General features: G+C 67.9%; 857 protein-coding genes, 6 tRNA genes, 20 pseudogenes and 2 riboswitches (2 of these 885 cut by a window edge). Of the genes and pseudogenes, 501 read left to right on the top strand and 382 right to left on the bottom strand.

Annotated elements, in window-relative coordinates; translation table 11 throughout:
• The 8 genes from MTY59_RS05510 to eccE all read left to right on the top strand — a co-directional run.
• Positions 1–111 carry the 3' portion of a PE family protein gene (locus tag MTY59_RS05510; RefSeq protein WP_065027779.1) on the top strand. 198 nt of this gene lie to the left of the window's left edge, so 111 of the gene's 309 nt are visible here — the last part of the coding sequence; its start codon lies beyond the left edge, outside the window; its stop codon occupies positions 109–111.
• 2 nt (positions 112–113) lie between these two features.
• A complete protein-coding gene (locus tag MTY59_RS05505; RefSeq protein WP_221044782.1) occupies positions 114–1607 on the top strand; it encodes a PPE family protein in 1494 nt (497 codons plus the stop codon).
• Between the two features lie 63 nt (positions 1608–1670).
• Complete coding sequence (gene esxG, locus MTY59_RS05500) at positions 1671–1964, top strand: type VII secretion system protein EsxG (protein ID WP_066947442.1); 294 nt, start codon at positions 1671–1673, stop codon at positions 1962–1964.
• Between the two features lie 32 nt (positions 1965–1996).
• Positions 1997–2287 carry a WXG100 family type VII secretion target gene (locus MTY59_RS05495; protein WP_083066139.1) on the top strand — a complete coding sequence of 97 codons (291 nt, stop codon included), beginning with the start codon at positions 1997–1999 and terminating at the stop codon, positions 2285–2287.
• Positions 2288–2298: 11 nt separating this feature from the next.
• Positions 2299–3258, top strand: coding sequence for an ESX secretion-associated protein EspG (locus tag MTY59_RS05490; RefSeq protein WP_221044781.1), 960 nt, complete (start codon positions 2299–2301; stop codon positions 3256–3258).
• Positions 3259–3272: 14 nt separating this feature from the next.
• The gene (gene eccD, locus MTY59_RS05485; protein ID WP_221046268.1) at positions 3273–4697 is read left to right on the top strand and encodes a type VII secretion integral membrane protein EccD; all 1425 of its coding nucleotides are present in this window, start codon (positions 3273–3275) and stop codon (positions 4695–4697) included.
• A complete protein-coding gene (gene mycP, locus MTY59_RS05480; protein WP_221044780.1) occupies positions 4694–6103 on the top strand; it encodes a type VII secretion-associated serine protease mycosin in 1410 nt (469 codons plus the stop codon). The genes eccD and mycP overlap by 4 nt, the downstream gene beginning before the upstream one ends.
• Positions 6100–7128 (top strand): type VII secretion protein EccE, encoded by a 1029-nt coding sequence (gene eccE / locus MTY59_RS05475; RefSeq protein WP_221044779.1) that lies wholly within the window; start codon positions 6100–6102, stop codon positions 7126–7128. The genes mycP and eccE overlap by 4 nt, the downstream gene beginning before the upstream one ends.
• Here eccE and MTY59_RS05470 read toward each other — a convergent pair.
• On the bottom strand, positions 7118–8317 hold the full coding sequence (locus tag MTY59_RS05470; RefSeq protein WP_221044778.1) for an alpha/beta hydrolase family protein: 1200 nt from the start codon (positions 8315–8317) through the stop codon (positions 7118–7120). The two genes, eccE and MTY59_RS05470, sit on opposite strands and share 11 nt — an antisense overlap.
• 162 nt (positions 8318–8479) lie before the next feature.
• Between MTY59_RS05470 and MTY59_RS05465 the strand changes: the two genes are divergently transcribed.
• The gene (locus tag MTY59_RS05465) at positions 8480–9265 is read left to right on the top strand and encodes a trans-aconitate 2-methyltransferase (protein WP_221044777.1); all 786 of its coding nucleotides are present in this window, start codon (positions 8480–8482) and stop codon (positions 9263–9265) included.
• A gap of 32 nt (positions 9266–9297) precedes the next feature.
• Here the strand turns inward: MTY59_RS05465 and MTY59_RS05460 are convergent, their stop codons facing one another.
• Positions 9298–10701, bottom strand: coding sequence for a sulfatase family protein (locus MTY59_RS05460; RefSeq protein ID WP_221046267.1), 1404 nt, complete (start codon positions 10699–10701; stop codon positions 9298–9300).
• Between the two features lie 91 nt (positions 10702–10792).
• Positions 10793–11461, bottom strand: coding sequence for a 5,6-dimethylbenzimidazole synthase (gene bluB / locus MTY59_RS05455; protein WP_221044776.1), 669 nt, complete (start codon positions 11459–11461; stop codon positions 10793–10795).
• Positions 11462–11538: 77 nt separating this feature from the next.
• On the opposite strand from bluB, the gene MTY59_RS05450 reads away from it, so the two are divergent.
• A complete protein-coding gene (locus MTY59_RS05450; protein WP_221044775.1) occupies positions 11539–11823 on the top strand; it encodes a hypothetical protein in 285 nt (94 codons plus the stop codon).
• Here the strand turns inward: MTY59_RS05450 and MTY59_RS05445 are convergent.
• Positions 11807–12289, bottom strand: a complete 483-nt coding sequence (locus MTY59_RS05445) for a hypothetical protein (protein WP_221044774.1) — start codon at positions 12287–12289, stop codon at positions 11807–11809. The genes MTY59_RS05450 and MTY59_RS05445 overlap by 17 nt on opposite strands.
• Positions 12290–12345: 56 nt before the next feature.
• Between MTY59_RS05445 and MTY59_RS05440 the strand changes: the two genes are divergently transcribed.
• Both MTY59_RS05440 and MTY59_RS05435 read left to right on the top strand, forming a co-directional pair.
• Positions 12346–13023 carry a phosphatase PAP2 family protein gene (locus MTY59_RS05440; RefSeq protein ID WP_221044773.1) on the top strand — a complete coding sequence of 226 codons (678 nt, stop codon included), beginning with the start codon at positions 12346–12348 and terminating at the stop codon, positions 13021–13023.
• 99 nt (positions 13024–13122) lie between these two features.
• Positions 13123–13782 (top strand): L,D-transpeptidase family protein, encoded by a 660-nt coding sequence (locus tag MTY59_RS05435; protein WP_221044772.1) that lies wholly within the window; start codon positions 13123–13125, stop codon positions 13780–13782.
• A 3-nt stretch (positions 13783–13785) separates the two neighbouring features.
• Here the strand turns inward: MTY59_RS05435 and MTY59_RS05430 are convergent, their stop codons facing one another.
• Both MTY59_RS05430 and MTY59_RS05425 read right to left on the bottom strand, forming a co-directional pair.
• Positions 13786–14262, bottom strand: coding sequence for a nuclear transport factor 2 family protein (locus MTY59_RS05430; RefSeq protein WP_221044771.1), 477 nt, complete (start codon positions 14260–14262; stop codon positions 13786–13788).
• A gap of 4 nt (positions 14263–14266) precedes the next feature.
• On the bottom strand, positions 14267–14887 hold the full coding sequence (locus MTY59_RS05425; RefSeq protein WP_221044770.1) for a TetR/AcrR family transcriptional regulator: 621 nt from the start codon (positions 14885–14887) through the stop codon (positions 14267–14269).
• A gap of 38 nt (positions 14888–14925) precedes the next feature.
• On the opposite strand from MTY59_RS05425, the gene MTY59_RS05420 reads away from it, so the two are divergent.
• The 4 genes and pseudogenes from MTY59_RS05420 (at position 14926) to MTY59_RS05410 (ending at position 20292) form a co-directional block, all read left to right on the top strand.
• Entirely contained in the window at positions 14926–16155 is a 1230-nt protein-coding gene (locus MTY59_RS05420) for a hypothetical protein (RefSeq protein ID WP_221044769.1), read from the top strand.
• Between the two features lie 154 nt (positions 16156–16309).
• Positions 16310–18269: pseudogene (locus tag MTY59_RS05415) on the top strand (Hsp70 family protein).
• A gap of 150 nt (positions 18270–18419) precedes the next feature.
• Positions 18420–19040, top strand: a pseudogene (locus MTY59_RS27900) (DUF7159 family protein); the annotation flags it as partial.
• Between the two features lie 913 nt (positions 19041–19953).
• On the top strand, positions 19954–20292 hold the full coding sequence (locus MTY59_RS05410; protein ID WP_415823396.1) for a hypothetical protein: 339 nt from the start codon (positions 19954–19956) through the stop codon (positions 20290–20292).
• 14 nt (positions 20293–20306) lie between these two features.
• On the opposite strand, the gene MTY59_RS05405 is transcribed toward MTY59_RS05410, so the two are convergent.
• Positions 20307–20960 (bottom strand): DUF3060 domain-containing protein, encoded by a 654-nt coding sequence (locus tag MTY59_RS05405; RefSeq protein ID WP_221044767.1) that lies wholly within the window; start codon positions 20958–20960, stop codon positions 20307–20309.
• 57 nt (positions 20961–21017) lie between these two features.
• On the opposite strand from MTY59_RS05405, the gene MTY59_RS05400 reads away from it, so the two are divergent.
• A complete protein-coding gene (locus MTY59_RS05400; protein WP_221044766.1) occupies positions 21018–22037 on the top strand; it encodes an NADP-dependent oxidoreductase in 1020 nt (339 codons plus the stop codon).
• Here the strand turns inward: MTY59_RS05400 and MTY59_RS05395 are convergent.
• The gene (locus MTY59_RS05395) at positions 22034–22642 is read right to left on the bottom strand and encodes a hypothetical protein (protein WP_221044765.1); all 609 of its coding nucleotides are present in this window, start codon (positions 22640–22642) and stop codon (positions 22034–22036) included. The two genes, MTY59_RS05400 and MTY59_RS05395, sit on opposite strands and share 4 nt — an antisense overlap.
• Positions 22643–22946: 304 nt before the next feature.
• Here MTY59_RS05395 and MTY59_RS05390 point away from each other — a divergent pair, with 304 nt between their 5' ends.
• Complete coding sequence (locus MTY59_RS05390) at positions 22947–23774, top strand: glycoside hydrolase family 16 protein (protein ID WP_221044764.1); 828 nt, start codon at positions 22947–22949, stop codon at positions 23772–23774.
• Here MTY59_RS05390 and MTY59_RS05385 read toward each other — a convergent pair whose 3' ends face one another.
• Positions 23775–25217 (bottom strand): glycosyltransferase family 39 protein, encoded by a 1443-nt coding sequence (locus MTY59_RS05385; RefSeq protein ID WP_250160843.1) that lies wholly within the window; start codon positions 25215–25217, stop codon positions 23775–23777.
• Between the two features lie 231 nt (positions 25218–25448).
• On the opposite strand from MTY59_RS05385, the gene MTY59_RS05380 reads away from it, so the two are divergent.
• From MTY59_RS05380 to MTY59_RS05370, 3 genes are all read left to right on the top strand, one after another.
• Positions 25449–25754 carry a hypothetical protein gene (locus MTY59_RS05380; RefSeq protein WP_221044763.1) on the top strand — a complete coding sequence of 102 codons (306 nt, stop codon included), beginning with the start codon at positions 25449–25451 and terminating at the stop codon, positions 25752–25754.
• 74 nt (positions 25755–25828) lie between these two features.
• Positions 25829–26482, top strand: a complete 654-nt coding sequence (locus tag MTY59_RS05375; RefSeq protein ID WP_221046265.1) for a GAP family protein — start codon at positions 25829–25831, stop codon at positions 26480–26482.
• A 55-nt stretch (positions 26483–26537) separates the two neighbouring features.
• The gene (locus tag MTY59_RS05370) at positions 26538–27209 is read left to right on the top strand and encodes a GAP family protein (protein ID WP_221044762.1); all 672 of its coding nucleotides are present in this window, start codon (positions 26538–26540) and stop codon (positions 27207–27209) included.
• On the opposite strand, the gene MTY59_RS05365 is transcribed toward MTY59_RS05370, so the two are convergent.
• Positions 27197–27970: a hypothetical protein gene (locus MTY59_RS05365; protein ID WP_221044761.1), complete on the bottom strand. Its 774-nt coding sequence runs from the start codon at positions 27968–27970 to the stop codon at positions 27197–27199. The genes MTY59_RS05370 and MTY59_RS05365 overlap by 13 nt on opposite strands.
• Positions 27971–27998: 28 nt before the next feature.
• Between MTY59_RS05365 and MTY59_RS05360 the strand changes: the two genes are divergently transcribed.
• The gene (locus MTY59_RS05360; protein WP_221044760.1) at positions 27999–29498 is read left to right on the top strand and encodes a bifunctional phosphatase PAP2/diacylglycerol kinase family protein; all 1500 of its coding nucleotides are present in this window, start codon (positions 27999–28001) and stop codon (positions 29496–29498) included.
• On the opposite strand, the gene MTY59_RS05355 is transcribed toward MTY59_RS05360, so the two are convergent.
• The 4 genes from MTY59_RS05355 to MTY59_RS05340 form a co-directional block, all read right to left on the bottom strand.
• The gene (locus MTY59_RS05355) at positions 29443–30885 is read right to left on the bottom strand and encodes an FGGY family carbohydrate kinase (protein ID WP_221044759.1); all 1443 of its coding nucleotides are present in this window, start codon (positions 30883–30885) and stop codon (positions 29443–29445) included. The genes MTY59_RS05360 and MTY59_RS05355 overlap by 56 nt on opposite strands.
• A gap of 2 nt (positions 30886–30887) precedes the next feature.
• Positions 30888–32285: a mannitol dehydrogenase family protein gene (locus MTY59_RS05350; RefSeq protein WP_221044758.1), complete on the bottom strand. Its 1398-nt coding sequence runs from the start codon at positions 32283–32285 to the stop codon at positions 30888–30890.
• Positions 32286–32334: 49 nt separating this feature from the next.
• A complete protein-coding gene (locus MTY59_RS05345) occupies positions 32335–32679 on the bottom strand; it encodes a DUF732 domain-containing protein (protein WP_221044757.1) in 345 nt (114 codons plus the stop codon).
• 191 nt (positions 32680–32870) lie between these two features.
• Positions 32871–33212, bottom strand: coding sequence for a DUF732 domain-containing protein (locus tag MTY59_RS05340; RefSeq protein ID WP_221044756.1), 342 nt, complete (start codon positions 33210–33212; stop codon positions 32871–32873).
• Positions 33213–33596: 384 nt separating this feature from the next.
• On the opposite strand from MTY59_RS05340, the gene MTY59_RS05335 reads away from it, so the two are divergent.
• Positions 33597–34136: a hypothetical protein gene (locus tag MTY59_RS05335; RefSeq protein ID WP_221046264.1), complete on the top strand. Its 540-nt coding sequence runs from the start codon at positions 33597–33599 to the stop codon at positions 34134–34136.
• 212 nt (positions 34137–34348) lie between these two features.
• Here MTY59_RS05335 and MTY59_RS05330 read toward each other — a convergent pair whose 3' ends face one another.
• Positions 34349–35164 carry a L,D-transpeptidase gene (locus tag MTY59_RS05330; RefSeq protein ID WP_221044755.1) on the bottom strand — a complete coding sequence of 272 codons (816 nt, stop codon included), beginning with the start codon at positions 35162–35164 and terminating at the stop codon, positions 34349–34351.
• A gap of 339 nt (positions 35165–35503) precedes the next feature.
• Here MTY59_RS05330 and MTY59_RS05325 point away from each other — a divergent pair, with 339 nt between their 5' ends.
• Complete coding sequence (locus MTY59_RS05325; RefSeq protein ID WP_221044754.1) at positions 35504–38128, top strand: ATP-binding cassette domain-containing protein; 2625 nt, start codon at positions 35504–35506, stop codon at positions 38126–38128.
• Positions 38129–38132: 4 nt separating this feature from the next.
• Here the strand turns inward: MTY59_RS05325 and MTY59_RS05320 are convergent, their stop codons facing one another.
• The 3 genes from MTY59_RS05320 to MTY59_RS05310 form a co-directional block, all read right to left on the bottom strand.
• Positions 38133–41318 (bottom strand): serine/threonine-protein kinase, encoded by a 3186-nt coding sequence (locus tag MTY59_RS05320; RefSeq protein ID WP_221044753.1) that lies wholly within the window; start codon positions 41316–41318, stop codon positions 38133–38135.
• A 146-nt stretch (positions 41319–41464) separates the two neighbouring features.
• A complete protein-coding gene (locus tag MTY59_RS05315; protein ID WP_221044752.1) occupies positions 41465–42268 on the bottom strand; it encodes a mycofactocin-coupled SDR family oxidoreductase in 804 nt (267 codons plus the stop codon).
• Between the two features lie 843 nt (positions 42269–43111).
• Positions 43112–43585 (bottom strand): hypothetical protein, encoded by a 474-nt coding sequence (locus MTY59_RS05310; RefSeq protein ID WP_221044751.1) that lies wholly within the window; start codon positions 43583–43585, stop codon positions 43112–43114.
• Between the two features lie 326 nt (positions 43586–43911).
• Between MTY59_RS05310 and MTY59_RS05305 the strand changes: the two genes are divergently transcribed.
• From MTY59_RS05305 to MTY59_RS05295, 3 genes are read left to right on the top strand one after another with little or no spacing between them, the layout of a single operon-like run.
• On the top strand, positions 43912–44472 hold the full coding sequence (locus MTY59_RS05305) for a hypothetical protein (RefSeq protein WP_221044750.1): 561 nt from the start codon (positions 43912–43914) through the stop codon (positions 44470–44472).
• A 12-nt stretch (positions 44473–44484) separates the two neighbouring features.
• A complete protein-coding gene (locus MTY59_RS05300; protein WP_221044749.1) occupies positions 44485–45801 on the top strand; it encodes a Dyp-type peroxidase in 1317 nt (438 codons plus the stop codon).
• Positions 45802–45817: 16 nt separating this feature from the next.
• Positions 45818–46834 carry a hypothetical protein gene (locus MTY59_RS05295; RefSeq protein ID WP_221044748.1) on the top strand — a complete coding sequence of 339 codons (1017 nt, stop codon included), beginning with the start codon at positions 45818–45820 and terminating at the stop codon, positions 46832–46834.
• Between the two features lie 304 nt (positions 46835–47138).
• Here the strand turns inward: MTY59_RS05295 and MTY59_RS05290 are convergent, their stop codons facing one another.
• Together MTY59_RS05290 and MTY59_RS05285 are read right to left on the bottom strand one after the other, a co-directional pair.
• The gene (locus tag MTY59_RS05290) at positions 47139–48590 is read right to left on the bottom strand and encodes an FAD-dependent oxidoreductase (protein ID WP_347881610.1); all 1452 of its coding nucleotides are present in this window, start codon (positions 48588–48590) and stop codon (positions 47139–47141) included.
• Complete coding sequence (locus MTY59_RS05285; RefSeq protein WP_347881620.1) at positions 48587–51745, bottom strand: ATP-binding protein; 3159 nt, start codon at positions 51743–51745, stop codon at positions 48587–48589. The genes MTY59_RS05290 and MTY59_RS05285 overlap by 4 nt, the downstream gene beginning before the upstream one ends.
• A 347-nt stretch (positions 51746–52092) precedes the next feature.
• Here MTY59_RS05285 and MTY59_RS05280 point away from each other — a divergent pair, with 347 nt between their 5' ends.
• On the top strand, positions 52093–54408 hold the full coding sequence (locus MTY59_RS05280; RefSeq protein WP_221044745.1) for a peroxidase family protein: 2316 nt from the start codon (positions 52093–52095) through the stop codon (positions 54406–54408).
• A 33-nt stretch (positions 54409–54441) separates the two neighbouring features.
• Entirely contained in the window at positions 54442–55959 is a 1518-nt protein-coding gene (locus MTY59_RS05275) for a hypothetical protein (protein WP_221044744.1), read from the top strand.
• A gap of 232 nt (positions 55960–56191) precedes the next feature.
• On the opposite strand, the gene MTY59_RS05270 is transcribed toward MTY59_RS05275, so the two are convergent.
• Positions 56192–56265, bottom strand: a tRNA-Gly gene (locus MTY59_RS05270).
• 167 nt (positions 56266–56432) lie between these two features.
• Between MTY59_RS05270 and MTY59_RS05265 the strand changes: the two genes are divergently transcribed.
• The 10 genes from MTY59_RS05265 to rfbA all read left to right on the top strand — a co-directional run bounded on the left by MTY59_RS05265 (position 56433) and on the right by rfbA (position 68083).
• The gene (locus MTY59_RS05265; RefSeq protein ID WP_221044743.1) at positions 56433–57068 is read left to right on the top strand and encodes a VldE C-terminal domain-containing protein; all 636 of its coding nucleotides are present in this window, start codon (positions 56433–56435) and stop codon (positions 57066–57068) included.
• Positions 57069–57098: 30 nt separating this feature from the next.
• A complete protein-coding gene (gene dcd / locus MTY59_RS05260) occupies positions 57099–57671 on the top strand; it encodes a dCTP deaminase (protein ID WP_221044742.1) in 573 nt (190 codons plus the stop codon).
• 131 nt (positions 57672–57802) lie between these two features.
• Complete coding sequence (locus MTY59_RS05255; protein WP_221044741.1) at positions 57803–59830, top strand: DUF7159 family protein; 2028 nt, start codon at positions 57803–57805, stop codon at positions 59828–59830.
• Between the two features lie 244 nt (positions 59831–60074).
• On the top strand, positions 60075–61481 hold the full coding sequence (locus tag MTY59_RS05250; RefSeq protein WP_221044740.1) for a DUF7159 family protein: 1407 nt from the start codon (positions 60075–60077) through the stop codon (positions 61479–61481).
• Between the two features lie 175 nt (positions 61482–61656).
• Positions 61657–62790 carry a DUF7159 family protein gene (locus MTY59_RS05245; RefSeq protein ID WP_221044739.1) on the top strand — a complete coding sequence of 378 codons (1134 nt, stop codon included), beginning with the start codon at positions 61657–61659 and terminating at the stop codon, positions 62788–62790.
• Positions 62791–62955: 165 nt separating this feature from the next.
• The gene (locus MTY59_RS05240; RefSeq protein WP_431190731.1) at positions 62956–64395 is read left to right on the top strand and encodes a DUF7159 family protein; all 1440 of its coding nucleotides are present in this window, start codon (positions 62956–62958) and stop codon (positions 64393–64395) included.
• A 143-nt stretch (positions 64396–64538) separates the two neighbouring features.
• Positions 64539–65864 (top strand): UDP-glucose dehydrogenase family protein, encoded by a 1326-nt coding sequence (locus MTY59_RS05235; RefSeq protein ID WP_221044738.1) that lies wholly within the window; start codon positions 64539–64541, stop codon positions 65862–65864.
• Positions 65865–66024: 160 nt separating this feature from the next.
• Positions 66025–66780 carry a maleylpyruvate isomerase family mycothiol-dependent enzyme gene (locus MTY59_RS05230; protein WP_221044737.1) on the top strand — a complete coding sequence of 252 codons (756 nt, stop codon included), beginning with the start codon at positions 66025–66027 and terminating at the stop codon, positions 66778–66780.
• 29 nt (positions 66781–66809) lie between these two features.
• The gene (locus MTY59_RS05225; RefSeq protein WP_221044736.1) at positions 66810–67181 is read left to right on the top strand and encodes a nuclear transport factor 2-like protein; all 372 of its coding nucleotides are present in this window, start codon (positions 66810–66812) and stop codon (positions 67179–67181) included.
• 26 nt (positions 67182–67207) lie between these two features.
• Positions 67208–68083, top strand: coding sequence for a glucose-1-phosphate thymidylyltransferase RfbA (gene rfbA, locus MTY59_RS05220; protein WP_221044735.1), 876 nt, complete (start codon positions 67208–67210; stop codon positions 68081–68083).
• Here the strand turns inward: rfbA and MTY59_RS05215 are convergent.
• From MTY59_RS05215 to MTY59_RS05195, 5 genes are all read right to left on the bottom strand, one after another.
• A complete protein-coding gene (locus tag MTY59_RS05215) occupies positions 68025–69290 on the bottom strand; it encodes a YibE/F family protein (protein ID WP_221044734.1) in 1266 nt (421 codons plus the stop codon). The two genes, rfbA and MTY59_RS05215, sit on opposite strands and share 59 nt — an antisense overlap.
• Before the next feature lie 32 nt (positions 69291–69322).
• Positions 69323–70615, bottom strand: coding sequence for a pyridoxal phosphate-dependent aminotransferase (locus MTY59_RS05210; RefSeq protein ID WP_221044733.1), 1293 nt, complete (start codon positions 70613–70615; stop codon positions 69323–69325).
• A 32-nt stretch (positions 70616–70647) separates the two neighbouring features.
• Positions 70648–73644, bottom strand: coding sequence for a heterodisulfide reductase-related iron-sulfur binding cluster (locus MTY59_RS05205; RefSeq protein WP_221044732.1), 2997 nt, complete (start codon positions 73642–73644; stop codon positions 70648–70650).
• A gap of 250 nt (positions 73645–73894) precedes the next feature.
• Positions 73895–75565, bottom strand: coding sequence for an Hsp70 family protein (locus tag MTY59_RS05200; protein ID WP_221044731.1), 1671 nt, complete (start codon positions 75563–75565; stop codon positions 73895–73897).
• Positions 75566–75699: 134 nt separating this feature from the next.
• Positions 75700–76245 carry a hypothetical protein gene (locus MTY59_RS05195; RefSeq protein ID WP_250160719.1) on the bottom strand — a complete coding sequence of 182 codons (546 nt, stop codon included), beginning with the start codon at positions 76243–76245 and terminating at the stop codon, positions 75700–75702.
• Between the two features lie 78 nt (positions 76246–76323).
• On the opposite strand from MTY59_RS05195, the gene MTY59_RS05190 reads away from it, so the two are divergent.
• The gene (locus MTY59_RS05190) at positions 76324–76974 is read left to right on the top strand and encodes a DUF1345 domain-containing protein (protein ID WP_221044730.1); all 651 of its coding nucleotides are present in this window, start codon (positions 76324–76326) and stop codon (positions 76972–76974) included.
• Between the two features lie 8 nt (positions 76975–76982).
• Here the strand turns inward: MTY59_RS05190 and MTY59_RS05185 are convergent, their stop codons facing one another.
• Positions 76983–77711 carry a hypothetical protein gene (locus MTY59_RS05185; RefSeq protein ID WP_221044729.1) on the bottom strand — a complete coding sequence of 243 codons (729 nt, stop codon included), beginning with the start codon at positions 77709–77711 and terminating at the stop codon, positions 76983–76985.
• 137 nt (positions 77712–77848) lie between these two features.
• Positions 77849–78121 (bottom strand): annotated as a pseudogene (locus MTY59_RS05180) (putative alpha/beta hydrolase); the annotation flags it as partial.
• 189 nt (positions 78122–78310) lie between these two features.
• Here MTY59_RS05180 and MTY59_RS05175 point away from each other — a divergent pair.
• Together MTY59_RS05175 and MTY59_RS05170 are read left to right on the top strand one after the other, a co-directional pair.
• Positions 78311–78832, top strand: a complete 522-nt coding sequence (locus MTY59_RS05175) for a DUF488 domain-containing protein (protein WP_221046261.1) — start codon at positions 78311–78313, stop codon at positions 78830–78832.
• A 354-nt stretch (positions 78833–79186) separates the two neighbouring features.
• Positions 79187–79384, top strand: coding sequence for a hypothetical protein (locus tag MTY59_RS05170; RefSeq protein ID WP_221044728.1), 198 nt, complete (start codon positions 79187–79189; stop codon positions 79382–79384).
• 213 nt (positions 79385–79597) lie between these two features.
• On the opposite strand, the gene MTY59_RS05165 is transcribed toward MTY59_RS05170, so the two are convergent.
• From MTY59_RS05165 to MTY59_RS05155, 3 genes are all read right to left on the bottom strand, one after another.
• Entirely contained in the window at positions 79598–80197 is a 600-nt protein-coding gene (locus MTY59_RS05165; protein WP_221044727.1) for a hypothetical protein, read from the bottom strand.
• A gap of 144 nt (positions 80198–80341) precedes the next feature.
• Positions 80342–81292: an amidohydrolase family protein gene (locus tag MTY59_RS05160; RefSeq protein WP_221044726.1), complete on the bottom strand. Its 951-nt coding sequence runs from the start codon at positions 81290–81292 to the stop codon at positions 80342–80344.
• Between the two features lie 5 nt (positions 81293–81297).
• On the bottom strand, positions 81298–82821 hold the full coding sequence (locus MTY59_RS05155) for an aldehyde dehydrogenase family protein (RefSeq protein WP_250160718.1): 1524 nt from the start codon (positions 82819–82821) through the stop codon (positions 81298–81300).
• 49 nt (positions 82822–82870) lie between these two features.
• Between MTY59_RS05155 and MTY59_RS05150 the strand changes: the two genes are divergently transcribed.
• The 5 genes from MTY59_RS05150 (at position 82871) to MTY59_RS05130 (ending at position 88069) form a co-directional block, all read left to right on the top strand.
• A complete protein-coding gene (locus MTY59_RS05150) occupies positions 82871–83776 on the top strand; it encodes a LysR family transcriptional regulator (RefSeq protein WP_221044725.1) in 906 nt (301 codons plus the stop codon).
• A 168-nt stretch (positions 83777–83944) separates the two neighbouring features.
• Entirely contained in the window at positions 83945–85807 is a 1863-nt protein-coding gene (gene dnaK / locus MTY59_RS05145; RefSeq protein WP_221044724.1) for a molecular chaperone DnaK, read from the top strand.
• Positions 85804–86457 carry a nucleotide exchange factor GrpE gene (grpE, locus tag MTY59_RS05140; RefSeq protein WP_221044723.1) on the top strand — a complete coding sequence of 218 codons (654 nt, stop codon included), beginning with the start codon at positions 85804–85806 and terminating at the stop codon, positions 86455–86457. The genes dnaK and grpE overlap by 4 nt, the downstream gene beginning before the upstream one ends.
• A 50-nt stretch (positions 86458–86507) precedes the next feature.
• The gene (gene dnaJ, locus MTY59_RS05135; protein ID WP_221044722.1) at positions 86508–87686 is read left to right on the top strand and encodes a molecular chaperone DnaJ; all 1179 of its coding nucleotides are present in this window, start codon (positions 86508–86510) and stop codon (positions 87684–87686) included.
• Entirely contained in the window at positions 87686–88069 is a 384-nt protein-coding gene (locus MTY59_RS05130) for a heat shock protein transcriptional repressor HspR (RefSeq protein WP_221044721.1), read from the top strand. The genes dnaJ and MTY59_RS05130 overlap by 1 nt, the downstream gene beginning before the upstream one ends.
• Before the next feature lie 148 nt (positions 88070–88217).
• Here the strand turns inward: MTY59_RS05130 and MTY59_RS05125 are convergent, their stop codons facing one another.
• From MTY59_RS05125 to MTY59_RS05115, 3 genes are read right to left on the bottom strand one after another with little or no spacing between them, the layout of a single operon-like run.
• Positions 88218–89120 carry an aldose 1-epimerase gene (locus tag MTY59_RS05125; protein ID WP_221044720.1) on the bottom strand — a complete coding sequence of 301 codons (903 nt, stop codon included), beginning with the start codon at positions 89118–89120 and terminating at the stop codon, positions 88218–88220.
• Between the two features lie 2 nt (positions 89121–89122).
• Positions 89123–90304: an FAD-binding oxidoreductase gene (locus MTY59_RS05120; RefSeq protein WP_221044719.1), complete on the bottom strand. Its 1182-nt coding sequence runs from the start codon at positions 90302–90304 to the stop codon at positions 89123–89125.
• A 32-nt stretch (positions 90305–90336) separates the two neighbouring features.
• Entirely contained in the window at positions 90337–90780 is a 444-nt protein-coding gene (locus MTY59_RS05115) for a DUF3060 domain-containing protein (RefSeq protein ID WP_221044718.1), read from the bottom strand.
• Positions 90781–90913: 133 nt separating this feature from the next.
• On the opposite strand from MTY59_RS05115, the gene clpB reads away from it, so the two are divergent.
• The 8 genes from clpB (at position 90914) to MTY59_RS27620 (ending at position 99901) form a co-directional block, all read left to right on the top strand.
• The gene (gene clpB, locus MTY59_RS05110; RefSeq protein ID WP_221044717.1) at positions 90914–93460 is read left to right on the top strand and encodes an ATP-dependent chaperone ClpB; all 2547 of its coding nucleotides are present in this window, start codon (positions 90914–90916) and stop codon (positions 93458–93460) included.
• 114 nt (positions 93461–93574) lie between these two features.
• A complete protein-coding gene (gene ttfA, locus MTY59_RS05105) occupies positions 93575–94456 on the top strand; it encodes a trehalose monomycolate transport factor TtfA (protein WP_221044716.1) in 882 nt (293 codons plus the stop codon).
• Positions 94457–94501: 45 nt separating this feature from the next.
• Positions 94502–95278 (top strand): SDR family NAD(P)-dependent oxidoreductase, encoded by a 777-nt coding sequence (locus MTY59_RS05100; protein ID WP_221044715.1) that lies wholly within the window; start codon positions 94502–94504, stop codon positions 95276–95278.
• A complete protein-coding gene (pyrE, locus tag MTY59_RS05095; RefSeq protein WP_221044714.1) occupies positions 95265–95804 on the top strand; it encodes an orotate phosphoribosyltransferase in 540 nt (179 codons plus the stop codon). Before MTY59_RS05100 ends, pyrE begins: the two co-directional genes overlap by 14 nt.
• 12 nt (positions 95805–95816) lie before the next feature.
• A complete protein-coding gene (locus MTY59_RS05090) occupies positions 95817–96719 on the top strand; it encodes a hypothetical protein (RefSeq protein WP_221044713.1) in 903 nt (300 codons plus the stop codon).
• Complete coding sequence (locus tag MTY59_RS05085; RefSeq protein ID WP_221044712.1) at positions 96716–97366, top strand: TrmH family RNA methyltransferase; 651 nt, start codon at positions 96716–96718, stop codon at positions 97364–97366. The genes MTY59_RS05090 and MTY59_RS05085 overlap by 4 nt, the downstream gene beginning before the upstream one ends.
• Positions 97367–97418: 52 nt before the next feature.
• Complete coding sequence (locus MTY59_RS05080; RefSeq protein ID WP_221044711.1) at positions 97419–98552, top strand: glycoside hydrolase family 76 protein; 1134 nt, start codon at positions 97419–97421, stop codon at positions 98550–98552.
• Entirely contained in the window at positions 98549–99901 is a 1353-nt protein-coding gene (locus tag MTY59_RS27620) for a 3-oxoacid CoA-transferase (protein WP_221044710.1), read from the top strand. Before MTY59_RS05080 ends, MTY59_RS27620 begins: the two co-directional genes overlap by 4 nt.
• Positions 99902–99911: 10 nt before the next feature.
• Here the strand turns inward: MTY59_RS27620 and MTY59_RS05070 are convergent, their stop codons facing one another.
• Positions 99912–100604, bottom strand: coding sequence for a DedA family protein (locus MTY59_RS05070; RefSeq protein ID WP_221044709.1), 693 nt, complete (start codon positions 100602–100604; stop codon positions 99912–99914).
• Between the two features lie 94 nt (positions 100605–100698).
• On the opposite strand from MTY59_RS05070, the gene fbaA reads away from it, so the two are divergent.
• A complete protein-coding gene (gene fbaA / locus MTY59_RS05065) occupies positions 100699–101733 on the top strand; it encodes a class II fructose-bisphosphate aldolase (RefSeq protein WP_221044708.1) in 1035 nt (344 codons plus the stop codon).
• On the opposite strand, the gene MTY59_RS05060 is transcribed toward fbaA, so the two are convergent.
• Positions 101730–102602 carry an Rv0361 family membrane protein gene (locus tag MTY59_RS05060; RefSeq protein WP_221044707.1) on the bottom strand — a complete coding sequence of 291 codons (873 nt, stop codon included), beginning with the start codon at positions 102600–102602 and terminating at the stop codon, positions 101730–101732. The genes fbaA and MTY59_RS05060 overlap by 4 nt on opposite strands.
• Before the next feature lie 120 nt (positions 102603–102722).
• On the opposite strand from MTY59_RS05060, the gene MTY59_RS05055 reads away from it, so the two are divergent.
• A complete protein-coding gene (locus MTY59_RS05055) occupies positions 102723–103136 on the top strand; it encodes a DUF3151 domain-containing protein (protein ID WP_221044706.1) in 414 nt (137 codons plus the stop codon).
• A 4-nt stretch (positions 103137–103140) separates the two neighbouring features.
• On the opposite strand, the gene MTY59_RS05050 is transcribed toward MTY59_RS05055, so the two are convergent.
• Genes MTY59_RS05050 through MTY59_RS05040 form a run of 3 tightly spaced genes read right to left on the bottom strand, consistent with a single transcriptional unit; the run spans position 103141 to position 105448 of the window.
• The gene (locus MTY59_RS05050; RefSeq protein ID WP_221044705.1) at positions 103141–104037 is read right to left on the bottom strand and encodes a cation diffusion facilitator family transporter; all 897 of its coding nucleotides are present in this window, start codon (positions 104035–104037) and stop codon (positions 103141–103143) included.
• A gap of 40 nt (positions 104038–104077) precedes the next feature.
• Entirely contained in the window at positions 104078–104860 is a 783-nt protein-coding gene (locus MTY59_RS05045) for a site-2 protease family protein (protein WP_221044704.1), read from the bottom strand.
• Between the two features lie 9 nt (positions 104861–104869).
• Entirely contained in the window at positions 104870–105448 is a 579-nt protein-coding gene (locus tag MTY59_RS05040; RefSeq protein WP_250160717.1) for a peptidase M50, read from the bottom strand.
• Positions 105449–105855: 407 nt separating this feature from the next.
• On the opposite strand from MTY59_RS05040, the gene MTY59_RS05035 reads away from it, so the two are divergent.
• From MTY59_RS05035 to MTY59_RS05010, 6 genes are all read left to right on the top strand, one after another.
• Positions 105856–106758: a histidine phosphatase family protein gene (locus tag MTY59_RS05035; protein ID WP_431190738.1), complete on the top strand. Its 903-nt coding sequence runs from the start codon at positions 105856–105858 to the stop codon at positions 106756–106758.
• 178 nt (positions 106759–106936) lie between these two features.
• On the top strand, positions 106937–108235 hold the full coding sequence (locus MTY59_RS05030; RefSeq protein ID WP_221044701.1) for an adenylosuccinate synthase: 1299 nt from the start codon (positions 106937–106939) through the stop codon (positions 108233–108235).
• On the top strand, positions 108232–108879 hold the full coding sequence (locus MTY59_RS05025) for a PaaI family thioesterase (RefSeq protein WP_221044700.1): 648 nt from the start codon (positions 108232–108234) through the stop codon (positions 108877–108879). Before MTY59_RS05030 ends, MTY59_RS05025 begins: the two co-directional genes overlap by 4 nt.
• 40 nt (positions 108880–108919) lie before the next feature.
• Entirely contained in the window at positions 108920–110167 is a 1248-nt protein-coding gene (gene purT, locus MTY59_RS05020; RefSeq protein ID WP_221044699.1) for a formate-dependent phosphoribosylglycinamide formyltransferase, read from the top strand.
• Positions 110168–110331: 164 nt separating this feature from the next.
• Positions 110332–110772, top strand: a complete 441-nt coding sequence (locus MTY59_RS05015) for a rhodanese-like domain-containing protein (protein ID WP_221044698.1) — start codon at positions 110332–110334, stop codon at positions 110770–110772.
• 7 nt (positions 110773–110779) lie between these two features.
• Positions 110780–112003, top strand: coding sequence for an O-succinylhomoserine sulfhydrylase (locus tag MTY59_RS05010; RefSeq protein ID WP_221044697.1), 1224 nt, complete (start codon positions 110780–110782; stop codon positions 112001–112003).
• On the opposite strand, the gene MTY59_RS05005 is transcribed toward MTY59_RS05010, so the two are convergent.
• The 4 genes from MTY59_RS05005 to MTY59_RS04990 form a co-directional block, all read right to left on the bottom strand.
• Complete coding sequence (locus tag MTY59_RS05005) at positions 112000–113379, bottom strand: NAD(P)/FAD-dependent oxidoreductase (RefSeq protein WP_221044696.1); 1380 nt, start codon at positions 113377–113379, stop codon at positions 112000–112002. The two genes, MTY59_RS05010 and MTY59_RS05005, sit on opposite strands and share 4 nt — an antisense overlap.
• A gap of 1003 nt (positions 113380–114382) precedes the next feature.
• Complete coding sequence (locus MTY59_RS05000) at positions 114383–114988, bottom strand: hypothetical protein (protein WP_221044695.1); 606 nt, start codon at positions 114986–114988, stop codon at positions 114383–114385.
• Between the two features lie 67 nt (positions 114989–115055).
• Positions 115056–116204, bottom strand: a complete 1149-nt coding sequence (locus tag MTY59_RS04995; RefSeq protein WP_221044694.1) for an acyl-CoA dehydrogenase family protein — start codon at positions 116202–116204, stop codon at positions 115056–115058.
• Between the two features lie 12 nt (positions 116205–116216).
• Positions 116217–117401, bottom strand: coding sequence for an acyl-CoA dehydrogenase family protein (locus tag MTY59_RS04990; protein ID WP_221044693.1), 1185 nt, complete (start codon positions 117399–117401; stop codon positions 116217–116219).
• A gap of 46 nt (positions 117402–117447) precedes the next feature.
• On the opposite strand from MTY59_RS04990, the gene MTY59_RS04985 reads away from it, so the two are divergent.
• From MTY59_RS04985 to MTY59_RS04975, 3 genes are read left to right on the top strand one after another with little or no spacing between them, the layout of a single operon-like run.
• The gene (locus MTY59_RS04985; RefSeq protein WP_221044692.1) at positions 117448–117819 is read left to right on the top strand and encodes a DUF3054 domain-containing protein; all 372 of its coding nucleotides are present in this window, start codon (positions 117448–117450) and stop codon (positions 117817–117819) included.
• Between the two features lie 7 nt (positions 117820–117826).
• The gene (locus MTY59_RS04980) at positions 117827–118708 is read left to right on the top strand and encodes a class I SAM-dependent methyltransferase (RefSeq protein ID WP_221044691.1); all 882 of its coding nucleotides are present in this window, start codon (positions 117827–117829) and stop codon (positions 118706–118708) included.
• Between the two features lie 6 nt (positions 118709–118714).
• Positions 118715–119218, top strand: coding sequence for a GNAT family N-acetyltransferase (locus MTY59_RS04975; RefSeq protein ID WP_221044690.1), 504 nt, complete (start codon positions 118715–118717; stop codon positions 119216–119218).
• A 31-nt stretch (positions 119219–119249) separates the two neighbouring features.
• Here the strand turns inward: MTY59_RS04975 and MTY59_RS04970 are convergent, their stop codons facing one another.
• Positions 119250–119996 (bottom strand): MBL fold metallo-hydrolase, encoded by a 747-nt coding sequence (locus tag MTY59_RS04970; protein ID WP_221044689.1) that lies wholly within the window; start codon positions 119994–119996, stop codon positions 119250–119252.
• Positions 119997–120037: 41 nt separating this feature from the next.
• Here MTY59_RS04970 and fgd point away from each other — a divergent pair, with 41 nt between their 5' ends.
• From fgd to MTY59_RS04955, 3 genes are read left to right on the top strand one after another with little or no spacing between them, the layout of a single operon-like run.
• Positions 120038–121048: a glucose-6-phosphate dehydrogenase (coenzyme-F420) gene (gene fgd, locus MTY59_RS04965; RefSeq protein ID WP_221044688.1), complete on the top strand. Its 1011-nt coding sequence runs from the start codon at positions 120038–120040 to the stop codon at positions 121046–121048.
• Positions 121049–121085: 37 nt separating this feature from the next.
• Positions 121086–123143: a phosphate acetyltransferase gene (gene pta, locus MTY59_RS04960; protein ID WP_221044687.1), complete on the top strand. Its 2058-nt coding sequence runs from the start codon at positions 121086–121088 to the stop codon at positions 123141–123143.
• Positions 123144–123145: 2 nt separating this feature from the next.
• Entirely contained in the window at positions 123146–124309 is a 1164-nt protein-coding gene (locus tag MTY59_RS04955; RefSeq protein ID WP_431190730.1) for an acetate kinase, read from the top strand.
• Here MTY59_RS04955 and MTY59_RS04950 read toward each other — a convergent pair.
• Positions 124298–125482 (bottom strand): DUF1501 domain-containing protein, encoded by a 1185-nt coding sequence (locus tag MTY59_RS04950; protein WP_221044686.1) that lies wholly within the window; start codon positions 125480–125482, stop codon positions 124298–124300. The two genes, MTY59_RS04955 and MTY59_RS04950, sit on opposite strands and share 12 nt — an antisense overlap.
• Positions 125483–125493: 11 nt before the next feature.
• Positions 125494–126810 (bottom strand): DUF1800 domain-containing protein, encoded by a 1317-nt coding sequence (locus tag MTY59_RS04945; protein WP_221044685.1) that lies wholly within the window; start codon positions 126808–126810, stop codon positions 125494–125496.
• Between the two features lie 94 nt (positions 126811–126904).
• Here MTY59_RS04945 and MTY59_RS04940 point away from each other — a divergent pair, with 94 nt between their 5' ends.
• Positions 126905–127759, top strand: a complete 855-nt coding sequence (locus tag MTY59_RS04940; protein ID WP_221044684.1) for a hypothetical protein — start codon at positions 126905–126907, stop codon at positions 127757–127759.
• 109 nt (positions 127760–127868) lie between these two features.
• Here the strand turns inward: MTY59_RS04940 and MTY59_RS04935 are convergent, their stop codons facing one another.
• Genes MTY59_RS04935 through glnX form a run of 3 tightly spaced genes read right to left on the bottom strand, consistent with a single transcriptional unit; the run spans position 127869 to position 132450 of the window.
• Complete coding sequence (locus tag MTY59_RS04935; protein WP_221044683.1) at positions 127869–130154, bottom strand: serine/threonine-protein kinase PknG; 2286 nt, start codon at positions 130152–130154, stop codon at positions 127869–127871.
• A complete protein-coding gene (locus tag MTY59_RS04930; RefSeq protein ID WP_221044682.1) occupies positions 130154–131131 on the bottom strand; it encodes a glutamate ABC transporter substrate-binding protein in 978 nt (325 codons plus the stop codon). The genes MTY59_RS04935 and MTY59_RS04930 overlap by 1 nt, the downstream gene beginning before the upstream one ends.
• Complete coding sequence (gene glnX, locus MTY59_RS04925) at positions 131131–132450, bottom strand: protein kinase G-activating protein GlnX (RefSeq protein ID WP_221044681.1); 1320 nt, start codon at positions 132448–132450, stop codon at positions 131131–131133. Before glnX ends, MTY59_RS04930 begins: the two co-directional genes overlap by 1 nt.
• A gap of 140 nt (positions 132451–132590) precedes the next feature.
• On the opposite strand from glnX, the gene MTY59_RS04920 reads away from it, so the two are divergent.
• Positions 132591–133223, top strand: a complete 633-nt coding sequence (locus tag MTY59_RS04920) for an NUDIX hydrolase (protein WP_221044680.1) — start codon at positions 132591–132593, stop codon at positions 133221–133223.
• Here MTY59_RS04920 and thiE read toward each other — a convergent pair.
• The gene (gene thiE, locus MTY59_RS04915) at positions 133195–133881 is read right to left on the bottom strand and encodes a thiamine phosphate synthase (protein WP_221044679.1); all 687 of its coding nucleotides are present in this window, start codon (positions 133879–133881) and stop codon (positions 133195–133197) included. The genes MTY59_RS04920 and thiE overlap by 29 nt on opposite strands.
• Positions 133882–134056: 175 nt before the next feature.
• Between thiE and thiO the strand changes: the two genes are divergently transcribed.
• The 4 genes from thiO to MTY59_RS04895 are packed head-to-tail and all read left to right on the top strand — an operon-like array spanning position 134057 to position 136788.
• Positions 134057–135079, top strand: coding sequence for a glycine oxidase ThiO (gene thiO / locus MTY59_RS04910; protein ID WP_221046258.1), 1023 nt, complete (start codon positions 134057–134059; stop codon positions 135077–135079).
• Positions 135076–135273 (top strand): sulfur carrier protein ThiS, encoded by a 198-nt coding sequence (gene thiS, locus MTY59_RS04905; RefSeq protein WP_221044678.1) that lies wholly within the window; start codon positions 135076–135078, stop codon positions 135271–135273. Before thiO ends, thiS begins: the two co-directional genes overlap by 4 nt.
• Entirely contained in the window at positions 135266–136024 is a 759-nt protein-coding gene (gene thiG, locus MTY59_RS04900) for a thiazole synthase (RefSeq protein WP_221044677.1), read from the top strand. The genes thiS and thiG overlap by 8 nt, the downstream gene beginning before the upstream one ends.
• Complete coding sequence (locus MTY59_RS04895; RefSeq protein ID WP_221044676.1) at positions 136021–136788, top strand: SGNH/GDSL hydrolase family protein; 768 nt, start codon at positions 136021–136023, stop codon at positions 136786–136788. The genes thiG and MTY59_RS04895 overlap by 4 nt, the downstream gene beginning before the upstream one ends.
• A gap of 3 nt (positions 136789–136791) precedes the next feature.
• On the opposite strand, the gene MTY59_RS04890 is transcribed toward MTY59_RS04895, so the two are convergent.
• Positions 136792–137322, bottom strand: coding sequence for a serine/threonine protein kinase (locus MTY59_RS04890; RefSeq protein WP_221044675.1), 531 nt, complete (start codon positions 137320–137322; stop codon positions 136792–136794).
• 335 nt (positions 137323–137657) lie between these two features.
• Here MTY59_RS04890 and MTY59_RS04885 point away from each other — a divergent pair, with 335 nt between their 5' ends.
• From MTY59_RS04885 to MTY59_RS04860, 6 genes and pseudogenes are all read left to right on the top strand, one after another.
• Entirely contained in the window at positions 137658–138008 is a 351-nt protein-coding gene (locus MTY59_RS04885) for a CD225/dispanin family protein (RefSeq protein ID WP_221044674.1), read from the top strand.
• 9 nt (positions 138009–138017) lie between these two features.
• Positions 138018–138443, top strand: coding sequence for a DUF2752 domain-containing protein (locus MTY59_RS04880; protein ID WP_221044673.1), 426 nt, complete (start codon positions 138018–138020; stop codon positions 138441–138443).
• Between the two features lie 53 nt (positions 138444–138496).
• A complete protein-coding gene (locus tag MTY59_RS04875; protein ID WP_221044672.1) occupies positions 138497–139990 on the top strand; it encodes a M28 family metallopeptidase in 1494 nt (497 codons plus the stop codon).
• A complete protein-coding gene (locus MTY59_RS04870; protein WP_221044671.1) occupies positions 139987–141456 on the top strand; it encodes a M28 family peptidase in 1470 nt (489 codons plus the stop codon). The genes MTY59_RS04875 and MTY59_RS04870 overlap by 4 nt, the downstream gene beginning before the upstream one ends.
• Before the next feature lie 37 nt (positions 141457–141493).
• A pseudogene (locus MTY59_RS04865) lies at positions 141494–142995 on the top strand (HNH endonuclease signature motif containing protein).
• A 119-nt stretch (positions 142996–143114) separates the two neighbouring features.
• A complete protein-coding gene (locus MTY59_RS04860) occupies positions 143115–144560 on the top strand; it encodes a neutral zinc metallopeptidase (RefSeq protein WP_221044670.1) in 1446 nt (481 codons plus the stop codon).
• Positions 144561–144575: 15 nt separating this feature from the next.
• Here the strand turns inward: MTY59_RS04860 and MTY59_RS04855 are convergent, their stop codons facing one another.
• The 5 genes from MTY59_RS04855 to thiC form a co-directional block, all read right to left on the bottom strand.
• Positions 144576–145451 (bottom strand): LLM class F420-dependent oxidoreductase, encoded by an 876-nt coding sequence (locus tag MTY59_RS04855; RefSeq protein WP_221044669.1) that lies wholly within the window; start codon positions 145449–145451, stop codon positions 144576–144578.
• Between the two features lie 16 nt (positions 145452–145467).
• Complete coding sequence (locus MTY59_RS04850; RefSeq protein ID WP_221044668.1) at positions 145468–145902, bottom strand: MarR family winged helix-turn-helix transcriptional regulator; 435 nt, start codon at positions 145900–145902, stop codon at positions 145468–145470.
• Positions 145903–145948: 46 nt separating this feature from the next.
• Entirely contained in the window at positions 145949–146572 is a 624-nt protein-coding gene (locus tag MTY59_RS04845; protein ID WP_221044667.1) for an alpha/beta hydrolase family protein, read from the bottom strand.
• The gene (thiD, locus tag MTY59_RS04840) at positions 146569–147408 is read right to left on the bottom strand and encodes a bifunctional hydroxymethylpyrimidine kinase/phosphomethylpyrimidine kinase (RefSeq protein ID WP_221044666.1); all 840 of its coding nucleotides are present in this window, start codon (positions 147406–147408) and stop codon (positions 146569–146571) included. The genes MTY59_RS04845 and thiD overlap by 4 nt, the downstream gene beginning before the upstream one ends.
• On the bottom strand, positions 147405–149057 hold the full coding sequence (gene thiC / locus MTY59_RS04835; protein WP_221044665.1) for a phosphomethylpyrimidine synthase ThiC: 1653 nt from the start codon (positions 149055–149057) through the stop codon (positions 147405–147407). Before thiC ends, thiD begins: the two co-directional genes overlap by 4 nt.
• Positions 149048–149158: riboswitch (TPP riboswitch) on the bottom strand. It overlaps the preceding gene by 10 nt.
• A 148-nt stretch (positions 149159–149306) precedes the next feature.
• On the opposite strand from thiC, the gene MTY59_RS04830 reads away from it, so the two are divergent.
• From MTY59_RS04830 to MTY59_RS04820, 3 genes are all read left to right on the top strand, one after another.
• A complete protein-coding gene (locus MTY59_RS04830) occupies positions 149307–149975 on the top strand; it encodes a PAS and ANTAR domain-containing protein (protein WP_250160715.1) in 669 nt (222 codons plus the stop codon).
• Between the two features lie 130 nt (positions 149976–150105).
• On the top strand, positions 150106–150468 hold the full coding sequence (locus MTY59_RS04825) for an STAS domain-containing protein (RefSeq protein ID WP_221044663.1): 363 nt from the start codon (positions 150106–150108) through the stop codon (positions 150466–150468).
• Complete coding sequence (locus MTY59_RS04820; RefSeq protein WP_221044662.1) at positions 150465–154331, top strand: SpoIIE family protein phosphatase; 3867 nt, start codon at positions 150465–150467, stop codon at positions 154329–154331. The genes MTY59_RS04825 and MTY59_RS04820 overlap by 4 nt, the downstream gene beginning before the upstream one ends.
• Positions 154332–154334: 3 nt before the next feature.
• Here the strand turns inward: MTY59_RS04820 and MTY59_RS04815 are convergent, their stop codons facing one another.
• Positions 154335–154610: a hypothetical protein gene (locus tag MTY59_RS04815; protein WP_221046257.1), complete on the bottom strand. Its 276-nt coding sequence runs from the start codon at positions 154608–154610 to the stop codon at positions 154335–154337.
• Between the two features lie 72 nt (positions 154611–154682).
• Here MTY59_RS04815 and MTY59_RS27180 point away from each other — a divergent pair, with 72 nt between their 5' ends.
• Entirely contained in the window at positions 154683–154949 is a 267-nt protein-coding gene (locus MTY59_RS27180) for an Rv1535 domain-containing protein (RefSeq protein ID WP_250160841.1), read from the top strand.
• A 16-nt stretch (positions 154950–154965) separates the two neighbouring features.
• Here the strand turns inward: MTY59_RS27180 and MTY59_RS04810 are convergent, their stop codons facing one another.
• From MTY59_RS04810 to MTY59_RS04795, 4 genes are all read right to left on the bottom strand, one after another.
• Positions 154966–155412: a hypothetical protein gene (locus MTY59_RS04810; RefSeq protein ID WP_221044661.1), complete on the bottom strand. Its 447-nt coding sequence runs from the start codon at positions 155410–155412 to the stop codon at positions 154966–154968.
• Positions 155413–155532: 120 nt separating this feature from the next.
• Positions 155533–156339 (bottom strand): exodeoxyribonuclease III, encoded by an 807-nt coding sequence (locus MTY59_RS04805; protein WP_221046256.1) that lies wholly within the window; start codon positions 156337–156339, stop codon positions 155533–155535.
• Between the two features lie 68 nt (positions 156340–156407).
• Positions 156408–157319, bottom strand: coding sequence for an N-acetylglutamate synthase, CG3035 family (locus tag MTY59_RS04800; protein ID WP_221044660.1), 912 nt, complete (start codon positions 157317–157319; stop codon positions 156408–156410).
• Positions 157319–157912 carry a peptide deformylase gene (locus MTY59_RS04795; protein WP_221044659.1) on the bottom strand — a complete coding sequence of 198 codons (594 nt, stop codon included), beginning with the start codon at positions 157910–157912 and terminating at the stop codon, positions 157319–157321. Before MTY59_RS04795 ends, MTY59_RS04800 begins: the two co-directional genes overlap by 1 nt.
• A 202-nt stretch (positions 157913–158114) precedes the next feature.
• Here MTY59_RS04795 and napA point away from each other — a divergent pair, with 202 nt between their 5' ends.
• From napA to MTY59_RS04760, 7 genes are read left to right on the top strand one after another with little or no spacing between them, the layout of a single operon-like run.
• Positions 158115–158423, top strand: a complete 309-nt coding sequence (gene napA / locus MTY59_RS04790; RefSeq protein ID WP_007768412.1) for a nucleoid-associated protein NapA — start codon at positions 158115–158117, stop codon at positions 158421–158423.
• Positions 158424–158442: 19 nt separating this feature from the next.
• Positions 158443–158919, top strand: a complete 477-nt coding sequence (locus tag MTY59_RS04785) for a LytR C-terminal domain-containing protein (RefSeq protein ID WP_221044658.1) — start codon at positions 158443–158445, stop codon at positions 158917–158919.
• Positions 158920–158940: 21 nt separating this feature from the next.
• Positions 158941–159609, top strand: coding sequence for a superoxide dismutase[Cu-Zn] (gene sodC / locus MTY59_RS04780; protein ID WP_221044657.1), 669 nt, complete (start codon positions 158941–158943; stop codon positions 159607–159609).
• Complete coding sequence (locus tag MTY59_RS04775; protein ID WP_221046255.1) at positions 159590–160729, top strand: glutamate--cysteine ligase; 1140 nt, start codon at positions 159590–159592, stop codon at positions 160727–160729. Before sodC ends, MTY59_RS04775 begins: the two co-directional genes overlap by 20 nt.
• Positions 160729–161367, top strand: coding sequence for an LON peptidase substrate-binding domain-containing protein (locus MTY59_RS04770; RefSeq protein WP_221044656.1), 639 nt, complete (start codon positions 160729–160731; stop codon positions 161365–161367). Before MTY59_RS04775 ends, MTY59_RS04770 begins: the two co-directional genes overlap by 1 nt.
• A gap of 22 nt (positions 161368–161389) precedes the next feature.
• Positions 161390–162412 (top strand): TIGR03617 family F420-dependent LLM class oxidoreductase, encoded by a 1023-nt coding sequence (locus MTY59_RS04765; RefSeq protein ID WP_221044655.1) that lies wholly within the window; start codon positions 161390–161392, stop codon positions 162410–162412.
• Positions 162409–163227 carry an enoyl-CoA hydratase-related protein gene (locus tag MTY59_RS04760; protein ID WP_221044654.1) on the top strand — a complete coding sequence of 273 codons (819 nt, stop codon included), beginning with the start codon at positions 162409–162411 and terminating at the stop codon, positions 163225–163227. Before MTY59_RS04765 ends, MTY59_RS04760 begins: the two co-directional genes overlap by 4 nt.
• Here MTY59_RS04760 and MTY59_RS04755 read toward each other — a convergent pair.
• The 5 genes from MTY59_RS04755 to MTY59_RS04735 all read right to left on the bottom strand — a co-directional run bounded on the left by MTY59_RS04755 (position 163222) and on the right by MTY59_RS04735 (position 168523).
• Positions 163222–163806, bottom strand: coding sequence for a TetR/AcrR family transcriptional regulator (locus tag MTY59_RS04755; RefSeq protein ID WP_221044653.1), 585 nt, complete (start codon positions 163804–163806; stop codon positions 163222–163224). The two genes, MTY59_RS04760 and MTY59_RS04755, sit on opposite strands and share 6 nt — an antisense overlap.
• Entirely contained in the window at positions 163803–164723 is a 921-nt protein-coding gene (locus MTY59_RS04750) for an SDR family NAD(P)-dependent oxidoreductase (RefSeq protein ID WP_221044652.1), read from the bottom strand. Before MTY59_RS04750 ends, MTY59_RS04755 begins: the two co-directional genes overlap by 4 nt.
• Positions 164720–166177 carry an acyl-CoA reductase gene (locus tag MTY59_RS04745; protein ID WP_221044651.1) on the bottom strand — a complete coding sequence of 486 codons (1458 nt, stop codon included), beginning with the start codon at positions 166175–166177 and terminating at the stop codon, positions 164720–164722. Before MTY59_RS04745 ends, MTY59_RS04750 begins: the two co-directional genes overlap by 4 nt.
• On the bottom strand, positions 166174–167610 hold the full coding sequence (locus MTY59_RS04740) for a long-chain-fatty-acid--protein ligase (RefSeq protein WP_221044650.1): 1437 nt from the start codon (positions 167608–167610) through the stop codon (positions 166174–166176). Before MTY59_RS04740 ends, MTY59_RS04745 begins: the two co-directional genes overlap by 4 nt.
• 88 nt (positions 167611–167698) lie before the next feature.
• Complete coding sequence (locus MTY59_RS04735; protein WP_221044649.1) at positions 167699–168523, bottom strand: DUF2867 domain-containing protein; 825 nt, start codon at positions 168521–168523, stop codon at positions 167699–167701.
• Positions 168524–168544: 21 nt separating this feature from the next.
• Between MTY59_RS04735 and MTY59_RS04730 the strand changes: the two are divergent.
• A pseudogene (locus tag MTY59_RS04730) lies at positions 168545–169138 on the top strand (TetR/AcrR family transcriptional regulator); the annotation flags it as partial.
• Here MTY59_RS04730 and MTY59_RS04725 read toward each other — a convergent pair.
• The 4 genes from MTY59_RS04725 to MTY59_RS04710 all read right to left on the bottom strand — a co-directional run bounded on the left by MTY59_RS04725 (position 169115) and on the right by MTY59_RS04710 (position 174415).
• Entirely contained in the window at positions 169115–170575 is a 1461-nt protein-coding gene (locus MTY59_RS04725) for an MFS transporter (RefSeq protein ID WP_250160714.1), read from the bottom strand. The pseudogene MTY59_RS04730 and the gene MTY59_RS04725 overlap by 24 nt on opposite strands.
• A 65-nt stretch (positions 170576–170640) precedes the next feature.
• Positions 170641–172836, bottom strand: coding sequence for an AAA family ATPase (locus MTY59_RS04720; protein ID WP_221044648.1), 2196 nt, complete (start codon positions 172834–172836; stop codon positions 170641–170643).
• Positions 172833–173696 (bottom strand): CDP-diacylglycerol--serine O-phosphatidyltransferase, encoded by an 864-nt coding sequence (gene pssA, locus MTY59_RS04715; protein WP_221044647.1) that lies wholly within the window; start codon positions 173694–173696, stop codon positions 172833–172835. The genes MTY59_RS04720 and pssA overlap by 4 nt, the downstream gene beginning before the upstream one ends.
• Positions 173693–174415 (bottom strand): phosphatidylserine decarboxylase, encoded by a 723-nt coding sequence (locus MTY59_RS04710; protein WP_221044646.1) that lies wholly within the window; start codon positions 174413–174415, stop codon positions 173693–173695. Before MTY59_RS04710 ends, pssA begins: the two co-directional genes overlap by 4 nt.
• 65 nt (positions 174416–174480) lie before the next feature.
• Here MTY59_RS04710 and MTY59_RS04705 point away from each other — a divergent pair, with 65 nt between their 5' ends.
• A complete protein-coding gene (locus MTY59_RS04705) occupies positions 174481–175689 on the top strand; it encodes an MFS transporter (protein ID WP_221044645.1) in 1209 nt (402 codons plus the stop codon).
• On the opposite strand, the gene moeA is transcribed toward MTY59_RS04705, so the two are convergent.
• Together moeA and MTY59_RS04695 are read right to left on the bottom strand one after the other, a co-directional pair.
• Positions 175686–176891, bottom strand: a complete 1206-nt coding sequence (gene moeA, locus MTY59_RS04700) for a molybdopterin molybdotransferase MoeA (protein WP_221044644.1) — start codon at positions 176889–176891, stop codon at positions 175686–175688. The genes MTY59_RS04705 and moeA overlap by 4 nt on opposite strands.
• A gap of 19 nt (positions 176892–176910) precedes the next feature.
• On the bottom strand, positions 176911–177849 hold the full coding sequence (locus MTY59_RS04695) for an SDR family NAD(P)-dependent oxidoreductase (RefSeq protein ID WP_221044643.1): 939 nt from the start codon (positions 177847–177849) through the stop codon (positions 176911–176913).
• 78 nt (positions 177850–177927) lie between these two features.
• Here MTY59_RS04695 and MTY59_RS04690 point away from each other — a divergent pair, with 78 nt between their 5' ends.
• Together MTY59_RS04690 and MTY59_RS04685 are read left to right on the top strand one after the other, a co-directional pair.
• Positions 177928–178407: a VOC family protein gene (locus MTY59_RS04690; protein WP_221044642.1), complete on the top strand. Its 480-nt coding sequence runs from the start codon at positions 177928–177930 to the stop codon at positions 178405–178407.
• Complete coding sequence (locus MTY59_RS04685; protein WP_221044641.1) at positions 178398–179849, top strand: flavin-containing monooxygenase; 1452 nt, start codon at positions 178398–178400, stop codon at positions 179847–179849. Before MTY59_RS04690 ends, MTY59_RS04685 begins: the two co-directional genes overlap by 10 nt.
• Before the next feature lie 409 nt (positions 179850–180258).
• On the opposite strand, the gene MTY59_RS04680 is transcribed toward MTY59_RS04685, so the two are convergent.
• Complete coding sequence (locus tag MTY59_RS04680) at positions 180259–180753, bottom strand: cupin domain-containing protein (RefSeq protein ID WP_221044640.1); 495 nt, start codon at positions 180751–180753, stop codon at positions 180259–180261.
• 29 nt (positions 180754–180782) lie between these two features.
• On the opposite strand from MTY59_RS04680, the gene MTY59_RS04675 reads away from it, so the two are divergent.
• Positions 180783–181481 carry a M24 family metallopeptidase gene (locus MTY59_RS04675; protein ID WP_221044639.1) on the top strand — a complete coding sequence of 233 codons (699 nt, stop codon included), beginning with the start codon at positions 180783–180785 and terminating at the stop codon, positions 181479–181481.
• A 6-nt stretch (positions 181482–181487) separates the two neighbouring features.
• Here MTY59_RS04675 and MTY59_RS04670 read toward each other — a convergent pair whose 3' ends face one another.
• Positions 181488–182402, bottom strand: coding sequence for an SDR family NAD(P)-dependent oxidoreductase (locus tag MTY59_RS04670; RefSeq protein WP_221044638.1), 915 nt, complete (start codon positions 182400–182402; stop codon positions 181488–181490).
• A gap of 103 nt (positions 182403–182505) precedes the next feature.
• On the opposite strand from MTY59_RS04670, the gene MTY59_RS04665 reads away from it, so the two are divergent.
• The 3 genes from MTY59_RS04665 to MTY59_RS04655 all read left to right on the top strand — a co-directional run bounded on the left by MTY59_RS04665 (position 182506) and on the right by MTY59_RS04655 (position 185805).
• Positions 182506–183072, top strand: a complete 567-nt coding sequence (locus MTY59_RS04665; RefSeq protein WP_221044637.1) for a TetR/AcrR family transcriptional regulator — start codon at positions 182506–182508, stop codon at positions 183070–183072.
• A 176-nt stretch (positions 183073–183248) separates the two neighbouring features.
• The gene (gene groL / locus MTY59_RS04660; RefSeq protein WP_064881622.1) at positions 183249–184874 is read left to right on the top strand and encodes a chaperonin GroEL; all 1626 of its coding nucleotides are present in this window, start codon (positions 183249–183251) and stop codon (positions 184872–184874) included.
• Between the two features lie 106 nt (positions 184875–184980).
• Positions 184981–185805, top strand: coding sequence for an SDR family NAD(P)-dependent oxidoreductase (locus MTY59_RS04655; RefSeq protein ID WP_221044636.1), 825 nt, complete (start codon positions 184981–184983; stop codon positions 185803–185805).
• Here the strand turns inward: MTY59_RS04655 and MTY59_RS04650 are convergent.
• From MTY59_RS04650 to MTY59_RS04635, 4 genes are read right to left on the bottom strand one after another with little or no spacing between them, the layout of a single operon-like run.
• Entirely contained in the window at positions 185794–186354 is a 561-nt protein-coding gene (locus MTY59_RS04650; protein ID WP_221044635.1) for a carboxymuconolactone decarboxylase family protein, read from the bottom strand. The genes MTY59_RS04655 and MTY59_RS04650 overlap by 12 nt on opposite strands.
• A gap of 18 nt (positions 186355–186372) precedes the next feature.
• Positions 186373–186768, bottom strand: coding sequence for a hypothetical protein (locus tag MTY59_RS04645; protein WP_065073526.1), 396 nt, complete (start codon positions 186766–186768; stop codon positions 186373–186375).
• 30 nt (positions 186769–186798) lie between these two features.
• The gene (locus MTY59_RS04640; RefSeq protein WP_221044634.1) at positions 186799–187443 is read right to left on the bottom strand and encodes a PPE family protein; all 645 of its coding nucleotides are present in this window, start codon (positions 187441–187443) and stop codon (positions 186799–186801) included.
• 39 nt (positions 187444–187482) lie between these two features.
• A complete protein-coding gene (locus MTY59_RS04635) occupies positions 187483–189213 on the bottom strand; it encodes an N-acyl-D-amino-acid deacylase family protein (RefSeq protein WP_221044633.1) in 1731 nt (576 codons plus the stop codon).
• An 83-nt stretch (positions 189214–189296) separates the two neighbouring features.
• Between MTY59_RS04635 and MTY59_RS04630 the strand changes: the two genes are divergently transcribed.
• Both MTY59_RS04630 and MTY59_RS04625 read left to right on the top strand, forming a co-directional pair.
• Positions 189297–189809 carry a mycothiol transferase gene (locus MTY59_RS04630; RefSeq protein ID WP_221044632.1) on the top strand — a complete coding sequence of 171 codons (513 nt, stop codon included), beginning with the start codon at positions 189297–189299 and terminating at the stop codon, positions 189807–189809.
• 10 nt (positions 189810–189819) lie between these two features.
• Positions 189820–190674: a hypothetical protein gene (locus tag MTY59_RS04625; RefSeq protein WP_221044631.1), complete on the top strand. Its 855-nt coding sequence runs from the start codon at positions 189820–189822 to the stop codon at positions 190672–190674.
• A 9-nt stretch (positions 190675–190683) separates the two neighbouring features.
• Here MTY59_RS04625 and MTY59_RS04620 read toward each other — a convergent pair whose 3' ends face one another.
• A complete protein-coding gene (locus MTY59_RS04620) occupies positions 190684–192426 on the bottom strand; it encodes a cytochrome c biogenesis protein DipZ (protein ID WP_221044630.1) in 1743 nt (580 codons plus the stop codon).
• 122 nt (positions 192427–192548) lie between these two features.
• On the opposite strand from MTY59_RS04620, the gene MTY59_RS04615 reads away from it, so the two are divergent.
• From MTY59_RS04615 to MTY59_RS04605, 3 genes are all read left to right on the top strand, one after another.
• Positions 192549–193235: a TetR/AcrR family transcriptional regulator gene (locus tag MTY59_RS04615; RefSeq protein ID WP_221044629.1), complete on the top strand. Its 687-nt coding sequence runs from the start codon at positions 192549–192551 to the stop codon at positions 193233–193235.
• A 71-nt stretch (positions 193236–193306) separates the two neighbouring features.
• A complete protein-coding gene (locus tag MTY59_RS04610; protein WP_221044628.1) occupies positions 193307–193855 on the top strand; it encodes an MmpS family transport accessory protein in 549 nt (182 codons plus the stop codon).
• On the top strand, positions 193852–196782 hold the full coding sequence (locus tag MTY59_RS04605; protein ID WP_221044627.1) for an MMPL/RND family transporter: 2931 nt from the start codon (positions 193852–193854) through the stop codon (positions 196780–196782). Before MTY59_RS04610 ends, MTY59_RS04605 begins: the two co-directional genes overlap by 4 nt.
• A gap of 92 nt (positions 196783–196874) precedes the next feature.
• Here the strand turns inward: MTY59_RS04605 and MTY59_RS04600 are convergent, their stop codons facing one another.
• From MTY59_RS04600 to MTY59_RS04585, 4 genes are all read right to left on the bottom strand, one after another.
• Positions 196875–197378, bottom strand: a complete 504-nt coding sequence (locus tag MTY59_RS04600) for a DUF5078 domain-containing protein (protein ID WP_221044626.1) — start codon at positions 197376–197378, stop codon at positions 196875–196877.
• 79 nt (positions 197379–197457) lie between these two features.
• A complete protein-coding gene (locus MTY59_RS04595; RefSeq protein WP_221044625.1) occupies positions 197458–198363 on the bottom strand; it encodes a crotonase/enoyl-CoA hydratase family protein in 906 nt (301 codons plus the stop codon).
• 2 nt (positions 198364–198365) lie between these two features.
• Positions 198366–198692 (bottom strand): hypothetical protein, encoded by a 327-nt coding sequence (locus MTY59_RS04590; RefSeq protein ID WP_221044624.1) that lies wholly within the window; start codon positions 198690–198692, stop codon positions 198366–198368.
• 10 nt (positions 198693–198702) lie between these two features.
• A complete protein-coding gene (locus MTY59_RS04585; protein ID WP_221044623.1) occupies positions 198703–200745 on the bottom strand; it encodes a prolyl oligopeptidase family serine peptidase in 2043 nt (680 codons plus the stop codon).
• 66 nt (positions 200746–200811) lie between these two features.
• Between MTY59_RS04585 and adh the strand changes: the two genes are divergently transcribed.
• The 6 genes from adh to MTY59_RS04555 are packed head-to-tail and all read left to right on the top strand — an operon-like array spanning position 200812 to position 205432.
• Positions 200812–202335, top strand: a complete 1524-nt coding sequence (adh, locus tag MTY59_RS04580) for an aldehyde dehydrogenase (protein ID WP_221044622.1) — start codon at positions 200812–200814, stop codon at positions 202333–202335.
• Positions 202335–202820, top strand: a complete 486-nt coding sequence (locus MTY59_RS04575; protein ID WP_221044621.1) for a DUF779 domain-containing protein — start codon at positions 202335–202337, stop codon at positions 202818–202820. The genes adh and MTY59_RS04575 overlap by 1 nt, the downstream gene beginning before the upstream one ends.
• Positions 202821–202839: 19 nt before the next feature.
• Entirely contained in the window at positions 202840–203118 is a 279-nt protein-coding gene (locus MTY59_RS04570) for a putative holin (protein WP_221044620.1), read from the top strand.
• Entirely contained in the window at positions 203111–203695 is a 585-nt protein-coding gene (locus MTY59_RS04565) for a hypothetical protein (protein ID WP_221044619.1), read from the top strand. Before MTY59_RS04570 ends, MTY59_RS04565 begins: the two co-directional genes overlap by 8 nt.
• Before the next feature lie 50 nt (positions 203696–203745).
• Positions 203746–205143, top strand: coding sequence for a dihydrolipoyl dehydrogenase (gene lpdA / locus MTY59_RS04560; protein WP_221044618.1), 1398 nt, complete (start codon positions 203746–203748; stop codon positions 205141–205143).
• A 7-nt stretch (positions 205144–205150) separates the two neighbouring features.
• Positions 205151–205432 (top strand): hypothetical protein, encoded by a 282-nt coding sequence (locus tag MTY59_RS04555; RefSeq protein ID WP_221044617.1) that lies wholly within the window; start codon positions 205151–205153, stop codon positions 205430–205432.
• Here the strand turns inward: MTY59_RS04555 and MTY59_RS04550 are convergent.
• Together MTY59_RS04550 and ramB are read right to left on the bottom strand one after the other, a co-directional pair.
• Positions 205427–205993 (bottom strand): carboxymuconolactone decarboxylase family protein, encoded by a 567-nt coding sequence (locus MTY59_RS04550; protein WP_221044616.1) that lies wholly within the window; start codon positions 205991–205993, stop codon positions 205427–205429. The two genes, MTY59_RS04555 and MTY59_RS04550, sit on opposite strands and share 6 nt — an antisense overlap.
• Entirely contained in the window at positions 205990–207414 is a 1425-nt protein-coding gene (gene ramB, locus MTY59_RS04545) for an acetate metabolism transcriptional regulator RamB (RefSeq protein ID WP_221044615.1), read from the bottom strand. The genes MTY59_RS04550 and ramB overlap by 4 nt, the downstream gene beginning before the upstream one ends.
• A 162-nt stretch (positions 207415–207576) precedes the next feature.
• Here ramB and MTY59_RS04540 point away from each other — a divergent pair, with 162 nt between their 5' ends.
• The 4 genes from MTY59_RS04540 (at position 207577) to MTY59_RS04525 (ending at position 211871) form a co-directional block, all read left to right on the top strand.
• On the top strand, positions 207577–208374 hold the full coding sequence (locus MTY59_RS04540; RefSeq protein ID WP_221044614.1) for an acyl-[acyl-carrier-protein] thioesterase: 798 nt from the start codon (positions 207577–207579) through the stop codon (positions 208372–208374).
• 266 nt (positions 208375–208640) lie between these two features.
• Positions 208641–209927 (top strand): isocitrate lyase, encoded by a 1287-nt coding sequence (aceA, locus tag MTY59_RS04535; protein WP_221044613.1) that lies wholly within the window; start codon positions 208641–208643, stop codon positions 209925–209927.
• 124 nt (positions 209928–210051) lie between these two features.
• Positions 210052–210915, top strand: a complete 864-nt coding sequence (locus MTY59_RS04530; protein WP_221044612.1) for a 3-hydroxybutyryl-CoA dehydrogenase — start codon at positions 210052–210054, stop codon at positions 210913–210915.
• Between the two features lie 95 nt (positions 210916–211010).
• Positions 211011–211871 (top strand): cyclopropane mycolic acid synthase family methyltransferase, encoded by an 861-nt coding sequence (locus MTY59_RS04525; RefSeq protein ID WP_221044611.1) that lies wholly within the window; start codon positions 211011–211013, stop codon positions 211869–211871.
• A 48-nt stretch (positions 211872–211919) separates the two neighbouring features.
• Here the strand turns inward: MTY59_RS04525 and pcaA are convergent, their stop codons facing one another.
• Together pcaA and MTY59_RS04515 are read right to left on the bottom strand one after the other, a co-directional pair.
• Entirely contained in the window at positions 211920–212795 is an 876-nt protein-coding gene (pcaA, locus tag MTY59_RS04520; RefSeq protein WP_221044610.1) for a cyclopropane mycolic acid synthase PcaA, read from the bottom strand.
• Positions 212796–212982: 187 nt separating this feature from the next.
• Entirely contained in the window at positions 212983–213702 is a 720-nt protein-coding gene (locus MTY59_RS04515) for a TetR/AcrR family transcriptional regulator (protein ID WP_221044609.1), read from the bottom strand.
• A 134-nt stretch (positions 213703–213836) separates the two neighbouring features.
• Between MTY59_RS04515 and MTY59_RS04510 the strand changes: the two genes are divergently transcribed.
• The 6 genes from MTY59_RS04510 to deoC all read left to right on the top strand — a co-directional run bounded on the left by MTY59_RS04510 (position 213837) and on the right by deoC (position 218130).
• Positions 213837–215219, top strand: coding sequence for a DUF445 domain-containing protein (locus MTY59_RS04510; protein ID WP_221044608.1), 1383 nt, complete (start codon positions 213837–213839; stop codon positions 215217–215219).
• A gap of 93 nt (positions 215220–215312) precedes the next feature.
• On the top strand, positions 215313–215729 hold the full coding sequence (locus MTY59_RS04505; RefSeq protein ID WP_221044607.1) for a helix-turn-helix domain-containing protein: 417 nt from the start codon (positions 215313–215315) through the stop codon (positions 215727–215729).
• Positions 215730–216006: 277 nt separating this feature from the next.
• Entirely contained in the window at positions 216007–216633 is a 627-nt protein-coding gene (hbhA, locus tag MTY59_RS04500) for a heparin-binding hemagglutinin HbhA (RefSeq protein WP_221044606.1), read from the top strand.
• 87 nt (positions 216634–216720) lie between these two features.
• Positions 216721–217008 (top strand): DUF2516 family protein, encoded by a 288-nt coding sequence (locus tag MTY59_RS04495; protein WP_221044605.1) that lies wholly within the window; start codon positions 216721–216723, stop codon positions 217006–217008.
• A gap of 4 nt (positions 217009–217012) precedes the next feature.
• Positions 217013–217453: a DUF2599 domain-containing protein gene (locus MTY59_RS04490; RefSeq protein WP_221044604.1), complete on the top strand. Its 441-nt coding sequence runs from the start codon at positions 217013–217015 to the stop codon at positions 217451–217453.
• Entirely contained in the window at positions 217453–218130 is a 678-nt protein-coding gene (gene deoC, locus MTY59_RS04485) for a deoxyribose-phosphate aldolase (RefSeq protein ID WP_221044603.1), read from the top strand. Before MTY59_RS04490 ends, deoC begins: the two co-directional genes overlap by 1 nt.
• 18 nt (positions 218131–218148) lie before the next feature.
• Here deoC and MTY59_RS04480 read toward each other — a convergent pair whose 3' ends face one another.
• The 3 genes from MTY59_RS04480 to MTY59_RS04470 are packed head-to-tail and all read right to left on the bottom strand — an operon-like array spanning position 218149 to position 220578.
• Positions 218149–219195 (bottom strand): LmeA family phospholipid-binding protein, encoded by a 1047-nt coding sequence (locus tag MTY59_RS04480; RefSeq protein WP_221044602.1) that lies wholly within the window; start codon positions 219193–219195, stop codon positions 218149–218151.
• Positions 219192–220025, bottom strand: coding sequence for a carbon-nitrogen hydrolase family protein (locus tag MTY59_RS04475; protein WP_221044601.1), 834 nt, complete (start codon positions 220023–220025; stop codon positions 219192–219194). Before MTY59_RS04475 ends, MTY59_RS04480 begins: the two co-directional genes overlap by 4 nt.
• Before the next feature lie 10 nt (positions 220026–220035).
• Positions 220036–220578, bottom strand: a complete 543-nt coding sequence (locus MTY59_RS04470; protein WP_221044600.1) for a DUF2505 domain-containing protein — start codon at positions 220576–220578, stop codon at positions 220036–220038.
• Between the two features lie 26 nt (positions 220579–220604).
• Between MTY59_RS04470 and MTY59_RS04465 the strand changes: the two genes are divergently transcribed.
• Together MTY59_RS04465 and MTY59_RS04460 are read left to right on the top strand one after the other, a co-directional pair.
• Positions 220605–221711, top strand: coding sequence for a UDP-N-acetylmuramate dehydrogenase (locus MTY59_RS04465; RefSeq protein WP_221044599.1), 1107 nt, complete (start codon positions 220605–220607; stop codon positions 221709–221711).
• A gap of 32 nt (positions 221712–221743) precedes the next feature.
• Positions 221744–223120, top strand: coding sequence for a L,D-transpeptidase (locus MTY59_RS04460; protein WP_221046253.1), 1377 nt, complete (start codon positions 221744–221746; stop codon positions 223118–223120).
• Here MTY59_RS04460 and MTY59_RS04455 read toward each other — a convergent pair.
• Positions 223104–223853 (bottom strand): SDR family NAD(P)-dependent oxidoreductase, encoded by a 750-nt coding sequence (locus tag MTY59_RS04455; protein ID WP_221044598.1) that lies wholly within the window; start codon positions 223851–223853, stop codon positions 223104–223106. The genes MTY59_RS04460 and MTY59_RS04455 overlap by 17 nt on opposite strands.
• Before the next feature lie 228 nt (positions 223854–224081).
• On the opposite strand from MTY59_RS04455, the gene MTY59_RS04450 reads away from it, so the two are divergent.
• From MTY59_RS04450 to regX, 7 genes and pseudogenes are all read left to right on the top strand, one after another.
• Positions 224082–225359, top strand: a complete 1278-nt coding sequence (locus tag MTY59_RS04450) for an ROK family protein (RefSeq protein ID WP_221046252.1) — start codon at positions 224082–224084, stop codon at positions 225357–225359.
• Between the two features lie 58 nt (positions 225360–225417).
• A complete protein-coding gene (gene mshA / locus MTY59_RS04445; RefSeq protein ID WP_221044597.1) occupies positions 225418–226692 on the top strand; it encodes a D-inositol-3-phosphate glycosyltransferase in 1275 nt (424 codons plus the stop codon).
• Positions 226693–226707: 15 nt separating this feature from the next.
• Positions 226708–226818, top strand: a pseudogene (locus MTY59_RS27895) (sirohydrochlorin chelatase); the annotation flags it as partial.
• On the top strand, positions 226766–227290 hold the full coding sequence (locus tag MTY59_RS04440) for a type III secretion system chaperone family protein (protein ID WP_221044596.1): 525 nt from the start codon (positions 226766–226768) through the stop codon (positions 227288–227290). The pseudogene MTY59_RS27895 and the gene MTY59_RS04440, both read left to right, overlap by 53 nt.
• Positions 227291–227315: 25 nt before the next feature.
• The gene (locus tag MTY59_RS04435; protein ID WP_221044595.1) at positions 227316–228065 is read left to right on the top strand and encodes a phosphoglyceromutase; all 750 of its coding nucleotides are present in this window, start codon (positions 227316–227318) and stop codon (positions 228063–228065) included.
• 153 nt (positions 228066–228218) lie between these two features.
• Positions 228219–229442, top strand: coding sequence for a sensor histidine kinase (locus tag MTY59_RS04430; RefSeq protein ID WP_221044594.1), 1224 nt, complete (start codon positions 228219–228221; stop codon positions 229440–229442).
• The gene (regX, locus tag MTY59_RS04425) at positions 229439–230122 is read left to right on the top strand and encodes a two-component sensory transduction protein RegX (protein ID WP_064952683.1); all 684 of its coding nucleotides are present in this window, start codon (positions 229439–229441) and stop codon (positions 230120–230122) included. The genes MTY59_RS04430 and regX overlap by 4 nt, the downstream gene beginning before the upstream one ends.
• 17 nt (positions 230123–230139) lie before the next feature.
• On the opposite strand, the gene MTY59_RS04420 is transcribed toward regX, so the two are convergent.
• Entirely contained in the window at positions 230140–230934 is a 795-nt protein-coding gene (locus MTY59_RS04420; protein ID WP_221044593.1) for a DUF3109 family protein, read from the bottom strand.
• Positions 230935–231053: 119 nt separating this feature from the next.
• Between MTY59_RS04420 and MTY59_RS04415 the strand changes: the two genes are divergently transcribed.
• The 9 genes from MTY59_RS04415 to MTY59_RS04375 all read left to right on the top strand — a co-directional run bounded on the left by MTY59_RS04415 (position 231054) and on the right by MTY59_RS04375 (position 238567).
• Positions 231054–232070 (top strand): Ppx/GppA family phosphatase, encoded by a 1017-nt coding sequence (locus tag MTY59_RS04415; RefSeq protein WP_221044592.1) that lies wholly within the window; start codon positions 231054–231056, stop codon positions 232068–232070.
• Complete coding sequence (locus MTY59_RS04410; protein ID WP_221044591.1) at positions 232067–233044, top strand: hypothetical protein; 978 nt, start codon at positions 232067–232069, stop codon at positions 233042–233044. Before MTY59_RS04415 ends, MTY59_RS04410 begins: the two co-directional genes overlap by 4 nt.
• Positions 233045–233059: 15 nt before the next feature.
• A complete protein-coding gene (locus MTY59_RS04405) occupies positions 233060–233902 on the top strand; it encodes a sugar phosphate isomerase/epimerase family protein (protein WP_221044590.1) in 843 nt (280 codons plus the stop codon).
• A gap of 26 nt (positions 233903–233928) precedes the next feature.
• Positions 233929–234771, top strand: coding sequence for a thioesterase family protein (locus tag MTY59_RS04400; RefSeq protein ID WP_221044589.1), 843 nt, complete (start codon positions 233929–233931; stop codon positions 234769–234771).
• Between the two features lie 27 nt (positions 234772–234798).
• On the top strand, positions 234799–235674 hold the full coding sequence (gene proC / locus MTY59_RS04395; protein WP_221044588.1) for a pyrroline-5-carboxylate reductase: 876 nt from the start codon (positions 234799–234801) through the stop codon (positions 235672–235674).
• A gap of 138 nt (positions 235675–235812) precedes the next feature.
• Positions 235813–236070, top strand: coding sequence for a cell division/environmental response transcriptional regulator (locus MTY59_RS04390; protein WP_040629292.1), 258 nt, complete (start codon positions 235813–235815; stop codon positions 236068–236070).
• A gap of 146 nt (positions 236071–236216) precedes the next feature.
• A complete protein-coding gene (locus MTY59_RS04385; protein WP_003402602.1) occupies positions 236217–236318 on the top strand; it encodes a 30S ribosomal protein bS22 in 102 nt (33 codons plus the stop codon).
• A 51-nt stretch (positions 236319–236369) separates the two neighbouring features.
• Positions 236370–237497 (top strand): SDR family oxidoreductase, encoded by a 1128-nt coding sequence (locus MTY59_RS04380; RefSeq protein ID WP_221044587.1) that lies wholly within the window; start codon positions 236370–236372, stop codon positions 237495–237497.
• Complete coding sequence (locus MTY59_RS04375) at positions 237479–238567, top strand: lysophospholipid acyltransferase family protein (RefSeq protein ID WP_221044586.1); 1089 nt, start codon at positions 237479–237481, stop codon at positions 238565–238567. The genes MTY59_RS04380 and MTY59_RS04375 overlap by 19 nt, the downstream gene beginning before the upstream one ends.
• 72 nt (positions 238568–238639) lie before the next feature.
• Here MTY59_RS04375 and MTY59_RS04370 read toward each other — a convergent pair whose 3' ends face one another.
• From MTY59_RS04370 to MTY59_RS04340, 7 genes and pseudogenes are all read right to left on the bottom strand, one after another.
• On the bottom strand, positions 238640–239569 hold the full coding sequence (locus tag MTY59_RS04370) for a cyclopropane mycolic acid synthase family methyltransferase (protein WP_221044585.1): 930 nt from the start codon (positions 239567–239569) through the stop codon (positions 238640–238642).
• Entirely contained in the window at positions 239570–240091 is a 522-nt protein-coding gene (locus MTY59_RS04365) for an FAS1-like dehydratase domain-containing protein (protein ID WP_221044584.1), read from the bottom strand.
• Between the two features lie 43 nt (positions 240092–240134).
• Complete coding sequence (locus MTY59_RS04360) at positions 240135–241043, bottom strand: HAD family hydrolase (protein ID WP_221044583.1); 909 nt, start codon at positions 241041–241043, stop codon at positions 240135–240137.
• A gap of 384 nt (positions 241044–241427) precedes the next feature.
• Positions 241428–241643: a hypothetical protein gene (locus tag MTY59_RS04355; protein ID WP_221044582.1), complete on the bottom strand. Its 216-nt coding sequence runs from the start codon at positions 241641–241643 to the stop codon at positions 241428–241430.
• Positions 241644–241688: 45 nt separating this feature from the next.
• Positions 241689–244252: pseudogene (locus tag MTY59_RS04350) on the bottom strand (ADP-ribosyltransferase).
• Positions 244253–244256: 4 nt separating this feature from the next.
• Entirely contained in the window at positions 244257–244547 is a 291-nt protein-coding gene (locus MTY59_RS04345; RefSeq protein ID WP_221044581.1) for a WXG100 family type VII secretion target, read from the bottom strand.
• On the bottom strand, positions 244540–244848 hold the full coding sequence (locus MTY59_RS04340) for a WXG100 family type VII secretion target (RefSeq protein WP_221044580.1): 309 nt from the start codon (positions 244846–244848) through the stop codon (positions 244540–244542). The genes MTY59_RS04345 and MTY59_RS04340 overlap by 8 nt, the downstream gene beginning before the upstream one ends.
• Before the next feature lie 59 nt (positions 244849–244907).
• On the opposite strand from MTY59_RS04340, the gene MTY59_RS04335 reads away from it, so the two are divergent.
• The 7 genes from MTY59_RS04335 (at position 244908) to MTY59_RS04305 (ending at position 251100) form a co-directional block, all read left to right on the top strand.
• On the top strand, positions 244908–245177 hold the full coding sequence (locus MTY59_RS04335) for a glutaredoxin family protein (RefSeq protein ID WP_221044579.1): 270 nt from the start codon (positions 244908–244910) through the stop codon (positions 245175–245177).
• Positions 245178–245302: 125 nt separating this feature from the next.
• Complete coding sequence (locus tag MTY59_RS04330) at positions 245303–246673, top strand: glutamyl-tRNA reductase (RefSeq protein WP_221044578.1); 1371 nt, start codon at positions 245303–245305, stop codon at positions 246671–246673.
• A gap of 13 nt (positions 246674–246686) precedes the next feature.
• Complete coding sequence (hemC, locus tag MTY59_RS04325) at positions 246687–247634, top strand: hydroxymethylbilane synthase (protein WP_221046251.1); 948 nt, start codon at positions 246687–246689, stop codon at positions 247632–247634.
• A 23-nt stretch (positions 247635–247657) separates the two neighbouring features.
• Positions 247658–249319: a bifunctional uroporphyrinogen-III C-methyltransferase/uroporphyrinogen-III synthase gene (locus tag MTY59_RS04320; RefSeq protein ID WP_221044577.1), complete on the top strand. Its 1662-nt coding sequence runs from the start codon at positions 247658–247660 to the stop codon at positions 249317–249319.
• Positions 249319–250299: a porphobilinogen synthase gene (gene hemB / locus MTY59_RS04315; RefSeq protein WP_221044576.1), complete on the top strand. Its 981-nt coding sequence runs from the start codon at positions 249319–249321 to the stop codon at positions 250297–250299. Before MTY59_RS04320 ends, hemB begins: the two co-directional genes overlap by 1 nt.
• 13 nt (positions 250300–250312) lie before the next feature.
• On the top strand, positions 250313–250858 hold the full coding sequence (locus MTY59_RS04310; RefSeq protein WP_221044575.1) for a DUF3093 domain-containing protein: 546 nt from the start codon (positions 250313–250315) through the stop codon (positions 250856–250858).
• A complete protein-coding gene (locus tag MTY59_RS04305) occupies positions 250855–251100 on the top strand; it encodes a hypothetical protein (RefSeq protein ID WP_221044574.1) in 246 nt (81 codons plus the stop codon). The genes MTY59_RS04310 and MTY59_RS04305 overlap by 4 nt, the downstream gene beginning before the upstream one ends.
• On the opposite strand, the gene MTY59_RS04300 is transcribed toward MTY59_RS04305, so the two are convergent.
• Positions 251097–251537: an STAS domain-containing protein gene (locus MTY59_RS04300; protein ID WP_221044573.1), complete on the bottom strand. Its 441-nt coding sequence runs from the start codon at positions 251535–251537 to the stop codon at positions 251097–251099. The genes MTY59_RS04305 and MTY59_RS04300 overlap by 4 nt on opposite strands.
• A 369-nt stretch (positions 251538–251906) precedes the next feature.
• On the opposite strand from MTY59_RS04300, the gene MTY59_RS04295 reads away from it, so the two are divergent.
• Both MTY59_RS04295 and MTY59_RS04290 read left to right on the top strand, forming a co-directional pair.
• The gene (locus tag MTY59_RS04295; protein ID WP_221044572.1) at positions 251907–253142 is read left to right on the top strand and encodes an acyltransferase family protein; all 1236 of its coding nucleotides are present in this window, start codon (positions 251907–251909) and stop codon (positions 253140–253142) included.
• Between the two features lie 90 nt (positions 253143–253232).
• The gene (locus MTY59_RS04290) at positions 253233–253919 is read left to right on the top strand and encodes an Rv0518 family GDSL lipase (RefSeq protein WP_221044571.1); all 687 of its coding nucleotides are present in this window, start codon (positions 253233–253235) and stop codon (positions 253917–253919) included.
• A gap of 256 nt (positions 253920–254175) precedes the next feature.
• Here the strand turns inward: MTY59_RS04290 and MTY59_RS04285 are convergent, their stop codons facing one another.
• On the bottom strand, positions 254176–256341 hold the full coding sequence (locus MTY59_RS04285; RefSeq protein ID WP_221044570.1) for an acyltransferase family protein: 2166 nt from the start codon (positions 256339–256341) through the stop codon (positions 254176–254178).
• Between the two features lie 9 nt (positions 256342–256350).
• Positions 256351–257214, bottom strand: a complete 864-nt coding sequence (locus MTY59_RS04280) for an alpha/beta hydrolase (RefSeq protein ID WP_284145683.1) — start codon at positions 257212–257214, stop codon at positions 256351–256353.
• Positions 257215–257659: 445 nt separating this feature from the next.
• Between MTY59_RS04280 and MTY59_RS04275 the strand changes: the two genes are divergently transcribed.
• From MTY59_RS04275 to MTY59_RS04265, 3 genes are read left to right on the top strand one after another with little or no spacing between them, the layout of a single operon-like run.
• On the top strand, positions 257660–258805 hold the full coding sequence (locus tag MTY59_RS04275; protein WP_221044569.1) for an LLM class flavin-dependent oxidoreductase: 1146 nt from the start codon (positions 257660–257662) through the stop codon (positions 258803–258805).
• 5 nt (positions 258806–258810) lie between these two features.
• On the top strand, positions 258811–260160 hold the full coding sequence (locus tag MTY59_RS04270) for an MFS transporter (RefSeq protein ID WP_221044568.1): 1350 nt from the start codon (positions 258811–258813) through the stop codon (positions 260158–260160).
• Between the two features lie 56 nt (positions 260161–260216).
• Positions 260217–261575, top strand: coding sequence for an amino acid permease (locus MTY59_RS04265; protein ID WP_221044567.1), 1359 nt, complete (start codon positions 260217–260219; stop codon positions 261573–261575).
• 12 nt (positions 261576–261587) lie between these two features.
• Here the strand turns inward: MTY59_RS04265 and car are convergent, their stop codons facing one another.
• Positions 261588–265154, bottom strand: a complete 3567-nt coding sequence (gene car, locus MTY59_RS04260) for a carboxylic acid reductase (protein WP_221044566.1) — start codon at positions 265152–265154, stop codon at positions 261588–261590.
• Between the two features lie 170 nt (positions 265155–265324).
• On the bottom strand, positions 265325–265720 hold the full coding sequence (locus MTY59_RS04255) for a nitroreductase family deazaflavin-dependent oxidoreductase (protein ID WP_221044565.1): 396 nt from the start codon (positions 265718–265720) through the stop codon (positions 265325–265327).
• A gap of 180 nt (positions 265721–265900) precedes the next feature.
• On the opposite strand from MTY59_RS04255, the gene hemL reads away from it, so the two are divergent.
• The 7 genes from hemL to MTY59_RS04220 all read left to right on the top strand — a co-directional run bounded on the left by hemL (position 265901) and on the right by MTY59_RS04220 (position 273372).
• Positions 265901–267250, top strand: a complete 1350-nt coding sequence (gene hemL / locus MTY59_RS04250; protein ID WP_221044564.1) for a glutamate-1-semialdehyde 2,1-aminomutase — start codon at positions 265901–265903, stop codon at positions 267248–267250.
• Positions 267250–267858, top strand: a complete 609-nt coding sequence (locus MTY59_RS04245) for a histidine phosphatase family protein (RefSeq protein ID WP_221044563.1) — start codon at positions 267250–267252, stop codon at positions 267856–267858. The genes hemL and MTY59_RS04245 overlap by 1 nt, the downstream gene beginning before the upstream one ends.
• A gap of 70 nt (positions 267859–267928) precedes the next feature.
• Positions 267929–268543, top strand: a complete 615-nt coding sequence (locus MTY59_RS04240) for a TlpA disulfide reductase family protein (RefSeq protein WP_221046249.1) — start codon at positions 267929–267931, stop codon at positions 268541–268543.
• A gap of 16 nt (positions 268544–268559) precedes the next feature.
• A complete protein-coding gene (locus MTY59_RS04235; protein WP_221044562.1) occupies positions 268560–269339 on the top strand; it encodes a cytochrome c biogenesis CcdA family protein in 780 nt (259 codons plus the stop codon).
• Positions 269340–269386: 47 nt separating this feature from the next.
• Entirely contained in the window at positions 269387–271015 is a 1629-nt protein-coding gene (locus MTY59_RS04230; RefSeq protein WP_250160839.1) for a cytochrome c biogenesis protein ResB, read from the top strand.
• Positions 271012–271995: a c-type cytochrome biogenesis protein CcsB gene (gene ccsB / locus MTY59_RS04225; RefSeq protein ID WP_221044560.1), complete on the top strand. Its 984-nt coding sequence runs from the start codon at positions 271012–271014 to the stop codon at positions 271993–271995. Before MTY59_RS04230 ends, ccsB begins: the two co-directional genes overlap by 4 nt.
• A gap of 63 nt (positions 271996–272058) precedes the next feature.
• Positions 272059–273372: a MinD/ParA family ATP-binding protein gene (locus MTY59_RS04220; RefSeq protein ID WP_221044559.1), complete on the top strand. Its 1314-nt coding sequence runs from the start codon at positions 272059–272061 to the stop codon at positions 273370–273372.
• 171 nt (positions 273373–273543) lie between these two features.
• On the opposite strand, the gene MTY59_RS04215 is transcribed toward MTY59_RS04220, so the two are convergent.
• Positions 273544–273705 carry a hypothetical protein gene (locus MTY59_RS04215; protein ID WP_085977768.1) on the bottom strand — a complete coding sequence of 54 codons (162 nt, stop codon included), beginning with the start codon at positions 273703–273705 and terminating at the stop codon, positions 273544–273546.
• A gap of 46 nt (positions 273706–273751) precedes the next feature.
• Between MTY59_RS04215 and MTY59_RS04210 the strand changes: the two genes are divergently transcribed.
• Positions 273752–274147, top strand: coding sequence for a DUF4229 domain-containing protein (locus tag MTY59_RS04210; RefSeq protein ID WP_221044558.1), 396 nt, complete (start codon positions 273752–273754; stop codon positions 274145–274147).
• Here the strand turns inward: MTY59_RS04210 and MTY59_RS04205 are convergent.
• Together MTY59_RS04205 and MTY59_RS04200 are read right to left on the bottom strand one after the other, a co-directional pair.
• The gene (locus MTY59_RS04205; protein ID WP_221044557.1) at positions 274144–275151 is read right to left on the bottom strand and encodes a beta-ketoacyl-ACP synthase III; all 1008 of its coding nucleotides are present in this window, start codon (positions 275149–275151) and stop codon (positions 274144–274146) included. The two genes, MTY59_RS04210 and MTY59_RS04205, sit on opposite strands and share 4 nt — an antisense overlap.
• A 97-nt stretch (positions 275152–275248) precedes the next feature.
• The gene (locus MTY59_RS04200; RefSeq protein ID WP_221044556.1) at positions 275249–276121 is read right to left on the bottom strand and encodes a 1,4-dihydroxy-2-naphthoate polyprenyltransferase; all 873 of its coding nucleotides are present in this window, start codon (positions 276119–276121) and stop codon (positions 275249–275251) included.
• Between the two features lie 84 nt (positions 276122–276205).
• Here MTY59_RS04200 and MTY59_RS04195 point away from each other — a divergent pair, with 84 nt between their 5' ends.
• Both MTY59_RS04195 and MTY59_RS04190 read left to right on the top strand, forming a co-directional pair.
• Entirely contained in the window at positions 276206–276982 is a 777-nt protein-coding gene (locus tag MTY59_RS04195; RefSeq protein ID WP_250160713.1) for an S-methyl-5'-thioadenosine phosphorylase, read from the top strand.
• On the top strand, positions 276979–278007 hold the full coding sequence (locus MTY59_RS04190) for an NAD-dependent epimerase/dehydratase family protein (RefSeq protein ID WP_221044554.1): 1029 nt from the start codon (positions 276979–276981) through the stop codon (positions 278005–278007). The genes MTY59_RS04195 and MTY59_RS04190 overlap by 4 nt, the downstream gene beginning before the upstream one ends.
• On the opposite strand, the gene MTY59_RS04185 is transcribed toward MTY59_RS04190, so the two are convergent.
• Complete coding sequence (locus tag MTY59_RS04185; protein ID WP_221044553.1) at positions 278004–279725, bottom strand: DUF7937 domain-containing protein; 1722 nt, start codon at positions 279723–279725, stop codon at positions 278004–278006. The genes MTY59_RS04190 and MTY59_RS04185 overlap by 4 nt on opposite strands.
• 310 nt (positions 279726–280035) lie before the next feature.
• Here MTY59_RS04185 and MTY59_RS04180 point away from each other — a divergent pair, with 310 nt between their 5' ends.
• The 4 genes from MTY59_RS04180 to MTY59_RS04165 all read left to right on the top strand — a co-directional run bounded on the left by MTY59_RS04180 (position 280036) and on the right by MTY59_RS04165 (position 283612).
• Positions 280036–281784 carry a DUF7159 family protein gene (locus MTY59_RS04180; RefSeq protein WP_221044552.1) on the top strand — a complete coding sequence of 583 codons (1749 nt, stop codon included), beginning with the start codon at positions 280036–280038 and terminating at the stop codon, positions 281782–281784.
• Positions 281785–281786: 2 nt separating this feature from the next.
• Positions 281787–282446, top strand: coding sequence for a glycosyltransferase family 2 protein (locus tag MTY59_RS04175; protein ID WP_221044551.1), 660 nt, complete (start codon positions 281787–281789; stop codon positions 282444–282446).
• Positions 282443–283105, top strand: coding sequence for a TIGR04282 family arsenosugar biosynthesis glycosyltransferase (locus tag MTY59_RS04170; RefSeq protein WP_221044550.1), 663 nt, complete (start codon positions 282443–282445; stop codon positions 283103–283105). The genes MTY59_RS04175 and MTY59_RS04170 overlap by 4 nt, the downstream gene beginning before the upstream one ends.
• Positions 283106–283240: 135 nt before the next feature.
• Positions 283241–283612 carry a DUF732 domain-containing protein gene (locus MTY59_RS04165; protein ID WP_250160837.1) on the top strand — a complete coding sequence of 124 codons (372 nt, stop codon included), beginning with the start codon at positions 283241–283243 and terminating at the stop codon, positions 283610–283612.
• A gap of 30 nt (positions 283613–283642) precedes the next feature.
• Here the strand turns inward: MTY59_RS04165 and MTY59_RS04160 are convergent, their stop codons facing one another.
• The 10 genes from MTY59_RS04160 to fadD8 form a co-directional block, all read right to left on the bottom strand.
• The gene (locus tag MTY59_RS04160) at positions 283643–285004 is read right to left on the bottom strand and encodes a hypothetical protein (protein ID WP_221046248.1); all 1362 of its coding nucleotides are present in this window, start codon (positions 285002–285004) and stop codon (positions 283643–283645) included.
• Positions 285005–285039: 35 nt separating this feature from the next.
• Positions 285040–286143: an o-succinylbenzoate--CoA ligase gene (gene menE, locus MTY59_RS04155; RefSeq protein WP_221046247.1), complete on the bottom strand. Its 1104-nt coding sequence runs from the start codon at positions 286141–286143 to the stop codon at positions 285040–285042.
• Between the two features lie 59 nt (positions 286144–286202).
• Positions 286203–286505, bottom strand: coding sequence for a DUF3349 domain-containing protein (locus MTY59_RS04150; RefSeq protein ID WP_221044548.1), 303 nt, complete (start codon positions 286503–286505; stop codon positions 286203–286205).
• Between the two features lie 56 nt (positions 286506–286561).
• Positions 286562–286861 carry a hypothetical protein gene (locus MTY59_RS04145; protein ID WP_221044547.1) on the bottom strand — a complete coding sequence of 100 codons (300 nt, stop codon included), beginning with the start codon at positions 286859–286861 and terminating at the stop codon, positions 286562–286564.
• Positions 286861–288099 carry an inorganic phosphate transporter gene (locus tag MTY59_RS04140; protein ID WP_221044546.1) on the bottom strand — a complete coding sequence of 413 codons (1239 nt, stop codon included), beginning with the start codon at positions 288097–288099 and terminating at the stop codon, positions 286861–286863. Before MTY59_RS04140 ends, MTY59_RS04145 begins: the two co-directional genes overlap by 1 nt.
• 97 nt (positions 288100–288196) lie before the next feature.
• Entirely contained in the window at positions 288197–288604 is a 408-nt protein-coding gene (locus tag MTY59_RS04135) for a VOC family protein (protein WP_221044545.1), read from the bottom strand.
• A gap of 26 nt (positions 288605–288630) precedes the next feature.
• On the bottom strand, positions 288631–289527 hold the full coding sequence (locus tag MTY59_RS04130) for an SDR family oxidoreductase (protein WP_221044544.1): 897 nt from the start codon (positions 289525–289527) through the stop codon (positions 288631–288633).
• A 39-nt stretch (positions 289528–289566) separates the two neighbouring features.
• Entirely contained in the window at positions 289567–290469 is a 903-nt protein-coding gene (locus MTY59_RS04125; RefSeq protein ID WP_221044543.1) for a 1,4-dihydroxy-2-naphthoyl-CoA synthase, read from the bottom strand.
• A 13-nt stretch (positions 290470–290482) separates the two neighbouring features.
• Positions 290483–290938, bottom strand: a complete 456-nt coding sequence (locus tag MTY59_RS04120) for a nitroreductase family deazaflavin-dependent oxidoreductase (RefSeq protein WP_221044542.1) — start codon at positions 290936–290938, stop codon at positions 290483–290485.
• A gap of 99 nt (positions 290939–291037) precedes the next feature.
• On the bottom strand, positions 291038–292639 hold the full coding sequence (fadD8, locus tag MTY59_RS04115) for a fatty-acid--CoA ligase FadD8 (protein WP_221044541.1): 1602 nt from the start codon (positions 292637–292639) through the stop codon (positions 291038–291040).
• 132 nt (positions 292640–292771) lie between these two features.
• On the opposite strand from fadD8, the gene MTY59_RS04110 reads away from it, so the two are divergent.
• The 6 genes from MTY59_RS04110 to MTY59_RS04085 are packed head-to-tail and all read left to right on the top strand — an operon-like array spanning position 292772 to position 299608.
• Positions 292772–294379: an amidohydrolase gene (locus MTY59_RS04110; protein WP_221044540.1), complete on the top strand. Its 1608-nt coding sequence runs from the start codon at positions 292772–292774 to the stop codon at positions 294377–294379.
• A complete protein-coding gene (locus MTY59_RS04105) occupies positions 294376–295347 on the top strand; it encodes an o-succinylbenzoate synthase (protein ID WP_221044539.1) in 972 nt (323 codons plus the stop codon). Before MTY59_RS04110 ends, MTY59_RS04105 begins: the two co-directional genes overlap by 4 nt.
• Positions 295344–296132: an alpha/beta fold hydrolase gene (locus MTY59_RS04100; RefSeq protein WP_221044538.1), complete on the top strand. Its 789-nt coding sequence runs from the start codon at positions 295344–295346 to the stop codon at positions 296130–296132. Before MTY59_RS04105 ends, MTY59_RS04100 begins: the two co-directional genes overlap by 4 nt.
• Positions 296133–296186: 54 nt before the next feature.
• Positions 296187–297833, top strand: coding sequence for a 2-succinyl-5-enolpyruvyl-6-hydroxy-3-cyclohexene-1-carboxylic-acid synthase (menD, locus tag MTY59_RS04095; protein ID WP_221044537.1), 1647 nt, complete (start codon positions 296187–296189; stop codon positions 297831–297833).
• Positions 297834–297844: 11 nt separating this feature from the next.
• The gene (locus MTY59_RS04090; RefSeq protein ID WP_250160712.1) at positions 297845–298402 is read left to right on the top strand and encodes a DUF3592 domain-containing protein; all 558 of its coding nucleotides are present in this window, start codon (positions 297845–297847) and stop codon (positions 298400–298402) included.
• Between the two features lie 51 nt (positions 298403–298453).
• Entirely contained in the window at positions 298454–299608 is a 1155-nt protein-coding gene (locus MTY59_RS04085) for a glycosyltransferase family 4 protein (RefSeq protein ID WP_221044536.1), read from the top strand.
• A 22-nt stretch (positions 299609–299630) separates the two neighbouring features.
• On the opposite strand, the gene MTY59_RS04080 is transcribed toward MTY59_RS04085, so the two are convergent.
• On the bottom strand, positions 299631–300869 hold the full coding sequence (locus MTY59_RS04080; RefSeq protein ID WP_221044535.1) for a cytochrome P450: 1239 nt from the start codon (positions 300867–300869) through the stop codon (positions 299631–299633).
• Positions 300870–301056: 187 nt separating this feature from the next.
• Between MTY59_RS04080 and MTY59_RS04075 the strand changes: the two genes are divergently transcribed.
• Positions 301057–304230 (top strand): ATP-binding protein, encoded by a 3174-nt coding sequence (locus tag MTY59_RS04075; protein WP_221044534.1) that lies wholly within the window; start codon positions 301057–301059, stop codon positions 304228–304230.
• Between the two features lie 8 nt (positions 304231–304238).
• Here MTY59_RS04075 and MTY59_RS04070 read toward each other — a convergent pair whose 3' ends face one another.
• From MTY59_RS04070 to MTY59_RS04060, 3 genes are all read right to left on the bottom strand, one after another.
• Positions 304239–305726, bottom strand: a complete 1488-nt coding sequence (locus tag MTY59_RS04070) for an FAD-dependent oxidoreductase (RefSeq protein WP_221044533.1) — start codon at positions 305724–305726, stop codon at positions 304239–304241.
• A gap of 485 nt (positions 305727–306211) precedes the next feature.
• The gene (locus MTY59_RS04065; RefSeq protein WP_221044532.1) at positions 306212–306418 is read right to left on the bottom strand and encodes a CsbD family protein; all 207 of its coding nucleotides are present in this window, start codon (positions 306416–306418) and stop codon (positions 306212–306214) included.
• Positions 306419–306634: 216 nt separating this feature from the next.
• Positions 306635–307459 (bottom strand): SDR family oxidoreductase, encoded by an 825-nt coding sequence (locus MTY59_RS04060; RefSeq protein WP_221044531.1) that lies wholly within the window; start codon positions 307457–307459, stop codon positions 306635–306637.
• Between the two features lie 57 nt (positions 307460–307516).
• Here MTY59_RS04060 and MTY59_RS04055 point away from each other — a divergent pair, with 57 nt between their 5' ends.
• A complete protein-coding gene (locus tag MTY59_RS04055) occupies positions 307517–308209 on the top strand; it encodes a demethylmenaquinone methyltransferase (protein ID WP_221044530.1) in 693 nt (230 codons plus the stop codon).
• A gap of 7 nt (positions 308210–308216) precedes the next feature.
• On the opposite strand, the gene MTY59_RS04050 is transcribed toward MTY59_RS04055, so the two are convergent.
• Positions 308217–308627: a DUF732 domain-containing protein gene (locus tag MTY59_RS04050; RefSeq protein WP_221044529.1), complete on the bottom strand. Its 411-nt coding sequence runs from the start codon at positions 308625–308627 to the stop codon at positions 308217–308219.
• A 113-nt stretch (positions 308628–308740) separates the two neighbouring features.
• Entirely contained in the window at positions 308741–309979 is a 1239-nt protein-coding gene (gene menJ, locus MTY59_RS04045) for a menaquinone reductase MenJ (protein WP_221044528.1), read from the bottom strand.
• Positions 309980–310001: 22 nt separating this feature from the next.
• On the opposite strand from menJ, the gene grcC1 reads away from it, so the two are divergent.
• The 3 genes from grcC1 to MTY59_RS04030 all read left to right on the top strand — a co-directional run bounded on the left by grcC1 (position 310002) and on the right by MTY59_RS04030 (position 312325).
• A complete protein-coding gene (gene grcC1 / locus MTY59_RS04040; RefSeq protein WP_221044527.1) occupies positions 310002–311009 on the top strand; it encodes a nonaprenyl/(2E,6E)-farnesyl/geranylgeranyl diphosphat synthase in 1008 nt (335 codons plus the stop codon).
• A 103-nt stretch (positions 311010–311112) separates the two neighbouring features.
• On the top strand, positions 311113–311976 hold the full coding sequence (htpX, locus tag MTY59_RS04035; protein ID WP_221044526.1) for a zinc metalloprotease HtpX: 864 nt from the start codon (positions 311113–311115) through the stop codon (positions 311974–311976).
• A gap of 88 nt (positions 311977–312064) precedes the next feature.
• Positions 312065–312325, top strand: coding sequence for a helix-turn-helix domain-containing protein (locus MTY59_RS04030; RefSeq protein WP_221044525.1), 261 nt, complete (start codon positions 312065–312067; stop codon positions 312323–312325).
• 11 nt (positions 312326–312336) lie between these two features.
• Here MTY59_RS04030 and MTY59_RS04025 read toward each other — a convergent pair whose 3' ends face one another.
• The 4 genes from MTY59_RS04025 to MTY59_RS04010 form a co-directional block, all read right to left on the bottom strand.
• Positions 312337–313857: a SulP family inorganic anion transporter gene (locus tag MTY59_RS04025; RefSeq protein ID WP_221044524.1), complete on the bottom strand. Its 1521-nt coding sequence runs from the start codon at positions 313855–313857 to the stop codon at positions 312337–312339.
• Positions 313858–314099: 242 nt separating this feature from the next.
• On the bottom strand, positions 314100–315125 hold the full coding sequence (locus tag MTY59_RS04020) for an NAD(P)H-dependent glycerol-3-phosphate dehydrogenase (RefSeq protein ID WP_221044523.1): 1026 nt from the start codon (positions 315123–315125) through the stop codon (positions 314100–314102).
• Positions 315126–315184: 59 nt separating this feature from the next.
• A complete protein-coding gene (locus MTY59_RS04015; protein ID WP_221044522.1) occupies positions 315185–316696 on the bottom strand; it encodes a flavin-containing monooxygenase in 1512 nt (503 codons plus the stop codon).
• A 108-nt stretch (positions 316697–316804) separates the two neighbouring features.
• A complete protein-coding gene (locus tag MTY59_RS04010) occupies positions 316805–317296 on the bottom strand; it encodes a YajQ family cyclic di-GMP-binding protein (RefSeq protein ID WP_221044521.1) in 492 nt (163 codons plus the stop codon).
• 69 nt (positions 317297–317365) lie between these two features.
• Between MTY59_RS04010 and MTY59_RS04005 the strand changes: the two genes are divergently transcribed.
• Positions 317366–317449, top strand: a tRNA-Tyr gene (locus MTY59_RS04005).
• A 5-nt stretch (positions 317450–317454) separates the two neighbouring features.
• Here the strand turns inward: MTY59_RS04005 and MTY59_RS28060 are convergent.
• A pseudogene (locus MTY59_RS28060) lies at positions 317455–317655 on the bottom strand (site-specific integrase); the annotation flags it as partial.
• 396 nt (positions 317656–318051) lie between these two features.
• On the opposite strand from MTY59_RS28060, the pseudogene MTY59_RS04000 reads away from it, so the two are divergent.
• Together MTY59_RS04000 and MTY59_RS27890 are read left to right on the top strand one after the other, a co-directional pair.
• A pseudogene (locus MTY59_RS04000) lies at positions 318052–318714 on the top strand (arsenate reductase ArsC); the annotation flags it as partial.
• Between the two features lie 1528 nt (positions 318715–320242).
• Positions 320243–320380 (top strand): annotated as a pseudogene (locus tag MTY59_RS27890) (putative alpha/beta hydrolase); the annotation flags it as partial.
• Here the strand turns inward: MTY59_RS27890 and MTY59_RS03995 are convergent.
• A complete protein-coding gene (locus MTY59_RS03995) occupies positions 320349–321323 on the bottom strand; it encodes a DMT family transporter (RefSeq protein ID WP_221044519.1) in 975 nt (324 codons plus the stop codon). The pseudogene MTY59_RS27890 and the gene MTY59_RS03995 sit on opposite strands and share 32 nt — an antisense overlap.
• A 114-nt stretch (positions 321324–321437) precedes the next feature.
• On the opposite strand from MTY59_RS03995, the gene MTY59_RS03990 reads away from it, so the two are divergent.
• On the top strand, positions 321438–321938 hold the full coding sequence (locus MTY59_RS03990; protein WP_221044518.1) for a hypothetical protein: 501 nt from the start codon (positions 321438–321440) through the stop codon (positions 321936–321938).
• Between the two features lie 9 nt (positions 321939–321947).
• Here MTY59_RS03990 and MTY59_RS03985 read toward each other — a convergent pair whose 3' ends face one another.
• Entirely contained in the window at positions 321948–323933 is a 1986-nt protein-coding gene (locus MTY59_RS03985) for a molybdopterin-containing oxidoreductase family protein (protein WP_221044517.1), read from the bottom strand.
• Positions 323934–324105: 172 nt separating this feature from the next.
• On the opposite strand from MTY59_RS03985, the gene MTY59_RS03980 reads away from it, so the two are divergent.
• Positions 324106–325413 (top strand): NRAMP family divalent metal transporter, encoded by a 1308-nt coding sequence (locus MTY59_RS03980; RefSeq protein WP_221044516.1) that lies wholly within the window; start codon positions 324106–324108, stop codon positions 325411–325413.
• Between the two features lie 12 nt (positions 325414–325425).
• Here MTY59_RS03980 and MTY59_RS03975 read toward each other — a convergent pair whose 3' ends face one another.
• From MTY59_RS03975 to MTY59_RS03965, 3 genes are all read right to left on the bottom strand, one after another.
• Positions 325426–326787, bottom strand: a complete 1362-nt coding sequence (locus MTY59_RS03975) for a hypothetical protein (protein WP_221044515.1) — start codon at positions 326785–326787, stop codon at positions 325426–325428.
• A 104-nt stretch (positions 326788–326891) separates the two neighbouring features.
• On the bottom strand, positions 326892–328121 hold the full coding sequence (locus MTY59_RS03970) for a cytochrome P450 (protein ID WP_221044514.1): 1230 nt from the start codon (positions 328119–328121) through the stop codon (positions 326892–326894).
• Positions 328122–328271: 150 nt separating this feature from the next.
• Entirely contained in the window at positions 328272–329177 is a 906-nt protein-coding gene (locus tag MTY59_RS03965) for an NYN domain-containing protein (protein ID WP_221044513.1), read from the bottom strand.
• A gap of 34 nt (positions 329178–329211) precedes the next feature.
• On the opposite strand from MTY59_RS03965, the gene MTY59_RS03960 reads away from it, so the two are divergent.
• Entirely contained in the window at positions 329212–330090 is an 879-nt protein-coding gene (locus MTY59_RS03960; protein ID WP_221044512.1) for an alpha/beta fold hydrolase, read from the top strand.
• Here MTY59_RS03960 and MTY59_RS03955 read toward each other — a convergent pair.
• Positions 330087–330395, bottom strand: coding sequence for a cytochrome P450 family protein (locus MTY59_RS03955; protein WP_250160711.1), 309 nt, complete (start codon positions 330393–330395; stop codon positions 330087–330089). The genes MTY59_RS03960 and MTY59_RS03955 overlap by 4 nt on opposite strands.
• 245 nt (positions 330396–330640) lie before the next feature.
• Here MTY59_RS03955 and MTY59_RS03950 point away from each other — a divergent pair, with 245 nt between their 5' ends.
• The 3 genes from MTY59_RS03950 to MTY59_RS03940 all read left to right on the top strand — a co-directional run bounded on the left by MTY59_RS03950 (position 330641) and on the right by MTY59_RS03940 (position 333185).
• Positions 330641–331357: a GAF and ANTAR domain-containing protein gene (locus MTY59_RS03950; protein ID WP_221044511.1), complete on the top strand. Its 717-nt coding sequence runs from the start codon at positions 330641–330643 to the stop codon at positions 331355–331357.
• Positions 331358–331691: 334 nt separating this feature from the next.
• On the top strand, positions 331692–332399 hold the full coding sequence (locus tag MTY59_RS03945) for a GAF and ANTAR domain-containing protein (protein WP_221044510.1): 708 nt from the start codon (positions 331692–331694) through the stop codon (positions 332397–332399).
• Between the two features lie 33 nt (positions 332400–332432).
• On the top strand, positions 332433–333185 hold the full coding sequence (locus MTY59_RS03940; RefSeq protein ID WP_221046246.1) for a GAF and ANTAR domain-containing protein: 753 nt from the start codon (positions 332433–332435) through the stop codon (positions 333183–333185).
• Between the two features lie 6 nt (positions 333186–333191).
• Here MTY59_RS03940 and MTY59_RS03935 read toward each other — a convergent pair whose 3' ends face one another.
• The 3 genes from MTY59_RS03935 to MTY59_RS03925 form a co-directional block, all read right to left on the bottom strand.
• Positions 333192–333995, bottom strand: a complete 804-nt coding sequence (locus MTY59_RS03935; RefSeq protein ID WP_221044509.1) for a GAF and ANTAR domain-containing protein — start codon at positions 333993–333995, stop codon at positions 333192–333194.
• Positions 333996–334033: 38 nt separating this feature from the next.
• A complete protein-coding gene (locus MTY59_RS03930; RefSeq protein ID WP_221044508.1) occupies positions 334034–335665 on the bottom strand; it encodes a fatty acyl-AMP ligase in 1632 nt (543 codons plus the stop codon).
• 228 nt (positions 335666–335893) lie between these two features.
• The gene (locus MTY59_RS03925) at positions 335894–338146 is read right to left on the bottom strand and encodes an FUSC family protein (protein WP_221044507.1); all 2253 of its coding nucleotides are present in this window, start codon (positions 338144–338146) and stop codon (positions 335894–335896) included.
• Between the two features lie 104 nt (positions 338147–338250).
• Here MTY59_RS03925 and galT point away from each other — a divergent pair, with 104 nt between their 5' ends.
• The 3 genes from galT to MTY59_RS03910 all read left to right on the top strand — a co-directional run bounded on the left by galT (position 338251) and on the right by MTY59_RS03910 (position 341359).
• Positions 338251–339348, top strand: a complete 1098-nt coding sequence (gene galT, locus MTY59_RS03920; protein ID WP_221044506.1) for a galactose-1-phosphate uridylyltransferase — start codon at positions 338251–338253, stop codon at positions 339346–339348.
• On the top strand, positions 339345–340433 hold the full coding sequence (locus tag MTY59_RS03915) for a galactokinase (protein WP_221044505.1): 1089 nt from the start codon (positions 339345–339347) through the stop codon (positions 340431–340433). The genes galT and MTY59_RS03915 overlap by 4 nt, the downstream gene beginning before the upstream one ends.
• 233 nt (positions 340434–340666) lie before the next feature.
• Positions 340667–341359, top strand: a complete 693-nt coding sequence (locus MTY59_RS03910) for a PAS and ANTAR domain-containing protein (RefSeq protein WP_221044504.1) — start codon at positions 340667–340669, stop codon at positions 341357–341359.
• A 12-nt stretch (positions 341360–341371) separates the two neighbouring features.
• Here the strand turns inward: MTY59_RS03910 and MTY59_RS03905 are convergent, their stop codons facing one another.
• Positions 341372–341857, bottom strand: a complete 486-nt coding sequence (locus tag MTY59_RS03905; RefSeq protein ID WP_221044503.1) for a hypothetical protein — start codon at positions 341855–341857, stop codon at positions 341372–341374.
• A gap of 144 nt (positions 341858–342001) precedes the next feature.
• On the opposite strand from MTY59_RS03905, the gene MTY59_RS03900 reads away from it, so the two are divergent.
• Positions 342002–344635 (top strand): GH92 family glycosyl hydrolase, encoded by a 2634-nt coding sequence (locus MTY59_RS03900; protein WP_221044502.1) that lies wholly within the window; start codon positions 342002–342004, stop codon positions 344633–344635.
• A gap of 4 nt (positions 344636–344639) precedes the next feature.
• Here the strand turns inward: MTY59_RS03900 and MTY59_RS03895 are convergent, their stop codons facing one another.
• On the bottom strand, positions 344640–347015 hold the full coding sequence (locus tag MTY59_RS03895; protein WP_221044501.1) for a lysylphosphatidylglycerol synthase transmembrane domain-containing protein: 2376 nt from the start codon (positions 347013–347015) through the stop codon (positions 344640–344642).
• 156 nt (positions 347016–347171) lie between these two features.
• Between MTY59_RS03895 and MTY59_RS03890 the strand changes: the two genes are divergently transcribed.
• Both MTY59_RS03890 and MTY59_RS03885 read left to right on the top strand, forming a co-directional pair.
• Complete coding sequence (locus MTY59_RS03890) at positions 347172–348122, top strand: class I SAM-dependent methyltransferase (protein WP_221044500.1); 951 nt, start codon at positions 347172–347174, stop codon at positions 348120–348122.
• Positions 348123–348124: 2 nt separating this feature from the next.
• Positions 348125–349072: a class I SAM-dependent methyltransferase gene (locus tag MTY59_RS03885; RefSeq protein WP_221044499.1), complete on the top strand. Its 948-nt coding sequence runs from the start codon at positions 348125–348127 to the stop codon at positions 349070–349072.
• A 92-nt stretch (positions 349073–349164) separates the two neighbouring features.
• Here MTY59_RS03885 and MTY59_RS03880 read toward each other — a convergent pair whose 3' ends face one another.
• Positions 349165–350409 carry an HNH endonuclease signature motif containing protein gene (locus tag MTY59_RS03880; protein ID WP_221044498.1) on the bottom strand — a complete coding sequence of 415 codons (1245 nt, stop codon included), beginning with the start codon at positions 350407–350409 and terminating at the stop codon, positions 349165–349167.
• 54 nt (positions 350410–350463) lie between these two features.
• Positions 350464–351207 carry a TVP38/TMEM64 family protein gene (locus MTY59_RS03875; protein WP_221044497.1) on the bottom strand — a complete coding sequence of 248 codons (744 nt, stop codon included), beginning with the start codon at positions 351205–351207 and terminating at the stop codon, positions 350464–350466.
• 132 nt (positions 351208–351339) lie between these two features.
• On the opposite strand from MTY59_RS03875, the gene MTY59_RS03870 reads away from it, so the two are divergent.
• Entirely contained in the window at positions 351340–352455 is a 1116-nt protein-coding gene (locus MTY59_RS03870) for a T6SS phospholipase effector Tle1-like catalytic domain-containing protein (protein WP_221044496.1), read from the top strand.
• A 12-nt stretch (positions 352456–352467) separates the two neighbouring features.
• Positions 352468–353049 (top strand): phospholipase D-like domain-containing protein, encoded by a 582-nt coding sequence (locus tag MTY59_RS03865; RefSeq protein WP_221044495.1) that lies wholly within the window; start codon positions 352468–352470, stop codon positions 353047–353049.
• On the opposite strand, the gene recD is transcribed toward MTY59_RS03865, so the two are convergent.
• The 4 genes from recD to MTY59_RS03845 form a co-directional block, all read right to left on the bottom strand.
• Entirely contained in the window at positions 353042–354757 is a 1716-nt protein-coding gene (recD, locus tag MTY59_RS03860; RefSeq protein ID WP_431190729.1) for an exodeoxyribonuclease V subunit alpha, read from the bottom strand. The two genes, MTY59_RS03865 and recD, sit on opposite strands and share 8 nt — an antisense overlap.
• Positions 354754–358056, bottom strand: coding sequence for an exodeoxyribonuclease V subunit beta (gene recB / locus MTY59_RS03855; RefSeq protein WP_221044494.1), 3303 nt, complete (start codon positions 358054–358056; stop codon positions 354754–354756). Before recB ends, recD begins: the two co-directional genes overlap by 4 nt.
• Positions 358056–361343, bottom strand: coding sequence for an exodeoxyribonuclease V subunit gamma (gene recC / locus MTY59_RS03850; RefSeq protein ID WP_221044493.1), 3288 nt, complete (start codon positions 361341–361343; stop codon positions 358056–358058). Before recC ends, recB begins: the two co-directional genes overlap by 1 nt.
• Positions 361344–361425: 82 nt before the next feature.
• Positions 361426–362292, bottom strand: a complete 867-nt coding sequence (locus MTY59_RS03845; RefSeq protein ID WP_221044492.1) for a cyclopropane mycolic acid synthase family methyltransferase — start codon at positions 362290–362292, stop codon at positions 361426–361428.
• Positions 362293–362622: 330 nt separating this feature from the next.
• Between MTY59_RS03845 and MTY59_RS03840 the strand changes: the two genes are divergently transcribed.
• The 3 genes from MTY59_RS03840 to cynS are packed head-to-tail and all read left to right on the top strand — an operon-like array spanning position 362623 to position 364418.
• On the top strand, positions 362623–363138 hold the full coding sequence (locus MTY59_RS03840) for a nitroreductase family protein (protein ID WP_221044491.1): 516 nt from the start codon (positions 362623–362625) through the stop codon (positions 363136–363138).
• Between the two features lie 51 nt (positions 363139–363189).
• Positions 363190–363939 carry a class I SAM-dependent methyltransferase gene (locus MTY59_RS03835; protein ID WP_221044490.1) on the top strand — a complete coding sequence of 250 codons (750 nt, stop codon included), beginning with the start codon at positions 363190–363192 and terminating at the stop codon, positions 363937–363939.
• Between the two features lie 23 nt (positions 363940–363962).
• A complete protein-coding gene (gene cynS / locus MTY59_RS03830; RefSeq protein WP_221044489.1) occupies positions 363963–364418 on the top strand; it encodes a cyanase in 456 nt (151 codons plus the stop codon).
• Between the two features lie 110 nt (positions 364419–364528).
• Here cynS and MTY59_RS03825 read toward each other — a convergent pair whose 3' ends face one another.
• The 5 genes and pseudogenes from MTY59_RS03825 to MTY59_RS03805 all read right to left on the bottom strand — a co-directional run bounded on the left by MTY59_RS03825 (position 364529) and on the right by MTY59_RS03805 (position 369847).
• Positions 364529–365008 carry a hypothetical protein gene (locus MTY59_RS03825; protein ID WP_221044488.1) on the bottom strand — a complete coding sequence of 160 codons (480 nt, stop codon included), beginning with the start codon at positions 365006–365008 and terminating at the stop codon, positions 364529–364531.
• Entirely contained in the window at positions 365005–367458 is a 2454-nt protein-coding gene (locus tag MTY59_RS03820; protein WP_221044487.1) for a molybdopterin oxidoreductase family protein, read from the bottom strand. The genes MTY59_RS03825 and MTY59_RS03820 overlap by 4 nt, the downstream gene beginning before the upstream one ends.
• A 59-nt stretch (positions 367459–367517) precedes the next feature.
• Positions 367518–368213 carry a crotonase/enoyl-CoA hydratase family protein gene (locus MTY59_RS03815; RefSeq protein ID WP_221044486.1) on the bottom strand — a complete coding sequence of 232 codons (696 nt, stop codon included), beginning with the start codon at positions 368211–368213 and terminating at the stop codon, positions 367518–367520.
• Positions 368210–369063, bottom strand: a pseudogene (locus tag MTY59_RS03810) (hypothetical protein). The gene MTY59_RS03815 and the pseudogene MTY59_RS03810 overlap by 4 nt, the downstream one beginning before the upstream one ends.
• A 70-nt stretch (positions 369064–369133) precedes the next feature.
• Positions 369134–369847, bottom strand: coding sequence for an MBL fold metallo-hydrolase (locus MTY59_RS03805; RefSeq protein WP_221044484.1), 714 nt, complete (start codon positions 369845–369847; stop codon positions 369134–369136).
• Positions 369848–369924: 77 nt separating this feature from the next.
• On the opposite strand from MTY59_RS03805, the gene MTY59_RS03800 reads away from it, so the two are divergent.
• The 12 genes from MTY59_RS03800 (at position 369925) to rplA (ending at position 374982) form a co-directional block, all read left to right on the top strand.
• Positions 369925–370134, top strand: a complete 210-nt coding sequence (locus MTY59_RS03800; protein WP_221044483.1) for a type II toxin-antitoxin system VapB family antitoxin — start codon at positions 369925–369927, stop codon at positions 370132–370134.
• A gap of 79 nt (positions 370135–370213) precedes the next feature.
• A tRNA-Thr gene (locus MTY59_RS03795) sits at positions 370214–370286 on the top strand.
• Between the two features lie 52 nt (positions 370287–370338).
• A tRNA-Met gene (locus tag MTY59_RS03790) sits at positions 370339–370412 on the top strand.
• Between the two features lie 46 nt (positions 370413–370458).
• Entirely contained in the window at positions 370459–370626 is a 168-nt protein-coding gene (rpmG, locus tag MTY59_RS03785; protein ID WP_003898538.1) for a 50S ribosomal protein L33, read from the top strand.
• A 76-nt stretch (positions 370627–370702) separates the two neighbouring features.
• Positions 370703–371155, top strand: coding sequence for a (3R)-hydroxyacyl-ACP dehydratase subunit HadA (gene hadA / locus MTY59_RS03780; protein WP_415823056.1), 453 nt, complete (start codon positions 370703–370705; stop codon positions 371153–371155).
• On the top strand, positions 371142–371570 hold the full coding sequence (gene hadB, locus MTY59_RS03775) for a (3R)-hydroxyacyl-ACP dehydratase subunit HadB (RefSeq protein WP_221044481.1): 429 nt from the start codon (positions 371142–371144) through the stop codon (positions 371568–371570). The genes hadA and hadB overlap by 14 nt, the downstream gene beginning before the upstream one ends.
• Before the next feature lie 3 nt (positions 371571–371573).
• The gene (gene hadC, locus MTY59_RS03770; RefSeq protein WP_221044480.1) at positions 371574–372074 is read left to right on the top strand and encodes a (3R)-hydroxyacyl-ACP dehydratase subunit HadC; all 501 of its coding nucleotides are present in this window, start codon (positions 371574–371576) and stop codon (positions 372072–372074) included.
• Positions 372075–372229: 155 nt separating this feature from the next.
• A tRNA-Trp gene (locus tag MTY59_RS03765) sits at positions 372230–372302 on the top strand.
• Positions 372303–372450: 148 nt separating this feature from the next.
• Positions 372451–372897: a preprotein translocase subunit SecE gene (gene secE / locus MTY59_RS03760; protein WP_221044479.1), complete on the top strand. Its 447-nt coding sequence runs from the start codon at positions 372451–372453 to the stop codon at positions 372895–372897.
• Between the two features lie 25 nt (positions 372898–372922).
• Positions 372923–373729, top strand: coding sequence for a transcription termination/antitermination protein NusG (gene nusG, locus MTY59_RS03755; RefSeq protein ID WP_221044478.1), 807 nt, complete (start codon positions 372923–372925; stop codon positions 373727–373729).
• 46 nt (positions 373730–373775) lie between these two features.
• Positions 373776–374204, top strand: coding sequence for a 50S ribosomal protein L11 (gene rplK, locus MTY59_RS03750; protein WP_007767860.1), 429 nt, complete (start codon positions 373776–373778; stop codon positions 374202–374204).
• A 70-nt stretch (positions 374205–374274) separates the two neighbouring features.
• Positions 374275–374982: a 50S ribosomal protein L1 gene (rplA, locus tag MTY59_RS03745; protein ID WP_221044477.1), complete on the top strand. Its 708-nt coding sequence runs from the start codon at positions 374275–374277 to the stop codon at positions 374980–374982.
• Here rplA and MTY59_RS03740 read toward each other — a convergent pair.
• The 7 genes from MTY59_RS03740 to MTY59_RS03710 form a co-directional block, all read right to left on the bottom strand.
• On the bottom strand, positions 374979–376196 hold the full coding sequence (locus tag MTY59_RS03740; RefSeq protein ID WP_221044476.1) for an RNA polymerase sigma factor: 1218 nt from the start codon (positions 376194–376196) through the stop codon (positions 374979–374981). The genes rplA and MTY59_RS03740 overlap by 4 nt on opposite strands.
• 3 nt (positions 376197–376199) lie before the next feature.
• On the bottom strand, positions 376200–376898 hold the full coding sequence (locus tag MTY59_RS03735; protein WP_221044475.1) for a YciI family protein: 699 nt from the start codon (positions 376896–376898) through the stop codon (positions 376200–376202).
• Positions 376899–377000: 102 nt separating this feature from the next.
• Positions 377001–377897, bottom strand: a complete 897-nt coding sequence (mmaA4, locus tag MTY59_RS03730) for a hydroxymycolate synthase MmaA4 (protein WP_221044474.1) — start codon at positions 377895–377897, stop codon at positions 377001–377003.
• A 197-nt stretch (positions 377898–378094) separates the two neighbouring features.
• Complete coding sequence (locus MTY59_RS03725) at positions 378095–378955, bottom strand: cyclopropane mycolic acid synthase family methyltransferase (protein WP_221044473.1); 861 nt, start codon at positions 378953–378955, stop codon at positions 378095–378097.
• 89 nt (positions 378956–379044) lie between these two features.
• Positions 379045–379893: an alpha/beta fold hydrolase gene (locus MTY59_RS03720; protein WP_431190737.1), complete on the bottom strand. Its 849-nt coding sequence runs from the start codon at positions 379891–379893 to the stop codon at positions 379045–379047.
• Positions 379894–379961: 68 nt separating this feature from the next.
• Positions 379962–381308, bottom strand: a complete 1347-nt coding sequence (locus MTY59_RS03715) for an ABC1 kinase family protein (RefSeq protein WP_221044471.1) — start codon at positions 381306–381308, stop codon at positions 379962–379964.
• A 41-nt stretch (positions 381309–381349) separates the two neighbouring features.
• Positions 381350–381943 carry a DinB family protein gene (locus MTY59_RS03710; protein WP_221046244.1) on the bottom strand — a complete coding sequence of 198 codons (594 nt, stop codon included), beginning with the start codon at positions 381941–381943 and terminating at the stop codon, positions 381350–381352.
• Positions 381944–382019: 76 nt separating this feature from the next.
• Here MTY59_RS03710 and MTY59_RS03705 point away from each other — a divergent pair, with 76 nt between their 5' ends.
• From MTY59_RS03705 to MTY59_RS03695, 3 genes are read left to right on the top strand one after another with little or no spacing between them, the layout of a single operon-like run.
• Positions 382020–386192: a glycoside hydrolase family 38 N-terminal domain-containing protein gene (locus tag MTY59_RS03705; RefSeq protein WP_221044470.1), complete on the top strand. Its 4173-nt coding sequence runs from the start codon at positions 382020–382022 to the stop codon at positions 386190–386192.
• The gene (locus MTY59_RS03700) at positions 386189–386821 is read left to right on the top strand and encodes a DUF7158 domain-containing protein (protein WP_221044469.1); all 633 of its coding nucleotides are present in this window, start codon (positions 386189–386191) and stop codon (positions 386819–386821) included. Before MTY59_RS03705 ends, MTY59_RS03700 begins: the two co-directional genes overlap by 4 nt.
• Before the next feature lie 5 nt (positions 386822–386826).
• The gene (locus MTY59_RS03695) at positions 386827–387747 is read left to right on the top strand and encodes an ROK family protein (RefSeq protein WP_221044468.1); all 921 of its coding nucleotides are present in this window, start codon (positions 386827–386829) and stop codon (positions 387745–387747) included.
• On the opposite strand, the gene MTY59_RS03690 is transcribed toward MTY59_RS03695, so the two are convergent.
• A complete protein-coding gene (locus MTY59_RS03690) occupies positions 387740–388069 on the bottom strand; it encodes a winged helix-turn-helix transcriptional regulator (protein WP_221044467.1) in 330 nt (109 codons plus the stop codon). The genes MTY59_RS03695 and MTY59_RS03690 overlap by 8 nt on opposite strands.
• A gap of 66 nt (positions 388070–388135) precedes the next feature.
• Between MTY59_RS03690 and MTY59_RS03685 the strand changes: the two genes are divergently transcribed.
• From MTY59_RS03685 to rplL, 3 genes are all read left to right on the top strand, one after another.
• Positions 388136–388576, top strand: coding sequence for an anthrone oxygenase family protein (locus MTY59_RS03685; RefSeq protein WP_221044466.1), 441 nt, complete (start codon positions 388136–388138; stop codon positions 388574–388576).
• Between the two features lie 248 nt (positions 388577–388824).
• Positions 388825–389457 (top strand): 50S ribosomal protein L10, encoded by a 633-nt coding sequence (gene rplJ / locus MTY59_RS03680; protein WP_221044465.1) that lies wholly within the window; start codon positions 388825–388827, stop codon positions 389455–389457.
• A 44-nt stretch (positions 389458–389501) separates the two neighbouring features.
• The gene (gene rplL / locus MTY59_RS03675; protein ID WP_007767831.1) at positions 389502–389897 is read left to right on the top strand and encodes a 50S ribosomal protein L7/L12; all 396 of its coding nucleotides are present in this window, start codon (positions 389502–389504) and stop codon (positions 389895–389897) included.
• 51 nt (positions 389898–389948) lie between these two features.
• On the opposite strand, the gene MTY59_RS03670 is transcribed toward rplL, so the two are convergent.
• The gene (locus MTY59_RS03670) at positions 389949–390632 is read right to left on the bottom strand and encodes a TetR/AcrR family transcriptional regulator (RefSeq protein ID WP_221044464.1); all 684 of its coding nucleotides are present in this window, start codon (positions 390630–390632) and stop codon (positions 389949–389951) included.
• 71 nt (positions 390633–390703) lie between these two features.
• Between MTY59_RS03670 and MTY59_RS03665 the strand changes: the two genes are divergently transcribed.
• The 9 genes from MTY59_RS03665 to MTY59_RS03625 all read left to right on the top strand — a co-directional run bounded on the left by MTY59_RS03665 (position 390704) and on the right by MTY59_RS03625 (position 406292).
• The gene (locus MTY59_RS03665) at positions 390704–392206 is read left to right on the top strand and encodes a carotenoid oxygenase family protein (RefSeq protein ID WP_221044463.1); all 1503 of its coding nucleotides are present in this window, start codon (positions 390704–390706) and stop codon (positions 392204–392206) included.
• A gap of 181 nt (positions 392207–392387) precedes the next feature.
• A complete protein-coding gene (locus MTY59_RS03660) occupies positions 392388–393398 on the top strand; it encodes an ABC transporter ATP-binding protein (protein WP_221044462.1) in 1011 nt (336 codons plus the stop codon).
• A gap of 389 nt (positions 393399–393787) precedes the next feature.
• Positions 393788–397294: a DNA-directed RNA polymerase subunit beta gene (gene rpoB / locus MTY59_RS03655; protein ID WP_221044461.1), complete on the top strand. Its 3507-nt coding sequence runs from the start codon at positions 393788–393790 to the stop codon at positions 397292–397294.
• Positions 397295–397336: 42 nt separating this feature from the next.
• Positions 397337–401287: a DNA-directed RNA polymerase subunit beta' gene (locus MTY59_RS03650; RefSeq protein ID WP_221044460.1), complete on the top strand. Its 3951-nt coding sequence runs from the start codon at positions 397337–397339 to the stop codon at positions 401285–401287.
• A 128-nt stretch (positions 401288–401415) separates the two neighbouring features.
• Positions 401416–402171: a deoxyribonuclease IV gene (locus tag MTY59_RS03645; protein WP_221044459.1), complete on the top strand. Its 756-nt coding sequence runs from the start codon at positions 401416–401418 to the stop codon at positions 402169–402171.
• 59 nt (positions 402172–402230) lie between these two features.
• Positions 402231–403859, top strand: coding sequence for an acyl-CoA dehydrogenase family protein (locus MTY59_RS03640; RefSeq protein WP_221044458.1), 1629 nt, complete (start codon positions 402231–402233; stop codon positions 403857–403859).
• An 8-nt stretch (positions 403860–403867) separates the two neighbouring features.
• Complete coding sequence (locus MTY59_RS03635; RefSeq protein WP_221044457.1) at positions 403868–404806, top strand: crotonase/enoyl-CoA hydratase family protein; 939 nt, start codon at positions 403868–403870, stop codon at positions 404804–404806.
• A gap of 2 nt (positions 404807–404808) precedes the next feature.
• Positions 404809–405528: a PaaX family transcriptional regulator C-terminal domain-containing protein gene (locus tag MTY59_RS03630; protein WP_221044456.1), complete on the top strand. Its 720-nt coding sequence runs from the start codon at positions 404809–404811 to the stop codon at positions 405526–405528.
• Entirely contained in the window at positions 405525–406292 is a 768-nt protein-coding gene (locus MTY59_RS03625; RefSeq protein ID WP_221044455.1) for a crotonase/enoyl-CoA hydratase family protein, read from the top strand. The genes MTY59_RS03630 and MTY59_RS03625 overlap by 4 nt, the downstream gene beginning before the upstream one ends.
• Before the next feature lie 20 nt (positions 406293–406312).
• On the opposite strand, the gene MTY59_RS03620 is transcribed toward MTY59_RS03625, so the two are convergent.
• Positions 406313–406798, bottom strand: a complete 486-nt coding sequence (locus MTY59_RS03620; RefSeq protein WP_221044454.1) for a DUF3060 domain-containing protein — start codon at positions 406796–406798, stop codon at positions 406313–406315.
• Positions 406799–406840: 42 nt separating this feature from the next.
• The gene (locus tag MTY59_RS03615) at positions 406841–407206 is read right to left on the bottom strand and encodes a DUF3060 domain-containing protein (protein ID WP_221044453.1); all 366 of its coding nucleotides are present in this window, start codon (positions 407204–407206) and stop codon (positions 406841–406843) included.
• 197 nt (positions 407207–407403) lie between these two features.
• On the opposite strand from MTY59_RS03615, the gene MTY59_RS03610 reads away from it, so the two are divergent.
• The 9 genes and pseudogenes from MTY59_RS03610 to MTY59_RS03570 all read left to right on the top strand — a co-directional run bounded on the left by MTY59_RS03610 (position 407404) and on the right by MTY59_RS03570 (position 416567).
• Positions 407404–408048 carry a TetR/AcrR family transcriptional regulator gene (locus MTY59_RS03610; protein ID WP_044483825.1) on the top strand — a complete coding sequence of 215 codons (645 nt, stop codon included), beginning with the start codon at positions 407404–407406 and terminating at the stop codon, positions 408046–408048.
• Positions 408049–408329: 281 nt separating this feature from the next.
• A complete protein-coding gene (gene rpsL, locus MTY59_RS03605; protein WP_007767794.1) occupies positions 408330–408704 on the top strand; it encodes a 30S ribosomal protein S12 in 375 nt (124 codons plus the stop codon).
• Positions 408704–409174, top strand: coding sequence for a 30S ribosomal protein S7 (rpsG, locus tag MTY59_RS03600; RefSeq protein ID WP_007767793.1), 471 nt, complete (start codon positions 408704–408706; stop codon positions 409172–409174). The genes rpsL and rpsG overlap by 1 nt, the downstream gene beginning before the upstream one ends.
• An 83-nt stretch (positions 409175–409257) precedes the next feature.
• Entirely contained in the window at positions 409258–411363 is a 2106-nt protein-coding gene (fusA, locus tag MTY59_RS03595) for an elongation factor G (RefSeq protein ID WP_221044452.1), read from the top strand.
• 108 nt (positions 411364–411471) lie between these two features.
• Complete coding sequence (gene tuf / locus MTY59_RS03590; protein ID WP_044483827.1) at positions 411472–412662, top strand: elongation factor Tu; 1191 nt, start codon at positions 411472–411474, stop codon at positions 412660–412662.
• A 160-nt stretch (positions 412663–412822) separates the two neighbouring features.
• Positions 412823–413044: pseudogene (locus MTY59_RS27170) on the top strand (PE family protein); the annotation flags it as partial.
• 555 nt (positions 413045–413599) lie between these two features.
• Positions 413600–414436, top strand: a complete 837-nt coding sequence (locus MTY59_RS03580; protein ID WP_221044451.1) for an SHOCT domain-containing protein — start codon at positions 413600–413602, stop codon at positions 414434–414436.
• Positions 414437–414526: 90 nt separating this feature from the next.
• Complete coding sequence (locus tag MTY59_RS03575) at positions 414527–415354, top strand: mycofactocin-coupled SDR family oxidoreductase (protein WP_221044450.1); 828 nt, start codon at positions 414527–414529, stop codon at positions 415352–415354.
• A 25-nt stretch (positions 415355–415379) separates the two neighbouring features.
• The gene (locus tag MTY59_RS03570) at positions 415380–416567 is read left to right on the top strand and encodes an NAD(P)/FAD-dependent oxidoreductase (protein WP_221044449.1); all 1188 of its coding nucleotides are present in this window, start codon (positions 415380–415382) and stop codon (positions 416565–416567) included.
• A gap of 22 nt (positions 416568–416589) precedes the next feature.
• Here MTY59_RS03570 and MTY59_RS03565 read toward each other — a convergent pair whose 3' ends face one another.
• A complete protein-coding gene (locus MTY59_RS03565) occupies positions 416590–417417 on the bottom strand; it encodes an inositol monophosphatase family protein (RefSeq protein ID WP_221044448.1) in 828 nt (275 codons plus the stop codon).
• 538 nt (positions 417418–417955) lie between these two features.
• Between MTY59_RS03565 and MTY59_RS03560 the strand changes: the two genes are divergently transcribed.
• The gene (locus MTY59_RS03560; RefSeq protein ID WP_221044447.1) at positions 417956–418816 is read left to right on the top strand and encodes an aldo/keto reductase; all 861 of its coding nucleotides are present in this window, start codon (positions 417956–417958) and stop codon (positions 418814–418816) included.
• A 61-nt stretch (positions 418817–418877) separates the two neighbouring features.
• Here MTY59_RS03560 and MTY59_RS03555 read toward each other — a convergent pair whose 3' ends face one another.
• Positions 418878–419924 (bottom strand): DUF2332 domain-containing protein, encoded by a 1047-nt coding sequence (locus MTY59_RS03555; protein WP_221044446.1) that lies wholly within the window; start codon positions 419922–419924, stop codon positions 418878–418880.
• Positions 419921–420517, bottom strand: a complete 597-nt coding sequence (gene mftR / locus MTY59_RS03550; protein WP_221044445.1) for a mycofactocin system transcriptional regulator MftR — start codon at positions 420515–420517, stop codon at positions 419921–419923. The genes MTY59_RS03555 and mftR overlap by 4 nt, the downstream gene beginning before the upstream one ends.
• A 99-nt stretch (positions 420518–420616) precedes the next feature.
• Between mftR and mftA the strand changes: the two genes are divergently transcribed.
• The 7 genes from mftA to mftG all read left to right on the top strand — a co-directional run bounded on the left by mftA (position 420617) and on the right by mftG (position 427161).
• Positions 420617–420706: a mycofactocin precursor MftA gene (mftA, locus tag MTY59_RS03545; RefSeq protein ID WP_007773607.1), complete on the top strand. Its 90-nt coding sequence runs from the start codon at positions 420617–420619 to the stop codon at positions 420704–420706.
• On the top strand, positions 420691–421017 hold the full coding sequence (gene mftB, locus MTY59_RS03540) for a mycofactocin biosynthesis chaperone MftB (protein ID WP_221044444.1): 327 nt from the start codon (positions 420691–420693) through the stop codon (positions 421015–421017). Before mftA ends, mftB begins: the two co-directional genes overlap by 16 nt.
• Positions 421014–422219: a mycofactocin radical SAM maturase gene (gene mftC / locus MTY59_RS03535; protein WP_221044443.1), complete on the top strand. Its 1206-nt coding sequence runs from the start codon at positions 421014–421016 to the stop codon at positions 422217–422219. Before mftB ends, mftC begins: the two co-directional genes overlap by 4 nt.
• 3 nt (positions 422220–422222) lie before the next feature.
• The gene (gene mftD / locus MTY59_RS03530; RefSeq protein WP_221044442.1) at positions 422223–423410 is read left to right on the top strand and encodes a pre-mycofactocin synthase MftD; all 1188 of its coding nucleotides are present in this window, start codon (positions 422223–422225) and stop codon (positions 423408–423410) included.
• A gap of 162 nt (positions 423411–423572) precedes the next feature.
• Entirely contained in the window at positions 423573–424304 is a 732-nt protein-coding gene (gene mftE, locus MTY59_RS03525; protein ID WP_221044441.1) for a mycofactocin biosynthesis peptidyl-dipeptidase MftE, read from the top strand.
• Positions 424301–425713, top strand: a complete 1413-nt coding sequence (mftF, locus tag MTY59_RS03520; RefSeq protein WP_221044440.1) for a mycofactocin biosynthesis glycosyltransferase MftF — start codon at positions 424301–424303, stop codon at positions 425711–425713. Before mftE ends, mftF begins: the two co-directional genes overlap by 4 nt.
• Positions 425714–425721: 8 nt before the next feature.
• Positions 425722–427161, top strand: coding sequence for a mycofactocin dehydrogenase MftG (mftG, locus tag MTY59_RS03515; RefSeq protein WP_221044439.1), 1440 nt, complete (start codon positions 425722–425724; stop codon positions 427159–427161).
• 234 nt (positions 427162–427395) lie between these two features.
• Here mftG and MTY59_RS03510 read toward each other — a convergent pair whose 3' ends face one another.
• Both MTY59_RS03510 and MTY59_RS03505 read right to left on the bottom strand, forming a co-directional pair.
• Positions 427396–427683 (bottom strand): hypothetical protein, encoded by a 288-nt coding sequence (locus MTY59_RS03510; RefSeq protein ID WP_221044438.1) that lies wholly within the window; start codon positions 427681–427683, stop codon positions 427396–427398.
• Between the two features lie 156 nt (positions 427684–427839).
• Complete coding sequence (locus tag MTY59_RS03505) at positions 427840–429429, bottom strand: MFS transporter (RefSeq protein WP_221044437.1); 1590 nt, start codon at positions 429427–429429, stop codon at positions 427840–427842.
• A gap of 145 nt (positions 429430–429574) precedes the next feature.
• Between MTY59_RS03505 and MTY59_RS03500 the strand changes: the two genes are divergently transcribed.
• The gene (locus MTY59_RS03500) at positions 429575–430174 is read left to right on the top strand and encodes a TetR/AcrR family transcriptional regulator (protein WP_221046243.1); all 600 of its coding nucleotides are present in this window, start codon (positions 429575–429577) and stop codon (positions 430172–430174) included.
• 54 nt (positions 430175–430228) lie between these two features.
• On the opposite strand, the pseudogene MTY59_RS27885 reads toward MTY59_RS03500, so the two are convergent.
• Positions 430229–430437: pseudogene (locus MTY59_RS27885) on the bottom strand (hypothetical protein).
• Between the two features lie 154 nt (positions 430438–430591).
• On the opposite strand from MTY59_RS27885, the gene rpsJ reads away from it, so the two are divergent.
• The 13 genes from rpsJ to MTY59_RS03435 all read left to right on the top strand — a co-directional run bounded on the left by rpsJ (position 430592) and on the right by MTY59_RS03435 (position 439608).
• Positions 430592–430897, top strand: coding sequence for a 30S ribosomal protein S10 (rpsJ, locus tag MTY59_RS03495; protein ID WP_003873519.1), 306 nt, complete (start codon positions 430592–430594; stop codon positions 430895–430897).
• Positions 430898–430910: 13 nt separating this feature from the next.
• Complete coding sequence (gene rplC, locus MTY59_RS03490) at positions 430911–431564, top strand: 50S ribosomal protein L3 (protein WP_221044436.1); 654 nt, start codon at positions 430911–430913, stop codon at positions 431562–431564.
• Complete coding sequence (rplD, locus tag MTY59_RS03485; RefSeq protein WP_415822905.1) at positions 431564–432244, top strand: 50S ribosomal protein L4; 681 nt, start codon at positions 431564–431566, stop codon at positions 432242–432244. The genes rplC and rplD overlap by 1 nt, the downstream gene beginning before the upstream one ends.
• Positions 432245–432547, top strand: coding sequence for a 50S ribosomal protein L23 (rplW, locus tag MTY59_RS03480; protein WP_007773589.1), 303 nt, complete (start codon positions 432245–432247; stop codon positions 432545–432547).
• A 27-nt stretch (positions 432548–432574) separates the two neighbouring features.
• Positions 432575–433417, top strand: a complete 843-nt coding sequence (gene rplB, locus MTY59_RS03475; RefSeq protein ID WP_064883828.1) for a 50S ribosomal protein L2 — start codon at positions 432575–432577, stop codon at positions 433415–433417.
• A 17-nt stretch (positions 433418–433434) separates the two neighbouring features.
• Entirely contained in the window at positions 433435–433716 is a 282-nt protein-coding gene (gene rpsS, locus MTY59_RS03470; protein ID WP_007773585.1) for a 30S ribosomal protein S19, read from the top strand.
• Entirely contained in the window at positions 433713–434267 is a 555-nt protein-coding gene (rplV, locus tag MTY59_RS03465) for a 50S ribosomal protein L22 (RefSeq protein ID WP_221044434.1), read from the top strand. The genes rpsS and rplV overlap by 4 nt, the downstream gene beginning before the upstream one ends.
• Positions 434267–435106: a 30S ribosomal protein S3 gene (gene rpsC, locus MTY59_RS03460; protein ID WP_221044433.1), complete on the top strand. Its 840-nt coding sequence runs from the start codon at positions 434267–434269 to the stop codon at positions 435104–435106. Before rplV ends, rpsC begins: the two co-directional genes overlap by 1 nt.
• A gap of 3 nt (positions 435107–435109) precedes the next feature.
• Positions 435110–435526, top strand: coding sequence for a 50S ribosomal protein L16 (gene rplP, locus MTY59_RS03455; RefSeq protein ID WP_007773582.1), 417 nt, complete (start codon positions 435110–435112; stop codon positions 435524–435526).
• On the top strand, positions 435526–435759 hold the full coding sequence (gene rpmC / locus MTY59_RS03450) for a 50S ribosomal protein L29 (RefSeq protein ID WP_007773580.1): 234 nt from the start codon (positions 435526–435528) through the stop codon (positions 435757–435759). The genes rplP and rpmC overlap by 1 nt, the downstream gene beginning before the upstream one ends.
• On the top strand, positions 435759–436106 hold the full coding sequence (gene rpsQ / locus MTY59_RS03445) for a 30S ribosomal protein S17 (protein WP_221044432.1): 348 nt from the start codon (positions 435759–435761) through the stop codon (positions 436104–436106). Before rpmC ends, rpsQ begins: the two co-directional genes overlap by 1 nt.
• A gap of 88 nt (positions 436107–436194) precedes the next feature.
• The gene (locus MTY59_RS03440) at positions 436195–438555 is read left to right on the top strand and encodes an arylsulfatase (protein WP_221044431.1); all 2361 of its coding nucleotides are present in this window, start codon (positions 436195–436197) and stop codon (positions 438553–438555) included.
• Between the two features lie 126 nt (positions 438556–438681).
• Entirely contained in the window at positions 438682–439608 is a 927-nt protein-coding gene (locus MTY59_RS03435; RefSeq protein WP_221044430.1) for a DUF4436 domain-containing protein, read from the top strand.
• Between the two features lie 6 nt (positions 439609–439614).
• Here MTY59_RS03435 and pstS (MTY59_RS03430) read toward each other — a convergent pair whose 3' ends face one another.
• Positions 439615–440736 (bottom strand): phosphate ABC transporter substrate-binding protein PstS, encoded by a 1122-nt coding sequence (gene pstS, locus MTY59_RS03430; protein WP_221044429.1) that lies wholly within the window; start codon positions 440734–440736, stop codon positions 439615–439617.
• Positions 440737–441149: 413 nt separating this feature from the next.
• Between pstS (MTY59_RS03430) and MTY59_RS03425 the strand changes: the two genes are divergently transcribed.
• The 3 genes from MTY59_RS03425 (at position 441150) to MTY59_RS03415 (ending at position 444758) form a co-directional block, all read left to right on the top strand.
• A complete protein-coding gene (locus MTY59_RS03425; RefSeq protein WP_221044428.1) occupies positions 441150–442040 on the top strand; it encodes a formylglycine-generating enzyme family protein in 891 nt (296 codons plus the stop codon).
• A gap of 252 nt (positions 442041–442292) precedes the next feature.
• Positions 442293–443228, top strand: coding sequence for a DUF4436 domain-containing protein (locus MTY59_RS03420; protein ID WP_221044427.1), 936 nt, complete (start codon positions 442293–442295; stop codon positions 443226–443228).
• Between the two features lie 36 nt (positions 443229–443264).
• On the top strand, positions 443265–444758 hold the full coding sequence (locus MTY59_RS03415) for an HNH endonuclease signature motif containing protein (protein ID WP_221044426.1): 1494 nt from the start codon (positions 443265–443267) through the stop codon (positions 444756–444758).
• Between the two features lie 15 nt (positions 444759–444773).
• On the opposite strand, the gene MTY59_RS03410 is transcribed toward MTY59_RS03415, so the two are convergent.
• Positions 444774–446084, bottom strand: a complete 1311-nt coding sequence (locus tag MTY59_RS03410; RefSeq protein WP_221044425.1) for an adenylate/guanylate cyclase domain-containing protein — start codon at positions 446082–446084, stop codon at positions 444774–444776.
• Between the two features lie 328 nt (positions 446085–446412).
• On the opposite strand from MTY59_RS03410, the gene rplN reads away from it, so the two are divergent.
• The 10 genes from rplN to rplO all read left to right on the top strand — a co-directional run bounded on the left by rplN (position 446413) and on the right by rplO (position 450643).
• Positions 446413–446781, top strand: coding sequence for a 50S ribosomal protein L14 (gene rplN, locus MTY59_RS03405; RefSeq protein WP_003403649.1), 369 nt, complete (start codon positions 446413–446415; stop codon positions 446779–446781).
• Positions 446782–447099, top strand: a complete 318-nt coding sequence (gene rplX, locus MTY59_RS03400) for a 50S ribosomal protein L24 (RefSeq protein ID WP_076106799.1) — start codon at positions 446782–446784, stop codon at positions 447097–447099.
• The gene (rplE, locus tag MTY59_RS03395; protein WP_064950238.1) at positions 447099–447662 is read left to right on the top strand and encodes a 50S ribosomal protein L5; all 564 of its coding nucleotides are present in this window, start codon (positions 447099–447101) and stop codon (positions 447660–447662) included. Before rplX ends, rplE begins: the two co-directional genes overlap by 1 nt.
• Before the next feature lie 4 nt (positions 447663–447666).
• Positions 447667–447852, top strand: a complete 186-nt coding sequence (locus MTY59_RS03390; protein ID WP_007167851.1) for a type Z 30S ribosomal protein S14 — start codon at positions 447667–447669, stop codon at positions 447850–447852.
• Positions 447853–447937: 85 nt separating this feature from the next.
• A complete protein-coding gene (gene rpsH / locus MTY59_RS03385; RefSeq protein WP_221044424.1) occupies positions 447938–448336 on the top strand; it encodes a 30S ribosomal protein S8 in 399 nt (132 codons plus the stop codon).
• Positions 448337–448359: 23 nt separating this feature from the next.
• On the top strand, positions 448360–448899 hold the full coding sequence (gene rplF / locus MTY59_RS03380; RefSeq protein WP_221044423.1) for a 50S ribosomal protein L6: 540 nt from the start codon (positions 448360–448362) through the stop codon (positions 448897–448899).
• Between the two features lie 41 nt (positions 448900–448940).
• The gene (gene rplR, locus MTY59_RS03375; protein ID WP_221046242.1) at positions 448941–449309 is read left to right on the top strand and encodes a 50S ribosomal protein L18; all 369 of its coding nucleotides are present in this window, start codon (positions 448941–448943) and stop codon (positions 449307–449309) included.
• Between the two features lie 37 nt (positions 449310–449346).
• Positions 449347–450021 carry a 30S ribosomal protein S5 gene (rpsE, locus tag MTY59_RS03370; protein ID WP_221044422.1) on the top strand — a complete coding sequence of 225 codons (675 nt, stop codon included), beginning with the start codon at positions 449347–449349 and terminating at the stop codon, positions 450019–450021.
• Positions 450018–450203 (top strand): 50S ribosomal protein L30, encoded by a 186-nt coding sequence (gene rpmD / locus MTY59_RS03365; protein WP_221044421.1) that lies wholly within the window; start codon positions 450018–450020, stop codon positions 450201–450203. The genes rpsE and rpmD overlap by 4 nt, the downstream gene beginning before the upstream one ends.
• A complete protein-coding gene (gene rplO / locus MTY59_RS03360) occupies positions 450200–450643 on the top strand; it encodes a 50S ribosomal protein L15 (protein WP_064950241.1) in 444 nt (147 codons plus the stop codon). Before rpmD ends, rplO begins: the two co-directional genes overlap by 4 nt.
• On the opposite strand, the gene MTY59_RS03355 is transcribed toward rplO, so the two are convergent.
• The gene (locus MTY59_RS03355) at positions 450644–451570 is read right to left on the bottom strand and encodes an LLM class flavin-dependent oxidoreductase (RefSeq protein ID WP_221044420.1); all 927 of its coding nucleotides are present in this window, start codon (positions 451568–451570) and stop codon (positions 450644–450646) included.
• A 38-nt stretch (positions 451571–451608) separates the two neighbouring features.
• Here MTY59_RS03355 and sppA point away from each other — a divergent pair, with 38 nt between their 5' ends.
• Positions 451609–453384, top strand: coding sequence for a signal peptide peptidase SppA (gene sppA, locus MTY59_RS03350; RefSeq protein ID WP_221044419.1), 1776 nt, complete (start codon positions 451609–451611; stop codon positions 453382–453384).
• 51 nt (positions 453385–453435) lie between these two features.
• Here sppA and MTY59_RS03345 read toward each other — a convergent pair whose 3' ends face one another.
• Genes MTY59_RS03345 through MTY59_RS03335 form a run of 3 tightly spaced genes read right to left on the bottom strand, consistent with a single transcriptional unit; the run spans position 453436 to position 456244 of the window.
• Positions 453436–454350, bottom strand: a complete 915-nt coding sequence (locus MTY59_RS03345) for a class I SAM-dependent methyltransferase (protein WP_221044418.1) — start codon at positions 454348–454350, stop codon at positions 453436–453438.
• Positions 454351–454370: 20 nt separating this feature from the next.
• A complete protein-coding gene (locus MTY59_RS03340; protein ID WP_221044417.1) occupies positions 454371–455285 on the bottom strand; it encodes a class I SAM-dependent methyltransferase in 915 nt (304 codons plus the stop codon).
• Positions 455286–455296: 11 nt separating this feature from the next.
• Complete coding sequence (locus MTY59_RS03335; protein WP_221044416.1) at positions 455297–456244, bottom strand: class I SAM-dependent methyltransferase; 948 nt, start codon at positions 456242–456244, stop codon at positions 455297–455299.
• A 121-nt stretch (positions 456245–456365) separates the two neighbouring features.
• On the opposite strand from MTY59_RS03335, the gene MTY59_RS03330 reads away from it, so the two are divergent.
• Positions 456366–457130, top strand: coding sequence for an SDR family NAD(P)-dependent oxidoreductase (locus MTY59_RS03330; RefSeq protein ID WP_221046241.1), 765 nt, complete (start codon positions 456366–456368; stop codon positions 457128–457130).
• Entirely contained in the window at positions 457127–458377 is a 1251-nt protein-coding gene (locus MTY59_RS03325) for a zinc-dependent alcohol dehydrogenase (RefSeq protein ID WP_221044415.1), read from the top strand. The genes MTY59_RS03330 and MTY59_RS03325 overlap by 4 nt, the downstream gene beginning before the upstream one ends.
• On the opposite strand, the gene MTY59_RS03320 is transcribed toward MTY59_RS03325, so the two are convergent.
• A complete protein-coding gene (locus MTY59_RS03320; protein ID WP_221044414.1) occupies positions 458356–459009 on the bottom strand; it encodes an L-fuculose-phosphate aldolase in 654 nt (217 codons plus the stop codon). The genes MTY59_RS03325 and MTY59_RS03320 overlap by 22 nt on opposite strands.
• Positions 459006–459986, bottom strand: a complete 981-nt coding sequence (locus MTY59_RS03315; protein ID WP_221044413.1) for an NAD(P)-dependent oxidoreductase — start codon at positions 459984–459986, stop codon at positions 459006–459008. Before MTY59_RS03315 ends, MTY59_RS03320 begins: the two co-directional genes overlap by 4 nt.
• Before the next feature lie 30 nt (positions 459987–460016).
• Here MTY59_RS03315 and MTY59_RS03310 point away from each other — a divergent pair, with 30 nt between their 5' ends.
• Together MTY59_RS03310 and MTY59_RS03305 are read left to right on the top strand one after the other, a co-directional pair.
• Positions 460017–461378: a xylulokinase gene (locus MTY59_RS03310; protein ID WP_221044412.1), complete on the top strand. Its 1362-nt coding sequence runs from the start codon at positions 460017–460019 to the stop codon at positions 461376–461378.
• A gap of 9 nt (positions 461379–461387) precedes the next feature.
• Positions 461388–462059: a GNAT family N-acetyltransferase gene (locus tag MTY59_RS03305; RefSeq protein ID WP_221044411.1), complete on the top strand. Its 672-nt coding sequence runs from the start codon at positions 461388–461390 to the stop codon at positions 462057–462059.
• Here the strand turns inward: MTY59_RS03305 and MTY59_RS03300 are convergent.
• Genes MTY59_RS03300 through MTY59_RS03290 form a run of 3 tightly spaced genes read right to left on the bottom strand, consistent with a single transcriptional unit; the run spans position 462056 to position 464844 of the window.
• Positions 462056–462988: a class I SAM-dependent methyltransferase gene (locus MTY59_RS03300; RefSeq protein ID WP_221044410.1), complete on the bottom strand. Its 933-nt coding sequence runs from the start codon at positions 462986–462988 to the stop codon at positions 462056–462058. The two genes, MTY59_RS03305 and MTY59_RS03300, sit on opposite strands and share 4 nt — an antisense overlap.
• Complete coding sequence (locus MTY59_RS03295; protein WP_221044409.1) at positions 462985–463917, bottom strand: class I SAM-dependent methyltransferase; 933 nt, start codon at positions 463915–463917, stop codon at positions 462985–462987. The genes MTY59_RS03300 and MTY59_RS03295 overlap by 4 nt, the downstream gene beginning before the upstream one ends.
• 9 nt (positions 463918–463926) lie before the next feature.
• A complete protein-coding gene (locus MTY59_RS03290) occupies positions 463927–464844 on the bottom strand; it encodes a class I SAM-dependent methyltransferase (protein WP_221044408.1) in 918 nt (305 codons plus the stop codon).
• Between the two features lie 278 nt (positions 464845–465122).
• Here MTY59_RS03290 and secY point away from each other — a divergent pair, with 278 nt between their 5' ends.
• The 14 genes from secY (at position 465123) to MTY59_RS03220 (ending at position 479209) form a co-directional block, all read left to right on the top strand.
• Positions 465123–466448, top strand: coding sequence for a preprotein translocase subunit SecY (secY, locus tag MTY59_RS03285; protein WP_221044407.1), 1326 nt, complete (start codon positions 465123–465125; stop codon positions 466446–466448).
• Positions 466445–466990, top strand: coding sequence for an adenylate kinase (locus MTY59_RS03280; protein WP_221044406.1), 546 nt, complete (start codon positions 466445–466447; stop codon positions 466988–466990). The genes secY and MTY59_RS03280 overlap by 4 nt, the downstream gene beginning before the upstream one ends.
• Positions 466991–466992: 2 nt before the next feature.
• Positions 466993–467796, top strand: a complete 804-nt coding sequence (gene map / locus MTY59_RS03275; RefSeq protein WP_221044405.1) for a type I methionyl aminopeptidase — start codon at positions 466993–466995, stop codon at positions 467794–467796.
• 59 nt (positions 467797–467855) lie between these two features.
• Positions 467856–468401, top strand: coding sequence for a sigma-70 family RNA polymerase sigma factor (locus tag MTY59_RS03270; protein ID WP_221044404.1), 546 nt, complete (start codon positions 467856–467858; stop codon positions 468399–468401).
• Positions 468402–468431: 30 nt separating this feature from the next.
• Entirely contained in the window at positions 468432–469151 is a 720-nt protein-coding gene (locus tag MTY59_RS03265) for an anti-sigma factor family protein (protein WP_221044403.1), read from the top strand.
• A gap of 45 nt (positions 469152–469196) precedes the next feature.
• Positions 469197–470387, top strand: a complete 1191-nt coding sequence (locus MTY59_RS03260; RefSeq protein ID WP_221044402.1) for a flavin-containing monooxygenase — start codon at positions 469197–469199, stop codon at positions 470385–470387.
• Positions 470388–470396: 9 nt separating this feature from the next.
• Positions 470397–471737, top strand: coding sequence for an FAD-binding oxidoreductase (locus tag MTY59_RS03255; RefSeq protein WP_221044401.1), 1341 nt, complete (start codon positions 470397–470399; stop codon positions 471735–471737).
• A 92-nt stretch (positions 471738–471829) separates the two neighbouring features.
• A complete protein-coding gene (locus tag MTY59_RS03250) occupies positions 471830–473575 on the top strand; it encodes a thiamine pyrophosphate-binding protein (protein ID WP_221044400.1) in 1746 nt (581 codons plus the stop codon).
• The gene (locus tag MTY59_RS03245) at positions 473556–474221 is read left to right on the top strand and encodes an SRPBCC family protein (RefSeq protein ID WP_221044399.1); all 666 of its coding nucleotides are present in this window, start codon (positions 473556–473558) and stop codon (positions 474219–474221) included. The genes MTY59_RS03250 and MTY59_RS03245 overlap by 20 nt, the downstream gene beginning before the upstream one ends.
• A 9-nt stretch (positions 474222–474230) precedes the next feature.
• Positions 474231–475250, top strand: a complete 1020-nt coding sequence (locus MTY59_RS03240; RefSeq protein ID WP_221044398.1) for a 3-oxoacyl-ACP synthase III family protein — start codon at positions 474231–474233, stop codon at positions 475248–475250.
• Positions 475250–476287, top strand: a complete 1038-nt coding sequence (locus MTY59_RS03235; protein WP_221044397.1) for a pyridoxal phosphate-dependent aminotransferase — start codon at positions 475250–475252, stop codon at positions 476285–476287. Before MTY59_RS03240 ends, MTY59_RS03235 begins: the two co-directional genes overlap by 1 nt.
• Before the next feature lie 34 nt (positions 476288–476321).
• Positions 476322–476828, top strand: coding sequence for a MarR family winged helix-turn-helix transcriptional regulator (locus MTY59_RS03230; RefSeq protein ID WP_221044396.1), 507 nt, complete (start codon positions 476322–476324; stop codon positions 476826–476828).
• A 75-nt stretch (positions 476829–476903) separates the two neighbouring features.
• On the top strand, positions 476904–478103 hold the full coding sequence (locus MTY59_RS03225; RefSeq protein WP_221046240.1) for an FAD-dependent oxidoreductase: 1200 nt from the start codon (positions 476904–476906) through the stop codon (positions 478101–478103).
• A gap of 14 nt (positions 478104–478117) precedes the next feature.
• Positions 478118–479209 carry a methyltransferase gene (locus MTY59_RS03220; RefSeq protein ID WP_221046239.1) on the top strand — a complete coding sequence of 364 codons (1092 nt, stop codon included), beginning with the start codon at positions 478118–478120 and terminating at the stop codon, positions 479207–479209.
• 2 nt (positions 479210–479211) lie between these two features.
• Here MTY59_RS03220 and mmsB read toward each other — a convergent pair whose 3' ends face one another.
• Genes mmsB through MTY59_RS03205 form a run of 3 tightly spaced genes read right to left on the bottom strand, consistent with a single transcriptional unit; the run spans position 479212 to position 482820 of the window.
• On the bottom strand, positions 479212–480096 hold the full coding sequence (mmsB, locus tag MTY59_RS03215; RefSeq protein WP_221044395.1) for a 3-hydroxyisobutyrate dehydrogenase: 885 nt from the start codon (positions 480094–480096) through the stop codon (positions 479212–479214).
• Positions 480097–480120: 24 nt separating this feature from the next.
• Positions 480121–481287: an acyl-CoA dehydrogenase family protein gene (locus MTY59_RS03210; protein ID WP_221044394.1), complete on the bottom strand. Its 1167-nt coding sequence runs from the start codon at positions 481285–481287 to the stop codon at positions 480121–480123.
• 12 nt (positions 481288–481299) lie between these two features.
• The gene (locus tag MTY59_RS03205) at positions 481300–482820 is read right to left on the bottom strand and encodes a CoA-acylating methylmalonate-semialdehyde dehydrogenase (protein ID WP_221044393.1); all 1521 of its coding nucleotides are present in this window, start codon (positions 482818–482820) and stop codon (positions 481300–481302) included.
• Positions 482821–482923: 103 nt separating this feature from the next.
• Here MTY59_RS03205 and MTY59_RS03200 point away from each other — a divergent pair, with 103 nt between their 5' ends.
• From MTY59_RS03200 to MTY59_RS03175, 6 genes are read left to right on the top strand one after another with little or no spacing between them, the layout of a single operon-like run.
• Positions 482924–484339, top strand: coding sequence for an NAD(P)-binding protein (locus tag MTY59_RS03200; RefSeq protein WP_221044392.1), 1416 nt, complete (start codon positions 482924–482926; stop codon positions 484337–484339).
• Between the two features lie 42 nt (positions 484340–484381).
• The gene (locus tag MTY59_RS03195; protein ID WP_221044391.1) at positions 484382–484930 is read left to right on the top strand and encodes an RNA polymerase sigma factor; all 549 of its coding nucleotides are present in this window, start codon (positions 484382–484384) and stop codon (positions 484928–484930) included.
• Positions 484927–485634 (top strand): QcrA and Rieske domain-containing protein, encoded by a 708-nt coding sequence (locus MTY59_RS03190; RefSeq protein WP_221044390.1) that lies wholly within the window; start codon positions 484927–484929, stop codon positions 485632–485634. Before MTY59_RS03195 ends, MTY59_RS03190 begins: the two co-directional genes overlap by 4 nt.
• A 42-nt stretch (positions 485635–485676) precedes the next feature.
• Complete coding sequence (locus tag MTY59_RS03185) at positions 485677–486060, top strand: cupredoxin domain-containing protein (RefSeq protein ID WP_250160708.1); 384 nt, start codon at positions 485677–485679, stop codon at positions 486058–486060.
• The gene (locus MTY59_RS03180) at positions 486060–486989 is read left to right on the top strand and encodes a metallophosphoesterase family protein (RefSeq protein ID WP_221044389.1); all 930 of its coding nucleotides are present in this window, start codon (positions 486060–486062) and stop codon (positions 486987–486989) included. The genes MTY59_RS03185 and MTY59_RS03180 overlap by 1 nt, the downstream gene beginning before the upstream one ends.
• Positions 486986–487378, top strand: coding sequence for a hypothetical protein (locus tag MTY59_RS03175; protein WP_221044388.1), 393 nt, complete (start codon positions 486986–486988; stop codon positions 487376–487378). Before MTY59_RS03180 ends, MTY59_RS03175 begins: the two co-directional genes overlap by 4 nt.
• Here MTY59_RS03175 and MTY59_RS27165 read toward each other — a convergent pair.
• The 9 genes and pseudogenes from MTY59_RS27165 to MTY59_RS03135 form a co-directional block, all read right to left on the bottom strand.
• A pseudogene (locus MTY59_RS27165) lies at positions 487311–487559 on the bottom strand (acyltransferase family protein); the annotation flags it as partial. The gene MTY59_RS03175 and the pseudogene MTY59_RS27165 sit on opposite strands and share 68 nt — an antisense overlap.
• Before the next feature lie 120 nt (positions 487560–487679).
• Positions 487680–488816, bottom strand: coding sequence for an acyltransferase family protein (locus tag MTY59_RS03170; RefSeq protein ID WP_221044387.1), 1137 nt, complete (start codon positions 488814–488816; stop codon positions 487680–487682).
• A gap of 88 nt (positions 488817–488904) precedes the next feature.
• Positions 488905–490098 carry an acyltransferase family protein gene (locus MTY59_RS03165; protein ID WP_221044386.1) on the bottom strand — a complete coding sequence of 398 codons (1194 nt, stop codon included), beginning with the start codon at positions 490096–490098 and terminating at the stop codon, positions 488905–488907.
• A gap of 239 nt (positions 490099–490337) precedes the next feature.
• Positions 490338–490943 (bottom strand): dTDP-4-dehydrorhamnose 3,5-epimerase, encoded by a 606-nt coding sequence (gene rfbC, locus MTY59_RS03160; RefSeq protein ID WP_064950313.1) that lies wholly within the window; start codon positions 490941–490943, stop codon positions 490338–490340.
• Between the two features lies 1 nt (position 490944).
• Positions 490945–491940: a dTDP-glucose 4,6-dehydratase gene (gene rfbB / locus MTY59_RS03155; protein ID WP_221044385.1), complete on the bottom strand. Its 996-nt coding sequence runs from the start codon at positions 491938–491940 to the stop codon at positions 490945–490947.
• A 26-nt stretch (positions 491941–491966) separates the two neighbouring features.
• Positions 491967–492833 carry an LLM class F420-dependent oxidoreductase gene (locus MTY59_RS03150; protein ID WP_221044384.1) on the bottom strand — a complete coding sequence of 289 codons (867 nt, stop codon included), beginning with the start codon at positions 492831–492833 and terminating at the stop codon, positions 491967–491969.
• Between the two features lie 20 nt (positions 492834–492853).
• Entirely contained in the window at positions 492854–493702 is an 849-nt protein-coding gene (locus tag MTY59_RS03145; protein WP_221044383.1) for an LLM class F420-dependent oxidoreductase, read from the bottom strand.
• Between the two features lie 28 nt (positions 493703–493730).
• A complete protein-coding gene (locus MTY59_RS03140; RefSeq protein WP_221044382.1) occupies positions 493731–495275 on the bottom strand; it encodes an ATP-binding protein in 1545 nt (514 codons plus the stop codon).
• Positions 495272–496954, bottom strand: a complete 1683-nt coding sequence (locus MTY59_RS03135; RefSeq protein ID WP_221044381.1) for an NAD(P)/FAD-dependent oxidoreductase — start codon at positions 496952–496954, stop codon at positions 495272–495274. Before MTY59_RS03135 ends, MTY59_RS03140 begins: the two co-directional genes overlap by 4 nt.
• 253 nt (positions 496955–497207) lie before the next feature.
• On the opposite strand from MTY59_RS03135, the gene infA reads away from it, so the two are divergent.
• The 8 genes from infA (at position 497208) to truA (ending at position 501857) form a co-directional block, all read left to right on the top strand.
• Entirely contained in the window at positions 497208–497429 is a 222-nt protein-coding gene (infA, locus tag MTY59_RS03130; RefSeq protein ID WP_003418601.1) for a translation initiation factor IF-1, read from the top strand.
• A gap of 51 nt (positions 497430–497480) precedes the next feature.
• Positions 497481–497594: a 50S ribosomal protein L36 gene (rpmJ, locus tag MTY59_RS03125; RefSeq protein ID WP_003879483.1), complete on the top strand. Its 114-nt coding sequence runs from the start codon at positions 497481–497483 to the stop codon at positions 497592–497594.
• A gap of 190 nt (positions 497595–497784) precedes the next feature.
• Positions 497785–498159: a 30S ribosomal protein S13 gene (rpsM, locus tag MTY59_RS03120; RefSeq protein WP_221044380.1), complete on the top strand. Its 375-nt coding sequence runs from the start codon at positions 497785–497787 to the stop codon at positions 498157–498159.
• A gap of 6 nt (positions 498160–498165) precedes the next feature.
• A complete protein-coding gene (gene rpsK, locus MTY59_RS03115; RefSeq protein WP_067101453.1) occupies positions 498166–498585 on the top strand; it encodes a 30S ribosomal protein S11 in 420 nt (139 codons plus the stop codon).
• A 9-nt stretch (positions 498586–498594) separates the two neighbouring features.
• Positions 498595–499200, top strand: a complete 606-nt coding sequence (rpsD, locus tag MTY59_RS03110) for a 30S ribosomal protein S4 (protein WP_221044379.1) — start codon at positions 498595–498597, stop codon at positions 499198–499200.
• Positions 499201–499277: 77 nt separating this feature from the next.
• Positions 499278–500321 carry a DNA-directed RNA polymerase subunit alpha gene (locus MTY59_RS03105; protein ID WP_067129339.1) on the top strand — a complete coding sequence of 348 codons (1044 nt, stop codon included), beginning with the start codon at positions 499278–499280 and terminating at the stop codon, positions 500319–500321.
• A 62-nt stretch (positions 500322–500383) separates the two neighbouring features.
• Entirely contained in the window at positions 500384–501016 is a 633-nt protein-coding gene (gene rplQ / locus MTY59_RS03100) for a 50S ribosomal protein L17 (protein ID WP_221044378.1), read from the top strand.
• Positions 501003–501857, top strand: coding sequence for a tRNA pseudouridine(38-40) synthase TruA (gene truA, locus MTY59_RS03095; protein ID WP_221046237.1), 855 nt, complete (start codon positions 501003–501005; stop codon positions 501855–501857). Before rplQ ends, truA begins: the two co-directional genes overlap by 14 nt.
• Positions 501858–501861: 4 nt before the next feature.
• Here truA and MTY59_RS03090 read toward each other — a convergent pair whose 3' ends face one another.
• Both MTY59_RS03090 and MTY59_RS03085 read right to left on the bottom strand, forming a co-directional pair.
• On the bottom strand, positions 501862–502497 hold the full coding sequence (locus MTY59_RS03090) for a cutinase family protein (protein WP_221044377.1): 636 nt from the start codon (positions 502495–502497) through the stop codon (positions 501862–501864).
• Positions 502498–502539: 42 nt separating this feature from the next.
• On the bottom strand, positions 502540–503451 hold the full coding sequence (locus MTY59_RS03085; protein ID WP_221044376.1) for a cutinase family protein: 912 nt from the start codon (positions 503449–503451) through the stop codon (positions 502540–502542).
• A 121-nt stretch (positions 503452–503572) separates the two neighbouring features.
• Here MTY59_RS03085 and eccB point away from each other — a divergent pair.
• The 10 genes and pseudogenes from eccB to MTY59_RS03040 all read left to right on the top strand — a co-directional run.
• Positions 503573–504505 (top strand): annotated as a pseudogene (eccB, locus tag MTY59_RS03080) (type VII secretion protein EccB); the annotation flags it as partial.
• Between the two features lie 284 nt (positions 504506–504789).
• Entirely contained in the window at positions 504790–505839 is a 1050-nt protein-coding gene (locus MTY59_RS03075) for an AAA family ATPase (protein WP_221044375.1), read from the top strand.
• Positions 505800–505892: pseudogene (locus tag MTY59_RS27880) on the top strand (hypothetical protein); the annotation flags it as partial. The gene MTY59_RS03075 and the pseudogene MTY59_RS27880, both read left to right, overlap by 40 nt.
• 159 nt (positions 505893–506051) lie before the next feature.
• Positions 506052–506936, top strand: coding sequence for an ATP-dependent endonuclease (locus tag MTY59_RS03070; protein WP_250160707.1), 885 nt, complete (start codon positions 506052–506054; stop codon positions 506934–506936).
• Positions 506929–508713, top strand: a complete 1785-nt coding sequence (locus MTY59_RS03065) for a UvrD-helicase domain-containing protein (RefSeq protein ID WP_221044374.1) — start codon at positions 506929–506931, stop codon at positions 508711–508713. The genes MTY59_RS03070 and MTY59_RS03065 overlap by 8 nt, the downstream gene beginning before the upstream one ends.
• 370 nt (positions 508714–509083) lie before the next feature.
• Positions 509084–509527, top strand: coding sequence for a 50S ribosomal protein L13 (gene rplM / locus MTY59_RS03060; RefSeq protein ID WP_221044373.1), 444 nt, complete (start codon positions 509084–509086; stop codon positions 509525–509527).
• Between the two features lie 17 nt (positions 509528–509544).
• Positions 509545–510054 carry a 30S ribosomal protein S9 gene (gene rpsI / locus MTY59_RS03055; protein ID WP_415822907.1) on the top strand — a complete coding sequence of 170 codons (510 nt, stop codon included), beginning with the start codon at positions 509545–509547 and terminating at the stop codon, positions 510052–510054.
• 150 nt (positions 510055–510204) lie between these two features.
• Positions 510205–511539: a phosphoglucosamine mutase gene (glmM, locus tag MTY59_RS03050; protein WP_221044372.1), complete on the top strand. Its 1335-nt coding sequence runs from the start codon at positions 510205–510207 to the stop codon at positions 511537–511539.
• A gap of 43 nt (positions 511540–511582) precedes the next feature.
• Positions 511583–511912 (top strand): hypothetical protein, encoded by a 330-nt coding sequence (locus MTY59_RS03045; protein WP_221044371.1) that lies wholly within the window; start codon positions 511583–511585, stop codon positions 511910–511912.
• A gap of 3 nt (positions 511913–511915) precedes the next feature.
• Complete coding sequence (locus MTY59_RS03040; RefSeq protein WP_221044370.1) at positions 511916–513292, top strand: hypothetical protein; 1377 nt, start codon at positions 511916–511918, stop codon at positions 513290–513292.
• A gap of 4 nt (positions 513293–513296) precedes the next feature.
• Here the strand turns inward: MTY59_RS03040 and MTY59_RS03035 are convergent, their stop codons facing one another.
• From MTY59_RS03035 to MTY59_RS03020, 5 genes and pseudogenes are all read right to left on the bottom strand, one after another.
• Positions 513297–514340 carry an LLM class F420-dependent oxidoreductase gene (locus MTY59_RS03035; protein WP_221044369.1) on the bottom strand — a complete coding sequence of 348 codons (1044 nt, stop codon included), beginning with the start codon at positions 514338–514340 and terminating at the stop codon, positions 513297–513299.
• A gap of 38 nt (positions 514341–514378) precedes the next feature.
• Positions 514379–514574: pseudogene (locus tag MTY59_RS27815) on the bottom strand (nuclear transport factor 2 family protein); the annotation flags it as partial.
• A 3-nt stretch (positions 514575–514577) separates the two neighbouring features.
• Positions 514578–515417: a dienelactone hydrolase family protein gene (locus tag MTY59_RS03030; RefSeq protein WP_221044368.1), complete on the bottom strand. Its 840-nt coding sequence runs from the start codon at positions 515415–515417 to the stop codon at positions 514578–514580.
• 70 nt (positions 515418–515487) lie between these two features.
• Entirely contained in the window at positions 515488–515682 is a 195-nt protein-coding gene (locus MTY59_RS03025; protein ID WP_221044367.1) for an Rv1535 family protein, read from the bottom strand.
• A gap of 152 nt (positions 515683–515834) precedes the next feature.
• Entirely contained in the window at positions 515835–516152 is a 318-nt protein-coding gene (locus MTY59_RS03020) for a hypothetical protein (protein ID WP_221044366.1), read from the bottom strand.
• Positions 516153–516235: 83 nt separating this feature from the next.
• On the opposite strand from MTY59_RS03020, the gene glmS reads away from it, so the two are divergent.
• The 3 genes from glmS (at position 516236) to MTY59_RS03005 (ending at position 519972) form a co-directional block, all read left to right on the top strand.
• Positions 516236–518122 carry a glutamine--fructose-6-phosphate transaminase (isomerizing) gene (gene glmS / locus MTY59_RS03015; RefSeq protein ID WP_221044365.1) on the top strand — a complete coding sequence of 629 codons (1887 nt, stop codon included), beginning with the start codon at positions 516236–516238 and terminating at the stop codon, positions 518120–518122.
• Positions 518123–518242: 120 nt separating this feature from the next.
• On the top strand, positions 518243–519184 hold the full coding sequence (locus MTY59_RS03010; RefSeq protein WP_221044364.1) for a DUF4436 domain-containing protein: 942 nt from the start codon (positions 518243–518245) through the stop codon (positions 519182–519184).
• A gap of 107 nt (positions 519185–519291) precedes the next feature.
• Entirely contained in the window at positions 519292–519972 is a 681-nt protein-coding gene (locus MTY59_RS03005) for a rhomboid-like protein (RefSeq protein ID WP_250160835.1), read from the top strand.
• A 10-nt stretch (positions 519973–519982) separates the two neighbouring features.
• Here the strand turns inward: MTY59_RS03005 and MTY59_RS03000 are convergent, their stop codons facing one another.
• Complete coding sequence (locus MTY59_RS03000; RefSeq protein WP_221044363.1) at positions 519983–520909, bottom strand: class I SAM-dependent methyltransferase; 927 nt, start codon at positions 520907–520909, stop codon at positions 519983–519985.
• A 75-nt stretch (positions 520910–520984) separates the two neighbouring features.
• On the opposite strand from MTY59_RS03000, the gene MTY59_RS02995 reads away from it, so the two are divergent.
• The 8 genes from MTY59_RS02995 (at position 520985) to tsaD (ending at position 528899) form a co-directional block, all read left to right on the top strand.
• On the top strand, positions 520985–522406 hold the full coding sequence (locus MTY59_RS02995; protein WP_221046233.1) for an NAD(P)H-hydrate dehydratase: 1422 nt from the start codon (positions 520985–520987) through the stop codon (positions 522404–522406).
• A gap of 27 nt (positions 522407–522433) precedes the next feature.
• Complete coding sequence (gene gad, locus MTY59_RS02990) at positions 522434–523816, top strand: glutamate decarboxylase (RefSeq protein ID WP_221044362.1); 1383 nt, start codon at positions 522434–522436, stop codon at positions 523814–523816.
• 206 nt (positions 523817–524022) lie between these two features.
• Entirely contained in the window at positions 524023–525189 is a 1167-nt protein-coding gene (gene alr / locus MTY59_RS02985; protein ID WP_221044361.1) for an alanine racemase, read from the top strand.
• Positions 525190–525241: 52 nt separating this feature from the next.
• Positions 525242–526291 (top strand): alpha/beta fold hydrolase, encoded by a 1050-nt coding sequence (locus MTY59_RS02980; RefSeq protein ID WP_221044360.1) that lies wholly within the window; start codon positions 525242–525244, stop codon positions 526289–526291.
• Positions 526284–526781, top strand: coding sequence for a tRNA (adenosine(37)-N6)-threonylcarbamoyltransferase complex ATPase subunit type 1 TsaE (gene tsaE / locus MTY59_RS02975; RefSeq protein WP_221044359.1), 498 nt, complete (start codon positions 526284–526286; stop codon positions 526779–526781). Before MTY59_RS02980 ends, tsaE begins: the two co-directional genes overlap by 8 nt.
• A complete protein-coding gene (gene tsaB / locus MTY59_RS02970) occupies positions 526778–527401 on the top strand; it encodes a tRNA (adenosine(37)-N6)-threonylcarbamoyltransferase complex dimerization subunit type 1 TsaB (protein ID WP_221044358.1) in 624 nt (207 codons plus the stop codon). The genes tsaE and tsaB overlap by 4 nt, the downstream gene beginning before the upstream one ends.
• Positions 527398–527868 (top strand): ribosomal protein S18-alanine N-acetyltransferase, encoded by a 471-nt coding sequence (rimI, locus tag MTY59_RS02965; protein WP_221044357.1) that lies wholly within the window; start codon positions 527398–527400, stop codon positions 527866–527868. The genes tsaB and rimI overlap by 4 nt, the downstream gene beginning before the upstream one ends.
• Positions 527865–528899: a tRNA (adenosine(37)-N6)-threonylcarbamoyltransferase complex transferase subunit TsaD gene (gene tsaD / locus MTY59_RS02960; RefSeq protein ID WP_221044356.1), complete on the top strand. Its 1035-nt coding sequence runs from the start codon at positions 527865–527867 to the stop codon at positions 528897–528899. Before rimI ends, tsaD begins: the two co-directional genes overlap by 4 nt.
• A gap of 4 nt (positions 528900–528903) precedes the next feature.
• Here the strand turns inward: tsaD and MTY59_RS02955 are convergent, their stop codons facing one another.
• Entirely contained in the window at positions 528904–529584 is a 681-nt protein-coding gene (locus tag MTY59_RS02955; RefSeq protein ID WP_221044355.1) for a C39 family peptidase, read from the bottom strand.
• Between the two features lie 290 nt (positions 529585–529874).
• Between MTY59_RS02955 and groES the strand changes: the two genes are divergently transcribed.
• The 3 genes from groES to MTY59_RS02940 all read left to right on the top strand — a co-directional run bounded on the left by groES (position 529875) and on the right by MTY59_RS02940 (position 533499).
• Positions 529875–530177, top strand: a complete 303-nt coding sequence (groES, locus tag MTY59_RS02950; RefSeq protein WP_007773431.1) for a co-chaperone GroES — start codon at positions 529875–529877, stop codon at positions 530175–530177.
• 80 nt (positions 530178–530257) lie between these two features.
• Complete coding sequence (gene groL, locus MTY59_RS02945; RefSeq protein ID WP_221044354.1) at positions 530258–531874, top strand: chaperonin GroEL; 1617 nt, start codon at positions 530258–530260, stop codon at positions 531872–531874.
• A gap of 95 nt (positions 531875–531969) precedes the next feature.
• Positions 531970–533499 (top strand): adenylate/guanylate cyclase domain-containing protein, encoded by a 1530-nt coding sequence (locus MTY59_RS02940; protein WP_221044353.1) that lies wholly within the window; start codon positions 531970–531972, stop codon positions 533497–533499.
• A 41-nt stretch (positions 533500–533540) separates the two neighbouring features.
• On the opposite strand, the gene MTY59_RS02935 is transcribed toward MTY59_RS02940, so the two are convergent.
• Positions 533541–534404, bottom strand: a complete 864-nt coding sequence (locus MTY59_RS02935; protein WP_221044352.1) for an LLM class F420-dependent oxidoreductase — start codon at positions 534402–534404, stop codon at positions 533541–533543.
• Positions 534405–534633: 229 nt separating this feature from the next.
• Between MTY59_RS02935 and MTY59_RS02930 the strand changes: the two genes are divergently transcribed.
• Positions 534634–535362, top strand: coding sequence for a nitroreductase (locus MTY59_RS02930; RefSeq protein ID WP_221044351.1), 729 nt, complete (start codon positions 534634–534636; stop codon positions 535360–535362).
• 14 nt (positions 535363–535376) lie between these two features.
• A complete protein-coding gene (locus tag MTY59_RS02925; protein WP_221044350.1) occupies positions 535377–535853 on the top strand; it encodes a MarR family winged helix-turn-helix transcriptional regulator in 477 nt (158 codons plus the stop codon).
• Positions 535854–535951: 98 nt separating this feature from the next.
• On the opposite strand, the gene MTY59_RS02920 is transcribed toward MTY59_RS02925, so the two are convergent.
• Together MTY59_RS02920 and MTY59_RS02915 are read right to left on the bottom strand one after the other, a co-directional pair.
• Positions 535952–536494, bottom strand: a complete 543-nt coding sequence (locus tag MTY59_RS02920) for a DUF302 domain-containing protein (RefSeq protein ID WP_221044349.1) — start codon at positions 536492–536494, stop codon at positions 535952–535954.
• Between the two features lie 53 nt (positions 536495–536547).
• Positions 536548–536979 carry a tautomerase family protein gene (locus MTY59_RS02915; protein ID WP_221044348.1) on the bottom strand — a complete coding sequence of 144 codons (432 nt, stop codon included), beginning with the start codon at positions 536977–536979 and terminating at the stop codon, positions 536548–536550.
• Between the two features lie 118 nt (positions 536980–537097).
• On the opposite strand from MTY59_RS02915, the gene MTY59_RS02910 reads away from it, so the two are divergent.
• Positions 537098–537694 carry a TetR/AcrR family transcriptional regulator gene (locus tag MTY59_RS02910; protein WP_250160706.1) on the top strand — a complete coding sequence of 199 codons (597 nt, stop codon included), beginning with the start codon at positions 537098–537100 and terminating at the stop codon, positions 537692–537694.
• A 133-nt stretch (positions 537695–537827) separates the two neighbouring features.
• Here MTY59_RS02910 and MTY59_RS02905 read toward each other — a convergent pair whose 3' ends face one another.
• The 5 genes from MTY59_RS02905 to MTY59_RS02885 form a co-directional block, all read right to left on the bottom strand.
• Entirely contained in the window at positions 537828–538229 is a 402-nt protein-coding gene (locus MTY59_RS02905; RefSeq protein ID WP_221044347.1) for a styrene oxide isomerase, read from the bottom strand.
• Positions 538230–538320: 91 nt separating this feature from the next.
• A complete protein-coding gene (locus MTY59_RS02900; protein ID WP_221044346.1) occupies positions 538321–539079 on the bottom strand; it encodes a superoxide dismutase family protein in 759 nt (252 codons plus the stop codon).
• 64 nt (positions 539080–539143) lie between these two features.
• Positions 539144–539629, bottom strand: a complete 486-nt coding sequence (locus tag MTY59_RS02895) for a hemerythrin domain-containing protein (RefSeq protein WP_221044345.1) — start codon at positions 539627–539629, stop codon at positions 539144–539146.
• Positions 539626–540510, bottom strand: coding sequence for a Rieske (2Fe-2S) protein (locus MTY59_RS02890; protein WP_221046231.1), 885 nt, complete (start codon positions 540508–540510; stop codon positions 539626–539628). Before MTY59_RS02890 ends, MTY59_RS02895 begins: the two co-directional genes overlap by 4 nt.
• A 176-nt stretch (positions 540511–540686) precedes the next feature.
• On the bottom strand, positions 540687–540995 hold the full coding sequence (locus MTY59_RS02885) for a WhiB family transcriptional regulator (RefSeq protein WP_221044344.1): 309 nt from the start codon (positions 540993–540995) through the stop codon (positions 540687–540689).
• 359 nt (positions 540996–541354) lie between these two features.
• Between MTY59_RS02885 and MTY59_RS02880 the strand changes: the two genes are divergently transcribed.
• The 3 genes from MTY59_RS02880 (at position 541355) to MTY59_RS02870 (ending at position 543605) form a co-directional block, all read left to right on the top strand.
• Positions 541355–542179, top strand: a complete 825-nt coding sequence (locus tag MTY59_RS02880) for a hypothetical protein (RefSeq protein WP_221044343.1) — start codon at positions 541355–541357, stop codon at positions 542177–542179.
• Positions 542180–542269: 90 nt separating this feature from the next.
• A complete protein-coding gene (locus MTY59_RS02875) occupies positions 542270–542848 on the top strand; it encodes a sigma-70 family RNA polymerase sigma factor (RefSeq protein ID WP_221044342.1) in 579 nt (192 codons plus the stop codon).
• Complete coding sequence (locus MTY59_RS02870) at positions 542835–543605, top strand: anti-sigma-D factor RsdA (protein ID WP_221044341.1); 771 nt, start codon at positions 542835–542837, stop codon at positions 543603–543605. Before MTY59_RS02875 ends, MTY59_RS02870 begins: the two co-directional genes overlap by 14 nt.
• Position 543606: 1 nt before the next feature.
• On the opposite strand, the gene MTY59_RS02865 is transcribed toward MTY59_RS02870, so the two are convergent.
• Complete coding sequence (locus tag MTY59_RS02865; RefSeq protein ID WP_007773416.1) at positions 543607–544020, bottom strand: DUF5319 domain-containing protein; 414 nt, start codon at positions 544018–544020, stop codon at positions 543607–543609.
• Positions 544021–544182: 162 nt separating this feature from the next.
• On the opposite strand from MTY59_RS02865, the gene guaB reads away from it, so the two are divergent.
• From guaB to MTY59_RS02850, 3 genes are read left to right on the top strand one after another with little or no spacing between them, the layout of a single operon-like run.
• The gene (guaB, locus tag MTY59_RS02860; protein WP_221044340.1) at positions 544183–545778 is read left to right on the top strand and encodes an IMP dehydrogenase; all 1596 of its coding nucleotides are present in this window, start codon (positions 544183–544185) and stop codon (positions 545776–545778) included.
• Positions 545779–545785: 7 nt separating this feature from the next.
• Positions 545786–546913 carry a GuaB3 family IMP dehydrogenase-related protein gene (locus MTY59_RS02855; protein WP_221044339.1) on the top strand — a complete coding sequence of 376 codons (1128 nt, stop codon included), beginning with the start codon at positions 545786–545788 and terminating at the stop codon, positions 546911–546913.
• A gap of 48 nt (positions 546914–546961) precedes the next feature.
• Positions 546962–548707, top strand: coding sequence for a GMC oxidoreductase (locus MTY59_RS02850; RefSeq protein WP_221044338.1), 1746 nt, complete (start codon positions 546962–546964; stop codon positions 548705–548707).
• On the opposite strand, the gene MTY59_RS02845 is transcribed toward MTY59_RS02850, so the two are convergent.
• Positions 548704–549606 carry a TauD/TfdA dioxygenase family protein gene (locus MTY59_RS02845; protein WP_221044337.1) on the bottom strand — a complete coding sequence of 301 codons (903 nt, stop codon included), beginning with the start codon at positions 549604–549606 and terminating at the stop codon, positions 548704–548706. The two genes, MTY59_RS02850 and MTY59_RS02845, sit on opposite strands and share 4 nt — an antisense overlap.
• A gap of 61 nt (positions 549607–549667) precedes the next feature.
• Between MTY59_RS02845 and MTY59_RS02840 the strand changes: the two genes are divergently transcribed.
• The gene (locus MTY59_RS02840; protein WP_221044336.1) at positions 549668–550243 is read left to right on the top strand and encodes a TetR/AcrR family transcriptional regulator; all 576 of its coding nucleotides are present in this window, start codon (positions 549668–549670) and stop codon (positions 550241–550243) included.
• Here MTY59_RS02840 and MTY59_RS02835 read toward each other — a convergent pair.
• The 6 genes from MTY59_RS02835 to MTY59_RS02810 form a co-directional block, all read right to left on the bottom strand.
• Positions 550237–552615: a glycoside hydrolase family 65 protein gene (locus MTY59_RS02835; RefSeq protein ID WP_221044335.1), complete on the bottom strand. Its 2379-nt coding sequence runs from the start codon at positions 552613–552615 to the stop codon at positions 550237–550239. The two genes, MTY59_RS02840 and MTY59_RS02835, sit on opposite strands and share 7 nt — an antisense overlap.
• Positions 552612–553361 carry a beta-phosphoglucomutase family hydrolase gene (locus MTY59_RS02830; RefSeq protein ID WP_221044334.1) on the bottom strand — a complete coding sequence of 250 codons (750 nt, stop codon included), beginning with the start codon at positions 553359–553361 and terminating at the stop codon, positions 552612–552614. The genes MTY59_RS02835 and MTY59_RS02830 overlap by 4 nt, the downstream gene beginning before the upstream one ends.
• Before the next feature lie 75 nt (positions 553362–553436).
• Entirely contained in the window at positions 553437–554249 is an 813-nt protein-coding gene (locus MTY59_RS02825; protein WP_221044333.1) for a class I SAM-dependent methyltransferase, read from the bottom strand.
• Positions 554246–555091 carry a methyltransferase domain-containing protein gene (locus MTY59_RS02820; RefSeq protein ID WP_250160705.1) on the bottom strand — a complete coding sequence of 282 codons (846 nt, stop codon included), beginning with the start codon at positions 555089–555091 and terminating at the stop codon, positions 554246–554248. The genes MTY59_RS02825 and MTY59_RS02820 overlap by 4 nt, the downstream gene beginning before the upstream one ends.
• Positions 555088–556173 carry an NmrA family NAD(P)-binding protein gene (locus tag MTY59_RS02815; RefSeq protein WP_221044332.1) on the bottom strand — a complete coding sequence of 362 codons (1086 nt, stop codon included), beginning with the start codon at positions 556171–556173 and terminating at the stop codon, positions 555088–555090. The genes MTY59_RS02820 and MTY59_RS02815 overlap by 4 nt, the downstream gene beginning before the upstream one ends.
• On the bottom strand, positions 556170–557699 hold the full coding sequence (locus tag MTY59_RS02810; RefSeq protein WP_221044331.1) for an MFS transporter: 1530 nt from the start codon (positions 557697–557699) through the stop codon (positions 556170–556172). Before MTY59_RS02810 ends, MTY59_RS02815 begins: the two co-directional genes overlap by 4 nt.
• A 77-nt stretch (positions 557700–557776) precedes the next feature.
• On the opposite strand from MTY59_RS02810, the gene MTY59_RS02805 reads away from it, so the two are divergent.
• From MTY59_RS02805 to MTY59_RS02790, 4 genes are all read left to right on the top strand, one after another.
• The gene (locus MTY59_RS02805) at positions 557777–558421 is read left to right on the top strand and encodes a winged helix-turn-helix transcriptional regulator (protein ID WP_221044330.1); all 645 of its coding nucleotides are present in this window, start codon (positions 557777–557779) and stop codon (positions 558419–558421) included.
• Between the two features lie 63 nt (positions 558422–558484).
• Positions 558485–560059, top strand: a complete 1575-nt coding sequence (gene guaA, locus MTY59_RS02800; RefSeq protein ID WP_415822703.1) for a glutamine-hydrolyzing GMP synthase — start codon at positions 558485–558487, stop codon at positions 560057–560059.
• Between the two features lie 182 nt (positions 560060–560241).
• Positions 560242–560937, top strand: coding sequence for a hypothetical protein (locus MTY59_RS02795; protein WP_221044328.1), 696 nt, complete (start codon positions 560242–560244; stop codon positions 560935–560937).
• 56 nt (positions 560938–560993) lie between these two features.
• Entirely contained in the window at positions 560994–562526 is a 1533-nt protein-coding gene (locus tag MTY59_RS02790) for a DNA polymerase Y family protein (RefSeq protein WP_221044327.1), read from the top strand.
• Here MTY59_RS02790 and MTY59_RS02785 read toward each other — a convergent pair.
• From MTY59_RS02785 to MTY59_RS02770, 4 genes are all read right to left on the bottom strand, one after another.
• Positions 562517–563695, bottom strand: a complete 1179-nt coding sequence (locus MTY59_RS02785; protein WP_221044326.1) for an alpha-hydroxy-acid oxidizing protein — start codon at positions 563693–563695, stop codon at positions 562517–562519. The two genes, MTY59_RS02790 and MTY59_RS02785, sit on opposite strands and share 10 nt — an antisense overlap.
• A gap of 72 nt (positions 563696–563767) precedes the next feature.
• A complete protein-coding gene (kasB, locus tag MTY59_RS02780) occupies positions 563768–565021 on the bottom strand; it encodes a 3-oxoacyl-ACP synthase KasB (protein ID WP_221044325.1) in 1254 nt (417 codons plus the stop codon).
• 155 nt (positions 565022–565176) lie between these two features.
• On the bottom strand, positions 565177–565629 hold the full coding sequence (locus MTY59_RS02775; RefSeq protein WP_221044324.1) for a hypothetical protein: 453 nt from the start codon (positions 565627–565629) through the stop codon (positions 565177–565179).
• On the bottom strand, positions 565626–566660 hold the full coding sequence (locus MTY59_RS02770) for a nucleoside hydrolase (protein ID WP_221044323.1): 1035 nt from the start codon (positions 566658–566660) through the stop codon (positions 565626–565628). The genes MTY59_RS02775 and MTY59_RS02770 overlap by 4 nt, the downstream gene beginning before the upstream one ends.
• A 32-nt stretch (positions 566661–566692) precedes the next feature.
• On the opposite strand from MTY59_RS02770, the gene cmaA1 reads away from it, so the two are divergent.
• The gene (gene cmaA1, locus MTY59_RS02765) at positions 566693–567580 is read left to right on the top strand and encodes a cyclopropane mycolic acid synthase CmaA1 (RefSeq protein ID WP_221044322.1); all 888 of its coding nucleotides are present in this window, start codon (positions 566693–566695) and stop codon (positions 567578–567580) included.
• Here the strand turns inward: cmaA1 and MTY59_RS02760 are convergent, their stop codons facing one another.
• Positions 567581–569587 carry an SDR family oxidoreductase gene (locus MTY59_RS02760; protein WP_221044321.1) on the bottom strand — a complete coding sequence of 669 codons (2007 nt, stop codon included), beginning with the start codon at positions 569585–569587 and terminating at the stop codon, positions 567581–567583. It lies immediately after the preceding gene.
• A gap of 59 nt (positions 569588–569646) precedes the next feature.
• Entirely contained in the window at positions 569647–570360 is a 714-nt protein-coding gene (locus MTY59_RS02755) for a histidine phosphatase family protein (RefSeq protein ID WP_221044320.1), read from the bottom strand.
• 139 nt (positions 570361–570499) lie between these two features.
• Between MTY59_RS02755 and MTY59_RS02750 the strand changes: the two genes are divergently transcribed.
• On the top strand, positions 570500–571366 hold the full coding sequence (locus tag MTY59_RS02750; protein ID WP_064952079.1) for a MaoC/PaaZ C-terminal domain-containing protein: 867 nt from the start codon (positions 570500–570502) through the stop codon (positions 571364–571366).
• An 8-nt stretch (positions 571367–571374) separates the two neighbouring features.
• Here the strand turns inward: MTY59_RS02750 and otsB are convergent, their stop codons facing one another.
• Together otsB and MTY59_RS02740 are read right to left on the bottom strand one after the other, a co-directional pair.
• Entirely contained in the window at positions 571375–572529 is a 1155-nt protein-coding gene (otsB, locus tag MTY59_RS02745; RefSeq protein ID WP_221044319.1) for a trehalose-phosphatase, read from the bottom strand.
• 40 nt (positions 572530–572569) lie between these two features.
• Positions 572570–573898 (bottom strand): wax ester/triacylglycerol synthase domain-containing protein, encoded by a 1329-nt coding sequence (locus MTY59_RS02740; protein WP_221044318.1) that lies wholly within the window; start codon positions 573896–573898, stop codon positions 572570–572572.
• A 169-nt stretch (positions 573899–574067) separates the two neighbouring features.
• On the opposite strand from MTY59_RS02740, the gene MTY59_RS02735 reads away from it, so the two are divergent.
• From MTY59_RS02735 to MTY59_RS02725, 3 genes are read left to right on the top strand one after another with little or no spacing between them, the layout of a single operon-like run.
• On the top strand, positions 574068–577364 hold the full coding sequence (locus MTY59_RS02735) for an error-prone DNA polymerase (RefSeq protein ID WP_221044317.1): 3297 nt from the start codon (positions 574068–574070) through the stop codon (positions 577362–577364).
• A gap of 43 nt (positions 577365–577407) precedes the next feature.
• Positions 577408–577770: a hypothetical protein gene (locus tag MTY59_RS02730; RefSeq protein ID WP_221044316.1), complete on the top strand. Its 363-nt coding sequence runs from the start codon at positions 577408–577410 to the stop codon at positions 577768–577770.
• 35 nt (positions 577771–577805) lie between these two features.
• Positions 577806–578453, top strand: coding sequence for a nitroreductase family protein (locus tag MTY59_RS02725; RefSeq protein WP_221044315.1), 648 nt, complete (start codon positions 577806–577808; stop codon positions 578451–578453).
• A 1-nt stretch (position 578454) separates the two neighbouring features.
• Here MTY59_RS02725 and MTY59_RS02720 read toward each other — a convergent pair whose 3' ends face one another.
• Positions 578455–578781: a YciI family protein gene (locus MTY59_RS02720; RefSeq protein ID WP_221044314.1), complete on the bottom strand. Its 327-nt coding sequence runs from the start codon at positions 578779–578781 to the stop codon at positions 578455–578457.
• A gap of 39 nt (positions 578782–578820) precedes the next feature.
• The gene (locus tag MTY59_RS02715) at positions 578821–579285 is read right to left on the bottom strand and encodes a tRNA (cytidine(34)-2'-O)-methyltransferase (protein WP_221044313.1); all 465 of its coding nucleotides are present in this window, start codon (positions 579283–579285) and stop codon (positions 578821–578823) included.
• Positions 579286–579303: 18 nt separating this feature from the next.
• On the opposite strand from MTY59_RS02715, the gene MTY59_RS02710 reads away from it, so the two are divergent.
• The 6 genes from MTY59_RS02710 to MTY59_RS02685 all read left to right on the top strand — a co-directional run bounded on the left by MTY59_RS02710 (position 579304) and on the right by MTY59_RS02685 (position 584864).
• Positions 579304–579909 carry a class I SAM-dependent methyltransferase gene (locus tag MTY59_RS02710; RefSeq protein ID WP_221044312.1) on the top strand — a complete coding sequence of 202 codons (606 nt, stop codon included), beginning with the start codon at positions 579304–579306 and terminating at the stop codon, positions 579907–579909.
• Positions 579910–580164: 255 nt separating this feature from the next.
• On the top strand, positions 580165–582948 hold the full coding sequence (locus tag MTY59_RS02705) for an ATP-binding protein (protein WP_221044311.1): 2784 nt from the start codon (positions 580165–580167) through the stop codon (positions 582946–582948).
• Positions 582948–583355, top strand: a complete 408-nt coding sequence (locus MTY59_RS02700) for a serine protease inhibitor (RefSeq protein ID WP_044484050.1) — start codon at positions 582948–582950, stop codon at positions 583353–583355. Before MTY59_RS02705 ends, MTY59_RS02700 begins: the two co-directional genes overlap by 1 nt.
• A 6-nt stretch (positions 583356–583361) precedes the next feature.
• On the top strand, positions 583362–583736 hold the full coding sequence (locus MTY59_RS02695) for a DUF742 domain-containing protein (protein WP_221044310.1): 375 nt from the start codon (positions 583362–583364) through the stop codon (positions 583734–583736).
• Positions 583717–584304, top strand: coding sequence for a GTP-binding protein (locus tag MTY59_RS02690; protein WP_221044309.1), 588 nt, complete (start codon positions 583717–583719; stop codon positions 584302–584304). The genes MTY59_RS02695 and MTY59_RS02690 overlap by 20 nt, the downstream gene beginning before the upstream one ends.
• Positions 584301–584864 carry a pentapeptide repeat-containing protein gene (locus tag MTY59_RS02685; protein ID WP_221044308.1) on the top strand — a complete coding sequence of 188 codons (564 nt, stop codon included), beginning with the start codon at positions 584301–584303 and terminating at the stop codon, positions 584862–584864. The genes MTY59_RS02690 and MTY59_RS02685 overlap by 4 nt, the downstream gene beginning before the upstream one ends.
• Before the next feature lie 19 nt (positions 584865–584883).
• Here MTY59_RS02685 and MTY59_RS02680 read toward each other — a convergent pair whose 3' ends face one another.
• From MTY59_RS02680 to MTY59_RS02670, 3 genes are read right to left on the bottom strand one after another with little or no spacing between them, the layout of a single operon-like run.
• A complete protein-coding gene (locus MTY59_RS02680) occupies positions 584884–587460 on the bottom strand; it encodes an ATP-binding cassette domain-containing protein (protein WP_221044307.1) in 2577 nt (858 codons plus the stop codon).
• A 36-nt stretch (positions 587461–587496) separates the two neighbouring features.
• Entirely contained in the window at positions 587497–590145 is a 2649-nt protein-coding gene (locus MTY59_RS02675) for an FHA domain-containing protein (protein ID WP_221044306.1), read from the bottom strand.
• A gap of 30 nt (positions 590146–590175) precedes the next feature.
• Complete coding sequence (locus tag MTY59_RS02670; RefSeq protein ID WP_221044305.1) at positions 590176–591390, bottom strand: NADH:flavin oxidoreductase; 1215 nt, start codon at positions 591388–591390, stop codon at positions 590176–590178.
• A gap of 138 nt (positions 591391–591528) precedes the next feature.
• Between MTY59_RS02670 and MTY59_RS02665 the strand changes: the two genes are divergently transcribed.
• On the top strand, positions 591529–592374 hold the full coding sequence (locus MTY59_RS02665; protein ID WP_221044304.1) for a bifunctional methylenetetrahydrofolate dehydrogenase/methenyltetrahydrofolate cyclohydrolase: 846 nt from the start codon (positions 591529–591531) through the stop codon (positions 592372–592374).
• Entirely contained in the window at positions 592371–592652 is a 282-nt protein-coding gene (locus MTY59_RS02660; protein WP_221044302.1) for a DUF3017 domain-containing protein, read from the top strand. The genes MTY59_RS02665 and MTY59_RS02660 overlap by 4 nt, the downstream gene beginning before the upstream one ends.
• Here the strand turns inward: MTY59_RS02660 and MTY59_RS02655 are convergent.
• Positions 592649–593188 (bottom strand): DUF732 domain-containing protein, encoded by a 540-nt coding sequence (locus tag MTY59_RS02655; protein WP_221044301.1) that lies wholly within the window; start codon positions 593186–593188, stop codon positions 592649–592651. The genes MTY59_RS02660 and MTY59_RS02655 overlap by 4 nt on opposite strands.
• Before the next feature lie 260 nt (positions 593189–593448).
• Between MTY59_RS02655 and MTY59_RS02650 the strand changes: the two genes are divergently transcribed.
• The gene (locus MTY59_RS02650; protein WP_221044300.1) at positions 593449–594906 is read left to right on the top strand and encodes an FAD-dependent oxidoreductase; all 1458 of its coding nucleotides are present in this window, start codon (positions 593449–593451) and stop codon (positions 594904–594906) included.
• 13 nt (positions 594907–594919) lie between these two features.
• On the opposite strand, the gene MTY59_RS02645 is transcribed toward MTY59_RS02650, so the two are convergent.
• Entirely contained in the window at positions 594920–595342 is a 423-nt protein-coding gene (locus tag MTY59_RS02645) for a DUF4189 domain-containing protein (protein ID WP_221044299.1), read from the bottom strand.
• 211 nt (positions 595343–595553) lie between these two features.
• Between MTY59_RS02645 and MTY59_RS02640 the strand changes: the two are divergent.
• A pseudogene (locus tag MTY59_RS02640) lies at positions 595554–596918 on the top strand (HNH endonuclease signature motif containing protein).
• Here the strand turns inward: MTY59_RS02640 and MTY59_RS02635 are convergent.
• The 3 genes from MTY59_RS02635 to MTY59_RS02625 are packed head-to-tail and all read right to left on the bottom strand — an operon-like array spanning position 596919 to position 600178.
• Positions 596919–597650, bottom strand: coding sequence for a class I SAM-dependent methyltransferase (locus MTY59_RS02635; protein WP_221044298.1), 732 nt, complete (start codon positions 597648–597650; stop codon positions 596919–596921).
• A gap of 3 nt (positions 597651–597653) precedes the next feature.
• Positions 597654–598796 (bottom strand): homoserine O-acetyltransferase MetX, encoded by a 1143-nt coding sequence (metX, locus tag MTY59_RS02630; protein WP_221044297.1) that lies wholly within the window; start codon positions 598794–598796, stop codon positions 597654–597656.
• Between the two features lie 11 nt (positions 598797–598807).
• On the bottom strand, positions 598808–600178 hold the full coding sequence (locus MTY59_RS02625) for a bifunctional o-acetylhomoserine/o-acetylserine sulfhydrylase (RefSeq protein WP_221044296.1): 1371 nt from the start codon (positions 600176–600178) through the stop codon (positions 598808–598810).
• A 161-nt stretch (positions 600179–600339) separates the two neighbouring features.
• A riboswitch (SAM riboswitch) is annotated at positions 600340–600462 on the bottom strand.
• 151 nt (positions 600463–600613) lie between these two features.
• On the opposite strand from MTY59_RS02625, the gene MTY59_RS02620 reads away from it, so the two are divergent.
• Entirely contained in the window at positions 600614–602848 is a 2235-nt protein-coding gene (locus tag MTY59_RS02620; RefSeq protein ID WP_221044295.1) for an NADP-dependent isocitrate dehydrogenase, read from the top strand.
• A 28-nt stretch (positions 602849–602876) separates the two neighbouring features.
• Positions 602877–604106 carry an NADP-dependent isocitrate dehydrogenase gene (locus MTY59_RS02615; RefSeq protein WP_221044293.1) on the top strand — a complete coding sequence of 410 codons (1230 nt, stop codon included), beginning with the start codon at positions 602877–602879 and terminating at the stop codon, positions 604104–604106.
• Here MTY59_RS02615 and MTY59_RS02610 read toward each other — a convergent pair.
• On the bottom strand, positions 604099–604896 hold the full coding sequence (locus MTY59_RS02610; protein WP_221046229.1) for an alpha/beta fold hydrolase: 798 nt from the start codon (positions 604894–604896) through the stop codon (positions 604099–604101). The two genes, MTY59_RS02615 and MTY59_RS02610, sit on opposite strands and share 8 nt — an antisense overlap.
• Positions 604897–605043: 147 nt before the next feature.
• On the opposite strand from MTY59_RS02610, the gene trpS reads away from it, so the two are divergent.
• Positions 605044–606063 (top strand): tryptophan--tRNA ligase, encoded by a 1020-nt coding sequence (gene trpS / locus MTY59_RS02605; RefSeq protein ID WP_221044292.1) that lies wholly within the window; start codon positions 605044–605046, stop codon positions 606061–606063.
• 26 nt (positions 606064–606089) lie between these two features.
• Positions 606090–607118, top strand: coding sequence for an inner membrane protein YhjD (gene yhjD / locus MTY59_RS02600; RefSeq protein WP_221044291.1), 1029 nt, complete (start codon positions 606090–606092; stop codon positions 607116–607118).
• On the opposite strand, the gene nagA is transcribed toward yhjD, so the two are convergent.
• From nagA to MTY59_RS02585, 3 genes are read right to left on the bottom strand one after another with little or no spacing between them, the layout of a single operon-like run.
• On the bottom strand, positions 607115–608227 hold the full coding sequence (nagA, locus tag MTY59_RS02595) for an N-acetylglucosamine-6-phosphate deacetylase (protein ID WP_221044290.1): 1113 nt from the start codon (positions 608225–608227) through the stop codon (positions 607115–607117). The two genes, yhjD and nagA, sit on opposite strands and share 4 nt — an antisense overlap.
• On the bottom strand, positions 608218–609570 hold the full coding sequence (locus MTY59_RS02590; protein ID WP_221044289.1) for a sugar porter family MFS transporter: 1353 nt from the start codon (positions 609568–609570) through the stop codon (positions 608218–608220). The genes nagA and MTY59_RS02590 overlap by 10 nt, the downstream gene beginning before the upstream one ends.
• A gap of 5 nt (positions 609571–609575) precedes the next feature.
• Positions 609576–610829, bottom strand: coding sequence for a D-alanyl-D-alanine carboxypeptidase family protein (locus MTY59_RS02585; protein ID WP_221044288.1), 1254 nt, complete (start codon positions 610827–610829; stop codon positions 609576–609578).
• A gap of 238 nt (positions 610830–611067) precedes the next feature.
• Between MTY59_RS02585 and MTY59_RS02580 the strand changes: the two genes are divergently transcribed.
• A complete protein-coding gene (locus tag MTY59_RS02580; protein ID WP_221046228.1) occupies positions 611068–611301 on the top strand; it encodes a hypothetical protein in 234 nt (77 codons plus the stop codon).
• Positions 611302–611307: 6 nt separating this feature from the next.
• On the opposite strand, the gene MTY59_RS02575 is transcribed toward MTY59_RS02580, so the two are convergent.
• Positions 611308–612318: an SMP-30/gluconolactonase/LRE family protein gene (locus MTY59_RS02575; RefSeq protein WP_221044287.1), complete on the bottom strand. Its 1011-nt coding sequence runs from the start codon at positions 612316–612318 to the stop codon at positions 611308–611310.
• Between the two features lie 10 nt (positions 612319–612328).
• The gene (locus MTY59_RS02570; protein WP_221044286.1) at positions 612329–613660 is read right to left on the bottom strand and encodes an aspartate aminotransferase family protein; all 1332 of its coding nucleotides are present in this window, start codon (positions 613658–613660) and stop codon (positions 612329–612331) included.
• A gap of 26 nt (positions 613661–613686) precedes the next feature.
• Here MTY59_RS02570 and MTY59_RS02565 point away from each other — a divergent pair, with 26 nt between their 5' ends.
• Positions 613687–614598 carry a sigma-70 family RNA polymerase sigma factor gene (locus MTY59_RS02565; protein ID WP_221044285.1) on the top strand — a complete coding sequence of 304 codons (912 nt, stop codon included), beginning with the start codon at positions 613687–613689 and terminating at the stop codon, positions 614596–614598.
• A gap of 52 nt (positions 614599–614650) precedes the next feature.
• On the opposite strand, the pseudogene MTY59_RS02560 reads toward MTY59_RS02565, so the two are convergent.
• Positions 614651–615247, bottom strand: a pseudogene (locus tag MTY59_RS02560) (carboxymuconolactone decarboxylase family protein); the annotation flags it as partial.
• A 205-nt stretch (positions 615248–615452) separates the two neighbouring features.
• Between MTY59_RS02560 and MTY59_RS02555 the strand changes: the two are divergent.
• Positions 615453–615926, top strand: coding sequence for a hypothetical protein (locus MTY59_RS02555; RefSeq protein ID WP_250160703.1), 474 nt, complete (start codon positions 615453–615455; stop codon positions 615924–615926).
• 27 nt (positions 615927–615953) lie between these two features.
• Here MTY59_RS02555 and MTY59_RS02550 read toward each other — a convergent pair whose 3' ends face one another.
• From MTY59_RS02550 to sdhC, 4 genes are read right to left on the bottom strand one after another with little or no spacing between them, the layout of a single operon-like run.
• Positions 615954–616781, bottom strand: coding sequence for a succinate dehydrogenase iron-sulfur subunit (locus tag MTY59_RS02550; protein WP_221044283.1), 828 nt, complete (start codon positions 616779–616781; stop codon positions 615954–615956).
• Positions 616781–618535, bottom strand: coding sequence for a succinate dehydrogenase flavoprotein subunit (sdhA, locus tag MTY59_RS02545; protein WP_065029793.1), 1755 nt, complete (start codon positions 618533–618535; stop codon positions 616781–616783). Before sdhA ends, MTY59_RS02550 begins: the two co-directional genes overlap by 1 nt.
• Positions 618536–618538: 3 nt before the next feature.
• The gene (locus MTY59_RS02540) at positions 618539–619009 is read right to left on the bottom strand and encodes a succinate dehydrogenase hydrophobic membrane anchor subunit (protein ID WP_221044282.1); all 471 of its coding nucleotides are present in this window, start codon (positions 619007–619009) and stop codon (positions 618539–618541) included.
• Positions 619006–619344, bottom strand: a complete 339-nt coding sequence (gene sdhC, locus MTY59_RS02535) for a succinate dehydrogenase, cytochrome b556 subunit (RefSeq protein WP_250160831.1) — start codon at positions 619342–619344, stop codon at positions 619006–619008. Before sdhC ends, MTY59_RS02540 begins: the two co-directional genes overlap by 4 nt.
• Before the next feature lie 259 nt (positions 619345–619603).
• Here sdhC and MTY59_RS02530 point away from each other — a divergent pair, with 259 nt between their 5' ends.
• The 3 genes from MTY59_RS02530 to MTY59_RS02520 are packed head-to-tail and all read left to right on the top strand — an operon-like array spanning position 619604 to position 622373.
• Positions 619604–620005 carry a cytidine deaminase gene (locus MTY59_RS02530; RefSeq protein ID WP_221044280.1) on the top strand — a complete coding sequence of 134 codons (402 nt, stop codon included), beginning with the start codon at positions 619604–619606 and terminating at the stop codon, positions 620003–620005.
• On the top strand, positions 620005–621288 hold the full coding sequence (locus tag MTY59_RS02525) for a thymidine phosphorylase (protein WP_415822748.1): 1284 nt from the start codon (positions 620005–620007) through the stop codon (positions 621286–621288). Before MTY59_RS02530 ends, MTY59_RS02525 begins: the two co-directional genes overlap by 1 nt.
• The gene (locus MTY59_RS02520) at positions 621285–622373 is read left to right on the top strand and encodes an adenosine deaminase (RefSeq protein ID WP_221044279.1); all 1089 of its coding nucleotides are present in this window, start codon (positions 621285–621287) and stop codon (positions 622371–622373) included. Before MTY59_RS02525 ends, MTY59_RS02520 begins: the two co-directional genes overlap by 4 nt.
• 61 nt (positions 622374–622434) lie before the next feature.
• Here the strand turns inward: MTY59_RS02520 and MTY59_RS02515 are convergent, their stop codons facing one another.
• Both MTY59_RS02515 and MTY59_RS02510 read right to left on the bottom strand, forming a co-directional pair.
• A complete protein-coding gene (locus tag MTY59_RS02515) occupies positions 622435–624255 on the bottom strand; it encodes an alpha/beta fold hydrolase (RefSeq protein ID WP_250160702.1) in 1821 nt (606 codons plus the stop codon).
• A complete protein-coding gene (locus MTY59_RS02510; RefSeq protein WP_221044278.1) occupies positions 624255–624893 on the bottom strand; it encodes a TetR/AcrR family transcriptional regulator in 639 nt (212 codons plus the stop codon). Before MTY59_RS02510 ends, MTY59_RS02515 begins: the two co-directional genes overlap by 1 nt.
• An 88-nt stretch (positions 624894–624981) precedes the next feature.
• Here MTY59_RS02510 and MTY59_RS02505 point away from each other — a divergent pair, with 88 nt between their 5' ends.
• The gene (locus tag MTY59_RS02505; RefSeq protein ID WP_221044277.1) at positions 624982–625641 is read left to right on the top strand and encodes a polysaccharide deacetylase family protein; all 660 of its coding nucleotides are present in this window, start codon (positions 624982–624984) and stop codon (positions 625639–625641) included.
• On the opposite strand, the gene MTY59_RS02500 is transcribed toward MTY59_RS02505, so the two are convergent.
• Positions 625638–626303 (bottom strand): GntR family transcriptional regulator, encoded by a 666-nt coding sequence (locus MTY59_RS02500; RefSeq protein ID WP_221044276.1) that lies wholly within the window; start codon positions 626301–626303, stop codon positions 625638–625640. The two genes, MTY59_RS02505 and MTY59_RS02500, sit on opposite strands and share 4 nt — an antisense overlap.
• A gap of 153 nt (positions 626304–626456) precedes the next feature.
• Between MTY59_RS02500 and MTY59_RS02495 the strand changes: the two genes are divergently transcribed.
• A complete protein-coding gene (locus MTY59_RS02495) occupies positions 626457–627479 on the top strand; it encodes a cupin domain-containing protein (protein ID WP_221044275.1) in 1023 nt (340 codons plus the stop codon).
• Between the two features lie 53 nt (positions 627480–627532).
• The gene (locus MTY59_RS02490; protein ID WP_221044274.1) at positions 627533–628540 is read left to right on the top strand and encodes a VWA domain-containing protein; all 1008 of its coding nucleotides are present in this window, start codon (positions 627533–627535) and stop codon (positions 628538–628540) included.
• A 4-nt stretch (positions 628541–628544) separates the two neighbouring features.
• Here the strand turns inward: MTY59_RS02490 and MTY59_RS02485 are convergent, their stop codons facing one another.
• From MTY59_RS02485 to MTY59_RS02475, 3 genes are read right to left on the bottom strand one after another with little or no spacing between them, the layout of a single operon-like run.
• Positions 628545–629528, bottom strand: coding sequence for a VWA domain-containing protein (locus MTY59_RS02485; RefSeq protein ID WP_221044272.1), 984 nt, complete (start codon positions 629526–629528; stop codon positions 628545–628547).
• 30 nt (positions 629529–629558) lie between these two features.
• Positions 629559–630860: a protein export chaperone SatS gene (gene satS, locus MTY59_RS02480; RefSeq protein ID WP_221044271.1), complete on the bottom strand. Its 1302-nt coding sequence runs from the start codon at positions 630858–630860 to the stop codon at positions 629559–629561.
• Positions 630861–630914: 54 nt separating this feature from the next.
• Positions 630915–631805, bottom strand: a complete 891-nt coding sequence (locus MTY59_RS02475; protein WP_221044270.1) for an alkaline phosphatase family protein — start codon at positions 631803–631805, stop codon at positions 630915–630917.
• Positions 631806–631897: 92 nt separating this feature from the next.
• On the opposite strand from MTY59_RS02475, the pseudogene upp reads away from it, so the two are divergent.
• Positions 631898–632515 (top strand): annotated as a pseudogene (gene upp, locus MTY59_RS02470) (uracil phosphoribosyltransferase); the annotation flags it as partial.
• A gap of 7 nt (positions 632516–632522) precedes the next feature.
• Here the strand turns inward: upp and MTY59_RS02465 are convergent.
• Positions 632523–634103 carry a phospho-sugar mutase gene (locus tag MTY59_RS02465; protein ID WP_250160701.1) on the bottom strand — a complete coding sequence of 527 codons (1581 nt, stop codon included), beginning with the start codon at positions 634101–634103 and terminating at the stop codon, positions 632523–632525.
• A 4-nt stretch (positions 634104–634107) separates the two neighbouring features.
• The gene (locus MTY59_RS02460; protein ID WP_221044268.1) at positions 634108–634923 is read right to left on the bottom strand and encodes a purine-nucleoside phosphorylase; all 816 of its coding nucleotides are present in this window, start codon (positions 634921–634923) and stop codon (positions 634108–634110) included.
• 89 nt (positions 634924–635012) lie between these two features.
• Between MTY59_RS02460 and MTY59_RS02455 the strand changes: the two genes are divergently transcribed.
• From MTY59_RS02455 to MTY59_RS02445, 3 genes are read left to right on the top strand one after another with little or no spacing between them, the layout of a single operon-like run.
• Complete coding sequence (locus MTY59_RS02455) at positions 635013–635651, top strand: cutinase family protein (protein WP_221046224.1); 639 nt, start codon at positions 635013–635015, stop codon at positions 635649–635651.
• 46 nt (positions 635652–635697) lie between these two features.
• Complete coding sequence (locus MTY59_RS02450; protein ID WP_250160700.1) at positions 635698–636888, top strand: M20 family metallopeptidase; 1191 nt, start codon at positions 635698–635700, stop codon at positions 636886–636888.
• On the top strand, positions 636885–638063 hold the full coding sequence (locus MTY59_RS02445) for an amidohydrolase (protein ID WP_221044266.1): 1179 nt from the start codon (positions 636885–636887) through the stop codon (positions 638061–638063). The genes MTY59_RS02450 and MTY59_RS02445 overlap by 4 nt, the downstream gene beginning before the upstream one ends.
• Here the strand turns inward: MTY59_RS02445 and MTY59_RS02440 are convergent.
• Positions 638060–638878 (bottom strand): alpha/beta hydrolase, encoded by an 819-nt coding sequence (locus tag MTY59_RS02440; protein ID WP_221046223.1) that lies wholly within the window; start codon positions 638876–638878, stop codon positions 638060–638062. The genes MTY59_RS02445 and MTY59_RS02440 overlap by 4 nt on opposite strands.
• 206 nt (positions 638879–639084) lie before the next feature.
• Complete coding sequence (locus MTY59_RS02435) at positions 639085–639564, bottom strand: gamma-glutamylcyclotransferase family protein (RefSeq protein ID WP_221044265.1); 480 nt, start codon at positions 639562–639564, stop codon at positions 639085–639087.
• Between the two features lie 82 nt (positions 639565–639646).
• On the opposite strand from MTY59_RS02435, the gene MTY59_RS02430 reads away from it, so the two are divergent.
• The 3 genes from MTY59_RS02430 to MTY59_RS02420 all read left to right on the top strand — a co-directional run bounded on the left by MTY59_RS02430 (position 639647) and on the right by MTY59_RS02420 (position 643772).
• Positions 639647–641062 (top strand): NAD(P)H-quinone dehydrogenase, encoded by a 1416-nt coding sequence (locus tag MTY59_RS02430; RefSeq protein ID WP_221044264.1) that lies wholly within the window; start codon positions 639647–639649, stop codon positions 641060–641062.
• Between the two features lie 73 nt (positions 641063–641135).
• Entirely contained in the window at positions 641136–642893 is a 1758-nt protein-coding gene (locus tag MTY59_RS02425) for a glycerol-3-phosphate dehydrogenase/oxidase (protein ID WP_221044263.1), read from the top strand.
• Between the two features lie 12 nt (positions 642894–642905).
• The gene (locus tag MTY59_RS02420; RefSeq protein WP_221044261.1) at positions 642906–643772 is read left to right on the top strand and encodes a pseudouridine synthase; all 867 of its coding nucleotides are present in this window, start codon (positions 642906–642908) and stop codon (positions 643770–643772) included.
• A 9-nt stretch (positions 643773–643781) separates the two neighbouring features.
• Here MTY59_RS02420 and MTY59_RS02415 read toward each other — a convergent pair whose 3' ends face one another.
• Entirely contained in the window at positions 643782–644168 is a 387-nt protein-coding gene (locus MTY59_RS02415; RefSeq protein WP_250160830.1) for a helix-turn-helix domain-containing protein, read from the bottom strand.
• Between the two features lie 613 nt (positions 644169–644781).
• Between MTY59_RS02415 and MTY59_RS02410 the strand changes: the two genes are divergently transcribed.
• The 6 genes from MTY59_RS02410 (at position 644782) to MTY59_RS02385 (ending at position 650409) form a co-directional block, all read left to right on the top strand.
• Positions 644782–645156 carry a helix-turn-helix domain-containing protein gene (locus MTY59_RS02410; protein WP_221046222.1) on the top strand — a complete coding sequence of 125 codons (375 nt, stop codon included), beginning with the start codon at positions 644782–644784 and terminating at the stop codon, positions 645154–645156.
• Between the two features lie 7 nt (positions 645157–645163).
• Entirely contained in the window at positions 645164–645655 is a 492-nt protein-coding gene (locus MTY59_RS02405; RefSeq protein WP_221044259.1) for a hypothetical protein, read from the top strand.
• Positions 645652–646875, top strand: a complete 1224-nt coding sequence (locus MTY59_RS02400) for a DUF6545 domain-containing protein (RefSeq protein ID WP_221044258.1) — start codon at positions 645652–645654, stop codon at positions 646873–646875. The genes MTY59_RS02405 and MTY59_RS02400 overlap by 4 nt, the downstream gene beginning before the upstream one ends.
• Positions 646876–646921: 46 nt before the next feature.
• Complete coding sequence (locus tag MTY59_RS02395) at positions 646922–647728, top strand: MBL fold metallo-hydrolase (protein WP_221044257.1); 807 nt, start codon at positions 646922–646924, stop codon at positions 647726–647728.
• 208 nt (positions 647729–647936) lie between these two features.
• Positions 647937–649079 (top strand): PPE family protein, encoded by a 1143-nt coding sequence (locus MTY59_RS02390; RefSeq protein ID WP_221044256.1) that lies wholly within the window; start codon positions 647937–647939, stop codon positions 649077–649079.
• Positions 649080–649239: 160 nt separating this feature from the next.
• Positions 649240–650409, top strand: coding sequence for a PPE family protein (locus tag MTY59_RS02385; RefSeq protein WP_221044255.1), 1170 nt, complete (start codon positions 649240–649242; stop codon positions 650407–650409).
• Here MTY59_RS02385 and MTY59_RS02380 read toward each other — a convergent pair.
• Positions 650340–650999, bottom strand: coding sequence for a DUF5994 family protein (locus MTY59_RS02380; RefSeq protein WP_221044254.1), 660 nt, complete (start codon positions 650997–650999; stop codon positions 650340–650342). The two genes, MTY59_RS02385 and MTY59_RS02380, sit on opposite strands and share 70 nt — an antisense overlap.
• Positions 651000–651143: 144 nt before the next feature.
• Between MTY59_RS02380 and MTY59_RS02375 the strand changes: the two genes are divergently transcribed.
• On the top strand, positions 651144–652142 hold the full coding sequence (locus MTY59_RS02375; RefSeq protein WP_221046221.1) for a magnesium transporter CorA family protein: 999 nt from the start codon (positions 651144–651146) through the stop codon (positions 652140–652142).
• A 17-nt stretch (positions 652143–652159) separates the two neighbouring features.
• Entirely contained in the window at positions 652160–652441 is a 282-nt protein-coding gene (locus MTY59_RS02370; protein WP_221044253.1) for a hypothetical protein, read from the top strand.
• 3 nt (positions 652442–652444) lie between these two features.
• Here the strand turns inward: MTY59_RS02370 and MTY59_RS02365 are convergent, their stop codons facing one another.
• On the bottom strand, positions 652445–652810 hold the full coding sequence (locus MTY59_RS02365) for a DUF732 domain-containing protein (protein ID WP_221044252.1): 366 nt from the start codon (positions 652808–652810) through the stop codon (positions 652445–652447).
• Positions 652811–653001: 191 nt separating this feature from the next.
• Between MTY59_RS02365 and MTY59_RS02360 the strand changes: the two genes are divergently transcribed.
• On the top strand, positions 653002–653919 hold the full coding sequence (locus MTY59_RS02360) for an extracellular catalytic domain type 1 short-chain-length polyhydroxyalkanoate depolymerase (RefSeq protein WP_221044251.1): 918 nt from the start codon (positions 653002–653004) through the stop codon (positions 653917–653919).
• Positions 653920–653982: 63 nt separating this feature from the next.
• Here MTY59_RS02360 and nei2 read toward each other — a convergent pair whose 3' ends face one another.
• Genes nei2 through hglS form a run of 5 tightly spaced genes read right to left on the bottom strand, consistent with a single transcriptional unit; the run spans position 653983 to position 662873 of the window.
• On the bottom strand, positions 653983–654738 hold the full coding sequence (nei2, locus tag MTY59_RS02355) for an endonuclease VIII Nei2 (protein WP_221044250.1): 756 nt from the start codon (positions 654736–654738) through the stop codon (positions 653983–653985).
• Between the two features lies 1 nt (position 654739).
• A complete protein-coding gene (locus MTY59_RS02350) occupies positions 654740–659338 on the bottom strand; it encodes an ATP-dependent helicase (RefSeq protein ID WP_431190728.1) in 4599 nt (1532 codons plus the stop codon).
• 37 nt (positions 659339–659375) lie between these two features.
• Entirely contained in the window at positions 659376–660047 is a 672-nt protein-coding gene (locus MTY59_RS02345) for a TetR/AcrR family transcriptional regulator (RefSeq protein ID WP_221044249.1), read from the bottom strand.
• Between the two features lie 46 nt (positions 660048–660093).
• Positions 660094–661623, bottom strand: a complete 1530-nt coding sequence (amaB, locus tag MTY59_RS02340) for an L-piperidine-6-carboxylate dehydrogenase (RefSeq protein WP_221044248.1) — start codon at positions 661621–661623, stop codon at positions 660094–660096.
• Positions 661620–662873 carry a 2-oxoadipate dioxygenase/decarboxylase gene (gene hglS, locus MTY59_RS02335; protein ID WP_221044247.1) on the bottom strand — a complete coding sequence of 418 codons (1254 nt, stop codon included), beginning with the start codon at positions 662871–662873 and terminating at the stop codon, positions 661620–661622. Before hglS ends, amaB begins: the two co-directional genes overlap by 4 nt.
• Before the next feature lie 30 nt (positions 662874–662903).
• Here hglS and MTY59_RS02330 point away from each other — a divergent pair, with 30 nt between their 5' ends.
• The 6 genes from MTY59_RS02330 (at position 662904) to MTY59_RS02305 (ending at position 667315) form a co-directional block, all read left to right on the top strand.
• Positions 662904–663356, top strand: coding sequence for an Lrp/AsnC family transcriptional regulator (locus tag MTY59_RS02330; RefSeq protein WP_221044246.1), 453 nt, complete (start codon positions 662904–662906; stop codon positions 663354–663356).
• 51 nt (positions 663357–663407) lie between these two features.
• Complete coding sequence (lat, locus tag MTY59_RS02325) at positions 663408–664745, top strand: L-lysine 6-transaminase (protein ID WP_221044245.1); 1338 nt, start codon at positions 663408–663410, stop codon at positions 664743–664745.
• Between the two features lie 157 nt (positions 664746–664902).
• Positions 664903–665286 (top strand): hypothetical protein, encoded by a 384-nt coding sequence (locus MTY59_RS02320; RefSeq protein WP_221044244.1) that lies wholly within the window; start codon positions 664903–664905, stop codon positions 665284–665286.
• Positions 665287–665333: 47 nt separating this feature from the next.
• Complete coding sequence (gene usfY / locus MTY59_RS02315; RefSeq protein ID WP_221044243.1) at positions 665334–665645, top strand: protein UsfY; 312 nt, start codon at positions 665334–665336, stop codon at positions 665643–665645.
• A 447-nt stretch (positions 665646–666092) separates the two neighbouring features.
• A complete protein-coding gene (locus MTY59_RS02310; RefSeq protein ID WP_221046219.1) occupies positions 666093–666530 on the top strand; it encodes an ATP-binding protein in 438 nt (145 codons plus the stop codon).
• Entirely contained in the window at positions 666527–667315 is a 789-nt protein-coding gene (locus MTY59_RS02305) for an RNA polymerase sigma factor SigF (protein ID WP_221044242.1), read from the top strand. Before MTY59_RS02310 ends, MTY59_RS02305 begins: the two co-directional genes overlap by 4 nt.
• Here the strand turns inward: MTY59_RS02305 and MTY59_RS02300 are convergent.
• The 7 genes from MTY59_RS02300 to MTY59_RS02270 form a co-directional block, all read right to left on the bottom strand.
• On the bottom strand, positions 667286–667714 hold the full coding sequence (locus MTY59_RS02300; RefSeq protein ID WP_221044241.1) for an STAS domain-containing protein: 429 nt from the start codon (positions 667712–667714) through the stop codon (positions 667286–667288). The two genes, MTY59_RS02305 and MTY59_RS02300, sit on opposite strands and share 30 nt — an antisense overlap.
• Positions 667715–667897: 183 nt before the next feature.
• Complete coding sequence (locus tag MTY59_RS02295; RefSeq protein ID WP_221044240.1) at positions 667898–669694, bottom strand: acetyl/propionyl/methylcrotonyl-CoA carboxylase subunit alpha; 1797 nt, start codon at positions 669692–669694, stop codon at positions 667898–667900.
• Positions 669695–669820: 126 nt separating this feature from the next.
• Entirely contained in the window at positions 669821–670240 is a 420-nt protein-coding gene (locus MTY59_RS02290; RefSeq protein WP_221044239.1) for a SufE family protein, read from the bottom strand.
• Positions 670241–670250: 10 nt separating this feature from the next.
• Positions 670251–671141, bottom strand: a complete 891-nt coding sequence (locus MTY59_RS02285; protein WP_221044238.1) for a sulfurtransferase — start codon at positions 671139–671141, stop codon at positions 670251–670253.
• Positions 671142–671163: 22 nt separating this feature from the next.
• Positions 671164–671796 (bottom strand): Maf family protein, encoded by a 633-nt coding sequence (locus MTY59_RS02280; protein ID WP_221044237.1) that lies wholly within the window; start codon positions 671794–671796, stop codon positions 671164–671166.
• Positions 671793–672065, bottom strand: coding sequence for an acyl-CoA carboxylase subunit epsilon (locus MTY59_RS02275; RefSeq protein WP_250160699.1), 273 nt, complete (start codon positions 672063–672065; stop codon positions 671793–671795). The genes MTY59_RS02280 and MTY59_RS02275 overlap by 4 nt, the downstream gene beginning before the upstream one ends.
• Positions 672062–673702, bottom strand: a complete 1641-nt coding sequence (locus MTY59_RS02270; RefSeq protein ID WP_221044236.1) for an acyl-CoA carboxylase subunit beta — start codon at positions 673700–673702, stop codon at positions 672062–672064. Before MTY59_RS02270 ends, MTY59_RS02275 begins: the two co-directional genes overlap by 4 nt.
• Before the next feature lie 35 nt (positions 673703–673737).
• Between MTY59_RS02270 and MTY59_RS02265 the strand changes: the two genes are divergently transcribed.
• From MTY59_RS02265 to MTY59_RS02250, 3 genes are all read left to right on the top strand, one after another.
• Entirely contained in the window at positions 673738–675309 is a 1572-nt protein-coding gene (locus tag MTY59_RS02265; protein WP_221044235.1) for an FAD-binding protein, read from the top strand.
• A 17-nt stretch (positions 675310–675326) separates the two neighbouring features.
• Positions 675327–676151, top strand: a complete 825-nt coding sequence (locus tag MTY59_RS02260; protein WP_221044234.1) for a biotin--[acetyl-CoA-carboxylase] ligase — start codon at positions 675327–675329, stop codon at positions 676149–676151.
• 154 nt (positions 676152–676305) lie between these two features.
• On the top strand, positions 676306–676824 hold the full coding sequence (locus MTY59_RS02250) for a PH domain-containing protein (RefSeq protein WP_064954825.1): 519 nt from the start codon (positions 676306–676308) through the stop codon (positions 676822–676824).
• Here MTY59_RS02250 and MTY59_RS02245 read toward each other — a convergent pair.
• Positions 676779–677438, bottom strand: a complete 660-nt coding sequence (locus MTY59_RS02245) for a GtrA family protein (protein WP_221044233.1) — start codon at positions 677436–677438, stop codon at positions 676779–676781. The genes MTY59_RS02250 and MTY59_RS02245 overlap by 46 nt on opposite strands.
• Positions 677439–677548: 110 nt before the next feature.
• Here MTY59_RS02245 and MTY59_RS02240 point away from each other — a divergent pair, with 110 nt between their 5' ends.
• The 6 genes from MTY59_RS02240 to MTY59_RS02215 all read left to right on the top strand — a co-directional run bounded on the left by MTY59_RS02240 (position 677549) and on the right by MTY59_RS02215 (position 684004).
• Positions 677549–678856 (top strand): 5-(carboxyamino)imidazole ribonucleotide synthase, encoded by a 1308-nt coding sequence (locus tag MTY59_RS02240; protein ID WP_415822730.1) that lies wholly within the window; start codon positions 677549–677551, stop codon positions 678854–678856.
• Positions 678853–679368 (top strand): 5-(carboxyamino)imidazole ribonucleotide mutase, encoded by a 516-nt coding sequence (purE, locus tag MTY59_RS02235; protein WP_221044232.1) that lies wholly within the window; start codon positions 678853–678855, stop codon positions 679366–679368. The genes MTY59_RS02240 and purE overlap by 4 nt, the downstream gene beginning before the upstream one ends.
• Before the next feature lie 15 nt (positions 679369–679383).
• Complete coding sequence (locus MTY59_RS02230; protein WP_221044231.1) at positions 679384–680553, top strand: acyl-CoA dehydrogenase; 1170 nt, start codon at positions 679384–679386, stop codon at positions 680551–680553.
• A 264-nt stretch (positions 680554–680817) separates the two neighbouring features.
• Positions 680818–681963 carry a PP2C family protein-serine/threonine phosphatase gene (locus MTY59_RS02225; protein ID WP_221044230.1) on the top strand — a complete coding sequence of 382 codons (1146 nt, stop codon included), beginning with the start codon at positions 680818–680820 and terminating at the stop codon, positions 681961–681963.
• Positions 681964–682031: 68 nt separating this feature from the next.
• A complete protein-coding gene (locus tag MTY59_RS02220; protein ID WP_415822746.1) occupies positions 682032–683561 on the top strand; it encodes a sensor histidine kinase in 1530 nt (509 codons plus the stop codon).
• Positions 683558–684004: a response regulator gene (locus MTY59_RS02215; protein ID WP_221044228.1), complete on the top strand. Its 447-nt coding sequence runs from the start codon at positions 683558–683560 to the stop codon at positions 684002–684004. The genes MTY59_RS02220 and MTY59_RS02215 overlap by 4 nt, the downstream gene beginning before the upstream one ends.
• On the opposite strand, the gene pstA is transcribed toward MTY59_RS02215, so the two are convergent.
• The 4 genes from pstA to MTY59_RS02195 form a co-directional block, all read right to left on the bottom strand.
• On the bottom strand, positions 683998–684867 hold the full coding sequence (gene pstA, locus MTY59_RS02210) for a phosphate ABC transporter permease PstA (protein WP_221044227.1): 870 nt from the start codon (positions 684865–684867) through the stop codon (positions 683998–684000). The genes MTY59_RS02215 and pstA overlap by 7 nt on opposite strands.
• A 1-nt stretch (position 684868) precedes the next feature.
• Positions 684869–685885 (bottom strand): phosphate ABC transporter permease subunit PstC, encoded by a 1017-nt coding sequence (gene pstC / locus MTY59_RS02205; RefSeq protein WP_221044226.1) that lies wholly within the window; start codon positions 685883–685885, stop codon positions 684869–684871.
• Positions 685886–685948: 63 nt separating this feature from the next.
• A complete protein-coding gene (pstS, locus tag MTY59_RS02200; protein WP_221044225.1) occupies positions 685949–687073 on the bottom strand; it encodes a phosphate ABC transporter substrate-binding protein PstS in 1125 nt (374 codons plus the stop codon).
• 31 nt (positions 687074–687104) lie between these two features.
• Positions 687105–687953, bottom strand: coding sequence for an ATP-binding cassette domain-containing protein (locus tag MTY59_RS02195; RefSeq protein ID WP_221044224.1), 849 nt, complete (start codon positions 687951–687953; stop codon positions 687105–687107).
• 242 nt (positions 687954–688195) lie between these two features.
• On the opposite strand from MTY59_RS02195, the gene pstS (MTY59_RS02190) reads away from it, so the two are divergent.
• Together pstS (MTY59_RS02190) and MTY59_RS02185 are read left to right on the top strand one after the other, a co-directional pair.
• A complete protein-coding gene (pstS, locus tag MTY59_RS02190; protein ID WP_221044223.1) occupies positions 688196–689287 on the top strand; it encodes a phosphate ABC transporter substrate-binding protein PstS in 1092 nt (363 codons plus the stop codon).
• A gap of 21 nt (positions 689288–689308) precedes the next feature.
• A complete protein-coding gene (locus MTY59_RS02185; RefSeq protein ID WP_221044222.1) occupies positions 689309–691291 on the top strand; it encodes a serine/threonine-protein kinase PknD in 1983 nt (660 codons plus the stop codon).
• Between the two features lie 3 nt (positions 691292–691294).
• Here MTY59_RS02185 and MTY59_RS02180 read toward each other — a convergent pair whose 3' ends face one another.
• The gene (locus MTY59_RS02180) at positions 691295–692488 is read right to left on the bottom strand and encodes a CoA transferase (protein ID WP_221044221.1); all 1194 of its coding nucleotides are present in this window, start codon (positions 692486–692488) and stop codon (positions 691295–691297) included.
• Between the two features lie 15 nt (positions 692489–692503).
• Positions 692504–693421 (bottom strand): class I SAM-dependent methyltransferase, encoded by a 918-nt coding sequence (locus tag MTY59_RS02175; RefSeq protein WP_221044220.1) that lies wholly within the window; start codon positions 693419–693421, stop codon positions 692504–692506.
• A gap of 138 nt (positions 693422–693559) precedes the next feature.
• Between MTY59_RS02175 and MTY59_RS02170 the strand changes: the two genes are divergently transcribed.
• Positions 693560–694216 (top strand): cation diffusion facilitator family transporter, encoded by a 657-nt coding sequence (locus MTY59_RS02170; protein WP_221044219.1) that lies wholly within the window; start codon positions 693560–693562, stop codon positions 694214–694216.
• Positions 694217–694220: 4 nt separating this feature from the next.
• Here MTY59_RS02170 and ctpC read toward each other — a convergent pair whose 3' ends face one another.
• The 4 genes from ctpC to MTY59_RS02150 form a co-directional block, all read right to left on the bottom strand.
• On the bottom strand, positions 694221–696452 hold the full coding sequence (gene ctpC / locus MTY59_RS02165) for a manganese-exporting P-type ATPase CtpC (protein WP_221044218.1): 2232 nt from the start codon (positions 696450–696452) through the stop codon (positions 694221–694223).
• A 10-nt stretch (positions 696453–696462) separates the two neighbouring features.
• Entirely contained in the window at positions 696463–696744 is a 282-nt protein-coding gene (locus tag MTY59_RS02160; protein WP_064877588.1) for a DUF1490 family protein, read from the bottom strand.
• A 112-nt stretch (positions 696745–696856) separates the two neighbouring features.
• Complete coding sequence (locus MTY59_RS02155) at positions 696857–697573, bottom strand: TIGR03089 family protein (protein WP_221044217.1); 717 nt, start codon at positions 697571–697573, stop codon at positions 696857–696859.
• Positions 697561–699033 (bottom strand): LCP family protein, encoded by a 1473-nt coding sequence (locus tag MTY59_RS02150; RefSeq protein WP_221044216.1) that lies wholly within the window; start codon positions 699031–699033, stop codon positions 697561–697563. The genes MTY59_RS02155 and MTY59_RS02150 overlap by 13 nt, the downstream gene beginning before the upstream one ends.
• 98 nt (positions 699034–699131) lie before the next feature.
• Between MTY59_RS02150 and rfbD the strand changes: the two genes are divergently transcribed.
• Genes rfbD through manB form a run of 3 tightly spaced genes read left to right on the top strand, consistent with a single transcriptional unit; the run spans position 699132 to position 702001 of the window.
• A complete protein-coding gene (rfbD, locus tag MTY59_RS02145; RefSeq protein ID WP_221044215.1) occupies positions 699132–700037 on the top strand; it encodes a dTDP-4-dehydrorhamnose reductase in 906 nt (301 codons plus the stop codon).
• Positions 700030–700920, top strand: coding sequence for a glycosyltransferase family 2 protein (locus MTY59_RS02140; RefSeq protein WP_250160698.1), 891 nt, complete (start codon positions 700030–700032; stop codon positions 700918–700920). Before rfbD ends, MTY59_RS02140 begins: the two co-directional genes overlap by 8 nt.
• A 1-nt stretch (position 700921) precedes the next feature.
• Positions 700922–702001 carry a mannose-1-phosphate guanylyltransferase gene (gene manB / locus MTY59_RS02135; RefSeq protein WP_221044213.1) on the top strand — a complete coding sequence of 360 codons (1080 nt, stop codon included), beginning with the start codon at positions 700922–700924 and terminating at the stop codon, positions 701999–702001.
• Positions 702002–702084: 83 nt separating this feature from the next.
• Here manB and MTY59_RS02130 read toward each other — a convergent pair whose 3' ends face one another.
• The 4 genes from MTY59_RS02130 to cofD are packed head-to-tail and all read right to left on the bottom strand — an operon-like array spanning position 702085 to position 706565.
• Positions 702085–702621, bottom strand: coding sequence for an NUDIX hydrolase (locus MTY59_RS02130; protein WP_221044212.1), 537 nt, complete (start codon positions 702619–702621; stop codon positions 702085–702087).
• Positions 702618–704204 (bottom strand): Eco57I restriction-modification methylase domain-containing protein, encoded by a 1587-nt coding sequence (locus MTY59_RS02125; protein WP_221044211.1) that lies wholly within the window; start codon positions 704202–704204, stop codon positions 702618–702620. The genes MTY59_RS02130 and MTY59_RS02125 overlap by 4 nt, the downstream gene beginning before the upstream one ends.
• Before the next feature lie 10 nt (positions 704205–704214).
• Positions 704215–705567, bottom strand: a complete 1353-nt coding sequence (locus MTY59_RS02120) for a coenzyme F420-0:L-glutamate ligase (protein ID WP_221044210.1) — start codon at positions 705565–705567, stop codon at positions 704215–704217.
• The gene (gene cofD, locus MTY59_RS02115) at positions 705564–706565 is read right to left on the bottom strand and encodes a 2-phospho-L-lactate transferase (protein WP_221044209.1); all 1002 of its coding nucleotides are present in this window, start codon (positions 706563–706565) and stop codon (positions 705564–705566) included. The genes MTY59_RS02120 and cofD overlap by 4 nt, the downstream gene beginning before the upstream one ends.
• Before the next feature lie 389 nt (positions 706566–706954).
• On the opposite strand from cofD, the gene MTY59_RS02110 reads away from it, so the two are divergent.
• The gene (locus MTY59_RS02110; RefSeq protein ID WP_347881619.1) at positions 706955–707293 is read left to right on the top strand and encodes a WhiB family transcriptional regulator; all 339 of its coding nucleotides are present in this window, start codon (positions 706955–706957) and stop codon (positions 707291–707293) included.
• A gap of 55 nt (positions 707294–707348) precedes the next feature.
• Here the strand turns inward: MTY59_RS02110 and MTY59_RS02105 are convergent, their stop codons facing one another.
• Complete coding sequence (locus MTY59_RS02105; RefSeq protein ID WP_064877598.1) at positions 707349–707771, bottom strand: metallopeptidase family protein; 423 nt, start codon at positions 707769–707771, stop codon at positions 707349–707351.
• 188 nt (positions 707772–707959) lie between these two features.
• On the opposite strand from MTY59_RS02105, the gene MTY59_RS02100 reads away from it, so the two are divergent.
• The 4 genes from MTY59_RS02100 (at position 707960) to manA (ending at position 712303) form a co-directional block, all read left to right on the top strand.
• The gene (locus MTY59_RS02100) at positions 707960–708394 is read left to right on the top strand and encodes a DUF3499 domain-containing protein (protein ID WP_221044208.1); all 435 of its coding nucleotides are present in this window, start codon (positions 707960–707962) and stop codon (positions 708392–708394) included.
• Between the two features lie 179 nt (positions 708395–708573).
• Positions 708574–709971 (top strand): phosphomannomutase/phosphoglucomutase, encoded by a 1398-nt coding sequence (locus MTY59_RS02095; protein WP_221044207.1) that lies wholly within the window; start codon positions 708574–708576, stop codon positions 709969–709971.
• Positions 709968–711068: a TobH protein gene (locus MTY59_RS02090; protein ID WP_221044206.1), complete on the top strand. Its 1101-nt coding sequence runs from the start codon at positions 709968–709970 to the stop codon at positions 711066–711068. Before MTY59_RS02095 ends, MTY59_RS02090 begins: the two co-directional genes overlap by 4 nt.
• 8 nt (positions 711069–711076) lie before the next feature.
• Positions 711077–712303 carry a mannose-6-phosphate isomerase, class I gene (manA, locus tag MTY59_RS02085; RefSeq protein WP_221044205.1) on the top strand — a complete coding sequence of 409 codons (1227 nt, stop codon included), beginning with the start codon at positions 711077–711079 and terminating at the stop codon, positions 712301–712303.
• Positions 712304–712305: 2 nt separating this feature from the next.
• Here manA and MTY59_RS02080 read toward each other — a convergent pair whose 3' ends face one another.
• Entirely contained in the window at positions 712306–713721 is a 1416-nt protein-coding gene (locus MTY59_RS02080; protein WP_221046215.1) for an FAD-dependent oxidoreductase, read from the bottom strand.
• 94 nt (positions 713722–713815) lie between these two features.
• Between MTY59_RS02080 and MTY59_RS02075 the strand changes: the two genes are divergently transcribed.
• The 14 genes from MTY59_RS02075 (at position 713816) to MTY59_RS02005 (ending at position 730817) form a co-directional block, all read left to right on the top strand.
• Positions 713816–715333 carry an amino acid permease gene (locus tag MTY59_RS02075; protein ID WP_221044204.1) on the top strand — a complete coding sequence of 506 codons (1518 nt, stop codon included), beginning with the start codon at positions 713816–713818 and terminating at the stop codon, positions 715331–715333.
• 100 nt (positions 715334–715433) lie between these two features.
• Positions 715434–716684, top strand: coding sequence for an alkane 1-monooxygenase (locus MTY59_RS02070; protein WP_221044203.1), 1251 nt, complete (start codon positions 715434–715436; stop codon positions 716682–716684).
• Positions 716681–716854: a rubredoxin gene (locus tag MTY59_RS02065; protein ID WP_076055937.1), complete on the top strand. Its 174-nt coding sequence runs from the start codon at positions 716681–716683 to the stop codon at positions 716852–716854. Before MTY59_RS02070 ends, MTY59_RS02065 begins: the two co-directional genes overlap by 4 nt.
• Positions 716851–717036, top strand: coding sequence for a rubredoxin (locus tag MTY59_RS02060; protein ID WP_067104206.1), 186 nt, complete (start codon positions 716851–716853; stop codon positions 717034–717036). Before MTY59_RS02065 ends, MTY59_RS02060 begins: the two co-directional genes overlap by 4 nt.
• Before the next feature lie 86 nt (positions 717037–717122).
• Positions 717123–717719 (top strand): TetR family transcriptional regulator AlkX, encoded by a 597-nt coding sequence (alkX, locus tag MTY59_RS02055; protein ID WP_221046214.1) that lies wholly within the window; start codon positions 717123–717125, stop codon positions 717717–717719.
• Between the two features lie 98 nt (positions 717720–717817).
• Positions 717818–719290 carry an adenosylhomocysteinase gene (ahcY, locus tag MTY59_RS02050; RefSeq protein WP_221044202.1) on the top strand — a complete coding sequence of 491 codons (1473 nt, stop codon included), beginning with the start codon at positions 717818–717820 and terminating at the stop codon, positions 719288–719290.
• A gap of 58 nt (positions 719291–719348) precedes the next feature.
• Positions 719349–720005: a dTMP kinase gene (locus MTY59_RS02045; protein ID WP_221044201.1), complete on the top strand. Its 657-nt coding sequence runs from the start codon at positions 719349–719351 to the stop codon at positions 720003–720005.
• Positions 720006–720116: 111 nt separating this feature from the next.
• Entirely contained in the window at positions 720117–720803 is a 687-nt protein-coding gene (gene mtrA / locus MTY59_RS02040; RefSeq protein WP_007168097.1) for a two-component system response regulator MtrA, read from the top strand.
• A gap of 46 nt (positions 720804–720849) precedes the next feature.
• Entirely contained in the window at positions 720850–722526 is a 1677-nt protein-coding gene (gene mtrB, locus MTY59_RS02035; RefSeq protein WP_221044200.1) for an MtrAB system histidine kinase MtrB, read from the top strand.
• On the top strand, positions 722526–724280 hold the full coding sequence (gene lpqB / locus MTY59_RS02030) for an MtrAB system accessory lipoprotein LpqB (RefSeq protein ID WP_221044199.1): 1755 nt from the start codon (positions 722526–722528) through the stop codon (positions 724278–724280). Before mtrB ends, lpqB begins: the two co-directional genes overlap by 1 nt.
• Positions 724281–724481: 201 nt before the next feature.
• Positions 724482–725114, top strand: coding sequence for a ComF family protein (locus MTY59_RS02020; RefSeq protein WP_221044198.1), 633 nt, complete (start codon positions 724482–724484; stop codon positions 725112–725114).
• A 333-nt stretch (positions 725115–725447) separates the two neighbouring features.
• Entirely contained in the window at positions 725448–726113 is a 666-nt protein-coding gene (gene hpf / locus MTY59_RS02015; RefSeq protein ID WP_221046213.1) for a ribosome hibernation-promoting factor, HPF/YfiA family, read from the top strand.
• Between the two features lie 133 nt (positions 726114–726246).
• On the top strand, positions 726247–729075 hold the full coding sequence (secA, locus tag MTY59_RS02010) for a preprotein translocase subunit SecA (protein WP_221044197.1): 2829 nt from the start codon (positions 726247–726249) through the stop codon (positions 729073–729075).
• 191 nt (positions 729076–729266) lie between these two features.
• A complete protein-coding gene (locus MTY59_RS02005; RefSeq protein WP_221044196.1) occupies positions 729267–730817 on the top strand; it encodes an HD domain-containing phosphohydrolase in 1551 nt (516 codons plus the stop codon).
• Between the two features lies 1 nt (position 730818).
• Here MTY59_RS02005 and MTY59_RS02000 read toward each other — a convergent pair whose 3' ends face one another.
• Positions 730819–732540, bottom strand: a complete 1722-nt coding sequence (locus tag MTY59_RS02000) for an ABC transporter ATP-binding protein/permease (protein ID WP_221044195.1) — start codon at positions 732538–732540, stop codon at positions 730819–730821.
• 187 nt (positions 732541–732727) lie between these two features.
• On the opposite strand from MTY59_RS02000, the gene mddA reads away from it, so the two are divergent.
• The 3 genes from mddA to MTY59_RS01985 are packed head-to-tail and all read left to right on the top strand — an operon-like array spanning position 732728 to position 735202.
• A complete protein-coding gene (gene mddA, locus MTY59_RS01995) occupies positions 732728–733501 on the top strand; it encodes a methanethiol S-methyltransferase (protein ID WP_221044194.1) in 774 nt (257 codons plus the stop codon).
• Between the two features lie 56 nt (positions 733502–733557).
• Entirely contained in the window at positions 733558–734040 is a 483-nt protein-coding gene (locus MTY59_RS01990; protein ID WP_221044193.1) for a cation:proton antiporter regulatory subunit, read from the top strand.
• 4 nt (positions 734041–734044) lie between these two features.
• Entirely contained in the window at positions 734045–735202 is a 1158-nt protein-coding gene (locus MTY59_RS01985) for a cation:proton antiporter (RefSeq protein ID WP_221044192.1), read from the top strand.
• A 13-nt stretch (positions 735203–735215) separates the two neighbouring features.
• On the opposite strand, the gene MTY59_RS01980 is transcribed toward MTY59_RS01985, so the two are convergent.
• Positions 735216–735770 carry an Rv3235 family protein gene (locus MTY59_RS01980; RefSeq protein ID WP_250160697.1) on the bottom strand — a complete coding sequence of 185 codons (555 nt, stop codon included), beginning with the start codon at positions 735768–735770 and terminating at the stop codon, positions 735216–735218.
• A gap of 199 nt (positions 735771–735969) precedes the next feature.
• On the opposite strand from MTY59_RS01980, the gene MTY59_RS01975 reads away from it, so the two are divergent.
• The 5 genes from MTY59_RS01975 (at position 735970) to MTY59_RS01955 (ending at position 741553) form a co-directional block, all read left to right on the top strand.
• Positions 735970–737391: a WS/DGAT/MGAT family O-acyltransferase gene (locus tag MTY59_RS01975; protein WP_221044191.1), complete on the top strand. Its 1422-nt coding sequence runs from the start codon at positions 735970–735972 to the stop codon at positions 737389–737391.
• 41 nt (positions 737392–737432) lie between these two features.
• The gene (ppk2, locus tag MTY59_RS01970) at positions 737433–738290 is read left to right on the top strand and encodes a polyphosphate kinase 2 (RefSeq protein ID WP_221044190.1); all 858 of its coding nucleotides are present in this window, start codon (positions 737433–737435) and stop codon (positions 738288–738290) included.
• A gap of 61 nt (positions 738291–738351) precedes the next feature.
• Positions 738352–738867, top strand: coding sequence for a DUF6912 family protein (locus MTY59_RS01965; protein WP_221044189.1), 516 nt, complete (start codon positions 738352–738354; stop codon positions 738865–738867).
• A gap of 146 nt (positions 738868–739013) precedes the next feature.
• Positions 739014–740174 (top strand): ferredoxin reductase, encoded by a 1161-nt coding sequence (locus tag MTY59_RS01960; protein WP_221046211.1) that lies wholly within the window; start codon positions 739014–739016, stop codon positions 740172–740174.
• A 95-nt stretch (positions 740175–740269) separates the two neighbouring features.
• Positions 740270–741553 carry a fatty acid desaturase family protein gene (locus MTY59_RS01955; protein ID WP_221044188.1) on the top strand — a complete coding sequence of 428 codons (1284 nt, stop codon included), beginning with the start codon at positions 740270–740272 and terminating at the stop codon, positions 741551–741553.
• 22 nt (positions 741554–741575) lie between these two features.
• On the opposite strand, the gene MTY59_RS01950 is transcribed toward MTY59_RS01955, so the two are convergent.
• Both MTY59_RS01950 and MTY59_RS01945 read right to left on the bottom strand, forming a co-directional pair.
• Complete coding sequence (locus MTY59_RS01950) at positions 741576–742439, bottom strand: ABC transporter substrate-binding protein (RefSeq protein WP_221044187.1); 864 nt, start codon at positions 742437–742439, stop codon at positions 741576–741578.
• Positions 742440–742466: 27 nt separating this feature from the next.
• Complete coding sequence (locus tag MTY59_RS01945; RefSeq protein ID WP_221044186.1) at positions 742467–743210, bottom strand: SDR family NAD(P)-dependent oxidoreductase; 744 nt, start codon at positions 743208–743210, stop codon at positions 742467–742469.
• Between the two features lie 152 nt (positions 743211–743362).
• Here MTY59_RS01945 and MTY59_RS01940 point away from each other — a divergent pair, with 152 nt between their 5' ends.
• Positions 743363–743770: a nuclear transport factor 2 family protein gene (locus MTY59_RS01940; protein WP_221044185.1), complete on the top strand. Its 408-nt coding sequence runs from the start codon at positions 743363–743365 to the stop codon at positions 743768–743770.
• Positions 743771–743809: 39 nt separating this feature from the next.
• Here the strand turns inward: MTY59_RS01940 and MTY59_RS01935 are convergent, their stop codons facing one another.
• From MTY59_RS01935 to MTY59_RS01915, 5 genes are all read right to left on the bottom strand, one after another.
• Complete coding sequence (locus tag MTY59_RS01935; RefSeq protein ID WP_221044184.1) at positions 743810–745039, bottom strand: FAD-dependent oxidoreductase; 1230 nt, start codon at positions 745037–745039, stop codon at positions 743810–743812.
• A gap of 97 nt (positions 745040–745136) precedes the next feature.
• Positions 745137–745637 carry a nitroreductase/quinone reductase family protein gene (locus MTY59_RS01930; RefSeq protein ID WP_221044183.1) on the bottom strand — a complete coding sequence of 167 codons (501 nt, stop codon included), beginning with the start codon at positions 745635–745637 and terminating at the stop codon, positions 745137–745139.
• An 81-nt stretch (positions 745638–745718) separates the two neighbouring features.
• Positions 745719–746207 (bottom strand): hypothetical protein, encoded by a 489-nt coding sequence (locus MTY59_RS01925; RefSeq protein WP_250160696.1) that lies wholly within the window; start codon positions 746205–746207, stop codon positions 745719–745721.
• 9 nt (positions 746208–746216) lie between these two features.
• Positions 746217–749129 (bottom strand): MMPL/RND family transporter, encoded by a 2913-nt coding sequence (locus tag MTY59_RS01920; RefSeq protein ID WP_221044182.1) that lies wholly within the window; start codon positions 749127–749129, stop codon positions 746217–746219.
• Positions 749126–749569 carry an MmpS family transport accessory protein gene (locus MTY59_RS01915; RefSeq protein ID WP_221044181.1) on the bottom strand — a complete coding sequence of 148 codons (444 nt, stop codon included), beginning with the start codon at positions 749567–749569 and terminating at the stop codon, positions 749126–749128. Before MTY59_RS01915 ends, MTY59_RS01920 begins: the two co-directional genes overlap by 4 nt.
• A gap of 122 nt (positions 749570–749691) precedes the next feature.
• Between MTY59_RS01915 and MTY59_RS01910 the strand changes: the two genes are divergently transcribed.
• Positions 749692–750525, top strand: a complete 834-nt coding sequence (locus tag MTY59_RS01910) for a TetR family transcriptional regulator (protein WP_221044180.1) — start codon at positions 749692–749694, stop codon at positions 750523–750525.
• A 4-nt stretch (positions 750526–750529) separates the two neighbouring features.
• On the opposite strand, the gene MTY59_RS01905 is transcribed toward MTY59_RS01910, so the two are convergent.
• Positions 750530–751333, bottom strand: coding sequence for an emopamil-binding protein (locus tag MTY59_RS01905; protein WP_221044179.1), 804 nt, complete (start codon positions 751331–751333; stop codon positions 750530–750532).
• A 353-nt stretch (positions 751334–751686) separates the two neighbouring features.
• Complete coding sequence (locus MTY59_RS01900) at positions 751687–752091, bottom strand: hypothetical protein (RefSeq protein WP_221044178.1); 405 nt, start codon at positions 752089–752091, stop codon at positions 751687–751689.
• 151 nt (positions 752092–752242) lie between these two features.
• On the opposite strand from MTY59_RS01900, the gene MTY59_RS01895 reads away from it, so the two are divergent.
• Positions 752243–752581 (top strand): metal-sensitive transcriptional regulator, encoded by a 339-nt coding sequence (locus MTY59_RS01895; protein ID WP_221044177.1) that lies wholly within the window; start codon positions 752243–752245, stop codon positions 752579–752581.
• A 115-nt stretch (positions 752582–752696) separates the two neighbouring features.
• On the opposite strand, the gene MTY59_RS01890 is transcribed toward MTY59_RS01895, so the two are convergent.
• Both MTY59_RS01890 and MTY59_RS01885 read right to left on the bottom strand, forming a co-directional pair.
• Positions 752697–753188 (bottom strand): DUF302 domain-containing protein, encoded by a 492-nt coding sequence (locus MTY59_RS01890; protein ID WP_221044176.1) that lies wholly within the window; start codon positions 753186–753188, stop codon positions 752697–752699.
• Between the two features lie 4 nt (positions 753189–753192).
• Positions 753193–754368, bottom strand: coding sequence for a thiolase family protein (locus MTY59_RS01885; RefSeq protein WP_221044175.1), 1176 nt, complete (start codon positions 754366–754368; stop codon positions 753193–753195).
• Between the two features lie 97 nt (positions 754369–754465).
• Between MTY59_RS01885 and MTY59_RS01880 the strand changes: the two genes are divergently transcribed.
• Positions 754466–754942 (top strand): winged helix-turn-helix transcriptional regulator, encoded by a 477-nt coding sequence (locus MTY59_RS01880; RefSeq protein ID WP_221044174.1) that lies wholly within the window; start codon positions 754466–754468, stop codon positions 754940–754942.
• On the opposite strand, the gene rsgA is transcribed toward MTY59_RS01880, so the two are convergent.
• Together rsgA and aroA are read right to left on the bottom strand one after the other, a co-directional pair.
• Positions 754926–755921 carry a ribosome small subunit-dependent GTPase A gene (gene rsgA / locus MTY59_RS01875; RefSeq protein WP_221044173.1) on the bottom strand — a complete coding sequence of 332 codons (996 nt, stop codon included), beginning with the start codon at positions 755919–755921 and terminating at the stop codon, positions 754926–754928. The genes MTY59_RS01880 and rsgA overlap by 17 nt on opposite strands.
• Positions 755918–757213 carry a 3-phosphoshikimate 1-carboxyvinyltransferase gene (gene aroA, locus MTY59_RS01870; protein ID WP_221044172.1) on the bottom strand — a complete coding sequence of 432 codons (1296 nt, stop codon included), beginning with the start codon at positions 757211–757213 and terminating at the stop codon, positions 755918–755920. Before aroA ends, rsgA begins: the two co-directional genes overlap by 4 nt.
• 44 nt (positions 757214–757257) lie before the next feature.
• Here aroA and MTY59_RS01865 point away from each other — a divergent pair, with 44 nt between their 5' ends.
• Complete coding sequence (locus MTY59_RS01865; protein ID WP_221044171.1) at positions 757258–758022, top strand: SOS response-associated peptidase; 765 nt, start codon at positions 757258–757260, stop codon at positions 758020–758022.
• Between the two features lie 161 nt (positions 758023–758183).
• Positions 758184–758615 (top strand): PPOX class F420-dependent oxidoreductase, encoded by a 432-nt coding sequence (locus MTY59_RS01860; protein WP_221046210.1) that lies wholly within the window; start codon positions 758184–758186, stop codon positions 758613–758615.
• 244 nt (positions 758616–758859) lie between these two features.
• Here the strand turns inward: MTY59_RS01860 and MTY59_RS01855 are convergent, their stop codons facing one another.
• The 4 genes from MTY59_RS01855 to MTY59_RS01840 all read right to left on the bottom strand — a co-directional run bounded on the left by MTY59_RS01855 (position 758860) and on the right by MTY59_RS01840 (position 762072).
• Entirely contained in the window at positions 758860–760236 is a 1377-nt protein-coding gene (locus tag MTY59_RS01855) for an HNH endonuclease signature motif containing protein (RefSeq protein WP_221044170.1), read from the bottom strand.
• Positions 760237–760355: 119 nt separating this feature from the next.
• Entirely contained in the window at positions 760356–760592 is a 237-nt protein-coding gene (locus MTY59_RS01850) for a hypothetical protein (RefSeq protein ID WP_221044169.1), read from the bottom strand.
• 80 nt (positions 760593–760672) lie between these two features.
• The gene (locus MTY59_RS01845; RefSeq protein ID WP_221044168.1) at positions 760673–761293 is read right to left on the bottom strand and encodes a TetR/AcrR family transcriptional regulator; all 621 of its coding nucleotides are present in this window, start codon (positions 761291–761293) and stop codon (positions 760673–760675) included.
• A gap of 8 nt (positions 761294–761301) precedes the next feature.
• Positions 761302–762072 (bottom strand): SDR family NAD(P)-dependent oxidoreductase, encoded by a 771-nt coding sequence (locus MTY59_RS01840; protein ID WP_221044167.1) that lies wholly within the window; start codon positions 762070–762072, stop codon positions 761302–761304.
• Between the two features lie 42 nt (positions 762073–762114).
• Between MTY59_RS01840 and MTY59_RS01835 the strand changes: the two genes are divergently transcribed.
• The 4 genes from MTY59_RS01835 to MTY59_RS01820 are packed head-to-tail and all read left to right on the top strand — an operon-like array spanning position 762115 to position 766331.
• Entirely contained in the window at positions 762115–763380 is a 1266-nt protein-coding gene (locus MTY59_RS01835) for an alkyl sulfatase dimerization domain-containing protein (protein WP_221044166.1), read from the top strand.
• Positions 763377–764126, top strand: a complete 750-nt coding sequence (locus MTY59_RS01830; protein ID WP_221044165.1) for an SDR family NAD(P)-dependent oxidoreductase — start codon at positions 763377–763379, stop codon at positions 764124–764126. Before MTY59_RS01835 ends, MTY59_RS01830 begins: the two co-directional genes overlap by 4 nt.
• A gap of 4 nt (positions 764127–764130) precedes the next feature.
• Complete coding sequence (locus MTY59_RS01825; protein WP_221044164.1) at positions 764131–765315, top strand: sulfotransferase family protein; 1185 nt, start codon at positions 764131–764133, stop codon at positions 765313–765315.
• Complete coding sequence (locus MTY59_RS01820) at positions 765312–766331, top strand: zinc-dependent alcohol dehydrogenase (RefSeq protein WP_221044163.1); 1020 nt, start codon at positions 765312–765314, stop codon at positions 766329–766331. Before MTY59_RS01825 ends, MTY59_RS01820 begins: the two co-directional genes overlap by 4 nt.
• A gap of 57 nt (positions 766332–766388) precedes the next feature.
• Here MTY59_RS01820 and MTY59_RS01815 read toward each other — a convergent pair whose 3' ends face one another.
• The 3 genes from MTY59_RS01815 to MTY59_RS27610 form a co-directional block, all read right to left on the bottom strand.
• Positions 766389–767936 carry an APC family permease gene (locus MTY59_RS01815; RefSeq protein WP_250160695.1) on the bottom strand — a complete coding sequence of 516 codons (1548 nt, stop codon included), beginning with the start codon at positions 767934–767936 and terminating at the stop codon, positions 766389–766391.
• 126 nt (positions 767937–768062) lie between these two features.
• A complete protein-coding gene (locus tag MTY59_RS27615; protein ID WP_221046208.1) occupies positions 768063–769454 on the bottom strand; it encodes a PPE family protein in 1392 nt (463 codons plus the stop codon).
• Between the two features lie 8 nt (positions 769455–769462).
• Entirely contained in the window at positions 769463–770845 is a 1383-nt protein-coding gene (locus MTY59_RS27610) for a PPE family protein (protein ID WP_221044162.1), read from the bottom strand.
• Positions 770846–771707: 862 nt separating this feature from the next.
• Here MTY59_RS27610 and MTY59_RS01800 point away from each other — a divergent pair.
• Positions 771708–772430 carry a TetR/AcrR family transcriptional regulator gene (locus MTY59_RS01800; protein ID WP_221044161.1) on the top strand — a complete coding sequence of 241 codons (723 nt, stop codon included), beginning with the start codon at positions 771708–771710 and terminating at the stop codon, positions 772428–772430.
• Here the strand turns inward: MTY59_RS01800 and atzF are convergent.
• From atzF to MTY59_RS01770, 6 genes are all read right to left on the bottom strand, one after another.
• Positions 772427–774205, bottom strand: a complete 1779-nt coding sequence (atzF, locus tag MTY59_RS01795) for an allophanate hydrolase (RefSeq protein ID WP_221044160.1) — start codon at positions 774203–774205, stop codon at positions 772427–772429. The genes MTY59_RS01800 and atzF overlap by 4 nt on opposite strands.
• Entirely contained in the window at positions 774202–777888 is a 3687-nt protein-coding gene (gene uca / locus MTY59_RS01790; RefSeq protein WP_221044159.1) for an urea carboxylase, read from the bottom strand. The genes atzF and uca overlap by 4 nt, the downstream gene beginning before the upstream one ends.
• Positions 777885–778541, bottom strand: a complete 657-nt coding sequence (locus tag MTY59_RS01785; RefSeq protein WP_250160694.1) for an urea amidolyase associated protein UAAP2 — start codon at positions 778539–778541, stop codon at positions 777885–777887. The genes uca and MTY59_RS01785 overlap by 4 nt, the downstream gene beginning before the upstream one ends.
• Positions 778538–779413, bottom strand: coding sequence for an urea amidolyase associated protein UAAP1 (locus MTY59_RS01780; protein ID WP_221044158.1), 876 nt, complete (start codon positions 779411–779413; stop codon positions 778538–778540). The genes MTY59_RS01785 and MTY59_RS01780 overlap by 4 nt, the downstream gene beginning before the upstream one ends.
• Before the next feature lie 151 nt (positions 779414–779564).
• Positions 779565–780053 (bottom strand): YbaK/EbsC family protein, encoded by a 489-nt coding sequence (locus MTY59_RS01775; RefSeq protein WP_221046206.1) that lies wholly within the window; start codon positions 780051–780053, stop codon positions 779565–779567.
• A 12-nt stretch (positions 780054–780065) separates the two neighbouring features.
• Entirely contained in the window at positions 780066–780914 is an 849-nt protein-coding gene (locus MTY59_RS01770; RefSeq protein WP_221044157.1) for an SDR family oxidoreductase, read from the bottom strand.
• A 310-nt stretch (positions 780915–781224) separates the two neighbouring features.
• Between MTY59_RS01770 and MTY59_RS01765 the strand changes: the two genes are divergently transcribed.
• On the top strand, positions 781225–781887 hold the full coding sequence (locus tag MTY59_RS01765; protein ID WP_221046205.1) for a sigma-70 family RNA polymerase sigma factor: 663 nt from the start codon (positions 781225–781227) through the stop codon (positions 781885–781887).
• Complete coding sequence (gene rsrA, locus MTY59_RS01760; RefSeq protein ID WP_221044156.1) at positions 781884–782198, top strand: mycothiol system anti-sigma-R factor; 315 nt, start codon at positions 781884–781886, stop codon at positions 782196–782198. The genes MTY59_RS01765 and rsrA overlap by 4 nt, the downstream gene beginning before the upstream one ends.
• A gap of 6 nt (positions 782199–782204) precedes the next feature.
• Here the strand turns inward: rsrA and MTY59_RS27875 are convergent, their stop codons facing one another.
• On the bottom strand, positions 782205–782279 hold the full coding sequence (locus MTY59_RS27875) for a 50S ribosomal protein bL37 (RefSeq protein WP_011728008.1): 75 nt from the start codon (positions 782277–782279) through the stop codon (positions 782205–782207).
• A gap of 236 nt (positions 782280–782515) precedes the next feature.
• Between MTY59_RS27875 and MTY59_RS01755 the strand changes: the two genes are divergently transcribed.
• Together MTY59_RS01755 and MTY59_RS01750 are read left to right on the top strand one after the other, a co-directional pair.
• Positions 782516–782731 (top strand): biotin/lipoyl-binding carrier protein, encoded by a 216-nt coding sequence (locus MTY59_RS01755; protein ID WP_007773063.1) that lies wholly within the window; start codon positions 782516–782518, stop codon positions 782729–782731.
• A gap of 50 nt (positions 782732–782781) precedes the next feature.
• Complete coding sequence (locus MTY59_RS01750) at positions 782782–784281, top strand: sensor histidine kinase (protein WP_221044155.1); 1500 nt, start codon at positions 782782–782784, stop codon at positions 784279–784281.
• 76 nt (positions 784282–784357) lie between these two features.
• Here MTY59_RS01750 and whiB1 read toward each other — a convergent pair whose 3' ends face one another.
• Positions 784358–784612, bottom strand: coding sequence for a transcriptional regulator WhiB1 (gene whiB1, locus MTY59_RS01745; protein ID WP_003874607.1), 255 nt, complete (start codon positions 784610–784612; stop codon positions 784358–784360).
• A gap of 285 nt (positions 784613–784897) precedes the next feature.
• A complete protein-coding gene (locus MTY59_RS01740; protein WP_221044154.1) occupies positions 784898–785863 on the bottom strand; it encodes a diacylglycerol/lipid kinase family protein in 966 nt (321 codons plus the stop codon).
• A gap of 86 nt (positions 785864–785949) precedes the next feature.
• Here MTY59_RS01740 and MTY59_RS01735 point away from each other — a divergent pair, with 86 nt between their 5' ends.
• Positions 785950–786381 (top strand): hypothetical protein, encoded by a 432-nt coding sequence (locus MTY59_RS01735; RefSeq protein ID WP_221044153.1) that lies wholly within the window; start codon positions 785950–785952, stop codon positions 786379–786381.
• Here MTY59_RS01735 and MTY59_RS01730 read toward each other — a convergent pair.
• The 3 genes from MTY59_RS01730 to MTY59_RS01720 are packed head-to-tail and all read right to left on the bottom strand — an operon-like array spanning position 786333 to position 788553.
• Entirely contained in the window at positions 786333–786815 is a 483-nt protein-coding gene (locus tag MTY59_RS01730) for a GNAT family N-acetyltransferase (protein WP_221044152.1), read from the bottom strand. The two genes, MTY59_RS01735 and MTY59_RS01730, sit on opposite strands and share 49 nt — an antisense overlap.
• Positions 786812–787945, bottom strand: a complete 1134-nt coding sequence (locus MTY59_RS01725) for an isochorismate synthase (RefSeq protein ID WP_431190736.1) — start codon at positions 787943–787945, stop codon at positions 786812–786814. Before MTY59_RS01725 ends, MTY59_RS01730 begins: the two co-directional genes overlap by 4 nt.
• Before the next feature lie 17 nt (positions 787946–787962).
• On the bottom strand, positions 787963–788553 hold the full coding sequence (locus MTY59_RS01720; RefSeq protein WP_221044151.1) for an acid phosphatase: 591 nt from the start codon (positions 788551–788553) through the stop codon (positions 787963–787965).
• A 132-nt stretch (positions 788554–788685) separates the two neighbouring features.
• Between MTY59_RS01720 and MTY59_RS01715 the strand changes: the two genes are divergently transcribed.
• Positions 788686–789486, top strand: coding sequence for a ParA family protein (locus MTY59_RS01715; RefSeq protein ID WP_221044150.1), 801 nt, complete (start codon positions 788686–788688; stop codon positions 789484–789486).
• A gap of 10 nt (positions 789487–789496) precedes the next feature.
• On the opposite strand, the gene MTY59_RS01710 is transcribed toward MTY59_RS01715, so the two are convergent.
• The gene (locus MTY59_RS01710) at positions 789497–790723 is read right to left on the bottom strand and encodes an Rv3212 family protein (RefSeq protein WP_221044149.1); all 1227 of its coding nucleotides are present in this window, start codon (positions 790721–790723) and stop codon (positions 789497–789499) included.
• A gap of 16 nt (positions 790724–790739) precedes the next feature.
• Positions 790740–792266, bottom strand: a complete 1527-nt coding sequence (locus tag MTY59_RS01705; protein ID WP_221044148.1) for a DEAD/DEAH box helicase — start codon at positions 792264–792266, stop codon at positions 790740–790742.
• 280 nt (positions 792267–792546) lie between these two features.
• On the opposite strand from MTY59_RS01705, the gene MTY59_RS01700 reads away from it, so the two are divergent.
• Positions 792547–793266 (top strand): ferritin-like fold-containing protein, encoded by a 720-nt coding sequence (locus MTY59_RS01700; RefSeq protein ID WP_250160693.1) that lies wholly within the window; start codon positions 792547–792549, stop codon positions 793264–793266.
• 57 nt (positions 793267–793323) lie between these two features.
• On the opposite strand, the gene MTY59_RS01695 is transcribed toward MTY59_RS01700, so the two are convergent.
• Positions 793324–794040 carry an MmpS family transport accessory protein gene (locus tag MTY59_RS01695; protein WP_221044147.1) on the bottom strand — a complete coding sequence of 239 codons (717 nt, stop codon included), beginning with the start codon at positions 794038–794040 and terminating at the stop codon, positions 793324–793326.
• A gap of 219 nt (positions 794041–794259) precedes the next feature.
• Here MTY59_RS01695 and MTY59_RS01690 point away from each other — a divergent pair, with 219 nt between their 5' ends.
• On the top strand, positions 794260–794520 hold the full coding sequence (locus MTY59_RS01690; protein WP_221046202.1) for a DUF3107 domain-containing protein: 261 nt from the start codon (positions 794260–794262) through the stop codon (positions 794518–794520).
• On the opposite strand, the gene fasR is transcribed toward MTY59_RS01690, so the two are convergent.
• Positions 794517–795203: an HTH-type transcriptional activator FasR gene (fasR, locus tag MTY59_RS01685; RefSeq protein WP_044484275.1), complete on the bottom strand. Its 687-nt coding sequence runs from the start codon at positions 795201–795203 to the stop codon at positions 794517–794519. The two genes, MTY59_RS01690 and fasR, sit on opposite strands and share 4 nt — an antisense overlap.
• Positions 795204–795295: 92 nt before the next feature.
• Here fasR and MTY59_RS01680 point away from each other — a divergent pair, with 92 nt between their 5' ends.
• From MTY59_RS01680 to MTY59_RS01670, 3 genes are all read left to right on the top strand, one after another.
• Positions 795296–796426: a DUF3152 domain-containing protein gene (locus MTY59_RS01680; protein ID WP_221044146.1), complete on the top strand. Its 1131-nt coding sequence runs from the start codon at positions 795296–795298 to the stop codon at positions 796424–796426.
• A gap of 93 nt (positions 796427–796519) precedes the next feature.
• Positions 796520–797701 carry an adenylyltransferase/sulfurtransferase MoeZ gene (gene moeZ, locus MTY59_RS01675; RefSeq protein ID WP_221044145.1) on the top strand — a complete coding sequence of 394 codons (1182 nt, stop codon included), beginning with the start codon at positions 796520–796522 and terminating at the stop codon, positions 797699–797701.
• A 92-nt stretch (positions 797702–797793) separates the two neighbouring features.
• Positions 797794–798648 carry a TIGR02569 family protein gene (locus MTY59_RS01670; protein WP_064877094.1) on the top strand — a complete coding sequence of 285 codons (855 nt, stop codon included), beginning with the start codon at positions 797794–797796 and terminating at the stop codon, positions 798646–798648.
• Here the strand turns inward: MTY59_RS01670 and MTY59_RS01665 are convergent.
• Genes MTY59_RS01665 through MTY59_RS01655 form a run of 3 tightly spaced genes read right to left on the bottom strand, consistent with a single transcriptional unit; the run spans position 798645 to position 799990 of the window.
• Entirely contained in the window at positions 798645–798953 is a 309-nt protein-coding gene (locus tag MTY59_RS01665) for an MGMT family protein (RefSeq protein WP_221044144.1), read from the bottom strand. The two genes, MTY59_RS01670 and MTY59_RS01665, sit on opposite strands and share 4 nt — an antisense overlap.
• A gap of 2 nt (positions 798954–798955) precedes the next feature.
• Positions 798956–799741 (bottom strand): alpha/beta fold hydrolase, encoded by a 786-nt coding sequence (locus tag MTY59_RS01660; RefSeq protein WP_221044143.1) that lies wholly within the window; start codon positions 799739–799741, stop codon positions 798956–798958.
• A gap of 45 nt (positions 799742–799786) precedes the next feature.
• Complete coding sequence (locus tag MTY59_RS01655) at positions 799787–799990, bottom strand: hypothetical protein (protein WP_221044142.1); 204 nt, start codon at positions 799988–799990, stop codon at positions 799787–799789.
• Positions 799991–800240: 250 nt separating this feature from the next.
• Between MTY59_RS01655 and MTY59_RS01650 the strand changes: the two genes are divergently transcribed.
• From MTY59_RS01650 to nudC, 4 genes are all read left to right on the top strand, one after another.
• Positions 800241–803375 carry an ATP-dependent helicase gene (locus tag MTY59_RS01650; RefSeq protein WP_221044141.1) on the top strand — a complete coding sequence of 1045 codons (3135 nt, stop codon included), beginning with the start codon at positions 800241–800243 and terminating at the stop codon, positions 803373–803375.
• Positions 803372–806677 (top strand): ATP-dependent helicase, encoded by a 3306-nt coding sequence (locus tag MTY59_RS01645; RefSeq protein ID WP_221044140.1) that lies wholly within the window; start codon positions 803372–803374, stop codon positions 806675–806677. Before MTY59_RS01650 ends, MTY59_RS01645 begins: the two co-directional genes overlap by 4 nt.
• Before the next feature lie 93 nt (positions 806678–806770).
• The gene (locus tag MTY59_RS01640; protein ID WP_221044139.1) at positions 806771–807841 is read left to right on the top strand and encodes a potassium channel family protein; all 1071 of its coding nucleotides are present in this window, start codon (positions 806771–806773) and stop codon (positions 807839–807841) included.
• Positions 807841–808773, top strand: coding sequence for an NAD(+) diphosphatase (gene nudC, locus MTY59_RS01635; protein WP_221044138.1), 933 nt, complete (start codon positions 807841–807843; stop codon positions 808771–808773). Before MTY59_RS01640 ends, nudC begins: the two co-directional genes overlap by 1 nt.
• Before the next feature lie 7 nt (positions 808774–808780).
• On the opposite strand, the gene mrx1 is transcribed toward nudC, so the two are convergent.
• Positions 808781–809035, bottom strand: coding sequence for a mycoredoxin Mrx1 (mrx1, locus tag MTY59_RS01630; protein WP_221044137.1), 255 nt, complete (start codon positions 809033–809035; stop codon positions 808781–808783).
• Positions 809036–809206: 171 nt separating this feature from the next.
• On the opposite strand from mrx1, the gene MTY59_RS01625 reads away from it, so the two are divergent.
• A complete protein-coding gene (locus MTY59_RS01625) occupies positions 809207–811306 on the top strand; it encodes an ATP-dependent DNA helicase UvrD2 (protein ID WP_221044136.1) in 2100 nt (699 codons plus the stop codon).
• A gap of 410 nt (positions 811307–811716) precedes the next feature.
• Positions 811717–811989 carry a WhiB family transcriptional regulator gene (locus tag MTY59_RS01620; protein WP_221044135.1) on the top strand — a complete coding sequence of 91 codons (273 nt, stop codon included), beginning with the start codon at positions 811717–811719 and terminating at the stop codon, positions 811987–811989.
• On the opposite strand, the gene MTY59_RS01615 is transcribed toward MTY59_RS01620, so the two are convergent.
• The 3 genes from MTY59_RS01615 to MTY59_RS01605 form a co-directional block, all read right to left on the bottom strand.
• Positions 811986–813335, bottom strand: a complete 1350-nt coding sequence (locus MTY59_RS01615; protein WP_221044134.1) for a macrolide-binding ATPase MABP-1 — start codon at positions 813333–813335, stop codon at positions 811986–811988. The genes MTY59_RS01620 and MTY59_RS01615 overlap by 4 nt on opposite strands.
• 123 nt (positions 813336–813458) lie before the next feature.
• Positions 813459–814325: a cyclodehydratase gene (locus tag MTY59_RS01610; protein ID WP_221044133.1), complete on the bottom strand. Its 867-nt coding sequence runs from the start codon at positions 814323–814325 to the stop codon at positions 813459–813461.
• A 36-nt stretch (positions 814326–814361) separates the two neighbouring features.
• The gene (locus MTY59_RS01605; RefSeq protein WP_221044132.1) at positions 814362–815750 is read right to left on the bottom strand and encodes a zinc-dependent metalloprotease; all 1389 of its coding nucleotides are present in this window, start codon (positions 815748–815750) and stop codon (positions 814362–814364) included.
• 104 nt (positions 815751–815854) lie between these two features.
• On the opposite strand from MTY59_RS01605, the gene MTY59_RS01600 reads away from it, so the two are divergent.
• Both MTY59_RS01600 and MTY59_RS01595 read left to right on the top strand, forming a co-directional pair.
• Positions 815855–816877 (top strand): YlbL family protein, encoded by a 1023-nt coding sequence (locus MTY59_RS01600; RefSeq protein ID WP_221044131.1) that lies wholly within the window; start codon positions 815855–815857, stop codon positions 816875–816877.
• 74 nt (positions 816878–816951) lie between these two features.
• Entirely contained in the window at positions 816952–819933 is a 2982-nt protein-coding gene (locus MTY59_RS01595; RefSeq protein ID WP_221044130.1) for a UPF0182 family protein, read from the top strand.
• A gap of 2 nt (positions 819934–819935) precedes the next feature.
• Here the strand turns inward: MTY59_RS01595 and MTY59_RS01590 are convergent, their stop codons facing one another.
• A complete protein-coding gene (locus tag MTY59_RS01590; RefSeq protein WP_221044129.1) occupies positions 819936–820916 on the bottom strand; it encodes a GlxA family transcriptional regulator in 981 nt (326 codons plus the stop codon).
• Positions 820917–821015: 99 nt separating this feature from the next.
• Between MTY59_RS01590 and MTY59_RS01585 the strand changes: the two genes are divergently transcribed.
• From MTY59_RS01585 to MTY59_RS01570, 4 genes are all read left to right on the top strand, one after another.
• Positions 821016–821666: an HD domain-containing protein gene (locus tag MTY59_RS01585; protein WP_221044128.1), complete on the top strand. Its 651-nt coding sequence runs from the start codon at positions 821016–821018 to the stop codon at positions 821664–821666.
• A 17-nt stretch (positions 821667–821683) separates the two neighbouring features.
• Positions 821684–822388, top strand: coding sequence for a nitroreductase family protein (locus MTY59_RS01580; RefSeq protein WP_221044127.1), 705 nt, complete (start codon positions 821684–821686; stop codon positions 822386–822388).
• Between the two features lie 43 nt (positions 822389–822431).
• Positions 822432–822968: a cupin domain-containing protein gene (locus MTY59_RS01575; RefSeq protein WP_221044126.1), complete on the top strand. Its 537-nt coding sequence runs from the start codon at positions 822432–822434 to the stop codon at positions 822966–822968.
• Between the two features lie 73 nt (positions 822969–823041).
• Positions 823042–823118: transfer RNA gene (locus tag MTY59_RS01570), tRNA-Met, on the top strand.
• A gap of 245 nt (positions 823119–823363) precedes the next feature.
• Here the strand turns inward: MTY59_RS01570 and MTY59_RS01565 are convergent.
• From MTY59_RS01565 to MTY59_RS01545, 5 genes are all read right to left on the bottom strand, one after another.
• The gene (locus tag MTY59_RS01565; protein WP_221044125.1) at positions 823364–825721 is read right to left on the bottom strand and encodes a DEAD/DEAH box helicase; all 2358 of its coding nucleotides are present in this window, start codon (positions 825719–825721) and stop codon (positions 823364–823366) included.
• Between the two features lie 66 nt (positions 825722–825787).
• Positions 825788–826360, bottom strand: coding sequence for a PIN domain-containing protein (locus MTY59_RS01560; RefSeq protein ID WP_221044124.1), 573 nt, complete (start codon positions 826358–826360; stop codon positions 825788–825790).
• Between the two features lie 14 nt (positions 826361–826374).
• Positions 826375–826908 (bottom strand): helix-turn-helix domain-containing protein, encoded by a 534-nt coding sequence (locus tag MTY59_RS27140; protein WP_250160692.1) that lies wholly within the window; start codon positions 826906–826908, stop codon positions 826375–826377.
• Between the two features lie 379 nt (positions 826909–827287).
• The gene (locus MTY59_RS01550; protein WP_221044123.1) at positions 827288–827776 is read right to left on the bottom strand and encodes a glutathione peroxidase; all 489 of its coding nucleotides are present in this window, start codon (positions 827774–827776) and stop codon (positions 827288–827290) included.
• 20 nt (positions 827777–827796) lie between these two features.
• Positions 827797–828333 carry a hypothetical protein gene (locus tag MTY59_RS01545; protein ID WP_221044122.1) on the bottom strand — a complete coding sequence of 179 codons (537 nt, stop codon included), beginning with the start codon at positions 828331–828333 and terminating at the stop codon, positions 827797–827799.
• 278 nt (positions 828334–828611) lie between these two features.
• Here MTY59_RS01545 and MTY59_RS01540 point away from each other — a divergent pair, with 278 nt between their 5' ends.
• Complete coding sequence (locus MTY59_RS01540; RefSeq protein ID WP_221044121.1) at positions 828612–829940, top strand: MCE family protein; 1329 nt, start codon at positions 828612–828614, stop codon at positions 829938–829940.
• A gap of 304 nt (positions 829941–830244) precedes the next feature.
• Positions 830245–831552, top strand: a complete 1308-nt coding sequence (locus MTY59_RS01535) for an MCE family protein (protein WP_221044120.1) — start codon at positions 830245–830247, stop codon at positions 831550–831552.
• Between the two features lie 65 nt (positions 831553–831617).
• Here the strand turns inward: MTY59_RS01535 and MTY59_RS01530 are convergent, their stop codons facing one another.
• A complete protein-coding gene (locus tag MTY59_RS01530) occupies positions 831618–832535 on the bottom strand; it encodes a DMT family transporter (protein ID WP_221044119.1) in 918 nt (305 codons plus the stop codon).
• Between the two features lie 98 nt (positions 832536–832633).
• The gene (locus MTY59_RS01525) at positions 832634–833527 is read right to left on the bottom strand and encodes an oxidoreductase (RefSeq protein ID WP_221044118.1); all 894 of its coding nucleotides are present in this window, start codon (positions 833525–833527) and stop codon (positions 832634–832636) included.
• Positions 833528–833712: 185 nt separating this feature from the next.
• Here MTY59_RS01525 and MTY59_RS01520 point away from each other — a divergent pair, with 185 nt between their 5' ends.
• The 7 genes from MTY59_RS01520 (at position 833713) to MTY59_RS01490 (ending at position 844004) form a co-directional block, all read left to right on the top strand.
• Positions 833713–834705: a diacylglycerol/lipid kinase family protein gene (locus MTY59_RS01520; protein WP_221044117.1), complete on the top strand. Its 993-nt coding sequence runs from the start codon at positions 833713–833715 to the stop codon at positions 834703–834705.
• 464 nt (positions 834706–835169) lie between these two features.
• Positions 835170–838421 (top strand): thioester reductase domain-containing protein, encoded by a 3252-nt coding sequence (locus MTY59_RS01515; RefSeq protein WP_221044116.1) that lies wholly within the window; start codon positions 835170–835172, stop codon positions 838419–838421.
• A 43-nt stretch (positions 838422–838464) separates the two neighbouring features.
• Positions 838465–839373 carry a metal-dependent hydrolase gene (locus tag MTY59_RS01510; RefSeq protein ID WP_221044115.1) on the top strand — a complete coding sequence of 303 codons (909 nt, stop codon included), beginning with the start codon at positions 838465–838467 and terminating at the stop codon, positions 839371–839373.
• Positions 839374–839375: 2 nt separating this feature from the next.
• A complete protein-coding gene (locus tag MTY59_RS01505) occupies positions 839376–840305 on the top strand; it encodes an alpha/beta fold hydrolase (protein ID WP_221044114.1) in 930 nt (309 codons plus the stop codon).
• Between the two features lie 2 nt (positions 840306–840307).
• Complete coding sequence (locus MTY59_RS01500) at positions 840308–841390, top strand: PDR/VanB family oxidoreductase (RefSeq protein ID WP_221044113.1); 1083 nt, start codon at positions 840308–840310, stop codon at positions 841388–841390.
• A gap of 32 nt (positions 841391–841422) precedes the next feature.
• Positions 841423–842619 (top strand): cation:proton antiporter, encoded by a 1197-nt coding sequence (locus MTY59_RS01495; RefSeq protein WP_221044112.1) that lies wholly within the window; start codon positions 841423–841425, stop codon positions 842617–842619.
• 98 nt (positions 842620–842717) lie between these two features.
• Complete coding sequence (locus MTY59_RS01490) at positions 842718–844004, top strand: hypothetical protein (protein WP_221044111.1); 1287 nt, start codon at positions 842718–842720, stop codon at positions 844002–844004.
• 2 nt (positions 844005–844006) lie between these two features.
• On the opposite strand, the gene MTY59_RS27605 is transcribed toward MTY59_RS01490, so the two are convergent.
• Positions 844007–844138 carry a hypothetical protein gene (locus MTY59_RS27605; protein ID WP_284145702.1) on the bottom strand — a complete coding sequence of 44 codons (132 nt, stop codon included), beginning with the start codon at positions 844136–844138 and terminating at the stop codon, positions 844007–844009.
• Positions 844139–844289: 151 nt separating this feature from the next.
• Between MTY59_RS27605 and MTY59_RS01485 the strand changes: the two genes are divergently transcribed.
• Entirely contained in the window at positions 844290–845264 is a 975-nt protein-coding gene (locus MTY59_RS01485; protein ID WP_221044110.1) for an Acg family FMN-binding oxidoreductase, read from the top strand.
• Between the two features lie 9 nt (positions 845265–845273).
• Here MTY59_RS01485 and MTY59_RS01480 read toward each other — a convergent pair whose 3' ends face one another.
• Complete coding sequence (locus MTY59_RS01480; protein WP_221044109.1) at positions 845274–845690, bottom strand: pyridoxamine 5'-phosphate oxidase family protein; 417 nt, start codon at positions 845688–845690, stop codon at positions 845274–845276.
• A 219-nt stretch (positions 845691–845909) separates the two neighbouring features.
• Here MTY59_RS01480 and MTY59_RS01475 point away from each other — a divergent pair, with 219 nt between their 5' ends.
• Together MTY59_RS01475 and MTY59_RS01470 are read left to right on the top strand one after the other, a co-directional pair.
• Complete coding sequence (locus tag MTY59_RS01475; protein WP_221044108.1) at positions 845910–846578, top strand: response regulator; 669 nt, start codon at positions 845910–845912, stop codon at positions 846576–846578.
• 59 nt (positions 846579–846637) lie between these two features.
• Complete coding sequence (locus MTY59_RS01470) at positions 846638–848287, top strand: sensor histidine kinase (protein WP_221046200.1); 1650 nt, start codon at positions 846638–846640, stop codon at positions 848285–848287.
• A gap of 28 nt (positions 848288–848315) precedes the next feature.
• Here MTY59_RS01470 and MTY59_RS01465 read toward each other — a convergent pair whose 3' ends face one another.
• Positions 848316–848999: a PAS and ANTAR domain-containing protein gene (locus tag MTY59_RS01465; protein WP_221044107.1), complete on the bottom strand. Its 684-nt coding sequence runs from the start codon at positions 848997–848999 to the stop codon at positions 848316–848318.
• Between the two features lie 129 nt (positions 849000–849128).
• Positions 849129–849578 (bottom strand): Hsp20/alpha crystallin family protein, encoded by a 450-nt coding sequence (locus tag MTY59_RS01460; RefSeq protein ID WP_221044106.1) that lies wholly within the window; start codon positions 849576–849578, stop codon positions 849129–849131.
• A gap of 141 nt (positions 849579–849719) precedes the next feature.
• Here MTY59_RS01460 and MTY59_RS01455 point away from each other — a divergent pair, with 141 nt between their 5' ends.
• Together MTY59_RS01455 and MTY59_RS01450 are read left to right on the top strand one after the other, a co-directional pair.
• Positions 849720–850085 (top strand): MerR family transcriptional regulator, encoded by a 366-nt coding sequence (locus tag MTY59_RS01455; protein WP_221044105.1) that lies wholly within the window; start codon positions 849720–849722, stop codon positions 850083–850085.
• A 65-nt stretch (positions 850086–850150) separates the two neighbouring features.
• On the top strand, positions 850151–850687 hold the full coding sequence (locus MTY59_RS01450) for a DUF1360 domain-containing protein (protein ID WP_221044104.1): 537 nt from the start codon (positions 850151–850153) through the stop codon (positions 850685–850687).
• 20 nt (positions 850688–850707) lie between these two features.
• Here the strand turns inward: MTY59_RS01450 and MTY59_RS01445 are convergent, their stop codons facing one another.
• Positions 850708–852018: an NAD(P)/FAD-dependent oxidoreductase gene (locus tag MTY59_RS01445; RefSeq protein WP_221044103.1), complete on the bottom strand. Its 1311-nt coding sequence runs from the start codon at positions 852016–852018 to the stop codon at positions 850708–850710.
• 417 nt (positions 852019–852435) lie between these two features.
• Here MTY59_RS01445 and MTY59_RS01440 point away from each other — a divergent pair, with 417 nt between their 5' ends.
• The 4 genes from MTY59_RS01440 (at position 852436) to MTY59_RS01425 (ending at position 858667) form a co-directional block, all read left to right on the top strand.
• The gene (locus MTY59_RS01440) at positions 852436–853617 is read left to right on the top strand and encodes a zinc-dependent alcohol dehydrogenase (protein WP_221044102.1); all 1182 of its coding nucleotides are present in this window, start codon (positions 852436–852438) and stop codon (positions 853615–853617) included.
• Positions 853618–853709: 92 nt separating this feature from the next.
• A complete protein-coding gene (glgX, locus tag MTY59_RS01435; protein WP_221044101.1) occupies positions 853710–855860 on the top strand; it encodes a glycogen debranching protein GlgX in 2151 nt (716 codons plus the stop codon).
• Positions 855861–856052: 192 nt separating this feature from the next.
• Positions 856053–857807: a sensor domain-containing diguanylate cyclase gene (locus MTY59_RS01430; RefSeq protein ID WP_221044100.1), complete on the top strand. Its 1755-nt coding sequence runs from the start codon at positions 856053–856055 to the stop codon at positions 857805–857807.
• Positions 857808–857899: 92 nt separating this feature from the next.
• Positions 857900–858667, top strand: a complete 768-nt coding sequence (locus tag MTY59_RS01425) for an SDR family oxidoreductase (RefSeq protein WP_221046199.1) — start codon at positions 857900–857902, stop codon at positions 858665–858667.
• Here MTY59_RS01425 and MTY59_RS01420 read toward each other — a convergent pair.
• The 3 genes from MTY59_RS01420 to MTY59_RS01410 all read right to left on the bottom strand — a co-directional run bounded on the left by MTY59_RS01420 (position 858664) and on the right by MTY59_RS01410 (position 861841).
• A complete protein-coding gene (locus tag MTY59_RS01420) occupies positions 858664–859635 on the bottom strand; it encodes an aldo/keto reductase (protein ID WP_221044099.1) in 972 nt (323 codons plus the stop codon). The genes MTY59_RS01425 and MTY59_RS01420 overlap by 4 nt on opposite strands.
• 41 nt (positions 859636–859676) lie before the next feature.
• Positions 859677–860696 carry a sensor domain-containing protein gene (locus MTY59_RS01415; protein ID WP_221044098.1) on the bottom strand — a complete coding sequence of 340 codons (1020 nt, stop codon included), beginning with the start codon at positions 860694–860696 and terminating at the stop codon, positions 859677–859679.
• Positions 860697–860767: 71 nt separating this feature from the next.
• Entirely contained in the window at positions 860768–861841 is a 1074-nt protein-coding gene (locus tag MTY59_RS01410) for a hypothetical protein (protein ID WP_415823184.1), read from the bottom strand.
• A gap of 147 nt (positions 861842–861988) precedes the next feature.
• On the opposite strand from MTY59_RS01410, the gene MTY59_RS01405 reads away from it, so the two are divergent.
• Together MTY59_RS01405 and MTY59_RS01400 are read left to right on the top strand one after the other, a co-directional pair.
• Positions 861989–862549, top strand: a complete 561-nt coding sequence (locus MTY59_RS01405) for a hemerythrin domain-containing protein (RefSeq protein ID WP_221044097.1) — start codon at positions 861989–861991, stop codon at positions 862547–862549.
• A 70-nt stretch (positions 862550–862619) separates the two neighbouring features.
• Positions 862620–863288, top strand: coding sequence for a UdgX family uracil-DNA binding protein (locus MTY59_RS01400; protein ID WP_221044096.1), 669 nt, complete (start codon positions 862620–862622; stop codon positions 863286–863288).
• Positions 863289–863304: 16 nt separating this feature from the next.
• Here the strand turns inward: MTY59_RS01400 and MTY59_RS01395 are convergent, their stop codons facing one another.
• The 4 genes from MTY59_RS01395 to MTY59_RS01380 form a co-directional block, all read right to left on the bottom strand.
• A complete protein-coding gene (locus MTY59_RS01395; RefSeq protein WP_221044095.1) occupies positions 863305–865098 on the bottom strand; it encodes a thiamine pyrophosphate-requiring protein in 1794 nt (597 codons plus the stop codon).
• 272 nt (positions 865099–865370) lie between these two features.
• Positions 865371–866426, bottom strand: coding sequence for a DNA topoisomerase IB (locus tag MTY59_RS01390; RefSeq protein WP_221044094.1), 1056 nt, complete (start codon positions 866424–866426; stop codon positions 865371–865373).
• 129 nt (positions 866427–866555) lie between these two features.
• Positions 866556–866954, bottom strand: a complete 399-nt coding sequence (locus MTY59_RS01385) for a heme-binding protein (RefSeq protein WP_221044093.1) — start codon at positions 866952–866954, stop codon at positions 866556–866558.
• 280 nt (positions 866955–867234) lie between these two features.
• On the bottom strand, positions 867235–868047 hold the full coding sequence (locus tag MTY59_RS01380) for an SDR family oxidoreductase (protein WP_221044092.1): 813 nt from the start codon (positions 868045–868047) through the stop codon (positions 867235–867237).
• 236 nt (positions 868048–868283) lie between these two features.
• On the opposite strand from MTY59_RS01380, the gene mbp1 reads away from it, so the two are divergent.
• Positions 868284–868520 carry a microaggregate-binding protein 1 gene (gene mbp1 / locus MTY59_RS01375; RefSeq protein ID WP_221044091.1) on the top strand — a complete coding sequence of 79 codons (237 nt, stop codon included), beginning with the start codon at positions 868284–868286 and terminating at the stop codon, positions 868518–868520.
• Between the two features lie 168 nt (positions 868521–868688).
• Positions 868689–868973, top strand: a complete 285-nt coding sequence (locus MTY59_RS01370; RefSeq protein ID WP_221044090.1) for a DUF3349 domain-containing protein — start codon at positions 868689–868691, stop codon at positions 868971–868973.
• Positions 868974–868977: 4 nt separating this feature from the next.
• Here MTY59_RS01370 and MTY59_RS01365 read toward each other — a convergent pair whose 3' ends face one another.
• The 4 genes from MTY59_RS01365 to MTY59_RS01350 form a co-directional block, all read right to left on the bottom strand.
• Complete coding sequence (locus MTY59_RS01365) at positions 868978–869742, bottom strand: endonuclease/exonuclease/phosphatase family protein (RefSeq protein WP_221044089.1); 765 nt, start codon at positions 869740–869742, stop codon at positions 868978–868980.
• Between the two features lie 132 nt (positions 869743–869874).
• Complete coding sequence (locus MTY59_RS01360) at positions 869875–870648, bottom strand: PIG-L deacetylase family protein (protein WP_221044088.1); 774 nt, start codon at positions 870646–870648, stop codon at positions 869875–869877.
• The gene (locus MTY59_RS01355; RefSeq protein WP_221044087.1) at positions 870645–871598 is read right to left on the bottom strand and encodes an acyl-CoA dehydrogenase family protein; all 954 of its coding nucleotides are present in this window, start codon (positions 871596–871598) and stop codon (positions 870645–870647) included. Before MTY59_RS01355 ends, MTY59_RS01360 begins: the two co-directional genes overlap by 4 nt.
• Complete coding sequence (locus tag MTY59_RS01350) at positions 871595–872320, bottom strand: glycosyltransferase family 2 protein (RefSeq protein WP_221044086.1); 726 nt, start codon at positions 872318–872320, stop codon at positions 871595–871597. The genes MTY59_RS01355 and MTY59_RS01350 overlap by 4 nt, the downstream gene beginning before the upstream one ends.
• Before the next feature lie 91 nt (positions 872321–872411).
• On the opposite strand from MTY59_RS01350, the gene MTY59_RS01345 reads away from it, so the two are divergent.
• Positions 872412–872987, top strand: a complete 576-nt coding sequence (locus tag MTY59_RS01345; protein WP_221044085.1) for a nucleotidyltransferase family protein — start codon at positions 872412–872414, stop codon at positions 872985–872987.
• On the opposite strand, the gene MTY59_RS01340 is transcribed toward MTY59_RS01345, so the two are convergent.
• Together MTY59_RS01340 and MTY59_RS01335 are read right to left on the bottom strand one after the other, a co-directional pair.
• Positions 872984–873241: a DUF7218 family protein gene (locus tag MTY59_RS01340; RefSeq protein WP_065030913.1), complete on the bottom strand. Its 258-nt coding sequence runs from the start codon at positions 873239–873241 to the stop codon at positions 872984–872986. The two genes, MTY59_RS01345 and MTY59_RS01340, sit on opposite strands and share 4 nt — an antisense overlap.
• Positions 873242–873315: 74 nt before the next feature.
• The gene (locus tag MTY59_RS01335; RefSeq protein WP_221044084.1) at positions 873316–875418 is read right to left on the bottom strand and encodes a catalase; all 2103 of its coding nucleotides are present in this window, start codon (positions 875416–875418) and stop codon (positions 873316–873318) included.
• Between the two features lie 103 nt (positions 875419–875521).
• Between MTY59_RS01335 and MTY59_RS01330 the strand changes: the two genes are divergently transcribed.
• The 4 genes from MTY59_RS01330 to MTY59_RS01315 all read left to right on the top strand — a co-directional run bounded on the left by MTY59_RS01330 (position 875522) and on the right by MTY59_RS01315 (position 878918).
• The gene (locus MTY59_RS01330; RefSeq protein WP_221044083.1) at positions 875522–875707 is read left to right on the top strand and encodes a hypothetical protein; all 186 of its coding nucleotides are present in this window, start codon (positions 875522–875524) and stop codon (positions 875705–875707) included.
• Positions 875700–876458, top strand: coding sequence for an STAS domain-containing protein (locus MTY59_RS01325; RefSeq protein WP_221044082.1), 759 nt, complete (start codon positions 875700–875702; stop codon positions 876456–876458). Before MTY59_RS01330 ends, MTY59_RS01325 begins: the two co-directional genes overlap by 8 nt.
• Positions 876459–876622: 164 nt before the next feature.
• Positions 876623–877789: a glycosyltransferase gene (locus tag MTY59_RS01320; RefSeq protein ID WP_221044081.1), complete on the top strand. Its 1167-nt coding sequence runs from the start codon at positions 876623–876625 to the stop codon at positions 877787–877789.
• Between the two features lie 106 nt (positions 877790–877895).
• Positions 877896–878918, top strand: a complete 1023-nt coding sequence (locus MTY59_RS01315) for an AraC family transcriptional regulator (protein WP_221046197.1) — start codon at positions 877896–877898, stop codon at positions 878916–878918.
• Between the two features lie 11 nt (positions 878919–878929).
• Here the strand turns inward: MTY59_RS01315 and MTY59_RS01310 are convergent, their stop codons facing one another.
• Positions 878930–880318, bottom strand: coding sequence for a flavin monoamine oxidase family protein (locus MTY59_RS01310; protein ID WP_221044080.1), 1389 nt, complete (start codon positions 880316–880318; stop codon positions 878930–878932).
• 120 nt (positions 880319–880438) lie between these two features.
• Here MTY59_RS01310 and MTY59_RS01305 point away from each other — a divergent pair, with 120 nt between their 5' ends.
• On the top strand, positions 880439–881404 hold the full coding sequence (locus tag MTY59_RS01305) for an alpha/beta fold hydrolase (RefSeq protein WP_221044079.1): 966 nt from the start codon (positions 880439–880441) through the stop codon (positions 881402–881404).
• Here the strand turns inward: MTY59_RS01305 and MTY59_RS01300 are convergent.
• Entirely contained in the window at positions 881399–882745 is a 1347-nt protein-coding gene (locus MTY59_RS01300; protein ID WP_221044078.1) for a flavin monoamine oxidase family protein, read from the bottom strand. The two genes, MTY59_RS01305 and MTY59_RS01300, sit on opposite strands and share 6 nt — an antisense overlap.
• Before the next feature lie 211 nt (positions 882746–882956).
• Here MTY59_RS01300 and MTY59_RS01295 point away from each other — a divergent pair, with 211 nt between their 5' ends.
• Together MTY59_RS01295 and MTY59_RS01290 are read left to right on the top strand one after the other, a co-directional pair.
• Positions 882957–884195: an MFS transporter gene (locus MTY59_RS01295; protein WP_221046196.1), complete on the top strand. Its 1239-nt coding sequence runs from the start codon at positions 882957–882959 to the stop codon at positions 884193–884195.
• On the top strand, positions 884192–885559 hold the full coding sequence (locus tag MTY59_RS01290; RefSeq protein WP_221044077.1) for an LLM class flavin-dependent oxidoreductase: 1368 nt from the start codon (positions 884192–884194) through the stop codon (positions 885557–885559). The genes MTY59_RS01295 and MTY59_RS01290 overlap by 4 nt, the downstream gene beginning before the upstream one ends.
• Position 885560: 1 nt before the next feature.
• Here the strand turns inward: MTY59_RS01290 and MTY59_RS01285 are convergent, their stop codons facing one another.
• Entirely contained in the window at positions 885561–886676 is a 1116-nt protein-coding gene (locus tag MTY59_RS01285; RefSeq protein ID WP_221044076.1) for an Rv3169 family protein, read from the bottom strand.
• Complete coding sequence (locus tag MTY59_RS01280) at positions 886676–887812, bottom strand: phosphotransferase family protein (RefSeq protein ID WP_221044075.1); 1137 nt, start codon at positions 887810–887812, stop codon at positions 886676–886678. Before MTY59_RS01280 ends, MTY59_RS01285 begins: the two co-directional genes overlap by 1 nt.
• Positions 887813–887858: 46 nt before the next feature.
• Between MTY59_RS01280 and MTY59_RS01275 the strand changes: the two genes are divergently transcribed.
• Together MTY59_RS01275 and MTY59_RS01270 are read left to right on the top strand one after the other, a co-directional pair.
• Entirely contained in the window at positions 887859–888461 is a 603-nt protein-coding gene (locus MTY59_RS01275) for a TetR/AcrR family transcriptional regulator (RefSeq protein WP_221044074.1), read from the top strand.
• On the top strand, positions 888458–889378 hold the full coding sequence (locus MTY59_RS01270; protein ID WP_221044073.1) for an SDR family NAD(P)-dependent oxidoreductase: 921 nt from the start codon (positions 888458–888460) through the stop codon (positions 889376–889378). Before MTY59_RS01275 ends, MTY59_RS01270 begins: the two co-directional genes overlap by 4 nt.
• On the opposite strand, the gene MTY59_RS01265 is transcribed toward MTY59_RS01270, so the two are convergent.
• On the bottom strand, positions 889375–890061 hold the full coding sequence (locus tag MTY59_RS01265) for a class I SAM-dependent methyltransferase (protein WP_221044072.1): 687 nt from the start codon (positions 890059–890061) through the stop codon (positions 889375–889377). The genes MTY59_RS01270 and MTY59_RS01265 overlap by 4 nt on opposite strands.
• A 149-nt stretch (positions 890062–890210) precedes the next feature.
• On the opposite strand from MTY59_RS01265, the gene MTY59_RS01260 reads away from it, so the two are divergent.
• The 5 genes from MTY59_RS01260 (at position 890211) to MTY59_RS01240 (ending at position 894355) form a co-directional block, all read left to right on the top strand.
• Positions 890211–891158, top strand: a complete 948-nt coding sequence (locus tag MTY59_RS01260) for a DUF4129 domain-containing protein (RefSeq protein ID WP_221044071.1) — start codon at positions 890211–890213, stop codon at positions 891156–891158.
• On the top strand, positions 891155–891637 hold the full coding sequence (locus MTY59_RS01255; RefSeq protein WP_221044070.1) for a hypothetical protein: 483 nt from the start codon (positions 891155–891157) through the stop codon (positions 891635–891637). The genes MTY59_RS01260 and MTY59_RS01255 overlap by 4 nt, the downstream gene beginning before the upstream one ends.
• Positions 891638–891656: 19 nt before the next feature.
• Positions 891657–892634, top strand: a complete 978-nt coding sequence (locus MTY59_RS01250) for an AAA family ATPase (protein WP_221044069.1) — start codon at positions 891657–891659, stop codon at positions 892632–892634.
• A gap of 7 nt (positions 892635–892641) precedes the next feature.
• Entirely contained in the window at positions 892642–893898 is a 1257-nt protein-coding gene (locus tag MTY59_RS01245; protein WP_221044068.1) for a DUF58 domain-containing protein, read from the top strand.
• Between the two features lie 64 nt (positions 893899–893962).
• Positions 893963–894355 (top strand): hypothetical protein, encoded by a 393-nt coding sequence (locus MTY59_RS01240; protein WP_415823192.1) that lies wholly within the window; start codon positions 893963–893965, stop codon positions 894353–894355.
• 15 nt (positions 894356–894370) lie between these two features.
• On the opposite strand, the gene nuoN is transcribed toward MTY59_RS01240, so the two are convergent.
• The 19 genes from nuoN to MTY59_RS01145 all read right to left on the bottom strand — a co-directional run.
• Positions 894371–895960, bottom strand: a complete 1590-nt coding sequence (gene nuoN / locus MTY59_RS01235; RefSeq protein WP_221044066.1) for an NADH-quinone oxidoreductase subunit NuoN — start codon at positions 895958–895960, stop codon at positions 894371–894373.
• The gene (locus tag MTY59_RS01230) at positions 895957–897549 is read right to left on the bottom strand and encodes an NADH-quinone oxidoreductase subunit M (RefSeq protein ID WP_221044065.1); all 1593 of its coding nucleotides are present in this window, start codon (positions 897547–897549) and stop codon (positions 895957–895959) included. The genes nuoN and MTY59_RS01230 overlap by 4 nt, the downstream gene beginning before the upstream one ends.
• Positions 897550–897582: 33 nt before the next feature.
• Positions 897583–899469: an NADH-quinone oxidoreductase subunit L gene (nuoL, locus tag MTY59_RS01225; protein ID WP_221044064.1), complete on the bottom strand. Its 1887-nt coding sequence runs from the start codon at positions 899467–899469 to the stop codon at positions 897583–897585.
• 10 nt (positions 899470–899479) lie between these two features.
• Entirely contained in the window at positions 899480–899779 is a 300-nt protein-coding gene (gene nuoK / locus MTY59_RS01220; protein WP_007772892.1) for an NADH-quinone oxidoreductase subunit NuoK, read from the bottom strand.
• Positions 899776–900570 carry an NADH-quinone oxidoreductase subunit J gene (locus MTY59_RS01215; RefSeq protein WP_221046195.1) on the bottom strand — a complete coding sequence of 265 codons (795 nt, stop codon included), beginning with the start codon at positions 900568–900570 and terminating at the stop codon, positions 899776–899778. Before MTY59_RS01215 ends, nuoK begins: the two co-directional genes overlap by 4 nt.
• A gap of 26 nt (positions 900571–900596) precedes the next feature.
• Positions 900597–901142, bottom strand: coding sequence for an NADH-quinone oxidoreductase subunit NuoI (nuoI, locus tag MTY59_RS01210; RefSeq protein ID WP_221044063.1), 546 nt, complete (start codon positions 901140–901142; stop codon positions 900597–900599).
• The gene (nuoH, locus tag MTY59_RS01205; RefSeq protein WP_221046194.1) at positions 901135–902406 is read right to left on the bottom strand and encodes an NADH-quinone oxidoreductase subunit NuoH; all 1272 of its coding nucleotides are present in this window, start codon (positions 902404–902406) and stop codon (positions 901135–901137) included. The genes nuoI and nuoH overlap by 8 nt, the downstream gene beginning before the upstream one ends.
• 5 nt (positions 902407–902411) lie before the next feature.
• Positions 902412–904826 (bottom strand): NADH-quinone oxidoreductase subunit G, encoded by a 2415-nt coding sequence (locus MTY59_RS01200; RefSeq protein WP_221044062.1) that lies wholly within the window; start codon positions 904824–904826, stop codon positions 902412–902414.
• A gap of 7 nt (positions 904827–904833) precedes the next feature.
• Positions 904834–906174: an NADH-quinone oxidoreductase subunit NuoF gene (gene nuoF / locus MTY59_RS01195; RefSeq protein WP_221044061.1), complete on the bottom strand. Its 1341-nt coding sequence runs from the start codon at positions 906172–906174 to the stop codon at positions 904834–904836.
• Positions 906174–906929, bottom strand: coding sequence for an NADH-quinone oxidoreductase subunit NuoE (gene nuoE / locus MTY59_RS01190; RefSeq protein WP_221044060.1), 756 nt, complete (start codon positions 906927–906929; stop codon positions 906174–906176). The genes nuoF and nuoE overlap by 1 nt, the downstream gene beginning before the upstream one ends.
• Positions 906926–908251, bottom strand: a complete 1326-nt coding sequence (gene nuoD, locus MTY59_RS01185) for an NADH dehydrogenase (quinone) subunit D (RefSeq protein ID WP_221044059.1) — start codon at positions 908249–908251, stop codon at positions 906926–906928. The genes nuoE and nuoD overlap by 4 nt, the downstream gene beginning before the upstream one ends.
• Positions 908251–908958, bottom strand: a complete 708-nt coding sequence (locus MTY59_RS01180) for an NADH-quinone oxidoreductase subunit C (protein WP_221044058.1) — start codon at positions 908956–908958, stop codon at positions 908251–908253. Before MTY59_RS01180 ends, nuoD begins: the two co-directional genes overlap by 1 nt.
• A complete protein-coding gene (locus tag MTY59_RS01175) occupies positions 908955–909509 on the bottom strand; it encodes a NuoB/complex I 20 kDa subunit family protein (protein ID WP_221044057.1) in 555 nt (184 codons plus the stop codon). The genes MTY59_RS01180 and MTY59_RS01175 overlap by 4 nt, the downstream gene beginning before the upstream one ends.
• 8 nt (positions 909510–909517) lie before the next feature.
• Positions 909518–909895, bottom strand: coding sequence for an NADH-quinone oxidoreductase subunit A (locus tag MTY59_RS01170; protein ID WP_221046193.1), 378 nt, complete (start codon positions 909893–909895; stop codon positions 909518–909520).
• Between the two features lie 370 nt (positions 909896–910265).
• Positions 910266–910667 (bottom strand): Rv3143 family two-component system response regulator, encoded by a 402-nt coding sequence (locus MTY59_RS01165; protein WP_221044056.1) that lies wholly within the window; start codon positions 910665–910667, stop codon positions 910266–910268.
• 54 nt (positions 910668–910721) lie between these two features.
• Entirely contained in the window at positions 910722–911258 is a 537-nt protein-coding gene (locus MTY59_RS01160) for a YceI family protein (RefSeq protein WP_221044055.1), read from the bottom strand.
• A 33-nt stretch (positions 911259–911291) separates the two neighbouring features.
• Positions 911292–911693, bottom strand: a complete 402-nt coding sequence (locus tag MTY59_RS01155; RefSeq protein WP_221044054.1) for a nuclear transport factor 2 family protein — start codon at positions 911691–911693, stop codon at positions 911292–911294.
• Positions 911694–911719: 26 nt separating this feature from the next.
• Positions 911720–912058, bottom strand: coding sequence for a DUF6285 domain-containing protein (locus MTY59_RS01150; protein ID WP_221044053.1), 339 nt, complete (start codon positions 912056–912058; stop codon positions 911720–911722).
• A protein-coding gene (locus MTY59_RS01145; RefSeq protein WP_221044052.1) for a phosphotransferase family protein crosses the window boundary here: on the bottom strand, positions 912055–912946 show its 3' portion. The gene runs 101 nt beyond the window's last position; the window shows 892 of its 993 coding nt (coding positions 102–993); its start codon lies off the right edge, out of view; the stop codon is at positions 912055–912057. The genes MTY59_RS01150 and MTY59_RS01145 overlap by 4 nt, the downstream gene beginning before the upstream one ends.

The following is a 912946-nucleotide window of genomic DNA, read 5'->3' as shown; positions in this document are numbered from 1 at the left end:
CAGGGCGTCGAAGAGCTTGGCCGCGCCGGCGTCGGCGTCGGGCAGGCCGGCGCAAGCTATCTCGCGGGTGACACCGCGGCCGCTGCGACGTTCGGAATCGCGGGCGCCTGACGATGACAGCCCCCTTCGGACCCATCTGGATGGCTTCGCCACCCGAGGTGCATTCGGCGTTGCTCAGCGCCGGTCCAGGCCCGGGGCCGCTATTGGCGGCCGCCGGGGCGTGGACCTCGTTGAGCACCCAATACGCCTCGGCGGCAGCCGAACTCAGTGGGCTGTTGGGGGAGGCCCAGGCCGGCGCCTGGGAGGGGCCCAGCGCCGAGCAGTATGTGGCGGCCCACCTGCCATACCTGGCGTGGCTACAGCAGGCCAGTGTCGACAGCGCGGGTTCCGCCGCGCAGCAGGAGGTCGCGGCGACGGCGTATACGGCCGCACTGGCGGCCATGCCGACACTGGCGGAACTGGCCACCAATCACATCGTGCACGGGGTGCTGGTGGGGACGAATTTCTTTGGCATCAACACCATTCCGATCGCGGTCAACGAGGCCGACTACGCGCGGATGTGGGTCCAGGCGGCCACCACGATGGGCATCTACCAGGGCGTGTCCGGTTCGGCTCTGGCGGCGGCGCCGCACACCATGGCGGCGCCCGCCATCGTGAATCCCGGCGGCCAGATCAACAGTCTCGCGTCCAACGCCACGCAGAACGGCCCTGGGGATTGGTGGCAGAACTTCATCCAGCAGCTGTCCAAGTTCTTCCAGGACTTCTTCCAGAACATCCAGCAGATGATGCAGAACTTCTCCTCGAATCTGCCGGCGTTCCTGGCCGCCAACGGGCCGCTGCTGTTCTTCGTTGCCTACCAGGTGTTCTTCAACGCCGTCGGCTGGCCGACCTGGGGTGCGATCCTCACCGCACCGCTTTTGATCCCGCTGCTGCTGGGTATCGGGCTCAGTTCCCTGCTCACCACGCCCGTCGTGGCCGCACCGGATGGCGCCCCCGCCGTCGTGGCCCCCGTGCTGACGTCGAACAAGCCGCCGTCCATGCTGCCGGTGGTCGCGCTGGCCCCCACGGTGGCGACTCCGGCCGGGGCCCCGGCCACCACGGTCGCCGCGGGTTCGAGTGCGCCCGCCGCGCCGGCGCCGGCGGCAGCGGCCGGCAACTTCGCCTACCTGATCGCCATGGGCGGTGACCCGGATGGCGGCGTCGGACCCACGCTCGGTGGCCGCGGCGGGGCCAAGGCTCCCGCGGCGACCATCCCGGCGGCCGGCGCTGCGGCGGCGAGCCGGGCCGAGTCTCGGGCCCGGCGCCGTCGGCGGGCCGCGCTGCGCGACCACGCCGACGAGTTCGCGGACATGGACTCCGATTTCGGTGTCCCTCCCGACTTCGGCGGCGAGGAGGAGCTGGCCGCCGCCGTCGCGTCCGCCCAGGGCGCCGGGCCGCTGGGGTTCGCCGGAACCACGCAGCGGCAGAAGGCATTTCAGGCGGCCGGATTGACCAAGCTGGCCGACGATGACTTCGGCGGCGGCCCACGCATGCCAATGGTGCCCGGGACGTGGGAGCACGAAGCCGGTAACGGAACGGGCCCAACCGCGCCGGGGAAAGGGGGGTAAGGCACTCAGCCAGATGAACGTGAATTACCGAAACCCCCACGGAAGCAACAGAAAGGAATCAACATGAGTATGTTGGACGCTCACATTCCGCAGTTGGTAGCCGCCCAGTCGGCCTTCAGCGCCAAGGCGGCGTTGATGCGCAGCACGATCAGCCAGGCCGAGCAAGAAGCGATGTCGGCGCAGGCGTTCCACCAGGGCGAGTCCTCGGCCGCCTTCCAGGCCGCGCACGCCCGGTTCGTCGAGGCCGCCGCGCGGGTCAACACCCTGCTGGACATCGCCCAGGCCAACCTCGGGGACGCCGCCGGGACCTACGTGGCCGCGGACGCCGCCGCCGCATCCGGCTACACCGCGTTCTGATCTCACCGCTACCAACCGCGAAAGGACTTGTCATGTCGCAGATCATGTACAACTACCCGGCGATGTTGAGCCACGCCGCAGACATGTCCGGCTACGCCGGCACCCTGCAGGGGCTCGGTTCCGATATCGCCAGCGAGCAGGCCACGTTGTCCAACGCCTGGCAGGGTGACACCGGTATGACCTACCAGGTGTGGCAGGCCCAGTGGAACCAGGCGATGGAAAGCTTGGTGCGGGCCTACCAGTCGATGGCGAGCACCCACGAGGCGAACACCATGTCGATGCTGGCGCGCGACCAGGCCGAAGCCGCCAAATGGGGCGGTTAGTCCTCAGCTGAATGAGCGCATCACCCAACGCCGTCGAGCTGACGGTCGATCACGCTTGGTTCATCGCGGAAACGATTGGGGCGGGGAGCTTTCCCTGGGTATTGGCAATCACCTCGCCCTATCGTGATGCCGCCGAACGCAACGCGTTCCTCGACCGTCAGAAGGCTGAGCTGACCGAACTGGGTCTGGTCTCAGAAGGCGGACTCGTCAACCCCGCGGTCGCCGAGTGGATCAAAGTGGTGTGTTTTCCGGAGCGGTGGCTGGACCTGCGGTATGTGGGCCCCGCGAAGGACACCGGTGAGGGCGGCGACGCCGAGTTGTTGCGCGGCGTCGTCGCGCAGCGCACCGGTGCGGCCGGCAAGCCGTCGCTGACGGTCGTCGCGTTGCGCAGCGCGCAGCTGATCACGTTCACCGCCATGGACATCGACGACCCGCGTGCCCTGGGCCCGGTGCTCACCGTCGGCCTGGCGCAGCGCCAACCCGCCCGGTTCGACGAGTTCAGCCTGCCGACGCGGGTCGGTGCCCGAGCCGACGAACGACTGCGTTCGGGCGCTCCGCTCGCCGAAGTCCTCGACTACCTGGGCATTCCGCAATCGGCACGAAAGGTGGTGGAATCGGTGTTCAACGGCCCGCGCAGCTACGTCGAGATCGTCGCCGGCTGCCACCGCGACGGCCGGCACGCCACCAGCGAGGTGGGGATGAGCATCGTCGACGCACGCGAGGGGCGGGTGCTGGTCAGTCCGTCCCGTGCCTTCGACGGCGAGTGGGTTTCGACCTTCGCGCCCGGAACGCCATTCGCGATCGCCGTCGCGATCGAACAACTGACCGCCCTACTGCCAGACGCCGGATGGTTCACCGAACACCGGTTAGCCCGAGACTTTTCCCCATCAACACCGTCCGTCCAACATAGTAAAAGAGAAGAGAGCACGATGTTCGAGCAACGGCCACAACACGTTTCGAGGGTCCGGTGACGTCCGGAACCGTCATGCCGATCGTCCGCGTGGCAATTCTCGCGGACAGCAGGTTGACGGAAATGGCCTTGCCCGCGGAGCTGCCGCTGCGCGAAATCCTGCCCGCCGTCCAGCGTCTGGTGGTTCCCGCCGCGACCAACGGCGACTCGGACGACGGCGCAGCCGGGCGCGGTGCCGCCGAGATCGGCGCGGCGACCCAGCTGAGCCTGGCCCCCATCGGCGGTGCGCCGTTCAGCCTGGACGCCAGCCTGGACACGGTCGGGGTCGTCGACGGCGACCTGCTGGCGCTGCAGGCGGTACCGGTCGGCCCGGCCGCGCCCGGCATCGTCGAGGACATCGCCGACGCGGCCATGATCTTCTCGACCTCAAGGCTCAAGCCTTGGGGCACAACGCATATCCAGCGAGGCGCCCTGGCAGGCGCCATCGCGGTGGCGTTCCTGGCCACCGGGCTGTCGGTCACCTACCGGGTGGCCACCGGCGCGCTGCTGGGACTGGTCGCCGTCAGCGCGGTCGCGGCGCTGACCGCGATCGTCGGCCTGCTGGCCACCGCGCGCTCGGCGCGCACCGGAATGGCGCTCTCGATCGCCGCGTTGGCTCCCATCGCCGCCGCACTCGCGCTGGCGGTTCCGGGCAGATTCGGCCCCGCCCAGTTGACGCTGGCCGCCGCCGGTGTCACCGCGTGGTCGCTGATCGCCCTGATGGCGCCCAGCGCCGAACGTGAGCGCATCGCCGGCTTCTTCACCGCGACCGCGGTGGTGGGTGCCGGGGTGCTGCTGGCCGCCGGCGCCGAATTGCTCTGGCACCCGCAGCCGATCGCCATCGGCTGCGGGCTGATCGTGGCGGCGCTGCTGGTCACCATCGAGGCGGCGCAACTGTCCGCACTGTGGGCGCGCTTCCCGTTGCCGGTCATCCCGGCGCCCGGGGACCCCACCCCGTCGGCGCCGTCGCTGCGGGTGCTCGAAGACCTGCCGCGTCGCGTCCGGATCAGCGACGCGCATCAGAGCGGATTCATCGCCGCCGCAGTGCTGCTCAGCGTCCTGGGTTCGGTCGCGATCGCGCTGCGGCCCGAGGCGCTCAGCGGTGCGGGCTGGTACGTGGTGGCGGCCGCCGCCGCGACCTCCGTGCTGCGCGCCCGGGTGTGGGACTCGGCCGCCTGCAAGGCGTGGCTGCTCGCCCAGCCCTTCCTGGCCGCCGGCGTGCTGCTGGTGCTCTACACCTCGACCGGACGCTACGCCGCCGCCCTGGGTGCGGTGCTGGTGCTGCTGGTTCTGGTGGCGGTGTGGATCGTGGTGGCGCTGAACCCGGGTATCGCTGCGCCGGAGAGCTATTCGCTGCCGATTCGCCGGCTGGTGGGCTTCGTCGCGACCGGACTCGACGCGTCGCTGATCCCCGTCATGGCGTTCGTGGTCGGTCTGTTCAGCTGGGTGCTCAATCGATGATTCGGCCGGCATCAGCCTGCTGCGCCGCGGTATTGGCCTTGCTGCCCGCCGCCGCGACGTGGACGTGTCCGCCGGCCTCCGCGATCAGCCCGCCGACGGTCGATCCCGCGGCACCACCGCCCAGCGGGGCGCCGGGGCCGGGGGAGCCGATGGAGCAGCGCGGACCCTGCAGCACGTCCGGCGTCGTCCCCGGCAGCGACCCGGGTGCCATCACACCCAGCCAGTCGATGCTGAATCTGCCTGCGGCATGGCAATTCTCACGCGGTGAGGGCCAGCTGGTGGCGGTTCTCGACACCGGGGTGCGGCCGGGCCCGCGGCTGCCCAAAGTCGAACCGGGCGGTGATTTTGTCGAGACCACCGACGGGCTGACCGACTGCGACGGACATGGCACGCTGCTGGCCGGGGTCATCGCCGGCCAGCCCTCGCCCGACGACGGGTTCTCCGGCGTGGCGCCCGCGGCGCGGGTGCTGGCGATCAGGACGGCGTCGGCCAAGTTCTCGCCGCGGACGCCGGGCGGCGATCCGATGATGGCGCGCGTGTCGGCCGAGGTATCGACGCTCGCCCGGGCGATCGTGCACGCCGCCGACCTCGGTGCCCGGGTGATCGACATCGGCTCGGCCACCTGCATGCCCGTGGACCGGCCCGTCGACCAGGCCGCGCTCGGCGCCGCCATCCGGTACGCGGCGCTGGACAAGGACGCGGTGATCGTGGCCGGCGCCGGGGACAGCGGGCCGACCGGAGCGGGTGGTGGCGGAACCTCGTGTGAGTCCAATCCGCTCACCGACCTGAGCCGCCCGAACGATCCACGAAATTGGGCCGGCGTCACGTCGGTGTCCATCCCGTCGTGGTGGCAGCCGTACGTGTTGTCGGTGGCGTCGCTGACCCCGGATGGCCAGCCATCGAAATTCACCGTGGCCGGGCCGTGGGTGGGAGTCGCGGCGCCCGGCGAACGCATCGTGTCGATCGGCAACGCCGACGGCGGCGGGCTGGCCAACGGGCTGCCCGACGAGCACCAGCAACTCGCCGCCCTCAGCGGAACCGGTTACGCGGCCGGCTACGTGGCCGGTGTCGCGGCGCTGGTCCGCAGCAAGTATCCCGACCTGAACGCCACCGCGGTGCTGCACCGCATCACCGCAACCGCCCACAACGGCGCCCGCGACCCGTCGAACGTGGTCGGCACCGGCAGCGTGGATCCGGTGGCGGCCCTGACCTGGCAACTGCCCGCCGGTAACCAGCCCGGCGCGGCATCGGTGAAGCCGGTGGCCGTGCCGCCGGCCCCGGCGCCCAAGGACACCAAACCGCGCACCGTCGCGGTGGCCGGCACCGCCGCGCTGGCCGTGCTGGTCGCGGTGGCCGGCGCCGTCACCGCAATCGCCGCACGCCGACGAAAGGACCCCACCCCGTGAGCATGAACCGGATACCGACCCCCGGGAGCGGTCGAATCACGTTGGCGCTGCTGGCCATTGTGCCCGCGGTGATGGCCTACCCGTGGCGGACACCCCGCGACTACTGGCTGCTGGGCATCGCGGCCGCCGTCGTGATCGTGTTGTTCGGCTGGTGGGGCGGTCTGTATTGGACCACCATCCTGCGCCGCCGCCTGGCGATGATCGGACGCGGGAACGCCGTCCCCGCGGCCACCTCTGACGCGGCGGCGACCGCCCTGATCCGCCTCGGCGCACCGGACAACGACTCCGATGTGCTGCCGCTCCCGCTGATCGCGAGCTACCTGGACCGGTATGGCATCCGGGCGGACAAGATCCGAATCACCAGCCGCGACAACGCCGCCGACCCGTCACGCCGCGAGACCTGGATCGGGCTCACCGTATCGGCGCCCGACAACCTGGCCGCTCTGCAGGCCCGCTCGCCGCGGATCCCGTTGCGCGAGACCGCTCAGGTCGCGGCCCGCCGGCTGGCCGATCATCTGCGGGAGATCGGTTGGGAAGCCACCACCGTCGCGGCCGACGACATTCCCCGGCTGCTGACGTCCAACCCCCGCGAGAGGTGGCGCGGAGTGCAGCGTGGTGCCTCGGATTACCTTGCGGCATACCAGATTCAGGTGGACGGCGCGTTGCCGGAGACGTTGCACGCGATCCGGGCGTATGACGCGCGCGAGACCTGCACCGCGCTCGAGGTTGCCGGTGACAAAAGCCGGCCCACCGTCGCGGTGGCGTGCGCGTTCCAGACCGAGACCGCCCCGGACGGCAAGGCGCCGGTGGACGGGCTGACCCCGCAACGCGGAAACCACCTGCCCGCCTTGACCGCACTGGACCTGTTGTCCACGTATCGGTTGGACGGCCACACCGCGGCGCCGGAGGACCTGCTTTCGCAGCTGCACTGGCCCACCCTGACCGGGGCGGCCCACCGGGCTCCGCGCGGCGAGACCGGCGGAGGTGCGGAGAGCGCCGACACCGTCGAGGTGGTCAGAACATGACCTCCTGCAGGAATGCGGTCATCCGGCGCAGGTAGTCCAGCTGGCTCACGTGCAGCACGTGGCTGCCCGGAAACCAGTGCAGCGCACAGCGATCCCAGTGTTGCCATAGCTTGACGGCATGATCGGGTGGCGCCATCCGGTCGCCGAGCCCGGTGATGATCATCCGGCGGTCCCGGGGCACCAGCGGCCGGTAGTTCAGCGGGCAGTGGTACGCCAGCCCGGCCGCCAAGTCGTCGTGACTGATGTCGGAGAGGCGCAGGCCCAGCCGGACCAGCTTGTTGGCCGGGAACCATTCGTCGAACAACGTCGACGGGGTGACCACCGGACAGTTCGGGATCACGGCCTCCAGCCGATCGTCGACCGAGGCCACCAGCGCCGAGGTGTAACCGCCCAGCGAGATGCCGGTGAGCGCGATCCGGTCGACCCCGGTGTGACGCAAATAGTCGATGATGGAACGAAAGTCGTGCACGGCCTGCGCCATAGCCTCGGCAAAACCGCTGAGCCCGCCGGCGAAGTAGCCGAAACCGCTGAAGGGTGAATACTTTTCGGCCCGTTTGCCGTGAAAGGGCAACGTGTACATCAGCACGTCGTAGCCGGCCCGGTAATACCAGGGCAACGAAAAGAACCGCCCGTTGGCCAGGTATGAGGACCCCATGAAGCCGTGGATCACGCACAGGGTGGGACGGGGCCCGTCGTCGTGGCGCCAATGCTGAGCGCGCACGACATTATTGGATCCCCAGGCGGCCCACCGCGTGCGCATGGCGGGGTTGATGGCGGTGAAGCTGCTGGGGAACGCGATGTTGTCGACCGTGCCGCGCGCGACCCACTCCGCCAGGTGGCCGGCCCGCCGCGACGTCACCCGGGGCGACTCGGTGGGTGGCGGGAAGGACCGCCTCGGATCTTTCGCCGCGCCCAACTCCGCGTAGAAGTCGAGGTTGCCGCGCTCGGTGGCTGAATCGCTTTGCCTCAGCGTGCCGGCGACCACGAACGGCGCCACCGTGGCGGTGAGCAGGGAGGCCACCCAGGTGCGCAGGGCCAGATCGCCGAGGGCCGATGCCTCGACTACCATTCGCTGGCGGGGCGGCAACGCCGAGTGGGGAGGTAATCCGCCGGCGCCGGCCGGGACATCGGCGCCGGGGAGGTCCGGAACGGGGATGGGCGGGTCGATCGGATCTGAGTCGGACGCCACGAACGCCGATGGTAGCCCGACGGGCACGCGTCTCCGGGGCGTTTCGACCGGTTTCGATCGTCGCGGCCTGATCCCGGGACCATTCGGGCCGCGTCGGCGCACCATAGGAGTTATAAGTGCTATCGGCCCGCTAGCGGCGGCGCGAGGATCGGGAGGATCGACATGTGGGATCCGGACGTCTACCTGGCCTTCGCCGACCATCGCGCCCGCCCCTTCTATGACCTGTTGTCGCGGGTGGGCGCCGAGCGGGCTCGTCGCGTCGTCGATCTCGGTTGCGGCCCCGGTCACCTGACGAAGTATCTGGCCCGGCGCTGGCCCGACGCGGTGGTCGAGGCGATGGACAGCTCGCCGGAGATGGTGGCCGCCGCCAAGGAGCGGGGCATCGACGCCGTCATCGGCGACCTGCGCGACTGGAAGCCCAAACCCGACACCGACGTTGTGGTCAGCAACGCAGCCCTGCACTGGGTGCCCGAGCATGCCGACCTGCTGCTCCGGTGGGCGGGGCAACTGGCGTCCGGATCGTGGATCGGCGTCCAGATGCCGGGCAACTTCGAGTCGCCGTCCTACGCCGCGGTGCGCGCGTTGGCCCGCCGGGAGCCGTACGCGAAGCTGCTGCGCGACATACCATTTCGAGTCGGCGCGGTGGTTCAGCCGCCGGCGTACTACGCTAACCTGCTGCTCGACGCGGGATGCAAGGTCGACGTCTGGGAGACGACCTATCTGCACCAGCTGACCGGCGAACATCCCGTGCTCGAATGGATCACCGGCACGGCGCTGGTCCCGGTGCGCGAACGGCTGGATGACGCGACGTGGGAGCAGTTCCGCGAGGAGTTGATCCCGCTGCTGCAGGACGCCTACCCGCCCCGCTCCGATGGGACGACGATCTTCCCGTTCCGCCGGGTGTTCGTCGTCGCCGAGGTGGGCGGCGCGAGCCGGTCAGCCGGATAGCCTCAGCAGCGGCGCCTCCCGGCTCCGCCGAGCTAGCGTTGCGTGGGCGTGCCTTCTTCGATGCCGCGGTCGGCGGCGATGGCCGAGCGCGGTGTCGGCTTGGCGTGATGGATCTGCAGATACGTTTCGGTGTACCGCGCGGAGATGCGGGTACCGGCGAACTCCGACGGGATGACGTCGCCGGTGCGCTGACGCCAATCATGAAGTCGCACAGCAAGACTGGCCGCGACCTCGTCGGCGTCGGTCCCTTCTTCGGCCAGCAGGTTGGTGGTCTCGGTGGGGTCGGCACGCAGATCGTAGAGTTCACGCTCGGGCCGCGGCGACTTGACGAACGGCGCGACGGCCAGCCCCGAGGGGCTTTCCTCGATGTCCAGCGGCAGATCCAGCAGCGGCCGGGGCACATAGTTCTCGATGTAGCTGTAGTCCTTGGTGCGAATCGCGCGGATCGGATCGAACGAGTCGTGGTAGGTCTTCATGGTGTAGACGTGATCGCGGACCGGCGCGGGCGGGGGATCCGGCTCCAGCAGGGCGGGCGCGTGGGAGACACCGTCGACATCGGTAGGGGTGTCAATTCCCAACAGCCCCAACAACGTCGGGACCAGGTCGACCGCGCTGAACAGCTCGTCGTAGACGCGGGGAGTCACGGTCCGGTCGGTGGGCGGCCGGATGATCAACCCGATGCCGGTGCCGGCGTCATACAGCGTGGATTTCGCCCGCGGGAACGCCGGGCCGTGATCGGTGAAGAACACCACCCAGGTGTTGGCGTCCAGACCGGTATCGGCCAGCGCGTCCAACAACCTCCCCACCGCCGCGTCGGCCGTGCTGATGGCCCCGTAGAAGTCGGCGAGGTCACCGCGCACCTCCGGGGTGTCGGGCAGGTAATCGGGCGGGTCCACCCCGGCGCTGTCGGCCGGCGTGTAGCGGTCCCGCGGATAGGGCCGGTGCGTCTCGAAGAAGCCAGCGGTCAACAAAAACGGCTGTCCAACAAGGCCTTCGGCGCTCTGTCGCAGCCACTCGTCGGCCCTCTCGGCCACGTAGTCGCAGTAGGAGTTCGACACATCGAACTCGTCGAAGCCCAACCGCTTCGGGTAGGAGGTCTCGTGCTGCATGCCGAAAAGCGCTGAGTACCAGCCCGATTCGGACAAGATCTGAGGCAGGGTGCGGATCCCGTCACGGTATTCCCAGCCGTGGTGGGCCAGGCCGATGAGGCCGTTGTTATGCGGGTAGCGGCCGGTGAACAGCGATCCGCGCGACGGCGAGCACAGCGGCGCGGTGGCATGCGCCCGGGTGAACAGGATGCCTTCGGCCGCAAGACGGTCCAGACGCGGGCTCGACACGTCGGTGCGGCCGTAGGCGCCCAGGTAGCGGCCCAGGTCGTGCCAGTGCACGATCAGCACGTTGTCCTGACAGCCCGTTTTCCGTTTTTGGTCCGCTATGTCGCCCGGCGTCAATGGCTCACCTCTCACATTGCCTTGCGACCGGCGACGTTACCGCAACTTCCCTCGGTGTTTCCTGAGTGCCGACGCGTCAGGGCATCGGCAGTTGACCCCATCGGTTCTCGCAGACGAATTCCGACAACGGTCGCGCGACCGCCCACCCGTCCAGTTCCAGCGCCGGGCGGTCGGGGAATTCGGGCACCGGCCCCAGGCACAGGATGGCCACCGGTTCGGCGCCGTTCGGCATCTGCAGCAGCGCCGCCAGCCGTTGCGGATCGAACAGCGACACCCAGCCCATGCCGAGGCCCTCGGAGCGGGCCGCCAGCCACAGGTTCTGGATCGCGCAGGACACCGACGCCAGGTCCATGTGCGGGAGAGTCCGCCGGCCGAACACGTGTGCGTCGCGGCCGTCGCCCAGCGCCACCACGAACAGTTCCGCGCACTCGAGGATGCCCTCGACCTTGAGCGCCAGGAACTCGTCGGCCCGCTCGCCCAGGGCTTCCGCGGTGCGCGGGCGTTCCTCGTCGACCAGGGCGTGAATGCGCCGCCGCAGCGCGGCGTCGGCGATGCGGATGAAGCGCCACGGTTGCATCAACCCGACGCTGGGCGCCGCGTGCGCGGCCTGCAGCAGGCGCGCCAGCACGGCCTCGTCCACCACCGCTCCGGGAACGAACCGGCGCATGTCACGGCGCTCGTAGATGACGCGATAGACGGCCCGCCGCTCTCGCGGACTGAATGCCTCACCGGTCACATCAGCCATCGTAGGAAAATCCGCGTTAGCGTGGAGCGTGCCAAGGCCTGGCACCTGGTGAACCCCCAGGAAGGGAGTGGTTTTCCGTGAAGCCTTCCGATGTACTCGATCAGCTGGGCGTCGATGCCGCCGCCGGCCGCGGTTACGGCGAGCCCTATCAGACCCCGGACGGCACCACCGTAATTGTGGTCACCAAACCGCCGGGGGTGTTCGCCATCCGCGACGGGCAGGCCTCCTGGACGCCGGCCGTGGACAAGGGCCGCATCGCGCTGATCGGGGTGATCACCGGCCTGCTGGCCGCGGTGATCGGCAGCCTGGCGGTGCTGCGGCAGCCGCCCTGGCCCCGCATCACGATCAGGGACTATAGGTGACTCCGACCGCGCGGAACACGTAGTCCGGCGGCATGTCGAACGCCAGCGACCGCCGGGGCAGGCCGCCGAGCACATCGTCGGGAATCGCGACCTTGTAGTGCAGCGACAGCTCGCCGCTGAATTTCTCGTCGACCCGGGACACGTCGACGTCGACCTGCAGTCCGGTCGACGAGATCTCCACCTGCGCCGCGCCGGTCTGCGGCGCGTTCCATCGCACGTTGACGGTCGGGCCCGCCAGTCGGGGCAGCATCGACAGCGTCGCCAGTACCCGCTCCGTGGTGAAGACCAGCGACCCGGTGTAGCTGGCGACGCTGTGCGGCAGCCGCACGCCGGGGATGGTGCCGCTGAACCGCCTGGTCACGGCTACGTAGTCGGCGAGGTAGGTGAGCCCCTCCGACTCGAGCTGCGCGTGCAGCTCGTCGGGCAGCTTGCCGATGCCGAACAACCTACGGACGAAGACGGCCATATCGACAGTATGACCGCGCCCGGATGTCACCGCAGCAGTGCTGGTATCGGTTGGTTATGACTCATCCCAGGACGTCCGTGGCCGTGTGGTTCGCGGTGTTGGCCGCCGCCGTGTATGCGGTGATGTGGTCGGGCCACTGCCGGCACTGGGCCTGGATGCACCGGATGGATTGGTGGTTACTGAACGCGGCCCGCGACATCGCGCTCAAACACCCGCTGTGGCTGCGGTTTTGGGAGGGCATGTCGTATGCGCTGGGTCCGGTCCCGATGTCCGCGCTGGGCATTGCGATGACGGTGTTGGCCCTGGTGATGCGCAATGTGCGGGCCGCGCTGGTGCTGGTCCTGGCGTGTGGGCCGCTCAACGAATTCGCGACCGCCGCGGCCAAGGCCCTGGTCAACCGGCCGCGTCCGGTGACCATGCTGGTCGCCGCGCCGTCGACCTCGTTCCCGTCCGGGCATGCGCTGGAGGCGATGGCGGCCCTGCTCGCCGTGTTGTGCTTTATCTTTCCGATGATGACCGGGTTGATCCGCCGCATCGCGGTCGCGGCGGTGGCGGTGTCGGTGCTGATGGTCGGCATCTCCCGGGTGGCACTGAACGTGCACTACCCGTCCGACGTGCTGGCCGGCTGGTCGCTGGGATACCTGTATTTCCTGTTGTGCCTCTTGATTTTTCGTCCCTCGGTCAGGCCATCCGCCGGCTGGCGGCGTGCGTCCGACACCGTCGCGGTGCCCTAACAACGCTGTCCCGGTGCGCATTTGGTCACGGCGCGGTGACCTAACCGGGGCTAAAGCTTTACTTGACCCTGAAGATGCGCCCGTTCGACGATGGAGTGCATGCACCGACTGCTCACTTCACTGTGCGCCGCGGCGTGCGTAATTTTCGCCTCGGTGGTGCTGGCGCCGATCAGCGCCGCCGCCGGCGCTCCCTGGTTCGCGAACGCGGTTGGCGGTGCGACCCAGGTGGTTTCGGTGGTGAGCACCGGCGGTTCCAACGCGACCATGGAGATCTTCCAGCGCAGCGGCACCGGCTGGCAGTCGCTGCGGTCCAACATTCCCACCCACGTCGGTTCGGCGGGCATGGCGCCGCAGGCCAAGAGCGGCGTTCCGGCCACCCCGATGGGCGTGTACAGCCTGGACTCCGCGTTCGGCACGGCGCCGAATCCGGGTACCGGGCTGCCCTACACCCAGATCTCCGGGCCCAACTACTGGTGGAGCGGCGACGACCACAGTCCCACGTTCAACTCGATGCAGACGTGCCAGAAAGCGCAGTGCCCGTTCAACACCGCCGACAGCGAGAACCTGCAGATCCCGCAGTACAAGCACGCCGTCGTGATGGGCGTCAACAAGAACAAGACCCCGGGTGGGGGAGCCGCGTTCTTCTTCCACACCACCGACGGGAAACCCACCGAAGGCTGCGTGGCGGTCGACGACGCTCAGCTGGTGTCGATCATGAAATGGCTGCGGCCCGGCGCGGTCATCGCCATCACCAAGTAGCCGTCACTCGGCGGCGATGGCCCGGCCGGGTTTGAGGGTGAAGTTCAGGCCCTCCAAAGACATTGTGGCATCGTAGGTTCGGTCGTAGCCGGTGCCGCTGATCTTCCAGCCGGCATCGGTGCGACGGTAGGTGTCGCGGTAGAAGGCCGCGCCGATCAACATGAAGTTCAAGTCGGCGACCATGACCCGGTCCTGCAGATACCAACTGCCCGTTGCGGTGTCGCCGTCGATGGTGATGTCCGGATGCGTCACCCGGTGTTCGGTGATGACGTTCGCGGGCAGCGACGTCCGCATGTACTCCACCAGATCGGCCCGGTTGGTGAAGTGCAGCTCGTTGCCGATCGACGGCCCGTAGTCGGCCTTGATGTCCTCGGCCAGGGTGTCGGCGAAGTCGTCCCAGTGCTTGGTGTCCAGCGCGCGCAGATACCGGTATTTTACTTGCTTGATCGCTTCGATATCGGCGAGATCGTCGAGGGTCATCAGGTCATTGCAGCACACGGGTGACCATGTCGACGAGGGCACGTCGTTCCAGGCTCCAATCGATGGCTGCACCGGTGACCATCTGCGCCAGCACCACACCGCGCAGCGTGGCCCAAATGACCTCGGCCACACCGGCATGCGCGGGATCGGTGGTGATCAGTCGCCCCAGCTGGCCGACCGCGGAGTTCATGTCGAGCAGATGGCGCCGCGACGACGGGTCCGGGCCGCCGCGGGTCTCGCGCAGGATTTCGAAGGCGGCCATCGACGTCGGGCTGCTGTAGCAGCTCCAGGCGGTGTCGACGACGACCTCGATCCGCATCCGCAGCGGCAGCTCGCTGACGTCGGCCGCCGACAGGCTGTCCACCAGCCGGGCCACCCCGTCGTCCACCACGGCCATCAGCAGGCCGTTGCGATCCCCGAAGTGGTACTGGATGACCCCCCACGTCACGCCGGCGCGTTCGGCCACGTGCTTGGCGGTGGCGGCGGAGAATCCCTCCTCCACGATGCAGCGGACCGTCTCATCGATGATTTTCGCCCGGGTGTCATCGCCGCGCTTGCGTGGCGCGGTGGTTCGCCGGGTGGGGCCAACCGGGCGATCGGGGGTCTGGCCAGCGACGATGGACATTGTTGACTTTATAACATAGTCGAGTCTATTTTTGGGGCGTGAGCAGCCCCTCGCGATACGCGCGATTGTCCCGTGACGAACTCGTCGTCCTTATTCCCGAACTGCTGCTGATCGGGCAGCTGATCGACCGATCCGGGATGGCCTGGTGTATCTCCTCATTCGGCCGCGACGAGATGGTGCAGATCGCCATCGAGGAGTGGGCGGGCTCCAGCCCGATCTACACCCGGCGCATGCAGAAAGCGCTGAATTATGAGGGCAACGACGTGCTGACGATCTTCAAGGGCCTGCAGCTCGACATCGGTGCCCCACCGCAATTCATGGATTTCCGGTACACCGTGCACGACCGCTGGCACGGCGAATTCCACCTCGACCACTGCGGCGCCCTGCTCGACGTCGAGCCGATGGGCGAGCAGTACGTGTTCGGCATGTGCCACACCATCGAGGACCCGACCTTCGACGCCACCGCGATCGCGACCAACCCGCGCGCCCAGGTGCGCCCCATCCATCGCCCGCCGCGGACGCCGGCGGACCGGCATCCGCACTGCGCGTGGACCGTCATCATCGATGAGTCCTACCCCGAGGCCCAGAGCATCCCGGCCCTGGACATCGTCGGTCAAACCCGGGCTGCGACATGGGAACTCGACCCCATCGACCCCTCGGACGAGGGACAGGCGGACTACTCCGGCCCGTTGCTGTCCGATTTCGACTTCGCCGCCTTCTCGCATTCGGCGCTGGTCCGGATGGCCGACGAGGTGTGCCTGCAGATGCACCTGCTGTACCTGTCGTTCGCGATCGCGGTGGCCGCACGTGCCGCCACCGACGACGAGGCGGTCGGTGTGTGCACCCGCGGCCTGATCGGTATCGCGGGTATGGCCGCCGAGCGCATTCACCGCGCGCTGAAACTTCCGGGTGGCACCGAGGGCGTGCTGCGCGTCCTGGAGCTGCACCCGCTGCTCAACCCCGCGGGCTACGTTGTGGCCGAGACGGAATCGAACCGGCTGCACGTCCACCCGTCGCCGGCCCATGACGACAAATCCTGGATCTCGCTGTGCTCGCCGGAATCCGTGCAGCCGCTCCAGGCGATCGCCACCGCGGTGGAACCTCGCATCGAGGTTCGAGTTAGCGGTACGGCCGCCGACTGGACGGCCGAATTGGTCGAAACCGACACTCCGGCCGAGGAACTGCCAGAGGTTTCGGTGGTCAGAGTCAGTGGGGGATCGACATTTCAGTTCGAGGCCAGGCGTTCGCTGCCACTGACGGTGTTGTAACACAAGGCTTTTTGTCAAGGGGTTTTCGGTACCGCTTCGGTGACGCAAGCGCATCGAGCGGATACCAATGACATTGCGAAGCATCGGCTTTCCGCGTGTCCGCGGCTATCGTTAACGCTGGCCACCGACCCCTATGGACGAAGGTTTTCGCTCTATGTACGACCCACTTGGGTTGTCGATCGGGACCACGAACCTGGTCGCTGCGCGTAACGGAAGCCCGCCGGTTAGCCGCCGGTCCGTGCTTACCCTTTATCCGCACTGTGCACCGAAAATTGGTGCACCCGAAGAGAACCCGCATCTAGCCGAGCCTGGCGTACCGATGAAGGGCTTTATCGAGCGCATCGGTGATTCCGTCGCGCTGGTGTCACCCGACGGTTCCGCGCACGATCCGGAGCTGCTGACGGTGGAGGCGCTGGACGCGATGGTGCGTGCCGCCGGTGCGGATGCGGCGTGCTCGGAGATTTCCATCGCCGTGCCGGCGCATTGGAAACCCGCGACGGTGCAGGCGTTGCGGGATGCCCTGCGGACGCATCTGGGCTTCGTGCGAAGCGGTATGGCGCCGCGGCTGGTCAGCGACGCGATCGCGTCGCTGACCGCGGTAAAGGCCGAGCTCGGTCTGCCCGACGAGGGCGTCGTGGGGTTGCTCGATTTCGGCGGCAGCGGCACCTCGGCCACCTTGGTCAATGTGGCGGGGGACTTTGAACTCGTCAGCGCCACATTGCGTTACGAGGCGTTGTCCGGCGACGAGATCGACCAGGAGTTGCAGCTGCGTGCCTTCGAGGAGCTGGGTCACGGCAGCGGCCTCGACCCGGCCAGCACCGCCGGTGTCGGGCAGCTCATCGAACTCCGGGAGCAATGCCGCGCGGGCAAAGAGCGGCTCTCGACCGAGATGACCACCGACATCACCGCGGTGCTGGGCGGGCGCAGTTGCAGCCTGACGTTGACGCAGGACGACCTCGAAGAGCTGATCCAGGACCGGCTGACCGGCTTCATCTACGCCTTCGACGACATGCTGGTGCGCTACCGCAAGAGCTGGTCGGACCTTGCCGCGGTGGTCACGGTCGGCGGAGGCGCGCGCATTCCGCTTGTCACCGAACGGCTTTCGATGCACGGCCGCACGCCGATCCTGACGCCGTCGCAACCGGCCCTGGCGGCGGCCAGCGGTGCGCTGATCCTGGCCTCGCGCGGCGGCGAGCTGGATCTGCGCACGCGGACGTCGATCGGGCTACTCGCGTCGGCCGACGCGACCGGTGATGTCGTGGACCTCGGCGCCGGCGATGTGCTGGTGATCGACGACGAGGCGCTGACCGATCGCGAATTGGCTTGGTCGCAAACCGAATACCCCGGCGATCTGCGGATGCGGTTCGGTGGCGAAACCTACGACGAGGACGGTCCGGCCGGCTGGTCGATGCGGCTCAACGTCATCGAACCGCCGCGGGAACGCCAGCCCCGGTTCCGGCTTCGGTTCTCCCAGTTGATCATCGGCATGTCAGCCGTGGTCGCCATGACGGCGATCGGCGGGGTGGCCTACACGCTGACCGGGATTGAAAACCGTCCGGCCCCGCCGCCCTCCGTCGCGCCGCTGCCCGCGCCGCCTGCCAACTCCGTGGCGCCGCGTCCGGTGGCACCGCCACCGCCCACCGCGGTACCGCCCCCGCCCCCGCCGCCGAGCGCGCAACCCATCCCCAGCCCGGCGCCGCCGCCGCCGCCGCCCCCGCCGCCGTCGCCGCCGCCCCCCGCCGCCGCCGCCGGTGGTGGTCACCACCGCACCGCCGGCGCCCGTCTACACCCCGAGGCACACGGCGCCGCCGACTACCGCGCCGCCACAACCGACGATCACCACGACGGTTCCGCCGCCACCGATGGAAACCACCACCCCGCCGCCGCCACCGCCGCCGCCGACCACCACCAGCACGACGGTGCCGATGACGACGGAGTGGATCCGCGTTCCGCTGCTCCCGATACCGATTCCGGTGCCGGTTCCTCAGCAGCAGGCGCCTTCGACCCCGCAATACCCGCAATATCAGCCGTATCCGGGGAATCAGTATCCGGGGAGCCAGTATCCGCAGTATCCGGGGAGCTCGCAGAACCCGTTCCTCGGGCCGGGTTATTAGCGTCGTTCCTGCGTACGCACGCCTCCTGCGCGCACAGCCGCACACGCGTAACGTTTAGGTCACCAAGTTCAGACGGGGTTCCTCCCGTCATGCCCTCGCGAAGGGCGTTGAAAAAGACCTTGGAGGCGTTACGTGGACATCGTGCTTGGGATGTCGATGGCTCCCAGGACAGTCCGCCTGGTAGCGATCGAAGGCCAAAATGCTGACGGCGTGACCGTCGAACAGGAAGAGTTCGCGGTTGGGGCCGCGGGGAATTCGGCCGCCGGTGCGGTCGATCAGGTGATCGACGCGATCATCGGCAGCCGTGAAGGCGTGTTAGAGGGCGGTCACCGGTTGACCTCGACCGGGGTCACCTGGAGTGACCCGGCCGGCGTCGGGGCGCTACGGGAGGCGATCGCGACCCACGAGCTGGGCGGCGTGATGTTGGTCGCACCGTTGCTCGCTGCGGCCGCGCTGGCGCAGACGGTGGGCTACGCGCTGGGCTACGAGCGCCTCGCGATGCTGTTCGTCGAGCCCGCGAACGCGACGCTGGCCGTGGTCGACGTCGCCGACGGCTCCATCGTCGACCTGCACCGGCGCCAGACCGGCGACGCTCGCGCGGGAGGCCTGGCCGCCGAACTGGCGACGATGGTCTCCGGTCTGGACGCGCGCGGGTCCCGGGCTGACGGTGTGTTCCTGATCGGCTGCGGAACCGACATCGTGGCGCTGAAGTCAACGCTCGAGGCGGCCACCCCGCTTCCGGTCACCGGGCCCGAGGAGCCGGACATGGCCCTGGCCCGCGGGGCGGCTCTGGCGTCGGCGAACGCCCCGCTGTTCGCGTCGTCGACGGCGGCCCTGGCCTACGCGCTGGATCCGGGCACCGGAGAGCTGAGCCCGCCCGCGATCAGCCCGACCTATCTGGACGTCTGGGATAACGCCGACTTCGGCACCGGCGCCCGGGCGTACAGCGCAGTCCCGGACGAGGACGACAAGCCCTCGCGCCGGCCCTGGTCCATGCTGCTGGCCGGTAGCGCCCTGGCCGCCATCGTCGCCGCGATAGGCGGGGTGGTGCTGGTGACGTTGACGTCGGATCGCCCGGGGTCCGACGTTCGGCACAATTCGGGCGTTAGCGTCGCCACGCCGGGAGTCCAGCTGCCCGCGCCGCCGCCGAGCAACCCGCCGCAGGCGCCCCCGCCGAGCAACCCGCCGCAGGCTCAGGTACCTGCTCCGAGTCCCGCGCCGGCGCCCAGCCCGTCGGAGGTGGCCGCACCAGCCCCCGCGCCGTCGCCGGTGCAGCAGCCCGCGCCGCAGACCCAGGTCACTCAGCCGCCCGCGGCCCCGGTCTATCGCGCACCGACCCGGCAGGCGCCGCAGTACGTGCCGCCGCCCGTCCGGCAGGCGCCCCCACCGGTCCAAGAGGCGGCACCCCCCGCCGGCCGCGGCACCCGCGCCCCCGCCGGCCGCACCGGCGCCCGCGCCCCCGCCGGCCGCACCGCAGCTGCCCCGGCAGCCACCGGTGACGATGTACCTGCACTTCCCGTTCGTCACGGTGCCGATTCCGATCAACCCGCCGCCGCCGCCCGGCCAGTAAGCACGTGGCAAACGCCGCCGACTGAGCGCACACTGGCAGGTACGGCACGAGCGCCTAGGAGGTCGCGTGGGCGAGCACAGTGGATTCGGATTCGACCCCGACGAGTTCGATCGAATGATCCGGGAGGGCAGCGAAGGGCTGCGCGACGTGTTCGAGCGGGTCAGCAGGCTCGTGGCCGGTCCCGGGGGCCGGACGGGCTGGTCCGCCTTTTTCGACGACCTGTCGCGACGCCCGCGCAGAGCTCCGGAAACCGCGGGCGAAGCCGGTGAGGGCGTGTGGGCCATCTACACGGTGGACGCCAACGGTGGCGCGCGCGTCGAACAGGTCTATGCGACCGAACTCGACGCACTGCGGGCCAACAAGGAGAACGTCGATCCCACACGCAGGGTGCGTTTCCTGCCCTACGGCATCGCGGTCAGCGTCCTGGACAACGACACCGAAGAGCCTGCCTAGCAGCCGTTTTCGGCTCAGCCCTGCTGCACCACGTTCGAGCCGCCGGAGTTGCTGACCTTCGGCGCGCCGGAGTGGTAGGTGACCTTGTTGTTGAAGCCGGAGGCCTCGATGGTCTCGACGGCCTCGACGGTGATCGAATTCTGCACGCCGGACACCGACAGGCTGGCGCAATGCCCGGTGATCGTCACCGTGTTCGAAACCCCACTGACGCTGACCATGTTGTCGTTACAGGCGATGGTCCGGTTCTCGTTGATGCCGGCGACGCTGAGCTCGGTGCCCGGCGGTGCGGCGGGCGAGGTTGACGGGCCGGGATTCGTCGAAATGCGTGGTGGGCCAAACGGTTTGGAGATGGTTGGCGGCGTCGCGATGATCGACTTCACGCCGGAAAGCTGGTGTGCGGCAAAGGCCGCGATGCCACCCGCGAGGGCCAATATGCCGATGACGACGGCCGTGCCGAGGATCCACCAGACGCGGTTGCTGGAGGGACGTGGCCGGGGTGGGCCAGCGTATGTCCACGGGGCCGGCGGCGGGGGCGGGGCGCCCACCGGGCCGGGCGGATAATTCTGGCCGGCGGGCTGCGAACTGAGCTGTTCTGACGCCCGGGCCGTCTCGGCGAGTGGGCGCTCGAGTTCCCGGATCCGGTCTTCCGGGTCTTCGTTTGCTGCCATGCAATGAATATGCCATTCGCTTCTGCCTTTCCGGCCCATTCGGTAGTTTTTACGATCGTGCCCGATTTGCCGAATCGCCAGGTCCTCCTTCGTCGCCGCCCCTCCGGGCTTGTCCGGCCGGATGACACGGAAATGGTCACCACGCCCGCGCCCGAACCCGCCGACGGCGAGGCGCTGTTGCGGACCACCTACGTCGGCATCGACGCCGCCGCCCGCACCTGGCTGGACGACCAGCCGAGCTACCTCCCGCCGGTGCAGCTGGGGGAGGTCATCCGGGCGGCCGGGATCGGCGAGGTGGTCGCGTCGCGGTGCGACGCCTACGCCGTCGGCGACGTCGTCACCACGCTGACCGGCTTCCAGGAATACGTGCTCATCCGCGACGACGTGTTCAGCACGCCGATTCCGGGCGAGGACGATCAGCTGGCCATCATGTCCGTCTACGGGCCGACGGGCGCCACCGCCTATTTCGGGATGACCGACATCGGCCGGCCGCAACCCGGGGAGACGGTGGTGGTGTCGGCCGCCGCGGGCGCCACCGGATCGGTCGCCGGGCAGATCGCCAAGATCGCCGGCGCCCGGGTGGTGGGCATCGCGGGCGGGCCGGAGAAATGCCGCGCGGTGGTGGAGGACTTCGGATTCGACGCGTGCATCGACTACAAGAACGACGACATCGTGGCGGCGCTGAAAAAGCATTGCCCGCAACGCGTCGACGTCTACTTCGACAACGTGGGCGGCCCCATCCTCAACGCCGTGCTGGGCCGCCTGGCCGCCCGCGCGCGCGTCGTTTTGTGCGGCGTCATCTCGAGCTACCTCACCGGGGACCACCCCGGACCGGCCAACTACGTGAACCTGCTGTCCAAGACCGCGCTGATGCAGGGGTTCAACGCGCTCGATCAGTGGGGCCGCTTCGACGAGGCGTTCGCCGCGCTACGCCAGTGGGAGGCCGAAGGCCGACTCCAATACCGCCAGACCATCTTTGAGGGCATCGAGTCCTGTGTCGATGCCCTTAACGGCCTGTTCACCGGGGTCAACGTCGGCAAGACCCTGGTCAGGCTCAGCGAACCCAGCCCTCGCTAGGCCTCGCCGAGGACCCGGTGCAGCGCCTTGCGCGCATCGGTCAGCGCCTCGAGCACCTTGGTCCGGGTCTCGGCGAGCTGCTGCTTCTGCTCGTCGGTGCCCGTCCATGCGATGGTGCGGGCCAACCCGGCGATCTCGAAGAACTCCTTGCGGATCTTGAGAACGTCGCCGAACTTGGCCGCCCGACCCAGGAAGGCGTGCGCGGTCTCGCTGCTGATCCCGCGCCAGGCCAGCAGGTTTCGGCCGAGCTCGGTCAGCGTCGCCACGCCGTCGTCGACGGTGACCACGCCGCGGCCGGCGAGAATGCCGATCGCCAGCTCGGCCACGTCCTGCGGAGGGGTGAACGCGCCGCCGGTCGCGTCGGACACCCGCTGCACCACCTGCGCGGCGTCGGCCGGCCCGTCCAACAGCAATGCCGCGGTGACGAACGCCGCGCGCTTGAGGCCGTGACGACCCTTCTTGGCGAAGGGCGCGACGCCGGGACCGCCTGCACCCGGGCCCCCGAAGCCAGGGCCGCCAAAGCCGGGACCGCCAAAGCCGGGACCGTCGAAACCGGGACCACCAAAGCCGGGTCCACCGAAACCGCCGAAGAATCCATGAGACATGTTGATTTCCTTTCTTAAACCATCAACCTCCTTGATACCAGCGGCGCCGCGAATGTCAACGTGGTTGATAATTGGGGTGGGAAATCCCAGGAAATCGGGTCCGCGGCTGCTATCGTCGCTTGCTTATGCCAGGGGGATGGCAGCGATGGACCGGCCCGCGGGTCGCGGCCGGGAATGCCGCGCGCGGATCGCGACACCGGGATGCGGCCCACCCCACCGCGTGGTTTCATAACACCGTTTGCGAGAGTTGCCTGGGGAGAATTCGCCGAGCTTGACGAGCCGGCTGGAACGATTGGTGGTTTAGATGGATCGTCGCAGCATGATGTTGATGTCGGGCCTCGGCATGATCGGGGCTGCGATGCGCTTGCCGGGTGCCTGGGCCACCCCGTCCGGCCCGTCGGTGCCTGCCGCGCCGTCGGCGGGGGGCGGCGGCTACATCTTCGCCGACGAGTTCGACGGCCCGGCGGGCTCGGCTCCCGATCCGGGGAAATGGACCGTCCAGACCTGGCAGGACGACGTGTTCCCGCCGGTCGCGGGGATCTACCGCGACGACCGCCGAAATGTGTTCCAGGACGGCAATTCCAACCTCGTCTTGCGCGCCACCCGCGAGGGGGACACCTACTACGGCGCCAAACTGCGGGGGAACTTCCGGAGCATGATCAACCAGACCTGGGAGGCGAAGATCAAGCTGGACTGCTTGGAGCCGGGCCTTTGGTCGGCCTTCTGGGGTGTCAACGAGGATCCGCTGCCGGACGGTGAGGTCGACCTTTTCGAGTGGTACGGCAACGGCTCGTGGCCGCCGGGAACGACGGTGCACGCCGCGTCGAACGGGAAGACCTGGGAAGGCAAATCGATTCCCGGCATGGTCGACGGCGCCTGGCACACCTGGCGAATGCACTGGGGCGAGGAGGGATTTCAATTCGCCCGAGACGGGGCGCAGTACTTCAGCGTTCCGAACAAACCCATTCACGTGCACGGGGGCGCCCCCGACGACTTCCGGTGGCCCTTCAACAATCCCGGCTACTGGATGACGCCCATGTTCACCCTGGCCGTCGGTGGGGTCGGCGCCGGAGATCCGGCCGCTGCCGGTCTCCCGGCGGACATGCTCGTCGACTGGATCCACATCTGGTGACTAGCGCTCCGCTCTGAGCACCTGGACCAGGTTGAACTGCCAGCGCTCCACCAGCCGGAAGCCCAGGTCGTGCGGCACCGCGAAGGCGGTGCTCGCCCAATAGACTGGGCCGGGCGGCAGCGCCGGACCCTGCTCGTGCGCCGGCTGGGACGGGTCGGCCTGGGTGATGATCCAGACGACCCCGCACTGGCTCAGCGGCCGGGCCACCACCTCGGGGATGAGATTGGTGTCGAAGACGTCGTTGCGGTCGGTCGCCTTCTGCCACAGCGTGAGATCGATCAGCTTGCGATAGGCATCCGGGCGCGCCGCCAGCAGTGGGCGCATGGGTGCCGGCATGAACGTCACCGTGTCGTTCACCAGTAGGCAGTCGCCAGGCGCGGCCTTCGCGGTGATCAGGTCGGCGACCTGACTGTAGTCCATGCCGTACTTGGCATACGGGTTACGTTGCACCCAAACGTAATTGGGCGCGGCGGCCACGGCGAAAAGGCCGACGACCGCCGTCGTCACCCACGGTTTGGCGACCACCGCGCCACCGCAGACCCCCAGGATCAGCGCCAGCGCCGGCGCGGTGAAACACAGGTAGCGCGGCGTGTAGATCGGATGAACCAGCGCCGAATACGTCACGATCGCGGCCGTCGGCGCCGCGAGCCAGCTCGTCGCGAGCACCAGCAGCTGGCGCTGCGAATTCGCCAGACGCGCGGAACCGCTGAGCCACAACACGATTGCCGCACCGATCAGCAACGCCGACAGCACGGCGAACGGCGGGCATCGTTCGAAATACTGCTGCATCAGCACGTCTTCGATGGTGCGGTGACCGATGGGCGCGACCCAACTGATCTGGTGCGCCTGCCCGGCGACCGTCATCAAAAACGGCATCAGCGCGCCGACGGCCACGCCCGACGCAATCACGAAGCCCAGCAACGCCGTTCGGCCCCGGTGGAAGACGCCGATGAACACGGCGTACGGCGCCAGCAGCAGCGCGAGGTAGGCGTCCAGCACGATCGAGCAGGCCAGCGCGACGGCGTAGCACAGCCACGCCCAACCGGCGTCACGGCGCGCGGCGTAGACCAGCAGGACGGTCAGCCACACGGCGGCCATCATCGACATCGCATAGGGACGGGCCTCGATGCCCGCCCAGGTGGTCCGCGGCAACACCGCGCAGAACGCTCCGGAGGCCACCGCGACGGTGCGGGGCGAGAACTGCTTGCCCAGTACGACGACGCCGGCGGCGGCGCCGCCCACCGCCAGGGCGCTCGGCGCGCGCGACCAGAACTCGGTGGGCGGGAAAACCTGGAACCAGCCGTGCATGAGCAGGTAATACAAGCCGTGAACGGCGTCGACGTTGCCCAGCATGTGCCACATCTGGGCCAGCGACCGGCTGTAGGCGGCCGAGATGGTCGCGGCCTCGTCGTACCAGAAGGAGGGCCGCGCGGCGCCGGCCATGCTCACCGCGGTGGCCACGATCGCGACGATCACCGGGTCCAGCGCGGCCGGTACCGCCGGTCGGCGACCGCCCAGCACGCCGCGGCGACGCCGGGTGGCCTCGGTGGTTCCGATGCTCACCGAACCGCCCGGGACGTCGCGGTTTGGCTGAACACACCGCTATGTTGCCAGAAGCGAACCGGGCCGCTCAGGGGGCTCAGTCGAGCGCACATTCGAACGTATGATCGATCAATGGGTCCGCTCGCGTCGATCGGGTACAACGGCCAACCGGTCCGGAGCCCGTTTCGGGTGGTGCGCCCGCCGGTCGCGGTACTGGTCGACCTGACGGTGCTCTTCCCCCGCGAGCCGCACCGCTCGGGGCGCTATCAGCCCAACGGTCTGCAGCTGCACAAGGTCGTCGAGGGGTGGCTGAGCTGTTGGGCCCTGTGTGAGCAGGGCGACTGGTGGGGGCTGGTGACCTATCCCGTCGCGTACGGCTCCAAGCGCAGGACCGTGACGCACTGGGTGCCCGCCTGGACCCTGCGTCGCAAAGGCTGACCCGCGCGATCAACCGCTGCGTGAGTACCACGCCGATGCGATGATTGCTGCCCGTGGACGCAAGTTGGGGCTCGGTGCTGAGCAAACTCATCGCGTTGGCGGCGGTCATCGCGCTGTCACCGATCACGGTCATCCCCGCCGTGCTGGTGCTGCACGCGCCGCGGCCGCGCCCGGCCAGTCTTTCCTTTCTGGGCGGGTGGCTGCTGGGACTGGTCGCCCTCACCGCCGCCTTCGTCAGCGGCTCGGAAGTGCTCAGTGGCTTCCACGCGGCCCCGCCGAAATGGGCGGCCTGGGTGCGGCTCGCGTTCGGCCTGGCGCTCATCGCGCTGGCGGCCTACCACTGGTTCACCCGGCACCGGCAGCGCAGCATGCCGCGCTGGATGCGATCGTTCTCCACCCTGTCCCCGGTGCGCGCCGCGGTGATCGGGGCGGTGCTGGCGCCGCTGCGGCCCGAGGTGCTGATCCTGTGCGCGACCGCCGGCCTGGCCGTCGGCAACAGCACCCTGAGCGCCGGCGCTCAGCTGATCGCGGCCGCGATCTTCGTGGTGCTCGCCGCGTCGACGGTCGCCATCCCGATCCTGGCGTATATCGGCGCCGGGGACCGCCTCGACCATGTCCTGGAACGTCTCAAGGCCTGGATGGAGGCGAACCACGACGCGATGATGGCCGTCATCCTGTTTCTGATCGGGTTGATGGTGCTCTACAACGGAATTCGCACGCTGGCCTGACCCGGTTCGGCGCGTTCGGCGTCGCATCGTTCGCGGCAATGGAAGGATCCCGCTCATGGCAGGAAGCTGGGGGACGGTGCTGACCGGGCTCGTTCCGCTCGGACTGGTCATCTCCCTCTCACCGCTCACCGTCATCCCGGCGGTGCTGGTGCTGCAGGCGCCGCGGCCGCGGCCGAGCAGCCTCGCGTTTCTGGGCGGCTGGGTGCTGAGCCTGGCCGCGCTGACGGCGATCGCCGTCGCGGCCTCGGGCCTGCTGGGCGGCTTGGACAAGGCGCCCCCGCGGTGGTCGTCGTGGCTGCGCGTGGTGCTGGGGTCGGCGCTGATCGTGTACGGCATCTACCGCTGGCTCAACCGGCACGGCCAGGCCGAATCCCCGGCCTGGATGCGCTCGTTCGCCAGCATCACCCCCGGGCGGGCGGGGATCACCGGGGCGGTGCTGGCCGTGGTGCGACCGGATGTGGCGCTCATCTGCGTCCCCGCGGGACTGGGCATTGGCACCAGCGGGCTCGGCCTCGCCGGTGACTGGGTGGCGGCGGCGTTCTTCGTGGCCATCGCCGCGTCCAGCGTGGCGATCCCGATATTGGCCTACGTGGCGGCCGGAAGCCGCCTCGACGACACCCTGGTCCGGCTCAAGGACTGGATGGACCGCAACAACGGCGCCCTACTGGCGGCGGTCTTCGTGGTGATCGGTGCGATGGTGCTCTACCACGGGATTCACGCGCTGTAGCCTCCGTCGGCCAGGCCCGCGTCCTCTTCGAGGCTGTTCACCGCGCCAAAGACCAACTCGCGGAACAGCTCCCGGCCGTAGCCCGCGAGCATGCCCACATAGCCCCGCTCTGCCCATTGCGCGGCGTGCCGTTCTTCGTGGTGCAACACCCGGTCCAGGTCGAGGCGGCTTGCGCGGGGCGTGCCGCGGGCGTCGAGATACCAGGCACGCCCGGACGAGACGATCTGGCGAAGCTGCTCGCCGGGGTCGGCGACCCGGCCCGCGTTGACCATGAAGAGCTCACCCCAGGTGGTGCCGCCGCGCTGGCTGAACAGCCGCTGCAACCAGTTGCCGCCCAGGCCCATGAGCATGCCGTTGGGGGTGGTGACCAGCCGCCCCCCGTTGCGGTGCACGAAGGCGACGTCGCGGGTGTAGCTCCAGCGGTTTGCGTTCTGGCGGGCCATGATTCGCGTGACCTCCGCGGCGCCGTACGGGGTGACCGGAAAGTCGGTGGTCCGTCCGCCCGGCTTACCGTAGCCGGTGCCCGCGTTGAAGATGTAGGTCATCAGCGCGGCGGCCCGGGCCCGCGCGCCGTCGGCGTAGGGCGGGATCAGGAAGAACGATTTGCCGTGCGGGTCGTTGAACTCGGCCATCTTGTCGAGGACCCCGAAGCGGGTGGCGGTGACGTCGTGCCGGCGGGTGATCTCGGCGACGACGTGCGCGGCCACGCCGCGGCGTTCGGCGTTCTCCCGCCACCTCAAGCAATAGCCCTGTGCGTCCATGTCTTCGGACCAATTTAGGGTGTAGCGAATGAACAGGGGGCCCTGGCAACGCGCGCGCGGCATCAAACAGATCACCCGGGGACTGGGCACGCTGGATCGGGAGCTGTTCGACGCCATCGCCGAGACGGACACCCCGCTACTGGACACGGTCATGCCGCCGCTGACCCGGGCGGCCGACCATTCCAAGCTGTGGGTGGGCCTCGGTGCGGCGCTGCTGGCCACCGGCCGGCACAGCGCGCAGCGCGGCGCGACCCGCGGGCTGGTGACGCTGGCCGCGGCCAGCCTGATCACCAATCAGGTCGCCAAGCGGATCCGCCGGCGACCGCGCCCCGGTTACGACCTGGTGCCCTTGGTCAGGCAGGTCCGCCGGCGCCCGACGTCGAACTCGCTGCCGTCCGGGCACTCCGCGAGCGCGGCCGCGTTCGCGATCGGGGTGGGGCTGGAGAACCCGACGCTGGGCTTCGGCCTGGCGCTGCTGGCCGGGCTGGTCGGTCTGTCGCGGGTGGTGACGGGCGCGCACTATCCCGGCGACGTCATCGCCGGATTCGGCATCGGCTCCGGCCTGGCCGTGCTGGGCGGCCGGCTCGTCCCGCCGATCGTCGAAACCGCCCTTCCGAGAACAGAACCGCTGCGCCTCGCCGCGCCGCGGCGGCCCGATGGCGCCGGCGTGGTCCTGGTCATCAACCCGGAGTCGGGCAGCGGCACGGGGGCCCGGGTGGTCGACGAGGTGCGCGCCGCGCTGCCGAAGGTCGATATCCGAGAACTGGGCCCCGACGACGACCCGGTGCAGGTGCTGCGCAACGCGGCCGAATGCGCCGAGGTGCTGGCGGTGGGCGGCGGTGACGGCACCGTCGCGGCCGCCGCCGGGGTGGCCATCGACGCGGGGCTTCCCCTGGCGGTGTTTCCCGCCGGCACGTTCAACCACTTCGCCAAAGACATCGGCTGCGACACCGTGGCCAAGACGGTCGACGCGATCCGGCGCGGCCACGTGGCATGCGTGGACCTGGTGTGCCTCAACGATTCTCAGATGGTTCTCAACACCGCCAGCATCGGCGCCTACCCGACCTTCGTGCGGCAGCGCGAAAAGCTGGAGAAGCGCATCGGCAAGCCGCTGGCCGGTCTCTACGCGATGCTGCATACGCTGCGCAAGGACCAGCCGGTGCGCATCCGCTACGACAACAAGACCCTGCTGACATCGCTGTTCTTCCTGGGCAATTCGCTGTACCTGCCGACCGGGTTCGCGCCGGCGCGCCGGACCCGGATGGACGACGGCCTGATCGATGTGCGCATCCTCGAGACCGGCCGCCACTGGGCCAGGACCAGGATCCTGACCGCGCTGGCCCTCGGCCGGCTGGAGCGCAGCCCGCTCTACCACGAGTTGCAGGTGCCGGAATTCAGCTTCAGCGCCGTCGACGGCCCCACGGTCGTCGCCTGTGACGGCGAGGTCGGCGCCGAATACGACAAGGCCAGCTTCAGCGCGAAATACCGGGTCCTTCCGGTGTTTCGTCCGCTTCCCGACGACCAGTGACCCCCTCGGTGAGGTCGCGCACCCGCGCGTAGTGCGCCGGCACCTCTGGTGCGGGGTCGGCGGTGTATTCGTCTGTGGGCGGCGGATTCCACGCGGGCGGTCGCGGCGATCCGCTCAACGCCCACGCCGCCTGCCGCGCCGCGCCCAGCGCGACGTACTGCGCCGGCGTGGGCGCCAGCACCGGCATGCCGAACACCGTGGGCGCGATCGCGCGCAGCGCCCGGGACTGCGCGCCGCCGCCGACCAGCAGGATGCGCCGCGCGACGGCGCCGTGCGCGGCCAGATGCGCGACGCCGTCGGCGAGCGAGCACAGCAGTCCCTCCACGGCGGCGCGGGCCAGGTTGGCCGGGGTCGCATTGGCGACGCGCAGGCCGTGTAGTGCACCGGTTGCATTGGGCCGGTTGGGAGTTCGTTCGCCCTCCAGGTAGGGAACCAGGACCAGACCCGTGCTGCCCGGCGGCGCCGACAGCGCAAGCCGGGATAGCTCGTCCTGGTCGACGTTCAGCATCGCGGCGGCGGCTTCCAGCACCCGCGCACCGTTGAGGGTGCACACCAACGGCAGATAACGGCCGGTGCCGTCGGCGAATCCGGCGACGAATCCCGCGTCGTCGCGGACCGGATCCGCGGTGACGGCGGCCACCACCCCTGAGGTCCCGATCGAGACGATCACGTCGCCCTCCTCGGCGCCCAGACCCAGCGCGGCGGCGGCGTTGTCCCCGAGCCCGGCACCGAATACGCTTGCGCCGCAGGTTGTTCGGCCCGACGGGTGCAGCACGGTCGGCAGTTGAGGACGACGGCCGCGCAGCGCCAGCGTCAGCAGATCGACACGGTAGGCACCCGTCGCGGCGTCGTAGTAGCCGGTGCCGCTGGCGTCGCTGCGGTCGGTGGTCAGCGCTGCGATGTCCGGCTCGCCGCGCAGCCGCCAGGTCAGCCAATCGTGCGGCAGGCCGACCGCGGCGGTGCGGTCGGCGTGCCGTGGCTCGTGGTCGGCCAGCCAGCGCAATTTCGCCACCGTGATCGCGGCCAGCGGCACCACGCCGACGGCCCGGGCCCAGGCCCGCGCGCCGCCCAGCTCGTCGACGAGTGCGTGCGCGGCGTCGGCCGACCGCACGTCGTTCCACAGCAGTGCGGGGCGTACCACCTGGCCGGCTCCGTCCAGGCACACCATGCCGTGCTGCTGTGCGCCGACGGCGATCGCGTCGACTCCATCCAGCCCGCCCGCCTGCGCGATCGCTTCTCGAGCGGCGGTTTCCCATGCCGCCGGGTCGATTTCGGTGCCGGCCGGATGACCGGCCTGTCCCGCGCGGACCACCCGGCCGGTGGCGGCATCGCACACCAGCACCTTGCAGGACTGCGTCGACGAATCGATCCCGGCGACCAGGGTCATCGTCAGTCGGCCCCAAGCAGCGCCCGCAGCGTGGCGCGTGCGCCGTTTCGGTGCAGCCAGTCCAGCGCCCACAGGTAGGCCTCGCGGAAACGCTCATCGTCGACGAGGTCGCCGAAGACGGAACGGTTGGCCAGGAACGCCACCGGGTCGTCGCGCTGCGAGCGGGCGATCGGGACCAGGGTGTCGGCCAGCCGGTCCACCACCTCGATCGGTTGACCCTCTTCGTCGACGCCCTCGGCGTAGCGTGCCCAGCTCGCGACGATCGCCGCGGACAGCCGCACCGGGCCGCCCGAGCGCAGGTTGTCGCGCACCACGGGCAACAACCACTTCGGGATGCGGTCCGAGGATTCGGCGCACAGCCTGGCCACGGTATCGCGGATGTAGGCGTTGGCGAAGCGCGGCAGCAGCCCGCCCCGGAATTCGTCCAACCCCGGGACGCGCTGCAACGTCGGGGTGGCCTCCGAATCCAGATAGCGGGCAAGGAAATCGGCGATCAACGGATCGCGGGCGGCGTCGTGCACCAGCCGGTAACCGCAGAGGTAGGCGAAATAACACAGGCCCTGATGGCCGGCGTTGAGCAACCGCAACTTCATCGCCTCGTAGGGAGCGACGTTGCCGACGAGTTGCACCCCGGCTTGATCCAGCGGTGGTCGCCCGTCGGCGAAGTTGTCCTCGATCACCCACATGGCGAAGGGTTCGGCGATCACGGGCCAGGCGTCGGCCACCCCGAATTCGGAGTCCAGCCGCGTGAGCACGTCGGGCGTGGTCACCGGTGTGATCCGGTCAACCATCGAATTGGGGAAGGTGGTCTTCTCGCGCATCCATTGCGCGAGTTCGGGATTGATTCGCTCGGCGTACGACGTGAAAACCCGTCGTGCCACGTCTCCGTTTCCGGCGATGTTGTCGCAGGAGACGATCGTGGGGGAGGGCAGGTTGCGCTCGCGCCGCCGGTTGCACGCCTCGGCCACCAACCCGAACACCGCGCTCAGCGGCGGCTGATAACCGCCCTCGGTGATGGTGAGCGAGATGATCCGGGTGGCCGGATCGGCCAGCAGTTCGATCACGGATTCGGGATCGTCAGGCGCATAACGGTAGTCGACGATGGAGCCGATGACCCGCGGCTCCCGGCTTCCGTCGGGGTGTTCGAGGATCAGCGTGTACAGGTGGTCCTGGCCGCGCAGCGCGTCACGCATGCGCTCATCGTTCGGCAGCACACCGATTCCGCAGATTCCGAAGTCGCGGGCGAGCCCGCCGCTGAGCAGCCGGTCGATGTACATGGCCTGATGCGATCGGTGGAAACCACCGACGCCGAAATGCGCTATGCCGATGCCGATTTGGCCGCGGTCATACGTCGGGACCGGGATCTTGAGGCCGGCCAGGTTCCATGCGTTCAGCTTCACTCGAGTGTCACCTTAGCGCGGACCGCTGGGCGCGGGAGCTAACCCGCCGTCAGGCTTTGGGGCACAGATCGCGCAGGGCGAAGATCACTACGTCGGCGGCCTGTCGGCCGTTGATTCCGCCGGTGCCCTGGTCGGCGTCCGAGCGTTGCAGCGCCAACCCCTCCAGCTGTTGCGGTGAAGCGCCCCAGGAAAGCTGCTGGCACAGGTCCGCGCCCATCTGCAACAGCTCCGGGTCGCCGCCGTTGACGGCGTGAATCCCGGCGGTGTGCAGGTCGTTGAGGAAGGCGGCCTGGTCGGCCCGTGCCGGGCCGGCGCAGAGCACCCCGGCGAGCAGAAGCGGGCCGCTCGCCAGCGCCGCGCCCATGAACCGGCCATATAGCCTGCGTGCCGCCATTCAACCTTCTCCTTATGTCTGTGCCCGATGCGGATGATGCACTTTTACACAAAAGTGCGACGACCCGCTGCGCAAACAATTCCGGGGAGTGAATAGTCGGCAAAGAACGGTGGCCGGACACGCCACGACCTGCGGCCCCGTACGGAGCCGACCGCGAGGGCGCTGTGAACCGGCGAAGTACGAAAGGTCGGTCAGGCGCCGGGGCAGAGATCACGCTCGGCGAAGCCGACGATGTCGTCGGCCTGCTGGGGAGTGAGCCCACCCGCCCCCTGTCGCTCGTCGGAGCGTTGCAGGGCCAAGCCCTCGAGCTGGGATTCGGGAGCGCCCCACGACAGTTGCTGGCAGACGTTCAGACCGGCCTGAAGCAGCGCGGCGTCACCGCCGGTGACGGCGTGAATCCCGTTTCTGTGCATGTCGTTGAGGAATCCGGCCGCGTCGGCCTGCGCTGGGCCCGCCCAGACGAGGCCGGCGAGAAGTGGGCCGCCGAGCAGGGCAGAAGCGATGAACCCGGTGGTGAGACGACGTGGTGACATAGCCCCTTCTTCGCTTGGCGTCAACAGTTCTAATCTCGATGTTAACCTCCGCGTAACCTTTTAAGCAGTAACTGTTCACCAACAGTTTCCTGTGAACGACCTGCGGAAAAATAAAGTCCGTGAGATTGAAAGTCGGTTTCGGCACCCTGGACCTCGATCCGTAGAGGTGTTTTGCAGCGCTAATGGCGGTGACCCCGCGGTCTGCCGGTGGTGTTCTGATTTGTGACACCGTTGTGACGTCACCATTTGGAAACGGTGCGGTGCGGCGTGGCGAGTGTCGCGCGTCGCCTGCTGACAATTGGCGCGGTCGTGCAAGCGGCCTCGGTACGGCTAGGCGGACCTGCTGCACCAAACGGGAAATAGCTGAGCGTGAATGAAGGAGAGTTGGCGCTGATGGCGATCGTCGATCGGTTCAACATCAAAGTAGTTGCCGGCGCTGGGTTGTGCGGAGCTGCTATCGCGTTGAGCCCCCATGCGGCGGCCGCCCCGCTGATTACGGGCGGCCACGCGTGCATCGAGGGGCAGTCGGGCGAGGTGGCGCCCGCCGCGGGCGGGCCGGGTGCAGCTGCCGGCACGGTTGCCGCGGGTGCGCCGGCCGCCGGCGGCATGTGCGCGGCGCCCATGACCGATATGTCCGGTGTGCCGATGGCTGTGCCGGGGCCGCTGCCGATCGGTGCGCCGCTGCCGATCGTGCCGCCGTTGCCCCTCGCGCCGCCGGTGCCCATTGTTCCTCCGGTGCCGGTGGTTCCGGCCGGCGCGCCGCTGATCGCGCTCGGCGGGCCGGCGGCTGCCGCTGCGCCCCTAGAGGCGGCCGCGCCGATCATCGACATGTCCGGCGTGAAGGACACGCCGACCGGTCCGGCACCCACCGGTGGGCCGGTGGACGGTCAGCCGGTTCGCCCCGGACCCTCGGGCGCGAGCTGAGGCCGAATCGGTCTGCAGTGAACGGGCCGGGCCCGCTGGTTCATCACCAGCGGGCCCGTTCCGTTTGTTGACCATCGACGTGGGTCACCCCCTCGGCGTTCCGCGCGTGAACCCATAACCACCTCAGCGGCGCTGAGAGACCCACGCCGTCAAGACAATTGAAGCTCCGCACCCGGCTTGCGCCTGGGTGCGGAGCTTCGTGAAACGCGGGACTATTCCTGGACGATCACCGGGTCGCCGACGTGGACGTGGTTGTAGTACCACTCGGCGTCGTCGGGGCTCAGGCTGATGCAGCCGTGGCTGACGTTCTCCAGCCCCAGGGAGGGGACGGCCCACGGAGCCGAATGCACGAACAGTCCGCGGCTGGTGATACGGACGGCGTAATTGACCGTCAGCAGGTAACCGTTGGGGTCGTCGACCGGGATGCCGACGCTGCTCGAATCCATCGTCACCGCTTCCTCTTTGGACAGCACGGTGTACGAGCCCACGGGTGTCGGGTATTCCGGCCTACCCATCGACGCGGGCATCACGCCCTGCTCGCCGAAGTGCGGCCGATGGTGCGGCGCCGGTAGTGAGGTCGGCGGTCCCGCTTCCGCGCCGTCGATGCTGACGGTGAAGGTGTGTTCGGAGACGCTGGCCACGCCGATCACGGCAGGACCCGTTTTGATCTCCGCGGCCGCGCCGCCCACCGTCAACGCAATCGTGCTGTGCGCCGGCCAGTATCGGTCCGGAACCCACTGGACAACCTTGTTGTCGAGCCATTCGAACTTGCCAGTCATCGCGGGCGTCGATTTGACGTCAACGGCACGCTCGGCCGCCCGACGGTTGGCTGAGTTAGTAACGGGCGCAGTGAATTTCACCTGGATGGGGTGCGCCACCCCGACCACCTCGTCGCGGCCCGGCGAAATCGACGCTATCGCGAATCCATGCGACTGGTTCGCCGCCGCCAGGCTCACGCCGGCCGGCGTCACGACGACACTCGCAGCGGCTCCAATCACCGCAAGAACACACCGAACACCCGTCCGCATGGCCCCAATTCCTTTTAACTGACATGGTTGTAATACGGATGATAAATGTGCGCTGACCTGCGGAAGCGTAAGGGCGCGTGGATATTTGGCCACGCGACGGTCACAATTCGGCTACAGCGGGTTTAGTCCGGCGGCGCCGTGACCAGGCGCATAGGAGCCCGGGTGAATGCGCCAGTGTGACGGGCCGACTGAAGTAAATCGCGACCGTGTTGTGACCGGGCCGTGACACGCGCCGACCTCGAACCCTCCTGGGCGTGTCCCAGCAAATGCGCCCGAGGGCGGCGGACCAATATGGTGAAACCGCTGGAGTTTGCTGACGGTGGGTCGAATACTGAGTGGATGAGCAGGCCCGCATCACCCGTGCTGACGGTTCAATCCAACTGGTCACGGCGCAGTTTTGCCGCTGGCAACGATGTCGTGGTCGGCAGTGATCTGCGTGCCGACATGCGCGTAGCCCATCCGCTCGTCTCCCGCTCGCACCTGCTGCTGCGTTTCGACCGGGGCAAATGGCTGGCGATCGACAACGGATCGCCGACGGGGATGTTCGTCAATGGTGGCCGGGTTTCCGTCGTCGACATCCGCGACGGCCAGAGCATCAACGTGGGCAGCCCCGACGGGCCGCGGCTGAGCTTCCTGATCGGACGTGACGACAGGGCGGTGGGCCAGCTACCGCCGACGGTCGAGGGGATGCAGGCCATCGCCCGCCCCGCCGCCCCGCGGCCGTCTGGTCCGGAGCACCCACGGCAGGACAACGGCTCGCCGCCCCGCATCGCGCGCCCGCAACCCCCGCCGCGGCGCTACACGCATGCCGACCCGCCGCCAGCGCAACCACAGCCGGCCGGCGGCCCGCGCCGGACCGTCGGCTATCCGAGCCCACCGCCTCCGCCCCGCCGTCCCCAATCGGCACCGCCGCCCGAAGGGCCCGCCTGGTCGGCGCCAAAGGGCCAGCCGCTGACCGAGATCGGCGCCGAAGCACTCGAAGCCGCGCAGTTCGACAGCACCAACCTGCGGCGCGCGGTGCAGCGCTCTCGGTCGAAGCTCGCGGCGCCACCCACGGGAGCCGCCGTGATCGGTCGCGCCGAAGACAGCGACGTCGTGATCTCGGACGTCTTGGCGTCGCGCCAGCATGCCTACCTTGTTTCCGGCCCAGCCGGCATGGAGATCCACGACGCGCACAGCATCAACGGAACTTTCGTCAACGGCACGCGAGTCTTGTCGGCGCCGTTGACCGACGGCGACGTGGTCACGATCGGCAATGTCGACCTGGTATTCAACGGTGAAATGCTGCTTCGCCGTGCCGAAGCGGCAACCCGCACCGGCGGGCTGGAGGTGCGCGAGGTCGACTTCGAAATCGATAGCAAACGGCTGATCCAGAGGGTCTCGATGACCGCCAGACCCGGCACGCTGACCGCCCTGATCGGTGGGTCCGGCGCCGGGAAAAGCACGCTGTCCCGGCTGATCGCCGGGGCCACCTGCCCCACCTCCGGCTCAATCACCTTCGAGGGACACGACATTCACGCCAGCTTCGCATCGCTGCGTAGCCGGATCGGGATGGTGCCCCAGGACGACGTTGTGCATCGCCAGCTGACGGTGAGCCAGGCGCTGAGTTATGCCGCCGAGCTGCGGCTGCCGCCCGATACCAGCAAACAAGATCGCGCGCAGGTCGTCGCGCAGGTGATCGAGGAACTCGGGTTGACCAAACACGCCGATACCCGGGTGGACAAGCTGTCTGGTGGGCAGCGTAAGCGCGCGTCGGTGGCACTCGAGCTGCTCACCGGGCCGTCGCTGCTGATCCTCGACGAGCCGACCTCCGGTCTGGATCCGGCGCTGGACCTCCAGGTCATGACGATGCTGCGGCAGCTGGCCGACGCCGGTCGCGTGGTGCTGGTGGTGACGCACTCACTGAGCTACCTCGATCTCTGCGACCAGGTGCTGCTGATGGCGCCCGGCGGCAAGACGGCCTATTGCGGGCCGCCCGGTGAAATCGAAGCGACCATGGGAACGACCAACTGGGCCAAGATCTTTGGGATGGTGGGTGCGGACCCCGACGAAGCCAATCGCCGGTTCCTGGCCCAGCTCAAACCGCCGCCGGCCGGAGCCGAGGCCGACAAGCCGGCCGACCTGGGCGCTCCGGCACGCTCGAGCACGCTTCGCCAGTTCGCCACTATCGCGCGCCGCCAGATCCGGCTGATCGTGGCCGACCGCGCCTACTTCATCTTCCTCGCGCTGCTGCCGTTCGTGATGGGAGCGCTGTCACTGACCGTTCCGGGCTCGACGGGATTCCGTGTCGCCGATCCCGGCGGCGACGGCTCCGACGAACCCGGCTCGGTCTTGATGCTGCTCACCATGGCCGCCGTCTTCATGGGCACCGCGCTGACGATCCGCGACCTCATCGGCGAGCGCCCCATCTTCCGCCGGGAGCAGGCGGTCGGCCTGTCCACTAAGGCGTATCTGCTCGCGAAGATGGCCGTGTTCTTCGTCTTCGCCGTCATTCAGTCGGCGATCGCGACGACCATTACGATCCTGGGGAAGGGAGCCCCGACGCGGCCCGCACTGCTGCTCGGCAGCGCCACGCTCGAGCTGTACGTCGCCACCGCGGCGATGTGCGTCGCCGCGGCGATGGTCGGTCTGGTCCTGTCCTCCCTCGCCCGCTCCAACGAGCAGATCATGCCGCTGCTGGTGGTTTCCCTCATGCTCCAGTTGGTGCTCTGCGGCGGGATGGTCCCCGTCACCAATCGGGTTGGCCTGGACCAGATGTCGTGGGCGGTGCCCTCGCGGTGGGGCTATGCGGCCCAGGCCTCGACCGTCGACTTGTGGACGATCGAGCCCGGGCCCCTCGCCCCCAAGGACAGCCACTTCAAGCACACGGCGAAAACCTGGCTGTTCGATGTGGGCATGCTCGCGTTGTTGACGGTCGTGTACGCGGGATTCGTCGGGTGGCGCAGCCGGCTCAAGCGCCATTGATCCGCTAGATGAAGTCCAGGGCCTCGACCGTGGCGACAGGGCCTTCGTGGGTGGGACGGTTCGCGCCGCCGATGCAGTAGACGGTGTTACCCACCGCCGCGACCACCTCGGCGTGGCGCGGAGTGGGCATGGGACGCAACGTCGTCCACGTTCCGTCGCTGATGTCGTACATCTCGGCCACCCCCACCACCTGCGTCGGTTCCTCACCACCCACCGCCACGATTCGGCCATCGATAAAGGTCGCGCCGTAGCTGCCACGAGGGGTCGGCATGTCGACCAACTTCGTCCACGTCCCGGACTGCGGGTCGAACCGTTCGAAGGCCGCGGAATTCTTGTCGGCCGACAGGAATCTGCCGCCGACCGCGTACACGTACGTGCCGTCGGACACCGCGGCCAGATGCTCGCGCGGAGTGGGCATGTCGGCCGCGTCGTGCCACGCGTTGCCGTCGAAGACCTCGGTCTGCGGGACGAGCTGCTTGGCGTTCTGCCCGCCGACGACGACGAGTTTGTCACCGACCACCGCGGCCGCCAGCGCGGCGCGAGCGTGGGTGAGGTTGGGTAACTCCACCCACTTGCCGGCGCGCAACGCGAACACCTTCGTCGACGCCTGGGTGAGGTCGCTACTGGCGCCCCCGAGCACCACCACCTCGCCGCGATAGGTCGCCGCCGCGGCATGGTGCAGCGGGATCGGCAATGCGGGTTGCGGTTGCCAGGCGCCGGTGCGCGGGTCATAACTTTCGACCGTCTGTAGCGCGACTCCGTCGCGCAGGCCGCCCACCACCCAGATCTTGTCGTCGAGCACGGTCCACGCCGTCATCAGCCGCGCCGTCGGCGCGTCCGGTAGCGAACGCCACTGCGCGGCCGGTTGCATTCGGCGCGCCGGTAGTTGCAGCGCCTCCGCCGACGAGGTCGGCTGGCCGTCGCCGATATCACTCGACCCGCCGATCGAGTACACGGCCTGCCCTATCGCGTCGACCGCCATGCCATGCCGCGCTATCGACATGTCCGGCAGGCCCGCCCACGTGTTGGTCGTCAGATCGAGCACCGACACACTCTTGAGAACCTGTCCCCCCGACTGCCCCCCGACGGCGACCAGACGCCGGTCGGCCAATGCCACGCCGAGGTCGCCGCGCGGTTGGGGAAGGTCGGGCAATCGCGTCCAGCTTTTCGCGGCAGGGTCATACGCCTCGACCGTCGCCAGGTCCGCGGTCCCGTTGTTGCCGCCCACCGTGTACACCACCTTGCCGTCCGACGCGGCGGCCAGCATCTGCCGGGGGGTCGGTATCGGGGTGCCCAGGGTCCAGGAATTGCCGTCGAAGATCTCGACGGTGTTCAGCAGGGCGCCGTTCGAGTCGACGCCGCCCGCGACGATGATGCGCCCACCAACCGCCGCCGCCGCGGCCGCGGCGCGCGGCTGCAGCAGATGGGGCAGCTCGACCCAGTGGCTGTTGACCACGCGCCAAACCTGGTCGCTGGCAACCTTTTGCGGACCCGCCGCGCGCCAGCCCCCGAGCACGATCGGGTTCCCCTGCCACGTCACCGCCGTCGCGTGCTGCACCGGAACCGGGAGGTCGTCGCCGCTTTTCCAGCTGTCGATGATCGGGTCATAGCCCTCGTGGTTTGCGACGAGCGCGCGGTTGCTGCCCATTCCGCCGAAGATCCAGATCGTGCCGTCGGCCTGCGTGGTTGCCGCCGCCTGGCGCGCGATCCGGGCGTTGGTGATCGGCTGCCACCTCGAAATGGCCTGGGAAATTGGTTGATTCGCGGCGGCGCTGTGGTGCCTGTTGCCCTGCGTCAGCAGTACGTAGACACCGGTGCCCAGCACCAGCACGGCCACGACGATCGCCACCGCGATCAACGCTGCCGTGACGCGTTTGCGCTTCTTTCCCGACGGGCTGAACCAGGCCACCGCTCCGGCGGCCGGCCCGCGGCGCGCGGCCACCGGCGGGTCGGGCTGGCTCGACGGCGCGATCGAGTCGGTGACGCTGGTGTGCTCGGCGATCGCCTCGGTCGGTTCAGATGTGTTGGGGGCACCCGGGATTGTGCCGCGTCGGCCGGAGTTTCGTGAACCGGCGGCCTGGGGCGGCGGCGGCATCGTTCGGCGATCGTTCACCGGGCTGATCAGCGAGGTGGCGCTGTCCGAATCGGCACTGGGCGGGCCCGGCTTGGCGATCCTGGGCGGTCGGGGCGAGGGTGCGCCTATCTTGCCGCCGCGTCCGCCCGGCGACAGGGTTCGCGACTGCGACAAACCCGCCGAGGCGCCCACCGTACGCGCCGAACCGGCGCCGGCGGCGGTGATGGCCATAGCGTCCGCTTTCAAGCCGTTGCGGCGCTGACTCTCCTGCAACCCGCGACCGAAATCCGCCGCGGAGGCCGGCCTTTCAGTCGCGTCGGGCGCCATCGCCGTCTCGATCGCCGAGCACACCGCGTCCGGGATCCCGTTATGGCGCAAGTCGGGGACTCGCGTGCTGTTGATCCGCGTGTAGTGCGCCAGCAGGTCGTCGCTGCCACGGCGCTCGTACGCGGCGTTGCCGGCGATGAGCGCATAGATCGTGGCGCCGAGCGAATAGACGTCGCTGCCGACCGTCGCGGGATCACCCGTCATCACCTCCGGCGCCAGGTAATCGATTGTGCCGGAGAACAATCCGGCCGCCGTCTCGTACCCGCCGGGCACGTGGGCGGTCCCGAAGTCGGTCAGTTGCGGTTCGCCGTAGTCATTGACGAGGACGTTCGCGGGCTTGATATCGCGGTGCAGGGTACCGCCCAGGTGGGCGGTTTCCAGTGCCCCGCACAACTTCACGCCGATCCGCACGGCTTCCGGCCAGGCGATCGGGCCCTCTCGCTGCACGCGCAGCCCCAGCGAACCCGCGGGGCAGTACGACATGACGATGTACGGGCGGCCCCCCGCGGTCAGGCCGACCCGCAGGATATTGACGATGTTCGGATGCCCCGAGAGTCCGCCCATCGCGTAGCCCTCGCGGAGAAAGCGTTCCCGGCCCGCGTCGTCGATGAACGGCGGTAGCACCTTGATCGCCACGTTCCGGCCCAAGGCGGTCTCGCGACAGCAGTAGACCACCCCGGCGGCGCCTCGCGCGATCTGGCGCGCGTTGTCGAAGCCGGCAGCGGCTAACTCCGCCACGATCTCGCTCGGTCCCGGCGGCGCGCCCCGAGCCTTGGGTCTTTCAGCCATTATCTGGCCCCAACTTCCCAGGCGACGTATTAATCGGGTCAAGCGTAGCGAACATCCACCCGCCGTCAGTACGGTTCAGGCGACGAGCATTGGACGGCGCGACCCGACGCCTGCCGAACCCGCGCGGGCGCGTTCTCAGCCGTTCGTCAGTGGATGCGAGCGCTGCCGCCGAGGCCGATCTCGAGCACGCTTCCGGTGATCACCCCGGGGTCGGTGACCAGGTACAGCACCCCGCGGCTGACGTCCTCGGGTTGCAGCCATGGCTGGGGTATCGGGTTGGCCTTCGTCATCCGGCGCACCAGGTCGTCGGGGACGTCGTCGCTTCCGGTGGGCTGCACCATCGGTGTCTGGGTGGTGGTCGGGCAGACGACGTTGATCGTGATGCCCTCCTTCGCGACCTCCAGGGCGGCGGACTTCGCCAGGCCGATGACACCCCACTTGGTGGCGTTGTACGCGGCCAGCTCGGGGATGCCCATGCGGCCGCCCATCGAGGAGGTCACCACGATCCTGCCGAACCGCTGCTGCCGCATCACCGGTATGGCGGCCCGCAGGACGTGAAACGCCCCGGTCAGGTTCGTGTCGATCAGCTGCTGCCACACCACGTCGCTGACGTCTTCCAGTAGCCCGGTGCTGACGATTCCGGCGTTGGCCACCACGATGTCGAGGCTGCCCATGTCGGCGACCGTCTGCTTGATCGCGGCGCCGACGGCGGCCGAATCGCGCACGTCCAGGGTGAGCGGTAGGCAACGCCGGCCCAGCTCTTCGACCAGCTTGGTCGTTTCGCGTAAGTCGTCCTCGGTGCCCAGCGGATAGGTCAGATCCGTCATCGGAGCGGGGGCGTCGGCGACGACGATGTCGGCACCATCGCCCGCCAGCGCCAGCGCGTGCGCGCGGCCCTGCCCTCGAGCTCCGCCGGTGATAAAGGCCACGCGTCCATCCAAGGCACCCATGGGGGTAAAGCTACCAGCGGATAACTTGTTTGCAGGCGGCCGGGTGATGCAGTGAAATCGATTGCTGTGGGCGAGGTTTCGGCATCGTGCGAACCTGTGTCGTGGAGCCCGATGACGGGAATCGAACAGCGTATTCAGCTTGGGAAGTCGTTTTGGCGCGTCCAGCGCTAATTTCGGTTGTCCATCCAATCGGGTGACCTGCGGATAAGCGTCCATGCGTGTCCGGGATTGTGGGCGGCCCTCGCCACTAGTTGTGACAGCGTTGTGACACCATCGGAGGGTCGATGTGCGTCCGCCTACTGGATCGGCAGGCCGATTACGTCATGACAAACAGGACGCCGCTCTCGCTCATGCCTTGGCGATGACCAGGCGAAGGTGGCGAAAATCGGTGGCTCCAGAGCTATAAGTGCGCGGCGGCTATCAATGACGCCAGCGGGATTACGTGCAGGTTTGCGTGCCAATGAATCCTCGGGCCGATCCGCCAGGTGAGGTGGTGAAGCGGATGGCAGGCCTCCCGAGATAGGTCGTGTCAGCTGCCATATCAGTGGAGTTTGGTGCGCTGGCAGGGAATGAGACGATCATTTCGCTGTAGAACATCATGTCCGTTGGGCATCCAGAATTGTAGGCCGCCGGTCGCGGCTCAAAGGCCGAACGTGGACGGCATATTGCTCACGGTGGCCGTCTGCATAGTGTCGTTGCCCGATGACAAGCCATGACTATCTCGACATCATGGATTGGGTATTCCCGGTGTTAACGCTCCCGGAATGCCTGGGGTGATTTGCAACGGTGCGGATGGCCCTGGTGCGGGCGGTGGTCCCGGTATTTCCGGTGCTTCCCTTGGTTTCACGGTTGCGGTGGCGCTGAAGGTCGGCCTTCCCGACGAATCAAGTTCACCACGCCGGTATGGAGACCGCGGAGCGCATACGCGGCCGCCCACACCGAAACCACAATGAGAACAACGAACATCGGTAGCCAGTTGCTCTTGTGATGATCGGTGCTCCACCAGACCCCGGTGAACAGAATTGCGCAGATGAGTAGCAGTACGTCGCGCAAGCTGCCTCGGTAGGTGCCGGCTGCTCTGCGAAGCGACCGGTATCGGTTGGTGGCCGCGATAAGGTCGTCGATACGGGTATCGATGCTGCGTTGGAGTTCGGTTCGTCGCTCCAGCTGTTCCGGTGGTAAGTCCTTCAGCAGTTCAATGTCCTGCTTGATCGCGCGGCGAACATCCGGACCCTTCAAATATCCCGCCGCAGCACCGAGCGCCATCCCACCGGCAATCGGTGCCAGCCCAAGGGCGAGGTCGGACACTCCTGGCATGCCTTCACCTCCTCCATTACTCAATACAGGCCGCCGCGGTCCCCGCGCGGAAGCACATCACAGCGTGCCGGTTATTGGACCAGCGCCGAGTGCGCCTAACACCGCCCGGGGCCGAATGGGCTGAGAGTGACATAGCCGGCTCCATCCGGTGATCAAGCCTGGGCGGGCCGATGATGATTCGTTGCCAGGTCCAGCTAAGCAGAGTGATACCGCTTCATGCATGACAGCGGACGGATTCCGCGAATTTCAACGCACCGGAACCGGTTCCGGTGGTCAAGGTTGCGGCGTAGCGTCGCCTTCACCAGACCAGCGAATGGAGAACCACGATGCCGGCGACCGATCAAGACTGGACCAAACCGGCCGCGATCGCCATCCCTAAGGAGGGCTATTTCGAACTCGAGCGTGGTCGCTACGGGCCGGTCTATCCCCGCACCCCAGCGTGCTACGGCTTCTCGATCATCGCCAAAGTCAAGGCAGGCCGGGAAGAGGCCGTGCGTGCGTATGGCAAGCAGATTGAAGAGGCGATCAAGGCCAGTCCCGACGTGCTCGCGCCGCTGCGACTGCATTACCTGCGCTGGGTGCTTTTCGATGTCGGGTCGGGGCTGCACTTCCAGTACCAGGGCATCTTCGACACCGACTTCGACAAGTACACCGAGGATGCGGTGCAACTGTTCAGTCAGACCGATATCACGACAGTGTTCACGAACTTGGAGGGCTTTCCTGAAGACTGGAAGGAAAACCCGGAGGCGTTCATCAAGTTCGTCCGAGAGCACCAGGTCCCGAGCTTCTTGGAGTACGGGGAGTATCCGTATGTCACAGCCGACGAAATCAAAAAGGCACTACGGCTCAAGGCTGCATTCCAAACCATGCTTGACCAAATGCAGTGAGACACAGGGCGAATGCTTGAACTTGACGACATCCAGCACATCCTGCTGACCCGCACCCCGGCGATGACCGGGCGCTATGGGTTTTTGTCGTTTGACGAACCAGCCGGTGGCCGGGCATGGCTTTCTGAACTGGTCGAGGTTGTTGAGTCCGCCGCATCGGTGACAGAAACGATGGACAGCACCAAGCGGTGGGTCACGCTGGGGTTCACCTGGAACGGCCTTCGGGCGCTCGGTGTGCCCGAGGATTCGCTCACAAGTTTTCCCGAGGAGTTCCGTCAAGGCATGGCCGCCAGGGCCGACATTCTCGGTGACACCGGGCGCAACCACCCCGACAACTGGGTGGGCGGATTGGCTGGTGAGGATCTGCACGCGATTGCAATCCTGTTTGCGCGAGACGACAGCGAGCATGCCCGCGCCACCACAGCTCACGACGACCTGGTGACCCGGTGTGCGGGCGTGCGCAGGTTGTCGTATCTGGATTTGAACGCGACACCTCCGTTCAACTACGCCCATGACCATTTCGGTTTTCGAGATCGACTGTCACAACCGGTGATCGAGGGATCGGGTGAGGTTCCCACGCCCGGATCCGGTGCGCCGCTGAAGGCCGGTGAGTTCATCCTCGGCTATCCGGATGAGGTCGGCCCGGTGGCCACTTTGCCGCAGCCAGCTGTGCTCTCACGTAATGGGACCTTTGCCGCGTATCGACGGCTGCACGAGCATGTGGCGTTGTTTCGTGACTACATCCGTTCCAACTCCGCTACGCCAGATGAAGAGGAGTTGTTGGCCGCGAAGTTCATGGGCCGTTGGCGCAGCGGCGCACCGTTAGTCCTCGCACCCAACCGGGACGACCCTGAGTTGGGCGCTGATCCGATGCGGAACAACGATTTCAACTATAAGGAGATGGATCCTCACGGATATGCCTGTCCCTTGGGCGCTCACGCCAGACGACTCAATCCGCGAGACACCGCGCATAACATGAATCGGCATCGAATGATTCGCAGGGGAGCCACTTATGGGCCGGCGCTACCCGAGGGCGCACCCGACGACGGTGCGGATCGTGGCATCGCCGCGTTCATCATCTGCGCCAGTTTGATCCGGCAGTTCGAATTCGCTCAGAACGTGTGGATCAACGACCGTACGTTTCACGAGCTGGGCAATGAACACGATCCGATCTGCGGAAGGCAGGATGGCACAATGGATTTCAAGGTACCGAAGCGGCCAATCCGCCGAACTCTGAAGGGACTGCCGGCATTAACCACCCTCTCGGGCGGGGCATACTTCTTCCTGCCAGGCATCAACGCCATGCGTTATCTCGCGAATCTCGGCTGAGTACCAAGGAACGATCATGAGCACCCTGCCCGCCGCCGCTCGCACCTACAACCAAACTCACATCCCCCGCCCGCACACAGGCGGGCGACGAATCAGCATCTACTGGACCTGGAGCTATCCATGGGAATCCCAACGCGATGCCGAAGCATTGGACAACCGTTTCTCCACGATGACCGAAGTCCGCAGGGCGGCATGGCCAGTATATGAGGCACCGGAATGGAATGAGGCTAACTTCCTGCAAGGCATCGCCGGGACCTTGGAGCTTTTTCACCGCTCCACCCTGGCCTTCCAGGAATTGGCAGGTGAAGTGACGGGCCATCCGGTCGCAGTGTTCCAACGCATCGACCAGGCTGGCTACAAGCTGTTGATCGACGAACGAATATTGGACGACACCGACACGCTGATGGTCTTCGGACTTGACCATTTGGTAGGCGAAGAAGTAGCAGAGACCGAAGAAGTAACAGCCATTCGCGAGTGGCTGAAACGAGAAGGAACATGCCTGCTGTTAGCTCCACATCACGACGTTGGATTCACCGACGACATGGCCCAGCGGCAGGTCGAGTTCCTGCACCACGGCGATCCGCTGGTGCCACGACAACAGCGGTTCACTGCGTACACACGTTCACTTATGAAGGCGCTCGACGTTCCCGTTCACAACACATGGGGGCTGCGCCCGGCAGTTGGGGAAGCGACGAACGAGATCGCACCACTCACTGGCTTCCGTGATCTCGACACACCGGGGCTGCTCAACAACGTCACGACCTTCAACTTTCACCCGCATCTGCCGCACTACGAGCTCACCGCTTCCGAGGGCGATAGCCTCCGCGTTCTCGGTAGGCAACGCGTCGACCCGACGCGGCCTCACCCATTCACCGAGGCGGGCAACACCGAGTTCAATGCGCTGATTTGGATGCCGCCGTCCGATACGCGGGCTGGCGACATCGTGCTCGTTGACTCCACGAACTTCACGACACTATTCGGCGGCACGGACAGCCTGAAAAACTTCTGGCACAACCTTGCGACGATGAATTGAACGATCCAATGCAGGCGGTGCGCCGATACGTTGATGCGTTCAACACCGGTAACTCGGCCGCGATGGCCGCGAGCTGTGCTGACCCGATGCAGATTCTCGACGGAATGTCGCCCACGTCTGGCAAGGGTCCTCAGCCGCCGACGACTGGTGGAAGGAGGTGCTTACCTAGAGTGACCGCACGGGCGCTTCGGGCTACCGCATCACACCGGGGAGCCACGTGGCGATCGATGGGCACGGTCGACGATGACACGCACGGTGTCGTAACGGGCCTGCTAGGCCGTGAACCTTCAGTTCGGTTTGCCGATTACCTCGACGCGTTGTCAGGTCGCGCCTCACGACTATTGCGTCGGGCGGCAACTTCGGCTTGCCGAGGTTGCCCGCCGCCTCGTCGTCGGCGCAGGTTTACGACAGCGACCCGGTAAACAAATGCGGGGTGGAGGAGGCGAATCGGGGAATCGATGAGGCCGTTGACCCTGAAGAATCGTACGGCGACAACGGGGTCGGACTCACAGGCGGTGAGCGCCCAGTCCACCAGCCGGGTGATAACGCGCATCGACCTCGACCGTCGCCCCGTCACCCCCGGGAAGGTCAGGTCAGAGCCCGCTACCATCCGCCAGGCCACGCCGATAGGTTTCGCACAGGAGCGGAAGTATCGCCGGGGCAGGTCCGTGCCGCCCCAACGTAGACAGTCCCGCAGTGCGGCAGCCTCCAGCGCGGCCACGGTCATTCCTTGCCCGTAGATGGGGTTGAAGCTGCAGATCGCGTCGCCGCAGACCAGCAGACCGTCGGGGAGTCGGGGCATTTTGTCGTAGCGTCGCCACTGGCTGGACGGCACGCGGTGATGTGCCACCTCGCCGATTGGTTCGGCGGCCTGCACCGCCGCAATCAGGTGGGCGGGGCAGTAGTCCTGGGCGAATGACAGCATGCCGGCCAGGTCGCGCGGCGGCTCGTGCCCCACCATGCCAAAGACCGTGAACATCCAGGTGTCGTTCTCATAGCCGGTGAGAAACATCCCGGTTGGCCGGCCCGGTGCGGGGCTGATGTCGACCAGCATCTCCTTCAGCGTGCCCCGGGGGATCCGCAGCAGTTGGCTTACGTAGGTCGTGTGCATGACGATGTGGTCCTCGACCGGTCGGCCGTACCCGAGGCTCTCCAGAAAAGCCGACGTGTGGGCACCCCGGCCGGTCGCGTTCATGACCACATCGGCCATCAACTCCCGTTCAGCACCGCTGTCGCGGTTGACCACCCGCACTGCGGTGACGCGGTTTCGATCCGCCGTCGACTTCAACTCGGCCGCGTCGTGGCCATCCAGAATCGTCACGTTCTTGATCGCCTGTAGGCGTTGCCGGACAAGGCATTCCAGGAGCGGTCTACTCGGCGTGTACACCGCCAGTGCCCTAGCCTCACGTGCAATCTTTCCCGACCGGAGCATCTCGTGGCCGCCGAAAGACAAGTGAAGCTTGGACAGCTCCCCGTCGTTCCAAACGGGAGCACCGCCTGCTACCAGCTCATTCAGAAATCCGGGGAAGAGCTCATCCAAGATCTGCGCACCGCGGGTCAGCAGAACATGAACATGCCGACCCTGGGGGACCCCTCGTCGGATCGCGGGGCCGTCCGGCAATACATCCCGTTCGACCACAGTGACGGTCACAAAGAAATCAGCCAGGACCCGCGCGGCAAGCAGGCCGGCCATGCTCGCCCCTAGAACGACCGCGCACTCACCAATTCTGGCATGGCGAACTCCTGAGTCGATCACGGGTTTGTGAAAGTCGTTGTAGATGAATGAATTTCGGAATTCAGCGGTTCGAAGCCGATGGCCGCTGCTTTGGCGCGATGGCATTCCATGAAGCTCCGGCAGCTGCTTTCGTCGCCGTGCGCAAGCGCGAGCAGCGCCCGCGAACGCAGCAGGGGGAGTTCGTGGAGCACGAAGCCGGGATCGGTTGGTACGGCGGCAAGTCGGTCGATCGCCGCCTGCGCTTCTTGATGGTCGCCAACAGCTCCGCGTCGCACCAGCAGTTCCACCAAAACGTGGGTGGCCCGTCCCCGCCATATCATGTCGCCGCTTTCGTACGCGCCATCCACGACTGCCCGCACCATGTCGATGGCACCATCGAGATCCCCTATGCGGGCCTTCTCCATCGCAAACTCAGGGGTGACGATCGCCAGCGCGCTCAGCGAAAACCGCTCCGCCATGGCCATATCGCGGGCTTGGGTGAACAGGTCAAGACCCGCCTCGCGTTGCGGGCCGTCGCGACTGACCAGAACGAGACCTCGGCTGAGTCGGCCCATTCCAAGAACGAAATCGTCGCTGGAGCTTTCGGCGATGCGTAGGGCCTCGGCGGTCTCGCGCATGGCGGTCTCATCGGGCGGAAGGGCCCCGAGTGGAATGGAGGCAACATATTTCCAGAGAAGGGCGAAAACGTAACTCGTCGGGTCCAGAGGGACAGCCATCGCGATTGAAGTGGCGGCGTCGTCTAGCCATCCTGGGATTCCCAGGCACATCTTGATGTGGCCCCGCATAGCGATCGCGGTGCTAAGCGGTGAACCGAAGATCAAGTTGCCCTTGGTAGGGTCGCCGTCGGCTAACTCAATGAGTCGATCCGACAATCGCAGTGCCTCGATCATCTCGCCCGCCTCGCATTTGGCGTAGATCGCTGCGAACAGCAGAGCCACGGTCAGCGTCGGGTCTCCGATCGATTCCAGCAGCGCGCTCTGCTCCGAGGCGACTTGGGCCGCCTCGCGGAAGCGGTTATGAAATGTCAACGCCATGATGAACCCGGTCATGCCGATCGCCAGCGACACTTTGTCGTCAGCCGCTGTGCACAGATCTCGCAGTTCGTCGAAACCGGTATCGGCGACGCTGCCACCGGTTCGCCAGAGGGTGCCGCACAGCAGGTTGCGGGGCGCGATCTGCAACGACGCCCGATCTGGGACGTCGGTCGGTAGCCGGTCGGCGACCTGACGAGCACGCTGCCAATTGGTGCGGGCTGCCCGGATGTCGCGGAAGGCCGACCAGGCGCCGGCGCGCATATGCCATTCGAAGGACGCACGCAAATCCCCTGCGGCCTCGAGGTTTTCGGCGATCAAGGCGGCGTTCTCGTCGGCCGTCGCAGGATCTTGCTGTTCGATCGCGCCGGCCAAGCGCCGGTGCAACTCAGTGCGCCCGGCCTTCAACTGCGACTCGTAGGCCACCGTTCGGATCAATGGGTGTCGAAACGTGTACTGGGCCCGCGGAGTGAACATCACCTGATCGATCAACTCGACCTGGAGCAGCTCGGCGATCGCCTCCTCTACTTCTATGTCGTCCAGTAAGGCGGCCACCAGCTCAGCCCTGAACCGGGCGCCGATTACAGCGGCGGCATACAGGAAGTGTTTGGCCGGCCTGCCGAGGCGGTCGACGCGGGCGGCGATGGTGGCCTGCACAGTGCCCGGCACACTGATGTCGGCGGCGTCGTCACGGCAGAGGTAGGCGCCGGGATCACCGTCGAGCACACCGCGTTGAGCCAGGTCACGCACCATCTCCTCCGCAAAGAACGGGTTCCCGGCGGCCCGCTCGGCGATCCGCGCGGCCAGGGCACGCACCGACGGATCGGTGCCCAGCAGCTCGGTGGTCAACGCTTCGGTTTGCGCCGAGTTCAGCGGGGCCAGGGAGATCGTCTGCGCGCCGGGTGTCCGAGACAAAGCGCCCCGGTATTCGGGGCGGTAGGTGATCAGCACCAGCGAATGACTTTGCGGCACAACCGTGACGAACTCAGCGAGCATGGCCTCGCTGACCTCGTCGATCCAGTGCGCGTCCTCGATCACATATTGCGCCGGTGCGGTCCGGTTCAGGGCGACGGCGTTCAGCAATGCTGCCAACCGGCGCCGACGGGCATCGGCGGTGATGGCGGGCGGCACGGCGTCCGGATCGCCGATTCCGAGCAGGTCGTCGAGCAGCAGCAGATCCTCGGGGTTGGCGTCGGGGATGCGGGCCCGAATCTGCGTCCGGCCCGCCTGCTCGTCGAGGTCACTGACGCCGAACACGGTGCGCAGCAGTCGAGCTATCAAATGGAATGGGACTGCGCGGGCATGGGATTCGCAGCCGACGGTGAACACCTCCACCCCGCGGCCGGCAGCGAGCGTCACCGACTCGCGCGTGATGCGGCTCTTGCCGATACCGGGCGGCCCGACCACCCCGACCACACACCCCGCACCGTTGATCGCCTGATCCAGAATGCCGGAGACGCTGTTCATCTCCCAGGTGCGCCCGACGAGGGTCGGCTCGCGTCGGCCGACCCCCACCCGCTCAACTGCGGCGGCCAGCAGCCGACGCGCGGGTAGCGGTTTCTCGGCGCCCTTGACATCTACCCACTCGGGCGCCCCCAGCACGGTGGCGTGCTCGACCAGCCGCGCGGTGGACTCACTCAGCATCACCCCGCCGGGCGGGGCAACCGATTCCATCCGTTGTGCCAGCCCGACCTGCTCGCCGATCGCCGTGTAAGCCCTTGCGTCAGAGCCGATTTCGCCGGCAATCACTTGACCCGAGTTCAACCCGGCCCGCAGCCGCAGCACGACGCCGTCGCGGCGCTCTACTTCGTCTGCCAGCTTAGCGATTTGCTCTTGGATGTCCAAGGCTGCCAAACAGGCCCGAAAAGCGTGATCCTCCAAGGCGATCGGCGCACCGAACAGCGCCATGATGCCGTCGCCGGTGAACTTGTCGACAGTGCCACCATAGCGCCGAGTGATCGTTGCCGCGCAGCCGAAGACGTCAGCCATTATTTCGCGCAACCGCTCGGCGCCCAGCCGCGTGGCGATCGCTAGGGAGTTCACCACATCGGCGAACAACACCGTCACCTGCTTGAACTCCGGCTGCTCTCCCGCTTGTGGCCCAGGCGCCCCGCACGCGTGGCAGAACCGGGCGCCGGGACGCATTTCGGTGTCGCACGCTAGGCACACCGCGCCTGCTGGCCCCATCCGCCTCTCCCGCCGCTCATCAGTGGTGCGGACCGCACGATGCACCAATCGGAAAGCTCTCAGCCACAACAGACCGATTATCAACCCGTCGGTGCTGCCGAGGAAACCATCTGGAATACGCGATTTACCTGAGCGTCGCTCTCGATCAGCAGCTTCCGGGCGGCCGCCCTACGCTTTTCACCGAAACGAAATAGCGAATTGGCGATAATCGGGCTTCCCGCTGGCGGTTTGCGGGTTTGATGCCCATGTTTCCGATAGTGCGAGTAGTTTTTAGCTTCGAGTGTTTGCCATGCGAGGAGCTTCGTATGTATCCCGGAATGGCGCCGAGACCGCCGCCCGTCGGCAAACTACGCGCGTTGGCGGGTCTGGCCTGCTTCAAGTTCGAGCTTTACGACGCCGCCGCGCGGCAATACCGAGCGGCGATCCAAGCCGGCGGCGCCCAGGTGAGCGAATGGCGCGAAATGCTCGCCCTCGCAGAGGCCAACGCCATCGCCGAGATCGACGTCTGCGTGCCCAAACCGACGTACTTCACGTACGCCCCACTGGTGGCGCGGCCCTCGGTGCGCCACGGCCACCTGCCCCGGCCGCCGAAGAACCGGCGGGGCGACGGCTGCTTCAAGCGACTGCGCCTCTTCCTGGGCGAGGTGCTCGGCGCAGTATTGACGGTCTTAATGGACCGGCTCACCGACTGGGTGGGCCGGAAATTCGGCTACCGCGGCAAGGTCTGGACGAACTGGTACGGTCGCTGGCTGGTGCGGGAAATCCTGACGCTGGCGTACATGCGCGAGCAGTTGACCGCGAACAACTTGAGAAGCACCTACCCGGCCGGGACGCTGGTCGGCTTCCAAGACGCGGGCCAGCAACCGCCATTGGGCGTCACCCATTTCCGCACCGCCGACGGAAGCTGGAACAATCTCGCAAACCCCAAGGAGGGGGCTGCCGGCACGCGCTTCCTGCGTAACGTCAACCTCTCAGCCGTCTGCCCCGAGACCGCCACGTTGCTCGAGCCGAACCCGCGCGAGGTCAGCCTCCGGCTGCTGACAAGGCCGGACGGTGACGATGGCCGACCGCATATGACGCCAGTTCCTTTTCTCAATCTGTTGGCCGCATCGTGGATCCAGTTCATGGTCCACGACTGGGTTAACCACGGCGAGCCCCAGCCCAACGACTTCATCAAGGTGCCGCTGCGCCAGGGCGACCCCGCACGCGCTCGCTACGGGTGGAGCGAAATGGTGATAGGCAGGACCCAGCCTGACCCGACCCGCAATGGTCCGCAGGAGCCGGCCACCACGAGTTCGATCAACGAGGTCACCCACTGGTGGGACGGCTCGCAGATCTACGGCAGCGACCAAGCCACCCAGAACCGCCTGCGCAGCCACCGATTCGGCAAGATGAAGCTGAACGACGACGGCACGCTGCCCCTTGACCCCACGACGGGGGTGGAGGACGCCGGCTTTATGCGCAGCTGGTGGGTGGGCCTCTCGATGCTGCACACCCTTTTCGTGCGCGAACACAACGCAATCTGTGACGTGTTGTACGAGGCCTACCCCAGCTGGGATGACGATCGCCTCTTCAACGTGGCGCGGCTGATCAACGCCGCGGTGATGGCGAAGATCCATTCCATCGAATGGACCCCGGCCATTCTGCCCAACCGGGCGCTCGACACAGGGCTGAACTCGAACTGGTACGGCCTGCTGACCTACATACTGCGTAAAGGCAAGGCGCGCAAGACACTGTCTGAGGTGAAGATACGGAACGCCGAGCTCGGCGGCATTGTCGGCAACCCGATCAACAGACACCATTGCGTCTTCGGGTTGTCCGAGGAATTTGTTGAGGTCTACCGTCTGCATTCGCTGTTGCCTGAGACGCTGGAAGTTCGGCTCCGCGGCCAGAAGGACATCGAGAAGAAGGTGCCCTTACCCGCCACGCGCCAGCACGGCTCGGTCGAGCTAACAAAGAAGTATGCGATCTCGGACCTGTTCCATTCGTTCGGCAACCAGCACCCGGGTGCCCTGGTGCTCAACAACTTTCCGCGCTTCATGCAAGAGCTCAGCGTTCCGGGTAATCCATTCTTCGACGTCGGCACCGTGGACATCGTGCGCGCGCGCGAACGAGGTGTGCCGCGCTACAACGCGTTCCGTCGCCAGCTGGGGCTGAATCAGATCCGTAGCTTCGACGACCTTACCGACGACAGAAGTGCCCTAAAGAACCTGAGGTCCGTGTACGGCGACAATCCGGACAAGGTGGAGGACCTCGACCTGCTGGTTGGCACGCTGGCCGAAGGCCGCCGGCCCAGTGGCTTCGGGTTCGGCGAGACCTTGTTCCAGATCTTCATTCTTAACGCCAGCCGCCGGCTGCAGGCCGACCGTTTCTACACCGACTGTTACAACGAGGACGTCTACACCCCGGAAGGCCTGCGCTGGGTCGACCAGACCGACCTCAAAACCGTGATTCTGCGCCACTATCCTGAGCTCGCCGACACTGGCCTGGCCAACATCAAGAACGCTTTCGAGCCCTGGGACGAGGGGCCTGAGCTGGATCTGGACCGCCACCCACTGCGCGAGTGGGACGCTGAATTGAAGCATGACCCTTCGCGCGGCGACGCGTATCGCCATGCCTGACCAAATTCGGGAGCGCTAATGCTGAGGTGGTTCGTGCGGCGTGGATTCTGGGACTTCATAGCCTGGTTGAAATTCGCCGCCAGTAAGCCGCTCGACATCCCGTCGCCCCCGGCCAGGCAGCGCCGTATCCATCCAAAGCCGATGATCGACGCGATTCCCGAGGTGCCGCTACGCAACGTGATGGTTTGCCCGCGCGCCGACATCCCAAGGGATGAGAGGTCGTGGCGTAACACTAAGGCTTATCAAGTTCAGGTCTGGCTCTACACCGCGTTTTCACCCATGCAGCCGCGCCTGCCGCGGATAGACGCCGACCCGCACGTGGCGTTGAACCGAGCCTTCAAAGGGCTGCGCCGCACCCGCTTTCATGCGCCCGAACTGCCGGCAGAGTATCTGGGCAGCCCGGACCTCGGCTCGCTGGCGGTGCGCGGTCCCTTCGCTTGCTACACCAAGCGCATCCGAAACACCCTTTGGGAGTGGGACCTCCGCATGCTCGACAAATACGAGCACCACCCCGGGCTAGTGAAAATCGGTTCGCGCGTGTATTTCGTCGAAGACACCAGACGAGGTGCGCTGCAGGCCTATCGCATCGAATGCGCGCTGGGCAAAAGAGTCAAACCAACCGATCCGCAGTGGGACCAGGCCTGCAAGATCGTGTTGTGCGCCGCCTCGACGCACCTCTCGCTCGTGCGCCACTTCAACTGGGTGCACCTGGCGGGCGGCGCTCAGTTGGCGATTGCGACGCGCAACAACCTCTCGCGCGACCACCCGGTGTTCAGGCTGCTGTGGCCGTTCATTTACGGCACCCAGCAGAGCAACGACATGGTCACCCGCGGCCAGATGGTTCGCGGTGGCGACTTCGAGACCACCTTTAGCTTTACTTTCAAGGGCATGTGCGACCTATTCGACGACACTTACCTGAAGTATCGACACATCGTCAATGACCCCGAGGCGGACGGTAGGTCCCGTCATGTGCGCGCTGCCGGCTTCGACACACCGACGCAGCGGAACCTGGAGGCGCTGTTCGACGTCATGCACCGCTTCGTGCGTGACTATCTGCACAATTACTTCCCACGGAATGCGTTGGGCGCCAACAATGTGCGCCGCGACCGGGAGACACTGGCTTGGCTCGAGGAACTTAACGCGCGCGTTCCCAACGGAGTTGGCGTGGACCCCCAGAATTTCACTTGGGACAAATTGGCGCGGATGCTGGCGGGCCAACTGTACCTGGTGACCGTGCAGCACGAGATCCTCGGCAGTTCTATGTGGAACTACCAGCTCTGGACACACCGCCAGCCGGCGCGAATATACAACGATTTCCAACCTGAGCCATTGGACGTGTATCAGCGCCTCGTCAACGCAAACTACAACCTGAACGTGCCCCGGCGCGCCCTCATGGACGACTTCAATCGCGTCGCGCTCGACTACCCCGCCAGGGCGGCCATGTTGCAGTTCCAGAGCGAGCTCGCCGCGCTGCAGGCCAAGATGGACAGCCGCCCGCATGCGGTATGGCGTGTCCGTCCAAGCGACTTGAAGGTCAACATCAACGCCTAGCTTCACCCGTTCGAACCGGTCAACGCCGTAGGTGCGGAAGGTTCCGGGGTGAGGCTCTTGGGAGCGCCCGGTGGACAGATACCATGTTCACCCGCTCGGTGGCCTCATTCTGGACGCGCAGAAGGCCCGCGACGCCCCCGCCGGGCCGCAGGGCCGACGCCCCGGAAATTTTGGTTCGGCGCTGACCGTGGGCTCAGGCCACAGGCGGCGTGGCCACCTAGCTGGGCTTTCGTGGAGCCGATGACGGGAATCGAACCCGCGTATTCAGCTTGGGAAGCTGATGTTCTGCCATTGAACTACATCGGCACTGTCGCCAACGAAGGCTAGCACCCACGGCAGCCGTAGAGGTCGGGATGGCGCGTCGACCGCAGCGAAGGGCCCGCGGTGCGCCGTCGCGCCGGAAAGAGTTATTCTTTTCACAAATTCACATACTCATATTTATTATTTCGTTATTGCACCGTAATGTGCACCGGGTGGGTCGACACGAATTAGCCAGGAAGCGGCGAAAACCGTCGGTGGCCCTGGCAGCGGTGCTCGCCCCCGCGGCTGTCTTCTTCGCGGTGGCCGCGGACGTCCACCCCTCTGCGCCCCGCACCGAGGCAAAACCCGTTATCAACGAGACCGCTCCATGCTGCGTGCAGATCGTGACCGCGGCGTCGCATCGGCTCATTAAGGGATCCCCTGACGGCGAGCCCACCGCGGCCTCGCGGTATCACACCCGAGCCCGTTTCCTGACCGCCGATGTCGCCCCGGAACGGGGCATGCAGATCCGGACGATCCTGGTCGCGCGCAGCATCACCGCCGACTTCCCGCAGATCCATGAGATGGGGGGAGTGCGCCCGGATCCGTTGCCGTGGCACCCTCTAGGCCTGGCGGTCGACGTGATGATTCCCAACCCGGAGTCGGCCGAGGGCATCGCGCTGGGCAATGCGATCGTCGCCTACGTGCTGCAGAACGCCAACCGGTTCGGCATCCAGGACGCGATCTGGCGGGGCGTCTACTACACGCCCAACGGAGCCCAGACGAGTCGGCTGGGCCACTACGACCACGTGCACGTCACGACCACCGGGGGCGGATACCCCACCGGCAGCGAGGTCTACCTCCGCTGAACGCGTGGGCGAGCCAGCTAGGCTCGTCGCGTGCTGCTCTCCGATCGCGACCTCAGGGCCGAAATCACCGCCGGGCGGCTCGGCATCGAGCCATTCGAAGCCGGCCTGGTGCAGCCGTCCAGCATCGACGTGCGGCTTGACTGCATGTTCCGGGTGTTCAACAACACCCGCTACACCCACATCGACCCGGCCAAGCAACAGGACGAGCTGACCACCCTGGTCGAACCGGACGCCGGCGAGCCGTTCGTGCTGCATCCCGGCGAATTCGTGCTGGGTTCGACGCTGGAACTGATCACCTTGCCGGACGACCTCGCCGGGCGCCTGGAGGGCAAGTCGTCGCTGGGCCGCCTCGGCCTGCTCACGCATTCGACCGCGGGGTTCATCGATCCCGGCTTCAGCGGTCACATCACGCTGGAGCTGTCCAACGTCGCCAACCTGCCGATCACCCTGTGGCCGGGCATGAAGATCGGTCAGCTGTGCATTCTGCGGCTGACGAGTCCCGCCGAACACCCTTACGGCAGTAAGCAAGTAGGTTCGAAGTATCAGGGCCAGCGAGGACCGACCCCGTCGCGCTCCTATCAAAACTTCATAAGGACTACATAGGTTCTAGAGCGCTCTCACGCTCCCGTTGTGCGCGATACTTAGTTAGCCGTGGTTTTTTCCTCCGCCTGGCCATGGTTCATCGTGCAACACCTTTGGAGGGGTTTGTTTTGGATATCGTGCTCGGGGTGTCGATGGCACCGTCATCGATCCAAATGGTCGTGCTGGAAGGCGAATACGCCGACGGCGCCACGGTAGAAGAGGACACGTTCGACGTCACTGACGTCGACGACACGGCTACGACGACCGGGCCCGATCAAGTGATCTCCGCCATCCTGGGCACCCGCGAGGGCGCGGTCGATGCCGGTCTCGAGCTGTCATCGATCGGCGTGACGTGGACGGATCAACTCGAAGCCGCGGCGCTTCGCGACGCGCTGGCCGCCCACCGGATCGACAACGTGATGCTGGTCTCGGCCTTTCTGGCCGCGGCGGCGCTGGCGCAAAACGTCGGCGGGGCAATGGGTTACGAGCGCACCGCCGTGCTGCTGGTCGAGTCCGACACCGCGACGCTGGCGGTCGTCGAGACCTCCGACGGTTCCATCCCGGACGTCTACAAACAACAGATTCACGCCGAGTCCTACGGCGACGCCGCCGAGCAGCTCAGCGCGATGGTCGCCGGGATGCAGAAGCTGGAACTCCTGCCGGGCGGCCTGGTTTTGGTCGGCTCGGGCATCGACGTCGCTCCGCTGAAGCCGGTGTTGCAGGCGACGACGTTCCTCGACGTGAGTGTGGCCGAGGAGCCGGAGACGGCGCTGGCTCGCGGGGCGGCACTGGCGTCGGCGAACGCGCCGCTGTTTGCCTCGTCGACCGCCGCGCTGGCCTATGCGCAAGACCCGGGCACCGGCGCGGTCGACCAGTACTCCCTTCCCGAATACCTCTATGTCCCGTTCGGGCAAGAACCCGGCGACGACGAGTTCGCCTACAGCGCGGTCGGCGACGACGACGCCGAGTCGCCGACCGTCGTCATCGAGAAGCTCTTCCTTCCCGAAGAGAGCCAGCCCAGGCGGCGCCCGGCCCTGCTGGTCGGCAGCGGGCTGGCGGTGGTCGGGATCAGCGCGGTGCTGGCGCTCGAGATCGCGTTGGCGATCGGCATCCGCACCACGGGAACCGTTGCCTTGCAGCCCACCCCGGGCCAGCACCTCATCGTGCCCGAACAGGCCCCGGCGCCGGCGCCGGTGCAGGCGTCCCAACCGCTGTCGAAGATCAGCTTGCCCGCCCCGGCGACGGCGCCGCAGCCGTTGAGCCCGCCGGTGGCCGCGCCGCTGCCCGCGGTTCCGCTTCCGGCGGCGCCTCCGCCGCCCGCCGCGCCGATCGTTCCGGTTCCCGTCGTGGTCCCCCCGGTTCCGGTTCCGGTGCCCGTGCACATTCCGGTTCCCGACCCGGTCGAGCCCCCGATGCTGGCGGTCCCGCCGCGTCTCTCCATCCCGCAACCGGTGCAGCCGCAACCTCCTGTGCACCTGCCCCAGCCCCCGCAGGTCACCGTGCCGCAGTCACCCCCGCACCAGACGCCCCCCGGCGAGGGCACCCCGCCCAAGCCGAGCGGCCCCGGTAACTACGGGGGCGGACACTCTCCGACGCCCGGTGAGAATGGCCCGGGCGGGCACGTCCCGACGCCGGGTTCGGGTGGTCCGGGCGGACACGTCCCGACACCTGGGTCGGGCGGCGGTGGCTCGGGTGGTGGCCACGTGCCCACGCCGGGATCGGGTGGTCCTGGTGGCCTGGGTGGTGGCCACGTTCCCACGCCGGGCTCCGGTGGTCCCGGTGGCCTGGGTGGCGGGCACGCTCCCACCCCGGGATCGGGTGGTCCCGGTGGCCTGGGTGGCGGGCACGTTCCCACCCCAGGTTCGGGCGGTCCCGGTGGTCTGGGCGGCGGCCACATTCCCACACCTCCGGCGGGCGGCCCCGGCGGCGGCTTCGGTGGCTTCGGCGGCGGTCACGCCCCGGCACCCGGCGGTGGTGGTCTCGGCGGGTTCGGCGGGGGACACGCCCCGGCACCCGGCGGCGGCTTCGGCGGGTTCGGCGGCGGTCATGCTCCGGCTCCCGGCGGCGGCTTCGGTGGCGGCCACGCCGGCGGCGGCTTCGGCGGTGGCGGCGGCTTCGGCGGTGGTCACGGCGGTGGCGGCGGCTTCGGCGGCGGTGGTGGCGGCGGCGGACACCGCTAACCCGTTTGCCAACCAACCCACAGCAATCGCGCGGACTCCCTGCGAGCTCACACGGGTAGGGTCGGGATATTGAGGCTGGCCAAAAAATGCCGCCTCACCGCCAGAATTTCATCAGCCCAGCAATGTGTGCGGGCATGCGGCCCTTGATCTGCTGTGGCAGGAAATTCCTGGTGGTCGGTAGATAGCGGTGTTGCCGATGGGGGTGTCGAGCAACACAGCAAATTGGGCAGGGGGAGCTTAAGCGGTGGTGGGCATCGTGCTTGGCGTCTCGATGACGCCGACGAAGGTGCGCATGGTGCTGGTCGAAGGCGAGAGCGCCGACGGTGTCACCGTCGACGAGGAGGACTTCGACGTCGACACGCAGCGCACCGCCAGGCCCGGCACCGCCCCCACGGAGGTGATCTCGGCGATCCTCGGCACCCGGGAAGGTGCCACCGACGGCGGCTACCAACTGCTGTCGACGGGTGTGACGTGGACCGATCACGTCGAAGCGGCGATGCTGCGCGATGCGCTGATTTCACACAAGGTCGAAAACGTCATGCTGGTCTCGGCCTTCATGGCCGCGGCCGCGCTGACGCAGGCCGTCGGCGACGCCACCAACTACGCACGCACCGCGATGCTCTTCGTCGAGCCCTACAGCGCAACCCTGGCCGTCGTCGACACCGCTGACGGCTCGGTCTCGGAGGTGCGCCGCAGAGTCCTTCCGGACGACGAGGACCAGGCGGTAGCCGAACTCGTCGACATGGCTTCCGGCGCCGAGGCGCTCGAAACGCACCCCGAAGGGCTGGTTCTCGTCGGCTCCGGCGTCGACATCCCGCTGATCACGCCGGTATTGGAGGCCGCGACCTCGCTCGAGTTGTCCGTGCCTGACGAGCCGGAGATGGCGCTGGCGCGAGGGGCCGCGCTGGCGTCGGCGAATGCCCCGCTATTCGCGTCGTCGACGGCCGCGCTGGCCTACGCGCTGGATCCGGGCACCGGCGAGGTCGACCCGCTGGTGCTCGCCGGACAGTACCCCGGCCTGCTGCCCGGTTATCAGCCCGAATATCGCAGCCACATCGCGGCCCTGGCCGCCGATGTCGACAAGGGCAAGACCAACGTCGCCTACAGCGCCGTGGCGGATGATGACGCCGACGCCAAAACCCTCATCGGTCTCGACGAACGCGCGCGTCGGCGCAAGTCTTTCTTGCTGGTCAGCAGCTCGCTGGCGGTGATCTTCATCGCCGCGGTGGTGGCGCTGGAAATCGCGCTGGCGATCAGCATTCGCCCGACCGTGGCATTACGGCCCAGCCCCAACGAGAACATCGTCGCCCCGGCCCCCACGCCGGCCCCGGTCAACCCCGCGCCACCGGTGCAGGCTCAGCCCAAGATCGCACCACCGCGGCCGCTGGCCGCGCCGCGCCCCATCGCGCCGCCGCCTCCCGCCGCCCCGGCCCTACCGGTCCTGCCGCCGCCCGTGTTCGTTCCGCCACCCCGCCTACCGGTGCCCGGGCTGGGCGGTGGCCACGGGCCCTTCGGCGGCCGCGGCCCCTTCGGTGGCGGTCACGGACCGTTCGGCGGGGGCCACGGCTTCGGGGGCGGCCACGGCTTCGGCGGGGGGCATGGCTTCGGCGGCCACGGCTTCGGCGGTGGTCATGGCTTTGGCCGTCGGTAGCGTGTTGCACTTCACCCCCGTGTCTGACCGGGCGCGCTAGGCTGGCGGATTGGGGTGTGGCCGCGGCCAGAACTCTTCGTACGTCCGGCTGACACTCGAGCGCGAGACCCCGACGTGGTGGCAACGCGGCTGTCCTGGCATGGCGCAGCAACCAATTGGACGATTTGGAGGAGCGATGGACGTCGTACTCGGCGTGTCTATGGCACCTGAGACGGTCCGCATGGTGCTCATCGAAGGTGAGGCCGCCGGCGGGGTGACCGTCGACCAGGACGGTTTCGACGTCGCGGGCAACGAAACCCCCATCGCCGCAGCGAATCACGTCGTCTCAGCCATCCTCGGCACCCGCGACAGCGCGGCCCAGGGTGGGTACCGGCTCCGATCCAGCGGAGTGAGCTGGACCGACCCCGTCAAGGCGGCTGCGCTGCGAGACGTGTTGGCGGCCCGCAAGATTGAGAACGTAATGCTGGTCTCGGCGGTCATGGCCGCCGCGGCGCTGGCGCAGGCCATGGGCAGCGCCACCAACTGGGCGCGCACCGCGTTGCTGCTCGTCGAGCCGGGCAGCGCGACACTGGCGGTCGTCGACACCTCCAACGGGAGCGTCACCGACGTACACCGGCACGCACTGCCGGGCAGCGACGACGCCGCACTGGCGAAGCTGACCTCGATGGTCTCGGGCGCCGAGTCGATGAGCGCCGACGGGGTGTTTCTGGTCGGCTCGGAGGTGGACATCCCGTCGATCAAGCCGACGCTCGAGGCCGCGACCGCTCTGTCGGTCACCACCCCCGAGGAACCCGAGATGGCCCTGGCGCGCGGTGCCTCGTTGGCCGCGGCGAACGCGAAGCTGGGAGCGCCCCGCACGGTCTCGATGCCGGCCGCGCAGACTTCGTCGGCCGCTGCGGTCGAACTCGCCTACAGCGCCGTGGACGACCCGGCCTCCGACGCCCACCCGGCCGCCGAGTCGCGGCAGCGGCGCAGCCGCAAGTCGATCTTGATGATCGCCGCCGTCACCTCGGTCTTCGTCGGCGGCCTCGTGGCATTGGCGCTGGCACTGGTCTTCGGCATCGGCCCGCACGCGGACCAGCAGCCCGACGTCAGCACCAACGTCGTCGCCCCGCAGAATCCGGACGCCGGTCCGCCGGGCCCGCCCCCGCCGTCGAACGCGCCGGCGCCCGCGCCGTCGGAGGTGCCTGCGGCCCCGCCGCAGGCCCCCGCGCCGTCGCCGCCGCAACCCCCGCCGCATTCCGGTGACCATCAACACTGGGATGACTGGCTGCACCGCCACCTGGGTACGCAGATTCCGTCGCCGTAGCTCGCTCGCGGCTCCGTCCCGGGTCGCCACCCGAACGCCGAACGCGCGTAAAATCGGGTCGTTAGGGGAATACGGTTGGGGACTCAGCGACGTTTCGCGCGATCACATGGTGCGACGAGCGCGCCCCCGGCCGTGATCGGCTAGCAAACGACTATTGGAGGAGCTTTGGACACCGTACTTGGCGTGTCGATGGCCCCGACTGCAGTCCGGATGGTGCTGGTCGAGGGGGAAAACGGCGACGGCGCGACCGTCGATGAAGACAATTTCGACGTCGCCGCGGCCGCTGATGCAGCAACGGTAACCGCCTCGGACCAGGTAGTCTCGGCCATCTTGGGGACGCGTCAGGGCGCAACAGAGGGCGGCTACCAACTGGCGTCGACCGGGGTCACGTTCACCGATCCCCTCGAGGCAGCCGCGCTGCGCGACAAGCTGGCCGCCCACAAAGTCGAAAATGTGATGCTCGTCTCGGCCTTCCTGGCCGCGGCGGCGCTGGCCCAGGCGGTCGGCCACCAGACCAACTACGCGCAGACCGCGTTGCTCTACATCGAGCCCGACACCGCGACGCTTGCGGTGGTCAACAGCGCGGACGGATCCATCTCCGATGTCCGGCGCCAAGTCCTCCCGGACGACGATGAGGCGGCCGTGGCCGAGCTGACCCGTCTTGTCTCCGGCGCGGAGAACATGGAAAGCCGCCCGGACGCCGTATTCGTCGTCGGCTCCGGCATCGACATCCCGCTGATCAAGCCCGCCCTGGAGGCGGCGACCACCCTGCCGCTGACCGCGCCCGAGGAACCGGACACCGCCCTGGCCCGCGGCGCGGCGCTGGCGTCGGCGCACGCCCCGCTGTTCTCATCGTCCACCGCGGCCCTGGCCTACGCGCAGGATCCCGGCACCGGCGCGATCAACCCGCTGGCCGTGGCGCCGGGCTATTTCGACACACCGGGCGAGGCCGGCGCCGACGGGCTCGCCTACAGCGCGGTGCCCGACGACCCGGATGAGTTCTTCACCGGCTCGCAGACCGCCGCGACGGAGCTGGTCGACGCGGACTACCACGAGCGCAGCTCGTTCAGGCTGGTGGGAAGCGTGGTGGCGGGAATCTTCGTCATCGGCGTGGTGGCACTGGTGGTGTCACTGGCCATTGCCATCCGGCCGACGGCCAGCGTCCGGCCGAACCCGAACCAGAACGTCGTCGTCGCGCCCACCCGGCCCGCGCCGGCTCCCGCGGCTCCGGCTCCCGAACAGGCGCCCGCGCCGGCGGCACCCGCCCCGGCTCCCGCTCCCGAGGCGGCTCAGCCGGCGCCCGCCCCGGCACCGGCGGCTCCCGCACCCGCACCGGCGGCTCCGATTCCGGTGCCTGAGGCCCCCGCACCGGCGCCGGTGGCTCCGCCGCCTCCTCCGCCCGCGGTGGCGCCGATCCCGGTGCCCATTCCGCTGCCGATCCCGGGCCTCGGTGGGCCTGGCTTCGGTGGACCCCCCGGGGGCGGCCACGGCGGTGGTGACGAAGGGCCGCACGGTGGCGGTGGCGGCGGCTTCCCCGGAATTCCTGGCTTTGGTGGCGGTCACGGCGGCTTCGGTGGAGGTCACGGCGGCTTCGGTCGCCACTAGTTGTGATGGGGGCGACCGCTTCGCCGGCTACGCTGCGCTCGCGATCGCCACGAGGCCTGACGGCAGGCACCTGTCATCTGCCGTTTGCCTCCCGCTCAACCTCGCGATGCAATTAGCTCATGGCGACCACTTACACCGGTTGTATGCGATGCACCGTGTTTGGCACGGGTTACCTCGGCGCCACCCATGCGGTTGGGATGGCGGAACTGGGACACGACGTGCTCGGGATCGACATCGACCCGGGCAAGGTCGCCAAGCTGGCCGGGGGTGACATCCCCTTCTACGAGCCAGGCCTGCGAAAGCTGTTGAAGGAGAACCTGGCCGCGGGTCGGCTGCGCTTCACCACCGATTACGACATGGCGGCCGACTTCGCCGACGTGCACTTCCTCGGAGTGGGCACACCGCAGAAGAAGGGCGAGTACGGCGCGGATCTGCGCCACGTGTACGCCGTCATCGATGCGCTGGTGCCGCGGCTGACGACGTCGGCTGTGCTGGTTGGCAAGTCGACCGTCCCGGTGGGCACCGCGGCCGAGTTGAACCAGCGAGCGGCCGCGCTGGCGCCGGCGGGTGTGGACGTCGAAATCGCCTGGAACCCAGAGTTTTTGCGCGAGGGTTACGCCGTGCAGGACACCCTGCACCCGGACCGGATCGTGCTGGGCGTAAAAGAGGATTCGATGCGTGCCGAGGCCGCGGTGCGCGAGCTGTACGGACCGCTGCTCGACGCCGGGGTGCCGTTCCTGCTGACGGATCTGCAGACCGCGGAACTGGTCAAGGTATCCGCCAATGCCTTTCTGGCAACCAAGATTTCGTTCATCAACGCCATCTCCGAGGTATGCGAGGCCGCCGGCGCCGACGTCAGCCTGCTGGCCGATGCGCTGGGCTACGACTCCCGGATCGGACGCCAATTCCTCAATGCCGGTTTGGGTTTCGGCGGCGGATGTCTGCCCAAGGACATCCGCGCATTCATGGCGCGCGCCGGCGAGCTGGGCGCCGACCAGGCGCTGACGTTTTTGCGCGAGGTGGACAGCATCAACATGCGCCGCCGCACCCGGATGGTGGAACTGGCCAGCGCGGCCTGCGGTGGCTCGCTGCTGGGCGCCAACATCGCGGTGCTCGGTGCGGCGTTCAAGCCCGAATCCGACGATGTGCGTGACTCACCCGCGCTCAACGTCGCGGGTCAGCTGCAGCTCAACGGCGCCGCGGTCAACGTCTATGACCCCAAGGCGCTGGACAACGCGCAGCGGCTGTTCCCGACGCTGAACTACGCGGTCTCGGTCGAAGAGGCCTGCGAGCGCGCGGATGCGGTGCTGGTGCTCACCGAGTGGCGCCAGTTCGTCGACATGGACCCCGACGACCTGGCCGACCGGGTGCGCGCCCGCGTCATCGTCGACGGCCGCAATTGCCTGGACGTCGCGCGCTGGCAGCAGGCGGGCTGGCGGGTCTACCGCCTGGGCGCTCCGCGACCCTAGTGCCAAGCCCGAAATTGCTCGGGATCAACAGTATTCGGCGTCATCCGGGCGCCCAGCATGCCTCAACGAACCTGACGTCCAAGTCTGCCGTGCCTCGCAATCATGATCGCGAGGCACGCGGGAGCGGAGGGCGACCGTTCCGGCGGGTAACCTGACGCGGGTGGACTACGCCGGAGCATTCCTCGACGAGAACCGGGCCTTCGCGGAGCTTTTTCAGGATGCCGACGAGTCCACGCCGGTGCCCACCTGCCCGGACTGGACCCTGCGGCAACTGTTCCGCCATGTTGGCCGGGGCGACCGCTGGGCGGCGCAGATCGTGCGCGACAAAGTCGACAGCTACCTCGACCCGCGCACGGTGGAGGGCGGCAAGCCGCCGCCCGACCCCGCCGGCGCGATCGCCTGGTTGCACGGCGGGGCCCAGCGGCTGGTCGACGCCGTCGAGCTGACCGGGGTCCAAACACCGGTCTGGACGTTCCTCGGGTCGCGCCCGGCGAACTGGTGGGTCCGGCGCCGGTTGCACGAGGTCGCGGTGCATCGGGCCGACGCGGCGATCGCGCTGGGCAGCGAGTTCACCCTGGACCCCGGCGTGGCCGCCGACGGCATCACCGAATGGCTGGAGCGGGTCGCGATCCAGGCCGGCGGCCAGGGGGCGCCGCTTCCGCTCGAGGGGGGCGACACGCTGCACCTGCACGCCACCGATCCCGGCCTGGGCGAAGCCGGCGAGTGGACAATCGCTGTCGAAGAAGGCCGGATCGCCTGGTCGCAGCAGCACGGCAAGGGCAGCGCGGCGCTGCGCGGTGGCGCCACCGAACTGCTGCTGGCGATCCTGCGCCGGCGGCCGCTGTCCGACACGGGCGTCGAGCTGTTCGGCGACGACGCCGTGTGGAAGCGCTGGTTGGACCGTACGCCTCTCTAGCCGCGAGCCCGCACGGTAACTTGCACACCATGACCACATCGGAGATCGCCACCGTTCTGGCATGGCACGACGCCCTCGACACCGCCGACATCGACACGTTGACCGCGTTATCCAGCGACGACATCGAGATCGGCGACGCGCACGGTGCCGCGCAGGGCCACGAGGCGCTGCGCAACTGGGCCTCGTCGCACCGGACCAACACGCAGCTCGGCCAGATGTATGTGCACGACGGCGTCGTCGTCGTCGAACAAAAACTGGGCAGCGCCGACGGGCCCGGGGAGGCCACCAACGCGCTGGCGTTCCGCGTCGTCCACGACCACGTCACCTCGGTGTTCCGGCACGACAGTTTGGCGTCGGCGCTGGCGGCCACCGAGCTCACCGAGTCCGACGCCGTCGAATAGGCCCATCGGGGCATTAGGAGCTGTCCATGCGCGGAATCATCCTGGCCGGCGGGTCGGGCACCCGCCTGCATCCGATCACCACGGGCATCAGTAAGCAGCTGCTGCCGGTCTACGACAAACCGATGGTCTACTACCCGCTGTCCACCCTGATGATGGCCGGAATCCGCGACATCCTGGTGATCACCACCCCGCACGACGCGCCCGGATTCCAGCGGCTGCTGGCCGACGGCTCACAGTTCGGCGTCAACATCACCTACGTGACGCAGGAAAACCCAGACGGTCTGGCCCAGGCCTTCGTGCTGGGCGCCGATCACATCGGCAACGAGTCGGTGGCTTTGGTGTTGGGAGACAACATCTTCTACGGCCCGGGGCTGGGCACCAGCCTGAGCCGCTTCCAATCCATCAGCGGGGGAGCGGTTTTCGCGTACTGGGTGGCCAACCCGTCGGCATACGGTGTCGTCGAGTTCAGCGACGACGGCAGGGCGCTGTCGCTGGAGGAGAAGCCCAAGACGCCGAAATCCAACTACGCGGTGCCGGGTCTGTACTTTTACGACAACGACGTGATCGAAATCGCCAAGGGTCTGAAGAAATCGGCCCGCGGCGAGTACGAGATCACCGAGGTCAACCAGATCTATCTGAACCGGGGCCGGCTCTCGGTCGAGGTGATGGCCCGCGGCACGGCGTGGCTGGACACCGGGACGTTCGACTCGTTGCTGGACGCCAGCGATTTCGTGCGCACCCTGGAGCGACGGCAGGGCCTGAAGGTCAGCGTGCCCGAGGAAGTGGCGTGGCGGCGAGGCTGGATCACCGACGAGAAGCTGGCCGAGCGCGCGCACGGCCTGCTCAAGTCCGGCTACGGCGGCTATCTGCTGGATCTGTTGGAGCGGAGCCGCTTTCACTAGGTTTGGCCAGCACCGCGGCGATCGCCGTCGTCAGCGGCACCGACAGCGCCAGCGCCATGCCGCCCACCGCCGAGCGGGCGATCTCGATGGCCACGCTCTCGCTGGTCAACACGTCGGTCAACGACCGGTTGGCGACGCTGAACAGCAACAGCAACGGCAGCGAACTGCCGGCGTAAGCCAGCACCAGCGTGTAGACCGTGCTGGCGATGTGATCGCGGCCCACCCGGATGGCACCCAGAAAGATGGCCCGCCGCGTGCCGCCGAGGTGGGCGAGCTCGAACACCGTCGAGGCCTGCGTCACCGTCACGTCGTTGAGCACACCCAGGGATCCGATGATGAACCCGGCGAGCAGCAGGCCGCCGATCGACACATTGCCCAGATACGCGCTGACGGTGCTGTTCTGCTCGTCGGACAGCCCGGTCAGCTGTGCCAGCTGTATTGCCGCCCAGGACAATCCGGCGGCCAACAGCAGCGCCGACAGGGTGCCCAGCAGCGCGGCGCTGGTCCGCAAGCTGACCCCGTGCGCGAGGTAGATGACCGCGTACAGGATGGCCGCCGACGCCACCAGCGCCACCGGGACCGCGGGTGCGCCGTCGCGCAGCGCCGGCAGCAGGAACATCACCAGCACCAAGAACGCGACCACGATGCCCACCAGCGCGAGCAGCCCGCGCCAGCGCGCCACCGCCACGATGACCACCGCGAACGCGATCGCCAAACCGACCAGCGCCCAGCCGCGTTCGAAGTCGTAGAACGCGTAGCTGGTGGCGCCCTGGTCGTCGACCTGCCGCACCAGCCGAATGTGGTCGCCCACCGCGAATTTCGGTTGGCCGGGGCCGGGAGAGGACTCCAGCAGCGTCTGGGCCCCGGCGTTGGGGCCGGAATCGATCGAGACCTGGGTCAAGACACAGCGTCCCGCGCCCGGCGTCGCCTGCTGCGGCGCGCCGGTGAGGACCTGGCTGACCGACGGGCTGCCGCAGTCGCCCGTTCCGCTGGACAGCACGTGCCCGGCCTGTGTGCTCACCGCGCCGCCGGCCGCGTTCTGCAGCGGCATCGGGATGTCGACGTGCTGTCGGCTGGGCCATAGCACGATGGCGCCGACGGCCACCGCCACGCCGATCGCGATCAGTAACCCGACGACAACCCTGGCGGGCAACGGATCAACGGCTGACGGGCCCGACGGCATGCTGTGCGAGTGGGAGTGCGTCACCCGGTCGAGAGTAGAGGCGGCCGCGCGGGCGCTTACGCTCGATAGGCGACCAGGAAGTTGCCCAACCGCTCGATCGCGGCCGCCAGGTCACGGGCCCACGGCAACGTCACGATGCGCAGGTGATCCGGTGCCGGCCAATTGAAGCCGGTGCCCTGGGTGACCAGGATCTTCTCCTGCAGCAGCAGGTCGAGGACGAGCTGTTCGTCGTCGTCGATGTCGTAGACCTCGGGGTCGAGCCGGGGGAACGCGTACAGGGCGCCCTCCGGCTTGACGCAGGACACCCCCGGGATGTCGTTGAGCTTGGTCCACGCTACGTCGCGCTGCTCGAGCAGTCGGCCGCCTGGCAGGACCAGGTCGTCGATGCTCTGGTGGCCACCCAGGGCCACCTGGATCGCGTGCTGCGCCGGCACGTTGGGGCACAGCCGCATGTTTGCCAGCAGGTTGATGCCCTCGATGAAGCTGGCGGCGTGGTCCTTGGGCCCGGTGATCGCCAGCCAGCCGGCCCGATAGCCCGCCACCCGATAGGCCTTGGACAGGCCGTTGAACGTCAGGCACAACATGTCCGGCGCCAGCGTGGCCAGGTTGATGTGCTTGGCGTCGTCGTAAAGGATCTTGTCGTAGATCTCGTCGGCGAGCAGCAGCAGCTCGTGCTTGCGCGCGAGCTCGACGATCTGGGTGAGGACCTCGCTGCTGTAGACGGCGCCGGTCGGGTTGTTCGGGTTGATCACGACCAGCGCCTTGGTGCGGTCGGTGATCTTGGACTCCATGTCGGCGATGTCCGGCTGCCAGCCCTGAGTCTCGTCGCACAGGTAATGCACGGGTGTGCCGCCCGCCAGCGAGGTCGACGCCGTCCACAGCGGGTAGTCCGGCGACGGGATGAGCACCTCGTCGCCGTTGTCGAGCAGGGCCTGCAGCGTCATGGTGATCAGCTCCGAGACCCCGTTGCCCAGATAGACGTCGTCGACGTCGAACCGGGGGAAGCCGTCGACGAGTTCGTAGCGGGTCACCACCGCGCGGCGGGCAGGCAGGATGCCCTGCGAGTCGGAGTATCCCTGGGCGTACGGCAGGGCCTGGATCATGTCCCGCATGATCACGTCGGGCGCCTCGAAGCCGAACGGCGCCGGGTTGCCGATGTTGAGCTTGAGAATCCGATGCCCCTCGGCCTCCAGCCGCGCGGCGTGCGCGTGCACCGGCCCGCGAATCTCGTACAGGACGTCCTGAAGCTTCGACGACTGCGCGAAACTGCGTTGCGGCCGGTGATGAGCCGACGTGTGCAGGGGCAAGTGATGGGTGGTCACACCACTAATGGTGCCATCACTGTCCACTGAAATTTGCTGTCAAGCGGGAAAGACGCAGGTCAGCGCTTGCCCGGGGGACGTGCCCCGCGGGCAATGCCCAGGCCTTTGACGGGGGGCTGCGCCGGCGCGTCGTTGCCGTCGGTCTGCTTTGCCGGCTCCGCTTTCGGCGCCGGCTCGGCTTCGGCCTTGGGAGCCTCAGTCGCCTCGGCCTTGGGTGCCTCGGCCTTGGGTGCCTCGGTCTTCGGGGCCGCCTTCTTGGCACCCGGGCGCTTGGCGCCCGCGGCGATGCCCAGACCCTTTACCGGCGCCGCGGGCGCCTTGGCTTCGGGCTTGGTCTCGGTCTCGGCAGCGGGGGCCGGTTCCGCGGTCGCCTCGGCCTTGGGGGCCTCGGGCGCCGGTGCGGACTTCTTGGCGCCGGGTCGCTTGGCGCCCGCGGCCAGACCCAGGCCCTTCACCGGTGCGGCGGGTGCCTTGGCTTCGCCATCTTCGGTCGGTGCCTCGGCCTTGGCTGCCTCGGCCGCCGGTGCGGCCTTCTTCGCGCCGGGCTTCTTGGCGCCGCCGGCGATGCCCAGCCCCTTGACGGGGGCGGCCGCCTGTGCGGTGGCCTCACCGGCGGGTTCGGCCGCGGCCTTCTTCGCGCCGGGCCTCTTGGCGCCGCCGGCGATGCCCAGCCCCTTGACCGGAGCCGCGGCAGCCTCGGACTTCGGGGCGGCCTCTGCCTTGGCGGGCGCCTCCTCGGCCGGCGCCTCGGTGGGTGCGGTCGCCGTGGCGATCGACGCCTTCGGTGCCTCAGCCGCCCGCTTCTCGGCCTCCTTGGCGGCCGTGCCCTTCTCCGGCAGCGTCGCCTTGTCGTACTCGAGGGACCCGAGCAGGATCTGCGCGACGTCTAGCACCTCGACACCGCTGCGGCCGGCCTCTTCCTGACGGTCGTTGACACCGTCGGTGACCATCACCCGGCAGAACGGGCAACCGGTGGCGATGGTGGCGGCCCCGGTGGCCAGCGCCTCGTCGACGCGCTCGTGGTTGATCCGCTTGCCGATGTGCTCTTCCATCCACATCCGCGCGCCCCCGGCGCCGCAGCAGAAGCTGCGCTCGGCGTGGCGCGGCATCTCGGTCAGGTTCGCCCCCGCGGCGCCGATCAGCTCGCGCGGCGCCTCGTAGACCTTGTTGTGCCGGCCCAGGTAGCAGGGGTCGTGATAGGTGATGTCCTGCGACACCTGGGTGACCGGCACCAGCTTGTTGTCCCGGATCAGCCGGTTGAGCAGCTGGGTGTGGTGCAGCACCGAGTAGTTCGCGCCGAGCTGGCGGTACTCGCGGCCCAGGGTGTTGAAGCAGTGCGGGCAGGTGACGACGATCTTGCGGTCGACGGTCTCGGTGCCCTCGAACAGCCCGTCCAGGGTCTCGACGGCCTGGGCGGCCAGCTGCTGGAACAGGAACTCGTTGCCCGAGCGGCGCGCGGAGTCGCCGTTGCAGGACTCGCCGGTGCCGAGCACCAGGTACTTCACGCCGGCGATGGCCAGCAGCTCGGCGACGGCCTTGGTGGTCTTTTTGGCCTTGTCGTCGTAGGCACCGGCGCAACCCACCCAGAACAGGTACTCGAACCCGTCGAAGCTGTCGACGTCCTCGCCGTAGACCGGCACGTCGAAGTCGACCTCGTCGATCCAGCTGGTGCGGTCCGACGCGTTCTGGCCCCACGGGTTGCCCTTGGTTTCCAGGTTCTTGAACAGCACCGACAGCTCGGAGGGAAACTCGGACTCCATCATCACCTGGTAGCGGCGCATGTCGATGATGTGATCGATGTGCTCGATGTCCACCGGGCACTGCTCGACGCAGGCGCCGCAGGACACGCAGGACCACAGCACGTCGGGGTCGATGACGCCGCCCTGTTCCTCGGTGCCGACCAGCGGCCGGTTGGCCTGCTCGGGGCCGGATCCCATGATGCGGCCGAAGCCGGACTCCGGGACGTGGTGGGCCTCGGCGTGCTTTTCGCCGGACAGTTCCTCGCCGACCCCGCCTTCCGGCGTGCTCTCGAGGGGGCTTTCCTTATCGCCCAGGATGTAGGGCGCCTTGGCCATCCAGTGGTCGCGTAGGTCCATGATGACGAGCTTGGGTGACAGCGGCTTGCCGGTGTTCCACGCCGGGCACTGCGACTGGCAGCGCCCGCACTCGGTACAGGTGGCGAAGTCCAGCATGGCCTTCCAGCTGAAGTCCTCGATCTTGCCGCGACCGAATTCGGCGTCGTCGGGCGGGTTTTCGAAGTCGATCGGCTTGCCGTCGTGCTCGAGGGGCAGCAGCGGGCCCAGCCCGTCGGGCAGCCGCTTGAAGATGACGTTGATCGGCGCCGTGAAGATGTGCATGTGCTTGGAGTGCAGCACGATGATCAGGAACGCCAGCATCACCGCGATGTGCGCCAGTAGCGCCACCGTTTCGATGATCTCGTTGGCCGGCTCGCCCAGCGGACGCAGGATGGCGCCGAACAGTTGCGACAGGAAGGCGCCGTTGCCGTAGGGCAGCGTGCCGTTGTTGACCGCGGCTCCGCGCACGAATACGTAGGTGAAGACGACGTTGAAGATCATGAACAGCACCAGCCAGGCGCCGCCGGTGTGGGAGCCGTAGAACCGTGACGAGCGGCCGATCTCCTTCGGGCTGCGCATCAACCGGATGATGGCGAAGGTGACGATGCCGAGGAAGACCGCGGTCGCGAAGAAGTCCTGCAGGAAGCCGAGCGCGTCCCAGCGCCCGATGATCGGGATGTGGAAGTTGTCCTGGAACAGCAGACCGTAGGCCTCGATGTAGACCGTCAGCAGGATGAAGAAGCCCCACATGGTGAAGAAGTGCGCCAAGCCGGGGATGGACCATTTCAACAACTTGCGCTGGCCGAAGACCTCGGAGACCTCGGCCCAGACGCGTTTGCCGGGTTCGTCGGTGTGCCCCGGGGCCGGCTTGCCGGACGTGATCAGCTTGAACAGCCACAGGACACGCCGCGCGGCGAGTGCGGCCACGACCAGCGTCATGCCCATGCCCACGATCAGCCTGATGAGCATCTGCGTTGTCACGGAAGGTCTCCCCAATGCATAGATAGTTCGGCCTGTGCTTATTTGCCTGCTTAAGCCCCGCTCATAGTTACATCTCCGCGGCTTTCGGCGCGAGAAAGGCTGCCCTAACTTGCCGTTCGCCGGTGCCTCTGGCCTGCTGGTTAATACCCACTAACCGGATGTGACGTTTGTCGGAGTGATGAGCGCCACCAATTTTCGTTAAATGGCCCTTTGCCGCGGCCTTTTGGCGACTCGGGCGAAATCCGTCTCGTCAGCGCCCGAACGGGGGTTGGAAGATGGGCCGCGAGCGCGTGGTCGTGGGCGCCGCGGTGGTGGTCGCCTGCGATGTCGTGGTGGGCGCGGCGGTCGTGGTCGTGGTGCTCGGCGGCGCCGTCGTGGTCGTGGTCGACGGCTCGGGCGCGGGCGTGGTGGTGGTGGTCGGCGCCTCGCTGGACGGTGGCGGCGGCGCGGGGATCACCGTGACGGTGGTGCTGTCGTCCGGTCCGGTGATGGTCTCCGTCTGCGGGGGTTGGCCGGGGGCGGGTGGCGTGGGAGTGACCGGGGTGGACTTGATGAGCAGCAGGTTGATCGCCAATATGAGGGCCACCAGCACCGCCGCGCCCGCTCCGGCCACGCTCAACACCAGCGCCGTGCGTTTGTACCAGGGCAGTTTGCCCTGGCCGGCGGCGTAGCGGCTGCCGGTCGCGTCGTCGAATTCCTTTGCCTCATTGGCGTACTCGCCGGTGGCGTCGCGGCCGGTGTAGGGCACCGGCTCGTCGTTGTCCGCATCCTGGGACCAGGCCAGGGCGTCATCCACGTCGGTGGCCTGGGCCGCCCAGGCGGCCTGGGTCATGTCGAGGCCGCCGGTGCCGACCATCTCGGTCGGTGTCTCCACGGCGGCGGCCGCGGCGGTCGGCGCAAGCCCCGACGCGTAATGCGGGCCGAGCACCGCCGCACCCACGGCGGCGCTGAGGGCCGGCTGGGCGGTGCTGTGCACCGGCACCCCGAAACGCTGTCCCAACCGCGCCCTGAACAGGGGGATGTTCGCGCCACCGCCGGCGATTGCCACGGCGCTCAGCCTGCCGTTCGGAATTGCGTTGCGGCGCAACGACTCCTCGACCGACGACAGGAAACGGTCCAGTGGAGCGGAGATGAGTTGTTCGAATTCGGTGCGGGACAGCTGGGCGCCGTCGCCGGATGCGCCGGCGATGGTGCCCACCGCGGCGGTCGACAGCTGCTCCTTGGCCCGCCGGCAGGCGCCGAGCAGGCGGGCCTGCGACCCCACCCGCGCGGTGCCGGCGAGCATGGCGGTGCTGACGTCGGAGGCCAGCAGGTGATCCAGGATGAGCTGATCGATCGCGTCGCCGGAGAAGTCGGTGTACCGCGCGGGGTGCCCGACGGGCGCAAAGCCGGCCTTTGCGTCCATCAACGTGACGGTGGTGCCGCCGGCGCCGAAGTCGCACAGCGCAATAACGCCGTCGGCCTGGAATCCCGTCGTGGCGCGCAGCGCCGCGAGCGCGGCCGTGGCGTCGGACACCAGCATCGGCGCCACCCCGCCGCGCGCCAGGTCGGACTGGGCGAAGAACTCCTCGCGCAGCGCCGCGAACTGGTCGTCGGACCAATAGGCGGGCACCGCGATGGTGATCGGTGTCCCGTAGCCGACCGCGCGGGCCATGGCCTCGATCGCCTCGACCGTCAGCGCCGCACCGAGGTACTTGGTGCCGTCGGCCGCCACCAACGGCGCCCGGTCGCCGACGCGTTCGACGAACCCCCGCAACACCAGGCCGGGTTCGGTCAGGTTCGGATTCTCTTCCGGCAGGCCAACTTCGGTGGGCCGCTGTTCGAAGAGCGTCAGCACGGAACTGCGGGTTATCGGAGCGCGGCCCGCGCGGGCGGCAACCAGATTGGCCACCCCGATCGATAGCCCGAGCGACTCGCTCATCTGCTCCACCCCTGTGTCAGTCGTCCCGTTGCTGTCGCACGCTGATCCTCACCGTAACGACCGTGGATTGCAGCGAGTGTAGGGCGTCGCCGGCGGTGGGCGCTGGAACCGTGATCGGGTTTGCCACAGACTCGCTAACGCAGGCCCGGCGGCACCGTGACCGGATGCGGCACCCCGGGAATGGTGATCACCGGCGGCAGCTGCGGCACATGGTGGTGATGCGTGGGCTGCTGTGTCTGTCCCCCGGTGGGCTGCTGCTCTGTCGGCTGCTGCGCCGGCGGCTGTTCGGCGCTGCTGCCGGGCGAGGATGTGGTGGTCGTGGTCGTTGTCGGGGTCGTCGTGGTGGTGGTGGTGGTGCTTGTCGGCGTCGTCGTTTTGGGGGCGTGGGGGACGGTCTGCTGTCCGTGAATGAGCTCGATGATGCCGAAAACGATCAACGCAATCAGGATGACGACGGAGACCACCCAGGCGATCAGCATCTTGGGCTTGCGATACCACGGGGTCGGCTCGGCTTCCTGGTCAAACGGGTCGATGTCGCCGTATTGGTCGGATCCCTCGGGCGGGCTCGGCTGGGGACCGGCCGGCGGAATCTCGCCGGTCGGTGGCTGTTCGCTCACACCGAAGTCGCCATGCTGCGTCGGCTGATTATGGAAGTCGTCGCGTGGGCCATTGGATGCCACGGGACCGATCGTACTGACCGCACCTGCCAATCGCCTGATGCCAACCCTGGGCGGCGCGTTGGTGGTTAGGTCGAGGTCGTGGATTCCCTGGTGAAGTTGTTGCGAGACACGGTCGCGGTCCGAATATCGGTCTGCGTGGCCCTCGGAGTCGCCGTCGCTGTCGAGGTGGGCAACACAGTCGGTTGGCGTTATGCGCTTGCCGGCTGGATCGCCACCGCCGGAATGTATGCGGCCTGGACGCACCTCAGCCTGCTCCGCATGGACGCCGAGCAGACGTGTCGATGGGCAACGCGGGAGGATCCGACCCGGTGGGTCGCCGACGCGGTCATCCTGTCGGCGAGCCTGGCAAGCCTGGCCGGCGTCGGTTACGTGGTGGCCGCGGGCTCGCGCTCGGGCCACGAAGCCTTGGCGGCCGCGGCCGTCGGCGTCCTCACCGTCGCGGCGTCCTGGGTGGCCGTGCACACGCTGTACTCGGTGCACTACGCGCGGCTCTACTACTCGGATGACCCGGGCGGCATCGACTTTCACGACCCCGAGCCGCCCCGCTTCCGGGATTTCGCCTACCTCGCCTTCACCGTCGGTATGACGTACCAGGTGTCGGACACCGAGATCGGCTTGGCGTCGATCAGGGCGACGGTCTTACGCCATGCGCTGGTGTCCTACCTACTGGGGGCGGTGGTCCTGGCGGTGACGATCAATCTGATCGCGGGGCTGGGCTCCAAGATGTGACGGCGCGGTCATCCGCCGATCGCAGGACTGCCTCGGAGAATCCCTTCGATCCGATCCAGCAGCTCGCTCGGGTCGTCCCGGGCGCCGTCTCGCCAGGCGATGAGTGCGTTGAACAGGTTGGTCGGCTGAACACTCAGTCGCAGCCCGAGCATCACGGTCTTGGAGGTGTCAGTGCCGACATCTAAGGGACGGTAAGCAATTGCGACTTGCAGCGCGCGACCGCCCCGCGGCTGCGGGATGAGCTTGGGCTCGATCGACTCGACCAGCTCACGCCGGATTTCGGTCAGCTCGCTCCCGCGCTCGGCCAGTCGCTCGGTCAACGTCGACCGGGTAATGCGGAGGAGGCAGCGACGCCACATGCGAACGATGCCCCACACGGTCAGTGGGGTCACACCCAGAAGCAGGAAGCCGCCGTACCGGAGCCACGCCGGATTGCCGGGCGCGAACCCCAAATCGACCATTGCGATGCCCATCAGTGGGAGCAGCAGCGTCACGGTATAGGCGCTGCCCTCGTACCAGGGAATGTAGCGGCAGACGATCTCGTCACCGGTCCGGCTGACCGCGGCACGGAGGATCCGGCGCTGACCGATGAGGATTACGCCGCCGACCACGGCCGCGCCGACAGCTAGAGACCAACGAGCTCCGACCAGGGCGTCGATGACCGCCATCAGGCACAACGCACCACCGAGGGAATAGCGCAGCACGCGCCAGCGGAGCTTTGGTTTATCGCCGGGCATCAGTGCCTCTCTCGCGTTCCGCTGCCCGGGGCGCGGTGAGGACCGGCGGACGCCGGAACTGCCGCCGGACCCGGTCGGGCGGTCAGCCAGATCTGGGCCCGATCTACCGACGAGTCGTGGAGTGCGGTGACCGTCAGCTGGGCTATCAGGGCTTTCGTCACCCGCTGCACTTCGTCGGAGCCGGTGATCGGGTGATCGCCGTTCTGGTGGTTCCAGGCGGTCTCGAAGCGGATGCGGGCCTGCTCGAACGCGTCATTGGCCTCCTTTGTGCATCGGCCGGCTTTGCGAAAAGCCCCGGCGAGGTTGGCAATCTGCAACGGGCTACCCGCCTGCAGGCTCGCATTGATTGCCCAGGGGTCTCCGCCGGCTGAGCCGATCAGCGCTGGGATGCTGAGATATTGCAGTTGCATGGAATCGTTAGCTGCCCGCCCGACTGCTGATCAACCCCGTTCGCATCGCCACCCCTCCCGAGCTCAGGGCAAGATTACTGAAGCAGGCCTGGCAATCAATTCACCTCGCGCTCTCGAGTCGGCTGCCAATTCCGCACTGGCTCAAATGTTCACATCGCCTATCCCGGGCAAGCTGTCCCTATGGAGCGGGTGTTGCTGACCGTGGGCCACGGGGCGGCCGGCCGGGAGCGGCTGACGGAGTTGCTTGCCGGAGCGGGAGTTGCGCTGGTGGTGGATGTGCGGCGATACCCGGCCAGCCGGACGAACCCGGACGTGCGGCGGGAGGCCCTGGAATGCTGGCTGCCGCAAGGGGACATCGACTATCGGTGGGAGCCCCGCCTCGGCGGACGGCGGCATATCGCGGCCGGAGAACCGCAGCCGGACAGCTGGTGGACGGTGGCCGCGTTCCGGGCGTACGCCGCATACACCCGGACCCCGGAGTTCGACGCGGCGCTGGACGAGGTCCTGGCCGATGCGGGCCGGCGCACCACGGCGGTGATGTGCAGCGAGAGCGTCTGGTGGCGTTGCCACCGGCGGCTGATCGCCGACGTGGCGGTGCTCGGGCGTGGGATGCCCGTGCAGCACCTCATGCCCGACGGCCGACTCAGCCCGCACCGCCCATCCGAGGGTGCCCGCCGGCGCCCCGACGGGCACCTGGTCTGGGACGGCTGACTGGCCTTTCAGGCTGTCAGAACGTGTTGACCTTCTCGACGCTGACGAACCTATCTCGGCGTTTGATGCCGTCAACCTGTGTTGGCAGCGTCACGAACCAGCACGCCAGACCGTTGACTCTGCTGGTTGCGAAGAATTGCCGCTAGCTCTACTGCGGACGGTTGGCGGTACCGTCGGCCACTCAAGACGACGCAGTCGGGCTCCCAGTCGGTGCCCTCGATTCCGCCGCGCTATCCAGCGCTCCTGTTAACGTTCCCCGTCACCTCTCTGGCGCGGCGAGCGGCCACAGGCACAAACTTCCCCAAAGCTGGGACGATGTGGCCCAATTGAGCCACAGCGCAAGGAGGCCAGGCATTGACCACCGAGGATCCGGGCCAGATTCAGCGGCTGGCCGCCCAATCCAACATGTTCATCACCCGATTACGCCATGGCGAGTACCTGCTGTACGACAACGACACCAATCAGCTGGTGCTGGGCAGCCACTCCGACCGGCAGAAGACCGGAGTCAGCCTGGAACAGATCAGGCGGTACTTGGAGAGATTCCGGGAGTGAGCGCCCGTGATTCAGCGTATTGAAGCCAAGCTTCGAGGCCTGATACCTGCGGGCCGCGAAAGCCATTGATTCTGGGGACATTTAGCTGCGAATGCCTGAAAAACCGTCGCTCCGCAGTTTGCGAAATGAGGCCGCCGTATGTCTCTCGACAGGCGGATAACAAAGCCGTCTTCTCGCGACCCAATGACGAGCTGAACCAGCTTGTCCGGGCTGTCAAAACGTGTTGACCTTCTCGACGCTGACGAACATGCCGTGCTTGGTCTGGTCGTTGGTGAAGCGGGTGCCGTCGGTGTTGGCGATGATCGTCCAGCCCTGCGCCGCGTAGGTCTTGTAGTCGATGGTGACGGTCGGGATGGCCCCCAGGTTGCCCAGCACCCACTGCACCTTGCCGCCGGTGTTGATGCTGACGCCGTTGGCGTGCTCACCGTCCTGCAACGGGGAGTTGGTGAACGGTGCCTCGCAGCCGACGGTGTCCTTGTTGATCTGGCAGCGCGTCACGCCGGACTTGGTCTCGATGAAGACGTAGCCGTTCTGGTCGGGCGGCAGCGGGATGGCGCCCGCCGGGGTGGTCGGCTTCCCCGGCACGGCAGACGGGCCCGGGACCGGGACCGGGGCCGGGGCGGCAGTAGCCGACGGCGGGGTGGACCGCGGAGTGGGAAAAGAAGGTTCGGTGGGTCCTGCTCCAGGCGAGGCCACCGGCCGGCCGCCGATGATGGAGCTGCAGCCCGACACCAGCTGCGAACCGCCCACCAGCGCTACGAGCAGCAGCGAACCACCGGCCAGGCTCCGCCGCGCATTCTCCGAAAACCGCACCCGCCGCTCCCCAGACGATTCGAATAGCGGCACTCAGGTTACGCACCGCGAGGCGAAAGTCGCTGCCCCGGCGCAGCTATCGATACCGAGCCGATGGCCCAGGTTTATCACCGCGTGACCGATTGTTCGCGCTAAATCGGAGCGCTACAGCCCCAACAGTTTTTCGGCGTTGCGGTGGCTGATGGCGGCGCGCTCGTCGTCGGACAGCGGCAAGCCGTCGAGGAAGGCGCGGGCGTTGACCATCGACCCGAACGGGTAATCGGCGGAGAAGGCCACCCGCTCGATCCCCACCTGCGCCACCAGGTTCGCGTACGTCGCGTGGTCGTTGAAGTTGGCGAACGTGTAGTGAAAGTTCTCCCGAAGGTACGAACTCACGGGATGCTGCAGACCGGTCAGTTCCGGTTTCAGGGTGTCGTCGAAGCGCGGCAGCATGAACGACGTCGCCTCGCCCATGTGCCCGATGATCATCTGCAGCGACGGGTGCCGGTCGAATACGCCGCCGAGAATCATCCGCAGCGCGTGGGTGGCGGTGTTGATGTGCCACCCCCAGCCCACGGTGGCCAGCGCGAACGTGACGGGCTCGGCGAAGCCGGCGTAGCTGGATTCGATGACGCCCGCCGGCGGGATGGTCGGATGCAGGTAGATCGGCGCCTCCAGGGCGGCCGCGCGGGCCAGGACGGGCTCGAAGAACGGGTCGTCCAGGTAGCGGCCCCGGCTGTGCCCGTTGATCACCGCACCGGGAAATCCGAGCCGGCGCACCGCGCGCTCGAGTTCCTCCGCCGCCTGCTCGGGCGCGCTGGTGGGCAGGGTGGCGAAGCCCGCCAACCGATTTGGGTACCGCTGCACCGCGGCGGCGAGCTGGTCGTTGGAGTCTCGGGCGATCCGGACCGCTTCGTCCGGATCCAGTTGCTCCACCCCGGGCGCGGCCAGCGAGAGCACCGCCAGGTCCACCCCGGCCTCGTCCATCGCCGCGATGCGGCCGTCGCCGAGGTCGCTGGCCGGTTCCACGATCCCGGGTCGCGACGCCAGCCAGGTGCCCGGGCCTTGCAGGAATTCCATTGTGGCGTAGTGCTCTTCGAGCGCGATGACACGCATCTGATCTATCCTTCGAGGACTCGGGTGGCGGCGTTCCAGTACGGCAGCTCGTCGCGGTCGGCGGCCAGGCGAATGGTTTTGGTGTAGCCGTATTCGGCCAGCGTCTCCTGCGCGTGCTCGCGTCCGAACCCGCTGTGGCCGACGCCCCCGAATCCGCTGCCGATGGCCACCCGTGCGTAGTTGTTGACGAAGACGGCCCCGGCCCGGATCTGCCGGCTCACCCGCAACGCCCGGTCGCCGTCGGCGGTGAACACCGCGGCGACCAGCCCGTACGGGGTGCCGTTGGCGATGCGGACCGCTTCGGCCTCGTCGCTGAACCGGATCAGGGCGACCACCGGGCCGAAGATCTCCTCCTGGGCCACCCGCATGTCAGGTGTGACGCCGGTCAGTACGGTCGGTGCGACGTAGTAGCCGTCCGCGAGCCGGGGATCCTGCGGCAGCGGCGCCTGGGCGGCGATGCGGGCGCCTTCGGCCACGCCGATGTCGAGGTATTCCAGCACCTGCTTGCGCTGGGCCCGGGTGACCAGCGGGCCCACGTCGGTGGCGGGGTCGGCGCCGTCGCCCACCCGTAGCCGGCGCACCGCGACGCACAGCTTCTCTTCGAACTCCGCATAGACGTTGTCCTGCACCAGGATTCGCGACGCCGCGGTGCACGCCTCACCCTGGTTGAAGAAGCCGCCGTCGATGGCGGCCAGCAGCGCCTCGTGCAGGTCGGCGTCGTCGAACACCAGCAACGGGTTCTTTCCGCCCAACTCCATCAGCGCCGGCGTCAGGTTTCCGGCCGCCGTGCGCAGCACGGCCGAACCGGTGAGTGGCGATCCGGTGAAGGAGATCTTGCCCACCAGTTGATGCTCGGCCAGCGCGGCGCCCACCTGACCCCCACCGGGCACGGCGTGCACCACCGGATCGGGTAGCACCGACTGGATCAGTTCGACCAGTCGCAGCACCACCGTGGGCGTCTGCTCCGGGGGTTTCAGCACCACGGCGTTGCCGACGGCCAGCGCGGGCGCGACTTTTCCGGCGGTGTGGATCGGCGGCCAGTTGAAGGGCACGATGCCGGCGATCACGCCGTAGGGCTCCAGCGTGGTCACGTCGAAAACCGGGCCGTAGTCGCGCGCCTGGCTCGGCAGCACCTCGACCATGCCGGCGAAGTATTCGAAGATCCCGATCGCGGCTTCGACGTCGAAGCCGCGCGCCTGGCTGATCGGCTTGCCCATTTCCCGCGACTCGAGGGCGGCGATTTCGTCGGCGTGTGCGCGGATGACGTCGGCGATCCGCCGGAGGTAGCGGCCGCGTTCGCGGGCCGGGCGTTGCTTCCAAATCAGGTGCGCGGCGTGCGCGGCCCGCACGGCCTGGTCGACCTGCTCGGTACCGGCCCCTTGCACGACGGTGACGATCTGGCCGGTGGCGGGGTTTTCCACGACGAACCTGTCGTCGGCGGACGCCGACGACCAGCGGGTGCTGATCTCGGTGGGGGCGTGCTGATCCATGAGCATTTGCCACGGTATGCCCAGCGCCGTGATCAGCACCAACGATATCTTCTGATGGTTGCCATCATCTGCGGTGATAATCGCGGATATGGAGCTTCGCCACCTCGAGTACTTTCTGGCCGTCGCGGACGGCCGGAGCTTCACGGCGGCGGCCAAGCGCCTGCAGGTCGTGCAGTCCGGGGTGTCGGCCACCATCAAGGCGCTCGAACGCGAACTGGGCGCCGAACTGTTCGTCCGGGGCGCGGCCGGCGTGGCACTGAGCCCCGCCGGCGAAGCGCTGCGGCCCCACGCCCGGGCCACCCTCGACGCCGTCCGCGCGGCCAAGGACGCGGTCGGCGCGGCCCGGGGCACCGTGCGCGGCACCGTCACGGTCGGGACGTTGACGTCGGTCAGCGTCATCGACGTGCCGACCGTACTCGCCGAGCTGCACGCCCGCCATCCCGAAGTCGTGGTTCACCTGCGCGCGGCCAGCGCCGGGTCGGCCGGTCTGGCCGGTCAGCTGCGCGACGGCGACCTCGACGTCGCCTTCCTGGTCTTCACCGGTCCGCCCCCGGCTGACCTGAACACCCGGCTCGTCGCCTCGGTGCCCCTGCTGCTGGTCGTCCCCGCCGAGCACCCGCTGGCCCGGCGCAAGGCGGTTTCGCTGGCCGATTTGGCGGGCATGTCGTTCGTCGACGGGCCGCCGGGATACGGCAACCGCGCCGTGGTCGACAACGCGTTCGCGGCCGCGGGTGTCGAGCGGACCGTCGCGGTGGAGGTTGCCGACATCGGCACCGCGGCGACCTGCATCCGCAAGGGGCTGGGGATCGGTTTTCTGAGCTGGTCCATCCTCGAGGGCATCGACAGCTCGGGCTTGGTCAGCGTCCGGATCACCGGGCCTGACCTGCTGTGGCGGCTCTATGTCGCGACCTCGGCCACCCGGCAGGCGAGCGCGGCCACCCAGGCGCTGCTCGCGCTGATCGAGGAAGTTGCCGGCGAGGCCTCGAATATCTAGCCACCCCGGGGAACAAGGCGGGACCAACCGCCGTTAACATGATCGACAAGTTGAGCGAACCACACTCAATACTGGGTTGACAGCCCACCGGCCTAAAGGGCAGGCTTGAGCCTGGTTCACTCAGCATAGTGGCACCAAACAAGCTCTACACATTCAGGAGGAATCACTATGGCTCGTGCGGTCGGTATCGACCTCGGGACCACCAACTCCGTCGTCGCAGTCCTCGAGGGCGGTGACCCGGTCGTCGTCGCCAACTCCGAGGGTTCGCGGACCACGCCGTCCATCGTCGCGTTCGCGCGCAACGGTGAGGTGCTCGTCGGGCAGCCCGCCAAGAACCAGGCGGTCACCAACGTCGACCGCACCATCCGTTCGGTCAAGCGGCACATGGGCACCGACTGGTCCATCGAGATCGATGACAAGAAATACACCGCTCAGGAGATCAGCGCCCGCGTGCTGATGAAGCTGAAGCGCGACGCCGAGGCGTATCTGGGTGAGGACGTCACCGACGCGGTCGTCACCGTGCCGGCGTACTTCAACGACGCCCAGCGTCAGGCAACCAAGGAAGCCGGCCAGATCGCCGGCCTGAACGTGCTGCGCATCGTCAACGAGCCGACCGCGGCCGCGCTGGCCTACGGCCTGGACAAGGGCGAGAAGGAACAGACCATCCTGGTCTTCGACCTCGGTGGCGGTACGTTCGACGTGTCGCTGCTCGAGATCGGCGAGGGTGTGGTCGAGGTCCGCGCCACCAGTGGTGACAACCACCTCGGTGGGGACGACTGGGACGACCGCGTCGTCGAGTGGCTGGTCGACAAGTTCAAGGGCACCAGCGGAATTGACCTGACCAAGGACAAGATGGCGATGCAGCGGCTGCGTGAGGCCGCCGAGAAGGCCAAGATCGAGCTCTCGAGTTCGCAGAGCACCTCGATCAACCTGCCCTACATCACCGTCGACGCGGACAAGAACCCGCTGTTCCTCGACGAGCAGCTGACCCGCGCCGAATTCCAGCGCATCACACAGGATCTGCTGGACCGCACCCGCAAGCCCTTCCAGTCCGTGATCAAGGACGCCGGTATCTCGGTCTCCGAAATCGACCACGTCGTTCTGGTGGGTGGTTCCACCCGCATGCCCGCGGTGACCGAACTGGTCAAGGAGCTCACCGGAGGCAAGGAGCCCAACAAGGGCGTCAACCCCGACGAGGTCGTGGCCGTAGGTGCCGCACTGCAGGCGGGTGTCCTCAAGGGTGAGGTGAAAGACGTTCTGCTGCTTGATGTTACGCCGCTGAGCCTGGGTATCGAGACCAAGGGCGGCGTGATGACCAAGCTCATCGAGCGCAACACCACCATCCCCACCAAGCGGTCGGAGACCTTCACCACGGCCGACGACAACCAGCCGTCGGTGCAGATCCAGGTGTTCCAGGGTGAGCGCGAAATCGCTTCGCACAACAAGCTGCTCGGCTCCTTCGAGTTGACCGGCATCCCGCCGGCTCCGCGCGGCGTCCCGCAGATCGAGGTCACCTTCGACATCGACGCCAACGGCATCGTGCACGTCACGGCCAAGGACAAGGGCACCGGCAAGGAGAACACGATCAAAATCCAGGAGGGCTCCGGCCTGTCCAAGGAGGAGATCGATCGGATGATCAAGGACGCCGAGGCGCACGCCGAGGAGGATCGTCAGCGTCGCGAAGAGGCCGACGTCCGCAACCAGGCCGAATCGCTGGTCTACCAGACGGAGAAGTTCGTCAAGGATCAGCGCGAGGCCGAGGGCGGCTCGAAGGTCCCCGAGGACACCCTGTCCAAGGTCGACGCCGCGATCGCCGAGGCCAAGGCGGCCCTGGGCGGCACCGACATCGCCGCGATCAAGGCGGCGATGGAGAAACTGGGCCAGGAGTCCCAGGCGCTCGGTCAGGCGATCTACGAGGCCACCCAGGCCTCCGGTGAGCAGCCCGGTGGCGGCGCGGCCGGCGGCCCGGCGGGGTCCGCTGACGACGTCGTGGACGCGGAGGTGGTCGACGATGACCGGGAGTCCAAGTGACGGAAAGCAACCCACAGGAACAGGTGACGGTCACCGACAAGCGGCGAATCGATCCTGAGACCGGTGAAGTACGGCAGGTCCCCCCTCCCGGCGATACGCCGGGAGGGGCGCCGGCCGGCGAGACGGCGACCCAACCCGACGGCAAAGTCGCCGAGCTCACCGCCGATCTGCAACGGGTGCAGGCCGACTTCGCCAACTACCGCAAGCGGGCGCTGCGCGACCAACAGGCCGCGGCGGACCGGGCCAAGGCGGCCGTCGTCAATCAATTGCTGGGCGTGCTCGACGATCTCGACCGGGCACGCAAGCACGGTGATCTGGAATCCGGACCGCTGAAATCGGTGGCCGACAAGCTGGAGACCGCGCTGACCGGCCTTGGCTTGACGGCGTTCGGCGAGGAGGGCGAGGACTTCGACCCGGTGCTGCACGAAGCCGTTCAGCACGAAGGCGATGGCTCCCGACCGGTGATCGGCACCGTCATGCGACAGGGCTACAAACTGGGTGAGCAGGTGCTGCGCCACGCTCTGGTCGGCGTCGTCGACACGGTTGACGAGGACGGCGATACGGCGGGCGCTACCGGTGAGTCCGCCGCGGCGGCTGGGGCAACCGAGCCGGCCGAATCGGGCGATAACCCCGGCACATCCGGTGACTAGACCACACAATCAGCACAACAGAAGAGAGAAAGGTGAGGAGGTGACGCGACATGGCCCAGCGTGAATGGGTCGAAAAGGACTTCTATAAGGAGCTGGGCGTCTCCTCTGACGCCAGTCCCGAAGAGATCAAACGCGCCTACCGCAAGTTGGCGCGCGATCTGCACCCGGACGCCAACCCCGACAACCCCGCCGCCGGCGAACGCTTCAAAGCGGTCTCCGAGGCGCACAACGTCTTGTCGGATCCGGCCAAGCGCAAGGAATACGACGAAACCCGAAGGCTGTTCGCCGGCGGTGGTTTCGGCGGGCGCCGGTTCGACAGCGGCGGGTTCGGCGGCTTCAACGTCGGCGGTGACGGCGCTGAGTTCAACCTCAACGATTTGTTCGATGCCGCCGGCCGAAGCGGCGGCACCAACATCGGTGACCTGTTCGGCGGCTTGTTCGGGCGCGGGGCGGGCGCCCGGCCCAGCCGGCCGCGCCGCGGCAATGACCTCGAGACCGAAACCCAGCTGGATTTCGTCGAGGCCGCCAAGGGCGTGGCGATGCCGCTGCGGCTGACCAGCCCGGCTCCGTGCACCAACTGCCATGGCAGTGGGGCGCGGCCGGGCACCAGCCCGAAGGTGTGTCCCACCTGTAACGGCTCCGGCGTGATCAACCGCAACCAGGGCGCGTTCGGCTTCTCCGAGCCGTGCACCGACTGCCGGGGCAGCGGCTCGATCATCGAGCACCCCTGCGACGAGTGCAAGGGCACCGGCGTCACCACCCGCACCCGCACCATCAACGTGCGGATCCCGCCGGGCGTCGAGGACGGACAGCGCATCCGGCTGCCCGGCCAGGGCGAGGCGGGGTTGCGCGGTGCGCCGTCGGGTGACCTGTACGTGACGGTGCACGTGCGCCCGGACAAGGTGTTCGGACGCGACGGCGACGACCTCACGGTGACCGTTCCCGTCAGCTTCACCGAGTTGGCCTTGGGCTCAACCATTTCGGTACCCACGCTGGACGGCAAGGTCGGCGTCCGGGTGCCCAAGGGCACCGCCGACGGCCGCATCCTGCGGGTGCGTGGACGTGGCGTGCCCAAGCGCAGCGGCGGCAACGGGGACCTGCTGGTGACCGTAAAGGTCGCCGTGCCACCCAATTTGGAGGGCGCGGCCCAGGAGGCGCTGGAGGCGTACGCCGCTGCCGAGCGCGCCAGCGGCTTCGACCCCCGGGCGGGATGGGCGGGTAACCGCTGATGGCCAAGAACCGCAAAGAGGATGCCCGGACCTTCTTGATCTCGGTGGCCGCCGAGCTGGCCGGCATGCACGCCCAGACGCTGCGTACCTATGACCGCCTCGGCCTGGTCAGTCCCCGCCGGACTTCCGGTGGGGGACGGCGGTATTCGGAGCACGACGTCGACCTGCTGCGTGAGGTGCAACGGCTCTCGCAGGACGAGGGGGTCAACCTCGCCGGCATCAAGCGCATCATCGAGCTGACCAATCAGGTCGAGGCGCTGCAGGCCCGGGTCAAGGAGTTGACCGAGGAGCTGGCGCAGACCCGGGGCAGCCAGCGCCGCGATGTGGCCGTGGTGCCCAAGAGCACCGCGCTGGTGGTGTGGCAGCCGCGCCGGGGACGCTAATTCCCGCTCGGTTTCACTTTCGCCCCAGGGGTTCCTGTCTCCGGAGGCATACGAAGTTCGCGAAAGCGCTAGCGCATCTGCTAGCGCTTTTCGCATGCACCTAGTGACCACCAGACAGCGACTCCAGTGACACAAGTGGTCACTGGGATCACACCCGGATCGAAAACTGCGTGACCGCCGGCTCGCCCGGCCGCGCGCAGCGGTAACCGCCCCGGCGCAGCGCGTCGGTCGGTGCGGTCATGGGTTCGAAGCACACGATGGCCTTCGCGGGGTCGTCGACCGGCGGCGCGAAAATCTGCGTCGCCGGGTAGCCGTGTTCGAAGTGCACCTCGATGCGGCGCCCGCCGCCGGATACCGCGAACACCGACCCCTCGGCCACCTGGTCGTAGGCGTCGTCGAAAGCCTTGTCGCCCAACGCCTCTTCGCGCGCCGGCGCCGGCTCGGAATCGCCCGTCGGCAGGCCTTTCTCGTCGAGGCCAAGATGCCGCAACGGCGGTGTCTCGATGACCCAGTCGGCCCGCGGCGCATCGGGCAGCTGCAGATAGGGGTGGAACCCGAAGCACAGCGGCACCGCCCGGTCGCCGGTCGCGGTGACCGTGGTCCGGACCCTCAGCGTCCGGTCGGCCAGCTCGGCCGTCACCGTCAGCACATGCGGATACGGGAAGCTGGCCAGCAGTCGGGGATCGGCGCCGAAATCCAGTTCGGCGGTCAGCTCGTTGGCCGTCTCGGCCGTCACTTGCCACCCGGGGTAGGCGGCCAGGACGCCGTGGATCGGTAGCCCGTTGGGGTCGGCGCGCACACCGTTTTCTCCCGGCGTCAGGGTCACGGTGACGTCCTGCGCGGTATAGCTGTTCTCGCTCAATCGATTTGCCCACGGATACAGAATCGGGATGCCCATCGTCTTGCCGTCCGAGATGTAGGCGTCCAGGCCGCGGCGCTGGCCCAGCAGCTCGACACCGGCGTCGCGCAGCGACGTGCCGATCATCCCCGCCTCGGGGATGAACTGCGCGACCACCGGCGACGAGGGATCGTGCAGGGTGACGACGTGCATGGCTACCTCCATAGCGGGTCATGTGTAATGTGTTCGGGCGGAGCGCCTTTGGCGATCAGGGCGGCCTTGGTGGCGCTGACCATCGCCGGGCCGCCGCAGACCAGGATCTGCCGATCGCCCCAGCCGCCGTACTTGGTCACCACGTCGGGCAGCCGCCCGAGCTGATGGACGTGCAGGCCGCGCGGCGGTGTGACGTCGGGATAGTCTGCGGCCCAAGAGGGGTCGCTGTTGTATTCCGAGACGGGCGAGACCGACAGCCACGGATTGTGCGAGGCGACCTGCCACAGGGTCGGCAGGTCGTAGAGTTCGCAGCGGTAGCGGGCGCCGAAGAACAGATGTATCCGCGGGTTCACCGCGAACCGGGCCAGGTCCATGATCAGCGCCCGCAGCGGCGCGAGGCCGGTGCTGCCGGCGACCATCAGCACGTCGCCGCCCTCGCGGTCGACCCGCAGGCCGCCGTGGGGGCTCGACATCCGCCACCGGTCGCCGGTGCGGGTTTCATTGACGATCGCGGGGCTGACCAGGCCGCCGGGAACCAGGCGGACGTGAAACTCGATCCCGCCGCCGGGGTCGGGCGGAATCGCGGGACTCAGATACCGCCAGCGGTGCGGGCATTGGGGCACGTGGACGTTGACGTACTGGCCGGGGTGGTAGTCCATCGGCTGATCGAGCTGCAGCCGGACCACGGCCAGATCCCGCGACACCCGCAGGTGCTCGACGACGGTGCCGTCCCACCAGGCGGGCCCCTCCTCGGCGTCCGCGGCGCCGCTCATCACCCCGGTGATCAGGTTCAGCGACTGCCTGGCCGTCGCGTCGACGGCGTCGGTCCAGGCCGCACCCACCTGGGTACGCAGCGTCGCCAGCAACGCACGCCGCAGGGTGTCGTAATGCGGCGCCAGCACACCGTATTTGCGGTGATCGCGGCCGAGCTGGGCCAGGAACGCCACCGGCTCCTGGGCGCGGCGCGCGACCAGCTCGCCGTACACCCAGTGCAGCGCGTGGCCGAAAGCGAGCCGCTGGGCGGCCATTTCGGGCGGGAACAGATCGCGCACCGAGCCGTCGAGGGCGAACCAATGGTCGTAGACGCGGTGGACGAGCGCACCGGGATCGCCGATCGAGGCCGACTCGCCCGGTGCGAAGGCGTCGCGCAGCACCCGCAGTGCGTCGACGTCCTCCAGGCTCACGGGCCCCGATTCTAGGCTCGGGCGCCGGTGACTCAGCCCTGTCGGACGATGTTGGTGGTCCCGACGTTGTCGACCTTGGGCGAACCCCAGTGATAGAGAACGATGTTGCCTGTCCCCGACGCGCTCACCGCATCGGTGCTGTCGACCGCGATGTGGTTGCCGCTGCCGGACACGCTGACACTGGTGCAGTGCCCGGTGAGGGTGATGGTGTTCTTCTGTCCGCTTACCGACAGGTAGCCGGCGTGACAGGGGATCGTCTTCGTCATGCCGGACCCGCTGACCTGCAGCGTGCCGGACTCCGGCACCGTCGTCGAGGGGGTGCCGCCAGCGAGATCGGTGTGGAATCCGACCGCGATCAGCCCCGCGAGCGCCAGTCCGGCGGCCACGGCGGCGAGCCAAAAGCTCGGGGAAGCGCGGCGCGGGGTCGTGACGAGCCCGGCGCCGGCCTGGTCGGGGTGCTGCGTCGTCTGTGTCATCGGAACGGGGGTACCCCGTACGCCGTATCGCTCAAAACTCGATAGAGTTGAGCGGAACAGACTCAACCTTGACGGCGTTGAACAACCAGACAAGCATTTTTGCAAACCCTTTTGTACCTGAACGGAGCTCGTCGTGGACTCTTTCAACCCGACCACCAAGACCCAAGCGGCGCTGACTTCGGCGCTGCAGGCGGCCTCGGCCGCCGGTAACCCCGAGATCCGGCCCGCGCACCTGCTGATGGCCCTGCTGACCCAGGCGGACGGCATCGCCGCGCCGCTGCTCGAGGCCGTCGGCGTCGACCCGGCCGCCATTCGCGCCGAAACCGAGCGGGTGCTGGAGCGGCTGCCGCAGATCAGCGGCGCCAGCTCGCAACCGCAGCTGTCGCGCGAGTCGCTGGCCGCCGTCACCACCGCCCAGCACCTGGCCACCGAGATGAACGACGAGTACGTCTCGACCGAGCACCTGCTGGTCGGCCTGGCCACCGGCGACTCCGACGTCGCCAAGCTGTTGACCGGCCACGGCGCCTCGCCCCAGGCGCTGCGCGACGGGTTCGTCAAGGTGCGCGGCAGCGGCCGGGTCACCAGCCCCGAACCGGAGGCGACCTATCAGGCGCTGGAGAAGTACTCGACCGACCTGACCGAGCGGGCCCGCGAAGGCAAACTCGACCCGGTCATCGGGCGGGACAACGAGATTCGCCGCGTCGTGCAGGTGCTGTCGCGGCGCACCAAGAACAACCCGGTGCTGATCGGTGAGCCCGGCGTCGGCAAGACCGCGATCGTGGAGGGCCTGGCCCAGCGCATCGTGGCCGGCGACGTGCCCGAGAGCCTGCGCGACAAGACCGTCATCAGCCTGGACCTGGGCTCGATGGTGGCCGGTGCGAAGTACCGCGGTGAGTTCGAGGAGCGCCTCAAGGCCGTCCTCGACGACATCAAGAACTCCGCCGGGCAGATCATCACCTTCATCGACGAGCTGCACACCATCGTCGGGGCCGGCGCGACCGGCGAGGGCGCGATGGACGCCGGCAACATGATCAAGCCGATGCTGGCCCGCGGCGAGCTGCGGCTGGTCGGCGCCACCACGCTCGACGAGTACCGCAAGTACATCGAGAAGGACGCCGCGCTGGAGCGCCGCTTCCAGCAGGTGCTGGTCGGCGAGCCGTCGGTGGAGGACACCGTCGGCATCCTGCGCGGGCTGAAGGACCGCTACGAGGTGCACCACGGGGTGCGCATCACCGACTCGGCCCTGGTGGCCGCGGCGACGCTGTCCGATCGCTACATCACCGCGCGCTTCCTGCCGGACAAGGCCATCGACCTGGTCGACGAGGCCGCCAGCCGGCTGAAGATGGAGATCGACTCGCGGCCCGTCGAGATCGACGAGGTCGAGCGGCTGGTGCGCCGCCTCGAGATCGAAGAGATGGCGCTGGCCAAGGAAGAGGACGAGGCGTCCAAGGAGCGGCTGGAGAAGCTGCGCTCGGAGCTGGCCGACCAGAAGGAGAAGCTGTCCGAGCTCACCACCCGCTGGCAGAACGAGAAGAACGCTATCGACGTCGTGCGTGAGCTCAAGGAACAGCTGGACACGCTGCGCGGGGAGTCCGAGCGCGCCGAGCGTGACGGCGACCTGGCCAAGGCCGCCGAGCTGCGCTACGGGCGCATCCCCGAGGTGGAGAAAAAGCTCGACGCCGCGCTGCCGCAGGCCGAGGCCCGCGAGAACGTGATGCTCAAGGAGGAGGTCGGTCCCGACGACATCGCCGAGGTGGTCTCGGCGTGGACCGGAATCCCGGCCGGGCGGATGCTCGAGGGCGAGACGGCCAAGCTGCTGCGCATGGAAGACGAGCTGGGCCGGCGCGTCATTGGCCAGAAGAAGGCGGTGACGGCGGTCTCGGACGCGGTGCGGCGTTCCCGCGCCGGCGTCGCCGACCCCAACCGGCCCACCGGATCGTTCATGTTCCTCGGGCCGACCGGCGTCGGGAAGACCGAGCTGGCCAAGGCGCTGGCGGAATTCCTGTTCGACGACGAACGCGCGATGGTCCGCATCGACATGAGCGAATACGGCGAGAAGCACTCGGTGGCCCGGCTGGTCGGCGCGCCGCCCGGATACATCGGCTACGACCAGGGTGGTCAGCTGACCGAGGCGGTGCGGCGGCGTCCGTACACGGTGATCCTGTTCGACGAGATCGAAAAGGCGCACCCGGACGTGTTCGACGTGCTGCTGCAGGTGCTCGACGAGGGCCGGCTGACCGATGGGCAGGGCCGCACGGTCGACTTCCGCAACACCATCCTGATCCTGACGTCCAACCTGGGATCGGGTGGCAGCGAGGAGCAGGTGATGGCCGCGGTGCGCTCGGCGTTCAAGCCGGAGTTCATCAACCGGCTCGACGACGTGATCATCTTCCACGGGCTGGAGCCCGGTGAGCTGGTACAGATCGTCGACATCCAGTTGGCTCAGCTGCAGAAGCGGCTGGCCCAGCGCCGCCTCACCTTGGAGGTGTCGCTGCCGGCCAAGCAGTGGCTGGCGCATCGCGGATTCGACCCGGTCTACGGCGCGCGGCCGCTGCGCCGGCTGGTGCAGCAGGCCATCGGCGACCAGCTGGCCAAGCAGTTGTTGGCCGGTGACGTGCACGACGGCGACACCGTTCCGGTCAACGTCAGCCCGGACGGCGACTCGCTGATCCTGGGCTGACCGCTGGAGGGGGACCATCGGCGGTCCGGCGACACGCAGCTATTGCCAGCTGTGATTGGGTTGTGACCTGGTCGCCTTCTGTGTTCCGGGCCAATAGCAGATACCCTGTTTTGGATGGTCCCCCTCTGGTTCACGCTCTCCGCGCTGTGCTTTGTCGGCGCGGGGGTGTTGCTGTACGTCGACATCGATCGGCGACGCGGGCGCAGCAGGCGCCGCAAGTCGTGGGCGCGGTCGCACGGGTTCGACTACGAGCGTGAATCAGCCGACATCCTCAAGCGCTGGAAGCGCGGGGTGATGTCGACCGTGGGCGACGTCGCCGCCCAGAACGTGGTGCTGGGTCAGATCCGCGGCGAGGCCGTCTACATCTTCGACCTGGAAGAGGTCGCCACCGTCATCGCGCTGCACCGCAAGGTGGGCACCAACGTCGTCGTCGACCTGCGGCTCAAGGGACTCAAAGAGCCACGGGAGAGCGACATTTGGCTGTTGGGTGCCATCGGGCCGCGGATGGTCTACTCCACCAATCTGGACGCCGCCCGCCGGGCCTGCGACCGCCGGATGGTCACCTTCGCGCACACCGCACCGGACAGCGCCGAGATCATGTGGAACGAGCAGAACTGGACGCTGGTCGCCCTGCCGATCACCAGCACCCGCACCGAGTGGGACGAGGGTCTGCGCACCGTGCGGCAGTTCAACGACCTTTTGCGGGTGCTGCCGCCGCTGCCCGAAGAGACCCCGCAGGAGACCGGGGGGGCGCCGTCGGGTCTGCGCAACGCCTCACCGAGCCGTCCGCTGGCCCCGGCGGGCCGGGCCGAGCTGCCGCCCCGGCGCGCGCAGCAGGACGTCGCGGGGCTGCTCGGCCCCGACCTTCAGCCCGGTCGTCGCGCCGCCGAGCCGGTGCGCCACGACCAGCCTCGACCCGATGAGCGCTCGGAAACCGTCCGCCGCCCACCCCCCTCCGGACGCAACGGCCAGCAGGCCAGCAACTATCAGCGCTGACGGCGGGCGGCGGCCGGTGGTGCGGCCGTCATTAGGATGTCGCTCATGCCCCGCCCCGTCGCCCTGATCACCGGGCCTACGTCCGGAATCGGCGCCGGGTTCGCGCGACGCTACGCCGCCGACGGCTACGACGTGGTCCTGGTCGCCCGCGACGTCGACCGGTTGACCCGACTGTCGGACGAACTGCAGGAGCACTCCGGCAGCGTCGAGATCCTGCCCGCCGACCTCGCCGATGCCGCGGGCCGGCAACGGGTCTGCGACCGGCTCGCCGCCGGCGGAGTGCGCGTCCTGGTGAACAACGCCGGCTTCGGCACCTCCGGCGACTTCTGGTCCAGCGACCCCGCGCTGCTGCAGTCCCAGCTCGACGTCAACGTCACCGCGGTCATGCATCTGACCCGCGCGGCCCTGCCGGCCATGCTGGAAGCCGGCGCCGGCACCGTCATCAATATCGCCAGCGTCGCCGGGCTGGTGCCCGGGCGCGGGTCGACGTACTCGGCGTCGAAGGCGTGGGTGATCTCGTTCAGCGAGGGCCTGTCGGTCGGCCTGCAGGGCACGGGCGTTTCGGTGCACGCCGTGTGCCCGGGTTACGTGCACACCGAGTTTCACGACCGCGCCGGGATCGACATGGCCAAGTCGCCGTCGTTCATGTGGCTCGAGGTGGACGACGTGGTCAATCAGAGCCTGGCCAATGTCGCTCGCGGCAAGGTGATCAGCATTCCGGGCCTGCAGTACAAGGCGATCATCGCCGCCGAGCGACTGATGCCGCGGACCCTGATGCGGGCGGTCACCAAACGAATCGGGAGTGGCCGTGGCCGGACCTGACCTCAAGGAGCTGGCGGAACTGGTGTCGCGCCTGTCGGTGGTGCACGGGCGGGTCACGCTGTCCTCCGGCAAGGAGGCCGACTATTACGTCGACCTGCGCCGGGCCACGCTGCACCACCGCGCCTCGGCGTTGATCGGCACGCTGATGCGCGAACTGACCCGCGACTGGGACTACGACGTGGTCGGCGGGCTGACCCTGGGCGCCGACCCGGTGGCCACCGCCGTCATGCACGCATCGGGCCGCCCGATCGACGCCTTCGTCGTGCGCAAATCAGCGAAAACCCATGGTCTGCAACGCCTTATCGAGGGCTCGGAGGTTTCCGGGAAGCGGGCGCTGGTCGTCGAGGACACCAGTACCACCGGCAACTCGGCGCTCACCGCGGTGCGCGCCGTCCAGGAGGCCGGCGGCGAAGTGGTGGGGGTGGCCACCGTGGTGGACCGCGCCACCGGAGCCGCCGAGGCCATCGAGGCGCAGGGACTGCCCTACCGAAGCGTGCTCGGCCTCGCCGACCTGGGGCTGAGCTAGGCCGCCTTCACCGTGCGCACACTCCTTGCGGTAGCGGCCTGCCTGGCGCTGTGTCTGGCCGGCTGCTCGTCATCCGGGCAGCCCGTGCACCCCTACGGCGCCCAGGGCGCGCGGCTCGGGGAATCGCTGGCCCTACTCGGCTGGAACATGTCGGTGTCGAATCTGCGCTGGGACGGCGACTACGTGCTGGTCGACGTCGACGCGAGCCCCACCTCGGCCAAGGACCCGCACGCCAAACCCGAGGACATCCGGTTCGGGCTGTACGGCGCGCTGGCCCACCCCATGGAGGTCGCCGGCCTGGGCAGCTGCGACACCGCGAAATCCAGCGTGCGTGACATCCCCGCGCCGCTCTCGGCGCCGCGCGACCGGCTCACCGGCACGGTTTGCCTTGGGCCGCTGAAGGATCGAAGCCAGGTGCGCGGTGTCTACGGCTATTCGCCGCGCGACCGGATCCCCGACAGCTCGTCGGCCTACCCGGTCGCGTTCCCGGTCGGGCTGCTGCCCACCAACGCCAACGACAGCGGCGGCCTGGCGGTCAAGACGGCCAGCCTGTCGGCATGGCGGGCCGACGGCACCCCGGTGACCAAGATGCAGCTGGGCGACCCGGGGGCATTCACCGGCAACGGCTACATGCTGCTGGGGCTGGAGGCGACGGCCATCGCGGCGCGCTATCGCGACGAGTCCGCCAAACGCGGCGGCCCGATGATGCTGCTGGCATCGCCGACCCTGCCCGCCCCGGGACTGAACCCGGCCTGCGCGACGTACGGGTCATCGGTGCTGATCCTGCCTGACGCCTCGCTGGACGCGGTGCACGTCGATGCGTCGCTGTGTACCCAGGGCGAGATCAACGACGCGCTGCTCTACGCGACGTTGGCCATCGACGGCACGCACGCCGGTGTGTGGACGCAGCGATGAGCGAATTACCCGGGCCGACCGAATGGGCGGTGACACCGCCCGCCGGCGTCGGGCCGTGGCCGGGCGAGCCGCCCGACGACCCGCGGTATGACCCAGTCCTGTTGCGCGAGGGCGACACTCGCAACGTCGTCGACGCCTACCGGTACTGGTCCCGGGAAGCAATCATCGCCGACATCGACCGGCGCCGCCATCCGCTGCACGTGGCGATCGAGAACTTCGGTCACGACGCCAACATCGGTTCGGTGGTGCGCACCGCCAACGCCTTCGCTGTGCACACGGTGCACATCGTGGGGCGGCGGCGGTGGAATCGCCGCGGCGCCATGGTGACCGACCGTTATCAGCGGTTGTGCCACCACGACAGCACCGCCGAGCTGCTGGGTTTCGCGGCCGACGCCGGGTTGACGGTGGTCGCGGTGGACAACGTGCCGGGCGCGACGCGCCTGGAGGAGGCCGCGCTGCCGCGCGAGTGCCTGCTGGTGTTCGGGCAGGAGGGGCCGGGCATCACCGACGACACCCGCACGGGCGCGGGGCTGACGGTGTCGATCGCGCAGTTCGGCTCGACGCGCAGCATCAACGCCGGCGTCGCCGCCGGGATCGCCATGCACGCCTGGGTCCAGCAGCACGCCGACCTGACCCGCGCCTGGTGAGCCCCCGACTGCCTACCCGCACGCTCACCCGCGTGGGGCAGGATCGACAGGTATGGATCAGCTCTGGGCCAACCGCGCGGCCAGCAGCGAAGCCGCTGTCACCCAACGACACCTGAGACGGTTGTGGGGGCTGCCCGCGACCCAGCTGGGGGTGGTGGCCTGGCCGGCGACGCGGCGAGACCGCTGGTTCGGCACCTGGCACTACTGGTGGCAGGCGCATCTGCTCGACTGCCTGGTCGACGCCCAGCAGCGCGATCCGCAGCCGCACCGGCACACCGAGATCAACCGGCAGGTCCGCTCGCACCGGCTGCGCAACAACTTCTCTTGGATCAACAGCTACTACGACGACATGGCCTGGCTGGCGCTGGCGCTCGAACGCGCCGCCCGGATCGCCGGCGTCGAACGCAGCCGCGCGCTGCCCAAGCTCGCCGCCCAATTCCTCAATGCCTGGGCGCCCGAGGACGGCGGCGGCATCCCGTGGCGCAAGTCCGACCAGTTCTTCAACGCCCCGGCCAACGGCCCCGCGGGGATCTTCCTCGCGCGTTACGGGGACCATCTGAAACGTGCTGAGCAGATGGGCAATTGGATCGACCAGACGCTGATCGACCCGAAGACGCACCTGGTGTTCGACGGCATCAAGGCCGGCTCGCTGGTGCGCGCGCAGTACACCTACTGCCAGGGCGTGGTGCTCGGGCTGGAGACCGAGCTGGCCGCCCGCACCGCCGTCGAGGTCAGGCAGCGCCACGCCGCCCGGGTGCACCGGCTGGTCGCGGCCGTGCACGAACACATGGCGCCGGCGGGCGTGCTGGCCGGCGCCGGGGGCGGCGACGGCGGCCTGTTCGCCGGGGTGACCGCCCGATACCTGGCGCTGGTGGCCACCGCGCTGCCGGGGGAGGCGGCCGACGACGTGCTGGCCCGCGACACCGCCCGGCAGATCGTGCTGGCCAGCGCGAAGTCGGCCTGGGACAACCGCCAAACGGTGGACGGACTGCCGGTGTTCGGCCCGTTCTGGGACCGTGACGCCCAACTGCCCACGGCCGGCGGCAAAGAGGCGGAGTTCGTCGAGGGCGCGGTGATGGCGTCCGAGGTGGCCGAGCGGGACCTGTCGGTGCAGCTGTCGGGGTGGATGCTCATGGAGGCCGCCTGTAACGTCTCCGCCGAGTCGAAGAACAGGAGCACCCGGTGAGCAACAAGGTCCACCACGACGCGGAGTCGGCCCTGCGCGGCCTGCTGAAGGACGGCATCACCATCGCCGCGGGCGGTTTCGGTCTGTGCGGCATCCCCGAGAAGCTGATCCAGGCTCTGGTCGACAGCGGTATCAAGGACCTCACCATCGTCGGAAACAACGCCGGCGTAGACGATTTCGGCATGGGGCTGCTGCTCAAGGGCCGGCAGGTGAACAAGGTGATCGCCTCCTACGTCGGCGAGAACAAGGAATTCGAGCGCCAGGTGCTGGCCGGCGAGCTGGACCTGGTCCTCACGCCGCAGGGCACCCTCGCGGAGAAGCTGCGCGCCGGCGGCGCCGGCATCCCCGGCTTCTACACCCGCACGGCGTTCGGCACCAACCTCGCCGAGGGCAAGGACACCAGGGTCTTCGACGGCACCGAATACGTTCTGGAAGAAGGCATTCGGGCCGACGTGGCGATCGTCAAGGCGTGGAAGGGCGACACCGCCGGCAACCTCATCTACCGCAAGACGGCGCGCAACTTCAACCCGATGATCGCCACCTGCGGCGCGGTCACCGTCGCCGAGGTGGAGGAGCTGGTCGAGGTCGGCGAGCTGGACCCCGACCTGATCCACACCCCGGGTATCTACGTCGACCGCATCGTCGAGGGCGCCGGCTACGAGAAGCGCATCGAGTTCCGCACCACGAGCGGCGGTGCCGCCCTGAAGAACGACAGCCCGATCCGTGAGCGGATGGCCCAGCGCGCCGCCCAGGAACTGCGCGACGGCTTCTACGTGAACCTGGGCATCGGCATTCCGACCTTGGTGGCCAACTTCATTCCCGACGGCATCAAGGTCACGCTGCAGTCGGAGAACGGCCTGCTCGGCATCGGGGCCTACCCGAGCGAGGACACCGTCGACCCCGATCTCATCAACGCGGGCAAGCAGACCATCACCAGCCTGCCCGGGTCCAGCTTCTTCAGCAGCGCCGATTCCTTCGCGATGATCCGCGGCGGCCACATCGACCTGTCCATCCTGGGTGCCCTGGAGGTCGCCGAGAACGGCGACCTGGCCAACTGGATGGTGCCGGGCAAGATGGTCAAAGGGCCTGGCGGCGCAATGGATTTGGTGTCCGGCGTCAAGCGCGTGATCGTGCTGATGGATCACACCGCGAAAGACGGCAGCCCCAAGATTCTCAGCCAGTGCTCGCTGCCGCTGACCGGCAAGAACGTCGTCGACATGATCATCACCAACCTGTGCGTCTTCGACGTCGAGCCGGGACAGGGGCTGGTGCTCACCGAGCTGCACCCCGGCGTCACGGTCGAGGAAGTTCGCGCCAAGACGGGCTGCGACTTCAACGTCGCGGTCTGAGCGCGGCCGGCTACTCGGCCGCCGGTAGCCGCTCGGATTCCCGGTATTCTGTGCTCGGCGCGCGGTTGCGCCCCCGGTAGCTGCGCCAGGCGGCGACGAACGCCGGCATCAGGGAGATGACGAGGATGGCCAGCAGGATCTTCTGCAGGTTGTGGTGCACGAACGGCACGTTGCCCAGGAAGTAGCCCGCCACCGTCACACCGCCGCCCCAGAGGATGCCGCCGACGATGTCGAACCCCAGGAACACCGGGTACCGCATGTAGGACACCCCGGCGACCACCGGTGTGAAGGTCCGGATGAACGGCGCGAACCGGGCCAGGATGATGGCCCAGGGCCCGTACTTTTCGAAGAATGCGTGCGACTCGGTCACGTGGTGCTTCTTGAAGAACCGGGAGTCTTCCTTTTTGAACAGCGCCGGGCCGATCCGCCGGCCGATGAAATACCCGGTCTGGTCGCCCAGAATCGCCACGGTGGCGACGGCGGGCGCCAGCACCCAGATGCTGGCCGGCGGGTTGGGATGCGCGGCCAGCAGGCCGCCGGTGAACAGCAGTGATTCACCGGGCAGCAACGGAAACAGCAGCCCGGTCTCGATGAAGACGATGACCAGGATGCCGGGTAGCACCGCGGACCCGAAGACGCCATTGGCGCCCAACCAGTACATCGGGTCGAAGATGTCGGGCAAAGCCGTCACGGTGGTGCTCACGGCGTCTCAACATACCGGTTCAGGCTGAACGGTTGACCGTCCTGGACCATACTGAGTGAACCCAGCCTCTGAACAGGACTGCAGAGGAGTTCTGATGCCCATCGCCACGCCCGAGGTCTACGCCGAGATGTTGCGACGCGCCAAGGAAGAGTCGTATGCCTTCCCGGCGATCAACTGCACCTCGTCGGAGACGGTGAATGCGGCACTCAAGGGTTTCGCCGATGCGGGCAGCGACGGGATCATTCAGTTCTCCACCGGTGGTGCCGAATTCGCGTCCGGGCTGGGCGTCAAGGACATGGTGGCCGGTGCGGTGGCACTGGCGAAGTTCGCCCGGTGCATCGCCGACAGATACCCGATCAACGTCGCGCTACACACCGACCACTGCCCCAAGGACAAGCTGGACACCTACGTCCGCCCGCTGCTGGCGATCTCGGCCGAACGGGTGGCCGCGGGCCGGGATCCGCTGTTCGGTTCCCACATGTGGGACGGTTCGGCCGTGCCGATCGACGAGAACCTGACGATCGCCCGGGAACTCCTCAAGGAGGCGGCGGCCGCCAAGATCATCCTAGAGATCGAGATCGGCGTGGTGGGCGGCGAAGAGGACGGCGTCGCGCACGAGATCAACGACAAGCTGTACACCACGCCGGACGATTTCGAGAAGACCATCGACGCGCTGGGCCACGGCGAGCACGGCCACTACCTGCTCGCCGCCACCTTCGGCAACGTGCACGGCGTCTACAAACCGGGCAACGTCAAGCTGCGGCCCGACATCCTGGCCCAGGGCCAACAGGTGGCGGCGGCCAAGCTGGGACTGCCCGAGGGGGCCAAGCCGTTCGACTTCGTCTTCCACGGCGGTTCGGGTTCGCTGACGTCGGAGATCGAGGAGTCGCTGCGCTACGGCGTGGTCAAGATGAATGTGGACACCGACACGCAGTACGCGTTCACCCGTCCAATCGCCGGTCACATGTTCGTCAACTACGACGGCGTGCTCAAGGTCGACGGCGAGGTGGGCGTCAAGAAGGTCTACGACCCGCGCAGCTACCTCAAGAAGGCCGAGGCGTCGATGTCCGAGCGAGTGGTGCAGGCCTGCACCGACTTGCACTGCGCCGGAAGGTCACTCGGCGCCTAGCCGCTGGCGGACTGGCAGACCTTCCACTGGTCGTCGCGATACTGCAGATCGAGGCTGCGGGTGGAGCGCAGCTGCGGGTCGTAGGCCATGAACGTGGTGACGTTCGCCTCGGCGTGCTGTCCGTTGACCACCACCTGATCGATGCTGGCGATCACCGGATACTGCTTGGCCGCCGACACCCGCCGGTAGGTCTCGTCCCAGGCGTGCTCGTCGTAGTCGGCGTAGCCGTCGCGGGTGGTGCCGCAGGTGATGGTGCGCAGCGTGGTCAGATCACCCCGCTGGATCGCGACGTCGAAGTTTCCGATGGTGCGTCGAACCTGGTCTTCCTGGGAGACGCTGGCGTGCTTGCCGCGGGTGAGCAGCACCGTGCCCAGGATCGCGATGGCCGCCAGCGCCAGCACGATCACGACCAGCGCCAGTACCCAGCCCCAGTTGATGTTCCGGGAAGTGCGAAGCTTCCCGCCGAGCCGGGGTGGGATCGATTGCGGGACAGCGGGTTTCGTTGGGATCCCGAACTGCGCCGTGCCGTCCTGTCCCGGCGGCGTCGTGAAGACCTCGGTGGCGGGCTCCGCCGTCGTGGAGATGATCGCGGTTTCCTTGGCGTCGAAGCCCGGCGCGGTGAAGCGACGCTCGCGCTGCGGCGCGTCCGGTACTTCCTGCGGGCCGCTGTGCGGGTCGGGTCTGTTGATCACCACGGTCTCGGTCTCGGAGTCGCTGGGGACCATGGGGACGCTCTCGGTGGCGTCGTCTCCGGTTTCGAAGCCGGACTCGTCCCCCCACTCGTCGCTCGGTTCGTTGCGAGACTCGCGTGGGTCGAACCCGGGCCGTTTCGGCGTGCCGCCGCGGTCGGGTTCGGATGGGTTGGGCATGAGTACTACTGTCCTCCCGCTTCGTGGGGTAGTTGCAGAGCTTAGCGACCGAGTACCCGGCTTCCGGCGTTGGCCGAGGTGCGTCACGCGGGCAAAAGTAGCGAGCTGCAGAATAGAGCCATGACGCCGATGGGAGATCTTCTAGGCCCCGACCCGATCCTGCTTCCCGAAGATGCCGATGCCGAGGCGGAACTGCTGGCCGGTGAGAAGCCCGGCATCGTCGCGGCCGCCCATCCGACGGCGTCGGTGGTCTGGGCGGCGCTGGCCGAGCAGGCCCTGGCCGACGACCAGGCCATCACCGCCTATGCCTACGCCCGCACCGGCTATCACCGCGGCCTGGACCAGCTGCGCCGGAACGGCTGGAAGGGCTTCGGCCCGGTGCCGTATGCGCACGAACCCAACCGCGGGTTCCTCCGGTGTGTGGCTGCTCTGGCGCGCGCCGCCGACGCGATCGGTGAAACCGACGAGTACTCGCGCTGCCTGGACCTGCTGGACGATTGCGATCCCGGGGCTCGCCCGGCCCTCGGGCTCTGATGCGCTAAAAGCTGTCCGAGCAATCGGTGTCGTCGGGGCAGTCGATCTGCACGGTGGCGTGTTCCAGCCCGCGCGCCGATAGCACCGCGCGCGCGTCATGTAGCACCCGCGCGGAGTCGCCGACGCTGATCAGGTGCGCGGTGCACATGTCCTTGCCGGGTGACAGCGTCCACACGTGCAGGTCGTGCACGTCGATCACCCCGTCGACGGCGCCGAGCGCGGTGCGCAGTTCCTCGACGTCGATATGGGTCGGCGACGATTCGGACAGGATCCGCAGCGCGTCGCGGGCCAGTGCGACGGCCCGGGGCAACACCCAGAGCGCGACCAGCACCGCCACCACCACATCGGCGTAGGGCCAGTGCGTCGTCACGGTGACCACGCCGGCGACCAGCACGCCCAGGCTGCCCACGGTGTCGGCGACGACCTCCATGTAGGCGCCCTTGACCGCCAGGCTGCCCGACGAATGGGAACGCAACAGCAGCGCGACGACCAAGTTGGCGGCCAGCCCGGCCAGCGCGACCACGATCATCGGCACGCCGGGGACGGCGGGAGCTTCGCTGAGGCGCTGGACGGCCTCGTAAAGGATGAACGCCGCCACGCCGATCAGCAGCCCGGCGTTGGCGACGGCGGTGAACACCTCGGCGCGGTGCCAGCCGTAGGTGCGGGCGGGCGACGCGCTCCCACGGCGGGCCAGCGTGACGGCGGCCAGCCCCATGAAGACCGCGACCACGTCGGTCAGCATGTGGCCGGCGTCGGCAAGCAGGGCGATCGAGTTGATCAGCAGCGAGGTGACCAGCTCCACCACAAAGAACGCCGCCAGAATCGCCGCGGCCATGATCATGCGCGGGATCAGCCGAGCGTCGTCCGTCTCGACGGGGGTGTGGTTGTGGCCTGCGCCCATGGCGCGAAATATATGCGCAATAGCGCATATATGGCAAGGGTCAGAACCAGCGGCTCCAGAAGCGGGTCAGCGCGTTGCCCCAACCCACCAGGACGTCCGGCACGCCGGACACGTCGAACAAAGACAACACGACCCCGAAGAACCATTGGTTGAGCACGGGTGCCAGGAGCAAGAACAGCAGGATCACGAAGCCCCACTGCTTGGCCGGCGCCAGCGCACGCTGGGTCTCGGGCCTCAGGTGCGGTTCCAGGGCGTCGTATCCGTCCAGGCCCGGGATGGGCAGCAGATTCAGCAACACGGCGGTGAGCTGAAGGAACGCGAGGAACGCCACCCCCGACCACAGCACCACGTGCGCCGGGTCGAAGAACAACCGCGTCACCGCCAGCAACAGCACCGCCAGCACCAGGTTGGCTGCCGGGCCCGCCAGGCTGACCATGGTGCGCCGGGCGGGCGTCATGAACCAGGTGCGCACGTAGACCGCCGCGCCCGGCAGGCCGATTCCGCCCAGCAGGATGACGACCATCGGCAGCACCAGCGAGAGCGCGGGATGGGCGTAGCGGCGCGGGTCCAGCGTCAGGTACCCGCGCACCGCGTCATCGTGATCGCCGAACCGCCAGGCGGTCACCGCATGGCCGAATTCGTGCAGGCACAGCGACACCAGCCAGCCGGCGATCACGAAGACGAACACCCCGGCATAGGCCAGCGGCCGCGTGCTGATCCCGGCCGACCAGGCCAGCGCGGCGCCGACGCCCGTCAGCGCGATCAGGCCCAGGAAGATCGGGCTGGGCCGTACCGATTCGCGCCGGGAGGAGGGGAAGCTCACCGATCGAAACTAGCCGACCAGCAGCCAGCCTTCGACGTTGCGGTAGAACGCCGAGCGGCGCGCGGTGCGCGGCGCGGTCACGCCGTCACGCACTACGCTGACCCCCGTGCTGCCCAGCTGGGCGGCGCGCCCGGTGACCCAGCGGGGCCACCGGCGGCCCGCGACCGCCGCCCGCAGGCCCGGCGCGGCAGGCAGCGGCTCGATCCACACGCGTTCGACGTCGCCGTCGAACAACGTGGTGTCGTCGACCACCGCCTCACCGTGGATCGACGGCGCGCCATCCGCGGGCACCCAGCCGGCCCGCCCCACGACCACCGACCCGGTCTCGTCGCGGACCAGCGTCACCCGGCGCGCCGCACCGCGTCGGGCCCGCCGCGCCGCGCGAAATCCGGACCGCTGGCGGTAGATCCGGGTGGCCCGGGTGCGGCGGCGCGGCACGTAGGCCACCTCGACGTCGAGCCGCTCGGCGCGCAGCAGCCGGGTGAGCACCGTGGCCAGCTCGGCGTCGCCGCCCAGCACCACCAGCCGCCGGTAGGGGCCGATCGCGGCATCGATATCGGTTTCACCGACGACGCGGTGGGTTGGCATGCCCCGCAACGGTCGGTAGATGCGCCGTTGGCCGAACAGAAGAATGGCGGCGGCTCGATCTCCTTGCGTCACAGTCTATCCAATCGAGAAGCAGCCAATGTCTTTGTCTTCCAACATCTCTGGTCAGCTACGAGCTGCGACGCCGGAAGATCTCGCCATAACGACACAGTCACAACATGGTGTCGACTCGAAAGTTGTTGTCACGCTGCCGGTAAACAACCGGATACTTTACTCCTGCCACAGGGCTGACGTTGCGCGGAATCCCGCCACGAGTGGTTGAGGGAACGGAGAACTACCATTCGCCGATCTACCGTCGTCTTGTCAACCGCGCGAACCGCATTGCTCGTGTCGGGTGCCGGCCCCACGCGCTTCCGTTGCTGACGAAGCAACTCGGCCGCGTCGGCGCCGTGTGGCTTTCGATTGTCCTGCTGTGCAGTGGATCTGCAACAGCCTCGGCGGACGAATCGATCGTGATCGACCTGGTGCGCCACGGCCAGTCGACAGCCAATGCGGCGTCCCTGATCGACACCGCGCCGCCCGGAGCATCGCTCACCGCGCTAGGCCAGCAACAGGCGCAGACCGTCGCCGGCGTTCTCGCGGCGAAGGGTCCAGTCGCCGCGATCTTCGCGTCGCAACTGATCAGGACGCAGCAGACCGCGGCTCCGTTGGCCTCCGCGTTGGGCATGAACGTGCAGGCGTTGCCGGGACTCAACGAGATCGACGCCGGCGCCTTCAACGGCCAGCCGCAGGTCAGCCTCGGCGGGCTCGCATACCTGCTGGCCCCGGTCGCGTGGATGCTCGGGCTGCGCATCGTGCCGATGCTGGCTCCCGGCTCCACCGATTCCAACGGGTTCGAGTTCCGCAGGCGTTTCGACGGCGCGCTCCAAACCGTGTACGGCAATGCCGCGACCAACGCCGGCCGCTTCAACGACGTGCTCCAGACGATGTATTCCAGCGCCATTGCCAACCCGGTCCGCGCCGCGAACGGCAGGATCACCGAGGTGGCGTTCTCCAGCGAATTCGCCATCGGCGTCGGGACGATGATGAGCGTCCGAAATCCCGATCCGCTACTCCTGCTATTCGACGCGCTGCCCAACACCGGCATCGTCGAGATCCAGGGCAGCCCCCACGATGGCTGGACCTTGATCAGCTGGAACGGGAAACCGGTGCACCCAAACTGGTCGGGCCCGAAGAACAGTCGTGGCGCCAACGGCCTGTGCCTCATGTTGGAGGCGTCCACCAGGACCGGCGTATGCGCGGCCAAGCCGCAGGCGCCGGCCGGCGCTCCGGTCGCCGCGCCGTACGGGTGAGGTCGGTGCACCCGGCGCCCACCCCTTACCGGCTCTGTCACCCCGGTCTCGACATGTCCTGGCTTAAGCTGATTTGCCCGGCTCCTCAGCTGGCCGTCGGCGGCCCGCACGGTCGCCAGGCTAGGGTGGGTCACCGGCTGGACCACAATACGCAGGCGAGATCAGGTTGGAGCGTGTCATGCCGGCAATCGTCCTCATCGGCGCCCAATGGGGTGACGAGGGCAAAGGTAAGGCCACCGATTTGCTCGGTGGGCGCGTTCAGTGGGTGGTGCGATACCAGGGCGGCAACAACGCCGGGCACACCGTCGTCTTGCCCACCGGGGAGAACTTCGCGCTGCACCTGATCCCGTCGGGGGTGCTCACGCCCGGTGTCACCAACGTCATCGGCAACGGTGTGGTGGTGGACCCCGGCGTGCTGCTGGACGAGCTCAAGGGACTCGAAGACCGCGGCGTCGACACCTCCAAGCTGCTCATCTCCGCCGACGCGCACCTGCTGTTGCCCTACCACGTGGCCATCGACAAGGTCACCGAGCGCTACATGGGGAACAAGAAGATCGGCACCACCGGCCGCGGCATCGGCCCCTGCTACCAGGACAAGATCGCGCGCATCGGCATCCGGGTCGCCGACGTGCTGGATCGGGAAGTGTTGACGCACAAGGTCGAAGCCGCGCTGGAGCTGAAGAACCAGATCCTGGTCAAGATCTACAACCGCAAGGCGCTGGACCCCCACCAGGTGGTCGAGGCCCTGCTGGAACAGGCCGAGGGCTTCAGGCACCGCATCGCCGACACCCGGCTGCTGCTCAACCAGGCGCTCGAGGCCGGCGAGGCCGTGCTGCTGGAAGGCTCGCAGGGCACCCTGCTCGACGTCGACCATGGCACGTATCCGTATGTGACGTCGTCGAATCCGACCGCGGGCGGCGCGGCGGTGGGTTCGGGCATCGGCCCCACCCGGATCGCCGCGGTGCTGGGAATCCTCAAGGCCTACACCACCCGGGTGGGCTCGGGCCCGTTCCCCACCGAACTGTTCGACGAGAACGGCGAATACCTGTCCAAGACGGGCGGCGAATTCGGCGTCACCACCGGCCGGCGACGGCGCTGCGGCTGGTTCGACGCCGTCATCGCCCGCTACGCCACCCGGGTCAACGGCATCACCGACTTCTTCCTGACCAAGCTCGACGTGCTGTCCAGCCTGGAGACGGTTCCGGTGTGCGTGGGCTACCAAGTCGACGGCGCCCGCATCTACGAGATGCCGATGACGCAGAGCGATCTGGCGCGCGCCGAACCGATCTACGAAGAGCTGCCCGGCTGGTGGGAGGACATCTCGCACGCCCGGGAGTTCGACGACCTGCCCGCCAAGGCGCGCGACTACGTGCTGCGGCTGGAAGAGCTTGCCGGAGCGCACATTTCGTGCATCGGTGTGGGACCCGGGCGTGACCAGACCATCGTGCGCCGCGACGTCCTTTCGGCCCGTCCGTGACGGACGCCGCCCAGGATCCCAAAGACCTCGACCCCGAATACGAACATCACGGCGGCTTTCCCGAATACGGGGTGGCCAACCCCGGGCCCGGCTTCGGCCGGTTCGTGGCGGCGATGCGCCGGCTGCAGGATCTCGCCGTGTCGGCCGACCCCGACGACGCCGTGTGGGACGACGCGGCCGACCGCGTCGCGGCGCTGACGGAGCTGCTGGGCCCGTTTCAGGCCGCCGTGGAGGGCCGGGCGCCGGCCGGGCGGACGCCGGACCTGCCCGGCATGGGCAGCCTGCTGTTGCCGCCCTGGACGTTGACGCGCTACGAGCCGGACGGCTGCGAGATGCAGGGCCATTTCACCCGGTTCCACGTCGGCGGCAACCACGCGGTGCACGGCGGCGTGCTGCCGCTGCTGTTCGACCACATGTTCGGGATGGTGTCGCACGCTTCGAACCGGCCGATCAGCCGCACGGCGTTCCTGCACGTGGACTACCGCAAGGTCACCCCGATCGACGCGCCGTTGGCGGTGCGCGGACGGGTCACCAACACCGAGGGGTGCAAAGCGTTCGTGTCCGCGGAACTGGTCGACGCCGACGGCGCGCTGCTGGCGGAGGCCAACGGCCTGATGGTGCAGTTACTCCCAGGCCAGCCGTGAGGCCGGCCGGGCAGATGCGGAACCGACCTATCCTTGACCCGTGACTGACGGCGTGACCGACGGACGGGACGACGAAACGACGGCGCTCGTCGTGCCCCAGCAGCCTCCCGCGCGCGCCGAAGCCCAGCCGGACGTGCCCTCCGACGGCAGGCCGACGGTGGTGCTGCTGGGTTCCGGCGAGATCAGCCGGGAGCTGGCGATCGACCTGGGGCGCCTCGGAGCCCGGGTGATCGCCGTCGACGCGCACCCGCACGCACCCGCGCACCGGGTGGCCGACCAGGCCCTGGTGCTCCCGCTGACCGACGCCGCCGAACTGTCCGCGGCGCTGCAGCGGCTGCAACCCGACTTCGTGGTGACCGCGACCGACACCGTCGCCGCCGGGGCCCTCGACGCGCTGGCCCCCGGATCCGGCGCCAACCACACCGAGCTGGTGCCCAGCGCCCGCGCCGTGCGCCTCAGCGCCGACCGCGAGGGTCTGCGCCGCCTGGCCGCCGACGAGCTCGGGCTGCCGACCGCGCCGTTCTGGTTCGCCGGGTCGCTGGGCGAACTCGAGGCGGTGGGCGCGCACGCCGGATATCCGTTGTTGGTCAAGCCGGTGTCCGGGCCCACCGGGCCGGGGCAGTCGGCGGTCGCGCGGCGCGAAGACCTCGGGCCGGCGTGGCAACGCGCGGTCGGCGCCCACGCGGGCCCCGGCCAGCCACGGGTGCTGGCCGAAACCGTGGTCGAGGTCGAGTTCTACGTGACGCTGCTGGCGGTGCGCAGCGAAGGCCCGGCCGGGCCGGCGATCGAATTCTGTTCGCCCATCGGTCATCGCGGCTCCGGCGGGCAGGTGCTGGAATCCTGGCAGCCCCAGAGTTTGAGCGCGGCGGCAACGGACGCCGCGAAGTCGATCGCCGCGCGCATCGTCAAGGCGCTGGGCGGGCGCGGCGTCTTCGCGGTCGAATTGATGATCAACGGCGACGAGGTGTACTTCGCCGACGTCACGTCACGACCGACCGACAGCGCCTGGGTGACGCTGCGCAGCCAGCGGCTCTCGGCGTTCGAACTGCAGGCCCGCACCATCCTCGGGTTGCCGGTGGACACCATGATGGTGTCGCCGGCTGCCGCCCGAGCCATCGACCCGGTCGACTCGCATGACCCCGCCGCGCTGGCCGGCGCGCTCAGCGTGCCCGAAAGTGACCTGCGGGTGCTCGGGCGCGGCTTCCGGGCGCTGGCGACCGCGCCGGAGGTGGCGGCCGCCCGCGAGCGCGCCGGGCAGGTCGCCGGGCGGCTGGCCGCCCCGGAGTAACCCGGCTGAACCCGAGCGGATCCACCTCCCCGGCGGGCTACGCCGACGGCCTCGATACCATCGCAAGTCAGATATCGCTGCGGGTACGGGGGGCAATCCGGCCGGGGCTTGACCGCTCGGGCGCGGATAGTGTGGCTGACAACGAGCAACGAGGGAATACGAGCATGAGCACAGAGCGCGCACACTCCTACGCCGGGGACATCTCTCCCCTGGAGGCATGGAAGCTGCTCAGCGACAACCCCAACGCCGTGCTGGTCGACGTGCGGACCGACGCCGAATGGCGATTCGTCGGTGTGCCCGATCTGTCCAGCCTCGGCCGTGAGGTGTTGTTCCTGGAGTGGAATTCGTCCGACGGACGGCACAACGCGAACTTCGGCGACCAGCTGCGCGAGCAGGTGGCGCCGGCCGAAGGCGACGCGCAGCGGCCGGTGCTGTTCTTGTGTCGCTCCGGAAACCGCTCCATAGGCGCCGCCGAGGTCGCGACCGAGCTCGGCATCACGCCGGCCTACAACATCCTGGACGGCTTCGAGGGCCAGCTCGATGCCAACGGCCACCGGGGTGAGACGGGCTGGCGCGCCATCGGATTGCCCTGGAAACAGGGCTGAACCGCCGATGACCCCAGCCGACGACTCCGTTCGCACGCCCGCGGCGCTGCCTGAGGGAGTCAGCCCGGCGACCATCGGCGTGCGCGGCGGGCTGCTGCGTTCGGGATTCGACGAGACCGCCGAGGCGATGTATCTGACGTCGGGCTACGTCTACGAGTCGGCGGCGATTGCGGAGCAGTCGTTCACCGGCGAGGTGGACCATTTCGTCTACTCGCGCTACGGCAACCCGACCGTGACGATGTTCGAGGAGCGGCTGCGCCTGCTCGAAGGGGCGCCTGCGGCCTTCGCCACCGCGAGCGGCATGGCCGCGGTGTTCACCTCGCTGGGCGCGCTGCTCGGCGCGGGGGACCGGCTGGTCGCCTCGCGCAGCCTGTTCGGCTCGTGCTTCGTGGTGTGCAACGAGATCCTGCCGCGCTGGGGCGTCGAAACCGTCTTCGTCGACGGCGACGACCCGGCGCAGTGGGAGCAGGCGTTGTCGGTGCCCACCACGGCGGTGTTCTTCGAAACGCCGTCGAACCCGATGCAGTCGCTGGTGGACATCACCGCGGTGTGCGAGCTCGCCCATGCCGCGGGCGCAAAAGTGGTGTTGGACAACGTTTTCGCCACGCCGCTGCTGCAACAGGGCATTCCGCTCGGGGTCGACGTGGTGGTGTACTCGGGCACCAAGCACATCGACGGTCAGGGCCGGGTGCTCGGCGGGGCCATTCTGGGCGACAAGGAGTACATCGACGGGCCCGTGCAGAAGCTGATGCGGCACACCGGCCCGGCGATGAGCGCATTCAATGCCTGGGTGCTGGTGAAAGGGCTTGAGACGCTGGCGGTCCGGGTGGAGCACAGCAATTCCTCGGCCTTCCGGATCGCCGAATTCCTGGAGAGCCATCCGACGGTGAGTTGGGTCCGCTACCCGTACCTGTCCTCGCACCCGCAATACGACCTGGCCAAGCGCCAGATGTCCGGCGGGGGAACGGTGATCACCTTCGCGCTCGACTGCCCGGACAGCGCGGCCAAGGGGCGCGCCTTCGAGGTGCTGGACAAGCTGCAGCTGATCGACATCTCGAACAATCTCGGCGACGCCAAATCCCTTGTCACGCATCCCGCGACGACCACCCACCGGGCGATGGGCCCGGAAGGTCGCGCGGCGATCGGACTCGGTGACGGCGTGGTGCGCATCTCCGTCGGACTGGAAGGCACCGACGACCTGATCGCCGACATCGATCGGGCGCTGAGCTAGCCGGCCTGTTTCTCGGCCGAGTCGACGTGCTCGGCCGCCGCCAGGGTGCCGTCCTGCGCCTGGCGCTCCAGCCAGTCCACCACCGGCCGGGCGTAAATCATCTGGCTGGTGATGACCATCTGGCCGCGAGTGCGGCCCAGGAACGAGATGCCCCAGGCGAACATGGCGGCAATGCGGTTGCGGTGGCCGATCAGGTAGTACAGGTGCAGCAGCAGCCACGCCAGCCAGGCGATGAATCCGGCGAACTCCACCTTGCCGACCTGCGCGACGGCGCTGTAGCGGGAGATCAGCGCCATGCTGCCCTTGTTGACGTACTTGAACGGCTTGCGTTCGGCCGGGTTGTCGTCGCCCTTGACCCCGTGCTTGATGACGGTGGCGGCGTATTTGGCCCCCTGGATCGCGCCCTGCGCCATGCCGGGGACGCCGGGCACCGACATCAGGTCACCGACCACGAAGACGTACGGGTGTCCCTTGACGGTGAGGTCGGGTTCGACGATCACCCTTCCGGCGCGGTCGGTTTCGGTACCGTCGGACTGCTCGGCGATCATCGCGCCCAGCGAGCTGGCTTGCACCCCGGCCGCCCACACCTTGCACGCGCATTCGATGCGGCGTTCGCCGCCGTCCTTCTCCTTGATCGTGATGCCCATGTAGTCGACCGCCGACACCATCGCGTTGAGCTGGACCTCGACGCCCATCTTCTCCAGCCGCCGTTGCGCCTTGAGGCCGAGCTTGGGACCCATCGGCGGTAGCACCGCGGGCGCGGCGTCGAGCAGGATGACGCGGCATTCGCTGGGGGTGATCGTCCGGAATGCCCCGGCCAGGGTGCGCTCGGCCAGCTGGACGATCTCGCCCGCCAGCTCGACACCGGTGGGCCCCGCCCCGACCACCACGAAAGTCAGCCGGCGTTTGCGCTCGGCCGGATCGGTGGCGACCTCGGCGGCCTCGAATGCGCCCAGGATGCGGCCCCGCAACTCCAGGGCGTCGTCGATGCTCTTCATCCCGGGCGCGAAGGCGGCGTACTCGTCGTGGCCGAAGTAGGACTGCTGCGCGCCGGCTGCCACGATCAGGTTGTCGTAGGGCGTCACCGTGTCCATGCCCATCAGGTGGGATTTGACCGTCTTCGCGGTGAGGTCGATGGCCGAGACTTCGCCCCACAGCACCCGCACGTTCTGCTGGCGGCGCAGGATGAGCCGGGTGGTCGGCGCGATGTCGCCCTCGGACAGGATCCCGGTGGCCACCTGATACAGCAGCGGCTGGAACAGGTGCGTGGTCGTTTTCGAGATCACGGTGATGTCGACGTCGGCGCGCCTGAGCGCCCTGGCCGCGGACAGTCCGCCGAAGCCGCTTCCGATGATGACGACACGATGGCGCGACATGCCTGTCCCTTCTTCACGCGTGTGCCTGGGGATCGATCTTCCCAGCGCATGTCCACCGTACGACGCCGCCGGGGAGAAAGGCGAGGCAATCCTGCGAATACCGGAACGCCGCGCGCGGCAACCACAAGCGGCCGAAGGGACGCCGGATGGCGAAAGCCGTTGCAAGTAATGGGGTCTCGGGACTTCTCGTGGGTGTGCGGGCGCCAAGGCGCCGCACGGCCCTCGTCCCACGCGTGGGCGTGGACTAACGACCACCGAAATGCCTTGTGTGGTGCAGGATCCCGGCCGGAGTCGCGCTGGATCAGCGACCCTTGTCGCGGCTCCGGCCGGTCACCCGTTGGACTTCGCCATACGCGAAGGTGTATCCGAACGAAAAGCCGCAATTACTTTGCGGCTTTTCGTTACTGCACTGCTATCCGGTGCAGGTCAAACCGGGTCCGCAATCGATAACGAGCGGAACCGTGCACGCCGAGGTCATTGGTGCTGCAAAAGCGAGGACCAAGGCGAGGACAATTTTGCCGGTACGACGTGACATAAGAACCCCCTTCGTCTGGGAGACGATTGTCTGATGCCCGACGTGGGTTAGCTTACGTGCTCAACGACTCGTAGATAACGGATTTCGCGAATGTCGCTGCCCGATTCGTCAAACGGATGAGTCGAGCTCGGCGGTCGGACGGGGCCGACTGGGAGCGAATGGAATTTCAGCAAAATCGCGCGCCGGGGAGAAATGGAAATATCCTGCACGGCTAAGTCGGTACGGCTATATTGGGACGCTAATTTCCCGCTGCTCGGCGTCGATGTGCGCCAACGGATATGAATTCAAATCGGGGACCAAATCGGCGGCTGCCACGCCGCGGCGAAACCGTCAAGCCGGCAATCGGTTTCACCGGCAGCTCGGCGGCACCTCACCTGGGCCTAGAACGGCCACGCGTTGGCGTCGCTCTTGTACTTGACGTTGAGGTCGCTGTAGAAGGCGGCGGCGGTTCCGGCGAGCACCCCTAAATCACGGCCAGGGCGACGCGGTGCCGGTGTAGTTCCCGTTGAGCTTGGAGCAGAAGTCGGACGTGGTACCCGCGAGCATGACGGAGTAGTCGCCACCCTTGTTGTTGAACTGCTGCGGGGGATAGGTCCAGCCGCTGTTGCACATCGAGGTGGTGCTGCCCGCCGAAGGCCTGCGCCAGTTGGTCATCGCACAGGCCTTCATCGCAGCGGTGTCGGGGTAGGCGCTTTTGGGGATGACCAGCATCGCACCGCCCCACAACCCGTCGTTGCGCCGGTAAGCGCGCGCCCCGAATCCGGCATTGTTCTGCTGGCAGCTCAACGCTCGCTGCAACGCCATGAACGGCGAGGCGAGGTCGCGATTCGCGATACTCGCTGCGGCACCGATGAATTGGGCCGCATCGGAGCCGTCGGCCTCTTGGACTGCTGGGTCGTTCAGGCTCTTGAGTTGCTGCGACATCTGCGATGCGTTGCCCCCGCCGCCGATGATCGGGCCGGCGCCGGTGGACGTCATGGGCGGCAGGGTGCCGGTGGGGTCGGCGACGGCCGTGGCCGGTGCTGCCCAAGCGCCCACGGCCAGCGCGCACGCCGCGATGGCTGAGATCCGCATACCTGAAACTCCTTCTCGTTATCTGCCGAGCGGCATCGGTGGTGCATCGTTGAGAGCCATCACATCCTCAGATGCCAAGGTCCTTGGCGATGATCGTCTTCATGATCTCGTTGGTGCCGCCGTAGATGGTCTGAATGCGGGCGTCGACGAAGGCGCGCGCCACGCTGTATTCGCGCATGTAGCCGTAGCCGCCGTGCAGCTGCAGGCAGCGGTCGGCGGTGCGCACCTGTAGGTCGGTGGTCCACCACTTCAGCCGGGCGGCGCGGGCGGCGGTCAGCTCACCCTCCAGGTGCTCGGCCAGGCAGTCGTCGAGATAGGTACGGGCGATGTCGATTTCGGTCGCCAGCTCGGCGAGCACGAATTGGCTGTTTTGGAAGCCGGCGATCGGTGAGCCGAACGCCGTGCGGTCACGCACGTAGTCGAGGGTTTCGGCCAGGATGCCTTCGGCGGCGGCCACCGCCCCCACCCCGAGAGCGAGCCGCTCCTGGGGCAGGTTCTTCATCAGCTGGTAGAAGCCCTTGCCCTCGTCCTCGAGCAGGTTGGCCTTCGGCACCCTCATATCGGTGAAGGTGAGCTCGCTGGTGTCCTGGGCGTGCAGGCCGATCTTCTCCAGATTGCGCCCGCGGGCGAAGCCGGGCGTGGCGGGGTCGACGACCAGCAGCGACAGCCCGTGGTGGCGGTCCGGCGAGGTGCGCACCGCGATGACGAAGAGGTCGCCGATCTGTCCGTTGGAGATGAACGTCTTGGCGCCGTTGACGACGTAATCGTCACCGTCTGGCACCGCCGTCGTGCGGATTCCGGCCAGATCGCTGCCGGTGCCGGGCTCGGTCATCGCGATGGCGAGCACCGTCTCGCCGGTGACAACGCCGGGCAGCCAGCGCTGTTGCTGCTCGGGCGTGGTCAGGTCGGTGAGATAGGGCAGCACCACGTCGTTTTGCAGCGTGAAGGCGATGGCCTCGGCGGCCGCACCCGCGCGCTGCAGCTCGTCGATCACGATCGCGTTGTAGCGGAAGTCGCACACGCCGGGGCCGCCGAGATGCTCGGGCACCGAGAAGCCCAGCAGCCCGAGTTTGCCCGCCTCGACGAACAGCGAGCGATCCCACTGGCCGTCCCGTTCCCAATCCTCGTGATTGGGAACGACCGTCTGTTGCACGAAATCGCGTACCAGGTTGCGGAACTGGTGATGCTCGGACGTGTAGTGCAGGCGTGTTGCCATGGTGCTCCTCTGTCAGCGGAAGGCGTCGCTGCCGGTGAACGCCTGTCCGAGGACGAGCTGATGCATCTCCGGCGTGCCCTCGTACGTCAGCACCGATTCCAGGTTGACCATGTGCCGGATGACCGGGTATTCCAGTGATATTCCGTTGCCGCCCAGTATGGTTCGCGCGGTCCGGCAGATCTTGATCGCCTCACGGGTGTTGTTGAGCTTGCCGAAGCTGACCTGCTCGGGACGCAGCCCGACGCTGTCCTTGAGGCGGCCCAGGTGCAGCGATAGCAGTTGACCCTTGTGCAGCTCGACGGCCATGTCGACGAGCTTGGCCTGGGTCAGCTGGAAGCCGGCGATGGGACGGCCGAACTGGGTGCGTTGCGTCGAGTAATCCAGCGCGGCCTGCCAGGCCGATCGGGCCGCCCCCATGGAGCCCCAGACGATTCCGTAGCGGGCCTCGGACAAACAGGACAGCGGCCCGCGCAGTCCCTTCGCCTCGGGCAGCATCGCGTCGGCGGGCACCCGCACGTCGTCGAGCACCAGCTCGCTGGTGATCGAGGCCCGCAGCGACAGCTTGTGGTGAATCGTGTTGGCGGAAAACCCCGGTGTCTTGGTGGGCACGACGAAGCCGCGGATGCCGTCGTCGGTGGCGGCCCAGACCACCGCGACGTCGGCGACCGAGCCGTTGGTGATCCACAACTTGCGACCGTTGAGCACCCAGTCCGAACCATCTTGGCGCGCACGGGTTTTCATCGCGGCCGGATCGGAGCCGACGTCGGGTTCGGTCAGCCCGAAGCAGCCGAGCAGCTCACCGGTGGCCATGCCGGGCAGCCATTCCTGCTTCTGCTCCTCGGACCCGAAATTCCAGATCGCGAACATTGCCAGCGACCCCTGCACCGAGACCATCGAGCGCAGGCCGGAGTCGGCCGCCTCGAGCTCCACGCAGGCCAGCCCGTAGTGCACTGATGACGCCCCTCCGCAGCCGTACCCGTCCAGGTGCATCCCCAGCAGGCCGAGCTGGCCGAACCCCTTGGCCAGTTCGCGGACCGGCAGGTCACCGATTTCGAACCACTCCGCGATGTGCGGCAGGACGTGCTCGGCGCAGAATTCGCGCACGGTGTCGCGCACCGCGAGCTCGTCGCTGGATAGCGAGGCGTCGAGGCCGAGCGGGTCGTCGCGGTCGAAGGCGGGTGGCGTCTTAGTGCTCATGTCATCAGCCTGCCATCGTCAAGCGGCGTCCCGGTAGTCTGCCTGCATGCTTAGGCTCCAGCGGCCGGCCTGGCTCGCGGTGGACGTCATCGGTGTGCTGGTGTTCTGCGCCGTGGGGCGCCGCAGCCACGACGAAGGCCTCAATGTCAGCGGCATCGCCGTGACGGCGTGGCCCTTTCTCACCGGCACCGTGCTCGGCTGGCTGATCTCCCGCGGGTGGCGGCGGCCGACCGCCGTGGTGCCGACCGGGGTCGTGGTGTGGTTGTCCACCGTGGTCGTCGGCATGCTGTTGCGCAAGGCAAGCTCAGCGGGCGTGGCGGCGAGTTTCGTGGTGGTGGCGACGACGGTCACCGCGCTGTTGTTGCTGGGCTGGCGAGTGGCCGCCGGGTTGGCCCTGCGGCGTCGCTCCGGCGTCTGAGGCGATCATGGCGCAGACGGCCGACGTGGCGGTGACCGCAACCTTCGGAGCGGCCGCGCGCGCGGTGGCCGCCAACAAGGGCCTGCTGAACGATCCGTTCGCCGAGCCGCTGTTGTGCGCCGTCGGGATCGACTACCTCACCCGGGCGATCAAGGACCACGTGTTCGCCGAAGACGACGGCGACGACCCGGCGATGACGGCGTTGATGGACGCGCTGGCGGCGCACACCCGGTTCGTCGACGAATTCCTGGCCGACGCCGGCCGGGCGGGCATCCGGCAGGTGGTGATCCTGGCCTCGGGTCTGGACACCCGCCCGTACCGGCTGTGGTGGCCGCCGGGGACCACGGTCTATGAGATTGATCGACCGCAGGTGCTCGACTTCAAATCCGAAGTCTTGCGCGGGCTGGACGCCGCATTGACCACCCACCGGTGTGCGATCGGCGTTGACCTGCACCAGGATTGGCCCGCGGCGCTGCGCCGGGTCGGGTTCGACGCGGCCCAGCCCACGGCCTGGGTCGCCGAGCAGCTGCTCGTCGGGTATCTACCGCCCGACGACCAGAATCAGTTGCTGAACCGTGTCACCGCCGCGAGCGCGGCGGGCAGCCGGTTCACCGCCGATCACATGCCGACCTGGAATCCGTTGCAGCTCGGGGCCGAGCGCGCCTTCGTCGACGGCTGGCGGCAGCGCGGCCTGGATGTCGACTTGGCCAGCCTGACCTATCCCGGCGAATATCATTACGTGCCAGAGTATTTGACGTCCAATGGCTGGGAGACGGCCGGGCGCGGCATCACCGGGCTGCTGGGCGCGATGGGGCTGGGCAGGCGGCGACGGACGGGGGCCGGCGACTCGGAGTTCATCCCGGAATACGTCACCGCGACGCGCGTTTGAGTGGTGGTGATGCCCGAATCAAGCCCGCCGCACGGCCAATTGCGGTTCGTGTCGGCAACTCACGACGACCCGCTGGCGCAACCGTTGCTGGCCGAACTGGCCGTCGAGTATGCGCAGCGATACGGCGGCACGCCGAGTACCCACCTGACCTGGCTGCCCGTACCCGAGGCCGAGCTGGCGCCGCCGGACGGCGGCCTGCTGATCGGCGTCGTGGACGGCCTGCCGGTGACCGGCGGCGCGTTTCGCCGTTACGACGCCGACACCGCGGAGCTCAAGCGGATCTGGACCGACGGCGCTCACCGGCGCCGTGGCTACGCCAGGGCGCTGCTGGCGGCGCTGGAGGCCGAGGCCCTGGCGCGCGGGTATCGGCGGCTCTACCTGATCACCGGCAATCGGCAGCCCGAGGCCGAGGCGCTCTATGACGCGACGGGGTATACCCGGACAGCGCCGGACCCGCTGCCGTCGTGGGGCCCGTTCCTGCCGATCGCGTTCGAGAAGTGGCTGATCTGACATAGGCGCCGTCACAACGTGTTCGAAGCGATCACTGCGCCCGCGAGATGGCGCGTGCGGTCGCCTCCCGGATGGGGCCGCGCCACACGTCGCCGTGGCCGGGCAACAAGACCTCGGTGTCCAGCAGGGCCAGCGCGTCCAGGCTGCGCAGCGAATTCTGCTGGCTGTGGCTGAACACCGCCGGCAGCAACTGCGGCCCACCGCGGCGCAGCAGCGGGTGCCCGGTGATCAGCGCGTCGCCGCTGACCAGCACGCCGTCGACCACGTACGAGCAGTGCCCGCTGGTATGCCCGGGGGTGAACACCGCACTGGGGTGGCCCGGCAGGCCGGCGGCCACCTCGGCGGTCAGCGGCCGGGTGGACGGGATGCCGTCGCGAATCAGGCCGCCGCTGCGCAGCACGTGCAACCCCCAGGCCGCCCAGCGTGGCCGCCAAATGCGCAGGGCGACATCGAATACCGACGCCTGCTCCAGGTACTCCCGCTTGGCGTGGCCCACCTCCTCGGCGTGGCAGTACACGTCGGTGCCGTACTCGTTGGCGAGCCAGATCGCGGAGCCCAGGTGGTCGATGTGGGCATGGGTGAGCAGGACGGCGCGCACGTCGCCGGGGCCGTAGCTCAGCTCCCGCAGCGACGACAGCACGGCCTCGCGGTCGCCGGGATATCCGGCGTCGATCAGCAGCACGCCGGTGCCGTCGACGACCAGCGTCCAGTTAACGGCCTCGCCCCGGGCGAGGTACACCGTGTCGGTCACTTGAACGAGAGTCGGCGCCGATCCCATGCCCGCGAGTGTAAGAGCGCTGCGAGGAGTAGAAAGAACGGGTGGCTGAACTGAAACTCGGATACAAAGCGTCCGCTGAACAATTTGCACCGCGCGAACTCGTCGAACTCGCTGTCGCCGCCGAAGGGCACGGCATGGACAGCGCAACCGTCAGTGACCACTTCCAGCCGTGGCGGCACGAGGGCGGACACGCCCCGTTCTCGCTGGCCTGGATGACCGCCGTCGGCGAGCGCACCAAGAGGCTGGTGCTGGGCACCTCGGTGCTCACCCCGACCTTCCGTTACAACCCCGCCGTCATCGCGCAGGCGTTCGCCACGATGGGCTGCCTGTACCCGGACCGCATCTTCCTCGGCGTCGGCACCGGCGAGTCGCTCAACGAGATCGCCACCGGATACGAGGGCGAGTGGCCGGAGTTCAAGGAACGCTATGCCCGGCTGCGCGAATCGGTGCGGCTGATGCGCGAACTGTGGCTGGGCGACCGCGTCGACTTCGAGGGCGAGTACTACCACACCAAGGGCGCCTCCATTTACGACGTTCCGGAGGGCGGCATCCCGATCTACATCGCCGCGGGCGGCCCGCAGGTGGCCAAGTACGCGGGTCGGGCCGGCGACGGCTTCATCTGCACCTCCGGCAAGGGCGAGGAGCTGTACAAGGACAAGCTGATGCCCGCCATGAAGGAGGGCGCGGAGGCCGCCGGAAAGAATCCCGACGACGTCGACCGGATGATCGAGATCAAGATCTCCTACGACACCGACCCGGACAAGGCGCTGGAGAACACCCGCTTCTGGGCGCCGCTGTCGCTGACGGCCGAGCAGAAGACCAGCATTCACGACCCGCTGGAGATGGAGAAGGCCGCCGACGAGCTGCCCATCGAGCAGGTGGCCAAGCGCTGGATCGTGGCGTCCGACCCCGACGAGGCGGTCGAAAAGGTCGGCCAGTACGTGAAATGGGGCCTCAACCACCTGGTGTTCCACGCGCCCGGCCACGACCAACGCCGGTTCCTGGAGCTCTTCGAGAAGGACCTGGCGCCGCGGCTGCGGCGGCTGGCCTGAGGGGCGCCCGAATGGTCTCCGGCGCTGTGTCAGACCAGTGACAGCGATCTACATCGCCGCCCCCGAGCCGGAGACCGGCAAGTCGACGATCGCGCTCGGACTGCTGCACCGGTTGACCGCGACGGTCGCCAAAGTCGGTGTGTTCCGGCCCATTACCCGCTCAGACGGCGACGAGCGCGACTACATCCTGGAACTGCTCCTGACGCGGACCACCGCGGACCTGTCGTACGAGCAGTGCGTCGGCGTCACCTATCAGCAGCTGCACGCCGACGCTGACGCCGCCCTCGCCGGCATCGTCGACGCGTATCACGCGGTGGCCAAGGCGTGCGACGTCGTGGTGATCGTCGGCAGCGACTACACCGACGTGACGCGGCCCGCGGAACTTTCCACCAACGCGCGCATCGCGGTCAACCTCGGTGCGCCCCTGCTGCTGACGGTCAGCGGCAAGGGGCGCACGGCCGCCGAGATCGCCAGTGTCATCGACGTCTGCCTGGCCGAGCTGGACGCCCAGCAGGCGCACACCGCGGCGGTGGTGGCCAACCGCTGTGATCCGGCCGAACTGACCGACATCGCCGCGGCCCTGCGCAGATTCGCCCAGCGCAGCTACGTGCTGCCCGACGAACCGCTGCTGTCGGCGCCGACGGTGGCCGAGCTGGAGCAGGCGGTCGGCGGCACCCCGGTCAGCGGCGAGGAGTCGCTGCGCGAACGCGAGGTCACCGGGGTGCTGGTGGCCGGGATGACGGCCGACCATGTCCTGGAGCGGCTGCGCGACGGCATCGCCGTCATCACCCCCGGCGACCGCTCGGATGTGGTGCTCGCCGTCGCCAGTGCCCATGCCGCGGAAGGCTTTCCGTCGCTGTCGTGCATCGTGCTCAACGGCGGCTTCGCGCTGCACCCGTCCATCGCCGCCCTGGTCGCCGGGCTTCGGCTGCGGCTACCGATCGTGGCGACCGCACTGGGCACCTACGACACGGCCGGCGCGGCGGCGGCGGCGCGGGGCAGGGTCACGGCGACCTCACAGCGCAAGATCGACACCGCGCTGGAGCTGATGGACAGCCACGTCGACATCACCGATCTGCTTGCGCAGCTTGCCATTCCGATCCCCACTGTCACCACGCCGCAGATGTTCATTCACCAGCTGACGCTGCGGGCACGTGCGGATCGCAAGCACATCGTGCTTCCCGAAGGCGACGACGACCGGATCCTGCGGTCCGCCGGACGGGTGCTGCAGCGCCGCGTCGCCGACCTGACCATCCTGGGCGATGAGGCCCGAATCCGCCAGCGTGCGGGGGAACTCGGCGTCGACCTGAGTGATGCCACGGTGATCGATCCGCGCGACAGCCAACTGCGTTACGAGTTCGCCGACCAGTACGCCGAGTTACGCAAGGCCAAGGGCGTCACGGTCGAACAGGCCCGCGAGGCCATGCGCGACAGCACCTATTTCGGCACCATGCTGGTGCACAACTCCCATGTCGACGGCATGGTGTCGGGCGCCGCGCACACCACCGCCCACACCGTTCGGCCCGCGTTCGAGATCATCAAGACGGTCCCGGACGTCTCGACGGTGTCCAGCATCTTCTTGATGTGCCTGCCCGATCGGGTGCTGGCGTACGGCGATTGCGCGATCATCCCGAACCCGACACCCGAGCAGCTGGCCGACATCGCGATCTCGTCGGCGCGCACCGCCGCGCGGTTCGGCATCGAACCGCGGGTGGCGATGCTGTCGTACTCGACCGGCGACTCGGGTACCGGCGCTGACGTCGACAAGGTAAGGACGGCAACGGAATTGGTGCGGAAACGCAACCCCGACCTGCCGGTCGAGGGGCCCATCCAGTACGACGCCGCGATCGAACCGTCGGTCGCGGCGACCAAATTGCGCGACTCGCCGGTGGCCGGCCGCGCCACCGTGCTGATCTTCCCCGACCTCAACACCGGCAACAACACCTACAAGGCGGTGCAGCGCAGCGCGGGCGCGCTTGCGATCGGGCCGGTGCTGCAGGGCCTGCGCAAGCCGGTGAACGACCTGTCCAGGGGCGCGCTGGTCGAAGACATCGTCAACACCGTGGCGATCACGGCGATCCAGGCTCAGGGGTAGCCGTGGCGGACGGCAGCGACACGCGCCTGGTCCTGGTGATCAACTCCGGCTCGTCGTCCCTGAAATACCAAGTGGTCGACCCGGATTCGGGCTCCGCACGGGCGACAGGCCTCGTCGAGCGGATCGGAGAGGAGTCGTCGTCGGTTCCCGACCACGACGCCGCGCTGCGCCGCGCGTTCGACACGCTGGCCGACGACGGCATCGACCTGCAGGCGAGCGGCATCGTCGCGGTAGGCCATCGGGTGGTGCACGGCGGCAACACTTTCTATCGGCCCACGCTGCTGGACGACGCGGTGATCGGCAGGCTGGACCATTTGTCGGAGCTGGCCCCGCTGCACAATCCGCCCGCACTCAAGGGCATCGAAGTCGCGCGCAAACTGCTGCCCGACCTCGCCCACATCGCGGTGTTCGACACCGGGTTCTTCCACGACATGCCGCCGGCGGCGGCGACCTACGCCATCGATCGCGAGCTGGCGCAGCGGTATAAAATACGCCGGTACGGCTTCCACGGCACGTCACACCGCTACGTCAGCGAGCAGGCCGCCGCGTTCCTGGATCGATCGGTCGGTGACCTGAAACAGATTGTGCTGCACCTGGGTAACGGGTGCTCCGCGTCGGCGATCGCCGGCACCCGGCCTTTGGACACGTCGATGGGTCTGACACCGTTGGAGGGGCTGGTGATGGGCACCCGCAGCGGCGATATCGATCCCAGCGTTGTCGCTTATCTGTCGCACGTGGCCAACATGGGAGTCGACGACGTCGAGTCGATGCTCAACCAGCGCTCCGGGGTGTTGGGCCTGTCCGGCGAGCGCGACTTCCGCCGGCTGCGGACGAGGATCGAATCCGGTGACGAGGCAGCGCAATTGGCGTACAGCGTGTTCACCCATCGGCTGCGCAAGTATATCGGCGCCTACCTGGCGGTGCTGGGGCACACCGATGTCATCAGCTTCACCGCGGGGATCGGCGAGAACGACCCGGCGGTGCGCCGCGACGCGGTCGCCGGCATGGAGGAGCTCGGCATCGTGCTCGATGAGCGCCGCAACCTGGGCGGCGGCAAGGGCGCGCGCCAGATCTCCGCCGACGATTCACCGATCGCCGTGCTGGTGGTCCCGACGAACGAAGAGCTGGCCATCGCCCGTGACTGCGTCAACGCACTAGACCGATAGGAAGCCGAGGCTGTTTCGTCCGGTGCCGACCGAGGGGGTGGGATCGGCGCCGACCGTTCGCGCCAGCACCTCGGCGTAGATGTCACGAAAATCGGTGGTGTACTTCAGGTCTCCGTTGTCGAGGTCGGTGAGGCTGGGCTGCTCGCCGTAGAAGCCGCCGTTGACCGGGGCGCCCGCGATGAAGACGGGACCGGCCGTGCCGTGATCGGTGCCCTGCGAGGCGTTGGCCCGCACCCGGCGCCCGAATTCCGAGTACGCCAGCAGCACCACGTCGCGGCCGGCCATCTCCCGCACGAACGCGGTCACCGCCTCGTCGAATGTTTGCAGCAGACGCTGCTGGGTTCCGCGCTCGCCGGCGTGGGTGTCGAACCCGCCCAGTTGCACCGTGTAGACCCGCGTGGGGACGCGGGCTTTGATGGCCTGGGCCACCATGCTCAGCTGGGCGGACAGTGAATTGCGCTCCTTGGCAGCCGGTTTCACCGGGGCGAAGGTGGTGTCGGTCGTGCGTGCGGCGCGATAGGCCTTGCACACCGCGGCCATCGCCGGGGTGTCGTCGGGGTCGTCGTTGCCCAGCGCGGCCATCACCGCGTCGAATTTCTCCGCCGTGGCCGGGCCGCCGCCCGGCGAGAGCGCCGCGGCCGTGCACTTGGCGCCGACGGCCAGCGGGGGCAGCACGGCCCCGATGTTGACCGCCCGCAGCGGATCGTCGCCGGTGGCGTCGAGCCAGCGGCCGATCCAGCCCGTCGACACCGGCTCGGCCGGTGACGCCGTCTGCCAGATGTCCATGGACCTGAAGTGGCTGTGGTCGGGCTTCGGGTAGCCCGCGCCGCGCACGATGGCGAGCCGCCGCTGGTTCCACAGCCCCGCCAGCCCCTTCATCGCCGGGTTGAGCCCGAGTTGCTCATCGAGGCGCAGGACATCACCCGGGGCATAAGCGAGTTCGGGACGGGCATCGTGATAGGCGTTGTCCGCGTAGGGGATCACGGTGTTGATCCCGTCGTTGCCGCCGTAGAGCGTGGCGATCACCAGGACGCCGGCGCCGTCGGCCAGTGGCCGGTCTTGTGCCGCGCGCATCAGGTCGGGCCAGCTGACGGCCACGGTTGCGGACAGCAGGCCGGCCGCGCCGGCACCCGCGCTGGCGATCAGGAATCGGCGACGGTTCATCTCGGGCATGGCTGATCTCGTTAGGACGTCAGGTATTCGGGAGTGTTGACGGCGGTAGCGACCAACTGCGCCGGCTGGCGCGCCAGCGGCCGCAGCGCGTTGACGGTGCGGTCCGACCAGGAGCCGATGCCGATCAGATAGCCGACCGCGTCGACGCGGTCATTGGCGGCGGTGCCCTCGATGCCGGAAAGGTCGCCCGCCTGTGCCAGTTCGGTCGCGGCGCGCAGGCGGGCCCCGGCGCTGGCGGTCGACAGCCACACCTGGCCGCTTGGCCAGCCCCCGACACTGGGCGGATAGAACGGGCGCTGACCCAGCGTGCGCAGGGTCGCGTCGATCATCTTCAGGCGCTTGGGTTCGTTGACCGGCACCCGCAGGGCCCGGATGACGCCGACGAGCCACTCGGCCGGGGTGTTGACCACCGCGGCGCGGCTGCCGGTGAACTCGTTGTCGGTGAGGATCGCCCGGGTCAGCGCGCGCAGGTCGCGGTTGGGGCCGTACGCGGCGACCAGCCGGTCGAGCACCGGTGGTGGCGCCGGATCGTCCGATGCCAGTTGCCCCCACAGCCGTCCCGCGACGTATTCGGCCGATTTGGGTTGCGCCAGTACGGTGTCGCAGAAGCCGGCGGCATCGGAGTTGCGGCTCTGCCCGAACAGCGTCTTGGCGTTCGCGTCATGGCGTTTGGGGACCATCGAGGTCTGGCCGCCGGCGCCGATCACCCATCCCGTCAGGGCCCGCGCCCCGTTGCGCACGTCGCTCTCGGTGTAGCCGTTGCCATGTCCCAACGCGAACAGCTCCATGAACTCGCGGGCCAGGTTTTCGTTGGGCGCCTTGGCGGTACTGCTCTGCGCGTCCAGCCAGCGCAGCATCGCGGCGTCGGTCAGCATCGCGTAGGCCAGGGCGCGAAAATCACCCAGCGACCCCGCGCGCAGTTTCTGGTTCTGCGCGCCCATGTACGCGGCGACCCGCACCTTCTGCGCCGAGGTGGCGAAGTGGTTGTGCCACAACAGGGTCAGCTTTTCGTGCACCGGCTGCCGCACGTCGACCATGCGACGTATCCACCAATCCGACAGCACGCCCAGCTGTTCGGTGACCTGCTGGTTGAACTGCTTGCGCGCGGCGGGCGTGGCGCGCTTGCCCGGTGGGCTCGGCGCGGCCAGGGCGGGCATCGGGGTCGCGACCGCGCCGGGGTCGGCCTCGGGGTCGGTGGCCAGCATCGCGTCCACCTGGCCGGGCCAGTCCCGGCCGACGGCGGCGTCGACCTCGGGTCCGGTCACCCCGAACCCAGTCCGGCGCAGCATGCGGGCCGTGCTGACCCACGCGGTGGACTGGCCTGCCATGCGATAACTGTGCCAGGTCCGCCTTGCGATTTCCTTGTGACGCCTGTGTATGCAGGTGCACGCGATGCGGCGTACGCGTGTGATTCTGCGCGGCATGAAGGAGCCGTTTGTCGGCAGCGCGGCGCTGCGCCATCGCTCGTTGAGCCGACACCAGCTGCGGACGCGATACCGCGCGGTGTTCCCCGACGTCTACCTCTCGAATGACGCCGTGCCCTCGCTCGAGTTGCGTATCGCAGCCGCGTGGCTCTGGTCGGGTGGCCACGCCGTCATCGCCGGGGCCGCCGCTGCTTTTCTGCTCGGAGCCAAGTGGATACCCGACAATGTCCCTGTTGAGCTGATATGCGACAGACCTCGCGCTCCTCTAGGCGTGCTGACGCGCCGCTGTGCGCTAACCGAGGGGGAGACGCAGTCGATCGACGGGTTGCCGGTCACCACACCCGAGCGAACCGCCTTCGATATCGGGAGGCGCGGGGCCGTGCGCTCAGCCGTTGTTCGCCTCGACGCCCTTGCGCGTGCGACGGACTTCAAGATCGACGACGTGCTGAGTGTCGCCCGCCAGCACCCTCGTTCGCCCGGCCTGCGGCAGCTTGAAACCGCGCTCGACTTGGTCGACCCGGGCGCGCAGTCGCCGCGGGAAAGCTATTTGCGCCTACTCCTTATCGACGCCGGCCTGCCCCGGCCGCAGACCCAGATACCGGTGCTCGGCGTGGACGGCATCCCCTTCGCCTACCTCGACCTGGGCTGGGACGAGGCAATGGTGGCTGTCGAATACGACGGCGATCAACACCGGACCAACCGACGGCAATACGTGAAGGATGTTCGACGGCTGGAAAGGCTCGAGCGGATGGGCTGGATCGTCGTCCGGGTCGTCGCTGAGGACCACCCCGTCGACGTGGTGCGCCGCGTCCGAGCCGCGCTGGCGGAGTCCAGTGTGCGTTCTGGGCTTTGAGTGTGCGTGCAGGGCGAGTTCCACGCTATTTTCCCACCCTGGAAGCACACTCGACGGCCGTGGCGGAAGGCCGAGGCGAAGGCTCGACGAAAGCGAAGCCAACGCAGCCCTAGAACGTACTGGTGGGCCGGACCCGGTTCGCCATGTCCACCAGCGCGTAGCGGTGCCGCTGGGTCGGGGCGACACGGGCCAGGTTGCGCAGCGACGCCTCCACGCCCAGCCGCAAACCGTGTTCGGTGAAGGGGAATCCGAGGATGTGGTTGGTGCTCGCCTTGTTGTCTTCCAGCCAGTCCATCGCACAGCCCAGCACCAGCGCGCGGATCTGCAGCACGCGGGGCTCGGTGGGCGGCAGCGCCTCCACCCGCCGGGCCGCATCGCGGATATCCTCTTCGGTGATCTCGCTCTTGGTCCGGCCGGACAGCAGCGTCACCGCGCTGGTCAGCCGCGCGGTGGTGAAGTGCCGGGAGGTGGCGGGCACCTCGTCCAGCGTGCGGACCGCGGCGGCCCGATCCCCTTGCGCGGACAGCGTCCTGGCCAACCCGAACGCGGCCGAGATCACCCCGTCATTGGTCTTCCACACCGTCTCATAGAACTTGTGGTCGTCGACGTCGCCGGCCAATTCGGCGGTGGCCGCCAGCGCCAGCTTGGGTGCCAGCTCGCCCGGGAACGTGTCCAGCACTTCGACGAAATGCATTGTGGCCGAATCGTAGTCGCCGGTGAGAAGATCGGCGACGGCCTTGTACCACACCAATCGCCATTGCCAGCCGACCCGCGCGGCCAGGTCGTCAAGCTTGCGGGTGGCCTTGGCCACATCGCCGAGATCCAGCAGCGCGCGGACCTCCATCAGCGGCAGCTCCACCGACTCGGACACCTCGACGCCGTCGGCGTCCAGCGTCCCGTGCCGGGCCGCGCGCAACGAGTCCAGGGTCTGCACCGGCTGCGACAACACGGTCGCCTGCAGGACGGGAGCGGCGACGTCGGCCGGATCGACCAGCGGAACCTGCAGCGCGGTAACGATTTCGCGGGCGGTCAGCTTCTCCGAGTGGACCTGACCGTCCAGGTACACGTCGGTGTGGGCGACCAGCAGGTCCACCCCGAACGTCGAACGGCTGGGGCTGAAGATGGTCGAGAGCCCGGGCCGCGGCACCCCGCTGTCGTGGGCGACCACCTCGCGCAGCACACCCATCATCTGGGCGGACATCTCCTCGGTGCTCGAGAACCGGCGCCGCGGGTCGGGGTCGATGGCGCGGCGCAACAACCGGCGGAAGGAGTCATAGGTGGTCAACACCGAGTCGTGCTCGGGCAGGCCGTCGACGTAGCGGCCGTTGCGCGTTTGCAGGTTCAGCGTGAGCGCGGCCAGCGTGCGGCCCACCGTGTAGATGTCGGTGGCGACCGTCGGGCCGGTCCGCACGATCTCGGGCGCCTGGAAACCCGGTGTGCCATACAGGTATCCGAACGAGTTGATCCGCGACACCGCGCCCAGGTCGATCAGCTTGAGCTGCTCCTCGGTGAGCATGATGTTCTCCGGCTTCAGGTCGTTGTAGACCAGGCCGATGGAGTGCAGATAGCTCAGCGCGGGCAGGATCTCCAGCAGGTAGGCGATGGCCTCGGCGACCGGTAGCTTCTCACCCTTCCCGTGCCTGAGCGGCTGACCGCCGACGTACTCCATGACGATGAGGCCGACCGGATTTCCGTGCTGGTCGACGTGCTCGACGAAGTTGAAGATCTGCACGATCTGCGGATGGACCACCTCGGCCAAAAACTGTCGTTCGGCCATCGCGATCGCCTGCGCCTCCGCGTCGCCGGAGTGCACCAAGCCCTTGAGCACCACCGGCCGGTCGTTGACGTTGTGGTCGACCGCCAGATACACCCAGCCCAGACCGCCGTGCGCGATGCAGCCCTTGACCTCGTACTGGTTGGCGACGATATCGCCCGGGTTGAGTTGCGGCAGAAACGAATACGGACTGCCGCAGGACGGGCACCAACCCTCCGACGTGCCCTTGGCCTTCTTGCTGGACCGGCCGACCGGTTTGCCGCAGTTCCAGCAGAAGCGCTTGGACTCCGGTACCACCGGATTGGTCATCAGGGCTTCGCGTGGATCGATGTCGCGTCCGCGCGGGATCTCGACCAGGCCGCCGCCGAGCTGCCGGACCGCCGGCACCGATCGCGTCGCCACCGTCATGCGGTCCTGCGAATCGGTGTCTAGGGCGCCCAGCGAGATGTGCGGAAAGTCATCGTCATCGTCGTCATCGAAGTCGGGACGGAACAGCGCCTGGGTGGCCTGCAACCGCCCGGTGGCCGCGCCGCCGGTCTGGACGTCGGCGGGCTGGGTGCCCGGGCCCACGTCTCCCGAGCCGGATTCCGGTTGCTCGGAGTGCTTGTCCGGCTCGGCCATCAGTCCAGATACCTCGGTACGGGCGGGGCCGGCGCGGGCCCCAGCACCGTCAACCACTTGCGGTACAACGTGTTCCACGTACCGTCGCGGCGGATCCGTTCCAGGGTCCCGTTGACGAACCGCACCAATCCGGTGTTGTTCAGATTGACCCCGATGCCGTAGGGCTGGGTGGCCATATTCGGCCCGACGATGTGCAGGTAGGGGTCCTCTTCGACCAGCCCGGCCAGGATCGAATCATCCGTGCTGACCGCGTCGATCTCGCGCTGCTGCATCGCCACCAGGCAGTCGGCCCAGTTGACCACCGACACCACCACCGGCGGCGGGTCGATCTGCTGGATGCGGTGCAGCGACGTGGTGCCCTTGGCCACGCAGACCCGCTTGCCGGACAGGTCGGCGACCTTGACGATCGACGAGTCGCGCGGGGCCAGGATGCGCTGGTTGGCGTCGAGGTAGACGGTCGAGAAGTTCACCTGCTTGCGCCGGTCGCAGGTGATGGTCATGGTCTTGACCACGACGTCGACCTCGGAGCGCTGCAGCGCGGTGACCCGTTCGTCCGACGCCAGGATCCGGTATTCGACGTGGGACGGCGCGCCGAAGATGTCGCGCGCGATCTCGCCGGCGATGTCGACGTCGAAACCGGTGATCTCACCTGTGATCGGGTCGCGGAAGCTGAACAGGTTGCTGCCGATGTCGAGCCCGACGATCAGCCGGCCCCGGGCGCGGATGTCGGCGACCGCGGCGTCCGCCTCCGCCTTGGTGGCGAAGGGCCGCAGGCTGGCCGTCAGGTCGCAGTTCTGATTCGGCCCGTCGGGCGGCAGCGGCGGCTGGGGCGGCAACTGCTCCATGCCGACCGGTGTCGGCGGCGGCAATGTCGGCACGCTGGCGACCCGCAGCGATTCCGTGTGTCCGCAACCCGCCAGCACGACCGCGGCGGCGGCCACGGTGCACGCCCGGCGAAGCATCCGCAGGCGGACCATTATCGATACTCTTTCAGCCTCGGCCACAGGCCCAGCGCCACCGCGATGGCGGCGCCGAGGCTGAGCACCACGCCACCGACCTGGGCGCCGGACAGCCCGCTGCGCGCGTTGATGACGTCGTTGCGCAGGTGGATACGGCCCTGGTCCATGGCCTTGACCAGCTCGTCGTCCAGCTTGTCGAACGCCGGGGTGGAGTCCTCTTCGCTGCTGCCCAGCGCCACCTGGGTGGCGGCGCGGTAGTTACCCACCGAGATGTACGAGGTGATCCGGTCGTTGGCCTGCCGCCAGCGCAGCAGCAGCTGATCGGCGCCTTCCAGGTCCGGCTTGTCCACGGCGTCGCTGCGGGCCATGTACTGGTCGAGCTGGCGGTGCATGGAATCGAGGCGCTGATAGAACGACTGCTTGCGCTTCTCCTCGTCGCCGCGACGGATCAGCGACAGCGTCTCGTCGGCGCGGGCCTGCTGGGCGGTGATCGCGACGTTGGTGACGGTCTTGAGGGATTCCGCGGCAGTGTCCTTCGCACTACGACTGGCCGTCGTAGAAATGGTCAGCGCAGTTCCAACCCAAACCACCATGACGAGAATAGCGAGTGCGCCCACCACCAGCCCCGGGTTGATTCGGCGCCGCGTGCGGCGCGCCAGCCAGCGGTGCGAGAAAGCACCGAAGATCACGGTGGCGCCGACCACCATGATGACCGGTGCGGGGATCTGGGTCGACGCGGTGGTCTCGGCGTCCACCCGCTCCGACGTCGCCTGATACAGCTTGGCCGCGTCGGGCAGGATCGTCGATTGCATCAGCCCCGACGCCTCCGACAGGTACGACGATCCGACCGGGTTGCCCTCGCGGTTGTTGGTCCGGGCGATTTCGATCAGCCCGGTGTAGACGGCCAGCTCGGCATTGATCCGGCCCAGCAGCTGCACCAGCGGCTCGTCGGTGAGGCCGCTCGAGGCGCGGGTCACCGCGACGGACGCGTCGGTGATCGCCTGCTCGTAGCGCTGGCGAACCGGCTGCGGCTCGGCCTCGGCGATGAACGCGGTGGCCGCGGCGGCATCGGCGACCGACAGCGTGGTGTACAGCCGCCCGGCGGCGAACGACAGCGGCTCGGTGTGGTTGAGCACCGTGGTGAGCACCTGCTGCCGGTGGTTGATGGTGGTCGAGGTGGCGAAGGCGCTGATCCCGCCGAGCGCGGCCAGCACGATCCCGATTGTCAGGATGCGCCCCGGCGTCGTCGAGATGAACCACCAGCGTGGATGAGCCGGTTCGGCCGGTGACCGCGATCCCTGCGGCTCGGTCGACGGGTGCGCCAGCTCAACCGTCACGTCTTATCAGCCCTCATCTGTCGGCCATTTCGTTTCGCTGCACGGACCTCTATAAGCGAAGTCTAAGAGCATGTTCGGGTGGATGGGTGGAGGCGGACGCAATTGACGACGCCCAAACCAAGTCTGCATATCCTGAATCGGTGCAGGGCGACGGTGACGGTTGGGTGATCTCCGACAGCGGCGCCCATTACTGGGGCCGGTTCGGAGCGGCGGGTTTGCTGCTGCGGGCCCCGCAACCCGACGGTACGCCCGCGGTGTTGCTGCAGCATCGCGCGGTGTGGAGTCACCAGGGCGGGACGTGGGGGCTGCCCGGCGGCGCCCGGGACAGCCACGAAACGCCGGAGGAGACCGCGGTCCGCGAAGCCAACGAGGAGGCCGGGCTGCTCGGTGAGCGGCTCGCGGTGCGCGCGACCGTGGTCACGGCCGAGGTCGCCGGGATCGCCGGCACGCAGTGGAGCTACACCACCGTCGTCGCCGACGCCGATGAGTTGCTGCACACCGTGCCCAACCGGGAAAGCGCCGAGATGCGCTGGGTCGCCGAAACCGAGGTGGCCGACCTGCCGCTGCATCCCGGCTTCGCGGCCAGCTGGCAGCGGCTGCGCACCGCGCCGGCGGTGCTGCCGCTGGACCATGGCGACCAGCGACGGCAATACCTGCCGCGCACGATCGAGATCGAAGCCGGTGTCTTCGTCTGGTGCATGCCCGGTGACGCGGGCCAAGAACCCTCGCAGCTGACCCGCCGGATCAACTCGCTGCTGCCAGCGCCGAGCTGAGCCGCTGCGCCGCGGCCCGCGGGTCGGCGGCCGCGGTGATCGCCCGCACCACCACGATGCGCCGGGCGCCGGCGTCGAGCACCTCGGGCAGCCGCTGCTCGTCGATGCCGCCGATCGCGAACCACGGCTTGTCGGTTCCGAACTCGGCGGCGGCCCGCACCAGTCCCAGGCCCGGCGCTTGGCGGCCCGGCTTGGTGGGCGTGGACCAGCACGGCCCGACGCAGAAGTAGTCCGCTTCGGCGAGCGCGGCCGCGGCGGCGGCCTGCTCGCGGTCGTGGCTGGACAGCCCGAGCAGCACGTCCGGCCCGGCGATGTCGCGGGCGACGGCCGGCGGCAGGTCGCCCTGTCCGAGATGCAGCACGTCGGAGCCGGCCGCGCGGGCGATGTCGGCGCGGTCGTTGACGGCGAACAAGGCGCCGTGGCGGCGGGCCGCGTCGGCCAGGATCTGGCACGCCGCCAGCTCCTCGCGCGCCTCGAGCGGGCCGAACCGTTGCTCACCGGCCGATCCCTTGTCGCGCAGCTGGATGATGTCCACGCCGCCGGCCAGGGCGGCGTCGGCGAATTCGGCCAGATCGCCGCGTTCACGCCGGGCGTCGGTGCACAGATACAGCCGCGCGGTGGCCAGAACGGTAAGTCGTCTATCGAAGGGACACTGCACACCGAGACGCTAGCGCGCTAGCGTGGAGCCGAAGAGAACTACCAGACACGGGAGTCCCGGGTAGTCGAGTGACTGCGGGGCTGAGAGTGGGCACAGCCGGACCCGTCCGGACCTGCCCTTACCGTCACACCTGATCCGGGTCATGCCGGCGAAGGGAGGCTCGACAATGACCGGAATGCCCTCGGGACCCCCGCTGGGGTCCCTGGCCGTCATCGGCGGCGGCGTCATCGGGCTCGCGGTGGCGCGGCGCGCCGCGCAGGCCGGGTGGTCGGTGCGGGTGCACCGGGGCGACCAGAAGGGCGCGTCCTGGGTCGCCGGCGGCATGCTGGCGCCGCACAGCGAGGGCTGGCCGGGCGAAGAGCGCTTGTTGCGGCTGGGCCTGGAATCGCTGCGGCTGTGGCGCGAGGGCGGTTTCACCGACGGGCTGCCGGCCGAGGTGGTCACCGCGCGCGAGTCGCTGGTGGTGGCCGTCGACCGCGCCGATGTCGAGGACCTGCGCACCGTCGCGGAATGGTTGTCCGCCCAGGGGCATCCGGTGGTCTGGGAGTCGGCCGCCCGCGACGTCGAACCCCTGCTGGCGCAGGGCATCCGGCACGGCTTCCGGGCGCCCACCGAACTGGCCGTGGACAACCGCGCGGTGGTGGAGGCGCTCGGCGCCCAGTGCGAGCGTCTCGGGGTGGCGTGGGCGCCGCCGGTGCGTGACCTGTCGGACGTCGAGGCCGACGCGGTGGTGATCGCCAACGGCATCGACGCGCCGGCGTTGTGGCCCGGCCTGCCGGTGCGGCCGGTGAAGGGCGAGGTGCTGCGGCTGCGGTGGCGCAAGGGTTGTATGCCGTTGCCGCAGCGGGTTGTTCGCGCCCGCGTGCACGGACGGCAGGTGTACCTGGTGCCGCGTGCCGACGGGGTGGTCGTCGGGGCCACTCAATACGAACACGGGCACGACACCGCCCCGGTCGTGTCGGGGGTGCGTGACCTGCTCGACGACGCGTGCGCGGTGCTGCCGGGGCTGGGTGAATACGAGCTGGCCGAGTGCGCCGCCGGGCTGCGCCCGATGACCCCCGATAATCTGCCGCTGGTGCGTCGACTGGACGCGCGGACGCTGGTCGCCGCCGGTCACGGCCGGTCGGGATTCCTGTTGGCGCCCTGGACGGCAGAACAGATCGTTTCCGAACTGGCCCCGGTGGGAGCACACCAATGATCGTCGTGGTCAATGAACAGAAGGTCGACGTCGACGCGCACACCACGGTCGCCGCGCTGCTGGATTCCCTCGGCTTTCCGGACCGCGGCGTCGCAGTGGCGATGGACGACGCGGTGATACCGCGATCCCGTTGGGCCACAGAACTTTTCGATGGTGCCCGGCTCGAGATAGTGACGGCGGTGCAAGGTGGCTGACGCAAAACTGACCATTGGCGACCGCAGCTTCGCGTCGCGGCTCATCATGGGGACCGGGGGAGCGGGCAACCTCGCGGTGCTCGAGGAGGCGCTGGTTGCCTCGGGCACCGAGCTGACGACCGTCGCCATCCGCCGGGTCGACGCCGAGGGCGGCACCGGGCTGCTCGATCTGCTCAACCGGTTGGGCATCACGCCGCTGCCCAACACCGCGGGATGCCGCGGCGCAGCCGAGGCGGTGCTCACCGCACAGTTGGCACGGGAGGCGCTGGACACGAACTGGATCAAGCTCGAGGTGATCGCCGACGAGCGCACGCTGCTGCCCGATGCCGTCGAATTGGTGCGGGCCGCAGAGCAATTGGTCGATGACGGGTTCGTCGTGCTGCCCTACACCAACGATGATCCGGTGCTGGCGCGCCGGCTCGAGGACGCCGGATGCGCGGCGGTCATGCCGCTGGGTTCGCCGATCGGCACCGGCCTCGGCATCACCAACCCGCACAACATCGAGATGATCGTCGCCCGGGCCGGCGTTCCGGTGGTGCTCGACGCCGGCATCGGCACCGCCAGCGACGCCGCCCTGGCGATGGAATTGGGTTGCGACGCCGTGCTGTTGGCCACCGCTGTGACCCGGGCCGCCGATCCGGCCGCGATGGCCGCAGCGATGGCCGCCGCCGTCACCGCCGGGTACCTGGCCCGGCGCGCCGGACGGATCCCGAAGCGATTCTGGGCGCAGGCGTCGAGCCCACAACGATGAGTCGTTATGTCGCGCTGGGTAGTTCGATGGCCGCAGGTCCGGGCATCCGGCCCCCCGCCGCGGGGGCTCCACGGTGGTCTGGCCGATCGGCACGCAACTACGCGCACCTGATCGCGCAGCGATTCCAGCACGACCTGGTCGACGTCACCTTCTCCGGGGCGACCACCGCGCACGTGCTCGCCGAGCGCCAACACCGCGCACCACCGCAGATCGCCGCGCTGGACGGCACCGAGAGCCTGGTCACGGTGACCATCGGCGGCAACGACGTCGGCTACGTTCCGCTCTTGATGGCCGCATCGCTGCCGCGTCCGTTGCGTCACGTGCCACTGCTGGGGCATCGCATCGCCGACCTGCTGGATCGCGACGCGCGGGATCGCGCCCTGGACGGGGTGTTTGAATCGCTGTGCGCGGTCGGCCGTGCGTTGCGTCAGCGGTCCACCCGGGCACGGGTTTTCTTCGTCGATTACCTGACGATGCTGCCGCCGCCGGGCGTGCTGGCGGAGCCGCTGTCACCCGCCGATGCCGACCTGGGCCGGCACGTGGCCGCCACGCTGGAGACGATGACGGCCGACGCCGCCGCGGCGACCGGTTGCGAAATCATCCGCGCCGGTGCGGCGGGCCGCGAACATCACGCGTGGTCGGCCGAGCCGTGGACGACGCTGCCGGCCCGGTTCGGCTTCACGCTGCCGGGACGTCCCGCACCGTTACACCCGAACGCCGCCGGGATGCGTGCGGTAGCGGATCTGATTGCGGCTCAGCTGTAGACGTCAGCCGTTGGCGCGCCACCACTGATAGAGCGCGTTGACGTCGGTGTTGGACGCGCGCAGGTAGCTCAGCGTGTTGTTGGCGTCCGTGGTCCAGATGATCTCGGCGGCGTTTTGGTAAGTGCCGCAGGCGGCCTGCCCTGCGCTCGCGGATGAACCGTCCTTGTGCCAGTTGGACGGTGACTGGCCGGCGTCGCCGCACGGGATCAGGACGTCCTCTTTGATGGTGGCCTTGAACGAGGTGGCCAGATTGTCGGCATTGGTGAACAGCACGTACTTGGCCTGCGCTGGCCCGCGCGGGTCGGGGCTCTGCCCGCAGGTGAGCACCGCGAGTTGTGTGCTGCGGTCGATGTTCTGGGCGGTGCAGTTGTTCAGGCCGTAGCCCTTCGACAGCGAGGCCGCAAGCGTGTTGATATCCGAAGCGCTCCCGGTGGTGGCCGGATCCGCGCTCGCCGGGCCGCCGCCCGCTAAGGCCAAACCGCCGGTGAGTGCGGTTGCCGTCGCCGCCCTCAGCACGTTGCTGAAATCAGACATGAAAGGCTCCTTAACGGCCGCTTCTGCACACGGATAGTAGGGCTATGCCGTGGTAAAGCAATACATTCCGCGGGCAATTGTCTGTGTGGGCATCCGTCCTCGGCTCGACCCGCAGAGGCCCAGGAAAATGGTAGTGCCACGCAGGTCGTCGCGCAGAATCGCGAATTATGTGAGGCGCCACCATAATTCTGATTTTTGGCGGACGCGATGATGCTGCCGGCCCGTTGCGACCTGGGCGGCCGAACAAGATTTTTCATTGCTAGTGCCGATCTGAGTCCGCTCGGGTATGGTTAGCACCGCTTTACGTCAGCTAACTTCTCTTGACTGGAGAATCCATGACACAACCCCCTCCTCCGCCGCCCGGTTATCCGCCGCCGCCTTCGCCCGGTTATCCGCCGCAGCAGCCGGCCGGTCAAGCGCCGAATAACTATCTGGTGTGGTCGATCCTGGCCACCCTCTTCTGCTGTCTGCCCTTCGGAATCGTGGCGATCGTCAAGTCGAGCCAGGTCAATGGGTTGTGGGCGCAGGGCCGCTACGCCGAGGCACAGGCTTCCGCCGAAAGCGCCAAGAAATGGGTGATCTGGTCGGTGGTGATCGGCGTCGTCGTGGGCGTCATCTACGGCATCCTGATGGCGGTCGGTGCGCTGAACACGGACACCAACGCGGCGCTCGCCGCGATGTTCTAGAACCTGATCATGGTGACCCGCTGGGGGGCGGCGCACGCGAATCTGGGTGCACCACTGGTGGTGGCCGCGTCCACCACATTGATGTGCGCCGCCATCTGGGCGGGCGACCCGACCACCCCGCACGGCCCGCTGCCGGTATGCCCCACCAAGGCGTTGTTGGGGATCGACTGTCCCGGATGCGGCAGCCTGCGCATGGTGTATTCGCTTATGCACGGCAATCTGTTGGCGGCCGCCAGGTTCAACGCTTTGGGCCTGGCGGCTGTCGCGTTGTTGCTGTGGACGTACTGCGCCTGGACCTACGGGCGCCTGGTGGGCCGCCGGATCCGCGGCTGGCAGCACCGGCGCTGGGCCGCCGTCGTGACGCTGTCGCTGGTGCTGGCCTGGTTCGTGGTGCGCAACATCCCCGTTGCGCCCTTCACCGCGCTGTATGTCTGATACCGCCGTGTCCTGAACCGGGCCGCTGCGGCCGCGGTCTAACCTGGGGCGCGATGGTGAACAAATCCGCGACGATTCCGGCGTTGGTCGCCGTGGTCGCTCTGACCGCAATCTCAACCGGCTGCTTCCATCGGTCGTCGTCTGACTCGCAGCAAACGCCCGCCGCCGCCGGCGCATTTGCCTCGGCGTTGCGCGACAAGGTCACGGCCGACGCGATGATGGCGCACCTGTCGAAGTTGCAAGACATCGCCAACGCCAACAACGGCACCCGGGCGGTGGGCACGCCTGGATACGAGGCCAGCGTCGACTACGTGGTAAACGTCTTGCGCGGCAGTGGATTCGACGTGCAAACCCCCGAATTCTCGGCGCGGGTGTTCCACGCCGACAAGCCGGTACTCACCGTCGCCGGCAAGACGGTGGAGGCGCACGCACTGGACTTCAGCCTGGGCACCGGTCCGGACGGGGTGAGCGGGCCGCTGGTCGCCGCACCGGCGAACAACCTCGGCTGCGCGGCCTCCGACTACGCGAACCTGCCGCTGCAGGGGGCGGTGGTGCTGGTCGACCGCGGCACCTGCCCGTTCGCCCAGAAGGAAGACGTCGCGGCACAGCGCGGCGCCGCGGCGATGATCATCGCCGACAACGTCGACGAGCAAGAGATGGGCGGAACGCTCGGATCGGCCACGGACGTGAAGATTCCGGTGCTGAGCGTGACCAAATCGGTGGGCGTGCAGCTGCGTGGACAGCCGGGGCCCACCACGATCAAGCTCAACGCCAGCGCCCAAAGTTTCCGGGCCCGCAACGTGATTGCGCAGACCAAGACCGGCTCGGGGACCGACGTGGTGATGGCGGGGGCGCACCTGGACAGCGTGCCCGCCGGGCCGGGCATCAACGACAACGGCTCGGGCGTGGCCGCGGTGCTGGAAACCGCTGTGCGGCTGGGGAGTTCGCCGTCAGTGCACAACGCGCTGCGGTTCGGCTTCTGGGGTGCCGAGGAGCTCGGGCTGATCGGGTCGCGCAACTATGTCGAGTCGCTGGACCTGACGGCGCTGAAAAACATTGCGCTCTACCTGAACGTCGACATGCTCGCGTCGCCGAACCCCGGCTACTTCACCTACGACGGCGACCAGTCGCTGCCCGCGGACGCTCGCGGCCAGCCGGTGGTGCCGGAGGGTTCGGCCGGCATTGAGCGCACACTGGTCGCGTACCTGAAGTCGGCCGGAAAGACCGCGCAGGACACCTCATTCGACGGCCGGTCCGACTACGACGGATTCACCCTGGCGGGGATCCCCGCCGGCGGCCTGTTCTCAGGCGCCGAGGGCAAGATGTCCGCCGACCAGGCCAAGCTGTGGGGCGGGACCGCCGACCAGCCGTTCGACCCCAACTATCACCAGAAGACCGACACGCTCGACCACGTCAACCGCACCGCGCTGGGAATCAACGGTGGCGGCGTGGCTTACGCGATCGGTCTCTACGCGCAAGACCTCGGCGGGCATAACGGCGTCCCCGTCATGGCCGACCGCACCCGGCACGTGCTCAGCAAGTCATGATCTCCCGGGTGGGCGCGACGCTGCTGTCGATCGCGGTGGTGGCCGGTTGTTCGTCGACGCGGCCGGGAGTGCCGACGGCGACGCCGGATCTCGGCCACAGTTTGGCCAAAGAGGTGAACGTCGAGGGCATGCTGACGCACCTGCGTGCCCTGCAGAACGTCGCCAACGCCAATGGCGGCAACCGCGCGGACGGGACGCCGGGGTTCAACGCCAGCGTGGACTACGTCGCTAAAGCTCTGCGGGACAAGGGTTTCGATGTACAGACTCCGCAGTTCGACCGGCTCTACACCGTGTCGTTGGGTAAGCCGGCGGTGACCATTGCGGGCCGCAGCTATCCCGTCGACCAGGCCTCGCTGCTGGTGCAGACGCCGCCCGGGGGACTGACCGGTCAGCCGATCCGGCCGACGCGACCCTCGGGTTGCGCACCCAACGACTACCCGGCCGTCGTGCCCAAGGGCGCGATCGCCGTCGTCGATGACGCGCAGTGTTCGGTGGTCGACAAGCAGAACAGCGCGGTGGCCAAGGGCGCGAGCGCCCTGATCGTGCTCAGTTCGCCCACCGGGCGGGGAGCCCCACCCACGCTGTTCACCACCGGCTATTTCAAGCAGCTGACCGTGCCGGTCGCCGTGCTGGGTTCCTCCGGCGCCGCCGCGCTGACCGGCTCCACCGCGCCGATACGTCTGGTGCTGGATGCGCAGAACATCAAGATCACTTCCCGAAATGTCGTGGCGCAGACCAAAACCGGGTCGGCCCACGACGTCGTCGTGGTGGGCGCGCACCTGGACGGCTCACGCGCCGGACCCGGGATCAATGACGACGGCTCCGGGGTGGCCGCCGTCCTGGAGACGGCGCTGCAACTGGGCCCGCTCGCTCCGGTGAACAACGCGGTGCGGTTCGTGTTCTGGGGCGCCGACGTGGACGGCCGCAACGGCGTCCTGGATTACGTGTTCGGCATGGACCGCGACCAACTCAACGACATCGCGCTGTACTTGAACTTCACCATGCTGGGTTCGCCCAACGCCGGATTCTTCACCGACGACGGCGATCAGTCCGGCCCGCCCGGGCCCGGTGTCTTGCCCGGGGATGTGCCCGAAGGCTCGGCCGGCATCGAACGCACCCTGTCCGGCTATCTGAATCTCGCGGGCAAGCGGCCCGCGGACATGCCGTTGGACACCAGGGCCGACTACCACCCCTTCATGATCGCGGGCGTGCCCGTCGGCGGCATGACCACCGGATCATCGCAGCCGAAAACCCCCGTGCAGGCCCGACTGTGGGGCGGCCGACCCGGTGTGCCGTTCGATCCCAACGTCCAGAGCCCACGCGACACCGTCGACAACATCAACCGGGAAGCGTTGGCCGTCATGGGGTCTGGCGTCGGATTCGCAGTCGGCAGCTACGCGGAGTCGATCGGTGGGGTCAACGGTGTGCCGCCACACAACAAGAGGCATCGCAGCCGGGTGCCCTAACGCCGGCTTGTCGGACCCCGATGGCAGGATCGAACGTATGTTCGAAGATGTGATCGCCCGGTTCGACGAGTTGGTCGAGCGGCGCCATCCGTCGGTCACGGCGGAGTCGGCCGCGCTGCTGGAGCGGATCGGTGTGTTTTCGCGGGTGGAGAACCGGGCGGCGGCTGAGCAGTTGGTGGCGATCGGGGAGTTGTTCGCCTACCGGCTTTCGCGCTGCTCGGAATGTGAGGAGTGGGCGGTCGATACCGAGGCGGCGGTGAGTGCGGAGGTGGCGGCGGAGTTGCGGATCGGTCAGGGGCTGGCCGCCAGCCGGGTGCGCTATGCCCGGGCGATGCGGGAACGTCTGCCGAAGGTGGGTGGGGTCTTTACCGCCGGGGATATCGATTACCGGATGTTTCAAACGATCGTTTTCCGCACCGATTTGGTCACCGACCCCGACGTGTTGGGCGCCGTGGACGCCACGGTGGCCGCCAACGTGACCAGGTGGCCGTCACTGAGTCAGGGCCGGCTGGCCGCCCAGGTGGATCGGGTGGTGTCCCGTGCTGATGCGGATGCGGTACGGCGGCGCAGGGAGCGCGTGGCCGATCGCGAAATCTGGATCGCCGATGCGGGCGATGGCGTGTCGCATATCGAAGGCAGCCTATTGAGTCCGGACGCGCATGCGTTGGATAAACGATTGAATGCGTTGGCGGCCACGGTGTGTGAGCACGATCCGCGCAGTCGGGAGCAGCGCCGCGCTGACGCGTTAAAAGCGTTGGCCGCCGGCGCAAATCGGCTGGGGTGTCGGTGCGGGCGGTCGGATTGCGGGTCCGGTAAACGAGCCGCATCGAGCCCGGTGGTGATTCATGTGATCGCCGAGCAGGCCGTGCTGGATGGCCGCGGTTCAACGCCGGGCGCTCAAATGGGTGCCGAGGGTTTGATCCCACCAGAATTGCTCGCCGAGTTGGCCGCTTCGGCCAAGCTGACCCCGCTGGTCCATCACGGGGATGCGCCGCCGGAGGCGGGCTACGTGCCGTCCAGGGCGCTGGCCGATTTCGTGCGGTGCCGGGATTTGACGTGTCGCTGGCCCGGCTGCGATCGCCCGGCCACCGACTGCGATCTCGACCATACGATCCCGTATGCCGATGGCGGCGCGACGCAAGCGTCCAATCTCAAATGTCTGTGTCGCACCCATCATTTGGTGAAAACGTTTTGGGGGTGGCGCGAGCGGCAGCTGCCCGACGGCACGCTGATTCTGTCCTCGCCGGCGGGGCGCACCTATGTCACCACCCCGGGCAGCGCGCTGATGTTCCCCAGCCTTTGCGCGCCCACCGGCGCGATCCCGGCCGCCGAAGCCGACTCACCCCTGGACTACTGCGCCGAGCGCACCGCGATGATGCCCCGACGCACGCGCACCCGCGCCAAAAGCCGGGCCGCACGCATCGCCACCGAACGCCGGCAAAACCACCAAGCCCGGCGCCCGAAACGCCCAGAACCCGAGGCCGCCACCTCGGCCCCGCACCGCCGGCCGACGGCGACGACGAACCGCCGCCTTTCTAGTACCGCACCGCAACGTACATGTTTGCTGGGCCCCTCGACTCCGGCTGCCGGGTAAGGTCGATGCCTCTAGACTGAGTTCCCTTGATGCTGCCCTGAAGCCGGTCGGGATGAGGTTGGTCATGAATAGCGCTGCGCTCAGGTCGGCGATCCTCTGGGCAGCGACAGTACTTATGGTGGCCGGTTGCACGACGTTCGTCGACGGGCGTGCGCTGTCGATGCTGAACGACCCCTTTCTGGTCGGGGGACTGCCCGCGATCAACGGGCCCAGCGGAATCCGTTCGAACGCGCCCAGTCCCACGGGGAAGGTGCTCAACACCGACAACGGGCCGATCGACAACCTGGCGCTGTTGTCGGTCAACGACATCGAGGACTACTGGCAGTCGGTATACGACCAATCGCTGCCGGGCAAGTTCGTTCCGGTCGGCAAACTGGTGTCGTACAACTCCAGCGATCCGCGCAGCCCAATCGTGTGCCACAACGAGACCTACAAGCTCGTCAACGCCTTCTACACCAACAGGTGCAACCTGATCGCCTGGGACCGCGGCGTATTCATGCCCGTCGCACAGAAGTACTTCGGCGACATGTCCGTAACCGTTGTGCTGGCACACGAATTCGGACATGCGCTGCAGCAGATGGCGAAGCTGGTGACCCGACGGGACGCGACCATCGTCCGCGAGCAGCAGGCCGACTGCTTCGCGGGCGTCTATCTGTACTGGGTCGCCGACGGCAAGTCGCCGCGCTTCACGCTGAGCACCGCCGACGGGCTCGACCACGTGCTGGCGGGGATCATCACCACCCGTGACCCGGTGATGGACAGCGAGACCGAAAACGACGACGCGCACGGGTCGGCCCTTGACCGCATCAGCGCCTTCCAGATGGGATTCCTCAACGGCGCCTCGGCCTGTGCGGCGATCAACCGCCACGAAATCGAACAGCGCCGTGGCGATCTGCCAAACGCCTTGCGGGTCGACAACTCTGGGGCAACGGAGACCGGTGAGGTGAAGATCAACCAGGACACCCTGTCGAATTTGATGGAGCTGCTGGGAAAGGTCTTCGCCCCGACCAACCCGCCGGCCCTGTCCTACCAGCCGGCCGATTGCCCGGACGCCAAGGCCACCCCACCGGCGTCCTACTGCCCGGCTACCAACACCATCGTGATCGACCTGTCCGGGCTCGCCGCCATGGGCACGGTCGCCGACGAAAAGCAGCAGACCCTGCCGCAGGGCGACGACACCGCGCTGTCCGTCGTGATGTCGAGATATGCGCTGGCGGTGCAGCACGAGCACGGCCTGCCGATGCAGAGCCCGTGGACCGCCCTGCGGACCGCATGCCTGACCGGTGTGGCGCATCGCAAGATGGCTGAGCCGATCGACCTGCCCTCACACAACCAATTGCTGCTGACCGCCGGTGATCTCGACGAGGCGGTCGCCGGCCTGCTCACCAACCATCTGGTGGCCAGTGACGCGGACGGCACCAGCGTGCCGGCCGGTTTCACCCGGATCGCGGCGTTCCGCGGTGGCGTGACCGGCAACGCGGATGCCTGTTTCACCCGCTATCCCGGATGACGAATCACCAACTGATCAGCCTATTTCGGCGAGTCGCGGAATCACCTCGTCGCCCAGGCGGCGGACGAAACCAACCGGATCCGGATTGCCGGGCATCGGGCCGATATTGATCATGTCGACACCCAGCGCGGCGTAGCGTTCGACCGTCTTCAGGAATTCGTCCCTGTTGTCGAAGGGGTCGGCGCCGGCCAGGCCGCCGGATGTCTTGCGAACCTCACCGGGGTCCCTGCCAACCGCGTCGCAGTGCCGGTTCAGCACCTCGATCTTGTGCTCGAGCTCCCCGACGTCGTTCGACATGCTGTTCCAGACGTCTGCGTACTGCGCGACCAGGCGCAGCGTCTTCTTCTCACCGTCCCCGCCGATCAGGATCGGGGGTCGCCGAATCGGTTGCGGCTCACAGATCGTTTCGTTCAGCTGGTAGTGCGTGCCGGTGTAGGGCCCGTCGTTCGCACTCCACATCTGCCTACAGATCTGCAGCGTCTCTTCCAACATTTCGAAGCGGGTGCGCAGTGGCGGATACGGGATGCCCAGCGCGGTGTGCTCGCGTTCGTACCAAGCCGCGCCCAAACCCAGCATCGACCGGCCCTGCGACAGCACGTCCAGGGTGGTGACCGCCTTGGCCAATAAACCGGGATAGCGATAGGTGACGCCGGTGACCAGCAGGGCCAGATCGATCGTAGTCGTCTGGGCGGCCAGGAAGCCCAGCGATGTGTAGCCCTCGAGGAACGGATTCTGCGCGGGCGCAAGCTCTTCCATCTGGAAGAGGTGGTCGGCGAGGGTGAACAGCGTGGCGCCGCCTTGCTCGGCGGCCTTGGCTGCGTCGGCCAGCGTCGGGCCCAGCATGGCCGGGTCTCCGGGTAGAAAGTCGATGAAGTGCAGTCCTACTTCCATTGTGGCACCTGTCCTTTCATTGTTCGGTCAAGCGCTCGAGCAGGGACAGCGCGTCGACGATGACCCGCCGCTCGGACTCGGTGTAGCGCTCCTGGATGGTGCGGGCAAGCCACTCCTCACGGGCGCGGCGGTCGCTTTCGGCGCGCCTCTTCCCAGCTGGGGTCAGCGAGACCACTTGGCGCCGACCGTCATTCGGGTCCGGTGCGCGTTCGATCAGCCCGCGTTGGCCCAGGGCGGCCAGGATGGTGGCCATCGACTGGGGGCGGACCTGTTCCGCGCCGGCCAATGCGCTGGCCGACGACGGCCCCTCTTTCCACAGCCGGGTGAGCACCGCCGTCTGCGACGGTGTCAGGCCGTCGACCGCGATGTCCTTCAGCCGGCGCCGTAGCCTGCTGAACACCACCCGGATATCGCGTGCCGCCGTTACGGCGGAGTTGCTGATGCCCTCCACGACACCAGCTTAAGTTAGACAGCCAAAACTGTCCAGTTTTAACTGGCTAATTGCGCCCGAGTAGCTGTAGAGCAGCATCGACGGCCAACGCCGGCACGTTCAACGTCTTGGATCGCAGATCGTGGCGGGCACTGGCGATCTCGACGACGGCGGTGGTTCCGGTGATCAACGCGGCGGCGGCACGCAGTTCGTCGGGCGTGCCGAACGGATCCGAGGTGCCGTGCGTGAACACGGTCGGCACCGTGATGTCGGGTAAATGCTCGGTGCGCGCGCGTTCGGGTTTGCCCGGGGGATGCACCGGATAGGAGAACAGCGTCAGCACGTCCACGGCGGCCTCCCCGGCCGCAACCACCATGGACGTCTGCCGCCCGCCATAGGAATGTCCACCGGCGACCAGCGGGCCGTCGGTGAGGCCACGGCACAGCGTGATGGCCTCGACGATGCCGGCCCGGTCGGTGGCGGCCGAGCCCGAGGGAGGGCCGCTGGGCCGGCGGCGGCGGTAGGGCAGGTTGTAACGGACCGCAAGCCAGCCGCGCTGCGCCCACTCGTCGCAAACCTGTTGCAGCAGAACGGAATCCCGGTTACCGCCGGCGCCGTGGGTCAGAACCACAACGCCTTCGGGTGCGCCGTCCGGTTCATGCGCGATGCCCGCGATCTCTTCAAGATTCATGACAGCCGAAACAGTGGGGAGACAGGGCCGTGGCCATGGCCGAGCGGGTAAGCGGCGCGCAGACATTCGGTGACCCATCGCTTGCCGAACTCGACGGCGTCGGGCACGCTGAAGCCGTGCGCGAGCGCGCACGCCACCGCGCTGGCGAGCGTGTCACCGCCGCCGTGGTCGTTGCCCGTCGCCACGCGCTCGGCGTCGAACTCGTGGAAATCGGCGCCGTCATAGAGCAGGTCGCAGCTGCGATCCGAGGACCGCAGGTGGCCGCCCTTGACCAGGACCCACCGCGGGCCCAGCGCGTGCAGCGCCTTGGCGGCCGCCCGCTGCGACGCCGGGTCCACCACCTCGATGTCGACCAGCAACCGCACCTCGTCGAGGTTGGGTGTCACCAGGGTGGCAAGCGGAAACAGTTGGTCGCGAAGCGAATCCAGAGCGGCCGGCGCCATCAGCGCATCGCCGTGCATGGAGGCCGCCACCGGGTCGACGACGAGCGGAACCGTCAACCCGAGCCGGCGCCAGGTGGTGGCCACGGTGTCGATGATGCGCGGCGACGCCAGCATCCCGGTCTTAGCGGACTGGATGCCGATGTCGCCGGCCACGGCTTCGATCTGGCCGGCGACGACATCACCGGGCACCTCGTGAAAGCTCTGCACGCCCAACGTGTTCTGCACGGTCACCGCGGTGACCGCGACGCACGCGTGCACCCCCAGCAGCGCCATCGTGCGCATGTCGGCTTCGATACCCGCGCCGCCGCCGGAGTCCGACCCGGCGATGGTCAGGACCCGCGTCGGGGTGGTGCCCGGCGGCGGTAGCGGCAGCGACGGCGGCGTGCCGGTCACTGCGTGAGCGGTAGATACACCCGGTTGCCCTGCTCGGCGAACTCGCGCGACTTCTCCGCCATGCCCTCGGACATGGCCGCCTCGATCGCTTCCTCGCTGTCCAGGCCGTGTTTGGCGGCGTAGTCGCGGACGTCCTGGGTGATGCGCATCGAGCAGAACTTCGGGCCGCACATGGAGCAGAAGTGCGCGGTCTTGGCGGGTTCGGCCGGCAGCGTCTCATCGTGGTACTCGCGCGCGGTGTCCGGGTCGAGCGACAGCGCGAACTGGTCGTTCCACCGGAACTCGAACCGCGCCGTCGACAGCGCGTTGTCCCGCTCCTGCGCGTGCGGGTGGCCCTTGGCCAGATCGCCTGCGTGCGCGGCGATCTTGTAGGCGATAACCCCGTCCTTGACGTCCTTGCGGTCCGGCAGTCCCAGGTGCTCCTTGGGGGTCACGTAGCAGAGCATCGCGGTGCCGGCCTGGGCGATGATGGCCGCGCCGATCGCCGAGGTGATGTGGTCGTAGGCCGGCGCGATGTCGGTGGCCAGCGGACCCAGCGTGTAGAACGGGGCCTCCTCACACCACTCCTCTTCCAGCCGCACATTCTCGACGATCTTGTGCATCGGGACGTGGCCCGGACCCTCGATCATCACCTGCACGCCATGGGATTTCGCGATCTTGGTCAGCTCGCCCAGGGTGCGCAGCTCGGCGAACTGCGCGGCGTCGTTGGCGTCCGCGATCGAGCCCGGCCGCAGCCCGTCGCCCAGGGAGAAGGTGACGTCGTAGCGGGCGAAGATCTCGCAAAGCTCGTCGAAGTTGGTGTACAGGAACGACTCCCGGTGGTGCGCCAGGCACCAGGCCGCCATGATCGAGCCGCCGCGGGACACGATGCCGGTGACCCGCTTGGCGGTCAGCGGCACGTAGCGCAGCAACACGCCGGCGTGCACGGTCATGTAGTCCACGCCCTGCTCACACTGCTCGATCACGGTGTCGCGGTAGAGCTCCCAGGTCAGCTCGGTCGGGTCGCCCTTGGTCTTTTCCAGCGCCTGGTAGATCGGCACGGTGCCGACCGGCACCGGCGAATTGCGCAGGATCCACTCGCGGGTTTCGTGGATGTTCTTGCCGGTGGACAGGTCCATGATGGTGTCGGCGCCCCACCGGGTGGCCCACACCATCTTGTCGACCTCCTCGGCGATCGAGGACGTCACCGCCGAGTTGCCGATGTTTGCGTTCACCTTGGTTGCAAATGCCTTGCCGATGATCATCGGCTCGATCTCGGGGTGGTTGTGGTTGGCCGGGATCACCGCGCGGCCCCGCGCGACCTCGTCGCGCACCAGCTCAGCGGGCATGCCCTCGCGGGCCGCGATGTATGCCATCTCGGCGGTGATCTCGCCGGCACGGGCGCGCTGCAGCTGGGTGCCGCGATCGCGGACAACGCCGGGCCGCGGCGGCAGTCCTGCCGTCAGGTCGATCGTCGCGTCCGGATCGGTGTAGGGCCCCGAGGTGTCGTACAGGTCGAAGTCGTCACCGGTGGACAGGTGCACGCGCCGCAGCGGCACCCGCAGGGTCACGCCGTCCGGCCCCTCGATCTCGCGGTAGGCCTTGCTGCTGCCCGCAATCGGGCCGGTGGTCACCGACGCGTCGACGGTTCCGGAAAGGACATCAGTCATTTTCATCTCCCTACGCCGGCATTACCCGGTCAGGTTCGTACGGTCGACGGCCCCGAGCCGTCCTCTCAGCGCACTCGGCGTGCGCTCCCGCGTCGTATGGATGGGTCCGCACGCGACGTTACCCCCACCCCGGACCGAGTGACATGGTTGACAGCCCTTTTCCGCCGGGGGCGGTAGCCGAGGGCACTCCCGAAGTGGAAAAATGCAAACGTGCAACAGCGCAGGCGAACAGGGCAATCGTCATCCGATGTGGGCGGCGTGCGATTTTCCGAGCCTATCGAGTCGGACCCTGGACTTCTGAACATCGGCGCGTTCCGCTTCTGGTTCGTCGGGCAGTGCTGGGAATGGTCCGACGAGGTCGCCAGGATGCACGGCTACGAACCGGGGGAGGTCGTGCCGACGACCCAACTGCTGTTGTCGCACAAGCATCCCGACGACCGTGCGCATGTGCAGGAGCTGCTCGACCACGCCCTGCAGTCCGAGCAGTCGTTCTCGAGCCGGCACCGGTTCATCGACACCGCGGGCGCGGTGCACGACGCGATCGTCGTCGCCGACCGCATGCTGGACGAGTCGGGCGCCGTGCTGGGCACCGAGGGTTACTACGTCGACCTCACCAACACCTTCGACGAGACCCGCCGAGAGGTGCTCGACGAGGCGCTGCCGGACCTGTTCGAGAGCCGCGCTGCCATCGAACAGGCCAAGGGCGTGCTGATGTACGTGTACCGGGTGAGCGCCGAGCAAGCGTTTCGCGTGCTGCAGTGGCGCTCGCAGGAAACCAACGTGAAATTGCGTGCGCTGGCCAAGCAGTTGCTCACCGAAGTGGCCGTCCTGCCTTCGCCGGCGGCCGCCCTGCAGAGTCAGTTCGACCATTTGCTGCTGACCGTGCACGAGAGGATCCCGTCCGAGCCCGCCGGGTAACCTCCGAATCGGTAAACGGGCAGTTCGGGTAGGGGTTACTCTCTGGTTATCTGCGATGCGCGACCGCGCATCTTCGCCGCGTCGTCGGGCTTAGCGGCTGCAGATCCCAACGTAGGCTGCGGCGAAAGGCATGAAGTTGTTGGCGGTCGAACACGAGACGCACGACGAGGTAGTGATCGTGAGCGTCAAAGGCGATGTCGACTCCAGTACCGTCGGTGAGCTTGCCGCGCACCTGACCACCGCGCTCGGGCTGGCGTCGGCGCAGCCGGTGCGCCCCGTGGTGATCGACTTGCAGGCTGTCGAGTTCTTCGGAAGCGCGGCGCTGAACGCGGTGCTCGACTGTCACGAGGACGCGAAAGCCGGCGGGACCGCGGTTCGGCTGGTCGCCGACCACGATCAGGTGCTGCGGCCGATTCAGGTCACCGAATTGGACCGGGTGTTCGAGATCTACCCGACCATGTCCGCGGCATTGCAACGAAGACGACAGCAATGAACTCGCGACTGCCGGCTGACCTGGCCGCTGCTGTTTCCTTGGGCGGTGAGATGGGCCGGCGGTTCGCCGAATACGACTGGGACACTCACCCTCTGGGATCGCCGCGGGACTGGCCGGGCGAGATGCGGGCGGCGGTCGCCACGACGCTGGCGTCGCGGTTCCCGCTCGTGCTGTGGCTGGACACCGCGGACCTGTTCGTGGTGTACAACGACGCCTACATCGAGATCCTCGGCGACAAGCATCCCCGCTCCCTGGGGCAGCCCGGCCGAGTCGTGTGGTGGGACATCTGGGATTCGATCGCCCCGATGCTCACCGGGGTCGTCGCGACCGGTGAGGCGACCTGGTCGCGCGACCTGATGCTGCCCATGGTGACCGCGGGCCGGCGGGTCGAGCGCTACTTCACCTTCACCTACAGCCCGCTGGTGGGCGCTGACGGCAAGGCCTTCGGCATCTTCTGCCCCTCCTACGAGACCACCGATCGGGTGCTGAGCGAGCGCCGCCTGCACCTGCTCAACACCGTCGCCTCCGCGATAGTCGAGAGTCGCAACATCGACGACGCGGTCGGTGTCGCGGTCCGGGTATGTGCATCACAGCCGGCCGACCTGTCGTTCGTCGCCGTCTATGCCGCCGGCGACACCGGCGACATCACGCTGCGCGGCGCGACGCCATCCGTGCGGGCGCTGTTGCCGGGCGAATTGGCGCAGCTGACCGAGTGGGATGCGGCGCGGTCCCGGTCCGAGGTCAAGGTCATCGACGACGTCGCGGGCGCGATCCCCGGCGTCGATCACGTCCTGGGTGCCGACTGTCCGCAGGAGGCTCTAGTGCTCCCGCTCGGGGAGGCATCGACCGCGGGTGCGCTGGTAGTGGGCGCCAGCCCGCGCCGCCCCCTCGATACGCAGTTTCAAAGTTTCTGCCAGCTGCTGGCCGACCAATTGACGTCGACGTTCGCCTCGATCGTCTCCTACGAGCAGCAACGGCATCGCGCCGATGCGCTGGCCGAGCTCGACCGGGCGAAGACCGCATTTTTGACCAATGTCAGCCACGAGTTCCGCACCCCGCTGACCCTGCTGCTCGGACCGCTGGACGACGCACTGTCCGACGCCGCGCCGCAAAGCGTTCTCGCGGAGCGGCTTACCACCGCGGGACGCAACGCGCGCCGTCTGCAGCGCCTGGTCGACTCACTGCTCGACTTCTCCCGCATCGAGGCGGGCCGGGCCAACGCGAAGCTGGTACGCACCGACGTCGGCGCGCTCACCGCGCAGATCGCGTCGTCGTTCGCTGAGCTGTGCCACCGGGCCGGGCTCGAGCTGGAGCTCGACTGCGCGCCGGCCCTGGCCGACGTCGATCCAGGCATGTGGGAAACCATCGTCCTCAATCTGCTGTCCAACGCGGTCAAGTACACGCTGCAGGGCACGATCTCGGTGCAGGTGCGAGCCGAGGCCGGCGATTGTGTGATCGCCGTGCGCGACACCGGGGTCGGGATCGGCGCCGAGGACCAGAAGCTGCTGTTCGAGCGCTTCTACCGGGCCGACAACGTTCGCGGCCGCAGTGTCGAGGGCACCGGGATCGGGTTGTCTTTGGTCCGGGGGCTGGTCGAACTGCAACGCGGCACGGTGGCGATCGACAGCGAATTGGACCGCGGAACCACCGTCACCATCCGGGTGCCGCGATCGGTCTCGGGCGCGGTCGTCGAGCCGTCGCCCGCCGGCCTGGATGAGACCAATCCGTATGTCGCCGAGGCCAGTCAGTGGGTGATGACGGTCGCCGAACCCGTCGCCGCCGCGCCCGGCACGACCCGCCAGCTGGTGCTGATCGCCGACGACAACGCCGACATGCGGGCCCACCTGGACCGGGTGCTGTCGGCGCGGTGGGAGACGGTTCTGGTCGGCGACGGCGAGTCGGCGCTGGCCGCGACCCGGAACCTGCGGCCGGACGCGATCGTCACCGACGTGATGATGCCCGGGCTCGACGGTTTCGGATTCGTCGCCGCCGTGCGCGCCGACCCGGAATTGGCCGCGACGCCGATCCTGATGCTGTCCGCCCGGGCCGGCGCCGAGGCCGTCAGCGAGGGCTACGCGGGCGGTGCCGACGACTACCTGCCCAAGCCGTTCCGGTCCCAAGAGCTGATCGATCGGTTGGCCTCGAGGTTGTCCGCGGTCGGGCGCGAGCGGGACCGGCAGCGTCGCGAGGCGCAGTCGGGCCTGGCCGCCGATCTGGTGCACCTCGACTCTGCGCTGCAGGCCACCAGCTCGGTCGGCGGGATCATGGACGCCCTGCTGGGCTCGCCGTTGGGCTCCGGCGACGCGGGTGCCGTCGCGATCGGCGTTGTCGACGGCGAGGATCACCTGCGGTTCGAATACGCCGGCGATCTGCCCGCGGAGTTCCGGGACCGCTATCACGTCGTCGCGCTCGACGCCCCGTTGATCGGGGCCGACGTCGCGCGCACCGGTGAGTCGATGATCGTCCCGGACACGTTCGAGCTGCCCCCGCGCTACGAGCACGCGGTTCAGGACAGCGCGGCGAGCATCCGCGCCTGCGTGGCCCATCCACTGCGGGACGGCTCCGGGCGCATCCTGGGTGTGCTGGCGTTGTTGTGGCCGGCACCGCGGCGATTCGACGCCGCCGAACTCGACGCCTTCGGCCGCGTGGCCGAACTGACCTCCTCGGCTCTGGACCGGGTGCGCCTGATGGCCCGCGAACACGAGATCGCCATCGACTTCCAAGAGCACCTGCTTGATCTGGATCGCGGCTCCACCGCAGCAGTCGTCGCGGCCGTCTACCAGCCGGCGGGGGAGGCGATGCGGGTCGGCGGTGACTGGTATTCGGTCACCCCGCTGGATCCGCTCGGCAGGATCGCGATCTCGGTCGGCGACGTGGTCGGCCACGGCCTGGCCGCGGCGATCGTGATGAGCAGGTTGCGCGCCGCGGTCGCCGCGTCCGCACTCACCGCGGGCGAGCCCGACGCCGTGCTGGGTTCGCTGGACCGGTATGGCGCCAGCGTCGACGGCGCGCGCTGCGCGACGGTGGCCTATGCGCTGATCGACACCGCAAATCGAGGGGGCGGTGCCACCGTCAGCTACAGCTGCGCCGGGCACCCGTACCCGCTGCTGGTGCTGCCCGACGGTCGCACTGTCTATCTGGAGTCCGGCCGGCGTGCCCCGGTGTCGGTGACGGGAAACCGCGCCCGCGACACCGCCGGCACCCCGAACGGCGACACCGCGACGGCGGAGCTGCCGACGGGTGGGTTGATTCTGCTCTACACCGACGGACTCATCGAACGGTCCGGCGAGTCGCTCGACGATGGATTCGATCGCCTGCAGGCGGTCGCGGCGCAGTGCGCCGACCTGCCGGTGGAATCCGTCTGTGCGGAACTGCTGGCCCGGATGGCCCCACCGTCCGGCTACCGCGACGACGTCGTGGTGCTCGCGCTACGGCCCAGCCACCTGGCTGCCGGCAGCTTCGCCACCGTGGTGCCTGCCGCGCCCGCTCAGATCCCCGTCGCGCGCGCCCACCTGCGGGACTGGCTGAACACCATCGGCGTCGCGCCGCGTCGAGAAACCGACATCCTGTTGGCGACCGGTGAGGCCGTCACCAACGCGATCGAACACGGCAGCCGCAATGAGCCACGTCAGACCGTGTCCATCGAGGCCTTCCTGCGTCGGGGCACCGTCACCGTCACCGTCAGCGACATCGGTCAGTGGCTCGGCGATTCGTCGGCCAGCCTGCGCAGCCGCCGCCGCGGCCGCGGGCTCACGCTGATGAGCGGATTGGCCGACGACGTCGAGACGCTGCGTACCCGGGCCGGCACCCGGGTCACCCTGCGCTTCGACCACGCCGTCGCGGGGAGCCCGGCGGCAAGCTGACCGCTAGGCCTCTTCCATCGCCTCGCCGAGCTCCTCCAGGAGCTTGTTGTGGTGATTGCTGGCCAGGAAGTGTCCGGCGGCGATAACCAGGGCCACCGGCCAGTCGATGAGTTCGAGGGCCGCCAGGGCCGCCAGCCCGCCGAAGTACGCCAGCTGCTCTGGCCTGGGGATTTCCACCTGACCGACCGCCGGCAGGTTCACCACAAATGTTTCGCCCTCGCGGACCTTCTCCACCGCCTCGCGCTGGCTCGTGCCGCGCCGCGACTTCTTTTCCGCCATCATTTGCCTTTCGGTAACGAAGGGTTTGCCGTCTCGCTGGGTCGCGCGTCCACCGTCGGACTTATGTCGACGATGACCCACACCGGGGGCGATCCGCTAGTTTCATCGTTTGCTTCGGTGCTGAGGGTGCCGCTACTCGAACTCTATGCGCTGTTGTGGCGCGTGGGGGTTGTCGAGATTCGGCACAGCGATCGGGCGCCTCGTCGCGGCGCGAACGTGCGGCCCCGGGTGGTTCGGGGCCCGATCTGTCCGGATCCGTCCGCCCACGCCGAAGATCGCGTGGTGCGCTGGCCGTTGCGGCAACTGGACCCGCCGGTGTACAGCCGAGCGACAGGCTGATCGACGGCGGATACGCCTAGTTGGTGCTGCGCAACCCCGTGGAGCCCGCGCGGCGTCCGGCCGTTTTCTTGGCCGTGGACTTGCTGGCGGTTTTCGCGGGCGCCGATTTCCGCGGCGCCGGCTCCGCCGGTACCGCTATGAGGTTCGCCTTGACGGCGCGGGGCTGGGCCTCCTGCTTGCGGCTCAGCTTCTGCAACAGCAGGGCGCTGCCGCCGACCGCAACCAACAGCGGCCACTCCACCAATCCGGCGACGCCCAGCGCGCCGAAGGCCAGCGCCGCCGCGGGGGCCGAGTGGCTGCCGCTGTTCATCCCGCGTTTGACGCCCTCCGCGGCGCCGGTGACGCCGCCGATGACCCCGTTGACCGCCGCGCCACCCACGGCACCGGCGGCCGCGGTCGTTGCGGTCGCCGCGCGGTTCACCGCCTGACTCACGCCTCGGACTGCTCCGCCGATGACACTCATGATGACTCCCTGCTCTGGCTATTGATTTTTAAAGCCTGCCACCAAGCGATCGCGCAGACAACGAGAAGGCGCACCGAATTTGCCAGAGCTTAATGTGGTGCCCGGCCGTGACGGGCCTGGCTAGTCACGGCGCACATCGATGAGCACCGGCGCGTGATCGCTGGCCGCCTTGCCCTTGCGTTCTTCGCGGACGATCTGCGCGTCGGTCACGCGGCCCGCCAAAACCGGCGAGCCCAGGATGAAATCGATGCGCATGCCTTGTCGCTTCGGGAACCGCAGTTGGGTGTAGTCCCAATACGTATAGACCCCGGGACCCGGCGCGAAAGGGCGCACCACGTCGGCGAATTGCGCCTCGACGATGGCCTCGAACGCGCGGCGCTCCGGCTCGGAGACATGCGTGGCCCCGGCAAAGAACTCCATACTCCAGACGTCGTCGTCTTGCGGGGCGATGTTCCAGTCACCGGCCAGTGCGATCGCGGCGTTGGGATCGTCGCGCAGCCAACCTTCCGCCGAATCACGCAGTGCGGCAAGCCATTCGAGTTTGTACGTGTAGTGCGGGTCGCCCAGGGCTCGACCGTTGGGAACGTAGAGGCTCCACATCCGGACGCCGCCGCACGTCGCGCCCAGGGCACGGGCCTCCGCGGTGGCGGCGACTTCGGGCTTGCTGCTCCAGCTGGGTTGGCCGTCGAAGCCGATCTGGACGTCATCGAGGCCGACGCGCGACGCGATCGCCACGCCGTTCCACTGATTGAAACCGACGTGGGCGACCTCGTAGCCGAGTTCGAAGAACGGCAGGGTGGGGAACTGGCTGTCGGAGCATTTGGTCTCCTGCATCGCCAGCACGTCGACGTCGGCGCGGGCCAGCCAGTCGATGACGCGCGGCAGCCGGGAGCGAATCGAGTTGACGTTCCAGGTGGCCAGCCGCAGTGGCGATTCCAAGCGCGGCGAAGCCGGGCGCGCCGGATCGCCGCCATCAAAGGTTTCGTCGGGCATGGCTAGACGCTATCCCAGCCGCCGGGGCGCACCGGGACGTAGCGGCGGCGGTGGTGCAGCCGGAATCCCAGTGCCGCGGCCAGGGTCGTCGCGCCGGTGTCGGGCACCGACATGTAGCCGCGCGTTGCGCCGAGCCCGGCGCCCCACGCCAGCAACGCCTCGCACAAGTTCGCCGCCGTCCGCTCGTCGGCGTCACGCGCGAAGCGCAGGCACGAGATGCCCACCCAGCGCGCGCCATCGGGTGCGCCGGTCACCGCTGCACGCGCGACCGCTGCGTCGCCGTGCCGTGCGAACGCGAGCTCGCCGTCGAGGACGGCGGTGAGCACGTCGACCGGGACGTCGCCGCCCGATATCCGCAGCCAGGCGTCGTCGGGGCGCGTGGACAAGGCAACGGACGGGCCGGCATCGCGGGCTGCCGCGCCGGAAAGATCGCGCACCACAACCCGTTCCGTGCGTTCAACGGTCAGCCCGGGCGGTGACGGCAGCACCCGATCGGGCACGGCAAGTCGTGGCGTCAGGCCGCGGCGATCATACCAGTCGACGATCGCCGGGACGGTGCTCACCTGGGCCGAAAAATACAGCGGCACTGCCGAATTGGCGGCGAGCCCGATGCCGTGGCCGGCGCGGAGCAGCCAGCCGTCCAGCCAGGAGTGCTCCGCGCCCGGCCAGGCCGCGGCGGCGGCATGCTCGAGCGCGCGGATCTGCGAGGTGCGGATGGGGGTGTCGGTGAGCACGCGCAGCGCGACCGCGTCGGAGGGCGCGAACTCGACGACCGCGCCGGTCTTCGTCTGCACCCGTACCATCGGCTCGACCGCCAGCAGGTGGCCCACCGCATCGGTCAGCGGCGGCACCGAACCGGCCGGGCGGCGGTAGCGAACCGTCACCCGGGTTCCCGGGTCGGGCCACGAAATCATCAGTGGCCGAAGGGGTCCGGTCCCTCGCCGGGCATCCAGGAGAGGCCGGGAACGCCCCAGTTGTGGGATTTGACGGCGCGTTTCGCGCTGCGGGCGTGCCGGCCGATGAGGCGGTCCAGATAGAGGAAGCCGTCCAGATGCCCGGTCTCGTGCTGCAGCATCCGTGCGAACAGGTCGGTGCCTTCGATGGAGACCGGTTGGCCGTCGGCGTCGAGTCCGGTGACGCGCGCCCACTTGGCGCGTCCGGTCGGGAACGATTCGCCGGGCACCGAAAGGCAGCCCTCGTCGTCGTTGTCCGGGTCGGGCATGGTCTCGGGTATCTCGGAGGTTTCCAGGACCGGGTTGACGACGACGCCGCGGCGGCGGTCGGTGCGGCCCCGGTCGTCGGCGCAGTCGTAGACGAAGACCCGCAGGCTGACCCCGATCTGGTTGGCCGCAAGCCCCACCCCGTGCGCGGCGTCCATGGTGTCGTACAGGTTCGCGATCAACTCGGCCAGATCCGCCGGCAGTGAACCGTCGGCAGCGACCGGCACCGGCTGTGTCGGGGTGTGCAGGACGGGATCTCCCACGATCCGGATCGGAACGACTGCCATGGTCGGCTAAGCTACCGCACGCCCGTGGGCTGCTCAGCCCGCGATCGGAGTCTGGGCAATCTTGGCCAATCCGCCGACTCGCGGGTCTGGATGACGGCTTGAGGGTTTGGCGCGTGTTTCAATATTCGCCGAAACACGCCCTTAGCTAAGTCAAGTCATTCGAGCACTTCGGAATTCGCCGGAAGGGTCCAGGGGAAGCGATATGGACAGCGCCATGGCGCGGGCAAATCGATCGGGGGACGACTCTGAGATCGCAGATGGGCTGACCCGCCGCGAGCACGACATCCTGGCCTTCGAGCGCCAGTGGTGGAAGTTCGCCGGTGTGAAGGAAGACGCCATCAAGGAGCTGTTCTCCATGTCGGCGACGCGCTACTACCAAGTGCTCAACGCGCTCGTCGATCGGCCCGAGGCCCTGGCCGCCGATCCGATGCTGGTGAAACGGCTGCGCCGGCTGCGCGCCAGCAGGCAGAAGGCACGTGCGGCGCGGCGCCTCGGCTTCGAGGTGACCTGACTCGTTACAGTAGGGCTCGATGAAAGAACGAGTTCCCGACTCCACCGGGCTGCCCCTGCGGGCCATGGTGATGGTGCTGTTGTTCCTCGGCGTCATTTTCCTGCTGCTCGGTTGGCAGGCCCTGGGTTCGTCCGGGAGCTCTGACGACGATTCGGCGTCCGCGGGGTCCAGCGCCAGTGCCACCAGCTCGACGTCGGCGTCGCCCACCAACAAGCCGGCCAGCACCCAGGCCGACGTGCAGATCTACAACATCTCCTCGAAAGAGGGTGTCGGCGCGCGCACCAAGGACCAACTGACGTCCGCCGGGTTCAAAGTCACCAAGGTCGACAACATGGCGGTGCCCGACGTCTCGGCCACCACGGTCTACTACACCGACGCCGGCGACGAGCACGCCACCGCCGATGCGGTGGGCAAGAGTCTGGGCGCGCCCGTCGAACCGCGAATCCCCGCACTCAGCGGCGAGCCGCCGGGTGTCATCGTCCTCGTCGCGGGCTAGGTAGGCGATAGGCTGCTGGCTATGCGAAAGCTGCCTCTGGTTCTGGCCGGTGGCGCCGTGCTGCTGGGTGCCTGCTCGTCGCCCGAGCACGCGTCGTCCGTTCCGGGTACCACCCCCGCGATCTGGACCGGATCACCGTCGCCGTCGGGCGCCAAAGCCTCGGAGCCCGGGCCCGCGACGGCCCCGAGCATCACCACGCACCTGAAGGCGCCGGACGGCACCCAGGTCGCCAATGCGACGTTCGAATTCAACAACGGCTACGCCACCGTCACCATCGAGACGACCGCCAACGGTGTGCTCACGCCCGGCTTCCACGATGTACACATCCACCAGGTCGGCAAGTGCGAGCCCAATTCGGTCGCCCCGACCGGCGGCGCGCCGGGGGACTTCCTGTCCGCCGGCGACCACTTCCAGGCGCCCGGACACACCGGCGAGCCCGCCAGCGGAGCCCTACCCTCCTTTCAGGTACGCAAGGACGGCTCCGGCACGTTGATGACCACCACGGACGCGTTCGCCATGGAGGATTTGCTCACCGGGCAGAAGACGGCGATCATCATTCACGCCGGTGCGGCCAACTCCGCCAACGCCCCGGGCAACAACCAGACCAATCCGGGCCCCAACGACATGACGACGATGAGTACCGGTGACCCCGGCAAGCGGGTGGCGTGCGGTGTCATCGGTGCCGGCTAACACGGCCAACACCCACATCGACTTCGCCCGTTCGGCACGGCCGACCCTCGGGGTCGAGTGGGAGTTCGCCCTCGTCGACGCGCACACCCGCGACCTGAGCAACGAGGCCACCGCGGTGATCGCCGAGATCGGTGAAAACCCGCGTGTACACAAGGAATTGCTGCGCAACACCGTCGAGGTGGTCACCGGAATCTGCCAGTCCACGGGCGAGGCCATGGAGGATCTGCGGCAGACCCTGGGGCCGGCGCGCCGCATCGTGCGGGAGCGGGGCATGGAGCTTTTTTGCGCCGGCGCACACCCGTTCGCGCAGTGGACTTCTCAGAAGCTGACCGACGCCCCGCGCTACGCCGAACTGATCAAGCGCACCCAGTGGTGGGGGCGGCAGATGCTGATCTGGGGTGTGCACGTGCACGTCGGCATCTCCTCGCCGAACAAGGTGATGCCGATCATGACGTCGCTGCTGAACTACTACCCGCACCTGCTGGCGCTGTCGGCGTCGTCGCCATGGTGGACGGGTGTGGACACCGGGTACGCCAGCAACCGGGCGATGATGTTTCAGCAGCTGCCCACCGCCGGGCTGCCGTTCCAATTTCAGACCTGGGCGGAATTCGAACGCTTCGTCTACGACCAGAAGAAGACCGGAATCATCGACCACGTCGACGAAGTGCGTTGGGATATCAGGCCTTCCCCGCACCTGGGCACGATCGAAATGCGGATCTGCGACGGCGTGTCCAACCTGCGCGAGTTGGGCGCGCTGGTCGCGCTGACGCACTGCCTGGTGGTCGATCTGGATCGCCGGCTGGAAGCCGACGAGTCGCTGCCGAGCATGCCGCCCTGGCATAACCAGGAGAACAAGTGGCGCGCTGCTCGCTACGGCCTGGACGCGGTGATCATCCTGGACGCAGACAGTAACGAGCGGCTGGTCACCGAGGATCTCGACGAGGTGCTGAACCGGCTGGAGCCGGTGGCCAGGAAGTTGAACTGTGTCGACGAGCTGGCCGCGGTTGCCGACATCCCCCGGCAGGGTGCCTCCTATCAGCGGCAGCGCCGGGTGGCCGAGGAACACGACGGCGACCTGCGTGCGGTCGTCGATGCACTGGTGGCCGAACTGGAAATCTGATGACGGAACCCCTTGAGCTGGCAATGTTTCCGCTGGAGTCGGCGCTGCTGCCCGACCAGAACCTGCCGTTGCGGATCTTCGAGCCGCGCTATGGCGCGCTGGTGCGGCACTGCATGGACACCGGCGACCCGTTCGGGGTGGTACTGATCTCGCGCGGGCGTGAGGTTGGTGGCGGCGACGCGCGCTGCGACGTCGGTGTGTTGTCGCGGATCACCGAATGCGTCGATCAAGGAGACGGTCAATACATACTGAATTGCCTTACCGGGGAACGCATTCGGGTGTCGGAGTGGCTGCCCGACGACCCGTATCCCCGGGCGACCGTCACGCCGTGGCCCGACGAGCCGGGCGAGGCGGTGTCGGACGATCAATTGCTCGACGTCGAAGACCGGGCCATGGCGCTGTTCGAGCGGATCGCGCAAGCGCGCGACATCAAGCTCCCCGGCCGCGAGGTGATCCTGGGCGACGACCGGGGCGGTCCGGCGGGAAAGCGCCTGTTCGCGTTGGCAGCTCGCATCCCGATCGGCACGGCCGATCGCTATTCGGTGCTGTCGGCACCGACGGCCGCCGCCCGCCTCGTCGCGCTGCGCGAGGCGGTGGAAGCGGTCGCCGAGGTGGTGGAGTTTCAGCTTTCCGAATGACCGGGCAGGTAAGGACGGGCGCATGAAGGTACAGCTTCAGGTCAGCGGTTCCCCGGCGCAGGCGGCGGCGAGTGCCGCCGAGATCGCCGCGACGGGCGCGGACGGATTGTTCACCTTCGAGGGCCAGCACGACGTCTTCTTCCCGCTGTTGATCGCCGCCGGGACGACCGGCCTGGACCTGATGACCAACGTGGCGATCGCCCCGCCGCGCAGCCCGCTACACATGGCGCACTCGGCCTACGACCTGCAGCTCTACAGCGGCGGCCGGTTCCGGCTCGGCCTCGGCTCGCAGATCAAGGTGCACATCGAGAAGCGTTACGGCAGCAGCTGGGACAGGCCCGCGCCGCGGATGGCCGAAGCCATCGCCGCGATCAAGGCGATCTTTGCCGCGTGGGAAGGCAAGGCCCGCTTGGACTTCCGCGGCGAGTTCTACACGCACACCATCATGGCGCCCAACTTCAATCCCGGCCCCAACCCGTTCGGACCGCCGCCGGTGCTGCTGGGTGCGTTGGGTCCGGTGATGACGCGCACCGCCGCCGAGGTCGCCGACGGCCTGTTGGTGATGCCGTTCAACAGTGCCCGTCACTTCGCCGAGCGCACCCTGCCCGCCATCGGTGAGGGGCTGCGCCGCTCGGGGCGGACGTTGAGCGAGTTTCAGATCGTCGCCCAGGCCATGGTTGCCGTCGGTCGCGACGAGGCCGACCTGGCGACCGCGATCAACGGGGTGGCCTCCCTCATCGCGTTTTACGGCTCCACGCCGGCCTACCTGCCCGTGCTGCAGGTCGAGGGTTGGGACGACGTCCAGCCCGAGCTCAACGCGCTGTCCAAGCAGGGCCGCTTCACCGAGATGCGCGGGCTGATCACCGACGAGATGGTGGCTCGGATCGGCATCGTGGGAACGCCCGAGCAGTGTGCTGAGCAGATCGCCGCCCGGTTCGGCGAGCACGCCGACGAGGTGTGCTGTTACTTTCCGGGCTACACCCCGCGCCCTGCGGAGGTTGCCGACATGATCGGTGCCCTGCACCGGGTGCCCGCGCTGCCATGAGCACCGACCTGACCGTCGAAATCGATTCGGGCGTAGCGGTACTCACACTCAATCGGCCCGAGCGTCTCAACGCCTACACCGCCGAGATGGGCGAGCTGCTGGGCCGCGCGTACCGGGATTGTGACGGGGACGACGACGTCCGGGCCATCGTCCTGACCGGCGCCGGGCGCGCCTTTTGCGCCGGTGCCGATTTCTCCGGCGACGCAAGCCCGTTCGACGCACCCGCGGGCGACGGCACGTTCTCGGCCTCGCCGATCACCCCGGCGGCGTTCGAGTTGCGTAAACCGGTGATCGCCGCGATCAATGGCCACGCCATCGGCATCGGGCTGACCATCGCGCTGCAGGCCGACATCCGCATCGTCGCCGAGGACGCGAAATACGGTGTGGTGCAGGTCCGCCGGGGTGTGCTGCCCGACTGCATGTCGCACTGGACGCTGACCCAGTTGACCACTCTGGGGGTGGCCGCCGACATCCTGCTCACCGGGCGCACGTTCGGCGGTGCCGAGGCCGCCGCGCTCGGTGTCGCCAACTGCGCGTTGCCCGCCGAGCGGGTGCTCGACCATGCGCTGACCGTCGCCCGCGACATCGCGGTCAACGTGGCGCCGATGTCGGCGGCGCTGTGCAAACGCCTGCTGTGGGACAGCGCGATCAATCGCTACACGCCGCGACAGGTCGCCGCGCTGGAAACCCTGCTGCACGAGCGGGTGATGGGCGGCGCCGATGCCGCCGAGGGCGTCGCCGCATTCCTCGATCGTCGTGCGCCGCGCTTCACCGCACAGCTGTCCCGGGACTGGTCGCCGCTTCCCGAGCTATGAACCGGCGTCGGCGGTGAGCAACCCGGCCAATGCGGCACCGAGGTTGTGCAGGTTGGTATCGAGCGAATAGGTCCGGTCCAGCGTCCAGTTGAGGATGCCCCCGGACAGGGCGCCAACCATGATGTCCGCCAAGGTTTGTGCGTCGTGGCGCGGACTCACCTCACCGCGCGCCACCCCCTCCTTGACCAGCTCGACAAACGTGTCGTGCAGGTTGGATCCGCGCTGGATGCCGTAGCCACTGGTGGCCAGCATTTCCCCGATCAACTCGCGGTAGGTGTCGCCCGATCCGGCCAACGTCGCGGCGATGTCGTCGAACACACCCACAAGCCGCGCCGGGATCGCCTCGTCGGCGCGATCGAACACGACGTGGTGCAGGTTGACCAGCCGCTGCTCGGCGAGGGCGCGGACCATGTCCTGCCGGGTGGCGAAATGGTTGAAAAACGTTCGGTTCGCCACGTCGGCGCGTTCGCAGATCTCCTCGATGGTGGTGGCCCCGACACCGTGATCCAAAAACAGGTCGAAGGCGGCCGTCAGAATCCGCTCCCGCACCTCGCGTTTGCGTCGCTCCACCCTACTCATGCTGTGGCACAGAGCTTCTCGGAGAGGTCCCACAGTTCGGCGGCGCGCCGCTCGTCGCAAGCGTGCGGTGCCGCCGCGCTGACTGCGCAGTCTTCCAGGTAGAGGCCGCCGCGGGCGGCCAGTTCGGGACTGACGGCGGCCCACACCTGGGTGGCCGCGCCTTGTTCGGGCATGACGAAGTCGAGGAAGCCGTCGGAGGGCTCGGGGCTGTTTTCGGCGGCGAACTTACGCAGCTGCGAGAAGTCCTCGCGAGACATGTACCGCGCGAGCGAGGTGGCCACCGTGCCGGGATGCACGGCATAGCAACGGATCCCGAAGTCACGCAGGCGTCGGTCGGCCTCCACCGCGTGCAGCACATTCGCGGTCTTGGCGGCGCCGTAGGCGACGAACTTGTCGTACTCACGGCGCTCCCAGTTGAGATCACCGAAGTCGACGTCACCCATCACATGGCCGCCCGAGGACAGGATGACCACCCGCGCGCTGCCTGCCGCGGCGAGCTCTCCGACGAGCAGCCGGGTGAGTTCGAAGTGCCCGAAATGGTTTGTCCCGATCTGCAATTCGAAGCCGTCCCGGGTGCGGCCGAATGGGGTGAACATGACGCCGGCGTTGTTCATCAGCACGTGCACCACCGGCGTGATGTCACCGATCGCGCTTGCCGCCGCGCGAACACTGGACAGCGCGGTGAGGTCGAGCTGCACCGCCGAGGTCCTGGCGCCGGGCGTCTCGGCCGCGATCCACTGGGCGGTCTCCGCGAGCGCATCGCGATTGCGGGCGGTCAGGATGACGTGCGCCCCCGCGGCGGCAAGCGCCCGGGCCGACTCGCGGCCCAGCCCCGATGATGCCCCGGTGATGACACATGTCTTGCCGGACAGGTCGATTCCGTCGATGACGCGAAGTGCGGTGGGACGGTCGGTCATGCGGGCGCGGCCTGCCACAGCGGGACGACGACGCTCGGATCGCATTCCTCGTCGACGATCCATTTACACATCCGACGGATCGGTTCGATGGCGTCCTGCGGCATGGCGAGTGCCACGCTGCAGGCATATCCCAGGCTGGTCAGTCGCTGCGCGCCGAACAACGGCAGGATGTCGCGCAGCCGGCGCTTGAGCGATTCGGGATAGATGCCGATGGTCTGCGTGTAGGCATTCACGGCGGCGGTCACCTTGTCGATGCTATCTACCGGGACGATGTTCGCGACACGACCAGCCAACATCGGCGAATAATCGACCGGTTCGTCGATCTGAGAGACGACGATGGCCCCCTCGCGTTGCTCGCCGCCGACGACGCGATAGAAATCCTCGGCCATTCGCGAGGCCTCGACATGGTCGAGCAGTTCTCGGCTGGGGTAGCGCGGCGCGGTGCTGACGACCGCGGGCAGGCCTACCAGTTCGCGATAGATCAGCTCGCCGAGCCGGTTGGCGTTGGCCAGGCCCGCGGTGTCGGTTCCGGTGAGCACGTAGATGACCCGGGCGTTGGCACAGCCTTCCTGGTTGGCCACGCCGATGTCGATCGCCGCGCGGCGGGCCACCTCGCGCAGGGTCTCGTCGTCGGCGAATGCCTCGGCACCGATGATGGTCGCGCTGCGTTTGGGGTCCAGCGCGATCAGCTCCAAACCGGGCTGAATGTAGCGGGTCACGTGCCTGACCGATGCCAATCCGCCCCAGGCCACGATCTTTTCGATGTGATGAGGCTGGTACAGCGTTTCCTCGACAGCCAGGTCGCCGCCCTTCCAGTAGCCAACGGCCAGATGCCTGGTGATCGGGTGATCCGGTGCGATGTCGGCCAGGGTGCGGGCGATGGCGATCGCGGTGAGGGGATCGTTGGACGGCGCCTTGATGATGACGTCGGAGCGGGTGATCACCGAACGCAGGATGGTCACCGCCGAGACCAGGCCGCCGTTGCCCGCGGGGATGTGCAGCACGCGCGACCCGAACGCGCGCACCCGCAATTCACGGCCGTCGCTCAACGTGCGCGGCACCCAACCGTTCAAGTAATCGAGCCCCACCTGGGTGTCGGCGATTTCGGTGACGTTGCCACGGGAAAACAACGGGGGCAGAACGCGATAGCTGTTCTCGAGCATCTCCGCCGGCAACACGTTGGCAACCAGCGAGGCCTCGTAGGCCTCCTGCAGGTGGGTGTTCGTGTCGAAGTTCAGCGCGTTGCCGAGGGCGGCGAGGACATCGAGGATCTCGTCGAAGCTCAGCTCGTAGAGGTCGCTCAGCTGGCCGGGGCTGCTCAGCGGCAGGCGTTCGACGTACTTGCTCATGTCCGGCGCCTGGAATTGCGAGGCGCCGATGCGGGTCTCGAATGGCACCAGATCGTCGGTGATGACCCGGCCCCGCAAGAACAGTGGAACGGTGTACGCGATCACAGCTCCACACCCTTCATGAAGTTGACCGCTTCGTTGTGCACCTCCTGCGTTGCGGCGCAGGTGATCCGGTCGTCCTCAACGCCCTGCTTCTCGCTGTAGCGGATGATGTCCTTCTCGAACGCGACGCTGGCCTGTCCGCACGGGCATTGCAGATCCCAGTCGATCGTGACTTCGTCGCCGGAGATGACACCACCCCAGTGGGCGCGCAGCAGGATGTCGTAGACGGCGGCACGGCCGGTCTGTACACCGGTGCGGGGAAGTGGCTCGCTGGTGTCGGGATCGAGCACGAACGGGATGACCCACGGCGCAACGTGGTAGCGGCCGTGGCTGCATCCCCAGTGGAACGTGCTCGATTCGGAGAAGCCGTAACCGACCTGGATGCGGTCGACGCCGAGGAAGTCTTTGATGACGTCCATGAAATCCTCCGGCAGTGCAACGCCTTTCATGCCGCCGCCGGTGAGAATCGCCGAGTCGGGAGAGAATACGTTGCGCACGCCGCGGTCCAGTCCGGCCTTGGCGATGTCGTACATCAGGTGGTAGGTGCCCAGCATGAAGACCCGCTTGCCGCGCAGCTGGTCGGTGATGCGGGTGAAGAACGCATCCATGTCCTCGGCCTGGCGCGCCTGCATCGCGATGAACTCGTCCTTGCGGGCGGCGAGCGCCGGATCGATCTCGAGCCGATCGAGTTCGCCGCGCGATGCCGCCGCACGCATCTTGGAGGCCAGGAACATCAGATCGGTGTCCACCGCAAAGGGATACAGCGCGTGAAATCTGGTTTCGTCGCCGCCGGTGAAACCCCGCTTGATCATGTCGGCGATGCGCAGATGGCCGAGCTTGCCGCTGGCGAAGTTGGGCCACACCACGTCGACCGACGGGTTGAGCTCCGCCTCCGTCGGTTCGTGACCAAAAGCCTGAAATAGGCAGATCTTCCACAGCGTCATGCCTTCTTCGGCGCCGCGCTTGTCCTTGGGCAGGATCGAGATGGTGCCGGTGGTGCCGCTGGAGGTGATGACCTCCAGCGGAGTCTGTGCGTCGAGACGGTCGATCCAGTCGTCGATCCCGGTGCAGCCGGTGGTGTCCACGCCGGTCAGGTCGTAGCTGGTGAGCTTGTCCAGCCACTTGGTCATCAGGTCGAAGCGTTTCCTGTCGATCAGCGCCGCCGGGTAAGACTTGAAGGATGTATGCGAGAACAGCAGCGGCACAACGTCATCGAATTGTTCGAGTGCGCTGATGCCCAGTCGATCGGCCAGCTTGCGCAGGATCTCGATGCTTTGGTAATGCTCGGCGAATCGGACGCGCATGGCCTGGCGCTGCAGCTCTTCCAGCTCGAGGCGGCCGATGCTGTGCATCTGCGTGTAGGACTGGCCGAAGAAGTCGATCGGGTCGTTCATGAACTCGTGCACGGGAAGTGCCGTGTTTTCAGTGACCGTCATCAAGGATCCCTCGATTCGTTGCCGCCCCAGAATGGCCACCATAACCGCAATATGCAGTCATAGGCAAGATTGCAGTAAGCTGCAAATATCAGCCTTGCGCCGCCGGAACGCTACGGGCGCTGCGCCGCATCAGCCGTGGCGCCACGACCCGATGCAGCGGGCCGATCAACGCCCAGACCGTCCGGGCGGCCATCCGGCGGCGATAGTGCAGGCGGGTGGTGAGCACCGCCCGTCGGCCGTCCTGGCGGCGCAGCGTCAGCTCCCCGCGCATCAGCGGCCCGCGCGTCGCCAACACCAGTTCGTCGGGATCCGACCGGACTATCGGCCAGCCGATCAGGTGCCCGGCGGAGCGGACCGGCCCCAGGTGCAACCGCAGCACGTTGCGGTGGATCCACAACACGAGCTTTCCGCCCGCGCCCGGCCTGTCGCCGAGGCCGTCGCGAAAGGCCTGTTCGGCCGTGCGCGCGTCGCCGGCGGTGAGCGGTACTTCGAAGACGTCCACGTAATCGGCCGCGGTCTCGCCGGTCTCTGCCCGCGCGTCGAGCTCCGCTGCCGCAACACTTTTCAGGGTTCGTCGCACGACGATGCGGTGCCCGCCGGTGCCGATCACCAGCGCCCGGTAGGCCTTACCGTGGATGCCGGGGAAGTCCGCCCAGGTGGCCGCCCGCAGCCGGGTGCGCGCGGAGCCGTCGAGCGCGTCCAGCTCGAAGACCCATCGGTAGACGGCGAACCAGTGGCGTCCCTTGAGGGCGAATCGCGCCGGTGGTCGGGCCTCGTCCAGGACGAAGCCGAACGGCACGGTCGACGGGTCGTGCGGGTCGCGGCACATCACCCGCAGCAGCGCCGCCCACGTGTCTTCGCGGTCGGCGTCGATGGTTATGGCATGCTCATCGATATAGGGTAATCGTTCCATATAGAAGGATCGTACTAGATCGTGGCACCTCCGCGGAAGCATGAAACCGATGTGATTCTCGACGCCGCCCGGGCGCTGGTGCTCGACGGCGGCCCGCGCGCGGCCAGCGTGGCCGCCATCGCGAAAGCCAGTGGCGCGCCGGCGGGCACGTTGTATCACCGGTTCGGCAACCGCGACGGCATCCTGACCGCGGCGTGGCTGCGGGCGCTCGAACGCTTCCAGGCGCGGGCGCTGGCGGCCGAGGGCGATACCCCGACGGCCGCCGCCGTGGCGATGGCCGTGGCCGCGGTCGGCTTCGCGCGCGCCCTGCCCAAGGATGCCCGGCTGTTGTTGACGATCCGGCCCGGCGACCTGCTCGACGACGAGCCCGACGCGGCATTCCAGCGGACCCTCGCCGCGATGAACGCCCCACTGACGCAGCGCGTCTCGGCGTTGGCCCGTCAACTGTATGGCAACAACAAGCCGCGATCCGTCGACGCCGTCGCGCGAGCGGTGGCTGACCTGCCCTACGCCGTGGTGCGTCGCCACGCGCACGACGACCCGATGCCGAGCTGGCTGGAAAAGGACGTGGCGGCGTCGGCGCTGGCCGTGCTACAGAGCTTTGGCGAACGCCCGTGGCGCGGGTTCGGTGGAGCTGATCGGCTTGGTGACGAAGACGCCGCCGACCAACGCGGCGATGAAGTACAACGCGGCGGCGACCTGCAGTAGCCGTGCGAAGCTGGCGTCGGTCAGCGACCCGGCGGCGATCAGTCCCACGCAGGCCACCGACGTCAGCGCCGACGTCCTGCCCACCGCATTTTGCATGGCCGCTGCGACTCCACTCCGGGCCGGCTCGACGGAAGACAAATTCACCGCCGCCAGCGGCGCAAGGGTCAATACCGAACCGATGGCCACCACGATCGTCCCGGGCAGCAGGTGGGTGACGATGTTGAATCCGTGCCCGGGACGAATGAGTAGCAGCCCCACTCCGGCCAGCATCGGGCCGGTCGTCAGAAAGACCCGGGGTCCGATCCGCGCGGCCAGGACGCCGACGCGTTTTGCGAACAGAAACGACATGACGGGGGTGGGCAGCGTGGCCAACCCCGCCACGGTCGCGCAATATCCGGCGACCTCTTGGGTATAGAGCGAGATGGCAAGAGCACCCATGGCGATGGCGCCGTAGACGAACGCTGTGCTGACATTGGCGCCCGCGAAGTTGCGGACGGCGAAAAGACTGAGCGGCACCAAGGGGTGAGCGGCGCGGCGCTGCCATGCCACGAAGGCGACCAGTGCGCCCACTCCCACCACCAGCGACGCGGCGACGCGCGGGTCGGCCCAGCCGCGTTCTCGTGATTCGATGAGGGCATACACGGTGGCGGCCAGCCCGGCAGCCGAGAAGAAAGCCCCTGCAACGTCGAGGGGGACGTGGTGGTTGGGCCGAGGCACGGGGGACAGCCAGTACGTCAAAGCGAAACCGATGACCATCGGAACGGCCGACAAAATATAAATCCATCGCCAACTCAGCAGGTCCACCGCCAAGCCGCCCAGCAGCGGTCCGAGCGCGAACGCGGTGCCGGTCCAGGCGGTCCAGGACCCGATGGCCGCGGGACGGTCCCCGCGGTCGAAGGTGGAGTTGATCAACGCGAGGGACCCGGGGACCAGGAACGCCGCACCCAGGCCTTGGATGATGCGGCCGGTGATCAGCATGGTTGGCGTCGCCGCGGTAGCCGCCAGCACCGAGCCCGTCCCAAATGCCAACAGCCCGAATCGAATTACCGGCACACGCCCGAACAAGTCCGAGATCGACCCGCCCGGCAGAATCATGGCCGCCTGCGCCAGCAGGTAGCCATCGACTATCCATTGCTGCAGGCACAGGCCGCCGCCGAGATCGCGCGCGGTGGCCGGCAGGGCCAGATTCACGACGGTGGTGTCGAGGAAGGTGACCATCGACACCATGGTGGCCACCAGCATGACTCGGCTGGTCGGCGTGGCCTCGCGCAGTCGCGCGAGCGCTCCCGTCCGGCGCACGGGGGTCGTCAAGACGATCCGGGGGGACGGTTGCGTGGCGGTCATCGATTCCTCCTCGAAGGGCCTGAGTTGGCACCCTCTCGGGAAGATGTATGTGACGGGGTTACACGCTAGAGAGCCTTGGCGAACGCCCGTAGCGACTCGATCTGCATGGGATCCAAAGAGGGGCGGACGTTGTCGCATGCCGCCGCGAGGTCGGCGGCCGTCACGTCGGTGGCGTCGATGGATCGGCGCATGGCCGTCAGCGCGGCCTCCCGCAGCAGCGCCACGCAGTCGGCGGCGCTGTAGCCGTCGAGCCCGGCCGCCACCTCGTCCAGATCGACGTCGGCGCTCAGTGGGATGGACTTGCCTGCCGTGCGCAGGATTTCGCCGCGGGCCGCGGCGTCCGGGGGCTCGACGAAGACCAGTCGCTCCAGCCGGCCCGGACGCAGCAGCGCGGGATCGATCAGATCCGGCCGGTTGGTGGCGCCCAGCACGACCACATCGCGCAGCGGATCGACACCGTCCAGCTCGGTCAGCAGCGCGGCCACCACTCGATCGGTCACGCCCGAATCGAAGCTCTGCCCACGCCGCGGCGCCAGCGCGTCGACCTCATCGAGGAAGACCAGCGACGGCGCCGAATCCCGTGCTCGCCGAAATAGTTCGCGCACAGCCTTTTCCGAGCTGCCGACCCATTTGTCCATCAGTTCGGAGCCCTTGACGGCGTGTACGGACAGCTGCCCGGTGCTGGCCAGCGCCCGCACGATGAAGGTCTTGCCGCAGCCCGGTGGCCCGTACAGCAGCACCCCGCGCGGCGGCTCGACACCCAGCCGGGCGAACGTGTCCGGATGTTGCAACGGCCACAACACGGCCTCGGTCAGCGCCTGTCTGGCCTCGGCCATGTCGCCGACGTCATCGAGGGTGATGTTGCCGACGCTGACTTCCTCGCCGGCCGAGCGGGACAGTGGCCGGATGACGGTCAGCGCTCCGACCAGGTCCTCCTGTTTCAGTTTCGGCGGCCCGCCGTCGGAGCTGGCCCGCGACGCCGCCCGCAGCGCCGCCTCGCGCACCAGTGCGGCCAGGTCGGCGACGACGAAACCCGGTGTACGCGAAGCGATCTCTTCGAGATCGAGACCGCCGGTGGGCACGTTGCGCAGCAGCGACTCCAGCAGCCCTTTGCGGGTGCCGGCGTCGGGAAGCGGCAGACCCAGCTCCCGGTCGCACAGGTCGGGGGCCCGCAGCCGGGCGTCGAGCTGGTCGGGTCGCGCGGAGGTGGCGATCAGGGCGACGCCCTGGCTGGCGACCGCGGTACGCAGTTCGCCCAGGATCAGCGATGCCACCGGCTCGGCGGTGGCCGGCAGCAGGGCGTCGACATCGGTGATCAGCAGCACGCCGCCACCGTCGCGGACGGTCTGCACCGCCGAAGCCACGGCCTTGAGCCGGTCCTCGGCACCCAGCGCGCCGACCTCCGGGCCGTCCAGCGTGACCAGCCTGCGGTCGCCGCACACCGCGCGCACCAGCGTCACCTTGCCCACGCCGGGCGGGCCCGACACCAGCACGCCGAGGTTGGCGCCGGCGCCCAATGCCTTGAGCAGGTGCGGTTCGTCGAGCGCGAGCTTGAGCCATTCGACGAGCTTGGCCGCCTGCGGCTGAGTGCCTTTCAATTCCTCGACGACCATCTCCGGCCTGGCGACTTCGACCGAAATCCGTGCCGCGGCCCCGGCGCCTGACGGCACGGCGGTGCCCCAGGTGACCAGCGAGTTGGGCTGCACGCTCACCGGTCCCTCGGGGTCGACGCCGGTGACTGTCAGCAGCTCCGAGGTCCAGCTGATGCCGACCGCGGTGGCCAGCGCGCGGGTGGCCTCCGATGTCGAGGTGCCCGGGCCCAGGTCGCGGGGCAGCAGCGACACGGCATCACCGACGGTAATCACCTTGCCCAGCAAGGCTTGTCGCAACGTGACCGGCGGCACCGACTGGGTCGCCAGTGACGAGCCGGACAGCGTCACCGACCGCGCGCCGTAGACGGTGACCGTGCCGACCACCACCGCGGTGCCCTCACGCAGTCCCGCGTTGGACAGCGTCACGTCGTCGAGCAGCACGGTGCTGACCGGCGTGTCCGGGCCGGCCAGGCCCGCGACGGCCGCCGTGGTGCGCGACCCGATCAGCGACACCGCGTCCCATTCTCGAATGCCCAGTGCCGCAATGGCATTTGGATGCAGACGAATGACACCGCGCCGGGAGTCGACAGCGGAGGTGTTCAGCCGGGCGGTCAGCGTGAGCTGACGGGCCGACCCGGCGCGGGGTGCATCGTCGCCGGAGCGACTCACGGCAAGCGCCTGCCCGGCTTGCGCAGGCCCAGCCGCGCCACCGACCGGCGGTTGGGCTGTGCCCGGCGGATCGCCCGCCGGGCGGCGCGGCGTTGCTTGGGTTCGTCGTCCCACGCCTCCGGGTGCGCGGCCAGCCAGCGCGAGTTGCGGATGGCGAACGGCACGTGGCACAGGTAGGCGACGATGATCACCCAGATCAAGACATAGGGCGCCAGCACCGCCGCGGCCGCGCAGATCGCCAGGACCGCCAGTAGCGGCGCGGCCCAACTCGGCGGCACCGCGAGCGCGTGCATCTTGCGCATCGGGATCTTGCTGACCATCAGGATCGATGTCCCGGTGATCCAGATGCACAGGAACAGCGGCGATGTCCACCAGCCGTCACCGAACTGAAGCTTGAGTCCGATCAGACCGATCATCGAGATCGCGCCGGCCGGCGCGGGCATGCCGACAAAGAACTCGTGCGCGTAGGACGGCTGGCCGCCGTCGTCCTGCAGGGCGTTGAATCTCGCGAGCCGCAGCACCACGCAGACCGCGTAGAGCAGGATCACCACCCAGCCGGCCGGCGATGTGGTCAGCAGCGTCACGTAGAGCACGATCGCCGGGGTCACGCCGAAGTTCACCGCGTCGGCCAGCGAGTCGATCTCTTCGCCCATCCGCGACTGGGCGTCCAGGATGCGTGCCACCCGCCCGTCGAGTCCGTCCAGGATGGCGGCCGCGGCGATCAGCGCCATCGCGGCCTTGGGCTGATGTTCGAGGGCGAACCGGATCGAGGTCAGTCCCGCGCACACCGAGAGCACCGTCATCGCGCTCGGCAGGATCTGCAGGTTGACCGCCGGCCGCCCGCGCGGCTTGCTGATCATGGCAGCTCGGCCAGCACGGTCTCACCGGCGATTGCGCGCTGGCCGACCTTGACCAGCGGTTCGGAGCCGGCCGGCAGGTAGGTGTCCAGCCTGGAGCCGAACCGGATCAGGCCGTAGGTCTCACCGATCGCCAGCTTGTCCCCGACGTGCGCGTCGCAGATGATGCGCCGGGCCAGCAATCCGGCGATCTGCACCGCGACGACGTCCGCGCCGGCGGCGGTGCGCAGGTGCAGGCTGGTGCGTTCGTTCTCGGTGCTCGCCGCGGCCAGGTCGGCCGAGCCGAATCGGCCCGGCCGGTGCTGCACGGCGATCACCTCGCCGCTGACCGGCGCGCGCTGCACGTGCGCGTCCAGCAGCGACAGGAAGATGCTGACCCGCGGCAGCGGCGCGTCGCCCATGCTCAGTTCGGCGGGCGGAGCGGCGAAGTCGATCACGCAGATCTCGCCGTCGGCGGGTGCGACGATCGCGCCGGGCCGGGTGGGTGGCACCCGCGGCGGGTGACGGAAGAACCCCGCGCAGGCCCCGGCGGCCAGCAGACCCGCCCGTCGCACCCATCGATGCCTGCGGCCGACCAGCGCCAGGGCCAGGCCGGCGCCGATGAACGGTCGCCCGGCCGGATGCACCGGTGGGACCGCGGAGCGCACCAACTCCAGCGCGTGTTGCGGGCTGAAGCCGGGGTCCTGAGCAGAGGGGCCGATAGTGCGGGGGCGTCGTGCCACGCGGCCATCTTACGGAGCGTGCCGCTGATTCGTGGACGGCCGCAGAGGGAACGCTCTCCGTCGACATGCAATCGAACGATCGGCGGGCAACGCAGTTGCGCCGGGCGAAAGCCACGGTCACCGCCGTCTTCATCGCGCACGGTCTGGTGTTCTCGTCCTGGGCCGCCCACATTCCACACGTCAAAGCCGAGCTCGGCCTTTCCGACGCGGCGCTCGGCACGGCGCTGTTCGGCGCGCCGCTGGGCTCGGTGGTGGCCACGCTGCTCAGCCACTGGGCGCTGCCCCGCTGGGGCAGCCACCGGCTGATCCCGGTCACGGTGGCCGGCTACGTCGCGGCCGGAGCGGCGGTGGGCCTGTCCAGATCCGCGGCCGCGCTGTTCGGTGCGCTGGCGCTGTGGGGGCTGTTCCAGGGCGCGCTGGACGTCGCGATGAACACCCAGGCCGGCACGGTGGAGCGGCTCGCCAGGGCTCCGATCATGGCGCGGTTCCACGGCATGTGGAGCGTCGGGACTTTGGTGGGCGCCCTGATCGGAGCGGCGTGCGTCGGCGCGGGTGTCGGCCTGACCGGCCAGCTGACTGTGCTGGGGCTGGTCGTCCTGATCGTGGTGGCACCGTTGACCCGCCACCTGATGCCCGACGCGGCCGATTCCGGTGCCGCGTCGCCGGAACCGGACCGGGGCAGGCGGGCCTGGATGACGCCGGCGGTGGCGATCCTGGCGGCCGTGTCGTTCGCGTCTTTTCTCTGCGAGGGCGCCGCCACCGATTGGTCGGCAAACTACCTGCGCAACGTGATCGGCGCCGGCCCGAGCGTCGCCGCGCTGAGCTACGCCGCCTACACGGGTGCGATGGTGATCACCCGGTTCGGCGCGCCCCTGCTGCACGCCCGGGTGTCCAGCCGCCGGCTGCTGCCGGCGCTGGCGTTGGTGGCCGTCGCGGGCATGAGTGTCACGCTGGTGGCCGCCAGCGTCTGGGTCAGCGTGCTTGGGTTCGCCGCGCTGGGCATCGGTGTGGCGCTGCTGGTGCCCACCGCCTTCAGCGCGGCCTACGGCGCCAGCGGCGCCGGGTCGGCGATCGCCATCGTGGCCGCGACCGGTTGGCTGGGCTATCTGTTGGGGCCGCCGCTGATCGGCCACCTGTCCGGCCGGGTGGGGCTGTCGGCGGCGTTGGTCACCGTTCCGGTGATGATGGCGATCGTCGGCATCGCGATCCGCTGCTCGCCGGCCTTTGACAGGGCCGACGACTTCCACCGGGACGTGGCCACGCCCGCGGGCTAGCGCAGATCCCACACCTGCAGGTGGGCCCCCTCGGGCACCTCGACGACGTCCTCGGGGATGTCCAGCAGCCCGTTCGCCGACGCCAGCCAGCGCAGGTGATGCGACGCCGGCGGCCCGTAACTGGTAACCGTGCTGGCGTCGTCGTTGAGCACCGCACGCCGGAATTGCCGCTTGCCGCGCGGCGACGTCAGCGATTCGGCGAGCACCGCGGTGCGGTGCGGGCGGTCCGGGTCCGGCAGGCCCATCGCCCTGCGCAGCGCGGGCCGGATGAACACCTCGAAGGACACCAGCGCGCTGACCGGGTTGCCGGGCAGCGTGACGATCGTCGCGCCCGCCACCCGTCCCACGCCCTGTGGCATGCCCGGTTGCATGGCGACCTTGACGAACTCCACACCCTGGTCGCCCTCGCGCCCGAACGCGTCCTTGACCACCTCGTAGGCGCCGGCGCTGACGCCGCCGCTGGTGATGATCAGGTCGGCGTCGCCCGCGTATCGGTCGATGATCGAACTGAATTGGGACACTTCGTCTTCCGCGGTCGCGACGGCGACCAGATCGGCGCCCGCATCCCGAACGGCCCCGGCCAGCATGATCGAGTTGGACTCGTAGATCTGTCCCGGCAGCAGCGCCGTGCCCGGCGTCACCAGCTCCGACCCGGTCGAGATCACCAGCACTCGCTGGCGCGGAATCACCGGCAACTCGGCGATGCCCAGCGCCGCCACCAACCCGAGCACGGCCGGTGTCACGACCTGACCCCGGCGCAGGACGGTGGTCCCAGGGGAGACGTCCTCGCCGGCGCGGCGGATGTGCCTGCCGGCATCGCGGGGCGCGCGGATCGCCACCACGTCCACACCACCGTCGGTGTCCTCCACCGGAACGACGGCGGTCGCCCCGGCCGGGAGCGGCGCGCCCGTCATGATGCGGTGCGCCGTCCCGGGCCGCAGCGTCAGCTCGTCGGTGCGCCCGGCCGGTATGTCCTCGGCGACGGGCAACACCACCGGCTGTTCGGGCGTGGCGCCGGACGTGTCCTCGGCGCGCACCGCATAGCCATCCATCGCGGAGTTGTCGAAGACCGGCAAAGCCAGCTGCGCCACCACGTCCTCCGCCAGGACCAGGCCCTGGGCCTCGGTCAGCGGCACCGCGACCGGCGGGCGCGCGCGAATCAACTCGGTGACGACCCGCTGATGTTCGGCGACTGAACGCATCGGAGCCATTATCCGCGCGTCAGACGGGGAAGCTGACGCCGGTGAGTTCTTCGGAGACGGCCCAGAGCCTGCGCTGCAATTCCTCGTCGTGGGACTGCGCGCTGGACTCGACCAGCTTCGGGCGGCCACGCTGCTCGAGGAAGCCGGCCGGGCCGTAGTACTGCCCGCCCTGCACGGCCGCATCGGTGGCCGCCCGCAGGGTGGGCAGCGCGCCCATGGCCGGGCTCTGGAACAGCACCGGGCCCAGCACGGCCTTCACCGGCCGGAAGACGCCGGGCAGGTTGCGGGCCAGCTCGGTGTTGGAGCCGCCCGGGTGCGCCGCGACGGCAATGGTCTTCGCGTCGGCCTTGGCGGCCAGCCGGCGCTGCAGCTCGTAGGTGAACAACAGGTTGGCCAACTTGGACTGCCCGTAGGCGGCGATCCGGTCGTACCCGTATTCCCACTGCAGGTCGTCGAAGTGGATCGCGGCCCGCAGCCGGTGGCCCAGGCTGCTGACCGTCACCACCCGCGAATCCCGCACCGCCAGCAGGTTGTCGAGCAACAGCCCGGTCAGCGCGAAATGGCCGAGATGGTTGGTGCCGAACTGCAATTCGAACCCATCCTTGGTGACCTGCTTGGGCGTCCACATCACCCCGGCGTTGTTGATCAGCAGGTCGATGCGCGGGTAGGCCGCGCGCAACGCGTCGGCGGCCGAGCGGATCGCGTCCAGCGAGGTCAGATCCAGCTGCTGCAGCGTGACATCCGCACGCGGGCTGGCCGCGACGATGCGCGACAGCGCCGCGTTGCCCTTCTCCAGGTTGCGCACCGCGAGCACGACGTGCGCGCCCCGGTAGGCCAGCACGGCGGCCGTTTCATAGCCGATGCCGGTGTTGGCGCCGGTGACGACGACGACGCGGCCGCTCTGATCCGGGACGTCACCCTCCGACCAATTGCGGTTCTCTGTGTCGTTGGAAGCCATGGCCCAAAACTTACTCATCGGGATCTGGTGCTGCCGGATAGGCGGGTGGGCCGGGCCGGGCCGACGTAAGGTGAGAACGTGATCACCGGTTTGGCTCACACTGGGGTGTGCGTTCCGGATTGCGAGGCCGCGGTGGCGTTCTACCGCGATGTGTTGGGAATGCGTGTGCTCTCGCCGCCATATGTCATGGCTGGTAACGACATTCGCGATGACATGGGTGAGTTGGTGTCCGATCCCAGCATGAAAGCGGCGATCCTCGGATTCGAAGACGACGGTGACAGGGTGCTCGAGGTGATCGAGTACCTCGGAGTAGAAAGCGGGCCTTTCGGTGACGGCCGGACGCTGACCGACCCCGGGCTCTCGCACGTCGGTCTGCTCTGTGCGGACCTCGACGTCACCCGGGCGGAACTGGAGTCCAAGGGAGTGCGCTTCCTGGTCAGCGGAATCGCGGACGTGGCGCGGGTCCGCACCACCTGGTTCGTCGATCCATGGGGCGTGGTGTTCATTCTGGTGGAAAAGAGCCGGCCCGGGCGACCGTACTTTGCGCAATGGGGATAGCGGTCCCGAAGCCCTCGGTGGGGATCATCGGCGCCGGCGCCGGCGGCATCGCGATGGGGATACAGCTCGCCGACGCGGGCTACGACTTCACGATCTTCGACCGAGCCGACGGATTCGGCGGGACATGGCGCCACAACACGTTTCCAGGCGCGGCCTGCGACGTCCCGTCCCACTTGTACTCGTATTCCTTTGCGCCCAACCCTCGGTGGAGCAAGACCTATGCCAACCAGCCCGAGATCCTTGCCTATCTCGAGAGGGTGGCGGCCGAGCACAAGCTGGCCGGGCACCTGCGGGCCAACACCGCGATCACCACCGCGCGCTGGTCGGACTCGCAGCGCCGCTGGACGCTGACCGGTGACGACGGCCGACAGCACGACTTCGATGTGGTGGTCAGCGCGGTCGGTATGCTCGATGTGCCGTACATCCCGGACCTCTTGGGGGCCAAGCGGTTTCGCGGGCGCCGATTTCATTCCTCGCGCTGGGACCACAGCAAGCCGACCGACGGAGAACGCGTCGCTTCCATCGGCACCGGCGCCAGCGCGATCCAATACGTGCCCGCGATAGCGCGAAAGACTGCCCACCTGACCGTGTTTCAGCGGACCCCGATATGGATCGCGCCGCGATTCGACTTCCCGTTCACCGCCCATCAGCACGAGCTGTTCGAACGTGAACCGGCTACCGCACAGAAGCTGCGCGACGAGGCCTTTGATGCCTACGAGTCGGCCAGCTTCGACGTCGACCACCCACAGACCCTCGAAGCGACCGAGCTTGCCCGCAGTTACCTGGTCCGCAAGGTGTCCGACCCCGAGTTGCGGGCGAAGCTGACACCGAACTATCCCGCCGGATGCAAGCGGCCGCTGATGTCGCGCGAGTGGTACCCAACGTTCGCACTGCCCAACGTCAGCCTGGAAACGACCCCCATCGCCGAACTGACCGAACGCGGAGTGCATACCGTTGATGGCGTCGAACACCGCGTCGACACCATCATCTACGGCACCGGGTTCACCGCCGCCGACTATCTGGCCAGCATCGACGTGTACGGAGCCGACGGCCGTCACCTTTGCGATGATTGGAGTGACGGTGCGGAGGCCTACCTGGGCACGCTAGTCGCCGGGTATCCGAATTTCTTTGTGCTGTATGGCCCCAACACCAACGGCGTCAACTCGATCATCTATATCCACGAGGCCCAGACGACCTTCATCCGGCACATCCTCGACGTGATGGACGGCCGCGGAGCGCACACCGTCGAGGTGACGGCCGCGGCGCAGCGCCGCTACAACGACGAGATCCAGGCCGCGATGGCGGGCAAGGTCTGGCTGGCCTGTACCAACTACTTTCGACATCCCAGCGGGAAGGTCGTCACCCAATTGCCCTATAGCGGCCGGCAATTCTTCGAGCGCACTCGCAGCATGGTCACCGAGGACTACCTGCTACGTCCGTAGCCCGCGTTCTTGATCCCAACCGCAGCAGTACGTCGACCCGACGCGCGCGGTACGCGGGGCCGACGAACCATCGCGGGCGGTGCGAGGGACAGCCGTGCCCGGGCCCGTTCACGGTATCCACGCCCACCCCGCTGATAGCCGCTCACTCGGGTGCCGCGCTCCGGCACGGCGACCGGCACCGGTCGTCGCGGCCGAAAATCCGGTGTGCTCCGTGGTTTTGGGCGTTTGACCCGCAGGTCGATCATCACCGGGGCGCTCATCGACCAATCGATTCTTTGCCGCATCCAGGCCGCGGCCCGCTTCGACGGCTTCCTCGTACGCACGGCCACACCCTACGCCCACCGTTGCCGGGTCCGGAACAAAGAGCAGAAACATTACGGCAGAGGAAATTTCGCGTTAATGCAAGGGTTTACTGCACCCAGAAATTATCGTGCCGGATAAACCACTCCCGGCGCTCGTCGTCGGTCATATCGGCCAGCGCCGCAAAGCCTTCGAAGTAGGCCTCGCGGGGTGCGCCGGGCGCGAACAACATCAGGATCGATGCCGGCTCGTCCGCCTCGTTGCGAAATCCGTGCACCCCCCCGGGCGGCACGTAGAGGAAGTCGCCCTGATGGCCGTCCGCCCATTGCGTGCCGTCGTAGAGCTTCATCGTCCCGGACAGGACGAAGAACGCCTCGGACATCGCACGGTGGAAATGCGCCGGGGGCCCGCCGCCGGCCGGCGCGATGTCGACCCGGTAGAGGCCGTAGTCGCCGGCGGTGTCCTCTTGGTTGGCCAGGTAGTGGTACTTGACCTCGGACGTCTCATAGTCAGGCGGCTGATCGGCCCGCTTGAGCCAGGCGCTGATCTCCGGTTCGTCTTTGGTGTAGCGGGCGGGCGGGTAGGGCGGCACGACGAGGGACATGGTTCCAGTGTGCGCATAGCATCGCTGTTGTGGACGGATCGACCGCCGAAGATGTTCGCGTGCAACGGCTGCTGGATGCCGAGCGCAAAGCCGCGCAACTGTTCGACGAGATCGAGCGGCGGGCCATGATCCGCCCCGGGCTGGCCGAGAAGGAACTCTCCGACCAGATCCACGACCTCGCCGGCGAGATGTTCGGGGTGACCCGGCACTGGCACCGGCGGATCGTGCGGGCCGGGGAGAACACGCTGCAGCCGTTTCAGGAGCGCCCACCGGACCGCACGATCGTCGACGACGACATCGTGTTCCTCGATCTCGGCCCGATCTTCGAGGAGTGGGAGGCCGATTTCGGGCGGACGTTCGTGCTCGGCGACGACCCGCACAAGACGGCCCTTCGTGATGCGCTGCCACGGGTCTGGGAGGCCGGCCGCGACCACTTCGCCGGCCATCCCGAGATCACCGGCGCCGAGCTGTTCGACCACGTCGTCGGGGTGGCCCGGGCCGAGGGCTTCGAGTGGGGCAGTCGGATCGCGGGCCATCTGATCGGCGAGTTCCCGCACAAGAAGATCGCGGGTCCCGGCGTCGAATGGATCATCATGCCCGGCTCGAACAAACCGATGCGCCGCACCGATCCGCGCGGCCGCATCTGCCACTGGATCCTCGAGATCCACCTCGTCGATCGCCCGCGCGGCTTCGGCGGCTTTTACGAGCAGTTGCTCGACCTGGGTTGAGCCGGATCAGTCGACGGGATAGACCACCCCGGTGAGCTCCTCGGAGATCGCCCACAGCCGGCGCTGCCGGTCGACGTCGTGCGACTTGGCGCTGGACCCCACGATCTTGGGATAGCCGCGCGTCTGGCCGAGACCGTCGGGTCCGTAGTACTGCCCACCGAGCACCGCCGGGTCGGTGGCCGCACGCAGGGTGGGCAACGCACCCATGGCCGGCTTCTGAGCGACCAGTGGTGCGATCCGCTCGAAGGCTCCGACCAGCGGGGCGGGCATGTTGCGCATCAACTCGGTGTCCGACATGCCGGGGTGCGCGGCGACGGCGATCGTCGTGCCGTGCGGGGCGAGCCGTCGTTGCAGTTCGTAGGTGAACAGCAGGTTGGCGAGCTTCGCCTGCCCGTAGGCGGCGACCCTGTTGTAGCGGCGCTCCCATTGCAGGTCGTCGAAGTGGATATCGGCGAGGATGCGGTGGCCGACGCTGCTGACCGTGACGATCCGCGAGCCGGCGACCGGCAGCAGGCGATCCAGCAGCAGGCCGGTGAACGCGAAGTGGCCCAGGTGATTGGTGCCGAACTGCAGCTCGAAGCCGTCCTTGGTGTTGGACTTCGGCGTGTACATCACCCCGGCGTTGTTGATCAGCAGATCGATGCGGTCGTGCGCGGACCGCAACTGCTCGGCCGCGGCGCGCACGGACGCCAGCGACGTCAGGTCGAGCTCGGCTAGCGCGACGTCGGCGTGCGGGCTCTGGGCGGTGATCCGGGCCGCCGCGTCCTTGCCCTTGTCCAGGTTGCGCACCGCCAGCACCACGTGGGCGCCGTGGTCGGCCAGCGCCAGGGCGGTCTCGTAGCCCAGGCCGGTGTTGGCCCCGGTGATGACGGCGACCCGGCCGGTCTGGTCGGGAATGTCCGCGGTGGTCCACTTGGCCATAAGAGGCTCCTTGAACTTGTAGAGTAAGCGGGGCGAGCGCTCCGGTTCAGTGTCACTATACGGAACGCACGCCCCGCTTTGTCAACCGTTGAGGAGTGAACAGATGGCGCAGCCCGAACGCCGGTTGCGCGCCGACGCGGCGCGCAACCGTGCGCGCGTGCTGGACGTCGCCTACGAAACCTTTGCGGCCGAGGGCCTCTCGGTGCCCATCGACGAGGTCGCACGCCGGGCCGGCGTCGGGGCCGGCACCGTCTACCGGCACTTCCCGACCAAGGAGGCGCTGTTTCAGGCGGTCATCGAGGACCGGATGCAGCGGCTGGTCGACGACGGGCGGGCCCTGCTGGACTCCGTCGGACCCGGCGAGGCGCTGTTCACTCTCCTGCGGTCGATGGTGCTGCACTGGGGCGCGGCGGATCGCGGCCTGGTCGACGCGCTCGCCGGATTCGGGATCGACATCGCCAGCGCCGCGCCCGACGCCGAGGACGCGTTCCTGGCGATGCTTGACGAGTTGCTGCGGGCCGCGCAGCGGGCGGGCACCGCACGCCAGGACGTCGGGGTGCGCGAAGTGAAGGCGATCCTGGTCGGGTGCCAGGCGGCGGAGGCCTACAACCCGGACTTGGCCGAGCGGGTGACCGACGTCGTCGTCGACGGTTTACGCGCTGGGCGATAGGGCTGACCTCTTCTTGCACTCGGCATAGGCGAGTGCTAAGAATGACTTGGCACTCGCGACCAGCGAGTGCTAGGTCGGGACGGTGAGACCTAGCCAGAAGACAGCTGCGGTCGTCCGTCGCGGGCACTGCACCCGGCCAGAACGTGTCATCCCCAATCCGGAGGAATCACTTCGCAATGGCCAAGACAATTGCGTACGACGAAGAGGCCCGTCGCGGCCTCGAGCGGGGACTCAACGCCCTCGCCGACGCGGTAAAGGTGACGTTGGGCCCCAAGGGCCGCAACGTCGTCCTGGAGAAGAAGTGGGGCGCCCCCACGATCACCAACGATGGTGTGTCCATCGCCAAGGAGATCGAGCTGGAGGACCCCTACGAGAAGATCGGCGCCGAGCTGGTCAAGGAAGTCGCCAAGAAGACCGACGACGTTGCCGGTGACGGCACGACGACGGCCACGGTTCTGGCCCAGGCCCTGGTCAAAGAGGGCCTGCGCAACGTCGCGGCCGGCGCAAACCCGCTGGGTCTGAAGCGCGGCATCGAGAAGGCGGTCGAGAAGGTCACCGAGACCCTGCTCAAGTCGGCCAAGGAGGTCGAGACCAAGGACCAGATCGCTGCCACCGCGGCCATCTCCGCGGGCGACCAGTCGATCGGCGACCTGATCGCCGAGGCGATGGACAAGGTCGGCAACGAGGGCGTCATCACCGTCGAGGAGTCCAACACCTTTGGCCTGCAGCTCGAGCTCACCGAGGGCATGCGGTTCGACAAGGGCTACATCTCGGGCTACTTCGTCACCGACGCCGAGCGGCAGGAAGCCGTCCTGGAGGACCCCTTCATCCTGCTGGTCAGCTCCAAGGTGTCGACCGTCAAGGACCTGCTGCCGCTGCTGGAGAAGGTCATTCAGGCGGGTAAGCCACTGCTGATCATCGCCGAAGACGTCGAGGGCGAGGCGCTGTCCACCCTGGTCGTCAACAAGATCCGCGGCACCTTCAAGTCGGTGGCGGTCAAGGCCCCCGGCTTCGGTGACCGCCGCAAGGCGATGCTGCAGGACATGGCCATCCTCACCGGTGGTCAGGTCATCAGTGAAGAGGTCGGCCTGTCGCTGGAGAGCGCCGACGTCGCGCTGCTGGGCAAGGCGCGCAAGGTCGTCGTCACCAAGGACGAGACCACCATCGTCGAGGGTGCCGGTGACTCCGACGCCATCGCCGGACGGGTGGCCCAGATCCGCAGCGAGATCGAGAACAGCGACTCCGACTACGACCGCGAGAAGCTGCAGGAGCGTCTGGCCAAGCTGGCCGGCGGTGTTGCGGTGATCAAGGCCGGCGCCGCGACCGAGGTCGAGCTCAAGGAGCGCAAGCACCGCATCGAGGACGCGGTGCGCAACGCCAAGGCGGCCGTCGAGGAGGGCATCGTCGCCGGTGGTGGCGTGGCCCTGCTGCACGCGATCCCGTCGCTGGACGAGCTGAAGCTCACCGGTGACGAGGCGACCGGCGCCAACATCGTCCGGGTGGCGCTCGAGGCTCCGCTGAAGCAGATCGCCTTCAACGGCGGTCTGGAGCCCGGAGTTGTGGCCGAGAAGGTCCGCAACTCGCCCGCCGGTACCGGCCTGAACGCCGCCACCGGTGAGTACGAGGACCTGCTCAAGGCCGGCGTTGCCGACCCGGTGAAGGTGACCCGCTCGGCGCTGCAGAACGCGGCGTCCATCGCGGGCCTGTTCCTCACCACCGAGGCGGTCGTCGCCGACAAGCCGGAGAAGGCGGCCGCACCCGCGGGCGACCCGACCGGTGGCATGGGCGGTATGGACTTCTAAGTCCACGACTCACAACGGGAAAGCCCGGTCCTCACAAGGGGCCGGGCTTTTTCGTGTCTGGTTATGCATCGAGCGTGGGGGACGTTCGGCGCTCTAGGGTGAACCCGTGGCCCTTCCGACTCCCTCACCCACCAGCACCGCCGTCGTGACCGGCGCGTCGTCGGGCATCGGCGCCGACATCGCACGCGAGTTGGCCGAGCGCGGCCACGGCGTCACGCTGGTCGCCCGCCGCGAAGAGCGGCTGCGCGAGTTGGCCGACGAACTCGCAGGCCGCGTGCGCGTCGAGGTGATCGCCTGCGACGTCAGCGATTCCGCCGCCCGCGCCGGCCCTTTCGAGGAGGTCGAGCGTCGCGGCCTGACCGCCGACATCCTGGTCAACAATGCCGGCATCGGCACGATGGGTTCGGTGACCAAAACGCCCGTCGATGACGAGATCGCCCAGGTGCGGGTCAATGTCGAGGCCGTCGTCGATCTGACTACCCGTGCGGTCCAGCAGATGGTGCCGCGGGGCCGTGGCGCGATCCTCAACGTCGGATCCACCGCGGGTTACCAACCCTTTCCGGGACAGGTCGGCTACGCGGCCACCAAGGCGTTCGTCAACAACTACACCCAAGGGCTGCGCGGTGAGCTCGCCGGCACCGGCGTCACCGTCGCGCTACTGTGCCCGGGGCCGGTGCGCACCGAATTCGTGAAGAGCGCGGGCATGGACGAGCGAGACTTCGCCGACGCGTTCCCGAAGTTCATGTGGAAGCCGTCGCGTGAGGTGGCGCGCGCCGGAGTCGACGCGCTGGACCACGACCGCGGGACGGTGATACCCGGCCTGCCGAGCCAGATCAGCGCCCGCCTGTTTCAGTTCATGCCGCGGCGGGTGTTGTTGCCGCTACTGAAGAATCAGCATCCCAGCCTGCGCAGAGACCGCTCAGCGGGCTGAGGGCCAGGGCCGCATCCAGCCCTCCACCGGAAGCGCGAGCGCGTTGCACAGCGTGCAGATCGTGCGGTACCAGCCCACGGCCGTGAGCAATTCGATGCGCTGCTCGTCGGAAAGGAAGCGCCCGAGTGCCATCCAAGTCGCCTCCGACCACGAGCCGGTGCGCTCCAGTTCGTCCACCGCCTCGATCAGCGTCCGCTCGGCCGGGCTCCACCGCGGGTCGTCGGGGCCGCCGGTGACCAGCGCGTCGCACTCGTCGTCGCTGACGCCCGCGATCGGGCCCCAGAACGCCGCCTGCCCGCCCCACTCGTATGCACAGCCCACCAACGCGCAGATGCGAAGGATGGCGATGGTCCGGATCCGGCCCGGCAAAAGCGCTCCGACATAAAGGGATTCGCCGAGCTTGCGCAGCCGGGAGGCCAGCGCCGGGTGACGCTGCAGGCAACGCACCAGCAGTAGCGGCTCGTAGGTGCGGTCGGGGTGACCCCAGCTGTTGATGCCAGTGGCATCTTCTTCGCTCCACGGCGGAGCGAGCGGTGCGACGCGGCTCACGGATGAGACTGTACGACGTCAGGCCGGCAGCGAGAACACCACGCAGTCGTGCAGACAGCCCTTGGCGGCGTCGGGGGAGTCGGCGTCGCGGTGCAGCAGCGCGCGGGTGGGCACCACGGTCAGGCGGGCGGTCTCGGCGCCGGCCTCGGTGACTTCGGCGGTGCCGTCAACGATCAGTGAATAGCCGCCCGGTTCGGCGGGCGGCCACAGCAGGGTCACGTCGGCGCGCTGGGCGAGGTTGTTGCGGGTCCGCCCACCGATGAGTCCGACGTCCAGCGTGGCCTCGCGCAGCTGCGGCTCGACCGTCACGGTGTGCACGCGGTATCCGTCGTCGACCGTGATCAAGTACGCATACGGGTAGTCGGCCAGCGCGTCGGCCAGCGCCTTGAGATCGACCTTCTTCTTGGTGCGCATGATCTTCCAGGATAGGCGCGAGTTCCGGCGCTACTGGGGTGCAGGGGGACGCAGGAACCCGGCGATGCGCGAGGTGTAGCCGCGGGCTACTGCGCCGGAACTGGCCGGGCGGGTGACGGCGGTGCTGGTGTTGGAGAAGCCGAGGTTCTGCAGCACCTGGTTCCAGGGCGGCAACTTGGCCACGGCCGCCGACGCGTCGGCATGATAGCCGAACATCGCCGCGACGTCGGAGGCCCACATCTGCTCGTAGGCCGCCTCGATGTCGGCGATGGCCGGGGTGTTCTGACCCAGATGATTGTTTGCCGCCAACGCCGACACCAGGGCGCGGTTGGCCGCCACCACGGCCGGCTGCACGGTGGCGGCAAGGGCCACCTCGAAGGCGGTCGCGATGGCCGAGGCCTGGTGCGACACCTCTTCGGCCTGCGCGGCGGCCGCACTGAGCCAGCTCACGTATTGACTGGCCACGGACATCATGGCCACCGACGACGCGCCCTGCCAGGACCCGCTGGCCAGATCTGTCGTCACCGAAGAAAATGACGATGCCGACGATGCCAACTCCTCGGCCAGGCCGTCCCACGCCGCCGCGGCAGCAAGCAGCGGCCCGGGACCAGGGCCGGAGAAAATTAGTGCCGAGTTGACTTCTGGCGGCAACCACGCAAAATGCGGGTTCGTCACGGAACCCAACTTAGCTGGCGTATGCCACTTTTGGTGGCGTTATCGCGAGGCTGCGGGGACCGGCCGGCGTCCGCGCACCAACCTGCCGGGCCGGGCGTCGGTGGGAACGCCGTTCTCGGCGATGACCTCCCCGGCCACAATCGTGGCGACATACCCCTCGGCGGTCTGGTCCAGGCGACGCCCGCCGGCGGGCAGGTCGTAGCTGATGATGGGCTTGTGCAGCCGCAATGCGGCGTGGTCGATCACGTTGAGATCGGCCTTGTAGCCCACCGCGATTCGGCCGCGGTCGGCCAGCCCGGCGACGCGAGCGGGAACCGACGTGAGTTCGCGAACCGCCTCGGACACGGTGAACCGCCCGGCCTTGCGGTCCCGCGCCCAGTGCGTCAGGAAGAAGGTCGAGTAGCTGGCGTCGCAGATCATCCCGTAGTGCGCGCCGCCGTCGCCGAGGCCGAGCACCACGTCCTCGCGGTGCAGCAGCTCCCCGACGGTGTCCAGCGAATTGTTCTGCAGGTTGCTGGTCGCGACCAGCAGCATGGCCCGGCCCTCGTCGTCGAGCAGCCGGTCATAGGCCTCCTCCATCGGATCCACGCCGCGGGCGCGAGCCCGGGCCCCGATGCTGGTCGACGGGTCGGGCTCGTAGTCGGGGGTGTCGCCCAGCGGGAAGATCCAGTCCCACATCTGGGCCACGTACAGGATCGGGTGTCCCTGGCCGGGTTTGTCGGCCAGGATGCGGGCGCGGACCTCGGGCTTGCGCATCTCGGCGACCCGCTCGGCCAGCGGCAGGTGCGCGATCTCGCGGTAGCTGGGGTAGAGCACGAACGGGTTGGCGGTCAGTTGCAGGCCGATGATCAACCCGATCGGGCGCGGCAGCAGCTGCGCGGTCACGTCTCCGCCTGCCGCGTTGGCCTTCTCGATCATGGTGATGGCGTCCGGCCAGGACGGGTCGCCCGAGTTGGCGACGACGAGGGTGAAGGTGACCGGCAACCCGACGTCCTCGGCGACGTCGAACACCGTCTGCAGCACCGGCTGGTAGCCGCCCGACGGGATGTCGGGAACGAACTGCAGCAGGCCGCCGCCGCCGTCCACGACGCCGCGGGCGATCTCCTCGATCTCCTCCCGGGCGGCCTCGTAACTCGGGATGGGCGAACCGCTTTCGGTCTTGTGGATGGTCAGCCGCGACGACGCGAAGCCGAGCGCCCCGACCTCGATCGCCTCCTTGGCCAGCGCCCGCATCTTGGCCAGGTCCTCGTCGGTGGCCGGCTCGCGGTCGGCGCCGCGCTGGCCCATCACGTACACCCGCAGCGGCGAGTGCGGCAGGTAGGCGGCCACGTCGATGTCGCGCTTGCCCGACTCCAGCGCGTCCATGTATTCGGGGAACGTCTCCCACGTCCACGGCAGCCCGTCGGTCATGACGACGCCGGGAATGTCTTCCACACCGGCCATCACGTCGACCAGCACGTCGTGGTCGGACTGGCGGCACGGCGCGAAGCCGACCCCGCAGTTGCCCATCACCACGGTCGTCACCCCGTGCGCCGAGGACGGAGTCAGGCGCTCCGACCAGATGGACTGGCCGTCGTAGTGGGTGTGCAGGTCGACGAAGCCGGGCGTGACCAGCAGCCCGGTGGCGTCGATCTCCCGCGCGGCGGTCGCCCCGTTGATCGCGCCTACCGCCTTGATCACGTTGTCCTGCACGGCCACGTCGCCGACGTACGGCTCACCCCCAAGCCCGTCGACGATGGTGCCATTACGGATGATGAGGTCGTAAGTCATTCAAACAATCTACGACCGTTGCGCTGGGTCGTGCCAGGATCTTCTCCGTGATCGATCCGGGATCCTCCCGTAGTGTCGCGGGTATGGCCGACGATGCCGCCGTCTTCCAAGAGCTGCTGCGCGACGCGTTCACCCGGTTGATCGAGCACGTCGACCAGATCACCGAGGGGCTGACCGACGAGGTGTCCGGCTACCGGCCGGCCCCGAACGCCAACAGCATCGCTTGGCTGCTCTGGCACAGCGCGCGGGTGCAGGACATCCAGCTGGCCGACGTGGCCGGCGTCGAGCAGGTGTGGTTCCGCGACGGCTGGGTGGACCGGTTCGGACTGGACCTGCCGCGCGACGACACCGGTTATGGGCACAAGCCCGAGGACGTGGCCAAGGTGCAGGCGCCCGCGGACCTGCTGTCCGGCTACTACCACGCGGTGCACAAGCTCACCCTCGAATACGTCGCCGGGGTCACCGCCGAGGAGCTGGCCCGCGTCGTGGACACCAACTGGGATCCGCCGGTGACGGCCAGCGCACGGCTGGTGAGCATCATCGACGACTGCGCCCAGCACCTCGGGCAGGCCGCGTACGTGCGGGGGATTGCGTAGATTCGCAGGCGTGCGATTCGCGGCGACCGTGCTGTTGTGGCTCATCACCACGCTCGCGCTGGCGGTCGCGATCCCCGCCGCGTGGACACAATTGCACGTTGTTGACGCCGACGGCTACGCCGCGCTGGCGCAGCACGCGGCGACCGACCCGGCTCTGGAGTCGGCCATGGCATCCGAATTGACCACCCGGGCAATGACTCTCATCGCCGAGCGTGGTGGGGGCCGCTCCCCGGTCGACAGTTCCGAGGTGCACGAAGCCGCCCGCGCCTTCACCGCCGGCCCGGCGTTTCCGCCGTTGTTCGCCCAGGCCAACCGGGCGGCGCACGGCTGGCTGTTCGTCGACCCGGCGGCCGGCGACGCCGGCAATCAATGGGCGGTCGACGTGGCACCGATGCTCAACGACAGCGCGATCCAGCCGCTGCTGCGCCGTCACAACGTCACCGTACCCGCGAAACTCACTGTCCCGCTGACTGTTTCGGTTCCACACTCGATGCGGCAGGGCCGGCTGAGCCGGCTGTCCAGCTGGGGCCCTTGGGTGAGCGTGGGCGCGGCGGCGCTGTGCGGTGTCTGCGCGCTGCTGACGGTGGCCGCCGCGCGGCGCCGCGGCAAGGCGCTGAGCAGCCTGGGCATCTCGGCGCTGCTCGTCGGCGCGGGCGGATGGGCGGGCATCGAGGTCGCCGGGCGTTACGTCAACGATGCGCTCAATCGCACCACCGGCAACGTCCGCGGTGTCGCCGAGGTGATGGTCGACCACGCCGAAGCCGGTCTGCACCAATGGCTCAACGTCATGCTGCTCGCCGGCGCCGCGCTGGTGGGGGTCGGCGTGGTCGTCGCGATGCTGGGCAGCCTCGCGAAGAAGTCGTGAACCCGGCGGCTAGCCGAACGTGAACGAAAACACCTGCAGGCCTTTGCTGACCTGCATGTCCAGCTGATCGCGATGCGCGGAGTCGTCGGCGACGATCCGATGCAACGTGGGCGCTCCGCCGATCGGCGTCGTGGTGGTCTTGCCGTCGCGGGTCACGGTGAGCGTGCCGGTGCCGCCGACGACGGCGTAGACATCTTTCGCGGTGTAGTTCAGCCGGACGGCGGAGTCGTCGCCGTCGGCCGTGGCCCCCTGGTCGTCCAGGGTCCAACGGCCACGCAGGGCGAACTTGTCGTCGGCCAGGTTCGGCGGGAAGCTCAGCGTGGCGGGCCCGTTCTTGTAATCCCCACTGCCGCCGTAGTTTCCGGACTTGCCGACACCCAGATACGTCTCCGGTGTGAGCCTGGTCTGCGGAGTCATGTCGGCCGAGCTGGTCGGCGCTGGCAGTTGGATGCCGGGGTGGGCGTCGGTCAGCAGCTTGCGGATCAGCTCTTCGGTGCCGTTGTAGTCGCCCTCGCCGAAGTTGGTATGCCGCACTTGCCCATTCGCGTCGATCAGGTACTCGGCCGGCCAGTACAGGTTCGCGAAGTTGTTCCACGTCGCGTAGTCGTTGTCCAGTGCGATGGGATAGCTGATGTGCAGGTCGGCGGCGCCGCTGGCCACGTTGGTGGGCACCCGCTCGAAGGCGTACTCGGGGGTGTGCACCCCGATGACGAGAAGCCCGCTGTCGCGATACCGGTTGTACCAATCGATCACGTGCGGGATGGCGCGCTGACAATTGATGCATGAGTAGGCCCAGAAGTCGATCAGGATCACCTTGCCGCTCACCGATGCCGGGTCCAGCGGCTTGCCGTCCGGGGTGTTGAGCCACCCGGTGACCCCGGCGAGGGCGGGAGCGGGTCCGCACTGTTGCAGCTCGGTGGAACCGCTGGCGCAATCGCTGAGCGCGCCGTCGATGGTGGTGCCGGGCCGGCTCAGCTGCAGCCCGCTGCCCTGGCTGGGGTGCTGCATGGGGGCCGAACCCAGACCGCGCTCGATGTCGTTGGCCCCCAGTTTGTTCTGCATCGCCGTCGTGTAGTCGGGGACGGCGCGCTGCAGCATCGCCGGCAGGTTGAACACGAGCGCCACGGCCAGGACGATTATCGCGATCCCGCCGGCGATCTGAATGACGCGCTGGCGGCGGCGGAATGCGGCCACTCGTTCGGCGACGCGCCGCCCGGCCAGTGCGAAGGCCAGCAGCGGCAACGCGTTGCCGATGGCGAACGTCGCGGTCAACACCAGCGCGCCGGGCCCGATCGACGACGTCCCCCCGGCCACCACGATGGCGGCCAGCACCGGACCCGCGCACGGCACATATAGGGCCCCCAGTGCCAGACCCAGGCCGAAACCGTCTGTCCCAGAGCTGATTTGGCGCTGCGGGAAATACGAGAACGGCCGCTCGAGCAGGTGCTGCACCGGCGGAAAGATCAACCCCAGGCCGATCAGGACCAACACCACCAGTGCGGCCCATCGGATCGCGTCCTGCGGCAGGTGCAGCGCCGTCAGCAGCGCGGAACCGATCAACGTGGCCAGGCTGAAACTGCACACCAGGCCGGCGATCACCAGGTACGGGCGCGTCGCGGACTTCACGCTGCGGGCGTCGGCCCGGCTGCTGTCCATGCCGGACAGCAGAATCACCGGAAGCACCGGCAGGATGCATGGCGAGATACCGGTGATCAGCCCGCCGAGAAACCCGATCAGGGCGATGGTCTGCACGCGCTACTCGGAGGGGATCGACGAGCGCCGGACGATGAGCATGGTTACACCTTTACCTGTTCTGGCGCCGCCGAGTGATCCGGCGACAAATCATGCGCCGTGCGTTATGCAAATCACACACCGTGCGTTACGCTCAGCCGGTGGCGCAACTCACTTTCCAGCGCGCCCGCACAGAGGAGAAGAAGCGCCAACGTGCGGACGCCCTCGTGGAAGCCGCACGCTCCCTGGCAATGGAAGCGGGCGTCGCCTCGGTTACCCTGACCGCCGTCGCCAGCCGCGCCGGAATCCACTATTCAGCGGTGCGTCGCTACTTCAGCTCGCACAAGGAAGTTCTGCTGCACCTGTCCGCCGAGGGCTGGGTGCGGTGGTCGAACACCGTGTCGGAGAAGCTGGCCGAGCCCGGCGCGAAATCACCGTCGCGCATCGCCGAGACACTGGCCGAGGCCCTGGCCGACGACCCGTTGTTCTGCGACCTGCTGGCCAACCTGCACCTGCACCTCGAACACGAGGTGGACGCGGAGCGCGTCATCGAGGTCAGGCGGATCAGCACCGCGGCCACACTGTCGCTGGCCGACGCGATCGGGAGCGCGCTGCCCGAGCTCGGACGATCGGGCTCGCTGGACATCTTGCTGGCCGCATACTCGCTGGCGGCCACGCTGTGGCAAGTCGCGAACCCGCCGGAGCAGCTGACCGACGTCTACGCCGAGGAGCCGGAAGTGGTTCCGCCCGAATGGAATCTGGACTTCGCATCCGCCCTTACCCGCCTGCTGACGGCCACGTGCGTCGGCCTCATCGCGGAATCCTCATGACCCCGGAAGGAGACCGGAGCGCTGTGGTTTGGCGAACTGCAACCGGTGAATACGAAGGACTTGAAGCGCCCATGACGACGACTGAGCCAAGGACCGAGCCGCTAATGATGCAGGGTTCCGCCGGAAGCGAGGGCAACAAGGCCGCCCCGCAGCGCCCTAGGAAAAGGGGACTCCTGGGGCGTTTCTGGCTGGTGCTCACGATCGCAGCGGTCGTCGCGCTCTCAGGATTCGTGGTGTACCGGTTGCACGGCGTCTTCGGCGTTCACCGCGGTTCGTTCGGTGGTGGCACCTCGGGCGAGGTCCTCGACGAGTTCAACGCCAAGACGATCACGCTCGAGGTCTGGGGTCCACCGGGCAGCACGGCGACCATCAATTACCTCGACGAAAACTCCCATCCGCAGCAGGCCCTTAATGTGCCCTTGCCCTGGAGCAAAGTATTGAGCTCGACGAAGCCCGGCATCCCGGCAAACCTGGTGGCGCAAGGAGACGGCAGTTGGATCGCCTGCCAGTTCGTGGTGAACAAGCACGACGGGAGCGGTGACGTCATCAAGACTCCGAACCGCTCAGATCCCAACCAAACCGTGAACGCCTTCGTCTATTGCCTGGACAAGTCCGCATGAGCGAGCCGGGCGAGGTTCCGCCGCGCGTCGATCAGCCGCTGATCCCGCCGTTCCTGCCGCGGATGATCCACCGGCTGGCCCTGCCGATCGTCCTGGTGTGGTTGGGCATCGTGTTCGTCACCAACACCGTGGCCCCGCAGCTGGAGGTCGTCGCCAAAACCCACTCGGTGTCGATGAGTCCGACTGACGCGACATCCTTTCAGTCGATGATGAAGGTCGGGTCGACGTTCAAAGAGTTCAACTCCGACAACTCGGCCATGATCTTGCTGGAGGGCGACAAGCCACTCGGGGCCGAAGCGCACCGCTACTACGACGAGATCGTCAGGCGCATCGAGCAGGACAAGAAACACGTTCAGCACGTCCAGGATTTCTGGAGTGATCCGCTGACGGCGGCGGGTTCCCAGAGCCACGATCAAAAGGCCGCGTACGTCCAGGTTTACCTCGCCGGCAACATGGGCGGCGGGCTGGCGAACGAGTCTGCCGCGGCCGTCCGCAAGATCGTGGACTCGGTGCCCGCGCCGCCGGGAGTCAAGGCATACGTCACCGGCGCGGGTCCGCTGTTCGCCGATCAGTCCCACGCGGGGGAGAAGGGCGTAGCAAAGGTCACGCTCGTCACCTTCGCGGTGATTGTGGTGATGCTGCTGTTCGTCTACCGGTCGGTGGTCACCATGCTGATCATGCTGGCCATGGTGTTCATCGAGTTGGCAGCGGCCCGTGGCGTCGTCGCAGTCCTGGGAAACTACGGAGTCATCGGGCTTTCCACCTTCGCCAATAACATGCTGGTGCTGATGGCGATCGCCGCCGGAACGGATTACGCGATCTTTGTGGTCGGCCGCTACCACGAAGCACGCGGTTTGGGCGAGTCGCGCGAAAAAGCCTTCTACACCATGTTCCACAGCACCGCGCATGTCGTGCTCGGGTCGGGTCTGACCATCGCCGGCGCGATGTACTGCCTGAGCTTCTGCCGGTTGCCGTACTTCGAGTCGCTGGGGGTGCCGTGTGCCGTCGGCATGCTGGTGGCGGTTCTCGCGGCGTTGACGCTGGGCCCGGCGGTGCTGACGGTGGCTTCGTTCTTCAAGCTCATGGATCCGAAGCGCCTGCTGCAGACCCGGGGCTGGCGTCGCATGGGCACCGCGGTAGTCCGGTGGCCCGCACCCGTTCTCGCGGTGACCATCGGGGTCGCGCTGGTAGGTCTGCTCGCCCTGCCCGGTTACAAGACGGACTACGACAACCGCCACTTCCTGCCGGCGGACACCCCGGCCAACGTCGGTTATGCCGCCGCGGACCGGCACTTCGACCAGGCTCGGCTCAATCCCGAGCTGTTGATGATCGAGACCGATCACGACTTGCGTAACCCGGCCGACTTCATCGTCCTGGACAAGGTCGCCAAGGCGGTCTTCCACATCCCCGGTATCGGCCGGGTGCAGACCATCACCCGGCCGTTGGGCACGCCGCTCGACCACAGCACCCTCGGTTTTCAGATGGGCGCGCAAGCAGCAGGGCGGATCCAGACCCAGCACTATCAAGACGAGCAGGCGGCGAATCTGCTCAAGCAGGCGGACGAGCTGCACAAGACGATGGCGACCCTGCATGAGCAGATGCAGGTCACCCAGGATCTGAGCAACACCACACACGAAACCACCAAGCTCACCAAAGAAACCGTGCAGATCACCGAGAAGCTGCGCGACGACATCGCGAACTTCGACGACTTCCTCCGGCCGATCCGTAGCTACTTCTACTGGGAGAAGCACTGTTACGACATCCCGTCCTGCTGGGCAATCCGGTCGGTCTTCAACGCGCTCGACGGCATCGACCAGGTGGCTGAGAACATCGTGAACCTCAGCGCGAATCTCGACAAGCTGGATCGGATCCAGCCCAAGCTGGTGGCGCTGATACCGCCCCAGATCGAGAGCCAGCAGCGCAACCTCGACACCATCATGTCGAACTATGCGATCACACAGGGTCTTAACGAACAGGCGAGAGCGCAGTCCGACAACGCCACCGCGCAGGGCGATGCCTTCGACAAAGCCAAGAACGACGACACGTTCTACCTTCCGCCGGAGGCGTTCAAGAGCCCGGATTTCGCGCGGGGTCTCAAACAGTTCATCTCGCCGGACGGGCACGCCGTCCGGCTGATCATCTCCCATGAAGGCGACCCGGCGACTCCCGAAGGCATCAAACACATCGAACCGATCAAGCAGGCCGTGCACGAGGCGATCAAGGGCACCCCCTGGGAGGGCGCCAAGGTCTACCTCGGCGGCACCGCCGCGACCTACAAGGACATGCACGACGGCTCCAACATCGACCTGATGATCGCCGGAATCGCCGCGGCCACTTTGATTTTCGTCATCATGCTGGTGATCACCCGAAGCGCCGTGGCGGCCTTCGTGATCGTCGGCACGGTGTTGCTGTCGCTGGGCGCCTCATTCGGGCTCTCCGTGCTCTTATGGCAGTACATCCTGGGCATGAAGTTGCACTGGATGGTGCTGGCAATGGCGGTCATCCTGTTGCTGGCGGTCGGCTCGGACTACAACCTGCTGCTGATATCGCGGTTCAAAGAGGAAATCCATGCCGGGCTCAAAACCGGGACGATCCGCGCGATGGCCGGTTCGGGCTCGGTGGTGACCTCCGCGGGCCTGGTGTTCGCCGCCACCATGGCCACGTTCATGTTCAGCCCGCTGCTGGTGATGGCCCAGGTGGGTACGACGATCGCGCTGGGTCTGCTGTTCGACACCTTGATCGTGCGCTCGTTCATGACACCGTCGCTGGCCACCTTGCTCGGGCGCTGGTTCTGGTGGCCCCAGCACGTGCGACCACGGCCGGCCAGCACCATGCTGCGGCCCTACGGACCGCGCCGCGCCGTGCGCGAGCTGATCCTCAAGGACGTCGACGAGCACCCGGCGGGCGGATTGGTACAACCGCGCTGATCGTGCGAGGCGCACGAATGTCTAGATTCCGCTTTCGCGGGAGGATGACGCCGCGACGACGCCAAGGATCGGTTCGGGGCGCCGTCCGCGCGTTACTGGTCCCTGCCCTTGACGGGTCCCGGCCACCCAGGCGGACCAGTTGGCTCGGCCCAGTTCCAGACCGCCATGTCGCCGGGCGGGTAGGTGTTGCAGATGTCGGTGGCCTTGGCCACCACGCCCTTGTTGTTCCAGAAGATCTTCATGTGATTGGGCCAGGCCAGCCACAGCGGATCGGCCTGTGGCGCAAAAAAGTTCTCGGAATAGTTCCGGCGGTCCTCCGGCGACAACGCGTAGAACCAGTGCGCCTTGTCGATGGTCGCCTGCTGCACGTTCGGGTGGTTGTCGAAGTCGATCATGTAGCGCTGGTAATACACCGGGCTGGTGTCCCGCGAGGCCGCCAGGATCTGCTCGGCGTCACACGTCGTATTGATCATCCGGCGGGGGATGGGAAAGTCCTCCGTGGAGTCGGCTACCGCCGTCGACGGGAAAATCGCAGCGGTAACACCCAGAGCAAGGAACGCGGCGCCTGCACGCAGGCCAGTACTCAGCCGAGACATAGCGAATACGGTAACACTTTTTGGCCCGCCGGGAACAGTACCCAGGTCACTGCCAGGAATTCGCTAGCGCATCTCAGTATCAGTCGCGATCAGGGACGATGACGTGCGTCGGGTCGGGCCGCAGCTCCGGAGGCGCCTGACTGTAGTCGCCGAAGGGGCCGTCGCGACGCTCAATCGCGGCCCGCACGCCGTCGGCCTCGGCGGTCTTGATGAAGTCCAGCGCCTCGGGAGTATTGCGCATCAGGCCGTCGAGGATGCCGCCCAGCGTCTGGGTGGAGGCCAGCCCCATGTTCTCGTAGGCCTGGTTGACGATCAGCTTCTGCGCCTGCAGCTGCGACAGCGGGATCTGCGCCAGCTCGGCCGCGATCTCGGCGACCCGCGCCTCCAGCCGCTCGAACGGCACCGCCTCGTTGATCAACTCGACCTCGGCGGCCTGCACGCCGGTCAGCGGCCGTCCCGTCAGCGAGTGCCACTTCGCCTTGGCCAGGCTCAGCCGGTAGAGCCACATCCCGGTCAGATACGCCCCCCACATCCGGCTGTAGGGCGTGCCGATCACGGCGTCCTCGCTGGCGACGACGATGTCGGCGCACAGCGCGTAGTCGCTGGCCCCGCCCACGCACCAGCCGTGCACCTGCGCGATCACCGGCTTGGATGCCCGCCAGATGGCCATGAACTTCTGCGTCGGCCCGGTCTCGCGGGCGCTGACCATCGCGAAGTCCTTGCCGGGATCCCATTTCCCGTCGGTCATCATGGACTCGCCCCAGTGCCGGAACCCGCCGCCGAAGTCGTAGCCGCCGGAGAAGGCCCGGCCCGCACCGCGCAGCACGATGACCTTGACCCCGGGGTCGCGCTCGGCCAGGCCGATGGCGGCCTCGATCTCGTCGGGCATCGGCGGCACGATGGTGTTGAGCTGCTCCGGACGGTTCAGCGTGATGGTGGCAACCGGGCCGGCCGTCCTGTACAGCAGCGTCTGGAAATCGGGCATCGCTAGCGCTCCTCGGCGGGCGGATCATCCTCCCGGTTCTCCGGCGAGGACGCGTAGATTCGCCCGCCGATCTTCAGGTACGGCGTGGTGAGGTAGGCCGAGAACGCGACGATGGCGGAGAAGACCGCCGCCGCGAGGACGCCGTTCGGCCAGAGCTGGCCGGTTCCGAACGCAAAGCAGACGATGCCGACGATCGCGGTCGCCCAGTAGAACCGCCGGCCGGCGCGGCGGTGCTTGACGAAGCGATATCGCGCCTGAGCCGCCGAGGCCAGGATGAAGATCAATCCCGTCGCGAGCAGGGTGAGTTCGATGCGTTGGATCGCGGACACGTCGACGATCCTATGGCCGCGCGAGCATCTGCCATAGGAACGAGTAGGTCAGCGCCGACTTGAACGCCACCTGCTCGTTGTCCGCCGCGCCTGCGTGCCCGCCCTCGATGTTCTCGTAGTAGAAGACCGGATGACCGGCGGCCTCGAGCGCCGCGGTCATCTTGCGGGCATGACCCGGATGCACCCGGTCGTCCCGGGTGGAGGTGGTCATCAGCACCGGCGGGTACCGTCGTGTCGACGAAATGTTCTGGTAGGGCGAGTATTCGGAGATGAACGCCCAGTCGTCGGGGTTGTCGGGGTCGCCGTATTCGGCGACCCACGAGGCGCCCGCCAGCAGTAGGTGATAGCGCTTCATGTCCAGCAGGGGCACGCTGCACACCAGCGCGCCGAACCTCTCCGGGTATTGGGTCAACATGATGCCCATCAGCAGGCCCCCGTTGCTGCCGCCCTGGGCTCCGAGCTGCTCGACCGTGGTGATGCCGCGATCCACCAAATCGGTTGCCACGGCGGCGAAGTCCTCGGCCACCTTGTGCCGGCCCTCGCGCATCGCCTGCGTGTGCCAGCCGGGGCCGTATTCACCGCCGCCGCGAATGTTGGCCAGCACATACGTGCCGCCGCGGGCCAGCCACAGCCGCCCCAGCACGCCGCTGTAGCCCGGGGTGTTCGACGATTCGAAGCCGCCGTAGCCATAGAGCAGGGTCGGTCCCGGTCCGTACGAAGCCTGCGGACCGCCGGGCCGCACCACGAAGTAGGGGATCGAGGTGCCGTCCTGCGACGTGACGAAATTCTGTGTCACCGAGATGTTTTCGGCATCGAAGAAGCCCGGGGCGGACTTGATCTGTTCGAGTTGCCCGTCGTCGGTTCCGCGCATCAGCCGCGAGGGCGAGTCGAAACCGCTGGAATCCAAGAAGAACTCGTCGCCGGTGTCGTCGGCGGAGACGACCACGGTGTTGGTCGCGGCGGGAATGCCGGCCAACGGCTCGCGCCGCCAGTCGCCGGGCGTGACGATCTCCACGCGGCTGGCCACGTCGGCCAGTGAGACGATCAGCAGCCGATCCTTGGTCCACGCGTAGTGGTTGAGGGCGGTGTGCTCGTCGGGTTCGAAGATCACTTGCAATCGCGCTGTGCCGGCGAGGAATTCGTCGTAATTCGCGGCCAGCAGTGACCCGGCGGGGTAGGTGGCCTCGCCCAACGACCAGTCGCTGCGCAGCTCGATCAACAGCCACTCGCGGTGCAGGCTCACGCTGGCATCGGTGGGCGCGTCGATGCGGATGAGTTCCGTTCCGCGCAACTCGTAGACCTCTTCGTTCCAGAAGTCCAGTGCCCGGCCGATCAGGGTGCGTTCGTAGCCGGGGATCCGGCTGGCGCTCGCCACCACGTTGACGTCGGAACGCGCCCCCTCGAACACCGTTTCGGCCTCGGCGAGGGGGGTGCCGCGGCGCCAGCGCTTGACCACCCGCGGATAGCCGGAATCGGTCAGCGAACCGGGCCCGAAGTCGGTGCCCACCAGCACGGTGTCCGGATCGGCCCAGCTGACCTGCGACTTGGCCTCCGGAAGCTGGAATCCGTCATCGACGAATTGCCTTGTCAGCATGTCGAATTCACGCACGATGAAGGCGTCCGAGCCGCCCCGGGACAGGCTGACCAGCGCGCGGGTGTATTCGGGGTAGATGACGCCGGCGCCGGCCCATACCCATTTCTCGCCGTCCGCCCGGCCAAGCTCGTCGACGTCGATCAGCACGTCCCACTCGGGGGACTCGGTGCGGTAGCTGTCCAGCGTGGTGCGCCGCCACTGGCCCCGAGGGTTGGCCGCGTCACGCCAGAAGTTGTAGAGGTACTCGCCCCGGCGGACCACGTAGGGGATGCGGGCGTCGGTATCGAGCACCTCGAGCGCCTCGGTGCGCATCCGTTCGAAGTTCTCGTCGCGAAACCGCGCCAGCGTCGGCTCGTTACGCGCCCGCACCCAGTCCAGCGCCTCGTCGCCGGTGACGTCCTCGAGCCACAGGTACGGATCTTGGTTGTCTTCGGGGGCGGCGTGAGCTTGCGACGTCATGGAAGCCATTGTGGCGCCGGCGGTAGTGTGAGGTGAATTACACAGCCGAGTGAGGGGTGAGAGCAGATGACTGTTTTCGCACGTCCAGGTTCTCCCGGGGCATTGATGTCGTATGAATCCCGCTACCAGAACTTCATCGGCGGGCAGTGGGTCGCCCCGGTGAAGGGGCGCTACTTCGAGAACCCGACACCGGTGACCGGCCAGACGTTCTGCGAGGTGGCCCGTTCCGACGAGGCGGACGTCGAGAAGGCGCTCGACGCCGCGCACGCGGCGGCTCCGGCGTGGGGTAAGACGGCGCCGGCCGAGCGGGCCGCGATCCTGAACAAGATCGCCGACCGCATCGAGGAGCACACCGCCGCGCTGGCGGTGGCCGAGGTCTGGGACAACGGCAAGCCGATCCGCGAGGCGCTGGCCGCCGACATTCCGTTGGCCGCCGACCACTTCCGGTATTTCGCCGGGGCGCTGCGCGCGCAGGAGGGCTCGCTGAGCCAGATCGACGACGACACCGTGGCCTACCACTTCCACGAGCCGCTCGGCGTGGTCGGGCAGATCATCCCGTGGAACTTCCCCATCCTGATGGGTGCCTGGAAACTGGCGCCCGCGCTGGCGGCGGGCAACGCGGTGGTGCTCAAACCCGCTGAGCAGACGCCGGTTTCGATCCTCTACCTGATGTCGCTGATCGGCGATTTGTTGCCGGCCGGAGTGATCAACGTCGTCAACGGGTTCGGCGCCGAGGCAGGCAAGCCGCTGGCGTCGAGCAACCGGATCGCCAAGATCGCGTTCACCGGCGAGACCACCACCGGGCGACTGATCATGCAGTACGCGTCGCAGAACCTGATCCCGGTCACGCTGGAACTCGGGGGCAAGAGCCCCAACATCTTCTTCTCCGACGTGATGGCCAAGGCCGACGACTACCAGGACAAGGCGCTGGAGGGCTTCACCATGTTCGCCCTCAACCAGGGTGAGGTGTGCACCTGCCCGTCGCGCAGCCTGGTCCAGGCCGACATCTCCGACGAGTTCCTCGAGCTGGCCGCGATCCGCACCAAGGCGGTCCGCCAGGGCGATCCGCTGGACAGCGAGACCATGCTGGGGTCGCAGGCGTCCAACGACCAGCTGGAAAAGGTGTTGTCCTACATCGAGATCGGCAAGGACGAGGGCGCCAAGGTGATCACCGGCGGCGAACGCGCCGAGCTCGGCGGCGACCTGTCCGGCGGCTTCTACATGCAGCCCACCATCTTCGGCGGCAACAACAAGATGCGGGTGTTCCAGGAGGAGATCTTCGGGCCGGTGGTGACGGTGACGTCGTTCGCCGATTACGACGACGCCATCTCGATCGCCAACGACACCCTCTACGGCCTGGGCGCGGGGGTGTGGAGCCGCGACGGCAACACCGCCTACCGGGCCGGGCGCGACATCCAGGCCGGCCGGGTGTGGGTGAACTGCTATCACGTCTATCCCGCCCACGCGGCGTTCGGCGGCTACAAGCAGTCCGGCATCGGCCGGGAGAACCACAAGATGATGCTGGACCACTACCAGCAGACCAAGAACATGCTGGTGTCCTACTCCGAGAAGGCGCAAGGGTTCTTCTGATGGTCCCGCCCGCTGGGGTGGTCATCACCGCCCCGGCCGCCGAGGTGCTGACGCGGCTGCAGGCCACCCACGGCCCGGTGATGTTCCACCAGTCCGGCGGCTGCTGCGACGGCTCGTCGCCGATGTGTTATCCGCGCGGCGACTTCCTCGTCGGTGACCGCGACGTGCTGCTCGGTGTACTCGACATCGGGACGGACGGCGTGCCGGTGTGGATTTCGGGCCCGCAGTACGCGGCTCACTACCGCGACAAGCACACCCAACTGGTCATCGACGTGGTGCCGGGTCGCGGCGGCGGGTTCAGCCTGGAGGCGCCCGAAGGGGTCCGGTTCCTGTCCCGCGGCCGCGTCTTCACCGACGAAGAGCAGGCGTCGCTGGCCACCGCGGCGGTGATCACCGGCGCCGACTACGAACGCGGTGAGCGCCCCGGCGCGCGGGGCGCGGTGGTGGCCGACGCGGCCCCGACGACATGCCCCCCGCGCCGGTAACCGCAGTACAGTCGGCAAAGTGATCCCTCTTCCGCGCCCGTGGTTGTTGGCCAGCGCCATGCTGATCGGCAGTGCGGTCGGACTTTTGGCGGGCGTGGCGTGCGCCGCGGACGTCCACGCCAGCGTCCGGCCGGGCATCGCGATCGCGGCGGTGGTGGGCATCCTCAGCGTCGTCGGGCTGACGACGATCCTGTTTTCCGGACGCCGCTGGGTCACCATGCTGGGCGCGTTCCTGTTGTCGGTGGCGCCGGGCTGGTTCGGCGTGCTGGTCGCGTTGCGGGTGACCGCCGGTGCCTGACGACAAGGAAGCCTCGAACCCTGGCACTCAGGCTTTCGTGCCGGACTTCTCGGATGACGAGGACGACGCCGAGCACACCGGCACCCAGTCGTGGGTGCCCGATTTCGATGACGACACCGGCGAGCACCCCGCCGTAAAAGAGCGCGAGGCCGACACCGTTGAGGACGCGGGGGCGACGCCCATCCCGGATGCCGGCGGGCCGGAGCCGGTCGAGTCCGTCGGCCCGGTGCAACCGGTCAACGTGCCCGGCCGGTACCTCTACCTCAAGTGGTGGAAGTTGGCCATGGTGCTGCTCGGCGTGTGGGCCGCGGCGGCCGTGATCGGGCTGGGGCTGTTCTATTGGTGGTACCACTCGGTCGACAAGACCGCGGTGCTGTTCGTGGTCTTGGTCTACGTGGTGGTGTGCATCGTCGGTGGGGTGATGCTGGCGATGACCCCGGGCCGGCCGCTGATCTCGGCGCTCTCGGTGGCGATGATGTCGGGACCGTTCGCCGCGCTGGTGGCCGCGGCGCCGCTGTACGGCTATTACCACTGCGAGCGGGTGGGCCACTGTCTCGTCGGTCTCATTCCGTACTGACGCCTCGCCCGGGCGGCCGCCAACGATCGCCGCCAACTAGGGTGGGGCTCGTGACTTCTCACTATGACGTCGTCGTCCTCGGGGCCGGTCCCGGCGGATATGTCGCAGCCATTCGCGCCGCGCAGCTCGGCCTGAACACCGCGGTCGTCGAACCGAAGTACTGGGGCGGGGTCTGCCTCAACGTCGGCTGCATCCCGTCCAAGGCGCTGCTGCGCAATGCCGAACTCGTTCACATTTTCACCAAAGAGGCCAAGACGTTCGGCATCAGTGGCGAGGCGACGTTCGACTACGGGATCGCGTTCGACCGCAGCCGCAAGGTGGCGGAGGGCCGCGTCGCCGGCGTGCACTTCCTGATGAAGAAGAACAAGATCACCGAAATCCATGGTTACGGCCGCTTTACCGACGCCAACACGATCTCGGTCGAGCTCAACGAGGGCGGCACCGAAACCGTCACCTTCGACAACGCCATCATCGCCACGGGCAGCAGCACCCGCCTGGTCCCCGGCACGTCGCTGTCGGCCAACGTGGTCACCTATGAGGAACTGATCCTGTCCCGGGAGTTGCCGGAGTCGATCATCATCGCCGGTTGCGGAGCGATCGGCATGGAGTTCGGCTATGTACTGAAGAACTACGGCGTCGACGTGACCATCGTGGAGTTTCTGGCGCGCGCCCTGCCCAACGAGGACGCCGACGCGTCCAAGGAGGTCGAGAGGCAGTTCAAGAAGCTGGGCATCAAAATCCTCACCGGAACGAAAGTCGAGTCCATCTCCGACAACGGCTCGGAGGTGACCGTCGCCGTCAGCAAGGACGGTAAGGCCGAGGAGATCAAGGCCGCGAAGGTGTTGCAGGCCATCGGGTTTGCGCCCAACGTCGAAGGCTTCGGCCTGGAGGCGGCCGGCGTCGCGCTGACCGATCGCAAGGCCATCGGGATCACCGACTACATGCGCACCAACATCGAGCACATCTACGCCATCGGCGACGTCACCGGCAAGCTGCAGCTGGCCCATGTCGCCGAGGCCCAGGGCGTGGTGGCCGCCGAAACCATCGCCGGCGCAGAGACTTTGGCGCTCGGTGATTACCGGATGTTGCCACGCGCGACGTTCTGCCAACCCAACGTCGCGAGCTTCGGTCTCACCGAGGAGCAGGCCCGCGACGAAGGCCACGACGTTGTGGTGGCCAAGTTCCCGTTCACTGCGAACGGCAAGGCCCACGGTGTGGGCGACCCCAGCGGGTTCGTCAAGCTGATCGCCGACGCCAAATACGGTGAACTGCTGGGCGGACACCTGGTCGGCCATGACGTCTCCGAACTGCTTCCGGAGCTGACGCTGGCCCAGAAGTGGGACCTGACCGCCACCGAGCTGGCCCGCAATGTGCACACCCACCCGACCATGTCCGAGGCGCTGCAGGAATGCTTCCACGGCCTGACCGGGCACATGATCAATTTCTGAGTCGTCGATGATGCGCACACTCACGCCTGAGGCCATAGCGGCTGCCGTCGGTGGCCTGGCGGGCGGTTATGTGCTGTGGTTGCTGGCCATTTCGAACGGTGACAACGCGACGGCCGGCCAGTGGGCCCCGCTGGTGCTGCTGGGCGCGGTGGTGCTGGGGATCGGCGCCGCGCTGTGGGGCTTGCGGCAGCGCCGGCGCGGCAAGCAGGCATGGGCGGTCTTCGCCTTCGCGCTGCCGGTGCTTCCGGTGATACTGACGCTGGCCATCCTCGTCGACGTCTACCTATAGCTGGGGCGGATGGTCCAGCGGGATGTCGAGCGCCGACATGGTCGCGGCGAGGCCGTCGTATTGGCTTGCCAGTAGACAGAATTCGATCAGCTGCCGCCGATCCAGATGGGTTGCCAGCTGTCGCCACGTGTCGGCGGTGACGGTCCGGTCTTTGACGAACTCGTCGGTGGCCGCCAGCAGCGCCTGCTGACGCACGGTCAGGCGGGCATCGACCGGGTCCAGCTGTTCGGGCCACGCGAAGATGGCGGCCTGCAGGTCCGCGTCCAGCCCGGCCGCCCGCGCCATCCGGCGGTGATGCTGGAGCTCGTATTCGCACGCGCGCAGATGCGCGACCCGCAGGATCACCAGTTCGGTGTCGATGGTGGGAAGCTTCCCGCGCAGCAGCCGTCCCCCGTACGCCAGCCACGTCCAGAACAGCAACCGGCGCTGACCCAGCGTGGTGAACAGGTGCATCTCCGGGGCGGCCACGGTGCGAGCCCCCAGCTTCGCGATCACCCAATTGATCGGTCCCAGTTCGCGAAACCGCCCCGGCGGGATGCGTCCTTCCAGCGCGCCGGTCACGGTCGGGTCACCAGGTAGGGAGACACCGTGCTGCGGTGCTCGTCGAGATCGAGTGCCCGTCCGAGCGCCGGGAAGGCGCGCTGCGGGCAATTGTCGCGTTCGCAGACCCGGCAGCCCGCGCCGATCGGTGTGGCCACTGTCCCTGGTTCCCCCGAAACGTCGAGTCCTTCGGAATAGACGAGCCGGTGTGCGTGGCGAAGCTCGCAGCCCAACCCGATCGCGAAGGTTTTACCCGGCTGACCATACCGGGCCGCGCGACGTTCGACGGTGCGGGCCACCCACATGTAGTTGCGCCCGTCGGGCATCTGGGCGATCTGCACCAGGATCTTGCCCGGATTGGCGAACGTCTCGTACACGTTCCACAGCGGGCAGGTGCCTCCGCTGGAGGAGAAGTGAAACCCGGTGGCGGACTGACGTTTTGACATGTTCCCGGCCCGGTCGACCCGGACGAACGAGAACGGCACGCCCCGCATCGACGGACGCTGCAACGTCGAGAGCCGGTGCGCGATGGTCTCATAACTGATCGAGTAGAACGACGACAGCCGCTCGACGTCGTAGCGGAAGTTCTCGGCGACGTCGTGAAACTGGCGGTAGGGGAGCACGGCGGCCGCGGCGAAGTAGTTGGCCAGCCCGAGCCGGGCCAGCGTGTGCGACTCTTCGCTGGTGAACTTGCCCTCCTCGACCAAAGTGTCGATCAGATCGCCGAATTCGAGGTAGGCCAGTTCGGCGGCCATCTTGAAAACCTGCTGCCCCAACGACAGGTGATTGCTGAATTCCAGCGTCTTGGTCTTGGGGTCGTAGCGGTGCAGCACGGTGTCGCCGAGGTCGATTCGGCGGTTGATGTGCACCCCGTGCACCTCGGTGAGCCGGCGGGTGAGCTCGCGCGCCAGATCGCCGTGGTGCAACCGCATCTTGATGGTGAGGTCCTCGGCGGCGGTGTCCAGCTCGTGCAGGTAGTTCTGCCGTTGGTAGAAGTAGTCGCGCACTTCCTCGTGCGGCATGGTGATGGAGCCGCTCCCGCTGCCGTCGGAGTACCGCTCCTCGGTGGCGGCCGCGAGCTGCGCCGTGGTGATCCGGTAGCGCCGGTGCAGGTTGACCACCGCGCGGGCCAACCCGGGATGGGCGCTGACCATCTCGGCGACCTCCGTCGGGTCGACGTCGACGTCCAGATCGCGGTCCATGGTGACCTCGCGCAACTCGGCCACCAGGCGGGTGTCGTCCTGCGAGGAGAAGAAGGTCGCATCCACCCCGAACACCTCGGTGATGCGCAGCAGCACGGCCACCGTCAGCGGGCGGACGTCGTGCTCGATCTGGTTGAGGTAGCTCGGCGAGATCTCCAGCATCTGGGCCAGCGCGGCCTGGGAGAATCCGCGTTCGTTGCGCAGCTGGCGAACGCGGGAGCCGACGAACGTCTTGGACACTCCACCGAGGTTACCGGCGATGTGAAGATCTGGGTTCGCAGACTTGGCAGCGCAGGCGACCGCGTCGAAAATTGGTATTCGGCGCACCTCGTTGGCATGATTCGACCGGGGCCTCTGGCCTTAGCCTGGGGTGACCACGAGGAGGAACTGGGGAGCGACGCGGTGAGCCTGGATAAACAACTGATGCCGGTGCCCGACGGCCACCCTGACGTTTTCGATCGCCAGTGGCCGTTGCGGGTCGGCGACATCGACCGCACGGGCCGGTTGCGGCTGGACGCCTCCGCGCGCCACATCCAGGACATCGGTCAGGACCAGCTGCGCGAGATGGGCTTCGAGGAGACCCACCCGCTGTGGATCGTCCGGCGCACCATGCTCGACCTGATCCGGCCGATCGAATTCAACGACATGCTGCGCCTGCGCAGATGGTGTTCGGGCACCTCGAACCGCTGGTGTGAGATGCGGGTTCGGATCGATGGGAAGCGCGGCGCCGGGCTCATCGAGTCCGAGGCCTTCTGGATCAACATCAACCGCGAGACCCAGATGCCCTCGCGCATCGCCGACGACTTCCTGGCCGGCCTGCACAAGACGACCTCCGTGGACCGGCTGCGGTGGAAGTCCTATCTGAAGCCGGGGAGCCGCGACGACGCGGTCGAGATCCACGAGTTCCCGGTCCGGGTCACCGACATCGACCTGTTCGACCACATGAACAACTCCGTGTACTGGAGTGTGATCGAGGACTACCTGGCATCGCATCCAGAACTGATGCAGCCGCCGCTGCGCATCACGATCGAGCACGAGGCGCCGGTGGCGCTGGGCGACAAGCTCGACATCATCTCGCACGTCCACCCGGCCGGATCCACCGAACAATTCGGCCCCGAGCTGGCCGATCGCACTGTTACAACGCTCACATACGCCGTCGGCGACGAGGCCAAAGCTGTCGCCGCGATCTTTGCTCGCTAAATCGGACAAGCGTCCCGTTAACCGCCGTTGACCTGCGCCTTTTTGTTACCGGCGGGTAGTTTCTGAAACGGTTAAGTTGGTTAGCAACTTAGCAAGCTTCGCAAATTCGCGCGCTCCCGTTGCTTAAATTGGCAACTGAAATGGGTGGACCGCCCCCTACGAGCTGTGTCATCTTCGAGTTAGCACACCAGTGAAGTTGAGCCGCTAGCTACCGCCGGTGAGGCGTCCAGCAACTCAGTAGTGAAGATCGTGAAGGAGCATGCCCAATGTCTGTCGTTGGCACCCCCAAGAGCGCCGAACAGATCCAGAAGGACTGGGACACCAACCCGCGTTGGAAGGATGTGACCCGGACCTACACCGCCAAGGACGTCGTCGCCCTGCAGGGCACCGTCGTCGAGGAGGCCACCCTGGCCCGTCGCGGTGCCGAGGTGCTGTGGGAGCAGCTTCACGACCTGGAGTACATCAACGCGCTCGGTGCCCTGACCGGCAACATGGCGGTCCAGCAGGTGCGCGCCGGCCTCAAGGCCATCTACCTGTCCGGTTGGCAGGTCGCCGGTGACGCCAACCTGTCCGGCCACACCTACCCCGACCAGAGCCTCTACCCGGCCAACTCGGTGCCGCAGGTGGTGCGTCGGATCAACAACGCGCTGCTGCGCGCCGACGAGATCGCCGCGGTCGAGGGTGACACCTCGGTGAAGAACTGGCTGGCGCCGATCGTCGCCGACGGTGAGGCCGGCTTCGGTGGTGCGCTCAACGTCTACGAGTTGCAGAAGGCCATGATCGCCGCCGGTGTGGCGGGGTCGCACTGGGAGGACCAGCTGGCCTCGGAGAAGAAGTGTGGCCACCTGGGTGGCAAGGTGCTGATCCCGACCCAGCAGCACATCCGCACCCTGACCTCGGCCCGCCTGGCCGCCGACGTGTGCGACGTGCCGACGGTCGTCATCGCCCGCACCGACGCCGAGGCCGCCACGCTGATCACCTCCGATGTCGACGAGCGCGACCAGCCGTTCATCACCGGTGAGCGCACCAAGGAGGGCTTCTACCGGGTCCGCAATGGCCTCGAGCCGTGCATCGCCCGGGCCAAGGCCTACGCGCCGTTCTCCGACCTGATCTGGATGGAGACCGGTACTCCGGACCTCGAGCTCGCCGCCAAGTTCGCCGAGGGCGTCAAGTCCGAGTTCCCGGATCAGATGCTGGCCTACAACTGCTCGCCGTCGTTCAACTGGCGCAAGCACCTGGACGACTCCACCATCGCGAAGTTCCAAAAGGAGCTTGCGGCAATGGGATTCAAGTTCCAGTTCATCACGCTGGCCGGCTTCCACGCGCTGAACTACTCGATGTTCGATCTGGCCTACGGCTACGCCCGCAACCAGATGAGCGCCTACGTCGAGCTGCAGGAGCGCGAGTTCGCCGCCGAGGAGCGTGGCTACACCGCCACCAAGCACCAGCGTGAGGTGGGTGCCGGTTACTTCGACCGCATCGCCACCACGGTGGACCCGTCCTCGTCGACCACCGCGCTGACCGGCTCGACCGAAGAGGGTCAGTTTCACTGAGGACGAGTGAGCGCGCGGCGCACGCCGCGCCGTGAAAATGAGATGAAGTAGCGTAGGCCCCGCCCAGCTGAACCTGGGCGGGGCCTATTGCGGTGCACGACGATACGACACCGGAGAGAAATCAGTGAGTGACGCAACGATCCAGCGGGTAGGAGTTGTCGGGGCCGGCCAGATGGGGTCCGGCATCGCCGAGGTCTCGGTCCGCGCCGGGGTCGACGTGACCGTGTTCGAGACCACCGAGGCCCTCATCACGGCCGGACGCAACCGCATCGTGAAGTCGCTGGAGCGCGGCGTCAGTGCCGGCAAGGTGACCGAGCGTGAACGCGACCGGGCGCTGAGCAAGCTCACCTTCACCACCGACCTGAAGGACCTCGCCGACCGCCAGCTGGTCATCGAGGCGATCATCGAAGACGACGCGGTCAAGGCGCAGGTCTTCGCCGAACTCGACCGGGTCATCACGGACCCCGACGCGGTTCTCGCGTCCAATACCTCCAGCATCCCGATCATGAAGATCGCCGCGGCCACCAAGAACCCGCAACGCGTGCTGGGGCTGCACTTCTTCAACCCAGTGCCGGTGCTGCCGCTGGTGGAGCTGGTCAGCACGCTGGTCACCGACGAGGCCGCCGCCGCGCGCACCGAGGAATTCGCGAGCGCGGTGCTGGGCAAGCAGGTCGTGCGCTGCTCCGACCGGTCCGGCTTCGTGGTCAACGCGCTGCTGGTGCCGTACCTGCTGTCGGCGATCCGCATGGTGGAAGCCGGTTTCGCCACCGTCGAGGACGTCGACAAGGCCGTGGTGGCCGGTCTGTCGCACCCGATGGGTCCGCTGCGGCTGTCCGACTTGGTCGGTCTGGACACCTTGAAGCTGATCGCGGACAAGATGTTCGAGGAGTTCAAGGAACCGCAGTACGGCCCGCCGCCGCTGCTGCTGCGCATGGTGGAGGCCGGCCGGCTGGGCAAGAAGACGGGTCAGGGCTTTTATACCTACTAAGTAACAACTGATGACGCACCGGTGCCCGGATGGCCGCCTATTGACGGATCGGTTAGTATGCTCGCGTTAAATAGGACGGAAGGTTAGCGCCGAACATGACGAAATTGGAACCTTATTACGAGGAGTCGCAGTCCATCTACGACGTCTCGGATGAATTCTTCGCATTATTTCTAGACGACACCATGGGCTACACGTGCGCTTATTTCGAGCGCGATGACATGACGCTCGAACAGGCCCAGATCGCGAAGTTCGACCTGGCGCTGGGCAAGCTGAACCTCGAGCCCGGGATGACGCTGCTGGACATCGGCTGCGGCTGGGGCGGTGCGCTGAAGCGGGTTGTCGAGAAGTACGACGTCAACGTCATCGGAATCACCCTGAGCCGCAATCAGTTCGAGTACAGCAGGAAGAAGCTGGCCGGGTCGCCTACGGACCGCAACATCGAGGTGCGCCTGCAAGGCTGGGAAGAGTTCGAAGACAAGGTCGACCGGATCGTCTCCATCGGCGCCTTCGAGGCGTTCAAGATGGAGCGTTATGCCGCATTCTTTGATCGCGCCTTCGAGATCCTGCCCGATGACGGCAGGATGCTTTTGCACACGATTTTGGCGTATCACTGGCAGGATTACCGCGCACGCGGCGTCACATTAACCATGAATGATATTCGATTCGCTCGATTCATCGGCCAGGAGATTTTCCCGGGCGGACAGTTGCCGGCGCAGGAAGACATTTTCAAGTTTTCCGAGGCAGCGGGCTTTTCGGTGGAAAGGGTGCAATTGCTGCGCGAGCACTACGCCCGGACCCTCAACATTTGGGCGGCTAACCTGGAAGCCAATAAGGCGCAGGCGATCGCCATTCAGTCCCAAGAGGTCTACGACCGTTATATGCACTATCTGACGGGGTGCGAGAACTTCTTCCGCAAGGGCATCACCAATGTGGGGCAATTCACGTTGGTCAAGTAGGGCAAGATCAAGTCAGCCCCGAGCGGTATTCGTTCGGGGCTGATTCTTTCAGCGAGCCGGTGACTTCTCCAGCGTGAATTGATTGACGTCGGTGTAGCCCTCGCGGAAAAGCTTCGCGCAGCCGGTGAGGTACTTCATGTAACGGTCGTAGACCTGTTGGGACTGGATGGCGATGGCCTGCTCGCGATTCGCTTCGAGAGCCTCCGCCCACAGGTCCAGTGTCCTTGCGTAGTGCAGCTGCAGCGACTGGACTCGGGTCAACTCGAAGCCCACCGTGACGCCGTACTCGCCGACGGTCTGCGGTGTCGGCAGCCAACCCCCGGGGAAGATCTCGGCCAGGATGAATTGCGAGAACTGGACGATCTCATGGGTCAGCTTCATGCCCCTGGCCCGGGCATCCTTGAACGAGGGCCGAACGATGGTGTGCAGCAACATGATTCCGCCGGGCGGCAGCGCGTTGTAGGCCATCTTGAAGAAGCGGCCGTAGCGCTGGCGGCCGAAGTGCTCGAACGCGCCGATCGACACGATGCGATCCACCGGCTCGTGGAATTTCTCCCAGCCTTCCAGCAGCACCCGCCTGGTGCGGGTGGTGCCCATCTGGTCGAAGGACTTCTGCACGTGTTCGGCCTGGTTCTCCGACAGCGTCAGGCCGATGACGTTGACGTCGTATTTCTCGATGGCGCGCCGGAGGGTGGCGCCCCAGCCGCAACCGATGTCCAGCAGCGTCATCCCAGGCTCGAGCTTCAGCTTTCCCAGGGCCAGGTCGATCTTGGCGATCTGCGCCTGTTCCAGGGTCATGTCGTCACGCTCGAAGTAGGCGCAGCTGTAAGTCTGGGTGCGATCAAGGAACAGCCGGAAGAAGTCGTCGGACAAGTCGTAATGGGCTTGCACATTTCCGAAATGCGGCGTGAGCTGCACTGACATGTCGACTAAAGCCTTCCTATATGGGGGGACAGGGGTAAACGGTTAAACGGCAACCCCGCGATATCCCCCGACACCCCCTCCGCATGCTAGTCCCTGTCACGGGCCGAGTCGTCCTCCCGTGGCGCGTCCCCACCCTCACACGGGGCGGGGCGTAATCCCAAAAATTGCGCAGTGGGGCGAGCCCTATTCAGGGTTCGAAATAGTCCTGACCCTCGCCGGGCGGCACGATCGGAGCAGGGTGAGGTTCGCCGCGGAATTTCTCCAGCGACCCGCCGACCTCGACGATCCCCTTGAGCGCATTCCAGCTCAGCATGGTCAGGTAGTCGATCAATTCATCGCGACTCATTCGCGGGTACGACATCCAGGAGTGGGTGGCGAGTTGCACGCCGCCGACGATCAAATACGCCCACGGTTCCGCGCCCCCGGTGTCCATTCCGGCGTGTTGCATGCGTCGGCGCATCAGCACCGCGAGCATGCGCGCGATGATCCGCTCGGAATCGGCGATGACCTTGCTTTTGCTGGCCGAGCTGTTGGACATCACGAACCGGTATGGCTCGGGCTCGTTCGCGACGGTCTCGACGTACACCCGGATGACCTCGCGGGTCAGGTCGAAGCCGTCGAGGCCAGAGGTAAGCGCCCCAGCCATATTGGGAATCAGGGTGGTTTGAGTGAACCGCATCATCACGGCCGTCGTCAGGTCGTTCTTGTCGACGAAATAGCGGTACAGCACCGTCTTGGAGACCCCGATCTCGGCGGCGATCTCGTCCATGCTCAACGCACCACCCAGGCGGCGAATCGCGTCGATCGTGCCGTCGACCAGCTCGTTACGACGCTCAACTTTGTGTTGATGCCAACGCCGCTTGCGCCCATCCATTTTGACGCTCACAGCCGTGATTCGCTCTGCCACAATCGCCGAATTCCCATTCCCTAGACGCCTTGATCTTACGGCGTGAGGGGGTCGGTTTCTCGTCCTGGCCGGGCGTGGGGGAGACGTCGCGAACAGTGTCGTCACCCCAATTCGCGGGAAAGATAGATGATGGAGTGGTGGCACATCGAGCGTCGGTGAGAGGCGAAGCGTCGGGCCCGCCGGGGGCGAGGCCCGATTCGGCGACGGCCGCGACCGACGCCCGACCCGCTCGCGCGTCCCTTGCCGAATCCTTCGCGGGCGCCGATCCCGAGGCCGATGCGCAGCGCCGGGTGGCGTTGCGCCGGATGAAGATGGTGGCACTGAGTTTTCTGATCGGTGCCACCGGCGTGTTTCTCGCCTGCCGGTGGGCCCAGGCGCACGCCAGCGTGGGGGCCTGGGTGGGATATGTCGGCGCGGCCGCCGAGGCCGGGATGGTCGGCGCCCTGGCGGACTGGTTCGCGGTAACCGCGCTGTTCAGGCACCCGCTGGGCATTCCCATCCCGCACACCGCGATCATCAAGCGAAAGAAAGATCAGCTGGGCGAGGGTCTGGGCACGTTCGTCCGGGAGAACTTCCTGTCGCCGGAGGTCGTCGAAACCAAGCTGCGCGACGCCCAGGTGTCCGGGCGGCTCGGCAAGTGGCTGTCGGAGGCCGTCCACGCCGAGCGGGTGGCGAGCGAGACGGCCACGGTGCTGCGGGTGCTGGTCGAACTGCTGCGCGACGAGGACGTCCAGCAGGTGATCGACCGGATGATCGTGCGCCGGATCGCCGAACCGCAGTGGGGCCCGCCGGTGGGGCGGGTGCTGGCCACCCTGCTGGCCGAGCATCGGCAGGAGGCGCTGATCCAATTGCTGGCCGACCGGGCGTTTCAGTGGTCGCTGAAGGCCGGCGAGGTCATTCAGCGGGTGGTCGAGCGCGACTCACCGACCTGGTCACCGCGCTTCGTCGACCATCTGGTCGGCGACCGCATCCACCGCGAGCTGATGGACTTCACCGACAAGGTGCGCCGCAATCCGGACCACGAACTGCGTCGGTCGGCCACCCGCTTCCTGTTCGACTTCGCCGACGACCTGCAGCACGACCCGGACACCATCGCGCGCGCCGACGCGATCAAGGAGCAGCTGATGGCGCGCGACGAGATCGCCAACGCCGCGGCGACGGCGTGGAAGACGCTGAAACGGCTGGTGCTCGAGGGCGTGGACGATCCGTCCAGCACCCTGCGCACCCGGATCGCCGATACCGTCGTCCGGATCGGGGAATCGCTGCGCGACGACGCCGACCTGCGGGACAAGGTCGACAACTGGCTGGTCCGGGCGGCCCAGCACCTGGTCTCGCAATATGGGGTGGAGATCACAGCGATCATCACCGACACGATTGAACGCTGGGACGCCGAGGAGGCCAGCCGGCGCATCGAGTTGCACGTGGGCCGTGACCTGCAATTTATCCGGATCAACGGGACCGTGGTCGGTTCGCTGGCGGGTCTGGTTATCTACGCCGTGGCGCAGTTGTTGGTCTAGCGCATTTCTAGCAGTGCTAACAAGTGCTTGCAATAGCAAGCACTTGTAGTAGTCTGGGCGCGTCCAGATCAGCCGCCCGACCAGGAGCACGCCATGACACCGGAGGAGAAGCTCTCCGCCAAGGTGTCCAACGCTGCCTCCGAAGTGGCCTCTGACATCGGCAGTTTCATCCGTAGCCAGCGTGAGCTCGCGCAGGTGTCGGTGCGCCAACTCGCCGAGAAGTCCGGGGTCAGCAATCCATATTTGAGCCAGGTGGAGCGTGGATTGCGTAAGCCCTCCGCCGATGTCTTGAACCAGATCGCGAAGGCCCTCCGGGTCTCCGCCGAGGTTCTCTATGTACGCGCCGGGATTCTCGAACCCAGTGACAAAAGTCAGGTACGGGACGCCATCGTCACCGACCCTGCGATCACCGAGCGCCAAAAGCAAATTCTGCTCGAGATCTACTCATCGTTCACCCAGCAAAACGAATCGATCCAAGAGGAGTGTCCGACCGAATCCGACAGCGAGTGATCGGCCCGTTTCGCCCGGCACCGTAACCATCTGTGCTGGGAGTTTGCGACACAATGCGGGCTTCCCACATCGCGGTAGCGAGTTGGTGATGTATAGACGACCGGCCGTCGCGGTTACCCAACGGGGAGGCGCTTCCGGTTTCCAGCTGAACTGCTGACCGAACCACCCCCGGCACTGGCGGCCCCAGTTGCGAAGGAGACGTTTGCACCTAACTTCTCGACCAGACAGCTAATAACACCGCATAACACCGATAGCGAAAGCAATGAAAGGAAAGACCATGGCGGAAAACACGAACATCGAAGACTTGCGGGCCCCGCTGCTCGCGGCGCTGGGCGCGGCCGACCTGGCCCTGGCCACCGTCAACGACCTGATCGCCGGCCTGCGGGAGCGCGCCGAAGAGACCCGCGCCGAGACCCGGACCCGGGTCGCCGAGACCCGCACCCGGGTCGAGGAACGCCGCGCTCGCCTGACCAAGCTGCAAGAGGACCTGCCCGAGCAGTTCACCGAGTTGCGCGACAAGTTCACCACCGAGGAGCTGCGCAGGGCGGCCGAGGGCTACCTGGAGGCTGCGACCAGCCGGTACAACGAGCTCGTCGAGCGCGGCGAGGCGGCGCTGCAGCGGCTGCGTAACCAGACCGCGTTCGAGGACGCGTCCGCGCGCGCCGAGGGCTACGTCGACCAGGCCGTCGAGCTGACTCAGGAAGCTCTGGGCACCGTCGCGTCGCAGACCCGCGCGGTCGGCGAGCGCGCCGCCAAGCTGGTCGGCATCGAGCTGCCCGGCAAGACCGAAGCGACCACCAAGAAGGCCCAGAAGGCCGTCGCCAAGAAGGCCCCGGCCAAGAAGGCCCCGGCCAAGAAGGCTCCGGCCAAGAAGGCTCCGGCCAAGAAGGTCACCCAGAAGTAAGCACGACGCGGCACGACGTTCGGCTCCGAGTCGCCTTCGGGTGGCTCGGAGTCGACGTTTTGGAGGGTGCCCGCATACGCTTATGGCGTGAACCACCTCGTGGGAACCGTCATGCTGGTCTTGCAGATCGCCGTCTTGGTCACGGCCATCTATGCGTTCGTGCATGCCGCGCTGCAACGACCCGACGCCTACACCGCCGCCGGGAAGCTGACCAAGCCGGTGTGGTTGCTGATCCTGGGAGGCGCCGTCGCGCTGACGTCCATCTTGGGTTTCGTTTTCGGCGTGCTCGGAATGGCGATCGCGGCCTGTGCCGCCGGCGTGTATCTGGTCGACGTTCGGCCCAAACTGCTTGAGATTCAAGGTAAGTCGCGCTAGCGGGATGAAGGCCCTGTTGACGGCGCCGGTCGCGGCGCTCGTCGCCTTGTCCTGCCCGGTTTCGCACGCCGTTGCCGCCCCCGACCCGGGTAGCAGCCCGGCGGACCCGCCGGCCCCGGCCCCGCCGTACATCGACCACACCCAATGGGCGCGGTGGCAGGGCCGAAGCAGCCTGCGCGTCTTCCCGTCGCCGGCCGGCCGGGCCGCCTCGAGAATCCCCGCCGCCACGGCGCCGGCCGATGAGGCCTGGGCCGAAGTGCTCGTCTTGGCGCCCGACGCCGACACCGCCGGCATGCGCGCGCAGTTCCTCTGCCACTGGCAGTTCGCCGAACTCGCCCAGCCCGGCAAGGTCAGCTGGAACCTGGAGCCCTGGCGACCGGTCGTCGACGACACCGAAATGGTCGCCTCCGGCTGCAATCCCGGCGGTCCGGAAGAATCCTTTTGATGGCAACCCAACCCAGCCGAGCGCAATTGGCGGCGTTCGTCGACCACACCCTGCTCAAACCCGAAGCGACCGACGCGGACGTGGCCACCCTGGTCGCCGAAGCGGCCGAACTCGGCGTGTACGCAGTGTGCGTCTCGCCCTCGATGGTTCCCGTCGCGGTGCGAGCCGGCGCCGGCGTGCGGGTGGCCAGCGTCGCGGGCTTCCCGTCCGGCAAGCACCTCCCGGCGGTGAAGGCACACGAAGCGGCCCTGGCCGTCGCGTCCGGTGCCTGCGAGATCGACATGGTCATCGATGTCGGGGCGGCGCTGGCCGGAGACCTCGAGGCGGTGCGTGCCGACGTCCACGCCGTGCGCGGCGCGATCGGCGGCGCGGTGCTCAAGGTGATCGTGGAGTCGGCCGCTCTGCTCGCGCTGGCCGACGAGCACACGCTGGCGCAGGTATGCCGCGCCGCCGAAGACGCCGGCGCCGACTTCGTGAAGACGTCAACCGGGTTTCATCCGGCCGGCGGCGCATCGGTGCGCGCGGTCGCGCTGATGGCCGAGACCGTCGGTGGGCGCCTCGGGGTGAAGGCCAGCGGCGGCATCCGCACCGCCCAGGACGCGCTCGCGATGCTGGATGCGGGCGCCACCCGGCTGGGGTTGTCGGGCACCCGGGGAGTGCTCGACGGCCTCGGTTGACCGACTAGCTGCTCGCCGTCAGAGATTGGCGAAGCAGGGGTCGTTGTCGTTGCCGTTGGGGATGGTGGCGTTCCGTGTCGAAAAGTGGCTTGTCACACCCTTATCCGTAACCTGCACGCTGTCGGCGTGGATACCCAGCGGGTAGTTCTTGGTCAGGTTCGAGGTGAAGTCGTCCAGGGTCGACTGCACGGACTCCTTGGGCATGGTGAAGCCGAGCGCGTTGAAGCTGACGATCTGCAGCTGCAAGCCGGTGCCCGACACCACCGGCTTGGCGGTGATGTTGTCCAACATGCCCTTCAACTCGATGGTGCCGTCGGCGGGATGCGTGGTCACTGTGTTTGTGACGAACGGACCCAGCACCGGGATCGCGTTCTGCACCGACTGCTTGATGCCGTCACTGGTCCAGTCGATCGTGGCGTCCAGCGAGCCGAGGGTGCCCTTCGAGTTGCCCGTGTCTTTGAGCCGGACGTCGTTGATGTTGATCGAGAGCTTCATGCCCTTGGCGTCGCGGATGTTGTTGCCGGCCGTCTGCACCGAGATGTTGGTGTAGTGCTTGGTCGCCTGCTGCCACAGCATCAGGGGCGTCACCCCGAAGGACGCGGTGGCCTGGTCCTTGACCTCACACGCCACCGCCTGGGCGACCTTGCTGTCCGCGACGTGGCGCACGTACAGCTCGGCCCCGATGAGCCCGGCGATGATCAGCGCGATCACGATGATGAAGATCAGCAGGACGGACACCGGGTCACGGCCGAACCGGCGCTTCTTCTTCCCCGGCGTCGCGTCGTCGTTCGGGGGAGTGGCCAGGCGCTCCGTCGGACCCGCGGGCGGGGTCGGCGGCGGCGGGTAGCCGGGCTGCTGCATGTTCGGCTGGGGCGTCCCGAATCGCTCGGTCTGTCCCGGTGGGGGACCCTGCGCGGGAGGCGGCGGCGGGGGTGCGTGACCCGGGCCACCGGTGCTTATCCGCTCGGTCGGCCGCTCGGTTGGCGGCTGGCCGAAGGGTCCCTGGTTGGAGGGACGGCCCCACTGCGACGGGTCCGGGTTGGGTGGTCCTTGTGGGTTCGTCACCCGACCGATTCTGCCCTATCAACCTGAGCAAAGTCCGAGCGGTTGCTAAGGACTGCGATGCTCTTGCGCGCCTGTGCGACCCGGTCGACGTCGATATCGGCCACCACCAGCTGCGGTTGCGAGCCCGCCGACGCGATGACCTCGCCCAGCGGCGAGACCACCAGGCTGCCCCCGACCCCGGTTGGCGCCCCCGACGCGGATCCGTGCGCGTCGTCGGGATCGGCCTGACCGGCCGCCGCGATGTAGCTCATCGAATCGAGCGCGCGGGCGCGGGCCAGCAGTGTCCACTGATCGAGTTTGCCGGGGCCCGAACCCCAGGACGCGCACACCGCGATCATCTGGGCGCCGCGGCGGGCCAACTCGGTGTAGAGCGCCGGAAAGCGAATGTCATAGCAAACCGTCAACCCCACCCGGACGCCGTCGACCGTGATCACCACGGGGTCGTGTCCCGGCGCGACGGTGCGCGATTCGGTGAAGCCGAAGGCGTCGTAGAGGTGGATCTTGTCGTAGTGGGCGTGCGACTCGGCGGCATCGGCCGGAGCGGCCGCGATCAGCGTGTTCTTCACCCGCCCGTCGCCCGACGGGGTGAACATGCCGGCGACGACGGTGATGTTGGAATCGGCCGCGACGCGGCGTACGCCGTCGGCCCAGGGCCCGTCGACCGGCTCGGCCACCGGGCCCAGCGGCACACCGAACCGGCACATCGTCGCCTCGGGAAACACCACCAGCGTCGCGCCCGCATCGGCTGCCCGGCGGCTGTACTCGTCCACCAGCCGCAGGTTTGCTGCGGGGTCGGTACCGCTGAGGATCTGCGCCAAGGCGATTCGCATGAGCGCCAGCTTAGGCCCGGTCCGAAGCCTCAGGCCGATTTGCGATCCACTCCGTGGTGAAGCGCTGTTCCGCGGCGATCAGTTCGGCCAGCCGGGTGCCGATGATGTTCTCCAACTTCCCGCCGATGATCGGGACGCGCACCTGGACGGTGGCGCGAAACGTCAGCCGGCTACCGCCGGTCCCTTCGATGGGCTCCAGGACGGCGGTGCCGGTCAGGTTCACCGGCGCGTCCACGATCGAACCCACGACCGCCCCCGACGCGGCGCCGCCGGTGACCGGCCCCCACGTCTCCTCGCGCCGGATACGCAGGTCACCGTTGTGCAGCTGGGTGACCATCCCCGGCAGCTTGTCACTGCCGATCACCTGCAGCGTGACGACCTCGACGGTGTCGTCGGCCCCGGACTCGCCGCCGACCCGCATCGACTCCAGCGTGGCGACGTCGACCCCGGATCCGGCCAGCCTGGCCCGCCAGTAATTCGCATCGGTGAAGGCGCGGTGCACCTCGTCAACACTGCCGTCGTAATCGGCCGACAAGTCGAATGAACGCGGCATAGCAGGTCAGGCTACCGTTACGGGCCATGAATTCCAGCGGAGCCGGTTCGGAGTTCGCCGGCGCGCCGGTGACCGACGCCGCGCCGCTGGCGCCACTGACCACGCTGCGGGTCGGACCGACCGCACGCCGCCTGATCACCTGCACGACCAGCAAACAGGTAATCGCCACCCTGCGGCAGCTGGACGCCGAAACGCCCGACGGGCAACGCGACTCGATGCTGGTCTTCGCCGGCGGCTCCAATCTGGTGATCTCCGATGCCCTGACCGGCCTGACCGCGGTGCGGCTGGCCAATGCCGGCATCACCGTCGACGGCAACCTGGTCCGCGCCCAGGCGGGCGCGGTGTGGGACGACGTCGTGGTGACCGCCATCGAGCACGGTCTCGGCGGACTGGAATGCCTGTCCGGCATCCCGGGCTCGGCCGGGGCCACCCCGGTGCAGAACGTCGGGGCCTACGGCGCCGAAGTCTCCGACACCATCACCCGGGTGCGGGTGCTCGATCGCGGCAGTGGCGAAGTGCGCTGGGTGCCGGGCAGCGAGCTGGGATTCGGCTACCGCACCAGCGTGTTCAAACGCGGCGGCGTCGGTGGACTCGAAATCCCTTCTGTCGTCTTGGAAGTGGAGTTCGCGCTGGACGCGTCCGGGCGCAGCGCGCCGTTGCGCTACGGCGAGCTGGCGGCCGCGCTGAACGTGGCCGCCGGTGAGCGCGCCGACCCGCAAGCCGTCCGCGATGCCGTGCTGGCTCTGCGGGCGCGCAAGGGCATGGTGCTCGACCCGGCCGACCACGACACCTGGAGCGTGGGCTCGTTCTTCACCAACCCGGTGGTCACCCCGGACGTCTATGAGCGGCTGGCCGCATCCGTCGACGGGCCGGTCCCGAACTACCCGGCGCCGGACGGGGTCAAGCTGGCGGCCGGCTGGCTGGTGGAGCGGGCCGGCTTCGGCAAGGGTTATCCGGACCACGCGACCGCCCGTTGCCGGTTGTCCACCAAGCACGCGCTGGCGCTGACCAACCGCGGCGGAGCCGGCTCCGAAGACGTGATTGCGCTGGCCCGGACCATCCGCGACGGGGTGCAGGCTGTGTTTGGCATCACATTGGTCCCCGAACCCGTCCTGCTCGGCTGCAGGTTGTAGCCACAGAAATTGCCGACGCGCCCGCGGCGCCGATTTGTGGTGGCCGGACTGCCCGATTTTCCCCGGTATCTTTGATTTTCGTGACCCCGTCCAGCGCCCCGCGGCCGTTCAACCGGCGTGCGGCTTTGGCGACCCTCGGACTGGGTGTGCTCGTCCCCAACGTGCTGGCCGCCTGCGGCGGCACGACCGCGAAGCAGGCCGAGAAGAAAGAGCAGCCCGCCCCGCAGCTCAAGTACCAGCCCGCCAATGCGACCGAGAACGTGGTGCCGATCGCTCCGGTCAGCGTCGAGGTCAACGACGGCTGGTTCCAGCACGTCACGCTGTCGAACTCGTCGGGCAAGGCCGTCGCGGGCGCCTTCAACCAAGACCGCACCGTCTACACGACCTCCGAGCCGCTGGGCTACGACCAGACCTACACGTGGAGCGGCTCGGCCGTCGGGCACGACGGCAAGGCGATCCCCGTGGCGGGCAAGTTCGCCACGGTGTCGCCCACCAAGAAGATCGGCGGGGCATTCCAGCTCGCCGACGGCCAGACCGTCGGCGTCGCGGCGCCGATCATCATCCAGTTCGACGCGCCGATCAGCGACAAGGCCGCCGTCGAAAAGGCGCTGACCGTCACCACCAACCCGCCCGTCGAGGGCAGCTGGGCCTGGTTGCCCGACGAAGCGGCCGGTGCCCGAGCACACTGGCGCACTCGCGAGTACTACCCGGCGGGCACCACCGTCAACGTCGAGGCCAAGCTCTACGGCCTGCCGTTCGGCGACAGCGCCTACGGCGCCGATGACATCTCGCTGAACATCCAGATCGGTCGCCGGCAGGTGGTCAAGGCCGAGGTCACGTCGCACCGCATCCAGGTGATCCGGGACGAGGGCGTCATCATGGACTTTCCGTGCAGCTACGGCGAGGCCGACAAGGCGCGCAACGTCACCCGCAACGGCATCCACGTGGTCAGCGAGAAGTACGCGGACTTCTACATGTCCAACCCGGCCGCCGGTTACAGCCACGTGCACGAACGCTGGGCGGTGCGGATCTCCAACAACGGGGAGTTCATCCACGCCAACCCGGCGAGCTCCGGCGCCCAGGGCAACACCAACGTCACCAACGGCTGCATCAACCTGTCGACGGGCGACGCCGAGCAGTACTTCGAGTCGGCGATGTACGGTGACCCGGTCGAGGTGACCGGAAGCACCATCCAGCTCTCCTACTCCGACGGCGACCTCTGGGACTGGGCGGTGGACTGGGACACCTGGGTGGCCATGTCCGCGCTGCCGCCGCCGACCGCAGGCCCGCCGTCAACGCAGATCCCGGTCACCGCGCCGGTTACGCCGTCCAACGCGCCGACCCTGTCGGGCACCCCGACCACGACGACGTCACCGGCCGGCACCGGCCCGGCTACCCCTGGCGGTTAAACCGGGAGGTCGTGGCCTGGTCGCGGGGCTTCATCACGATCAAGTCCAGATCGACGTGCGACGGCCGCGACGCGACAAACCCGATCACCTCGGCCACATCGTCGGCCACCAGCGGCGTGATGCCGGTGTAGACGGCGTCCGCGCGGTCTTGGTCGCCGTCGAAGCGCACCAACGAGAATTCCGTTTCGACCGCGCCCGGGGCGATCTCCGTCAGCCGGACCGGCTTGCCCAGTAGCTCGCCGCGCAGCGTGCGATGCATCGCCCCCTGGGCGTGCTTGGCCGCCGTGTATCCGGCGCCGCCGTCGTAAACCTCAAGTGCCGCAACGGAAGTGACGGTGACGATCAGCCCGTCGCCGGAGTCGATCAGCTTGGGCAGCAACGCGCGGGTGACCCGCAGCGTGCCGATCACGTTGGTCTCCCACATCCACCGCCAGTGCTCGAGCTCGGCCTCGGCGACCGGCGCCAGGCCCCGGGCGCCGCCGGCGTTGTTGACCAGTACATCGACGCGGTCCAATTTGCTCGCCAATGTTTCGACCGACGCACCATCTGTGACATCGGCCACAATGGCGGTACCGCCGATTTCACTGGCCAGGGCCTCGATTCGGTCCGCTCGGCGCGCCACCGCGACGACGTGAAAGCCCTGCCCAGCCAGGTTGCGGGCGGTTGCTGCGCCGATCCCCGAGCTGGCCCCGGTGATTACTGCGACCCGCTTATTCCTGCCAGTTTTAACCATCGAAACAACCTTAATGAACGTGCTAGATTTTGCGTGTGCTTCTTATGTCCAACACCACCTCCACCGCGTGTCTGTGCGCGGCGGGTGCGTGTTGTTGCTGCGCACTTTGCCGCTCCTGACCCAGCCAGGTGTGGCCAAGACGGCCAGCAAAATTCGGACAAAAGGACGCTCGTGCGCACGAATACCCTCACCCATACCCATCTTTCGCCCAGCCGTGCCGTCGGGCACCTGCCTGGTCAAAAGGGCCACCGCTCGGTGCGCCGGCAAATTGTGCCGCCCGCGCTGAACATCCCCGACTCGGCGGCCGCCTCCGTCTTCCGGGCCGTGCGGTTGCGCGGCCCCGTCGGCCGTGACGTCATCGCCGGCGTCACCTCGCTGAGCATCGCCACGGTCAACCGCCAGGTCATCGCGCTGCTGGAAGCGGGCCTGCTGCGCGAGCGCGCCGACCTGGCCGTCTCCGGCGCCATCGGCCGCCCGCGCGTGCCGGTGGAGGTCAACCACGAGCCGTTCGTGACGCTCGGCGTCCACATCGGTGCGCGAACCACCAGCATCGTCGCCACCGACCTGTTCGGCCGCACCCTCGACACGGTCGAGACCCCGACACCGCGCAACCCGGCCGGCCCCGCGCTGGCGACGCTGGCCGACAGCGCCCGCCGCTACCTGCGCCGTTGGCACCGGCGGCGGCCGCTGTGGGTGGGATGCGCCATCGGGGGCACCGTCGACGGCGCCACCGGCCAGGTGGACCACCCGCGGCTGGGCTGGCGGCAGGCGCCGGTCGGACAGGTGCTGGCCGACGCGCTGGGCCTGCCGGTCTCGGTGGCCTCGCACGTCGACGCCATGGCCGGCGCCGAGCTGCTGCTGGGCATGCGGCGCTTCCTGCCCAGCTCGCCGACCAGCTTGTACGTCTACGCCCGCGAGACCGTGGGCTATGCGCTGGTGATCGGCGGGCGGGTGCACGTCCCGGCCAGCGGACCGGGCACCATCGCGACCCTGCCGGCCCACTCCGAGCTGCTCGGCGGCAGCGGTCAGCTGGAGTCGACCGTCAGTGACGAGGCCGTCGTGGCCGTCGCCCGCCAGCAACGCATCCTGCCGTTCGCCCCGGCGAACCGCGCCAACGGCTCCGCCACCGGCATCTCCGAGCTGCTGCGGGTGGCGCGGGCCGGCAACCAGCAGGCCAAGGACCTGCTCGCCGAGCGGGGCCGCGTGCTCGGCGAGGCAGTCGCGTTGCTGCGCGACATGCTCAACCCCGACGAGCTGGTGGTCGGCGGCCAGGCCTTCACCGAGTACCCCGAGGCGATGGAACAGGTGGAGGCGGCCTTCGCCGAACGCTCCGTGCTGGGGCCCCGCGACATCCGCCTCACCGCCTTCGGCAACCGGGTGCAGGAGGCCGGCGCGGGAACCGTCTCGCTGTCCGGGCTGTACGCCGACCCGCTGGGTGCGATGCGGCGCGCCGGGGCGCTGGATGCCCGGCTGCACGACGTGGCCCGCGACGAGTCGTCCGCCTGACGCCTTCGCGTCCAGCGCGCCTGGGCCGGCCGGCGAACCATCCTGTAAAGATGACAGGGTGCGGCACGATGAGGTTTTCCGGCTGAATGAACCGCGCCGGGTCGCCGTGTTGGCGGTCCACACCTCACCACTGGCCCAGCCCGGCACCGGCGACGCGGGCGGCATGAACGTCTATGTGCTGCAAACCGCGTTGCACCTGGCGCGGCGGGGCATCGAGGTGGAGATCTTCACGCGCGCGACCGCATCGGCCGACCCGCCGGTCGAGCGGGTGGCGCCCGGGGTGCTGGTCCGCAATGTGGTGGCGGGCCCGTTCGAAGGGCTGGACAAATACGACCTGCCCACCCAGCTGTGCGCGTTCGCGGCCGGGGTGTTGCGCGCCGAGGCATCGCACGAGCCGGGCTACTACGACATCGTGCACTCGCACTATTGGCTGTCCGGGCAGGTCGGTTGGCTGGCGCGGGACCGCTGGGCGGTGCCGCTGGTGCACACCGCGCACACCCTCGCCGCGGTCAAGAACGCAGCGCTGGCCGAGGGGGATTCGCCCGAGCCGCCGCTGCGCACCGTCGGCGAGCAGCAGGTCGTCGACGAGGCGGACCGGCTGATCGTCAACACCGACGACGAAGCCAGGCAACTGATCTCGATTCATCATGCCGACCCGGCGAGGATCGACGTGGTCCATCCCGGAGTGGATCTCGACGTCTTCGGCCCCGGCGACCGCAGGGCCGCCCGGGCCGCACTGGGGCTGCCGCTCGACGAAGACATCGTGGCGTTCGTCGGCCGGATCCAGCCGCTGAAGGCGCCCGACATCGTGCTGCGCGCCGCCGCGCAACTGCCCGGCGTGCGCATCGTGGTGGCCGGCGGGCCCTCGGGCAGCGGGCTGGCCTCCCCGGACGGACTGGTGCGGCTGGCCGACGAACTCGGTATCGCCGAGCGCGTGACGTTTTTGCCCCCGCAGTCGCGCCCGAACCTGGCCACGCTGTTCCAGGCCGCCAATCTGGTTGCGGTGCCCAGCTATTCGGAGTCCTTCGGTCTGGTCGCCCTCGAGGCCCAGGCGTGCGGGACGCCGGTTGCCGCGGCCGCGGTCGGCGGGCTGCCGGTGGCCGTCCGGGACGGCGTGACCGGCACGCTGGTGGCCGGGCACGACGTCGGGCAGTGGGCGGATGCGCTGGGCCGGCTGCTGCGGTTGCCCGCGCCGCAAGCCGAGGAGATGGGCCGCGCGGCCGCCGCGCATGCCGCCGCGTTCTCCTGGGACCACACCACCGACGCGCTGTTGGCCAGCTACCGGCGCGCGATCCGCGAATACACCGCCGAGCGCCGGGGCGTGGGCGCGTGACTCGCGCCGGCGACGATGCAGAGCGAAGCGATGAGGTGGGGGCACCTCCCGCTTGCGGGGGAGAGCGGCGCTCGTGAGCCCAGCGGTGGAGCGCGTGATCGAGGACGCCCTGCAGGCCAGCGGGCTGAACTACTCGAAACACGCTGGCGCACATGGTGGTCTGTCGGGACTGGTGGTGGAACTGCCCGGCGAGCGCAAGCTCAAGACCAACACCATCCTGAGCGTCGGCGAGCATTCGGTGCGGGTCGAGGCGTTCGTGTGCCGCAAGCCCGACGAGAACCACGAAGGCGTCTACCGCTTCATGCTCAAACGCAACCGCCGCCTCTACGGCGTGGCCTACACGCTGGACAACGTCGGGGACATCTATCTGGTGGGCCGCATGTCGCTTGCCTCGGTGGACGCCGACGAACTCGACCGGGTGCTCGGGCAGGTGCTCGAAGCGGTGGATTCGGACTTCAATACGTTGCTGGAGTTGGGTTTTCGTTCGTCGATCCAGAAAGAGTGGGAGTGGCGGGTGTCCCGCGGTGAGTCGCTGAAGAACCTGGAGGCCTTCGCCCACCTGATCGACGACGACGACGATGACGCCGACGACCGCTGAATGACTGCGTGAGAGACTAACCGGCATGGGTGACACCGCCACGCTGGTACTGCTTCGCCACGGCGAAAGCGAATGGAACTCGCTGAACCTCTTCACCGGATGGGTCGACGTCGGCCTCACCGAGAAGGGCCGGACCGAGGCCGTGCGCAGCGGTGAGTTGTTGACCGAGAACAATCTGCTGCCCGACATCCTCTACACCTCGCTGCTGCGCCGGGCCATCTCAACCGCGCACCTGGCGCTGGACGCCGCCGACCGGCTGTGGATTCCGGTGCGGCGCACCTGGCGGCTCAACGAGCGTCATTACGGGGCGCTGCAGGGGCTGGACAAGGCCGAGACGAAGGCCCGCTACGGCGAGGACCAGTTCATGGCCTGGCGGCGCAGCTATGACACGCCGCCCCCGCCCATCGAGAAGGGCAGCGAGTTCAGCCAGGACACCGATCCCCGGTACGCCGACATCGGCGGCGGCCCGCTGACCGAGTGCCTGGCCGATGTGGTCGTGCGCTTCCTGCCGTATTTCACCGACGTCATCGTCCCGGACCTGCGAAGCGGCAAGACGGTGCTGATCGTGGCGCACGGCAACTCGCTGCGGGCCCTGGTCAAGCACCTCGACCAGGTGTCCGACGACGAGATCGCCGGACTGAACATCCCGACCGGCATCCCGCTGCGCTACGACCTGGACACTGACCTGCGGCCCTTGGTGCCCGGCGGCACCTATCTGGACCCGGAGGCGGCCGCCGCGGGCGCCGCCGCGGTTGCCAGCCAGGGCAGCGGCTGACGCCGGCGCGCCCGCCCGTTCGGCGAGACATAGGCCATTTGGCCAAACATCGCGTGAACGGGAGCGGAACACCTGTGGCGCAAGATGTGACTTGTCCGATTTTGGCCTCGTTCCGCTAGGGCAGCGTTCAGGAAGATTTGTAGGATTTGCTATGTGACTGTGTTCTCGGCGCTGTTGCTGGCCGGGGTTTTGTCCGCGCTTGCGCTGGCCGCGGGTGTGCTGGTCGGAATCCGGCTGTCACCGCGGGCGGTGCAGCGCCGCCAGCGGGTCGAGTGGACCGGGATAACCGTCGCGCAGATGTTGCAACGCATCGTGGCGCTGATGCCGCTGGGCGCGGCGGTGGTGGACGTCCATCGCGACGTCGTCTACCTCAATGACCGGGCCAAGGAGTTGGGCCTGGTGCGCGACCGTCAGCTCGACGACCAGGCCTGGCAGGCGGCACAGCAGGCCCTGACCGGCGTCGACGTCGAATTCGACCTGAGGCCGACGAAACGGTCGGGCGGCCGGTCCGGGCTCTCGGTGCACGGGCAAGCCCGGTTGCTCAGCGAAGAAGACCGCCGGTTCGCCGTGGTGTTCGCCCACGATCAGTCCGACTACGCGCGGATGGAAGCGACCCGGCGCGACTTCGTGGCCAACGTCAGCCACGAACTCAAGACCCCGGTCGGCGCCATGGCGTTGCTCGCCGAGGCCCTGCTGGCCTCGTCCGACGACTCCGAAACCGTGCGGCGGTTCGCCGAGAAGGTGCTCGTCGAAGCCAACCGGCTGGGCGACATGGTCGCCGAGCTGATCGAGCTGTCCCGGCTACAGGGCGCCGAACGTCTGCCCAACGTCATCGAGGTCGACGTCGATCAGGTTGTGGGCGAAGCGATTTCGCGCCACAAGGTGGCAGCTGACAACGCCGATATCGAGGTTCGTACGGACGCGCCCAGCGGTCTGCGGGTGTTGGGCGACGAGACGCTGCTGGTCACCGCCCTGGCCAACCTGGTGTCCAACGCCATCGCCTATTCGCCGCCGGGTTCGCCGGTGTCGATCAGCCGCCGCCGGCGCGGCGAGAACATCGAGATCGCGGTGACCGACCGCGGCATCGGAATCGCCCTGGAAGACCAGGAGCGGGTTTTCGAGCGGTTCTTCCGAGGGGACAAGGCGCGCTCGCGCGCCACCGGCGGCAGCGGGCTGGGCCTGGCCATCGTCAAGCACGTCGCGGCCAACCACAACGGCAGCATCGGCGTGTGGAGCAAACCCGGGACCGGATCGACATTCACTCTTTCCATTCCCGCTGCCGTGGAGTCTGATCAAGACCATGACGAATCCGAGCAAGCACCGGGTCGCGACGTGCGGCCCAACCGCTCACAACGAGAGGAAGAACTAAGTCGATGACCAGTGTGCTGATCGTGGAGGACGAGGAGTCGCTGGCAGATCCGCTGGCCTTCCTGCTCCGCAAGGAGGGTTTCGAGGCCACCGTGGTGACCGACGGTTCGGCCGCACTGGCCGAGTTCGATCGGGGCGGCGCCGACATCGTGCTGCTCGACCTGATGCTGCCCGGAATGTCGGGTACCGACGTCTGCAAGCAGCTGCGTGCGCGTTCCAGCGTGCCGGTGATCATGGTCACCGCCCGGGACAGCGAGATCGACAAGGTCGTGGGCCTCGAACTCGGCGCCGACGACTATGTGACCAAGCCGTATTCGGCGCGCGAGTTGATCGCGCGGATCCGGGCGGTGTTGCGCCGCGGCGGTGACGACGATTCCGAGATCAGCGATGGCGTCCTCGAATCCGGTCCGGTGCGGATGGACGTGGAACGCCACGTCGTCTCGGTCAATGGCGACACGATCACCTTGCCGCTCAAGGAGTTTGACCTTCTCGAGTATCTGATGCGCAACAGTGGCCGGGTGCTGACCCGCGGACAGTTGATCGACCGGGTGTGGGGTGCCGACTACGTCGGCGACACCAAGACGCTGGACGTGCACGTCAAGCGGCTGCGGTCCAAGATCGAATCCGACCCGGCCAACCCGGTGCACCTGGTGACGGTACGGGGGCTGGGCTACAAGCTCGAAGGCTAGCCCGACGGCTCACCCGGCTACTCGGCGATGCGAGTCGCCGGGTGCACCGCGATAAGCCCTAACTTGCTGCGGCGCTTGCACATTGCGGCCAGCTCCGAATACGCCTTCGTGCCCAGCAGCTCGGTGAGTTCGTCGGCCAGGCTTTCCCACACCTGCTTGGCGCCGACATGGGCGGCCGGATCGCCGGTGCAGTACCAGTGCAGGTCGGCTCCGCCGGAACCCCAACCGCGGCGGTCGTATTCGGTGACCCAGGTCTTGAGGATCTCGGTGCCGTCGGGCCGCGTCACCCACTCCTGGCTGCGACGGATCGGCAACTGCCAGCAGACATCCGGCTTCATGGTCAGCGGTGGCACGCCCAGCTTGAGGGCCTTGCTGTGCAGCGCGCAGCCGACGCCGCCCGCGAAGCCCGGCCGATTCAGGAAGATGCACGCGTCTTTGTGCTTGCGGGTGCGGTACTGCGGTTGACCGTCATGCTCGTCGAGCTCGAGATAACCCTTGCGGCCCAACCCTTTTTCGCGAAATTGCCAGTCGGCGTCCGTTAGCTTTTTCACCGCGTCGTCCAGGCGGGCGCGGTCGTCGTCGTCGGACAGGAACGCACCGTGCGAGCAGCACCCGTCGTCCGGGCGGCCCTGGACCGTGCCCCGGCAGGCCGGGGTGCCGAACACACACGTCCACCGGGAGAGCAGCCAGGTCAGATCGGCCGCGATCAGGTGCTCGGGGTTGTCGGGGTCGTAGAACTCCACCCATTCGCGGGCGAAATCCAGCTCGACCTCTTGTCCCGGTTCCAGGTGCGAATTGCCCACCCAGTCCACGTTAGACCACGATCCGGCCCATCCGAGCAGCTGACACTCGGGGTCCGTATGGCGGCGATCACGGCGGGTTAACCGGGTCGCGCAAAGCACCGCGCCCGAAGCTTCGTTAGGTTGTTTACGTGCGATTGGGCGTTCTCGACGTAGGCAGCAACACGGTGCATCTGCTGGTGGTGGATGCCCACCGCGGTGGTCATCCGACGCCGATGAGTTCGACGAAAGCCACCCTGCGTCTGGCCGAGGCCACCGACAGCGCCGGAAAGATCACCAAACGCGGTGCCGAGAAGCTGATCTCCACGATCGACGAATTCGCCAAGATCGCCGACAGTTCGGGCTGCGAGGAGCTGATGGCCTTCGCCACATCCGCGGTCCGTGACGCCGGCAACTCCGAGGACGTGCTGAGCCGGGTCCGCAAGGAGACCGGCGTCGAACTGCGGGTGCTGACCGGGGTCGACGAGTCGCGACTTACCTTCCTGGCGGTGCGCCGGTGGTACGGCTGGAGCGCGGGCCGCATCATCAACCTGGACATCGGCGGCGGCTCGCTGGAGATGTCCAGCGGCCTGGACGAGGAACCCGAGGTCGCGTTGTCACTGCCGCTGGGCGCCGGCCGGCTCACCCGTGAGTGGCTGCCCGACGATCCGCCCGGCCGGCGCCGGGTGGCGATGCTGCGGGACTGGCTGGACGCCGAACTCGCCGAATCCAGCGTGAACATTTTGGAGGCGGGTAGTCCCGACCTGACGGTGGCGACTTCGAAGACTTTCCGCTCGCTGGCCCGGCTCACCGGTGCGGCGCCGTCGGGCGCCGGACCGCGGGTCAAGCGGACGCTTACAGCAAACGGCCTCAGGCAACTCATATCTTTCATCTCTAGGATGACGACCGCTGACCGGGCAGAACTGGAAGGAGTGAGCGCCGAACGGGCACCGCAGATCGTTGCGGGTGCTCTGGTGGCCGAGGCAAGCATGCGAGCGCTGTCGATCGAATCGGTGGATATTTGCCCGTGGGCATTACGGGAAGGTCTCATCTTGCGCAAACTCGACAGCGAAGCCGACGGATCGGCCCTCATGGAGCCTTCGGTGCGTAATGCTGGAGGCCAGGTAGTTGATCGGAATCAGAACCGATCGAGAGGCGACAAACCATGACCGGACCGCACTCCGAGACCGAGAGCCCCGGCACTCGGCCCATCTCGGTTGCCGAATTGCTGGCAAGAAACGGAACCATCGGCGCCCCGGCGGTCACCCGGCGGCGTCGCCGCCGGCGCGGCGACAGCGACTCGGTAACCGTCGCCGAACTGACCGGCGACCTCCCGGTGATCCGCGATGACGACGACGAACCCGCGCGCAACGCCAACGAAGCCACCGACACGATCGACGCAGTCGATGCGGCCCCGTCCGCCGAGCCCGCCGCCGAGCCGGTAACCAAAGCCGAGCCCAAGGCGCCCTACTGGTCCGAGCCCGAGCCGCGCTGGCCCAAGTCACCGCCGCAGCCCAAGCGCGCGCCGGGGCCCGAACGCAGCGAATACCCGCGGCCGTTGCCCGAAGCCGGCCCCTCCGGCTCGTCCGCCAATGGCACCGGCCAGGCCGGCTCGGGGGCCGAGGACATGAGCTTCGACCCGCTGGACCACTACGCCGACTTCCCGGTGGACGTCATGGACTCCGAAGTGCGCGAGGCGGAACCGGCGCTGGAGGACTCCGCCTACGTGCGCTCCTTCCTACGATCCGGGGACGACGAGGACGACGAGGACGGCTCGGGGCCGCTGCGGGCCGGAGTGCTTCGCGGCCACGAGCACCTCGATCTCGAGGACCGGCACGCGGACGCGGGCTCTGATGCCCATCCGGAGCACGGCAGATTCGACGCGGTGTGGCGCGGCGGCGTGGTCGTGCTGCAGTCGATGCTGGCCGTCGCGTTCGGCGGCGGGCTGTTCGTGGCCTTCGACCAGCTGTGGCGCTGGAACAGCCTGGTGGCGCTGGTGCTATCGGTGCTGGTCATCCTGGGCCTGGTGGCCGGGGTGCGGGTGGTCCGCAAGACCGAGGACATCGCCAGCACGTTGATCGCGGTCGCGGTGGGTGCGCTGATCACCCTGGGACCCTTGGCGCTGTCGTTGCAATCGGGCTAAGCGGCACCGTAGACAGTGCGCCCCGCCATCAAAGTCGGCCTTTCCACGGCTTCGGTGTACCCGTTGCGGGCCGAGGCGGCCTTCGAGTACGCGGCCCGGCTCGGCTACGACGGCGTGGAGCTGATGGTGTGGGCCGAGTCGGTCAGCCAGGACGTCGCCGCCGTCAAGAAGCTGTCTGAGCGCTATCGCATGCCCGTGTTATCCGTGCACGCGCCCTGCCTGCTGATCTCGCAGCGGGTGTGGGGCGCCAACCCGATCCCCAAGCTGGATCGCAGCGTGCGCGCCGCCGAGCAGCTGGGCGCCCAGACCGTGGTGGTGCACCCGCCGTTCCGCTGGCAGCGGCGCTACGCCGAGGGTTTCTCCGAGCAGGTGGCGAAGCTGGAAGCGTCCAGCGACGTGATGATCGCGGTGGAGAACATGTTCCCTTTTCGGGCGGACCGGTTGTTCGGGTCCGGCCAGTCACTGGAACGGATGCGCAAACGCGGCGGCGGGCCCGGCCCGGCGATTTCGGCGTTCGCGCCCTCCTACGACCCGCTCGACGGCAACCACGCCCACTACACGCTGGACCTGTCCCACACCGCAACCGCGGGCACCGACTCGCTGGACATGGCCGAGCGGATGGGAGCGGGGCTCGTGCATCTGCACCTGTGCGACGGCAACGGTCTGCCCGCCGACGAGCACCTGGTGCCCGGGCGCGGCACGCAACCCGCCGCGGAGGTATGCCAGATGCTGGCCGGCAGCCACTTCGCCGGGCACGTCATCCTGGAGGTGTCGACGTCCAGCGCGCGTTCCGCCGACGAGCGCGAAGACATGCTCGCCGAATCGCTGCAGTTTGCCCGCACGCATCTGCTGCGCTGACCAAGCCAGGAGAACATCCAAACAACATGAGTGCGCTATTCACCACCGCAATGACGCTGCGGGAGGCCGGTTCAGGCGTCTTTGAGGGCGAGCTCGACAAGCGCTGGACCATCGGTCCCAAGGTGCACGGCGGCGCGATGCTGGCGCTCTGCGCCAACGCCGCCCGCACCGCCTGCGGTGGCCAGTCCGACGGCCTCGAGCCGGCCCAGCAGCCGGTCGCCGTGTCGGCGAGCTTCCTGTGGGCGCCCGACCCCGGTCAGGTGCAGTTGGTGACCTCGATCCGCAAGCGTGGCCGCCGGATCAGCGTCGTCGACGTCGAGCTCAACCAGGGCGACCGGACCGCGGTGCACGCCGTGGTGAACCTCGGCGAGCCCGAGCGCTTTCCGCCCGACGGCGCGGTGCGACCACTCCTGTCGGCCAACCTGGTGTTGGACCTCATGGCTCCCGAGCCGCCCGACGACCTCGAGCCCATTGGGCCGGGTCATCCGCTGGCCGGCCTCGTGCACCTGGGGGAGGGTTGCGACGTGCGGCCGGTGCTGTCGACGATGGCGCCGCGCAGCGACGGGCGCCCGCCGGTGATCCAGATGTGGGCGCGCCCCCGCGGCGTGGCCCCGGACGCCCTGTTTGCCCTCATGTGCGGCGATCTGTCCGCGCCGGTGACCTTCGCCGTGGACCGCACCGGCTGGGCGCCCACGATCCAGCTCACGGCGTTTCTGCGGGGCCTGCCGGCCGACGGTTGGCTGCGGATCGTCGCGACCTGCACCGAGATCGGGCACGACTGGTTCGACGAGGACCACACCGTCGTCGACAGCCTGGGCCGCCTGGTGGTGCAGGCCCGTCAATTGGCATTGGTCCCTGCCGCTCGCTAGGGCGCGGTGTCTGCGATGCTGTCCGGCATGGCAAGAATCGCGATCATCGGTGGTGGCAGCATCGGGGAGGCACTGCTGTCGGGTCTGCTGCGGGCCGGCCGGCAGGTCAAGGACCTGGTGGTGGTCGAGCGGGTTCCCGAGCGCGCCAAGTATCTGGCGGACACGTATTCGGTGCTGATCACTTCGGTGTCCGATGCGGTGGAGAACGCGTCGTTCGTCGTGGTCGCGGTCAAGCCGGCCGACGTCGAGCCGGTGATGGCCGAGATCGCCCGTGCGGCCGGCGCCGCCGAGAGCGACACCGCCGAGCAGGTCTTCGTCACCGTCGCGGCCGGGATCACCATCACCTACTTCGAGTCGAAGCTTCCGGCCGGGACGCCGGTGGTGCGGGCCATGCCGAACGCGGCGGCCCTGGTCGGCGCCGGGGTCACGGCCCTGGCCAAGGGCAGGTTCGTCACCGCTCCGCAGCTCGAAGGCGTCTCGGCCCTGTTCGACTCCGTCGGCGGCGTGCTGAGCGTCCCGGAGGGCCAGATGGACGCCGTCACCGCGCTGTCGGGCTCCGGACCCGCATATTTCTTCCTGCTGGTCGAGGCCCTGGTCGACGCCGGCGTCGCCGCGGGTCTGAGCCGTGAGGTGGCCGCCGACCTGACCGCGCAGACCATGGCGGGCTCGGCCGCGATGCTGCTCGAGCGCATGGACGCCGATCGGCAGTTGGGTCAGGCCGAGGCCCCCGGCCTGCGGGTGGACGCCACGGCGACGCAGCTGAGGGCGACGGTGACCTCGCCCGGCGGTACCACCGCGGCGGGCCTGCGTGAGCTGGAACGGGGGGGCCTGCGAGCGGCGGTCGACGCGGCCGTTCAGGCCGCCAAAATGCGCTCTGAGCAGCTAAGAATTACATCAGAGTAATCCAAGTTTTTTGAACTGATTGTCCCCCACCAGTACCAGTAACCCCATTAGTCCCGCTATTCTCCTTGTGTAAGCACGTGTGGGTGCCAGCGGAGGGGAAGCCGCTGGCATGCGCGTGCCTGACACGATTGGGTTGCGATGACGTCTAGTAACGGGCCATCAGCGCGAGATGCTGCAGGTAAGCCACGGGACGCCAGTTCCGTTGACAGCCAGCAGGGCAGGACGCAGTTCCTCACCGTCGCCGAGGTAGCGGCGTTGATGCGGGTCTCCAAGATGACGGTGTATCGGCTGGTGCATAACGGCGAGCTGCCCGCGGTCCGGGTGGGCCGGTCCTTCCGGGTGCACGCCAAGGCCGTCCACGACATGCTGGAGACGTCCTACTTCGACGCCGGCTGACCTGAAACGGTGCCGCTCGCGGGCGGCACCCAGGCTCCGCGGTTACGCGGCGATCGGTCGACGCCGGTTTGGTGTTCGATGCGTTCCGCCAGGTAAAGTGTCCGGGTCCAATCTTTGAAGCAGGTCACGGTCAGATAGCGGAGTTCATGGGTTCAGTAATCAAGAAGCGGCGCAAGCGTATGTCGAAGAAGAAGCACCGCAAGCTGCTGCGTCGCACCCGGGTGCAGCGCAGAAAACTCGGTAAGTAACCCCGCCCGCGGCGTAGTGCCGCGATGTCGCCCGGCCGCTAGGCTGTCCGGGTGGATCCGTCGAATGGGGAGAGCACCGGGCCGGGTGACACCGCAGGCAACACCGTGCATTACCCCAAGGTCGTGCTGGTTACCGGTGCCTGCCGGTTTCTGGGTGGCTACCTGACGGCTCGGCTCGCGCAGAACCCGATGATCAAAGGGGTCATCGCGGTCGATGCAATAGCCCCGAGCAAGGACATGCTGCGCCGGATGGGGCGCGCCGAGTTCGTCCGGGCTGACATCCGTAATCCCTTCATAGCCAAGGTGATTCGCAACGGCGACGTCGACACGGTGGTGCATGCGGCGGCGGCGTCCTACGCGCCGCGATCCGGTGGCACCGCGGCGTTGAAAGAGATCAACGTGATGGGCGCGATGCAGCTGTTCGCGGCCTGCCAGAAGGCGCCCTCGGTGCGCCGGGTGGTGCTCAAGTCGACGTCGGAGGTGTACGGCTCGAGCGCGCACGATCCGGTGATGTTCACCGAGGACAGCACCAGTCGCCGGCCATTCCGCAATGGTTTCGCCAAGGACAGCCTCGACATCGAGGCCTACGCGCGCGGTTTGGGACGGCGCAGGCCGGACATCGCGGTGACGATTCTGCGGCTGGGCAACATGACCGGCCCGGCGATGGACACCACGTTGTCGCGTTATCTGGCAGGGCCTTTGGTGCCGACCATGTTCGGCCGCGACGCACGACTGCAACTGCTGCACGAGCAGGATGCGCTGGGTGCGCTGGAGCGTGCGGCGATGGCCGGCAAGGCGGGAACGTTCAACATCGCCGCCGATGGCATCATCATGCTGTCGCAGGCGATCCGGCGGGCTGGCCGGATTCCTTTGCCGGTACCGGGTTTCGGTGTGTGGGCCCTGGATTCGTTACGGCGCGCAAACCGTTACAACGAGATCAGTCGTGATCAGTTTGATTACTTGAGTTATGGCCGAGTCATGGATACGAGTCGGATGCGATCAGAACTTGGCTTTCAGCCGAAATGGTCGACGGCGGAAGCGTTTGACGACTACATTCGCGGCCGCCACCTGACTCCCATAATCGACCCACATCGGGTACGCTCCTTGGAAGGTCGCGCCATATCCCTGGCTCAGCGCTGGGGTAGCCGAAATCCAATTCCGTGGGGTGGGGTCAGGTAGGTATCGTGGCGGGTGAATCCAGAGCGAATGTCATTCCACTGCACACTAATCGGGGTCGGGTAGCGGCTCGTCGGAGAGCCGACCAAAGAGCAGAGTCATCTCGCCAGCATCCTTCGTTACTGTCCGATCCGAACGGCCGTGCGTCGGCCGAGCAGATCGCCGCGGTGGTCCGCGAAATCGACGAGCACCGCCGCGCCGCGGGGTCATCGTCCGCCGACGCACCGCTGAACGATTTCGCACAGCGCGTCGCCTCGGTTGCCCAATTCCTCCGCGAGCGGATCACCGGCGACTACAGCGTCGACGAGTTCGGCTTCGACCCGCACTTCAACAGTGCAATCGTTCGTCCGTTGCTGCGGGTGTTCTTCCGGTCCTGGTTCCGGGTCGAGGTGAGCGGGATCGAGAACCTGCCGGATGACGGCGCCGGGCTGGTGGTCGCCAACCACGCCGGCGTGCTGCCGTTCGACGGGTTGATGTTGTCGGTGGCCGTCCACGACGAGCATCCCGCGCAGCGGGACATGCGGCTGCTGGCCGCCGACATGGTGTTCGATCTGCCGGTCGTGGGGGAGGCCGCCCGCAAGGCCGGCCACACCATGGCCTGCACGACGGACGCGCACCGGTTGCTCGCCGCCGGCGAGCTCACCGCCGTGTTCCCGGAGGGCTACAAGGGGCTGGGCAAGCGGTTCGAGGACCGCTACCGGCTGCAGCGGTTCGGCCGTGGCGGATTCGTCACCGCGGCGCTGCGGACCAAGGCGCCGATCATCCCCTGCTCGATCATCGGGTCCGAGGAGATCTACCCGATGCTGACCGACGTCAAGCTGCTGGCAAGGCTGTTCGGGCTGCCGTACTTCCCGATCACGCCGCTGTTCCCGCTGGCCGGGCCCGTGGGTCTGGTGCCGCTGCCGTCGAAATGGCACATCGCCTTCGGTGAGCCGATCTACACCGACGACTACGCGGCCTCCGACGCCGACGACCCGATGGTCACCTTCGAGCTGACCGACCAGGTGCGCGAGACCATCCAGCAGACGCTGTACCGGTTGCTCGCCGGCCGTCGCAACGTCTTCTTCGGCTGATCCGGCCGGGCCGCGCAAAAGGAAACGCCACCGCGGAAATCCGCGGTGGCGTTTGACCTTTGAAGACGTTGACTACTTGACCATCGTGAACTGGCAGACGTTGGTGTAGCCGTCGCGGAACAGGTCGGAGCAGCCCCGCAAGTACTTCAGGTAGATGTCGTAGGTCTCCTGCCCCTTCAGGGCGATCGCCTCGTCCTTGTGTGCCTCCAGCGCATCCCCCCAGGCCGTCAGCGTCGGAACGTAATTCTTGCCGATGAAGTGGTGGCGCTCGATCTTGAAACCCGCGTCGGTCGCGTACTTGTCGACCAGGTTGACCTGGGGCAGCTTTCCGCCCGGGTAGATCTCCTTCAGGATGAAACTGATGAACCGCAGCAGGGTCATATTGACCTGCAAGCCCATCGCTTTGCCCTCCTCGGCGGTGGGCACCACGATGCTGTGCAGCAACATCCGACCGTCGTCGGGCAACTGGTCGTAGTACTTCTTGAAGAACGTGGCGTACCGCTCGTACCCGGCGTCGCCGGCGCCGTCGGCGAAGTGCTCGAACGCACCCAGCGACACGATGCGGTCGATCGGTACGTCGCCGGGGAATTCCTCCCAGCCCTGGATCCGCACCTCTTTACGGCGGGGGCTGTCCATTTTGTCGAACTCCGCCACGCAGTGGGCGTATTGGTTCTCGCTGAGCGTCAGGCCGATGACGTTGACGTCGTACTCGGCGACGGCGTGCCGCATGGTCGAGCCCCAGCCGCTGCCAATGTCCAGCAGCGTCATGCCGGGCTCGAGGTTCAGCTTGTCCAGCGCGAGCTTGCGCTTGGCGTACTGCGCCTCCTCCAGCGTCTTGGTCAGATTCTGCGGGTCGGGGTTTTCGTCGAAGTAACCGCAGCTGTAGGTCATCGACGGGTCAAGCCAGAGCTTGAAGAACTCGTTCGATTTGTCGTAGTGCGACCGGACCTTCTCGACCGGCGGCTTCAGTTGCGTGCTTCCCGTGTCCCCGTGTGCAGACATTTACAACGCCCCTAACTTTCCTGCGGATATGGATGCCACTGCCGCGGCGGTAGCCTCGACGTCCTCTTGATTTGAAGACTCTCCCAGCATTGTGACGACACTCGTGACGATCGGCTTTCCATCGGCGTCGGTCACTTCGCTGCGGATCTCGGCCAGCACGGTGCCGTGGGACTCAATCACCGAGTCGAGATAGGTGTCGAAGTACAGCCTATCGTGGGCCAGGATCGGCCGGTGGAACTTGAATTTCTGGTCGCGGTGAATGACCCGGGCGATGTTGATCGGAATGCTGAACTTGGTGAAAATCTCCAGCTGCACGCGGCGCCCAGCGATCGCGAGGAACGTCAGCGGCGCCACCATGTCCGGATACCCGGCATTTTGGGATTCACTCTCGTCGAAGTGGGCCGGGTGGTCGTCCTTGATCGCCAGCGCGAACTCACGGATCTTCTCGCGACCGACCTCGAAGTAGTCCGGTGCGCGGTAATGGCTGCCGATGAGTCCTTCGGCTTCCTTGGGGACTGTCATGGCGTATGCCCTCCGCTCATTTGTGTCTCAGCGGCGCAGCCTATCAGCGTGATTGCCGCCGCGAGGCCAGCGCAGCCAGGGCGCCACCGGCCGCGCCCAGCGCCAACGCCGACGGCACCCCGATCCGGGCCGCTTTGCGCGCGGTGCGGAAGTCGCGAATCTCCCAACCGCGCTCGCGGGCCAGGGCGCGCAGGCGGGCGTCGGGATTGATGGCGACCGCCGTGCCCACCAGCGACAGCATGGGCACGTCGTTGAAGCTGTCCGAATATGCGGTGCAGCGTTTCAGGTTGAGCCCCTCGCGAATTGCCAGCGATCGCACCGCGTGCGCCTTACCGGTGCCGTGCAAGATGTCGCCGACCAGCCTGCCGGTGAAGACGCCGTCCACCGATTCCGCGACCGTGCCCAGCGCGCCGGTCAGGCCGAGCCGGCGCGCGATGGTCGCGGCGAGCTCGTAGGGCGTGGCGGTGATCAGCCACACCTGCTGGCCGGCGTCCAGATGCATCTGCGTGAGCTCGCGGGTGCCGGGCCAGATCTTGTCGGCGATGATCTCGTCGTAGATCTCCTCGCCCAGGGCGACCAGTTGTTCGACCGATCGGCCCTCGATGAAGGCGAGCGCCTTGCGCCGGCCGGCGGCGACGTCGTTGCTATTTTCCGTCCCGAGAATCTGGAACTTGGCCTGCGCGTAGATGAATCCGACCACATCGCGATAGGTGAAGTAGTTGCGGCTGGCCAGTCCGCGCCCGAAATGCACTGCCGACGAGCCCTGCACGAGCGTGTTGTCCACGTCGAAGAAGGCGGCGGCGGTCAGGTCGATGGGGGGTTGCGGGCGGTCGTCCGAGGCGGCGGCTTCCTGCATGCCCTCGATCGCGCGGGCGGCGCTGGCGTCCGCGGCCAGCGACTCCGGGTCGACGTAACCGGATTGGTCCGCGTTGACCGGGTCAGAGGAAGTCATCGTCAAACCTCCTAGATCGCTGTGTTGCCCGGCGACCCAGTGGGTGCCCGATCTCCAACCCTATCGGGCAGATGGCGGGCGGGCGTCGACGTGTCCGGGGCTGCTCGAGTGTGACGCTGGAGGCACAACGCATTCGGATTTAGTGACTGGACGGCTCAGTCGGTCGAGGCGCGGCAGACAAGGGTTCGTCCGTGGACTTTTGCGACGTGTTAACTGGGCGCTGGGCCCGCGACAGTCAACGACTCTCCGTCAGGTGCTGCGACCGACTGGGCGGAGTTGATGACCCGATAACGGGAATACATGCCGAGCAGTTAGAAGGGAAAAACCCGCGAGAGCGAAGAGGTTCTCGCTTACCGACCTAGGCCGCCGACGCTGAATGCAAGTCTAAGCTTTCTTGTTTGGATCGTATTCAGTACCAGAGATATCATCCCAAAACTTTGGCGAAACATTTGTTTTGCGGTCTTCTGGCGCAACAGCGTCGACTTTGGCCTGAAATTCGTCGAAGCCCCGCCGTGCGCGCGCCAATTCTTCTTCTGTCGGCACGGTAACGCCCGCTTCTTCTGGTGTCGAAAATGTCTTACCTGCAATCTTTTTACTCATTTGGAACTCCCGTCGTGATCTAGAAGGTGCGAGCGAAACAGTTAGTCAGCGCTCGATCATTTCGATGATCGTCCTACCTGTCTGGGGATCCACTATCTTGCTTACAACATAAAATTTTGACCCCGCTGGAAATAGTATCTCTTGCTCGCCGGGAAACATGGACACGGAAGAAACATCACGTCCTGTAGTCGACCAGATCCTGAACTCGGTGTTTCCGGCGAAAGTAGGCGATTGGGCCACCGTATGGTCCGTTGAGGTGCTAGTAAAGGCAGGCTCCGTAATTATTTCACCGGGGCGGTACTGTTCGAGCACATCGGCCGGCAAGTTTGTGCCTCGAACTACGGCGCCTTCATACATCGGGAGTTTCTTCAATGCTTTGTGCAGTGCGTCAACACGGGCCTGTTGAGATGCGTCCAACGCGCCTTCCCTGAGAGCAAAATTCAAGTCTTGGTATCCCGGCCCAGTGTAGTGAGCGAGCGCGGCGAGATCATGCGAGTTAAGCGCGTGCAGTGGTAAGTGGTGGTCGCTGCCGTCGTCCGGACCCGGGTCGTGCGGTCCGTGGCCGGTGGGGTCGTTCGGATTGCCGTCGGACGGACCATGCGGACCGCCTTCTCCTGGGCCGTGCGGTGTGCCGTCGCGGGGTGGGTGCGAACCGGGCGGTTCATGCCCATCGCCAAGGGGATGTGGCCCGTGGCCGTCGCCGGGCGGATGTGGACCGGTGGCTTCAGGGGGATGTGGATCGCCGCCGCCGTGGGGCTCGCTGGGAGGGACGCCCGGTTCACCGCCGTGCGGAACTTCACCCAGGCCGGGAGGTGCTTCGGCGGGGACCCCGCCACTCATCGGAGCAGACGGCGGCCCAGGCAGGTGCGGCGCCGCAGGAGCCGCAGGTGCAGACCCTGGAGGCGGACCGGCGTAGGGAGCCGGCGCTGCCGGAGGTTCAACGGGAGACGCCGCCGCGTGGGCGGGGACGGGCTCGGGTGGTTTCGAATGGGGAAGCGGTGCGTCCCCGGCAGGCGCGGGCGCCGGTGTCCTCCCGCCGGGCTCGGCCGGCGTCGCGGTTGGTTTGGGCGGCTCGGCAGCAGGGGGTTTTTCGACCGGTGGTGGCTTGGATTCCGTTGGGCTGTGCGGCAGTGGACCGTCGGGGGGGCCCGGCGCCGGCTTGCCCGAGAGGCCCGGCTTGCCCTCTGGCGGGGGCGCCGGATGGCCCGATTCCTGCGGCTTGGGGGCGGCCGGGGTCGGCTCCGCTGGAGGCTTGACCGTCGGCGGCTTGAGAAGTTCGGGCGGCTTCTTCAAGCCTTTCAGCGCATCTGCCGCGGTGTGCCCTACTTTGCCCAGCTTGGAGAGCGGTCCACCGGGCAAGGCCAGAGTTCCCACGTCGAAGATCGATTTCCCGAGCGCTTCGGCGGGGTTCGTGCCCCACTCGTCCCAGTGGGTGATGTCCTTACCCAGCGCTTTCCACGACTCGGCGACTCCCGGCCCTCCGTCGGGTCCCAAGCCGACGAGCGTCCCAGCCCCGGCAACCATGCCGCTCATGGTTTCGCCGTAACCCTTCGGGTCGAGCATGGCGTGGAATTGGCTAATCTCGTACAGACCTTTGAGCAAATCCCCGCCCTCGACGCCGACCCCTTTGACAACCTGGCCCACCTGATTGAATGCCTTGCCGACCGGCGTCCCGTGCAAGAAGTGGTCCCACTCTTTGTCCGCCCAGTGGGCCATGTCCTCAGTAGCGGTGGCGGCCGCCGACATGGTGGCCTTGATCTGGTCGCCGAGCGTCTCGGCTTCCTGGGAAAAGCTGTCGACCACCGTTTTGATGTCGTCGGCGATCCTTTTGATCTCGTCTTCGTCTTCGTCGGTCAGCAGATCCCAGACCTCTTTGATCCCGGTCAGGGGATCGCAGATGCGCGACAACAGATCCAGGATGGCTGCGTGGACCTTATCGATCTTGGCCGCATAGCTGTTGAGTTGCGCGGCGATCGTTTGGCACTGCTGCGCAACGCTTGTGGTGGCGCCGGACGCGTCGGCAACGCTTTGTTGATGGCGGCGCCCTCGGGAATCTGCTGCCCGGCAATGGCGGCCATCGTGCCCCCGTCGGCCGCGATCTCGGTCGTCATGAAGTTGACGCCCGCGGTCGTCCACGCCGCCGCGGCGGCGCGCAATTTCGCCGAATCGCCAGTGGGCCAAATCATTCCGATGTATGGCGCGACCCAGCTCCAGCCCGCCGGGGCGCTGCTACCGGTGCCGACGGCCGACGGTGGCCGGGCCCCTACGGTCAACGGCCCGGTCACCGGCGGTGTCGGCAGGCTCCCGGCGCGGCCCGCGATGTCCGACATCGCCTCGGCTAGCGCATAGTTGTGTGCCGACATCCGCACGCCGTCGCCGATGCTGCACAGCCCGTTGCGGGTACTGGTCATCGCCTCGATCACCTTGGCCGCTGCGCCGTCGTATGCACGGCCCGGCGCCGCGCCCACCGGATCGTCGCCGGCCATGCCCGCGCTGCCGGCCAGCGCCGTGGTCAAGGCCGAGATCACCGACCCCAACGAAACACCGGTGGCCACTACCGTGGCACCGGCGCGGTCTAAGGCAGTCGGGTCACACGCCAGCGGCGCCATGTATTCACGACCACATACCGAGATTCGTCGACATCGCGCCCGTGTAGTTGCCGTGCGCGGTCGTGGCCACCTTCTCCAGTTGCGCCAGCGCTTCGCGCATCATCGCCTCGCCGCGAACCCAGTGCTGATGTGCCTCGGCATGAGCGCCCGCGGCCGCGCCCGTCCACGATGAGTGCAAACGCGTTACACGAGAATCGATTTCGCCGATCATGTCTTCGGCATAGCGTTGGAAAGCCGCCATCCGCTGCACCGCGTCGGCCAACGCCTGCGGATCGACCCGAAACGCCTCAGCCACCGCGCACCGCCCGCTCCGCCTGGGCGGACCCCGCCTCGTTGCTCTGATACGCCTCGCCGGCCTGGCGCACCAGGTGCGCCAGCATCGACAACCCGAGCTCTACCTCGCGGGCGCCCTTATGCCACAGCTCCCACGCGGATCCGTACGCGGTGCCCGCCGCGCCCTGCCAGCCGCCCAACATCTGACCCACCTGATCGTCGAGCTGGGACAGCTGGGCGGAAAGGTGCTCGGCCGCACCGCTGAGCGAGACGGCTGCGCCCTGCATGACGACGGGATCGACCCGCAGCGTTTCGTCGGCCATAGCCGGAACATAACGCCTGGTAGACGGCCTCACAAGTCACCGATGACACACTGGTGCCCATGACTGAGGCGACCGGCCAGCCGCAGGTGGAGCTGTTGACCCGCGACGGCTGCACCATCTGCGAGCGCGTGCATGCCCGGTTGGTCGAACTGGCCGGTGAGTTGGGCTTCGCGTTGTCGATGACCGACGTCGACGCGGCGGCTGCGGCGGGCAACACCGCGCTGCGGGCCGAGTTCGGCGACCGGTTGCCGGTGATCCTGCTCGACGGCCGCGAACACAGCTACTGGGAGATCGATGAGCCCCGGCTGCGGGCCGATCTCGGCGGCTGACCTGGTCCGCGCCGCCCTGTCGGCCAGCGCGGGGCAATTATTTGGTAGCCCAGCTGATAAACGTTTACCGTGGACAGCAGTTCAGTTACTGGAGGAAGCAAGGGAGCTGGCCAGGTGATGCTGCCGTGAGCGTCTTGCTCTTCGGGGTTTCGCACCGTAGTGCGCCGGTCTCCGTCCTGGAACAACTCAGCATCGACGAGGCCGATCAGGGCAAGATCGTCGACCGGGTGTTGCAGTCGCCACTGGTGACCGAGGCGATGGTGCTGTCGACATGCAACCGGGTCGAGGTCTACGCGGTGGTGGACGCGTTCCACGGCGGGTTAGCGGTGATCGGGCAGGTGCTGTCGGAACAGTCCGGGATGTCGATGACCGACCTCACCAAATATGCGTACGTCAGGTACAGCGAGGCCGCCGTCGAGCACCTTTTCGCGGTCGCCAGCGGGCTGGATTCCGCGGTGATCGGCGAGCAGCAGGTGCTCGGTCAGGTCCGTCGCGCGTATGCCAACGCCGAGACCAACCGCACCGTCGGCCGGATTCTGCACGAACTGGCCCAGCGGGCCCTGTCGGTGGGCAAGCGGGTGCATTCCGAGACCGCCATCGACGCCGCCGGCGCCTCGGTGGTGTCCGTCGCTCTGAACATGGCCGAACGCCGCCTCGACGGGCTGTCGGGCAAGACCGCCGTCCTGGTCGGCGCCGGAGCGATGGGCGCCCTGGCCGCGGCCCACCTTTCTCGTGCCGGCATCGGACAGATCCACGTGGTCAATCGATCGCTGTCCCGGGGCCAGCGCCTGGTCCGCAAGATCCGCGACGCCGGCGTGCGCGCCGACGCCTTGCCCCTGGACCGCCTGCCCGACACCCTGGCGGGCGCCGACGTCGTCGTCAGCTGTACCGGCGCGGTGACCCCGGTGGTCTCGCTGGCCGACGTGCACCACGCGCTGGCCGCCGCGCACCGCGACGAAGAGGCGAACCCGCTGGTGATCTGCGACCTGGGCATGCCGCGCGACGTCGACCCGGCGGTGGCCGGTCTGCCCGGCGTCTGGGTCGTCGACGTGGACCGCGTGCAGCACGAGCCCTCGGCCCACGCCGCGGCCGCGGACGTCGACGCCGCCCGAACCATCGTCGCCACCGAAGTTGCTGCCTATCTGGCCGGACAGCGGATGGCCGAGGTCACACCGACGGTCACGGCGCTCCGGCAACGCGCCGCCGATGTGGTCGAAGCGGAACTGCTGCGCCTCGACAACCGGCTGCCCGGGCTCGAGAGCGCCCAGCGCGAAGAGGTGGCCCGCACCGTGCGACGGGTAGTGGACAAGCTGCTGCACGCGCCGACCGTGCGGATCAAACAGCTGGCCAGCGCGCCCGGCGGCGACAGCTACGCCGAGGCGTTGCGCGAACTCTTCGAACTCGACCAGACCGCCGTCGATGCCGTGGCTGCGGGCGAATTGCCAGTCATTGCAAACGGATTCGATGCGGATACTCCGCAGCAGACCGCCGAGTAGGCGATTGGCGAACGTGATCCGGATAGGCACCCGGGGCAGCCTGCTAGCCACCACCCAGGCCGGGGGCGTCAGAGACGCTTTGATCGCGCTGGGACACCCTGCGGAGCTGGTCACCATCAGCACGGAGGGGGACCGCTCGTCGGCGCCCATCGAGTCACTCGGGGTGGGTGTCTTCACCACCGCACTGCGCGAGGCCATGGAGGAGGGCCGCGTCGACGCAGCCGTGCATTCCCACAAGGACCTGCCGACAGCCGACGACCCGAGGTTTGCTGTGGCCGCCATACCGCTGCGCAACGATCCGCGCGATGCGGTGGTCGCGCGCGACGGACTGGTGCTGGCGGAGTTGCCGGCCGGTTCGCTGGTGGGCACTTCGTCGCCGCGGCGGGCCGCGCAGCTTAGGGCATTGGGTCTCGGTTTGGAAATCCGCCCCCTACGAGGCAACCTAGATACCAGGTTGAACAGGGTAAGCAGTGGTGATCTCGACGCGATCGTGGTAGCCCGGGCGGGACTCGCCCGGATCGGTCGCCTCGACGATGTCACCGAGACGTTAGAGCCGGTGCAGATGTTGCCAGCACCGGCTCAGGGCGCGCTCGCCGTCGAATGCCGTGCCGGTGACAGCCGGTTAGCGGCAGTGCTGGCGGAACTGGATGACGCCGACACGCGTGCGTCGGTTACCGCGGAGCGAGCCCTGCTGGCCGAACTGGAGGCCGGTTGCTCCGCACCGGTGGGCGCGATCGCCGAAGTGGTCGAATCCATCGATGAGGAAGGCCGGATCTTCGAAGAGCTGTCGCTGCGCGGTTGCGTGGCGGCGCTGGACGGGTCCGACGTGATCCGCGCGTCCGGTATCGGCAGCCCCGGTCGGGCACGAGAGCTTGGGCTTTCGGTGGCCGCGGAGCTGTTCGAGCTGGGCGCCCGAGAGCTGATGAGCGAAGCGCGGCAAGACCCGGCGCGAGGAAATTAAATGCGAATTACGTGGGAGCGACAATGACGACGCGAGGGCGTAAGCCGACACCCGGCCGCATCACGTACGTGGGCTCCGGCCCGGGTGATCCGGGGCTGCTGACGACCCGGGCCGCCACGGTGCTGGCGAACGCCGCTTTGGTGTTCACCGACCCCGACGTGCCTGAGCCGGTGCTGGCCCTGATCGGCAAGGACCTGCCACCGGTGTCCGGCCCGGCCCCGGCCGAGCCGGCCGCCACCAACGGCGATGGCGGTTCCGACCAAGGCAAGACACAGCCGGCGGTGATCTCCGGCGGTCCCGATATCCGCCCGGCGCTGGGTGACCCCGCCGAGGTGGCCAAGACACTGACCACCGAGGCGCGGACCGGCGTCGACGTGGTGCGGCTGGTGGCCGGCGACCCGCTGACGGTCGACGCGGTCATCACCGAGGTCAACGCCATCGCGCGGAGCCACTTGCACATCGAGATCGTGCCCGGGCTGGCTCCCAGCGATGCCGTCCCGACGTATGCGGGGCTGCCGCTGGGCTCCGCGCACACGGTCGCCGACGTGCGCGACCCACATGTCGATTGGGAAGCGCTGGCCGCGGCGCCCGGCCCGCTGATTCTGCAGGCCACGTCGTCGCATCTGGCCGACGCGGCGCGCACCCTGATCGAGCACGAGCTCGCCGAGAACACGCCGTGCGTGGTGACCGCGCAGGGCACCACCTGTCAGCAGCGTTCCATCGAGACCACGCTGCACGGCTTGACCGACTCGGCGGTGCTGGGCGGTACCGACCCCGCCGGCCCATTGATCGGTCCGCTGGTGGTGACCATCGGCAAGACGGTGGCCAACCGGGCGAAGCTGAATTGGTGGGAGAGCCGCGCGTTGTACGGCTGGACCGTGCTGGTGCCCCGCACCAAGGACCAGGCCGGGGAGATGAGCGAGCGGCTGACGTCCTACGGCGCGCTGCCGATCGAGGTGCCGACCATCGCGGTCGAGCCGCCGCGCAGCCCCGCCCAAATGGAAAGGGCCGTCAAGGGTTTGGTCGACGGCCGCTTCCAGTGGGTGGTGTTCACGTCCACCAACGCGGTGCGTGCGGTGTGGGAGAAGTTCGGCGAGTTCGGTCTGGACGCGCGCGCGTTCTCCGGAGTGAAGATCGCGTGTGTGGGCGAGTCGACCGCCGACCGGGTCCGGGCGTTCGGGATCAGCCCCGAACTGGTGCCGGCCGGCGAGCAGTCCTCACTGGGTCTGCTCGACGACTTCCCGCCCTACGACAGCATTTTCGACCCGGTCAACCGGGTGCTGCTGCCGCGCGCCGACATCGCCACCGAGACGCTGGCCGAGGGTCTGCGCGAACGCGGTTGGGAGATCGAGGATGTCACCGCCTACCGGACGGTGCGGGCCGCTCCGCCGCCGGCGGAAACGCGGGAAATGATCAAGACCGGTGGGTTCGACGCGGTGTGCTTCACGTCCAGCTCCACGGTGCGAAACCTGGTCGGCATCGCCGGCAAGCCGCACGCACGGACGATCATCGCCTGCATCGGTCCCAAGACCGCGGAGACCGCGGCTGAATTCGGTCTGCGGGTGGATGTCCAGCCCGAGACCGCCGCGGTTGGCCCGCTGGTCGACGCGCTGGCCGAACACGCCGCGCGCTTGCGCGCCGAGGGTGCGCTGCCGCCGCCGCGCAAAAAGAGCCGCAGGCGCTAGTGGCCTACCCGCGGCACCGTCCGCGCCGGCTTCGCACCACCCCGGCTTTACGCCGTTTGGTGGCCCAAACGTCTTTGGAGCCAAGGCATTTGGTGTTGCCGATGTTCGTCGCCGACGGTATCGACGAACCACGGCCCATCACGTCCATGCCGGGCGTGGTGCAGCACACCCGTGATTCGTTGCGCAGTGCGGCCGCCAGTGCCGTCGCCGCGGGCGTGGGCGGACTGATGCTGTTCGGCGTGCCGCGTGACGAGGACAAGGATTCGATCGGGTCGGCCGGGACCGACCCTGATGGCATCCTCAATGTCGCGCTGCGGGACTTGGCCAAGGACCTCGGCGAGGCCACCGTGTTGATGGCCGACACCTGCCTGGACGAGTTCACCGACCACGGACATTGCGGCGTCCTCGACGACCGGGGCCGGGTCGACAATGACGCAACCGTGGCCCGGTACGTGGATCTCGCTGTGGCGCAAGCTGAATCGGGCGCCCACGTGGTGGGGCCGAGCGGCATGATGGACGGACAGGTCGGCGCGATTCGCGACGGGCTGGACGCCGCGGGCTGCACCGACGTGGCGATTCTGGCCTACGCCGCCAAGTTCGCCTCGGTGTTCTACGGCCCGTTTCGTGAGGCGGTGGGTTCCAGCCTCTCCGGAGACCGGCGCACCTATCAGCAGGAGGCGGGCAACGCCCGCGAGGCGCTGCGCGAAATCGAGCTCGACCTTGACGAAGGCGCCGACATCGTGATGATCAAGCCGGCGATGAGTTATCTCGACGTGGTCGCGGCCGCGGCGGACGTTTCGCCCGTTCCCGTCGCCGCCTATCAAGTGTCGGGGGAGTACGCGATGATTTGCGCTGCGGCCGCGAACAATTGGATCGACGAGCGGGCCGCGGCGCTGGAGTCGCTGACCAGCATCCGGCGCGCCGGAGCCGATATCGTTCTCACCTATTGGGCCGCAGACGCGGCAGGGTGGCTCTCGTGAGATGGGGCTTGCGATGACTACCGACGCGGACACCGAACCCAAGCGGTTGTTCTACGAACCCGGCGCCAGCTGGTGGTGGCTGGCGTGCGGCCCGGCCGCGGCGGTGTCAATGGTCCTGATCGAGATCTGGAGCGGTGCCCCGGTGTCGCTGGCCGTGCCCGCGATCTTCCTGGTGCTCGTATCGGCGTTCCTGGGAATACAGGTGAAGGCCGCACGCATCCACGTCTCGGTCGAGCTCACCGAGGATGCCCTGCGTCAGGGCACCGAAACGATCCTGGTCCGCGAAATCCTCAAGGTGTATCCCGCGCCCGAGAACCCCGAAGCCTCCGAGAATGACCTGGCGCGGTGGCAGTCGTCGCGGGCTCTCGGCGAACTGGTTGGCGTGCCGCGTAAGCGTGTCGGCATCGGTCTCAAGCTCACCGGCGGGCGCACGGTCCAGGCCTGGGCGCGTCGCCATCGTCAGCTGCGCGCCGCTCTGACCCCGCTGATCCAGGAGCGGGTGGAGCCCACCCGATCGATCGACGGGGACCGGGACGACGACACCGGGACGGCGCAATGAACACCCGCTTCCGCGCACTGCTCGAGCTCGGGCTGGCCTGCGCTGCGCTGGTGTGCTCGGGACTGACCTGGTGGAACTCGCATCACACGGTGATCGTGGCTCCGATCGCCGACGGGCAGCCCTCCACCACGTCGCTGATCTACGACCCGCAGCTGCTGCTGCTGACGCTGGTGCTGTTGACCAGCGCAGGGGTACTGGCGATCGCCGGGACCGCCCGGCTGCGACGCGCGCTCGGGCGCTAAGGCGTCTTCCTGACGAACGGTAACGCCATCCGGCGGCGCAGCACGATGGCATCGGCTCGATCCTGCAGCGCCTCGTGAACCGAGCGCATAATCGGAAAACTGGCGTCATGACCGGTGTCATCCAGCACTTGGGTCACCGCTGAGCTGGCCACCAGCGTCCAATCCACCCCGGCGGCACGACAATCGGCATCGAACGCGTAGAGCAGTGAGATGCCCGCCTCAGCAAATTCGTTGACATCGGCAACGTCGAGCACCACCGGGTTTTCTCCGAGCGTGAAGCGCGCAATGTGGTCGCTGATGCGATCGACATTTTCCTCGTCGATTTCGCCGCGAATGTGCACCACCGTCGCCAGGTGGCGGTGGTGCGCCCGGACCTGTGCGCCGCCGCAGTCGAACACGCAGTTGTCGTGGCCGGCTTGGCTGCCTGCGGCCGTCATGAGGACCCCTCACTGTCCGTGGCGCGTGCGCCGCCCTCCGCAGGCGTCTGCACGCCACCAAAGGGTGTCTATGACGCTAGGCCGCAAGCCTAAGGAGACTGGAAGCCGTGTCTAACGCTTTGCTAAGAAGCCACCCGGGGCCTACCGCGAATCGGCGGCTGAGCAAACGCCCAGCGGGCTATCGTGGCCGTAGGATTACCCCGGAAGTCCGTTTGCCACACCACAACCGTCCACCCATGCCACCGATTGCGCTGCTAGGCTGCCTAGGCTGCCGGTTGCTAGTCGGGGGGCTTGGTACAAAGGCGAGATTTCCCGCTCAGCCGAAGTAGCAGCAGAACGAAACGGCAGGATTGGGACGGGAAGAGCAGCGTGCGGGGCGGAGAGATCAAGGGCGAGATCACCGCCCTGACGGGGCTCCGTATCGTCGCCGCGCTGTGGGTGGTGCTGTTCCACTTCCGGCCGATGCTCGGCGACGTGTCGCCCGACTTCCGCGACGCCCTCGCGCCGGTGCTCAACTGCGGCGCCCAAGGCGTCGACCTCTTCTTCATTCTCAGCGGGTTCGTGCTGACGTACAACTATCTCGACCGCATGGGCCGGTCCTGGTCGACCCGCGCGACCCTGCACTTCCTGTGGCTGCGCCTGGCCCGGGTGTGGCCGGTGTACCTGGTCACCTTGCACCTCGCCGCGCTGTGGGTGATCTTCACCCTGCACGTCGGTCATGTGCCGTCGCCGGACGCCGCCTCGCTCACCGCGATCAGCTACGTGCGTCAGATCCTGTTGGTGCAGTTGTGGTTTGTGCCGTTCTTCGATGACTCGAGTTGGGACGGGCCGGCCTGGTCGATCAGTGCGGAATGGCTGGCCTATGTGCTCTTCGCCGTCCTGGTGCTGGTCCTGTTGCGGATGAAACAGGCGACCAGGGCGCGCAGCCTCATGGTCCTGGCCTTCGCGGCATCGCTGCCGCCCGTGGTGATGTTGCTCGCCAGCGGCCACTTCTACACGCCGTGGAGCTGGCTGCCCCGCATTGTCACGCAATTCACGGCGGGCGCGCTGGCCTGTGTCGCGGTGCGCAGGCTGCGGCTGAGCGATCGTGGCCGCCGCGTCGCAGGATACGTCTCCCTGTTGCTCCTGGCCGGTATGGTCGGCGTGCTGTATTGGTATGGCGCGCACCCGATATCGGGAGTGGTGGAGAACGACAGCGGCGGCGTCGTGGACGTGTTGTTCGTGCCGCTGGTGATATCGCTGGCCATCGGGCTCGGCAGCCTGCCGCGGGTATTGTCGACGCGGGTGATGGTCTACGGCGGCAAGATCTCGTTCTGCCTGTACATGGTGCATGAGCTGGTGCACACCGCCTGGGGCTGGGCCGTGGAGCAATTCGAGCTCCCGACGCTGGATAACCCGTGGAAATGGAACGTCACCGGCCTGCTCGCGATCGCCCTGGTCTTCTCGGTGCTGCTGTATCACGGTGTCGAAGAGCCGGCCCGCCGTTGGATGCGCAAGATGGTCGACGTCAGGGCCGTCAGCGCGCGAAGCGATCCCGGCGATTCAAACAGTAAGCTGCATCCGATCGACCGTCCGCTGGAAGCGGTTTCGGCCCGCGCGGTGTGATGGCCGCCTCAGCGGCCGGCCGCGTCTCACGGGGAATACATGATGAGGACGCGGCGGCACCCGACGATGCCGTTGACAGTGGAGGTGAGAGTGAGTCGTCTGGCCACCTTTCTCATTGGGTTGAGTTTTCTGGCGGGCGTAGGCATCGCATACCCGGCGCAGGTGCGCACCTACGAGACACTGACGCTCGACTTCCGGCTGAATCATGTGGCGGTGGTGGGGGATTCGTATACCACCGGAACCGATGAGGGCGGCCTGGGCTCCAGATCGTGGCCGGTGCGCGCCTGGCAGGTGCTCGGTTCGCGGGGTTCGCGGATCTCGGGCAGCGTGGCGGCCGAAGGCAGAGCCGGTTATGCCACACCCGGCGACCACGGCAGCATCTTCGAGGACCTGACCGCCAGGGCGGTCCAGCCCGACGACGCGCTGGTGGTGTTCTTCGGCTCCCGCAACGACCAGGGTGTCGATCCGGCGACCCTGACCGTAAAGACCAACGCCGCGTTGGATGTGGCCCGCCAACTCGCGCCGGCGGCGCGGTTGCTGGTGATCGGACCGCCGTGGCCGACCGCCGATGTGCCGCCGTCGATGTTCCTGATTCGCGACGTCCTCGCCGGCGCTGCCGGGGCCGCGGGGGCGACGTTCATCGACCCGATCGCCGAACACTGGTTCGTCGGCCGTTCCGACCTGATCGGTGCCGACGGCGTGCATCCGAACGACGCGGGGCATCAATACATGGCGGACAAGATCGCGCCGCTTATCCGCACGCAGCTGTCGACCTGACTCAGATGCGGCGGGCGGCTTCCCGGGCAAGCTGAACCCGCGATGACACAGCGAGTTTGGCGTAGACGTGGGCCTCAGTCGTTGACGTGCCGCTCGTAGTCCCAGCGCTCCAAGCGGTCTTGCACGTGCAGGAAGGCGATCCCGGCGAAGGGCGCGGTTAGCGCGATGCAGACCAGCAACAGCGGAGACATGACCCTAAAACCTCCAAAAACCCTTCACTGATCTGACGTTGGTCAGCCACGACAAGTTCATTCACTTACCTTTTCGCCAGGGCTCGGTCCGCGAGCGCACCCATCAGCGGTGCCACCAACTGCGCGTACTCGGTTGTCACGTGGTTGTCGTCCCGGAACACCAGGGTGTTGCCGACGATGAGGGGGCAGCGGTCGGGGGTGCAGAACATGTCGGTCAAATCGGCGTACTGGCCGCCGCTGCGGGCAATCGCCGCCTGCTCGGCGGCGATCCCGTCGGCGTCGGACGCCGCGGGTTTGGTTGGCGTACAGGCGTTCACGTCGTCGAGGTGGGCGGACAGGCACGCCGGCGCGGACGAGTGCGGGTCGGGTGCGGGCCCCAGTACCAGGACGGTCGCGCCGGTGCCGCGCAGCTGCGCCACGGTGCGTCCCAGGGAGTCGATCCACGCCGGGTCGTAGGAGGTGAAGCCGAAATCCCCGCCGTAGCGCCGGCTCATGTCCAGCACGATCAGGCGGGGGTGTTCGGCGTTCATCCGGCCCATGATCTGGGTGCGCCACTGTTCGCACTCGGTGTACTCGCGGCCCAGATACGGGCTCGTGATGTGCAGGTCTTGCAGCGGGCAGGTCACCTTGGCCAGCGTCTCCAGCCGCCAGTGCCGCTGCTCGGCGAGCTGCTCGAAGGCCGGATTCCACATGGCTGCGTGCGAGTCGCCGATCAGGGCGACGGTGGTGGGCGAGGCGGTGTCGCCCGTCGCACACTCGCTTTGTCCGACGTCGCGCCAGGACCGTACGCAGCCGTTGACGAAGACGGCGGCCTTGTCGGCGGGCGCCTTGGCCAGCGGCGGGTCCAGGTTCGACGGGACGGCTCGCAGGCCGACGGCCGCCGCGAGCGCCACCCGCGCCTGGTCGAACGCCTGACGCACCGCCGCCTCCTGGGGGCTGACGGCGGGGACGTTGGCCGGGGGCGTCGCAATGATGTTGGCGCGCGGGGCGGCCACCCCGTGGCCGACCGGGGCCGGGATCACGTTGAGCAGCAGCATGCATGCGCACGCGGTGGCGGCACTGGCGCCGCCCGCCACGGCCAGGCTGACTTTCGCCGACCGGCGCAGCGCCGCGGCGAACCGGCCCGGATTCTCCACCAGGTGCAGGGTGATGACGGCGAGCCCGGCGGAGACGGCCGTAGCGCTGAGCCTGGCCGGTAGCCCCGCGGGCTCGCCGAGCAGCGCGGGCATCAACAGCAGCACCGGCCAGTGCCACAGGTACCACGAGTAGGAGATCCGGCCGATGGCGCGCATCGCCGGCCGGCTCAGCAAGCGACCGGGTCCGAGCCCGCCGGTGACGGCGCCGCCGCCGATGATCAGCGCGGTGCCCAGCACCGGCAGCAGCGCCTCGGTGCCGGGATACGCGGTGTGGGAGTTGAGTTGGGTGCAGGTCAGCAGGATCAACCCCAGGCCGCCCCAGCCGGCGATCGACGCGGTCCGCAGCGACAGCCGGCGCCACTGCTGCAGAGACAGGGCCACCAGGCCGCCGGCGGCCAATTCCCAGGCGCGGGTGGGCAGCGAGAAGAACGCCCACGACGGCGATGTGCGGGTCCACAGCGCGCCCGCCGTCAACGACGCCGCGGCGACCACCGCGAGGACCACCGCATAAGGGGTCGGGCGCGTCGCGGCCCCGCGAAGGAGCGGGATGCACCGGACCGACCAGGCGACGGCGATGATCAGCACCGGCCACACCAGGTAGAACTGTTCCTCCACGCCCAGCGACCAGTAGTGCTGGAACGGCGACGGGGCGTCGGAGGCCAGGTAGTCGGTGCCTCGCTGCGCGAACCGGTAGTTGCCGACGTACAGCGCGCTGGCGATGCCGTCGAGAAACACGCTGCGCGCCTGCAGCGGGGGCAGCACCGCGGCCGCGCCGATCGCGGTGATGGTGCCGACAATGGCCGCGGCCGGCAGCAGCCGCCGGGCGCGCGCACCGTAAAACCGGCCCAGCCGAACGGTATTCGTGGTGCTCGCCTCGCGGAACAGCAGTCCGGTGATGAGGAAGCCGGAGATGACGAAGAAGACGTCCACTCCGATGTAGCCGCCGGTGATGCCCGGGATACCCGCGTGGTAGAGCACGACGGCGATCACCGCGACCGCGCGCAGCCCCTCGATGTCGGGCCGGAATCCGCTTCGGGAGGTCCGCCGCGCAGGTGAGTGCGGGCTGCCGGCGACTGATTCCTCCCGAAGTGTCATCTGCGTGAACTAGGTCGCCATCCAGGCCAGTTCACCGGGCAATTGGCTGCGCCAGTAGGCGACGTCGTGTCCGCCGAGGGAGAAGCTGCCCGCCGGTTGGGTCTTCAACTGGTAGGCGAATTGCTTTGTGGCGAAATAGAAGCGGTCGAAGTTGCCGCAGTCCACCCGCAGCGGAATCGCATTCAGCGCCGGCAGGCCCAGCACGCTGTTCTGCACAAAGTCGTCGTTGCTGTCGAACGCCCCCGGCGCACTCAGCGGATAGGAGGTGTACAGCGCCGGGCTGATCGCGCAGATGCCGGCGGTCCGTGCCGGACCAAGCTTGGCGCCCAGGCGCAGCGCCCCGTAGCCGCCCATCGACCACCCCATGAAACCGACCCGGGAGGTGTCGAAGCCCATCGTGGACAACATCGGCAGCAGCTCGTCGAGCACCATCGCGCCGGAGTCCTCGCCGGAAGTCCTTTTGTGCCAGTACGTGTTGCCGCCGTCCACACCGACCACCGCGAACGGCGGTTTGCCCTCCTTGGCCAGTTGGGCCAGCCGGTCCGGGACGCCCATGTCGAGCATCTGGTTGGCGTCGCCGTCCACGCCGTGCAGTGCGATCACCGGGCGCAGCGAACCGGTCTGGCCCGGCGGCATGGCGATCACATAGTTGGTCTTGATCCCCCCACGCGCGGCCGAAACGAACGACCCGGTGAGCCGGGTCGGCAGGGCCTTGCCCGCCGTCGGCGGCTCGAACGGCGCGGGCGTCTGCGGCAGCGTCGCGGCGCGCGAAGCGGCCGGGGCCAGCAGGGAGCTGAAGCTGAGCACGCCGGTGGCTCCGAGGCTGGCACCGGCGCCCATCCGGAGCACCGCTCGGCGTGTGAGATCAGGCATGATCGCAATAATGCCGCCCTGAGCGGGGATTACCCGCCGAGCCACGCCGTATTGGAAGCATTGTGTGATCTGGTGTGATCTTCCGGTGCCGAAGCGGTGATCTTTTCGGCCGTCCGACGGCCGCCCGGCGCGGCCGATGCCGGCGCCGAGTTGCGGCATCGCACGAGATCGTGATCATCGTAGCGCCGAATCCGCCGGTTGCCGCCGTCCGAATTATTGCGATCGTATTGCCTTCTGGGACAGGCGGAGACGCGGTCATGTCCGGCCGCCCGCCCGGCGCCCCGCCGTTGCGGCCCGGCGCGCGCGGCCGGCGGCTACCGCGGTGATGGCGGTGTCCGGGCGGGGATGCAATCTCGCAGGTTTCAACCCTCCCTCGCCGGCGCCGACTTGAAGAAGGATGGAGTCCCTGTGCACAGGGCAAAGCGGAGCGAAAAAGGATTGTGAATTGAGTCTCGCGTTTCATTGGTTTCTGCCGACCTACGGCGATTCGCGGAATCTGGTCGCGGGCGGACACGGCACGGCGATGTCGGGCGACCGGCCGGCCACGCTGAAGTATCTGCACCAAATCTGCACGGCCGCCGAGGACAACGGTTTCGAAGCCGTCCTCACGCCCACCGGATTGTGGTGCGAGGACGCATGGTTGACGACAGCAATGCTGGTCGAATCGACCGAGACGCTGAAGTTCTTGGTTGCGTTCCGTCCCGGGATGCTGAGTCCGACCCTGGCCGCGCAGATGGCCGGCACGTTCCAGCGGCACTCGGAGGGACGGCTGCTGCTCAATGTCGTCACCGGCGGCGAACCGCACGAGCAACGGGCCTACGGGGACTTCCTGGACAAGGAGGCGCGCTACGCCCGCACCGCCGAATTTCTGCACGTGGTACGCGAGCTGTGGACCGCCAGGGAGCCGGTTACCTTTGCAGGAGAGCACATTCAGGTCGAGGATGCCCAGCTGAACAATCCTCCCGACCCGGTCCCGGCGGTGTTCTTCGGCGGGTCTTCGGCAGCGGCCGGTCCGGTGGCGGCCAAGCACTCCGACGTGTATCTCACCTGGGGCGAGCCGCTGACCGCGGTCGCCAAGAAGCTCGACTGGGTCCGCGGACTGGCCGTCGATGCCGGCCGGATCCTGCAGTACGGCTTGCGGATTCACGTGATCAGCCGTGACACGGCCGCCGAGGCGTGGGCCGAGGCCGACCGGTTGCTGGCCGCGATCGACCCGGCGGACGTCGAGCGGGTGCAGGCCAGCCTGGCGCGCAGCGAGTCCGAAGGCCAGCGCCGCATGCTGGACCTGCACGGCGGCAACAGCAGCAAACTGCTGGTCGCCCCCAACCTGTGGGCCGGGGTGGGCCTGGTTCGCGGGGGAGCGGGCACCGCCCTGGTCGGGTCGCACGCTGAGGTCGCCGAGCGGCTGGCCGAATACGCCAAATTGGGCATCAGCCACTTCATCTTGTCGGGATATCCGCACCTGGAAGAGGCCTACTGGTTCGGTGAGGGCGTCCTGCCGCTGCTCGAGCGGATGGGCTTGTGGCGGCACCCCAACCGCCAATCGCACCCGGCAGCGGCGACGCCGTTCGCGGTCGCCTCGGCGCACTGACGGCCATGGCAGCGACCTTGCCCGCCCCGGTTCCCGACGCCGGGATGCTGCCCGGTGCGGCCGACGAATCCTCCGGGCGCCGGCGCCGGCGGTTGCGCATAGTCGTCGCGGCGAGTCTGCTGGGCACCACGGTCGAGTGGTACGACTTCTTCCTGTACGCCACCGCGGCCGGCCTGGTCTTCAACAAGGTGTTCTTCCCCAACGAGAGTTCTTTGGTGGGAACACTATTGGCGTTCGCGACCTTCGCCGTCGGGTTCGTCATGCGGCCCATCGACGGGCTGGTGTTCGGCCACATCGGCGACCGGATCGGTCGCAAGCGCAGCCTGGCGCTGACCATGCTCATCATGGGCGGGGCGACGGCGCTGATCGGGGTGTTGCCGACGGCCGCGCAAGTCGGGGCGTGGGCGCCGGTGCTGCTGCTCGTTCTGCGGGTACTGCAGGGTTTCGCGCTCGGCGGCGAGTGGGGCGGGGCGGTACTGCTGGCCGTCGAACACAGCCCCGGCGACCGGCGCGGGCGTTTCGGGGCGATCCCGCAGATCGGTTTGGCGCTGGGCCTGGCCCTGGGCACCGGCATATTCGCTTTCCTGCAAGTCGTTTTGGGGCCGGCCCGGTTCCTCTCCTACGGCTGGCGCATCGGCTTCCTGCTGAGCCTGCTGCTGGTCGTGATCGGCATCGTGGTCCGGTTGCGGGTCGACGAGACACCGGCGTTCCGTGAATTGCAGGACTTGCAGGCCGCGTCCACCGTGCCGATCCGCGACATCGCCCGCGAGCCGCGGTCGCGGCGCAACACCGTGCTGGGCCTGCTGTCGCGGTGGGCGGAGGGCTCGGCATTCAACACCTGGGGCGTTTTCGCCATCAGTTACGCCACCGGCGCCCTGGGACTGAACCGGGTGTCGGTGCTGGTGGTGGTGACGATTGCCGCGCTGGTGATGGCGGTGCTGTTGCCGGTGTCGGGTCGACTGACCGAGCGCTTCGGTGCGCGGCGGGTGTATCTGGCCGGCATCGCCTGCTACGGCCTGGCGGCTTTTCCGGCGTTCGCCCTGTTCGGCACCAAGGACCTGGTGTGGTTCGGTCTGGCGATGATCGTCGTGTTCGGCGCGGTGCACGCGCTGTTCTACGGCGCACAGGGCACGCTGTACTCCGCGCTGTATCCCACGAACACCCGCTACACGGGACTGTCCTTCGTCTACCAGGTCTCGGGCATCTACGCCTCCGGGGTCACCCCGATGATCTTGACCGCGCTGATCGCGGCGCTCGGCGGTGCGCCGTGGCTGGCGTGCGGATATCTGGTCGCCACGGCGGTCATCAGCGTGATCGCCACGGCCCTGATCCGCGATAGCGACCTGTATCTGTAGCCGACGCCGCTTGGCATCCGGGTCACCGATGTGCTGTGGTACAAGCGTGGTTCGGAATGGCTAGCAATCCACAACTGCGCCAAGGCCTGTCGCAGCGGCAGCTGAGCATGATCGCCCTCGGCGGCGTGATCGGCGCCGGCCTGTTCGTCGGGTCCGGCGTGGTGATCAAGGACACCGGCCCGGCCGCGTTCCTCACCTACGCCCTCTGCGGCCTGCTCATCGTCCTGGTGATGCGGATGCTGGGCGAGATGGCGGCCGCCAACCCGTCGACCGGATCGTTCGCCGACTATGCGGCCAAGGCCTTGGGCGGCTGGGCGGGATTCTCGGTCGCCTGGCTGTATTGGTACTTCTGGGTGATCGTGGTGGGCTTCGAGGCGGTCGCCGGCGGCAAGGTGCTCAACTACTGGTTCCATGCGCCGCTGTGGCTGCTGTCGCTGTGCCTGATGCTGTTGATGACCGCGACCAATCTGTTCTCGGTGTCGTCCTTCGGCGAATTCGAATTCTGGTTCGCCGGAATCAAAGTCGCGACGATCGTGATCTTTCTGGTCGTGGGGACGGCGTACGTCGTGGGATTGGTGCCGGGTCATCACGGCGGTCTGGCCAATCTGGGATCGCACGGCGGATTCTTTCCGCACGGGGTCGGCGCGGTGTTCGCCGCCATCGTGGTGGTGATCTTCTCCATGGTGGGCGCCGAGATCGTCACCGTCGCCGCCGCCGAAAGCCGCGACCCCGAGCTCGCGGTCCAGAAGGCGACCCGGTCGGTCGTGGCCCGCATCGGGATCTTCTTCGTCGGTTCGGTGTTCCTGCTCGTGGTGCTGTTGCCCTGGGACTCCGTCGAACTCGGCTCCTCGCCGTATGTGGCCGCGCTCAAACACATGGGGCTTTCCGGCGCCGATCAGGTGATGAACGCCGTCGTCCTGACCGCGGTGCTGTCCTGCCTCAATTCCGGTCTCTACACCGCGTCGCGGATGCTGTTCGTGCTCGCCGAGCGGGGTGAGGCGCCGACGCGGTTGGTCAAACTGAGCGGACGCGGCGTTCCGCACTCCGCGATCTTGTGTTCGTCGGCGGTCGGGTTCGGATGCGTCATCATGGCGCGGGTCGCACCGAACACGGTGTTCCTCTTCCTGCTCAACTCGTCGGGCGCCATCATCCTGTTCGTCTATTGGCTGATCGCCCTATCGCAGATCATCCTGCGCCGCCGGACACCCGCGGAAAAGCTGACGGTGAAGATGTGGTTCTTCCCGGTGCTGTCGATACTCACGCTGACCGGTATCACCGCCGTGCTGGTGCAAATGGCGTTCGACCACACGGCGCGCAGCCAGCTATCGCTGAGCCTGCTGTCCTGGGCGGTGGTGATCGGGCTGTACTTTCTCGCGCGATCGCGCGGCCGCGTCGGCGCGGTCTCCGCAGACTAGGTCTCTTCCGGCTTATCCCGCGTGCGCCCCGGTGCGCGTCCTCAGCAGGCCGAGCCGCTGCAGATCGGTGACGTATTTGTCGATCAGGGCCTCCGTCACGTGCGGGACGTCCTTGTCGCTGCCGATACCCGCGGATTGCACTGCGGCCCGGAACTTTTCGGCGGGCATGCCGGTACCGTGCGTCGGCTCACCGGGCTTCGCATAGGCGCTCATCAGCGGCAGCAGGGAGCTCTTGCGCTGCTTCTCCGGTAGCGCCTTCATCGCCTCGATGAATCGGGCCAACCATTGCCGGTAGTCGTCGATGCGCTCGATCTTGTGCCCGTCGGCGATGAGCCAGTCGACGAATGTGTCCAGGGAGACGCCGTCGTCGTGGGTGTTGAGCACGTTGTAGGTGTGGTAGCCCTGCCGGGCGCGGGCCCCGAGGGTGGTGATCGCCTCGGCGGTGAAATCGGCTGGCAGCCCGTCGTAATGGCCGCGCTGCGGATTGCCGGAAGCATCGAGCTGATAGAACGAGCGCGGCGCGATCCCGGTGGCCACCAGGCTCAGGATCAGGCGGGTGAACATGTCGGGCACGTTGAGCTGGCCGGCGAAGTTGCTGTGCGCCAGGATCATGTCGGACCGGAACACCGCCACCGGCACCCCGCATAGGTCGTGGGCCTCCCTCAACAGCACCTCGCCCACCCATTTGCTCGTGGCGTAGCCGCTGGCATACGACTCGTCGAGGGACCGCGACGGGCTGGCCGAACGCACGTCGACGTCCTCGCCGATGAAGCTGCCGTCCGGCAGCGTGGTCACCGCGACGGTGGAGATGTAGTTGATCGGCTTGAGCCGCTTGGTGATTGCGAGTTTGATGATCTCGGCGGTGCCCACCACGTTGGGCCCGAACAGCTGGCTGTAGGGCAGCACGTGGTTGACCAGGGCGGCCGAATGCACGACGAGGTCGACCGACTCGGCGAGGCGTTGGTAGGTGGGCGTGTCCAGGCCGAGGTTGGGCGCTCCCACGTCGCCGACGAGGACCCGCAGATGCGCGTCGGCCAATCGCCGGAAGCGCTCGGACAGTTCGGCGTCACCGCTGTCGATCGCGGCCTCGATGCGCTGACGCCCGGCGGTCGGGTCGGCGCCGCGGGCCAGGCAGATCACCGTGCCACCTTCGGGGGCCAGGCGTTCCAGCCAATCCAGGCACAGGAAGCGCCCCAGATAGCCGTTGGCTCCGGTCAGCAGCACGGTGTTGATCGTGCCGGTCGCGGCGGGCAGCCGGGGTGCGGCGGCCAACGTCTCGGCGTCGATGAAGTTGTCCAGCGTCAGGTCGGCGGCGCGGGCCACCGGGGCGCCGCGGCCGTGCACCGACGCGAACGTCGGCCGCGTCGACACCGAGGTACGTTCTCCGTCAACGAAATTCGCGATGGTGGACAGGTCCGCGGTCGGGCTGACGATGGTTTGCACCGGCACATCGATGTGGAAGATCTCCGACAGCAGTGTGGCGAAGGAGAACGCGGACAGCGAATCACCGCCGAGCTCAATGAATTTCGCGTCAGCGCGCAGCGTGGTGTCCGCCGGGAGGCCCAGGGTGGCCGCGGCCGCGCGCCGGACCGTGTCGATGGTGGGCAGCTCGGTGCTGGCGGCGCGCAGCTCGCCGAGTTGGTTACCGTGGCTGGCCTCGATTTCGTCGTACATGGCATCGAGGCGTTCACCGTAGTGGGCCTTGAGGGCGGGGCGCAGCAGCTTGCCGACCCCGGACAGCAGCCCGTTGTCCCGGGTGAAACGTTGTGACTCCAGCAGGAAGTCGCGCGGGATCTCGTACGGATGAAGGTGGTTGTCGGCGGCGATCCGCTGCAGCGAGTCGGCGATCAGGGCGTGCGCATCCCCGTCGCCCACCGCGTCACTGTTCGGCACGATCACCGCGAGCAGGAACGGCTGCTCGCTGCTGCCGTAGAGAAAGATCTGCCGGATGTACGGGCTGGTCGAAAAGGTCGCCTCCAACTGGGAGACCGCAACGAATTCACCCTGCGAGAGTTTGATCACGTTGTTGCTGCGGTCCAGATACACCAGGTGATCGGGCCCCAGCTCGGCCATGATGTCGCCGGTCTTGTAGAACCCCTCGTCGTCGAAGATCTTCTCCGACAGCTCGGGGTGCTTGAAATAGCCGGGAATCACGTTGCTGGCCTTGAGGTGTAGCTCGCCGCGCGGATAGGGCTTGTCGGTGGTGAGGTAGCCCAATTCGGGGACGTCGACCAGTTTGTAGTCGGTGACCGGCGGGCGTCTGATCCGGCCGCTGCGCATGATCCCGCCGCCGGTCTCGGTGGCGCCATAGCCGTCGGCCACCGGGATGTCGAGCAGCGACTCCATGAAGGCGTGCATCTGCTTGGACAGCGGGGCGCTGCCGCACATCCCCGATAGCACTCGTCCGCCGACGAAGTCTTGCCGCAGTTCGGCTTTCACGGCGTCGTCGAGCTGCTCGCCGGAGAGCTCATCGCCGGAGCGCTGGTCGAGCTCCTTGCGGTAGCGCCGATAGAACATGTCGCACACCCGGGGAACGAGGTTCAGGGCCGTGGGCCGGACCAGGCCGATGTCGTCGAACAGGGTGGACATGTCACTCTTGGCGGCGAAGTAGCCGATGCCCCCGGAGGACAGGGTGGCGATCAGCCACTCCAGCCCGTACACGTGCGACAGCGGCATGTATTGCAGGTGGATCGCCGGGATCGGCCTGCCGATGTCTACGGAGGGACTGTGCGGTCGCTGCCAGGTCCGGGTCATCATGTCGGTTGTGTACATCGCCCCCTTCGGGGCGCCGGTGCTACCTGAGGTGTAAATCAGTGTGGCCAACGGGTTTTCGCCATCCGCCGGGACGAACGCGGGCGGCGGTGGGAGCCGGCGGCCCGACTCGAGCTCGGTGGACAGCGACACCACCTCGGCGCGGTGGCCGGCGTCGCGTAGCCGCGCGCGGGCGTCGTCGTAGTGGCGCCGCTGCTCGTCGTCCTCGCTGGTGTAGTCGAACACCACCAGGCGCTCGACTGACGGCGCGGCGGCGACGACATCGACTGCGGTGCTCAATGACTCGACGCTCACGGCAAGAACGCGCGGCGCCGTCTCGGCGACGATCGGGCCGAGCTGGGTCGCGGTGGAACTGGTCTGCAGCGGCACGAACACCGCACCCAGCCGGATGCATGCGAGGTAGTGCACGACGTAGTCGATGCTGGTGAAGCCCAGGACCCCGACGAAGTCGCCCGGACTGAAGCCACCGGGCAGACCGGACTGCCACGCGGCGGCCAGCGCCGCGACCCGCTCGCCCAGCTCGCGGTAGGTGATGGTGTCGAACCCGGACAGCAGTGTCGTCGCCGCTGCGCCGGTCGACGCATCCCGCACCACCTCGCAGGCGCGCTGCCCCAGCGCGGGCCGGTCGGCATAACCGCTCAGATAGGTGTCGACGACCTCGGCCAGCCGCAGACCGGGGCGGTGCGCGGCGTCGGTCACCTCCGGCAATGTCGCGGCGGCCCGAAACTGCGGATCGTTGGCATAAAGCTGCTCGACGCGCTCGGCAATTCGCTGCTCGCGGTCCGAGTCGGTGACGGTCTCAGTCATCGGCGGACTCCTCTCCTCGCGGCGTGTGCCGTATACCCGTCCTGGCTGTGCCCAGTCAGCTCCATTGCCTTTCGATCGCTTTGACCACCGCATTGGCGGGCCCGCCGCGGCGGCCGCGGTCCAGGCCGACCGCCCGCTCGACGATCGCCGTGATCCGCATCACCCGGTGGTCAGGGCGTCCGCGTGAGCAACACCGCTTGCTCGAACGGAATCCTCGCGAAAATCCTTCGCACGCCGGGCGTTACGTACGCCGCCGCCTCGTCCTTGGCGACCACGCGCGGATCGGCGATGCCGAATTCCTTGCCCTTGCTGCGCAGCCGCCCGCCTCCCGCGGCCTTCAGATTCTTCAGCCAATCCCGGTCGGGCCCGTAGCTCAGCAGGATGGCCACCCCGGGTTTGCCTTCGACATCGGTGGTGAACACGTTGACCGGTGTACGGTACGGCTTGCCCGAGCGCCGCCCGACATGCTCGACGATCCCAAACGACGGGAGCCAGCCGGCCCACATCCGCTGAATCGGGTTGGTGACGTGACGGTTGAACCGGGCAAGTCCTTGTGGGAGTCGCATACCGCTATCCAACTCGCAGGCACCGGGCCAGACAACCCGGCGTGGCGCAGCAATGGCGTCTCGTGGCAGAGGCGGCAGGACGCCGAATAACCCGGGCGCCGGGTCCGCGCCACCCCCTTTTAGCACGTTCTGCTACACCCTGTAGTTGAATGGCCCGCGCGGGCTGGGACACTAGTCCTCATGGGAAGCAGTGATCAGGCGACCGCGCACGCCACCGGGGCCCCGCGGGCCACGGCGGCCTCGGCGCGGTTGTTCGAGGATGCCTGCGCCGTCATTCCCGGTGGGGTGAACTCGCCGGTCCGCGCGTTCAGCGCGGTGGGCGGGACGCCGCCGTTCATCACCGAGGCGCGCGGGTGCCGGCTGACCGACGCCGACGGCAATCAGTACGTGGACCTGGTCTGCTCGTGGGGCCCGATGATCCTGGGTCACGCGCACCCGGCCGTCGTGGAGGCCGTCGCCAAGGCCGCCGCCTCGGGTCTGTCGTTCGGGGCGCCCACGCCGGCCGAGAGCGAGCTGGCCGCCGAAATGATCGGGCGGGTGGCGCCGGTCGAGCGGATCCGGCTGGTCAACTCCGGCACCGAGGCGACCATGAGCGCGGTGCGGCTGGCCCGCGGCTTCACCGGCCGCGCGAAGGTGATCAAGTTCTCCGGCTGCTACCACGGCCATGTCGACGCGTTGCTCGCCGACGCGGGCTCCGGGGTGGCGACGCTGGGCCTGCCGTCCTCGCCGGGAGTCACCGGCGCGACGGCGGCCGACACGATCGTGTTGCCCTACAACGACCTCGACGGCGTGCGACAGAGCTTCGCCCGGTTCGGCGACCAGATCGCGGCGGTGATCACCGAGGCCAGCCCCGGCAACATGGGCGTGGTCCCACCCGCACCCGGCTACAACGCGGCGCTGCGCGCGATCACCGCCGAGCACGGCGCGCTGCTGATCATCGACGAGGTGATGACCGGCTTCCGGGTCAGCCGAAGTGGTTGGTACGGAATCGATCCCGTCGAGGCCGACCTGTTCACCTTCGGCAAGGTGATGAGCGGGGGCCTGCCGGCCGCCGCGTTCGGCGGGCGGGCCGAGGTGATGGAACGGCTGGCGCCGCTGGGGCCGGTGTATCAGGCCGGCACGCTGTCGGGTAACCCGGTGGCGATGGCGGCCGGGCTGGCCACGTTGCGCAACGCCGACGCCGCGGCCTACGCCACACTGGATGCCAACGCCGATCGCCTGGCCGGGCTGTTCTCCGAGGCACTCACGAATGCCGGTGTGGCGCATCAGCTTCCGCGGGCCGGCAACATGCTGAGCGTGTTCTTCTCCGAAACCCCGGTGACGGACTTCGCGTCCGCGCGGGCCACCCAGACCTGGCGGTATCCGCCGTTCTTCCATGCGCTGCTGGACGCGGGCGTCTACCCGCCGTGCAGCGCCTTCGAGGCGTGGTTCGTCTCCTCCGCGCTCGACGACAACGCGTTCGACCGGATCGCCGGCGCCCTGCCCGCCGCGGCCAGGGCCGCCGCGCGGGCCGAGGAAGGGAAGTCTTGATGGCCGAGCGCACCCGGGTGCACGTCGTGCGGCACGGCGAGGTCTACAACCCGAGCGGCATCCTGTACGGGCGGCTGCCCGGATTTCACCTGTCCGACAACGGCCGCGCCCAGGCGGCCGCGGTGGCCGACGCGCTGGCTCACCGCGACATCGTCGCGGTGATCGCCTCGCCGCTGGAACGGGCCCAGGAGACCGCCGCGCCCATCGCCGCCAAGCACGGTTTGGCCGTGGACACCGACCCAGACCTGATCGAATCGGCCAACTTCTTCCAAGGCAAACGGGTCAGCCCGGGCGACGGCGCCTGGCGCGACCCTCGGGTGTGGTGGCAACTGCGCAACCCGTTCCGGCCGTCCTGGGGTGAGCCGTACGCCGAGATCGCGGCCCGGATGCAGACGGCCGTGGATAAGGCCCGCGCCCGCGGCGCCGGCCACGAGGTGGTGTGCGTCAGCCACCAACTCCCGGTCTGGACGCTGCGGCTGCACGTGACCGGCCGGCGACTGTGGCACGACCCGCGGCGGCGGGAGTGCGGGCTCGCGTCGGTGACGACCCTGGTCTACGACGGCGACCGGTTGGCCGACGTCGAGTACAGCGAACCGGCGGCGCGTTGATCGCGCGCCGACGACGATGCAGAGCGAAGCGATGAGGAGGAGTGGCGCCTTGACCGCGCGACGACAGGCGATGGCCGGGGCCGTGCTGGCGGCACTGCTCCCCGGCCTGCTTGGCTGCTCCTCCGGGCACGACGCCGTCGCGCAGGGCGGCACCTTCGAATTCGTCTCGCCCGGCGGCAAGACCGATATCTACTACGACCCGCCGTCCAGCCGCGGCCGCCCCGGCCCGCTGGCCGGACCCGACCTGGCCGACCCCGCGCACACGCTGTCGCTGGACGACCCGATCTTCGCCGGCCGGGTCGTGGTCATCAACATCTGGGGGCAGTGGTGCGGGCCGTGCCGGGCCGAGGTCACCCAGCTGCAGCAGGTGTACGACGCCACCCGCGGCGCCGGGGTGTCCTTCCTGGGCATCGACGTCCGGGACAACAACCGGCAGGCCGCGCTGGACTTCGTCAACGACCGCCAGGTGACGTTCCCGTCCATCTACGACCCGGCGATGCGCACCCTCATCGCGTTCGGCGGCAAATACCCCACCACCGTGATCCCGTCCACCCTCGTCCTGGACCGCCGGCACCGCGTCGCCGCGGTCTTCTTGCGCGAACTGCTGGCGGCCGACCTGCAGCCGGTGGTGCAGCGACTGGCCGGCGAGGGCTCGCCGACCCCGGCCGGCAAGGCGGCACCGTGACGGGCCTGGAACCGCGATGACCGGATTCACCCAGATCGCCGCCGCCGGACCGCTCCTGGTCGCGCTCGGTGCGTGCCTGCTGGCGGGGCTGGTGTCGTTCGCCTCGCCGTGCGTGGTGCCGCTGGTGCCCGGCTACCTGTCGTACCTGGCCGCCGTCGTCGGCGTGGACGAACAGCCACCGGAAGGCGCGATTAAGGCCCCGCCGGGCGCCCGCTGGCGGGTCGCGGGATCCGCGGCGTTGTTCGTCGCCGGATTCACCACCGTGTTCGTGCTCGGCACCGTCGCCGTCCTGGGCATGACGACCACGCTGATCACCAACCAACTGCTGCTGCAGCGGGCCGGGGGAGTGCTGACCATCGTGATGGGGCTGGTATTCGTCGGCCTCATCCCGGCCCTGCAACGGCAGGCCCGGTTCAGCCCGCGGCAGCTGAGCACGGTCGCTGGCGCGCCGGTGCTGGGCGCGGTGTTCGCGCTGGGCTGGACGCCGTGCCTGGGACCGACGCTGGCCGGCGTGATCACCGTCGCCTCGGCCACCGACGGCGCCAGCGTGGCGCGCGGAATCGTGCTGGTGATCGCCTACTGCCTGGGCCTGGGCATCCCGTTCGTGCTGCTGGCGTTCGGCTCGGCGGGCGCGGTGGGGGGCCTGGGCTGGCTGCGCCGGCACACCCGGGCCATCCAGATCTTCGGCGGCGTCCTGCTGATCACGGTCGGCGCGCTGCTGGTCACCGGGGTGTGGAACGACTTCATCTCCTGGCTGCGCGACGCGTTCGTGTCCGACGTGAGGTTGCCGATTTGAGGCACCTTTTCGCATGGAGCCGCAACACCTGGCGCGCGCTGACCTCGATGGGCACCGCGCTGGTGCTGTTGTTCCTGCTCGCACTCGGCGCGATACCGGGGGCGCTGCTGCCGCAGCGCAACCTCAACGCCGGCAAGGTCGACGACTATCTGAAGGCCCACCGGGTGATCGGGCCGTGGCTGGATCGGTTGCAGGCCTTCAACGTGTTCTCCAGCTTCTGGTTCACCGCCATCTACGTGCTGCTGTTCGTGTCGCTGGTCGGCTGCCTCACCCCGCGGATGATCGAGCACTTCCGCAGCCTGCGGTCCACCCCGGTGCCCGCCCCGCGCAACCTGTCCCGGCTGCCCAAGTACGCCAGTCACCAGGTTCAGGCCGGGCCCGACGAGCTGAACGCCCTGGCCAACACGCTGGCCGGACGGCTGCGCGGCTGGCGCACCGCCATCCGGCACCAGGACGGCACCGAGCCGGCCGGTGCCGAGGTCGCCGAGGTGTCCGCCGAGAAGGGCTACCTGCGCGAGTTCGGCAACATCGTCTTCCACTTCTCGCTGCTGGGCCTGCTGGTCGCGGTCGCCGTCGGCAAGCTGTTCGGCTACGAGGGCAACGTCATCGTCATCGCCGACGGCGGACCCGGCTTCTGCTCGGCCTCACCTGCCGCGTTCGACTCATTTCGGGCCGGCAACACCGTCGACGGCACCTCGCTGCACCCGCTGTGCATCCGGGTCGACGACTTCGCGGCGCACTATCTGCCGTCGGGGCAGGCCACCTCGTTCGCCGCGAACATCGACTACCAGTCCGGCCGGGACCTGACCGCCAACACCTGGCGGCCCTACCGGCTGGAGGTCAACCACCCGCTGCGGCTCGCCGGCGACCGGGTGTACCTGCAGGGCCACGGCTACGCGCCCAGCTTCAGCGTCACCTACCCGGACGGGCAGATCCGGACCGCGACCGTGCAATGGCGACCCGACAACCCGCAGACCCTGCTCTCGTCGGGTGTGGTGCGCATCGACCCGCCCGCCGGCAGCTACCCCAACGCCGCGGAGCGCCGCAACCACGAGATCGCCATCCAGGGTCTGCTGGCCCCGACCGAGCAGCTCGAAGGCACGCTGTTGTCCTCGCGCTTCCCGGCGCTCGACGCCCCCGCGGTGGCCGTCGACATCTACCGCGGCGACACCGGGCTGGACACCGGGCGGCCCCAGTCGCTATTCACCCTGGACCCCCGCCTGATCGAGCAGCACCGGCTGACCAAGGAGAAGCGGGTCAACCTGCGTGCGGGCCAGTCGGTCCGGATCGATCAGGGTCCCGCGGCCGGCACCGTGATCCGCTTCGACGGCGCCGTCCCGTTCGTCAACCTGCAGGTCTCGCACGACCCAGGTCAAACCTGGGTGCTCTTCTTCGCGATCACGATGATGGGCGGTCTGGTGGTGTCGCTGCTGGTGCGCCGCCGCCGGGTGTGGGTCCGTCTGACGCCGGACGCCGGCGGGTCGCCCGGTACGGTGAACGTCGAACTGGGTGGCCTGGCGCGCACCGACAACTCGGGTTGGGGCGACGAGTTCGAGCGAATCTCCGAGCGGCTGTTGACCGGCCTCGGCGCCGCTCGCGCCGAGACACCCACCGCGTCGGACGGCGACGCGACGGCCGCAGCGTCCAAGAGGAGTCCTGAGGTGGACGTCAAATGAATACGGTGCACGTCAACATCGAGCTGGCGCGCTACTCCGACTGGGCGTTCACGTCGGCGGTGGTGGCCCTCGTCATCGCGCTGCTGCTGCTGGCCTTCGAGCTGGCCTACGCAGGCGGGCGCCGGGCGGATCAGCGCGCCCGGGTGCCGGCCGGTGCCGTCAGCGCCGACTCCGTAACCCCCGGCGTCGTGGAAGAGGCGACCGGCCGCCCGGTCGACGAGCGCGTCGGCCGTGCCGGGCTGTCCGTGGTGTACCTGGGCATCGGGCTGCTGCTGGCCTGCCTGGTGCTGCGCGGCCTGGCCACCCTGCGGGTGCCCTGGGGCAACATGTACGAATTCATCAACCTGACCTGCCTGTGCGGGTTGATCGCCGGGGCGGTCGTGCTGCGCCGCCCGCAATACCGCCCGCTGTGGGTATTCCTGCTGCTGCCGGTCCTGATCCTGCTCACGGTGTCCGGGCGCTGGCTCTACACCAACGCCGCGCCGGTGATGCCCGCGCTGCAGTCCTACTGGCTGCCCATCCACGTGTCGGTGGTCAGCTTGGGATCGGGCGTCTTCCTGGTCGCCGGCATCGCCAGCATCCTGTTCCTGCTGCGGACGTCGCCGCTGGGAGACCCCGACCGCACCGAGCACAGCGCGTTGAGCCGGCTGGTCCAGCGGTTCCCCGACGCGCAGACCCTCGACCGCATCGCGTATCGCACGACGATTTTTGCCTTTCCGGTGTTCGGTTTCGGAGTAATTTTCGGTGCCATCTGGGCCGAAGAGGCCTGGGGCAGATATTGGGGCTGGGATCCCAAAGAGACTGTGTCATTTGTCGCCTGGGTGATCTACGCCGCATATCTGCACGCCAGGTCGACGGCGGGATGGCGGGACAGGAAAGCCGCCTGGATCAATGTCGCAGGGTTTGTGGCCATGGTGTTCAATTTGTTCTTCGTTAACCTGGTCACTGTGGGTCTGCATTCTTATGCGGGCGTCGGGTGACGGTGCACAACCGGCCCGATTAATGGACGACATGCCGAATAACGCACAACAAGGGGGAGTGCAGTGACCGAGCATCCGACGACGGGCGTGGGGTCGCCCGAACAACCGACCACGCAAATACCTCCACAGACAGCGTCGGCGCCGGACCAGCAGGAGGGCGCGGAGCCGAAGGCCCAGTCGGGCGGCGACGACGCACCGACCCGCGCCTTCGCCGGATTCCGCACCGAACGACGCGTTCCCGGACCCGAGCGCCAGCAGGCCGTGCCGCCCACGGCGCCCAGGCCGGGTGGCATGCCGCCGTGGGACCCCACGCCGATGACCGGCATCCCGCGGGTCGACCCGACCGCGTACGGCGCCTACTACGACCGTCAGGACGCGCCGCCCACCCAGGTCCAGGGCCCCCCGCCGCAGCGGCCGGAGCACCTGCCGCACACGCCGTACCCGGAGCTGTCCACCGGCATGCTGCTGCGGCCGGTCGCCCCGCCGCCGTCGGACGGCTGGCGGCTGCTGCTGTTCAAGCTGTCCGGTGGCCTGATCAATTTGGGTGAGAGCCCGCGGGCCACCCGGTACAACAACCTGGTCGCCCAGGTGAACCGGCCCCTGCGGGGTTCCTACCGGGTCGCCTTCCTGTCGCTCAAGGGCGGCGTCGGCAAGACCACGATCGCCGCGACGCTGGGCGCCACCTTCGCCTCCATCCGCGGTGATCGGGTGGTGGCCGTGGACGCCAACCCCGACCGCGGCACGCTGAGCCAGAAGATTCCGCTGGAGACGGCGGCCACGGTGCGCCAGCTGCTGCACGACGCCGGCACCATCGAGCGCTACAGCGACGTGCGCCGCTACACGTCCAAGGGCCCCAGCGGTCTGGAGGTGCTGTCCTCCGAAACGGACCCCGGCATCTCGGACGCGTTCAGCGCCGAGGACTACGTGCGGATCCTGGACATCCTGGAACGGTTTTACGGCCTGGTGCTCACCGACTGCGGGCCCGGCCTGCTGCACTCGGTGATGAGCTCGGTGCTGGACAAGGCCGACGCCCTTGTCGTGGTCAGCTCGGCATCCATCGACGGCGCGCGCAGCGCCTCGGCGACGCTGGACTGGCTGGACGCGCACGGCCACGAGGACCTGGTGCGCAATTCCATCGCGGTGATCAACGGGGTGAAGCCTCGACCGGGCAAGGTCGACATGAACAAGGTGATCGACCACTTCTCCCGGCGCTGCCGCGCGGTTCAGCTGGTGCCGTTCGACCCGCACCTGGAAGAGGGCGCCGAGATCGAACTGGACCGGTTGCGCCGCGGGACGCGCGAAGCGCTCACCGAGTTGGCCGCAATCGTCGCCGACGGGTTCCCCGGCGACCAGCACAACCCGGGAGTGCTCGGCTAGTTCCAGCGGCGGTCGCAAGCGCGGCGAAGCCGGGCGCAGCGGGCCGCCGCGATCGAGCTAGAGCGGCGGTCGCAAGCGCGGCGAAGCCGGGCGCAGCGGGCCGCCGCGATCGAGCTAGGGCTGCGGTCGCAAGCGCGGCGAAGCCGGGCGCAGCGGGCCGCCGCGGTCGAGCTAGCGCGGGTTGTTGTCGCCATGACCCAACCGCCGCAAGAAATCTGGATCGTCGTCGGGTCCGATGACGCGGGTCTTCGGCCGGTGGGCCTGCGACCGCGCCGCACGCCAGCCGACATAGATCAGCGTCCCCAAAATCACGACGAGCAGCAGGTAGAGCACCAAACACCTCCTTGGGGCGAATATACCCGCGCCGTAGGCTCAGGCTGTGTCACAAGAAGCTAGCGACGACAGCACCGGCAGCACGCAGAACCCGGCCGATGCCGAGGGCACGGCGCAACCGGCCGGAAACCGCGTCGCCGTCCACGTTGCCGCGTACATGGCGGCGCGGCTGCTGCTGGCGGTGGTGCTCACCGGCGTGATCTACGGCGTAGCGCGCCTGGCGGGCATCACGCAGTTCCCGATCGTGGTGGCCGTGCTGTTCGCCCTGATCATCGCGATGCCGCTGGGCATCTGGGTGTTCGCCCCGCTGCGCCGCCGGGCCACCGCTGCGCTCGCGATCGCCGGGGAGCGGCGGCGCCGGGAGCGCGAACTGCTCCAGGCCCGACTGCACGGGGACGCCGCGCCCGACGAGGACGGCGACCAAGGATCAGGGCGCGATTAGCCGTTCGGCAGCCGGACGACCTGGGCGGCATAGCTCAGGCCCGCGCCGTAACCGAGCAGCAGGGCCAGGTCGCCGGCCTTGGCCGCGCCGGTCGCCAGCACTTCGGCCATCGCCAGGGGGATGGACGCGGCCGAGGTGTTTCCGGTGTGCTCGATGTCGTTGGCGACGACCGCATCCGGGCGCAGATCGAGGCTCTTGGCCAGCACCTCGTTGATCCGGCTGTTGGCCTGGTGCGGCAAGAACACGTCGATCTCGTCGGGCCGGACGCCCGCCGCATCCATCGCCTGCCGGCCGACCTTGCCCATCTCGAATGCCGCCCACCGAAACACCGCGCTGCCTTCGAGCCTCAGGTACGGGCGCTCGCCGGTGCGGTTGTCCAGGAAGTCGATCCACTCGATGTCCTGGCGGATGGCCCTGGCCTGCGCGCCGTCGCTGCCCCAGACGGTGGGTCCGATGCCCTGGTCGGGTGCCTCGCCCACCACCACCCCGGCCGCGCCGTCGGCGAAGATGAAGCAGTTGCTCCGGTCCTGCATGTCCACGGTGCAGGACAGCTTCTCCGAACCGAGCACCAACACCTTGGCCGCCGTCCCGCCGCGAATCATGTCGGCCGCGACGCCCAGCGCGTAGCCGAAGCCCGCGCAGCCGGCCGAGACGTCGAACGCGGGCACGCCGGTGGCACCCAACGCCGTCGCGACCGCGGGCGCGCACGGGGGGGTCTGGGTGAAATGCGTGCTGGTGGCGACGAGGACGCAATCGATGTCGGATGGCTCGAGGGAGGCCTTGGCGATCGCCTCCTGCCCAGCCGTGGTCGCCATCGAGGTGACGGATTCGTCGCGCCTGGCGAATCGGCGGGTCTTGATCCCGGTCCGCGAATAGATCCACTCGTCGGACGAGTCGATGTTCTCGCACAGCTCGTCGTTAGTGACCACCCGTTCGGGCCGGTATGACCCCACGCTGAGCAAGCCGATGTTCGTGGGCCCGCTGGTCGCGGCAATCTGCTTCATTGCGGTCCTTCGCTATCGCCGAGCCGACGCAAAGCTACCCCAATCGGGGTGCCCCCGGAGGCCTTTGCCTGCACTATAGGTAACCCACGCCCGGCCCTTAGGTAGCCAGCGCCAACGCCGCGGCCACCGCGACCGCCCACACCACCATCGCCAGCCCGGTATCGCGCAGCACCGGGATCAGTTCCGGGCCGCCGCGGCCCGATCGCACCGGGGTCGCCGCGCGCAGGGCCAGCGGCGCGGCCACCAATCCGGCGGCACACCACGGGGTCGCCACCATCAGCACCAGGGTCAGCAGCCCGGCGGTCCCCAGCAGCGCCTGGTACAGGATCCGGGTGCGCGCGTCGCCCAGCCGCACCGCCAGCGTGACCTTCCCCGAGCGCGCGTCGGTCGGGATGTCCCGCAGGTTGTTGGCCACCAGCACCGACGACGACAGCGCCCCGATCGACACCGCCAGCACCAGGCCCACCCAGTCCACCCGCAGCGCCTGGGTGTACTGGGTGCCCAGCACCGCGACGAGCCCGAAGAACAGGAACACCGCAACCTCGCCAAAACCGGCGTACCCGTAGGGTTTCGACCCGCCGGTGTAGAGCCACGCCCCGGCGATGCAGGCCGCTCCGACCGCGATCAGCCACGGCGCGCTGAACAGGGCCAGCGCGAGCCCGGCGAGCGCGCCGACGGTCAGGCTGGCGACCGCGGCGGTCAGCACCGCCCGCGGCGCCGCCAGCCGCGACCCGACCAGGCGCACCGGGCCGGCCCGGTCGTCGTCGGTGCCGCGGATGCCGTCGGAGTAGTCGTTGGCGTAGTTGACGCCGATGGTCAGCGCGAGCGCGACGGCCAGCGCCAGCAGCGCCTTCCACCACACCGCGGAATGCAGCCACGCGGCCGCACCGGTCCCCGCAACAACGGGCGCCACCGCGTTGGGCAACGTCCGCGGCCGCGCACCGGAAACCCACTGCCCGAAATTGGCCACACGAACATCCTGCCAGGATGCGGGCCGTCAATCCCCGGGCCCCGCACCCGCGATCACCCCGGCGGCATGCACCACAATGGTCGGATGCTCGGAGTCATCGGCGGCAGCGGCTTCTACACCTTCTTCGGATCCGACTCCCGCGACGTCGCCGTCGACACCCCGTACGGGCCGCCGAGCGCCCCGGTCACCGTCGGTGCCGTCGGCGACCACGAGGTGGCCTTCCTGCCCCGCCACGGCGCCGGGCACGAATTCTCCGCGCACACCGTGCCGTATCGCGCCAACATGTGGGCGCTGCGCAAGCTCGGCGTGCGGCGAGTGCTCGCGCCGTGCGCGGTCGGCAGCCTCACGCCCGAATTCGGACCGGGCACCGTCGTGGTGCCCGACCAACTCGTCGACCGCACCCGGGGCCGCGCCGACACCTACTTCGACTCCGGCGGCATCCACGTCGACTTCGCCGACCCCTACTGCCCGACGCTGCGTGAGGCGGTGACCGGCCTGCCCGACGTGGTCGACGGCGGCACCATGGTGGTGATCCAGGGGCCACGCTTTTCCACCCGCGCCGAGAGCCGGTGGTTCGCCTCCGCCGGGTTCTCGCTGGTCAACATGACCGGCTACCCGGAGGCCGCACTCGCTCGCGAGCTCGAAATATGTTATGCCGCAATCGCTTTGGTGACCGACCTGGATGCCGGTGTGAGCGTCGGGGAGGGCGTGAAGACCGTCGACGTGTTCGCCGAATTCGAGAAGAACATCAAAGTGTTCAAAACGCTGGTCGGCCAGGCCATCGGCCGGATCGCCGCCGACCGCACCTGCACGCACTGCCTGCCGCACGCCGGAGTCACCCTGCCCATCGAGCTGCCATGAGGGTGCTGCTGACCGGGGCGGCCGGCTTCATCGGTTCGCGGGTGGACGCCGCGCTGCGGGCCGCGGGTCACGAGGTGGTCGCCGTCGACGCGCTGCTGGCCGCCGCGCACGGCCCAAACCCGGTGCTGCCGAAGGGATGTCACCGCATCGACGTGCGCGATGCCGATGCGCTGGCCCCGCTGCTTGCCGGTGTGGACGTGGTGTGCCATCAGGCGGCGATGGTGGGTGCGGGTGTGGACGCCGCCGATGCCCCCGCCTACGGCGGCCACAACGACCTGGCCACCACGGTCCTGCTGGCGCAGATGTTCGCCGCCGGGGTGCGGCGCCTGGTGCTGGCCTCGTCGATGGTGGTGTACGGGCAGGGGCGCTATCACTGCGAACGACATGGGCCGGTGGATCCGCTGCCGCGGCGCCGCGCGGATCTCGATGCCGGAATCTTCGAGCACCGGTGCCCGGCCGGCGGGGAGGAACTGCAGTGGCGCATGGTCGATGAGGACGCCTGCCTGCGGCCCCGAAGCCTTTACGCCGCCAGCAAAACCGCCCAGGAGCATTACGCGCTGGCCTGGTCGGAGGCCACGGGTGGTTCGGTGGCGGCGCTGCGCTACCACAACGTCTACGGCCCCGGCATGCCGCGCGACACCCCCTACTCCGGGGTGGCGGCGATCTTCCGGTCGGCGCTGGAAAAGGGCGATCCGCCAAAGGTTTTCGAGGACGGCGGGCAGATGCGCGACTTCGTCCACGTCGACGACGTGGCCGCCGCCAACGTCACGGCGACACAGTGGAGCGAGGGCTTCACCGCGGTCAATGTGTGCTCGGGACAACCCATTTCGATTGCGGAGGTGGCCGGCGCGCTGTGCGACGCGCGCGGCGCTTCGTTGTCCCCGGTGGTCACCGGGCAGTACCGCAACGGCGACGTGCGCCACATCGTCGCCGACCCGTCGCGGGCCGCCGAGGTGCTAGGTTTCCGCGCCGCCGTCGCACCCGGCGACGGGTTGCGCGAGTTCGCGTTCGCGCCCCTTCGCTAACCCTCTGGGGGGCGGTAGATCTGCGGCTTCTGCGCGGGCATCTGGCGCGTGCCGGAGTCGTCGCCGCGGAAGATCCGGGGCGCATTGGCCAGCGGCGGTATCTCCGTGGTGGGCGGTTCGTTGTCCCCGCCGGGAACGCCGGCCGGGATGCGGGTGGTCGCCGCGGCCGACGGGCCCGCGCCCTGGCCCACCGGGACCCGGGTGGTGGTTGCCGCCGCATTGGCCGCGGCGGCGCGCCGGCGGGCGGCGCGACGGGCCAGCCGTCGGCCGCTCAGATGTCCGGTGACGATGGCCGCCACCAGGATGCCCAGGGCCAGGCCGCACAGCGTCACGTCGAAGGTGCTGGTGATCTGCTGGGCCAGGTTGTTGCCGTAGACCGGATGCAGCGCAGGCGAATTGGGCGAGTCTTCGAATCGCGGCGCCAGCTCCAGGCCGACAACGACGCGGGCGACGGACAGCGTGGCGACCAGCCCGCACAGCGACGTGACCATTCTCGCCGAGAGGGTGGCCAGCCTGCGGCGCAGCCAGATCGCCAGCACCGCGGTGGCCAGATCGAACGCGGCCAGCACGATGCTGGAGTACCGCGAGAACGGGTAGTTCAGGATTACGCCGACGACGAGGTCGGTGATCCGCATCGCCACCGACCCGACGGACCAAACGGCGATGAGCAGCAAGCCATTTCGGGTCGTCCCGCGCCACGCGGACTCCTCCGTCGGCAAGGCGTTCCGGTGACCGAACAGGGCCCGCGGCGCGAACAGCGCCGCGCCGGCCGCCCACGCCAGGTAGCCCTCGAACCCGACGCCGGCGGTGGACGTGTTCTGCGCGATGCCGTGGAATGCGTCGATGTCGCGACCGACGGGCAGGAACCACACCAGGACCCCGGCGGCCAGCGTCGACGCGCCGAGCGCGACGGTCGTCAGCCGGCTCTCCCGCGCGCTGCGCAGCAGCCACCGCGGGGCGACCAGCACCGCCACGAGCGCCACCACGCCGTACACCACGGCGGTCGCGATCACGGCGATGTTCTGCTTGCCGAATTCCGCCGCGCCGCCGGTGCTTTGCAGCGCGTACCGCAGCCGCCAGTACAGGTTGAAACCGAAGCTGAGCACCGCCGCGAGCATCGACAGCGAGCCGATGACCCGCGCCGACCTGTGCCACCCGGTGGACTCGTCCCCGGCCGGAATCGGTCCGGCAAGCGCGCCGGCCGGCACCGCCTGGGCGCTCAACAGCGAGCCGGCGATCCCGGCCCAGGCGCCCGGCCCGACACCGCCCGGCACGTTGACGGTGCCACCGAAACGGACGGTTTCGTACGCATCGAACACGACGAAGGCGAGCACCAGCAGCAGGTAGGGGACATTGAGCGCCAGGCGAAGCCGGGCGGCCCGCCCGGGGTTGAACCGCGCGCCGCCCGACCGCCACGAACCGGCGACCACGACCGCGACGACGGCCAGCACCGTCACCGTGATCAACACCCCGAACAGGATCGTGCTGCTGTTCGGAATCCCGACGCCGAAGTAGAGGTTCCACGGCAGAAACACCGCGAGGACCAGCAGCGCCACCGCGGTCAGGTCACCGACGACGTGCCGGTACCGCTTCGCTCCGGCGGCCGCCGGTGCCCCGTCGCCCGTGGCGTGCGGGCGGATGATGCGCGGCGCGGGTGCCTGCTGCGTCTGACCGCGGATGGGACCGGTCGGCGTCTCGTCGCTGCTCTGGCTCACCATGCCCCCCGGGATTCAAGGACGGATATTCTTGGCGCAGTTTCGGGTGTTCGGCAAGGGATTACCCCGCCGAGTGAGATGGACTGCTCACTTGCGAACATATTCTCCGTTCGGATGCCGTGGCAGTGGCTGTGACCGGCTGCTGGGGCGGAGATGATTCCGCGGTGAGGCGTCCTGTCGTTCGAAAAGCTGGTTACGCTGCGCTAGTAGGCGAAGCTTGTCGCCTGAATGATTGATAGTGCCAACGGTATCGCAAGTGTAATGATGCCGGGACATTGCTGGTTGCGGGGTGGCCGGCGTGAGGAGAACCGGGATGGACGTCGTTTTGGGGGTTGCGGTCACCGGACCCGTCGCGCGCTTGGCCCTGGTCGGGTCGGGTGCGCAGGGGGCCGACGTGATCGACCAATCCGTCGTCGACCTCGCTGACAATCCGATCGGGACGCTGACCGAGACGGTGGTCGGCACGAACCGGCTGCTGGCCGGCGAGAACCACCGGCTGGTCGGCACCCGGCTGTGCTGGACCGACCATCCCGCCGCCGACCAGCTGCGGCGGGCGCTGGAGGACTCGGGCGTGCACAACGTCGCGGTGCTCTCCGAATCGCAGGCGGTGGCCGCCCTGATGCGCGCGGCCGGCCGGCCCGGCGCGGCGCTGGTGATGGACGACGCGACCGCGACGCTGTCGATGGTGGGTTCGGACGGTGATCCCGACGCGCCGCCGACCGTGTTGGCCAGCCAGCCGCTGGCGGGTGCTTCGGGCGGCGATGCGACGGCGGCGTTCCACACCATGATGGCGAACCTGAGCGCCCACCCCGACGCCCCGCAGGATGTGTATCTGCTCGGGGCCTCGCCCGATCTGAACCGGGTGGCCGACGAGCTCCGCGACGCGTCGACCATGCGGGTGCGGGTCGCCGAGGATCCCACCTTTGCGCTCGCCCGCGGCGCCGCGATCGCCGCCGCGCCGGCGGCGGTGCTGGGGGCCGGGGGCGCGACGGCCATGGCGCCGGCGATCGGGCTGACCGGCGACGAGACCGCCATGGCCCCGGCGGCTGGGGATGCCACCGCGATGGCGCCGGCGTTCGGGGATGCCACCGCGATGGCGCCGGCGGCGGGGCTCACCGGGGATGAGACCACCGTCGTGCCGGCATCGGAATTCGCCGATCCGAACGCCGAAGAGCACCAACTGGCCTATTCGATGGCCGACGAGGGCGAGCAGTACCCGGGCGAATTCGATGAGTACGACCCCGAATTCGACGACTACGAGTACGGCGACACCGACGAGGAAGTGCCGACGAAGCTGTCGCGGCGATCGCTGGTGATCGGCAACGCCGTCGTCGCCTTCGCGGTCATCGGATTGGCGTCGCTGGCCACCGCGATCGCGGTCGCGGTTGAACCGACCGCTAGCCGGCAGCCGGTGGTGGGCGTCCAGAACGGCACCCCCGGCAAGTTCATGCCGATCCTGCCGAGCCAGCAGCAGGCGCCGCTGCCCCCGCCCCCGCCCGACGCGCCCAACGCCGGATTCCAGGGCGGCACCGTCCCGGCTCCGAACAACGTCCCGGCCCCGCAGCAGGTCGCGCCGCCATCGGGCGGCGGCGTGCCGGCCGGTCCCGCTCCCGCTCCCGAGGCACCGATCAACCCCGGTGTGGTGCCCAATCCCGAACCGGGTTGGGCGCCTCGCCCGAATCCCATTGTGCCGATACCTATTCCGATTCCCATGCCGATCCCGGGGTGGGGGCCGAACCACCCGCCGTACAACCCTCCCTATAACCCTCCGTACAACCCTCCCTATAACCCGCCTTACACGCCGCCGACCACCACGTACCAACCGCCGACGACGACGTATTCGCCTCCGACGACGACGTATTCGCCGCCGAGCACCACGCACCAGCCGCCGACGAGCACCTATTCGCCGCCGAGCACGCGGGAAACCACCCAGGCGCCGCTGCCGACGCACACCCAGCAGACGGTGCCGCCGACGCATTCGCAGCCGATATACCCGCAGCAGCCGGTGTCCCCGCAGCAGCCGATGTACCCGCAGCAGCCACACCCCCACCGCGGGTTCTGAGCGTGCCCGACGCCGGTCTGGTGACGGTGGTCCTGCCCTGCCTCAACGAAGAGGAGTCGCTGCCCGCGGTGCTGGCCGCGATCCCCGCCGGCTACCGGGCGTTGGTGGTGGACAACAACAGCACCGACGACACCGCCGGGGTCGCGAGCCGGCACGGCGCCCGGGTGGTCGCCGAACCGCGGGCCGGATACGGCTCGGCCGTCCACGCGGGTGTGCTGGCCGCGACCACCCCGATCGTGGCGGTCATCGACGCCGACGGCTCGATGGACGTCGGTGATCTCCCCCGGCTGGTCGCCGAGCTCGAGCGGGGCGCCGACCTGGTGATCGGCCGGCGCCGGCCGGTGCCCGGGCTGCACTGGCCGTGGGTGGCCCGGATGGGCACCGTGGTCATGAGCTGGCGACTGCGCACCCGACACGGCCTGCCGGTGCACGACATCGCGCCGATGCGAGTGGCGCGGCGCGACGGGCTGCTGCAGCTGGGCGTCGTCGACCGGCGGTCGGGATATCCGCTGGAATTGCTGGTGCGTGCCGCGGCCGCCGGCTGGCGCGTCGTCGAACTCGACGTCAGCTACGGCCCGCGGACGGGCGGCAAGTCGAAGGTGAGTGGTTCGCTGCGGGGCAGCATCACCGCGATCCTGGACTTCTGGAAGGTGATTTCGTGAAGGCGCTGCCGGTGACCCTGCTGGTGGTCGCCAAGGCGCCCGAGCCGGGCTTGGCCAAGACGCGGCTCGCGGCGGCCGTCGGCGACCGGGTCGCCGCCGAAATCGCCGCCGCCGCACTGCTTGACACGCTCGACGCGGTGGCCGCCGCCCCGGTGGCCGCGCGGGTGGTCGCCCTCACCGGCGACCTGGATGCGGCGGCGAACGCCGCCGAGATCCGGCAGCGACTGGCGTCGTTCACCGTGATCGCCCAGCGCGGTGCGGATTTCGCGGCCCGGCTCGCAAACGCGCACGCCGACGCGGCCGGCGGGTTTGCGGTGCTGCAGATCGGCATGGACACCCCCCAGGTGACTGCGGACCTGTTGGCCGGGTGCGCACGCCGGCTGCTCGAGGCGCAGGCCGTGCTCGGGCCGGCCCGCGACGGGGGCTGGTGGGTGCTCGGCGTGGGGCAGCCCGCGATGGCGCAGTGCCTGCGCACCGTGCCGATGTCCGCACCCGATACCGGCGATCTGACGTTGAAAGCATTGCGCGACAACGGAATTGACGTGGTGACCGTTGAGACGCTGGCCGACGTGGACTTTGTCGACGACGTCGCGACCGTGCGCGACGCCTGCGCACCCACCAGCCGCTTCGCGCGGGCCACCCGCGCGGCCGGCCTCTAGACGATTCTGCCGGCACTGCTCGGGAGTCAGCATGTTCTCCCAGATGACGTCGCCATCGAGTCGAGGGCCAGCCGAAATTCGCGACAGGACAACACCGGCTTTTTGTATAAGGATGGAGCGGTGCGAATGCTTCTCGTGTTGGCGAGTTTCGCCGCGGTCATTGGTGCGGCCACGCCGGCACAGGCCGAGCCGGGCGGCAACCCAGATGCGAACTTCTTGGCGGCGCTCGATCAGGCCGGCGTCCCCTATAAGAACGGCGCCGTCGCCGTCCGGGTCGGCAAGAAGGCCTGTGAATTAATGGATCAGGGCCACTCCCAGGCCGATGTCATCCAAAGTGTGTCGGCAGAAAATGCCGGATTCACCGTGGCGGACGCGACCCACTTCACGACCAGCGCCGTCAGTGCCTATTGCCCACAACACCTCGGCGAACCGACCACCGAGCCGCCGCCCCCGCCGGACTGGTCGAATATTCCTTGGTTTCCCTTCCCGCCGCCGGCGGCTGCGTAGGGTGATGGACATACTTCGGCGCACCGATCTCTACCAGTTCGTCAGGATGATCGTGTTGAGCGCCAGCGCGCCGACAGCGTTGAGCGCCAACCAGATCCGGTGTGAACGCACCGGCAGGAGTGCGGCCGCCGCGGTGAGCCAGACGGTGAACGGCAGCCAGATGCGTTCCACCTCGGCCTTGCTGAGCATGCTCAGGTCCGCGACGACGATGGCGGCCAGCACGCTCAACAGCAGCAGATGAAAACCGGAGCGGCGGCGGATGGCGGGCCAGTCGAACACCCTGCTGATTCCGGCGACGCCGCCCAACCCGATCGCACACACCACGCACGCCAGGTTGGCCCAGCTCCAATACTGGAACGGCCGGAATTTGGCGATGCCCTGCCAATAGCGTTGCTGCACCAGGGTATAGCCGTCGAACCAGAAGAACCCCGCGACGGCGAAGGCGACCGCCACCGCGATCGCGGCCAGCGCCGCCGGGCCCAGGGCCCGCAGGATCGCCCTCCAGTCCGCCGAGCCGTTGCCCGCCCGCTGGGCCGAGGCCAGCACCGCCAACGCCGGCAACCCCATCAGCACCAGGCCGTAGTTACAGAACACCCCCCAGCCCAGCAGCAGGCCCGCGCCCGCGGCCGTCAGCGCGGGGAAGCGGACCGGGCGGTGCACCGCTACGGCCAGCAGCGCGATGCCCCAGGCCGCCAGCCCGGCGAAGTAGCCGTCGGCGGACACCGCCACCCAGATCGCGGTCGGGGCCAGGGCGACGAACGGGGCGGCGCGCCGCGCGGTCGGCTCGTCTGCCAGCGCGCGCACGGCGATCACCACCGCGGCCGCCGCGCTCGAGCCGGCCAGCAGGCACAGCAGCCCGGCCCAGGCGCCGCCGTGCAGGCCGAGCCGGTCCAGCCAGACGAACGTCAGCAGCGCGCCGGGTGGATGACCGGACACGTGGGTGGTCCACGAATTCGGCTGGTAGTCCACAATTCGGCCGGCGAACGTGCGCAGCGTCGCACCGATGTCGGCGATGCCCGGCACCTGCGACAGGTATTCGTCGCGGGTGGTCAGCCGGCCGGCGAAGCCGCGCTGCCAGCCGTCGATCATCGCCAGCGCGAACGCCCACCCGCACGCGGTGGCCCAGCTGCCCAGCGTCAGTGCACGCCACGAAAGGCGTTGCGCGAGAATCGGTCCCCACGCGACCACGGCGATCGCGAGGGCGATGGCCGGACCGGTTCCCCAACCGGCGTGGATCAGCCATTCGCCGAAGATCGGTGCCGCGCCGGCGTGGGTGGCGAACTTCTCGGCACCGACGTCCAGACGCGGCCGCACGCCTGAGTTCATCCGCGGCAGCACGAACGCCGCCGCCACCAGCACCACCCCGATCGTGACCGCTACCGCCTCGCGCACTGCCTCCCGTCGAGCGATCCTCACGAAGGAACAGCCTATTGATCGCTCGGGCCGGCGAATCGGCGCACCAATTCCGCCCGGTCGACCTTGCCGATGCCGCGGCGGGGCAGGGCGTCGACGATGTGCAGCTCGCGCGGCGCGGCGGTGGCGTCCAGGGTGCGGGTCACCTGCGCGCGCAGCGCGTCCAGGGTCGGCGCGGCGGCCCCGTCGCGCACCACGACCGCGGCGACCACCCGCTGCCCCAGCCGGTCGTCGGCCACCCCGAACACCGCGCACTCGCTCACGGCCGGATGGGTGCACAGCGCCGCCTCGACGGGCTGCGGCAGCACGGTCAGCCCGCCGGTGCTGATCGCGTCGTCGGCGCGGCCCAGGACGGTCAGCACGCCCGCGTCGCTGACGGCGCCGAGGTCGTCGGTCGCGAACCAGCCCGGTTCGGCGAACGGATCCGGGTCAACCGGGTTGCGGTAGCCCTTGGCCAGCGTCGCGCCGCCGATGACGATGCGCCCGTGGACCGTGCGCAGCCGCACCCCGTCCAGCGGGACACCGTCGTACACGCAGCCCCCGGCGGTCTCGCTCATCCCATAGGTGCGGACCACGGTGATGCCCGCGGCGACCGCGTCGTCCAGGACCGGTCGCGGCGCGGGTCCGCCGCCGAGCAGCACGGCGTCCAGCTCGGCGAGGGCGGCCGCGGCCGCCGGGTCGCCGAGCGCCTTGGCCAGCTGCGCGGCAACCAGCGAGGTGTAGCGCCGTCCCGGACCCAATGCCCTTATCGCACCGGGCAATTCGGCGATGTCGAAACCCTTGGACGTGACGTCCATCTCGACCGGTGTCGAGCCGGCGAGCAGGCTGCGCACCAGAACCTGCACCCCGGCGATGTGGTGGGGCGGCAGGGCGAGCAGCCAGCTGCCCGGCCCGCCGAGCCGGTGATGGGTGGCCGCCGCGCTGGCGGTCAGGGCGGCGCCGGTCAGCAACGCGCCCTTGGGAATCCCGGTGGTTCCCGACGTCGCCGCGACCAGGGCCACGTCGTCGTCGATGGCCTCCCCGACGCGCAGACCCGCCCGCAGCGCCGTCGACTCGCGATCGTCGCCCGCGGGCAGGGCGACCAGTGCGGGGTCACGCCCGTCCAGGACCCGTTCCAGCGCAGGCAACAGTGACGAGGCCGCAGAACCCGGCGGGACGTGCAGCGCGCGCAATACGGCTATGCCGGGTCCCCGGCCTCGTCGGCGTCCTCGAAGGGCCAACCCTTGGCCGCCAACCGCACCCGCACCCGCTCGACGTCGGCCGGTGACGGCAACTCATCGGTGATCTGGGTGATCAGCACGCCGATGTCGACATCGTCGAACTCGCCGCGCCGAACCAGCTCGCAGGCCACCTCCCTGGCTTCGTCGCTGGACAGCCGGCGGGTCAGCAACGCGAGCACCGGGAAGGTGTCGGTCGGCGGAACGCCTTCCGGATACCCCGCGCGGAGCCAGGAGACGATCGAGTTGAGGAATCCGTTCACGCTCTTACAACACCCCCCGGTGTTTGGCTTGGCAAATCCGTGGGCACCAATCGATGCTACTTGGCCTTGGCTCCGAGGAAAGGGTAGCCAGTGTGATGCGCGATGAAGTCCCGCGAGATGTACGCCAGCGCGAAGGCGATCACCAGGAGCACCACCGCATAGATCGCCCAGGCGATGGCCAGCAGCGCCGGGTTCTTCTGCGGCGCGCCACCATCGGTGCTGACCTGTCCGGCGCCGACCGCGTGGAATCGGAGCCCCAGGGCGAACAGCCCCGGCAATGCGGCACCGGCCAGCATGCTGAAGATCAGGATCTTGAGGGAGGCCTGGTAGTTGAACCAGTCGCTGAAGTGACTCATCAGGCGTTCGCCTTAATCGTGGGGTCGTCGGAGTCGTAACGGGGAGGCGTGGCGCCGGCTGTGGGTCCGGCATCCGAGGGCGGGTGCTGATCGTCGGTACCTTCGAGTCCGGCGGTCAGGTCGCCCTTCCATTCGGCGTTGACGTTGTTGTGGTCGACCTTGACCTTGCGCGACCGGATGTAGATGGCGGCCGAGACCGCGACCAGCAGCCCGAAACCGACGATCGCGCCCGGGTAGCCACCGATGAAATGGACGATCCAATAGGTGAGCGCACCGACCAGCCCGGCCAGCGGCAGCGTGACCAGCCAGGCGACACCCATGCGACCGGCGACGCCCCACCGGACTTCGCCGCCGGGTTTGCCCAGCCCGCTGCCGAGCACCGAACCGGTGCAGACCTGGGTCGTCGACAGCGCGTAGCCGAAGTGGGTGGAAAGCAGGATGACTGCGGCCGAGGACGACTCGGCGGCCATGCCTTGGGGCGACTGGATCTCCACCAACCCCTTGCCCAGGGTGCGGATGATCCGCCAGCCGCCCAGGTAGGTGCCCGCGGCCATGGACAACGCGCAAGCGACGATGACCCATAGCGGCGGCATGGACTCGTTTTTGCTGATCGAGCCGTAGGACATCAGCGCCAGGAAGATGATGCCCATCGTCTTCTGCGCGTCGCCGGTGCCGTGCGCCAGCGAAACCAGCGACGCCGAGCCCCACTGGCCGTAGCGGAACCCGGCCTGGGTGCGACCGGTCTCCAGACCTTGGGTGATCCGGTACACGAGCCAGGTCGCGATCGCCCCGACGGCGATGGCCAGGATCGCGGCCACTACGGCCGGGATGAGTACGTGGGACACCAGGCCTTTCCAGATCACCCCGTGCCCGCCGACGGCGGCGATGGTGGCGCCGACGATGCCGCCGATCAAGGCGTGCGACGAACTCGAGGGGATGCCGAGGAGCCAGGTCAGCAGGTTCCACACGATGCCGCCGACGAGGCCGGCGAAAACCAGCTCCAGCGTCACGATGTGCCCGTCGATCAAGCCTTTGGCGATCGTCGCGGCGACGGCGGTGGACATGAACGCACCCACGAGGTTCAGCACCGCGGACAGCGCGACCGCTACTTTCGGCTTGAGCGCACCACTGGCGATCGAGGTCGCCATCGCGTTGCCCGTGTCGTGGAAGCCATTCGTGAAATCGAAAGCCAATGCCGTGATTACGACAATGATCAAGAGGAACAATTGGATGTTCACAGCGCCTGATTCTGGTGGTAGGAGGTTTACATTGTCGAATGCTGGGAGAGGCGAATTACGGGTATACCTTGACTCGTCGCCAGATGTTACCTCTCAGTTAACCGGCATTTCCGTGTTGTTCACCTCGGGTGTCGCGCCGTAATGGGTGCTCCGGCGGCACCTCGACGAAAATGAGCGTGAGGCCATCCGGATCGGTCACGTGCATCTCTTTCAAGCCCCACGGTTCGCGCCGCGCTTCGCGCGCGATCGTCACCCCGCGGCCCTCCAATTCGCTTTGGGTGGCCGCGATGTCGCGGACCTGCAGCCACAGCGCACCGGGGTAGGCCCGCTGGGAGGGATCGGGCGCGCCGTAACCGGCCAGCTCCAGCAAGGACTGGCCCGCGAAAAAGACTGTGCCAGCGCCGTAGTCGCGCCAAATCGCAAGCCCGATCTCGTCGCGGTAGAAGGCTAGCGAGCGCTGATAGTCCGACGGCCGCAGCAGCATCCGACTGGCCAGGATCTCCATGAAATCGTGTCTACCACGTGGCCTGGTCAGCCATCGGCCTTGCGGTTGGGCTGGATGCTCTGGCGCTGCATGACGGCGTTGACCCAGCGCGGGCCGAAGGTATCCAGCGCCTTCGCGGCGATCGCCATCCGCGGTGCGATGCGCACCGGACGGGTGCGTGCGGCGGTGATCATCCACTCGCCGGCCTCCTCCGACGTCAGCGCCGGCATGCCTTCGTAGGCCTTGGTCGGCGCGATCATCGGGGTGGCGACCAGCGGGTAGTACAGCGTGGTGGAGTGCACGCCCTTGTCGCCCCACTCGGTTTCCACCACCCGGCTGACCGTCGACAGCGCGGCCTTGGAGGCGTTGTACACCGCGAACAGCGGGGAGGCCTCCGAGAGCACACCCCACGTCGAGACGTTGATGATCTGGCCGTCGCCGCGCTCGATCATCCCCGGCGCCAGGCCGCGGATCAGCCGCAGCGGCGCGTAGTAGTTGAGCACCATGGTGCGCTCGACGTCGTGCCAGCGTTCCAGCGACTCGGCCAGCGGCCGGCGGATGGACCGGCCGGCGTTGTTGATCAGGATGTCGATTCCGCCGAGACGCTTTTCGACGTCGGCGACCAGCGCGTCGACGGCGTCCATGTCCGAGACGTCGCACGGGATCGACAGCGCTTCACCGCCGGCGTCGGTGATCCGCTCGGCCAGCGCGTCCAGCAGATCCTGGCGGCGGGCGACGACGACCACGGTGGCGCCCGCCCGGGCGAACTGTTCGGCCGCGGCCTCGCCGATGCCCGACGAGGCCCCGGTGAGCAGGATCCGTTTGCCGGCCAGCTCGATCGGCTTGATCAGCGGACGGTTGACCAATACTTGCGGCGCCATGGGGGGTCGCATGGTTGCCAGCACGAACTGGTCGGCGATCCGGCGGAGGGGACTCTTGCTCACGTGACGCGAGTCTAGGTGGTGCCGCCGGCGCGCCCGCCGCTAGAAGTAGCGGGGGAACCGGCTCCAGTCGGGATCCCGCTTCTCCAGGAAGGCGTCGCGGCCCTCGACGGCCTCATCGGTCATGTAGGCCAGCCGGGTGGCCTCGCCCGCGAACAGCTGCTGGCCCACCAGGCCGTCGTCGAGCAGGTTGAACGCGAACTTCAGCATGCGTTGCGCCTGCGGCGATTTGGCGTTGATCTCGCGCGCCCATGCGATGGCCTCCGATTCCAGCTCCGCATGGTCGACGACGGCGTTGACCGCGCCCATGTGATGCATCTGCTCGGCGGTGTAGGGGCGGCCCAGGAAGAAGATCTCGCGGGCGAACTTCTGGCCGACCTGGCGGGCCAGGTACGCGCTACCGTAGCCGCCGTCGAAGCTGCCGACGTCGGCGTCGGTCTGCTTGAAGCGGGCGTGCTCGCGGCTGGCCAGGGTGAGGTCGCAGACCACGTGCAGGCTGTGCCCGCCGCCGGCCGCCCACCCGTTGACCAGACAGATGACCACCTTGGGCATGAACCGGATCAGCCGCTGGACCTCGAGGATGTGCAGCCGGCCGGCGCGGGCGGTGTCGACGGTGTCGGCGGTGTCGCCACTCGCGTACTGATAGCCGCTGCGCCCGCGGATGCGCTGATCCCCACCCGAGCAGAACGCCCAACCGCCGTCCTTGGGCGACGGTCCGTTGCCGGTGAGCAACACCACGCCGACGTCCGGGGACATACGGGCGTGGTCGAGCACCCGGTAGAGCTCGTCGACGGTGTGCGGCCGAAACGCGTTGCGCACCTCGGGCCGGTCGAACGCCACCCGCACCGTGGCGTCATCGACGTGCCGGTGATAGGTGATGTCGGTCAGGTTGGTGAACCCGTCCACGGGGCGCCAGGCCTGCGCATCAAAGGGGTTGTCACTCAATATGTTTGAACTCCTATTCCGGGTCGAGCCGGAATACCGGACACACGCCGGCCAGCGCCTCGAACTCCTCGGGGCGTCCGTCCTTGACCAACCCAGAGCGTTTCATGAAGCCGACGCCGGTGGGCACCTCGGTGGGGAACGCCCTGAGGAACGGCCGCGCCGCGTCGGCGGACAACTCCACCATCCGCACTCGCTCGGACTGCCGGCCGCGGGCCAGCGTCGCATACTCGGCGGCGCGGACGTTGCGGATCCAATCCGCACCCGGGAATCCGGCCACCACATACCGTTTGCCGTCCACGGTCATCGGCGTCACCGGCGTCGACCGGGGCGTCCCGGACTTGCGTCCGGGCACGGTCAGCACTACCGGGCTTTCGCCGCCGAAGCTCAGGCCGAGCCGCGACATCGCGATGAAGACCTTGTTCGCCGGCTTCAGCCACCACGGTGGCTGGACGCGGTTGCCGCTTCCCATAGGCAGCGACGTTACCGCCTGGCCAGCGATGCGCCGAGTGTGCGGCCAGCCGCACATTCGAACCCGAGTGTGCGGCCAGCCGCACACCGGGCCGGAAACCTAGCCCACCGCGCGCCCGGCGCCCTCCCAGAACTGCGCGCGCACGGCCTTCTTGTCCGGCTTGCCCAGCCCGGTCAACGGGAGCGAGTCGGCGAGCACCACGCGCTTGGGCGACTGCACCGAGCCCTTGCGGTCCTTGACCGCGGCCTGGATCTCGGCGGTCATCTTCTCGATCGCCGCGTCGTCGCGGGGCGCGTCGGAGCGAAGCACCACCACCGCGGTGACGGCCTCGCCCCACTTCTCGTCCGGCGCGCCGACCACACACACCTGCGCGATGGCCGGGTGCTCGGCGACGACGTCCTCGACCTCGCGCGGGAATACGTTGAAGCCTCCGGTGACGATCATGTCCTTGACCCGGTCGACGATGAAGTAGAAGCCGTCCTCGTCCTCGCGGGCCATGTCGCCGGTGTGCAGCCAGCCGTCCTTGAACGTCTCGGCCGTCGCCTCCGGCAGGTTCCAGTAGCCACCGGCCAAAAGCGGTCCGCTGACACAGATTTCACCCGGCTCGCCCTGCGGCACCGGCTTGCCGTCCTCGCCCAGCAGCGCCACCCGCGCGAACAGCGTCGGGCGCCCGCAGGATGTCAGCCGCTTCTCGTCGTGCTCGCCCTTGGCCAGGTAGGTGATGGCCATCGGCGCCTCGGACTGCCCGTAGTTCTGGGCGAAGATCTGGCCGAACCGGCGGATCGCCTCGGCAAGCCGCACCGGGTTGATCGCCGACGCGCCGTAATAGACGGTCTGCAGCGACGACAGGTCGCGGGTGTGCGAATCCGGGTGGTCCATCAGCGCATACAGCATCGACGGCACCAGGAACGTGGCCGTAATGCGCTTTTCCTCAATGGTTTTCAGCACATCGGCGGGGTCGAACTTGGGCAGCACATGCATCTCGCCGCCCTTGATCAGGGTGGGCAGGAAATACGCCGCCCCGGCGTGCGAGAGCGGGGTGATCATCAGGAATCGCGGTTCGGTCGGCCACTCCCACTCGCTGAGCTGGATCTGGGTCATCGAGGAGATCGACTGCGCGGTGCCCATCACGCCCTTGGGCTTGCCGGTGGTGCCGCCGGTGTAGGTCAGGCCGATGACCTGATCGGGCGGCAGGTCCGCGGCGGTCAGCGGCTGCGGGTCGTACTTGGCCGCCTCGGCCGCCAGGTCGACCGCGACGCCGCTGAGCGCCTCGGGCACCGGGCCGATGGTGAGGATCTGCTTGAGCCCGGGCACCTTCTCCAGCAACATCAGCGCCCGCTCGACGAACATCGGGTTGGGGTCGATGATCAACGAGCTGATGCCGGCGTCGTTGAGCACGTAGGCGTGGTCGTCCAGCGAGCCCAGCGGATGCAGGGCGGTGCGCCGGTAGCCCCGGGTCTGCCCGGCACCGATGATCAACAGCACCTCGGGGCGGTTGAGCGACAGCAGGCCCACCGCGACGCCGGTGCCCGCGCCGAGCGCCTCGAATGCCTGGATGTACTGGCTGATCCGCTCGGCCATCTGACCACCGGTCAGCGTGGTGTCGCCGAGGAACAGCACCGGCTTGGCCTTGTGGCGCTTGAGCGCGCCCACGAGCAGGTGGCCGTTATGGGTCGGGTTGCGCAACAGGTCGTCACTCATGTGGCAAGACTAGAACGTGTTGCAATTTGGGTCAGCCGCACCCTGTTCAACATCGGCAATCAGGGCCTGACCCGCGGCGACCCGCTTCGACCGGCTCCGCCGCTCTTGCGATCGCCACTACGATCCCTCCCCATGGGGCAGGCAGATCTCGTCGTTACCGGAACCATCCTGACCGTCGACGAGGCGCGGCCCACGGCCGAGGCGCTCGCCGTCGCCGACGGCGGCAAGATCATCGCCGTCGGCACCCGCCCCGAGGTGGCCGCATTCGCCGGCCCCGACACCCGGACCGTCGACGTCGGTGACGGCTGCGTGATGCCGGGTTTCGTTGAGGCACATGGGCATCCGTTGATGGAGGCGGTCGCGCTGTCGGACCGCATCGTCGACATCCGCCCGGTCACAATGCGCGACGCCGACGACGTCGTCGCGGCGATCCATCGCGAGGTCGCCCGGCGGGCATCCGATGGCGCCTTCCTCAACGGCTGGGATCCGTTGCTGCAGAGCGGCCTTCCGGAACCGACGCTGAGCTGGCTCGACGACATCGCGCCGGACAGCCCGCTGGTCATCCTGCACAACTCCGGGCACAAGGCCTACTTCAACTCGCGCGCCGCCAAGCTGCACGGGCTGAACCGCGACACCCCCGACCCCAAGGGCGCGCGATACGGCCGCGATGCCGACGGCGAACTCGACGGCACCGCCGAAGAGACCGGCGCGGTGTTCCCACTGCTGGGCGGGGCCATCGACTTCGCCGACTACCCGCAAATGCTGCTCGCCGAATGCGCCCGGCTCAACCGCGCCGGCCTGACCACCTGCTCGGAAATGGCCTTCGATCCGAATTTCCGGCCGATAGTCGAGCAACTGCGCGAGCGGCTCACGGTGCGGCTGCGCACCTACGAGATCTCCAACCCGCAGATGTCCACCGCCGCCGCCCCCGGGCAGGGCGACGACATCCTGCGTCAGGTCGGCATCAAGATATGGGTGGACGGGTCGCCCTGGATCGGCAACATCGACCTCTCGTTTCCCTATCTGGACACCGAGGCGACCCGGATCATCGGCGTCGTGCCGGGCTCCTGCGGCTGCGCCAACTACACCGCCGAGCAGTTGCACGAGATCGTCGGCGCCTACTTCCCGCTGGGCTGGCCGATGGCCTGCCACGTGCAGGGCGACGCCGGCGTGGACACCATCCTCGACGTGTACGAAGAGGCCCTCGAGCGCCACCCGCGCGACGACCATCGGCTGCGGCTCGAACACGTCGGCGCCATCCGGCCCGAGCAGCTGCGGCGCGCCCACGAACTCGGCGTCACCTGCAGCATCTTCGTCGACCAGATCCACTACTGGGGCGACGTCATCGTCGACGGGCTGTTCGGCGAGGAACGCGGAACCCGTTGGATGCCGGCCGGATCCGCGGTGGCCACCGGGATGCGCATCTCGCTGCACAATGACCCGCCGGTCACGCCCGAGGAGCCGCTGCGCAACATCAGCGTGGCCGTGACCCGCACCGCGCCGAGCGGCCGGGTGCTCGGACCCGAGGAACGGCTGACCGTCGAGCAGGCGATCCGCGCGCAAACCATCGACGCGGCCTGGCAGCTGTTCTCCGACGACGTGATCGGCTCGCTGGAGGTCGGCAAGTACGCCGATCTGGTGGTGTTGTCGGCCGACCCGCGAACCGTGCCGCCCGAGCAGATCGCCGACCTCGAGGTGCGGGCGACGTACCTGGCGGGTCGCCAGGTCTACCGCGCGTGACGCCGCCGCTCGAGGACCTGCTCGACCGCCTGCACGTGGTCGCGCTGCCCATGCGGGTGCGGTTTCGCGGCATCACCACCCGCGAGGTCGCGCTGATCGACGGCCCGGCGGGCTGGGGCGAGTTCGGGGCGTTCGTCGAATACCAGCCGAACGAGGCCGCGCACTGGCTGGCGTCGGGCATTGAGGCCGCCTACCGGGAGCCGCCGCCGACCCGCCGCGACCGCGTCCCCATCAACGCGACCGTGCCGGCGGTGCCTGCCGCGCAGGTGGCCGAGGTGCTGTCCCGGTTTCCCGGGGCCGGGACGGCCAAGGTGAAGGTTGCCGAGCCCGGGCAGACGCTGGCCGACGACGTCGCGCGGGTCAACGCCGTGCGGGAGCTGATTCCGACCGTGCGGGTGGACGCCAACGGCGGCTGGAGCGTGGGGGAGGCGGCCGCGGCGGCCGCCGCGCTGACCGCCGACGGCCCGCTGGAATACCTCGAACAACCCTGCGCGACGGTCGAAGAGCTGGCCGAGCTGCGCCGCCGGGTCGAGGTGCCGATCGCCGCCGACGAAAGCATCCGCAAGGCCGAGGATCCGCTGGCCGTGGTCCGCGCCGGCGCCGCCGACATCGCCGTGCTCAAAGTCGCTCCGCTGGGCGGGATTTCGGCGATGCTCGCAATCGCCGCGCAGATCGACATCCCAATCGTGGTGTCCAGCGCGCTGGATTCGGCGGTGGGCATCGCCGCGGGGCTGAGGGCCGCGGCGGCCCTGCCGCAACTGCGTCACGCCTGCGGGCTGGGCACCGGCGGGCTGTTCGTCGAGGACGTCGCCGAGACCGCCACGCCGGTCGACGGCTGCCTGCCGGTAGAGCCGGTCACGCCCGATCCGGCGCGGCTGCACGCGTTAGGGGCACCGCCCGAGCGCCGTCAGTGGTGGATCGACCGGGTCAAGGCCTGCCATCGGCTGCTTGTACCGTCGACCGAGTGATCAACCTGGCTTACGACGACCGCGGCTCCGGTGAGCCCGTGGTCTTTATCGCCGGCCACGGCGGCGCCGGACGGACCTGGCACCCCTACCAAGTACCCGCGTTCCTGGCGGCCGGATACCGCGTCATCACCTTCGACAACCGCGGGATCGGCGCCACGGAGAACGCGGACGGCTTCTCCACCCAGACCATGGTCGCCGACACCGCGGCCCTGATCGAGGGCCTGAACGCGGCCCCGGCCCGCATCGTCGGGATGTCGATGGGCGGGTTCATCGCCCAGGAACTCATGCTGGCCCGGCCCGAGCTGGTCACCTCGGCGGTGCTGATGGGCACCCGCGGCCGCATGGACCGGGCCCGGCAGTTCTTCCGCGACGCCGAGGCTGAGCTGGCCGACAACGGTGTCGCGCTGCCCGCCGCGTACGAAGCGAAAATCCGCCTGCTGGAAAACTTCTCCCGCAAGACCCTCAACGACGACACCGCCATCGCCGACTGGATCGCGATGTTCTCCACCTGGCCAGTCAAGTCCACTCCCGGCATGCGCGCCCAGCTGGATATCGCGCCGTACACCAGCCGACTGACCGCCTACCGCAGCATCGCGACCCCGGTGCTGGTCATCGGCTTCTCCGACGACGTGCTCACCCCGCCGTATCTGGGCCGCGAGGTCGCCGACGCGCTGCCCAACGGCCGCTACGTGCAGATCCCCGACACCGGCCATCTCGGCTTCTTCGAGCGGCCCGACGCCGTCAACGCCGCCATGCTCAAGTTCTTCGGCGACGCCACCGGCTGAGCGCGGTTCACCAGCGCTGACAGCGGTTCCTGGAGCCTGTGACAGGCTGTAGGAGTGAACCCCTCGACGACACAGGCTCGCGTCGTCGTCGACGAGCTGATTCGCGGCGGCGTCCGCGACGTGGTGCTTTGCCCCGGCTCCCGGAACGCCCCGTTGGCCTTCGCGTTGCAGGACGCCGACCGCTCCGGCCGCATCCGCCTGCACGTGCGCATCGACGAGCGCACCGCCGGCTATCTGGCCATCGGCCTGGCCATCGCCGCCGGTGCGCCGGTCTGCGTCGCCATGACGTCCGGCACCGCCGTCGCCAACCTCGGCCCGGCGGTGATCGAGGCCAACTACGCCCGGGTGCCGCTGATCGTGCTCTCGGCCAACCGGCCCTACGAGCTGCTGGGCACCGGGGCCAACCAGACCATGGAGCAGCTGGGCTACTTCGGCACCCAGGTGCGGGCCACCATCAGCCTCGGCCTGGCCGAGGACGCCCCCGAGCGGCTGGATGCCCTCAACGCCACCTGGCGATCGGCCACCTGCCGGGTGCTGGTGGCCGCCACCGGATCCCGCACCGCCAACGCCGGCCCCGTGCAGTTCGACATCCCGTTGCGCGAGCCCCTGGTGCCGGATCCCGAACCTCTGGCGCCGACGCCGCAGGGCCGCCCGGGCGGGCGGCCGTGGACCTACACGCCGCCGGTCAGCTTCGACCAGCCGCTGGACATCGACCTCTCACCCGACACGGTCGTCATCGCCGGGCACGGCGCGGGTGTGCAGCCCAGCCTGGCGCAGCTGCCGACCGTCGCCGAGCCGACGGCGCCCGGCCCGGCCAACCCGCTGCACCCGCTGGCGCTGCCGCTGCTGCGGCCCAAGCAGGTGATCATGCTCGGCCGCCCCACCCTGCACCGGCCGGTGTCGGCGCTGCTGGCCGACCCGCAGGTGCCGGTGTTCGCGCTGACCACCGGGCCGCGCTGGCCGGACGTCTCGGGCAATTCGCAGGCCACCGGGACGCGGGCGGTCACCACCGGCGCACCCAATCCGGCGTGGCTGCGGCGCTGCGCGGAGATCAACCGGCATGCGCTGGCCGCCGTGCGCAGCCAGCTCGCGGCGCACCCGCTGACCACCGGCCTGCACGTCGCGGCGGCCGTGGCCGACGCCCTGGCGCCCGGCGATCAGCTGGTGCTCGGGGCCTCCAACCCCGTCCGCGACGCGGCGCTGGTCGGCCTGGACACCCGCGGCATCCGGGTGCGGTCCAACCGCGGTGTCGCCGGCATCGACGGGACGGTCTCGACGGCCATCGGGGCGGCGCTGGCCCACGAACGCGACGGCGGCCCGGATAGCCCGGCGCGCACCGTCGCGTTGATCGGGGACCTGACGTTCGTGCACGACAGCTCCGGGTTGCTGATCGGCCCCACCGAGCCGACGCCGCGCCGGCTGACGATCGTGGTGTCCAACGACAACGGCGGCGGCATTTTCGAACTGCTCGAGCAGGGCGATCCGCGGTTCTCCGACGTGTCGGCACGGGTGTTCGGTACGCCGCACGATGTCGACGTGGGCGCGCTGTGCCGCGCCTACCACGTCGAGAGCCGCCAGATCGAGGTCGGCGAATTGCCCACGGCCCTCGACGAACCCGGGCCCGGGATGCGCGTGCTGGAGGTCAAGGCCGACCGGTCGTCGCTGCGGCAGCTGCACGCCGCCATCAAGGCCGCGCTGTGAGGCGCACTTAGATGGCGGTATCTCCAAAGGTTTTGCTGCGCATCCTGATTCATGGGCGTAGTGACGAACCGCCGAAAACGCGGGCCCGGTTTGCGTTGCGGTGGGGGCGGATTGCGGTGCTGATCGTGGCCGGCCTGGTCACGCTGCAGTCCATGCTGCTGGTGGCCGGCGCCTGGCGCGACGACATCGCGATCACCCATAACATGGGCGTCGCGCAGGCCGAGGTGCTCAGCGCCGGGCCGCGCCGCTCCACCATCGAATTCGTCACCCCCGAGCGGGTCACCTATCGCCCCGAGCTCGGCGTGCTCTATCCGTCCCATCTGGCCACCGGGATGCGCATCTACGTGGAGTACAACAAGAACGACCCGAACCTGGTGCGCGTGCAGCACCGCAACGCCGGGCTGGCGATCATCCCGGCGGGATCCATCGCGGTGGTCGGCTGGCTGACCGCGGCGGCGATCCTGGTCGCGCTGGCGCTGCTGGACAAATGGCTGGACCGTCGCGACGAGCCGGGTGACGCACCGCCCAGCCCGGCAGCAAAAAGTGTCCGACCTGCAAATTTCGCGTGACGTATACACACAGGCAACCTTGTCGACAGCCGACGCTGAGACCGTAGTGATGTGCGCGTTGCCATCGTCGCGGAATCCTTCCTCCCCGAAGTCAACGGTGTCAGCAACTCGGTGATCCGGGTGCTCGAGCACCTGCGCCGGACGGGTCACGAAGCCCTCGTCATCGCCCCCGACACGCCTCCCGGCCAGCCCCGGGCCGATCGCATCTACGACGGGATCCGCGTTCACCGGGTGCCGTCGCGGATGTTCCCCAAGGTGACCACCCTGCCGCTCGGCGTGCCGACGCCCCGGCTGGTGAAGGTGTTGCGCGGATTCGATCCGCACGTGGTGCATCTGGCTTCGCCGGCGCTGCTGGGCTACGGCGGAGTACGGGCGGCGCGGTGGCTGGGGGTGCCGACGGTCGCGGTGTATCAGACCGACGTCCCGGGCTTCGCGGCGAGCTACGGCATTCCGATGACGGCGCGGGCCGCCTGGGCCTGGTTTCGTCATCTGCACGGTCTCGCCGACCGTACCCTGGCGCCATCCAGCGTGACGATGGAATCGCTTGTCGCTCATCGCTTTCCGCGGGTACACCGGTGGGCGCGCGGGGTTGACGTGCTGCGGTTCGCGCCGTCCGCGCGCGACGAGGCCCTGCGCGCGCAGTGGTCGCCGCAGGGCAAGCCGATCGTCGGATTCGTTGGCCGGCTCGCGCCCGAGAAACATGTCGAGCGACTCATCGGGCTGGCCACCGCCGACGCGGTTCAGCTCGTCATCGTGGGCGACGGTGTCGATCGCGACAAGCTGCAATCGGCAATGCCGACAGCGGTTTTCACGGGTGCGCTGTACGGCGACGAACTCGCCGCGGCGTACGCCAGCATGGACGTGTTCGTGCATCCCGGTGAGCACGAGACGTTTTGTCAGGTCGTGCAAGAAGCGCTGGCGTCGGGGTTGCCGGTGATCGCCCCCGACGCCGGCGGCCCACGTGACCTCGTCACCCCGTGGCGAACCGGTCTGCTGTTGGCCGTCAACGAGTTCGAGTCCCGGTTGCCCGATGCGGTCGCACACCTGATCGCCGAACGGTCGCGTTACGCGCTGGCCGCCCGGCGCAGCGTGGTCGGCCGGAGCTGGCCGGTCATCTGCGACGAACTTCTCGGCCACTACGAGGCGGTGCTGTCGCCGTTCGTGCGCCGGCAACTCGCCGCGACGCGCTACGCGCAGGGCGAATGAGCTAGGGCCGTGACGCTCCCGTTCACCTCGCGGGGTCGAATTCGATTGGTAGCGTTGTCGGTCCGCTCAATCCGGTGAGCGGCTTCCATGGGGCGGGGCCGGTCCGATGGGCGTTGGGCATGCGCCGCGTCATGATCGCCAGGGCTTCGGCGAGCTCGAGCCGGGCCAGGTTGGCGCCCAGGCAATAGTGCATGCCGGCGCCGAACGTCTGCATCGCCGGGGCTCCGACGCGGGTGATGTCGAGTCGGTCGGGGTCGTCATAGACGGCGGGATCGCGGTTGGCGGCGGCGGTGTTCGCGATAACCACTGTGCCCGCAGGGATTAGAACGCCGGCGATCTCGACGTCCTCGAGAGCGACGCGCAAGGTGCCGCCTGCGATCGGTGAATGCCGCATTGTCTCCTCAACCGCCCTGCTCGCCATGTCGGGATGCTCGGCAAGCAACTTCCACTGGTCGGGACGGTCGCACAGCGCGTGCACGGAGGCGGCCAGCTGGTTGCGGGTGGTGTCGGTGCCCGCCATCAGCAGGCCCGCGGCGAGCATGCGGAGTTCGTCGGCGCTCAGGTGATCGCCGGCGTCCTCGGCACGGATCAGGTCGGAGATCAGGTCGTCGGTCAGCCTGTGGCGTCGCTGCGCGACCATGTCGTCGATGTAGGCGTCGAGGTCATCCCACGCGGCCAAGATGGTTCGCTGGTGGGCGGCGACCTCCCAGCTGAAGGCCTTGAAGATGTCGTCTGTCCACTCCGAGAACAGCTTCCAGTCCTGCGCCGGGGCGCCGAGCAGCGCACAGATGATCGGAATCGGGTATTGACGGGCGATGTCGGCAACCACCTCGCAGCGCCCGGTTGCGGTGTGGTGATCCACCAGTTCGGTGATCACTTCGACGATCGTCGCGTGCAGCCGCGCGGTTGCTCGTGGTGTGAAGGCTTTGGACACCAGCCGGCGCAGCCGGTGGTGCTCGGCCCCGTCGAGACTGATCAGGTTCGTGGCGACACGCTCCCACAATGGCCCAGTGGTGATGCCTTGGGAGGCAAGGAACATGCCTTGGGGCACGCGGAATCGCGGATCGCGCAGCACCGTTCGAACCAGTTCATAGGTCAACAACTCCGGCCCGTGGGGGCCGATGGCGATCGACGCCTGCTTTCGCGCCCGGCGGATGATCCGGTGGGCCTCGTTGAGGCTCTGGCAATGCTCATAATCAACCGCCGGAAGGCCGGCATCAAAGACATTCGGGCAGATCGACGTGTCAAACGTGATGGTCATTTCGCACCCCGAAGCTGATCGGTGAAGTACCTTCGCCACCAAGTCTTATCGGCGCGGGCACGCAGCACATGCGTAGACGACTACCTGTCTTGCGACCCAAACCTGTTGGGTTGCGGGCGCAGACGGTACCGCCGCAACGGTCCAACCGCCTATCCTTACGTTCGGGATCCTGATCGCGGAGGGTCGGATGACGGCCATGACAGTGTGTCGGACGTGTGGCACTGAGCCGCTGGAGAACGCGCGGTTCTGCCACGGCTGCGGTGCCCCGGTTCGAGACCGCGCTGCCCAGGCCGAGTACAAGCAGGTCACGGTCCTTTTCGCCGATGTGGTTCATTCGATGGACATCGCCGCGGCCGTCGGGCCGGAGCGGCTGCGCGAGGTGATGACCAGCCTGGTAGACCGTGCGACCGCGGTGGTGCGCCGTTTCGGCGGCACGGTTGACAAGTTCACCGGCGACGGGATCATGGCCGTATTCGGGGCCCCCGTCGCGCTGGAGGACCACGCTATCCGTGCTTGCCTTGCGGCGCTGGGCATCCAGCAGGAGACTTCCCGCCTTGCCACCGAGGTCAAAGACCGCGACCGCGTCGAACTGGCCTTGCGGATTGGGCTCAATTCCGGTCAGGTCATCGCGGGAGAGGTCGGCTCAACATCGTTGCGCTACACCACGATTGGCGAGCAGGTGGGTATAGCGCAGCGGATGGAATCGGTCGCTCCGCCGGGTGGGGTGATGCTCAGCGTCTCCACCGCCCGACTGGTTGCCGGCGCGGCGGCATTGGGCGAACCGGAGATGGTCCACATCAAGGGCGTCGCCGAACCGGTGACCGCGTACCGCCTGCGCGGCATGAGGGACCGGCATCGCGCCACCGAGCGCGCTGAGTCGATCCTGGTCGGGCGCCGCTGGGAATTGTCCGCCGTAGCGGGCTTGCTGGAACGCGCGCTCGATGGAAATGGGGCTGTGGTTGAGGTGGTGGGCGAACCCGGCATCGGCAAGAGCCGTCTGCTGCGCGAGGTCGTCGCGCTGGCAGAGTTCCGGGGCGCGAAGGTGTTCAGCACGTTCTGTGAGTCGCACACCAGCCAGGTCCCGTTTCATGCCGTAGCGCGCCTGCTGCGGGCGGCCATCGGCGTCGAGGGTCTTGACGGGCAGGCGGCCCGGGCCCGGGTGCGGGACGCGATTCCGGACGCAGACCCCGAGGACGCGTTGCTGCTCGATGACCTGCTCGGCGTCGCCGACCCGCGCACCGCGATACCGGCGATTGATCCCGATGCGCGTCGGCGGCGGTTGGCCGCGCTGGTGAACGCCGCCAGATTGTCCCGGCAAAGCCCGACGGTCTATGTCGTCGAGGACGCGCACTGGATCGATGAGGTCAGCGAGTCGATGCTGGCCGATTTCCTCACCGAAATCCCTCAGACGCCCTCGCTGGTGCTGGTCACCTACCGACCCGAATATCGCGGCGCATTGACCCAAACGACCGGCGCCGACACCATAACCCTGGCGCCGCTGAATGATTCAGACACCGCAGCACTGGTCGCACATCTGCTCGGCGCCGACTCGTCGGTTGACGGCGTCGGCGAGAGAGTCGCCGAAAGGGCCGCCGGTAATCCGTTCTTCGCCGAGGAGTTGGTGCGCGAATTGGCTGAACGCGGAGTGCTGCGCGGGGAGCCTGGTGCCTATCGGTCGGCGGCGGAGGTTAGCGAGGTGAGCGTGCCTGCCACGTTGCAGGCGACCATTGCCGCGCGCATCGACCGCCTCGATCCGAAAGCCAAGCGCGCGCTGAGCGCGGCCGCGGTCATCGGCTCGCGGTTCGGCGTCGACCTGCTCACAGTGCTGGGCGTCGAGCCGGTGGTCGACGAACTGGTGGCGGCCCAGGTCATCGACCAGGTAAGCGCTGCCCGGCAACCGGAATATGTGTTCCACCATCCGCTCATCCATGCGGTGGCCTACGAAGCGCAGCTCAAATCGGATCGCTCCGAACTGCACCGTCGGGTGGCCGCCGCGATCGAGGCCCGCGAGCCGGAATCGGGTGACGAAAACGCGGCGTTGATCGCGGAACACCTGGAGGCCGCCGGTGAGCTGCACGCCGCTTACAGCTGGCACATGCGCGCCGCAACCTGGGCGACCAACCGCGACATCAGCGCAGCGCGACTGAGTTGGGAGCGAGCGGCGGACATCGCCGACGCCCTGCCCGCGGACCACCCCGACCGGGGGGCCCTGCGCATCGCTCCGCGCACCATGTTGTGCGGCACCGGTTGGCGAGTCCACGCCAGCGTCACCGGTGACCGCTTCGATGAATTGCGCGAGTTGTGCAGCGCGGCCGGGGATAAGGCGTCACTGGGTATCGCTACCGCTGGGCTGGTGGTTGGCTGCGCGCATCAGGATCGGGTGCGCGACGCGTCGCAGTTGGCAGCGGAAGCCTGGGCTCTCGCCGAATCGATCGGAGATGCGACCTTGACGGTGGGGCTGTCCTTCCCGGTGATCTTCGGCAAAATCGAGAGCGCCGAGTGGTCTGACGTGCTGCGATGGTCACAGACCGTCATCGACCTGGCCGACGGCGATCCGTCGAAAGGCAACTTCCTGGTCGGGTGCCCGTTAGCGCTCGCCTTCGCGTCGCGGGGCATGGCTCGCTATTTCCTGGGTCGGCCGGGATGGCGGGGAGACCTGCGGCAAGGCCTGGCCATGGCCCGCCGCGCTGACCCTGCCTCCTATGCCGGGGTTGTCGGTTATGCCTACTTGCTGGGGATACCATTCGGCGTGCTGAGGCCCGATGATCGTGCACTGCACGAGGTCGAGAATGCGCTCCGGATCGCCGAGCGCTCCAGTGACGACGTCGTGGTGGGCTTCATCCAGGCGACGTTGGGTGTTGCGCTGGTGCACCGCAACACAATTGCGGAGCGCGGTCGTGGGCGACGGCTGCTGGCCGAGGTCGGCGAAGTGTTCCTGAGCCGGGGACACAACCTGAGCGATCTGCCGATCGTCGAGGTCTACTCGGCACGGGAGACGGCGAGGGGCGGAGATCCCGATGCCGCCATACCGGTGATCCGCGCCGCCGCCGACCACCTGTTCCGTCAGGGTCATCTGCTGTTGTGGGGCGTTCCGGCGACGGCTGCTCTGGTGGAGACGCTGCTCGATCGCGGGGCCGACGGCGGCGCGGCCGAAGCCGAGGCCGCGATCGACCGGTTGGCGCTTGCGCCGGCCGATGAGGGTCTGGTGATGCGCGACATCTGGTCGTTGCGGCTGCGGGCGCTGCTGGCCCGGGCCCACGGCGACGACGCCTCCTGCCGAGGATACCGGGATGACTACCGTGAAATGGCGAAAGCGCTTGGCTACGAGGGACATATCGCGTGGGCCGAGGCGATGCCGTGACGCGGTGCTTACGTTTTGACGCCGGGAACGCGCTGCGTGCTAAGTGGACCGCATCGAATTTGGAATCGCTCCCGCACAGTGTCGAGAACATGTCTCTGGCGCTCGCATTCGCGGCGGTGCGTGAGCATGAACCGTGCCAAGCCCGGCACGCGGCGCGGTAGCGGGTACCACTTGTCGAAATCGAGGCCGTTTTCGGTGAACACGCGACCGGGGACGTTGTCGTAGATCAGGCTGAGGTTGTGCTGGACGAGCGCGAAGAGCACGTATGGAAATGCCAGCGGCGCCTTCTGCCTCAAACCCATCCAGTCGATTTCGTAGAGCGGGATTTCCCCGAGCTTGCCCAAGAACATCAAGTGGCCCAGGAAATACCCCATGAACGCGGGCAAGTGCAGGATGGCCGACCGCACATTGATGGAAACGACTGCGCCACTGGGCGAAATGTACGGCTCGTAGGGGTATTCGTCGGGGAATTTGACGTATCCCGTGCAGTTGACGACCCAGCTGCCCGGTTCGATCGTCTTCGTCGATCCGCTCCGAAACACCAACTCGGTCGTGCCATTCCGGTCGACTGCATCCTCGAAATAGTCCATGACGAGATCGTTCAGCCCGGCGGAGATCGTGCGGTTTTCGGCCTCGGACAGCACTCCCAACACGAAGTTGTCCGCCTGCGGGGTCAGGAACGTGCCATGGGTGGCGCGGTACCAATCTTGGACTTCCGATTCGTTCGTGCCGTCGTACCGGCGACTCAGCTGCGCAGCGAGGGCGCTCGGCGGTGTGCCCGTCCACCAGCGGCGGGCGCCGCTCGGCAACAGGCTGTCGCGGCAAGAGAAGAACGTCCCGCGGCCGGCGACGAGGTTGACCTCGCGTCCGGGGTAGGCCGTGATCAGTGCGTGTGCGGTGTCCATCGCGGTCTTCCCGCCGCCGATGACCCACACCGGCGCATCGCTTTCCCTGATGTCACCAGCCCGGACGTCGCAGTAGTCCGGCGACACCGAATGCACGCGCGTGCTGGAGATATCGAGCGGTTCGTTCGGCGTGATTCCCAGGCCATACGCTTTGATCAATCGCTTGGCCTCGACGACGAGGCTTCGGCCGTCGGCGGCGCTACAGGTGGCCCGCACGATTCCGTTCTCTTCTACTTCCGACTCCAAATGCCAGCCGAAGTACTCATCGACCTGGACTCGCTCCTTAATCACGTCGACGCAGTGTTCGAACTGGCCGAGTACCTCGCCTTTGGTCGCCAGGTAGCTGCGGTCCTTGCCGAGCGTCCAGGCGATGTTTCCCGCCGTGAACATCGGGTGTGGTTGGTGCAGGCGAACATAGGGGTAGACATCGACCCACATGCCGCCCGTGCGCGCCCGACGATCGACGAGGATCACCTTGTGATCGCGGGACAGGTATCGGCTGGCGGCGAACAGGGCGTTCAACCCGGCGATGCCGGCTCCGACGATGCAGACATCACAGGTTTCCACGGGCGGATGCTGGGGTGCGGACATCGGAGCGCCTTTCCTCGCAGAGTCCCAATTGTGCATCCACACCGCGCTGCCTGGGATGAGTAATCGACTACTCGATTGATGGCGATAACGCCCGCGGCGGTTTGTTTGCTGGGTCCTCTGGTTTCGAGCGGGCTTGACCGACAGAGTCTCGTATCGCCGTCTCGGCGACTATGTAGCGCGGACTGGCGATACGGCGGGCGCCATCGAATTGGCCCGCTCCGTCGTCGACGACTTGTTCAACGCCGGTGGCTCCGTCTGGACCGCGCTTGCCGGTCGATCTCGACGAGGCCGCGCGGTGGATCAGTTGACAGCTGTGCCAACCGATCCAGGCTGTGTAGTCAACGGATGAGGCCAGCTATCGCGATCATCGCGATCGCTACCGCGCCATGGCGACATCGCTGGGCTTCGAGGGCCACATGAAGTGGGCCGCCGCGCTGCCATGATGCATGACGGGATGAATTGACATCCCGCGAGGGGTTCGTCGGCTAGACCTGTCGGCGCCGGACCTGTCGGCGCCGGCGGGGCCGGAATGCGTCTTTGACCTTTTCACCGGCATCTCGCAAATGGGCCGCCCGCTGGTCCGCCCTGCCCTCCGCTTCCAAGGCCGGGTCGTTGGTGACGCGGCCGGTTGCCGCCTTGAGCTTGGCTGAGACCAACCGCACCTTGTTTCGGGCCTTATCCGCGGCGCTCATAGCGTGTCCTTCTATTCCGTTCCAAGTGGTACTACAGCGCTTACCCGTTTCGCTGCTGCGCCACGCGCCTCCCCTTCAGGCTTCGTGATCCGCGGTGTCTCGCTGAACGCTGCCTGACCCGCCGCGTCCGAAAGTCGGTCGCGCTTTGCTGGGTGGTGGGCTCCTTGTGCCCGAGCACAACTGAACGCGGCCTCGAACTAGACGACCGCGGGTCGATCAGCCCTGCGCCAGCTCCGCGACGGGCTGCCATTCCTCCCAGTTGCGCAGCCGGCTCTCGTAATCGGCCTTCGCGGTTTCCAGCGGGGAAGCGCCGAAAAAGACTCGCAGCGGCGGCTTTTCGGCGTCGATCACCTTCAGTAGCGCGGCCGCGGACGCCGACGGGTCACCCGGGCTGGCCCACCGGCGGCTGCGCTCGGCCTGGACGGCGGCGCGGACGTCGTCGTACTCCGGAATCGGATCGGCGTGCTTGGCGGAATCCCCGGCCCAGTCGGTGTCGAAGCCGCCCGGCTCGATCAACGTGACGTGCACGCCGAACGGCGCGACCTCCTGCGCCAGCGCCTGTGAGAAGCCCTCCAGCGCCCACTTGGACGCGTGATACATGCCGAGCCACGGGAAGGCGGCGATGCCCCCGATCGAGGACACCTGGATGATGTGGCCGCTGCCCTGCTCGCGCAGATAGGGCAGCGCGGCCTGCGTGATCCACAGCGCCCCAAAGACATTGGTCTCGATCTGGTCGCGTGCGTCCTGCTCGGAGAGTTCCTCGACGAACCCGAATTGCCCGTATCCGGCGTTGTTCACCACGATGTCGAGCCGGCCGAAGTGGTCGTGCGCCTGCTTGACCGCCGCGAAGTCGGCCACCCGGTCGGTGACGTCGAGCCGGATCGGCAGCAGCGCGTCGCCGTACTTCTGCGCCAGGTCGTCCAGCGATGCGGTGTCGCGCGCCGTGGCGGCGACCTTGTCGCCGCGCTCCAGGGCCGCGATCGTCCACGCCCGTCCGAAACCTCGCGATGTACCGCTGATAAACCAAACTTTTTCAGTCACGCCTTGCTACAACGCGGTCCGCGCCGCCTCATTCCCGCAACGGGTAGCGTCTCTGTGGTGAGTCGCGCGGAATTGGACAAGGATCCCCGGGATGTCGCGTCGATGTTCGACGGCGTCGCCCGCCGGTACGACCTGACCAACACCGTGCTGTCGATGGGCCAGGACCGGTACTGGCGCAAGGCCACCCGGTCGGCGCTGGCCATCGGGCCCGGTCACAAGGTGCTGGACCTCGCCGCGGGCACCGCGGTGTCCACCGTGGAGCTGGAAAGGTCCGGGGCGTGGTGTGTGGCCGCCGACTTCTCGGTCGGCATGCTGGCGGCGGGTGCGGCGCGCGACGTCCCGAAGGTCGCGGGCGATGCCACCAGGCTGCCGTTCTGCGACGACGTATTCGATGCCGTGACAATCAGTTTCGGGCTGCGCAACGTCGTCGACACCCAGGCCGGGCTGCGCGAGATGGCCCGCGTCACGCGCCCTGGCGGCCGGTTGGTGGTGTGCGAATTCTCCACGCCCAGCAACGCGATGTTCGCCACCGTCTATAAGGAGTACTTGATGCGGGCGCTGCCGCGGGTGGCGCGGGCGGTGTCCAGCAATCCCGAGGCGTACGTGTACCTCGCGGAATCGATCAGGGCGTGGCCCGATCAGGCGGCGCTGGCGCAGCAGATAACCCAGGCCGGCTGGTCCGGGGTGCGCTGGCGCAACCTGAGCGGCGGCATCGTCGCCCTACACGCGGGGCACAAGCCCCTGCGCTGAGACGGTTCTAGTGGTTGCCCGCGGCTTGCACGAAGCCGACCTGGTCGGGGCAGTAGTGATCGACCGCGGCGCCGAGGAACTGGAACGCCTGGCCCTGAGTGGTGCCGCGCGGCAGGTTGCGCTGGATGAAAGTGGCCGACTTGTACGCGTCGCCGTCCACACCCTTGCCAATGCGGTCGCAGGTGATCTTGCCCAGCCACGCCAACTGGTCCTGCGGCTGGTAGATGCCGAAGCCGTTGACGGTGTTCTTGAACGGCGCGTCGTAGTCGCTCGGGGGCGACGGCGTCCGCGGGGTGGGGTACGGCGCCGTCGGCGGCGGATCCGCCTGCGCCGGCACGGAGAGCTGCGCCGGCATGGCCAGCGCGGCCAGAGCGATTGCAGCGGCGGCTCCGATAGTAGCCAGGCTCGTTCCCTTCATTAGCTGGACTATACACGCCTCGCTGGGGGTGCGCGGACGAAAGCCCATCGCCGATCGACGGGCCCGCCGGGAGACGCGCGGCTCGCCGACCTGCGGCGATGGCGGGTACTCGGTCAGCTGAACGGCGTGCGGCGGTCGAGCAGCCGGGACAGCCGGCCCCCGCCGCGCCAGGCGCGCGCCACCCAGTCCGCGTCGTCGTCGGTGACCAGGTTGGCCATCACCCGCACGGCGATGGTCATCAGCGTCGTCGAGCGCATCGCGACCGGTCCGGTCGACGGCAGAAACCGCTGGAACGTCAGCAGCAGCGCCAGCCGGCGCGCCACCGAGAAGCCGCGTCCGTAATGCTGCTGCAGCAGCGACGGCCACACCTGCGACAGATCGGAGCGGTCCAGCAGGGCCGCCGCCAGCCGCCCGGTCTCGAGCCCGTAGTCGATGCCTTCGCCGTTGAGTGGGTTCACACAGGCCGCGGCGTCGCCGATCAGCATCCAGTTGGCGCCGGCCACCCCCGACACCGCGCCGCCCATCGGCAGCAGCGCCGAGGCCACCGCCCGCGGGTGGCCCGTGAAGCCCCACTCGTCGCGCCGCAGATCGGTGTAGTAGTCGATCAACGGCCGCAGCGCCAGGTCGGCGGGCCGTTTCGACGTCGACAACGCGCCGACGCCGATGTTCACCTCGCCGTTGCCGAGCGGGAAGATCCAGCCGTAGCCGGGCAGCACTTTGTCCTTGGAGCCGTCGGGTCCGCGCAGTTCCAGGTGCGACGTCAGCCAGGGGTCGTCGGCGCGCGGGGTGGTCAGATACCCGCGCGCGGCGACGCCGTACACCGTTTCCTGGTGCCAGCGCCGGCCCAGCTTGCGGCCCAGCGACGAACGCGCGCCATCGGCCACGATCAAGTGGCCGCACCCGACCTCGGTGCCGTCGGCCAACGTCACCGACGTCACCCGGCCCGATGAATCATGTTGCACTGCAACGGTCTTCGTCCCGAGCAGCATCCGCGCCCCGGAATCCTCGGCGACCTTGCGGATCCGGTCGTCCAGCTCGAAGCGGGCCACCGCGCTGCCCGTCGACGGGAACGACGGGCCGGGCCAATCGACCTCCAGCTCGCCGCCGAAGCCGCTCATCCGCAGTCCCCGATGCCGGATGCGGGTGTCCAGCCAATCGCGCAGCCCCAGCCGTTCCAGCTCGGCGACCGCGCGCGGGGTCAACCCGTCGCCGCAAGCCTTGTCGCGGGGAAAGCTCGCCGAATCGATGACCAGTACGTCATTGCCCGCGCGAGCGGCCCAGGCCGCCGCCGCCGAACCGGCGGGCCCTGCGCCCACGACCACCACTTGGGCTCGGGTCGCTGCCGTCTTCATGCACACCAGTATGTTTGGTCCCGTGAGTACTCCGGCGACGGTGGTGGCAGGCGTTGACTTCGGTGACCCCGCCTTCGCGGCGACCGTGCGAGACGGCGTCGGCCGCATCGAGCAGCTCATGGAAGCGGAATTCCGCAGCGCCGACGACATCATGACCGAGTCGCTGACGCACCTGTTCAAGGCTGGCGGCAAACGGTTCCGGCCGCTGTTCACGGTGCTGTCGGCGCAGATCGGGCCCAACCCGGACAGCGTGGACGTGACCATCGCCGGCGCCGTCATCGAGCTGGTGCACCTGGCCACGCTGTACCACGACGACGTGATGGACGAGGCCGAGGTTCGTCGCGGCACCCCCACCGCCAACGTGCGCTGGGGCAACAACGTCGCGATCCTGGCCGGCGACTACCTGTTCGCCACGGCCTCCCGGTTGGTCTCCCGGCTGGGGCCCGAGGCGGTGCGGCTGATCGCCGAGACCTTCGCCCAGCTGGTGACCGGGCAGATGCGCGAGACGCGCGGGTTCGTCGAGGGATCCGACCCCATCGAGCACTACCTGAAAGTGGTGTACGAGAAGACCGCGTGCCTGATCGCCGCCGCGGGCCGGTTCGGTGCCATGTTCTCGGGTGCCGACGCCGATCAGGTGGAGCGGCTGAGCCGCCTCGGCGGCATCGTGGGCACTGCGTTCCAGATCTCCGACGACATCATCGACATCGACAGCGACTCCCACGAGTCCGGCAAGCTGCCCGGCACCGACGTGCGCGAAGGCGTCCACACCTTGCCTATGGTCTACGCGCTGCGCGAACCCGGTCCCGAGGCGGCGCGGCTGCGTGAGCTGCTGGTCGGGCCCATCGACGACGACGAGGCGGTGGCTGAGGCGCTGGGTCTGTTGCGGGCCTCACCGGGCATGGCCAAGGCCAAGCACTCGCTTCGGGAGTACGCCGAGCAGGCCCGCCACGAGCTGGCCGCGTTGCCGGATGTCCCCGGCCGGCACGCGTTGCAGACGCTGGTCGACTACACCATCAGCCGCCACGGCTAGCCCCGCTTCCGGCGGCCTGCGGAACCAGGAAGGCCCTCTCGGGCGTTCATGAGCTGTAATCGGCAATAACGCGCGCTTCCGAGTGTTCGCAGGGAGGACACCGATGACCTGGCATCCGCATCACAACACGTTCAAGACGTTCGCGTTGTTGGTTGGCATGTCCGCGTTGATCGTGTTCGTCGGCTCGCTGTTCGGCAGGACCGCGATGTTCCTCGCGGTGCTGTTCGCCATCGGCATGAACATCTACACCTACTACAACAGCGACAAGCTGGCGCTGCGGGCGATGCACGCGCAGCCGGTCTCGGAGGTGCAGGCGCCGGCGATGTACCGGATCGTGCGTGAGCTGGCCACCGCCGCGCACCAGCCGATGCCCCGGCTGTACATCAGCGACACCAACGCGCCCAACGCGTTCGCGACCGGGCGCAACCCCCGCAACGCGGCGGTCTGCTGCACCACCGGCATTCTGGACATCCTCACCGAGCGCGAGCTGCGCGCCGTGCTGGGCCACGAGCTTTCGCACGTCTACAACCGCGACATCCTGATCTCGTGCATCGCCGGCGCGCTGGCCTCGGTGATCACCGCGCTGGCCAACATGGCTATGTTCGCCGGCATGTTCGGGGGTAACAACCGCGATGGCGAGAATCCCTTTGCGCTGCTGCTGGTTTCGTTACTCGGTCCGATCGCCGCGACCGTGGTGCGGTTGGCCGTGTCGCGGTCACGCGAATACCAGGCCGACGAATCGGGCGCGGTGCTGACCGGTGACCCGCTGGCGCTGGCGTCGGCCTTGCGCAAGATTTCCGGTGGGGTCCAGGCGGCGCCGCTGCCGCCGGAGCCCCAGCTGGCCAGCCAGGCGCACCTGATGATCGCCAACCCCTTCCGGGCGGGCGAGCGGATCGGGTCGCTGTTCTCGACGCATCCGCCGATCGAGGACCGTATCCGTCGGCTGGAGGAAATGGCGCGGGGCTGAGGGCAACGGCAACGGTAAACACTGGGTGCACACGGCCTGAACCGCAAGTAAACTCGGACTGAGAAAGTAGTCTTTGGACCGGCCATTTATGAAAGCTGTGATTGCGATGGCGAACTCTGACTCAATCGATATTCACGAGGCCGGGCTGGCCCTGGATCTGCCCGATTTGGTCTTCGAGACACGCGCCGGTGCGGGCATGAACCAGGCCCAACTGGCCGAGGCGCTTGGTACCTCGCACGCGACCGTCGCCGCGTGGGAGGACGGGACCGAGGTGCCCCGCGTCGACGAGCTGCAACGGCTGGCGCAGGTATGCGGCAAGCGGTTGCATATCCGTATCGACGTCGACTGACCTGGATCCGATTACGCCGCGGCTTCGGGCCTTTGCGCGTCGACCAGCGGTTCGTGCGCGTCGCGTCGACCCGTCTCGATCCCGCCCCGGATGTGCACCGCCCCGCCCGTCGCCTCGTGCTGTTGCTGCCAGTCCGTAATGGCCTGGTGCGCAGCGTGATCAAGGTAATGCACCGCAACGACCACCGTCGCCGTCGCGCCCTGCGGAACCGACGCCAGCATCCGCGTCAGCCTCGGCAGCGCCAGGAAGGTGCAGGCCGCGCCCTGGATGCTCACCCGCCATTCGTCGTCGTCCGGCGTGGCGTCGATCTTGGCCCGGATCACCCGCCAGCCGGTCAGCGTGATGGCCAGCGCGAGCCCGATCATGACCCCGTGCAGCAGGTTGAGGAAGACGACGCTGACGGCCGTCACGACGTACACCGCGAGATCACCGTGCTTCATTGCGGTTTCGATGTGGGCCGGCTTCAGCAGCTGAATCCCGATGACGATGAGCAGACCGGCGAGCGCGGCGGTCGGGATCTCCTCGACCAGGCCGGCGAACGGGATGGTGAACAGCAGGATCCAGACGCCGTGCATGATCGCCGAGGCACGGGATTTGGCCCCCGCGTTGACATTTGTCGAGCTGCGGACGATGACCCCGGTCACCGGGAGCCCGCCGATGGTTCCCGACACGATGTTGGCGGCGCCCTGTCCCACCAGTTCGCGGTTGAAATCGGTGCGTGGCCCGTTGTGCATCCGGTCCACCGACACCGCCGACAGCAGGCTCTCGACGCTGGCGATGAGGGCCACCGTGATCACCCCGATGGCGAACGCGCCCCAGTTGCCGTGGGGAAGATCGGGCAACCGCAGCGCATCCAGCGGTGATCCCTCGAGGTTGATCCGGCGCACGTGGAACGGGAAGACCACCGAGATCAGCGTCACCGCCACGATGGCGACCAGGGGACCGGGAACGCGGCGCACCGGGGCCGGAACCCATCGCCACGCGACCAGGATGACGATCACCAGCACCCCCAGGATCACGCCCGGGCGGTGCGCGCCGATGATCTGGCCTGGCAGCCCGATGAGGTTGTGCCAGGCCGTGCTCTTGGATTTCCCGCCGAGCAGCACGTGCGCCTGCTGCAGGGCGATCGTGATGCCGATGCCGGCCAGCATCGCGTGCACGACGACCGGTGAGATCGCCAAGGCGGCGCGCGCAACCCGGCTGAGCCCCAACAGAACCTGCACGACTCCGGCGGCAACGGTGATCAAGCACGTTATGCCCCAACCGAAGTCGGAAACGAGCCCCGCGACAACCACCGTCAACCCAGCCGCGGGGCCACTGACCTGCAGCGGGGACCCGCCCAGCGTGCCGACGATGATTCCGCCGACGATCGCGGCGATCAAGCCGGCGAGCACCGGGGCGTTGGATGCGATCGCAATCCCGAGCGACAGGGGGAGCGCGACCAGGAAGACCACCAGTGACGACGGCAGGTCGTGCCGGATGACGCCCCGCAGCCGATCGATACGCGACCGGTCCTGTTCAACGTTGTGCATCGGTCGCGTCCCCTCGTCAGGTGTTAGCGGGGGACGTCCGATATTCGCCCCATGTTTCGTCTAGTTACCTCTTCGTAACGTGTTGGCGTACAGCCGATTACACCGGACCGACCCGCAAGATCGTGCCCGGAAACTCCTGGTCGCCTGGAACGACGGTATTTTGCTGGCAGAGGCCGGTCAAGCGGACGGGCCCTGCCCATAGAGAACGCAAAGATTTGAATTACCTCGCGTCAACAACCAGTTCAGAAGCCCGAGCCGTGCACCTCATGGCCGGGAACCTCGGCGATCAGGCCCCGATAGGCCTGCTCGACGGACGAGCCGTGGTTGATCACGGAGTCGACCTCACGGGCGATCGGCATGGTGAGGCCGAATTCGTTGGCAAACTCCATGATCACGCTGGCGGCCTTGACGCCCTCGGCGACCTGGTTCATCGACGCGATGATCTCGTCGATCGGCTTGCCCGCGCCGAGTTGTTCACCGACGTGTCGATTGCGGCTGCGCTGGCTGGTACAGGTGACGATGAGATCGCCCAGCCCGGCCAGGCCCGGGAAGGTGTCGGGATGGCCGCCCAGGGCGACGCCCAGCTTGGTCATCTCGCGCAACGCGCGGGCGATCACCAGCGCGCGGGTGTTCTCCCCGATGCCCAGCGAGTAGCCCATCCCCACGGAGATGGCGTACACGTTCTTCAGCGCCCCGGCCATCTCCACCCCGATGACGTCGTCGCTGGTGTACACGCGGAAGCGCCGGGTGCGAAACAGGCCCGACAGCCGGGTCGCCAGATGCTGGTCCGGCATGGCCAGCACCGCCGCGGCCGCGTAGCCCTCGCCGACCTCGCGCGCGATGTTCGGCCCGGCCAGGATGCCCGCGGGGTGTCCGGGCAGCGTCTCCTCGATGATCTGCGACATCCGCATGTTGGTGCCCTGCTCGAGCCCCTTGACCAGCGACACCACCGGCACCCACGGCCGCAGCTCCTTGGCGAGCTCGCTCAGCACACCCCGAAAGCCGTGCGAGGGAACGCCCATCACGACGACATCGGCGGAGTTGGCGGCCTCGGCGAAGTCGGTGGTGGCGCGCAGGGTGTCGCTCAGCACGACGTCGTTGCCGAGGTAGCGGCTGTTGCGGTGGTTCTCGTTGATGTCGGAGGCGGTCGCCTCAGAGCGCACCCACTGCAGCGTCGGACCGCGGCGCGCGCAGATTGATGCCACGGTGGTGCCCCAGGAACCGCCACCGAGGACAACGACTTTGGGTTCGCGCTTCTCAGATGCCATGGCGATCAGCGTATTGCGGACACCTGCGATTTAGTAGCAGTTCACAAACACCGGACCGGCTAGCCGGCCAGCGGTGCCCGGTCATCGACGCGGCCGAACACCATCGCCTCCTCGATCCGGTCGAACCGGTAGTCGAGGGCGTCGGCAAGATAGTTCTGCCGCACGTTCCACGGCCGCTTGGTGCCCGACTTCGGCAACATGTGCACCGAGCGCAGCACGTAGCCGGCGTTGATGTCCCACGATGGCTTTTCGGTCATCGGCTCGTTGCCGCGATGCGGGGCGGCGTGGGTGTAGCCGTGAGAGGCCATGTGTTCCATCAGCTTTGCCGTGGCGCGGGCGGTGATGTCGGCGCGCAGCGTCCACGACGCGTTGGTGTAGCCCACGCACCAGAACAGGTTGGGCACGTCTTCGAGCATGTGCGCTTTGTAGACGAAGCGGTCGCTGGTCTTGATCTCGGTGCCGTCCAGGCTGATCGCGGCGCCGCCCAGCGCCTGCAGTTGCAGCCCGGTGGCGGTGACGATGATGTCGGCGTCGAGGTGCCCGCCGGATTTCAGCTCGATGCCGGTCGCGTCGAAATGGTCGATCTGGTCGGTGACCACTTCGGCGCCGCCCGCGGTGATGGCGTTGTACAGGTCAGCGTCGGGGATCAGACACATCCGCTGGTCCCACGGGTTGTAGCGCGGCTTGAAGTGGGTGTCGACGTCGTAGCCGGCGGGCAGGCTGCTGATCGCCTTGCGCCGCAACAGCCATCGCACCAGCCCCGGCGCCTTGCGGGACAACGCGAAGAACACCGCCTCGGTCAGGGCGCTGTACATGCGGATCACGACATGAGCGGGCCTGCGGGGCAACAACTTTCGAGAGATAGCGGCGACGGCACCGTACTTGGACGCCGAGATGAGATAGGTCGGCGAGCGCTGCAGCATGGTGACTTTCGCGGCGCGGTCCGACAACGACGGCAGCAGCGTGACCGCGGTCGCCCCGCTGCCGATCACCACGACCTTCTTGCCCGTGTAGTCCAGGTCTTCGGGCCAGTGCTGCGGGTGTACCACGGTGCCCTCGAACTGCTCGATGCCGGGAAACTCGGGGGTGTAGCCCTCGTCGTAGTTGTAGTAGCCGCTGCCGAAGAACAGGAAGCGGCAGCGGTACAGCCTGCGTGCGCCATCCTGCTCGACGGTGATCGTCCAGGTGTCGGTGGCGGAGTCCCAGTCGGCCGAGCGCACGTGGCTGTTGAACCGGATGTGCCGGTCGATGCCGTACTTGTGCGCGGTGGCAACCAGGTACTCGCGGATGTGCACGCCGTCGGCGACGCCTTCTCTGCGAGTCCACGGCTCGAACGGGAAGGACAGCGTGAAGATGCTGCTGTCCGAGCGCACCCCGGGGTAGCGGAACAGGTCCCACGTCCCGCCGATCTGCGCGCGCCGCTCCAGGACGGTGTACGTCAGGCGCGGGTTGCGCTCGGTGATCCGGTAGGCCGCGTCGATGCCGGAGATGCCGGCACCGACGATGATCACGTCGGAGTATCCGGCCTCGGCCGCACCGCTATCGGCGGCTTCCTGGGGAGTCACGGTCATCGTGAACCTCGCTCAAAATTTTGTGGGACTCGTCACCAGCCTAGATACCCACCGGTTGGTCGGGCTAAGTAACACACGAATCCGCGCGTCGGGTGCTAACCCCGCCGGTCAGCGGTAGTTGACGAACTGCAGCGCGACGTCCAGGTCGGCCTGCTTGAGCAGCGCTTGGACGGCCTGCAGATCGTCACGCTTTTTGCTGGTGACCCGGATTTCCTCGCCCTGGATCTGGGTCTTGACGGACTTGGGGCCGTCGTCGCGGATCAGCTTGGTGATTTTCTTGGCGTTCTCGCTGCTGATGCCCTGCTTGAGGGTGCCGCTGATCTTGTAGGTCTTGCCAGAGGCCTGCGGGTCGCCGGCGTCGAAGGCTTTCATCGAGATGTCACGGCGGATCAGCTTCTCCTTGAAGACGTCGACGGCCGCCTTGACGCGTTCCTCGGTGGACGACGTCAGCTCGATAGCCTCGTCGCCCTTCCAGGCGATTGTGGTGTCGGTGCCGCGGAAGTCGAATCGGGTGGCCAACTCTTTGGCGGCCTGGTTGAGCGCGTTGTCGACCTCCTGGCGATCCACTTTGCTGACGATGTCGAACGATGAGTCCGCCATGCATTCGGTCCCTTCACTCGGTGATAGGCGTTTGTGCTTTGTCTACTCGCTCGTTGTAACCTGTCTGGCGGCAGGTTGCCCGAGCGGCCAATGGGAGCGGACTGTAAATCCGTCGCGAAAGCTTCACAGGTTCGAATCCTGTACCTGCCACCACCAGGTCAGAGCTTGTTTCTGGCCAGCGCAGCGGGTCTGGGCGTGTTAATCGTCCGCAGAGCGTCCGCAGCAGTGTCAAAAGCGACTGCAACGGCATCGAGGTCATCGGGGAATAGGTGGCCATATTTGTCGAGCGTAAGCACCGCTGACTTGTGCCCGAGTAGCTTCTGGACCACCTTTACGTTGGCCCCTTCGCTGATGGCCAGGGGGTCAGGCTTCGGTGCACACGACCTCTACGCGGGAACCAATCTCGGGATCGGGCCGGGCAAGGAATTCCCAAGCCTGGAAGCACACGGCGGATTGGAGCCACCCAGGCAGCTGGTCAGGCGGAGAAGTCCGATCAGCTTGCGGCGTTCATCCAGTAGCGCATCCGCCACGTCTGTCGACGGCAGCGGCCACCCCGCCCCCGATCCGCAGGGCGAAGAGCCACCACCAATCGCAGCTCGGAGTCGATGGTCTTGATGTCGCGCATGAGCGGAGCGTAGGATCGCGCGGCCAGGCCCTAGCACTTCACGCATCCAGTAAAACCACAGCTCGGGGGCGTACGCTCTGCTTACGTAGAGTTACACAATTTGGCGTCGAATTGCCTAGTGAGATCGCCCATGCAGAGCGATAAAGCTGCCCGCGAACCGCCGCGTCGTATCGAGCCGTTCATCGACCAGCGTCACGCGCTCGAATCCGCAGCAGCGCGGTTGTACAGCGAGTTCGCCGACACCTTGAATCCGGAGACTATTGACTGGTTCCTGTACTCCTCCTACGACCGGCTCGCCGCGACCGCTACCGTTCACGACTTTTTGGCGCTGCTGGCAGAGCGCTTCGCGCGGCAACGACTTCGCGCCGTAGCGAAGGTGGAAGGCAAAATAACCGAAGGCAAGCCGGTGGTGTTGTTCCTGTGCAACCACAATGCGGGCCGATCCCAAATGGCCATGGGATTTTTCACCAGTCTCGCCGGTGATGCGGCTGTGGCGTGGTCTGGTGGTTCGAAGCCCAAAGGTGAGATCAACCCCGCTGTCATCGCCGTTATGGCCGAGCGCGGCATCGACCTGGCCAATGAATACCCCAAACCGTGGAGCCTCGAGATTCTCCAAGCCGCCGATGTTGTTATCACCATGGGCTGCGGCGATGCCGCCCCAATCTTGCCCGGCCGTCGGTATGAAGACTGGGTTCTCGACGACCCAGACGGCAAAGATGTGGCGGCCGTGCGATCCATCCGCGACGAAATCGAAGGCCGTGTACGCCGTCTAGTTGACGAGTTGCTTGTGGCTGACTTCGTCACGCTCGCCGAAGCCGCCGAGCACCTCGACATGCGTGAGGCGACGATCCGGCGACTGATCGCCGACGGCATGCTCACCGGCTGGGTCGACTGGGGTGAGGTCGAGGCGAAGCTGCTGCCCTTGCGGCGGCCCCGCCACCATGAGCGTTTCCTCCGATGAGCGCCCATGCGGATCACAGCACCACGGCCGCATCCGTGGCTATGCGCTGCTCCTGGTGGGCTTTTGCGGTGTTTAGGGGTTGAGCATCGGCTGTTTGGAGTTTTTTCGGGGTCGGCCGCTCCCGATCACGCATTCAGACTCCGGTCTTGGCCGATCCGGTTTCCCAATGGTGCGATGGAGTGTTTCCACTAGTGATCGACTAGGCAGCTGGTCAGGCGGGAAGTCCGGTCGGCTTGTGGCGTTCATCCAGCAACGCATCCGGCACGACTATCGACGGCAGCGGGCCCACCCCGGTCCCGAGCGGCATGGCGAAGCGCAGCTCGCAAACCCCGCGCAGGCCTAAAACGACGCTGGATTGGGCAGTACGGCGCCCGGCGAGTACGGCACCGCAGGAGTCTGCCCCGGCAACACAGTGTTCGGATAGCCGGGAGACAGGGGGTTTCTACTGGAACCGAGGCCGGGAAACATGCCATTCAACAGAGAACCGAGCTCGCCGAAGATCGCGTTGGCGATATTCACAGCCGTGGTCGGGTCCGGCCCGGTAGGGGCGGGAACGGGCAGTGGACCGTCGATAAGCAAAGGTTGCTGCGGAGCCGCCCCAGCGATCCCGCTGCCAAACCCAATTGCGCCAATTGCGGCCAGTGCGAGCGCCATACCCAGCGCCGCTCGGGTCAGTGGCCCGCGAGCATTCGAAATCGCAAACATGTTCCGGGACAAGGGGATACTCCTCAACCTCCGCTGAAACACCGAGTGCTTCAGACACTCAAGTCACTGCGGTAACACTGCTCGTCAAGAATCACAGTTGAAACACGACACGATCACAGATCGAACTCTCTAGATTCGCTTAACAACCTTGGAATTTGCTTACTCTGGGTGACTTCGGCCGGGAAGTCGATGCGTGCGACGGCGGAAGGCGGTTGCTCGGTGGGCTGGGTTCGTGGCGCCATTGGTGGCGGTCAGGTGGGCCTTGGGTAACGTAAATGCGGTACCAGCCGACTTAACGTCCATGATGATGAGGAGGCTGATTTGGCTCATTGTCTTGAGCTTTTCTTTTGCGTTCGTCGTCACCGCCGCAGCGGGGCCGGTGGTATCCGTCGTAGCCTGCGCCGGGGTGTTGGTTTACGCGCTGGCCGTGACACGCGGAGACGCGGCCTGCCGCGCTGGGGATGCTGTGGCCCAGGCAGCAAAAGCCGAGTCAGCAGAGGCAGAAGCCAAGGCGGCGGCAGAAGCAGTCATTGCAGAAGCCGAGGCAGTGGTAGCAGCGGCCTGATTACGCCTGCTCGGAGGGGCCGGTTCCTGACCCTCAGGACCTGTGGAGCGTGCCGGTCTGGGCGGGAATGAAGGTGTCTCACCCTGACATTTGCGGCGGTCACCCTTTTCCCGGGTGTGGAATCGGGTAGCCGGTGGCGACCCGTGGGCGATCAACCAAAGCCTGCAAGCTGGCAGCCCGCTGCAGATCGCCAATCTCACTCGAGGTGGTCGCGCGCGCCCGCGGGCCTGCCGCCCGCCCCGGCGGCCGCCAGCGTGGCCTCGTCCAGGCGAGAGGGCAAACTGGGTTCCTCATTCTCGACATCGGCGTTTTCGATCGCCTGGCTGCGGCCCAGGGCGACCGTGGCCGCCATCATCGCCGCGACCGCGATCGCAAGGACGAGCGCCGTCAGGCCGCCGACCGCCAGGTGCTCACCGAGCACGACAACCCCGAGCAGGACGGCGACCACCGGTTCACCGACCAGCATGATCGGTACCGACGCCTGCAGCGCGCCGGCATGAAACGCGGAGTTCTGCACCACGGTCACGGTCACCGCCAGCGCCACCAGCACATACGGGGCAGGGACGGTCATGAGCGCATGCCATCCGCCGACCGAGTAGCGGTGGGTGCAGACCTTCGTGACGACCGCGATCATCCCGAGGAGGATCGCCACCGCGACGCCCAGCAGCGAGGCCCGCACCCGGCCCGCGGCGCGGTGGGCCGCGATTACGCAGGCGATCACCGACGGCACGGTGATCGCCAACGCCAGCGTCCACGCCGGAATGGGCGGACGGCTGTGGCCCTCGCGGGGCTGACCCACCAGCAGGAAGACCGCCAGCGCGGCCGTCAGCAGCATCGCCCAGCCCCACTGGACACGACTGATGCGCTGGTGGCACAGCGCCGCGCTCAAAGGCAACGCGAACAGCAGCGACGACACCAGTAGCGGCTGGACGAGCAGCAGCGATCCGTGCGCCAGCGCCACGGCCTGAAACGCGTAACCGGCGACCGCGGCAAAGGTCCCCGCCCACCACAGCGGCTGGCGCACCAGCGTCGTGGCCATCGCCGCGGACATGGCCTCATCACCGGGAACGCGGTGGGTGGCCCGCTGGCGGACCACGATTCCCACCGCAGCCCAGAACGCGGAAAGCAGAGCCGAGAAGATCGCAACCGCGTGCGTCGTCACCCACCCCATGCCTTGAGGGGTACCCCTGACCTCGGCGGGGTTAACTTGCCCTTTCGGCGCCGAGCTGTCCCGCCTTACGCTGGGTGGCCGGCGGGAAGTTCGTCCCGATGATCGAAAGGAACCATGCTGCGTAGCAAGGTATTCACCATAGCGGGGGTCGTCGCGGCCATCGCGTCAGCGGCGCTGACACTGCTGCCCTGGATCGACTTGAGCCACTTGGGTTTTCCCATCCGGTGGAACGGTCTCGGCATATACGACGGAGAGGACGCCGATCACTATGGCGCGTTGCTGAGCGGCATGGTGAACAGCACGCCGGGTTGGATCGTCCTGATCGCCGCGATCGCGGCCGCCGCCACGTTGCTGGCCGCGGCGCGAGCGCGCTGGCTCGGCCTCGTCACGTGCGGCTGCGCTGCGGTCGCATTCGTCACCGCCGTCGTGTGCTGGCTGTATCCGGCACTGCTGGTTGACGGCACCAAGCACGAGATGGGGGCCTCCGGGCTGGCGGACCGCGAGTTCGTGAACTCCAGCGCACTGCTCGCCGAGGCCGCGGTCACCGCCGTGCTGGTGATCTGCACCGCACTCGCCGCTGTCAGGGCGAAAAACGTTGCCGATGAAGACGATTGATGGATCTCCCTAGGCGGGGTGCAGGCTGACGGGGATGCCGGAGTAGCGCACCATGCCCGTCACCACGTCGATGTCGTCCTTGTTGGTCAGGCGGTTGACGTTGGCGACGTGGTGGCCGTGCGGGATCGACACCGCGCCGCGGCGGATGGAGTCGTGGACCTTGGCGATGCCGGTCAGTTCGCCGCTGGTGCTGCGGACGATCACCTTCTGTCCGTCCGCGACGCCCGCGGCGGCGCCGTCGTCGGGGTGGATCAGGATTTCGGGCGCCTCACCGAGAAAGTCGAGCTGCCCGTTGAGCTTTCGGCGTTGCCGGCGCGGCACCATCACCAGCGGCGCGGGCGGTTGCAGGGCGGCGAGCTGATCCACCAGCAGCGGTGGCGCCAGTCGCCAGCCGCCCACCCGCTCGATGTGGTCGTCGACCCAGGTCGCCGGTAGCTCGCGCGGCGCCTCGGCCCAGCCCACGGCCGCCACCTCGTCGAAACCCGTTCGCGCGCCGGCTAATAGGACGGACAGCACATCGTCGTCGGTGCTGGTGTCGGGATTTCCGAGATTGCCGAGGTCGTAACCGAGCCGGCGGCCGAGTTCGGCGAACACCCACCACATCGAGCGCCGTTCGCCGACCGGTGCGACGACGGCCGGGCTGTACTGCACCGACACATGCGAACTCAGGATGTCGTGGATGGTGATGTCGGGGCGTTCCAACGGATCCTTGGTGGGCAGGACGTGGGTGGCCAGCTCCGTGGTTTCGTTGTTGATGATCTCGGTGGTGGCGAACACCTCGAGGTTCTGCAGGGCCGGAATCAGCTTGCCCGTCTCGGGAAACGAGGTGACCAGGCTGCCGCCGACGTTGATCAGGGCGCGGATGTTGCCGGCGGCGATCTCGTCGGGCAGCACCGCGCACGGCCACTCGTTGATGAAGGCCTGCGCCTCGGGACGGCTGCGCGGCCCGGGGCCGAAAGCCCCCTCGATCGGCGTGACGGGCAGGAACTCGCCGAAAGTTTCCAGCTGGTAGGCGAATCCGGGATGGAACCAGGTGCCGCCGGGACGGTTCATCGCGCCGGTGAGGATCATCAGCACCCATGCGAGCCACTGCGTGACGTTGGCGCGCTCGGCCGTCATGGTGACGCCGGTGCCGGTTTCGACCGCGACGCACTTGGCGGCGCGCACCGCCTCGCCCAGCCGGGCCAGGTCGGCCTCGGCGACGTCGGCGAGCTGTGCGGTGTGTTCGAGTGTGAACGGCTCCACCGCTGCGGTCAGCGCGTCGACGCCCTGCACCGGCACATCGGTTTTCATTCCGTCGCGCAGGATTTCGCGAACCAGGTAGGCCAGCACCGCGTGGTCGGTGCTGGGTCGCGGCGCCAGGTGGGCGGTGGCCAGCCGCGCGGTCTCGGTGCGGCGCGGGTCGATCACCCACACCTGCCCGCGCCGGGTGATTTCGCGCACCGTTCCGGTGGGGTTGGGCATCGAGATCGCATGGCCGTGCGACACAACGGGATTCACGCCGACGAGCAACAGAAAGTCGGCGTTGTCCAGGTCGGTTCGGCCGGACAGCCCCATGAATCCGCCGACCAGATCCGAGACCAGGGGTTTGGCGGTGCCGTCGATGGTCAGCGGGCTGAACTTTGCCGGTGTGCCGATCGCGGCGTGCAGGGCCTCGGCCATCCGGAAGCCGGCGCTTTCCATGGTGGAGAAATAGAACGCGACCGACTCGGGTTCGTGCCGGTCGATGATCTCCTTGAGCCGGGCGCCCAGGTCGTCCAGGCAGGCATCCCAGGTGGCATCGCGCAGTCGGCCGTCCACCCGCATCCGCGGATGCTCGAGCCGGTCCGGATGATGATGCAGCTGCGGCAGCGCGCGACCCTTCGGACAGGTGTAGCCGTGTGAGAAGGGATGGTCCTGATCGCCGCGGACGCGGATCACCTCGTCGCCGTCGGCGTCGACGAGGATGCCGCAGACCGAGGTGCAGACGCGGCAGAAACTACGCACCGTTTGCATACTCCGGTAACGTACTCTCGCCGTTCGAGAAGGCCTATCGCATTTTCGAGAATGGCCATGCCAGTTTGGTTAACGGCACTCTCCGGGAAACCACCCGCGGTTAGGCGAGCCTTAGTTATCCTCGGGGCTGATCGGTTTGCACGAACGCAGTCGTACCAGAGGAGTAATCAGGGTGACCGAGACAACCGCGCAGCCGGTGACGGGCGAATTCGACGACCGACCGCCGGTGTCGCTGCGAACGCGTGGCCGTTGGCTGCGGTGGGGGCTGCTTGCGGTGTGGGGCCCCGGGCTGGTGGTGATGCTGGCCGACACCGACGCCGGGTCGCTGATCACCGCGTCGCAGTCCGGCGCCCAATGGGGCTACCGGATGGTGCTGCCGCAGCTGATCCTGATGCCGGTCCTCTACGTCGTGCAGGAGATGACGGTGCGGCTGGGCATCGTCACCAAGCGCGGCCACGGCGCGCTGATCCGGGAGCGGTTCGGGCGCGGATGGGCCTGGGTCTCGGCGTTCACCCTGTTCGCCTCGGCGATCGGGGCGTTGCTGACGGAATTCGCCGGTGTGGCCGGAGTCGGTGAGCTGTTCGGCGTCTCGCGGTGGGTGAGCATTCCGGTCGCGACCGTCGCGCTGCTGGCGCTGGCGCTGACCGGCAGCTACCGGCGCGTCGAGCGCATCGGCCTGGTCGTCGGCGCAGCCGAACTGGCGTTCCTGGTGGCCATGGTGATGGCGCGGCCGGATCCGAAGGCGCTGGCGGACGGCCTGTCGTCGATGCCGCTGGGCAACTCGTCGTACCTGCTGTTGGTCGCGGCCAACGTCGGCGCGGTCATCATGCCGTGGATGATCTTCTACCAGCAAGGCGCGGTGGTCGATAAGCGGTTGTCGGAGAGCACGATTCGCCAGGCTCGGTACGACACCGCGTTCGGTGCGGTGCTGACCCAGCTGATCATGATCGCGGTGGTGATCACCATGGCATCCACGATTGGGACGAGTGGCGCGCAGGGCGGCGGAGCGGAGCTGGAGACGGTCGGCCAGATTGCCCAATCGCTGACGCCCTACCTGGGCCACGTCGGCGGGACAGTGCTGTTCGGCCTGGGCATGCTGGGTGCGGCGCTGGTGGCCGCGATCGTCGCCTCGCTGGCCGGTGCGTGGGGGCTTGCGGAGGTGTTCGGCTGGAAGCACACGCTCAACGAGCGGCCCAACCGCGCCACCGCCAAGTTCTACCTCACCTACGGGCTGGCCCACATCATGGGCGCGGTGCTGGTGCTGGCCAGCGTCGACCTGGTCAACCTGGCCGTCGACGTCGAGGTGATGAACGCGCTGCTGCTGCCCATCGTGCTGGGCCTGCTGCTGGCGCTGGAGGCCCGGGCGCTGCCCGAGCAGTGGCGCATGCGGGGGCTGCACAAACACCTCACCCGCGCACTGTGTTTCGTGACCATCGGCTTCGGCCTCTACATGGCCCCCCAGGCCCTCGGCTTGTTCTGAGCGCGAACAACCTCAGAACCAGGGCCCGGGGTAGTGGCCGTCCTGGTCTTGCACCATGACGATCTCCTTGCACTCGCCGTTGGACCCCGGCGCGGTCTCGCCGCGGCACACCAGGGTCCATCCGGAGATCCGCTCGAAGGGCCGTAGCGACCAGTTCGGTGCGACGGGATCGGTTGCGGGCAAAGCGATTACGGAGAATGTCCCACCGGCGCCGGTGATGTAGAGGTGGTCTTCGAAAAACGCCAGCTTGGCGATCGACATCTTCTTGGCGTCGTCTCGGCTCTTCTGGAAGTCCCACTGCTGGCTGCGCAGGTTCCACACCCCGAAGCCGAATTGGGAGGTGTCCGAGCCGTGGCCGTCGACGAACAGTTTGCCGTCCGACAGCGCCGCGGTCAGCCCGCCGCCGGAGATCCGGTCGGAATCGCCGATCTTGATGATGGACTTGGCGTTGAGGTCATAAAACATCGTCGACAGCACCGGCGGGTTGTACGAATCCCAGTGCGTGATCTTCACCAGTTTGTTTGGGCCGTCGGTTAATTCGGCGTCGACCGATTGCACGTCGTTGTCCTGGTAGATCGCTTCACCGCTGGGCCGGCGCAGCTCGGCGCCGGATGTCTTGCCGGGTTCGGTGTTGCGCTGGAACGCGAGGATGTCCTGCCAGACGCGGCCGGGCTGCGGGTCGTTCCACATCATCGACAGGTCGCCGCCGGACAGGACCACGGTGCGCGGCGGCGATGCGGCGCCGTGGCCGTCGGTGAAGGCGTTGAGCCACGCCGCACCCGAGGCGGTCGAGGCCAGCCCCCAATTGCTCGGCGCGGCCGGCTTCAGGTCGGGGGCGGGCGGTTGCAGCTCCTTGGTGGCCACCTGCTGGCCCGACTTGGAGTCGAACACGTAGCCGGTGGTGGTGGTGACTTCGGGGGACGGGGCCTGCGCCGGCTTGACGGTCGTGACGACGTACACGACCTTCATGTCATCGGCAGCGCCGGTCAGTGCGCAGATGCCGCCGGTGAGGTTCTGCCCGGCCGGGATCGCGGGTACGGCGGGCGCGACGTATTGCCCGGTCTTCGGGTCGAAGATTTTGGGCCGGATGTCCTCGAGCGCCGTTTTGCCGGCCGAAAACTTCTCCGGGCAACCGAAATACGCCGTTCCGCCGTAACTTTTCCAATCCTTCTCCAGCGGGCCGGTGATCGGGGCGGGCGGGGGAGCCGCGCGGGCGCTGGTTTTCGAGACCGAAGTCGAGTTGGTGGGGGTGAGGGCGGGCGGCGCCGCGGTCTCCGAACAGGATGCGACGGCCAGGCAGCCGACCGACGCCACCGCGGCACGCCCGTAGGTGAACAGGCGGTGCCGGGCCGCATGCACCCAGGCTGCGCACATTGAAAACCCCCGTTAAGTTCGTGTAACCAAGCAGCGTAAAGCCGCCCCGACGTGACCGCGACTCGGCGCACAGCGGCCTCTGTCACAGCATGCGTCGGCGATACCTACCGGTCGAACTCGATGGGCAGGCTCTTCGGCCCGCTCAGGCTCACCATCGGCTTCCACGGCGCCGGCCCGGCCATGCGCGGATTTCGCAGCCGGTTCGCGAGGACGGTCAGCGCTTCGGCGATCTCCCGCCTGGCCAGGTTGGCGCCCAGGCAGTAATGCACGCCGCCGCCGAAGGTCAGGATGGGTGGCGCCGCATCGCGGGTGATGTCGACGCGGCCGGGGTCGTCGTACACCGCCGGATCTCGGTTGGCCGCAAAGGTATTCACCAACACCGCGGTGCCGGCGGGGAATGAGTAGCCGTCGAGCTCGGCATCCTCGACCACAAGTCGCGGGGTTCCGCACGCGATCGGCGAGTGCCGCATGGTCTCCTCGACGGCACGCATCGCCAGCTCGGGCCGCCGCCGCAGCAGCTCCCATTGCTCCGGGTGTTCACACAGCACCTGCACCGAGGCGGCCACCTGGTTGCGGGTGGTGTCCGTCCCCGCCAGCAGCAGGCCACCGGCCAGCATGCGCAGCTCGGCGGCGTCCAGGCGGTCGCCCTCGTCCCCGGCGCGAATCAGGTCGGAAAGCAGATCATCGGTCAAACTGTGCCGGCGGCGCGCGACCATCTCGTCGACGTAGTCGTCGAGCTCGCGCCACGCGCGCATCACGACCGGCTCGACCGCGCGGAGGTCGACAGTGAAGCTGAAGGCCTTGAACACGTCGTCGGCCCACAACGAGAACTGTTGCCAATCCTCGCGGGGTGCGCCGAGCAGCGCGCAGATGATCGGCACGGGGTAGGGGCGCGCGATGTCGGTGACGACATCGCACTGGCCCGCGTCGGCCACCTGGTCGACCAACTCGTTCATCACGGCGGCCATGGTGTCGTGCAGGCGGGCGACCGTTCGCGGGGTGAACGCCTTGGAGCACAGGCTGCGCAGCCGATGGTGCGCGTCGCCCTCCAGGCACAGCAGGCTGTTGGCGACTTTGTCCCACAGCGGGCCCGAGTCGATGCCCTGGGCGAGCAGGTTGATGCCGGGCGGGATCTGAAATCGGGGATCCCGAAGGACGGAACGGACCAGGTGGTAGGACAGCACCTCGGGCCCGTGGGGTCCCATCGCGACGGGGGCCCGTCGCTGCGCCTCCCGCAGCCGCGGATAGACCTGCGCCGGTGTTTCCTCGGGGTCGTAGGAAAGCGTCGGCAGATCGGCCTCGAAAACGCTTGGGGGAGCGGCACCGACGGTCATGACGGTCTCCTTGGTTCCGCAGTAGGCTGCGGACGACTTTCAAACAATGTATGGCCGTCCCAGGGGAGTGTCAACGATATCGCCCGCTGCTCGGCGCAAACGTCATACACCCGAGAGGAAACGCATTGCCGCGGCGGCACGCGGCGCCGCTCAATCCTGCGCCCGCAGCCGCACCTTCCGCGTCGTCGACGTCTCGTCCAGCTCGACGACATCGGAGCGCGAGCGCAGGAAGTCGCTGAATGAGCGGAATCCCAAAGACCTTTCGCTGAACGACGGGTCCATCCGCTTCATCTGCGCCTTGACGGCGGAGTTGTGCAGCCAATCGACGTCGTCCTTCTCCAAGCCGATCTGCAGCGCCCGCGTCAGCAGTGCGGTGGCGGCGGCCTGCGGGTCGGGCTGCTCGTCGGGCTCGTCGGGCTCGTCGTGCTTGGCCGACTTGGCGCGGGTGGCCCGCTTCTTCGGCTTGCCCGCCTCCGCGTCAGCCGGCGCCGGCGCCGGAACCCCGGGCAGCGCGTCGTAGATGACGAACTCGTCGCAGGCGGCCGCGAGCGCGCGGCTCGACGCACCGGCCACCCCGATGCCCACCACGTACCGGCCAAGTCTCTTGCAGCGCTGGGCCAACGGAATGTAGTCGGAGTCACCGGCCACGATCACCACGTGGGTCAGGTCGGGCAGCCGGAACATGTCCTCGACCGCGTCCACGGCCAACCGGATGTCGGCGCCGTTCTTGCCGTAGGCCGCCGCCGGGAACAGCTGCACCAGGTCGACCGCGCGGGCCACCAGCTGCCCGCGGTACCCGGCGTTGATATCCGCCGACCAGTCGGCGTAGGCGCGGGTGAGCACCAGGGTCCCGAACGACGAGGCGAAGTCGAGGATCGCGGCGACGTCAACCGTCGCCCGGTCCAGCCGCTCGGCGTATTGTTCGAGCCCCTTGGCCTTGTCCCGCTGAAACGAATTCCGCCCGTTGATCTGGTCATAGCGGGAGATCACGATGTTGTCGAAGTCGAGGTAGACGGCAACTCGGGTCGCAACGGGTTCGGTCATGCCTTCGATCATTGCTGAGCAGGACCAAAGCGGGTACACAGCCCACATGAATGAGGTGAAGTTTCTCCAACTGCACGGCGATCGGATCGCGTATCGCGACGAGGGTGATGGCGAGGTGCTGCTGCTCATCCACGGCATGGCGGGCAGCTCGGAGACGTGGCGGTCGGTGATCCCGCCGTTGTCGAAGAAATTCCGGGTCATCGCCCCTGACCTGCTCGGTCACGGCGAGTCGGCGAAACCCCGCACGGACTACTCGCTGGGCGCATTCGCGGTGTGGCTCCGTGATTTCCTCGACGAGCTCGGCGTCAGCCGGGCCACCGTCGTCGGCCATTCGCTTGGTGGTGGGGTCGCGATGCAGTTCGTCTACCAGCACCCCGACTACGCCCAACGGTTGATCCTGATCAGCAGCGGCGGCCTTGGGCCCGACGTGGGATGGGTGTTGCGGCTGCTCTCGGCGCCCGGGGCGGAGCTGGTCTTGCCCGTCATCGCGCCGCCACCCGTCCTGTCGGTCGGCAACAAGCTGCGGTCCTGGATGAGAAGCGCCGGAATCCGCTCGCCGCGCGGCGCCGAGCTCTGGAGCGCCTACTCGTCACTGTCGGATGGCGAGACACGGCAGTCGTTCCTGAAGACGCTGCGATCGGTCGTCGATTACCGCGGTCAGGCGGTCAGCGCGCTCAACAGGCTGCGGCTGCGCCAAGAGTTACCGGTCATGGCGATATGGGGGGAACGCGACGGCATTATTCCGGTTGCTCACGCCTACGCCGCGCACGATGCGCGCACCGACGCGAGGCTCGAGGTGCTGCCGGACGTGGGACACTTCGCGCAGGTCGAGGCACCCGAGCAGGTGGTGGAGTTGATCGAGGACTTCATCGCCACCGGCGAGCGCAGTGATACGCAGAGCCCGCAACCATCCGAGCCGGGCTAGCGTGCCGCCGGAGACGCCCTCCGGTAGTCCACCTGCCAGTGCTCCATGCCGTCGATGGCCTTGCGCACCGCCAATTGCATGGCGTACCAAATCAATTCGGCCACCGACATCAGCGCGTCATTGCCGGCGCACTCCTGTTCGTCGTTGCCGATCATGTTGTCGGTCCAGTCGAACAGCGTGTCGTAGTCCTCCGCCGGGACACCAAGCAGGTCCGAAATGGCTTGCGGCGGAGGCCCGTACGCCACCTGGCGGACGAAGTCTGCCGACCCGTGCCCGGCGGCATCGGCTGCGATGCGTGAAACCACGCGAGACGATCTGTTAACGCCCGGCCGAACGTGGGCATGCATCTTCGGTGAAATTGATTGGTCGAGCGGTTGTTGGGCAGTCGATTGGACTTTCTGCGCGCATACGCACCGCGTCAGGCCGAAACCGGCTAGCCTCAGGGGAGGAACGGCAGTTAGCCGTGCGTCGCGCTCGTCAGCTTCGAAAGGTCTCATTTTGGGCCGCCTGGGTCCGCCTCGCTTTGCCCGCGGATATGAAGGCATGCGCCATGACCGATGACAAGTTTGCGAACATGCTTCGCCAAACGATGATTGACCTCACTGAAAGATACTCCCGCCCAACGGAATTGAATATCACGCTGGCGGGAGTCACCAAAGCTGCGGTGCGGCTGGTTCCGGGTGTCGAGAGCGCAGATATTCTGATGATCTCCCCTCCGGATGGGTTCGAGTCGCTGGCTGCGACGTCACCGTTGGCGCAGCGGATCGACGCGCTCCAGCGCGAGTTTCAGGAAGGTCCCTGTGTGGACGCCGCCGACGGACAGCCGTTGGTGCGATGCGATGATCTCCAAAACGATCAGCGGTGGGGCAAATTCGGTACTTCCGCGGCCGCCGGCGGAGTCCACAGCATCCTGTCTTTCCAGCTCTACACGCACAATGGGAGCCGCGCTGCGCTGAACCTGTTGGGACTGAAGCCAAACACGTTCACGATGGAAGCCGAAGCGATAGCAGGAGTAATCGCAACCCATGCGGCAACGGCGTTGATAGCCCACAACAAAGAGCTTCAGTTCCAGTCCGCGCTCGCCAGCCGCGACGCCATTGGCCAAGCCAAGGGCATGATTATGGAGCGATTCGGCGTTGGGCCGGTGCGAGCCTTCGAGCTGATAACCCAGATCTCCCAGAATTCGAATATGCGAGTCGTCGACGTGGCGGCAGGGATTGTGGCGCGAGGTCCACACCGTTCCATCCGGATCGCCAACCTGACCTGACAACCCAGGGTTGCGCGGACCCCCGGGGAAGGAGCTAGCCTTGCATTAGGCGTGGGATTGGGGCAGGTTGCGTCCCCAGGACATATCAGGTCGAGTCCGCTTCCCGTGCTAGATGGCTGTTGGTGCAACTGTGGTGTTAAGCAGTCAGCACCAGGCTGGCCGCCGTCGAACTTCTGTGTGTACAAACGCAGCCATTGGACCACATCGGCGACATCATCGCCGATGTCACAATGCACTAAGACCCAGCTGGCGGCATCGCCAACCCTGTCCAACGAATGAAGGCCGTGGTGATGACGCCGCTGCGCTATCCCGACTCCCTGCATTTCGGCTGAATATGGCGATGCGGGAGCGGCTCCTCACGGCCGTCGATGGTTATCGGGGGGTGGCGGCCGCGGACCGGCTGTGTGCGGCCTGTGCGGTCCTCCTCGAGGTGGATGCCGCGGCCATTTCGCTGATCTTTGACGGCGCGCCCACCGGGACGCTCGGATCAAGCAGCGCACTGGCCCGCACGTACGACGAGCTTCAGTTCACCCTCGGTGAGGGCCCATGCCTCGACTCCATCAGCGGGCGGATCCCGGTTCTCGCCGTCGATCTCGCCGATCCCGCCGACCGTCGTTGGCCCGCATTCGGCCCGGCGCTGCTCGCCCACCACATCCGCGGCGTCTACGCGATCCCGATCGTCGTCGCCGGCGAATATGTGGGCGCCCTGGACCTATTTCGGCACGGGCCCGGCCGGCTCGACGGTGAGAATCTGTCCGGCGCCATCGTCGCGGCCGAACTCGCATCCGTGCCCCTCCTCGATCTTCTGGACGCCGATTTCCAGGCCGCCGTCGCTGACCCGAACAGCAACGCCTGGGCCGAGTTCAATGCGCTGTCGCGCACCGAAGTCAGCCAGGCAACCGGCATGCTCGTCGCGCAACTCGAAGTCGAACCCGCCGAAGCCCTGGTCCGGCTTCGGGCCCACGCCTACGCCACCGGGCGCAACGCCACCGACGTCGCGCGCGACATCCTCGCGCGCCGGCTGAAGCTGGACAACGACTGATGCGGGTACTCGAACCCAGGAATGGAGGCCAAGTTGACTGACACCCCCCGTGAAGCCCGCGTCCTCGACGCCGTCGTTTCGCTCGTCGACAGCCTGCTCGACGATTTCGACGTCGTCGACTTGCTGACCGAGCTCACCAAGCAATGCACCGAACTGCTTGACGTCGCGGCTGCCGGCTTGTTGCTCGCCGACCCGCTTCAGCAGCTCCGCCTGCTGGCCGCAACCTCCAAACAAGCTCGAGATCTGGAACTCTTCCAGGTGCAGGCCGACCAGGGGCCGTGCGTCGAGTGCTACCTCACCGGCCGACCGGTTTCCATCGCCGATGTCAGCGCCGAAGCCGGCCGATGGCCCCACTTCGCGTCCGCCGCGCACGACGCCGGGTTCCTCTCAGTGCACGCCACGCCCATGCGCGCCGCGGGCCTCGTCTTGGGCGCGCTGGGCCTGTTCGGCGATCGCCCGGGTGCGCTCTCGGACGCCGACCTGCTTGTCGCCCAAACGCTGGCGCATATCGCCAGTGTCGCGATCCTGCAGGAGCACCCCCCGACACCGTCGACGGTTTTGCCGCAACTCCGCACCGTCCTGGCCAGCCGCGTGACCATCGAGCAGGCCAAGGGCTTCCTGCGGGAGCGCCTCAACGTCTCGGTGGACGAGGCGTTCATGTTGATGCGGACTTACGCCCGCAACAGCGGCGAACACCTGAGCGACGTGGCCCGGCGTTTGATCACCGAGCGCCATGGCCGCCCGAGTCTGCTCGCGGCCCTGACCGAGCTCGCCGCGTCGTCGTAGTGACCGTCAGCGCTGCCGTGCCCGTGCGCGTCGCACGGCCTCGTCCACCAGCCGCTCGGCGACGACGTTCAGCTTGACGTTCTCTTCTTGACTGATGCTGCTGAGCCGATCGAAGGCCGCCGTCGCGCTCAGACCGCTTCTGCTACGAATGATGCCGATCGCCTGATCGATGACCGCTCGGCTCGTCAGTGCGCGCTGCAGTCGATCGGTACGCTCCCGGGCGCTGGCCAAGAGCTGCGCGTGGTACACCGAAACCGCCGCGGGGCCGGCGAATTGCGAACCCAGTTGTACGGCGTGCTCGGTGAATGCGTCGCGGCGGTGCGCATAGGAATTGATCGCGCCGATCACCCGATCGCCGACGGCCAGCGGCAGCGCCAGCGCGGAATGCACGCCCATCCGGGCCACCCGGCCGCCGAAGTGCGGCCACCGGCTGTCGCTCCCCAGCGATCCACTGACGGCCGGCCGCCGCGAGTCCATGCAGGTGATGCACGGTCCCTCGCCGAGGTCCCGGTATTGGACGCGATCGATCTCTGCGACGAATTCCGCCGTCACCGCCCAGGTGTGGACCCGGGGCGTTTCATCGCCAGAGCTGATCAACGTCACACCGGCGCCATCGGCGCCCGGAATGGCTCGCTCCGCGAATTCGGCTACATCCCTGAGGATTTCGTCCACTTGTCGTGCATCGGCCACGATCCCCGCCACGCCGACCAAACCGGCATGCAGATCGACCTCGTCGGCCTCCAGCTGCGCGGGGGACGGCTCGGGTTGCTGCGGCGCGGTCCGGCCGGGCTGGGCATCGTAGAGATCCATGATGCGGCCCATTCTAGGGACCCCGGCGCGCTTGGCAGCTAGTTGACCAGTGCCAGTGCGAGCGCCCGCTGCAGCTTTCCCGAAGGGGTCTTCGGAATCGTTCCCGGCTCGAGGACCACGACGTTGCGCGGCCGTATGTTCACCTCGGCGAACACCTCTCGTGCGACCTGCCGCGCGATGCGGTGCACTTCGGGGGCTTCCTGCCAAACTTTCGACTCGACCGCCACGGCAAAGGTCTCACGGGGCAGCCCGGCGTGCAAACGCACCGCCGCGGCGCATCCGGGCCGAACGCCTGCTACCCGGACGGCGACGCGTTCGATGTCGGTCGGGTAGATCTTGCGGCCGGCCATGATGATGACGTCCTTGACCCGGCCGCACACCACAATGTCGGCGGCCTCGGTGAGGTAGCCGAGGTCGCCGGTGTCGAACCAGCCTTGGTTGTCTTGTGCCGCAACGAAACCCGATTGAGTGTTGTAGCCGTCGGACACCGCCTGACCGCGCACCTGGATGACGCCGACGCCGCGGGTGGACAGCACGTTGTTGTTTTCGTCGACAACGCGCACATCCATGCCCTGCAGCGGCCTGCCGAGACAGACCAGTCTGCGGGTGTGCGGCCCGTTGGACGGCACGGCCCGGTGCAGCACCGCGAGCATATCGGCGTGCACCTCGTCGACGACCATGCCGTCTCCGCATTCGGTGAACGACACCGCGACCGTCGTCTCGGCCATGCCGTAGGCGGGCACCACGGCCTCCGGTTTCAACCCGAACGGTGCGCCGGCGCCGCACAGGTCTTCCACGACGGCCGGCTCGACCGCCTCGGCCCCCGATAACGCCCACCGCAGCGAAGACAGGTCGAATTGGCTGGGCGTCGCTTGGCGTAGGCGTCTGGCCAGCATGCTGTAGGCGAAGTTGGGCGCAGCCGTCATGGTGGCCCGGTACTTGTCAATCAGCTTGACCCACAACAACGTATCGCGCAGGAAGTCGGCCGGGGTGATCTTGACCAGCTCAACGCAGTAGTGCATCGGCACGGTCAGATAGCCGGTCATGCCCATGTCGTGGAAACATGGCAGCCAGCTCACGATGACGTCGGTGTCGATATCGACTCGCGCGGCGGCAAACATCGCTTCGGCATTGGCGAAGAGGTTTGCGTGGGTGATTCGGACAGCCTTGGGCGAACCGGTGGATCCGGAGGTCAACTGCATGAACGCCAAGTCGTCTTCGTGTGGGTCGAGGGGATCGATCGGGCGGCCCTCGAGCAGTCGCTCGATAGTCAGCACCCGCACGCCCCATTGGGAGAGCAGAGGTGCCGCGGTCATGAACGGGTCGGAGACGACGACAGCTTTAGCGCCGATCATCTTGATGACGTTGGTGGTTTCCTCGGCCCACCGCTGCAGGTCGGTGCGCGGCGTGGGGTGATGCAGCATGGTCAGACTTGCGCCGCGCATCCAGATCGCCTGTGCTGTCGGAGCGACTTCGGCCGGGGCGCCGGCCAACACGGCGACCGCGTCCCCATGACCGATGCCCGCGGAAGCCAGCCCGCCTGCAATACGTCGGGCTCGCGCGTGGACCTCGAGCCAGGTGTGCCGGACCGGAGCGTCGGGCTCACCGGTGGTTATGCCGTTGAAACTCCACTGGGCATTGGCGAACATCCCTTTGGTAAATCTGCTCACGGAAATCCTTTTGGCCGACAGCGCGCCCTATTCGGACTCCGCCGCGCAGCGCGCACCACGACGTCCCGATCGGCGTGACTGGGCGAAGGAGGAGCCGAATCCACAGGCGACCGAAACCATCAGTGGGAAAAACCTGCATCTGTCGGCTTACGTCTGCCCTGGACGGCGGGGAGTTCAGATCGCCGCCGCGACGTTTCCGTAAGGCTGGGAAATCAACCGCTTAGCACCTTACCTCTTGGGGGATGGGTGCGCAGTAAGTCTCGCGCTCGGGTCGGGCGCCTTACGGTCATCGCGCGCACCGAGGTTTGTCGCCGCGGTCACGATGGCCCGCTCGATCTGGCGAAGGGCGTGTACGGCGGTGAGGAAGCGCGGGGTGTCGTCGTCCGTGGTCCTTGGGTCGTTGCCGTCCTGTTGCCGGGCCACCGTCTCCGCGGCGTCGAGCTCGTCGGTGGCCGAGACCAGGGTTGGCGCGTGGCCGCCCTCGATGGCTTCCTGCAACGCGTCGATGTTGCGCCGCGTCTGGGCCGCGGCCGCCGAAAAGGCTTGCGCGAGTTCGGAGGCCAGCGCTGGTGACCCGACGGGATCCTGATACTGCTCGGCGTTGCGTGCCAGGCTCCGGCCGTAACGGTCGCAGGCGGTGAAGATTCGCAGCGCGCGCAGGATGCTGCGCCGGCCGGCAAATCCGGCGACGCCGGCCAGCAACGGTTTGGCGGTGATCCGGAACTGCTGCAGGTCCCGATCGAGCTGACGCGCCTGCTCCGACGGGCTGGCGCCGTCCTCCTCGCCGAACATCGTCACGGCGGAGATCTCGATCAGGGCAGACAGGCTCGTCAAGAAGGCGCGGGTGTCGCTGCGGATCGCCGTTCTGGTGTTGGTCGGCAGCACCACGACCGCGACGGTCGCCCCGATGACCGCACCGATCGCGGTCTCCTCGATCCGCAGCATCAGCACGCCGAGCGAGAACTGGCCGAGCAACCCGTACAACAGCGCGAGCATCGTGGTGATCCAGAAGGTCATCAGGCTGTACGTGACCGTCATGAAGTAGAAGGCGCAGAACAGGCACACGAAAATGCCGGCCAGCGCGGCGGTCTTGTGGCCGGTCAGCAGAGTGGCGACCAGCACGCCGCACGGCACACCGAGCATGGTGCCGAGCAGGCGCTGCCAGCCCTTGGTCAGGGTTTCGCCCCAGGAGTTGGTGCCGGCGAAGATGACGAACGCCGCGATCACCGCCCAATACCAGCGCGCCGGCGAGACCAGCTCGCCGACGACGATCGCCAGCGATGCGGCGACGGAGACCTGGATTGCCTGCCGGGTGGTCGGCCGCAGCCCGGCGACCGGCTCTTCCTCGGCGGCCTCGTCGGGGACGGCGTCCTCTGGTAGCTGCGGGCGGTCGCCGTCGCCGTCCTCGAGGGGCCGGCCGGTGGCCACCCGGTCGACGATCGCCCGCACATCGGAAGTCGCCGACGCGGCGTTGATGATCGCCAGCGCCAGGCGGCGCACGGCCGTGCGGCCCGCGTCATCGCCCGCTGGGTCCGAAGCGGGGCCGGGCTGCCCTTCGAGGAGCCGCTGCGCTTGCTCGGCGGCCCGGCGTAGCCCGTCGGGTTCGGGAAGCCGGATCGCCCGCGACAGTTGGGTGAGCGCGTCGACGAGCGCGGCTCGGGTGGACGCGGGCATGGAATCGGGGTCCTCGCAAGCGATGACGGCCGCCCGCCGACCGGCGGTGGCGACCCATTCGATGGCCAGCTCCGCGTCCAGCAGCCAGGGGGCGAGTTGTCCGGCGGTGACGCCGGGCCACACGGTGCCAGGGTCGGCCTTGTCTTCGATCTGGCTCTGCACCATCAGGGCGGTCTCGTTGAGCCGGATGGTGCGGGCCCGCATGCGGCGGCGACGCCGTTCGTCGAGGCGGCCCGTACGCACCGCCTCGGCCGTGGTGTCCAGGACGATCGCCATCCGGGCCCGCAGCGCCCGGATGGTGGCACGCAGCACCTGCTCGGGCCGATCGGGCATCAAGTAGGCGCTCATCACGTACGTGCACACGGTGCCCACCGCGACCGCCCCGATCATCCAGGGCAGCTCGGCGAGGCGGGCGTGTAGGTACAGCGTGAAGAAGTAGGACATGAACGCGACCATGCCCAGCGCCCTGCCCCGCGCCCCGTAGCGCCGGATGTACGCCGCGGTGAACACGACGATCACAAAGACGGCGTCGCTGGCCATCGTGTGCGGCGCCAGCACCGCGGCGGCCGTGATGGACACTGCGGCGGGAAGGGGCAGCAGCGCCATCGTGATCCGCTGCTGGTGCGGGTCGGGCTCGTTGACGGAGCGGGACGCGACCATGGTGATGACGACGCCCAGCAGGGCGACGGTCAGTGGTTGTCCCGTCGCCCTGGTGAGGATGAAGAGCGCCAGGAGGGAAAGGCCGAGCGCGGCCGTTGTCCGGGTGGCCATTCGCAGCCGAAGCAAGCCAGGGTCGGAGCCGATCACCCAGTTGCGGGCGCTTTCGTGAATTATCGGGGGCCGCCTTTCTTGCGCTTACTCAACATGGTTACCCGAACCGCGACGCGGCGACCAAGCTAGTCTTCGACATCGTGACCCCGCCCACGCTCGCGAAGCTGGCTGACGGTCGTGACCTGCTGTTCTTCGCGCTGCCCGGGCATTGTCCGGCGCCGGTCGAGGACCGCAGGCCGCTGCCGGCGCGTGAGCCCGACGCGCAGTCGCAGTTGCGGTTCGACCGGTCCACCGGGCAGTGGGTGATCGTCGCGGCGCTGCGCCAGGACCGCACCTACAAGCCGCCACCGGAGGCGTGCCCGCTGTGCCCGGGCCCGACCGGACTGACCAGTGAGGTGCCCGCCCCCGACTACGACGTCGTCGTGTTCGAGAACCGATTTCCCAGCCTGTCCGGCGCGCTGCCGTCGCTGCCCGCCCCGGCGCCCGCGGCCGGCGAGGACGGCTTCGTGACCGCGCCCGGGCACGGCCGCTGCGAGGTGATCTGCTTCTCCGCCGACCACACCGGGTCCGTCGCCCAGCTGGAGCCGGCGCACGCGCGGCTGGTCGTCGAGGCGTGGCGGCATCGCACCGCCGACCTGATGGCCCGGCCGGGCATCGAGCAGGTGTTCTGCTTCGAGAACCGTGGCGAGGAGATCGGGGTGACGTTGACCCATCCGCACGGTCAGATCTACGGCTATCCCTATCTGACGCCGCGCACCGCCACCATGCTGGAGCAGGCTCGTCGGCATCGAAACCGGCACGGCGGCAACCTGTTCGGCGATCTGCTGGCCCGTGAGGTCGCCGACGGCAGCCGCATCATCGCGCGCAACGAGCTGTTCACCGGGTTCGTGCCGTTCGCGGCGCGCTGGCCGGTCGAGGTGCACATCTACCCGAATCGGTTCGTGCGCAACCTGACCGAACTCGACGAGGACGAGATGGACGCGCTCGTGGGCGTCTACCTCGACGTGCTCGGACGGTTCGACCGGATGTATTCCGCGCCGCTGCCCTACATTTCGGCTCTGCACCAGTACGCCGACACCGCCGCCCAGGCCGAGGGCTACTTCCACGTCGAATTGATGTCCATCCGGCGCAGCGCCACCAAGCTCAAGTACCTGGCGGCCTCCGAATCGGCGATGGACGCCTTCATCGGCGACGTCACACCGGAGAGCGTGGCCCAGCGGTTGCGGGAGCTGCGATGACGATCCGCTACGGCGCACCGGGGCGGATCAATCTGATCGGCGAACACACCGACTACAACTTGGGTTTCGCGCTACCCATCGCGTTACCGCAGCGCACGGTCGTGACCTTCACTCCCGCCGACGACGATGCGATCACCGTGGTCAGCGACCGCGCCGACGCCCCGGTGCGCGTCCGGCTCGGCACCGCTCCCGGTGAGGTGACCGGCTGGGCGGCCTATGTGGCCGGGGTGGTGTGGGCGCTGCGCCAGGGCGGCTTCCCCGTGCCCGGCGGCACCATGTCGATCACCAGCGACGTGGAGATGGGATCGGGCCTGTCGTCCTCGGCGGCGCTGGAATGCGCGGCGCTGGGAGCGATCACCTCGGCCGCCGGCGTCCGCATCGAGGTCAAGGAGCAGGCCCGGCTGGCCCAGCGCGCTGAGAACGAGTATGTGGGCGCGCCAACGGGTTTGCTCGACCAGCTCGCCGCGCTCTTCGGCCGGGACGCGACGGCGGTGCTGATCGACTTCGCCGACCTCACCGTCACCCCAGTGGTTTTCGACCCGGAGTCCGCGGGCGTCGTACTGCTGCTGATCGACTCCCGGGAGCGGCACAGCCACGCGGGCGGCGACTACGCGGCACGGCGCGCGTCCTGCGAGCGGGCGGCCGCCGATCTGTCGGCGTCGTCGCTGCGGGCGGCCGCCGATCGTGGTCCCGCCGACCTGTCGGTCGTGCGTGACCCCGTCGACGCCCGCCGCGCCCGTCACGTGCTCAGCGAAAACCAACGAGTCATCGACTGTGTTGCGGCGCTGGGAAAATCGGACTATCGGTCAGCCGGGCGAATTTTCACCGCCTCGCACGCTTCCATGCGCGACGATTTCGAGATCACCACCGAACGCATCGATCTGATCACGGACACCGCGGTGTGCGCGGGCGCGCTGGGGGCGCGGATGACCGGCGGCGGCTTCGGCGGCTGTGTGATCGCCCTGGTGCCACTGGACCGTACCGAGGAGGTCGCCGCTGCGGTGCTGCGCGCCGCGATCGACGCCGGTTTCGAGCGGCCGACCGTCACTCGGACCCGCGCGGCCGCGGGCGCGGGGCCGGTGTGAGGGAGCGACATCAGCGCTGCGCGGCGGCGCCTGCTTGCTGACCGGCGCCCGAACTTACTTGTCCGGCAATTTCGCCATTCTGCCGATGACCAGTGGTCACCAAATGTAACGTGAACCCCCATGGGGGTATCTGACTCCTGCATGTGCAGTACGGGTTTGCCCGTCCAGGCAGTAGCGATTGGCGTGCCATCGCTACCGATTCCTGCCGCCAATTCCATCGCCCTCGACGCGAAATGTTCGCCGTGGCTTGGGAACTAGAAGGCCAAGCCGCAGCGATCGAGCGGGGGTTGGCCGGCGCCACCCCGCAACGTGCGGGCTGGTTCCGCTTCTACTTCGAAGGCCACCGCTGGGTGTGGTCCGACCAGGTGCAGCGCATGCACGGGTACAAACCGGGCACGGTGACACCCACCACCGAGCTGGTGCTTTCGCACAAGCATCCCGCCGATCGTCCCCAGGTGACCGACGGCATCAACGACATGATCCGGCGCCGTCAGGCGTTTTCCACGCGGCATCGCATCGTGGACACCGGCGGAATGATCCATCACGTCCTCGTGGTGGGCGACCCGTTCTGCGATGACGGCGGGAAGGTCGTCGGCACTCACGGCTTCTACATCGAACTCGCGCCGGCGCCCGCCCGCGCCCGGGAGGACTCCATCAGCGCCAAGGTCGCCGAAATCGCCGGTCGCCGTGGGGTGATCGACCGCACCAAGGGCATGCTGATGCTGATCTACGGCATCGACGAGGACGCCGCGTTCAACATGCTCAAGACGCTGTCCCAGTCGGGAAACATCAAGGTCGGACTGCTCGCCCAACGGATCGCCGATGACTTCGCGGCGCTGGGCAAAGAGGTGATCACCGCGCGATCGCGGTTCGACCAGCGACTGCGTGAAGCGCACCTGCGGCCGCCCGGCGACGACGGCGGCTGAGCGGGCGCGGTTCTATTCCGCCGGACTCAGCCGGACCGCACCCAGATGCAGCCGATCGACCGCGTCGGCGAACTCATCCCGCGTCGGTATGCGGTGGTCACGGAACCTCAGCCCGATCATGCGTTGGGCGCGCTGAACTCCGTAGGACTCGGCACAGCGTAACAACAGATCCGAGACGACACCCCGGTCGCGGATCAGCTCACCGCGCATCGCCGTCGACTTGCCGTCGTACACCACCTGGACCGGCCCGCCGTCACGGAAGTTCTGCTTCCACGGGTTGCCGGTCAGCGCGTAAAGCTGGCCGTCAATCAGGTGGGCGCTCAACGGGATTGAATAAGACCGCCCCGTTTTGCGCCCGGTGAAGCTCAACACCATGAACTGATTGCGGACCAGCCCGGCCAGCGGACTGCGCAGCAGGAATCCCATTGCCGGGTTGACCAGACGCATCAGCGCCGACGGTGGATGCCCGGCTTCCACCGCATACGACTGCTCTGTCATGCGTTCACCGTAGAGCCAACCGGGGTCCCGCGGTCCAGAAACTTTGGCCGGCTCTGCGATCGGCCGTGGATCGTTATCCAATTCGTCGGCCGAAACGCCACACGAATACGCCGTTGTGCAGTTGTTTTCCAGTATTAGACAGGTATGCGGTCGCGACGGGCCCTCATTGCGGTCATCGCGGTGTCGGCCGTCTTGATGGTCTTCATCGCGGCGGCCCCGCCGAGGGGATACGACGGCCCGCCCGTGTTCGTGGCCAATCCCGTCGACCATGTCGCGACGCTCATCGGCACCGGGACGGGCGGCGAGACGGTGGGGGAGATCAACAATTTCCCGGGCGCCACCGTGCCGTTCGGGATGGTGCAGTACTCGCCGGACACCGTCGGCGACTACGCCGGGTACAACTACGACAACCCGCGCGCAAGCGGGTTCAGCATGACCCACGCCTCGGTGGGATGCGCTGCCTTCGGTGACATCTCGATGCTGCCGGTGACCGGCGAAATCGGCTTGCAACCCTGGAACGCCACCGAGAGGATCGCCCACGATGACACCGAGCAGGGCATGCCCGGCTACTACACGGTGCGCTTCCCCGGCACCGGGGTGAAGGCGGAACTCACCGCCACCGCGCACACGGGCGTCGGGCGCTTCAGCTACCCGCGCAACGGACGGCCCGCGCTGTTTCAGGTGCGCTCCGGGTCGTCGCTGGCGGGCAACTCCCGCGCGACCATCCAGATCGGGGAGGACAACACCACCATCACCGGGTGGGCCACCAGCGGCGGATTCTGTGACAAGCCGAACGCCTACACCGTGTACTTCGCGATGAAGTTCAGCCAGCCCTTCACCTCGTACGGATCCTGGGACGGCAGTGCGGTTTACGCCGGCGCCCGCAGCGCGAACGCGCCGTACAGCGGCGGGTATGTGGAGTTCCCATCCGGCTCGACGCTGCAGGTGCAGACCGCCATCTCCTACGTCGGCATCGAAGGCGCGCGGGCGAACCTGGCGGCCGAGGGCGCGGCCGACTTCGACGACGTTCGCGGGGCCGCGTCGAGGGAATGGAGCGCCGCGCTGTCGCGCGTCTCGGTCGCCGGCCGCAACGTCGACGATCTGACCACCTTCTACACCTCCCTGTATCGATCGCTGTTGCACCCCAACATGTTCAACGACGCCGACGGGCGCTATGTCGGGTTCGACGGCTCCATCCACACGGTGGCCGCCGGCCACACGCAATACGCCAACTTCTCCGACTGGGACACCTACCGATGCCTGGCCGCACTGCAGGCGTTGCTGTTTCCGGAGCGGGCCAGCGACATGGCCCAATCGCTGGTGAACGACGCCGAGCAGAGCGGCGCGCTGCCCCGCTGGGCGTTCGCCAACGCCGCGACCGGCGAGATGAGCGGGGACAGCGTAGTGCCGCTGATCGTGAACCTGAACACTTTCGGCGCCAACGACTTCGACACCAAAACGGCGTTGCGCTACATGGTGGACGGGGCGACCAAAGGCGGTGCGGGCCGGGACGGTTACGTGGAGCGCCGCGGCATCGCCACCTACCAGCGGCTCGGTTATGCGCCATTCACGCTGGAGTTCGGCCGCAACGGCTGGATCGCCGACGCGTCGATCACCCTCGAATGGTCGCTGGACGACTTCGCCATTTCCCGCTTCGCCGACTCGCTGGGCGATGCCCCGACCGCCGCGGAATTCGCGAACCGGGCGCAGTACTGGCAGAACCTGTTCAACCCGACCACCCGATACATCCTGCCGCGCAGCTGGAGCGGCTACTTCCGGCGCGGTCCCGGGTTTGTGGTGGTCCCGGAAAACTTCGGCCAGGTGGGCTACGACGAGGGCAACGCCGAACAGTACGTCTGGTCCGTGCCGCACAACGTCGCGGGGCTGGTGACCGCCTTGGGCGGACGCGCGGCCGTGGCCGACCGGCTCGACCGTTTCACCGAGAAGCTCAACGTCGGGCCCAACCAGCCCTACCTGTGGGCCGGCAACGAACCGAGTTTCGGTGTGCCGTGGCTGTACAACTACATCGGCCAACCGTGGAAGACGCAGCACACTGTCGACCGGGTGCGAGGGCTCTTCGCTCCGACCGCCGACGGCGAGCCGGGCAACGACGACCTGGGGGCGCTGGCAAGTTGGTACGTGTGGGCCGCGCTGGGCCTGTACCCGGCCACCCCCGGAACGCCGATCCTCACCGTGGGCGCGCCGTTGTTCGACCGCATCGAAATCGCGTTGCCCGCAAACAAATCCATCCGGATCGCCGCCCCGGGCGCCTCGGGACCGCACCACCTCAAATACATCAGCGGCCTGAAGGTCGACGGCCAGGCCACCGACCGCACCTCGCTGCCCGAGTCGATCATCCGCACCGGCGGCACACTGGCCTTCTCGCTGGGCGCCTATCCCGACAAGCATTGGGGCACAGCCGAAGCGGATGCGCCACCGTCATTCGGAGCGGGCAGTTCGGCGGTCGCCGTCAACGTCGACCAGCCGGTCGTCACGATCGCGCCCGCGCGCACGGGCAGCGTCACCGTCGATGCGCAACGCATGACCGACGGCGCCGACGGCTACACCGTCACGGGCACCTCGTCGGATGTCGGGATCGGCGTGAAGCCGACGTCGGGTCGATTCGCCGCCGACGGATCGGCCAGCGTCAGTGTCCCGATCACTGTCGCGCAGTCGGTGCCCGAGGACTACTACCTGGTGTCTTTGACCATCGCAGTCGGCCAAAGCGTGCGCACCTCAACGGTTCTCGTGGTCGCGCAGACCGAATCCGAGAACTAGGCCCTCAGACCATGTCGTGGGTGGTCAGCCACCGCATCACCGGCCACCCGACGAACACCGGTAGCCAGCAGGTCAGCACCCGGTACAGCAGCACCGACGGCACGCCGACGGCCGCCGGCACGCCGAACGCGGCCAGCCCACCGATCAGCGCCGCCTCGACCGCCCCGACACCGCCGGGTGTGGGCGCGGCGGACGCCAGCGTTCCGCCGACCATGGTGACCACCGTGACGGCGACGAAAGTCGTTCCGCCACCGAAGGCTTCGATGCTGGCCCACAACGCCAGCGCCGCGCCGAGGGTGGTGCCCGCACAACCCAGCAGGATCAGGGCCAGGCGTCGCGGTTCGCGGGCCAGCTTGACCAGATCGGTCACCACCTCGTTCAGCTTGGGGCGCACCTCGGTGGCCAGCCACTTGCGCAGCGTGGGCACGAACAGGAACGTGCCGACGATGCCCAGCGCGATCCCCGCGATCAGGTACAGCAGCGTCGCCCTCGGGACGAAATGCCGCAGGTTCATCGAGGCGCCGGCCGCGGCGCTGAACAAGACCAGCAGCGCCAGATGCGCGATCACCTGTACCGACTGCTGCAGCGCCACCGCCGCCGTCGCCCGCATCGCCGACAGGCCGCTCTTCTGCAAGAACCGGGTACTCAGCGCCAGCCCGCCGACGCCCGCCGGGGTGGTGGTCGCGGCAAAAGTGTTGGCCACCTGGGCGATTGACAGCGTCCAGAAGTTCACCATGCCGTCGGCACACGCCCACAGCGCGGCGGCCGCACCGACATAGGTCAGCGCCGATACCAGCAGGCCCAGCAGCGCCCACCACCAGTTCGCGGTCCTCAGCTGGGAGAAGAACGTCGGCGCCGTGCTGATGAAGGGGTACGCCACGTAGACCAGCGCACCGAAGAGCACCAGCTGGACGATCTGGCTGCGGGTGAACCTGGTGATGGTCTGCGGCTTGATCTGATCGGCACCGGTCTGGCGCTTGACTTCGGCCCGCGCGCCGGAGATGGCGGCACCGGCGTCGGGTACCGACCGCCGAATAGATCGCGGCACAGCGACTTTCGTGAGCCGGCGGGACGCGCTCAGAATGGTGTCCTTGCCGAAGATCTCGATCGCCGCGCGCACCGCCGACTTCGGGTCGTAGAGGGCGGAGGCGGTCACCAGCAGCTGGGCGATGTCGGATTTGAGCTGGGCGTCGGTCGCCCCGTATTCGGCGCTGCCGAACCCGCCGAACATCACGGTGTCATCCTCCACCGTGATGTGGTGGCTGGTCAGGTCACCGTGAGCGATCTGGCGGTCGTTGAGGACTCGCAACGATTCCCACAGCCGGCCAACGGGAGTCGTCTTCGCGCATTCGTCGATGGGCGTTCCGAGAGGGGGCCGGTGCGAGTACAGCATCCACCCGCGGTCCAGCGGGGCGACGGCGACCGTCGCCGTGTTGGCCAGGCCCGCATTACCGATGGCGATGGCCATCAACGCGCGATGCTCCACGGCCCGCCGCATGGAGGTCACCAGGGGTGCGGTCTCGGCGTCGCGCAGCCGCAGCTTTCCCCACAGCTGGCGCAGCGCGCCGCCGCTGCGCTGATGCGGGCCGTACAGCTCGATCACCGCCGTATCCCCGAGATGCTCGCCGTCGGCCGACAGGATCAGCGGGCCGCGGCCGGCGGGCCGGACCACGGTGAGCCGCGAGACGGCGAAGCCGCCCTTTTCCAGCGCACGCACCGCGGCATCCAGCGGCACCTCGAGTGCGGGAGTGCCGACCACGAGCACCACCAGCGCGCCGACGACCCACCCGACCGCCAGACCGACCAACGAGCGCGCCGGGACGATGGCGCTGACCACCAGATGGATGGGGACGAAGGCCATCAGCAGCGCCCACCACCAGCGCCGCCAGCGCGCCGGCAGCCAGGGCCCCGACACCGTCAGCACCGCCGCCAGCATCCCGATCCACCGGGGGTCATCGAGCAACTGCGCCGGCAGGGTGGTCAGCCGGTCGAGGGCGTCGAAGTGCCATCGCGGCGCGGCGAGCCCGGTGCCGCTGATCGACAACAAGACGATCGCGCTCAACCCCGCGGTGGCATAGGCGCCCAGCAGTTTCCACTGCCCGGCCACGATCAGGCCGATGAGAATCATGAACGGCAATGCCACGATGGCCAATCCGTAGATCAGGTACACCACATCGGACTGCGTCGGCGACAAGACGCCGACGATCTGCGAAACGGATTTCTCCAGCGCGATCCATTGCGGGCGGGTGATCACCGAACCCGTGATCACCACCGCCAGGAACAGCAAGGCCAGCATCAGCCGCAGGATGTCGTTGGTCCGCCGGGTCAGCGGCTGCAGCAAGTTGCCGGAGACGACGATGTCGCGCCCGTCAACTCGCATGTGCATCCTTCGGATTCGCGCTACACCGTGCTTTCGACCTGCTAACCGGCCCGCCGACAAGTTAACTCAATACCCGGTCGGTTGACAGCTCCCACTCATCCGGCGCGCGTAGGGTCGGGTACGTAGGCGTGCTAGCGAAATTTGGGAGGCACCGGGGTGGCCAGGACCGACGACGACAGCTGGGAGATCACCGAGAGCGTGGGGGCGACGGCGCTCGGCGTGGCGGCGGCCCGGGCCGCGGAGACCGAAAGCGAGAACCCGCTGATCAGCGACCCGTTCGCGCGGGTGTTCCTGCAGGCAGCCGGGGAAGGCATGTGGGACTGGTTCGCGGCCCCCAACCTGCCTGCCCAGGTCGCCGAGATCGATCCGGACCTCAAGCCGCGGATGCAGGGCATGGTCGACTACGTGGCCGCGCGGACGGCCTTCTTCGACAAGTTCTTCCTCGACGCCACCGGCGCGGGGGTGCGGCAGGTGGTGATCCTGGCGGCGGGGCTGGACTCGCGGGCGTGGCGGCTGCCGTGGCCGGACGGCACCAGGGTGTACGAGCTGGATCAGCCCCGGGTGCTGGACTTCAAGGCGTCGACGCTGCGCGACAAGGGAGCCCAGCCGACCTGCGAGCTGGTCAGCGTTCCCGTCGACCTGCGCCACGATTGGCCGTCCGCATTGCAGCGAGCCGGATTTGACGCCGAAGCGCCCAGCGTGTGGTCGGCCGAGGGGCTGTTGCCGTTTCTGCCCGCGGCCGCCCAGGAGCTGTTGTTCGAGCGGGTGCAGGCGCTCGGCGCGCAGGGCAGCCGGATCGCCGTGGAGGCGCCCGGCCCCGACTTCCTCGACCAGGGCGCCCGCGACCGGCAGCGCCAGACCATGCAGCGGATACGCGACCTGATGGCCGAACTGGAGCCCGACCGTCACATTCCCGACGTGCAAGACCTCTGGTACTTCGAGGAACGTGAAGACGTGGGGGACTGGCTGGGCCGGCACGGCTGGGACGTGACGGTCACCCCGGCGCCGGAGCTGATGGCGGGCTACGACCGCAGACCACCACACGACATCGACGACGCCACGCCGCAGACGCTGTTCGTGGCGGCGCAGCGCAAGGGAAGGGACTGAGGATGGCGAGGACCGACAACGACAGCTGGGAGATCACCGAAAGCGTGGGGGCGACCGCGTTGGGGGTCGCTTCCGCCCGCGCGGCGGAAACCCGCAACGAAAACCCGTTGATCACAGACCCATTCGCCCAGGTGTTCCTCGACGCCGCGGGCGACGGGGTGTGGAACTGGCACTCCGCGGGCCAGCTGCCGGACGAGGTCATCGAGGCCGAACCGACGTTGCCGCTGCAGATGCAGTCGATGGTCAGCTACATGGCTTCGCGCACAGCGTTTTTCGACAAGTTCTTCCTCGACGCAGTCGGTGCGGGCATCCGCCAGGCGGTGATCCTGGCGGCCGGCCTGGACGCGCGGTCCTGGCGGCTGCCCTGGCCGGCGGGCATCACGGTCTACGAGCTCGACCAGACCCGCGTGCTGGATTTCAAGGCCACCACGTTGGCCGAACATGGGGCGCAGCCCGCCTGCAACCGGGTCGCGGTGCCGGTGGACCTGCGCCAGGATTGGCCGGCCGCGTTGCGGCAGGCGGGTTTTGACACTGAAGCGCCCAGCGTCTGGTCGGCCGAGGGGTTGATGCCGTATCTGCCCGCCGCCGCACAGGACCTGCTGTTCGAGCGCATTCAGGGCCTTACCGTCCCGGGCAGCCGGGTCGCCGTGGAGGCGCTGGGTCCGACGTTCCTCGACCCGCAGTTCCGCGCGAAGCGCCGTGAGCGGATGGACCGGATCCGCGGGCTGATGGCCGGCGTGGATCCGGACCGCGAGGTGCCCCGGACCGACGAGCTCTGGTATTTCGAGGAGCGAGAGGACGTCGGCGAGTGGTTCGGCCGGCATGGCTGGGACGTGACGGTGACGCCGGCCGACGAGCTGATGGCCGGCTACGGGCGCGCCGCGCCCGAGGATGTCCGGGACTACGTGCCCGGGAACCTGTTTGTGGCGGCGCAACGCTCGGCGAACTAGCGGCGTCAAATCCCTTGTGCTACTTCGCTTCAGGTCGTCGGTGCGGTTGAGCTTCGACGGGTTGCCGGTAGTGACTGGTCCCGGTAACCGGGCTAGTTGTTTGTCGGTGGTGGTTGGGGTTGGAAGGGGTCATACCACCACCAGTCGGCGCGTTCGCCGGTCGGTCCCGGGCAGGGTGGGACGGCGGGCGGGGCAAGGTTGGGCGGACGCGCGAGCGATCGCGGGCTGAGCCGTCGGCCGGAGGTGTCGGTGACGATGAGATCGTCTGCGGGTCCGGTGAGGGTGATGACGCCGCGGTGGTGCAGCCGGTGATGATAGGGGCATAGCAGCACCAGGTTGGCCAACTCGGTGGGGCCGCCGTCTTCCCAGTGCCGCAGGTGATGGGCGTGCAGTCCACGGGTGGCGCCACAGCCGGGAACCGCGCAGGTGCGGTCGCGATGCTCGAGCGCGCGGCGAAGCCGGCGGTTGATCAGCCGGGTCGTCCGGCCGGCGCCGATGACCTCGCCGTGGCGTTGGAACCACACTTCAGCGGTGGCATCACAGGTCAGGTATCGGCGCTCGGCGTCGGTGAGCAGCGGACCCAGATGCAGTGCCGCGGCGCGCTGTTCAACGTCGAGGTGCACCACCACGGTGGTGTGCTGCCCGTGTGGGCGCCGCGCCGCCTCGGCGTCCCACCCCGCCTCGATCAGGCGCATGAACGCCTCGACAGTGCCAGGCAACGGGGGCCGCTGATCGCTGGCGCCGTCGCCGCTATCGTGCTTCCACTCGGCCATTAGCGCATCACGATGAGATGCCAAGGCGGCGTCGAACTTGGTGGCCTCATGGTGCGGCAGGATGATCCGGTAGCAGCTGCCCTGTTCGGTGGTGGTCGTGGTGATCGAGCGCTCGGGCTCGGGCCGACGTTCGGGTTCGGGGCGCGGTTCCAGCTTGACCGCGGTGCGCAGCTGAGCGACCGTGGCGACTTGCGCCAGCTGCGCGTAGTGCTCATCGGATCCCTGGCCGGCGCGGGCGGCGATGACGCCGACCTGATCCAGCGACAGTCGACCTTCCCGCATCCCTTGGGCGCAGCGCGGAAACTCCTGCAGCCGATGTGCCACCGTGGCGAACGCGTGGGCGGTACCCGATGACAACCCGAGCTTCCAAGCCACCAACGCCGGCACCGACCTCGCGCCGGTGACGCCGCACAATTCGTCGCGCTCGATCTCAGCCACGATCTCCACGATGCGCCCATCAATCGCATTGCGCTGACCGGTCAACTCCGCCAACTCCTCGAACAACACCTCAAGACGCTCACCAGGACTCACCACCACAGCGCCAGCAGATGCGATCGAAGACATGACCCCATCATCGCAGCCACCTACGACAAATCCGGGCTCGGCGACCGAGGTTCGCTAGCGAGTTTCCGAATTCGCCTCTGGCGCACCGTCGTCCTCGTCGCGTCGCGGGTGCGCTCGCCAGTTCCGGTATCCGCGATGAGCGGCGAAAGCGCCGACGATTGCGCTGACGCACCACACCGCTATCGCCGCGTAGGCCAAAGGCGAGGACCGGTTCCCGATCGAGGCGCCCAGCGCGGTGTAGGCGAACGCGCGCGGGGCCGAGCCGATGAACGCGCCAACCGCCATCTGCCACAACGGAACTCCGAAGGCCCCGAACGCGTACGAGGCCAACGCATCCGAGATGCCGGGGACGAAGCGCTGCCCGACGACCGCCCACAGGCCGCCGCGTCCGATCAGCGCGTCCATGCGATCGGCCCGCGCCGCGCCCAGCAGCGCGCGTGCGCTGTCGCGGCCGGCCCGCCGGCCGACGAAACTCGCGACGATCGCGGTGCCCACCGTCGCGCCCAGCGTCACGAAAACACCCAGCAGCGGACCGAACAGCAGCCCACTGCCCGCGGCCAGTATCGAGCCCGGCACGAACAACGCACCCACCACCGCCGAGACCACCACATAGGTCAAGGGCGCCGCCGGTCCGGTCGCCGAGACGACGGACCGGATCTCGTCGATGTTGATCGCCCGCGCGACGGCCACCAGATAGAAGACCGTGCCCAGGAACGCGGCAAACACGGCGAGCCGCATTACGTGGCCGCGTCGCGAGGCGGGGGGCGACGTCGGTGCCAGACTGTCGTTGTCGTCCATGTCGACGACGATTCTTCCGCACCGGCGCGCATTTACCCCACCCGGCTATTTCCAACATGCCGCGGCGCCGGCGCGGTCGTCGTAGAGTGCCGCATATCAGCGAGTTGAAATACTTGCGAGAGGCCTTCGACAATGACCGAGCACCCTGAATCGCCCCGGGGCAAGCGCATTGTCATCTGTCTTGACGGCACGGCAAACCAAATCGGAGCCGGGAGTCTCACCAACGTCGCCAAGCTTTTCGAGCTGCTCGACAAGAACGACCCCACCACCCAGCTGACTTATTACGACCCTGGAGTGGGCACGCTCGCCCCGGCCGCCGCGCACTCCGCGGTCCGTCGCACGGTGTCGCTGCTGATCGAGCAGGCGTTCGGGATCGGCCTGAAAGACAATGTCGCACAGGCATATCGGTACGTCATGCAGCATTGGCGCCCCGGTGATTCGTTGTACATCTTTGGGTTCAGCCGCGGCGCGTACACGGCGCGCGCGTTGGCCGGCATGCTGCTGCGGCCCGGACTGATGCGGCCGGGCTCGGAGAACCTGCTGCCCTACGCGGTCGAGAAGTACGCCATCAACCGGGAATTCAGCCCAGACGAGTTCGACCGTTGGGCTGAGTTCGCCCGCGCGTTCTGCTGGCGCACCGACGGCGAGCCGCTGTTTTCCACCGTGCGCCAAAACAGTCCGAACCAGGTGTGGCATTACGCAGTGCCGGTGGCATATCTCGGCTTGTGGGACACCGTCAAGGCGGCCGGCTTCCTGCGGTTCGGCACCCTGAGATGGCCGTATACGCGTTCGCTGCCCAACGTGGCACGTATCCGCCACGCCGTCTCGATCGACGAGCGGCGCCGGCCGTACCGGGAATACCTCGTCGAGCGACACCCGCAGGGCCTCGAGGAGCGCTGGTTCGCTGGCGTGCATGCCGACGTTGGCGGAACGTTCTCCGATCACCGCCTCGCCACGATCGCGTTGAAGTGGATCACGGACGGAATCGTGGGTGAACTGGCGATCGATGGGGCGGCCTACCAGCAGCAGTGCTCCGTGCTCGAGGACTTCGTGGACGCGCCGATCCACGACAACGGCAAATTGTGGTTTCTCGTGGGGCGCCGGCGCCGGCCGATGGGCCCCGACGCGCTGGTTCACCCGAGCGTGTTGGCGCGCCGCCGCGACAACCCGGGCTACCTGCCCAGCCTGACCGCCGAGCAGCAACAGCTCAGCGTCGACCCGAAGGACTGGATGTCCCCCGCGTTGTAAAGGAGAACCGTCATGGCACTCAGTTCGCTCACCGACCTCGACCAGTACAAAGCCGCGCCGTTCCCACCCGGCTATCCCGACACCACGCGCACGTTCTACAGTCCGGTCGATCAGGTGCACGAGGCGCTCAAAGCCTTGTTGACATCGGCCAATAAAAGCATCGTGGTCGCGATGTACGGCTACGACGATCCAGAGCTGAATTTGGTTCTACAATCGGCGCTGAACAACGAAAACATCTATGTGCAAATGAGTCTCGACTCCACCCAGGCCGCAGGGAAATCGGAGCATGCGCTGCTGGTCCCGTGGCTCAATCACAAGATCGGCAACAGCATCGCCATCGGCCACAGCGAAAAGTCGGCGATCATGCACCTGAAGATGGTGATACTCGACGGCGTCGACGTCATCACCGGTTCGACCAACTGGTCCGCCGGCGGAGAATCCAAGCAGGACAATCAGCTCACGGTGATCCGGGATCCGTATGTGTGCGCCGAGGCGCGCTCACGGATCGACATCATCCACGACGGCATGCTGAAACAGATGGCCGCGCAGGCTAAATCCGGCACTACGCCGCAGGGTGGCTCACCCGTCACCTGAGTGACCGCAGCCGCTGCCGCAGCCCGGTGGCCCGCACCGCCCGGCGTTCGATCGCCGCGCGGACCGACCCCTCGGGGCCCACCACCCGCACCTTGGTCTTCGCCCGGGTCACCGCCGTGTAGAACAACTCCCGCGTCAGCAATCGCGAATCCTCCGGCGGTATCAACACCGTCACCTCGTCCGCCTGGCTGCCCTGACTCTTGTGGATGGTCATGGCATGCATCGTCTCCACCTCGCCGAGGCGGCTGGTCGCGAAGTCCAGCGGTCCGCTCGCCCCGGCGACGACCGCGCGCAGGCCGTCCGCACCCGCCACCGTCACGCCGGTGTCGCCGTTGTACAGGCGCAGGCCGTAGTCGTTGGCCGTCACCAGCAGGGGACGCCCGGCGTACCACTGCGACCAGGCCGGCTGGCCCGTCGCTTCGCCAATCCAGTTCTGCACCAGCGTGTTCCAGTGTGCCGCACCGTAGGGCCCCTCGCGGTGCGCACACAATAGCCGGTGCTCGTCCAGCGTGGCCAGCGCCTCGGCAACCGCGCCCAGCAGCGCGGCCGAGCGCAACCGCAGCGCGTGGGCGACCAGCACCTCGCGCAGCTGCTCGGCCGGGCGCTCGGAATCCACCCACTCGATGTGTTCACCGCCGCCCGCCAGCAGCCCCACGACGCGATCCGCGTCGCCGACCCGGATCGCCTCGGCCAGGGCGCCGATCGACGTGCCGAATCGGTGCGGCGTCCGCAGGGCGGCCACCCGCACGTCGTCGCGGGCGGCCAGCCCGTCCACCAGATCGGCCAGCACCGCGCCGGCTTCCACCGAGGCCAGCTGGTCGGGGTCACCGACCAGGATCAGCCGGGTGTCCGGCCGCACGGCTTCGACCAGCCGCGCCATCATGGTCAACGACACCATCGACGTCTCGTCGACCACGATGACGTCGTGCGGCAGCCGATTGCCGCGATTGTGCTTGAACCGCACCGATGTATCGGGCCGGGGACCGAGCAGGCGGTGCAGCGTGGTACCCGACAGCCCCGTCAAGCGCGCCCTGTCCACCGCGGCGAGCTCCTCGCTTCCGGCGGCCACCGCCTCGGCCAGCCGGGCGGCCGCCTTGCCGGTCGGCGCGGCCAGCGCGATCCGCGGTCGCGGCAGACCGGCTCGCTCCGCCTGTTCGACCAGCAGGGCGAGCAGGCGGGCGACCGTGGTGGTCTTGCCGGTGCCGGGCCCGCCGGTCAGCACGGTGAGCGCCTGCGTCACGGCGATCTCGGCGGCGGCCCGCTGTTCCTCGTAGCCGGGCGGGAAAAGCCGTTCGTAGCTGGACGATTCGACGGTTACCGGGGCCGCCGACAGGGCCAGCAGGTCGGTGCAGACCTGTTCTTCCTCGAGCCAGTACCGGTCGAAGTAGAGCAGGTCGCCCAGCAGCCGCAGCACCGGTGGCGCCTGAAGCAGGGCGCTGGCCCGCACCGCCGCCATCCAGTCGTCTTCACCGGGCCAGGGCAGCTCGTCGTCCGCGCCGACCTGGGCCGGCACCCCGCGCAGGTCGACGCAGACCGAACCGCCGCGCAGCGCGCGCACCAGCAGGGCGACCGCCAGTGCCACCCGCTCATCGGTTTCGCCGGTGAGCGCGGTAAGTCGTTGCGCCACATGGACATCGGCGGGCTCGAACACACCGGCATCGCTGAACGTGCGCAGCAGCCCGGTCGCGGACATGACTTCCACCGTCACGCGGCCACCCCCTGGGCGTCGAGCAGGTCTGACAGGGCCGCGATCAGCGGCCAGGGCGGCCGCCATCCGAAGACGCCCGCCGGATGGCCGTCGAGCACCGGGGTCTGCGCGCCGCACATGCCCCGCAGGAACAGGTAGAGCACGCCACCGAGGTGCCGGCTCGGGTCGTAGTCGCTCAACCGCCACCGCAAAAACCGATGCAGCACCGCGCAATACAGCAACGCCTGCAGCGGATAGTCCGAGTGCAGCATCGCCTCCGCCATCCGTGACCGGTCGTAGTCGGCGGCGGTCAGCGGTCGTTCCGGGTCGCCGAGTCGGTTGGTCTTGTAGTCGACCACCACGAAGCGGTGTCCCGCTCCGTCGGGGACGCGCAGCACGGCGTCGATCGAGCCGGTGAGGTAGCCGCGCAGCGACTGATCGCCGAGCCCATGCCCGGCGAGCCGGTCGGCATACGATGCCAGCACGTCATCGGTAGGCAGGTGTTCGCGCAACAGCGGCGCCAGGTCCGCCAGCCGAACCTCGGGCGCCGTCGAACGGTGGTCACCGCCGGCCAGGGGGATCTCAAAACCCAGTTCGCGCAACCGGTCTGACAGTCCGATCTGGCGCAGCGTCATGCCGTCCGTCAACGGGCCCAGCGGTGTGTCGTGCATCGGCACCATCGCCGCGGCCAGCTCCTCGGGGGTCGCGGCGACCGGCCACCACGCCGCGTGCGCCCGGATCTGCGTTTGCAACTCGGCGGCCAGGTCCGGGGCGAACGGGTCGGCGGTCTCCAGGACCGCGTGCACCAGTGTGCCGAACGTGGCCCCGGCCGGCAGGTCCGCCATCGGCGAGGGCACGTCCGGCCCGGATGCCGCGGACACCAACGGAATGTCGCCGGCTTCGTCGTCGAGTTCGCCGATTTCGGGTTCGCTGCTCACCCCGCTGGTCTGCGCCGCCCGGATCAGACCTGAGTAGGAGGTACGCCGCCAGCCGGTGTCGATGCCGCGATGGAAGTGGCGATTGTCCAGGCGTCCGGGCACCGCCTCGGCCGGCAGCGACGGGGCCGGCGCCACCAGCGATTCCTCGATGACCGGCCCGCCGGCCGCCTCCCACTCGCGCAGCCGGGCCATGGCGTCGTCGTCGGAGACCTTGGCGGGTTCGCACCGGTCCGGCACCACCGGCTCGCCGGGCCGGCGGCCGCGCAGCAGCCGCGACAGCCCGCCATTGGGTTCGTAATACGCCGGCGACCACCACGCCACCACCTGGGCCTGCGCCCTGGTCAGCGCGACGTAGGTCAGCCGGCTGTCGTCGCTGGCGTCCTCTTTACGCCCCAGCCGCTCAACGGCTTTGAAATCGGGGCTGTCCTTGCCGCCGACGTGCAGGCAACGCGTGCCGTCCTCGTCGTGGAACAACACCACGTCGCTGTCCTGGGTGTTGCGGTTGAACGCGAACGGCAGATACACGATCGGGTACTGCAGCCCCTTGCTGACGAACACCGTCATGATCTGCACGGCCGCGGCGTCGCTGTCCAGCCGGCGGTTGCGCTCGGGTGCGCCGCTGCGCTCGTCACGCTGCCGGCGCAGCCAATCGCGCAGCGCGGGCAGGCTGTAGTGCTCGCGGTGCGCGACATCCTGCAACAGCTGGGTGACGTGCGCCAGGTCGGTCATGTGCCGCTCACCGCCCTGCCAGGCGAGCACGCGATTGCCCATGCCCAGCAGTTGGGCGGCCTCGAAGATGGCCGCCACGCCGCGTTCGCGGGCATGACCGGCCCACTCCCGCAAGGTTTTCGCGATCCGGTCCGTGAGCGCGTCGCCGCCGGCCGCCAGCGTTTCGGCGGTCTCGCCGAAGAACATCGTCGCCGCGGCCGCGCGCACCATTCCGGGCCGGTGCGGCTGATCGAAGGCCTCCAGCAGGCACAACCAGTCCTCGGCGGCCTCGGAGGTGAACACGTCCGAGTTGCCGGTGTAGACCGCGGGCACCCCCGCCGCGCAGAGCGCCTTGAAGCACGCGTGCGCGTCACGATGCTTCTCCACGATCACGGTGATATCCCGGGCCTGCAGAGGTCTGCCGGCGAACGTGGCACCGCTGGCCAGCAGCGCGCGGATGTCCGACGCGAGATCGGCGCCGATGTGCTCGCGCACCTGGTCGATCGGCAGGTTCTGAACGCCGCGGCGCCCCAACGTCTTCCGCGCGACCACGCGCAACCGGAACGGGTCGTTGCGCGGCGCACCGACGAGGCGATGACCGCGGTGATGCGCGTCAACGTCGTTGACCACGATCGCCGGGTCACCGAGTTGGGCGCCGCGCAGCACCACCTGCAGCCGCTGCAGCAGCGCGGAGTCGCTGCGCCAGTTGGTGTCCAGCGTCTTGCGCTCACCCGCCGTCTCGGCCGCCCGCAGGTAGGTCACGATGTCGCCGCCGCGGAACGCGTAGATCGCCTGCTTCGGATCGCCGATGAGAATGACGGTGGAGCGCCCACTGAAGGCGCGGTCGATCACCTGCCATTGCACCGGGTCGGTGTCCTGGAATTCGTCGACCATCACGATCGGCCAACGTTGATGCATGCGCAGCCGGGCGGGGGAGTCGTCGGTGGCCAGCGCGTCGGCCAGCCGGACCAACAGGTCGTCGTAGCCGAGTACCCCGAGCCGGCGCTTGCGCGTATCCAGTTCGGCCAGAACATCATTGGCGAACCCGACGCTGGCGGCCGCCCGCGAATCGGGATCCGGATCGAGCGGGCACAACTGGGTCGACGGATTTTTGACGACCTCGCGGGCGAGCCGCAGCGCTTCGCGGTAGTGCAGCGCCGGATCGTCGCGCTCCTGACCGAAGTGGGCCAGGTACAGATCATCGACGATCTCGGTGACCAGGTCGTCGAGGCTGTCGAGTAGGGTCACGCCGGCCGCGGTGTCCCCGGCGACGCCGAGCGAGCGCAGCACCAGCTGGCAGAACTGGTGGGTGGTGGCGATCGTCGCCGCATCGAAGCCGGCCAGCGCGTCGCGAAGGCGCCGTTGGCGCGCCTCGCGCTGTTCGCCGGTGCCGTCCAGCAGGTAGGCCACCACCTGGTTGTCGCCGACCGTCGACGGATCCGCGAAAGCCTTTACGGCATCGACGATTTGGGAGCGGACGCGTTCGCGCAGCTCCTGGCTGGCGGCCCGGCCGAACGTGTTGAGCAGCATCTGGTCCAGCGTCGCGGCTCCGTCGGCGATGTACCGCGTGACCAGCCCGGCCAACGCGAAGGTCTTGCCGGTTCCCGCGCTGGCCTCGAGCACGGTGGTGGAGCGCTCGGCCGGCAGCGCACCCAACAGATCGAAGCGCTCCATCAGACCGGCTTCCGCTCGGCGCGCAGCATCGGCAGCCAGACCCGTGCGGCGTAGGCGCCGAGCCGGTTGTCCTCGCCGTCGCACTCCTCGCCCGGCCGCACGGGCTGCATCAGCTCGTCCAGCGGCGCGCCCTTGCCCCACGCCCGCGCGTGCGCCGGGGCCTGGTCCTCGCCCGGGAAGCGGTCGCTGGATTTCCATCGGTATCGCGCCTCGGCCACCGGGTCCTCGCCCTCATAGCGGGCGGCGGCCCAGGCGTAGGACGTCTTGATGGGCAACGGAATCGGCTCACGCCGTCCGGCGTCGTAGATCGCCACCAGCTCGCGCAGCACCTCGATGGCCTGCTCACCGTCGCGCGGCGGACCCAGGCCCTCGGTCCGGGTGCTGGCGCCCCGGCGCATGCGGCCGATGCACACCGCGGCCCAGTCGCGGCCGGGCTGGTGAGCGACCAACGTCAGCAACGGGATCCACGATTCGAGCAGATGCTTGCCGTCCAGCCGCGAATACGTCACCGACACCAGGCGGTCGTCATACACCGGCGACACCGTGCCGGTGAGGCGTCGCCCGCCACCGAGGTCGATGTCGACGTCATAGGCGGACGCGCCGTGCATATGACGAAGCGCCTCGCTCGCCAGCAGGGCGGCCTGGTCGCGGATTTCGGTGACCTTGCGCCAGCCCAGCTGACCCGGCGGCAGCGTGCCGCGCCGCCACTCGGCCTGCCGCGCGTCGTCGGGAGTCATCCCGCGCAGGATGTCGCCCAGCATCCGGTCGCCGACGGTCCACTCCTCGAGGCCGTCGATGTCGACGGGCATGGCGTCCTGCACGCCGTCGACGTCGTATGGCAGCGTGAATTCCAGTGCGCGGAAGAAGCCCTTCACCGGGTCTTTGAAGAAGCCGACCAGGTCGGCGAGGATGACGTCGCCGGCCGGCGGTGGCGGTAGCGGTGCCGAGATGAATTTCGGCTGTTCGCCGTGGTCACCGGTGGTCGCGCGCGCCGCGCGCAGCACCATGGGGTCGAAACTGAACGGCACGTCCGGGACGAGGCCGCCTGGGATGACGTTGCGAATGTCGAACGGCTGCAACGGATGTTCGACGACGATGCGGTCGCGCACCTTGGTCATGGTGGTGACGTCGAGGGTGTCCAGCAGTTCGGCCAGCGGCACCGCCGGCGGGCGCGGCTGGCCCGAATACTCGTTGGCGCCGGTGTAGGTGATCACCAGCTTCTCGGTGGCCGCGCCGATCGCGTCGAGCAGCAATTGCCGGTCCTCGGAACGGATGTCGCGTTCCCCGGTCATCGGGCGCCGGGCCAGCGCGTCGTCGCCGTCGACGATGCCGAGCCGCGGAAACAGCCCGTCGTCCAGCCCGACCAGGCACACCACCCGGTGCGGCACCGAGCGCATCGGCACCATGGTGCACACCGTCAGGGTGCCGGTGCGGAAATTGGCCCGCGTCGGGCGGCCGGCGAGGCGCTGGCTGAGCAGCGCGCGAACGTCGGGCAGCCGCAACGCGATGTCGCCCCGGGGCCCGGCCTGACCCAGCGTCTGCGCGAACTCACGCTGCACCTGACCGGTCTGCCATTCGTCCGCGTCGCGGACCCGCGTCAGCAGGGCGATACCCTCGGTGAGGGCGGCCAGCCATTCGGTCAGCGGTCTGGTCCCGGTGAGCGAGTCGAGGGTGTGCTGCAGCCGAGCGACGAATTCGGCGAACTGGCCGGCCAATTGGACGCGGTTGCTGCTGACGTCATCGAGCGGCAGCGTCGCGTCTATCCACGCGTTCGAATCGTCGGACATCGCGACGCCGGCCAGTATCCGGTCGATGCCGAAACGCCATGTGTTGTGCACGAAGTCGACGTGGTAGGGCCGCCGATGCTGCTGATCCAGCCCCCACCGGATGTTCGCCTGCCGGACCCAGCGGGTGATGGCCTCAAGGTCGTCGTCGGTGAATCCGAACCGGGCGCGCACCGGCGGGGCCTGGGCCAGGTTGAGCACCTCGCTGGCCGTCACCCGGCCGGCCGCCAGGGCCAGCAGTTGCGCCGCCACCCCCAGCAGCGGGTTGGTCTGGATCGGCGAGCGGTCCGCCAGCCGTACTCGCAGCTGATGGGCGGGATGGGCGCCGTGCACCACGTCGCCCAGGCCGAAGTCGGCCATGATCAACGGCGCGTAGGTCTCGATGTCCGGGCACATCACCAGGATGTCGCGCGGCTCGAGCGTCGGGTCGTCGGACAACAGCCCGAGCAGCACCTCGCGCAGCACGTCGACCTGGCGGGCCGGGCCGTGGCAGTTGTGAATCTGCACCGACCGATCGCCGGCCGCCATCGTGCGGCCGAGTGCGCGAACGGCATTGGCGGCGATGTCGGACTGCAGCCAGCCGAGCAGCGTGTCCGGGCGAGCGGCACCCGCCAGATAGTCGTCGGTCGCCGGATCCGCAGGCAGGCCGCGTTGCAGTTCGCGCAGGTCTCGCCCCAGCGTGGCGAGCAGCGGATGCGATACCGCGCGATGGCTGACGTCCTCGCGCCGGGGGATCGCGCCGCGGGTGCCGGCCAGCGCGCGCCACAGCTGATCGCTCGGGTGCGGTAGCCACAGATGCAGGTCGTGGTGCGTGGCCACCGCCTCCAGCAGCTCGATGTCGGTGCGGGTCAACCGGGTGTGCCCGAACAGCGACAGCCGGGGCGGCAGCTCGCTGGGCGCCTCCTGCAGCCGCGCGACGGTCTTGGCGTGGCGGACATGCGGCGGGTCGGCGTCGACCCGCGCGACCAGCGCCCGCCACAGCTCGGGCTGCCAGCGCAGGTCCTCGTCGAGATCGCCGGGGTCGCCGTTGCCCCAGTCGACGAGCAGCTGCGGGCGCTGCCGCGCGTAGGAGACGAACAGGCCGGCCAGCCGGCGCGCCACCTCGTATCGGCGGCCCTGGCGCAGCTCGGCCTCCGCGCCGGTGTGGAAGTGGCCCACGTGCATGGCCAGCGCGCGGCACCACGGCTCGTCCAGCGAGCAGTCGATCGCCTCGAGCAGCGGCCAGACCATGGCGTCCGGTGACCACGGGTCGTTTTCGGCGGTGCCGGTGATCTCGGCGATCAGCGAGCCCGGGCTGCGAAACGCCACCCCGGCGCAGACCCCGTCACCGCCGCTCGCACCGAGCACGTGCGACAGCCGCTGGCTGAGCCAGCGTTCCACGCCGCGCGCCGGGACCACGACGAGCTCGGTGGCGAACGGGTCGGCCAGCGGGTCGGCGAGCAGAGCGCCGAGACCGTCGGCCAACAGATCGGTGCGCTCGGCACGGTGCAGATGAAGCGGCATTGCGCTGTCACGATAAACCCGAACACCGACGCGGGTGGGCGCTTACGGCCCGGAGTGTGTCACCCGGCGGGCGGGCGCGGTGTTATTTGGCCAGCGTGAACTGGTTGACGTCGATGTATCCGACCCGGAATGCGTTGGCGCAGCCAGTCAGATACCGCATGTACCGCTGGTAGACCTCTTCGGACTGGATCTCGACGGCCTCACTGTGGCGAGCCCGCAAGGCCTCTGCCCAGCGGTCGAGGGTCCGGGCGTAGTGCAGTTGCAGCGACTGCCTGCGCTTGAGGTTGAACCCCATCTTCGACGCGTGGAACTCCACGATCTCGATGGCGGGCAACTGGCCGCCCGGGAAGATTTCGGTCGCGATGAACTCGTTGAAACTCGTCTGTTCGTCGGTCATCGGCAGGTCGCGCTCGACGATCTGCTGCGGGGTCAGCATGGTGATGGTGTGCAGCAGCATCACCCCGTCCTCGGGCAGGGTGCGGTAGGCCATTGCGAAGAAGTCGTCGTAGCGGTCGTAGCCGAAATGCTCGAACGCGCCGATGGAGACGATCCGGTCCGCTTGCTCGTCGAATTCTTCCCAGCCGTGCAGCAGCACCCGCCTGCTGCGTTCGGTGTCCATCGCGTCGAAGAGCTTCTGCACGTGCGCCGCCTGGTGCTCGGACAGGGTCAGACCGATGACGTTGACGTCGTAGTTTTCGATCGCGCGGCGCATGGTGCCACCCCAGCCGCACCCGATGTCCAGCAGGGTCATGCCCGGCCGCAAACCCAGCTTGCCCAGCGAGAGATCCATCTTGCGCAACTGCGCCTCTTCCAGCGAGATGTCCCGGTTGCGATCCCAATATGCGCAGCTGTAGGTCATGGTGGGGTCGAGGAACAACCGGAAGAAGTCGTCGGACAGGTCGTAGTGGGCCTGGACCTCTTCGAAGTGCGGCGTCAGGTGCTCTGCCACGGCGGATACCCGCCTTTCTGACTCGGGGCCATTCGGTTGTTCACGAGAGGGCTGCTCGATTGGTTCACCACGGCTTCCCGGAAGTGTGGCGATCAGACCCGAGCCGCAGTCCGGGCAAACTGGGTTGATTCGGCGTCGCATGGCCACCGCGATGTGGCCGCCCTCGCGGAAATATCCTGTTTAACTGTGGCCCAAGGTGTTTGGCTGCGTTGGCACCCGTCGACTCACACTTACCGGAGCTAGACTACGGGCGAACGCGCAATCCCTGCCTGGGAATTCACCCGATCCTACGCCGGTTTATCCGGGAAAACAGTCGCTGGAGGGAGCCAGATGGAAGCTTGGGACGCGCTCTGCGCACGTCGCAACGTGCGGGAGTACCAACCGAAGCCGGTACCGGCCGAGGACCTGGACCGCATCGCCGAAGCCGGCTGGCGCGCGCCTTCGGCCAAGAACCGTCAGCCGTGGGACTTCGTCATCGTCACCGACCGCGACCAGCTGGCCGAGCTGTCGACGGTCTGGCGGGGTGCGGGCCACATCGCCGGGGCCGCGGCCGCGATCGCCATCGTGGTCCCGGTGCCGCCCGACGAGCGGCGGGTCGTCACCGACAACTACGACGTCGGGCAGGCCACCATGGCGATGATGATCGCCGCCACGGACCTGGGCATCGGGACCGGCCACTCGTCGGTTGGGGACCAGGACAAGGCGCGCGCGATCCTCGGCGTGCCCGACGAATACCTGGTGGCCTTCCTGCTGGGCGTCGGCTATCCCGCCGATCGCCCGCTCACCCCGATCCGCAAGCCGAACCGGCGACCGTTCGCCGAGGTCGTGCACCACGGCCGTTGGTGATCGCCACCGCGAAAAACCTTCGGCGGCTTGTCGAGTCGTAAGGTGATGGGCGTGCATGACCACCAGGGCGATTACGGGGTCGACGGTTCCTTTCACATCGTCTCGGCACGCGCGCAGGCGATAGGCATCGGCGCTCAAGCCGCCGCCCTGGCCGTGTTCGCGGGTATCAGCTGGGGGCGCGGCAAGCGGCTGCAGGCCGCGTTGGCCGCGGTGTTCTCCGCGGGGATCGTGGGGGCGGTGGTCCTGTACATGTACGCCACCCGGGCGGGGAAATTCGTTGTCTGGCAACGGGTTCTGCGCGACCTGCGGCTCGCGGGCGACGAAACGGTGCTCGACCTCGGCTGCGGGCGCGGCGCGGTACTGCTGGCGGCGGCCAAGCGGTTGCCGCGGGGCCGCGCGATCGGCGTCGACCTGTGGCAGGCCGACCAGACCGACAACTCCGAGCAGGCCACGCTGGCCAACGCGGTGGCCGAAGGCGTCGCCGACCGCATCGAGTTGCACACCGCCGACATGACCGCGCTGCCGCTTCCCGACGAGAGCGTCGACGTGATCGTGAGCAACCTGGCCATCCACAACATTCCAGGTCACGCCGGCCGGCGCCGGGCGCTCGACGAAGCCGTGCGCGTGCTGCGGCCGGGGGGCCGGCTCGCCATCGCCGACCTGTGGGAGACGCGTCAACACGCCGCCCGGCTGGGTGAACTCGGCTGGCGCGACGTGCGCAGGCGCAACCTCGGCTGGCGGATGTGGTACGGCGGACCCTGGTTCTCCACGCGCTTGGTCACCGCGACCAAGCCGCAGTGAGATCCGGCGGGCATGCTTGGGCCATGAACAGAACCGAAATCACCGAACAGGTCGTCATCGCCCGGCTGCGCGAGGGCCTGACGTGGCAACAGCTGGCCGACGCGATCGACAGGCCGCTGATGTGGACCACGGCCGCGTTGCTCGGCCAGCACCCGATTCCGGTGGAGCAGGCCAAGGTTCTGGCGGAGAGGTTGAAGCTGGACGACTCGGTGGTGCCGGTGCTGGCCGCCGCCCCGATGCGTGGCGGCCTGCCCACCGCGGTCCCCACCGACCCCACCATCTACCGCTTCTACGAAGCCCTGCAGGTGTACGGCGGCGCCCTCAAGGAGGTGATCGCCGAACAGTTCGGCGACGGGATCATGAGCGCCATCAACTTCAGCGTCGACGTGCAGTGCAAGCCGCACCCGTCCGGCGACCGGGTCGTGGTGACGTTCGACGGGAAGTTTCTCCCGTATCAATGGGTCGAGGCGCAGGACTGACACGAGGCCGCCCGAGTGGCGTGACGGCACGGCGCGCGCGTGCCAGACTGGCGTTCGAGGAGGCGACGGGAACGCGGTGGCGGCCGGCGGCGGCCACCGCGTTCGCCGTTTCAGTTCATCAAGACTTGCGGGGAAAGCTCTTTGAGCATCGCGTTGGCCCAGCGCATCTGGCGCAACGTCTCGGGGTGACAGCGCGACGTCAGGCTCAGCAGTTCGGAATCCTTGGCGGCCTGCGCGCCCTGGGCCAGCAGCTCCCAATCCAGCGAGACGCCCGCCGACAGCTGGTGCAGCCGGCGCAGGTCGGCGAGCAGCGCCAGGGCGGGTTCGGGCCGGCGCCGCAGCAGCCCGCTCATCCGCGACTGCATAACACCGGTGATCACGCCGGTGTGCGGGTCGGCGGACAGGCGCAGACCATAGGGGCGGCCGTGCCGCGCAAGCTCGCCGACGTGCTCCTGCGACCAGCGGGCCATATCGCGGGCGAGGTGATAGATGTCCTGGTCGCTGTGGTGGCGCGCGGCCACCACGTTGAACTGGTGCGCCAGCTTGCGTTCGGAGCGGTGCAGCTCGCGGATCGCCAACTTCAGCTTCATGGCCGGCCCCCCGTCGAGACGACTTCGGTCACGGCGGCCAACGCGCCGCCCTCTGTCGCGGGCACCGACCCGTTGACCGGAGCGGACGCCGCGGTGGTCGGCGCGTATCCGGCGCCGTTTCGGCCGGGCTGCCCCGCCCGAACCTTGCGCAGTCGCGCGGCGGCCGTCTTGTAGGTCGGCTGCTTGGACGCCGGATCCCAATCGGTGAGCGTCATTTCGTTGCCGGCCCGATGATGAGTCCCGCTGCCGGTGTCCCAGTAGCCGTAATGGAAGGGCACGAACAGCACGCCGTCGCGGATGCCGGAGATGCGTGCGGCGCCGATGACGCAGCCGCGCGGCGTGCTCACCTCGACGAGATCGCCCTCCTCGATGCCCGAGCGGCGCGCGTCGCGTTCGGACACCTCTACCCACACGTCGGGGGCGGCCCGTTGAAGTTGCGGTGCCCGAGCGGTTTTGGTGCGGGTATGGAAATGGTAGACGGTGCGGCCGGTGGTCAGCGCGAACGGGAACTCGGGGCGGGTCCGCTCGTGCGGGGGCACGTATTGGGCCGCCTTGAGGACGGCCTTGCCGGAGGGGTTCATCGAGCGGTACTCGTCGGGCTGCAATGGGGCGCCGGTGATCAGGTCTTTGCCGTACGACTCGCAGTAGTCCGGTGCCGCCGAGAATTTCGCGTCGGCATAGAGCCGTTCGGTGCCATCGGGATGCTCTGTGTTGCACGGCCATTGAATGCCGCTGCCGCCGCGCAGCTTGTCATAGCTCAGGCCCGTGTAGTCGCACGGCCGGCCCGCGGTGCATTGCTTCCAGGCCTCGAACGCCGACTCCGGATCCGTCCAGGGCGGAAACGGCCGGCCGTCCTTGTCGCGGAAGTCCATCCGGCGCGCGTAGTCCAGGAAGATTTCGAGATCCGGACGCGCGGAACCCGGTGGCTCCACGGCCTTTTCGGACAGGTGCACGGTGCGGTCGGCGTTGGTGAACGTTCCGGTTTTCTCTGCCCATGCCGCGGCGGGTAACACCACGTCGGCCAGCGCGGCGGTCTCGGTCATGAAGATGTCCTGCACGATGAGGAACAGCCGTTGTTGCGACAGGATGTCGCGGATCCGCGGCAGCTCCGGCAGCGACACCGCGGGATTGGTGGCGGTGACCCACAGCATCCGCAGGGTCCCCTCCTCGGCGAAGCGGAACATCTGCATGGCGTGCGTGGGCGGGCCGTAGTGCGGAATCTGCAGGGGCTCCAGGTTCCACAATTTCGCCAACTCGGCGACGTGGGAATCGTTGGACCAGTTGCGGAAGCCGGCCATGTCCCCGTCGGCGCCGCACTCGCGGGTGTTCTGCGCGGTCGGCTGCCCGTTCATCTGCAGCACCCCGCAGCCCGGCTTGCCCAGCATGCCGCGTACCAGGTGAATGTTGTTGACCTGCACGGCCGCCGCGGTGGCCTGGTGGGACTGATAGAAGCCTTGCAGCACGGTGGACATCAACCGCTTGGCCGTGCCGAGCACTCGTGCCGCGTGCCGGATGTCGTCGGCCGCCACACCGCAGATCTCGGCCACGCGCTCAGGCGGGAACTCTTCGACCCGACCGCGCAGTTCGTCGAAACCGACTGTGTGCGTGTCGATGTAGTCATGGTCGATCCAGCCGTGTCCGATGATCTCGTGCAGCAGGCCGTTCATCAACGCCACGTTGGTGCCCGGCAGCGGCGCCAGGTGGATGGTGGCGTGCCGGGCCACCGGCGTGAGCCGGGGGTCGACGCAGATGATCGCCGGCGGCGAGTTGCCGGCCAGTCGGTCCAGCATCCGGGCCCACAGTACGGTCTGCGTCTCGGCGACGTTGTGCCCGTACAACGCAATGACGTCGGCATGGTCGACGTCGGTGTAGGACCCCGGTTGCCCATCGCTGCCGAACGATTCCTTGAGCGCCTCGGCCGCCGTCGCGGTGCACAGCCGGGTGTTCCCGTCGAGGTGATTCGTGCCGATCGCCCCGTGCGCGATGGCTCCCTGGGTGTAGTACGCCTCGGCGAACAACTGCCCGGAAGTGTAGAAGCCGATCGAGCTGGGGCCGTAGCTGTCGAGTAAGTCCTTGGTGTGGTCCACGACCCGCTGCATCGCGGTGTCCCAGTCGCACGGCTTCAGCTCGCCGCGGATCCTGACCATCGGTGTGGTGAGCCGGTCGGCCGAGGCGTTGGCCTGCCAGCCGAAGAGATCCTTCGGATCAAGCCGCCCGTGGTTGACCCGGTCGACGGCCCGTCCGCGCACCCCCACGATCCGCCCGTCCTTGACGGCGATGTCCAGACCGTCGCCGTTGGAATGCAACACCGCAGCCGATTGCACCCAACGGTCCACCGACTCGGCGGTGACCCCGTCGACCAGGTAGGTATCAACTCGTTCCGGCCACCGCGTGCCGGGTTCATAGGGAGTCCGGGTTCCCCAGGGGTTCGCGATGCGATCTATGGCCATTCCGGTGACTTCCCCGGCAGCGGTCGGCGAAACCCGCTCGCGCGGACACCCTGGGTGGCTCACACCCCGAATTCGGCTTCGATCCCGTCGATGCCGGCGCGGATGGCCGCCAGGCCGTCGGCGCGGGTGCGCAACTTGGTGGCGGCATGCGCGCGCTGGTGCAGGCCGGCGAATTCCCGCGCGGCCTCTACGGCGCGGTCGACCACCACCTCCGGCAGCACGATCTCGTCGATAAAGCCTGCGGCGAGCGCGGTTTCACCGAAGAAGGTCTTGGCCAGCCCGCTGGCCTGCTGGTAGGCCGACGGCGTCAACCGCAGCTTCATGATCTCTAACGCGGCATACGGGATCACCATGCCGATCGCGACCTCGTTGGCCTGGATGTTGTAGGCATGCGCGGCCACCCGATGATCGCCCGCCGACAACAGGAACGCCCCCATCGCGATGGCATGGCCGGTGCACGCCATCACCACCGGCTTGGGAAAGGACAACAGGCGATACGCCAGCTCGAACCCGCCGCGGAGCATGTCGATCGCGGGCTGCACCTCGCCGGAGGTCAGGATCTTCAGGTCGAAGCCCCCGCTGAACACCCGATCGTTGCCGGTGATCACCAGCGCCCCGGCGTTGTCCGCCTCGGCCGTGTCGATCGCGTCGTTCAGGGCCTGCTGCATGGTGGGGCCCAGCGCATTGACCTTGCCGTCGTCCATCTTGATGACGGCGATGGAGTCCTTGATGCTGTAGTGGACCGGGGCGCTCATCGGTTGCTCCTTGCCGTCAGGCGGGCTGGCTGTGGTGTTTGCCCAGGTCGTCTTCGGCGTTACTCCAGCGCAGGCTCACATCGGTGGGTTCGTCGAGTTGGCGGGTGCGCCATCTGTCCTGAGTTTCCCGGACCGCGGCGTTGATCCGTTCGATCTCGCTGCGGAACACCTCGGGGCGGGTTTCCTTGCTGGCGTAGTGGAAATAGGTCAGCAGGCCGCGCAGCAGCTCCAGTTTCTCCTTCTCCCGCTTCGCCAGGTCATGGGTGGTCATCAACTCGATGCGCTGGACGGGCGGCAGGGCGTCCCAGTCCAGCACGACGTCGGTGTGCAGCGGCGAACGCTCCCGCTCCCAGAACCGCCGGCCCCCCGAATGATCGGGCCGGTCGTAGTAGGTCAGGGTGCCGGTGAAGCGGGATTCGATGCCGCTGCCGATCTCGGCGCGGTCGAGCGCGGAATCCCACACCATGCGCCACTCCTGGCCGGGCGCCAGCACCGGCAGCTCGCGGGGGAGCCGCAATTCGATGACGTCGGCGTAGCCGTCGGTGGCATTCTCGTATTCGGCCACCGTGGGCGGATTTTCGAAGGAGAACCCGATGTCGTAGGCCGCGGTGCGGCCGAAGTTCCGGACGACGAGTTCGATCACGTGCCAGTCGGCCGAATGAGGCTCCATGAACATCGCGACCTGGGGGCGCGTCTGCTCGGCCGCCGCGCGGCGATTCCGGTTGATCTGGCTGTTGGTGAAGATCAGCGTGACGATCGCCAGGACGATTGCCGCCCACGCTGCCCACGCTATCCAGGTGCTGGACCCGACGTGCGTGACATCATGCCAGCTGTCCTGGATCCAACCCATGGAATCCACCCTCCGCTTATATCACAGGGGCGGTTGCCGGATGGCCGTGACCGAGCGATCCCCGGGGGGCTCAGCCGCCCATCAGCATTCGCCATTGATCAAGGTCCGAGGCCCGGTACACGTAGTTGGAACGCTTGACCTCCGAGAGCGAGGCGCTGGGCTCCGCCGAATACCAGTGGCCCGGAAAAACCGTCGGGTCACCGGGCAGGGTCGCGAGCCGCTGCAGGCTGCGGTACATCTCGTCGGAGTCCCCGCCGGGGAAATCGGTGCGCCCGCAGCCCTCCAAGAACAGCGTGTCACCGGCGACGAGCCGCCCGTCGAGCAGAAAGCACTGGCTGCCCGGCGTGTGGCCCGGGGTGTGCAGCAACTCGATCTCGATGTCGCCGATGCTGACCTTGTCATGATTCTCGTGGGAGGTCAGATCGCCCAGGCCTATCCCGGTGACTCGCGAAACCCACAGCGCCTCATGGGTGTTGACGTGCACCGGCACCGGTGTCCGCTCCAGCAGTTCGGCCAGGCCGGCCAGCGCGAACCCCATCATCGATCCACCCACGTGGTCGGGATGGTGGTGGGTCACCAGCACGCCGGACAGGTGCATGCCGTCGGCCTCGAGCGCGTCGAGCAGATCGCCTGCGGCGTAGGCCGGGTCGACGACCACGCAGTCACCGGTTTGCCGGTCGCCGATCAGGTAGGCGAAGTTGCGCATCTGCGTCGCGATCATGTCGCCGGCGGCGAAGTCGCGGCCGGAGAGCAATTGACGAAAGTACAGCCGGTCCTCGGGCACGTGACCAGACTAGGTCCCTGCGCGACACCGCCGTTTCGGGCCCGGTTCGGCCGGAACCGGGTGGGTACTGTTGGCGCATGAAGAAGAAGGTCGAAATCGAGCTGGACGTCGATCTGGTCGATGAGGCGATCCGGCGCTTCCATCTCCTCGATGCGCGCGAGGCCGTCAACCTCGCGTTACGGACCCTGCTCAACGAGGGCGATCCCGTCGAACAGGACGACGCCTACGACGAATTCAGTGATCTCGGTGCCTGGCAACCTCGCCGCAACGGCGGTGGAGCTCCCTGATACCCGTGGTTTGGTTCCGCTGCGAGCCAGGCTGTACCCTCTTTTAGGCCCGCGCGGAGGATATCGCTGCGGGTGAACGGCCCCCTTAGCTCAGTCGGTAGAGCGTTTCCATGGTAAGGAAAAGGTCAACGGTTCGATTCCGTTAGGGGGCTCGGCGGACGCCGAGCAGGCGTGGCGGCCCCGACCCGAAAAGGGGTGGCCAGAGGCGATGTAGCTCAGTCGGTTAGAGCGAACGACTCATAATCGTTAGGTCGCCGGTTCGAGTCCGGCCATCGCTACAACACAACAGCACAGTTTTTTTGAAGGAATCGAGAGAGAACCGTCATGGCGTCCAGTACCGACGTACGGCCGAAGATCACCTTGGCATGCGAGGTGTGCAAGCACCGCAACTACATCACCAAGAAAAACCGCCGGAACGATCCGGACCGACTGGAGCTGAAGAAGTTCTGCCCCAACTGCGGTAAGCACCAGGCGCATCGGGAGACACGCTAGCGGTCACCCGCGGGGCGTTTACTCCGATTGACTAGGTAGTTTAAGAACCGTGCCGTTAACCGAAAGCATCGTCGGGATGCACTACCGCTACCCCGATCACTACGAGGTGGAGCGGGAGAAGATCCGCGAATACGCGACGGCCGTGCAGAACGACGACGGCTCGTTCTTCGAGGAAGAGGCGGCGGCCGAACTCGGCTACAAGGGGCTGCTCGCCCCGTTGACGTTTGTCTGCGTGTTCGGTTACCAGGCACAGACGGCCTTCTTCAAATACGCCAACGTCGCCGTCCAGGACGCGCAGATCGTCCAGGTCGACCAGGTGCTGAAGTACTTCGCCCCGCTCAAGGCCGGGGACAAGCTGTACTGCGACGTCTATGTGGACTCGATGCGCGTGTCGCACGGCACCCAGATCATCGTCACCAAGAATGTCATCACCAACGACGCCGGTGACGTCGTGCAAGAGACCTACACGACCCTGGCGGGCCGTGCGGGCGAGGATGGAGAAGAGGGATTTACTGATGCCACTGCGTGAGTTCAGCTCCGTGCAGGTGGGTGACCTACTTCCGGAGAAGATCTACCCGCTGACCCGACAGGATCTGGTGAATTACGCGGGCGTCTCTGGCGACTTGAATCCCATCCACTGGGACGACGAGATGGCCAAGGTCGTCGGCCTGGACACCGCGATCGCGCACGGCATGCTGACCATGGGCATCGGCGGCGGCTATGTCACCGCGTGGATCGGCGACCCGGGTGCCGTGACCGAGTACAACGTGCGGTTCACCGCCGTGGTGCCGGTACCCAACGACGGGAAAGGCGCCGAACTGGTCTTCAACGGCCGGGTCAAGTCCGCCGATCCCGAGACCAAGTCCGTGACCATCGCGCTCACGGCCACCACCGGCGGCAAGAAGATCTTCGGCAGGGCCATCGCGTCCGCAGTACTCGCATAGCCGATGGCGCTCAAAACAGACATCAGGGGAATGATCTGGCGCTACCCCGACTACTTCGTTGTGGGGCGGGAACAACTGCGCCAGTTCGCGCTTGCCATCAAAAACCGCCACCCGGCCCACTACGAGGAAGACGCCGCCGCCGAACTCGGCCACGACGCGATCGTCGCGCCGCTGACCTACGGGACCATCTTCGCCAAGCTGGTCCAGCTGGACTTCTTCCGGCACGTCGACATCGGCATGGAAACGCTGGTGATCGTCCAGGTCGACCAGCGGTTCGTGTTCTCCAAGCCGATCAAGGCCGGCGACAAGCTGTGGGCCCGCATGGACGTCCAGTCGGTGGACGAGCGCTTCGGCGCCGACATCGTCGTCACCAAGAACATCTGCACCAACGAGCACGGTGAGGTGGTCATGGAGGGCTACACCACGCTGATGGGCCAGTACGCCGACAACTCCGCGAACCTGCGCTGGGACCCAGAGTCCGGCCAGGTCGTCAGAACGGCGTGATCAGTATTGGATTTCCCGTGCTTAGGGGCGATCAAGTACACTCGGTCGTCGGGGTTTTCCCAGCATTAGCGCGCTTTCCGTGAGTCGAGCAATCGGAGGGCGCGCGTGTCATGTAGGCCCCGGTAGGTAAGCGCAGGTTGGCCTGCCAACCGCGAAGGGGCGTAGCTCAACTGGCAGAGCAGCGGTCTCCAAAACCGCAGGTTGCAGGTTCAAGTCCTGTCGCCCCTGCTGAAGACGAACGTCCGCCGACGATGCAGGCCGGGACGGCCTGCGGAGAAAGCGGACGATGAGGGATGTGCCATGGTGGACACTGGAAGTATGTGCCGCCACAGATGGGACGGCTCTTGAGGGTACGAGCAAACATAAGGAGCATGCGGTGAGCGACGAAGGCGACGTTGCCAACGACGCCGCAAGCGACGGCACTGACAAAGAGGACGGCCGCGCGAGCGGCGGTCGGACGGCGGTGGTGACGCGGCCACAGCGCCCCACGGGCAAGCGTTCCCGGCAGCGGGCTGCCGAGGCCGGCGAAGACGCCGAGTCGGCGGACGACGTCGAGGCCGCCACGTCGGAGAAGACCAAGAAGGGCGCCAAAGCCAGGAAGGCCGCAAAGACCAGGGTCGGCGACCATCGGGTCAACCCCTTCGTGTTCGTCTACAACTACCTCAAGCAGGTCGTTGCAGAGATGCGGAAGGTCATCTGGCCCAACCGCAAGCAGATGCTCACTTACACCTCCGTTGTGCTGGCTTTCCTGGCCTTCATGGTGGCGCTGGTCGGCCTGGCGGATTTCGGCCTGACCAAGCTGGTGCTGTTGGTGTTCGGTTGAGCGAGTGACAGAGAGGACTCAAACCGTGACTACCTTCGACGGTGACCCGTCCGCGGGTGAAGCGGTCGACGTGGACGAAGCCGCGCAGGCGCAGGCCACGGACACCTCTGCAGCCGCTGAGGTCACCGACGCAACTTCCGACGAGACGGCCGAGGCTGCCGACGAGACGGCCGAGGCCGCCGAGGCGACCGACGAGTCGGCCGAAGAGGCCGACCCGGCCGCCACGCTCAAGGCGGAGCTGCGCAGCAAACCCGGTGACTGGTATGTCATCCACTCCTACGCGGGATACGAGAACAAGGTCAAAGCCAACCTCGAAACCCGTGTGCAGAACCTCGATGTCGGTGACTACATCTTCCAGGTGGAGGTGCCCACCGAAGAGGTCACCGAGATCAAGAATGGTCAGCGCAAGCAGGTCAATCGCAAGGTGCTGCCCGGCTACATCCTGGTGCGCATGGACCTGACCGACGACTCGTGGGCCGCGGTGCGCAACACCCCGGGCGTCACCGGGTTCGTCGGGGCGACCTCGCGTCCGTCGGCGCTGACGCTCGACGACGTGGTGAAGTTCCTGCTGCCGCGCGGCGCGACCAAGAAGGCCGCCAAGGGTGCGGCCACCACGGCCGCCGCCGCCGAGGTCGGCGGGCTGGAACGCCCGGCCATCGAGGTCGACTACGAGGTCGGCGAATCGGTGACGGTCATGGACGGCCCGTTCGCGACGCTGCCGGCCACCATCAGCGAGGTCAACGGCGAACAGCAGAAGCTCAAGGTGCTGGTGTCGATCTTCGGCCGCGAAACCCCGGTCGAGTTGACGTTCAGCCAGGTCTCCAAGCTCTAACCGGCACATACGCCGGGCGTAAACCAGGAAGGAACAGCACAATCTCATGGCTCCGAAGAAGAAAGTCGTCGGGCTGATCAAGCTTCAGATCCAGGCGGGGCAGGCCAACCCGGCGCCGCCGGTCGGGCCCGCGCTCGGTCAGCATGGTGTCAACATCATGGAGTTCTGCAAGGCGTACAACGCTGCCACGGAGAACCAGCGCGGCCAGGTCATCCCGGTGGAGATCACGGTCTACGAGGACCGCAGCTTCACCTTCGCGCTCAAGACCCCGCCCGCCGCCAAGCTGCTGCTCAAGGCCGCCGGCGTGGGCAAGGGGTCGGCCGAGCCGCACAAGACCAAGGTCGCCAAGGTCAGCTGGGACCAGGTCAAGGAGATCGCCGAGACCAAGAAGGCCGATCTGAACGCCAACGACATCGACGCAGCCGCCAAGATCATCGCCGGCACCGCCCGGTCGATGGGCATCACCGTCGAATAGCCCTAACTGTGGGAGGGCCAGCTTCGGCCCGCTTAGTAACCACGGACCCAACACCAGATTGGATTTGCAAGTGAGCAAGAACAGCAAGGCATACCGCGCCGCCGCCGAAAAGGTGGACCGCGACAACCTGTACTCCCCGCTGGAGGCGGCCAAGCTCGCCAAGGAGACGTCGTCGAGCAAGCAGGACTCCACCGTCGAGGTGGCGATCCGGCTCGGCGTCGACCCGCGCAAGGCCGACCAGATGGTCCGCGGCACGGTCAACCTTCCGCACGGCACCGGCAAGACCGCCCGCGTCGCGGTGTTCGCGGTCGGCGACAAGGCCGAGCAGGCCCAGGCGGCCGGCGCCGACATCGTCGGCAGCGACGACCTGATCGAGAAGATCCAGGGCGGGTTCCTCGACTTCGACGCCGCCATCGCCACGCCGGACCAGATGGCCAAGGTCGGTCGCATCGCCCGGATCCTCGGGCCGCGCGGCCTGATGCCGAACCCCAAGACCGGCACCGTGACCCCCGACGTCGCCAAGGCCGTCGCCGACATCAAGGGCGGCAAGATCAACTTCCGGGTGGACAAGCAGGCCAACCTGCACTTCGTGATCGGCAAGGCCTCGTTCGACGAGAAGGCCCTGGCCGAGAACTACGGCGCCGCACTGGATGAGGTGCTGCGGCTCAAGCCGTCAGCCTCCAAGGGCCGCTACCTGAAGAAGATCGTGGTCTCGACGACGACCGGACCGGGCATCCCGGTCGACCCGGCCGTCACCCGCAACTTCTCGGAGTCCTAACCCCCGCACTCGACGATGCGCCGCCGCAGAAACGCGCGGCCGGGCTCGGATCCGTTGGACTCCAACGCCTCTCGATACCACCGCAGCGCATCGGCGGGTCTGCCCGCGCGCCGCAGCAGGTCGGCGCGCACCGTCGCGACGAGATTGGACCGGGCCAGCCGCGGATCGTGTGCCACCTTGTCCAGGGCGGCCAGTCCGGCGTCGGGACCATCGCGGAATCCGATCGCCAGTGCGCGGTTGGCGGCCACCACCGGCGAGCCGGTCAATCCGGACAGCCGGTCGTAGGCGGCGCAGATGGTCACCCAGTCGGTCCGCTCCCAGGACGGTGCCGTGGCATGCACCGCCGCGATCACGGCCTGGGGCAGATAGGCCCCCGTCGAGCCCCGGGCGCGACGCAACCGCTCGAGCCCGCGTGAAATGCGCTGCCGGTCCCAGCGGCGCCGGTCCTGGTCCTCAAGCGGCACCAGCATCCCGCTGTCGTCCACCCGGGTCGCGCGCCGCGAATCGTGCAGCAGCATCAGGGCGGACAGGGCGTGCGCCTCGGGCTCGTCGGGCAGCAGCGCGCACAGCTCGGCGCCCAGCCGGATCCCTTCGTCGCACAGGTCGTCGCGGATGGCCGACGGGCCGGCTGTCGACCAGTAGCCCTCGGTGAACACCGAATAGACGCAACCGAACACGTGCGGAGTGCGCTCGGGCAGCAGCTCCGCCGGTGGCACCCGCAGCGGGATGTTGGCGTGCCGAACCTTGTTCTTGGCGCGCGTGATTCGCTGACCGATGGCCGCCTCGGACTGCAGGAGCGCCCTCGCGATCTCGCCGACGGTCAAACCGGACACCAACCGCAGCGTGAGGGCCAACTGCGATTGCCGGTCCAGCGCCGGGTGGGCACAGGTGAACATCATCCGCAATTCGTCGTCGCGTACCGGATGCGGATCGGTGTGATCGGTGCGCGCCCTGATGTCGTCCACCACAGCCGCCAATTCCTTTCCGGGGCGCGACGATTCGCGGCGCAACCGGTCCCGGGCGCGGTTACGGCCGACGGTCACCAGCCAGCCGCCCGGGCTTTCGGGCATGCCGTCGCGCGGCCAGGTGCGCAGCGCCTCGGCGCAGGCCTCCTGGACGGCGTCCTCGGCGACGGTGAGGTCACCCGACCACCGCGCGAGCGCGGCCACGGCCGGGCCCCATTCCCGGCGGAAGACGCCGTCCAGGTCGGCCATTCGCTACAGGCCGGAGACGCCCGCCAGTTGGCGCACCTGCACGGTCGAGGCGGGGATCATCGACGCGATCTTGATCGCCTCGTCGCGGTCGACGGCGCCCAGCAGGTAGATGCCGGTCGCGATCTCGGCGCCCTCGACATAGGGGCCGTCCGTGATGAGGACCTCGCCGTCGCGCACCCGCACGGTCGTCGCCGTGGAGCGGTCGTGCAACGCGGCGCCGCCGAGCACGTGATCGCCGGCGGCGACGTGCAGATCCGCGTGCTTGGCGGCCACCGCCTCCCACTCGGGGGTGCCCGGCGTGTGGGCGGTGGCGGGCGGTTCCAGCAGGAGCGCGAGCCAGTCGTTGCCGGTCAGCTCGCGTGCCGGCTCGATCGAGTGGACCACCGGCCACAGCTCCACCGCCCCGAACGCGGCGATCGGGACGTCACGCGCCAGTGCCAGCGCCTCGTCCAGGTTTTCGGCTTCAAAGACGTAGTAGCCGCACGCAACCTCGGCGGCCTCGGCGAAGGGGCCGTCGGTGACGGTCGGCGCGTCCGGGCCGCCGGTGATCACCGCCGCGGCCGCGGCGGGGGCCAGCGCGTCACCGGCCTTGATCGCCGAACCGGCCTTGGCGTGGAAGTTCTCCCAGGCCGCCATCGCGGTGGCGGCATCGTCGGGCGTACGGTCCTGTTCCTTGCTGATCAACAGGGCGAAGTACTGCATGTTCGTCACCTCCGGTAGTGAGCGAAGCCGTCTGCTCCACTCTCTACCTACTCGACGAACCACGCAGCGCTAATCCGACAGGCGGCGCGAAAATCAGGCGTGCTAGTTCGAGGCGCCCGGCTTGAGGTAGGTCACCAGGCTGACATCGAGCATCTCGTCGCTGAAGTAGTGCTCGCAGCCGCGCAGGTACTTGATGTAGCGGTTGTAGACCTCTTCGGAGGTGACCTCGATGGCCTTGTCCCGGTTCGACTCCAGTGTGTCGCCCCAGATGTGCAGCGTCTTGATGTAGTGCGGCCGCAGCGAAAGCGGTTCGGGTACAACAAATCCCGCCTTCACTCCGTGATCGACCATCATCTGGGTGGACGGCAGCCGGCCGCCCGGGAAGATCTCGGTGACGATGAACTTGATGAACCGCGCCGTCTCGAACGTCAGCTTCTTGCCGCGGGCGTGCAGATCGCTGGGGTGGTAACTGACACTGCTCTGAACGGTCATCCGGCCGTCGTCGGGCATGATGTCGAAGGTCCGCTTGAAGAAGTCGTCGTAGTTCTCGTGGCCGAAGTGCTCGAAGGCCTCGATCGACACGATGCGGTCGACGGGCTCGCTGAAGTCCTCCCAGTTCTGCAGGCGGACCTGGCGCGAGCGGCCGGTGTCGATGGACTCGAGCAACGCCTGGGCGCGGGCGTGCTGGTTCTTGGACAGCGTCAGGCCGATGACGTTGACGTCGAACCGCTCGACGGCGCGCTTCATGGTGGTGCCCCACCCGCAGCCGATATCCAGCAGGGTCATGCCCGGCTTGAGGTCCAGCTTGTCCAGGTTGAGGTCGATCTTGGCGTACTGGGCCTCTTCCAGGCTCATGTCGTCGCGCTCGAAGTAGGCGCAGCTGTAGATCCGGGAGGGGTCCTGGAACAGGCCGAAGAAGTCGTCGGAGACGTCGTAATGCGCCTGGATGTCCTCCGAACGCGTCCGCGTCTTCGTCGGGCTAGTCGGTTGCTCAGCCATGTTCGTCCTGTTCTCCTCCGATGAGGTTCACTTGCTACAACCCGCGCGCGCATCGGAGGGGTCGCGTTTGCCCTGCAACGGTACCCAACGTCGAGGCGAAATTTCGAAAAGGGTGCGGGTGCGCGTCGTGGGCCCCGACCGCGGATACGGAGTCTACTTTTCCAGGGTGGCCGGTCCGCGTCCACCCAATCCGGCCGCTACTTGGTGAGCGTGTACTGGGCGACGTTGGAGATGCCCTTGCGGAACAGCTCCGCGCAGCCGGTCAGGTAGCGCATGAAGCGGTCGTAGACCTCTTCGGACTGGATGGCGATGGCGCGCTCGCGATTGGCCGCGAGATTTGCCGCCCAGGTGTCCAGCGTCCGCGCGTAATGCGACTGCAGATATTGCGTCTGCTCGAGCGAGAATCCGCTGGCCCGGGAATTGTCGACGATATCGGGTTCGCCGCACATGTGCCCGCCCGGGAAGATTTCCTTGCCGAGGAAATGGAGGAAGCGCAGATCTGACATCGTGATCTGGACGCCGCGCTCCTTCCAGGACGACTGCGGGTACGTGAAAATGCTGTGCATCAGCATTCGGCTGCCTTCGGGCAGGGTCGCATAGGCCCAATCCCAGAACGCGGGCCAGCGTTCTTTTTTGAATGCATCGAACGCCTCGAAGCTGATGATCCGATCGACCTGCTCGTCGAACTCTTCCCAACCCTGCAGCCGGGCCTCGGCGCGCCGCGTTGTCGGGATCGCGGCCAGCCTCGCCTTGGTGCGCGCGTAATGGTTGCGGCTCAGCGTGATGCCAACGACGTTCACGTCGTATTTCTCGACCGCCCGGACCACCGCGCCGCCCCAGCCGCATCCGACGTCGAGCACCGTCATCCCCGGCTCGAGTTGCATCTTGTCCAGCGCCAGATCGATCTTGGCGAGCTGCGCCTCTTCCAAAGTCATGTCGTCGTTCTTGAAGTAGGCGCAGGTGTACACCATGTTCGGGTCGAGGAACAGCGCGAAGAAGTCATCCGAAATGTCGTATGTTGCCTGCGACTCTTCGTAATACGGCTTCAGCTTAGCCATTTGGGACACCCACCCTTTCTCTGCCAACCGTACAGCCCCGCGACATGGACGGAAAATCACGGGGACGCGTTTCCGCCGAGTGCTTTTGGCTAGCTGGCCCTGCTGAAGTTTTTCGTCAGCACGTCGATTACCTGATCCCACAACTGCTGTGGAAGATCATGACCCATTCCGTCGAATGTCACCAATCGGGCGCCGTCGATGGCGCGCGCCACGGCGCGCCCCCCGAACGGCCGCATCAGCTTGTCGGCCCGGCCGTGGATCACCACGGTCGGCGCGGTGGTCTCGCGGTTGTAGCGGCGCAGGCTGCCGCTGCCCAGTACGGCGCCGAAATGCCGCGCCACACCCTGGGGGTAGTAGTTGCGGTCGTAGCCCTCCGCGGCCTCGGCGCGGGCCTGCGCTTCGGGCACGCGATAGCGCGGGCCGCCGATGATGTTGCCGACGCGGACCGCGTTGTCGATGATCACCTCGCGCGGCGAGTCCGGCGGCGGGCCTGTCAGCAGTGCCAGCAGCGCGCGGGGGGCCGGCGGCGGCAGCAGCGCCGAATTGTTGCTGGAGAAGATGACCGCCAGCGTCGCGGTCCGCGCCCGGAATCGCGCGGCGAAGATCTGCGCGATCATGCCGCCCATCGATGCGCCCACGATGTGGGCGCGCTCGATGCCCAGGTGATCCAACACGGCCGCGGCGTCGTCGGCCATGTCTTCGAGCTTGTAGCCCGACTGGCTGGGCAGACCCAGCCAGGACCGCAGCAGCCTGATCACCAGTGGCTGCCCCGAGCTGCGGTGCTGGGTCTTGCTGGACAGGCCGACGTCGCGGTTGTCGTACCGGATGACGCGCAGACCGTGGCCGACCAGCTTCTCGCAGAATCCGACCCGCCACACCAGCAGCTGGGCTCCCAGTCCCATGATCAGCAGGACGGGCGGGTCGTCGATGTCGCCCATGTCCTCGTAGTACAGCTTCAGATCGCCGGAAATGGCATGCCCCGTACGGACCTGCACCAGAGAAGCTCCTATACCTCGACGTCGGAGGAGTGCTCGCGACTGACTTCGACCATGAAATTCGCGAAATAGCCCGTCAGCTGCGGATCCGACATCATCTGCCACTTGGGCGCCAGCAGCTTCATGTACCGCTCGACGTAGAGGAATTGCTTGCCGATCAGCACCAGCTCGCGGGGGAGCTTGACGTCGTAGGCGTCGGCCAGCGTCGAGAGCTGCCGGCCGATGTCGGCGTAGGACATGTCGCCCAGCGTCGACATGGTCAGCGGGGTCGCGAACTTCTCCAGGTCCTTGGCGGCCTCGGCCTCCGGCTTCATGGTGCCGACGGCGCCCATCAGCACGACGATCTTGCCCGCCGCCGCGTGGTCCTTCTTGACCAGCAGCGCGTACACCAGCTCGCGCAGCAGCCAGCGGGTGCGTGGGTCGATGCGGCCCATGATCCCGAAGTCGAAGAAGACGATGCGGCCCCGGTCGTCGACGTAGAGGTTGCCGGCGTGCAGGTCACCGTGGAACAGCCCGTGCCGCAGCCCGCCCTCGAACAGCGAGAACAGCAGCGCCTTGACCAAGTCGGTTCCGTCGAAGCCGGCCTTGCGGATGGCGGCGACGTCGTCGATCCGGATGCCGTGCACCCGCTCCATGGTCAGCACCCGGTCGCTGGTGAAGTCCCAGAACACCTGCGGCACCCGGATGTTGCGGCCCAGCGGGGAGGCGTGCAGGTGGGACACCCACGCCTCCATCGACTGCGCCTCCAGCCGGAAGTTCAGCTCCTCGGCCAGGTTGTCGGAGAAGTCGGCGACCACGTCCTGCGCCGAGAGCCGGCGGCCCAGCTTGGCCAGTTCGACGGCCTGGGCGAAACGCTTGAGGATCTGCAGGTCGGCCGCGACCCGGCGCCGGATGCCCGGCCGCTGGATCTTGACGACGACCTCCTCGCCGCTGTGCAGGGTGGCGTAGTGCACCTGCGCGATGGACGCCGACGCGAACGGCGTCTCGTCCCATTCGGCGAACAACTCGGACGGGTCACCGCCGAGGTCTTCGACGAAGAGTGTGTGCACCTCGCCGGCGTCGGCGGGCGGCACCCGGTCGAGCAGGCCGCGGAACTCCCGGGACAGCGATTCACCGAACGCGCCGGGACTGGACGCGATGATCTGGCCGAACTTGACGTACGTCGGTCCCAGGTCGGCGAAGGTCTGGGGGAGCTGCTTGATCACCTTCTGCTGCCACGGACCCCTGCCGGGCAGCTTGGTGACGATGCGAGCGGCGGTGCGGGTGACCTGCCAACCTGTCACGGCAACCCGGGCCGCTTCGACCGGCAACGGCACCCGGTCGAGCTTGGCGCCCTCTCGATGTTTAGCGGAGCTCATCTGTGCAGTGTGCCAAATCGGCACGGATGAGTCCCAATCCTCTAACTCGGACGCGCGCGGCCGTCCCCACTTTTCCAGGGCTGCACCCAGCCCTCGATCGCCCAGTCCTCCCGCGCGGCGATCAACTCGTACATGGTGGCGCCATCGATCGTCTCCCGGATGATGTCGGCATGCCCGGCATGCCGGGCCAGCTCGTTGATCACGTGCAGGATCACCCAGCGCACCGACCAGGACTCCTGGTTCTTGGGAAACCACGGAATGTCCCGCGGAACGGGCACCGCGGCGTCCAAGTCGGCGGTCTCCACCAGCCGCAGCGAGGTCGCGTTCTGCGCCTCGAACGCCCCCAGCAGCCCGGCCAGCGTCTCGTCGGGCCGCATCACGTGTTGGTCGGCGAACTCCGCGGCGATCTGCTCGAACGGCCGCGGGTCTTTCGGCGGCGCGTCCGGCGCGGCGGCGACGCGCGTCATCCAGCTGCGCTGCATCCCGGTCGCGTGCTTGACCAGGCCGCCGATCGACAGCGCGCTGACCGAGGGCGTGGAGCGGGCCTGATCGTCGGTGAGGCCATGGCTGACGGCGAAAAACGCGCTCTGGTGAAACGCCAGGAATTCGCGCAGGGCGCTGCGTTCGTCGGCCACTGGCGGGGCGAGGGCGGGCATTGGTCGATCCTAGGTCTCGCGCGCCGTAAGGTGCGGGCATGCAGGTGGTTTCGGCATGCGAATAACGAAGGCCGAGCCGACCGAGCTCTTCGTCGGGCCCCCGGACGCGCCGCTGCAGCTGGTCCGCGTCACCGTTTCCGACTGCGCCCAGCCCACGCCGATCCGCATCGACGGCCGCGGCCTGCGCGGGCGCGCGGTCGCCGAGCCCGGGCGTGAGGTCGTCGAGGTGGCGGTAAGCGTCGACGAGGCCGTCGTCGGGCAGCGCCGGCCCGCGCGGGCCCACGTCGGCGGTCAGCGGCTGCCGTTCGAGCTCACCGTGGCCGAGCCCGGCTGGACCATGTTCATGGTCAGCCATTTCCACTACGACCCGGTGTGGTGGAACACCCAGGGCGCCTATACCAGCGAGTGGGCCGAGGACCCGCCGGGGCGGGCCCGCCAGCGGAACGGCTTCGACCTGGTGCACGCGCACCTGGAGATGGCGCGCCGCGACCCCGACTACAAGTTCGTGCTGGCCGAGGTCGACTATCTCAAGCCGTACTGGGACACCCGCCCCGAGGACCGGGCCGACCTGCGCCGGTTCATCGCTGCGGGCCGCGTCGAGGTGATGGGCGGCACCTACAACGAACCCAACACCAACCTCACCAGCCCCGAAACGACGATTCGAAACCTGGTGCACGGCATGGGTTTTCAGCGTCACGTCATGGGGGCCAACCCGGCCACCGCGTGGCAGCTGGACGTGTTCGGCCACGATCCGCAATTCCCGGGGATGGCCGCGGATGCCGGCCTGACGTCGAGTTCGTGGGCCAGGGGACCGCACCACCAGTGGGGCCCGGCGCTGGGCGACGGCGATATCGAGCGCATGCAGTTCGCCAGCGAGTTCGAGTGGATCTCGCCGTCGGGCCGCGGCCTGCTCACCCACTACATGCCCGCGCACTATTCGGCGGGCTGGTGGATGGACTCCGCGGCGTCGCTGGGCGAGGCCGAGGACGCCACGTACGAGCTGTTCGATCAGCTCAAGAAGGTCGCACTGACCCGCAACGTGCTGCTGCCCGTCGGCACCGACTACACCCCGCCGAACAAGTGGGTCACCGACATCCACCGTGACTGGGCGGCCCGCTACACCTGGCCGCGCTTCGTGTGCGCGCTGCCGTGCGAGTTCTTCGCGGCGGTGCGCGCGGAACTGGCGCAGCGCGACCGGGTGCCGTCGCCGCAGACCCGGGACATGAACCCGATCTACACCGGCAAGGACGTGTCCTACATCGACACCAAGCAGGCCAACCGGGCCGCCGAGAACGCCGTGCTGCAGGCCGAGCGTTTCGCGGTGTTCGCCGGCCTGCTGACCGGCGCCGAGTACCCGCAGGCCGCGCTGGCCAAGGCGTGGGTGCAGCTGGTTTACGGCGCACACCACGACGCCATCACCGGCTCGGAATCCGACCAGGTGTACCTCGACCTGCTGACCGGATGGCGCGACGCCTGGGAGCTGGGCCGCGCGGCGCGCGACAATGCGCTGGCGTTGCTGTCCGGCGAGGCCGCTTCCGGCGAGGGCGACGTGATCGTGTGGAATCCGCTGACCTGCCGGCGCACCGACATCGTCACCGCGCGCCTGGATCCGCCGCTGGGCGCCCGGGTGCGGGTGCTCGACGCCGACGGTGCCGAACTGGCGGCGCACGTCGAGCACGACGGCCGGTCGGTCAGCTGGCTGGCGCGCGAGGTGCCCTCGCTGGGGTGGCGGGCGTACCGGCTGGTGCCCGCGCCCGGCCGGGGCGAACCGGCCGGCTGGGAACCGGTCGCGGGATCGGTGATCGCCAACGAGCACTACCGCATCCGGGTCGACCCGGCGCGTGGCGGCGGGGTCGCCTCGCTGCTGCAGGACGGCGCCGAGCTGATCGCCGACGGCCGGGTGGGCAACGAGCTCGCCGTCTACGAGGAGTACCCGGCGCACCCGAGGCAGGGCGAGGGCCCGTGGCACCTGCTGCCGAAGGGGCCGGTGGTGCGCTCGTCGGAGGAGCCCGCGCGGGTGCAGGCGTTCCACGGGCCGCTCGGTCAGCGGGTGGTGGTGCACGGCCGGATCGGCACGCTGCTGCGCTACACCCAGACCCTGACGCTCCTGCGTGGCCTCGCGCGGGTGGACTGCCGCACCACCATCGACGAGTTCAGCGGCGCCGATCAGCTGGTGCGGTTGCGCTGGCCGTGCCCGGTGCCGGGCGCCATGCCGGTCAGCGAGGTGGGTGACGCCGTCGTCGGTCGCGGTTTTGCGTTGCTGCATGACGGGCCCGACGCGGTGGACACCGCCCGGCACCCGTGGACTCTGGACAACCCGGCGTACGGCTGGTTCGGCCTGTCCTCGGCGGCCCGGATCCGGGTGTCGGGCACCGCCGTGCGGGCAGTGTCGGTCGCCGAGGTGGTGTCGCCGACCGAGGCGATGGCCGGGCCGTTGGCCCGGGAGCTGATGGTCGCGTTGGTGCGTGCCGGCGTCACGGCCACCTGCAGCGCCGCCGGCAAGCCGCGCTACGGCCACCTCGAGGTCGATTCGAACCTGCCCGACGTGCGCATCGTGCTGGGCGGGCCCGCCCGCAACGCCTTCGCCGCGGCCGTGCTGGGCGGCGCTCCGGCCTACGCCGACGAGCTGGAGCGCCAGTTGGCGGCGACCGGCCGGGCCGTGGTGTGGGTGCCGGCCGAGACACCGTTGGACGCGGTGTGGGTGCCCGACGCCGACCTGCGTTCGGCGCGGGCGTTGCCGGTGCTGGTCATCGACGGCCGCGACGAGGACGAACTGCGGGCGGCGATCGCCGCGGTGGCCGGCGACCTCGGCGACGCCGAGATCGCCGTGCCGCAGCAACCACCCGCGGGGACGGACGCTTTCGAAGACCGCACCGTCGCCCTGCTCAACCGCGGGGTGCCCAGCTTCGCCGTCGACACCGAGGGCACCCTGCACACCGCGTTGATGCGGTCCTGCACCGGCTGGCCGTCGGGCATCTGGATCGACGATCCGCGCCGCACCGCGCCGGACGGCTCCAACTTCCAACTGCAGCACTGGACCCACGCCTTCGACTACGCGTTGGTCAGCGGGGCGGGCGACTGGCGCCAGGCCGAAATCCCTACCCGCAGCGCGCAGTTCGCCCAACCGCTGCTCGCAGTCAGACCGGGCCGGCGGGGGGCGGCGCGGCCTGCGGCCGGATCGCTGCTGCGCGTCGAGCCCGAATCGGTACAGCTGGGCGCCCTCAAGGCCGCAGGCAACCCACTGACCGAGGGCCGCGCGGCGCCGCTGAACCCGAACGTGGTGGCCCTGCGCCTGGTGGAGACCACCGGCGCCGGCACCCCCGTCACGATCGACTCCGACGTCGTGATGCTGCACGACCTGCGGCGCGCCGATCTGCTGGAAACCCACCCCGAGGCCGTGTCCTCGGTCGAGCTGCATGGCTACCAGGTGGCGACCGTGCTGGCCCGCGTGGACGCGCCCCGGGCGGCGGCCGGCGCCGCCGTCCTGGCCCCGCACGCCGAGGCCGCGCAGCCGCTGTACGCACGGTATTGGCTGCACAATCGCGGCCCCGCGCCGCTCGGCGGGCTGCCGGCGGCCGCCCACCTGAACCCGCCGCAGGCGAGCGCGGAGCCCGGCGGCGCGGTGTCGCTGCGCCTCACCGCGGCATGCGACAGCACCGACGCCACGCTGCGCGGCACCGTCACCGTCCGGTGTCCGGACGGCTGGACGGCCAGGCCCGCCGAATTGCCCGTCACGATGCGAAGCGGCGACCACTTCTACGAAGACGTGGTGGTGTCGGTCTCGGAGCGCGCCGAACCCGGCCGCTATCCGGTCCGCGCCGAACTCCGCGTCACCGGCGACGACGTCCCGGCCTGCTGGCGCCAGCCCGTCGAGGACGCCTGCGTGGTGACCGTGGGCGAGCCCACCGGCGAGCTGGTCTACCTCGCCGAGGGGCCCACCGAGGTCACGCTCGGACCCGGCGAAGCGGGTGCTTTGACCGTCACCGTCGGCAGCCACGCCGGCGCCGACCTGGCGCTGGAGGCGCACCTGATCAGCCCCTGGGGCACCTGGGAATGGATGGGCCCGGGCGCCCTCGGCGCGGTGCTACCCGCCCGCGGCACCGTCGACCTAGGCTTCCAGCTGACCCCGCCGGCCTGGCTGGAACCCGGCCACTGGTGGGCGCTGGTACGGATCGGCTGCGCCGGCCGACTGGTCTACTCGCCGGCGGTGAAGGTGACGGTGACATGAGCATCCACCCGATAGCGACCGTTGCCGGCGTGCCCGTTCCGCCGGGCGTCCTGGACGCCGCCGAGGCGCGGCTGCGCGCCGCCCGGGGACCGGCCGCCCGGGGACCGGCCGCCCTGCCCGTCAGCGGCACCAGCGAGGGCCGCCAGCTGCGGCGGTGGCTGACCCAGCTCATCGTCACCGGGCGGGTGGTCGCCGCGGAGGCCGAGGCCCGCGGGCTCAGCGCGCGCGGCGCGCCGTCCGAGGCCGAGCTGTTGCCCGACGTGACCGCCCGGCTCGAGATCGGCAGCGTCGCCGCCGCCGTGCTGGCCGATCCGCGTGCCCGGGCGCTGTTCGCCGACGTCACCGCCTCGGTGCGGGTGGCCGACACCGAGGTGGCCGGCTATCACGACCGCAACCCACTGCGCTTCGCCGCGCCGCAACAGATCGAACATGGCTGGCGCACAACGGCGTTGGCGGCTCCACCGCTGGATGAGGTGCGATCGGCGATCGAGGAGCACCTGCGCGGCGCCGCACGCCGGCGCACCTTCCGGTTGTGGCTGGACGCGCGCCGCGCCGCGCTGGTGGAGCTGGCGCCCGGCTACGAGCATCCCGGCGACCCCCGCCAACCCGACAACACCCACCGGCACTGAGCGTCATGCTTACCCTCTGCCTGGACATCGGCGGCACCAAAATCGCTGCGGCGCTGGCGGATTCGGGCGGAAAACTGGTGTACACCACCATCCGGCCCACCCCGGTCACGCCCGACGCCGGCGACGTGTGGGCCGTCGTGGAAGCGACGATCGCCGACGCGCTGCAGGCGGCGGACGCCCCGGTCGGCGCCGTGGGGATCGCCTCGGCCGGACCCATCGATCTGCGCAGCGGATCCGTCAGCCCGATCAACATCGACAGCTGGGACCGTTTCCCGTTGCGCGACAAGGTCGCCGCGGCGGTGCCGGGCCTACCGGTGGTGCTGGCCGGTGACGGCGTCTGTATGGCGTTGGGGGAGCAGTGGATCGGCGCGGGGAAAGACGCGGCCCCGGACGCCCGGTTTCTGCTGGGCATGGTGGTCTCCACCGGGGTGGGCGGCGGACTGGTGCTCGACGGCGTCCCCTACTCGGGGCGTACCGGCAACGCCGGTCACGTGGGGCACGTGGTCGTCGAACTGGACGGGCGGCCCTGCACCTGCGGCGGTCACGGCTGCGTGGAAACCGTCGCGTCCGGGCCGTGGCTGGTGCGCCGGGCGCGGGAGAGCGGCTGGTCCGCGCCGCCCGAGGCCGGGGCCGGCGACCTGGCCGCCGCGGCCGCGGCCGGAGACCCGTTGGCCCAGCAGGCATTTCATCGAGGCGCCAACGCGCTCGCCGCGATGATCGCCTCGGTCGGCGCGGTCTGCGATCTGGATCTCGTGGTGATCGGGGGAGGCGTCGCCAAATCCGGCCCGCTGCTCTTCGATCCGCTGCGCGCGAAGCTGGCCGAATACGCCGGCCTGGACTTCTTGTCCGGGCTGCGGGTGGTGCCGGGCCGGCTCGGCGGTGCGGCCGGCCTGATCGGCGCGGCCCGGCTCGCGGGCCTCAGCTGACCCGCTGCATGTGCTTTCGGCCCCAGTCGCACAGGCTCGCCAGCACCGGGCCCAGCGTCATGCCGTATTCGGAAATCGAATAGTGCACGCACGGCGGCACCGTGCGCGCGTCGTGGCGCTCGATGATCCCGGCGGCGACCAGTTCGTGCAGGTGCCGGATGAGCATGCGTTCGGTGATGCCGGGGATGCTGCGCCGCAGTTCGGCGGTGCGCATCGGGCCGTCGCACAATCGCCACAGGATGGTGCCCTTCCAGCGGCCGTCGATGACCGACAGCGCGGCGTCGATTGGGCATTCGCTGAGTTCCTTCTTGGATACGGACACGAGCACCTCGCTGACTAATTTGTCAGTACCTTGATATTTGTCAGCATAACCGCCAAGGTCGTTGCCATGAACAACAGCATCGACGCGCTCGCGGTCGTGGTGACCGGACTGATGGTCGGCGTGGAGCTGGCGGTCGCGGTCTTCTTCAATCCGCTCATCGCCCGGCTGCCCGACGACGGCTTCCGCGCGGCCCGCGGCGGTGCCGCCCGGGCGCTGGGCACGACGATGCCGTTCTGGTATGCCGTCACCCTGCTGCTGGTGGCCTCGCTCGCCATCCAGGAGCGCGGCGAGCAGCGCGACTGGCTCTGCGGCATCGCCGCCGGGCTGATGGCCGCGGTGATCCTGCTGACGATCGCCCTGCTGGTGCCGCTCAACAACCGCATCGCGAAGTGGCCGAGCACCGGTGAGCTATCCCGCGAGCTCGCCACCCGCTGGGATCGACGGCACCGGGTGCGGGTGATCCTGCTGCTGGCGGTGTTCGTCCTGCTGGTCCTCGCCGTCACCTGAGGCCACCGTTTTGGCTGATCGCGCGGGCCACGCTATTCTGTTAGCCGATCCACCGAAGACCGTCGGTCACCGAGCAATCGGTTGAAGGTCCGGGAGCATCCCGGCGGCCCACGCAGGAGGACGAGGCATCAGCGCCGGCTCGCGCCGGCGTATTTCCACGCCCCGGCCGCTTCTGCGCCGGGGCGTTCGTCGTTCTCCGGGGGAATCGAGACGACACGTCGCATTGGCTTTCACTTCAGGAGGTAGGCATGGCCCGGGCTGACAAGGCCACCGCCGTTGCAGACATCGCCGAGCAGTTCAAGGAATCGACCGCAACCCTGATCACGGAGTACCGCGGTCTGACCGTCGCCAACCTGGCCGAACTGCGGCGCTCGCTCAACGGGGCGGCCACCTACTCGGTGGCCAAGAACACGCTGGTCAAGCGCGCGGCTTCAGAGGCCGGGGTCGAGGGGCTCGACGAGCTCTTCGCCGGCCCGACGGCCATCGCATTCGTCACCGGGGAAGCGGTCGACGCCGCCAAGGCCATCAAGACCTTCGCCAAGGAACACAAGGCGCTGGTCATCAAGGGCGGCTACATGGACGGCCGTGCACTCACGGTCGCCGAAGTCGAGCGCATCGCCGACCTCGAGTCGCGCGAGGTGCTGCTGGCCAAGCTGGCCGGCGCGATGAAGGGCAACCTCGCCAAGGCGGCGGGGCTGTTCAACGCTCCCGCTTCGCAGGTCGCCCGGCTCGCGGCCGCGCTGCAGGAGAAGAAGGCCGCCGAAGGTCCCGCCGCTGCTGCAGAACCCGCAGCCGCCGCGGAGCCCGCCGCGGACGCCACCCCGGAACCCGCTTCGGAAGCACCCGCTGAGGCGCCGGAAACCCCGGCCGAAGCCGAATAACAACCAACTCCGGAACCTGGAAAAACAAGGAAGGACCCATACCCATGGCAAAGATGTCTACCGATGACCTGCTCGACGCTTTCAAGGAAATGACCCTGCTGGAGCTCTCCGACTTCGTGAAGAAGTTCGAGGAGACCTTCGAGGTCACCGCGGCCGCCCCGGTCGCCGTTGCCGCCGCCGGTGGTGGCGCCGCCGGTGGTGCGCCCGCCGAGGCCGCCGAGGAGCAGTCGGAGTTCGACGTCATCCTCGAAGCCGCCGGTGACAAGAAGATCGGCGTCATCAAGGTGGTTCGCGAGATCGTCTCCGGCCTGGGCCTCAAGGAGGCCAAGGACCTGGTCGACGGCGCGCCCAAGCCGCTGCTGGAGAAGGTGGCCAAGGAGGCCGCCGACGAGGCCAAGACCAAGCTCGAGGCCGCCGGCGCCACCGTCACCGTCAAGTAAGTCGCAAACGCGCACGACCCCCGGGAACACCATCCCGGGGGTTTCGTGCGTTCAGTGCCGGGCCGACCGCAGCGACTGCGCCACCCGCTCGGGTGAATCCCCAAGGGCGACAAGCAAGTTCGTAGTCATCGCACCAAGCACCGGTGCGACCGCCGAGTCGTCGTCGCCGTAATAGCCGGCCAGCTCCAGCATGACGAACCCGTGGATCAACGCCCAGAACTGGGCCGCGGTGGCCACGACGGACGCGTCGTCGACACCGTCTTTGACAGCGCCCGCGGCTTCGATCCGGCCGGCCAGCATGCACCGGTGCACCCCGCGCACCACGTGCGCGAAGCTGGGGTAGTTCTGCTCGATCTCGGCGACCGTCAGCGTCAGCACGTTGTGGACGGGCGCGTTGATGCCGTGGGCGCTGGTGCTGCCGAACATCAGCCGGTACATGTGCGGGCGCTTGATGGCGTAGCGGCGGTAGGCCGCACCGGTGACGAACAAATCGGCCACCGGGTCGGCGGTCCGCGGCACCGTCAGCGCGGCGTCGAATTGCCGCAATCCCTCCTCGGCGACCTCCGCGATCAGCCCCCGCATGCCGCCGAAGTGCGTGTACACCGCCATCGTGGAGGTCCCCGCGGCGCCGGCCACCTTGCGCGTCTGCAGGGCGTCGGGCCCGTGTTCGTCGAGCAGGCCGACCGCGGCGTGCAGCATCTCGTCCCGAACGCTGCGCTGAACCTCTGAAGTCATCGTTGCCATCTTCTCATCGGCGGCGTACTGTGCCAATAACGCTGCAATAACAATGTTATAGGAGCTCAGTTATGGTGACCACGGCAACCGCCAAGCCCGGCAACCCCTACCTAGAGGACTTTCTGGCGCCGGTGAGCGCGGAGGTCACCGCGCACGATCTGCGCGTCACCGGCCGCATTCCCGAACACCTCGACGGCCGCTACCTGCGCAACGGGCCCAACCCGGTCGCCGAGGTGGACCCGGCCGTCTACCACTGGTTCAGCGGCGACGGCATGGTGCACGGGGTGGCGCTGCGCGACGGCCGGGCCCGCTGGTACCGCAACCGCTGGGTGCGCACCGCGCACGTGTGCAGGGCTTTGCATGAGGCCGGGCCGCGGGGGCTGAACCCACGCGCCGGAATGCTCTCCGTCGGGCCGAACACCAATGTGCTGAGCCATGCCGGGCAGACGCTGGCGCTCGTGGAGGGGGGCGGGGCGAATTACCGGCTGACCGACGAGCTGGACACCGAGGGGGCGTGCGATTTCGACGGCACCCTGTTCGGGGGCTATACCGCCCATCCGCACCGCGATCCCCGCACCGGCGAATTGCACGCGGTGTCCTACGCGTTCACCCGCGGGCGCACCGTGCAGTACTCGGTGATCGATACCGCCGGCCGGGCCCGCCGGACCGTCGACATCGAGGTGTCCGGGTCGCCGATGATGCACGACTTCTCCCTGACCGATAAGTACGTGGTGATCTACGACCTGCCGGTGACCTTCGATCCCGTGCAGGTGATGCCGGCCAACGTGCCGCGTTGGCTGGGTTTGCCGGCCCGGCTCGTGATGCAGTCGTTGATCGGGCGCGTCCGGGTCCCGGGCCCGGTGACCAAGATGATCAACCGCAATCGCGAGCCGATCAGTCGGATGCCCTACCGCTGGAATCCTGACTACCAGGCGCGCATCGGAGTCATGCCGCGCGAGGGCGGCAACAAAGACATCCGCTGGTTCGACATCGAACCCTGCTACGTTTACCACCCGCTCAACGCCTACTCCGAGATGCGCGGTGGCGCTGAGGTTTTGGTGCTCGATGTGGTTCGCTACGCGCGGATGTTCGACCGCGACCTGCGCGGTCCCGGCGACAGCAGGCCGACGCTGGACCGCTGGACCGTCAACCTCGCGACCGGGGCGGTGGCCAGCGAACGCCACGACGATCGCCCGCAGGAGTTCCCGCGCATCAACGAGGGCCTGCTCGGTGGGCGGCACCGATTCGGCTACACCATCGGCACCGACGGCGGCTACCTGTCGAACGGGGCGTCCGAGATGTCCACCGCGCTCTACAAGCACGACTACGCGACCGGATCGAGTACGGCGGCCACCCTCGATGCCGGCCTTTTACTCGGCGAGATGTCCTTCGTGCCAAACCCCGCCGCCCGCGCCGAAGACGACGGCATCCTGATGGGCTTCGGCTATCACCGCGACCGCGACGAGGGCCAGTTGCTCTTGGTGGACGCGCAGACGCTCGAACCGGTGGCCACCGTCCACCTGCCGCAGCGGGTGCCGATGGGCTTCCACGGCAACTGGGCGCCCGCCGGCTGACGTTCGGCTAACACGTGCGTCTAATAAGTTGTGCCGTGCGGGCTTCCGGCCGATCTCAGGACCGTCAATTTTTTCGGCTCTCAACCGCATCCCTGCTGCCGTGTGGCGAGCGTGCGCTACAGTGACTCATGCCACATAAAAGGGCAGGTGGCAGGCACGACTGTCGACGGAAGGATTCCCCATGGGCGTCGCTATCGAGGTGAATGGACTAACGAAGTCCTTCGGCTCCTCGAGGATTTGGGAAGACGTGACGTTGGAAATCCCCGCCGGGGAGGTCAGCGTCCTGTTGGGGCCGTCGGGTACCGGCAAATCGGTTTTCCTCAAGTCCCTGATTGGTTTGTTGCGGCCCGAGCGTGGCTCGGTGGTTATCGACGGCACCGACATCCTGCAGTGCTCGGCCAAGGAGCTCTACGAGATCCGCACGCTGTTCGGCGTGATGTTCCAGGACGGTGCCCTGTTCGGTTCGATGAACCTGTTCGACAACGCGGCGTTCCCGCTGCGTGAGCACACCAAGAAGAAGGAAGGCGAGATCCGTGACATCGTCATGGAGAAGCTGACCCTGGTCGGTCTCGGTGGTGACGAGAAGAAGTTCCCCGGCGAGATCTCCGGTGGTATGCGCAAGCGCGCCAGCCTGGCCCGTGCCCTGGTGATGGACCCGCAGATCATCCTGTGCGACGAGCCCGACTCGGGTCTGGACCCGGTTCGTACCGCCTACCTGAGCCAGCTGATCCTCGACATCAACGCCCAGATCGACGCCACGGTGCTGATCGTTACCCACAACATCAACATCGCGCGCACGGTGCCGGACAACATGGGCATGCTGTTCCGCCGCAAGCTGGTCATGTTCGGCCCGCGTGAGGTGCTGCTGACCAGCGACGAGCCGGTGGTGCGGCAGTTCCTCAACGGCCGCCGGATCGGGCCGATCGGTATGTCCGAGGAAAAGGACGAGGCGACCATGGCCGAAGAGCAGGCCATGATCGATGCGGGTCACCACGCCGGCGGTGTCGAGGAGATCGAGGGCGTGCCGCCGCAGATCGTCGCGACGCCGGGGATGCCCGAGCGCAAGGCCGTCGCCCGACGCCAGGCCCGGGTGCGCGAGATCCTGCACACCCTGCCCAAGGGTGCCCAGGCCGCCATCCTCGACGACCTCGAAGGCACCCACAAGTACCGCGCGCACGAGTTCGGCGACTAGACGCCGGCCGTCGTGTTTCGCGCTAACTCCGCGTAACACGACGGCCCGTCCACTTGACGGCGGGCCCTAAACCGGCCAGTCTGTTGGGCAGCATGTATCCAGCGGAAAGTCGAAACGCCAGCCAGCGCCGATGTCCCTGGACTGCTGATGTTGGGAAGTTGAGGAATGCGCCGTCCTGCGCTATTGTTGGACGTTGCGCTGGCTACCTCCTGCCCACCTCACCCGCCACCTGACACCGTGGTCTAAGTCTGAGCCCCCTCAAGCGGCTTAGTTCTAGTTGCGCGTGAGATCCGGACAGTTCGTTCGCCGGCCGAACCAACAAAATTCGCGGCGAGCTGGCCGGTGGTCCCGGCCTTCGTGAGTCGCACGAGGTGCTGGAAGGATGCATCTTGGCAGATTTCCGCCAGAGCAAGACGGGTCGCCCACAAAGTTCCTCTAACGGAAGTTCTTCAAACGGCTCCGTGCCTGGAGCCCCCAATCGAGTTTCCTTCGCCAAGCTCCGCGAACCGCTCGAGGTTCCGGGTCTGCTTGACGTGCAGATCGACGCCTTCGAGTGGTTGATCGGCGCGCCGCGGTGGCGTGAGGCCGCCGCCGCCCGCGGGGACGTGACTCCGGTGGGTGGCCTGGAAGAGGTGCTTTACGAGCTCTCGCCGATCGAGGACTTTTCCGGCTCGATGTCGCTGTCGTTCTCCGACCCGCGTTTCGACGAGGTCAAGGCGCCGGTCGACGAGTGCAAAGACAAGGACATGACGTACGCGGCCCCGCTGTTCGTCACGGCCGAGTTCATCAACAACAACACCGGTGAGATCAAGAGCCAGACGGTGTTCATGGGTGACTTCCCGATGATGACCGAGAAGGGCACCTTCATCATCAACGGGACCGAGCGTGTGGTGGTCAGCCAGCTGGTCCGCTCGCCGGGCGTGTACTTCGACGAGTCGATCGACAAGTCGACCGAGAAGCTGCTGCACAGCGTCAAGGTGATTCCGAGCCGCGGTGCCTGGCTGGAGTTCGACGTCGACAAGCGCGACACCGTCGGCGTGCGTATCGACCGCAAGCGTCGCCAGCCGGTCACCGTGCTGCTCAAGGCGCTGGGCTGGACCAACGAGCAGATCACGGAGCGGTTCGGTTTCTCCGAGATCATGATGTCGACGCTGGAGAAGGACAACACCGCCGGCACCGACGAGGCGCTGCTGGACATCTACCGCAAGCTGCGTCCGGGCGAGCCGCCGACCAAGGAGTCCGCGCAGACCCTGCTGGAGAACCTGTTCTTCAAGGAGAAGCGCTACGACCTGGCTCGCGTCGGCCGCTACAAGGTCAACAAGAAGCTCGGCCTGAACGTGGGCGAGCCGATCACGTCGTCAACGCTGACCGAGGAAGACGTCGTCGCCACGATCGAATACCTGGTGCGCCTGCACGAGGGCCAGGCCACGATGACCGTGCCGGGTGGCTCCGAGGTTCCGGTGGAGACCGACGACATCGACCACTTCGGCAACCGCCGGCTGCGCACCGTGGGCGAGCTGATCCAGAACCAGATCCGGGTCGGTATGTCCCGGATGGAGCGCGTGGTCCGCGAGCGGATGACGACTCAGGACGTCGAGGCGATCACGCCGCAGACGCTGATCAACATCCGCCCGGTGGTCGCCGCCATCAAGGAGTTCTTCGGCACCAGCCAGCTGTCGCAGTTCATGGACCAGAACAACCCACTGTCGGGTCTGACCCACAAGCGTCGCCTCTCGGCGCTGGGCCCCGGTGGTCTGTCCCGTGAGCGCGCCGGCCTGGAGGTCCGGGACGTCCACCCGTCGCACTACGGCCGGATGTGCCCGATCGAGACCCCGGAGGGTCCCAACATCGGTCTGATCGGCTCGTTGGCGACTTACGCGCGGGTCAACCCGTTCGGGTTCATCGAGACGCCGTACCGCAAGGTTGTCGACGGTGTGATCAGCGACGAGATCCACTACCTGACCGCCGACGAGGAGGACCGCCACGTCGTGGCGCAGGCCAACTCGCCGATCGACGACAAGGGCCGGTTCGAGGAGTCCCGCGTCCTGGTCCGCCGCAAGGCGGGCGAGGTCGAGTACGTGCCCTCGTCCGAGGTGGACTACATGGATGTGTCGCCGCGCCAGATGGTGTCGGTGGCCACGGCCATGATCCCGTTCCTCGAGCACGACGACGCCAACCGTGCCCTGATGGGTGCCAACATGCAGCGCCAGGCGGTTCCGCTGGTGCGCAGCGAGGCGCCGCTGGTGGGTACCGGCATGGAGCTGCGTGCGGCGATCGACGCCGGCGACGTGGTCGTGGCCGACAAGGCCGGGGTGATCGAGGAGGTCTCCGCCGACTACATCACCGTGATGGCCGACGACGGCACCCGGCACACCTACCGGATGCGCAAGTTCGAGCGGTCCAACCACGGCACCTGCGCCAACCAGTCGCCGATCGTCGACGCGGGGGAGCGGGTGGAGGCCGGCCAGGTCATCGCCGACGGTCCCTGCACCGAGAACGGTGAGATGGCGCTGGGCAAGAACCTGCTCGTGGCGATCATGCCGTGGGAAGGCCACAACTACGAGGACGCGATCATCCTCTCCAACCGGCTGGTTGAGGAGGACGTGCTCACCTCGATCCACATCGAGGAGCACGAGATCGACGCCCGCGACACCAAGCTGGGCGCCGAGGAGATCACCCGGGACATCCCGAACGTCTCCGACGAGGTGCTGGCCGACCTGGACGAGCGCGGCATCGTGCGCATCGGTGCCGAGGTCCGCGACGGCGACATCCTGGTCGGCAAGGTCACCCCGAAGGGTGAGACCGAGCTGACCCCGGAGGAGCGGCTGCTGCGCGCGATCTTCGGTGAGAAGGCCCGCGAGGTTCGCGACACCTCCCTGAAGGTGCCGCACGGCGAGTCCGGCAAGGTCATCGGCATCCGGGTGTTCTCCCGCGAGGACGACGACGAACTGCCGGCCGGTGTCAACGAGCTGGTGCGCGTCTACGTGGCCCAGAAGCGCAAGATCTCCGACGGCGACAAGCTCGCCGGACGCCACGGCAACAAGGGCGTCATCGGCAAGATCCTGCCGCAGGAGGACATGCCGTTCCTGCCGGACGGCACCCCGGTGGACATCATCCTGAACACGCACGGTGTGCCGCGACGGATGAACATCGGCCAGATCCTGGAGACCCACCTCGGGTGGGTGGCCAAGTCCGGCTGGAACATCGACGGTTCGCCCGAGTGGGCGGTCAACCTGCCCGAGCAGCTGCGGCACGCGCAGTCGGACCAGATCGTGTCCACGCCGGTGTTCGATGGCGCCAAGGAGGAGGAGCTGCAGGGCATGCTGTCCTGCACGCTGCCCAACCGCGACGGTGAGGTCATGGTCAACGGCGACGGCAAGGCGGTGCTGTTCGACGGCCGCAGCGGTGAGCCGTTCCCGTACCCGGTGACCGTCGGCTACATGTACATCATGAAGCTGCACCACCTGGTGGACGACAAGATCCACGCCCGCTCCACCGGCCCGTACTCGATGATCACGCAGCAGCCGCTGGGTGGTAAGGCGCAGTTCGGTGGCCAGCGCTTCGGTGAGATGGAGTGCTGGGCCATGCAGGCCTACGGCGCGGCGTACACGCTGCAGGAGCTGTTGACCATCAAGTCCGACGACACCGTCGGGCGGGTCAAGGTGTACGAGGCGATCGTCAAGGGCGAGAACATCCCGGAGCCGGGCATTCCCGAGTCCTTCAAGGTGTTGCTCAAGGAACTGCAGTCGCTCTGCCTCAACGTCGAGGTGCTCTCCAGCGACGGTGCGGCGATCGAGTTGCGCGAAGGCGAGGACGAAGACCTCGAGCGGGCGGCGGCGAACCTGGGAATCAACCTGTCCCGCAACGAATCTGCTTCGGTCGAGGATCTCGCTTAAATCGTTATTAGTTACTAATCCCGCAAGGGGAAAGGAAGTTACGTGCTCGACGTCAACTTCTTCGATGAACTCCGTATCGGCCTGGCCACCGCGGAGGACATCAGGCAATGGTCTTACGGCGAGGTCAAGAAGCCGGAGACGATCAACTACCGCACGCTGAAGCCGGAGAAGGACGGCCTGTTCTGCGAGAAGATCTTCGGACCGACTCGCGACTGGGAGTGCTACTGCGGCAAGTACAAGCGCGTCCGGTTCAAGGGCATCATCTGTGAGCGCTGCGGCGTCGAGGTGACCCGCGCCAAGGTGCGTCGCGAGCGGATGGGTCACATCGAGTTGGCCGCGCCCGTCACGCACATCTGGTACTTCAAGGGTGTGCCGTCGCGGCTGGGCTACCTGCTCGACCTGGCGCCGAAGGATCTCGAGAAGATCATCTACTTCGCCGCCTACGTCATCACCTCGGTCGACGACGAGATGCGCCACAACGAGCTCTCCACGCTCGAGGCCGAAATGATGGTGGAGCGCAAGGCGATTGAGGACCAGCGCGACGCCGACCTGGAGGCCCGCGCCCAGAAGCTCGAGGCCGACCTGGCCGAGCTGGAGGCCGAGGGTGCCAAGGCCGACGCGCGCCGCAAGGTCCGCGACGGCGGCGAGCGCGAGATGCGTCAGCTGCGCGACCGCGCCCAGCGTGAGCTGGACCGACTCGAGGAGATCTGGACGACCTTCACCAAGCTGGCCCCCAAGCAGCTGATCGTCGACGAGAACCTCTACCGCGAGCTGATCGACCGCTTCGGTGAGTACTTCACCGGCGCCATGGGTGCGGAGTCGATCCAGAAGCTGATCGAGAACTTCGACATCGACGCCGAGGCCGAGATCCTGCGCGACGTCATCCGGAACGGCAAGGGGCAGAAGAAGCTTCGCGCCCTCAAGCGGCTCAAGGTGGTCGCCGCCTTCCAGCAGTCGGGCAACTCCCCGATGGGCATGGTGCTGGACGCCGTCCCGGTGATCCCGCCGGAACTGCGCCCGATGGTGCAGCTCGACGGTGGCCGGTTCGCCACGAGCGACCTGAACGACCTCTACCGCCGCGTGATCAACCGGAACAACCGCCTCAAGAGGCTGATCGACCTCGGCGCGCCCGAGATCATCGTCAACAACGAGAAGCGGATGCTGCAGGAGTCCGTGGACGCGCTGTTCGACAACGGCCGTCGCGGCCGCCCGGTCACCGGGCCGGGTAACCGCCCGCTGAAGTCGCTGAGCGATCTGCTCAAGGGTAAGCAGGGCCGGTTCCGCCAGAACCTGCTCGGTAAGCGCGTCGACTACTCGGGCCGTTCGGTCATCGTGGTCGGTCCGCAGCTCAAGCTGCACCAGTGCGGTCTGCCCAAGCTGATGGCGCTCGAGCTGTTCAAGCCGTTCGTGATGAAGCGGCTGGTCGACCTCAACCACGCGCAGAACATCAAGAGCGCCAAGCGGATGGTGGAGCGTCAGCGTCCCCAGGTGTGGGATGTCCTCGAAGAGGTCATCGCCGAGCACCCGGTGCTGCTGAACCGCGCACCCACCCTGCACCGGTTGGGCATCCAGGCCTTCGAGCCGATGCTGGTGGAAGGCAAGGCGATCCAGCTGCACCCGCTGGTGTGTGAGGCGTTCAACGCCGACTTCGACGGTGACCAGATGGCGGTGCACCTGCCGCTGAGCGCCGAGGCGCAGGCCGAGGCCCGCATCCTGATGCTGTCGAGTAACAACATCCTGTCGCCCGCGTCGGGCCGCCCGCTGGCCATGCCGCGTCTGGACATGGTGACCGGTCTGTACTTCCTGACCACCGAGGTCGACGGCGACAAGGGCGAATTCAAGGCGGCCGCCAAGGACGAGCCCGAGGTCGGGGTGTACTCCTCGCCGGCCGAGGCGATCATGGCGTCCGACCGTGGCGTGCTGTCGGTGCGGGCCAAGATCAAGGTGCGGCTGACCCAGTTGCGTCCGCCGGCCGAGATCGAGGCCGAGCTGTTCGGCGCCAGCGGCTGGCAGCCGGGCGACGCCTGGATGGCCGAGACCACTTTGGGCCGTGTGCTTTTCAACGAACTGCTGCCGGTGGGCTACCCGTTCGTGAACAAGCAGATGCACAAGAAGGTGCAGGCCGCCATCATCAACGATCTGGCCGAGCGGTACCCGATGATCGTGGTCGCGCAGACCGTGGACAAGCTCAAGGACGCCGGTTTCTACTGGGCGACCCGCAGCGGTGTCACGGTCTCGATGGCCGACGTGCTCGTCCCGCCGCGCAAGAAGGAGATCCTCGACCAGTACGAGGAGCGCGCGGAGAAGGTCGAAAAGCAGTTCCAGCGTGGTGCTTTGAACCACGACGAGCGCAACGAGGCGCTGGTGGAGATCTGGAAGGAAGCCACCGACGAGGTCGGTCAGGCGCTGCGTGAGCACTACCCGGCCGACAACCCGATCATCACGATCGTGGACTCGGGCGCCACGGGTAACTTCACCCAGACGCGAACGCTGGCCGGCATGAAGGGTCTGGTGACCAACCCGAAGGGTGAGTTCATCCCGCGTCCGGTCAAGTCCTCGTTCCGTGAGGGCCTGACCGTGCTGGAGTACTTCATCAACACGCACGGCGCTCGAAAGGGCCTGGCGGACACCGCGTTGCGTACCGCCGACTCGGGTTACCTGACCCGTCGTCTGGTGGACGTCAGCCAGGACGTCATCGTCCGCGAGCACGACTGCGAGACCGAGCGGGGCATCATCGTCGAGCTGGCCGAGCGCCAGCCGGACGGCACCCTCATCCGCGACCCGTACATCGAAACCTCGGCGTACGCACGGACTCTGGGCGCCGACGCGGTCGACGAGGCCGGCAACGTCGTCGTGGCGCGTGGTGAGGACCTGGGTGACCCGTCGATCGAAGCCTTATTGGCTGCGGGCATCACGCAGATCAAGGTGCGCTCGGTGCTGACCTGCACCACCGGCACCGGCGTGTGCGCGACCTGTTACGGGCGGTCCATGGCGACCGGCAAGCTGGTCGACATCGGCGAGGCCGTCGGTATCGTCGCCGCGCAGTCCATCGGTGAGCCCGGTACCCAGCTGACCATGCGTACCTTCCACCAGGGTGGTGTCGGTGAGGACATTACCGGCGGTCTGCCCCGTGTGCAGGAGCTGTTCGAGGCCCGCATTCCGCGCGGTAAGGCGCCGATCGCCGACGTCACCGGGCGGGTCCGTCTCGAGGACGGTGAGCGCTTCTACAAGATCACCATCGTTCCCGACGACGGCAGCGAAGAGGTCGTGTACGACAAGCTCTCCAAGCGGCAGCGGCTGCGTGTGTTCAAGCACGAGGACGGTTCCGAGCGGGTGCTGTCCGACGGCGACCACGTCGAGGTGGGTCAGCAGCTGATGGAAGGCTCGGCCGACCCGCACGAGGTGCTGCGCGTGCAGGGCCCCCGCGAGGTGCAGATCCACCTGGTCCGCGAGGTCCAGGAGGTCTACCGCGCACAGGGTGTGTCGATCCACGACAAGCACATCGAGGTGATCGTCCGCCAGATGCTGCGCCGCGTCACCATCATCGACTCCGGCTCGACCGAGTTCCTGCCGGGTTCGCTGATCGACCGTGCCGACTTCGAGGCGGAGAACCGTCGCGTGGTGGCCGAGGGCGGCGAGCCTGCGGCCGGACGTCCGGTGCTGATGGGTATCACGAAGGCGTCGCTGGCCACCGATTCGTGGCTGAGCGCGGCGTCGTTCCAGGAGACCACGCGCGTGCTGACCGATGCGGCGATCAACTGCCGCAGCGACAAGCTGCAGGGTCTGAAGGAGAACGTGATCATCGGAAAGCTGATCCCGGCCGGCACCGGTATCAACCGGTACCGCAACATCCAGGTGCAGCCGACCGAGGAGGCCCGGGCCGCCGCGTACACGATCCCTTCCTACGAGGATCAGTACTACAGCCCGGACTTCGGCCAGGCCACCGGCGCCGCGGTGCCGCTGGACGACTACGGCTACAGCGATTACCGCTAGTCCACAAACGAAAAAGCCCCGGGTTCGCCCGGGGCTTTTTCGTTGCGTGTCCCGCGACGCCGAATGTGACTGTGGGGGGTCCCGGTGGAACCTCCCGGGCGTCGGCGCCCCTCACTAGACTGGCCGTCGTGCTCATCGGTTCACACGTCCGCAATGACGACCCGCTGGCCGCCGCGCAAGCCGACGGCGCCGACGCGGTGCAATTCTTCCTCGGCAATCCCCAGAGCTGGAAGAAGCCGAAACCCCGCGACGACGCCGAGGCGCTGAAGGGGTCGACCGTGCCGCTTTACGTCCATGCGCCGTACCTCATCAACGTCGCGTCGGCGAACAACCGCATCCGGATCCCGTCGCGCAAGATTTTGCAGGACACTTGCGACGCGGCCTCCGAGATCAACGCGACGGCGGTCATCGTGCACGGCGGCCACGCCGACGACGACGACATGGAAGCCGGCTTCGAGCGGTGGGTCAAAGCGCTGGACTACCTGGAAACAGACGTGCAGGTGTATCTGGAAAACACCGCCGGCGGTGACCACGCGATGGCCCGCCATTTCGACACCATCGGCAAACTGTGGGATCACATCGGGGACAAGGGGATTGGTTTCTGCCTGGACACCTGTCACGCCTGGGCCGCCGGCGAGGCCCTGATCGATGCGGTCGACAGGATCAAGGCCCTGACGGGACGCATCGACTTGGTGCACTGCAACGACTCGAGGGACGCCGCAGGTTCGGGCGCCGACCGGCACGCCAACTTCGGCACCGGTCAGATCGACCCGCAGCTGCTCGTCGCGGTGGTCGAGGCCGCCGACGCCCCGGTGATCTGCGAGACCGCGGACGAGGGCCGCAAGGACGACATCGCGTTCCTGCGGGAGCACACCGAGCGCTGACCGCTCCCTCGGCTGTTACAACTCTTGTGCAACTGTCGGGAAACTGTAACATTGGTGGCATGTCGGACACCCATGTCGTCACCAACCAGGTCCCGCCCCTGGAAAACCACAACCCCGCCAGCTCCGCGGTGCTGATCGAGGCCCTGATCCGCGAGGGCGGGCAGTGGGGCCTGGACGAGGTGAACGAGGTCGGCGCGCTGTCGGCCACCCACCAGGCGCAGCGGTGGGGCGAGCTCGCCGACCGCAACCGGCCCGTCCTGCACACCCACGACCGCAACGGTCACCGTGTCGACGAGGTCGAATACGACCCGGCCTACCACGAACTGATGCGCGCGGCGGTTGCCCACGGCATGCACGCCGCGCCGTGGGCCGACGAGCGCCCGGGTGCGCACGTCGTCCGCGCCGCCAAGACGTCGGTGTGGACGGTCGAGCCGGGCCACATCTGCCCGATCTCGATGACATATGCCGTCGTTCCGGCGCTGCGCTTCAACCCCGAGTTGGCCAAGGTGTACGAACCACTGCTGACCAGCCGCGAATACGACCCCGAGCTCAGGCTGGCCACCACCAAGCCGGGCATCACCGCGGGCATGTCGATGACCGAAAAACAGGGCGGCTCCGACGTGCGCGCCGGCACCACCCAGGCGACCCCCAACGCCGACGGCACCTACCGCCTGACCGGTCACAAGTGGTTCACCTCGGCGCCGATGTGCGACATCTTCCTGGTGCTGGCGCAGGCGCCGGGCGGGCTGTCCTGCTTCATGCTGCCCCGCGTCCTGCCCGACGGCACCCGCAATCGAATGTTCCTGCAGCGCCTCAAGGACAAGCTCGGCAACCACGCCAACGCGTCCAGCGAGGTCGAATACGACGGCGCGATCGCGTGGCTGGTGGGCGAGGAAGGGCGCGGCGTGCCCACCATCATCGAGATGGTCAACCTCACCCGGCTGGATTGCACGCTGGGCAGCGCCACCAGCATGCGCAGCGGTCTGACCCGGGCGATCTACCACGCCCAGCACCGAAAGGCCTTCGGCGCCTACCTGATTGATCAGCCGCTGATGCGCAACGTGCTGGCCGACCTGGCGGTCGAGGCGGAGGCGGCCACCATGGTCGCGATGCGGATGGCCGGCGCCACCGACAAGGCCGTGCGCGGCGACCAGACCGAAGCGCTGCTGCGGCGCATCGGCCTGGCGGCCAGCAAGTACTGGGTGTGCAAGCGTTCCACGCCGCACGCGGCCGAGGCGCTGGAATGTCTGGGCGGCAACGGCTATGTCGAGGACTCCGGCATGCCGCGGCTGTACCGGGAGGCGCCGCTGATGGGCATCTGGGAGGGCTCGGGCAACGTCAGCGCGCTGGACACGTTGCGCGCCATGGCAACTCGCCCCGAGTGCGTCGAGGTGCTGTTCGACGAGCTCGCCGACGCCGCGGGTCAGGATCCGCGCCTGGCCAACCATGTCACGCGGCTGCGCGATCAGCTGGCCGACTTGGAGACCATCCAGTATCGCGGCCGCAAGGTGGCCGAAGACATCTGCCTCGCGCTGCAGGGCTCGCTGCTGGTGCGCCACGGCCACCCGGCCGTCGCCGAGGCATTCCTGACCACCCGCCTCGACCGGCAGTGGGGCGGTGCCTTCGGGACCATGCCCGACGGGCTCGACCTCGCACCGATCCTGGAGCGGGCGCTGGTAAAGGGCTGAGCCACAATATGACTCACGCGATCAGGCCGGTCGACTTCGACAACCTCAAAACGATGACCTACGAGGTCACCGATCGGGTTGCGCGCATCACGTTCAACCGGCCCGACAAGGGCAACGCGATCGTCGCGGACACCCCGCTTGAACTCTCGGCGTTGGTGGAGCGCGCCGACCTCGACCCGAACGTGCACGTCATCGTGGTGTCCGGTCGCGGCGAGGGGTTCTGCGCGGGCTTCGACCTGAGTGCCTACGCCGATCGCACCGGCTCGGCCGGCGGCACCGGCGGGTACCAGGGCACCGTGCTGGACGGAAAGACCCAGGCGGTCAACCATTTGGCCGATCAGCCATGGGATCCCATGATCGACTATCAGATGATGAGTCGCTTCGTGCGGGGCTTCTCCAGCCTCATGCACGCCGACAAGCCGACGGTGGTCAAGATCCACGGCTATTGCGTGGCCGGCGGCACCGACATCGCGCTGCACGCCGATCAGGTGATCGCCGCCGCCGACGCCAAGATCGGCTACCCACCGACCCGGGTGTGGGGCGTCCCGGCGGCCGGGCTGTGGGCGCACCGCCTGGGCGACCAGCGCGCGAAAAGGTTGTTGTTCACCGGTGATTGCATCACCGGGGCGCAGGCCGCCGAGTGGGGATGGGCGGTCGAGGCACCGGAACCGGCGGACCTCGACGAGCGCACCGAGCGGTTGGTCGAGCGGATCGCCGCGGTGCCGGTAAACCAGCTGATCATGGTCAAGCTCGCGCTGAATTCCGCTCTCCTGCAACAGGGCGTGGCGACCAGCCGGATGGTCAGCACGGTTTTCGACGGGGTAGCCCGGCACACGCCCGAGGGGCACGCCTTCGTCGCGGACGCGGTCGAGCACGGATTCCGTGAGGCGGTGCGGCACCGCGACGAACCGTTCGGCGACCACGGGCGCCGCGCGTCCGGAGTGTAGCCATGCCGGACATGACGGCGCGGTCGGTGGTGCTCAGTGTGCTGCTCGGCGCTCACCCCGCGCACGCCCGGGCCAGCGAATTGGTCAGGCTCACTTCCGATTTCGGCATCAAGGAGTCGACGCTACGGGTGGCGCTGACCCGCATGGTCGGTGCCGGCGACCTGATCCGCTCCGCCGACGGCTACCGGCTCTCCGATCGCCTGCTGGCCCGGCAGAAGCGCCAGGACGACGCCATCGACCCGCGGGTGCACCCGTGGAGCGGCGAGTGGGTCACGCTGATCGTGACCAGCGTCGGAAATGACGCGCGCACCCGCGCGGCGCTGCGAATCACCTTGCACGACAAGCGTTTCGGTGAGCTTCGCGAAGGGGTGTGGATGCGGCCCGACAACATCGAGGCGGAGCCCGGGCCCGAGATCACCGCCCAGGCGAGGGTGCTGCGGGCGCGCGACGACGACCCCGCCGAGCTGGCCGCGCAGCTGTGGGACCTGCCCGCCTGGGCCCAGACCGGCCATCGACTGCTCGACGAGATGGCGTCCGCGCCAGACATTCCCGGCCGTTTTCTGGTGGCCGCGGCGATGGTGCGCCACCTGCTCACCGACCCGGTGCTGCCAGCCGAGCTGCTGCCGGACGACTGGCCCGGCGCCCGGCTGCGGGCGGCCTACCACGACTTTGCCGCTGAGCTGCTGCGGCGGCGCGAACCACTATTTGCGGAGGCGACATGAGTGAACCGGTGCGGATCGAGCGCAACGGCCCGGTGACCACGGTCGTCATCGACCGGCCGGCTGCCCGCAACGCGGTCAACGGCCCGACGGCCGCCGCGCTGTATTCCGCCTTCGAGGAGTTCGACCGCGACGACACCGCGTCGGTGGCCGTGCTGTGTGGCGACAACGGAACCTTCTGCGCCGGAGCCGATTTGAAGGCATTCGGCACACCCGACGCCAACGCCGTGCACCGCACCGGCCCGGGCCCGATGGGCCCGACGCGGATGGTGCTGTCCAAACCCGTCATCGCCGCGGTCAGCGGCTACGCCGTCGCCGGCGGCCTGGAACTGGCCGTCTGGTGTGACCTGCGGGTGGTAGAGGAGGATGCCGTGTTCGGCGTGTTCTGCCGGCGCTGGGGCGTCCCCCTGATCGACGGCGGCACCGTCCGGCTGCCCCGGCTGATCGGGCACAGCCGTGCGATGGACATGATTCTCACCGGCCGCGCGGTGGCCGCCGACGAAGCCCTGGCCATCGGGTTGGCGAACCGGGTCGTGCCCAAGGGGCAGTCGCGCCAGGCCGCCGAGGAATTGGCGGCGCAGCTGGCCGCGCTGCCGCAGCAGTGCCTGCGCTCCGACCGGCTCTCGGCGTTACACCAATGGGGCGCAACCGAATCCGACGCGATCGACTTCGAATTCGCCAGCATCTCGCGGGTGGCCGCGGAGGCGAACGAAGGGGCGGGACGCTTCGCGGCGGGCGCGGGACGGCACGGGGCGCCGGCCGACTAGCACCTGGTAGACGCGGCTTGTCAGCTGCCCTTGTTGATCGTGTTGCTCTGGCCGATCTTGTCGACCTTGGGGTCACCGTCCTTGTAGGTGATGGTGTTGTTCATCCCCAGCACGGTGATGCGGGTGTTCACCTTGTCGAACGTGATCTTGTTGTTGGTGCCGCTGACGGTGGCCGTCTCACAGGTGCCGGTGACGGTCAGGTTGTTGTCCGAGCCGCCGACGTTCAGCGACTTGCCGGTGGCGCAGTCCAGGGTGGTGGTGGTGCCCATCGATCCGTAGTTGATCGTGTTGCCGATCTCGATGGACGCGGTGGTGCTCGCCCCGCTCGATCCCGTCGTCGGTGCGGCGCCCGCACTGGTCGTCGCGCTGCTCTTGGTGGTGGTCGTCGAGGACCCCGCCGGCGGGTTGGCCGTCGAACTGCAGCCGGCCAGCACCAGGGCGGCGGCGGCCGGTGTCACGGCGAGCACGGCCAGGCGCAGCGAGCGGTCACGGATGTAGGCGGGCATGGTTCCTCGATTCTTGATCGGATGTTGTTGTGTTGCCGCGGTTTAGCCCGGCACCTGCTGGAGCCGGTTGGTCATGCCCAGTTCGCGGCCACGGTCCCACAGGGCGGGCTGACCGCTTTTGTAGAACACAGTCTGGTTGTAGCCGTACACGGTGATGTCGTGTGACACCGAGTCGGCGATGACGGTGTTCGACGAGCCCATCACCGTCACGGCGTAGCAGTTGCCCAGCGCGGTGACGTTGATACCGGTGCCGTTGACCATGAGCGTGGCGTCGTTGCAGTCGATCGTCTGCTCGATGTCCTGCCCGATGATGTGGGTGTCACCGTTCTTGGCATGCGCGACCCCCGGTAGGGCGACGACGGCGAGGACACAGACCGCCACTGAGCCGGCGACAGTCGTCCACTTCACTGCGGGCCCCCTCTTGGACGGGTCGGCTGCTCGAAACGAGGCAAGCATGACATTACGTGCATTCGCCTGCCCGGTGGCAGACTTTGTTTTCCTTTGCCGGGCGCTCATCTCGCCTCCGGGGAGATTCATCTCTGAACAAGCGTCAACTAGAGTCATTAGTTAACCGCAATCCGTTCACCAATCGAAGGGCGACCGCCATGGCAGCTCCACCGGATCCGCCGCCGGCGGCCGGGCGCCAACGCGCGGGGCGGCCCGCCTCCCGTCCGGCCAAGCTCAGCCGGGACGGGATCATCGACGGCGCCCTGACGTTCCTGGACCGCGAGGGCTGGGACGCCCTGACCATCAACGCGCTGGCGATGCAGCTGGGCACCAAGGGGCCGTCGCTGTACAACCACGTCGACAGCCTGGAAGACCTGCGGCGCGCGGTGCGGATCCGCGTCATCGACGACATCATCACGATGCTCAACCGGGTCGGCCAGGGCCGCGCCCGCGACGACGCGGTGCTGGTGATGGCCGGGGCCTACCGGAGCTACGCCCACCACCATCCGGGTCGCTACTCGGCCTTCACCCGGATGCCGTTCGGCGGTGACGATCCCGAGTACACCGCCGCCACCCGCGGCGCGGCCGCGCCGGTGATCGCCGTGCTGTCCTCCTACGGTCTGGACGGCGAGGCGGCCTTCCACGCGTCGCTGGAGTTCTGGTCCGCGCTGCACGGCTTCGTTTTGCTGGAGATGACGGGTGTGATGGACGAGATCGACACCGACGCGCTGTTCTCTGACATGGTGTTGCGGTTGGCGGCCGGCCTGGAAAGGCGCACCGCCGCCGATGGCGCGCGCTACTAGTCCGATAGCGGCGACGCCCGGCGCCCGGCCGGCGCCGCCGTCGCTTTGACCTGCGAGACCGGCGGCGGGTATTGTGGTCCCTCGTGCCTGGCGGCTTACGGCGCCTAACCGTAAGGGAGTGGATGCCGGGCGAATTCGCGTGTCCACGGAGCATCGGACAAGGTCCGATGCGCAGCGCATGCGACACACCCGGACGCGGGGTGATGCGGCCGGACATAACTGCAGTACACAGACTTGAAAACGCTAGAAGTATGCCGAACACGAACACAGAAAGCCGGTAGATGCCAACCATTCAGCAGCTGGTCCGCAAGGGTCGCCGCGACAAGGTCGCCAAGGTCAAGACCGCGGCCCTGAAGGGCAGCCCGCAGCGCCGTGGCGTATGCACCCGCGTGTACACCACCACCCCGAAGAAGCCGAACTCGGCGCTTCGGAAGGTCGCCCGCGTGAAGCTGACCAGCCAGGTTGAGGTCACCGCATACATCCCCGGCGAGGGCCACAACCTGCAGGAGCACTCGATGGTGCTGGTGCGCGGTGGTCGGGTGAAGGACCTGCCCGGTGTCCGGTACAAGATCATCCGCGGTTCGCTTGACACCCAGGGTGTCAAGAACCGCAAGCAGGCTCGCAGCCGTTACGGCGCCAAGAAGGAGAAGAGCTGATGCCGCGCAAGGGGCCCGCGCCGAAGCGTCCGTTGGTCAATGACCCGGTCTACGGCTCGCAGCTGGTGACGCAGCTGGTGAACAAGGTTCTGCTGGACGGGAAGAAATCGCTGGCCGAACGCATTGTTTATGGAGCGCTCGAAAACGCCCGGGAGAAGACAGGTACCGACCCGGTGATCACGCTCAAGCGCGCAATGGACAACGTCAAGCCCTCCCTCGAGGTGCGCAGCCGCCGCGTCGGTGGCGCTACGTACCAGGTCCCCGTCGAGGTGCGTCCGGATCGCTCCGTGACGCTGGCACTGCGTTGGTTGGTCAGCTTCTCCAAGCAACGCCGCGAGAAGACCATGGTCGAGCGGCTGGCCAACGAGATCCTGGATGCCAGCAATGGCCTCGGTGCCGCCGTCAAGCGGCGCGAGGACACCCACAAGATGGCCGAGGCCAACCGCGCCTTCGCGCACTATCGCTGGTAGGGGCTCCAACCGCGTCAAGGCAGGGTGGCCGGGCGCAAAGCGACAGCGAATAACCAAGCAATCGAAAGAGTGGGAAGACTTCTGTGGCACAGAAGGACGTGCTGACCGACCTGACCAAGGTCCGCAACATCGGCATCATGGCGCACATCGACGCCGGCAAGACGACGACGACCGAGCGCATCCTCTACTACACCGGTATCAGCTACAAGATCGGTGAGGTGCACGACGGCGCCGCCACCATGGACTGGATGGAGCAGGAGCAGGAGCGGGGGATCACCATCACCTCCGCGGCTACCACCTGCTTCTGGAAAGACAACCAGATCAACATCATCGACACCCCCGGGCACGTCGACTTCACCGTCGAGGTGGAGCGCAGCCTGCGCGTGCTCGACGGTGCCGTGGCCGTTTTCGACGGCAAGGAGGGTGTCGAGCCGCAGTCCGAGCAGGTGTGGCGGCAGGCCGACAAGTACGACGTCCCGCGCATCTGCTTCGTCAACAAGATGGACAAGATCGGCGCCGACTTCTACTTCTCGGTGAAGACCATGGAGGAGCGCCTCGGCGCCAACGCCATCCCGATTCAGCTGCCCGTCGGCTCCGAGGGTGACTTCGAGGGCATCGTCGACCTGGTCGAGATGAACGCCAAGGTGTGGCGCGGCGAGACGAAGCTGGGCGAGACCTACGACACCATCGAGATCCCGGCCGAGCTGGCCGAGAAGGCCGACGAGTACCGCACCAAGCTGCTCGAGGCCGTCGCCGAGACCGACGAGACGCTGCTGGAGAAGTATCTCGGCGGCGAAGAGCTCACGGTCGAGGAGATCAAGGGCGCCATCCGCAAGCTGACGATCAGCTCGGAGGCCTACCCGGTGCTGTGCGGCAGCGCGTTCAAGAACAAGGGCGTGCAGCCCATGCTGGACGCCGTCATCGACTACCTGCCGTCGCCGCTGGACGTGCCGCCGGCCGTCGGCCACGTGCCGGGCAAGGAGGACGAAGAGGTCACGCGCAACCCGTCGACCGACGAGCCGTTCTCCGCGCTGGCGTTCAAGGTCGCGACGCACCCGTTCTTCGGCAAGCTGACCTACGTCCGGGTGTACTCGGGCAAGGTCGACTCCGGCAGCCAGGTCATCAACGCCACCAAGGGCAAGAAGGAGCGGCTGGGCAAGCTGTTCCAGATGCACTCCAACAAGGAGAACCCGGTGGAGACCGCGTCGGCCGGTCACATCTATGCGGTGATCGGCCTGAAGGACACCACCACCGGTGACACCCTGAGCGACCCGAACCAGCAGGTCGTGCTGGAGTCGATGACCTTCCCCGACCCGGTCATCGAGGTGGCCATCGAGCCCAAGACGAAGAGCGACCAGGAGAAGCTGAGCCTGTCGATCCAGAAGCTCGCCGAGGAAGACCCGACGTTCAAGGTCCACCAGGACGCAGAGACCGGCCAGACCGTGATCGGCGGGATGGGTGAGTTGCACCTGGACATCCTGGTCGACCGGATGCGCCGCGAGTTCAAGGTCGAGGCGAACGTCGGCAAGCCGCAGGTGGCCTACAAGGAGACCATCAAGCGGACGGTGGAAAAGGTCGAGTTCACCCACAAGAAGCAGACGGGCGGCTCCGGCCAGTTCGCGAAGGTGCTGATCAGCCTCGAGCCGTTCCACGGCGAGGACGGTGCTACCTACGAATTCGAGAACAAGGTCACCGGTGGCCGCATCCCGCGTGAGTACATCCCATCGGTGGACGCCGGTGCGCAGGACGCCATGCAGTACGGCGTGCTGGCCGGCTACCCGCTGGTGAACTTGAAGGTCACCCTGCTCGACGGGGCGTTCCACGAGGTCGACTCGTCGGAAATGGCCTTCAAGATCGCCGGTTCCCAGGTGCTGAAAAAGGCTGCGCAGCAAGCCCAGCCGGTGATCCTGGAACCGATCATGGCCGTCGAGGTCACCACGCCCGAGGACTACATGGGCGACGTGATCGGCGACCTGAACTCCCGCCGTGGCCAGATCCAGGCCATGGAGGAGCGGAGCGGTGCGCGCGTGGTCAAGGCGCATGTGCCGCTGTCGGAGATGTTCGGCTACGTCGGCGACCTGCGGTCCAAGACCCAAGGCCGGGCGAACTACTCCATGGTCTTCGACTCGTACGCCGAAGTGCCGGCGAACGTGTCGAAGGAGATCATCGCGAAGGCGACGGGCCAGTAACGGCCAGCGGAGTAATCTTGCCGGGTCATTGGAATGCCTTGGGCGCGGCACAACTGAAAACACCAACACTGCTTTAACGAGCACCAACTAGTCCAGGAGGACACAGAAGTGGCGAAGGCGAAGTTCGAGCGGACGAAGCCGCACGTCAACATCGGGACCATTGGTCACGTTGACCACGGCAAGACCACGCTGACCGCGGCTATCACCAAGGTTCTGCATGACAAGTACCCCAATCTGAACGAGTCCCGCGCGTTCGACCAGATCGACAACGCGCCCGAGGAGCGTCAGCGCGGTATCACCATCAACATCTCGCACGTGGAGTACCAGACCGAGAAGCGTCACTACGCCCACGTCGACGCCCCGGGTCACGCCGACTACATCAAGAACATGATCACCGGTGCGGCCCAGATGGACGGCGCGATTCTGGTGGTCGCCGCCACCGACGGCCCGATGCCGCAGACCCGTGAGCACGTGCTGCTGGCCCGTCAGGTCGGTGTGCCCTACATCCTGGTCGCGCTGAACAAGGCCGACATGGTCGACGACGAGGAGCTGCTCGAGCTCGTCGAGATGGAGGTCCGCGAACTGCTGGCCGCCCAGGAGTTCGACGAGGATGCCCCGGTGGTGCGGGTCTCGGCGCTCAAGGCGCTCGAGGGCGACGCCAAGTGGGTCGAGTCCGTCGAGCAGCTGATGGAGGCCGTCGACGAGTCGATCCCGGACCCGGTCCGCGAGACGGAGAAGCCGTTCCTGATGCCCGTCGAGGACGTCTTCACCATCACCGGTCGTGGCACCGTGGTCACCGGTCGTGTCGAGCGCGGCATCATCAACGTCAACGAAGAGGTCGAGATCGTCGGCATCAAGCCGACCAGCACCAAGACCACCGTCACCGGCGTGGAGATGTTCCGCAAGCTGCTCGACCAGGGTCAGGCCGGCGACAACGTCGGGCTGCTGCTGCGTGGTATCAAGCGTGAGGACGTCGAGCGCGGTCAGGTTGTGACCAAGCCCGGCACCACCACCCCGCACACCGAGTTCGAGGGCCAGGTCTACATCCTGTCCAAGGACGAGGGCGGCCGACACACGCCGTTCTTCAACAACTACCGTCCGCAGTTCTACTTCCGCACCACCGACGTGACCGGCGTGGTGACGCTGCCGGAGGGCACCGAAATGGTGATGCCCGGTGACAACACCAACATCTCGGTGAAGCTGATCCAGCCCGTCGCCATGGACGACGGTCTGCGGTTCGCGATCCGTGAGGGTGGCCGCACCGTCGGCGCCGGCCGGGTCGTCAAGATCATCAAGTAGTTTCGAACCACCGCAAAGCCCGGATTGCCGACTCGGCAGTCCGGGCTTTGTGCGTTGCGGCGGCATCGGCCCCCGGCACGGCAGAAATCATGCGGCAACGACGCCGCCTGGTTTAGGATTTGCTCATATTTCTCCTGACCGTAGTTTGCGGGAGGTACCGATGTCGTTCGTTCAGGCGACGCCCGAATTCGTCGCGGCCGCGGCGGGGGACTTGGCCAGGATCGGGACCACGATCAGTTCAGCCAACATTGCCGCGATGGGTTCGACATCGGGCGTGCTGGCCCCCGGTGCCGACGAGGTGTCGGCGAGCATCGCCGCGCTCTTCGACGCGCACTCCCAGGTCTATCAGGCGCTGAGTGCCCAAGCGGCCGCGTTCCACAGCCAGTTCGTCCAGCTGATGAACGGCGGTGCGGCTCAGTATGCCTTCGCGGAGGCCGCCAACACCTCGCCCTTGCAGACCGCGGCTGCCCCGGCGTCGGTGGCCGCGCAGGTGCCGGCGGTGAGCGCCGGTGCCGTGGGTATGTCCGCGCCGACCGCACCCGCGGGACCGCTGGCGGCGGCAGTGGCGCCGGCCGCGGTGGCACCGGCACCGGCCGGCACCCCGGTTGCGGCGGCCCCCGGCGGGGTCGGCGACGCTGGCCTCGGCCACCACGCCGGCCGGCGCGGCGCGGGTGGTGACGCCGGCCTACGCTCCGGCGGGCTCGCCCGCCCCCGTGCAGCCGGCGGCCTCGGTTGCGACGCCGACCGGCACCCCCGCCGCGCCGCTGCAGACCGCAGCGCCGCCGCAGACCTCGCCGGCCTCCACGATGCCGGTATCGGCGCGTACCGCTCCGCCCGCCCCGGCTGCTGCGCAGCAGGCGCATCCGGCGCAACCGGCCGGGGCGCCGGTCAAGCGGGTGCCGGTCGTGCCCACCGAGTCGGTGTAGGCGAGGCGCTAGTGTTAGCGCGCTACCTGAAGGCACAGTTGGTGGTTTTGCTGTGCGGCGGCCTGGTCGGACCGATCTTCTTGGTCGTGTATTTCACCCTCGGGCTCGGCAGGCTGCTGCAGTGGATGTTCTACGTCGGCGTGCTGATCACCGTCGCCGACGTGCTGATCGCGCTCGCCCTGGCGAACTATGGGGCCAAGTCGTCGGCCAAGGTGGCCGCGCTCGAGCGGAACGGGGTGCTGGCGCTCGCCCAGATCACCGGGATCACCGAGACGGGGACGTGGGTCAACAACCAGCAGGTCGTCAAGGTGCACCTGCACATCGCCGGCCCCGGACTCGTGCCTTTCGACAGCGAGGACCGGGTCATCGCCAGCGTCACCCGGCTCGGCAACCTCAACGCCCGCAAGGTGGTGGTGCTGGTCAACCCCACCACCAGCGAATACCGAATCGACTGGGAGCGAAGCGCTTTGGTCAACGGCCTGGTTCCCGCTCAGTTCACGGTGGCCGAGGACAACAAAACCTACGACCTGAGCGGGCAGGCCGGCCCGTTGATGGAGATCCTGCAGATCCTCAAGGCCAACAACGTCGCGCTCAACCAGATGGTCGACATCCGCTCGAACCCGGACCTGCGCGCCCAGATACAGGCCGTGGTGCGCCGCGCGGTCGAACAGCAGGCCCCGGCCGTGCAGCCGGCGCCGGCGGCGGCGCCCGCGGCGGCGACGGTTGTCACACCGCCCGAACCGTCGATCGCCGCGCGGTTGCAGGAATTGCAGGATCTGCACACCAGCGGGGCGCTGACCGACGACGAATACACCAGCCGGCGCGCGGCGATCATCGCCGAAATCTGACGGCGGGCACGGCTACGCCGTGTGAATTAGAACACGTTTCAGTTGCGCTGCTAGCCTGACTTGGTCTATCGGCGGTCGAAGGGGTTACAAGTGGCTGAACAGGCCGGATCACTGCAGGGGCGGGTCGCATTCATCACCGGCGCCGCCCGCGGACAGGGGCGCTCGCACGCGGTGCGGCTGGCCCGCGAGGGCGCCGACATCATCGCGCTGGACATCTGCGCGCCCGCATCGCCCAGCGTGACCTACCCGCCGGCCACCCGGGAAGACCTCGACGACACCGCGCGCCTGGTGGAGAACGAGGGCCGCAAGATCCTGACCCGTGAGGTCGACGTCCGCGACGATGCCGCGCTGCGCGATCTGGTGGCCGACGGGATCGAGCAGTTCGGCCGGCTCGACATCGTGGTGGCCAACGCGGGAGTGCTGAGCTGGGGCCGCATTTGGGAGCTCACCGACGAGCAGTGGGACACCGTCATCGGCGTCAACCTGACCGGCACCTGGCGCACGCTGCGCGCCACCGTGCCCGCCATGATCGAGGCGGGAAACGGCGGATCCATCGTCGTGGTCAGCTCGTCGGCGGGCATCAAGGCCACCCCGGGCAACGGCCACTATTCGGCCAGCAAACACGGACTCACGGCGCTGACCAACGCGCTGGCGATCGAGCTCGGCGAATTCGGAATCCGGGTCAACTCCATCCACCCGTACTCGGTGGACACCCCGATGATCGAACCCGAGGCGATGATGGAGATTTTCGGCAAGCATCCCAGCTTCGTGCACAGCTTTCCGCCAATGCCGGTGCAGCCCAACGGCTTCATGGCGGCCGACGAAGTGGCCGACGTGGTGGCCTGGCTCGCCGGCGGCGGCTCGGGCACCCTCACGGGCACCCAGATCCCCGTGGATAAGGGCGCCCTAAAGTACTGACCGGCCATCGTGCTAAGAACTCCACGTGAGTAGTGACGCAAGCGCGGACAACGGAATCGTGATCGTCGGCGGCGGATTGGCCGCCGCGCGCACCGCCGAGCAGCTGCGCAAATCGGAGTATTCGGGGCCCATCACGATCGTCAGCGACGAGGTGCACTTGCCCTACGACCGCCCGCCACTGTCCAAAGAGGTGCTGCGCAAAGAGGTCGACGACACCGCACTCAAACCGCGCGAGTGGTACGACGACAACGACATCACCCTGCGACTGGGGTCGGCCGCGACCAGCCTGGACACCTCGGCGCAGACGGTGACTCTGGACGACGGGACCACGCTGGGCTACGCCGAACTCGTCATCGCCACGGGCTTGGTGCCCCGGCGCATCCCGGCGATCCCGGACATGGAGGGCATCCGCGTGCTGCGGACCTTCGACGAAAGCATGGCGCTGCGCATGCACGCGTCGGCGGCCCAGCGCGCCGTCGTCATCGGCGCCGGGTTCATCGGCTGCGAGGTGGCGGCCAGCCTGCGCAGCCTGGGCGTGGATGTGGTGCTGGTGGAGCCGCAGCCGACACCGCTGGCCGCGGTCCTCGGCGAGCAGATCGGCGAGCTGGTGGCCCGGCTGCACCGTGCCGAAGGCGTCGACGTCCGCCTCGGGGTCGGGGTGACGGAGGTGCGCGGCGACTCACGCGTCGAGGCGGTGGTGCTGAGCGACGGCACCGAACTGCCGGCCGACATCGTGGTCGTCGGCATCGGGTCGCGCCCGGCGACCGAATGGCTCGAGGGCAGCGGCATCGCAGTCGACAACGGCGTCATCTGCGACGAGGCCGGACGCACCAGCGCACCGAATGTGTGGGCGCTCGGCGACGTCGCCTCGTGGCGCGACGCGACGGGACATCAAGGGCGCGTGGAACATTGGAGCAACGTCGCCGATCAGGCCCGTGCCGTCGTGCCCGCGATGCTGGGCCAGGACGTGCCGCCGGTGGTGGTCGTCCCGTACTTCTGGAGCGACCAGTACGACGTCAAGATCCAGTGCCTGGGCGAGCCGGAGGCCGACGACATCGTCCATGTCGTCGAGGACGACGGCCGCAAGTTCCTGGCCTACTACGAACGTGACGGTGCCCTGGTCGGGGTGGTCGGCGGCGGGATGCCCGGCAAGGTCATGAAGGCCCGCGCCAAGATCGCCGCGGCCGTGCCCATCGCCGAAATGCTGGGCTGAGCAAGATCTTTCACTCCCGCGGCTAGCCGACGGCGGCCGCGTACGGGTCGCTGGGGATCTCGGTGTTGCGGATCACCGTGGCGAGCTGCTCGGCAATACCGGGCGCGGTGACGATCGTCGACGCGGAGCTGTGGGTGTGCGGGTTGCCCTGCGCATCGGTGAGCTGCGCTCCGGCCTCGCGGGCGATCAGTGTCCCCGCGGCGGTGTCCCACGGTTTGTTGGACATCATCACGCAGGCGTCCAGGGCGCCCTCGGCGACGAAGGCGAGGTCGAGCGTCGCCGCCCCGATCATCCGGATGCGCTCGACGCGGGGCACCAGCTCGGTGGTGAGCGCCAGCCGGTGCTGATTGAGCCGGCCGGCGTCGTGGCCGACGGCGTAGTCGCCGAGGGACACGATGGCGCCGCTGAGGCTGTCGGTGGCGCTGGCGGTGATCCGTTGCCCGTTGACGAACGCGCCTTTGCCTTCCATGGCGTGGTAGGTCTTGCCGAGCAGGGGAGCGTGCGTGACGGCCAGCACGGTGCGACCGGCGTTCAGCAAGGCCAGTGATACCGCGCACAGCGGCAGGCCGTGGACGAAGTTGGACGTCCCGTCGATGGGGTCAAGGACCCAGAGCCACTCGGAGGTTTCGATCTCCGGCTGCTGCTCGGACTCTTCGGCCAACAGCTCGATATCGGGTGTGGTCTGGGCGAGGTAGGCGGCGATGTCGCGCTGGATTGCGAGGTCGACGTCGGTGACCGTGTCGCGGTCACCCTTGTGCTGCACCGAGCTCGGTTGTGACTTCTTGAGCATGGTGGCGCCGAGTTGTGTTGCTTGCCAGGCTATTTCGAACAACTCTTGCATTGTCTTCATGGGACAGCTCTGCCTCGCTTCCGGTGTTGGCGTGCGTTCGGCGTTTGTCGAGCATAAGGGACCGGCGAATTCGCATCGCGCGCACCCCGCTGAATACGGCAAATCGAAAGCACTTAGACCATCGAGGTTTTCGCTCGCGTATCCGGCGTCTGCCTGGAGGTTCGACGCGGATTCGCCATACGCCACAGCTCAATTCGATCGTGATACACCTCACTGCAAGTGTTGTTCGAATGTCCATCGGGGGCAAGGGTTGCGGCGCTGTAGTCGGTGTCACAAAATTGCCATCACCAGCAACGCCAAACGCATTGTGCTGGAAACTCGTAACTTCAAGCGGTGACGAATTTTGCTGTGCCGACAGGTACCGCGGCATTCGGTGCACCGCTTGCGGAGCTTCGTTACTGTCTGCGAGCGAGCGATGTTGCGGGACCGTGCACAACGCAGTGCGTTGGCTGAACCGCCCGGCCGCCGGCCGCCGCTGAGTCATCGTTCTTTTCCCAGATAATCCAGTAACCAACTTGAGCAGGCAGGTGATTGGCAAGTGACAGTGATTGATGAGATATACAGCTCGCCCAGCGCGATTCCGACCGTCGCACTCAATGACGAGGCGAAGATGCCCGTACTTGGCTTGGGGGTAGCCAAGTTGTCCGACGAGGAGACGGAAAGCTCGGTACTCGCGGCGCTGGAAGCCGGCTGTCGCCTCATCGACACCGCCGCCTCCTATGGAAACGAGGAAGCCGTCGGCCGCGCGATCGCCGCATCGGGCATTCCCCGCGAGGATTTGTTCGTCGCCACCAAGCTGGGCACGTCGAAGCAGGGCTTTGACACCGCCCAGGAGTCGTGCAAGGCGAGCCTGGACCGACTCGGGCTGGACTACCTCGACCTCTATTTGATCCACTGGCCGGCGCCGAAGCTGGGCAAGTACGTGGAGAGCTTCGAGGGCATGAAGGTGGCCCGCGACGAGGGGCACGTCCGCTCGATCGGCGTCTGCAACTTCACCGAGGAACTGCTGGCGACGGTCATCGAGGAAACCGATGAGGTGCCCGCCGTGAACCAGGTCGAGTTGCACCCGCGGCTCAACCAGGCCGACCTGCGCCTGGCCCACGCCGAGCACGACGTGCAGACCCAGTCCTACAGCCCGCTGGGTGTCGGCAAGATGCTCGAGAACCCGACGGTGACGTCGATCGCCGCCGAGTACGGCCGCACTCCGGCCCAGGTACTGGTTCGGTGGAACCTGCAGTTGGACAACGTCGTGGTCTCGCGCTCGTCCAAGCCCGAGCGCGTCGCCCAGAACCTGGACGTGTTCGACTTCACCCTTGCCCCCGAGCACATGGAGGCCATCGAACGATTGCATGACGGCACCCGCGTGCTGCACGATCCGATGACCTTCATGGGGACCTAGTAATCGAGGCCTCAAACGCAGCCGAATTGGCGGACTTAGTCCGCCAATTCGGCTGCGTGCTTTAGTGCCAGTCCACCGGCGGGCCGTGCGGATGGCATTCGCCCAGCGTCTGCGCATCGCCGTCCGGCCAGCTGCGGGCCCGCACCACGAACCTGATCGGTGCCCCCGGCCCAGAGCGCGTGGGCTCCATCGTGAGGTGGGCGAACGGCGAGCGGGCGTCGGCCCGGGCGGCCAGCGCGTCCACGTGGGCGCGCACCGCGGCGCGTTCGTCGGCGGACAGATACTGCCAGGTGATCGAATGCCACAACACGGTCAGCGCACCGTCGGCCACCGCCAGGCCGGCGACCGCGTCGGCCGCGGTCCGGCGCTCGAGTGCCGCCGGCACGCGGCGGGCGACCTCGATGGCGCCGCGCAGCCGCGCCAGCCGGGCGGCCTGGTCGGGCCAGACATAGCTCAGCACGGTCAGTTCCCCGTCGGCGTCGCCGATGTCGATGGGCGCGATGTCGTACCCGTTGCGCGCGACGATCCGCAATTCGCTCCGGGGCGGTAGCGCGCCGTGCCACGCGTCGTCGATGGTCACCGGTGAGTCCGCCGGGCCCCACTGACCGTCGGCGAAGCCGTAGCGGTAATGGTCCGCACGCAGGTTCAACCCGGCACTCGATCCGATCTCGAAAAGCCTTATCGGTAAGCCGAATTCGTGGTTGATGTGCAGTAGTCCGCCGATCAGGGCGGCCGATCGGCCCACCTCGTTGGTCTGCGGTGGCCGGCTCAGCGCGGCCCGCAGCGCGTCGATGTGACCGGCGGCGGTATTCAGGATCTCCGGCCAGGCGGCTCTTGCCTCCCACCGGCCGCCGGTGCTGGGGTAGAAGCGGCGCAACCGCGCCGCCCGGCCGTCGAGCACCAACCGGTGCAACCCGCCGAGCAACCGCAGCGGTACCGCGTCCCGCGACGGGGCGTCCTCGCGCCCGGCCAACACGGTCGCGAAGACGCCGCCGGCTTCGACGTCGCCGGCGACCAGTTCGAACAGCTCGCCATACATCGGCGAGCCCGACGAGGCGCAGAACCTGCCCTGTGACCGCAGGGTGTGCACCAGGTGCTCGGCCGTCACCCGCCCAGTCCGTCCAGTCCGGCGCCCACCACGTCGAAGGCGTTGCCCAGGGCAACCGGCAGCGGCACGGATTCATCGCTCAGCCAGTGTTCGTAGGCGGACAAGGCCACCCCGAGCATCGTCCAGGCGACGGTCTGGGGCAGCAGATCCGCGGTCTTGCAGTCCAGGCGGCGCGCCACGAACCCGGCGATCACCTCGCGCCAGCCGGCGTACATCGTCATCGAATACGCTTGCAGCTCAGCCGTTTGCAGAATCACCCGCATGCGCTGGCGATGCCGGGCGGTCTCGGATTCGTCAAAGGTGTTGAACGCCAACAGCGCAGCGCGCAGCGCATCACCCAGGCCCACGCCGGCATCGACGTTGTCGAGCAGATCGCGCAGGTGGGCAAGGTGATTGTCGAAGTCACCCCAGGGGATGGCGTTCTTGGACGCGTAGTAGCGGAACAGGGTCCGGCGGGAGATGCCGGCGGCCTGGGCGACGTCGTCGACGCTCACGTCGGCGAAACCGCGGGCCGTGAACATGTCGATGGCGACGTCGGTGATGTGGTGCGGGGTGGTCGAGCGGCGCCTGCCCACCCGCGGCTGCGGCATCATCGGACCCCGCCCTTCCATTTCGGCACTCGATGCCATATTCTGGCGGCGAGTGTGACTCAGACCCCATCGTTGTCAAGACCGGACGAAAGGCAAGGCCCCGTGGACCACGAGACCGAAACTGACACCCAACTCGTCACCGAGACCCTGGTCGAAGAGGTGTCCATCGACGGCATGTGCGGGGTCTACTGACCGTGCCCGCGCCCGCGCAGGCACGAACGGCGACGCCGTTCGATCCTGATCGCGGCTGGCGATTGCACCCGCAGGTGGCGGTTCGGCCGGAGCCGTTCGGCGCGCTGCTCTACCACTTCGGTACCCGCAAGCTGTCGTTTCTGAAGAACCGCACCATCCTCACGGTGGTGCAATCGCTGGCCGATCATCCCGACATCCGGTCCGCCTGCCGCGCGGCCGGCGTGGACGACGCCGTGCAGGCCCCGTACCTGCATGCGCTGGGTGTGCTCGTCGAGTCCAACATGCTGGTGCCCCGGAAGGACCATCAATGACAACAGCGGCCCCCGTTCCCCGGCTGATCGAGCAGTTCGAGCATGGGCTCGACGCGCCCATCTGCCTTACCTGGGAGCTGACGTACGCCTGCAACCTGGCCTGCGTGCATTGCCTGTCGTCGTCGGGCAAGCGGGACCCGCGCGAGCTGTCCACCCGTCAATGCATGGACATCATCGATGAGCTGGAACGCATGCAGGTGTTCTACGTCAACATCGGTGGCGGGGAACCCACTGTGCGCCCGGACTTTTGGGAACTGGTCGACTACGCGACCGAGCACCACGTCGGCGTGAAGTTCTCCACCAACGGCGTCCGCATCACGCCCGAGGTTGCCGCGCGGCTGGCGGCCAGCGACTACGTCGACGTCCAGATTTCGCTGGACGGCGCCACCGCCGAGGTCAACGACGCCGTTCGCGGACCCGGCTCGTTCGACATGGCGGTGCGTGCTCTGGAGAATCTGGCCGCGGCCGGATTCAAAGACGCCAAGATCTCCGTGGTGGTCACCCGGCACAACGTCGACCAGCTCGACGAATTCGCCGCGCTGGCAAGTCGTTACGGCGCCACGCTGCGGATCACCCGGCTTCGCCCGTCCGGCCGCGGCGCCGATGTCTGGGAAGAGCTGCATCCCACCGCCGACCAGCAGGTCCAGCTGTATGACTGGCTGGTCGCCAAGGGTGAGCGGGTGCTCACGGGTGACTCTTTCTTCCACCTGGCCCCGCTCGGCCAATCCGGCGCCCTGGCCGGTCTGAACATGTGCGGCGCGGGCCGCGTCGTGTGCCTGATCGACCCGGTCGGCGACGTGTATGCCTGCCCGTTCGCCATCCACGACCGCTTCCTGGCCGGAAACGTGTTGTCCGACAGTGGTTTTGACAACGTCTGGAAGAACGCCCCGCTGTTCCGCGAGCTGCGCGAGCCGCAGTCGGCGGGCGCCTGCGGCAGCTGCGGTCACTACGACAGCTGCCGGGGCGGATGCATGGCCGCCAAATTCTTCACCGGCCTGCCGCTGGACGGGCCGGATCCAGAATGCGTGCAGGGCCACAGCGCGACGGCGCTGGCGCACGACCGCGAGACGCCGCGCCCCCGGGCCGATCATTCCCGCGGCAAGCGCATCCGCCAACCGGTGCCGCTGACCCTGTCGCTGCGGCCGCCTACGGTCACGCCGGAGACACCGCCGGCACGCATGTGTAACGAAAGCCCGGTGTAACAAATGGCCGACGCATGGTTTGAGACCGTCGCCATCGCGCAGCAACGCGCCAAGCGCCGGCTGCCGAAATCGGCCTACTCGTCGCTGATTTCGGCCAGCGAAAAGGGAGTCACGGTCTCCGACAACGTGGCAGCGTTCAGCGAGCTCGGATTCGCGCCGCACGTCATCGGCGCGCAGAAAAAGCGCGACCTGTCGACCAACGTCATGGGGCAAGAGGTTTCGCTGCCGGTGCTGATCTCGCCGACGGGCGTGCAGGCGGTGCATCCCGAGGGTGAGGTCGCCGTGGCGCGGGCGGCAGCCGCCCGCGGCACCGCGATGGGGCTGTCCTCGTTCGCCAGCAAGCCGATCGAAGAGGTCATCGCGGCCAACCCCAAGCTGTTCTTCCAGGTGTACTGGCTGGGTGACCGCGACGCCATCGCGGCGCGGGTCGAGCGCGCCCGCGCGGCCGGGGCGGTGGGGCTGATCGTCACAACCGACTGGAGCTTCTCGCACGGCCGGGACTGGGGCAGCCCGTCGATCCCGGAGAAGATGGACTTCAAGACCATCGTCAAGATGAGCCCGGAGGTGATCACCAAGCCACGGTGGTTTTTGCAGTGGGCGAAGACCATGCGGCCGCCGGAGCTGCGCGTGCCCAACCAGGGCCACCGCGGCGAACCCGGGCCGCCCTTCTTCCAGGCGTACGGGGAGTGGATGGGCACGACGCCGCCGACCTGGGAGGACATCGCCTGGCTCCGCGAACTGTGGGGCGGGCCGTTCATGCTCAAGGGCGTGATGCGCGTCGACGACGCCAAAAGGGCGGTGGACGCGGGGGTTTCGGCCATTTCGGTGTCGAACCACGGCGGTAACAACCTGGACGGCACGCCGGCCTCGATCCGCGCCCTGCCCGCGGTCGCCGCGGCCGTCGGCGACCAGATCGAGGTGCTCCTCGACGGCGGCGTGCGGCGCGGAAGCGACGTCGTCAAGGCCGTGGCGCTGGGAGCGCGCGCGGTGATGATCGGCCGGGCCTACCTGTGGGGGCTGGCCGCGGCCGGCCAACCGGGAGTGGAGAACGTGCTGGACATTTTGCGCGGCGGTATCGACTCGGCGCTGATGGGCCTCGGGCTCTCATCGGTTCACGACCTCGGACCGGACCACATTCTGGTGCCGCCCGGATTCACCCGGGCGCTGGGCGTGCCCTCGGGTAGCGCGTAGCAAAAGCCCGAGTATTCAGGGCGAACATCCCCGATTAAGTGACGTTTGCGCAAATCTTGGTACGGGCGGGGTAACCGTGACGGACGAGCCCACAGTTCGAACGCCCAGTGAACGACCCAGAAAAAAAGTTTTTTTCAAGCTTCAACAATTGGTGCACGCCAGGTGAATTCGTCCTACCATCACCGAGTGTCCGTACTCGGCGATTTGGCAACCGCGACGTCGAGCCAGCTATCAAGCACGTCGGCGTCGGTAATGGTTCCGGTGGGGTCGACCGAACAACACGGTCCGCACCTGCCGCTGGACACCGACACCCGGATCGCGACCGCGGTCGCCGGCGGCGCTCGAGCCCGCCTCGGGCATGAATGGCTGGTGGCGCCGGCCATCGCCTACGGCGCCAGCGGCGAGCACCAGAGTTTCGCCGGAACGATCTCCCTGGGCACCGAGGCGCTGACGTTGCTGCTGGTCGAGTACGGCAGGTCAGCGGCCGGCTGGGCCCGGCGCCTGGTCTTCGTCAACGGCCACGGCGGCAACGTCGAGGCGCTGAAGAGCGCGGTGGCCCTGTTGCGCAGCGAGGGCCGCGACGCCGGCTGGTGCCCCTGTCTGACCGCCGGCGGCGACGCCCACGCCGGCCATACCGAAACCTCGGTGTTGCTGCATATCTCGCCGGCCGTGGTCCGGGCCGAACAGTCGGTGGCCGGCAACACCGCCCCCCTGCCCGAGTTGCTCGGGTCGATGCGCCGCGGGGGAGTCGCGGCGGTCAGCCCGGTCGGGGTGCTGGGCGACCCGACCACCGCCACCGCCGCCGAGGGCGAGCGGATCTTCGCCGAGATGGTCGACGGCTCCGTCCGGCGGGTCTCCCGGTGGCGCCCCGGGCCCGACGGGATGCTGACATGAGACCGCACCGGCTTCCGGACGGGTTCGCCGTCCAGGTCGACCGCCGCGTGCGGGTGCTCGGCGACGGCTCGGCGCTGCTGGGCGGTTCGCCGACCCGGTTGCTGAAGTTGGCGCCCGCCGCGCAGGACATGCTCTCGGATGGCCGGCTGAAGGTGCGTGACGAGCTCAGCGCCCAACTCGCCCGCACCCTCCTGGACGCCACCGTGGCCCATCCACGGCCCGCCGGCGGCCCATCGCACCATGACGTGACGGTGGTAATCCCGGTGCGGGACAACCTTTCTGGGGTGCGGCGCTTGGTGAGCGCCCTGCGCGGCCTGCGCGTGGTCGTGGTGGACGACGGCTCGTTCCCCCCGATCGAGCCGGAAGACTTCGTCGGCGCGCACTGCGACATCGAGGTGCTGCGCCACCACCGCAGCAAGGGCCCGGCGGCGGCCCGCAACACCGGGCTGGGGGCCTGCCGGACGGACTTCGTCGCCTTCCTGGACTCTGACGTCGCACCGCGCCGAGGCTGGCTGGAGGCGCTGCTCGGTCACTTCTGCGATCCCACGGTCGGCCTGGTCGCGCCCCGCATCGTCGGCCTGTCGCACAGCGAGAACGTGGTGGCGCGCTACGAGGCGGTGCACTCCTCGCTTGACCTCGGCGAGCGCGAGGCGCCGGTGCTGCCGCACAGCACGGTGTCCTACGTGCCCAGCGCGGCGATCATCTGCCGGTGCTCGGCGATCCGGGAGGTCGGCGGCTTCGACGAGACCCTGCAGTCCGGCGAGGACGTCGACCTGTGCTGGCGACTCATCGAGTCGGGCACCCGGCTGCGCTACGAGCCGATCGCGCTGGTCGCCCACGACCACCGCACCGAGTTGCGGGATTGGCTTGCGCGCAAAGCGTTTTACGGCGGTTCGGCGGCTCCGCTGTCGGTGCGCCACCCGGACAAGACGGCGCCGGTGGTGATCTCCGGCTGGGCGCTGATGACGTGGATCCTGATGGCCTTCGGGTCCACCCTGTCGCGGCTGGCGTCCATCGTCCTGGCCGTGCTGACCGGCCGCCGGATCGCGCGGGCGATGCGCAGCGCCGAGACGTCGATGACCGATGTCGCGATGATCGCGGGCCGTGGCCTGTGGTCGGCGGCGCTGCAGCTGGCGTCGGCGCTGTGCCGGCACTACTGGCCGCTGGCGTTGGTGGCCGCCACCATGTCGCGCCATTTCCGGCGGGTGGTCCTGGTCGCGGCCGTGATGGACGGGGTGGTCGATTGGCTGCGCCGCCGCGACGCCATCAGTGACGATGTCGAACCGATCGGGCTGCCGACCTACCTGGTGCTCAAGCGCGTCGACGACCTGGCATATGGGCTCGGGTTGTGGTGGGGTGTGCTACGGGAACGCAATGTGCGCGCCCTGAAACCCCAGTTCCGGAGTTAAATACCACCTTGACCACAGCCGCCTCGCACAGCGATGTGCTGATCGTCGGTGCCGGCAGTGCAGGATCGGTTGTTGCGGAACGTCTTTCCGCCGATTCGCGGTGCGCGGTGACCGTCGTCGAGGCAGGGCCGGCGCTCGATGATCCGGGACTGCTCGCTCAGACCGCCAACGGGCTGCAGTTGCCGATAGGTGTCGGCAGTCCGCTGGTGCAGCGCTACCAAACCCGCCTCACCAACGAACCCGCCCGCCAGCATCCCCTCGTGCGGGGGGCGACGGTGGGCGGATCGGGCGCGATCAACGGCGGCTACTTCTGCCGCGGGTTGCCGCGCGACTTCGACCGCATGGCCATGCCGGGCTGGGGATGGGACGACGTGCTGGACAGCTTCCGTGCCATCGAGACCGACCTGGACTTCGACGGTCCCGCCCACGGCGACAGCGGTCCCATCCAGGTGCGCCGCACGCGCGAAATGACCGGGACCACCGAGCGATTCATCGCCGCCGCCGAACGCGCCGGATTCGGCTGGATCGCCGACCTCAATGATGCTGCACCGGATCAGGTTTCGGGGATCGGTGCCGTCCCGCTCAACATCGTCGACGGCGTGCGGCGGGGATCCGGCGCGGGATACCTGATTCCGGCGCTGGGCCGGCCGAACCTGCGCCTGCACGCGCGGACCCGGGTAGCAAGGTTGCGTTTCGCCGGCACCGCCGTGGTCGGCGTCGACGTGGTCAACCCGCACGGCCGTCTGACCCTGACCGCCGACCGAGTCGTGTTGTGCGCCGGCGCGATTGAGACGGCACGCCTGTTGATGCTTTCCGGGTTCGGAGAAGAAAAGATGTTGCGCGCCGCCGGCGTGCTGGTGGTGGCGCCGCTGCCGGTCGGCATGTCGTTCAGCGATCATGCCGAGTGGGTGCTGCCCACCGATTGGACGGTGGCGCCCAGACGGCCGGTACTCGAAGTGGTGCTCAGCACGGCCGACGACCTCGAGATCAGGCCCTACACGGGCGGATTCGTGGCGATGACCGGCGATGGCACCGCCGGGCACGCCGACTGGCCACACCTGGGGGTGGCGCTCATGCAGCCGCGCGCGCGGGGGCGCATCACGCTGGTCTCGGCCGACCCCGACGTGGCGCCGCGAATCGAGCACCGCTACGACAGCGAGCCCGAGGACGTCGCGGCGCTGCGGCGGGGCAGCGAGCTGGCCCGCGACTTGGCCGGCGGCACAATCGATGCCGCGGCGGCCGTCTGGTCGACCTCGCAACACCTGTGCGGCACCGCCCCGATGGGCGCCGACGGCAACCCGCGCGCCGTCGTCGACCCCCGGTGCCGGGTGCTGGGCATCGACAACCTGTGGGTGATCGACGGCTCGATCCTGCCCGCGATCACCAGCCGAGGCCCGCACGCCACGATTGTGATGATCGGGCATCGGGCCGCGGAGTTCGTTCGGTGAACACGGGCAGTGGGCGGGCCGCGGCGCGGTAACCGAAAGGATCGGTCCGCGGCGGCCCGCCCGGAAGAGGCGGCGAATATCATGCGGTCCACGTAGATGGCCACGACAGTGGCTGTGCGCGTGCGGGTGTGCGTCGCGCGAACAATGCGTCACAATATTCGTGGACGGCACGAGCGCCGTCTCATTCTGCGATAACCCGTGCTGGTCTGTTGTGCGTTACCTCCTTTCGTCGAACTACGAAAGACGTTGGCACGACGGAGGTGAACGCTGCCGCGCCCACACGAGGGAGACCGGCCATCGGGCTCCGGCGGCACGCGGTCGCGTCGAGCACCCGACGCGCAACGGCACGGTGGCGACCAGCGTGGTCGTGCGGCGCCGGCCTCGCCGCGCCGCGGTCAACTCGTAGTCGGGGTATCGAACCGGCACGCTCGGTCGCCGCAGGCGCATCCATTCGGCCTCCACGATCGCCGCCGCCTCGCTGATCGCCGCGCATGCCGGCTCGACCACGCTCGTAACGCCCATCAACACCACATCCACCTCGCCGTACAGAGATGATCTGTTTTAGTCGATATATATCTCTGATACCAGAAACGGCGGGCGGTTGCAAGCTTTTGCGGCGGCTTCGCGCATGTTGAATCGGCTGTCGGACAACGACATTGGCGGTGATCGAACCGACGCTCAGCGCCGGGACAGCATCCGCCGCACCGGGCGTAGCTGGCGGCCGTCGCGACCGGGAGCCCACACCCCGATCGCCACGGCGGCGACGGCGACGATCGCGGCCATCGTGATGGTGGAGGCGTGCAGGGCCGCCAGGAACGCGGACTTGCTGATGTCGGCCAGCTGCCGCCCCTGGGGCCCGAGCCGGCCGGCGATCTCCACCGCCTTGGCCAGCGAGTCGGTGGCCTGGCCGCGGACCGGTGCCGGAAACCCCACCAGCCTGGGCGCGAGCTCGTGCGAGTAGCGGCCGGCCAGGATGGAACCGGCCACCGCGATGCCCAGTGCGCCGCCCATCTCGCGAGACGTGTCGTTCACCGCGGAGGCCACCCCCTGCTTCTCGTCGGGAACCGCACCCATGATCGCCGAAGTCGTCGGTGCCGTGCAGATTCCGATTCCGGTGGCGAGAATCAAGGTGGGCCACGCGAATTCGAAGTACGTCGGGTGCAGGTCCAGCCCGTACATGCACCCGAACCCGACCGCCATCAGCAGTGTGCCGACGAACAACACCAGCCGCAGCCCCAGCTTGGGCACGTACCAGAACGACAGGGCCGAGAAGATGCCCAGCGGAACCATGAACGGCCCGAAGGCGATCGCCGTCGCCAGCGCGGAATAACCCATGATCTGCTGCACGTATTGCATGCCGATGTAGAAAAAGCCGAAGGTGGCGCCGAACAGGATGACGATCGCGGTCACCCCGGTGGCGAAGTTGGGGTCCGCGAACAGCCGGACGTCGAGCAGCGGTTGCCGGCCCCGCAGGGCCAGGCGCAACTCGACGGCGCCGAACGCCGCGGCGATCACCGCGCCGACGACGAGCCCGCCCCACACCACCGGATCGCTCCAGCCGCGCCCGGGCGCTTCCAGGATGGCGGCCACGGCGATGGCGACCGCCGCGCCGATCAGGACCGCGCCCAGCGCATCGACCCGGGGAGCATCCCTCTCGCGCGACGACGCGACCGTGCAGGCCAGCGTGAAGATCACCAGCCCGGCGATGCCCAGCGACCAGAAGATGGCGTGCCAGTCCCAAAAGCGAAGCAACAGGCCCGAACCCAGCATGCCCAGGACACCGCCGGAACCGGCCGTCCCGGCCCAGATGCCAACGGCCTTGGTGCGGTCGTCTTTTGGATAGGCCACCGTCAGCAGCGACAGCGTGGCGGGCATGACGAACGCGGCGCCGATCCCGGCCACCGCCCGGCCCGCGATGATCTGGGCCGGGTTGTGCAGGAGCGCCGGGGCCATCGAACCGATCGCGAACACCAGCAGTCCGGTCAGCAGCGCACCGCGCCGGCCGTAGCGGTCCCCGATCGCGCCGGCCGGAAGCAGCAGGCACGCCAGAGCCACGGTGTAGCCGTCGACGACCCAGTTCAGCTGCGACGCGGTGGCCGAGGTGGCCACCGCGAGGTCGCCGAGCGCGGTGTTCAGAGCTGTCATCGAGGCCACCACCAGGGCGACGGCCATGCAGGCGACGGCCAGCGTCCAGTTTCGGGCCCGGAAGCTATCGCCGATGCCGATCCCGTCAGTACGCTGGTCAGACTGGACGAGGGTTTCGACCATGGGGTTCGCCTCCTTGGGAGCGCGCGAATTTTCGAGACCAATAGTCTTGTAGGTAGACCGATAGTCTCGTTCTCAAACAGGAAGGTGGGTCACAATCGACTCTGGGACGTCCGACCCGCGCCCCGCGAGGTCGCGGGCCAGGCTGCTGGAAGCCGCCGTCACGCTGCTGCGTGCCGGGGGTCCCAGCGCGGTAACGGTCGACGCGGTCACCCGCACCGCCAACGTGGCCCGGGCGACGCTGTATCGCCACTTCCCGAGCGGAAATGACCTACTGGCAGCGGCTTTCAACAACCTCATCCCGGCGTCGCCCACCCCGCCCGCCGAGGGATCGCTGCGTGACCGGCTGGTCGCGGTGGTGCTCGCCCAGGCGGAATCCGTCGCCCAGGCGCCCACCGTCATGTCCGCCATGTCGTGGCTCGCGCTGGGGCGCGACCTGGAGGGCTTGCCCGAGCCCCGGCACAGCCACAACGCCGACAGCTCGGCGATCACCACCCTGCGCGAGCGCATCGCCCAGCAGTACGCCGAGCCCTTCGACGTCATCTTCGACAGCCCGGAGGCCGCCGAGCTGGGGGAGGTGGACCGGTCGCTGGCGATCGCCCTGCTCATCGGCCCGCTGGTGCTGGGCCGCCTGTCCACGCTGCCCGATTTCGACTACCACCAGTGCGCGCTGGCGGCTGTCGACGGCTTCTTACATGTGCAGTGCGGCGGGGCCGGCGCAGCGAACATCGAATCGACCGGCGCCTGAGGCCGCGGCACCCGCCGCCTCGAGGTCTCTGACCGGCGCGTTTACCCCCCAGTGCTACCGTCCAGGGGTCCGGTCCGGCCGATTCGGCCCGAGATCGTGGCTGAATTTTGTTCGGGCCAGGATCTGAGGCATACTGTTCAGGTTGCCTTGAGCCGGGTTTGCGCCTGGTCGGGCATACGACCAGCGTCCAAACGGGCGCGTCCGGTCCCACCCTTTGAGAGCGATGAATTTCGATCGCGGATGAGGCTGCGTGAGGGTGACACGCCCGACCGCGGGGGCCGGTGGACCACGACAGGTAAACAGCGGCGCAATATCCGGCGCAACGCTCGATCGGCCCAGAGTTGGCCGGCCCGATCGACGCGCCGGTGGCACCAGGCCCGAATATCGGGCCTCAACAGGAGTGAGGGTAGGAGAAGCGTGGCGGGACAGAAGATCCGCATCAGGCTTAAGGCCTACGACCATGAGGCTATTGACGCGTCGGCGCGCAAGATCGTCGAGACCGTCGTCCGCACGGGTGCCAGTGTTGTAGGTCCGGTGCCGCTGCCGACTGAGAAGAACGTGTATTGCGTCATCCGCTCACCGCACAAGTACAAGGACTCGCGGGAGCACTTCGAGATGCGCACGCACAAGCGGCTGATCGACATCCTCGACCCGACGCCGAAGACCGTCGACGCGCTGATGCGCATCGACCTTCCGGCCAGTGTCGACGTCAACATCCAGTAGGAGATCCAGACTCATGGCAAGAAAAGGCATTCTGGGTACCAAGCTGGGCATGACGCAGGTGTTCGACGAGAACAACAGGATCGTGCCGGTGACGGTCGTCAAGGCCGGCCCGAACGTGGTGACCCGGATCCGTACCCCCGAGCAGGACGGCTACAGCGCCGTGCAGCTGGCCTACGGCGAGATCAGTCCCCGCAAGGTCAACAAGCCGGTGACCGGTCAGTACGCCGCCGCGGGCGTGAACCCGCGCCGGTTCCTGGCCGAGCTGCGGCTGGAGAACCCCGAGGCGGCCGCCGAGTACGAGGTCGGCCAGGAGCTGACGGCGGAGATCTTCGCCGACGGCGCCTACGTCGACGTCACGGGCACCTCCAAGGGCAAGGGCTTCGCCGGCACCATGAAGCGCCACGGCTTCCGTGGGCAGGGCGCCAGCCACGGTGCCCAGGCGGTGCACCGCCGCCCGGGTTCGATCGGCGGCTGCGCCACCCCCGCCCGGGTGTTCAAGGGCACCCGGATGTCGGGCCGGATGGGTAGCGATCGCGTGACCGTCCAGAACCTGTTGGTGCACAAAGTCGATACCGAGAACGGCGTGCTGCTGATCAAGGGTGCGGTCCCCGGCCGCACCGGTGGACTCGTCGTGGTCCGCAGCGCGGTCAAACGAGGTGAGAAGTGATGGCAGAAGGCTCCAAGACGCTCAAGATTGACGTCAAGACGCCGGGCGGCAAGGTCGAGGGCTCGATCGAGCTGCCGGCCGAATTGTTCGACGCCCCGGCCAACATCGCGCTGATGCACCAGGTCGTCACCGCGCAACGGGCGGCCGCACGTCAGGGCACGCACTCGACCAAGACGCGTGGCGACGTCAGTGGCGGTGGCCGTAAGCCGTACCGGCAGAAGGGAACCGGCCGCGCCCGACAGGGTTCGACGCGTGCCCCGCAGTTCACCGGCGGTGGCATCGTGCACGGGCCCAAGCCCCGCGACTACAGCCAGCGCACGCCCAAGAAGATGATCGCCGCGGCGTTGCGCGGCGCACTGTCCGACCGGGCGCGCAACGGCCGCATCCACGCGATCACCGAAATCGTCGCCGGCCAAACCCCTTCGACGAAGAACGCGAAGGCGTTCCTGGGCACGCTCACCGACCGCAAGCAGGTGCTGGTCGTGATCGGACGCAGCGACGAGGCCGGCGCCAAGAGCGTGCGCAACCTCCCCGGTGTGCACATCCTGACCCCCGACCAGCTCAACACCTATGACGTGCTGCGCTCCGACGACGTGGTGTTCAGTGTTGAGGCGCTCAACGCCTACATCGCCGGGGCCACCGGCGGTGCCGCCGATAAAGATGTGGAGGTTTCGGCCTAGATGGCGACCATCACTGACCCCCGCGACATCATTCTCGGCCCGGTCATCTCGGAGAAGTCCTATTCGCTGCTCGACGACAACGTGTACACGTTTGTGGTGCACCCCGATTCGAACAAGACGCAGATCAAGATCGCTATCGAGAAGATCTTCTCCGTCAAGGTCGCATCGGTGAACACCGCGAACCGGCAAGGTAAGCGGAAGCGCACCAGGACCGGATTCGGCAAGCGCAAGAGCACCAAGCGGGCCATCGTCACGCTGGCGCCGGGTAGCAAGCCGATCGATCTGTTCGGGGCACCGGCGTAGCCGCCGCGAGAGGAAACCTGATTAGACATGGCAATTCGTAAGTACAAGCCGACGAGCCCGGGCCGTCGCGGCTCGAGCGTGTCCGATTTCTCCGAGGTCACTCGTTCCGCCCCGGAGAAGTCGCTGGTGCGTCCGCTGCACGGCCACGGTGGGCGAAACGCGCACGGCCGCATCACCACCCGCCACAAGGGTGGTGGCCACAAGCGCGCCTACCGGGTGATCGACTTCCGTCGCAACGACAAGGACGGCGTCAACGCCAAGGTCGCGCACATCGAGTACGACCCCAACCGCACCGCGAACATCGCGCTGCTGCACTTCCTGGACGGCGAGAAGCGTTACATCATTGCGCCGCAGGGACTCTCGCAGGGCGACGTGGTGGAGTGCGGCCCGAACGCCGACATCAAGCCGGGCAACAACCTGCCGCTGCGCAACATCCCGGCCGGTACCGTGATCCACGCCGTGGAGCTGCGCCCGGGCGGTGGCGCCAAGCTGGCGCGGTCGGCCGGGTCCAGCATCCAGCTGCTCGGTAAAGAGGGCACCTACGCGTCGCTGCGTATGCCCAGCGGTGAGATCCGCCGCGTCGACGTGCGCTGCCGCGCCACGGTCGGCGAGGTCGGCAACGCCGAGCAGGCGAACATCAACTGGGGCAAGGCCGGCCGGATGCGGTGGAAGGGCAAGCGCCCTTCGGTCCGTGGTGTCGTCATGAACCCGGTGGACCACCCGCACGGTGGTGGTGAGGGTAAGACCTCCGGTGGTCGCCACCCGGTGAGCCCATGGGGCAAGCCGGAGGGCCGCACCCGCCACCCGAACAAGGCCAGTAACAAGCTCATTGTCCGACGCCGGCGCACCGGCAAGAAGCACGGTCGCTAGGAAGTCAGGAGTAGCACATGCCACGCAGCCTGAAGAAGGGCCCGTTCGTCGATGGCCACCTGCTCAAGAAGGTGGACACGCAGAACGAGAAGAACACCAAACAGGTGATCAAGACATGGTCGCGGCGTTCGACGATCATTCCTGACTTCATCGGCCACACCTTCGCCGTCCACGACGGACGCAAGCACGTCCCGGTGTTCGTCACCGAGGCGATGGTCGGCCACAAGCTTGGTGAATTCGCGCCCACCCGCACCTTCAAGGGACACATCAAGGACGACCGGAAGGCCAAACGGCGATGACCACAACGGAATTCCCCTCGGCGGTGGCCAAAGCACGTTTCGTGCGGGTGTCGCCGAGAAAGGCGCGCCGGGTGATCGACCTGGTGCGCGGCCGCTCGGTGGCCGACGCGCTGGACATCTTGCGCTGGGCGCCGCAGGCCGCCAGTGAGCCGGTGGCCAAGGTGATCGCCAGTGCCGCGGCCAACGCACAGAACAACAACGGACTGGACCCGGCGACCCTGGTGGTCGCCACCGTCTACGCCGACGAGGGCCCCACCGCCAAGCGCATCCGTCCGCGCGCCCAGGGCCGCGCGTTCCGGATCCGCAAGCGCACCAGCCACATCACGGTCGTGGTGGAAAGCCGGCCGGGCAAGGACCAGGGATCGGCGAAGTCGACCCGCGCCCGCCGCGCCGAGGCCAGCAAGGCCGCCGCGAAGGCACCCGCCAAGAAAGCGCCGGCCAACAAGGCACCCGCCAAGAAGGCCGCGACCAAGGCGCCCGCGACGAAGGCCGCGGCGAAAGCAGAAGCCAAGACGTCTGAGACCTCTGACGCGAAGGGAGGCTCAGACTAGTGGGCCAGAAGATCAATCCGCACGGCTTCCGGCTGGGCATCACCACCGACTGGAAGTCACGCTGGTACGCCGACAAGCAGTACGCGGACTACGTCAAGGAAGACGTCGCGATCCGGCGGCTGCTCTCGACCGGCCTGGAGCGCGCCGGCATCGCCGACGTGGAGATCGAGCGCACCCGCGACCGGGTCCGGGTGGACATCCACACCGCGCGCCCCGGCATCGTGATCGGCCGCCGCGGCACCGAGGCTGACCGGATCCGTGCCGACCTGGAGAAGCTGACCGGCAAGCAGGTGCAGCTCAACATCCTCGAGGTCCGGAACCCGGAGTCGCAGGCACAATTGGTGGCCCAGGGCGTCGCCGAGCAGCTGAGCAACCGCGTGGCATTCCGCCGCGCGATGCGTAAGGCGATCCAGTCGGCGATGCGTCAGCCCAACGTCAAGGGCATCCGGGTGCAGTGCTCCGGTCGTCTCGGTGGCGCCGAGATGAGCCGGTCGGAGTTCTACCGCGAGGGCCGGGTGCCGCTGCACACGCTGCGCGCCGACATCGACTACGGCCTGTACGAAGCCAAGACCACCTTCGGCCGGATCGGCGTGAAGGTGTGGATCTACAAAGGCGACGTCGTCGGTGGGAAGCGCGAATTGGCCGCCGCCGCTCCGGCGGGCGCCGAGCGTCCGCGCCGCGAGCGTCCGTCGGGCACCCGCCCGCGCCGCAGTGGCGCGTCGGGCACCACGGCCACCAGCACCGAGGCCGGCCGCGCGGCCGCGAGCGCCGAAGAGGGCGGGGCAGCCAGCGCGACCCAGTCCGCACCCGCTGCAGAACCACAAAGCACGGAGAGCTGAATCATGTTGATTCCCCGCAGGGTTAAACACCGCAAGCAGCACCACCCCCGCCAGCGCGGCATCGCCAGTGGCGGCACGGCGGTGAACTTCGGTGACTACGGCATCCAGGCTCTGGAGCACGCCTACGTCACCAACCGGCAGATCGAGTCCGCTCGTATCGCCATCAACCGGCACATCAAGCGTGGCGGCAAGGTGTGGATCAACGTCTTCCCGGACCGCCCGCTGACCAAGAAGCCCGCCGAAACCCGCATGGGTTCTGGTAAGGGTTCGCCGGAGTGGTGGGTCGTCAACGTCAAGCCGGGCCGGGTGCTGTTCGAACTCAGCTACCCCAACGAGCAGACCGCCCGGGCGGCGCTGACCCGCGCTATCCACAAGCTGCCGATCAAGGCACGCATCGTGACTCGAGAGGATCAGTTCTGATGGCCGTGGGAATTTCGCCTGGCGAACTGCGCGAGCTCACCGAAGAGGAGCTGGCCGAGCGGTTGCGCGAATCCAAGGAAGAGCTTTTCAATCTGCGTTTCCAGATGGCGACCGGACAGCTCACCAACAACCGCCGGCTCCGCACGGTGCGTCAGGAGATCGCGCGCGTCTACACCGTGCTGCGCGAACGAGAACTGGGCTTGGCTTCCGGGCCCGACGGTAAGGAATCGTGATGGCAGAAGCCAAGAAGGCTGCCCCCAAGAAGGCCGCCGCAACCGAGGCCGCGTCGAAGGACAAGGGCCCCAAGAACACTCCGGCCAACCCGAAGGTGCGGGGCCGCCGCAAGGTGCGCATCGGCTACGTGGTGAGCGACAAGATGCAGAAGACCATCGTGGTCGAGCTCGAAGACCGCGTGCGTCACCCGCTGTACGGCAAGATCATCCGGACCACCACGAAGGTCAAGGCGCACGACGAGAACAGCACCGCCGGGATCGGCGACCGCGTCTCCCTGATGGAGACCCGCCCCACGTCGGCGACCAAACGTTGGCGGCTCGTCGAAATTCTGGAAAAGGCGAAGTAAGCCCTTTTAGTACCGCCACCGCAGCGCCCGGTCCCGGGTGTAGTCTTCACGCACGTTCGGCAAGTCCGCTACGAGAGTGAGGCTGACGATGGTGGCTGGGTCGGGGCAGTTCAACGGGAAGATCGAGCTCGACATCCGGGATTCCGAACCGGATTGGGGGCCCTACGCCGCACCGACCGCGCCGCCCAACGCACCCAACGTGCTGTACCTGGTGTGGGACGACACGGGCATCGCGACCTGGGACTGCTTCGGTGGCCTGGTCGAGATGCCGGCGATGACGCGCATCGCCGAGCGCGGTGTCCGGCTTTCGCAGTTTCACACCACGGCACTGTGCTCACCGACCAGGGCAGCACTGCTGACCGGCCGCAACGCCACCACCGTCGGCATGGCCATGATCGAAGAGTTCACCGAGGGCTTCCCCAATTCCAATGGCCGCATCCCGTTCGAAACCGGCCTGCTCTCCGAGGCTCTCGCCGAACGCGGTTACAACACCTACTGCGTGGGCAAGTGGCACCTGACACCCCTCGAGGAATCGAACCTCGCCTCCACGAAGCGGCACTGGCCGACCTCGCGCGGCTTCGAGCGGTTCTACGGGTTCCTGGGCGGGGAGACCGACCAGTGGTATCCGGACCTGGTGTACGACAACCACCCGGTCACTCCGCCGGGCGCCCCGGAGGACGGCTACCACCTCTCCAAGGACATCGCCGACAAGACGATCGAATTCATCCGCGACGCCAAAGTGATTGCGCCCGAGAAGCCTTGGTTCTCCTACGTGTGCCCGGGCGCCGGGCACGCGCCGCATCACGTTTTCAAGGAATGGGCGGACCGCTACGCCGGCAAGTTCGACATGGGCTATGAGCGCTACCGCGAGGTGGTGCTGGAGCGGCAGAAGTCGCTGGGGATCGTGCCGCCCGACACTGAATTATCACCGGTCAACCCGTATCTCGACGTGAAGGGGCCGGGCGGCGAACCGTGGCCGCTGCAGGACACGGTGCGACCCTGGGACTCGCTGAACGACGAGGAGAAGAGGCTGTTCTCCCGCATGGCCGAGGTGTTCGCCGGATTCCTGAGCTACACCGACGCCCAGATCGGCCGGATCCTGGACTACCTCGAGGAATCGGGTCAGCTGGACAACACCATCATCGTGGTCATCTCCGACAACGGCGCCAGCGGTGAGGGTGGCCCGAACGGCTCGGTCAACGAGGGCAAGTTCTTCAACGGCTACATCGACACCGTCGAAGAAAGCATGAAGCTGTTCGAACACCTCGGCGGCCCGGAGACCTACAACCATTACCCGATCGGATGGGCGATGGCGTTCAACACGCCCTACAAGCTGTACAAGCGCTACGCGTCGCATGAGGGTGGCATCGCCGACACGGCAATCATTTCGTGGCCCAACGGAATTGCCGCACACGGCGAAGTCCGCGACAACTACGTCAACGTCTGCGACATCACCCCGACCGTCTACGACCTGCTGGACATGACGCCGCCGGAAACGGTCAAGGGCATCGCCCAGAAGCCGCTCGACGGGGTGAGTTTCAAAGCAGCCCTTGCCGATTCGGGCGCCGACACCGGCAAGAGCACCCAGTTCTACACCATGCTGGGCACCCGCGGGATCTGGCATCAGGGCTGGTTCGCCAACACCGTGCACGCCGCGACACCGGCCGGCTGGTCGCACTTCGACGCCGACCGCTGGGAACTGTTCCACATCGAGGCCGACCGCAGCCAGTGCCACGACCTGGCGGCCGAAAACCCGGACAAACTCGAAGAACTCAAGGCGCTGTGGTTCTCGGAGGCGGCCAAATACAACGGGCTGCCCCTATCGGATCTGAACATCCTGGAGACGCTGGGGCGGTCGCGGCCGTATCTGGTCAGCGACCGGAACAGCTACATCTACTATCCCGACTGCGCCGATGTCGGCATCGGTGCCGCAGCTGAACTCCGCGGCCGGTCGTTCTCGGTGCTGGCCGACGTGACTGTGGACACCACCGGCGCCGAGGGGGTGCTGTTCAAGCAGGGCGGCGCGCACGGCGGGCACGTGCTGTTCATTCAGGACGGACGGCTGCATTACGTGTACAACTTCCTCGGCGAGCGCCAGCAGGAGGTGTCCTCGTCCGACGCCATGCCCCTGGGCAGGCATCTGTTCGGCGCCAGCTATTCACGCACCGGAACGGTCGAGAACAGCCACACGCCGCTGGGCGACGTCACGCTGTTCATCGACGACAAGGTCGTCGCCACGCTGGCCGGGGTGACCACCCACCCAGGCACCTTCGGGCTTGCCGGGGCGGGTATCACGGTCGGGCGCAACGGCGGATCGGGGGTGTCCAGCCGCTATAAGGCGCCCTTCACGTTCACCGGCGGCACCATCACCCAGGTCACCGTCGACCTGTCCGGCCGGCCCTACGTGGATGTGGAAACCGAGATCGCGCTTGCGTTTTCGCGGGACTGATCCGCCGGGGGGTCAACAGCGCCGCCGCCGACGCCGGCTCAGCAAACGGGTGGGGCCGGAAGCCGTCGCCGTTATCCGCTGAAATGTCGGGTCCGCGCTGCTAGCATCACGCGGCATGATGCCCCAATGACCGCCGGGCCTCCGGCGCGGCCGGCACCGGTCGGCGCACGAGGACGGCAAATCGCGATCGCGTTCGGGATCGTCGTCTCCCTCATCGTTATCTACATGCTGTCGCTGATCGCCGTGCACCTGCTGGCCAAATCGGCGCCCCCGCTGCCTGCGGTGGACCTGAGCAAGGTGGAGGCCGAAGACAGCGTCGTACAGGTGCGGCTGGAGAAACTGGACACCGTCGCGAACCGGTTGACGGTCAATGTGCTCGTCTACCCCAAAGACACGTTGTACGACAAGAACTTCGGCGTGCTGACCACCGACGCGGCGGTGCGCTTGTATCCCGACAACGATCTGGGTGACCTGCAGTACCCGGTCGGCAAGGCGCCCGCACAGGTGACCACGACCATCGAGGCGCACGGCGACCCCGCGAACTGGCCGTTCGATTCGTACCGAACCGGGGTCATCTCGGCCGACGTGTTCACCGGCTCCGGTGCCAACAAGGAGAAGACGGCCGCCCGCGTCGAAGCCACCGGCGGGCTGGACGGGTGGGATGCCACCGTCACCCGTGTCCACGACGCCGAGGACAACAACCCAGATCTCAAGGACGACTTGGTGATTACGTTGCACCGGGCCAAGGGGCAACTGATCTTCGACGTCGGCATCTGTCTGGTTTTGATCTCGCTGCCCGTCCTGGCGCTCTGGGTCGCCATTCCCGTGGCGCTGGGCAGGACGTCGTTCCTGCCGCCGCTCACCACGTGGTACGGCGCAATGCTTTTCGCGATTGTCCCGCTGCGTAACATCCTGCCGGGCAGCCCACCGTACGGCGCGTGGGTCGATCAGGCCATCGTGCTGTGGGTGTTGATCGGGCTGGTCTCCGCGCTGACGCTGTTCCTGGTCGGCTGGTGGCGACAGCGCGACCGAAAAACACCCACCAAGACCTGAATTCGCTCATTCGGGTTTCGGCGCGTCCGCGGAGCTGATCGCGTCGACCGCGCTGGAGACGCGCGCCTGGAAGTCGGCCGACAACGGAATGTAACCGCTTCTGGCCAGTTCGATCTGGCCGGGGCCAATGGCCGCCTGCAGAAAAGCCTTGACCGCCTTGGCCACATCGTAGGTCGGGTACTTCGAGCAGACGATCTCGTAGGTGGCCAACACAATCGGATAGACGTCGGGCTGGGCGGGGTTGTAGAACGACGACAGGTCCAGTACCAGATCGTTTCCCGCGCCGGTGATCTTGGCGCCCTTGATGGTTTTGCCGACCGTGTCGGTGCCGATCCGGACCGGGCGCAACGACCTGCGGCTGGCCGGCGTCTTGATCTCGGCGGCGAACAGGCCCTGCTGGAGCGCGAACGAGAGTTCGTTGTAGCCGATCGCCCCCTCGGTGCCCTTCACGGCGGCGGCGATGCCGGCGTTGCCCACGGCGCCGGTACCCACGCCGCCGTTGAAGGTCTTGCCCGCACCCTTGCCCCAGGCGCCGCCGGATGCGGACTGCAGATAGGCCTGGAAATTGTCGGTGGTGCCCGACCCGTCGCTGCGGTAGATGACGTGAATGTCCTCGGCCGGCATGGAGGCATTGAGCGACGTCAGGGCCGGGTCGTCCCAGCGCGTGACGGTGCCGTTGAAGATCTTGGCCAGCGTGGGCGCGTCGAGCACCAGGGAGTCGACGGTGGCGAGGTTGTAGGTGATGGCCAGCGGGCCGAACACCACCGGCAGGTTCCACGCGTCGGCGCCGCCGCACCGCCGCATGGCGGCGGCGTATTGGTCTCCCGCCAGCGGTGTGTCCGATCCGGCGAAATCGGTTTTGCCGGCGAGAAAGTCGTTGATGCCGTTGCCGGACCCGTTGGCGGTGTAGTTGAGGGTCTGCGACGAGCAGGCCCGGCGATAGGCCTCGATGAATTTGGTCATCGCGTTGGCTTGCGCCGTCGAGCCGCTGGCCGCCAGGGTCTGCTTGCCGCCGCAGTCGACCTTGGCCCCGGCGGTATAGGGCAGGCTCGCGGGGGAGTTGCTGCAGGCGGAGACCAAGATGGCGCCGGTCGCCAGGGCGCCGACGACCGAACGATTGCGCTTCACCCCTGCACATTTACCGCTACGGATTAACAGGCAAACCAAATCCGGGTGAACTGGAGCGCCGGCCGCGGTCCGCCGAAGGTTTGCGCGGCCGGGCGGGCAGCCGCCGCAGAGTCAACATATCCGTTTCGCTAGGCCGTTGCGTATGACGCGCCGGATCGGCCAAAATCACCTAAGCGTGAGGATTTATTCAACTTCTCGCGCGCGAGAGTGCGTTCGCTAGCATCCGTCTTCCAGTTGCTCGAATCCACACGGCGGTGTTCACCGATGGCCCATCCAGCGCCCCCTCGCCACCGCGCCCGGCGCCCTCGGAGCAACTACCCGCAGGCGGCCACGTCCGATCGGCGCAAACGGCGCAGGGGCTTCACCGCGGCCGGTACCGACAAACGGATTGAGCCGCGTCATAGCCTGAAGGGGTGCGCAGCGAGCTGGTCGACCTTCCGGGCGGGTCATTCCGCATGGGGTCGACCAGCTTCTACCCCGAAGAGGCACCGATCCACACCGTGACGGTGGGCCCGATAGCGGTGGAACGCCATCCGGTAACCAACGCGCAGTTCGCCGAATTCGTCGACGCCACCGGGTATGTGACGGTGGCCGAGCAGCCGATCGACCCGGCGCTGTACCCGGGGGCGAACGCGGACGATTTGTTTCCGGGCGCAATGGTTTTCCGGCCGACACCCGGGCCGGTCGACCTGCGCGACTGGCGGCAGTGGTGGCAGTGGGTGCCGGGGGCGAGCTGGCGTCATCCGTTCGGGCCCGACAGCGACGTCGCGGACCGCGGCGATCATCCGGTGGTGCAGGTGGCTTATCCGGACGCGGCGGCCTATGCGCGCTGGGCCGGGCGGCGGCTGCCGACCGAGGCCGAGTGGGAGTACGCGGCCCGGGCCGGGTCCACGACGACGTACCCGTGGGGTGACGAGGCCACGAGCGGTGGGCGGTTGATGGCCAATACCTGGCAGGGCAGCTTCCCGTACCGCAATGACGGCGCGCTCGGCTGGGTGGGAACGTCGCCCGTCGGCACGTTCGGCCCGAACGCTTTTGGGCTCGTCGACATGATCGGCAATGTGTGGGAGTGGACGGCCACCGAGTTCGCCGCGCACCACCGGCTCGAGGAGCCGCCCAAGTCGTGCTGCACCCCGTCGGGTCCGGCCGATCCGTCCGTCAATCAGACGTTGAAGGGCGGCAGCCACCTGTGTGCGCCGGAGTATTGCCACCGCTACCGTCCGGCGGCCCGGTCACCGCAATCGCAAGACTCCGCGACGACACACATCGGGTTTCGCTGCGTGGTGGACTCGTCGTCGGCGTAGCAAATCCTTAGCACCGTGCCGGGGGGTTGCGCACCGGGCGTGGCAGCCGCTGAAGTTAACGGTGCGTGTCCGGTGGGTGTCGGGCTCCTGTTATGTTTCTGGACAGGGGATTTCGCCGCGCATCAGGTTCCGTCATTCGCTAACATCTGACGACGTGTCACCCCGCCGCAGCCCGATGTCGTCAGCGGTGCCGGCCTGGTCCCAGCAAGCCTTGCGGTCTGCGTGGCCCACCATTGCTCGCGGCGACGGCCGATGACCACGGAGGCTCCGACCCCCGTCGCGCCGGCTCCGGCGCCGGCCGCGAAGAAGAAGCGCGAGGCTCCGCGGATCGCGATCGGCGTGTGCATTCTCGCGGCGGTGATCACCGTCTATGTCCTGTCGCTTTTCGGTGTGCATTTCCTGCAGCGGTCGGAGGGGCCGCTGCCCCCACTGGACCTGAGCCAGGGCGGCGGCGACGCCACGATCGTGCAGCTACGCCTCGAAGAGTTGAAGCCCGTCGCCAACCGCCTGTCCGTCGAGGTGCTCGCCTATCCCGGAGTTGCCCAGTACGACAACCGTTTTGACGTGCTGGCCAACGACGTCGCGGTACGCCTATATCCCACAAGCGATCTGGGCGATCTGCAGTACCCGAAGGGCAAGGCGCCGGCCCAGCTCAGCACCACCATCGAGGCGCACGGGGACCCCGGCAACTGGCCGTTTGACTCCTACCGGACCGAGCCGATCGCTGCCGACGCGTTCGTCGGGACAGGTGACAACCGCAAGAAGGTGCCCGCCCGCGTCGAGGTGACCGGCGCGCTGGACGGCTGGGAGATCAGCGTCAACCGGGTGCATGACCCGAGCGCGCTGCCCACCTCCCGCGCGACCGACAACGGCAACGTGGTGATCACGCTGAAGCGCGCCAAGGGACCGCTGATTTTCGACCTCGGGATCTGCCTGGTGCTGATCAGCCTGCCCACCCTGGCCCTGCTGGTCGCCATCCCGATGGCGATGGGCAGAAGGAAATTCCTGCCGCCGTTCGCCACCTGGTACGCCGCAAACCTGTTCGCGATCGTCCCGCTGCGCAACATCCTGCCCGGGGCGCCGCCGCCCGGTTCGTGGATCGATCAGGCGATCGTGCAGTGGGTGCTCATCGCGCTGGTGGCGGCCATGAGCTTGTACATCGTGGCTTGGATCCGGCAGGGCGACTGACCGTACTTGTCGGACCCCAATGGCATGATCGAACGTATGTTCGAAGACGTGGTCGCCCGGTTCGACGAGCTGTTCGAGCGGCACCATCCGTCGGCGACTTCGGAGTCGGCCGTGCTGTTGGAGCGGATCGGTGCGTTCTCGCGCGTCGAGAACCGGGCGGCGGCCAAGCAGTTGGCTGCGATCGGGGAGTTGTTTTCTTACCGGCTTTCGCGCTGTTCGGAATGTGAGGAGTGGGCGGTCGACACCGAGGCGGCGGTGAGCGCGGAAGTGGCCGCGCAGTTGCGGATCGGTCAGGGGTTGGCCGCCAGCCGACTGCGGTATGCCCGGGCCATGCGGGAACGTCTGCCGAAGGTGGGTGAGGTCTTCAAGGCCGGGGATATCGACTACCGGATGTTTCAAACCATCGTGTTCCGAACCGATTTGATCACCGATCCCGACGTGCTCGCGAGGGTTGATGAGCAGGCGGCGGTCAATGTGGTGCGCTGGCCGTCGATGACCCAGGGCCGGCTGGGCGCGCAGGTCGACAAAATTGTGGCCCGCGCCGACGCCGATGCTGTCCGGCGACGGCTGCAACTCCAGTCCGACCGCGCCGTCTGGATCGGCGAAGTGTACGACGGCGTGGCCGAGCTCAGCGGCAGCCTGCTTGGTCCCGATGCCCACGCTTTGGAGAAGCGGTTAGAGGCGTTGGCGGCCACGGTGTGTCAGCACGACCCGCGCAGCCGCGACCAGCGCCGCGCCGATGCGTTGGGCGCGCTGGCTGCCGGTGCGGACCGGTTGGGGTGCCGGTGCGGGCGATCGGATTGCGCCGCGGGGAAACGGCGTGCGGCCAGCCCCGTCGTGATCCATGTGATCGCCGAGCAGACGAGTCTCGTCGGTGTGGGTGCCGCACCGGCTTCAGAGGTGGGCGCCGACGGACTCATCGCCCCCGAACTCGTCGCCGAGTTGGCCGCGGCGGCCAAGCTTTCGCCGCTGGTACATCCCGGTGATGCCGCCGCCGAGCATGGCTACGTGCCCTCGAAGGCGCTGGCCGATTTCGTGCGGTGTCGGGATCTGACCTGCCGGTGGCCCGGTTGCGACCGCCCTGCGACCGACTGCGATCTCGACCACACGATCCCGTATGCCGACGGCGGCCGGACGCATGCGTCAAACCTCAAGTGCTACTGCCGTACTCATCATCTGGTCAAAACCTTCTGGGGGTGGCGCGACCAGCAACTGCCCGACGGGACACTGATCTTGACCTCGCCTGCCGGACATACCTATGTCACCACCCCGGGCAGCGCACTGCTGTTTCCCCAACTGTGCGTCCCGACGGGAGACATTCCTGCGCCCGCCCCGCCAAGACCCGACCGTTGTGCCGAACGGACCGCGATGATGCCCCGACGCACGCGCACCCGCGCCCAAAACCGGGCCGCACGCATCGCCACCGAGCGCAAGCACAATCGCGAGGCACGGCAACTGAAACGGCGAGACCGCGACGCCGCCTACGTCGGTCCCGCACCCCCCGGCGACGACGAGCCACCGCCATTCTGACTGCGCGGCAACGGCTTACGACGAGGCGACGGCGAAAAGATGCCAGTCGCCAGGCACACCCTTGAGCTGGTGAGCGCCACGCTCCTCGAACTCAAGTCCTGACCCGATCACGAGGTCGCGCAGCGTGCTGGAGACCAGCACGTCGTCCGGTCCGGCCAGGGCGCTCACGCGCGCGCCGATGTGCACGCCGATCCCGCCGATGTCATCGCCGCGGACCTCGCACTCGCCGGTGTGCAGGCCGGCGCGCACCTGGATGCCGAGTGCTTGTACCGCGTCGCGAATTGCCATGGCGCAGCGGATGGCTCGCTGGGGACCGTCGAACATCGCAAGGAACCCGTCACCCGACGTGTTCACCTCGCGGCCGCGGAAGCGAGCGAGCTGCGCGCGCACGACGGCGTCGTGCGCATCGAGCAGCGCGCGCCAGTCGCGGTCGCCGATCGCCGCGGCTCGTCGAGTCGAGTTCACGATGTCGGTGAACAACACGGTGGCCAGAACCCGGTCATCGGCCACCTCAGCCTGCTCGCCGGTGAGGAACTTGGCGATCTCCTGGAAGGACTCCCGCCACGGTTCGACGACGTGGTAAAAGTTGCGCCCTGGCAGCTCAACGAATCTCGCGCCCTCTATGAGATCGGCGACTTCCTTGCCCTTCTCCGGCGGAAGGAGCGGATCGTCGCGGTAATGGACGACCAGGGTAGGCACGCGGACGGTCGGAAGAATTGCCTGCGCGCTCGCCTCGGAGATGAGCGGCAACATGAGTTCAACCGTCCGCGGGCTCGCCGCCAGGCGCTCGTGCAGCGCCCACGCGGCCCGGATCTCCTCGTTCCACGGCATGTCCGGATTGAGCATGCGTTCCACTTCGCCGGTTCCCCACAGGGCCGGGGCCGCGTCGCCGAGTTCCTGCATCGCATCCGTGCGGTCTGACGCGTCAGCCGTGCTCTCGACCAAGACAAGCGCGGTTGTGCGAGATGGATGCGTGGCCGCGAACAGCGCCGCCGTCGAGTTTGCGCCGGCGTACGTGACCAGCGCTGCTTCAGGGATCGCGAGAGCGTCGAGCACCGCAGTGATGCTGTCGGCCCATTGCTCCAAGGTCGGCAGTGCGCCCGGCTCGACGGGATCGGACGCACCGGTGCCCGGTTGGTCGAAGAGGATGAGCCGCCCGAGCGAAGCCATCGCCTCGAACCACCCCCGAGTCGACGGCAGCTCCGGAAATACTTCACAGTTCGTGAACCAGTTCGGCACGACCACGATGTCGCGCTCACCTTCAGCCGACGCCCGATAGGCGACGCGCAAGTTCCCGTTCATTGCATAACGCGTCTCCGAGAACATTGCGGAAGTCTAGTTCTCAGCGAGCGGGGCAGCAGACGTTTGCGCAGTTCAAGAGGGCTCCGCTGACGTGTTTTATGTCGATTCGACGCCATCATCTGACGACGACGTGCCCCATCGCGATCGCCTTCGCGCAGAATTTGGCTCTGAGCTGGTCGTCCCCTAGACTCTAGGGGTTGCCTTGGGCAGACCTCGGCCGGTGCGAATCGGCCCCGCGTGCCCTTCGGTGACAAAGACCGCGCACGTCAGGTTTTTGGTGGGTCATGCCCGCCGAATGCCCACTCCGGTGGGTTCTCCTGCCGTGCACACGCAACCCAGGTCAGGAGATCGAGTGATTCAGCAGGAATCGCGACTGAAGGTCGCCGACAACACCGGCGCCAAGGAGATCTTGTGCATCCGTGTGCTCGGCGGTTCGTCGCGACGCTACGCCGGCATCGGTGATGTCATCGTCGCCACCGTCAAGGACGCCATCCCCGGCGGCAACGTCAAGCGTGGGGATGTCGTCAAGGCGGTCGTGGTGCGCACGGTCAAGGAGCGCCGCCGTCCCGACGGCAGCTACATCAAGTTCGACGAGAACGCCGCGGTGATCATCAAGCCCGACAACGACCCGCGCGGGACGCGCATCTTCGGGCCGGTGGGCCGCGAACTGCGCGAGAAGCGGTTCATGAAGATCATCTCGCTGGCCCCGGAGGTTTTGTAAATGAAGGTCAAGAAGGACGACACCGTCCTGGTGATCGCCGGTAAGGACAAGGGCGCCAAAGGCAAGGTGCTGAAGGTCTACCCGGACCGCGACCGGGTGCTCGTCGAGGGCGTCAACGCGATCAAGAAGCACACCGCGGTTTCGACCAACCAGCGCGGCGCGCAGTCGGGCGGCATCGTCACCCAAGAAGCGCCGATTCACATCTCCAACGTGATGGTGGTCGACTCGGACGGTAAGCCCACCCGGGTCGGTTACCGAGTCGACGAGGAGACCGGCAAGCGGGTTCGTATCTCCAAGCGCAACGGCAAGGACATCTGATGAGTACTGCAGAAAAAGTTCAGCCGCGCCTGAAAGAGCGCTACCGCAGCGAGATTCGCGATTCGCTGCAGCAGCAGTTCGGCTACGCCAACGTCATGCAGATCCCGACGGTGACCAAGGTCGTCGTCAACATGGGTGTCGGCGATGCGGCGCGGGACGCGAAACTGATCAACGGCGCGGTCAACGACCTGGGCCTGATCACCGGGCAGCGCCCCGAGATCCGTCGCGCGCGCAAGTCCATCGCGCAGTTCAAGCTGCGTGAGGGCATGCCGATCGGTGCGCGGGTCACCCTGCGCGGCGACCGGATGTGGGAGTTCCTGGACCGGCTCACCTCGATCGCGCTGCCCCGTATCCGCGACTTCCGCGGGCTTTCGCCCAAGCAGTTCGACGGTGTCGGCAACTACACCTTCGGTCTCGCCGAGCAGTCGGTGTTCCACGAGATCGACGTGGACAAGATCGACCGGGTCCGCGGCATGGACATCAACGTCGTCACCTCGGCGACGAATGACGACGAAGGACGAGCGCTGTTGCGGGCCCTCGGCTTTCCGTTCAAGGAGAACTGAGTAGATGGCAAAGAAGGCACTGGTCAACAAGGCCGCACGCAAGCCGAAGTTCGCGGTGCGCGGCTACACCCGTTGCAACAGGTGCGGCCGCCCGCGCGCGGTCTTCCGCAAATTCGGCCTCTGCCGGATCTGCCTGCGCGAGATGGCGCACGCGGGCGAACTGCCCGGCGTGCAGAAGAGCAGCTGGTAACAGCCCGAACCCCCAAGACCAACCCAAAAAAGGTGCGCGACAGGCCCGGACCGGGAACCACCGCGAGGAAGGTACCAACGCTGTCATGACGATGACGGACCCGATCGCAGACTTCTTGACACGTCTGCGCAACGCCAATTCGGCGTATCACGACGAGGTGATGTTGCCGCACTCGAAGCTGAAGGCAAACATCGCCCAGATCCTCAAGAGCGAGGGCTACATCACCGACTACCGGACCGAGGATGCTCGGGTCGGCAAGTCGCTGATCGTTCAGCTCAAGTACGGGCCGAGCCGGGAGCGAAGCATCGCCGGCCTGCGCCGCGTGTCCAAGCCCGGTCTGCGGGTGTACGCGAAATCCACCAATCTGCCGCGCGTGCTCGGTGGCCTGGGTGTGGCGATCATCTCCACCTCCTCGGGCCTTTTGACCGACCGCCAGGCAGCCCGACAGGGCGTGGGCGGCGAAGTCCTCGCGTACGTCTGGTAAGGGCGGGGAGGTAACGAAAGACTATGTCTCGCATTGGTAAGCAGCCGGTTCCGGTCCCGTCTGGAGTCGACGTGACGATCGATGGTCAGAAGGTGTCGGTGAAGGGGCCCAAGGGCGTCCTGGATCTGACGGTGGCCGAGCCGATCACCGTGTCGCGCAACGACGATGGCGCGATCGTGGTGGCCCGTCCGAACGACGAGCGGCGCAACCGCTCGTTGCACGGACTGTCGCGCACCCTGGTGTCCAACCTGGTCACCGGCGTGACGCAGGGCTACACCACCAAGATGGAGATCTTCGGCGTCGGTTACCGGGTGCAGCTCAAGGGCGCCAACCTCGAGTTCGCGCTGGGCTACAGCCACCCCGTGGTGATCGAGGCTCCGGACGGCATCACGTTCGCCGTCCAGTCGCCGACGAAGTTCACCATCACCGGGATCGACAAGCAGAAGGTCGGCCAGATCTCGGCGAACATCCGCCGCCTGCGCCGCCCCGACCCGTACAAGGGCAAGGGCGTGCGCTACGAGGGTGAGCAGATCCGCCGCAAGGTCGGAAAGACAGGTAAGTAATCATGGCGCAAACAAAAGCTGACACCGCCACGCGAAAGCCGTTGGGGCAGAGCGTTTCCGCGACTCGGCGCGTCTCTCGGCTGCGTAGGCACGCACGTCTGCGCAAGAAGATCGCCGGCAGCCCGGAGCGTCCGCGGCTGGTGATCAACCGGTCCTCGCGACACATTCACGTGCAGCTGGTCAACGACGAGAACGGGACCACGGTGGCCGCCGCGTCGTCCATCGAGGACGACGTGCGCAGCCTGCAGGGCGACAAGAAAGCCCGCAGCGTGCGGGTGGGCCAGCTGATCGCCGAGCGCGCCAAGGCCGCCGGCATCGACAGCGTGGTCTTCGACCGTGGCGGATACACCTACGGCGGACGGATCGCGGCGCTGGCCGATGCCGCTCGCGAGAACGGATTGCAATTCTGATGGACAAGAGCTTGAACACGACTGGAAGGACCGCATAATGGCGGAGCAGCCGACCGGCGGACAAGGCGCCGGCGACAGCCGTGACTCGCGCGGTGACCGCGACAGCCGCGGTCGTCGTGGCGACGGCGGTCGTGGAGGCCGCGACCGCGACGGCGACAAGAGCAACTACCTGGAGCGGGTTGTCGCGATCAACCGTGTCTCCAAGGTGGTCAAGGGTGGTCGGCGATTCAGCTTCACCGCGTTGGTGATCGTCGGCGACGGCAACGGCATGGTCGGTGTCGGCTACGGCAAGGCCAAGGAAGTTCCCGCGGCCATCGCCAAGGGCGTCGAGGAGGCCCGCAAGGGCTTCTTCCGGGTGCCGCTGATCCGCGGGACCATCACGCATCCGGTGCAGGGTGAGGCGGCCGCCGGCGTGGTGCTGCTGCGCCCGGCCAGCCCCGGTACCGGTGTGATCGCCGGTGGCGCCGCCCGTGCGGTGCTGGAATGCGCCGGCGTGCACGACATCCTGGCCAAGTCGCTGGGTAGCGACAACGCGATCAACGTGGTGCACGCGACCGTCGCCGCGCTCAAGCTGCTGCAGCGCCCCGAGGAGGTGGCCGCTCGCCGCGGCCTGCCCATCGAGGACGTTGCGCCGGCCGGAATGCTCAAGGCGCGCCGCGAAAGTGACGCGATGGCCAGTGCGGCGGCACGAGAGGCAACGGCACAACCATGAGTAGTCAACTGAAGATCACCCAGGTGCGCAGCACCATCGGGGCCCGCTGGAAGCAGCGCGAGTCCCTGCGCACCCTGGGTCTGCGGAAGATTCGCCAGTCGGTGGTTCGCGAGGACAATCCACAGACCCGCGGACTGATCGCGGCGGTGAGCCACCTGGTTGAGGTGGAGGAGACCAAATGACGATCAAGCTGCACGACCTCAAGCCGGCACGCGGCTCGAAGACCGCCCGCACCCGGGTCGGTCGCGGTGAGGGCTCGAAGGGTAAGACCGCCGGGCGCGGTACCAAGGGCACCAAGGCACGCAAGAACGTGCCGGCGACCTTCGAGGGTGGCCAGATGCCGATCCACATGCGGCTGCCCAAGCTCAAGGGCTTCCGCAACCGGTTCCGCACCGAGTACGAGATCGTCAACGTCGGCGACCTGAATCGGCTTTTCCCGCAGGGCGGTTCCATCGGCGTGGACGAGCTGGTGGCCAAGGGTGCGGTTCGCCGCAACTCGCTGGTCAAGGTCCTCGGCGACGGCAAGCTGACGGTCAAGGTCGAGGTGACCGCGCACAAGTTCAGCGGCAGCGCCCGCGAGAAGATTACCGCCGCAGGCGGTTCGGCGACCGAACTGTCCTAGCTAATCCAGCTGCGGAATCACTTCTGCGGCAAGGCGTTCCATCTGCTCGTGGTTTTCGGCGGCATCGGTGCCGACGGGGTTCAACAGCACCATCTGCGCTCCGGCGTCGATGACCTCACGCAACCCGCGCGCCACGTCGTCGGGTGTGCCGGACACCGGTACGTCCTGCACACCGGGCATCTTTCCGTAGATGCGGTCCAGCCCGGCGAGCACACGCTCCCGGGCTTTGGTCGCGTCGTCGTCGACCATCAGGTACACCCGTTTGCCGATGGTGAAATTCGCGGGGTCCTTCTGCTGTTCGTCGAGTTCGCGGCGCACGACGGTCACGGCCTCGGCGAACGCCTCGGTGGTCGACGACCCGGCGCCCAAGAACGAGTCGCCGTGCCGCACCGCGCGGGCCAGCGCCTTGGGTGCGAGGCCCCCGAACCAGATCGGCGGATGCGGCCGCTGCATCGGCTTGGGCTGGATCGGCAGGTCGTCGACGTCGCGGAACCGGCCGTGAAACGTCACCCGCGGCTCGTCGGACCACGCCGCCTTCATCAGCTCCAGGCCCTCGGTGAAATACGAGATGAAGGTGTCCTTGTCCACACCGAAGGCCGCGAATTGCCGCCTGCCGCCCCCGGGTGCGACACCGATGTCAAGGCCCCCGTGGCTGAGCCGGTCGACGGCGGTGGCGGCCGAGGCCAACTGCAGCGGATCGTGCAACGACGTGACCAGGACCCCGACGCCCAGGCGCAGCCGCTCGGTGCAGGCCGCGCAGTACGCCAGCAGCTCCAGCGGCGCCAGCAGCGGTGCGGGCCCGATGATTTGCTCGAGCAGCCAGCCGCCCTCGAACCGGAGCTCCTCGGCGCGCGCGAGAAATGCGCGCAACCCGGCGCCGTCGAAGCCGTCGTAGTCGAACTGCGGGATCGCGATGGAAAACCTCACCCGACCACCGTACGGCCGCGCATCGGTAGTCTGCAGACATGTTCGCTTTCCTGCCTTCGATCCCCGGCGTCGGCGAGGTTCGGGCCCTCGCCGGCCGGGTCGACACCGCCCGCCATCACGGGGTGCCCAATGGCTGCGTGCTCGAATTGGACCTCCGCTCGATGCCGCCGGAGACGTCGGGCTTCGATCCGCTGGCGATCATCACCGGGGGCAGCCGGTCGGTCGCGCTGCGCGACATGGTCGCCGCCATCTACCGGGCGGCCGAGGACCCGCGGGTGGCCGGGCTGATCGCCCGGGTTCAACTCAGCGCGTCGCCGTCGGCCGCGGTGCAGGAGCTGCGCGAGGCCATCGTCGCGTTCACCGCCGTCAAGCCGTCACTGGCCTGGGCCGAGACCTACCCGGGCACGTTGTCGTACTACCTGGCTTCGGCGTTCGGAGAGGTCTGGATGCAGCCCGCCGGAAGCGTCGGGCTGATCGGCTTCGCCAGCAATGCCACCTTCCTGCGTGACGCGTTCGACAAGGCCGGCATCGAAGCCCAATTCGTCGCGCGCGGCGAATACAAGTCGGCCGCAAACCGTTTCACCGAATACGGCTTCACCGAGGCCCACCGCGAGGCCGTCACCCGGATGCTGGAAAGCCTGCAGGAGCAGGTGTGGGAGGCCGTGGCGGACTCGCGCAAACTCGACGCCGGTGTGCTCGACGGGCTGGCCGACCGGGCCCCGCTGTTGCGCGAGGAGGCCGTGTCGTCGGGACTGGTCGACCGGATCGGATTCCGGGACGAAGCCTATGACTACATCGCGGAACTGGTTGGTGTGCAAGATGTTTCCGAGGAGAACACGCCACCGCGGCTGTACCTGTCGCGTTATGCCGGCGCGGCCCGGCCCCGACTGACCCCGCCGGTGCCCTCGGTTCCCGGACGCCGCCCCAAGCCGAAGGTGGCCGTCATCAACATCGACGGCACGATCGTCGACGGACGTGGCGGACCGCAGTTTTTGCCGTTCGGCGCCTCCACCGTCGGCAGCGACACCATTGCCCCGGCGTTGCGGGAGGCCGCCGCCGACGAATCGGTGTCCGCGATCGTGCTCCGAGTGAACAGCCCCGGCGGCTCGGTGACCGCGTCCGAAACCCTCTGGCGCGAAGTGAAAAGGGCTCGCAAGCAAGGCAAGCCGGTGGTGGCGTCGATGGGTGCGGTCGCCGCGTCCGGCGGCTACTACATCGCGGTGGCCGCCGACGCGATCGTGGCCAGCCCCGCGACGATCACCGGTTCGATCGGCGTGATCACCGGCAAGCTGGTGATTCGCGATCTGCTGGAGCGCCTCGGCGTCGGGCTGGATAGCGTGCGCACCAACGCTAACGCCGATGCCTGGTCGATCGAGACGCCCTTCACCCCGGAGCAGCGCGCCCACCGGGAGGCCGAGGCCGACCTGGTGTACGCCGACTTCCTGGAGCGCGTCGCCGACGGCCGCAACCTGACCACCGAGGCCGTCGATCGCGTTGCCCGGGGCCGGGTGTGGACCGGCGCCGACGCGCGCGAGCGCGGGCTGGTCGACGAACTGGGCGGCTTCCGCACCGCGCTGCGCCGCGCGAAAATCCTTGCCGGACTTGACGAGGACACCGACGTGCGCGTGGTGACCTACCCGGGCGGCTCGCTGCTGGACATGCTGCGGCCACGGGCCTCCTCGCAACCGGCCGCCGCGTCGGTACCCGACGCGCTGGGCGCACTGCTGGGCCGCACCATCGGCGGCATCCTGGACAACGTGGAAAGGTCCTACACCGGGGCCAGCGCGTTGTGGCCGGGGCCCTGGCGGCTCTAGCCCGATGGTGGCGACCCCCAGCGCCCGGCTACGCCGTGCTTGCGATCGCTACTAGCCCGCCAGCTTGGCGCTGATGAAGATGATCTCGCCGAGCGGGTCGTCGTTCTCCGGGGCAGGCGCCTCGATGCCGTTGCGCTCGAACAATTCGGTTCGGGTGATGCCCTCGGGTCGCCACCCGATGCTGGACAGGTAGTCGACGACGTGGTTGCGTTCGCCGGCGTAGACCAGCGACGCCATGTCGATGTCGACGCCGTGCTCCCGGAATGACCCGGTCAGCTCGCGTACCCGTTCCGCGTCGAAATCCACGATGCCGGGCACGAATTCGGTGGCGATGGTGCTGCCCGGTGCGCTGAGCGCGGTGATGTTGTCGAACAGGCGATCCTGGGCGTCGGGCGGCAGGTAGATCAGCAGACCCTCGGCCAGCCAGGCCGTCGGCGCCGTCGTGTCGAATCCCGCCGCCTTCAGCGCGGCGGGCCAGTCCGCACGCAGATCGATGGGGATGGTGCGCCGCGACGCTGTCGGCTCGGCGCCGACATCGGCCAGGGTGTTGCTCTTGAACTCGATCACGCGCGGCTGGTCGATCTCGTAGACCACCGTGCCGGCCGGCCAGGGCAGCCGGAAGGCGCGCGAGTCCAGCCCGGAGGCCAGGATCACCACCTGACGCACACCGCCGCCGGTGGAGTCGATGAAGTAGTCATCAAAGTACTTGGTGCGCACGGCCATTCCGTTGACCATCGACTGGATGCGCACCGGCGAGGCATTCTCGATCGCGTCCACGTCGAGGTCGCCGTCCATCATCTTGGTGAAGAAGTCCACCCCGACCGCGCGCACCAGCGGCTCGGCGAACGGATCGTTGATCAAACCGCGGGGATCCTTGGTCGCCATCGCACGCCCGGCCGCGACCATGGTCGCGGTCGCGCCGACGCTGGACGCCAGATCCCACTCATCATCGTGAGTGCGTGACATAGTCGAACCCTAACGGAGCGTCACCTGAGGGTGGCGGCGACGTAGCTCATCTCACCGAAGGTGGCCGCCATCTCGTCCTCGGGAAATTCGAAACCGTTGCGGACGTACAACTCCCGGGCGGGAGACGGCGTCACCTGCCAGCCGTTACGGGTCAGGTAGTCGACCACGACGCTGCGCTCACCTCGGTAGAACAGGTCGGCCGCGTTGAGGTTGAATCCGAAGCGCTGCCAGCGTTCGGAGATGCGCGCCAAGCGCTCGTCGGAGAACGCGTTGGGGTCGGGCACGTGTTCGGTCGCCAACCGGCTGCCCGGGGCGCTGAGCGCGGTGATGTTGTCGAACAGCCGGTCCTGGGCCTCGGGCGGCAGATAGGGCAGCAGCCCTTCGGCGCTCCACGCGGTCGGCTGGGAGACGTCAAATCCGCCCTCGCGCAGGGCCGCCGGCCAGTCGTCGCGCAGGTCGATGCTGATGGTGCGGCGCTCGGCGGTGGGGGCGGCGCCGAGCGCGGCGAGCGTGTCGGTCTTGAAGGCGATGACCTCCGGCTGATCGATCTCGTAGACCACGGTGCCGGCCGGCCACGGCAATCGGTATGCCCTGGTGTCCAATCCGGAAGCCAGGATTACCGCCTGCCGCACACCGTCTTTGGTGGCGCCGATGAAGAAGTCGTCGAAAAACCTGGTGCGCACCGTGATCTGCTCGGCCCGCGACTTGCGGTTGAACAGCGGGTCGTCCTCGAAGTCGATCTCGCCGTCGACGATGCGGATGAACGGGTCCAGCCCGACGGCACGCACCAGCGGGTCGGCCAGCGGATCGTCAAGCAAAGCATCGGGTCCCTGCGACGCCACGGCGCGAGAGGCGGCGACCATGGTGGCCGTCGCTCCCACGCTGTGTGCCGGTCCCCAGCTGTCGCCGTCGGTGCGTCCCGCGTCGGTGGTCATCCTCCTGGCTCCTATTTCTCGCCGAGCGTGCCGCTGGTGTACAGCATCTCGCCCATGCGCATGTCGTCGTCGGTAAGGGGATCAAGTCCGTTGGCCGCGAACAGTTCTCCGATGCTGGCGCTGTTCAGTTGCCAGCCACGCTCGGCCAGGTAGGGAGCCGCCTCGTTGCGGTCACCGAAGTAGACCAGGCCCGCCATGTCCAGCTCGAAACCGTGCGCCCGCCAGCGCTCGGAGATCGTCTGCATGCGCTCCTTCATCTTCTCCTCGTCGCCGGGCTCGGGGTTGGGCGCGCTCTCGGTGGCCAACCGGCTGCCCGGCGCGCTGAGCTCGGTGATGGTGTCCAGCAGGCGATCCTGCGCCTCGGGCGGCAGGTAGCCGAGCAGGCCCTCGGCGCTCCACGCGGTCGGCTGGGCCGGATCGAACCCCGCGTTGCGCAGCGCGGTGGGCCAGTCGTCGCGCAGGTCGACAGCCACCACCCGCCGCTCGGCGGTGGGGGCGGCGCCCAGGTCGGCCAGCGATCGGGTCTTGAATTCGATGACCTGCGGTTGGTCCACCTCGTAGACCACGGTGCCGGCCGGCCACGCCAACCGGTACGGGCGGGCGTCCAGCCCGGAAGCCAGGATCACCGCCTGCTTGATGCCCGCGTTCGTCGCGTCCAGGAAGAACTCGTCGAAGAACTTGGTGCGGACCGCCATGTTGTCCGCCATCCGCGACATCGCCCCGGCCGACCCCGCACCGTCGTGAACATCGTTCAGCTCGGCGGGATCCAGCTCGCCGCTGGCCAGCCGGGAGAGCAGGTCCACGCCGACCAGTTTGACCAGCGGCTCCGCGAAGGGGTCGTTGATCAGCGGTTTGTCGGCGCGGGTGGCCATGGCGCGGGCCGCCGCGACCATGGTCGCGGTCACCCCGACGCTGGACGCCAGGTCCCAGGTGTCGCCTTCGTACCTGGTGGAAGTCATTCGTGTGCCCCTATCGGAGGTAGTCAATCTAATACTTAGCCAATATAACAAGCTTCTCCCACTGTACGCTTCCCGCGATTCGCGGCAACCTTTACTGATGGCGTACGCAACGCCCTCCGGAATGGCGGGTAAACGGGTGCTCATCACGGGTGCCTCGTCGGGATTGGGCGCGGCCCTGGCGCGACGGCTGGCCGCCCGGGGCGCGGTGGTGGGGCTGATCGCGCGCCGCCGGGATCGGCTTGGTGAGGTGCTGGCCGACTGCCGGCGCGCCTCGCCGGACTCGGCCATGTGGGTGGCCGACCTGGCCGACACGGCGGCGCTGGGTGACCTGGCGCTGCGGGCCTGGGATGCGATGGACGGCGTCGACGTGCTGGTCAACAACGCCGCGATGCCCAAGCGGCGCAGCGTCATCACGCTGGACCCGGACGAGGCCGAAGCGGTCATGCGGGTCAACTTCTTCGCCCCGATGCACCTGACGCTGGCGCTGTTGCCGCGGATGCTGGCACGCGGATCGGGCACGGTCGTCAACGTGTCGAGCGTTGGCGGCCGGCTCGGAATAATCCACGAAAGCGCCTATTGCGCGAGCAAATTCGCGCTGTGTGGATGGAGTGAGGCAATGGCCGTGGACCTGCACGACACGCCGATCTCGGTGAAGCTGATCGAGCCGGGCCCGGTCGATACGGAGATCTGGGACCACCCGGGCAGCGAGGAACCGCTCTACCGGGGACCCAAGGTGGCCGCGGACGTGGTGGCCGACGGCATCATCGCGGCCCTGGACAGTGAGCGCTTCGAGCACTACTTACCCGACATGAAGGCCGTAGTCGACGCCAAAAACGCCGACCTGGACGCGTTCATCGCCGGCGCCGCCGGGATGGCGTCGCGATGAAGGCGCTCGTCTACGGCGTGCCACCGGAGCCCTTCGAGGTGCCCGACGACGCCAACCCGTTGAGCCAGAACCTGACGCGCACCCCGACCGCCCTACGCGACCTGCCGGATCCGGAACTGCCGCAAGAGGATTGGGTGATCACCCGGCCGCGGCTGACTGGCATCTGCGGATCGGATTCCAAGCAGATCCTGTTGGACTTCGGCGAGGGCGACACCGACAATGCCATGGCCGCGTTCTGTTCGTTCCCGCAAGTCATGGGCCACGAGGTGGTCGCCGACGTGGTGGCGCTGGGCCCCGCGGCACGGGGGCTGAGTGTGGGGGAGCGGGTGGTGCTCAACCCGTGGCTGTCCTGCGGGCCGCGCGGCATCCAACCGCCTTGTCCCGCATGCGAAGCCGGCGACTACAGCCTGTGCTGGAGCTTTACCGACGGCGACATCAAGCCGGGCATCCACACCGGGGTCTCGGCCGACGTGACGGGCGGCTACGCCGAACTGATGCCGGCACACGACAGCATGCTGTTCGCCGTGCCGGACTCGATTCCCGACGAGATGGCGGTGTTCGCCGACCCGTTCTCGGTGTCGCTGCACTCGATCACCCGGCACCCGCCGCCGCGGTCGGGCACCGCGCTGGTGTACGGCGCCGGCTCGCTGGGATTGTGTGCGGTTGCGATCCTGCGGGCGCTGTATCCCGGCGTGGCCGTCGCGGTGGTGGCGCGCTTCGCCGCGCAGGCCGAGCTGGCCCGACGGTTCGGCGCCGCGAAAATCCTTGCGCACGAACCGCGTACGGCCATCATCGAGGAGCTCGTCACGTGGGGCGGTGGCCGGTTGCGCCAGCCGCTGCAGGGTCTGCCGATGGCCCACCCCGGCGCCGTCGACGTCGTCTACGACACCGTGGGCAAGCCCGAGACCTTCGAGGTCGGCGTCCGGGTCCTGCGGTCGCGAGGCACGTTGGTGAAGGCCGGCGTTCACGCCCCGGGCCGGTGGGAGGACAGCCCGCTGTACTTCAAAGAGCTCTCGTTCGTCGGCTCGAACGCCTTCGGCATCGAGGAGGTGGACGGGCAGCGCAAGCACGCCATCGCACACTACCTCGATCTGGCCGCCGCGGGCCGAATGGACCTGCGCCCCATGCTCACCCACACCTTCCGACTGGAACGGTGGCGCGACGCTTTCCACGCGCTCGCCAATCAGGGCGACAGCGGCGCGGTGAAGGTGGGCATCGACCAGCGTCAGGTGTTGGCGCGCAGGTAGCCGTAGACCGCTGCGAAGTTGCGGTTGACGTCCTCGGGGATCGGCACTGGCCCGCCGAGAGCGCGTGCGCCCCAAACTATTTGGGCTGTCCGCTCGACCAGCGCGGTAATGTGCAGAACCTTGTCCGGCCGCGGCCCCACCGCCACCAGGCCATGGTTGGCGATCAGGGCGGCGCCGCGGCCCTCGAGCGCGGAGACCGCGTTGGCGCCGACCTCCGCCGTGCCGGACGCCGCGTACTCGGTGCAGCGGACGTCGCCGCCGCAGTACACCGCGAACTCGTCAATGCACGCCGGGATCGATTCGTGGGCGATGGCGAACATGGTCGCCCACACCGGATGGCTGTGGATGACGCTGCCGACGTCGTCGAAGGCCCGGTAGCAGGCCAGGTGCAGCTGCATCTCCGACGACGGAGAGCGGCCCTCGGCCGCCCGCAGCACCGAGCCGTCCGCGTCGACGAGCACCAGATCGTCGAGCTGCATGTCGCGGTAGTCCACCGACGACGGGGTGACGACGACGTTGCCGTCGGCCCGCCGCGCCGAGATGTTGCCCGCCGTCCCCTCCACCAGGCCGCGGCGCAGCATGTCCTTGGCGGCGTCCAGCACCGCGGTCTCCGGGTTGTCGACGAACTTCATGACCCCAGCACCTCCGGGTTGACGATGTGAGCGGGCGCGTTGCCGGCCAGCAGCGCCTCGAGATCGTCGGCCACCATCTGCGCCTGCCGCGCCTCGGTGTCGAAGGTGGCGCCCCCGATGTGCGGCGTCAGCACGACGTTTCGCATCCCCACCAACGGGTGGTCGACAGGCAGCCTTTCGCCGGCGAAGTGGTCCAGGCCCGCGGCGCCCACCTTGCCCGCGACCAGGGCGTCGACCAGGGCGTCGGTGTCGTGCAGCTGGGCGCGGGCGGTGTTGAGGAACACCACGCCGTCGCGCATGGCCGCGAACTCCCGCACGCCGATCATGCCGACCGTGTCGTCGGTGACCGGGGCGTGCAGTGAGACCACGTCGGCCTGGCTCAGCAGCTCGTCGAGGCTGTGCTGCGCGTCGGGGTTGTAGGGGTCGTGCGCGATGACCCGCAGCCCCAGCCCGGATAACCGCCACCGCGTCGCGCGGCCGACGGCGCCAAGCCCCACCAGCCCGGCCGTGAGTCCTGCGATCTCGGCGGCGCGGAACCGCTGATACGGGATGCTGCCGTCGCGAAAGATGTTGCCGCTGCGCACATCCGCGTCCGCGGTCAGCACGTGACGGGTGGCGGCGAGCAGCAGGGCCACCGTCATCTCAGCGACCGCATCGGCGTTGCGGGCCGGGGTGTTCAGCACCGGGATGCCGGCCGCGGTGGCCCCCGCGATGTCGACGTTGTTGGGGTCACCGCGGGTGGACGCGATCACCCGCACGCCCTGCTCGAACACCGGGCCGCGCACCGAATCGCCTTCCACCACCACGATTTCGGCGGCTTCGCCGGCGATCCGCTCGGCCAGCTGCTCGGGACCGTAGATGCGCAGCGGGGTCTGCTCGATCCAGGGGTCGTACACGACGTCGGCCAGCTCTCGCAGTTTGGCGAAGCCCGGCCCCCGCATCGGGGCGGTCACCAACGCGCGTGGTTTGGACGTCACGAGTGCCAATGCTGGCGTACGGTGACGCCCGTGTCACGCAAAGACGTCACAATCGGCATCGACGTCGGCAGCACCGCGGTCAAGGCGATATCCGCCGACGCCGACGGCAACGTGACGGCCCGCGTGCGCATCCCCCATGAGCTGCGGGTACCTGCGCCCGACCGGCTGGAGCACGACGCCGAGGCGGCGTGGCGGCGTGGGCCGTCGGCCGCCCTGAACGAACTGATCCACCAGCCCGGCATCGCCGCGGCGGCCGTCTCGGCGATGGTGCCGTCGATGACCGCCGTCGACGACACCGGTGCACCCATCACGCCGGGACTGCTCTACGGGGACGTCCGGGGCCGCACGCCCGGCGGCGACGCGCAGCCGCTGCCCGCCCTGGGCGAGGCCGCGGAGTTCTTGCGCTGGACGGCCGAGCAGGCTCCGGGCGCCGCCGGCTACTGGCCCGCGCCGGCGGTGGCCAACCACGCGCTGTCGGGTCAGGCGGCGATCGACATCGCGACCGCCGCCACCGCGTTCCCCCTGTTCGACGGGACCGGCTGGAATCCCGAGGCGTGCGCCGAACGCGGCGCGGCCGTCGAGCAGCTGCCGCGGGTGGAGAGCATGGGAGCCGTTGTCGGGCAGTTGCGCGGCACCGATGCCGCGCTGGCCACCGGCGCCATCGACGCGCTGTGCGAACAGATCGTGGCCGGCGCCGACCGCGACGGCGACGTGCTGGTGATGTGCGGCACCACGCTGATCGTGTGGACCACCATCGCCGAGGCCCGCCAGATGCCCGGCCTGTGGACCATTCCGCACACCGCGCCCGGCAAGAGCCAGATCGGCGGGGCCAGCAACGCCGGCGGGCTGTTCCTGGGCTGGGTGGATCGCGTTGTGGCACCGGCGGACCCAACCACCGTCGAACCCGGGCGGGTCCCGGTGTGGGCGCCCTATCTGCGCGGCGAGCGCACGCCGTTCCACGATCGGGACTGCCGGGGCGTGCTCGAGGCGCTGGATCTGACCCACGACGCCGCCGCGCTGCGCCGCGCCGCCTATGAGGCGTCCGGGTTCGTGGTTCGCCGGCTCATCGAACTCGGCGGGGCGCCGGTGTCGCGCCTCGTGGCCACCGGCGGGGGCACCCGGGTGGCGCCGTGGCTGCAGGCCATCGCCGACGCCACCGGGCGACCGGTCGAGGTGTCCGGGGTGGCGGAAGGGGCCGCGCTGGGGGCGGCGTTCCTGGCGCGCATGGCGGTCGGCCTGGAGACGACGATCGCCGACGCCGCCCGATGGGCGCGCATCGAGCGCGTCGTCGAGCCCGATCCGGCCTGGGCGAGTGCGGTCGAGGATCGCTACCAGCGCTTCCTGGAGCTGGGAAACCGCAGATGTAGCGCGGTCGCACCACCGGCGTTCTAGGCTGGTGCCATGACCGACCAAGACCGCAAAGCCGCCCGCAGGGATATCGCCGACGCACTGCTGAAAGCTCTTGAGCGCCGGCACGAAGTGCTCGACCTGATCGTGGAGGCCGACGACAAATCGGAAGCGGTCGAGGCGATCGCCGGTTTGCTCGGCACCTCGCACACGGGCGCCGAAGCGGTGTTCGGCTTGTCCTTCGACCGGCTGACCAAGGATTCGCGCAAGATCATCCAGGCCGAGCTCGAAGACTTGAACAAGCAGCTGAGCTTCACCCTGGGCGAGCGTCCGGCGAGCTCGGGGGACACTCTCGAGCTCCGGCCGTTCTCCGCGAGCGAGGACCGCGACATCTTCGGCGTCCGCACCGAGGACATGGGTGGCGCGTCGGGCGACGGATCCGGCGGGCAGGCGGGCAACCTCGACGACGAGATCAGAGCCGCGTTGGGCCGTGTCGACGACGAAGAGGCCGCATGGTTCGTGGCCATCGACTCGGGCGAGAAGGTCGGCATGGTGTTCGGCGAGTTGCTCGGTGGTGAGGTGCAGGTGCGGATCTGGATCCACCCCGACCACCGCAAGAAGGGTTACGGCACCGCCGCGCTGCGCAAGTCGCGCTCGGAGATGGCGTGGTGTTTCCCCGCGGTGCCGATGGTGGTGCGCGCACCGGCGGCCAATCCCGACCGTTAGCGCAGAACGGCGTCCACCGCGATGCTGTTCTGCATCGCCTCCATGCTCTCACCCGGCGGGACGTGCAGCCCGGCCTCGGCGAACATGTCCGCGCGGGTGCGCGTCGACACCTGCCAGCCGTGCGCGGTCAGATACGCCGCCGCCGGAGTGCGCTCGCCGCGATAGACCAGCGTCGACACGTCGACATCGAAGCCGAATTGGCCCCACCGCCTGGCCATCGCCTTCGCGCGCTTTTCCAGCAGGTGCGGCGTGCCGCCGTCGTGGTATTCGGTCGCCAGCCGGCTGCCCGGGGCACTGAGCGTGGTGATGGCATCGAAGAGCCTGTCCTGCGCCTCCGGCGGCAAATACATCAACAGGCCCTCGGCGCTCCATGCGCTGGGCTTTGACTCGTTGAACCCCTTGTCCCGCAACGCATTCAACCAGTCATCGCGCAGGTCGACCGACACGGTCCGGCGGTCCGCCGTGGGCTGGGCGCCCAACTTCGCCAGGGTCGTGGACTTGAAGTCGATGACGGCCGGCTGATCGATTTCATACACCACCGTGCCCGCCGGCCAGGCCAGGCGGTACGGGCGTGAGTCCAGGCCGGAGGCGAGGATGACGGCCTGGCGGACGCCGGAAGCGGTTGCGTCGGTGAAGAAGTCGTCGAAGTAGCGGGTGCGCACGGCCATGATGTCGACCATGCGCTGCAGGTTGAACTCCGCATCGGGGTCGGCATCGGCATCGAGACCGCCCGTCTCGTCGGTGATCTCACCGTCGAGCACCCGGATGAAGAACTCGGCACCCACCGCGCGGACCAGCGGGTCGGCGAACGGGTCGTCGATCAGCGCGTCAGGCCGGTTGCCGGCCAGCGCCCGGCACGCGGCGACCCAGGTCGCGGTAGCGCCCACGCTCGAGGCCAGGTCCCAGCTGTCTTGATCGGTGCGTGTCACGACGCCTCCTTGGTCAATGTCGCGGTGACGTATCTGATGTCGCCGAAGGCGGCCATCGAGGGTTGCTCGGGGAACTCAAAACCGTTGGCCGCGTAGAGCTCCGGGGTGGTGTGCACCGACGAGTCCCAGCCGCGCCCGGACAGGTAGGTCACCACGTCGTTGCGTTCGCCGGGGTAGACCAGATCGGCCCAGTTGAGGTCCAGCCCCATGCGCCGCCAGCGTTCGCTGATCTCCCGGCCGCGTTTTTCGATGCGTCCCCGCATGTCGGGCACGTAGCCGGTGCCGATCCTGCTGCCGTTGGCGGACAGCGCGGTGATGTTGTCGAACAGGCGGTCCTGTGCCTCCGGCGGCAGATAGCCCAGGAGCCCCTCGGCGCTCCAGGCCGCGGGTGCGCTCGCGTCGAATCCGCTGTCGGCCAACGCGGCCGGCCAGTCGTCGCGCAGGTCGACGCCCACCGCCCGCCGGTCGGCCCTCGGCGTTGCGCCCAGCTGGGACAGGGTCCGGGTCTTGAACTCGATCACCCGGGGCTGGTCGATCTCGTAGACCACCGTCTGAGGCGGCCAGGCCAGCCGGTAGGCGCGGGTGTCCAGCCCCGAGGCCAAGATGACGGCCTGGCGGATACCGGAGTTGGCGGCGTCGAGGAAGAAGGAATCGAAGAACCGGGTGCGGACCGCCATGCCCTCACCGAGGCGGCGCGGGGTGAACGCCGGATCGTCCTCGGGTGTCTCGATGTCTCCGTTCATCATCCGGATGAAAGCCTCGACGCCGACGGCGCACACCAATGGCTCGGCGAAGGGATCGTCGATCAACGGCTCGGGGCCCTTGGAGGCCAGCGCCCGCCGGGCGGCCACCGCGGTGGCGGTGGCGCCCACGCTGGACGCCAGATCCCAACTGTCGCCGTCTGATCGCCTGCTGTCGGTCTCCGGCATCGCGGTCTCCTAACGGCGCAGGGTGGCGGTGACGGCCACGATGTTGCGGAACTGCGCCATCGCCTCGTCGTCGTGGAATTGCAGGCCGTAGTCGCCGAACAGTTCGCGGCGCGGCCGCGAGGCCACTTCCCAGCCCTTGCCGGTGAGGTAGTCGACGACGTTGCTGCGCTCGCCGTCGAAGAACAGTCCCGACAGGTCGATGTCGCAGCCGACCTTGGCCCAGCGGTCGTTGAACTCCTGGGCCCGTTGCGACATCGTCGTGCCGCCGGTGTCGGGGTGATACTCGGTGGCCAACAAGCTGGCGGGCGCGCTGAGCTCGGTGATGTTGTCGAAGAGCCGGTCCTGGGCGTCGGGCGGCAGGTACATCAGCAGGCCCTCGGCGCTCCACGAGGTCGGCTTCGTTACGTCAAAGCCGCTGGCGCGCAGCGCGGCGGGCCAGTCCTCGCGCAGGTCGATGCTGACCGTGCGCCGCTCGGCTGCCGGGGCGGCAGCCAGGCTGGACATGGTGGTGCTCTTGAACTCGATGACGGCGGGCTGATCGACCTCGTAGACCACGCTTCCCGGTGGCCAGCTCAGCCGGTAGGCGCGGGCGTCCAGGCCGGCCGCCAGGATCACCGCCTGGCGAACGCCGTCGCGGGCGGCGTTGAGGAAGAAGTCGTCGAAGAAGCGGGTGCGCACGGCGATGGAATCCGTCTCCAGCCCCAGATCCTTGCCGCTGCCCTCGTATCCCTCGGAGTCGGCGACCTCACCGTCAACCAGCCGCCGGAAGAAGTCCAGGCCGACGGCGCGCACCAGGGGTGCGGCGTACGGGTCGTTGATGATGGGGTTGGCGGCCTCGCTGGCCAGTGCGCGGGCCGCGGCGACCATCGTGGCCGTGGCACCGACGCTCGAGGCCAAGTCCCAGCTGTCTTGGTCAGTGCGTGTCATGCTGCTCCCAAGTTACTTAGCAAATGCAACGAGTCAGAGGCACTCTACGCCTCACGGCTTACGGGTTCCTGTGTTTTTTGGGCGCGTTGCGGCGGCGGCGCGAACACTTGGTGAAAGGCGCCGCGAGGGGCCGCAGGAAAGGCCCTGACCAGACCTGCCCGGACCAGCTGTTAGTCTCGTACACGGTTTGACGCGCTGTAGAGAAGTCGGCCGTACGTCCTGGCCTGCGGGTGTTGGGCGCGTGATGCAGGAAAACCCCGGCTGCGCAGGAGGAAGAGTTGCTTTCCGCTTTCATCTCATCGCTGCGAACAGTCGACCTGAGACGGAAGATCCTCTTCACGCTTGGCATCGTCGTCTTGTACCGGGTCGGCGCCGCGCTACCGTCCCCTGGCGTCAACTACCCGAACGTCCAGCAGTGCATCAAAGAGGCCAGCGGCGGCGCGGCCGGACAGATCTACTCGCTGATCAACCTGTTCTCGGGTGGCGCGCTGCTCAAACTCACCGTGTTCGCGGTGGGGGTGATGCCCTACATCACCGCCAGCATCATCGTGCAGCTGCTCACGGTGGTCATCCCGCGGTTCGAGGAGCTGCGCAAGGAAGGCCAATCGGGCCAGGCCAAGATGACGCAGTACACGCGTTATCTGGCCATCGCGCTGGCCGTCCTGCAGGCCACCAGCATCGTGGCCCTGGCGGCCAACGGCGGGCTGCTGCAGGGCTGTTCGCTGGACATCATCGCCGACCAGAGCATCTTCACGCTGGTCGTCATCGTGCTGGTGATGACCAGCGGCGCGGCGCTGGTGATGTGGATGGGTGAGCTGATCACCGAGCGAGGCATCGGCAACGGCATGTCCTTGCTGATCTTCGTCGGCATCGCGGCGCGCATCCCCGCGGAGGGCAAGACGATCCTGGACAGCCGCGGCGGGATGATCTTCGGCGCCGTCCTGATCGCCGCGCTGGTCATCATCGTCGGCGTGGTCTTCGTCGAGCAGGGCCAGCGCCGGATCCCGGTCCAGTACGCCAAGCGCATGGTCGGCCGCCGCATGTACGGCGGAACGTCGACCTACCTGCCGCTCAAGGTCAACCAGGCCGGCGTTATCCCGGTGATCTTCGCGTCCTCGCTGATCTACATCCCGCACCTGATCACCCAGTTGATCCGCAGCGGCGCCGGCGGCGTGGGCAACAGCTGGTGGGACAAGTTCGTCGGCACCTACCTGTCCGACCCGAGCGACCCGGTCTACATCGCCATCTACTTCGGCCTCATCATCTTCTTCACGTACTTCTACGTGTCGATCACGTTCAATCCCGACGAGCGTGCCGACGAGATGAAGAAGTTCGGCGGCTTCATTCCCGGCATCCGGCCGGGCAAGCCGACCGCCGACTACCTGCGTTTTGTGCTGAGCCGGATCACCCTGCCGGGTTCGATCTACCTCGGCGCAATTTCGGTGCTGCCCAACTTGTTCTTGCAGATCGGCAACAGCGGAGCGGTTCAGAATCTGCCGTTCGGCGGTACCGCGGTGTTGATCATGATCGGCGTGGGCTTGGATACGGTCAAGCAGATCGAGAGTCAGCTCATGCAGCGCAACTATGAAGGGTTCCTCAAGTGAGAGTCGTTTTGCTGGGACCGCCGGGGGCGGGCAAGGGAACGCAGGCCCAGAAGCTCTCGGAAAAGCTGGGCATCCCGCAGATCTCCACCGGTGAGCTGTTCCGCAGCAACATCGAGAACGGGACCAAGCTCGGCCTGGAGGCCAAGCGCTACCTGGACGCCGGCGACCTGGTGCCCTCGGAGCTGACCAACCAGCTCGTCGACGACCGGCTGAACGACGCGGACTGCGCCAACGGTTTCATCCTGGACGGATACCCGCGCTCGATCGAGCAGGCCAAGGCGCTGCACGACATGCTGGGACGCCGGGGCACCGACATCGACGCGGTGCTGGAATTCCGGGTCTCGGAGGACGAGCTGCTGCAGCGGCTGAAGGGCCGCGGCCGCGCCGACGACACCGAGGACGTCATCCGGAACCGGATGAAGATTTACCGCGCCGAGACGGCGCCGCTGCTGGACTACTACAGCCACCAACTCAAGACCGTCGACGCCGTCGGCACCATGGACGAAGTGTTCGCCCGCGCGCTGCAGGCGCTGGGCAAGTAGGGATGAACCCGCTGGCGCGGCTGCGGAGTCGCAAGGTGGTGCCGCAGCGCAGTGCCGGCGAACTCGACGCCATGGCCGCGGCGGGCGCGGTGGTCGCGGCCGCGTTGCAGGCGGTCCGCGCGGCCGTGGTTTCCGGGGTGTCGACGCTGGGCCTGGACGAGATCGCCGAATCGGTGATCCGCGACGCCGGCGCGGTGCCGTCGTTCCTGGGCTACCACGGTTACCCCGCCTCCATCTGCGCGTCGGTCAACGAGCGGGTGGTGCACGGGATCCCGTCGGCCGCCGAGATCCTGGCGCCCGGTGACCTGGTGTCGATCGACTGCGGGGCGGTGCTGGATGGCTGGCACGGCGACGCCGCGATCACCTTCGGGGTCGGGACGCTGGACGCGGCCGACGAGGCGCTGTCGCAGGCGACGAGGGAATCACTGGAGGCCGGGATCGCGGCGATGGTGCCCGGCAACCGGCTGACCGACGTGTCGCACGCCATCGAGATGGGCACGCGCGACGCCGCGGCCCGCCATTCGCGGGCCTTCGGGATCGTCGAGGGCTACGGCGGCCACGGCATCGGCCGGCAGATGCACATGGACCCGTTCCTGCCCAACGAGGGCTCGCCCGGGCGTGGCCCCCTGCTGGCCGCCGGGTCGGTGCTGGCCATCGAACCCATGCTGACGCTGGGAACCGGCAAGACCGTGGTGCTGGACGACCAGTGGACGGTCACCACCACCGACGGTTCGCGCGCGGCGCACTGGGAGCACACCGTCGCCGTTACCGACGCCGGTCCGCGCATCCTGACTTTGCCCTCCTAGCAGGGCTAGCCTTGAACTAAACGCCCACTCGCCTCGTTTCAGTAGTCGGAGGTGATCGAGTGGCTCGGGTTGCTGGCACGGGGAGGGCTTCCGGGGTAGCCGAGGCCGCTCTGATGAAGGCGCTGTACGACGAACACGCCGCGGTTCTGTGGCGCTACGCGTTGCGGTTGACGGGGGACGCGAGCCAGTCCGAGGACGTGGTTCAGGAGACGCTGCTGCGGGCATGGCAACACCCCGAGGTCGTCGGCGACACCGAGCGCTCGGCGCGGGCGTGGTTGTTCACCGTGGCCCGCAACATGATCATCGATGATCGGCGCAGCGCGCGGTTTCGCAAGGTCGTCGGCTCCACAGACGTATCGGGGGCACCCGAACAGTCCACGCCGGATGAGGTCAATGCCGCGCTGGACAGGTTATTGATAGCGGACGCGATGGCCCAGTTGTCCGCCGAGCACCGGGCGGTGATCGAACGGTCCTACTACCGCGGTTGGACCACCACACAGACTGCTGCAGACCTCGGCATCGCCGAGGGAACGGTGAAGTCGCGACTACACTATGCGGTGCGGGCGTTGCGACTCACTCTGCAGGAACTCGGGGTTACCCGATGAGGGCCTCCGAATGCTTGAGGGGTGAGAAGAATGGATGAAATGAGGACGCCGGTGCAGGATCTCGGCCCTCCCGAAGACCGCTACGCGATGTGGGATGCCGCATACGTGCTGGGCTCCTTGCCGGCCTCGCAACGCCGCGAATTCGAGACGCACATGGCACACTGCCCGGCCTGCCGGGAGGCCGTCGCCGACCTCAGTGGCGTGCCGGCCCTGCTGTCACAGCTCGACCGCCACGAAGTGGCCGCGATCGACCAATCCGGTCCGGCCCCGGAGATGTCTCCGGAATTGCTGCCGTCCCTGCTGGCGACGGTTCGTTGGCGTAGGCGCCGCACCCGGATAGTGACCTGGGTGGCGTCGACGGCCGCGGCCGCGGTGCTGGCCATCGGGGTGTTCGTCGGTCTGCAGGGGTGGTCGTCGACTCCGTCCCAGCAGGTGACCGCATCGTCGGAGCCGATGGCTCAGGTGAGCACAAGCCTGCTGACGTCGACGGTCGCCGTCAGCAGCCAGCACTGGGGGACGTCGATCGACCTGCGCTGCGTGTGCCTGGCTCCGCTGACCGCGCACCACGACACGCTCGCGATGGTCGTGGTGGGGCGTGACGGCAGCCAGACCCGGCTGGCGACCTGGGTGGCCGTGCCCGGCCACACCGCGACGCCCGCGGGCGCGATCTCGACGCCGGTCGATCAGATCGCCGCCGTGCAGGTGGTGGCCGCCGATAGCGGTCAGGTGCTGCTGCAACGCTCACTGTGATTACTGCGCGGTGAACTCAACGCCCTCGTGTGTCGTGACACAGGCATGCCAAGGACGCACCTCGCGGCCGGACTTCGGGACAACCCCGATGCCCTTGTCATCGGAGCCGGGCCCGCGGGTCTGGCCGTCGCACGGCAACTCGATCATCGGCACGGCATCGAAGCGCTCGTGCTCGACCGCGCGGCCGCCCCGGCGATCTCCTGGCGCATGCGTTATGACGACTTCCGCCTCAATACGACCGGGTTCCTGTCTCACCTACCGGGACAACGTATCCCGTTGAGTGCCGGCCGGTGGCCCACCAAGGACGACATGGTCCGCTACTTCGATCGCTACGTTGTGCGGCAGCAAATCCCGCTGATGCTCGGGTGCGAAGTCCACTCGGTCAACCGTCGCGGGGGATTCTGGCAGCTCGATACATCATCGGGCGAAATCCGAAGCCGGACAATAATCCTCGCCACCGGTAACTACGGCGCGCCGGCGGCCCCATCCTGGCCGGGGCTTGAACTCTTTGAAGGCGAGATCGTTCACTCCGGGGAGTTCATCAACGCGTGGCCTTACCGCGGCCGAGACGTGCTCGTCGTCGGGGCGGGTAACTCCGCCGCCGACATCGCCGTGCAGCTGGCCAGCGACGGCGCCCGCCGGATCTGGCTTGCAGTGCGCACACCGCCGCACCTGGTACGACGAGCCATCGGCGGGTTCCCATCGGACATCTTCCTCGAGCTGTCCGCAAGAGTGCCTGCCCGCGTGGTCGATCCGCTGATCGCCCGCATGACTCGCATGATGTGGGGAGACCTGTCCCCCTACGGTTTTCAGCGGCCCACGGTTGGCCTCAAAGCGACTGTCGAGACACGCGGTCGCATTCCCACCCTGGCGGACGGGCTGGTCGACGTGGTGCGGGCGCGGCGCGTCGAGGTCGTCGGCGCCGTCACGAGGCTGGAATCCGACTCCGCCATCCTCGCCGACGGCACATCCGTGACGCCCGAAGTGATCATCACCGCAACCGGGTTCGAGACGAACCTGCGCGGTTTGGTCGGCCACCTCGGTGTCCTTGACGAGCATGGCAACCCGCGCGGCGGCTTCGCCAGCCACGTTGGCGACGGAATGTTCGCGATCGGATACGGGATCCCGCCGAATGGCCCGCTGCGGGCGATCCGGCGGGCCGCCACTCCTCTGGCCGCGAAGGTGGCGGATTACCTCAGACGGACCCAAAACAGCGAACAACTCGCGGCGGTTTAAGGAACACGAATGGCTCTGCCCACCACCGAACGCACTCTCTTCCGCGGCGCAACGGGCTACGAAACGGCCCGTCTCGACACTGTATGGAACGGCCTTGTGCCAGAACGATTCCCGGATGTCATCGTGCAGGCGCTCGACGTCGACGACGTGGTCAATGCGCTCCGTTATGCGCGGGCGAACGGGCACCGCATCGGGGTGCGTTCGGGAGGGCGCAGCTGGGTTGCCAACCACCTTCGCGACGGCGGTCTGCTGCTGGACGTCAGCCGCCTCGACCACTGCAGCGTCGACCCGGAACGGATGGTCGCCGAGGTTGGCCCGGGAAAGATCGCCAGCGTCTTCGCGGCCGAACTCGACGGGCAAAACCTGTTCTTTCCCGCGGGCCATTGCGAGGGGATCTGTCTCGGTGGGTATCTGCTGCAAGGCGGCTACGGCTGGAACAGCCGCTCCCTCGGCCCGGCGTGCGAGAGTGTGCTCGGGCTGGAGGTCGTCACCGCGGACGGCGAGCGGATCTATTGCGATCCCGAGAATCACCCCGACTTGTATTGGGCTGCACGCGGTTCGGGTCCCGGCTTCTTCGGCGTGGTGACGTCGTTCAGGTTACGGGTCTATCCGCGCCCGGCGGTTTGGGGCAGCTGCCTGTATATGTATCCGATTGAACTCGCCGACGAGGTCTTCACGTGGGCGCGCTCGATCAGCGGCGAGCTCGACGACCGGGTCGAATTGCAGATGCACACCGCCCGCAGCTTCCCGGGAGCCGGCCTCAACCGGCCGGGCATCACGATCGCCTCACCCGTCTTCGCCGATTCGGAAGACGATGCGGTCAAAGCCCTTGCCCCGCTGGGCAGTTGCCCGGTCATCGAGAAGGCGATCGTCGGCCTTCCCTATGCTCCGACGAACCTGGCGAATTGGTACACGGCCGTGATGACCAGTTACCCGAAGGGCCACCGCTACATTGCCGACAGCATGTTCACCTCGGCTTCCGCCGAGGAACTACTGCCGGGCATCCACCGGATCATCGCGACCATGCCGCCGCACCCGTCACACTTCATCTTCACGGGCTGGAAGACCTCGCCCAGCCGCGCCGACATGGTGTACGGCCTCGAAGACGACATCTACCTGGCGCTGTACACCATCTGGCAGGATCCCGCGGACGACGAACGGTACCGCGACTGGGCCGCGTCCAACATGGCCGCAATGTCGCACCTGGCGACCGGTATCTCGTTGGCGGACGAAAATCTGTGCCGGCGCCCGGCGCCATTCATCACCCAATCGAACATGGCACGGCTGGAACGGGTGCGCTCGGCCTACGACCCGGACGGCCGCTTCCACAGCTATTTGACACGTATCTAAAAGTGCTGGCTTTCGGCGGGATTCCGCACTCGGAGTGAACTGAAGTTACCCGCCGGTCGTGTCACTGGCATCGTCACGAGTTAGGTGAGCAGATGTTGAGGCAACACCGGGTGGTCGACCACATCGTCGAACACCTCGCGAGCACCGACGCCGGTTACATATTCGGCGTCGACGGCGCCAACATCGAAGATCTCTACGATGCCGCACACTTTTGCGCGGACATCACCGCCGTGTTGGCCAAGCACGAATTCTCCGCGGCCACGATGGCCGACGGGTACAGCCGCAGCGGCGCCGGCCTGGGCGTAGTGGCGGCGACTTCTGGTGGGGGCGCCCTCAATCTTGTTCCCGGCCTCGGGGAATCGTTGGCCAGCCGCGTCCCGGTGTTGGCGTTGGTTGGCCAGCCGGCGACGACGATGGATGGGCGGGGCAGCTTCCAGGACACCAGCGGCCGCAATGGCGCGCTGGATGCCGAGGCGTTGTTCTCGGCGGTATCGGTCTGGTGCCGGCGAGTGCTGACGCCCTCCGATATCGTTACCGCCCTGCCGGAGGCCATCGCGGCGGCACGCGGCGGTGGCCCGGCGGTTCTGTTGTTGCCCAAGGATATTCAGCAGGAGCCGGTCACGGTCCTCGGTTACGACGGGCATACCAGTGACACAGCGCCCGCGGCGCCGAGGATCGGTGACCTCGATCCGGTACTGCGCGAGCTACGGGCCGCTGATGGACCGGTCACGATCATCGCCGGCGAGCAGGTGGCCCGCGACGATGCGCGAGCGGAGCTGGAGATGTTGCGCGCGATGCTGCGCGCGCGGGTGGCATGCGTGCCCGACGCCAAAGACGTCGCCGGCACGCCGGGTTCGGGTTCGTCGTCGGCGCTGGGCGTGACTGGTGTCATGGGGCATCCCGGCGTGGCCGAGGCGGTCGGTGACAGCACGGTGTGCTTGGTGGTGGGCACCCGCCTGTCGGTGACAGCCCGGGCAGGCCTCGACGACGCGCTGACGGCGGCGCGGACGGTTTCGATCGGTTCGGCGGCGCCGTACTTCGCCTGCACTCACGTGCACACGGACGACCTGCGGACCTCGTTGCGCATGGTGACCATGGAACTATCCGGGCGGGGGCGGCCAAGGGGCCTGCGCGTGCCCGATTCCGTGACCGACACCGAACTCAGCCCGCCACCCTGCCGCGGTCCGGGTGTCCGCTACCGCGATGCGCTGACGGTGCTGAACCGGGTGCTGCCCGACGGTGTGGACATCGTCGTCGACGCGGGCAACACCGGTGCGGCAGCCATTCACCATCTGCCGGTCCGGCGTGGCGGGCGGTTCGCCGTCGCGCTCGGCATGGGGGGCATGGGTTACAGCTTCGGTGCCGCTATCGGGATGGCATTCGGGCGCGCCGTGGGCAGCCGGCTCAGCCGGCGCACTGTGGTAATCGCCGGGGACGGTGCTTTCTTCATGCACGGCATGGAAGTCCACACCGCGGTGCAGTACCGGCTGCCGGTGACGTTCGTCCTGTTCAACAACAACGCCCACGCCATGTGCGTGACCCGCGAGCAGTTGTTCTACGACGACCTGTACAGCTACAACCGGTTCGGCCCCAGCCGGCTCGGCGCCGGGTTGGCGGCGATGATCCCGGGGCTCTCGGCGATCGACGTGGCCGACGTCGATGCACTGGCCGCCGCGCTGGAAGGCGCGATGACCGTCGATGGCCCGTCGGTGATCAGCGTCGAATGCTCCGCCGACGAAATCCCGCCCTTCGCAACGTTTTTGAACCAGCAAGCGACCAAACTCTTTGGCCGACCGACACCTCAAGAGGAAAGATCAGATGTCCCTGCCAGCGCTTGACGACATTTACGTTCACACCGGCACCACCGAGCCGATCGAGGGGCTGGTCCGGATCGAGACCTCGCCGCTCGAGAAGACGGCCCCGATGTTCATGGCCCAGATGCGGTCTGTGTACCCGCACGACGAGGTGTTCGGGCGATACTGCACGGTCAGCGACTACGTCGACTGCCCACGCGACGAGCTCTTCGAATACCTGGCCGATACGCGCAGCCTCGAGGAGTGGACGTACACGCTGCGCGACTTCACCCCTACCGACGAGCCCGGGCTGTGGCTGGCTCATGACCGGTTGCTCCCGGAGACCAAGATCTTCACCCGAACGGTGGCCAACGCCCAAGCGGGCACCGTCGACTACCACTGCGCCTGGGACCAGGGCGAGCACCTGTGGATGATCTACCTGATGCGGGTCGTCGATGCGCAGGCGGTGCTGAACAAGCCCGGTTCCGTTGTGCTGTGGACGAATTGCCACCACCCCTTCTACGACAACAACCCGTACACCGACGCCGCGCCGCCGGATCGGACGGGCTGGGTGGGTGACTTCTGGGACATCTTCGGCGCCGGTCACGGGGTGGAACTGCACAACCTCAAGACGATCGCCGAGTACCGCCACCGCAACGGCCTGCCGATCACACCGACCTGGATGAGGTGAGTACTGCACATGAAGCAACCCACCGCGAGCCTGACCGACGTCTCGATCTACCTGCCCGGACAACCCATCGGCGCAGACTATTACGCGCAGTTCGCCGGCTCTGACGAGCTGGCCGACAACCTGATGTTCCGCGCCCCTAAATTCCGCCATCACGTCGCGGAAGATGAAACCGTTGTCGACATGGTCGAGCGGGCCGCCGCGGGTGTCATCGAACGGAACGGCCGCGACGTCATCGCCAACGTGGACGTGCTGATCACCCACTCTCAGATGCCCGACATGCCGTTCTACGGCGGAGGTGGCAGCATCGCTAACCGATTGGGCATGCGACCGAATTGGGTGCTGGATCTGCACAACGGCGGTTGTGCGGCGTTCGTGCTGGGGCTCAAGCTGGCCCGCCGACTCCTGACGTCCGGCGAGGGGCGCACCGCGCTCATCGCCGTCGCGCAGAACGCTGCCGGACAGATCTTCGACCAACCCGGCGTGCGGGCGAAGGCGCAGTCGTCGGTGCCCGGTGACGGCGCCGCCGTGGGCCTGGTCACGCTGTCGAACGATTCACCGATTCTCGATGTCGAGTGCCGCACCTACGGTGAATATGCCGGCGACATGACCATCGCCATCGACCCGCCCCGCAAATGGTGGCAACCCGGACCGGGTGAGGGCTGCATCGGTTTCACCGAAAGCAAGATCACCAAGGTGTTGGCGCGCGGCAACAGGCAGGTTCCCGAAGTCGCGCTCGCGGTCTGCGACCGTATCGGGTTGTCCGCCAAGGAGATCGATCTGCTGGTGACCAATCAGCCCAATCGGGTGTTTCTGCGTAACTGGCGTGAGGCGCTCGAGGTGCCGCCCGAACGTCATCGCGACACCTTCGACGAGTGCGGCAACCTGTTCGGTGCCGGCATCCCCATCAACCTCGACCGTGCGATATCCGAGGGTCAGCTCAAGGCAGGCAACGTGGTGATGATGGCAGCTTTCGCGCACGCCGGCGACTTCGCGGGCGCGGCCGCAGTCCGCTGGGGCGGTCGAGACTGATGTCTGTCGTGCTGGAAGCGGACCCCGTCGAGCCAGGCGGCACATTGCCGGACGCGATCGATCCGCTGGCGCTGTCCCTCAACGAAAACCCGTTCCCGCCGCTGCCGGCTGTGCGTTCGGCTTTGATCCGCTCGATCGACGCCGCGAATCGTTATCCCGAATTCCGCCCCGAACGGATGCGGACACTCGTCGCCGGTCACGTTGGGGTGGGCGACGGGCAGGTCGTGCTCGGAGCCGGGGCGAGCGGGGTGGCGATGCAGGTGTTGCATGCGGTGACGCGGCCAGGTGACCGGATTGTGTTGAGCGAGCCGACATTCGACGGATACCCGATCTTCGCGCGGATGGCCCACCTCACGCCGATCACCATTCCGCTCGACGAATCTGGCCACCACGACCTGCAGGCCATGGCCGAGGCGGCGACGGGCGCCAACGTCGTCGTCCTGTGCCGGCCGCACAATCCGACCGGTACGATGGAACCCGTCTGTGAGGTCGAACGATTCCTGCGCCGCGTGCCAGAAGACACTGTCGTGCTACTCGACGAGGCCTATATCGAGTTCGTCGCCCCACAGCACCGCGTCGGCGGACCTGATCTGGTGCGGCGCTTCCCGAATGTCGTGGTGCTGCGGACGTTCTCGAAGGCCTATGGCTTGGCCGGACTTCGTATTGGCTACGGGTTCGCCTCACCAGAGCTCGCCGCGATCCTGTGGAGGATGCAATTGCCGTTCGGCATGGGGATCACCAGCCTGGTCGCGGTGGCTGCTTCCTATGCGGCCGACGATCAGTTGTGGCAACGCATTCTGCGAATCAGCGGTGAGCGGCAATACTTGTCCCGGCGCCTCGCCGCGTTGGGGGTGTGCACTACCGACGGACATGCCAACTTCGTTTACCTGCCGGCCGCCGGGCGGCACTGGCAACAGGGGTTCGGTGAGGCTGGGCTGAAGGTCCGGCACTACCCCGACGGAGGGGCGCGGATCACCGTGGGGAACCGCGCATCCACCCGCGCGGTGCTGGCCGCGGTGGCAAAGTCACACGCCTGAGGAAAATCACGGCCAAAGTGCGGTAAGAAAGGGCGTGGCCCCTTCCGCATCCGACAAACCCGACCCGATCGCACAGGCGAGGGCGAACTGGACGCGCGCCGGCTGGGGTGACGTGGCGCCGGGCATGGTTGCGGTGACCTCGGTGATGCGGGCTCACCAGATCCTGCTCGCGCGCGTCGAGAACGCGCTGCGACCCTACGACTTGAGCTTTTCCCGCTTCGAGTTATTGCGGCTCCTGGCCTTCAGCCGCAGCGGTGAGTTGCCCATCACCAAGGCGTCTGACCGGCTGCAGGTGCACGTCACCAGCGTCACGCATGCGATCCGTCGGCTGGAAGCCAACGGGCTGGTGCAGCGGGTGCCCCACCCCACCGACGGGCGCACCACCCTCGTGCAGATCACCGATCTCGGCCGCTCGACCGTCGAGGACGCCACCATCACGCTCAACGAGCAAGTGTTCGCTGACATCGGGATCGATGCCGATGAGTCCGAAGCACTCGTGTCGTCCATTGAGACACTGCGGCGCAACGCCGGCGACTTTTGAACCTCCCGTCGACGCCCTACGTGATAGCGGTGGGAGGTCTGCGATGAACCATTGGCCTGCGCGGAACTAACACCGATGCCGCTTCGCATCCTCGTCGTCGGTGCCGGTGTCGGGGGCATCTCCGTTGCCCGGGGACTCATGCGCGACGGGCATGATGTCACCGTCTTCGAGCGCCGCCCAGATTCGCAGCCAGGTGGGGGAGCCGTAACCATTTGGCCCAATGGCGCAAGGGTTTTGGACCAGCTCGGTGTCGACATGGACGGTGTCGGGCAGCTACTGTCCACGGTGTGCGTCATGACACCGACCGGTCGCCGGATCACCACGGTGGACTTGACCACGATCACGGCACGGTTGGGCGCTCCGGTCCGGATGGTCCCGCGTCGGCGCCTGCTTGAACGCCTGCTGGAAGGGTTTCCCGCAGAGCGCATTCGGTTCAACCGCCGTGCCCTCGGTTTCTTCAACACCTGCAATGGGGTGCGGGTCGAATTCGACGACGGCAGCTCGGTCGAAGGGGATCTGCTGATCGGCGCGGACGGTCTGCACTCGAGGGTCCGCGATCACGTTGGCGGACCGGCCGCGCGGCCCACGGGCTGGTGCAGCTGGCAGGGACTTGTGACGCTTCCCGGCCGGGTCGATAGGAACGTCGCGCTCATGATCATCGGCGAGCACGCAAACCTTGGACTGTGGCCGGCTGGAGGCTCGGATCTGCAGTGGTGGTTTGACCTGCCGTGGTCGTCTGATTTCGTCAGACCGCCACGTCCGATCGACATGCTGCGCTCCCACTTCACCGGATGGTCCGAACTTGTTGATCGCGTGTTGGTGGCGTTGAACGATGAGGATCTTGCCCCTTCGCCATTCCCGCATTTCCGGCATCCGATTCCCCGAACGGGCCGCGGCGTTGTCACGCTGCTCGGCGATGCCGCGCACACGATGCCGCCCACCCTTGCGCAGGGGACCAACCAGGCGCTGCTCGACACGATGGTGCTGTGCAGGGCGCTGTCGAATTTTGACTGGACGACTCTTCCCGGCGGCAGGCGTCATCTCGCGAGCGCGCTGCGCCGGTACGAGAAGACCCGGCGTCGCCAGGTCAAGGTCGTGTCGTGGGTGACCACGCAGCAGGTGTCTCGCAGCGAATCCACGCTGAGGCCGGCGGCAATGATCTCGGACCGGTTCATGACCTGGGCGCTGGCGGCTTTCCTGCAAAAGGTGAGTCACAGCCGGATGTCCGCGGAGATCAGTCGAGATCTCGCTACCGCCTTGCCCACGAGCGTCTGATCGGAGGTGAGATGATGCCGACAAGCGCCAAGTTGCCGCCGCCCCGGCTGGCCCGCGTTGTCGAATGGATCCGCCATCTCCTGTACCGGCTACATCAACGGCTGGTACCCCCGCCGGCGGCGATGATGGAAATGATCACCGCCACTTGGACTTCGCAGGCGATCACGGTGGCGGCCCAATTGCGCATCGCCGATGCGCTGGCCATCGGCCCGCTGCCGATCGAGGACCTGGCAGACCGGGTGGGCGCGGACGCCGACGCGCTGCGCCGGTTGCTGCGCGCCCTGATCGGCCGGGGGGTTTTCCGCCGCCGCCGCGATGGCCGCTATGAGCTGAATTCCCTTGCGGCGACACTATGTTCGGATGCACCGGTGTCGACGACATCCGCGGCACGGTTCTATGGGTCGCGGGAGCAGCGCGAACGATGGACCCTGCTCGTTGATTCGGTCCGCACCGGCCTCTCGGTCGTCCCGGCGCTGCACGGCAAGGACAGCTTCGAATACTTCGCCGACGAGCCCGAGCTCGCCGAGCTCTTCAACCAGACGATGACCAACATCTCGGAGCTGACCACAGCGTCCGTCATCGCCGGTTACGACTTCAGCACCTACCCCACCATCGTCGACGTCGGCGGTGGTCACGGACCGCTGCTGGCCGCCGTCCTCGCGGCTGCGCCCGCTTCCCGCGGCGTGCTATACGACTTGCCATCGGTCGTCGCGAGCGCGCGCCCACTATTGGAAAAGCACCGTGTCGCCGACCGGGTGCGCATCGCACACGGATCGTTTTTCGACACTGTTCCGGCTGGTGGTGACGCCTACATCCTCAAGAACATCATTCACGACTGGTGCGACGAGACGGCGGTCCGGATCCTGCGCAATGTTCGCCAAGCGGCGGGCCCGCGAGCCAAGGTGCTCCTGGTCGAAATGGTCATCCCGGACAACGACCGCGACTTCCCGGGAAACTGGGTGGACCTGGAGATGCTGTTGAATCTGGGGGCTCGGGAACGCACGGCAGCCGAGTACCGATATCTGCTGAGCCAAGCGGGGTTTGAGATGACCAGGATGGTACGAACCGCTTCACCGCTCAGCGTGGTGGAAGCCAGGGTCGCATAAGTTCAGCTGCCGCGCAGCATCTCGATGACGGCACTGAAGTCCTTATCGGCGTGCTCGGTGGCGAATTCCGCGTAGATCTCCGCGGCGTGCGTACCCAGCGGCGCCGCAGCACCACTGGAGGTCACCGCGTCCATCGCCAGGCCGAGGTCCTTGTTCATCAGCGCGGTGGCAAAGCCGGGCTTGAAGTCGTTGTTGGCCGGGGAGGTCGGGACCGGGCCCGGCACAGGGCAGTTGGTGTGCACCGCCCAGCAGTTGCCGGTCGCCCCGGTGATGACGTCGAACAGGGACTGGGCGGACAAACCGAGCTTCTCGGCGAGGATGAACGCCTCGCCGACCGCGATCTGCTGCACCGCCAGCACCATGTTGTTGCACACCTTGGCGGCCTGTCCGGCTCCGGCCGCGCCGCAGTGAATGATCTTGCCCGCCATGGGCTCCAGCACCGGGCGCGCCCGTTGCAGGGCGTCGGCGTCGCCGCCCACCATGAACGCCAGCGTCCCGGCGACGGCGCCTTTCACCCCGCCCGAGACGGGGGCGTCCAGCTGTGCGACGCCGCTCGATTCGGCCAGCGCGTGCACCTCGCGGGCATCGTTGACCGAGATCGTGGAGCTGTCGATGAACAACGCGCCGGGCCGCGCGGCGGGCAGGATCTCCGCGTAGCAGCGTTTGACCAGCTCCCCGTTGGGCAGCATGGTGATCACCACGTCCGACCCGGCCACCGCGGCTGTGGCGCTGTCGAATCCGGTGACGCCGGCCTCGGCCGCCGCGGACAGCGCCGCGGGGACGGGATCGAATCCGCGCACCGCATGTTTGGCCGCAACAAGATTGGTTGCCATGGGCCCGCCCATGTGGCCGAGGCCCAGGAAGGCCACCGTCAGGTGCTCGGTCATCTGGAGACCTTTCTATGCGGTTGTCTATGCGGTTGCGCGGACCCGTGCGGCTTCGGCCCGGCCGATGACCACCCGCATGATTTCGTTGGTGCCTTCCAGGATTCGGTGCACCCGCAGGTCGCGGACGATCTTTTCCAGACCATACTCGCGCAGGTAGCCGTAGCCACCGTGCAGCTGCAGGGCTTTGTCGGCGACCTCGAAGCAGGTGTCGGTGACGTAGCGCTTGGCCATCGCACACAACTCGACCTTGTCGGGATCGTCAGCGTCCAGCGCATCGGCCGCCCGCCACAACATCATTCGCGAGGTTTCCAGGCCGGTGGCCATGTCGGCCAGGGTGAAGCGGATGGTCGGCTCGTCGAGCAGGGACGACCCGAACGCCTGCCGATCGCGAACATAGGCCCCGGCCTTGTCCGCGGCTGCCTGGGCGCCGCCGAGTGAGCACGCGGCGATGTTGAGTCGACCGCCATTGAGGCCTTTCATCGCGATGCCGAATCCGGCGCCCTCGCCGTCGGCGCCGCCCAGCATCGCGTCGGCCGGCACCCGGACCCCTTCCAGGATCACCTGAGCGGTGGGTTGGGCATGCCAGCCCATCTTCTCCTCGAGCGAGCCGAAACTCAGCCCCGCGGTGCCCTTTTCGATCACGAAGGCCGAGATGCCGCGCGGTCCCTCGTTGCCGGTCCTGGCCATCACCACGTAGGCGTCCGAGGCGCCCGCGCCGGAGATGAACTGTTTGACGCCGTCCAGCACGTAGTCGCCGCCCTGCTTGACGGCACGGGTGCTCAGCGCGCCGGCGTCAGACCCGGCGCCGGGCTCGGTGAGGCAGTAGCTGGCGATGACGTCCATCGACGCCAGCCGCGGGACCCAGTCCTTGCGCTGCTCGGCGGTGCCGAAGGTGTCGATCATCCACGCGCACATGTTGTGAATGGACAGGAACGCGGCGGTGGTGGGGTCGGCGATGGCCAGCTGCTCGAAGATGCGGACGCCGTCGAGCCGGCGCAGTCCGCTGCCCCCGACGTCCTCGCGGCAGTAGATCGCCGCCATGCCGAGTTCGGCCGATTCGCGCAGCACGTCCACCGGGAAATGTTTGGCCGCATCCCATTCCAGGGCGAACGGGGCGAGGCGCTTGGCGGCGAACGCGGCGGCCGTCTCGGTGATGACCCGTTCGTCGTCGTTGAGGGTAAATGAAGCCATCAGGCAGTGACCCTAATCCATTGTGGGAATGACGAATTCGGCGCCGTCTTTGATGCCCGACGGCCACCGAGACGTGACCGTCTTGGTCTTGGTGTAGAAGATGATCGACGAGGGGCCGTGCTGGTTGAGGTCGCCGAAGCCGGAACGCTTCCAGCCGCCGAAGGTGTGGTAGGCCACCGGCACCGGGATCGGCACGTTGACACCGACCATGCCGACCTGGACGCGGGAGACGAAGTCGCGGGCCGCGTCGCCGTCGCGGGTGAAAACCGCCACGCCGTTGCCGTATTCGTGCTCGGACGGCAGCCGCAGCGCCTCCTCGTAGTCGTGCGCGCGCACGATGCACAACACCGGTCCGAAGATCTCGTCGGTGTAGATCGACATGTCCGGCGTGACGTGGTCGAACAAAGTGGGGCCGATGAAGAAGCCGCCTTCGAGGTTGGCGTCACCGAAAGCCAGGTCGTCGCTGGCCCGTTCGCGGCCGTCGATGACCAGCTCGGCTCCCGCGTCCACACCCTGGGCGATGTAATCGCGCACCCGCGCCAGAGCGGCCTCGGTCACCAGCGGACCATAGTCGGCCTTGGGGTCCAGGCTGTGGCCGACGCGCAGGTTATTGATCCGCTCGATGAGCCGCGCGCGCAGCCGATCGGCGGTCTTCTCACCGACCGGAACGGCGACGCTGATCGCCATGCAGCGTTCGCCGGCGCTGCCGTACCCCGCGCCGATCAGCGCGTCGACGGCCTGGTCCAGGTCGGCGTCGGGCATCACGATCATGTGGTTCTTGGCGCCGCCGAAGCACTGCGCGCGCTTGCCGGTGGCCGCGGCCCCGGCGTAGATGTACTGGGCGATGTCGGAGCTGCCGACGAACCCGACCGCCTGGATGTCGGGGTGATTCAGGATGGCGTCGACGGCCTCCTTGTCGCCGTGCACGACCTGGAACACGCCGGGTGGCAGGCCCGCTTCCAGGAAGAGCTCGGCCAGCCGCACCGGCACCGACGGGTCCCGCTCGCTGGGCTTAAGCACGAATGCGTTGCCGCAGGCCAGCGCCGGGCCGGCCTTCCACAGCGGGATCATCGCCGGGAAGTTGAACGGGGTGATGCCGGCGACGACGCCCAGGGGCTGGCGCAGCGAGTAGACGTCGATGCCGGGTCCGGCGCCCTCGCTGTACTCACCCTTGAGCAGGTGGGGGATGCCGAGGCAGAACTCGATGACCTCGATGCCGCGCTGGATGTCACCCTTGGCGTCGGCCAGTGTCTTGCCGTGCTCGCGCGACAGCAGCTCGGCCAGCTCGTCGTTGTGCTTGTTCACCAGCTCGATGAAGCGCATCATCACCCGCGCGCGCCGCTGGGGATTTGTTGCGGCCCAACCCTTTTGGGCTTCGACGGCCGACGCCACCGCGGCATCGATGTCGGCTTGGCCGGCCATGGGCACCGTCGCCTGAACACCCCCGGTGCTGGGGTCGAAGACGTCAGCGCTGCGGCCGGACTGGCCGGCGGTGCGCTGCCCATCGATGAAGTGCGGAATCTGTGTGGTCATGGGGCCCTCGAGTGTGGTTGACGGGCGTAAGCGGATACTTGCATATCCTAGTAACCCGGTTCGACCCTTGGCAAGGTGGGTACCGGGCTAGCCTGACAGCTGTATGCGCACCATCGAGGCCGACTTCCTAATAGTCGGCGCGGGCGCCATGGGGATGGCGTTCATCGACACGCTGGTCACCGAGACGGAGGCCCGCGTGGTGGTGGTGGATCGGCACCACGCGCCCGGCGGGCACTGGACCATGGCCTATCCGTTTGTGCGGCTGCATCAACCCTCGGCGTTCTACGGCGTCAACTCGTCACGGCTGGGCGGCGACACCATCGACCAAGTGGGTTGGAACCGCGGCCTTTACGAACTGGCGACCGCCGGCGAGATCTGCGCGTATTACGAGGGCATCATGCGCCGGGAGTGGTTGCCGACCGGCCGGGTCGGCTATTTCCCGATGAGCGAATACCTCGGCGATGGCCGGTTTCGCACGCTCGCCGGCGCCGACCACACCGTCCGCGTCACGCGCCGCGTCGTCGACGCCACCTACATGCGGGTCACCGTTCCGGCCATGCGGCGCCCGCCCTACGAAGTCGCCGACGGCATCCAATGCGTGCCGCCCAACGACCTGCCCCGGCTCGGTGCGCACGAGCGCTACGTCGTCGTCGGGGCCGGCAAGACCGGCATCGACACCTGCCTGTGGCTGCTGAGTCACGGTGTCGGGCCGGACCGGCTGACCTGGATCATGCCGCGCGACTCCTGGCTGCTGGATCGCGAGACGATGCAGCCCGGCGCGTTGTTCGCCGACAAGCTCAAGGCCAGCTTCACCGCTCAGCTGCGCGCGATCAACGACGCGGCCTCGGTGCACGATTTGTTCACGCGTCTCGAGGATGCCGGCGTGCTGTTACGGATCGACCCGGCGGTCAAGCCCGCCATGTACCGCTGCGCGACGGTCACCCGGCTCGAACTCGAGCAGTTGCGCCGCATCACCGATGTGGTGCGCATGGGCCACGTACTGGTTATCGAGCCCGGCAGGATGATCCTGGACGGCGGCACCGTCGCGCTCGGCGACGACGAGCTGTTCATCGATTGCACCGCGGACGGCGCCGAAAAGCGGCCCGCCACACCCATTTTCCATCCCGGACGCATCACCCTGCAGAGCGTGCGCGGCTGCCAACAGATCTTCAGTTCCGCGCTGATCGCCCACGTCGAAGCCGCCTACCGGGACGACGCCGTGAAAAACGAGCTGTGCGTACCTCTGCCCCATCCGGACACCGACGTCGACTGGTTACGGCTGGCACTGGCCGACTACAGCAACCAGCTGCGCTGGTTCGATGACCCGGAGTTGATGTCCTGGTTGTCCGCGGCGCGCCTGGATCTGTTCGGCCATCTGATCGGCCACCTGCTGCCGTCGGCCTCGGCGAAGCCCCGGGTCCGGGACCGGATTCTGGGCATCGCGGAGTCCGTCTTCTCCGCCACCGCCAGCAAGCTCGATCGGCTGATGGCCGCCGACGCCGCACTCGCGGCGCCCTGACCCGTGTAACCCGAGTCGATATTCATCGGGTAAAGGAGGCATGTGGCGGCACGAAACGAACCCGTCGGCCCGCGACCCCTGCGCGCGGTGCCCGACAGCGATGATGCCGGCTATCCGAACTGGGAAGCCGTCTACTCCGACAACGTGACGTGGGTGTACCGCACGCTGTTCGCACGCGTCGGCAACCAGACCGACGCCGAAGACCTCACCGCCGAGGTCTTCCTCGCCGCGCTGCGGCCGATGCGGCTGACCGCGAGTGTCGCCGAGGTGCGCGCGTATCTGCGGGCGACGGCCAGGACGGTGCTGGCCGCGCACTGGCGCGAGACGCTGGGCCGGGAGATAACCTCGATCGAGGACATCGAACAACCAGCCGAAAGCCAGGACGCGATCAGCACCGCACCGCAACGTGTTGCCCGGGTTCTGGACAACCTGCCGGACCGCTACCGCCAGATCCTGGAATCACGCTTCCTGCGGGGCAATTCGATCAAGGAGTCGGCCGCGGAACTCGGGATCAGCGTGGCCAATGCCAAAGTGCTCCAGCACCGCGCCCTGCGGCTGGCGGCGCAGGTCAACGATGGGGGCCAGCGATGAATGCGCGAGGGCTGCGACGTTATGTCGACGACCTGCTGCGGGGGCGCCGGCCCAGGCCGTTCGCGCCCGACGACTTCGAGGCGGCGCAACTGCGCACGGCCATCGACCTGCGCGCCGCCCGCGAGGGTGGTGACGCGCCGCGCCAGGAATTCGTCACCGACCTGCACCGGCGTATCGCCGAGCAGATGTCCGGCGCGCCAACGGAACCGCCGCAGGTGCGCGGCAGCACGCGCCGCCAGGTCATCGTCGGCACATCGGCCGCCGCCACCGCCGCGGTCGCCGCGGTGTCCGTCGATCGCGCGCTGATCGCAGGGCAAACCGGCGACGGTCGGGCCCCCGAAATCGCCGCCGGGCAACTCACGCCCAACGAGGGCAGCTGGCAGCGCGTCGCGGCCGGCTCGGATGTACCCGACGGCGCGACGCGCGCCTTCGACCTCGGCTCGGTCACCGGATTCGTCCGCCGCGTCGACGGCAAGATCCAGGCGGTCTCCGGGGTGTGTACCCATCAGGGCTGCAAGCTGTGGTTCGACGCACCCGACGACACGTTGCGCTGTCCCTGCCACATCACGTCGTTCTCGCCCAGCGGGCAGGTGCTCACCCACCAGCTGCCGATCGCGCCAAAGCCGTTGCCCGCGTTGATGGTTCGTGAGGTCAACGGGGTCATCGAGGTATTCGCCCCGCCGCGTACCGAGCGGCCGGCCTGAGTGGTGTAACCCGCGGCCCTATCTCTGGGCATGGATATACCCATGCTTCGAAGGCATTCGGCGACCATGGCGGCCGTGGGCGTGCTGCTGTTGGCCGGTTGCTCCCAGTCACGGCCGGTGGCGACCACCGCCGCGCCCACCACCGCGACGTCGATCACCGCGTCGGCGGCTCCGGTGCGCGGCGACCAGGTCACCATCGACGGCTTCGCGTTCGCGCCGGTGACCCTGACCGTGCCCGTCGGGACCACCGTCACGTGGACCAACCGCGACGAAGAACCCCATACGGTGGCCGCCAGCGACGGCTCGTTTCATTCACCCGGCATGGGAACCGGCGCCACCTTCACCCACACCTTCTCCACCGCCGGGACTTTCGACTACGTCTGCTCGATCCACCCGATGATGCGCGGCACCGTGGTGGTGACGTGATGAGTGCCCAGGCAAACGGCATGACCCGCCGCCAGCTCATCCGGCACACGGCATGGTTCGGGGCGGCGGTCGGATTCACCGTGGCCGGTGGCGAGGTCATCTCGCATGTCGCGGGCCAGGCCAAGGCGCAGCACGTCGTGGGCCGGCCCGCCCTGCGGTTCGCCCAGATCAGCGACAGCCACATCGGTTTCACCGGGGCGCCCAATCCGGACGTCGCCGGGACGTTTGGCCACGCGATCGATCAGGTCAACAACCTCGGCTACACACCGGATTTCGTCATCCACACTGGAGACCTCACCCACCTGTCCAGCCCCGAGCAGTTCGACCAGGTGAAGCAGATGATGACCGGCCTCAAGACTCCGCACGTGTTCACCGTGCCGGGCGAGCACGACTCGATCGACGACACTGGTCAGAAGTACCGAAACACGTTCGGTGCCGGCTCCGTCGGCGACGGGTGGTACAGCCTTGACATCGCCGGCGTGCACCTGATCGCGTTGGTCAACACGTTGAATCTGCGCAAGCTCGGGCATCTGGGCGCCGATCAGCTGGAGTTCGTCAAGAAGGACGTCGCGCGTCTTTCCAGCGATACCCCCATCATCGTGTTCAGCCACATCCCGTTGTTCGCGATGTACCCGCAATGGGGCTGGGGCACCGACGATGCCACCCAGGCGCTGAGCTACCTACGGCGGTTCTCCTCGGTCACGTGCCTCAACGGCCATGTCCACCAACTGTTCTCCAAGACGGAGGACAATGTCACGTTCTACAGCGGCACCACCACCGCGTATCCGCTGCCGCGACCGGGTGACGGTCCCGCCCCAAAGCCGGTCACGCTGCCGGCCGGCAAGCTGCGCGACGCGCTGGGCATCCGCGAGGTCAGCTACACCAGAGGAGAGGCCGCCCTGGCCCTGAAGGAGACTGCACTGCAATGACTTTGACGAATATCTTGGTCCGGATCGGCCTGGCCGCGTCGTTGATCGTCAGTGCCGCCAGCCACGCCTACCTCTATGTGCATGGCTACCAACACATTCCGGATATCGGTCCCGCATTCATGGCCCAGGCCAGCCTGTCGTTCGCGATCGCGCTGCTGATCCTGGTCGGCGGTCCCGTGTGGCTGCGCTGGGCCGGTGCCGCGGTCGCGGCCGGCTCCCTGGTCGCGTTCGTCTTGTCGCGCACCGTCGGCCTGTCCGGCTTCTCCGAACGGGGCTGGGAGCCGGCACCGTATGCGGCCGTCAGCGTGGCGGCCGAGGTGGTCACGGTGGTGTTGTGGGGGCTTGGTGGACGCTTTCGGCTTCGAGGGGGCCAGACCACTGTCGTTTGAGCCGGCGTTTGAGTGACAGCGAGGGCCTTTCGATGAGGAACCAGCTTGCCGCCGCCAGCGGCAACGCGGCAATTGCGGCGGCGAGAAAGAGCACGATGGGTTGCAGATGGGCGAGCCCACCCACGGCCAGCAATTGCTGGGCCGGAAACGCGTAGATGTACACGCCGTAGGACAGGCCAGTATCAGCCGGCACACATTCAGCGCGTTGTTTCGCGCATCGAATACCTGCCCGAGAGCCATCGGCCTGCGCCAATGGTATGTCCCCAATGCTGTGGGCGGGGGTGCTCGCTGTCAGCCTGGGCTAGGCGGCGCCCGGGGCCTTCGGAGCCGGCTGGTCAGCCCGGTCCTCGGCCGCGCTGACCGGCCCGGGCTCGTCGGAGCTGGATGCGACGGGAGCCGACCACTTGATCCGAAGCCGGCGCTTGAGGGACATCGAGGGTTTCTCGATGAGGAACCAGCTCACCGCGGCAAGCGGCAGGGTGGTCGCCACCGCCACGAGAAAGAACAGCACCGGGTGCAGGCGCGTCGCGAGCCCACTGACGGCCAGCAATTGCTGGACCGGGAATGCGTAGATGTAGACGCCGTAGGACAGATCGGTGCGCAGTCTCAACCGTTCACTCTTGAGCATCGAGCCCGAGACGATGACGGCGTAGGCCAGCGGAAGCGCGCCGACCACCCGGTAATCGGGCAGCGCCCCGGACGCCACCACGATGACGATGCAGACGGCGACGAGCGACCATCGGGCGGGGATGACGTCCCGCCACTGATACATGATGGCTCCGGCCGCGAACATGATGGCCGAGCGCACCGCCAGCTGCGGGATGGTCCATATCCCGGGGAATGTCAGGGGCGGCAGCACCAACGCCGCCAGTGTTGCCACTACCAGAACCGCGGGGGATACCCAGCGACGATTGGCTAGTCCGGCCACGCCGATGGCGGCAACGAAGAGGTAGCACAGCAGTTCCCAGATCAACGACCACATGGAACCGTTCCAGGCGGGTCCACCCGGCACGCCGTGCAGCGTTCCGTCGATGGTGGGCTGCAGATAAGCGATCGCACTGTTTTTCACGACGTACAGGAGCGGGGCGGTGGACGCGAGCAGCTTGGTGGCCGACCCGCCTTGGATCACCATGCTGAGCGGGGCGAAGACGAACGCGGTCACGAGCAGGCAGATGTAGAAGCCGGGCAGGATGCGCAGCGCGCGGGCGGCGAGGTAGTCGCGCAGTCGTGGGTCGGTGAGCCAGCTCCGGGTGATGAGGAAGCCCGAGATCGCGAAGAATCCGTCGACACCTACCGAGAAGAAAAGCTGCAGGGTCGATTTCGGCGGCATGTGGCCGGTGGTAGGCCATGAGTGGAAGAGCATCACCTCGGCCGCCAGCGCCAACCGAAGTGCGTTGAGCGCGTTTCGTCGCGGATCGAATACCTGCCCTAATTTCATCCGGCCTCCGCCCCCTGCACACCACTCGTCTTCGGCGCCATCGTACGGGCCAAAAGTCGACGGGCGCCGACGCGGGCGGTGGCGTTGATCAGGTCGCCGCTCCGCGATCCTTTGCCGGCAGCGCCGCGTCTTGCGCCCTCACGTTGCCGCGATCATGGCTAGCGGCACCGGGGACCTCCGGCGGCATCGCCACCGCCGCTTGCCCGTGGGTGTCGGCAGATCTTCGTTTCAGTCGCGCCTTGAGCGACCTCGCCGGCTTTTCGACCAGGAACCAACTCGCCGCGGCCAGCGGCAGGGTGGCCAGCGCGACGGTCAGGCAGAACACGATCGGATTGAGGCTGAGCAACCCGAGGACCGCCAGCAGCTGCTGTGTCGGGTACGCGTAGATGTACATGCCGTAGGACACGTCGGTGCGCAACCTCAATCGCTTGTTGTGCAGCAGGGACCCGGAGACGATGACGGCGTAGGCCAGCGGCACGGCGGCGACCACCCGGTAGTCCGGCAGCTGGCCGGCCACCAGCACGATGACCACGCTCACCGCGACCAGCGACCAGCGGGCGGGAATGACGTCGCGCCACTGATACAGCAGCGCTCCGGCGGCAAACATGATCGCGGCCCGGCACGCCATGAAGACGAGGACGATGCCCACGTTGCCGGTCGGCTTGTTGAACACCTCGGGGAAGGTGACGGGCGGCAGCATCGATGCCCCGATGGCGGCCAGCACCAATATCGCCGGGGAGACCCACCTGCGGTTGGCCAGGCCGGCCACGCCAATGGCGGCGACGACCAGATAGCACATGACTTCCCAGAACAGTGACCACAGCGAAGCGTTCCAGATGCCCGCACTGGGGATGTTGAACGGGGTGCCGCCCACGTCGGGCTTGAGCCACAAGACCCCGATGTTTTTGAGGACGTACTCGAACGGCGCGAACGAGAACAGCAGCCTGGTCGGCGAACCGCCTTGGATCGCCACACTGAGCGGGGCGAACACGAAGGCCGTCACGATCATGCAGACGTAGAAGCCGGGCAGGATGCGCAGGGCTCGGGCGGCGAGGTAAGCGCGCAGTTTCGGGTTGCTCAGCCAGCTCGCGGTGATCAGGAATCCCGAGATCGCGAAGAACCCGTCCACCCCCACGGAGAGCAGGAGTTGCAGAACGGCCCGCAGCGAGGGCAGATGGCCCCGGACCGGGTAGGTGTGCCAGAAGATGACCTCGGCCGCGAGCGCTAGCCGCCATGCGTTCAGTGCGTTGCTGCGCGGATCGAAAACCTGCCCTAGCTTCATCGGCGTCCCCCGCCACCCGCATCGGCCGTTGTCGGCATCATCGGCGACATCCTAACGCTAGCGATCCGAGAACAGGGCTGTTCGAGGCTTATCCGAGGATTCTGGCGGTCGCACCGTAGGCCATACTATATACGTGTACAGCAGGCTGATAAGTGGGCGCCACCTTTTGCATCAAGTGAGCTGTGGCCGGCCAATTGCCGTGCCTAAGAGCGTCTCTGGCGGCGGCCGATAGCGCGCCGTCAGTCGCGCATACCGTCGATGAAAGCCGTTGTCTCGTCCCAGGTGGGCAGCAGGCCGGATGCGCGCACTTCCTCGAGGCTGGGCGCCGCGGCATCGCGATCGGACAGGTTGGGCGGCGCGCCGTCCACCAGCGGCCAGTCGATGCCCAGCGCCGGATCGGTTGCGCAGATCGTGTGTTCGCGCTGCGGATTGTATTCCGCCGAGCACAGATACATCACCGTCGAATTGTCTTGCAGCGCCAGGAAGCCATGCCCCAGACCCTCGGACAGGTAGATCGTCCGGTGATCGGTGTCGTCGAGCAGAACCGAATCCCATTGCCCGAACGTCGGCGAGCCCACCCGGATGTCGACGACGACGTCGAACACCGAACCGCGAACGCAGGTCACGTACTTGGCCTGGCTCGGCGGCACCTGGGCGAAATGCAGTCCGCGCAACACGCCGGCCGACGACACCGAGCAATTGGCCTGCCGGACGTCCAGGCGATGACCGGCGAAGGAGCGAAACCCCTTGTCGGTGAGCCATTCGAAGAAATGGCCACGCGAATCGCCGTGCACGGTAGGGGTGATCTCCCAGGCGCCGGGAACTTTCAATTCGCGGACTTCCACGCTACTGCCCACGCTCTTCGTAGCGGGCTTCCGAGGCGTCTTTCAACGGACGCCACCACGATTCGTTTGCGCGATACCAGTCGATGGTGGCACGCAGCCCCTCCTCAAAATCGGTATGCTTTGGCGCCCAACATAATTCGTCATACAGCGTCGACGGGTCGATGGCGTAACGCAAATCATGGCCGACACGATCGGTGACGTGGTCGAAATCGTCGGGCTCGCGGCCCATCATCTGCAGCAGCGTGCGCAACACGGTCAGGTTGTCGCGCTCGCCCTCGGAGCTGATCAGGTAGGTGCGCCCGATCTCGCCCTTGTCCAGAATGCGCCGGACCGCGCTGTTGTGGTCGTCGACGTGTATCCAGTCGCGGACGTTCGCGCCGGCGCCGTACAGCTTGGGCCGCCGGCCGGTGAGCACGTTGGTGATCTGGCGCGGGATGAACTTCTCGACGTGCTGATACGGCCCGTAGTTGTTGGAGCAGTTCGAGATCGTCGCGCGCACCCTATACGAGCGCACCCAGGCGCGCACCAGCATGTCGGCGGCGGCCTTGGTCGCCGAATACGGACTGGACGGGTTATACGGCGTCGCCTCGGTGAACCGCTGCGGATCGTCGAGCTCCAGGTCGCCGTAGACCTCGTCGGTCGAGATGTGGTGCAGCCGCACACCGTAACGTCGCACCGCCTCCAGGATGGTGAAGGTGCCGACCACGTTGGTGTGCAGGAACGGCTTGGGGCTGTCCAGCGCGTTGTCGACGTGGCTCTCCGCCGCGAAATGCACCACCGCATCCGATTCGGCGACCAGCCGCGACACCAGCTCGGCGTGGGTGATGTCACCGACCACCAGCTCTATCGAGTCCTCGACGTCGGCCAGTGACTCGCGCCGACCCGCATAGGTCATCGCGTCGAGCACCGTCACGGAATCCTCGGGGTGTTCGCGGACCGTGCTGTGCACAAAGTTGGCGCCGATGAATCCAGCGCCGCCGGTGACCAGTAACCGCATGCCCAAACCCTAACGGAGCCGATCGGTCAGTTTGCGCGAGTTAGCCCCAGCGGTCCGGCCAATTCACTTAGCGCAGGTAGCAGCGTTGCTTCGTCGTGGTCGCCCAACACCTGGATCGCCACGTGATCGGCTCCGGCCTCCAGGTGTTCACCCAACCGCCGCGCGATGTCTTCCGGGGTGCCATAGGCGACCACCGCGTCGATCAGCTTGTCGCTGCCGGGTTTGTGCACGTCGGCTTCGGTGAACCCCAGCCGCAGCCAGTTGTTCACGTAGTTACTCAGACCCAGGTAGAACTCGACGGTCTGACGTCCGATCGCGCGGGCCTCCTCAGCGTCGGTGGTGAGCACCACCTTGTGTTCGGGCGCCAAATACACTGCACCGCCGAGCAAATCGCGCGCCTTGGCGGTGTGTTCCGGCGTGGTCAGATACGGGTGCGCACCGGCGCTGCGTTGCGCGGCGAGGCCCAGCACCCGCGGGCCGAGCGCCGCGACCACCCGCCGGCTGGTCGGCACCAGGGCCGCGTCGAGTTCGTCGAGGTAGGAGACCAGGGCGTCGTAGGGCTTCACGTATTCCTGGGTGTGCTCCGGGTGGCCGACCCCGATGCCCAGCAAAAACCTTCCCGGATGGCCTGATTCGATCCGGCGGAAGGACTCGGCGACTTCCAGCGCGGGCGCCGTCCAGATGTTGACGATCCCGGTGGCCAGCTGTAGCGACGTCGTCCCCGCCAGGGCTGGGTCGGCCCAGGACAGATCGGCGTCCGGCGATCCACCGATCCAGGCGGCACCGTAGCCCAGCGACTCGATGCCCGCGGCCAACTCCGGGGAGATGGATCGGGTGGGGAGCCACACGCCGAACCGGCCCAGCTCGGGCTTGAGTGAAACTCCCTCGGTCATCTGGCTCCCCCTACGACATGTCAGGACTGCTTCAACCCCAGTGGCCCCGCCAGCTCGGCCAGCGCCGAGACCAGGTTTTCATCCTTCGTCAGGACCTGCACGGGGACGTGATCGGCGCCGGCGTCGAGATGTTCGTGCAGCCGCGCCGCGATCTGGTCCACGGTGCCATATGCCACCACCGCGTCCACCAGACGGTCGCTGCCCGGCCGGGTGACCTCGTCCTCGGTGAAACCCAGCCGCTTCCAGTTGTTTCGGTAGTTGGCGAGATTGAAATAGACGTCAAGCGCCTTGCGGCCGACGGCGCGGGCCTTCTCGGCGTCGGTGGTCAGGATCGCCTTGTGCTCGGGCGCCAGAAACGCCGACGGCCCGATGAGTTCGCGGGCATGCGCGGTGTGTTCCGGGGTGGTCAGGTAGGGGTGTGCCCCGGCCGAGCGTTCCGCGGACAGCTTGAGGACGCGCGGGCCCAGCGCCGCCACCACCCGGCGATTGGCGGGTACTCCGTAGTCATCGAGCTGCTTCAGGTAGTCGGTGAGGGCGTCGTAGGGCTTGCGGTACTCGGTATGCGCCTCGGGATGGCCGACGCCGATGCCCAGCAGGAAGCGGCCCGGGTACGCCTTGTCGATGCGGTGGAAGGACTCGGCCACCGGCTTGGCGGCCGCGGTCCAGATGTTGACGATGCCGGTGCCCACCTGCAGCGTCGTCGTCGCCTCCAGCAGGGGCTCGACCCAGGCCAGCTCGGCGGGTGGTGAACCGCCGACCCAGACGGCGCCGTAGCCCAGCGCTTCGATGTCCCTGGCCTGCTCGGGTGTGACGCCGCGTCCGAACGATCCGAACCGGCCGAGATTGGGTTTGCTCGCTGCATCGGTCATGGTCTTGCCAACCTGCGCCCGGTGAAAGCTATTCCGGGTCGGCCACATCCTCATCGACATCGTCGAGAACGGCACCGGCGACGCCGGCGGCGGGGGGCTCCAGCGGCAGCAGCACGATGAACCGGGTGTCGCCGGGCCTCGATTCCACCCGCAGGTCCCCGCGGTGCTTCTTCACGACGATGTTGAAGGCCAGGTCCAGGCCCAGCCCGGTGCCCTCGCCGAAGGGTTTGGTGGTGAAGAAGGGCTCGAAGATGTGCTCGCGCACGTCCTCGGGTACGCCCGGGCCGGTGTCGCAGATTTCGATGCGGGCCAGCTTCTCGCCTTCCCGGCAGGTGCGGATGGTCAGCGTGCCCCCGGTGTCGCGCATCGCGGCGATCGCGTTGTCGATGATGTTGGTCCATACCTGATTGAGATCGCCTGGATAGCAGGGGATTTCGGGCAGCGTCTGGTCGAACTCCTTGACCACCGTGACCACGGGGTGCGCGCCGCCGTCCTTGCCCGCGTCTTTGGTCAGTCGGTCGGCGAACATCACCAGCGTGCTGCGCAGCAGATCGTGCACATTGGTCACCTGGAACGGGGCCCGATCCATTTGCGAATACTGCTTGGCGTCGGCGACCAGCGCCGAAATCCGTTTGCTCGCTTCGAGAATCTGGTTCATCAGCAGCTCGCTCTCGATGGTGTAGTTGATCCATCGGATCGCCTGCTCCAGCGACGTCGACGCGAGCTCCTCGGTGACGGCGGAAATCCGCTCCAGCCAATCGGTGTCGACGCCGCCCTCGACGAACGTCGGCGCGATGTCCCACCCGCCGTCGATGCCGTGGTCTTCCAGCCAGTCGCCGACGGCATCCTCGCGGTCGGAGGTCTCCAGCGCGCTCAGATGCTGCGAGGCCGACTTGGCGACCTGTTCGGCGACCCGATCCTGCAGCTGCACCAGGGCGCTCAGCGCCTCGGGAGTGATGGTGCCGTCGGCGAGCATCGCCAGCTTTTGCCGCATGTTGGCCACGCGTTCGCGCAGATCCGCAGCCGACCGCGAGATCGCCGCGGCGGGATTGTTCAGCTGGTGCGTCAGCCCGGCCGACAAACGGCCCAGCGCCAGCAGCTTCTCGCGATTGTCGATGATCCGGCGGGTGCGGTCGGTGCCGACGGCGATGCCGTCGAGCAGGTGCACCGCCATGGGGAACTGGTCACGCATGAACTGCGCGAACACCGGCGCGTCCATCACGAAGAAGCGCGACGGCTTGGTCACGTGCACCGAGGCGTCGTAATTCTTCTGCTTGCCGCCGGTGAACGCCCGCCAGGCCCCGCAATACACGCCGCGCTGCGAGGTCCGGTTGGTTTCGATGTCCTGGCCGCCGGAGAGTTTGGTCATGGTCAGCTCGCCGTCGATGAGGACGTAGAAGCAGGTCGCCGGTTCGCCTTCGACGCAGATCGGACCCGGTTCGTAGTGCTGGATGTGCCCGTTGCTGCACAGCACGGCAAGCTGCTCGTTGGTGAGCGCCTCGAACAGGAACAGACTGCGCAGCTCGTCGGGCTCGCAGGGCATCTTGTCGGTCATGGAGTCGGCGCCGGTCATGCTTCGGCCAGGTATCGGTGCACCAGCATGACCGCCATCGAACCCTCACCGACCGCGGCGGCGACCCGTTTGGCCGATGTCGATCGGACGTCGCCGGTGGCGAACACCCCGGGCACGCTGGTCTCGAGGTGATGTGGCGGGCGTTCCAGCGTCCAGCCGCACACGTTGCGCAGGTCCGGGCCGGTCAGGATGAACCCGTGGTCGTCGCGGGCCAGCACACCGTCCAGCCAGTCGGTGCGCGGTGCGGCGCCGATGAAGATGAACATTCGCGCGCAGGTGACGTCCTCGGTTTCTTCGGTCCGGTTGTTGACCAGGGTCAGTTTCTCGAGGTGGCCCTCGCCGGTGGCGCGCCGCACCTCGGTGCAGGTCAGCACGTTGATCTTGGGGTTCGCCTCGATCTGCTGGATGAGGTAGTAGGACATCGACGCCTCCAGCGACGGGGCCCGCACCACGATGTTGACCGACTTGGCCGTCCGCGACAGGAACATGGCCGCCTGACCGGCCGAGTTGGCCCCGCCGATCACGTAGACCTCTTCGTCTTCGCACTCCGGGGCGACCGAGATGGCCGCGCCGTAGTAGACGCCGCAGCCGGTCAGCTCGGTGCAGCCTTCGGCCTGCAGCTGGCGGTAGGAGACCCCGGTGGCGAGGATGACCGCGTGCGCGTCGATCGAGCCGCCGTCGGCGAACCGCACGGTGCGCTTGGATCCGTTCACCTCGAGGGCGGTGGCCTTGCGGGCGGTGATCAGCTCGGCGCCGAACTTCTCCGCCTGCCGGCGGGCGCGGTCGGCCAGCTGCCCGCCCGAGACCCCGTCGGGGAAGCCCAGGTAGTTCTCGATGCGCGAGCTCTGCCCGGCTTGGCCGCCGGTGGCGGTGTGCTCGATGAGCACCGTGCGCAGTCCCTCGGAGGCGCCGTACACGGCCGCGGCCAGGCCGGCGGGGCCGCCGCCGACCACGATCAGGTCGTAAAACTCCTGCGACGGGGTGGTGGTCAGGCCTAGCGTCTCGGCCAGCTGGGCGTCGGTGGGCTCGACCAGGGTGTCGCCGCGTTGGGTGACCACCACCGGCAGCCGCCTGCCGTCCTCGCCGGCCGCCGCGAGCAGCCGCTCACCGGCGGGTTCGTCGGCCATGAACCAGGTGTAGTAGAGGCCGTTGCGTGCCAGGAAGTCGCGGACCTGCCAGGACCGCGCCGACCAGCGGTGGCCGATCACCTTGGTGTGCGGGATGGGGTGCTCGGGTGCGGCCCGCCAGGCGTCCAGCAGGCCGTCGATGACGGGGTAGAACTTCTCTTCCGGGGGATCCCACGGCTTGAGCAGGTAGTGGTCCAGGTCGACGACGTTGATCGCGTCGATGGCGGCGTGGGTGTCGGCGTAGGCGGTCAGCAGCACGCGGCGCGCCGCCGGATACAGGTCCATGGCCTGTTCGAGGAACTCGATGCCGCTCATCTGCGGCATCCGGTAGTCGGCGATCAGCAGCGCGACGGTCTCGCCGCGCAGTTTGAGCTCCTTGAGCGTGCCCAGGGCGTCGGGCCCGGACTCCGCGCGTACGATCCGGTGATCCTCGCCGTAGTGGCGGCGCAGGTCGCGGGCGACCGCCCGGGACACCGAGGGATCGTCGTCGACGGTCAGCATGACGGGCCTGCGCTGTTGCGCCGCGCCGGCCGCGTCTGAAGGGTTGGTCATCGGCGTTAAGTATGCGCTCGTCAGCGGCCGTGTGGGAGGTCGAGGAGGCCGGCCGCATGTCCGCCGCCAGCGATTTTGGTGGAGCGGAATAACCAGGTATCGTGGAACAACGGTGCGGCATCCGCGCCGACTTTTTGTGTGCCAAGTCCCTAGGAATTTCCTGTCACCGGCTCACGTTCCAAGTCGGTGCACTGTTCGCGTCGACTAGGCGCAGACGAGAACGAAACTATATGACGAGGATTCTTAACTAGTTATGGCCAAGAAGGACGGCGCCATCGAGGTGGAAGGCCGGGTGGTCGAGCCTCTGCCCAATGCGATGTTCCGCATTGAGCTGGAGAACGGCCACAAGGTGCTTGCCCACATCAGCGGCAAGATGCGGCAGCACTACATCCGCATCCTGCCGGAGGACAGGGTGGTGGTGGAGTTGTCTCCCTACGACCTGTCTCGTGGCCGCATCGTGTACCGGTACAAGTAAAAGCGCCTGATCTACAACACCTACGAATAGACAGAACAGGATCGAACAGCCGTGAAGGTGAACCCGAGCGTCAAGCCAATCTGTGACAAGTGCAGGGTGATCCGTCGGCATGGGCGGGTCATGGTGATCTGCTCCGATCCGCGCCACAAGCAGCGTCAGGGCTAATCCGGCCCAGCCCCAACACAACTGAATGCAGACCTCCCAGCACCAGTGAGCGGCTGGCATCTATAGAGATGGGCTAGCTCATCCACGCCCGGACGGAGGCCGGGCCCCGCGAACCTTTTGGGAACTCCACAGGGGTTGCGGGAACGGGCTGGGATCAGACCTCCGCTAAGAAAAAGAGGAAACGCCACCTATGGCTCGACTAGTAGGCGTCGATCTGCCGCGTGACAAGCGGATGGAGATCGCGCTGACCTATATCTTCGGCGTCGGCCGGACCCGGTCGAACGAGATCCTGGCAGCTACCGGCATCGACCGGAACCTGCGGACCCGCGATCTGACCGATGACCAGCTGACCCACCTGCGTGACTACATCGAGGCAAACCTCAAGGTCGAGGGTGACCTCCGCCGCGAGACGCAGGCCGACATCCGCCGCAAGATCGAGATCGGCTGCTACCAGGGCCTGCGGCACCGCCGCGGCCTGCCGGTGCGCGGTCAGCGGACCAAGACCAATGCGCGCACCCGCAAGGGCCCCAAGCGCACCATCGCCGGCAAGAAGAAGGCCAGGTAACCCCCGATGCCACCAGCAAAGAAGGCAGGCGCGGCGGCGCCCAAGAAGGGCCAGAAGACCCGCCGGCGGGAAAAGAAGAACATCCCCCACGGTGCCGCCCACATCAAGAGCACCTTCAACAACACGATCGTCACCATCACCGACCCCCAGGGCAACGTCATCGCCTGGGCGTCGTCGGGACACGTCGGCTTCAAGGGGTCCCGCAAGTCGACCCCGTTCGCGGCCCAGCTGGCCGCGGAGAACGCCGCGCGCAAGGCGCAGGAACACGGCGTGAAAAAGGTCGACGTGTTCGTGAAGGGCCCGGGTTCGGGCCGGGAGACCGCGATCCGGTCGCTGCAGGCCGCCGGCCTGGAGGTCGGCGCGATCTCCGACGTCACCCCCCAGCCGCACAATGGCTGCCGCCCGCCGAAGCGCAGAAGGGTCTAGAAGACAACCATGGCTCGTTACACCGGACCCATCACCCGCAAGTCGCGCCGGCTGCGCACCGACCTCGTCGGTGGCGACCAGGCCTTCGAGAAGCGTCCCTACCCGCCCGGCCAGCACGGCCGCGCGCGGATCAAGGAAAGCGAATACCTGCTGCAGCTGCAGGAGAAGCAGAAGGCCCGCTTCACCTACGGCGTGATGGAAAAGCAGTTCCGCCGCTACTACGCAGAGGCCTCCCGGCAATCCGGCAAGACCGGTGAGGAGTTGCTGCGCATCCTGGAAAGCCGGCTGGACAACGTCGTGTACCGCGCCGGCCTGGCCCGTACCCGCCGGATGGCGCGTCAGCTGGTCAGCCACGGGCACTTCAGCGTCAACGGCGTGCACGTCAACGTCCCCAGCTACCGGGTGTCGCAGTACGACATCATCGACGTGCGGGACGGGTCGCTGAACACCGTGCCGTTCCAGATCGCGCGGGAGACGGCGGGCGACCGTCCGATCCCGAGCTGGCTGCAGGTGGTTGGGGAGCGTCAGCGCATCCTCATCCACCAGCTGCCCGAGCGGGCGCAGATCGACGTGCCGCTCAGCGAGCAGCTCATCGTCGAGTTCTACTCGAAGTAAAGACCCCCTGCATCCAACCCGGTGCAGGTCTTGACGGCATCAAATAGCGGGTGCCGAGAAGGAGATAGAGAAACACCATGCTGATCTCTCAGCGACCCACACTGTCGGAGGAAATCCTCACCGACGACCGGTCCCAGTTCGTCATCGAGCCGCTGGAGCCGGGATTCGGTTACACCCTGGGCAATTCGTTGCGCCGGACACTGCTGTCCTCGATTCCGGGTGCGGCCGTCACCAGCATCCGCATCGACGGCGTGCTGCACGAGTTCACCACCGTGCCGGGTGTCAAGGAAGACGTCACCGCGATCATCTTGAACCTCAAGAGCCTGGTGGTGTCCTCCGAGGAGGACGAGCCCGTCACCATGTACCTGCGCAAGCAGGGCCCGGGTGAGGTCACCGCGGGGGACATCGTCCCGCCCGCCGGTGTCACCGTGCACAACCCCGACCTGCACATCGCGACGCTGAACGACAAGGGCAAGCTCGAGGTCGAGCTGGTCGTCGAACGCGGCCGTGGCTACGTGCCGGCCGTGCAGAACCGCGCCTCGGGCGCCGAAATCGGCCGCATCCCAGTCGATTCCATCTACTCGCCGGTGCTCAAGGTCACCTACAAGGTGGACGCCACCCGTGTCGAGCAGCGCACCGACTTCGACAAGCTGATCCTGGACGTCGAGACCAAGAGCTCGATCAACCCCCGCGACGCGCTGGCGTCGGCGGGTAAGACCCTGGTCGAATTGTTCGGCCTGGCACGCGAACTCAACGTCGAGGCCGAGGGCATCGAGATCGGGCCGTCGCCGGCCGAGGCCGACCACATCGCGTCGTTCGCGCTGCCGATCGACGACCTGGATCTGACGGTGCGGTCCTACAACTGCCTCAAGCGCGAGGGTGTGCACACCGTCGGCGAGCTGGTCAGCCGCACCGAGTCCGACCTGCTCGACATCCGCAACTTCGGTCAGAAATCCATCGACGAGGTCAAGGTCAAGCTGCACCAGCTGGGCCTGTCGCTCAAGGACAGCCCGCCGAGCTTCGACCCCTCGCAGGTCGCGGGCTACGACGTCGCCACCGGCACCTGGTCCAGCGAGGCGTCCTACGACGACCAGGACTACGCGGAAACCGAACAGCTGTAAAAAGAATTGTCGTCCCGGTCCTACCTGATACGGGGACCGGCCCCATTTAGGAGATAGTCGCAATGCCCAAGCCCACCAAGGGACCTCGCCTCGGCGGGTCGTCTTCGCACCAGAAGGCGCTTCTCGCCAACCTGGCCACCTCCCTGTTCGAGCACGGCCGGATCAAGACGACCGAGCCCAAGGCGCGGGCGCTGCGGCCGTACGCGGAGAAGCTGATCACCCACGCGAAAAAGGGTGCGCTGCACAACCGTCGAGAGGTGCTGAAGAAGATCCGCGACAAGGACGTGGTGCACGCCCTGTTCGCGGAGATCGGTCCGTTCTACGCCGACCGCAACGGCGGCTACACCCGCATCATCAAGGTCGAGCCGCGCAAGGGCGACAACGCGCCCATGGCCGTGATCGAGCTGGTGCGGGAGAAGACGGTCACCTCCGAGGCAGATCGGGCTCGTCGGGTGAAGGCTTCCAAGAAGTCCGACGCCCCTGTCGCGGCGGCGGCGGCACCTCAGGCGGCTGTCGAGCCTGATGAAGCCGTCGGCCCGACGGCCGGGGAGGCCACGGCCGAGGTCGAGGAGACCACGACCGAGGCCGAGCCGACCAAGGCCCAGGCCGAAGCCGAAGACAAGGCCGACAAGGCCGTGGCCGCGCGGGCGGAAGCCGAAGCCGCCGAGGCGAACGACGAGGCTGACGAGAGTTAGCGAAGACGTCCGTCTGCGGCTTGATATCGCCTACGACGGAACAGGTTTCGCGGGCTGGGCCGCTCAGGCCGGCCAGCGGACCGTGGCCGGAGTTCTCGACGAGGCGCTGACGACGGTCTTTCGCACGCCGGTGCGGCTGCGCGCGGCGGGACGCACCGACGCCGGAGTCCACGCCACCGGACAGGTGGCGCACGCCGACGTGCCGCTCGAAGCGCTGCCGAATGCCTACCCGCGTGCGCCGCACGTCGGTGAACCCGAGTTTCTGCCGTTGCTGCGCCGCCTGGGCCGGTTCCTGCCCGCCGATGTCCGGGTCGTCGATATACGCCGCGCCCCTGCGGGTTTCGACGCCCGGTTCTCGGCGCTGCGGCGTCACTACGTCTATCGGATCTCGACGGCGCCGTGGGGCGTGCAGCCGCTACAGGCCCGCTACGTCACCGCCTGGCCGCGTCCGCTGGACGTCGAGGCGATGGCCGCCGCGTCGCGAGACCTGCTGGGACTGCACGACTTTGCCGCGTTCTGCCGTCACCGCGAGAACGCCACCACCATCCGCGACCTGCAGCGGCTGGAGTGGACCCGCGACGGCGACCTGATCACCGCGCAGGTCAGCGCCGACGCGTTCTGCTGGTCGATGGTGCGCTCGCTGGTCGGCGCGCTGCTGGCCGTAGGCGAACACCGCCGGCCCGTCTCGTATTGCCACGAATTGCTCAGCGCCACAGAGCGTTCCAGCGACTTCGCGGCCGCGCCCGCCCACGGGTTGTCGCTGGTCGGCGTCGACTATCCGCCCGATGACCAGCTGGCGGCGCGCAACCTGATCACCCGGGATATCCGCTCGCGCGACTGAGCGGTTACAGCCTGGCGGCGACGAAATTCGCTGCCCTGTTGGTCAATCCGGGGACGTAGCTCAAGTGCGAACTCCACTGCATGCCGCTCGAGCAGATCGGGTCGCCCGGGTTGCACAGGTCGATGGTCTTGCCCAGGAAATTCGGGGACAGGGCGCTCATCAGCTGACCCGCCCGGCCGGACGGGTTGCCGAACAGGGCGACCGCGGCGACGTGATCGGCGGCCGCGGGCGGCAACGGCTGGCGGTAGCCGAGGCCGGACACCGGTGCGGCCGTGACGATGTCGACGACGGCGGCGCCCTGCGAGTATCCGCCCAGCACCAGTTTGGTGTTGGGACAGTTGGCGGCCATCTGCTGGATGTGTGTGCTGGCGTCGTTGGCGCCGTTGGTGGCGGCCAGGAAGTCCTTACTGGCCGGGTAATTCACGCCATATGCACCAACGCTTTTGCGGGTCTGCTCGCGCAACGAGCTGACGAACGCACCGCCCACCTTGCCGACACCGGGCGGCTCGTCGGTGCCCCGGGCGAACACCACCTCAACGCCGGGGCACGACGCCGACGCATGCGGAACCAATTGGGGGGCAACCAATAACGCGCCAGCCGCGCCAATTCCGATGCCCAGCCCTAACGGGATAAGCCTCACACAGCGATGTTAAGGGGGCGTTGATAACCCGACGGTAACGATTTAGACGAGAGGTGCTTGCGGTAAGTCCGTAGCGGGCGCGGGTGTGGGCAGCGACGGCGCGGGCGCCGGAGCGGTGCCGGTGCCGCCGTGGATCGACGGACCCGACGACCCGGGCGGGTTCTGCCCGTATACCGGCGACTGCTGGCCGTAACCTGGCTGCTGCGGGGTGGGGCCCAGCGGCGGACCGAACGCGGGGGACTGCTGACCGACACCGGCGGCCGCCAGCTTTTGCGCGACGAACGACGCCGCCTGGGTGGTGTACACCGGCACGTAGCCCTCGGTGTGCCCACTCCACTCGTTGCCCTGGCCCGCGTGGCAGATCGGGTCGTTGGGGTTGCAATAGTCGGCGGCCTTGGAGCCCAGCATCGCGCTCTGGCTGGGCAGCGTGCCGCCGGCGCGGTCGGCCACGTCACCGAAGGTGACGACGGCGGCGATGTTGTTGGCGTACTGCTGTGGCAGCTTGTTGCCCCAGCTGATGCCGCCGATGGGTACACCGGCCACGATGTCCATCACCGAGGCGCCCTGCGAGTAGCCGCCCAGCACGATCTTCGTGTTGGGGCATGTCTCCACGCTCTTCTTGACGCGGTCAATCGTGTCGTTGGCACCGTCACCGCCGTGCAGTTGCAGCTTGCTGGCCGCGTAGTTCACTCCGTACGGCAGGATGTTCAGCCCGGTCTGCTGCTTCAGTGAGTCGACGAGGGAGTCACCGACCTTGCCCAGGCCGGCGGGCTCGTTGGTGCCGCGGGCGAAGATGACCTCGACATCCGGGCAGTCGAAGGCGTGCGCCAGAGGCGCGGCCGGGGTGGCGAGCAGGCCGACAGCGGTGAGCAGGGCTGAAGCGCCGAGGCCAACCCAACGAACAGCTGACCGCGCGGTGCCCGCCCGAGGGGTACGTACACGGTGAGTTTTCACCGCGCAATTTTACCCAAATCGTGACGTGCCGAAACTCCTACGGCCTGTGGATAACCGCTCCGGCGCTCCGAAATGGCCGCCTACCGTGGCCGCTAACGGATTTTCAGGGTCAGGAGATCAGGTGCCGCATCAGCCGGCTACGTGGCTGCAAGTCAGCGCGTATCGGTATTTGCTGCGGCGCACCGAAAGCGCGCTGCTGGGCGAAGACATCCGGGGGACCGGGCTTCCTTCCCGCACGCGCTCGGGGCCGCTGGCGCTGGGGTGCGTCCTCACGGCCATCGTCGTGGCGGGCTGCGCGGTTCTCGGTTTGCTGCGACCGCAGGTAGCGCTGGATCGCGCGCAGATCGTGGTGAGCCGGGAATCGGGTGCCCTCTTCGTCCGTGTGGGCGATGTGTGGCATCCGTTGCTCAACCTGGCCTCTGCCCGGCTCATCGCGGCGACGGCTGCCACACCCCAGGCGGTCACCGAAGCCGACCTGGGCGCCACCAAACGCGGCCCGCTGCTGGGCATTCCGGGCGCACCGCAATATCTCGGCACGCCGCTGTCTCCGGGGGATACGGGTTGGTCGATATGCGCTAGCACCGGCGCTAGCACCACGACGGTCATCATCGGCCGCCGCTCCGAGGCGCCGGCGGTGCACCGTCTGGCCGCCGGACACGCGATCCTGGTGGCCCCGGCTTCCGGTTCGCCCGCCTACCTGCTCTACGACGGTCACCGGGCGATGGTCGACCTCGACGACGCCGCCGCGGTCCGCGCGCTGCGCATCGAGGGCCGCTCACCGCTAATTGTCTCGGAGGCATTGCTGAATGCCATGCCGGAAGCGCCGCCGATCGCGCCGCCACGGATCCGCGGTCGGGGCACCAGGGCGCCGGGCCTGCCCGGATTCGCCGTCGGCAGTGTGCTTCGCATCACACGGGCCGACGGCGACGAGTACTACGCGGTGTTGGCCGCCGGGGTGCAGCGCATCGGCCAGGTGGCCCGGGGAATTCATGCGATAAGCAGTTGGTCAAAACACGCAACATCCACACGAACTTTCCCGATTCCGATGCGATCAACCGGTCAACGCAATACGCTCTCGCATCGACGAATCGGGCTGCGTCACAGGCACGAGAACGACCCACAGGGGGCCTCAGGGCATGTAGTCGCGGAAGCGCTAATTGCCGCAGCTGGCGTCCTCCTCACCGCCATCGGTTCCGCCTGACTTGCCTAGACCGAGGGAGGAAACGGCAGCGGGGGTTTATTGAGGTCACAGCCGCTTAGCGCACCGATCCCGCGACCCGATCTGGGGCAGGGCGCTAGTTGCCTGCCGATCAACGCGGAGGAAACAATGGACGGAAAATGCACATCTCTAGCCTGACCTTAGTCAACTACCGCAATTTCAGCAGCGCACGTCTCAACTTTGAAGCCGGTATCAACACGATCATTGGCGAAAACGGCTCAGGGAAGAGCAATGTGTTCCGCGCACTGCGCCTTTTGCTTGATGCAAATCTTCTTGCTTCTGCGTATAGAATACGTAGCAACGATTTCCATCGTGGACTAGGCGACTGGCGAGGACACTGGATTATAATAAGCGTAGAGTTTTCGCAAATCTCCGCCGATGAATCTGTACAAGCGTTATTCGTGCATGGCACTGGCAATATCGAGGCAAGCCCGATCGACCGATCGACATATAGCCTCATTTATCGACCAACAAAAGACATCCGGACGAGGCTCGCAAGCCTCGTCGAGGGTGATCGGACCACCCTCGATGAGATCCGCAATACCATAACTAGTGATGATTATGAGATCTTGTTTACTGGCCGAAGCGCTGCGCGATTCGATGATCCTGAAACATATAACTCGATTGTAGGGGACTTCAACGCGGTGAAGTTTAGCGACGACCTCGAATCGGAAGCGATCGGTGTTCGTCTTCCGAAGCAGTTATCGGTCGCTAAAGAGATATCTTTTACTTACATCCAAGCTCTCCGAGATGTGATCGAGGAATTTCGACACAATCGAACCAACCCACTTAAGACACTGTTGCAGCATAAAAGTGGCGAAATTAATAAGCTTAACTTTGCCGTAGTTACCGATCAGGCCCGTGAATTGAACCGAAAAATTGAGCAGTTGCCAGACGTCGCCGATGTTCGACAAGATATCCAACAAACCGTCATGGATACTGTCGGTGCCGCATACTCACCGTCGTCGCTTTCAATCAAATCGGATCTTCCGGATGAAGCTGATAGGCTATTTCAATCTCTCAAACTATATCTCGGCGAGCATGGCGAGGAATATGAGGGAGAAATTCACGAATTAAGTTTGGGTGGCGCCAACTTGATCTACCTAACGTTAAAACTTCTTGAATTTAGATATCAAAGGCCCGCCACAAGATTGCGAACTTTCTATTAATCGAGGAACCGGAAGCACATATCCATACACACATCCAAAAGACGCTTTTTGACCGCATCGACTACACTGACACCCAAGTTATCTATTCAACCCACTCCGCTCAGATTTCAGAGGTTAGCAGCATCAGTCGCATGAATATCCTCGGAAGGTCGGGAGTTGCCTGCGACGCGTATCAGCCGTCAACTGGTTTGGACTCATCTCAAGTTCGCAACATGGAGCGCTATCTGGACGCTATTCGAAGCAACTTGTTATTCGCGAAGAGCGTGATACTCGTCGAGGGTGACGCGGAGGAAATTCTTATACCGACACTCGTGCGTGAGGTATTGGGGGTTGGGATTGATGAATTGGGTATCAGTCTAATTAATATTCGTAGCACTGGATTCCAGAATGTTGCAGCTCTGTTTCATAACTCGCGAATCAAACGGCGTTGTAGCATACTTACCGACTCAGATACGGCCGTCATCGATACAGATCCCGTGTCGGGAGACGATGAGAGACTCAAAAGGTTTCGCGAACAAGCGAAACGCTCGGCGGCGGCCGGCGCCAGGCGCATGGAAGTGTTGAGCGAATTTATCGCGGATAACCCGTGGCTGGCGACGTTCTATGCGGCTCATACGTTCGAAGTGGACCTCATCAGCGCAGGTAACTCGACGCTTGTTTCTTCTGTTGTGTCGGATGTCTATACAGATCCGGGCACCAGGGCCTCGGCGCAAAGTGCAATCGAAAGTGGTGACGTAGCCGTATTCGGTCGACGAGTACTGCAGATGGCAAACGCAATGGGTAAGGGATGGTTTGCAATTCTGCTTGGCGGAAAGGTCGATCACACAACTGTGATTCCACAATACATTCTTTCGGCGCTTCATTTTGCTCATCCAAGACTTAACGTCGAATCAGCGTATAACATCCTGAAATATCGACTTCAGAAGTTCGAACTAACGGAGAGCGACTCGCAAGACGCCCGAGATGAGCTCGTCGAATGTGCAGAGTCATTTCGGCGTCGCGAGATCGAACTGGCCGACATAAAGATTGCTACTCAGAGGCTCATTCCATCTGACTCTGTAAACACTTTCTTAGAGATGTACTGCAGCTGTGAGTAGTGATTCCGGCGGAGAACTGACTACAGAGCAACTCGATGTTATAAACTACCCGGGAAATGTATTTGTAGTCGCTTGTCCTGGTAGTGGAAAAACGCGGACACTTACGTATAAGATCGCGCAAGAGCTAGAAAAGCTCGAGTCGCATAGAAAGTTTGTCGTCGCGATAACTTATACTAACAAAGCTGCGGAAGAGATTGAAAACCGTATCCGCGATCTGGGTGTTGATACTGATCAGCTTTGGATAGGGACGATTCATGCATTTTGCCTCGAATGGATTTTGAGGCCTTACCGAATCTACCATCCTCACTTGGCGCGCGGATTTAGCATAGTTAACTCGCACGACAGTGAAGCAATAATTTCGCGTTTGTGCCGGAGCGCGCAACTGACTTACTATGACTGCGGATATTATTTTGTCGGCGGCTCTTACGAACTGTCATGTTTGGACACCCGTAAACACCCTGCGATCCACAGCGTCCTCTCACAGTATTTCGACGAACTGAATGCCGGCGGAAAAATCGACTTTGAAATGATCCTTCAGTACGCTCGCGATCTTATCGTCGGCCAGTCTTCCATCCGGAAAGTACTGAGCAATCTGTTCAGCTTCATTGCCGTTGATGAGTATCAAGATACAAAGCGCATTCAGTATGAAATACTCATGTCGGTTGTGCGCGAAGGCGACGGTAACGTCGGGACGCTGGTTGTGGGCGACCCCAATCAAGAGATATTTACCTCTTTAGGCGGATATGCGATTGCGGTCAGTGAACTATCGGCGTTAATTGGCCAGCAGATAGAGCTGAAAAATCTTACTCGCAATTTTAGATCTTCAAAACGTGTTATTGAGTTTTTCGAGAACTTTAACATTGGAGGAACGCTAATTGAGGCTGCGGGGTTATGCAGGGAATATCCCAGTTTGGTGACCTTTAATGACGAGGTCTCCGTCGAGGAGCTTCCAAATGAACTCGCGCGGTTGATTGAATATAATGTTTCCGAACGGGGAATTGAGCCTCGGAACATATGCGTTTTGGCGCCATGGTGGATTCTTCTCGCTTCCATGACGCGCACTCTCGTAGCTCGCCTGCCGCAGTACCAATTTGATGGACCGGGTTTGGTGCCTTTTTCAAGGGATCAAGACAACTTTTGGTACAAGGTAGCACGAGTAGCGCTCACAGAAGCGTCTCCGGGTCTTTATATACGTCGGCTTCGATGGGCGCGTGACATAGTTGATGAGCTCGTAAATTATGGGGTAAATCCGAGGAAGATCACTGCTCGCGACTTGTTGCGCTCCTCGAATGCGATCGATATCGACGAAGAAGATGGTCTGGTGCATTTAGCAATGTATTTCGACCGTCTTATGGAGCTGCTGGGTATCGACTACCGGGCCCTCATCGAGTTGGCCGACCAGTGGGATGCTTTTTTCGAAAGCTCGCAGGTTCGTATTGATCGGCTAGCTCGGGACGGCGCACCGTTCGCTGCGGACATCGAGTTTTTCCGACGCGTCTTTCGCGAGCGAACAGGCATCACGGTATCGACAGTGCATGGTGTGAAGGGGCTCGAATACGACACTGTGATTGCCTACGGTTTACTGCAAGATATCTTGCCGCATTTTGCTGACCCAGCGCCTTGGGAGAGCGCGAACAAGCTGTTGTACGTCCTCGCGTCGCGCGCTAGGAAGAATCTACATTTGATCGCTGAACGGAACAGGCCGCATGGTCGCGGTCGCGTGTACCATGCAACAAGCCCGCTGCAGGATCTGTTGTTCGACTATGACGTCATCTAGCAGCCATGATTGCTTTGACAGCGCTCTCCGATGAGTCGTTTGGTATCGGCTCGTAACAATTCAACGCAGCGCTGTGGTTACCAACAACGGAACGTCTACAGGATGACCGGTGTCGTGACATACGGGGAGCACTTCCGACCCGGTGCGACCGGGGAGCAAGATGTCCGAGGCCGCGATGTGACTTGGCACTAGCCACCGGGTCAAGTCATTTTGACCTGCGGGGATGGCGGTCGGTAAGCTGCTCCGTTGGCGTGCGGTACGCCGGGGCCTCGGGTCAATGTCGGTCGCCGAGACCAAGCCCTCACCGCGGACGCTTGACCGGCCCCCGGTTAACACCGGGATCCACCTCGAGAAGAAGAAGGTAAGCGCTGTGCCTACGTACACGCCAAAGGCGGGTGACACCACGAGGTCGTGGCACGTCATCGACGCCACGGACGTGGTGCTTGGCCGCCTCGCCGTCGCGGCAGCCACCCTGCTGCGCGGCAAGCACAAGCCGACGTTCACCCCCAATGTCGACGGCGGTGACTTCGTCATCGTCATAAACGCCGACAAGGTCGCCTTCAGCGGCCAGAAGCTGGACAAGAAGCTGGCTTACCGCCACTCGGGGTATCCCGGCGGTCTGAGCAGCCGAACCATGCGCGAGCTGATGGACAAGCACCCCGACCGTGTCGTGGAGGACGCGATCGTCGGCATGCTGCCCAAGAACAAGCTGGCCCGGCAGATCGCGCGCAAGCTGCACGTCTACGCCGGCCCGACGCACCCCCACGCCGCACAACAGCCCGTTCCGTACGAGATCAAGCAGGTGGCCCAGTGACCGAAACGACCGAGGCCGTGGAAAACCCGGAGAACCCGGACACCCCTGAAGTCGCAGAGACCGTCGAGGTCGTCGCCGAGGTGACCGAAGCCCCGGTCGAGGTCGCGGAAGCCCCCGCGCCCGCCGAGTCCTTCGTGTTCGACCGGCCGATCCAGACCGTCGGCCGCCGCAAGGAAGCCGTGGTGCGGGTGCGCCTGGTGCCCGGCACCGGCAAGTTCAATCTGAACGGCCGCACCCTGGAGGGCTACTTCCCCAACAAGGTGCACCAGCAGCTCATCAAGGCCCCCCTGGTCACCGTCGACCGGGTGGACGCCTTTGACATCTACGCGCTGCTGCACGGCGGCGGCCCGTCGGGGCAGGCCGGCGCACTGCGGCTGGGCATCGCCCGGGCGCTGATCGTGGCCCAGCCCGAGGACCGGCCCCCGCTGAAGAAGGCCGGCTTCCTCACCCGTGACCCGCGTGCCACCGAGCGCAAGAAGTACGGCCTGAAGAAGGCCCGCAAGGCGCCTCAGTACAGCAAGCGCTGATCAGCGGTCGCTAACTGGCCACAACTTGGCATCGCGGTGCACAAGTTGTGGCCGGTTGCGGCGTGTCTGCGCCCAGACGCGGCCCGTTTCGCCGACAAAGGATACGGGCACGTTAGGTGCAAGCCCGACAACTGTGAGAGGTTTGGTCGCATGGGTCGACTATTCGGCACCGACGGTGTCCGTGGGGTCGCCAATCGCGAGCTGACCGCCGAGCTGGCGCTGGCGCTGGGCTCGGCGGCGGCGCGGCATCTGGCGAGCACCCCGGCACCCGGTCGACGGGTAGCCGTGATCGGCCGCGACCCGCGGGCCAGCGGCGAAATGCTGGAGGCCGCGGTGATCGCCGGGCTGAGCAGCCAGGGTGTCGACGCGCTGCGCGTCGGGGTGCTGCCCACCCCCGCGGTGGCCTACCTGACCGGGGCCTACGACGCCGACTTCGGCGTGATGATCTCGGCGTCGCACAACCCGATGCCCGACAACGGCATCAAGATCTTCGGCCCGGGCGGCCACAAGCTCGACGACGGCACCGAGGACCAGATCGAGGCACTGCTCGACATCGACCCCGGGTTGCGCCCGGTCGGCGCCGGGATCGGGCGGGTCATCGACGCCGAGGATGCCGACGACCGCTACCTGCGGCACCTGAGCAAGGCCAGCACGCTGCGCCTCGACGGGCTGACCGTGGTGGTGGACTGCGCCCACGGCGCGGCCTCCGCGGTGGCCCCGCGCGCCTACCGCGCCGCCGGTGCCCGGGTGATCGCGATCAACGCCGACCCCAACGGGCTCAACATCAACGACAACTGCGGCTCCACTCACCTGGACTCGCTGCGCGCGGCCGTCGTCGCGCACCGCGCCGATCTGGGTCTGGCGCACGACGGCGACGCCGATCGCTGCCTGGCCATCGACGCCGACGGCAACCTGATCGACGGCGACCACATCATGGTGGTGCTCGCGACGGCGATGCACGAGGCCGGCGAGCTGGCCTCCAAGACGCTGGTCACCACCGTGATGAGCAACCTGGGGCTGCACCTGGCCATGCGCTCGGCCGGAATCACGGTGCGCACCACCGGAGTTGGCGACCGCTACGTGGTGGAGGAGCTGCGGGCCGGCGACTACAGCCTGGGCGGCGAGCAGTCCGGGCACATCGTGATGCCCGCATTGGGCTCCACCGGCGACGGCATCGTCACCGGACTGCGCCTGATGACCCGGATGGTGCAGACCGGCTCGTCGCTGGCCGAGTTGGCATCTGCGATGCAGACGCTGCCGCAGGTGTTGATCAACGTCACCGTCGCCGACAAGGACATCGCCGCCGCGCCCGCGGTGCAGACCGCCCTGGGGCAGGCCGAGGCGGAACTGGGCGACACCGGCCGAATCCTGTTGCGCCCCTCGGGAACCGAGCCGATGATTCGCGTCATGGTGGAAGCGCCCGAGAGGGAGATTGCTCAGCGCGTCGCCACCCGCGTCGCCGAAGCGGTCAGCCACGCGCTGTAGATCTCCCCGGAACCCCGCCGCGCCCGCGGGCGTCGGATAAGGCATGAAATCCGTTGGGGGAACACACCCGCTAGCCCTCGCCCGCACGCAGATCGACGTGCCGGCGGCGCAGCGGGTCGCTAACCAATTTGCCATGGCGGCCGAATTGATCGACCGCACGGTCAGCGACCACCTGTCCAGGCTGGCGTTCGGCGGGGCCTGCGCCGGGCGGGCGCACGCGGCGCGCGGCGACGCGCTGCGCGTCGAGTTGGAGCGGCTGGTGGCGCAGGTGTCGCAGTGGTCGCGGGCGTCGGCCGAGATCGCCGCCGCGCTGCGGTCCAGTGCCGAGCGCTACGCCGACGCCGAACTGTATGCCGCGGCGCGGATCGCCTAACCCATGGCCGACCGATTGGATGTGGCCGGGCGCCTTGCCGAGGGTCGGGCGGCCGTCGATCATACCCAGACATACGTGCAGGCCTGTCACGCGTTGGGCTACCAAAACTACGATCTGACGACGCATCCCGTACAAGTTCGCGAACGGTATGCGGGGGAGGACGGCCTGGACCTACGCGCGCTGGACCGCGACTGTGCGGAGCTGCGGGCGGCGGGCGTGGTGGCGGCCGAGGCGTTGCGGATGCAGCGCGCCCAGGTGGCCGAGCTCGCCGCAGCGTGGACGGGTCCGGGCGGGGACGCTGCGGTGCAGCTCTTGCAACGGCACTGTGACACCGCCGACGCCGTTGCCACCGAACTGCGCGCGGCGGCCCAACGATGCGAGTCGCTGCGCGACAACCTCTGGTATCTGGTCGATTCGGCGGTGGCCACCACCATCGCCGTCGACGACCGCGTGCGCGCTCAGCGACCGGCGTGGCTGGCGGCCGCCGGCGCGGTCACGGCGGGTGACCGGGACGGCGCGGCCGACGTGGTGCGCGAGCAGGTAATTCCGTACGTGGACAACGACATTAGCAATGACTGGTTGACGGCGATGCGTTCCGCCTCGGATGGCGTCGAGACGTCTTACGCCATGGTGGTCGACAAGATGACCGCCGTCCCGACGGCGCGCTTCGAGTTTCCCGGCGATCTCGGGACCGGCGTTGTGCCGGTGCAGCTCGCCCCGCCGGTGACCGCCGCGCCCGTTCCGGCGGCCGATCCCGTGCCGACATTGACGGCCGCAGTGCCCAGTCCGGTTGGTGCCACGCCGGATTCGGTGGCTCCAGCGCCGCCGCCGGTCGATGCCGCACCTCCCGCGGGATGGGGAGCCGGGCTGGGCATGCCGGCGGGCGATTGGGGTGACGGTCTCGGCGGCGGCGACCTTGGCGGTCTAGGCGGCGGCAGCGGCCTTGGCGGCCTGGGCGGTGGACTCGGCGGTGGCGGTGGGCTTCTCGGGCTCGCGGGCCGGATCGTCGATGCGGTGGGCGGGCTGATCGGATCGGCGGGTGACGGGCTGGACGGCGCGGACGCATTGAACGACGACGCGGAAGCTTTTGGTGAAAAGCCTTTCCAGGCAGACGATCCCGAGAACGCGGTCGCCGACAAAATTGCCGATGAGCCAGACGATCCCGCCGAAGCCGACCTGGCCCAACCCGTGGACGAACCTCAGCCCGAGCCCGACGATCCAAGCCAGCCGGTCGCGGCGCCACCGCCGCCCGACACACCGGTACCGGACGCGCCGCCCGCACCTCCCGCTGCCCCCGTCGCCGGACCGGCACCCGCGACCGATCCGGAGAAAACGCCGTGCGAGATTGCCGCGGACCAGCTTCCGCAGGCGGGGCAGTGAGCGCTCAGGCGGGCTTCAGCTTCAGGGCTTCTTCGACAAAGCGCACGGATTCAGCGCGGTCGGTCGACAACGGGTTCAGCAACAGCGTCGTCACGCCGGCCTCGGCGAAGGCGGCCATGCGTTCGGCGACGTAGCCTGGCGGACCGATCAGCGACATGCCGCGCACCAGCTCGTCGGGCACCGCGTCGATGGCATCCTGCTTGCGGCCGGACAGGTACAGCTCCTGGATGCGGTCGGCGACCTCGCCGAACCCGTAGCGCGTCGCCAGATTGTGGTAGAAATTGCGGCCTTTCGCGCCCATCCCGCCGATGTAGAGGCCCAGCTGCGGCTTGACCCACGCCAGCCGCTCGTCGAGGTTCTCCCCGATGGCCAGCGACGCGTGCACCATCACATCCAGCGGCCCCAGCGCGGGGTCACGCTTGGCGGCACCGGCCGCCAGCGCCTGGCCCCAGATCGAGTCGGCCTTCTCCGGAAGATAGAAGACGGGCTGCCACCCCTCGGCGATCTCGGCGGTGAGCTCCACATTCTTGGGGCCCAGCGCGGCGATGCTGACCGGAATACGTTCGCGCACAGGGTGATTGATGAGCTGCAGCGACTTGCCCAGGCCCGTTCCGCGATCCGCCGGCAACGGCAACTGGTAGTGCTTGCCGTCGTATTGCAGACGTTCGCGGCGCCACACCTTGCGGCAGATCTCCACGATCTCGCGGGTGCGGCCGATCGGGGCGTCGAACGGCACGCCGTGAAACCCCTCGATCACCTGCGGCCCGGAGGTGCCGATGCCCAGGCGAAATCGCCCGTCGGACACGTAATCCAGTCCCGCGGCGGTCATCGCCAGCAGCGACGGCGTGCGGATGTAGATGGGCAGCACGCCGGACGCCAGCTCGACGGTGTTCGTCTTGGCGGCCAGATAGCCCAGCTGGCTGATGGCGTCGAAGGCATACGCCTCGGCCACCACCACGACCTCGATGCCGGACGTCTCGAGTTCGACCACGCGGTCCACGGCCTTGTGAAAGCCACCCGAATAATCCAGAGCGATCCCGATTCGCATCCATGACACTTACCACGCGGGCGCGCGGGCCGGGAGGCTCAGCCCGCGGAAGTGCCCGTCCAGTACTCGGCGAACCGTTGGCCGTCGGCGGCCAGACGAAGGATGTCGTTTCCGGTGAACGAGACCGGGCCGTCCGGGCCAAGTCCGGGTGACCACCCAGCGCCCCGCGACCAGGTCGCCGTCACGAAGCGGGCCGAGATCGATGGCAAAGCTCAAGTCCGAGAACACGTTTCGGCCTCACTTCAGCAGGGCGACGATCTTGTCTTCCAGCGGAATCGCCTCGGCCTCGGGGTCGATCTCGTCCGTGCCCGGCAGGTGCACGTCCGGGTCGGCGAAGTCGCGGTACTTTTTGTCGCCGCCCAGGGTGTAGAGCAGGTAGCCCGTCAGCAGCGCCCGAACCGTCCGCTGGGTGCGCCGGTGCGGTCCGGCCAGACCCAGCACCTTGGTCAGTCGCCGGCCCTCGACCAGCCCGCCGGATTCGGCCTTGCTGACGATGCGCAGCGTCGCCGCGTCCCACACGTCGGCGAGCGCCGACGCGTTAGAGTTCAGGCTTTTCGGATCGCCCGGCGCGGTGAAGATCACCCCGGGGACCTTCAGGGTCGCGGCCGGCTGCTGGGCCGGTGGGCTGGTCACGCTGGGGAAGATCGCCGCCACCGCCGCGAGCTTGGCCGGCATCCCGGCCGCGGCGAACACCGCCGCCGAGCCGCCGAAGCCGTGACCGGCCACGCCGAGCTTGGCCGGATGCACGCTGATCTTGCCGGGGCCCAGGCGCACGCCCGACACGATGTCCAGGGCGGTGCCGAGGTCGAAGGCGAGGTTCAGCACCGACGGGGCCACGCCGCGCTGGGTGTCGGGAGCGCCGGCCACGATGCCCCAGGACGCCAGATGCTCGAGCAGGTTCGAATAGCGGGCCGCGCCGGCGAGCCAGTCGTGGCCGAACGCCACGCCGGGCAGGTTCAGCCCCTCCTCGGGGGTGTACACCACGCCCGGTAGACCGGCAAAGGCCAGGTCACCCCGCAAAACCCGATGCGGACCACGGCGGCTGAGAGCTGCGACGAGCTTGCGGATGCGGGCCACGCGTTGACGTTAGCGCATCGCATTCGGGCGCCGGGTGAGAAGCAACGCCGGCCGGATCGCCCGGGCCCTTCTAGCCCCTGACCTCGATGAAACCCATCCGCCACAGGGCCCCGTAGAGCTGGTTCAGCGGGATGGACAGCAGCTGGGTGGTCATGTCCATCAGAGGGTTACCCGAGCCGGCCGACGCCTGCGCCCGGAGCTTCGGGGTCTGGCGCGCCGTCGCCATGGGGGCGGGCACCACATCGTCGTAGCGAACTGCGGTCATGATTGCCTCCTCATGGCGCCCGGCGGGCGGTCCGAAAAGTTACGCATCCCAATACGACCCGTTGCACAATTCCCGGTTAACAACCACTGACGATTGAATTCATTGCTCGGCTAAAAGCGTGGTCCCAGGTAGCCAGAGTAACTGACCTATGCCTAATAAACGCCGGACTGCAAATCGTTGACCACGCTTTTGTCGCTGACACGCAGCGTAATCGTGATCGGGCGGGCTTCAAGCAGCTCGTCCTTCCGCTGGATCCGGTCCTTTCCAGTATTTGCTGACATTTCGAATGTTAAAGCGGTGTGTCCTGTCGTTGTTGTTGCGACACGAAAACGTCGCAAATACATCAGGTGAAAAGCATTCCGTCGTTTATGACGATTGAGTGAATGACGGATGGGTCCGGGGTCGCGATACCAGCCCGGCGGTGGGCCGGCCGAGACGAGCCCGATAGAGAACGGGCCGGGGGACGTCACAGTGGGCCTTTCGCGCAGGTGGGCGGCCTAACCCCAACCGCGGAGTGCGGGGCTGGTGGTCCACCTGCACTACCCTGTTCAGAATGTGCGGAATCGTCGGCTATGTCGGGCAGCAGCCCGCCTGTGAGGTCGTCATGGCCGCGCTGCGCCGGATGGAGTACCGGGGTTACGACTCGTCGGGCGTCGCCTTGGTCAACGGCAGTGGCCCCTCAGCAGGCAGCCTGACGGTCAGCCGGCGCGCCGGCCGGCTGGCCAACCTGGAAGAGGCGATCGCCGAAATGCCGGCGTCGTCGCTGACCGGAACCACCGGCCTGGGCCACACCCGGTGGGCCACCCACGGACGGCCCACCGACCGCAACGCCCACCCGCATCGCGACGCCGCCGGCAAGATCGCCGTGGTCCACAACGGCATCATCGAGAACTACGCCGGCCTGCGCCACGAACTGGAGGACGAGGGCGTGGAGTTCGTCAGCGACACCGACACTGAGGTGGCGGTGCATCTGGTGGCGCAGGCATACCGGCACGGTCCCACCGCAGGCGATTTTGTCGCGTCGGTGCTCGCGGTGCTGCGCCGGCTGGACGGCCACTTCACGTTGGTGTTCGCCAACGCCGACGACCCCGGCACCATCGTCGCCGCCCGCCGCTCCACCCCGCTGGTGATCGGTATCGGCGACGGCGAGATGTTCGTCGGCTCCGATGTGGCCGCGTTCATCCCGCACACCCGCAACGCCATCGAACTCGGCCAGGACCAGGCCGTGGTGATCACCGCGAACGGCTACCGGATCACCGACTTCGACGGCAACGAGGACCTGGGGCCCGGGGCATACCGCGAGTTCCATATCGATTGGGACCTGGCCGCGGCCGAAAAGGGCGGCTACGAGTACTTCATGCTCAAGGAGATCGCCGAGCAGCCCGCCGCGGTGGCCGACACGCTTCTCGGGCACTTCGTCGACGGCCGGATCGTCCTCGACGAGCAGCGGCTGTCCGATCAGGAACTCCGCGAGATCGACAAGGTGTTCGTGGTGGCCTGCGGCACCGCATATCACTCCGGCCTGCTGGCGAAATACGCGATCGAGCACTGGACGCGGCTGCCGGTCGAGGTCGAGCTGGCCAGCGAATTCCGGTACCGCGACCCGGTTCTGGACCGCAGCACCCTGGTCGTCGCCATCTCGCAGTCCGGCGAGACCGCGGACACCCTCGAAGCGGTTCGGCACGCCAAGGAGCAGAAGGCCAAGGTCCTGGCCATCTGCAACACCAACGGCTCGCAGATTCCGCGCGAGTGCGACGCGGTGCTGTACACCCGCGCCGGCCCGGAGATCGGGGTGGCCTCGACCAAGACGTTCCTGGCGCAGATCACCGCCAACTATCTGGTCGGGCTGGCGCTGGCGCAGGCGCGCGGCACCAAGTACCCCGACGAGGTCTGGCGTGAATACCACGAACTGGAAGCGATGCCGGATCTCGTCGCGCGGGTCATTGCGACGATCAAGCCGGTTGCCGCGCTGGCGTATCAATTCGCCCAGTCGCCGACGGTGCTGTTCCTGGGGCGCCACGTCGGATACCCGGTGGCGCTGGAAGGCGCGCTGAAGCTCAAGGAATTGGCGTACATGCACGCCGAGGGATTCGCCGCCGGCGAGCTCAAGCACGGCCCCATCGCGCTGATCGAAGACGATCTGCCGGTCATCGTCATCATGCCGTCGCCCAAGGGGTCGGCCGTGCTGCACGCCAAGTTGTTGTCCAACATCCGCGAGATCCAGGCCCGCGGCGCGATCACCATCGTCATCGCCGAGGAAGGCGATGACACCGTGCGGCCCTACGCCGACCACCTGATCGAAATTCCCTCTGTGTCAACACTTTTGCAGCCGCTGTTGTCGACGATTCCGCTTCAGGTGTTTGCGGCGTCGGTGGCGCAGGCCCGCGGCTACGACGTCGACAAGCCGCGAAACCTGGCCAAGTCCGTCACCGTCGAATAGGCGGGAAACAGCTTGCGCCGCTTCGCCCGGATACCCGGCGGACACGCGGCCCATCCATTACATTGCCCTGGGACAGCATTTGCGGCAGGTGGGTTGGGCTAAGTCCGTACGGGAGGAAGTATGCGATCGGCCGGCACGAAATACGGCGTCGTGGGTCTTATCGTCCTCATCCTCGCGGCGTACGTGGTGGCGGTCGCGATGTACGCGCAAAGCGGTACCGGCCGGCGTCTGGATGCGACCGCGCCGACCGTCGACGGCGACAAACCGTCGGCAACGATCAACGTCGAAGACATCCAGTCCAATAACAGCGTGCTCGCCGTCAATCTGGCGTTCAATCCCGGTTCGGCGTTGCTGGACCCGCAAACCCACCACCTCAAGGACGATCTCAGCCTGCGAGTCAGATCCGCCGCGATGCCGGCCCGGCACACCTGGACCAAGGGCATGCTTCCCGGCCTGATGGCCGTCCCGCTGACCATCGCCGGCCAGATCGAGCGCTGGCCGTTCGACCAATACCGCTCGGGGCCGATCGAGGTCGAAATCTTCTACGGCCCTGACACCGACCGGGCGCCCGACCATGTGCCGATCACCTTCGTCGATCATCTGTCGGGGTGGCGGCTGTCCGCCACCAGGACCCAAGCGGACGGTCCCTACCGGCTGAACGTGCATCGCTCGCTCAGCACCGCGGCGTTCGCCATCGTCATCCTCGGCGTGCTCATCACGATCGCCAGTCTGGCTCTGGTGGTCGCGATTCAGACGGCGCGCGACCGGCGGCCGTTTCAGCCGCCGATGACGACGTGGTATGCGGCCATGCTGTTCGCGGTGGTGCCACTGCGCAACGCGCTACCCGGCTCGCCGCCATTCGGCAGCTGGGTCGACATCACCGTCGTCATCTGGGTGCTGGTCGCGCTGGCGGTCTCGATGATTCTCTACATCGGCTGCTGGTGGCGGCATTTGAAACCCGTGCCCGCCCCCGCACCGGCGGAACCCGCGCCCGCGCCGGAACCCGCCCCCGCGCCGGAACCCGCCCCCGCACCCGAACCTGCCCCCGCGCCGGCGAAGTAGCCGATCGCCCGGCGGCGTGTTTGCCGCCGAAGTCGTCCGGCGCCCCGCCCCGGCGTGCGAAGGTGGATGTCGTGGCGCATCCATCGGTTCGCAGACGAGTGCGCAGCATGACGCTGGTGGTCTGGCATTTCGTCATCGGCGCACCGCTGACCTACGGCTGGCTGCTGGTGCTGATGATCACGACGTTCATCCAGACCCATCTCACCGGCCGGGAGCTGCACTCGGTACTGCTGCACCGCTCCACCAACATTCACGAGTTGGGCAGGGACCCGCTGCACGTCCTGTTCTCCAGCCTGCTGTGGATCGACGGCAAGAATTTCGAGCCCTACCTGCTGCTGTTCACCCTGTTTCTGGCGCCGGCCGAACACTGGCTCGGCCAGCTGCGCTGGCTCAGTGTGGGATTGAGTTCACACATCCTCGCCACCTACATCAGCGAAGGCATCCTGTATTTCGCGATCGAAGAACACGACGCCTCGCAACGGCTGGTGCACGCCCGCGACATCGGGGTCAGCTACTTCCTGGTCGGCGTGATGGCCGTGCTGAGCTACCACATCGCCCGGCCGTGGCGCTGGGGATACCTCGGGGTGTTGTTCATCATCTTCGGTTTCCCGTTGATCACAATGGGCAGCGAATTGAACTTCACCGCGATCGGGCACTTCACCTCGATCCTGATCGGCTTGTGCTTCTACCCGATGACTCGCACGAGTTCCAAACGCAGCAGCCCGTTGAGTCCCGCGCGGCTCAAGGTGATGGCGCGCCGCAACGTGCCGCCGGAGACGCCGACCTGACGGTAGCCGTCTAGATGCGCCGGGCGGTGACGTATTGCATCCCGGTGAGAGTCTCGGATTTCTCGTCGGCGCCCGGCGGCAACGGAAGACCGTGGGCCGCAAGCAATCGCGGAACGGTGGTGGCCAGCGTCGACCAGCCGTGGCGATCAAGGTACTCGATCACGTCGTTGCGGTCGCCCGCGTACCACAGGTCGGTCATCTCCACGTCGAAGCCGTGCTCACGCCACTGCTCGGTGACGTCCCGAATGCGATCGGCCATCACCTGGACCTTGTCGCTGTCACCCCGCAGATTCTCTGTGGCCAATTGACTACCGACCGCGCTCAGCGCAGTGATGTTGTCCAGCAGGCGATCTTGAGCGTCCGGCGGCAGGAACGGCAGCAGCCCCTCGGCGCTCCACGCGGTGGGCTTAGTGGTGTCTAAGCCGGCCGTCCGCAGGGCCGCGGCCCAATCGTGGCGGAGATCGACGGGCACCGCGCACACCTCGGCTGTCGGGGCCGCACCCAGTTCGGTCAGCGTCGCGGACTTGAACTCGATCACCTGGGCCTGGTCGATCTCGTACACCGTGGTCCCGGCCGGCCAGGGCAGCCGATAGGCCCGCGCGTCCAAGCCCGATGCCAGGATCACCGCCTGGCGGATCCCGGCATCGGCCGCGGCCATGAAGAAATCGTCGAAGAAGCGGGTGCGGATACCCATCATGTCGCCCATCCGCAGCATCCCGAAGTCGCCGTTGTCGTCGACATCGGCGGGATCCAAGGCGCCGCTGGCCAGCCGGGTGAAGAAGTCCACACCTACCGCGCGTACCAGGGGCTCGGCGAACGGGTCATCGATCAGCGGGTTGGCCGCCCGGGTGGCCAGTGCCCGGCCCACCGCGACACCGGTCGCCGTGGCGCCCACACCGGAAGCCAGATCCCAGGTGTCGTCGTCGAATCGTGCCATCGCCGTCCTCGGTCTGCTGTCGTGTTCGAGCCGAGCCGACTGTACGCCGCGGACATGACACGTAATCTGACCCTGATGCGGCATTACTACTCCGTGGACGCGATCCGCCAGGCCGAGGCGCCACTTTTGGCCAGCCTGCCCGACGGTGCGCTGATGCGACGCGCGGCCTACGGGCTGGCCACCGAGATCATCGCCGAGTTGGCCGCCCGCACCGGCGGGGTGACCGGGCGACGCGTGTGCGCGGTCGTCGGCTCGGGGGACAACGGCGGTGACGCGCTGTGGGCGGCCACCTTCCTGCGTCGTCGCGGCGCGGCCGCCGACGCGATCCTGCTCAACCCGGAGCGCACCCACCGCAAGGGGCTGGCGGCGTTTCGTCAGGCCGGCGGTCGCGTCGTCGAAAGTGTCTCGCCGACAACCGATCTCGTTATCGACGGCGTGGTGGGCATCTCCGGGTCCGGCGCCCTGCGGCCCGCGGCGGCCGAGGTGTTCGCCGCCGTCGACGACGCGGGAATCCCGGTGATCGCCGTCGACATCCCCAGCGGCATCGACGCGGCGACCGGGGCGATCAGCGGCCCCGCGGTGCACGCGGTGCTGACCGTCACGTTCGGCGGCCTCAAACCCGTGCACGCGCTCGGCGACTGCGGACGGGTGCAGCTGATCGACATCGGGCTCGAGCTGCCCGGCTCCGACGTGCTGGGGTTCGAGGCCGCCGACGTGGCCGCCCGCTGGCCGGTGCCCGGGCCGCACGACGACAAGTACACCCAGGGCGTCACCGGCGTGATGGCCGGCTCGTCGACGTATCCGGGCGCGGCCGTGTTGTGCACCGGCGCCGCCGTCGCGGCGACCTCCGGCATGGTCCGCTACGCCGGCAGCGCGCACCGCGAGGTGCTGGCGGTCTGGCCCGAGGTGATCGCCTCGCCCACCCCCGCGTCGGCCGGACGCGTGCAGTCCTGGGTCGTCGGTCCGGGATTGGGCACCGACGACGTCGGGGCCGCGGCGCTGTGGTTCGCGCTGGAAACCGATCTACCGGTGATCGTGGACGCCGACGGGTTGACCATCCTGGCGGCCCATCCCGAATTGGTGGCCAACCGCACCGCGCCGACGGTGCTGACCCCGCACGCGGGTGAATTCGCCCGGCTAGCGGGTAACCCGCCCGGTGATGACCGGGTGGGTGCGTGCCGCAAGCTGGCGGACGCGTTCGGCGCCGTGGTGCTGCTCAAGGGCAACGTCACAGTCATCGCCGATCCGGGCGGCCCGGTCTACCTCAATCCGGCGGGGCAGTCGTGGGCATCCACCGCCGGATCCGGCGACGTGTTGTCCGGCATGATCGGCGCGCTGCTGGCGTCGGGCCTGCCACCGGCCGAGGCGGCCGCCGCGGCGGCCTTCGTGCACGCGCGCGCGGCGGCACTGTCGGCCGCCGACCCGGGTCCCGGCGAGGCGCCCACCTCGGCATCGCGCATGGTGCCACACATCCGGGCCGCCCTGGCCGCCCTCTAGCAGCAGACCTTCAGAAAGGAACTCGTTGTGCCCCATCACCCTTCCCTGCCCGCGCACTCCATCGCGCCCGCCTACACCGGCCGCCTGTTCACCGCGCCGGTGCCGGCCCTGCGGATGCCCGACGAGTCGATGGACCCCGACGCCGCCTACCGGTTCATCCACGACGAGCTGATGCTCGACGGAAGTTCGCGGCTGAACCTGGCCACCTTCGTCACCACCTGGATGGACCCGCAGGCCGGGCAATTGATGGCCGAGACGTTCGACAAGAACCTGATCGACAAGGACGAGTACCCGGCGACGGCGGCCATCGAGCAGCGTTGCGTGTGCATGGTGGCCGACCTGTTCCACGCCGACGATCTGCGCGACGACGACCCGTCCAGCGCGTGCGGGGTGTCCACCATCGGGTCCAGCGAGGCGGTGATGCTGGGCGGCCTGGCGATGAAATGGCGGTGGCGCGAGAAGGTCGGCAAAGACTGGAAGACGCGTACCCCGAACCTGGTGATGGGCTCGAACGTCCAGGTCGTCTGGGAGAAGTTCTGCCGCTACTTCGACGTCGAACCGCGCTACCTGCCCATGGAGGAGGGGCGCTATGTCATCACCCCCGAGCAGGTCCTCGACGCCGTCGACGAGGACACCATCGGCGTGGTGGCAATCCTGGGCACCACCTACACCGGTGAGCTCGATCCCATCGCACAGATCTGCGGGGCGCTGGACAAACTCGCCGCCGACGGCGGGGTGGACGTCCCGGTGCACGTCGACGCCGCCAGCGGGGGATTCGTGGTGCCCTTCCTGCACCCCGAGCTCAAGTGGGACTTCCGGCTGCCCCGGGTGGTCTCGATCAACGTCAGCGGCCACAAGTACGGGCTGACCTACCCCGGCGTCGGGTTCGTCGTGTGGCGCAGCAAGGAGTACCTGCCCGAGGATCTGGTGTTCCACGTGAATTATCTGGGCGGCGACATGCCGACGTTCACGCTGAACTTCTCCCGGCCCGGCAACCAGGTGGTCGGCCAGTACTACAACTTCCTGCGGCTGGGCCGCGAGGGTTACACGCAGGTCATGCAGACCTTGTCGTCGACCGCGAGGTGGCTGGGTGAGCAGCTGCGCGTTGGAGACCACTGCGAATTGATCTCCGACGGTTCGGCGATCCCGGTGGTCGCCTTCCGCCTGCAGCGCGGCCTCGGCTACACCGAGTTCGACGTCTCCCACGAGCTGCGCGGCTACGGCTGGCAGGTGCCGGCCTACACCATGCCCGACAACGCCACCGACATCTCGGTGCTGCGCATCGTGGTGCGCGAGGGCCTGTCCGCCGACCTGGCTCGGGCGCTGCACGACGACGCCCGCAGCGCGCTGGCCTCGCTGGACAAGCTCAAGCCGGGCGGGCACTACCGCGCCGAGCACTTCGCGCACTGAGCCCGCTTCGGGGCGTTCGTCACAGCGGGGGCAGGCGCGTGATGCCCGTCCACCCGGTGCCGGGGCGCATGTGGCGGCTGTGACCATTGCGGCGGCGCGTGCCGGGCCGGGTGCGGTCCGCCCACCGTCGGCGAGCAATGTGTCCGACCGGTTCTGGGACAATGGCTGCTGCGAACTGACAGACAGACGAGTGGAGCGCGACTTCCTTGGCCGTTACGCCGATATCCCTGACACCGGGCGTCCTCGCCGAGGCCCTGGTCGACTTGGGCGCGATTGAGCACAACGTGCGGCTGCTGTGCGAGCAGGCCGGCGGCGCGCAGGTGATGGCCGTGGTCAAGGCCGACGGCTACGGCCACGGGGCCCCCCAGACGGCGCGCGCCGCGCTGACCGCAGGCGCCACCGAGCTGGGCGTCGCCACCGTCACCGAGGGTCTGGCGCTGCGCGCGGCCGGAGTCACCGCGCCGGTGCTGGCCTGGCTGCACCCGCCCGGCTTCGACTTCGGGCCCGCGCTGCTGGCCGACCTCCAGATCGCCGTGTCATCGGAGCGCCAGCTCGACGAGGTGCTGGACGCAGCCCGCCGCACCGGCCGGACCGCGACGGTGACCGTCAAGGCCGACACCGGGCTGAACCGCAACGGGGTCCCGCCGGAGCAATACCCCGCGATGCTGACCGCGCTGCGCCGGGCCGTCGCCGAGGAAGCCATCTCGCTGCGGGGCCTGATGTCGCACATGGTGTACGCCGACCAGCCCGCCAATCCCGTGAACAACCTTCAGGCCCAACGGTTCAGCGACATGCTGGCCCAGGCGCGCGATCAGGGTGTGCGGTTCGACGTGGCGCACCTGTCGAACTCGTCGGCCACCATGTCCCGTCCGGACCTGGCCTTCGACATGGTGCGCCCCGGCATCGCCATATACGGGCTGAGCCCGGTCCCCGAGCGCGGTGACATGGGTCTGGTCCCGGCGATGACGGTGAAATGCACTGTGGCCCTGGTTAAGTCGATTCGCGCGGGGGAGAGCGTGTCCTACGGCCACACCTGGACCGCGCAGCACGACACCAACCTCGCACTCATCCCGGTCGGCTACGCCGACGGCGTCTTCCGGTCGCTGGGCGGCCGGCTGGAGGTGTTGATCAACGGCAGGCGGCGACCGGGCGTCGGGCGGATCTGCATGGACCAGTTCGTCGTCGACCTCGGCCCGGGCCGCACCGACGTGGCCGAGGGCGACGAGGCAATCCTGTTCGGGCCGGGCACCAACGGCGAGCCCACCGCGCAGGACTGGGCCGATCTGCTCGGCACCATCCACTACGAAGTGGTGACCAGCCCCCGCGGGCGGATCACCAGGACCTACCGCGAGGCGCAAACCGTTGAGTCCTGAGGAATCCCGCAGGCGCCGCAAGGGCAGGGCCTGGCTTGCGGGAGGCGCGGGGGTGACCGCCGTCGCCACCATCATCGGAGCCTCGGCCCGCCGGTCGATGACCCAGCGCGCCACAGCCGAAGATCCTTACGCCCATGAGGATTTCAACCGGCTCGAGGACGACCCCAGCCTGGTGGTGACCACCCCGGACGGGATACCGCTGGCGGTCCGCGAGGCGGGCCCGGCCGATGCGCCGCTGACCCTGGTGTTCGTCCACGGATTCTGCCTGCAGATGGGCGCCTTTCATTTTCAGCGCACGCGGCTGCCCGATCAGTTGGGCCCCGACGTGCGGATGGTCTTCTACGACCAGCGCGGGCACGGCAGGTCCGGCGAGGCCGACCCCGAGACCTACACGCTGACCCAGCTCGGCCGCGACCTGCAGACCGTGCTGAACGTGGTGGCCCCGCGCGGACTGATCGTGCTGGTGGGCCATTCGATGGGCGGCATGACGGTGCTGTCCCATGCCCGCCAGTTCCCCGAGCAGTACGGGCGGCGCATCGTGGGCGCCGCGCTGATTTCCTCAGCGGCCGAAGGTGTTTCGAGGTCACCGCTGGGCGAAATACTGAAAAACCCTGCGCTGGAAGCTGTCCGGGTCGCAGCCCGGTCCGCTCCGAAGCTGATGCACCGCGGTCGCAACGTGTCCCGCTCGTTGATCGGCCCGGTGCTGCGGGCCGCCTCCTACAGCGACCTGCAGGTAAGCCGCAGCCTGGACGCGTTCTCCCAGCGGATGATGAACAGCACCCCGATCCCCACCATGGTGGGTTTCCTCGACGCGCTGGAAGAGCATGACGAAACCGCCGGGCTGTGGACACTGCTGCGCGTCCCTACCCTGATCGCCTGCGGCGACCACGACCTGCTCACCCCGGACGAATATTCGCGAAAGATGGCCGCGAGCCTGCCGCAGTCCGAGCTGGTCATCGTCGCCGGGGCCAGCCACCTGGCGCTGCTGGACAAGCCCGACGCCATCAACGGCGGACTGGTCCGACTGGTCAGGCGGGCCACCCCGACCAAGGCGGCGCTGCGGATACGGCGGATGCGAGAAAGGTTGCGGCGCCGTGGTTGAGGTCAACGGCGGGAACGCGACGCTGGAGCGCGTCGAGGACACCATGGCGCTGGGGTCGCGGCTGGGGCAACACCTGCGGGCGGGCGACGTGGTGGTGCTCTCCGGCCCGCTCGGCGCGGGAAAGACCGTGCTGGCCAAGGGAATCGCTGCGGCGATGGATGTCGACGGGCCGGTCACCTCACCGTCCTACGTGTTGGCGCGGGTGCATCCGCCGCGGCGCGCCGGCGCCCCGACCATGATTCACGTCGACCTGTACCGGCTGCTCGACCACACCGGCAACCAGGGCGCCGACCTGCTCGGTGAACTCGATTCACTGGACTTGGACAGCGATCTCGACGACGCTGTGGTCGTGGTGGAATGGGGCGAGGGCCTGGTCGAGCGGCTCGCCGAGCGTCATCTGGACATCCGGCTGGAGCGCGTCACCAATTCTGACGTTCGGATCGCGACCTGGCAGTGGGCCGACAACGCCGACAATGAGGGCGATTCATGAGCATCGTCCTTGCCCTGGACACCGCCACCCCGGCGGTGACGGCCGGCGTGGTTCGCCGTGACGACCTGAGCGTGCTGGCCGCGCGGGTCACCGTCGACCCGCGGGCCCACGCCGAACGGCTCACCCCGAATGTCGTTGCGGCCCTGGCTGATGCGGGGCTGGCGATGGCCGACCTGGGTGCCGTCGTGGTGGGCTGCGGCCCGGGTCCGTTCACCGGTCTGCGGGCCGGGATGGCCACCGCGGCCGCCTATGGGCATGCGCTGGGCATCCCGGTGCACGGCGTGTGCAGCCTGGACTCCATCGGCGTGCGAACCACCGGGGACGTGTTGGTGGTCACCGACGCCCGCCGCCGCGAGGTGTACTGGGCCCGCTACCGCGACGGCGTGCGCACGCACGGCCCCGCGGTCAGCGCCCCGGCCGCCGTCGACCCGGGCACCGCCGCGGCCGTCGCCGGCTCGCCCGAACACGCCGCCCTGTTCGGCCTGCCGGTGTGCGAGCCCAGCTGCCCGACGCCGGCGGGATTGGTTGCCGCGGTGGCCGATTGGTCTGCCGACCCCGAACCGCTGGTGGCCCTGTATCTGCGGCGGCCCGACGCCAAACCGTTGGCGGCACGCCGGTGACCGCCCACAGCGGGGCGGTCACCGTCGGCGGCCTGACCCGGTCCGACGCGCAGCGCTGCGCCGAGCTGGAGGCACAGCTGTTCGACGGCGACGACCCGTGGCCCGCGGCGGCATTCCACCGCGAATTGGCCAGTGCGCACAACCATTACGTGGGAGCCCGGGTCGGCGAGACGCTGGTCGGCTACGCCGGTATCTCGCGGCTGGGCCGCACCCCGCCGTATGAGTACGAGGTGCACACCATCGGCGTGGATCCGGCATACCAGGGCCGGGGCATCGGCCGCCGGCTGCTCGACGAGCTGCTGACCTTCGCCGACGGCGGCGCGGTGTACCTGGAGGTCCGCACCGACAACGCGGCGGCCATCGGGCTGTATACCAGCGTCGGGTTCGAGCAGATCAGCCTGCGCCGCCGCTACTACCGCGTCAGCGGCGCCGACGCGTACACGATGCGGCGGGAGGCCCGCACATGACAAATGTCCTCGCGATCGAAACCTCTTGTGACGAAACGGGAGTCGGCATCGCACGACTGGACGCCGACGGCACCGTGACACTGCTGGCCGACGAGGTGGCGTCCAGCGTCGACGAGCACGTGCGGTTCGGCGGCGTGGTACCCGAGATCGCTTCACGCGCCCACCTGGAGGCGTTGGGCCCCGCCATGCGCCGTGCGCTGTCGACCGCCGGCGTGGACAAGCCCGACGTCGTCGCGGCCACCATCGGCCCCGGGCTGGCCGGCGCCCTGTTGGTGGGAATCGCCGCGGCGAAAGCGTATTCGGCCGCCTGGGACGTGCCCTTCTACGCGGTGAACCACCTGGGCGGACACCTGGCCGCCGACGTCTACGAGCACGGGCCGCTGCCCGAGTGTGTGGCGCTGCTGGTCTCCGGCGGCCATACCCACCTGTTGCACGTGCGCTCGCTCGGCGAGCCGATCGTCGAGCTGGGCAGCACCGTCGACGACGCCGCCGGCGAGGCCTACGACAAGGTGGCGCGGCTGCTGGGCCTGGGCTACCCGGGCGGCAGGGTGCTCGACGAGCTGGCCCGCACGTGCGGCCGGGAGGCCGCGGAGATCCCCGCCTTCCCGCGCGGCATGACCGGGCCGCGCGACGACCCGTACGCGTTCAGCTTCTCCGGGCTCAAGACGGCCGTCGCGCGCTATCTGGAAAGCCACCCGGACGCCGTCAACGCCGACGTCGCGGCCGGGTTCCAGGAGGCCGTCGCCGACGTGCTGACCAAAAAGGCGGTGCGCGCCGCCAGCGATCTGGGCGTACAGACCCTGCTGATCGCCGGGGGAGTGGCCGCTAATTCGCGGTTGCGCGAGCTGGCGGAGCAGCGCTGCGCGGCGGCCGGACTGACGCTGCGGATCCCCAGGCCCCGGCTGTGCACCGACAACGGGGCGATGATCGCGTCCTTCGCCGCGCACCTGGTGGCCGCCGGGGCGCCGCCCTCGCCGCTGGACGCGCCCAGCGACCCGGGCCTGCCGGTGGTAAAAGCGCAGTTGCCCTGACGGCTCAGATGTGGGGCACCCACGGCACGGTGCCGTAGCCGGTTGCCTCGGTAACGATGAGTAAGTTGTCGCTGGTCGACCAGGCTTGGGTGAAGGTGGCCATGGGGATCTGCTCGTCGCGGCCTTTGGGGGTGCCGCTGTCGTTGAGGTGAACGATGTTGTTGGCGGTGTCGACCCCGGTGACAACGACGGCGTGATCGGCCTTGGTCCGCTGACCCTTGCCCTGGGGGTAATTCCAGATGGTTTCGGCGTTGAGCGCGGCAATCACCTTGTGTCCGCCGGCTAGGTCCTGCTCCAGTGTCCCCATGCTGTTGCCGGTGGTTATCGCGGACTGGACGCCGTAATGCTGCAGCAGCATGACCATGTCCTGCGGCGACGTGCCGTCGAAGAAGTAGACGCCTCCGCCGTGGGATTCGCTCGGGGTGAAGATGCCGCGCAACTCGATGCCGACCTGGGTGGGCTCGTGACCGGTGAGCTGGCCGACCACGTCGGCGACGGCCATCAGGCCGCAGTCTTCCTGGTGCTGGTAGCGCCAGTAGGCGGCGGCTTCCTGCGGGTTGCCGTACATCCGGCCGTTCGGGTCGGCATTGGCCGGCCCGATCAAGCTGGTGCAGGCGACCGATATCGTGATGGCGATCGCCACGAGGAGGGCGACGCGGTTCATCAAAGAGTTGCCGGCGTACACCGTTTCGATTATTCACATTCCGTTGAGGAGCCGGAACGACTCGCCGCACCGTGGCTCATGTCCGCCGAGAGCAGAAGCAGCGGGGCGCCCTTGAGTGCTAGCACTCGCATGTATAGAGTGCTAGGTGGCAATCGGCCAAGCCCTGTGTCGGCACCCGCGACGACGGCGCTCGGGCACGGACGGATGCCGAACACCTGATAACCCGGACGGTTCGGGGTCAACCCTTACCGGCCGTCAACTCCGGTCCGGGGACGTCCCGGACCCGACCCAAACACTGGAGGGCTCCAATCGTGGCGAAGGTGAAGATCAAGCCACTCGAGGACAAGATTCTCGTGCAGGCCAACGAGGCCGAGACCACGACCGCGTCTGGTCTGGTCATTCCTGACACCGCCAAGGAGAAGCCGCAGGAAGGCACCGTCGTCGCAGTCGGCCCCGGCCGGTGGGACGAAGACGGCGCGAAGCGCATCCCGCTGGACGTCTCGGAAGGCGACACCGTCATCTACAGCAAGTACGGCGGCACCGAGATCAAGTACGGCGGCGAGGAGTACCTGATCCTGTCGGCACGCGACGTGCTGGCTGTCGTCTCCAAGTAACAACCGTGTTCCGCCCCGGCGATCCCCGCGTTTTGCGCGGGTGATTTCCGGGGCGGCACGCGTTTAGGTGAAGGAGCCTGATGAGCAAGATCATTGAGTACGACGAGACCGCGCGTCGCGCCATCGAGGCGGGTGTGAACACGCTCGCCGACGCGGTGCGGGTGACGCTCGGTCCGCGCGGCCGGCATGTGGTGCTGGCCAAGGCATTCGGTGGCCCGACGGTCACCAACGACGGTGTGACCGTCGCGCGTGAGATCGACCTGGAAGACCCGTTCGAGAACCTGGGTGCCCAGCTGGTGAAGTCGGTGGCGACCAAGACCAACGACGTCGCGGGCGACGGCACCACGACGGCGACCGTGCTGGCGCAGGCGCTGGTCAAGGGCGGCCTGCGACTGGTCGCGGCCGGCGCCAACCCCATCGAGCTGGGGGCGGGCATCAGCAAGGCCGCCGACGCGGTGTCCGAGGCGCTGCTGGCGTCGGCCACCCCGGTCTCCGGCAAGGACGCGATCGCGCAGGTGGCGACCGTATCGTCGCGCGACCAGCTGCTGGGTGAGCTGGTCGGCGAGGCGATGACCAAGGTCGGCACCGACGGCGTGGTCAGCGTCGAAGAATCCTCGACGCTGAGCACCGAGCTCGAGTTCACCGAGGGCGTCGGTTTCGACAAGGGCTTCCTGTCGGCGTATTTCGTCACCGACTTCGACGCCCAGCAGGCCGTGCTGGACGAGCCGGTGATCCTGTTGCACCAGGACAAGATCAGCTCGCTGCCCGACCTGCTTCCCATGCTGGAGAAGGTCGCTGAGTCAGGCAAGCCGCTGCTGATCATCGCCGAGGACATCGAGGGCGAAGCGCTGGCGACCCTGGTCGTCAACTCCATCCGCAAGACGCTCAAGGCCGTCGCGGTCAAGGCGCCGTTCTTCGGCGACCGCCGCAAGGCGTTCCTCGAGGACCTGGCGGTGGTGACCGGTGGCCAGGTGATCAACCCCGACGCGGGCCTGCTGTTGCGTGAGGTCGGCACGGACGTGCTCGGTTCGGCCCGCCGCGTGGTGGTCAGCAAGGACGACACCGTCATCGTCGACGGCGGTGGCTCCAAGGATGCGGTGGCCAACCGGATCAAGCAGTTGCGTGCCGAGATCGAGGCGAGCGACTCCGACTGGGACCGGGAAAAGCTGCAGGAGCGGCTGGCCAAGCTGGCCGGCGGCGTGGCCGTGATCCAGGTGGGAGCGGCCACCGAGACCGCGCTCAAGGAACGCAAGGAAAGCGTCGAGGACGCCGTCGCGGCGGCCAAGGCCGCGGTCGAGGAGGGCATCGTCGCGGGCGGCGGCTCGGCGCTGCTGCAGACTCGCAAGGCGCTGAAAAAGCTGCGCGAGTCCCTGACCGGTGATCAGGCACTGGGCGTCGACGTGTTCTCCGAGGCGTTGGCGGCGCCGCTGTACTGGATCGCCACCAACGCCGGGCTCGACGGCGCGGTCGCAGTGCACAAGGTGGCCGAACTGCCTGCCGGACAGGGACTCAACGCGGCCACCCTGTCCTACGGCGACCTGATCGCCGACGGCGTCGTCGACCCGGTCAAGGTCACCCGTTCGGCGGTGCTCAACGCGGCCTCGGTGGCCCGGATGGTCCTCACCACCGAAACGGCGATCGTGGACAAGCCCGCCGAGGAGGAAGACCACGGCCACGGTCATCACCACCATCACTGAGTAGGCAATGACAAGCGCCCCGGCCGCATGGCCGGGGCGCTTGTTTGTTTGCTGACTGTGCCCACGGGCCGCGGTTGAGCGTCTACCGTCGCGGCATGGACCGCATCTGGCAGTGGGCGTGGGATCGTTTCAAGGCGAGATACTCGTGGGCGATCTATGCCTTCGGGCTCCCTCTTATGCTGGCGACGTACCTCTTCTGGTTGTTGTTGATCGTTGCCGTGCAGGGATCCGGTCGGTACATCGAGACGGCTGTCCTCGCGCTTATTGCCGCACCTGTGTCGTGGTACGTGACCGTGCTTCCCGGTGCGGGCCGCAGTCGCCTGGTGGCGAGATGGGCGACCGGTCGCGATGTCGATCGGGCGAGCGCACTGGACGCCACCTATGCCTGGGCCCGGGGGACGGTCGTTCGGGCGGTGGCTTTCAATGCTGTGTGGACCGGGCTGTCATCCATTGTTGTCGCCGCTGTTGCCGGGGCGACTTGGTCGCAACGCCTGCAGTACGGAGTCCTGGGCGCTTTGATGGGAACGGCCGTTGTGATGAGTGGAGTGCACGGCACCGCGGAAGCAGCGGCTAGGCCGGCAAGAATGGCGATCGCCGGCGGCACGGCGGTTGGTGATGACCTGCCCCGCTCTCGTCCGACTTTCGCCTTTTGGTCGAGCGCGGCGCTACTGGCGAGTTCGTTCCTGTTCGCCGTCGACGGCACCATGCTGGTGGCCGCATTCCCTTGGGCGCGTGAGCAACCGGTGCTCTTTGCAGGTATCGGGTTCGCGTTGGTGATCGGCTTCGGGATGCCGATGACCGTCGGTGCTGCACTCGCGCCGTCTCTGCGGCCGATTCGCGATCTCGCCGAAGGGACGAAACGGGTGGCCGCCGGCGACTACAGCCGGCGCCTGCCGGTGGTTCAGGACGACGACCTCGGCGCGCTGGGCGCATCGTTCAATCGCATGCAGGCGGGATTGGCTGAGCGGCAACGTCTTCAGAGTGCGTTCGGCACCTACGTCGACCCAGCGCTGGCTGCGCGGCTACTGCAGCAGGGCGACGACGTTTTCACCGGGGAACGCCGCGAGGTGTCGGTGATGTTCGTCGACATCCGCGACTTCACCCCGTTCGCTGAGGCCAACACCGCCGAAGACACCGTTGCCCGGCTCAACGCCTTGTTCGAAATCGTGGTGCCGGCCGTCGTCGAGGGCGGTGGGCACGTCAACAAGTTTCTCGGCGACGGGGCGCTGGCCGTGTTCGGTGCCCCGAACGACCTCGCGAATCACGCCGATGCCGCGGTGGACGCCGCCGCGCTCATCCATCGTCTGGTCGCGGAGCGATTCGGCGGTGAGCTTCGCATCGGCATCGGTATCAACACCGGCAAGGTGATCGCCGGAACCATCGGCGGCGGCGGCAAACTCGAATTCACGCTGATCGGTGACGCCGTCAACGTCGCGGCCCGCGTCGAGCAACTCACCAAGTCCACCGGTGATGCGATCCTTCTCACCAGCCGGACAGTCGACGCCCTGGAGGCGCCACCGCCCGGGCTCATTGACCGAGGCCCCCATGCGCTGAAGGGAAAGTCGGCCCCCACAGAGGTTTTCGGCCTCGACCCGGCGATCACGGCTACGCATCGCTTTGATTGAATGCCGAACACCGCCGCCGCGGGACCGATCGTGCGTGGCGATCAGGCCTGCGGACCCGACAGACCCAGCGACACAGCGAGCTCGGCCAATATCGGCAATGCCAATGCATTGTCATAGATGCCCAGCGGCAGGATCGCGACATGATCGGCGCCGGCCTGCAGATACTCGCCGAGGCGCTCGGCGATCTGGTCGGAAGTGCCGTGGGCGACCACGGCGTCGATGAACTCGTCGCTGCCTGGCCGGGTGACGTCGGCGTCGGTGAAACCTAGCCGCTTCCAACTGCTTACGTAGTTCGACAGGCTGAAGTAATGGTCCAGCCCCGCGCGCGCGACGGCGCGGGCTTCCTCATCATCGGTGTTCAGCACCACGTTGTGCACGGGCGCCAGCAGCGCATCCGGCCCGATGATCTCGCGAGCCCACGCGGTGTGTCGGGGCGTGGCGTTGGCCGGGTGCGCCCCGGCCGTGCGGTCGGCCGACAGCTTCAGCACGCGCGGCCCCTGCGCGGCAAGCACGCGTTGATCGGCCGGCACGCCGTATTCGTCGAGCTCGTCGAGGTACGACACCAGCGCTTCGTACGGCTTGCGGTATTGCCCCTGGACTTCGGGGTGACCCACCCCGATGCCGAGCACGAAGCGGCCCGGGTAGGCGGCGTTGATGCGGTGGAACGACTCGGCGACGGGCTGGGCGGCGGCCGTCCAGATGTTGACGATGCCGGTGGCCACCTTCAGGGTGGTCGTCGCTTCCAGGATTGGCTCGACAAAGGACAGCTCGGCCGGCGGGGAACCTGCGACCCAAATTGTGCCGTAGCCGAGCCGTTCGATCTCCTGCGCTTGTTCGCCGGTGGCGCCAAGTCCGAAGAAGCCGAAGCGACCGAGGTTCGGAGTGGCGGTGTCTGGTTCAGTCATAACCACGAGCAACCCCGCCTCACGCGAGCGAATTCCGACGCGGTGTGAACCTGATGGGTGCGGCACCGGCCGAGCAGGTTGGCTGTAATCCAGCACCAGCGAGACGGCGTCGTCGACAAGCCCACCGAGGGACGGGGGCCTTCGCTTTGTTGGGCTATCCTCGGGAATAGTATCAGTTGATACAGTATTATATGATACGAATGAGGGAATCGGACGGTAGGTAGAGATCATGGACGTATACGAGGCAGTCACAAGCCGACGAGCGGTGCGCGGGTTTACCGACCAACCCGTTCCGAACGAGGTACTGGAGCGCGTGCTGGCCGCCGCGGCCTGGTCGCCATCGGGATCTGACATCCAGCCGTGGAACATCTATGTGGTGACCGGCGCGCTGCTGGACGAGATCAAGACGCGCGCCGTCGAGCGCGTTGCCCACGGTGAGCCGTGGGACGAGCGGGAGTACCAGATGTACCCGCCCGCACTGAAATCGCCATACGGCGAACGCCGATCCGCCTTCGGTAAGGAGCGGTACAGCGCGCTCGGCATTGCGCGCGAGGACTGGGAGGCGCGCCAGCGGGCGGCCATCGCGAACTGGAACTGTTTCGGTGCGCCGGCTGCGCTGTTCTGCTACATCGACGGCGACCTAGGTGTGGCGCAATGGGCCGACGTCGGGATGTACTTGCAGACCGTCATGCTGCTACTCCGTGCCGAAGGGCTGCATAGCTGTCCGCAGATGGCGTGGTCGCAGGTGCGCGAGACGGTCGCGGAGGTTCTGGCACCACCGGACGGACTGATCCTCTTCTGCGGCATGTCGATCGGGTACGAGGACCCGGCGGTGAAGTACGCACGTACCGGCCGGGCACCGCTCGACGAGACGGTCACGTTCGTCGACGACGAGTCAGCCGGGCTCCGGAAGGTGGAACATTCCACACGGGCAGAGTCCGGTGTTCGACTCGGATGAAAGATGCGAGCCGGATGACCCGCGACGCTTCTAGGCGTGCCGCCGCCCGCGCGACCGACCGCCCCGGAGACCCGTCGCCTTTCGCTCTCGGTTTGCTGCTGCGCCGAGCGCACCGGCGTGCGGCCGCGGTGATGTCGGAGGCGATTCGACCGCTGGGCATCGAAATGCGCCATTTTGCCGTGCTGCTCGTCCTCGTCAACCGCGGACCCACTGAGCAGCGGGACTTGGTCGACGCGACGGGTTCGGACAAGGCAGGCATCATGCGGGTTGTGGATGACCTGGAGCGCATGGGGCTCGCCATCCGCAAATCCGTTCCGGGCGACCGGCGTTTGAAGGCGGTCGGGATCACCCCCAAGGGGTTGAAGGTTTTCGACGCCGCTCACGTGGCGGCGGAGCCACTGGCTGAGCGCCTGGTATCGGTGATGGGCCCAGGGGAGTCGGAACAACTGACGGATCTGCTCACTCGATTCACCGCTCCTGCCGAGCATTAGGCCCAAGAGCGCCCCTAGGTGGCTGGACGGCGCCATGCGCGGGTTCTTGAACGCGGGCATGGGGAATCCGGGTCAAAAGAGCGCAATCCAGGTGATGGCTATTGCGTCGCGGTGAGCGCGGCCGGGACGGGAGCGCCGAGGTGCTCCAGCAAGGCGGCAAGCTTGTGATCCAATTCGATTCCCACTTCGGCGATTTGGGGTATGTCGAAGCTGCCGAACCGGGTGCTGGGTTGGTCCACAGTGAACCACGTAACGCCGTCGGCGTCTTCGACAATGGCGGTGCGTAAGGGTGCATAGAGCAGAATGGCCGGGTTGTAGCGGTACATCTTCTGCGCGATGGTGTGGTTGCCCATCAGGTATTCGACGCAACGGCCACGGTCTCCCGCCAGCCCCATCAGCGACGAGAAGTCGTGCGACCAGTAGAGGATGAAGTCGTGCGGCGCGTTCGCTGCGGTGGCCTCTAGAACGGTCTGCCAGTCGACGCCGCCTTTGACGAGGGAGTCGAATCGTTGGCTCTGGAACTCGGGCACCGCTTGCTCATAGCGATGCCTGAACCCGTCGAAGGTGTCGTCGATCCGGATCGTCAACCGGTCGACCTGATGCGAGACCGTCTCGATCGTTGGGTGCAGTGATCTGGTCATGGTTTCTCCTAGGTGTGGGTGGCTTAGCGAAACATCTTGGAAGGCAGTGCTTGTCAGGCTGCGATGATTCCCAATTCGGCCAGCCTGGTCTGGTTCTCTTCGAACCATTCGCGCTCGTGGCCGGGCTCCGGAATGAACAACCCGGCGTCCATGACATTCGTGTAATCGACTTCGCTCACCGAGATCCACAGGTCGGCTTCCGGCTGGCCTGAATTACGCGTCCAGATCTGGGCGAGCTGACGCACCATTGCTTGACGCGTTTCGAGGTCACGCCCGTGGCGGGTGATGCCCAGAATCAACGATTGCGTCGCCGGTTTGCCGGCCGCGAAGCACTCGCCGTCGGGCATCTCGTGGAACAGGACTTTAACCCATGCCGGCGGCGCCCCGGTGGCCTCGCAGTACATGGTGGTCATTCCTTCGGCGATCTTGGCCTTTGCGGACTGGGTCAGTAGACCCTTCGGGCTGTAGCACTGGTAGACGGGCATGGGGTTTCCTTCCGAACTTCGGAGCTGGGCTCCGGGTGATGTCTATACTATGTCGGGCGACATACTTACTACTGACAGCGATGCTACTGCGGGATTCGATCAAATGCAAGAACTATGTATGATGGACGACATGCCAAGGAAGACCGACAGTAAGAAGCGGATGGTCGAGGCCGCACGCCGCCTGTTCCGCGAACACGGCTATCTCGGCACTGCCCTGTCGGACGTCGTCACCGAGAGCTCCGCACCGCGCGGGTCGATCTACTTTCACTTCCCCGGCGGCAAGGAGGAGCTCGCCACCGAGGTCATCCTCCTGCACGCCTCCGACCGCATCCAAGACATCAACCGTGCGGCGGCCACCACCCGCACCGCGGCGGAACTGATCGCGGCATTCGTCGGCCGCGAGCGCGACGAACTGGTCTCAAGCGACTACCGCGAGGGGTGCGCGGTCGCTCCCATCGTCATCGAGTCGACGTCGGCCTCCGAGCAACTGCGCGACGCGACGCGGCGTGCCTTCCAGGATTTGATCACCACGCTGGCCGCACGGCTCATCGAGAAAGGCCTAACCCAGGACAGGGCCGTGCAGCTGGCAACCAGCGTGTGGGCCAGCGTGGAAGGAGCGCTCGTGCTCGGCCGGGTCCTGCGTAGCCCCACGCCATTCGACATAGCCATTGCTCAGCTGACCGCAGCCGCTGAGGAAGATGCCTCCGTCTCATGACGCCGGAAGGAACGTTACGTCCCCAAGATCGTGGGTTTCGGTCCGCTGCAGGCGATTCCGCCGAGCTTGGTCGGGCGCGGTTTCCGTCCCGAACATGTCCGCACGCCGAACGTACACGCGCCGTAGCGCGTCGTCACAGCCCCGCGATGACGATGCCGACGCCCACCACGATGCACGGCGCCAGGGATACCAGCAGGAAGCCGACGATCCTTTCCTTCGGCGCTGACGCCGCATGGTCGCCCGCCGCGATCGGCGCGAGTTTGCGTCCGGCGCCCCAGGCCGCCGCGAGCAGCGTCGCCAACCAGTTCGCGTAGCCGGCGTAGACGACCAGTGCGACCGCCGCGACTCCCCAGGCGTCGGGCAGGTGGACGTGAGGCCAAAGCAGGCCGAGCAGCACCAGAAACATGCCGTTGAGGACCGCCTCGAGATGGCTGGACAGCGCCATGCGCGCGTTCTTGACCGCGGGAAGGGCGAACCCGGTGAACAGCCCGAGCATGAAGAGCACCAACCCGAGCTTGAACAGCACAATCTGCATGACAGCACATTAGGGGCCGCCCGGCCGGGCGCGTCTTGAAATGGTCGTTATCGGGTGATTGCGAGCATGGCCTTTCATGGTGGCTTGCGCGTCAGCGCCCCGGCGGATAGTAGGGCGGCGTCGTCACGGTGGTGGTCGGCACGGACGTCGTGGTCGGGGTGCTGGTGACCGTCACGGTGCTGGTGCTCGTGCTGGTGGACGCCGGCGGCACGACGGTGGTGGTGGTGCTGGTCGTGACGCTGGTGGTCGACGAGGTCGTCGACGAGGACGCCGCGATCACCCCGCATGCCAACCGCTTGCCGGAATCAGCGGTGGAGGCGGTGCTGCCCAGATTGTCCGCGGTCTGGTGGATGATCAACGCCGTGCCCGAGCTGTTCCTCAAGTCGGCGGAGGTGAACGCGTTACTGGTGGTGACCAGTTTCGCCGAGCCGTCGGAGCGCACCTGCAAGGCGGTCAGGTCGCCGCTCGCGGGGTAACTCGTGTGATTGGGCGCCTGATAGACGCTGCCGGCGGAGTCGAAGTCTCCGGTCGAGTTCCCGTTCGGGGCAGCCGAATTGGCCTCGCACTTGCCCACCGCGTGGATTTGCAGTCCGTGGAAGCCGGGGCTGAGCACCTGGTTCGGGCCGGCCTCTACGGTCACCGTGGCGTAGCCGTTGGCGAATTCGAAGGTGGCGTTGGCGACCGGACTGCCGTCAGCCGTCTTCAGTTGAGTGGTCAGCCTCTCGGCCCCAGGCGTCGAGCTGGTCAGCGGCGAGGTGTTGGGCTGGCTGGTTTGCTGGTTCGAGCATGCGGCTAACGGCGCGACGGTCGCGGTCAGCGCCGCGACCGCAAAGCATGCGGCCTTGTTCATTTGCGGTGCCTACCCACATTGGCCTCCGCCGAAACGAAATCCTGGGCGCGACGGCCGACCGCGCCTACGTCCCGAGGCAACTCAGCAAGGTCTTGCGACTGCGGACACGAAACCTGTTGATGGGAGATCGATGCAACTGGATCATGCGCTCGAGCATCCGGTTGCCCAGCGCGTCGAGCATATCCTCGCTCAAATCTATTGGGGCCGGGCACAAGTCGCGCTCCTCTTCACTGGCGTGGGCGTCCAGGACCGTGACGAACGAGCGCCATTCGTCGGCGTATTGCGGCGCCGCGGGCGACGTGCGCAACAGCACCGCCAGCTGATCCCACACCTGCCTGTGCTCCGCATGGGCGATGGCGACCAACGTGCTGGCTTCCGCCACCGCCGGGTAGAACAAGTCGTCCTCGATGCGCATGTGGATGTCCAGCTCGATCAACAATTCGTCGAGCGTGTCCTGCCGCTCGGCGCTGTCCGGGGGCATGTCGGTGATCTTCGCGCAGAGACCGCGTAGCGCGTTGTGATGCTCGAAAAGCACCTCGTAGGCGTTCATTTCGCCACTCCGTGCACTTCGACGAGCCCGTCGCGAATCCGCACCGGATAGCTCGGCAGGGGCGCGGTCGCCGGTCCGCGCAGCACGTCACCCGATCCGCACGCGAATCTGGAACCATGCCATGGGCATACGATTCGGCCGCGGTCGATCCACCCGTCACTCATCGGTGCGCCGAGGTGCGGGCAGTGCTCGCCGACCGCGATCACCCGACCGTCGGTGCGATAGAGGACGACGCCGACGCCGTCGACCGCGACCCGCTGCGGCCGGCCGTCCAGCGCGGCGGCGGGTACTACCGGCATCCAGCGGTCGCCCCCCAGCCGGGCGCCGGACCGGTCCACGCCGGTGCCCGCGCCGAACACCAGGGCGCCACCGAGGTAGCCGCTGCCGAGGGTGAGGGCATAGCCCAGCGCGCTGCACGCCATCCCGCGCCGGTGGCGGCCGCGGCGCCGATCCCACCACGACGCCGCATACAGCCCGGTTGCGATCGCGTTGAGCGCGCCATGGACGAGCCCGATCCGACGCGACTGCTCATGGGTGTGCTGCCAATCCGTCACGCCGGTGACGGCCGCGCCGACGCTTCCCGCGAGCGCGACGCCCAGCGCGAACCTCGATCCGTCCCGCAGCCGGGCGTCCCTCCCAGCCAGCGTGCCGGCCGCATCCATGACGAGCGTCGTCGCCACCGCGCCAGTCGGCACCGAGGTCAGCGCCGGGTGCAACGGATGGCCGAGCCAGGTGCCGTGCAGTGCGTTGCCGACCCGATCGCGGTGACGGCCCATGGCCGCGAACGCGAAGGTCAATGCGTGCTCGAGCCGATAGCTCGGCCGATCCAGCCACGCCTGTCGTCCCAGAATCGTCCGCGCCGCAAGCCCGGTAGCGCGGATTCGATTGTCGAAATGCTCCCACCGATTCGCCACGGCGCCCCTCCGGTGTATGCGGGAGCCGGCGTGACGCAACGGACTCGACGCCGCGTCGACTAGGACCGCGACCCGGCTGGCCTAGTCCATGATGAGGACACGGATCGGCGCCGTGGATCGTTCACCCCGGAGGGGGCGGCCGGCTAGGCCGAGCGACGGATGGTGCGGCCGCGCCCGATGTCACCCTTGAGCAGCAGGTCGCGCTCGGACTCCGACAGGCCGCCCCAAACTCCGTAGGGCTCCCCGACTTCGAGGGCGTGCGAGCGGCACTCCTGGATCACCGGGCACTGCCGGCACATGTCCTTTGCGCGCTGCTCGCGCTGCATCCGGGCCCGGCCACGCTCGCCGTCGGGGTGAAAGAACATCGATGAGTCAACGCCGCGGCACAAGCCCTGCAGTTGCCAATTCCAGATGTCGGCGTTGGGACCAGGTAGCTGTTCCGGCTGTGGCATTGGTTCATTCCCTCTCTGCACCGCTCGCTCGAGGTCAGGTTCGTGAAAGCGGTTGGGTGCAACTTAAATTAAGTGGAGTGGGGTCACCGATGACTACCCGTCATGCGTAGACGTTAGGGCGGACGGTGAATTTCCGTCAATAGCCACTTAGCCCGACAAAATATATGCTCGTTGGAGCAGAATTAACTTTACGTTCACCTCAAATGAAATTGCCAAGCCCATGCCGTGCTACCAGGCAGTTGGCCGAAACGAGATTTCCCAGCTCAGCGCGCGGGAGGGGGATAAGGCGAATTTATCCATGGGCTATAGTGATTAACGATTCGGTAACATGAAGACCACAAACTGTTTACTACATCATTGTGATTGAAACTCGTCACACTTCGTTGATTGGACGGCAGCTGGCCGACGCCGCCTTCGGGGATCGGCCCGGAGACTGGCCGCTGCCGTCGGCGACGACGCCGACCCAACTGTGGCTGCGCGCCGTAGCGGCCGGGGGACAGGGTCGCTACGGCGCCGCGTTCCGCGACCTCGCGGTGCTGCGGCGCAGCGCGCCGGCCGGGCGGCTGGTGTCGTTGGGCATGAGCACCCACGGGTCGTTCCTGCGCCAACTCGGTTGGCACACCGTGGCCCGTGGCTGGGACGGGCGTGCCCTGGCGCTGGCCGGCGACGACCCCGAGGCAGGCGCCGACGCCCTCATCGGCCTGGCCGCCGACGCGTTGGGCGTCGGGCGTTTCGCGGCCGCGGCGACGCTCCTGGAGCGCGCCGACCCCCTGCTGGCATCGCCGAAATCCGCGGTGCCCGACCGGCTGCCGGTGCGCCGGCGCTGGGTGGCCGCCGAACTCGCGATGGCCCGGGGCGACGGCGACACCGCCGTCCGGCATGCCGGCGAAGGCGTCGAGCTGGCGGCGGCCACGGCCGTCGCGTCGCCACGGCACCGGGTCAAAAGCGACGTGGTGCTGGCCGCCGCGCTGTGCTGCGCGGGCAACGTCGAGCGCGCCCGCACGGTCGCCGACGCCGCACTGGCGACCACCGGCGAATTAGGGCTGCTACCACTTCGTTGGGCGCTGGCCTGCTTGCTGATCGATATCGAAAGTGTCACGTTTCGCCCACATCAGCTGCACGAAATCCGAGATGTCTGCGCAGGCCAGGTGCGGCGCGCCGGTGGAACGTGGCGTTCCGCCTGAAACGGCCCTCCGCCCGTTATTGTCATTTCGTTAGTTAGCCCGGTTGGCCCGCGATGTGTCCGCTTCGTAACGTTGGAGATATCACCGTCGATGACAATTCCAGCAGGGGAACGTCTCGACGCTGTGGTCGCCCAAGCCGTCACCGGAGACCACAACGCATTGAGGGAGGTGCTGGAGACCATCCGTCCGATCGTCGTGCGATATTGCCGAGCGCGTGTCGGCAACGTCGATCGGGGTGGCCTGTCAGCCGATGACGTGGCGCAGGAGGTGTGCTTGGCGACTATTACGGCGCTGCCGCGTTATCGCGATCGCGGGCGTCCCTTCCTGGCCTTCCTGTACGGCATCGCGGCCCACAAGGTCGCCGACGCCCACCGGGCCGCCGGACGCGACCTCGCCTATCCCACCGAGACGATTCCCGACCGTTGGTCGAACGATGCGGGACCCGAACAGCTTGCGATTGAAGCCGATTCGGTGAGCCGGATGAGCGAACTGCTCGAGATCCTGCCCGCCAAGCAGCGCGAGATTTTGATCCTGCGCGTCGTCGTCGGACTGTCCGCCGAGGAGACCGCCGCGGCGGTCGGCAGTACCACCGGGGCGGTCCGAGTCGCCCAGCACCGCGCGCTGTCGCGGCTGAAGTCCGAAATGATTGCGGCAGGTGACTGTGCCTGAACCCATGGATGAATTCGCCCGCACCGACCTGCTGCTCGATGCGCTCGCCCAGCGCCGGTCGGTGGATGTCGAGGACCCCGACGTCGATGTGCTGACCGACCTGCTGGAGGACTGGCGCGACAACCTGAGGTGGCCGCCGGCCAGCGCGCTGGTGACGCCCGAAGAGGCCGTCCACGCGTTGCGCGCCGGATTGGCCGAGCGCCGGCGCGGCAGCCACCGTGGCCTGGCCGTCGTCGGTTCGGTCGCCGCGACGCTGATGGTGCTCAGTGGATTCGGCGCCATGGTGGTCGAGGCCCGGCCGGGCGGCACCCTGTACGGGCTGCACGCGATGTTCTTCGATCAGCCCCAGGTGCACGGAAGCCAGGAGATGCTGGCCGCCAAGGCCGACCTGGCCAAGGTCCAGGAATCGATCGACCGGGGTCAGTGGGACCAGGCCAAGAATCAGCTGACCGAGGTGAGCAGCCTGGTACAGTCGATCGACGACCCGGCCAGCAAACAAGACCTGATGAATCAGCTGAAGCTGTTGAACGCCAAGGTCGATGCGCGCGACCCGAACGCCACGTTGCCGGTCGCTCCGCCGCCGGCGGCGTCACCCGGGCCGGCCACCGCGATTCCGGCGGCGCCGCCCGCCGCCTCGGTCGCGCCGTCGATGGACGCGACACCGGCGCCGCTCAGCCCGCCGAGTCCATCAGTGGGCAAGCATCACCATCACGGCCAGAAGCCACCCCCGGTGGCGCCGTTGACTCCGAATCAGTGAATCAGTGCCGGCGGTGGAAACCGTCGGCGTCCGACGTCGCTTCGTTGAGCGAGGCGTCGGCGTAGCCCCGGCAGTAATCCCACGTGACGTAGGCATCCGGCTCGGGGTCATAGGCGGGCTCGTGCGGACGCACGGTGCCGTCGATCAGCAGCTGCAGCAGGTTGGCCCGCAGCATGTCCCAGTCGTGGTAGTGATCCTGCTGACATTCGTCGCAGCACACCACGAGTCCGCGAATACCCTTGTGCGCCAGCAGCGCTTCGTACACGGCCAGATCGGCGAGGTCGGCCTCGACGGCCATCCGCTCTTGCTGATCCAGGGGCTGGCCCGGCTCGACGGCTTCCAGTGCCGCCGACGGATCACAGGGGTCGTCGGCGAAAGGGTCGGGCGGCAAACCCGGTGGGAGGTGGTCGCGCACGCCCTCTAGCCTACGCAGCCCGCCCCGGATAACGCCAGCAGGGACGCAGCCCGCCGCGCCGCGCCGTTTAGTGCGCGCGGCGCGCCCGAGCAAGGGAACGACAGCGGGAGTCGAGCCGATAGGATGGGTTTCTCACGCCGCATCGTATGGAGGGCCCCACTGATGACCCGTGGCACGTCCCACCTGGAAGACAGCTCTGACCTCGTCGGCAGTGCGTATGTGCGGGTGGGTGGTCTGGTCGACGACCCGGTGCCCACCGGAGGCGACAACCCGCACAAGATCGCCATGCTCGGGCTGACCTTCGACGACGTGCTGCTGCTGCCCGCGGCCTCCGACGTCGTCCCCGCAAGCGCGGATACTTCCAGCCAGCTCACCAAGAAGATCAGGCTCAAAGTGCCGCTGGTGAGTTCGGCGATGGACACGGTCACCGAGTCGCGGATGGCGATCGCGATGGCGCGGGCCGGCGGCATGGGTGTGCTGCACCGCAACCTGCCGGTCGCCGAACAGGCCGGCCAGGTCGAGACGGTCAAGCGCTCGGAGGCCGGCATGGTCACCGACCCCGTCACCTGCCGCCCGGACAACACCCTGGCCCAGGTCGACGCGATGTGCGCGCGGTTCCGGATCTCCGGCCTGCCGGTGGTCGACGAAGCGGGCGCGCTGGTCGGCATCATCACCAACCGCGACATGCGGTTCGAGGTCGACCAGACCAAGAAGGTCGCCGAGGTGATGACCAAGGCCCCGCTGATCACCGCGCAGGAGGGCGTGTCTGCCGACGCGGCGCTGGGCCTGTTGCGCCGCAACAAGATCGAGAAGCTGCCCATCGTCGACGGCCACGGCCGGCTGACCGGTCTGATCACCGTCAAGGACTTCGTCAAGACCGAGCAACACCCGCTGGCCACCAAGGACAGCGACGGCAGGCTGCTGGTCGGCGCCGCCGTCGGCGTCGGCGGCGACGCCTGGGTGCGCGCCATGATGCTGGTCGACGCCGGGGTGGATGTGCTGATCGTGGACACCGCGCACGCGCACAACCGGCTGGTGCTCGACATGGTCGGCAAGCTCAAGGCCGAGGTGGGTGAGAAGGTCGAGGTGATCGGCGGCAACGTCGCCACCCGTTCGGCGGCCGCGGCCCTGGTCGCCGCCGGCGCCGACGCGGTGAAGGTGGGCGTCGGGCCCGGCTCGATCTGCACCACCCGGGTGGTGGCGGGCGTCGGAGCACCACAGATCACGGCGATTCTGGAGGCGGTCGCGGCCTGCGGCCCGGCGGGCGTGCCGGTGATCGCCGACGGCGGGCTGCAGTACTCCGGCGACATCGCCAAGGCGCTGGCCGCCGGTGCCTCGACGGCCATGCTGGGCTCGCTGCTGGCGGGCACTGCCGAGGCCCCCGGCGAGCTGATCTTCGTCAACGGCAAGCAGTTCAAGAGCTACCGCGGGATGGGATCGCTGGGAGCCATGGCGGGCCGGGGGTCGGGCAGCGGAAAGTCGTACTCCAAGGACCGCTACTTCGCCGACGATGCGCTCTCGGAAGACAAGCTGGTGCCGGAGGGCATCGAGGGCCGGGTGCCCTTCCGCGGCCCGCTGTCCTCGGTGATCCACCAGCTGACCGGCGGCCTGCGCGCGGCGATGGGCTACACCGGTTCGCCGAGCATCGAGGCGCTGCAACAGGCGCAGTTCGTCCGGATCACCGCGGCGGGCTTGAGGGAAAGCCACCCGCACGACGTCGCCATGACGGTCGAAGCCCCCAACTACTACGCACGCTGAGGCCCAGATGGTCGAGATCGGGATGGGCCGCGTCGCCCGTCGCAGCTATGAACTGAGCGAAGTCAGCATCGTGGCCTCCCGGCGCACCCGCTCGTCGCAGGACGTGTCGACCGCCTGGCAGCTGGACGCCTATCGGTTCGAGATCCCGGTGCTGGCGCATCCGACCGATGCCCTGGTGTCGCCGGAGTTCGCGATCGAGCTCGGCAAGCTCGGCGGCCTGGGCGTGCTCAACGGCGAGGGGCTGATCGGGCGGCACGCCGACGTCGAGTCCAAGATCGCGCAGTTGGTCGAGGCCGCCAGCAAGGAGCCCGAGCCGTCGGCGGCGATCCGGCTGCTGCAGGAGTTCCACGCGGCCCCGCTCAACCCGGACCTGCTGGGCTCCGCGGTCGCCCGGATCCGGGAGGCCGGGGTCACCACCGCCGTGCGGGTCAGCCCGCAGAACGCCCAGGCGCTGACGCCGGTGCTGGTGCAGGCCGGCATCGACCTGCTGGTCATCCAGGGCACCATCGTCTCGGCCGAGCGGGTGGCCAGCGACGGGGAACCGCTCAATCTCAAGACCTTCATCTCCGAGCTCGACGTGCCGGTGGTCGCCGGCGGCGTCCAAGACCACCGCACCGCGCTGCACCTGATGCGCACCGGTGCCGCCGGCGTCATCGTCGGCTACGGCGCCACGAGGGGAGTGACCACCAGCGACGAGGTGCTGGGCATCAGCGTGCCGATGGCCACCGCGATCGCCGACGCCGCCGCCGCGCGGCGCGAGTACCTCGACGAGACCGGCGGCCGCTACGTGCACGTGCTGGCCGATGGCGACATCCACACCTCCGGCGAGCTGGCGAAGGCGATCGCCTGCGGCGCCGACGCGGTGGTGCTGGGCACGCCGCTCGCCGAGTCCGCCGAAGCGATGGGCGAGGGATGGTTCTGGCCGGCCGCCGCGGCACACCCGTCGCTGCCGCGCGGCGCCCTGCTGCAGATCGCCGTCGGGGAGCGCCCGCCGCTGCACCAGGTGCTCAACGGCCCGTCCGACGACCCGTTCGGCAGCCTCAACCTGGTCGGCGGGCTGCGCCGGTCGATGGCCAAGGCCGGCTATTGCGACCTCAAGGAGTTCCAGAAGGTCGGCCTGACCGTGGGCAGCTAACCCGGAGGCAGTTGGCTTGTTACCCGTGGGTACGGCCATACTGGTGCGATGAAGCCGGATTACGACGTGCTGATCATCGGTTCGGGTTTCGGGGGAAGCGTCAGCGCGCTGCGCCTGACCGAAAAGGGCTACCGCGTCGGCGTATTGGAGGCCGGGCGGCGGTACTCCGACGAGGATTTCGCCGAGACGTCCTGGGATCTGCGTAAGTTTTTGTGGGCGCCGAAGCTGGGTTGCTACGGCATCCAGCGCATCCATCCGCTGAAGAATGTGTTGATCCTGGCCGGCGCCGGGGTGGGTGGCGGTTCGCTGAACTACGCCAACACGCTGTACGTCCCGCCGGACCCGTTCTTCAACGATCCGCAGTGGAAGCACATCACCGACTGGCGCGACGAGCTGATGCCGCACTACGAGCAGGCCAAGCGGATGCTCGGAGTGGTGGAGAACCCGACCTTCACCGACGCCGACCGGATCGTCAAAGAGGTGGCCGACGACATGGGTTGCGGAGACACCTTCGTGCCGACGCCGGTCGGGGTGTTCTTCGGCCCCGACGGCACCAAGACTCCGGGCAAGACCGTGCCCGACCCGTACTTCGGGGGCGCGGGGCCGGAGCGCACTGGATGCCTGGAGTGCGGCGGTTGCATGACGGGCTGCCGGTATGGCGCCAAAAACACCCTGGTGAAGAACTATCTGGGCCTCGCGGAAGCGAACGGTGCAGAGGTGGTTCCGATGACCACGGTGAAGGGGTTCGAGCAGCGTCCCGACGGGATGTGGGAGGTGCGTACCGTCCGCACCGGCAGCTGGCTGCGCCGCGACCGGCGCACCTACACCGCCGAGCACCTCATCCTGGCCGCTGGCACGTGGGGGACGCAGCATCTGCTGTTCAACATGCGCGACCGGGGCAAGCTGCCGCGCCTATCCGACCGGCTCGGCGTGCTGACCCGCACCAACTCCGAGTCCATCGTCGGCGCCGGGAAGCTCGAGGTCGACCCGAACCTCGACCTGACGCACGGGGTGGCGATCACGTCGTCGATCCACCCGACGTCCGACACCCACATAGAACCCGTCCGTTACGCCAAGGGCTCCAACGCGATGGGGCTGCTGCAGACGCTGATGACCGACGGGACCGGCCCCGAGGGCACCGACGTGCCGCGCTGGAAGCAGCTGTTGGACCAGGCTCGCGACGATCCGCGTCGCATGATGCGGTTGCTCAACACCCGCCAGTGGAGCGAACGCACGCTGATCGCCCTGGTCATGCAGCACCTGGACAATTCCATCACCACCTACACCAAGCGCGGCAAGCTGGGCATCCGCTGGTACACCAGCAAGCAGGGACACGGCGAGCCGAACCCGAGCTGGATACCGGTCGGCAACCAGGTCACCCGTCGCATCGCCGAAAAGATCGACGCCGTGGCCGGCGGAACTTGGGGCGAACTGTTCAATATGCCGCTGACCGCGCATTTCCTCGGCGGTGCGGTGATCGGTGACAACGCCGACCACGGCGTCATCGACCCCTACCACCGGGTCTACGGCTACCCGACGCTGTTCGTGGTCGACGGCGCGGCGATCTCGGCGAACCTGGGCGTCAACCCCTCGTTGTCAATTACCGCCCAGGCCGAGCGGGCCGCCTCGTTGTGGCCGAACATCGGCGAGAACGACCAGCGCCCGATGCAGGGCGAGCCGTATCGCCGGCTGGAGCCGATCGCGCCCAAGGCGCCCGTGGTGCCGGCCGAGGCGCCCGGCGCGCTGCGCTGGTTGCCGAGCAATCACATAAGCTCCACCGCCGACGCCAGTTAGCTCGCGAGCGCCCCCAGCGGTGCGCCGCTGACCACCCGGCTGCGCTCGCCGCGCACATTGACCGGCACGTCGCCCATCAGGGTGATGCGGTGCATCAGCCGGGGCTGGTCGTCGTAGTCGTCGATCGCCCGGTGCTGGGTTGCGCGGTTGTCCCAGATCGCGACGTCACCGTGGGCCCAGTTCCAGCAAATGGTGTTCTCCGGCAAGGTGATTCGGCGCTGCAGCAGTTCCAGCAGGGCGCTGGACTCGTGGCTGTCCAGGCCGACGAAGCCGCGCACGAAGTCACCGGCCAGCAGGGTGCGCTCACCGGTCTCCGGATGCACCCGCACCACGGGATGCTCGGTGCGAAAGTCCGGCTTTTCAAACGCCTGCCGAAACGACCGCTGCGTGTCGCTCATCGCCCCCGACGCTTCGCCCGCCACGTAGTCGTAGCGGTTGGTGTGCAGGGCCCAGAGGTTTTCCACCAGACATTTGAGCGGCTCGGGCAGGTGGTCATAGGCCGCCACGGTCGACGCCCACAGCGTCGATCCGCCATACGTCGGCAGCGTGACCGCGCGCAGGATCGACGCCGCCGGATAGTTGGCGGCGAACGTCACGTCGGTGTGCCAGCGGTTCGCCTTGCCGTATTCGGAGTCGATCGGGGTGATTACCGGGACGTGCCTGCCGGCCAGCGCGCCGGCGGCCGGGTGGCCGATCGGCGTGCCCAGCAGCTCGGCGAACGCGAGCTGCTGCTCGTCGTCGAGGTGGTGCTGGTGACGGAAGAAGATCACCCGGTGGGCCAACAGCGCCCGGCGAATCTTCTCGACCGCGTCCTCGTCGAGGTCGCCGCCGAGGCGGACCCCGTCCACCCGCGCGCCGATCCGGCTGCCCAGCTTGGTGACGGTTATCTGACCTGTCATTTTCATCTTCCTTGGCTCAAAACGGGTGTAGTCAACTGACTACATTTGGTAGTGTAGTCAGATGACTACAACTTCCGCAACGGGCCGCGGGAAAGTGCCCACCGGGCGCGCGGAAGTGGCCGCGGCGATCCTGGAGGCCGCCACCGACCTGTTCGCCGAGCGCGGTCCGGCCGCGACGTCCATCCGCGACATCGCCGCGCGATCCAACGTCAACCACGGACTGGTGTTCCGCCACTTCGGCACCAAGGAGCAATTGGTCGGCGCGGTGCTCGACCACCTCGGCGCCGACCTGAGCGCACTGCTGGGCACCGATGCGCCGGCGGCGGTGCTGCAGAGTTCCCTGGACCGGCAGATGCGGGTGATGGCCCGCACCGTCCTCGACGGCTATCCGGCCGGCCAGCTACAGAAGCGCTTTCCCAACATCGCGACGCTGCTCGACGGGGTGCGGCCGCTGTACGACGACGAGGTCAAGGCCCGGCTCGCGGTCGCCAATGCCCTTGCCCTGCAATTCGGTTGGCGGCTGTTCGCGCCAATCCTGCGCTCTGCCACAGGGATCGAAGACCTGACGGATGACGAGATACGCGAGGCGGTCGGCGCCGAGGTTCAGCGGATTCTCGGGCCCGCCGACCCTCACTGATTCTGAGCGGATTCCGCGATCAAGGCCCGGCGGTGCAGCGGTTCGCGACCCGCCGGTTGGCGCGGTGGCGACAGTAAAGGTTTGCGCGGACGCACCTCGATGGTTGTCGGTGAGTCAGTGCTCAGCACCAGCTCGTCGCCCGAATGCCGGATTGTCAGCTCGCCCCCGGGTCCATCGCGCAGCGTGTAGGTGACCTCGTCGTGGTTGACGTCGACGGTGACCCGGAAGTCCCGCCACCGCAGCCGGAACCGTAGCCGCGAAATGCCGTCGGGCAGTTGGGGATCCAGCGACAGGATGCCCTCGTCGTCGCGCAGGCCGCCGAACCCGGCCACCAGCGCCGTCCAGGCGCCGGCCAACGAGGCCATGTGCAGGCCGTCGCGGGTGTTGTGGTGCAGGTCGCGCAGATCGATCAGGGCGGCCTCGTACGCGTAGTCGTGGGCCAGCTCCAGATGCCCGACCTCGGCGCACATCACCGCCTGCGTACAGGCCGACAGCGACGAGTCGCGCACCATGCGCGGTTCGTAGTAGTCGACGTTGCGGGCCTTCTCTTCGGGCGTGAATGCGTGGCTCTGCCAATGCATCGCCAGCACCAGGTCGGCCTGCTTGATCACCTGCGCGGGGTACAGGCGCACGTATGGGTCGTGCAGCAGCAACGGGTAGGCGTGGTTCTCCTTAAAGTCCCACTCCGCCAACGTGGTGAAGCCTTCACACTGCTGATGGACCCCCAGGCCGTCGTCGTAGGGGATGTTGGCACGATCGGCCGCATCGCGCCAGGCGGCCTGCTCCTCGGTGGTCACCCCCATCGCCTTTGCCACCTCGGGGTGCCGATTGCAGGCCTCGGCGGCGATACGCAGATTGTGCGCGGCCATCAGATTGGTGAAGACGTTGTCGCGCACGATCGCGGTGTACTCGTCGGGGCCGGTCACGCCGTCCAGATGCCAGACGCCATGGCGGTCGTGATGCCCGAGCGACACCCAGAGCCGGGCGGTCTCGACCAGAACCTCCACGCCGCAATCGGCTTCCAAGTCGTCGTCTCCCGTGACGACGCGGTAGCGCTCGAAGGCCATCGCGATGTCTGCGTTGATGTGGAAGGCCGCCGTGCCGGCCGGCCAGTAGGCCGAGCATTCCTGCCCGCGGATGGTGCGCCAGGGGAACGCGGCGCCCTCCAGGCCCAATTCGGCCGCCCGCTCCCTGGCCAAATCCAGGGTGGACGCCCGCCACCGCAGCGCGTCGGCCACCGTGTGCGGCGCCGTGTAGGTCAGCACCGGCAACACATAGCCCTCGGTGTCCCAAAAGGCGTGGCCGTCGTAGCCGGTACCGGTCAACCCCTTGGCGGCGATCGCGCGACGTTCGGCGCGAGCGCTGGCCTGCAGCAGGTGGAAGAGCCCGAACCGCACGGCTTGCTGGGATTCCGGGTCGCCCTCGACCTCGACGTCGGCGCAATCCCAGAAGTTGTCGAGATAGGCCCGCTGCGCATCCAGCAACCCCTGCCACCCGCTGTAACGGCCGCTGTGCAGCGCCGCGGCCACCTGGTCGCGCAGTGCCGGACGCGAGCGCATGCTCGACCAGCCGTACGCCAAGTATTTGACGATGCGTAGCCGCTGTCCGGCGCGCAGTCCACAGATCACCGTGGTTCGCGCCAGATCGGCACGCGCATCGGTGCTGACCTCGACGCGTCCGGGAACATCGACCTCGTGATCCATGCCGGCGGCGACCATCAGCGCACTGCTGCGGGTCCGGTGCATGAGAACCGCACCGGTATCGGTGTGTTCGTGGTCGACCTCGTCGAGCGGGTTCTCCAGGATGGCCGACACCCGCGGGTCGCCGGAGGTTTCCGGCTGGTCCTCATTGGTGACCAGTTCGGACTGCACCGTCACCCGGACGAACTCCTCGAGCGCCTCCACGCAGTACTCGATGGCGGCGAGACCGCGCTGGGCCAGTGATACCAGCCGGGTCGAGGTCACCTTGACCTGCTTGCCTGCGGGCGAGCTCCAGTGCGCCCTGCGGGTCATCGTGCCGGCGCGCAGGTCGAGAACCCGTTCGTGGGAGATCAATTTGCCATAGCGGACATCGAACGGCTCGTCCTCGACCAGCAGCCGGATGATCTTGCCGTTGGTGACGTCGATCAGCGTCTGGCCGGCTTCCGGGTAGCCGTAGCCGGCCTCTGCGTAGGGCAGCGGCCGCTTCTCGTAGAAGGAGTTCAGGTAGGTGCCGGGCAGGCCGTACGGCTCGCCCTCGTCGAGGTTGCCGCGCAGCCCAATGTGCCCGTTGGACAGGGTGAACAGGGATTCCGATTGCGCCAGCAGGTTCAGATCAAGCTGGGTTTCGCGCACGTGCCATGGATCAACGGGGAAGGCTTCGTCGGTGATCATGACTGCAGCAGCTCGGCGAGGTCGCTGACCACCACGTCGGCACCGTGACTGCGTAACTCTTCGGCTTGGCCCACCCGGTCGACACCTACCACGAAACCGAAGTTACCGGCCCGGCCCGCGGCCACCCCGGACAACGCGTCTTCGAACACCGCCGCCGCGTCGGCGGGGACGTCGAGCAACTGGGCCCCGCGCAGGTAGGAGTCGGGGGCGGGCTTGCCGGCGATGTGTTCGTCACGCAGGGTGATGCCGTCTACCCGCTTCTGCACGAACCGGTTTAGGCCGGTGATCTCGAGAACGTCGCGGGTGTTGGCGCTCGACGACACCACGGCGGCGCCCAGTCCCGCTGCCGACACGGCCTCGAGGTAGCGGCGCGAACCGTCGAAGACCTTGACGCCGTCCTCCTTCAGGACCTTCTGGAACATGTCGTTCTTGCGGTTGCCCAGGCCGTAGACCGTTTCGGCGTCGTCGGGATCGTCGGGGCTGCCGTCGGGCAGGTGGATGTCACGGCTCTCCAAGAACGAGCGGACCCCGTCCTCGCGTTTCTTGCCGTCGACGTATTCGCGGTAATCCGCGTCCTCGTCGAAGGGGACGAACTTGTCACCGGTGCGTTTGGCCCGGTCCGACAGGTAGGCGTCGAACATGGCCTTCCAGGCTTTGGTGTGCACGCTGGCGGTGTCGGTGAGCACGCCGTCGAGGTCGAACAGACAGGCACGCACTTTCTCTGGCAGACCCAGCGCTGAGCTCACCGGCGGTCCTCTCTAGTTTCGGGGCTGGTTAACCGATACCCACTCCACCACGCCGCCATGTATGTCGCCAAGCGTTCATCCGTTGATCGCCGCCGCGACGCCCTGGATCGCGCGCAATCTCCCATCGGCCAGCGCCCGGCTGAGGTTTTCGGCCTTGCGGCCAAAGTCGGTGACGAATGCGTGCAGGCCCAGTGGTTGGGGCGGCTGCGCCAGCAACGCCTGCATGAGCGAGCCCGCGGTCTCGGTGAGGTCGTTCCAGTGCTGCACCGTGAACCCCGCGGAGGTGACCAGGGTGCGCAGCTCGTCGGGGGTTACCAGATGACTGTTGGCGGGTGCGTCGGCCCAGGGCAACGGGAAGTCGAGTGCGCGACCGTCGCCAATGGTCAAGTCCCACAGCGCAAGGCGGCCGCCGGGCGGGAGCACGCGGCGAGCCTCGCCGTACAGCTGCGCCTTGTCGGCCACGTTCATCTGCACGTGCTGACTGACCACCACGTCGACGGAGCCGTGGGGGAGCGGCAATGCAGTGACGTCGCCCTGCCGGACGGTGATCGAATCATCGAGCCCGACAAGGTGATTGAGCCATCGGTGGGTGTCGCAGTACTCGGCGGTGAGGTCGACGGCGGTGACCGCACCGCCGTAGTGGTGGGCCAGGTAGCGGGTGGTGCCGCCGATCCCGCTGCCCGCGTCGAGGACCCGGCTTTCGCCGGTGATTCCGGCCAGCTCCAGCAACTGGGCGGTGGCGATGCGGCCCATGGTGTGGAAGTCCTCCAGCGGCGCCAGGTCGGCGGGTTGCAGGTGGTCGAGGTCTTTCCCGGCGGCGACCAGCGCCCGCTCGATGTTTCGCCGCGACAGGCCGGTCGAGTACTGGGTTTGGATTGTGTCGTTCATTTCTGCACCCGAGCCCATGCGGTGATGATGGGAGGCATGGCGATGAGGGCGTTGACCGCCTGCGCCTCCTGACGGAATCGCGGCACGAAATCGTCGATGTCGGCGAGCTCATCGATGGCGAAGCCCCCTTGTTCGGCGATGGGGGACACCAGCCGCCAGACTTCCGCGAGGTAGGCCAGGATGTCGGTGTCGGCGGCCGTGCCGATCGGCGTGCCGAGGGTCAGCCGCGGCGCGCCCAGGCCGGCGTCGGCGAAGATCGTGTGCAGCGTGGTGCCGAACCGCGGGCTCAGCCCCATGGCCTCGAAGGCGCGAACGATCCCGCCCGTCACCCGCCGGAACAGCGGCGTGTCCGGAACGCCGTGCGCCGCGGTGATGTCGTTCTCGGAGAATGCGAGGATGCCGCCCGGGTTCACGAACGAGCTGAGATAGCGCAGCGTGGCGGCGGGGTCGGGCAGGTGCATCAGGATCAGCCGGCCGATGACGGCGTCCACGGGTTCGTCCAGCGTGATCGCGTCGATCGCGGAGTGCATGAAATGCACTCCCGTCAAGCCCTTTTCGTCGGCGCGGGCGTCGGCCAGCTCGATCATCTCGGGTGCGGCGTCCACCCCCAGAACGGTCCCGGCTGGGCCGACCAGGCGGGCGGCGACGAACGACACGTCGCCGGGACCGCTGCCGATGTCGAGCACCCGCATGCCCGGGCGTAGCCCGGCGAGTCGCAGCGCGTGCTCGGTGTAGTCGTCATACAGCCTGGCCTGTAGGAGCAGCCGCTGCACTTCCGCGTCGGCGTGGCCGAGGACGTAGGTGCTACCGCTCCAGGCGGAGGATGGTGTCGTGTTCATCATGCTGTCGCCCTTTCCGGTTGGGCCGCCGCGGTGTGCGCATTTCGCCACACCGGGGACTGGGCCGAGAACCTGGGATTTGCCGGCTGTGGATGCTGTTGGAGGCGGTCGAACTTGTCCAGTCGGTGCATCGGTACGAGTCCGGTGAGCAGGAAGTCCCACGTTGCGCGGACGAAATTGGCCGGGGTGCGGCGTGCTAGCGGGCCCGTGACATAGCGGCGTGCGATCGTCGCGAAGTCCTCAGGGTCGACGCCTGCGACGTCACGAACGTGCGTCGTGGGGCCGCCCACCTCCCAAGCGCCCAGCGCGTACTCCGGCAGGTAATGACGCAGGCTGGACTGGAAGAACATATCGGCGCCGAGCCGTTTCGCGTTGACGCGCACGGCGCGCATGAACATCCACGGCGGAATGTCGATATGGCGCACGCGCCGGCCCAGCGCCTCGCCGACCGCATCGGCGATCTCGCTGGCGGACAACATCTTTGGTCCGGTCGGACGGTAGGCGCAACCGTCGTGACGATGCGGGTCGAGCAGGGCACCCACCGCGACGCGGGCGATGTCCTCGTTGGAGGGCGGCGCGTTTCGGCCCGCCCCGGTCGGCGTCGGCAACACTCCCAGCTGGGCGGCCATGGGGATCAGTTGCAGGTAGTTGTCGGCGAAGTAGCCCGGATCGACGGCCACATGCGCCGTGTCGGGCAGTAACTCGAACAACTTGTCGGTCAGCCAGGCCTGCCTCGTCATCAGCGACGGATGCTCCGGGCTGGCCAACCATTGGCCAAGCGCCACCACCGCTCCGACGCCGGCGCGCCGTGCGGCCACCGCGAAGGCAACCGCGCTGTCGAGCGCATGCGGGTGGTAGGGCGGGTTGAAGTACAACCGGTCGACGTCGGCCATCGCATCCGTAACCTGTTGGATGTCAAACATATCGGCGATAACGACCTCGGCGCCCATCTCCCGCAACCGGGCGCTGCGCGCGTCCTCACGGTGCACCATGGCTCTGGTCGTGACGCCTCTTTCCAGCAGTTGGGCGGCGACCGCGCCGCCGATCTTGCCCGTGGCGCCGGTGACCAATACTCGACTACTCATCGGAGTGTCCTTTCCTGTTGACGCGCCGGTTCCCTGGCTGGGAGGAGCCAGCCGACGACGATCGCCGCGCCCAGCGCGATGCCGGCGCACACCAGCGAGCTGACCTTCAGCCCGTCCAGGAACGCGCGATCGACCGCCGTGCGCACATACCCGGCTTGCTGCGCGGGTAGATGCTGAATCACTGTGTGCGCCAGGGCCATCGAATGACGCATGGCATCGGCGGGCAATCCTGTCAGTGCGGATGCACCGAGGTGGCCCGAGTACACCGAGGCGAAGATGCTGCCGGCGATGGCCACGCCGAGCGTGCCACCGAGTTCGCGCGTGGTGTCGTTGACGGCCGAGCCGACGCCCGCTTTGTCGGCGGACAGCGATCCCATGATCGCCTCGGTGGCCGGCGAAAAGGTCAGGCCGAGGCCGCCGCCGAGCAGGAGCATCTGTGCGGCGATCTGGGTGTAGGGCGTGGCGGCGTCGACGGTGGACGCCCAGGCCAGGCCGGCGGCGAACACGGCCAGGCCGGTGGCGACGACGGCGGTGGTGCCGATCCGTTCCACCAGCCGGGGGCCCGCGACGCTGGCCAATGCGATCGACGCGGCGACCGGCAGCAATCGCACACCGCTCTCAAAGGCGGTGTAGTCCTTGATGAATTGAAAGTACTGGGTGATGACGAAGATGAAGCCGAACAGCGTCAGGAACCCCGCCGTCACCGCCAGGCTGCCGCCGGAGAACCGGCGGTTCACAAAGACCGAGACGTCGAGCATAGGGTGGGTGCTGCGCCTTTCCCAGCGCGCAAACACGACGAGAACGATTGCAGCGAGGGAGGATCCGGCCATGGTCCGGCCATCGGTCCATCCCCAGGTGGGCGCTTCGATGACCGTGTAGACGAGCGTGGTGATCCCGGTCGCGGACAGGATCAAGCCGGGGACGTCGACGCGGGGTGCCGCGGGGTCGCGCGAGCTCGGAACGAACAACGTGGCGCCGATGATGGCCAGCGCCGCGACCGGAATGTTCACCATGAAGATGGACCCCCACCAGAAGTGTTCGAGCAGCCATCCGCCGCTGATCGGCCCCACGGCCACCCCGACGCCGACCATGGCCGCCCACAGCCCTATTGCCTTGGCGCGCGGCACGGGTTCGGTGAAGATGTTGGTGATCAGTCCCAGGGTGGTCGGGAATATCACCGCCGCGCCCACTCCCATGGCCGCGCGCGCCGCGATCAATGCATCCGCCGAATTCGTCTGTGCCGCAACCGCAGAGGTGACGGCGAACAGCGCGAGCCCGGAATTCAGCCAGCCTCGCCTGCCGTAGCGGTCGGACAGGCTGCCCGCCGAGAGCAGCAGGCCGGACATCACCAGGGTGTAGGCATCGACGATCCATTGCAGTTGGGCGGTGTCGGCGCCGAGTTCACGTGACAGCGTGGGCAGCGCCACGTTGACGATGGTGGCGTCGACGCTGATCACGAAGACGCCGAGGCAGATGACGGCGAGCGCGGCAATGGGGTGATCCCGGAAGGCTGGTTCGGTGCGCATGGACAAGACAGTAAATCTTAGAGACAAACAAATCAAGTAGTGAGTTGAAAAATATGTCTATCGCTAGGTAGACTGGCATGGTGGCGTCCCGCAGGAACTACAACCAGAACTGTCCGATCGCCCGCGGCCTCGATGTCCTGGGTGAGCGGTGGACCTTGCTGATCCTCCGGGAGCTGGTCGGCGGCGTGCGTCGCTACGGTGACCTGCGGGCCGAACTGCCCGGTATCGCAACCAATCTGCTCGCCGAAAGGCTCAAGGAGCTTCAGGACGCCGGGCTCGTTGACCGCAGCGACCTGCCGGCCCCGATCGGTCGCACCGTCTACACCCTCAGCGATCTCGGCTGGCAACGGGTGCTGCCGATCCTGCAAAGCGTCGCGTGGTTCGGGGTGGACCACCTGGACCCGATCGACGATGGGCCGGTGTCCCCGCTCAACGGTTTTCTGGCCGGAATCCTGCTGGGCTTCCAGTCGGGTAGGGCCGCCGGAGTGGAGACGACCTGCCGGGTCGAGATCGACGGTCGCCGTTTCGAATTCGCCGTCACGCAAGGTCGGCTCGGCGCGGCGCGTGGAGAGCCCGCGGTGACGATCACGGCCACGGCGGCGGATCTCGTCACCGCCCGGCTGGGGGCCGACGAAGGCGAGCGCGACGCCGCCCTGCGGCGAATCGAGTTTCACGGCGACGCGCCGGCGGTCGGCGCGGTGCGCAGCGCGTTTGCGCTGTAGCCCGGTGGGGCGGAGGCGACGCGGGCAGCCACTAGACTCACGTGCGTGGCCGACCCCACCGAAATTCTTGAAACCGATGCGTCCGGATCGCCGGCCCGACCGGTGCTCGTCGTGGACTTCGGCGCGCAGTATGCGCAGCTGATCGCACGTCGCGTCCGCGAGGCGCGGGTGTTCTCCGAGGTAATCCCGCACACCACCACGGTCGAGGAGATCAAGGCCCGCGACCCCCTGGCGCTGGTGCTGTCCGGCGGGCCGTCCAGTGTCTACGCGGACGGCGCGCCCCAGATCGATCCGGCGTTGTTCGATCTCGGGGTGCCGGTGTTCGGCATCTGTTACGGGTTTCAGGCCATGGCGCAGGCGCTGGGTGGGACCGTCGCACACACCGGCACCAGTGAATACGGCCGCACCGAACTGAAAGTGATTGGCGGCGAACTGCATTCGGGGCTGCCGAGTTCGCAACCGGTATGGATGAGCCACGGCGACGCGGTCACGGCCGCACCGGACGGGTTCGAGGTGGTGGCCAGCAGCTCCGGTGCCGCGGTGGCCGGCTTCGAGAACCGGCAGCGCCGCCTGGCCGGTGTGCAGTACCACCCCGAGGTCATGCACACCCCGCACGGGCAGCAGGTGCTCAGCCGATTCCTGCACGACTTCGCCGGGCTGGGCGCGGACTGGACCGCGGCCAACATCGCCGGCGTGCTGATCGAGCAGGTGCGCGCCCAGATCGGTGACGGCCGGGCGATCTGCGGACTGTCCGGCGGCGTGGATTCCGCGGTGGCCGCCGCGCTGGTGCAGCGGGCCATCGGTGACCGGTTGACCTGTGTCTTCGTCGACCACGGGCTGCTTCGCGCCGGGGAGCGCGCACAGGTGCAACGCGACTTCGTGGCCGCCACCGGGGCCAACCTGGTCACCGTCGACGCCGCCGACACCTTCCTGGACGCGCTGGCGGGCGTGACCAATCCCGAGGGCAAGCGCAAGATCATCGGCCGCCAGTTCATCCGGGCCTTCGAGGGCGCGGTGCGAGACATTGTGGGAGACGGGGATTCTCACGTGGATTTCCTGGTGCAGGGCACGCTGTATCCGGACGTGGTGGAGTCCGGCGGCGGCAGCGGCACCGCGAACATCAAGAGCCACCACAACGTCGGCGGCCTGCCCGACGACCTGAAGTTCAAACTCGTCGAGCCGCTGCGGCTGCTGTTCAAGGACGAGGTCCGCGCGGTGGGGCGCGAGCTGGGCCTTCCGGAGGAAATCGTTGCGCGCCAACCCTTTCCGGGCCCCGGCCTGGGGATCCGGATCGTCGGCGAGGTCACCGCGCCGCGGTTGGACACCCTGCGTCGCGCGGACTCGATCGCGCGCGAGGAGCTGACCGCGGCGGGCCTGGACACCCTGATCTGGCAGTGCCCGGTGGTGCTGCTGGGCGAAGTCCGTTCGGTCGGCGTGCAGGGCGACAACCGCACCTACGGGCACCCGATCGTGCTGCGACCGGTGACCAGTGAGGACGCCATGACCGCCGACTGGACCCGGGTTCCCTACGAGGTGCTGGAGCGCATCTCGACCCGCATCACCAACGAGGTGGCCGAGGTCAACCGCGTGGTGCTGGACATCACCAGCAAACCGCCCGGCACCATCGAATGGGAGTAGCCGGCCAGAGCCAGCCTTCGGCGAAAATGCGGCCACATCGCACCCATCAGCCCCACCAGTACCGATCGCATAACACTGTCCCTCACGTCGCTTGACGGTTGTCAGGGGGCGGGTGTTTACTTCGAAATGTATCGAACATACATTCGAATACACTCCCCGGAAGCTGGTGATCGGAGGCTGTCATGACCGCGGCTTTTGCCTCCAGTCCCCACCAGGAAACCCGCGCTGAACAGCTCGAATCGCTTCGCCGTCGGATGGCGAGCATCTCCGGGAAGAAAGCCGGGTCGCCCGCCGCCGCGCCCGCCGGGGACCTGCTGCCGGACTCGGAGGCCCAGCTGGCCCTCCCGCCGTGGCTGGCCGACCTGCTGCCCGCCCCGGTGCCGCGGGGAACGGTCGCGGTGCTCTCCGGTGCCCGGTCGCTGCTGCTGAGCGTGGTGGCCGCCGTCACGGCGGCCGGTGGCAACGCCGCAATCGTCGGCCAGCCGGACATCGGGCTGCTGGCCGCCGCGGAGATGGGGGCGGACCTGAGCCGGCTCGCGGTGATACCGGATCCCGGAACCGATCCGGTGGAGGTGGCCGCCGTGCTCGTCGACGGCATGGACCTGGTGGTCCTGGGGCTGGGCGGGCGCCGGGTGCCGCCTACCCGGGCGCGGGCGGTGGTGGCCCGCGCCCGGAACAAGGGCTGCACCCTGCTGGTCACCGGCGGCGATTGGCAGGGCGCGCCGACGCGCCTTGCCGCCCGGGTCTGTGGTTATGACATCACTCCGGGTTGTCTGGAGGCGCCCGCCCCCGGATTCGGGCGGATCGGTGGGGTGCGGCTGCAGGTCAGCGGGACGTGCGCGGGACGACGGGTGATGACCCCGGCGCGAGCCGGGTAAATATCGTGGCTGGTCTTTCTGGGCCTTCCGGCTCAAGGGTTTTGGCGATCTGGTGCATGGATTGGCCCGCGGTCGCGGCGGCGACGGCCGCCGGCCTGTCCGCGACCGCCCCGATCGCGGTCACGCTGGCCAACCGGGTGATCGCCTGCTCGTCGGCGGCCCGGACGGCGGGTGTGCGGCGGGGGCTGCGGCGCCGGGAGGCGGCGGCCCGGTGCCCGCAGCTGCACGTCACCGCCGCCGACGCGGACCGCGACGCCCGTTTCTTCGAGGCGGTGATCGTGGCGGTGGACGACCTGGTGCCCCGCGCCGAGGTGCTGCGGCCCGGCCTCCTGGTGCTGCCGGTGCGCGGGGCGGCCCGCTACTTCGGGTCCGAGGCCACCGCCGCCGAACGGCTGATCGATGCGGTGGCCGCGACCGGCGCCGAATGTCAGGCCGGGGTCGCCGACCAGCTGTCCACCGCGGTCTTCGCGGCGCGGGCGGGCCGGGTCGTCGAGCCCGGGGGTGACGCGAAGTTTTTGTCGGTGCTGTCCATCCGGCAACTTGCCACCGAGCCGAGCCTGTCCGGCGCCGGCCGCGAAGAGCTGACGGACCTGTTGTGGCGGATGGGGATTCGCACCATCGGGCAGTTCGCCGCGCTGTCGCGCAGCGACGTGGCTTCCCGGTTCGGCGCCGACGGGGTGACCGCGCACCGGTTGGCCCGCGGCGAACCCGAGCGGCCGCCGTCCGGCCGGGAGCCACCGGCCGAACTCGAGGCCGTGCTGGACTGCGATCCGCCGATCGACCGGGTCGATGCCGCGGCGTTCGCCGGGCGCTCACTGGCCGGCAGGCTGCATCAGACGCTGATGGCTGCCGGCGTGGGATGCACCCGGCTGGCCATCCACGCCGTCACCGCCAACGGTGAAGAACTGCACCGGGTGTGGCGGTGCGCCGAGCCGTTGACCGAGGACGCCACCGCCGACCGGGTGCGCTGGCAGCTGGACGGATGGCTGAGCAGCCGCACCGCGCACAATCCCCGTCCCACGGCCGCGGTGACGCTGCTGCGGCTCAACGCGGTGGAGGTGGTGTCCGCCGAGGCGCTGCAGTTGCCGCTCTGGGGCGGCCTGGGCGAGGAGGACAGGCTGCGGGCCCGCCGGGCGCTGGTGCGGGTGCAGGGCCTGCTCGGCCCGGAGGCGGTGCGCGTGCCGGTGCTGTCCGGCGGGCGCGGCCCGGCAGAGCGCATCACGCTGATCCCGCTCGGTGACGAGCCGGTACCGCGGGCCGATCCCGATTCGCCGTGGCCCGGCCGGCTGCCCGAACCGTCACCGACGGTGCTGCTGGACGACCCGGTGGAACTGCTTGACGCCCAAGGAAACCCGATACGGGTGACCATCCGGGGGCTGTTCTCCGCCGACCCCGCGCGCATGATCGCCCACGGTCGCGACGAGCGACTGTGCTGGTGGTCCGGGCCCTGGCCGGTCGACGAGCGATGGTGGGATCCCGAATTGAGTAAGGGCCGCACCGCCCGCGCCCAGGTGTTGCTGGAGAGCGAGCGTGCGCTGTTGCTGTGCTATCGCCAGCGACGCTGGTATGTGGAGGGGAGTTACGAATAGTCTTGCGGTACAGCATATTCGACGCGCCGCAACGTGTCCGGGGTCAAATCCTTGAGCGAGGGATATCCGTCGACGGCCATGATCAGGTCCGCTTCGGCCAGCAGCGAGCGCAGCACGTGCACGATGCCGTCCACGCCACCGACGGCCAGCCCGTAGGCGTAGGGGCGTCCGATCCCCACGGCGGTCGCGCCCAGCGCGAGCGCCTTGATGATGTCGGCGCCGCCGCGCACTCCCGAGTCGAACAGCACCGGCATCCCGTCGGCGGCACCGATCACCGCGGGCAGGCAATCCAGGCAGGGCAGCCCGCCGTTGGCTTGCCTGCCGCCGCGGTTGGAGCAGTAAATACCATCCACGCCAATGTCTTTGGCGCGGCGAACGTCATCGGGATGACAGATGCCCTTGACCATCAGCGGCAGGCTGGTCTCGGACCGCAGCCATTCCAGATCCGACCACCGGAACGGCCCGCCGAAGATCGGCAGCTTGCGCACCGCCGCCTCGGTGGCGTCTTCGCCGCGGCTCAGGTTGGCACGAAAAACCGGATCGCTGATGTAGTTGGCCAGGCATCCGCTGGGCACCTGGGGGTAGTTCCCGCCCTTCAGGTCGCGGGGGCGCCAGCCGGTGACCCACGTGTCGAGGGTGACGGCGATGCCCTTGAAGCCGGCCGCCTCGGCGCGGTGCACCAGGCTGGCGGCCATCTTGCGGTTCGGCGGCGTGTAGAGCTGGAAGAACGCCGGGGTATCGCCGAGTTCGGCGGCGAGGTCTTCCATCGGGTCCGCGGACAGCGTCCCGACGAAAAACGGCACACCCGTGCGGACGGAGGCCCGCGCGCACAGCATGTCGCCGTGGCCCTCCGGGTCGCACACCCCGATGACGCCGATGGGCGCCATGAAGATCGGGGAGGGAAACCTGATGCCGAACAGCTCGACCGACATGTCCCGCTGTTCGGGGGCGATGCCCATTCGCGGGTACAACCCCCAGCGCTTGAACGCCTCGCAGTTGGCACGCTGGGTGTGTTCGTCGCCGGCGCCGCCGGCCACGTATCCCAGCACCTTCGGCGTCATCGCCGCCGACGCCTTCTTTTCCAGCTCCTCGAACCTGATCGGGTACTGCGGCTGATTGCCATGCAGCGACTGGTCGTACAGCTCATTTTGATAGTCGGCGAAGGCCATAGTCGCTGACTTCCCTGTGCTTAGATCACCAAACGAGCGCTGGGGATTCGGCCCCTCGGGGCGGCGCCGCCGTCAGTACCGCCCGAAGGCGATGGCCACGTTGTGTCCGCCGAAGCCGAACGAGTTGTTGATCGCGTACTCGTAGTTGCCGGGTCGGGGCTTGCCGGCCACGACGTCCAGGTCGATTTCGGGGTCGAGGTTTTCCAGGTTGAGCGTGGGCGGGACCACCTGGTCGCGCAGGGCGAGCACGGTCAGGATGGATTCCACGGCGCCGACCGCACCCACCGAGTGGCCCAGCGCGGCCTTGGGGGCGTAGACGGCCGGTTTGTGGCTGCCCAGCGCGTTGTTGATGGCCTTGGCCTCGGCGACGTCACCGACCGAGGTGCCGGTGGCGTGGGCGTTGACGTGGCCGATGTCGGACGGGCTGAGCCCGGCGAGCTGGATGGCGCGGCTCATCGCGTGGCCGGCGCGCAAGCCGTTGGGGTCCGGGGCGACCATGTGGTAGCCGTCGGAGGTGATGCTGGCACCCATGATGCGGGCCAAGATGTTGGCGCCGCGGGCTTTGGCGTGTTCCTCGGTCTCGATGACCAGCAGCGCGCCGGCCTCACCGAACACGAAGCCGGTGCGGTCGCGGTCGAACGGGCGGCACGCGCCGACCGGGTCGTCGTTCTTGGTCGACATCACGATGCGCATCTGGGCGAACGCCGCGATCGCGACCGCCTCGATCCTGACCTCGACGCCACCGCAGATGGCGATGTCGGCCTCGCCGAACACGATGTTGCGCCAGGCCTGCGCCACACCCTCGGAACCCGACGCGCACGCCGACACCGGCGTGATCACCCCGGCCTTGGCGCGCCGCTCCAGGGCCACGGCGACCGCCGCGCCGTCGGGCATGTACTTGGAGACGGCCAGCGGCGAGACCCCGGCGATGCCGCGGGCGCGCAGATCGTCGTAACTGAACACGATCTGCTCGGCGGACCCCAGGCCGGTGCCGATGGACACCATCAGCCGGTTCGGGTCGACCTCGGGGGAGCCGGCGTTCTCCCAGACCCGCCGGCTCAACACGGCCGACATCCGCTGCAGGTAGCCCATCCGATGGCGTTCGGCGCGCGTCAGCCCGCCGTCGAAGTCCTCCAGCAGGTGCCCGCCGATGCGCACCGGCAGGTCAAACTCCTCGACGAACGAATCTTCGAGCTTGCGGATACCACTTTGGCTGTCCAGCAATAGCTTCCAGGTGGCTTCCGCATCAGTTGCCAGCGCGGTCGTCATGGCGACGCCAGTGACGACCACATTCGGCAACGTTTTCCCGGTAACCAACTCCGTCATGACTCGCGAAACCTTTCATCTGGTCAGGGCTTTCAACGCGTGACGCCGAGCCCCCATTCCAACAAATCATGAAAACACAATGTGTCATCGTCCCCAACGTCAAAAGTGTTGGACGCCTGTCTTTCGCTTTGCGGATACCGTACGCCCGCTTGGCGTTATGCGGCGCGCACCGCCGCCGCGCGCGCCATCAGCCCGCGGCCGCCGGGCAGGGCGCCCACCACGGTGCGGGCCAGCCGGTCGCGGCCGCGCACACCATCGGTCCTGACCTTTCCGGCGCGCAGGTGCCGCCAGCCCAACCCGGCCCACGACGCCGCGACGACGGCATCGGTCACCCCACCGCGGGCGCGACGCCGGTCGACCATGGCCAGGATGAGCGCGGTCGCCGAGTGCACGGTGTCGACCCAGATCCCGGCCGCGAGCACCTCCGGGCCCGGGTTGAGCCCCGACAGCAGCGCCTGGGTCAGGTGGCGTGCGCCCAGTATCCGGGTGACGACGAGCGCCTTGCGGTCGACCTGCACCCCGTGGATGTGGTCGAGCACCTCGTTGGGCGCGGCCAGCAGCACAACGCCCCACCCTGCCCGGATCAGCTCGATCCCACGAATCTTCATCCGTCACCCCCAATTTGACGTGCAAAGTCGCCCACCCTGTCGATGAACCGATCGAAGAATGCCGTCGCGTCGACGTCAATCCCGATGAGCGCGTTGGGTTCTCGACGGTCCGACCAGTCGGTCACCGTCATGGCGCGGGTCAGGGTTCCGGTCAGCTCGATGTCCACCGTCGCCGGACGCGTCGTGACCAGCTCGGGATCCAGCGCGACGGCGGCGGCCAGCGGATCGTGCAGGTGTGCCTGATAGCCGTGACCGAGCTCGTGATAGGCCTCCAGGTAGAACCGCATCGCGTCCTCGATCACCCGAATCAGCGGGTTGGACGCCGTCGACCGGGTTCCGGCGGCGTCGTGTTCGCTCAGCCGCGTCGTCGTCGACTCCGCGGCCGCCGCCAGCCGCGTCAGATGATCGGGCGTCATCGCCACCTTGCGGGTCAGATCCAGGCCGCACAGAATCGGGAGCCGCTGTCGCCCAACGTTTTCCGGGCACCACGCCGCCAGCACCTCGGCCGCCGCCTCGGGGTCCACGCTGATGTTCCACTCCGCCACCGCGGTGGTGTTGCCCCGGTGGTCGTAGGACCCGCCCATGATCACCAGCCGTTTCAGCAGCGCCGGCAGTTCGGGCTCGGCGCGCAGCGCCAGCGCCAGGTTGGTCAGCGGGCCGGTCGCCACGCCGATCAGCTCACCGGGACAGGCGCGCGCCGCGCGCACCCAGGCGCCGGCCGAGTCGTAGTCGGTGAGCCGGTGGGAGCCCGGCGGCAGGTCGGCGTAGCCCAATCCCCTGGGGCCGTGGACCTTTGACGGCAGCCGCATAGGTCCGGTCAGGGTTTCCCCGGAACCCTTGGAGACCGGTACGCCGGTGCGCTCGCACAGTGCCAGCAGGCCCAGATTATTTTCGCAAACCTGCTCCACCCCAACGTTTCCCCCGGTCGAGGCGATGCCGATCACTTCGGCGTCCGGGCTGGCCAACAGGTACATCAGCGCCAGCGCGTCATCCACGCCGGTATCGACGTCGACGAAAACAGGCGAGTTCATTGATTCCAAGATACCGGCGCTAGGCTGACACAATGCCAACGACGTCGGAGCCCCCCGAGGGGACTGATTTAACGCCGCACTTCGACGATGTGCAGGCCCACTACGACCTGTCGGACGAGTTCTTCCGGCTATTCCTCGACCCGACCCAGACCTACAGCTGCGCCTACTTCGAGCGCGAGGATATGACGCTGGAAGAGGCGCAGATCGCCAAGATCGACCTGGCGCTCGGCAAACTCGGGCTGCAGCCGGGCATGACGTTGCTCGACGTCGGCTGCGGTTGGGGCGCCACCATGATGCGGGCACAGGAAAAGTACGACGTCAACGTCGTCGGGCTCACCCTGAGTCGCAACCAGGCCGAGCACGTCGAGGAGCTGATCGCGAAGTCGGGGAGCCCGCGCTCGGCCCGGGTCCTGCTGGAGGGCTGGGAGAAGTTCGACGAGCCGGTCGACCGGATCGTCAGCATCGGCGCCTTCGAGCACTTCGGGCACGAGCGCTACGACTCGTTCTTCACCCTGGCGCACGACCTGTTGCCCGACGACGGGGTCATGCTGCTGCACACCATCACCGGGCTGCACCCGAAGGAGATGGCCGAGCGCGGCATGCCGATCTCGTTCACGTTCGCCCGGTTCATCAAATTCATTGTCACCGAGATCTTCCCGGGTGGGCGGCTGCCGTCGATACCGATGGTGGAGGAACGCGCCACCGCGAACGGCTTCACGGTGACCCGGGTGCAGTCGCTGCAGCCGCACTACGCCAAGACCCTCGACATCTGGGCCGCCGCTCTGCAAGCCCACAAGGACGAGGCCATCGCGGTGCAGTCCGAGGAAGTCTACGAGCGGTACATGAAATACCTGACCGGTTGCGCCGACGCATTCCGGATCGGATACACCGACGTCAACCAGTTCACGCTGCAGAAGTGACTACCAGTGCACGCCGGGCACCAGGCGGACCAGCCGCTTGACCGAACGGGGTGTCCGGATCCCCCGGGTGACCGCGCGCACCGGCCGGCTGGGCTTGCGGCGGGCGGTCCGCGGGGCCGGGGCGGGTTCGGTGGTCTGCCCGCGCGCCGCGGCCGAATCCGGATAGCCGAGATAGAGCTGGTGCAGCACGCGCCGCGACGTCCGCGGGGCGAAGTAATTGCCGGCCTCGGCGAGCGTGCCCAGCGGGGTGTCGATGCGGGCCGGCTTTTCCACCAGCCCGCGCACCACCATCGCCGCCGCGCGCTCGGGACTGATCGCAGGCACCGGGTTGAGCCGGTGCGACGGCACGATCATCGGGGTGCGCACCAGCGGCATGTGGATGTTGGTGAAGGTGATGTGATCGGACAGCACCTCCGAACCCACCACATCGGAGAACGCGTCCAGCGCGGCCTTGCTCGGCAGGTAGGAGCTGTACTTGGGATTGCGTGCCTGCACACCGGCGCTCGACACGTTGACGATGTGACCGAACCGGCGCTCGCGCCAGTGCGGTAGCAGCGCCAGCACCATTCGCACCGCGCCGAAGTAGTTGACCGCCATCACCCGTTCGTAATCGTGCAGCCGGTCGGTGGAGTTGACCACCGAGCGGCGGATCGACCGGCCGGCGTTGTTCACCAGGTAGTCGACATGGTCGAAGCGGCCCAGGATGTCCTTGACCGTGTGTTCCACCGACGCGGTATCGGTGACGTCGCAGGTGAAGGCATGGGCGACACCACCATTGGTGCGGATCTCGTCGACCAGCGCATCGAGCGCCTCGCCGTTGCGGGCCAGCGCGAACACGGTGGCGCCCCGCTCGGCGATCGCGATGGCCGCGGCCCGGCCGATGCCGCTGGAGGCGCCGGTGATGATGACGTGGCGGCCCTGCAACGGTCCCTGCGGATCGTCGCGGCGCGCGCGATCGGGATCGAGGTGCTCCGCCCAGTACCGCCACAATTCGGGCGCGTAATCGGCGAAGTTCGGAACGCTGATCCCGGTGCCCTGCAAGGCATTTCGCGTCTTCTCGCTGACAAAGGTGGGTGCCAGGTCGACGACGTCGAGCACCTCGGCGGGGATACCCAGCTGGGTGGCCGCCATGTTGCGCACCACCCTGGCACGACCGCGCACCTTGAACACCGGGGCGGCAACCGAGCGCGGCAGCGACCCGCGCAGCGGCGGCAGCCCGGCCGCCTTGGCCACGCCACGGTAGATGCCGCGCAGGCCGATGGTCTTCTCCGCGGTCAGGTGGAACGTCTGCCCGTCACGGCCGTCGGCGTGCATGAGCGCGACCAGGGCGTCGACCACATAGTCGACCGGGACGATGTTGGTGCGGCCGGTGTCGGGCAGCAGCATCGGGGTCAGCGACGGCAGCACCGCCAGCTTGGCCAGCACGCCGAAGAAGTAATACGGGCCGTCCACCTTGTCCATCTCGCCGGTGCGTGAATCGCCCACCACCACCGCCGGGCGGTAGATGCGGTGCCGCAGCCCAGGCGCCGAGCGCACCAGCAGTTCGGCCTCGAACTTGGTCTGGTGATACGGCGTCGGCAGCTGCTGGCCGACGTCGAAGTCGTCCTCGGTGTATTCGCCGGCGAAATCTCCCGCCACGGCGATCGACGACACGTGGTGCAACGTCGCGTCCAGCCGCTGCGCCAGCCCGATCACCGCGCGGGTGCCCTCGACGTTGCTGGCCCGCTGCTCGGGCTCAGCGGCGGTGATGTCGTAGATCGCCGCGCAGTGCACCACGTGATCGATCTCGCCCAGCTCGGCGAGCACCTCGTCGCCCAGCTCGAGCTCCGGCAGCGCGCCGACCAGCGGTTTCACCCGCTCGCCCCAGCGTTCCGCGAGCCGCTCGAAGCGGCCCAGCGACTGCCGGCGCACCAGCACCCACACCTGTGCGTCGGGGCACGATTCCACAAGACGAGACACGACACGGCTACCAATAAACCCGGTACCGCCGGTAACGACATACCGCATGAAGACATGGTGGCGGTGGCAGCCGCGCACGTCAACTGCCGATCTTGCGCGCGGGAGGGCTAGTTGTGGAAGTCGCGGATCCCGTCCCAGTCGACCAGCGTCCAGCCGGTCATCGGGTTACCGCTGATCACCACCCGGCCGGTGTTGGGAATCGGGTGGCTGTCCATCAGGCTGTCCTTGGCGTTCTGGGCGTTCAACAGGGTCCACACCATGATCGAGTTCCGGTGCGAGAACACCACCGGGTTGCGATGTCCGCTGTTGTAGATCTTGTTGACGGCCGCGGTGAACTGGTCGTTGAACTCCTTGCCGCTGACCGAGCCGGGGATGCTGTCGGATACGTCGCCGTTGATCCAGTTCACCGGCGCCAGCATGTACGTCGACTTCGCCATCGACTCGGGTTTGCCGTTGTACCAGCCCGCGTCGATCTCCTGGATGCCGGGCAGGATCTCGACCTGCTTGCCCAGCGCGGCGGCCAGCGGGGCGGCGGTTTGCTGGGTCCGGGTCATGGTGGAGGCGTAGACGCTGTCGTAGTCCTTGCGGCCGAGTTGGTGCGCCAGCTGCTCGGCCTGCCCCTTGCCCTCCGGCGTCAGACCCGGGCCCGGCACCGTGGTGTCGATGGTGCCGCTGGCGTTGGCCTCGGACTGGGCGTGGCGGATGAACGTCACCGTGATGGACCGCGCCTGCGGCGAGCCGCCGCAGCCGGCGACGACCATCGTTGCGGTGAGCGCGGCCAGCGCCATCGTGGCTTTGCGGATCATGCTGCGCTTGGGCATGTCGATTAGCCTGCCTTGCCGACGGCTCCGGTGGGAAGGGTTTGCGGCGGTTTGTTACCGCGCGACCTCACCGGAGACCGCCGTTTCGCCGGATGCCAGAGTGGACCGGGGATCACTACTCAACGATCAGGAGACTTCCATGGCGATTGATCCGAGTGCCGTCGGCGCGGTGACCGAACCCATGCAGTTCGAATGGACCGACCGGGACACGCTGCTCTACGCGCTGGGTGTCGGAGCCGGGATCGACGACCTGCCGTTCACCACCGAGAACAGCCACGACATCGACCAGCAGGTGCTGCCCACGTATGCGGTCATCTGCTGCCCGGCATTCGGCGCGGCCGGCCTGGTCGGAAAGTTCAACTGGGCCATGCTGTTACACGGATCGCAGAGCATCCGGCTGCACGCACCGCTGCCGCCCGCGGGCAAGCTCTCGGTGGTGTCCGAGGTCGCCGACATCCAGGACAAGGGCGAGGGTAAGAACGCGATCCTGGTGTTGCGCGGCCGGGGCACCGAGCCGGATTCCGGGCAGCTGATCGCCGAGACGCTCACCACCCTGGTCATCCGCGGCGAGGGCGGCTTCGGGGGCATGCCGGGCCAGCGGCCGGTCGCGCCGGAATTCCCGGACCGCGAGCCCGACGCCCGCATCCCGCTGCCCACCCGCGAGGATCAGGCGCTGATCTACCGGCTCTCCGGCGACCGCAACCCGCTGCACAGCGACCCGTGGTTCGCCCGGGAGCTGGCCGGTTTCCCCAAGCCGATCCTGCACGGGCTGTGCACCTACGGGGTGTCGGGTCGCGCGCTGGTGTCCGAGCTGGGCCAGGGCGTCGCGGCCAACATCACCTCGATCGCATCGCGGTTCACCTCGCCGGTGTTCCCCGGCGAGACACTGACCACGCTGATCTGGCGCACCGAGCCGGGCAAGGCCGTGTTCCGCACCGAGGCTTCGGGTCCCGACGGGGCCGACACCCGGGTGGTGCTCGACGACGGCGCGGTGGAATACGCCTAGCGCGATGGCTAGCGCGACAGCTGATCGGCCAGCCGGTCGGTGAAGTCGCTGGCCCCGGCCGGACTGTCCAGCGCGTATTGCGCTGCGGTCGCACGGTCGCCGTCGTCGCCGTGCCGCACCAGGATCGGCACGCCGTCGGCGCGCACCGCGTCGAACGCGTCCTCGTCGGTGATGTCGTCGCCGAGGTAGACCGGTGTCAGCGGACCCGATCCGGCCTCGTGCAGGTGATCGATCACCCAGCGCAGCGTTTTCCCCTTGTCCCAGTCCAGGTCCGGGCGCAGCTCGATGACCTCGCGGCCGGTGGTGACCCGAAGCTCGTCGCGGCGTCCCGCGGCGCGCACCGCCGCCAGCACCTCACCGACGCGGTCGCGTTCGGCGTTGCGGTAGTGCACGGCCACCCCGAATCGCTTGTGTTCCACCACGACACCGGGAATCGTGCCGAGCCGGTCGCGCAGCTGGCCGGCCGCCTGCTCGAGCACCGGGATGGCGGCGGCCGCGTCGTCGTTCTGGTGGTGGGTGCCGTCGGGCGCGGTCAGCTCGAAACCGTGACTGCCCGCATACCAGATACCGTGCACCCCAACGCGTTTCGTCACATCGGCGAGATCGCGGCCGGACAGCACCGCGACCGGGCATCGCGCGGCCAGCCTGTCCAGCGCCGCGGTGGCCCCGGCGACGGGCCGCGCCGCGTCCGGGTCGTCGACGATGTCCGAGAGGGTGCCGTCGAAGTCGAAGAACACGGCCGGTCGCCGGTCGGCGAGACCATCGGCGGTGCCGGTCAGGGCCTGCAGGGCATCGGGCAGCTGCGACATCCGGCGGTCGCCTGTGCGCACGGTGACGTCGCGAAGGTCGGTCACCACCGCATCGGCCCCCGCCTCGCGCACTCTGTCGTCATGCCCGGCCGGGTCGACAGCGATCACCAGCGCGAACCCCGCGGCGCGTGCGGCCTCGATGCCCGCGGCGTCCCGGGCGACCACGACGCAGCGGCCCGGGCGCACCCGCAGCCTGTTGGCGGCCTGTACCGGGCCGTCCGCCGAGACGACGGCGGTGCCCACCCCGGTCTCGCGAAGTCGGGCGGCCAGCGGGGAGCCCAGCGCGCCGTCGTCGTCGAACAGCACCGCGTCATGGCGGCGCGGATCGATGATGACCGGCCCCAACTTGCCCATGCCCAACCTTCTCACGGTGGTCGGGCGCCGGCAGAACGGGTCAGCGTCGCGCGTGCCCCGGCGCCGACGGGTGCGTCGGCGGCACGGGGCGCGCCACCGGGCGCGCGGGACGCTTGCGGTTGAACAGCAGTACGGAATCGTCGCCCAGGGCCACCAGCCGCGCCATGCCCAGCTCGATGCCGGCGGCCAGCTGCTTGACGTCGAAGGCGTCGCCGTGTTCGGCGGTGATGCCGAAGACCAGTTCATCGCCGTAGCTCAGCACCGCGACGCCGGTGTGCAGCGCCGCGGCCGTCGGGGGGATCGGCAGCAGCCGTTCCAGCGTCTGGCCCATCACCCGCAGCCGCCGGCGCGGCCCGGGCACGTTGGTGGCCAACGTGACGATGGCGCGCTGCGGAAGGCGGGAGAGCAACTGTAAGACGTTGCTGCGCAACGCCGTCGGCAGGAAACCGATCGCCGATTCCACGATGCCGGGCGGCTGGGCGGTCAGTCTGGCCTTCCACCTGGCATGCACCGTCTGCAACCGCCGCACCGGGTCGTCGTGTTCGACGGGCAGGTGCGAGAGCATCGCCGAGCGGACCGGCATCGGGATCAGGGTGCGCAGCGAGTCCGCCCGCGGCTCCTCGCCGCGGCCGAGCAGCGCCGTGCGGAACCCCTCGGTGATGGCGGCGAGCGCGACGTCGTTGGCGCTGACGCCGAACTTGCGACAGACGCTGTCGACGTCGGCGATCGGGACGCGCACCGTGCTGTAGCGCCGCGAGGCGGTGACCGCGTCGGTGCGCACGGTCGGCCACAGCGCGCCGACCAGGGCGCCGGCGGCGGACGAAGCCCGCCACACCGCGTCGACCCAGCCCGGCTTGCCCACGGCTGGCGGCGAAACCGGTTTGGCCGCAGCGCCGTTGGCGAAGGTGTCTGCGTCGGCGTCGTCGCAGAGGCTGCTGATCAGGCGCGCGGCCGAGTTGCCGTCGAGCAGGCCGTGATGGGTCTTCATCAGGATCGCCCACCGGTTGCCCTTCAGGCCCTCGATGACCCAGCACTCCCACGGGGGGCGGTCCAGGTCGAGGGGCCGCTCCAGGGCGTAGGCGATGGCCCGGGACAGCTCGGCCTCGTCGCCGGGGCGGGGGATGGCCACCCGGCGCACGTGGTGGGCCAGGTCGAAGTCCGGGCAGTCGATCCACTCCTGGTTCAGCGGATGCGCCCGCAGCAGCTGCGTGCATCGCGTGATCGGCTGGATGCGTTCGGCCAGAAGGCTTTTGAGCCGTTCATAGTCGGGTACGGTGCCGTCGACGATGGCCACCGCGCCGATCGCCAGGCTCGCGTGCCGGTCCGGATCGTGGGCTTGAAGGAACGCCGTGTCCAGTGTCTGTGCCATGCCGGCCCCCGCTGTAGTCCGCTTTTTGAACTTGTACCAGTGTCTGTGGAGCTCGCGATCCGCGGTAGTGCCGCAGCGTTAAGACCTTGTTTAAGAGTTGAAGATCTGTTTAACAACGGTTGTACCGAGCCGCGATTTAATCGAACATCTGTTCGATATACTCGGATCCGTGGGCTGGTTCAACGGGCCGCCGAGCTGGGCGGAAATGGAGCGGGTGCTCGACAGCAAGCCGCGCCATGCCGGGGAGTCGGCGGGCCCGGAGCAGGAGGGCCCCCTGTCGCGCCGGCGCGCGACGTACCAGCCGCCGGGCGACGGCCGGGCGTCCCGCTCGTCGGTCGCTTATGCCGAGCTGCATGCGCATTCGGCGTTCAGCTTCCTGGACGGGGCGAGCACGCCCGAGGAGCTGGTCGAGGAGGCGGCCCGGCTGGACCTGCGCGCCCTGGCGCTCACCGACCACGACGGCCTGTACGGGGCAGTGCGGTTCGCCGAGGCGGCGGCCGAGCTCGACATGCGCACCGTGTTCGGCGCCGAGCTGTCGCTGGGCGCGGGTGCGCGCACCGAGCAGCCGGATCCGCCCGGCCCGCACCTGCTGGTGCTGGCCCGCGGCGCGGAGGGGTACCGGCGGCTGTCGCGGCAACTGGCCGCGGCGCATCTGGCCGGCGGCGAGAAGGGCAAGCCCCGCTACGATGTCGACGCGCTGACCGAGGCCGCCGGCGGGCACTGGCACATTCTGACGGGCTGTCGCAAAGGGCATGTCCGCCAAGCGCTTTCCGACGGCGGTCCGGCGGCCGCGGAGCGGGCGCTGGCCGACCTGGTGGACCGGTTCGGAGCGCATCGGGTCAGCATCGAGCTGACCCATCACGGTCAGCCGCTCGACGACGAACGCAACGCGGCGCTGGCCGCGCTGGCCCCCCGCTTCGGGGTCGGCGTCGTCGCCACCACCGGCGCGCATTTCGCGGGGCCGTCGCGACGCCGGCTGGCCATGGCGATGGGCGCCATCCGGGCGCGTCAGTCGCTGGATTCGGCCGCCGGGTGGCTGGCCCCGCTGGGCGGTTCGCACCTGCGCTCGGGTGAGGAGATGGCCCGGCTGTTCGGGCAGCGGCCCGACGTGGTGACCGCGGCCGCCGAGCTGGGCGAGCAGTGCGCGTTCGGGCTGGCGCTCATCGCGCCGCAGCTGCCGCCGTTCGATGTGCCCGCCGGGCACACCGAGGACAGCTGGCTGCGCCAGTTGACCATGGCCGGGGCGCGCGACCGCTACGGGTCGGCCGAGCACGCACCGCGCGCGTATGCCCAGATCGAGCACGAGCTGAAAGTCATTGCCCACCTGACGTTTCCGGGCTACTTCCTGGTGGTGCACGACATCGCCCGGTTCTGCCGGGACAACAACATCCTGTGCCAGGGCCGGGGATCGGCCGCCAACTCCGCGGTCTGCTACGCCCTGGGCGTCACCGCCGTCGACCCGGTGGCCAACGAGCTGCTGTTCGAGCGTTTTCTGTCGCCGGCCCGCGACGGGCCGCCCGACATCGACATGGATATCGAGTCCGATCAGCGGGAAAAGGTCATCCAGTACGTCTACGACAAATACGGCCGCGACTACGCCGCCCAGGTCGCCAACGTCATCACCTACCGGGGAAAGATCGCGGTGCGCGACATGGCCCGCGCCCTGGGCTTCTCGCAGGGCCAGCAGGACGCGTGGAGCAAGCAGATCAGCCACTGGAACGGGCTTGGCCCCAATTCAAATGACCCAGCGCCCGATGTCGAGGGCATCCCCGAACCGGTGGTCGATCTGGCGAACCAGATCCGGAACCTGCCACGGCACATGGGAATTCATTCCGGCGGCATGGTGATCTGTGACCGCCCGATCGCCGACGTGTGCCCGGTGGAGTGGGCGCGCATGGAGAACCGCAGCGTCCTGCAGTGGGACAAAGACGACTGCGCGGCAATCGGATTGGTGAAGTTCGACCTGCTGGGGCTGGGAATGCTGTCGGCGCTGCACTACGCCATCGACCTGGTAGCCGAGCACAAGGGGATCGAGGTGGACCTGGCCCGCCTCGACCTCTCCGAGCCCGCGGTGTACGAGATGCTGGCCCGCGCCGATTCGGTCGGCGTGTTCCAGGTGGAGTCGCGCGCGCAGATGGCCACCCTGCCGCGGCTGAAGCCGCGGGTGTTCTACGACCTGGTGGTGGAGGTCGCGCTGATCCGCCCCGGCCCCATCCAGGGCGGGTCGGTGCATCCCTACATCCGGCGGCGCAACGGGCTGGACCCGGTGGTCTACGACCACCCGTCGATGGAACCGGCGCTGCGAAAGACACTGGGAGTGCCGCTCTTTCAGGAGCAGCTGATGCAGCTCGCGGTGGACTGCGCCGGATTCTCGGCCACCGAGGCCGACCAGCTGCGCCGCGCGATGGGGTCCAAGCGCTCGACAGAACGCATGCGACGGCTGCAGGGCCGGTTCTACCAGGGCATGCGCGCGCTGCACGGCGCCGACGACGAGGTGATCGACCGCACCTACGAAAAGCTGGAAGCCTTCGCCAATTTCGGCTTCCCGGAAAGCCATGCGCTGAGCTTCGCGTCGCTGGTGTTCTACTCGTCGTGGTTCAAGCTGCACCACCCGGCGGCGTTCTGCGCGGCGCTGCTGTGCGCGCAGCCGATGGGGTTCTATTCGCCGCAGTCGCTGGTGGCCGATGCGCGCCGGCACGGCGTGACGGTGCACGGCCCGGACGTCAACGCCAGCCTGGCGCACGCCACGCTGGAGAACGCCGGCGCCGAGGTCCGCCTCGGCCTTGGCGCGGTCCGCCACATCGGCGACGACCTGGCAGAACAACTCGTCGAAGAGCGAAAAGCCAACGGCCCGTTCGCTTCTCTGCTTGATCTGACGACCCGACTGCAGCTCTCGGTGCCGCAGACCGAGGCGCTGGCGACGGCCGGGGCGCTGGGCTGCTTCGACATGTCCCGGCGCGAGGCGTTGTGGGCGGCCGGGGCCGCGGCTACCCAACGGCCGGGCCGGCTGCCCGGGGTGGGGTCGTCGTCGCACGTCCCGGCGCTGCCCGGGATGAGCGAGCTGGAACTGGCCGCCGCCGATGTGTGGGCCACCGGCGTCTCGCCGGACAGTTACCCGACGCAGTTCCTGCGGGCCGACCTGGACGCGATGGGGGTGGTGCCCGCCGCGAAACTGGGCTCGGTGCCCGACGGCGACCGCGTGCTGATCGCGGGCGCGGTGACCCATCGGCAGCGGCCAGGCACGGCGCAGGGGGTCACGTTCATCAACCTCGAGGACGAAACCGGGATGGTCAACGTGCTCTGCGTGCCGGGGGTGTGGGCGCGGCATCGCAAGCTGGCGAACTCGGCCCCGGCGCTGCTGGTGCGGGGGCAGGTGCAAAACGCCAGCGGTGCGATCACCGTCGTCGCAGAGCGGCTGGGCCGCATCACCCTGGCGGTCGGCTCGAAGTCCCGCGACTTCCGCTAGGAATGCCTGGAATCGGCTCTATCTATTTGACGTTTCAGCGGAAATGAGATTCAAGGCTGCGCGCCATGGCGCTGCGATGCTGGGTTGTGCTGCGGCGATTTTTCTTCCCACGGCGGTGGCCAGCGCCGATCCGCCCGACCCGCACCAACCGGACATGACGAAGAACTTCTGCCCGGGCGATCGATGGGGTTATGGAACGTTGGCCGTGTGCGACGGCGACAAGTACCCCGACGGGTCGTTTTGGCACCAGTGGCTGAAGACCTCGATAGGCGGCCCGCAGTTCCACTACGACTGCGTCGGCGGCGACGAACCTCTCCCGGGGCCACCCCCGCCCGGCGGCTGCGACGGGGCGATTCCGTCCGCGCCGCCGCCGCCGCCCGATCAGCCGCCCCCGCCTGCAGCCTGACCTCGGGGCGGCGGCCCGAATGTAGCCTCCAAAACATGACCCTCAATCTGTCCGTCGACGAATTGCTCACCACCACCCGTTCGGTCCGCAAACGCCTCGACTTCGACAAGCCGGTACCCCGCGATGTCCTGATGGAATGCCTCGAACTGGCGCTGCAGGCGCCCACCGGCTCCAATGCGCAAGGCTGGCAATGGATTTTCGTCGAGGACGCCGAGAAGAAGAAGGCGATCGCCGACATCTACCTGACCAACGCCCGCGGCTACCTGAGCCTGCCGTCGGCCGAGTACCCCGAGGGCGACACCCGCGGCGAGCGGATGCCCAAGGTCAAGGACTCCGCGACATACCTCGCCGAGCACATGCACGAGGCGCCGGTGCTGATGATCCCCTGCCTGGAGGGGCGGGTGGAGAAGGCGCCGCTGGGGCTGAGCGCGTCGTTCTGGGCGTCGCTGTTCCCGGCGACGTGGAGCTTCTGCCTGGCGCTGCGCTCGCGCGGGCTGGGCACCTGCTGGACCACGCTGCACCTGCTCAACGACGGCGAGAAGCAGGCCGCCGAGGTGCTCGGCATCCCGCATGACCGGTACAGCCAGGGCGGTCTGTTCCCGATCGCCTACACCAAGGGCACCGACTTCCGCCCGGCCAAGCGGCTGCCCGCCGAGAGGGTGACGCACTGGGACACCTGGTGAGTCACACAGTCAGCGGCCACACCTCGACCACCCCGTGAGCCACCGCACACGGCGTTTGACTCACCCGCTCGATCGCCGCATCGAGATCATCGGCCTCGAACACCGCGAACCCCGCGATCGGCAGCTTTGAACTCAGGAACGACCCGGGCTCGATCCGTACGCCGGCGTCGTCCGGATTGCGCACAGTGACCGGGTCTCCGGCGATCGCGATGAGTGCGCCGGCCGCGCGTAATTCGTCGTCGCGCGTATGCGCGGCCCGCTTACATTCGTCGCTCGTCCGGTTGTACCCGGCTTCGTCTCCGTAACCAATCGTGATGAAGGTAGTCATGTCATGGCTGACTCGCACCCGGCCCAGTACTCATCGGGCCTAGGTCGCCCCGGCGTAGCCGTGCTGGCGCCAGGCTTCGTAGACGGCGATCGCGGCGGCGTTGGACAGGTTCAGCGAGCGCCGGCCCGCCAGCATCGGGATGCGCACCTGCGCGGTGATGTGCGGGTCGGCCAGCGTGGCCGCGTCCAGCCCGGTGGGTTCGGGGCCGAACATCAGCACGTCGCCGGCCCGGTAATCCACGTCGGCGAACGAGGTGGGCGCGTGCGAGGTGAACGCGAACACCCGCTGCGGGGACAGCGCCGCCCAGGCGGCCGCCAGCGAGGCGTGCACGGTGACCGATGCGAGGTCGTGGTAGTCCAGCCCGGCCCGGCGCAGCTTGGGTTCGGACAGGTCGAACCCCATCGGCTCGACCAGATGCAATTCGCAGCCCGTCGCCGCCACCGTCCGGATGGCGTTGCCGGTGTTGGGCGGGATCCGCGGGGACACGAACATCAGCTTGAACACAACGCCGATAATGGTCGCATGGTCGAGCAGAGCTACTGGATGCAGAAGGTCGCAGCCGATCCGGGGCATTCGCAGTGGTACATCGAGCGTTTTCGCGCCATGGCGCGCGCCGGCGACGACCTGGCCGGCGAGGCTCGATTCGTGGATGCCATGGCGCCGCGCGGGGCGCACATTCTCGACGCCGGCTGCGGGCCCGGGCGGCTGGCCGGATACCTGGCCACGGTGGGCCACCGGGTGGTCGGCGTGGACGTCGACCCGGCGCTGATCGGAGCGGCCGAGCAGGACTACCCCGGCCCGCGCTGGCTGGTCGGCGACCTGGCCGAGTTGGACCTGCCGGCGCGCGGCATCGCCGAACCGTTCGACGTCATCGTGTCCGCCGGCAACGTCATGGCGTTTCTGGCCCCGAGCACCCGTATCCAGGTGCTGAGCCGGCTGCGGGCCCACGTCGCCGACGACGGGCGCGCGGCGATCGGCTTCGGCGCCGGCCGCGATTACGCGTTCGACGTGTTTCTCAACGACGCGGTCGACGCGGGCTTCGCGCCCGATCTGCTGCTCTCCACGTGGGACATGCGCCCGTTCACCGAGGACTCCGATTTCCTCGTCGCGCTGCTTAGGCCCGCCTAGGATTTCGCGCTCGATGGTGTTTGCCAGGGGTGACCGCGCGGGGGCGTCGCCACCTTGGAGGGACCTGTCTGCTCAGTAACGATTCTGGTGGCATGCGCCGCGGGCTGTCATACTCGTCGGATTGCCACACCTACACGCACACGCCTGTCTGGCGGGGGGCGGGCGAAATAAAGCAGGAAGTTTCATGAGCCACTCGTTTCATTCAGCGCTCAGGGTCAGCGCAGCGGCCGGTCATCCGGCCGCGATGACGTGACCATGTTCACCCGCCCGACCAACCCGGCCGAGGCGGATGTCGTAGAGCCCGAACCGAAGCCCGGCGCCGATGCCGCGCCGGCCAAACGCCCGCCGACCTGGTCGCTGAGCAACTGGCCGGTGCGCTGGAAGGTGCTGGCGATCGTGCTGGTCCCGCTGATTTTGGCGACGGTTTTCGGGGTGCTGCGCATCCACGGCGCCATGGCCAACTCGGCCAACCTGCGGCTGGCCGCCACCCGCGCCGACGTGGTGCCGGTGATCACCAAGTACATGTCGGCGCTGGACGTCGCGCTGCTGGCCAGTTCCACCGGACGCGACGTCGAGGGGGCCAAGAAGAACTACGAGGCGCGCAAGGGCGAACTGCAGACCAGGCTGGATGACACCGACGTCAGCGCCGACGTCCGCTCCGGCGTGAATAACCTGCTCGACGGCGGCCAGATGCTGGTGAACAAGGCGGCCGACCCCGGCCTCGGTTTGCGGGAGCGGGTGACGCTGTACGCGCCGATCCTGCTGACGGCCGAGGACGTCATCAACGCCTCGGTGCGCGTCGACGACGAGAAGATCCGCGCGCAGGCGCAGGGTCTGAGCCGGGCGGTCGGTGCCCGCGGGCAGATGACGATGCAGAAGATCCTGGTGACCCGCGGGGCCGAGCTCCCCGAGCCGCAGCTGCGGACCTCGATGGCCACCCTGGCGGGCACCGAACCGTCGACGCTGTTCGGCATGAGCGAGGTGCTGGGCGCCGGATCGCCGGAGGCAAAGACGCTGCAGCAGCAGATGGTGAGCCGGATGGCGATCATGTCCGACCCGGCCAGCGTGCTGGTCGACAACGCCGACCTGCTGCGTTCCATCCAGACCACCGACGACATCGCCGACCAGGTCATCAAGAACGCGACCGCGTCGGTGACCAAGTCGGTGCACGCCCAGGCCGCCGAGCGGCGCTCGGCCGCGATCCTGGACACCGTCCTGGTGCTGGCCGCGATCGTCATCGCGTTGGGCGTCGTGCTGCTGGTGGCGCGTGCCCTGGTGCGGCCACTGCGCATGCTGCGCGACGGCGCGCTCAAGGTTGCCCACACCGACCTCGTCGAGGAGATCGCCTCGTTAAAAGCCGGTGGGGCCGAACCGATTCCGAGTCCGCTGCCGGTCTACACGACCGAGGAGATCGGCCAGGTTGCCCACGCGGTGGACGAGCTGCACACGCAGGCGCTGCTGCTGGCCGGCGACGAGGCGCGGTTGCGGCTGCTGGTCAACGACATGTTCGAGACCATGTCGCGGCGCAGCCGCTCGCTGGTCGACCAGCAGCTGGCGCTCATCGACCGGCTGGAGCGCAATGAGGAGAACCCCGAACGCCTGGAAAGCCTGTTCCGGCTCGACCATCTGGCGGCGCGGCTGCGCCGCAACAGCGCGAACCTGCTGGTGCTGGCCGGCTCACAGCTCGCCCGCGACCAGCGCGACCCGGTGCCGCTGGAAACGGTGATCAATGCCGCCGTGTCCGAGGTGGAGGACTACCGCCGTGTCGAGGTCGCCGGGCTGCCGGAGTGCGAGCTGATCGGCTCGGCCGCGGGCGGCGCCATTCATCTGTTCGCCGAGCTGGTCGACAACGCCCTGCGCTACTCGCCGCCGACGACGTCCGCCCGGATCTCCGCGTCACGCGGCGGCGACGGGGGAGTGGTGGTGCGGATCGCCGACGCCGGTCTGGGGATGAACGACACCGACCGGCGGATGGCCAACATGCGGCTGCAGGCCGGCGGGGACGTAACCCCCGACAACGCCCGGCACATGGGACTTTTCGTGGTCGGCCGGATCGCGGCCCGGCACGGCATCCGGGTGGGGCTGCGCGGCCCCGCCGCCAACGAATCGGGCTCGGGTACCACCGCCGAGATCTATCTGCCGCCGACGGTGCTCGCCGGCCGGGCCGTCGCCGAGTCGGCGGCGCCCCGCCACATCCGCGCCGTCTCCTCGCCGAGCGCCAAGCTCGCCAGCGCTAACGCCGCCACCGCCGAGGACGCCGGCCAGGACGACGGCACGCTCGAGCCGGCCGCGCGCACCGGCCCGTCGGTCACGTTGCTGCCGCGCCGCAACCCGGGCTCCAGCGGCATCACCGAAGTTCCCGCGGTCCCCGCCCCGGCCGCCGAACAACAGCCGAGCCGCCAGCGCCGCGAGCTGGCGACGCCGTGGTGGGAGAACGCCCCCAAGCCCGCGCCCGCGCCCGAGCCCGAGCCCGAGCCGAAGCCGGCGCCGCCGCCCGCCCAGCCCGCCCGGGCGGCGTCGGACACGTCGGCGTTCTTCTCCGCCCGCTCCCGGGAGGCCGACAGCCGCACGCAGGACCAGCCGGCCCCGGTGGCGTCCATCCCGCCGGCCCCGAAGGCCCCGGCCGACGACGACGTCATCTACCGGCGGATGCTGTCGGAGATGCTCGGCGACCCGCACGACCTGGTCAACAGCCCGGACCTGGACTGGCAGTCGGTCTGGGACCGTGGCTGGACGCTGGCGGCCGCGGCCGAGGAGAAGCCCGTCGAGGCCCACACCACGGACCACGGCCTGCCGGTGCGCACGCCGGGTGCGCGGCTGGTACCCGGCGGCGCCAACGGCGGCGAGCAGGACGAGCCGGCCGAGCCGGACCAGGGGCTCAACGGCCGATCCCCGTCACACCGGGAGCCGCAGCACGCCGCCACCGGTCCCGTAGCCCGAGACCCCGAGGCGGTCCGCGCCTCGTTCAGTAGCCATTTCGGTGGTGTGCGCAGCGGCCGCTCGCACGCCCGTGAAACCGATCAAGGATCCGACGAGTAATGACCTCTCCCGACAACTCCCTGGACTGGCTGGTGACCAGGTTCGCCCGCGAGGTTCCCGGCGTCGCGCACGCGCTGCTGGTCTCCGTCGACGGGCTGCCCATCGCCGCCAGCGAGCATCTCCCGCGCGAACGCGCCGACCAGCTGGCCGCGGTGGCCTCCGGACTGGCCAGCCTGGCCACCGGAGCCGCCCAGCTGTTCGAGGGCGGCCAGGTGCTGCAGTCGGTGGTCGAGATGCAGAACGGCTACCTGTTGTTGATGCGGGTCGGGGACGGCTCGCACCTGGCGACGCTTGCCGCTGCGTCGTGCGACATCGGTCAGATCGGCTACGAGATGGCCGTCCTCGTCGAACGCGTGGGCGGCGTGGTGCAGTCGACCCGCCGGTCGGCCGTGCAGCAGCACTCGTGAGCCGCGATGGACACCCCCCAGAACTGGCCAGCGCACCGTAAGGGGAATCTCGTCCGCCCGTACACCCTGACGTCAGGGCGGACCGACACGAACGTCGACCTTCCCCTCGAGGCGCCGATTCAGACGCTGCAGGCCGGCCTGATGCACCGGTGGCCGCCCAACGACGCGCGAGGCAGAATCATCCAGCTGTGCGTCGAGCACCCGTCGGTCGCCGAAATCTCGGCCCGGCTGGATCTTCCGCTCGGCGTCGCGCGCGTCCTGGTCGGGGATCTGGTGCTGTCCGGCTACCTTCGAGTGCATAAGACGTTGTCCGAGCGTTCCACCAGAGACGAGCGCCACGAACTCATAGGAAGGACACTGCGTGGCTTACGCGCACTCTGACGTGCAGCCCGATTCCGGCACTCACGCGTCGACGAAGATCGTGATCGCCGGCGGCTTCGGGGCCGGCAAGACCACGTTCGTCGGGGCGGTGTCGGAGATCATGCCGTTGCGCACCGAGGCGATGCTGACCGACGCCTCGACCGGCGTCGACGCGCTCGAGGCCACCCCGGACAAGCGGACCACAACCGTCGCAATGGATTTCGGCCGGATCACCCTGGCCGAGGACCTGGTGCTCTACCTGTTCGGTACGCCGGGGCAGCGCCGCTTCTGGTTCATGTGGGACGACCTGGTGCGCGGCGCGATCGGCGCGGTCGTGCTGGTCGACTGCCGGCGCCTGCAGGACAGCTTCGCCGCGGTCGACTTCTTCGAGCACCGCAACCTGCCGTTTCTCGTCGCGGTCAACGAGTTCGACGGCGCGCCCCGCTACCCGGTCGACGAGGTGCGCCAAGCGCTGACCCTGCCGCCGCACATCCCGGTGATCAGCATCGACGCCAGGGATCGCCGGTCGGCGACCGACGCCCTGATCGCGGTCAGCGAATACGCCCTGGCCAGCCTGTCGGCCAATTGACCACGCGGTGGGTCGACCAGGAATTCGAGGGCCACGACTTCACCGACGACGACCTCAGCCGGCTGCAGACCGAGCGGGTCGTGTTCACCGAATGCAACTTCAGCGGCGCCAACCTCGCTGAGTCGGGACACCGTGGATCGGCCTTCCGTAACTGCACGTTCCGGCGGACGTCGTTGTGGCACAGCACGTTTTCCCAGTGCAGCATGCTCGGCTCGGTGTTCGTGCAATGCCGGCTGCGGCCGATCACGCTCGACGAGGTCGACTTCACGCTCGCCGTGCTCGGCGGCATCGACCTGCGCGGCGTCGACCTGAGCGGCTGCCGGCTGCGAGAAACCAGCCTGGTGGAGGCCGACCTGCGCAAGGCCGTGCTGCGCGGCGCGGACCTGCGCGGGGCGCGGACCGCCCGCACCCGCCTGGACGACGCCGACCTGCGCGGCAGCACCGTGGATCCGGGGCTGTGGACGACGACTTCACTGGCCGGAGCGCGCGTCGACGTCGACCAGGCCGTCGCCTTCGCGCTCGCCCACGGGCTGCGGCTGGATGGGGCCCCTGCCGGCTGACCGCTCGGTGGCTGAGCGCTCAGCGGGTGAGCCGGATGCGCCACCGCACCAGCGCCGCGTAGGCGACGGTCAGCACCGCGAGCATGCTCATATCGAACAGCCAGGCCGCAGGCGTGTGCTCGAAGTGGCTGTCCCGCGGGCTCTGGGGGCCGGGCGACACCGTCCACAGGTCGACCGTGGACCCCTGCGCCGCGTACCCCCACCGCGACGGGACCAGCCAGGACAGCTGGTCGAGGAAGATCCGGTGGGTGACCGGCACCATGCCGCCGGAGAGCACCATCTGCATCATCAGCGACACCACCAGCAGCGGCATGATCTGCTCGCTGGTGCGCGCCAGCGCCGAGAGCAACAGGCCCAGCATCGCCGCCGCCACACACGTCGCGGCGACCCCGGCGAACAGCTCCAGCGTGGCGTTGCCGAGCAGCACCGCCGGCCGCGTCGGCGGCCCCTTGCCCACCACCACGATGGCCGTGGCGATGGCCGCCTGGATGACGGCGAACGTGCAGAACACCGCCACCTTGGCCAGCAGGTAGGCCGTGCTCGACAGGCCGACCGCCTGTTCCCGCCGGAAGATCGGCCGCTCGCCGATCAGGTCGCGGATGGTCAGCGCGGTACCCATGAACGCGGCCGCCATGGTGAGCAGGGTCAGGATCATCCCGGCCTCACCGGCCGACTCACTCACCGGATCCGCATAGCCGAAACCGACGCTGCCGGGCACGGTCAGCGACAGCGCGCCCATCACGAACGGCAGCACCGCCAGGAACAGGAAGTACGCACGGTCGGAGACCACCAGCCGGACCTGGCGGCGGGCGATCGTGGAGAACTGGCGGCGCTTGCTGGTTTGCGCCGGAACGCCCAGCTCCGCGGGCGCCTCGGTCAGCGTGGGCGGCGGCGGCCTATTCTGCGCGAGGAAGCGGCGATTGGCCTCGTCGGGATCGGCGCCCACCTTGGCGAAGATGTGCGCCCAGTTGGTGGTGCCCATGGCCGCGCCGATCTGGCCGGGCGCGCCGAGATACGCCGTCTTGCCGCCCGGCGCCATCAGCAGCACCTGGTCGCAGACGTCGAGGTAGGTCAGCGAGTGCGTGACCACCAGCACCACGCGGCCGGCGTCGGCGAGCTGCCGCAGCATGGTCATGACCTGCAGATCCAGCGCCGGGTCCAGGCCGGAGGTCGGCTCGTCGAGGATCAGCAGCGACGGCCCGGTCAGCAACTCCAGGGCCACCGAGGCGCGCTTGCGCTGACCGCCGGACAGGTTGTCGACACGGGTGTTCGCGTGCTCGCTCAGGCCCAGCTCGTCGAGCACCTGGGCGACCACCTGCTCGCGGTCGGACTTGCTGGTGTCGGGCGGCAGGCGCAGCTCGGCGGCGTAGCCGAGCGCCTGGCTGACCGTCAGCTGCCGGTGCACGACGTCGTCCTGCGGCACCATCCCGATCCTGGTGCGCAGCGAGGCGTACTCGGTGTGGATGTTGTGGCCCTCGAAGGTGACCGACCCCGACGAGGGGGTGGCGTACCCGGCGATCAGCCGCGACAGCGTGGTCTTGCCCGCCCCCGACCCACCGATCAGCGCGGTCAGCGTGCCGGGCCGGGCGACGAACGAGATCCGCTCCAGCAGGTTCTTGCCGTCCACCCCAAAGTTGACCTCGCGCACCTCCAGGCCGCCGGCGCGCGTCGCCGCCTCCTGGCGGCGAACCAGCATGCCGTTCTCGAACACCAGGTCGACGTTGCCGATCGTCACCACGTCGCCGTCGGACAGCACCGCGGACCCGACCCTGACACCGTTGACGAAGGTGCCGTTGCTGCTGTTCGCGTCGCGGATCTCGGCGCCGGTCGGGGTCGGGTTCAGGAAGGCGTGATGGCGTGAGGCCAGCACGTCGGGCACGACGATGTCGTTGTTGAGCGCGCGCCCGATCCGGGCGGCGCGGCCGGCCTGCGGCCGGAGCTCGGACTCGGATCCCGGGACGCCGCCCCACGTGGTCGGGAACTCCCCCGAGTCGCCGGCGCGACCGGCCTGGGTGGACGGGGTGAGCGCGGCGGGGTGTGGCCCGGACTGCGGTACGGCGCGGATCGCTCCGGCCGGCGGGACGATCGGAGCGGCGGACCTGCGCTGGGGGTCGCGCCGGGGGAATCGACGCGACGACGGCGGCGCGGGCGGCCGCGGCGGCTGCGCGACGGGCCGGGACGGGGCGGTCGCCGGACGCGGACTGGTGGCCGGCGACGGCGCGGCGGGCCGCGCGGTGATGATGGGGATCGACTTGGTGGTCGGCGGCAACAGGCCGACATTGCCCGTGTGGTGGCCCACTTCGAAGGTGATGCGGGGGCCGTCGGGCTTGCCGATGTTGATCGTCTGGCCGTCGTGGATATCGACGACCGGCACCCGTTGGCCGTCCAGGTAGATCCCGTTGAGCGAGTTGTTGTCGACGGCCAGCCACCGCCCCTGGTCGAAGCGCAGCAGCACGTGCGCGCGGGCGATCAGCGGGTGCGCGACGCGCAGGTCGGCGCGCAGGTCGCTGCCCACGACCACGTCGCGGCCCGCGGCAAAACTACCTTCGGAGCGGTCAGATCGAGCCGTCAGCACGGGCTGCGCAGGTCGAGTCATCACATCCAGGTTGGGGGTCGAGGTTGGGGCGCCGGCCTAGCGTTTCAGCCGGATATGCCAGCGGACGAAGCCGGTGTAGCCGATCGACAGCGCGGCGAGCATGAGCATGTCGAACACGAAAATGTGCTTGGAGTGCTGCCAGATCGGGTCGTTGGTCGGGATTTGCTTGACCTTCACCAGCGACGGGAAGTCGATCGAGGACGCGCCCGCCGCGTAGCCCCAGCGGGCGGGCGTCAGCCAGGCCATCTCCTCGAGGCCGAAGCGCTGATACACCGGGATCATGCCGCTGGAGAACACCAGCTGGGACATGATCGACACCACCAGCAGCGGCATGATCTGCTCGTTGGACTGCGCCAGCGCGGACAGCAACAGGCCCAGCATGGCCGACGCCACACAGGTGCCCGCAACGGTGACGAACAGCGAGAAAGTGGAGTTGCCGAAGAACTGGGGATGCGCCGTCGGCGCGCCCTTACCGAGCCGCACGATGATGGTCGCGATCGCCGCCTGGGCGGTGGCGAAGACGCAGAACACCGCGATCTTGGCCAGCAGATAGGCGGTGGTGGACAGGCCGACCGCCTGCTCTCGTCGGAAGATGGCGCGCTCACCGATCAGGTCGCGAATGGTCAGCGCGGTGCCCATGAAGACGGCACCGATGTTCAACAGCACCATGATGTACTGCGGCTGCGTCGGCGCGGGACCCATCGGATCGGCCGGACCCAGGCCCGGGTGCGGGCCCTTCACCGTCAGCGACAACGCTCCGATGAGGAACGGCAGGACCGCCAGGAAGATCGTGTAACCGCGGTCGGACACGACGAGGCGAACCTGGCGGCGGGCGATCGTGGACAGCTGGCGGAAGAGGTCGGTCTGGGGTGGTTCGCCCAGATCCGCCGGACTCTCCGGGGTCGGTGGCTGCGACGACTGCTGGTTGCGCTCCTTGAAGCGGCGGTTGGCCTCGTCCGGATCGGCACCCACCTTGGCGAAAATGTCGGCCCAGTTGCGCGTCCCCATGGCGGACTCGACCTGATCGGGCGGCCCACAGAACGCGGTCTTACCACCGGGCGCCACCAGCAGGATCTGATCGCACACGTCCAGGTAGGACACCGAGTGGGTCACCACCAGCACCACGCGGCCCGCGTCGGCCAGCTGGCGCAGCATCAGCATGACCTGGCGGTCCAGCGCGGGGTCCAGACCCGACGTCGGTTCGTCGAGCAGCAGCAGCGACGGCTGGGTGAGCAGCTCGAGGGCGACCGAGGCGCGCTTGCGCTGGCCACCCGAGAGCTTGTCGACCCGGGTGTCGGCGTGCTGGGTCATGTCGAGTTCCTCGAGCACCTGTGCGACGACGCGGGCCCGTTCCTGTTTGCTGGTGTCCGGCGGCAGGCGCAGTTCGGCCGCGTAGTTCAGGGCCTGGTTGACCGTCAGCTGCCGGTGCACCACGTCGTCCTGCGGGACCATGCCGATCCTGCTGCGCATGGACGCGTAGTCGGTGTGAATGTTGTGACCCTCGAAGGTCACGCTGCCCGAGGTCGGGCTGGTGTAGCCGACGATCAGCCGCGACAGGGTGGTCTTGCCGGCGCCCGAACCGCCGATGATGGCGGTCAGGGTCCCGGGCCGCGCGGTAAGCGAGATGTGGTCGAGCAGCTGCTTGCCGTGGTCGACGGTGTAGCAGACGGAGTTGACCTCCAGCCCCCCGCTGCGTGTCGCCGCCTCGGTGCGCCGGACCAGGCTGTCGCCGGTGAAGACCAGGTCGACGTTGCCGATGGTGACCACGTCGCCCTGGGTCAGCACCGCCGAGCCGACCCGGACGCCGTTGACGAACGTCCCGTTGACGCTGTGCGCGTCGCGGATCTCGGTGCCCAGCGGCGTTTGGATCAAAAACGCGTGGTGGCGTGAGGCCAGGACGTCCTGGATGACGATGTCGTTATCGGTGGCCCGGCCGATGGTCTGCGACCCCGCCGGCTTCTGAATCGCGCCGGAGCGCGACGGCATCAGCGCCTGGAACATCTTCGTGGCCAGGTTTGCCACCTCGGGCGGCTTGACTGAGGCGGGGGCCATCTGGGTGTGCGGGCTGGCCGAGGCGACCGGCATCTGCGCCAGCGGCGGGGCGTTGTGCGGCGGTGGTGGTGCGCCGGGCGGGAACGCGGGCGGGCGTCCGGCGCCACCCCCGTACATGGTGTGCCCCGGTGGGCCTTGCCGCTGCACGGGCGCGGGCTGCGGTCGCCGCGGCGGCGCCGCCCAGTTGGGCGTGCGGCCGGGCGGGGGCGGGGGCGGAGCGGGGGCCGGCGGGGCCGGCTGCGCCGACCACGCCGCGGCCTGCGGCGAAGCCGCCACCGGAATGCCCATCGATTCGGTTTGGGGCGGACGCCCGGCCATGCCCTGGTGGCGCCCCACGTCGAAAGTCAGCAGCGGGCCGTCGGGGTTTCCGATGTTCAGGGTCTGCCCGTCGTGGATCTCGACCACGGGCACGCGCCGGCCGTTGACGAAAGTTCCGTTGAGCGAACCGTTGTCGATGGCCAGCCACTTGCCCTGATCGAAACGCAGCAGCAGGTGGGCACGCGAAATCAACGGGTGGGTGATACGCATGTCCGCTCGCAGGTCGCGCCCGACTACTACATCGTGGCCCGCTGCGAAGGTGCGTTCCGATCCTTCGTGATGGACGGTTAGCGCTGGCGGGGCTGGTGCTGACATCGCCACAACTGTAGCTTGCAGCCCTGTGGTTTAGCTTCGAGCGCCCGCGACGTCCGGCGCGCCGGTCACCACGCAGTGCGTTCGGGTGTAGATCGTCGGCATGCACTGATTGCAGTGCGTGCACGCCGAATGCACCTGGTGCTGGGCACCATCAGCGGCGATCCGGTTGATCAGGTCCGGCTCGGCCAGCAGCGCCCTGGCCATCGCGACGAACTCGAATCCCTCCGCCATCGCCAGGTCCATCGTCTCCCGGTTGGTGATCCCGCCGAGCAGGATCAGCGGCATCTTCAACTCGTTGCGGAACAGCTTGGCGTCGCGCAACAGATAGGCCTCGCGGTAGGGGTACTCACGCAAGAACTTCTTGCCCGTCATGCGCATGCCCCAGCTCAGCGGTGGCTTGAACGCCCCGGCGAACTCCTTGAGCGGCGCGTTGCCGCGGAACAGGTACATCGGGTTGACCAGCGAGCTGCCCGCGGTGAGTTCGATCGCGTCCAGCCCGCCGTCCTCCTCCAGCCACTTGGCGGTGGTCAGCGATTCCTCCGTGCTGATCCCGCCGCGTACCCCGTCGGCCATGTTCAGCTTGGCGGTCACCGCGATGGGGGTGCCCTCTTTTTCCACCGCGCGCCGGACGGCCATCACCATGCCGCGGGCCACCTTCGCCCGATTCTGCAGCGATCCACCGAACTCGTCGTCGCGGCGGTTGATCAGCGGGGACAGGAACGAACTCGCCAAGTAGTTGTGGCCCAAATGGATTTCGACGGCGTCGAAGCCGGCCTCGATGGCCAGCCGGGCGGCGTTGGCGTGCCCGGCGATCACATCGTCGATGTCGTCACGGGTCGCCTTCTTGGCGAACCGCATCCCGATCGGGTTGAAGAACCGGACCGGCGCCAGCGCCTTCGCCTTGTTGGACTTGGCGTTGGCCACCGGGCCGGCGTGGCCGATCTGCGCGCTGACCGCGGCGCCCTCGGCGTGGATCGCGTCGGTGAGCCGGCGGAAGCCGGGCACGGCCTCGGGTCGCATCCAGATCCCGTTGCCCTCGGTGCGGCCGCCGGGGGAGACCGCGCAGTAGGCGACGGTCGTCATGCCCACCCCACCGGCGGCCGGCAGGCGGTGGTATTCGATGAGGTCGTCGGTCACCAGCGCATCGGGCGTGCGCGCCTCGAAGGTGGCGGACTTGATGGTGCGGTTGCGCAGCGTTATCGGACCGAGCTTCGCGGGGCTGAACACGTCCGGAGGGATAGACATACCGGGAGCCTAATGGCGATCGCAAGCGCGGCGAAGCCGGGCGCGGCGGGTCGCCATCATCGGGCACTGTGGCGATCGCAAGCGCGGCGAAGCCGGGCGCGGCGGGTCGCCATCGTCGATGTCTGCCAGACTGTCAGCGTGGGAGCAATCACGCTGGACGGCAAGGCCACCCGCGACGAGATCTTCGTCGACCTCGAACAGCGGGTGGCCGCGTTGACCGCCGCGGGCCGCACCCCGGGACTGGGCACCATCCTGGTGGGCGATGACCCCGGCTCGCAGGCATACGTGCGCGGCAAGCACGCGGACTGCGCCAAGGTCGGCATCACCTCGATCCGCCGCGACCTGCCCGCCGACATCAGCACCGCCACGCTCAACGAGACCATCGACGAGCTCAACGCCAACCCCGAGTGCACCGGCTACATCGTGCAGTTGCCGCTGCCAAAGCAGTTGGACGAGAACGCGGCGCTGGAGCGGGTGGACCCGGACAAGGACGCCGACGGGCTGCACCCGACCAACCTGGGCCGGCTGGTGCTGATGGACCCGGCCCCGCTGCCGTGCACGCCGCGCGGCATCGTGCATCTGCTGCGGCGCTACGACGTCGAGATCGCCGGGGCGCACGTGGTCGTCATCGGCCGCGGCGTCACCGTCGGCCGCCCGTTGGGGCTGCTGCTGACCCGCCGCTCCGAGAACGCCACGGTGACGTTGTGCCACACCGGAACTCGCGACCTGCCGGCGCTGACCAGACAGGCCGACATCATCGTCGCCGGGGTGGGGGTGCCGCATCTGCTGACCGCCGACATGGTGCGCCCCGGTGCCGCAATCATCGACGTCGGCGTCAGCCGGGTGGACGGCAAGCTCACCGGCGACGTGCACCCCGACGTGTGGGAGGTGGCCGGCCACGTGTCGCCGAACCCCGGCGGCGTGGGACCGCTGACCCGCGCGTTCCTGCTGACCAACGTCGTCGAGCTGGCCGAGCGGCAATGACCGCGCGCACCGTGCTGCGGGCCCAGTGGCCAATTCTGTTGGTGGGACTGATCTTTGCGGCGGCGTTGGCCTTGGTCGGGGCCAACTTCTGGCGGCGCGGTTCGTTGTTGATCGGTATCGGTGTTGGTGTGGCGGCGCTGCTGCGGCTGGTGTTGTCCGAGGACCGGGCCGGGCTTCTGGTGGTGCGCGGCAAGGGAATCGACTTCGTGACCACCGCGACGGTCGGGGCGGCGATGTTCTATATCGCGTGGACGATCGACCCGCTGGGCACTCGCTAGTACCTCGGCAGCGCCGGAATCTGCCCCGGCATGCCCGGGACCTGGCCGGCCATCCCCGGGATTTGGCCCGCCATCCCGGGGATCTGTCCGGGCATGCCCGGAACCTGACCCCCCATGCCCGGGATCTGTCCCGCCATGCCCGGGGGCATGGCGCCGGACAGGTTGCCGTTGGCGATGTTCGCCATCTCCTCGGGGCAGTACGTCTGGATCGCGATCGTGGTGAACATGCGCGCCATCGTGGGTGACATACCCCGGCCGGCGACGCTGGATGCGACGGCGGCGAAGTTGCCGCCCGGCTGCGCCAGCATCGGGCACACCGACTCGCCGACGGACATCGCGTTGCCGGGCTCGCCGAAATCGATGCCGGCGTGGTTGAGCGCATCGATGAAGTCGTCGCCGTTCCCGTTCGCTTCGGCCGGCGCCGCGAACGCCGAGGCGACGGTCAGCAGGCCGGCGGCGGTGGCCAGCAGGCGAATGGTGAAGGGCTGATGGCGGAAAACCCAGATCCATTGATGAGTTCGTGCAAATGCCTTCACGCCAGCCTCCCCGCCCGCCATGGAGTGCGTCTGAGGCACTCGAATCACGCCTACGAACTCTGCGCCATAACTGTCACGTTTGCGACACGGTGGGGTAAAGGTTCGCACAATAAGCGTTTCGTGAGGTCACGGTCCGCGCGGCGTCGGTTATTACGCGGCCCCATTGCGCAAGGCCGGGCGGCGGATCGACGCCACACTGTGATGTAACACGGGCGACAGCAACGGAATTCTGGGCGCGGAATGAACCAGAATCTGCGCGCATGACGACTAATCGCAGCCGTCCGCCCAGCCATGTGATCTCTCGTCAGGCGTTTCTTCGCGGCGCCGTCACGTTGGCGACGGGAGCGGTGTTCGGCACCGGCTCGGCGGCCGCGGACCCCGCCGCGGGGTGGAGTGGTCTGGCCTCGTCGATCGGCGGCAACGTGCTGTTGCCCGCCAACGGCGCCCAGTTCTCCACCGGCAAACAGGTTTTCAACTCGTTCTACAACAACTCCAATCCCGCTGCGGTGGTGCGGATTTCGTCACAGGACGATGTGCAGAAGGCGGTCGGCTTCGCGAAGGCCAACAACCTCAAGATCGCCCCGCGTGGCGGCGGGCATTCGTATGTCGGCGCGTCCGGCGCCAACGGCACCATGGTCCTGGACCTACGCGGCCTTCCCGGCGGCGCGAACTTCGACGGCAACAACGTCACGGTCACCCCGGCGACGAATCTGTATGCGGTACACCAGGCCCTGGCCGGCGCGGGTCGCGCCGTCCCCACCGGCACCTGTCCCACCGTCGGCATGGCGGGGCTGGCGCTGGGCGGCGGCGTGGGGGCCGACGCCCGGCGCGCCGGGCTCACCTGCGATGCGTTGCAGTCCGCGACCGTGGTGCTGCCCAGCGGCGACGTGGTCACCGCGTCGGCCAACGACAACCCGGATCTGTTCTGGGCGTTGCGCGGTGGCGGCGGCGGCAATTTCGGGGTGACGACCTCGATGACGTTCGCGACCTACGCCACCGCCGACAGCGACCTGGTGCGGCTGGACTTTCCGCCGTCGTCGGCGGTGCAGGTCCTCACCGGCTGGCAATCCTGGCTGGCGGGCGCGGACCGGAACACGTGGGGGATGGTCGACCTGTCGGTCGGTTCGGCGCAGGCGAATTGCCATGTGCTGGCGACAGCTCCGTCCGGCACCGGCTCCGCTGTGGTGGACGCCCTCAAGTCGGCGGTGGGGTTGTCGCCCACCGCGGTGACCAACAAGACGCTCAGCCACATGGACCTGGTCACCTATCTGGCCGGGGGCAGCGGGACCAGCCCGGCGCGCGGCTTCGTGGCCGGGTCCGATGTGATCGGCCCGATGACTTCGGCTGCGGCCCATGCCATTGCGACCGCGGCCGGGCAGTGGCCGGCCTCCGGGGCGGGACAGGCTTCGGTGCTGATCGATCCGCTCGGTGGCGCGGTGGCCGACGTGGCCCCGGGCGACACCGCGTTCCCGTGGCGCAATCAGTCCGCGGTGGTGCAGTGGTATGTCGAGCCCGCCGGCAACCAGGTCGGCGCCGCGACCAGCTGGGTGGGCGGCGCACACCAGGCGGTGCAACAGTTCTCGGTCGGCGGCTACGTCAACTACCTGGAGCCCAACCCCACGCCGGCCCGCTATTACGGGTCGAACCTGCCGCGGTTGACCACCGTCCGGCAGAAGTACGACCCCAACCGGATAATGTTCTCGGGGTTGGATTTCTAGCGACGCTGCGGGGCTACTGCGTGGTCCAAAATGGCCCCCCGCCAGGGGGCACCAGACCGGGGTCGCCGACGCAGTAGGCCTTGTCCGCAGCCGCCCCTGCCTGCCCTACCTTGGCCACCACAGCGGCGACGGCGGCCTCACGGCTGGCGCCCCAGGCCCCGAGCAAGCTGGGGCCATCATCGGAGAGGGCCACACAGCCGCCCTCGCCTTCGGCAAGGATCCGGCAGTCGGTTGCGCCGTGCTTCCGCGCGCACTGGTTTACCGCATACTCCTCGACGCGGCTCAGGTCGGCGAGACCCCCGCCGACCGTGGTTTCGAAGGTATGGGCGGAGTCCGACCCCGCCATCACGATGTAGCCGCCATCGGCATTCGCCGGTGCAGCCAGTCCGAGGGCGCAGACGGCGGGTACCACCGCGGACGCTAAAAGCTTGAACATGACGCCACCTCTACCTGCGGCAAGTCTAATCGCGGCGAGGGCACTGCGCAGCTTTTGAATCCGCCGGGCAGGCTTGGCTCCTGATCGTCCGAATCGGCACCGTACCCGTCGATGTCCCACCAACCGATTATCTGCGAAATCGTTTGTGCGAGTGTGCATCTATGGCGGCCTTGCGCCGCTTTTTGTCGGTGGGTGCGGCTAGTTTGGCGGTGTGAGCCCGAGCAGTCAGCAGGATGTCGACGTGGTGTTCGACGCGCTCGACGCCGCCTGGGATCGAGCCTGCGCGCTGAACTTCGACGCGCTCAACCCCCATCAGCAACTGAGGGTGTTGGAGCGCTGTGAGAAGCTGCGCCGGCGCATCCCGGCCCTCGAACATCCGCTGATCAATTCCCTTGCCCGCCAAGCTCCTTCGCTGGAGCTCGGCGGCACAGTGTCCCACGCGATCTGCGAGGCAACGCTGATCAGCAGCGCCGAAGCGTCCCGGCGCATCAAAGAGGCACGTGACCTGGGCCCGCGCCACGGCCTGACCGGCGAACCGATCCCACCCGCCCTGGCCGCCACCGCGGCCGGCCAACGCGACGGCACGCTGGGGGCCGGCCAGGTGGCGGTGATCCGTAAGTTCTACCACCAGCTGCCCGGTTGGGTAGACCTCGCCACCCGCGAGCAGGCCGAAGCCCAACTTGCTGAATTCGGAACCCAGTTTCGCCCCGAACAACTCGCCGATCTGGCGCGGGGAATGGCTAATGTGCTCAACCCCGATGGCACCTTCACCGATGAAGACCGCGCCCGTCAGCGCGGCCTGACGCTGGGTAATCAACAAGCCGACGGCATGTCGGCGCTGCGCGGCTGGCTGACGCCTGAAGCACGTGCCACGCTGGAAGCCGTCTTGGCCAAACTCGCCGCCCCCGGCATGTGCAACCCCCTAGACGACACCCCGTGCGTGGACGGCGCACCCACCCAGGAAGCCATCGAGCACGACCCGAGGTCGGCCGGCCAGCGCAACCATGACGGACTGCTCGCCGCCCTGCGCGCCGTGTTGGCCTCCGGAGACCTGGGTCAGCACAACGGCTTACCAGCCTCCATCGTCGTCACCACGACGCTGCAGGACCTTGAAGCGGCCGCTGGGCGCGGGTTGACCGGTGGCGGCACCATCCTGCCGATGAGCGACGTGATCCGCCTCGCCCGCCACGCGCATCACTATCTGGCCATCTTCGACAAGGGCAAGGCGCAGGCGCTCTATCACACCAAGCGCCTGGCTTCAGCCGGGCAGCGAATCGTGTTGTAAGCCAAGGACCGCGGTTGTAGCAGCCCCGGCTGTACCGTGCCGGGCTACTACTGCGAAGTCCATCACGTCACCGACTACAGCAAGTGCCACGCCACCGATGTCAACGACCTCACCTTCGCCTGCGGCCCGCATCACCGCCTGCTGCGACCCCGCGGCTGGACCACCCTAAAGAACGCGCGCGGAGACACCGAATGGAAGCCGCCGTCGCACCTCGAACGCAACCAACCCCGCACCAACACCTTTCACCATCCGGAGAAGCTGCTGGGTGAGGACGACGATGACGGGTGGTAGCTACCCGGCGAGCGTCGCCCGTGTGCACATGGTGACGTAGGGCAGCGCCAGGCCCGACGAATTCGCCAGCGCGGGATGGGTGGCCAGCAGTTGGCGCACCTGGTCGAGCGTCTGGGTGCGGACCTCGGTCGGCGAAGTGATGCAGTAGCTGCGCGATGCGACCAGGTCGATCAACGCTTGCGGGGTAAGGTAACTCGTCCACTCGACCCGATGATGCGCCAGGTCGGTGAACGGCTCGGGCAGCGTCACTTGGGTGCGGCCGTCGCCGTCGCTGCCGATGATCTGGCCCAGTTCGCGCACCCAGCCGAGCCGCTCGTCGCGGGTGTTCCACACCAAGCCCAGCCGGCCGCCGGGCCGCAGCACCCGGGCCACCTCCGGAATCGCGCGGTCCGGATCCACCCAATGCCAGGCCTGTGCCACCAGCACCACGTCAACGCTGTTGTCCTCCAACGGAATCTCTTCCGCGGTGCCCAGCAGCGCCCGGGTCTCCGGCAGCGACGTGCGCAACACCTCCAGCATGTCCTGAATCGGGTCGACGGCCACCACGTCCAGGCCGCGTTCCACCAGCCGGGTGGTCAGCTTGCCGGTGCCGGCGCCCAGGTCGAGCACCTGGCGCGCCCCGACCGGCAACAGCCAGTCGATGGCCTCCGGGGGATAGGAGGGACGGCCACGTTCATAAGCCGCGGCCGCCGAGCCGAACGAGAGGGAGCGGTCGTGCCGCGAGCGGGTCATGCGTTACGACGCGCCTTCCCTGTCGTCGGAGTCGGCCAACACCAGTGTCTTACGGATCATTTCGCCGACGGCATCGGATTCCACCAGAAAGCCGTCGTGCCCGCACAGCGAGTCCACGATCTGTAGGTCGGTGCAGCCGGGCAGCTGCTCGGCCAGCTCCTGCTGCAGGCGCAGCGGATAGAGCCGGTCGGAGGTTATGCCGCCGACCACCACCGGAACCGGGCAGTTACGCAAGGCTTTACGCACCCCGCCGCGCCCCCGGCCGACGTCGTGACTGTTCAGTGCCTCGGTCAGGGCCACGTAGCTGCCGGGGTCGAAACGCTCCAGCAGCTTGTTGCCCTGGTATTCGAGATAGCTCTGCACCGCGTAGCGGCCGCCGTTGGCCGGATCCTCGTCGTTCTGCCCGTCGTTGCCGAACCGGGTGTCCAGTTCGGCCTCACCGCGATAGGTGAGGTGCGCGAAGCGGCGGGCGATCGTCAGACCGGTGTCGGGCGCCAGCCCGGTGTCGTGGTAGTCACCGCCCTGCCAGTTCGGGTCGGCCTTGATCGCGGCGATCTGTGTGGACTGGGTGCCGATCTGATCGGCGGTGGCGCGCGCGCCGACAGCCAGCAGCAGCCCGGCCCGGACCCGATCGGGGTGGCCGACGATCCACTCCAAAGCCCTTGCACCACCCATGGATCCACCGACCACCGCGGCGACCCGTTCGATCCCCAGCGCGGCCAGCGCGGCGACGTCGGCCTCGACCTGGTCGCGGATAGTGATGCGGGGGAACCTCGAGCCCCAAGGCTTTCCGTCCCGGGTCCGCGAGCTGGGCCCGGTGGAGCCGCGGCAACCACCCAGCACGTTGGTGGCCAGCGCACACCAGCGGTTGGTATCGATCGGCGCGCCCGGCCCGACCATCCCGTCCCACCAGCCGCCGGTGGGGTGTCCGGGGCCGGCGGGCCCGGTGATGTGCGAGTCACCGGTCAGCGCGTGCAGCACCACCACCACGTTGTCGCGCGTCGGCGACAACTCGCCCCAGCGCTGGATGGCGATGTGCACGTCGTCGATGACCACGCCGCTCTCGGTGGTCAGCGAGCCGATGTGGACGAAGCCGATTTCGCCTTCGTCGGGCAGCGTCTGGGTCGGGACGTCGGAGATCGTCATCGCCGGGCTCCTTAGAACGCCGCCACGGCTTGCGGATCGGTGCCGGACGCCCCCGCCGTCGCACCGAATTTGCTTGCCGCCGCGAAACCGAGCTCCAGGTCGGCCAGGATGTCGTCGATGCCCTCGATGCCGACGGCCAGGCGCACCAGCCCGGGGCTGACCCCGGTGCTCAGCTGCTCCTGCGCGGACAGCTGCGCGTGTGTCGTGGACGCCGGGTGGATCACCAGCGAGCGCACGTCGCCGATGTTGGCGACGTGGCTGTGCAGCTTCAGCGCGTTCACGAACGCCTTGCCGGCCTCCACGCCGCCGGCCAGCTCGAAGGCCAGCACCGCGCCGGTCCCCTTGGGCGCCAGCTTCTTTGCCCGCTCATGCCAGGGCGAGCCGGGCAGGCCCGCATAGTTGACCGACAGCACGCCGTCGTGGCCGGCCAGGTACTCGGCCACGCGCTGCGCGTTGGCGACGTGGCGCTCCATACGCAGGCTCAGCGTCTCGATGCCCTGGGCGACCAGGAACGCGTTGAACGGGGAAGCGGCCGAACCGAGGTCACGCAGCAGCTGCACGCGCGCCTTGAGCGCGTAGGCCGGCGGACCGAGCTCGGCGAACACCACGCCGTGGTAGCTCGGGTCGGGGGTGGTGAAGCCCGGGAAGCGGCCCTGCGTCCAGTCGAAGGTGCCGCCGTCGACGATGACCCCGGCGATCGCCGAGCCGTGGCCGCCGAGGTACTTGGTGGCCGAGTGCACGACGATGTCGGCGCCGTGCTTGAACGGCTGGATCAGATACGGCGTGGCGATGGTGTTGTCGACGATCAGCGGGATGCCGTTGGCGTGGGCTACCCCGGCGACCCCGGGGATGTCCAGCACATCGATCTGCGGGTTGGAGATGGTCTCGCCGAAGAAGGCCTTGGTGTTCGGGCGCACCGCCGATTGCCACGAATCCAGGTCGTCGGGGTCCTCCACGAAGCTGACCTCGATGCCGAGCTTGGCCAGCGAGTAGTGGAACAGGTTGTACGTCCCGCCGTAGAGCCGCGGGCTGGAGACGATGTGATCTCCGGCACTTGCCAGGTTCAATATGGCGAAGGTCTCAGCGGCCTGTCCGGAGCTCAGGAACAGCGCCGCCACCCCGCCCTCGAGCGCGGCGACGCGCTGCTCGACGACGTCGGTGGTCGGGTTGCCGATCCGGGTGTAGATGTTGCCCGGCACTTCCAGCCCGAACAGGGCGGCGGCGTGCGTGGTGTCGTCGAAGGTGTACGAGGTGGTCTGGTAGATCGGCAGGGCGCGGGCGTTGGTGGCGGGGTCCGGGTGCTGGCCCGCGTGCACCTGCTTGGTGTCGAACGACCAATTCGCGGTCGGATCGGTGTCGTGATCGGCGTTGTCGGAGGTCACGGGTTTGCTTTCTGCTGGTAGGGGACTGCTAGCGGACGGGCGGGACGCCGCAAGGCGGCATCAACCGGCGCCGCGGGTTAGCAGCGACACACGATGAGGAGCGAATGAGCGGAGCGAGCGCACATCACGTTTCCCTGTCTACTCAGGGGCCCGTCATGGCGGACCCGCGCTTGCCGGATAGCCGGTTTGTCTGGCTACTCAACCTGGTCATCACCCGGGGCACCCCACCGCGGTTGGAGGGTTGCCGGCCAGCAAGCCGGGGCTTGATGCTGGCGCTCATGACCAAATACAAAGACTAGCTTACTGTGCCGAGTCGGTGCCAACCATCGCGGTGCATGTGCAGGTCGACACCTGTCCAAACACCCTTGCTAACGTGGCAGTCAGAACGCTGAGCCCCCAAATTTTCAACCCATCATTGTCGCCGGGAGAGGGACCGTGAGCGCCGAACAGCCGACCGTCATCTACACACTGACCGACGAAGCGCCGCTGCTGGCGACGTACGCGTTCCTGCCGATCGTGCGCGCTTTCGCCGAACCGGCGGGCATCGAGATCAAGACCAGCGACATTTCCGTGGCGGCCCGCATCCTCGCCGAGTTCCCCGAGCACCTCACCGAAGAGCAGCGGGTGCCCGACAACCTGGCGGAGCTGGGGCGGCTGACGAAGCTGGCCGACACCAACATCATCAAGCTGCCCAACATCAGCGCGTCGGTGCCCCAGCTGATCGCGGCGATCAAGGAATTGCAGGGCAAGGGATTCAAGGTCCCGGACTTCCCGCACAGCCCGAAGACCGACGAGGACCGCGAAATCCGGGACCGCTACGCCAAGTGCCTGGGTAGCGCGGTCAATCCGGTGCTGCGGCAAGGCAACTCGGACCGGCGTGCGCCCAAGGCCGTCAAAGAGTATGCGCGCAAGCACCCGCACAGCATGGGCGAGTGGTCGCAGGCGTCGCGCACCCACGTCGCGACCATGCGGCACGGCGACTTCTACCACGGCGAGAAGTCGATGACGCTGGATCGCGCGTGCAACGTGAAGATGGAGCTGGAGACCAAGAGCGGCAAGACGATTGTGCTCAAGCCCATGGTGTCGCTGCGCAAGGGTGACGTCATCGATTCCATGTTCATGAGCAAGAAGGCCCTCATCGAGTTCTACGAGGAACAGATGCAGGACGCCTACGAGACCGGCGTGATGTTTTCGCTGCACGTCAAGGCGACGATGATGAAGGTGTCGCATCCCATCGTCTTCGGCCACGCCGTGAAGATCTTCTACAAGGACGCGTTCGCCAAGCACGGCGCGCTGTTCGACGAACTCGGCGTCGACGTCAACAACGGATTGTCCGATCTGTACGACAAGATCGAGGTGTTGCCCGCGTCGCAGCGCGACGAGATCATCCGCGACCTGCACGCGTGCCACGAGCACCGGCCGGAGCTGGCGATGGTCGATTCGGCGAAGGGCATCACCAACTTCCACTCGCCCAGCGACGTGATCGTGGACGCGTCCATGCCGGCGATGATCCGCGCGGGCGGCAAGATGTGGGGCGCCGACGGGCGGCAGAAGGACACCAAGGCCGTCAACCCCGAGTCCACCTTCTCCCGGATCTACCAGGAGATCATCAACTTCTGTAAGACCCACGGGCAGTTCGATCCGACCACGATGGGCACCGTTCCCAACGTCGGGTTGATGGCGCAGCAGGCCGAGGAGTACGGCTCGCACGACAAGACGTTCGAGATCCCCGAGGACGGCGTCGCCAACATCGTCGACCTCGACACCGGCGAAGTGCTGCTGACCCAGAACGTCGAAGAGGGCGACATCTGGCGGATGCCGATCGTGCGCGACGAGCCGATCCGCGACTGGGTCAAGCTGGCCGTCACCCGGGCCCGGAATTCGGGTATGCCGGTGGTGTTTTGGCTGGACCAGGAGCGCCCGCACGAGAACGAGCTGCGCAAGAAGGTCAACACCTACCTGGCCGAGCACGACACCGAGGGCCTCGACATACAGACCATGTCGCAGGAACGGGCCATGCGGCACACGATCGAGCGCGCCATGCGCGGCCAGGACACCATCGCCGCGACCGGAAACATTCTGCGCGACTACCTCACCGACCTGTTCCCGATCCTGGAGCTGGGCACCAGCGCCAAGATGCTGTCCATCGTGCCGTTGATGGCCGGCGGCGGGATGTACGAAACGGGCGCGGGCGGTTCCGCGCCCAAGCACGTCCACCAGCTGCTCGAGGAGAACCACCTGCGCTGGGATTCCCTGGGTGAATTCCTCGCTCTGGGAGCGTGTTTCGAAGACATCGGCATGAAGACCGACAACGAGCGCGCGAAGGTCCTGGGCAAGACGCTGGACGCCGCGATCGGCAAGCTGCTGGAGAACAACAAGAGCCCGTCGCGCAAGACCGGTGAACTCGACAACCGGGGCAGCCAGTTCTACCTGGCGCTGTACTGGGCGCAGGAACTCGCGCAATCCGACGACGACGAGTTGCGCAAGCACTTCGCCGCGCTGGCCGACTCGCTGGCCGAACACGAGGAAGCCATCGTGTCCGAACTGGCCGCGGCGCAAGGCGAGACGGTCGACATCGGCGGCTACTACCAGCCGGACACCGAGAAGACCACGGCGATCATGCGGCCCAGCAAGACGTTCAATGAGGCGCTAGCGGCTTCGACAGGCTAGCGCCGCAAGCAGGAAGCCCGGACTCGACATGGCAGGCGAAGACAAGATCAAGGTCAAGGGCCGCGTCGTAGAACTCGACGGTGACGAAATGACCCGCGTCATCTGGAAGTTCATCAAGGACATGCTGATCCTGCCCCACCTCGACATCGACCTGGATTACTACGACCTGGGCATCGAGAACCGCGACAGCACCGGCGACCAGGTGACCATCGACGCCGCCTACGCCATCAAGAGGCACGGCGTGGGCGTCAAGTGCGCGACCATCACCCCGGACGAGGCCCGCGTCCAGGAGTTCAACCTCAAGAAGATGTGGCTGTCGCCGAACGGCACCATCCGGAACATTCTGGGCGGCACCATCTTCCGCGAGCCCATCGTCATCTCGAACGTGCCGCGGCTGGTACCGGGCTGGACCAAGCCGATCGTCATCGGCCGTCACGCTTTCGGCGATCAGTACCGGTCGACCAACTTCAAGGTCGACAAACCCGGAACCGTCGCAATCACTTTCACCCCCGCCGACGGCAGCGAGCCGATGGTGCACGAGATGGTGTCCATCCCCGAGGACGGCGGCGTCGTGATGGGGATGTACAACTTCAAGGACTCCATCCGGGACTTCGCCCGCGCCTCGCTGAAGTACGGGCTGAACGCCAAGTGGCCGGTGTACCTGTCCACCAAGAACACCATCCTCAAGGCCTACGACGGCATGTTCAAGGACGAGTTCCAGCGCGTCTACGACGAGGAGTTCAAGGACCAGTTCGAGGCCGAGGGGTTGACCTACGAGCACCGGTTGATCGACGACATGGTCGCGGCCTGCCTGAAGTGGGAGGGCGGCTACGTGTGGGCCTGCAAGAACTACGACGGCGACGTCCAATCGGACCTCGTCGCGCAGGGCTACGGCTCACTGGGGCTGATGACGTCGGTGCTGATGACCGCCGACGGCAAGACGGTCGAGGCCGAGGCCGCCCATGGCACCGTCACCCGGCACTTCCGCCAGTATCAGGCCGGCAAGCCGACCTCGACCAACCCCATCGCCTCGATCTTCGCCTGGACGCGCGGGCTGGCGCACCGCGGCAAGCTGGACGACACCCCCGAGGTGATCGAGTTCGCGCAGACGCTGGAGAACGTGGTGGTCTCCACCGTCGAGAGCGGCAAGATGACCAAGGACCTGGCCATCCTGATCGGCCCGGACCAGGAATGGCAGCAGAGCGAGGAATTCCTCAACTCGATCGCCGAGAACCTGGAAAAACAGCTGGCTAGCTAGCCGGTGGCTGTTGGCGGTCGGCCCCGCCGGCGCACCCGTCGACGAAGTCGGCGATGGCCGCGGCGACCCGCTCGGGCGCCTCGAACATCGGCACGTGCCCGACGCCGTCGAGCTTGGTGATCTTCGTTCCCGGCGGCAGGTAGTCGGTGAAGTGCCGGCTGAACCTGCTCGCGGGCACCACCCGGTCCTTCTCGCACAGCACCAGCTGGACGGGCACCGCGGTATCGGCCAGCTGCAGCAGGCCGGGGTCCAGCAGCGACTTGACCAGCAGCTGGAAGTAGGCCGGGCAGTGGGCGGCGTCGTCGACAACACCGCGCAGCTGCTCCTCGCTGATCCCGTCGGGCGTCGCGGTCAGCGGCAGGGTGGCCAGCCGCCGGCTCAGCGGCAGCCGCAAGGTGCGCTCTCCGAAAAGCCGGGCCAGCGCCAGGACGGGCATACCCGCGATGAACTTGCTGATGACCTCGAATTTCACCGGGCTCCACCGCGTCCATCCGCCCGCGGCGCCGATGCCGGTCACGCTGCGCGCGCGCCCACGCCGCTCCAGCTCGAAGGCGACCCAGCCGCCCAGCGAGTTCCCCACCAGGTGGGCGGACTCCCAGCCGAGCTGGTCGAGCTGGCGCTCGACGTGGTCGGCCAGCACCGACGAGCTCAGCAACCAGGTGCCCGCGTAGGGGCCGCCGTTGTGCCCGGCCATGGTGGGGGCGAAGACCTCGAAGCGGCCGGTCTCGGCCAGCCGTGGCGCGACCGGATCCCACACCGTCTGCGACATGAGGAATCCGTGCAGCATCAGGACCGGCTCTCCGGAACCAAGGTGGATCGGGGAACGAGTCGTCATAACCCGACATTAAATGCGGTACCGCCGGTACCGCAACCGGCGGGGTTGCCGGGCGCCGGTCGGTGCGGTCGCGGGGACCGCGCGTGAAAAGATCGGTGCATCATGAGCACCGCTACCGGATCCAGCCGGATTTTCTCCGGCGTGCAGCCCACCTCCGATTCGCTTCACCTGGGTAACGCGCTGGGCGCCGTCACGCACTGGGTCGCGCTGCAGGACGATCACGACGCGTTCTTCTGCGTGGTCGACCTGCACGCCATCACCGTCGCCCAGGATCCCGAGGCGCTGCGCCGGCGCACCCTGATCACGGCCGCGCAGTACCTGGCGCTCGGCATCGACCCGGCCCGCAGCACCGTGTTCGTGCAGAGCCACGTGCCCGCGCACGCGCAGCTGGCCTGGGTGCTGGGCTGCTTCACCGGTTTCGGGCAGGCCTCGCGGATGACGCAATTCAAGGACAAGTCGCTGCGCCAGGGCACCGACTCCACCACCGTCGGGTTGTTCACCTACCCGGTGCTGCAGGCGGCCGACGTGCTGGCCTATGACACCGATCTGGTGCCGGTGGGCGAGGACCAGCGTCAGCATCTCGAGTTGGCACGCGACATCGCCGAGCGGTTCAACAGCCGCTTCCCGGAGACGTTTGTGGTGCCCGACATGCTCATCCCGAAGGCCACCGCGAAGATCTACGACTTGCAGGATCCGACATCGAAGATGAGCAAGTCGGCGGCCACCGATGCCGGGTTGATCAACCTGCTCGACGAACCGGCGGTGTCGGCCAAGAAGATTCGCTCCGCGGTCACCGACAGCGAGCGCGAGATCCGCTTCGACACCGAGGCCAAGCCGGGCGTGTCCAACCTGCTGAGCATCCAGTCCGCGGTCACCGGCGTCGGGATCGATGAGCTCGTGGAGGGCTACGCCGGAAGGGGTTACGGCGACCTGAAGAAGGACACCGCCGAGGCGGTCGTCGAATTCGTCGCCCCGATCAAGGCCCGGGTCGACGAACTGACCGCCGATGTCGCCGAATTGGAGGCCGTGCTCGCGGCCGGCGCGGAAAAGGCCAACGATGTGGCCGGGAAAACCGTCCAGCGGGTTTACGATCGGCTTGGGTTTCTTCCACAACGGAGCTAGTACCGCTACTCATTTGGAGTCGTGCGATGAGCGAGCCGGCCAAGCCGGGCTTTTTCGATCGGCTGCGCGCCCGCCACGGGTGGATCGATCACGTCATCCGCGCCTACCAGCGTTTCGACGAGCGCAGCGGCGGGTTCTTTGCGGCCGGCCTCACCTACTACACGATCTTCGCGTTGTTTCCTTTGCTCATGGTCGGTTTCGCGGTCTTCGGGTTCGTGCTGGCCCACCGGCCGCAGCTGTTGAGCACCATCGACGACCACATCCGCTCCCAGGTGACCGGCACGCTGGGTAATCAGCTGCAGGAGCTGATGAACTCGGCCATCGACGCCCGGACGTCGGTCGGCGTGATCGGTCTGGCCACCGCGGTATGGGCGGGCCTGGGCTGGATATCGCACCTGCGCCAGGCGCTGACCGAGATGTGGTGGGACGAGCAGATCGAGTCACCGGGCTTCGTGCGCAACAAGTTATCCGACCTGCTGGCGATGGGGGGGACGTTCGCGGTGATCGTGGCCACCGTCGCGCTGACCACCGTCGGCCATGCCGCGCCCATGCGCGCGCTGCTGAAATGGCTTGGCATACCGCAGTTCGTGGTGTTCGACTGGCTCTTCTGGCTGTTCTCGATCCTGATCGCGACGCTGGTGTCGTGGCTGCTGTTCACCTGGATGATCGCCCGGCTGCCGCGCGAAAAGGTCAGCCTGGTCGATTCGATGCGGGCCGGGCTGATCGCGGCGATCGGCTTCGAGGTGTTCAAACAGGTCGCCTCCATCTATTTGCGGACGGTGCTGCGCAGCCCGGCGGGCGCGGCCTTCGGCCCGGTGCTCGGGTTGATGGTGTTCGCTTACATCACCGCGTATCTCGTGCTGTTCTGCACCGCCTGGGCGGCGACGGCCACCGACGACCCGCGCAGTCAACCCGTCGCGCCTCCGGCCCCGGCGATCATCGCGCCGCGGATTCAGATGGACGAGGGCCTCAACACCCGCCAGACCCTGACCGCGATGGCATTGGGAGCCGTTGGGGCGCTGGCGCTATCGCGCCTTACCCGGTGGCTGCGTTAGCGCCAGGCGCCGCGCACCATGACGTCCGATACGCCCAAAACAGCTTCCAGCACAACAAGATTGGCGTCGTAGCCCGCCTTCAGCTCGCCCACCCGTTGCAGGCCGAGTGCACGCGCCGGCGTCGTGGCGGTCGTCTGAACCGCGGCGAGCAGTCCGGCGTCGGCATGCACCGCGCGGAAGATCCGATCCATGGTGGCGGTGCTGCCCGCGATCGTCGGCGTCCCGTGCACCCGTGCGACACCGGCGACGACATCGACGTGCACCGGGCCGAGCCGGAACGCGCCGTCGGGCCGGCCGGCCGCGGCGATCGCATCGGTGATCATCGCGACCCGGTCCGCCCCTGCGGCCGCGATCACCGCCGCCACCACGTCGGGGTGCAGGTGCACGCCGTCGGCGATCACCTCGACGGTCACCCGCGGGTCTTGCAGCAGGGCCAGCGCCGGGCCGGGCTCGCGATGGTGCAGCGGCGGCATCGCATTGAACAGATGCGTGCCGACCGTGGCGCCGAGTGCGATGGCGTTCCGGGTCTGCTCGTAGGTGGCTCCGGTATGTCCCACCGCCACAACAACTCCCGCGTCAACGAAACGGCGGATGGCCGCGTCGGCCCCGGGCAACTCGGGTGCCAGCGTCACCATCCGGATGGTGCCGTCGCCCGCGGCCAGCACCGCGTCGATCTCGCCCGGGTCGGGCTCGCGCATCTTCGTGCGATCGTGGGCTCCGCAGTGTGCGCGGCTCAGCCACGGCCCCTCCAGGTGGATGCCCGCGACCGTGCCCCGGTGGGTGGCCTCGGCGAGCGCGCGCACCCCGGCGAGCAGTTCGGACCGCGCGGCGGTTACCAGGCTGGCCAGCGTGGTGGTGGTGCCGTGCCGCAGGTGGAAAGCGGCGGCGCCGGCGATGCCGTCGGCATCGGTGTAGGACGCGCCGCCGCCGCCGTGCACGTGCATGTCGATAAAGCCCGGCACCACAGTGCAATCGGTGAAGTCCCGGTCGGCCGGGTGGGGCGGCGGACCGGGCCCGCAGGCCGCGATCTGTCCGCCGGAGGTCTGCAGCCAGCCGGGGCGGCAGACCTGACCGTCGAGCACCATGGTGCCCGCGGCGATCACGACCATCGGCCGCCGTTTTCCCAGAAGTGGCGGATGTCCTCGAGCTGGCGGCCCTTGGTTTCCGGCGCGTACCGATACACGAAGACGAGCGCGACCGCCGCGAGCCCCGCGAACAGCGCGAAAGTCCCTGCGCCACCCAGCGAATGGAGCAGGCTCAGGAAGACGGCGGCGATGATGGCGTTAGCCACCAGGTTGGAGGTCAACATGGTGCTCGACCCGATCGAGCGTAGCCGGGACGGGAAGCTTTCGCTGGCGTACACCCAGCCCAGCGAGCCGAACCCCATCGTGTAGCCGATGATGAACAGCAGGATGCCGGCGAACCCGGCGATCGCGCCGCCGAAGCCCTGACCGAACACGGCCATCAGCACGAGATCGGCGACGATCATCATGGCGGTGCCCCACAACAGGATTGGCCGCCGGCCCACCCGGTCGACCAGCAGCAGCGCCGCACCGACCGCCGCCAGGCCGGCGACCTGCAACAGGGCCGGCAGCCCGAGCAGCGCGAAATTGCCGGTGAAGCCCATGGCCTGAAAGATTCGGGGGCTGTAGTAGATGATCGCGTTGATGCCGGTGATCTGGATCAGGAAGCCGAGCACCACCACGAAGGCGGTGGCCCGCAGGTACGGGGGCCGCAGCATCTCGGTGAACCCACCCCTGGCGCCGGGCGCGGCTTCGCTCAGCGCGCGGCCGATCTCGGCGAGCTCGTCGTCGACCTGCGCGCTGGGTTCCACCAGCAGCAGCGCGCGCCGGGCGTCGTCCATCCGGCCCTTCAACACGTACCAGCGGGCCGTGTCGGGCATCCGAATCACCAATGGCAACAACAACACTGCGGGTACGCAGGCCAGCCCCAGCATCCACCGCCAGCTGTGGCCGCCGGCCAGCAGGTAGCCGGTCACATAGCCGACGATCAGGCCGCTGACGATCGCCAGCTGGTAGGCCGTCAGCAGCGAACCGCGCACCGCCGTCGGGGCCGACTCCGCCACATAGACCGGGACCACCACCACCGTCACGCCGATGGTCAGCCCCAGCAGTAGCCGCGCCGTCAGCAACATCGGCAGCGAGATCGACAAGGCGGCCAGCAGCGCGAAAACCGTGTAGGCGAACAGGATCAGCACGACGGACCGTTTCCGCCCGATCACGTTGGCCAGCACGCCGGCGCCCAGCGCCCCGACGATCTGGCCGATCACCACCATCGTCGTCAGCAGTTCCTGCTGGCGCGTGGACAATCCGAAGTCCTCGGTGACGAACAACTGCGCCCCGGCGATGATGGACAGGTCGTAGCCGTAGATGACGCCCACGCTGGCGGCGGTCAGGCCGACCAGCAGTCCGCGCCGCGATTCGCGTGCCACGGCGCTCAGCGGTGCTGCGGTCGGCGGTTCATCGAGCGGGCCATCATGATCAGCGCGAACACGACGACGGTGCCGATCACCGCCACACCCACCCGGATCGGCATGGCGTCGGCGGACGGGAGGATCCCGGCGGCCGCGGCGTTATTGGCGAGCGGGTCCGCGGCGGCGTCGTGCTTGGCCGGCGCCAGGGACGGGTCGGGCGCGATCAGCGAGCCGACCTGCGTGCCCTGCGGCGTGGAGAAGCCGTAGTCCAGCAGGTGCGCGGCCTGTTCCCACGGGGCGATCGGCACCCGCGTCCCGTGCAGCAGCACCGCCACCAGCCGTCGCCCGTCGTGATTGGCCGCACCGACGAACGTCTGGCCCGCGTCGTCGGTGTAACCGGTCTTGCCGCCCAGGGCGCCGGGATACTTGTAGAGCAGCTGGTTGTCGTTCTCCAGCTCGTAGCCCGGGTGGTCGCCGTGGCCGGGGAAGTCGAAGGTCCGCGTCGCGACGATATCGGCGAATGTCGGGTTCTGCCACGCGTAGCGGTAGAACAGCCCGATGTCGTAGGCCGAGGTGCTCATGCCGGGCGCGTCCAGCCCCGACGGCGACGCCACCCGGGTGTCCTGGCCGCCCAGCTTGGCGGCCAGCACGTTGATCTTCTCCAGCGCCTGCTGCATGCCGCCCAGCTGCATGGACAGCGCGTGGGCGGCGTCGTTGCCGGAGTGCATCAGCAGCCCGTGCAGCAGCTGGTTGACGGTGAAGACGCCGCCCTCCTCGACACCGACCTTGGTGCCCTCGGCGGCGGCATCGTCGGCGGTTCCGGGGACCGACTTGTTCAGGTTGAGCGCGTTGAGGGAGGCCATCGCGACCAGCACCTTGATGATGCTGGCCGGGCGGTGCCGGCCGTGCGGGTCCTTGGCCGCGACGATAGCGCCGCTGTCCAGGTCCGCCACCAGCCAGGCCTCGGCGGAGACGTCGTTGGGCAGCGCCGGCGTATTCGGCGCGGCGACGATGCCGCAGCTACCCAGCGCGTCACCGCCGACCGGCTTGGCGGGCACCGCCAGCGGTATCGGCGGGTCACCGGCGGTGGGCGCTTCCGACGAATCCACGGCCTTCGGGGTGTTCACCTTGTACGGGCAGTCCGGGGGTGCGGCATTGGGTTCGGCGCCGGGTTCGGCGTTTGCCGGTGGCAAGGTCGCCGGTGCCGCCAACGTGGCCGGGGCGGCCATCAGGAAAAGCGCCGCTGCCAGGCATGATGCGGAACGTAACAGGCTCATCGTCTGTGCACAGTAAGCGATCGACGGCCCGAATCCGGGGAGCCGCGCTGTGACTGGTGAGGCGGAAGTTACTCAGCGGTGCCGGCGGGACCGCGATACGCTGGGCGCGCGGTCAGCCCGAAAGCCACCCACCGCACCGAATTCCAGGGGTTTTGTCATTTCACGCGATCAGTTTTGGTCCGCCTGGCGGCGCAATCGCGGCGGCGCGGACGCCTCGCCCGGTGCCGGCCCGCGAGCGCTGAACGATCTGCTCAAGCAGGTCGAGAAGGCAACGCAGGTGCGACGTTCCGGGCTCGACCAGGTGCTGGCGGAGCTGAAGCTGCACCGTGACACCGCCACCGACCCCGAGTTGCGGTCGGCGCTGGCCTGGCTGTGCAACGCCGTGACGCGGTTGGGCCACAACCCGACCGCGACGCACGTCCGCGAGGTGATGATGGCCGTCGACGCGGTCCGGCGGGCACCCGCCGGCTAGCGCGGCTTACAGCGTGGTGGCGGCCAGGTCCACGTGGGCCAGTGCCGGGAAGTTGATCGTGCCCATCCAGAGCTTGCCGGCCGCCTCGACCAGGCCGGTGACGGAGCCGAAGTCCGGATGCGCGGTGCGCAGGCCGGCCACCGCCGCGCCGGTGTCCGGATCGAACGCGACCGCCCAGATCTCCGGCTTGATCCGCGGTTGCAGCCGCTCGGGCAGCCGCCACACCACCTTGCGGATGATCGGGGCGCGCGGGAACAGCGATTCCAGCGCCGGGTTCGCCTCGGCGACCATCGCGACCCAGATGCGGCCGTCGCCCCCGGTGGACACGTTGTCGGGCATCCCGGGCAGGTGCACCGCCAACGGTGTCACCGTTCCGGCCCTCGGCCCGCTCAGCCAGTACTTCGACAGGCGGCGCGCCTGCGTCTCGGCGAACACCAGCGCCGACCCGTCGGCCGTGGCCGTCACCCCATTGGCGAAGTACAGCCCGTCGGCCAGCGTGGTGACGGCGCCGTCCGCGCCGAGGCGGTACAAGCCGCCGGTTGCGCGTGCCTCCACGATCGGGGCGGTGAAGTGCTCGAATTGATAGTCGCTCGTCGACTCGGTGAAATATATTGTGCCGTCAGCTGTTTCGGTGACGTTGGAGCAGAACTTGAGCCGCCTGCCGCCGACCGATTCCACCAGCACGTCCAGGGTGCCGCCCTCCGGGTGCAGGGCGAGCAACCCGCGATGGGTGTCGCAGATCAGCAGCCGGCCGTCGCGGGCGAAGTGCAGGCCGAGCGGTCGCCCGCCGGTGTCGGCGATAACTTCGGGGACGGTGCCCCCGTCGCCGGGGGAGATCCGCACGATGCGGCCGTCCTCGAGACCCGTCCACAACCGGCCGGCCGCGTCGACGACGACGTCCTCGGGGCCGTTGCCGGGCAGCGGGACGACGGTGACCCCGGGCACCGGCACGTCGGGCAGCTTCTCGACCGGCGGCGGCTGCCACCGCACCGGGTGGATACGGGGTTTGCGGGCCATGCCCAGGACTTTAGAGCTGCGCGTGGGCCTGCGTCAGCACCTCGCGCAGGATGGCTTCGATGGTGTCGAATTCGGCCTGACCGCTTATCAGCGGCGGCGCCAGCTGGATGACGGAATCGCCGCGATCGTCGGTGCGGCAGTACAACCCGGCCTCGAACAGCGCCGCACCGACCCAAGCGAGCAGCGGGCCGCGTTCCTCGTCGGTGAAGGTCTGCCTGGTCGCCTTGTCCTTGACCAGCTCCACGCCGTAGAAGAAACCCTCGCCGCGCACGTCGCCGACGATGGGCAGGTCGTAGAGCTTGTCCAGGGTGGCGCGGAAGGCGGGCGCGTGGGTCCGGACGTGATCGTTGAGGCCCTCGCGCTCGAAGATGTCGAGGTTCGCCAGCCCGACGGCCGCCGAAACCGGGTGGCCGCCGAAGGTATACCCGTGCGGGAACATGGTGGCGCCGTCGTTGAACGGTTCGAACAACCTGTCGCTGGCGATCATGGCCCCGATAGGTGAGTAGCCCGACGTCATCCCCTTGGCGCAGGTGATCATGTCGGGCACGTAGCCGAAGTCGTCGCAGGCGAACATCGACCCGATCCGGCCGAACGCACAGATCACCTCGTCGGAGACCAGCAGCACGTCGTATTCGTCGCAGATCTGGCGCACCCGTTCGAAATAGCCTGGGGGAGACGGGATGCTGCCGCCCGCGTTCTGCACCGGCTCCAGGAACACCGCGGCCACGGTGTCGGGGCCCTCGAACTCGATGGCCTCGGCGATCCGGTCGGCGGCCCACCGCCCGAAGGCCTTCGGGTCGGTTCGGAACGGTTCGGGCGCCCGGTAGAAGTTGGTGTTGGGCACCCGGAAGCCCCCGGGCGTCGCCGGTTCGAAGGGCGCCTTGTATTTCGGCAGCCCGGTGATCGCCAGCGCCCCTTGGGTGGTGCCGTGGTAGGCGACCGCGCGCGAAATCACCTTGTGCTTACCGGGTTTGCCGGTGAGCTTGAAGTATTGCTTGGCCAGTTTCCACGCGGTCTCGACGGCCTCGGTGCCGCCGGTGGTGAAGAAGACCCGGTTCAGGTCGCCCGGGGCGTAGCCGGCGAGGCGTTCGGCCAGCTCGATCGCCGGCGCAGTGGCATACCCCCACAGCGGGAAGAACGCCAGCGTGCCGGCCTGCCGGGCGGCGACCTCGGCGAGTTCGGTGCGGCCGTGTCCGACCTGCACGGTGAACAGTCCGGACAGGCCGTCGAGGTAGCTTCTGCCGCGGTCGTCGAAGATGGTGACACCCTGGCCGCGGGTGATGATCGGCGGTGTGATGCCCGGGCCGTGCCGGGCGAAGTGCAGCCACAGGTTGTCAGTCATCTTGCCGCTGAGCGTAGCCTCGCGCTATGAGCTCGGCCCAGCAGGTCAGCGAGTTCGAGTCGTTGCGACCGCATCTCATGTCGGTCGCCTACCGGCTGACCGGCACGGTGGCCGATGCCGAGGACATCGTGCAGGACGCCTGGCTGCGCTGGTATCGGCAGGATGGCGCGATCACCGACCTGCGGGCCTGGCTGACCACGGTGGTGAGCAGGCTGGGCCTGGATCGCTTGCGTTCCGCCGCGCATCGTCGCGAGTCCTACACGGGCAACTGGCTGCCCGAACCGGTCGTCACCGGGTTCGCGGATTCTCAAGCGGCCGATCCGCTGTCCGCGGTGGTGGCCGGTGAGGACGCACGGTTCGCGGCGATGGTGGTGCTGGAGCGGTTGTCACCCGATCAACGCGTCGCCTTCGTGCTGCACGACGGGTTCGCCGTGCCGTTCGCGGAGGTGGCCCAGGTACTGGGGACTAACGAGGCCGCCGCCCGCCAGCTGGCGTCGCGGGCCCGCAAGGCCGTCGCGGCCGAGGCGCCGCCCAAGCCCGATCCCGCGCACAGCGAGGTGGTAGGTAAGTTGCTGGCCGCCATGGCATCCGGCGATCTGGAGGCCGTGGTGGCGCTGCTGCATCCCGACGTGATCCTGACCGGCGACGCGAATGGCAAGGCGCCCACCGCGATCAACGTCATCCAGGGCGCGGACAAGGTGGCCCGGTTCTTCTTCGGCCTGGCTCAGCGCTACGGCCCGGCGATGTTCACCTCGTATCAGCTCGGGCTGGTCAACGGCGAGCTGGGCGGCTACACGCCCGGCTGCCCCGCCAGCGACGGGTACCGCGAGATGATGCCTCGGATCATGGCCGTGACCGTGCGCGACGGAAAGGTCTGCGCCCTTTGGGATGTGGCCAATCCCGACAAATTCACCGGCTCCCCGCTGCGGGCTCGTTGAGCTCGGTGGCCGATGCCGACGACCCGCTGCGCCCGGCTACGCCGCGCTTGCGATCGTCGGTGGCCCAGGGTACGCGGCAGGCGTCACCGGAATTGAAGCCCTGCTCGGTGATGCCCAGCGCGGAGTTCACCCGCGCCCGCATGTTCTCCAACCCGATCTGGTAGGTCAGCTCGAACACACCGGCGTCGCCGAAGCGGGCCCGCAGATCGTCGACCTGCTCGTCGGTGACGGTGTGCGGATCGGTGGTCATCGCGGCGGCATAGGCGATGGCCGCGCGTTCGTCGTCGGTGAACGCCGTTGAGGTGGCGTAGTTGTCGATGTCCTTGAGGCGCTGCATGTCCAGGCCGTCCAGGCGCTGCAGCATCGACCCGAAGTCGACGCACCACGAGCAACCGATCTGGCGCGCGGTCCACAACACCGCCAGCTCACGCACGCTGGTCGGCAGAGCTTTCGACCCCCGGTCGACCATCGTCTCGTGCATGGCGCTGGCGATCATCAGCTTGCGATGATGCGCGGCCACGGCGAACGGCTCGGGAACTTGGCCGTAGCGTCGCTTGGCGATCCGGTACATCGCCCGGGTCAGCAATCCGGTGCTCTTGGGTGGCAGGGGCTCGATGCGGGTTTTCTGTGTCATACCCGTCAGACGGCGCAGGCCCGCGATGTGTGACGGGGAACCGTGAGGCGAATTTCAAACGCGCTAGCACATCCGCTAGCGCTTTTGGGAAAGGCCTAGTGGTCGCGGAGAGGCGCTCGTCGTGAGCGGGTGTTTCCTGGCAAACGGTTCGGGTACCCGTCCCTCACCCTCGCCACGCCAACCGGCGCGGCGGGGTAGCGAGAGGGTGAGGAGATTGGTTATGACCTCTCAAGATGATCAACAACCCGACGATGCGAGGCTGGAACACTTCGACGACCCCGAGTTGGGTAGCGGTGCGCGCGACACCGGCTCGGACACTCCCGAACACGGCCGGGCGGGCCGTCCGGTCGGAACCGTCGACGAAGACGCGAATCCGCCGATGAGCGACCCGACCGCGTCGGACACCTACAGCGGCACCGGCGAAATGCCCCCGCAGGACACCGGGAGCGCCATCCCGCCATACGAGGGACGCCAAGAAAGCGCCCCGAGTGACACCCAAGGCACCGGCGGTGCGACGGGCCCCACGACGAATCCCGATTACAAGTCGGCCAGCCCGGCGAGCACCCCTGGCGGTGCGAGCCAGTCTCCGGCAGACGAACAACCGGCTTCGCAGATGCCCGAATCCGACCGGGACGACGACCGCGTCGGGCCGGCGCACGTGGCGGGTACCCGCACCGGCGAGTCGAAGCCCTGACCCGACGAGCCGCCGCCGCGAAACCGCCTAGCGCGAGAACATGATCGCGCGCTTGACCTCTTGGATCGCCTTGGTGATCTCGATGCCGCGCGGACAGGCCTCGGTGCAGTTGAACGTGGTGCGGCAGCGCCACACCCCGTCGACCTCGTTGAGGATGTCCAGGCGCTCGGCGGCGGCCTCGTCGCGACTGTCGAAGATGAACCGGTGCGCGTTGACGATCGCCGCCGGGCCGTAGTAGCTGCCCTCGTGCCAGAAGATCGGACAGCTGGTGGTGCACGCCGCGCACAGGATGCACTTGGTGGTGTCGTCGTAGCGGGCGCGGTCGGTCGGGCTCTGAATGCGTTCGCGGGTGGGCGGGTTGCCGGTGGTGATCAGGTACGGCTTCACCGCCCGGTAGGCGTCGAAGAACGGCTCCATGTCGACCACCAGGTCCTTCTCCACCGGCAGCCCGCGGATCGGCTCGACCGTGATGGTCAACGCCTTGCCCGGCCCCTTCCCCGATTTCCGGGTGGGCAGCAGGTCGCGCATCAGCACCTTGCACGCCAGCCGGTTGACACCGTTGATGCGCATGGCGTCCGACCCGCACACCCCGTGCGCGCACGAGCGCCGGAAGGTCAGCGTCCCATCCAGGTAGCTCTTGATGTAGATCAGCAGGTTAAGCATCCGGTCGCTGGGCAGGCACGGTACCCGAAAGCTTTGCCAGCCACCGGTTTCCGCGAAGGCGTCGGGCTGGTCGGGATTGAACCGGGCGATCTTGACGGTCACCATCACCGCCCCGTCGGGAATCGCCGGCAGCGGTGGCTCCAGGCTGGTCTCGACCTCGGCGGCCTCTTCGGTTCCGGCGCTCTCGGCCATCAGTACTTCCGTTCTTTGGGCTCGTAGCGCGTCTGCACCACCGGTTTGAAGTCCAGCGCGATGTCGCTCAGCAGGTCGCTGCCCTGCTTGTAGGCCATGGTGTGGCGCATGAAGTTGACGTCGTCGCGGTTGGGGTAGTCCTCGCGGGCGTGACCGCCGCGCGACTCCTTGCGATTCAGCGCACCGACCACGGTGACCTCGGCGAGCTCCAGCAAGAAGCCCAGCTCGATGGCCTCCAGCAGGTCGCTGTTGAATCGTTTCCCCTTGTCGTGCACGCTGATTCGGGCGTACCGTTCCTTGAGGGCGTGGATGTCGGTGAGCGCCTGCTTGAGTGTCTCCTCGGTGCGGAACACCGCGGCGTTGTTGTCCATCGACTGCTGCAGGGCGATGCGGATGTCGGCGACGCGCTCGTTGCCGTGCTCACTCAAAATGTCGCCGACCCACCCGACGACCATCGCCTCGGGCTCCGGCGGCATGTCCACAAAGTCATGCCCCCGCGCATAATTGGCCGCGGCGATGCCCGCCCGGCGGCCGAACACGTTGATGTCCAGCAGCGAATTGGTGCCCAATCGGTTGGCCCCGTGCACCGACACGCACGCGCACTCGCCGGCCGCGTACAACCCCGGCACGGTGGAAGTGTTGTCCCGCAACACCTGTCCGGTGACGGTGGTGGGGATGCCGCCCATCACGTAGTGGCAGGTCGGGTAGACGGGGACCAGTTCGTGCACCGGGTCCACACCCAGATAGGTGCGGGCGAACTCGGTGATGTCGGGCAGCTTGGCCTCGAGCACGTCCTCGCCGAGGTGGCGGACGTCGATGTAGACGTAATCCTTGTGCGGGCCCGCGCCGCGGCCCTCCAGGACCTCCAAAACCATGGAACGGGCCACGATGTCGCGGGGGGCCAGGTCGACGATCGTCGGGGCGTAGCGCTCCATGAAGCGCTCGCCCTCGCCGTTGAGCAGCCGGCCGCCCTCACCGCGCACCGCCTCGGAGATCAGGATGCCCAGGCCCGCCAGGCCGGTGGGATGGAATTGGTGAAACTCCATGTCCTCCAACGGAAGTCCCTTGCGGAAGACGATACCGATGCCGTCACCGGTCAGCGTGTGCGCGTTGGAGGTGGTCTTGTACATCCGGCCCGAGCCACCGGTGGCCAGCACTATCGCCTTGGCGTGGAACACGTGGATGTCGCCGGTGGCCAGCTCGTAGGCCACCACCCCGGTGGCCACCGGACCGCTGGGGGTCTGGGTGAGCACCAGGTCCAGCGCATAGAACTCGTTGAAGAACTGCACATCGTGCCGGACGCAGTTCTGGTACAGGGTCTGCAGGATCATGTGGCCGGTGCGGTCGGCGGCATAACAGGCCCGGCGCACCGGGGCCTTGCCGTGGTCGCGGGTGTGCCCGCCGAACCGGCGCTGGTCGATGCGGCCCTCGGGGGTGCGGTTGAACGGCATCCCCATCTTCTCCAGGTCGAGCACCGCGTCGATGGCTTCCTTGCACATGATCTCCACGGCGTCCTGGTCGGCGAGGTAGTCGCCCCCCTTGACGGTGTCGAACGTGTGCCATTCCCAGTTGTCTTCTTCGACGTTGGCCAGCGCCGCGCACATGCCGCCCTGGGCGGCGCCGGTGTGGCTACGGGTGGGGTAGAGCTTGGTCAGCACCGCGGTGCGCACCCGCGGGCCCGCCTCCACCGCGGCGCGCATGCCCGCACCACCCGCGCCGACGATCACCACGTCGTACCGGTGTTGCTGAATCACGGGTCAGCCTCCGATGTTGGGGTCGAATGTCAGCAGCACATAGGTGCCCAGCGCCAGCGTGAAGCCCATGGACAACAGCAGCAGGCTGTTGAGCCAGAACCGGGTGCTGTCCTTGCGGCTGTAGTCGTCGATGATGGTGCGCAGCCCGTTGCCGCCGTGCAGCTGTGCCAGCCACAGCAGCGCGAGGTCCCAGAACTGCCAGAACGGCGACGCCCAGCGCTGCGCCACGTAGTTGAAGTCGATGCGGTAAACCCCGTCATCCCACATCAGCATGATGAACAGGTGGCCGATCGCCAGCACGAACAGCGCGATCCCGGAGAACCGCATGAACAGCCAGGCGAACTTCTCGAAGTTGGGGATGCCGGCCCGCCGCCGCGGCGAGCGGGGGTTGTCCAGGCTGGCGGGACGGTCGTAGAGGCGCTGTTTGACCGGGGCGACCTCGCCCCGGCCCAGCTGCAGGTCCGGGCTGCTCATCGGAAGTGCTCCATCATGTGGATGACCGTCACCACGCCGGCCGGGACCATCAGCAGCAGGAACACGATTCCGACGATCCAGAACATCAGTTTCTGGTGGCGCGGGCCCTCGGACCAGAAGTCGATCAGGATCACCCGGATCCCGTTCAGGCCGTGGAAGAGCACCGCCGCGACCAGGCCGTATTCCATCAGGCCGACGACGGGCATCTGGTAGTCGTGGATCACCGCGTTGTAGGTCTGTGGGCTCACCCGCAGCATGGCGGCGTCGAGCACGTGGACGAACAGGAAAAAGAAGATCGTCGCACCGCTGATCCGGTGCAGTACCCATGCCCACATGCCGGGGTCGCCGCGGTACAGCGTCCGTGGTGGCCTGCGTTTGCGCGAGGGAGCCGATACCGGTGCCGCCGGATTTGCGGTCGTCGGTTGCGTAGTCACCCCAGTCCTCACCGCCTTCTTCCGACTTCGACGTCAGCCACTCCGGGCACTTGAGCTTAGCTCGGACACGGTGTGACTTGGGCCAATGTCCGCCAAGCGAAATGCCGTTTTGCGGCTAGGGTGACTGTCGGAATCGACGATGGGTGAGCGGGGTTTCGTGATGCCTGAGATCGACTGGAAAACGTTGCGGGACAAGGCAATCGATGTCTCTGCGGGGGCTTATGCACCCTACTCGCGATTCCGGGTCGGGGCGGCCGCACTGGTCGACGACGGCCGGGTGGTCACCGGTTGCAATGTGGAGAACATCTCATATGGCCTTGGTCTCTGTGCCGAATGTGCGGTGGTGTGCGCCCTGCATGCCACCGGCGGTGGCCGCCTGGTGGCGCTGGCATGCGTGGACGGGCGCGGATCGGTGCTGATGCCGTGCGGGCGGTGCCGTCAGGTGCTGCTCGAACACGGCGGCCCCGAGCTGCTGATCGACCACCCGGCCGGCCCGCGCCGGCTCGCTGACCTGCTGCCGGACGCCTTCGGCCCCGACGACCTGGCCGCGGGGCGCGGCTGATGGCCGCCGCGTTCGACGCGCCCACGGTGATCAGGACCAAGCGCGACGGCGGCCGGTTGTCCGACGCCGCCATCGACTGGGTCATCGGCGCCTACACCGACGGCCGGGTGGCCGAGGAGCAGATGGCGGCGCTGCTGATGGCGATCCTGCTGCGCGGCATGGATCCCGGCGAGACCGCCCGGTGGACGGCGGCGATGCTGGCCTCGGGCGACACGCTCGATTTCGGCGACCTGGGCCTGCGGACGGTCGACAAGCACTCCACCGGCGGGGTGGGGGACAAGATCACCCTGCCCCTGGTTCCCGTCGTCGCCGCCTGCGGAGCCGCCGTCCCGCAGGCGTCGGGACGGGGGCTCGGCCACACCGGCGGCACCCTGGACAAGTTGGACTCCATCGCCGGATTCAGCGCCGAGCTGTCCAGCCGGCGCGTGCGCGACCAGCTGCGCGAGGTCGGCGCGGCCATCTTCGCCGCCGGTGACCTGGCCCCGGCCGACGCCAAGCTGTACGCGCTGCGCGACATCACCGCGACGGTCGAATCGCTGCCGCTGATCGCCAGCTCGGTGATGAGCAAGAAGCTGGCCGAGGGGGCCGGCGCGCTGGTGCTCGACGTCAAGGTCGGCTCGGGGGCATTGCTGGACTCCGAGTGGCGGTGCCGCGAGCTGGCGCACACCATGGTCGAGCTGGGCGCGGCGCACGGGGTGCCCACCCGCGCCCTGCTGACCGACATGAACCGCCCGCTGGGCGCGACCGTCGGCAATGCCCTGGAGGTCGCCGAGTCGCTCGAGGTGCTGGCCGGGGGAGGCCCGCCCGACGTCGTCGAGCTGACGCTGCGGCTGGCCTCCGAGATGCTCGAGCTGGCCGGGATCGACGACCGCGATCCCGCCGACACCCTGCGCGACGGCACCGCGATGGACCGGTTCCGCCGGCTCATCGCGGCCCAGGGCGGCGATTTGTCGGTGCCGTTGCCCGTCGCCGGGCATGCCGAGACCGTGATCGCCCCCCGGGGCGGCACAATGGGCGATATCGACGCGATGGCAGTGGGGCTGGGGGCATGGCGGCTCGGCGCGGGCAGGTCCCGTCCGGGTGAACGCGTGCAGTTGGGCGCGGGTATCCGGATCCACCGCCGCCCCGGCGAGCCGGTCATCGCCGGTGAGCCGTTGTTCACTCTCTACACCGACACCCCGGAGCGCTTCGCCGCCGCGCTCGCCGAGTTGGACGGCGGGTGGAGCGTCGACGGCACACCACCGGCCCCCCGACCGCTGATCATCGATCGGATCGTCACATGACCGCACCCCTAGGGCTGGAGCAGATCAGAAAGGCCCCCAAGGCCCTGCTGCACGATCACCTCGACGGCGGGCTGCGCCCGTCGACCGTGCTGGAGATCGCCGGGCAGGTCGGCTACGACGGCCTGCCCGCCACCGACGTCGACGAGCTGGCCACGTGGTTTCGCACCCGTTCGCACAGCGGTTCGCTGGAGCGCTACCTGGAGCCGTTTTCGCACACCGTGGCCGTGATGCAGACACCGGAGGCGCTGCATCGGGTCGCCTACGAGTGCGTGGAGGATCTGGCCGCGGACTCGGTGGTGTACGCGGAGGTTCGGTTCGCCCCCGAGCTGCATATCGACCGGGGGCTGTCCTTCGACGCGATCGTGGACGCCGTGCTGGCCGGCTTCGCCGACGGCGAGAAGGCGTGTGCCGCCTCGAATCGCCCGATCGTGGTGCGGCTGTTGGTCACCGCGATGCGGCACGCGGCGGTGTCCCGGGAGATCGCCGAGCTGGCGATCCGATTCCGGGACAAGGGAGTCGTCGGGTTCGACATCGCCGGCGCCGAGGCCGGCAACCCGCCGACGCGGCACCTGGACGCCTTCGAGTACATGCGAGACCACAACGCCCGCTTCACCATTCACGCCGGCGAGGCGTTCGGGCTGCCGTCCATCCATGAGGCGATCGCCTTCTGCGGTGCGGACCGGCTGGGCCACGGGGTACGCATCGTCGACGACATCGAGGTGTCAGACGACGGGCAAGTCCGGCTGGGTCAACAGGCATCCATCCTGCGCGACAAGCGAATTCCGCTGGAACTGTGCCCCAGCTCCAACGTGCAGACCGGTGCCGTCAAGAGCATCGCCGAGCATCCGTTCGATCTGCTGGCCCGAACCCGCTTCCGGGTGACCGTCAACACCGACAACCGGCTGATGAGCGATACCTTCATGAGCCGCGAAATGCACCGGCTGGTAGAGGCTTTCGGCTACGGGTGGAGCGACCTCGAGCGCTTCACCATTAACGCGATGAAATCCGCTTTCATCCCGTTCGACGAGCGGTTGGCGATCATCGACGAGGTGATCAAGCCGCGCTATGCCGTGCTGATCGGCTAGCGGCCCACCGGGGGCCGGCAAATCTGCACGGTACGAAGTTTCGAGCACTGAACTCGAAATATCATCGACTCGGTTTTTGGGCCGCTCCCACATACTCGCCGATGAAGCCGTCGCGCAACCACCACCTGGGGTTGGTGTGCTTGAAGATCTTGTCGTCGAGGATGCGAGTGCGCACCGACCTCCTGACCGGGAACGGATTCATCCCGGACTTGTACTCGAGGCCGATCATGGCCGGTGCGGTCGGCCGGCCTCGTCTGGGCAGCAGCTCGAAACCGGCGTCCTGAAGCAGGCGATTCAACTCCGCTGGGCGGGGGAATCGCCGAAAGTCGTGGTTGGTCTTGTGCAGACCGAACACGTACAGCGGCCCGATCGCGACGAAGCAAAGCCAGGTGAACAGGTTGCGGTCCGGTGTGACATAGAACATCCGGCCGCCCGGCTTCAGCGCGCGTAATACGCTGTCGAACAGGCGGCGATGCTCGGTGCAATGGTCGAGAACTCCGTGCAGGTAGACAACATCGAACCGACTGTCCGCCAACACATCCGCTTCTCGTGCGTCACCGACAATAAAGTTCACCTCGGGCTGGTCGGCGAAGCGCTTTCGGGCTGCGCCGATCGCTTTGTAGTCGACGTCGACGCCGACGATGTCCCATTCGCACAGCTCCGGATATCGTTCCAGCAATCCCGCGATCGCCCCGCCGCTGCCGCAGCCGACCACCGCCATCTGCGGGCGTTGAGTATGCGTAGACGGCAGGTAATCGCGTATGAAATCCCATGCGGTGTAGTCGATTTGGCTGACCAGTTCGGCGGTGAAGCGCCACTGTGCGCTGACGTCGGCGTTGGAGAAGTAACGGACCCCGCGCTCGATGGTGCCGTTGCAGAGCCGCATCAGTGCGCGATCGATCATCGAATAGCGGTACTCGGGCTCACCAGCGACGTCGTTGGCGCGTTCACGTTCGAGAAACTCGAAGTAGCTTCGCTCTTCGGGTTCGATTGCCGCTTCCCATGATTGGGCCTTGCCGAGCACCCGCTCCCGAATCCACGAGTCGATGACTCGACTGTAGACGTTTCTGTCGAACAACATGAGCTGATGACCGCCACCGGGCATCATGAAAAAGTCTTTGGTCCCGCCGATCCGTTCGAAGCATGCCCGGCAGTGCTCGGCGCCGACGATTTCATCGTGCTCGCCGCAGGTGATCAGAACAGGTTTGGTATTGGCGGCGGCGGGCAGTGACGGGACATAGTTGAACACCGAGTGGTAACTCTTGAACCCATACGACCAGACGTACAGCGGGTCCTTTTTCTTCGTCTCCAGCAATCCGGGGTCTTCTTGGTAGGCGGCTTTGAAGTCAATGAACCGCCGCAGCGGGATCGGCAGCCGATCACCGATCTTGCCTGCCGCGTACTGCGCTGGGCGCGACTGAAACAACCGGATCGCCAAGCTCATTGGCGCCTCGTGGTTCAACAGGATGTTCATGCACACACCGGCCACCACGGCCGGACACGCGTCGAGTGCGTGGAACGCGACTTCGCCGCCCTGGCTCGCGCCGTGCACGACGACGGGCAGCGAAGTGCGTCGTGCGGCGTAATCGGTTACTGCCCTGGTGTCTTCGAGGAAGGCTTCGAAGCTGAACACCCCCGCCTTGCCTTCGGTGCGACCGTGCCCGGTGAGGTCGAACGAATAGACCGCCGCTCGATAATGGCGGCGCATGTGCTCGGCGAACTTGTCATAGCCTTCGCTGTTCCCGGCGGTCCCATGCACCAGCACCAAGACATAGTCGGCATTGTCGTTGTCGTAGCGGCGCACGAAGATACGTCTGGCACCGGATCCGGTCACCGCATCTTCGGCCATCGGTGGCACCGCCGCCATGGTCTCCGGGGTCATCAGTGCCTCCGATCCAATCCTTCGGTGATGTGGGTGCCGATCATGCGCGCGAAAGCGTCGAAATCGCTGCGGAAGCGTGCAGTGTCGGAGATGAACGGACGCTGCATCGACATGCCCAGCAGCACGATTTCGAAGAGATGCACCGTCTCGTCTATCAAACCCGGCGGCGCATCGTCACCAATGATCGTGCGCAGCAGCTCGGCGATCCGCCCGCGCTGGGTATCGCGATAGTCGACGTACGCGGCCCGCAAGAACTCGTTGTGATTGGCCGCTGCGGCGAACTCGACCATGAAGGTGACGGCGTCGAGGTTGTCGATGAACAGGGTGTAGACCAGATCGCCCGCCTTGGTGAGGCTGTCACCCACGGACACCGAGTCCGCCATTCGGGCCGAGGCGGTGGAGAACATGGTCTCGGCCATGTCGTCGATCGCCGCCCGGAAGAGCTTTTCCTTCGTCTCGAAGTGATAGTGCAGTAGCGTCTGCGAAACGCCGGCCTCTTTCGAGATGAGCTTCATCGAGGATTTCTCGTAGCCGTACGTGCCGAAGCACCGCACCGTTGTCTGCAGGATTCGCTGCCGGGCGTCGCCAGCCGTCGAACCAGCGTCGTGCTGAGTCTCCGGAACTGTTGTGGTCAACATCGACTCACCTCTTCGCTACCGAATAGCCGATAACATACTGTCTGATCGATCAGTCAGGCAACCATGATGTGACGGGTGAGCACGTGCTATGCATGAGAATGTGTCGCCGAAGATCACTTTGACCTTTGACAACGGCCCGACCTCTGGTGTCACTGATCGGGTTCTCGATGCGCTGGCTCAGCGGCGGGTGTCCGCCATCTTCTTCGTCGTCGGGGAGAGGGTTTGCTCGCAGCAGGGACGTGAGCTGATGGTGCGTGCTGTGCGTGAGGGGCATCGGATCGGCAATCATTCGTTCACCCATGGTCGACCTCTGGGCGAGCTGTCCCCGGCGGAAGGCATTCACGAAATCAGCGGCACACAAAAGCTTTTGGAAGATTTCGCCGATGTCGATCGGTACTTTCGACCGTGGGGAACGCAGGGCGTGCTCGAACGGCGCTGCCTGAATCGGGCGGCGGTCGATCACCTCATCGCGGAGAAGTACACCTGCGTACTCTGGAACAGCGTCCCGCGCGACTGGGCGGACCCCGGCGGATGGGTGAGCCGAGCGCTCGCCGATACCCGCAGCCATCAGCACACCGTGGTGGTACTGCACGACCTGCCCACCGGTGCGATGGAGCAGCTACCGAGATTTCTCGACGAACTCATCCACTCCGGTGTGGAGGTCACCACACAACTCCCCGAGGATTGTGTGCCGATCGTCCGCGGTCGGATGCGGACACCCGTCGATCACCTGCGACCCGAGTCCTAGAACACGGAAAGGCCCATTGCCCGCACCGTGCTGGCCAAGTGGGTCTGCACCGCCCGCAGTGCGCGCGGTAAGTCGCCGTCGCGCAAGGCTTCCGCGATGCCCCGATGCTCCGCCATGATCGTGGCCACCCGGTCGGGCTCGCGCAGCGCCGATTCCCCGATCATCCGCATCTGGCGGTCGCGCAGCGTCGAGTACAAGTTCGACAGGATGGCGTTGCCCGATTCTTCGAGGGTGATCGCGTGGAAGGCGCGGTCGGATTCCAGGAACTCCCGCCAGTCGGCCGCGGCCGCGGCGTCGCGCTGCCGCCGCAGTTCGCCCGACTGCCGCTCGAAGACCATCGCGCAGACGGCGGGTCCGCGCCCGACCACCTTGCCGGCCGCGAACTGCTCCAGCACCAGCCGGGCCTCCATCACCGCCCGCACCTCGTCGGGCGAGACCGGGACCACCAGCGCGCCGCGCTGGGGGTAGAGCCGCAGCAGCCCCTCGGCCTCCAGTCGCAGGAAAGCCTCGCGCACCGGGGTGCGCGACATCCCCAGCGCGGTGGCGACGTCGCCCTCGCTGATCAGCTCCCCGCCGGGGAATTCGCCGGTGAGGACCTGCGTCTTGACGTAGTCCAGCGCGCGGTCCTTGGCCGTGCCCGGCCGGGGGTGCTTTGCTGCCAACGCGAGCTCTCTTCTGGTAGCTAAGTCGTATCTCAAGCGTGGTCACGACCGTACACCGTGCCGTCCTAGCTGCGGGGATTGACACTACGGCCACTGAGATACAAGATAAATACTATTCAGATACGAAGAAACTTTGAATCAAGGAGGCTGCAGATGCCCCAGCAGTTGGTGATGCCGAGCCTGGACCCGACCATCCCGGCACCGATGATCAACGTGGCGGAGTACGGGTTCGAGGGCCGTTTCGAGGAGTGGGCGCAGCAGGCCGAATACTTCGAGTACTCCAAGGCGGCCAACCCGATCGGATCCGGGCACGTCCCGCCGGTTCCGCTGCGGCGGTTCGATCCCGAGCTCTACCTCGGCGCGCCGACCGGGGTGATCCCGCTGGATCTGTGCGGGGAACTGGGCATCGACACCGGCGCGGCGACCAGCCCGGCGCTGCTGGCCAACTTCGTCAGCATCCGCGCCCGGGAGCAGGTCGACACCAGCCCCAACGCCACCTCGCAGCTGTACTACGTGCTCTATGGGCGGGGCTTCGCGGCGGTCAACGGCCGGCTGATCGCGTGGGAGAAGGGTGACTTCGTGACGCTGCCCGCCGGCAGCCGCTCGGTGTTCTACGCCGCCACCGACACGGCCATGTACTGGGTGCACGACGAGCCGCTGATGAACTACCTGGGCGCCGAGGCCACGCGGCCGCGGTTTGCGGCGACCAAGTTCCGCCGCGCCGACGCGGTGGCCAAGCTGGAGGAGATCGCGTCGCGGCCGGGCGCCAACGACAAGAGCCGGGTGAGCGTGCTGCTGGCCAACGCCAACCAGGAGCAGACGCTGACCATCACCCACGTGCTGTGGGCCATGTTCGGTGTGCTGCCGCCCAACCAGGTGCAGCGTCCGCACCGGCACCAGTCGGTCGCGCTGGATCTCATCCTCGATGCCCCGGAGTCCGGCTGCTACACGCTGCTGGGCACCCGCCTCGACGAGCACGGCGACATCGTCAACCCCACCCGGGTGGACTGGCGGGCCGGGTGCGCGTTCACCACCCCGCCGGGCATGTGGCACGCGCACTACAACGAGACCGATGAGCCGGCCCACCTGATCCCGGTCCAGGACGCCGGGCTGCAGACCCACCTGCGCAGCCTGGACATCAAGTTCACCCAGCGTCGCGATCTCGTCGCCGGGTAGTCTCCGGCGGCGGTCCATGCACCGCCGGAGTTCGGCGCATAGTGTGGCTGGACATGAAGGTGCCCCTGCTGGGACCGGTGTCGCTCACGGGCTTCCAGAACGCCTGGTTCTTCCTGGTCCTGCTGATCGTGCTGCTGGTGATCGGTCTCTACGTCGTGCAGCAATTCGCCCGTCGTCGCCGGGTGCTGCGCTTCGCCAACATGGAGGTGCTGGAGCGGGTGGCGCCGCCGCGGCCCAGCAAGTGGCGGCACGTGCCGACCATCCTGCTGGCCGTCTCGCTGGTGTTGCTGACCACCGCGATGGCCGGGCCGACGTCGGATGTCCGGATTCCGCTCAACCGTGCGGTCGTGATGCTGGTGATCGACGTGTCGGAGTCGATGGCCTCCACCGATGTGCCGCCCAACCGCCTGGACGCGGCCAAGGAGGCCGGCAAGCAGTTCGCCGACCAGCTGACCCCGGCGATCAACCTGGGTCTGGTGGAGTTCGCGGCCAACGCCACGCTGCTGGTGCCCCCGACGACCAACCGCGGCGCGGTGAAGGCGGGCATCGACAGCCTCAAGCCGATGCCCAAAACCGCAACGGGAGAAGGCATTTTCACCGCTTTGCAGGCGATCGCGACGGTGGGTTCGGTGATGGGCGGCGGCGACGGCCCGCCGCCGGCGCGGATCGTGCTGGAGTCCGATGGCGCCGAGAACGTGCCGCTGGACCCCAACGCCCCGCAGGGGGCGTTCACCGCGGCCCGGGCCGCCAAGGCCGAGGGCGTGCAGATCTCGACGATCTCGTTCGGCACGCCGTACGGCACCGTCGACTACGAGGGCGCCACCATCCCGGTCCCGGTGGACGACCAGACCCTGCAGAAGATCTGCGAGATCACCGACGGCCAGTCGTTCCACGCCGACAGCCTGGACTCGCTGAAGAACGTGTACACGACGCTGCAGCGCCAGATCGGTTACGAAACCGTGAAGGGCGACGCGAGCCTGGCCTGGATGCTGCTCGGCGCCTTCGTCATGGCCGGCGCCATCCTGGCCGGTCTGCTGTTGAACCGCAGGCTGCCCGCCTGAGCGCTCAGCTGGGCAGGCGCCGGTTGATCAGCAGCGCCAGCGCCGTCGCGATCAGGGCGGTCAGCACGCCCAGGCGCAGCCAGCCGGCGCTGCCCGGCCCCGGGACGGTGCGGTAGCCGATCTCGTTCTCGATGGCGTTGTAGCTCTTTTCGAGCTCGCCGAGCGTGGTGGCGGTGTAGGACTGCCCGCCGGACAGCTTGGCGACCATCTTCATCTGGTCGGTCGAGACCGGGACGGCGATGCGGTGCCCGTCCATCTCGATCTCGCCGCCCTTCGTCCCGAACGAGATCGTCGAGATGGGCACGCCCTCGTCCTTGGCCAGCCGCGCCGCGGTGTAGACGCCGTCGTGCGGATCGCTTGGGTTGGAGGGCTTGTTCTCGCCGCCGTCGGAGAGCAGCACGATGCGGGCCGGGGGCGGTTTGTCGCCGCCGGCGACCGCGGTGGCGCTGATCGCGTGCAGGGCGGTGAAGATCGCCTCGCCGGTGGCGGTGCTGTCGGCGAAATCCAGCTTCTTCAGCGCGTCGATGGTGGCCTGGTGCTGCGGGGTCGGCGGCACCAGCAAATAGGGTGTGCCGGCGAATCCGACCAGCCCGAGATTGATGCCGGGCGTGAGCTGGCCGGCGAACTGGGTGGCGGCCTGTTCGGCGGCCTTGAGCCGGTTGGGTTCGACGTCGGTCGCCCGCATGGACTGCGACATGTCGATCACCAGCATGATGACGGCGCGGTTGCGCGGGATGCGCATGTCGTGGGTGGGGGTGGCCAGCGCGATGGTCAACAGCGCCAGGCACAGCAGCGACACGGCGATCGGGAGGTGCCGCCACGGCGATTGCGCCACGGGGGTGTCGGTGTAGCGGTGCAGCCGTTGCCGGCGCCTCGCCTGGACCAGGACGTAGACGGCCAGCAGGGCCAGGGGCACCAAGCCGAACAGCAACAGGCCCGGACGTTGGAACCCGTACAGAGGTAGCGGGCCGATACCGGGAAGCGACACGTCACCCAACCTATCGCGTCGACGACGGCACTACTCGCGGCGCAGCCGTCCGTCGACGAACTGCTCGAGTTTCTCCCACTCGCGCACCGCGGCGGCGTACGGCGGCGAAGGCTTGGTGACCGAGTCGGGCTCGAGCACGGCGGCCACCAGCTTGCCCAGCGGCTTGCTCGTCTCGAGGGCCTTGTCGACGGTGCTCTCCTCGGAGTAGTCGCCGATGTCGCGGAGCACCTCGACGGCCAGTTCCAGCTGCTCGCGATCCACGGCGTCCGGTCCGTCGGCCAGGTCGTCGGCCAGCCCGCTGAGCACATAGATGTTGTCGTCGGTGATCTCGATCGCCAGCGAGCCGTCGGTCGCGGCGGTGCGGATGTCGTCGTAGGTGCTCAGGTCGGCCAGGTCGTGGTCGTGCTCGTCGGCCAGGTAGCGGGCCAGCGCACGCTCGGACGTGAAGACGCTGATGCGCCCGTTGCGGCCCAGGAAGATCGGCTGGTCGTCCAGGTAGCAGCGCAGCGTGTAGAAGGTGCCAGAACTCGTCATGATCCGGATCGGATCGATGCCCACCTGCAGCCAGAAGTCCTTGTCGCCGCCCAGCACGACGGTGTCGCCGGTCGCGCGGTCGGGCTCGTCGTCGGCGTCCTCGTCCTGCGCCTCGGCGTCGTCCTCCGCGGTTTCCTCGGCGGCCTCGTCCTCGACGGCGTCCTCGGCACCGGTGTCTTCCTCCGGCTCGTCCTCCTCGCGCTCCTCGGCCAGTTCGTCGGCGGCCTTGTCCGACAGCTTGGAGTCGACCTCCGGAGTGCTGACGATGCCGTCGATCGCGGCGAGCACGTCGTCCCAGCTGCGCCCGATCACCTCGGCGATCGCATTCCAGCGCTTGGCGCCGGCCTTGCCGGTGAAGTGCTCGATTCCACCGGAGACGGTGCCCAGGCTGGGGTTGCCGTTGAAGAACTTCGACACCGCCGCCAGCTCGCAGACCGATCCGATGGACGACACGATCGACAGCGTGCCGGCCAGCGCCGAGACCGACTCCTCGGTGGGCTTCTCCGCCACCAGTTCCTCGACGGCGACCAGGTCGAACTGCTTGTCGGCGGCGGGCTCGAAGGTGTGCGCGTGCGCGGCACGAAGCTCCTCCCACGCCGGGTGGTCGGTCAGGTCGTTGTCGTCGTCCGAACGCACGAACGCGACCAGGTCGGCGACGCTGGCGAACCCGAACAGGTCCTCGTCCTTGCCCAGGAACGCCTCCCACTCGTCGCCGGAGTCGCGCCAGCGGGGTGCCCACACGGTGTAGCGGTCACCTTTGGACAGGCTCAAGCGGATCGGCACGAGGTCAGCAACCATGCGGCACAGAATAGCGACGACGGCCGAACGCGCTCATGGGGCCACCATCGAGGACTAGCCCCAGATGTCGGTGATGGGCGCGGCGTTGGCGGCGTAGCCCGTCTTGGGCAATCCGTACATCTGCTCCACGGTGGCAAGCACGTTGTAGTGGTTGATCTGTTCGCTGTAGTTGCCCGGACGGACGTGGGCGCCGTAGAACACCGTGGGGATCTGGTTGCGGCTGCTGTTGTCGTCCTCGTCGAACGTGACGATCAGCAGGCTGTTGTTGGCCACCGCCCAGTTCGCGTACCCGGACAGCTCGCGGTTCAGCCAGGAGTCGGCCTGCGCGACCGAGCCGTCGTGCATGTTGTCGCCGTTGTCGGGGATGACGAACGAGACGGTCGGCAGGCTGGAGTAGTTGCCCCTCGGGAACGCGGAGAACGGCAGCGAGTTCGCCGCAGGCACATTGGTGAAGTTGGCCCAGGGCACATGCTTGCGCGCGTACTTGCCCGCGCTGCAGACCGGTGATCCCGCCGCCGGCAGGCCCTCGGCGAAACCGACAAATGTGTAGCCCGCGGCGAGCAATTCGGAGCCGAGGTTGGGCGCGGCGCCGCCGTTGACCGGGCACAGGTCCTTGGTCACGCCGAACGTGTTGCCGGCGAACAACGCCAGGTAATTCGGTTCGCTGGGATGGGTTTCGGCGAACGACTGGGTCATGTTGGCGCCGTTCGCGGCCAGCGTGGTGATGAAGGGCGACGACTTGTTGCCGATGATGGCGTTCTCGGAGCGGTTCTCCTCGACCACGATCACGATGTGCGCCGGTTGCGGAATAGCCGCTGCCGCAAGGCTTATGCGCGGGGTCAACGGGCTGGCCGCCAGTGCCACCAGCGCCCACGCGCCGAGGATGCGCAGGCTCCGGTATGCCCCGCCGATCAGCCTTCTCGGACTTCGAATTTCGCGCAACACGCCCGGAGTATAGGAACGGGCGCGGGCTTCTTCCCCGACGTACGCGAGCGTGTCAGAAGGGCTTTGCCCGATCGTTATATACCCTCGACCCCATGGAAATGTGCGTCGTAGACCACCCGTTGGCCGCCGCCAGGCTGACGGTGCTGCGTGACGAACGCACCGATACCGCCGGATTCCGCGCGGCGCTGCACGAGCTGACGCTGATGCTGGTCTACGAAGCCAGCCGGGACGCGCCGCGAAAGTCGGTGAAGATCCGCACGCCGGTGGCCCCGGCGGTCGGGACGCGGTTGGTCAAGCCGCCGCTGCTGGTGCCGGTGCTGCGGGCCGGACTGGGGATGGTCGACGCGGCGCACGCGGCGATACCCGACGCGGAAGTGGGCTTCGTCGGTGTCGCCCGCAACGAGGAAACGCACCTGCCGGTGCCGTATCTGGAAGCGCTGCCCGACAAGCTCGCGGGCAGGTCGGTGATCGTCCTCGATCCCATGCTGGCCACCGGCGGGTCGATGGTGCACGCCATCGACCTGTTGGCCCGCCGCGGCGCAACGGATATCACGGTGCTCTGTGTGGTTGCGGCACCGGAAGGCATTGCGGCGGTGCGGAAAGCGGCGCCGGACGCGCGGGTGTTCACCGCCGCGGTCGACAAGGGCCTGAACAAGGCGGCCTATATCGTGCCGGGCCTCGGCGACGCCGGCGACCGCCAATTCGGGCCCAACCTGTTCACCAGCTCTGCACCGCAGCGACCAGCTCCTCGCGCAGGACGCCGGCGCGCCGCCGCGAAGAATCCAGGTCGTCGTACACCGCGCAGCGAATCTCCAAGTAGCACTTCAACTTCGGCTCGGTCCCGGAAGGCCGCACCACCAGCCTGATCGACGTGTCGTCGTCGCCGCCGGTGAAGATCAGCGCGTCGGTGATATCGGTGAGGCTCGCGGTGTAACCCGCCAGCGCTTTCGGCGGCGCCGCGCGCCACCGCCGCATGAGTTCGACCGCCTCGGCGGGATCGGCGACCCGGCGCGACACCGCGGCGGCGTCGTGCACCCCGTATCGCCGGGCCAGCTCGTCGAGGGCGTCGGGCACGGTGCGGTTACCCGCCTTCAACGCGGCCACCAGGTCGCACACCAGCACCGCGGCGCTGATGCCGTCCTTGTCGCGGACGGCCGCGGGGTCGACGCAGTGCCCGATCGCCTCCTCGTAGGCGTAGATCAGCATGCCGCCGGGCACTTCCGCGTCGGCGCGGGCCAGCCATTTGAAGCCGGTGAGGGTTTCGACGTGGACGGCGCCGTGGCGGGCGGCGATGGCCGACAGCATCCGCGACGACACCACCGTGCTCGCCACTACCGGCGTGTCCGGCCGGGCCGTGGACAGCAGGTAATCGCCCAGCAGCCAACCGGTTTCGTCGCCCGACAGCATCCGCCACCGCCCTGCGTCGGGAATGCCGACGGCGCACCGGTCGGCGTCGGGATCCAGTGCGATCGCCACGTCGGCGCCGACGTCCGCGGCCAGGGCCAGCAAGGCGTCGGTGGCGCCGGGCTCCTCGGGGTTGGGGAACGCGACCGTGGGGAAGTCCGGGTCGGGCGCGAATTGCGTTCCGACGGAGTGCACTTCGATGAACCCGGCGCGGTGCAATGTATCGACGGCCACCGCGCCACCCACCCCGTGCAACGCGGTCAACGCCACCCGCACCGAGCCGGTGCCGCGCCGCAACCCGGCCGCCCGCTCGATGTAGCGCTCGACCAGGTCGGTGTGCGCGGGTTCGACGGGGACCCTGCCGATCTGGTCGGCGGGCGGGGCGGCGGCCATCGCGGCTTCGATTTCGCGGTCGGTGGGGGAGACGATCTGGATGCCGCCGTCGAAGTACACCTTGTAGCCGTTGTCGCCCGGCGGGTTGTGCGATGCGGTGATCTGGACGCCGGCCGGCGCGCCGGTGTGCCGCACCGCGAACGCCACCACCGGGGTGGGCACCGGACCGGGCAGCAACAGCACGGAAAATCCCTGGGCGGCAAGCACTTCAGCCGTCACCGTGGCGAATACCGCCGAGCCGTGCCGGGCGTCGCGTCCCACGATCACCGACGAGCCGCGCGGGCCGCGCCCGATGAGCACCTGCGCCACGGCCCAGCTGGCCCGCGACACCACCGCGACGTTCATGGCGTCCGGCCCACCGCGCACCGGGCCGCGCAGGCCCGCCGTGCCGAACCTCAGGGGGCGGGCGAACCGCGCGGCGAGCTCGTCCGGGTCGCACGCCGCGAGCTCAGCAGCGGTCGCCGGGTCGGGATCGTGGGCGATCCACTCCTCGGGCGTCATGGCCCTAGAACCGGGGGAGCTGCTCGAGGATCATGGCCAGCAGCGCCCCCATCCGGGTGGCCGCCGCGGCGCCGGCGGCCAGCACCTCGGTGTGGCTCAGCGGCTCGCCGCTGATCCCGGCGGCCAGGTTGGTCACCAGCGACACCCCCAGCACCTCGGCGCCGGCGGCGCGGGCCGCGATGGTCTCGTGCACCGTCGACATGCCGACCAGGTCGGCGCCCAGCGTGCGCAGCATCCGGATCTCGGCGGGCGTCTCGTAGTGCGGGCCGGGCAGCCCGGCGTAGACGCCCTCGGTCAGCGTCGGGTCGGCCTGACGGGCGAGCGCGCGCAGCCGCGGCGAGTAGGCGTCGGTCAGGTCCACGAATTGCGGGCCTACCAACGGGGAACGGGCGGTCAGGTTCAGGTGGTCGTTGATCAGCACGGGTTCGCCGACGGCCATGTCCGGGCGCAGGCCGCCCGCCGCGTTGGTCAGCACGACCGCCCGCACGCCGGCCGCGCAGGCCGCCCGCACCGAGTGCACGACGTGACACAGGTCGTGGCCCTCGTAGGCGTGGATGCGCCCGACCAGCACCAGCACCCGATGGGCACCGATGCGCATCGACAACAGCTCGCCGCTGTGCCCGACCGCGGTGGGAGGCCTGAACCCGGGCAGCTCGGCCTGCGGCAGCACGGCCGTGGGGGTGCCGAGCGCGGCGACGGCCGGCGGCCAGCCCGATCCGAGCACGATGGCGACGTCGTGCTCGGCGATTCCGGTGCGTTCGGCGATGGCCTCGGCCGCCCGCCGCGCGAGGTCGCCTGGGTCGGACGGGGTTTCGGTCACACTGGGAGCCTATCGGTGGGGCGGTGTCGCCGGTGTGTGTCAGGATCGGCCGTATGAATTTTGGAAAGTGGCCGGTGGTTGGCCCGGTCATGGGGGCAGCCGTCGCCGTTGCGCTATCGGTGGTTTCGATCACATTCGGCCCGGCGCCGTCGGCGAAAGCGGACTGTCCCGACGTACAACTCATCTTCGCCCGCGGTACCGCCGAGCCGCCCGGCCTGGGGGCCGTCGGCGACGCGCTGTTCGCCGCGCTGCAGCCCGCGTTGGGATCACGCAACGTCGACTCCTACGCGGTGAACTACCCGGCCAGCTACAACTTCCTGACCACCGCCGACGGCGCCAATGACGCGCGCGACCACATCGCGCAGATGGTCGACCAGTGCCCGTCGACGCGGCTGGTGCTGGGCGGTTTCTCGCAGGGCGCCGCCGCGGTCTCGATGCTCGCGGGGGTGCCGCCGGTGGGCCAGCGGATCGGCAACTTCGGCTCGGCGCCCGCGCTGGATCCCGGCCTGGCCGGCAAGATCCGGGCCGTCGCGGTCTTCGGCAACCCCGGCAACCGCTTCAACACGCCCCTGTCGTCGACCGGCGCCTTCGCCGGCCGCGCCATCGATCTGTGCAGCGACGGCGACCCCGTCTGCGTCGTCGGCGGTCGCGACCGCGATGCGCACCACGTTTACGAGGAGCCGCCGTATCCTGGCCAGGCGGCGGGATTCATCGCGGGGCTGGTGTAGCCCGGCGGGGTTGGGCCCCGATCACACACTGCGACATACTGCGAGAGTGCCCATAACCCCGTTAGACAGCGTTGAAGATGTCGTGCGGCGGCGTGGTGCCGACCTTGTCGAGTTGTCTCATGACATCCACGGCGAGCCCGAGCTGGCCTTCGCCGAGCATCGCAGCTGCGCCAAGGCGCAGGCACTGGTCGCCGAGCGCGGCTTCGAGATCACCCCGGCCGCCGGCGGGCTCGACACCGCCTTTCGCGCCGACTTCGGCAGCGGCCCGCTGACCATCGGGATCTGCGCCGAATACGACGCGCTGCCCGAGATCGGCCACGCCTGCGGCCACAACATCATCGCGGCCTCGGCGGTGGGCACCGCGCTGGCGCTGGCCGAGGTGGCCGACGACCTGGGGCTGCGGGTGTCGCTGTTGGGCACGCCGGCCGAGGAGGCCGGCGGCGGCAAGGCGCTGCTGCTGAAGGCCGGGGTTTTCGACGACATCGCCGCGGCGGTCATGCTCCACCCCGGGCCGGCCGACATCGCCGCGGCCCGGTCGCTGGCCTTGTCCGAGGCGACGGTGAACTACCGCGGCAAGGAATCCCACGCGGCCGTCGCGCCGCACCAGGGCATCAACGCCGTCGACGCGGTCACCGTCGCTCAGGTGGCCATCGGGCTGCTTCGCCAGCAACTGGCGCCCGGGCAGTTGGTGCACGGGATCGTCACCGACGGCGGCCAGGCGGTCAACGTCATCCCCGGGCACGCGACGCTGGAGTACGCGATGCGCGCGGCCGAAGCGGATTCGCTGCGCGAGCTGGAGGGCAGGATGTACGCCTGCTTCGCCGCGGGCGCGCTGGCCACCGGCTGCGAATACCAGATCGACAACCCCGCTCCGCCGTATGACGAGCTGAAGCCCGACCAATGGCTGGCCGACACCTTCCGCGACGAGATGTGCCGGCTCGGCCGCGAGCCGGTGGCCCGCGAGTACGAGGCGGCGCTGCCGATGGGCAGCACCGACATGGGCAATGTGACGCACGTGCTGCCCGGGATCCACCCGGTGGTCGGGGTCGACGCCGGCGGCGCCATGGTTCACCAGCGCGCCTTCGCCGACGCCGCGGCCGGTCCCAGCGCCGACCGCGCGGTGGTCGAGGGCGCGATCATGTTGGCGCGCACGGTGGTTCAGCTGGCTCAGACGCCCGCCCAGCGCGACCGGGTGCTGGACGCGCGGGAGCGCAGGCGCGCCGGGGCGCGATCATGAGCCTGGTCGACGCCGCCGACGCCTGGCTGGCCACCCACCACGACGACCTGGTCGAATGGCGCCGGCACATTCACCGGTATCCCGAGCTGGGCCGCCAGGAGTACGCCACCACCCAGTTCGTCGCCGTGCGGCTGGCCGAAGCCGGGCTCAACCCGAAGGTGCTGCCCGGCGGAACCGGGCTGGTCTGCGACCTCGGCCCCGAGCACGAGCCCAGGATCGCGCTGCGCGCCGACATGGACGCGCTGCCGATGGCCGAGCTCAGCGGCGCCCCGTACGCCTCCACCATGCCGAATGTGGCGCACGCCTGTGGTCACGACGCGCACACCGCGATCCTGCTGGGTACCGCGCTGGTGCTGGCGTCGGTGCCCGAGCTGCCGGTCGGGGTGCGGCTGGTCTTCCAGGCCGCCGAGGAGCTGATGCCCGGCGGGGCGATCGACGCCATCGCGGCCGGGGCGCTGGCCGGGGTGTCGCGGATCTTCGCCCTGCACTGCGACCCCCGGCTGGAGGTCGGCAAGATCGCGGTCCGGCACGGCCCCATCACCTCGGCGGCCGACCAGATAGAGATCACGCTGTATTCACCCGGCGGGCACACGTCGCGGCCGCACCTGACCGCCGACCTGGTGTACGGGCTGGGCACGCTGATCACGGGGCTGCCCGGGGTGTTGTCGCGCCGCATCGACCCGCGCAACGGCACCGTGCTGGTCTGGGGCGCGGTCAACGCGGGTGTGGCCGCCAACGCCATCCCGCAGACCGGCGTGCTGGCCGGCACCGTGCGCACGGCGAGCCGGCAGACCTGGGTGGGCATGGAGGAGATCATCCGCGAGACGGTGTCCGGGCTGCTGGCGCCGCTGGCCATCGAGCACACGCTGCAATATCGGCGCGGCGTGCCGCCGGTGGTCAACGAGGACGTCTCGACGCGCATCCTGACCCACGCGATCGAATCGATCGGCCCGGACGCGTTGGCCGACACCCGCCAGTCCGGCGGTGGCGAGGACTTCTCCTGGTACCTGGAGGAGGTTCCCGGTGCGATGGCCCGGTTGGGGGTGTGGCCGGGGGTGGGGCCGCAGCTGGATCTGCATCAGCCGACGTTCAATCTCGACGAGCGGGCCCTGCCGATCGGGGTGCGCGTGATGACGAACATCGTCGAGCAGTCGGCCGCGTTCGAGCGCTCCTAGCCGCCGGTGGCGCGGACGACGTGGTCGGCGATATGGGCGTAGGTGCGCCGCGCGACCTCGCCGGCCCCGCTCATGATGTTGTAGCCGTGGTCGACGCCGGCCACCTCGTGGTACTCCGCTAACGCTCCGACGGCGTCGAGTTTCCCTGCGTACCTGCGGGCTTCGTCGCGCAGCCGGTCGTGCTCGGCCGTCACGACCAGCGCGGGCGCGATGCCGGCGACGTCGTCGGCGTTGTCACCCCAGGCGGGCGAGGCCAGGCGGTCGCGCCGCCGCGCCCGCTCGGGGATGTAGGCGGTGTCGAAAACCTCGCTCATCCACGGCTTCATGATGGCGCGGCGGCCCAGGGTGGATGGCTTGTCGCGGCTGGGCGTGACCAAATCCAGCGGCGCATAGTGCAGCACCTGCAGCGCGATGTCGGGACCGCCGTCCTCCAGCGCGAGCCGGGCCGCCGCGGCGCTGAGGTTGCCGCCCGCGCTTTGACCGCCGACGCACAGCCGGGTGCCGTCCCAGTCGCGGCCGGGGCCGGCCGCCCAGCAGACGACGTCGTAGATCTGATGCACCGCGGCGGGAAAGCGATGCCGGGGTGCCAGGACGTAGTCGGGGTTGATCACCACTACACCCGCGTTGGCGGCCAGGTAGCGGCACCACGGATCGTCCTGTTCGGGGTGCCCGACCACGAACCCGCCGCCGTGGACGTTGACGTAGACGGGCGGGTTCGTCGCCGCCGGCGGGTGGTAGACGGTCGCGGACACCGGGCCTTGGCGGGTGTCGATGGTGACCTCAGAGGTGCGGCCGGCGAACTCCGGGAAGCGCACGGCGGGTTTGGGGGCGGGGTTGACCGTCGCGGCGAAGGTGCGCGCCGCCGCGTCGGCGACCAGCGGTATGGACAGAATGGACAGCCGATTTTCCTTCCCTGGGCGGCACCCGCAGAATCGGGGCGCGCGCATCGTCGGTCTGTCTGTCTACCCTGCCGATCGCCGTCGGGCGAATGATTTATTGCGGGCGTCGTCGGGGAGCCCGGTCAGGCGCCGGTTCCCGGACCGATGTTGCTGGCCGGGCGGGTCCGCAGCCAGTGCACGTATTCGCTTGGCGCCCCGGCGATTTCGGCGGCGTCGGCCATCACACCCAGGTACCGTGCCGACGGCACCCCGCCCTCCCAGGCGTCCAGGACGTACAGCCACGCCAGCACCGGGTCGGTGTCGGTGTCCGAGGAGATGCGCTCAACTCTGCACCTGATCTTCTTGTGGACGCCGAACTCCGAGCCCTCCCAGCGGTCCAGGTTGCTCTCGTCCGCAGATGTCATGTCGTAGAGGACGACGAACACCTTCGAATCCGGATCCTCGACGACGGTGGCCAGCGCGCCCTCCCAGCCGATGTCCTCGCCGCCGAAGGTCAATCGCCAGCCGTGCAGCCAGCCGGTTCCGGCCATCGGCGAATGCGGCGCGCGTTTCTGCATCTGCTCGGGATCCATGTTCGACCCGTACGCGGCGTAGATCGGCACGGGGAAATCTTAGACGTCCGATGCTGGTCGGTCTTCCCCCGAGCATTCGCAGGTGCCCCGCCGCTTCGTTAGGTTGGGGGCTGTGGTGACCCGCATCGTGATCCTTGGCGGAGGCCCGGCCGGTTACGAAGCCGCGCTGGTGGCCGCGACCTCGCACCCCGACACCACCCGAGTCACGGTGATCGACTCCGAGGGCATCGGCGGGGCGGCCGTCCTGGCCGACTGCGTGCCGTCCAAGACGTTCATCGCCTCGACCTGGCTGCGCACCGAGTTGCGCCGGGCGCCGCGGCTGGGGTTCGAGATCGACATCGACGACGCCAAGATCTCGCTGCCGCAGATCCATGCCCGGGTCAAGCAGCTCGCCACCGAGCAGTCCGCCGACATCACCGATCAGCTGCTCAGCGTGGGCGTGCACGTGGTGGCCGGCCACGGCGAGCTGATCGACCCCGCGCCCGGCCTGGCCTGTCACCGCATCAAAGCGACTGCGGCTGATGGCTCCACCAGCGAGTACGAGGCCGACGTCGTGCTGATCGCCACCGGCGCCAGCCCGCGGGTGCTGCCGTCGGCGCCGCCCGACGGCGAGCGGATCCTGACCTGGCGCCAGCTCTACAACCTGGAGGCGCTGCCCGAGCACCTGATCGTGGTCGGGTCCGGTGTCACCGGCGCCGAATTCGTGCACGCCTACACCGAATTGGGTGTGCCGGTGACCGTGGTGGCCAGCCGGGATCGGGTGCTGCCCTACGAGGACGCCGACGCCGCCCTGGTGCTGGAGGAGGCGTTCTCCGAGCGCGGCGTCGAGCTGGTCAAGAACGCGCGCGCGCAATTGGTGACCCGCACCGAGAACGGCGTGCTGGTCACGCTGGGCGACGGGAGCACGGTCGAGGGCAGCCACGCGCTGATGACCATCGGGTCGGTTCCCAACACCACCGGCCTGGGTCTCGACCGGGTCGGCATCGAGCTGGGCCGCGGCGGCTACCTGACCGTGGACCGGGTGTCGCGGACCTCGGTCGCCGGTATCTACGCCGCAGGCGACTGCACCGGGTTGCTGCCGCTGGCCTCGGTCGCGGCCATGCAGGGCCGGATCGCGATGTATCACGCGCTGGGCGAGGGCGTCAGCCCGATCCGGCTGCGCACGGTGGCGGCGACGGTGTTCACCAGGCCCGAGATCGCCGCCGTCGGGGTTCCGCAGACGATGATCGACGACGGTTCGGTGCCGGCCCGCACCGTCATGCTGCCGCTGCGGACCAACGCGCGGGCCAAGATGTCGGGGCTGCGCCAGGGCTTCGTGAAGCTGTTCTGTCGCCAGGCCACCGGCGTGGTGATCGGCGGGGTGGTGGTGGCGCCGATCGCCTCCGAGCTGATCCTGCCGATCGCGGTGGCGGTGACGAACCGGATCACGGTCAACGAGCTGGCGCAGACGCTGGCGGTGTACCCGTCGTTGTCCGGCTCGATCACCGAGGCCGCCCGGCGGCTGATGGCGCACGACGATCTGGACTAGCGGTTAGCCTTGCTGGAGCACGTCCTACTGACGAGTAACCGACAGGAGTTTCCCCAGTGCGGAGTCCTCTGCCGTGAGCAACCCGATTCAGGCACCCGGTAGCGCGCAAACCTGGACAGCTTCCTCTTTGGGACCTAGGCAACGTGCGTTGGCCTGGGAACGACTGGGCACCGAGCAGTTCGACGTGGTGGTGATCGGCGGCGGCGTGGTGGGCTCGGGTTGCGCGCTGGATGCCGCGACCCGCGGGCTCAAGGTGGCGCTGGTGGAGGCGCGTGATTTCGCCTCGGGCACCTCTAGCCGCTCGTCGAAGATGTTCCACGGCGGCCTGCGCTATCTCGAACAGCTGGAGTTCGGCCTGGTGCGTGAGGCGCTATTTGAGCGTGAGTTGTCGCTGACCACGCTGGCGCCGCATCTGGTCAAGCCGATGCCGTTCCTGTTCCCGTTGACCAATCGCATGTGGGAGCGTCCCTACATCGCCGCCGGCATCTTTCTCTACGACCGGATGGGTGGCGCGAAATCGGTTCCGGCGCAGAAACATTTGACGCGCGCCGGCGCGTTGCGGCTGTGCCCGGGCCTCAAGCGCAGCTCGTTGATCGGCGGAATCCGGTACTACGACACGGTTGTCGACGACGCCCGGCACACCATGACCGTCGCGCGCACCGCCGCGCATTACGGCGCGGTGGTGCGCACCTCCACCCAGGTGGTCGCCATGCTCCGCGAGGGCGATCGGGTGACCGGCGTGCGCGTCCGCGACTCCGAGGACGGCGCGGTCACCGAAGTCCGCGGGCACGTGGTGGTCAACGCGACCGGGGTGTGGACCGACGAGATCCAGGCATTGTCCAAGCAGCGCGGGCGATTTCAGGTCCGTGCTTCCAAGGGCGTGCACGTGGTGGTGCCGCGCGACCGCATCGTCAGCGACGTCGCGATCATCCTGCGCACCGAGAAGTCGGTGATGTTCGTCATCCCGTGGGGAAGCCACTGGATCATCGGCACCACCGACACCGACTGGAATCTCGACCTTGCCCACCCCGCGGCGACGAAGGCCGACATCGACTACATCCTGCAGACCGTCAACACGGTGCTGGCGATCCCGCTGACACATGCCGACATCGACGGCGTATACGCCGGTCTGCGGCCGCTGCTGGCCGGCGAGAGCGAGGAAACCTCCAAGCTGTCCCGCGAGCACGCGGTGGCGGTGCCCGCGCCGGGCCTGGTGGCCATCGCCGGCGGCAAGTACACCACCTATCGAGTGATGGCCGCCGACGCGATTGATGCTGCGGCCCAGTTCATTCCGGCCCGGGTGGCGCCGTCGATCACCGAGAAGGTCAGCCTGTTGGGGGCCGACGGTTACTTCGCGCTGATCAACCAGGCCGAGCACGTCGCGGAGCTGCAGGGGCTGCATCCCTACCGGGTGCGTCATCTGCTGGACCGCTACGGCTCGCTGATCGGTGACGTGCTGGCGCTTGCGGCGCAAAACCCCGGCCTGCTCAACCCGATCAAGGAAGCGCCGGGCTACCTGCGGGTGGAGGCGCTGTACGCGGTAACCGCCGAATGCGCTTTGCATTTGGAGGACATTCTGGCCCGCCGGATGCGCATCTCCATCGAATACTCGCATCGCGGCGTCGACTGCGCGCGCGAGGTCGCCGACGTGGTCGCGCCGGTGCTGGGCTGGACGGCCGAGGACATCGAGCGTGAGGTCGCGAACTACACCGCCCGGGTGGAGGCCGAGATCCTGTCCCAGGCCCAGCCCGACGACGTGTCCGCCGACGAGTTGCGGGCCAGCGCGCCCGAGGCGCGCGCCGAGATCCTTGAGCCGGTCCCGCTCAGTTGAGCAGGTCCTGAGATGGCAGTGCGGCCGGCGCCGCTGCCCGTGCGGGACGGGCTCGGCCCGGCGCGGGTGCGGCTGCGCGGCGGGCCGGTGCTGGCCGAACTCGCCGCCCGGTTCGGCGCGCAGGCCCGCGCCAAGGTGCTGGCCGGTGAGGTCGTCGGCGCCGACGGCGCGGTAATCGACGCCAGCACAGTGCTTCCCGCCGGCGCGAGTGTCTACCTGTACCGCGAGCTGCCGGACGAGGTGCCCGTCCCGTTCGGCATCCCGGTGCTGCATCGTGACGCCGACATCGTGGTCGTCGACAAACCGCACTTCCTGGCCACCATGCCGCGCGGACGCCACGTCGCGCAGACCGCGCAGGTGCGGCTGCGGCGGGAACTGGGGTTGCCCGAGCTGAGCCCGGCGCACCGGCTCGACCGGCTGACCGCCGGGGTACTGCTGTTCACCACGCGGCGCGAGGTGCGCGGCGCCTACCAGACGCTGTTCTCCCGCGGGTTGGTCACCAAGACGTATCTGGCCCGGGCCGGCGTCGACCCGGAGCTGGAGCTGCCCCGCGTGGTGAAGAACCGAATCATCAAGCGCCGCGGCCACTTACAGGCCGTCTGCGAACCCGGTGTGCCCAACGCGGAGACCCGCGTGGAGCTGGTGGCCCCGGACGGGCTGTACCGGCTCACGCCGCGCACCGGGCGCACCCACCAGCTGCGCCTGCACATGGCCTCGCTGGGAATACCTATCGAAGGTGATCCGTTGTATCCCAACGTTATTGACGTCGCGCGCGATGACTTCAGTGCCCCGCTGCGGCTGTTGGCGCAGCGCATCGAGTTCACCGATCCGCTGACCGGCGATCGGCGTGAGTTCGTCAGCCGCCGGGTTGGCCCCTGACCGATTCCGCTATTCGGATTGGTCCGCTCGAGGAGAGGCGATCGGGGGCAGTCGCTCGAGTTCGCGAAGGTGATCGATGATCGCTGCCACGCTCTTGAGTGCCTGGGGAGTCAGCCCAGATGCACGCGCTGCCAGGTCGCGCACGCCGTTGTCGCGTAATGCTTGCAGGAGGTTGAGTTGCGCGTCGATGGCCGGGTCCGTGTCTCGATCGATCAGATAGGACGCCGGCACCCCGAAAAACTCTGCGATCGCCCGTAAATGCGCGACCGTCGGGTTTCTTTTAATGCCGCTTCTCAGCTGCCACAGATACGCCGGACTGATTGATACGCCGGTTTTCTCGGTGATCGCGGCCGCGGCGGCGGCGTTGGACAGCGGGGCCGTACCGGCCGTGCGCATCACCTCGAAAAGCTTCGTCAAACGCGATGCCAACTCACCGTTATCCGGCCCGTCGGCCTGGGTATCGTCGACTCCCACTGGTCTCCCGTTTCGTGCGCACGGTAACAGCTTCGGGTCATGGTACAGCCCGGCCTTTTGGTGATGGCCTGCCGAATCTTTGCCCCGGGCGGTGACTGCAGGGTAAGGACGTGTTCCTCAGAGCCGATATCCGCCCTGTCCGCATTTGCGTCCTAAGCCGAAACTCATCCGCGCAGAAGGAACTACGTTTAGACGATCTGCGTGGCGGGCCGGACGATCAGGTCAGCTGGAACGCCGCATCGCCGAGTTGCGACAACCGCCCGCGAGCTTCATCGCGCGGCCGAGGCTCGTCGGCGGTCAAGGCGCGCGCCGAGTCGCGGCGCCGCGCCTTCTGGTGGCAAACGGCCGAGGTCAGGCCGGGTCCTCGGTGGTGGATTCAACGCTGGGCGGCTGGTAACGTCAGTACACGATGATCGTGTTTGGATGAAATGAGAGTGCAGTGGATCGCGGTAGCGGACCAGACGAAGCGGCAGCCGGTGGTGGTGCCGACAACGACTCTGATCTCGCGCTCAAGCTGACCAAGCTTTTCGAGGTAATGCGGAAGGCCGGTACGGCCCCGCTGTCCAACGCCGCCGCCGCGGCCGCGATCACCGAGAAAACCGGCGTATCAATCAGTCCGGCGTATCTGTGGCAGCTGAGAAGCGGCATTAAAAGAAACCCGACGGTCGCGCATTTGCGGGCGATCGCAGAGTTTTTCGGGGTGCCGGCGTCCTACCTGATCGATCGAGACCCAGACCAGAAGATCGACGCACAGCTGACCTTGATCCAAGCGCTGCGCGACGTCGGCGTGCGGGATTTGGCGGTGCGCACGTCCGGACTTACTCCGGAGGCCATAACGAGTTTGGCGGCCATGGTCGACGAGGTCCGTAAACTCCAAGACCTGCCGGCGATACCTCGCGAAGGGCGGTGAGGCATAGATGGCATCCAAGAACGACATGCTCGCGTTGGTTCGCGCCCTGCCCGTTCCCGTGCCCTGGGATCGCGCGGCGTTCATCGACGGTGTCGCCCGCTTGCGGGGCCGGCCGATTCGCCTGGTGCCAACGGTAGACGAGCTCGCGCTGGGCCCCTGCGGGGTGTGGCTGAAGCGCGACGACGACGACATCATCATCCACGAGGCGGGCACCTCGGAATATCACATCGACCAAATCGTGTGCCACGAAATCGGGCACATGGTGTTGGAACACGACGGCGGGTCGCGAGGGGACACGAACGCGGAGTATTTGCCCAAGATGATCTTCGCGAGCGCCCTGGCTGGATTCGACCCCGGCACCGGGGTGATATTGGGCCGCACCAGCTTCGATGACAACCGCGAACGCGATGCTGAGATGTTCGCGTCGTTGGTGATGCTTGCCGCGGCCGAAGCCGGTGCGCCACAGTCGATGATGAGCAGCGTGTTCTTCCGCCGGTGAGCGCCTCCACTGTGCCGGGCATCATCGCCTGGCCTTTGATCGCCTTCATGATGCTGGTGCTGCTGGGGCGCTATCGCTGGTGCAACAGCAATCTCTATGAGAAGTACTTCAACTGCACATTGGCGCTCATGTTGCTCGCTCAGTTGTTGCGCGAGCACGTTGTGCAAGGCTTGCTCGTTCGATCGGCCTTCATGACGATGCCCGGCACGTGGCAATTGGGCACCGCGGTGCTGAGCTACAGCTACAGCGAATTCATCGGGTTCACCCTGTTGTGGTCGGGGCTGTCTGAAGCCGAAACCCGCCGCAAGCACAGGTATTATCGCCTGGCGGGTGTGCTGCTCGCGGTCGGGTTGCTCGTCTTCGGCACTCGTGCCCGAATGGCGGCGCAGTCCCTGGAGTTCGCGAGTGGCTGGGACTCCGTGACGACCTTGACTTGCTTTATTGCCATGCCGATGGCCCTGGTGACGCGCGTGATCTGGAATTCCCTGCGCGAGTTACGGATTGCCGCCAGCCGGCGGGAGCACTTGATCGCGATCAGCACACTGGCGATGGGTCTCACCGCGGTTGTGACCGCGCTCCAGGAAGCCGCCCTGCAAATTTCCGACCTACTTGGCTGGACGAATACCGACGGCTTCCGGCAGCAATACCACGCGTCCTACTTTTTCTACATGATCTTCAGCCTGTTCGTGATCGCCCCCGTCCCGCTCGCGATAAAGCTGCGTCGTTCCCTCGGACTCGATCAGATCAGCCGCAGCTGGCGCCAGTTGCAGCCGCTGCGACAGGCCATGAGAGTTGTTGTCCCAGAATGTGTCTTCAAACCCGACGACGACGAGCCCGGGCGCCAAAAGACGGAGTTGCAGCTGCACCAGACCGTCGTTGAGATCCGCGACGCCATCTTGGGACTGCGCCCATATCTGCGTGCAATACCCGACGATGATCTGATGCATTTTCTCACCGAGCCCCATAAGGTGCCGGCGCACGACCACGACGCGGCCATCTCAGCCCTGCGCCTGGCCTACGCCGCCAGAGCCAAAGCTGCCGGCGTCGCGCCACAACCCCCCGACGTCGACTCGACACGGATCGTCGCGTCCCGGGCGGCGACACTTCGACAGGAAGCAGCCGAACTGACGATGCTGGCGAAGTGGTGGCCCGCCGCTTACGCCGCTGCAGAGAAGGTCATCGAATCCGCGGCCGAGACGAAAGCGACCTCGACACCATGACCCCGCCGGCTGGTATGGACGACGCGAGACCGGGTAGCCCGCGGCTATGGACATCACCGTCACGTTCGTCGGCAACGCCACCACGCTGATCTCGGCGGGCGGGCTGACGCTGCTGACCGACCCCAACTTCCTCCATCGGGGGCAACGCGCCTACCTCGGCCACGGGCTGGTGTCCAAGCGGCTCAAGGAGCCGGCGTTGAGCCTCAGCGAACTGCCGCCGGTCGATGCGATCGTGCTGTCACACATGCATGGCGATCACTGGGACAGGGTGGCGCAGCGGGGCCTCGACCACGAACTGCCCGTCGTCACCACCCCGCACGCCGCCAAACGGCTGCACCGGCGCGGCTTCGCGCGGGCGCGCGGCCTGCGGACGTGGCAGCAGCACACGACCACGAAGGCCGGCACCACGCTGACCCTCACGTCGCTGCCGGGGCGCCACGCGCCGGGATGGAGTCAGCGCCTGCTCCCGCCGGTGATGGGCACGATGGTGGAGGTCGCCGCCGACGACGGCTCGCCCCGGCGCCGGCTGTACATCTCCGGGGACACCCTGCTGATCGAGGAGCTCAAGGAGATCCCCGCGCGGTTCGACCCGATCGACGCGGGCATGCTGCACCTCGGCGGCACCCGGCTGCCGGCCGGAAACCGGCTTCCCTTCGGGCTGACGGTGACCATGGACGGCCGCCAGGGCGCCGAACTGGTCGCGATGCTGGCCCTCCCGAAGGCCATCCCGGTGCACTTCGACGACTACGCGGCCTTCGCGTCCCCCCTGGCCGACTTCACCCGGGAGATGCAGCGGCGGGGGCTGGGGGACCGGATCATCGCCGTGGACCGCGGCGAATCGGTGACCGTTTAGTGGACGGCGGGTGTCGGGTAAAGGGCCCTGGCCAGCAAATGTGAAAACGATTTCTAGTATGGGTATAGGGTGTCCTAACATGTGGCGGTCGAACTGGGAGGTACCGACTGCAGTGACGGGCACCGGGGTACAGAGTTTCAGGGTTCTTCGTTGCCTGGTTAACACAAGTTTGCTGAGGACGTTCTCAGCGTGGGCATTGTGAGATGTGATGGATCTTTTTGCACCCCCCGAGGTCACCTCGACGCTCATCCACACCGGGCCCGGAGCGGGCTCGCTGATCGAGGCCGCCGGTGCCTGGCAGCGGCTGGCCGTCGAGCTGGAGAATTCGGTCTCCACCTATGCCTCGACCCTGTCGTCGCTCATCGAGTCCTGGGACGGGCCGTCGGCGATGGCGATGCTGCAGTCGGTCCAGCCGTATCTGCTGTGGCTGCGTGAGACCGCGCAGCAATCCGCCCAGCTGGCCACCTCGGCCGAGACCGCCGCGACGGCGTTCAGCACGACACGGGCCACGGTGGTTCATCCCTCCGTGGTCACCGCCAACCGGACGCGCCTGGCGCAGCTGCTGGCCACCAACGGGTTCGGCACCAACACGGCGGCCATCGCCGAGACCGAAAACGAATACCAGACCATGTGGGCGAACAACGCGGCGGCGATGACCCGCTACCAGGCGACCTCGTCGCAGTCGACCACGCAGCTGTCCCAGTTCAATTCGCCGCTGGCGATCACCAATCCATCCGGCACGGTCAACCAGCAGGTCGCGGTGAACAACGCCGGCCTTCTGGGCGCGGGCAATTCGGGCTCGTCGGTGGGGTCGCTGCTGAACTCTCTCAACATGCCGGGTGGGTTCGACCCCAACGCCGGCTGGTTCAACTACTTCAGCACCTGGGGCAACCAGTTCATATCGTCCGGCTTCCCCATCAACCTGCTCGGCGTGTGGGCGCAGCTGGCTACCGCCCAGGGGGTTCAGTCCGTGGGCGGTGACATCGGCAGCGGCCTGTCCGAAGGCCTGGGAGCGGCCACGGCGAGCCTGTCCAATGCGGTCAAAGGCCTTGGCGCGGGAATGGCGCCGACGGGCGCGATGGGCGTCGGGGTGACGGTGGGCAAGCTCACCGCCCCTCCCGCCGTGGTGGGGCTGTTGCCAGGCACCCAGACCGGGGTGCAGCTCGCCTCCGCGGCGTCGCCCCTTCCCGCAGCGGAATCGGGGCTGCCCCTGATGCCGATGATGGTGCCGCCGGCGACGGCGTCGGCCGGCACCGGCTGGCGCAAGCGCAAACAACAGAAGTACGAGGACGTCGACTACGGCCAGCAGGTCAAGGGCAAAGTGATGCCTCGAAATCCATCGGCGGGGTGACATCGCGATGGTGCCCCACGACTGCGGACGCCGAACCTTGCGGTCAACGGCGACCGGCAGCAGGACACCGCGATGTCCCATCGCCGCCCACCCGCGAATTGCCGGACGGGCCAACGCGCGGCGTTGGCTCCACCCACGTTCTTCCCCGAGGTAAAGGTTCATGGATTTCGGGATGCTGCCGCCGGAGGTCACTTCGGCGCTGATCCACTCTGGGCCCGGCGCCTGGTCATGGATCGCGGCCGCCGGCGCCTGGCAGGAGCTCAGCATGGAGCTCGAGCAATCCGCGGCCGGCTACAGCGCGGAGCTGTCGTGGCTGATGACGACGTGGCACGGCCCGTCCGCCTTGGCGATGGCCCAAGCGCTGGAACCCTATCTGGACTGGCTGCGCGTCACCGCGCAGCAGTGCCAGGAGGTCGCCACCTCGGTGCAGGTGATGAGCGCGGCGTTCGAGTTGACGCACTGGACGGTGGTGCATCCCTCGCTGGTGGCCGCCAACCGCGCGCGGCTGGCGATGTTGCTGGCCACCAACTTCTTCGGGATCAACTACCCGGCGATCGCCGAAACCGAGGCCGAGTACAACACCATGTGGGTGAACAACTCGGCGGCGATGGTCCGCTACGCCGCGACCTCGGCGAGCACCGTGCAACCGCCCTCGTTCGTGCCGCCGCCGCAGGTCGCCAATCCCACTGGCGGGACGACGCAGGCCGCCCTGGTGCCGGCCGTGACCACGACCAATTCCGGTGTGCAGGCCGCAGCCGCCGGCACCAGCCAGAGCACCGGCATCGGCGGCACCCTCCAGGCCGCCTCCCTCGCCTTCTTCGATCCCAACTCGGGCTGGTTCAAATACTGGAGCACGTGGGGGTGGCAGGGCATCGCCGCGGCCGGGTTCCCGATCAACCTTCTCGGCGTGTGGGCCCAATTGAGCACCGCGAACGCGTTTCAGTCGCTGGGCGCCGACGTTGGGACCGGCCTGGCCGAGGGCACGGCCGCGCTTGCGTCGTCCGAGACGCAGCTGATCAACGCGGTCAGCGCGGCCGGATCGTGGGCGCCCCGCGCGGCGCTGGGCGTCGGCATTTCACTCGGGAACCTGACCATGCCGCCCGCGACGGTGGGAATGCTGGGCTCGTCGGCGCCGGTGCAACTGGTGTCAGCGGCCTCCGCGCTGCCCGCAGGGGCCGGCCAGACGCCGATGCTGCCGATGGTCCCGATGCGCCCGGGGGGCGGCTCGGCGGACGGTCGCCGGCGTAAGGGGGGACGTGACTACGACGATATTGAGTACGGCGCGGAGCTGCCCGGCACTGTGATGCACAGGCCGCCGTCGGCGGGATAGCGCTGGTTGGGCGACTCCATCATGCGGTTGCGGACGATGTGTTCGACGAGGATGGGGACGAAGGTCTGCACCGGTGCGTCGATGAATCGTTGCGCAGTCTCCTCGCACCAGCGCCTGATCTGAGCCGTGCGCCGCTCGTCACCGAGCCCCTCGTGACGGGCCAGCTTGTCGGCCACGTCGGCGACCGACCTCCCCACGGTGACCCGGACGGCCGGGGACACCACGGCGTCGGCGGGCGCCCGCACCGCGTCGAGTGCCCGGCGGGCGACGTCCTCGTCGGTGTCCGGCCGGATGACGTGCAGGGTGATGTGGCGGCCGTTCTCGCCCATCACGATGACGCTGGCCTCCTCGCCATTGATAAAGCCCAGTAATTCGATTGGGTGCCCGTCGATTTCAACCAGCGGCGGTGTCTCGTGCCAGGCGTTGCGGCGGTAGCCCACCATGACGATCTGCCCCAGCCGGTCGGACAACGACGCCACCAGGCCCGGCAACTCGCCGGCCAGGTTTGTCGACCGTGGCCACCAGGCGCCGTCGATGTGCTCGGATACAGCCCGATATGTCTTGAGCTGCAACCGGTTTGATTGCTCCATGTCACCCACCTGCTCACCGAATCTCCCGGATCGGCCTGACGGCCCCCCGCAACATCAAGACCACCACGGATAGTCGGCGACCGCGGCGCCAGCGAGTGGCTGGCGGGTTTACCGATCGTGAATATCGATTGAGAAGATGGCGTGATGCAGATCGCATCGAGTATCCAGGGCCGGGTGTGGCGCGGTGGCAAGGCGCAGGACGACTTCGAGTTCGACAAGATCTCGGACTACCTCACCGAACCCGACACCCTGGTGTGGGCCGACCTGTGCGAACCGGACCACGACACGCTGTGCGGGCTGGCTGACGAACTCGGCCTGAACCGCTGGGCGGTCGAAGACGCCGTGGCGGCCGCCGAGCGGGTCAAGGCCACCGCCTACGAAAGCCACACCTTCTTCACCGTCTACGCCGTGCACGTCGCCACGGACACCGCCGATACCGGCGAGCGGATGCTGTCGATGCAACGCATTTCGGGATTCGTGCTGCCGCAGGGGCTGATCACCGTGCGCCTGACGCCCGACTTCGACATGACGCAGGTGACCCGGCGGTGGCAGGAGATCGGCGGCCAGAGCTACGGCGTCGGTGCACTGGTGCACGGCCTGCTCGACGTGGTGGTGGACAGCCATTTCACCGCCGTGGAGGCCCTCGATGACTGCATCGAAGCCATCGAGGACGAGCTGTTCGACGGCGGGCCGCGCAAGGGAATCTTTCAGCGCCACACCTTCCGGCTGCGCAGGGACCTGGTGAACCTGCGCCGCGTCGCCCTGCCGATGCGCGAAGTCGTCAACGCGATTGTGCATCATCGTGTTTCGGACGGCTCCGATCGCCGGCTGGACCCGCTGTACGCCGACCTGTACGACCACGTGCTGCGGGTGTCCGAATGGACGGAATCCTTGCGCGACATGATCACAACCATTTTCGAGACCAACCTGTCGTTGCAGGACGCCCGGTTGAACATCGTCATGAAGAAGCTGACGGGATGGGCCGCGATCATCGCAGTGCCGACGGCGATCACGGGTTTCTACGGGCAGAACGTGCCCTACCCGGGCTTCGGCACGCACGCCGGATTCGCGGCCAGTACCGGCGTGATAGCCGTCTTGATGGTGGTGCTCTACGTGATGTTCAAGCGTCGCGACTGGCTGTAGGCCGCGATTACCGCCCGATGGGCGGGGCCGAAATGCCTTGCTGGATGCCCCGATTGATCTTGTCCCGCACGGCGGGGCTGCCCGGTGAATCGGAATCCTTACAGGCGCAGCCGAGATGGCTGAACGGATTGGGGTCGGTGGTGGCCGATGCCGTGGCCGCGCTGGAAACGCCGAGAGCGATCGCGATACCCGCAACACCGACCAAAAGTTTCAAAATCATTTTCGGCCTTGAACTTCTTCGTTTCGGATACCTGAAATTCTATCCGCGATTGCATCACGAGTCTGTCAACCGGCGGTAACTTTCAGGACCCGGACGATGCCGCCGCATCCGCGTACTTCGGGCAGTACGCCTTGATGCTGACCCCGACGAAATAGCCGGCGTGATAGCTGTCCAGGGTGCTGCTGGACAACACGCTGTTGGCGACCTGTTCGGGTGTCTGGCCCATATCGAGTTCGTGACACACGGTGTGCCCGGAATTGACCGCGGCGTCGGGTGACTCGTAATTGATGCCCTTGGCTTTCAGGGCGGCCAGGAAGGCATCGTCGGGATTGGTGGCGTGCGCGGTGGCGGACGCGGCCAGCACGCCGAGCAACGCGGCCACCGGCACCACGCCGATCGCCAGGAGCGACAGCGCCCGGGTGGGCTTGCGCATCTGGGTGGTCGTCATTTCTGATACTCCCGTGGAACAGAAGTGCCGTTGCTTGCTGAAGGCGGGGCTAGTTCGAATGTTTGCATGTCGCGGAGGCGCCAGGTGCCGGATCGCCGATAATGCGGTGTGTGCCACACAAGGGTTTGCTCCGGCGTCGGACACGCGTTACCGGCGAGCCCTCGTCGACGCGCCGTCGGTGATCTGACGGCATGGCATACGCGCGGTGGCTGTGGCTCGCTGTGGTGGCGATATGCGTGGTCGGCTGCGGTGTGCGGCACGTGTCGGCGGCCAGCGCTCGAGACATTTCCGGCACCTTTCGATCCGGCGGCATGGACCGAACCTACAGGGTGCACGTGCCGGCGGGCGACCCCGTCGGGCTGGTGCTCAGTTTGCACGGGGGCGGCGGCACCGGGATCTCGCAGCGCGGCCTGACGGGCTTCGACAGCGTTGCTGATGCCCACAACCTGTTGGTGGCCTACCCCGACGGCTACGACAAGAGCTGGGCAGACGGGCGCGGTGCCTCGCCCGCCGATCGCCGCCACATCGACGATGTGGCCTTTCTGGCCGGACTGGTGAACAAGCTGCAGAACGACTACGGCATCGCGCCCGGGCACGTGTTCGTCACCGGGATGTCCAACGGCGGCTTCATGACCAACCGGCTGGCGTGCGACCGCGCCGACCTGTTCGCCGCGGTCGCCCCGGTGGCCGGCACCCTGGGCGTGGGGGTGGCCTGCAAACCTTCACAGCCGGTTTCGGTCTGGGAAGCCCACGGCACCGCCGACCCGCTGGTGCCGTTCAAGGGTGGGGCGGTGCGCGGGCGCGGCGGGGTCAGCCACTCCATCTCGGTGGACACCATGGTCGCCAAGTGGCGCTCGGCCGACGGGTGCCAGGGCGAGCCGGCCATGGAGGCGCTGCCCGACGTCCGCGACGGCACCGTCGTGCGCCGCTACGAGTCCACGGGATGCGCGGCGAACACCGAGGTGGTGTTCTACAAGATCGACAGCGGCGGCCACACCTGGCCGGGCGGAAAGCAATATCTGCCCGCGGCCGTCATCGGCCCCACCACCCGCGCGCTCGACGGGTCCGAGGCCATCGCCCAGTTCTTCCTCGCGCACGCCCGGGACTAGCGGCGATCGCAAGCGCGGCGAAGCCGGGCGCTGCGGGTCGCCGCCATCGGGACTAGCGGCGCCTCAGCGCTGGCAGGACGGGCACCAGTACGTCACCCGTTCGCCGGAGTCGTCGAAGTTGATCCGGGTGCCGCAGCGGCGGCAGGGCTGCCCGGATCGCCCGTAGACCCACAGCTGGCGTCCGGTTCGGGTGTCGCCGGTGGTGCACCGGTTCCAGCGGAAGCGATTGAGCCACAACATGTCCCGCGCGCGCGAGACCAGCCGACGGGGGTCGGCGATGTCGCGCACCGGCGCGGTGGGCAGATGCCCGGAAAGGAAACACAATTCGTTGCAGTAGACGTTGCCGACCCCGGCCAGCACCCGCTGGTCCAGCAGCGCCTCGGCGATCGGCCGGTCCGGGTCGGCCGTCAGGTTGGCGGCGGCGAGCGCGGGATCCCAATCCTCGCCCAGCAGATCGGGGCCCAGATGCGCCACGGCGTCACCGTCACGCTCGCGCTCCAGGACCTCCAGCACGCCGAGGTCCACGCCGACGGCGCGGACGCTGTCGGTTTCCAGGATGATGCGCGCACGGTGGTCGACCCGTGCCGGGCGCTTGCCGACCCGCCAGCTGCCGTCCATCTTCAGGTGCGAGTGAATGCTGGCGGCTCCGACCCGGATGAACAGGTGCTTCCCGCGGCTGAGCACCTCGTCGACCACCTGCCCGGTGAGATCGACGGTGGCGAACCGCGGCACCCGGATGTCACAGCGGGTCAGGGTGCCGCCGACCAGGTGCTCGCGCAGCACGGCGGCGGTGTGCCAGACGGTGTCGCCTTCGGGCATGTCAGCGCAGCCGCATTCCGCGCGGGGTGCGGGCGAACCCGGCGTCGGAGAGCGCGTCGGCCGGGCCGGGCCCGTCCGCGCGGGGCTGCAGGGCCGGTACCCCGTCGATGCGTTCGACCAGGATCGACGCGACGCGCCGCGACGCGACCAGGTCCGCCAGCGCCGTCGCCGCGGCGTGATTGGCGGCCGGGTCGTCGGTGAAGGTGAGCAGTGACCGCCCGCCCCGCTCGAGGAACCAGGCCAGCTCGCCGTCCACCAGCACCACCAGCGCACCGGCCTTGCGGCCCGGGCGTGCCCCCGTCCCCCCGGACCCCGAGTCCTCGCCGCGGGGGCCGGGCCAGGGCAGCGCGGCGCCGTAGGGGTTGGCCGGGTCCGCGGCGGCCAGCGCGATCGCCCGGTACTCGGGCCGTTCCGGGTCGATTCCGTCGGAGTAGGCGCGCAGCCGGTCAACCGTCGACGCGACCGCGAACTGCGCGCCGCCCAACGACTCGATGAAGTAGCCGCGCTGGCATCGGCCGGCGTCCTCGAAGGTGCTCAGCACCTTGTACAGGGTGGCGAACCCGCCGGGCACGCCCTCGGCGGTCACCGCGCCCCGGGTCAGCACGCCGTGGCGGCCCAGCAGGAGCTCGGCCTGGTAGTGGGCGCGCAGCGTGGAGTCCGGTTCCGGGGCGGGCAGAATCGACCACCGGCCGGCCACCGTCGGGTCGGCGGGCCGCGACTGCGGGTGCGCGATGCTGTGTCGGCTCAGTCGCGGCGGGCGGTGCGACCGGTGCGCGGGCGCGGAGCGCTTGCGGGTGCCGGCGCCCCCGAGCAGGGCGCGCACCGGGGCGAAGGTATCGCCGGTGATCCAGCCGGCCCAGATCAGTTCCCACAGCGCGGATTTGAGCTCGGACTCAGGTATCCCGTCCTGCGTGAGCTGGCGGAAGAAGTAGGCTCCCCCCGGCGCCAGCGTGTCCAGGACGGCGCGGTGGGCGTCGCCCAGTTCGATGTCGGCCGGCCCGGGCAGCGTCAGCGGCGCGGATTCGCTGGGGTGCAACGCGATCCAGCCGTCGCCACTGGAGATCGACCCGGCCCCTGACCAGGTGACCTCGCCGGTGGCGAGCAACTCGTCGAGCAGCGCGGGGGAGTAGTCGCGGATCCGAGGGGAGAGCACCAGCGGCTCGATCGCCGAAGCGGGCATCTTCACCCCGGCAAGCTGATCGATCACCGTCATAAGGCCGTCCAGCCCGGAATGGCTTGGGGAGCGCGACGATTCGGCCGCCGCCACCCGATGCCAGGCCGGCAGGAACCGGCCGTAGGCGGCCGTGCTGACCGGCTCGACCTGGGCCCGCAGCGCCGCCAGCGACCGTCGCCGCAGGATGCGCAGCACGTCGGCGTCACACCACTGCTCACCCCCGGCCACCGGGGCCCCGGGCATTTCCGCCGCGGCGACGAAGTCGCCGCGCACCAGCCGGCCGTCACCGGCCAGCCGGCCCAAGATGTCGGCGGTCACCCGCAGCCCCAGCCCGAACCGGGCGGCGGCCTCGCCGGTGGTGAACGGGGTATGGGTGCGCGCGTAGCGGCCCAGCAACTCGCCCAGCGGGTCGGCCACCTCCTCGGTGAAGGCGGCCGGCACGCCCAACGGAACCGCGATGCCGATGCCGTCGCGCAGGCGGCCGATGTCCTCGATGGCCACCCACCAGCTGCGGCCGGCGAACGACACCGTCAGCGCGCGCCGGGCCGCGCGCAGCCCTTCCAGCCAGCCGCCCACGTCGGCGCCGCCGGCGCGGGCGGCCACCTCCTCCTCGGTCAGCGGGCCCAGCAGCCGCAGCAGGTCCGCGACGCCCTCGGCGTCGCGGGCGGCCCGGTCCGGTGCGAGGTGCTGAAGCTGGCGGCCGGTGGCGGCGATGATGTCGGGATCGAGCAGGTCGCGCAGCTCCACCCGACCCAGCAGCTCGGCCAACAGCGTGCTGTCCAGCGACAGCGCCGCGGCCCGGCGCTCCGCCAGCGGGCTGTCGCCTTCGTACATGAAGGCGCCGACGTAGCCGAACAGCAGCGACGCCGCGAACGGTGACGGCCGCTGCGTCTCGACCTCGAGCACCCGCACCCGCCGGTGCGCGATGCCGGTCATCAGCAGGGTCAGGGCCGGGACGTCGTAGACGTCCTGCAGGCATTCGCGGATGGTCTCCAGCACCACCGGGAAGTCGGGGTATTTGCGGGCCACCTCCAGCAGCTGGGCGGCGCGCTGGCGCTGCTGCCACAAAGGCGAGCGGCGGCCCGGGTGCCGGCGCGGCAGCAGCAGGGCGCGCGCCGCGCACTCGCGGAACCGCGACGCGAACAGCGCCGAGCCACCCACCTCGGCGGTGACGATCGGGTCGATCTCCTCGGCGTCGAAGACGAAAAGGTCGGCGCCGGGCGGGCCATCACCGGTGTCGGGCAGTCGCACCACGACGCCGTCGTCGGACGCGGTGGGCTTCTCGTCGATGCCGTAGCGCTCGCGCAGCCGGCGGGCCACCGCCAGCGCCAGCGGCCCGTTCACGGGAAGCCCGTACGGCGAGTGCAGGATCACCCGCCAGTCACCCAGTTCGTCGCGGAACCGCTCGACCAGCAGGGTGGTGTCGGTGGGCACCACCCCGGCGGCGCTGCGCTGCTCGTCGAGCAGACCCCACAGGTTGTCGGTGGCGTATGCGTCGAAACCCAGTTCGGCGCAACGGGTGTCGAACGCCTCACGCTTCAGCCCGGCCAGCTCGCCGGTGAACGCGCCGAGCGCGGCGCCCAGCTCGGCCGGGCGGCCCAGCCCGTCGCCGCGCCAGAACGGCAACCGGGCCGGCTGGCCGGGTGCGGGGACGACGAGTACCCGGTCGTGGGTGATCTCGGTGATGCGCCAGCTGGTGGCGCCCAGCGAGATGACGTCGCCAGGGCGCGACTCGTAAACCATCTCCTCTTCGAGTTCACCTACCCGCGAAGGCTTTTCGGCCTCGGAGGCGAGGTAGACGGTGAACAGCCCGCGATCGGGGATGGCGCCGCCGGAGGTCACGGCCAGCCGCTGCGCGCCGGGCCGCGCGGTCAGCGTGCCGGTGTCGCGATCGTAGACCAACCGCGGTCGCAGCTCGGCGAATTCGGTGGACGGGTACTTGCCGCTCAACAGGTCCAGGGTGGCCTCGTACACGCTGCGCGGCAGCGTCGCGAACGGGGCGGACCGCCGGACCGTGTCGAACCACCGGTCGGCGTCCAACGGTTCCAGCGCGGCCGCCGCCACGGTCTGCTGCGCCAGGATGTCGAGCGGATTGGCGGGCACCCGCATGGTTTCGATCTGGCCGGTCAGCATGCGCTGGACGCTGACCGCGCAGCCGATCAGGTCGGTGCGGTGCTTGGGGAACAGCACGCCCCGCGAAACCTCGCCCACCTGGTGGCCGGCCCGGCCGATGCGCTGCAGGCCGCTGGCCACCGACGGCGGCGCCTCCACCTGGATCACCAGATCGACCGCACCCATGTCGATACCCAGCTCCAGGCTCGAGGTCGCCACCACCGCCTTGAGCGTTCCGCGTTTGAGGTCCTCTTCGACCAGGGCGCGCTGTTCCTTGCTGACCGAACCGTGGTGGGCGCGGGCCAGAATCGGGTCCGCGCCGTAGGTCTGGCCGCTGCCCATGATGTGCGCCGGGGCTCCCCCGGCCACCTTCGGATTGGCGTCGGTGGACAGTTCGACGCCGCAGCGTTCGGCGTGAATCTCGTTGAGCCGGGCGGTGAGCCGCTCGGCCAGCCGGCGGGAGTTGGCGAAGACGATGGTGGAATTGTGCGATTCGATCAGGTCGACCAGGCGGTTCTCCACGTCGGGCCAGATGGTGTTGTTGGCCAGGTTGGCCATGTCGGGCACCGGCACCTGAACGGTGAGCTCGACTGTCTTGGCCGACGGCGGGGCCACGATGGTCGTCGGCGCCTGCCCGGACAGGAATCGGGCGAGTTCCTCGGGCGGGCGCACCGTGGCCGACAACCCGATGCGCTGGGCCGGCTTGTCCTCCCGCAGCGCGTCGAGGCGCTCCAGCGACACGGCCAGGTGCGCACCGCGCTTGCCGGCGGCGATGGCGTGGATCTCGTCCACGATCACGGTCTGCACACCGGCCAACGTCTCGCGCGCGGCCGAGGTGAGCATCAGAAACAGCGACTCGGGTGTGGTGATCAGCACGTCGGGCGGGCGGTTGATCAGCTGACGACGGGCGGCGGGCGGGGTGTCGCCGGAGCGGACCCCGACGCTGATGTCCGGGGCAGGCAGGCCCTGACGCTCGGCGATGCGGGTGAGGCCGGCCAGGGGGGTGCGCAGGTTGCGTTCGACGTCGACGGCCAGCGCCTTGAGCGGGGAGACGTAGAGCACGCGGGTGCCGGGCGGGCGCTCCGTCGAGCCGGCCAGGCTGTCCAGCGCCCACAGGAACGCCGCCAGCGTCTTACCTGAGCCGGTCGGGGCGATCACCAGGGTGTTGTGGCCGTCGGCGATCGCGTTCCAGGCCTCGGCCTGGGCGGTGGTGGGGGAGTCGAAGGTGCTGGTGAACCACTCGCGGGTGATGGCGCTGAACCGGCCCAATGGGTCGGAACGGCCGGGCGGCCCGGAATCAGCGCGAGTGCTCACCTATCCATGGTGCCAACGGGCACCGACAAGGCACCGGCTAGCGCGGCTCGAGGCGAGCGGTCGACATCGCGTGGGACAGCTCCCCGGGAATCTCGGGCACCCGGGCGATGGCGTCGAACAGTGAGTGTGCGCACGCGTCGGCGAGGCGATCGGCGTCGGTCGTGGGGTCGATGATGCGCTGCCGGCACAGCTCGAAGGTGAACGCCAGCCAGCCGTGGCAGATCACCCGCAGGTCGCGCTCGACGTCGGGCTCGAGCTTGCGGGCGGGCGTCTTGGCCACGAGGTCGGTGATGCGGGTCATGATGTGTTCGAGCTGACGGTTCTTGGCTTCGTCGTCGACGCCCAACAGGACCGGGTCGGAACGGCCCAAACCGACGTACGCGGCCCACGCGGCCTCGGGATTCTGCTCGTGGTAGGCCATGTAGGCCATCACACCGGTTCTGACCTCTTCATACATGGTCAAGCCGGTGGCGTCGTCCATGTTGGTGTTCTCGTACAGGCGGTCGGCCTCGTCTTTCACCACCGCCGCGAAGAATGCCCGCTTGTCCGGGAAATAGTGGTACATCAGGGCGCGCGATACCCCGGCGCGTTCCGCAATCTCGTCGATGCGGACCTCGTCGTAGGGTCGCTTCCCAAACACCTCTGCCCCTAAAGCGAGCAGCTCAGCGCGTCGGTCCTCGGGGGACAAGCGCCTGCGGGCTGTCGGCATGTGTCAGATAGTACTCATACGACATGAGACGCCAACCACATTCGATTCATCCGAACTTCACACCCTGGGCCAGCGGCAACTCGCCGGAATAATTGACGGTATTGGTACTTTGGCGCATGTAAGCCTTCCACGAGTCGGTGCCGGATTCGCGGCCGCCGCCGGTCTCCTTCTCGCCGCCGAACGCGCCGCCGATCTCCGCGCCTGACGTGCCGATGTTGACATTGGCGATTCCGCAGTCGGATTCGGCCAGGAACCGCTCGGCCTCCCGCAGGTCGGTGGTGAAAATGGCCGACGAAAGACCTTGCGGCACGGCATTATTGAGCGCAATCGCGTCATCCAGTTCGTCGTAGGTCAGCACGTAGAGGATGGGCGCGAACGTCTCGGCCGCCACGATGGCGGTCTGCGCGGGCATCCGCACCAGGGCCGGCGCGACGTAGTAGGAACTCGGGTGTTCGGCGGCACCGGGGTGGGTGCGCGCGCCGCCGATTACCTCACCGCCGTCGGCGCGCGCCTGCTCCAGCGCGCCCACCATGTCGCGGTAGGCGGTCTCGTGGATCAGCGGCCCGACCAGGGTGCCCGGTGCGGCCGGGTCGCCGATCCGCAGCTGCGCGAAGGCGGACGCGACGCGCGCGACGACCTCGTCGGCGACCGAGCGGTGCACGATCAGCCGACGCAGGCTGGTGCAGCGTTGACCGGCGGTGCCGGCCGCGGCGAACACCACCGCGCGCACCGCGAGGTCCAGGTCGGCCGACGGCGTCACGATGGCGGCGTTGTTGCCACCCAGTTCCAGCAGCACCCGGCCGAACCGGGCGGCGACGCGGGGGCCGACGGCCCGGCCCATCCGGACCGAACCGGTCGCAGACACCAGCGCGATGCGCGGGTCGTCCACCAGCAGCTCGCCCAGGTCGCGGTCACCCAGCACCAGGGAGCTCACCGCGGGTGGTGCGCCCACGTCGGCCGCGGCCCGTGCGATCAGCCACTGGGTGGCCAGCGCCGTCAACGGCGTCAGCTCCGAGGGCTTCCACACCACCGGGTCCCCGCACACCAGTGCCAGCGCGGCGTTCCAGGCCCAGACCGCGACCGGGAAGTTGAACGCGGTGATCACCCCGACGACACCGAGCGGATGCCACGTCTCCAGCAGTCGATGGCCGGGGCGCTCCGAGGCGATGGTGCGGCCGTAGAGCTGACGCGACAGGCCGACGGCGAACTGGCAGATGTCGATCATCTCCTGCACCTCGCCGGCGGCCTCGGAGGTGATCTTGCCGACCTCGATCGTCACCAGGGTGGCCAGCTCGTCCTTGTGCTCGGTCAGCAGCTCGCCGAGCCGCAAGACCAGCGCGCCGCGAACCGGGGCCGGGGTGGCGCGCCACACCGAAAACGCTTGCGCAGCATCCGATATCGCCTGCTCGGACTGCTCGGGGGTGGTCGGCGCGACGGTGAACAGGACCTCGCCGGTGATCGGTGTGCTGGCCGGCATCCCGTGGGCGTCCGGCTCGCCGAGGGCGACGTCGGCCCCCATCGCCCGCAGGGCGTCACGCGCCCGGGCGCGCAGGTCGTCGGCTGTCGGCATGGTCATCGCGTTGCCTCCTGGGAGAGCGCTTCGTATATCGGGTAGGGGTCGTAGATCTCGCGGCCCATGGACCCGGCCAGCCACTGGGCGTCGTAGCCGGAATCGTCGACGGCACAACGGTTCCCGAAACCGGCGGACGAGTCCAGGTTCGACCGGAAGATGCCCGCCGCCGAGGCGGGCAGGAAGTCCTCGTAGACGATCGGCGCCGACGGGTCGCCGCCGCGGTAGTAGGCCAGTCCCGCGGCGGCCATCTCCGCGTCGGTGCGTGGGAAGTAGTCCGCCCACACCGCGGCCGGATCGGCGGCGGCCATCGCGGCGTCGTAGTGTTCGCGGCCCTTGGGCGTCAGTGCGACGCCGCGCGCCTCCACCTCGCCGAACCGCACCCGCAGCGTTGCATCGATGATGCGGCCATCCTCGCCGCGGAAGCGGCGCGGTTCGGCCAGAGCACGAAAGGACGTCTGGCGCAACAGGACCGCCGGTCCGTCGGTGCGCGGCGGCCCCTGGATGGCGTCGATCATGGTGATGCCGCGCCGGGTCATCCGCCGGTACAGGTCGTCGATGTCGAGCACCCGGGGCGTCAGGTGGTTGATGTGGGTGGAGCCGACGCCCGCGATGTCGGCGGCCACCGCGGAGACCCGCGCCAATTCGGCGTACCAGGACCGCTCGATGGGCTCGCCGGACAACGCGAAGGCCGCCACCGCCGCCGTGACGAACGGCCGCGCCGCGTCGGCATCGCAGCCGCCCTGGCCGGCGATGACTCGCGCCCGCGCCACCACGGTGGGGTCGAACAGCCGGCGCCGCGCCAGGAAGGTGTCGACGCGGCGGCGCAGGTCGCGGTCGAAGTAGCGCGGGTCGCGGGTGGCCAGCATCGAGGTGAACACCCGGAACGGGTTGCGCGACAACTCGGTTGCGTCGATGGGCCGGAAGGCGGTCGAGACCACCGGGACGGGTGACGCCGCACAACGCAGGTCGTAGTAGCCCACCGGCAGCATGCCGAACGCGGCGAAAAGGTCTGCCACGTCGGCCAGTTCGGCCGGGCTGCCCACCCGGATGGCGCCGTGCCGCTCGGCCGTGACCCGCCGCAGCGAGCCCAACCGTTCGGCATCGGCATGACGCGCCGCGTAATCGGCGTTGACCCGCTCGCTGACCTCGACCAGGGTGCCGTAGGCGGGCACCTCGGCCGCATACATGGCCGACAGGCCCGCGGCGAACTGTGCCCGAAGCTGCCAGGTTTCCAGCCATTTCGTGCGGGTCACGACGGGCCGTTCCTGCGATAGTCTCCGGCCATGAGTGAGACGCTCGACGAGGTCGACCGGATTCTGGTGCGCGAGCTGGTCGCCGACGGCCGTGCGACGCTGGCGGAGCTGGCCGCCAGCGCCCGGCTGTCGGTCTCGGCGGTGCAGTCGCGGGTGCGCAGGCTCGAGGCGCGCGGCGTCATCGCGGGATACGCGGCGCGCATCGACCCGGAGGCGGTCGGACACCTGCTGTCGGCGTTCGTGGCCATCACTCCCTTGGATCCCTCTCAACCCGATGATGCGCCCGCCCGCCTCGAGCACATCGAGGAGATCGAATCGTGTCACTCGGTGGCCGGCGAGGAAAGCTACGTCCTGCTGGTGCGCGTTCCGTCCGCCCGGGCGCTGGAGGACCTGCTGCAGCGGATCCGGACCACGGCGAACGTCAGGACGCGAAGCACCATCATATTGAATACTTTTTACGCTGATAGGCAACGAATACCATAAAATATACGGTATAGCCCTCATAATTCCGTAAAAATCGGCTACCATGGCGCCATGACCGCCACCCTGGAACGCTTCACCTGCACCGAGCCGGACCGGGTCCACGAGGTGCTGGCGCGCAGCATTTTGGTCGACGGCTTCGACTTCGTGCTCGACCTGGTCCGCTCGGCCGGCTCCTACCTGTACGACGCCCGTGACGGCCGGCGCTACCTGGACATGTTCACCTTCTTCGCCTCGTCGCCGCTGGGCATGAATCACCCCGCGCTGGCCGATGACCAGGAATTTCGCGCCGAGCTGGCGCAGGCCGCCCTGAACAAGCCCAGCAACTCCGACGTCTACTCGGTGGCGATGGCCCGCTTCGTGCAGACGTTCGCCCGGGTACTGGGTGACCCGGCGCTGCCGCACCTGTTCTTCGTCGACGGTGGCGCGCTCGCGGTGGAGAACGCGCTCAAGGTGGCGTTCGACTGGAAGAGCCGGTTCAACGAAGCGCGCGGGATCGACCCCGCGCTGGGCACCCGGGTGCTGCACCTGCGCGGCGCGTTCCACGGCCGCAGCGGATACACGCTGTCGCTGACCAACACCAAGCAGGTCACGGTGGCCCGCTTCCCCAAGTTCGACTGGCCCCGCATCGACGCCCCGTTCCTCCGGCCCGGCCTGGACGACGCGGCCATCGCGGCGCTGGAGGCCGAGTCGCTGCGCCAGGCCCGCGCGGCCTTCGAGTCCCACCCGCACGACATCGCCTGCTTCGTGGCCGAACCCATCCAGGGCGAGGGCGGCGACCGTCACTTCCGGCCCGAGTTCTTCGCGGCCATGCGCGAGCTGTGCGACGAGTACCACGCCTTGCTGATCTTCGACGAGGTGCAGACCGGCTGCGGCCTGACCGGAACGCCTTGGGCTTACCAGCAATTGGGCGTGCAACCCGACGTGGTGGCGTTCGGCAAGAAGACCCAGGTGTGCGGGGTCATGGCCGGCCGCCGGGTCGACGAGGTCCGCGACAACGTGTTCGCGGTGTCCTCCCGGGTGAACTCGACGTGGGGCGGCAACCTGGCCGACATGGTGCGCGCCCGCCGAATCTTGGAGGTGGTCGAGGCCGACGGACTGTTCGACCGGGCCGCCGAACGAGGGGCCTACCTGCATGCGCGCCTCGACGAGCTCGCCGGCGAATTTCCCGGCCTGGTGCTCGACCCCCGCGGCCGTGGCCTGATGTGTGCGTTCAGCGTGCCGACCAACGCCGACCGCGACGCGCTGATCCGCCTGCTGTGGCGCCAAGCGGTGATCGTGCTGCCCTCGGGACACGACGGTGTCCGGTTCCGTCCGGCGCTGACCGTCTCGCGCGCGGAGATCGACGCAGCCCTGCGCGCCGTGCGCGCCGCGCTGCGGGCCCTGCGCTAGGGCCTTGACCTCACATCGAGCGCGTTTACCCCGGTTTGCTGCGGGGTATTTGTTCCGTGCGCCTTCCGCTGCTACCAGCGCGGTGATGATGCCCGGTAACTAATGCGACGTAGCGAGCGATGTACCAAGCGCGGGCCCCTGAGGGAGGTGACCAACGATGCAGAAAGCGGATGCTCGATCCGGCGGTGACCGCTTGGGTCAGGAGGACGGCGAGGTGCATGCCGCCATCCGGTTTGCCGTGCTGTCCACGCTGGCCGCGGTCGGCTTCCTCTTGATCGCCGCGGTGTGGGTGAGCACCTGCCCGGGGGTCAGCGTGGACACGGTGGCGTGTGGCGCGCCGCAGCGCACCCTGCTGGCGTTGGGGGGCCCGCTGATCGCGCTCGCCGCCGGGATCTGGGCGTTTGTGCGCACCTATCTGGTGTGGAAGGCCCGGGGCACGTGGTGGGGATGGCACGGCGCGGGCTGGTTCCTGCTGACCGCGATGGCGCTGATGGTCGCGATGGGTGTCGCTCCGATCGCCGGGCTGGTGCTGGCTCTTTAGGTTTGTTCTCCCGCGATCTAACGTTGATGGTGCGGTGAGGAGCAGCCATGGGAGACACCTACCACGACCCCGTCGACCATCTGAGGACCACGCGGCCGCTGGCCGGCGAGTCGCTGATCGACGTCCTGCACTGGCCCGGGTATCTCTTGGTCGTCGCGGGCGTGATCGGGGCCTGCGGCAGTCTTGCGGCCTTCGGCAGCGGACATCACCACGTGGGCGTGACGGCGGGGATCGTCGCGGTCATCGCCGCTGTGCTCGGGCTGGCGTGGCTCGCGGTGGAGCACCGCAGGATTCGCCGGATCGCCGATCGCTGGTACGCCGAGCATCCCGAGGTGCACCGGCAGTGGCCGGCCAGCTGACACCCGCCGCCGACTAGCGTAGTGCGCGCTTTCTCGCGGCTTTTTCGGCGGTGACCTGCCACGACGCGGGGCGGTGTGAAATTTTGCTTGAAAGGTAATTCCGAGGTTACGGGCGCTGACTTGTGGGTATCAGGTTTGCACCATGATGAGTGCCGGAACGGTTGCGTTAGCGTGGTCACCCCATCGTGGGGAACAAGATTGCGAGCACACCGACATATATGCCTACTCCAACTATGCCTACTGCAACGACTATCGATATGACCACCGTGTCCCCGGCGATCACCGCGACGCGCCTTCACCGGCGCGTCGCGACTGTGTCGGTGGTGTCAGGCCCGCCCGCGGCGGGCCGAATACCCGGCGGCGATCATGACTAACCGGCTCGATCGCGAGGTCCACGGCGGACTGCGAAGCAGTAGTAGTGTCAGTCGAACATTGCCGGGAGACCATATGAAGGATGCTGGATTGCACGCTACTGAGCGTCCGCGCGGCCATCGCGCCGTCGAGCTTCACGTTGCTGCGCGACTGGAGAACCTGGCAATGCTGCGCACCCTGGTCGGTGCCATCGGCACCTTCGAGGACCTGGATTTCGATGCGGTGGCGGACCTGCGGCTCGCGGTCGACGAAGTGTGCACCCGGTTGATTCGTTCGGCCACTCCCGACGCGACCCTGATCGTCGTGGTCGATCCGCAGGATGACCAATTGGTGGTGGAAGCTTCCGCGGCCTGCGACACCCACGATGTAGTGGCGCCCGGAAGCTTCAGTTGGCACGTGCTGACGTCGCTCGCCGACGACGTCCAGACTTTCCATGACGGTCGCGAACCCAATGAAACCGGCAGTGTGTTCGGCATCACACTGACGGCGCGACGGGCGGCCTCCAGCAGGTGACAGCGCGAGCTGCCGGCGGTTCGGTATCGCGTCCGAACGAATACGCCGATGTTCCGGACATGTTCCGTGAGTTGGCGACCGTCACGCCGGACTCGATGGAATTTCAACGTCAACGGGACAAGATCGTCGAGCGGTGCCTACCGCTCGCCGATCACATCGCGCGTCGCTTCGAGGGCCGCGGCGAACCGCGTGACGACCTGGTTCAGGTGGCCCGCGTCGGGTTGGTCAACGCGGTGGTCCGCTTCGACGTCGACGCCGGCTCGGACTTCGTCTCCTTCGCGGTGCCCACGATCATGGGCGAGGTCCGCCGCCACTTCCGCGACAACAGCTGGTCGGTCAAGGTCCCGCGGCGGCTGAAGGAACTGCACCTGCGGCTGGGCACCGCCACCGCCGACCTGTCGCAGCGGCTTGGCCGCGCGCCCACCGCGACCGAACTCGCCGCGGAACTCGACATGGACCGCGAAGAGGTCGTCGAGGGCCTGGTGGCCGGCAGCTCGTACAACACCCTGTCCATCGACAGCGGTGGCGGCGGCGAGGAGGAGGAAGCCCGCGCGATCGCGGACACCCTCGGCGACGTCGACACCGGCCTGGACCGCATCGAGGATCAGGAAGCGCTGCGTCCGCTGCTCGAGGCGCTGCCCGAGCGCGAGCGAACCGTGTTGGTGCTGCGATTCTTCGAGTCGATGACGCAGACGCAGATCGCCGAGCGGGTCGGCATCTCCCAGATGCACGTGTCGCGGTTGCTGGCGAAGTCGCTAACGCGGCTCCGTGACCAGCTGCAGTAGCGGCCGGGGCTCTTCCTCAACCCACAGCGGTTCCAGCAGCGGCTCGGCCTGCTGCGTCGTCACCGGCAGGGTGCCGTCCGGGTCGCAGACCCGCAGTAACCTGGCCACCGCCGGGCTCGGCGCCATGGCCCAGGACACCTGGGCGGCCGAGCATTTCACGTTGATTCGGTGCAGCGCCGAAAAGCCCGCGGTACCAATGAATTTCAGGCCGCGCAGGTCGAGGACCATCCGCCGGGAGCGGTTGGTGCTCTGCGCCACGTACGCCACGAGCTGATCGGTGTTGGCCGCGTCGAGCTCGCCGTCCACCGTGATCAAGGTGCCCGTCGGGCCCCAGCGGGCGGTGAATTGTGCTGTGCGGCTTTGCTGCCAAGATTGCGCCACAGACATCGCTGACTCCATCCATCGAGGAGGATTCCTCCTGTGGATACGTCAGCCACGCGCACAACGTTCGGAGAAGGAGGGAATTCCGCCTACCCCCACGTCACTGACGTATCCCGGGCGGCTGTGAACTCAACCTTGACCGAAACCCTACTCGCGATGGCCAGGGCCGACAACGCTGTCTGACAAAACTCTCAGGGAGCTTTACTTGATCTCGGCGAGCACGGTGCCCTGAGTGATGGCTGCGCCCGGCTCGACCGCAAGTCCGGTGATGACACCGTCCTTGTGCGCGGTCACCGGGTTCTCCATCTTCATCGCCTCGAGCACCACCACCAGATCGCCCGCGGCAACCTCCTGGCCTTCCTCGACGGCGACCTTGACGACGGTGCCCTGCATGGGAGCGGTCACCGCGTCGCCCGAGGCGGCCGCACCCGCGTGCGACCCGCGCTTGCGCGGCTTCGGCTTTTTGCGGATGACACCGGCCGGGTCGGCCGCCCCGCCGCTGGACAGCGCCAGGTCGCCGGGCAGCGACACCTCGAGCCGGCGCCCGCCGACCTCCACGACCACCTTCTGTCGGGGCCGGGCGTCCTCTTCGTCCAGCGGCTCGCCGCCGGTGAACGGTTCGATGGTGTTGTCCCACTCGGTCTCGATCCAGCGGGTGTGCACCGAGAAGCCGTCGCCGTCACCGATGAACGCCGGGTCGGACACCACGGCGCGGTGGAACGGGATGACCGTGGCCAGGCCTTCGACGTGGAATTCGTCCAGGGCCCGGCGGGAGCGGGCCAGCGCCTCCTCGCGGGTGGCGCCGTACACGATCAGCTTGGACAGCATCGAGTCGAACTGGCCGCCGATGACCGAACCGGCCTCGACGCCCGAGTCCAGCCGGACGCCGGGCCCGGTCGGGATGTCGTAACGGGTGACCGGGCCGGGGGCGGGCAGGAAGCCGCGCCCGGCGTCCTCGCCGTTGATCCGGAACTCGATAGCGTGCCCGCGCGGCGTGGGGTCCTCGGTGAGGTCCAGCTTCTCGCCGTTGGCGATCTTGAACTGCTGCAGCACCAGGTCGATGCCGGCGGTCTCCTCGGTGACCGGGTGCTCGACCTGCAGACGGGTGTTGACCTCCAGGAAGGAGATCAGGCCGTCCTGGCCGACCAGGTACTCGACGGTCCCGGCGCCGTAGTAGTGCGCCTCCTTGCAGATCCGCTTGGCCGACTCGTGGATCTCCTTGCGCTGCGCGTCGGTCAGGAACGGCGCGGGAGCCTCTTCCACCAGCTTCTGGAACCGACGCTGCAGCGAGCAGTCGCGGGTGCCGGCGACGATGACGTTGCCGTGCTGGTCGGCGATCACCTGCGCCTCGACGTGGCGCGGCTTGTCCAGGTAGCGCTCGACGAAGCACTCGCCGCGGCCGAACGCCGCGACGGCCTCACGGGTGGCCGACTCGAACAGCTCGGGGATCTCTTCGATGGTGCGGGCCACCTTCATGCCGCGGCCGCCGCCGCCGAACGCCGCCTTGATGGCGATCGGCACGCCGTACTCCTTGGCGAAGGCCACCACCTCGTCGGCGTCCTTCACCGGATCCGGGGTGCCGGGCACCAGTGGGGCCTGCGCGCGGGCGGCGATGTGGCGGGCGGTGACCTTGTCACCGAGGTCGCGGATGGACTGCGGGCTGGGCCCGATCCAGATCAGGTTCGCGTCCAGGACCGCCTGCGCGAAATCGGCGTTCTCGGAAAGGAAGCCGTAGCCGGGGTGAACGGCATTGGCGCCCGACTTGGCCGCCGCGTCAAGGAGTTTGCCGAAGTCCAGGTAGGACTCCGCCGACGTCTGACCGCCCAGAGCGAACGCCTCGTCGGCCAGACGCACGTGCGGCGCGTCGGCGTCGGGCTCGGCGTACACCGCCACGCTGGACAGGCCCGCATCGCGGGCCGCGCGGATCACCCGGACAGCGATTTCGCCGCGGTTGGCGACGAGCACCTTGGAGATCCTCGAGCTGGCGTGATTAGCCACTGCGCCTCCTGTTTGGCATATCCGCAGACGCATTTCTGCGGGCTTCTCTAAGAGAATTTCTTACAACGAGTTCTCGGGAAGTCTAAGCGCCACGCCGTTCGGCCCGACGAGGCGGTCCACCTTTTTTCAGGACGCCTCGCGCAGCCTGCGCTTGATGCGGGCGAGCATCGCCGACAGGCCGCGCAGCCGCAGCGGGCTGATCAGAGCGGCCAGCCCGAGGTCGGCGTAGAAATCCTCGGGCACCGCCAGAATGTCGGCGGCCGGCTGTTCGTCGAGACCGGTGGCCAGAATCGACGCGAACCCACGCGTGGTGGGCGATTCGGCGGGCGCGCTGAAGTGCAGCCGCACCCGCTCGGGGTCGCTGGCGTCGACATGCAGGAACAGCGGGGTCTGGCATTCGGGCACCGGTTCCATCGCCGCCTGTTCGAGGCCGGGCGGCAGCGCCGGGAGTTCGTTGGCGAACTCCAGCAGCAGCGCCAGCTTGTCCTGGCCCTCGACCTCGGCGAAGTCGGACACCACTTCGGCCAGCGGCGCGGGCATGCTCATCGCGACGCCATCAGACTTCGACGGTGCCCGGCTCTTCACCCGCCACGATCGGCGTGCGCACGGTGTTGCCCCACTCGGTCCACGAACCGTCGTAGTTGCGCACCCCGGGCTTGCCCAGCAGATGCGTCAGCACGAACCAGGTGTGGCTGGACCGCTCGCCGATGCGGCAGTACACGACGGTCTTGTCGTCCGGTTGCAGGAAGCCGTAGAGCTCCTCGAGCTCCTCGCGGCTGCGGAACCGGCCGTTCTCGTCGGCGGCCTTGGCCCACGGAATCGACCGGGCGGTGGGGATGTGTCCGCCGCGCAGCACGCCTTCCTCGGGGTAGTCCGGCATATGCGTGCGCTTGCCGGTGTACTCGTCCGGCGAGCGCACGTCGATCAGCGGCTGGCTGCCCAGAATGCCCAGCACCTCGTCCTTGAAGGCTCGGATGGGCGCGTCGTTGCGGGTGACGACGGGGTAGCCGCTGGACGTCTTGGTGGGCACGTCCAGGGTGGTCTCCCGGCGTTCGGCCAGCCACAGGTCACGGCCGCCGTTGAGCAGCCGCACGTCGGGGTGGCCGAACAGCGTGAACACCCACAGCGCGTAGGCCGCCCACCAGTTGCTCTTGTCGCCGTAGATCACCACGGTGTCGTCGCGGGCGATGCCCTTGCGGTCCATCAGCTGCGCGAACTGTTCGCCGTTGATGTAATCGCGGACGCGGGGATCGTTGAGGTCGGTGTGCCAGTCGACCTTCACCGCGCCGGGGATGTGACCGACGTCGTAGAGCAGAACGTCCTCGTCGGATTCGACGATCGCCAGGCCGGGGGTGCCTTGGTTGGCCGACAGCCAGTCGGCGGTGACCAGGCGCTCGGGGTGGGCGTAGGCCGACAATGTCGGGCTTGGATCGGGTGGTAATGCCACACCACCGAGCCTACCGTCAGGGTCAGTTGGCGGCCCACAGCGCGGACACGGACAGCCCGACCCGGCCCAGTAGGGACCGCAGCAGCGGCAGGCTGACGCCGATCACGTTCGACGGGTCGCCGTCGATGCCGTCGACGAACCAGCCGCCCAGGCCGTCCAGGGTGAAGCCGCCTGCCACGTGCCACGGCTCCCCGTGATCGACATACGCCCGCAGGTCCGCCTCCGACGGTGTAGCGAAATGCACTGTGGTGCTTAGCGATTCGACTTCACGATGGGTAAAGCGGCCGTCGGTGAGCCGCAGCAGGCAGTGTCCGGTGTGCAACTCGCCGGCGCGGCCACCCATCAGACGCCACTGGCTGATGGCGGCCTCGGCCGATCCGGGCTTCCCGCACAGCCGGCCGTCGATGGAAAGCATCGAATCACAGCCGATGACAACGCAATCGGACGTCAGGCCGGCGTCGAGCTCGCCGGCCACCCGGTCGGCCTTGGCACGGGCCAGGGCGCACACCACGTCGCCCGGGGACGCGTCCGGGCCCAGCGCGGCGGCGACGAGGTCCTCGTCGACGCCGGAGACCACGACCAGCGGATCGACGCCGGCCTGGCGCAACACCTTGAGCCGGCCGGCCGACGCCGACGCCAGCACCAGGCGGGTCAATGCCTCATGTGGGTCATCTGCTGGAACGTGAGCCGCTGATAGTTGGTCATCGCGAAACGCAGCCGGTCCACCGGCAGGCCCCAGCGGGTCCGCTCGGGCTGTTCGGGCTCCGGCACACCGCCGGCGCAGCCCAGCACCGCGACCAGCGCGGCCACCTCCTCGAGGGTGGGCTCACCCTTGAGGATCTGGATGTGCGGCTCGTGCGCCTGCGGCTGCGCGGCCCCGTCGGCCACCGCGTCGTCGGCCTGCACGTCGGTCGTCTCGGTCATAGGGGAATGTTCCCGTGCTTCTTGGGGGGCAGGTGGGAGATCTTGCGTTCCAGCAGCCGCAGCGCCGTGCCGATGTAGCCGCGGGTGTGCGACGGCGGGATGACCGCGTCGACGTAGCCGCGCTCGGCGGCGACGTACGGGTTGACCAGCGTGTCCTCGTACTCCTGCTGCAGCTGCAGGCGCAGCGCGTCGACGTCCTTGCCGTCCTTGGCGGCCTCGCTCAGCTGCTTGCGGTAGACGAACCCGACGGCACCGGAGGCGCCCATCACCGCGATCTGCGCCGACGGCCACGCCAGGTTAACGTCGCAACCCATGTCCTTGGACCCCATGACGCAGTAGGCGCCGCCGTAGGCCTTGCGGGTGATGACGGTGATCTTCGGGACCGTGGCCTCGCCGTAGGCGAACAGCAGCTTGGCGCCGCGGCGGATGATGCCGTTGTACTCCTGGCCGGTGCCCGGCAGGAAGCCCGGGACGTCCACCAGCATGATGATCGGGATGTTGAAGCAGTCGCAGGTCCGGACGAACCGCGCCGCCTTCTCCGAGGCGTTGATGTCCAGGCAGCCGGCGAACTGGGTCGGCTGGTTGGCGACGATCCCGACCGGCCGGCCCTCCACGCGGCCGAACCCGATGACGATGTTCTGCGCGTAACCGCCCTGCACTTCCAAAAACTCGTCGTCGTCGAGGATGCGGGTGATCACCTCGTGCATGTCGTAGGGCTGGTTGGGCGAGTCCGGGATCAGCGTGTCCAGCTCGAGGTCCTCCTCGGTGAGGTTGTCCTCGATGGCGCCCGGGGGATGCGGCCCGGCGTAACGCGGCGCGTCCGTGGCGTTGTTGGGCGGCAAGTAGCTGAGCAGGTCGCGAACCCAGTCGAAGGCGTCCTGCTCGCCGGAGGCGACGTAGTGCAGCGTGCCCGACTTGGCCATGTGGGTGTGGGCGCCGCCCAGCTCCTCCATGGTGACGTCCTCGCCGGTGACGGTCTTGATGACGTCGGGCCCGGTGATGAACATCTGGCTGGTCTGGTCGACCATCACCACGAAGTCGGTCAGGGCGGGGGAGTAGACGTGCCCGCCGGCGGCGGCGCCCATGATCAGCGAGATCTGAGGGATGACGCCGGACGCCAGGATGTTGTTGCGGAAGATCTTGCTGTACAGACCCAGGGAGACGACGCCCTCCTGGATCCGCGCGCCGGCGCCGTCGTTGATGCCGATCAAGGGGCGGCCGGTCTTGATCGCCAGCTCCTGGATCTTGACGATCTTCTCGCCGTACACCTCGCCGAGGCTGCCGCCGAACACCGTGGCGTCCTGGCTGAAGATGCACACGTCGCGGCCGTCGATGGTGCCGTAGCCGGTGATCACGCCGTCGCCCAGCGGGCGGTTGTTCTCCAGGCCGAAGTTCTTGCTGCGGTGCCGGGCCAGCGCGTCGAGCTCCACGAACGAGTCCTCGTCGAGCAGGGCGAGGATGCGTTCACGGGCGGTCAGCTTGCCCTTGGCGTGCACCTTCTCCACGGCCTCTTCGCCCACCGGGTGCAGCGACTCTTCGCGACGCTTGTGCAGCTCGGCCAGCTTGCCGGCGGTGGTGTGGATGTCGATGGAGTGTTCGGCGGCCGGTTCCGCGGTGTGGTCGGTAACGCTCGTCATGGGTGTCGAGCTTAGCGGCGCGGTACTCTCCGCTGATGGACGCCCGCCCGTTGGGAACCGCGGACTGGGCGCAGGAATGCGACGTGCTGGTGGCGGGGTCCGGCGGTGGCGGCATGACCGGCGCGTACACCGCGGCGCGCGAGGGCCTCGACGTCGTGCTGGTCGAGGCGACGTCGAAATTCGGTGGCACCACCGCGTACTCCGGTGGGGGCGGCGTTTGGTTCCCGTGCAACCCCGTCCTGGTCCGCGCCGGCATGGATGACGACACCATCGAGGACGCGCTCACCTATTACCACGCCGTGGTCGGCGACCGCACCCCAAGCGAACTGCAGGAAACCTTCGTCCGCGGCGGCGCGCCGCTGATCGAGTACCTGGACGCCGACCCCAACCTGAAGTTCGTGCCGTTGCCCTGGCCCGACTACTACGGCACGGCGCCCAAGGCTCGCCTGGACGGTCAGCGCCACATCGCGGCCAAGCCGCTGAAGGTGGCCGCCGCCCCCGAATTCCGCGAGGCGATTCGCGGGCCCCTGGACACCGACCGGCTCGGCGCCGAACCGCCGTCCGACTACTACCTCGGGGGTCGCGCCCTGATCGCGCGATTCCTCAAGGCCATCGGGCAGTACCCGACGGCGTCGCTGCGGCTCGACACCGCTTTGGTCGAGCTGGTGGTGTCGGACGGGCGGGTGACCGGAGCGATCGTCGAGACCGCCGGCGGGCGCCGCGGCATCCGCACGCGCAGGGGGGTGCTGCTGGCCGCCGGGGGCTTCGAGGCCAACGAGGAACTGCGCCGGCGCTACGGCGTGCCCGGAACGTCGCGAGACACCATGGGCGGCCCGGGAAGTCGCGGCCTGGCGCTGCAGGCCGGCATCGCCGCAGGCGCCGACACCGACCTCCTGGACCAGGCCTGGTGGTCGCCGGGCATGACCCATCCCGACGGCGGGTCCGCGTTCGCGCTGTGGTTCACCGGCGGCATCTTCGTCAACCAGTCCGGCAACCGGTTCGTCAACGAGTCCCGGGCCTACGACCGGGCCGGCCGCGAGATCATCGCGCAGCTGGCCGACGGGTCGATGACGTTGCCGTACTGGATGATCTACGACGACAAGGAGGGCGAGGTTCCGCCGGTGAAGGCGGCCAACGTCTCCATCGTGGAGACCGGGAAGTACGTCGCCGCCGGCCTGTGGCACACCGCGGACACCCTCGAGGAACTCGCCGCCAAGATCGGCGTGCCGGGGGAGCGGTTGGCGGCGACGGTGGCGCGGTTCAACGGCTTCGCCGCTGCCGGCGTCGACGAGGACTTCGGCCGCGGCGACGAGGCCTTCGACCGCGCCTTCTCGGCGGGCGCATCGCCGCTGGTGCCCATCGACTCGCCGCCGTACCACGCCGCCGCGTTCGGCATCTCCGATCTGGGCACCAAGGGCGGCCTGCGCACCGACGCCGCGGCCCGGGTGCTCGACGCGGCCGGCAATCCCATTCCCGGCCTGTACGCGGCGGGCAACACGATGGCCGCGCCGAGCGGCACCGCCTATCCCGGCGGCGGCAACCCGATCGGAACCAGCATGCTGTTCAGTCATCTGGCCGTGCTGGACATGCGTGACCGCCGGCCCTGAGTTCTAGGCTGGGTGCGGTGACAGAACGAGATCAGCTTCGAGCACCGTTGGACGACAGCGCATTGCGCGCCGAGTTGATCGGCACCGGGCTGGGCTGGCGCAAGCTCGACGTCGTCAAGCAGACCGGCTCCACCAACGCCGACCTGCTGGCGCGCGCGGCGTCGGGCGACGACGTCGCCGGTGCCGTGTTGATCGCCGAGCACCAGACCGCCGGGCGAGGCCGGCACGGCCGCGGCTGGTCGGCCACGCCGCGGGCCCAGATCACCATGTCCGTCGGCGTGAGCGTCGTCGACGTCCCCACCACCGGATGGGGCTGGCTGCCGCTGGCCACCGGGGTGGCGGTGGTGGACACCGTGACACCGCTGCTGGCGGGGACCGGAGCGCAGGCGGGTCTGAAATGGCCCAACGACGTGCTGGCAGGCCCGCCGGATTCGCCGGGCAAGCTGGCCGGCATCCTCGCCGAGGTGGCCAAGCCCGTCGTGGTGATCGGCCTGGGGCTCAACGTGACTCAGTCCGCCGACGAGATCGACGGCCCCGGCGCGACGTCGCTGCTCGACCTGGGCGTGGCCGCGCCCGACCGCACCCAACTGGTGTCGGCGTTGCTGCGGGAGCTGGGCCGGCGGATCGTGGCCTGGCGCGCAGCGCGCGGGGCCGACTGGGCGCTGGCCGCCGATTACCGGGCGCGCAGCCTGACCATCGGCACCCGGGTCCGCGCGCACCTGCCCGGCGGCAAGCAGGTCGACGGGACGGCCACCGCCATCGATGATCAGGGCCGGCTCTGCCTGGACAGCGGCGGGCAGACCGTCGTCGTCGCGGCCGGCGATGTCGTGCATTTGCGCTAGTGGCGATCGCAAGCGCGGCACGAGCCGGGCGCAGCGGGTCGCCACCATCGGCCAAGTGGCGATCGCGAGCGCGGCGAAGCCGGGCGAAGCGGGTCGCCACCATTTGGGCTAGTGGCCCGCGGATTGCCGCGTTGCACAGCTAATGTCGGCGGGCATGGGCTACCCGGATAACGTTCTGGCCGCCGGCGAACACGTCATCGTGCATCGCCACCCGCACTGGAAGCGATTGATCTGGCCGGTGCTCGTCCTCATCCTGGTGACCGGACTGGCCGCGTTCGGCTCCGGATATCTCAACTCGACGCACTGGGAGCAGCTCGCCAAGAACATCATCTACGGCGTCATCTGGGGGATCTGGCTGGTGATCGTGGGCTGGCTGACGCTGTGGCCGTTTTTGAGCTGGCTGACCACCCACTTCGTGGTCACCAACCGGCGGGTGATGTTCCGGCACGGGGTGCTGACCCGCACCGGCATCGACATCCCGCTGGCCCGGATCAACAGCGTGGAATTCCGGGATCGCATCACCGAGCGCATGTTCCGCACCGGGACGCTGATCATCGAGTCGGCGTCACAAGATCCGTTGGAGTTCTATGACATTCCGCGGCTGCGCGAGGTGCACGCGCTGCTGTATCACGAAGTCTTCGACACCCTCGGTTCCGAGGAATCGCCCAGCTGAGTCAGCCGGCTGGCCCGGTTGCGCCAGGCGCGCAGCAGCGTGACGTTGCCGCCCTCGATCTCGTCCTCGAAGATCTCGGCGATACCGCCGGCGGTGAGCGCGGATTCCAGCGCCTTCTCGGGGTCGCGCGCGAACTGGTCGGGGAACACCCAGCGCCGAAACGCCCAGAACCGGAACGCCATCTGCAGCAGGTTGCCGATGAGGTAGGCGGAGATGAAATCGGCGACGTTTTCCACTGCCAGCGACACCATCGGCTCGCGCAACTGCAACACGTAGCTGGAGAACCACAGCGGCGCCATCGAGAGCAAAACCCCCACGCCGCTGAACGCGAAGAACAGCAGCGCCTCGTGGTGGCGCTCGCGCCCGCCGCGATTGCGGAAGCTCCATTCCCGGTTCAGCACGTAGGACGCGATGACCGCCACAATGCCGGCGATCACCTTCGCGGTCACCGGTTTGGGTTCGAGAATTGTCAGCTTCAGCGTGTAGAAAATCGCCGAGTCGATGACGAATGTGGTTCCGCCGACGATGGCGAATTTGATCAGTTCGTGGTGGCGTAGCAAATAGGGCTGCATAACCCTAGGCAGACGCGCGATCGTGGCTTCGGCGAAGGACACAACACGTCAGTCTACGGATGCACACAAATTCGACGCAAAATCGTACATAACAACTCGGTGTCGGCCCCGGTCAACACGCCTTTGGCGCCGGTTTGTTTCGTCGTGACACCATGATGGCCGTGCCGAGTACACGCCCGCCGGGCGCAGCCCCCGTCGCAGCGCCCCGAGCCGTCCCCCGCGTCGTCCCCGTCGTCGCAATGGTCGGTGGCGGTCAGCTGGCCCGGATGACCCACCAGGCGGCGATCGCGCTGGGGCAGTCGCTGCGGGTGCTGGCGACCGCGGCCGACGAGCCGGCCGCGTTGGTCGCGTCCGACGTCGTCATCGGGTCGCACACCGATCTCGACGCGCTGCGCCGGGTGGCCGCGGGCGCCGACGTGCTGACCTTCGACCACGAACACGTGCCGAACGAACTGCTGGAGAAGCTGGTCGCCGAGGGTGTCAACGTGGCGCCGCCGCCACAGGCCCTGGTGCACGCGCAGGACAAGCTCGTCATGCGCCGCCGACTGGAGGCCCTCGGCGTCCCGGTGCCCCGCTATGCCGAGATCCGCAGCGTCGACGAACTCGACGACTTCGCGCGGCGCATCGCCGGGCCCGTGGTGGTCAAAGCGGTCCGCGGCGGTTATGACGGGCGCGGGGTGCGGATGGCGCGCGATCCCTTGCACGCCCGCGAGATCGCGACAGCCTTCCTGGCCGACGGCGTGCCGGTGATGGCCGAGGAGCAGGTGAACCTGCGCCGCGAACTGTCGGCCCTGGTGGCCCGGTCGCCGTTCGGTCAGGGCGCGGCGTGGCCGGTGGTCGAGACCGTGCAACGCGACGGGATCTGCGTGCACGTGATCGCGCCCGCGCCGGAGCTGCCCGGCGAACGGGCCGCCGCCGCGCAGCAGCTGGCGTTGCGGCTGGCCGCCGAGCTCGGCGTGGTCGGGGTGCTCGCGGTCGAGCTCTTCGAGACGGTCGACGGCGCGCTGCTGGTCAACGAGCTCGCGATGCGGCCGCACAACTCGGGGCACTGGACCATGGACGGGTCGCGGACCAGTCAGTTCGAGCAGCACGTGCGCGCGGTGCTGGACTACCCGCTCGGCGACACCGACGCCATCGCGCCGGTGACGGTGATGGCCAACGTGCTGGGCGCACCCGAAGTCCCGCAGATGAGCGTCGACGAGCGGCTGCACCACCTGTTCGCGCGGATGCCCGACGCCCGCGTCCACCTCTACGGCAAGGAAGAACGTCCCGGCCGCAAGGTCGGGCACATCAACTTCGCCGGCTTCGCGCCGGCCGATCGGGAAAACGTGGCGAAGCTGCGGGAACGCGCCGAGCTGGCGGCACACTGGTTGTCACACGGGCAGTGGACGGACGGATGGGATCCACATGACTCCGCCGGCGACGATGCAGAACGAAGTGAGGAGGAGCGGCGCATATGACCCAGCAGCCTCGCGTCGGGGTGATCATGGGCAGCGACAGCGACTGGTCGGTGATGCAGGACGCCGCGGCGGCGCTGGCCGAGTTCGATGTGCCGACCGAGGTCCGGGTCGTCTCCGCGCACCGCACCCCGCAGGTGATGTTCGACTATGCGCGCGACGCGGCGGGGCGCGGCATCGAGGTGATCATCGCCGGGGCCGGGGGAGCCGCGCACCTGCCCGGGATGGTCGCGTCCGCGACGCCGCTGCCGGTGATCGGTGTGCCGGTGCCGCTGGCGCGCCTGGACGGCCTGGACTCGCTGTTGTCGATCGTGCAGATGCCCGCCGGCGTCCCGGTGGCCACGGTCTCCATCGGGGGAGCCCGCAACGCCGGGCTGCTCGCGGTGCGCATCCTCGGCTCGTCCGACCCGGCGTTGCGCGCGCGGATCGTCGCGTTCCAGGAGGAGCTGGCGCGCAGCGTGCGGGCCAAGGATGAGGCGCTGCAAAAGCGTCAAGGTAAAGTTACCGGCGAGTAGTAAGAGGAGGCCGAGATGGCTGGATGGGCCGGAAACCCCGACTTCGATCTGTTCCAACTGCCCGAAGAACACCAGGAGTTGCGCGCCGCGATCCGTGCGCTGGCGGAGAAGGAGATCGCTCCGCACGCCGCCGAGGTGGACGAGAACTCCCGCTTCCCCGAGGAAGCGCTGGAGGCGCTGAACTCGTCCGGGTTCAACGCCGTGCACGTGCCCGAGGAGTACGGCGGGCAGGGTGCCGACTCGGTGGCGGCGTGCATCGTGATCGAGGAGGTCGCCCGCGTCGACACCTCGGCGTCGCTGATTCCCGCGGTGAACAAGCTGGGCACCATGGGGCTGATCCTGCGCGGCTCCGACGAGCTGAAGAAGCAGGTGCTGCCCGCGATCGCGGACGGCACCGCGATGGCGTCCTACGCGCTGAGCGAGCGCGAGGCCGGCAGCGACGCGGCGTCCATGCGGACCCGGGCGAAGGCCGACGGGGACGACTGGATCCTCAACGGCGCCAAGTGCTGGATCACCAACGGCGGCAAGTCGAGCTGGTACACGGTGATGGCCGTGACCGATCCGGACAAGGGCGCCAACGGCATCTCGGCATTCATGGTGCACAACGACGACGAGGGCTTCACCGTGGGGCCCAAGGAAAAGAAGCTCGGCATCAAGGGCTCACCGACCACCGAGCTCTACTTCGAGAACTGCCGCATCCCGGGCGACCGGATCATCGGCGACCCCGGCACCGGCTTCAAGACCGCGCTGGCGACCCTCGACCACACCCGGCCCACCATCGGCGCCCAGGCCGTCGGCATCGCGCAGGGCGCATTGGATGCGGCCATCGCATACACCAAGGACCGCAAGCAGTTCGGCCGTCCGGTCAGCGACAACCAGGGCGTGCAGTTCATGCTCGCCGACATGGCCATGAAGGTCGAGTCCGCCCGGCTGATGGTGTACCACGCCGCCGCCCGCGCCGAGCGCGGCGAATCCCACCTGGGCTTCATCTCCGCGGCGTCCAAGTGCCTGGCCTCCGACGTCGCGATGGAAGTGACCACCGACGCGGTGCAGCTCTTCGGCGGCGCCGGCTACACCATCGACTTCCCGGTCGAGCGGATGATGCGGGACGCCAAGATCACTCAGATCTACGAGGGCACCAATCAGATTCAGCGCGTGGTGATGTCGCGGGCGCTGCTGCGCTGATCGTTTTCCGGCGGTTCGTTTAGAAAAGCTAAGCGGCAACGAATAAGATGTCCCACGGCAATCATTCGGTGCCCTAACGTCACACGTAGAGTCGGCGTTGACGCGCCGGAGCTAACCGAGTCGGAACGTCGCCACGCCAGCGCAGGGTCTTACCGACGGCCAGGGGGTCACAGTGGAGAACGCGGATTCCCCTGCCCGGCGCGCGGCGACCGGGATTTGATGCCCGTGCGCGCTCCAGTCACCCCGGCGGCGAGTTGGCAGTCAATGTCGTTGCTGTTGGTCGAGGACGATCGCGCCGACGCGGTGCTGGTGGAAGACCTGATCACCGACGCGGTCACCGACATCCGGGTGGTGTGGGCGCAGTCGATGGCGCACGCCGAACGCGAGCTGGAGTCCGCCCGCCCCGACTGCGTGCTGCTGGACCTGCACCTGCCCGACGCAAGTGGAATCGACGCGCTGAACCGCATCGCCAACCTCGACGCCACCGTGCCGATCGTGGTGCTGACAGGACTGAACGACGAGTTCTTCGGGGCGTCGGCCGTGGCCGCCGGTGCCCAGGACTATCTGGTCAAGGGCCGGGTCGAGCCCGAAATGCTGCGCCGCGCACTGCTGTACGCAATCGAGCGCAAGCGCGCCGAGCTCATCGCCGCCGACCTGCACGCCACCAAGCTGCGGGCCCGGGAGAACGCGCTGCTGGAACGCGGCCTGCTGCCCTCGCCGCTGCTGCTGGACAACCCGGGCGTCGACATCGTCGCCCGGTACCGGCCGAGCCGCGAGGACGCGCTGCTGTGCGGTGACTTCTACGACGTCGTCCAGACGCCCGACCGGGTGGTGCACGTGCTGATCGGCGACGTCGCCGGACACGGCCCGCACGAGGCCGCGCTGGGTGCGGCATTACGGATCGCGTTCCGCGCGCTCACCTTTGCCGGTGTGCACGGCGTCGAACTGATGCGGCAACTCGAACGGGTCCTGTATTCGGAACGAACCGACACCGGAATCTTCGCGACCGTGCTCAGCCTGGAGATTTCGCCCGACAGCCCGCGCGTCAGCGTCATCCGCGCCGGGCACCCGCCGATGTTGGTGCAGGCCGGCGGAACCGTGCAGTGGCTCGAGCCGGCGGGTGGTCCGGCGCTGGGCCTGCACACCGGCGACTGGCCGTCCGAGGAGCTGGAGCTGCCCGCCGGGCACGCCCTACTGTTGCTGACCGACGGACTCTTCGAGGGTTATTCGGGCGAGGGCACGCAACGCCTGGGCGAGGACGGCCTGCTCGCCCTGGCCCGCGCGCATGCCGATCGGTCCGGCCCCGCGTTCGTCGACGCGCTCATCAACGGCGCCCAGCAACTCGCCCAGCCCCGCGGCGGTTTGACCGACGACATCGCCGTCCTGCGCGTCGAGAGGACTTCCACGTGATCCCATCGCGTCCGCTTCGGCTCACGGAGCTCACCGTGCGGGGATGGTTGGCGTTGGTGCTGTGGATCATGGGCGCGACCGTGCTCGTCGGGGCGCTGGTCGGCGCCGTGTTGCTGCATCGCACCGACGAGGTGACGCGCCAGATGGCCCAGGACATCCAGCCGGCGCGCGTCGCCGCGGCGCGCCTGCAGGCGGCGCTGCGCGATCAGGAGACGGGCATGCGCGGCTACCTGATGTCCGCCGACCGGCAGTTCCTCGCGCCGTATTACGACGGACAGCGCGCCGAACAGGCTGCGGCCGACGAGATTCGGCGTCTGGTGGGCGGGCGCACGGAGCTGATGGCCGATTTGGACGCGGTGGAAGCCGCCGCCGCCGACTGGCGGACGAACTACGCCGAGCCGTTGATTTCCAACGTGGCCCCCAAGACGCCGAGCTACATCAGCCCCCGCACTGCCGACACCGGCAAGAGCAAATTCGACCATCTCCGTGAGCTTTTCGATACGCAGAACACGCATCTGACGGCGGCCACTGCGGCTGCCACCGACTCGCTCAACGCGATCAACGGCTGGCGCGACTGGGTGCTGGGCGCCACGGCGCTCATCGTGATCGGGACCGCCCTGGTGCTGGGGCTGCTCAGTCGCGCGGCGATCACCCGGCCGATCGCGGCGCTGGCCGCGGCCTGCCGGCGCATCACCCAGGGCAGCTTCGAGGAGACGATCCCACTTCCGCGGCGGCCCAAGGACATTCGCAACATGGCGATCGACGTGGAGAACATGCGCAAGCGCATCGTCGACGAGCTCGAGGTGTCGCAGTCGGCGCAGGCGCAACTGGATGAACAGGCCGCCGAATTACGCCGATCCAACACCGAACTCGAGCAGTTTGCCTACGTCGCATCGCACGATCTGCAGGAACCGCTGCGCAAGGTCGCGTCCTTCTGCCAGCTGCTGGAAAGGCGCTACGGCGACCAGCTCGACGAGCGCGGCATCGAATACATCGGATTCGCGGTCGACGGCGCCAAGCGCATGCAGGCGCTGATCAACGACCTGCTTACCTTCTCGCGGGTCGGCCGGCTGGGCACCACGGAAACCGAGGTGCAACTCGACGCGACCCTCGACGCCGGCCTGGCGAACCTGGCCACCGCGATCGAGGAGACCGAGGCGCAGATCGTGCGCCCGCAGCAGCCGCTGCCGCAGATCATCGGGGATCCGATGCTGTTGACGATGCTGTGGCAGAACCTGATCGGCAACGCGATCAAGTTCCGGCACAAGGATCGCCGGCCCCGCATCGTCATCGAATGCGAGCCCGGCACCGGAAGCCGTGACGGCGAATGGCTGCTGAGCGTGGCGGACAACGGCATCGGTATCCCGGAGGAATTCTCCGACAAGGTCTTCGTGATCTTTCAGCGGCTGCACGGCCGCGACGTGTACGCCGGAACCGGAGTCGGCCTGGCACTGGTCAAGAAGATCATCGAGCACCACGGCGGCACCGTCCGGATCGACACGTCCTACACCGATGGGACCCGATTCGAATTGACCCTGCCCGGTCCCAGACCCGTCGACGAAGCAGACCCGGTCGCTTTGGAAGGAGCGCATCAATGACGACAACAGAAGGCAGAGCAATCGACATCCTGCTCGTCGAGGACGACCCGGGCGACGAGCTCATCACCCGAGAAGCGTTCGAGCACAACAAGCTCAAGAACAGGCTCCATGTCGCACACGACGGGGAGGAAGGACTCAATTACCTTTACCGGCGCGGTGAGTTCGCCGACGCGCCGCGGCCCGACCTCATCCTGCTCGACCTGAACCTGCCCAAATACGACGGGCGCCAGCTGCTGGAGAAGGTCAAGTCCGACCCCGACCTGGCGCGCATCCCGGTCGTGGTGCTCACCACCTCCTCGGCGGAGGAAGACATCCTCAAGAGCTACAAGCTGCACGCGAATGCCTACGTCACCAAACCCGTTGACCTGGACCAGTTCATGAAGGCCGTCCGGCAGATCGACGAGTTCTTCGTTCAAGTGGTGCGGCTGCCGGGCTCTCAGTGATTTGCGGATTCGGAATGCCGCCGCGATAGCCAGGTGATCCACCGCCCAGCGATGATCAGCAGCAGCAAAAAAACGATCAGCAAGAAGGCCGCGTCATAGGACAGGTCTTGCGCCGTCTTCGACGGCAGGTTGTAGAACGTCCAGATCGGATAGGTCAGGTAACCGACCTGCGAATGGGTGAGCTGTCCTGTCGGAAGGGAATTCGACCATCCCGCCGTGTACAGCATCGGCGCAGTCTCACCGATCACCAACGCGATCGCCAGCAGCAAGCCCGTGACGATTCCGGGCAACGCCGACTTCAGCACGATCTTGCGCAGCGTCCAACTGACCGGCAGCCCGAGTGCCTCGGCGGCTTCCCGGTACGACGTCGGTACCTGACCGAGGGCGGACTCCGTGGCCTTAGCGATGTACGGGATGCTCAGAACCGACAGCGTCAGCACCCCGGCCGCCAGCGAAAACCCCCAGTCGAAGTTGACCACCAGCGCCAGATAGCCGACGTAACCGAGCACGATGGATGGGATACCGGACAGCACCTCGTAGGCGCCGCGCAAGATCGATCGCTTTCTACCGGTTGCGAATTCGGATAGATAGATCCCGGTCAACACGCTGACGATCCCGCCCACCAGCGTGACCCCGAGGCAAAGGACAACGGTCCCGACGATCGCGTTGCGCAGCCCGCCGCCGTTACCCTGCGTATCCTGCACCAGCACGCTGAAGTGAAACACCGGCACCGCGCGGGCGACGACTCCGACCAGCATCCACAACGTCGGGCCGACCACCACAGCCAAACAACAGAAGCAGGCCGTCCAGAACAGCGCGTTGGTGGTTTTGCGCCGCACGCGTACAGACCGCCGTGGACTCATTTCACACCCCTCGTCCCACCGGCAGTGCTCTACCGGACGCCCGGCGCACCAGCGCGCGTGCGGCCACGTTGGTCAACAACGTGATCACCAGAAGCACCAGGGAAACCTCGGCAAGCGTTTTCACCGCGAAGTTGGTGGAATCGGTCATCGCAGAATCCAGTTGGGAGACAACGGTGGCAGCAATGGTGGTCATGGTCGAGTAGATATTTCTGGGCATCGCACCCAGCTCCGCACCCGACACCATGGCGACGGCCATCGTCTCTCCTAGCGCGCGCCCGAGTCCCAGGACCACCGAGCCGATGATGCCGCTGGACACCCACGGCAGGGTGACCCGGCGCGCGCACTCCCAGTCGGACATCCCCAGCGCGGCGGCGCCCTCCCGGGGCAGCAACGGAACTCCTCGGAACAGGTCGCGACAGGTGCTGGCGATGATCGGGATGATCATCACCGCCAGAACCAGACCGGACACCAGCATGCCCTCGCCGTTGCCGGTGTTGCCGCGAAAGTAGTTCAGCACCGGCACATCCGGAGCGTTGCGGGCGATCACCGGGGCGATGTGGTGGGCGACGAACGGCCCGAAGGTCATCGCACCCCACAGGCCAACCACGACGCTGGGGATGCCGGCCAGCAATTCAAGCACCATGCCGACGGCCGAGGCGAGGCGTCCCGGCAGCCTTTCGACGATCGCGAACGCCGCGCCGACGGACACCGGCACCGCGATGATCAACGCGATCGCGGAGCTCGCGAGGGTGCCGACGATGAGCGGCAGTGCGCCGTATTCGGCGCCGAGTGGATGCGAGACACCATGGGTCACAGCGTTTGTGCCGTACAGGTTGCCCGGGTTCCATTCCGTGCCGGTCAAGAAGTGCAGCCCGTTGACCCTGATCGCGCCCGCGGCCTCGATGGCGAGCGTGGCCAGCACGGCGACCAGCGCGAGAAGCGGGAGCACCGAACTTATCCCACCGGCCCACCGCACGGCGAGGCCCGCGCGGTGGACGCTACGGAGGCGGCCCCGCATGCGCGCGAGGATGGCCGGACGGTCGGGTGCCCGCTGGTGCACCGAGGTCGTCACTGCGGCCGCTCAGCTGCTGATCTGGGCGATCTGCGCGTCGGACAACTTCACCAGCGAAGCCGGCAGCGGCTGGAAGTGGACCGCGTTCAGGAATGACGCGTTGCTCCCGTCGGTCACCGCCCAGTGCAGGAACGATTGCAGCGTCTGCGCGGTGGCCGCGTCCTTCTGGTTGTTGTAGACGATGGCGTACTCGTAGTAGACGATCGGGTAGCCGTCCGCGGCCGGGCCGTTGATCAGCGAGATGGCCTGGTTCGCCGGGGTCTGCGCGGCGAAGCCGCTGGCTTCGGCCTGAACACCCTGGGCGTCGGGCAGCAGGTAGTTCCCCGACGCATTGCCCAACTGGGCTTCGCCCAGCCCCTTCTGGGTGGCCTGGTCGAGGTAGCTGCTGCCGATGTACGCGACGCAGCCGGGGGTGTCGGCGCAGCCGGTCACCATCCCGCCGGCACCGTTCTCGCCCAGGGCTCCCGGCACCGCGGGGAAGTCGACGGTGGTGCCGAAGCCGGGCGATTTACCCCAGCCGTCGGGGTCCTGCTTCGACAGGTACTGGGTGAACACGAAGGTGTCGCCTGCTCCGTCGGAACGGTGCAGCGGGACCACCGGGGTGGCCGGCAGGTTCACCCCGGGGTTCAGCGCGGCGATCTGCGGGTCGTTCCAGGTCTTGATCTTGCCCTCGTACATGGCCGCAAGCACCTTGCCGTTCAGTTTGAGGTGCTCGGTGAGACCCGGCAGGTTGTAGTTGACCTGCTCGGCCGAAATGGCCAGCGCGATGTTCATCAGCCCTTTGTGTGCCTTCATATCGCCCTCGGACAGGTAAGCGCCCGAGGCGCCGATGTCGACGGCGCGGGCAGCGGCCTGCGAGATCCCGGCACCCGAGCCGGTCGCACCGGTCGTGATCGAGACGTTGGGGTATTTCGCGTGATAGGCCGCAACCCATTGGTTCATCAGCGGATACAGCTCGGTGGCACCGGTCTCCGTCAACGCGAGGTTGTTACTCGCGGGCGTGGTCGCGGGGCTACCGTTGCCGGCGCCGGGGCTCGATTGACCGCCCGTTTTGTTCGAACCGCAGGCGGCCGCGGACAGGACCAGTGGCACGGTGGCGGAAAGAGCCAACAACATTCGCAAACGATTTTTCACGGTCCTTGCCCTTCTCTTTTGTGTCGCTCCCTCAGGTGGCGCTGTCCGCCCCGACGACGACGCCGAGGAGCCTGCGGTCGCCGAACAGTCCGGATACGTAGCGGACGGTTTCTGCATGCTTCGGCGACAGGAAGAGCTGTTCGGTGGGCCCCTCCTCGACCAGCCTGCCGTCGAAGAACAGGGCCGTCCGGTCACCGATCCGGGCGGCCTGGGCGAGGTCATGGGTCACCATGACCACGGTCAGGTGGCTGGCGAGCGATCGGATGAGGCCTTCGATGTTCTCGGTGGTGGCCGGGTCCAGCGAGGAGGTGGGCTCGTCGAGCAGCAGCACCTCTGGGTTCACCGCGAGCGTGCGGGCCAGGCACAACAACTGCTGCTGACCGCCGGAGAGCCGGAACGGCGAATCACCGAGCCGGTCCTTGACCGCATCCCAGAGGCCGACCTCGGTGAGCCGGGCCTCGGCGACCGCCCGGAATTCCTTTCGCGGCACCAATTTGTGGGCACGCACGCCGGCGAGCACGTTGTCGATGATCGACATCGGAAACGGATTGGGGCGCTGGAACAGCATGCCGACCCTGCGGCGAAACTCCATGAGGTCGCGGTCTTTGAAGATGCTGCGTCCGCCAAGCAGAACGTCGCCCTCGTGGCGGTACCCGGAGACCTTGTCGTTCATCCGGTTCAGGGTGCGCAAGAAGGTCGTCTTGCCCGAGCCCGTCGGGCCGAGCAGAGAGGTGACCGCGCGCGCGGGAAATGTCAGGCTCACGTCCTCGAGCACGGTTTTGCCGCCGAAGCCCAGGGTGAGATTCACTGCTTCGATCACCGGAACGGCGGCATCGGCACCCATGGCATCGGTTTCTGCTTTGAGCTGTAAACGGTCCATCTAGGGCCGATGGTACTGGTGTCCGGACTGCCCACGCCGGGGCTCAGTTCAGACTCTGTCAATCTTCCAAGGTGCTACTCATCGAGCTCTCAGCTCTACAAATTTTGTACAGCTACGTTTGTAGATTCACGGTTTGTTCACTAGTTCGGTAACCGCTACGCATCGGGTAGCGAAGCGCGCCGCTACGGTCCGCTTCGGTGGCAGAGTGAGTATTGGGTCCGGAGAATCTTCAGAGGAGTTCCGTGAGATTCAACCGAGGTGTGAGCACGCTCAGCCTGCTGACCGCGTGCGCACTGGTGGTATCGGGGTGCGGCGGCGATTCCGGCACCTCGGCGTCGGCGGTGCAGTGCGGCGGCAAGAAGGTCCTGCACGCCAGCGGCGCGACCGCGCAAGAGAACGCGATATCGCAATTCGTCTATGCGTATGTCCGTGCCTGCCCCGGTTACACGCTGGACTACAACGCAAACGGCTCGGGAAAAGGCGTTGATGATTTCGTCAGCAACGTGACGGATCTCGCGGGATCCGGCGTGGCGCTGGACCCGTCGAAGGGTGAGCCCGAACGAGCTACGGCGCGCTGTGGCTCGCCGGCCTGGGACCTACCGGCGGTGTTCGAACCGATCGCGGTCACCTACAACCTCAACGGCGTCAATCCGCTGAAACTCGATGCGCCGACATTGGCAAAGATTTTCAACGGCGGCATCACCAAATGGGATGACCCGGCGATCAAGGGCCTCAACGGGGGCATCAACCTGCCATCAGTGCCGATTCACGTCATCTACCGCAGCGACAAGTCCGCCAACTCGGCCAACTTCCAGCAATATCTCGACGCCGCGTCCAACGGCGCCTGGGGCAAAGGCGACGGCGAGAAGTTCAACGGCGGCGTCGGTGACGGGGCCGTCGGGGACGAGGGCTCGTCGGGAGCGGTGCAGAGCACCGACGGGTCGATCACCTACAACGAGTGGTCGTTCGCGGTGGGCAAACAGCTGAGCATGGCCCAGATCATCACCTCGGCGGGTCCGGATCCGGTGTCGATCACCTCCGACTCGGTCGGCAAGACAATCGGCGGGGCCCGGTTCAAGGGCCAGGGCAACGACTTGGTGCTGGACACTTCGTCGTTCTATAAGCCGACGCAATCGGGTGCCTACCCGATCGTGGAGCCGACGTACGAGATCGTCTGCTCGAAATACCCGGATGCCGCGACCGGTGTGGCCGTAAAGGCATTTATGCAGGCCGCGATCGGCCCGGGCCAGGACGGGCTGGACCAGTACGGATCCATTCCGCTGCCGAGCTCGTTCCAATCGAAACTGGCGACAGCGGTGAACGCGATTGCTTGATCGGATGAAGGGAGCTCGGCGGTGAGGCAAAGCGAGCCGGATACGCGGGTGGGGTCGCAGTTCGGGCCTTACCGGCTGCTGCGGCTGCTGGGCCGCGGTGGCATGGGTGAGGTCTACGAGGCGGAGGACACCCGAAAACATCGGGTGGTGGCGTTGAAGCTGATATCGCCGCAATTCTCCGGCGACCCGATGTTTCGGGCGAGGATGCAGCGCGAGGCAGACGCGGCGGGCCGGCTGACCGAGCCACACGTGGTGCCCATCCACGACTACGGCGAGATCGACGGCCTGCTGTATCTGGACATGCGCCTGATCGACGGAATCGACCTGTCCACGCTGCTGAAACGGTTCGGCGCGTTGAGCCCGCCGCGCGCGGTGGCCATCGTGCGCCAGGTCGCCGCCGCACTGGATGCCGCCCACTCCAGCGGAGTGACCCACCGGGACGTCAAGCCGGAGAACATCCTCATCACGCGCGATGATTTCGCTTATCTGGTGGATTTCGGTATCGCCCGCGCCGCCGCCGACCCGCAGCTGACCCAGACCGGCGTCGCAATGGGCAGTTACCACTACATGGCCCCGGAGCGGTTCACCGACCACGAGGTCACCTATCGCGCTGATATCTATTCGCTGACGTGCGTGTTGCTCGAATGTTTGACCGGGTCGCCGCCGTATCGGACCACCAGCATCGAACGGGCGGTTGCCGCGCACTTGACGGAGCCCGCCCCGCGCCCCAGCCAACTACGACCGGGGAGCATTCCGGCGGCGCTGGACGAGGTGATCGCCCGGGGCATGGCCAAGAGCCCCGAGGAGCGCTACCGCAGCGCCGGTGAGCTTGCCGCCGCCGCCAACGATGCACTGACCGGAGCCCAGCAGCTGCAGGCCAACACGATTCTGCGCGACGGGGAAAGCGCGATCATGCACCCGAACGCAAACGATCATCGTTCGGTACGCGCATCGGACCCTTCGGTCCCGTCGCCCGCCGCCGATACCGTGGCGGGTCCGCTGCCCGCGGGTGTAACCGGTGCCAGCAGCGGCCGATCCGGCCCGGGGCCCTCGATGATCCGCGCGGCGCCTACCGGGTCCGGGCACGCTCAGGGGCCCGGACCGGACTTCAGGCGTCCCGTTGTGCCGAACGACGGCAAGCGAAGGCAGTGGATCATTGTCGGCGCCGTCGCTCTCGTCGCTCTCGTCGCCTTCGTCGTGGCGGTCATCGGTTACCTGTCCACGCAGCCCTCGACGCCGGCGTCGGGACAAACGGTGCTGCCGTTCAACGGCATCGACTTCCGCCTGTCGCCCGGCGGGGTGGCGCTGAACAAGGCCGGCGACGTGTTCGTCACCAACCAGGGCATGTACGGGCGGGTGGTGGAGTTGGCGTCCGGGTCCAGCACTGCCACGGTGCTGCCGTTCACCGGCCTGTACCAACCTCAGGGCCTGGCCGTGGATAGCGCCGGCGCCGTGTACGTCGCCGACTTCAACAACCGGGTGGTGAAGTTGGCGGCGGGGTCGAACAGTCAGACCGTGCTCCCGTTTTCGGGTCTCAACTACCCCGAAGGTGTCGCGGTGGACACCCAGAACAGCGTCTACGTCGCCGACCGGGGCAACAGCAGGGTGGTGAAGTTGGCGTCCGGGTCCAGCACCCAGGACGTGCTGCCGTTCACCGGACTCAAGAACCCCGATGGGGTGGCGGTGGACACCGCCGGCAACGTTTATGTCACCGACACCGACAACAACCGGGTGCTGGAGTTGGCGGCCGGGGCGACCGCCCAGACCGTGCTGCCGTTCACCGGGGTCTCGGTTCCATGGGGTATCGCGGTCGACGGTGCGGGCAACGTCTACGTCACCGAACACGACAGCAACAAGGTGATGAAGTTGGCCGCGGGGTCGAACACCCCGTCGGAGCTGAATTTCACCGGCCTCAACACTCCGTTGGACGTAACGGTGGACAACGCGGGGAACGTCTACGTCGCAGACCGCGGCAACGACCGGGTGGTCAAGCTGAGGCCGTGACGCCTACGGCGCGGGCTGCGGTGCGCCCAGGTATTCCTCGGTGTGCTGGCCGAGGGCGGGCGGGGGTTCGGCGGCCGCGGCGTCGAAGCTGGAATAGCGTGCCGGAGTGCGGATTACCGTGACCTCGTCCGCGCCGGCGCCGACCGGCAGGGCGAGTTCGTTCTCGGCGAACAGCGCGGTGCCGACCACCTGCTTCCAGGTGTAGGCGTGGCAGGCCATCAGGCCGCCCTCCTGGAGCAACTGCACCCATTCGTCCGCGGTCTTGGCGGCCAGGGCCTTCTCGAGTTCCTCGGTGAGCTCCGGATAGTTCAGTGCCCGCGCGCGCTGGTCGACGAACCGCTCGTCGTCGCGCATGTCGGGCCGGCCGATGATTTCGCACAGCTTGTCCCAGTGCTTGGGCACGTACGCGCTGATCACCAGGTAGCCGTCGGCGGCCTTGAAGGCGTCCGACGGTTGGGTGGCGAAGCCGACACCCTTGCGCTTCTTGGGCTTAGGCGCCGCGTCCGGCTTCGGGGCCTCGCTCGGCTTGTTCAGGTGGATGGTCAGCTGGCTGGCCTGCAGGCTGACCGCGACGTCATACATGGCGACCCGCACCACGTCGGCCACCCCGTGGCGTTCCCGGTTGAGCAGCGCGGCCAGCACGGCCTGGGCCAGCACGTGACCGCTGGCGGCGTCGACGAGCTGGAACGGGATGATCTGGGGTTTGCCGGTGGGCGTGGGCATTCCGGTGGTCATGCCCGATTCGGCGGCGACCATCAGGTCGACACCCGGGCGGCTGCCCTCCGGGCCGTTGCCGCCGTAGGCGGACAGGCGCGCGTAGATGAGTCTGGGGTTGCGGGATTGCAGTTCGTCGGGGCCCAGGCCCATGCGTTCCATCACCCCGGGCCGAAACCCTTCCAGCACAACGTCGGCCGTATCGACCAGCCGCAGGATCTGCTGTTTGGCGTCGTCGCTGCGCAGGTCTGCCATCACCGACTTCTTGCCCCGATTGTGGGGGAGGAACAGCGTGGCCAGCGGCGGGCGCCCGGGCAGGACCGCGGTGATGTGCCGGGCCGCCTCGCCGACGGGCGCCTCGATTTTGATCACCTCGGCACCCAGATCGGCCAGCACCTGGCCGGCCATCGGCCCGGCGATGTTCTGGGTGAAGTCGAGCACCCGGAATCCGTCAAGTGGCTTGGCGGGCTTGCTGTTCGGCATCGTGTTTGCCTTCCCCTAGGAACCCGACCGGTGCAGCACCGCGGTGCAGTAGTAATTCTGGGCGAAGGGTGCATCGGGGTCGGTCGACTGCAGCGGAAGGCCGTTGTTGGCCAGCATCTGGTTCAGCGGGGTGCGGACCGGCTGCCAGCCCAGCTGCTGCAGGTAGGTCGCCACGTCGTTGCGCTCGCCGGGGAAGCCCAGCTCGCCCAGCGCGATGTCGAGGCCGTTGCGTCGCCACTTCTCGCTCGCGGCATTCAGCGCGTCCCCGTTGATCCCGGTGTTCGCGAAGACCTCGGCCACCAGCTGGCTGCCGTCGGCCGACAGGGCGGTGACGTTGTCCAGCAACCGATCCTGAGCCTCGGGCGGCAGGAAGCCGACCAGGCCCTCGGCCGCCCAGGCGGCGGGCCGCCCGGTGTCGAAGCCGGCCTGCCGCAGCGCCGACGGCCAGTCGTGGCGCAGGTCGATCGGAACGTCGCGCACCTCGGCGGTGGGCTCGGCACCGAGCTCGGCGATGGTCGCCGCCTTGAACTCCAAAACCTGCGGCTGGTCGATCTCGAACACCGTGGTGCCCGGCGCCCACGGCAACCGGTAGGCGCGCGCGTCCAGGCCGGACGCCAGGATGACGACCTGGTCGATGCCCGCGGCACCCGCCTCGGCGAAGAACGCGTCGATGTAACAGGTGCGGGCGGCCATCATGTCGGTCATGCGTTGCATGCCCCACGGGGCGCCCGGCTCGTCGACGTCGGCGGAGGCGAGCTCGCCGGCGGCCCACCGGGTCATGAAGTCCACGCCGACCGCGCGCACCAGCGGCTCGGCGAACCGGTCGTCGATCAGCCCGTCCAGGGTGGCCCGGGCCCGCCCGGCGGCCACCATGGTGGCGGTCGCTCCCACGCTGGTCGCCAGGTCCCAGGTGTCGTCATCGGTGCGCGCCATGGCGGAAATCCCTTCCGGTCTACTGGTTAGCCACCATAACTACCAGCGCCGGGTGTCGCGGCGCGAGGTGCGACACAGATCGGTCACGGCCGGGCGTTGCGGCCACGGGCCCCGCCGCGGCGCCGCTAGCCTCGCGCCATGACCACTTCGGTTGCCATCCAGCACGAGTGCCGGGGCGGCGCGGCGCACGACGCCGACTGGCGGCGCGGCGCCGGGTGGGCGCGGCGGCTGGCCTGGGTCAGCCTGGCCGTGGTGCTCGTCGAGGGCGTCGTCGGGCTGTGGCAGGGATTCGCGGTCGGCTCGGTCGCCCTGACCGGGTGGGCCCTGGGCGGCGCATCGGAGGCGCTGGCCAGCGCCATGGTGGTGTGGCGATTCAGCGGGACACGCGCCTCCTCCGCCACCGCGGAGCGGCGCGCGCAACGCGGCGTCGCGGTGTCGTTCTGGCTGACCGCCCCGTACATCGCCGCCGAATCCGTGCGCGACCTGGCGGGTGCGCACCACGCCGAGACGTCGGTGATCGGCATCGGGCTGACCGCCCTCGCGCTGGTGCTCATGCCGGTGCTGGGGCGGGCCAACCACCGGTTGGGCACCCGGTTGGGGTCGGGAGCCACCGAGGCCGAGGGGATCCAGAACTATCTGTGCGCCGCCCAGGCGGCCGGGGTGCTGGTCGGCCTCGCGATGACGGCGCTGTGGTCCGGCGCGTGGTGGGTCGACCCGGCCGTCGGGCTGGCCATCGCCGGCGTCGCGGGCTGGCAGGGTGTGCGCGCCTGGCGCGGCGAGGATTGCGGCTGCTGACTTTTCAGCCGGCGCGCTCGCCGTTGGCCGCGCCGCGGGGCGCGTCCAGCCGGTAGCGGATCAGCCGCGAGCTGTTGGCCACCACCGCCACCGACGATGCGTTGTGCAGGATCGCGGCCAGCACGGGGGACAGTGCGCCGCCCGCGCCGATGATCAGCCCGGCGGCGTTGACGGCGATGGACATGCCGTAGTTCTCCTGGATGACGTCGACCGCGCGGGCACCCAGGTCGCGCACGTCGAGCAGCCGGTGCAGGTCGTCGTTGGCCAGCGCCACGTCAGCGGTCTCGACGGCGACGTCGGTTCCCGCCAGCCCCATCGCGATCCCGATGTCGGCGGCGGCCAGCGCTGGCGCGTCGTTGATGCCGTCACCGACCATGCCGACGGTGTAGCCCTCATCCTGCAGGTCGCGCACCGCCGCGAGCTTGTCCTCCGGCATCACCTCGGCACGCCATTCGTCGATCCCGAGCTCGCCGGCCACCACCTCGGCGATGTCCGGGTGATCGCCGGTGAGCATGACGATGCGGCGAATACCGTTGCCGCGCAGCTTGTTCAGCACGTCAGAGGCCTCGGGGCGCACCTCGTCGCGCAGGCTGATCAAGCCGACCAACTTGCCGTCGACGGCGAGCAGCAGCGGGGTCTCGGCCTGGCGGCGCAGCCGGTCCACCCACTGCGACGCCTTCTTGGACACCCGCACGTTTTCGGCGCGCAGCAGCCCGGGGCTGCCCAGCAGCAGGGTCCGGCCATCAGCCCAGGTCCGCATTCCCAGGCCCACCAGGACCTCGCACTCCTCGTGCGGCGGGATGGTGATGTGGCGTTCCTCGGTGGACCGGATCACCGCCTCGGCCAGCGGGTGCCGGGAGTGGATCTCCGAGCTGGCCGCATACGCCAGCACCTGTTCAGGCTGCCAATCCTTGTGCAACGCAATGATATTGGTGACCACCGGGCGTCCGACGGTCAGCGTGCCGGTCTTGTCGAACACGATCGCGTCCACCCGGCCGGCCTGCTCGAGGTGCGAGCCGCCCTTGATCAGGATGCCGCGGCGCGCGCCGTTGCCGATCGCCGCGCTGATCGCGGTCGGGGTGGCCAGGCCCACCGCGCACGGGCAGGCGATGAGCAGCATGGTCATCGCCCGGCGGACGTCCCCGGTGATCGCCAGCGTGATGGCAGAGACGATGAACGAGGTGGGAACGAAACGGCGGGAGAAGTTTTCGCCGACCGTCTGGATCGGCGCCCGGTCGTGCTGAGCCTCCTCGACCCGGGTGATGATGCGGCCGATGGTGGTCTGGTTGCCGACGGCCTGGGCGCGCACCACCAGGCGTCCGCGCACCACCACCGAACCGGCGTGCACGTGCGCGCCGACCACGACGCTGACCGGCAGATTCTCGCCGGTGATCGCGGACTGGTTGACGATCGCCTCGCCGTCGACCACCTCGCCGTCGACCGGGATGGCGACGTGGTCGTGGACCACCACCTCGTCGCCGATCTGCACGGTATCGATCGGCACCTGGACCTCGGTTCCCGCCTCGGCGCCGTCCGCGAGCCGGATCCAGGCGGTGTCCTGGCTGCCGCGTAGCAGTTCGGAGATGGCGCGGCGGGTCCGGCGCAGTGTCAGATCCTGAAGGTACTCACCAATATTGAGCAACCACAGCACGGTCAGCGCGACGACGTTCTCCCGCAGCACCAGGCTGGCCACCGTCGCCGCCGAGACCAGCGCGTCGGTGCCGGCCTTGCCGGAACGCAACGAGCGCAGCGCGCCGCGCAGGAAGGGGTAGCCGGTGAACACGGTGACTCCGGTGGCGAACACCCGGCCGCTGGGTCCCAGCAGCGGTGGGCGCGCGAAGACGTAGCGGCGCACCCCGAGCAGGGCCAGCGCGGCGCCGCCGATGACCATGCGCAGCACGTCGGCGTTGCGGATCTCCGAGGAGTGCGGCGCGCGGGCCGGGATCAGCTCGGCGGCGACGTGGGCCGCCTCGCCGATGGCGGCCAGCACCGCGGAGCGGTCGCAGCGCCGCGGCGAGTACCAGATGACGACCGATCCGGTGCGCGGGTAGGCGTGCACCACGCGCACGCCCTCACACTTGGCGACGGCCTCTTCGACCGCGACCGCACGCCGGGAGTTGGCGCGCACCCAGTCGACGGCGACTCGGATGCGTCCGGCCGCATCCGAAATGACTTGCAGCGCAGGGTCTTCGGTTCGCGCCTCGTCTGTGATGTCGGGGACTAGGGCGAGGTCCATATCGCTTCGATCAGTGCTCGTGGTCGTGGGTGTCGGCGATCGAGGGGGTGGGCGCCTCCTCGCCGATGCGCTCGCGGGCCTCGGCCATGACGTCGGCCAGCTTGAGGCGCGCCGACTCGGCGGCCTCCTCGGCCTTGCGGGTGCCGCGCAGTCCTAGCTCGGCGCCCTTGACCGCGGTCTCGTGCAGCGGCGCCTTGGCCGCGGCCTTGCGCACCACCTCGTAGGCGGTCACGCCGACCAACCCGGTGACCACCGTGCCTGCCGCCTTCGCCAGGAGCCCGTACACCGCCATTGCCGCAACCTTCCTATCGTCTCAGCGTTAAGCCCATGCTTGCACGACGTTAACATCGAAATATAGCGATATCAATATGTATCGCGGCGTGCTGGTGCCGGGCCGGCAAGGTTTACAGCACCCGGGTGACTTTCTCGGTCTCGATGCGGCGCTCTTGGCCGGCCGGGTCGGCGTTGGCCACCTGCACGAGCGAGCCGCCGACGGCCATGATCGCCAGCAGCCCGTCCACCAATTCGGCGGGCCCCGACCACGACGCGCCGGACAGCACTCGATCGCCCGACGTCAAACCCCTTGCGGCCGCCGCGCTTTGGCAGTCGGCCAGCACCTCGTCGACCGATCGCCCGCCCAGCGCCGGCCCCGGGTTCGATTCGGGCACGATCTGATCGCCATGCACCCGCACCGCGGTCGCGTAGTCCGTCACGCCGATCGGCAGGTCGGGTGCGGGCCGGCCGAACGGATCCAGCGACAGCACCGCCACCTCGCCGCCGGCCACCGCGTCGTCGGCCTCGTCCAGTCGCTGCGCCGTGCACAGCGCCAGGTCGGCCGGGCCCGCCAGCACCGCCTCGGCGCCGATCCACCACACCCCGAACAGCACGGCCGCCGTCTGCCAGTGCGCGGGCAACAGGATGGCCACCCGGCTGCCCGGTCCGGCGCCCAGCTCGTCGCGCAGCAGGTTGCCCGTCTTGGCGGCCCAGTTGGCCAGCGTCACACCGGACAGTTCGATGCGCTCGCCGGTCGCGTCGTCGTAGTAGGTGATGCGCGGGCCCACCGGATCGGCCCGCAGCATCGGATCGAGGATGGCCCCGCTCAGCGTGATCAGTTGATGCACTCCGGCTTGTCGGAGCCGGCGGTCAGGATCGGCGAGGGCGGGGGGACCTTGGGGTCCGCCGACACCGCGCCGGCGGTGGACACCTTCGCGGGCATGATCGTCGCGTCGCCGGACAGGCCCGAGCCCGGACCGCTGTAGTCGTTTGCCAGCACCACCCGCACCGCACCCGGCGCCAGCGAGGTGTCGGCGATCACCGGCAGCCCACCCAATTCCTTGGAGACCTCCCTTGCCCCCAGGTCGTCGCTCTTCGCGGCGCGCACCTGGCTGGCCTTGACGTGCCCGCTCTCGTTGTTGCCCACGGTACCCGTGGCAAAGCCCTTGGCGCTCAACACGTCTGACACGGCCGAGGCCAGGCCGTTGATGTCGGTGTCGTTGAGCACGCTGGCGGTGGTCTTCGCCGGGGTGTACGCGATCTCCTCGGTCTTGCCCTGCTCCTGGTCGTGCAGCAGGCCGCCCACCCAGTCGGCGACCTGATGCGGATCCAGCCGCACCACGCTCTGCATGCCGTCGTCGCTCCAGCCGGCGCCGTCGAGCACCGGGATGGTGGCGAAGGCGACGTTGCCGCCGGCCAGCTTCTGCATCTGCTGCACGAAATCCATGACGTCCCAGCCCGCGGAGATCACCACCGAGCGCTGAACGGCGGCCTCCAGCCGCTTGACCGTGGTGGGGCTGGACAGCGTCTGGCCCGAGATCACCCGGTGGGCCAGCGAGGCCATCACCACCTGCTGGCGCACCACCCGGTCCAGGTCGCCGCGCGGCAGCTCATGGCGCTGGCGCACGAAGCTGAGCGCCTCGGGGCCGTTGAGTCGCTGCGGGCCGGCCGGGAAGTCGGCGCCCGAAAGGGGTTCGAACACCGGCTCCTTGAGGCAGACGTCGACGCCGCCGAGGGCGTCGGTGATCAGCGAGAAGCCGAGCAGGCCGATCTCGGCGTAGTGGTCGACGGTGACGCCGGTGAGGTCGGCGACGGTCTTGATCAGCGCCTCGCGGCCGGCCTGGGTGCCCTGGGCCGCCGCCTCGGTAGCCGACGCGCCGGCCTTGACCAGGGCGGTGCGCTTGGCCTCCCGGGTCTGGCCGTAGACGCCGTTGATCTTGGTCTTGCCCAGGCCCGGGGCGGCCACGTAGGAGTCGCGCGGGATCGAGATCGCGGTGGCCGACTTCCCGTTGTTGGGGATGCGGATCAGGATGATCGTGTCGGTGTTGGTGGCTTCCTCGTCCCCGGCCTTCAGCGTGTCCAGCTCCTCCTGCGACAACGGGTTGCCGTGCGCGTCGGTGCGGCTGTCCAGCCCGACGAGCAGGATGTCGATCGCGCCGTCGTCGCCGCCCTTGCCCAGTGATGGCGCGGACATGTGAAAGATTCCGTCTTCGAAAGACCGGACATTGCTCCACGCGATCCCAGTGCCGAGGACGACCGCGAGCGTCAGCGCGGTGGCAATCACACGAACCACACGTTGCACAGGCATCCCACTACATTACTTGCGACACAGGGGCTTCACGGGTAACGAAGCCCCGCGCGCCCCGGGCTTGGCCCCTGGATTTCGGGCCATGCCAAACTCGAACCATGTCAGGCAGGATCGTGATCACCGGCGCCGGTGGGCAGCTGGGCGGCTATTTGACCTCGCTAACCGCAAGTCAGGGCCGCGACGCCGTGTCGTTCACGTCGTCGCAGTGGGACATCACCGACCCCGCGGCCGCCGAGCGGATCGTGCGGCCCGGCGACGTGGTGATCAACTGCGCGGCCTACACCAACGTCGACGGCGCCGAGAGCGACGAGGCCGGCGCGTTCGCGGTCAACGAAACCGGGCCCGGCCACATCGCCCGCGCCTGCGCGCGGGCCGGCGCGCAGCTGGTCCACGTCTCCACTGACTACGTGTTCAACGGGGACTTCGGCGGCGCGGCGCCCCGGCCGTACGAACCCACCGATCAAACCGCGCCGCAGGGTGTGTACGCCCGCAGCAAGGTCGCGGGGGAGCGGGCCGTGCTCGCGGCGCTGCCGCAGGCGGTCGTGGTCCGCACCGCCTGGGTCTACACCGGCGGCACCGGCAAGGACTTCGTCGCCGTCATGCGCCGGCTGGCCGCCGGGGACGGTCCGGTGGACGTGGTGAACGACCAGACCGGCTCCCCGACCTACGTCGGTGACCTGGCCGCCGCGCTGCTGCAGATCGTCGACTCCGGTGTGCCCGGTCCGATCCTGCACGCCGCCAATGAGGGCGCCTGCTCGCGGTTCGAACAGGCCCGCGCCGTCTTCGAGGAGTGCGGCGCCGATCCGGAGCGGGTGCGACCGGTCACCACCGACCACTTCCCCCGCCCCGCGCCCCGGCCGGCCTACTCCGCGCTGTCCAGCGGCCAGTCCGTGGCGGCGGGGATGCGGCCACTGAGGCCTTGGCGCCCTGCGATTGTCGCGGCCCTGGCCGCCGCCGATGGCGCTGTGGCGGCCGATCGACCGTTACCCTCTACGCGTGACTGACGTCCTGCCGGTCGTGACGGTGACCTACTCACCGGGCCCGCACCTGGAGCGCTTCCTGGCCTCGCTGTCGCTGGCCACCGAGCGAGAGGTGTGCGTGCTGCTGGCCGACAACGGCTCCACCGACGGCACCCCCGAGGCGGCCGTCGAGCGCTATCCCAACGTGCGGCTGTTCCGCACCGGAGCCAACCTCGGCTACGGGACCGCGGTGAATCGCGCCGTCGCACAGCTGGACCGCGACGACGACTGGGTCATCGTCGCCAACCCGGACGTGCAGTGGGGCCCGGGCAGCATCGACGCGCTGCTGGACGCCGCGTCGCGCTGGCCGCGCGCCGGCGCGCTGGGCCCGCTGGTCCGCGACCCCGACGGGTCGGTGTATCCGTCGGCGCGGCACCTGCCCAGCCTGATCCGCGGCGGCATGCACGCGGTCGTCGGGCCGTTCTGGAAGCGCAACCCGTGGTCGGCGGCGTACCGCCAGGAGCGGCTGGAGCCCAGCGAGCGGCCGGTGGGCTGGCTGTCCGGGTCCTGCCTGCTGGTGCGCCGATCGGCGTTCGGGCAGATCGGCGGGTTCGACGAGCGCTACTTCATGTACATGGAAGACGTCGACCTCGGCGACCGGCTCGGCAAGGCCGGCTGGCTGTCCGTCTATGTGCCGTCGGCGGAGGTGCTGCACCACAAGGGCCACTCCACCGGCGGGGATCCGGCCAACCACCTGGCCGCCCACCACAAGAGCACGTATATGTTCCTGGCCGACCGGCATTCCGGTTGGTTGCGCGCCCCGCTGCGCTGGACCCTGCGCGCCTCGCTCGCGGTGCGGTCCCGCCTGATGGTGCGCAGCGCGCTGCGCGCCTCCGGACGGCGGAAACTGGTAGAAGGGCGACACTGAGGTGGCAACTCCCGAAGTCGATGTGGTGATCCTGGTCGGCGGCAAGGGCACCCGGCTGCGGCCGCTGACCCTGTCGGCACCCAAGCCCATGCTGCCCACCGCGGGGCTGCCGTTCCTCACGCATCTGCTGTCGCGGGTCGCCGCGGCCGGCATCGAGCACGTCATCCTCAGCACGTCGTATCAGGCCGCGGTGTTCGAGGCGGAGTTCGGCGACGGCTCCAAGTTGGGCCTGCAGATCGAATACGTCACCGAGGAGCACCCGCTGGGCACCGGTGGCGGCATCGCCAACGTCGCCGCGCACCTGCGGCACGACACCGTGATGGTGTTCAACGGCGACGTGCTCTCCGGGGCCGACCTGGGCCAGATGCTCGACTTCCACTCCGCCCAGCAGTCCGACGTCACCCTGCACCTGGTGCGGGTGGGCGACCCGCGGGCGTTCGGCTGCGTGACCACCGACGACGACGGCCGGGTCACCGCCTTCGTGGAGAAGACGCAGGACCCGCCGACAGACCAGATCAACGCGGGCACCTACGTCTTCGCCCGCCAGGTGATCGACCGGATTCCGCGCGGCCGGGAGGCCTCGGTGGAGCGTGAGGTGTTCCCCGCGCTGCTGTCCGACCCCGGGGTGAAGGTGTGCGGCTATGTCGACGCCAGCTACTGGCGCGACATGGGCACGCCCGAGGACTTCGTCCGCGGCTCGGCGGATCTGGTGCGCGGCATCGCGCCGTCGCCGGCGCTGCACGGCCACCGCGGGGAGCAGTGGGTGCACGACGGCGCCGCGGTGTCGCCGGGCGCGGTGCTGATCGGCGGCACGGTCGTCGGGCGGGGCGCCGAGATCGGCCCGGGCGTCCGGCTGGACGGCGCGGTGATCTTCGACGGCGTCAAGGTCGAGGCCGGCAGCGTGATCGAGCGCTCGATCATCGGCTTCGGCGCGCGCATCGGCCCGCGGGCGCTGATCCGCGACGGCGTGATCGGCGACGGCGCGGACATCGGGGCGCGCTGCGAGTTGTTGCGCGGCGCCCGGGTGTGGCCCGGTGTGTCGATCCCCGACGGCGGCATCCGCTACTCGTCGGACGTCTAGGCGCGCCGCCCTTTTTCGCCGAGTGTGAACCCAGCCGCACAGTCGGTGTCGAATGTGAAGCTGGCCGCACCCTCGGCGGGTGACTAGGCGCGCGTGGCCTGGGCGACCAGATAGGCCAGCGCGTGATCCGTCCCCTCCGGCAGGGCGTCGGCGGGCCACCATCGCAGGTCGTCGGACTCGTCGCTGATCGCGATCTGCGCGCCGGCCGGCGCGTGCGCGACGAACTGCAGATCCAGATGGCGGGTCGGCACGCCCAGCGAGCAGGTCACCGGATGCACGTGCACCGCGGTCAAGCGGGGCTCGATGCGCAGCCCGTCGATCCCGGACTCCTCGGTGGCCTCGCGCAGCGCGGCCGCGAGGACGTCGGCATCGTCATCGTCGCAATGGCCGCCCAGCTGCACCCACCGGCCCAGGCGCCGATGCAGGGTCAGCAGCACCTCGCTCCCGGCGTGGTCGAGCACCAGCGCCGAGGCGGTGACGTGGCCGGGCACGCACTCGCGCAGGCACGCGTCGGCGCGGGCGTGCACGAAGGCCAGCACGGCGTGCCGCAGCGAATCCTGGGCCGGGTCCGGGGGCTCCCAGTCCGACAGCACGGCGATCGCCGATTCCCGAACGCTCATCGTGATCCCCGCCGTTTCCGCCGATCCCGCAATGACGCCCACGCCGCGCGGCAGTCCGCCACCGCGTCGGCGGGCAAGCCCAGGCCGTCGATCAGCACGTGGCGGTCGACGACGTCGAGCGCCTTCTCGATCTCGTTGGCCTTCAGCAGCAGGTCCACATCGCGGGCGAGTTCGGCATCGGCGTGCGCCGGCGGGGGGATGGGCAGCCGCTCGGCCTCGCGGGGCTCGAGCTCCAGGACGCCGCCGCCGTAGCTGCGGCCCATGATCTCGGCGAAGGCGAACGTCACGCTGTTGTGGAAGGCGGCGGCCAGCGCGGCAGGTTCGACCCGGGCATCGGAGCGGGCGGTGAGGCGCACCCGGTGCACGGTGTCGGTGCTGGTGGCCGCGGCGGCGTTGACGGTCAGCCGCGGCGCCCGGTGGATCTGGCGCAGCAGGAACAGGTCGGGCACCCACAGCGACGGCGTGACCCACCACGGCTTGCGCAGCGAGCACTTGTAGCCGCGGTGCACCCCCGCGGCTTCACCCGCGCGGATGTGCGCTTCTAACGCCGGGTCGGCCGGTTCAGCCGGCGCGTTGAGCAGCCAGCTGCGCTGCCCGGCGGCGAGATCGCTTGCGCGGCAGTCGGTGTCGTAGACCAGCCCGGACAGCTGGGCGCTGCGCGAGACGAGCGGGACGCAGTGCTGCCGCAACCCCAGTTCGTCGGCCTGGGCGTCGGTGAACGTGAAGAAGGCGTTGCGTCCCGTCACGATGCCGACGTCGACGTCGGCGACCGACCCGAGCCGGGTCAGGCTGCCCGAGCTTCTGAGCCCCCGCAGCAGCCGGATCGCCGCGGGGTCCAGAAAGTACTTGGTCCACTTCTCGTCTTCGTGCAGCAGCGCCGGCGCCGATTCGACATCCAGGTCCGCCCCGGCAAGGGCGTCGGCGTCCCCGAGGTGGACGGTGCGGATGCGCGCGGGGCCGGTGCCGACGACACCGCAGAACAACACGACCTCCTGCAGGATGCCGTCGAACACCAGCCGTTCGAAGGTCAGCAGGGTGATCTCGCGGAACCGGCTCAGCAGGAAGTCGCGCAGCTGCGCGGCGTAGCCGACCTGTAGCAGCTCGGCCGGCAGCACCAGTCCCACCCGTCCGCCGTCGCGCGCCAGCACGGTGCTCGCCACCACGAACGGGACCCAGGCATTGGTCAGCCGGGTGGGGCGCAGACCCTCGCGTCGCATCAGTTCCAGCGCCGGATCGCGCTGCTGCGACGACCAGTTGCCGAACCGGATGTAGGGCGGGTTGCCGGCGACCCCGTCCCAGCCGCCGACCTCGGCGGTGGCGAGCCAGGCGAACAGGCTTTCGGCGTCCACGGGCGCGAACCGGCGGGACTTGGCCGCCTCGTCGGCGATCAGCTCGACGCCCCGGACCTGGTCGGTGAGGCGGGTCAGCTCGCGCAGGATGGCGCCGTCGCCGCAGGACGGTTCCACGATCTTGGGTCCCGCCGCGCGGACCCAGGCGGCCAGGAAGCGGGCCACCGGCGCGGGGGTGTAGTAGCCGCCGCGGACCTTGTCGGCCGAGGCCGCCGCCTTGCCCGCGAACTTCATGGGCTCAGTATCACTTGCGGATCAGCAGATCACCGGGGTCTGCCGGATCGCGCGGCCCGGCCGGTTCGGCGGCATAGCCGATGGCGATGGCGCCCAAGGGTTCCCAGTCGGCGGGCAGTTCGAGCTCGGCGCGTACCAGGTCGGCGGCGAAGATCGTCGAGCCGATCCAGCAGCTGCCCAGCCCGCGCACCGCGAGCGCGACCAGCAGGGCCTGCACGGCCGCGCCGACCGCGACGGTGAACATGGTGTGCTCGGCGTCGGCGCGGGCCACGTCGGGATAGGTGTGGGCGCCGTCGGGCACCAGGAACGGGATGACGACTTCGGGTGCGTCGTAGAGGATCTGGCCGCGCGCTACCCGGCGGTCGATGGAGTCGGCGGGCCGGCCGTCACCGGCGAGGTCGGCGCGCCACTTGTCCTTCATGCGGTCCAGCAGCCGGGTCCGGGTGGCCGGGGTACGCAGCCAGACGAACCGCACCGGGCGGGTGTGGTGCGGCGCCGGTGCGGTCAGCGCCTCGGCGACGGCGGCCTCCAGCAGATCGGCGGGCACCGGCTCGGCGCTGAACCGGCGCACCGATCGGCGCAGCAGCTGCGCCTCGCGGCGGCCCATCTCCAGGGCCTCGGCGGTGCCGAGCCAGAACAGGTCCTCGGTGCCGGGTCGCAGCAACTGCCGCGCCGTGGAGCCGTCGTCGGTCACGGACAGGCCGCGCAGCACCGCCACCGGCATCGCGGTCAGTTTGCCCTTGACCAGATCGGCCGCCGCGGCGATCTCGTCGGCGATCGCGACCTCGGTGACCAGCAGCTCGTTGCCGTGCTGATCGACGGCCCCCGAATAGCCGTGCAGCACAGCCAGACCCGACGCGCCCACGGCCGCGTCGGTCTGGCCGTTGCGCCAGGCGCGCCCCATTGTGTCGGTGATGACCACGGCGACCTCGACGCCGAGCCGCTCGCCCAGCCCGGCGCGCAACGCCGCGGCGCTGCCGTCCGGGTCGACCGGCAGCAGCGCCAGTTCGTCACGGCCGACGTTGGATCCGTCCACGCCCGCGGCGGCCTGCACCAGGCCGATCCGGTTCTCGGTGATCAGGGTTCGGCCCTTGCGGGCGAGCACCCGGACGGCTTCGTCGTCAACCAGCTTGCGCCGCAGTGCGTCGCGCTCCTCGGGATCCCGCGGCGCCGGCACCAGCCGGCCCTCACACTTGGACACCGCCTTGCTGGTGACCACGACGACGTCACCGTCGCGCAGCCACGGCGCGGCCGCGGCGACGGCCGCGCCCAGATCGTCGCCGGGCCGGAACTCGGGCAGCCCGGCGACGGGCAGGATTTCGATGGCGGCGGCGCTGCCGTGCTCGCCGGGCACAGCGGTCATGGGCTTACCCCCGCCAGGTCCAGCCCGGCCCGGACCATCTCGGCCGTCGCTGCCGGGTCGGTCATCACCAGCGGCACCGAGCGCACCTCGACGCCGTCGATGTCGGCGCGGTCGTCCTCGCTCACCAGCCAGCCGTCCAGGATGCCGGTGTCGCGCCGCGCGCCGTAGTGCCGGCCGACCGCCTCGGCGGTCGACTTGACCCCGATCACGGACAGGCAGGCATCGGCCATGCCGCGCAATGGCTTTCCACCGATGATCGGCGAGTAGCCGACGATCGGTGCGCGCGCCGCGCGCAACGCGCCGCGAATGCCGGGCACGGCCAGGATGGCGCCGACGCTCACCACCGGGTTCGACGGCGCCAGCAGTATCACGTCGGCGTCCGCGATGGCCGCCGTGGCATCAGTTGTGGCGGCCGCCTTTTCGGCGCCGACGAAGGCGAAGCTGTGCGTGGGCACCTGGGCCCGGTAGCGGACCCACCACTCCTGGAAGTGGATGGCCCGCCGGCCGCCGTCGTCGGGATCGGTTATCACCACGTGGGTCTCGCACCGATCATCGCTGGCGGGCAGCAGCCGCGCGCCGGGTTGCCAGCGGTCGCACAGCGCGGTGGTGATCTGCGAGAGGGGGTAGCCGGCGTTGAGCATCTGGGTGCGCACCAGGTGGGTGCCCAGGTCACGGTCGCCGAGTCCGAACCAATCGGGCTGCACGCCGTAGCGCGCCAATTCCTCTTTGGCGTGCCAAGTTTCGTCGCGGTGCCCCCACCCTCGCACCGGATCTACACCTCCACCTAAGGTGTACATGCAGGTGTCCAAATCGGGGCAGACTCGCAGTCCGTGGATCCAGGCGTCATCGCCAATGTTGACGATCGCCGTCAGCTCGTGACTGCCGGCCGCCGCGTCCGGACGCCGCTGCGATTGAAATTGACCGAGCCCGAACAGCTGTTGAACCCCCAGCAGGAAGCGGGCGCCGCCAACCCCACCGACCAGAACGGTGACCTTCACATTGCACGACAGTACTGCCCGGCCGCGGTGCTGTGACGGGCCCATTGGGGGTGCCTCAAAGTTGCGGTTCCCCAGCGGTTGTGGACAACTTGTGGGACAGTTGAGGGCCCTGTGATCGACACGCCGAAGGCCCAACACAACAGAAACGCCGAAATTCGATCACGAGATGGTATGGAAATGCGCCGAAGTGCTTGACCAGGCAGGTCAACCCGTGTCTAATCACAACAGTGTCATTTCCCGGTTGGCCGGCCGACTCCGGTGTCGCAGACCGAGATTCGATCACTTGTTCGAATTGTCTGTACATCAGAACAGTGGGAAACCAATCACTCTCTCTCAATCAAGCTGAGGAGGCGGACGACCGTATGTCTTACGAAACGTTTCGAGGCGCCATGGCGAGCACGCCGCACACCGACATCGACCCGGCGCTGGACCGCCCCGCTCGGCCGCATCTGACCGTGGTCCCTGATGCGCCAATGGCTTTCGAGCCCGAGCCCTTGCCGGACCCGGCCGCCGACCAGTGGCAGGACCGCGCGCTGTGCGCCCAGACCGACCCCGAGGCCTTCTTCCCGGAGAAGGGTGGTTCCACCCGCGAGGCGAAGAAGATCTGCCTGGGTTGCGAGGTGCGTCATGAGTGCCTCGAGTACGCCCTCGAGCACGACGAGCGCTTCGGAATCTGGGGCGGTTTGTCCGAACGCGAGCGCCGTCGCCTCAAGCGCGGCATAATCTGACGCACGCTGATCGCAACGCGCGTTGAGCCCTCATCGTCCAACGCGCAACGAGAAGTTATTCGTCGTCGATCGTCGGATCGATGACCGACGGCTCAACGTCGAGGTAGATGGCGACCTGGGCCACCAGGATTTCGTGCAGCAGGTCGCCGAGTTCGACGGTGTCTTTAGCCCGTCGCTCAATTGGCTTGCGGAACAACACAATTCGCGCCCGCGTGGAGTTGCCGCGGATGTCGACGCCGGCCGGGATCAACCGGGCCAGCGGGATCGGCCCATCGGCGATCACCTCGGGTGGCCACTGCACACTCTCGGGATCCTTGGCCGAGATGCGCGGAATCTCGTCGACCGCCACGTCCAGTTCGGTCAGCCGGTCCTGCCAGCTCCGCTCGATGGGTTCGTAGGCCTCCAGCACCGCCATGTCGAACCGCTCCGCGCGGCTGCGCCACCCCGGCACGGTCGGGGGCAACAGCGGGCCGCGCATATCGCGGCCCCTGCGGAAGAGTCGATGGGTAGCGGTGCGGCGCGGAGCCGAACCGTCGGAAAACCGATCTCTTCGCGGGGAGCTGCGCGAATCACCCACGCGCCGATGGTAACGGTTGCACATCGAGGGCCGGCCAGTTGCGCGTGTCCGGCGCTTCGGCGGCGTTTGCGCACGATAGCCTTTCGACCGTGAACGTTCCCCGTCGCTGTTGCCGGCCCGGGTGCCCGCACTACGCCGTGGCGACCCTGACGTTCGTCTATTCGGACTCGACGGCAGTCGTCGGTCCGTTGGCGACCGCGCGGGAACCGCATTCCTGGGACTTGTGCGTCAACCATGCCGGCCGGATCACCGCGCCCCGCGGGTGGGAGCTGGTGCGCCATGCCGGCCCGCTGCCCACCCATCCCGACGAGGACGACCTGGTCGCCCTGGCCGACGCGGTGCGCGAGGGCGGCGATCGCGGTGCGCCGTACGCGGCGACGCCGGTGAACGGCTTCGCCGACGCGCACATCCATCACGGCGGGTCCCAGGCCACCGCGCCCAGCAGCAGCGTGCTGGCACCGCCCGAGCATCGCTCCGGACGGCGCCGCGGACACCTGCGTGTGTTGCCCGATCCCAGCGACTAGTCCAGATGGTGGCGACCCGCTGCGCCCGGCTGCGCCGCGCTTGCGATCGCCACGAGCCATGCGGGTGGCAATGGTGGCCCTGACCGGCCGGACGTGAAATCCCCACGCACCGCGAGGGCTCGAGTTCTCCGTAGCCCGATAGGCTGACGGCCAAGAGTTCACGTCGTCAGGAGTCCCGCATGTCTCGGCCCGCCGCGACTGTCCACCGTGTCGTCAAGGCTTACGACGTGCGTGGGCTAGTCGGCGAAGAGCTCGACCAGCCGCTGGTCACCGATCTCGGCGCAGCGTTCGCCAAACTCGTGCGCGGCGAGGGCGCCGGCCAGGTCGTGATCGGCCACGACATGCGCGACAGTTCGCCCACGCTGGCCGCCGCGTTCGCGGCCGGCGTGATCGGCCAGGGACTGGACGTGGTGCGCATCGGCCTGGCGTCCACCGATCAGCTCTACTTCGCCTCCGGGCTGCTGGACTGCCCCGGCGCCATGTTCACCGCGAGCCACAACCCGGCGGCCTACAACGGCATCAAGCTGTGCCGGGCGGGGGCCAAACCGGTCGGAGCCGAGACCGGCCTGCGCCTTGTCGCCGAGGACGTGATCGCCGGCGTCGAGGTTTACAACGGGGAACCGGGCAGCGTGAGCGATCGCGACGTGCTGGCCGACTACGGCCAGTTCCTGCGCTCGCTGGTGAACACCTCCGGGCTGCGCCCGCTGCGGGTGGCCGTGGACGCCGGCAACGGCATGGCCGGTCTGACCACGCCCGCCGTGCTCGGCCCGATCGGCTCGATCACGTTGGAGCCGTTGTACTTCGAGCTCGACGGCTCGTTTCCGAATCACGAGGCCAACCCGCTGGACCCCGCCAACCTGGTGGACCTGCAGGCCTATGTGCGCAAGACCGGCGCCGACATCGGGCTGGCCTTCGACGGCGACGCCGACCGCTGCTTCGTGGTCGACGAACGCGGCAACGCCGTGTCGCCGTCGACGGTGACCAGTCTGGTGGCCGCCCGCGAGCTGGGCCGGGAGATCGGCGCGACGATCATCCACAACGTGATCACCTCGCGCGCGGTGCCCGAACTCGTCGCCGAGCGCGGCGGCACTCCGCTGCGGTCCCGGGTGGGCCACTCGTATATCAAGGCGCTGATGGCCGACACCGGCGCCATCTTCGGCGGTGAGCATTCGGCGCACTACTACTTCCGCGACTTCTGGGGCGCCGACTCCGGGATGCTGGCGGCGTTGTACGTGCTGGCCGCCCTCGGCGAGCAGGATCGCCCGCTGTCCGAGGTGACCGCGGACTACCAGCGCTACGAATCGTCCGGCGAAATCAACTTCACCGTCTCCGACGCCGGGCAGTGCACCGAGGCGGTGCTGAAGTCGTTCGGCACCCGGATTCACTCCCTCGACCACGTCGACGGGGTGACGGCCGACCTGGGCGACGGCAGCTGGTTCAACCTGCGCAGCTCCAATACCGAGCCGTTGCTGCGGCTGAACGTGGAGGCCCGCACGGCCGAGGACGTGACCGCGGTGGTCGCCCAGATCAGTGCCGAGATCACCGCGATGACGGCTGGCGTGAGGGCCGCGCCGTGAACGCCACCCAGGCGATCGATCTCGAGGACACCGAGGGCCTGCTGGGCGCCGACCGCGACGGCCTGCTGCGCGCCGCGTCGTCGGCCGGTGCCCAGGTGCGGGCGATCGCCACCGCGGTCGCCGAGGGTGCGCTGGATCCGCTGCGCGCCGACGACCGTCCGCGCAGCATCATCTGGGTGGCCGGCCGCGGAACCGCCGAGACCGCCGGAACGATGCTGGCCGCGACCATGGGTGGAACCGCTTCCCAGCCCTTCACTGTCGCCAACGAGGCACCGCCGTGGGTGGGTCCGCTCGATGTGCTGGTCGTCGCGGGCGGCGACGCGGGCGATCCCGCGCTGGCCGCAGCGGCCGACACCGGGTTGCGCCGCGGCGCCCGGGTGGTGGTGACGGCGCCCTATGAAGGCCCGCTGCGAGACGCCACCGCCGGGCGCGCGGCGGTACTGGCGCCCCGGCTGTCGGTTCCCGACGAATTCGGGCTGTGCCGGTATCTGGCGGCCGGACTGGCCGTGGTGCACGCCCTGGATCCGCGACCGGCCGTCCACCTGGGGTTGCTCGCCGATGAGCTGGACGCCGAGGCGCTGCGTAACAGCGCCGCCCGCGAGCTTTTCACCAATCCGGCCAAGCTGCTGGCCGCGCGTATCGCCGAGCGTCAGGTGGCGCTGGCGGGCGACGGCGCCGCGACGTTGGCTCTGGCCCGGCACGGCAGCTCGGTGCTGTTGCGGGTCGCGAACCAGGTGACCCCGGCTACCGGGCTGTCGGACGCGCTGGTGGCGCTGCACGGCGCGGCGTCGGACGGCTTCGAGGATCCCGACGCCGCCCTGTTTCACGACGAAGAGATCGACGGCCCGCTGCCGGCGCGGTTGCGGGTGCTGGCCGTCGTTCTGGCGGCCGACCAGGCGGCCGTGGCCGCCCGGACCGCCGGGCTGGACAACGTCTACCTGCTCGCCGCCGAGGATGTCCCCGACGGGCCCGGCGGCGCGGCCGGCTACGGCGTTTCGCCGGCGCTGGGGGGCCCCGGTAGCCCCGAGCAGCAACTGGCAGTATTGGCCGTCCGGCTGGAAATGGCCGCGGTTTATATGCGACTGGTGCGGGGATAGATACAACAGTGGAACTGCTTCGCGGTGCCTTGAGAACGTACGCCTGGGGTTCGCGTACTGCCATCGCCGAATTCACCGAGCGTCCGGTGCCGGCGGCGCACCCCGAGGCGGAGCTCTGGTTCGGGGCGCACCCCGGCGATCCGGCGTGGCTGGAGACGGACAACGGCGAAATCACGTTGCTCGAGGCGCTCGGCGAGGACCCGGAGGGACAGCTCGGACCGGTGTCGCGGGCGCGCTTCGGCGACGTGTTGCCGTTCCTGGTGAAGGTGCTGGCCGCCGACGAGCCGCTGTCCCTGCAGGCCCACCCGAGCGCCGCGCAGGCGGCCGAGGGCTACATGCGCGAGGAGCGGGTCGGCATCCCGCTGAACTCGCCGGTGCGCAACTACCGCGACATGTCGCACAAGCCCGAGCTGCTGGTCGCGCTGCACCCGTTCGAGGCGCTGGCCGGATTCCGGCAGGCCTCGCGCACCGTCGAGTTGTTGCGGGCCCTGGCCGTCTCCGACCTCGACCCCTACATCGATCTGCTGAACGACCAGTCCGACGCCGACGGTCTGCGCGCGCTGTTCACCACCTGGATCACCGCCCCGCAGCCCGACATCGACGTGCTGGTGACGGCCGTGCTGGACGGCGCCATCGCCTACCTCAGTTCGGGGGCAACCGAATTCGCCGCCGAGGCCAAGACGGTGCTCGAGCTCGGCGAACGCTATCCCGGTGACGCGGGCGTGCTGGCGGCACTGCTGCTGAACCGCGTCAGCCTGGCGCCCGGCGAGGCCATCTTCGTCTCCGCCGGCAACCTGCACACCTACCTGCGGGGCTTCGCGGTGGAAGTGATGGCCAACTCTGACAACGTGTTACGTGGCGGCCTGACCCCGAAGCACGTCGACGTGCCCGAGCTGTTGCGGGTGCTGGACTTCACCCCCACCACCGAGGAGCAGCTGCGGCCGCGCATCCGTCGCGAGGGCTTCGGGCTGATCTATGAGACCAAGGCCGACGAGTTCGCCGTCGCGCTGCTGGAGCTCGACGACGAGTACGTCGGCCACGAGGTGGACGCGACGTGCAGCCACGACGGTCCGCAGATCCTGTTGTGCAGCCAGGGTTCCACGACGGTGTGCGGCAAGTCCGGGTCGCTGACGCTGAAGCGGGGGATGGCCGCGTGGGTGGCCGCCGACGACGCCCCGATCCGGCTGGTCGCGCACGAACCCACCAAGCTGTTCAGGGCGACGGTTGGGCTGTGAGGCTAGCTCTGATGGTGGCGACCCGCTTCGCCCGGCTGCGCCACGCTTGCGATCGCCACGGCCCGCCGCCGTTTGGCGGCGTCGCGCCGTTCGCTGAGCCATAGCCGCAGGTTGTGCGCCATCGCGCGGCCGATGATCCGCGGCGGCGGAACCAAATAGAGGCTGTCGAGCAGCGAGAACCGTCGCAGAAACCATTCCGCCAGAACGGGTTCGGTCTCCGCGGCGCCCAGGAACTGATCGAACAGGCCACCTGAGGGCCGCCACCACCAGGGGATCGGCCCCTTGGTGCCGGCATGGTGGAACGTGACGTCAGCGATCGCGTTCATCATCCACACCGGGAAGGTGCTCTTTGCGGTGGCCCGATTCAGTTCCGCGGCAACCCGATCGTCGGGGAACTGCAGCGCGCGCCGCAGATGCGCGGCCTGCAGCGAGGTCATCGTCATGCCCTGGCCGAAGGTGGGATTGAAGCTGGCCACCGCGTCGCCGAAGGCGATGATGCCGGCCGGCAGGCGGTCCAGCTTGTCGTAGCGCCGCCACTTGCTGGCCGGGAAGGCGTGAAACGCCGGGTCGCCCAGCGGCTCGGCCCGCATCAGCGCGGCGTGGAAGTGGGAGGGCAGCAGCCGCCGGGCCAACTCCAGCATCTCCGGAAACGTCCTCGGCGGTTTGGCGTTTGCCACGCCGAATGTGGTCAGCACCCAGGTGCGGTCCTCGTAGCACAGCATGCCCAGCCCCAGCGACTGGTCATGGGAAGCGCCGGCGACCACCACCTTCTCGGCGATCAGCCCATCGGGGATGGCGAACCGCTGGGTGGCGTAATGAATGCCGATGTCCACCGCCTGCTCGACCGGGCGCTCGAATCCCCAATCCGTCAGCCACGCCGGCAGCCGGGTCCCGCGGCCGGCCGCGTCGACGACGAGGTCCGCGGCGACGAACTCCGGGTCGTCGCCGTCGGGGCCGGCGGAATCCAGCAGCACGCCGGTCACCCGTTGCCGCGCGCGGTCGAACCGGGGCTCGGCCACCGAGCGGCGCGCCACGGTGACGTTGTCAAGGTTGCGAACCCTTTTGCGCAACTGCCATTCCAGGTGCGGACGGCTGGGCACATAAGCGGTGAACTCGTCGCGCAGGGTCTGCCCGGTGCCCAGCACGTGACCCGCGGCGCCCAGGTGAATGCAGTCGGGCCGGTTCTCGAGTTTGAGCACGCCGGCGTCCACCATGTCGTCCAGCAGGCCCGGGAAAAGGTCCTCGAATTCGTTGGCCCCGCGGGCCATCAGCATGTGCAGGTGCCGGTCCTGGGGCACCGTCGCCCGGTTCGCCGGTTCGGCCGGTAACTCGTCGCGCTCATAGATCGTCACCCGCGTATACGAATCGGACAGCACCCGCGCCGCGCAAAGACCGGCGATGCTGCCCCCGATGACCACGGCATGGTCTCTGGCCGTTGCTGTGCTGTCCGGCATTCGCGGAGAGTACCCAGTACTGTGACGGACCAATGGTGCGTTGGGAAAGGGCGAATGCATGGCCAATCGATGGCGGACCAAGTCGATCGAGCAATCAATCGCCGATACCGACGAGCCGGGCACCAAGCTACGCAAGGAACTGACCTGGCGGGACCTGGTCGTCTTCGGCGTCGCGGTGGTGATCGGCGCCGGTATTTTCACGGTCACCGCGTCGACGACGGGCGACATCACCGGCCCGGCGATCTGGGTGTCGTTCGTGATCGCGGCGGGCACCTGCGCGCTGGCCGCGCTGTGTTACGCCGAGTTCGCCTCGATGCTGCCGGTGGCCGGTAGCGCCTACACCTTCTCCTACGCCACCTTCGGCGAGTTCCTGGCCTGGATCATCGGCTGGAACCTGGTGCTGGAATTGGCGATCGGCGCGGCCGTGGTGGCCAAGGGCTGGTCGAGCTACCTGGGCACGGTGTTCGGATTCGCGGGCGGCACGGCCAACTTCGGCTCGGCCCAGGTGGACTGGGGGGCGCTGGTGATCGTCGTGGGAGTGGCGACCCTGATCGCGCTGGGCACCAAGTTGTCGTCCAGGTTCTCCGCGGTGGTCACCGCGATCAAGGTGTCGGTCGTGCTCTTCGTGGTGGTGGTCGGCGTCTTCTACATCAAGCGCGCCAACTACTCGCCGTTCATCCCCAAGGCGGAAGCCGGGAGCGAGGCCAAGGGCATCGATCAGTCCGTCCTGTCGTTGCTGACCGGCGCGCACAGCAGCCACTACGGCTGGTACGGCGTGTTGGCGGGGGCGTCCATCGTGTTCTTCGCGTTCGTCGGGTTCGACATCGTGGCCACCATGGCCGAGGAGACCAAGAACCCACAGCGCGACGTGCCGCGGGGAATTCTGGCGTCGCTGGGCATCGTGACCCTGCTGTATGTCGCGGTCGCGATCGTGCTGTCCGGCATGGTGTCCTACACCCAACTCAAGACCGTCCCGGGCGCCGGTCAGGCGAACCTGGCCACCGCCTTCACCGCGAACGGCATCCACTGGGCGAGCAAGATCATTTCCATCGGCGCGCTGGCCGGACTGACCACCGTGGTGATGGTGCTGATGCTCGGCCAGTGCCGGGTCCTGTTCGCCATGGCGCGCGACGGGCTGTTGCCGCGGTCGCTGGCCAAGACGGGCTCGCATGGGACCCCGGTGCGGATCACCGTGCTGGTCGCCGTGGTGGTTGCCGTGACGGCATCGGTGTTTCCCATCACCAAGCTCGAGGAGATGGTGAACGTCGGGACCCTGTTCGCCTTCGTCTTGGTCTCGGCCGGCGTGATGGTCCTGCGCCGGACCCGGCCCGACCTGGAGCGCGGTTTCACGGTGCCGTGGGTGCCGTTGCTCCCCATTGCCGCGATCGCCGCATGCCTGTGGCTGATGCTCAACCTCACCGCGCTCACCTGGGTACGGTTCGGCGTGTGGCTGGTGGTCGGCACGGCGATCTACGCCGGCTACGGCTACTGGCACTCGGTGCAGGGCCGACGGGGGGAGGGGGAGACCGAACACGGCGAAGCTCTCGAGGCCGACCCGCGCAGCCCGGTGCCCTAGCCACGCGCTTTACAAACTAGCGTCCTTTGTCTAGACAGAAGACGCGAAGGTCGGTATTGTCCAACCTCAACGTGGTGTGACTCACAAGGAGGTTTGGCATATGACCACATTCGAACCGCAACTGAACCGGGAATCCGAGCCGCTCGCCTGGCGGGACAAGAAGCGCCGCCTGTGGCTGATGGGGCTGATCGCCCCGACGGCGTTGTTCGTGATGCTGCCGCTGATGTGGGGCCTGAACCGGCTGGGCTGGCACGCCGCCGCGCAGGTGCCGCTGTGGATCGGGCCGATCCTGCTCTGGGTCCTGCTGCCGATCCTCGACCTGCGTTTCGGGCCCGACGGGCAGAACCCGCCCGACGAGGTCATGGAGCGGCTGGAGAACGACAAGTACTACCGCTACTGCACCTACGTCTACATCCCGTTCCAGTACCTCAGCGTCATCTTCGGCGCCTACCTGTTCACCGCCTCGAACCTGAGCTGGCTCGGCTTCGACGGCGCGCTCAGCTGGGCGGGCAAGCTCGGGCTGGCGCTGTCGGTGGGCGTGCTCGGCGGCGTCGGCATCAACACCGCCCACGAGATGGGCCACAAGAAGGACTCGCTGGAGCGCTGGCTGTCCAAGATCACCCTGGCGCAGACCTGCTACGGGCACTTCTACATCGAGCACAACCGCGGCCACCACGTGCGGGTCGCCACCCCGGAAGACCCCGCGTCGGCGCGCTTCGGTGAGACCTTCTGGGAGTTCTTGCCGCGCAGCGTGTTCGGCAGCCTGCGCTCGTCGCTGCGGCTGGAGGCGCAACGGATCCGCCGGCAGGGCGCCAGCCCGTGGCACCCCAAGACGTACGCGTCCAACGACGTCCTCAACGCCTGGCTGCTGTCGGTGGTGCTGTGGGGGGCGCTGATCGCGATCTTCGGCCCGGCGCTGATCCCCTTCGTGATCATCCAGGCGGTCTTCGGCTTCAGCCTGCTGGAATCGGTGAACTACCTGGAGCACTACGGCCTGCTTCGGCAGAAGAATTCGAGCGGGCGCTACGAGCGCTGCACCCCGGTGCACAGCTGGAACTCCGACCACGTGGTGACCAACCTGTTCCTCTACCACCTGCAGCGGCACAGCGACCATCACGCCAACCCGACCCGGCGCTACCAGACGCTGCGCAGCATGGAGGGCGCGCCCAACCTGCCGAGCGGCTACGCGTCGATGATCTCGCTCACCTACTTCCCGCCGCTGTGGCGCAAGGTGATGGATCACCGGGTGCTGGCGCACTACGACGGCGACATCACCCGGGTCAATGTGCAACCCAGGCTGCGCGAGAAGCTGCTGGCACGCTACGGGGCCCCGCAGGCGGGTGCGGCGTGAGCGCATATCGCTGCCCCGGCTGCGACTACACCTACGACGAAGCGAAAGGCGCACCGCGGGAAGGGTTTCCCGCGGGCACGCCCTTCGCGGACATCCCCGAAGACTGGTGCTGCCCCGATTGCGCGGTGCTCGAGAAGGCCGATTTCGAAACGATAGGAGCGAATCGATGAGCGACGACTTCAAACTCTTCATCTGCGTGCAGTGCGGATTCGAGTACGACGAGGCCAAGGGCTGGCCGGAAGACGGCATCGCCCCCGGCACCCGGTGGGACGACATCCCCGAGGACTGGAGTTGCCCGGATTGCGGTGCGGCCAAGACCGACTTCGAGATGGTGGAGATCGCCCGTTCGTGATCGCAGTCAACGCTGCCGAGCAGGCCGACGTGCGCGAAAAAACCGATTCCGGGGCCCGAGCCGCTATTGTCGCGCCTGTGAAGCGGATGCCCTACGCCGAAGCGTCGCGTGCCCTGCTGCGCGACTCGGTGCTGGACGCGATGCGCGATCTGCTGCTGACCCGGGACTGGTCGGCCGTCACCCTGTCCGACGTGGCGCGCGCCGCGGGCATCAGCCGGCAGACGATCTACAACGAGTTCGGTTCCCGGCAGGGCCTGGCGCAGGGGTACGGCCTGCGCCTGGCCGACCGGCTGGTCGACGCCGTCAACGCCGCGCTGGAAGCCAACGTCGGCAACATCTTTCAGGCGTTCCTGCAGGGCTTCCGCGACCTGTTCACGGAGTTGTCGGCGGACCCGCTGGTGATCTCGCTGCTCACCGGCGTGGCCAAGCCGGACCTGTTGCAGCTCATCACCACCGACAGCGCCCCCATCATCAACCGCGCCTCCGAACGGCTGACCACGGCGCTGACCCACAGCTGGGTGGCCACCAGCGACGAGGACGCCGGGGTGCTGGCGCGGGCCATCGTGCGGCTGGCGCTGAGCTACGTGTCGATGCCGCCGGAGGCGGACCATGACGTGGCGGCCGATCTGGCCCGGTTGATGACGCCGTTCGCCGAGCGTCACGGCGTCATCAACGTTCCCTGACCCGCGAGGCGCGGCTGCCCGCGACTACAGTGGCGCAAGAACATACCTAAGCTAAATACCGCTTGGATCCGAGCGAGCCGAAAAAGGAAGAACACGTTATGACGACGACCGAAAACGCACTGACCCCCGACGTCCGAAACGGCATCGATTTCAAGGTCGCCGATCTGTCGTTGGCGGACTACGGTCGCCGGGACATCGAGCTCTCGGAGCAGGAGATGCCGGGTCTGATGTCGCTGCGCCGCGAGTACCACGACGTGCAGCCGCTCAAGGGCGCGCGCATCTCGGGTTCGCTGCACATGACCGTGCAGACCGCGGTGCTGATCGAGACCCTCGTCGCGCTGGGTGCTGAGGTGCGCTGGGCTTCCTGCAACATCTTCTCCACCCAGGACCACGCCGCGGCCGCGGTGGTGGTGGGCCCGCACGGCACCCCGCAGGAGCCCAAGGGTGTTCCGGTGTACGCGTGGAAGGGCGAGACGCTCGAGGAGTACTGGTGGGCGGCCGAGCAGGTGCTGACCTGGCCCGGCGAGCCGGCCAACATGATCCTGGACGATGGCGGTGACGCCACCATGCTGGTGCTGCGTGGCGCGCAGTACGAGAAGGCCGGTGTGGTGCCGCCGGATGAGGAAGACGACTCGGCCGAGCATCGGGTGTTTTTGAACCTGCTGCGCAAGCGGTTCGAGACCGACAAGGACAAGTGGACCAAGATCGCCGCATCGATCAAGGGCGTCTCTGAGGAGACCACCACCGGTGTGCTGCGGCTCTATCAGTTCGCTGCCGCCGGTGACCTGGCGTTCCCGGCGATCAACGTCAACGACTCGGTCACCAAGAGCAAGTTCGACAACAAGTACGGCTGCCGGCACTCGTTGATCGATGGCATCAACCGCGGCACCGACGTGCTGATCGGCGGCAAGAAGGTGCTGATCTGCGGCTACGGCGACGTCGGAAAGGGCTCCGCCGAATCGGTGGCCGGCCAGGGCGCGCGGGTGACCGTCACCGAGATCGACCCGATCAACGCCCTGCAGGCGCTGATGGAGGGCTTCGACGTCAAGCGGGTGGAGGACGTGATCGGCGAGGCCGACATCATCATCACCACCACCGGCAACAAGGACATCATCACCCTCGAGCACATGAAGGCGATGAAGGACAAGGCGATCCTGGGCAACATCGGCCACTTCGACAACGAGATCCAGGTGGCCCGGCTGGAGAAGTCCGGCGCCACCAAGACGAACATCCGCCCGCAGGTCGACCTGTGGACGTTCCCGGACACCGGCAAGTCGATCATCCTGCTGTCCGAAGGCCGGCTGCTGAACCTAGGTAACGCCACCGGCCACCCGTCGTTCGTGATGAGCAACAGCTTCTCCAACCAGGTCATCGCGCAGATCGAGCTGTGGACCAAGAACGACGAGTACGACAACGAGGTCTACCGGCTGCCCAAGCACCTGGACGAGAAGGTGGCGCGCATCCACGTCGAGGCCCTCGGCGGCGAGCTGACCAAGCTCACCAAGGAGCAGGCCGAGTACATCGGCGTCGACGTCGACGGCCCCTACAAGGCCGACCACTACCGCTACTGAGCCGCCCGGCCGCCGAGTGTCGCGCCAGCGGGGCGCTCGGCGGCGATAGGCTCGCGCCGTGCTGATCGCGATCGAGGGCATCGACGGCGCCGGCAAGCGGACGCTGACGGACAAGCTTCGCAACCTTTTTCATGCGGACGGCAAGTCGGTGGCCATGCTTGCCTTCCCGCGCTACGGGCGATCGGTGGCGGCCGACATCGCCGCCGAGGCCCTGCACGGCGAGCACGGTGACCTCGCGTCGTCGGTCTATGCGATGGCGACGCTCTTCGCGCTGGACCGTGCCGGGGCGGTCGACGAAATCGATGCGCTGCGCCGCGAGCACGACGTGGTGATCATGGATCGCTACGTCGCCTCCAACGCGGCCTATACCGCCGCACGTCTGCACCAGGATGCGACCGGGCCGGCCGTGGAATGGATACACGACCTGGAGTACCGGCGGCTCGGGCTGCCCGCGCCCGACTGGCAGGTGCTACTCGCGGTGACGGCCGAGCTGGCCGGGCAGCGCGCCCGGAGCCGGGCCGAGGCCGATCCGGGCCGTGCGCGCGACAGCTACGAACGCGACGACGGGCTGCAGCAACGCACCGCGGCGGTCTACGCCCAACTGGCCGCCGCGGGCTGGGGTGGTCGGTGGCTGAGCGTCGACGCGGACGTCGATCCGGGCCGGCTGGCCGCCGCGTTGACCGGCTCCGAGGGCGCCCAGGCGGCGCGGGACTGATCCGCCGGGGCGGCCGAAACACCGAATTTCACGGCATTTGCATCCAAAATTGGCCATCGGGCCACGAAACGCCCGTGTGGCGCCCCAAGTTTGTCCCGATCTGGTGACACCATGGACTCCATGAGGCAAAGGATTCTCGTCGTCGATGACGACGCTTCGCTCGCCGAGATGTTGACCATCGTGTTGCGGGGTGAGGGTTTCGACACTGCGGTCATCGGTGACGGCACCCAGGCCCTGACTGCGGTGCGCGAGCTGCGCCCCGATCTGGTGTTGTTGGACCTGATGCTGCCCGGCATGAACGGCATCGACGTGTGCCGGGTGTTGCGCGCCGATTCCGGCGTGCCGATCGTGATGCTGACCGCCAAGACCGACACCGTCGACGTGGTCCTGGGCCTCGAGTCGGGTGCCGACGACTACATCATGAAGCCGTTCAAGCCGAAGGAGCTGGTGGCCCGGGTGCGGGCGCGGCTGCGGCGCAACGACGACGAGCCCGCCGAGATGCTGTCCATCGCCGACGTCGAGATCGACGTGCCGGCGCACAAGGTCACGCGCAACGGCGAGCAGATCTCCCTGACACCGCTGGAATTCGACTTGCTGGTGGCGTTGGCGCGCAAACCGCGGCAGGTGTTTACTCGTGATGTGCTGCTCGAACAGGTGTGGGGCTATCGTCACCCGGCGGATACCCGCCTGGTGAACGTGCACGTCCAGCGTCTGCGCGCCAAGGTTGAGAAAGACCCTGAAAACCCGACCGTAGTGTTGACCGTTCGAGGAGTGGGTTACAAGGCCGGACCTCCGTGACCGGCGGCGACGTTGTAAAGCGTCGCGTTAGGGAGGAGCACCTGCAGTGATCTGGGGTTCCCGGCGACGCACTCGAAGCCGCTGGGGACGCTCCGGCCCCATGACTCGTGGCATGGGCGCGGTGAGTCGCGCCGTGGCCATTGCGTGGCGGCGCTCGCTGCAGCTGCGGGTGGTGGCGCTGACCCTGGGGCTGTCCCTGGCGGTCATTTTGGCGCTCGGCTTCGTATTGACCAGTCAGGTCACCAATCGCGTGCTCGACGTCAAGGTAAAGGCCGCCATCGAGCAGATCGAGCGGGCACGCACCACGGTGGGCGGGATCGTCAACGGCGAAGAGGCGCGCTCGTTGGACAGCAGCCTGCAGCTGGCGCGCAACACGCTGACCTCCAAGACCGACCCGGCCTCCGGTGCGGGGATGGCCGGCGCCTTCGACGCGGTGCTGATGGTGCCCGGCGACGGCCCGCGCGCCGCGACCACCGCCGGGCCCGTCGACCAGGTGCCCGGTTCCCTGCGCGGCTTCGTCAAGGCGGGCCAGGCGTCCTACCAGTACGCCACCGTGCACACCGACGGGTTCTCCGGGCCCGCGCTGATCGTCGGCACGCCGGCGTCGTCTCAGGTGGCCAACCTGGAGCTGTACCTGATCTTCCCGCTGAAGAACGAGCAGGCCACCATCCAGCTGGTGCGCGGCACCATGATCACCGGCGGCGCGGTGCTGCTGGTGCTGCTGGCCGGGATCGCGTTGCTGGTGTCGCGGCAGGTGGTGGTGCCGGTGCGGTCGGCGTCGCGCATCGCCGAGCGGTTCGCCGAAGGGCACCTGTCCGAACGCATGCCGGTGCGCGGCGAGGACGACATGGCACGGCTGGCCATGTCGTTCAACGACATGGCCGAGAGCCTGTCGCGCCAGATCACCCAGCTGGAGGAGTTCGGTAATCTGCAGCGCCGCTTCACTTCTGACGTGAGCCACGAACTGCGCACCCCGTTGACCACGGTGCGGATGGCGGCCGACCTGATCTATGACCACAGCGCCGACCTGGACCCGACGCTGGCGCGCTCCACCGAGCTGATGGTCAACGAGCTGGACCGGTTCGAGTCGCTGCTCAACGACCTGCTCGAAATCTCCCGGCACGACGCCGGTGTCGCCGAGCTGTCCGTCGAGGCGGTCGACCTGCGCACCACGGTGCAGAGCGCGCTGGGCAACGTGGGACACCTGGCCGAGGACGCCGGCATCGAGCTGAAGGTGGACCTGCCGACCGAAGAGGTGATCGCCGAGGTCGACACCCGCCGGGTGGAGCGCATCCTGCGCAACCTGATCGCCAACGCCATCGACCACGCCGAGCACAAGCCCGTGAAGATCCGGATGGCCGCCGACGAGGACACGGTCGCCGTCACGGTCCGCGACTACGGTGTCGGGCTGCGACCGGGTGAGGAGAAGCTGGTGTTCAGCCGGTTCTGGCGGGCCGACCCCTCGCGGGTTCGCCGCTCCGGCGGTACCGGCCTGGGCCTGGCGATCAGCATCGAGGACGCGCGCCTGCACCAGGGCCGGCTGGAGGCGTGGGGCGAGCCCGGCGACGGCTCGTGCTTCCGGCTGACGCTGCCGCTGGTGCGCGGCCACAAAGTGACCACCAGCCCGCTGCCCATGAAGCCGATCCCGCAACCCGCCCCGACCGGCCCGCAGCACGCCAAAGACCGTCAGCGCCAGCGTGAGCACGCCGAGAGGGCCCTGTGATGCGGCGGTTTCTTCCCCTGCTGATGCTGGCCATGCTGCTCGCCGGCTGCGCGGGGGTGCCCAGCTCGTCGGCGCCGCAGGCCATCGGCACCGTCGAGCGGCCCGCGCCGTCGAACCTGCCCAAGCCCACCCCGGGCATGGACCCCGACGTGCTGCTGCGCGAATTCCTCAAGGCCACAGCCGATCCCGCGAACCGGCACCTGGCCGCCCGCCAGTTCCTCACCCAGTCGGCGTCCAACGCCTGGGACGACGCCGGTAGCGCGCTGCTGATCGACCACGTCGTGTTCGTCGAAACCCGTGCGGCCGAACGGGTTTCGACGACCATGCGGGCGGACGTGCTGGGCTCGCTGTCCGACATGGGCGTGTTCGAGACCGCCGAGGGCGTGCTGCCCGACCCCGGGCCGATCGAATTGGTCAAGACCTCGGGCGGCTGGCGCATCGACCGGCTGCCCAACGGCGTCTTCCTGGACTGGCAGCAGTTCCAGTCCACCTACAAACGCAACACGCTCTACTTCGCCGACCCGACCGGCAAGACGGTGGTTCCTGACCCGCGTTACGTCGCGGTGCCCGACCACGACCAGTTGGCCACCGAGCTGATCTCCAAGCTGATCGGCGGACCGCGGCCCGAGATGGCGCACACGGTCCGCAATCTGCTCGCCCCGCCGCTGCGGCTGCGCGGGCCGGTGACCCGGGCCGACGGCGGCAAGAGCGGCATCGGGCGCGGTTACGGCGGGGCGCGCGTCGACCTGGAGAAGCTGTCCACCACCGATCCGCACAGCCGGCAATTGCTTGCGGCGCAAATCATTTGGACACTGGCCAGGGCCGACATCCGGGGCCCGTACGTGATCAGCGCCGACGGTGCGCCGCTGGACGACCGGTTCCGCGACGGGTGGACCACCTCCGACGTCGCGGCCACCGATCCCGGCGCGGCCGACGGCGCGGGCGCGGGGCTGCACGCCCTGGTGAACGGCTCGCTGGTGTCCCTGGACGGCCAGCACACCGTGATGGTGCCCGGCGCGTTCGGACGGGTGGGGGACCAGACCGGCGCCGCGCTGTCGCGGACCGGCCGGCAGGTGGCGTCGGTGGTGACGCTGCACCGCGGCGCCCCGGACATGGCGGCGTCCCTGTGGATCGGTGACCTCGGCCAGGAAGCCGTGCAGGCCGCCGACGGGCACAACCTGTCGCGGCCCACCTGGTCGCTGGACGACGTGGTCTGGGTGGTGGTCGACGGCAACAACGTGCTGCGGGCCATCCAGGAGCCGGCCTCCGGGCAACCCGCGCGCCTTCCGGTGGATTCGGTGGCGGTGGCCACCCGGTTCCCGGGCCCGATCACCGACCTGCAGCTGTCCCGCGACAGCACCCGCGCCGCGATGGTGATCGGCGGCCAGGTGATTCTCGCCAGCGTCGAGCAGACCCAGGCCGGGCAGTACGCCCTGACCTTCCCGCGCCGGCTCGGTTTCGGGTTGGGCAATTCGGTGGTGTCGCTGTCGTGGCGGACCGGCGACGACATCGTGGTGACGCGCACCGACGCCAGCCATCCGGTCTCCTACGTGAACATCGACGGGGTGAACTCGGATGCTCCGCCGCACGGTTTGCAGATGCCGGTGACGACGGTGGCCGCCAACCCGTCGACGGCCTACGTCGCGGGTCCCCAAGGGGTGCTGCAGTATTCGCCGTCGGCCGACGGTCAGCAGGGCTGGTCGGAAGTGCCCGGGCTGACGGTGCCCGGGGCGGCCCCGGTGCTGCCCGGGTAGTGGCGATCGCCAGCGTGGCGAAGCCGGGCGCAGCGGGTCGCCACCATGGGGTGTAGTGGCGATCGCCAGCGCGGCGAAGCCGGGCGCAGCGGGTCACCACCATCGGGTGGCGATCGCCAGCGAGGCGAAGCCGGGCGCAGCGGGTCGCCACCATCGGGCTGATATCGCTCAGGTGTCACACCCGACCGCCACACTGGCGCCATGCTCGACCTGTTCCTGCCGGCCGAATGCGGTGGCTGCGGGGCGCCGTCGACCCGTTGGTGCGACGCGTGCGCCGGCGAGCTGTCGGTGGCCGCCGACCAGCCGCATGTGGTGAACCCGCGCATCGACCCTGGAGTCCCGGTGTTCGCGCTCGGCCGCTACGCCAACGCCCGTCGGCACGCGATCCTGGCACTCAAGGAGCAGGGCCGCGCCGACCTCGTCTACCCGCTGGCGCACGCCCTGGCCGTCGGCGTGCACCGCCTGTTGTGGTGGGGGATCGTGCCGACACCGCTGACGGTCGTGCCCGCACCGACCCGGCGCTCGGCCGCACGCCGGCGCGGCGGTGATCCCGTCGCCCGGTTGGCGCGCGCCGCGGTGGCGCGGCATCCGGACATCACGGTCGCGCCGGTCTTGCGGCTCAAGGCGCTGACGCGTGACTCGGTGGGGCTGGGCAGCGCCGCGCGCGAGCGCAACGTCGCCGGCCGGGTGGTGCTGCGCGGTGAGCCGCCGCGCACCGAAGTCATGGTCGTCGACGACATCGTCACCACCGGCGCGACGGCGCGAGAGTCGGTGCGGATCCTGCACGCCGCCGGGCTTCGGGTCGCCGCGGTGCTCGCGATCGCCGCGGTGTGAATGGGTTCGGCTACACCGAACCCATGAACGAGCCAAGAGGATGTGAAGAACTCGCAACAGCTCGACCAAATTAGTGGCATCGGCAGGCGAACACGAGCTAACGTCGAGAACAACGAAGAACGACTCATCGGTCTGACTCACTGGTCGCCAAATTTCCAGGTGAGACCCATCCGCGGGAAGGGGTGAGTAATCGACACCTTGCTCCGGCGGGCAGCCTGCGGCGGTAGCCAGTCTCGAACCGCTCCCACCTCGTCGGTGCATTAAGCACTCGGGCACGCAGGGCGCGTGTGACGTGAAGAGAGAAACGAGTTGTCACGTATGTCAAGGCTATCCGTGGATTCCGGTCAGATTCTGGACCAACCGCCCGTCCCCGATGGGCAAGCCCAACCGACAACCACCGCCGACGTTGTGTTCAAGGGCCGCAACGTAGAAATCCCCGATCATTACCGTCTGTACGTCTCGCAAAAACTCGCCCGTCTCGAGCGGTTGGATCGCTCCATTTATCTTTTCGATGTCGAGCTCAAGCACGCGCCCAATCGGCGTCAGCGCAAATCCTGTCAGCGCGTCGAGATCACCGCCCGCGGCCGCGGCCCGGTGACCCGGGCAGAGGCATGTGCCAACAGTTTCTACGCGGCCTTCGAGTCCGCGGTCGACAAGCTGGAGAACCGGCTGCGCCGCGTGAAGGATCGCCGCAAGGTTCACTACGGGGACAAGACCCCGGTGTCACTGGCCGCCGCGACCGCGGTGGTGCCACCCGCCCCGCAGCCCCCGCCGGCCGAGCACGCTGCCCCGGCCGAAGGCGCCGATACCGACCACGAACCCGGACGGATCGTGCGGACCAAGGAGCACCCGGCCACGCCGATGACGGTCGACGACGCGCTCTACGAGATGGAGCTCGTCGGACACGACTTCTTCTTGTTCCACGACAAGCAGACCGAGCGGCCCTGCGTGGTCTACCGTCGGCACGCCTACGACTACGGGCTGATCAGGCTCTCCTGAACGGGGTCCTCGGGCGGCGACCCGCTGCGCGGCGTTGCCGCGCTTGCGATCGCCGCTACGGCGGTACCCACGGGCTCGTCGCCTACCATGGGAGTCGCTCAATGCAAGACTCCTACCAACAGGGGACATAGCTGTGCTGTCGAAGTTGCTGCGCCTTGGCGAAGGTCGCATGCTCAAGCGTCTCAAGCGGGTGTCTGACTACGTCAACACCTTGTCCGACGAGATCGAGAAGCTCACCGACGCCGAGTTGCGGGCCAAAACCGACGAGTTCAAGAAGCGGCACGCCGACGGCGAAAGCCTCGACGACCTGCTGCCCGAGGCCTTCGCGGTGGCCCGCGAGGCGGCCTGGCGGGTGCTCGACCAGCGCCCGTTCGACGTGCAGCTGATGGGCGGCGCGGCGCTGCACTTCGGCAACGTCGCCGAGATGAAGACCGGTGAGGGCAAGACCCTGACCTCGGTGCTGCCGGCCTACCTCAACGGCATCGGCGGCAAAGGCGTGCACATCGTCACCGTCAACGACTACCTGGCCAAACGTGACAGCGAGTGGATGGGCCGCGTGCACCGCTTCCTCGGCCTGGACGTCGGGGTGATCCTCGCGCAGATGACGCCCGACGAGCGCCGGGTGGCCTACAACGCCGACATCACCTACGGCACCAACAACGAGTTCGGATTCGACTACCTGCGCGACAACATGGCGCATTCGCTCGACGATCTGGTGCAGCGCGGGCACAACTTCGCCATCGTCGACGAGGTCGACTCCATCCTGATCGACGAGGCCCGCACCCCGCTGATCATCTCCGGACCCGCCGACGGCGCGTCGAGCTGGTACCTCGAGTTCGCCCGGTTGGCACCGCTGATGCAGAAGGACACCCACTACGAGGTGGACCTGCGCAAGCGCACCGTCGGCGTGCACGAGTTGGGCGTGGAATTCGTCGAGGACCAGCTCGGCATCGACAACCTCTACGAGGCCGCCAACTCGCCGCTGGTCAGCTACCTCAACAACGCGCTGAAGGCCAAGGAGCTGTTCAACCGCGACAAGGACTACATCGTGCGCGACGGCGAGGTCCTGATCGTCGACGAGTTCACCGGCCGCGTGCTCTACGGCCGCCGCTACAACGAGGGCATGCACCAGGCCATCGAGGCCAAGGAGCACGTCGAGATCAAGGCCGAGAACCAGACCCTGGCCACCATCACGCTGCAGAACTACTTCCGGCTCTACGACAAGCTCGCCGGCATGACCGGTACCGCCCAGACCGAGGCGGCCGAGCTGCACGAGATCTACAAGCTGGGCGTGGTGCCCATCCCGACCAACAAGCCGATGATCCGCGCCGACCAGTCCGACCTGATCTACAAGACCGAGGAAGCCAAGTACATCGCCGTGGTCGACGACGTCGTCGAGCGCTACGAGAAGGGCCAGCCGGTGCTGATCGGTACCACCAGCGTCGAGCGCTCGGAGTACCTGTCGCGGCAGTTCCAGAAGCGCCGGGTGCCGCACAACGTGCTGAACGCCAAGTTCCACGAGCAGGAGGCGACCATCGTCGCCGTCGCCGGCCGCCGCCGCGGCATCACCGTGGCCACCAACATGGCCGGCCGCGGTACCGACATCGTGCTGGGCGGCAACGCCGACTTCCTCACCGACCTCCGCCTGCGTGAGCGCGGGCTCGATCCGGTCGAGACGCCCGACGAGTACGAGGCGGCGTGGCACGAGGAACTGCCCAAGGTCAAGGAGGAGGTCAGCGCCGAGGCCGCCGAGGTGATCGAGGCCGGCGGGCTGTACGTGCTGGGCACCGAGCGCCACGAGTCGCGCCGCATCGACAACCAGCTGCGCGGCCGCTCCGGCCGGCAGGGTGACCCGGGCGAGTCGCGGTTCTACTTGTCGCTGGGCGACGAGCTGATGCGCCGGTTCAACGGTGCCGCGCTCGAGGCGATGCTCAACCGACTGAACCTGCCCGACGACGTGCCCATCGAGGCCAAGATGGTCACCCGGGCGATCAAGAGCGCCCAGACCCAGGTGGAGCAGCAGAACTTCGAGGTCCGCAAGAACGTCCTCAAGTACGACGAGGTGATGAATCAGCAGCGCAAGGTGATCTATGCCGAGCGCCGCCGCATCCTGGAGGGCGAGAACCTCAAGGAGCAGGCGCTGGACATGGTCCGCGACGTGGTCACCGCCTACGTCAACGGCGCGACCGCCGAGGGCTACGCCGAGGACTGGGACCTCGAAGCTCTGTGGACGGCGCTGAAGACGCTGTACCCGGTCGGCATCGACCACGCGACGCTGACCCACCACGATGCGGACTCCGACCGCGACGACCTCACCCGTGAGGAACTGCTCGAGGAGCTGCTCAAAGACGCCGAAAATGCTTACGCCACAAGGGAAGCCGAGCTCGAGGAGATCGCCGGCGAGGGCGCGATGCGTCAGCTGGAGCGCAACGTGCTGCTCAACGTCATCGACCGCAAATGGCGCGAGCACCTCTACGAGATGGACTACCTCAAGGAGGGCATCGGGCTGCGCGCGATGGCGCAGCGCGACCCGCTGGTGGAGTACCAGCGCGAGGGCTACGACATGTTCATGGCGATGCTCGACGGCATGAAGGAGGAGTCGGTCGGGTTCCTGTTCAATGTCACCGTCGAGGCGGTGCCCAGCCCGCAGGTCGCGCCGGTCGAGGCGCCGGAGGGGCTGGAGGAGTTCGCCACCGCCGCGGCCGGGCAGCAGGGCAGCACCGCGACGGCCGTGCGCGAAGAGGCTCCAGCCCAGTTGCGTGCCAAGGGAATCGACAACGAGGCGCCGGCCATGACGTACTCCGGTCCGTCCGAGGACGGCACGGCGGCGGTGCAGCGCAACGGCGGCGACGGCAAGGCGCCGGCCGGGGTGCCCGGGGGCGCCAGCCGGCGCGAGCGCCGCGCCGCGGCGCGGCAACAGGGCCGCGGCGCCAAGCCACCCAAGTCGGTCAAGCGGCGCTAGCCGCTTCTGGCCTGGCCGCCCTGCGCCGAGTGTGAAGTTATCTTCACGCTCGGCGGCGAGCGTGCGCCTAACTTCACACTCGGCGACAGCGACCCGGCAGCAACGCCCATGCCCTAGGCTTATCAGGCATCGGCTTTTGTGTGGCTATACCGACGCCGCGCCGATGAGTGGCCGAGAAAGGGACGAGTTTCATGCCCTTCGACCGAGCCGTGTCGCGGACTGACGTCCTGGCGGCGCTGTCCCTGGCGATCGACCTCGGCCTCGGGCAGCCGATGGATCACATGCTGCGGTCGGCGGCGATGGGCTCGAGATTGGCGACGCGGCTGGGACTCGACGAGCGCGATTGCGGGACCGTTTTCTACACGGCCCTGGTGATGTGGATCGGCTGTCACGCCGACTCGCATGAGTATGCGCAGTGGTTCGGCGACGACATCGCGGTGCGACATGACAGCCACTACATCGACTGGTCCGGCGCGCCATACCGTCGATTTCTCATGAGCAATCTGGGCCGTGGGGCGACGTTGCCGAAGCGAGCGCAATTGGCGGCCAAGGTTTTCTGGGACGCACGCGGGAATCTCGGCGCATTGGTGCAATCCCATTGTCTGTCGGCTGCGCTGCTCGCCGAGGAGATGGGGCTGGGCGTCGATGTGGCCAAAGCGCTGCCCTACGCGTACGAACGGTGGGACGGCAGCGGTCTTCCCGCCGGGGCCGCCGGAAACCAGATACCCGTGGCGATGCGGGTGGCGCAGATCTCTGACATCGCCGACGTGCACCATCGCGCTTACGGCGCGAGCGCCGCGGTCGCGGAAATTCGCCGTCGCAGCGGCAAACAGTTCGACCCGGATATTGTCGCGGTATTCACCGCAGCCGCCGATGACCTGCTGCGCGAGAACGAAGACGTGTGGTCGACCGCCGCCGGTTTGGCCCCAGATCCGGGTGAAGCGCTGAGCGGTCCCGCGCTGGACCGGCTCCTGTGCGCGATAGGTGACTTCGCGGATCTGAAATGCCCGTTCACTCTTGGTCATTCGCGCGCCGTTGCGCAGCTTGCGGAGAGCGCCGGGAAATGCGCCGGGTTGCCGCAAGACGAAATCGACATCCTGCGTCGTGCGGGCTACGTTCACGATCTCGGTCGCATCGGTGTGTCGAACCGGGTGTGGGAGAAGCCGGGCGAATTGACCCATGTCGAACGCGAGCGCGTGCATTTGCATCCCTATCTGACGGGCAGGATTTTGGCCCGGGTCGGTGGACTGAAGGCCGTCCGCGAGGCCGCGGTGAACCATCATGAGCGACTGGACGGCTCGGGCTATCCCAACGGTTTGCGCGGTGACGACCTGTCGGTTCGTGACCGCGTGCTCGCTGCCGCCGAAAGCTATTGCTCCTCGATGGAGCCGCGACCTTATCGCGCGGCGCGGGACGGGGACGCCTCGGCCAGGAAACTTCGAGACGAAGCGGTCCGGGGCCGCCTGGACGGCGCCGCGGTCGAAGCCGTGTTGCAGGCCGCGGGCCACCGGCCGTCGCGCAGAGCCGCCAGGCCGGCGGGGTTGACTCCCCGCGAGGCCGAGGTGTTATTCCATGTCGCACAAGGGCTTTCCAACAAGCAGATCGCGTCGGCGCTCTGGATTTCCGAGAAAACCGTGCGCAATCATGTCGAACATATCTACGCTAAGATCGGGGTCTCGAACCGGATCGGGGCCAGCTTGTACGCGACCCGGCACGGACTGACCGGCGGCGTACCCGACTGAGCTAGGAAGCGCCTGGCCGGGATCGCCGGTCCAGCAACCACGCGGTGGACAGCGTGAGGCCGACGGCGAATGACGCGAGCGCGATGAGGCTTACGGCGTTGCCTCCCTGAAAGGTCTGCCGGTAGGCGGACATTGCCGGTAGCGTGGTCGTGTAGCGGTCGAGTTGCAGGTTGCGGCCCAACGCGTCGAAGGCGTGGCGGCTGGACAGCACCAGACTCATCAGTCGCCCGGGCGTGGCCATCTGGTCGACGGGGACGATGGCACCACCGAAGAGGACCTGAGGGAAGCACAGCATCGGCAGGGCGAGTGCCGCCTGTGCGGCGTTGGAGACGGCGGCCGATGCGAAAAGACCCAGGGCCAGCGCCGAGATCGCTTCGATCACAATCGTCGCGAACAGCAAGGCGTACACGTGCCAGCCGAGAGCCGGGAGCCGGCCGAGCGCGCGCAGCACCACCAGCAGCACCGCGCTCACTCCCGCCAGAACCGGGAGCAGCGCGGTCACCTTCGATGCCACGTAGGCGCCCACGCGCAGCCCCGCCAGGCGTTCGCGCCGGAAGACCGCCATCTCGCCGACGATCTGCAGCAGGCCATAGGTGAGCCCAAAGAAGAAGCCGTCGAAGGCAATCCAGAACACGATCTGGGCCGGGCCGACGCCGGTGGCGTCGCCCGGATCGAACGCACCTCGCTTGAACAATGTCGCCATCATCGCCGTCACGAGCACCGGTGAGCCGAGCAGGATCGTCAGGGTCAGCCGATTGCGGAACACGACGTCGATGTTGCGCCGGGTGAGCAGCCACCATTGCCTGACCATGCCCGTGCGACTGACGTCATACCGCTTGGCCGACAAAGCCTTTCGAGAGGAGTCGGGCCGGGTCGGGGGCTTCTCGCGGCTTTCCATGAATCGATCCGCCCAGATCCGCGGCGTGTGCTCTTGAGCCAGGCGCTCGTACACCTCCGTGAGGTTTTGCACGCCGAAGTAGCGCCGGGCCGCAACGGGAGTGCCGGTGAAAGCCAGGTGGCCGTCGCGGGCCAGGAAGATCACTCGGTCGCATTGGTCGATGGCGGCGGGCTCGTGAGTGGTGAGGACGACGGTGACACCGCGTTGGCTGAGGCGACGCAGCAGGCGCATCACGTCAGCGGCGGTCGAGGGATCGAGCCCGGATGTCGGTTCGTCGAGGAAGAAGACGCGCGGCCGGGTCAGCAGCTCCACGGCGATACTGGCCCGCTTGCGCTGGCCGCCCGACAGCGCACGCACCGGCACGTCGGCCCGGTCGGCCAAGTCGAGGTCTTGCATGGTTTCGTTGACGATCCGCTCCGCTTCGACAGCGGGGGTGCCGCCGGGCAGCCGGAGCAGCGCCGCGTAGCGAAGCGTACGACGCAGCGGCATCTCGAGGTGGATGATGTCGTCCTGGGGCACATAGCCCACCGTCGCGCCGGCGCGAGCCCGGCTACGGGGAACGACGCCGTCGTGCCGAACCTCCCCGGCGGACGGGGGTTGCAGTCCGGCGAGGATTTCCAGCAAGGTGGTCTTGCCTGCCCCGCTGCCGCCGGCGATGGCGACCAATTCGCCGGGCTCCACCGAAAGCGACATGTTCTGCAGAAGTTGACGGCCACTGACGCGCCGGCCGACGTCGATCGCGTCGATGCGTGCGCCGTCCGGCGCCTGCGCTGGGCGAGCCCCGAGCAGCTCGATGGCTGTGGCGCTGCATAGCGATTCGTTCATGATCCGTCTCCGTGCTTTCTCGATGTGGGCCTGTCACGGCCGATCATCGGTCCAGCGCTCGAGCCGCCGCATGAGGCGTTTGCCTCAAATGACCGGACGGGTCGGCCAACAATGCCTGGGCTCGCCCCGCTGAAATTGAGGCAAATGACCTATATGCGCGCGCGCCGATGAGGCGCACAATCAGCAAATGAAGCGTTACCTGACGGTCGGCTATGGCGTGGCCGCTTATCTGCTCTTTCTTGCCGTATTTCTGTACCTTGTCGCGTTCGTCGGCAACTTCTGGGTGCCGCGGACGGTCGACCGTGGGCTGTCGGCGCCCATCGGCCAGGCCGTGTTGATCAACATGGTGCTGCTCGCGGTGTTCGGCCTGCAGCACAGCGTCATGGCGCGCCCCGGGTTCAAGGCGTGGTGGACGCGGGTGGTGCCGTCGTCGATAGAGCGCAGCACATACGTGATGCTGTCCAACGCCGTGCTGGTGCTGCTGTATTGGCAATGGCGAACGATGCCCGCCGTCATCTGGAAGGTGGAACTACCGGCCGGGCGCCTGGTGTTGTGGACGCTGTTCTGGCTCGGCTGGGTGATCGCCCTGGCGTCGACGTTCATGATCAACCATTTCGACCTGTTCGGGCTCCGGCAGGTGTATCTGGCGTGGCGGGGAAAACCGTACACACACATCGCTTTTCACGTTCGGATGCTTTACCGGCTGGTACGCCACCCGCTCATGCTCGGTTTCATCATCGCCTTCTGGGCGGCCCCCACCATGACGGCCGGGCATCTGCTGTTCTCCATAGCCATGACGGGTTACATCCTGGTCGCCACCCGGATCGAGGAACACGACCTGGTGGAGGCGCTCGGCGAGGACTATCTCAGCTACCGCCGCGAGGTACCGAGGTTGCTACCGCTAGGGCGCCGGCCGCGCGGCGGCCCCAGCCGGCCGGCCGGCCGGCCCGCCCCGGGCTGAGCATCTTTGCGTTCATCCGCTTTCGGCAGCGCCCGGCGACCTGTCAGGATTGACGTATGGATGTCAAGGAGGTGTTGCTCCCCGGGGTCGGTCTTCGCTACGAATTCACCGATCAGAGGGGCGACCGCATCGGCATCATCGCGCGGCGCAGCGGCGATTTCGATGTCGTCGTGTACGCCCGCGAAGATCCGGACGAGGCCCGGCCGCTGCTGCACCTCAACGACCAGGAGGCCGAGGCCGTCGCCCAGATCCTGGGTGCGCCGCGGATCGCGGAGCGATTCACCGAGCTGGCCAGCGAGGTCCCCGGGCTCGAGACCGGCCAGGTGCACATCCTGGCCGGCAGCCCCTTCGTGGATCACCCGCTGGGTGACACCCGGGCGCGCACCCGTACCGGCGCATCCATCGTGGCGATCGTGCGCAACGAGCAAGTGCTCGCCTCACCCGGACCCGCCGAGATGCTGCACGTCCAAGACGTTCTGATCGTGATCGGCACCGAAGACGGCATCGCAGGCGTCGAGAAGATTATCGACAAAGGCTGAGCCGGTGCAGATTTCGGGGACGCTGCTTTTGCAACTCGGCGCCCTCCTGGCCACTCTGGCCGTATTGGGCGCCGCCGCAAGGCGATTCGCGTTGTCGCCCATCCCCGTGTACCTGCTGGCGGGATTGGCCTTGGGCAACGGCGGCATCCTGCCGATGGCCGCAGGCGGCCAGTTCATCACCACCAGCGCGCCCATCGGCGTCGTGTTGCTGCTGCTGACCCTGGGCTGCGAGTTCTCGGTGGCCGAATTCTCTTCCAGCATGCGCCACCACCTGCCGTCGGCGGCCGTGGACATCGTGCTCAACGCCGCGCCCGGCGCGATCGCCGGCTGGCTACTGGGATTGGACGGCGTGGCCATCCTGTGTCTGGCCGGCGTCACCTACATCTCCTCCTCGGGCGTCATCGCACGGCTGCTGGAGGACCTGCAGCGGCTCGGCAACCGGGAGACGCCGGCGGTGCTGTCGGTACTGGTGCTCGAAGACTTCGCGATGGCCGCGTATCTGCCGCTCTTCGCGGTCCTGGCGTCGGGCGGCGGATGGCTGCACGCTGTGGGCGGCATGGCCGTGGCGGTGGGCGCCCTGGTGGCGGCGTTCGCCGCGTCCTACCGGTGGGGTCACCACGTAGAGCGGCTCGTGCAACACCCCGACTCCGAACAGCTGATGCTCCGGGTCCTGGGCATCACCCTGATCGTGGCGGCGGTGGCGGAGTCCCTGCACGCCTCGGCCGCGGTAGGCGCGTTCCTGGTGGGCCTGACCCTGACCGGCGAGACGGCCGAGCGGGCCCGTCAGGTGCTGAGCCCGCTGCGCGACCTGTTCGCCGCCATCTTCTTCCTGGCGATCGGCTACTCGGTGGACCCACACGAGTTGGTCCCGATGCTTCCGGCGGCGCTGGTTCTGGCCGCGGTGACCGCGGCGACCAAGGTGGCCACCGGGATCTTCGCCGCGCGGCACGACGGGGTGGCGCGGCGCGGGCAGCTGCGCGCGGGCACCGCGCTGATCGCACGCGGCGAGTTCTCGTTGATCATCATCGGATTGGCCGGCAAGTCGCTGCCCGCGGTCGCGGCGCTGGCGACGTCCTACGTTTTCATCATGGCGATTGCGGGACCCATCCTCACCCGCTACACGGGTGGTCCGCGCCCGGCCGGCGCCGCGCCGGCGGCCTGACCGGTGGCCGCCGTCATCCGATGTGCAGGGCCACCACCATCCACCGGGTGCCGCCCGCGGCGCTGACCTGCTCGACCCGGCAGGCGATGGCGTGGATCCGGTTCCCGCGGCTGTAGGAACCGAAGACCTCGGCCGCCGAGTCCGGGTCGCGGTGACCTGCGGCCTGTAGCCGCATGCGGCGCAACACCGCGGCGCCTCGGTTACGGCCCGCGGCCGAACGGCCAACCGCGGCTACCGAATCCACCAGGCTCGGCGCCAACATCGGATTCAACTGGGCCGCCGGCCGGCGGCGATCGATGACCTCCAGCACCCGGCGCAGCGCCGCGTCGGCGAAGACGGCCGCTTGACGCAGTCGCGGAGACATGACCGCGCCCGGATCCGGCGCCCTGCTGGGCTGCCCGGTGTAGGAACGCGGCGGCGCGTGGCTGCTGCCGCGGCGCGACGGGGGACGCGACGATGGCCGGCACGGCGCGACGGTGCGCGAAACCTCCTGCGCCGGCGGCTCGTAATCAATCAGTGGTATGACGGTGAAAGCGTCAGATGGATTCGCAACGGGACCAGTGTTCACGCGCACTCTCCAACTCTTCGGCCGGACCGGGAGCCTGCTGGAGAGGGGCAGACAGTGGTTAGTCAGTGGCCATCATGGCACAACTCGACCGCACGCGTACCCGCGCTGACTAGCGCACGGCTCAGGCGATTACCGTGGGCGGGACATCGGGCCCTTTGCACCAACGCACGCGACGAAGTGACCAGGAGGACAGCGCCGCATGGTGAGTCGCTTGTCGCCGTCGGACGCGTCGTTCTACCGGCTGGAAAACACGGCCACCCCCATGTACGTCGGATCGCTGTCGATCCTGCGCCGCCCGCGTGCCGGCTTGAGCTACGAGACCCTGCTGGCCACCGTCGAACAGCGGCTGCCGCAGATACCGCGCTATCGGCAGAAGGTGCGCGAGGTGCGGGTCGGCACGGCCCGGCCGGTGTGGCTCGACGACAACGACTTCGACATCACCTACCACGTGCGCCGCTCGGCGCTGCCCTCGCCCGGCAGCGACGAGCAGCTGCACGAACTGATCGCGCGGCTGGCCGCACGACCACTGGACAAGTCCCGGCCGCTCTGGGAGATGTACCTGGTCGAAGGACTGTCCAAGAACCGGGTCGCCCTCTACACGAAGTCGCACCAGGCGCTGATCAACGGCATGTCGGCGCTGGAGATCAATCACGTCATCGCCGACCGGACCAAACGCCCGGCACCCTTTCCCGAGGACATCTGGGTACCGGAGCGTGACCCTGGGTACACCCGGCTGATGCTGGGCGCGGTCGGCGAATGGTTCACGGGACCGGGCGCGCAGCTGCAGGCCGTCGGCTCGATGATCGGTGGGCTGGTGACCAACCACGGCGAGCTGCTCGACGCCGGCCGCCGGGCCGTCGATTTCGTGCGCACCGTGACCCGGGGCACCGCGCCCAGCAGCCCGCTCAACGCCACCGTGTCGCGTCACCGGCGCTTCACCGTCGCACGGGGCAGCCTCGACGACTATCGCACCGTGCGTGCGCGGTATGACTGCGACGTCAACGACGTGGTGCTCGCGGTCATCGCCGGCGCGCTGGGTAACTGGCTGATGTCGCGTGGGGTGGCGGCCCCGGCGACCGCGACGGTGCGGGCGATGGCTCCACTGTCGGTGTACGCCAACGGCGACCTCGACGCGAGCGGCCCCGGACAGGCGATCAGCCAGGTGATGCCGTTCCTGGTCGACCTGCCGGTGGGGGAGCCCAATGCCGTGGTGCGGCTGTCGCAGATCGCGCACGCCACCGAGTCGAACCCGACGGCCGCCCAGTTGGTCGACGCCAGGACCATCGTCACGCTGTCGGGTTTTGCCCCACCGACGCTGCACGCCATGGGCATCCGGGTGGCGACCAGTTTCCCGAGCTTCTCCAAGCGCACGTTCAACCTGCTCATCACCAACGCCCCGGGCGCCCAGTCGCAGATGTACGTCGCCGGCACCAAACTGCTGGAGACCTACGCGGTGCCGCCGCTGCTGCACAATCAGGCGCTGGCCATCGGCGTGACGTCGTATAACGGTGAGCTCTATTACGGAATCAACGCCGATCGCGAAGCCATGAGCGATGTCGAGCTGCTGCCCGGACTGCTGAACCAGGCGCTCGAAGAACTGCTGGAGGCCTCCCGGTCCTAGTCGGCGTTGAAAACCCCTGCGTGGGGCTAGTATTCGTTTCTGTGAGCACCGCGAAACGTGATGGCGCGCCGGCGAAGCCGAGCAAGAAGAAGTCGGCGGGGCCGACTGTGCCCAGGATCTCCGATGAGGTCTACGACGCCGAATTGTTCAGGCTGCAAACGGAATTGGTGAAGCTGCAGGAGTGGCTGCGGCAGTCCGGGGCGCGGCTGGTGGTGTTGTTCGAAGGTCGTGATGCCGCGGGCAAGGGCGGTGCCATCAAACGGGTTACCGAATACCTCAGCCCACGCGTTGCACGGATAGCCGCACTGCCGGTGCCGACAGATCGCGAACGCGGTCAGTGGTATTTCCAGCGCTACATCGCCCATTTACCCAGCAAAGGCGAGATCGTGCTGTTCGACCGGTCGTGGTACAACCGGGCGGGCATCGAGAAAGTCATGGAGTTCTGCACGCCGCAGGAGTATGCGCTGTTTTTGCGGCAGACGCCGATCTTCGAGCAGATGCTCACCGATGACGGGATTCTGCTGCGCAAATACTGGTTCTCGGTCTCCGAGGCCGAACAGCTGCGCCGGTTCAAAGCACGGCTGAATGACCCGGTCCGGCGATGGAAGCTGTCCCCGATCGACCTGGAATCGGTATACCGGTGGGAGGACTATTCACGCGCCAAGGACGAGATGATGGTGCACACCGACACCCCGGCGAGTCCGTGGTATGTCGTGGAGTCCGATATCAAGAAGCACGCCCGACTGAACATGATGGCCCATTTGTTATCCACCGTCCCCTACCGCGATGTCGAGACGCCCAAGGTCAAGCTGCCTGCGCATCCCGTCGTCAGTGGCAACTACCAGCGCCCGGCGCGTGAGCTGTCGACGTATGTCGACTACGCGGCCACGCTGATCTAGCCGTGGCGATCGCAAGAGCGGCACGGCCGGTCGCAGGGGGTCGCCACAATCGAGGCGCGACATGACGGTCGTCTATATCCCTGCCACGCTGCCCATGTTGGCGCAGCTCGTCGCCGACGGCTCGTTGTGGCCGGTCAGCGGCACCGCGTTCGCACTGACCCCGAGGCTGCGCGAGGCCTACGCCGAGGGCGACGACGACGAGCTCGCCGACGTGGCGCTGCGCGAGGCGGCGCTGGCGTCGCTGCGGCTGCTGGCGGCGGCGGAAGGGGGCGGCGAGCCGTCGGAGTCCCCGCCGCCCCGCCGCGCGGTGCTGGTCGCCGAGGTCGAGGACGTCACGTACCGGCCCGACCTCGACGACGCCGTGGTCAGACTGTCCGGGCCGGTGCCAATCGACCATGTGATCGCCGCCTACGTCGACAACGCCGGGGCCGAACCGGCGGTGGCGAGGGCCATCGAGGCGGTCGACGCCGCCGACCTGGGCGATGAGGACGCCGACCTGATTGTCGGGGATGCGCAGGACCACGATCTGGCCTGGTACGCCAACCAGGAGCTGCCGTTCCTGCTGGAGCTGATGTGAAAGACCAGCGGCCGAATGTGAGGCAAACCAGGCAGCTGCGCTAGCTACGACACCGTAGGTTACGGTACCGTAGGTTTCGTGAAGCGCACAGAATCGATCACAATGTGAGCGCAAGCCACACGCCGCATCGTGAGCAGGAGCTTCCCCTGGGCAGACGTAACCCATCGATCACGGGCAACGTTGTCGACACCAGGCGACCCGTTGTCGCCGGCGCTGACCGGCACCCCGGCTGGCATGCGCTGCGCAAGCTCGCCGCACGCATCACGACGCCGCTGTTGCCCGATGACTATCTGCACCTGGCCAACCCGCTCTGGTCGGCGCGTGAACTGCGGGGCCGCATCCTGCAGGTGCGCCGCGAGACGGAAGATTCCGCGACGCTGGTCATCAAGCCGGGCTGGGGCTTCAACTTCGACTACCAGCCGGGCCAGTACATCGGCATCGGACTGCTGATGGACGGTCGCTGGCGCTGGCGGTCGTACTCGCTCACCTCGGCCCCGGCCGGCGGAGGCTCGCGCCCCGACTCCGGTTCGGCGCGCACCGTGACCATCACCGTGAAGGCGATGCCGGAGGGCTTCCTGTCGTCGCACCTGGTTGCCGGTGTCGAGCCGGGCACCATCGTCCGGCTGGCCGCGCCGCAGGGCAACTTCGTGCTGCCCGATCCGGCTCCCGCGTCGATCCTGTTCCTCACCGCCGGCTCGGGGATCACGCCGGTGATATCGATGCTGCGAACCCTGGTGCGCCGCAACCAAATCGGCGACATTGCCCATCTGCACTCGGCACCTACCCAGTCCGACGTCATGTTTCGCGCAGAGTTGTCCGCGCTGGCCGCCGAGCACCCCGGCTATCGGATGCGGCTGCGCGAGACGCGCGCCCAGGGCCGGCTGGACCTTTCCGTGCTGGACCAGGAGGTGCCGGACTGGCGCGAACGCCAGACCTGGGCCTGTGGTCCGGAAGGCATGCTCGCCGAGGCCGAGCGGGTATGGACGGCCGCAGGTATCGGTGAGCGCTTGCACCTCGAGCGGTTCGCGGTGTCCAAGGCCGCGCCCGCCGGCGCCGGCGGCACCGTCACCTTCGCCCGAACCGGACGCACCGCTGACGCCGACGCGGCGACGTCGCTGATGGACGCGGGCGAAAGTGTCGGCGTGCAGATGCCCTTCGGGTGCCGCATGGGGATCTGCCAGTCGTGTGTGGTCGGCCTCGTCGAGGGTCACGTTCGCGATCTGCGCACCGGCCAGGAGCACGACCCGGGGACTCGGGTGCAGACCTGCGTGTCCGCGGCTTCCGGCGATTGCGTGCTCGACATTTAAAGGCTACTCATAGGTAACCTACGGCTTCGTAGGTTACGATAGCGTAGGTCTGGAACACGTTAAGACCGACAATCGACCGCAGGGAGATCACGACGATGGCAATCACCGACGTCGACGTATTCGCCCATCTGACGGATGCCGATATCGAAAACCTGGCCGTTGAGCTCGATGCCATCCGCCAGGACGTAGAAGACTCACGCGGCGAGCGGGACGCTCGCTACATCCGCCGCACCATCGCGGCCCAGCGCGCGCTGGAGGTGACCGGCCGACTGCTGCTGGCCGCCAGCTCGCGGCGCTCGGCCTGGTGGGCGGGGACCGTCACCCTGGGCGTGGCCAAGATCGTCGAGAACATGGAGATCGGCCACAACGTCATGCACGGCCAGTGGGACTGGATGAACGACCCAGAGATTCACTCCTCGGCGTGGGAGTGGGACATGAGCGGGTCGTCCAAGCACTGGCGCTACACCCACAACTTCGTGCACCACAAGTACACGAACATCCTCGGGATGGACGACGACGTGGGCTACGGCCTGCTGCGCGTCACCCGCGACCAGCGCTGGAAGCGCTTCAACATCTTCAACCTGGTGTACAACACCCTGCTCGCACTGCTCTTCGAGTGGGGAGTGGGCCTGCAGCATGTGGAGCTCGGCAAGATCGCAAAGCACCGCATGGACAACGACGAAGCCCGACAGCGGGTCGACGAGTTCTTGGCCAAGGCGGGGCGGCAGGTGCTCAAGGACTATGTCGCGTTCCCGGCGCTGACCTCGTTGTCACCCGGGGCGACCTACCGGTCGACCCTGACGGCCAACGCAACAGCCAACGTGATCCGCAACGTGTGGGCCAACGCGGTGATCTTCTGCGGCCATTTCCCTGACGGCGCAGAGAAATTCACCAAGACGGACATGATCGGCGAGTCCAAGGGGCAGTGGTATCTGAGGCAGATGCTGGGCAGCGCCAATTTCGAGGCCGGGCCGGCGCTGCGGTTCATGAGCGGCAACCTGTGCCATCAGATCGAACATCACCTGTTCCCCGATCTGCCGAGCAACCGGTACGCCGAGATCTCGGTGCGGGTGCGCGAGGTGTGCGACAAGTACGACTTGCCTTACACCACAGGCTCTTTCCTGTTCCAGTACGCCAAGACGTGGCGCACGCTGGCCAAGCTCTCGCTGCCGAACAAGTACCTGCGCGACGACGCCGACAATGCGCCGGAGACCCGCAGCGAGCGGATGTTCGCCGAGCTCGAGCCCGGCTTCCTGGGCACCGACCCGGCCACCGGCCGCCGCCGCGGCCTGAAGTCCGCGATCGCAGCGGTGCGTGGTTGGCGGCGCGGGAAGCGGACGGCAGTGGCACGCCCTGCCGGCGAAGGCCTGGCGGCCTGATTACCGCGGCTAACTGCGTCGGCTAGCCGGTCTGATAAAAGTCCGCTGCGGCTGTTGAGGCGACACCGAGTTCGTCGGCGACCGCGTTGAGCGATCGCTGCGCGACGAGCGGGTCCACCTCGCGGCCGGGGAGGAAGTACGGCCCGACGTAGCGCTCGTAGTAGCGCTCCGCTTCATCACGGGTGAGCCGGTCGAGGAACCAGTTGATGTAATCGACTGCGAGGCTGGGTCGTTCGGCAAGGGTACGCAGCGCCCGTTCATTGGCCCGCAACAGGGACCGCAGCGCGGCGCTGTCCAGCGGGATGTGCACGGGGTCGACGGCGACGCCCACCGTGGGGATCTGGAAGTGATCGCCGACCCAGGCCAGCGGGTGAAACCCCTCCTCCTCGGCGACCTGTTCGGGGGACAGGGTGCTGCCCACGTAGGCGGCATCGATCGAGCCGTCCCGGAGCCGGCGCAGGTCCATCTGGTAGTCACCCGGATGCCGCACCACGCACTCCAGGTCGCGGTCGGGGTCCAGGCCATGCTTTCGCAGGACGATCCGGGCGAAGGTGCCGGGCGGGCTACTGGCGGCATGGACGGCCAGCCGCCGCCCGGCTAGGTCCGCCATAGTTGTGACCTCGGCGTTGCCGAGAAACCAGAACAGCGGGCGATCGGTGTTGACGCTGACCGCTTTCCAATCGATCCCGTCGGTCAGCCGCGACAACAGTGTGCGGCCCAGGCCGATCACCGCGCCGCGGCGCAGTCGCTCTGCCGGCCAGCCAACCCCGTCGCGGATGGCCACGTGGACATCTTCATCCTCGTAATAGCCCTCCTGGTCGGCCACGTGGGCGACCAGCTCTTCGTGGATGCCCCGCCCGACGTAAGCGAGATCGATGGTCTGCACGCCGACCCCTTTCCCGGCGACCCGCCGTCAATTCATCGCGAGGCCGCCGTTGACCTCCAGGCAATGGCCGGTGGTGAACCCGGAATCCTCACTAGCCAAAAAGGCAACCGTCTTCGCCACCTCGTCGGGACGGACCAGGCGACCCATCGGGTTGGCGGCGCCCAGCTGACGCACCTCGTCGCTCGCCAGCAGCGAGTTCGCCGTTGCATCGCCGACCGTGGCGGGCGACACCAGATTGGCGGTGATTCCGTGCGGCGCCAGCTCGAGTGCGACGTAGCGGACAAACTGATCCATCGCCGCCTTCGCGGTGCCCACCGTGATCATGCCGGCTCGGGGCCGCCGGGACAATATTGTGGTGAGATAGACCAGGCGGCCGTAATTACGGGAAATCATGTCCGGTACAACGGCTTTGGTAACCAGGAAGGCGGCGTGCAGCTCCCGGTCCAGCTTGCCGCCGAGGTGCTCCCAGCTCAGATCCGCGAACGAGGTGACGTCGTAGGGGATCAATGCGTTGTGGACCAGCGCATCGACACGGCCCCACTTTTCGTTGGTCTCGTTGACCAGCGCGGCGACATCGTCGGGTTCGGTGACGTCGGCCCGAATCGCGACGGCCTCACCCCCGGCCGAGGTCGCGGCGTTGACCACGTCGTCCGCTTCTTGGGCGCTGGACCGGTAGTTGACCACCACCCGAAACCCGCGCTCCGCGAGGACTAGTGCGGTCGCCGCGCCGATTCCCCGGCTCGCCCCGGTGATCACCGCGACACGACTCATCAGCGGTCCCTCCCTGGCAAGTCCCAACGGCCAGCCGGAACGATACGCCTGCGGTAGACCTCGGTAAAGGCGGCGTCAGCGCATGTGACACCTCTTCAGGCGTTGTTAACCCGGGTGGCCGCTGTGAGGGCTATGGTGCGGGATCGGCGTTGATGCATCCGCTGGGAAGAGGGATAGCCATGAGTGATGACGACGTGCGGAATGCGCTCCGGCGGCATTGGGCGGCCTCCGATGCCAACGACTTTGCGGCGGAACACGAAATCTACCGAGCTGATGCGGTTTTGGACTATCCCCAATCGGGCGAACGGATCCGGGGCCGGGCCAACATCCATGCGTCACGCGCCGCCCAGCCGAACACGAAACGGTTCACCGTGCGACGAATGCTCGGCGGCGCGGACCTCTGGATCAGTGAACTCGTCCTGACCTATGACGCGCAACCGTTCTATACGGTCAGCATCATGGAATTCGAGGGCGGGGAAGTGGTCCACGAGACCCAGTACTTCGGCGACCCTTTCGAGCCGGGGCCGTCACGGGCTCAGTGGGTCGAACGTATCGAATGAGAGGCCAGACGGTCCCTGAAGGCGCAGGTCCATCGTGAATCAGTTCCGGCGTGCGAACTGGGGAGCATGCTCCGGGAGTAAGCCGACGCCGATGGCATAGGCGGGGACGGCCGCCAGCGACGGAATCCACCCGAAAAGCCTTGCGACAGAGTTGATGACAATGGGTGGCGGCGGCTTGACCTCGCCACGCAGGACGACGGGGATCAGGAATCGCGCCGCGGCCTGCTGCACGGTCTGCGTCACGGCCGCGGGGAGGTATCGGCGTCGCTGGACGCCGCCCAGATCACGGGTGGTGAGCCGATGCGCCAACAGGGGGCCGGCCAGCAGTCGTGCCGCGGCCACGGCGTCGGCGATCGCAAGGTTGATCCCGACTCCGCCGGCCGGAGACATCGCGTGGGCGGCGTCCCCGATACACAGCAGTCCCTCCCGGTACCAACGACGGAGCCGGTTCACCCGAACGTCAAGAACTTTGACGTCGTCCCACGATGTGAGGTTCTGCACCGAGGCTTCGGGGACCAGGTCGGCTACCTCAGCACGAAAGGTGTCGATTCCGCGGGCGTGCAATTGTTGCTCGCCGCCTTTGGGCAGGAAGCACCCGGCCTGGAAGTAGCCTTCCCGCGGTATCAGCAGCAGCGTCAAGGTCGGCGATGTGCGTGGTGTGAGTTGATATTTCACTTCCTCCTTGGCGTCGAGTCGAAACCACCCGACATCAAACGGGACTGGATACTCGCGCGCGGCCAGCCCGGCTTCGCGGCGCACGGTCGAGGTACGGCCGTCGCAACCCACCGTGAGGTCGGCGCGCAGTTCTCCGGGGCCGTCGGGTCCCTGGTAGCGCACACCGGTGATGGTGTCACCGTCGCGCAGCAGCCCGGTAACCTCGGTCTGCATCCGCAGGGTGAACGTTGGTTCGTCCTTGCCGGCCTCGGCGAGCAGGTCGAGGAGATCCCATTGAGGCACCAACGCGATATAGCGATGGGGTAGGCGCAGGCGGCCGAAGTCGACGAAAGTGACTTGGCGTCCATTAATTTCAAACTCGGCCTTTTTGAACTTGCTGTGCGGCAGCCCATCGAAGCGGGAGAACAACCCAAGTTCGTCGAGCAATCGCAAGGTGACCGGGTGCACGGTGTCACCGCGAAAGTCACGAAGGAAGTCGGCGTGCTTCTCGAATACGGTGACCTCGACACCGGCCCGAGCCAGCAGCAGGCCGAGAATCATTCCGGCGGGACCACCCCCGGCAATCGCGCAGGTGGTGGATCTCGGTTCGGTCATTGTGTTCTTCGCTTCCGGAGGCTGCGACAGCGCGGACGAATGGATCGCGTCCTATCACATCACAAGTGGTGATGTCTCTGCTATCGCCGAGTGACGGCTACCCCAAGTCCTCGGCAGAGAAGACGTCGATTGCCCGCACGGGCGCCAACATCACCAGCGGGATCTGACGACTCGTCGACCTCTGGTAGGTGAGGTACGGCGGGTACAGGTGAGCCATGTACGCCCATGCCTCGTGGCGTTCCTCGCCTTCGGGCTCCCGCCAAGTGGCCTCGAATGCCTGGGTGGCGATCTGAACGCCGATCGTGTTGCTCTGTCGGACATTCAAGTACCACTGCGGATGCGAGTCGGCGCCTCCCTTGGAAGCGACGATCACGATTTCGCCGCCGACGTTGCCGTAGATCAACGGTCTGACATAGCTCTGCCCCGACTTGCGACCCACAACCTTGATCAGGCAGTGCGTGGTCAGTTCGCGACCCCCGACGGCGCTCACATCCATGATGTGGCCCCGCGCGCCACCCGAAGACAAATACGTCTCGAGGTGCTCGCTGATCCAGTCACTTCGCGCAGCTCGGATCGATGCTGCGTCGGCGTCGCTCATGGGTGACCATGCAACCATGTGCCCATCCTGGCCCTGCCCGTGACCCCCGGCCTCGGAAAGAATTTAGGGAATGTGCATACATCAGCCAGACATGAATGGCGGGCCGGCTACGCCTTGGTCAGCACATCGGGCGACGCGCGCGGTGGCAATCGCCTCCTGGAGCCGCCCTTTCAGCCGCGCGACCCTGAGCAGCTGCATGGTCAGGTTGGTGGCGCCGATCGCGGGGAGCCCCCCGATGAATGTCCGAATCGACGGTGGGGCACCGTGGAGTTGCTGCAGACAGCCGAACACATAGAAGCATGCCATTGAAAACAGGGTGGCCGGTATCGCGAGGGCGAGCGGTGAGCGGCAATCAGAAACGATTTCGCGCGCGTAGTCGAGCTCGTCCTGCGACATGGGTTGGCGCTTACGGAGTTTCGCTAGAACCGTTTTGTGAGCGCCTACTGTTTCGCCCAACGCGGCGGGCTTTCGAGCCTCTAACCGACTGATGAACAGGAACGCGCAGCCGATAAACGTAAGTCCTAGCGCCGCAACGACTATGGTGAGAAAGCTATACAAACCGAAGGCCATGCGTCGCTCCTATCTTTGGGTGGTGACGGCGCCGTCAGGGGTCACCACTGGGTCTCCGTCTTCCCAGAGCAGCAGCTGGCGTACCGCGGGGCGCGGTCCGTAGGGACGCAGCATCGTGCTGGCCGGGCGCGGTCGCACCCGCAGCGGCCACCAGAACCAGCGCCCCAGCAGCGCGGCGATGGACGGTGTCATGAATGCGCGCACGATCAGGGTGTCGAACAGCAGACCCAGCGCGATGGTGGTCCCGATCTGACCGAGCACGCGTAGGTCGGCAAACACGAAGGAGGCCATGGTGGCCGCGAACACGAGGCCGGCGGAGGTGACCACTGATCCGCTGCCGGCGATGGCGCGAATGATGCCGGTATTGATTCCGGCGTGGACTTCTTCTTTGAACCGGGAGATGAGCAACAAGTTGTAGTCCGATCCCACCGCCAGTAGCAGGATGACGGCCAGCGCCAGCACGATCCAGTACAACTGGATGCCGAGTATGTCCTGCCAGAGCAGCACCGATAGGCCGAACGAGGCGCCCAGCGACAGGGCGACGGTACCCACGATGACGATCGCGGCGATCAGGCTTCGCGTGATGAACAACATGATCAAGAAAATCAGGCTCAGCGCCGCCATTGCCGCGATCATCAGGTCGTAGGTCGCCCCTTCTTGGATGTCCTTATAGGTCGCGGCGGTGCCGGAAAGGTAGATGTGGGAGCCGGCCAATATGGTGCCCTTCACCGCGTCTTTGGCCGCATTTCTGATCTGGTCGATGCTGGCGATGCCGCGTGGGGTGGCGGGATCGCCCTCGTGGGTGATGATCATTTGGGTGGCTTTGCCGTCCGGGGAGAAGAACAGTTTCAGGCCGCGTTGGAACTCGGGGTTGGCAAAGGCCTCGGGCGGCAGGAAGAAGGAGTCGTCGATCTTGGCGGCGTCATACGCCTGACCCAGCGCGGTCGCGGTGTCGGTGTTGGCCCGGGTTTGGGCGTTGATTCCCGAGTTGGTGGCGTAGTTGGACAGCGTCAGCCGTAAATTTTTCTCCTGATCGGCGATCTGCGGTGGTAGCAGCGTCACGAGTTTTTGTTGGCCCGCATCCAGCTTGTCCAGACTCGCTGTGAGTGTGGTGAATTGTTGGCTGAGTTGGTCGATCCCGTCGATGGCGTTGAAGACGTTTCTGATCGCCGAGCAGGCCGGGATGTCGTAGCAGTGTTTTTCCCAGTAGAAATAGCTGCGAATCGGGCGCAAGAAGTCGTCGAAATCGGCGATCTCGTCGCGCAGTTCGTTGATGGTACCGATGGTGTCATGAAAGCTTTGGGTCTCGTCGTGGGTAGAGGCGGCAAGGTTCTTCTGCAGTGCGTACTGCTGATTCAGGATGCCGACGGTGTGGCGTATCTGGTCGGCCTGCTTGAGCAGGTCGTCTGCACGGTCTTTCTGGTACTGCAGGTTCTCGATGTTCCCGACGTTTCCCGCGCTGATCTGAAACGGTATCGAGGTGTGCACGATTGGGGTTCCCTGCGGCCGGGTGAGCCCCTGCACTTTCTGAATGCCGGGCAGGTGGAAGATGGCTCTGGCGATCCGTTCGACGACGAGCATGTCGGCGGGATTGCGCATATCGTGGTCGGCCTCGACCATCAGCAGTTCGGGATTGAGTCGGGCTTCGCCGAAATGTCGCTCGGCGGCGGCGTAGCCGAGGTTGGCCGGCGAATCGGCGGGCATGTACTTGCGGGCGTCGTAGCTCGTCGTGTATCCGGGCAGTGCCAGCAGGCCGATCAGCGCCACCGCGACCGTGGCGACAAGGATGGGGCCGGGCCAGCGCACGATGCCGGTTCCGATGCGCCGCCAGCCGCGGGTGCGCATCGCGCGTTTGGGGTCGAACAGACCGAAATGGCGGCCGACGGCCAAAATCGCCGGCGCCAGGGTCAATGCGGCTGCCAGCGCGACAAGGACGCCGGTCGCAGCTGGAATGGCCATGGTCTGAAAGTAGGGAAGCCTGGTGAAGTGCAGACAGAACACCGCGCCCACGACCGTGAGACCCGAGCCCAAGATGATGTGTGCGGTCCCGCGGTACATCGTGTAGAAGGCGGTCTGCCGATCTTGGCCGATATGGCGTGCTTCGTGATAGCGGCCAAGGATGAAGATCGCATAGTCCGTTCCGGCGGCGATCACCAGCAGAGTCAGCAGATTCGTCGAGTACGTTGAGAGCCCGATGATTCCGGAGTTCGCCAACAGGGCGACGACTCCGCGGGACGCGGTCAACTCGATCATCACCGTGAACAGCACGAGAATCGCGGTGACCAGAGAACGGTAGACCCAGAACAGCATGACTATGATCACCGCGATGGTGATCAACGTGACCATCAAAGTACCTTTGCTGCCCACCTCGAACTGATCGGTGACCAGCGGGGCGGCGCCGGTGACATACACCTTCACCCCCGGCGGCGGCGACGAGTGAGCCACGATGTCGCGCACCGAATCTACCGACTGATTGGCGAGCGACTGGCCCTGGTTACCGGCGAGGTTCACCTGCACCAGGGCGGCCTTACCGTCGTCGCTCTGGGACCCCGAGGCGGTCAGCGGGTCCCCCCAGAAATCCTGGATGTGCTGTACATGCTTGGTGTCCTGCGCGAGCTTCTTGATCAGGCCGTCGTAGTAGTGGTGTGCGTCGGCTCCGAGCGGCTGATCGCCTTCCAACACGATCATCGCTGCGCTGTCGGAATCGAATTGCTTGAACACCTTGCCGATGCGTTTACTGGCCAGCAGCGCCGGTGCGTCCTGTGGGCTTTGTGCCACGTTGTGTGCCTGGGCGACCTTTTCCAGTTGCGGCACATAAACATTGGTGACGACCGCTACGGCAAGCCAGAAAGCCGCGATTGGCACCGAGAACCGCAGCAGCATCCGCGGTACCGAGCGCCGCGGCTCGTCACGATCGCTCATGCGGACTTCACCAGGCAGAACGTGTACGCGTTCACGGTGTTGACGGTCCTTTCGTCTTTGACTTCGCCGTCCACGATGATGCGGCAGCCCAGTGTGTTGCTATTGCCTTGTGCCACAAGGTTGGTGAAGGCCCCGGGCTGGGTGGTTACCATCTGCAGCGACCACGGCAGGGGTGCGTTCATGACCTTCTGCGGCTGCACGTTGATGTCGAGATAGTTGATGGTGGCCACCGTTCCGGGGTCGCCGAACACCTGCAAGGTGATGTGCTTTGGGTTGTAGTTGACGTCGTTGCCGATGGGGCCGGGGGTCGAGGTGTCATTATTCGAGCCGAAGATGCGATGCAGTCGATAGACGCCCGAGCCCGCGGCGGCGACCACAATGAGCGCGACCAGAACGACCCAGGACCGTTGGAGCCGGCGGCCGATCGAAAGCCTCTTCATGGGTCCCGTTCTCATTCAGCTGCGCGGTGGCGACATCGCGGTGAAGCATCGTCTCACCGTGTTAACCTAACTGGTACAGACAGTAATTGCGGCTTGTATCTAATTCCAGAGGAGTTTATAGCATGACTGCCGCGCCATCTAGGCTCGACAGCCGCCCTGATGTTGAGGAACTCCCGGTTGCCAAGGAACTCGTGCAGGCGGCACTACGGGCTGCCGAGAAGCGGGGCATGGACGTAGCCGATGTGCCGGTGCTGGCTATCGCGCGTGAGGCTGGGATCTCGCGTAGCACTCTGCTGCGCCGTCTTGGCGGCACTCGGGCCGCGTTGGACGAGGCTGTCCGCGCTGTCGGGGTGGACCCAGGTGGACAGTTGCCTGTCCGGGCCCGGGCGTTGGCTGCGGCGGCCGCGTTGATCAGCGAATCCGGTTTAGCAGCAGCGACTTTGGAGGCCATCGCCGCGCGTGCCGACTGTGCGGCGCACAGTCTCTACATGGCCTTCGGCAGTCGCGATGAACTACTGCGGATCGTGTTCGAACACCACAGTCCCATCCCTGATCTCGAGGATGTCCTCGACACCGCCACTGACGACCTGACCGCTACGGTGCGGCGCCTGTATCAGGCGCTGGCGACAGCACTGGGTCGCGAACCCCGGGTCGCGCCGGCGATCCTCGCCGAGGTGTTCGCCCGTCCCACCAGCCCGACCGTCCAGACACTTGCCCAACACGCCATTCCGCGGATGCTGGAAGTGCTTGGCACCTGGCTGAATACACAAGTGCAACGAGGACGGCTACGCGATTCGCCCACGCCGTTGCTCATTCAGCAACTGATGGGCCCGATGCTGCTGCACATGCTTGGCCGACCCGCGCTATCGGCCGCCGCTGTGATCGATGTGCCTGACATGGACACTACGTGCGAGGCATTCACCGCAAACTTCGTGCGAGCCGTAGCTGCCGATTGACGCATCACGCGGGCACGGATGCCGCGGAATCGGTTCCGGTGCTGACAGATGCGGCCGTGCGTGCCGTCGCTCCGGCGCGTCTGGTCAGGTAATCGACCTGAAGGTACACGGCATAGAGCACGAATACCGGCAGGATCATGTAGGGGACGTTCTCGCCGACCAGCTTGAACCACAGGCCGTAAGCTCCCTGACCGATGTCGTTGAAGCCCGCCCGGATCTCGGTGACGTAGTACACGACGGTTCCGGTGAGCAGGACCGTGATGCCGAAGAACACCAACCACAGACTCTTGATCCGCGACTCGTCGGGTAAACCCTTGCGCAACAGGCGCAACCACGAGATCGTGAGCACGACGCCGACGAGCACCGCGGCGAATTCCAATCCGAAGATCCAGGGATCGTTGCTGCGGTAGCGGGTGTCGGCCAAGCCGTATTGCCACCACAGCCACCGCCAGCCGGGGTCGGTCGTGAGAGTCCACAGGTTGAACGGGTGGCCGAGCAGAAACGGCAACTCATATGTCAGCTGGCTACCTGCCGTCAAAGGTATGTAGATCAGCGTCAGTTCCGACGCTAGCTGTAAACGCGATTGCTGCTCACCTCGTGCCTTCCAGAACAAGATGAGCGGCAGCAGCAATACGGGGATGCCGAAGATCAGGTTCGCCGCCACATCCACGGTCAGCGTCGGAGGCAGCAGCCTGGTGGCCTCGGCGATGGTCATGAAGATGAAGACGACCCCAACGACGGAAAGGAGACCGATGTAGGCACGTTGGCGGTGCGGCGCAAAGGGGCGGGCAAGCTCCGGTGATTCCATGGCGCGACTCCTACCTAGACCGCAGTGTCAAGTAGTTGATATCAGGTAGTTGACTCTATCGGCGACATAATTCACCGTCAACAGTGAAAATCGGCGGCAGCACGACGGGCGAGGGTGTCCATCCGAAAAACCTCGCGCCACAATCGATGACAATTAGGCGGCGATTTCGGGTCTCGATGCGGTCTCTCTCGGCAGTCGCTGAGTCATCCGTCCGATCAGGCTGCGGCGCAGCGCACCGGCCATCGCCCGAGTGGCCCAGCGCCTTCCGGCTCCAGTGTCCTGTGCCCGGCCGGCACCACAGGGGAGAAGCTGTGTCTCCGGGAATGATGGTGGGCGCCGGGCGCGGTTTCAGCTCAGCGCGGCCCCATCATCCCCGAGCCCATCCCGCCGGGACCCATCGTCATGCTGGGCATCATCGGTCCGGGTGTCATCGGGCTACCTGGTCCCATCTGGCCGCTTGGCGTCTTCTGGTTCGCGGGCCCCGTCATTGCGCCCTGTGCCGTGTGTTCCCCGGATTTCATCTGGCTACAGCAGTCCATCTTGTCCGGCCCCGCGTGGTGACCGCCGTTGCCCCACCAACTCAGGAAGAACCCGGAGAAGAAGATCGCCGCGGCAATGAACAAGCCCCCACTGACGATGCCCACCCATGCCAACGCTTGCTTGAGGCGACTCGGCTGGACACCGCCCACCGGCTCGACAGAGGGGTGGGTGTCTGCGGGTGTGCTGGATTCAATTCCTGCATCGGTCGAACTAGGCATGGGTTCGCCTCCTGGAGTGAGTTTGATCGACTGCCGCCATGCTACCCCTCCCGGGGAGGGGTGGGGTAGAGTTGAAATCGGCGCAGCCCAGTCGGGGTGGTGTCGGTGACAATTGGTGTCGGTGACAATGGCTGCCGGAAGGAGGCGATTGATGGCGCAGGAACTGACTGCGAAAAAGCATGCGGCGCTCAACCGGCTAAAGACGGTCCGGGGTCATCTCGACGCCATCGTTCGCATGCTCGAAGCTGACGCCTACTGTGTCGACGTGATGAAGCAGATCTCTGCGGTGCAGTCCGCGCTAGAGCGAACGAACAGGGTGATGCTGCACAACCATTTGGAAACATGCTTCTCGCAGGCCGTCCTGGGTGGACACGGGCCAACAGCCATCGACGAACTTGTCGATGCTCTCAAGTTCAGCCCCGCTTTGACTGGTCCGGATGCCTGTTTGAACGGCACGGCCGCCGACGAAGTGGTGAAGGCCGATGCGTGATGATTGAGCGGCATTGCACACCTGGTCGCGTGGCTCGACCACGCTAGCCGTGCGCCCAATCGCTTCCAAAGTCGTGACCAGGGCCTGCGAACCCGTTCTCGTCCTGTGAAGTCGACTAGTCGCCGGTCACCTTGGCGGCCAGCGCCGCCAATTTCACGTCGAGTTTCTCTGCCGCGCTGAGCAATTCCGGATTGGGTTCGACGACCATCAGCGACGACGGCTTGACGTAGGTCAGGCTGCTGTGTCCGTCGTCCTCCTCGAGCAACAGCAGCTCGACCGGGGCGAACAATCCGGCCGTTACGTCGTGGCGCAGCATGGTGATGGCAATCAGCGGATTGCCGAGGATGACGCGCAGCGCCTTGCGGTCGATGCCGGCCTTGGGGATCCAGGCGCCGTGGTCTACCACGCCGAACAGCATGAATCCGCTTGGGCCGACGTGGGATTCGACGCGCTGCTGGTAGGACTGCCAATCGCCGGTGGACGTCGCGATGTCGTTGATAGGCACCGGTTGCTCGCCGATGTCGGCGAGCAACGCGGCACGTAGTTCGTCGTAGCTCTTGGCGCTGTTATAGCGCACCCGCACGCCGTCGAATTTCGTCTCTTGCATGATCTCAGCCCAACCGCTCGATGATGGTGGCGTTGGCCATGCCGCCGCCCTCACACATCGTCTGCAGCCCGTACCGTCCACCACGCTGTTCCAGCGCGTTGACCAGAGTCGTCATCAGCCGAGCGCCGCTGGCGCCCAACGGGTGACCGATCGCGATCGCGCCGCCGTTGACGTTGGTCTTGGCCAGATCCGCCCCGGTGTCCTGGGCCCAGGCCAGCACGACGGGCGCGAACGCCTCGTTCACCTCGAACAGGTCGATGTCGGCCAGCGTCAAACCCGCACGGCGCAAGACCTTCTCGGTCGCGGGAATAACGCCGGTCAGCATGTACAGCGGGTCGGAGCCCACCACGGTGGCGGTGTGGATCCGCGCCAGCGGACGCAGCCCCAGCTTGCCGGCGGCCTCCCTGCTGGCGATCAGCACCGCGGCGCTGCCATCGGACAGCGGCGAGGAGTTACCGGGCGTGATCTCCCAATTAATCTGCGGGAAGCGGGCTTTGGCCGCATCGCTATAGAACGCCGGCTGCAACCCCGCTAGCGTCTCGACCGTGGTGCCGGGGCGGATGATTTCGTCGGTGGCCAGCCCGGCGATCGGAATGAGCTCGTTGTCGAACAGCCCCTCCTTGGTGGCGCGGGCCGCCTTCTCGTGGCTGCCGGCCGAGAACTCGTCGAGCTGAACGCGCGAGAAGCCCCACTTCGCGGCGATCAGTTCGGCGCTGATGCCCTGCGGGACCAGGCCGTCGGGGTAGCGCCGGGTCATGTCCTCGCCCATCGGGTTGCTGCCCGGCAGCACCTGCGTGCCCATCGGCACGCGGCTCATCGACTCGACGCCACCGGCGATCACGAGGTCGTAGGCGCCGGCGACCACGCCCTGGGCGGCGAAGCTGATGGCCTGCTGGCTACTGCCGCATTGCCGGTCGATCGTGACACCGGGAACCGATTCCGGGAAACCGGCGCCCAGCAGCGCATTACGGGCGATGTTGGCCGCCTGGTCACCGACCTGGGTGACGGCGCCGGCGATGACATCGTCGACTTGGGCCGGATCCACGCCGGTGCGCGCCACCAGCTCGCGCAGGCTGTGGGCCAGCAGATCGGCGGGCAACACGTCGTGCAGCGCGCCACTGGCCTTGCCCTTGCCGATGGGGGTGCGGACGGCTCCGACAATGACGGCGTCGCGGTTCATGACTCCTCCTCGAGTCTGGCTGATCTAGGTATAGATCACTGTATTCAGGTAAACACCTCGGTATGCTTAAAGCAACCCAGGTGCGGAGGTGATTTAGATGACACTGCTGCAAGGACCGCTGGCCGACCGCGACGCCTGGTCGGCGGTGGGCGAGTGCGCGATCGAGAAGACGATGGCGGTCGTCGGAACCAAATCCGCGATGCTGATCATGCGCGAGGCGTACTACGGCACCACCCGATTCGACGACTTCGCCCGCCGGGTGGGCATCACCAAGGCCGCCACCTCGGCGCGGCTGAGCGAACTGGTCGAGCTGGGACTGCTACGGCGCCAGCGTTATCAGGAGCCCGGGCAGCGCAGCCGCGACGAGTACGTGCTCACCGACGCCGGCATCGACTTCATGCCGGTGGTGTGGGCGATGTTCGAATGGGGGAGGCGTCATCTGCCGGGCCGCAACCGGCTGCGGCTGATCCACCTGGGCTGCGGCGCCGAGGCGAGCGTCGAAATACGTTGCGCGGAAGGCCATCTGGTGCCGCCCGATGAGCTCGGCATGCGGCTGGCTAAGAAGTCTGATTGAGCGCGGCCAGTAGCCGGCGGGCCGCGGCGACGCGGCGCACGGCGGGCCCGGTCAGGGTGTCCAGCGCGCACTCGGGATCGGCCGGCGGCCCCATGTGCCCGCAGCCGCGCGGGCAGTCCGCGATGGCCTCGGCCAGGTCGGAGAACGCCATCATGACGTCGTCGGGCTGGATGTGCGCGAGCCCGAAGGAACGGATGCCCGGCGTGTCGATCACCCAGCCGGTGGTGCCCAGCGGCTCGGTCAACGGCAGCGCCACCGACTGCGTCGACGTGTGCCGTCCCCTGCCGATATCGGTCACAACGCCGACGGCGCGGTCGGCATCGGGCACCAGGCGGTTCACCAAGGTGGACTTGCCGACGCCGGAATGCCCGAGCAGCACGGTGATCTTGCCCGCGAGCAGGTCCGCCACCGCGGGCAGGGGATCGTCGCGGCCTGCCTCGACCACCGTCAGGTCCAGGTCGATGAACTGCTCGGCGAACGGCTCCGGCGGGGCGAGGTCGGTCTTGGTCAGGCACAGAATTGGCGTGAGACCGCCGGCGTAGGCGGCGATCAGCGTCCGGTCCACCAGGCCGGTGCGGGGCGGCGGGTCGGCCAGCGCCACCACGATCAGCAGCTGGTCGGCGTTGGCGACCACCACCCGTTCGGTCGGATCGGTGTCATCGGCGGTGCGCCGCAACACCGTTCGTCGCTCGCCGCGACGCACGATGCGGGCCAGGGTGTCCGGCCGACCGGACAGGTCGCCGACCACGTCGACGTCGTCGCCCACCACGATCGGGGTGCGGCCCAGTTCGCGCGCCCGCATGGCGGTGACCCGGCGATCGACGTCGCCCCCCAGCACGCATCCCCAGCGGCCACGGTCAACGCTGACCACCATCGCGGCCTTCGCGTCGGCGTGCTCGGGACGGGTCTTGGTCCGCGGGCGGGAACCCCGGCCGGAGCGGATCTTGACGTCCGACTCGTCGTAGTCGCCGGGCTTCACATGCCGCGCTCTTCCCCGGGCTCCAGCATGCGGGCCCACAGTTGCGGAAAGTCTGGCAACGTCTTGCCGGTGGCGCCGATGTCGTTCACCTCGACCCCGTCCACCCGCAGCCCGACGATCGCACCCGCCATCGCCATCCGATGGTCGGCGTACACGTGCCACACCCCGGCCCGCAGCGGCGTCGCGGTGATCTCCAGGCCGTCGGGCGTTTCCGCGCAATCGCCGCCGAGGCGGTTGATCTCGGCGCTCAGCGCGGCCAGCCGATCGGTCTCGTGGCCGCGCAGATGACCGATGCCTGTGAGCCGGGATACCGATCCGGGCGTCGCCAGCGCCGCCAGGGCGGCCACCGACGGCGTCAGCTCGCCGACCGCGCGCAGGTCGACGTCGAAGCCGCCGTACTCCCCGGACCCGCGTACTTCTAGGAACGAATCATTCTGTGTGACATCGGCATTCATCTTGCGCAGGACGGCCAGGATGTTCTCGGCGGGCTGCACGCTCTCGGTCGGCCAGCCGGTGATGCGCACGGTGCCGCCGCTGACCACCGCCGCCGCCAGGAACGGAACGGCGTTGGTCAGGTCCGGCTCCACCTCCCAGTGCCGGGCCGCGACCGGCCCGGGCCGCACCGTCCAGCGGTTGGTGACGGAGTCGTCGACGTCAACCCCGGCCTGACGCAGCATCACCACCGTCATCGCGATGTGCGGCGCCGACGGCAACGACGCACCCGTGTGCTCCACGGTCAGGCCCTCGGCGAACGAGGCCGCGCACAACAGCAACCCCGAGACGAACTGCGACGAGGCCGAGGCGTCGATTTCCACGGTGCCGCCGGGGATCGAACCGGCGCCCAACACCCGAAACGGGAGACCGGCGCCGTCGATCCGGACGCCGAGCCCGCGCAGCGCGTCGAGCAGCGGCGCGATTGGTCGTGCCCGGGCCTGCTCGTCGCCGTCGAACTCCACCGCCGACTCGGCGAGCGCCGCCAGCGGCGGCACGAACCTCAGCACCGTGCCGGCCAGGCCGCAATCGACTTGCGCCGGCGTCTCCGGTGCGACGCGACCGCTGACCGTCAGCTCCGTCTCGTCACCTTCGATACGTAAGCCCAGAGTGCGCAGCGCCCCGATCATCAGGTCGGTGTCACGGCTGCGCAACGCCCCGCTGACCGTCGGGGTGCCCTGTTCCTGGGTGGCCGCCAGCGCCGCCAGCACCAGGGCCCGGTTGGTCTGCGACTTCGAACCCGGAACGGTCACGGTCGCGTGCACCGGCTGCGACGCCAAGGGGGCAGTCCACGTACTCATCGGTCCATCATCGCCTGTCGCCGGCTTCTGCCACCATGGAATGCATGTGTGGACGGTTCGCGGTGACCACCGACCCGGCCCTGCTGGCCGAGAAGATCAAGGCGATTGACGAGGCCACCGGTGCCGACGCCGGTTCGAGCGCCCCCAACTACAACGTCGCCCCGACCTCGACCATCGCGACCGTCGTCAGCCGGCATTCCGAGCCCGAGGACCAGCCGACTCGGCGGGTGCGGCTGATGCGCTGGGGTTTGGTGCCGCCGTGGGCCAAGGCCGGCCCCGACGGCGCGCCCGACACCAAGGGCCCGATGCTGATCAACGCCCGCGCGAACAAGGTCACCACGTCGCCCGCCTTCCGGACCAGCGCCAAGTCCAAACGCTGCCTAATCCCGATGGACGGCTACTACGAGTGGCGGGTCAACTCGAACGACGCGGCCGGCAAGAAGACCCGCAAGACGCCGTTCTTCATGTACTCCGAAGACGGGGAGCCGCTGTTCATGGCCGGCCTGTGGTCGGTCTGGAAACCGGCCAAGGACGCTTCGCCGTTGCTGAGCTGCACGATCATCACCACCGATGCGCCGGGGGAGCTGGCGCAGATTCACGATCGGATGCCGCTGGTGCTGCCCCAGCGCGACTGGGACCGGTGGCTGGACCCGGACGCCGCGATCGACGAGCAGCTGCTGGCCCGCACGCCCGACGTCCGCGCCATCCGGATGCGCGAGGTGTCGACGTTGGTCAACAACGTCCGCAACAACGGTCCGCAGTTGCTCGAGCCGGCCGAGCCGCAGCCCGAGCAGATGAAAATCCTGTAGCGCTGCTCTAGCCGCTACGCCGCCTCATCGTCGTCTCCGCTTCCGTAGTTCCTCGCTGGTCGCCAGCAGCACGACGACCGGCTGTCGGATTGCGCACAGCTTCTTCGTCGTATGGATAGACAACCGAGATGCCCGGAAACACGACGAATCAGGAGAACGCAATGAACATCGCAAAGCTCAACGACAGCGCACGCCAACTGATCGGTTCCGACCCGGCCACGCTTGTCACGATCAATCGCGATGGCAGCCCGCAAGTCAGCCTGGTTTGGGTGACGGTGCAAAGTACAGCCGACGGCGGTGATGAGCTAGTCACCGCTCATCTGCAGGAGCATCAGAAGATCCGCAACATCCGGCGTGATCCCCGCGTGGCGGTGACCATCGCGTCCACCGACCGCAGCGGGCCACAGACGCCCTATCTGTCGATCAGGGGCACAGCGCGCGTCGAGGAGGGCGGTGCTCCCGAAGTACTCAACGAGATCGCCACGACTATCTTCGGCCCCGGTACGGGGTTCCCGCCGCCTGACGCACCCCCCGGGTACCTGACTCACATCACGATCGAGAAAATCGGTGGCGTGGGCCCATGGGCGGCCTGAGTGCGAAGTTCTCGTAGGTTCGCCACCCGACCTCCACTTCGCTGTAAAGGCTTCCTAGCGCCAGCGTCGCCGCTTAGCCTCGACGTGTGGCCCGCTCTTGCCACCCGTCCCGTTGCGATTTTCCGATAGGACAGCGCTATTCGTGCTCTGTGGTTGGGGCCACGAGCCGAAAGTTCCGGTCTGGTCGTGGTCACGTTAGGACCTCGGTACAACCTCTCAAATTCCGGAAATGGGACCATTCCAGCTACGCCGCCTCATCGTCGTCTCCATCGCGCAGCAGCTTCTCGGGGTGATGGAAGGTGTTGATGCGCGGTTGGCCTCGGTCTAAGTGCGGGGGCGGGATCCATTCGGTGTCACCGCGGGCGTTCTTGCGGGTGGTCCAGCCTCCGGGTGTCAGGAGGCGGTGTTGGGGTCCGCAGGCGAAGGTCAAATCGTTGACGTCGGTGCTGTGGCAGGTGGCGTAGTCGGTGACGTGATGGACCTCGCAGTAGTAGCCGGGCACGGTGCAGCCCGGGGCCGAGCACCCGCGATCCTTGGCGTACAACACAATTCGCTGTCCGGGGGAGGCGAGTCGTTTGGTGTGATAGAGCGCCAGCGCCTTGCCCTTGTCGAAGATCGCCAGGTAATGGCGGGCGTGGCGGGCCAGGCGGATCACGTCGCTCATCGGCAGGATGGTGCCGCCGCCGGTGAGGCCTTTACCTGCGGCAGCTTCCAGTTCGTTGAGTGTGGTGGTGACGACGATGGAGGCCGGCAGCCCGTTGTGCTGACCCAGCTCGCCGGAGGCCAGCAGCGCGCGTAGCGCGGCGCCGAGTGCGTCATGGTTGCGCTGGGCGGCCGATCGCGGGTCGCGGTCGATGGCGTCCTGGGTGGGTGCGCCGTCAACACACGGCGTCTCGTCGAACGGGTTGCACATGCCCGGTGCGGCCAGCTTGGCCAACACGGCTTCCAGGGTGGCGCGCAGTTCGGGAGTGAGCCAGCCGCGCAATTGCGACATGCCGTCGGCCTGTTGGTTGCCAAGCGTCAGCCCGCGGCGGCGGGTCCGGTCCTCGTCGCGGTAGGTGCCGTCGGGGTTGAGGCAATCTGCCAGGGTGTCGGCCAGCGCGTCCAGTTGTTCGGGCCGATATCGACTGCCCTGCTTGGCCAGATCGGCTTCGGCGCGCTCGCGGGTGAGTTGGTCGATCCAGCCGGGCAGCCGGTGGCAGAACCGGCGGATGACGGCGACGTGGCCGGCCCCGAGCTGTCCCGCCCGCTGCCTCGCGGCGGTGCCCGCCAGTGCCGGCGCCAATGGCTCCCCGGTCAGCCCCTGCCGTGGTCCCAGATCGGCGGCCTCCCGGATGCGACGCGCGGCCTCGGCGCGGCTGATCAACATCCGTTCGGCCAGCGCGTGAGACAGCTTGCCGCCCAGCTCGGCCGGGGTGGCCTGTCGCGCAACCTGATTGATCAGCTTATGCTCGGCCACCGGCAGCCGTCGGCGCACCCTTTCGGAGCGCTCCAACAGCGCCAGGCATTCCCGGGGAGCCAGCGCGTCAAAACTCAGGTCCGCTACGCCCTCGACTGCGGCATCGAGCGCATCGAAGGCCGCGGTGATCGCGTCCCGATCGATGATGCCGCCCGAACTCATGCCCCGAAACTATCGGAGCCCACCGACAAAAATCGTCGATCAGATACTCTTGAAACCACAGTGACACAAGTGATTTCAGCGGCTTGGACCGGGAAGGGCGTGCCCGTCTGACGGCCGGATCAGTTGCTCAGAACCAACTTCCAGTTGCCGTTGACGTTCCGGTCCGGAACGCACCAGAAGTTGTTCCAGCTCCCCGGCGTGGTGGCCTTGACGCCCGGGCCGGCGTTCTGACACGCCTCCCGCGTCGGGTAATTGCCCTCCGTCTGAATCGTGTCGGCGCCGCTGACGCCCACGCCGATCGTCAGCAGCCCCGCCAACGCCAGCAGACCTGCGGCGGCAAAACGTATCATGTCCATCCAATCCTCCTGTGGGCGCACGAACCGGCGTTAACGGTATGCGCAATGGACCGGCCAGGGAGTGCTTTTTCGCCGGATGCTTAAGTTCGCTGGGCCGCAAGCGATACCGCGGTGGCCACCGCTTCCAGCAGGCGGCCGAGCTGCTCGGCGTCCCCGACGTTGCGGTCGCCGGCGGCCAGCCGGGTGAAGACACCGGCGATGAACGTGGTGACGGCGGTGGTCTGCGCGGCCAGCAGTGCCGGGTGGCGAGTGTCCGGCTGCAGGTGGGCGATGGCGTCACGGGCCATGCCGTTGATCCGGGCGACGAACACCTGCGACGTCTCGGCCAGGCCGGGATCGCGTGCGGCGCCCAGCAGCAGTTCGTGGCGCGCCCTGTTGAGCATGAGTCCCGATCCCTCGGCCTGGAACATGGTGAGCCGCGCCAGATGTGCGAAGGGGGAGCGCGGATCGACCGGCTCGTCGATCACCGATTGCAGATTGGCCACATCGATCTCCGCGACGCGCTTGCCGACGCCGCGCAGCAGGGCGGCACGCGTGCGGTAGTAGTACGACGTGGTGCCCTCGGGCACACCTGCGACGCGGTCGACCTGCCCGTGCGTCAGTCCGCGCGAGCCGTGCTCGGCCAGCACCCGGATCGCCGCATCGCACAGATCGCGGCGGCGTTCGTCGCCGTTGCGTCTGCGTGATCTGTCGGTGGCCATCTCCGTCCTCAACGCAGCACCGTGCCGCCGTCGACGTTGACGACCTGGCCGTTGATCCATTCGCCCTCGGCCGAGAGCAGGAAGGCGACCAGCGCGGCGACGTCGCCGGGATCGCCGACGCGGGGCCCCCGGATGCGCCTGAGCGCGGCGGCCTGAAGGTCCGGCCATTGCGGCACCGAACGGATGGTCTCGGTCGCGGTGAAGCCGGGCGCGACCGCGTTGCACCGGATGTTGTCCTTTCCCCATCGCGACGCGACATGCCGGGTGAGCGCGCCGATGCCGGCTTTCGCGGTGGCATAGGCCGGACGCGCGGGCTCGCCCTGGAACGCCGCCGCCGAGGACATGTTGACAATCGCCCCGCCGCCGCGGTCCAGCATTCTCGGGATCGCGTATTTCATGGCGGCCACGTAGCCGCGCAGGTTGACGGCCATCACGCGATCCCACACGTCGAAGTCGATGTCGACCACATCGCTGTCGGCACGGATCGTGCTCATATCCGCGCCGACGTTGAACAGCAGATCAACCCCACCGTAAGTCGTTGCGGCCGAATCGATCAGACCGGAGACCGACGCGGGATCCGCGAGGTCGAAGGCGACGTGGGTGGCCGTGCCGCCTGCCTCGACGATGCCCGCGACGGTCTGCTCCGCGGCGTCGGCCGCGACGTCACCGACGACCACCCGGCAGCCTTCGCCGGCCAGCCGGGCTGCCGTCGCAGCACCAATGCCGGTGGCGCCACCGACGACGATCGCCACCTTGTCGGCCAGACCGCGCAGACCCATGAGTATTGACTTTACCTCTAGAACTGTAGAGGATCGCAAGTCATGGCTGGGATTCACCGGGAGCGTCCCGGGGCCGCCGATCTGGCGGCGGCAACCGACACTCCTGCGGTTCCGCTTGGCGATGACATCTGGATGTCGCCTGGCGTCTCCAACTCCTACGCGGTCGGCACCGACGACGGGCGGGTCATCGTCAACGGTGGGCTGGTCTTCGAAGGCCCGTTGCACCGCAAGGCTTTTGCCGACGTGGCCGGCCCGACGCGCGCCATCATCGTCACCCAGGGGCACGCCGACCACTGGGGCGGGGTGAATTCGCTGCGCGACGCTGGCACCGAGGAAACCCAAGTAGTCATGCACCGCAACTACCGGTACTGGCGCGACGACAACACCCTGCTGATGGGCTACCGGGTGCCCAAGACGTCGTTCGCCTTCCAGAAGTTCTCCGACGCCGTGCTCGAGCACTTCAAGACCATCGACCCCGCGACCATCGACTTCTCGTTCCCCGAGCCGACCACGACGTTCGACCAGCGCATGAGCCTCACGGTTGGCGGACGCACCTTCGAGCTGGCGTGGACGCCCGGGGGCGAGACCACCGACGCGCTGGTGGTGTGGCTGCCCGAGGATCGAATCCTGTTCACCGGCAACCTGTTCGGTCCGCTGTTCGGCCACGTCCCGAACCTGATGACCATCCGCGGCGATCGGTATCGCGACCCGATCCTCTACATCGAGTCTCTGAACACCGTGCTGGAGTACGGACCGCGGCGGCTGATCACCGGTCACTTCGACCCCATCGAAGGGGCCGACCGCATCGCCGAGGAGGTCACCGCGATGCGCGACGGAATGCAGGCCGTGCACGATCGCACGGCCGAACTGATGAATTCCGGCGCCGACCTCCACACCGCGATGCGCGAGGTCAAGATGCCCGAGCACCTCGACATCGGCGAGGGCTACGGAAAGACCTCCTGGAATGTGCGGGCCATCTGGGAGATGTACACCGGATGGTTCCGGCATCGCTCCACCACCGAACTCTATGACGTGGCACCGGATTCGGTTGCCGCCGACGTGGTCAGCGCCGCGGGCGCAGACGCGCTGTTGGACGCCGCCCGCGCCAACCTGGCCGTCGGCCGTGCGGTGCAGGCCATCCACCTCACCGACTTGATCCTGGCCGCGCAGCCGCTGCACGCGGGGGCGCGGGCGACGGCCGCTGATGCGCACGAGGTGCTGCTGGCCGGCACCGAAAACTTCTGGGAAAAGGCCTGGCTCATAAAGTCAATCAACGAATTGAGGACCTTAGAAAGGGACTCGGAATGAACTCCGTCAACTTCGATTTCACCGGCGCCCACGTGCTGGTGACCGGCGGCACCAGCGGCATCGGCAACGCGATCGCGACCGCGTTCGCCGGCGCCGGGGCGGCCGTCACGGCAACCGGCACCCGCGGCTCGGCAGCCGACTATCCCGAGACGGAACTGGACGCGTTCACCTACCGCCAATGCCAGATCCAGGATCCCGAATCCATTGATGCCCTAGCCGATTCACTGGGTGACCTGGACATCCTGATCAACAACGCGGGCGGCCCCTATCCCGCCGGCGACGAATACGATCCGGACGGCTACGTCGCGTCGGTGACGCAGAACATGCTGGGCCCGATGCGGCTGACCATGCGCTGCCACGAGCGCCTCAAATCCAGTCAGGCCCCGGGCGGCGCGAGCGTCGTCAGCGTCGTCTCGATGTCCGCGTTCCGGTCGGCGGTGTTCGTCCCGGGCTACGCCTCGTCGAAGATGGGCCTGATCGCCCTGACGATGAACCTGTCGCGGCGGTGGGCCAACGACGGGATACGGGTCAACGCCATCGCACCCGGGCTCATCGACACGCGAATGACGCACCCGGCCATGGGAATTCCCGAGGTGATGGACGTCGAGATCGGCTTCCACACGCCGCTGGGCAGGCCCGGGACTCCCCAGGACTGCGCCGGCGCGGCGCTGTTCTTGTGTACCGACGCCGCCTCGTACATCACCGGCAGCACCATCGCCGTCGACGGTGGATACCTGACGGTCTAGGGCCATGAGCGACTTCGACAACATCGCGACCGCCGACGACGTCTTCGAGCTGGCGGCCCGGCGCACCGGCCTCACCGGAATCGACTCCGACTCATGGCGCGACGGGCTGCAGCTCATGGTCGACGAACTCAACACCTCGCCGGCCTTCACCCCGTTCGGCCGCGAGCGGGTCCTCGACGACGCTACCAACGCGCTGGGGCGGCGCATGCAGGTGCACGGCTACATCCAGACGCATCCCGACGTGCTGGACGCGCCCGTCGAGCGGCCGCTGATCGTGCTCGGCATGCCCCGCACCGGCACCACGGTGATCAGCTACCTTCTCGACCAGGACCCGTCCCGGCGATCGCTGCTGCACTGGCAGTGCGTGGCCCCGATCCCGCCCGCCGGCACCGACACGCTGCGCACCGACCCGCGGTGCCTGGCCCTGCTGGAGGAGCAGCGCAAGATCCTCGAACTGGTGACACAGGCGAAAATGCCGCTGCCGCACTGGGAAGACGCCGACGGTCCGACCGAGGACATGTTCATTCACAACCAGGATTTCAAGGGTCTCTCCTGGGACTCGTTCCTGCCGACGGATCGTTACGCGCGCTGGCTGTTCGACGAGGCCGACATGAGCAGCACCTACGAATACCAGAAACGCTATCTGCAGGTGCTGCAGTCCACCGCGCCGGGCAACTGGAGCCTGAAGATGCCGTCGCATTCGGTGCACATCGAGGCGCTGCTCAAGGTGTTCCCCGACGCCCGGCTGATCTGGGCGCACCGCGATCCGTACAAGGCGACCGGTTCGCTGTGCAACCTGTGGCGGCTGCCGCAGAGCCTGGTGATGAACACCGAGCTGCTCGATCAGACGGACATGGGCCGGCTCGCGATGTGGCAGATGCGCTACCACGTCGACCGGCCGCTGCGGGTACGCGAACGCATCGGCGACGAGCGCTTCTTCCACATGTACTACCACGAGATGATGCGCGACCCGATGCACGTCATGCGGCGCATCTACGAGTGGGCGGACGAACCACTGACCGCCGAAACCGAAGCGCGCATGCGCAATTGGCTCGCCGATCACCCGCAGGACCGGTTCGCGCTCAACGCCTATCGCCTCGACGAGTACGGCCTGACCGTCGAACAGCTCGCGCCGACGTTCGCCGAGTATCTCGATACCTTCGACATCGAACTGGAAGGCACACCGTGAAAGCATCCGTGGTGACCGGCCCGGGCACGGCCGAAGTCCTCGACACCGAGCGCCCCGACGTGGGCCCGCGCGGCGTCCTCGTGCGGATGCGCGCCTGCGGCATCTGCGGTTCGGACGCGTTCTACATCACCATCGGCGGCATCCCGCCACGCCAGGGGCATACCCCGCTCGGGCACGAGCCCGCCGGGGAAGTCGTCGAGGTCGGCGCGCAGGTGACCGGGTTGTCCGTCGGCGATCACGTCGTCATCAATCCGATGGCCGCGCCCAGCGGCATCATCGGCAACGGCGGCGCCACCGGGGCGCTCGCCGACTACCTACTCATCGAAAATGCCGTCCGCGGAACAAGTCTCGAAGTGATCCCGGATCACATCCCGTGGGAAGTGGCCGCGCTCAACGAACCGATGGCCGTCGCGCGCCACGGCGCGAACCGCTGCCGGCCCAAACCGACGGATAAGGTCCTCGTGTTCGGGGCGGGGCCGATCGGGCTGGGCGCCGTACTGGCCTTCAAATCCCTTGGCGTCAGCCACGTCGTTGTCGCGGACCTGATTCCCGGCCGCCTGGACAAGGCGCTGCAGGTCGGCGCAGACGCCATCATCAACTCGGCCGACGAGGACGTCGTCGCGCGCCTGATCGAACTGCACGGCGAAGGCGAAGCCGGAATTCCCGGGTTACCCGGACGCGCAGGCACCGACATCTACCTCGACGCCGCCGGTGTGCCCGCCGTCATCAACACCGCGCTGGCCGCGGCCAAGAAGGGTGCCACCCTGGGAATCGTCGGCGTGCACAAGGAATTGGTGCCCGTCGAGTTCGTCAACGTGATGAGCAACGAGATCACCATCCTGGGATCGATGGGCTATCCCGACGAGATCTTCGAGGTGACAAGGGATCTCGTCGCGAACTGGGAGAAGTACGCGCTGATCGTCAGCCACACCATCCCGTTCGACAACGTCGGCGAGGCGCTCGAACTGGCGCACACCCCGGGGGCCGCGGACAAGGTCGTCGTCACGTTCTGCTGACGGCGGACGGGCCTCCTGTGACGGTGTCGACGAGTTGCGGTCCGCGGACGAGCGGGATCAGGCTGACTCCGACGGAACGGCGTCAGCGTATGGAGCGTCGCTCTTGGCGTAAGCCCGGCTGCACACCATGTACAGGATGCCGAGGCCGACAACGGCCACGGACATCAGCGCGATGATGTAGTCGTCATACCAGGGCTGGTGGGAGTCACGCGGCCAGGACAGGTTGACGATGGCCGCGACTCCGTAGATCAGCGCGCCGATGTTCACGGGCACGCCCCACCGGCCGAGCCGGTACTTGCCCTTCGGCACCCAGCCTTTGATCCGCGCGCGCAGGGCCGCCAGCACCACCATCTGGAACGCGATGTAGACCCCGACCGAACCGAAGCTGACGAGTTTGGTGAGCGCGTCGCTCGAGATGAGCGAACCGATGATCAGGAACGCCGGGATGATGACCGCAATCAGCAGCGAGTACGGCGGCACGTGGCGTTTGTGATCGAAGCGCGCCAACAGCTTTGAGCCGACGATCATGTCGTCACGGCCGTAGGAGTAGATGAGCCTGCTGGCCGCGGCCTGCAGGCTCAGCGCGCACGACACGAACGAGATCAGCACGATGCACAGCACGACCTTGGCGCCGAGCCCGCCGAATGCGGTCTTCAGGATGGTGTCGATCGGGTCGGAGTCCTTACCGCTGATCACCGCGCCGAAGTCGGTGACCGACAGGATCAGACTCAAGCAGACGAAAGTAGCTGCGGAGCCTCCGATGTAGATGGTGCGGCGCATCGCCTTGGGAATTTGCACGCCGGGGTTGCGGACCTCTTCGGCCACGTCGCCGCAGGCTTCGAAACCGAAGAACTGGTACAGCGCGATCAGGCTGGCGGCCAGAAAGGCGTACATGTAGCTGTGGCTGCCTTGGGCGCCGAAGCCGTGGAACAGCACCCCGAGGTTGTGGTGTCGCTGGGTGCACAGCAACCAGACGCCGACCACGATGGCTCCGATCAGTTCGGCGCTGAAGCCGAAGATGGCGAAGTAGCCCAGCATCTTGGTGCCGGTCAGGTTGATGGCGGTGGCAATCGCCAACATGCCGAGCGCACACAGCACCGTGGCGTGCGGGGACGGCGTGAAACCGAACACGTCGGCCACGTACGGGCCAGCACCATAGGCCGCGTCGGCCAGCAGGGCCAGCAGCGTGAACATGTAGACCCACCCGGTCATCCACGCCCATTTGCGGCCCCACAACCGTCGCGCCCAGGGGTAGACGCCACCGGCCACCGGGAACTGCGCGACCACCTCGCTGAATACCAGCGCGACCAACATCTGCCCGGCGCCGGCGATGAGCAGGCTCCAGATCATCGGCGGCCCGGCGGCGGCCAGCGCGAAAGCGAACACCGTGTAGATGCCGACCACCGGTGACAGGTAGGTGAATCCGAGCGAGAAGTTCGCCCACGGGCTCATGTCCCGCTTGAAGTCGGAGTGGAAGCCGAGGGCCTCGAGCTGAGCCTGGTCCTCGTCCTCGAGCGTGGGGATACTGCCGACGCCGGGTTGGGTCTGGGGCTGGGCGTTTTCCTTGAGTGTTCTTGCGGTTCCAGACGTCGTGTTAATGGCCAAAGCTCTTTCCTCACTTCTCAAGTCGAGTGGACGGCAATCGGCTGTCGTTCATCGACATGTCACAACTCACAACCGGGGGCTATTGCGGTTCCTGAGGCTCGATGAGAGCGATCCGCGACAGGGCTGCTATTTGTTCGTCGCCTCCTTGATCAAGTTCGCGGCCGTGCGCTTCAGAACGTCTCGTTGTCGGCGTACGTCGGCGATTGCCTTGCGCAGTTGGTTGAGCTCATCGCGTTCGCCCACGGCGGCGTCGTCGTCCGCATCGGCGGTCGGCTTGACCCATCGGCCGGCGGGGTCGTCGTGCATGCCGGTCTCGCCGGCCAGTCCGGGAACCACCTTGTGGCGCGCGCCTGCCCGGATGCGGCCCTGGTCGCCGCGCGGTGCGTTGACCACGCTGGCCACCGGACCCATCGAGGGCATGCCGCCGTAGAAGCCCGGTGTGGCCGCCCCGGCCTGGGGGACGCCCTCGAGCCCGGCGCTCGGCAGCGCGGTTGCCGTGGCGGCCAGCCGAATCGCCGGGGACGTGCCCCAGGACTGCGGCACCGACAGCTTGCCGACCGACGCCGCCTCGCCCACTCCCGCCGATACCCCGGAGACGCCCGGGCCCGCACCCGAGCCCGAATTGACCAGAGCCGACCCGGGGGTGCCCGCTCCGGCAAGACCCGCCGCCGCGGCCGGTGGCGCGGAAAGCGAATTGACCAACGGGTTCCAGGCCGCGGCGACCGGCGGCGCGAGGGTCAGCAAGGTACCAGAGGCGTCGAAATTCAAACCCTCGGAAAGGATTTGGTAGCCGATGGTGTTCTCGCTGAAGTTGTTGAACAGGTCCAGCATCGAACTCGACCCGGAAGACCCTCCGGACGTCCCGGAGGCCGGGCCCGCCGTCACGTTCTGCAGCAGGTTGGGCACGCTGGACAGCGTCGATTGGGTGCTCTGGCCGGTTGCTGACGAGGCAGCCCTGTTGACCGCCATGGTCTGGTTGGTATTTGCCGTCGAGTTGGTGGTCTGCGGCGGTGAGGTGAACGGCGTCAACCTGGTGGCCGCCGCCGAGGCGCCCGCGTAGCCGTACATGGCTGCGGCGTCTTGAGCCCACATCTCGGAGTACTGCGCCTCGGTGGCCGCGATCGCAGGGGTGTTCTGCCCAAAAGCATTGGTGGACACCAGCGAAGACAACAGCGCGCGGTTGACCTCGATCTCCGCCGGGGGCACCGTGGCGGCGAAGGCCGCCTCGTAGGCGGCCACCGCCGACGTGAGCTGGCTGGCCGCCTGCTGGGCCTGCGCGGCGGTGGTGTTCATCCACGCCACGTACGGAGCCACCGCCGCCACCATCGCCCCCGACGACGGACCCACCCACGGGTCAGCCGCAAGTTGCGACGTCACCGTTCGATACGACGTTGCCGCCGAACTTAATTCGGCCGCCAATTTCTCCCAGGCCGCCGCGGCCGCAACCCACGGCTCCGACCCCGCACCCGCATACATCCGCGCGGAATTGACTTCGGGTGGCAGGCCTCCGAAATCCAAGGGCGCGGTCATAGCATGGCCTCCTTGATTAGGCGGGCCGCCGCATCGCGTTCGGTCGCCACTTCGGCGATCTCCTTGCGCAGCTTTTCGAGCTCGTCGCGCTCGCGTTCGCTCAATGTGCTGGCGACGTGCTTGCGGGTCTTTTGTGGCGCCGGTGCGGGCCGGGTCGCGACACCCTCGTCAGCGCCCTGCTCGCCAGGCATTGCCGGGACGACTCGCTGGTTCGACCCGGAGCGGGTGCGCGACTGCTCACCCCTGGGCGCGTTGACCACGCTGCCCACCGGAGGAAGGCCACCGAAGAAGCCGGGACTTGCCGCCTCGGCCGGTGGTACACCGCCGACTCCGGCGGCCGGCAAGGGCGACGCGCTCGCGGCCAGCCGAACGGCCGGGCCCTCCGCCCACGACTGCGGCACGGACAGCTTGCCGACGGCGGACGACCCGCCCAGGCTCGCCGAGACACCGGCATTGCCCGGGACTCCCGTCCCGCCTGGCGAGCTCACCAGGGTCCCCAGCCCAGCGTCCGCCGGTGACACGTCGCCGGCGACCGCCGCCGCCGTCGGCAATGCCAGCCCGTAGAGCCCGCCCAGCAGGGGAGTGATACCGGAAGCCGTGAACAAGGGGCCACTGATGACCAACGCCCAGTTACCGATGTTCTGCGTGAGCTCGTTGAGGCCTGTGGGGCTGCCGGCTGGTGGGTCGAACAGGCTTCCCAGCGCCGGATCCAAGTTCGATGAAGTGGCGATTGGTGTCGACGAAAGGTTTTGCAGCGTGTTCGGCACGACCGAGAGTGCGGATTGCGTGCTCGGCCCTGCCGAGGACGCGGCGGCCTCGTTGACGGAAGCGGCCTGCATCGCCTTGCCCGACGGGTTGGTGGTCTGCGGCGGCGACGTGAATGCGGTCAATCTGGTGGCCGCCGCCGAGGCGCCGGCGTAGCCGTACATGGCCGCGGCGTCTTGGGCCCACATCTCGGCGTACTGCGCCTCGGTGGTCGCGATCGCCGGGGTGTTCTGCCCGAGGACGTTGGTCGCCACGAGTGAGGCCAACAGCGCGCGGTTGACCTCGATCTGTGGCGGGGGCACCGTGGCGGCGAAGGCCGCCTCGTAGGCGGCCACCGCCGACGTGAGCTGGCCGGCTGCCTGTTGGGCCTGCGCGGCGGTGGTGTGCATCCACGCCACATACGGAGCCACCGCCGCCACCATCGCCCCCGACGACGGGCCCGCCCACGGGCCGCTCGTCAGCTCCGACAACACCGCCCCATAAGAGACCGCCGCCGAACTCAACTCGGCAGCCAGCGCATCCCAGGCGGCCGTGGCGGCGACCATGGAGCCCACCCCCGCGCCGGCATACATCCGCGCGGAATTGACCTCGGGCGGCAACGCCGCAAAATCCATTTCGCTAAACCCCTATCGAACCAGTCGTCCCAGACATCCCCGGGTCCACCCGCATGCCCTCGTAGATGGCTTGGCGCACGTTTAACAACACCACCGACGGCTCACGGAGCGTGGCCGCAGCACATGCCAACATCGGCGAACCGACGATAAGAATGGATGACGTCTCTGCGACGGCGCTGATTGATTACTGAAAATTACCTGGCAAACCTTGACTGCCTTCCAGGCAGGCGGCGATCCTTTACCTCGTCTTGTGTCGATTCGGCGCCACAATAATTTCGTTTCCAGCATCGGCGCTTCTGATAGCGGCGTCGCGGCGGCGCAGGTGCAATTAGGGCTGAGCCGAGCGGTGTCGGAGCTTGCGGCCGGGCGCGGAATGCGTTATCTTACAACCTCTTTGTGATAAAGCGCGGAAGCTTTGGTGGCCTTGATGCCGCACCGGGCCAACCCTCCGACAAGGTGAGAACCAAGCGGATCAGCCCCATCTATCGGGACGCCAATGATATGGCGCGAGGCCTCCAATATCGGCTATAGCTCAGAGCACCGAAAATACGCATAACTATTTGCGAAGTGCCTGTGCAGCAACCCTCGGATTAACCCTCAAGTGAACGTTTCAAATAGCTGGAAGGATTTTGGCTCAGTCATACCTCGCGCATATAATCCTCTGCCGGCGCGGTGATTTTGGTTCCGCCCGAACAGTGCCGCTCGACAGACATGCCCGGCTCTGTCTCGGTGCCGAACAGTCGTCACCGATTGCGGAAGCTTGCCGGCTCAATCGGTCGGCGCCGACGCACCGGTTGGCCCGGTAGGCAATCGTTGATGGGATAGTCTTTAGCCCCGCCGTTAGACAGGAACATAAGGTGCGATGGTTCCCGCCATCAGGGTCCATGATGGGTACGCGGCTGTGACTCGGGCCGGGCGCCCCCGGCTCAGCGATAAGCGGCGCCACGGGATCACGGCGCGCGATGAGATCCTCGATGCTGCCGGCGAATTGTTCACAACCACGGGCTACGCGGGTACCTCGACGCGCGCCATCGCGGACGCGGTCGGAATACGGCAGGCTTCGCTTTATCACTATTTCAAGACCAAGGACGAAATCCTGCGCGCGCTGTTGAGCCAGACGGTCAACCCGACGTTGTCGTTCATCGCGCATCTGCTCAGCGCCGAGCCTGCCCTGACCACCGCTGAGCACTTGCATGCTCTGGCGATGTTCGACGGCAGACAACTGCTGTCGAGTCGGTGGAATCTCGGCGCCCTGTACCTCATGCCAGAGTCCCGCGGTGCCGGTGTCGAGCCGTTTTGGTCCGACCGGGAGCGGCTGCGGCAGCAATACCTGGCAGATGGCCGGGCCATCGTTGCCGAGACCGGTATCCACCCGGCTGCGGCCGACCTGCCGTTTCGGCTGGTGGAGTCGCTAGTGAGCGTGTGGTCGACGCCCCCAGGCCCGGAGCGGTCCGACCTGCCGGCCCACGTCGCGGATGCCTGCCTGCGAGTGGTCGGGATTCCGGACAGCGCCATCCCGACGTTACGCATGCGCAGCCCCGCTGAGCTGCAGCGTTACGAAGCTGACCATTTGGTGACTCCTTAGCCCGGTACAACGCCGACAACGGGTTCGGTAGCCGGCTGTTCCAGCGACCGCAAATAGCTCGGCCAGTCTCCGTGACCGGAGATGTCCTCTCCTGCTTGCCAGGCATCGAGGGCGCAGCCGAATCCGACCACCTCGGTCCCGTCGGACAGGGTGACTGCGCCCAATGTCATGGGTGCGGGCAGGCTCGCCAAAAAGTCGCCCAGCATCGCGGTGCCCACCAGCCACAGTTCACCTCGGATTGCTACGCCGGTGCCGGCGCCGACCTTGGCCAGTCCAGGCTTGGGCGGCGAAGTGTTCAGACGCGCGAGCCGGTACAGCGGTGCGGTCACAGCGCGTCCCGTCCATCGGGCGCCACGGTCGGTGAGCTGATGCGCGAGCGGCTGGCCCCGCAGGTGTGCGCCCACGACAAAAAGCGGGGTCGCTGCCAGTCCGGTCCGAGTCGGCCATGGTGCGGGCGGAGCACCGTCCGGCGAAACCCCGAGAGAAACCGCGCCCGGCCTGGCCACGCCCGGTGTGGGCGCGGTGACCGCGCGGGCCAGGTCCAGCGCGACGGCGTCGGCTCCCATTCGCGCGACCACGGTGACGCCGAACTGCGAGCCGTCCGCGGTCCCGGAGGGCACCGCGACCGCGCACAGGTCCATGAGGTTGCAGAAGTTGGTGTAGGTGCCCAACGCCGAGTTGGCGCCGACTGGGTCGGCTGCGACGTCCGCGATCGTGGGGTGCCCGGTGGTGGTCGGGATCAGCAGCGCATCGCAATCTCCCAGCGCCCCTAGTGCGATCGCGGTGAGCTCGGCCACCCGCACGCGGTCGGCGAGCAGACGGGTTGCCGACACCTGACCCGCGGCCGACACGATTTGTCCCACCGTCGGGTCGACCTCGGCAGGGTGGGCGTCGACGAACGTCCCGACGGCCTCGTGCCGTTCGGCGACCAGGCCGCCGTCGTAGAGCAGACGCGCGGCGTCGAGGAACGGGCCGAGGTCGATCTCTTGTAGTCGGACGCCGGTCGCGGCAAGACGATCACACGCGTCGCGGAACGCGAACTGCCATGGCTTGGACAGCCCGGGCAGGTCGCGTGGGATCGCCACAGTCGGGTTCGGGGGCGCGGCCAGCGGCGCGTCCGGTGGGAACGGGCGCGCACCTCCAGCCATCACCCCCATCGCGGCGTCGGCCGTGTCGATGTCGCGCGCGAACACCGTGACGCAGTCGTAGGAGCGGCATGCCGGGACGACGCCGTCCGTCGGAACCACGCCGACAGTCGGCTTGATGCCGACGACACCCTGTAGCGCGGCCGGCACGCGGCCCGACCCCGCGGTGTCGGTGCCCGCACCGATGTCGACGAGGCCGAGCGCGACCGCGACGGCTGACCCGGAACTGGACCCGCCCGAGATGTAGCCGGGACGGCGGGCGTCGCGCACCGCGCCGTAGGGGCTGCGAGTTCCGACCAGGCCGGTTGCGAACTGGTCGAGGTTGGTCGCACCGAGTACGACGGCACCCGCCGCCCGCAACCGCGCGACGACGGTGGCATCGGCGGACGCGGGCGCCGTCGCGTAGCCGGGACACGCCGCCGTGGTCGGCAGACCCGCGACATCGATGTTGTTCTTCACCGCGGCGACGAGGCCGGCCAGCTGCAAATCCGCGCCCGCAGCGACCTGGGCGTCGACGGCGGCGGCTTCGGCCAGCGCATCGGCCATGGGCCGCAAGAAGATCCAGATCTCCGGGCGGTCGACCGCTTCGATTGCCGCGTACGCGGCGCGCACGCGTTCGACGGCGCTCACGCAGAGGCCTCGGCGAGGTCGAGGTCTGCGGACGGCGGCGACTGGGTCTGTACCACCGCCAACGGCGTGCCGGGTTCGACCTGGTTGCCCGCCTCGACCAGCAGCCGGGTGACGACGCCGTCGGAGGGGGCCGCGATCACGGTCTCCATCTTCATAGCCTCGAGCGCGAGCAGCGGCTGGCCCGCCACTACGTGCTCGCCGACTTCGACGTCGACCTTCCACACGCTGGACGCAAACGGGGCGTCCACCCGCTGTTCGCCGTCGTCGAGCACCAGGTCGGCCGTCACCGCGACAGCCCTGGATTCGGCCCGCTCCGCGCGGTCGAACTCTCCCGCGGCCGCCCATGCCGCGCGTTCTGCTGCGAACGCCGCGCTCTGGGTGGCACGGAAGTCGGCGATCGAGGCGGCGTTGTCGGCCAGGAACCGTTCGTGGTCGGCAAGCGAGAACGTGCCAGGGGTGATATCCACCGAGCCGCGGCCCGCGGCGAGGTCGGCGCGTAGGTCGAGCAGTTCCTCGCCGGATACCGGATACCAGCTGATACGGTCGAAAAACCTTAGCAGCCAAGGTGTTTCGGGCTCGAATGGTGCCGTGTGGGTGTAGCGGCTCCACACCTGCGTGGTCCGTCCGACGAACTGGTAGCCGCCGGGGCCCTCCATGCCGTAGATGCACAGGTACGCTCCACCGATGCCGACGGAGTTCTCCGCGGTCCACGTGCGCGCCGGGTTGTACTTGGTGGTGACCAGCCGGTGGCGGGGATCCAACGGCGTCGCCACCGGCGCGCCGAGGTAGACGTCGCCGAGGCCCAGGGTCAGGTACTCGGCAGCGAACACAATGTCCCTGACCTCGTCCTGCGACGCCAAACCGTTGACCCGCCTGATGAATTCGATGTTGGACGGGCACCACGGCGCGTCATCGCGCACGCCCGACATGTAGCGCGCGATGGCCTCGCGAGTGGCCGGGTCGTCCCAGCTGAGGGGCAGTCTCACCGACCTGCTGGGCACCACCACGTCCGCGGTCGCGGGCAGGGCGTCCTCGATTTCGTTGAGCAGCCCCAGCAGCCGGTCGATCGGCAGCACGTCGGGGTCGACATGCACCTGCAGCGAGCGAATCCCTGGTGTCAGATCCACGATCCCGGATACGCGGCCTTCGCGCAGTTCCTCCGCGAGCCGTTGGTGCAGGGCGTGGACGCGCACGCGCAGCGCGAGATCCAAGACGATGTCGCCGTACTCGACCAGGACATTGTCGTCGCCGCTGCGGCGGTAGGTGACCGACGGAACACCGTCACCGGTGCGGCGGGCAAGCACGCCGTGGTCGCCGTCGCCACCGGTCCGCGGGACCGACCATGCCGCCCGACGAGCGACGCCCAGTTCGTTGCGCGACGGCACATCGGCGGCGCGCACCGGCACGAAACGCACGGTGTCGCCCGGCCGTAGCTGACCCAGTTTCCACCGTTCGGCCGAGGTGACGGTGACGGGACACACAAAGCCGCCCAGGCTCGGGCCATCCGGACCCAGCAGGATCGGGGTGTCGCCCGTAAAGTCAAGCGAGCCAACCGAATACGCATTGTCGTGGATATTGGACGGGTGCAGTCCCGCCTCTCCGCCGTCGGACCGCGCCCATTGCGGCTTCGGGCCTTCCAGCCGCACCCCGGTGCGGGCGGAGTTGAAGTGCACGCGGTAGCGCGCGCTGAACAAGGTGTCGATGTCGGCCTGAGTGAAGAACTCGGGCGCGCCGTGTGGTCCCTCGGTGACGGCGAGTTCCCAATCCGACCGCATCGTGGGTCGTTCCTCGGCCGGTACCGGCGCGGTGGACGTGGGAGCGCCAGAGACGTTGGCGCGCAAGACATCACCGATCACCAGTTGTCGTCCGCCGTGGCCGCCGAATCGGCCCAGCGTGAAAGTCGACGCGCTGCCCAGATAGGCCGGCACGTCGAACCCGCCGGCGACGAGCACGTAGGTGCGCAGTCCTGTCGTCTCGGCGGCGCCGACGTCGAGCAGGCCGTCCGCCGGGATCTCGACCGGCTCCCACATCGGAACGGCCACCCCGTTGACCGTGACCGGGCACTCGGCCCCGGTGACGCAGACCGTGGTCGGATGGGTCACGTGCAGCGCCGGACCCGACGAGGTGCACTCGAGCCCGGGAGCCCCGTCGGCATTGCCGAGCGCGCGGTTGCCGAGCCGGAACGACAGGTCGTCCATCGGTCCGCTCGGCGGTACGCCGACATCCCATTTACCCACCCTGCCGGGCAGGTCCTGAACCGTGGTCAGCATGCCGGGGCGTTCGACGGTGATCCGAGGGCGGGGGTCCTTGATGTCGGCCAATGTGGCGGTGCTGTGGCGCGCCTCACGTACGTCGGGGTAATTCAGTGCGGCGCGCGCGGCGCCGATATTGACCTCGATGCCGTGTATGACCGTGGCGTCCAGCGCGAGGCTCAGTCGGTCGAATGCCACGTCCCGGCTCGGCCCTTCGGTGATGACCTTGGCGAGCAGCGGATCGTAGGACGCGGAGATCTCGGTGCCGTCTTGAACCCAAGTGTCGACGCGCACACTGGATCCGTCGTCGAGCCGGTCGGGGAACGTCACGGCGGTCAGCGTTCCCGTGCTCGGTCGGTAGTCCCGTGTGGGATCCTCGGCGTATACGCGCACCTCCACCGCATTGCCCGCAACGGGCACCGCGCCAGCGCTGGCGCCCGGCGCCAGGCGCTCGGCCACCATGTCCCGATCGCCGCGCGCCAACCGAAACATCCAGGCGGCCAGATCGATTCCGGTGATCGCTTCGGTTACCGGGTGTTCGACCTGCAGGCGCGCGTTTACCTCGAGGAACGACGCCTGGTGTCGTTTGGGGTCGTAGACGAATTCGACGGTGCCCGCCGACCGGTAACCCACGGACGCGGCCAAGGCGCGCGAGGACGAGTGCAGGCGCTCGCGTAACTCGTCCGGAAGTGCCGGTGCGGGCGCCTCCTCGATCACCTTCTGGTTACGGCGCTGCAGTGAGCAGTCGCGGTCGCCGAGCGACAGCACCCGACCGGTGCCGTCGCCGAAGATCTGCACCTCGAGGTGGCGCGCGTGGTCGATGAACCGTTCGACGAAGACACCCGCCGAGCCGAAGCTACGCTCGGCCAGCCGAGCCACGCGATCGAACGCGGAGCGCAGCTCCTGAGCGTCCCGGCAGACCTGCATGCCGATCCCGCCGCCGCCGCCGGTGGCCTTGAGCATCACCGGATAGCCGATGTCCTCAGCCGCAGTGATCGCGGCCGCGGCGCTGTCCAGCAAACCGGAGCCGGGGGACACGGGCACGCCGGCAGCGACTGCGGCCTCGCGCGCCGCGTGCTTGCTGCCGAACACGCGCAGCTGATGCGGGGTCGGGCCGACGAATGCGATGCCGGCTTGTTCGACAGCAGTGGCGAATTCGGCGTTCTCGGAAAGGAATCCGTAACCCGGATGGATCATGCCGGCACCGGTCGCCGCTGCCGCCTCCAGGAGGGCGTCGACCCTCAGATAGCTTTCGCTCGGCGCGGCCGGGCCCAGGCGTACCGCTTCGTCGGCCAACCGGACGTGGGGCGCCCCGCGGTCGGCATCGGAGAACACCGCGACCGTGCGGAGGCCGAGCTGCCGCGCAGACCGCAGTAGCCGAACGGCTATCTCCCCGCGATTGGCGACCAGGACCGTGTCAAGCGGGTTCATGCGCCGCCCGCCTGGGCCGGCCGGGTCACGATCATCTGGACCGGGGTGGGGTCGAACCCGTTGCACGGGTTGTTGATCTGCGGACAGTTCGACACCAGGACCAGCGTGTCTACGTCGGCGCGGAGCGCGATTCGCTTGCCCGGCGCGGACAGACCATCGACGATCCCCAACGCGCCGTCGGGGTCGACGGGCACGTTCATGAACCAGTTGATGTTGCTCGACAGGTCCCGCGCGCCGAGGCCATGACGGGCACCTTCGATCAGGAAATTCTCTTTGCATCCGTGCTGGGCCCAGGTGTGCGGGCCGTAGCGCAACGTATTGGATTCCTTGGAGCAGGCTCCGCCCAGCGTGTCGTGCGCGCCGACCTCGTCGTCGATGACGGTCATCAACGCCATCCCGGTGTCGGCGCGCAGCACTGACCCGGTGGTCAGGGTGATACGGCCCTGCCGCCTGATGGTCTCTGGCGCGGAGTAGCGGACCGAGGTGTCCGCCGCCGAGTAGAGCAGACAGTCGACGGCCTGGTTGCCGTGGAGGTCGACGATGGTCAATACGTCTCCGGCGGCGACCACTGAGGACCACGATGTGCGTGCGGCGACGGTCTGGTCGAGGATCACGGCCCCGGGAACTAGGGCGGAGGTGGCGGCGGTAGTCACAGGACTCCTCGGGCTGCAAGGTCGGCGTTGGTATTCGCGATGGCTTGGCGGTGTTCGGGACCCAGCGGTCCGACCAGTTTGCCGGCGGCCAGCAGGTCAAGTTCGCCCGCGGCGGGCCAGGCGTGAATTCGTAAGGGAGAGCAGGTGAATTCGGGCCGGGGATCCAGCGGGTGGGCTGTGTTGGCGAGAAGAACGATGCAGTCGACATGCAACAGGAGGTCGAGGTGAGTACCCGGGCCTTTGGACCCCTGCCACTGGAAAGTGCCGTCGGACTTCACGCGAACCCCCTGGAAGAAGGAGAGTGAGGGTGGCAGGTCGCGTTGGCCCAGATCGTGTTTGAGTGCCCCCAGCGCAAGAAGTTGGCGTCCGGCCGGGGATGGCGACTCGGGCGTGCCCGCCCCATACTTCTCCACGTTCCCCGCCAGCGTCGTGGTGCCGGTGAGGGCGTCGTGGGCCCCGGAGGTGTCGGCGACGACCGTCGCCAGCACCCGGCCGAAACCGCTCAACAATGGGTGCCCGGTGGTGACATAGGCCTGCCAGGGCACCTTGACCGTGTCAGCGATGTTGAGACGTTCATGGGTGGCGCCGGCGCGGTGCAGCAACAGACTCGCGCAGGCATTGCCGTCCGGATCGGACAATCGGACGCGTGTGCCGCGAGCCAATGCGGCGGTCGTGTATCCGCCCGGCGCCACGGTCTCCGACCAGACCAGACGTTCGGCGGGCACGTCATCGGGAGCAGTCGGGCTGCTAGCCGCGGGCACGTGCCGCATGTACTGCGCAGATCGCCCGTGTTGGGCTCGTGCGTGGGCCCGGGCTCCAGCCGTGGTGGCGGTATCTGAGCTGGTCGCTTCAACGGTCACGAGAACCCCCATTCAATAACTCAGTAGGGCCAATTTCTATCAAACGACAGATTCAACGCGCAAGCTGTCCTCGTCGCGCCTCGGTAACCCGGCCGGCCTCGACGGCCGCCCCTCCGCCATCGGCCCGGGATTGGGCGAGAACCATGGCGCGTCGCGTCCCGCCCTAAGCGCGCAGATCGGCGGTGATCGCGCCGGTGAGGCGGATCAGATCCTGCGGTGCCACCGCGACCTCCCAGCCCCGACGGCCGGCGCTGCAGAACACCCGCTCCCACGCCAGCGCACCGGAATCGACGACCGTCGGCAGCTTTCGGCGCTGACCGAACGGCGACACCGCACCGACGACGTAGCCGGTGGTCTTTTCGGCGACCGAGGCTTCGGCCATGGACGCCCTGGCAACCCCCAGCGCCGCGGCGGCCGCCTTCAGCGAGAGCCGCGCGGTGGCCGGCACGATGGCGACCGCCAATCCGTCCGGCACCGCGATGATCAGCGTCTTGTAGATCTGCCCGGGGTCGATGCCGGCGGCCTCGGTGAGCGCCCTGACCGCCTCCGCACCGAACGATTGCTCGCGCCGATCGTGATCGAAGGTCAGGACTTCGTGGGGCACACCGGCTTTCACCAACGCGGCAATGCCCGGTGTGGCGGCCACTGTAATGTCTTGGGGCGGTTAGGGACCCGTGTACCCCGGCGGGTTGACGCCGTCCACCCAGAAGTCGACGCCCAGCTTGGAGCCGGGAATGCAGTCGTAGGTCGACAGGTCGGTGACGCCGGAGTCCACCAGCACGTCCTCGCACAGCAGCATGTTGCCGGTGAATTCCTTGGCCGGCTTGTTGAGGACCACGTAAGCGGCGTCGGAGTAGATCTCGGGCTTACGGGCGCGTCCCATCGCCTCGTCGCCGCCGAGCAGGTTCTGCACCGCGGCGGTGGCCACCAGCGTGCGCGGCCACAACGTGTTGGACGCGATGCCCTCCTCGCGCATCTCCTGGGCAATGCCCAACGCGCACAACGTCATACCGAACTTGGCCATCATGTACGCCGTCGGCTTCAGCCACTCCTGGCCCAGCAGCACCGGCGGTGACAGCGTCAGGACGTGGGGGTTCTCCCGGCCCTTCATGTGCGGCAGACACGCCTGGGACACCGCGTAAGTGCCGCGCACCTGGATGCCGTTCATCAGGTCGAACCGCTTCATCGGCACTTCGGAGATGGACCCGAGGTTGATCGCCGACGCGTTGTTGACGCAGATGTCGATGCCGCCGAACTGCTCGACGGTCTTGGCCACGGCCGCCTCCACCGAATCCGGGTCGCGGACGTCCCCGACGATCGGCAGGGCCTGCCCACCCGCCTCCTCGAGCTCTTTGGCCGCGGTGAACACCGTGCCGGGCAGCTTCGGGTGCGGTTCGGCGGTCTTGGCGATCAGCGCGATGTTGGCGCCGTCCTGCGCGGCGCGCTTGGCGATCGCCAGGCCGATACCGCGGCTGGCGCCGGAGATGAACATGGTCTTGCCGTTGAGGGACATGGCGTCACACTAACGCCACGCCCGCATCGGCCGGATCGGGGTCCGACCGGGCGGCCGGGCCGGCATGCGGACCGATCGCGCCGCGGAAATAGCGCGGTCACCCGCGGTGTTGATCCAATCGGTCTCACATGCGGTGGAGCGGACCCGGACGGACAGTGTCGGGGTCAGCCTTTAGATTGGGAGGAGCAGCGTGGTGTCAACGGCGACGAGCCTGTTAGGCGAGGAGCGGTTGGCTGGCTTCCTTGCGAGTCCGGTGGCGCTTTGGATGCTCTCCGGTAACACCGCCGCAGAAGGGACCGGGTTGATCGACATGGCCGACTCTGAAGATGGCCGCGATGGCGCGGCGGGGCCCGAGATTGCCGAGCCCGCGGCGCACGAAGAGACGGACGCGGAATTAACGGCGCGATTCGAACGCGACGCGATTCCCCTGCTGGACCAGCTCTACGGCGGCGCGCTGCGCATGACTCGCAATCCCGCCGACGCCGAGGATCTGCTGCAAGAGACCATGGTGAAGGCCTATGCGGGGTTCCGCTCGTTTCGGGCCGGCACCAATCTCAAGGCGTGGCTGTACCGGATCCTGACCAATACCTATATCAACAGCTACCGCAAGAAGCAGCGCCAACCCGCGGAGTATCCGACCGAAGAGATCACCGACTGGCAGCTGGCCGCCAACGCCGAGCATTCGTCCACCGGGCTGCGATCGGCCGAGGTGGAGGCCCTGGAGGCGCTGCCGGACTCGGAGATCAAAGAGGCGCTGGCGGCGTTGCCGGAGGAATTCCGGATGGCGGTCTACTACGCCGACGTCGAAGGCTTTCCGTATAAGGAAATCGCCGAGATCATGGATACGCCGATCGGAACGGTAATGTCACGGCTGCACCGCGGCCGACGGCAGCTGCGCGGCCTGTTGGCCGACGTTGCCAAGGAGCGCGGCTTCAACCGCGGTCAGCAGACGCACGAGGAGGTGTCGTCATGAGCGAGCTCTCCGGCCAGGGCGGTGCCTCGCCCGACGCCTGCCCCAACGACGAGTCCCACGGCAGCGTCGGCTGCGCGGAGGTCATCCGCCAGGTCTGGCTGCTGCTCGACGGTGAATGCGGCCCGGACACCCGCGAGCAGCTGCGTCAGCACCTCGAGGCGTGCCCCGGCTGCTTCAAGCACTACGGGCTCGAAGAGCGGATCAAGGCGTTGATCGCCACCAAATGCCGGGGCGAGAAGGCCCCCGAGGGATTGCGCGAGCGGCTACGGCTCGAGATCCGGCGCACCACGATCGTCCGGGGTACGCAGTAGCGTCCGTCAGGCGTTGGGGCGCTTGCCGTGGTTGGCCTTGCTGTGCTTGCGGTCGCGCTTCTTACGGCCTCGTTTGGCCATGATGTAAAACCTCCGTGATTGCTTGTCGAACGAGGCGCCCGGCGCCCGTCGGCTTGACGGCCATTCTCTCACGAGACGTCCTATGCAGTGTCTTCGCCCTCGCGCGGACCGCTCGAGGCACGTGCGCCGCGGCCCCGAGGGGTCCTGTGGTTCGATGTATCCGAGCCTGATGGGCCTGATAGAACCGTGATGACCAGCAGCCAGCCTGCGCGAAGGCCGAGACGAGTGGGGTGAAGATGGCGGAGGATGTGCGTGCCGAGATCGTGGCCAGCGTGCTCGAAGTCGTTGTGAACGAGGGTGACCAGATCGGCAAAGGCGACATCGTGGTGCTGCTGGAGTCGATGAAGATGGAGATCCCCGTCCTGGCCGAAGTCGGCGGCACCGTCAGCAAGGTCAGCGTGTCGGTGGGCGACGTCATTCAGGCGGGCGACCTCATCGCGGTGATCAGCTAGCCGTCGGGCCGTCCCAACCAGCCGCCGGGGAACGACCCGGGGAGTAAGCGATGTCAACTCTCGGTGATCTGCTCGCCGAACACACCATGCTGCCGGGCAATGCGGTGGACCACCTGCACGCGGTGGTAGGGGAGTGGCAGCTGTTGGCGGACCTGTCGTTCGCCGACTACCTGATGTGGGTGCGCCGCGACGACGGTGTGCTGGTCTGTGTGGCGCAGTGCCGGCCCAACACGGCGCCTACGGCGCTGCAGACCGACGCGGTGGGCACCGCCGTCGCATCCGACCGGTTGGAGCTCGTCGCCGAGACGTTCGCGTCCGGCACCGCCAATCGGAATGACATTGCGGGACCTGAAGATTCGTGGTTGCCCGGCACCCACGTCGAGGCGTCTCCGGTGCGCTACGGCGGCAAGGTGGTGGCCGTGCTCACCCATCATCAGACCGCGTTGGCGGCCGACCGTGCGTCCGGTCAGCTGGAGATCGCCTACCGGGAGTGCGCCAGCGACCTGGTCCAGATGCTCGCCGAGGGGACCTTTCCCGACGTGGGCGACGTGGTCATGTCCCGCTCCACCCCGCGGGCCGGCGATGGCTTCATCCGCCTCGACGTGCACGGCGTCGTCGACTACGCCAGCCCCAACGCGCTGTCGGCCTACCACCGGATGGGCCTGACCACCGAGCTGGAGGGGCACAACCTGATCGAGGTCACCCGCCCGCTGATCTCCGACCCGTTCGAGGCGGAGGAAGTGGCCGAGCACGTGCGCGACCTGGTGGCCGGCGGGCGCAGCATGCGCATGGAGGTCGACGCCGGGGGAGCCACCGTGCTGCTGCGCACGCTGCCGCTGATGGTCGACGGCGTCAGCGCCGGCGCGGCGGTGCTGATCCGCGACGTCACCGAGGTCAAGCGCCGCGACCGGGCCCTGATCTCCAAGGACGCCACCATCCGGGAGATCCACCACCGGGTGAAGAACAACCTGCAAACCGTGGCTGCGCTGTTGCGCCTGCAGGCCCGCCGGACCGTCAACGCCGAGGGGCGGGAGGCCCTCATCGAGTCGGTGCGCCGGGTGTCGTCGATCGCGCTGGTGCACGACGCGCTGTCGATGTCGGTGGACGAGCAAGTCAACCTCGACGAGGTGATCGACCGGATCCTGCCGATCATGAACGACGTGGCGTCGGTGGATCGGCCGATCCGCATCAACCGGGTCGGCGACCTGGGTGTGCTGGACTCCGACCGGGCCACCGCGCTGATCATGGTGATCACCGAATTGGTGCAGAACGCGATCGAACACGCCTTTGACCCGGCGGTCGCCGAAGGTTCGGTGACGATCCGCGCCGAACGCTCCGCGCGCTGGCTCGACGTGGTGGTGCACGACGACGGTCGCGGACTGCCGGACGGATTCAGCCTGGAGACCTCGGACAGCCTCGGCCTGCAGATCGTGCGGACCCTGGTGTCGGCCGAGCTCGACGGCACCCTGGGCATGCGTCAGGCGCCGGTCACCGGCACCGACGTGGTGCTACGGGTACCGATCGGCCGGCGAACCCGTTTGCTGCTGTAGGCGCGTCGTGGGAGAACCCGCACGCAAAAGTGCGACCCCGACTTTCGTCGAGGCCGCACCGTTTGCGTTATGCGCGTTATACCCCGCTGCGGGCCTTCGTCCGGGCGTTGCGACGCTTCAGTGCGCGTCGCTCGTCTTCGCTCATGCCGCCCCAGACGCCCGAGTCCTGGCCCGTGTTCAGGGCCCAACCGAGGCACTCTGTGGTCACCGGGCACCGATTGCAGACCAGTTTCGCGTCAGCGATCTGCGCGAGAGCCGGGCCGCTGTTCCCTACCGGGAAGAACAGCTCCGGGTCTTCGTCACGACAGACCGCCTTGTGGCGCCAATCCATACGTCTTTACTCCTCACTAAGTGCGCAGCAAGGCGCACGGCCATTTTTCTTCGGCTGTTTTACGCGTGCAGAATAAAAGGAGTCCGGACTCCTACGTAAAACTCTCTGCATGCAACCTTTTGATCGTTTCACAGGCTCAACAGATGTCAATAGTGTGAGTTCGCTCGTGGGCTATCTCACTTTGATCATCTCGTAGCCAAGCCCTTACTCAGTTGTACTACACTCCACGGGCCGCCTCCCGAGAAATTTTCCGGGCACGCGCCCGTGGGGCATCATTACCGCAGGTCAGCGCCATTTCTGCTGAGGGGGAGCGATCACCGCGAGCGCATCCGGGACCGCGCGGAACGTCATGGTTTCGCGCACGCCGAGGTAATCGCCGTCGAACTGGCAGGCGACGGGGCCTCCGGTGGAGGTAACTCGCAGGCATGGCAGGTCGTCCTCGTTGATGAGGTGCTTGAAGTTGAACGCGGGCCGTTTGGCGAACATCTGCCGCACGATTCGCAGTGTGGGGATCGGCTTCATGGTGGTGGGTGCGAACACCCCGAGGCCCGACTCGAAGCTGCAGCCGGGGTTGGTCCACACCGGCCGTTCGTTGGCGAACGTCCACGGGCTGGAGTTCGAGACGAACGCGAAGCTGACCCCGCGAATGGGTTCGCGGCCGGGAAGTTCGAGCGTCAGCATCGGCTCGCGGCGGGTGTACGCCCAGACGGCGGGCACCGACGCGCGGATGTAGCGCCACGCCGAAACCTTGCCGCCCTTGTCGCGTTCGGCCTCGACGGCCGCTACGACCTCGGCGTCGACGCCCATGCCGGTGTTGAACACGGCCCAGCGCTCGCCGCAGTCGATCAGCCCGATCCGCCGCCAGGCGCGGCGCCGCTGGTAGTCGTCGAGCAGCTGGATGAGCTGGTTGGTCGCCGCTACCGGATCCGCGGAGATGCCCAGGGACCGCGCCAGCACGTTCGCCGAACCGCCGGGAACGACGGCCACCGCCGGCATCGGGCCACTCGGCAGCGGTCCCGGCCGGCCGAGCAGGCCGTTGACCACTCCGCTCACCGTGCCGTCGCCGCCGTGCACCACCACGAGATCGACGCCGTCCGCGACGGCCTTCTGCGCGAGTTCGGTGCCATGACCGCGGTGGTTGGTGTGTTCGACAGTGAGCTGCAGCCGGCTTTTGAGCGCGTGGGCCAGCAGGTCGCGACCGGCAGGGGTGGTGGAAGTCGCTGTGGGGTTGACGATCAGCACGGCCCGCATGAGGCACGAGCTTATGCGGACCGCCTAAGCCCACGCTGTGGGGGAACCGGCGGGGGACGGGCAACCGCCCTGACTACGCTGACGCTGTGACACCGCCAGCCGCCCCGACCGCCGTTCGCCGCGCCGGTCAGATCGTTGTGCTGCAGGGGATTGCGGCGCTGATCGTGGCGGTGGTGTTGGTGGTGCGGGGCATCGCCGGGGCCGACCAGCAGGTGGTCAACGGCCTGGCGACGGCGGGCTGGTTCGTCTTGGTCGGTGCCGGGGTGATCGCCGCAGGGCGCGCGCTGATCCTCGGCAAGCGGTGGGGCCGCGGGCTGGCCGTCATCACCCAGCTGCTGTTGCTGCCGGTGGCCTGGTACCTCGCGGTCGGATCACATCAGCCGGGCTTCGGGATTCCGGCGGGCGCGGTGGCGCTGATCGTGCTCGGATTGCTGTTCAGTCCCGCCGCGGTGCGCTGGGCCGCCGGCGATCAGGGCGATTCCGCCAGTCCCGCCAACGGCGCGCCGGACAGCCGGTAGGTCGTCCATTCGTTCTGCGGCTCACCGCCGATGCCGTCATAGAGGGTGATGGCGTCGGCGTTCCAGTTCAGCACCGCCCAGGACAGCCGGGTGTAGCCGTGCTGCAGGCATTCGGACGCCAGCGCGGCCAGCAGCGCCCGGGCCAGCCCGCGGCGGCGGAACTCCGGACGCACGAACAGGTCTTCCAGATAGATGCCCGCCACGCCGTCCCAGGTGGAGAAGTTGACGAACCACAGTGCCATCGCCGCGATCTCGCCGCCCACCTCGGCGACGTGCCCGTACACCGTCGGCAGGTCACCGAAAAGCGCAGTCGAGATCTGTGTTTCGGTGACCGTGCACTGATCGTCGGCGTGCTCGAATTCGGCCAGGGCGTAAATCATTTCGGTGATCGCGGCGGCGTCCTGCGGCGCGGCGCGACGGATGTGCCGGCTCACTGCTCTACGCCCAGGGCGTTGAGGATCGTGCCGAATTTCGTTGTCGTTTCGGCCACTTCCTCGTCGGGGTCGGACTCGGCGACGATGCCGCCGCCGGCCCGCGCCAGCGCGCTGCGCCGGTCGGCCGACAGCTGCGCGCAGCGCAGCGACACCACCCAGAGCCCGTCGCCGCGGGCGTCGCACCAGCCCACCGCCCCGGCGTAGAACCCGCGGTCGCCTTCCAATTCGGCGATCAGCCCCATCGCGGCCTTGGTCGGGACCCCGCCGACCGCCGGGGTGGGGTGCATTGCCAGCGCCAAATCGATTGCGGTGCTTGACGTGTCACGCAGGCGGCCCGTGATCGGCGTGCACAGATGCCAGACGGTGGCGGTGCTGCTCAGCTGCGGTTCGGCGGCGATGGACAGGTCGTCGCACAGCGGTTCCAGGGCGGCCCTGATGGTCTCGATGACCAGCTGGTGCTCGTGCCGGTTCTTGGCCGAGGCGGCCAGCGCGGCGCCGTTGGCGGCGTCGGTCCGCGGGTCGACGGCGCGTGGCGCCGAGCCGGCGAACGGCCGGCACTGGACGCGGTCGCCGCTGCGCGCCACCAGAAGCTCGGGGCTGGCGCCCACCAGCGCCGTACCCGCGTGCTCGTCGCCGGCGGCGGTCAGGTCGACGAGGTAGCCGTAGGCCGCCGGGTCCGCGGCGATGAGCCGGCGCAGGATCACCCGCGCATCCAGCGGGGCCTCGGCGACCAGCCGCAGCGCGCGGGCCAACACCACCTTGTCCAGCGGATTGTCGGCCGCGGCGAGCTGCTCGCACGCCCGGCGGATCCGGTCCCGGTAGTCCGCCGGCGGCGGCACGGCTTCGGCCACTCGCACCGGCGGCAGCCCGTCGGCCGGCCAGTCCGGCGGCCCATCCGTGGCGTCCACCGCCTCCGGCGTCAGCAAAGCGGCCGGCCGGGTGACGTCAAAGGGCAACGCGCCCAACACAATCGACGTCTCACCCGTGCGCAATGCCGCCTGCGCGGCACCCACCTCGTCGTAGCGCCGCCGCACCCCGTCGGCGATCAGAGTCCGGGCCGGCCCGCACAGCGCGAACGGCGGTTCGCGATTCAGATGCTCGACTCCTTCTCGCGCCGCTGCGCGGCGCACGTCGTCGTCGTCGCCGCTCACTGACCGGTCAATCCGAGCGCGCGCAGCTGCCGCACCCCGTGCTCGAACCCGCAGACCGCGATCGACGCGGTGATCATGCCGAACCGGCTGCCCTCGACCAGCGGCAGCTCGACCCAGCGCGTGATCACCGCGCGGGAGAAGTGGCCGTGGCTGACGAAGACCACGTCGCGCGACTCCATGTGCTGCAGCGCCGTCGCGACGGCTGTGTCGGCGCGCTCACTGACCTGGGCGACGGTCTCGCCGCCCGGGCAGCCGTGCGTCCACACCAGCCAATCGGGCACCGTTTCCTGGATCTGCTCCGTGGTCAGGCCCTCGTAGGAGCCGTAGTCCCACTCCGCCAGCAGCTCGGACACCTCGTCGACGGACAGCCCGGCCAGCTCCGCGGTGGTCAGGGAACGCTGCCGCGGGCTGCTGATCACCAGCGGGTCAACGAGTTTGAGTTCGCCGAGCACCCCGCCGGCCAGCTTGGCCTGCGTTCGGCCGGCGTCGGTCAGTTCGACCTCGGTGCGGCCGGTGTGCCGGCCCGATTTCGACCACTCGGTCTCGCCGTGGCGCAGCAGCACCAGACGGTGATTGTGCAAGCCCATATCGACTGATTCTGCCGGACGACTCGCGGTGGTTGCTCGGGCCGAAGCGCACGGCGGGCGAACATGCCAGGATGGCACTGTAAACCGCACGCGACGATGCAGTGGGGAGGCAGCGATGAGGTGGCGGCGCCGGTGAGTAAGACACGGGTATTGGCGGTGGCCAACCAGAAGGGCGGTGTCGCCAAGACGACCACGGTCGCGTCGCTGGGGGCGGCGTTGGTGGACGAGAAGAAACGGGTGCTGCTGGTCGACCTCGATCCGCAGGGCTGCCTGACCTTCTCGCTGGGCCAGGATCCCGACAAGCTACCGGTGTCCGTGCACGAGGTGCTGCTCGGTGAGGTCGAGCCCAACGCCGCGCTGGTCGAGACGGCGGAGGGAATGACGCTGCTGCCGGCCAACATTGACCTGGCCGGCGCCGAAGCGATGCTGCTGATGCGGGCCGGGCGCGAATACGCGCTCAAGCGCGCCCTGACCAAGCTCGGCGACCAGTTCGACGTGGTGATCATCGACTGCCCGCCGTCGCTGGGTGTGCTCACCCTCAACGGCCTCACGGCGGCCGACGAGGTCATCGTGCCGCTGCAGTGCGAGACGCTCGCGCATCGCGGCGTCGGCCAGTTCCTGCGCACGGTCGCCGATGTCCAGCAGATCACCAACCCGGAGTTGCGCATGCTCGGCGCCCTGCCGACGCTGTACGACTCGCGCACCACCCACACCCGCGACGTCCTGCTCGACGTCGCCGACCGCTACAACCTGCCGGTGCTGGCCCCGCCGATCCCGCGTACCGTGCGATTCGCCGAGGCCAGCGCCTCGGGCTCGTCGGTGATGGCCGGTCGCAAGAACAAGGGCGCGGTGGCCTACGCCGATCTGGCGGCGGCGCTGCTCAAGCACTGGAAGAGCGGCAAGCCGCTGCCGACGTTCGCCGTCGAGGTTTGACCGGGCCGGTTCAGCCCAGCGCGACCAAAGTGTCGCCGCGCTGTTCGAGCACCCGCGACCCGATCACGGCGGGAAACACCGGTTTGCCGGCCGGCGGGACGCTCGTCGAGCGGTCCACCGGAATGTAGCGTTCGTTGGCGCCGCTGAGCGGGTCGTAGACCCCGATCGCCCCGGTGACCGGCACCAGCAGCCGGCCCGCCATCATCACCCCGGGCCCCAACGGCGCCGTCTTGTCACCCGCCGCGATGGTGTAGCGCAGGGCCAGCGTGTTCGCGTCGAAAACCATCAGCGAATCGCCCGTCCACCAGGTGAACTGGCTGCCAGGATGGGAGACCACCGCCGAGCGCGACGGCGGCTTGGGCAGCGGGGTGCTCGACACGGTCGCCCCGGTTTGGTCGATGACGTCCACTCGGGGCTGCGGCGCGGGCAGGTACACCGCCGTGGTGTTCTCCGCGACGGTCAGCACCCGCGCGCCCGCATCCGGCGCGATCCCCGGTTCGGCGACGATGTGTTGCTGCGGCTCGTCGTCGTCCTTGCCCGGACGCAACAGCACCAGCTGCACGTCGGCATGGTTCGCGCAGCTCTCCAGCACCGACACCGCCTGCGAGCTGGCCGCGGCCGAGATCAGCTTGCATCCGGAGTGCAGTCCGCGCGTCGAGGGCTTCACCCGGGCGTCGGTCTCGCCGTAGGCCAGCATCCGGACCATGTCCGAACGCCACAGCTCCAGCCGGGTGTCGCCGACGGACAACACCGTCATGCCGTCGGAAGAAAGCCGCACCCGCGGATCGGCGTAGCCGCTGCGGGCCGGCCCCCGGCGACCGGTGGAACCGTCCAGGGTGCTCACCTGCCCGCAGCCGCGGTCGTCGCGGTAGACCCCGACCGCGTAGCGGTACAGCCAGGTGACACCGCACAGGTCGATGTCGCGGGCGTAGCTCCAGCGGGACTGGCCGGTGTCGGGATCGCGCCCGTCGATCCGGCGGCCCGCCGCGGTGACGACCTCGCCGCCGGCGACCACCGGGGCGGTGGTCGCCGGACTGGCGGCACTCCACAGCTGCCTCAGCCCGGCCGGCACCTGCTTGGCCGGCGCCGGGTTGGGTGCGGGCACGGCCGCGGGCCGGCTGCTGGTGGCCCGGGCGTCGCTGCTCCACCAGATCAGCGCGGCGACCGCGGCGACGACGACCGCGATGGCCGCGGCGGCGAGCATGTCGCCCTTGGTGCGGCGCTCGGGTCTGACCATGCGGCGGCGCGGGCCGTTAGTTGTTCGGCGTAGCCGCGGCGGACTGCCCCTCGGCGGGCTTACGACGCCGGCGGCGGCGCCGGGTGGAGCCGGCGTTGCCCGGGGGCGGGGCGGCCGGCGTTTCCGCGGTGGCCTCGCCGTTGCTGCTCGCGGCCCCGTTGCTGGACGGGTGCGCGGTGACGGGCTGGCCGCCACGGGTGCGGCGGCGGGTGCCGGAGCGGCGCGCGGGCCGCTCGGACTTCTGGTCGGGCTTCTGGCCGTCACGTCCGCTGCTGCGGCGCTGGCCCTGCGCCTTGCGGGCCGAACCCACCGTGCTCCCGGCCTCGGCGGGGATGCCGAGCTCGGCGTGGAGGTGCGGAGAATTGGAGTAGGTCTCGGCCGGCTCCGGGCAGTCCAGCCCCAGCGCCTTGTCGATCAGTGACCAGCGGGGTAGCTCGTCCCAGTCCACCAGGGTGACCGCGATACCGGTCTTACCGGCGCGGCCGGTGCGGCCGATGCGGTGCACGTAGGCCTGCTCGTCCTCGGGGATCTGGTAGTTGATGACGTGGGTGATGTCGTCGATGTCGATGCCGCGGGCGGCCACGTCGGTGGCGACCAGCACGTCGATCTCGCCGGTCCGGAACGCCTTGAGCGCCTTCTCGCGCGCCGCCTGGCCGAGGTCGCCGTGCACGGCGCCGACGGTGAAGCCGCGCTCGGCCAGCTCGTCGGCCACCTTCTGCGCGGTGCGCTTGGTGCGGGTGAAGATCATCGTCGCGCCGCGCCCCTCGGCCTGCAGCACGCGGCTGACCAGCTCCACCTTGTCCAGGGCGTGGGCCCGGTAGACGTACTGCACGGTGGTGTCGTGGGTGGCGGCCGAGTGCGGCGCTTCGGCCCGGATGTGGGTGGGCTGGTTCATGAAGGTGCGGGCCAGCGTGATGATCGGGTCCGGCATGGTCGCCGAGAACAGCATGGACTGCCGGTCGGTCGGGATCTGGCGCAGGATGCGCTCGATGTCGGGCAGGAAGCCCAGGTCGAGCATCTCGTCGGCCTCGTCGAGCACCAGCACCGACAGCCCGCCCAGTTGCAGGTGGTTCTGTTGGCTCAGGTCGAGCAGTCGGCCGGGGGTGCCCACCACGACGTCGGCGCCGGCGCGCAGCGCCTCGATCTGGGGTTCGTAGGGGCGCCCGCCATAGATGGGCACCACCGATAGCGGTCGGCCACCATCTGCGGTCAGGTGCTTGGCCGCCAGCGTCAGGTCATCGGTGACCTGCAGGCACAGCTCGCGGGTGGGGACCACGATCAGGGCCCGCGGCGTGCCGTTGAGCGGGCGAGCGGCGGTGGCGGACGTGATGCGCTGCAGCAGCGGCACGCCGAAGGCGAAGGTCTTACCCATGCCGGTGCGGGCCTGGCCGATCAGATCGTCGCCGGCCAGCGCCATCGGCAGGGTCAGTTCTTGGATGGCAAATGGGCTTTCGATCCCTTTTTCGGCGAGCGCGCGCACGATTTCGTCGCGGACGCCGAGTTGCGCAAAGGTCAGTTCAGTTGTGCTGGTGGGTGTGGTCATGCGTGGGTAAGTAGCCTCTCGGTGACGTTCGGTTGGTGTCGGTATTTCTCTGTCGCGGTCACGCGCGCACGAGTTCCGACTCCGAATACGTCGCCGAGTCGCCGGCCCTGGCTCAGTCTGGGAGGGCCCAGTCAGGGCGGGCCAGCTGTGCACGCACATTTCGCCGATAGCGGCTTGAAAAAAACAATTACGGCTCAAATACAGCCGCCATCTACCTACATGATAGCTGGTCGACAGCTGGGTCCCATTTTCCGCTAAGTCAGCCGACTACAGTGTTGCCATGACCCGGCCCTCCTGCCAGCCCTCCCAAGCCGATCTGGACGCCGACCCAATCGACGATTCCTCCGCCCCGCGGCTGTCGGCCGATCACCCGGGTGTCAACGAGTTGTTCGCGGTCCTGGCCTACGGCGAGATCGCCGCGTTCTACCGGCTCACCGATGAGGCCAGGATGGCCCCCGACCTGCGCGGACGGATCTCGATGGCCAGCATGGCCGCCGCCGAGATGCAGCACTACGAGCAGCTGCGCGACGCGCTGGAAGGCCGCGGCGTCGACGTGGTGCCGGCAATGTCTAAGTACGTCTCGGCGCTGGAGAATTACCACCGGCTGACGATGCCCAGCACGTGGCTGGAGGCCTTGGTGAAGACCTACGTGGGCGACGCCCTGGCGGCCGATCTGTACCTGGAGATCGCCGACGGTCTGCCCGACGAGGTTGCAGACGTGGTGCGCGCGGCGCTGTCGGAAACCGGGCACTCGCAGTTCGTCGTCGCCGAGGTGCGCGCCGCGGTGACGTCCAGCGGCAAGCAGCGCAGCCGGCTGGCGCTGTGGTCACGCCGCCTGTTCGGCGAAGCGATCACGCAGGCCCAGTACCTGCTGGCCGACCACGACGAGCTGGTCGACCTGGTGATGGCGAGCGCGGGGGGCCTGGGCCAGCTCAACGCGTTCTTCGACCGGATGCAGCAGACCCACGACCGGCGCATGCACGAACTGGGCCTGAGCTGAGGCTGCCGTGATCGCAAGCGCGGCGCAGCCGGGCGCAGCGGGTCACGGCCGTCGGACTCAGCGCGCGCAGGTCGCCATGTTCGAGGCGTCGGTCGACGCGACGACCCGCTGACCGGCGGCGTTGAAGATCGAGCAGCTGAGCTGACCGTAGAAGCTGGTCGCGACGACCGATTCGGTCTGCACGCCCGGGTTCAGCACCACGACCTTCGACCACGGCAGCGACACGTTGAACTCGGTCTGCGGCACGCCCCGCGCGTCGGTGTAGACGATGTTGACCAGGTCCAGCAGCTGCTTGGTCCCGTTCACGCTGTAGAGCACGGTGCGCGGGTTCAGCGCGGCCGTCGGCGGCGCCGCGGCGAGCGGCGGCGCGACGGTGGGCGCGGCCACCGCCGGCGGTGCGACGGGCGGGGCGCTGGGCGTGGTGACGGTCGTGAAGGTCTCGGCCGGCAGTTGGGACGGGCCGGGGGAGGCCTTGGGCGGCGCGGAGGCCTTAGTCGTCGCGGGTGCCGAGGTCAACGGGTGGGGAGCGGGTGCACCCAGCGTGGCCTTGGTCGACGCGCTGTCGCCGCTGTTGATGATGACCGCGGTGGCGATGGCGCCCAGGGCTACCACCGCGCCCACCACCGCCGTGGCGGGACGCCAGCGCGAGTCGGCGGGCCAGCCCGTCCAGTTGTAGTCGGCGTTCAGGTGGGGATCGGTTTCGCAGGCGTCGTCAACGTCGTCGTCGGGGTAGTCCCGGATCCTGTCGTCAAGGTGCGGCAGTGTGGTACCCATGTTGCCGAAGTTAGCCATGTGAAAGCACGGATCGGGTATCGCGCGGGTGTGTGAGACAACCTGCAAGCGAATCGTTACCGCGCTGCGACCGGGTTTCGCTCACCGCGAAGTGGGGGGACGCGGGGAGGTGGGGGCCAGCCGCGTCAACTAGCCTGCTGCTGACAGGGCCGGGACTTCAAATACCTGCGCAAGACTGCAAGACCCATGGAAGGGGTGACCGTGGAGGTCAAGATCGGTATCACGGATAGTCCGCGCGAGCTGGTCCTTTCCAGCACCCAGACGCCCGCAGAGATCGAAGAGCTGGTCAGCGCCGCGCTGAGCGACGGGTCGGGCCTGCTGCGCCTGAGCGACGAGCGGGGCCGCCGCTTCCTGATTCACACCACCAAGATCGCGTACGTCGAGATCGGCGTCGCCGACGCGCGCCGGGTGGGCTTCGGGATCAGCGCCGAATCCGGCAAGCACGCCGGCAAGGGGCATTAAGAGCGGGTCAGCGGCACGTGTGACAGTCCACCCCAGGCGAACTGGACGGTGCCGTCGACGGCGTCCGCCTTGGAGATCGGGCGGTCCGAGTCCAGCCAGTACCTGGCGCAGTCGACGCTGATGCCGACCAGCCCGACCGCGATCATCCGGGCCCGGTGTGGGTCCAGCCCGGAATCCTCACTGATCAACGCGAAGACCGCGTCGATGCAGGATTCGGTGGCGACGCGCACCTGGGCGGCCACCTCGGGTTCGGTGACGTAGTCGTTCTCGAAGATCAGCCGGTAACCCTGGCTGTCGTGCTCGATGAAATCGAAGAACGCCTGCACCGCGGAGTGCAACCGGCGCCGGTTGTCGGTGGTCGTGCTCAGCGCATTCTGAACACCCGAGACCAGGTTCTCCACGTGCCGCGCCAGCACCGCCAGGTACAGCTCGAGCTTGCTCGAAAAGTGTTGGTACAGGACGGGTTTGCTGACCCCGGCACGGTCGGCGATCTCGTCCATGCCCGCCGCGTGGTAGCCGCGGTCGACGAACACGTCGCTGGCCACGATGAGCAATTGACCGCGCCGCTCGTCACGGGGCAACCGGTTGCCCCGCCGGTTGGAAACCGCGGATCCGTCCGCCGGCCGACCGCGGTCAGCCGATCTGACGGCGCGGCGCGCCGGCACCTTGGCGAGTTCGCTCATCGATCCCTCATCTGATTATCGGCGGCCGGCCATCGGTAAACCGGGTCAGCCGCTCGCAGCCCGTGGAAAAGACCTTACTACCCGTCCGCTCGATGCGACCGTCATCGCGGTCGTCGCCGCAGGCAGAAGCGGTGTCGGACGGCGGATTCGGGCGCGCCACGGACGGCGCGGGTGCCGGGCTGTGTAATCCTGGGGAAATGACGTCCCCGCGGCCCCCGCGCAGCACAGGTCGCGTGCCGGTGCTGCGCGACGAGTGGCGCGAGCCGCTGCGGGCGCTGCGCGACCCCCTGGCGCGGGAAGCCGGACGGGTCCGGGCGGACCGTGAGCGGCCGCGCCAATGGCGCAAACAGACCTGGCTGGGGCGGTTCGTTTCCACCTACGGGTGGCGCGCGTACGCCCTACCCGTCCTGGTGGTGCTCACCGCGGTGGTGATGTACCAGACGGTGACCGGCGCGGGCGCGCCGAAGCCGACGGCCGGCCAGCCCCTCCAGAGTCTGCCGGCGATCGGCGCGGTGGGCACCACGATCATCGACGCCCCGCCGCGCGGGCTCGCCGCGTTCGACGCCAACCTGCCGGCGGGGACCCTGCCCGACGGTGGCCCGTTCACCGAAGCGGGCGACAAGACCTGGCACGTCGTGCCCGGCACCACACCGCAGATCGGCCAGGGCACCGCAAAGGTGTTCAGGTACACCGTCGAAGTGGAGAACGGCATCGACCCGACCATGTTCGGCGGCGACGACTCCTTCGCCCAGATGGTCGAGCAGACGCTGGGCAACCCGAAGGGCTGGACGCACAACCCGCAGTTCGCGTTCATCCGGATCGACAACGGCAAACCCGACTTTCGGATCTCGCTGGTGTCCCCGGTGACCGTGCGCGAGGGGTGCGGCTACGAATTCCGGCTCGAGACCTCTTGCTACAACCCGGTATTCGGCGCCAACCGCGAGGCGCGGGTCTTCATCAACGAGGCGCGCTGGATACGGGGAGCCGTGCCGTTCGAAGGCGACATCGGCTCCTACCGCCAGTACGTGATCAACCACGAGGTCGGCCACGCCATCGGATACCTGCACCACGAGCCGTGCGAGCAGCAGGGCGCCCTGGCGCCGGTGATGATGCAGCAGACCTTCTCGACGTCGAACAACGACGCCGCCCAGTTCGATCCCGACATCGTCAAGGCCGACGGGAAGACCTGCCGGTTCAATCCCTGGCCGTACCCGATCGCCTAGCGGACCGCCGCGTCGTTGCCGCGCCCGCCATGGGCTGCTGTGATGGTTGGTAGACGACGCGTACCGCCAGGCCGACCGAGGAGATGTTTCGCAGTGACAACGCCGCTGCCGCCTGTGGTGGCACCCGCAGACCAGCTCAGTGACGACGAGGTTGCCCGCTACAGTCGGCACCTGATCATCCCCGGCCTGGGCCCCGACGGTCAGAAGCGGCTCAAGAATGCCCGGGTGCTGGTGATCGGCGCGGGCGGGCTGGGCGCGCCGACGCTGCTCTACCTGGCGGCCGCCGGCGTGGGCACCATCGGCATCGTCGATTTCGACGTGGTCGAGGAGTCGAATCTGCAGCGCCAGATCATCCACGGGGTGGCCGACATCGGACGGTCCAAGGCCCAGTCGGCGCGCGACTCCATCGCCGCGATCAACCCCCTCGTCGACGTGCGGCTACACGAGTTCCGCCTGGATTCCACCAACGCCGTCGAGCTGTTCGGCCACTACGACCTGATCGTCGACGGCACCGACAACTTCGCGACCCGGTACCTGGTCAACGACGCGTCGGTGCTGGCGAAGAAGCCCTACGTGTGGGGGTCGATCTACCGCTTCGAGGGCCAGGTCTCGGTGTGCTGGGAGGACGCCCCCGACGGGCGCGGACTCAACTATCGCGACCTCTACCCCGAGCCGCCGCCGCCCGGCTCCGTCCCGTCCTGCGCCGAGGGCGGCGTGCTGGGCATCGTCTGCTCCTCCATCGCCTCGGTGATGAGCACCGAAGTGATCAAACTGATTACCGGGCTCGGTGACTCGCTGCTGGGCCGGCTGATGATCTACGACGCGCTGGAGATGACCTACCGCACCATCGCGATCCGCCGCGATCCGTCCGAGGCGTCGAGGCCGACGATCACCGAGCTCGTCGACTACGAGCAGTTGTGCGGCGCGGTGCCCGGGCCCGTCCAGGACGACGCGTCGGCCATCACCCCGCGGGAATTGCGCGACTGGCTGGATTCCGGCAAGGAGTTGGCCCTGATCGACGTGCGTGAGCCGGTGGAGTTCGACATCGTGCACATCGACGGGGCCCAGCTGATTCCGCAGTCGTTGATCAATTCCGGCGAGGGTCTGGCAAAGCTGCCGCAGGACCGCCTGCCGGTGCTGTACTGCAAAACCGGGGTGCGCTCGGCTCAGGCGCTGGCGGTGCTGCGCAAGGCCGGGTTCGCCGACGCGGTGCATTTGCAGGGCGGGATCGTGGCATGGGCGCAGCAGATGCAGCCCGACATGACCATGTACTGACCCGGGAACGCCTGTTGGACTGCGGCGACCCGCCGCGCCCGGCTTCGCCGCGCTTGCGATCGCCGCTTGTTGGACTCGTTTAGAGTACCGGTGTGACAGTCGAGCCACCGCCAGATCATGTGCTGTCGGCGTTTGGTTTGGCCGGCGTTAAACCTGTCTATCTGGGGGCCAGCTGGGAGGGCGGCTGGCGGTGCGGCGAGGTCGTCTTGTCGCTGGTGGCCGACAACGCCCGCGCGGCTTGGTCCGCGCGAGTCCGGGAGACCCTGTTCGTCGACGGCGTTCGCCTGGCCCGTCCGGTCCGTTCGACCGACGGGCGCTACGTCGTTTCCGGCTGGCGGGCGGACACCTTCGTCGCCGGGACACCGGAGCCCCGCCATGACGAAGTCGTCTCCGCGGCGGTGCGTCTGCACGAGGCGACGGGCAAACTGGACCGGCCCCGATTCCTGACCCAAGGGCCCACGGCGCCGTGGGGCGACGTCGACATCTTCATCGCCGCCGATCGGGCGGCCTGGGAGGAACGGCCGCTGGCGTCGGTGCCGCCGGGCGCGCGGGTGGCCCCGCCGACGGCGGACGCCGAGCGGTCGGTGGAGCTGCTCCACCAGCTCGCCACCCTGCGTAAGCCGACCAAGAGCCCCAACCAGCTGGTGCATGGGGACCTTTACGGCACAGTGCTTTTCGTCGGCACCGCGGCGCCGGGAATCACCGACATCACCCCGTACTGGCGGCCGGCCTCGTGGGCGGCCGGCGTGGTCGTCATCGACGCGCTGTCCTGGGGGGAGGCCGACGACGGCCTGATCGAGCGCTGGAACGCCCTGCCGGAGTGGCCGCAGATGTTGTTGCGGGCGTTGATGTTCCGCCTCGCGGTGCATGCGCTGCACCCGCGGTCCACGGCCGAGGCGTTCCCCGGCCTGGCCCGCACCGCGGCGCTGGTCCGGCTGGTGCTCTAATGTCCGTCCGGAAACTCGTAGCGAACCTCGCGCAGCGCGATCCTGCCGTCGGTCGCCAGCACGCCTTCGGCGCGCAATAACTCCAGCTGCCGGGTCGTCAGGTGCCGCGCCGGGCGCCCGGAGGCGGTGATCACTCGGTGCCAGGGCAGGTCGGAGGAGTCGGTCCGCATGATCCAGCCGACGATGCGCGGGCTGGAAAGCCCTGCGACAGTGGCGATATCGCCGTAGGTGACCACCCGGCCGGACGGAATCGCGGCGACCAGCGCACGCACCCGCTCGACCTGCTCGTCGGTCACCTGCGCCATCCTCAGCGCGCTTCCAGCAGTTCGCGCGTCAACGCGGCGACCTCGTCGGGCTTGGCGTAGGGGACCATGTGGTTGCAGTCGAAATCCAGCAGCCGGAAATTCGATCCCAACCGCCGCGCCAAGTCGTCGATGAGTTCGTCGGTGACATAGGGCGGGGTGGTGCGCTTGGCCCGCACCAGGACGGTCGGGGTCTTCGCCGGCGGCAGCACGGTGTCGCGGGCCAACTCGCTCCAGTACGCCATCATCGCCGGCAAACTGACCCGCCAGCCGTAGCGCCCGCCCGGCAGCGCGATCAGATGCTCGTCCACCTCGGCGTCCAGCAGGGCGGGCTCGACATCGGACCACGAGCCGTGCACCTTCTCCTGGCGCGCCTCCTCGGCGTCCGGATAGTCGGGCGAGGACAGCATCGCCTCGGCTATCTCGCGCATCCAGTCGCCGTCCAGCCCGACCGCCGGGTCGAGCAGCAGCAGCCCCGCCACCAGGTCGGGGCGGGCCGCGGCCAGGTGCATCGCCAGCCCACCGCCGAACGAGTGGCCCACGATCACCACCGGGGTGCCGGGCTGCTCGTCGAGCAGCGCGGCCAGCGCCGCGACGTTGGCGTCGATGGTCCACGGCGCGGCCCACGAGGACCGGCCGTGGCCGACCAGATCCGGTGCGGCGATGCCGATTCCGGGTAGAAAGCCGGACAGATGCTGCCAACGCTGACCGTGGCCGGTCAACCCGTGCAGCGCCAGGATCTGCGCCGGTCCGGATGGGCCGTAGCGGTGCACATGCAACTTCGCGGTCACCCGTCGATGGTGCCAGCCGCCTCGATCACGACGTGCGGGCGGTCCTCACCAGTCGTCATCCCGATCGTCCTCGGTGGGCACGATGTAGGCCTGCTCGATCACGTCGGCCTCGTTGGCTTCCCGGTCCCGGGCGGCCACGTAGTCGATGTCCAGGCCGGTCTCGTCGTCGGCATCGATGGGCCGCGATTGTTCCACCGCGTCGCCTTCGGGCGCCTCGTCGACGGGAAAGCCGCGTTCGTCGTCCTGCATGGTCTTGCACCCCTCCTTCCGGTCTGCTCCTCGCTTCGGTCTCCAGGGTAAGAGTTGGCGGCCTTGCCGGCCGGGGCAGGCGCGGGTGGGGGCTTTCACAGCGGGGCTGGAAAGTTCTCAAAAGGGACCGATCGCTCGTCTTTCTCTCGATCCTGTCCGCCCTCGTGGGCGGGTCCGACCACCAGCTGCTGCGGGCCCGCTTTCGTCGCGCGCCGGCGAATCTGTCGGACCCTCGTGATGTCATGCCGTCATGGCTTACACGTGGGATGCCGAAGCGCACGCCGTCTTAGACGCGGGTGCGCGCGGTCAGCTGCGTATTCTCGGTGGGCCCGGCACCGGCAAGAGCAGCCTGCTGATCAACGCCGCGGTCGCCCAGATCGACGCCGGGGTCAACCCGGAATCGGTTCTGCTGCTTACCGGTTCCGGCCGGATGGGGATGGCCGAGCGCAGCGCGCTGACGACGGCGTTGTTGCGGTCGCGATCCGCCGGCGCAGGCCCGGCCGCCGTGAGCGAGCCACTGGTGCGGACCGTGCACGGGTACGCGTACGCGGTCTTGCGGCGCGCCGCCGAGCGCGCCGGCGAGGCGCCCCCGCGGCTGGTCACCAGCGCCGAACAGGACGCCATCATCCGGGAGTTGCTGGCCGGAGACCTCGAAGACGGACCGCGCGCCACGACGGCCTGGCCGGCCCAGCTGCGACCCGCGCTGAGCACCGCCGGCTTCGCCACCGAGCTGCGAAACCTGTTGGCCCGCTGCGCCGAACGCGGCGTGGATCCCCAGGAGCTGGAGCGGCTGGGCCGTCGTTGCCGGCGGCCGGAATGGACCGCGGCCGGCCAATTCGCACGCCAGTACGAGCAGGTGATGCTGCTGCGCGCCGCGGTGGGCACGGCCGCGCCGGAGGCCACCACGCCCGCGTTGGGCGCCGCCGAATTGGTCGGCGCCGCACTGGAAGCGTTCGCCGTCGATCCCGAATTGTTGTCCGCCGAACGCGGCCGGATCCGCGTCCTACTGGTCGACGACGCCCAACAGCTCGACCCGCAGGCCGCCCGCCTGGTTCGGGTGCTCGCGGCGGGCGCCGAGTTGGCGCTGATCGCCGGGGATCCCAACCAGGCGGTCTTCGGCTTCCGGGGTGGCGAAGCCGCCGGGTTGCTCGGCGGCGACGCGCCCTCGGTGACGCTGACGACGTCGCACCGGTGCGCCCCCGCCGTGGCGCGCGCGGTCAGCGGTATCGCCGCCCGGTTACCGGGCGGGAGCAGCGGCCGGCAGATCGACGGCGCCGGGGCAGGGGAGGGGTCGGTCACGGTGCGGCTGGCCGCCTCGGTGCACGCCGAGACGGCGACCATCGCCGACGCGCTGCGGCGCGCACACCTGGTCGACGGCGTGCCCTGGTCGCAGATGGCGGTCATCGTCCGGTCGGTGCCGCGGGCCGGTGCGCGGTTGCCCCGCGCATTGGCCGCCGCGGGGGTGCCGGTGGCCGCGCCGGCCGGCCACGGGCCGTTGTCCGAGGAGCCGGCCGCGCGCGCCCTGCTCACCGTGCTGCTGGCCACCGCCGACGGGCTCGACGGGCAGCAGGCGCTGGCGCTGTTGACCGGCCCCATCGGCCGTGTGGATCCGGTTTCGCTGCGCCAGTTGCGCCGAACACTGCAGCGCGCCAACCCCGATCGCGCACCGGCAGATTTCGCCGACCTGTTGGTCGAGGCGCTGTCCGGTGACGCGACGCCGCCGGGTCCGCAGTTCGCCCCGCTGCGCAAGGTCCGCGCGGTGCTGGATGCGGCCGCGCGCTCGCACCGCGCCAGTGACGACCCGCGCTACACCCTGTGGGCCGCCTGGCACCGGTCCGGGTTGCAGCGCCGCTGGCTGTCGGTTAGTGAGCGCGGCGGTCCCGCCGCGGCCCAGGCCACCCGGGACCTCGAGTCGGTGACCGCGTTGTTCGACGTCACCGACGACTTCGTGTCGCGCACCTCGGGTGCGTCGCTGCGCGGTCTGGTCGAGCACGTCGCCGCGCTGGCGCTGCCGGGCGCCACCCCCGAGCCCGTCGGCGCGACCGAGCAGGTCCGGGTGCTCAGCGCGCACGCCGCACTGGGGCACGAATGGGATTTCGTGGTCATCGCCGGCTTGCAGGATGGCTTGTGGCCCAACACCGTTCCGCGCGGCGGCGTGCTGGCCACCCAGCGGCTGCTGGACGTGCTGGACGGGATCGGGGCGGACGCCTCGGTGCGCGCGCCGCTGCTGGCCGAGGAGCGCAGGCTGCTGGTGGCGGCGATGGGCCGGGCCCGGCGCCGGTTGCTGGTGACGGCCGTCGACAGCGACACCGGGGGGTCCGGTATGGAGGCCGCGCTGCCTTCGGTGTTCTTCGCCGAAATCGCGCACTACGCCGACGACGACGCCGATAGCGCCGGGGCGCAACCGGTCTTGGCGCCGCGGGTGTTGTCCGCAGCCGCACTGGTGGGCCGGCTGCGTGGCGTGGTGTGCGCGCCCGAAGGCGCGGTGGACGAGCTCGCCCGCGATTGCGCGGCAACGCAATTGGCCCGGTTGGCCAAAGCCGGCGTGCCCGGCGCCGACCCGGCCGGGTGGCACGGCCTGACCCCGGTCAGCACCAGCGAACCGCTGCGCGGCGGCGACGTGGTCACCCTGACGCCGTCGACCCTGCAGACCCTCAACGACTGCCCGCTGCGCTGGCTCGCCGAACGGCACGGCGGGTCTGGGCCGCGCGACGTGCGTTCGGCGATCGGTTCAATGGTGCACGCCCTGATCGCCGAACCGCACCGGAGCGAATCGGAATTGCTGGCCGAGCTGGACCGCGCCTGGAAGCACCTTCCCATTGCGGCGCAATGGTATTCGGACAACGAGCTGGCGCGGCACCGCGCCATGCTGGAGGCGTTCATCGAGTGGCGCGCGCAGACCCGAGGCGCACTGACAGAGGTCGGCGTCGAGGTCGAGATCGAGGGGACGGTGGCCACCGGTGACGGCGGCGAGGTGCGGCTGCGTGGCCGGGTCGACCGGCTGGAGCGCGACGCCGCCGGGCGCCTGGTGATCGTCGACATCAAAACCGGCAAGACGCCGGTCAGCAAGGACGATGCGCAACAACACGCCCAGCTCGCCATGTATCAGCTTGCGGTGGCAGAAGGATTGGTGGGCAACGGGACCGACAACGCCGAGCCCGGTGGTGCGCGGCTGGTCTACGTCGGCAAGACCGGGGCGTCCGGAGTGGCCGAACGCGAACAGGATCCGCTGACCGCCCCCGCCGGCGACGAATGGCGCGAGATCATCGGGCGCGCGGCCGGCGCGACGTCCGGCCCGCAGTTCATCGCCAGGCGCAACGACGGCTGCACCCATTGCCCGATCCGGCGGAACTGCCCCGCCCACGCCGACGGGGCACAGCGATGACCCCGCGGGCGCGCTACAGCCCCGCCGAATTGGCCGGCGCGCTAGGGCTTTACCCGCCGACCGACGAGCAGGCCGCCGTCATCGCCGCGCCGCCCGGCCCGCTGGTGGTGATCGCCGGCGCCGGCGCCGGCAAGACCGAGACCATGGCGGCGCGGGTGGTGTGGCTGGTCGCCAACGGCTACGCCGAACCCGGTCAGGTGCTGGGTTTGACGTTCACCCGCAAGGCCGCCGGCCAGCTGCTGCGCCGGGTGCGGTCACGACTGGCCCGGCTGGCCGGCGTCGGCCTGGGTGCGCCGGGCGCGGTCGTCGACACCGAGGGTGCTCCGACGGTCAGCACCTACCACGCCTTCGCGGGCTCGCTGCTGCGCGACTACGGGCTGCTGCTGCCCGTCGAGCCCGACACCCGGCTGCTCAGCGAAACCGAGTTGTGGCAGCTGGCTTTCGACGTGGTGAACGGCTATCCAGGCGAACTGCGGACCGACAAGACCCCGGCGGCCATCACCTCGATGGTGCTGCGGCTATGGGGACAGCTGGCCGAACACCTGGTGGACACCGGCCAGCTGCGCGACACCCATCTGGAGCTGGAGCGGCTGATCCACTGCCTGCCCGCGGGCCCCTACCAACGGGACCGCGGCCCCAGCCAATGGCTGCTACGGCTGGCGGCCACCCAGTCCGAACGCGCCGAACTGGTGCCACTGCTGGACGCGCTCAATGATCGCATGCGCGCCGCGAAGGTGATGGACTTCGGGATGCAGATGGCCTCGGCGGCCAGGCTGGCGGCGACATTCCCGCAAGTCGGCGAGGACCTGCGCGCCCGCTATCGGGTGGTGCTGCTCGACGAGTACCAGGACACCGGCCACGCCCAACGCATCGCGCTCGCAGCACTATTCGGCGGCGGGGTCGACGACGGGCTGGCGCTCACCGCTGTCGGCGACCCCATTCAGTCGATCTACGGCTGGCGCGGCGCCTCGGCGACCAACCTGCCGCGGTTCACCACCGACTTCCCCCGCTCCGATGGCACCGCAGCGCCGGTCCTGGAGTTGCGGACCAGCTGGCGCAATCCGCCCCGCACGCTGCGGGTGGCCAACGCGGTGTCGGCGGAGGCGCGGCGGCGATCGGTGGCCGTGCACGCGCTGCGCCCGCGCCCGGACGCCCCGCCCGGCACCGTGCGCTGCGCATTGCTGCCCGATGTGACGGCCGAGCGCGAGTGGATCGCCGATCACCTCGACGCGCGGTACCGGCAGGCCCGCGACGAGGGCATCGGCCCGCCGACGGCCGCGGTTCTGGTGCGCCGCAACGCCGATGCGGCCCCCGTCGCCGACGCGCTGCGCGCCCGCGGCATCCCCGTCGAGGTCGTAGGGCTGGCCGGGCTGCTGGCCATCCCCGAGGTCGCCGAGGTGGTGGCCATGCTGCGGCTGGTCGCCGATCCGACGGCCGGCGCGGCGGCGATGCGGGTGCTCACCGGTTCACGCTGGCGCCTGGGCGCCCGCGACCTCGCGGCGCTCTGGCAGCGGGCGCGGGCGCTCGGCGGGGTGATGCAGCCCGCCGAAGCGTCCTCGCCCGAGTCGATTGCGAGCGCGGCCGGCCCTGACGCGGACACCGTGTGCCTGGCCGACGCGATCGCCGATCCCGGTGCGGCCGGGGCGTATTCGGCTGCGGGATACCAGCGCATCACCGCACTGGCCGGCGAACTGAGCGCGTTGCGCGCGCACCTCGGACATCCGCTCGGCGACTTGGTCGCCGAGGTGCGCCGGGTGCTGGGCATCGACTGCGAAGTCCGGGCCGCGGCGGGGGTCGGGGCCGGCTGGGCCGGCGCCGAGCACCTGGATGCGTTCGCCGACGTGGTGGCCGGGTACGCCGAACGCACCGGCGCCGCGACCGCGCCGCCGGACGGGTCGGCGGCCACCTCGGTGACCGGGCTGCTGGCATTTCTGGACGTCGCCGAGTCGGTCGAGAACGGTTTGGCGCCCGCACCATTGGCGGTCGCCCGCGATCGCGTGCAGGTGCTCACCGTGCACTCCGCGAAGGGGCTGGAATGGCAGGTCGTCGCGGTGGCCCACCTGTCCGGCGGCACCTTCCCGTCGACGGCGTCGAAGAGCACCTGGCTCACCGACGCCGCCGAGCTGCCGCCGCTGTTGCGCGGCGACCGCGCCGCCGCGGGCGCGCTGGGCATCCCGGTGATGGACACCTCGGACGTCACCAATCGAAAGCAGCTGTCGGACAAGATCTCCGAGCATCGCCGCCAGCTCGAGCAGCGCCGCATCGACGAGGAGCGCCGGTTGCTGTATGTCGCCATCACCCGGGCCGAGGACACGTTGCTGGTGTCCGGGCACCACTGGGCGGCCACCGGCATCAAGCCGCGCGGCCCCTCGGACTTCCTGTGCGAGATCAAGGCGGTCATCGACGATTCGGCCGCGGCCGGCGACCCCTGCGGAACGGTGGAGCATTGGGCCCCGGACCCCGCCGACGGCGAGCGAAACCCGCTGCGCGACAACGTCGTCGAAGCGGTGTGGCCGCCCGACCCGCTGGCGACGCGGCGCGACGATGTCGAGCACGGCGCCGCGCTGGTAGCGCGGGCGTTGCGGCCCGATGCGACCGAGGCGTACGTCGATGTGGACGGCTGGGCCGCCGACGTCGACGCACTGTTGGCCGAGCGCGCCCGGCTGGTGCGGCCGCCGGCCGCCGTCCTGCCGGGCCAGTTGTCGGTCAGCTCGTTGGTCGGTCTGGCGCGCGACCCGGCGGGCACCGCGCAGCGGCTCAGGCACCGATTGCCGTCGCGGCCGGAGCCGCATGCGTTGCTGGGCAATGCTTTTCACGCGTGGGTCCAGAAATTCTACGGCGCCGAGTGTCTGTTCGAGCTCGGCGACCTGCCGGGCGCGGCGGACTCCGACGTCGGCGACACCGCGGAACTGGCCGCGTTGCAAGAGGCATTCACCGAGTCGCCTTGGGCCGCAAGAACTCCGGTGGCCATCGAGGTGCCGTTCGAGATGCCGATCTGCGACACGCTGGTGCGCGGACGCATCGACGCGGTCTTCGTCGATCCCGACGGCGGTACCACCGTGGTGGACTGGAAAACCGGCGAACCACCGCACGGGGCGGAAGCGATGCGGCAGGCCGCGGTCCAGCTCGCCGTGTACCGCGCGGCCTGGGCCGCGTTGGCGGGCATCCCGGAATCCTCGGTGCGCACCGCCTTCCATTACGTGCGCGCCCGCACCACCGTGATCCCCGAGGAACTGCCGAGCGCCGCCGAGGTCGCCGGGCTCCTGACGGATCCGTCCGGCGACCATCGCGCCCGGGCGTGACCTGCGCCGCCCGAGTATTGGGGAAGCTGTGGCCGTGGTTACATAAGACGGTGCGTGTCGCGTGCGCAGAAGGTAAGCCGATGACGGGCCGCCGTGGGCAACGGTAGGTCCCGAAAGCTGCGCGGTCTGGACGAAACCCTGACGGCTCAGCGCGGCCACCAGCTGATCGGCGTGGTGCGCATCCCCGAGGAGCACGCGAGCCCCATCCGCGTCATAATCCGGCGCCTGGCCGTCGCGCTGGTGGTGCTGTTTGCCGCGGCCGTCATCGTCTACCTGGATCGCAACGGCTACCGCGACGTGCGCAACCAACCGCTGACCTTTTTGGACTGCGTGTACTTCTCCGCGGTGTCCCTGTCGACCACCGGCTACGGCGACATCACGCCGTACACCGAAACCGCGCGTCTGGTGCACACCCTGATCTTCACCGCGCTGCGGATCGCCTTCCTGGCCGTGTTGGTCGGCACCACGCTCGAAGTGCTCTCCGAGCGGTCTCGCCAAGGGTGGAAGATTCAGCGTTGGAGGAGCAGAGTGCGCAACCACACCATCGTGATCGGCTACGGCACCAAGGGGAAGACCGCGGTCGCGGCCATCCTCGGTGACGAGACCGTGCGGACGGACGTCGTCGTCGTCGACACCGATCGCAGCACGCTCGAGCACGCCGAAAGCGCCGGCCTGGTCACCCTGCACGGTGACGCCACCAAGGCTGATGTGCTGCGGCTGGCCGGCGCCCAGCATGCGGCCTCCATCATCGTCGCCACCAGCCGCGACGACACTTCGGTGCTGGTGACGCTGACCGCGCGCGAACTCGCGCCCCACGCCAAGATCGTCGCCTCGATCCGGGAGACCGAGAACCAGCACCTGCTGCAGCAGTCGGGCGCGGACTCGGTGGTGGTGTCCTCGGCCACCGCGGGCCGGCTCCTCGGGCTGGCCACCACCACGCCCAGCGTCGTGGAGATGATCGAGGATCTGCTGACACCCGACGTCGGGCTAGCCATCGCCGAGCGTGAGGTGGAGCAGACCGAGGTCGGCGGATCGCCGCGGCACCTGCGCGACATCGTGCTGGGTGTGGTGCGCGACGGCCATCTGCTGCGCATCGGCGACCCGGAAGTGGATGCCATCGAGGCCAGCGACCGGCTGCTCTACATCCGAAACGCCGACCACTGATGGCGATCGCGGACTTTCAGCTGCGCAGCGTCCCGCTGCTGTCGCGGGTGGGCGCCGACCGCGCCGATCAGCTGCGCACCGACGTCGAGGCCGCCACCGCCGGCTGGGCGGACGCGGCACTGCTGCGGGTGGATTCGCGCAACCAGGTGCTGGTCGCCGACGGCCGGGTGGTGCTCGGCCCCGCCGCCGAAGTGGGCGACAAGCCGCCGTCGGAGGCGGTGTTTCTGGGGCGCCTCGAGGACGGCCGCCACGTCTGGGGCATCCGCGGCGCGCTGCAGGCTCCGGACGACCCGGCCGCGCATGCCGAGGTGGTGAACCTGCGCAGTCTCGGCCCCATCTTCGACGACACCAGCAGCCAGCTGGTGTCCGCGGCCGTCGCGCTGCTGAATTGGCATGAGAAGGCACGCTTCAGCTCGGTGGACGGTTCGCCGACAAGGCCGGCCCGGGCGGGCTGGTCGCGCATCAACCCGGTGACCGGTCACGAGGAGTTCCCGCGTATCGACCCGGCGGTGATCTGCCTCGTCCACGACGGCGGTGACCGCGCGGTGCTGGCCCGCCAGGCGGTGTGGCCGGAGCGGATGTTCTCACTGCTGGCCGGATTCGTCGAGGCCGGTGAGTCTTTCGAGGTGTGCGTCGCCCGGGAGATCCGCGAGGAGATCGGGCTGACCGTCCGCGACGTGCGCTACCTGGGCAGTCAGCCGTGGCCGTTCCCGCGCTCGCTGATGGTCGGCTTCCACGCCGTCGCCGACCCGGCCGAAGAATTCTCGTTCAACGACGGCGAGATCGCCGAGGCGGCGTGGTTCACCCGCGACGAGGTGCGCACTGCGCTGGCGGCCGGGGACTGGTCCAGCTCGTCGGAGTCGAATCTGCTTCTGCCGGGGTCGATCTCGATCGCCCGCGTGATCATCGAATCCTGGGCCGCGATCGACTGACCGGCGCTTAGTTGCCGGCCTCGGCCAGCTTCGCCTTCACCTCGGCGGCGCTCGGATTGGTCAGCGTCGACCCGTCGGCGAATTTCACCGTCGGAACCGTCCTGTTGCCGCCGTTGACCGAGCTGACGAAATCAGCGGCCGCCGCGTCGTGCTCGATGTCGACCGCCTCGTAGGCGATGCCGTTGGACTTGAGCACGGTCATGAGCCGATGGCAGTAGCCACACCAGGACGTGGTGTAGACCGTGAGCGGGGCAGAGGTCATAGTTCGTTAACGTAGCCCGGCGACGATGCGTTCCGCGCTGAGGGTACCGCCCGGCCTCGTAGCGGCGAGCGGGATGGGATCCGCCGACTCGCCGGGGCGACACGCCAAGCTCGCCGATTAAGGCGTGGCGATGCCCCGGGTTTGTCGGCGACCGCTGCCAAGATGGACGCCATGCCGACGGTCGCCGATCCTTTGACAGCCGGGCTGGACGACGAGCAGCGCGAGGCCGTGCTGGCTCCCCGCGGCCCGGTCTGTGTACTCGCCGGCGCCGGAACGGGAAAGACCCGCACCATCACGCACCGGATCGCCCAGCTGATCGCCGGCGGTCACGTCGCGGCCGGTCAGGTGCTGGCCGTCACGTTCACCCAGCGGGCGGCGGGGGAGATGCGCTCGAGGTTGCGGATGATCGATGCCGCCGCGGGCACGGATACGACCGTCGGCGCGGTCTCGGCTCTCACGTTCCACGCGGCCGCCCACCGGCAGCTGCGGTATTTCTGGCCGCGGGTGGTCGGCGACACCGGGTGGCAGCTGCTGGACAGCAAGTTCGCCGTCGTCGCCCGGGCGGCCAGCCGCGCCCGGATCAACGCCAGCACCGACGACGTGCGCGACCTGGCCGGCGAGATCGAGTGGGCCAAAGCGTCGCTGATCGGGCCCGAGGAATACCCGGCCGCGGTGGCAGCCGCCGCGCGCGACATCCCCTTGGACGCCGCACGGGTCGCCACCGTCTACACGGCCTACGAGGCGCTCAAGGCCCGCGGCGACAACCTCACCCTGCTCGACTTCGACGACCTGCTGCTGCACACCGCGGCCGCAATCGAGAACGATCCCGCGGTGGCCGAGGAGTTCCGGGACCGCTACCGCTGCTTTGTCGTCGATGAATACCAGGACGTCACGCCGCTGCAGCAGCGGGTGCTCGCGGCGTGGCTCGGCGATCGGGACGACCTGACGGTGGTGGGCGACGCCAACCAGACCATCTATTCGTTCACCGGGGCCTCGCCGCGGTTCCTGCTCGACTTCTCCCGCCGGTTCCCCGATGCCACCGTGGTGCGCCTGGAGCGCGACTACCGCTCCACCCCGCAGGTTGTGTCGTTGGCCAACCAGGTGATCGCCGCGGCCCGCGGCCGGGTCGCCGGCAGCAAGTTGCACCTGGTGGGTCAGCGGGCGCCCGGTCCGGCGCCGTCCTTTCACGAGCACCCGGACGAACCGGCCGAGGCCGCCGCGGTCGCGGCGTCGATCAAGCGGCTCATCGAATCCGGGACCCCGCCGTCGGAGATCGCGGTGCTCTACCGGGTCAACGCGCAGTCGGAGATCTACGAGGAGGCGTTGACGGACGCCGGGATCGCCTATCAGGTGCGCGGCGGCGAGGGTTTCTTCAACCGCCAGGAGATCAAGCAGGCCCTGCTGGCGCTGCACCGGGCCGCCGAGCGCGGTGCCGAAGGGCCGTTACCCGATGTGGTCCGGGCGATCCTGGAACCGCTGGGGCTGACGGCCGAGGAACCCGTCGGCACCCGCGCCCGGGAGCGCTGGGAGGCGCTGACCGCGCTGGCCGAGCTGGTCGACGACGAGGTGGCGCAGCGTCCGCAGCTGGAACTCCCTGGGCTGGTGGCCGAGCTGCGGACGCGGGCCGACTCGCGGCACCCACCGGTGGTGCAGGGTGTCGCGCTGGCGTCGCTGCACGCCGCCAAGGGACTCGAGTGGGACGCGGTATTTCTGGTCGGCCTGGCCGACGGCACGCTGCCCATCTCGCACGCGTTGGCGCACGGCGCCGAGAGCGAAGCCGTCGAGGAGGAGCGGCGGCTGCTCTACGTCGGAATCACTAGGGCCCGAATACATTTGGAGCTCAGTTGGGCGCTGGCCCGCCGCCCGGGTGGACGCCAGGGCCGCAAGCCGTCGCGCTTCCTCAACGGCATCGCGCCCCAGGCGCGGGCCGACGCGGCGCCGAACAAGTCCCGGCGCAACCGGGGCACCGCGACCCGCTGCCGGATCTGCAACAACAACCTGACCACCCCGGCGGCCATCATGCTTCGGCGCTGCGAGACCTGCGCCGGCGACATCGACGAGGACTTGCTGGTGCGGCTCAAGGCCTGGCGGCTGGACATCGCCAAGGAGCAGAAGGTGCCCGCCTACGTGGTCTTCACCGACAACACGCTGATCGCCATCGCCGAGCTGCGGCCCGGCGACGAGGACGCGCTGATCGCGATTCCGGGCATCGGCGCCCGCAAGCTGGAGCAGTACGGCCCCGACGTGTTGGAACTGGTCCGCGGGCGCTGACCGGTAAACCCGCTGGTCAGAAAATCGGTTGTGGTCACCTGCGGTGACCGTTTACCCTCGAAACCGCAACTCGGCACTACGGAGAAGGAGGGTGGCCACGATGCTCAGCGACGCGTTCGGTGTAGGCGTGGTCCGCGCGACCCTCCCTGTCGTGGCCGCGGGTACCGCCCATGCGGCACACGCCGCCTCGGCGGCCGCGCGTAAGCATCGCGCCGCCGCCGCGACCGACGCGTCCGTAGATGTCGGGGGCCCACCGAAGGCAAGGTAAGCACCAGCCCGGTTTTCTCCCAAATGGCCATGGACCCGAAGTCGCAAGGATCCGTGGCCATAGTTGTAAGGTCGGCACCCACTCGACCTGGTCCGGATCACTGTCAAGGACAGCAACCAGACCAGGAAGTAGGTGGTAGGACATGTCGGCATCGACAGTTCCCAGACACGGCCTGCCGTGTCACGTCGGCGATCCCGACCTGTGGTTCGCCGACACCCCGGCCGATCTTGAGCGGGCCAAGACGCTCTGCACGGGCTGCCCGGTCCGGCGTCAGTGCCTGGCGGCCGCGTTGGAACGCGCCGAACCATGGGGTGTCTGGGGCGGTGAGATCATCGACCGCGGTTCGGTGCTGAGCTTCAAACGGCCCCGCGGCCGTCCCCGCAAGGGGCAGCGGCAAGACGGGGCCGCCGCCTAAGACGAGACGATGGCCTCATCCGGTTCGGCGAAGCCCGGGACCAATTCTTCGGACAGCGCCTTGATCGGCACGTGGGCGTCCAGCTGGCACAGGATCGCGGACACCGACAGGATCACCCGCATCGGGATGACCAGTTTGGGTGGCAGGTCCATCTGCCGGGCCGTGCGGATCTGCGACACCGACCGATCGATCTCGATGGCGGACATCTTCTGCAGCCATTTGCGGGTGTAGTGGAAGACCTCGACCTCGACCGGTTCGACGTACTGGCGCAGCATGTCGTCGATGTCGCGCACCGACACCTGCTGGCCCTTCTGGATGAAGCCGGCCTTCTCCATCGTCGGCAACAGCAGGTCGTAGTTCTTGTCGCGGGCCAGCCGGATACTCATCCCGAGCTCGATCGGCAAGCCGCCGGGTAGCGCGGCGACGGCGCCGAAGTCGATCACACCCATGCGGCCGTCGGGCAGCAGCATGAAGTTGCCCGGGTGGGCGTCACCGTGCAGCATGCCCAGCCGGCGGGGCGCATCGAAGGTGAGCTCGAGCAGCCTGGTTCCCATCAGGTCGCGCTGTTCGGTGGTGCCGTGCCGGATGATCTCGGCCATCGGGGTGCCCTGCATCCACTCCTGGATCACGACTTTCGGCGCGCTGGCCACGATGCGCGGCACCGCGAAGTGCGGGTCGTTCTCGTAGGCCTTGGCGAAGGCGCGCTGGTTCTCGGCCTCCAGCCGATAGTCCAGCTCCATCTCGGTGCGCTCGATCAGCTCGTCGACCACGCCCTCCACGTCGGCGCCGGGCGCGAGCTGCTTGAACACGCCGACCAGGCGCTGCATGGTCTTGAGGTCGGCCCGCAGCGCCTCGTCGGCACCCGGGTACTGGATCTTGACCGCCACCTCGCGGCCGTCGGACCACACTCCCTTGTGCACCTGGCCGATGCTGGCCGAGGCCACCGGGGTGTCGTCGAACGAACTGAACCGTTCGCGCCACTTGGTGCCCAGTTGGGCGTCGAGCACCCGATGTACCTTGGCGGCGGGCAGCGGTGGGGCGTCCTTTTGCAGCTTGGTCAGCGCTTCGCGGTACGGCTCGCCGAACTCCTCGGGAATCGCGGCCTCGAGCACCGAAAGGGCCTGGCCCACCTTCATTGCGCCGCCCTTGAGCTCGCCCAAGACGGTGAACAATTGGTGGGCGGCCTTTTCTAGAAGCTCGGCCTGGACCTCGTCCCTGGACTTTCCGGTTAGCCGTTTACCGAATCCGAGCGCCGCCCGGCCGGCGAATCCGACCGGGATGCTGGCCAGCTTCGCATTGCGCGCAGCACGGCCCCGTTTGATGTCAGCCACGTACCTATCATCCATGATGGCCAGCGCGATGTGGAGAGATGTCGACAACGCACGTTGTCACCTTAATTAACGGGCTGGTCAACGGGACCCGATGCAGAATGTGGCCTTCACTACAGCTCGTCGGATCGCCCGCCCGGGTCAGCACGAGCACAGCGGGTGTTTGGCCCACGGCCGCGTGACGAGCGCGCCGGCGTGCAGGTCGAATTCCAGGGTCGCGTTCAGCGTCGGGGGCGGGGCCGATCCGGCCGCCGCCTCCTGCCCGTGCACGGCCGCGATCACGCGGTTTACCTGGCTGAGCGCCAACGCCGCCGTCGCCAGCACGGTAGCCCGATCGGCGACGCCGACGGTCTCGCGCAGCTGCGCGCAGATGGCCGGCCACGCCGCGTCGCGGTCCCGGCGGTACAGGTCCGCGCAGCCCAGGCAGCTGGTCACGCCGGGGATCACCAGCGGGCCCACCAGCCCGATGCCGTCGCGCACCCGCACCAACAGATGCGCGACGCCCCGGTGGTGCAAATCGCGCACCATGCGCGGGTCGGCGACCAGGAAGTCCGACAACACCACCAGGTCGACGTCGTCGGCCGACACCGCGGCGTGCGGTTGGCTGCTGTGCGCGATCCGGGCACCCGAGCAGCGCAACGTCTCCACCAGCAGCTCGGACAGCGGCCCGCGGCCGTGGATGCGCACGGAGGCCGCCCGGGCGCGCGGCCGACCGCATTCGGTCGCCACCCCGGCATCGACCAATTGGACGACCAGGTTTCGCAGGCCGTCGGCGTCGGTCAGGCCGAAATCGAGCGCGCGACGCTGCAACTCGGAGAGCGGGGTCGGCGACCACATGGTCCTCAAGAGCGTGGCCAGCTCGGCCGCGGCCAGGCCGCCGGGCGGGCGGACGAGCACCGCGCGGCGCGGATCCCAGCCCACCTGGACCGCGCCGTCGGGACGCAGCAGCACCGGCAGCGCCGGATCCAGCGCATAGCTGGCGAGGAGGGCCTGGCACCGCTGAGTCACCGGGCAACTGTGGCACGCCGGCGGCGATGGCTCCGGTCAGTTATCCACAGAACCGGGGCCCGGGTCCTGGGGATCCTGACCCTCACGCTCGAGTTTGGCGATGGCCTCGTCGATTCCGCTGGTGTCGCCGCCGATGACGCGGTCGATGAAACCCGCCGGTTCGTCGAGGTCCTCGGCGTCGGGCAGCAGGTCGGGGTGTTGCCAGATGCCGTCGCGGGCGTCCACTCCGGCGGCCTCCGTCAGGCGCTCCCAGAACGCGGCGGCCTCACGCATCTTGCGGGGTCGCAGCTCCAGCCCGACCAGCGTCGCGAAGGTCTGCTCGGCGGGGCCGCTGCTGGCCCGGCGGCGGCGCATCGTCTCGCCCAGCGCGGCCGCGCCGGGAATCCGGTCGCCCAGCGCGCCGGCGACCACCACCTGCACCCAGCCCTCGATCAGGGCGAGCAGCGTCTCCAGGCGTTCCAGCGCCTGCATCTGCGCGGGCGTCGCCTTGGGCTCGAAAACGCCCTGCCCGAGCAGGTTTTCGATCGCCGCCGGGTCCGACAGCGACGCCGGATTGAAGTCGCGCGCCAGCTCCTCGATCCCGGACATGTCGATCTGCATGCCCCTCGCGTACGCCTCGACGGCGCCCAGCAGCTGACTCGCCAGCCACGGCACGTGGCTGAACAGCCGGTGGTGGGCGGCCTCGCGCGCGGCCAGGAATGTCAGGACTTCGCTGCGCGGCCGCTCCAGTCCGGAGGCGAAAGATTCGACGGCCTCAGGCATTACCGCCGCAATTTCCTTGGGCCCCAATGGTAAACCGATGTCCGTCGACGTCAGCACCTCACGGGACAGTCGGCCCAGCGCCTGCCCGAGCTGCGAGCCGAACGCCATACCGCCCATCTGCGACATCATCTGCAGCAGCGGACCCGCCATGCTCTTGGCCTCTTCGGGCAGCGACGCCGCCCACACCGTCGAAATCTGTTGTGCCATCGGGTCACACAGCCGCTTCCATGTCTCCAGCGTGTGGTCGACCCAGTCGCCGGGAGTCCAGCCCACCGCCTTGGTGGTGCCCGCGGGCAGGGCAGTGGCGCCGTCCAGCCAGGTTTCCGCCAGGTGCACCGCGTCGGCGATCGCCGAGTTGGTGGTGTCCGAGACCGGTGCCACAAAGCCGATCGAATTCGTCGCAACCCGCCGTGCCAATTCGTAATTGACCGGTCCCGAGGCGGTTCCGCCGGGCCCGACAGTGCCCGCGCTGCTGAACATCTGACCCAGTTGCGTGAAGATCTGCCCCAAATCGCCCATGCCGAATTCACCGCTCATGCCGAATGCGGCGAACGGGTCGGACGGGTTCGAGCCCGAATCGGGATCTTTTTTACCTTGCTTGTCGGGGTCGTCTTCAGAGGAGAAGCCGAAAGGCAGGTCAGCCATACCCTCAACGGTACTCACCACAAGGTCAGACGGCGCGACCTCGGGTCAGCTTGTAGCTGAACCCTCCTAACCGAACGTTGTGGCTGAACACCGCGCCGCGGCCGCCGTCTAGTGTGATCGGCGTGAACAGGCGCATCCTGACCCTGATGGTCGCGCTGGTGCCGATCGTCGCGTTCGGCGTGTTGCTGGCGGTGGTGACGGTGCCGTTCGTGTCGCTGGGGCCCGGCCCGACCTTCGACACGCTCGGCGAGGTCGACGGCAAGCAGGTGGTGGCGATCGAAGGCACCCAGACGCACCCGACGACCGGCCACCTCAACATGACCACGGTGTCCCAGCGCGACGACCTGACGCTGGGCGAGGCGCTGACGCTGTGGCTTTCGGACCAGGAACAGCTGGTGCCGCGCGACCTCATCTATCCGCCCGGTAAGTCGCGGGAGGACGTCGACAAGGCCAACAACGCGGACTTCAAACAATCCGAGGACAGCGCGGCCTACGCCGCCCTGGGTTACCTCAAGTACCCGGCGGCGGTGACGGTCGCCAAGGTTCCCGAGCCGGGTCCGTCGGTGGGCAAGCTGAAGGTCGGCGACGCCATCGACGCGGTCAACGGCGTTCCGGTGGCCACCGTCGACGAGTTCACCGGATTGCTGAAGAACACCAAGCCCGGCCAGGTGGTGACGATCGACTATCGCCGCAAGAACGAGCCGGCCGGTGTGGCACAGGTCACGCTGGGCACCAACAAAGACCGCGACTACGGCTTCCTCGGCGTCGCGGTGCTCGACGCGCCGTGGGCGCCGTTCACCGTGGACTTCAACCTGGCCAACGTGGGCGGGCCGTCGGCCGGGTTGATGTTCAGCCTGGCGGTGGTCGACAAATTGACCACCGGCGACCTTGCCAAGTCGAACTTCATCGCGGGCACCGGAACCATTTCGTCCGACGGCAAGGTCGGCCAGATCGGCGGCATCACCCACAAGATGGTCGCCGCGCACGCGGCCGGCGCCACGGTCTTTCTGGTGCCGGCGAAGAACTGCTACGAGGCCAGCTCGGACAATCCGTCCGGCCTGCGGTTGGTCAAGGTCGAGACGCTCGGTCAGGCAGTGGATGCGCTGCACGCGATCGGGTCGGGCGGGCAGCCGCCAAGCTGCTAGCGAACCCCGGCGATCACGGGGAGTGCCATGCGTAGAGTTGTCATCGTCTAGCAATCGATCAGGGAGCGTAGCCAGTGGGGATGCGGCCCACCGCACGGATGCCGAAGCTGACTCGGCGTAGCCGGATTCTGATCCTGATCGCACTGGGTGTGATCGTTCTGCTGCTCGCGGGTCCGCGGCTGATCGACGCCTACGTCGACTGGTTGTGGTTCGGCGAGCTCGGGTATCGCTCGGTCTTTTCCACCGTGCTGGTGACGCGGTTCGTCGTCTTCCTGATCGCCGGGCTGCTGGTGGGCGGCATCGCGTTCGCCGGCCTCGCGGTGGCCTACCGCACCCGCCCGGTGTTCGTGCCGAGCAACGACAACGATCCGGTGGCGCGCTACCGCGCCCTGGTGCTGGCCCGGTTGCGACTGGTGAGCGCCGGGATCCCGGTGGCCATCGGCCTGCTGGCCGGCATCATCGCCCAAAGCTACTGGGTGCGCATCCAACTGTTCCTGCACGGCGGCGACTTCGGCATCAAGGACCCGCAGTTCGGCAAGGACCTCGGCTTCTATGCGTTCGAGCTGCCGTTCTACCGGCTGCTGCTCAGCTACCTGTTTGTCGCGTTGTTCCTCGCGTTCGTGGCCAACCTGTTGGCCCACTACATCTTTGGCGGCATCCGGCTGTCCGGTCGCACGGGTGCGGTGAGCCGTTCGGCGCGCATCCAGCTGGTCACCCTGGTCGGGGTGCTGGTTGTGCTCAAGGCGATTGCGTACTGGCTGGACCGCTATGAGTTGTTGTCGCACACCCGCGGCGGCAAGCCCTTCACCGGGGCCGGCTACACCGACATCAACGCGGTGCTGCCGGCGAAGCTGATCCTGATGGCGATCGCGCTGATCTGCGCGGCCGCGGTGTTCTCCGCGGTCGTGCTCAAGGACTTGAGGATTCCGGCGATCGGGCTGGTCCTGTTGCTGCTGTCGTCGCTGATCGTGGGCGCCGGGTGGCCGTTGATCGTCGAGCAGATCAGCGTCAAACCCAATGCCGCGCAAAAGGAAAGCGAATACATCAGCCGCAGCATCGCCGCGACCCGGCAGGCCTACGGCCTGACCTCGGACCAAGTCACCTACCGCAACTACAACGGCGACGCGCAGGCAACCGCCCAACAGGTCGCCGACGACCGCGCGACCACGTCGAACATCCGGCTGCTCGACCCGACGATCGTCAGCCCGGCGTTCACCCAGTTCCAGCAGGGCAAGAACTTCTACTACTTCCCCGATCAGCTGTCCATCGACCGGTACCAGGACCGCAACGGGGCGTTGCGCGACTACGTCGTGGCGGCGCGTGAGCTCAACCCCGACCGGCTGATCGACAATCAGCGCGACTGGATCAACCGGCACACCGTCTACACCCACGGCAACGGCTTCATCGCGTCGCCGGCCAACACGGTGCGTGGAATCGCCAACGACCCCAACCAGAACGGCGGCTACCCCGAGTTCCTGGTCAACGTCGTCGGCGCCAACGGCGGCGTGGTGTCCGACGGTCCGGCGCCACTCGACCAGCCGCGCGTCTACTTCGGGCCGGTCATCTCCAACACGTCGGCCGACTACGCGATCGTCGGGCGCAACGGCACCGATCGCGAATACGACTACGAGACCAGCAACGAGACCAAGAACTACACCTACACCGGCCTGGGTGGGGTCCCGCTCGGCGACTGGTTGTCGCGCAGCGTGTTCGCCGCGAAATTCGCCGAGCGAAACTTCTTGTTCTCCAACGTGATCGGCTCAAACAGCAAGATCCTGTTCAACCGTGATCCGGCCCGACGGGTGGAGGCGGTGGCGCCGTGGCTGACCACCGACAGCTCGGTGTACCCCGCTATCGTCAACAAGCGACTGGTGTGGATCATCGACGGCTACACCACGCTGGATAACTATCCCTATTCCGAACTCACGTCGCTGGAATCGGCCACCGCGGACTCCAACGAGGTGGCGTTCAACAAGCTGGCGCCCGACAAGCGGGTCTCCTACATCCGCAACTCGGTGAAGGCGACCGTGGACGCCTACGACGGCACCGTCACGCTGTACCAGCAGGACGAGCAGGACCCGGTGCTCAAGGCCTGGATGCAGGTTTTCCCGGGAACCGTGAAGCCCAAGAGCGACATCAGCCCGGAGCTGGCCGAGCACCTGCGCTATCCCGAGGATCTGTTCAAGGTGCAGCGGATGCTGCTGGCGAAATACCACGTCAACGATCCGGTGACGTTCTTCTCCACCTCGGATTTCTGGGACGTGCCGCTGGATCCCAACCCGACGGCCAGCAGCTACCAGCCGCCGTACTACATCGTCGCGAAAAACATTGCGAAGAACGACAATACGGCCTCGTACCAGCTGACCAGCGCGATGAACCGGTTCAAGCGTGACTATCTGGCCGCCTACATCAGCGCCAGCTCCGACCCGGCGACGTACGGCCGGATCACCGTGCTGACCATCCCGGGTCAGGTCAACGGACCGAAGCTGGCCAACAACGCGATTACCACCGATCCGGCGGTGTCGCAGGACCTCGGCGTGATCGGGCGCGACAACCAGAACCGGATCCGGTGGGGCAACCTGCTCACCCTGCCGGTGGGGCAGGGCGGGCTGCTCTACGTCGAACCCGTGTATGCCTCCCCGGGGGCCAGCGATGCGGCGTCGTCCTACCCGCGGCTGATTCGGGTGGCGATGATGTACAACGACAAGATCGGGTACGGCCCCACCGTGCGTGACGCGCTGACCGGGCTGTTTGGGCCTGGCGCGGGTGCGGCCGCGACGAACATCCAGCCCACCGAGTCCGGGACACCCGTGGCGAGTCCGCCGGCCAGCGCGCCGGCGCCCGCCGTGACGCCCGGGTCGGCGCCGCAGGTGGCCGCACCGCCGGCGCCCGACGGGGCCGTGACGCTGTCACCCGCCAAATCGGCTGCCCTGCAAGAGATTCAGGCGGCACTTGGCGCGGCGAAAGACGCGCAGAAGAAGGGCGACTTCGCCGGCTACGGTGCCGCGTTGCAGCGCCTGGATGACGCGATCACCAAGTACAACAACACGAAGTAGGTTCAGGCGTAGGCGGTTCGGAACCTGTCCCGATAGGCTTTCGGGCTGATGCCCAGGTGATTGACGAACACCCGTCGCAGCGTTTCGATGCTTCCGAAGCCGGCCATGCCCGCCGTCTCGGAGACCGACCGGCCGGATTCCAGCGCGTTACGGGCGAAATCGATCCGAACCAATTCGACGTAACGTGCCGGGCTCATCCCGAGCTCGGACTGAAACAGCCGGGTCAGCTGGCGGGTGCTCAAAGATGCCAGGGCCGCAAGCTTTTTCACGCTGTAGTCGGCGCCGGGGTCGGCCGCGATCGCATCGGTGACCGGGCGCAGCGGCGACTGTGGCGTGGGATCGGCCTCGAGCAACACCGAGAATTGTGATTGGCCTCCCGCGCGTTTGAGATAGACGACCAGCCAGCGGGCCACGTCGCGGACCAGTTCTGTGCCGTAATCCATTTCGACCAACGCCAGCGCCAGGTCGATGCCCGACGAAATGCCGGCCGAGGTGAAGATGTCGCCGTCGCGGACGAAGATCGCGTCCGGTTCGACGGTGATAGCTGGGAACGCCCGCGCCAATAACCGGGTGTCGTGCCAGTGCGTGGTGGCGCGCCGGCCGTTGAGCACGCCGGCCTGCGCGAGGACGAACGACCCCGTGCAGATGGACGCCAGGCGCCGGGTCCGTGAAGACATTGATCGGACGGCCTCGACCAGGGCGGGGTCGATGGGTCGCCCCGGCAGGTCGTCGCTGCCGGCGACCATGACGGTATCGGCGGAGTCGATCGCCGAAATGCTGTCGGTGACGCCCAATCGGGCCCCGATCGAGCTGGTTACGTCGCGCCCGTCCACCGACGCGATCTTGACCTGGTAGTCGGCGCCGAAGCGGTTGGCCTCGGCGAACACCTCACCCGCCCCCGCGACGTCCAGCAACGTCACCCCGTCGAAAACGACGATCACCACCACCCGCGAACGCGCTCCGGCTGTAGCCACGCAAGCCATTCTGTCGCTTTATGAGGACTTGACGGCCCGAATGGCCGGGGTCGATTCGTCCGCGCCGCCGCACACTCGTAGCAACAGTCACTTGGAGGAGACGAGAACATGACCACCAGCTCAATCGACACCGTCGCCGGAATCGACGTGCCCGACTCCGCGCTGGCGCGGGAGGCCACCGAGTTCATCCGCGACACCGAGGACGAGTTGCTCTTCAACCACTCCCGTCGGGTGTTCTTCTTCGGCGCGCTGCAGGGCCAGCGCCGGGGTTTGAAGCCGGATGCGGAGTTGCTCTACGTCGGTGCGATGTTCCACGACCTCGGCCTGACCGAGCGCTACCGCGACTCGCAGGTCCGCTTCGAGGTCGACGGCGCCGACGCCGCACGCGACTTCCTCACGGCCCGCGGCGTCGACGAGGCCGACGCCGCCAAGGTGTGGCTGGGCATCGCGTTGCACACCACCCCCGGCGTGCCGGACTTCCTTGCTCCCGAGGTCGCCCTGTTGCAGGCCGGTGTGGAAGTCGACGTGGTGGGCGTCGGGCGCGAGCAGTTGGCCCCCGAAGCGCTGGCCGCGGTGACCGCCGCCCACCCGCGCCCGCAGTTCAAGCAGCGCATCCTGGCCGCGTTCAACGACGGCATGAAGCACCGCCCGCGGACCACCGACGGCACCATGAACGCCGACGTGCTGGCGCACTTCGAGCCCACTTTCGAGCGCGTCGACTTCGTCGACAAGATCCTGCACAACAGCTGGCCCGATTAACGGAAGGGAGCAGAAAAATGGAGATTCACGAGGCCCTCTACACCACCAGGATGATGCGGCGGTTGCGGCCGGATCCGATCCCGCTGGAAACGCAGGCCCGCATCCTGGACGCGGCCGTCCGCGCCCCGAATGGCGGCAACACCCAGCGCTGGCACTTTGTGGCCGTTGACGATCCGGAACTCATCCGCGAGTTCGGTCAACTTTTCCGGCAGGCCCGCGCCCTGGAATACGAGAAGTTCAACACGGGGACGGGCCCGATGGTGGCGACCGCGCCCGGTGCCGACCCGGCCGCACACGCGGAGACGATGCGCCGAATGAAAGGCTCGGGGGATTACCTGGCTGACCACTTCGAAGAGATCCCCCTGTTGCTGTTCGTCTTCTCCATCGACGACTACGGCGGCGCCAACATCTACCCGGCGATCTGGAGTGCACTGCTCGCCGCCCGGGCCGAGGGCGTCGGCGGCGTCATGACGATGGTGCTCCGCAATTTCGAGGACAAGGTGAACGAGCTACTGGGCGTCCCTGCCGAGCAGGGCTGGAAGATGTCGGCCATGCTCACCCTCGGTTACCCGCGGGGCAAGTGGGGTGTCGCGGCCAATCGCCATCCCGTGCACCAGGTTTCATCCCGGAACGGGTGGGCCAAGCCGTTCGGTGTCGAAGTGCCGCAGCCGCTGTGGCCGCCCCACGACGACATGGCGCCGGGTCTGGCCGCGACGGGATGATTAGGCCTTGCGGCGCAAGGGATTTGCGAGGAAGGTATCTGATATGAGCGGTCAAGACCCGATCGGTGTCACGGTGGTTCAGCCGGGGGAGGGCGACGTCGTCGCCCTCCCGGGCTTCGGGGCGGTGTTCAAGTTGTCCGGCAAGACCAACGGCGGCGAGGTGTCCATCGTTGAGCACCCGTTCGCGGTCGGCCTGCTCACCGTGGCGCACCGGCACACCCGCGAGGACGAGCATTCGATAGTGCTGGCCGGCGAGATCGGGTTCCGCTCCGACGACAGCGAAGTGGTGTTGGGTCCCGGCGGCTACATCACCAAGCCCCACGGCCAGATGCATGCGATGTGGAACGCCGGCAGCGAGCCGGGCCGCATCGTCGAGATCATCACCCCGGGCGGGTTCGAGAACTACTTCCGCGAATTGGGCGAGCTGCTCGTCGAGCATGCCGACGACGCGTCGGGCACGCCGCTGCACGAGTTGCCCGAGTTCGGTGAGCTCGCCGACAAATACGGGCTGACGTACGGGTCGCCGGAGTGGATGGACGACATCGCGCGGCAGTACGGGCTGAACCCGCCGTCGCACTGAGATTTGAGTTCATGCCCGCTGACAGGGCGATTTGGTCGCGGTGAGACCGGTTCGGTAACCTGGCATTCACCAACGCGGGGTGGAGCAGCTCGGTAGCTCGCTGGGCTCATAACCCAGAGGTCGCAGGTTCGAATCCTGTCCCCGCTACCAGGTAAAACGGCCCCCGGAGATCACTCCGGGGGCCGTTTTCATGCCCCTTGTGAACGGATTTGTGAACATTGGCCTTTGCTGACCATCGTTGAGCGCCCTCGAATCGTCCAGGTAACGCCCGACACAGGTGAGTTTTGGGCTACCGATCAAGGTTGCTACATCGGCCCAGAAGTCCGCGGAAGGGTGTCAATGGCGACGAATGATCCTGTGATCGCTGGGTCGCCTGCCCTACTGGCCGGCGACGCTTATCGGACCAGTTTTCTGGGGTCTGGGAAGCCCAGTTTGGTGTAGCCGGGTGCGCGTTTTCGTAGTGATGAGGCGATTACTGGGGTGAGTTCATCGTGATAGTCGTGCACGGTTGCGGTGGTCTTGGTGGGGTGGGGTCGGATGATGCGCCCGACGTATTGGACGAGTCGGTTCTTGAAGGTGATTGGGGCGGCGAGGAACAGCGTGTCCAGGGCAGGGCAGTCGAATCCCTCGCCGATGAACGAGCTGGTGCCGACGATTAGCAAGGGCTCGGTATCGGCGGTGTGGTTGGCGAGTTGTTCGGAGACCTCGCGGCGTTGGCGCGCCTTCATTTGGCCGCTCAGCACGACGACTGACTTACCAGCATTGCGGAGTCGTTCGGCAATCTCGTTGAGGTGGTCGACCCACGTGGTGAGTACGAGGATGTTGGCACCGTCAGTGTGAGCGGCAAGGACGTCGGCAACGATCTGTGTGAGCCGAGCTTCATCGGCGATCAGTGCTCGGTAGATCTCAGCCATTCCGCCCGGGGCGCTCGGGTCGGCCTGCCCGGTATAGCGGAACTTGGTGGGATGCAGGCAGAGGACGGGGTGCGGTGCGAGCAGGTCGGTATCCGCTGAGGGAAGCTGGCCGGCAGCTGGCCCTTCGATGGTTACGTGATGTGATCCGAGTTGGTGGTAGATGAGGTCTTCAAGCCCGTCACGGCGCTCGGGTGTGGCGGTGAGTCCCAGCCAGTATCGGGCGGGTATTCGATTGAGAATGTGGAAGAAGGCGCTTGCGGCGATGTGGTGGCATTCGTCGACGATAACGAAACCGTAGTTAGCGGTGAGCTCTTCGATGTTGTCGCGGCGGGCCAGTGTGGGTAGCAGTGCGACGTCAATGACGCCGGTGGTCTTGGATCGCCCACCTCCGATCTGTCCGCACTTGAATCCGAGGTGCTTGTGCAACCGGTCACGCCATTGGTCCGCCAGGGCTTTGCGGTCGACCAGGATGAGTGTCGACGTGGCACGGGAAGCGATGGCGGCGCAGGCGATTACCGTCTTGCCGGAGCCGGGAGGTGCGATCAGCACGCTTGCATCTTCGTCAACGAGTTGGCGGGAGGCGCCGGCCTGCTCGCTCCTGAGCGCGGTTAGGCACCTGAATTCGTGACTCTCGCCGCGGGCTCGCTCGTCGGCGATGTGCAACGTACTGCCGGCTGAATCAATCAGTTCCACCAGAAGTGTGTACAGCCCGCGCGGCAGGACGAGGTCGCCGTCGGAGGTCTCGTCGTAGCTGTAGAGAAAGCGCGGAGTGTCCCAAGTGCTGCGTCGAGCGCGCTGGCGGGCATCGAACTCGGGATTGCGGATTGAGGCAGCATGTTTGACGGCTGCGATCATAGCTGGACCTAAATCGTTGGCGGTCAGGGTAAGTCGGGATGTGAAAGTCGCCCGGACGATCGCTGCGGGCCTCGGCACGATTTTCGACGAGGTGGGTAACTGCAGTCTGCGCACACGGTGGCCGAATTGCGGATCGGGCAGACTGCGAGCGAGTGTGCCCACTTCCTTATGCGACAGCCGCGCGATACTCGACAGGTAGGCCCATTGGTCGTCGAAGGGTTCCAGCGTGGCGGGGTCGAGGAATAGTGTTGTGCCGTGTTGGCGGCGTTTGCCGTTGAGCGGTGCCGCGATGAGGTTTCCCATGCCGCGGCCAGTGTGGACATCTTGGGAGGGAAACAGTCGGTCATAGCTGCTGAGGTGCATGCTGCCGCGGAGTTGGAAGGCCTCGCCCAGCAGGCTGGTCGCGATACCGCGCGCAGTTGCCGCCGACGTGGCTTGGGCGAAGAAGATCCAAACATGCGCACCCCGCCCCGACTGCGACACCTCCAACGCAGCTGGAACTTGGTAGGCCCGTGCGGCTTTCATATAGGCCAGTGCGTCGAGCATTGCGGCCTGTTTGTCGAAGTCTGCCGTGACCCACCAACATGTGTCATCGTCGCCCAGCGGATATAGGCCGATATGAACGTCGCCGCGTAGGTGTTGTCCGATGACGTCGGGGGTCAAAGGAAGATACGGGGCGTCGGCGCGGTTCATGCCCTTGCGCCAGTAGCCGCGAATGGCCGGCATCCAACCGGATCGACCGTCGCGGCGGTTCTCCCAACGCAGCGCGTAAACGTCGGAGCGACATCGAAACAAATCGAAGAAGAAGCGGACCTTGTCTTCGGGCGCCGATCTCATGTTGACCGGCGATTCCGGTGCTCCGGTCAGGGTGGCTTGATCTGGATCCGCCGCCCGGGCCTGCTCTTCGCTCAGTTTGAGAAGTCGATGCAAGCGCATATTGTCGGCACGCAACGTCTCCAGCTCGCCCGGGAATCGCTCCTCCACAACCACAGTCTGCCGATGCTTGCACCAGCGATGCAGGCTGATGGGGTGGCCGCCTCGACAAGACGCTCAGGTGACGGCGCGGATGAGCTCGACCGCTTCGGTCATCTGGTATCGCTGAACGAGCCGGCTCAAGATTTCCTCGTTCGTCAGCGGTGGGGCGGAGTACCTGGAGGCCATTGTCTGGACAGCCCGCAGCGCGTCGTCTGGTGAAACCGATACGGTGTCTGCAGCAAATTCAGCGGGGGATAGGACCTTGATGTGCGAGGGAATCTTCGTAATCGGGAAGTCCCTTAGGTTGAGGGTGATGATGGCGCCTGCTCCGCCCACAACCGCAGCGGCAAGTACGTGCTCGTCATCCGGATCGGGCAAACCGAAGGCACCATCATGGGGTTCCCAATTTTCGACCAGAGCGTCGTCGAAAGCGGTTGTCATCTGGTCAATCAGGTGACGCGCCCGAGCGGCTGCGGTAGCGGGTTGTTCTCCTCGACTCATCAGCTTTTGTGTCTCGGTGTATTCGAGCTCGCCCAGGATCGCGGTTGACCACAGTGGTCGATAGAGTCCTTCGATGGCGAGCGAAAGCAAGAAGTCGCGCTGCAAGCTCGGCCATAGCACCGAGGTATCGAGTAGGGCGGCGAACATCGCCGCCCATCGTGTCAGCTCGGCTGGGCCGATTTCTTTCGGCGCGCCGCCACAACGCGGCGGGCTTCGCGTAGTTGCTTTCGGATCGTCTCCGCGTCGTCATCGCGTTCGATGTCGGCGGTCGCCGCCAATGCGTCGTATTGACGCTTGCGGCGCTCCTCGCGATAAGACAGCACATCATCGAGCAGAAGCCGATGCCGGTTGCCGATTCGTTCGGCAGGCAGCACGTTGTCATTGATCAGCCGCACAATCGTCGGGCGACTCACGCCGAGAAGGTCGGCCGCCTGCTGTGTGGTTAGCGTCATGGTTTGCGGCGCTACGGTCACTGCTTTGCCCGCATGAAGTGCTGCCACTACCTTCGTCAAGGCTTCGTGGACCGCCCCAGGCAGCTCGATGCGGTCGTGCTCGTCGACACCGACCAGTGCATAACTGGGAGAAGCCGCTGCGCCATGACGGCGCTCGTGAGCCGCCAGGAACCCGACGACCGGTGCGAGGTCCTCGGGATGCTCCGAGAGGAAGGTCGCGGTCTGGACCGCTTCGGCACTCACCGGAAGATCACCACCTATTCGCACGAAGCGAAACTGTTTTCTGAACGTTCGAATACTATCTCATATGACAGCGCGAGTCCACCACTTCATCCAGCAGTCACGTCTCGCTGTCTGTCAACTCGATTACTGCCGAGGCCCAGTTGTCGGCGACAATTGTGAACGGATTTGTGAACGAAACGCCGCGTAATGACCGTGATCGTGTGAGACGCGCCGTGATGGCTGGGACGGGCGGTTGATCGTGACCTGCACGTTTGAGACCCGGGAGGCCATGCGAGACCGGAACCGGTTGGCTCATAACCCAGAGGTCGCAGGTTCGAATCCTGTCCCCGCTACCAGGTAAAACGGCCCCCGGAGATCACTCCGGGGGCCGTTTTCATGCCTAGCGCGGCAGCACGGTCTCGATGGCGCTGATCACCTCGGGGGCGTCGGGCTCGGTACGGGGCCGGAACCGCTGAACGACCTCGCCGCCGGGCGCGAGCAGGAACTTCTCGAAGTTCCACTGGATGTCGCCGGCCTGGCCGTCGGCATCGGCGGCCTTGGTCAGCTCGGCATACAGCGGGTGGCGGTCGTCACCGTTGACGTCGGTCTTCGCCAACAGCGGGAACGTCACCCCGTAGGTCGTCGAGCAGAACTCCTGGATCTCATCGGCCGTGCCCGGCTCCTGGCCCATGAACTGGTTGCAGGGGACGCCGACAACGGTCAGCCCGCGGTCGGCGTAATCCTTAGCCAGCTTCTCCAGCGCGGTGTACTGCGGAGTCAGCCCGCATTTGGAAGCGACGTTGACGACGAGCGTTGCGCCGTCGGACAATTCGGCCAGCGTGGTCGATCGGCCGTCGAGGGTGGTCAGGGCGATGTTTTTGAGGGTCACGCCCACGACGCTAACGCAACTCAGAGCCAGCCGGTGCGGGCGGCGGCGACCGGCTCGGCGGGGGCCGGGGCCAATTCGCCGTCGCGCACGCCGTCGAGCAACCGTTTCACCGCCGCGACGATCTCCGGGGCCGCCGCCGAGAGTCCGGCGGTGTCGGCTTCGCTGACCTCGTCGGCGTCTACGCCGGCGCGGGCCAGGATGGCGGCCGGGTCGGCCAGCTGCTCGGCCAGCCAGGCCAGCGGGTCGGCCGACAGCTCCGGAACGAAGTGCCGGCGACTTGGTTCCCAACCGTTAAACCGCGGATGATGATGAGCCCGGTCCAGCGTCCCGGGCGGGCTGTCCGTGGAGCCGAACAGGTCCACCCGCCACACCGGGCGGGTGAAGGCGATCGGGACGCCGGCGTAGATCGAGCCCTGGGGCGCCGCCCGGTCGACGAGGCGCAGTTCCAGCCTGACGCCCCGCTCCGGGGTTTCCTGACCATCGAGCGGGGAAGGGTCGATGAAGTACATGTCCCCGACGACCACGCCCAGGGATTCGAATCCGAACGCTGCGAGCATCGCGCACCTTTCCTCGGTCCTTCACGAGCCTAGACCCGGCGTATCGGGGATCGCCGTCACCGATATGCCGGCGACTTCCGGCAGGATTGTGAATTACCTCTCGTTGCGGCCAGAGGCACCGATCTTTGTGAACGGTGGTTCGCACAAGCGAGGCCGTCGCGGTACATTTCATTGGTCTTCGTTAGTGCATGAGTGCGGAGCTCCTGGCAAACGCAGGGGGTGATTCGCCGCGGTTCCCGGGGGAGGCCTCGGCGCGGACGTGAGGGGCAGCGGCGGTCTTGTCGACACAATCAGGTCCCGGCTCACCCGTTCAGATCAACTCGCAACGAACTCCACCGTTCAAGTGGATCGCCGTCGCAGTGCTGGTTGTGTGCGCGCTGATTCTGGCCTTGGTGTACGGGCAATTCCGGGGTGCCTTCACGGAAAAGACGCGGCTGACCATGCTGGCGGCGCGGGCGGGGTTGGTGATGGATCCGGGTTCGAAGGTGACTTATAACGGGGTGGAGATCGGCCGGGTGGGGTCGATTTCGGAGACGGTGCGTGACGGCAAGCCGGCGGCGAAGTTCATCCTGGAGGTGTATCCGCGGTATCTGGCGTTGATTCCGTCGAATGTGAATGCCGATATCAAGGCGACGACGGTGTTCGGTGGTAAGTATGTGTCGTTGACGACGCCGGCTAACCCGTCGCCGCAGAAGATCTCGACGCACACGGTGATCGACGCGCGGTCGGTGACCACCGAGATCAACACGCTGTTTCAGACGATCACGTCGATCGCGGAGAAGGTGGATCCGGTCAAGCTGAATTTGACGTTGAGCGCGGCGGCGCAGTCGTTGTCTGGCCTGGGGGAGAAGTTCGGTCAGTCGGTGACCAATGCGAATGCGTTGCTTGATGACGTGAATCCGCAGATGCCGCAGGCGCGCAAGGACATTCAGCGGTTGGCCGCGCTGGGCGATACGTATGCGAACGCGTCGCCGGATCTGTTCGACTTTTTGAACAATGCGGTGATCACCTCGCGCACTATCAATGCCCAGCAGAAGGATCTGGATCAGGCGTTGTTGTCGGCGGCCGGGTTCGGCAACACCGGCGCGGAGTTGTTCAACAAGGGCGGGCCGTACCTGGCGCGCGGCGCCGCCGACCTGGTGCCCTCGGCGCAGCTGCTGGACACCTACAGCCCGGAAATCTATTGCATGCTGCACAACTACCACGACATCGTGCCCATTACCGGTGCGTCCGAGGGCGGGTTCAACGGCTACTCGTTGAACATGGACACCGAGGTCACGTCGGGACTGGGTCTGATCGCGAACCCACTGTCGCTGGCCGCCATCGCCGCGCTCACGTTGGGACTCGGCGGAGCGGCGGGTCTGGTCGGCGGCGCGCCCAACCCCTACACCTATCCGGAGAACCTGCCGCGGGTGAACGCGCGCGGCGGCCCCGGCGGCGCCCCGGGATGCTGGCAGCCGATTACCCGCGACCTGTGGCCCGCACCGGAGTTGGTGATGGACTCCGGCAACAGCCTTGCGCCCTACAACCACCTGGACACCGGATCACCGTATGCGATCGAATACGTCTGGGGCCGCCAGGTCGGCGACAACACCATCAACCCGTAGCTCCCGCTTGACGCGCGAAAGCTCTGCCAGGCAACGTCATTCGCTTGCTGACATCAGCGGTCAACCGTCACCAGCGGGAACCGTTATTCGAAAGATGATGTTGTGCGCTCGCCGAATTGACTGTTGCTTTGTTTGTGCCACGGCGTCGCGGTACATTTCATTGATCTCATTGCATGTGTGTACAGGCAGGCGCTGGGTGGCGGCGGCACCGAGATGAGGACAGGGTTGGCAACCGTGGGTTATCTGGACAACCACCCGTATAGGTGGCTGCCTCTGATGATCTTCGGGCGCAAGCCGTAGCGCCATGGAGGGTTCACCCGTTCAGATCAACGACTCGCGCGAGCCGCCTTACAAGGTGATCACCTTCATCGTGGCCGCGGTGCTCGCGGTGATCTTCACCCTGGTCTACATCCAGTTCCGGGGTGCCTTCACCCCCAAGACGCAGTTGACCATGCTGGCGGCGCGGGCCGGGTTGGTGATGGATCCGGGTTCGAAGGTGACTTATAACGGGGTGGAGATCGGCCGGGTGGGGTCGATTTCGGAGACGGTGCGTGATGGGAAGCCGGCGGCGAAGTTCACGTTGGAGGTGTATCCGCGGTATCTGGCGTTGATTCCGTCGAATGTGAATGCCGATATCAAGGCGACGACGGTGTTCGGTGGTAAGTATGTGTCGTTGACGACGCCGGCTAACCCGTCGCCGCAGAAGATCTCGACGCACACGGTGATCGATGCGCGATCGGTGACCACCGAGATCAACACGCTGTTTCAGACGATCACGTCGATCGCGGAGAAGGTGGATCCGGTCAAGCTGAATTTGACGTTGAGCGCGGCGGCGCAGTCGTTGACGGGGTTGGGGGAGAAGTTCGGTCAGTCGGTGACCAATGCGAATGCGTTGCTTGATGACGTGAATCCGCAGATGCCGCAGGCGCGCAAGGACATTCAGCGGTTGGCCGCGCTGGGCGATACGTATGCGAACGCGTCGCCGGATCTGTTCGACTTTTTGAACAATGCGGTGATCACCTCGCGCACCATCAATGCCCAGCAGAAGGATCTGGATCAGGCGTTGTTGTCGGCGGCCGGGTTCGGCAACACCGGCGCGGAGTTGTTCAACAAGGGCGGCCCGTACCTGGCGCGCGGCGCCGCCGACCTGGTGCCGACGGCGCAACTGCTGGACACCTACAGCCCGGAAATCTATTGCCTTATGCGCAGCGAACACGATGCGCTGCCCGCCACCGGCGCGGCCGAGGGCGGATTCAACGGCTACTCGTTGAACATGGACACCGAGGTGCTCTCCGGGCTGGGGCTGATCGCGAACCCGGTGTCCGCGGTGCCCGTCATCGCGTCGCTGGTGGGTGGCATCGCCGGGGTGGTCGGCGGCGCGCCCAACCCCTACACCTATCCGGAGAACCTGCCGCGGGTGAACGCGCGCGGCGGCCCCGGCGGCGCCCCGGGATGCTGGCAGAAGATCACCCGCGACCTGTGGCCCGCACCCGAGCTGATCATGGACACCGGCAACAGCATCGCCCCCTACAACCACCTGGACACCGGATCGCCGTATGCGATCGAATACGTCTGGGGCCGCCAGGTCGGCGACAACACCATCAACCCGTAGCGGCGTGCGCCCGCCGACCCCGTGTGGTGAAAACGCTTACCGGGCAAGGTGAATGCGTCGGCCGCTCAGGCTTGGGAGGCGGCCTTCGGCCTGGCGCTGGCCTTCACGTCACGCCCCGCCCCGGCCGACATGGAGGCCGCCTCGCCGCGAGCCAAGCCGACCGTCGCAACGATCACCACGACGAGCGTCACCGCGAGGACAACCCACTCCCAGCCGCCGGCTTCCAACGTCTCGGCGAGCACGATGATGCCGAGGATCCCACCGACCACGGGCTTCGCCACGATGATCGTCGGCAGCGAGGCGGTGAGCGCGCCGGCTCGATAGGCCGATTGGTGATAGATCATTCCGGCGACCCCGCAAAACACCAGCGCGTACAGCTCGAAGGTTTGCCACACGTGGCCGGGCTGGTGTTCCAGGATGTCGACGACACCCTTCATCAGGACCGCGAACACCGCCAACAAGGTGCCCGCCACCGCCGCCAGCAGCAGCGCAGCGACCGGGCGATCCGACCAGATGCGCGCGCCCAGCAAACCCAGTAGCAACAGGGGGCCGATCACCACGGCCACCACGATCCACGTGTGCAGCGGCGCCCGCTGCTGGCCGCCGGTCGGGTCGCCGACCGCGATGAGTACGGCCAGCGCCACCGCCAGCACCAGCGCCCAGCTCCACTCCCGCCGGGTGATGCGGTTACCGGTCATCCGCGAGTAGATCGGCAGCGCGAACAGAAGCGCCGTCACCTGCAACGACATCACCAGCAAAACCGAGCCTTTGTCCAGCGCGGCGGCCAGCAGCACATAGCTGCCGATGTCGCCCAAACCGCCCAGCCACCAACGCTTGTCGCGCAGCAGCATGCCGAACAACGTCAGGTGGCCCACCCGTTTGTCGGTGACCTCCTGTGCGGAACGTTGCCGCACCACGTTGCCGATCGCGGACGCCAGCGCGGCGCAGAGGGCGAGAACGGCCGCCAGATTCGCGTCCGACATGGCATTACCTCCTCGCTGGGTGCGGTTTGCGCTACCCATCCAATCTAGCCGCGTCCCGCGCGGCGGGCGCGCGACAGGATTGCCCGGGCCGGGACGCCTCAGAGCGGGAATTTGGTCCCGGTTAGCCGCTCGGACAGTTCCCAGAGGGCGGTGGCGGTGCGGGCGCGCTTTGCCGGCCAGTTGCGCCACGTCGGCTGGGTGCGACCGTACAGTCCGAATCGCGGGCCGACGAAGGTGTCGCCCGGCAAATCCTGCGAGACCGCGTACAACGTCTGACGGGCGCCGAAGTCGGCGTCGGTGGACACGATCCGGTCGACCGCCAGGACCGCCGCGTCGCCCAGCTTGCGGCCGGAGTTTCCCTGCAGGTTGGTGTGCGACCAGCCGGGGTGTGCGGCCAGCGCGCGCAGCGAGGTGGGGACGGCGTCCAAGCGCCGCTGCAGCTCCTTGGTGAACAGCAGGTTGGCCAGCTTCGACTGGCTGTAGGCCAGCCACGCCGAATACGGCCGGGACTGAAAGTTGAGGTCTTTGAGGCTGATGTAGCCGAAGTGGTGCATCAGCGAGGACACCGTCACCACGCGGTCGGTCAGCTTGGGCAACAGCAGGTTGGTCAAGGCGAAGTGGCCGAGGTGGTTGGTGCCGATCTGGCCCTCGAAGCCGTCGACGGTGACCGCGTGCTTGGTGGCCATGATGCCGGCGTTGTTGATCAAGACGTCGACGGATTCGATGTCCTCGGCAAAGCGCCGCACCGAGGACAGGTCTTGCAGGTCGAGCTGGCGCACCTCGGCTGTCCCGGCCGTCTTCCCGGTTGCCGACCCGGTCATGCGTGCGGCGGCGGCCCGGCCCTTGTCGGTGTTGCGGACGGCCAGGATGACGTGGCCGCCGACTCGAACCAACTCGCGGGCGGTGATCTCGCCCAGCCCGGCGTTGGCCCCGGTGATGATGACGGTGCGTCCGGCGAACGAGGGCAGCTCCGCTGCGGTCCAATCGGGCATGGCAAACACCCTAACTTCGCAATTGCGACGGGGGTTCTCGGGCCGCGGCGCCGTTCGGCTGAGTGCGGCAGCGTTACTGGTCCTCCGGTACGCCCGGGTATCGTGCCTGGGATGACCAGCGAAATCCCACCTGACCGGTTGCCCGACGGGCGGAATCTTGTCGGGTACGCGCCGGGGATCGCCGGATGTACCTAGGCATCATCGTCAATCCGAAAGCGCGGAAGAATCGCGCCGCTTCCGCCGACCGCATCGCCGGACTGCGTCGCATCGTCGGCTCCCGCGGCGAGGTGCACCAGACCAACTCGATCGAGGAGCTTCGCGACGCCATCCGGCAGCTCGCCCCCCGTGTCACCCATCTGGTGGGCGACGGCGGCGACGGCGCACTGCACTGGTTGATCAACGAGATCGAGCGCTGCGTCAGCGATCCGCAACGCTGGCCCGCGTTCGTCCCGACCAATGGCGGCAGCGTCAATGCCGTGGCACGCAAGGCCCGGGTGCGCGGGCGACCCGAAGGGATCATCCGTGCGCTGACGGCCGCCGCCGAGGCCGACCGACCACCGCCCGACGTGAGCCTGGACACGTTGGTGCTCGACGGCGAAACCGCCGACGGCGCGGCGTTTCACCGGCTCTGCTTCGGGCTGGCGGCCGGCGGCGTCGGAAACCGGTTCTACGACCGGTATTACGACTCACCGGATCACGGTCGGCTGGCCGTCGCCCGGGTGATCGGCCGTAGCTTCGGCGACTACATCACCTCCAAAGTCGCCCCCGGCCGGGTGAAGACGCCGAATTTCGCCTCCATCCTGTTCACCCCGACCCGAGCGCGCGTGGTGATCGACGGCGACGAGGTCCCCTCGCGCACGCACAGCCTGCTGCACGCCGGCGCTATCGACTTGCGCATCGGTGGCCCGTTTCGGTTGTTCCCCAAGGCTTCCGAGCCCGGTGCGCTGCATTTTCAGGCCGGAAACCTGCGACCGTCCAAGATCGTGGCGCAGCTCCCGACGGCCCTGACCAACGGCATGCTGCGCGGCGAAGGGCTACGCGACGTCATCGGCCACGAGATGATCATCGAAGCCGAGGACGAGCCGCTGTCGCCCATAATCGACGGCGAGCGTTTCCTCGGCATCGTGAAACTGGTGGCCCGCGCGGGCCCGCGTATCCGCATCGCCCAGCCCGCGTAGCCGGCTACCGACGGCGCCGTCGCGCGGATCGGCCGGCACGCCGCCGGTTCGGCGGCCCCCGGCCTGCCGGGCGCGTAGAACCCCGTCGGAAATTGGTGTTTTCCGCTTTGCAATTGCGTCAATAGGTGTGATGAAAATAAAAGTCTTATTTTGGGCCGTCTACGCGTTGGGCCGCAAATAGGAAACACGTGAATTCGTAGATACGCAGTTCAGTATTTCATGTCCACGAGCGGCTGTAATGCCTGCTCGTTGACCACTGAGATACTGACATACGTATGCACGTAGATCAGCATTCGTGCAATTAATTTCGGCTTCTAAGTTTATCCTGTGAATGTAGTGTGCGGTGGCCATTAAGGTTGCTCGAGACTTTGCTCGTGCCGGGTGCGCGGCGCTACATTGGATTTATATTTACGACGGAAGTCATTCTCGGGCGAAGCCAACCTGGAAGGGGGATCACTCCTACGATGGAGACGCTGATCGATTACCTGCACAAGTGGGAAGCGCAGAGGCCGGACCAGACCCTCTTCCGGTTTGTCGACGCCGACGGCCGCGAACTCGAGCACTACACCTACCAGGCCTTCGCCGAACGCACCCGCGAGCTGGCCGCTTACCTGTCCCGGGAGGCCGGCCTCAAGTCAGGCGATCGTGCGCTGCTGGTTTACCCGCCCGGTCTGGAGATGATCGCGGCGCTGTATGCGTGCGCGCGGATCGGAGTCATCGCCGTTCCGGTCAGCCCTCCCTTGCCGATGTCCTTCGATTCCGGGCTCGCCAAGCTCAGTTTCATCGCCCGCGACTGCCAGGCCGTGGCCGTGTTGTCGACCAAGCAGTTCGAATACGACTTCCGCCAGTTGCTGGGCCAGCGTGACGGCGAGCAGGTCTGGACGCGCGGATCCGATGCCGGCCTGCCGGAGCTGCCCTGGTACGCGACCGACGGCGCGCAGGACTTCGGCGGCGCTCCCGTCGCGGACACCCCCGGCGAGGTGCTTTTCCTGCAATACACCTCGGGCTCGACCAGCGATCCCAAGGGCGTGATCGTCACCCACGCCAACGTCATCGCCAACGGCTTTGCCTTCACCGGCGACGTGGTGCTGGCCTCGTGGCTGCCGCAGCACCACGACATGGGGCTGATCTCGGCCTACATGTTCATCGTGCTGCTTGGCGGCTCGACGCACGCGATGTCGCCTCTGGACTTCCTCGCCCGGCCGTCGTCGTGGCTTCGGCTCATCAGCGACGTGCGCGCCACCCACACGCCGGGGCCCAACTTCGCGCTCGAATACTGCCTGCGCGAGGACAAGCTGCCCGACTCCGAATTGGCCGGCGTCGACCTGAGCAGCCTCGAATGCATCGTGGTGGGGGCAGAGCCGCTGCGCGCCAACACCTTCGCTCGCTTCCGGGAGCGGTTCGCCGAGCACGGTCTGCGGCCCGAGGCACTCACCGGCGCCTACGGCATGGCCGAATCCACCCTGATTGTGTCGATTCGCGGGCGCCAGACCATCGCGGTGAACAAGCGTGGGCTGGAGCGCAACGTCGCTCGCGTCGAAAAGGCACTGCCGGAGAACAGCAATCAGGTCCCGTTGGTCAGCTGCGGCAAGCCCATCGAGGGAACCCTGGTGCGCATCGTCGATCCGGAATCGCGGCAGGCGCTGCCCGAGGGGCGGGTCGGCGAGGTCTGGCTGGCCGGACCCTCCAAGGGGGCCGGCTACTGGAATCGTCCGGAACTCACCGCGGAGATGTTCGGCGCCCGCGTCGCAGGCGATGACGAGCACACCTATCTGCGGACCGGCGATCTGGGCTTCCTCTACGAGGGCGAGCTGTTCGTCTGCGGCCGCAGCAAGGACCTGATCATCGTCCGCGGCGTCAACTGCTACCCCTCCGACATCGAAGCCGTCGTCGAGCGCTCTGCCGCGCACGTGCGTAGCGGCTGCGTCGCCGCCTTCTCGGTTGAGCACGACGAGTCCGAAGCGCTGATCGTCGTCGCCGAGGTGCGCGACGAGCACAACCTTCCGGACGCCAAGGCCATGGCCCGTGCGATCCGGCGGCACTGCCACATCGACCCGCACGCGATCGTCTTCGCACCGCCGCGCAGCATTCCCAAGACCACGTCGGGGAAGATCCGGCGCGCCTCTACCCGCCAACTGTGGCTGGACGACAAGCTGCCCGCCTTCACGAGCTGGATCAACCAGTCGGCCAACCGGGCTCACGATGGGCTGGCAGGCGGTCCGCTGGAGCGCTTCCGCAACCTCATCGAGAGCTACGACCTCACCGGCGACGAGGACTGCTCGTTCGCCGATCTCGGCATCGACTCGCTGGCGCTGGCCGAACTCCGCACGGACCTGCAGGCGCTGCTGGAGGAGAACGGCGCGGGCGAGCTGGCCGAGGAGGTCAACACTCGCCTGCTGCAGCGGCTGACGGTGTCCGAATTCTTCGGGCTGATAAGCCAATTCGGCGAGGGATCCGGTCAGCCGCTCGACGCACTGCGCCGGGCGCTGGATCAGATCTCCGCCGAGTACGAGGCCGACGAGGCCGCCCAGATGCGCGCCGACGCGGCACTGCCGCTGCCGGAACTGGCACCCGCGCGGCCGGGTGAGCCCACCGACCTCCTGCTCACCGGGGCGACCGGATTCCTGGGGCCGTTCCTGGTGAACAGCCTGCTGACGCGCACCTCCTACACGGTGCACGCACTGGTGCGCGCCACGGACGCCGCGCACGGCCTGGACCGCATCGTCGCCTCGCTGCGTCGCGCCCAGTTGTGGACACCGGCGCTGGAAGCCGACGTCCGTGCACGGGTCCGCATCATCTGCGGCGATCTCGCCGAGCCCGCGCTGGGCATCGGCGAGGCGGCCTTTCAACAGCTGGCGCAGGACGTCGATGCCGTCGTGCACAACGGCGCCCTGGTCAACTACGTCCGCACCTACGACGCCCTGCGTCCCGCCAACGTGGAGGGCACCCGAGAGCTGTTGCGGCTGGCAATGACCAACCACCGCAAGGCTTTCCACCTCGTCTCCAGCACCTTCATCTACGGCTGGAGCACCCAGCCGGTGGTCGGGGAGTGGGACGCCAACGAAAAGATGGCCGGCCTGGACTTCGGCTACTCGCAGACCAAGTGGGTCGGCGAGCAGCTGGCACTGGCCGCGCAGCGCAAGGGACTCGACGTCCGTATCTACCGGCCCTCGCTGATCTCGCCGACCCGGGCGGGCTTCGGCAGCCAGGACGACATCCTGGTGCGGCTCACGGCGTTCATGATCGAGCACGGCGTCGCCGTCAACGCGCTCAACCAGATCAGCCTGCTGCCGGCGGACCTGATCGCGGATCACATCGTCACGCTGATGGGCCTGCCGGACGAGTCGGGAAGCGTCTTCAACATGACCGCGGACGACTACTACAACCTCACCGACGTCACCAGGATCCTGTCCGAGCGGTACGGGTATCGCTTTGAGTACCACGACATCCCGTCGTTCACCGAGCAGCTGAACCGCCGCTGCACGCCGAACGACCAGATGTACCCACTGGTCGACTTCCTCACCCGGTCGGCGGACAAGATCGCGGCGATGCGGGACAAGCGCTACGACAACACGCAATACCGACACCGGCGGGGGCTGACCAAGGTGCGCCTGCGCGAGCCGGCCCTGACCGAAACGGTCGACCATCTGGTCCGGTTCTTGCGCAGCGAGCGCTTGATCACTGAGGTGGAGGACGAGGCGCAGCGCAGCGCCTAGCCTTACGATCTGGCGACGGACGCGACGGAAAGGGATGGCCACGATGTTCACCGTCGATGACAAGGCAACCGGCCCGCACGACGCTTCGCTCGACCACGAGCGGATCGTCCTGCAGGCGCGTGACGTCGACTTCGACTGGTCGACGCTGCCGTTCTACTACGTGCCCAACGAGCCCTTCACCACCCACTTCTGCAACGTGCTGCACCTGTTGCTGCCGGCGGGTGAGGAGTTCATCGTCGACGCCTTCAAGGACACCTTGCCGCTGATCAAAGACGATCAACTGCGGCGGGATGTGCAGGGATTCATCAGCCAGGAGGCCATGCATTCCCAGGCGCACGCGGGGGTGCTCGGACATTTCGCGGTCAAAGACATCGACGTGACGCCGTTCACCGACCAAATGCGTTGGCTGTTCGGCCAACTCATCGGCGACCGGCCGCGATGGAGTCCGCGCCGTCGCCAAAGCTGGTTGCTCGAGCGGGTATCGATGGTGGCCGCACTCGAGCACTACACCGCCATTCTGGGCGAATGGATTCTCGACACCCCTCAGCACGACGCCATGGGCACCGACCCGGTGATGCTGGACCTGTTGCGCTGGCACGGCGCCGAGGAAGTCGAGCACAAGGCGGTCGCCTTCGACACCATGAAGCACCTGCGCGCCGGGTACTGGCGGCAGGTGCGCACCCAGCTGCTGATCACACCGGCGCTGCTGTGGTTGTTCGTCCGCGGTGTGCGGTTCATGTACTCCGTCGATCCCTACCTGCCGCCCGGCACCAAGCCGCGGTGGCGGGACTACTTCCGCGCTGCACGCCGGGGTTTGGTTCCCGGGCCATTCCAGTTCCTGCGGGTCATCGGCGCCTACTACACCCCGAGTTTCCATCCCTCCCAACTGGGCGGGGTGGGTCGCGCGGTCGACTACCTGGCCCGCTCACCCGCCGCCCGCGCGTCGCACTGACGATGACGACCGAAGTGGCTTCAACCGCGGTCGCCGCCTCCGACGGCGTGCGGCTGGCGGTGCACACCTACACCGACATCGATCCCGGGCGGCCCACCATACTGGCCATCCACGGCTACCCCGATAACCATCACGTGTGGGACGGGGTTGCCACGGCGTTGGGTCGCCGATTCAACGTGGTGGCGTACGACGTGCGTGGCGCCGGCCAATCCTCAACGCCGGCAGACCGTTCCGGGTATCGGCTCCCACAGCTGGTTGCCGACGTCGGCGCGGTGATCGAGCGCCTCGGCGTGGACAACGTGCACCTGCTGGCCCACGACTGGGGGTCGATCCAGGCCTGGGCGGCGGTCACCGACGACACGGTGATGGGTAAGGTCGCCTCGTTCACATCGGTCTCGGGGCCCCATCTGAGTTGCGTGGGCAAGTTCCTGCGGTCAGCGCGCACGCCGCGGGCGCTTTTCGACGTGGCCAAGCAAATCCTGGCCTCGTCCTACATCTGGTTCTTCCTGTGCCCGCGCGTGCCGGAGCTGGCGATCCGCTTCCGGGCGACGGTGAAAGTTTTTGATGCGGTTGAGCGCATCGGTGGGGCGAGCGCCGGCACTAGGCGCGGTGCGGCGTACCGCTCTACCGACGACTATCTCAACGGGCTGAATCTGTACCGCGCGAACATGCCGGCACCAATCCTGTCACCCCCGGCGCAATTGCCGCAGACCACCGTGCCGGTGCAGGTGCTGGTCGCACGCCAGGACTATTTCGTATCTCCTGCGCTGCAACGGTTTACCGGATCCATTCCGCAGGGCAGCAGGGTCGTGCCGATTGAGGGCGGCCACTGGGTGGTCACCGCGTATCCCGACGTCATCGCCCGGCTCACCGGTGAGTGGGTCGACCTGATCGCCCAGTCCACCGACCGTCGCGGCCTAGGCCAGATGTGAGGATGATTGTGACACAGACTATTTGGGATGGCATTCCGGCCGACTTGTACGGCCGCCGCAAACGTGACCGGATGTACACGGCGTTGTACGGGGTCGGTGCGTTGTTCGGCGGCCTGGCCTCGGCGTCGCGGTGGACGTCCTCGCGGGTGCGGTCCGTGCAGCGCACCACCACCGCGGTCGTCACCAACCGCGAACTGCTGGCGCCCGATGTGGTTGCGTTGACGCTGGCCGACCCGGCCGGGGGATTGTTGCCGTCCTGGACACCCGGCGCGCATATCGACGTTCGGTTGCCATCGGGTCGCCGCCGGCAGTACTCGCTGTGTGGTGCGCCCGGTCGGCGCACCGACTACCGTATCGCGGTGCGCCGCATCGCCGAGGGCGGCGGTGGCTCGATCGAAATGCACGACACCTTGCACGTGGGCGACCAATTCGAGTTCGAAGGCCCGCGCAACGCGTTCTACCTCGTGACCGACGAGCGCGAGGTGTTGTTCGTGATCGGCGGCATCGGGGTGACACCGATCCTGCCCATGATCCAAACGGCTCAGCAGCGCGGAATCAATTGGCGCGCGGTGTATGCCGGTTGCGGCCGGGAGTACATGCCGCTGCTCGACGAGGTGATCGCGGTGGACCCGGACCGGGTCACCGTGTGGGCCGACGACGAGCGCGGCCGATTCCCCACCGCGTCCGAGTTGCTTGCCGACGCCGGGCCGGCGACGGCTGTCTACGTGTGTGGCCCCACCGCCATGCTGGAATCGGTGCGCATCGCGCGTAACGAACACGCCGATGCGCCGTTGCATTACGAACGCTTCGGCCCTCCGCCGGTGGTCGACGGGGTTCCCTTCGAACTGGAACTGGCCCGCTCGCAGCGGGTGCTGCGTGTGCCTGGGAACCGGTCGGCGCTGGACGTCATGCTCGACCGCGATTCGACCACCGCGTACTCCTGCCAGCAGGGGTTCTGCGGCACCTGCAAGGTCAAAGTGCTTGGCGGGCAGGTCGATCGCCGCGGGCGTGCCGCGGAAGGCGATGACGAAATGCTGGTCTGCGTCTCCCGCGCGAAATCCGGACGCGTGGTGATCGACGCCTGAGCGCTCAGTTGCGCCACGTTTGACACCGCACCGTGCAAAATGGCCACGTGCAGGGATTCGGCTTTAACACCTTGGCGCTGCTGACCGCCGTCGGTTTCGCCGGCCCGGTGCTGGCCTCGGTGCCACGCCTGCGGATACCGGTGATCGTCGGCGAACTCATCGCGGGGCTGGTCATCGGCAAGACCGGTTTCGGCGTCGTCGATGCCACCGACCCGACCTTCCAATTATTCGCCAACATCGGCTTCGCGCTGGTGATGTTCGTCGTGGGCAGCCATGTACCGGTGCGGGACCCCGCGATGCGTTCGGCCGTGCCGAAGGCGTTGGCCCGAGCGGTCCTGGCCGGCGCCGCCGCGGCGGCCCTGGGGTTCGGGCTGGCCAGGCAGTTCGGCACCGGACACGCGGCGCTCTACGCCGTGCTGATGGCCTCGTCCTCGGCGGCCATGACGTTGCCGATGATCGACTCGCTGCGGCTGCGCGGGCCGCAGGTGCTGTCCGTGACCGCGCAGATCGCCATCGCGAATGCGGCCTGTATCGTATTGCTGCCCTTGGTAATTGACTTCCATCATGCGGCCACGGCGGCGCTGGGCGGGTTAACGATCACAGGCTGCGGGGTGCTGCTTTTCGTGGTGCTGCGCTGGGTCGACCGCCGGGGCTGGCGTCAACGCATGCACGACTATTCGCACCAGAATCAGCTGGCGCTGGAATTGCGGATCAACTTGCTGGTGCTGTTCGGACTGGCGATGCTGGCCGTCAGCACCGACGTGTCGATCATGCTGGCGGGCTTCGCGCTTGGGTTGGTGATCGCCACGGTCGGCGAGCCGCGGCGCCTGGCGCGCCAGTTGTTCGGCATCACCGAGGGCTTCTTCAGCCCGGTGTTCTTCGTCTGGCTCGGCGCCTCGCTTCAGGTACGCGAGCTGGGATCGCAGCCGAAATACCTTCTGCTCGGCGTGGGTCTGGGGCTGGGCGGTGTGCTGGCGCACTGTGTCGGACGCCTGCTCGGCCAGCCGCTCACCTACGCGGTGATGTCCTGCACGCAGCTCGGCGTGGCGGTGGCCGCCGCCACCATCGGCACCCAGCGGCACCTGCTTGCCGCGGGCGAAGCGTCGGCGTTGATGTTCGGCTCGCTGCTGACCATCGCCTGCACATCGATCGCGGGTGCTCTCGCGGCACGCGACCGGGGTGCCGCCGAACCGGACGAGCCCGCCAAGGCCGCCGAGCCCGTTCGATAAATCGGTTGGCCCGCAACGTTGACCGTGTGGCCTACAAAATTAGCGAAACCGCGCTGCGTACAGGGTTCAATTTCCTACCCCTGGGTCATGCTTAGGCAATGCCGAAGAAAATGCTGCGGGCGAATCCGCGGCCGGGATCCGGGTCGAAGAAGTCTCCGCTGGTGACCTGGCAGGCCGCCGGCCTGAGCATGGCCGTGATCGTGTCCGCGGCGGTGCACGGGTTGGGCGCCGTGGTCGGGGCGGCCGTCATGGTTCCGGTCATCTACGCCCTGGCGCGCTTGCATGCGCACGCGCCTAACGCGCGCAATACCGCCGAGCTGATCGGCGCCACCCTGGGCCGGCGAGCGGCGACGGCCGCGGGCATCGTTCAGCTGTGCGCCTACCTGGTGCTGGCCGCGAAGTTCGCCGCTTACCTCGGACTGGAACTGCTGCAGCTGTTTTCACCAAGCGAAGGCCCCGCCAGAATTGTGTCGTGGCTACCGGTTGTCGCCGTGGGGTCCGCTATCGTCGTCGGTGCCGCCGCGTGTGTGTCTCCGACGCGGAGCCTCGCGTCGGTCGTGGCGCCGCTGGTGCTCGCGGGCCTGCTCGTCTACGTCTACCTCGCCGTTGCGGTCACGGCCCGCGTCGCCGCGGGCAGTGACGCGGTCGTCATCGGCACGGCCGCAACGCAGGCCCAACTGTCCGGTCAGCTCGTCGGCTTCGGCCTGGGGATGGTGGGCGTTGAACTCGTCACGGTCCGCAGCGCGCGCATAGCCAGGCCGGGCAGGTCCATGTCGCTGGCCGTTGCGTTGGTGGCCGTGGCGGGGGTGGTGCTGTGGGTCGGTGATCACCAGGGGGTGGTGGGGCCCTGGCGATGGAGCGCCCGACACCTGGCCGAAGCGGTGCCACAGTTCTACGCCGACCCCGGCCAGAAATGGATGGCCATCGCGGGCATCGCGTTGGTCGTGGCCGCCGCGCTGGTCTCCGGCTGGGCCGCGGTGCGCGCCGCCGTGGGCCTGGCGGTCACGCGCGAGGCGACACCGAACGCCGGTCTGCGACTGGCGGTGGTGGGACTCGTCGCGGTTATTGCCGCCGTGGTCTCGGCGCACGGCGCGCGCTGGATCGGGCTGGTCATCCTGGGCGCGGCGCCCCTGCTGCTGATGGCACTGTATGTGTTTGTCTCAGAGGCCAATTCACGGATTCCCGGCGACAGTGTGGTGGCCTGGTGGGTCCGGCTGGTGATGCCCGCGCTGGCCGCGGTGGCGGTGGTCAAACCGCTCGTAGACTCCAAATTCGCCTCAGTCGAGGTCGCGACGGTGGTCGCCGCCGCGATCGGGGTATGCGCCGCGGGAGCGGCGGCGGCGCTGCTGATGCGGCCCCGCGATCGCACCGCCAAATCTGAGTAATCTTACGGATCCCCGCCAACGGCCCGCTGCCGCAGGCTTATTGGCATGACCGTTCCCAACAGCATGTCGAAAAGGCCGAACACTTGCGCCGCGCGCCACAGCGGCGTGGTGGGATCGGGGCCGTGATGCGCCATCGTGCTCAGCATAAAGGCGGATGGCCCCGCGGCGGACCGGCCACGAATATTGCCAAAGTCCCTTGAGCTAGAGCCGTCGTGCCCTCGCGGGGCCGCCGAGAACGCGTGATCGTGGATATCGGCAAGGCGCTAGGCGAGAGAGGGACCGGGTATGGACAGCCACTTTCCGAACGCCGGCACGATCCGGACCGCCCTGACTTTGGCGTCGCGCGCGCCGTCGGTGCACAACACCCAACCCTGGCGGTGGCGCGTCGACGCGGCGAGCCTGCAGCTGTACGCCGATCCGGGCCGGCAACTGCCCAACACCGACCCCGAGGGCCGCGACTTGATCCTCAGTTGCGGCACGGCGCTGCATCACTGCGTTGCGGCGTTCGCGGCGGTGGGATGGCGCTCCCGGGTGAGCCGGTTGCCGAACGCCGACGACCCCACCCACCTCGCCACGATCGAGCTGTCCCCTCAGGTCGCCGACTACGTCGACGTCGCACTCGCGGCCGCAATCCCGCGGCGGCGCACCGATCGCCGCCACTACAGCTCCTGGCCGGTGCCCATGGGTGATATCGCCCTGATGGCGGCGCGCGCCGCCCGCTCCGGCGTCACGCTGTGCCAGGTGGAAGACATCGACAGGCTGCACGACATCGTCGTCGAATCCGTCCGCGATCACCTGACCCAGGACTATCTCGCCGAGCTCACGGCGTGGAGCGGGCGCTACTTCTCGGTCGCGGGTGTTCCCGCCCGCAATACGCCGATATCCGATCCGGACGCCAAGATCCCGAGTCGCCTGTTCGCCGGCGCGGTCCTGCCGATGGCACCGGATTCGTCCTCGGCCGACGACAACTCCGTGGTGCTCGCGCTCGGCACCCGCCACGACGACCGGCTGGCGCAGCTGCGTGCCGGGGAAGCCACCAGTGTCGCGCTGCTCACCGCGACGTCGACGGGACTGGCCAGTTGCCCGGTCACCGAACCCCTGGAGATGCCCGCAACCCGCGAAGCGGTCCGCTCCGACATCTTCGGCGACAACAACTACCCGCAGATGCTGCTTCGGGTGGGCTGGGCGCCGATCAACGCCGACCCGCTGCCGGCGACGCCGCGACGCGACCTCGGCGACTTCGTCGAGTGGGCGAACTGATCGCGGCCGCTAAACGTCACCCGGCGGTGACCCGAACTGGAACCGGCGGCCGGTGACGCTCTGCGGAACGATGCGGACATAGTGCGTCTTTTCCGGCCTGGTCCACGGCAACACCTGCGCGCGCTCGGCCTCTTCGAGCTCCTCAGGGGTGCGCAGCGACCGCGCGGTGCCGCGGACGATCACGCTCCATGCCTCGGCGACGTTGTGGTCGTCGACCTCGAAGAGCACCCGATTGTCGATCGCGGAGCTGACGAGCTTGGTTCCGGCCGCGGTGCGGAACAGCACGGTCCGGCGCTGGACGACGTAGTTGACCGGAAAGATGTCGGGCTGACCGTCGGCGTAGGTGACCAGCCGGCCCAGCGCCAGGCTGCCCAGGAGCTCCCAGCACTCGTGCACCGGCAGGACGGTGACTCCGTCGTCGGTCATCAAGATTCCCTTCCCCGAATGCGACCGGTGTCCGCAATGGGCCAGTGCCGCAAGGCTATTGACGCGGCGCCCGCCGGGGCGTCGGCCGAAGGTCCTCAGCCGTGGGGACCAAAGTCGTTGAACCCGTTGCTTCTCGATGGCTCCCGTCGAGAATATGGGATATTGGTTTGGTCTGCCGCGAATCTTTCCAGTTGCGAGACCGGCAGGAAAGGGCCCGCCATGGTCAAGGTGTTCCTGGTCGACGACCACGAAGTCGTCCGCCGCGGTCTTTCCGATCTGCTCGCTTCCGACCCCGATCTCCAGATCGTCGGCGAGGCGGGCACGGTGGCGGAGGCAAAAGCCCGGATACCGGCGCTGCAGCCCGACGTGGCCGTGCTCGACGTTCGCCTGCCCGATGGCAATGGCATCGAACTGTGCCGCGACCTGGTATCGGATCATCCCGACCTGCGCTGCCTCATGTTGACGTCGTTCACGTCCGACGAGGCGATGCTCGAGGCGATCCTGGCCGGTGCCAGCGGATTCGTCGTCAAGGACATCAAGGGCATGGAGCTGGCGCACGCGATCAAGGAGGTGGGTGCCGGTAAGTCGCTGCTGGACAACCGGGCGGCCGCGGCGCTGATGGCGAAGCTGCGCGGCACGACCACGCGCGACGACCCGCTGTCCGGACTCACCGAGCAGGAACGCACGTTGCTCGGACTGCTCAGCGAAGGATTGACCAACCGCCAGATCGCCGCGCGGATGTTCCTCGCGGAGAAGACGGTGAAGAACTACGTGTCGCGGTTGTTGGCCAAACTCGGCATGGAGCGCCGCACCCAGGCGGCGGTGTTCGCGTCGAAACTCAATCAGCGGTCCGGCCCACCGTCGACGGCGCCGGACTGGTCTGGGTGACCGGCGGCGAACAGGGCTCGGCGTTCGCCGGACTCGGACAGCGTGGGCTGGTCAGCAAGATGCATGCCCAGCTCGACGAGCTGCTGGCCGCGCGCGATCAGATGGAGCGATTGCTGCGGGTGATCGTGGAGATCGGCGCGGGCCTCGACCTGGACGCCACGCTACACCGGATCATCAGCGCGGCAAGGGAATTGACCTCCGCCCCGTACGGCGCGCTGGCCATCCGCGATCGCGACGGCAACTTGATGTCTTTTGTCCACGAGGGCATGGATGCCGAGACGGTCCGGCGCATCGGACACCTGCCGGTCGGCAAGGGGTTGTTGAGTTTGTCGCTACTGGATACGCCCGCGCTGCGGATGGACGATCTGACCACGCACCACGCCGCGGTGGGTTTCCCCGAACACCATCCGCGGATGCGCGCCTTCCTGGCCGTCCCGATCACCATCCGCGGCACCGTGTTTGGCAACCTGTATCTCACCCATGTCGATCCGGCGCGGGTGTTCTCCGAGTCCGACGAGGTCGCCGCGCGCGCGTTGGCGTTCGCGGCCGCGGTGGCCATCGACAACGCGCAGGTCTTCGAACGCGAACGGACATCGGTGAAGTGGATCGAAGCCAGCCGCGAGATCACCACCGCGCTGCTGTCGCGACCCGAACCGCACCAACGTCCCTTGCAACTGATCGCCGAACGCGCGCGCGTGTTGACCGACGCCGAGCAGGCCATCGTGCTGGTGCCGGCCGACTCCGACGCACCCGACGACGAGGTCGACACGCTGGTGGTCTCCGCCGCCGTGGGGATTCACGCCTCCGATGTGCTCGGTCAGCGAGTCCCGGTGGACGGCTCCACCAGCGGCGCGGTGTTCAAGTCCGGCGAACCGCTGATCACTGAGGAGTTGCGGTACCCGATCCAGGCCTTCACCGACATCGGGCAGCGCCCGGCGATCCTAATGCCGCTGCGCGCCCGCGACGAGGTCGTCGGCGTGATCGCCATCGCCCGCGGTGCCGACCAGCCGCCGTTCGACGAGAGCTACCTGGACCTGGTCAGCGATTTCGCCACGCACGCCGCGATAGCGCTGGCGCTGACCTCGGCGCGGGAGGACGCGAGGCAGCTGACCATCCTGGCCGAACGCGAACGCATCGCGCATGACCTGCACGACCACGTCATCCAGCGGCTCTTCGCGGCCGGCATGAACCTGCAGGGCGCGCTGGCCAGGGCGCGCTCGCCTGAGGTGGCCGACCGGCTCAATCGCACGCTCGACGACCTGCAGACCATCATCGAGGAAATCCGCACGACGATCTTCGCACTCAAATCCCCGCTGGCCGCCGGCGGCGATTTCCGGCAGCGCATCCAGCGGCTGGTCGCCGACCTGACCGAAAACCGTGACCTCGTCACGACCGTGCGCCTGGACGGGCCGGTGACCGCCGTCGGCACCGAACTCGCCGACCACGCCGAAGCGGTCACCACCGAGGCCGTGAGCAATGCCCTGCGTCATTCGGGAGCATCGCGGCTGACCGTCGAGATCAGCGTCGCGGACATGTTCATCCTCAACGTGATTGACGACGGATGCGGAATCCCGGCCGGCAACACTCGGCACAGCGGCCTGGCCAACATGAAGCGGCGCGCCGAGCAACTCGGCGGCACCTGTGAGATCACCAGCCCGCCCGAGGGCGGCACCCGGGTGCACTGGGTCGCCCCGCTGATCGATCACTGAGCGCGAAAGGCGCTGGCCTGCAGGCGGTTTACTCGTGACCGTCGGTGGAGCGGACGCGCTGGTGCGCCGTCAGCATCAGGTGGTCGAACTCGGTCTGCGTGTTCAGCGGCAGGCCGGCGTGGCGGAAGTCTTCGGCGATCTGCTCGGCCAGCGGCCGTAGCTTGATGTTCGCTTCCTGGGACAGCCACTTGAGCAACTCGAAGGCCGCGCGTTCGCCGATGCCGTAGATCAGCATCAGCATGCCCTTGGCTTGTTCGATGCCGGCGCGATTCTCGCTGATCTCAGCGAGTTTCGCGCTCATGGCGTCCTCGTGCTCTTGGTCCTGCGGGCCGGAGACATCGATATAAAACCCGTGCGTCCCGATCACATCGCCGTCATCGTCGAAGATCTGGTCACCGACGACGAGGACGTGGTGCACGTTGCCCCGGGTGTCGACGATCCGATGGCGCGTGCTGAACGCCTGGCGGGTATGGACTATTTGCTCGATGGTGGCCGCGACGTGTCCGCGGTCGTCGGGATGCTTGTGGGACAGCACCAGTTCGGTGGTCGGGGTGATGGTGCCGGGCTCATACCCGTGCATGCGTTGCACCTGATCCGACCATTCCCAGTGCTGGTCGGTGAAGTAGAACCGAAACCAGCCCGCCGGTTGCCCCGCGCCGCCGGCCAGCGCCTGTTCGATGCTGGCCGTTTGGCCGTTGAGTTCCCATTTCATCGTGTCTCCGTTCCTATGACACCGGGCGGGACGTTCGTACTGGTGGCTAGGAACCGGCGGCGGGCGGCGGTCGGGGGAGTCGGCACGCGGGCGCGTACCGGGGGGACCGCCGCCCGGCCGGCCGGTCGGTCAGGCGTTGATGACCTCGTGCTCGGCGGCGCTGTCTCTGACGGCCCGGGGTGTGTCGCCGCGGCCGACGGTGATCTTGCGTGGCTTGGCCTTCTCGGCCACCGGAATGTGCAGGCGCAGAACGCCTTCGGCATACGAGGCCTCGATCTTGTCGGTATCGAGGTTCTCGCCGAGCACCAGTTGGCGGCTGAACACGCCGCGCGGTCGCTCGGTGGCCAGCATCTCGCGGTTGGGATCGACGGCCGCTCGTTCGGCGCGCACGGTCACCACATTGCGCTCGATGTCGATGTCCAGCGACTCGGAGTCGATGCCGGGCAGATCGAACTCGACGACGAAGTTCTCGCCTTCGCGCCAGGCGTCCATGGGCATCACTGCCGGCCGGGCGGCGGTACCGAGGACCTGGTGGGCAAAGCGGTCGAGCTCACGGAACGGATCTGAACGCATCAGCATGGTGGTCACCTCTCACTCCAATCTAGGCGGTGGGTCGGCAATTTCCTATGTCCAATGACATAGATTTTGTATAGCACTGTCGACAGAATGACGCAAGTGTGCTAAACAGATTTTCTGAGCAGATAGCTAAGGGGAGGCGCGATGGTCGACTACCGCGGAAACGCGGATACTCCGGCGTCCGACCATGGGGTGTACGGCATCTCGGTGGCCGCCGAATTGTCCGGGACCGCGGTGCAGTCGTTGCGGCTGTACGAACGGTACGGCTTGATCACGCCGTCGCGCAGTCAGGGCGGCACCCGCCGGTACAGCGCGGACGATCTGGCCAGAATCAAGCGCATCAGTGCGCTGGTCGACTCCGGGGTCAACCTGGCCGGCGTCGCACGCATCCTCGATCTCGAAGATCACAACGCCACACTGTCGGCGGCGAACACCGACCTGCGGTCCACCAACCGCAACTTGCGCGAAGCCGCGAAAGCGCCCCAGCCCGTCGACCCTGGCGCCCGGTAGACCCCACCGCGGATTGCACCGGCCGACGCCGGGTACTCGTCTCGCTATGCCATTGAGGAGAAGCGATGGGTGAGTTGACGGACGCCGGTGCTCAGGTCGCGGGCAGCGCACGGCGGGAAGCGGACGCCTACCGCGGCGACAACAACCGGCCGCTGGGTGGCTACCTGGCGGTGATGGGCGTATACGGCGTCTTGGTGACCGTCGCGGTGCTGGCCGCGGTGGTCAGCGGGCGCAGATTGCCGACCCGGTGGCGGGTCCAGGACCTGCTCCTGCTCACCCTGGGCACCCATAAACTGTCGCGCACCTTGACCAAGGACGCGGTGACGAGCCCGCTGCGAGCACCCTTTACGCACTACAAGGGCACGGGCGGGCCCGCCGAAGTCCAGGAAGAGGTCCGCGAGCAGAGCCAGCTCCGGCACAGCCTGGGGGAGCTGTTGACCTGCCCGTTCTGCCTGGACATGTGGGTTGCCACGGGGTTCGCCATCGGCCTGGTGTTCGCGCCTCGATTCACCCGGCTGATCGCGGGCGTGTTCAGCGCGCTGACCGGCGCGGACTTCTTACAGCTCGCCTACGCCATGGCGCAGCAGTCGGCCGAAGGCTGAGCTCCGCCGGGTTCGGCTACTCAGCTCGTCTTCGGCATCGGGATGCCTTCGCTGGCGGTGAATTGCGCGTCGTCTTCGGAGGACAACCCGATCGAGACGACCGAGCGAGTGAACAACAAGTCGGTCAGGTACGCCAGCGACACCGCCCACCGGTTGACGCCCCGCGGAATCGCGTACAAGTGGTAGGACCGGGTGACCGCCTTGGCGGGCAACCCGGACAGATGGATGTTGAGCGGGTTGGCCACCGCGTAGCGCGGTCCGAGGTCGACCACCAGGCCCAGGTTGCGGTGCTTGTATTCCTTACTGCTGCCGTAACCGAGGCTGGCCGCAACGTTGCGGGCCAGCGCCTTGCCCTGCCGGGTCGCGTGTTGAGCGGTCGGCGGTGTGACCTTCCCCGGCTGGGTCAGATCGGGAACCGCGGCCGCGTCTCCGGCGGCGAACACCTCGGGGTGATCGGGCACCTGCAGGTCGGCCTGCACGGTGAGCCGGCCCTTTTCGGTCGGAAGTCCCAGGTTCTGGATCAACGGGGCGCCGGTCACCCCCGTCACCCAGGCGATGGTGCGCGTCTCGATGCGTGAATCATCGCTGAGCACAACGTGATCGGCGTGGGCCTGCTTGAGGGTGATGCCGAGCCGGACGTCGATGCCGCGCTTGCGTAACACCTTGAGCGCGGCGTCGCCCAGCTTCTTCCCCACCTCGGGCATCACCTGGTCGGCCAGGTCCAGCAGCAGAAACCGCACCTCGGCGGGGTTGAAGCCCATCTGTTTGGCCGCCGCGTCGGCCAGCGCCCGCAGCTGGGCCACCAGCTCGGTGCCCGAATACGACGCGCCGACCACCACGACGGTGCGCCGCGCCGCTGCCACCCGGGGATCATCCTCGATGTTGGCCAGTTCCAGCTGTTCGACGAAATGGTCTCGCAGGTAGAGGGCCTCGGCGGTGGTCTTCAATCCGCGCGCGTATCTGGCCAGCCCCGGGACATCGAACAAGCGGGTGACCGAGCCCGGCGTCAGCACCAGCCGATCCCAGGACATCGGATGACTGCGTTCTTCGGGATCGCAATAGGTCAGCGTGCGTTGGTCGAAGTCCACGGCGTCCACCCGGCCACGCACCGCGCGGACGCCCTTGAGTGAATTGGCCAGTGGGACAGCGACAAAGCGAGCATCGACGACGCCGCCGGCGACGTCGGGCAACAGCGGCGTGTACAGCATGTAATCGACCGGCGAGATCATCGTGATGTCGACGGGTGCGCGCCGTCGGCGCATAATTCGGGCCAGCCGGCGGGCGCAGGTGAATCCGGTGAAGCCGCTTCCCACGATCACAATGGAGGTCACCGCCCCGAGTGTAGGCGGCGTTCGAGGGTGGATCGTGACCCGCATCCTGTAATCGCGGGGTCGGTGTGACGAAAAGCGTTGGCCGATAATGTGTTTGCGTGAGCCGGGGCGAGACAAGCCCCCTGACCCCCTCATTTCGCTCGATGGACCGCCGCGCATGCGCCGGCGATGGACCCTGGTCGGCCGCGTCCTGCCAATGCTCGATGGCCACCCGGCGACCGGCGACCTCGTGGTGAGCCAGCACGACGTCGCCGGTGCGTACCCACCCGGAGCCGCGGTGGCCATGTCGGAACCCACCACGTCGCAGGGCTCGTGGACCTGCATGCTCGCCTCGCGAGGTGATCCCCCGCAGCACGGGATCAACCGGTGGTGGTGCCGTGCCGTTTCGACGGATGCGAGACGGGTATCGCCCTTCACATGAAGGCTGTCACATGGCACGGTAAACGCGACGTCCGGGTGGAATCTGTGCCCGATCCCAAGATCGAGCAGCCCACCGATGCCATCATCGAGGTCACCTCGACCAACATCTGCGGGTCCGACCTGCATCTGTACGAAATTCTCGGAGCATTCATGAAGACCGGGGACATCCTCGGCCACGAACCCATGGGCATCGTCCGGGAGGTCGGCACCGAGACGGGCGACCTGAGGGTGGGGGACCGGGTCGTCATCCCGTTCCAAATCTCCTGCGGCAGTTGCCACATGTGCAGCGAGAAGCTCTACACCCAATGCGAGACCACCCAGGTGCGCGAGCAGGGCATGGGAGCGCCGTTGTTCGGTTATTCGGAGCTCTACGGCTCGGTCCCGGGTGGACAGGCCGAATTGCTCCGCGTCCCGCAGGCGCAGTTCACTCACATCAAAGTCCCTGTGGGACCACCGGATTCGCGGTTCGTCTATCTGTCCGACGTGCTGCCCACGGCGTGGCAGGCGGTCGACTACGCCAACATCCCGGACGGTGGCTCGGTCACCGTGCTCGGGTTGGGTCCCATCGGGGACATGGCGGCGCGGATCGCCGATCACCTGGGCTACCGCGTCATCGCCGTTGACCTGGTGCCCGAGCGGCTGGGCCGCGCGGCAAAACGCGGTATCCACACCATCGATTTGGGGCGGCTGGACGGTTCGCTCGGTGACGCGATCCGCGACCTGACCGACGGCCGCGGAACCGACTCGGTCATCGAGGCGGTCGGTATGGAGGCGCACGGGTCTCCGGCGGCCAAACTGGCGCAACAGGTTGCCGGGTTGTTGCCCGATGCGCTCGGCAAACGGGTCATGCAAACCGCCGGCGTGGACCGGCTGTCCGCCCTGTACTCGGCCATCGACATCGTGCGGCGCGGCGGAACGATTTCACTGATCGGCGTGTACGGCGGCATGGCAGACCCGCTGCCGATGCTCACCCTGTTCGACAAGCAGGTAACCCTGCGGATGGGGCAGGCCAACGTGAAGCGCTGGGTCGACGACATCATGCCGCTGCTGACCGATGAGGACCCGCTCGGCGTCGACAGCTTCGCCACCCACGTGCTGCCACTGGATGAGGCCCCGCACGCCTACGACATCTTCCAGAAGAAGCAGGACGGTGCGGTGAAGGTCATACTCAAGCCGTGACCGGCTATGCCCCAAAGCTTTTCGGTTAGTCCCGGCAACAAGGGGCGCGGTGCACAGTTTGACGGCTGGGTAGGCAGGGTATTGACAGCGCCATGACCACCGCAGACGCCCTCGTTCCCACGCCCACCGGAGAGGTGTGGCCGGGTAGGCCCTACCCGCTGGGCTCGACCTACGACGGTGCCGGCACCAATTTCGCCGTGTTCAGCGAGGTGGCCGAGCGGGTGGAATTGTGCCTCTTCGACGCCGAGGGCGTCGAGAGCCGCGTGACGCTGCCGGAGGTCGACGGCTTCATCTGGCACGCGTACATCCCCCACATCGAACCCGGCCAGCGCTACGGCTACCGCGTGCACGGTCCCTACGATCCCGCCGCGGGGCAGCGCTGCAACCCGAACAAGCTGCTCGTCGACCCGTATTCGAAGGCCATCGACGGCTCGTTCGAGTGGAACCAGTCGCTGTTCAGCTACAACTTCGGCGACCCCGACAGCCGCAACGACGACGACTCGGCCGCCAGCATGCCCAAATCGGTGGTGATCAACCCCTACTTCGACTGGGGCAACGACCGGCCGCCGGACCGTCATTACGCCGACACCGTCGTCTACGAGGCGCACGTCAAGGGCCTGACCCAGACCCATCCCGACATCCCCGAGCAGCTGCGCGGCACCTACTCCGCGGTGGCGCACCCGGTGATCATCGACCACCTCAAGAGCCTCGGCGTCACGGCCATCGAACTGATGCCGGTGCACCACTTCGCCAACGACTCCACCCTGGTCGACAAGGGGCTGTCGAACTACTGGGGCTACAACACCATTGGCTTCTTCGCCCCCGACTTCAAGTACTCCAGCGCCACCACCCCGGGCGGGCAGGTGCAGGAGTTCAAGGCCATGGTGCGCTCGCTGCACGAAGCCGACATCGAGGTCATCCTGGACGTGGTCTACAACCACACGGCGGAGGGCAACCACCTGGGCCCGACCCTGTCGATGCGCGGCATCGACAACGCCGCCTACTACCGGCTGGTCGAAGACGACAAGCAGTACTACATGGACTACACCGGCACCGGCAACAGCCTCAACGTCGGACACCCGCACGCGCTGCAGCTGATCATGGACTCGCTGCGCTACTGGGTGACCGAGATGCATGTCGACGGCTTCCGCTTCGACCTCGCCTCGACGCTGGCCCGTGAGTTCTACGACGTCGACCGCCTGGCGACGTTTTTCGAACTCGTGCAACAGGATCCGACCGTCAGCCAGGTCAAGCTGATCGCCGAGCCGTGGGACGTCGGACCGGGCGGCTACCAGGTCGGCAACTTCCCACCGCAGTGGACGGAGTGGAACGGAAAGTACCGCGACACCGTCCGTGACTTCTGGCGCGGCGAGCCTGCCACGCTCGACGAGTTCGCCTACCGGCTCACCGGATCGGCCGACCTGTACGAGCACACCGGGCGCCGACCGGTGGCGTCGATCAACTTCGTGATCGCCCACGACGGGTTCACGCTACGCGACCTGGTGTCCTACAACGAGAAGCACAACGAGGCCAACGGCGAGGACAACAACGACGGCGAGAGCCACAACCGGTCCTGGAACTGCGGAGTCGAGGGACCCACCGACGACGAGCAGATCAACGCGCTGCGCGCCCGCCAGCAGCGCAACTTCCTGACCACCCTGCTGTTGTCCCAGGGCGTGCCGATGATCTGCCACGGCGACGAGCTCGGCCGCACCCAGAACGGCAACAACAACGGCTATTGCCAGGACAACGAGCTCACCTGGATCGACTGGTCCAGCGCCGATGCCGGACTGCTCGAATTCACCCGGACCGTGTCGGCGCTGCGCGCCGAGCACCCGGTGTTCCGCAGGCGCCGGTTCTTCTCCGGCAAGCCACTGGGCCGCCGCGGTCAGGACGGGCTGCCCGACATCGCCTGGTTCACCCCCGAGGGCGCGGAGATGACCGACGAGGACTGGGGCGCCGGATTCGCCAAATCGGTCACCGTTTTCCTCAACGGTCACGGCATCCCCGACCGCGATGCGCGGGGGCAGCGCATGCTCGACGACTCTTTCCTGCTGTGCTTCAACGCACACTACGAGCCGATCGAATTCACCTTGCCGCCAAAGGAATTCGGTGCCTCCTGGCAGGTTGTGGTCTTCACCGGTCCCGACGAGGTCACACCGGCCGACGAGGTGCCCGGGGGAGGCACGTTCACGGTGGACGCGCACACCGCCGTGGTGCTGCAGGCCCCCGACGGCGGCTAGCTGAGCCTTCCCGCATAGGCGCGGACGTCGCCGGGCGCCGCGGAAACTTCCGCTTATGCCCGGATGACGGCGGTGGTCTCGCCGAAAGTGCGGACACCGGTTGCCCTTTGCCGCAGAATATTGGTGCCGCCGAACCCTCGGCGCCGCCGCGCACGGCGCGGCGAGATGCAGCGGGGAAGAAGGGGAGCGGCGATGGACCGGCTGGCCCACGACGCACGTGCAAAAGCAGCGTTGAACCGGTCCGGGCGGGCGGCCGCGTTGGTGGTGTTGATCGTCGCCGCCTTGACTTGGACGGGCTGGGCGACCGGGATCGACGGGCTGACCCGGATCTACCCGAGCTGGCCGCCGATGACACCGTGGACCGCGTTGTGGCTTTCCACCCTGGGGGCCGGAATCCTGGCGCAAACGGGGCAGCCGTCATCGACGCGCGTACGGATCGCCCGCGTGTTGGCGGTCCTGGTGGGCGTCGCGGCCGTCGTCATCCTGCTCGAATACACGCCCGTCGGGCCGCTCGGCGTCGACCAGGTGCTGTTCGGGGAAGCGGTGCGCGGGAAACAGACATCATGGCCGGGGCGTCCCAGCCCGCAGACGGCGGCGCCGGTCCTGCTGCTGGCCGCCGCGGTGGCGCTGATCCGCGTGGACCGCGGGACCCGGGTGGTGTGGCCCGCGTGCCTGGCGGGCAGCGGGGCCATCCCGTTCCTCACGGTCGGGGCCTACCTGTTCGACGCGCTGGCGCTGGTGGGCGTCTCGCCCTCGACCGGCCAGGCGCTTTCGACGGCGTCGGCTCTGCTGCTGCTGATCGCGGCGGCGGCGCTGGCGCGCCCCGATCGGTATCCGATCGCGTGGTTGCTGGCCCGCCCCGACCGGCGGTCACTGGTGCGACTCGTCGGTATCCTCGCCGGCTTTCCGCTGGTGGTCGCGCTCTCGCGGCCGGCGTTTCTGGCGTTCGGTCTGGGCGAGCACGCGCAATGGACGTTCTCGATACTGTTCAGCAGCCTCGTTGTCGGAGCCGTCACGTTCTATTTCAGCCAGCGCGAACAGCAGCTGCTGATCGCGAAGGAACTGGCCAGCAAGGAACGCGCCGAGGCGGAGGCGCGCTACCGCATCCTCGCGGACAATGCGGTCGACATCATCGTGCACTTTCGCGGGCGCGAGGTCGCGTGGGTCTCGCCGTCCGTGCAGGCCGCACTGGGCGGCCCGCTTGCGCTTTGGACCGGCTCGGCCTTCGCCGACCGCATCCATCCCGAGGATCGCGACAAACTCGTGGCCGCCGTGCGCAGGATCGGCGATGGCGAACAGGTTCTGCATCGGTTCCGAGTGTGTTCGGTCGACGGCGATTACCACTGGGTCGACGGTCACGGAAAGCCTTATACCGACGCGATGGGCAGCATCGATGGGCTGATCGCGGCGCTGCGCGTAGTCGACGATCAGGTCGAGGCGGAACAGCGGCTGGAACGACTGGCGCGGTTTGACACCCTGACCGGGCTGGTGAATCGGGCCGAGGCGCTCAGCCGACTCGAGTGCGCGCTGGGGGAACCGCAACCCGCGGGCACGCACGTCGGCGTCCTGTTCTGCGACGTCGACCATTTCAAAGCGATCAACGACACCTGGGGGCACGGCATGGGGGACTTCGTGCTCGCGACGCTGGCCGCGCGGATCAGGGCGAGCGTGCGCCGCGGGGACACGGTGGGGCGAACGGGTGGCGACGAAATGCTGGTGTTGTTGCCCGGTGTCCGCAGCAGCGCCGAGCTCGCCCAGATCACCGAAAAGATCCGCTCACGCGTCGCCGAGCCGATCCACCTGTCCGGCAACACAATTCGTGCGACCTTGAGCGTCGGCGCCACGCTCGCGCTGTCCGGCGATTCCGTCGACGCCGTCACGGCGCGAGCGGACGAGGCCATGTACCGAGCCAAGTCGGACGAGCGGAATACCGTCGTTCCGAATTAAGCGGCCGGTGATCGCCACGCGACGCGTCGCATCCGGTAGGTTTCTGGCGACAGCGTCTTGCGTTACAAGAGAGGGCGAAAATGTCAAGGACAGTGGTGGTCGGCGCCTCCAGTGGGTTGGGACGTTGCATAGGTGTCGGTCTTGCGCAGCGCGGCGATCAGGTTGCGCTTCTCGCCCGGCGTCGTGAGCGCATCGAGGCCGCGGCCAAGGATGCCGGCCCGAACGCCATCGCCATCGAATGCGATGTCACCGACCAGGAATCCTGCCGCTCGGCCATCGACCGCGCCGCCGAAGGGCTCGGCGGCATCGACAACATCGTCTACACACCCGCCGTCGGACCGCTGGTCCGCATGGTGGACACCGACGCCGAGACGTGGCGGCGCATCTTCGACACCAACGTCATCGGGGCGTCGCTGGTGACGGCCGCGGCGGTGCCGCATTTGACCGCTTCGGCCGGCAAGGCGGTATACCTGTCCTCCGACGCCGGCACCTTCGGACCGCCGTGGCCGGGTCTGGGCGCGTACGGAGTCAGCAAGGCCGCCCTGGAGCGGCTCGTGGAGGCGTGGCGGGCCGAACACTCCGACATCGGTTTCACCAACCTGATCGTCGGCGAGTGCGCGGGCGGCGAAGGCGACGGACAGACCGGCATGAACGAGGGCTGGGACATGGACCTCGCGATGAAGGCGGTGCCGCTGTGGTCGTCGCGCGGCTGCATGCCCGGCAAGCTGATGCCCGTCGAAGACCTCGTCGACGTCGTCCACACAATCCTGCGAACCAATGCCTCGACGTCGATGCCGCTGGTGGTGGCCCGCGGCGCTCCGGCCAGCCCCGCCGCGTTCGCCGAGGCCAACCAGTCTTAGCGGCGGCCGAGCTTCTCCTTGGCCAGGTCGGTGAGGAAGCGCGCCGCCGACGTGGGCCGGAAGGCCAGGGCCGCGTCGGTGAGCGCGTCACGCGAGGCGGTGGGCAGCTCGATGTCGGCGGCGGCGACGTTGAACTCGAGCTGCTCGACGCTGGACGCGCCGGGAATGGCGACCACGCCCGGGTAGCTGATCAGCCAGGCCAGCGCCACCTGCGCCGGTTTCGCATCGACGTCCTTCGCGACGTCGCGCAACAGCTGCAGCAGCGGCTCGACGCGGCGCAGGTTCTCCGTGCCGAACAGCGAGTTCACCGCGCGCACGCCGCCCGGACGGTTGTCGACGCCGTATTTGCCACCCAGCAGCCCCTGCTCCAGCGGGCTGTAGGCGATCACGATGCGGTTCTCCCGCTCGGCGAACGGCACCAGGTTCTTCAGCGCCTTCGGGTAGGCGAGCGAGAAGTGCACCTGGTTGCTGATCACCGGCCGGCCGAGCGCGGCGTCGGCCTTCTGCCACCGCTGCAGCGAATAGTTCGAGACGCCGGCCGCGCCGATCTTGCCGCTGTCGAGCAGGTCTCGCATGCCCGGCATGATCACCGAATCGGGGAACACCGGGTTGGGCTGGTGAATCTGGTACAGCGGGATGCGGTCCAGGACCAGCCGCTGCGCGCTGGCGCGGGCGCGCTGCTTGACCACGGCGGGGAAGGGGGCGACCGGCATGATCTTGCTGGCCACCACGACGTCGGCCCGCTCGTCGCCCAGGGCCTCGCCCAGGATCCGCTCGCTCTTGCCCAGGCCGTAGACCTCGGCCGTGTCGAACAGCGTCACCCCGAGGGCGCGGGCGCGGCGCACGATGTCGCCCGCGGCGCCGGCGGCGTAGCTGTCCCCGTAGCCCCACTCGCGTGAACCGAACTGCCAGGTGCCCAGGCCGATTCGGCTGACCCGGCCGATCCCTTCGACGTCGACAAATTTCATAAGCTCAGCCTACTGAGCCGGCGCCGATCAGCGTGGGTCGCTCAGCCGGGGATCTTGCCGAGGATGTAGTTGGCGATGCTGACCGCCGCCGCGCGGGGCGGCGCGCTGTCGGTGGTCCCGCTGGCGGAGACGTTCAGGTCGATGACGACGTTCGCCTTGGCCGCGATCGCCCGTGCCGATCGCACCTGGATGCCCTTGGGCGTGAGGTCCAGGGTGGTGATGCCGTTGCCCGCGTCGGCGGGTGCGCTCACCGACATCGGTATCGGCTGCCCGCCGGGAGCGGACACGGTGACTGTGGAGCCGCCGCACTTGTGCCATCCCGACAGCAGGGTGCCCAGCTGCGCCTGGGCCGCGCCCGGATCACGGAAGGCCGCAACGCCCTGGATGACCTGCATGGACTTCATCATGCTGCGCGAGTCGGTGAATTCGCCGGCGTGATATCCGGCCAGCGCCCCAGGGGTGTAGGCGTCCGGGCTGCCGGCGGCGATGCTTTCCCAGCACTCCGGGCGGTCGATGCTGCCGTCATCCGGGGTGCGGCCGGGGCTGTTCCAGGTCGGGCCGACGTCGAGGTTGGCGTCGGCGGTGATGTTGCGCAGCGCGTCGAGCCCGGGCAGCAGGGTGGCGATGGTCTCCGGCGGGACGGTGGGCGGCGGCGGCCCGGCGGCCGTGCTGGAGCCGGGGGACGTCCGGTGCGACGAGGTCGAGCCGGCCAGCGTGGCCCAGCCGGCCAGGGCGACGACCGCCAACATGATGAAGATGTACGACAACGTCACGCCCACCAGGGCACGGTCCCGGCCGAGTTCGCCGGTGCGGCGGATCTGCGCCAGACCGACATGTCCCAGCATCGCTCCCACGGGAGCGAACAGGAACGCGAAAACCAGCGACAGCGTCGCCATGGTGTTGACCGGCGGGCGGTAGGGCGCAGGTGCGGGCGGCGGCGTGAACGGCGGCGGCTGCACGGCGGGCGGCGGCGCGGGCGGTTCCACGTCGGGGGGCGGGACCCGGCCGAGCGGGTCGTAGCTCAGCGGGTTTTGCCAATACGGGTCCTGCGGGTTGGTCACCCCAGTGCCTCCTTACCAGCCGAACCTGCCCGAAATGTAGCCGACGTGGGCCCTCCTCTAAACGGGGGCCGTCACAGCCGCGGCTTGGCAATGCTGACCACGTAGGGCGCGTGCGCGAAGGTCAGGTAGACCCGATGCGGCCCGACCGCCATGCCCGACAGTTCGGCCGCCCGAGCATCGGGCGGCAGCCCCGCCCGGTAGTCGATGGCACGCAGCACCGGGATCCGCCCGTCCGGAAAGCCGGTGAAGCTCGCCGTTTCGAGAGTCACCAGCTCGTGGTCGGTGGCGGCGTAGATCCTGGTGTCGTCGGTGCCGAGTTCGCGGATCGGCGACGGTAACCGAGTGCTGGCCAGCTCCTCCAATCCCTGTCCGCCGCGACGGGAGTCGATCGCATGCAGCGTGTTGTCGTCGTGGCCGGCAACATAGCTGCGGGTCACCGCGGTGCCGTCACCGGCCGCGACGGCGACGTCGAAGTCCAGTGAGCCGCGTTGCGCCGCAGGCGAGGACGTCCCCTGGAAGTGGCGGATGCCCGACGATCCGAACAGGTGGTAGTCGAGCTCGCGGCCGCGGTTCGCGCCGTCGATGGTGTCGGCGCTCGTGTTGGTGACCGCGGTGGGCAGCTTGCGGTAGCCATACTGATCCACCGGTGTTACCGCCGTCCCATCCGACGACAGCGCCAGTAGCATCCGCAATCCCGCGTCCTCGGATAGGTAGGCCGGGGCCGGTCCGGCGTCGAAATCGTTGACCTGGCGCAGACTTTGCAGGTCGACCGCGGCGACCCGGCCGCGGTCCGGCTGCGGCACGAAGACTTCGCCCTCGTCTTTCCGGCTGATCTGCAGATTGCGTCCGGCCGCCATGGGTGCGGAGAACCTCGTCTTGGCGTCGCCGCCGCGGTCGCCGGCGGTGACCTCGGCCAGCCGGTGATCGTCGGTTAGCGCGACCAGGGCGTGCATGCGGTAGGACCACACCGGCTCGTGCAACGCGACACCGGCCCGCCAGAGCTCGACGTCGGGGGCGGATTCCAGCGACGCTCCGGGGTGCGAGCACCCGGTGGTTATCGCGGCCGCGGCGACCGCTCCGACGACACCGCAGCGCAGCAGCGCCCGCGTGCGCTGGCCCGCGCGGAGACCCATTCCGGCGCCCATCGACCGCGTGCTCCTTTCGCCGTTTGTCCAGGACATACCCCCTGCGGGCACGCCCACACCCGTTTGACGGTCGGAATCGTCGGGTAGCCGTTTCAGCGGGCGCGCAGCAGCCATGCGCGCCGAACCAAAGCAGATGGGAGGGACACTGTGGCACCGAACGCCATCAAGTCGCCCAGCGATGTGGTCGACTTCCTCGTCAGTCAGCACGAGCAGATCAAGGCGATGTTCGCCGAAACCCTGGCGGCGTCCGGAAAGGCCCGCGAGAAGGCCTTCATCGAGCTGCGGCGGATGCTCGCCGTGCACGAGACCGCGGAGGAAGAGATCGTTCACCCCCGTGCCAAGCGCAAGATCGCCAACGGCACCGCCGTGGTGGACAAGCGGCTGCAGGAAGAGCACGAAGCCAAGACCGTTCTGCAGAAGCTGGAAAAGCTCGACGTCGACAGCGAGGAGTTCACTCGCGAATTGACGAAGTTGCGCGACGCCGTCGTCAAACACGCCGAGCACGAGGAACACGACGAATTCGTCAAGCTGGGTGAGGAATTGAGCGGCGAAGAGCTCGAACGCATGGGCCGCGCCGCCAAGCTCGCCGAGGCGATTGCCCCCACCCGGCCGCACGCCGGGGTGGAATCCCAGGTGGCCAACCTGGCCGCCGGGCCGTTCGCCGCGATGCTCGACCGGGCCCGCGACGCCATCATCGGCAAGGGCTGACACCACCGCCCGAGGCGTGGGTACCCCCGCTCGGTGGGGGAGCGGGGGTACCCACGCCCTCCGTCTCGTCATGGCCGCCACATCGAACGCACCCGGGGCCGCTCGCTACCTCCCAGAGGAGCGCGGCCTCGACGCGCTGCGCGATGCGGCCGAAACCTGCCACGGCTGTTCGCTTTTCGAGGACGCCACCCAAACGGTGTTCGGCAGCGGGCATCCCGGGGCCCCGATCATGCTGGTGGGCGAGCAACCCGGCGACCAGGAGGACCGCGCCGGTGAGCCGTTCGTCGGCCCCGCCGGACGACTGCTCGCCCGCGCCCTCGAGGACGCCGGCATCGACCCGGCGATGGTCTATGAGACCAACGCCGTCAAGCACTTCAAGTTCACCCGCAAGGGCGGCAAGCGACGCATCCACCAAAAGCCCGGTCGCACCGAAGTGGTCGCCTGCCGACCCTGGCTGATCGCCGAGATCGAGGCGGTGCAACCGGAGGTCATCGTGTGCCTGGGCGCTACTGCCGCACAGTCGTTGCTGGGAGCCACATTTCGGGTGTCCACCCAGCGGGGCCAACAAACGCGGTTGCCCTCGACCGTCGACGTGCAGCTGACACCCGAGCCGACCGTCGTGGCGACGGTTCACCCCTCGTCGGTGTTGCGCGACCGCAGCGACCGGCATGACGAGGTCTACAAGGCGTTCGTCGACGACCTGCGTAGTACGCGTGCAGGGCTGGGCAGGCGCGGCTGAGTCGACCCGCTGTGGGTCAACTCTTCTTGTGCGGCAAGAACTCCTGGGCCTTGGTCTTCAAGCCGACCTTGACGAAGCCCACCCGATCCTCGTCACCGGAGAGCACCGCGGTGGTCGCCGACTTGAACTGCTCCCAGGTCGCGTGCGGCGGGATGGGCGGCATGTCCGGGTCGGTGTAGACATCGAGCACCGTGGGACGATCCGCCGACAGCGCCTGCCGCCAGGCGTCCGACAATTCCTCCGGATCCTTGATGGCCACGGCGCTCAGGCCCAGGCTGGCCGCGAACGCGGCGAAGTCGATGTCCGGAAGATTCTGGGACTCCGCGAATTTCGGCGCACCGGCCATGGCGCGCATTTCCCAGGTCACCTGGTTGAGATCGTTGTTGTGCAGGATGGCGATGATCAGGCGGGGGTCTTCCCATTCGTTCCAGTACCGCTTGATCGTGATCAGTTCGGCCATGCCGTTCATCTGCATGGCGCCGTCACCGGCGAACACGATGACGGGCCGGTCCGGGTGGCCGAACTTGGCGCCGATGCCGTACGGAACCCCGGGGCCCATCGTGGCCAGCGTGCCCGACAGCGAGCCCCGCATGTTGCCGCGGAAGCGCAGGTTGCGCGCGTACCAGTTGGCCGATGAGCCGGAATCGGCTGCGACGATGGCATTGTCGGGCAGCTGTGGCGACAGCTCGGAGAACAGTCGCAGTGGATTGACCGGGTGGGCGCTGACCATCGCCTCCTTCTCCATGGTCTCCCACCACCGGGCCACGGTCTTCTCGATGCCCTCACGCCACGAGCGGTCCTCCTTGCGGCGCAGGTGCGGAATCAGCGCCCGCAGCGCGGTCTTCGCGTCGGCGACCAGGTTGACCTCGAACGGGTAGCGCATGCCGATCATCCGGCCGTCGACGTCGATCTGCACCGCACGGGCCTGGCCGAACTCCGGTAGGAACTGCGTGTACGGGAAGCTCGAGCCGACGGTCAGCAGCGTGTCGCAGTCGCGCATCATCTCATAGCTCGGACGCGTGCCCAGCAACCCGATCGAGCCGGTGACCCAAGGCAATTCGTCCGACAGCACGTCCTTGCCCAACAGCGCCTTCGCCGCGCCGGCGCCGAGCAGGTCGGCGACTTCGGCCAGCTCTTGGTGGGCGCCGCGGGCGCCGGAGCCCGCCAGGATGGCGACCTTCTTGCCGGCGTTGAGCACGTCGGCGGCCCGGGCGATCGCGGTGTCGTCAGGGGCGATTTCGGGGTACTCGATGCCGAGGCTGGAGGGCACCATCTTGAACGCGTGCTCGGGCGGCGAGTACGGGAGTTCTTGGACGTCGCTGGGGATGATCAGCGCGGTCGGGGCCCGCTGCGTCATCGCTATCCGGATCGCGCGGTCCAGCACGTTGGGCAATTGTTCGGGGACGGTGACCATTTGGACGTAGTCGCTGGCGACGTCCTTGAACAAGCTCAGCAGGTCGACCTCCTGCTGATAGTTCCCGCCCATGGCGCTGCGGTTGGTCTGGCCGACGATGGCCACCACGGGAACATGGTCGAGTTTGGCGTCGTAAAGACCGTTGAGTAGGTGGATCGCGCCGGGGCCGGACGTGGCGGCGCAGACGCCGACCCGGCCGGTGAATTTGGCGTAGCCGACCGCCTCAAAGGCGCTCATCTCCTCATGGCGCGACTGGATGAACTTGGGCTTGTTGTCCGCGCGGCCCCACGCGGCCAGTAGCCCGTTGATGCCGTCGCCGGGATATCCGAACACGTGTTCAACGCCCCACGCCCGCAAGCGCTCTAGCAGATAATCGGAAACCTCTTTTTTGGACATGCCTTTTCCCTCCTCGGCAGACGGTTCTACAGCGCTGACGGATGGGCGTGTGTGGCTATTGTTTGAACCACCTGCATGGCACTGCCGAGGACTCGCGGGCCGACCGATCGCGGCCCCCACTGACAGGCGTGACTAATGCAGGCTGCCGCCGCACGGGCGGCTTGGGCACTTCCCACACGAGCCCGGTTACCCGCAATCGGCTGCGCTATTCGCCGAAACGAATGCGGCCAGCCGACTCTCAGCGAGTCTTCAGCTGGCGAATGTGGAATTGTTCAGGCCGACTCGCGCAGCGCAGACGATCCGCCGGCGCTGTGGCCCTTGGCCACGCGTCGGATCAGCATGCGGGTCGCCTTGTCCAGGATTTCCTGGGCCACATCGGGTTTACGGGCGCGTTCGGCGCGGCGCGCCGCCGCGGCAATGGTCAGTCCCTGCTCGTAACCGGTGACGACGCGGGGGTCCACATAGGAGCCGCGCGCCACCGCCGGGGTGTTGCCCAGCTCCTCGGCGACCTCTTTCATCACCGCGGACTCGACGCGCTTGGCCACCCGGCGCGAGACGGCCGGATCGGCGTCGGCGAACGCGACGGCGGCCAGTACCGTCCCATGCCAGGTGCGCAGGTCTTTGACCGTGTACTCGTCGCCGACAAGTTCCTTGAATCGCTCGTTGAGATCAGCGGCACGCACATCGAGCCACCCGGATGCGGTGCGGCACACCAGCAGTCTCTCGGTGCGGTTGGGCCGGCGCATCAGCGCACGCACCGCCCGGACCACTTCGGGGTCCTCGATTTCCATGGTGCGCCGGACGCCGCTCTTGGCCGGAAAATCGAACTCAACCGCGGTACGCCGGACCACCACGTGCTCACATAACAGGGTGGACAGACCGTAGGACTCGTTTTCCTCGGCGTATTGCTCACCGCCGGCGCGAAAGTAGCCGCGATCGAGCAGCCGCAGTGCGAGCCCCAATACCCGCTTGCGGGTCAAGCCCGTCCGCGTCAGGTCCTTGGCGATCTCGGCGCGCCATGCCGGCAGCCGCGTGGACAGTTCGAGCACGCGGTCGAACTTCTCCTCGGCGCGTTCCTGCTGCCAGGCGGAGTGGTACAGATACTGCCGGCGGCCGGCCGCGTCGACGCCCACGGCCTGAATATGGCCGTTGCTATACGGCGAAATCCACACCTTCTTCCAGGCGGGTGGAATAACCAGATCCTTGATGCGCTGCAGGGTTTCCGGATCGGAGAGCGCCTTGCCGTCCGGTCGGTAATAGGAGAAGCCTTTACCGCGTCGCTTGCGCGCGATACCGGGCCCGCTCAGCACGCTACGGCGCAGCCGCATTCTCGCCCTCCAATTCTGGTAGCTGAATGCACAATTACCCGCCGCAGAAGTTGTTCACACAGTAGAAAAAGCACCGCCGGCGCGGAAACGACCCGCCACAGCGTCGTGGCGGGTCGCCCCGGACCGGAATCAGCCGGCCATGAACTCCTGATAAGCCGACTCCAGGTAGGGCGGCAGCGCGGAAACATTGCACTGCCGTTCGGTGTCGCCGATCGGTGCCAGGATGCCGCGCAGGTCGCTGTACTCCTGCGGGTGGCCGGTGAAGTAACCGCGCAGGCTCGATTCGGCTTGCGGCCGCGGTTGCCCGTAGGCGGCCGTCACCACCTGGTTGGCGCCCGGGTGCGCCGCCAGATACTGCTGGGCGGAGCCCTCCACGGAGGAGACGGTGTTGTTCACACCGCCCGGGCTGCAGTCGGGTGCTGCGGCCGCCGATGGCGCTCCGACGATGCCCACGGCCATTCCCCCGAGCAAGCAGCCGGCGCTGATCCCGGCAACTTTTCGGCGCGCGACAATACTGCTGATTTTCATGATGTTTGTTGTCCTTCGAAACGAATGATTTCTTTCGCCAGAGGCTCCCGATCCTCGAAATCCAAAGTAGCGGAAGCCAACAGTGGCGTGTTCGCTGACGACGAACGCCGGGCGCCCCTAGGGCCGCTCCCGGGGTCATTCGCTAAGCGAACGATTAAACGATCGCCAGATTTTTAAGAAAAGAGGGTGGTCTCTTAGGGAATCGTGGTCATGATCGTGACGCAATCGTTATCCGGATTGCGGCGGTCACACACCGCATGAGTACTGCGAGACCCGCTGTTCAGCTTCCACCGGAGCTTCCGTCGCCGTCCGCGGTGTGGTGTCCGTCGGTGCTGGGCGGAGCGAGGGTCTGCAGCCACGTGTCGACATCGGGACCGACGACGATCGCTCGGCCGGGGGCCAGCAGTGCTCCGGCGCCCAGCGCAGCGACCGGGGGCTCTACGGTTCGCACCCGTCGGCTATCACCTTGCTGGGCAAGTAATTTGGATGTCAGGTCGGGTAGCCGGATCGCGTTCGGACCCGTGATGGTGCGCGGCGTGTGAATCTGACCGAGGGCCGCTTCGACCAATACGTCGGCGACCGTATCGGCGGCAATGGGCTGAATCAGCCAGTCCTCGACGATCACCTCGTCGTCGTCGCAGCTCACCGCGTCGTCATTGGTGGCGAACTCGTACCACTGCGTTGACTTCACGATCGTGGTCGGCACCGGTCCGTCGAGCATGATGTCCTTGGCCTCCCGCTTGGCTTCGTAGTACGGGAAGCCGTCGAAGACCGGGTCTTCGATCCCGGCGATCGTCGACACCACCAGGCGCTGCACGTCCTGCCTGGCACACGCCCCCACGATGTTGCGTGAGGCGGTGGTTAAGGTTTCGCCGATGGCGGACCGGCCGTCAGGCGACACCGGATTGGATACGTCGATCGCGACGTCAACCCCCTTGAGCGCGCGCGTGAGCTCGGGCCCGTTGAACAGGTCGACGCCGTGCAAGCGCGAGATCTCTACGACGGTGACGTCGCGCAATTTCAGCCTGGCCACAACGCGGGATCCGGCTGTTCCGGTCGCCCCTATGACGGCAACTGTGGTCACTGCCCTCAACCCCCTCCCACGCCGCCGAGTTCGCTTACCCAGTAAAGCCTCGTTCAAACGGATTGATTGCCTGGGCAATACGTGAGCTCGCGCCGCATCCGCCGGCGAGGTGATCACGCGCACATCAACCTCGCGGTGTCCAGGGGTAACGCGGACCCGGGGCCGTTTGACGGGCCGCCCGGTGGGAACGCCCTAGGTGCCGTCGAGCGCGAGCTCAGTAACCACCGAGAGGGAGGGTCAAACCCATGGGGGATGACAAGAGCGGACCGGAAGAAGCGGTCAAGGGCGCCGTCGAGGGCGCGAAGGGTAAGGCCAAGGAGGTCGGCGGGGCCGTGCTCGGCCGCGATGACCTGACCAGAGAGGGCCAGGCCCAGCAAGACAAAGCGGATGCCCAACGCGATGCGGGCAAGAAGGAAGCCGAAGCCGAGTCCGCGCGGGCGGGTGCGGAGGCCGCCGAAGAGCGCCAGAAGAAGAACCAGTAGGCCACCCGGGAAGGGGTCCGGTCGGTTTTCGGGCCGGGCCTCTTTCGCGCGTAGGGTAGGCCGGCGGTCGTGAACGCCGATCGAATGTTTCAAGCCGCACTACCGGGTAATCCCCGGCTTGTGCCGCCTCGTGGCGTGGCGGCGCGCGGTGGATGAGCGAGGTGGAAGATGAGTTTGCGGGGTCGGGTGTCCAGCATGGTCGCCTTTCTGCGCGCGGGCTATCCCAGGCGGGCACCCGAGGTGGGTTACGCACCGCTCCTGGCGCTGTTGCCGCGACGGGTGTCCGATGAGGAAGTCCGCGCCATCGCCAAGCGACTCCTCGCGCCTCGTCGGCGCGCCGTCGACGACGCCGACGTCGGCGTGGAGATCATCGGGGTCACCGACGAGATGCCATCCGCCGACGACATCGAGCGTGTCCTGGTCGCGGTGCACACGGGTCGCCAAGACGGCTGAGCCCTCAGACCCGTTGCAGGTCCACCACCAGCGGACGGTGGTCGGAGATCGTCATGAGGTCGGACTCCACGGCGCCGCCGCGCAGTCGGGGATCGTCGGTCAAGATGTGGTCGAGCTGGCGGTTGGGCAGGTCCGCGGGAAACGTCTGGGCGGCCGCCAGCGCCCGCATCCCCGACCAACGACGGACGGCCTTCGGGGTCATGTTCAGGTCCCCGGTCAACAACCGCGGCCCCGGGAAGCCGCGGAGGTCGTGAATCAGTCGGCGCAGCTGGCGCCGGTTCCAGCCCGGGACAAAGGACAGGTGCGTGTTGGCCACCGTCAGCGCGCCCAACGGGGTGCGCAACTGCGCGATGACCGCCGCTCGCGGCTCCTCGTCGACGACCATGACCCGGTTGGGCCCCGGCAGGTACATCGGAAAGCGCATCGGGATGCGCGGCAGTCGCACCACCTGCCAACTGGCCACCGGGTATCGGGACAGCAGCGCAATTCCGTACGCGGCGGTGCCGGGTTGCTCGCGGCCGGTCGCGGCCATCCAGGTTGCCCCCGGCGTGCCCGAAATCGCTGCCACGAAGCGGTGTTCCACCGCGCCCATGGCCTCGGCCGCCGCGGCGGTCAGGTCCGCGTGTTCGGAGCGGGGCTGATCGCAGTCGACCTCTTGCAAGCTGAGCACGTCCGGATCGAGGCGGCGCACGCAGTCGCGTAGCCGTTGGACGACGACGCCGTCACCGACGGTGCGCCCGTGCAAGATGTTGAACGTCGCGACACGCATAGGCTTTCGCCTACCCACTTTCCCCGTCGCGCAGTCACCGCGGCGGGCCCGTCATCCTCGGACACTTCCGGCTGCCAAGGATCTTTAATGCCGACTACTTCTCGTCCAAGAAGGCGTCCGGCCGCCGTGCGGTCACCGAAACACGAGCTCGCCCACCGCGAAAAGTCGCGGAAGCACGAAGCCCGGCAGGACGGGCGCCGATTGGCTTCCATTGCGCTCGAACTGACTTCGATAGAAATGCGCTGCGCGGCGCTTGCGCTCCAACGCCCAGCCGGGGGCGGGCACTGCATACGCCTGGTCCCACGGCACCGCGGGGTCGGCGGGAAGTGCCCAGTGCCACATCCACACTGGATACTCCAGCAGCGTGGCGTCGGTGCGTGCGCACGCGGCAAAGGCCGCGCGCCCCACGGCTTCGTGATCGGGATGGCCGTCGCCGCGCCACGTCGCGGCGCACCAGGTTGCGGGACCGGCGCCCTCGAGGATTTCGGTCAGCGTCTCGGTGAGCCGGTCTTCGTGCTCGGTGAGCTCGCCGTCCGGAAGGCCCAGCGATATCGGCGGAGGCGTTCCCAAAAGACCTGCGGCCCGGCGCAATTCGTACCTGCGGGTGGTCTCCATGCGAAGCCGGTCCGAAGCCGGCGCGCCGGGATGGGCGGCCCCTCCGTCGCTTGCCGAGACCACCTGGACGGCAACTCCGGTTGCGGTCAGTTGCGCGATCGTCGCACCTAAGCCGAGGGTCTCGTCATCGGGGTGCGGTGCAACCACAATCAGCTGTGGGCACTCCGTCAGATCCAGGGCCGGCAGCGGCTTGTCCGCAAAAGCCGCCAGCCACAACGGAGCTGGGGTGCCGCCGTGGGTCAGCGGCTTGGCCGCAAACCTGGTGCAGTTGCTCGCCGGCAGGGTTTTCATGGGACCCTCATCGTCTGCGGGCCCGCGAGCCGCCCGAGCTCGGCCAGATCACGCTCGGCGAGGCTCTGCCGAATGTAGATGCTCAGATCCGCGACACGTTGCGCGTGCCGGCCGTCCTGGCAGAGCGGACCAGGGCCCAACGCTCTTCCGGTGCGGGTGATGGCCTCGTCGACGGCGTGTTCCACCACCGTGCGGACCCGGCGTGCCAGCAGTTGCGCCCTGCCGGACCTGTCGAACGGGTCGTCGTCGACCTGGCTCGCTGCGACGGCCAGAATCGCGTCGCTGGCGGCCAGCGCGGCATCCACGGCGCCCAGATGCGCCAGCGAATACGCGTCGGCCGATTGGCTTGCGGCGCAACGGTATAGCGGGTCAGCGACCCGGCGGGCGCCGCCCAGCCAGCAGGCCGCCACGCCGATGGCGCCGTGCCAGAACCCGGGCCGGGTCAAATAGTCTCCAGGCTCGCCCACGGCGACGGCCTGGGCGTTGCTGAACTGGATCGGCCTGGTGTCACTGCCGGCCATCCCGGCGTTCCACCAGGTGCTGGGCAACGCCTTGACCGTCGGGTCGGTGGCGGTCACCGCGAACAGGCCGGGTGATCCGTCGTCGAATCGCGCGGTCACCAGCGCATGGGTGCAGAACCCCGCGCCCGAACACCACACCTTGGTGCCGTTCAGGATGAACGCACCGTCGATATTGGTGGCGGTCAGCACCGCATCCGGGGCCTCCGCCGCCCATACACCCCACAGCTGTCCAGGTTCGGGCGGCTTGCCGCCCAACTCGTGAAGTATCGCGACGGCATCGACGTGGGCTTCCGCGATTCTGGCCGCGACGATGTTGTCTTCGGCCAGCTGCGCCAGCCGCTGCCAACGTTCGGCTGTCCGACCCGAGGCGGGAAGCGGCAACTCGAGCCGACCAGACTCCAGCCAATGCTCAACCAGCCCCGCCGTCACACGCAATCACCCGCCACCGTTCCCCCCATTTGTCTGAGGTGATGGGCGAACCCGAAGGCGGCCCGAGCCTGGGTTCGCGCCGATGTGATCACCGACAGTTCGGTGTCACGATGAATCCGATAGCCAGCGGCCTCGAACCGCTCGACCAGGTCGACGTCCTCGCCCGTCGACAAGCTGCGGAAGCCACCGACGCGCCAATATGCCCGGGCGCTGAAACCCATGTTGGCGCCGTGGATGAGTTCATGGTCGGCGTGTCCATGTGCGGGGTCCGTCTGGTAGCGGCCCATGTAGCGATCGGCGACGCCGGCGTTGTGCTGTCGCAAGTCGGTGACGCGCACGACGCCTAGAACCATGTCGGCGCCGACGCCCAGCTGGTGGACCAGCCAGCTGGGATCCACCCGGCTGTCGGCGTCGATTGTGGCGAACCAGCTCCTGGCGTCGTCACCCAATAGCGATCGGGCATAACCGAAGCCGACCGCGCGGGCCGTGCCCACGTTGTGCACGTCGACGCTGATGAAGTGCACATCGGGGCCGTACTCACCGGCGAGCTCGTCGCTGCCGTCGTCGCAACCATCCAGGACCACCACGATCGTGACGGGCATCGGCGCACACAGGGCGGCGGTCAGCACCGCGCGCAGGCACACCGGCAGCTTTGCCCGCACGTTGTGCGCGGGAATCACGACGGCGGCAGCCTCATATGCGCGTGGCACAGCGGTTGACATAATCCGAGATTTCCCAACTGACCAGAAATTAAACGGCCGTAGAACCCGTGCCAGGTTGCCGCCGCCACAGGCCGGGTATGACGTAGGCACCATGGCAGCCACCCAAGCCCAACCCGACGCGCCCGGGTGCAACCCGCGCTTGCGCCGCGCGCTGCGTTGCGCGGCGTCGGCGCTCAAGGAGAACGGACCACGTTTCGCGCTGGCCGGCAGCTACGCGTTATGGGCCTACGGCGCACCGGAACCCAGCCACGACGTGGATCTGGTGGTGACGGAATCCGACGTTGAAGCGGCCGTGGCGACCCTGACGAACGCGGGTTTCGCTATCGAGCGTCCGCCGGAGGACTGGCTGTTCAAGGCTCGTATCGCCGACACGCTGGTCGACGTTCTGCACCGGCTCAACGGCATACCGGTCGGCGCCGAAACCCTGGACCACGCCGAACAGCACGAGGTGCTGGCCATCCACATGCCGGTACTGCCGCCGACCATGGTGCTGGTGCAGCAGCTGCGAGCGCTGAACGAACACTACTGCGACTTCGCCAGATTGCTGCCGGCGGTGCGCGCGGTGCGCGAACGGCTGGACTGGCAAACCATCAGAACGCTGACCGCCGACAACGATTACGCGGTCGCGTTCCTGGTACTGGCCGACCGGCTCGGCCTCATCGGTTAGTGGTTGCGCAGTTTTGCCACGAGCTTGTCTTTTGTCAGGCTTGAATAGCCCGACATGCCAAGCTCTTTGGCCCGCTTCTTGAGTTCGGGAACGGTCCAGTCCTGATACGACCCGGATTTGCCGCCCCGGCGGGCAACCTTTGACTTACCCTGCCCGGCGGCCGCGTTCGAAATCCGCGCGGCCTTTTCCTTCGAGTCGCCCTTCTTCCGCAAATCTTGGTACAACTTTTCGTTCTTGATCGACGAGCGTGGCATTATTCATCCTCCTGTGCACGATGAGACGCCCTAACTCTCCGGGTGCCCGCCCCGGGCGCATAAAAAACCACGTCCTAGGCGGGAACCGGGTCTGTGCGCCGCTCCCAGCACCGATGCCGGGCGAGAGCGGCGGCGAATTCCTCGACGAAGCGGTCCGGCAACTCGTCGGCCGCGGCCTTGGTGGTGATGACGGATTGATCGTTGAGCACGTCGGTGTCCTCGGCCAGCCGGTTGGTGACTTTGGCCGTGCGCAGCAGGTCAACACCCGCACCATAGGCGCCGATCGGCTTCAGGTGTTTGTAGGCCTCGGTCACGAAGTGCACGGCGTAGCCGTCATTGGACAAAGTCGACACAGACCGCGGCCCGCACGCCACCACGACGGCGTCGTAGAGGACCGACGCCATCGACGTGAACGACCGGTCCACGGGCAGCTCGCCGCCGGATCCGCCCTCCAATGTGCCGCCGGCCACCGGGGCCAACACCTCGACCATCGCGCCGCGCTCGCCCATCTGCTCGATGAAGCGCTGAGTTCCCACCACGTCGACACCATCGGCGGCCAGGACCGCGATCTTGCGCGAGGCGATGGTGTCGCTGACACCGATCTGGGACAGTGCGGGCGACGTGGCCACCTTGTCATCCACCGGCTGCTCGGGTGGCTCGGGCAGGCCGAGTTTCGCCGCCACCTGTGCGGCCAGCCCGCCGTCCACCCGCGCGAGTTGTTCCACTACGGCCGAACGGATCTCGGGCATCTCGACCTTGCCGAGCTCGAAGGCGAACGCGGCGACGATGTGTTCGGCTTCGACCGGCGACATGCTCTGCCAGAACATTCGCGCCTGACTGTAGTGGTCCTCAAACGACTTGGCCCGCTTGCGCATTGCCTGCCCATCCATCCGCTCGGTGTAGTGGCGGAATACGTTCTCGTCGGCCAGTGCCGGGCAGCCCCCGCCGATGCTGTTCTTGAAATAGCTGGTGCGGCCCTGCGGGATCGTGTGTTGTCCGTAGCCGTCGTGCTGGTTGGTCCGGACCTCGGCCACCGGCCGGTTGATCGGCAGTTGCGCAAAGTTGGGACCTCCCAGCCGGATCAGTTGGGTGTCCAGATAGGAGAAGTTGCGGAACTGCAGCAGCGGATCGTTCGTGAAGTCGATGCCGGGAACCACGTTGGCGGTGTGGAACGCCACCTGCTCGGTCTCGGCGAAGAAGTTGTCCGGGTTGCGGTTCAATACCATCTTGCCCACCGGCCGGACCGGAACCTGTTCCTCGGGAATGATCTTCGTCGCGTCGAGGAGATCGAAATCGAACTTGAACTCGTCGGCCTCGGCGACGAGTTGCACGCCGAGTTCCCACTCCGGATACTGGCCCGACTCGATGGCCTCCCACAGATCGCGGCGGTTGTAGTCGGGATCCTTGCCGGCGATCTTCTGACATTCGTCCCAGATCAGCGAGTGCACACCGAGCCGCGGCTTCCAGTGGAACTTCACGAAAGTCCCTTCGCCGCTGCTGTTTACCAGCCGAAAGGTGTGCACGCCGAAACCCTGCATCATGCGGTAGCTGCGCGGCAGCGCCCGGTCGGACATCAGCCACATGATGGTGTGCAGGGTCTCGGGTTGCAGCGACACGAAGTCCCACAGCGTGTCGTGGGCCGACTGCGCCTGGGGGATCTCGTTGTGCGGCTCGGGTTTCACCGCGTGCACGAAGTCGGGAAACTTGATGCCGTCCTGAATGAAGAAAACCGGGAAGTTGTTGCCTACCAGGTCGTAATTGCCCTGTTCGGTGTAGAACTTGGTGGCAAACCCGCGCACGTCGCGGACCGTGTCCGCCGATCCGCGCGAGCCCGCCACCGTGGAGAACCGGACGAACACCGGAGTATGAACATCCGGTGTGGTCAGGAATTTCGCCGCGGTGTAATCCGCCAGCCAGTCGTCATACGGCTCGAAATAACCGTAAGCGCCGGCTCCGCGCGCATGCACCACGCGCTCCGGAATGCGTTCGTGGTCGAAGTGGGTGATCTTCTCGCGGGCATGGAAGTCTTCCAGCAGGGTCGGTCCCCGCTCTCCTACGGTCAGCGAATCGTCGGTGTGGTCGACGCGAACGCCCTGCTGCGTAGTGAGGTATCCGGTGTCGCGGCGGAACCGCGCTGGCTCCAGATCGCGCTGTTTCGGGTTCTGATCGGTGGCCATGCGGAGTGGAGTACCACCGGCCATTCGAGGCAAACGCGGCGTAGTTGCGCATCTACTCGTCGGCCATCGGATTACCCACCATCGACGGGGGTAGTCGAAAAACGTGAATCAGACGGCTGAGGTCGGCGCCCTGCAATGCGTCGTAGCAATGAAGGTGGTCGCAAAGACCGGAACCGGGCCACTCTTCCGGCGCTACACGGCAATCGCGGAAGAGGCCGAACGCACGCTGGCCTCGCTCAGCGAGCGGTTCTCGAGCACCGCGCAGCAACGGGATGATCCCGATGAATGAGGTCAAACCCGTGATTCAGATTCACCGGGAATCCCACCAGGACCTACCAATCCTGACGGTGGAGGGCGTGCTCGACAGCTCCACCTATCGAACCGTCCGCGACACCGTCATCCAGGCCGCAATCGACGAACCCGCCGCGGTGATCGTTGATATCAACCGCCTGCACGCACCCTCCGCGTCGGCATGGACGGTATTCACCAGTGCCCGCTGGCACGTCAGCGTCTGGCCCGACGTGCCGATCCTGGTGGTGTGCGCCGAACCACAGCTGCAGCGGGAGATCAGCACAGTGGGCGTCACGAGGTATGTGCCGATACATTCCACCCGGGAGCTTGCCCTGGACGCCGTGGGGAGCCAGTCGAAGCGGGTCCGGCGCCGGGCTCGCACCAGCCTGGCGCGAAACATCAGCAGCCTCGAGATCGCGCGCAGGGTGATCGCCGAATGGCTCACCCAATGGGGCATCCGCGAGATGATCCCGATTGCGGCCACCTTGGCCACCGTGCTCGTCGAAAACGTCTTCGACCACACGCAGAGCGCACCGGTGTTGATCGTGGAGAGCTATCAGGACGCCGTTACCGTCGCGGTCGAGGACAGCAGCGCACATCTGCCGGGGCGGCACGAAGACAGCGAGTTTGGGGCGAACATCGTCTCCGGGCTGGCCATCGTCGCCGCTCTTAGCCGGGCGTGGGGAGCGAGTCCGACGTTATCGGGCAAAACGGTCTGGGCCCTGATCGGCCGAGAAAACCGCTTCTGAGTTCGCAAGCGGCGGTGCGCTGCCGCTGATGGAGGTCGTGGGGTCCATTGGAACCGGCCACGGACGTCAGCATCCGGCCCGGTTCGCGCCCGTTTCGCGGGTACCGGACAGGGTATGCCACCTGGTATTAGCGGGTCGACGATGGCGCGCGGAGGGAATTGCAGTTGAAGATTGCGATTGTCAGCGGCGATGACGTTGTCGGGGACGACCCGCAGCAGCTGGGTGCCGCGCTGGCGAGCCAGGGACACGACGTGACGGTCTGTCTCCGGCGCGCGGGTCGGCGCTCGGCACAGGCAGCCGCCGTCGGCAACTACCGGCGCCTGTCGGTTCCGGTTGGCCCGCGCAAGACCGCATCATCGGTTGAGGTGCTGCCCTACGTGGGCGAGTGGGCCGCCAAGCTCGAGCGGGCCTGGTCAGCGGAGCAACCCGACGTCGTGCACGCCTATGGCTGGCTGGCCGGCTTGGCTGCTCAGCTGGCCGGTCGCCGTCGGCGCATTCCCGTCGTGCAGACGTTCCTGGGGCTGGCCGCGACATCGGGTGCTCATGCCGACGCCGGCCACGACAGCGAACTCGAGCGCATCGAACCGCTGTTGGCGCGCAGCGCGGGCTGGGTGACGGGCGAGAGCAGCGACGACGTCGACGCTCTGGCCCGGCTGCGTCATCGCCGGACCGGGGTGTCCGCCTTGACCTGCGGCGTAGACGCCGAGCGGTATGTCCCGACGGGTCCGGCGGTCTCGCGCAACGGCCTGCATCGTATCCTGTGTGTGGCACCGAATCCCCTGTGGCGCAACGGTATCGATATCGCAATCCGCACCGTGCCCAGGGTGCGTGGTGCGGAGCTGGTGATTGCCGAGAATGATGCAAGAAACGCCGACCACAATGACGCGCGGGCCCGGTTGCGTCGTCTCGCGAAAGATCTGGGTGTGGCCGACCGCGTCACCTTTGCCGGCACGGTCACCGATGACGAACTGCCAAAACTGATCCGCTCCGCCGACGTCGTGGTGTGCACTCCCCGCGAACCGCCCCGTGCCACCACCGTGTTACAAGCCATGGCCACCGGGGTGGCCGTGGCCGTGGCCACGGTGGGCGTGCTGGCCGATGTCGTGCTCGACGACATCACCGGGCTCATGCTGTCGCCGGAGGATCCCGTCGGATTGGCTGCGGCGTTGAGAAGGTTGCTCTCCCAGAGCTTTCAATGCGAAAGCATGGGCGCGGCGGGCCGCAGTCGCGCCGTGTCACGCTTTGCTTGGGACCGAATAGCGCTTGATGCGATGAATATCTACGGCAGCATCGGGTCGCCAGATCGGGCACCGATTGGTGCGGCGCGGTGATGCGGGCGCCCGTGGTCTTCACTGAGAGGCGGCCATGACCACCGCGGCGAGCGGGATCCACGGCAAGGGCCCCGAGCTGGTCATCGATTCCTACGGCGAAACACCCATGGGGACTCGGTCCGATTTTCGCCCGTCCCGTCCTGTGCGCGTAGCGGATGCCGAGCATGGATTGCGCCCGGACGCCGTGCAATACAAGCAGTTTCGTACCGCCGATGCGCATGAGGCACGTCGATTCTTTGCCGGCGCGTATCAGCCGGGCTGGCGACTCGCCGCGCTTGGCAATCACGTTGTGGTGTCACACCGGCGCAGTGACGCGGGCTCGATGACAGTCGACGAGGTGATGATCCAGGGACGTGTGACGCTCGAGATTCCGGCGGCCGACACCGTCGTCGTGATCCAGCCGTGCGCCGGGTCGTTGAGTGTCGCGGGCGGTCCCGTGGCGACCGCGGACTTCCCGATCCTCGCCGCCGACGGAATGTCTTGCGTATTGCACTGCAACGGTGCGCGTTTCGTGGTGGTGACGGTCGACGCGGACGTGCTGCACAAGGTCGCCGCTGACTGGCACACGTCGTTGGTTCAACAGACCCGTTTCATGAATTGGCGGCCGCGTTCCCGTGCGGCCGTGCGGGCTTGGCACCGAGCGCTGGACTATGTGGTGGCCACCCTGGCATCAGCCGACACCGCCCAGCAGCCGCTGATCGCCGCGGGCATGGCCAACCTGCTGGCCGGTGCGGTGCTCGAGTGTTACCCGTCCAACCTCACCGAACAGGATCCGGCCGGCGATCTCACGGTGCCCGACACCCTCAGGGAGGCGGTGTCTTTCATCCACCGCCACACCTCCGAGGACATCGGCATCAACGATGTCGCGGACGCCGTGCATCTGACGCCCCGGGCGGTCCAGTACCTGTTCCGTCGTCAGCTCGACACGACGCCGACGGAGTACATGCGTCATGTGCGGCTCGGCCACGCCCATCAAGAGCTGGTGGCAGCAACCCCGGCAGCATCCACCGTCACCGAAATCGCCCAGCGGTGGGGCTTCGCGCATACCGGCCGGTTCGCGGTGCTCTACCGCCAGACCTACGGCCAGAGCCCGCACACCACGCTGAGGCAGCAGGCTCCGCCATCCTGATCCAGGCCGGGTCACCCGTTCAGTTTGTGCAGCAGTTGGTTCGCGGCGTAGCGGCCGCTGACCAGCGCACCCGTCACCGTGGACGGATTGTCGACGCCCACAGCTTCGCCCGCCAGATAAAGCCGGTCGCCGACCGGTTGCTGCAGACGGCGCCGGTCGTCCAGGCCGGAGCCGGGCGGGTGAAACGAATATGCACCCAGCGCGTACGGGTCGAGGGTCCAGTTCGACGTCCGCACATCCGTCAGCGCCACGTTGTCGCCGAAGAGCCGGCGGGCCACCGGTAGCGCGCCGGCCAGCAGATCCTTGGGTGCGCAGGATTCCACGAATCGTCCCCGCTCGCCGCCGTGGAAGGCCACGGCGATGGGAACGGTGGTGCTCGGCAAGGTGAACCACTGCGACCACAGCCCGCCTTCGGGCCCGATGTGCTGATAGAAGGCGTTGTCTGCCTTCCACGTTCGTCGATCGAAGCGAAAGAAGCTCTTGGACAACGCCCCGAAGCCCAACGCCCGCACGGCCTGGTCATGCCCATCGGGCAGCGGCGGATCGAAGGCGATCGCACCGGATTTCAGCACGCCGAGGGGAACCGTCACGATTGCGGCGGGCCCCTGAAACGATCTGTTTTTGGTCCGCACGATGACGGCACCGTCACGCTGCGCGATCGCGGTGACCGGCGAGTTGAGCTCGATGGCAAGTCCGTCGGCGAGCGATTTCGGCAGGGCGTCATAGCCGTTCGTGATGACGTCGTGGTCACCGCCGGCGTAGTCACCCTTGTCAAAGCTGCCCGCCGAGAGCTGGTTCGCGTCGGCGGCGTATTCGTCCTCGATCTCGGTGGTGAGGTAGAACGCCAGCTGCGTGCGATCGGCCGCGGACAACCGTGCGTTGTCGGCGGCGGCTTGCACGGCGGCGCCCAGACTCCCCGCGCCGGCCTGACCGCGCGCCCGCTCGACAAACGATCGCCAGGTCGCGCTGTGGTAATCCAGCGGCGCCACGGCGGGATCCACCGCGAGCTCGGCCCACCCGTAGTAGTCGGTGCTGATCAGCTGGGCCCGTGCCCGCCGGGCCAGCTCGGTCAGCGGGTTTTCCGTCGTGCCGTGAATCCACGACGCACCCAGTTCCAGGGGCGTGCCCCAGTCGCGGTCGGTACACACCCTGCCGCCGATGCGGCCGCGGGCTTCGATGACGCGCACCGGCCGTCCGGCGTCGGCAAGGCTGCGGGCGGCGGACAGACCCGCCATCCCGGCGCCGACGACGAGGATCGCCGCGGTGTCCGGCGGCGGGGGCGCATCGGACGGGCGCTCGCCCGCGCGCGTCGGTGGGTTCGACACGCAGGCGGCCGTCAGCCCACCGCCGGCCACGCCGGTCGCGGCCGCGAAAAATGCCCGACGCGATAAGCCCGACACGGGTGTAAGCGTCTCATAAGAATCGTTTGCCGGATTTCGGCAAAAGCGAACCGAACTTCGGCCTAAAATCGTCTCATCCTTAGCTGCGGCAATGGGGCCGCGTTGGAGGGGGGAGCGGTGATGAGTGCTCGACGATCGGCTCGCCCAGTTGACCCGTTCCCCGACAAGTTGCCGCCGAGTGAGACGGTGTCGGTCCGGGCCCCCGACGGCACCCGGCTGCACGTCGAGGTGTTCGGGCCGCCCGAGGGTTATCCGATCGTCTTGACCCACGGCATTACCTGCGCGATCCGGGCGTGGGCCTATCAGATCGCCGACCTGTCCAACGACTACCGGGTGATCGCGTTCGATCATCGCGGCCACGGCAGAAGCGGCGTGCCGCGACCCAAGGAATACAGCCTCAAACACCTTGCCTCCGACCTGGATTCGGTGCTCGATGCGACCCTGGCGCCACACGAGCGGGCCGTGATCGCCGGTCACTCGATGGGCGGCATCACCATCGCCGCGTGGTCTGAGCGCTACCGCCACAAGGTTGCCCGGCGCGCCGACGCCGTCGCGCTGATCAACACTACGACCGGAGATCTGATCCGACGGGTGCAATTGCTGCCGGCGCCGTACGGGTTGTCCGCGGCACGAGTTCTCGCCGGGCGCGCCTTGATCAACGCGTTCGGTGGCTTCCCGGTCCCCGGCGCCGCCCGCATCCCGAGCCGGTACGTGGTGGCGATGCTGGCCACCGGGCGAGACGCCGATCCGAGCATCGCCAGGCTCGTCTACGAGCTCTTCGAGCAGACATCACCGGCGGGGCGGGCCGGCTGCGCGAGGGCGCTGGTCATGTCGCTGGGGTCGCGGTATCTCAACCTGGACGGCCTGACCGTGCCGACGTTGGTCATCGGCAGCGAACGCGACCGCCTGACCCCCATCAGCCAGTCGCGCAGGATCGCACGCACCGCACCCAACCTGATCGAGCTGGTCGAGCTGCCCGGCGGGCACTGCTCGATGTTGGAACACCCGCGCGAGGTGAATCGTCAGTTGCGCGCACTCGCCGAGACGGCCATGCACAACGCCGCCACCCGCCGGATCAGTTCATAGCAGGGCGGTGATCTCGGCGGCCGCGCGCTGTCCGGAGCGGATCGCCCCGTCGAGGAACCCGGTCCACTCGTCTGCGGTTTCGGTGCCCGCCCAGTGAATCGGCCCGACAGGTTCGCGCAGCCACGGCCCGAACCGGGTCCACGACCCCGGCGGTACCGCGGCGGTGGGGCCGCCAGGCGCGAATTCCTCCACGCCCCAACGATGATCGACGTAGTCCAGGGGTTTGAGCGCGTCATCACCGAAAAGCGTTGCGAAGCAGCGCAACGCGTCGCGGCGACGCTGATCGCTGGGCAGTGAGTCGAACGCGCGGGCGTCGACAAAACCCATCAGGATGCCGGGACCGTCCGGGTGCGGACTGACGTCGAAGGTGATGAAAACCGGGCCCTCGTCGGACAGCGCCTGCCCGGAAAATCCGTTGGTCCGCCAGAACGGCGTGGAATAGGCCGCGTACGCCTTGCTGAGCCGGCCCTGCGGCCAATGCCGGGCGAGTTGTTCGTACTCGGCGGGCAGCGGGGGAGTGAACTCGATCGAGGCGCGATGGGCCGGCGGGATGGCGACGATGACGAAGCCGGCCTCGGTCTCGCCGACATCGGTCGTGACGGTGACGCCCGCGCCGTGGCGCTCGATTCGACGCACCGGGGCATTGAGCACCACCCGGGTGCCCAGCTCGGCTGCCGCGGCCTCGGCGATCTGTTGGGTGCCACCGGGGAAGCGGTCCTGTTGGGCACCGTCCTGGACGTCGAGCAGCCGGTCCAGGCCGCCGGCCGCGTGCGCGTAGCGGGCGGCGTGCAGCATCGACACGTCGTCGGGTTCACATCCCCAGGTCACCCGCGCCACGATCGCCAGCAGGTCGTGTGAGGAGGCGGTTGCCCGCACCGAGCGCAACCAGCCGCCGAGCGACAGGCCGTCGAGCTCGCGCGCCCGGCGGGCGTCCCACGGCGCCGCCAGCGGGATGCCGCGCGCGATCCTGTCGAACTGCCACCGCAGCCGGCCGATGTCCAGCAGCCCCGTCAGCGAAAGCTTGGGGATGGTGCCGTGATACGCGTGGGTCCACCCGCGCCAATGGATGAGATTCTTGCCGTCGTGGTGCGTCGGGGTGGTAGGGACGTCGAGTTCGGCGGCCATCGCCAAGACGGCGTCCTGGGTCGGCCCGACGAAAGTGCCGCCCAGATCCGCGGGCAATCCGGCGACGCTGCCGGTCAGCGACCGTCCGCCGACCCGGTCGCGACCCTCGAAAACCACCACGTCATGGCCCTGTTGATACAGCTCGCGCGCCGCGGCGAGTCCGGCAAAGCCCGCACCGACCACGACAACGTCGACAATCCGCGGGGGTTTTGACACGCGGTCCAGTGAACCGCATTTCCCCGGTTTTCACGGCAATTTCTGCAAGCTGACTGCCGAATCGCTGGGCGTTTCGCATCACCGCGATGGCAAACGTATGCCGACCCGGGCATGTTAATTACGCTGCGACCACGTGATTTCCACCAGTTTTGCCGGTCCGGCGCCGGTCGCCGGCAGCACACCCCACCTGCGAACCGTGGCTCTGGGCAGCATGATCGGGACCACCATCGAGTGGTATGACTTCTACCTGTACGCGACCGCGTCTGCGCTGGTCTTCAAACCGCTTTTCTTCCCCAACATCTCACCGACCGCGGGGACGTTGGCCGCGTTCGCCACCTATGCCGCCGGATTCGGGGCCCGACCCCTTGGCGCGGTGCTGTCCGGGCACTTCGGCGACCGGTTGGGCCGTAAAGCGGTTCTGGTGGGCGCGTTGGTCGTGATGGGGTTGGTCACCACCTTGATCGGAGTGTTGCCGACTTATGCCGAGGCAGGGCTGCCGGCGCCGGCCCTGCTGGCGTCGCTGCGTGTGCTGCAGGGTCTCGCCGTGGGCGCCGAATGGGGTGGCGCCGCGGTACTCTCGGTGGAGCATGCACCGCCCGATCGTCGCGGATTGTTCGGCAGCTTCACGCAGCTGGGATCGCCGGCCGGCATGCTGCTGGCGACCTCGGTGTTCTTTCTCGCCCGCGGGGCCACCGGACCCACCGCGTTCCTGGTATACGGATGGCGAATCCCGTTCCTGCTCAGCGTCTTTCTGGTAGGAATAGGCCTGTTCGTCCGGCTCAGGCTGACCGACGCCGAGATCTTCGACCGGGTCAAGGCGCGTGACGAGCTGGCCCGGCTGCCGATAGTCGAAGTGCTGCGCACCGATTCGCGCAACGTTGCCATCACCACCGGGTTGCGACTGTCGCAGATCGGGCTTTTCGTGTTGCTGACGACGTATTCACTTACCTATCTGCAGGATTACTTCGGCAAGGGCAGCTCGGTGGGTCTGGTCGCGGTGCTGGTGTCGTCGGCCCTGGGGTTCCTGAGCACACCGGGCTGGGCGTTGCTGTCGGATCGGGTGGGACGGCGGCCACCGTACCTGTTCGGCGCGGTGGCCGGAGTCGTTGCCCTGGTGTTGTTCTTCGTGGCCGCCGGCAGCGGGTCGGTGCTGTGGGTGGTGCTGTCAATCGTGTTCGGCATCAACGTCGTTCACGACGCCATGTACGGGCCCCAGGCGGCCTGGTTCGCCGAACTCTTCGACACCCGGGTGCGCTACAGCGGCGCATCGTTGGGCTATCAGATCGGCGCGGTGCTCTCGGGGGGGTTCGCGCCGTTGATAGCCGCGTCGTTATTGGTGGTCGGGGGCGGCCGGCCGTGGCTGATCGTGGGCTACTTCGCGGTGCTGGCGGCGATCACAGCCGCCGCCGCGTACGCGGCGGGCGAGACACGTGAGGATCATCTCGGATGAGTGCACCGCGAAGGATCTTTCTCAACGCCTTCGACATGGCCTGCGTCGGGCATCAGTCCGCGGGACTGTGGCGCCACCCCGATGACCAGGGCTACCGCTACCGGGAACTGGGCTACTGGACCGAGTTGGCCCGCATCCTGGAGGCCGGCGGGTTCGACGCGCTGTTCCTCGCCGACGTCCTCGGGGTCTACGACGTGTACGGGGCGTCGCGCGACGCGGCGGTCGCCGACGCCGCCCAGTTCCCGGTCAACGACCCGACCGCCGCAGTCTCGGCGATGGCGGCGGTGACCGAGCGGCTGGGCTTCGGCATCACTTTGTCGCTGACCTACGAGCAGCCGTACGCGCTGGCGCGCAGGCTCTCGACACTGGACCACCTTACCGGCGGCCGGGTGGCATGGAACATCGTCACGTCCTATTTAGACAGTGCCGCAAAGAATTTGGGATTTGATGCCCAGATCCCGCACGACCGGCGTTACGAGATCGCCGACGAGTACCTCGAGGTCTGCTACAAGCTGTGGGAGGGCTCGTGGGAGGCCGACGCCGTGGTGCGCGACGCGCAGCGGGGCGTGTTCACCGACCCGGCCAAGGTGCACGACATCGAGCACAAGGGCCGCTATTTCTCGGTGCCCGGCCCGTTCCTGTGTGAACCGTCGCCACAACGCACTCCGGTGCTGTTCCAGGCCGGGGCGTCGCCGCGGGGTGTCCGGTTCGCCGCGGCACACGCCGAGGCGGTCTTCGTCTCGGGGCCGACGCCGCAGGTCGTGTCCGGCCCGGTGGGGGCGCTGCGCGCGGCCGCCGCCGAGCTGGGTCGGGACCCCCGTGCCATCAAGGTGTTCACCATGGTGACCCCGGTGGTCGGCGAGACGCGCGACGAGGCCGTCGCCAAGCTGCGGGACTACCGGCGGTTCGTCAGCCCGGCCGGCGCGCTCGCCCTGTTCGGCGGGTGGACCGGGGTCGACCTGGCCGAGTTCGACCCCGACGATCCGCTGACATATGTCGAGACCGATGCCAACCGCTCGGCGCTGGCGTCGTTCACCACCGCCGCGCCGGAGCGGTCGTGGACCGTGCGGGAGCTGGCCTACGAGATCGGCATCGGCGGCCGCGGGCCAGTGCTGGTGGGTTCGCCGGCCGAGGTGGCTGACGAATTGGAGCGGTGGGTCGACGAGGCCGACGTCGACGGGTTCAATCTGGCCTACGTGACGACCCCGGGTACCTTCGTCGATTTCGCGAAATTCGTTGTCCCCGAGCTGCGCCGGCGGGGACGGGTACTCGGGGAGCAGCCGCGCTGCACCCTGCGCCAACGGCTGGGCGCCCCCGGGCCGCTACTGCCGGCCGACCACCCCGGCGCGAAGTACCGCCGCTGAACTACGGCGCGACCGTCAGCCAATCCTTGAACCCGGACGGGTCGTGTCGGCCCAGCGCGCCGTGCTCGTAGAGGCCCCAGCCCTCGACCGGCTCGCCGTCGCCGTCGCGGCAGACCGCGCGGCCGACGTGGTCGATCACACCGAACCCGGCCCGGCCGATGATGGCCGGGTCGGTCATGTCGTAGGTCAGGCGCTCGGCGAACTTCTCGCCCTTCCACATGCCGTGGATCCAGTCGGAGTCGCCGCCGTAGCCGCCGCCGACGTGAATGGGCACCGGCAGCTTGGACTCGACGTCGAAGTGCACCGGGGTGCCGTCGGGGGCGGTGGCGTCGATCGTCGCGCCGGTCGGGATGCGGGTGCCGGAGCGGTAGTGGATCTTGACCCGCGGCCAGCCCAGCTGCTCGACGCGGCCGTCGCGCCAGATTCGGGTGCAGTCGTTGAGCGACCGGAACCCGTCGGGCTCCTCCTGGATGATCAGTACGATCGCGAAATCGTCGAAGGCCATGGGCACGTACAGCCACCACATGCCCTCGAAGGGCGGGTCGGCGGGCCGTCCCGGGGGCTCAGCCTCGCCGATCGGGCGGATGCCCCAGGACCGGTCGCGGCTGCCCAGCCAGGTGTTGGGGTCGACGGTGATTTCCTCGCCGTCGATGACGAGGTGTCCGCTCCAGCTGCCCAGCTGGGCAAAACGCTGCGCGTCCAGCGTCACCCGGTTGCCCGCCCGCAGGATGTGCGGCTGTTCCTGGACGACGTCGAACAGCCCTTTCCAGGTGAGATCTGCTGCGATGCCTTCGGTTTCGTCGAGGACGACGCGCAGCTGGCGCAGCGGTTCGATGACCTCGACGCGGTAGCCGTTGACGTTCTGGTTGAGCCGGTCCTGGTCGATGGCGTCCGAAACGTGCACGGCGGTCTGGGTGTCCCCGCGCCTGATGAGCAGGAACGCATCCTTGACCCCGAGGTTGGGGTAGTACCCGATGCCGCTGATCACGAAGATGTTCCCGGTGCGGTCGTGGGCGTTGAAGTAGGAGCGGTCGTAGAAGTTGCGGTCCGATGGGCCCGGCCACGCGATCGGCTGGGGAATCTGGTGTACCGGGAACTCGTCGAGTGGTCCGAGCATTACTGGTCCTCTCCGATAAGACGCTTCATCAATCCGGCATGGTAGAACAGCGATTCGACATCGTCGGGCTTCTCGGTCTCGCCGAAGTGCACCCGGCGGGCACCGGTGCGCATGAAGACACAGGCCCACATGACGCCCGAGTACACGTAGAACCAGTGCAGGTCGCCGACTTCGACGCCGGCGAGCCGCGCGTAGGTGGCCCGCACGTCCTCCTCGCGCATCACCCCGGGCAGCCCCGGCAAGGTCGCCAACCCGGCGAGTTCTTGAAAGACCATGTGCGCGAAGATCATCCACGCCACGTCCAGCTCGCGTGGTCCTAACGTGACCATCTCCCAGTCCAGCACCGCCACCGGGCGGAAGTCGTTGTACAGCACGTTGCCCACCCGGGCATCGCCCCACAGCAGTACCGGCTCGGCGGCGGCCGCCTCGTCCGGCCAGTTGGCTTCCAGCCAGTCGAAAGTTCGCTCCAGCAGCGGTGATCGCCCGATGTCGGGGACCGCGAAGTCGTACCAGGAGCGCACCCAGATGAAGTGCTTGCGCATCGCGGTGTCCCCGGCCTGACCCTTGGTGAGGAAGCCAAACATGCTCTGCGCGTTCGGAATCGAGTGCAGCTTGGCCAGCACGCCGACGGTTGCGTCCTGCAGTTCGCGTTGCCGCTCGGCGGGCGCGTCCGCGAACCAGTTGCCACCGAACGTGTACGGCATGACGTCGGGCGGCACCTCACCGGCGACGTAGTCCATCACGAAGAACGGTGTGCCGAGGACGTCGCCGGTGTTCTCCAGCCAGCGCACCCTGGGCACGGGCACGTCGGTCAACTCGCCGACTTGGCGGATGACGTCGAATTGGTGGTCGAGCCGGTACGTGGGGAAGACCTGCACGTCCTCGGCGGCGGGCGCGACTCGGGTCACGAGCTTCTGCTCGATCGGCTCGCCGTCCTGCTGCCAGCGCGCGGTCAGAATGATGGTCTCCGACGACATGCCGGTCGAGTCCACGCCGCTTTCCACCGTCACCTCGGGTTGTGCGGCGTTCGGCAGTACGGTGGAGAGCCAGCGTGACATCACCGTCGGCAACGTCGTGACGTCACGGCTGGAGCGCTGGAGCCGGCCGACGTTGTCGACCGCGGGTTCTGCTGGCATAAGGTGCCTCCTTCGTTGAGGCAATTACGATACGGTAGGTAGCGTTATGAAAGCAGACCCGTCCGGCCTTGACAAGGCCTCCGGCGCCGGCCGCCCGCGCGATCCCCGTATCGACTCGGCGATCCTCTCGGCGACCGCGGAACTGCTTGTCCAAACAGGCTATTCCAACATCAGTTTGGCCGCGGTTGCCGAGCGCGCCGGCACCACGAAATCCGCGTTGTACCGGCGGTGGTCGAGCAAGGCCGAACTGGTGCACGAGGCCGCCTTCCCGACAACACCGACCGCGCTGGAGTCGCCGGCCGGGGATATCGCCGCCGACATGCGGATGATGATCGAGGCCACCCGCGATGTGTTCACCACCCCGGTAGTGCGCGCCGCACTGCCCGGTCTGGTCGCCGACATGACGGCCGACCCCGCGCTTAATGCCCGGGTGATGGCGCGGTTCGTGGACCTGTTCACCGCGGTGCGGGTCCGGCTGCGCGAGGCGGTTGACCGGGGCGAAGCCCATCCCGATGTGGATCCGGACCGATTGATCGAGTTGATCGGGGGAGCGACGATGCTGCGGATGCTGCTGCGTCCGGAAGAAGAGCTCGACGATGCGTGGGTCGAGCAGACCACGGCGATCGTCGTGCACGGGGTGCGGCGATGACGGGACGGCTTGCGGGCCGGGCCGCGATCGTCACCGGCGCCAGCCGCGGCCTGGGCCGCGCGATCGCGCTGGCGCTGGCGGCCGAGGGTGCCGCGGTGGCGGTTGCCGGGCGTACCGAAGAAGTATGGGACGACCGGTTACCGGGAACCATCGGCGAGACGGTCGCCGACATCGAGGCGGCGGGCGGCCGTGCCGTTGCGGTCCGCGCCGATCTGACCGACCGCGATCAGATCGCCCGGCTGGTGGATTCGGCGCGAGAGGCATTGGGCCCCATCGGGATTCTGATCAACAATGCGGCCTTCACCGCGCCGGGACGGCCACCGGCGCCCGGTGCCCAGTCGGGTGACAGGGCCGCCAAGGATGCCGGTAAGCCCGCGGGCGCGGGTGTCAAGCCTGCGGGCGCGGCCGGCAAAGCTGGGGCCGCCAAACCCGGCTGGCCGGGGTTCGTCAGCACGCCGCTGCACGCGTATCGCCGGCACTTCGACATCGCGGTGTTCGCGGCCTACGAGCTGATGCAGATGGTGTGCCCCGACATGATCGAGGCCGGCGGCGGCTCGATCGTCAACATCACCTCGGTCGCGTCGCGACTGCCCGGCGACGGCCCGTACGCCGACCGCAGCGGCGGGGTGCTGCCCGGCTACGGCGGATCCAAGGCGGCGCTCGAGCACCTCACCCAGTGCGCGGCCTACGATCTCACCGACCACAACATCGCGGTCAACGCGCTGTCGCCGTCCAAAGCGATTCTCACGCCCGGGCTCTCGTACTATGCCCGCAACTTCGATGAGACCGCGTCGGAGGACGAATTCGCCCGCGCCGCGGTCGAATTGGTCCTGGTCGACCCCGTCAAGGTCACGGGGCGCACCATCGGTCACCTTCAGGTGCTCGACGGCAGCTTCCGGCCCTTCGCGGTGGACTAGACGGGCGCGATCGCGGTCACCGCGTTGATGATGACTGCGTGCACCCTGTGCCATTGCAGGGACCGAAATCCCGCCTGCGTCAGCAGCCGCTCGGCGCGGCCAGGGGTGCGGGCTTTGCCCCGTCGACTACCGGCCAGCGTCGGCACCAGCCACCGCGACAGCTGATCGACCAGCACCAGCCGCCCGCCGGGCCGCAGCACTCGAGCGCACTCGACCAGGCCCGCTTGCTGATCGGACCAGTGGTCGAATGACGTCGTGCTCACGATCAGGTCGAAGGTATGGTCGGGGTAGCCGAGCTCCTCCGCGACCCCGTGCGTGAAGGTCAACCGGTCGTCGCGCGCAACCGATCGCGCGACGTCGACCATCTGCGGTGCCGCGTCGATCCCGGCCAGCCGCTCCGCGTCCGGATAGCGGTCGGCCAGCACATGCAGCAAATAACCGGTGCCACACCCCACGTCGAGGATGGTGTCGGCGGACGTCGCCGTCCGCATGACCAGATCGGCGGTGCGGTCGGAGATCGTGTGATGCAGCCGGCCTCGCCAGCCGCCGTCGTAGCCGGTCGCGCGGTCGTTGAACGCGCCGACGTCGCGATAGGGCGGCACCCGCTGAGTGTCCCACGGCCGGGGGTGTCCGGTGAGTCCCAGATATTCGGTTGCGGTGCTGGAACACGCGTCCGCGTTCACGCGGGCAAGGGAAATATGTGGACGAATCGCGGCTGTGGATCAGCAGGAACGCCGGTCCTGGCCCTAGGGCGGCCTGACGTGCAAGTATGAGGAAAGTCAGTGCCGCGACGGCGGCAGGCAACCAATCGAGTGGTGTGCCAATGCCTGGTATGGACAAGCCGACAGGGCGAGTCGTAGCCCTGATCGTTCTGCTGCTCGTGGTCGCTGCCGCCCTGCGCGGCTACCTCCCCGCCCGCCACGATGCGATGCGCAGCGAGTCGGGGGGTCGGGCGGCGCTGACGTTCGTGGTAGCGATTCTCACGGTGACCCTCGCGCTGATCGCCGTCGCCGTGGTCGCGCGGTTGCGAGACCCCCGGGCTCCCGCGCCGACTACGGGTGCCCTGTCAGAAATGCTCGGCACCGGTAAGGGACGACCGAGCTGGCGCGTGTTGTTGATCGGGATGGCCGTGATCACGGCCTGGCTGCTGATCGCGATGCTGCTGGCCCGATTTCTGGGCCACGGTATCGCTCCCCCCGCCCCACAATCGCCCGATAGTGGGGCGGCAGCGTCGACGCACCCGCCCGCACAGCCGCCGCCCCAGCAGCATCCGCACCGTGCTCGCGACGGCTCTCAGAACCTGCTGGGGATCCTCCTGGCCTGCACGGTCGCCATGTTGGTGATGTTCGTCGCCGGGACGGTCGCCTCGGCTCGGCGGCGCTGGCGTCCGGCGGCTCCCGCCAACGCCGGCGAGCCGGCGGAATCCCCGGCGCCCGCGCCGCGTTCGGAGTCGCTGGCGCGAGCCGCCGAACGTGGACTGGCCGAGATGACAGACCTGAGCCGTGAACCGCGCGAGGCGATCATCGCCTGCTATGCCGCGATGGAACGCGAACTCGCACATGTTCCCGGCGCGGTTCCCCAGGAATTCGACACCCCGACCGAGGTGCTGGCCCGCGCGGTCGAACACCATGCGCTGCATGCCGACAACGCCGTCCAATTGGTGAATCTGTTCGCCGAGGCGCGGTTCAGCCCCCACGTGATGAACGAGGGCCACCGCGACACCGCGGTGGGCGTGCTCCGACTGGTCCTCGACGAGCTGGGCTCCCGGAGCGCCGCATGAAAAAGATTGTTTCGCTGGGCGTTTGCCTCATCATCGGCACAGAACTGTTGGCACTGACGCAGCACGATCGACGATGGGTGTTGGCGGCCGCCGGCGCCGGGCTGGCCATCGTGTTGCTCAGCCTCCGTCGAGCCCTGGCGCGCGGCTTCGATGCGGAAGGGGAGCCGGGCGCCGACGAGCTCGGGGATTCGTTGCGCCGCTGGCTTTCCGCCACCGAGACGACGATCCGGTGGTCGGAGGCCACCAGGGCCGACTGGGACCGCCATCTGCGCCCGATGCTCGCGCGTCGTTACGAGATGACAACTGGCCAAAGACAATCCAAAGACCCGACGGCCTTCCACGCGACCGGACGTATGCTTTTCGGTGCGGAACTGTGGGAATGGGTGAATCCCAACAACGTCAGGCGCAGCGGTGACCGCGAACCCGGTCCGGGTCGTGCCGCGCTGGAAGAGATTCTGCTGAAGCTGGAGCAGGTATGACAGGAGGCGCGATCCCAACATGACGCTGCCGGCCGCAACCACGACCGCACACTGCGAAGCGATTCTCGACGAGATAGAACGCGTGGTGGTGGGAAAGCGCTCCGCGCTACGGCTTATCCTCACCACGGTCCTCGCGCGCGGCCACATCCTCATCGAAGACCTGCCCGGCCTGGGCAAGACACTGATCGCGAGATCCTTTGCCGCCGCGCTGGGGCTGCAATTCACCCGGGTGCAGTTCACGCCCGATCTGTTGCCGGCGGACCTGCTCGGCTCGACGATCTACGACATGCAGTCCGGCCGCTTCGCGTTCCGGCCCGGCCCCATCTTCACCAACTTGCTGCTGGCCGACGAGATCAACCGCACACCGCCGAAAACCCAAGCAGCGCTGCTGGAGGCGATGGCCGAAGGCCAGGTCAGCATCGACGGCGAAACACACCAGCTACCAAAGCCTTTCATCGTCCTGGCCACCGATAACCCGATCGAGTACGAGGGCACGTATCCACTGCCCGAGGCGCAACTCGATCGATTCGCGATCCGGCTGGAATTGCGGTATCTCAGCGAGCAGGACGAGACCTCGATGCTGCGCCGCCGCCTCGAACGCGGCTCGGCCGAACCGACGGTCAACCGGGTGGTGGACGCGCATGACCTGCTGGCCATGCGCGAATCGGTCGAGCAGGTGACCGTGCACGAAGACGTCCTGCACTACGTGGTGTCGCTGGCCAATGCGACGCGACACCATCCCCAGGTTGCGGTGGGCGCCAGCCCGCGCGCCGAACTCGACCTGGTGCAACTCGCCCGCGCCCGCGCGTTGCTGCTCGGCCGCGACTACGTCATTCCCGAGGATGTGAAGGCGCTCGCCATCGCGGCGGTCTCGCACCGAATCACCTTGCGCCCCGAAATGTGGGTGCGAAAGATCCAGGGCGCCGATGTGATCGCTGAGTTGTTGCACCGCCTGCCGGTGCCGCGGACCGGCGCCGGCGCCGGAGACACCGGATGAGCCCGGCGTGACGTCCGGCGTTGCGGCCGAATTCCGCTGGCGCGCATCGAGCTTGACGCGAGCGATCGCCACCTGCGTGGGGTTCGCGATAGCCGCCGCCGTGATCGGCGCCCGGTGGCAGCTGATCGCCTTCGCCGCGCCCCTGCTCGGCGTGCTGTGCTCGATCAGCTGGCAGCGGCCCGTCCCGACGATTCGTGTGCACGGCGAACCCGACGCCCAGCGCTGCTTTGAAAGCGAGCAGGCACACGTCAGGGTATGGGTGACACAAGAAGGCGCATCGGCCGTCCAGGTCAGTATTCCGGACATCGCCGGCATGGAGCTCGAGATCTCCGAATCCGATGCGGGCCAGGAGAAGACCGTCACAGCGACCGCGCGGCGCTGGGGCCGGTATTCCATCGGTGCTCGTATCGACGTCGTTGCCCGCGGTGGGCTGCTCACCGGAACGGCCACCGTCGGGGCCGCCGAGGTCATCGTGTTTCCCTTGACGCCGCCGCAGCTCACGCCCATCCCGCAGATCGAGTTGCTCGACCGGCTGGGCGCCCACCTGACCCGCCATATCGGGCCCGGCGTGGAATACGCCGACATCCGCCCCTATGTGCCGGGCGACCAACTGCGCGCGGTGAACTGGCCGGTGAGCGCGCGCCGCCGCCAACTGCATGTGACACAGCGGCTGACCGACCGCGCCGCCGACGTCGTCGTCTTGATCGATGCGTATCGCCAGCCCGCGGGCCCGGCCACCGAGGCCACCGAGCGGGTCGTGCGCGGGGCGGCGCAAGTGGTGCAAACCGCGTTGCGCCACGGTGACCGGGCCGGCATCGTCGCTCTCGGGGGTAACCACCCGCGCTGGCTGGGTGCCGACATCGGGCAGCGCCAGTTCTATCGGGTGCTCGACACCGTCCTGAACGCCGGAGACCGATTCGAACACACCACGGGCACGCTGGCCCCGCGCGCGGCGGTGCCCGCCGGCGCGATCGTCATCGCGTTCTCCACCCTGCTCGACACCGAATTCGCCTTGGCCCTCATCAATCTGCGCAAGCGCGGCCATGTCGTGCTGGCGGTCGACATCCTGGACAGTTCGCCGTTCGAGGACGAGCAGGATCCCCTGGTGGATCGGATGTGGGCGCTGCAGCGCTCCGCGATGTACCGCGACATGGCCACCATCGGCGTGGACATCGTGTCGTGGGCTGGCGAGAGCGGTTTGGAGCAGTCCATGGGTGTGTTGCCGGATCGCCGCCGGCGGGTGCGAGGGAGGCTCCGTGGCTAACGCCGGTACGGGGACGCTGGCGCGGGTGGGGGCGCCCGCCTTCGCGACGGGTTTCGGCCTGCTGATGGTGGGGCTGGCCGCCGGCGGTTGGCAGGGCCCCGCGGTGGTCGCCTGGACGGCGGCGCTGATCGCGGTCGCGGTGGGCATTGCATTCCGGCGCGCCGCAACGCTTGCCGTGCTGCTGGCGGCGGTCACCGTGATGCTGACCGACCCACCGCTGATCTTCGTCGCGCTGTCCGGATTGTGCGCCGCCGCCTACCTGGTATGCCGCCACGCGGTAGGTGGGGCCGCCCCGGTGGTGCTCGACAGCCTGCCGACGGCCGTTGGCGCCGTGGGGTTTACGCTCGCCGGACTGGTTGCGGCGTCATTTCCCTTGCAGTTGCCGTGGTTGCCGTTGGTGGCCCCGTTGGGCGCACTGCTGATCTACCTGCTGGCCATCCGGCCGTTCATGAGCTGACGGCCCGACGCCGCGTCAGTGCAGCAGCTGGGCGGCCTGGTCGGCGAGATCGAGCAGCGGCTGCGGGAAGATACCGAGCACGACGGTGACCGCGGCGCACACCGCGATCGCGGCCTTGCTCAAGATGCCCGGCGCCACCACGTGCGGGGTGTCCTCGGTCGCTTCGGTGAAGAACATGGACACGATCACCCGCACGTAGAAGTACGCGGCGACCCCGCTGGCGACCACACCGACGATCACCAGCGGCACGGCACCGCCCTGGGCGGCGGCCTTAAAGACGGCGAGCTTGCTGACGAAGCCACTGGTCAGGGGGATGCCGGCGAACGCCAACAAGAACATCGAAAACATCACGCCCACAATGGGTGACCGCTGACCCAGCCCCGCCCAATGCGAGAGCGTCGCGTCCTCGACCCCGTCGGCGTCGCGGATCAGGCCGACGATGGCGAACGCGCCGACGGTGCTGAAGCTGTAGGCCAGCAGATAGAACAGCGTGGCGGACAGGCCCGTGTGGTTGTCCGCGATGACGCCGGTGAGGATGAACCCGACGTGGGCGACCGACGAGTAGGCCAGCATGCGTTTGACGTCGGTCTGGTTCACCGCGGTGATGGTTCCGACCGCCATCGTCAGGATCGAGATGGTCCACAGCACCGGGCGCCATTGATCGTGCAGCGGCGGCAGCGCCACGTAGATAACCCGAAGCAGCGCACCGAAAGCCGCGACCTTGGTGGCCGCCGCCATGAACCCGGTGATGGGGGTGGGTGCGCCCTGGTACACGTCCGGAATCCACGAATGGAACGGAACGGCGCCGACCTTGAACAGCAGGCCGACCGACAGCAGCGCGACGCCGACGAGCGCCATCGAGGTGTCGCCGCGTGCGGCAAGCGCATCACGGATACCGGTCAACAGCAGCGTGCCGGTCGCGCCGTAGAGCAGCGCGACACCGTAAAGGAAGAACGCCGACGAAAACGCGCCCAGCAGAAAGTACTTCATCGCCGCTTCCTGCGAGAGCAGGCGGCGGTGGCGGGCCAGGCCGCACATCAGGTACAACGGCAGCGACAACACTTCCAGCGCGACGAACATGGTCAACAGGTCATTGGACGCGGGAAAGACCATCATGCCGCCGACCGATAGCAGCGCCAGCGGGAACAGCTCCGTCTGGGCGGCCCCGGCCCGCTCGGCCTCGCGCTCGGCGTCACTGTCGGGCACCGCCGATGCCTGCGGCGTGAAGGAGTCCAGGCCGCCCGTGCCGGCGGTGCCGACTCCCACGGACACTTTGCTGTCCGCCTTGGCCTGGGTGCGTTCGGCGATGAAGATCACCGCCATCACCGCGACCAGCAGCACGGTGCCCTGCAGATACAGCGTCGGGCGGTCAATGGCCATGGCGCCCAACACCGCGACACGGCCCGAGCTTTGGATCGAGCGGCTCACGGCGATGACCGCGACGAACGCCGCGATCAATCCGCCAAGTGAGAGCGTCACCTGCGCGGTGTAGCGAATTCGCCTGGGCAGGAACGCCTCTGCGAGGACACACACCACGGCGACGCCGAACACGATGAGCGTCGGGCACAGCAGGAAGTACTGGATGCTCGGGGTAGGGAGGGTCATCGCGGTCCTTCGGCGGTCCGGTGTAGGTCGGCTGGCCCGGGTGTTCCCACCGGTCCCATCGGGACGGTCGGCTTGGGGTCATGCTGGCCGATGGTGGTCATGGTGTTCTCGACGGCGGGAGTGATGATGTCGAGCACGGGCTTGGGGTAGATGCCGAGCACCAGCAGCAGCGCGATCAACGGTGCGACGACGATCAATTCGCGTGCACGCAGATCACCGATCTTCTCGTTGCCGCTGACGACCGGCCCGGTCATCACGCGCTGGTACAGCCACAACATGTAGACCGCCGAGAGCACCAACGCCGTGACCCCGAATGCGGCGGCCAGCCAGTACCGGTTGAAAGTGCCCAGCAGGACCAGGAATTCGCTGATGAACGGCGCCAGGCCCGGCAGTGACAGGGTGGCCATGGCCGAGACCAGGAAGGTGCCGGCCAGTACGGGCGCCACCTTCTGCACGCCGCCGTAGTCGGCGATAGACCGGCTGCCGTGCCGCGATATCAGGAAGCCGGCGATCAGGAAGACCGCGGCCGTGGACAGGCCGTGGTTGAGCATGTACAGCGTCGACCCGCTCTGCCCCTGGGTGGTCATCACGAAGATGCCCAGGATGATGAACCCGAAGTGCGAGATCGAGGTGTAGGCGATCAGCCGCATGATATCGGTCTGGCCGATGGCGACGATCGCGCCGTAGATCACCCCGATGACCGCCAGCACGACGATCAGCGGGCGGAAATACGTTGAGGCACCGGGGAACAGCTGCAGGCAGTAGCGCAGCATGCCGAAGGTGCCGACCTTGTCCATCACCGCCATCATCAGCACCGCGGTCGCCGGGGTGGCCTCGACGGCGGCGTCGGGCAGCCAGCGGTGGAACGGCCACAGCGGAGCCTTGATCGCGAACGCGAACATGAAGCCCAGGAACAGCGCCTTGAACACCGCCGAGTCCGCGCCGTAGCGGCCCGACGCGACGCCGGCCACGATCTCACGGAAATCGAAGGTGCCTGAACCGTGCTGCGAGGTCACCACATACAGCCCGATCACCGCGGCCAGCATGATCAGACCGCCGAACAGGTTGTACAACAAGAACTTCACGGCCGCGCGTGACCTGCCGGCCCCGCCACCGAAACCTCCGATCAGGAAGTACATCGGGACGAGCATGGCCTCGAAGAAGACGTAGAAGAGCAACACGTCCAGGGCGACCACTGAGATCAGCACCATCGACTCGATGGCCAGCGTCAGGGCGATATAGGCCTGAACGCTGCGGCTGCGCTCGCCGCCATCGTTCCAGCCGGCCACCTGCAGCACCGGAATCAGCACCGCGGTCAGCAGCACCAGCACCACCGCGATGCCGTCGACGCCCAGGGTGTAGCCGGCGCCGAACGCCGGGATCCACTGGTGGCTTTCGACGAATTGGTAAGGCGCGCCGCCGGTCTTGAACCCGACGGTGACGACGACCGCCACCGCCAGGGTCAGGACGCCGAAGACCAGACCTGTCCACTTCGCGAGCTGGCGCAGCCCGGGCGGCATCAGGATGATCAGCACGGAGCCGGCCAGCGGCACCAGCCACAGCACGCTCAGCCATGGAACGCTATTCACCAGCGCCGCTCCTTTTCATCTCGCCGCCGCGAATCACCACAGCCGCACCGCCAGGATCAGCGCGATCACCAGCACCGCGCCCGTCAGCATCGACAGTGCGTAGTTGCGGGCGAAGCCGGTTTGCAGCCCCCGCAGCCGATTTGACGTCGAACTCACCAGCGCCGCCAGCGCGTTGACCGAGCCGTCGACGCCCGCGTTGTCGATGTCGACGAGCGCGTGGGTCAGTTGTGCGCCCGGCCGCATGAAGACCTCTTCGTTGAAGGCGTCGCCGTAGAAGTCCTTGCGCACCGCCGTCGTCAGCGCCGACACGGAGAGCGGCGCCACCCGGGGGATCGGTGCCCTCGCGTACAACCCGTAGGCCACCGCGATGCCGATGACCACGACACCCAGCGCCAGCGCGGAGCTGACCCAGACGGGGTACGCGTGGGTGACTTCCTCGTGCTTTCCGACGACCGGCTCGAGCCAGCGCTGCAGGGTGCCGCCCACCGCCAGCAGGCCACCGGAGAACACCGAGCCGACGGCGAGCAGAATCATCGGCCACGTCATCAGGGCGGGTGCCTCATGCGGGTGGGCTCCCGGACCCCAGCGCTTCTTGCCGAAGAACGTCATCAGCATCACGCGGGTCATGTAGAACGCGGTTACGCCGGCGCCCAGCAGCGCGGCCCCACCCAGCAGGTAACCCCGGACGCCACCCGAGGCCAGCGCCGCCTCGATGATGGCGTCCTTGGAGAAGTAGCCCGCGAAGGGCGGCACGCCGATGATCGCGAGGTAACCCAGGCCGAAGGTGACGAACGTGATGGGCAGCGCCGCCCGCAACCCGCCGTAGCGGCGCATGTCCTGTTCTTCGTGCATCGCGTGAATCACCGCGCCGGAGCCGAGGAACAACCCGGCCTTGAAGAAGCCGTGGGTGAGCAGATGCATGATCGCGAAGGCATAGCCGGCCGGCCCGAGGCCCGCCGCCAGCACCATGTAGCCGATCTGGCTCATCGTCGACGCCGCCAGCGCCCGCTTGATGTCGTCCTTGGCGCAGCCGATGAACGCCCCGAGCAGCAGCGTGACCGCACCCACGATGACCACGGCCAGCCGGGCGTCGGGGGACAGGTTGTACAACGGATTCGATCGCACGATCAGATACACGCCCGCCGTCACCATGGTGGCGGCGTGGATCAGCGCGGACACCGGGGTGGGGCCCTCCATGGCGTCACCCAGCCACGCCTGCAGCGGGACTTGGGCGGACTTGGCGCAGGCGCCCAGCAGCAACAGCAATCCCATGGCGGTCAGCGCGCCGTGACCGGCGGCGGGCGCGCCGGCGAACACCCCGGCGTACGACAGGGTGCCGAAAGTGCTGAACATCAAAAACATTCCCAGGGCCAGCCCGGCGTCGCCGACCCGGTTCATCACGAACGCCTTCTTGGCCGCGGTGGCCGCCGTCGGCTTGTAGTACCAGAACCCGATCAGCAGGTAGGACGCCAGGCCGACGCCTTCCCAGCCGACGTAGAGCACCACATAGTTGTCGGCGACGACCAGCAGCAGCATCGACGCCAGGAACAGGTTGAGGTAGCCGAAAAACCTTCGGCGGTCTGGGTCTTCGGCCATGTAGGCGACCGAATAGATGTGGATCAGCGACCCGACCCCGGAGATCAGCAGCACGAAACACACCGACAACTGGTCGATTTGCAGCCCGAAGTCGACCTGGAGCTGGCCGACCGGGATCCAGCTGAACACCTTCTGGTGGATGAAGCGGTTGTCGCCCGCGCGGCCGAGCAGCTCCGAGAGCAGGCTCAGGCCCACCCCGAACGCCGCGAGGGCGGTGGCGCAGCCCAGCCAATGCCCCCACCCGTCGGTGCGTCGCCCGCCGAACAGCAGGATTGCGGCGCCCGCCAATGGCAGCGCGACCAGCAGCCAGGTGTATTGAGTCATGTTGGCGTCTTCAGCCTTTGAGTAGGTTCGCGTCGTCGACGGACGCCGATTTGCGGGTACGGAAGATGGTCATGATGATGGCCAGGCCGATGACCACCTCGCAGGCGGCGACCACCATCGTGAAGAACGCGATCATCTGACCGTCCAGGTGGCCGTGCATCCGCGCGAACGTGACGAACGCGAGATTGACCGCGTTGAGCATCAGCTCCACGCACATGAACATCACGATGGCGTTGCGGCGCAACAACACACCGGAGGCCCCGATGGTGAACAGCAGCGCCGAAAGGTACAGGTAATTGGCCGGATTCACGACGTACCGCCTTGGGAAAGAGTCGGGCTCGGCTCGGGGGACGGGGAGGGGGTCTTCTTGCCGTCGGCGCCGCGGCTCTGCAGCATCGGCGACACCGAGAGCTTCGAGTATGAGCCGTCCGGCAGCAACGCGGCCACGTCGACAGCGTTGTGGCGTGCGTACACACCGGGGTTGGGCATCGGGGTGGGGTGCCCGCCCGACCGGAACCGTTCCTGCGAAAGCTCGCGCTGCGTCTTGCGGCGCTCGAAGCGCTCGCGGTGCGCCAGCACCATCGCGCCGACGGCCGCGGTGATCAGCAGCGCGCTGGTGAGCTCGAACGCCCACAGGTACCGCGAAAAGATCAGCGCCGCCAGCCCTTCCACGTTGCCATTGGCGTTGGCGGTGGTCAGTCCCGCGAAGCCGCCGGTGGTCACGTTGCCGATGGCGGCGATGAGCAGGATGCCGAACCCGATCCCGGCGGCCACGCCGGCGATGCGCTGACCGCGCAGCGTCTCCTTGAGCGATTCCGCGGAGTCCACGCCGATGAGCATCAGCACGAACAAGAACAGCATCATCACCGCGCCGGTGTAGACCACGACTTGAACCACACCCAGAAACAGCGCGTCCTGGATCATGTAGAAGACCGCCAGGATGATCATGGTCATCGCCAGGAACATTGCCGAGTAGACGGCGTTGACGGCGGTGACGACCCCGATCGCGCCGATCACGGCCAGGACGCCCAGCACCCAGAACGCGATCGCTTCCCCGGTGGAGGTACGGACGATGATGTCCTGCGCAAAACTTGAGGCCACGGCGGCGACGTGGCCGGCCGATCCGGTCACTTCGAGTCTCCGGCCTGCTGGGTCTGCCGTAACCCGTGTGCGGTCACATTGCCTTGGTAGTAGTCCTTGTCGGTGGCGCCCTCGGTCCTGGGGTGCGGCGGCGCGAGCATGTCCTGCAGCAGCGGCGCCAGCAGCCGGTCCTTCTCGTAGATCAGGTCCGCACGGTTGTCGTCGGCCATTTCGTAGTCGTTGGTCATCGTCAGCGCCCGGGTGGGGCAGGCCTCGACGCACAGTCCGCAACCGATGCACCGCAGATAGTTGATTTGATAGACCCGGCCGTAGCGTTCCCCGGGCGAATACCTGAGTTCCTCGGTGTTGTCGGCGCCCTCGACATAGATCGCGTCGGCCGGGCACGCCCAGGCGCATAATTCGCAGCCGATGCACTTCTCCAGACCGTCGGGGTAGCGGTTCAGCTGGTGACGGCCGTGGTAGCGCGGCATGACGGGGCCCGGCTTTTCCGGATACTCCTCGGTGACATTCCTTTTGAACATCGATCCAAACGTCACGCCGAATCCGGCTACGGCGTCCAAGAATTTAGCCACGAGCTTTCTCCTTGCTCGCCGCCGCCAGGGATTTCTGGGCCTTCGATGGCAGCGGCGGTGTCGGGAATACGGGTGCGGAGTCGAGTGCGGTCGGCAGCTTCTTCGCCTCGCGGCGCAGCTGTTTCTCGAGCGCGCGAATACCCGGCGCGCTGAACGGCTTTCGCAGCGACAGTACGATCGCGGTGGCGAACACGACGCTGCTGGCCACCAGGATCGGGGTCCAGTGCTGATAGCCCTGGTTCTGCAGCGTGCGAATGACGGCGGCGATCAGCACCCAGACCAGCGAGGCCGGGATCAGCAGCTTCCAGCCCAGCCCCATGAACTGGTCGTAGCGCAGCCGGGGCAGCGAGGCCCGCAGCCAGAAGTACACGAACAGGAAGGTCCACATCTTCGCGGTGAACCAGAGCACCGGCCACCAGCCGGTGTTGGCGCCGGCCCACATGTTCAGCGGCCACGGCGCGTGCCAGCCGCCGAAGAACAGGACGGTGGCCAGCGAGGAGACCGTCATCATGTTGACGTACTCGGCCAGCATGAACATCGCGAACTTCAGCGACGAGTACTCGGTGTGGAACCCGGCAACCAGCTCACCCTCGGCCTCGGGCAAATCGAAAGGCGCCCGGTTGGTTTCGCCGACCATCGAGATGAGGTAGATGACGAACGACGGCAGCAGCAGGAACACGTACCAGACCCGGTCCTGCGCGGCGACGATCTGGGACGTCGACATGGAGCCCGCGTAGAGGAAGACCGCGGCGAACGACAGCCCCATCGCCACCTCGTAGGAGATGACCTGGGCGGTGGAGCGCACCCCGCCCAGCAGCGGGTAGGTGGACCCGGAAGCCCAACCGCCCAGCACGATTCCGTACACGCCGATCGCCGACAGCCCCAGGATGAACAGCACCGCGACCGGCAGGTCGGTCAGCTGCAGCGGTGTGCGGTGCCCGAACACCGACACCACCGGACCGAACGGGATGAACGCGAAGGCGGTGAACGCCGGAATCGTGGAGATGACCGGCGCCGCGAAGTAGACGAACTTGTCGACCCCGCCCGGGGTGATGGTTTCCTTGAGCGCCAACTTGATTCCGTCGGCCAGGCTCTGCAGGACACCCCACGGACCCGCCCGGTTGGGCCCGGGCCGCAGCTGCATCCAGCCGAGGATCTTGCGCTCGAGCAGAATCGCGACCAGCACGTTGAGCATAAGGAACACGAAGATCGCCAGTGCCTTGCCGAGCACCAGCCACAAGGTGTCGTGCCCGAAGGCGGTCAAGCCGGTCATTCGCCAACTCCGATCTTGACTGTGCTGCCGGCCGATACGCCGAGCCGGCGATGCACCGCCGAGCCGGGCGAGTTCACCGGAAGCCATACCACGCGGTCGGGCATGTCGGTGATCATCAGCGGCAGGCTGATGGATCCATGTGACGTGCTGACCGTGACCGCGTCGCCGTCGGCGGCGCCGATCTCGGCCGCCGTGTCGGCGGACAGCCGAGCGACGGACTTGCGGGCCGTGCCCGCCAGATGTGGCTCGCCGTCTTGCATCCGGCCGTTGTCCAGCATCATCCGCCAGCCGGCCAATACCGCCTCGCCCGACGCAGGCTGGGCCGGCTCGGGGGCCGCGACGGCCGGGTTCGCGGCGCGCTTGCCGTCCCACTGCCGCAGCGCGGCCAGTTCTTCGCGGGCCGTGGCGACGGTGGACATGCCCAGGTACACGCCCATCTCGTCGGCGAGCGTATCGAGCACCTGGTGGTCGGATTGGGTGGCGTCCTGAGTGTTGCGCAACGCCGCTTCGAACGGCCGGAAGCGGCCCTCCCAGTTGACGAATGCGCCGGCCTTCTGCGTCGTCGACGCGACTGGGAAGACGACGTCGGCGCGTTCGGTGACGGCGCTGTGCCGCAACTCCAGGCTGACCACGAAGCCGACGCCGTCCAACGCCGCCAGCACCGCTTGCGGGTCGGTGAAGTCATCGGGCTCGACACCGCCCACCAGCAGCGCGCCCAGCGTGCCGTCGGTGGCGGCGGCCAGGATTGCGTCGGCGTCACGTCCACTGCCGGAAGGCAATTCGGACACGTTCCACGCCTGTGCGACCTGCGCGCGGGCGGTCTCGTCGTCGACCGGACGGCCGCCAGGCAGCAGCCCCGGCAGCGCACCGGCCTCCAGCGCGCCGCGCTCACCGGCGCGCCGCGGCACCCAGGCCAGGCGGGCGCCGGTGGTGTCGGCGAGGCGGGCCGCCGCCGACAAACCGCCCGGCACCGTGGCCAGCCGCTCGCCGACCATGATGACCGCACCCGCCGTGGAGAGCAGGTCGCCCACCTCGCCGGTGGCCAACCCGTCGAGCGCCGAAGCCTCGGCGCCGGGAACCGTTTTGATCAGGCGCCCGGACATCTTGGTCAGCGCGCGGCTGGCGAACGGCGCGATGGCGTAGACCGGCAACCCGTGCTTGCGAGCCGCCTTGCGCAGCCGCAGGAAGACGATGGGCGACTCGTCCTCGGGCTCGAATCCGACCAGCACGACGACCGGCGCCGACTCCAGATCGGCGTAGCTGACGTTGATCGGTTTGCCGGCGATCCGCGCGGCCAGGAAGTCGGCCTCCTCTGCCGAACTCGGCCGGGCGCGGAAGTCGATGTCGTTGCTGTCCAGCACGATTCGTGCGAACTTGGAGTAGGCGTAGGCGTCCTCCAAGGTGGCCCGGCCGCCGACCAGCACGCCAGCGCGGCCACGCGCCGCTTCCAGGCCCTTCGTCGCGACGGCGATTGCGTGAGACCACGAGGCCGGCTGCAGCGAGCCGTCGGTGTCGCGGATCAGGGGAGTGGTGATCACATCGGGCTGGGTCGCGTAGGTGAACGCCCACCGGCCCTTGTCGCAGTTCCACTCCTCGTTGACCTCGGGGTCGTCGCCGGCCAACCGGCGCAGCACCTTGCCGCGGCGGTGGTCGGTGCGCTGCGCGCATCCGGAAGCGCAGTGCTCGCAGACGCTGGGGCTGGAGACCAGGTCGAAAGGCCGGGCGCGGAACCGGTACGAGGACCCGGTCAGCGCGCCGACGGGGCAGATTTGCACCGTGTTGCCCGAAAAGTAGGAGTCGAACGGCTCGTCGGCGTAGATGCCGACCTGCTGTAGGGCGCCCCGTTCCTGCATGTCGATGAAGATGTCCCCGGCGATCTGCTCGGAGAATCGGGTGCAGCGCGCACACAGGATGCAGCGCTCCCGGTCCAGTAGCACCTGCGAGGAGATGTTGATCGGTTTGGCGAAGGTGCGCTTGACGTCGGTGAAGCGAGAGTCGGCGCGGCCGTTGGACATTGCCTGGTTCTGCAGCGGGCATTCGCCGCCCTTGTCGCACATCGGGCAGTCCAGCGGGTGGTTGATGAGCAGCAGTTCCATCACGCCGTGTTGCGCCTTGTCGGCGGCCTCCGACGTGAGCTGGGTGCGCACCACCATGTCGTCGGTGGCGACCGTGGTGCACGAGGCCATCGGCTTACGCTGCCCTTCGACCTCGACCAGACACTGCCGGCACGCGCCGACCGGCTCCAGCAGCGGGTGATCGCAGAACCGGGGGATCTGGATCCCCATCAATTCGGCGGCCCGGATCACCAGAGTTCCCTTGGGAACGCTGATTTCGTTGCCGTCGATGGTCAGCGTCACCATGTCCGGCGGACGGACCTCGTCACCGGTCTCGGTCTTGGCCGCACTAGTCATGGGTGCCTCAAGCCTTTCCGTTCGCCGTCAGCATGGAGTCTCGTGGATCGAAGGGGCATCCGCCGCCCTCGACGTGCGCGACGTATTCGTCGCGGAAGAACTTGATCGACGACATCACCGGGCTGGCCGCACCATCGCCCAACGCGCAGAAGGACTTTCCGAGAATGGTGTCGGAGATGTCCAACAGTTTCTGGATGTCCTCGCTGGTGCCCTTGCCGGTTTCCAGGCGCTCGTAGATCTGGTCGAGCCAGAAGGTGCCCTCGCGGCACGGCGTGCATTTTCCGCACGATTCGTGCTTGTAGAAGTAGGTCCAGCGCTGCACGGCGCGCACCACGCAGGTGGTTTCGTCGAAGATCTCCAGCGCCTTGGTGCCCAGCATCGAGCCGACGCCGCCGACGCCTTCGTAGTCCAGCGGAACGTCGAGGTGCTCGTCGGTCAGCAGCGGGGTCGACGATCCGCCGGGTGTCCAGAACTTGAGCCGATGCCCGGCCCGGACACCGCCGGCGTACGCGAGCAACTCCCGCAGCGTGATTCCCAGCGGGGCCTCGTACTGGCCGGGCCGGGCGACGTGGCCGGACAGCGAATAGAGCGTGAAGCCTGGGGATTTCTCGCTGCCCATCGAGCGGAACCAGTCCACACCGTTGCCGATGATTGACGGCACGCTCGCGATGGTCTCGACGTTGTTGATCACCGTGGGGCAGGCGTACAGCCCGGCCACAGCGGGGAAGGGCGGGCGCAGCCGCGGCTGGCCGCGCCGGCCTTCCAGCGAATCCAGCAGCGCGGTTTCCTCACCGCAGATGTAGGCGCCGGCACCGGCGTGCACCACCAGTTCGAGGTCGAAACCCGAGCCGTTGATGTCGCGGCCCAGGTAGCCCGCGGCGTAGGCCTCGGCCACCGCGTTCTGCAGGCGGCGCAGGACCGGCAGCACCTCCCCGCGCACATAGATGAACGCGTGGCTGGCACGGATCGCGTACGCGGCGATGATGACGCCCTCGACCAGGACGTGCGGTGTCGCCAGCATCAGCGGAATGTCTTTGCACGTACCGGGTTCCGACTCGTCGGCGTTGACCACCAGGTAATGCGGTTTGGCGGCCGCGCCGGTGTCACCCTGCGGGATGAACGACCACTTGGTGCCGGTCGAGAATCCCGCGCCGCCGCGCCCACGCAGTCCGGAGTCCTTCACCACCCCGATCACCGCGTCGGGCTCCATCGCCAGCGCCTTCTTCATCGCCTCGTAGCCGCCGTGGCGGTGATAGGTCTCGAGGGTCCACGACTCGGGGTCGTCCCAAAAGCGGCTGATGACCGGGGTCAGCGGCGTCGCCTGTGAAGTGTCAGAAGTGGTTGTCATTACTGACCTTTCGGCGCGTCCGGCGCCCGCATGCCGTGTTCCTTGGCTACCTTCAGGCCGGCCAGGGTGGCCTGCCCGGCACCGCCCTGTCCCTGGTCGGGACGCTCGTCGGGCAGGCCGGCCAGGATGCGCGACGTTTCGCGGAAGACGCACAGCGGGGCGCCGCGAGTGGGCGGCTGGGGCTCGCCGGACCGCAGCGAGTCGACGAGGTCACGCGCCGACTCCGGCGTCTGGTTGTCGTAGAACTCCCAGTTCACCATCACCACCGGTGCGTAATCGCAGGCGGCGTTGCATTCGATGTGTTGCAGAGTGACCGAGCCGTCGGCGGTGGTCTCGTCGTTGCCGACGCCCAGATGTTCCTTCAGGGCATCGAAGATGGCGTCGCCACCCATGATGGCGCACAACGTGTTTGTGCAGACACCCACCAGGTAATCGCCGGTGGGACCGCGGCGATACATGGTGTAGAAGCTCGCGACCGCGGACACCTCGGCCCCGGTGAGGCCCAGTTGCTCGCCGCAGAACTCCAGGCCCGCCGGTGTCAGGTAGGAGTCCTGGGCTTGCACCAGGTGCAGCAACGGCAACAGCGCCGAACGCTGGTTGGGGTAGCGGCCGATGATCTCCTTGGCGTCGACCTCCAGCCGGGCCCGCACATCGGGCGGATACGTCTTGGGCGCGCCCTCGACGACGAATGCGTTGGGCTCGTGAGGCGGTGGGCCGAGCCGGATGAAGACAGGCTGTCCCTGCGGCCCGGTCACCGGTCCACCCCGCCCATGACCGGGTCGATGCTGGCAACCGCGGTGATCAGGTCGGCGACCATGCCGCCTTCGCACATCGCCGCCACCGACTGCAGATTCGTGAACGAGGGGTCTCGGTAGTGCACCCGGTAGGGCCGGGTGCCGCCGTCGCTGACCATGTGCACACCCAGCTCCCCGCGCGGTGATTCGACCGCCGTGTAGACCTGGCCGGCGGGGACCCTGATGCCCTCGGTGACCAGTTTGAAGTGGTGGATCAACGCCTCCATCGAGCCGCCCATGATCTTGGCGATGTGTTCCGGTGAGTTGCCCAAGCCGTCGGGGCCCACCTTCAAGTCGGCCGGCCAGGCGATCTTGCGGTCCTCGACCATGGTCGGGCCGGGCTTCAGCTTGTCCAGACACTGCTCGACGATCTTGATCGACTCCCACATCTCGTTGACACGAATCATGTAGCGCCCGTAAGCATCACACGTGTCTTCGGTGATTACGTCGAATTCGTAGTTTTCGTATCCGCAGTACGGTTCGCTCTTGCGCAGATCGTGGGGCAACCCGGTGGCGCGCAGGATGGGGCCGGTGATGCCGAGCGCCATGCACCCGGTCAGGTCCAGGTATCCGACGTCCTGGGTGCGGGCCTTCCAGATGGCGTTTTCGTTGAGCAGGCCGCCCATTTCGCGCAGCACCTGCCTGAGTCCCTTGAGGCCTTCGACGATCTCGGCCTCCGCGTTGGGCGGCAGGTCCTGCGCCACACCGCCGGGACGGACGTAGGCACTGTTCATCCGCAGGCCGGTGATCGATTCGAACAGGGTCAGCACGATCTCGCGTCCCCGGAATCCGACGAACATCGGGGTCATGGCGCCCAGTTCCATGCCGCCGGTCGCCAGCGCCACCAGATGCGACGAGATCCGGTTGAGCTCCATCATCATCACCCGGATGACGTTGACCCGCTCCGGAATCTGATCGGTGATGCCGAGCAGCTTCTCCACACCCAGGCAGTAGGCCGTCTCGTTGAAAAACGGTGCGAGGTAATCCATCCGGGTCACGAACGTGACACCTTGGGTCCAGTAGCGGTATTCGAGGTTCTTCTCGATGCCGGTGTGCAAATACCCGATGCCGCAACGGACGTCGGTGACCGTCTCGCCCTCGATCTCCAGGATCAACCGCAACACCCCGTGCGTGGACGGATGCTGCGGCCCCATGTTGACGATGATGCGTTCGCCGGGGTCGACCCCGCGGGCGGCTTCGACGACCTTGTCCCAGTCCTGGCCGCCGGCGACCACGAAGGTCTCGCCGGCGCCGTCGTGCGTCGATTCAGTGGTGGTGCTCATCAGTTGTACGCTCTCCGCTCGTCGGGCGGGGGTATCTGTGCGCCTTTGTATTCGACCGGAATCCCGCCGAGGGGGTAGTCCTTGCGCTGGGGATGCCCGTGCCAGTCGTCGGGCATTTCGATGCGGGTCAGCGACGGGTGCCCGTCGAAGATGATTCCGAAGAAGTCGTAGGTCTCGCGTTCGTGCCAGTCGGTGGTCGGATAGATCGGGAACAGGGAGGGGATGTGCGGATCACCGTCGGGCGCAGACACTTCCAGGCGGACGCGGCGATTGTGCGTGATCGACTGCAACGGGTACACCGCGTGCAGTTCGCGCTCCGTCTCGTGCGGGTAGTGCACGCCGCTGACGCCCAGGCACATTTCAAAGCGCAGCTGCGGGTCGTCGCGCAGCCGGTGAGCGACCTGTTCCAGCGCGTTACGACGGACGTGCAAGGTCAGTTCGTCGCGGTACACCACGACTTTTTCGATGGCGTCGGTGAATTCGACGTTGGCCTGGCTCAAAGCCGCGGCCAGAGCGTCGACCACCTCGTCGAAGTAGCCGCCGTAGGGCCGCGGGCTGCTGCCCGGCAGCATGACCTCGCGCACCAGCCGTCCGTACCCGGACGTGTCGCCCGAGCCCTTGGCGCCGAACATGCCGCGGCGCACGTCGATGACTTCTTCGTCGGCGCGGCTGATCGCTTCTTGGGGATCTTGGTCCGGTGAGCTCATCGCAGCAGTCCGCGCATCTCGATGGTGGGCCGGGCCGTCAGCGCCGCCTGCTCGGCTTCGGCGATGGCGGTTTCCCGGTTGACGCCCAGCGGCATCTCCTGAATCTTCTCGTGCAGCTTCAGGATTGCGTACAACAGCATCTCCGGTCGCGGCGGGCAGCCGGGCAGGTAAATGTCCACCGGGACCACGTGATCGACGCCTTGCACGACCGCATAGTTGTTGAACATCCCGCCGGATGATGCGCATACGCCCATGGCCAGCACCCATTTCGGTTCGGCCATCTGGTCGTAGATCTGTCGCAGCACGGGAGCCATCTTCTGGCTGACCCGCCCGGCGACGATCATCAGATCGGCCTGCCGGGGGGTGGCCGAGAATCGCTCCATCCCGAACCTCGCGAGGTCGAATCTTGGCCCGGCCGTTGCCATCATCTCGATGGCGCAGCAGGCCAACCCGAACGTCGCCGGCCACAGTGAGTTCTTGCGGACGTAGCCCGCGACTTTCTCGACTGTTGACAGCAAGATCCCGCCGGGCAGCTGTTCCTCAAGACCCACGTCTTACCTCAATCCCACGTCAGGCCGCCGCGGCGCCACACATAGGCGTAGGCCACGAAAACCGTCAGCATGAAAATCACCATTTCGACCAGAGCGAACGTGCCCAGCGCGTCATAGCTGACCGCCCAGGGGTAAAGGAACACGATTTCGATGTCGAAAACGATGAACAGCATCGCGGTGAGGTAGTACTTCACCGGAAAGCGCTGCCCGGCTGTCGCATGCGGGCCGCTCACCGATGTCTCGGTGGGTTCGATTCCGCACTCGTAGGCCGACATCTTCGACTTGTTGAAACGTGACGGTCCGGCCAGGCTCGCGATCGCCACCGAGCCGACGGCAAAGGCGGCGGCAATGGCACCTAGCACCAGGATGGGTATGTAGACGTTCAACTCGCTCCATGATCCGTCGTACGAGCCGCCTGCAGCGGCCAGGCGGTAGCCGGGCTGCTGTGACGAACCGGGTCGCAAGCCCGTCACAGTGATTTACAACATAGCGTCGCGGCGAGCGGCGCGCTTGCCCGGGGTAGGCGTTTTGCAGTATCGGCGGTGCCATGCCGCGCTGTGCTGCGCAAACTCGATAGCCGGTGCAACCAACGCTCACCGCCGGACGGGATCTGCGCACCATCCGCTGGATGAGCACCAGCAAAGGCGGGGCGGCACCGATCGCTGCGGCACCAAAGATCAGGGGCGTCGCCAGCGCGGATGGCCCGCCGTCAGCAACGTCGCGATCAGCCGCGGCACAGGCGCGGCGTGGAATGAATCAGCGAACCGGGGCCCTCAGCAGGCTGAGCACCGTACGGCCCAGCAGGATGGGGTCGATGGGATGCGGCACCGCGCCCTCGGCGCGCGACCAGGAGGCCAACCACGCATCGTCGGGCCGCCCGGTCAGCACGACCAGAGGTGGGCAGGTCTCGAGTTCGTCTTTGAGCTGCTTTGCGATTCCCATGCCGCCGGTCGGGGCGGCCTCGCCATCCAGGATGGCCAAGTCGATGCCGCCCTTGTCCATCGTCGCCACCACCATGGGCCCGGTCGCCACCTCGACGTAGCTCAATTCGGGCAGATCGGGATGCAGCTGCTTGCCCAGCGCCCGCATCACCCGTTCGCGGGTTTGGACATTGCTGCTGTAGACGAGGATCCGCAGGGCGATGGTGGAGTCGGGCACGGTGCAGATGCTACTGGTGTCGCACCCGGTTCAGCGGGGTGCCCGCAGAAATCATTACTGCGATACCCGCACGAAGATGGCATCGGCCGCGACCGTTGCCGACGAGCTCATCATGCCGAGCCGGTTCCAGCCCAGGTCGAAACGCTCCCGATCGAGCTTGGTTTCACCGGTGATTCGGATCGAGCCGTCGTCGAGCTCGGAGATCGTGACGGGCAGCGGCACCTCCGCGGTGACGCCCTTGATGGTGAATGTGGTCCGCAGGTCGGCGGCCTTGCCTTTGGTCGGCTGCACCGCCGTGACAACGACGCTGATCTCCGCGAAGCGGTCGACGTCGAAGAAGTCGGCCGAGCGCAGGTGTTTGTCGCGACGGCCGATGCCGGTGTCCAGCGAGGCGGCCCGGATGTCCACGCGGCCGAAAACCGCTCCCTTGCCGGTCAGTTGGCCGTCGCCGCCGAAGTCGGTGAAGCGGCCCTTGACGTTCAGCAGGCCCCACATGTTCCTGATCTTGAAAGTGATGGCCGAGCGATCCTGGGCCAGGTTCCACACGCCGGCCATGTCGGGATCGTGAAGCAGTGTCTCCAAAGTCGTCATCGTCACCCCCAATGTGTCGTGGCGAATCTAGCGCTAGTTCATCAGCGGCGCGATCCCGGCGGGGTCGAAATATTCGTCGATCCGTTCGATCAGGCCGCCCGTGCCCACCCGGATCACGATGCAGACCCGCAGCGAGATCGACTGCCCGGCATGCCCGGTGGCGTGCAAGATGTGCTGCTGAACGAAGCCCCGGGCGGAGCCGTCATCGAAGAGCTGCCGGTCCAGGATTTCGTAGCGCCGCTGCGTCGTCGCGCCGATGAACCAGTCGATGACCCGCATCGCGCGGGCCTTGTCGTCGTCGCGCCGCGAGCCGACCCGCCACACCGCGATGTCGTTACTCCACATCGCGTCAACAGCGGCGACGTCGCTTCGCTCGATCGCGGTGAACAGCCTGTTGGCCGCATCGAGGACCGTTTCGGTGCTGGAAGCGGGCATGTTTTGGCTCCTAACAGATCGCCGGGCTATTCGCTGTCGTATCCGGGGTGGGCGACGGCCAATCGGCGCCGTACCAGGGTGCGCAGGCAGGCGGTGACCTGGTCGGCGCGCCCGTCCAGCTCGCCGGCCCGGATCGCCGCGGCCAGCTGTTCCTCATCGGCGAAACCCAGGCCGGCCAGCGCGGTGCGGGATTCCGCCTCGCTCTCGTCGAGCAGTTCACGCTCGACGATGCGCAGCGCATTGGCGGCGACCCGGGCGTGGAAGTTGACCTGTCCGTCGGTCGCACCGCGCACGTCGCTTTCCAGGAATTCGGCCACCGCTGCCACCAGTTCGGCGGCCAGCGGGCGGCCGTATGCGCCGATCATGGCCGCGCCTCGATCAGGTTGAGCAGGTCCCACTCGGTCTCGCAGACGCGACGTCCGATGGTGGCCAACTCGACCGAGCGGTGTTGCCCGCTCAGGTGCCGTTCGACCTGGAAGCGGCAGATGACACCCCAGCGCAAGGTGGCCAGCACCAGCCACCAGTGAAACGCCACCCGGTCGACGGTAGTCGCGCTGGCCTGCTCGTAGGCGCGCAGGAAGCTTTCGATGCTGCCCAGGCCGCCGGCGCCGAGGCTGGCCGGGGCGCCGAATCGCCAGGCCCGGATGCAGAACCACGCCAGGTCTTCATAGGCCTGCCCGACGTGCACCAGCTCCCAGTCCAGCACCGCGGCGAGGTTGGATCCGTCGACGATGAGGTTGCCCATCCGAAAGTCGCCGTGCACCAACACCGCCGGCGACGGCTGCGGGCGGTGGGCGGCCAGCCAGCGAAACCCCCATTCGAATGTCGCGGTGGTGTCGCCCATGTCGTCGAGGCGCTGGCGCCATTCGGCGAGCTGGTCCTCGTGGGTCAGGTCCGGAATGTCGGTGTCGGCGCGGTGAATCGCGGCCACCGCCTGCGCGCACTGCTGCAGCAATCGGGTGCGGGCCGCATGTCCGTCGGCGCCGTCGAGCTGACGCTGGATGCGCCGCGCGATGGTCTCGCCCTGGATCTCGTCACAGATCAAATACGGGTTGCCCAGTGCGGCAGGGGAATTGTCGGCGATCAAGACGTGGGGGACCGGCGCCCCGGCGGCCGCCGCGGCCGCCTGCGTCCTGGCTTCCAGCTCCATGCCGGCGTGCACATCGTCGGGTGGGCCGGTGCGCAAGATCAGCGCACGGCGCTGCGCGTTGATGATGGCCTCGAAAGCCCAGGTGGTTCTGCTGGCGCCGCCA

This window comes from Mycobacterium senriense (genome assembly GCF_019668465.1).
Classification (GTDB): Bacteria; Actinomycetota; Actinomycetes; order Mycobacteriales; family Mycobacteriaceae; genus Mycobacterium; species Mycobacterium senriense.
This window is presented reverse-complemented; position numbering and strand designations above follow the sequence as displayed.

Bases quoted from the DNA above. Each gene is read 5' to 3' on its own strand.
- MTY59_RS05505 (WP_221044782.1), top strand. From the start codon at position 114: ATGACAGCCCCCTTCGGACCCATCTGGATGGCTTCGCCACCCGAGGTG.
- esxG (WP_066947442.1), top strand. From the start codon at position 1,671: ATGAGTATGTTGGACGCTCACATTCCGCAGTTGGTAGCCGCCCAGTCG.
- MTY59_RS05495 (WP_083066139.1), top strand. From the start codon at position 1,997: ATGTCGCAGATCATGTACAACTACCCGGCGATGTTGAGCCACGCCGCA.
- MTY59_RS05490 (WP_221044781.1), top strand. From the start codon at position 2,299: ATGAGCGCATCACCCAACGCCGTCGAGCTGACGGTCGATCACGCTTGG.
- eccD (WP_221046268.1), top strand. From the start codon at position 3,273: ATGCCGATCGTCCGCGTGGCAATTCTCGCGGACAGCAGGTTGACGGAA.
- mycP (WP_221044780.1), top strand. From the start codon at position 4,694: ATGATTCGGCCGGCATCAGCCTGCTGCGCCGCGGTATTGGCCTTGCTG.
- MTY59_RS05465 (WP_221044777.1), top strand. From the start codon at position 8,480: ATGTGGGATCCGGACGTCTACCTGGCCTTCGCCGACCATCGCGCCCGC.
- bluB (WP_221044776.1), bottom strand. From the start codon at position 11,461: ATGGCTGATGTGACCGGTGAGGCATTCAGTCCGCGAGAGCGGCGGGCC.
- MTY59_RS05445 (WP_221044774.1), bottom strand. From the start codon at position 12,289: ATGGCCGTCTTCGTCCGTAGGTTGTTCGGCATCGGCAAGCTGCCCGAC.
- MTY59_RS05440 (WP_221044773.1), top strand. From the start codon at position 12,346: ATGACTCATCCCAGGACGTCCGTGGCCGTGTGGTTCGCGGTGTTGGCC.
- MTY59_RS05435 (WP_221044772.1), top strand. From the start codon at position 13,123: ATGCACCGACTGCTCACTTCACTGTGCGCCGCGGCGTGCGTAATTTTC.
- MTY59_RS05430 (WP_221044771.1), bottom strand. From the start codon at position 14,262: ATGACCCTCGACGATCTCGCCGATATCGAAGCGATCAAGCAAGTAAAA.
- MTY59_RS05425 (WP_221044770.1), bottom strand. From the start codon at position 14,887: ATGTCCATCGTCGCTGGCCAGACCCCCGATCGCCCGGTTGGCCCCACC.
- MTY59_RS05410 (WP_415823396.1), top strand. From the start codon at position 19,954: ATGATCCGGGAGGGCAGCGAAGGGCTGCGCGACGTGTTCGAGCGGGTC.
- MTY59_RS05405 (WP_221044767.1), bottom strand. From the start codon at position 20,960: ATGGCAGCAAACGAAGACCCGGAAGACCGGATCCGGGAACTCGAGCGC.
- MTY59_RS05395 (WP_221044765.1), bottom strand. From the start codon at position 22,642: ATGTCTCATGGATTCTTCGGCGGTTTCGGTGGACCCGGCTTTGGTGGT.
- MTY59_RS05390 (WP_221044764.1), top strand. From the start codon at position 22,947: ATGGATCGTCGCAGCATGATGTTGATGTCGGGCCTCGGCATGATCGGG.
- MTY59_RS05385 (WP_250160843.1), bottom strand. From the start codon at position 25,217: ATGGCCGGCGCCGCGCGGCCCTCCTTCTGGTACGACGAGGCCGCGACC.
- MTY59_RS05380 (WP_221044763.1), top strand. From the start codon at position 25,449: ATGGGTCCGCTCGCGTCGATCGGGTACAACGGCCAACCGGTCCGGAGC.
- MTY59_RS05370 (WP_221044762.1), top strand. From the start codon at position 26,538: ATGGCAGGAAGCTGGGGGACGGTGCTGACCGGGCTCGTTCCGCTCGGA.
- MTY59_RS05365 (WP_221044761.1), bottom strand. From the start codon at position 27,970: ATGGACGCACAGGGCTATTGCTTGAGGTGGCGGGAGAACGCCGAACGC.
- MTY59_RS05360 (WP_221044760.1), top strand. From the start codon at position 27,999: ATGAACAGGGGGCCCTGGCAACGCGCGCGCGGCATCAAACAGATCACC.
- MTY59_RS05355 (WP_221044759.1), bottom strand. From the start codon at position 30,885: ATGACCCTGGTCGCCGGGATCGATTCGTCGACGCAGTCCTGCAAGGTG.
- MTY59_RS05345 (WP_221044757.1), bottom strand. From the start codon at position 32,679: ATGGCGGCACGCAGGCTATATGGCCGGTTCATGGGCGCGGCGCTGGCG.
- MTY59_RS05340 (WP_221044756.1), bottom strand. From the start codon at position 33,212: ATGTCACCACGTCGTCTCACCACCGGGTTCATCGCTTCTGCCCTGCTC.
- MTY59_RS05330 (WP_221044755.1), bottom strand. From the start codon at position 35,164: ATGCGGACGGGTGTTCGGTGTGTTCTTGCGGTGATTGGAGCCGCTGCG.
- MTY59_RS05325 (WP_221044754.1), top strand. From the start codon at position 35,504: ATGAGCAGGCCCGCATCACCCGTGCTGACGGTTCAATCCAACTGGTCA.
- MTY59_RS05320 (WP_221044753.1), bottom strand. From the start codon at position 41,318: ATGGCTGAAAGACCCAAGGCTCGGGGCGCGCCGCCGGGACCGAGCGAG.
- MTY59_RS05315 (WP_221044752.1), bottom strand. From the start codon at position 42,268: ATGGGTGCCTTGGATGGACGCGTGGCCTTTATCACCGGCGGAGCTCGA.
- MTY59_RS05310 (WP_221044751.1), bottom strand. From the start codon at position 43,585: ATGCCAGGAGTGTCCGACCTCGCCCTTGGGCTGGCACCGATTGCCGGT.
- MTY59_RS05305 (WP_221044750.1), top strand. From the start codon at position 43,912: ATGCCGGCGACCGATCAAGACTGGACCAAACCGGCCGCGATCGCCATC.
- MTY59_RS05300 (WP_221044749.1), top strand. From the start codon at position 44,485: ATGCTTGAACTTGACGACATCCAGCACATCCTGCTGACCCGCACCCCG.
- MTY59_RS05295 (WP_221044748.1), top strand. From the start codon at position 45,818: ATGAGCACCCTGCCCGCCGCCGCTCGCACCTACAACCAAACTCACATC.
- MTY59_RS05285 (WP_347881620.1), bottom strand. From the start codon at position 51,745: ATGCGTCCCGGCGCCCGGTTCTGCCACGCGTGCGGGGCGCCTGGGCCA.
- MTY59_RS05280 (WP_221044745.1), top strand. From the start codon at position 52,093: ATGTATCCCGGAATGGCGCCGAGACCGCCGCCCGTCGGCAAACTACGC.
- MTY59_RS05255 (WP_221044741.1), top strand. From the start codon at position 57,803: ATGGCACCGTCATCGATCCAAATGGTCGTGCTGGAAGGCGAATACGCC.
- MTY59_RS05245 (WP_221044739.1), top strand. From the start codon at position 61,657: ATGGACGTCGTACTCGGCGTGTCTATGGCACCTGAGACGGTCCGCATG.
- MTY59_RS05235 (WP_221044738.1), top strand. From the start codon at position 64,539: ATGCGATGCACCGTGTTTGGCACGGGTTACCTCGGCGCCACCCATGCG.
- MTY59_RS05225 (WP_221044736.1), top strand. From the start codon at position 66,810: ATGACCACATCGGAGATCGCCACCGTTCTGGCATGGCACGACGCCCTC.
- rfbA (WP_221044735.1), top strand. From the start codon at position 67,208: ATGCGCGGAATCATCCTGGCCGGCGGGTCGGGCACCCGCCTGCATCCG.
- MTY59_RS05200 (WP_221044731.1), bottom strand. From the start codon at position 75,565: ATGAGCGAGTCGCTCGGGCTATCGATCGGGGTGGCCAATCTGGTTGCC.
- MTY59_RS05185 (WP_221044729.1), bottom strand. From the start codon at position 77,711: ATGCCCGGCGATAAACCAAAGCTCCGCTGGCGCGTGCTGCGCTATTCC.
- MTY59_RS05160 (WP_221044726.1), bottom strand. From the start codon at position 81,292: ATGCGTGTCATCGCGCTCGAAGAGCACTACGCCACAATGGAATTCCTG.
- MTY59_RS05150 (WP_221044725.1), top strand. From the start codon at position 82,871: ATGGAGCTTCGCCACCTCGAGTACTTTCTGGCCGTCGCGGACGGCCGG.
- dnaK (WP_221044724.1), top strand. From the start codon at position 83,945: ATGGCTCGTGCGGTCGGTATCGACCTCGGGACCACCAACTCCGTCGTC.
- dnaJ (WP_221044722.1), top strand. From the start codon at position 86,508: ATGGCCCAGCGTGAATGGGTCGAAAAGGACTTCTATAAGGAGCTGGGC.
- MTY59_RS05130 (WP_221044721.1), top strand. From the start codon at position 87,686: ATGGCCAAGAACCGCAAAGAGGATGCCCGGACCTTCTTGATCTCGGTG.
- MTY59_RS05125 (WP_221044720.1), bottom strand. From the start codon at position 89,120: ATGCACGTCGTCACCCTGCACGATCCCTCGTCGCCGGTGGTCGCGCAG.
- MTY59_RS05115 (WP_221044718.1), bottom strand. From the start codon at position 90,780: ATGACACAGACGACGCAGCACCCCGACCAGGCCGGCGCCGGGCTCGTC.
- ttfA (WP_221044716.1), top strand. From the start codon at position 93,575: ATGGTCCCCCTCTGGTTCACGCTCTCCGCGCTGTGCTTTGTCGGCGCG.
- MTY59_RS05100 (WP_221044715.1), top strand. From the start codon at position 94,502: ATGCCCCGCCCCGTCGCCCTGATCACCGGGCCTACGTCCGGAATCGGC.
- MTY59_RS05085 (WP_221044712.1), top strand. From the start codon at position 96,716: ATGAGCGAATTACCCGGGCCGACCGAATGGGCGGTGACACCGCCCGCC.
- MTY59_RS05080 (WP_221044711.1), top strand. From the start codon at position 97,419: ATGGATCAGCTCTGGGCCAACCGCGCGGCCAGCAGCGAAGCCGCTGTC.
- fbaA (WP_221044708.1), top strand. From the start codon at position 100,699: ATGCCCATCGCCACGCCCGAGGTCTACGCCGAGATGTTGCGACGCGCC.
- MTY59_RS05060 (WP_221044707.1), bottom strand. From the start codon at position 102,602: ATGCCCAACCCATCCGAACCCGACCGCGGCGGCACGCCGAAACGGCCC.
- MTY59_RS05055 (WP_221044706.1), top strand. From the start codon at position 102,723: ATGACGCCGATGGGAGATCTTCTAGGCCCCGACCCGATCCTGCTTCCC.
- MTY59_RS05050 (WP_221044705.1), bottom strand. From the start codon at position 104,037: ATGGGCGCAGGCCACAACCACACCCCCGTCGAGACGGACGACGCTCGG.
- MTY59_RS05040 (WP_250160717.1), bottom strand. From the start codon at position 105,448: ATGCCAACCCACCGCGTCGTCGGTGAAACCGATATCGATGCCGCGATC.
- MTY59_RS05030 (WP_221044701.1), top strand. From the start codon at position 106,937: ATGCCGGCAATCGTCCTCATCGGCGCCCAATGGGGTGACGAGGGCAAA.
- MTY59_RS05015 (WP_221044698.1), top strand. From the start codon at position 110,332: ATGAGCACAGAGCGCGCACACTCCTACGCCGGGGACATCTCTCCCCTG.
- MTY59_RS05010 (WP_221044697.1), top strand. From the start codon at position 110,780: ATGACCCCAGCCGACGACTCCGTTCGCACGCCCGCGGCGCTGCCTGAG.
- MTY59_RS05005 (WP_221044696.1), bottom strand. From the start codon at position 113,379: ATGTCGCGCCATCGTGTCGTCATCATCGGAAGCGGCTTCGGCGGACTG.
- MTY59_RS05000 (WP_221044695.1), bottom strand. From the start codon at position 114,988: ATGCGGATCTCAGCCATCGCGGCGTGCGCGCTGGCCGTGGGCGCTTGG.
- MTY59_RS04995 (WP_221044694.1), bottom strand. From the start codon at position 116,204: ATGGCAACACGCCTGCACTACACGTCCGAGCATCACCAGTTCCGCAAC.
- MTY59_RS04990 (WP_221044693.1), bottom strand. From the start codon at position 117,401: ATGAGCACTAAGACGCCACCCGCCTTCGACCGCGACGACCCGCTCGGC.
- MTY59_RS04985 (WP_221044692.1), top strand. From the start codon at position 117,448: ATGCTTAGGCTCCAGCGGCCGGCCTGGCTCGCGGTGGACGTCATCGGT.
- MTY59_RS04980 (WP_221044691.1), top strand. From the start codon at position 117,827: ATGGCGCAGACGGCCGACGTGGCGGTGACCGCAACCTTCGGAGCGGCC.
- MTY59_RS04970 (WP_221044689.1), bottom strand. From the start codon at position 119,996: ATGGGATCGGCGCCGACTCTCGTTCAAGTGACCGACACGGTGTACCTC.
- MTY59_RS04950 (WP_221044686.1), bottom strand. From the start codon at position 125,482: ATGCCCGAGATGAACCGTCGCCGATTCCTGATCGCCAGCGCGGGTGCC.
- MTY59_RS04945 (WP_221044685.1), bottom strand. From the start codon at position 126,810: ATGGCAGGCCAGTCCACCGCGTGGGTCAGCACGGCCCGCATGCTGCGC.
- MTY59_RS04940 (WP_221044684.1), top strand. From the start codon at position 126,905: ATGAAGGAGCCGTTTGTCGGCAGCGCGGCGCTGCGCCATCGCTCGTTG.
- MTY59_RS04935 (WP_221044683.1), bottom strand. From the start codon at position 130,154: ATGGCCGAGCCGGACAAGCACTCCGAGCAACCGGAATCCGGCTCGGGA.
- MTY59_RS04930 (WP_221044682.1), bottom strand. From the start codon at position 131,131: ATGGTCCGCCTGCGGATGCTTCGCCGGGCGTGCACCGTGGCCGCCGCC.
- thiO (WP_221046258.1), top strand. From the start codon at position 134,057: ATGCCCTCGGGACCCCCGCTGGGGTCCCTGGCCGTCATCGGCGGCGGC.
- thiS (WP_221044678.1), top strand. From the start codon at position 135,076: ATGATCGTCGTGGTCAATGAACAGAAGGTCGACGTCGACGCGCACACC.
- MTY59_RS04895 (WP_221044676.1), top strand. From the start codon at position 136,021: ATGAGTCGTTATGTCGCGCTGGGTAGTTCGATGGCCGCAGGTCCGGGC.
- MTY59_RS04890 (WP_221044675.1), bottom strand. From the start codon at position 137,322: ATGTCTGATTTCAGCAACGTGCTGAGGGCGGCGACGGCAACCGCACTC.
- MTY59_RS04885 (WP_221044674.1), top strand. From the start codon at position 137,658: ATGACACAACCCCCTCCTCCGCCGCCCGGTTATCCGCCGCCGCCTTCG.
- MTY59_RS04880 (WP_221044673.1), top strand. From the start codon at position 138,018: ATGGTGACCCGCTGGGGGGCGGCGCACGCGAATCTGGGTGCACCACTG.
- MTY59_RS04875 (WP_221044672.1), top strand. From the start codon at position 138,497: ATGGTGAACAAATCCGCGACGATTCCGGCGTTGGTCGCCGTGGTCGCT.
- MTY59_RS04870 (WP_221044671.1), top strand. From the start codon at position 139,987: ATGATCTCCCGGGTGGGCGCGACGCTGCTGTCGATCGCGGTGGTGGCC.
- MTY59_RS04860 (WP_221044670.1), top strand. From the start codon at position 143,115: ATGAATAGCGCTGCGCTCAGGTCGGCGATCCTCTGGGCAGCGACAGTA.
- MTY59_RS04855 (WP_221044669.1), bottom strand. From the start codon at position 145,451: ATGGAAGTAGGACTGCACTTCATCGACTTTCTACCCGGAGACCCGGCC.
- MTY59_RS04845 (WP_221044667.1), bottom strand. From the start codon at position 146,572: ATGAATCTTGAAGAGATCGCGGGCATCGCGCATGAACCGGACGGCGCA.
- thiC (WP_221044665.1), bottom strand. From the start codon at position 149,057: ATGACTGATGTCCTTTCCGGAACCGTCGACGCGTCGGTGACCACCGGC.
- MTY59_RS04825 (WP_221044663.1), top strand. From the start codon at position 150,106: ATGAAGTTGTTGGCGGTCGAACACGAGACGCACGACGAGGTAGTGATC.
- MTY59_RS04820 (WP_221044662.1), top strand. From the start codon at position 150,465: ATGAACTCGCGACTGCCGGCTGACCTGGCCGCTGCTGTTTCCTTGGGC.
- MTY59_RS04815 (WP_221046257.1), bottom strand. From the start codon at position 154,610: ATGGCGGAAAAGAAGTCGCGGCGCGGCACGAGCCAGCGCGAGGCGGTG.
- MTY59_RS27180 (WP_250160841.1), top strand. From the start codon at position 154,683: ATGACCCACACCGGGGGCGATCCGCTAGTTTCATCGTTTGCTTCGGTG.
- MTY59_RS04810 (WP_221044661.1), bottom strand. From the start codon at position 155,412: ATGAGTGTCATCGGCGGAGCAGTCCGAGGCGTGAGTCAGGCGGTGAAC.
- MTY59_RS04800 (WP_221044660.1), bottom strand. From the start codon at position 157,319: ATGATTTCGTGGCCCGACCCGGGAACCCGGGTGACGGTTCGCTACCGC.
- MTY59_RS04795 (WP_221044659.1), bottom strand. From the start codon at position 157,912: ATGGCAGTCGTTCCGATCCGGATCGTGGGAGATCCCGTCCTGCACACC.
- napA (WP_007768412.1), top strand. From the start codon at position 158,115: ATGGACAGCGCCATGGCGCGGGCAAATCGATCGGGGGACGACTCTGAG.
- MTY59_RS04785 (WP_221044658.1), top strand. From the start codon at position 158,443: ATGAAAGAACGAGTTCCCGACTCCACCGGGCTGCCCCTGCGGGCCATG.
- sodC (WP_221044657.1), top strand. From the start codon at position 158,941: ATGCGAAAGCTGCCTCTGGTTCTGGCCGGTGGCGCCGTGCTGCTGGGT.
- MTY59_RS04770 (WP_221044656.1), top strand. From the start codon at position 160,729: ATGACGGAACCCCTTGAGCTGGCAATGTTTCCGCTGGAGTCGGCGCTG.
- MTY59_RS04765 (WP_221044655.1), top strand. From the start codon at position 161,390: ATGAAGGTACAGCTTCAGGTCAGCGGTTCCCCGGCGCAGGCGGCGGCG.
- MTY59_RS04760 (WP_221044654.1), top strand. From the start codon at position 162,409: ATGAGCACCGACCTGACCGTCGAAATCGATTCGGGCGTAGCGGTACTC.
- MTY59_RS04755 (WP_221044653.1), bottom strand. From the start codon at position 163,806: ATGAGTAGGGTGGAGCGACGCAAACGCGAGGTGCGGGAGCGGATTCTG.
- MTY59_RS04750 (WP_221044652.1), bottom strand. From the start codon at position 164,723: ATGACCGACCGTCCCACCGCACTTCGCGTCATCGACGGAATCGACCTG.
- MTY59_RS04740 (WP_221044650.1), bottom strand. From the start codon at position 167,610: ATGACGGTCACTGAAAACACGGCACTTCCCGTGCACGAGTTCATGAAC.
- MTY59_RS04735 (WP_221044649.1), bottom strand. From the start codon at position 168,523: ATGGAACGATTACCCTATATCGATGAGCATGCCATAACCATCGACGCC.
- MTY59_RS04725 (WP_250160714.1), bottom strand. From the start codon at position 170,575: ATGACCGCCACGCAACCGTCCCCCCGGATCGTCTTGACGACCCCCGTG.
- pssA (WP_221044647.1), bottom strand. From the start codon at position 173,696: ATGATCAGCAAGCCGCGCGGGCGGCCGGCGGTCAACCTGCAGATCCTG.
- MTY59_RS04705 (WP_221044645.1), top strand. From the start codon at position 174,481: ATGCAATCGAACGATCGGCGGGCAACGCAGTTGCGCCGGGCGAAAGCC.
- moeA (WP_221044644.1), bottom strand. From the start codon at position 176,891: ATGCGTTCAGTCGCCGAACATCAGCGGGTCGTCACCGAGTTGATTCGC.
- MTY59_RS04695 (WP_221044643.1), bottom strand. From the start codon at position 177,849: ATGGCTTCCAACGACACAGAGAACCGCAATTGGTCGGAGGGTGACGTC.
- MTY59_RS04685 (WP_221044641.1), top strand. From the start codon at position 178,398: ATGGGGATAGCGGTCCCGAAGCCCTCGGTGGGGATCATCGGCGCCGGC.
- MTY59_RS04680 (WP_221044640.1), bottom strand. From the start codon at position 180,753: ATGTCCCTCGTCGTGCCGCCCTACCCGCCCGCCCGCTACACCAAAGAC.
- MTY59_RS04670 (WP_221044638.1), bottom strand. From the start codon at position 182,402: ATGGCCAAGTGGACCACCGCGGACATTCCCGACCAGACCGGCCGGGTC.
- MTY59_RS04665 (WP_221044637.1), top strand. From the start codon at position 182,506: ATGGCGCAGCCCGAACGCCGGTTGCGCGCCGACGCGGCGCGCAACCGT.
- groL (WP_064881622.1), top strand. From the start codon at position 183,249: ATGGCCAAGACAATTGCGTACGACGAAGAGGCCCGTCGCGGCCTCGAG.
- MTY59_RS04645 (WP_065073526.1), bottom strand. From the start codon at position 186,768: ATGCGCACCAAGAAGAAGGTCGATCTCAAGGCGCTGGCCGACGCGCTG.
- MTY59_RS04635 (WP_221044633.1), bottom strand. From the start codon at position 189,213: ATGACTTACGACCTCATCATCCGTAATGGCACCATCGTCGACGGGCTT.
- MTY59_RS04630 (WP_221044632.1), top strand. From the start codon at position 189,297: ATGGCCGACGATGCCGCCGTCTTCCAAGAGCTGCTGCGCGACGCGTTC.
- MTY59_RS04610 (WP_221044628.1), top strand. From the start codon at position 193,307: ATGACGACGACTGAGCCAAGGACCGAGCCGCTAATGATGCAGGGTTCC.
- MTY59_RS04605 (WP_221044627.1), top strand. From the start codon at position 193,852: ATGAGCGAGCCGGGCGAGGTTCCGCCGCGCGTCGATCAGCCGCTGATC.
- MTY59_RS04600 (WP_221044626.1), bottom strand. From the start codon at position 197,378: ATGTCTCGGCTGAGTACTGGCCTGCGTGCAGGCGCCGCGTTCCTTGCT.
- MTY59_RS04595 (WP_221044625.1), bottom strand. From the start codon at position 198,363: ATGCCCGATTTCCAGACGCTGCTGTACAGGACGGCCGGCCCGGTTGCC.
- MTY59_RS04585 (WP_221044623.1), bottom strand. From the start codon at position 200,745: ATGACGTCGCAAGCTCACGCCGCCCCCGAAGACAACCAAGATCCGTAC.
- adh (WP_221044622.1), top strand. From the start codon at position 200,812: ATGACTGTTTTCGCACGTCCAGGTTCTCCCGGGGCATTGATGTCGTAT.
- MTY59_RS04575 (WP_221044621.1), top strand. From the start codon at position 202,335: ATGGTCCCGCCCGCTGGGGTGGTCATCACCGCCCCGGCCGCCGAGGTG.
- MTY59_RS04555 (WP_221044617.1), top strand. From the start codon at position 205,151: ATGATGCGCACACTCACGCCTGAGGCCATAGCGGCTGCCGTCGGTGGC.
- aceA (WP_221044613.1), top strand. From the start codon at position 208,641: ATGTCTGTCGTTGGCACCCCCAAGAGCGCCGAACAGATCCAGAAGGAC.
- MTY59_RS04525 (WP_221044611.1), top strand. From the start codon at position 211,011: ATGACGAAATTGGAACCTTATTACGAGGAGTCGCAGTCCATCTACGAC.
- pcaA (WP_221044610.1), bottom strand. From the start codon at position 212,795: ATGTCAGTGCAGCTCACGCCGCATTTCGGAAATGTGCAAGCCCATTAC.
- MTY59_RS04505 (WP_221044607.1), top strand. From the start codon at position 215,313: ATGACACCGGAGGAGAAGCTCTCCGCCAAGGTGTCCAACGCTGCCTCC.
- hbhA (WP_221044606.1), top strand. From the start codon at position 216,007: ATGGCGGAAAACACGAACATCGAAGACTTGCGGGCCCCGCTGCTCGCG.
- MTY59_RS04490 (WP_221044604.1), top strand. From the start codon at position 217,013: ATGAAGGCCCTGTTGACGGCGCCGGTCGCGGCGCTCGTCGCCTTGTCC.
- deoC (WP_221044603.1), top strand. From the start codon at position 217,453: ATGGCAACCCAACCCAGCCGAGCGCAATTGGCGGCGTTCGTCGACCAC.
- MTY59_RS04475 (WP_221044601.1), bottom strand. From the start codon at position 220,025: ATGCGAATCGCCTTGGCGCAGATCCTCAGCGGTACCGACCCCGCAGCA.
- MTY59_RS04470 (WP_221044600.1), bottom strand. From the start codon at position 220,578: ATGCCGCGTTCATTCGACTTGTCGGCCGATTACGACGGCAGTGTTGAC.
- MTY59_RS04465 (WP_221044599.1), top strand. From the start codon at position 220,605: ATGAATTCCAGCGGAGCCGGTTCGGAGTTCGCCGGCGCGCCGGTGACC.
- MTY59_RS04455 (WP_221044598.1), bottom strand. From the start codon at position 223,853: ATGGTTAAAACTGGCAGGAATAAGCGGGTCGCAGTAATCACCGGGGCC.
- MTY59_RS04435 (WP_221044595.1), top strand. From the start codon at position 227,316: ATGGGTGACACCGCCACGCTGGTACTGCTTCGCCACGGCGAAAGCGAA.
- regX (WP_064952683.1), top strand. From the start codon at position 229,439: ATGACCAGTGTGCTGATCGTGGAGGACGAGGAGTCGCTGGCAGATCCG.
- MTY59_RS04410 (WP_221044591.1), top strand. From the start codon at position 232,067: ATGACCGGACCGCACTCCGAGACCGAGAGCCCCGGCACTCGGCCCATC.
- MTY59_RS04400 (WP_221044589.1), top strand. From the start codon at position 233,929: ATGAGTGCGCTATTCACCACCGCAATGACGCTGCGGGAGGCCGGTTCA.
- proC (WP_221044588.1), top strand. From the start codon at position 234,799: ATGGCAAGAATCGCGATCATCGGTGGTGGCAGCATCGGGGAGGCACTG.
- MTY59_RS04390 (WP_040629292.1), top strand. From the start codon at position 235,813: ATGACGTCTAGTAACGGGCCATCAGCGCGAGATGCTGCAGGTAAGCCA.
- MTY59_RS04385 (WP_003402602.1), top strand. From the start codon at position 236,217: ATGGGTTCAGTAATCAAGAAGCGGCGCAAGCGTATGTCGAAGAAGAAG.
- MTY59_RS04370 (WP_221044585.1), bottom strand. From the start codon at position 239,569: ATGTCTGCACACGGGGACACGGGAAGCACGCAACTGAAGCCGCCGGTC.
- MTY59_RS04365 (WP_221044584.1), bottom strand. From the start codon at position 240,091: ATGACAGTCCCCAAGGAAGCCGAAGGACTCATCGGCAGCCATTACCGC.
- MTY59_RS04360 (WP_221044583.1), bottom strand. From the start codon at position 241,043: ATGACTTCCTCTGACCCGGTCAACGCGGACCAATCCGGTTACGTCGAC.
- MTY59_RS04355 (WP_221044582.1), bottom strand. From the start codon at position 241,643: ATGAGTAAAAAGATTGCAGGTAAGACATTTTCGACACCAGAAGAAGCG.
- MTY59_RS04340 (WP_221044580.1), bottom strand. From the start codon at position 244,848: ATGGCCGACGAAACGCTGCGGGTCGATCCCGTCGTCATGCAGGGCGCA.
- MTY59_RS04335 (WP_221044579.1), top strand. From the start codon at position 244,908: ATGACTGAGGCGACCGGCCAGCCGCAGGTGGAGCTGTTGACCCGCGAC.
- MTY59_RS04320 (WP_221044577.1), top strand. From the start codon at position 247,658: ATGACGACGCGAGGGCGTAAGCCGACACCCGGCCGCATCACGTACGTG.
- MTY59_RS04310 (WP_221044575.1), top strand. From the start codon at position 250,313: ATGACTACCGACGCGGACACCGAACCCAAGCGGTTGTTCTACGAACCC.
- MTY59_RS04305 (WP_221044574.1), top strand. From the start codon at position 250,855: ATGAACACCCGCTTCCGCGCACTGCTCGAGCTCGGGCTGGCCTGCGCT.
- MTY59_RS04300 (WP_221044573.1), bottom strand. From the start codon at position 251,537: ATGACGGCCGCAGGCAGCCAAGCCGGCCACGACAACTGCGTGTTCGAC.
- MTY59_RS04285 (WP_221044570.1), bottom strand. From the start codon at position 256,341: ATGACACTTCGGGAGGAATCAGTCGCCGGCAGCCCGCACTCACCTGCG.
- MTY59_RS04280 (WP_284145683.1), bottom strand. From the start codon at position 257,214: ATGCCTGATCTCACACGCCGAGCGGTGCTCCGGATGGGCGCCGGTGCC.
- MTY59_RS04270 (WP_221044568.1), top strand. From the start codon at position 258,811: ATGGCAGCGACCTTGCCCGCCCCGGTTCCCGACGCCGGGATGCTGCCC.
- MTY59_RS04265 (WP_221044567.1), top strand. From the start codon at position 260,217: ATGGCTAGCAATCCACAACTGCGCCAAGGCCTGTCGCAGCGGCAGCTG.
- car (WP_221044566.1), bottom strand. From the start codon at position 265,154: ATGACTGAGACCGTCACCGACTCGGACCGCGAGCAGCGAATTGCCGAG.
- MTY59_RS04255 (WP_221044565.1), bottom strand. From the start codon at position 265,720: ATGCGACTCCCACAAGGACTTGCCCGGTTCAACCGTCACGTCACCAAC.
- hemL (WP_221044564.1), top strand. From the start codon at position 265,901: ATGGGAAGCAGTGATCAGGCGACCGCGCACGCCACCGGGGCCCCGCGG.
- MTY59_RS04245 (WP_221044563.1), top strand. From the start codon at position 267,250: ATGGCCGAGCGCACCCGGGTGCACGTCGTGCGGCACGGCGAGGTCTAC.
- MTY59_RS04240 (WP_221046249.1), top strand. From the start codon at position 267,929: ATGGCCGGGGCCGTGCTGGCGGCACTGCTCCCCGGCCTGCTTGGCTGC.
- MTY59_RS04235 (WP_221044562.1), top strand. From the start codon at position 268,560: ATGACCGGATTCACCCAGATCGCCGCCGCCGGACCGCTCCTGGTCGCG.
- MTY59_RS04230 (WP_250160839.1), top strand. From the start codon at position 269,387: ATGGGCACCGCGCTGGTGCTGTTGTTCCTGCTCGCACTCGGCGCGATA.
- ccsB (WP_221044560.1), top strand. From the start codon at position 271,012: ATGAATACGGTGCACGTCAACATCGAGCTGGCGCGCTACTCCGACTGG.
- MTY59_RS04205 (WP_221044557.1), bottom strand. From the start codon at position 275,151: ATGAAGCAGATTGCCGCGACCAGCGGGCCCACGAACATCGGCTTGCTC.
- MTY59_RS04195 (WP_250160713.1), top strand. From the start codon at position 276,206: ATGCTCGGAGTCATCGGCGGCAGCGGCTTCTACACCTTCTTCGGATCC.
- MTY59_RS04190 (WP_221044554.1), top strand. From the start codon at position 276,979: ATGAGGGTGCTGCTGACCGGGGCGGCCGGCTTCATCGGTTCGCGGGTG.
- MTY59_RS04185 (WP_221044553.1), bottom strand. From the start codon at position 279,725: ATGGTGAGCCAGAGCAGCGACGAGACGCCGACCGGTCCCATCCGCGGT.
- MTY59_RS04180 (WP_221044552.1), top strand. From the start codon at position 280,036: ATGGACGTCGTTTTGGGGGTTGCGGTCACCGGACCCGTCGCGCGCTTG.
- MTY59_RS04145 (WP_221044547.1), bottom strand. From the start codon at position 286,861: ATGAGTCACTTCAGCGACTGGTTCAACTACCAGGCCTCCCTCAAGATC.
- MTY59_RS04135 (WP_221044545.1), bottom strand. From the start codon at position 288,604: ATGGAGATCCTGGCCAGTCGGATGCTGCTGCGGCCGTCGGACTATCAG.
- MTY59_RS04120 (WP_221044542.1), bottom strand. From the start codon at position 290,938: ATGGGAAGCGGCAACCGCGTCCAGCCACCGTGGTGGCTGAAGCCGGCG.
- fadD8 (WP_221044541.1), bottom strand. From the start codon at position 292,639: ATGAGTGACGACCTGTTGCGCAACCCGACCCATAACGGCCACCTGCTC.
- MTY59_RS04110 (WP_221044540.1), top strand. From the start codon at position 292,772: ATGGGGCAGGCAGATCTCGTCGTTACCGGAACCATCCTGACCGTCGAC.
- MTY59_RS04090 (WP_250160712.1), top strand. From the start codon at position 297,845: ATGGCGGTATCTCCAAAGGTTTTGCTGCGCATCCTGATTCATGGGCGT.
- MTY59_RS04080 (WP_221044535.1), bottom strand. From the start codon at position 300,869: ATGACCATCACGTTTGACACGTCGATCTGCCCGAATGTCTTTGATGCC.
- MTY59_RS04075 (WP_221044534.1), top strand. From the start codon at position 301,057: ATGACGGCCATGACAGTGTGTCGGACGTGTGGCACTGAGCCGCTGGAG.
- MTY59_RS04070 (WP_221044533.1), bottom strand. From the start codon at position 305,726: ATGTCCGCACCCCAGCATCCGCCCGTGGAAACCTGTGATGTCTGCATC.
- MTY59_RS04065 (WP_221044532.1), bottom strand. From the start codon at position 306,418: ATGAGCGCCGCGGATAAGGCCCGAAACAAGGTGCGGTTGGTCTCAGCC.
- MTY59_RS04050 (WP_221044529.1), bottom strand. From the start codon at position 308,627: ATGAAGGGAACGAGCCTGGCTACTATCGGAGCCGCCGCTGCAATCGCT.
- menJ (WP_221044528.1), bottom strand. From the start codon at position 309,979: ATGAAGACGGCAGCGACCCGAGCCCAAGTGGTGGTCGTGGGCGCAGGG.
- htpX (WP_221044526.1), top strand. From the start codon at position 311,113: ATGACCTGGCATCCGCATCACAACACGTTCAAGACGTTCGCGTTGTTG.
- MTY59_RS04030 (WP_221044525.1), top strand. From the start codon at position 312,065: ATGAAAGCTGTGATTGCGATGGCGAACTCTGACTCAATCGATATTCAC.
- MTY59_RS04025 (WP_221044524.1), bottom strand. From the start codon at position 313,857: ATGCACAACGTTGAACAGGACCGGTCGCGTATCGATCGGCTGCGGGGC.
- MTY59_RS04020 (WP_221044523.1), bottom strand. From the start codon at position 315,125: ATGGCATCTGAGAAGCGCGAACCCAAAGTCGTTGTCCTCGGTGGCGGT.
- MTY59_RS04015 (WP_221044522.1), bottom strand. From the start codon at position 316,696: ATGACCGTGACTCCCCAGGAAGCCGCCGATAGCGGTGCGGCCGAGGCC.
- MTY59_RS04010 (WP_221044521.1), bottom strand. From the start codon at position 317,296: ATGGCGGACTCATCGTTCGACATCGTCAGCAAAGTGGATCGCCAGGAG.
- MTY59_RS03995 (WP_221044519.1), bottom strand. From the start codon at position 321,323: ATGGGGTGGGTGACGACGCACGCGGTTGCGATCTTCTCGGCTCTGCTT.
- MTY59_RS03990 (WP_221044518.1), top strand. From the start codon at position 321,438: ATGCTGCGTAGCAAGGTATTCACCATAGCGGGGGTCGTCGCGGCCATC.
- MTY59_RS03985 (WP_221044517.1), bottom strand. From the start codon at position 323,933: ATGCAAACGGTGCGTAGTTTCTGCCGCGTCTGCACCTCGGTCTGCGGC.
- MTY59_RS03975 (WP_221044515.1), bottom strand. From the start codon at position 326,787: ATGTGCGCAGCCTGGGTGCATGCGGCCCGGCACCGCCTGTTCACCTAC.
- MTY59_RS03970 (WP_221044514.1), bottom strand. From the start codon at position 328,121: ATGACCGTCGGTGCCGCTCCCCCAAGCGTTTTCGAGGCCGATCTGCCG.
- MTY59_RS03965 (WP_221044513.1), bottom strand. From the start codon at position 329,177: ATGATCGAAGGCATGACCGAACCCGTTGCGACCCGAGTTGCCGTCTAC.
- MTY59_RS03960 (WP_221044512.1), top strand. From the start codon at position 329,212: ATGAATGAGGTGAAGTTTCTCCAACTGCACGGCGATCGGATCGCGTAT.
- MTY59_RS03950 (WP_221044511.1), top strand. From the start codon at position 330,641: ATGACCGATGACAAGTTTGCGAACATGCTTCGCCAAACGATGATTGAC.
- MTY59_RS03945 (WP_221044510.1), top strand. From the start codon at position 331,692: ATGGCGATGCGGGAGCGGCTCCTCACGGCCGTCGATGGTTATCGGGGG.
- MTY59_RS03935 (WP_221044509.1), bottom strand. From the start codon at position 333,995: ATGGATCTCTACGATGCCCAGCCCGGCCGGACCGCGCCGCAGCAACCC.
- MTY59_RS03915 (WP_221044505.1), top strand. From the start codon at position 339,345: ATGACGATCCGCTACGGCGCACCGGGGCGGATCAATCTGATCGGCGAA.
- MTY59_RS03910 (WP_221044504.1), top strand. From the start codon at position 340,667: ATGTTCGCCGTGGCTTGGGAACTAGAAGGCCAAGCCGCAGCGATCGAG.
- MTY59_RS03905 (WP_221044503.1), bottom strand. From the start codon at position 341,857: ATGACAGAGCAGTCGTATGCGGTGGAAGCCGGGCATCCACCGTCGGCG.
- MTY59_RS03900 (WP_221044502.1), top strand. From the start codon at position 342,002: ATGCGGTCGCGACGGGCCCTCATTGCGGTCATCGCGGTGTCGGCCGTC.
- MTY59_RS03895 (WP_221044501.1), bottom strand. From the start codon at position 347,015: ATGCGAGTTGACGGGCGCGACATCGTCGTCTCCGGCAACTTGCTGCAG.
- MTY59_RS03885 (WP_221044499.1), top strand. From the start codon at position 348,125: ATGGCGAGGACCGACAACGACAGCTGGGAGATCACCGAAAGCGTGGGG.
- MTY59_RS03880 (WP_221044498.1), bottom strand. From the start codon at position 350,409: ATGTCTTCGATCGCATCTGCTGGCGCTGTGGTGGTGAGTCCTGGTGAG.
- MTY59_RS03875 (WP_221044497.1), bottom strand. From the start codon at position 351,207: ATGGACGACAACGACAGTCTGGCACCGACGTCGCCCCCCGCCTCGCGA.
- MTY59_RS03870 (WP_221044496.1), top strand. From the start codon at position 351,340: ATGACCGAGCACCCTGAATCGCCCCGGGGCAAGCGCATTGTCATCTGT.
- MTY59_RS03865 (WP_221044495.1), top strand. From the start codon at position 352,468: ATGGCACTCAGTTCGCTCACCGACCTCGACCAGTACAAAGCCGCGCCG.
- recB (WP_221044494.1), bottom strand. From the start codon at position 358,056: ATGGAGCGCTTCGATCTGTTGGGTGCGCTGCCGGCCGAGCGCTCCACC.
- recC (WP_221044493.1), bottom strand. From the start codon at position 361,343: ATGCCGCTTCATCTGCACCGTGCCGAGCGCACCGATCTGTTGGCCGAC.
- MTY59_RS03840 (WP_221044491.1), top strand. From the start codon at position 362,623: ATGGAAGCTTGGGACGCGCTCTGCGCACGTCGCAACGTGCGGGAGTAC.
- cynS (WP_221044489.1), top strand. From the start codon at position 363,963: ATGAACAGAACCGAAATCACCGAACAGGTCGTCATCGCCCGGCTGCGC.
- MTY59_RS03825 (WP_221044488.1), bottom strand. From the start codon at position 365,008: ATGAAGCTGAAGTTGGCGATCCGCGAGCTGCACCGCTCCGAACGCAAG.
- MTY59_RS03820 (WP_221044487.1), bottom strand. From the start codon at position 367,458: ATGGCCATAGATCGCATCGCGAACCCCTGGGGAACCCGGACTCCCTAT.
- MTY59_RS03815 (WP_221044486.1), bottom strand. From the start codon at position 368,213: ATGAGCGCCCCGGTCCACTACAGCATCAAGGACTCCATCGCCGTCATC.
- MTY59_RS03800 (WP_221044483.1), top strand. From the start codon at position 369,925: ATGAAGAAGAAGGTCGAAATCGAGCTGGACGTCGATCTGGTCGATGAG.
- rpmG (WP_003898538.1), top strand. From the start codon at position 370,459: ATGGCGTCCAGTACCGACGTACGGCCGAAGATCACCTTGGCATGCGAG.
- hadA (WP_415823056.1), top strand. From the start codon at position 370,703: ATGCACTACCGCTACCCCGATCACTACGAGGTGGAGCGGGAGAAGATC.
- hadB (WP_221044481.1), top strand. From the start codon at position 371,142: ATGCCACTGCGTGAGTTCAGCTCCGTGCAGGTGGGTGACCTACTTCCG.
- hadC (WP_221044480.1), top strand. From the start codon at position 371,574: ATGGCGCTCAAAACAGACATCAGGGGAATGATCTGGCGCTACCCCGAC.
- rplK (WP_007767860.1), top strand. From the start codon at position 373,776: ATGGCTCCGAAGAAGAAAGTCGTCGGGCTGATCAAGCTTCAGATCCAG.
- MTY59_RS03740 (WP_221044476.1), bottom strand. From the start codon at position 376,196: ATGGCCGACCTGGACGGCGTCTTCCGCCGGGAATGGGGCCCGGCCGTG.
- MTY59_RS03735 (WP_221044475.1), bottom strand. From the start codon at position 376,898: ATGCAGTACTTCGCCCTGTTGATCAGCAAGGAACAGGACCGTACGCCC.
- mmaA4 (WP_221044474.1), bottom strand. From the start codon at position 377,897: ATGGCTGAGCAACCGACTAGCCCGACGAAGACGCGGACGCGTTCGGAG.
- MTY59_RS03725 (WP_221044473.1), bottom strand. From the start codon at position 378,955: ATGGCTAAGCTGAAGCCGTATTACGAAGAGTCGCAGGCAACATACGAC.
- MTY59_RS03720 (WP_431190737.1), bottom strand. From the start codon at position 379,893: ATGGGCGACATCGACGACCCGCCCGTCCTGCTGATCATGGGACTGGGA.
- MTY59_RS03715 (WP_221044471.1), bottom strand. From the start codon at position 381,308: ATGAGCTCCGCTAAACATCGAGAGGGCGCCAAGCTCGACCGGGTGCCG.
- MTY59_RS03705 (WP_221044470.1), top strand. From the start codon at position 382,020: ATGCGAATAACGAAGGCCGAGCCGACCGAGCTCTTCGTCGGGCCCCCG.
- MTY59_RS03700 (WP_221044469.1), top strand. From the start codon at position 386,189: ATGAGCATCCACCCGATAGCGACCGTTGCCGGCGTGCCCGTTCCGCCG.
- MTY59_RS03695 (WP_221044468.1), top strand. From the start codon at position 386,827: ATGCTTACCCTCTGCCTGGACATCGGCGGCACCAAAATCGCTGCGGCG.
- MTY59_RS03685 (WP_221044466.1), top strand. From the start codon at position 388,136: ATGAACAACAGCATCGACGCGCTCGCGGTCGTGGTGACCGGACTGATG.
- rplJ (WP_221044465.1), top strand. From the start codon at position 388,825: ATGGCCCGGGCTGACAAGGCCACCGCCGTTGCAGACATCGCCGAGCAG.
- rplL (WP_007767831.1), top strand. From the start codon at position 389,502: ATGGCAAAGATGTCTACCGATGACCTGCTCGACGCTTTCAAGGAAATG.
- MTY59_RS03670 (WP_221044464.1), bottom strand. From the start codon at position 390,632: ATGACTTCAGAGGTTCAGCGCAGCGTTCGGGACGAGATGCTGCACGCC.
- MTY59_RS03665 (WP_221044463.1), top strand. From the start codon at position 390,704: ATGGTGACCACGGCAACCGCCAAGCCCGGCAACCCCTACCTAGAGGAC.
- MTY59_RS03660 (WP_221044462.1), top strand. From the start codon at position 392,388: ATGGGCGTCGCTATCGAGGTGAATGGACTAACGAAGTCCTTCGGCTCC.
- MTY59_RS03640 (WP_221044458.1), top strand. From the start codon at position 402,231: ATGTCGGACACCCATGTCGTCACCAACCAGGTCCCGCCCCTGGAAAAC.
- MTY59_RS03635 (WP_221044457.1), top strand. From the start codon at position 403,868: ATGACTCACGCGATCAGGCCGGTCGACTTCGACAACCTCAAAACGATG.
- MTY59_RS03630 (WP_221044456.1), top strand. From the start codon at position 404,809: ATGCCGGACATGACGGCGCGGTCGGTGGTGCTCAGTGTGCTGCTCGGC.
- MTY59_RS03625 (WP_221044455.1), top strand. From the start codon at position 405,525: ATGAGTGAACCGGTGCGGATCGAGCGCAACGGCCCGGTGACCACGGTC.
- MTY59_RS03620 (WP_221044454.1), bottom strand. From the start codon at position 406,798: ATGCCCGCCTACATCCGTGACCGCTCGCTGCGCCTGGCCGTGCTCGCC.
- MTY59_RS03610 (WP_044483825.1), top strand. From the start codon at position 407,404: ATGGCAGCTCCACCGGATCCGCCGCCGGCGGCCGGGCGCCAACGCGCG.
- rpsL (WP_007767794.1), top strand. From the start codon at position 408,330: ATGCCAACCATTCAGCAGCTGGTCCGCAAGGGTCGCCGCGACAAGGTC.
- rpsG (WP_007767793.1), top strand. From the start codon at position 408,704: ATGCCGCGCAAGGGGCCCGCGCCGAAGCGTCCGTTGGTCAATGACCCG.
- MTY59_RS03565 (WP_221044448.1), bottom strand. From the start codon at position 417,417: ATGAAGACAATGCAAGAGTTGTTCGAAATAGCCTGGCAAGCAACACAA.
- mftR (WP_221044445.1), bottom strand. From the start codon at position 420,517: ATGATGCCGCAGCCGCGGGTGGGCAGGCGCCGCTCGACCACCCCGCAC.
- mftC (WP_221044443.1), top strand. From the start codon at position 421,014: ATGACAACAGCGGCCCCCGTTCCCCGGCTGATCGAGCAGTTCGAGCAT.
- mftD (WP_221044442.1), top strand. From the start codon at position 422,223: ATGGCCGACGCATGGTTTGAGACCGTCGCCATCGCGCAGCAACGCGCC.
- mftF (WP_221044440.1), top strand. From the start codon at position 424,301: ATGAGACCGCACCGGCTTCCGGACGGGTTCGCCGTCCAGGTCGACCGC.
- MTY59_RS03510 (WP_221044438.1), bottom strand. From the start codon at position 427,683: ATGGGCGTTACGAGCGTGGTCGAGCCGGCATGCGCGGCGATCAGCGAG.
- MTY59_RS03505 (WP_221044437.1), bottom strand. From the start codon at position 429,429: ATGGTCGAAACCCTCGTCCAGTCTGACCAGCGTACTGACGGGATCGGC.
- rplC (WP_221044436.1), top strand. From the start codon at position 430,911: ATGGCAAGAAAAGGCATTCTGGGTACCAAGCTGGGCATGACGCAGGTG.
- rplD (WP_415822905.1), top strand. From the start codon at position 431,564: ATGGCAGAAGGCTCCAAGACGCTCAAGATTGACGTCAAGACGCCGGGC.
- rplW (WP_007773589.1), top strand. From the start codon at position 432,245: ATGGCGACCATCACTGACCCCCGCGACATCATTCTCGGCCCGGTCATC.
- rplB (WP_064883828.1), top strand. From the start codon at position 432,575: ATGGCAATTCGTAAGTACAAGCCGACGAGCCCGGGCCGTCGCGGCTCG.
- rpsS (WP_007773585.1), top strand. From the start codon at position 433,435: ATGCCACGCAGCCTGAAGAAGGGCCCGTTCGTCGATGGCCACCTGCTC.
- rplV (WP_221044434.1), top strand. From the start codon at position 433,713: ATGACCACAACGGAATTCCCCTCGGCGGTGGCCAAAGCACGTTTCGTG.
- rplP (WP_007773582.1), top strand. From the start codon at position 435,110: ATGTTGATTCCCCGCAGGGTTAAACACCGCAAGCAGCACCACCCCCGC.
- rpmC (WP_007773580.1), top strand. From the start codon at position 435,526: ATGGCCGTGGGAATTTCGCCTGGCGAACTGCGCGAGCTCACCGAAGAG.
- rpsQ (WP_221044432.1), top strand. From the start codon at position 435,759: ATGGCAGAAGCCAAGAAGGCTGCCCCCAAGAAGGCCGCCGCAACCGAG.
- MTY59_RS03440 (WP_221044431.1), top strand. From the start codon at position 436,195: ATGGTGGCTGGGTCGGGGCAGTTCAACGGGAAGATCGAGCTCGACATC.
- MTY59_RS03435 (WP_221044430.1), top strand. From the start codon at position 438,682: ATGACCGCCGGGCCTCCGGCGCGGCCGGCACCGGTCGGCGCACGAGGA.
- MTY59_RS03420 (WP_221044427.1), top strand. From the start codon at position 442,293: ATGACCACGGAGGCTCCGACCCCCGTCGCGCCGGCTCCGGCGCCGGCC.
- MTY59_RS03415 (WP_221044426.1), top strand. From the start codon at position 443,265: ATGTTCGAAGACGTGGTCGCCCGGTTCGACGAGCTGTTCGAGCGGCAC.
- MTY59_RS03410 (WP_221044425.1), bottom strand. From the start codon at position 446,084: ATGTTCTCGGAGACGCGTTATGCAATGAACGGGAACTTGCGCGTCGCC.
- rplX (WP_076106799.1), top strand. From the start codon at position 446,782: ATGAAGGTCAAGAAGGACGACACCGTCCTGGTGATCGCCGGTAAGGAC.
- rplE (WP_064950238.1), top strand. From the start codon at position 447,099: ATGAGTACTGCAGAAAAAGTTCAGCCGCGCCTGAAAGAGCGCTACCGC.
- MTY59_RS03390 (WP_007167851.1), top strand. From the start codon at position 447,667: ATGGCAAAGAAGGCACTGGTCAACAAGGCCGCACGCAAGCCGAAGTTC.
- rpsH (WP_221044424.1), top strand. From the start codon at position 447,938: ATGACGATGACGGACCCGATCGCAGACTTCTTGACACGTCTGCGCAAC.
- rplF (WP_221044423.1), top strand. From the start codon at position 448,360: ATGTCTCGCATTGGTAAGCAGCCGGTTCCGGTCCCGTCTGGAGTCGAC.
- rpsE (WP_221044422.1), top strand. From the start codon at position 449,347: ATGGCGGAGCAGCCGACCGGCGGACAAGGCGCCGGCGACAGCCGTGAC.
- rpmD (WP_221044421.1), top strand. From the start codon at position 450,018: ATGAGTAGTCAACTGAAGATCACCCAGGTGCGCAGCACCATCGGGGCC.
- rplO (WP_064950241.1), top strand. From the start codon at position 450,200: ATGACGATCAAGCTGCACGACCTCAAGCCGGCACGCGGCTCGAAGACC.
- sppA (WP_221044419.1), top strand. From the start codon at position 451,609: ATGTTCGCTTTCCTGCCTTCGATCCCCGGCGTCGGCGAGGTTCGGGCC.
- MTY59_RS03345 (WP_221044418.1), bottom strand. From the start codon at position 454,350: ATGTCACGCACTCACGATGATGAGTGGGATCTGGCGTCCAGCGTCGGC.
- MTY59_RS03340 (WP_221044417.1), bottom strand. From the start codon at position 455,285: ATGACCACCGACGCGGGACGCACCGACGGCGACAGCTGGGGACCGGCA.
- MTY59_RS03335 (WP_221044416.1), bottom strand. From the start codon at position 456,244: ATGACTTCCACCAGGTACGAAGGCGACACCTGGGACCTGGCGTCCAGC.
- MTY59_RS03330 (WP_221046241.1), top strand. From the start codon at position 456,366: ATGGCGGGTAAACGGGTGCTCATCACGGGTGCCTCGTCGGGATTGGGC.
- MTY59_RS03325 (WP_221044415.1), top strand. From the start codon at position 457,127: ATGAAGGCGCTCGTCTACGGCGTGCCACCGGAGCCCTTCGAGGTGCCC.
- MTY59_RS03320 (WP_221044414.1), bottom strand. From the start codon at position 459,009: ATGAAGTTCGTCGACAACCCGGAGACCGCGGTGCTGGACGCCGCCAAG.
- MTY59_RS03305 (WP_221044411.1), top strand. From the start codon at position 461,388: ATGACCGACCAAGACCGCAAAGCCGCCCGCAGGGATATCGCCGACGCA.
- MTY59_RS03295 (WP_221044409.1), bottom strand. From the start codon at position 463,917: ATGCCGGAGACCGACAGCAGGCGATCAGACGGCGACAGTTGGGATCTG.
- MTY59_RS03290 (WP_221044408.1), bottom strand. From the start codon at position 464,844: ATGACACGCACTGACCAAGACAGCTGGGACTTGGCCTCGAGCGTCGGT.
- map (WP_221044405.1), top strand. From the start codon at position 466,993: ATGAACCCGCTGGCGCGGCTGCGGAGTCGCAAGGTGGTGCCGCAGCGC.
- MTY59_RS03265 (WP_221044403.1), top strand. From the start codon at position 468,432: ATGGATGAAATGAGGACGCCGGTGCAGGATCTCGGCCCTCCCGAAGAC.
- MTY59_RS03260 (WP_221044402.1), top strand. From the start codon at position 469,197: ATGCCAAGGACGCACCTCGCGGCCGGACTTCGGGACAACCCCGATGCC.
- MTY59_RS03255 (WP_221044401.1), top strand. From the start codon at position 470,397: ATGGCTCTGCCCACCACCGAACGCACTCTCTTCCGCGGCGCAACGGGC.
- MTY59_RS03250 (WP_221044400.1), top strand. From the start codon at position 471,830: ATGTTGAGGCAACACCGGGTGGTCGACCACATCGTCGAACACCTCGCG.
- MTY59_RS03245 (WP_221044399.1), top strand. From the start codon at position 473,556: ATGTCCCTGCCAGCGCTTGACGACATTTACGTTCACACCGGCACCACC.
- MTY59_RS03240 (WP_221044398.1), top strand. From the start codon at position 474,231: ATGAAGCAACCCACCGCGAGCCTGACCGACGTCTCGATCTACCTGCCC.
- MTY59_RS03235 (WP_221044397.1), top strand. From the start codon at position 475,250: ATGTCTGTCGTGCTGGAAGCGGACCCCGTCGAGCCAGGCGGCACATTG.
- MTY59_RS03225 (WP_221046240.1), top strand. From the start codon at position 476,904: ATGCCGCTTCGCATCCTCGTCGTCGGTGCCGGTGTCGGGGGCATCTCC.
- MTY59_RS03220 (WP_221046239.1), top strand. From the start codon at position 478,118: ATGCCGACAAGCGCCAAGTTGCCGCCGCCCCGGCTGGCCCGCGTTGTC.
- mmsB (WP_221044395.1), bottom strand. From the start codon at position 480,096: ATGACCGAGCACCTGACGGTGGCCTTCCTGGGCCTCGGCCACATGGGC.
- MTY59_RS03210 (WP_221044394.1), bottom strand. From the start codon at position 481,287: ATGGCTTCATTTACCCTCAACGACGACGAACGGGTCATCACCGAGACG.
- MTY59_RS03205 (WP_221044393.1), bottom strand. From the start codon at position 482,820: ATGACCACACAGATTCCGCACTTCATCGATGGGCAGCGCACCGCCGGC.
- MTY59_RS03200 (WP_221044392.1), top strand. From the start codon at position 482,924: ATGCGCACCATCGAGGCCGACTTCCTAATAGTCGGCGCGGGCGCCATG.
- MTY59_RS03190 (WP_221044390.1), top strand. From the start codon at position 484,927: ATGAATGCGCGAGGGCTGCGACGTTATGTCGACGACCTGCTGCGGGGG.
- MTY59_RS03185 (WP_250160708.1), top strand. From the start codon at position 485,677: ATGCTTCGAAGGCATTCGGCGACCATGGCGGCCGTGGGCGTGCTGCTG.
- MTY59_RS03180 (WP_221044389.1), top strand. From the start codon at position 486,060: ATGAGTGCCCAGGCAAACGGCATGACCCGCCGCCAGCTCATCCGGCAC.
- MTY59_RS03175 (WP_221044388.1), top strand. From the start codon at position 486,986: ATGACTTTGACGAATATCTTGGTCCGGATCGGCCTGGCCGCGTCGTTG.
- MTY59_RS03170 (WP_221044387.1), bottom strand. From the start codon at position 488,816: ATGAAATTAGGGCAGGTATTCGATCCGCGACGAAACGCGCTCAACGCA.
- MTY59_RS03165 (WP_221044386.1), bottom strand. From the start codon at position 490,098: ATGAAGCTAGGGCAGGTTTTCGATCCGCGCAGCAACGCACTGAACGCA.
- rfbB (WP_221044385.1), bottom strand. From the start codon at position 491,940: ATGCGGTTACTGGTCACCGGCGGCGCTGGATTCATCGGCGCCAACTTT.
- MTY59_RS03150 (WP_221044384.1), bottom strand. From the start codon at position 492,833: ATGACCGAGGGAGTTTCACTCAAGCCCGAGCTGGGCCGGTTCGGCGTG.
- MTY59_RS03145 (WP_221044383.1), bottom strand. From the start codon at position 493,702: ATGACCGATGCAGCGAGCAAACCCAATCTCGGCCGGTTCGGATCGTTC.
- MTY59_RS03140 (WP_221044382.1), bottom strand. From the start codon at position 495,275: ATGACCGGCGCCGACTCCATGACCGACAAGATGCCCTGCGAGCCCGAC.
- MTY59_RS03135 (WP_221044381.1), bottom strand. From the start codon at position 496,954: ATGACCAACCCTTCAGACGCGGCCGGCGCGGCGCAACAGCGCAGGCCC.
- infA (WP_003418601.1), top strand. From the start codon at position 497,208: ATGGCCAAGAAGGACGGCGCCATCGAGGTGGAAGGCCGGGTGGTCGAG.
- rpsM (WP_221044380.1), top strand. From the start codon at position 497,785: ATGGCTCGACTAGTAGGCGTCGATCTGCCGCGTGACAAGCGGATGGAG.
- rpsK (WP_067101453.1), top strand. From the start codon at position 498,166: ATGCCACCAGCAAAGAAGGCAGGCGCGGCGGCGCCCAAGAAGGGCCAG.
- rpsD (WP_221044379.1), top strand. From the start codon at position 498,595: ATGGCTCGTTACACCGGACCCATCACCCGCAAGTCGCGCCGGCTGCGC.
- MTY59_RS03105 (WP_067129339.1), top strand. From the start codon at position 499,278: ATGCTGATCTCTCAGCGACCCACACTGTCGGAGGAAATCCTCACCGAC.
- rplQ (WP_221044378.1), top strand. From the start codon at position 500,384: ATGCCCAAGCCCACCAAGGGACCTCGCCTCGGCGGGTCGTCTTCGCAC.
- MTY59_RS03075 (WP_221044375.1), top strand. From the start codon at position 504,790: ATGCACATCTCTAGCCTGACCTTAGTCAACTACCGCAATTTCAGCAGC.
- MTY59_RS03070 (WP_250160707.1), top strand. From the start codon at position 506,052: ATGGAGCGCTATCTGGACGCTATTCGAAGCAACTTGTTATTCGCGAAG.
- glmM (WP_221044372.1), top strand. From the start codon at position 510,205: ATGGGTCGACTATTCGGCACCGACGGTGTCCGTGGGGTCGCCAATCGC.
- MTY59_RS03045 (WP_221044371.1), top strand. From the start codon at position 511,583: ATGAAATCCGTTGGGGGAACACACCCGCTAGCCCTCGCCCGCACGCAG.
- MTY59_RS03040 (WP_221044370.1), top strand. From the start codon at position 511,916: ATGGCCGACCGATTGGATGTGGCCGGGCGCCTTGCCGAGGGTCGGGCG.
- MTY59_RS03035 (WP_221044369.1), bottom strand. From the start codon at position 514,340: ATGCGAATCGGGATCGCTCTGGATTATTCGGGTGGCTTTCACAAGGCC.
- MTY59_RS03025 (WP_221044367.1), bottom strand. From the start codon at position 515,682: ATGACCGCAGTTCGCTACGACGATGTGGTGCCCGCCCCCATGGCGACG.
- glmS (WP_221044365.1), top strand. From the start codon at position 516,236: ATGTGCGGAATCGTCGGCTATGTCGGGCAGCAGCCCGCCTGTGAGGTC.
- MTY59_RS03010 (WP_221044364.1), top strand. From the start codon at position 518,243: ATGCGATCGGCCGGCACGAAATACGGCGTCGTGGGTCTTATCGTCCTC.
- MTY59_RS03005 (WP_250160835.1), top strand. From the start codon at position 519,292: ATGACGCTGGTGGTCTGGCATTTCGTCATCGGCGCACCGCTGACCTAC.
- MTY59_RS03000 (WP_221044363.1), bottom strand. From the start codon at position 520,909: ATGGCACGATTCGACGACGACACCTGGGATCTGGCTTCCGGTGTGGGC.
- MTY59_RS02995 (WP_221046233.1), top strand. From the start codon at position 520,985: ATGCGGCATTACTACTCCGTGGACGCGATCCGCCAGGCCGAGGCGCCA.
- tsaB (WP_221044358.1), top strand. From the start codon at position 526,778: ATGAGCATCGTCCTTGCCCTGGACACCGCCACCCCGGCGGTGACGGCC.
- tsaD (WP_221044356.1), top strand. From the start codon at position 527,865: ATGACAAATGTCCTCGCGATCGAAACCTCTTGTGACGAAACGGGAGTC.
- groL (WP_221044354.1), top strand. From the start codon at position 530,258: ATGAGCAAGATCATTGAGTACGACGAGACCGCGCGTCGCGCCATCGAG.
- MTY59_RS02940 (WP_221044353.1), top strand. From the start codon at position 531,970: ATGGACCGCATCTGGCAGTGGGCGTGGGATCGTTTCAAGGCGAGATAC.
- MTY59_RS02935 (WP_221044352.1), bottom strand. From the start codon at position 534,404: ATGACTGAACCAGACACCGCCACTCCGAACCTCGGTCGCTTCGGCTTC.
- MTY59_RS02930 (WP_221044351.1), top strand. From the start codon at position 534,634: ATGGACGTATACGAGGCAGTCACAAGCCGACGAGCGGTGCGCGGGTTT.
- MTY59_RS02925 (WP_221044350.1), top strand. From the start codon at position 535,377: ATGACCCGCGACGCTTCTAGGCGTGCCGCCGCCCGCGCGACCGACCGC.
- MTY59_RS02920 (WP_221044349.1), bottom strand. From the start codon at position 536,494: ATGACCAGATCACTGCACCCAACGATCGAGACGGTCTCGCATCAGGTC.
- MTY59_RS02915 (WP_221044348.1), bottom strand. From the start codon at position 536,979: ATGCCCGTCTACCAGTGCTACAGCCCGAAGGGTCTACTGACCCAGTCC.
- MTY59_RS02910 (WP_250160706.1), top strand. From the start codon at position 537,098: ATGATGGACGACATGCCAAGGAAGACCGACAGTAAGAAGCGGATGGTC.
- MTY59_RS02905 (WP_221044347.1), bottom strand. From the start codon at position 538,229: ATGCAGATTGTGCTGTTCAAGCTCGGGTTGGTGCTCTTCATGCTCGGG.
- MTY59_RS02900 (WP_221044346.1), bottom strand. From the start codon at position 539,079: ATGAACAAGGCCGCATGCTTTGCGGTCGCGGCGCTGACCGCGACCGTC.
- MTY59_RS02895 (WP_221044345.1), bottom strand. From the start codon at position 539,629: ATGAACGCCTACGAGGTGCTTTTCGAGCATCACAACGCGCTACGCGGT.
- MTY59_RS02885 (WP_221044344.1), bottom strand. From the start codon at position 540,995: ATGCCACAGCCGGAACAGCTACCTGGTCCCAACGCCGACATCTGGAAT.
- MTY59_RS02875 (WP_221044342.1), top strand. From the start codon at position 542,270: ATGACAATTCCAGCAGGGGAACGTCTCGACGCTGTGGTCGCCCAAGCC.
- guaB (WP_221044340.1), top strand. From the start codon at position 544,183: ATGACCCGTGGCACGTCCCACCTGGAAGACAGCTCTGACCTCGTCGGC.
- MTY59_RS02855 (WP_221044339.1), top strand. From the start codon at position 545,786: ATGGTCGAGATCGGGATGGGCCGCGTCGCCCGTCGCAGCTATGAACTG.
- MTY59_RS02850 (WP_221044338.1), top strand. From the start codon at position 546,962: ATGAAGCCGGATTACGACGTGCTGATCATCGGTTCGGGTTTCGGGGGA.
- MTY59_RS02845 (WP_221044337.1), bottom strand. From the start codon at position 549,606: ATGACAGGTCAGATAACCGTCACCAAGCTGGGCAGCCGGATCGGCGCG.
- MTY59_RS02840 (WP_221044336.1), top strand. From the start codon at position 549,668: ATGACTACAACTTCCGCAACGGGCCGCGGGAAAGTGCCCACCGGGCGC.
- MTY59_RS02835 (WP_221044335.1), bottom strand. From the start codon at position 552,615: ATGATCACCGACGAAGCCTTCCCCGTTGATCCATGGCACGTGCGCGAA.
- MTY59_RS02825 (WP_221044333.1), bottom strand. From the start codon at position 554,249: ATGAACGACACAATCCAAACCCAGTACTCGACCGGCCTGTCGCGGCGA.
- MTY59_RS02820 (WP_250160705.1), bottom strand. From the start codon at position 555,091: ATGATGAACACGACACCATCCTCCGCCTGGAGCGGTAGCACCTACGTC.
- MTY59_RS02815 (WP_221044332.1), bottom strand. From the start codon at position 556,173: ATGAGTAGTCGAGTATTGGTCACCGGCGCCACGGGCAAGATCGGCGGC.
- MTY59_RS02810 (WP_221044331.1), bottom strand. From the start codon at position 557,699: ATGCGCACCGAACCAGCCTTCCGGGATCACCCCATTGCCGCGCTCGCC.
- MTY59_RS02805 (WP_221044330.1), top strand. From the start codon at position 557,777: ATGGTGGCGTCCCGCAGGAACTACAACCAGAACTGTCCGATCGCCCGC.
- MTY59_RS02795 (WP_221044328.1), top strand. From the start codon at position 560,242: ATGACCGCGGCTTTTGCCTCCAGTCCCCACCAGGAAACCCGCGCTGAA.
- MTY59_RS02790 (WP_221044327.1), top strand. From the start codon at position 560,994: ATGGATTGGCCCGCGGTCGCGGCGGCGACGGCCGCCGGCCTGTCCGCG.
- MTY59_RS02785 (WP_221044326.1), bottom strand. From the start codon at position 563,695: ATGGCCTTCGCCGACTATCAAAATGAGCTGTACGACCAGTCGCTGCAT.
- kasB (WP_221044325.1), bottom strand. From the start codon at position 565,021: ATGACGGAGTTGGTTACCGGGAAAACGTTGCCGAATGTGGTCGTCACT.
- MTY59_RS02775 (WP_221044324.1), bottom strand. From the start codon at position 565,629: ATGAAGATTCGTGGGATCGAGCTGATCCGGGCAGGGTGGGGCGTTGTG.
- MTY59_RS02770 (WP_221044323.1), bottom strand. From the start codon at position 566,660: ATGAACTCGCCTGTTTTCGTCGACGTCGATACCGGCGTGGATGACGCG.
- cmaA1 (WP_221044322.1), top strand. From the start codon at position 566,693: ATGCCAACGACGTCGGAGCCCCCCGAGGGGACTGATTTAACGCCGCAC.
- MTY59_RS02760 (WP_221044321.1), bottom strand. From the start codon at position 569,587: ATGCGGTATGTCGTTACCGGCGGTACCGGGTTTATTGGTAGCCGTGTC.
- MTY59_RS02755 (WP_221044320.1), bottom strand. From the start codon at position 570,360: ATGCCCAAGCGCAGCATGATCCGCAAAGCCACGATGGCGCTGGCCGCG.
- MTY59_RS02750 (WP_064952079.1), top strand. From the start codon at position 570,500: ATGGCGATTGATCCGAGTGCCGTCGGCGCGGTGACCGAACCCATGCAG.
- otsB (WP_221044319.1), bottom strand. From the start codon at position 572,529: ATGGGCAAGTTGGGGCCGGTCATCATCGATCCGCGCCGCCATGACGCG.
- MTY59_RS02740 (WP_221044318.1), bottom strand. From the start codon at position 573,898: ATGGCACAGACACTGGACACGGCGTTCCTTCAAGCCCACGATCCGGAC.
- MTY59_RS02730 (WP_221044316.1), top strand. From the start codon at position 577,408: ATGAGATTCAAGGCTGCGCGCCATGGCGCTGCGATGCTGGGTTGTGCT.
- MTY59_RS02725 (WP_221044315.1), top strand. From the start codon at position 577,806: ATGACCCTCAATCTGTCCGTCGACGAATTGCTCACCACCACCCGTTCG.
- MTY59_RS02720 (WP_221044314.1), bottom strand. From the start codon at position 578,781: ATGACTACCTTCATCACGATTGGTTACGGAGACGAAGCCGGGTACAAC.
- MTY59_RS02710 (WP_221044312.1), top strand. From the start codon at position 579,304: ATGGTCGAGCAGAGCTACTGGATGCAGAAGGTCGCAGCCGATCCGGGG.
- MTY59_RS02705 (WP_221044311.1), top strand. From the start codon at position 580,165: ATGTTCACCCGCCCGACCAACCCGGCCGAGGCGGATGTCGTAGAGCCC.
- MTY59_RS02700 (WP_044484050.1), top strand. From the start codon at position 582,948: ATGACCTCTCCCGACAACTCCCTGGACTGGCTGGTGACCAGGTTCGCC.
- MTY59_RS02695 (WP_221044310.1), top strand. From the start codon at position 583,362: ATGGACACCCCCCAGAACTGGCCAGCGCACCGTAAGGGGAATCTCGTC.
- MTY59_RS02680 (WP_221044307.1), bottom strand. From the start codon at position 587,460: ATGACTCGACCTGCGCAGCCCGTGCTGACGGCTCGATCTGACCGCTCC.
- MTY59_RS02675 (WP_221044306.1), bottom strand. From the start codon at position 590,145: ATGTCAGCACCAGCCCCGCCAGCGCTAACCGTCCATCACGAAGGATCG.
- MTY59_RS02670 (WP_221044305.1), bottom strand. From the start codon at position 591,390: ATGTCTATCCCTCCGGACGTGTTCAGCCCCGCGAAGCTCGGTCCGATA.
- MTY59_RS02660 (WP_221044302.1), top strand. From the start codon at position 592,371: ATGACCGCGCGCACCGTGCTGCGGGCCCAGTGGCCAATTCTGTTGGTG.
- MTY59_RS02650 (WP_221044300.1), top strand. From the start codon at position 593,449: ATGACGACTAATCGCAGCCGTCCGCCCAGCCATGTGATCTCTCGTCAG.
- MTY59_RS02645 (WP_221044299.1), bottom strand. From the start codon at position 595,342: ATGTTCAAGCTTTTAGCGTCCGCGGTGGTACCCGCCGTCTGCGCCCTC.
- MTY59_RS02635 (WP_221044298.1), bottom strand. From the start codon at position 597,650: ATGACCCGCTCGCGGCACGACCGCTCCCTCTCGTTCGGCTCGGCGGCC.
- metX (WP_221044297.1), bottom strand. From the start codon at position 598,796: ATGACGATCTCCGACGTCCCGACCCAGACGCTGCCCGACGAAGGCGAA.
- MTY59_RS02615 (WP_221044293.1), top strand. From the start codon at position 602,877: ATGGCAGGCGAAGACAAGATCAAGGTCAAGGGCCGCGTCGTAGAACTC.
- trpS (WP_221044292.1), top strand. From the start codon at position 605,044: ATGAGCACCGCTACCGGATCCAGCCGGATTTTCTCCGGCGTGCAGCCC.
- yhjD (WP_221044291.1), top strand. From the start codon at position 606,090: ATGAGCGAGCCGGCCAAGCCGGGCTTTTTCGATCGGCTGCGCGCCCGC.
- nagA (WP_221044290.1), bottom strand. From the start codon at position 608,227: ATGGTCGTGATCGCCGCGGGCACCATGGTGCTCGACGGTCAGGTCTGC.
- MTY59_RS02585 (WP_221044288.1), bottom strand. From the start codon at position 610,829: ATGAGCCTGTTACGTTCCGCATCATGCCTGGCAGCGGCGCTTTTCCTG.
- MTY59_RS02575 (WP_221044287.1), bottom strand. From the start codon at position 612,318: ATGGCCCGCAAACCCCGTATCCACCCGGTGCGGTGGCAGCCGCCGCCG.
- MTY59_RS02570 (WP_221044286.1), bottom strand. From the start codon at position 613,660: ATGACTGACAACCTGTGGCTGCACTTCGCCCGGCACGGCCCGGGCATC.
- MTY59_RS02565 (WP_221044285.1), top strand. From the start codon at position 613,687: ATGAGCTCGGCCCAGCAGGTCAGCGAGTTCGAGTCGTTGCGACCGCAT.
- MTY59_RS02555 (WP_250160703.1), top strand. From the start codon at position 615,453: ATGACCTCTCAAGATGATCAACAACCCGACGATGCGAGGCTGGAACAC.
- MTY59_RS02550 (WP_221044283.1), bottom strand. From the start codon at position 616,781: ATGGCCGAGAGCGCCGGAACCGAAGAGGCCGCCGAGGTCGAGACCAGC.
- MTY59_RS02540 (WP_221044282.1), bottom strand. From the start codon at position 619,009: ATGAGCAGCCCGGACCTGCAGCTGGGCCGGGGCGAGGTCGCCCCGGTC.
- sdhC (WP_250160831.1), bottom strand. From the start codon at position 619,344: ATGTGGGCATGGGTACTGCACCGGATCAGCGGTGCGACGATCTTCTTT.
- MTY59_RS02530 (WP_221044280.1), top strand. From the start codon at position 619,604: ATGCCTGAGATCGACTGGAAAACGTTGCGGGACAAGGCAATCGATGTC.
- MTY59_RS02525 (WP_415822748.1), top strand. From the start codon at position 620,005: ATGGCCGCCGCGTTCGACGCGCCCACGGTGATCAGGACCAAGCGCGAC.
- MTY59_RS02520 (WP_221044279.1), top strand. From the start codon at position 621,285: ATGACCGCACCCCTAGGGCTGGAGCAGATCAGAAAGGCCCCCAAGGCC.
- MTY59_RS02515 (WP_250160702.1), bottom strand. From the start codon at position 624,255: ATGACCCCGGAGACCATGGCGGCGGTGCCACCGATGGCCGAAGATGCG.
- MTY59_RS02510 (WP_221044278.1), bottom strand. From the start codon at position 624,893: ATGTTGACCACAACAGTTCCGGAGACTCAGCACGACGCTGGTTCGACG.
- MTY59_RS02505 (WP_221044277.1), top strand. From the start codon at position 624,982: ATGCATGAGAATGTGTCGCCGAAGATCACTTTGACCTTTGACAACGGC.
- MTY59_RS02495 (WP_221044275.1), top strand. From the start codon at position 626,457: ATGCCCCAGCAGTTGGTGATGCCGAGCCTGGACCCGACCATCCCGGCA.
- MTY59_RS02490 (WP_221044274.1), top strand. From the start codon at position 627,533: ATGAAGGTGCCCCTGCTGGGACCGGTGTCGCTCACGGGCTTCCAGAAC.
- satS (WP_221044271.1), bottom strand. From the start codon at position 630,860: ATGGTTGCTGACCTCGTGCCGATCCGCTTGAGCCTGTCCAAAGGTGAC.
- MTY59_RS02465 (WP_250160701.1), bottom strand. From the start codon at position 634,103: ATGACGCCCGAGGAGTGGATCGCCCACGATCCCGACCCGGCGACCGCT.
- MTY59_RS02455 (WP_221046224.1), top strand. From the start codon at position 635,013: ATGGGGGCAGCCGTCGCCGTTGCGCTATCGGTGGTTTCGATCACATTC.
- MTY59_RS02445 (WP_221044266.1), top strand. From the start codon at position 636,885: ATGAGCCTGGTCGACGCCGCCGACGCCTGGCTGGCCACCCACCACGAC.
- MTY59_RS02420 (WP_221044261.1), top strand. From the start codon at position 642,906: ATGGCAGTGCGGCCGGCGCCGCTGCCCGTGCGGGACGGGCTCGGCCCG.
- MTY59_RS02415 (WP_250160830.1), bottom strand. From the start codon at position 644,168: ATGCGCACGGCCGGTACGGCCCCGCTGTCCAACGCCGCCGCCGCGGCC.
- MTY59_RS02410 (WP_221046222.1), top strand. From the start codon at position 644,782: ATGCGGAAGGCCGGTACGGCCCCGCTGTCCAACGCCGCCGCCGCGGCC.
- MTY59_RS02405 (WP_221044259.1), top strand. From the start codon at position 645,164: ATGGCATCCAAGAACGACATGCTCGCGTTGGTTCGCGCCCTGCCCGTT.
- MTY59_RS02395 (WP_221044257.1), top strand. From the start codon at position 646,922: ATGGACATCACCGTCACGTTCGTCGGCAACGCCACCACGCTGATCTCG.
- MTY59_RS02390 (WP_221044256.1), top strand. From the start codon at position 647,937: ATGGATCTTTTTGCACCCCCCGAGGTCACCTCGACGCTCATCCACACC.
- MTY59_RS02385 (WP_221044255.1), top strand. From the start codon at position 649,240: ATGGATTTCGGGATGCTGCCGCCGGAGGTCACTTCGGCGCTGATCCAC.
- MTY59_RS02380 (WP_221044254.1), bottom strand. From the start codon at position 650,999: ATGGAGCAATCAAACCGGTTGCAGCTCAAGACATATCGGGCTGTATCC.
- MTY59_RS02375 (WP_221046221.1), top strand. From the start codon at position 651,144: ATGCAGATCGCATCGAGTATCCAGGGCCGGGTGTGGCGCGGTGGCAAG.
- MTY59_RS02370 (WP_221044253.1), top strand. From the start codon at position 652,160: ATGGGCGGGGCCGAAATGCCTTGCTGGATGCCCCGATTGATCTTGTCC.
- MTY59_RS02365 (WP_221044252.1), bottom strand. From the start codon at position 652,810: ATGACGACCACCCAGATGCGCAAGCCCACCCGGGCGCTGTCGCTCCTG.
- MTY59_RS02360 (WP_221044251.1), top strand. From the start codon at position 653,002: ATGGCATACGCGCGGTGGCTGTGGCTCGCTGTGGTGGCGATATGCGTG.
- nei2 (WP_221044250.1), bottom strand. From the start codon at position 654,738: ATGCCCGAAGGCGACACCGTCTGGCACACCGCCGCCGTGCTGCGCGAG.
- MTY59_RS02345 (WP_221044249.1), bottom strand. From the start codon at position 660,047: ATGCCGACAGCCCGCAGGCGCTTGTCCCCCGAGGACCGACGCGCTGAG.
- amaB (WP_221044248.1), bottom strand. From the start codon at position 661,623: ATGACCATGCCGACAGCCGACGACCTGCGCGCCCGGGCGCGTGACGCC.
- MTY59_RS02330 (WP_221044246.1), top strand. From the start codon at position 662,904: ATGAGTGAGACGCTCGACGAGGTCGACCGGATTCTGGTGCGCGAGCTG.
- lat (WP_221044245.1), top strand. From the start codon at position 663,408: ATGACCGCCACCCTGGAACGCTTCACCTGCACCGAGCCGGACCGGGTC.
- MTY59_RS02320 (WP_221044244.1), top strand. From the start codon at position 664,903: ATGCAGAAAGCGGATGCTCGATCCGGCGGTGACCGCTTGGGTCAGGAG.
- usfY (WP_221044243.1), top strand. From the start codon at position 665,334: ATGGGAGACACCTACCACGACCCCGTCGACCATCTGAGGACCACGCGG.
- MTY59_RS02310 (WP_221046219.1), top strand. From the start codon at position 666,093: ATGAAGGATGCTGGATTGCACGCTACTGAGCGTCCGCGCGGCCATCGC.
- MTY59_RS02300 (WP_221044241.1), bottom strand. From the start codon at position 667,714: ATGGAGTCAGCGATGTCTGTGGCGCAATCTTGGCAGCAAAGCCGCACA.
- MTY59_RS02290 (WP_221044239.1), bottom strand. From the start codon at position 670,240: ATGAGCATGCCCGCGCCGCTGGCCGAAGTGGTGTCCGACTTCGCCGAG.
- MTY59_RS02275 (WP_250160699.1), bottom strand. From the start codon at position 672,065: ATGACCGAGACGACCGACGTGCAGGCCGACGACGCGGTGGCCGACGGG.
- MTY59_RS02270 (WP_221044236.1), bottom strand. From the start codon at position 673,702: ATGACGAGCGTTACCGACCACACCGCGGAACCGGCCGCCGAACACTCC.
- MTY59_RS02265 (WP_221044235.1), top strand. From the start codon at position 673,738: ATGGACGCCCGCCCGTTGGGAACCGCGGACTGGGCGCAGGAATGCGAC.
- MTY59_RS02250 (WP_064954825.1), top strand. From the start codon at position 676,306: ATGGGCTACCCGGATAACGTTCTGGCCGCCGGCGAACACGTCATCGTG.
- MTY59_RS02240 (WP_415822730.1), top strand. From the start codon at position 677,549: ATGATGGCCGTGCCGAGTACACGCCCGCCGGGCGCAGCCCCCGTCGCA.
- purE (WP_221044232.1), top strand. From the start codon at position 678,853: ATGACCCAGCAGCCTCGCGTCGGGGTGATCATGGGCAGCGACAGCGAC.
- MTY59_RS02230 (WP_221044231.1), top strand. From the start codon at position 679,384: ATGGCTGGATGGGCCGGAAACCCCGACTTCGATCTGTTCCAACTGCCC.
- MTY59_RS02225 (WP_221044230.1), top strand. From the start codon at position 680,818: ATGTCGTTGCTGTTGGTCGAGGACGATCGCGCCGACGCGGTGCTGGTG.
- MTY59_RS02220 (WP_415822746.1), top strand. From the start codon at position 682,032: ATGGGCGCGACCGTGCTCGTCGGGGCGCTGGTCGGCGCCGTGTTGCTG.
- MTY59_RS02215 (WP_221044228.1), top strand. From the start codon at position 683,558: ATGACGACAACAGAAGGCAGAGCAATCGACATCCTGCTCGTCGAGGAC.
- pstA (WP_221044227.1), bottom strand. From the start codon at position 684,867: ATGAGTCCACGGCGGTCTGTACGCGTGCGGCGCAAAACCACCAACGCG.
- pstC (WP_221044226.1), bottom strand. From the start codon at position 685,885: ATGCGGGGCCGCCTCCGTAGCGTCCACCGCGCGGGCCTCGCCGTGCGG.
- MTY59_RS02195 (WP_221044224.1), bottom strand. From the start codon at position 687,953: ATGGACCGTTTACAGCTCAAAGCAGAAACCGATGCCATGGGTGCCGAT.
- MTY59_RS02180 (WP_221044221.1), bottom strand. From the start codon at position 692,488: ATGCCGAACAGCAAGCCCGCCAAGCCACTTGACGGATTCCGGGTGCTC.
- MTY59_RS02175 (WP_221044220.1), bottom strand. From the start codon at position 693,421: ATGGCGCGCACCGATGACGACACCTGGGACCTGGCGACCAGCGTGGGA.
- MTY59_RS02170 (WP_221044219.1), top strand. From the start codon at position 693,560: ATGACCACTTCGGTTGCCATCCAGCACGAGTGCCGGGGCGGCGCGGCG.
- ctpC (WP_221044218.1), bottom strand. From the start codon at position 696,452: ATGGACCTCGCCCTAGTCCCCGACATCACAGACGAGGCGCGAACCGAA.
- MTY59_RS02160 (WP_064877588.1), bottom strand. From the start codon at position 696,744: ATGGCGGTGTACGGGCTCCTGGCGAAGGCGGCAGGCACGGTGGTCACC.
- MTY59_RS02150 (WP_221044216.1), bottom strand. From the start codon at position 699,033: ATGCCTGTGCAACGTGTGGTTCGTGTGATTGCCACCGCGCTGACGCTC.
- rfbD (WP_221044215.1), top strand. From the start codon at position 699,132: ATGTCAGGCAGGATCGTGATCACCGGCGCCGGTGGGCAGCTGGGCGGC.
- MTY59_RS02130 (WP_221044212.1), bottom strand. From the start codon at position 702,621: ATGAGCGTTCGGGAATCGGCGATCGCCGTGCTGTCGGACTGGGAGCCC.
- MTY59_RS02125 (WP_221044211.1), bottom strand. From the start codon at position 704,204: ATGAAGTTCGCGGGCAAGGCGGCGGCCTCGGCCGACAAGGTCCGCGGC.
- MTY59_RS02120 (WP_221044210.1), bottom strand. From the start codon at position 705,567: ATGACCGCTGTGCCCGGCGAGCACGGCAGCGCCGCCGCCATCGAAATC.
- MTY59_RS02110 (WP_347881619.1), top strand. From the start codon at position 706,955: ATGGCGAGCACGCCGCACACCGACATCGACCCGGCGCTGGACCGCCCC.
- MTY59_RS02105 (WP_064877598.1), bottom strand. From the start codon at position 707,771: ATGCGCGGCCCGCTGTTGCCCCCGACCGTGCCGGGGTGGCGCAGCCGC.
- MTY59_RS02095 (WP_221044207.1), top strand. From the start codon at position 708,574: ATGTCTCGGCCCGCCGCGACTGTCCACCGTGTCGTCAAGGCTTACGAC.
- MTY59_RS02075 (WP_221044204.1), top strand. From the start codon at position 713,816: ATGGCCAATCGATGGCGGACCAAGTCGATCGAGCAATCAATCGCCGAT.
- MTY59_RS02070 (WP_221044203.1), top strand. From the start codon at position 715,434: ATGACCACATTCGAACCGCAACTGAACCGGGAATCCGAGCCGCTCGCC.
- MTY59_RS02060 (WP_067104206.1), top strand. From the start codon at position 716,851: ATGAGCGACGACTTCAAACTCTTCATCTGCGTGCAGTGCGGATTCGAG.
- alkX (WP_221046214.1), top strand. From the start codon at position 717,123: ATGCCCTACGCCGAAGCGTCGCGTGCCCTGCTGCGCGACTCGGTGCTG.
- ahcY (WP_221044202.1), top strand. From the start codon at position 717,818: ATGACGACGACCGAAAACGCACTGACCCCCGACGTCCGAAACGGCATC.
- mtrA (WP_007168097.1), top strand. From the start codon at position 720,117: ATGGACTCCATGAGGCAAAGGATTCTCGTCGTCGATGACGACGCTTCG.
- lpqB (WP_221044199.1), top strand. From the start codon at position 722,526: ATGCGGCGGTTTCTTCCCCTGCTGATGCTGGCCATGCTGCTCGCCGGC.
- MTY59_RS02020 (WP_221044198.1), top strand. From the start codon at position 724,482: ATGCTCGACCTGTTCCTGCCGGCCGAATGCGGTGGCTGCGGGGCGCCG.
- MTY59_RS02005 (WP_221044196.1), top strand. From the start codon at position 729,267: ATGCCCTTCGACCGAGCCGTGTCGCGGACTGACGTCCTGGCGGCGCTG.
- MTY59_RS02000 (WP_221044195.1), bottom strand. From the start codon at position 732,540: ATGAACGAATCGCTATGCAGCGCCACAGCCATCGAGCTGCTCGGGGCT.
- mddA (WP_221044194.1), top strand. From the start codon at position 732,728: ATGAAGCGTTACCTGACGGTCGGCTATGGCGTGGCCGCTTATCTGCTC.
- MTY59_RS01990 (WP_221044193.1), top strand. From the start codon at position 733,558: ATGGATGTCAAGGAGGTGTTGCTCCCCGGGGTCGGTCTTCGCTACGAA.
- MTY59_RS01975 (WP_221044191.1), top strand. From the start codon at position 735,970: ATGGTGAGTCGCTTGTCGCCGTCGGACGCGTCGTTCTACCGGCTGGAA.
- MTY59_RS01965 (WP_221044189.1), top strand. From the start codon at position 738,352: ATGACGGTCGTCTATATCCCTGCCACGCTGCCCATGTTGGCGCAGCTC.
- MTY59_RS01955 (WP_221044188.1), top strand. From the start codon at position 740,270: ATGGCAATCACCGACGTCGACGTATTCGCCCATCTGACGGATGCCGAT.
- MTY59_RS01945 (WP_221044186.1), bottom strand. From the start codon at position 743,210: ATGAGTCGTGTCGCGGTGATCACCGGGGCGAGCCGGGGAATCGGCGCG.
- MTY59_RS01940 (WP_221044185.1), top strand. From the start codon at position 743,363: ATGCATCCGCTGGGAAGAGGGATAGCCATGAGTGATGACGACGTGCGG.
- MTY59_RS01935 (WP_221044184.1), bottom strand. From the start codon at position 745,039: ATGACCGAACCGAGATCCACCACCTGCGCGATTGCCGGGGGTGGTCCC.
- MTY59_RS01930 (WP_221044183.1), bottom strand. From the start codon at position 745,637: ATGAGCGACGCCGACGCAGCATCGATCCGAGCTGCGCGAAGTGACTGG.
- MTY59_RS01925 (WP_250160696.1), bottom strand. From the start codon at position 746,207: ATGGCCTTCGGTTTGTATAGCTTTCTCACCATAGTCGTTGCGGCGCTA.
- MTY59_RS01920 (WP_221044182.1), bottom strand. From the start codon at position 749,129: ATGAGCGATCGTGACGAGCCGCGGCGCTCGGTACCGCGGATGCTGCTG.
- MTY59_RS01915 (WP_221044181.1), bottom strand. From the start codon at position 749,569: ATGAAGAGGCTTTCGATCGGCCGCCGGCTCCAACGGTCCTGGGTCGTT.
- MTY59_RS01910 (WP_221044180.1), top strand. From the start codon at position 749,692: ATGACTGCCGCGCCATCTAGGCTCGACAGCCGCCCTGATGTTGAGGAA.
- MTY59_RS01905 (WP_221044179.1), bottom strand. From the start codon at position 751,333: ATGGAATCACCGGAGCTTGCCCGCCCCTTTGCGCCGCACCGCCAACGT.
- MTY59_RS01900 (WP_221044178.1), bottom strand. From the start codon at position 752,091: ATGCCTAGTTCGACCGATGCAGGAATTGAATCCAGCACACCCGCAGAC.
- MTY59_RS01895 (WP_221044177.1), top strand. From the start codon at position 752,243: ATGGCGCAGGAACTGACTGCGAAAAAGCATGCGGCGCTCAACCGGCTA.
- MTY59_RS01890 (WP_221044176.1), bottom strand. From the start codon at position 753,188: ATGCAAGAGACGAAATTCGACGGCGTGCGGGTGCGCTATAACAGCGCC.
- MTY59_RS01885 (WP_221044175.1), bottom strand. From the start codon at position 754,368: ATGAACCGCGACGCCGTCATTGTCGGAGCCGTCCGCACCCCCATCGGC.
- MTY59_RS01880 (WP_221044174.1), top strand. From the start codon at position 754,466: ATGACACTGCTGCAAGGACCGCTGGCCGACCGCGACGCCTGGTCGGCG.
- aroA (WP_221044172.1), bottom strand. From the start codon at position 757,213: ATGAGTACGTGGACTGCCCCCTTGGCGTCGCAGCCGGTGCACGCGACC.
- MTY59_RS01865 (WP_221044171.1), top strand. From the start codon at position 757,258: ATGTGTGGACGGTTCGCGGTGACCACCGACCCGGCCCTGCTGGCCGAG.
- MTY59_RS01860 (WP_221046210.1), top strand. From the start codon at position 758,184: ATGAACATCGCAAAGCTCAACGACAGCGCACGCCAACTGATCGGTTCC.
- MTY59_RS01855 (WP_221044170.1), bottom strand. From the start codon at position 760,236: ATGAGTTCGGGCGGCATCATCGATCGGGACGCGATCACCGCGGCCTTC.
- MTY59_RS01850 (WP_221044169.1), bottom strand. From the start codon at position 760,592: ATGGACATGATACGTTTTGCCGCCGCAGGTCTGCTGGCGTTGGCGGGG.
- MTY59_RS01845 (WP_221044168.1), bottom strand. From the start codon at position 761,293: ATGGCCACCGACAGATCACGCAGACGCAACGGCGACGAACGCCGCCGC.
- MTY59_RS01840 (WP_221044167.1), bottom strand. From the start codon at position 762,072: ATGGGTCTGCGCGGTCTGGCCGACAAGGTGGCGATCGTCGTCGGTGGC.
- MTY59_RS01835 (WP_221044166.1), top strand. From the start codon at position 762,115: ATGGCTGGGATTCACCGGGAGCGTCCCGGGGCCGCCGATCTGGCGGCG.
- MTY59_RS01830 (WP_221044165.1), top strand. From the start codon at position 763,377: ATGAACTCCGTCAACTTCGATTTCACCGGCGCCCACGTGCTGGTGACC.
- MTY59_RS01825 (WP_221044164.1), top strand. From the start codon at position 764,131: ATGAGCGACTTCGACAACATCGCGACCGCCGACGACGTCTTCGAGCTG.
- MTY59_RS27610 (WP_221044162.1), bottom strand. From the start codon at position 770,845: ATGGATTTTGCGGCGTTGCCGCCCGAGGTCAATTCCGCGCGGATGTAT.
- MTY59_RS01800 (WP_221044161.1), top strand. From the start codon at position 771,708: ATGGTTCCCGCCATCAGGGTCCATGATGGGTACGCGGCTGTGACTCGG.
- uca (WP_221044159.1), bottom strand. From the start codon at position 777,888: ATGAACCCGCTTGACACGGTCCTGGTCGCCAATCGCGGGGAGATAGCC.
- MTY59_RS01780 (WP_221044158.1), bottom strand. From the start codon at position 779,413: ATGGGGGTTCTCGTGACCGTTGAAGCGACCAGCTCAGATACCGCCACC.
- MTY59_RS01770 (WP_221044157.1), bottom strand. From the start codon at position 780,914: ATGTCCCTCAACGGCAAGACCATGTTCATCTCCGGCGCCAGCCGCGGT.
- MTY59_RS01765 (WP_221046205.1), top strand. From the start codon at position 781,225: ATGGCCGACTCTGAAGATGGCCGCGATGGCGCGGCGGGGCCCGAGATT.
- rsrA (WP_221044156.1), top strand. From the start codon at position 781,884: ATGAGCGAGCTCTCCGGCCAGGGCGGTGCCTCGCCCGACGCCTGCCCC.
- MTY59_RS01755 (WP_007773063.1), top strand. From the start codon at position 782,516: ATGGCGGAGGATGTGCGTGCCGAGATCGTGGCCAGCGTGCTCGAAGTC.
- MTY59_RS01750 (WP_221044155.1), top strand. From the start codon at position 782,782: ATGTCAACTCTCGGTGATCTGCTCGCCGAACACACCATGCTGCCGGGC.
- whiB1 (WP_003874607.1), bottom strand. From the start codon at position 784,612: ATGGATTGGCGCCACAAGGCGGTCTGTCGTGACGAAGACCCGGAGCTG.
- MTY59_RS01740 (WP_221044154.1), bottom strand. From the start codon at position 785,863: ATGCGGGCCGTGCTGATCGTCAACCCCACAGCGACTTCCACCACCCCT.
- MTY59_RS01720 (WP_221044151.1), bottom strand. From the start codon at position 788,553: ATGGGCTTGCACAATCACCGTCTGGTGCTGCTGCGCCACGGCGAGACC.
- MTY59_RS01710 (WP_221044149.1), bottom strand. From the start codon at position 790,723: ATGGTCAGACCCGAGCGCCGCACCAAGGGCGACATGCTCGCCGCCGCG.
- MTY59_RS01705 (WP_221044148.1), bottom strand. From the start codon at position 792,266: ATGACCACACCCACCAGCACAACTGAACTGACCTTTGCGCAACTCGGC.
- MTY59_RS01700 (WP_250160693.1), top strand. From the start codon at position 792,547: ATGACCCGGCCCTCCTGCCAGCCCTCCCAAGCCGATCTGGACGCCGAC.
- MTY59_RS01695 (WP_221044147.1), bottom strand. From the start codon at position 794,040: ATGGGTACCACACTGCCGCACCTTGACGACAGGATCCGGGACTACCCC.
- fasR (WP_044484275.1), bottom strand. From the start codon at position 795,203: ATGAGCGAACTCGCCAAGGTGCCGGCGCGCCGCGCCGTCAGATCGGCT.
- MTY59_RS01680 (WP_221044146.1), top strand. From the start codon at position 795,296: ATGCGACCGTCATCGCGGTCGTCGCCGCAGGCAGAAGCGGTGTCGGAC.
- MTY59_RS01665 (WP_221044144.1), bottom strand. From the start codon at position 798,953: ATGGCGCAGGTGACCGACGAGCAGGTCGAGCGGGTGCGTGCGCTGGTC.
- MTY59_RS01655 (WP_221044142.1), bottom strand. From the start codon at position 799,990: ATGCAGGACGACGAACGCGGCTTTCCCGTCGACGAGGCGCCCGAAGGC.
- MTY59_RS01650 (WP_221044141.1), top strand. From the start codon at position 800,241: ATGGCTTACACGTGGGATGCCGAAGCGCACGCCGTCTTAGACGCGGGT.
- MTY59_RS01645 (WP_221044140.1), top strand. From the start codon at position 803,372: ATGACCCCGCGGGCGCGCTACAGCCCCGCCGAATTGGCCGGCGCGCTA.
- nudC (WP_221044138.1), top strand. From the start codon at position 807,841: ATGGCGATCGCGGACTTTCAGCTGCGCAGCGTCCCGCTGCTGTCGCGG.
- mrx1 (WP_221044137.1), bottom strand. From the start codon at position 809,035: ATGACCTCTGCCCCGCTCACGGTCTACACCACGTCCTGGTGTGGCTAC.
- MTY59_RS01625 (WP_221044136.1), top strand. From the start codon at position 809,207: ATGCCGACGGTCGCCGATCCTTTGACAGCCGGGCTGGACGACGAGCAG.
- MTY59_RS01620 (WP_221044135.1), top strand. From the start codon at position 811,717: ATGTCGGCATCGACAGTTCCCAGACACGGCCTGCCGTGTCACGTCGGC.
- MTY59_RS01615 (WP_221044134.1), bottom strand. From the start codon at position 813,335: ATGGATGATAGGTACGTGGCTGACATCAAACGGGGCCGTGCTGCGCGC.
- MTY59_RS01590 (WP_221044129.1), bottom strand. From the start codon at position 820,916: ATGGCTTGCGTGGCTACAGCCGGAGCGCGTTCGCGGGTGGTGGTGATC.
- MTY59_RS01585 (WP_221044128.1), top strand. From the start codon at position 821,016: ATGACCACCAGCTCAATCGACACCGTCGCCGGAATCGACGTGCCCGAC.
- MTY59_RS01580 (WP_221044127.1), top strand. From the start codon at position 821,684: ATGGAGATTCACGAGGCCCTCTACACCACCAGGATGATGCGGCGGTTG.
- MTY59_RS01575 (WP_221044126.1), top strand. From the start codon at position 822,432: ATGAGCGGTCAAGACCCGATCGGTGTCACGGTGGTTCAGCCGGGGGAG.
- MTY59_RS01560 (WP_221044124.1), bottom strand. From the start codon at position 826,360: ATGTTCGCCGCCCTACTCGATACCTCGGTGCTATGGCCGAGCTTGCAG.
- MTY59_RS01545 (WP_221044122.1), bottom strand. From the start codon at position 828,333: ATGCTCGCAGCGTTCGGATTCGAATCCCTGGGCGTGGTCGTCGGGGAC.
- MTY59_RS01535 (WP_221044120.1), top strand. From the start codon at position 830,245: ATGGAGGGTTCACCCGTTCAGATCAACGACTCGCGCGAGCCGCCTTAC.
- MTY59_RS01530 (WP_221044119.1), bottom strand. From the start codon at position 832,535: ATGTCGGACGCGAATCTGGCGGCCGTTCTCGCCCTCTGCGCCGCGCTG.
- MTY59_RS01525 (WP_221044118.1), bottom strand. From the start codon at position 833,527: ATGCCCGATTGGACCGCAGCGGAGCTGCCCTCGTTCGCCGGACGCACC.
- MTY59_RS01520 (WP_221044117.1), top strand. From the start codon at position 833,713: ATGTACCTAGGCATCATCGTCAATCCGAAAGCGCGGAAGAATCGCGCC.
- MTY59_RS01515 (WP_221044116.1), top strand. From the start codon at position 835,170: ATGGAGACGCTGATCGATTACCTGCACAAGTGGGAAGCGCAGAGGCCG.
- MTY59_RS01510 (WP_221044115.1), top strand. From the start codon at position 838,465: ATGTTCACCGTCGATGACAAGGCAACCGGCCCGCACGACGCTTCGCTC.
- MTY59_RS01505 (WP_221044114.1), top strand. From the start codon at position 839,376: ATGACGACCGAAGTGGCTTCAACCGCGGTCGCCGCCTCCGACGGCGTG.
- MTY59_RS01500 (WP_221044113.1), top strand. From the start codon at position 840,308: ATGATTGTGACACAGACTATTTGGGATGGCATTCCGGCCGACTTGTAC.
- MTY59_RS01490 (WP_221044111.1), top strand. From the start codon at position 842,718: ATGCCGAAGAAAATGCTGCGGGCGAATCCGCGGCCGGGATCCGGGTCG.
- MTY59_RS27605 (WP_284145702.1), bottom strand. From the start codon at position 844,138: ATGGCGCATCACGGCCCCGATCCCACCACGCCGCTGTGGCGCGCGGCG.
- MTY59_RS01485 (WP_221044110.1), top strand. From the start codon at position 844,290: ATGGACAGCCACTTTCCGAACGCCGGCACGATCCGGACCGCCCTGACT.
- MTY59_RS01480 (WP_221044109.1), bottom strand. From the start codon at position 845,690: ATGACCGACGACGGAGTCACCGTCCTGCCGGTGCACGAGTGCTGGGAG.
- MTY59_RS01475 (WP_221044108.1), top strand. From the start codon at position 845,910: ATGGTCAAGGTGTTCCTGGTCGACGACCACGAAGTCGTCCGCCGCGGT.
- MTY59_RS01470 (WP_221046200.1), top strand. From the start codon at position 846,638: ATGCATGCCCAGCTCGACGAGCTGCTGGCCGCGCGCGATCAGATGGAG.
- MTY59_RS01465 (WP_221044107.1), bottom strand. From the start codon at position 848,999: ATGAAATGGGAACTCAACGGCCAAACGGCCAGCATCGAACAGGCGCTG.
- MTY59_RS01460 (WP_221044106.1), bottom strand. From the start codon at position 849,578: ATGCTGATGCGTTCAGATCCGTTCCGTGAGCTCGACCGCTTTGCCCAC.
- MTY59_RS01455 (WP_221044105.1), top strand. From the start codon at position 849,720: ATGGTCGACTACCGCGGAAACGCGGATACTCCGGCGTCCGACCATGGG.
- MTY59_RS01450 (WP_221044104.1), top strand. From the start codon at position 850,151: ATGGGTGAGTTGACGGACGCCGGTGCTCAGGTCGCGGGCAGCGCACGG.
- MTY59_RS01440 (WP_221044102.1), top strand. From the start codon at position 852,436: ATGAAGGCTGTCACATGGCACGGTAAACGCGACGTCCGGGTGGAATCT.
- glgX (WP_221044101.1), top strand. From the start codon at position 853,710: ATGACCACCGCAGACGCCCTCGTTCCCACGCCCACCGGAGAGGTGTGG.
- MTY59_RS01430 (WP_221044100.1), top strand. From the start codon at position 856,053: ATGGACCGGCTGGCCCACGACGCACGTGCAAAAGCAGCGTTGAACCGG.
- MTY59_RS01420 (WP_221044099.1), bottom strand. From the start codon at position 859,635: ATGAAATTTGTCGACGTCGAAGGGATCGGCCGGGTCAGCCGAATCGGC.
- MTY59_RS01410 (WP_415823184.1), bottom strand. From the start codon at position 861,841: ATGGGCGCCGGAATGGGTCTCCGCGCGGGCCAGCGCACGCGGGCGCTG.
- MTY59_RS01400 (WP_221044096.1), top strand. From the start codon at position 862,620: ATGGCCGCCACATCGAACGCACCCGGGGCCGCTCGCTACCTCCCAGAG.
- MTY59_RS01395 (WP_221044095.1), bottom strand. From the start codon at position 865,098: ATGTCCAAAAAAGAGGTTTCCGATTATCTGCTAGAGCGCTTGCGGGCG.
- MTY59_RS01390 (WP_221044094.1), bottom strand. From the start codon at position 866,426: ATGCGGCTGCGCCGTAGCGTGCTGAGCGGGCCCGGTATCGCGCGCAAG.
- MTY59_RS01385 (WP_221044093.1), bottom strand. From the start codon at position 866,954: ATGAAAATCAGCAGTATTGTCGCGCGCCGAAAAGTTGCCGGGATCAGC.
- mbp1 (WP_221044091.1), top strand. From the start codon at position 868,284: ATGGGGGATGACAAGAGCGGACCGGAAGAAGCGGTCAAGGGCGCCGTC.
- MTY59_RS01370 (WP_221044090.1), top strand. From the start codon at position 868,689: ATGAGTTTGCGGGGTCGGGTGTCCAGCATGGTCGCCTTTCTGCGCGCG.
- MTY59_RS01365 (WP_221044089.1), bottom strand. From the start codon at position 869,742: ATGCGTGTCGCGACGTTCAACATCTTGCACGGGCGCACCGTCGGTGAC.
- MTY59_RS01360 (WP_221044088.1), bottom strand. From the start codon at position 870,648: ATGAAAACCCTGCCGGCGAGCAACTGCACCAGGTTTGCGGCCAAGCCG.
- MTY59_RS01350 (WP_221044086.1), bottom strand. From the start codon at position 872,320: ATGTCAACCGCTGTGCCACGCGCATATGAGGCTGCCGCCGTCGTGATT.
- MTY59_RS01345 (WP_221044085.1), top strand. From the start codon at position 872,412: ATGGCAGCCACCCAAGCCCAACCCGACGCGCCCGGGTGCAACCCGCGC.
- MTY59_RS01340 (WP_065030913.1), bottom strand. From the start codon at position 873,241: ATGCCACGCTCGTCGATCAAGAACGAAAAGTTGTACCAAGATTTGCGG.
- MTY59_RS01335 (WP_221044084.1), bottom strand. From the start codon at position 875,418: ATGGCCACCGATCAGAACCCGAAACAGCGCGATCTGGAGCCAGCGCGG.
- MTY59_RS01325 (WP_221044082.1), top strand. From the start codon at position 875,700: ATGAATGAGGTCAAACCCGTGATTCAGATTCACCGGGAATCCCACCAG.
- MTY59_RS01315 (WP_221046197.1), top strand. From the start codon at position 877,896: ATGGGGACTCGGTCCGATTTTCGCCCGTCCCGTCCTGTGCGCGTAGCG.
- MTY59_RS01305 (WP_221044079.1), top strand. From the start codon at position 880,439: ATGAGTGCTCGACGATCGGCTCGCCCAGTTGACCCGTTCCCCGACAAG.
- MTY59_RS01295 (WP_221046196.1), top strand. From the start codon at position 882,957: ATGATCGGGACCACCATCGAGTGGTATGACTTCTACCTGTACGCGACC.
- MTY59_RS01290 (WP_221044077.1), top strand. From the start codon at position 884,192: ATGAGTGCACCGCGAAGGATCTTTCTCAACGCCTTCGACATGGCCTGC.
- MTY59_RS01285 (WP_221044076.1), bottom strand. From the start codon at position 886,676: ATGCTCGGACCACTCGACGAGTTCCCGGTACACCAGATTCCCCAGCCG.
- MTY59_RS01280 (WP_221044075.1), bottom strand. From the start codon at position 887,812: ATGCCAGCAGAACCCGCGGTCGACAACGTCGGCCGGCTCCAGCGCTCC.
- MTY59_RS01275 (WP_221044074.1), top strand. From the start codon at position 887,859: ATGAAAGCAGACCCGTCCGGCCTTGACAAGGCCTCCGGCGCCGGCCGC.
- MTY59_RS01270 (WP_221044073.1), top strand. From the start codon at position 888,458: ATGACGGGACGGCTTGCGGGCCGGGCCGCGATCGTCACCGGCGCCAGC.
- MTY59_RS01260 (WP_221044071.1), top strand. From the start codon at position 890,211: ATGGACAAGCCGACAGGGCGAGTCGTAGCCCTGATCGTTCTGCTGCTC.
- MTY59_RS01255 (WP_221044070.1), top strand. From the start codon at position 891,155: ATGAAAAAGATTGTTTCGCTGGGCGTTTGCCTCATCATCGGCACAGAA.
- MTY59_RS01250 (WP_221044069.1), top strand. From the start codon at position 891,657: ATGACGCTGCCGGCCGCAACCACGACCGCACACTGCGAAGCGATTCTC.
- MTY59_RS01240 (WP_415823192.1), top strand. From the start codon at position 893,963: ATGGTGGGGCTGGCCGCCGGCGGTTGGCAGGGCCCCGCGGTGGTCGCC.
- nuoN (WP_221044066.1), bottom strand. From the start codon at position 895,960: ATGACCCTCCCTACCCCGAGCATCCAGTACTTCCTGCTGTGCCCGACG.
- nuoL (WP_221044064.1), bottom strand. From the start codon at position 899,469: ATGACTCAATACACCTGGCTGCTGGTCGCGCTGCCATTGGCGGGCGCC.
- MTY59_RS01200 (WP_221044062.1), bottom strand. From the start codon at position 904,826: ATGACTAGTGCGGCCAAGACCGAGACCGGTGACGAGGTCCGTCCGCCG.
- nuoF (WP_221044061.1), bottom strand. From the start codon at position 906,174: ATGACAACCACTTCTGACACTTCACAGGCGACGCCGCTGACCCCGGTC.
- nuoD (WP_221044059.1), bottom strand. From the start codon at position 908,251: ATGAGCACCACCACTGAATCGACGCACGACGGCGCCGGCGAGACCTTC.
- MTY59_RS01180 (WP_221044058.1), bottom strand. From the start codon at position 908,958: ATGAGCTCACCGGACCAAGATCCCCAAGAAGCGATCAGCCGCGCCGAC.
- MTY59_RS01160 (WP_221044055.1), bottom strand. From the start codon at position 911,258: ATGACGACTTTGGAGACACTGCTTCACGATCCCGACATGGCCGGCGTG.
- MTY59_RS01155 (WP_221044054.1), bottom strand. From the start codon at position 911,693: ATGCCCGCTTCCAGCACCGAAACGGTCCTCGATGCGGCCAACAGGCTG.
- MTY59_RS01150 (WP_221044053.1), bottom strand. From the start codon at position 912,058: ATGATCGGCGCATACGGCCGCCCGCTGGCCGCCGAACTGGTGGCAGCG.